800 protein-coding genes, 34 tRNA genes, 10 rRNA genes, 3 other RNA genes, 11 pseudogenes and 1 riboswitch (2 of these 859 running past the window's edge) are annotated in these 922,746 nt (G+C 44.7%); of the genes and pseudogenes, 287 read left to right on the forward strand and 571 right to left on the reverse strand.

Annotated features, from left to right (window positions below):
• From tesB to ACXAFJ_RS08380, 3 genes and pseudogenes are all read left to right on the forward strand, one after another.
• A protein-coding gene (gene tesB, locus ACXAFJ_RS08370) for an acyl-CoA thioesterase II (protein ID WP_475322736.1) crosses the window boundary here: on the forward strand, positions 1-62 show its end. It extends 799 nt beyond the left edge of the window; the window shows 62 of its 861 coding nt (coding positions 800-861); its start codon lies beyond the left edge, outside the window; its stop codon occupies positions 60-62.
• A 152-nt stretch (positions 63-214) separates the two neighbouring features.
• Positions 215-964, forward strand: a pseudogene (locus ACXAFJ_RS08375) (DUF6923 family protein); the annotation flags it as partial.
• Between the two features lie 11 nt (positions 965-975).
• Positions 976-1,140 (forward strand): annotated as a pseudogene (locus ACXAFJ_RS08380) (sugar transferase); the annotation flags it as partial.
• A 94-nt stretch (positions 1,141-1,234) separates the two neighbouring features.
• Here the strand turns inward: ACXAFJ_RS08380 and ACXAFJ_RS08385 are convergent.
• The gene (locus ACXAFJ_RS08385) at positions 1,235-1,699 is read right to left on the reverse strand and encodes an Lrp/AsnC family transcriptional regulator (protein WP_475324088.1); all 465 of its coding nucleotides are present in this window, start codon (positions 1,697-1,699) and stop codon (positions 1,235-1,237) included.
• Positions 1,700-1,810: 111 nt separating this feature from the next.
• Between ACXAFJ_RS08385 and ACXAFJ_RS08390 the strand changes: the two genes are divergently transcribed.
• The gene (locus ACXAFJ_RS08390; RefSeq protein ID WP_475322737.1) at positions 1,811-2,884 is read left to right on the forward strand and encodes a PLP-dependent cysteine synthase family protein; all 1,074 of its coding nucleotides are present in this window, start codon (positions 1,811-1,813) and stop codon (positions 2,882-2,884) included.
• A 72-nt stretch (positions 2,885-2,956) separates the two neighbouring features.
• Positions 2,957-3,442 (forward strand): DUF2938 domain-containing protein, encoded by a 486-nt coding sequence (locus ACXAFJ_RS08395; RefSeq protein WP_475322739.1) that lies wholly within the window; start codon positions 2,957-2,959, stop codon positions 3,440-3,442.
• A 72-nt stretch (positions 3,443-3,514) separates the two neighbouring features.
• On the opposite strand, the gene ACXAFJ_RS08400 is transcribed toward ACXAFJ_RS08395, so the two are convergent.
• Positions 3,515-4,387, reverse strand: a complete 873-nt coding sequence (locus ACXAFJ_RS08400) for a Tim44 domain-containing protein (RefSeq protein WP_475322740.1) — start codon at positions 4,385-4,387, stop codon at positions 3,515-3,517.
• 262 nt (positions 4,388-4,649) lie between these two features.
• Between ACXAFJ_RS08400 and ACXAFJ_RS08405 the strand changes: the two genes are divergently transcribed.
• From ACXAFJ_RS08405 to ACXAFJ_RS08415, 3 genes are all read left to right on the forward strand, one after another.
• Complete coding sequence (locus ACXAFJ_RS08405) at positions 4,650-5,240, forward strand: TetR/AcrR family transcriptional regulator (RefSeq protein WP_475322741.1); 591 nt, start codon at positions 4,650-4,652, stop codon at positions 5,238-5,240.
• 15 nt (positions 5,241-5,255) lie between these two features.
• Positions 5,256-7,127, forward strand: a complete 1,872-nt coding sequence (locus ACXAFJ_RS08410) for an MFS transporter (RefSeq protein ID WP_475322743.1) — start codon at positions 5,256-5,258, stop codon at positions 7,125-7,127.
• A gap of 352 nt (positions 7,128-7,479) precedes the next feature.
• Complete coding sequence (locus ACXAFJ_RS08415; protein WP_475322745.1) at positions 7,480-8,397, forward strand: YeiH family protein; 918 nt, start codon at positions 7,480-7,482, stop codon at positions 8,395-8,397.
• A gap of 1 nt (position 8,398) precedes the next feature.
• On the opposite strand, the gene ACXAFJ_RS08420 is transcribed toward ACXAFJ_RS08415, so the two are convergent.
• The 3 genes from ACXAFJ_RS08420 to ACXAFJ_RS08430 all read right to left on the reverse strand — a co-directional run bounded on the left by ACXAFJ_RS08420 (position 8,399) and on the right by ACXAFJ_RS08430 (position 9,667).
• Positions 8,399-8,569 (reverse strand): hypothetical protein, encoded by a 171-nt coding sequence (locus ACXAFJ_RS08420; protein WP_475322746.1) that lies wholly within the window; start codon positions 8,567-8,569, stop codon positions 8,399-8,401.
• 194 nt (positions 8,570-8,763) lie between these two features.
• Positions 8,764-9,135 (reverse strand): DUF6768 family protein, encoded by a 372-nt coding sequence (locus ACXAFJ_RS08425; RefSeq protein WP_475322747.1) that lies wholly within the window; start codon positions 9,133-9,135, stop codon positions 8,764-8,766.
• Positions 9,128-9,667 carry an RNA polymerase sigma factor gene (locus ACXAFJ_RS08430; RefSeq protein WP_475322749.1) on the reverse strand — a complete coding sequence of 180 codons (540 nt, stop codon included), beginning with the start codon at positions 9,665-9,667 and terminating at the stop codon, positions 9,128-9,130. Before ACXAFJ_RS08430 ends, ACXAFJ_RS08425 begins: the two co-directional genes overlap by 8 nt.
• A gap of 177 nt (positions 9,668-9,844) precedes the next feature.
• On the opposite strand from ACXAFJ_RS08430, the gene ACXAFJ_RS08435 reads away from it, so the two are divergent.
• Positions 9,845-10,744: an AraC family transcriptional regulator gene (locus ACXAFJ_RS08435; protein WP_475322750.1), complete on the forward strand. Its 900-nt coding sequence runs from the start codon at positions 9,845-9,847 to the stop codon at positions 10,742-10,744.
• Positions 10,745-11,098: 354 nt separating this feature from the next.
• The gene (locus ACXAFJ_RS08440) at positions 11,099-12,034 is read left to right on the forward strand and encodes a universal stress protein (protein WP_475322752.1); all 936 of its coding nucleotides are present in this window, start codon (positions 11,099-11,101) and stop codon (positions 12,032-12,034) included.
• 49 nt (positions 12,035-12,083) lie between these two features.
• Here the strand turns inward: ACXAFJ_RS08440 and mnhG are convergent, their stop codons facing one another.
• From mnhG to ACXAFJ_RS08520, 16 genes are all read right to left on the reverse strand, one after another.
• Positions 12,084-12,383 (reverse strand): monovalent cation/H(+) antiporter subunit G, encoded by a 300-nt coding sequence (gene mnhG, locus ACXAFJ_RS08445; protein ID WP_475322753.1) that lies wholly within the window; start codon positions 12,381-12,383, stop codon positions 12,084-12,086.
• A gap of 13 nt (positions 12,384-12,396) precedes the next feature.
• Complete coding sequence (locus ACXAFJ_RS08450; RefSeq protein WP_475322754.1) at positions 12,397-12,678, reverse strand: cation:proton antiporter; 282 nt, start codon at positions 12,676-12,678, stop codon at positions 12,397-12,399.
• On the reverse strand, positions 12,671-13,147 hold the full coding sequence (locus tag ACXAFJ_RS08455) for a Na+/H+ antiporter subunit E (protein ID WP_475322756.1): 477 nt from the start codon (positions 13,145-13,147) through the stop codon (positions 12,671-12,673). Before ACXAFJ_RS08455 ends, ACXAFJ_RS08450 begins: the two co-directional genes overlap by 8 nt.
• Positions 13,144-14,655: a proton-conducting transporter transmembrane domain-containing protein gene (locus ACXAFJ_RS08460; protein WP_475322758.1), complete on the reverse strand. Its 1,512-nt coding sequence runs from the start codon at positions 14,653-14,655 to the stop codon at positions 13,144-13,146. Before ACXAFJ_RS08460 ends, ACXAFJ_RS08455 begins: the two co-directional genes overlap by 4 nt.
• Positions 14,652-15,005: a Na+/H+ antiporter subunit C gene (locus tag ACXAFJ_RS08465; RefSeq protein WP_475322759.1), complete on the reverse strand. Its 354-nt coding sequence runs from the start codon at positions 15,003-15,005 to the stop codon at positions 14,652-14,654. Before ACXAFJ_RS08465 ends, ACXAFJ_RS08460 begins: the two co-directional genes overlap by 4 nt.
• Positions 15,005-17,683, reverse strand: a complete 2,679-nt coding sequence (mbhE, locus tag ACXAFJ_RS08470; protein WP_475322760.1) for a hydrogen gas-evolving membrane-bound hydrogenase subunit E — start codon at positions 17,681-17,683, stop codon at positions 15,005-15,007. The genes ACXAFJ_RS08465 and mbhE overlap by 1 nt, the downstream gene beginning before the upstream one ends.
• A gap of 291 nt (positions 17,684-17,974) precedes the next feature.
• Complete coding sequence (locus ACXAFJ_RS08475) at positions 17,975-18,487, reverse strand: lipocalin family protein (RefSeq protein WP_475322762.1); 513 nt, start codon at positions 18,485-18,487, stop codon at positions 17,975-17,977.
• A gap of 91 nt (positions 18,488-18,578) precedes the next feature.
• Complete coding sequence (locus ACXAFJ_RS08480; protein ID WP_475322763.1) at positions 18,579-18,893, reverse strand: hypothetical protein; 315 nt, start codon at positions 18,891-18,893, stop codon at positions 18,579-18,581.
• Positions 18,894-18,950: 57 nt separating this feature from the next.
• Entirely contained in the window at positions 18,951-19,607 is a 657-nt protein-coding gene (locus ACXAFJ_RS08485; protein ID WP_475322764.1) for a Qnr family pentapeptide repeat protein, read from the reverse strand.
• A gap of 264 nt (positions 19,608-19,871) precedes the next feature.
• Positions 19,872-21,113 (reverse strand): threonine--tRNA ligase, encoded by a 1,242-nt coding sequence (gene thrS / locus ACXAFJ_RS08490; RefSeq protein ID WP_475324089.1) that lies wholly within the window; start codon positions 21,111-21,113, stop codon positions 19,872-19,874.
• Between the two features lie 192 nt (positions 21,114-21,305).
• Complete coding sequence (gene menE / locus ACXAFJ_RS08495; protein WP_475322765.1) at positions 21,306-22,772, reverse strand: o-succinylbenzoate--CoA ligase; 1,467 nt, start codon at positions 22,770-22,772, stop codon at positions 21,306-21,308.
• Positions 22,760-23,746: an o-succinylbenzoate synthase gene (gene menC / locus ACXAFJ_RS08500; protein WP_475322767.1), complete on the reverse strand. Its 987-nt coding sequence runs from the start codon at positions 23,744-23,746 to the stop codon at positions 22,760-22,762. Before menC ends, menE begins: the two co-directional genes overlap by 13 nt.
• Before the next feature lie 213 nt (positions 23,747-23,959).
• On the reverse strand, positions 23,960-24,826 hold the full coding sequence (gene menB, locus ACXAFJ_RS08505; RefSeq protein WP_475322769.1) for a 1,4-dihydroxy-2-naphthoyl-CoA synthase: 867 nt from the start codon (positions 24,824-24,826) through the stop codon (positions 23,960-23,962).
• A gap of 11 nt (positions 24,827-24,837) precedes the next feature.
• Complete coding sequence (gene menH / locus ACXAFJ_RS08510) at positions 24,838-25,707, reverse strand: 2-succinyl-6-hydroxy-2,4-cyclohexadiene-1-carboxylate synthase (RefSeq protein WP_475322771.1); 870 nt, start codon at positions 25,705-25,707, stop codon at positions 24,838-24,840.
• Positions 25,701-27,467, reverse strand: coding sequence for a 2-succinyl-5-enolpyruvyl-6-hydroxy-3-cyclohexene-1-carboxylic-acid synthase (gene menD, locus ACXAFJ_RS08515; protein WP_475322773.1), 1,767 nt, complete (start codon positions 27,465-27,467; stop codon positions 25,701-25,703). The genes menH and menD overlap by 7 nt, the downstream gene beginning before the upstream one ends.
• Entirely contained in the window at positions 27,460-28,815 is a 1,356-nt protein-coding gene (locus ACXAFJ_RS08520; RefSeq protein ID WP_475324091.1) for an isochorismate synthase, read from the reverse strand. The genes menD and ACXAFJ_RS08520 overlap by 8 nt, the downstream gene beginning before the upstream one ends.
• Before the next feature lie 306 nt (positions 28,816-29,121).
• Between ACXAFJ_RS08520 and ACXAFJ_RS08525 the strand changes: the two genes are divergently transcribed.
• The 4 genes from ACXAFJ_RS08525 (at position 29,122) to ACXAFJ_RS08540 (ending at position 34,058) form a co-directional block, all read left to right on the forward strand.
• Complete coding sequence (locus ACXAFJ_RS08525) at positions 29,122-30,336, forward strand: pyridoxal phosphate-dependent aminotransferase (protein WP_475322774.1); 1,215 nt, start codon at positions 29,122-29,124, stop codon at positions 30,334-30,336.
• A gap of 78 nt (positions 30,337-30,414) precedes the next feature.
• Positions 30,415-31,035 carry a 5'-deoxynucleotidase gene (gene yfbR / locus ACXAFJ_RS08530; protein ID WP_475322775.1) on the forward strand — a complete coding sequence of 207 codons (621 nt, stop codon included), beginning with the start codon at positions 30,415-30,417 and terminating at the stop codon, positions 31,033-31,035.
• A gap of 13 nt (positions 31,036-31,048) precedes the next feature.
• On the forward strand, positions 31,049-32,356 hold the full coding sequence (locus ACXAFJ_RS08535) for an anti-phage deoxyguanosine triphosphatase (protein ID WP_475322777.1): 1,308 nt from the start codon (positions 31,049-31,051) through the stop codon (positions 32,354-32,356).
• Positions 32,357-32,429: 73 nt separating this feature from the next.
• Positions 32,430-34,058, forward strand: a complete 1,629-nt coding sequence (locus tag ACXAFJ_RS08540) for a methyl-accepting chemotaxis protein (RefSeq protein WP_475322778.1) — start codon at positions 32,430-32,432, stop codon at positions 34,056-34,058.
• A 32-nt stretch (positions 34,059-34,090) separates the two neighbouring features.
• Here ACXAFJ_RS08540 and ACXAFJ_RS08545 read toward each other — a convergent pair whose 3' ends face one another.
• The gene (locus ACXAFJ_RS08545; RefSeq protein ID WP_475322780.1) at positions 34,091-34,711 is read right to left on the reverse strand and encodes a tRNA-uridine aminocarboxypropyltransferase; all 621 of its coding nucleotides are present in this window, start codon (positions 34,709-34,711) and stop codon (positions 34,091-34,093) included.
• A 42-nt stretch (positions 34,712-34,753) separates the two neighbouring features.
• Between ACXAFJ_RS08545 and rrtA the strand changes: the two genes are divergently transcribed.
• Positions 34,754-35,287, forward strand: coding sequence for a rhombosortase (rrtA, locus tag ACXAFJ_RS08550; protein ID WP_475322781.1), 534 nt, complete (start codon positions 34,754-34,756; stop codon positions 35,285-35,287).
• A gap of 57 nt (positions 35,288-35,344) precedes the next feature.
• Positions 35,345-35,764, forward strand: a complete 420-nt coding sequence (locus tag ACXAFJ_RS08555; RefSeq protein WP_475322782.1) for a BLUF domain-containing protein — start codon at positions 35,345-35,347, stop codon at positions 35,762-35,764.
• A 13-nt stretch (positions 35,765-35,777) separates the two neighbouring features.
• Here ACXAFJ_RS08555 and ACXAFJ_RS08560 read toward each other — a convergent pair whose 3' ends face one another.
• From ACXAFJ_RS08560 to ACXAFJ_RS08570, 3 genes are all read right to left on the reverse strand, one after another.
• Complete coding sequence (locus ACXAFJ_RS08560; protein ID WP_475322784.1) at positions 35,778-36,386, reverse strand: hypothetical protein; 609 nt, start codon at positions 36,384-36,386, stop codon at positions 35,778-35,780.
• Between the two features lie 114 nt (positions 36,387-36,500).
• On the reverse strand, positions 36,501-36,821 hold the full coding sequence (locus tag ACXAFJ_RS08565; RefSeq protein ID WP_475322785.1) for a VOC family protein: 321 nt from the start codon (positions 36,819-36,821) through the stop codon (positions 36,501-36,503).
• 39 nt (positions 36,822-36,860) lie between these two features.
• Positions 36,861-37,655, reverse strand: coding sequence for a hypothetical protein (locus tag ACXAFJ_RS08570; RefSeq protein ID WP_475322786.1), 795 nt, complete (start codon positions 37,653-37,655; stop codon positions 36,861-36,863).
• Positions 37,656-38,009: 354 nt separating this feature from the next.
• On the opposite strand from ACXAFJ_RS08570, the gene ACXAFJ_RS08575 reads away from it, so the two are divergent.
• The 7 genes from ACXAFJ_RS08575 (at position 38,010) to ACXAFJ_RS08605 (ending at position 43,262) form a co-directional block, all read left to right on the forward strand.
• The gene (locus ACXAFJ_RS08575; RefSeq protein ID WP_475322788.1) at positions 38,010-38,381 is read left to right on the forward strand and encodes a hypothetical protein; all 372 of its coding nucleotides are present in this window, start codon (positions 38,010-38,012) and stop codon (positions 38,379-38,381) included.
• Entirely contained in the window at positions 38,381-39,535 is a 1,155-nt protein-coding gene (locus tag ACXAFJ_RS08580; RefSeq protein ID WP_475322789.1) for a beta-ketoacyl-[acyl-carrier-protein] synthase family protein, read from the forward strand. The genes ACXAFJ_RS08575 and ACXAFJ_RS08580 overlap by 1 nt, the downstream gene beginning before the upstream one ends.
• On the forward strand, positions 39,528-40,796 hold the full coding sequence (locus tag ACXAFJ_RS08585; RefSeq protein WP_475322790.1) for a beta-ketoacyl-[acyl-carrier-protein] synthase family protein: 1,269 nt from the start codon (positions 39,528-39,530) through the stop codon (positions 40,794-40,796). The genes ACXAFJ_RS08580 and ACXAFJ_RS08585 overlap by 8 nt, the downstream gene beginning before the upstream one ends.
• 69 nt (positions 40,797-40,865) lie before the next feature.
• Complete coding sequence (locus ACXAFJ_RS08590; protein ID WP_475322791.1) at positions 40,866-41,276, forward strand: hypothetical protein; 411 nt, start codon at positions 40,866-40,868, stop codon at positions 41,274-41,276.
• Positions 41,277-41,295: 19 nt separating this feature from the next.
• Positions 41,296-41,670, forward strand: coding sequence for an ApeI family dehydratase (locus ACXAFJ_RS08595; RefSeq protein WP_475322793.1), 375 nt, complete (start codon positions 41,296-41,298; stop codon positions 41,668-41,670).
• A 6-nt stretch (positions 41,671-41,676) separates the two neighbouring features.
• Positions 41,677-42,414: an SDR family oxidoreductase gene (locus tag ACXAFJ_RS08600; RefSeq protein ID WP_475322794.1), complete on the forward strand. Its 738-nt coding sequence runs from the start codon at positions 41,677-41,679 to the stop codon at positions 42,412-42,414.
• A gap of 5 nt (positions 42,415-42,419) precedes the next feature.
• Positions 42,420-43,262 carry an arylamine N-acetyltransferase family protein gene (locus ACXAFJ_RS08605; protein ID WP_475322795.1) on the forward strand — a complete coding sequence of 281 codons (843 nt, stop codon included), beginning with the start codon at positions 42,420-42,422 and terminating at the stop codon, positions 43,260-43,262.
• Positions 43,263-43,281: 19 nt separating this feature from the next.
• Here the strand turns inward: ACXAFJ_RS08605 and ACXAFJ_RS08610 are convergent, their stop codons facing one another.
• Complete coding sequence (locus ACXAFJ_RS08610) at positions 43,282-43,542, reverse strand: SemiSWEET transporter (RefSeq protein WP_475322797.1); 261 nt, start codon at positions 43,540-43,542, stop codon at positions 43,282-43,284.
• A 147-nt stretch (positions 43,543-43,689) separates the two neighbouring features.
• The gene (locus ACXAFJ_RS08615) at positions 43,690-44,490 is read right to left on the reverse strand and encodes a PhzF family phenazine biosynthesis protein (RefSeq protein ID WP_475322798.1); all 801 of its coding nucleotides are present in this window, start codon (positions 44,488-44,490) and stop codon (positions 43,690-43,692) included.
• A gap of 198 nt (positions 44,491-44,688) precedes the next feature.
• On the opposite strand from ACXAFJ_RS08615, the gene ACXAFJ_RS08620 reads away from it, so the two are divergent.
• The gene (locus ACXAFJ_RS08620) at positions 44,689-45,474 is read left to right on the forward strand and encodes a substrate-binding periplasmic protein (protein WP_475322799.1); all 786 of its coding nucleotides are present in this window, start codon (positions 44,689-44,691) and stop codon (positions 45,472-45,474) included.
• A gap of 106 nt (positions 45,475-45,580) precedes the next feature.
• Here the strand turns inward: ACXAFJ_RS08620 and ACXAFJ_RS08625 are convergent, their stop codons facing one another.
• The 3 genes from ACXAFJ_RS08625 to ACXAFJ_RS08635 form a co-directional block, all read right to left on the reverse strand.
• Positions 45,581-46,030: a YHS domain-containing (seleno)protein gene (locus ACXAFJ_RS08625; protein WP_475322800.1), complete on the reverse strand. Its 450-nt coding sequence runs from the start codon at positions 46,028-46,030 to the stop codon at positions 45,581-45,583.
• 109 nt (positions 46,031-46,139) lie between these two features.
• A complete protein-coding gene (locus ACXAFJ_RS08630; protein WP_475322802.1) occupies positions 46,140-46,625 on the reverse strand; it encodes a GNAT family N-acetyltransferase in 486 nt (161 codons plus the stop codon).
• Between the two features lie 282 nt (positions 46,626-46,907).
• Positions 46,908-47,795, reverse strand: a complete 888-nt coding sequence (locus ACXAFJ_RS08635) for an MBL fold metallo-hydrolase (RefSeq protein ID WP_475322803.1) — start codon at positions 47,793-47,795, stop codon at positions 46,908-46,910.
• Positions 47,796-47,900: 105 nt separating this feature from the next.
• On the opposite strand from ACXAFJ_RS08635, the gene ACXAFJ_RS08640 reads away from it, so the two are divergent.
• Positions 47,901-48,746, forward strand: a complete 846-nt coding sequence (locus tag ACXAFJ_RS08640; protein ID WP_475322805.1) for a LysR family transcriptional regulator — start codon at positions 47,901-47,903, stop codon at positions 48,744-48,746.
• A gap of 20 nt (positions 48,747-48,766) precedes the next feature.
• Here the strand turns inward: ACXAFJ_RS08640 and ACXAFJ_RS08645 are convergent, their stop codons facing one another.
• The 3 genes from ACXAFJ_RS08645 to ACXAFJ_RS08655 form a co-directional block, all read right to left on the reverse strand.
• Entirely contained in the window at positions 48,767-49,084 is a 318-nt protein-coding gene (locus ACXAFJ_RS08645; RefSeq protein ID WP_475322806.1) for a VOC family protein, read from the reverse strand.
• A gap of 74 nt (positions 49,085-49,158) precedes the next feature.
• Positions 49,159-49,665 (reverse strand): HEAT repeat domain-containing protein, encoded by a 507-nt coding sequence (locus ACXAFJ_RS08650; RefSeq protein WP_475322807.1) that lies wholly within the window; start codon positions 49,663-49,665, stop codon positions 49,159-49,161.
• Positions 49,666-49,699: 34 nt separating this feature from the next.
• Entirely contained in the window at positions 49,700-50,254 is a 555-nt protein-coding gene (locus ACXAFJ_RS08655) for a nucleotidyltransferase family protein (protein ID WP_475322809.1), read from the reverse strand.
• Positions 50,255-50,767: 513 nt separating this feature from the next.
• Between ACXAFJ_RS08655 and ACXAFJ_RS08660 the strand changes: the two genes are divergently transcribed.
• A complete protein-coding gene (locus ACXAFJ_RS08660; RefSeq protein ID WP_475322810.1) occupies positions 50,768-51,118 on the forward strand; it encodes a hypothetical protein in 351 nt (116 codons plus the stop codon).
• Positions 51,119-51,219: 101 nt separating this feature from the next.
• Here ACXAFJ_RS08660 and ACXAFJ_RS08665 read toward each other — a convergent pair whose 3' ends face one another.
• On the reverse strand, positions 51,220-51,693 hold the full coding sequence (locus ACXAFJ_RS08665) for a hypothetical protein (RefSeq protein ID WP_475322811.1): 474 nt from the start codon (positions 51,691-51,693) through the stop codon (positions 51,220-51,222).
• A gap of 195 nt (positions 51,694-51,888) precedes the next feature.
• A complete protein-coding gene (sohB, locus tag ACXAFJ_RS08670) occupies positions 51,889-52,953 on the reverse strand; it encodes a protease SohB (protein WP_475322813.1) in 1,065 nt (354 codons plus the stop codon).
• 80 nt (positions 52,954-53,033) lie between these two features.
• On the opposite strand from sohB, the gene ACXAFJ_RS08675 reads away from it, so the two are divergent.
• The 4 genes from ACXAFJ_RS08675 to ACXAFJ_RS08690 all read left to right on the forward strand — a co-directional run bounded on the left by ACXAFJ_RS08675 (position 53,034) and on the right by ACXAFJ_RS08690 (position 59,271).
• Positions 53,034-53,774 (forward strand): YciK family oxidoreductase, encoded by a 741-nt coding sequence (locus ACXAFJ_RS08675; protein WP_475322814.1) that lies wholly within the window; start codon positions 53,034-53,036, stop codon positions 53,772-53,774.
• A 136-nt stretch (positions 53,775-53,910) separates the two neighbouring features.
• Positions 53,911-54,639: a translesion DNA synthesis-associated protein ImuA gene (gene imuA / locus ACXAFJ_RS08680; RefSeq protein ID WP_475322815.1), complete on the forward strand. Its 729-nt coding sequence runs from the start codon at positions 53,911-53,913 to the stop codon at positions 54,637-54,639.
• 3 nt (positions 54,640-54,642) lie between these two features.
• The gene (locus ACXAFJ_RS08685) at positions 54,643-56,130 is read left to right on the forward strand and encodes a Y-family DNA polymerase (protein ID WP_475322817.1); all 1,488 of its coding nucleotides are present in this window, start codon (positions 54,643-54,645) and stop codon (positions 56,128-56,130) included.
• Positions 56,131-56,154: 24 nt separating this feature from the next.
• A complete protein-coding gene (locus ACXAFJ_RS08690; protein ID WP_475322818.1) occupies positions 56,155-59,271 on the forward strand; it encodes an error-prone DNA polymerase in 3,117 nt (1,038 codons plus the stop codon).
• A gap of 288 nt (positions 59,272-59,559) precedes the next feature.
• On the opposite strand, the gene ACXAFJ_RS08695 is transcribed toward ACXAFJ_RS08690, so the two are convergent.
• The 4 genes from ACXAFJ_RS08695 to ACXAFJ_RS08710 form a co-directional block, all read right to left on the reverse strand.
• Entirely contained in the window at positions 59,560-59,829 is a 270-nt protein-coding gene (locus tag ACXAFJ_RS08695; RefSeq protein ID WP_005464459.1) for a Txe/YoeB family addiction module toxin, read from the reverse strand.
• Positions 59,822-60,076, reverse strand: a complete 255-nt coding sequence (locus ACXAFJ_RS08700; protein WP_475322821.1) for a type II toxin-antitoxin system Phd/YefM family antitoxin — start codon at positions 60,074-60,076, stop codon at positions 59,822-59,824. Before ACXAFJ_RS08700 ends, ACXAFJ_RS08695 begins: the two co-directional genes overlap by 8 nt.
• A gap of 453 nt (positions 60,077-60,529) precedes the next feature.
• Complete coding sequence (locus ACXAFJ_RS08705) at positions 60,530-61,372, reverse strand: pentapeptide repeat-containing protein (protein WP_475322822.1); 843 nt, start codon at positions 61,370-61,372, stop codon at positions 60,530-60,532.
• 240 nt (positions 61,373-61,612) lie between these two features.
• Positions 61,613-62,257 carry a hypothetical protein gene (locus tag ACXAFJ_RS08710; RefSeq protein ID WP_475322823.1) on the reverse strand — a complete coding sequence of 215 codons (645 nt, stop codon included), beginning with the start codon at positions 62,255-62,257 and terminating at the stop codon, positions 61,613-61,615.
• Between the two features lie 98 nt (positions 62,258-62,355).
• On the opposite strand from ACXAFJ_RS08710, the pseudogene ACXAFJ_RS08715 reads away from it, so the two are divergent.
• Positions 62,356-62,604, forward strand: a pseudogene (locus ACXAFJ_RS08715) (IS110 family transposase); the annotation flags it as partial.
• A gap of 69 nt (positions 62,605-62,673) precedes the next feature.
• Here the strand turns inward: ACXAFJ_RS08715 and ACXAFJ_RS08720 are convergent.
• On the reverse strand, positions 62,674-63,624 hold the full coding sequence (locus ACXAFJ_RS08720; protein ID WP_475322824.1) for a chemotaxis protein CheV: 951 nt from the start codon (positions 63,622-63,624) through the stop codon (positions 62,674-62,676).
• A 269-nt stretch (positions 63,625-63,893) separates the two neighbouring features.
• Positions 63,894-65,111, reverse strand: coding sequence for a sugar metabolism global transcriptional regulator Mlc (gene mlc, locus ACXAFJ_RS08725; RefSeq protein ID WP_475322825.1), 1,218 nt, complete (start codon positions 65,109-65,111; stop codon positions 63,894-63,896).
• Positions 65,112-65,499: 388 nt separating this feature from the next.
• Between mlc and pyk the strand changes: the two genes are divergently transcribed.
• The gene (pyk, locus tag ACXAFJ_RS08730) at positions 65,500-66,942 is read left to right on the forward strand and encodes a pyruvate kinase (protein ID WP_475322827.1); all 1,443 of its coding nucleotides are present in this window, start codon (positions 65,500-65,502) and stop codon (positions 66,940-66,942) included.
• Positions 66,943-66,945: 3 nt separating this feature from the next.
• Here pyk and ACXAFJ_RS08735 read toward each other — a convergent pair whose 3' ends face one another.
• Positions 66,946-68,088: a patatin-like phospholipase family protein gene (locus tag ACXAFJ_RS08735; protein WP_475322829.1), complete on the reverse strand. Its 1,143-nt coding sequence runs from the start codon at positions 68,086-68,088 to the stop codon at positions 66,946-66,948.
• A gap of 75 nt (positions 68,089-68,163) precedes the next feature.
• Positions 68,164-68,253, reverse strand: a complete 90-nt coding sequence (gene cydH / locus ACXAFJ_RS08740; protein ID WP_475322830.1) for a cytochrome bd-I oxidase subunit CydH — start codon at positions 68,251-68,253, stop codon at positions 68,164-68,166.
• 105 nt (positions 68,254-68,358) lie between these two features.
• On the opposite strand from cydH, the gene ACXAFJ_RS08745 reads away from it, so the two are divergent.
• From ACXAFJ_RS08745 to ACXAFJ_RS08760, 4 genes are all read left to right on the forward strand, one after another.
• Positions 68,359-68,943 (forward strand): outer membrane beta-barrel protein, encoded by a 585-nt coding sequence (locus tag ACXAFJ_RS08745; protein WP_475322832.1) that lies wholly within the window; start codon positions 68,359-68,361, stop codon positions 68,941-68,943.
• A gap of 193 nt (positions 68,944-69,136) precedes the next feature.
• Positions 69,137-70,033 (forward strand): dienelactone hydrolase family protein, encoded by an 897-nt coding sequence (locus ACXAFJ_RS08750; RefSeq protein WP_475324092.1) that lies wholly within the window; start codon positions 69,137-69,139, stop codon positions 70,031-70,033.
• Positions 70,034-70,727: 694 nt separating this feature from the next.
• Positions 70,728-72,188 (forward strand): sodium-dependent transporter, encoded by a 1,461-nt coding sequence (locus ACXAFJ_RS08755; protein ID WP_475322833.1) that lies wholly within the window; start codon positions 70,728-70,730, stop codon positions 72,186-72,188.
• 2 nt (positions 72,189-72,190) lie between these two features.
• Positions 72,191-72,286 carry a MetS family NSS transporter small subunit gene (locus ACXAFJ_RS08760; protein ID WP_475322835.1) on the forward strand — a complete coding sequence of 32 codons (96 nt, stop codon included), beginning with the start codon at positions 72,191-72,193 and terminating at the stop codon, positions 72,284-72,286.
• Positions 72,287-72,394: 108 nt separating this feature from the next.
• Here ACXAFJ_RS08760 and ACXAFJ_RS08765 read toward each other — a convergent pair whose 3' ends face one another.
• The 13 genes from ACXAFJ_RS08765 to yceD all read right to left on the reverse strand — a co-directional run bounded on the left by ACXAFJ_RS08765 (position 72,395) and on the right by yceD (position 82,966).
• Positions 72,395-73,162 (reverse strand): TatD family hydrolase, encoded by a 768-nt coding sequence (locus ACXAFJ_RS08765; RefSeq protein WP_475322837.1) that lies wholly within the window; start codon positions 73,160-73,162, stop codon positions 72,395-72,397.
• On the reverse strand, positions 73,153-74,118 hold the full coding sequence (holB, locus tag ACXAFJ_RS08770; RefSeq protein WP_475322838.1) for a DNA polymerase III subunit delta': 966 nt from the start codon (positions 74,116-74,118) through the stop codon (positions 73,153-73,155). The genes ACXAFJ_RS08765 and holB overlap by 10 nt, the downstream gene beginning before the upstream one ends.
• Positions 74,115-74,747 carry a dTMP kinase gene (gene tmk / locus ACXAFJ_RS08775; RefSeq protein WP_475322839.1) on the reverse strand — a complete coding sequence of 211 codons (633 nt, stop codon included), beginning with the start codon at positions 74,745-74,747 and terminating at the stop codon, positions 74,115-74,117. Before tmk ends, holB begins: the two co-directional genes overlap by 4 nt.
• On the reverse strand, positions 74,747-75,760 hold the full coding sequence (mltG, locus tag ACXAFJ_RS08780) for an endolytic transglycosylase MltG (protein WP_475322841.1): 1,014 nt from the start codon (positions 75,758-75,760) through the stop codon (positions 74,747-74,749). The genes tmk and mltG overlap by 1 nt, the downstream gene beginning before the upstream one ends.
• Positions 75,761-75,764: 4 nt before the next feature.
• Complete coding sequence (gene pabC / locus ACXAFJ_RS08785; RefSeq protein WP_475322842.1) at positions 75,765-76,598, reverse strand: aminodeoxychorismate lyase; 834 nt, start codon at positions 76,596-76,598, stop codon at positions 75,765-75,767.
• A 106-nt stretch (positions 76,599-76,704) separates the two neighbouring features.
• Complete coding sequence (gene fabF / locus ACXAFJ_RS08790) at positions 76,705-77,946, reverse strand: beta-ketoacyl-ACP synthase II (protein ID WP_475322843.1); 1,242 nt, start codon at positions 77,944-77,946, stop codon at positions 76,705-76,707.
• A 94-nt stretch (positions 77,947-78,040) separates the two neighbouring features.
• A complete protein-coding gene (acpP, locus tag ACXAFJ_RS08795) occupies positions 78,041-78,274 on the reverse strand; it encodes an acyl carrier protein (protein WP_004406112.1) in 234 nt (77 codons plus the stop codon).
• A gap of 234 nt (positions 78,275-78,508) precedes the next feature.
• Entirely contained in the window at positions 78,509-79,243 is a 735-nt protein-coding gene (gene fabG, locus ACXAFJ_RS08800) for a 3-oxoacyl-ACP reductase FabG (RefSeq protein WP_475322844.1), read from the reverse strand.
• Positions 79,244-79,258: 15 nt separating this feature from the next.
• On the reverse strand, positions 79,259-80,182 hold the full coding sequence (gene fabD, locus ACXAFJ_RS08805; RefSeq protein ID WP_475322846.1) for an ACP S-malonyltransferase: 924 nt from the start codon (positions 80,180-80,182) through the stop codon (positions 79,259-79,261).
• Between the two features lie 69 nt (positions 80,183-80,251).
• Positions 80,252-81,202 (reverse strand): beta-ketoacyl-ACP synthase III, encoded by a 951-nt coding sequence (locus ACXAFJ_RS08810; RefSeq protein ID WP_475322847.1) that lies wholly within the window; start codon positions 81,200-81,202, stop codon positions 80,252-80,254.
• Positions 81,203-81,207: 5 nt separating this feature from the next.
• A complete protein-coding gene (gene plsX / locus ACXAFJ_RS08815; RefSeq protein ID WP_475322848.1) occupies positions 81,208-82,233 on the reverse strand; it encodes a phosphate acyltransferase PlsX in 1,026 nt (341 codons plus the stop codon).
• Between the two features lie 9 nt (positions 82,234-82,242).
• On the reverse strand, positions 82,243-82,413 hold the full coding sequence (gene rpmF, locus ACXAFJ_RS08820) for a 50S ribosomal protein L32 (protein ID WP_475322850.1): 171 nt from the start codon (positions 82,411-82,413) through the stop codon (positions 82,243-82,245).
• A 31-nt stretch (positions 82,414-82,444) separates the two neighbouring features.
• Entirely contained in the window at positions 82,445-82,966 is a 522-nt protein-coding gene (gene yceD, locus ACXAFJ_RS08825; RefSeq protein ID WP_475322851.1) for a 23S rRNA accumulation protein YceD, read from the reverse strand.
• Positions 82,967-83,086: 120 nt separating this feature from the next.
• On the opposite strand from yceD, the gene ACXAFJ_RS08830 reads away from it, so the two are divergent.
• On the forward strand, positions 83,087-83,683 hold the full coding sequence (locus tag ACXAFJ_RS08830) for a Maf family protein (protein ID WP_475322852.1): 597 nt from the start codon (positions 83,087-83,089) through the stop codon (positions 83,681-83,683).
• Here ACXAFJ_RS08830 and rluC read toward each other — a convergent pair.
• The gene (rluC, locus tag ACXAFJ_RS08835; protein ID WP_475322854.1) at positions 83,680-84,627 is read right to left on the reverse strand and encodes a 23S rRNA pseudouridine(955/2504/2580) synthase RluC; all 948 of its coding nucleotides are present in this window, start codon (positions 84,625-84,627) and stop codon (positions 83,680-83,682) included. The two genes, ACXAFJ_RS08830 and rluC, sit on opposite strands and share 4 nt — an antisense overlap.
• 574 nt (positions 84,628-85,201) lie before the next feature.
• Between rluC and rne the strand changes: the two genes are divergently transcribed.
• The 9 genes from rne to fepB (ACXAFJ_RS08880) all read left to right on the forward strand — a co-directional run bounded on the left by rne (position 85,202) and on the right by fepB (ACXAFJ_RS08880) (position 98,489).
• Positions 85,202-88,141 (forward strand): ribonuclease E, encoded by a 2,940-nt coding sequence (rne, locus tag ACXAFJ_RS08840; RefSeq protein ID WP_475322855.1) that lies wholly within the window; start codon positions 85,202-85,204, stop codon positions 88,139-88,141.
• Between the two features lie 261 nt (positions 88,142-88,402).
• Positions 88,403-89,962, forward strand: coding sequence for a SulP family inorganic anion transporter (locus tag ACXAFJ_RS08845; RefSeq protein WP_475322857.1), 1,560 nt, complete (start codon positions 88,403-88,405; stop codon positions 89,960-89,962).
• Positions 89,963-90,414: 452 nt separating this feature from the next.
• Positions 90,415-92,454 (forward strand): TonB-dependent receptor, encoded by a 2,040-nt coding sequence (locus ACXAFJ_RS08850; RefSeq protein WP_475322858.1) that lies wholly within the window; start codon positions 90,415-90,417, stop codon positions 92,452-92,454.
• A 265-nt stretch (positions 92,455-92,719) separates the two neighbouring features.
• The gene (locus ACXAFJ_RS08855) at positions 92,720-93,541 is read left to right on the forward strand and encodes a siderophore-interacting protein (protein ID WP_475322860.1); all 822 of its coding nucleotides are present in this window, start codon (positions 92,720-92,722) and stop codon (positions 93,539-93,541) included.
• Between the two features lie 59 nt (positions 93,542-93,600).
• Positions 93,601-94,536 carry a Fe2+-enterobactin ABC transporter substrate-binding protein gene (gene fepB / locus ACXAFJ_RS08860; protein WP_475322861.1) on the forward strand — a complete coding sequence of 312 codons (936 nt, stop codon included), beginning with the start codon at positions 93,601-93,603 and terminating at the stop codon, positions 94,534-94,536.
• A gap of 10 nt (positions 94,537-94,546) precedes the next feature.
• Entirely contained in the window at positions 94,547-95,530 is a 984-nt protein-coding gene (locus ACXAFJ_RS08865) for a FecCD family ABC transporter permease (protein WP_475322862.1), read from the forward strand.
• Complete coding sequence (locus ACXAFJ_RS08870; RefSeq protein WP_475322863.1) at positions 95,527-96,567, forward strand: FecCD family ABC transporter permease; 1,041 nt, start codon at positions 95,527-95,529, stop codon at positions 96,565-96,567. Before ACXAFJ_RS08865 ends, ACXAFJ_RS08870 begins: the two co-directional genes overlap by 4 nt.
• A gap of 2 nt (positions 96,568-96,569) precedes the next feature.
• Positions 96,570-97,385 carry an ABC transporter ATP-binding protein gene (locus ACXAFJ_RS08875; protein WP_475322865.1) on the forward strand — a complete coding sequence of 272 codons (816 nt, stop codon included), beginning with the start codon at positions 96,570-96,572 and terminating at the stop codon, positions 97,383-97,385.
• A 174-nt stretch (positions 97,386-97,559) separates the two neighbouring features.
• Positions 97,560-98,489: a Fe2+-enterobactin ABC transporter substrate-binding protein gene (fepB, locus tag ACXAFJ_RS08880; protein WP_475324093.1), complete on the forward strand. Its 930-nt coding sequence runs from the start codon at positions 97,560-97,562 to the stop codon at positions 98,487-98,489.
• 48 nt (positions 98,490-98,537) lie between these two features.
• On the opposite strand, the gene ACXAFJ_RS08885 is transcribed toward fepB (ACXAFJ_RS08880), so the two are convergent.
• From ACXAFJ_RS08885 to ACXAFJ_RS08945, 13 genes are all read right to left on the reverse strand, one after another.
• Positions 98,538-99,740 carry a tetratricopeptide repeat protein gene (locus ACXAFJ_RS08885; protein ID WP_475322866.1) on the reverse strand — a complete coding sequence of 401 codons (1,203 nt, stop codon included), beginning with the start codon at positions 99,738-99,740 and terminating at the stop codon, positions 98,538-98,540.
• Positions 99,741-99,754: 14 nt separating this feature from the next.
• Positions 99,755-100,402, reverse strand: coding sequence for an energy transducer TonB (locus tag ACXAFJ_RS08890; protein ID WP_475322867.1), 648 nt, complete (start codon positions 100,400-100,402; stop codon positions 99,755-99,757).
• A complete protein-coding gene (locus tag ACXAFJ_RS08895; protein WP_475322869.1) occupies positions 100,399-100,806 on the reverse strand; it encodes an ExbD/TolR family protein in 408 nt (135 codons plus the stop codon). Before ACXAFJ_RS08895 ends, ACXAFJ_RS08890 begins: the two co-directional genes overlap by 4 nt.
• On the reverse strand, positions 100,803-101,366 hold the full coding sequence (locus tag ACXAFJ_RS08900) for a MotA/TolQ/ExbB proton channel family protein (protein WP_475322870.1): 564 nt from the start codon (positions 101,364-101,366) through the stop codon (positions 100,803-100,805). Before ACXAFJ_RS08900 ends, ACXAFJ_RS08895 begins: the two co-directional genes overlap by 4 nt.
• A complete protein-coding gene (locus ACXAFJ_RS08905) occupies positions 101,366-102,730 on the reverse strand; it encodes a MotA/TolQ/ExbB proton channel family protein (RefSeq protein WP_475322872.1) in 1,365 nt (454 codons plus the stop codon). The genes ACXAFJ_RS08900 and ACXAFJ_RS08905 overlap by 1 nt, the downstream gene beginning before the upstream one ends.
• A gap of 2 nt (positions 102,731-102,732) precedes the next feature.
• A complete protein-coding gene (locus ACXAFJ_RS08910) occupies positions 102,733-103,524 on the reverse strand; it encodes a DUF3450 domain-containing protein (RefSeq protein ID WP_475322873.1) in 792 nt (263 codons plus the stop codon).
• A 201-nt stretch (positions 103,525-103,725) separates the two neighbouring features.
• Positions 103,726-104,847 (reverse strand): ribonuclease D, encoded by a 1,122-nt coding sequence (gene rnd / locus ACXAFJ_RS08915; protein WP_475322875.1) that lies wholly within the window; start codon positions 104,845-104,847, stop codon positions 103,726-103,728.
• Between the two features lie 120 nt (positions 104,848-104,967).
• Entirely contained in the window at positions 104,968-106,650 is a 1,683-nt protein-coding gene (fadD, locus tag ACXAFJ_RS08920; protein WP_475322876.1) for a long-chain-fatty-acid--CoA ligase FadD, read from the reverse strand.
• A 403-nt stretch (positions 106,651-107,053) separates the two neighbouring features.
• A complete protein-coding gene (locus ACXAFJ_RS08925; RefSeq protein ID WP_475322878.1) occupies positions 107,054-107,977 on the reverse strand; it encodes an alpha/beta fold hydrolase in 924 nt (307 codons plus the stop codon).
• Positions 107,977-108,291 carry a chromosome partitioning protein ParA gene (locus ACXAFJ_RS08930; RefSeq protein WP_475322879.1) on the reverse strand — a complete coding sequence of 105 codons (315 nt, stop codon included), beginning with the start codon at positions 108,289-108,291 and terminating at the stop codon, positions 107,977-107,979. Before ACXAFJ_RS08930 ends, ACXAFJ_RS08925 begins: the two co-directional genes overlap by 1 nt.
• Before the next feature lie 73 nt (positions 108,292-108,364).
• Positions 108,365-109,063, reverse strand: a complete 699-nt coding sequence (gene tsaB, locus ACXAFJ_RS08935; RefSeq protein ID WP_475322880.1) for a tRNA (adenosine(37)-N6)-threonylcarbamoyltransferase complex dimerization subunit type 1 TsaB — start codon at positions 109,061-109,063, stop codon at positions 108,365-108,367.
• Entirely contained in the window at positions 109,060-110,988 is a 1,929-nt protein-coding gene (locus ACXAFJ_RS08940) for an ATP-dependent DNA helicase (protein ID WP_475322882.1), read from the reverse strand. The genes tsaB and ACXAFJ_RS08940 overlap by 4 nt, the downstream gene beginning before the upstream one ends.
• 95 nt (positions 110,989-111,083) lie before the next feature.
• Complete coding sequence (locus tag ACXAFJ_RS08945) at positions 111,084-111,281, reverse strand: hypothetical protein (RefSeq protein ID WP_475322884.1); 198 nt, start codon at positions 111,279-111,281, stop codon at positions 111,084-111,086.
• A gap of 238 nt (positions 111,282-111,519) precedes the next feature.
• Between ACXAFJ_RS08945 and purU the strand changes: the two genes are divergently transcribed.
• Positions 111,520-112,353, forward strand: coding sequence for a formyltetrahydrofolate deformylase (gene purU, locus ACXAFJ_RS08950; protein WP_475322885.1), 834 nt, complete (start codon positions 111,520-111,522; stop codon positions 112,351-112,353).
• Positions 112,354-112,371: 18 nt separating this feature from the next.
• Here the strand turns inward: purU and ACXAFJ_RS08955 are convergent, their stop codons facing one another.
• Positions 112,372-114,405, reverse strand: a complete 2,034-nt coding sequence (locus ACXAFJ_RS08955) for a 2,4-dienoyl-CoA reductase FMN-binding domain-containing protein (protein WP_475322887.1) — start codon at positions 114,403-114,405, stop codon at positions 112,372-112,374.
• Positions 114,406-114,668: 263 nt separating this feature from the next.
• On the opposite strand from ACXAFJ_RS08955, the gene sppA reads away from it, so the two are divergent.
• Positions 114,669-116,519 (forward strand): signal peptide peptidase SppA, encoded by a 1,851-nt coding sequence (gene sppA, locus ACXAFJ_RS08960; protein ID WP_475322888.1) that lies wholly within the window; start codon positions 114,669-114,671, stop codon positions 116,517-116,519.
• A gap of 150 nt (positions 116,520-116,669) precedes the next feature.
• Positions 116,670-117,683: an asparaginase gene (gene ansA, locus ACXAFJ_RS08965; RefSeq protein WP_475322889.1), complete on the forward strand. Its 1,014-nt coding sequence runs from the start codon at positions 116,670-116,672 to the stop codon at positions 117,681-117,683.
• Positions 117,684-117,797: 114 nt separating this feature from the next.
• Here the strand turns inward: ansA and ACXAFJ_RS08970 are convergent, their stop codons facing one another.
• Positions 117,798-118,082, reverse strand: coding sequence for a YeaC family protein (locus tag ACXAFJ_RS08970; RefSeq protein ID WP_475322891.1), 285 nt, complete (start codon positions 118,080-118,082; stop codon positions 117,798-117,800).
• 160 nt (positions 118,083-118,242) lie between these two features.
• Here ACXAFJ_RS08970 and ACXAFJ_RS08975 point away from each other — a divergent pair, with 160 nt between their 5' ends.
• Entirely contained in the window at positions 118,243-119,064 is an 822-nt protein-coding gene (locus ACXAFJ_RS08975) for a DUF2989 domain-containing protein (protein WP_475322893.1), read from the forward strand.
• Between the two features lie 77 nt (positions 119,065-119,141).
• On the opposite strand, the gene msrB is transcribed toward ACXAFJ_RS08975, so the two are convergent.
• Positions 119,142-119,543, reverse strand: coding sequence for a peptide-methionine (R)-S-oxide reductase MsrB (gene msrB, locus ACXAFJ_RS08980; RefSeq protein WP_475322894.1), 402 nt, complete (start codon positions 119,541-119,543; stop codon positions 119,142-119,144).
• 337 nt (positions 119,544-119,880) lie between these two features.
• Here msrB and gap point away from each other — a divergent pair, with 337 nt between their 5' ends.
• From gap to ACXAFJ_RS09015, 7 genes are all read left to right on the forward strand, one after another.
• Positions 119,881-120,876: a type I glyceraldehyde-3-phosphate dehydrogenase gene (gene gap / locus ACXAFJ_RS08985; RefSeq protein ID WP_475322896.1), complete on the forward strand. Its 996-nt coding sequence runs from the start codon at positions 119,881-119,883 to the stop codon at positions 120,874-120,876.
• 77 nt (positions 120,877-120,953) lie between these two features.
• Positions 120,954-121,838 carry a D-hexose-6-phosphate mutarotase gene (locus ACXAFJ_RS08990; protein ID WP_475322897.1) on the forward strand — a complete coding sequence of 295 codons (885 nt, stop codon included), beginning with the start codon at positions 120,954-120,956 and terminating at the stop codon, positions 121,836-121,838.
• A 215-nt stretch (positions 121,839-122,053) separates the two neighbouring features.
• Complete coding sequence (locus ACXAFJ_RS08995; RefSeq protein ID WP_475322899.1) at positions 122,054-124,087, forward strand: methyl-accepting chemotaxis protein; 2,034 nt, start codon at positions 122,054-122,056, stop codon at positions 124,085-124,087.
• A 134-nt stretch (positions 124,088-124,221) separates the two neighbouring features.
• Positions 124,222-125,037 carry a 23S rRNA (guanine(745)-N(1))-methyltransferase gene (rlmA, locus tag ACXAFJ_RS09000; RefSeq protein WP_475322901.1) on the forward strand — a complete coding sequence of 272 codons (816 nt, stop codon included), beginning with the start codon at positions 124,222-124,224 and terminating at the stop codon, positions 125,035-125,037.
• Positions 125,038-125,357: 320 nt separating this feature from the next.
• Positions 125,358-125,714, forward strand: a complete 357-nt coding sequence (locus ACXAFJ_RS09005; protein WP_475322902.1) for a hypothetical protein — start codon at positions 125,358-125,360, stop codon at positions 125,712-125,714.
• Positions 125,715-125,925: 211 nt separating this feature from the next.
• Positions 125,926-126,873 (forward strand): SPFH domain-containing protein, encoded by a 948-nt coding sequence (locus ACXAFJ_RS09010; RefSeq protein ID WP_475322903.1) that lies wholly within the window; start codon positions 125,926-125,928, stop codon positions 126,871-126,873.
• A 9-nt stretch (positions 126,874-126,882) separates the two neighbouring features.
• Positions 126,883-127,383, forward strand: coding sequence for an NfeD family protein (locus ACXAFJ_RS09015; protein WP_475322905.1), 501 nt, complete (start codon positions 126,883-126,885; stop codon positions 127,381-127,383).
• A gap of 19 nt (positions 127,384-127,402) precedes the next feature.
• On the opposite strand, the gene ACXAFJ_RS09020 is transcribed toward ACXAFJ_RS09015, so the two are convergent.
• Positions 127,403-127,843, reverse strand: coding sequence for a YcgN family cysteine cluster protein (locus ACXAFJ_RS09020; protein WP_475324095.1), 441 nt, complete (start codon positions 127,841-127,843; stop codon positions 127,403-127,405).
• Positions 127,844-128,011: 168 nt separating this feature from the next.
• Here ACXAFJ_RS09020 and ACXAFJ_RS09025 point away from each other — a divergent pair, with 168 nt between their 5' ends.
• The 6 genes from ACXAFJ_RS09025 (at position 128,012) to ACXAFJ_RS09050 (ending at position 134,721) form a co-directional block, all read left to right on the forward strand.
• Positions 128,012-128,266, forward strand: a complete 255-nt coding sequence (locus tag ACXAFJ_RS09025) for a YkgJ family cysteine cluster protein (protein WP_475322907.1) — start codon at positions 128,012-128,014, stop codon at positions 128,264-128,266.
• Between the two features lie 146 nt (positions 128,267-128,412).
• On the forward strand, positions 128,413-129,138 hold the full coding sequence (locus ACXAFJ_RS09030; protein WP_475322909.1) for a winged helix-turn-helix domain-containing protein: 726 nt from the start codon (positions 128,413-128,415) through the stop codon (positions 129,136-129,138).
• 27 nt (positions 129,139-129,165) lie between these two features.
• Positions 129,166-130,785: an ATP-binding protein gene (locus ACXAFJ_RS09035; protein WP_475322911.1), complete on the forward strand. Its 1,620-nt coding sequence runs from the start codon at positions 129,166-129,168 to the stop codon at positions 130,783-130,785.
• A 12-nt stretch (positions 130,786-130,797) separates the two neighbouring features.
• Entirely contained in the window at positions 130,798-132,372 is a 1,575-nt protein-coding gene (locus tag ACXAFJ_RS09040; protein WP_475322912.1) for a histidine kinase dimerization/phospho-acceptor domain-containing protein, read from the forward strand.
• 97 nt (positions 132,373-132,469) lie between these two features.
• Positions 132,470-133,456, forward strand: coding sequence for a DUF2860 family protein (locus ACXAFJ_RS09045; protein WP_475322913.1), 987 nt, complete (start codon positions 132,470-132,472; stop codon positions 133,454-133,456).
• Between the two features lie 266 nt (positions 133,457-133,722).
• A complete protein-coding gene (locus ACXAFJ_RS09050) occupies positions 133,723-134,721 on the forward strand; it encodes a PKD domain-containing protein (RefSeq protein ID WP_475322915.1) in 999 nt (332 codons plus the stop codon).
• Between the two features lie 65 nt (positions 134,722-134,786).
• Here the strand turns inward: ACXAFJ_RS09050 and recR are convergent, their stop codons facing one another.
• The 7 genes from recR to ACXAFJ_RS09085 all read right to left on the reverse strand — a co-directional run bounded on the left by recR (position 134,787) and on the right by ACXAFJ_RS09085 (position 141,259).
• Positions 134,787-135,386: a recombination mediator RecR gene (gene recR, locus ACXAFJ_RS09055; RefSeq protein ID WP_475322917.1), complete on the reverse strand. Its 600-nt coding sequence runs from the start codon at positions 135,384-135,386 to the stop codon at positions 134,787-134,789.
• 15 nt (positions 135,387-135,401) lie between these two features.
• A complete protein-coding gene (locus ACXAFJ_RS09060) occupies positions 135,402-135,731 on the reverse strand; it encodes a YbaB/EbfC family nucleoid-associated protein (protein ID WP_475322919.1) in 330 nt (109 codons plus the stop codon).
• Positions 135,732-135,818: 87 nt separating this feature from the next.
• Positions 135,819-138,206: a DNA polymerase III subunit gamma/tau gene (dnaX, locus tag ACXAFJ_RS09065; protein WP_475322920.1), complete on the reverse strand. Its 2,388-nt coding sequence runs from the start codon at positions 138,204-138,206 to the stop codon at positions 135,819-135,821.
• A gap of 12 nt (positions 138,207-138,218) precedes the next feature.
• Positions 138,219-138,764 (reverse strand): adenine phosphoribosyltransferase, encoded by a 546-nt coding sequence (gene apt, locus ACXAFJ_RS09070; RefSeq protein WP_475322921.1) that lies wholly within the window; start codon positions 138,762-138,764, stop codon positions 138,219-138,221.
• A 212-nt stretch (positions 138,765-138,976) separates the two neighbouring features.
• Positions 138,977-139,354: a YbaN family protein gene (locus tag ACXAFJ_RS09075; RefSeq protein ID WP_475322923.1), complete on the reverse strand. Its 378-nt coding sequence runs from the start codon at positions 139,352-139,354 to the stop codon at positions 138,977-138,979.
• Between the two features lie 178 nt (positions 139,355-139,532).
• Entirely contained in the window at positions 139,533-139,664 is a 132-nt protein-coding gene (locus tag ACXAFJ_RS09080) for a hypothetical protein (RefSeq protein WP_475322924.1), read from the reverse strand.
• Between the two features lie 524 nt (positions 139,665-140,188).
• Entirely contained in the window at positions 140,189-141,259 is a 1,071-nt protein-coding gene (locus ACXAFJ_RS09085) for a response regulator (protein ID WP_475324096.1), read from the reverse strand.
• 254 nt (positions 141,260-141,513) lie between these two features.
• Here ACXAFJ_RS09085 and ACXAFJ_RS09090 point away from each other — a divergent pair, with 254 nt between their 5' ends.
• The gene (locus tag ACXAFJ_RS09090; protein WP_475322925.1) at positions 141,514-142,392 is read left to right on the forward strand and encodes a LysR family transcriptional regulator; all 879 of its coding nucleotides are present in this window, start codon (positions 141,514-141,516) and stop codon (positions 142,390-142,392) included.
• A gap of 96 nt (positions 142,393-142,488) precedes the next feature.
• Here ACXAFJ_RS09090 and ACXAFJ_RS09095 read toward each other — a convergent pair whose 3' ends face one another.
• The 3 genes from ACXAFJ_RS09095 to fadI form a co-directional block, all read right to left on the reverse strand.
• Positions 142,489-143,037 (reverse strand): NAD(P)H nitroreductase, encoded by a 549-nt coding sequence (locus ACXAFJ_RS09095; protein WP_475322927.1) that lies wholly within the window; start codon positions 143,035-143,037, stop codon positions 142,489-142,491.
• A 126-nt stretch (positions 143,038-143,163) separates the two neighbouring features.
• On the reverse strand, positions 143,164-145,287 hold the full coding sequence (gene fadJ / locus ACXAFJ_RS09100) for a fatty acid oxidation complex subunit alpha FadJ (protein ID WP_475322928.1): 2,124 nt from the start codon (positions 145,285-145,287) through the stop codon (positions 143,164-143,166).
• Positions 145,284-146,633 carry an acetyl-CoA C-acyltransferase FadI gene (fadI, locus tag ACXAFJ_RS09105; RefSeq protein ID WP_475322929.1) on the reverse strand — a complete coding sequence of 450 codons (1,350 nt, stop codon included), beginning with the start codon at positions 146,631-146,633 and terminating at the stop codon, positions 145,284-145,286. Before fadI ends, fadJ begins: the two co-directional genes overlap by 4 nt.
• 451 nt (positions 146,634-147,084) lie before the next feature.
• On the opposite strand from fadI, the gene ACXAFJ_RS09110 reads away from it, so the two are divergent.
• From ACXAFJ_RS09110 to ACXAFJ_RS09125, 4 genes are all read left to right on the forward strand, one after another.
• The gene (locus ACXAFJ_RS09110) at positions 147,085-147,636 is read left to right on the forward strand and encodes a sigma-70 family RNA polymerase sigma factor (protein WP_475322930.1); all 552 of its coding nucleotides are present in this window, start codon (positions 147,085-147,087) and stop codon (positions 147,634-147,636) included.
• The gene (locus ACXAFJ_RS09115; RefSeq protein ID WP_475322932.1) at positions 147,636-148,364 is read left to right on the forward strand and encodes a DUF3379 family protein; all 729 of its coding nucleotides are present in this window, start codon (positions 147,636-147,638) and stop codon (positions 148,362-148,364) included. The genes ACXAFJ_RS09110 and ACXAFJ_RS09115 overlap by 1 nt, the downstream gene beginning before the upstream one ends.
• Before the next feature lie 788 nt (positions 148,365-149,152).
• The gene (locus ACXAFJ_RS09120; protein ID WP_475322933.1) at positions 149,153-150,376 is read left to right on the forward strand and encodes an outer membrane protein transport protein; all 1,224 of its coding nucleotides are present in this window, start codon (positions 149,153-149,155) and stop codon (positions 150,374-150,376) included.
• Positions 150,377-150,496: 120 nt separating this feature from the next.
• Positions 150,497-150,787, forward strand: a complete 291-nt coding sequence (locus tag ACXAFJ_RS09125; RefSeq protein ID WP_475322934.1) for a hypothetical protein — start codon at positions 150,497-150,499, stop codon at positions 150,785-150,787.
• Between the two features lie 106 nt (positions 150,788-150,893).
• Here ACXAFJ_RS09125 and ACXAFJ_RS09130 read toward each other — a convergent pair whose 3' ends face one another.
• The 23 genes from ACXAFJ_RS09130 to sixA form a co-directional block, all read right to left on the reverse strand.
• A complete protein-coding gene (locus tag ACXAFJ_RS09130) occupies positions 150,894-151,649 on the reverse strand; it encodes an MlaA family lipoprotein (protein ID WP_475322935.1) in 756 nt (251 codons plus the stop codon).
• 74 nt (positions 151,650-151,723) lie between these two features.
• On the reverse strand, positions 151,724-152,941 hold the full coding sequence (gene ccmI, locus ACXAFJ_RS09135; protein WP_475322937.1) for a c-type cytochrome biogenesis protein CcmI: 1,218 nt from the start codon (positions 152,939-152,941) through the stop codon (positions 151,724-151,726).
• Entirely contained in the window at positions 152,938-153,417 is a 480-nt protein-coding gene (locus ACXAFJ_RS09140) for a cytochrome c-type biogenesis protein (protein ID WP_475324097.1), read from the reverse strand. The genes ccmI and ACXAFJ_RS09140 overlap by 4 nt, the downstream gene beginning before the upstream one ends.
• A 71-nt stretch (positions 153,418-153,488) precedes the next feature.
• A complete protein-coding gene (locus ACXAFJ_RS09145; RefSeq protein WP_475322938.1) occupies positions 153,489-154,043 on the reverse strand; it encodes a DsbE family thiol:disulfide interchange protein in 555 nt (184 codons plus the stop codon).
• Positions 154,044-154,046: 3 nt separating this feature from the next.
• A complete protein-coding gene (locus tag ACXAFJ_RS09150) occupies positions 154,047-156,071 on the reverse strand; it encodes a heme lyase CcmF/NrfE family subunit (protein WP_475322939.1) in 2,025 nt (674 codons plus the stop codon).
• Positions 156,068-156,553, reverse strand: coding sequence for a cytochrome c maturation protein CcmE (gene ccmE, locus ACXAFJ_RS09155; protein ID WP_475322941.1), 486 nt, complete (start codon positions 156,551-156,553; stop codon positions 156,068-156,070). The genes ACXAFJ_RS09150 and ccmE overlap by 4 nt, the downstream gene beginning before the upstream one ends.
• On the reverse strand, positions 156,550-156,756 hold the full coding sequence (ccmD, locus tag ACXAFJ_RS09160) for a heme exporter protein CcmD (RefSeq protein ID WP_475322942.1): 207 nt from the start codon (positions 156,754-156,756) through the stop codon (positions 156,550-156,552). The genes ccmE and ccmD overlap by 4 nt, the downstream gene beginning before the upstream one ends.
• Before the next feature lie 2 nt (positions 156,757-156,758).
• Positions 156,759-157,511, reverse strand: coding sequence for a heme ABC transporter permease (locus tag ACXAFJ_RS09165; RefSeq protein ID WP_475322944.1), 753 nt, complete (start codon positions 157,509-157,511; stop codon positions 156,759-156,761).
• A 204-nt stretch (positions 157,512-157,715) separates the two neighbouring features.
• Positions 157,716-158,372 carry a heme exporter protein CcmB gene (gene ccmB / locus ACXAFJ_RS09170; protein ID WP_475324099.1) on the reverse strand — a complete coding sequence of 219 codons (657 nt, stop codon included), beginning with the start codon at positions 158,370-158,372 and terminating at the stop codon, positions 157,716-157,718.
• A 13-nt stretch (positions 158,373-158,385) separates the two neighbouring features.
• Positions 158,386-159,006: a cytochrome c biogenesis heme-transporting ATPase CcmA gene (gene ccmA / locus ACXAFJ_RS09175; RefSeq protein ID WP_475322945.1), complete on the reverse strand. Its 621-nt coding sequence runs from the start codon at positions 159,004-159,006 to the stop codon at positions 158,386-158,388.
• A gap of 244 nt (positions 159,007-159,250) precedes the next feature.
• Positions 159,251-159,733: a DUF2802 domain-containing protein gene (locus tag ACXAFJ_RS09180; RefSeq protein ID WP_475322946.1), complete on the reverse strand. Its 483-nt coding sequence runs from the start codon at positions 159,731-159,733 to the stop codon at positions 159,251-159,253.
• Positions 159,733-160,227 carry a chemotaxis protein CheW gene (locus tag ACXAFJ_RS09185; protein ID WP_475322948.1) on the reverse strand — a complete coding sequence of 165 codons (495 nt, stop codon included), beginning with the start codon at positions 160,225-160,227 and terminating at the stop codon, positions 159,733-159,735. The genes ACXAFJ_RS09180 and ACXAFJ_RS09185 overlap by 1 nt, the downstream gene beginning before the upstream one ends.
• Positions 160,228-160,262: 35 nt before the next feature.
• Positions 160,263-161,591: a chemotaxis protein CheW gene (locus ACXAFJ_RS09190; RefSeq protein ID WP_475322949.1), complete on the reverse strand. Its 1,329-nt coding sequence runs from the start codon at positions 161,589-161,591 to the stop codon at positions 160,263-160,265.
• Complete coding sequence (locus tag ACXAFJ_RS09195; RefSeq protein WP_475322950.1) at positions 161,584-162,360, reverse strand: ParA family protein; 777 nt, start codon at positions 162,358-162,360, stop codon at positions 161,584-161,586. The genes ACXAFJ_RS09190 and ACXAFJ_RS09195 overlap by 8 nt, the downstream gene beginning before the upstream one ends.
• An 8-nt stretch (positions 162,361-162,368) precedes the next feature.
• Positions 162,369-163,499 (reverse strand): protein-glutamate methylesterase/protein-glutamine glutaminase, encoded by a 1,131-nt coding sequence (locus ACXAFJ_RS09200; RefSeq protein WP_475322951.1) that lies wholly within the window; start codon positions 163,497-163,499, stop codon positions 162,369-162,371.
• Between the two features lie 24 nt (positions 163,500-163,523).
• Positions 163,524-165,812, reverse strand: coding sequence for a chemotaxis protein CheA (locus ACXAFJ_RS09205; RefSeq protein ID WP_475322953.1), 2,289 nt, complete (start codon positions 165,810-165,812; stop codon positions 163,524-163,526).
• A 9-nt stretch (positions 165,813-165,821) separates the two neighbouring features.
• Positions 165,822-166,544 (reverse strand): protein phosphatase CheZ, encoded by a 723-nt coding sequence (locus ACXAFJ_RS09210; RefSeq protein WP_475322954.1) that lies wholly within the window; start codon positions 166,542-166,544, stop codon positions 165,822-165,824.
• A gap of 45 nt (positions 166,545-166,589) precedes the next feature.
• Positions 166,590-166,958: a chemotaxis response regulator CheY gene (cheY, locus tag ACXAFJ_RS09215; protein ID WP_475324100.1), complete on the reverse strand. Its 369-nt coding sequence runs from the start codon at positions 166,956-166,958 to the stop codon at positions 166,590-166,592.
• 42 nt (positions 166,959-167,000) lie between these two features.
• Complete coding sequence (locus tag ACXAFJ_RS09220) at positions 167,001-167,735, reverse strand: RNA polymerase sigma factor FliA (protein ID WP_475322955.1); 735 nt, start codon at positions 167,733-167,735, stop codon at positions 167,001-167,003.
• The gene (locus ACXAFJ_RS09225; protein WP_475322957.1) at positions 167,728-168,615 is read right to left on the reverse strand and encodes a MinD/ParA family protein; all 888 of its coding nucleotides are present in this window, start codon (positions 168,613-168,615) and stop codon (positions 167,728-167,730) included. The genes ACXAFJ_RS09220 and ACXAFJ_RS09225 overlap by 8 nt, the downstream gene beginning before the upstream one ends.
• A 21-nt stretch (positions 168,616-168,636) precedes the next feature.
• Positions 168,637-170,166, reverse strand: a complete 1,530-nt coding sequence (flhF, locus tag ACXAFJ_RS09230; RefSeq protein ID WP_475322958.1) for a flagellar biosynthesis protein FlhF — start codon at positions 170,164-170,166, stop codon at positions 168,637-168,639.
• 32 nt (positions 170,167-170,198) lie between these two features.
• The gene (gene flhA, locus ACXAFJ_RS09235) at positions 170,199-172,292 is read right to left on the reverse strand and encodes a flagellar biosynthesis protein FlhA (RefSeq protein WP_475322959.1); all 2,094 of its coding nucleotides are present in this window, start codon (positions 172,290-172,292) and stop codon (positions 170,199-170,201) included.
• Positions 172,293-172,466: 174 nt separating this feature from the next.
• Positions 172,467-172,931, reverse strand: coding sequence for a phosphohistidine phosphatase SixA (sixA, locus tag ACXAFJ_RS09240; protein WP_475322961.1), 465 nt, complete (start codon positions 172,929-172,931; stop codon positions 172,467-172,469).
• Between the two features lie 293 nt (positions 172,932-173,224).
• Here sixA and ACXAFJ_RS09245 point away from each other — a divergent pair, with 293 nt between their 5' ends.
• From ACXAFJ_RS09245 to ACXAFJ_RS09255, 3 genes are all read left to right on the forward strand, one after another.
• Positions 173,225-176,002, forward strand: a complete 2,778-nt coding sequence (locus ACXAFJ_RS09245; RefSeq protein WP_475322962.1) for an insulinase family protein — start codon at positions 173,225-173,227, stop codon at positions 176,000-176,002.
• Positions 176,003-176,250: 248 nt separating this feature from the next.
• Positions 176,251-177,984 carry an arginine--tRNA ligase gene (argS, locus tag ACXAFJ_RS09250; RefSeq protein ID WP_475322964.1) on the forward strand — a complete coding sequence of 578 codons (1,734 nt, stop codon included), beginning with the start codon at positions 176,251-176,253 and terminating at the stop codon, positions 177,982-177,984.
• Between the two features lie 72 nt (positions 177,985-178,056).
• Positions 178,057-178,485 carry an HIT domain-containing protein gene (locus ACXAFJ_RS09255; RefSeq protein WP_475322965.1) on the forward strand — a complete coding sequence of 143 codons (429 nt, stop codon included), beginning with the start codon at positions 178,057-178,059 and terminating at the stop codon, positions 178,483-178,485.
• A gap of 958 nt (positions 178,486-179,443) precedes the next feature.
• Here ACXAFJ_RS09255 and ACXAFJ_RS09260 read toward each other — a convergent pair.
• The gene (locus tag ACXAFJ_RS09260; RefSeq protein ID WP_475322966.1) at positions 179,444-182,671 is read right to left on the reverse strand and encodes a helix-turn-helix domain-containing protein; all 3,228 of its coding nucleotides are present in this window, start codon (positions 182,669-182,671) and stop codon (positions 179,444-179,446) included.
• Between the two features lie 322 nt (positions 182,672-182,993).
• Positions 182,994-183,893, reverse strand: coding sequence for a zinc ABC transporter substrate-binding protein ZnuA (gene znuA / locus ACXAFJ_RS09265; protein ID WP_475322968.1), 900 nt, complete (start codon positions 183,891-183,893; stop codon positions 182,994-182,996).
• Between the two features lie 83 nt (positions 183,894-183,976).
• On the opposite strand from znuA, the gene znuC reads away from it, so the two are divergent.
• Complete coding sequence (znuC, locus tag ACXAFJ_RS09270; protein ID WP_475324101.1) at positions 183,977-184,762, forward strand: zinc ABC transporter ATP-binding protein ZnuC; 786 nt, start codon at positions 183,977-183,979, stop codon at positions 184,760-184,762.
• Entirely contained in the window at positions 184,759-185,544 is a 786-nt protein-coding gene (gene znuB / locus ACXAFJ_RS09275; protein WP_475322969.1) for a zinc ABC transporter permease subunit ZnuB, read from the forward strand. The genes znuC and znuB overlap by 4 nt, the downstream gene beginning before the upstream one ends.
• A gap of 68 nt (positions 185,545-185,612) precedes the next feature.
• On the opposite strand, the gene purF is transcribed toward znuB, so the two are convergent.
• From purF to ACXAFJ_RS09335, 12 genes are all read right to left on the reverse strand, one after another.
• A complete protein-coding gene (gene purF, locus ACXAFJ_RS09280) occupies positions 185,613-187,124 on the reverse strand; it encodes an amidophosphoribosyltransferase (RefSeq protein ID WP_475322971.1) in 1,512 nt (503 codons plus the stop codon).
• A 27-nt stretch (positions 187,125-187,151) separates the two neighbouring features.
• Complete coding sequence (locus ACXAFJ_RS09285) at positions 187,152-187,649, reverse strand: CvpA family protein (protein WP_475322972.1); 498 nt, start codon at positions 187,647-187,649, stop codon at positions 187,152-187,154.
• A 61-nt stretch (positions 187,650-187,710) separates the two neighbouring features.
• Complete coding sequence (locus ACXAFJ_RS09290; RefSeq protein WP_475322974.1) at positions 187,711-188,241, reverse strand: SPOR domain-containing protein; 531 nt, start codon at positions 188,239-188,241, stop codon at positions 187,711-187,713.
• Positions 188,241-189,506 (reverse strand): bifunctional tetrahydrofolate synthase/dihydrofolate synthase, encoded by a 1,266-nt coding sequence (gene folC / locus ACXAFJ_RS09295; RefSeq protein WP_475322975.1) that lies wholly within the window; start codon positions 189,504-189,506, stop codon positions 188,241-188,243. Before folC ends, ACXAFJ_RS09290 begins: the two co-directional genes overlap by 1 nt.
• Before the next feature lie 34 nt (positions 189,507-189,540).
• Complete coding sequence (gene accD / locus ACXAFJ_RS09300; RefSeq protein WP_475322976.1) at positions 189,541-190,470, reverse strand: acetyl-CoA carboxylase, carboxyltransferase subunit beta; 930 nt, start codon at positions 190,468-190,470, stop codon at positions 189,541-189,543.
• A 498-nt stretch (positions 190,471-190,968) separates the two neighbouring features.
• Positions 190,969-191,763, reverse strand: coding sequence for a tRNA pseudouridine(38-40) synthase TruA (gene truA, locus ACXAFJ_RS09305; protein ID WP_475322977.1), 795 nt, complete (start codon positions 191,761-191,763; stop codon positions 190,969-190,971).
• A 137-nt stretch (positions 191,764-191,900) separates the two neighbouring features.
• Positions 191,901-192,347, reverse strand: a complete 447-nt coding sequence (gene tnpA / locus ACXAFJ_RS09310; protein ID WP_475322979.1) for an IS200/IS605 family transposase — start codon at positions 192,345-192,347, stop codon at positions 191,901-191,903.
• Between the two features lie 173 nt (positions 192,348-192,520).
• A complete protein-coding gene (locus tag ACXAFJ_RS09315) occupies positions 192,521-198,295 on the reverse strand; it encodes a FimV/HubP family polar landmark protein (protein WP_475322980.1) in 5,775 nt (1,924 codons plus the stop codon).
• A gap of 243 nt (positions 198,296-198,538) precedes the next feature.
• Positions 198,539-199,552, reverse strand: a complete 1,014-nt coding sequence (locus tag ACXAFJ_RS09320; RefSeq protein WP_475322981.1) for an aspartate-semialdehyde dehydrogenase — start codon at positions 199,550-199,552, stop codon at positions 198,539-198,541.
• Positions 199,552-200,682, reverse strand: a complete 1,131-nt coding sequence (locus tag ACXAFJ_RS09325) for a 4-phosphoerythronate dehydrogenase (protein WP_475322983.1) — start codon at positions 200,680-200,682, stop codon at positions 199,552-199,554. Before ACXAFJ_RS09325 ends, ACXAFJ_RS09320 begins: the two co-directional genes overlap by 1 nt.
• A gap of 41 nt (positions 200,683-200,723) precedes the next feature.
• Positions 200,724-202,478 carry an O-antigen ligase family protein gene (locus ACXAFJ_RS09330; RefSeq protein WP_475322984.1) on the reverse strand — a complete coding sequence of 585 codons (1,755 nt, stop codon included), beginning with the start codon at positions 202,476-202,478 and terminating at the stop codon, positions 200,724-200,726.
• A 59-nt stretch (positions 202,479-202,537) separates the two neighbouring features.
• Positions 202,538-205,939 carry a hypothetical protein gene (locus tag ACXAFJ_RS09335; protein ID WP_475322985.1) on the reverse strand — a complete coding sequence of 1,134 codons (3,402 nt, stop codon included), beginning with the start codon at positions 205,937-205,939 and terminating at the stop codon, positions 202,538-202,540.
• A 265-nt stretch (positions 205,940-206,204) separates the two neighbouring features.
• Between ACXAFJ_RS09335 and ACXAFJ_RS09340 the strand changes: the two genes are divergently transcribed.
• Positions 206,205-206,939 carry a winged helix-turn-helix domain-containing protein gene (locus tag ACXAFJ_RS09340; protein WP_475322987.1) on the forward strand — a complete coding sequence of 245 codons (735 nt, stop codon included), beginning with the start codon at positions 206,205-206,207 and terminating at the stop codon, positions 206,937-206,939.
• Positions 206,940-206,997: 58 nt separating this feature from the next.
• On the opposite strand, the gene fabB is transcribed toward ACXAFJ_RS09340, so the two are convergent.
• Positions 206,998-208,209 carry a beta-ketoacyl-ACP synthase I gene (gene fabB, locus ACXAFJ_RS09345; protein WP_475322989.1) on the reverse strand — a complete coding sequence of 404 codons (1,212 nt, stop codon included), beginning with the start codon at positions 208,207-208,209 and terminating at the stop codon, positions 206,998-207,000.
• Positions 208,210-208,332: 123 nt separating this feature from the next.
• Between fabB and mnmC the strand changes: the two genes are divergently transcribed.
• On the forward strand, positions 208,333-210,369 hold the full coding sequence (mnmC, locus tag ACXAFJ_RS09350) for a bifunctional tRNA (5-methylaminomethyl-2-thiouridine)(34)-methyltransferase MnmC2/FAD-dependent 5-carboxymethylaminomethyl-2-thiouridine(34) oxidoreductase MnmC1 (RefSeq protein ID WP_475322990.1): 2,037 nt from the start codon (positions 208,333-208,335) through the stop codon (positions 210,367-210,369).
• 92 nt (positions 210,370-210,461) lie between these two features.
• Here mnmC and ACXAFJ_RS09355 read toward each other — a convergent pair whose 3' ends face one another.
• From ACXAFJ_RS09355 to prmB, 4 genes are all read right to left on the reverse strand, one after another.
• The gene (locus ACXAFJ_RS09355) at positions 210,462-210,728 is read right to left on the reverse strand and encodes a YfcL family protein (RefSeq protein WP_475322992.1); all 267 of its coding nucleotides are present in this window, start codon (positions 210,726-210,728) and stop codon (positions 210,462-210,464) included.
• Between the two features lie 3 nt (positions 210,729-210,731).
• Positions 210,732-211,265, reverse strand: a complete 534-nt coding sequence (locus tag ACXAFJ_RS09360) for an elongation factor P hydroxylase (RefSeq protein ID WP_475322993.1) — start codon at positions 211,263-211,265, stop codon at positions 210,732-210,734.
• 95 nt (positions 211,266-211,360) lie between these two features.
• Entirely contained in the window at positions 211,361-212,446 is a 1,086-nt protein-coding gene (aroC, locus tag ACXAFJ_RS09365) for a chorismate synthase (RefSeq protein ID WP_475322995.1), read from the reverse strand.
• A 193-nt stretch (positions 212,447-212,639) separates the two neighbouring features.
• Positions 212,640-213,572: a 50S ribosomal protein L3 N(5)-glutamine methyltransferase gene (gene prmB / locus ACXAFJ_RS09370; protein ID WP_475322996.1), complete on the reverse strand. Its 933-nt coding sequence runs from the start codon at positions 213,570-213,572 to the stop codon at positions 212,640-212,642.
• A gap of 63 nt (positions 213,573-213,635) precedes the next feature.
• Here prmB and smrB point away from each other — a divergent pair, with 63 nt between their 5' ends.
• Positions 213,636-214,166: an endonuclease SmrB gene (smrB, locus tag ACXAFJ_RS09375; protein WP_475322998.1), complete on the forward strand. Its 531-nt coding sequence runs from the start codon at positions 213,636-213,638 to the stop codon at positions 214,164-214,166.
• 2 nt (positions 214,167-214,168) lie between these two features.
• Here the strand turns inward: smrB and flhB are convergent, their stop codons facing one another.
• From flhB to ACXAFJ_RS09510, 27 genes and pseudogenes are all read right to left on the reverse strand, one after another.
• On the reverse strand, positions 214,169-215,299 hold the full coding sequence (gene flhB / locus ACXAFJ_RS09380; protein ID WP_475323000.1) for a flagellar biosynthesis protein FlhB: 1,131 nt from the start codon (positions 215,297-215,299) through the stop codon (positions 214,169-214,171).
• A gap of 57 nt (positions 215,300-215,356) precedes the next feature.
• Positions 215,357-216,139 (reverse strand): flagellar biosynthetic protein FliR, encoded by a 783-nt coding sequence (gene fliR, locus ACXAFJ_RS09385; RefSeq protein ID WP_475323001.1) that lies wholly within the window; start codon positions 216,137-216,139, stop codon positions 215,357-215,359.
• Between the two features lie 8 nt (positions 216,140-216,147).
• Complete coding sequence (fliQ, locus tag ACXAFJ_RS09390; RefSeq protein WP_475323002.1) at positions 216,148-216,417, reverse strand: flagellar biosynthesis protein FliQ; 270 nt, start codon at positions 216,415-216,417, stop codon at positions 216,148-216,150.
• Between the two features lie 14 nt (positions 216,418-216,431).
• Entirely contained in the window at positions 216,432-217,307 is an 876-nt protein-coding gene (gene fliP, locus ACXAFJ_RS09395) for a flagellar type III secretion system pore protein FliP (RefSeq protein ID WP_475323004.1), read from the reverse strand.
• Positions 217,297-217,683 carry a flagellar biosynthetic protein FliO gene (gene fliO, locus ACXAFJ_RS09400; RefSeq protein ID WP_475323005.1) on the reverse strand — a complete coding sequence of 129 codons (387 nt, stop codon included), beginning with the start codon at positions 217,681-217,683 and terminating at the stop codon, positions 217,297-217,299. Before fliO ends, fliP begins: the two co-directional genes overlap by 11 nt.
• Before the next feature lie 3 nt (positions 217,684-217,686).
• On the reverse strand, positions 217,687-218,097 hold the full coding sequence (gene fliN / locus ACXAFJ_RS09405) for a flagellar motor switch protein FliN (protein ID WP_475323006.1): 411 nt from the start codon (positions 218,095-218,097) through the stop codon (positions 217,687-217,689).
• Positions 218,098-218,175: 78 nt separating this feature from the next.
• The gene (fliM, locus tag ACXAFJ_RS09410; protein WP_475323008.1) at positions 218,176-219,225 is read right to left on the reverse strand and encodes a flagellar motor switch protein FliM; all 1,050 of its coding nucleotides are present in this window, start codon (positions 219,223-219,225) and stop codon (positions 218,176-218,178) included.
• A gap of 8 nt (positions 219,226-219,233) precedes the next feature.
• Positions 219,234-219,734 (reverse strand): flagellar basal body-associated protein FliL, encoded by a 501-nt coding sequence (fliL, locus tag ACXAFJ_RS09415; RefSeq protein ID WP_475323009.1) that lies wholly within the window; start codon positions 219,732-219,734, stop codon positions 219,234-219,236.
• Positions 219,735-219,767: 33 nt separating this feature from the next.
• Entirely contained in the window at positions 219,768-221,927 is a 2,160-nt protein-coding gene (locus ACXAFJ_RS09420; protein WP_475323010.1) for a flagellar hook-length control protein FliK, read from the reverse strand.
• Between the two features lie 79 nt (positions 221,928-222,006).
• Positions 222,007-222,453: a flagellar export protein FliJ gene (gene fliJ / locus ACXAFJ_RS09425; protein WP_475323012.1), complete on the reverse strand. Its 447-nt coding sequence runs from the start codon at positions 222,451-222,453 to the stop codon at positions 222,007-222,009.
• Positions 222,454-222,458: 5 nt separating this feature from the next.
• Complete coding sequence (fliI, locus tag ACXAFJ_RS09430) at positions 222,459-223,784, reverse strand: flagellar protein export ATPase FliI (protein WP_475323013.1); 1,326 nt, start codon at positions 223,782-223,784, stop codon at positions 222,459-222,461.
• Entirely contained in the window at positions 223,784-224,569 is a 786-nt protein-coding gene (gene fliH, locus ACXAFJ_RS09435) for a flagellar assembly protein FliH (RefSeq protein ID WP_475323014.1), read from the reverse strand. The genes fliI and fliH overlap by 1 nt, the downstream gene beginning before the upstream one ends.
• 56 nt (positions 224,570-224,625) lie before the next feature.
• A complete protein-coding gene (gene fliG, locus ACXAFJ_RS09440; RefSeq protein WP_475323016.1) occupies positions 224,626-225,687 on the reverse strand; it encodes a flagellar motor switch protein FliG in 1,062 nt (353 codons plus the stop codon).
• Complete coding sequence (gene fliF / locus ACXAFJ_RS09445; protein WP_475324103.1) at positions 225,687-227,372, reverse strand: flagellar basal-body MS-ring/collar protein FliF; 1,686 nt, start codon at positions 227,370-227,372, stop codon at positions 225,687-225,689. Before fliF ends, fliG begins: the two co-directional genes overlap by 1 nt.
• Before the next feature lie 74 nt (positions 227,373-227,446).
• A complete protein-coding gene (fliE, locus tag ACXAFJ_RS09450) occupies positions 227,447-227,758 on the reverse strand; it encodes a flagellar hook-basal body complex protein FliE (RefSeq protein WP_475323017.1) in 312 nt (103 codons plus the stop codon).
• Between the two features lie 95 nt (positions 227,759-227,853).
• Complete coding sequence (locus ACXAFJ_RS09455) at positions 227,854-229,329, reverse strand: sigma-54-dependent transcriptional regulator (RefSeq protein WP_475323018.1); 1,476 nt, start codon at positions 229,327-229,329, stop codon at positions 227,854-227,856.
• A gap of 2 nt (positions 229,330-229,331) precedes the next feature.
• On the reverse strand, positions 229,332-230,387 hold the full coding sequence (locus ACXAFJ_RS09460) for a sensor histidine kinase (protein WP_475323019.1): 1,056 nt from the start codon (positions 230,385-230,387) through the stop codon (positions 229,332-229,334).
• 183 nt (positions 230,388-230,570) lie between these two features.
• Complete coding sequence (locus ACXAFJ_RS09465) at positions 230,571-232,037, reverse strand: sigma-54 dependent transcriptional regulator (RefSeq protein WP_475323021.1); 1,467 nt, start codon at positions 232,035-232,037, stop codon at positions 230,571-230,573.
• 377 nt (positions 232,038-232,414) lie between these two features.
• Entirely contained in the window at positions 232,415-232,825 is a 411-nt protein-coding gene (gene fliS / locus ACXAFJ_RS09470) for a flagellar export chaperone FliS (protein WP_475323023.1), read from the reverse strand.
• A gap of 11 nt (positions 232,826-232,836) precedes the next feature.
• Positions 232,837-233,154 (reverse strand): flagellar protein FliT, encoded by a 318-nt coding sequence (gene fliT, locus ACXAFJ_RS09475; RefSeq protein WP_475323025.1) that lies wholly within the window; start codon positions 233,152-233,154, stop codon positions 232,837-232,839.
• On the reverse strand, positions 233,147-235,177 hold the full coding sequence (gene fliD / locus ACXAFJ_RS09480) for a flagellar filament capping protein FliD (RefSeq protein WP_475323027.1): 2,031 nt from the start codon (positions 235,175-235,177) through the stop codon (positions 233,147-233,149). The genes fliT and fliD overlap by 8 nt, the downstream gene beginning before the upstream one ends.
• A 25-nt stretch (positions 235,178-235,202) precedes the next feature.
• Positions 235,203-235,637, reverse strand: coding sequence for a flagellar protein FlaG (flaG, locus tag ACXAFJ_RS09485; protein WP_475323028.1), 435 nt, complete (start codon positions 235,635-235,637; stop codon positions 235,203-235,205).
• Between the two features lie 76 nt (positions 235,638-235,713).
• Entirely contained in the window at positions 235,714-237,132 is a 1,419-nt protein-coding gene (locus ACXAFJ_RS09490) for a flagellin (RefSeq protein WP_475323029.1), read from the reverse strand.
• A 260-nt stretch (positions 237,133-237,392) separates the two neighbouring features.
• Positions 237,393-237,707 carry a flagellin gene (locus tag ACXAFJ_RS09495; protein ID WP_475324104.1) on the reverse strand — a complete coding sequence of 105 codons (315 nt, stop codon included), beginning with the start codon at positions 237,705-237,707 and terminating at the stop codon, positions 237,393-237,395.
• Positions 237,690-238,814 (reverse strand): annotated as a pseudogene (locus tag ACXAFJ_RS09500) (flagellin); the annotation flags it as partial. The gene ACXAFJ_RS09495 and the pseudogene ACXAFJ_RS09500, both read right to left, overlap by 18 nt.
• Positions 238,815-239,064: 250 nt before the next feature.
• Positions 239,065-240,201: a flagellin gene (locus ACXAFJ_RS09505; protein WP_475323030.1), complete on the reverse strand. Its 1,137-nt coding sequence runs from the start codon at positions 240,199-240,201 to the stop codon at positions 239,065-239,067.
• 179 nt (positions 240,202-240,380) lie between these two features.
• A complete protein-coding gene (locus tag ACXAFJ_RS09510; protein ID WP_475323032.1) occupies positions 240,381-240,839 on the reverse strand; it encodes a DUF2919 domain-containing protein in 459 nt (152 codons plus the stop codon).
• Positions 240,840-240,935: 96 nt separating this feature from the next.
• Here ACXAFJ_RS09510 and ACXAFJ_RS09515 point away from each other — a divergent pair, with 96 nt between their 5' ends.
• Entirely contained in the window at positions 240,936-241,304 is a 369-nt protein-coding gene (locus ACXAFJ_RS09515; protein WP_475323033.1) for a DUF2956 domain-containing protein, read from the forward strand.
• 196 nt (positions 241,305-241,500) lie between these two features.
• On the opposite strand, the gene ACXAFJ_RS09520 is transcribed toward ACXAFJ_RS09515, so the two are convergent.
• Complete coding sequence (locus tag ACXAFJ_RS09520) at positions 241,501-241,785, reverse strand: winged helix-turn-helix domain-containing protein (protein ID WP_475323034.1); 285 nt, start codon at positions 241,783-241,785, stop codon at positions 241,501-241,503.
• A gap of 207 nt (positions 241,786-241,992) precedes the next feature.
• Between ACXAFJ_RS09520 and ACXAFJ_RS09525 the strand changes: the two genes are divergently transcribed.
• From ACXAFJ_RS09525 to ACXAFJ_RS09540, 4 genes are read left to right on the forward strand one after another with little or no spacing between them, the layout of a single operon-like run.
• Positions 241,993-242,340, forward strand: coding sequence for an ArsC family reductase (locus ACXAFJ_RS09525; protein WP_475323036.1), 348 nt, complete (start codon positions 241,993-241,995; stop codon positions 242,338-242,340).
• Between the two features lie 35 nt (positions 242,341-242,375).
• A complete protein-coding gene (gene dapE / locus ACXAFJ_RS09530; protein ID WP_475323037.1) occupies positions 242,376-243,509 on the forward strand; it encodes a succinyl-diaminopimelate desuccinylase in 1,134 nt (377 codons plus the stop codon).
• A 2-nt stretch (positions 243,510-243,511) separates the two neighbouring features.
• A complete protein-coding gene (locus ACXAFJ_RS09535; protein WP_475323038.1) occupies positions 243,512-244,189 on the forward strand; it encodes a M15 family metallopeptidase in 678 nt (225 codons plus the stop codon).
• A gap of 5 nt (positions 244,190-244,194) precedes the next feature.
• On the forward strand, positions 244,195-244,407 hold the full coding sequence (locus ACXAFJ_RS09540) for a DUF2897 family protein (RefSeq protein WP_475323040.1): 213 nt from the start codon (positions 244,195-244,197) through the stop codon (positions 244,405-244,407).
• A gap of 57 nt (positions 244,408-244,464) precedes the next feature.
• Here the strand turns inward: ACXAFJ_RS09540 and bamC are convergent, their stop codons facing one another.
• The gene (gene bamC / locus ACXAFJ_RS09545; RefSeq protein WP_475323041.1) at positions 244,465-245,472 is read right to left on the reverse strand and encodes an outer membrane protein assembly factor BamC; all 1,008 of its coding nucleotides are present in this window, start codon (positions 245,470-245,472) and stop codon (positions 244,465-244,467) included.
• Positions 245,473-245,512: 40 nt separating this feature from the next.
• Positions 245,513-246,394 (reverse strand): 4-hydroxy-tetrahydrodipicolinate synthase, encoded by an 882-nt coding sequence (dapA, locus tag ACXAFJ_RS09550; RefSeq protein WP_475323043.1) that lies wholly within the window; start codon positions 246,392-246,394, stop codon positions 245,513-245,515.
• A gap of 267 nt (positions 246,395-246,661) precedes the next feature.
• On the opposite strand from dapA, the gene ACXAFJ_RS09555 reads away from it, so the two are divergent.
• A complete protein-coding gene (locus ACXAFJ_RS09555) occupies positions 246,662-247,201 on the forward strand; it encodes a glycine cleavage system transcriptional repressor (protein WP_475323045.1) in 540 nt (179 codons plus the stop codon).
• Between the two features lie 37 nt (positions 247,202-247,238).
• Entirely contained in the window at positions 247,239-247,706 is a 468-nt protein-coding gene (bcp, locus tag ACXAFJ_RS09560; protein WP_475323047.1) for a thioredoxin-dependent thiol peroxidase, read from the forward strand.
• A gap of 67 nt (positions 247,707-247,773) precedes the next feature.
• Here the strand turns inward: bcp and ACXAFJ_RS09565 are convergent, their stop codons facing one another.
• Positions 247,774-248,844 (reverse strand): AI-2E family transporter, encoded by a 1,071-nt coding sequence (locus ACXAFJ_RS09565; RefSeq protein WP_475323048.1) that lies wholly within the window; start codon positions 248,842-248,844, stop codon positions 247,774-247,776.
• The gene (locus tag ACXAFJ_RS09570) at positions 248,828-249,088 is read right to left on the reverse strand and encodes a sulfurtransferase TusA family protein (protein ID WP_475323049.1); all 261 of its coding nucleotides are present in this window, start codon (positions 249,086-249,088) and stop codon (positions 248,828-248,830) included. The genes ACXAFJ_RS09565 and ACXAFJ_RS09570 overlap by 17 nt, the downstream gene beginning before the upstream one ends.
• Positions 249,089-249,342: 254 nt before the next feature.
• Here ACXAFJ_RS09570 and bepA point away from each other — a divergent pair, with 254 nt between their 5' ends.
• From bepA to ACXAFJ_RS09590, 4 genes are read left to right on the forward strand one after another with little or no spacing between them, the layout of a single operon-like run.
• Complete coding sequence (bepA, locus tag ACXAFJ_RS09575) at positions 249,343-250,803, forward strand: beta-barrel assembly-enhancing protease (protein WP_475323050.1); 1,461 nt, start codon at positions 249,343-249,345, stop codon at positions 250,801-250,803.
• A gap of 28 nt (positions 250,804-250,831) precedes the next feature.
• Positions 250,832-251,176 (forward strand): arsenate reductase (glutaredoxin), encoded by a 345-nt coding sequence (gene arsC / locus ACXAFJ_RS09580; protein WP_475323052.1) that lies wholly within the window; start codon positions 250,832-250,834, stop codon positions 251,174-251,176.
• Positions 251,173-251,745 carry an NAD(P)H:quinone oxidoreductase gene (gene wrbA, locus ACXAFJ_RS09585; RefSeq protein WP_475324105.1) on the forward strand — a complete coding sequence of 191 codons (573 nt, stop codon included), beginning with the start codon at positions 251,173-251,175 and terminating at the stop codon, positions 251,743-251,745. The genes arsC and wrbA overlap by 4 nt, the downstream gene beginning before the upstream one ends.
• A 1-nt stretch (position 251,746) precedes the next feature.
• The gene (locus ACXAFJ_RS09590; protein WP_475323053.1) at positions 251,747-252,172 is read left to right on the forward strand and encodes a DUF2069 domain-containing protein; all 426 of its coding nucleotides are present in this window, start codon (positions 251,747-251,749) and stop codon (positions 252,170-252,172) included.
• A gap of 108 nt (positions 252,173-252,280) precedes the next feature.
• Here ACXAFJ_RS09590 and ACXAFJ_RS09595 read toward each other — a convergent pair whose 3' ends face one another.
• A complete protein-coding gene (locus ACXAFJ_RS09595; protein WP_475323054.1) occupies positions 252,281-253,540 on the reverse strand; it encodes a DUF2066 domain-containing protein in 1,260 nt (419 codons plus the stop codon).
• Between the two features lie 258 nt (positions 253,541-253,798).
• Here ACXAFJ_RS09595 and ACXAFJ_RS09600 point away from each other — a divergent pair, with 258 nt between their 5' ends.
• A complete protein-coding gene (locus tag ACXAFJ_RS09600) occupies positions 253,799-255,049 on the forward strand; it encodes a uracil-xanthine permease family protein (protein ID WP_475323055.1) in 1,251 nt (416 codons plus the stop codon).
• Positions 255,050-255,110: 61 nt separating this feature from the next.
• Here ACXAFJ_RS09600 and ybaK read toward each other — a convergent pair whose 3' ends face one another.
• The 7 genes from ybaK to hemA form a co-directional block, all read right to left on the reverse strand.
• Complete coding sequence (ybaK, locus tag ACXAFJ_RS09605) at positions 255,111-255,581, reverse strand: Cys-tRNA(Pro) deacylase (RefSeq protein WP_475323056.1); 471 nt, start codon at positions 255,579-255,581, stop codon at positions 255,111-255,113.
• 104 nt (positions 255,582-255,685) lie between these two features.
• Positions 255,686-256,537 (reverse strand): 3-deoxy-8-phosphooctulonate synthase, encoded by an 852-nt coding sequence (gene kdsA / locus ACXAFJ_RS09610; RefSeq protein ID WP_475323058.1) that lies wholly within the window; start codon positions 256,535-256,537, stop codon positions 255,686-255,688.
• A 15-nt stretch (positions 256,538-256,552) separates the two neighbouring features.
• Complete coding sequence (locus ACXAFJ_RS09615) at positions 256,553-257,365, reverse strand: SirB1 family protein (RefSeq protein WP_475323059.1); 813 nt, start codon at positions 257,363-257,365, stop codon at positions 256,553-256,555.
• Positions 257,366-257,377: 12 nt separating this feature from the next.
• Positions 257,378-257,758: a SirB2 family protein gene (locus tag ACXAFJ_RS09620; RefSeq protein ID WP_475323060.1), complete on the reverse strand. Its 381-nt coding sequence runs from the start codon at positions 257,756-257,758 to the stop codon at positions 257,378-257,380.
• A 43-nt stretch (positions 257,759-257,801) separates the two neighbouring features.
• A complete protein-coding gene (gene prmC, locus ACXAFJ_RS09625; protein ID WP_475323062.1) occupies positions 257,802-258,680 on the reverse strand; it encodes a peptide chain release factor N(5)-glutamine methyltransferase in 879 nt (292 codons plus the stop codon).
• A complete protein-coding gene (gene prfA / locus ACXAFJ_RS09630; RefSeq protein WP_475323063.1) occupies positions 258,673-259,761 on the reverse strand; it encodes a peptide chain release factor 1 in 1,089 nt (362 codons plus the stop codon). Before prfA ends, prmC begins: the two co-directional genes overlap by 8 nt.
• Before the next feature lie 15 nt (positions 259,762-259,776).
• Entirely contained in the window at positions 259,777-261,036 is a 1,260-nt protein-coding gene (gene hemA / locus ACXAFJ_RS09635; protein WP_475323064.1) for a glutamyl-tRNA reductase, read from the reverse strand.
• A 159-nt stretch (positions 261,037-261,195) separates the two neighbouring features.
• Between hemA and lolB the strand changes: the two genes are divergently transcribed.
• The 20 genes from lolB to ACXAFJ_RS09735 all read left to right on the forward strand — a co-directional run bounded on the left by lolB (position 261,196) and on the right by ACXAFJ_RS09735 (position 267,708).
• The gene (gene lolB, locus ACXAFJ_RS09640) at positions 261,196-261,834 is read left to right on the forward strand and encodes a lipoprotein insertase outer membrane protein LolB (protein WP_475323066.1); all 639 of its coding nucleotides are present in this window, start codon (positions 261,196-261,198) and stop codon (positions 261,832-261,834) included.
• Positions 261,835-261,845: 11 nt separating this feature from the next.
• Positions 261,846-262,709, forward strand: coding sequence for a 4-(cytidine 5'-diphospho)-2-C-methyl-D-erythritol kinase (gene ispE / locus ACXAFJ_RS09645; RefSeq protein WP_475323067.1), 864 nt, complete (start codon positions 261,846-261,848; stop codon positions 262,707-262,709).
• 40 nt (positions 262,710-262,749) lie between these two features.
• On the forward strand, positions 262,750-263,694 hold the full coding sequence (locus tag ACXAFJ_RS09650; RefSeq protein WP_475323068.1) for a ribose-phosphate pyrophosphokinase: 945 nt from the start codon (positions 262,750-262,752) through the stop codon (positions 263,692-263,694).
• Positions 263,695-263,834: 140 nt separating this feature from the next.
• On the forward strand, positions 263,835-264,425 hold the full coding sequence (gene pth, locus ACXAFJ_RS09655; RefSeq protein WP_475323070.1) for an aminoacyl-tRNA hydrolase: 591 nt from the start codon (positions 263,835-263,837) through the stop codon (positions 264,423-264,425).
• Between the two features lie 10 nt (positions 264,426-264,435).
• A complete protein-coding gene (gene ychF, locus ACXAFJ_RS09660) occupies positions 264,436-265,527 on the forward strand; it encodes a redox-regulated ATPase YchF (RefSeq protein WP_475323071.1) in 1,092 nt (363 codons plus the stop codon).
• Between the two features lie 264 nt (positions 265,528-265,791).
• Positions 265,792-265,868: transfer RNA gene (locus tag ACXAFJ_RS09665), tRNA-Met, on the forward strand.
• Positions 265,869-265,902: 34 nt separating this feature from the next.
• Positions 265,903-265,987: transfer RNA gene (locus tag ACXAFJ_RS09670), tRNA-Leu, on the forward strand.
• Between the two features lie 25 nt (positions 265,988-266,012).
• A tRNA-Gln gene (locus ACXAFJ_RS09675) sits at positions 266,013-266,087 on the forward strand.
• Between the two features lie 73 nt (positions 266,088-266,160).
• Positions 266,161-266,237, forward strand: a tRNA-Met gene (locus tag ACXAFJ_RS09680).
• A gap of 51 nt (positions 266,238-266,288) precedes the next feature.
• Positions 266,289-266,373 (forward strand) — tRNA-Leu (locus tag ACXAFJ_RS09685).
• A gap of 61 nt (positions 266,374-266,434) precedes the next feature.
• Positions 266,435-266,519 (forward strand) — tRNA-Leu (locus ACXAFJ_RS09690).
• A 37-nt stretch (positions 266,520-266,556) separates the two neighbouring features.
• Positions 266,557-266,631, forward strand: a tRNA-Gln gene (locus ACXAFJ_RS09695).
• An 82-nt stretch (positions 266,632-266,713) separates the two neighbouring features.
• Positions 266,714-266,798 (forward strand) — tRNA-Leu (locus tag ACXAFJ_RS09700).
• 37 nt (positions 266,799-266,835) lie between these two features.
• Positions 266,836-266,910, forward strand: a tRNA-Gln gene (locus ACXAFJ_RS09705).
• An 82-nt stretch (positions 266,911-266,992) separates the two neighbouring features.
• Positions 266,993-267,077 (forward strand) — tRNA-Leu (locus tag ACXAFJ_RS09710).
• Between the two features lie 37 nt (positions 267,078-267,114).
• Positions 267,115-267,189, forward strand: a tRNA-Gln gene (locus tag ACXAFJ_RS09715).
• Positions 267,190-267,271: 82 nt separating this feature from the next.
• Positions 267,272-267,356: transfer RNA gene (locus ACXAFJ_RS09720), tRNA-Leu, on the forward strand.
• 8 nt (positions 267,357-267,364) lie between these two features.
• A tRNA-Met gene (locus ACXAFJ_RS09725) sits at positions 267,365-267,441 on the forward strand.
• Between the two features lie 25 nt (positions 267,442-267,466).
• Positions 267,467-267,541: transfer RNA gene (locus ACXAFJ_RS09730), tRNA-Gln, on the forward strand.
• 82 nt (positions 267,542-267,623) lie between these two features.
• Positions 267,624-267,708 (forward strand) — tRNA-Leu (locus tag ACXAFJ_RS09735).
• Positions 267,709-267,953: 245 nt separating this feature from the next.
• Here ACXAFJ_RS09735 and ACXAFJ_RS09740 read toward each other — a convergent pair.
• From ACXAFJ_RS09740 to flgB, 13 genes are all read right to left on the reverse strand, one after another.
• On the reverse strand, positions 267,954-269,372 hold the full coding sequence (locus tag ACXAFJ_RS09740; RefSeq protein WP_475323072.1) for a flagellin: 1,419 nt from the start codon (positions 269,370-269,372) through the stop codon (positions 267,954-267,956).
• A 639-nt stretch (positions 269,373-270,011) separates the two neighbouring features.
• Positions 270,012-271,436 carry a flagellin gene (locus tag ACXAFJ_RS09745; protein WP_475323074.1) on the reverse strand — a complete coding sequence of 475 codons (1,425 nt, stop codon included), beginning with the start codon at positions 271,434-271,436 and terminating at the stop codon, positions 270,012-270,014.
• 347 nt (positions 271,437-271,783) lie between these two features.
• Entirely contained in the window at positions 271,784-272,977 is a 1,194-nt protein-coding gene (gene flgL, locus ACXAFJ_RS09750; protein WP_475323075.1) for a flagellar hook-associated protein FlgL, read from the reverse strand.
• A gap of 11 nt (positions 272,978-272,988) precedes the next feature.
• Positions 272,989-274,914: a flagellar hook-associated protein FlgK gene (gene flgK / locus ACXAFJ_RS09755; RefSeq protein WP_475323076.1), complete on the reverse strand. Its 1,926-nt coding sequence runs from the start codon at positions 274,912-274,914 to the stop codon at positions 272,989-272,991.
• A 170-nt stretch (positions 274,915-275,084) separates the two neighbouring features.
• Positions 275,085-276,074 carry a flagellar assembly peptidoglycan hydrolase FlgJ gene (flgJ, locus tag ACXAFJ_RS09760; RefSeq protein ID WP_475323077.1) on the reverse strand — a complete coding sequence of 330 codons (990 nt, stop codon included), beginning with the start codon at positions 276,072-276,074 and terminating at the stop codon, positions 275,085-275,087.
• Positions 276,075-276,086: 12 nt separating this feature from the next.
• Complete coding sequence (locus tag ACXAFJ_RS09765; protein WP_475323079.1) at positions 276,087-277,178, reverse strand: flagellar basal body P-ring protein FlgI; 1,092 nt, start codon at positions 277,176-277,178, stop codon at positions 276,087-276,089.
• Between the two features lie 42 nt (positions 277,179-277,220).
• Complete coding sequence (gene flgH, locus ACXAFJ_RS09770; RefSeq protein ID WP_475323080.1) at positions 277,221-277,997, reverse strand: flagellar basal body L-ring protein FlgH; 777 nt, start codon at positions 277,995-277,997, stop codon at positions 277,221-277,223.
• 19 nt (positions 277,998-278,016) lie between these two features.
• Entirely contained in the window at positions 278,017-278,805 is a 789-nt protein-coding gene (flgG, locus tag ACXAFJ_RS09775) for a flagellar basal-body rod protein FlgG (RefSeq protein ID WP_475323081.1), read from the reverse strand.
• A gap of 19 nt (positions 278,806-278,824) precedes the next feature.
• Positions 278,825-279,574, reverse strand: coding sequence for a flagellar basal body rod protein FlgF (locus tag ACXAFJ_RS09780; RefSeq protein ID WP_475323083.1), 750 nt, complete (start codon positions 279,572-279,574; stop codon positions 278,825-278,827).
• Between the two features lie 188 nt (positions 279,575-279,762).
• On the reverse strand, positions 279,763-281,076 hold the full coding sequence (flgE, locus tag ACXAFJ_RS09785) for a flagellar hook protein FlgE (protein WP_475323084.1): 1,314 nt from the start codon (positions 281,074-281,076) through the stop codon (positions 279,763-279,765).
• A 45-nt stretch (positions 281,077-281,121) separates the two neighbouring features.
• Positions 281,122-281,829, reverse strand: coding sequence for a flagellar hook assembly protein FlgD (gene flgD / locus ACXAFJ_RS09790; RefSeq protein WP_475323086.1), 708 nt, complete (start codon positions 281,827-281,829; stop codon positions 281,122-281,124).
• A gap of 16 nt (positions 281,830-281,845) precedes the next feature.
• The gene (gene flgC / locus ACXAFJ_RS09795; RefSeq protein ID WP_475323087.1) at positions 281,846-282,262 is read right to left on the reverse strand and encodes a flagellar basal body rod protein FlgC; all 417 of its coding nucleotides are present in this window, start codon (positions 282,260-282,262) and stop codon (positions 281,846-281,848) included.
• Between the two features lie 40 nt (positions 282,263-282,302).
• On the reverse strand, positions 282,303-282,698 hold the full coding sequence (flgB, locus tag ACXAFJ_RS09800) for a flagellar basal body rod protein FlgB (protein WP_475323088.1): 396 nt from the start codon (positions 282,696-282,698) through the stop codon (positions 282,303-282,305).
• A 242-nt stretch (positions 282,699-282,940) separates the two neighbouring features.
• Here flgB and ACXAFJ_RS09805 point away from each other — a divergent pair.
• A protein-coding gene (locus tag ACXAFJ_RS09805) for an IS3 family transposase (RefSeq protein WP_475321218.1) occupies positions 282,941-284,145 on the forward strand; the annotation gives its coding sequence in 2 pieces (ribosomal slippage) (positions 282,941-283,328 and positions 283,328-284,145; 1,206 coding nt in all).
• Between the two features lie 133 nt (positions 284,146-284,278).
• Here ACXAFJ_RS09805 and ACXAFJ_RS09810 read toward each other — a convergent pair.
• Both ACXAFJ_RS09810 and ACXAFJ_RS09815 read right to left on the reverse strand, forming a co-directional pair.
• Positions 284,279-285,106, reverse strand: a complete 828-nt coding sequence (locus tag ACXAFJ_RS09810; protein WP_475323090.1) for a protein-glutamate O-methyltransferase — start codon at positions 285,104-285,106, stop codon at positions 284,279-284,281.
• Positions 285,107-285,115: 9 nt separating this feature from the next.
• A complete protein-coding gene (locus ACXAFJ_RS09815) occupies positions 285,116-286,042 on the reverse strand; it encodes a chemotaxis protein (protein ID WP_475323091.1) in 927 nt (308 codons plus the stop codon).
• A gap of 75 nt (positions 286,043-286,117) precedes the next feature.
• Between ACXAFJ_RS09815 and flgA the strand changes: the two genes are divergently transcribed.
• The 4 genes from flgA to ACXAFJ_RS09835 all read left to right on the forward strand — a co-directional run bounded on the left by flgA (position 286,118) and on the right by ACXAFJ_RS09835 (position 288,893).
• Positions 286,118-286,864: a flagellar basal body P-ring formation chaperone FlgA gene (gene flgA / locus ACXAFJ_RS09820; RefSeq protein WP_475323092.1), complete on the forward strand. Its 747-nt coding sequence runs from the start codon at positions 286,118-286,120 to the stop codon at positions 286,862-286,864.
• Positions 286,865-286,952: 88 nt separating this feature from the next.
• Positions 286,953-287,270 (forward strand): flagellar biosynthesis anti-sigma factor FlgM, encoded by a 318-nt coding sequence (gene flgM, locus ACXAFJ_RS09825; protein ID WP_475323094.1) that lies wholly within the window; start codon positions 286,953-286,955, stop codon positions 287,268-287,270.
• Between the two features lie 21 nt (positions 287,271-287,291).
• On the forward strand, positions 287,292-287,717 hold the full coding sequence (locus ACXAFJ_RS09830; protein ID WP_475323096.1) for a flagella synthesis protein FlgN: 426 nt from the start codon (positions 287,292-287,294) through the stop codon (positions 287,715-287,717).
• Between the two features lie 126 nt (positions 287,718-287,843).
• Complete coding sequence (locus ACXAFJ_RS09835) at positions 287,844-288,893, forward strand: lactonase family protein (RefSeq protein WP_475323098.1); 1,050 nt, start codon at positions 287,844-287,846, stop codon at positions 288,891-288,893.
• Positions 288,894-288,994: 101 nt separating this feature from the next.
• On the opposite strand, the gene flgP is transcribed toward ACXAFJ_RS09835, so the two are convergent.
• Together flgP and ACXAFJ_RS09845 are read right to left on the reverse strand one after the other, a co-directional pair.
• Positions 288,995-289,426: a flagellar assembly lipoprotein FlgP gene (gene flgP / locus ACXAFJ_RS09840; RefSeq protein ID WP_475323099.1), complete on the reverse strand. Its 432-nt coding sequence runs from the start codon at positions 289,424-289,426 to the stop codon at positions 288,995-288,997.
• A gap of 9 nt (positions 289,427-289,435) precedes the next feature.
• Positions 289,436-290,071, reverse strand: a complete 636-nt coding sequence (locus ACXAFJ_RS09845) for a FlgO family outer membrane protein (protein ID WP_475323100.1) — start codon at positions 290,069-290,071, stop codon at positions 289,436-289,438.
• Positions 290,072-290,226: 155 nt separating this feature from the next.
• Between ACXAFJ_RS09845 and ACXAFJ_RS09850 the strand changes: the two genes are divergently transcribed.
• The 7 genes from ACXAFJ_RS09850 (at position 290,227) to ACXAFJ_RS09880 (ending at position 296,244) form a co-directional block, all read left to right on the forward strand.
• Positions 290,227-291,366, forward strand: a complete 1,140-nt coding sequence (locus tag ACXAFJ_RS09850) for a flagellar assembly protein FlgT (protein WP_475323102.1) — start codon at positions 290,227-290,229, stop codon at positions 291,364-291,366.
• 136 nt (positions 291,367-291,502) lie between these two features.
• Positions 291,503-291,579, forward strand: a tRNA-Arg gene (locus ACXAFJ_RS09855).
• A gap of 160 nt (positions 291,580-291,739) precedes the next feature.
• Entirely contained in the window at positions 291,740-292,885 is a 1,146-nt protein-coding gene (locus ACXAFJ_RS09860; RefSeq protein ID WP_475323103.1) for an Acg family FMN-binding oxidoreductase, read from the forward strand.
• Entirely contained in the window at positions 292,882-293,328 is a 447-nt protein-coding gene (locus tag ACXAFJ_RS09865) for a MarR family winged helix-turn-helix transcriptional regulator (RefSeq protein WP_475323104.1), read from the forward strand. Before ACXAFJ_RS09860 ends, ACXAFJ_RS09865 begins: the two co-directional genes overlap by 4 nt.
• A 332-nt stretch (positions 293,329-293,660) precedes the next feature.
• Positions 293,661-294,335: a response regulator transcription factor gene (locus ACXAFJ_RS09870; RefSeq protein ID WP_475323105.1), complete on the forward strand. Its 675-nt coding sequence runs from the start codon at positions 293,661-293,663 to the stop codon at positions 294,333-294,335.
• Positions 294,319-295,605 (forward strand): sensor histidine kinase, encoded by a 1,287-nt coding sequence (locus ACXAFJ_RS09875; protein ID WP_475323107.1) that lies wholly within the window; start codon positions 294,319-294,321, stop codon positions 295,603-295,605. Before ACXAFJ_RS09870 ends, ACXAFJ_RS09875 begins: the two co-directional genes overlap by 17 nt.
• 132 nt (positions 295,606-295,737) lie before the next feature.
• On the forward strand, positions 295,738-296,244 hold the full coding sequence (locus ACXAFJ_RS09880) for a Fe3+-citrate ABC transporter substrate-binding protein (protein ID WP_475323108.1): 507 nt from the start codon (positions 295,738-295,740) through the stop codon (positions 296,242-296,244).
• 90 nt (positions 296,245-296,334) lie between these two features.
• On the opposite strand, the gene gltX is transcribed toward ACXAFJ_RS09880, so the two are convergent.
• On the reverse strand, positions 296,335-297,762 hold the full coding sequence (gene gltX, locus ACXAFJ_RS09885; protein ID WP_475323109.1) for a glutamate--tRNA ligase: 1,428 nt from the start codon (positions 297,760-297,762) through the stop codon (positions 296,335-296,337).
• Positions 297,763-297,983: 221 nt separating this feature from the next.
• Here gltX and ACXAFJ_RS09890 point away from each other — a divergent pair, with 221 nt between their 5' ends.
• Complete coding sequence (locus ACXAFJ_RS09890; protein WP_475323111.1) at positions 297,984-300,779, forward strand: heavy metal translocating P-type ATPase; 2,796 nt, start codon at positions 297,984-297,986, stop codon at positions 300,777-300,779.
• Between the two features lie 511 nt (positions 300,780-301,290).
• Positions 301,291-302,169: a TraB/GumN family protein gene (locus tag ACXAFJ_RS09895; protein WP_475323112.1), complete on the forward strand. Its 879-nt coding sequence runs from the start codon at positions 301,291-301,293 to the stop codon at positions 302,167-302,169.
• A 148-nt stretch (positions 302,170-302,317) separates the two neighbouring features.
• Here ACXAFJ_RS09895 and ACXAFJ_RS09900 read toward each other — a convergent pair.
• Positions 302,318-302,394 (reverse strand) — tRNA-Pro (locus ACXAFJ_RS09900).
• A gap of 263 nt (positions 302,395-302,657) precedes the next feature.
• Here ACXAFJ_RS09900 and ACXAFJ_RS09905 point away from each other — a divergent pair.
• The 3 genes from ACXAFJ_RS09905 (at position 302,658) to rluF (ending at position 304,700) form a co-directional block, all read left to right on the forward strand.
• Positions 302,658-302,798 (forward strand): DUF3149 domain-containing protein, encoded by a 141-nt coding sequence (locus tag ACXAFJ_RS09905; protein WP_475323113.1) that lies wholly within the window; start codon positions 302,658-302,660, stop codon positions 302,796-302,798.
• Between the two features lie 196 nt (positions 302,799-302,994).
• Entirely contained in the window at positions 302,995-303,573 is a 579-nt protein-coding gene (smrA, locus tag ACXAFJ_RS09910; protein WP_475323115.1) for a DNA endonuclease SmrA, read from the forward strand.
• A 77-nt stretch (positions 303,574-303,650) separates the two neighbouring features.
• On the forward strand, positions 303,651-304,700 hold the full coding sequence (rluF, locus tag ACXAFJ_RS09915) for a 23S rRNA pseudouridine(2604) synthase RluF (RefSeq protein ID WP_475323116.1): 1,050 nt from the start codon (positions 303,651-303,653) through the stop codon (positions 304,698-304,700).
• Positions 304,701-304,754: 54 nt separating this feature from the next.
• On the opposite strand, the gene upp is transcribed toward rluF, so the two are convergent.
• The gene (gene upp / locus ACXAFJ_RS09920) at positions 304,755-305,381 is read right to left on the reverse strand and encodes a uracil phosphoribosyltransferase (RefSeq protein ID WP_475323117.1); all 627 of its coding nucleotides are present in this window, start codon (positions 305,379-305,381) and stop codon (positions 304,755-304,757) included.
• Between the two features lie 93 nt (positions 305,382-305,474).
• Positions 305,475-306,488, reverse strand: coding sequence for a helix-turn-helix transcriptional regulator (locus tag ACXAFJ_RS09925; protein WP_475323119.1), 1,014 nt, complete (start codon positions 306,486-306,488; stop codon positions 305,475-305,477).
• 135 nt (positions 306,489-306,623) lie between these two features.
• Between ACXAFJ_RS09925 and ACXAFJ_RS09930 the strand changes: the two genes are divergently transcribed.
• The 5 genes from ACXAFJ_RS09930 to ACXAFJ_RS09950 all read left to right on the forward strand — a co-directional run bounded on the left by ACXAFJ_RS09930 (position 306,624) and on the right by ACXAFJ_RS09950 (position 311,369).
• Positions 306,624-308,597 carry a TonB-dependent receptor domain-containing protein gene (locus ACXAFJ_RS09930; RefSeq protein WP_475323120.1) on the forward strand — a complete coding sequence of 658 codons (1,974 nt, stop codon included), beginning with the start codon at positions 306,624-306,626 and terminating at the stop codon, positions 308,595-308,597.
• A 528-nt stretch (positions 308,598-309,125) separates the two neighbouring features.
• Entirely contained in the window at positions 309,126-310,169 is a 1,044-nt protein-coding gene (gene purM, locus ACXAFJ_RS09935) for a phosphoribosylformylglycinamidine cyclo-ligase (protein ID WP_475323121.1), read from the forward strand.
• Positions 310,169-310,807, forward strand: a complete 639-nt coding sequence (purN, locus tag ACXAFJ_RS09940) for a phosphoribosylglycinamide formyltransferase (protein WP_475323123.1) — start codon at positions 310,169-310,171, stop codon at positions 310,805-310,807. Before purM ends, purN begins: the two co-directional genes overlap by 1 nt.
• 164 nt (positions 310,808-310,971) lie before the next feature.
• The gene (locus ACXAFJ_RS09945) at positions 310,972-311,175 is read left to right on the forward strand and encodes a YaeP family protein (protein WP_475323124.1); all 204 of its coding nucleotides are present in this window, start codon (positions 310,972-310,974) and stop codon (positions 311,173-311,175) included.
• Positions 311,176-311,177: 2 nt separating this feature from the next.
• Positions 311,178-311,369 carry a DUF4250 domain-containing protein gene (locus ACXAFJ_RS09950; protein WP_475323125.1) on the forward strand — a complete coding sequence of 64 codons (192 nt, stop codon included), beginning with the start codon at positions 311,178-311,180 and terminating at the stop codon, positions 311,367-311,369.
• Between the two features lie 63 nt (positions 311,370-311,432).
• On the opposite strand, the gene purL is transcribed toward ACXAFJ_RS09950, so the two are convergent.
• Positions 311,433-315,326, reverse strand: coding sequence for a phosphoribosylformylglycinamidine synthase (gene purL / locus ACXAFJ_RS09955; RefSeq protein WP_475323126.1), 3,894 nt, complete (start codon positions 315,324-315,326; stop codon positions 311,433-311,435).
• A 401-nt stretch (positions 315,327-315,727) separates the two neighbouring features.
• On the opposite strand from purL, the gene mltF reads away from it, so the two are divergent.
• The 3 genes from mltF (at position 315,728) to ACXAFJ_RS09970 (ending at position 320,712) form a co-directional block, all read left to right on the forward strand.
• Positions 315,728-317,374, forward strand: coding sequence for a membrane-bound lytic murein transglycosylase MltF (gene mltF, locus ACXAFJ_RS09960; protein ID WP_475323128.1), 1,647 nt, complete (start codon positions 315,728-315,730; stop codon positions 317,372-317,374).
• A gap of 335 nt (positions 317,375-317,709) precedes the next feature.
• Complete coding sequence (locus ACXAFJ_RS09965; RefSeq protein ID WP_475323129.1) at positions 317,710-319,755, forward strand: TonB-dependent receptor; 2,046 nt, start codon at positions 317,710-317,712, stop codon at positions 319,753-319,755.
• 54 nt (positions 319,756-319,809) lie between these two features.
• Positions 319,810-320,712, forward strand: a complete 903-nt coding sequence (locus tag ACXAFJ_RS09970; protein ID WP_475323130.1) for a siderophore ABC transporter substrate-binding protein — start codon at positions 319,810-319,812, stop codon at positions 320,710-320,712.
• A gap of 27 nt (positions 320,713-320,739) precedes the next feature.
• Here the strand turns inward: ACXAFJ_RS09970 and ACXAFJ_RS09975 are convergent, their stop codons facing one another.
• Together ACXAFJ_RS09975 and ACXAFJ_RS09980 are read right to left on the reverse strand one after the other, a co-directional pair.
• Positions 320,740-321,468, reverse strand: coding sequence for a thioesterase II family protein (locus ACXAFJ_RS09975; RefSeq protein ID WP_475323132.1), 729 nt, complete (start codon positions 321,466-321,468; stop codon positions 320,740-320,742).
• Positions 321,469-321,480: 12 nt separating this feature from the next.
• On the reverse strand, positions 321,481-322,725 hold the full coding sequence (locus ACXAFJ_RS09980; RefSeq protein WP_475323133.1) for an MFS transporter: 1,245 nt from the start codon (positions 322,723-322,725) through the stop codon (positions 321,481-321,483).
• A gap of 207 nt (positions 322,726-322,932) precedes the next feature.
• Between ACXAFJ_RS09980 and ACXAFJ_RS09985 the strand changes: the two genes are divergently transcribed.
• Genes ACXAFJ_RS09985 through ACXAFJ_RS10005 form a run of 5 tightly spaced genes read left to right on the forward strand, consistent with a single transcriptional unit; the run spans position 322,933 to position 330,531 of the window.
• Positions 322,933-324,087 (forward strand): isochorismate synthase, encoded by a 1,155-nt coding sequence (locus tag ACXAFJ_RS09985; protein ID WP_475323134.1) that lies wholly within the window; start codon positions 322,933-322,935, stop codon positions 324,085-324,087.
• Positions 324,088-324,110: 23 nt separating this feature from the next.
• Positions 324,111-324,758, forward strand: a complete 648-nt coding sequence (locus tag ACXAFJ_RS09990; RefSeq protein WP_475323136.1) for an isochorismatase family protein — start codon at positions 324,111-324,113, stop codon at positions 324,756-324,758.
• A 2-nt stretch (positions 324,759-324,760) separates the two neighbouring features.
• Positions 324,761-325,516: an SDR family oxidoreductase gene (locus ACXAFJ_RS09995; protein WP_475323137.1), complete on the forward strand. Its 756-nt coding sequence runs from the start codon at positions 324,761-324,763 to the stop codon at positions 325,514-325,516.
• Between the two features lie 43 nt (positions 325,517-325,559).
• Complete coding sequence (locus tag ACXAFJ_RS10000) at positions 325,560-327,503, forward strand: condensation domain-containing protein (RefSeq protein WP_475323138.1); 1,944 nt, start codon at positions 325,560-325,562, stop codon at positions 327,501-327,503.
• Complete coding sequence (locus ACXAFJ_RS10005; protein WP_475323140.1) at positions 327,496-330,531, forward strand: AMP-binding protein; 3,036 nt, start codon at positions 327,496-327,498, stop codon at positions 330,529-330,531. Before ACXAFJ_RS10000 ends, ACXAFJ_RS10005 begins: the two co-directional genes overlap by 8 nt.
• An 87-nt stretch (positions 330,532-330,618) precedes the next feature.
• Here the strand turns inward: ACXAFJ_RS10005 and ACXAFJ_RS10010 are convergent, their stop codons facing one another.
• From ACXAFJ_RS10010 to ACXAFJ_RS10035, 6 genes are read right to left on the reverse strand one after another with little or no spacing between them, the layout of a single operon-like run.
• Positions 330,619-331,734: an SIP domain-containing protein gene (locus tag ACXAFJ_RS10010; protein ID WP_475323141.1), complete on the reverse strand. Its 1,116-nt coding sequence runs from the start codon at positions 331,732-331,734 to the stop codon at positions 330,619-330,621.
• A complete protein-coding gene (locus tag ACXAFJ_RS10015; RefSeq protein WP_475323142.1) occupies positions 331,731-332,936 on the reverse strand; it encodes a type III PLP-dependent enzyme in 1,206 nt (401 codons plus the stop codon). The genes ACXAFJ_RS10010 and ACXAFJ_RS10015 overlap by 4 nt, the downstream gene beginning before the upstream one ends.
• On the reverse strand, positions 332,933-333,556 hold the full coding sequence (locus ACXAFJ_RS10020) for a GNAT family N-acetyltransferase (RefSeq protein WP_475323144.1): 624 nt from the start codon (positions 333,554-333,556) through the stop codon (positions 332,933-332,935). The genes ACXAFJ_RS10015 and ACXAFJ_RS10020 overlap by 4 nt, the downstream gene beginning before the upstream one ends.
• Before the next feature lie 54 nt (positions 333,557-333,610).
• Positions 333,611-334,876 (reverse strand): lysine N(6)-hydroxylase/L-ornithine N(5)-oxygenase family protein, encoded by a 1,266-nt coding sequence (locus tag ACXAFJ_RS10025; RefSeq protein WP_475323145.1) that lies wholly within the window; start codon positions 334,874-334,876, stop codon positions 333,611-333,613.
• Positions 334,869-336,506 (reverse strand): (2,3-dihydroxybenzoyl)adenylate synthase, encoded by a 1,638-nt coding sequence (locus ACXAFJ_RS10030; RefSeq protein ID WP_475323146.1) that lies wholly within the window; start codon positions 336,504-336,506, stop codon positions 334,869-334,871. Before ACXAFJ_RS10030 ends, ACXAFJ_RS10025 begins: the two co-directional genes overlap by 8 nt.
• Positions 336,503-339,922, reverse strand: a complete 3,420-nt coding sequence (locus ACXAFJ_RS10035) for a condensation domain-containing protein (protein WP_475323148.1) — start codon at positions 339,920-339,922, stop codon at positions 336,503-336,505. The genes ACXAFJ_RS10030 and ACXAFJ_RS10035 overlap by 4 nt, the downstream gene beginning before the upstream one ends.
• 280 nt (positions 339,923-340,202) lie before the next feature.
• Between ACXAFJ_RS10035 and ACXAFJ_RS10040 the strand changes: the two genes are divergently transcribed.
• On the forward strand, positions 340,203-340,760 hold the full coding sequence (locus tag ACXAFJ_RS10040; protein ID WP_475323149.1) for a 4'-phosphopantetheinyl transferase family protein: 558 nt from the start codon (positions 340,203-340,205) through the stop codon (positions 340,758-340,760).
• A gap of 274 nt (positions 340,761-341,034) precedes the next feature.
• On the opposite strand, the gene tadA is transcribed toward ACXAFJ_RS10040, so the two are convergent.
• From tadA to ACXAFJ_RS10070, 6 genes are all read right to left on the reverse strand, one after another.
• Entirely contained in the window at positions 341,035-341,589 is a 555-nt protein-coding gene (gene tadA, locus ACXAFJ_RS10045; protein WP_475324107.1) for a tRNA adenosine(34) deaminase TadA, read from the reverse strand.
• Between the two features lie 98 nt (positions 341,590-341,687).
• Complete coding sequence (locus tag ACXAFJ_RS10050; protein WP_475323150.1) at positions 341,688-343,247, reverse strand: AbgT family transporter; 1,560 nt, start codon at positions 343,245-343,247, stop codon at positions 341,688-341,690.
• A 270-nt stretch (positions 343,248-343,517) separates the two neighbouring features.
• A complete protein-coding gene (locus ACXAFJ_RS10055) occupies positions 343,518-343,958 on the reverse strand; it encodes a type IV pilus modification PilV family protein (RefSeq protein WP_475323152.1) in 441 nt (146 codons plus the stop codon).
• Entirely contained in the window at positions 343,948-345,270 is a 1,323-nt protein-coding gene (locus ACXAFJ_RS10060; protein ID WP_475323153.1) for a hypothetical protein, read from the reverse strand. The genes ACXAFJ_RS10055 and ACXAFJ_RS10060 overlap by 11 nt, the downstream gene beginning before the upstream one ends.
• Positions 345,270-345,839: a prepilin-type N-terminal cleavage/methylation domain-containing protein gene (locus tag ACXAFJ_RS10065; RefSeq protein WP_475323154.1), complete on the reverse strand. Its 570-nt coding sequence runs from the start codon at positions 345,837-345,839 to the stop codon at positions 345,270-345,272. Before ACXAFJ_RS10065 ends, ACXAFJ_RS10060 begins: the two co-directional genes overlap by 1 nt.
• Positions 345,820-346,350, reverse strand: coding sequence for a GspH/FimT family pseudopilin (locus ACXAFJ_RS10070; RefSeq protein WP_475323156.1), 531 nt, complete (start codon positions 346,348-346,350; stop codon positions 345,820-345,822). Before ACXAFJ_RS10070 ends, ACXAFJ_RS10065 begins: the two co-directional genes overlap by 20 nt.
• Before the next feature lie 129 nt (positions 346,351-346,479).
• On the opposite strand from ACXAFJ_RS10070, the gene ACXAFJ_RS10075 reads away from it, so the two are divergent.
• Positions 346,480-346,893: a type IV pilin protein gene (locus tag ACXAFJ_RS10075; protein WP_475323157.1), complete on the forward strand. Its 414-nt coding sequence runs from the start codon at positions 346,480-346,482 to the stop codon at positions 346,891-346,893.
• A 70-nt stretch (positions 346,894-346,963) separates the two neighbouring features.
• Here the strand turns inward: ACXAFJ_RS10075 and dnaJ are convergent, their stop codons facing one another.
• From dnaJ to grpE, 3 genes are all read right to left on the reverse strand, one after another.
• On the reverse strand, positions 346,964-348,109 hold the full coding sequence (gene dnaJ / locus ACXAFJ_RS10080) for a molecular chaperone DnaJ (RefSeq protein WP_475323158.1): 1,146 nt from the start codon (positions 348,107-348,109) through the stop codon (positions 346,964-346,966).
• A 234-nt stretch (positions 348,110-348,343) separates the two neighbouring features.
• Positions 348,344-350,266, reverse strand: coding sequence for a molecular chaperone DnaK (dnaK, locus tag ACXAFJ_RS10085; protein ID WP_475323160.1), 1,923 nt, complete (start codon positions 350,264-350,266; stop codon positions 348,344-348,346).
• Between the two features lie 254 nt (positions 350,267-350,520).
• A complete protein-coding gene (gene grpE / locus ACXAFJ_RS10090) occupies positions 350,521-351,138 on the reverse strand; it encodes a nucleotide exchange factor GrpE (RefSeq protein WP_475323161.1) in 618 nt (205 codons plus the stop codon).
• Between the two features lie 157 nt (positions 351,139-351,295).
• Between grpE and nadK the strand changes: the two genes are divergently transcribed.
• The 3 genes from nadK (at position 351,296) to bamE (ending at position 354,528) form a co-directional block, all read left to right on the forward strand.
• Positions 351,296-352,180: an NAD(+) kinase gene (gene nadK, locus ACXAFJ_RS10095; RefSeq protein WP_475323162.1), complete on the forward strand. Its 885-nt coding sequence runs from the start codon at positions 351,296-351,298 to the stop codon at positions 352,178-352,180.
• A gap of 104 nt (positions 352,181-352,284) precedes the next feature.
• Positions 352,285-353,952, forward strand: coding sequence for a DNA repair protein RecN (gene recN / locus ACXAFJ_RS10100; protein ID WP_475323164.1), 1,668 nt, complete (start codon positions 352,285-352,287; stop codon positions 353,950-353,952).
• Between the two features lie 216 nt (positions 353,953-354,168).
• Complete coding sequence (gene bamE, locus ACXAFJ_RS10105) at positions 354,169-354,528, forward strand: outer membrane protein assembly factor BamE (protein ID WP_475324108.1); 360 nt, start codon at positions 354,169-354,171, stop codon at positions 354,526-354,528.
• 64 nt (positions 354,529-354,592) lie between these two features.
• Here the strand turns inward: bamE and ACXAFJ_RS10110 are convergent, their stop codons facing one another.
• Positions 354,593-354,940 (reverse strand): RnfH family protein, encoded by a 348-nt coding sequence (locus ACXAFJ_RS10110; RefSeq protein WP_475323166.1) that lies wholly within the window; start codon positions 354,938-354,940, stop codon positions 354,593-354,595.
• Positions 354,940-355,371, reverse strand: coding sequence for an SRPBCC family protein (locus ACXAFJ_RS10115; protein WP_475323167.1), 432 nt, complete (start codon positions 355,369-355,371; stop codon positions 354,940-354,942). The genes ACXAFJ_RS10110 and ACXAFJ_RS10115 overlap by 1 nt, the downstream gene beginning before the upstream one ends.
• 118 nt (positions 355,372-355,489) lie before the next feature.
• Between ACXAFJ_RS10115 and smpB the strand changes: the two genes are divergently transcribed.
• Positions 355,490-355,975 carry an SsrA-binding protein SmpB gene (gene smpB, locus ACXAFJ_RS10120; protein ID WP_475323168.1) on the forward strand — a complete coding sequence of 162 codons (486 nt, stop codon included), beginning with the start codon at positions 355,490-355,492 and terminating at the stop codon, positions 355,973-355,975.
• Between the two features lie 77 nt (positions 355,976-356,052).
• Positions 356,053-356,420: a transfer-messenger RNA gene (gene ssrA / locus ACXAFJ_RS10125) on the forward strand.
• A 154-nt stretch (positions 356,421-356,574) separates the two neighbouring features.
• Here ssrA and ACXAFJ_RS10130 read toward each other — a convergent pair.
• Entirely contained in the window at positions 356,575-357,306 is a 732-nt protein-coding gene (locus ACXAFJ_RS10130; protein WP_475323170.1) for a DUF1223 domain-containing protein, read from the reverse strand.
• A 134-nt stretch (positions 357,307-357,440) separates the two neighbouring features.
• Positions 357,441-357,653 (reverse strand): transcription antiterminator/RNA stability regulator CspE, encoded by a 213-nt coding sequence (gene cspE, locus ACXAFJ_RS10135; protein ID WP_475323171.1) that lies wholly within the window; start codon positions 357,651-357,653, stop codon positions 357,441-357,443.
• A 521-nt stretch (positions 357,654-358,174) separates the two neighbouring features.
• On the opposite strand from cspE, the gene ACXAFJ_RS10140 reads away from it, so the two are divergent.
• The 5 genes from ACXAFJ_RS10140 to ACXAFJ_RS10160 all read left to right on the forward strand — a co-directional run bounded on the left by ACXAFJ_RS10140 (position 358,175) and on the right by ACXAFJ_RS10160 (position 364,170).
• Positions 358,175-359,086: a siderophore ABC transporter substrate-binding protein gene (locus ACXAFJ_RS10140; protein WP_475323173.1), complete on the forward strand. Its 912-nt coding sequence runs from the start codon at positions 358,175-358,177 to the stop codon at positions 359,084-359,086.
• A 215-nt stretch (positions 359,087-359,301) separates the two neighbouring features.
• Positions 359,302-360,684: a serine/threonine protein kinase gene (locus tag ACXAFJ_RS10145; RefSeq protein ID WP_475323174.1), complete on the forward strand. Its 1,383-nt coding sequence runs from the start codon at positions 359,302-359,304 to the stop codon at positions 360,682-360,684.
• A 4-nt stretch (positions 360,685-360,688) separates the two neighbouring features.
• Positions 360,689-362,119, forward strand: coding sequence for a chromosome partitioning protein ParA (locus ACXAFJ_RS10150; RefSeq protein ID WP_475323175.1), 1,431 nt, complete (start codon positions 360,689-360,691; stop codon positions 362,117-362,119).
• A gap of 3 nt (positions 362,120-362,122) precedes the next feature.
• Positions 362,123-362,710 (forward strand): ECF-type sigma factor, encoded by a 588-nt coding sequence (locus ACXAFJ_RS10155; RefSeq protein WP_475323177.1) that lies wholly within the window; start codon positions 362,123-362,125, stop codon positions 362,708-362,710.
• Positions 362,711-362,820: 110 nt separating this feature from the next.
• On the forward strand, positions 362,821-364,170 hold the full coding sequence (locus ACXAFJ_RS10160; protein ID WP_475323178.1) for a hypothetical protein: 1,350 nt from the start codon (positions 362,821-362,823) through the stop codon (positions 364,168-364,170).
• A 109-nt stretch (positions 364,171-364,279) separates the two neighbouring features.
• Here the strand turns inward: ACXAFJ_RS10160 and ACXAFJ_RS10165 are convergent, their stop codons facing one another.
• The 4 genes from ACXAFJ_RS10165 to ACXAFJ_RS10180 all read right to left on the reverse strand — a co-directional run bounded on the left by ACXAFJ_RS10165 (position 364,280) and on the right by ACXAFJ_RS10180 (position 369,773).
• Entirely contained in the window at positions 364,280-365,548 is a 1,269-nt protein-coding gene (locus ACXAFJ_RS10165) for an O-acetylhomoserine aminocarboxypropyltransferase/cysteine synthase family protein (protein WP_475323179.1), read from the reverse strand.
• Positions 365,549-365,711: 163 nt separating this feature from the next.
• Positions 365,712-367,664 carry a methyl-accepting chemotaxis protein gene (locus tag ACXAFJ_RS10170; protein ID WP_475323181.1) on the reverse strand — a complete coding sequence of 651 codons (1,953 nt, stop codon included), beginning with the start codon at positions 367,662-367,664 and terminating at the stop codon, positions 365,712-365,714.
• A gap of 179 nt (positions 367,665-367,843) precedes the next feature.
• Positions 367,844-368,803, reverse strand: coding sequence for an ion channel (locus tag ACXAFJ_RS10175; RefSeq protein WP_475323182.1), 960 nt, complete (start codon positions 368,801-368,803; stop codon positions 367,844-367,846).
• An 82-nt stretch (positions 368,804-368,885) separates the two neighbouring features.
• On the reverse strand, positions 368,886-369,773 hold the full coding sequence (locus tag ACXAFJ_RS10180; RefSeq protein WP_475323183.1) for a LysR substrate-binding domain-containing protein: 888 nt from the start codon (positions 369,771-369,773) through the stop codon (positions 368,886-368,888).
• Positions 369,774-369,876: 103 nt separating this feature from the next.
• Here ACXAFJ_RS10180 and ACXAFJ_RS10185 point away from each other — a divergent pair, with 103 nt between their 5' ends.
• Positions 369,877-371,133, forward strand: a complete 1,257-nt coding sequence (locus ACXAFJ_RS10185) for a D-amino acid dehydrogenase (protein WP_475323185.1) — start codon at positions 369,877-369,879, stop codon at positions 371,131-371,133.
• Between the two features lie 285 nt (positions 371,134-371,418).
• Positions 371,419-372,889, forward strand: a pseudogene (locus ACXAFJ_RS10190) (alanine/glycine:cation symporter family protein); the annotation flags it as partial.
• A gap of 173 nt (positions 372,890-373,062) precedes the next feature.
• Here ACXAFJ_RS10190 and ACXAFJ_RS10195 read toward each other — a convergent pair.
• Positions 373,063-374,016 carry a bile acid:sodium symporter family protein gene (locus tag ACXAFJ_RS10195; RefSeq protein ID WP_475323186.1) on the reverse strand — a complete coding sequence of 318 codons (954 nt, stop codon included), beginning with the start codon at positions 374,014-374,016 and terminating at the stop codon, positions 373,063-373,065.
• Between the two features lie 233 nt (positions 374,017-374,249).
• Between ACXAFJ_RS10195 and ACXAFJ_RS10200 the strand changes: the two genes are divergently transcribed.
• Entirely contained in the window at positions 374,250-375,890 is a 1,641-nt protein-coding gene (locus ACXAFJ_RS10200; protein WP_475323187.1) for a response regulator, read from the forward strand.
• A 94-nt stretch (positions 375,891-375,984) separates the two neighbouring features.
• Here ACXAFJ_RS10200 and ACXAFJ_RS10205 read toward each other — a convergent pair.
• From ACXAFJ_RS10205 to guaB, 4 genes and pseudogenes are all read right to left on the reverse strand, one after another.
• Positions 375,985-377,409, reverse strand: a pseudogene (locus ACXAFJ_RS10205) (chitinase); the annotation flags it as partial.
• Between the two features lie 264 nt (positions 377,410-377,673).
• Positions 377,674-378,120 carry an IS200/IS605 family transposase gene (gene tnpA, locus ACXAFJ_RS10210; RefSeq protein ID WP_475322979.1) on the reverse strand — a complete coding sequence of 149 codons (447 nt, stop codon included), beginning with the start codon at positions 378,118-378,120 and terminating at the stop codon, positions 377,674-377,676.
• A 179-nt stretch (positions 378,121-378,299) separates the two neighbouring features.
• Positions 378,300-379,853 (reverse strand): glutamine-hydrolyzing GMP synthase, encoded by a 1,554-nt coding sequence (guaA, locus tag ACXAFJ_RS10215; RefSeq protein ID WP_475323188.1) that lies wholly within the window; start codon positions 379,851-379,853, stop codon positions 378,300-378,302.
• A gap of 74 nt (positions 379,854-379,927) precedes the next feature.
• Positions 379,928-381,394, reverse strand: coding sequence for an IMP dehydrogenase (gene guaB / locus ACXAFJ_RS10220; protein WP_475323190.1), 1,467 nt, complete (start codon positions 381,392-381,394; stop codon positions 379,928-379,930).
• A 223-nt stretch (positions 381,395-381,617) separates the two neighbouring features.
• On the opposite strand from guaB, the gene xseA reads away from it, so the two are divergent.
• Positions 381,618-382,952 (forward strand): exodeoxyribonuclease VII large subunit, encoded by a 1,335-nt coding sequence (xseA, locus tag ACXAFJ_RS10225; RefSeq protein ID WP_475323191.1) that lies wholly within the window; start codon positions 381,618-381,620, stop codon positions 382,950-382,952.
• Positions 382,953-382,962: 10 nt separating this feature from the next.
• Here xseA and ACXAFJ_RS10230 read toward each other — a convergent pair whose 3' ends face one another.
• From ACXAFJ_RS10230 to ACXAFJ_RS10290, 13 genes are all read right to left on the reverse strand, one after another.
• Positions 382,963-383,190: a zinc ribbon domain-containing protein gene (locus ACXAFJ_RS10230; protein WP_475323193.1), complete on the reverse strand. Its 228-nt coding sequence runs from the start codon at positions 383,188-383,190 to the stop codon at positions 382,963-382,965.
• Between the two features lie 484 nt (positions 383,191-383,674).
• A complete protein-coding gene (gene der / locus ACXAFJ_RS10235; RefSeq protein ID WP_475323195.1) occupies positions 383,675-385,168 on the reverse strand; it encodes a ribosome biogenesis GTPase Der in 1,494 nt (497 codons plus the stop codon).
• A 300-nt stretch (positions 385,169-385,468) separates the two neighbouring features.
• Positions 385,469-386,629 (reverse strand): outer membrane protein assembly factor BamB, encoded by a 1,161-nt coding sequence (gene bamB, locus ACXAFJ_RS10240; RefSeq protein WP_475323196.1) that lies wholly within the window; start codon positions 386,627-386,629, stop codon positions 385,469-385,471.
• Positions 386,630-386,640: 11 nt separating this feature from the next.
• Positions 386,641-387,255, reverse strand: coding sequence for a YfgM family protein (locus tag ACXAFJ_RS10245; RefSeq protein WP_475323198.1), 615 nt, complete (start codon positions 387,253-387,255; stop codon positions 386,641-386,643).
• 54 nt (positions 387,256-387,309) lie between these two features.
• Positions 387,310-388,578, reverse strand: coding sequence for a histidine--tRNA ligase (gene hisS / locus ACXAFJ_RS10250; protein WP_475323200.1), 1,269 nt, complete (start codon positions 388,576-388,578; stop codon positions 387,310-387,312).
• 26 nt (positions 388,579-388,604) lie between these two features.
• Positions 388,605-389,723, reverse strand: a complete 1,119-nt coding sequence (gene ispG / locus ACXAFJ_RS10255; RefSeq protein ID WP_475323202.1) for a flavodoxin-dependent (E)-4-hydroxy-3-methylbut-2-enyl-diphosphate synthase — start codon at positions 389,721-389,723, stop codon at positions 388,605-388,607.
• 26 nt (positions 389,724-389,749) lie between these two features.
• A complete protein-coding gene (gene rodZ, locus ACXAFJ_RS10260) occupies positions 389,750-390,799 on the reverse strand; it encodes a cytoskeleton protein RodZ (protein ID WP_475323204.1) in 1,050 nt (349 codons plus the stop codon).
• 408 nt (positions 390,800-391,207) lie between these two features.
• On the reverse strand, positions 391,208-392,335 hold the full coding sequence (gene rlmN, locus ACXAFJ_RS10265; RefSeq protein WP_475323205.1) for a dual-specificity RNA methyltransferase RlmN: 1,128 nt from the start codon (positions 392,333-392,335) through the stop codon (positions 391,208-391,210).
• A 125-nt stretch (positions 392,336-392,460) separates the two neighbouring features.
• Positions 392,461-392,892, reverse strand: coding sequence for a SufE family protein (locus ACXAFJ_RS10270; RefSeq protein ID WP_475323206.1), 432 nt, complete (start codon positions 392,890-392,892; stop codon positions 392,461-392,463).
• Between the two features lie 17 nt (positions 392,893-392,909).
• Positions 392,910-393,731 (reverse strand): tRNA cyclic N6-threonylcarbamoyladenosine(37) synthase TcdA, encoded by an 822-nt coding sequence (gene tcdA / locus ACXAFJ_RS10275; RefSeq protein WP_475323208.1) that lies wholly within the window; start codon positions 393,729-393,731, stop codon positions 392,910-392,912.
• A gap of 62 nt (positions 393,732-393,793) precedes the next feature.
• The gene (gene mltA, locus ACXAFJ_RS10280) at positions 393,794-394,906 is read right to left on the reverse strand and encodes a murein transglycosylase A (protein WP_475323209.1); all 1,113 of its coding nucleotides are present in this window, start codon (positions 394,904-394,906) and stop codon (positions 393,794-393,796) included.
• An 84-nt stretch (positions 394,907-394,990) separates the two neighbouring features.
• Entirely contained in the window at positions 394,991-395,392 is a 402-nt protein-coding gene (locus ACXAFJ_RS10285; RefSeq protein ID WP_475323210.1) for a DUF2850 domain-containing protein, read from the reverse strand.
• A gap of 108 nt (positions 395,393-395,500) precedes the next feature.
• Complete coding sequence (locus ACXAFJ_RS10290; protein WP_475323212.1) at positions 395,501-396,727, reverse strand: sugar efflux transporter; 1,227 nt, start codon at positions 396,725-396,727, stop codon at positions 395,501-395,503.
• 455 nt (positions 396,728-397,182) lie between these two features.
• Here ACXAFJ_RS10290 and ACXAFJ_RS10295 point away from each other — a divergent pair, with 455 nt between their 5' ends.
• Positions 397,183-398,073 (forward strand): AraC family transcriptional regulator, encoded by an 891-nt coding sequence (locus tag ACXAFJ_RS10295; RefSeq protein WP_475323213.1) that lies wholly within the window; start codon positions 397,183-397,185, stop codon positions 398,071-398,073.
• 394 nt (positions 398,074-398,467) lie between these two features.
• Positions 398,468-400,414 (forward strand): HAMP domain-containing methyl-accepting chemotaxis protein, encoded by a 1,947-nt coding sequence (locus tag ACXAFJ_RS10300; RefSeq protein WP_475323214.1) that lies wholly within the window; start codon positions 398,468-398,470, stop codon positions 400,412-400,414.
• An 83-nt stretch (positions 400,415-400,497) separates the two neighbouring features.
• Here the strand turns inward: ACXAFJ_RS10300 and ACXAFJ_RS10305 are convergent, their stop codons facing one another.
• From ACXAFJ_RS10305 to nikA, 5 genes are all read right to left on the reverse strand, one after another.
• Positions 400,498-401,337, reverse strand: coding sequence for an ATP-binding cassette domain-containing protein (locus ACXAFJ_RS10305; protein ID WP_475323216.1), 840 nt, complete (start codon positions 401,335-401,337; stop codon positions 400,498-400,500).
• Positions 401,330-402,100 carry an ATP-binding cassette domain-containing protein gene (locus tag ACXAFJ_RS10310; protein WP_475323217.1) on the reverse strand — a complete coding sequence of 257 codons (771 nt, stop codon included), beginning with the start codon at positions 402,098-402,100 and terminating at the stop codon, positions 401,330-401,332. Before ACXAFJ_RS10310 ends, ACXAFJ_RS10305 begins: the two co-directional genes overlap by 8 nt.
• Complete coding sequence (nikC, locus tag ACXAFJ_RS10315) at positions 402,100-402,921, reverse strand: nickel ABC transporter permease subunit NikC (protein ID WP_475323219.1); 822 nt, start codon at positions 402,919-402,921, stop codon at positions 402,100-402,102. The genes ACXAFJ_RS10310 and nikC overlap by 1 nt, the downstream gene beginning before the upstream one ends.
• Complete coding sequence (gene nikB, locus ACXAFJ_RS10320; RefSeq protein WP_475323221.1) at positions 402,915-403,856, reverse strand: nickel ABC transporter permease subunit NikB; 942 nt, start codon at positions 403,854-403,856, stop codon at positions 402,915-402,917. Before nikB ends, nikC begins: the two co-directional genes overlap by 7 nt.
• Positions 403,857-403,931: 75 nt before the next feature.
• A complete protein-coding gene (gene nikA / locus ACXAFJ_RS10325) occupies positions 403,932-405,503 on the reverse strand; it encodes a nickel ABC transporter substrate-binding protein (RefSeq protein ID WP_475323223.1) in 1,572 nt (523 codons plus the stop codon).
• 286 nt (positions 405,504-405,789) lie between these two features.
• On the opposite strand from nikA, the gene argA reads away from it, so the two are divergent.
• A complete protein-coding gene (gene argA / locus ACXAFJ_RS10330; protein ID WP_475323225.1) occupies positions 405,790-407,121 on the forward strand; it encodes an amino-acid N-acetyltransferase in 1,332 nt (443 codons plus the stop codon).
• Positions 407,122-407,347: 226 nt separating this feature from the next.
• Positions 407,348-407,536 (forward strand): hypothetical protein, encoded by a 189-nt coding sequence (locus tag ACXAFJ_RS10335; protein WP_475323226.1) that lies wholly within the window; start codon positions 407,348-407,350, stop codon positions 407,534-407,536.
• 70 nt (positions 407,537-407,606) lie between these two features.
• Here the strand turns inward: ACXAFJ_RS10335 and dsbC are convergent, their stop codons facing one another.
• From dsbC to recC, 4 genes are all read right to left on the reverse strand, one after another.
• The gene (dsbC, locus tag ACXAFJ_RS10340) at positions 407,607-408,308 is read right to left on the reverse strand and encodes a bifunctional protein-disulfide isomerase/oxidoreductase DsbC (RefSeq protein ID WP_475323228.1); all 702 of its coding nucleotides are present in this window, start codon (positions 408,306-408,308) and stop codon (positions 407,607-407,609) included.
• Between the two features lie 87 nt (positions 408,309-408,395).
• The gene (recD, locus tag ACXAFJ_RS10345) at positions 408,396-410,492 is read right to left on the reverse strand and encodes an exodeoxyribonuclease V subunit alpha (protein ID WP_475323230.1); all 2,097 of its coding nucleotides are present in this window, start codon (positions 410,490-410,492) and stop codon (positions 408,396-408,398) included.
• On the reverse strand, positions 410,492-414,109 hold the full coding sequence (recB, locus tag ACXAFJ_RS10350; protein ID WP_475323231.1) for an exodeoxyribonuclease V subunit beta: 3,618 nt from the start codon (positions 414,107-414,109) through the stop codon (positions 410,492-410,494). Before recB ends, recD begins: the two co-directional genes overlap by 1 nt.
• Positions 414,110-414,414: 305 nt before the next feature.
• On the reverse strand, positions 414,415-417,939 hold the full coding sequence (gene recC / locus ACXAFJ_RS10355; RefSeq protein ID WP_475323233.1) for an exodeoxyribonuclease V subunit gamma: 3,525 nt from the start codon (positions 417,937-417,939) through the stop codon (positions 414,415-414,417).
• 216 nt (positions 417,940-418,155) lie between these two features.
• On the opposite strand from recC, the gene ACXAFJ_RS10360 reads away from it, so the two are divergent.
• From ACXAFJ_RS10360 to ppk2, 3 genes are all read left to right on the forward strand, one after another.
• Positions 418,156-418,461 (forward strand): YebG family protein, encoded by a 306-nt coding sequence (locus ACXAFJ_RS10360; protein WP_475323235.1) that lies wholly within the window; start codon positions 418,156-418,158, stop codon positions 418,459-418,461.
• Positions 418,462-418,481: 20 nt separating this feature from the next.
• A complete protein-coding gene (locus tag ACXAFJ_RS10365) occupies positions 418,482-419,261 on the forward strand; it encodes a copper homeostasis protein CutC (protein WP_475323237.1) in 780 nt (259 codons plus the stop codon).
• Positions 419,262-419,493: 232 nt separating this feature from the next.
• Positions 419,494-420,276, forward strand: a complete 783-nt coding sequence (gene ppk2 / locus ACXAFJ_RS10370; RefSeq protein WP_475323238.1) for a polyphosphate kinase 2 — start codon at positions 419,494-419,496, stop codon at positions 420,274-420,276.
• A 52-nt stretch (positions 420,277-420,328) separates the two neighbouring features.
• Here ppk2 and phoU read toward each other — a convergent pair whose 3' ends face one another.
• Genes phoU through ACXAFJ_RS10390 form a run of 4 tightly spaced genes read right to left on the reverse strand, consistent with a single transcriptional unit; the run spans position 420,329 to position 425,773 of the window.
• Positions 420,329-421,027 carry a phosphate signaling complex protein PhoU gene (phoU, locus tag ACXAFJ_RS10375; protein ID WP_475323240.1) on the reverse strand — a complete coding sequence of 233 codons (699 nt, stop codon included), beginning with the start codon at positions 421,025-421,027 and terminating at the stop codon, positions 420,329-420,331.
• A gap of 41 nt (positions 421,028-421,068) precedes the next feature.
• Complete coding sequence (gene pstB, locus ACXAFJ_RS10380; RefSeq protein WP_475323241.1) at positions 421,069-421,887, reverse strand: phosphate ABC transporter ATP-binding protein PstB; 819 nt, start codon at positions 421,885-421,887, stop codon at positions 421,069-421,071.
• A gap of 1 nt (position 421,888) precedes the next feature.
• Positions 421,889-423,535 (reverse strand): phosphate ABC transporter permease PstA, encoded by a 1,647-nt coding sequence (gene pstA / locus ACXAFJ_RS10385; RefSeq protein WP_475323242.1) that lies wholly within the window; start codon positions 423,533-423,535, stop codon positions 421,889-421,891.
• A gap of 39 nt (positions 423,536-423,574) precedes the next feature.
• On the reverse strand, positions 423,575-425,773 hold the full coding sequence (locus tag ACXAFJ_RS10390; protein WP_475323244.1) for an ABC transporter permease subunit: 2,199 nt from the start codon (positions 425,771-425,773) through the stop codon (positions 423,575-423,577).
• Between the two features lie 393 nt (positions 425,774-426,166).
• Here ACXAFJ_RS10390 and ppk1 point away from each other — a divergent pair, with 393 nt between their 5' ends.
• Together ppk1 and ppx are read left to right on the forward strand one after the other, a co-directional pair.
• Positions 426,167-428,254: a polyphosphate kinase 1 gene (ppk1, locus tag ACXAFJ_RS10395; protein WP_475323245.1), complete on the forward strand. Its 2,088-nt coding sequence runs from the start codon at positions 426,167-426,169 to the stop codon at positions 428,252-428,254.
• The gene (gene ppx, locus ACXAFJ_RS10400; protein ID WP_475323246.1) at positions 428,247-429,752 is read left to right on the forward strand and encodes an exopolyphosphatase; all 1,506 of its coding nucleotides are present in this window, start codon (positions 428,247-428,249) and stop codon (positions 429,750-429,752) included. Before ppk1 ends, ppx begins: the two co-directional genes overlap by 8 nt.
• Positions 429,753-429,772: 20 nt before the next feature.
• On the opposite strand, the gene ACXAFJ_RS10405 is transcribed toward ppx, so the two are convergent.
• Genes ACXAFJ_RS10405 through phoB form a run of 3 tightly spaced genes read right to left on the reverse strand, consistent with a single transcriptional unit; the run spans position 429,773 to position 432,814 of the window.
• Positions 429,773-430,777: a PstS family phosphate ABC transporter substrate-binding protein gene (locus ACXAFJ_RS10405; protein WP_475323247.1), complete on the reverse strand. Its 1,005-nt coding sequence runs from the start codon at positions 430,775-430,777 to the stop codon at positions 429,773-429,775.
• 13 nt (positions 430,778-430,790) lie between these two features.
• Positions 430,791-432,092, reverse strand: coding sequence for a phosphate regulon sensor histidine kinase PhoR (phoR, locus tag ACXAFJ_RS10410; protein WP_475323249.1), 1,302 nt, complete (start codon positions 432,090-432,092; stop codon positions 430,791-430,793).
• Between the two features lie 32 nt (positions 432,093-432,124).
• Positions 432,125-432,814 carry a phosphate regulon transcriptional regulator PhoB gene (gene phoB, locus ACXAFJ_RS10415; protein WP_475323250.1) on the reverse strand — a complete coding sequence of 230 codons (690 nt, stop codon included), beginning with the start codon at positions 432,812-432,814 and terminating at the stop codon, positions 432,125-432,127.
• Positions 432,815-433,073: 259 nt separating this feature from the next.
• Here phoB and rdgC point away from each other — a divergent pair, with 259 nt between their 5' ends.
• The 3 genes from rdgC (at position 433,074) to ACXAFJ_RS10430 (ending at position 436,019) form a co-directional block, all read left to right on the forward strand.
• On the forward strand, positions 433,074-433,997 hold the full coding sequence (rdgC, locus tag ACXAFJ_RS10420) for a recombination-associated protein RdgC (RefSeq protein ID WP_475323252.1): 924 nt from the start codon (positions 433,074-433,076) through the stop codon (positions 433,995-433,997).
• A 161-nt stretch (positions 433,998-434,158) separates the two neighbouring features.
• The gene (trhP, locus tag ACXAFJ_RS10425; RefSeq protein ID WP_475323253.1) at positions 434,159-435,574 is read left to right on the forward strand and encodes a prephenate-dependent tRNA uridine(34) hydroxylase TrhP; all 1,416 of its coding nucleotides are present in this window, start codon (positions 434,159-434,161) and stop codon (positions 435,572-435,574) included.
• Between the two features lie 190 nt (positions 435,575-435,764).
• Positions 435,765-436,019, forward strand: coding sequence for a YfhL family 4Fe-4S dicluster ferredoxin (locus tag ACXAFJ_RS10430; RefSeq protein WP_475323255.1), 255 nt, complete (start codon positions 435,765-435,767; stop codon positions 436,017-436,019).
• A 31-nt stretch (positions 436,020-436,050) separates the two neighbouring features.
• Here ACXAFJ_RS10430 and mepA read toward each other — a convergent pair whose 3' ends face one another.
• The 7 genes from mepA to queA form a co-directional block, all read right to left on the reverse strand.
• Positions 436,051-436,869: a penicillin-insensitive murein endopeptidase gene (gene mepA / locus ACXAFJ_RS10435; RefSeq protein WP_475324109.1), complete on the reverse strand. Its 819-nt coding sequence runs from the start codon at positions 436,867-436,869 to the stop codon at positions 436,051-436,053.
• Positions 436,870-437,011: 142 nt separating this feature from the next.
• Positions 437,012-437,347 carry a DUF1904 domain-containing protein gene (locus tag ACXAFJ_RS10440; protein WP_475323256.1) on the reverse strand — a complete coding sequence of 112 codons (336 nt, stop codon included), beginning with the start codon at positions 437,345-437,347 and terminating at the stop codon, positions 437,012-437,014.
• A gap of 148 nt (positions 437,348-437,495) precedes the next feature.
• Positions 437,496-438,443, reverse strand: a complete 948-nt coding sequence (gene secF, locus ACXAFJ_RS10445; protein ID WP_475323257.1) for a protein translocase subunit SecF — start codon at positions 438,441-438,443, stop codon at positions 437,496-437,498.
• A 13-nt stretch (positions 438,444-438,456) separates the two neighbouring features.
• Positions 438,457-440,313 carry a protein translocase subunit SecD gene (secD, locus tag ACXAFJ_RS10450; RefSeq protein WP_475323259.1) on the reverse strand — a complete coding sequence of 619 codons (1,857 nt, stop codon included), beginning with the start codon at positions 440,311-440,313 and terminating at the stop codon, positions 438,457-438,459.
• A gap of 22 nt (positions 440,314-440,335) precedes the next feature.
• Positions 440,336-440,662, reverse strand: a complete 327-nt coding sequence (yajC, locus tag ACXAFJ_RS10455; protein WP_475323260.1) for a preprotein translocase subunit YajC — start codon at positions 440,660-440,662, stop codon at positions 440,336-440,338.
• A gap of 126 nt (positions 440,663-440,788) precedes the next feature.
• Positions 440,789-441,925 (reverse strand): tRNA guanosine(34) transglycosylase Tgt, encoded by a 1,137-nt coding sequence (tgt, locus tag ACXAFJ_RS10460; protein ID WP_475323262.1) that lies wholly within the window; start codon positions 441,923-441,925, stop codon positions 440,789-440,791.
• A 127-nt stretch (positions 441,926-442,052) separates the two neighbouring features.
• Positions 442,053-443,108, reverse strand: a complete 1,056-nt coding sequence (queA, locus tag ACXAFJ_RS10465) for a tRNA preQ1(34) S-adenosylmethionine ribosyltransferase-isomerase QueA (protein WP_475323263.1) — start codon at positions 443,106-443,108, stop codon at positions 442,053-442,055.
• 330 nt (positions 443,109-443,438) lie between these two features.
• Here queA and ACXAFJ_RS10470 point away from each other — a divergent pair, with 330 nt between their 5' ends.
• The 3 genes from ACXAFJ_RS10470 to ACXAFJ_RS10480 all read left to right on the forward strand — a co-directional run bounded on the left by ACXAFJ_RS10470 (position 443,439) and on the right by ACXAFJ_RS10480 (position 448,324).
• The gene (locus tag ACXAFJ_RS10470) at positions 443,439-443,879 is read left to right on the forward strand and encodes a CBS domain-containing protein (protein ID WP_475323265.1); all 441 of its coding nucleotides are present in this window, start codon (positions 443,439-443,441) and stop codon (positions 443,877-443,879) included.
• A gap of 226 nt (positions 443,880-444,105) precedes the next feature.
• Positions 444,106-446,037 carry a HAMP domain-containing methyl-accepting chemotaxis protein gene (locus ACXAFJ_RS10475; RefSeq protein WP_475323267.1) on the forward strand — a complete coding sequence of 644 codons (1,932 nt, stop codon included), beginning with the start codon at positions 444,106-444,108 and terminating at the stop codon, positions 446,035-446,037.
• Between the two features lie 343 nt (positions 446,038-446,380).
• Positions 446,381-448,324, forward strand: coding sequence for a methyl-accepting chemotaxis protein (locus tag ACXAFJ_RS10480; RefSeq protein ID WP_475323269.1), 1,944 nt, complete (start codon positions 446,381-446,383; stop codon positions 448,322-448,324).
• A gap of 83 nt (positions 448,325-448,407) precedes the next feature.
• Here the strand turns inward: ACXAFJ_RS10480 and aceA are convergent, their stop codons facing one another.
• The 3 genes from aceA to ACXAFJ_RS10495 form a co-directional block, all read right to left on the reverse strand.
• A complete protein-coding gene (gene aceA, locus ACXAFJ_RS10485; RefSeq protein ID WP_475323270.1) occupies positions 448,408-449,718 on the reverse strand; it encodes an isocitrate lyase in 1,311 nt (436 codons plus the stop codon).
• Positions 449,719-449,867: 149 nt separating this feature from the next.
• Positions 449,868-451,538, reverse strand: coding sequence for a malate synthase A (gene aceB, locus ACXAFJ_RS10490; protein WP_475323272.1), 1,671 nt, complete (start codon positions 451,536-451,538; stop codon positions 449,868-449,870).
• 621 nt (positions 451,539-452,159) lie between these two features.
• Positions 452,160-453,065, reverse strand: a complete 906-nt coding sequence (locus ACXAFJ_RS10495; RefSeq protein ID WP_475323273.1) for a hydrogen peroxide-inducible genes activator — start codon at positions 453,063-453,065, stop codon at positions 452,160-452,162.
• A 236-nt stretch (positions 453,066-453,301) separates the two neighbouring features.
• Here ACXAFJ_RS10495 and ACXAFJ_RS10500 point away from each other — a divergent pair, with 236 nt between their 5' ends.
• Positions 453,302-453,910, forward strand: coding sequence for a peroxiredoxin C (locus ACXAFJ_RS10500; protein ID WP_475323274.1), 609 nt, complete (start codon positions 453,302-453,304; stop codon positions 453,908-453,910).
• 371 nt (positions 453,911-454,281) lie between these two features.
• On the forward strand, positions 454,282-455,313 hold the full coding sequence (gene dapD, locus ACXAFJ_RS10505) for a 2,3,4,5-tetrahydropyridine-2,6-dicarboxylate N-succinyltransferase (RefSeq protein ID WP_475323276.1): 1,032 nt from the start codon (positions 454,282-454,284) through the stop codon (positions 455,311-455,313).
• 45 nt (positions 455,314-455,358) lie between these two features.
• Here dapD and ACXAFJ_RS10510 read toward each other — a convergent pair whose 3' ends face one another.
• Positions 455,359-457,062 (reverse strand): sensor histidine kinase, encoded by a 1,704-nt coding sequence (locus ACXAFJ_RS10510; RefSeq protein WP_475323277.1) that lies wholly within the window; start codon positions 457,060-457,062, stop codon positions 455,359-455,361.
• 62 nt (positions 457,063-457,124) lie between these two features.
• On the opposite strand from ACXAFJ_RS10510, the gene ACXAFJ_RS10515 reads away from it, so the two are divergent.
• Entirely contained in the window at positions 457,125-457,541 is a 417-nt protein-coding gene (locus ACXAFJ_RS10515; RefSeq protein ID WP_475323278.1) for a BLUF domain-containing protein, read from the forward strand.
• Positions 457,542-457,564: 23 nt separating this feature from the next.
• Here ACXAFJ_RS10515 and ACXAFJ_RS10520 read toward each other — a convergent pair whose 3' ends face one another.
• Positions 457,565-458,749: an NnrS family protein gene (locus ACXAFJ_RS10520; protein WP_475323280.1), complete on the reverse strand. Its 1,185-nt coding sequence runs from the start codon at positions 458,747-458,749 to the stop codon at positions 457,565-457,567.
• Positions 458,750-458,977: 228 nt separating this feature from the next.
• Between ACXAFJ_RS10520 and ACXAFJ_RS10525 the strand changes: the two genes are divergently transcribed.
• The 3 genes from ACXAFJ_RS10525 to chrA all read left to right on the forward strand — a co-directional run bounded on the left by ACXAFJ_RS10525 (position 458,978) and on the right by chrA (position 462,062).
• Positions 458,978-459,550 (forward strand): gamma-glutamylcyclotransferase family protein, encoded by a 573-nt coding sequence (locus ACXAFJ_RS10525; protein WP_475323281.1) that lies wholly within the window; start codon positions 458,978-458,980, stop codon positions 459,548-459,550.
• 133 nt (positions 459,551-459,683) lie between these two features.
• Positions 459,684-460,757 (forward strand): phosphatase PAP2 family protein, encoded by a 1,074-nt coding sequence (locus ACXAFJ_RS10530; protein ID WP_475323282.1) that lies wholly within the window; start codon positions 459,684-459,686, stop codon positions 460,755-460,757.
• A gap of 147 nt (positions 460,758-460,904) precedes the next feature.
• Complete coding sequence (chrA, locus tag ACXAFJ_RS10535) at positions 460,905-462,062, forward strand: chromate efflux transporter (protein WP_475323284.1); 1,158 nt, start codon at positions 460,905-460,907, stop codon at positions 462,060-462,062.
• Between the two features lie 297 nt (positions 462,063-462,359).
• On the opposite strand, the gene ACXAFJ_RS10540 is transcribed toward chrA, so the two are convergent.
• From ACXAFJ_RS10540 to ACXAFJ_RS10610, 15 genes are all read right to left on the reverse strand, one after another.
• Positions 462,360-463,364 carry a tetratricopeptide repeat protein gene (locus ACXAFJ_RS10540; protein ID WP_475323286.1) on the reverse strand — a complete coding sequence of 335 codons (1,005 nt, stop codon included), beginning with the start codon at positions 463,362-463,364 and terminating at the stop codon, positions 462,360-462,362.
• Between the two features lie 10 nt (positions 463,365-463,374).
• On the reverse strand, positions 463,375-464,316 hold the full coding sequence (locus ACXAFJ_RS10545; protein ID WP_475323287.1) for a type II secretion system F family protein: 942 nt from the start codon (positions 464,314-464,316) through the stop codon (positions 463,375-463,377).
• Between the two features lie 14 nt (positions 464,317-464,330).
• Entirely contained in the window at positions 464,331-465,299 is a 969-nt protein-coding gene (locus ACXAFJ_RS10550; protein WP_475323289.1) for a type II secretion system F family protein, read from the reverse strand.
• A 12-nt stretch (positions 465,300-465,311) separates the two neighbouring features.
• Positions 465,312-466,787 carry a CpaF family protein gene (locus ACXAFJ_RS10555; protein ID WP_475323290.1) on the reverse strand — a complete coding sequence of 492 codons (1,476 nt, stop codon included), beginning with the start codon at positions 466,785-466,787 and terminating at the stop codon, positions 465,312-465,314.
• A gap of 38 nt (positions 466,788-466,825) precedes the next feature.
• The gene (locus tag ACXAFJ_RS10560) at positions 466,826-468,055 is read right to left on the reverse strand and encodes a CpaE/TadZ family protein (RefSeq protein WP_475323291.1); all 1,230 of its coding nucleotides are present in this window, start codon (positions 468,053-468,055) and stop codon (positions 466,826-466,828) included.
• A 368-nt stretch (positions 468,056-468,423) separates the two neighbouring features.
• On the reverse strand, positions 468,424-469,833 hold the full coding sequence (locus ACXAFJ_RS10565) for a vWA domain-containing protein (RefSeq protein WP_475323293.1): 1,410 nt from the start codon (positions 469,831-469,833) through the stop codon (positions 468,424-468,426).
• 11 nt (positions 469,834-469,844) lie between these two features.
• Complete coding sequence (locus ACXAFJ_RS10570) at positions 469,845-470,396, reverse strand: TadE/TadG family type IV pilus assembly protein (RefSeq protein WP_475323294.1); 552 nt, start codon at positions 470,394-470,396, stop codon at positions 469,845-469,847.
• A gap of 2 nt (positions 470,397-470,398) precedes the next feature.
• Positions 470,399-470,872 (reverse strand): TadE/TadG family type IV pilus assembly protein, encoded by a 474-nt coding sequence (locus ACXAFJ_RS10575; RefSeq protein ID WP_475323295.1) that lies wholly within the window; start codon positions 470,870-470,872, stop codon positions 470,399-470,401.
• Between the two features lie 191 nt (positions 470,873-471,063).
• Complete coding sequence (locus ACXAFJ_RS10580; protein ID WP_475323297.1) at positions 471,064-471,330, reverse strand: hypothetical protein; 267 nt, start codon at positions 471,328-471,330, stop codon at positions 471,064-471,066.
• Positions 471,331-471,339: 9 nt separating this feature from the next.
• Positions 471,340-472,803 (reverse strand): type II and III secretion system protein family protein, encoded by a 1,464-nt coding sequence (locus ACXAFJ_RS10585; RefSeq protein WP_475324111.1) that lies wholly within the window; start codon positions 472,801-472,803, stop codon positions 471,340-471,342.
• A gap of 58 nt (positions 472,804-472,861) precedes the next feature.
• Positions 472,862-473,611 carry a Flp pilus assembly protein CpaB gene (cpaB, locus tag ACXAFJ_RS10590; protein WP_475323298.1) on the reverse strand — a complete coding sequence of 250 codons (750 nt, stop codon included), beginning with the start codon at positions 473,609-473,611 and terminating at the stop codon, positions 472,862-472,864.
• The gene (locus ACXAFJ_RS10595) at positions 473,608-474,942 is read right to left on the reverse strand and encodes a P-loop NTPase family protein (RefSeq protein ID WP_475323299.1); all 1,335 of its coding nucleotides are present in this window, start codon (positions 474,940-474,942) and stop codon (positions 473,608-473,610) included. Before ACXAFJ_RS10595 ends, cpaB begins: the two co-directional genes overlap by 4 nt.
• Positions 474,943-474,984: 42 nt before the next feature.
• Entirely contained in the window at positions 474,985-475,500 is a 516-nt protein-coding gene (locus tag ACXAFJ_RS10600) for an A24 family peptidase (protein ID WP_475323301.1), read from the reverse strand.
• 10 nt (positions 475,501-475,510) lie between these two features.
• Complete coding sequence (locus tag ACXAFJ_RS10605) at positions 475,511-475,675, reverse strand: Flp family type IVb pilin (protein ID WP_475323302.1); 165 nt, start codon at positions 475,673-475,675, stop codon at positions 475,511-475,513.
• 111 nt (positions 475,676-475,786) lie between these two features.
• Positions 475,787-475,951, reverse strand: coding sequence for a Flp family type IVb pilin (locus tag ACXAFJ_RS10610; protein WP_475323304.1), 165 nt, complete (start codon positions 475,949-475,951; stop codon positions 475,787-475,789).
• 568 nt (positions 475,952-476,519) lie between these two features.
• On the opposite strand from ACXAFJ_RS10610, the gene ACXAFJ_RS10615 reads away from it, so the two are divergent.
• Together ACXAFJ_RS10615 and ACXAFJ_RS10620 are read left to right on the forward strand one after the other, a co-directional pair.
• The gene (locus tag ACXAFJ_RS10615) at positions 476,520-477,359 is read left to right on the forward strand and encodes a helix-turn-helix domain-containing protein (RefSeq protein WP_475323305.1); all 840 of its coding nucleotides are present in this window, start codon (positions 476,520-476,522) and stop codon (positions 477,357-477,359) included.
• Positions 477,360-477,430: 71 nt separating this feature from the next.
• Positions 477,431-479,113, forward strand: coding sequence for an AMP-binding protein (locus tag ACXAFJ_RS10620; RefSeq protein WP_475323306.1), 1,683 nt, complete (start codon positions 477,431-477,433; stop codon positions 479,111-479,113).
• 97 nt (positions 479,114-479,210) lie between these two features.
• Here ACXAFJ_RS10620 and ACXAFJ_RS10625 read toward each other — a convergent pair whose 3' ends face one another.
• On the reverse strand, positions 479,211-479,429 hold the full coding sequence (locus ACXAFJ_RS10625; protein WP_475323308.1) for a hypothetical protein: 219 nt from the start codon (positions 479,427-479,429) through the stop codon (positions 479,211-479,213).
• Between the two features lie 112 nt (positions 479,430-479,541).
• Here ACXAFJ_RS10625 and ACXAFJ_RS10630 point away from each other — a divergent pair, with 112 nt between their 5' ends.
• Together ACXAFJ_RS10630 and ACXAFJ_RS10635 are read left to right on the forward strand one after the other, a co-directional pair.
• Positions 479,542-480,495 (forward strand): LysR substrate-binding domain-containing protein, encoded by a 954-nt coding sequence (locus ACXAFJ_RS10630; protein ID WP_475323309.1) that lies wholly within the window; start codon positions 479,542-479,544, stop codon positions 480,493-480,495.
• A 353-nt stretch (positions 480,496-480,848) separates the two neighbouring features.
• Positions 480,849-481,790 (forward strand): LysR substrate-binding domain-containing protein, encoded by a 942-nt coding sequence (locus ACXAFJ_RS10635; protein ID WP_475323310.1) that lies wholly within the window; start codon positions 480,849-480,851, stop codon positions 481,788-481,790.
• 312 nt (positions 481,791-482,102) lie between these two features.
• On the opposite strand, the gene fusA is transcribed toward ACXAFJ_RS10635, so the two are convergent.
• The 5 genes from fusA to radA all read right to left on the reverse strand — a co-directional run bounded on the left by fusA (position 482,103) and on the right by radA (position 489,737).
• Positions 482,103-484,190, reverse strand: a complete 2,088-nt coding sequence (gene fusA, locus ACXAFJ_RS10640; protein WP_475323312.1) for an elongation factor G — start codon at positions 484,188-484,190, stop codon at positions 482,103-482,105.
• Positions 484,191-484,355: 165 nt separating this feature from the next.
• Positions 484,356-485,270, reverse strand: a complete 915-nt coding sequence (locus ACXAFJ_RS10645) for an HAD family hydrolase (protein ID WP_475323313.1) — start codon at positions 485,268-485,270, stop codon at positions 484,356-484,358.
• Positions 485,267-486,484 (reverse strand): mechanosensitive ion channel protein MscS, encoded by a 1,218-nt coding sequence (locus tag ACXAFJ_RS10650; protein ID WP_475323314.1) that lies wholly within the window; start codon positions 486,482-486,484, stop codon positions 485,267-485,269. The genes ACXAFJ_RS10645 and ACXAFJ_RS10650 overlap by 4 nt, the downstream gene beginning before the upstream one ends.
• A gap of 102 nt (positions 486,485-486,586) precedes the next feature.
• On the reverse strand, positions 486,587-488,233 hold the full coding sequence (locus tag ACXAFJ_RS10655) for a sensor domain-containing diguanylate cyclase (protein WP_475323316.1): 1,647 nt from the start codon (positions 488,231-488,233) through the stop codon (positions 486,587-486,589).
• Between the two features lie 121 nt (positions 488,234-488,354).
• Entirely contained in the window at positions 488,355-489,737 is a 1,383-nt protein-coding gene (radA, locus tag ACXAFJ_RS10660; protein ID WP_475323317.1) for a DNA repair protein RadA, read from the reverse strand.
• 273 nt (positions 489,738-490,010) lie between these two features.
• On the opposite strand from radA, the gene ACXAFJ_RS10665 reads away from it, so the two are divergent.
• Complete coding sequence (locus tag ACXAFJ_RS10665) at positions 490,011-492,353, forward strand: PilZ domain-containing protein (RefSeq protein ID WP_475323318.1); 2,343 nt, start codon at positions 490,011-490,013, stop codon at positions 492,351-492,353.
• Positions 492,354-492,402: 49 nt separating this feature from the next.
• On the opposite strand, the gene serB is transcribed toward ACXAFJ_RS10665, so the two are convergent.
• Positions 492,403-493,383: a phosphoserine phosphatase gene (serB, locus tag ACXAFJ_RS10670; protein WP_475323320.1), complete on the reverse strand. Its 981-nt coding sequence runs from the start codon at positions 493,381-493,383 to the stop codon at positions 492,403-492,405.
• A gap of 179 nt (positions 493,384-493,562) precedes the next feature.
• Between serB and ACXAFJ_RS10675 the strand changes: the two genes are divergently transcribed.
• Complete coding sequence (locus ACXAFJ_RS10675; protein WP_475323321.1) at positions 493,563-494,177, forward strand: YtjB family periplasmic protein; 615 nt, start codon at positions 493,563-493,565, stop codon at positions 494,175-494,177.
• 68 nt (positions 494,178-494,245) lie between these two features.
• Here the strand turns inward: ACXAFJ_RS10675 and deoD are convergent, their stop codons facing one another.
• The 6 genes from deoD to ACXAFJ_RS10705 all read right to left on the reverse strand — a co-directional run bounded on the left by deoD (position 494,246) and on the right by ACXAFJ_RS10705 (position 500,009).
• Complete coding sequence (gene deoD / locus ACXAFJ_RS10680) at positions 494,246-494,971, reverse strand: purine-nucleoside phosphorylase (protein ID WP_475323322.1); 726 nt, start codon at positions 494,969-494,971, stop codon at positions 494,246-494,248.
• A gap of 61 nt (positions 494,972-495,032) precedes the next feature.
• Positions 495,033-496,361 carry a thymidine phosphorylase gene (gene deoA, locus ACXAFJ_RS10685; RefSeq protein ID WP_475323323.1) on the reverse strand — a complete coding sequence of 443 codons (1,329 nt, stop codon included), beginning with the start codon at positions 496,359-496,361 and terminating at the stop codon, positions 495,033-495,035.
• A 37-nt stretch (positions 496,362-496,398) separates the two neighbouring features.
• Positions 496,399-497,178: a deoxyribose-phosphate aldolase gene (gene deoC, locus ACXAFJ_RS10690; RefSeq protein WP_475323325.1), complete on the reverse strand. Its 780-nt coding sequence runs from the start codon at positions 497,176-497,178 to the stop codon at positions 496,399-496,401.
• 180 nt (positions 497,179-497,358) lie between these two features.
• Entirely contained in the window at positions 497,359-497,532 is a 174-nt protein-coding gene (locus ACXAFJ_RS10695) for a XapX domain-containing protein (RefSeq protein WP_475323326.1), read from the reverse strand.
• Between the two features lie 212 nt (positions 497,533-497,744).
• Complete coding sequence (locus ACXAFJ_RS10700) at positions 497,745-499,028, reverse strand: NupC/NupG family nucleoside CNT transporter (protein ID WP_475323328.1); 1,284 nt, start codon at positions 499,026-499,028, stop codon at positions 497,745-497,747.
• A gap of 204 nt (positions 499,029-499,232) precedes the next feature.
• Complete coding sequence (locus ACXAFJ_RS10705) at positions 499,233-500,009, reverse strand: TatD family hydrolase (RefSeq protein WP_475323329.1); 777 nt, start codon at positions 500,007-500,009, stop codon at positions 499,233-499,235.
• 338 nt (positions 500,010-500,347) lie between these two features.
• Here ACXAFJ_RS10705 and ACXAFJ_RS10710 point away from each other — a divergent pair, with 338 nt between their 5' ends.
• The 4 genes from ACXAFJ_RS10710 to ACXAFJ_RS10725 all read left to right on the forward strand — a co-directional run bounded on the left by ACXAFJ_RS10710 (position 500,348) and on the right by ACXAFJ_RS10725 (position 505,141).
• Positions 500,348-501,343, forward strand: coding sequence for a BMP family lipoprotein (locus ACXAFJ_RS10710; RefSeq protein WP_475323330.1), 996 nt, complete (start codon positions 500,348-500,350; stop codon positions 501,341-501,343).
• Between the two features lie 146 nt (positions 501,344-501,489).
• Positions 501,490-503,055: an ABC transporter ATP-binding protein gene (locus ACXAFJ_RS10715; RefSeq protein WP_475323332.1), complete on the forward strand. Its 1,566-nt coding sequence runs from the start codon at positions 501,490-501,492 to the stop codon at positions 503,053-503,055.
• Positions 503,052-504,173, forward strand: a complete 1,122-nt coding sequence (locus tag ACXAFJ_RS10720; protein ID WP_475323333.1) for an ABC transporter permease — start codon at positions 503,052-503,054, stop codon at positions 504,171-504,173. Before ACXAFJ_RS10715 ends, ACXAFJ_RS10720 begins: the two co-directional genes overlap by 4 nt.
• A gap of 2 nt (positions 504,174-504,175) precedes the next feature.
• A complete protein-coding gene (locus tag ACXAFJ_RS10725; RefSeq protein WP_475323334.1) occupies positions 504,176-505,141 on the forward strand; it encodes an ABC transporter permease in 966 nt (321 codons plus the stop codon).
• Positions 505,142-505,269: 128 nt separating this feature from the next.
• Here the strand turns inward: ACXAFJ_RS10725 and yaaA are convergent, their stop codons facing one another.
• Both yaaA and ACXAFJ_RS10735 read right to left on the reverse strand, forming a co-directional pair.
• A complete protein-coding gene (gene yaaA / locus ACXAFJ_RS10730; RefSeq protein WP_475323336.1) occupies positions 505,270-506,043 on the reverse strand; it encodes a peroxide stress protein YaaA in 774 nt (257 codons plus the stop codon).
• Positions 506,044-506,424: 381 nt separating this feature from the next.
• Entirely contained in the window at positions 506,425-507,894 is a 1,470-nt protein-coding gene (locus ACXAFJ_RS10735; RefSeq protein WP_475323337.1) for an alanine/glycine:cation symporter family protein, read from the reverse strand.
• Positions 507,895-508,182: 288 nt separating this feature from the next.
• On the opposite strand from ACXAFJ_RS10735, the gene ACXAFJ_RS10740 reads away from it, so the two are divergent.
• Positions 508,183-508,365 (forward strand): DUF3545 family protein, encoded by a 183-nt coding sequence (locus ACXAFJ_RS10740; protein WP_475323338.1) that lies wholly within the window; start codon positions 508,183-508,185, stop codon positions 508,363-508,365.
• A gap of 72 nt (positions 508,366-508,437) precedes the next feature.
• Here ACXAFJ_RS10740 and ACXAFJ_RS10745 read toward each other — a convergent pair whose 3' ends face one another.
• Both ACXAFJ_RS10745 and ung read right to left on the reverse strand, forming a co-directional pair.
• On the reverse strand, positions 508,438-508,989 hold the full coding sequence (locus tag ACXAFJ_RS10745) for a hemerythrin domain-containing protein (RefSeq protein WP_475323340.1): 552 nt from the start codon (positions 508,987-508,989) through the stop codon (positions 508,438-508,440).
• 136 nt (positions 508,990-509,125) lie between these two features.
• Entirely contained in the window at positions 509,126-509,806 is a 681-nt protein-coding gene (ung, locus tag ACXAFJ_RS10750; protein WP_475323341.1) for a uracil-DNA glycosylase, read from the reverse strand.
• Positions 509,807-510,328: 522 nt separating this feature from the next.
• Between ung and grcA the strand changes: the two genes are divergently transcribed.
• Positions 510,329-510,706 carry an autonomous glycyl radical cofactor GrcA gene (gene grcA, locus ACXAFJ_RS10755; RefSeq protein WP_475323343.1) on the forward strand — a complete coding sequence of 126 codons (378 nt, stop codon included), beginning with the start codon at positions 510,329-510,331 and terminating at the stop codon, positions 510,704-510,706.
• A gap of 127 nt (positions 510,707-510,833) precedes the next feature.
• On the opposite strand, the gene carB is transcribed toward grcA, so the two are convergent.
• The 5 genes from carB to secA all read right to left on the reverse strand — a co-directional run bounded on the left by carB (position 510,834) and on the right by secA (position 519,790).
• Positions 510,834-514,058, reverse strand: a complete 3,225-nt coding sequence (carB, locus tag ACXAFJ_RS10760) for a carbamoyl-phosphate synthase large subunit (protein WP_475323345.1) — start codon at positions 514,056-514,058, stop codon at positions 510,834-510,836.
• Between the two features lie 17 nt (positions 514,059-514,075).
• A complete protein-coding gene (gene carA / locus ACXAFJ_RS10765; RefSeq protein ID WP_475323346.1) occupies positions 514,076-515,215 on the reverse strand; it encodes a glutamine-hydrolyzing carbamoyl-phosphate synthase small subunit in 1,140 nt (379 codons plus the stop codon).
• Positions 515,216-515,692: 477 nt separating this feature from the next.
• The gene (gene dapB, locus ACXAFJ_RS10770; RefSeq protein WP_475323347.1) at positions 515,693-516,502 is read right to left on the reverse strand and encodes a 4-hydroxy-tetrahydrodipicolinate reductase; all 810 of its coding nucleotides are present in this window, start codon (positions 516,500-516,502) and stop codon (positions 515,693-515,695) included.
• A gap of 88 nt (positions 516,503-516,590) precedes the next feature.
• On the reverse strand, positions 516,591-516,995 hold the full coding sequence (gene mutT / locus ACXAFJ_RS10775; protein WP_475323349.1) for an 8-oxo-dGTP diphosphatase MutT: 405 nt from the start codon (positions 516,993-516,995) through the stop codon (positions 516,591-516,593).
• 71 nt (positions 516,996-517,066) lie between these two features.
• A complete protein-coding gene (gene secA, locus ACXAFJ_RS10780) occupies positions 517,067-519,790 on the reverse strand; it encodes a preprotein translocase subunit SecA (protein ID WP_475323350.1) in 2,724 nt (907 codons plus the stop codon).
• A gap of 365 nt (positions 519,791-520,155) precedes the next feature.
• Between secA and ACXAFJ_RS10785 the strand changes: the two genes are divergently transcribed.
• Positions 520,156-520,602: a DUF721 domain-containing protein gene (locus ACXAFJ_RS10785; protein ID WP_475323352.1), complete on the forward strand. Its 447-nt coding sequence runs from the start codon at positions 520,156-520,158 to the stop codon at positions 520,600-520,602.
• A 92-nt stretch (positions 520,603-520,694) separates the two neighbouring features.
• Here the strand turns inward: ACXAFJ_RS10785 and lpxC are convergent, their stop codons facing one another.
• From lpxC to rsmI, 16 genes and pseudogenes are all read right to left on the reverse strand, one after another.
• Entirely contained in the window at positions 520,695-521,612 is a 918-nt protein-coding gene (lpxC, locus tag ACXAFJ_RS10790; RefSeq protein WP_475323353.1) for a UDP-3-O-acyl-N-acetylglucosamine deacetylase, read from the reverse strand.
• 334 nt (positions 521,613-521,946) lie between these two features.
• Positions 521,947-522,958, reverse strand: a pseudogene (gene ftsZ, locus ACXAFJ_RS10795) (cell division protein FtsZ); the annotation flags it as partial.
• A 29-nt stretch (positions 522,959-522,987) separates the two neighbouring features.
• Positions 522,988-524,250, reverse strand: a complete 1,263-nt coding sequence (ftsA, locus tag ACXAFJ_RS10800) for a cell division protein FtsA (RefSeq protein ID WP_475323354.1) — start codon at positions 524,248-524,250, stop codon at positions 522,988-522,990.
• Positions 524,234-525,004, reverse strand: coding sequence for a cell division protein FtsQ/DivIB (locus tag ACXAFJ_RS10805; protein WP_475324112.1), 771 nt, complete (start codon positions 525,002-525,004; stop codon positions 524,234-524,236). Before ACXAFJ_RS10805 ends, ftsA begins: the two co-directional genes overlap by 17 nt.
• A gap of 174 nt (positions 525,005-525,178) precedes the next feature.
• Complete coding sequence (murC, locus tag ACXAFJ_RS10810) at positions 525,179-526,633, reverse strand: UDP-N-acetylmuramate--L-alanine ligase (RefSeq protein ID WP_475323355.1); 1,455 nt, start codon at positions 526,631-526,633, stop codon at positions 525,179-525,181.
• An 8-nt stretch (positions 526,634-526,641) separates the two neighbouring features.
• Positions 526,642-527,700, reverse strand: a complete 1,059-nt coding sequence (gene murG, locus ACXAFJ_RS10815; protein ID WP_475323357.1) for an undecaprenyldiphospho-muramoylpentapeptide beta-N-acetylglucosaminyltransferase — start codon at positions 527,698-527,700, stop codon at positions 526,642-526,644.
• Positions 527,693-528,865, reverse strand: coding sequence for a cell division protein FtsW (gene ftsW / locus ACXAFJ_RS10820; RefSeq protein ID WP_475324113.1), 1,173 nt, complete (start codon positions 528,863-528,865; stop codon positions 527,693-527,695). The genes murG and ftsW overlap by 8 nt, the downstream gene beginning before the upstream one ends.
• A 22-nt stretch (positions 528,866-528,887) precedes the next feature.
• The gene (murD, locus tag ACXAFJ_RS10825) at positions 528,888-530,225 is read right to left on the reverse strand and encodes a UDP-N-acetylmuramoyl-L-alanine--D-glutamate ligase (RefSeq protein WP_475323358.1); all 1,338 of its coding nucleotides are present in this window, start codon (positions 530,223-530,225) and stop codon (positions 528,888-528,890) included.
• 16 nt (positions 530,226-530,241) lie between these two features.
• Positions 530,242-531,324, reverse strand: a complete 1,083-nt coding sequence (gene mraY / locus ACXAFJ_RS10830; protein ID WP_475323359.1) for a phospho-N-acetylmuramoyl-pentapeptide-transferase — start codon at positions 531,322-531,324, stop codon at positions 530,242-530,244.
• The gene (locus ACXAFJ_RS10835; RefSeq protein WP_475323361.1) at positions 531,321-532,697 is read right to left on the reverse strand and encodes a UDP-N-acetylmuramoyl-tripeptide--D-alanyl-D-alanine ligase; all 1,377 of its coding nucleotides are present in this window, start codon (positions 532,695-532,697) and stop codon (positions 531,321-531,323) included. Before ACXAFJ_RS10835 ends, mraY begins: the two co-directional genes overlap by 4 nt.
• A complete protein-coding gene (gene murE, locus ACXAFJ_RS10840; RefSeq protein ID WP_475323362.1) occupies positions 532,694-534,175 on the reverse strand; it encodes a UDP-N-acetylmuramoyl-L-alanyl-D-glutamate--2,6-diaminopimelate ligase in 1,482 nt (493 codons plus the stop codon). The genes ACXAFJ_RS10835 and murE overlap by 4 nt, the downstream gene beginning before the upstream one ends.
• Before the next feature lie 5 nt (positions 534,176-534,180).
• Positions 534,181-535,920 carry a penicillin-binding transpeptidase domain-containing protein gene (locus tag ACXAFJ_RS10845; RefSeq protein ID WP_475323363.1) on the reverse strand — a complete coding sequence of 580 codons (1,740 nt, stop codon included), beginning with the start codon at positions 535,918-535,920 and terminating at the stop codon, positions 534,181-534,183.
• A 6-nt stretch (positions 535,921-535,926) separates the two neighbouring features.
• A complete protein-coding gene (ftsL, locus tag ACXAFJ_RS10850) occupies positions 535,927-536,253 on the reverse strand; it encodes a cell division protein FtsL (protein WP_475323365.1) in 327 nt (108 codons plus the stop codon).
• Positions 536,254-537,204: a 16S rRNA (cytosine(1402)-N(4))-methyltransferase RsmH gene (rsmH, locus tag ACXAFJ_RS10855; protein ID WP_475323366.1), complete on the reverse strand. Its 951-nt coding sequence runs from the start codon at positions 537,202-537,204 to the stop codon at positions 536,254-536,256.
• A gap of 184 nt (positions 537,205-537,388) precedes the next feature.
• Positions 537,389-537,781: RNase P RNA component class A (gene rnpB, locus ACXAFJ_RS10860), an RNA gene on the reverse strand.
• Between the two features lie 71 nt (positions 537,782-537,852).
• Entirely contained in the window at positions 537,853-538,722 is an 870-nt protein-coding gene (gene rsmI, locus ACXAFJ_RS10865) for a 16S rRNA (cytidine(1402)-2'-O)-methyltransferase (protein WP_475323367.1), read from the reverse strand.
• A 153-nt stretch (positions 538,723-538,875) separates the two neighbouring features.
• On the opposite strand from rsmI, the gene ACXAFJ_RS10870 reads away from it, so the two are divergent.
• From ACXAFJ_RS10870 to ACXAFJ_RS10885, 4 genes are read left to right on the forward strand one after another with little or no spacing between them, the layout of a single operon-like run.
• Positions 538,876-540,699, forward strand: coding sequence for a penicillin-binding protein activator (locus tag ACXAFJ_RS10870; protein WP_475323369.1), 1,824 nt, complete (start codon positions 538,876-538,878; stop codon positions 540,697-540,699).
• Positions 540,683-541,051, forward strand: a complete 369-nt coding sequence (locus ACXAFJ_RS10875; protein ID WP_475323370.1) for a YraN family protein — start codon at positions 540,683-540,685, stop codon at positions 541,049-541,051. Before ACXAFJ_RS10870 ends, ACXAFJ_RS10875 begins: the two co-directional genes overlap by 17 nt.
• Positions 541,052-541,054: 3 nt before the next feature.
• Positions 541,055-541,645 (forward strand): phosphoheptose isomerase, encoded by a 591-nt coding sequence (locus ACXAFJ_RS10880; RefSeq protein ID WP_475323371.1) that lies wholly within the window; start codon positions 541,055-541,057, stop codon positions 541,643-541,645.
• A gap of 3 nt (positions 541,646-541,648) precedes the next feature.
• Positions 541,649-542,218, forward strand: coding sequence for a BON domain-containing protein (locus ACXAFJ_RS10885; protein WP_475323373.1), 570 nt, complete (start codon positions 541,649-541,651; stop codon positions 542,216-542,218).
• A gap of 83 nt (positions 542,219-542,301) precedes the next feature.
• On the opposite strand, the gene sspB is transcribed toward ACXAFJ_RS10885, so the two are convergent.
• The 8 genes from sspB to zapE all read right to left on the reverse strand — a co-directional run bounded on the left by sspB (position 542,302) and on the right by zapE (position 548,618).
• Entirely contained in the window at positions 542,302-542,802 is a 501-nt protein-coding gene (gene sspB / locus ACXAFJ_RS10890) for a ClpXP protease specificity-enhancing factor (RefSeq protein WP_475323374.1), read from the reverse strand.
• 22 nt (positions 542,803-542,824) lie between these two features.
• Positions 542,825-543,460 carry a stringent starvation protein SspA gene (gene sspA / locus ACXAFJ_RS10895; protein ID WP_475323375.1) on the reverse strand — a complete coding sequence of 212 codons (636 nt, stop codon included), beginning with the start codon at positions 543,458-543,460 and terminating at the stop codon, positions 542,825-542,827.
• Positions 543,461-543,555: 95 nt separating this feature from the next.
• Positions 543,556-544,293 (reverse strand): cytochrome c1, encoded by a 738-nt coding sequence (locus ACXAFJ_RS10900; RefSeq protein ID WP_475323377.1) that lies wholly within the window; start codon positions 544,291-544,293, stop codon positions 543,556-543,558.
• Entirely contained in the window at positions 544,290-545,555 is a 1,266-nt protein-coding gene (locus ACXAFJ_RS10905; protein ID WP_475323378.1) for a cytochrome b, read from the reverse strand. Before ACXAFJ_RS10905 ends, ACXAFJ_RS10900 begins: the two co-directional genes overlap by 4 nt.
• The gene (gene petA / locus ACXAFJ_RS10910) at positions 545,555-546,148 is read right to left on the reverse strand and encodes a ubiquinol-cytochrome c reductase iron-sulfur subunit (RefSeq protein ID WP_475323380.1); all 594 of its coding nucleotides are present in this window, start codon (positions 546,146-546,148) and stop codon (positions 545,555-545,557) included. The genes ACXAFJ_RS10905 and petA overlap by 1 nt, the downstream gene beginning before the upstream one ends.
• 329 nt (positions 546,149-546,477) lie before the next feature.
• The gene (rpsI, locus tag ACXAFJ_RS10915) at positions 546,478-546,870 is read right to left on the reverse strand and encodes a 30S ribosomal protein S9 (protein WP_475323381.1); all 393 of its coding nucleotides are present in this window, start codon (positions 546,868-546,870) and stop codon (positions 546,478-546,480) included.
• Positions 546,871-546,885: 15 nt separating this feature from the next.
• Positions 546,886-547,314, reverse strand: a complete 429-nt coding sequence (rplM, locus tag ACXAFJ_RS10920) for a 50S ribosomal protein L13 (RefSeq protein ID WP_475323382.1) — start codon at positions 547,312-547,314, stop codon at positions 546,886-546,888.
• 200 nt (positions 547,315-547,514) lie between these two features.
• A complete protein-coding gene (gene zapE, locus ACXAFJ_RS10925; protein WP_475323384.1) occupies positions 547,515-548,618 on the reverse strand; it encodes a cell division protein ZapE in 1,104 nt (367 codons plus the stop codon).
• A gap of 279 nt (positions 548,619-548,897) precedes the next feature.
• Here zapE and ACXAFJ_RS10930 point away from each other — a divergent pair, with 279 nt between their 5' ends.
• From ACXAFJ_RS10930 to degS, 3 genes are all read left to right on the forward strand, one after another.
• On the forward strand, positions 548,898-549,350 hold the full coding sequence (locus tag ACXAFJ_RS10930; protein ID WP_475323385.1) for a ZapG family protein: 453 nt from the start codon (positions 548,898-548,900) through the stop codon (positions 549,348-549,350).
• A gap of 230 nt (positions 549,351-549,580) precedes the next feature.
• Positions 549,581-550,948: a Do family serine endopeptidase gene (locus ACXAFJ_RS10935; protein WP_475323386.1), complete on the forward strand. Its 1,368-nt coding sequence runs from the start codon at positions 549,581-549,583 to the stop codon at positions 550,946-550,948.
• 111 nt (positions 550,949-551,059) lie between these two features.
• Positions 551,060-552,112 carry an outer membrane-stress sensor serine endopeptidase DegS gene (gene degS, locus ACXAFJ_RS10940; RefSeq protein ID WP_475323388.1) on the forward strand — a complete coding sequence of 351 codons (1,053 nt, stop codon included), beginning with the start codon at positions 551,060-551,062 and terminating at the stop codon, positions 552,110-552,112.
• A gap of 127 nt (positions 552,113-552,239) precedes the next feature.
• Here degS and parC read toward each other — a convergent pair whose 3' ends face one another.
• From parC to nudF, 6 genes are all read right to left on the reverse strand, one after another.
• A complete protein-coding gene (parC, locus tag ACXAFJ_RS10945; protein WP_475323389.1) occupies positions 552,240-554,513 on the reverse strand; it encodes a DNA topoisomerase IV subunit A in 2,274 nt (757 codons plus the stop codon).
• Between the two features lie 2 nt (positions 554,514-554,515).
• Entirely contained in the window at positions 554,516-556,396 is a 1,881-nt protein-coding gene (gene parE, locus ACXAFJ_RS10950) for a DNA topoisomerase IV subunit B (RefSeq protein WP_475323390.1), read from the reverse strand.
• Positions 556,397-556,655: 259 nt separating this feature from the next.
• On the reverse strand, positions 556,656-557,237 hold the full coding sequence (yqiA, locus tag ACXAFJ_RS10955; RefSeq protein ID WP_475323392.1) for an esterase YqiA: 582 nt from the start codon (positions 557,235-557,237) through the stop codon (positions 556,656-556,658).
• A 2-nt stretch (positions 557,238-557,239) separates the two neighbouring features.
• Complete coding sequence (gene cpdA / locus ACXAFJ_RS10960) at positions 557,240-558,064, reverse strand: 3',5'-cyclic-AMP phosphodiesterase (RefSeq protein ID WP_475323393.1); 825 nt, start codon at positions 558,062-558,064, stop codon at positions 557,240-557,242.
• Positions 558,061-558,519 carry a DUF1249 family protein gene (locus tag ACXAFJ_RS10965; RefSeq protein ID WP_475323394.1) on the reverse strand — a complete coding sequence of 153 codons (459 nt, stop codon included), beginning with the start codon at positions 558,517-558,519 and terminating at the stop codon, positions 558,061-558,063. Before ACXAFJ_RS10965 ends, cpdA begins: the two co-directional genes overlap by 4 nt.
• The gene (gene nudF, locus ACXAFJ_RS10970; RefSeq protein WP_475323397.1) at positions 558,510-559,142 is read right to left on the reverse strand and encodes an ADP-ribose diphosphatase; all 633 of its coding nucleotides are present in this window, start codon (positions 559,140-559,142) and stop codon (positions 558,510-558,512) included. Before nudF ends, ACXAFJ_RS10965 begins: the two co-directional genes overlap by 10 nt.
• A 230-nt stretch (positions 559,143-559,372) precedes the next feature.
• On the opposite strand from nudF, the gene tolC reads away from it, so the two are divergent.
• Positions 559,373-560,695 (forward strand): outer membrane channel protein TolC, encoded by a 1,323-nt coding sequence (gene tolC / locus ACXAFJ_RS10975; protein WP_475323398.1) that lies wholly within the window; start codon positions 559,373-559,375, stop codon positions 560,693-560,695.
• 76 nt (positions 560,696-560,771) lie between these two features.
• On the opposite strand, the gene hldE is transcribed toward tolC, so the two are convergent.
• The 4 genes from hldE to ACXAFJ_RS10995 form a co-directional block, all read right to left on the reverse strand.
• Positions 560,772-562,202 (reverse strand): bifunctional D-glycero-beta-D-manno-heptose-7-phosphate kinase/D-glycero-beta-D-manno-heptose 1-phosphate adenylyltransferase HldE, encoded by a 1,431-nt coding sequence (hldE, locus tag ACXAFJ_RS10980; protein ID WP_475323400.1) that lies wholly within the window; start codon positions 562,200-562,202, stop codon positions 560,772-560,774.
• Positions 562,203-562,286: 84 nt separating this feature from the next.
• Complete coding sequence (gene glnE / locus ACXAFJ_RS10985) at positions 562,287-565,130, reverse strand: bifunctional [glutamate--ammonia ligase]-adenylyl-L-tyrosine phosphorylase/[glutamate--ammonia-ligase] adenylyltransferase (RefSeq protein ID WP_475323401.1); 2,844 nt, start codon at positions 565,128-565,130, stop codon at positions 562,287-562,289.
• A 136-nt stretch (positions 565,131-565,266) separates the two neighbouring features.
• A complete protein-coding gene (locus tag ACXAFJ_RS10990) occupies positions 565,267-566,523 on the reverse strand; it encodes a methyl-accepting chemotaxis protein (RefSeq protein ID WP_475323402.1) in 1,257 nt (418 codons plus the stop codon).
• Between the two features lie 370 nt (positions 566,524-566,893).
• Entirely contained in the window at positions 566,894-568,414 is a 1,521-nt protein-coding gene (locus tag ACXAFJ_RS10995; RefSeq protein WP_475323404.1) for a CYTH and CHAD domain-containing protein, read from the reverse strand.
• 202 nt (positions 568,415-568,616) lie between these two features.
• Here ACXAFJ_RS10995 and ACXAFJ_RS11000 point away from each other — a divergent pair, with 202 nt between their 5' ends.
• The 3 genes from ACXAFJ_RS11000 (at position 568,617) to ACXAFJ_RS11010 (ending at position 571,419) form a co-directional block, all read left to right on the forward strand.
• On the forward strand, positions 568,617-569,297 hold the full coding sequence (locus ACXAFJ_RS11000; RefSeq protein ID WP_475323405.1) for a TIGR00153 family protein: 681 nt from the start codon (positions 568,617-568,619) through the stop codon (positions 569,295-569,297).
• Between the two features lie 79 nt (positions 569,298-569,376).
• Positions 569,377-570,636 (forward strand): inorganic phosphate transporter, encoded by a 1,260-nt coding sequence (locus tag ACXAFJ_RS11005; protein WP_475323406.1) that lies wholly within the window; start codon positions 569,377-569,379, stop codon positions 570,634-570,636.
• Between the two features lie 168 nt (positions 570,637-570,804).
• Complete coding sequence (locus ACXAFJ_RS11010; RefSeq protein ID WP_475323408.1) at positions 570,805-571,419, forward strand: TIGR04211 family SH3 domain-containing protein; 615 nt, start codon at positions 570,805-570,807, stop codon at positions 571,417-571,419.
• A gap of 73 nt (positions 571,420-571,492) precedes the next feature.
• On the opposite strand, the gene ACXAFJ_RS11015 is transcribed toward ACXAFJ_RS11010, so the two are convergent.
• Both ACXAFJ_RS11015 and ACXAFJ_RS11020 read right to left on the reverse strand, forming a co-directional pair.
• Positions 571,493-572,182 carry a general secretion pathway protein GspB gene (locus tag ACXAFJ_RS11015; RefSeq protein ID WP_475323409.1) on the reverse strand — a complete coding sequence of 230 codons (690 nt, stop codon included), beginning with the start codon at positions 572,180-572,182 and terminating at the stop codon, positions 571,493-571,495.
• Positions 572,179-573,786 carry an ExeA family protein gene (locus ACXAFJ_RS11020; protein WP_475323410.1) on the reverse strand — a complete coding sequence of 536 codons (1,608 nt, stop codon included), beginning with the start codon at positions 573,784-573,786 and terminating at the stop codon, positions 572,179-572,181. Before ACXAFJ_RS11020 ends, ACXAFJ_RS11015 begins: the two co-directional genes overlap by 4 nt.
• 73 nt (positions 573,787-573,859) lie before the next feature.
• On the opposite strand from ACXAFJ_RS11020, the gene ACXAFJ_RS11025 reads away from it, so the two are divergent.
• Both ACXAFJ_RS11025 and ACXAFJ_RS11030 read left to right on the forward strand, forming a co-directional pair.
• Complete coding sequence (locus ACXAFJ_RS11025; RefSeq protein WP_475323412.1) at positions 573,860-575,086, forward strand: multifunctional CCA addition/repair protein; 1,227 nt, start codon at positions 573,860-573,862, stop codon at positions 575,084-575,086.
• A 102-nt stretch (positions 575,087-575,188) separates the two neighbouring features.
• Positions 575,189-575,674, forward strand: coding sequence for a hypothetical protein (locus ACXAFJ_RS11030; protein WP_475323413.1), 486 nt, complete (start codon positions 575,189-575,191; stop codon positions 575,672-575,674).
• A 771-nt stretch (positions 575,675-576,445) separates the two neighbouring features.
• Here the strand turns inward: ACXAFJ_RS11030 and eno are convergent.
• The 5 genes and pseudogenes from eno to rlmD form a co-directional block, all read right to left on the reverse strand.
• Positions 576,446-577,747, reverse strand: a complete 1,302-nt coding sequence (eno, locus tag ACXAFJ_RS11035; protein ID WP_475323414.1) for a phosphopyruvate hydratase — start codon at positions 577,745-577,747, stop codon at positions 576,446-576,448.
• Between the two features lie 90 nt (positions 577,748-577,837).
• Positions 577,838-579,472 carry a CTP synthase gene (locus ACXAFJ_RS11040; protein WP_475323416.1) on the reverse strand — a complete coding sequence of 545 codons (1,635 nt, stop codon included), beginning with the start codon at positions 579,470-579,472 and terminating at the stop codon, positions 577,838-577,840.
• 256 nt (positions 579,473-579,728) lie between these two features.
• The gene (mazG, locus tag ACXAFJ_RS11045; RefSeq protein WP_475323417.1) at positions 579,729-580,544 is read right to left on the reverse strand and encodes a nucleoside triphosphate pyrophosphohydrolase; all 816 of its coding nucleotides are present in this window, start codon (positions 580,542-580,544) and stop codon (positions 579,729-579,731) included.
• Between the two features lie 330 nt (positions 580,545-580,874).
• Positions 580,875-583,094 carry a GTP diphosphokinase gene (relA, locus tag ACXAFJ_RS11050; protein ID WP_475323418.1) on the reverse strand — a complete coding sequence of 740 codons (2,220 nt, stop codon included), beginning with the start codon at positions 583,092-583,094 and terminating at the stop codon, positions 580,875-580,877.
• A gap of 85 nt (positions 583,095-583,179) precedes the next feature.
• A pseudogene (gene rlmD / locus ACXAFJ_RS11055) lies at positions 583,180-584,504 on the reverse strand (23S rRNA (uracil(1939)-C(5))-methyltransferase RlmD).
• A 187-nt stretch (positions 584,505-584,691) separates the two neighbouring features.
• Between rlmD and barA the strand changes: the two are divergent.
• Complete coding sequence (barA, locus tag ACXAFJ_RS11060; protein WP_475323420.1) at positions 584,692-587,478, forward strand: two-component sensor histidine kinase BarA; 2,787 nt, start codon at positions 584,692-584,694, stop codon at positions 587,476-587,478.
• Between the two features lie 72 nt (positions 587,479-587,550).
• Here the strand turns inward: barA and acpS are convergent, their stop codons facing one another.
• From acpS to rpoE, 12 genes are all read right to left on the reverse strand, one after another.
• Positions 587,551-587,931, reverse strand: coding sequence for a holo-ACP synthase (gene acpS, locus ACXAFJ_RS11065; RefSeq protein WP_475323421.1), 381 nt, complete (start codon positions 587,929-587,931; stop codon positions 587,551-587,553).
• Positions 587,932-587,933: 2 nt separating this feature from the next.
• The gene (gene pdxJ / locus ACXAFJ_RS11070) at positions 587,934-588,665 is read right to left on the reverse strand and encodes a pyridoxine 5'-phosphate synthase (protein ID WP_475323423.1); all 732 of its coding nucleotides are present in this window, start codon (positions 588,663-588,665) and stop codon (positions 587,934-587,936) included.
• Positions 588,662-589,390, reverse strand: coding sequence for a DNA repair protein RecO (gene recO / locus ACXAFJ_RS11075; RefSeq protein WP_475323424.1), 729 nt, complete (start codon positions 589,388-589,390; stop codon positions 588,662-588,664). Before recO ends, pdxJ begins: the two co-directional genes overlap by 4 nt.
• A gap of 16 nt (positions 589,391-589,406) precedes the next feature.
• Positions 589,407-589,841, reverse strand: coding sequence for a hypothetical protein (locus ACXAFJ_RS11080; protein ID WP_475323425.1), 435 nt, complete (start codon positions 589,839-589,841; stop codon positions 589,407-589,409).
• An 82-nt stretch (positions 589,842-589,923) separates the two neighbouring features.
• Positions 589,924-590,886, reverse strand: coding sequence for a GTPase Era (gene era, locus ACXAFJ_RS11085; RefSeq protein ID WP_475323427.1), 963 nt, complete (start codon positions 590,884-590,886; stop codon positions 589,924-589,926).
• Positions 590,876-591,556 (reverse strand): ribonuclease III, encoded by a 681-nt coding sequence (rnc, locus tag ACXAFJ_RS11090; RefSeq protein WP_475323428.1) that lies wholly within the window; start codon positions 591,554-591,556, stop codon positions 590,876-590,878. Before rnc ends, era begins: the two co-directional genes overlap by 11 nt.
• A 19-nt stretch (positions 591,557-591,575) precedes the next feature.
• The gene (gene lepB / locus ACXAFJ_RS11095; RefSeq protein ID WP_475323430.1) at positions 591,576-592,487 is read right to left on the reverse strand and encodes a signal peptidase I; all 912 of its coding nucleotides are present in this window, start codon (positions 592,485-592,487) and stop codon (positions 591,576-591,578) included.
• Positions 592,488-592,582: 95 nt separating this feature from the next.
• Complete coding sequence (lepA, locus tag ACXAFJ_RS11100) at positions 592,583-594,376, reverse strand: translation elongation factor 4 (protein ID WP_475323431.1); 1,794 nt, start codon at positions 594,374-594,376, stop codon at positions 592,583-592,585.
• Positions 594,377-594,478: 102 nt separating this feature from the next.
• Positions 594,479-594,949, reverse strand: a complete 471-nt coding sequence (locus ACXAFJ_RS11105) for a SoxR reducing system RseC family protein (protein ID WP_475323433.1) — start codon at positions 594,947-594,949, stop codon at positions 594,479-594,481.
• Positions 594,946-595,905: a sigma-E factor regulatory protein RseB gene (rseB, locus tag ACXAFJ_RS11110; protein ID WP_475323434.1), complete on the reverse strand. Its 960-nt coding sequence runs from the start codon at positions 595,903-595,905 to the stop codon at positions 594,946-594,948. The genes ACXAFJ_RS11105 and rseB overlap by 4 nt, the downstream gene beginning before the upstream one ends.
• Entirely contained in the window at positions 595,902-596,510 is a 609-nt protein-coding gene (locus ACXAFJ_RS11115) for an RseA family anti-sigma factor (RefSeq protein ID WP_475323436.1), read from the reverse strand. The genes rseB and ACXAFJ_RS11115 overlap by 4 nt, the downstream gene beginning before the upstream one ends.
• Before the next feature lie 25 nt (positions 596,511-596,535).
• A complete protein-coding gene (rpoE, locus tag ACXAFJ_RS11120; RefSeq protein WP_475323437.1) occupies positions 596,536-597,114 on the reverse strand; it encodes an RNA polymerase sigma factor RpoE in 579 nt (192 codons plus the stop codon).
• Between the two features lie 478 nt (positions 597,115-597,592).
• On the opposite strand from rpoE, the gene nadB reads away from it, so the two are divergent.
• Entirely contained in the window at positions 597,593-599,203 is a 1,611-nt protein-coding gene (gene nadB, locus ACXAFJ_RS11125; RefSeq protein WP_475323438.1) for an L-aspartate oxidase, read from the forward strand.
• A gap of 86 nt (positions 599,204-599,289) precedes the next feature.
• Here the strand turns inward: nadB and ACXAFJ_RS11130 are convergent, their stop codons facing one another.
• Both ACXAFJ_RS11130 and ACXAFJ_RS11135 read right to left on the reverse strand, forming a co-directional pair.
• Positions 599,290-599,571, reverse strand: a complete 282-nt coding sequence (locus ACXAFJ_RS11130; RefSeq protein WP_475323439.1) for a hypothetical protein — start codon at positions 599,569-599,571, stop codon at positions 599,290-599,292.
• 106 nt (positions 599,572-599,677) lie between these two features.
• Positions 599,678-599,938 (reverse strand): FAD assembly factor SdhE, encoded by a 261-nt coding sequence (locus ACXAFJ_RS11135; RefSeq protein WP_475323441.1) that lies wholly within the window; start codon positions 599,936-599,938, stop codon positions 599,678-599,680.
• 180 nt (positions 599,939-600,118) lie between these two features.
• On the opposite strand from ACXAFJ_RS11135, the gene ygfZ reads away from it, so the two are divergent.
• The 3 genes from ygfZ (at position 600,119) to ACXAFJ_RS11150 (ending at position 602,292) form a co-directional block, all read left to right on the forward strand.
• Positions 600,119-601,081 (forward strand): tRNA-modifying protein YgfZ, encoded by a 963-nt coding sequence (ygfZ, locus tag ACXAFJ_RS11140; protein ID WP_475323442.1) that lies wholly within the window; start codon positions 600,119-600,121, stop codon positions 601,079-601,081.
• Positions 601,074-601,547, forward strand: coding sequence for an aminoacyl-tRNA deacylase (locus ACXAFJ_RS11145; protein ID WP_475323444.1), 474 nt, complete (start codon positions 601,074-601,076; stop codon positions 601,545-601,547). The genes ygfZ and ACXAFJ_RS11145 overlap by 8 nt, the downstream gene beginning before the upstream one ends.
• A 538-nt stretch (positions 601,548-602,085) precedes the next feature.
• A complete protein-coding gene (locus ACXAFJ_RS11150) occupies positions 602,086-602,292 on the forward strand; it encodes a DUF1107 domain-containing protein (RefSeq protein ID WP_475323445.1) in 207 nt (68 codons plus the stop codon).
• 75 nt (positions 602,293-602,367) lie between these two features.
• Here ACXAFJ_RS11150 and ACXAFJ_RS11155 read toward each other — a convergent pair whose 3' ends face one another.
• The 3 genes from ACXAFJ_RS11155 to ACXAFJ_RS11165 are packed head-to-tail and all read right to left on the reverse strand — an operon-like array spanning position 602,368 to position 605,363.
• A complete protein-coding gene (locus ACXAFJ_RS11155; RefSeq protein ID WP_475323446.1) occupies positions 602,368-603,597 on the reverse strand; it encodes an FAD-dependent 2-octaprenylphenol hydroxylase in 1,230 nt (409 codons plus the stop codon).
• Between the two features lie 13 nt (positions 603,598-603,610).
• Entirely contained in the window at positions 603,611-604,783 is a 1,173-nt protein-coding gene (gene ubiH / locus ACXAFJ_RS11160; RefSeq protein WP_475323448.1) for a 2-octaprenyl-6-methoxyphenyl hydroxylase, read from the reverse strand.
• Positions 604,784-604,793: 10 nt separating this feature from the next.
• Positions 604,794-605,363 carry a YecA/YgfB family protein gene (locus tag ACXAFJ_RS11165; RefSeq protein ID WP_475323449.1) on the reverse strand — a complete coding sequence of 190 codons (570 nt, stop codon included), beginning with the start codon at positions 605,361-605,363 and terminating at the stop codon, positions 604,794-604,796.
• Between the two features lie 286 nt (positions 605,364-605,649).
• On the opposite strand from ACXAFJ_RS11165, the gene zapA reads away from it, so the two are divergent.
• The 5 genes from zapA to serA all read left to right on the forward strand — a co-directional run bounded on the left by zapA (position 605,650) and on the right by serA (position 609,084).
• Complete coding sequence (gene zapA, locus ACXAFJ_RS11170) at positions 605,650-605,964, forward strand: cell division protein ZapA (RefSeq protein ID WP_475323450.1); 315 nt, start codon at positions 605,650-605,652, stop codon at positions 605,962-605,964.
• 14 nt (positions 605,965-605,978) lie between these two features.
• A non-coding RNA gene (gene ssrS / locus ACXAFJ_RS11175) (6S RNA) lies at positions 605,979-606,161 on the forward strand.
• Between the two features lie 17 nt (positions 606,162-606,178).
• Complete coding sequence (locus ACXAFJ_RS11180) at positions 606,179-606,766, forward strand: 5-formyltetrahydrofolate cyclo-ligase (protein ID WP_475323452.1); 588 nt, start codon at positions 606,179-606,181, stop codon at positions 606,764-606,766.
• Between the two features lie 133 nt (positions 606,767-606,899).
• Positions 606,900-607,556: a ribose-5-phosphate isomerase RpiA gene (gene rpiA / locus ACXAFJ_RS11185; RefSeq protein ID WP_475323453.1), complete on the forward strand. Its 657-nt coding sequence runs from the start codon at positions 606,900-606,902 to the stop codon at positions 607,554-607,556.
• A gap of 298 nt (positions 607,557-607,854) precedes the next feature.
• Positions 607,855-609,084: a phosphoglycerate dehydrogenase gene (gene serA / locus ACXAFJ_RS11190; protein ID WP_475323454.1), complete on the forward strand. Its 1,230-nt coding sequence runs from the start codon at positions 607,855-607,857 to the stop codon at positions 609,082-609,084.
• A 66-nt stretch (positions 609,085-609,150) separates the two neighbouring features.
• Here serA and ACXAFJ_RS11195 read toward each other — a convergent pair whose 3' ends face one another.
• The 5 genes from ACXAFJ_RS11195 to ACXAFJ_RS11215 all read right to left on the reverse strand — a co-directional run bounded on the left by ACXAFJ_RS11195 (position 609,151) and on the right by ACXAFJ_RS11215 (position 614,230).
• Positions 609,151-610,266 (reverse strand): ABC transporter ATP-binding protein, encoded by a 1,116-nt coding sequence (locus ACXAFJ_RS11195; protein ID WP_475323456.1) that lies wholly within the window; start codon positions 610,264-610,266, stop codon positions 609,151-609,153.
• A 4-nt stretch (positions 610,267-610,270) separates the two neighbouring features.
• Entirely contained in the window at positions 610,271-611,101 is an 831-nt protein-coding gene (locus ACXAFJ_RS11200; protein ID WP_475323457.1) for a carbohydrate ABC transporter permease, read from the reverse strand.
• A 2-nt stretch (positions 611,102-611,103) separates the two neighbouring features.
• Positions 611,104-612,027 (reverse strand): carbohydrate ABC transporter permease, encoded by a 924-nt coding sequence (locus tag ACXAFJ_RS11205; RefSeq protein ID WP_475323458.1) that lies wholly within the window; start codon positions 612,025-612,027, stop codon positions 611,104-611,106.
• 69 nt (positions 612,028-612,096) lie between these two features.
• On the reverse strand, positions 612,097-613,374 hold the full coding sequence (locus tag ACXAFJ_RS11210; protein WP_475323460.1) for an ABC transporter substrate-binding protein: 1,278 nt from the start codon (positions 613,372-613,374) through the stop codon (positions 612,097-612,099).
• A gap of 130 nt (positions 613,375-613,504) precedes the next feature.
• Positions 613,505-614,230, reverse strand: a complete 726-nt coding sequence (locus ACXAFJ_RS11215; protein ID WP_475323461.1) for a FadR/GntR family transcriptional regulator — start codon at positions 614,228-614,230, stop codon at positions 613,505-613,507.
• 351 nt (positions 614,231-614,581) lie between these two features.
• Between ACXAFJ_RS11215 and ACXAFJ_RS11220 the strand changes: the two genes are divergently transcribed.
• Complete coding sequence (locus tag ACXAFJ_RS11220; protein ID WP_475323462.1) at positions 614,582-617,671, forward strand: alpha-mannosidase; 3,090 nt, start codon at positions 614,582-614,584, stop codon at positions 617,669-617,671.
• Between the two features lie 88 nt (positions 617,672-617,759).
• Here ACXAFJ_RS11220 and ilvN read toward each other — a convergent pair whose 3' ends face one another.
• The 9 genes from ilvN to ACXAFJ_RS11265 form a co-directional block, all read right to left on the reverse strand.
• Positions 617,760-618,254, reverse strand: a complete 495-nt coding sequence (gene ilvN, locus ACXAFJ_RS11225) for an acetolactate synthase small subunit (protein WP_475323464.1) — start codon at positions 618,252-618,254, stop codon at positions 617,760-617,762.
• A 1-nt stretch (position 618,255) separates the two neighbouring features.
• The gene (locus ACXAFJ_RS11230) at positions 618,256-619,980 is read right to left on the reverse strand and encodes an acetolactate synthase 3 large subunit (RefSeq protein WP_475323465.1); all 1,725 of its coding nucleotides are present in this window, start codon (positions 619,978-619,980) and stop codon (positions 618,256-618,258) included.
• A 338-nt stretch (positions 619,981-620,318) separates the two neighbouring features.
• Positions 620,319-622,124: an AMP-dependent synthetase/ligase gene (locus tag ACXAFJ_RS11235; RefSeq protein ID WP_475323466.1), complete on the reverse strand. Its 1,806-nt coding sequence runs from the start codon at positions 622,122-622,124 to the stop codon at positions 620,319-620,321.
• A 174-nt stretch (positions 622,125-622,298) separates the two neighbouring features.
• Complete coding sequence (gene leuO, locus ACXAFJ_RS11240) at positions 622,299-623,258, reverse strand: transcriptional regulator LeuO (protein WP_475323468.1); 960 nt, start codon at positions 623,256-623,258, stop codon at positions 622,299-622,301.
• A 389-nt stretch (positions 623,259-623,647) separates the two neighbouring features.
• Positions 623,648-624,694, reverse strand: a complete 1,047-nt coding sequence (locus ACXAFJ_RS11245) for an MJ1255/VC2487 family glycosyltransferase (protein WP_475323469.1) — start codon at positions 624,692-624,694, stop codon at positions 623,648-623,650.
• Positions 624,695-624,698: 4 nt separating this feature from the next.
• Positions 624,699-625,229, reverse strand: coding sequence for a phosphatase PAP2 family protein (locus ACXAFJ_RS11250; protein WP_475323470.1), 531 nt, complete (start codon positions 625,227-625,229; stop codon positions 624,699-624,701).
• A gap of 90 nt (positions 625,230-625,319) precedes the next feature.
• Positions 625,320-628,436, reverse strand: a complete 3,117-nt coding sequence (locus ACXAFJ_RS11255) for an efflux RND transporter permease subunit (protein ID WP_475323472.1) — start codon at positions 628,434-628,436, stop codon at positions 625,320-625,322.
• Positions 628,433-629,755 (reverse strand): efflux RND transporter periplasmic adaptor subunit, encoded by a 1,323-nt coding sequence (locus ACXAFJ_RS11260; RefSeq protein ID WP_475323473.1) that lies wholly within the window; start codon positions 629,753-629,755, stop codon positions 628,433-628,435. The genes ACXAFJ_RS11255 and ACXAFJ_RS11260 overlap by 4 nt, the downstream gene beginning before the upstream one ends.
• A 13-nt stretch (positions 629,756-629,768) precedes the next feature.
• The gene (locus ACXAFJ_RS11265) at positions 629,769-630,422 is read right to left on the reverse strand and encodes a TetR/AcrR family transcriptional regulator (protein ID WP_475323474.1); all 654 of its coding nucleotides are present in this window, start codon (positions 630,420-630,422) and stop codon (positions 629,769-629,771) included.
• A gap of 406 nt (positions 630,423-630,828) precedes the next feature.
• Between ACXAFJ_RS11265 and leuA the strand changes: the two genes are divergently transcribed.
• The 5 genes from leuA to ACXAFJ_RS11290 all read left to right on the forward strand — a co-directional run bounded on the left by leuA (position 630,829) and on the right by ACXAFJ_RS11290 (position 636,560).
• Positions 630,829-632,376, forward strand: coding sequence for a 2-isopropylmalate synthase (leuA, locus tag ACXAFJ_RS11270; RefSeq protein WP_475323476.1), 1,548 nt, complete (start codon positions 630,829-630,831; stop codon positions 632,374-632,376).
• 81 nt (positions 632,377-632,457) lie between these two features.
• On the forward strand, positions 632,458-633,549 hold the full coding sequence (leuB, locus tag ACXAFJ_RS11275) for a 3-isopropylmalate dehydrogenase (RefSeq protein WP_475323478.1): 1,092 nt from the start codon (positions 632,458-632,460) through the stop codon (positions 633,547-633,549).
• A gap of 67 nt (positions 633,550-633,616) precedes the next feature.
• Entirely contained in the window at positions 633,617-635,017 is a 1,401-nt protein-coding gene (leuC, locus tag ACXAFJ_RS11280; protein ID WP_475323479.1) for a 3-isopropylmalate dehydratase large subunit, read from the forward strand.
• Between the two features lie 9 nt (positions 635,018-635,026).
• Complete coding sequence (gene leuD, locus ACXAFJ_RS11285; protein WP_475323481.1) at positions 635,027-635,629, forward strand: 3-isopropylmalate dehydratase small subunit; 603 nt, start codon at positions 635,027-635,029, stop codon at positions 635,627-635,629.
• A gap of 133 nt (positions 635,630-635,762) precedes the next feature.
• On the forward strand, positions 635,763-636,560 hold the full coding sequence (locus ACXAFJ_RS11290) for a DUF547 domain-containing protein (protein ID WP_475323483.1): 798 nt from the start codon (positions 635,763-635,765) through the stop codon (positions 636,558-636,560).
• 224 nt (positions 636,561-636,784) lie between these two features.
• Here the strand turns inward: ACXAFJ_RS11290 and rrf (ACXAFJ_RS11295) are convergent.
• The 9 genes from rrf (ACXAFJ_RS11295) to ACXAFJ_RS11335 form a co-directional block, all read right to left on the reverse strand.
• Positions 636,785-636,900 (reverse strand): 5S ribosomal RNA (gene rrf / locus ACXAFJ_RS11295).
• Between the two features lie 18 nt (positions 636,901-636,918).
• A tRNA-Thr gene (locus ACXAFJ_RS11300) sits at positions 636,919-636,994 on the reverse strand.
• A gap of 66 nt (positions 636,995-637,060) precedes the next feature.
• A 5S ribosomal RNA gene (rrf, locus tag ACXAFJ_RS11305) occupies positions 637,061-637,176 on the reverse strand.
• 126 nt (positions 637,177-637,302) lie between these two features.
• A 23S ribosomal RNA gene (locus ACXAFJ_RS11310) occupies positions 637,303-640,188 on the reverse strand.
• Positions 640,189-640,491: 303 nt separating this feature from the next.
• A tRNA-Ala gene (locus ACXAFJ_RS11315) sits at positions 640,492-640,567 on the reverse strand.
• 41 nt (positions 640,568-640,608) lie between these two features.
• Positions 640,609-640,685, reverse strand: a tRNA-Ile gene (locus ACXAFJ_RS11320).
• Between the two features lie 100 nt (positions 640,686-640,785).
• A 16S ribosomal RNA gene (locus ACXAFJ_RS11325) occupies positions 640,786-642,337 on the reverse strand.
• The 16S, 23S and 5S rRNA genes sit together here with 3 tRNA genes alongside, the layout of an rRNA operon.
• 512 nt (positions 642,338-642,849) lie before the next feature.
• Positions 642,850-644,109, reverse strand: a complete 1,260-nt coding sequence (locus ACXAFJ_RS11330; RefSeq protein WP_475323485.1) for an HD-GYP domain-containing protein — start codon at positions 644,107-644,109, stop codon at positions 642,850-642,852.
• Positions 644,110-644,206: 97 nt separating this feature from the next.
• Entirely contained in the window at positions 644,207-644,611 is a 405-nt protein-coding gene (locus ACXAFJ_RS11335; RefSeq protein WP_475323487.1) for a VOC family protein, read from the reverse strand.
• Between the two features lie 180 nt (positions 644,612-644,791).
• On the opposite strand from ACXAFJ_RS11335, the gene ACXAFJ_RS11340 reads away from it, so the two are divergent.
• Positions 644,792-645,529, forward strand: a complete 738-nt coding sequence (locus ACXAFJ_RS11340) for a substrate-binding periplasmic protein (protein ID WP_475323489.1) — start codon at positions 644,792-644,794, stop codon at positions 645,527-645,529.
• Between the two features lie 535 nt (positions 645,530-646,064).
• Here the strand turns inward: ACXAFJ_RS11340 and ACXAFJ_RS11345 are convergent.
• A tRNA-Leu gene (locus ACXAFJ_RS11345) sits at positions 646,065-646,149 on the reverse strand.
• Between the two features lie 189 nt (positions 646,150-646,338).
• Here ACXAFJ_RS11345 and ACXAFJ_RS11350 point away from each other — a divergent pair.
• Positions 646,339-646,812, forward strand: coding sequence for an RDD family protein (locus ACXAFJ_RS11350; RefSeq protein ID WP_475323491.1), 474 nt, complete (start codon positions 646,339-646,341; stop codon positions 646,810-646,812).
• Positions 646,813-646,886: 74 nt separating this feature from the next.
• Here the strand turns inward: ACXAFJ_RS11350 and luxS are convergent, their stop codons facing one another.
• The 8 genes from luxS to ACXAFJ_RS11390 form a co-directional block, all read right to left on the reverse strand.
• The gene (gene luxS, locus ACXAFJ_RS11355; protein ID WP_475323493.1) at positions 646,887-647,405 is read right to left on the reverse strand and encodes an S-ribosylhomocysteine lyase; all 519 of its coding nucleotides are present in this window, start codon (positions 647,403-647,405) and stop codon (positions 646,887-646,889) included.
• Positions 647,406-647,447: 42 nt separating this feature from the next.
• The gene (gene gshA, locus ACXAFJ_RS11360) at positions 647,448-649,013 is read right to left on the reverse strand and encodes a glutamate--cysteine ligase (RefSeq protein ID WP_475323495.1); all 1,566 of its coding nucleotides are present in this window, start codon (positions 649,011-649,013) and stop codon (positions 647,448-647,450) included.
• Between the two features lie 96 nt (positions 649,014-649,109).
• Entirely contained in the window at positions 649,110-651,977 is a 2,868-nt protein-coding gene (locus tag ACXAFJ_RS11365; RefSeq protein WP_475323497.1) for a M16 family metallopeptidase, read from the reverse strand.
• 2 nt (positions 651,978-651,979) lie between these two features.
• Positions 651,980-652,420: a YqaA family protein gene (locus ACXAFJ_RS11370; protein ID WP_475323499.1), complete on the reverse strand. Its 441-nt coding sequence runs from the start codon at positions 652,418-652,420 to the stop codon at positions 651,980-651,982.
• An 11-nt stretch (positions 652,421-652,431) separates the two neighbouring features.
• On the reverse strand, positions 652,432-653,385 hold the full coding sequence (locus tag ACXAFJ_RS11375) for an NADP-dependent oxidoreductase (RefSeq protein ID WP_475323501.1): 954 nt from the start codon (positions 653,383-653,385) through the stop codon (positions 652,432-652,434).
• A gap of 163 nt (positions 653,386-653,548) precedes the next feature.
• Positions 653,549-654,679, reverse strand: a complete 1,131-nt coding sequence (locus ACXAFJ_RS11380; RefSeq protein WP_475323503.1) for a sodium ion-translocating decarboxylase subunit beta — start codon at positions 654,677-654,679, stop codon at positions 653,549-653,551.
• 9 nt (positions 654,680-654,688) lie between these two features.
• On the reverse strand, positions 654,689-656,479 hold the full coding sequence (gene oadA / locus ACXAFJ_RS11385; RefSeq protein WP_475323504.1) for a sodium-extruding oxaloacetate decarboxylase subunit alpha: 1,791 nt from the start codon (positions 656,477-656,479) through the stop codon (positions 654,689-654,691).
• Positions 656,480-656,508: 29 nt separating this feature from the next.
• The gene (locus ACXAFJ_RS11390; protein WP_475323506.1) at positions 656,509-656,757 is read right to left on the reverse strand and encodes an oxaloacetate decarboxylase subunit gamma; all 249 of its coding nucleotides are present in this window, start codon (positions 656,755-656,757) and stop codon (positions 656,509-656,511) included.
• A 394-nt stretch (positions 656,758-657,151) separates the two neighbouring features.
• On the opposite strand from ACXAFJ_RS11390, the gene ACXAFJ_RS11395 reads away from it, so the two are divergent.
• From ACXAFJ_RS11395 to ACXAFJ_RS11410, 4 genes are all read left to right on the forward strand, one after another.
• A complete protein-coding gene (locus ACXAFJ_RS11395) occupies positions 657,152-658,006 on the forward strand; it encodes a helix-turn-helix transcriptional regulator (protein ID WP_475323507.1) in 855 nt (284 codons plus the stop codon).
• 214 nt (positions 658,007-658,220) lie between these two features.
• Positions 658,221-659,207 (forward strand): polysaccharide deacetylase family protein, encoded by a 987-nt coding sequence (locus ACXAFJ_RS11400; protein ID WP_475323508.1) that lies wholly within the window; start codon positions 658,221-658,223, stop codon positions 659,205-659,207.
• On the forward strand, positions 659,204-661,210 hold the full coding sequence (locus ACXAFJ_RS11405; RefSeq protein ID WP_475323510.1) for a beta-N-acetylhexosaminidase: 2,007 nt from the start codon (positions 659,204-659,206) through the stop codon (positions 661,208-661,210). The genes ACXAFJ_RS11400 and ACXAFJ_RS11405 overlap by 4 nt, the downstream gene beginning before the upstream one ends.
• Positions 661,210-661,479 (forward strand): SemiSWEET family transporter, encoded by a 270-nt coding sequence (locus ACXAFJ_RS11410; protein ID WP_475323512.1) that lies wholly within the window; start codon positions 661,210-661,212, stop codon positions 661,477-661,479. Before ACXAFJ_RS11405 ends, ACXAFJ_RS11410 begins: the two co-directional genes overlap by 1 nt.
• A 66-nt stretch (positions 661,480-661,545) precedes the next feature.
• Here ACXAFJ_RS11410 and ACXAFJ_RS11415 read toward each other — a convergent pair.
• From ACXAFJ_RS11415 to ACXAFJ_RS11500, 18 genes are all read right to left on the reverse strand, one after another.
• A tRNA-Arg gene (locus ACXAFJ_RS11415) sits at positions 661,546-661,622 on the reverse strand.
• 49 nt (positions 661,623-661,671) lie between these two features.
• Positions 661,672-661,748: transfer RNA gene (locus ACXAFJ_RS11420), tRNA-Arg, on the reverse strand.
• 51 nt (positions 661,749-661,799) lie between these two features.
• Positions 661,800-661,876, reverse strand: a tRNA-Arg gene (locus tag ACXAFJ_RS11425).
• Positions 661,877-661,927: 51 nt separating this feature from the next.
• Positions 661,928-662,004 (reverse strand) — tRNA-Arg (locus ACXAFJ_RS11430).
• Between the two features lie 65 nt (positions 662,005-662,069).
• Positions 662,070-662,162: transfer RNA gene (locus ACXAFJ_RS11435), tRNA-Ser, on the reverse strand.
• Positions 662,163-662,185: 23 nt separating this feature from the next.
• A tRNA-Arg gene (locus ACXAFJ_RS11440) sits at positions 662,186-662,262 on the reverse strand.
• A gap of 39 nt (positions 662,263-662,301) precedes the next feature.
• A tRNA-Ser gene (locus tag ACXAFJ_RS11445) sits at positions 662,302-662,394 on the reverse strand.
• 176 nt (positions 662,395-662,570) lie between these two features.
• Positions 662,571-662,768 carry a carbon storage regulator CsrA gene (gene csrA / locus ACXAFJ_RS11450; RefSeq protein WP_475323514.1) on the reverse strand — a complete coding sequence of 66 codons (198 nt, stop codon included), beginning with the start codon at positions 662,766-662,768 and terminating at the stop codon, positions 662,571-662,573.
• Positions 662,769-662,861: 93 nt separating this feature from the next.
• Positions 662,862-664,046 carry an aspartate kinase gene (locus ACXAFJ_RS11455; protein ID WP_475323515.1) on the reverse strand — a complete coding sequence of 395 codons (1,185 nt, stop codon included), beginning with the start codon at positions 664,044-664,046 and terminating at the stop codon, positions 662,862-662,864.
• A 161-nt stretch (positions 664,047-664,207) separates the two neighbouring features.
• Positions 664,208-666,790 (reverse strand): alanine--tRNA ligase, encoded by a 2,583-nt coding sequence (alaS, locus tag ACXAFJ_RS11460; protein ID WP_475323516.1) that lies wholly within the window; start codon positions 666,788-666,790, stop codon positions 664,208-664,210.
• Between the two features lie 185 nt (positions 666,791-666,975).
• On the reverse strand, positions 666,976-667,440 hold the full coding sequence (gene recX / locus ACXAFJ_RS11465) for a recombination regulator RecX (RefSeq protein WP_475323518.1): 465 nt from the start codon (positions 667,438-667,440) through the stop codon (positions 666,976-666,978).
• A 93-nt stretch (positions 667,441-667,533) separates the two neighbouring features.
• Positions 667,534-668,580 (reverse strand): recombinase RecA, encoded by a 1,047-nt coding sequence (gene recA / locus ACXAFJ_RS11470; protein WP_475323519.1) that lies wholly within the window; start codon positions 668,578-668,580, stop codon positions 667,534-667,536.
• Between the two features lie 153 nt (positions 668,581-668,733).
• Complete coding sequence (pncC, locus tag ACXAFJ_RS11475) at positions 668,734-669,216, reverse strand: nicotinamide-nucleotide amidase (RefSeq protein ID WP_475323521.1); 483 nt, start codon at positions 669,214-669,216, stop codon at positions 668,734-668,736.
• Positions 669,217-669,422: 206 nt separating this feature from the next.
• Entirely contained in the window at positions 669,423-670,487 is a 1,065-nt protein-coding gene (locus tag ACXAFJ_RS11480) for a toxic anion resistance protein (protein WP_475323523.1), read from the reverse strand.
• Between the two features lie 11 nt (positions 670,488-670,498).
• The gene (locus ACXAFJ_RS11485) at positions 670,499-671,224 is read right to left on the reverse strand and encodes a phospholipase D-like domain-containing protein (RefSeq protein ID WP_475323524.1); all 726 of its coding nucleotides are present in this window, start codon (positions 671,222-671,224) and stop codon (positions 670,499-670,501) included.
• Between the two features lie 2 nt (positions 671,225-671,226).
• A complete protein-coding gene (locus tag ACXAFJ_RS11490) occupies positions 671,227-676,089 on the reverse strand; it encodes a DNA repair ATPase (RefSeq protein ID WP_475323525.1) in 4,863 nt (1,620 codons plus the stop codon).
• A gap of 52 nt (positions 676,090-676,141) precedes the next feature.
• Positions 676,142-678,262, reverse strand: coding sequence for a flotillin family protein (locus tag ACXAFJ_RS11495; RefSeq protein ID WP_475323526.1), 2,121 nt, complete (start codon positions 678,260-678,262; stop codon positions 676,142-676,144).
• A gap of 23 nt (positions 678,263-678,285) precedes the next feature.
• The gene (locus ACXAFJ_RS11500; protein ID WP_475323528.1) at positions 678,286-678,897 is read right to left on the reverse strand and encodes a DUF1449 domain-containing protein; all 612 of its coding nucleotides are present in this window, start codon (positions 678,895-678,897) and stop codon (positions 678,286-678,288) included.
• Between the two features lie 334 nt (positions 678,898-679,231).
• On the opposite strand from ACXAFJ_RS11500, the gene mutS reads away from it, so the two are divergent.
• The gene (gene mutS / locus ACXAFJ_RS11505; protein WP_475323529.1) at positions 679,232-681,790 is read left to right on the forward strand and encodes a DNA mismatch repair protein MutS; all 2,559 of its coding nucleotides are present in this window, start codon (positions 679,232-679,234) and stop codon (positions 681,788-681,790) included.
• Positions 681,791-681,859: 69 nt separating this feature from the next.
• Here mutS and lptG read toward each other — a convergent pair whose 3' ends face one another.
• Positions 681,860-682,930: an LPS export ABC transporter permease LptG gene (lptG, locus tag ACXAFJ_RS11510; RefSeq protein ID WP_475323530.1), complete on the reverse strand. Its 1,071-nt coding sequence runs from the start codon at positions 682,928-682,930 to the stop codon at positions 681,860-681,862.
• A 3-nt stretch (positions 682,931-682,933) separates the two neighbouring features.
• Entirely contained in the window at positions 682,934-684,034 is a 1,101-nt protein-coding gene (lptF, locus tag ACXAFJ_RS11515; RefSeq protein ID WP_475323532.1) for an LPS export ABC transporter permease LptF, read from the reverse strand.
• A gap of 190 nt (positions 684,035-684,224) precedes the next feature.
• On the opposite strand from lptF, the gene pepA reads away from it, so the two are divergent.
• From pepA to ACXAFJ_RS11530, 3 genes are all read left to right on the forward strand, one after another.
• Positions 684,225-685,733, forward strand: a complete 1,509-nt coding sequence (pepA, locus tag ACXAFJ_RS11520) for a leucyl aminopeptidase (protein ID WP_475323533.1) — start codon at positions 684,225-684,227, stop codon at positions 685,731-685,733.
• An 86-nt stretch (positions 685,734-685,819) separates the two neighbouring features.
• Positions 685,820-686,269, forward strand: a complete 450-nt coding sequence (locus ACXAFJ_RS11525) for a DNA polymerase III subunit chi (protein ID WP_475323535.1) — start codon at positions 685,820-685,822, stop codon at positions 686,267-686,269.
• A 56-nt stretch (positions 686,270-686,325) separates the two neighbouring features.
• The gene (locus ACXAFJ_RS11530) at positions 686,326-689,184 is read left to right on the forward strand and encodes a valine--tRNA ligase (protein ID WP_475323536.1); all 2,859 of its coding nucleotides are present in this window, start codon (positions 686,326-686,328) and stop codon (positions 689,182-689,184) included.
• Between the two features lie 76 nt (positions 689,185-689,260).
• On the opposite strand, the gene ACXAFJ_RS11535 is transcribed toward ACXAFJ_RS11530, so the two are convergent.
• The 6 genes from ACXAFJ_RS11535 to rapA all read right to left on the reverse strand — a co-directional run bounded on the left by ACXAFJ_RS11535 (position 689,261) and on the right by rapA (position 697,647).
• A complete protein-coding gene (locus ACXAFJ_RS11535; protein ID WP_475323538.1) occupies positions 689,261-690,421 on the reverse strand; it encodes a YjgN family protein in 1,161 nt (386 codons plus the stop codon).
• Between the two features lie 226 nt (positions 690,422-690,647).
• Positions 690,648-691,640, reverse strand: coding sequence for a M48 family metallopeptidase (locus ACXAFJ_RS11540; protein WP_475323539.1), 993 nt, complete (start codon positions 691,638-691,640; stop codon positions 690,648-690,650).
• A complete protein-coding gene (locus ACXAFJ_RS11545; RefSeq protein WP_475323540.1) occupies positions 691,637-692,809 on the reverse strand; it encodes a YjgN family protein in 1,173 nt (390 codons plus the stop codon). Before ACXAFJ_RS11545 ends, ACXAFJ_RS11540 begins: the two co-directional genes overlap by 4 nt.
• Before the next feature lie 178 nt (positions 692,810-692,987).
• Complete coding sequence (locus ACXAFJ_RS11550; RefSeq protein WP_475323542.1) at positions 692,988-693,950, reverse strand: D-2-hydroxyacid dehydrogenase; 963 nt, start codon at positions 693,948-693,950, stop codon at positions 692,988-692,990.
• Between the two features lie 14 nt (positions 693,951-693,964).
• Positions 693,965-694,696: a bifunctional tRNA pseudouridine(32) synthase/23S rRNA pseudouridine(746) synthase RluA gene (gene rluA, locus ACXAFJ_RS11555; protein WP_475323543.1), complete on the reverse strand. Its 732-nt coding sequence runs from the start codon at positions 694,694-694,696 to the stop codon at positions 693,965-693,967.
• Between the two features lie 41 nt (positions 694,697-694,737).
• Positions 694,738-697,647, reverse strand: a complete 2,910-nt coding sequence (rapA, locus tag ACXAFJ_RS11560) for an RNA polymerase-associated protein RapA (protein ID WP_475323544.1) — start codon at positions 697,645-697,647, stop codon at positions 694,738-694,740.
• A gap of 528 nt (positions 697,648-698,175) precedes the next feature.
• On the opposite strand from rapA, the gene ACXAFJ_RS11565 reads away from it, so the two are divergent.
• The gene (locus ACXAFJ_RS11565) at positions 698,176-699,552 is read left to right on the forward strand and encodes a PhoH family protein (RefSeq protein WP_475324114.1); all 1,377 of its coding nucleotides are present in this window, start codon (positions 698,176-698,178) and stop codon (positions 699,550-699,552) included.
• Positions 699,553-699,599: 47 nt separating this feature from the next.
• On the opposite strand, the gene ACXAFJ_RS11570 is transcribed toward ACXAFJ_RS11565, so the two are convergent.
• Genes ACXAFJ_RS11570 through ACXAFJ_RS11585 form a run of 4 tightly spaced genes read right to left on the reverse strand, consistent with a single transcriptional unit; the run spans position 699,600 to position 702,446 of the window.
• Entirely contained in the window at positions 699,600-700,031 is a 432-nt protein-coding gene (locus ACXAFJ_RS11570) for a hypothetical protein (protein WP_475323546.1), read from the reverse strand.
• Entirely contained in the window at positions 700,028-700,408 is a 381-nt protein-coding gene (locus tag ACXAFJ_RS11575) for a hypothetical protein (RefSeq protein ID WP_475323547.1), read from the reverse strand. The genes ACXAFJ_RS11570 and ACXAFJ_RS11575 overlap by 4 nt, the downstream gene beginning before the upstream one ends.
• Positions 700,405-701,730, reverse strand: a complete 1,326-nt coding sequence (locus ACXAFJ_RS11580; RefSeq protein ID WP_475323548.1) for an ABC1 kinase family protein — start codon at positions 701,728-701,730, stop codon at positions 700,405-700,407. Before ACXAFJ_RS11580 ends, ACXAFJ_RS11575 begins: the two co-directional genes overlap by 4 nt.
• 2 nt (positions 701,731-701,732) lie before the next feature.
• On the reverse strand, positions 701,733-702,446 hold the full coding sequence (locus ACXAFJ_RS11585; RefSeq protein ID WP_475323550.1) for a TetR/AcrR family transcriptional regulator: 714 nt from the start codon (positions 702,444-702,446) through the stop codon (positions 701,733-701,735).
• A 251-nt stretch (positions 702,447-702,697) separates the two neighbouring features.
• Between ACXAFJ_RS11585 and argF the strand changes: the two genes are divergently transcribed.
• From argF to ACXAFJ_RS11610, 5 genes are all read left to right on the forward strand, one after another.
• Positions 702,698-703,699 carry an ornithine carbamoyltransferase gene (gene argF / locus ACXAFJ_RS11590; protein ID WP_475323551.1) on the forward strand — a complete coding sequence of 334 codons (1,002 nt, stop codon included), beginning with the start codon at positions 702,698-702,700 and terminating at the stop codon, positions 703,697-703,699.
• Positions 703,700-703,972: 273 nt separating this feature from the next.
• Positions 703,973-704,902, forward strand: a complete 930-nt coding sequence (gene pyrB / locus ACXAFJ_RS11595) for an aspartate carbamoyltransferase (RefSeq protein ID WP_475324116.1) — start codon at positions 703,973-703,975, stop codon at positions 704,900-704,902.
• Between the two features lie 13 nt (positions 704,903-704,915).
• A complete protein-coding gene (gene pyrI / locus ACXAFJ_RS11600; protein ID WP_475323552.1) occupies positions 704,916-705,392 on the forward strand; it encodes an aspartate carbamoyltransferase regulatory subunit in 477 nt (158 codons plus the stop codon).
• A gap of 87 nt (positions 705,393-705,479) precedes the next feature.
• On the forward strand, positions 705,480-705,869 hold the full coding sequence (locus ACXAFJ_RS11605; RefSeq protein ID WP_475323554.1) for a RidA family protein: 390 nt from the start codon (positions 705,480-705,482) through the stop codon (positions 705,867-705,869).
• A 110-nt stretch (positions 705,870-705,979) separates the two neighbouring features.
• Positions 705,980-707,184, forward strand: a protein-coding gene (locus ACXAFJ_RS11610) for an IS3 family transposase (RefSeq protein WP_475321218.1) whose coding sequence is annotated in 2 segments (ribosomal slippage) — positions 705,980-706,367 and positions 706,367-707,184 — 1,206 coding nt in all. Because the reading frame shifts where the segments join, the coding sequence is not laid out codon by codon here.
• Between the two features lie 46 nt (positions 707,185-707,230).
• On the opposite strand, the gene djlA is transcribed toward ACXAFJ_RS11610, so the two are convergent.
• Positions 707,231-708,079 carry a co-chaperone DjlA gene (gene djlA, locus ACXAFJ_RS11615; RefSeq protein WP_475323555.1) on the reverse strand — a complete coding sequence of 283 codons (849 nt, stop codon included), beginning with the start codon at positions 708,077-708,079 and terminating at the stop codon, positions 707,231-707,233.
• 166 nt (positions 708,080-708,245) lie between these two features.
• On the opposite strand from djlA, the gene lptD reads away from it, so the two are divergent.
• From lptD to ACXAFJ_RS11645, 6 genes are all read left to right on the forward strand, one after another.
• Positions 708,246-710,597 carry an LPS assembly protein LptD gene (gene lptD, locus ACXAFJ_RS11620; protein WP_475323556.1) on the forward strand — a complete coding sequence of 784 codons (2,352 nt, stop codon included), beginning with the start codon at positions 708,246-708,248 and terminating at the stop codon, positions 710,595-710,597.
• A gap of 79 nt (positions 710,598-710,676) precedes the next feature.
• Complete coding sequence (surA, locus tag ACXAFJ_RS11625) at positions 710,677-711,966, forward strand: peptidylprolyl isomerase SurA (protein WP_475323557.1); 1,290 nt, start codon at positions 710,677-710,679, stop codon at positions 711,964-711,966.
• Entirely contained in the window at positions 711,953-712,945 is a 993-nt protein-coding gene (pdxA, locus tag ACXAFJ_RS11630; protein ID WP_475323559.1) for a 4-hydroxythreonine-4-phosphate dehydrogenase PdxA, read from the forward strand. Before surA ends, pdxA begins: the two co-directional genes overlap by 14 nt.
• 15 nt (positions 712,946-712,960) lie before the next feature.
• Entirely contained in the window at positions 712,961-713,776 is an 816-nt protein-coding gene (gene rsmA / locus ACXAFJ_RS11635) for a 16S rRNA (adenine(1518)-N(6)/adenine(1519)-N(6))-dimethyltransferase RsmA (protein WP_475323561.1), read from the forward strand.
• A gap of 10 nt (positions 713,777-713,786) precedes the next feature.
• Positions 713,787-714,167, forward strand: a complete 381-nt coding sequence (gene apaG / locus ACXAFJ_RS11640) for a Co2+/Mg2+ efflux protein ApaG (RefSeq protein WP_475323562.1) — start codon at positions 713,787-713,789, stop codon at positions 714,165-714,167.
• Between the two features lie 15 nt (positions 714,168-714,182).
• Positions 714,183-714,986 (forward strand): symmetrical bis(5'-nucleosyl)-tetraphosphatase, encoded by an 804-nt coding sequence (locus ACXAFJ_RS11645; protein WP_475323563.1) that lies wholly within the window; start codon positions 714,183-714,185, stop codon positions 714,984-714,986.
• A 16-nt stretch (positions 714,987-715,002) separates the two neighbouring features.
• On the opposite strand, the gene folA is transcribed toward ACXAFJ_RS11645, so the two are convergent.
• A complete protein-coding gene (gene folA, locus ACXAFJ_RS11650; RefSeq protein ID WP_475323564.1) occupies positions 715,003-715,491 on the reverse strand; it encodes a type 3 dihydrofolate reductase in 489 nt (162 codons plus the stop codon).
• 233 nt (positions 715,492-715,724) lie between these two features.
• On the opposite strand from folA, the gene ACXAFJ_RS11655 reads away from it, so the two are divergent.
• Positions 715,725-716,159: a BLUF domain-containing protein gene (locus tag ACXAFJ_RS11655; RefSeq protein WP_475323566.1), complete on the forward strand. Its 435-nt coding sequence runs from the start codon at positions 715,725-715,727 to the stop codon at positions 716,157-716,159.
• Between the two features lie 52 nt (positions 716,160-716,211).
• Here the strand turns inward: ACXAFJ_RS11655 and cgtA are convergent, their stop codons facing one another.
• The 3 genes from cgtA to rplU form a co-directional block, all read right to left on the reverse strand.
• Complete coding sequence (gene cgtA, locus ACXAFJ_RS11660; RefSeq protein WP_475323567.1) at positions 716,212-717,378, reverse strand: Obg family GTPase CgtA; 1,167 nt, start codon at positions 717,376-717,378, stop codon at positions 716,212-716,214.
• Between the two features lie 179 nt (positions 717,379-717,557).
• Positions 717,558-717,815, reverse strand: a complete 258-nt coding sequence (rpmA, locus tag ACXAFJ_RS11665; RefSeq protein ID WP_007467532.1) for a 50S ribosomal protein L27 — start codon at positions 717,813-717,815, stop codon at positions 717,558-717,560.
• A gap of 20 nt (positions 717,816-717,835) precedes the next feature.
• Complete coding sequence (rplU, locus tag ACXAFJ_RS11670) at positions 717,836-718,147, reverse strand: 50S ribosomal protein L21 (protein WP_475323568.1); 312 nt, start codon at positions 718,145-718,147, stop codon at positions 717,836-717,838.
• A 280-nt stretch (positions 718,148-718,427) separates the two neighbouring features.
• Between rplU and ispB the strand changes: the two genes are divergently transcribed.
• Positions 718,428-719,402: an octaprenyl diphosphate synthase gene (ispB, locus tag ACXAFJ_RS11675; protein WP_475323570.1), complete on the forward strand. Its 975-nt coding sequence runs from the start codon at positions 718,428-718,430 to the stop codon at positions 719,400-719,402.
• Between the two features lie 19 nt (positions 719,403-719,421).
• On the opposite strand, the gene ACXAFJ_RS11680 is transcribed toward ispB, so the two are convergent.
• A complete protein-coding gene (locus ACXAFJ_RS11680; protein WP_475323571.1) occupies positions 719,422-719,610 on the reverse strand; it encodes a hypothetical protein in 189 nt (62 codons plus the stop codon).
• Positions 719,611-719,731: 121 nt separating this feature from the next.
• Complete coding sequence (gene mdh / locus ACXAFJ_RS11685; RefSeq protein WP_475323572.1) at positions 719,732-720,667, reverse strand: malate dehydrogenase; 936 nt, start codon at positions 720,665-720,667, stop codon at positions 719,732-719,734.
• 303 nt (positions 720,668-720,970) lie between these two features.
• Between mdh and argR the strand changes: the two genes are divergently transcribed.
• The 3 genes from argR to ACXAFJ_RS11700 all read left to right on the forward strand — a co-directional run bounded on the left by argR (position 720,971) and on the right by ACXAFJ_RS11700 (position 725,151).
• Positions 720,971-721,441 carry a transcriptional regulator ArgR gene (gene argR, locus ACXAFJ_RS11690; RefSeq protein ID WP_475323573.1) on the forward strand — a complete coding sequence of 157 codons (471 nt, stop codon included), beginning with the start codon at positions 720,971-720,973 and terminating at the stop codon, positions 721,439-721,441.
• A 620-nt stretch (positions 721,442-722,061) separates the two neighbouring features.
• A complete protein-coding gene (locus ACXAFJ_RS11695; RefSeq protein WP_475323575.1) occupies positions 722,062-724,638 on the forward strand; it encodes a TRAP transporter permease in 2,577 nt (858 codons plus the stop codon).
• Positions 724,639-724,713: 75 nt separating this feature from the next.
• Entirely contained in the window at positions 724,714-725,151 is a 438-nt protein-coding gene (locus ACXAFJ_RS11700) for a universal stress protein (RefSeq protein WP_475323576.1), read from the forward strand.
• A gap of 89 nt (positions 725,152-725,240) precedes the next feature.
• Here ACXAFJ_RS11700 and ACXAFJ_RS11705 read toward each other — a convergent pair whose 3' ends face one another.
• Positions 725,241-726,035 (reverse strand): glycosyl hydrolase 2 galactose-binding domain-containing protein, encoded by a 795-nt coding sequence (locus tag ACXAFJ_RS11705; protein ID WP_475323578.1) that lies wholly within the window; start codon positions 726,033-726,035, stop codon positions 725,241-725,243.
• A 147-nt stretch (positions 726,036-726,182) separates the two neighbouring features.
• The gene (gene rraB, locus ACXAFJ_RS11710) at positions 726,183-726,593 is read right to left on the reverse strand and encodes a ribonuclease E inhibitor RraB (protein WP_475323579.1); all 411 of its coding nucleotides are present in this window, start codon (positions 726,591-726,593) and stop codon (positions 726,183-726,185) included.
• Between the two features lie 410 nt (positions 726,594-727,003).
• Here rraB and arcA point away from each other — a divergent pair, with 410 nt between their 5' ends.
• Positions 727,004-728,224, forward strand: coding sequence for an arginine deiminase (arcA, locus tag ACXAFJ_RS11715; protein WP_475323581.1), 1,221 nt, complete (start codon positions 727,004-727,006; stop codon positions 728,222-728,224).
• Between the two features lie 100 nt (positions 728,225-728,324).
• On the opposite strand, the gene tldD is transcribed toward arcA, so the two are convergent.
• The 26 genes from tldD to ACXAFJ_RS11845 all read right to left on the reverse strand — a co-directional run bounded on the left by tldD (position 728,325) and on the right by ACXAFJ_RS11845 (position 758,815).
• On the reverse strand, positions 728,325-729,767 hold the full coding sequence (gene tldD / locus ACXAFJ_RS11720; protein WP_475323582.1) for a metalloprotease TldD: 1,443 nt from the start codon (positions 729,765-729,767) through the stop codon (positions 728,325-728,327).
• Positions 729,764-730,564 carry a carbon-nitrogen hydrolase family protein gene (locus tag ACXAFJ_RS11725; protein WP_475324117.1) on the reverse strand — a complete coding sequence of 267 codons (801 nt, stop codon included), beginning with the start codon at positions 730,562-730,564 and terminating at the stop codon, positions 729,764-729,766. Before ACXAFJ_RS11725 ends, tldD begins: the two co-directional genes overlap by 4 nt.
• A 100-nt stretch (positions 730,565-730,664) precedes the next feature.
• Positions 730,665-734,483 (reverse strand): YhdP family protein, encoded by a 3,819-nt coding sequence (locus ACXAFJ_RS11730; RefSeq protein WP_475323584.1) that lies wholly within the window; start codon positions 734,481-734,483, stop codon positions 730,665-730,667.
• A 6-nt stretch (positions 734,484-734,489) separates the two neighbouring features.
• On the reverse strand, positions 734,490-735,959 hold the full coding sequence (gene rng / locus ACXAFJ_RS11735) for a ribonuclease G (protein WP_475323586.1): 1,470 nt from the start codon (positions 735,957-735,959) through the stop codon (positions 734,490-734,492).
• Between the two features lie 19 nt (positions 735,960-735,978).
• Entirely contained in the window at positions 735,979-736,536 is a 558-nt protein-coding gene (locus tag ACXAFJ_RS11740; protein WP_475323587.1) for a Maf family protein, read from the reverse strand.
• A gap of 21 nt (positions 736,537-736,557) precedes the next feature.
• Positions 736,558-737,046: a rod shape-determining protein MreD gene (gene mreD / locus ACXAFJ_RS11745; RefSeq protein WP_475323588.1), complete on the reverse strand. Its 489-nt coding sequence runs from the start codon at positions 737,044-737,046 to the stop codon at positions 736,558-736,560.
• Entirely contained in the window at positions 737,036-737,938 is a 903-nt protein-coding gene (gene mreC, locus ACXAFJ_RS11750; RefSeq protein ID WP_475323590.1) for a rod shape-determining protein MreC, read from the reverse strand. The genes mreD and mreC overlap by 11 nt, the downstream gene beginning before the upstream one ends.
• A 153-nt stretch (positions 737,939-738,091) precedes the next feature.
• Positions 738,092-739,135, reverse strand: coding sequence for a rod shape-determining protein (locus ACXAFJ_RS11755; protein ID WP_475323592.1), 1,044 nt, complete (start codon positions 739,133-739,135; stop codon positions 738,092-738,094).
• Between the two features lie 151 nt (positions 739,136-739,286).
• On the reverse strand, positions 739,287-743,333 hold the full coding sequence (locus ACXAFJ_RS11760; RefSeq protein WP_475323593.1) for a DUF6701 domain-containing protein: 4,047 nt from the start codon (positions 743,331-743,333) through the stop codon (positions 739,287-739,289).
• 4 nt (positions 743,334-743,337) lie between these two features.
• A complete protein-coding gene (locus ACXAFJ_RS11765; protein WP_475323594.1) occupies positions 743,338-743,793 on the reverse strand; it encodes an MSHA biogenesis protein MshP in 456 nt (151 codons plus the stop codon).
• An 11-nt stretch (positions 743,794-743,804) separates the two neighbouring features.
• Positions 743,805-744,509 (reverse strand): PilW family protein, encoded by a 705-nt coding sequence (locus ACXAFJ_RS11770; RefSeq protein ID WP_475323596.1) that lies wholly within the window; start codon positions 744,507-744,509, stop codon positions 743,805-743,807.
• Positions 744,509-745,063, reverse strand: coding sequence for a prepilin-type N-terminal cleavage/methylation domain-containing protein (locus ACXAFJ_RS11775; RefSeq protein ID WP_475323597.1), 555 nt, complete (start codon positions 745,061-745,063; stop codon positions 744,509-744,511). Before ACXAFJ_RS11775 ends, ACXAFJ_RS11770 begins: the two co-directional genes overlap by 1 nt.
• A complete protein-coding gene (locus tag ACXAFJ_RS11780; protein ID WP_475323598.1) occupies positions 745,057-745,521 on the reverse strand; it encodes a type II secretion system protein in 465 nt (154 codons plus the stop codon). Before ACXAFJ_RS11780 ends, ACXAFJ_RS11775 begins: the two co-directional genes overlap by 7 nt.
• 8 nt (positions 745,522-745,529) lie before the next feature.
• Positions 745,530-746,003, reverse strand: a complete 474-nt coding sequence (locus tag ACXAFJ_RS11785; RefSeq protein ID WP_475323600.1) for a type II secretion system protein — start codon at positions 746,001-746,003, stop codon at positions 745,530-745,532.
• A gap of 30 nt (positions 746,004-746,033) precedes the next feature.
• Positions 746,034-746,621, reverse strand: a complete 588-nt coding sequence (locus ACXAFJ_RS11790; RefSeq protein WP_475323601.1) for a prepilin-type N-terminal cleavage/methylation domain-containing protein — start codon at positions 746,619-746,621, stop codon at positions 746,034-746,036.
• A gap of 64 nt (positions 746,622-746,685) precedes the next feature.
• Positions 746,686-747,141 (reverse strand): hypothetical protein, encoded by a 456-nt coding sequence (locus ACXAFJ_RS11795; protein ID WP_475323603.1) that lies wholly within the window; start codon positions 747,139-747,141, stop codon positions 746,686-746,688.
• A 38-nt stretch (positions 747,142-747,179) separates the two neighbouring features.
• On the reverse strand, positions 747,180-748,406 hold the full coding sequence (locus ACXAFJ_RS11800; RefSeq protein ID WP_475323604.1) for a type II secretion system F family protein: 1,227 nt from the start codon (positions 748,404-748,406) through the stop codon (positions 747,180-747,182).
• Positions 748,393-750,144: a GspE/PulE family protein gene (locus ACXAFJ_RS11805; RefSeq protein WP_475323605.1), complete on the reverse strand. Its 1,752-nt coding sequence runs from the start codon at positions 750,142-750,144 to the stop codon at positions 748,393-748,395. Before ACXAFJ_RS11805 ends, ACXAFJ_RS11800 begins: the two co-directional genes overlap by 14 nt.
• Complete coding sequence (locus tag ACXAFJ_RS11810) at positions 750,134-751,312, reverse strand: tetratricopeptide repeat protein (protein WP_475323607.1); 1,179 nt, start codon at positions 751,310-751,312, stop codon at positions 750,134-750,136. The genes ACXAFJ_RS11805 and ACXAFJ_RS11810 overlap by 11 nt, the downstream gene beginning before the upstream one ends.
• Positions 751,309-752,148: an ExeA family protein gene (locus ACXAFJ_RS11815; protein WP_475323608.1), complete on the reverse strand. Its 840-nt coding sequence runs from the start codon at positions 752,146-752,148 to the stop codon at positions 751,309-751,311. Before ACXAFJ_RS11815 ends, ACXAFJ_RS11810 begins: the two co-directional genes overlap by 4 nt.
• 5 nt (positions 752,149-752,153) lie before the next feature.
• The gene (mshL, locus tag ACXAFJ_RS11820) at positions 752,154-753,767 is read right to left on the reverse strand and encodes a pilus (MSHA type) biogenesis protein MshL (protein ID WP_475323609.1); all 1,614 of its coding nucleotides are present in this window, start codon (positions 753,765-753,767) and stop codon (positions 752,154-752,156) included.
• Position 753,768: 1 nt separating this feature from the next.
• Positions 753,769-754,107 carry an MSHA biogenesis protein MshK gene (locus ACXAFJ_RS11825; RefSeq protein WP_475323611.1) on the reverse strand — a complete coding sequence of 113 codons (339 nt, stop codon included), beginning with the start codon at positions 754,105-754,107 and terminating at the stop codon, positions 753,769-753,771.
• Positions 754,100-754,744: an MSHA biogenesis protein MshJ gene (locus ACXAFJ_RS11830; RefSeq protein WP_475323612.1), complete on the reverse strand. Its 645-nt coding sequence runs from the start codon at positions 754,742-754,744 to the stop codon at positions 754,100-754,102. The genes ACXAFJ_RS11825 and ACXAFJ_RS11830 overlap by 8 nt, the downstream gene beginning before the upstream one ends.
• Positions 754,741-756,165 carry an MSHA biogenesis protein MshI gene (locus ACXAFJ_RS11835; RefSeq protein WP_475323613.1) on the reverse strand — a complete coding sequence of 475 codons (1,425 nt, stop codon included), beginning with the start codon at positions 756,163-756,165 and terminating at the stop codon, positions 754,741-754,743. The genes ACXAFJ_RS11830 and ACXAFJ_RS11835 overlap by 4 nt, the downstream gene beginning before the upstream one ends.
• Before the next feature lie 14 nt (positions 756,166-756,179).
• Positions 756,180-758,177 (reverse strand): RNase E specificity factor CsrD, encoded by a 1,998-nt coding sequence (gene csrD / locus ACXAFJ_RS11840; protein WP_475323615.1) that lies wholly within the window; start codon positions 758,175-758,177, stop codon positions 756,180-756,182.
• Positions 758,178-758,269: 92 nt separating this feature from the next.
• Positions 758,270-758,815, reverse strand: coding sequence for a single-stranded DNA-binding protein (locus tag ACXAFJ_RS11845; RefSeq protein WP_475323616.1), 546 nt, complete (start codon positions 758,813-758,815; stop codon positions 758,270-758,272).
• A 268-nt stretch (positions 758,816-759,083) separates the two neighbouring features.
• Here ACXAFJ_RS11845 and ACXAFJ_RS11850 point away from each other — a divergent pair, with 268 nt between their 5' ends.
• From ACXAFJ_RS11850 to ACXAFJ_RS11865, 4 genes are all read left to right on the forward strand, one after another.
• Positions 759,084-759,731, forward strand: a complete 648-nt coding sequence (locus tag ACXAFJ_RS11850) for a LuxR C-terminal-related transcriptional regulator (protein WP_475323617.1) — start codon at positions 759,084-759,086, stop codon at positions 759,729-759,731.
• A gap of 97 nt (positions 759,732-759,828) precedes the next feature.
• Complete coding sequence (gene galU, locus ACXAFJ_RS11855) at positions 759,829-760,734, forward strand: UTP--glucose-1-phosphate uridylyltransferase GalU (protein ID WP_475323619.1); 906 nt, start codon at positions 759,829-759,831, stop codon at positions 760,732-760,734.
• A 98-nt stretch (positions 760,735-760,832) separates the two neighbouring features.
• Positions 760,833-763,661, forward strand: a complete 2,829-nt coding sequence (uvrA, locus tag ACXAFJ_RS11860; protein ID WP_475323621.1) for an excinuclease ABC subunit UvrA — start codon at positions 760,833-760,835, stop codon at positions 763,659-763,661.
• A gap of 37 nt (positions 763,662-763,698) precedes the next feature.
• Positions 763,699-765,510, forward strand: a complete 1,812-nt coding sequence (locus ACXAFJ_RS11865) for a PglL family O-oligosaccharyltransferase (protein WP_475323623.1) — start codon at positions 763,699-763,701, stop codon at positions 765,508-765,510.
• A 47-nt stretch (positions 765,511-765,557) separates the two neighbouring features.
• Here ACXAFJ_RS11865 and ACXAFJ_RS11870 read toward each other — a convergent pair whose 3' ends face one another.
• Positions 765,558-766,670: a pyridoxal-phosphate-dependent aminotransferase family protein gene (locus ACXAFJ_RS11870; protein ID WP_475323624.1), complete on the reverse strand. Its 1,113-nt coding sequence runs from the start codon at positions 766,668-766,670 to the stop codon at positions 765,558-765,560.
• A 155-nt stretch (positions 766,671-766,825) separates the two neighbouring features.
• A riboswitch (Lysine riboswitch) is annotated at positions 766,826-767,001 on the forward strand.
• A gap of 93 nt (positions 767,002-767,094) precedes the next feature.
• Between ACXAFJ_RS11870 and lysC the strand changes: the two genes are divergently transcribed.
• Positions 767,095-768,447: a lysine-sensitive aspartokinase 3 gene (gene lysC / locus ACXAFJ_RS11875; RefSeq protein WP_475323626.1), complete on the forward strand. Its 1,353-nt coding sequence runs from the start codon at positions 767,095-767,097 to the stop codon at positions 768,445-768,447.
• 57 nt (positions 768,448-768,504) lie between these two features.
• On the opposite strand, the gene metH is transcribed toward lysC, so the two are convergent.
• The 22 genes from metH to dusA all read right to left on the reverse strand — a co-directional run bounded on the left by metH (position 768,505) and on the right by dusA (position 793,997).
• Positions 768,505-772,185, reverse strand: a complete 3,681-nt coding sequence (gene metH, locus ACXAFJ_RS11880; RefSeq protein WP_475323627.1) for a methionine synthase — start codon at positions 772,183-772,185, stop codon at positions 768,505-768,507.
• A 131-nt stretch (positions 772,186-772,316) separates the two neighbouring features.
• Entirely contained in the window at positions 772,317-773,747 is a 1,431-nt protein-coding gene (locus tag ACXAFJ_RS11885) for a sensor domain-containing diguanylate cyclase (RefSeq protein ID WP_475323628.1), read from the reverse strand.
• Complete coding sequence (locus tag ACXAFJ_RS11890) at positions 773,748-774,890, reverse strand: FIST signal transduction protein (RefSeq protein WP_475323630.1); 1,143 nt, start codon at positions 774,888-774,890, stop codon at positions 773,748-773,750.
• Positions 774,891-775,325: 435 nt separating this feature from the next.
• Positions 775,326-775,402, reverse strand: a tRNA-Asp gene (locus ACXAFJ_RS11895).
• A gap of 69 nt (positions 775,403-775,471) precedes the next feature.
• A 5S ribosomal RNA gene (rrf, locus tag ACXAFJ_RS11900) occupies positions 775,472-775,587 on the reverse strand.
• Between the two features lie 126 nt (positions 775,588-775,713).
• Positions 775,714-778,599: ribosomal RNA gene (locus ACXAFJ_RS11905) — 23S ribosomal RNA — on the reverse strand.
• A 347-nt stretch (positions 778,600-778,946) separates the two neighbouring features.
• Positions 778,947-779,022, reverse strand: a tRNA-Glu gene (locus ACXAFJ_RS11910).
• A gap of 6 nt (positions 779,023-779,028) precedes the next feature.
• Positions 779,029-779,104: transfer RNA gene (locus tag ACXAFJ_RS11915), tRNA-Ala, on the reverse strand.
• A gap of 60 nt (positions 779,105-779,164) precedes the next feature.
• A 16S ribosomal RNA gene (locus ACXAFJ_RS11920) occupies positions 779,165-780,716 on the reverse strand.
• Between the two features lie 313 nt (positions 780,717-781,029).
• Positions 781,030-781,145 (reverse strand): 5S ribosomal RNA (gene rrf, locus ACXAFJ_RS11925).
• A gap of 126 nt (positions 781,146-781,271) precedes the next feature.
• Positions 781,272-784,157 (reverse strand): 23S ribosomal RNA (locus tag ACXAFJ_RS11930).
• 386 nt (positions 784,158-784,543) lie between these two features.
• Positions 784,544-784,619: transfer RNA gene (locus tag ACXAFJ_RS11935), tRNA-Val, on the reverse strand.
• Between the two features lie 28 nt (positions 784,620-784,647).
• A tRNA-Lys gene (locus tag ACXAFJ_RS11940) sits at positions 784,648-784,723 on the reverse strand.
• 31 nt (positions 784,724-784,754) lie between these two features.
• Positions 784,755-784,830, reverse strand: a tRNA-Glu gene (locus ACXAFJ_RS11945).
• A gap of 126 nt (positions 784,831-784,956) precedes the next feature.
• Positions 784,957-786,508 (reverse strand): 16S ribosomal RNA (locus ACXAFJ_RS11950).
• Between the two features lie 550 nt (positions 786,509-787,058).
• Positions 787,059-787,838, reverse strand: coding sequence for a phosphoadenylyl-sulfate reductase (locus ACXAFJ_RS11955; protein WP_475323631.1), 780 nt, complete (start codon positions 787,836-787,838; stop codon positions 787,059-787,061).
• On the reverse strand, positions 787,831-789,549 hold the full coding sequence (gene cysI / locus ACXAFJ_RS11960; RefSeq protein WP_475323633.1) for an assimilatory sulfite reductase (NADPH) hemoprotein subunit: 1,719 nt from the start codon (positions 789,547-789,549) through the stop codon (positions 787,831-787,833). Before cysI ends, ACXAFJ_RS11955 begins: the two co-directional genes overlap by 8 nt.
• Positions 789,549-791,405, reverse strand: coding sequence for an assimilatory sulfite reductase (NADPH) flavoprotein subunit (locus ACXAFJ_RS11965; protein ID WP_475323634.1), 1,857 nt, complete (start codon positions 791,403-791,405; stop codon positions 789,549-789,551). Before ACXAFJ_RS11965 ends, cysI begins: the two co-directional genes overlap by 1 nt.
• Before the next feature lie 104 nt (positions 791,406-791,509).
• Positions 791,510-791,740, reverse strand: a complete 231-nt coding sequence (locus tag ACXAFJ_RS11970) for a hypothetical protein (RefSeq protein WP_475323636.1) — start codon at positions 791,738-791,740, stop codon at positions 791,510-791,512.
• 142 nt (positions 791,741-791,882) lie between these two features.
• Positions 791,883-792,551 (reverse strand): TIGR04219 family outer membrane beta-barrel protein, encoded by a 669-nt coding sequence (locus ACXAFJ_RS11975; RefSeq protein ID WP_475323637.1) that lies wholly within the window; start codon positions 792,549-792,551, stop codon positions 791,883-791,885.
• A gap of 70 nt (positions 792,552-792,621) precedes the next feature.
• On the reverse strand, positions 792,622-792,831 hold the full coding sequence (gene pspG / locus ACXAFJ_RS11980; protein WP_475323639.1) for an envelope stress response protein PspG: 210 nt from the start codon (positions 792,829-792,831) through the stop codon (positions 792,622-792,624).
• Positions 792,832-792,992: 161 nt separating this feature from the next.
• Positions 792,993-793,997, reverse strand: coding sequence for a tRNA dihydrouridine(20/20a) synthase DusA (gene dusA, locus ACXAFJ_RS11985; protein WP_475323640.1), 1,005 nt, complete (start codon positions 793,995-793,997; stop codon positions 792,993-792,995).
• A 284-nt stretch (positions 793,998-794,281) separates the two neighbouring features.
• On the opposite strand from dusA, the gene zur reads away from it, so the two are divergent.
• On the forward strand, positions 794,282-794,740 hold the full coding sequence (zur, locus tag ACXAFJ_RS11990; RefSeq protein WP_475323642.1) for a zinc uptake transcriptional repressor Zur: 459 nt from the start codon (positions 794,282-794,284) through the stop codon (positions 794,738-794,740).
• 18 nt (positions 794,741-794,758) lie between these two features.
• The gene (locus ACXAFJ_RS11995) at positions 794,759-795,220 is read left to right on the forward strand and encodes a chemotaxis protein CheX (RefSeq protein ID WP_475323643.1); all 462 of its coding nucleotides are present in this window, start codon (positions 794,759-794,761) and stop codon (positions 795,218-795,220) included.
• Positions 795,221-795,289: 69 nt separating this feature from the next.
• On the opposite strand, the gene cysC is transcribed toward ACXAFJ_RS11995, so the two are convergent.
• The 5 genes from cysC to cobA form a co-directional block, all read right to left on the reverse strand.
• Positions 795,290-795,901 carry an adenylyl-sulfate kinase gene (gene cysC / locus ACXAFJ_RS12000; RefSeq protein WP_475323644.1) on the reverse strand — a complete coding sequence of 204 codons (612 nt, stop codon included), beginning with the start codon at positions 795,899-795,901 and terminating at the stop codon, positions 795,290-795,292.
• 11 nt (positions 795,902-795,912) lie between these two features.
• Positions 795,913-797,637, reverse strand: coding sequence for an SLC13 family permease (locus ACXAFJ_RS12005; RefSeq protein ID WP_475323645.1), 1,725 nt, complete (start codon positions 797,635-797,637; stop codon positions 795,913-795,915).
• Between the two features lie 62 nt (positions 797,638-797,699).
• Complete coding sequence (gene cysN, locus ACXAFJ_RS12010) at positions 797,700-799,127, reverse strand: sulfate adenylyltransferase subunit CysN (RefSeq protein WP_475323646.1); 1,428 nt, start codon at positions 799,125-799,127, stop codon at positions 797,700-797,702.
• Positions 799,128-799,144: 17 nt separating this feature from the next.
• Entirely contained in the window at positions 799,145-800,104 is a 960-nt protein-coding gene (cysD, locus tag ACXAFJ_RS12015; protein ID WP_475324119.1) for a sulfate adenylyltransferase subunit CysD, read from the reverse strand.
• 25 nt (positions 800,105-800,129) lie between these two features.
• Entirely contained in the window at positions 800,130-800,942 is an 813-nt protein-coding gene (cobA, locus tag ACXAFJ_RS12020; RefSeq protein WP_475324120.1) for a uroporphyrinogen-III C-methyltransferase, read from the reverse strand.
• Positions 800,943-801,263: 321 nt separating this feature from the next.
• Here cobA and ACXAFJ_RS12025 point away from each other — a divergent pair, with 321 nt between their 5' ends.
• Genes ACXAFJ_RS12025 through ACXAFJ_RS12040 form a run of 4 tightly spaced genes read left to right on the forward strand, consistent with a single transcriptional unit; the run spans position 801,264 to position 805,214 of the window.
• Positions 801,264-803,225, forward strand: coding sequence for a bifunctional 2',3'-cyclic-nucleotide 2'-phosphodiesterase/3'-nucleotidase (locus tag ACXAFJ_RS12025; protein WP_475323648.1), 1,962 nt, complete (start codon positions 801,264-801,266; stop codon positions 803,223-803,225).
• Between the two features lie 56 nt (positions 803,226-803,281).
• On the forward strand, positions 803,282-803,863 hold the full coding sequence (locus ACXAFJ_RS12030) for a Crp/Fnr family transcriptional regulator (RefSeq protein ID WP_475323649.1): 582 nt from the start codon (positions 803,282-803,284) through the stop codon (positions 803,861-803,863).
• A 58-nt stretch (positions 803,864-803,921) separates the two neighbouring features.
• Positions 803,922-804,374, forward strand: coding sequence for a GNAT family N-acetyltransferase (locus ACXAFJ_RS12035; RefSeq protein ID WP_475323651.1), 453 nt, complete (start codon positions 803,922-803,924; stop codon positions 804,372-804,374).
• A gap of 3 nt (positions 804,375-804,377) precedes the next feature.
• Positions 804,378-805,214, forward strand: a complete 837-nt coding sequence (locus ACXAFJ_RS12040; protein ID WP_475323652.1) for a DMT family transporter — start codon at positions 804,378-804,380, stop codon at positions 805,212-805,214.
• On the opposite strand, the gene ACXAFJ_RS12045 is transcribed toward ACXAFJ_RS12040, so the two are convergent.
• The gene (locus tag ACXAFJ_RS12045) at positions 805,208-805,774 is read right to left on the reverse strand and encodes a LysM-like peptidoglycan-binding domain-containing protein (RefSeq protein ID WP_475323654.1); all 567 of its coding nucleotides are present in this window, start codon (positions 805,772-805,774) and stop codon (positions 805,208-805,210) included. The two genes, ACXAFJ_RS12040 and ACXAFJ_RS12045, sit on opposite strands and share 7 nt — an antisense overlap.
• Before the next feature lie 227 nt (positions 805,775-806,001).
• On the opposite strand from ACXAFJ_RS12045, the gene ACXAFJ_RS12050 reads away from it, so the two are divergent.
• Positions 806,002-806,622 carry an FKBP-type peptidyl-prolyl cis-trans isomerase gene (locus ACXAFJ_RS12050; RefSeq protein ID WP_475323655.1) on the forward strand — a complete coding sequence of 207 codons (621 nt, stop codon included), beginning with the start codon at positions 806,002-806,004 and terminating at the stop codon, positions 806,620-806,622.
• Positions 806,623-806,724: 102 nt separating this feature from the next.
• On the opposite strand, the gene rplQ is transcribed toward ACXAFJ_RS12050, so the two are convergent.
• From rplQ to kefG, 37 genes are all read right to left on the reverse strand, one after another.
• Positions 806,725-807,108, reverse strand: coding sequence for a 50S ribosomal protein L17 (rplQ, locus tag ACXAFJ_RS12055; RefSeq protein WP_011078810.1), 384 nt, complete (start codon positions 807,106-807,108; stop codon positions 806,725-806,727).
• A 26-nt stretch (positions 807,109-807,134) separates the two neighbouring features.
• Positions 807,135-808,127, reverse strand: coding sequence for a DNA-directed RNA polymerase subunit alpha (locus ACXAFJ_RS12060; protein ID WP_475323656.1), 993 nt, complete (start codon positions 808,125-808,127; stop codon positions 807,135-807,137).
• Positions 808,128-808,151: 24 nt separating this feature from the next.
• Positions 808,152-808,772: a 30S ribosomal protein S4 gene (rpsD, locus tag ACXAFJ_RS12065; protein WP_475323658.1), complete on the reverse strand. Its 621-nt coding sequence runs from the start codon at positions 808,770-808,772 to the stop codon at positions 808,152-808,154.
• Between the two features lie 27 nt (positions 808,773-808,799).
• Positions 808,800-809,189 (reverse strand): 30S ribosomal protein S11, encoded by a 390-nt coding sequence (gene rpsK / locus ACXAFJ_RS12070; protein WP_475323659.1) that lies wholly within the window; start codon positions 809,187-809,189, stop codon positions 808,800-808,802.
• A gap of 18 nt (positions 809,190-809,207) precedes the next feature.
• The gene (gene rpsM, locus ACXAFJ_RS12075; RefSeq protein WP_475323660.1) at positions 809,208-809,564 is read right to left on the reverse strand and encodes a 30S ribosomal protein S13; all 357 of its coding nucleotides are present in this window, start codon (positions 809,562-809,564) and stop codon (positions 809,208-809,210) included.
• Between the two features lie 150 nt (positions 809,565-809,714).
• On the reverse strand, positions 809,715-809,828 hold the full coding sequence (gene rpmJ / locus ACXAFJ_RS12080; protein ID WP_074467396.1) for a 50S ribosomal protein L36: 114 nt from the start codon (positions 809,826-809,828) through the stop codon (positions 809,715-809,717).
• Between the two features lie 26 nt (positions 809,829-809,854).
• On the reverse strand, positions 809,855-811,189 hold the full coding sequence (secY, locus tag ACXAFJ_RS12085; RefSeq protein WP_475323662.1) for a preprotein translocase subunit SecY: 1,335 nt from the start codon (positions 811,187-811,189) through the stop codon (positions 809,855-809,857).
• 20 nt (positions 811,190-811,209) lie between these two features.
• Positions 811,210-811,644, reverse strand: a complete 435-nt coding sequence (gene rplO, locus ACXAFJ_RS12090; RefSeq protein WP_475323663.1) for a 50S ribosomal protein L15 — start codon at positions 811,642-811,644, stop codon at positions 811,210-811,212.
• 5 nt (positions 811,645-811,649) lie between these two features.
• A complete protein-coding gene (rpmD, locus tag ACXAFJ_RS12095) occupies positions 811,650-811,826 on the reverse strand; it encodes a 50S ribosomal protein L30 (RefSeq protein ID WP_000201159.1) in 177 nt (58 codons plus the stop codon).
• Positions 811,827-811,831: 5 nt separating this feature from the next.
• Positions 811,832-812,332 (reverse strand): 30S ribosomal protein S5, encoded by a 501-nt coding sequence (gene rpsE / locus ACXAFJ_RS12100; protein WP_042478682.1) that lies wholly within the window; start codon positions 812,330-812,332, stop codon positions 811,832-811,834.
• Positions 812,333-812,346: 14 nt separating this feature from the next.
• Positions 812,347-812,700 (reverse strand): 50S ribosomal protein L18, encoded by a 354-nt coding sequence (gene rplR / locus ACXAFJ_RS12105; protein ID WP_475323665.1) that lies wholly within the window; start codon positions 812,698-812,700, stop codon positions 812,347-812,349.
• 9 nt (positions 812,701-812,709) lie between these two features.
• Positions 812,710-813,243: a 50S ribosomal protein L6 gene (gene rplF / locus ACXAFJ_RS12110; protein ID WP_475323666.1), complete on the reverse strand. Its 534-nt coding sequence runs from the start codon at positions 813,241-813,243 to the stop codon at positions 812,710-812,712.
• Positions 813,244-813,253: 10 nt separating this feature from the next.
• Complete coding sequence (rpsH, locus tag ACXAFJ_RS12115) at positions 813,254-813,646, reverse strand: 30S ribosomal protein S8 (RefSeq protein WP_475323667.1); 393 nt, start codon at positions 813,644-813,646, stop codon at positions 813,254-813,256.
• Positions 813,647-813,675: 29 nt separating this feature from the next.
• Positions 813,676-813,981 (reverse strand): 30S ribosomal protein S14, encoded by a 306-nt coding sequence (gene rpsN, locus ACXAFJ_RS12120; protein ID WP_475323669.1) that lies wholly within the window; start codon positions 813,979-813,981, stop codon positions 813,676-813,678.
• A 17-nt stretch (positions 813,982-813,998) separates the two neighbouring features.
• Entirely contained in the window at positions 813,999-814,538 is a 540-nt protein-coding gene (gene rplE, locus ACXAFJ_RS12125) for a 50S ribosomal protein L5 (RefSeq protein WP_475323670.1), read from the reverse strand.
• Between the two features lie 23 nt (positions 814,539-814,561).
• On the reverse strand, positions 814,562-814,879 hold the full coding sequence (rplX, locus tag ACXAFJ_RS12130) for a 50S ribosomal protein L24 (RefSeq protein WP_475323671.1): 318 nt from the start codon (positions 814,877-814,879) through the stop codon (positions 814,562-814,564).
• Between the two features lie 12 nt (positions 814,880-814,891).
• The gene (gene rplN, locus ACXAFJ_RS12135; protein ID WP_475323673.1) at positions 814,892-815,263 is read right to left on the reverse strand and encodes a 50S ribosomal protein L14; all 372 of its coding nucleotides are present in this window, start codon (positions 815,261-815,263) and stop codon (positions 814,892-814,894) included.
• A 160-nt stretch (positions 815,264-815,423) separates the two neighbouring features.
• A complete protein-coding gene (gene rpsQ, locus ACXAFJ_RS12140; RefSeq protein WP_475323674.1) occupies positions 815,424-815,678 on the reverse strand; it encodes a 30S ribosomal protein S17 in 255 nt (84 codons plus the stop codon).
• On the reverse strand, positions 815,678-815,869 hold the full coding sequence (gene rpmC / locus ACXAFJ_RS12145; RefSeq protein ID WP_475323675.1) for a 50S ribosomal protein L29: 192 nt from the start codon (positions 815,867-815,869) through the stop codon (positions 815,678-815,680). Before rpmC ends, rpsQ begins: the two co-directional genes overlap by 1 nt.
• Entirely contained in the window at positions 815,869-816,279 is a 411-nt protein-coding gene (gene rplP / locus ACXAFJ_RS12150; RefSeq protein WP_006075723.1) for a 50S ribosomal protein L16, read from the reverse strand. Before rplP ends, rpmC begins: the two co-directional genes overlap by 1 nt.
• 11 nt (positions 816,280-816,290) lie before the next feature.
• Entirely contained in the window at positions 816,291-816,989 is a 699-nt protein-coding gene (gene rpsC / locus ACXAFJ_RS12155; protein ID WP_475323677.1) for a 30S ribosomal protein S3, read from the reverse strand.
• A gap of 20 nt (positions 816,990-817,009) precedes the next feature.
• Positions 817,010-817,342, reverse strand: a complete 333-nt coding sequence (gene rplV / locus ACXAFJ_RS12160; protein ID WP_475323678.1) for a 50S ribosomal protein L22 — start codon at positions 817,340-817,342, stop codon at positions 817,010-817,012.
• Between the two features lie 10 nt (positions 817,343-817,352).
• Positions 817,353-817,631, reverse strand: a complete 279-nt coding sequence (rpsS, locus tag ACXAFJ_RS12165; protein ID WP_475323679.1) for a 30S ribosomal protein S19 — start codon at positions 817,629-817,631, stop codon at positions 817,353-817,355.
• A 20-nt stretch (positions 817,632-817,651) separates the two neighbouring features.
• Positions 817,652-818,476 (reverse strand): 50S ribosomal protein L2, encoded by an 825-nt coding sequence (gene rplB / locus ACXAFJ_RS12170; RefSeq protein WP_475323681.1) that lies wholly within the window; start codon positions 818,474-818,476, stop codon positions 817,652-817,654.
• A gap of 16 nt (positions 818,477-818,492) precedes the next feature.
• Positions 818,493-818,795: a 50S ribosomal protein L23 gene (rplW, locus tag ACXAFJ_RS12175; protein ID WP_004398471.1), complete on the reverse strand. Its 303-nt coding sequence runs from the start codon at positions 818,793-818,795 to the stop codon at positions 818,493-818,495.
• Entirely contained in the window at positions 818,792-819,394 is a 603-nt protein-coding gene (rplD, locus tag ACXAFJ_RS12180; protein WP_475323682.1) for a 50S ribosomal protein L4, read from the reverse strand. The genes rplW and rplD overlap by 4 nt, the downstream gene beginning before the upstream one ends.
• 16 nt (positions 819,395-819,410) lie before the next feature.
• A complete protein-coding gene (gene rplC, locus ACXAFJ_RS12185; protein WP_475323683.1) occupies positions 819,411-820,040 on the reverse strand; it encodes a 50S ribosomal protein L3 in 630 nt (209 codons plus the stop codon).
• A gap of 14 nt (positions 820,041-820,054) precedes the next feature.
• A complete protein-coding gene (gene rpsJ / locus ACXAFJ_RS12190; RefSeq protein WP_001181007.1) occupies positions 820,055-820,366 on the reverse strand; it encodes a 30S ribosomal protein S10 in 312 nt (103 codons plus the stop codon).
• Positions 820,367-820,740: 374 nt separating this feature from the next.
• Entirely contained in the window at positions 820,741-821,478 is a 738-nt protein-coding gene (rlmB, locus tag ACXAFJ_RS12195; RefSeq protein ID WP_475323685.1) for a 23S rRNA (guanosine(2251)-2'-O)-methyltransferase RlmB, read from the reverse strand.
• Positions 821,479-821,490: 12 nt separating this feature from the next.
• The gene (gene rnr / locus ACXAFJ_RS12200; protein ID WP_475323686.1) at positions 821,491-823,920 is read right to left on the reverse strand and encodes a ribonuclease R; all 2,430 of its coding nucleotides are present in this window, start codon (positions 823,918-823,920) and stop codon (positions 821,491-821,493) included.
• 411 nt (positions 823,921-824,331) lie between these two features.
• On the reverse strand, positions 824,332-824,958 hold the full coding sequence (gene motX, locus ACXAFJ_RS12205) for a flagellar protein MotX (protein WP_475323688.1): 627 nt from the start codon (positions 824,956-824,958) through the stop codon (positions 824,332-824,334).
• Between the two features lie 250 nt (positions 824,959-825,208).
• Positions 825,209-826,525 carry an adenylosuccinate synthase gene (locus ACXAFJ_RS12210; protein WP_475323689.1) on the reverse strand — a complete coding sequence of 439 codons (1,317 nt, stop codon included), beginning with the start codon at positions 826,523-826,525 and terminating at the stop codon, positions 825,209-825,211.
• A gap of 138 nt (positions 826,526-826,663) precedes the next feature.
• Positions 826,664-827,605: an isoaspartyl peptidase/L-asparaginase family protein gene (locus tag ACXAFJ_RS12215; protein WP_475323690.1), complete on the reverse strand. Its 942-nt coding sequence runs from the start codon at positions 827,603-827,605 to the stop codon at positions 826,664-826,666.
• Between the two features lie 70 nt (positions 827,606-827,675).
• Positions 827,676-828,218, reverse strand: a complete 543-nt coding sequence (gene slyD / locus ACXAFJ_RS12220; RefSeq protein ID WP_475323692.1) for a peptidylprolyl isomerase — start codon at positions 828,216-828,218, stop codon at positions 827,676-827,678.
• A gap of 93 nt (positions 828,219-828,311) precedes the next feature.
• Positions 828,312-828,506: a YheV family putative zinc ribbon protein gene (locus ACXAFJ_RS12225; RefSeq protein WP_475323693.1), complete on the reverse strand. Its 195-nt coding sequence runs from the start codon at positions 828,504-828,506 to the stop codon at positions 828,312-828,314.
• Between the two features lie 8 nt (positions 828,507-828,514).
• A complete protein-coding gene (kefB, locus tag ACXAFJ_RS12230; RefSeq protein ID WP_475323694.1) occupies positions 828,515-830,311 on the reverse strand; it encodes a glutathione-regulated potassium-efflux system protein KefB in 1,797 nt (598 codons plus the stop codon).
• Positions 830,298-830,873 (reverse strand): glutathione-regulated potassium-efflux system ancillary protein KefG, encoded by a 576-nt coding sequence (gene kefG / locus ACXAFJ_RS12235; RefSeq protein WP_475324121.1) that lies wholly within the window; start codon positions 830,871-830,873, stop codon positions 830,298-830,300. The genes kefB and kefG overlap by 14 nt, the downstream gene beginning before the upstream one ends.
• A 206-nt stretch (positions 830,874-831,079) precedes the next feature.
• Between kefG and ACXAFJ_RS12240 the strand changes: the two genes are divergently transcribed.
• From ACXAFJ_RS12240 to crp, 6 genes are all read left to right on the forward strand, one after another.
• Positions 831,080-833,002: an ABC transporter ATP-binding protein gene (locus tag ACXAFJ_RS12240; RefSeq protein ID WP_475323696.1), complete on the forward strand. Its 1,923-nt coding sequence runs from the start codon at positions 831,080-831,082 to the stop codon at positions 833,000-833,002.
• The gene (locus ACXAFJ_RS12245; protein WP_475323697.1) at positions 832,999-833,463 is read left to right on the forward strand and encodes a TIGR02444 family protein; all 465 of its coding nucleotides are present in this window, start codon (positions 832,999-833,001) and stop codon (positions 833,461-833,463) included. The genes ACXAFJ_RS12240 and ACXAFJ_RS12245 overlap by 4 nt, the downstream gene beginning before the upstream one ends.
• Positions 833,464-833,475: 12 nt before the next feature.
• The gene (locus ACXAFJ_RS12250) at positions 833,476-834,444 is read left to right on the forward strand and encodes a hydrolase (RefSeq protein WP_475323699.1); all 969 of its coding nucleotides are present in this window, start codon (positions 833,476-833,478) and stop codon (positions 834,442-834,444) included.
• An 80-nt stretch (positions 834,445-834,524) separates the two neighbouring features.
• On the forward strand, positions 834,525-834,743 hold the full coding sequence (locus ACXAFJ_RS12255) for a YheU family protein (RefSeq protein ID WP_475323700.1): 219 nt from the start codon (positions 834,525-834,527) through the stop codon (positions 834,741-834,743).
• A 105-nt stretch (positions 834,744-834,848) separates the two neighbouring features.
• A complete protein-coding gene (locus ACXAFJ_RS12260) occupies positions 834,849-835,718 on the forward strand; it encodes a phosphoribulokinase (protein WP_475323702.1) in 870 nt (289 codons plus the stop codon).
• 240 nt (positions 835,719-835,958) lie between these two features.
• Entirely contained in the window at positions 835,959-836,591 is a 633-nt protein-coding gene (crp, locus tag ACXAFJ_RS12265) for a cAMP-activated global transcriptional regulator CRP (RefSeq protein ID WP_005597159.1), read from the forward strand.
• A gap of 84 nt (positions 836,592-836,675) precedes the next feature.
• Here crp and ACXAFJ_RS12270 read toward each other — a convergent pair whose 3' ends face one another.
• From ACXAFJ_RS12270 to ACXAFJ_RS12295, 6 genes are all read right to left on the reverse strand, one after another.
• Complete coding sequence (locus ACXAFJ_RS12270) at positions 836,676-837,473, reverse strand: 2-oxoadipate dioxygenase/decarboxylase family protein (protein ID WP_475323704.1); 798 nt, start codon at positions 837,471-837,473, stop codon at positions 836,676-836,678.
• A 10-nt stretch (positions 837,474-837,483) separates the two neighbouring features.
• Positions 837,484-838,938 (reverse strand): succinylglutamate-semialdehyde dehydrogenase, encoded by a 1,455-nt coding sequence (gene astD, locus ACXAFJ_RS12275; protein ID WP_475323705.1) that lies wholly within the window; start codon positions 838,936-838,938, stop codon positions 837,484-837,486.
• Between the two features lie 22 nt (positions 838,939-838,960).
• Positions 838,961-839,983, reverse strand: a complete 1,023-nt coding sequence (gene astA / locus ACXAFJ_RS12280; RefSeq protein WP_475323707.1) for an arginine N-succinyltransferase — start codon at positions 839,981-839,983, stop codon at positions 838,961-838,963.
• 97 nt (positions 839,984-840,080) lie between these two features.
• Positions 840,081-841,292: an aspartate aminotransferase family protein gene (locus ACXAFJ_RS12285; RefSeq protein WP_475323708.1), complete on the reverse strand. Its 1,212-nt coding sequence runs from the start codon at positions 841,290-841,292 to the stop codon at positions 840,081-840,083.
• 420 nt (positions 841,293-841,712) lie between these two features.
• A complete protein-coding gene (locus tag ACXAFJ_RS12290; protein WP_475323709.1) occupies positions 841,713-842,309 on the reverse strand; it encodes an aminodeoxychorismate/anthranilate synthase component II in 597 nt (198 codons plus the stop codon).
• Between the two features lie 84 nt (positions 842,310-842,393).
• Positions 842,394-842,882: a MarR family winged helix-turn-helix transcriptional regulator gene (locus ACXAFJ_RS12295; protein WP_475324123.1), complete on the reverse strand. Its 489-nt coding sequence runs from the start codon at positions 842,880-842,882 to the stop codon at positions 842,394-842,396.
• Positions 842,883-842,987: 105 nt separating this feature from the next.
• Here ACXAFJ_RS12295 and ACXAFJ_RS12300 point away from each other — a divergent pair, with 105 nt between their 5' ends.
• A complete protein-coding gene (locus ACXAFJ_RS12300) occupies positions 842,988-843,854 on the forward strand; it encodes an EamA family transporter (protein WP_475323711.1) in 867 nt (288 codons plus the stop codon).
• A 75-nt stretch (positions 843,855-843,929) separates the two neighbouring features.
• Positions 843,930-844,523: an NADPH-dependent FMN reductase gene (locus ACXAFJ_RS12305; RefSeq protein ID WP_475323712.1), complete on the forward strand. Its 594-nt coding sequence runs from the start codon at positions 843,930-843,932 to the stop codon at positions 844,521-844,523.
• Positions 844,524-844,603: 80 nt separating this feature from the next.
• Here ACXAFJ_RS12305 and ACXAFJ_RS12310 read toward each other — a convergent pair whose 3' ends face one another.
• The 13 genes from ACXAFJ_RS12310 to pilM form a co-directional block, all read right to left on the reverse strand.
• Positions 844,604-845,218: a sugar O-acetyltransferase gene (locus ACXAFJ_RS12310; RefSeq protein WP_475323713.1), complete on the reverse strand. Its 615-nt coding sequence runs from the start codon at positions 845,216-845,218 to the stop codon at positions 844,604-844,606.
• Between the two features lie 172 nt (positions 845,219-845,390).
• The gene (gene trpS / locus ACXAFJ_RS12315; RefSeq protein WP_475323714.1) at positions 845,391-846,407 is read right to left on the reverse strand and encodes a tryptophan--tRNA ligase; all 1,017 of its coding nucleotides are present in this window, start codon (positions 846,405-846,407) and stop codon (positions 845,391-845,393) included.
• Between the two features lie 125 nt (positions 846,408-846,532).
• Positions 846,533-847,213: a phosphoglycolate phosphatase gene (locus ACXAFJ_RS12320; RefSeq protein ID WP_475323716.1), complete on the reverse strand. Its 681-nt coding sequence runs from the start codon at positions 847,211-847,213 to the stop codon at positions 846,533-846,535.
• 9 nt (positions 847,214-847,222) lie between these two features.
• Positions 847,223-847,900, reverse strand: coding sequence for a ribulose-phosphate 3-epimerase (gene rpe, locus ACXAFJ_RS12325; RefSeq protein WP_475323717.1), 678 nt, complete (start codon positions 847,898-847,900; stop codon positions 847,223-847,225).
• 107 nt (positions 847,901-848,007) lie between these two features.
• Positions 848,008-848,829 (reverse strand): Dam family site-specific DNA-(adenine-N6)-methyltransferase, encoded by an 822-nt coding sequence (locus ACXAFJ_RS12330; RefSeq protein ID WP_475323718.1) that lies wholly within the window; start codon positions 848,827-848,829, stop codon positions 848,008-848,010.
• Positions 848,830-848,894: 65 nt separating this feature from the next.
• Complete coding sequence (locus tag ACXAFJ_RS12335) at positions 848,895-850,445, reverse strand: AAA family ATPase (RefSeq protein ID WP_475323720.1); 1,551 nt, start codon at positions 850,443-850,445, stop codon at positions 848,895-848,897.
• Positions 850,446-850,531: 86 nt separating this feature from the next.
• Entirely contained in the window at positions 850,532-851,620 is a 1,089-nt protein-coding gene (gene aroB, locus ACXAFJ_RS12340; protein ID WP_475323721.1) for a 3-dehydroquinate synthase, read from the reverse strand.
• 27 nt (positions 851,621-851,647) lie between these two features.
• Positions 851,648-852,166 (reverse strand): shikimate kinase AroK, encoded by a 519-nt coding sequence (gene aroK / locus ACXAFJ_RS12345; protein ID WP_475323722.1) that lies wholly within the window; start codon positions 852,164-852,166, stop codon positions 851,648-851,650.
• A gap of 172 nt (positions 852,167-852,338) precedes the next feature.
• The gene (locus tag ACXAFJ_RS12350) at positions 852,339-854,075 is read right to left on the reverse strand and encodes a type IV pilus secretin PilQ (protein ID WP_475323724.1); all 1,737 of its coding nucleotides are present in this window, start codon (positions 854,073-854,075) and stop codon (positions 852,339-852,341) included.
• Between the two features lie 12 nt (positions 854,076-854,087).
• On the reverse strand, positions 854,088-854,603 hold the full coding sequence (locus tag ACXAFJ_RS12355; RefSeq protein WP_475323725.1) for a pilus assembly protein PilP: 516 nt from the start codon (positions 854,601-854,603) through the stop codon (positions 854,088-854,090).
• Positions 854,593-855,183, reverse strand: coding sequence for a type IV pilus inner membrane component PilO (locus ACXAFJ_RS12360; protein WP_475323726.1), 591 nt, complete (start codon positions 855,181-855,183; stop codon positions 854,593-854,595). The genes ACXAFJ_RS12355 and ACXAFJ_RS12360 overlap by 11 nt, the downstream gene beginning before the upstream one ends.
• Entirely contained in the window at positions 855,176-855,766 is a 591-nt protein-coding gene (locus ACXAFJ_RS12365; protein ID WP_475323728.1) for a PilN domain-containing protein, read from the reverse strand. Before ACXAFJ_RS12365 ends, ACXAFJ_RS12360 begins: the two co-directional genes overlap by 8 nt.
• A complete protein-coding gene (pilM, locus tag ACXAFJ_RS12370; RefSeq protein ID WP_475323729.1) occupies positions 855,756-856,754 on the reverse strand; it encodes a type IV pilus assembly protein PilM in 999 nt (332 codons plus the stop codon). The genes ACXAFJ_RS12365 and pilM overlap by 11 nt, the downstream gene beginning before the upstream one ends.
• 143 nt (positions 856,755-856,897) lie before the next feature.
• Here pilM and ACXAFJ_RS12375 point away from each other — a divergent pair, with 143 nt between their 5' ends.
• Positions 856,898-859,417 carry a penicillin-binding protein 1A gene (locus ACXAFJ_RS12375; RefSeq protein ID WP_475323730.1) on the forward strand — a complete coding sequence of 840 codons (2,520 nt, stop codon included), beginning with the start codon at positions 856,898-856,900 and terminating at the stop codon, positions 859,415-859,417.
• A 47-nt stretch (positions 859,418-859,464) separates the two neighbouring features.
• Here ACXAFJ_RS12375 and oxyR read toward each other — a convergent pair whose 3' ends face one another.
• Positions 859,465-860,352, reverse strand: coding sequence for a DNA-binding transcriptional regulator OxyR (gene oxyR, locus ACXAFJ_RS12380; protein WP_475323731.1), 888 nt, complete (start codon positions 860,350-860,352; stop codon positions 859,465-859,467).
• Between the two features lie 147 nt (positions 860,353-860,499).
• Here oxyR and ACXAFJ_RS12385 point away from each other — a divergent pair, with 147 nt between their 5' ends.
• The 3 genes from ACXAFJ_RS12385 (at position 860,500) to ACXAFJ_RS12395 (ending at position 863,056) form a co-directional block, all read left to right on the forward strand.
• Positions 860,500-861,228, forward strand: a complete 729-nt coding sequence (locus ACXAFJ_RS12385; RefSeq protein ID WP_475323733.1) for a glutathione peroxidase — start codon at positions 860,500-860,502, stop codon at positions 861,226-861,228.
• Positions 861,229-861,314: 86 nt separating this feature from the next.
• On the forward strand, positions 861,315-862,772 hold the full coding sequence (locus tag ACXAFJ_RS12390; RefSeq protein WP_475323734.1) for a dihydrolipoyl dehydrogenase: 1,458 nt from the start codon (positions 861,315-861,317) through the stop codon (positions 862,770-862,772).
• Positions 862,773-862,813: 41 nt separating this feature from the next.
• Entirely contained in the window at positions 862,814-863,056 is a 243-nt protein-coding gene (locus ACXAFJ_RS12395; RefSeq protein WP_475323735.1) for a DUF3624 domain-containing protein, read from the forward strand.
• Positions 863,057-863,209: 153 nt separating this feature from the next.
• Here the strand turns inward: ACXAFJ_RS12395 and argH are convergent.
• The 4 genes and pseudogenes from argH to argC all read right to left on the reverse strand — a co-directional run.
• Positions 863,210-864,577 (reverse strand): annotated as a pseudogene (argH, locus tag ACXAFJ_RS12400) (argininosuccinate lyase); the annotation flags it as partial.
• Between the two features lie 88 nt (positions 864,578-864,665).
• Positions 864,666-865,880, reverse strand: coding sequence for an argininosuccinate synthase (locus ACXAFJ_RS12405; RefSeq protein WP_475323737.1), 1,215 nt, complete (start codon positions 865,878-865,880; stop codon positions 864,666-864,668).
• A gap of 55 nt (positions 865,881-865,935) precedes the next feature.
• On the reverse strand, positions 865,936-866,712 hold the full coding sequence (argB, locus tag ACXAFJ_RS12410; RefSeq protein ID WP_475323738.1) for an acetylglutamate kinase: 777 nt from the start codon (positions 866,710-866,712) through the stop codon (positions 865,936-865,938).
• 10 nt (positions 866,713-866,722) lie between these two features.
• Positions 866,723-867,724: an N-acetyl-gamma-glutamyl-phosphate reductase gene (gene argC, locus ACXAFJ_RS12415; protein WP_475323739.1), complete on the reverse strand. Its 1,002-nt coding sequence runs from the start codon at positions 867,722-867,724 to the stop codon at positions 866,723-866,725.
• Positions 867,725-867,870: 146 nt separating this feature from the next.
• Here argC and argE point away from each other — a divergent pair, with 146 nt between their 5' ends.
• The 3 genes from argE to ACXAFJ_RS12430 all read left to right on the forward strand — a co-directional run bounded on the left by argE (position 867,871) and on the right by ACXAFJ_RS12430 (position 872,854).
• Complete coding sequence (argE, locus tag ACXAFJ_RS12420) at positions 867,871-869,010, forward strand: acetylornithine deacetylase (protein ID WP_475323741.1); 1,140 nt, start codon at positions 867,871-867,873, stop codon at positions 869,008-869,010.
• Positions 869,011-869,239: 229 nt separating this feature from the next.
• Positions 869,240-871,873 (forward strand): phosphoenolpyruvate carboxylase, encoded by a 2,634-nt coding sequence (ppc, locus tag ACXAFJ_RS12425; RefSeq protein WP_475323742.1) that lies wholly within the window; start codon positions 869,240-869,242, stop codon positions 871,871-871,873.
• Positions 871,874-872,314: 441 nt separating this feature from the next.
• On the forward strand, positions 872,315-872,854 hold the full coding sequence (locus ACXAFJ_RS12430) for a PadR family transcriptional regulator (RefSeq protein WP_475323743.1): 540 nt from the start codon (positions 872,315-872,317) through the stop codon (positions 872,852-872,854).
• A gap of 87 nt (positions 872,855-872,941) precedes the next feature.
• Here the strand turns inward: ACXAFJ_RS12430 and cysE are convergent, their stop codons facing one another.
• The 5 genes from cysE to epmA all read right to left on the reverse strand — a co-directional run bounded on the left by cysE (position 872,942) and on the right by epmA (position 877,186).
• A complete protein-coding gene (cysE, locus tag ACXAFJ_RS12435; protein ID WP_475323745.1) occupies positions 872,942-873,763 on the reverse strand; it encodes a serine O-acetyltransferase in 822 nt (273 codons plus the stop codon).
• Positions 873,764-873,796: 33 nt separating this feature from the next.
• Positions 873,797-874,825: an NAD(P)H-dependent glycerol-3-phosphate dehydrogenase gene (gene gpsA, locus ACXAFJ_RS12440; protein WP_475323746.1), complete on the reverse strand. Its 1,029-nt coding sequence runs from the start codon at positions 874,823-874,825 to the stop codon at positions 873,797-873,799.
• Between the two features lie 170 nt (positions 874,826-874,995).
• Positions 874,996-875,475: a protein-export chaperone SecB gene (gene secB, locus ACXAFJ_RS12445; RefSeq protein WP_475323747.1), complete on the reverse strand. Its 480-nt coding sequence runs from the start codon at positions 875,473-875,475 to the stop codon at positions 874,996-874,998.
• 151 nt (positions 875,476-875,626) lie between these two features.
• Positions 875,627-876,061 carry a rhodanese-like domain-containing protein gene (locus tag ACXAFJ_RS12450; protein ID WP_475323749.1) on the reverse strand — a complete coding sequence of 145 codons (435 nt, stop codon included), beginning with the start codon at positions 876,059-876,061 and terminating at the stop codon, positions 875,627-875,629.
• A gap of 135 nt (positions 876,062-876,196) precedes the next feature.
• Positions 876,197-877,186 (reverse strand): elongation factor P--(R)-beta-lysine ligase, encoded by a 990-nt coding sequence (gene epmA, locus ACXAFJ_RS12455; RefSeq protein WP_475323750.1) that lies wholly within the window; start codon positions 877,184-877,186, stop codon positions 876,197-876,199.
• A 298-nt stretch (positions 877,187-877,484) separates the two neighbouring features.
• On the opposite strand from epmA, the gene frdA reads away from it, so the two are divergent.
• The 4 genes from frdA to frdD are packed head-to-tail and all read left to right on the forward strand — an operon-like array spanning position 877,485 to position 880,819.
• The gene (frdA, locus tag ACXAFJ_RS12460) at positions 877,485-879,320 is read left to right on the forward strand and encodes a fumarate reductase (quinol) flavoprotein subunit (RefSeq protein WP_475323751.1); all 1,836 of its coding nucleotides are present in this window, start codon (positions 877,485-877,487) and stop codon (positions 879,318-879,320) included.
• A complete protein-coding gene (locus ACXAFJ_RS12465) occupies positions 879,317-880,060 on the forward strand; it encodes a succinate dehydrogenase/fumarate reductase iron-sulfur subunit (protein WP_475323753.1) in 744 nt (247 codons plus the stop codon). Before frdA ends, ACXAFJ_RS12465 begins: the two co-directional genes overlap by 4 nt.
• The gene (gene frdC / locus ACXAFJ_RS12470) at positions 880,060-880,443 is read left to right on the forward strand and encodes a fumarate reductase subunit FrdC (RefSeq protein ID WP_475323754.1); all 384 of its coding nucleotides are present in this window, start codon (positions 880,060-880,062) and stop codon (positions 880,441-880,443) included. Before ACXAFJ_RS12465 ends, frdC begins: the two co-directional genes overlap by 1 nt.
• A 13-nt stretch (positions 880,444-880,456) precedes the next feature.
• Positions 880,457-880,819 carry a fumarate reductase subunit FrdD gene (frdD, locus tag ACXAFJ_RS12475; protein ID WP_475323755.1) on the forward strand — a complete coding sequence of 121 codons (363 nt, stop codon included), beginning with the start codon at positions 880,457-880,459 and terminating at the stop codon, positions 880,817-880,819.
• A gap of 65 nt (positions 880,820-880,884) precedes the next feature.
• Here the strand turns inward: frdD and ACXAFJ_RS12480 are convergent, their stop codons facing one another.
• From ACXAFJ_RS12480 to priA, 6 genes are all read right to left on the reverse strand, one after another.
• Entirely contained in the window at positions 880,885-881,466 is a 582-nt protein-coding gene (locus ACXAFJ_RS12480) for a hypothetical protein (RefSeq protein ID WP_475323756.1), read from the reverse strand.
• Between the two features lie 457 nt (positions 881,467-881,923).
• Positions 881,924-883,255 (reverse strand): HslU--HslV peptidase ATPase subunit, encoded by a 1,332-nt coding sequence (gene hslU, locus ACXAFJ_RS12485; RefSeq protein WP_475323758.1) that lies wholly within the window; start codon positions 883,253-883,255, stop codon positions 881,924-881,926.
• A 43-nt stretch (positions 883,256-883,298) separates the two neighbouring features.
• Positions 883,299-883,832 (reverse strand): ATP-dependent protease subunit HslV, encoded by a 534-nt coding sequence (gene hslV, locus ACXAFJ_RS12490; protein WP_475323759.1) that lies wholly within the window; start codon positions 883,830-883,832, stop codon positions 883,299-883,301.
• 110 nt (positions 883,833-883,942) lie between these two features.
• Positions 883,943-884,488 (reverse strand): SPOR domain-containing protein, encoded by a 546-nt coding sequence (locus ACXAFJ_RS12495; protein WP_475323760.1) that lies wholly within the window; start codon positions 884,486-884,488, stop codon positions 883,943-883,945.
• A gap of 148 nt (positions 884,489-884,636) precedes the next feature.
• Positions 884,637-885,665, reverse strand: a complete 1,029-nt coding sequence (cytR, locus tag ACXAFJ_RS12500; protein ID WP_475324124.1) for a DNA-binding transcriptional regulator CytR — start codon at positions 885,663-885,665, stop codon at positions 884,637-884,639.
• A gap of 217 nt (positions 885,666-885,882) precedes the next feature.
• Positions 885,883-888,081, reverse strand: coding sequence for a primosomal protein N' (priA, locus tag ACXAFJ_RS12505; protein ID WP_475323762.1), 2,199 nt, complete (start codon positions 888,079-888,081; stop codon positions 885,883-885,885).
• A 309-nt stretch (positions 888,082-888,390) separates the two neighbouring features.
• Here priA and rpmE point away from each other — a divergent pair, with 309 nt between their 5' ends.
• Positions 888,391-888,609, forward strand: coding sequence for a 50S ribosomal protein L31 (gene rpmE, locus ACXAFJ_RS12510; RefSeq protein WP_475323763.1), 219 nt, complete (start codon positions 888,391-888,393; stop codon positions 888,607-888,609).
• 165 nt (positions 888,610-888,774) lie between these two features.
• Here rpmE and metJ read toward each other — a convergent pair whose 3' ends face one another.
• Positions 888,775-889,092 (reverse strand): met regulon transcriptional regulator MetJ, encoded by a 318-nt coding sequence (gene metJ, locus ACXAFJ_RS12515; RefSeq protein WP_475323765.1) that lies wholly within the window; start codon positions 889,090-889,092, stop codon positions 888,775-888,777.
• Positions 889,093-889,301: 209 nt separating this feature from the next.
• Here metJ and ACXAFJ_RS12520 point away from each other — a divergent pair, with 209 nt between their 5' ends.
• The 3 genes from ACXAFJ_RS12520 to metF all read left to right on the forward strand — a co-directional run bounded on the left by ACXAFJ_RS12520 (position 889,302) and on the right by metF (position 894,055).
• A complete protein-coding gene (locus ACXAFJ_RS12520; RefSeq protein WP_475323766.1) occupies positions 889,302-890,468 on the forward strand; it encodes an O-succinylhomoserine (thiol)-lyase in 1,167 nt (388 codons plus the stop codon).
• A gap of 23 nt (positions 890,469-890,491) precedes the next feature.
• Complete coding sequence (locus tag ACXAFJ_RS12525) at positions 890,492-892,903, forward strand: bifunctional aspartate kinase/homoserine dehydrogenase II (protein ID WP_475323767.1); 2,412 nt, start codon at positions 890,492-890,494, stop codon at positions 892,901-892,903.
• A 261-nt stretch (positions 892,904-893,164) separates the two neighbouring features.
• Positions 893,165-894,055 carry a methylenetetrahydrofolate reductase gene (gene metF, locus ACXAFJ_RS12530; RefSeq protein WP_475323769.1) on the forward strand — a complete coding sequence of 297 codons (891 nt, stop codon included), beginning with the start codon at positions 893,165-893,167 and terminating at the stop codon, positions 894,053-894,055.
• 80 nt (positions 894,056-894,135) lie between these two features.
• On the opposite strand, the gene zapB is transcribed toward metF, so the two are convergent.
• Positions 894,136-894,378 (reverse strand): cell division protein ZapB, encoded by a 243-nt coding sequence (gene zapB / locus ACXAFJ_RS12535; RefSeq protein WP_475323770.1) that lies wholly within the window; start codon positions 894,376-894,378, stop codon positions 894,136-894,138.
• Positions 894,379-894,610: 232 nt separating this feature from the next.
• Between zapB and glpX the strand changes: the two genes are divergently transcribed.
• Entirely contained in the window at positions 894,611-895,618 is a 1,008-nt protein-coding gene (gene glpX / locus ACXAFJ_RS12540) for a class II fructose-bisphosphatase (RefSeq protein WP_475323771.1), read from the forward strand.
• A gap of 86 nt (positions 895,619-895,704) precedes the next feature.
• Here the strand turns inward: glpX and groL are convergent, their stop codons facing one another.
• The gene (gene groL, locus ACXAFJ_RS12545; protein ID WP_475323773.1) at positions 895,705-897,351 is read right to left on the reverse strand and encodes a chaperonin GroEL; all 1,647 of its coding nucleotides are present in this window, start codon (positions 897,349-897,351) and stop codon (positions 895,705-895,707) included.
• A 52-nt stretch (positions 897,352-897,403) separates the two neighbouring features.
• Positions 897,404-897,694, reverse strand: coding sequence for a co-chaperone GroES (locus tag ACXAFJ_RS12550; RefSeq protein WP_475323774.1), 291 nt, complete (start codon positions 897,692-897,694; stop codon positions 897,404-897,406).
• Between the two features lie 257 nt (positions 897,695-897,951).
• Between ACXAFJ_RS12550 and ACXAFJ_RS12555 the strand changes: the two genes are divergently transcribed.
• Complete coding sequence (locus tag ACXAFJ_RS12555; protein ID WP_475323775.1) at positions 897,952-898,293, forward strand: DUF3135 domain-containing protein; 342 nt, start codon at positions 897,952-897,954, stop codon at positions 898,291-898,293.
• Between the two features lie 20 nt (positions 898,294-898,313).
• Here the strand turns inward: ACXAFJ_RS12555 and birA are convergent, their stop codons facing one another.
• Both birA and murB read right to left on the reverse strand, forming a co-directional pair.
• A complete protein-coding gene (birA, locus tag ACXAFJ_RS12560; RefSeq protein WP_475323777.1) occupies positions 898,314-899,276 on the reverse strand; it encodes a bifunctional biotin--[acetyl-CoA-carboxylase] ligase/biotin operon repressor BirA in 963 nt (320 codons plus the stop codon).
• Positions 899,276-900,301, reverse strand: a complete 1,026-nt coding sequence (gene murB / locus ACXAFJ_RS12565; RefSeq protein WP_475323778.1) for a UDP-N-acetylmuramate dehydrogenase — start codon at positions 900,299-900,301, stop codon at positions 899,276-899,278. Before murB ends, birA begins: the two co-directional genes overlap by 1 nt.
• A 126-nt stretch (positions 900,302-900,427) precedes the next feature.
• Here murB and ACXAFJ_RS12570 point away from each other — a divergent pair, with 126 nt between their 5' ends.
• Positions 900,428-900,871 (forward strand): GNAT family N-acetyltransferase, encoded by a 444-nt coding sequence (locus ACXAFJ_RS12570; protein WP_475323779.1) that lies wholly within the window; start codon positions 900,428-900,430, stop codon positions 900,869-900,871.
• Positions 900,872-900,972: 101 nt separating this feature from the next.
• On the forward strand, positions 900,973-902,307 hold the full coding sequence (gene pssA / locus ACXAFJ_RS12575) for a CDP-diacylglycerol--serine O-phosphatidyltransferase (protein ID WP_475323781.1): 1,335 nt from the start codon (positions 900,973-900,975) through the stop codon (positions 902,305-902,307).
• 16 nt (positions 902,308-902,323) lie between these two features.
• Here pssA and ACXAFJ_RS12580 read toward each other — a convergent pair whose 3' ends face one another.
• The 8 genes from ACXAFJ_RS12580 to ACXAFJ_RS12615 form a co-directional block, all read right to left on the reverse strand.
• The gene (locus ACXAFJ_RS12580) at positions 902,324-904,255 is read right to left on the reverse strand and encodes a polysaccharide biosynthesis protein (protein WP_475323782.1); all 1,932 of its coding nucleotides are present in this window, start codon (positions 904,253-904,255) and stop codon (positions 902,324-902,326) included.
• Positions 904,256-904,271: 16 nt separating this feature from the next.
• Complete coding sequence (locus tag ACXAFJ_RS12585) at positions 904,272-905,444, reverse strand: DegT/DnrJ/EryC1/StrS family aminotransferase (protein WP_475323783.1); 1,173 nt, start codon at positions 905,442-905,444, stop codon at positions 904,272-904,274.
• Between the two features lie 2 nt (positions 905,445-905,446).
• The gene (locus ACXAFJ_RS12590; RefSeq protein ID WP_475323785.1) at positions 905,447-906,076 is read right to left on the reverse strand and encodes an acetyltransferase; all 630 of its coding nucleotides are present in this window, start codon (positions 906,074-906,076) and stop codon (positions 905,447-905,449) included.
• Positions 906,069-906,668 (reverse strand): sugar transferase, encoded by a 600-nt coding sequence (locus tag ACXAFJ_RS12595; protein ID WP_475323786.1) that lies wholly within the window; start codon positions 906,666-906,668, stop codon positions 906,069-906,071. Before ACXAFJ_RS12595 ends, ACXAFJ_RS12590 begins: the two co-directional genes overlap by 8 nt.
• A 4-nt stretch (positions 906,669-906,672) precedes the next feature.
• Positions 906,673-907,893, reverse strand: a complete 1,221-nt coding sequence (locus tag ACXAFJ_RS12600; RefSeq protein WP_475323787.1) for a glycosyltransferase family 4 protein — start codon at positions 907,891-907,893, stop codon at positions 906,673-906,675.
• Positions 907,893-909,725, reverse strand: a complete 1,833-nt coding sequence (locus ACXAFJ_RS12605) for a glucosamine 6-phosphate synthetase (protein WP_475323789.1) — start codon at positions 909,723-909,725, stop codon at positions 907,893-907,895. The genes ACXAFJ_RS12600 and ACXAFJ_RS12605 overlap by 1 nt, the downstream gene beginning before the upstream one ends.
• A 99-nt stretch (positions 909,726-909,824) precedes the next feature.
• The gene (gene wecB, locus ACXAFJ_RS12610; protein ID WP_475323790.1) at positions 909,825-910,916 is read right to left on the reverse strand and encodes a non-hydrolyzing UDP-N-acetylglucosamine 2-epimerase; all 1,092 of its coding nucleotides are present in this window, start codon (positions 910,914-910,916) and stop codon (positions 909,825-909,827) included.
• A gap of 367 nt (positions 910,917-911,283) precedes the next feature.
• Entirely contained in the window at positions 911,284-912,180 is an 897-nt protein-coding gene (locus ACXAFJ_RS12615) for an IS5 family transposase (protein ID WP_475323792.1), read from the reverse strand.
• A gap of 979 nt (positions 912,181-913,159) precedes the next feature.
• Here ACXAFJ_RS12615 and ACXAFJ_RS12620 point away from each other — a divergent pair.
• From ACXAFJ_RS12620 to ACXAFJ_RS12630, 3 genes and pseudogenes are all read left to right on the forward strand, one after another.
• Entirely contained in the window at positions 913,160-914,230 is a 1,071-nt protein-coding gene (locus tag ACXAFJ_RS12620) for a glycosyltransferase family protein (protein ID WP_475323793.1), read from the forward strand.
• Positions 914,223-915,272 (forward strand): glycosyltransferase, encoded by a 1,050-nt coding sequence (locus ACXAFJ_RS12625; protein WP_475323795.1) that lies wholly within the window; start codon positions 914,223-914,225, stop codon positions 915,270-915,272. Before ACXAFJ_RS12620 ends, ACXAFJ_RS12625 begins: the two co-directional genes overlap by 8 nt.
• 444 nt (positions 915,273-915,716) lie before the next feature.
• Positions 915,717-916,637: pseudogene (locus ACXAFJ_RS12630) on the forward strand (IS5 family transposase).
• A 97-nt stretch (positions 916,638-916,734) separates the two neighbouring features.
• Here ACXAFJ_RS12630 and ACXAFJ_RS12635 read toward each other — a convergent pair.
• The 5 genes and pseudogenes from ACXAFJ_RS12635 to ACXAFJ_RS12655 all read right to left on the reverse strand — a co-directional run.
• Complete coding sequence (locus ACXAFJ_RS12635) at positions 916,735-918,561, reverse strand: hypothetical protein (RefSeq protein WP_475323797.1); 1,827 nt, start codon at positions 918,559-918,561, stop codon at positions 916,735-916,737.
• On the reverse strand, positions 918,554-919,957 hold the full coding sequence (locus ACXAFJ_RS12640; protein WP_475323798.1) for a lipopolysaccharide biosynthesis protein: 1,404 nt from the start codon (positions 919,955-919,957) through the stop codon (positions 918,554-918,556). The genes ACXAFJ_RS12635 and ACXAFJ_RS12640 overlap by 8 nt, the downstream gene beginning before the upstream one ends.
• A 198-nt stretch (positions 919,958-920,155) precedes the next feature.
• A pseudogene (locus ACXAFJ_RS12645) lies at positions 920,156-920,800 on the reverse strand (IS5 family transposase); the annotation flags it as partial.
• Between the two features lie 391 nt (positions 920,801-921,191).
• Positions 921,192-921,776, reverse strand: a complete 585-nt coding sequence (locus ACXAFJ_RS12650) for a formyl transferase (protein ID WP_475323799.1) — start codon at positions 921,774-921,776, stop codon at positions 921,192-921,194.
• Positions 921,773-922,746, reverse strand: partial view of a DegT/DnrJ/EryC1/StrS family aminotransferase gene (locus ACXAFJ_RS12655; RefSeq protein WP_475323800.1) — the 3' portion only. Its footprint extends 211 nt past the window's final position; only the last 974 of its 1,185 coding nucleotides appear in the window; its start codon lies beyond the right edge, outside the window — the gene reads right to left on this strand; it ends in the stop codon at positions 921,773-921,775. Before ACXAFJ_RS12655 ends, ACXAFJ_RS12650 begins: the two co-directional genes overlap by 4 nt.

A 922,746-nucleotide genomic window follows, 5' to 3' on the forward strand; every position in this document is an offset into this window, starting at 1 on the left:
ATCAAAAAGGTGAATTAGTCGCTAGCGCAGTTCAAGAAGGGGTCATGCGTTCTACCGAATAATTAATAAGTTACTCGGTACGAATCATCATTTCTCAATTTGATTTATTGTTTCGCTTATCAAATTGAAAATAATAAAAATACCTTTAAAAATCAAATTATTAAAATTGGTTCAGAAATTGCCTCCTAGTGTCTAGTTGACCGGGAGGCATACCATGTCCAGATTCATTACCCAATTTTCAGTAGTATTAACGCTTCTTTGCCTATTCGCTGTTCGACAAGCTCAAGCCGTGCCTTTTGAGACTTGTCCTAGTAAGGCTTACTTATTTCAATCCAGCCCAGTCCAAGTTTACGGAGTAAACCTTGTGACGGGTGGAACCAGTCTACTCGAGTCAGATACCGGACTCGATGCCAATATTAACGCTGTCGGTTTTGATTTCGACGACAGGTACATTTATGGCTACGACACGACAAACAAACAACTTGTAAGAGTCGGCGGTGATTTCCAAGCTCAGAAACTGAACGTCAATGGTCTACCAACCGACCATACATTCTATGTCGGTGATGTTTTTGAGCATGTTTACTATCTATACCGCTCTGGAAAAGGGTTATTCAAAACAGATTTAAGTCCCTTAGATTCAGACCCTAATGCCACTCTTGAGTTTGTTCAGATTTCTACTTCAACGACAATACAGCTCACCGACATGGCCTTTCATCCCGGAAATGGAGAACTGTATGCTGTCGATAACCGAACCGGTTATTTGTATCAAATCAGCACCGAAACCGGTGTAGAAACCTACATCGGAGATACTGGTGTCACCGGTACCTTTGGCGCGGGTTACTTTGATGTCGATGGCTACTACTACCTATCAAGAAACAGTGATGGGCAAATTTTCAGGATTGACCTGTCTGATTACGATAATCTAGCGCAGGCAGACGTTAGTGCAGATTTTTTTGCTCAAGGCCTTCAACTATTCAAATCAACCAAGGTTACGACACTTGTTTGGATGATGTTCGACGCAAAGTTGCATTTGACCATAGCTACGCCCTCTCTATGCGCTCTGTACGTAGCATGATTGCCATGGACATCTTCATCATGTGGAAAACCTTGAAGGTCATGGTTGATGGCCGAGGCCAATAAGAGGAGGAAAAATATTGTCTACAAGGGTCTATAGACCTAAAACATGCGCTCGGAGCTGTGGTTCCCTCTCGTTTCGCTTCGGCTTCGAGCGCTCTTATTCTCCCACTGGAAATGCTGTCGTGTACTTTAATGATTCCATGGCAAACGAAGAGGTGACATCCGACAATCCTTTGACCGTATTGACCATCTGTTTATAAAAGGCATCAAACTGCTTCATGTCCGCCACCATCACCTTCATCATATAATCGTACTCGCCTGCCATGCGGTAAAACTCCATTACTTGTGGAAATTCACTCACCGTAGATACAAACTCCCGATACCAAGTATCTGAGTGATCGATGGTTTTGATCATCACAAACGCGGTAAAGTCACAGCCAATTTTTTCTGGGTTAAGCAAAGTGACGCGTTTGTCTATTACACCCTGCTCTTCCATCTGCTTGATCCTCTTCCAACACGGTGTGGTGGTGAGGTTGACCGCATCGGCCAGCTCTTGCAGAGACAATGTACTGTCTTGCTGAATTAGCGCAAGAAGTTGGAAATCTGTTTTATCTAAATCCATTTTCATAGAAAATTTTTCTTAGTTTTGGTGAAATTTAGAAAAATATAGCAAAGCTTTTCTCCTAGGAGAAATTTACCATTTAGTGATTAAAAGTCGCATTAGGTAAAGACCGTGAATCACATTCAAACCACCACCACTAAAAATAATAAACAATGGGTTAAGCAGGCTATTCAAGTTATCGAGTCTGATTTTCAACGTTCGGCGGATACACACTTAATCAAGCTTGATTGTCCCCAATTCCCAGACATAGATATCTATCTTAAAGATGAAAGTACCCATCCAACTGGTTCACTAAAACACAGACTAGCTCGTTCTCTATTTTTGTATGGCCTTTCAAATGGTTGGATTCGACAAGACACGCCAATTATTGAAGCCTCATCAGGCAGTACCGCAATTTCAGAAGCCTATTTCGCTCGTTTACTCGGTTTGCGCTTTATTGCTGTCATGCCACGCAGTACCTCAAAGCAAAAAATCGAACAAATCGAGTTTTATGGTGGCGAGGCGCATCTGGTTGATCGCTGTGACCAAATTTATGCGACCTCCGCAACGCTGGCTCGGTCGCTCAATGGCCACTATATGGACCAATTCACTTATGCTGAGCGTGCTACCGATTGGCGTGGCAACAACAACATCGCCAACTCCATCTTCGAGCAAATGTCCCGTGAGCGCTTTCCCATTCCAAAGTGGATCGTGATGAGTGCTGGTACAGGCGGAACGTCTGCAACTATTGGCAGGTATATCAACTACCAAAAGCACGATACTCAACTGTGCGTGGTCGACCCTGAAAACTCGGTATTTCACCAGTACTATCAAACGGGCAATCGCAAGCTCTCCTCTACAAATGCCAGTCGAATCGAAGGTATTGGTAGACCGAGAGTCGAGCCAAGTTTTATTCCGGGAGTCATTGACCAAATGCTCACGGTGAATGACAGCGACTCGATTGCCTGCGCCCACTGGCTAAGCAAAACGTTAGGTAGAAAAGTCGGAGCTTCAACTGGCACGAATATGATTGGAATTCTAAAGCTGGCTAGCGAAATGAAATCCAAAGGAGAAAGTGGTTCATTGGTCACGTTACTCTGCGACAGCGGTGAACGTTATGCCGATACCTATTTCAACCAAGATTGGGTTGAAGAGCACATCGGTACCGCGGATAGCTCACTGTTAACGCAATTACTCAACGCTTAAATCGAAGTTTTAGAGCTTGACCTAAAGTTGACTTGAAGTTGCATACTACTCCATAAACGAAGGAGTAAATCGATGACACAAGATTGGTTTTTACAAGCCATAGCCGTAGGTGTTTTGGCAACGTTAGTGATGGACATTTGGGCATGGATACAATTTAAATTGCTGGCAATCCCTTCTCTAAATTATGCGTGGGTCGGTCGCTGGTTAATCGCAATGAAGGATGGAAAGTTCGTACACAAGAACATAATCCAATCGAAACCCGAAAAGGGAGAAGTCATTTTAGGCTGGTTTATGCACTATCTAATTGGCGTAGTTTTTTCTATTGCTTACCTCTACATCGGACAAGTATTAACGATTTCACCAATGTCTCTGACCTATGCGCTGCTGTTTGGTTTGGTTACCGTAATCTACCCGTTTTATTTAATGCAGCCCGCCTTTGGGTTTGGATTCGCCGCAAGTAAAACACCTGCTCCTTGGGTCGCTAGGTTCAGAAGTATGGTGGCTCACCTGTCATTTGGTTTAGGCCTGTATCTAGCTGCGATATTAGTATTCAATTAGTTATCACTATTCGGTTACCTGAAATAAAAAAGCCCGAGCTTTCGCTCGGGCTTTTACACTATCAAATTAGGTTTAACCTTGAATACCGACAATCAACCAAGGCGCATTGTCTTGAGTCAAATCGCGTTCCAAGTGCCAAACATCTGCAATGTCTTCTTCCACACCTTCCACGTCATCGCGGTAGCGACCACTGAACTGAAGGCTAAGTTGCGCTTTGTTTGCATCAAAATCAGCACGAACGATTTCAGCATCAACAAACATCACGTTGGTGTGCTGATCGCCATCTAGGCGAGCACGCTCTGATTTTAGGTCTTCAAACAAGCTCGGTGACACGTACTCTTCAATTTTGTCTAGCTGGTTGTGGTTCCATGCACCTTGAATAGTACGGTAATGCTCACGAGCGCCATTAATGAAAGCCGCTTGGTCAAAACCCGGTGGGTAGTTGTGTGGTACATCGCTTTGCGCAGCAAAACCAAAACCGCCTTGATTAGGCTGTGCTTGGAAGTTTTGCGGCTGCTGACGCTCAAAGTTGTGGTTTTGAGGGCCACCATAAGCTGGCTGCTGACGATGCTGGTTCATGCTGGCGTTTTTGGCTCCCAGCATCTTTTTGGCGAATTTAAAGATCACAAAGGCGATAAGACCCATGATCAAGATATCCATAAATTGAATACCTTCAAATGCACCGCCGAAGAAGGCGGCAAGCAGACCACCGGCCAACAGACCACCTAGCAAACCACCCATCAAACCTTTTTTCGATGATTGCTTTGCACCAGCCTGGTCATTTTTACCGATAGTATTGGTATTTTGCTGTTGTTGTTTTGGCGCTGGCGCCGTTTTATGACTTTTACCTAACGATTTACCGCCACCGAACTTCTTCGCTTCTGCAATCGGCGCTGCCGTTACAGAAACCATCAGAAGTGCAACGATAGATAACAGACGTTTCATAATTATCCTTTCACACTGTCGAGACTTCGGCCCATAGAGCCCAACAACTCAAGACAGCAAACTGTCATTAAGTCGATGCCGATATTCAACCTAAAATATCAGTCACATCAGTTTACTGCGTGCTACAGAAGTTGCAAAGCCAGAAAAAGGAATACATGTATCAAGATATTGCGCTGTCGCACATAAACAAGGTTGACGCCAGCAAGACTCGAACTTTACTATAATGAACGTTGTTCAATAATAGTAAAAATGACGAATTCCAATGGCTCGTAGAAACGATCATACCCGTGAAGAACTCAAAGTCATGACACTGGAAAAAGTGCGTGAGTTTTTGGCCGATAAACCCCACCACGATTTAAGCCTAAGAAAAATAGCCACCATGATTGGCTATGTGCCAAGCACTTTGGTCAACGTGTTCGGCAACTACAACTTACTTTTGCTTCATGTTGTGGCCGAGGCCTTAGATGACTTGGCTGAACAATCGAAACAAGCGGTTGCTGGAAGCCAGAATGAAAAAGAAGCTTTGTATAATCTGGCCTATTGTTATCTCGATTTTGCACATCGGCACAGATACCGCTGGCAGCTCATTTTTGAACATAAGATGAATGGAGAGCAACTACCTGAATGGCAAAGTTCGCGCATTCAAGGAATGACCAGCATGCTTGAAGGCCTGCTGACCCAGCTTGCACCAAATAAATCTCAAGACGAGATCCTCACTACCAGCCGCGTGTTATGGTCTGGGGTACATGGAATTACTCTACTCAGTGTGGATGACAAGTTCTTTGCCAATCAGAGTATTGATGGCAAAGTGCTGATAGAAAATCTGATTTCCACTCATCTTGCCAACTGGTAACGTTAAGGAAAACGTATGTCCAGCCATCAATCTCAGTTGCTTAGAGAGCGACGCTTTCTTCCCTACTTTATTACCCAATTTTTAGGGGCATTTAACGACAACATTTTTAAAAATGTGCTGTTGCTGTTGGTCGCTTTTGCGGGTGCACAGGCTTTACCTGTGTCGAGTAACTTGTTTATTAACTTGGCAGCAGGATTGTTTATTCTGCCGTTTTTCTTATTCTCTGCCAGCGCTGGTGTACTGGCTGACAAATACGAAAAATCTGGCTATATCCGCAAAGTGAAAATGGCAGAAGTCGGCATCATGTTGCTCGGTGCTATTGGTTTCATCACCGAAAGCTATTTGTTGCTGCTGGCACTGCTGTTTTTAATGGGTACCCAATCGGCGTTTTTTGGCCCGGTTAAATACGCGCTGCTGCCGCAACAATTAAAATCTGATGAACTGGTCTCAGGTAACGCGCTAGTTGAGATGGGAACCTTCTTGGCTATATTGCTGGGCACCTTAGGGGCTGGGGTCATTGCTTCGGTGGAATACGCCAAATATGTCGCCGCTGGTTCAGTCGTATTGTTTGCAATACTGGGTTATTTCTCAGCCCGAGCTATGCCTAAAGCCGATGCTCTCGCTCCGGATCTTGAGTTTAAATGGCGCCCCATAAAGCAAACCAAAATCACTTTGGGTATTGCCAAATCTGATCGCGTGATTTTGCAATCCATCATGGCAATCAGTTGGTTTTGGTTCTTAGGTGCGGCGTACCTGACTCAATTTCCCAACTTTACCAAAATTCACCTTAATGGCATTGAAAGTTCGGTTTCCTTCTTGTTGGCATTGTTCTCAGTAGGTATTGCGCTTGGGTCTCTTGCTTGTGACAAAATGTCCAACCATCGCATTGATGTCGGTATCGTACCGATTGGCAGCTTAGGCATTACACTATTTGGCGTTTTGATGGCGACAACCATTCCAGACGAGTTGCCTCAGTTCACCAGCTTTGTTCAATTTATCTCTCATGCACCGCTGTGGCCTTTGTTTGCTTCGCTATTGCTACTTGGTGCTTCCGGTGGCGTGTTTATTGTTCCACTTTATGCCTTGTTACAACAACGTTCTAAAAAGAACCAACGCGCACAAGTCTTTGCTGCGGTTAACATCGTCAATTCCTTATTCATGGTTGGCAGTGCGGTTCTTGGCATTGTTTGTCTCACCGTTATTGGCATGAGTATCCCCGATCTGTTCTTACTATTGGCGGTTCTGAATGCCGTGGTGATGCTCTACATCTTCAAACAAGTGCCAATGTTTGCTATTCGATTTGTCGTTTGGATGCTTACTCACTCCATCTACCGCGTGAAGCACAAAAATCTTAAGCACATCCCTGAAGAGGGTGGAGCGCTTCTGGTGTGTAATCATGTCAGCTACATGGATGCATTACTACTAAGCGCAATATGCCCGCGACTAATTCGCTTTGTGATGGAAGAAGATTACGCCAACTTGCCTCCGCTAAAGCGCTTTTTGAAACGTGCGGGTGTCATTCCTATCGATGGCACTAATCGACGCTCGACATTAAAAGCATTTCGCGAGGTAGAAAAAGCATTAGCGGACGGAGAGCTCGTGTGCATTTTTCCCGAAGGTACATTGACCCGAGACGGCAATATGAATCCCTTTATGCGCGGCACTGACATCATTCTCAAAAATAGTCCTGTCCCTGTCATCCCGCTGGCACTTAAGGGGCTATGGGGAAGTTACTTTAGCCGTAGTGGTGGCAAAGCCTTCAACGGACTTCCAAAACGTTTTTGGTCGAAGCTAGAGATTGAGGCTGGTGAAGCCATACCCGCCGACCAAGCCACGCCAGAAAATCTCCACAAAAAGGTTGCTGAGCTACGTGGCGATTGGGCGTAGGCGTTATATACCCAAATAACATCAAAATGCCGGATTCAGAGCTACATATTCTGGTTCAGTTCAAGCTTCTCTACCCAAAGAACAGTAACGCAGCGGAATGACGAGTCCTTTCCAAGTTCTTTGATGAAGAAATGAAACAGAATATGAGCTCCCAAGGGCGAGTTTAACTAGTCTTCATACTGCGTTATTGATTCTTGATGTAGAGCGACTAGACCCGCAAATCAATGCCTTGCCTGAAGACTAGTTAATTCTCGCTGAACCTCGCATCTTGAGGTCACTTGGGTATAATCTAACCCAAGTTTCAAACTGAAGAGCCCACCGCGATGGTGGGCTCTGTTTATCCAAGATATCAATGCCAAAATACCTACTGTTTGCGATTGCTTTACTACTGTGTCTAACGCCGTTCGTTTCCTCGGCGGTCGCATTAATCATGGGTGTTATTTTGGCAAGTATGGGCGCTATTCCAAGCCAAATGCCGGTAACCAAACTCACCAAACACTTACTCGCATTTTGTGTTGTAGGATTGGGATTTGGGGTTCAGTTAGAGCAAGCTATTCAACTAACAAAAAACAGCGCTGGCCTAATTATTGGCTCGATTTTTCTGACCATGGCGTTGGGTTGGATATTGGCTAAAACGTTTCGGCTGCAAAAAGAAACCGGGTATTTGATTTCCGTCGGCACGGCGATTTGTGGTGGTAGTGCCATTGCTGCCGTTTCCCCGAGTATCCGCGCTAAAGATACCAGCATTGCGATAGCACTTGGCTGTGTTTTCTTAATGAACTCAGTCGCCCTATTTGTTTTCCCCGTTGTGGGACATGCGTTATCTCTGAGCCAACTTGAGTTTGGTATTTGGGCGGCCATCGCTATTCACGATACTTCTTCCGTGGTTGGAGCGGCATCTGCATACGGCCAAGAGGCGCTGACTACCGCAACGACGCTCAAACTGGCTCGGGCGTTATGGATATTGCCTGTTGTATTCATTAGTGCATTTTTGTTTCGTGGCGATTCGAAAAAACTCACAATCCCACTGTTCATTGTTTTCTATTTAGCGGTGGTTTGGTTAAGCGACGCGCTTCCGGAATACCAGCTGGTTTATCAATCGATTTTTTCAGTCGCTAAGCAAGGGTTAGTCGTGAGCTTGTTTTTGGTAGGGTGTAGCTTGTCGTTTAAGCAGCTGTTTAAATCTGGGCGGAAACCGTTAGCCTTTGCCGCTTCATTATGGCTAGTCATCTCGACATTGTCGTTGATATGGATTGTCAGAATGTACTGATTTAACGTTCTAAGGTTTGTTTGAGCGCTTTGCGCTCTTTCCTTACTACCGCGATAAAGCCAACCGCCAGCATAAACGCGCACAATTCCGCTAAAGCACGTCCTAAACCGTCACTGACTACAGCTACGACAATCTGCAAGATTATGGCTATTAATAAAATGGCTTTAAGCATAAAAACGTCAAACTAAGCATAATTCGCCTTAGTCTAATCGTTTCACGTAATCTCACTAAGTCCGTTTCGCTCTAACAAATAGCTAAGGGTTTGTAGCAAAGCAATCCGTTAATGATGGTAGCGTTTAGTATTTTTGTAGGTGTTAGCATCGAAGTTTTGATAAGGCGAGTATTCCACTCGCCTATCACTGACATTTATTCGTCTTTTTCGAGCTGCTCAATTTTTAACTCTAAGCGTTTTATTTCCAGCAATAGAGCCTGTCGGTTGGTTTGCGAAAATACCCACAATTTAATGATGCCTTGCATAACAACCACGAGCAGGAGCGAGACTCCGAAAGTGAGTTGTTCTTCAACACTGCTAGCGGTGTAGAAGCGAAACCCGGTCCACAACATCATCCCTCCCAAGATGGTGGCGACCAACGTAGACATAATGACCCAAATTCGATATTGCCCAGTGTAAACCGCGGCCAAGTCAGCGAACAAACCCGGTTTCATTTTGATTTGATCGACAAAGGTGTTTTGTTCACTTCTTAACTGCTGACGGATTTTTTTGTCTAAGTCATCCATTTTCAATGTCCTCTAACTGTTGAGATAGGCTCTTTCTGGCGCGAAACAATCTTGATTTTACCGTCCCCTTGGCGAGTGCTAAGACTCGACTCACCTCATCAATGGTCAATTCATGCAGATAAAACAACTCAATGACCTCGCGCTCGACACTGGGAAGTTGATTAATCAAATCCAGCAGCTCAATCGCTTGCTCGTTACTTGTTGATTCAGCTTTAGCAACTTCATCGGCGACATCATCGATAGAATCTACCGTTTGCATCCGACCAATGTCGGTCAGTTGCCAACGCACCGCTTGATACAGCAATCCACGAAACGCCTTGGGTTCGGAAATCTTTGGCAAATGTTTAATGACTTTTAACCACGCATTTTGACAACAGTCTTCACCCAAAGCTTGGTCGCCAGCAAGTTTACAAGCGTAGCTGGTCAGTTTTGGGGTGATGGCGCGGTACAGCAATTCGAGTGTTTGCTTGTCGCCTTGTTGTGCCTTCAACACCCATAAACTTAACTGGGTATTGGAATACGCTTGAGTCATTGATTCGCCTAAATTGTTCCTTGTTTATCTAAAGGACGTGGCAAAATGGTAAAAGGTTCGCAGATAATTAATTTTTTTGACAATTTGTGTTGATGAGGGCTTGGGCAGAGTTTTTCATTGGTGACTCCATTAACTTATACCCAAGTAACCACTGCCTTAAGTACCATTTGCCTACCTATGAAAACGGACTATCAACAAAAGCTACTACCTGTCATTCGTTATTTAGAATCCAATTTCAACCAAGCTTTTGTCTTGGATGACGTTGCCAAACTGGCTTGTTTATCCCCGTTTCATTTTCATCGCATCTTTAAATCAGTTACTGGAGAGACCGTTAACGAATTTTTACGTCGGTTAAGGCTTCAGCACGCGGCGGATGATTTGTTTTATCAGAAAAAACCGATTTTGGATGTTGCGCTCTGTTACGGTTTTTCTAGCTCGCAAAGCCTAGCGAAAGCGTTTCGACAGCACTTTGATCTCACCCCAACTCAAATTAGAGATTGCCCAAACGTTGCTGAATTCACTCATATGATGCAAAACAGCAAGATAGGACACGTGCTTCGCAAGGACGGACACTCACCAAACAATCCAACGCAATATGATTCTCCTGTAAACCACAACTGGAGATTCAACATGAAAACTGAAACGTTCAAGTCCGGACATCTCGCCTATGTCAGAGTCACTGGGCCCTATGGAGAAAACTATGAGCCAGTAAGCGGTATGCTGTTTGGCTGGGCGGTACCCAATGGATTGGCCGACAAGCCCTGTATCTTTATCTATCACGATAACCCGGAAGTCACCCCCGCCGATAAGTGCCGCACCGACATTTGCTTAATCTTAGATGAACCGGTAGAGACACCTAAAGGCATTGAGCTTTGCCCTTTTGAGGGTGGAAAATACGCCACACTACGCAGCAACATCAGCGACAAATCTCAATATGGTTCGAACTGGGATGTGTTAATGGATGGTGTGGTTCAACAAGGACTTGAGCCCGATGTTCGTCCTTGTTTCGAGTACTATCATTCTTTTGATCCACAAACTCAGCATGCCGATGTGAGTTTTTGTACCTCGGTGAAGTAGTCAACACAAATTAAGCTCGATCACTTTGTAATGAGTTGTGTCTCAACGAAACATTTGCAAATTGCGTCGAGCTTTTTAAATCGCTTCCTGAACACCGTAACAACTCATCAAGCTCAAGCCATTTGAAACAAGTTGAATAATGAAAGTATTTCAGATTTCAACTCCAGAAACAGCCCTTTACATCTAGCCCTTGCTTACCACTCAAAACTGGTCATTAATTAACCAATAGAGATGTTTTGACGGAAGCCGTCATTGCGAAAAATACAGCCAATATGGTGTATTTAAACTGCGAAGAAAAAGCTTTCGAACAAACCAAGTGAGTTGTTCGCTGCCAATCGCAGCGAGGGGGTTAAAATGGAGAAGTTCCAGAAAGTACTTTACGTAAGTCAGGGTTTAGAATCGCAATCGGATTCCATTGCCCAGGCGCTTAAGTTATCTAACTTATATCAAGCATCCCTGCGCGGTATCATTGTGTGTCCTGCCCTTCCCGATAATATGAGCCAATATCGCGAAGGCTACGAAAAATCGCTGCATCAAACAGTGCAAACCCAAGTTGAAATCAACCGACGAGAACTTAACGTTGATCACTCTCAGGTCGATTTCCCAATAGACCTAATAAGCAGCGAGCAACCTGCCGTCAGCGTTATCCGCCATGTGAATCAGTTTAACTATGACGTGGTTATCAAAGATGCCGAGCCACTTAATGACGGCAGTGAAGGGTTTAAAGCCTTGGACATGACCTTGCTGCGCAAATGCCCAAGTGCCGTGTGGCTTAACCGTGTATCCAAACACAATGCGAATGAACGGCGAGTTGCGGTTGCCATAGACCCAAGCGTGTCCACTCCTGAACACCAACAGTTGAGCTTAAGGCTGTTAGAACTGGCGGATTCAATAGCTTCGAGCTACGGTTGTCAGTTGAACATTATCTCCTGTTGGGAGTATCAACTGGAACGCTATTTATCCAACCACGTATGGATAAAGATTGATGATGACGAACTAAACCACGAGCTTGAACAGGCGCGCAAGCATCACTTCAATGCGTTGGAGTTTATGGTTCGCGAATCCGGTATTAGCGACAACTACAAAATCCATCATATCCACGGCATGCCCGATGAGAAGATCCCGCAATCAGTGAAAACGCTCGACATTGATGTTCTAGTCATGGGTACCTTGGCGAGGGCTGGAATTCCGGGATTTGTTATCGGCAATACCGCCGAAAATGTATTGCAATCTGTCTCGTGCTCATTGGTCGCGCTCAAGCCGCAAGGATTTGTGTCTCCAATCGCATAAAAACAAGTATTTTCCCCTCTGCCTAATCAAGGCAGAGGGTTCTTTTTGCCTATTGATTGGTATTTTTCCAAATGGAATAACCGCTTTGCAGCATGGCTTTCCCCAATAATTGCGCGGCGATCGGCGCGGTTAGAAAGATGAAAAGCATAGTGCCAAGAACCCTCGAAACCACACTCACTTCAGGAATAGCAACGGCCACCGCAAGTAATAGTGCGCTAAGCCCAACCGTTCCTGCTTTGGTCGCCGCATGCATACGAGTAAACAAATCCGGCAGGCGCAAAATACCTATACTGGCAACAACCGTAAAGAACGTACCGAGAAGCAAAAATACTGCAATCAAATAATCCATATCGCTCTCCTACTTAAATAGACGCTTGATTGCGCTTGGCAATGTAGCGAGCAAACACAACCGTGCCCAAAAAAGCTACCAAACCTAGAGTAATCGCCACGTCTAAGAAGGCCGTTTGACCACTATCTAAGGCGTAAACCGCAATAAATCCAATAGTGATGAAGGCAATTAAATCGAGCGCCACAACCCTATCTGCCAATGTCGGACCTTTGATTAGTCTCACTAGACCCATTGCAAAACTGCTGAGTAAGCCCAAATAGGCCACATTGATTGCAATCGTTAATATGTCAGCCACGTGTGACCTCCAAAATTCGTTTCTCTAGACCATTTTTAATGTCGTTAATGACTTGCTCGTGATCGACAGCAAACATGGCGTGTACCATCAAGAATTGCCGGTCACTAGTAACCTCCAAGCTCAAGCTCCCAGGTGTCAGTGACAACATATTGGCCAACAGGGTTATTTCAAGATCTGTGTTTACATCAAGCGGCACATACACAATGTCTGGTGCGCTATGGTGCGTTGGTGTCATCACATCCCAGACGACTCTCGCTACAGAAACTACCATCTCATAAACAAAGAAGCCGATCAGAATGATGCTCGCTTTAAAACGCTGGAAGTAGTTGGACTCTAACCCAAAGGGTTGGCTTAATCTCAGGGCAAAGAAACCAACGCCAAAACCAATGACAAAATCCACCGCATCGTAATTTCCGTTCAATAACATCCACGATACGGCGAGAAATAGATTGAGGAAGAAATAATTCATTGATTACCTCCCGGAGATTGCGAACCCAATACCGCCTCAAGATAAGCATCTGGATTCAATAACTGCCCAGCGGTGGTTTCAGCAAAACTAAAGAACGGTTCGGCCCACAGTCCAATGACTACACTCATTGACGTTAGCGACACAATTGGCACTAGATAACTTGCTTTGACCATAGTGGGCAACTGCCGATCAGTCTTATTAGTTGGCTTGGGTTTCCAAAATACTTCATTCCAAATTTTGGTCATGGAAAAGACGGTTAGAAGCCCAACTAACAATGCAACTCCGGCAAGCAGGAAATGCTCCGTTTGTAAGCTGCTCTTTATCACAACAAACTTGCCCCAAAATCCGGATAGCGGTGGAAATCCTGCCAATGAAAATGCCGGTATTAAAAACATCAAAGCAAGAAACGGAGAGACTTTATACACTCCGCCTAACCGCCGTAATTGGCTACTGCCCTGCAACGTCTCTACGTAACCGCCAATTAAGAATAAGTTCGCTTTAACGATAATATGGTGAATGATGTAGAGTACGGCGCCGGCAATCGCCAACGGGGTATAAATTGCTAACCCCATGATCATGTAACCAATCTGGCTAATGATGTGGAAGCTGAGAATTTTTTTCACGTCGTATTGACTGGCGGCCCCCAGTACTCCGGTCAACATGGTTAGGCCAGCAACCCATAACAAGGTCTCTTGCCAACCACTGTCTGATAATGGAAACAGAAGAGTAAATACCCGTAGCAGAGCATAAACCCCAACCTTAGTCAGTAGCGCAGCAAATAGAGCAACCACAGCACTAGGCAAGGTGTGGTAAGAGGCAGGAAGCCAGGCAAACACAGGAAACAACGCAGATTTTATCGCAAAGGCAAACAGCAACATTGCCGCGAGTAGGTATTGAATCTCACTCGACACCTGTGCCATTTTTCCGTTGAGGTCAGCAAAATTCAGTGTCCCGGTCGCGCCGTAAACTAACCCTATCGCCAACAGAAAAATTAACGTGGATACGAGGTTGAGAATGACATATTTGACCGCACCATCGACTCGAGTTTTGTTGCCATCCAAAATCATGAGACCAAATGAGGCAATCAACATCACCTCAAACCATACATAGAGGTTAAAAATGTCACCCGTTAGGAATGCTCCATATACCCCGGTAAGCAAAACGTGAATGAGAGCGTGAAAAAGTCCGTATGAGGGCTTATCTTGCAGGTCTCCAATTGCATAAATGACAACGGCTAACCCAATCACAGACGTGATCAGCACCATGGCAGCACTTAGATAGTCGACAACAAACACTATTCTAAATGGCGCAGCCCATTGACCAAACGCGACCGAATATGCACCGCCTTCCATTACTTGTAGCAAAACAGAACCGCTACCAAGCAAAATCACAAGGGCGCCGGAAATACTGATCACATTCACCAGACTATGCTGCTTGCGTACAATGGCAATCAACACGGCGAGCGTCATTGACAGAACAACGGGTATCGTCATCAAGGTCGAGATCATTGCTCCTCCTCCGAACGGCGATACTCATCTATATTGGCTGTTCCAGAATTCGCATATGCGCGATAGAACAGCAAAAGCGCAAACACCAACAATCCAAACCCAATCACTATGGCCGTCAAAATCAAAGCTTGAGGCAGTGGGTTAGCGGCATCTGCTGCTGGCAAAATCGCGCCTTCATCAATCAAGGGAGGGTTGCCTTGAGTCAGTCTGCCGGAAGTAAAAATAGCCAAGTTCACGGCACTACTTAGCAATATGAGTCCAAACAGTACTCGTAATGCGTGTTTTTCGAGGACTAAATAGATGCCACAGGCAACAAAAAAACCAGTGACCAAGCTCCATAACACTTCCATTAATCCAGCTCCTCATTAACTCGCAACAGCATGCCCATCACGCCACCGATCACCGCCAAATAGATACCAACATCGAATAAAAGGGGTGTGCCAAGCGGCAACACGTCTTTCCACCACAGACCCGTTAGATAAGGAAGATTGAACACAAAACTCATGGCACCGGCCGAGATACTTAACAGCACACCAAGGATGGCAATGTTGAACGGCTCGTATTGCATCCTGCCCCGCACATACTCGGCAGATTCGGCGAACATCAGCAAGGCAAAGCCGATTACTGCAATCAAAGCACCGATGAACCCTCCGCCCGGTTCGTTGTGACCACGCAGTAAAAGATAGAGCGAAAACACCAACATCAAGGCCGCGACGATGTGCGCAGCGGTTCTGAATATTATGGTTTGGTTTTTAGCCGTGTTTCGAGAGCGCGTATCAAGCAAGTTAACCGCCGCCACACCAGCTGCAACAACGACTAAGACCTCGCCCAAAGTGTCGAACGCTCGGAAATCCACCAAAATTACATTGACGATATTTCGTCCATAACCACCGGGCACACTATTCTCTGCGAAGAATTGAGAAATACTGTCATCAATAGGTGATGCCGTAATCACAATCAGGCCAGCGGTTACTGCAACGCCTATCACCACAGAGACCGTAAATTGGAGTGCCCTTCTGGATTTAGAGTGCCTGACGGCGTTTTTCAAACTCGGCAGATAACGCATCACCAACACCACAAACATCACCATCAGTGTCTCCACTAACAACATGGTTTTGGCAACATCTGGAGCGCTGTAAATCATAAACACTAAGGTTGTCGCGAACCCAACCACGCCCAACGCGGCAACCGCGAGCATTCTTGATGAAGTCAACACACAAACCAACGCAGAAGCCAGCATAAATACTGCAATAAGCCCTTCATAGAAGTTGACCTGTGTTAACCACTCACTATTTATAGATAGAATTTGGAGAAGACCCACTAACGGCATTGAAACTAAAACGGCTAAAACCAAAAGTGAAATCAGCAAGTAGATACTCAGTTGCTTGGATTGCAATTTGTCGGTTTGCCACTTTGCTAGAACAACTAAAGACTGAAGACCTTTTTCAAAAACTTGGTCCGCCACTGGCAAACGTTCGAGAATCGGTTGACTTATTTTTAACATGATTGGCAAGCTGCGGGCCAAGACTAGGCCCAGAGCCAATGTCACAACGCTAAGAAGCAGTGGTAAGTTAAAACCTTGCCAGAGCTTGATGGTTACACCCTCTCCGGCCCCAAACCAAACCTGAGATGCAGGTGAAATTATGTAAAGCTGCACCCAGCCTAACCCCACAGTTGGCAACGCCAAGCTCATAATGGCTAAAATGAGTGCGGGTCCCCACAGGCCGATATCTTTTTCTATCGGTTTTGCAATCCAGCCAGCACCTTCATCCATATTTTCGGTAGCTTGTTCCTTGCTAGTACTGAACTTGTTAGCTTTCAAAAAAGGTTTAGAGATCAGCAAAATGGCTAAGGCAACCATGGTCGCGTTCACCACCAGCAGTAACAGAACTTCAAGCCCTCCGAATTCAAGGCCCGCTTTGTACATATACTCCTTTGCCAGGAAACCCATCATTGGTGGCAAGCCAGACTTTGACAGTGCCGCAATCGTTGCCGCCACGAGACTCAGTATAAGAACACCGCTCAAGCCCGATAACACCCGAATATCACGCGTTCCAGTTGATTTATCTATGTTGCCAATCACCATAAACAACGAAGCTTTATAAAGTGAATGCGCCAAGATAAACATCAACGCCGCTGCTAACGCCAGTTCACTGCCAATACCAATCAACAACACCAATTTACCCAATGCCACGTTGGTGCTGTAGGCGAGCATGAGTTTTAAGTCTGTTTGTTTTAGTGCTAAAACCGCACACCAAATAGCTGTAAAGCCACCAACCCAAATCAATGTTGAAGACCAAAAACTCACGTCAGAGAAAACTGGAGACATCCGAGCCAGCAAATACACACCAACCTTGACCATAGTGGCTGAATGCAAATAAGCACTGACCGGAGTAGGCGCGGCCATCGCGTTGGGTAGCCAAAAATGAAATGGAAATTGCGCAGATTTGGTAGATGCACCCAAAAGTACCAACACCACTGCAACATCAAAAATAGCGAGATGGTTAAAGCTATGGGCCCGCTCCAAAATCACACTTAGCTGATAACTGGAAGCCAAATTGCCTAAGATGATTAACCCAGCCAAAAGGCTCAAGCCCCCTGCCCCAGTTACCAGAAGACTTTGCAGTGCATTTTTCCTCGCCTTGTCTTTTTCATGGTCAAAGCCAATTAATAGGTAGGAGGTAACGGTTGTCAGCTCCCAAAAGACAAACAGCAGAAGTATATTGTCACTGAGTACTACCCCAACCATTGCAAGCATGAACAGGGTTAAGTACAGGTGGAAAGAAAAACGGCTAATATGTTTTTTTAGATAGGAAAAAGCATAAATCTGGATAAAAAAGCCGATTCCCGTTATCAAACTTACAAACAACAGCGACAAGCCATCTAAACGGAAACTAAAATTGATGCCTAAACTCGGCACCCAATTGGCATACCAGCTCACGCCACTTGGCTCAGCATGTATCATAAAAAAACCGAATAGAGCCAAAGGCAAAACCAGAAATGGCACCATTAATATCCTGGTGCGCATAACTTTCTGCGGATTAGACTGATGGAGTTGCTGCAATCGCGACCTCGAACCATTTGACAAACGTCACATTCTTTTACGCTAGCTCAAAAAAATGGACTTTGCTGGCTCGGTTCACATTGCGCATTATTTAATCACCATTTGAAACATTTGTTCCGATTAGTTTTTCAGTTTGTAAGATAAGAGACTGTTTTTGTTATTAAAGACCTGGTTTTTGCGAGGTTTTAGCCGCGAAAGGTTATCGCGGCTATGAGGCTTAAGAGTATTAATTGGGTTGTAAGTGATCGAATTTCTTTACTGCTCGACGTAGATCAACTGCTCAATATCGAAGCCTAATGTTGCAGCTTGAGCTTCAAATTTGCTGATCACTTCTGCTGAGACTTGAGGTGTCCGCGCTAGCAGCCATAGATAATCATTGTTTGGGCCGGAAACAAACGCGTAGTTGTATTCACTTTGCTCCAATTCAAATATGACGTACGAGCCATAGAAAGGACCAAAGAAGGAAACCTTCAAGTACCCCTGATTGGAGTCATCCACAAAATATGCCTTACCTACGGCTTCTGTCCATTCTTGGTCTTGAATTGAATATCCTCGGTTGACCACCTCAACACCGCCGTCTTCTCGCAGAGAATATTCAGCCGTGACTGAAGTTAAACCGCGTTCAAAAGAGTGATCAAGCCTTGCAATTTCGTACCATTTACCAAGGTATCTTTCCAATTCAAATGGACTGACAGGTTCAACGTTTTGTGGCATGCCAAGGCAGCCACTCAAAATAAAAGTGATGAAAACAATGACTGATTTTTTCATTTAAAAAGCTATACGCCCCAATACAAAACTTATCAATAGGTCAAAAAATACGTTTCAGTTTACAGATTTGACAAAGCTATTGTGTCTATTTCTAAGCACTTCCATACCTTAGCCTTTTCCACTCTTCTGGATTCTCAGATTTCAACACTTCTTCGCCGTGTTCATTTTCAATCGAACACTCAATATCGAAAACACTGAGCTGGTCATCACAAGTACTCTCGACAATTGCCATAAGTAGCAAACCACTCACAAAAACATAGGTAGTACTCAAAACCAAACGTTTTAGATACCTTAGTCTAGAAATTTGGCTAAAACGTGCAGAGACTATTCTAGACAAACATCTAAAGGATACAAAAAAGCTCAAGATCATTGATGCAACTAAGACATACAAAAATACGTTAGCCATAAAAACTCCTATAAAAGAAGACATTACAACACGAAATCAAATGTTCAGTATGTATTTTTAATCCGGCACCAATACCAAACCAATCGGTGAAAGCAGTTGCTCGACTTGCCATTGACAGATCTTAACTCCGGTTAGATCCGTTCTCCTGATGTCCACGCCTTCCAAATCGCAATGTGATAAGTCACAGTTCTGAATGTTGATCTGCCTCCAAACACTCGGTGAGAAAACGCCCCGGCTTAAGTCTGAACCTTGAAAAGACGTGCCAGTTAAATTTGCGTCTATCCAGCGGTTTTCAAATAGTTCACACTTTTCCAAATGCAGCTGTTCAAAACTGGCGTAGGACAAATTACAGCCTGTCATATACAAAGAGCAAAAAAAGACTTTGTGGTTTACGTAGTTGGCAAACTTTGCATTGCTAAAAATGGTGCCTTTTAGGTCACAGTTGCGAAATTCAGCGCCAAAACCTTGAATCCCCTTAAAGCTACTCATCGCAAGTTGGCAATCTTTGAAGCTGCAATCTCGAAGATCCGCGTAGTCAAAATAACATCCAGCAAGGTCATTGCTTTCGATGAAACTGCACGCCTCGAAAGTCGCATCTCGTAAATCGGCTCGGCTAAAGTCGCAACGAATAAATTTACACTTGATGAACTGGGAGTAGCTGAGGTCATCTCCACTAAAATCGGTGTCGTAAAAGATTTCGTTTTGCTTATTCATACTTCTCTTCCTGTCTTGTTATCTTGATTTGCAGGCTATCACCTAAGTCGTTGAAAAACATCAAATTAAAAGCCATATAAATCATGAACTTAAAAACCCCTAAAATCGCCAATTCTAGGGGTCAAAATAGCATTCTAAGGCATATAAAATCTGATCATCGAAGAAGCAAATGATGAAAAAAGTTCTGTCGCTTATCGAGCTGTTGAGAAAGTAGCGCCGTGAATCAAACGTGCGCTAAAAAGTCCCAAATACAATGGGTGACGTTTATTCAAGTTGTACGGGACTAATAGGAGATCCAAAACGGACTTTATCAGACATAAACTTGGTTAACTCACTTCGCTTTACGTTAACAATGTCTCCCGTTTTTCGTATTTTGATGGCTACCGTATTTGATTCTATTTCTTGATCGCCTATCGTGATCAAGTATGGAATTTTCTGCTTATGGAATCGTTTCATCTTTCTCGCTAATGAGCTGTCAGATAGATCCGAAGCCATTCTGATCCCCCACTGCAAACCTTCAGCTAAAATACTTGTTGCGTATTCTTGATGGCGCTTACTAACCACAGTTAAAGCAAAGGGCCTTGGATGTAACCAATCTGGAAGGTTACCTTGCGACACCTCGAGTAATATTCCAACCCAGCGCTCCAAAGAGCCATACATGGCTTGGTGAAGAATAACAGGGCGACGAGTTTCACCCTCTCCTGCTATGTATTTGAGTTGGAATCGCTCCGCTAAGTTAAAATCAAATTGTATGGTTCCGCATTGCCAACGACGACCGACGGAATCCTGAAGCGCGAGTTCAATTTTGGGGCCATAAAAGGCGCCTTCTCCAACTTGGATTTCGGATTCTACACCTTCCAAAAGACATGCTTGGTTCAAAATTTCTTGGGCTTTATTCCAATCTTCTGAGTCGCCTAATGCCTTCTCTGGCTGTGTCGAAAGCTTTACTTCAAGCTGCTCAAATCCATATTGTTGATATACCAACTTTGCTCTTTGAAGAAAGCCCTGAATTTCTGTAACCGCTTGCGACCATGTACAAAACACATGAGCGTCATCTTGAGTAAATTGCCGTGCCCGTAAACAACCATTGAGAGAACCGGACGCTTCATTGCGATGCACTAAGCCAAATTCAAACAGGCGGACTGGTAGGTCTCTTTCACTATGAACACCTCGTTTAAACATCAAGATATGAGCTGGGCATGACATAGGTTTAAGCACGTAACTTGGCAAGGCCTTTTTCTCGTATGCGCTACTTGCTCCGCCAAAGAACATATTTTCTGCAAACATTGCAAGGTGACCGGATTGCTGCCAAAGGTCGCGCTTCATAAAAACAGGGGAATTGACCTCTTCAAAGCCAGCACAGCGGTACATCCTTCGCATATGGTCTTGTACGGTTTGGAACAGTCGCCAACCGTTGGGGTGCCAAAAGATCATCCCCGGTGCGTGTGGTTCTGAGTGGAATAGATCAAGTTGTTCTGCAATTTCGCGATGAGTTTTCATTTTTATCTCCTTGTGAAAACTCTGAGCGAAAAATCATTGGTAGGATCAAAAAGCCCTCTGAGATTTCGCTCAGAGGGCTTACACAACGAACTACACTACCCCCCGAGAGATATCGAGGTGGTGGTTTGGTTCGATGCAATATATTCGTTTAGTTTCATTCTTTTAGAAGTATCAAAGATAACCACAACAAACAAGGTTTTATTTGTATTGTTTTTGCACTGGCTCTAGATCGGACTGTGCTTCAAACCAAGACTTAATCTCGGCTCTGGAGACTTTAATGCCCGTTTGCGGCAAGTCGATAGGGAACGGATAAAACTGGTCTGGAATCTTAAACTTTTCAATTCTACTGATTAGATAGTTGCGAAGCTCCGTACTGACCAGTGGAGCAGTAAAATCGAGTAGCGCAATGGGGCGATAACCGTAAGTGGTGTCAGCTACCGGAATGACTATGGCCTGCGTAATCTGAGGGTGCGATAAGAGCGCTCGCTCTATTTCTTCACAATGTATATTTTCCCCACCGCTGATAAACATATTGTCCTTGCGCCCAGAAACCTGCCATTGAACACCATCAAAGTAGCCAAGATCACCGGTTAAATACCTATCATGGGTTTTCGGCAAGGGATGTAACACGCCGTGAATAAAATAACCCAATGCAATGGTTTCCCCACCTACAGCGAGTTCCCCACTGATGGATTCAATCTTTCGGTGGGCTAAAACGCCCCCCACACCTGAAATGCCATCTGCTCTTTTAACACATACCGTAGACGCCGCTTCGGTTAAGCCGTAGCCAATCCATGTGGTGATACCTTGCGTTTCAGCCTGCTGAGCAAGATCGACCGATATCGCGCTTCCGCCCAACAATACGGTTTGCAGTGCTCCGCTGTCACCCGTGGCAAGCATTCGCTCTAATTGCACCGGAACCATTGAAGTATGAGTGGCCAGATGCTTTGCCTCACTTGGTTCTGAGAGTATCAATGTTGCACCTGCCACTAGCCAACGGTAAACAATCGCGAGACCAGAAACGTGAAACATTGGTAGCGATAAATGCCAGCTGTGCGGTTTGCTAAACTCGACTGCTTGGTTGATGCCCTCAGCTGAGCGTATATGAGCATAATGGCTGTGTGCCACGGCTTTTGGATTGCCAGAACTGCCTGAGGTAAAAATGACCGAAGCTATTTGGTTTTTAATATCACTCGATGCAAGCGCGGACGCGATAAATCCCAATTGCTCTTCGTCGCTTGATTCGCTGGCTGATAAATCCAAAAGACACAGCGGCATTGAAGGTTCTCCAGCCAACTTGGCACTTGAGTCGATGTAGACCCATGCAGCCCGAGTTTTATCTTGAGTGTTTGGATAAATGGCAGAGAGTTTTTGTTCAATTTGAACCCATGGCTGAGGCATTAGCAATGCGCAGGGCCTCGCCAAGGCTGAACACGCAAGATAGATAACTAACTGCTGATAGCTGTTTTTACCGATCAGACAAATGGGATGTTGCGTAGAAAAACCATGTAATTGTGCTTGCTGCGAGAGTTGATTGGCACAGAGCGTCACTTGCTCTAATAGGTCACGCCAACTCACAGCGTTTGAGTGATTTTTAATAGCCAAACCCGACGGGTCGAGTTTGGCTTGGCGACAAATAATCTGATATGGCGTTAAGACTGCCACACCAGTTCCTGAGACATGAGTGATTCAACCGGCAACTCACATCCTGGCCATGCAACTTCCAGTTGTGATTGAAACAAGTTGACTGTGTCGAGACCGGGCAGCGAATCGGGAATTAACCAACGCGAAAAACGCGCTAATTGATTCAGACCTAGGCTGGATTCCAAGCTGGAGCTGATTACAGGTTTAATTCCCAGCTCATCCGCTCGTTTAATCAAGGCAATACAACGGTCAACGGAACCAATCAAAGTAGGCTTGATGATGATGGCTTTACCACCGTTTAAGCTAGATAACGAGAAATCATCTTCTCGGACTGCTTGTTGCAAGGTCTCATCCCACGCAATTGCTATCCCGGTATCGATAGCAAATGCAAGGCTATCACCCGGATTAAGACAAGGTTCTTCAACGAATTCGATTCGCTGGCGCAGCGACGGTGGAACGTGTTTGGCAAATTGTCTGGCAATGTCCGCGGTCCACACTCGGTTAGCATCTAGGCGCAATTTAAGATCAGGTATGGCTTGTAGCAATAAGGTAACTATAAGGCCATCGCGACTCGGCTCATAGTTACCCACTTTTACTTTTGCGATTTTTTCGCCTTCAAGATTGGCGAGGAGTGGAATTAGTGCGTCAGGGTCTCCGGTGCATAGGGGTGCACATTGATACTGACCTTGTTGAGGCATTGCGTCAGTCAGCTCCAAGTTTGCCATAGAAAGACCAAAGGCGACGGATGGAAAAAGAGAGTTGTAGTCAAACTCGTGCCCTTGCAGCCATGATTCAATGCACTGCTGAGCCTGCATTCCCGCTTCTTGATGACTTTCGACACTGAAGCCGTGTAGCGGTGCGACTTCACCAAAACCGATTTTTCCATTTTGTTCTAATTGAACGATATAGCCGATTCGCTGCTCGAGCCTGGCATCTCGTAGAATAACGCCACTATCCATCGGCAATTGATAGCGGAAAAGTTTAGCAGTTCTCATTCGGTTCCCACTGTTAGGTCATTACCTCTCGGGTAATCGTAGGACATCATTTTCAATTATGGGTTCATTCCATAATTTCAAAGAGTTAAAAATTGAAACAACTTCAATCAGTTATGCCCTATTGAGCATAAGAAGCGCCAATATACACTATATTGGCGCTGGGTGTCGGACTATATTCAGCTATCTGTATACCCATATATGGGTATATGCGAATTAAGGGTTTCGCGGAAACTTATTGAAGTCTGGACGACGCTTTTCATTAAACGCATTACGCCCTTCTTGTCCCTCTTCTGTCATATAGAACATCATGGTGGCGTTACCCGCCAACTCTTGCAGTCCAGCCTGTCCATCACAATCTGCATTAAGTGCCGCTTTTAAGCATCTCAATGCCATCGGACTGTGCTGTAGAGTTTCTCGACACCAGCGAACGGTTTCTCGCTCTAACTGCTCCAGAGGCACGACAGTGTTAACCAACCCCATATCTTCCGCTTCTTGCGCATCGTAAAAGCGACACAAGAACCAAATCTCACGTGCTTTCTTCTGGCCAACGATACGAGCCATGTAAGACGCGCCCCAACCACCATCGAATGAACCAACTTTTGGCCCTGTCTGACCAAACTTGGCGTTGTCCGCTGCAATCGTCAGGTCGCACATCATATGTAGAACATGGCCTCCACCAACGGCCCAACCTGCGACAGACGCGATAACTGGTTTAGGGCAGGTGCGAATTTGACGTTGAAAATCGAGCACATTTAAGTGATGGGTGCCGCTTTCATCTTGATAACCGCCATAGTCGCCGCGAATCTTTTGATCGCCACCGGAACAAAAGGCGTCTTCTCCCAATCCAGTTAGGATGATGACGCCCACTTTTTCGTCATAACGTGCATCGGCCAATGCATTGATCATTTCTTTCACGGTTTGTGGCCGAAAAGCATTGCGAACCTGCGGACGAGCGATAGTGATTTTGGCAATGCCATCAAGCGACTTATGGAATTGAATGTCTTCATACGGTGCACTGCAGTCTTGCCATTCAACTGGTGCGTATAGCTCTTGCTCTGAAATACCGACTGTTTGTGCCATATAATTACCCTCTATTCCTCTAATCTGGTTTGATGGTTTACCCATTCAACAACGTGATGCCAATACCGGTCAGGCTGTTCGCAGTGGCAATTGTGACCTGCATTGGCAATCACAATGACATCGCAAAAGGTGTCTGTACTCAGCTCATGGGCAATGTTGCAAAACTTGCCGTCGTCTTCGCCGACTACATACAGCAATGGTAAGCCTTGTAGTTTGCTCACTCGCGCTTGCTTAGACAACGACGTTGCCAATAGCATTTTGCTGACCTTGTCTCCAAGGTTATCACTTCGACGTTGGATCAATTCTTGTCTTTGCTCATGTTTAAGCGCGGAAAATACGGGCTGCAAATACCAGTCGTTTAAAACTTGCTCGATTGGCTCCGAAGCAAAGCGATCCGCCCAAGCTTGGTCATGAATGTAGCGCGCCTGCTTTTCGCTATCAGATGCCAATCCAAAGTGAACACCTTCTAAGATCAGGCCAGCGATATTAAGTTCATTCAGATACCCATTAGCATAATTACTTAAAGCAATTCGCCCCCCCATTGAGTAACCAATTAGTAAGACGGGTTGATTGTCTAAAACATAAGGTTTGATGGTGTTAACCAACCACTGACCACACCAATCAAAGGCGGTTAAGTTTGACTTTGAATCAAGACCTTGTATTTGTTCAAAGCTGTCAATGAGATCGACACTGTCGCCATGGCCCGGCCAATCAACATAGAGCTGACTATATGTTTCTAATTCGATTGGCACTGGCAGCCAGTCGGACTTGCTGCCTAAAAAACCATGTAAAAACACCATCAGCGGAGCATGAGTCGATTGATTTGAAGGGACGAATTGATGGTTTAAGGTTTGAGCCGCTAACATTTGAATACTCAACATAAGCTTTCGATGAGTTCACGATTAAACGACTTAGCGAATGTCGTGGCTTGATTAGAAGGCACACACGCTTCTATCAGCAAAGTACCCGACCCTGTATCTAAATGTTGGCTAAGGGCTTGTTGGTATTGCTGCAACGTAGTCGGAGCAAGGTATTGCAAGCCAAATTGAAGGGCAGCATGTTCAAACTTGAGACCATGAGGCATCTGATACAGTTGTGTTTTCTGCTGGTCCGGTACCGGCAACATGTCGAAGATGGCACCACCATCATTGTTAATCACCACAATAACGCTGGGCCGCGAAGCTTTTTGAGCCGTGAACAGCGCTAGCGAGTTCAAATCGTATAACAAAGAAGTGTCCCCGAGCATCACTACCGTTGAACGATCAGAAAGCGAGTGAACGCCTGCGGCCGTGGCTATTAAACCATCGATACCTGATGCGCCTCGATTCGAGTAAGTCGAGATACCGGGTAGCGTGGCGTACATGTCTATCCAGCGAACAATTAGGCTGTTGCCGATAAATAACTGCGTGGAATCAGTAAGTTGTTCCACACTTTTTGCAACGCTAATCTCGGACAATAGCTGACTTGCCAGTGGTTGCTTATCCAAACTATCACGGCAGTGTTTCTCGAATTTTCGCCAACGCGATACTAGCGAATTTGGCTCTCGTTGATGGTTAGCTAGTGCGTCAAACCAAGTCTGCAGAATGGCTTGGTAATCGCCATGTATCACCGATTGCGGCAAGTGATTGGGGTTATTGCACCTTGATTGGCTATCCACCAGCCAATATTGAGTCCCATGTTTCACCACTTGGTCTTTCAACCATTGATTTAGACGTTTAGATACCAAACGTCCACCGAACTGAACGATATGCTCGATAGGTTGCGTTTTACTGTTTGCCGAATCACTGGCTAACCACAAATCGAAGTGCTTTATTGGGCAGCTCAGGCTAAAGTCGTCCGTCGCCTTCACCCCACCTGACTGCGGGTCACAAAGCAGCGGCCAGCCCAAGCGTTTTGCTAACACACTGAGTTGCTTGGTTACCTCAACGGGAATATCTCCAGCAATCAGCACACCGGTACCAACGCTGTTGGATGACGAATCAATCCACTGCTCTACCAAGTTTTCATCACTTACTACTTTGGTGTCATACTGCTTCGTATAGGGACTGCTGTCATTTTTCCAGCCAGCGATGGGGACTAGGTAATCTTGATACACGCTGTCATTGGGCTCACCGTACAAAGGCTCTTTGTATGGACAATTAATATGAACTGGCCCATTTCGCAGATGACGAGCAACCTCATCCACACTGGTCAGTAGCCAACGTAAAGAATGCTCTTTACTTGAGTTAGGTAGGTTGAGACAAGCACTAACGTGCTGAGAAAAGATGCCAATCTGGTCGATGGCTTGATTCGCACCGCAGCCAACCAGCTCTGCTGGTCTATCTGCGGTCAGTAAAACCAATGGCACGCCAGTTAAATTAGCCTCAACCACCGCAGGAAGCAGATTGGCGACTGCGGTTCCAGAGGTTACGATAACCGCAACCGGCTGCTGTGACGCTTTCGCCATACCAAGTGCCAGAAACCCTAAACCTCTTTCATCAAAATGCTGATGTAGCGTTAACTTTGCATTTAACTGCGCTTCGAGGACCAAAGGCGTTGAACGCGAACCGGGGGCCGCGCAAACGTGCTCAACGCCCAAGCGGTGCAGTTCTTCGAGTACAGTTCTACTCCAAATACGATTTAGCGTTGCCTGATCAGGCATTTGAGACCACTCCAAGCGGTGAACCATCCATTGGTAACTCAAACAAAGAAAGTAATGTGGCGGCTTTACGCTCGACTTCGTGCCACTCAACCTGTGGGTTTGAGCCAGGGACAATACCTGCTCCAGCAAAGATTTTGACCACGTTACCACTCATCAATGCACTGCGAATCGCCACGCAAAACTGAGCCTGCTCGTGACTGATATAGCCAATCGAGCCTGAATACCAACCTCGCGAAAATGGTTCATTATTATGAATAAACTGAGCTGCTGATGCTCGCGGTAAACCCGATACAGCGGCAGTTGGCTGCAAAGCATCCAGTAAATGGGCACCATGAACTTCGTTCTTCAAATCGGCATGAATATGACGGCGCAGATGTTGTACTTGACGCAGTTTAACCAGATGGGGCTGCTGATCCGTGTGTAATTGATGACAAAGCGGGGCTAGACGCTGCTCAATATCATCAACAACCAATTGGTTTTCAGCCAAATTTTTTCGATCTGTCGACAACCAGTTCGCCAACTGCAAATCTTGTTCGGCGGAATCACCGCGCTCAATCGTTCCCGCTAAAGCCTCGGTCGACAACTCTCGCCCCTCACGTCGGTATAGCTGCTCGGGTGTTGAACCGACAAAGCAGTGCTGTTTGTCCAACGCCAACATGAAGTGAAAGCTGTTTGGATTGACTTCAATACTATGCGCCATCAGCTGAAGGCCGCTGATCGCATTGGCCAGTTTTAATGTGGTTTGCCGAGCCAACACCACTTTTTCAAGCTCGCTGCGTTGTATCTCTGTTAACGCGTGTTCAACAAGCTGGTTCCACTGTTTATTTACTGGAAGATGTTCAAGGCTCTCGACTTGAGGTTTGCTCTGTCGATTAGAGTGATTTGAAGTTGTTGGTTTAATCTTGGCTAACGAGGAGATGGCTTTTGCTCTGTCTTCTTTAACCGCAACCGTTTTTTGACTGTCAGTCACTAGGTTGACTCGTAGCTCCGCGCTCGAACTGCCGATCCGTATTTCTAATCTCGGCAAAAAGAAAAAAGCCTGACTGCATCTCGGCGTTTTGCTCGAGTTACCATCAAAAGAGCGACCGCCCCAAATTCGTTGGTCGGATTGCAACAAGGCATAGGCAGGTTCAAGTTCTCGGAATGTGGCTAATTGGCCAAGTGCGAGAACTTCGTCGTTTCCAGTGCGGTCTTGCCAGTAAAATTTTGGAAAGTGAGGTTGATTGTCGAGCCACGATAAATGATGAGAGGACTTTTGGTAAGGAACAGACTGTTTAACTACAGCCACATTCGAATCTGCAGTGCGTATCTTTTCAATTAGCTGATCAACAACATGCCGTTCCAACAACAAGATCACTTTATCCTTTTTACTAACACGTAATTAATGTACCTGTTTGTCTGATTTCAGACCAAGGTTATCTAATGACTCGATTAGCAATTTGAACATTCCAAGATCTAGGTCAAATATCGGAGCAAAAATCTCCTAGTTCACCAGTTTGGTCCGCCCTCTTACCTAACTGATTTTGAGCACGCTTGGCTCCAGAGTAAAAATCCAACAAATCATGAATTTTTATTTTTTGTAGATTTTTATTCTTTGAAAGGCAATTATGATGTAACTTAATAAAGAAAGGGTGTAAAAAAAAGGTTGAATACAATGGAAAATATTGGGATGTCGTCAAAACTCGAGAATGTCTGCTATGACATACGAGGTCCTGTATTGAAACATGCTAAGCGCATGGAAGAAGAAGGGCATAAAATACTGAAGCTAAATATTGGCAACCCGGCCCCTTTTGGATTCGACGCCCCTGATGAAATATTGGTCGATGTAATTCGTAACCTACCTACATCGCAAGGTTATACCGACTCCAAAGGCATTTACTCAGCCCGCAAGGCAGTCGTACAACATTATCAAAAGAAAGGCTTGCGCAGCCTAGATGTAGAAGATGTGTATATTGGTAATGGTGTCTCTGAACTGATTGTCATGTCACTGCAAGCGCTATTAAACAATGGTGATGAGTTACTGATTCCCGCGCCAGATTACCCACTGTGGACGGCGGCGGCGGCGCTGTCTGGTGGTAAACCCGTGCATTATTTATGTGATGAAGAATCCGACTGGTATCCTGATCTTGATGATATCAAAAGAAAAATCACGCCAAATACCCGCGGTATTGTACTAATCAACCCGAACAATCCGACAGGTGCGGTTTACAGCCGTGATTTTTTGCTTAAGTTCATTGAACTTGCCAGACAGCACAATTTGATCATTTTCGCCGATGAGATTTACGACAAAATCCTGTTTGATGGTGCGACGCACACACCCGTGTCGACCCTAGCAGATGATGTCTTGGTGGCAACGTTTAACGGCCTATCAAAAGCGTACCGCGTTTGTGGATTCAGAAGCGGTTGGATGTTCTTGACCGGTCCCAAGAAGCTGGCGCAAGGTTACATCGCGGGAATTGATATGCTCGCATCAATGCGTTTGTGCTCAAACCACGCAATGCAACACGCCATCCAAACAGCGTTGGGCGGGTATCAGAGCATCAATGAGCTGATACTACCTGGAGGTCGTTTGCTTGAGCAAAGAGATAAAGCGTGGGAGTTGATCAACCAGATCCCAGGAGTGTCTTGTGTCAAACCCAAAGGAGCCATGTACCTGTTCCCAAAAATCGACACAAAAAAATACAACATCCACGATGACCAAAAAATGGTGTTAGACTTCCTAAAGCAGGAAAAAGTATTGTTAGTTCAGGGGACTGGCTTTAACTGGCCAAAACCAGACCACTTTAGGATAGTGACTTTACCTCGTGTTGATGACCTAGAAATGGCCATCGGCCGATTTGAGCGATTCTTATCTGGCTATAGCCAATAAACTTGTTCAACGGAAATCTAAAGCACTGTTCACCGACCAGTGCTTTTTTTATGGGCAGTAGATAACAGGAAGTAAACCATGCCGAAGTTAGTGCATCCCAATTCAGAACCGGAATTTGAAGAAAGCCATTTTTTCGCCCACCTCGCCCGTATGAAGCTGATCCAACGCTGGCCACTCATGCGTTCGGTTTCCCCTGAAAACGTGTCCGAACACAGCTTGCAAGTCGCGTTTGTTGCTCATGCTTTGGCCGTCATAAAAAACAAAAAGTTTTCAGGCAGTTTAAACCCAGAGCGCATTGCAATTTTGGGTATGTACCACGACACCAGTGAGGTGCTAACGGGCGACTTGCCGACACCAGTTAAGTATTACAGCCCAGAAATTGCCAAAGAGTACAAAAAAATTGAAGCCGCGGCTGAACAAAAATTACTTGGCATGTTGCCGGAAGAGTTTCAGGAAGATTTTGCGCCGTTTCTGCTGTCCGATCGCGTTAATGCAGAAGATTGGGCAATCGTAAAACAAGCCGATACCATCTGCGCCTACCTGAAATGTTTAGAAGAGTTAAGTGCCGGCAACCATGAGTATGCGTTAGCCAAAAAGCGCCTCGACATTACCTTAAAAGAGCGCTGGACTGATGAAATGGAGTATTTCCTCAATTCATTTGCACCAAGTTTTGAACTGTCGCTAGACGAGATTAGCTAAAGGATACCGGGCCATGAGCTTAGACCATTCCGCATGGATTCAAAGACACGATGATGAACACAAAATTCGCCGTGATGACCATCGCAGCCCTTTCCAGCGAGACCGCGCCCGAATTCTTCATTCCGCTGCGTTTCGTCGCCTGCAAGCCAAAACTCAAGTACACGGAACGAGTATGGATGACTTCCATCGCACGCGTCTCACCCACTCTCTTGAAGCGGCCCAGCTTGGTACCGGTATCGTCGCTCAGATTAAAAAGAAACAACCGCAATATAAACCCTTGTTGCCTAGTGACAGCTTAATTGATTCATTGTGCTTGGCCCATGACATTGGCCACCCACCATTTGGGCACGGCGGAGAAACCGCACTAAACTATTTGATGCGCAACCATGGTGGCTTTGAAGGCAATGCCCAAACGTTCCGGATTGTTACTAAACTTGAGCCTTATACCGAACATCACGGTATGAATTTAACCCGGCGTACACTACTCGGTTTAGTTAAATACCCCGCTTTTTTAAGTCAAACTGCCAAACCAAACATTGCAAAACCCGTAACCAACAATCGACGCCTAAAGGCCAAAGACTGGTTACCTGCCAAGGGGATTTACGATTGTGACCAAGAATTGTTTGACTGGGTCGTGTCACCGCTTTCGGATCGCGAACGCGAATTGCTACCGACAATGCGACTTCAACAAGATGACCAGCAACATTCTAAAACCAAATACAAATCCTTAGATTGCTCAATAATGGAGCTGGCAGATGACATCGCCTATGGGGTTCATGACTTAGAAGACGCCATCGTAATGGGTTTGGTTACCCGAAATCAGTGGCAAGAAGCGGCGGCAAGCAAGCTAGTTGATTGCGGTGAACCTTGGTTCGAAGCACACACAACCAAGATAAGCGACATGCTGTTCTCGGGTGTTCATCACCAACGTAAAGATGCCATTGGCGGTATGGTCAATGCCCTTTTGACCAGTATTGAAGTGAAATCGGTCCAAGAAGACTTCCATAATGACTTACTGGCATTTAATGCCTACCTTCAACCAACTATGGAAATCGCTTTAAACATACTTAAATCTTTTGTCAGCCAATATGTTATACAAATTCCAGAAGTTCAGATGTTGGAGTACAAAGGGCAACAGATCATCATCGACTTGTTTGAAGCATTAAGCGCTGATCCGGAAAGACTACTGCCAACAACCGTGAGAGAAACATGGGCAAGTGCTGTGGGGGAAGAGGAACAATACCGCGTTATTGCCGATTACATTTCCTCGATGACAGATGGTCACGCTCAACGTATGCACCATCGTATGTTTGCCGCTTGATAATAGGTTTTTTATATACAACTCATAAAGCGTTCTAAACTGAAGAATAATACTCTAGTTTTTGCGGTTTAGAATGAAAGCTCTCTCATCACACATATGGTTTACTTTGCTCGGAGCAACCTGTTGTGCGATATCGATTGCAATCGTACTTAAGCTCGTTCAACTGGACCACTCAGCCAAGCAAATCAAAACCGCGCAAAATCATCTACATGAGGCTTATCTGACTGCTGACGAACTCAGGCAAAGCTCCGATGACCTTACTCGATTGGCCAGAACCTTTGTCGTCACAGGTGACCCTAAATATCGCACTATGTTCGACCGGGTATTGGCGATTCGAAATGGCACCGTAGCCAGACCAGAAAACTATCACCGCATATACTGGGATCTAGTATTGGAAGCCAACCAAAGACCCAAAACTGATGGTTTGACACAAAGCCTGGAGTCGAGGCTCAGCGATTTAAATATGCCATCAGACGTTACAGTTTGGCTCAAAGAAGCGGAAAACTTATCCAAGCAACTGGCGGTAATCGAGCTTGAAGCGATGGACCTCGTGAGTCAGGCGAAACTCAGCGGCAAACTAGAACTAGTGCAACAAGCCGTTCAGACCGCCACGGGCATGTTGCACGACGACATTTATCACCAAACTAAAGCCGCCATTATGCGACCAGTAGATAGCTTTATTGAGGCTTTGGAAAAAACCACCAAACGCAACCTTGAGCAAGCCGAAATCGAACACCAGCACAATTTACAGGCTATTCAGTCACTAGCTTGGTTACTGGGTGCTTTTATACTGGTCACAATGGTTTATGCGTTAAGGAATGTAATTCTTCCCTTTGTCTCTGTAAATCAAGTTTTGCAAAAAATGGAGCATGGTCAGTTTGGGTTGCATCATCGTTTTTCCAATTCCAGTAACCCGACTCTCAGACAAACTACGCAGCATCTGAACAACTATTTTTCGTGTTTAAGAAAGGAGATTGAAGATTTAAAGACACAAGTTGCGGCGTTCGAACACGAAGTTGAGGTACTTCGTCAATCCCACACCTTGATCACCAAAGATTGCCAATGGGTAGCCAATCATCATCGAGAAATCATTGCCTATATTCAGGATTTAATTGAGTCGGCCGACGCCATCGTCGAAACCGTGGAAGAAGGAAAAGTCACGGCTAACCTCACTGCTGATGTTGCGAAAATGACTCATCAAGCTGTGTCTAGAACCACGTCTTCAATGAGCACCATAGTCGAACAAACCAAATCGATTGGTGAAATTGCAAATAAAACTAACATGTTATCTCTTAACGCAGCGATCGAAGCGGCAAGAGCCGGAACAAACGGACAAGGTTTTTCCGTGGTTTCTCAAGAAATTGGTAAGCTAGCAAAACGATCGAGCATTGGCTCCGATAAGATAAAAAACTTGTCTGAACAAACTCAAATCAAAGCTCAAGATGCACAAAATCACATCGATACCATGCTGCCGTTAATGGAAGACAGTGCCGCAGTAATCCAAAGTATTTTAATCACTTGCCAAGAGCAAAGCAGAGAACTCAGCAAGCTGGTCACCAACTCTGAGCAATCAAAGCGTGTTCGCACCCAACTAAGTTCAAACCATCAAAAGCTCTCTGAAATAGCGCAAGCGTTACATGAACGCTGCGCTGTGCTCAATGCTGCTATAGAGAGAATTGAAAACGGTCATTTTTTAGACTAAAGCATTTCTAAATCTATTATGAAAATACGAGACTACTGCTTGTTGTAGTTTTTCTCGTATACCCCATCAGGTAATTGACGAATCTGCTGTTCAATCATGGCTTGAAAGGCAGACAATATAGGTGAAAAATCTGTCTCGGGTTCCAGCAACTGCAATGCGTAGTATCCCGCTTCCACAGTAGATAAATGGCTATCCGACGGTGCTTTGCGAATTCGGTAGTTGCCCTTGATCGTGTTGGGTAAAGTCACACTAGTAAACTGATGCAGCCAAGGGTTGAGTTGCCACATTTTGTAGGCTTTTTTCCAGGTGCCATCGATGACGATCAGTCTCGTTGAATGTTTGCGATTTTGATTCAAGCAACCAATCACGGCCTGCGGTAGCTCAACTGCCTTGTCGTCAGGGTACAACACCCATGTATCCATATCTGAGTTGCTTGGGTCAGCTCCAATGGTCTTAGTAGCGTCAAAGACTTCTCCAACTAATAGCCGACAATTGGGCAGTGAAAGTTGAAGAATCTTTGCGGTGCCAAGTGGCCTTTTACTCTCACTTGGGTGCTGTAGGATGATCAATTCAGTATTCGATGGTATGGTTTTAATCCACTGACAAATACACGCTTTCAGCGCCTTACCACATTGACCACAATATCGAGACATTTAACTTCGCTACCTTTTTTACTCGTTGTGTTGACTGCAGTTATGTACGTAGCGCAACACGATGCGATTCATCATTGGTTGGTGTGGAACTATTCTTTAATCAACCAAGGACAATGGTGGCGAATCCTATCAGGATTTTTTGTTCATACCAACTGGACACATTGGCTGCTTAACATCAGTATTCTTTGGCTGTGTTGCTTTGTCTTTCAACCACCAACTCGACGCTTTGTGATTTTGTTGTTGTGCCAATCTTTGCTGACTGGTATCGCTATCTTACTTTTTGAGTCAGGTAACTACCTCGGCCTTTCCCCTTTCCTATATTGTCTAGTAGCTAGTTGCTCATTATTGGAAGTACTGAAAGGTCAGCGGCTAAGTGCCTTGTTATATTGTGCCGTCATGGGCAAAGCCTCTTGGGATTTATGGCAAGGCGGAAGTATCGCCATGTCAATCGCAATTCAAGCCAATGTGGCGGTTGAAGCTCATTTTATCGGTGCGATTATTGGTAGTGTATTTGCGTTAATTTTTTTTAGATTTCAAAAGAGTAGAGGTTTGCTGAAATCCTCTGAATCCGGATAGCAAAATCCACATACTGGCTTATATTTAGTAGACAGACAGCCAAAAAAGGATAGTTAAATGTCTTTAGTTCGTCTTATCTACGTCAGTATTAAAACCGACCAATGCAGTGATGCTGAGTTAGAAAATATTCTTTCCATTGCCAGAGAAAACAACAGTAAGTTGGGTATTACTGGTCTCTTAATGTTTAATAAGAGCTTTTTTGTGCAGTGTTTAGAGGGATCTGGTTCAGAAGTAAATCGTCTCTATAACCACATAATTGCCGATCCTAGGCACGAGAATGTCCAAATTCTTGAGCTCAAAGAAATAGCGCAACGCGAATTTTACGATTGGTCTATGGGATATGTACCCAATATCAGCGTGACTGAGAATATCATTTATAAATACTCAGCAGCCAAGGAACTCAACCCCTACACCATGTCGGCCGAAAGTGTCTATCGACTGCTACTCGACCTCAAACGTACCGTGCCAACCGTCTAATTGATATACCCAATTAACCCGTCTGGCCTGTGGGCTGCTCAAATCGAGTTTGAATATAAAGAATCGATAAAATGAGTAGCCCCACATAGGTAGGCCAACCAAGTAGCGCAGTAAAAAAAACCACTTCACTTTCTAGCCGAACCGGATAGAACACCCAAAAAAGACCTTTACATAAATATCCCACAACCCAAATCACTGACACAAGGTACCAATGCTTCATACTGGGAACGCCTTGCTTTTGCCGACTGGTTTTTAGAGAGGGAGACGACGCTTCCGCCGCAATCATAGGTATTGGTTTACCAATCAAAGTAAAACAAAGAAACACCAAACTGGTGCCCAATGCAGACAAAGTCGATTTCAACACCAATGCCGACACTAATGAGTCAGTTGAAACCAAAGCAACAATGATGATTTCAATGATACCGATCGCGCAGAAAGCGAGAGGAATCAAACCTCGCTCTCTGTCGGTAATACTGATAAACACACCATATATTGCAGTCACCACCACAGCGACCGCCAATCCAAACAGTTTAAAGGTAGCAAGATAAAGACCGGTAGGTAGCCACATAGTGAGCAAAGAATGCTTGTTCGCAATCAGACCAAATAGTGTTTTTATCAACATAACTTGCTCCCTAAAATCTAATGCAAAAATTAATATACCTTGGTTTGATTAGGGAAAATATATGGCGTCAGCCCAATTTGGAGCGAAAAGCAGCATTCACATCAATCTATTCATCTAACTATTCGTCAGGTATTGCATGAGCTCAACCGGTGCCCCATTTTCTTCGATGAAAGCCACAATCAAGCCTTCACTTGGTGAGTTGGGTTCAATAATTATCTTTTTTCCAAGAATAGCTTGCTGTAAATCATCTACTTCAAATGCCACATGCGGGACTGTTTTCACTAACTCTGGATACGGAGCATCTTTCCAGTATCTCTGCCACTGAATCCCATAAGGATTATTTTGATGATCAGATACGGTCATCTTTAGATGTGGCAGATCGATTTCACCTTCAAACCGCTCTGTTGTGGGTATACCAAGATGGTTGAATTTCATGTATTACCTGCTTTGTTATCAGCTATTCAGTTGCTTAACTTAAGCTAGCGTACGCTTTGCTGTTAGATTGCATACATCATCGTGATATCGAACTACCTTATCATTTGAGAAATCTGTACCTAGTGTTTTTACTAATTTAACGACACTATACCTCTGCGACGCTTGTACATATGACTGTGCCCAAGCTTCGTAGTTGTTATTCATGCAATCTAATGGGCTCTTAATCTTGATGGTTTTGTGTTTAATACGATAAGGCTTTGGGGTAAGCCGAGCTCTATAACACTGCTGTTTTCGCGAAATAGCGATATACAACCAATCCACACCTAATTTTCTCATTAAATTGGAATAACTCGTTTGTGAAGGGTCGATATAGGTCTTTCCAATGACGCGAATGCCTTTCATCGTTTCATAAACTCTGAAGTCCTTCCCTAATTCCGGAAATTTTTTAATGTTCTGCTCAAACTTGGCAACGATCTGCTCTTTAGGGGGCAGTTTACTGATGGAACGAAACCTATCCCAAAAACCCAGAACGCATGAGTCTAAATCCAAAATGGTGTATTCAGTGGTATTCAGAACGTTGGCACCATATCGGCATACGGTAACTACATTCTTGTTATTGATTTCTTCTTTTACGTGCTCCCGAATAGCAACTTGATACGAGTCTTTCGACTCTCCTTTAGCGATTCTGGATTCGATTTCTCGAGATTGTTGCTGTGCTTGGCGAGATGCATCTTCAACTGATAGGTTTGAACCAGCAAGAACAGAGATATTTTCTGATTTTTCGCCAATTTGAATGGTGAAATTATCTTTAACCCAAAATTTGAAGTACTTCATTCTACTTAACTATCCTTTTATATACCCACGTATCTCTAAATACTAAATAATGTGTTCATGTATTAATAACACAACATAACCGTGAAAAATTTCAGTATATTTCACAAATACAATCTGAAAAATAAATCCCGCTACACACTAATTATATTGGCATTGAATTTTAATGATATTTAACGGCTAGTGACACAATACACATTAATGTCAAACTTTAATGCAACTGGCATATTTATCAGTTACTTAAAATAGAAATTATTTGTCTTAAATTTCATCTAGATTTGTTGACAATATAAACTCTCCTTCTTTAGCATGAGTTACGGAATAACGTCCCGTCCACTATGGTCATTGGAGAAAAATATGTACCTCGACCCTATTAAAGAAATTGTTGTTGATATCCTTTATTTAGATGACGCTTCAGAGCTTAAAGATAATCAGCCACTTCACGAACATGGTTTCAGCTCGATTGACTACATTGATTTTTGTTTTGAAGTAAAAAGTAATATTAGCGACAAAGTGGAAATGGAAAACCTGTGGCCTTTTAACCATATGACCAATGCGCCTGAGTATTACGATGGAAACCAGTGGACAGACAAAGGATGGGGAAAAATTCGTACTATTTTAGATCTCGACGAAAACCATGAGCAACTTCCTCCGAATGAACTGGTTAAATATTTCACTCCGCAAGTTATTTCAAATCGAATAGAGCAGATCGTAAAAGGCCAAGAATAATGCCAACGCTATCGATTACAGGCCTTGGATTGTTATTGGACGAGATTCGAGTCAATAACGTTCGTAATGTCATAGCTGAAAACCGGACAAAAACGAGTGAAACACACGCCTCTGACAAAGAAGCGAAGCAACGGCAAAAACAAGTCGCAACTCAGCTTGCACGAGAAGATCGCACTCTTTTAAATAGTTCAACCGTCCAGTGTTTACTTTCAGCGATAGATTGCTTCAATCAAGCCGAGTCTGAAAATGAGCTTCCTCTTGAATCAAGGCAGAATTTTGGGGTGTTCACCAGCACCGAACGTGACGCCGAATTCCCAATCGAACTGTGGAACTTCATCCAAGCTCGACGCAGCGAAGGAGCAGTTACCGTTGAATCTATCGTCGAAAACCTCGGGCAGTTAACCAGCAAAACTCACCCACTAGGTTTGTTTCGCAAACTCCCCACCAATTCGCTTTATCATATTTCAAAGCTCTTTCAGTGCCGAGGTGGTGGCTACCCTATCAATCGCATGTCTCTAAGTGGTTTGAGTATGTTGGAAGAAGCCTTCTACAAGATCCGTAGCAGGCAACTTTCAGGTGCAATTTTGAGTGCTTACGGCAATATGAAAAGCACGGACAACCAAATTGCATTTCGCAAAATGGGTTTGGTGTCTGAACAAGATGACCAGCCGGGTATTGTTCCTGCCAACGGCGCTGCCTCTATATTGGTGGAACAAACTGAACAAGCGCTCGCAAGAGGCGCTAAACCTCTCGCTCATATACAGCGAGTCTGCACCACTTTTCACAGTGAAATGTATGCCAGCGAACGAGATTGGTTGCGCTTCTACGACCGTTACTTCTCCGATTTATCTGGGAAGGCGCCGATTGTGATTCTGTACGATAATGGCGCGCTGGATTCCGGCGATCACGAACGTTCGGCGATCAACAAATTCTTTGGCTCATCACAAGTGCATGGCTATAAGAAGTTCACCGGCTATACCGGCCAACCCAATAACTTGATTGACCTTGTCTTCGCAATTTCCGACCCAGCCATACCCTCAGGACAGCCGATTGTATTGAACGGTGTTGGTATCTCTACCGGAATGGGTGCCCTCCTGTTTGAAAAAACTCAACACACAAATACCGATATGTTTAAGGTTAGCGATAATGAGTGAGAACTATGATCCCATCGTAATCAGCGCGTTTGGAGCTGTGACGCCATTAGGCTCTAGTTACCAAGAGATTGAACAGTCTTTGCGAATGGGGCTTTCCGGTATTCGAGAAATCAAGAAATACAACACCGATACCTTCAAAAGTAAATTTGCTGGCCTACCTTCCATTGGCAACGAAAAGGTTCGTTGGCCTCACAAGGGTGCGCCAGTTGTAACTGACATTCTCTATGCTCAGCATGCCATCGAAAATTTGCTATCGCACTCTGGTTACGGTCTAGATAGCTACGATCCAGACCGAATCGGGTGTTTTTTAGGTGTGGATGAGCCAGTTGTCGATCCGGTCCAGAAAGCCAAGTGCGTAATGGACGAAGACTATATTCACAACGGCCAAAAAGAAGATCATCGCATTGCGGAACGTTATTTTAGAGTCAATGACTTTCTACGGTATAGTCCTTGTCATTCATTAAAGCTTGTACATGAAGCAACCTCATTTACTGGCCCTTCTTTTTGCCACATCGGTTTGTGCTCTGCTTCTCTACAAGCGATTGGCACAGGCTTTCAGGCAATTAGGGATGATCGAGTTGACGCTGTCGTTGTTGGCGGTATTTCTGCCAAAATCGGACCAGAGCATTACATTGGCTTAGAAGCTGCTGACGTAATTTGCACGGACTCTGCCATTGAGCCTCAACAACGTTCACGTCCATTTGACCAAAGACGCTCGGGCTACATACCAAGTGAAGGCGCTATTTTATTCACTTTAGAACGCAAATCTGCCGTTGAAAAACGCAGTGCGCAGCCGCTGTTAGAAATCTTGGGCTATGGGTCCAGTCTCAATGCATCACACATTGTTAAGCCGGATGAATCATCAATTGAGATGATTTTGACCATGCAACGAGCGATTAAAGACTCTGGACTGACCGCAGATGATATCGATGTTGTGAATGCCCACGGCACTTCAACAAAACTCAATGATCTCCAAGAATCTCAGGCTATAAACCAAGTGTTTGGTCGCCCTCTTCCTGTTACTGCAAACAAGTCTTTACATGGACATTTGATTGCAGCTGCCGGTGCAATGGAAACACTCAACACGCTAATTTCGTCTCAGGAAGGGTTTGTACCAAAAACGATTAATCTGGTTCAGCAAGATCCGGATTGTCAGGTGAATGTAGTGAAAGAAACCTTGGACATGTCGCAGCAAACGGTCTTGAAAAACTCATTTGGCATGGGCGGCTTAGCAGCCAGTATCGTATATCGCTCCTGCTGAGCGATCTGAATTTGAGTTGTTAAACCTTGATTGATCGGCAATAAAACTCACACAAGGAAGTAATCTACAGTGACTTACGAAGAGTTCCAAAATCAGCCTTGCAAAGATTATCTCGATCTTTGCTCTTGGGTAGTCAGCGAATCCCCACAAAATGAACCGCAGTCTTTTTTCTGTTGGGGTAAAACCCACCCCTTTCGTGAACAATACGGAGACGTCACAGTCGCAATCGAAGTACTGCACCAATTTGCCGTTAAAGCTGTAACAAAAGCGTCTAATAACCAAGAAAGCTCGCAACGCATGATTCCGGCAAGACTCAAAGATCTGCAAATGGAAGCTCTCCCAGACACCAAATGCTTTCGAGGCAATGTACAAAAGCTCGGTGACTTTTATACCGTGACGATTGTTGGGTTAGATAAAACCGGTCATGAGCTTGGTACGTTAGCGACCGTCAATGTCGCGGTCGTCGCTCCCAAACATTAAGTGTTTTTAAGAGCTTACTATGAACGCATTACATAACCTTTTTCGCATCACCCATCGCGAGCAACACGGGCAAACCTATGTCGTTGAAACAACGATTAACGCCAATGACGCACTATTCGACATTCATTTTCCCGAAATGCCCATTGTTCCTGGGGCCTGTTTAGTCGGATTTGCATTGGAAATGCTTAAACAATCTATAAATGTCGCCCCTTCATCCTCTCCGGTATTAAATCGCGCAGTGTTTAATCAACCTGTGTTGCCTGATCAGCAACTTCGATTGGAGATAAAAATCGGTGCGCATCGCTCGTCCAAAACCAAAGTCGATTGTCGATTTTTGTCGGAAGGAGAGCTCAAAGCGCAAGCTCTATTTGCGGTTCAACTACATGAGAAATAGCTAAACATGGAAAACAATCACGACTCCAAAAGTGTCATAGTGACAGGTGGTGTGCGCGGTATAGGACGAGAAATTTCTCTTACCTTTGCTCGTGCCGGCCATCAGGTCTTCGCGACTTACAAAAGTAATTCTGACGCTGCGGCTGCATTAGAAGCAGAATCTGAAGGCAAGGTGAAGACTTACCAAGTCGATGGCTCCAATCTTCAAGCGGTAGAGCAATTTAGAGAACAACTGTTGCAAGAGACCAAGATTGACGTGTTGATTAATAATGCTGGTATTGTCGGAGATGGCTTACTGCTCGATAACGCCTTGGCAAAAATTCAACAAACCATGTCGGTTAACTTTATGGGTGCGGTCAATTTTTCGCTGACCTTTTTGCCAGGTATGATGGCGCAACGACACGGTAACATCGTTAATATTTCGTCTAGTGCCGCGAACAAAATTATGCCGGGAAATACCGCGTACGGGTGCTCAAAAGCAGCCATTGAGCGTTTTTCTAAAGGTCTTGCTAAAGAAGCGGGACGTTTCGACATTCTAGTTAACTGCGTCGCACCCGGTTGGGTCGAAACGGATATGTTCAAGGAATATGTCGGCCAAAAACGTAAAGAACTGCTTAAATCAATCCCGACTCGAGACATTTTGAAGCCGGAAGAAGTTGCTCAGTTTGTTGCAGACATTGCACTGCGCCGAGTGAAAAACACCGGGTCTGTTTTTGCTTTGGGCAATGGCGACCAAATCGTCTAAACATCATGGATTTTGCTGACAGTACATTAGACGTTACGCGACCAACCGTTCGCTATGAACCATGGCTGCCTCGCTACGCAAAGCGGGTTGGTATTGACTCGATGCCAGGGAAAAGCAAGATAGAACTGGGTGAGCTAACGCTCGCTCATATCCGAACCTTTCCCTTTGACATGCTCGACTACTTCTTAGGTGCAGTACCGACTATTAATGTCACTAAAATCTGCGAAAAATTTTTAGTGGAGTCTCGCGGCGGGGGCTGCTCTCAACACAATACTTTGTTCGCTGAAGTACTGCGCCAGTATGGTTTCGAATGTCATTTTGGATTAGCGAGTGTTCCAAAAGAAGATGGAACCTTTGGCCCGAGATCGCACATGATTTTATTTGTCCATTGGAACAACACAGATTGGTTGTGCGATGTTGGTTACGGGTTGTATGGGCCAGTGTATCCAATATCTTTAGACACCAGAAAGAGTCAACCACAGGGCTGCCACGAGTTCAGAGTTGTGAAGCTTAACCAGCAAGATTTTGCGCTGGAAACGCAAACACGTGGGTTTTGGCGCAGGCTCTATGTATTTGATAAACTAACCTACTCACTCGAGCATTTCGAGCCGATCAACTACCAAAATACGCTCTCTGAAGATTCTACATTTACCAAAAACTTGGTCGTGAGTATGCCCACACTGACTGGTGGACACATGATTCGCAACAAGCAGTTTGTCTCGATTGGGCAAGGGTTTTACCAAAAAGAAAAAATCACCTCGCTCGACCAATTAGTGGCCCTATTGCAACGCAAATTTAGTATTGATGTGAAAGCCCAAGCATTTTTGACGTCACCGTTTAGCAGCTAATTACGGTTTGGGTTTAGGTTTAGCCTTCGCCTTTCAACACATTTCTCAGCTTAATCGCGAAGATGATTCCTGACAAAGTAACCGTAATTCCATTGGCCGCAATAATTGGAATGGAACCTAAAACAATCCCGTACGCTAACCAGCACATAGTGCCAACAAAAAACATGCTGTACATGGACAACGAGATACTTTTGGTATCCTTTACGCGAATCGTATGAAGGACCTGTGGTAAAAAGCTCAACGTCGTTAATACCGCAGCCACATAGCCTATGTATTCCATTCAACAATCTCCAAGCAGACTCATACACAAAATGGGAATGCACAAGTCTACTATGAAAAAACACATAAGTTAATGAAATAAAAGCAATATATTCTTAAATCAATATTAAGATTTTATGCAATTGTTTCGGCGATTACGTTTTTAGATTTAGATAATAAAACGTCCTTTGAGAACCGTTACCGCCTGACCTTTCAGTTTGCTTTGATTTCCGGGGATTAAATCGATAGTCAGATAACCACCACGTTGCGAGGCTTGATAAGCTTTGAGGGAAGTTTTGTCTAACCGTTTAGACCAATGCACTGCCAAGGCACAATGTGCCGAGCCAGTAACCGGGTCTTCATTCACCCCCACCCAAGGGGCAAAATAGCGCGAAACCATATCCACGTTGAGCTGGTTTGATTGTGCCGTTACAACCACACCCCGCCCCGGTTTGGCGGCTAAGCTATCGAAGTTAGGTTCCAGTTCGAGCACCTCTTTTTCAGTTGCGACTTCTAACAAGATTTTTTCGTCAAACTGCGCTGCGTAACAAATTTGCTCGCGAGTTAAACCTAGCCCACACAGTAAATGCTGATCGACATCTTGCTGAGTAATGAGCTCGGGATTGGGAAAAACTAACTCAATATCTTCACCGATGACTTTGGCTTCTAACCGCCCAGATAAGGTATTGAAACAAATAGATTGTCCCAGTTTAACTTCTTTTCTCTCAAGCAAGATATGCACAACGGACAACGTCCCATGCCCACACAACTTCACTTCCACATCTGGGGTAAACCAACGCAAGTTCATATCAGAGCGACAAAGAAATGCGGTTTCTGATAATGCCATTTCTTTTGCTATGGCACGCATGACGTCTTCGGATAGCGGTGAGTCGGTAATACATACCCCCGCAGGGTTACCTTTAAAAGGCTCGGAGGTAAAAGCATCTACCTGATAAATATCCAGTTCCAACCTTTTCTCCTTGAGTACTGCGTTACACTAGTCAAGTAGTCTAACATCGCTTTACTCTAATTTGAGTTTCAATGCGACAACGTTAAGCTAGTCTCATATATAACTAAGACAAAAGTCAGTAATCGCATTTAACTGACGCAAACGATTAACAAATTTGGTATATACACATTTTTGATCGGCACTTTTGGAAAGTTAATAATGGATGGCACTGAGATGACAAAGGCGTGTTTGCTGCCTAAGCGCTTTATCACGGCAATAATATTCTTGGTTTTGTTATCCCTATCCACCAGCAGCATTGCCAAAGAGACCTTAGTCATTACAAGAGGAGAAGGTAGCTGGCCTCCTTATGAGGTTCAACAAAATGGTGGGCTCACCGGTTTTCACATTGAGTTAATTAAAGCGGTTTCCAATACCAGTGGCATAGACGTTATTTTTGTTACCCTGCCGTGGCAACGCGCCGTTAAAACGGTTCAAGTAGGCAGAGCCGATGCTGTTACTTACATTGCCAAGAACGCTGAGCGCGAGAAGACCATTCATTTCTCAGAACACAATATATTATCTGGTACCGACCACCTGCTGATAAAAAATGCTGAGCGATTTGATCTAGAATTTAAAGGCAATATCCAAGATCTCGATAACCTTTCTGTGGTACACATTGCAGGCTATACCTTTGGGGACAATTTCGACAACAACTTACTTATCGAAAAGAATGGGGTCGAGAATGCAGCACAAGTAGTAGAACTTGTTGCCAAGAACCGCTATGACTTCGGAATTGTAAGCTTGACTGACCTAGATGGCATAGAAGATAAAACTCTGATGTCAGAAGTGGCGTTTCTAGATACACCGATCTACTCCACCACCGTCTATCTGGGTTTTACTAAAAAGCACGCCAATCAAGCGTTATTCGAAGTGTTTACCGAATCAATGCGCAAATTCAAGCTTACCCGAGAGTATGAACAGCTAAAGCGCAAATACGATCTCTAGCCGTAAGACTCATATAACTTCAAGATACGAGTTTCTGTAGGGCTAATCTCGCCCTAGAGAGCGAATATACTGCCCTGAAGTCACTTGGGTATAAATTGAATTAGAACTAATTTTTTAGCAATTTTGGCCAGTTGTTGTCTGCGCGAATTACATTTCCTGCGATATCCGCTTGCCATGTTTGCTGCACTGCTTTGTTGTAATTTAGGTACAGTTTCCCGTCGTGAATTCGCCAAGCATCAGGATCAATACTTGCTGTGTAGCCTTCTGCCACCGCCCAAGCACAGTAACCACCGTATTGAGGCGCATATTTTTCAGGTTCGGCTATAAAAGCGTTTAAGTTTTCTTGAGATGAAAAATACCATTTAGCATCATTCCAATGGTAAACATAGTCGCTGTCACCTTTAGTAGGTTTAGCATCAGTAAAATACGCTACGGGATCATAACCCTTAATCGCTTTACCAAAAAAATCACTGTAGACCGGTTCCAACGCAAAACTCGAAAACGCCACTCCCAACCACAAAAAGAAAACCATTAAAGTTTTATTCGCTACACTCATTTTGATTCCTGTATCTTGAGGTCACTTGAATATATCTAGACAGGAAGATGGCTTTGAAAATTTCACAATGAGTTCTGCACAATAAGATCTGAATCAGGTTTGCGTTTATCTAACGTGCAACGTCGTTGTCCAATCGCATAACATACTCTTCGACTTCTTCACCACGACCATTTGCGAAATCCTTGTTGCTATCGATGACGGTAAAATTGCATTTTTTCAGTACCTTCACTGACCCATGATTATCAATTACAACACGCGCATACATTGGACGTTTATCTACTGCTTGCAAAAACAGCTTAAGAGCTTCAGTGGCAACGCCTCTACCCCAAAACTCTTTGCCAATCCAATACGTCACTTCTAACTCACCATCTTGTGGGTAACACATGACATTGCCTGCAATTTCTCCATCCACGATAACGGCCTTTTTGACGATCTGATCATCACCCAAAATATGCTGCCATCGCTTATCAAATTGAGATTTATCACTTGGGTCATCACTAACAAACGCCGCCAATCGATTGGCTTCTGGATCCAGTTGTTGCTCAAAGAAAACACTAAGGTCTGAGTTTTTAATAGTACGAAGAGATACTGTCATAGACTTTCTACTTTTGATGAGGACAAACGTTAATAAAATTCTGCGTTACCGATATTTTTGACTTGATAGTCAAGGTATTGAGTTACCGCAGTATAGAGATTCTGGAGATTAATCTCTGACGAATAATGTATCGATTACAAAAATTCATTAACAGTTTCATGTGAAAACTTGAGAGCAATACCCAAATAACTCGGCCGCGCAATATCACTGATATTGAACGACCGAGAATGTGTTTAACGAAAGATTAGCGGTGAGCTTTTACTATGATGTCGCTTTGTATTCCTATCGAACCATTAACCAAGCACCGGGCGATGTTACATCGACACGAACGTCTGATTCGACGGCTTTATCCATCAACACTGAGACGGGCTCTAGAAACAACTCATAAGTAGAGTGATGAATTGGTAGTGTTCTTGAAGGTTTAATGGCGTCAATGGCTACCATAGTATCATTGGCATCCATCGCTATTTTGCCAAGAGGCCCAGTAACCCCAACACCACCAATATGCGGAATAAACAAATCAACTTTGCCGAATGGTTTAAGCGCCTTGAGAACGTCATCTGTTACAAACGAATCCCCTGTCCAATATACTGTTCTCGAATATTCTCCTTTTTCAAACTCTAACCAATAGCCATTTCCATCCCCCAAGAGAGGTAATAAATCTGGGTTTTCTGTGTGGAATGCGGGCAACGCCGTCAGCGTTACTTTGTAGCCATTCTCTTGATAGCTCCACGTTTCGCTCCAATCGACTAAGTGCTGCTTCTGGAACCCCAAATTGTTCAATAATTCTTGGTCAGCTCTCGGCGCTACAATCGGCAGTGACTTGTCTAACTCTTTTTGCGCTACTTGGTCGAAATGATCTTCATGGCTATGGCTTAACAAAATGGCATCCCAGTGCTCTGGGTTCATTTCTGGTAAAGACTGGAGGCGCTTGTGATACTTAACTTGTGGCCCAACGTTGACGTCAAAGTTCTCATTAGGGTCCGCCATTTTGTACGCCTTTTCCCCTTCTCCAAATGCTGGGTCCGTTATCAGTTGGATGTCTCCAAACTCAAATAATAGCGTTGATGCACCTAACCACTGAACATTCAAAGTATCTGCTTTCACACCACTTACCGCCGCCAGTGACAATAAACCCGCTGAAAATGTTTGTTTTAATTTAGTATTCATGATTTTTCCTCTCAATGATTTTGTCTACGAGGGCTAGAATACCGATTGGTTACTGTTAAACTAGATGGTCAAAATAAAACAAACTGTTTAGTATTTTTTGACAATATGACTCATTTAGATACGTTACGTACTTTCTGCCTATCCGCTGAACTCAGCAGTTTTTCGGCATGCGCAAGACAACTGAATGTGCCTAGAGCGACGGTAAGTAATAGGATTGCTCAACTAGAAGAATCTGTTCAAACACGTTTGTTTAAACGAAGTACACGTAAAATCGAGCTTACTTATGAAGGAAGTGCTTTCTACCAAGCGAGTCAAAAAGCACTCGAGTTATTGGATAGTTCAATCGATGAAATTCAAAATAAACGAGCGTTACAAGGGCATATTCGAATATCTGTGCCAGCTTTGATGCCCGACAATTCCTTGACCCTTTGGTTACAAGAGTTTGCTAGCCTACATCCTGATGTCAGCATGGAAATTCTTGCCTCAGATGACGTTAATAATTTCATCCACGATAATATTGATATTGCCATCCGAGGAAACGTTGTTGAGTCGCAAGATTTAGTCAGTCGCCCGTGGAGAACAATACCTATGTTATTTGTATCCTCTAACAAGGTTAACAAACAGCCCAGTATTCAAACCCAACCAATATTGGACCCTCTTAATCTATTACCAAAACCTAAGAGACAGCCGAACCTTTTCTCACGTGATATGTTGACCACTCTTCAACTTTGTTTGTCAGGAAATGACATTGCGTTGTTACCTAAGCCACTCGTTCAACCTTATATCGAAGACGAAAAGTTAGCCATTATTCCTACAGAAGCTGAAGATGAACTCAATCTCAATATGTTTTTGGTTTTCGAAGCATGGCCACTGCTGTCACCTGCAACACGAGCGTTAATTCAATTTTTGCAAGACGCTATTGGGTGTATTCCAACAAGTACACCAGATTAAGAGTGACAGACTCTTGAAAGTCAGCTCAACTCTATTTTTCGTCCATCTGGGTCGACGGTGACATAAATGGTTGAGCCATCATATTGATAGGTACTTTGAATACCGACTTTCTGAGTGACAGATTCAATATCCGCTATTGAAAAACCAAGACGGTTGTTGTCTTGCGGTGCTTGCCCTTGATTAGGATACAGCTCTAACACCATTCCATTAAACTCGCTAGAATAATGTCTTGGCCCTTCACCGTGTTTTTCTTCTATAAAGTCTAAGCCTAAGTCAGTGTAAAACTGTTTGCTGACCTCGATATTCTGACAACGTAGAACAAGTAATGAGAGTTTCATTTTTTCTCCATCGAATACCTAACATTAAGTTTTTACTACTAAAAATTGATAATTTAAATCAGAGATTAAAATAGCTAAAAACCCTTTTTTAAAAGGTTTCTCACTCTAGCTTTGACTGAAGCAGGTTCTGTTAAAAGTGCTTGTTTTAATAATTCGAGAACTTCAATTTGTAATTCAGGATTCCGAACAGAAAGTTCATATAAGCCGTTATAACACCATGCTTTAACCAACTTATTAGTATCCGACATTCCATCTCGTAAAAATGGTTCAATGATCTGGCGTAATTCGGGAGAAATATCAAATCTAGACAATATTTGTAGTATATGTAGCTTTGTTTCCCAGTCTTGAGAATGTGGTAACTGAGTTAACAAAGTATTCCCTTGTTGATTGGTAAGTTGACCACCATTTTCAATATGATGTTTGATTAACCAGGAACTGCCTGCACTTAATGCTTCATCCATACATAAGATGAGTAAATCAGAGACAAAGCTAGGTTCAGTACTGTAATTTTCGTAAATTTTTGAGATGTCCGCAACCGATTTACCATCCCATTGGCCAAGGTCATGGCGTAGTTCTTTCATTCAAACAAGACTCGTGTTTATTCTGATTGGGAGTTCAAACCCATGTTTCAACCGTTATATCTGGCCAGCGTTTTTGGTAACTCTTGACCATATTGCAATAGTTTTCCTTGCTCATGACTTGACGATTTGGCTTAACCTTTTTATCAAATGCATCTTCCAATCCATAAGGAGCGTAAATCTCGATTTGTTGATTTTCATTGAGTCGGAAACCAATAGCAAATGCCGAAAGCCAAGAGTCGATTCCTTGCTCTACTCGTGAATATGGGGAAATCTCTCGACCAAATTTCTTGGGGAACCACTCATGTACTGTTGCTTGATTGACAACATCAATTGGGATTGGGTGTGTCACCAACCTTTGTATTTGTCCCCTAAAGGACTCTTCACTTTTTATAGTATCTTTATCAAAGTAAACAATATCAATGTCTTTGATATTATTCAGAGCAGGTTCTCCTGTCAGTGTATTCCAAATCAACTGTGTGACTGAACCACCAGCGATGAAATAGTTGGGGAGGCCAACTTCGTTACAGGCAATAGCAGTTTCTATTAACTCTGGAGTGCGTTTTACTAATTTCTTTAGTTCTATTTCCACGATAAACCCATAATGTATTTTAAATCAATACAACACATCACTATAAATCTTCATCGAATTTATAAGCAATGTCATCCACGTAGCATACTTGAGTTAAAATTGCTCGTTTATACACAAATACCCCGAGTTTAGAATTAGTTAATCGCCTAACACCCAAAGAGCTCCGTAGTAGAGTTGTCAAACTAGCAGCAGAAGTTGTGGCTCATTATTCTGATTGTTCACCATGTATCTAATCTAATCCTTGAATCAAAGTAGTAGGAAATGCATACGAAATTCTTCAAGATACCTTTCCAATTAAAATGCCAAACTAAGCCGCAGCCTACCTAAAAAATGGTATTCAACCAAGATAAAATACTTACCACATAACAATCACTTATAGGAAATTACTCATTAAACCCAAATTAGTTAGAAATTTAACCATTGACCATGGTTAGAAATCTAACTACATTATTTGCCATTGAGTATTCAATCTAACTGACTGATTAAACTAAACACGTTTTTTGGGAGAACATTATGACTTTTCTTACCCGTTTTTTTGCTGTAGTTGGCTTGGCGTCTTTACTTCTTTTTTCATACGGCATGTTTTTAGATATCCAAGCCATGGATGAAACGGAAGGTGGCTATGAAGCACCATTTGTTGGCGTAACTGGTGAAACTCTTGATTGGCACAATATGGATATTACTAAGACTGGAGTGGTACAGCGCGGGCATGTAGTGAACTTTATCGTCAATGCCACTACAGGCATGATTTCACTAGAAATATTAGGATTAGAATTTGAAGCACGCCCTCTATCTGAAAGAGCGATTGTGGTCCACAAGCCAAGAGAAGCCTTTATCGAGCTCGGTTTTGATCCGCAGTTCTAATAAGAAGATGTATTTAAGTAGCACTCCAATTTCCTCATTAAGGGGAAGTTGGAACTACTGAAAATTAAGTATTACCATTTAGAATGCTTGGAAAGTAACACCTAATCTGAGTCACATTCAGCCTGTGCAAGAGTACTTATATAATACCCTCCAAGAAACATCATCAGCACAATAGAAACAAAGAACACAATCCAAAAATTCATCCAACCCATGAAATAGAGAACATTTAAGAGAAGAACTGGTAGTACAGTCCCTGCCAGTTTAAGTGCAAACTTGTTCTTATAAAGTAATGATTTACTTACAGTGTTAATTATAAAATTTATCAAAAGTAAACAAAAAGCCACTCCAGACACACCAGGTGTGAACCAATCACCTCCAATTATAGAGTTTGAAATATAGTTTTCAGAACTCAAATACATCATTACTGGACTAATTAATGGAATGATATTCTCTTTCTGAATGTACCACGACCAGTGACCTTTTTTGCTCTCACCTGATGTGATTGAATAAATAAATACAGGCAATAGTAGAAAAGCGGCAACTAACCCTAAAGCAATAATCAACGCGTAGACCACTTTTCATCCTTGATTGTCATATTCAAATTAATAGCCATTTGTTAATACGGGTTGTTAAGCGAAAGACTTTCGAACCGATTAAAACATAACAATACAAAACAAATACATTTCTATTTATTGAGCAAGAGTTATGTCGCAAAAAAACGCCACCTGAAATTAGGTGGCGTCTTGTTTGTTCGGCTTAACAGCAAAGCTTTATACTATCGGACGTTGACCACGATTAATCAGTTTCATCAACACATTATCAGCAGCGTCACCAGCAACACCTGCTAACTTATCGGTGATTTTCTTCTTCTCAACGTAACGAATAGACAGCACGGTTTTCTCTTTACACGCTTCTACGACTAAATCATCTGAGGTTTTGATTTCGTCAACAAGACCTAGCTCTTTCGCTTGGGTACCAAACCAATGTTCACCTGTCGCGACTTTACTGAGATCTAAATCAGGACGATGCTCGGCAACAAACGTCTTGAACAAGGTATGCGTTTCTTCCAGTTCTTCTTTGAACTTTTCACGTGCCTTATCGGTATTTTCACCAAACATGGTTAACGTACGTTTGTATTCACCTGCCGTTAACTGCTCAAATTCAATATCATTTTTCTTGAGTAGTTTATTGAAGTTAGGAAGCTGAGCAATCACACCAATTGACCCTACGATTGCAAACGGTGCTGAGACAATTTTGTCAGCAATACAGGCCATCATGTAACCACCGCTCGCGGCTACCTTATCAACGGAGATCGTTAGTGGCAGTCCAGCGGCTTTAATGCGGTCAAGTTGTGAAGACGCCAATCCGTAACCATGAACCATGCCGCCACCAGATTCCAAACGCAGCAGAACTTCATCACCTTCTTTCGCAACCGCCAAAACGGCCGTAACTTCTTCACGAAGTGATGCCACTTCTTTTGCATCAATACTGCCATTAAAGTCCAGCACAAATACGTGAGGTTCACGCTTATCATCAAGTTCGCCTGATTTTGCCGCTTTTTTGGTTTCTTTTTCTGTGGCTTTACGTTTTTCTTTTTCGCTTTTTTTCTCTGCCTTATCACGGGCTTTGAGGAAAGATTCATCGTGTAGATGACTTTCAAGATGGTGAACTGTGTCTTTGTGTTGTTCGGTTAAATCGGTAATTTCTAACTGGCCTTTTGCACCACCAGCCCCTTTACCACTTAAGCCTTTAACAATGACTAGCACCGCAATTATTGCGATCACAAAAGTCACAATCTTGGCCAAAAACAGGCCGTATTCCCATAAAAATTCCAATGTCTTATCCCCTGACGTTTGAATTGGTGTATTGTAACCATCTTGTCACGAAGAATTAAAGCATTACAAAGGATACTAGGGTGGATTATTCTGTTTCATCTGATGCCTTGAAAGATAAGGTTATTTTGGTCACAGGTGCCGGTGATGGCATTGGTAAGCAAGCAGCACTTAGCTACGCAGAGCACGGAGCCACCGTTGTTCTTTTGGGACGAACCGTTTCCAAGCTAGAAGCGGTCTACGACGAGATCGAATCTGCTGGATACCCTCAACCAGCCATCATTCCACTCGACATGAAAGGTGCAACCAAGCAGAACTATATCGATATGGTAGAAACCATTGAAGATCAATTTGGTCGTTTGGATGGCGTACTACACAACGCCAGTATTCTTGGTGTGATCAGTCCCTTTGATCAAATTGAAGAAGACGTTTATGACGATGTCATGCAAGTCAACGTCAAAGCCCAGTTTTTACTGACTCAAGCGGTACTACCATTGTTGAAAAAATCCGACGATGCCCGTTTAGTCTTTACCTCTTCCGGTGTTGGTAACAAAGGCCGCGCTTTCTGGGGCGCTTACTCTATGTCTAAGTTTGCCACTGAAGGTATGATGGAAATCCTTGCCGATGAGCTCAGCGACACCAATGTCAAAGTCAATGCGATTAACCCCGGTGGTACTCGCACTTCGATGCGCGCTTCTGCTTTCCCTGCCGAAAATGCGGATCTTTTGAAAACACCGAAAGATATCATTCCCTTATACCTGTATTTGATGGCACCAGAAGGAATTGATGTGAACGGCCAGTGTATCAACGCCCAGCCTAAATAATTACTCGCGATTATTTTTTCATATTTTAATTCAACGCCTTGCTAACACAGCAAGGCGTTTTTTATGGTGATTTGTTTTTCCCTCTTGCAGCTCGATAGGTTTTAAATATACTGTATATATATACAGGATATTTGTTATGTATGAACTGATAGAGCACTTAAAAAACAAGCAATGGCTATGGCAAGGATCCCAATGCGAAGCAAAAGGATCCTCTTCCAGTACTGGATATCACGAGCTGGATGAACACCTTACTGGCGGTTTTCCCGAATTCGGTGTGGTTGAGATACATTCTCCTATTGGCATTGGAGAACTGCGCTTACTGCTGCCCCATATTCAGCATAATCAAGGCGAGCGCCTTATGGTGTTTATCCAACCGCCGGGACAAGTTTGCGCGGAGTTTTTAGTCCACCACAAACTCAACCCAAGACTCACCTTAATCCTTCATCCTGAAAATGAGCAGCAAGCACTATGGGCCGCTGAGCAATGCTTAAAAAGTGGCGCATGTAGTCACGTACTATTGTGGAATTCTGAATTGGAGATTCACCAGGCCCGACGTTTACAAGTAGCCAGTGAGACTGGGCAAGCACTGCACTTTGTATTTGCTAGCCAGAGCCAATCACTGTTTTCTCTGCCAGTTAGTCTGAGCTTGTCGTTACAACCTCATCAGTTCGGTTTGCAGGCACAGATTCGCAAACGCAAAGGCGGCTGGAAACGAGGTCAATTCACCATAGACATGCGTTCACTCTGGCCAAGCTTATGCCTAGAGCCTAAAACCATTGAGCCTGATCTTGAGCTTGACCACTCCACGCCTATTCACGCCGGGTTTAGCAATGTGGTGTCTTTCCCCATGAGAAAGCAGGGCTAGCGTATGGCGCTGTGGTTGTATCTTCACTTTCCTTATTTACAGCTTGATACTTACTTTCGAGCTGAGCCCAAGTGTGGTTCTCAAGATCAACTCGATACAACCAGTACAGATCCACAAGTACATACGCAGTCAGAAGATACCGCTAAAGAACACCCGCTTGTGATTATTGATGGCAAAGCGCATCAAGTTAAGCAAATGAATAGCCCAGCTCAACAGCAAGGAATTCAACTTGGTATGGGGCTAGGCAGCGCCTCCGCTTTATGTACTGAACTACAAGTGCATGCCTACGATGAACAACATGAATTACACGCACTACAAGAAATCGCCCAATGGCTGTATTTGGTCACGTCTGATATTTGCCTTGAGCCACCCAATGGCTTGATTTTAAAAGTTTCAGATATGCTAACCCTATACGGAGGGTTGGCCGATTACTGGCAGACTTTGCAAGCTCATCTTGCTCACCGCGAAGTGCGTTATCACTTCTCGACTGGATTTTCCCCTTACTGCGCCATGTTACTTGCCAAGTCAGGGCGCGATGTTTTATGTGAAGATAAAGACCAGCTCAAAACATGGCTAGGCAATTACCCGATTCAAGCAACCGAACTAAGCAAAAAACACCAAGATGCCTTAACCCGTGTAGGGATTAATACGTTAAATGAGCTGCTCGCACTGCCGATGCAAGATATCGCAAGGCGCTTTGATATTGACCTAGTGAACTATATTGGTCGGTTAATGGGGCAATTTAAACATCCACTGATATTTTCACGCCCCCCAGAGCAGTTCCAAAGCCATTTGCCTCTATTGTATGAACTCGATAACGTGCAATGGCTGGAAAAGCCGTTATCTAAGTTACTGAAAAAAGCCGAGGCCTTTCTCACTCTGCGTAACCAAGTCGCCTATGAATTTACGTTAACTCTGCATTTACGTGAGCAAGATGATGGCGTCGTCTTCACTTCTGCCAGTGGTGACTATTTGGCCCAGCGCTGGATGACGTTATGCCAACTCACTATGGAATCACTCACCCTCAAAGCAGCCGTACAAAGCTTGACCTTAACTCTAACTCGCAGTGGTCCTTTAGAGTCCACCAGCCTAGATATGTTTTCAGGTCGACAAGGACAACAAACACCACTCGAGTTAATTGGTTTACTGCAAGCTAAAATGGGCACAGAACGAGTCAGCCAAACTTTAATGGCAAACGACCCCAGACCTGAACTCGGGTCAATTGCCGCCAATCCTGCTATTGAGCTTCAGCAATCCCCCCACTCTTGCACGCTATCCACTCGACTGCGCCCAAGCATGTTGCTCAATGAGCCACAACCATTGCAGCACAAGGTGTCGATTATTCGAGGGCCAGAACGCATCAGCACCGGCTGGTGGGATGGTAAAGACATGACTCGTGACTACTATATTGCCCGCGCACAAAATGGCGAATGGTTATGGATCTTTCGCAATCAAGCTAAAAAGTGGTTCCTGCATGGCCAGTTCTGCTAAGCCTGCGGTGACGGTGTGATCGCCATGAGCTATGCCGAGCTGTTTTGCCAAAGTAATTTCTCATTTCTCACCGGCGCGTCTCACGCCGAGGAGTTAATAACTCAAGCCAACTTTCTTCGTTATGATGCACTCGCCATCACAGATGAGTGCTCTGTTGCGGGCGTAGTGCGTGCTTACACAGCGAAAAAATCGCAAAAGCTCAATACCAAGCTGATTGTCGGCAGCATGATGCACCTCAATAGCGAGTGCCAATTGGTGTTGCTGTGCCCCACTCGTCAAGCCTATGGCGAACTGTGTCGCGTCATCACCAATGCAAGAAGACGCGCCGATAAAGGTGAGTACAAAGTCTCAGAGTGGGATATTTGGTCACTAAAACACTGTTTGGTCATTTGGTTGCCCAGCTATCAAAAATCCGACCAACACTGGGGAGCATGGCTGACAAAAAATCACCACGGTCGACTCTGGATTGGTGTTCAACGACACTTACAAGCGAACGACCAAGATTTTCTAGATCATTGTAAGCTTTTAGCACGAGAACTGACCTTACCTATTACCGCTTGTGGTGGGGTGTTAATGCACACCGCGACTCGCCAACCTTTGCAACATGTACTGACTGCCATTAATCAGGGCAAGCCTGTTCATCAACTTGGTCATCATCTACTTAATAATACCGAGCGCACGTTGCGCAGTTTACCCAAGCTGAACAAAGTATTTCCTCAAAAATGGTTAGAAGAAAGCGTTCATATCGCGAACTTGTGTGAGTTTTGCTTGAGTAAGCTGCAATACGAATACCCCAGCGAATTGATTCCTAATGGAGAAACACCAAATAGTTACTTGCGTAAGCTGGTCGAAATTGGCAAAAAGCGCCGCTTCCCTACAGGTGTGCCTAGTACTATCAATGACACCATAGAAAAAGAGCTGGCATTGATTGAAGAGCTCAATTATCCCTTCTTCTTTTTAACCATCCACGACATCGTGATGTTTGCCAAGCAGCAAGGTATTTTGTATCAAGGTCGCGGCTCCGCTGCCAATTCTGTGGTGTGTTATTGCTTAGAGATCACCGCAGTCGATCCAAGACAAATCTCTGTATTGTTTGAACGTTTCATTAGCAAAGAGCGCGATGAGCCGCCCGATATCGACGTCGATTTTGAACACGAACGGCGTGAAGAAGTTATCCAATACATTTACCAAAAATACGGTCGAGAGCGTGCCGCACTGGCCGCTACTGTCATCAGCTACCGTTTTAAAAGTGCGGTACGCGATGTAGGTAAAGCGTTAGGCATAGAAGAAACTCAGCTCGATTACTTCATTAAAAATGTTAATCGACGCGATCGCTCTCTTGGTTGGCAAGCTCAAATTGTAGAATTGGGGCTGCAACCTAATTCGCTCAAAGGACAGCAATTTATTGACTTAGTTAACGAGATTCTGGGCTTTCCTCGTCACTTGTCTCAACACGTCGGTGGTTTTGTTATTTCTTCTGGTCCGCTTTACGAGCTTGTGCCCGTTGAGAATGCCACCATGCCTGATAGAACCGTGATTCAGTGGGACAAAGACGATCTAGAAAGTCTTGGATTATTGAAGGTAGATGTCTTAGCACTGGGAATGCTGACCGCCATTCGCAAATGTTTTTCGCTAGTCAAACAGTGGCATCAGCGAGAGCTATCCATTGCTCAAATCACGCGAATGCAAGATGACCCAAACGTCTACGCCATGCTACAAAATGCCGATACAGTGGGAGTGTTTCAAATTGAATCACGAGCACAAATGAGCATGTTACCGCGGCTAAAACCGGCTTGTTATTACGATCTGGTGATTCAGATTGCCATTGTGCGCCCCGGTCCGATTCAAGGCGATATGGTGCACCCCTTTCTTAAACGGCGTAATGGCATAGAACCTGTCAGTTATCCCTCTGAAGAAGTGAAAGATGTCTTGTCTCGCACCATGGGCGTCCCTATTTTTCAAGAACAAGTGATTAAACTCGCCATGGTCGCAGCAGGTTTTACAGGTGGTGAAGCCGACCAATTACGCCGCGCAATGGCCGCATGGAAAAAAAATGGCGACCTAGCCAAGTTTCGTCACAAACTCATTGATGGCATGACCCAGCGCGGCTACCCAGAAAGTTTTGCCAAACAGCTATTTGATCAAATTTGTGGTTTTGGTGAATACGGTTTTCCTGAAAGTCATTCAGCATCATTTGCTGTTCTGGCCTATTGTTCCGCATGGCTGAAGTACTATTATCCCGAAGCGTTTTATACGTCCTTGCTTAATAGCTTACCCATGGGCTTTTACAGTCCCTCTCAGTTATTGCAAGATGCACAGCGCCACGGTTTGTGTATCCTCCCCGTCTGCGTTAATCAGTCTCAGTACGATCACATCATCGTAAGTCACAGTAATAAGCTGGCTGTTCAGCTTGGGCTTCGCATTGTCAAAGGGCTTTCTAAAGACGGAATTAAGCACTTGCTGCATGCCAGACCAAAAGCGGGCTTCTCCAACACTCAATCACTCAAACATATCGGTTTAAATCGCAAGGATTTGGAAGCGCTCGCTTCGGCTAATGCGATGCGTACTTTGAGCCATAACCGCTTTCAAACAAGATGGCAGATGATGGATAACCTAGATGATTTGCCTTTATTTCAGCAACACGAGCAAGATTCAACCGCAACCCAATCACTCAATGAACCGCTACCTTCATCCAGTCATACGTCGGTGATTACTCAGCCTTCCAACATACAAGACATGTTGGAAGATTATACTTCCACCGGGGTATCACTGGGGCATCACCCTATTGGCCTATTAGATAAAGCGGGCCGATTAGGACGATTTACCCGCCATCAAGATTTGCATACTGTGCCCCATCAGTCTCTTATTACCGTGATTGGCGTTGTCACCGGAAAACAATCACCGGGTACCGCTGCAGGCGTAACGTTTTTTACTTTAGAGGACGACACTGGGAATATTAACGTGGTGGTATGGGGGGCAACAGCACGGGCGCAAAAAAAAGCGTATCTGACCGCCAAGGTGCTAAAAGTAAAAGGAATCTTGGAACGCGAAGGAAAAGTCACACATGTAATTGCAGGCAAAATGATTGACCTCACTCATGAGCTAGAAGGCTTAAAAACAGACTCGAGGGAATTTCATTAGTAGGCTGAAATTAGAGGATTAGTCCGACATTGCGCTTTCGATTTAGTTTAGAAAGAGCTAAAGCCAATGCGATTTTTACTACAAGTCGACCGAGCTAGCCGAAAGGCGAACAAAATAAAGAGAGTGGCCATCATGTCACGAAGAGGAGAAGACGGAAAAAAAGACGTTAGAGTATCGATAAAACATTGATAAGACAGGTATGACTGGCTTCTCCAACCGGACTCGGGATTTAACGCTGGCTGCGCAGCGCTTAATCCTTATTTGTTAGTTGCCTGACGACGAAGCCATTTAGTAGTGGTAACGACACGAAATTATTGTGATTGCTTGATCATCTACGGCATAAACAAGCCTATTTGTGTCATCAATACGACGAGACCAAAAACCAGATAGGTTTTCTTTTAGTGGCTCAGGTTTACCAATGCCCTCAAATGGAGAGCGTTTAACATCGTTAATAAGCTTATTAATGCGTTTTAGGGTTTTCTTATCTTGAGTTTGCCAGTACAGGTAATCATCCCAAGCATCGTCAGTCCAAGATAGTAAACGTTGACTACTACTCATCAATTAACTCTCGTGCTGTTGCCTTACCAGCACGATACTGCGCTATTGAACGATTTAAATGCTCCGCATTTTGAGGCGAGCGAAGTAAGTGAACTGTTTCCATTAGGCTATTGTAATAGTCTAGGGACATAACAACTGCATCTTCAGAGTCACGGCGAGTAATTATAGTTGTGTCAGCATCATTCACGACACCATCTAAAACCGCTTTGAGACTATTTCTAGCTTCAGTAAAAGATACGATTCTCATAAGAACCTCCACATGTTCATTTAATTGAACAAGTATAATCTAGCGACTTCAACTTGTACAGTTAGTTGAACATACGATACTCACTAGGCAACTAAATCACTGCAAATCTAAGCCGATTCTCAACAAACCCCAAACTGACGTTAGTGTGTGGAGATTTTGCAAACGCACGCATTGGAGCACATTGGAGTGGCTGTCCTCACATTGCTTCGGCTGATGAAGGCAACTAAATCGCTGCAAATCTAAGCCGATTCTCAACAATTCCCAAACTGACGTTGGATGTGGAGATATTGCAAACGCTCACATTGGAGTGGCTGTCCTCATATTGTTTTCATGTGTGTTTTGTTGACTATAAAAAAAACCATGTTATATTGCTCGTATCAGTGGCGCGATGTTGGTCAGCTACCTCGAAAAAGTCGTTGTAGTGATGGGGTTCAATTCCCCTCTTGCCTCCCACTAGATTCCCTTAGCTTTAGCGCCCAAATCCCTTAGTTTTGTTTTCATATCAGCGTCGACTACGATGTAATCTAAATTTTTTGCCTTTAAGAGATTCTCTGCTTTAACATACAAAGCACCCTTTAAATTTGCATTTCTGAGATTTGCGTTTTCAAAGTTTGCCTCTCGTAGATTACAGCCTTTAAAAATTGCATTTTGTAGGTCTGTGTTCATAAAGCGCGCTCTCTCTAGGTTCGAGTTGGAGAAATCAACTCCCTGAACCTTGGAGTTGATAAATACAGCCTTTTTCATTTCACAACTTATAAACTTTGTTGATTTAATCTCTGCTTCAGAAAAATCCGCTCGAAAGAGTGAAGTTCCAATAAAGTCTGTACCGCTAATCGAAGAACCGACAGTTTTAAGATGATTTAAGTTAGAACCATCTGAGTGCAAACCTTTAATTCTTACTTTGGTGATTATCAACTCTTCCACATTGAAAGTCATTACACCTAAATTATTCAGCCGGTGAATCATACCAACTTTTCGATGATTAACTTCTGGTAAATCTAGGTAAGACATATCACTCAACTCATTGAGCATAGACTTTTTTTCATTGTAGGTTGTTCGTCTTGTATCTAGCCAAACAACGATAACACCGATAATTAGAATATCAAAAACCATCCCGTGAGCTTCGACTAGAACATTTTCCCAGAAATCTTTGTTATATATACCTAACGTAGTATCGGGGAAAATATTGCCACTAACAAACTCCCAGCATGATGTAATAAATACGACCATGAATAAGGTTGTTAAAAACAGGAATGTGACTGCCCTAAGGGGAGTTTTATTAATTAACTTTATCATTCTCGAATGATATTCCATTAACACAAATAACAATTATTCAAAGACGAAATTTCCAACTAATCCGTCCACAGGCATCGTTTTGGGCTTGTGGATACCTCCCTCAGACTAGCATATAAGACCATGAAATACATAAAGTTATCATTCACTCACGTTAGAGTGTAGTCGCAAAATCGCTACACATTTCAAAACAAAGTGGACATCACATTGGAGTGGCTGTCCTCATATCGGCTGGTACATTTGTTAGTGTTTTTTATTATGCCGCCAACAATTAAGCTCATTATCTCCGATAAGAGCATAAACTAGGCACTCTTCTTGACTAGGAAATTTAACGTAACCAGGATAAATTATGCCACGTTCTTGATTAACAAACGAATAAAAGCCTTTAGTTGGATAATTGGAAAGACAGTAATCTCCATCATAAGTTTTAAGCTCTGTATAAATATGCTTGACCTTGTGCAAATGATTAATTATGTCTTTCTTAAGGTAATCATCATTCTTTAGCAAGAAAACAAAATCATCTTGGTTTTTTAAGGAGTACTTTTCAATTACATGCGATAGAAATGGGTTGTAATAAGGGTTTTTCGATGTCCTCTCCGCATAAATAAGGCATTCTCCATAAGATTTGAAAATATTCTTATCGTATATCTTTCCATTTTCTTGGTATTTGTAGGTGCTTTCACCGCTAGCAGCATTATGTTTAATACAAAAAATACCATCATCAAAAGACTCTACTATTTTAAACTGTCGTATTGTTACTAGGTAATCAAGAAGCTCAACCTTAATTTCATGATGATTATTTAGTGCGTTAATTAGCTCTTTTTCGGAGGCCAAATTATAAGTTTGCAATAAATGATCTATAAATTTAAATGGATATGACTTTTCCATTGATACTCTTTAGCCGCAAGGGCACTAACGAATGACATGGATTCCCCCTCCCGAGGTTCTACCACACTCAAGTGGTACTTATTAGCACTGGCGGCACCATGTCTGATTATTCATTTTTTGGCGGTATCGACTTAGCTAAAAAACACTTTAGTATTCATGTCGTTGACTCTAAAGGGAAAGTGGCGCTGCATAAATCTGTCACTCACTCTAAACTACTGAACACAATAGCAAATATGCCAGCCATGCGTATAGGACTCGAAGCGTGTGGCGGTGCAATTTATTGAGCTAGAACACTCGATAAGTTAGGACACGATATTTGTATTATGAAAGGCAGAGGCATTGGTCCACAAACAGCAACCGCCATTGTACAAAAAAGCCTCGTGTTAACGAGGCTTGATAATAGAATTCCGCAAAGGTTATTTGTGGCCTAGCACTTCACGCAATCTGTCCTGCGCCACTTCCACCAGCAAATCCGGTTGGAACTTGGAGATAAATCGGTCACAACCTACTTTCTTCACCATGGCTTCGTTAAAGTTGCCACTCAATGAGGTGTTCAGGGTAATGTGCAATTTAGCCATACGGGGATCATTACGGATTTCATAGGTGAGCTTATAGCCGTCCATTTCCGGCATTTCCGCATCCGTGATTACTTGTAACAGCTCTTTATGGATGTCTTTGCCTTCATCGGCCCACGATTTCAGTAAATTCAAAGCTTCAAGGCCATCGCGACATTCAATAATATTGAGTCCGAGTTGAGACAAGGTTCCCTTCACTTGGTTACGCGCTGTTGATGAGTCATCGACAATCAAGACATTACGTCCCACCATCTCGTTCATCAAATCGTGGTCCAGTACTTCTTCTGAAATACTCACATCGTACTCGACAATTTCTGCCAAGACTTTCTCTACATCAATGATCTCAACGATGCGGCTACCTTCACTGTCTTTGAGCTCAGTGATGGCGGTCAAGTAGTTCGCTCTACCTGCTGTTTTAGGGGGTGGTTGAATCTCGGTCCATGCCGTGTTGACGATATTATTGACATGACCGACCAAAAAACCCTGAACGGAGCGATTGTACTCAGTAATAATCAGGTTCTCTTCCGGCTCTTCCAACCGCGTTGGCGGAAATCCAATGGCTTGGCGCAGGTCAATTACCGGCACTGATTGCCCACGAAGGGAGGCAACGCCAACAATATGATAGTGAGCACCTGGGAGCTTAGTAAGCGGTGGGACTTTAATGACTTCTCGAACTTTAAAGACGTTGATGGCAAAAACTTGGCGGCTGTTTAGTGAAAACAACAGCAGCTCGAGTCGATTCTCACCGACCAAGTTTGTACGCTGATCAACCGTGCTCAACACTCCGGACATAGATGTTCTCGAATTTATTGGTTTTTATAAAAAATAGCCTATGGGAGTAAACTAGGACAGAAAAACTCTAACTCTATTCGGCTATACCCAAACTAGAAACCAGCAGAAACACTGTAAACTCCACGGTAACTAATCAATTAATCTATCTATAAACAACAAATTAGCATGTTAAAACACTTAAAAAGTGCCAAGCACATTAAACGATAAAATAATGATCCAGTTCACATCGAGATAGCAAACTGTGAGCCAAAAGTGGCGAAAGCCTTGTGTTAGCCTTCCACAACTTTCATTAACAATGAGCCATCGTAAAGTGCCTGTTTGATCAATGCCGCACCAGGCATGGTTGCCTGTTTATAAAAGCGCGATTCCCCAATTTCCAAATCTTGTTGGTAAAAGGGAAGACATTGTTTCTTAACTTGTTCTTTAACGACGGGGTAGAGAATATCTTTAGCCTGATTGATAACGCCACCAATCAATACCTTTTCTGGGTTAAAGATATTGGTAATCATAGCGATTGCTGAGCCGAGGTGGACACCTAAGCGCTCAATGGCTTCTACACAGACATGGTCTCCATTTACCGCGGCGTCACACACATCTTCGATTGAAAACTCTTCGCTGTCAGACAAAATACAATCTTCGCCTTGAGCAATGCGATGTGCCACTTCGTTGCGCACCGCTTGAGAGCTCGCTAGAGACTCTAGCGTGCAAGGTTTGTCATCGTGGCAAGGGTGGCCGTTTGGATCGACTTGTACGTGTCCCATCTCACCGATATTGCCATTTCGGCCCAATAACACTCGACCATCAATGATAATACCTGCGCCTAATCCGTGGTGAATCGACATCAAGATAGAATTATCACAATCCTGCGAGTGACCGAACAAACGTTCCGCCAAGGCCCATGCGCGGGTATCGTTGGCCACAAAAACGGGCAGACCTGTCGCTTTAAAAATTTCAGGGCCTAATGCTAGGTTCTCAACGTTGTAGTGTGGCATTTTTAATACCACACCTTTTTCAGAATTCACTAGACCTGGAAGCGTAATCGCAATACTGGTGACACGGTCGAGCTGCTCAGCATAAGTTTGGAAAAACTCATCAATTTCATGCAGTAAACGAGCTAAGACGTCTTCCTGATCAATTTCATGAATGTCGATTTTGGTATCAATCAGAACGTCGCCGCCTAGCTCGTGCAACGCAATCGTCAGATAGCCGCGTCCAAGACGCATAGAGAGGAATTGCCAGCCTTGGTGGTTAACCTGTAAACCCACGGCCGGGCGACCACGAGTTGTCGCTTCTTGAACCGTGGTTTCATGTATTAGATGAGCATCGATCAATTCACGAGTTATCTTGGTGATACTGGCTGGCGCAAGTTCACTTTCTTTTGATAAATCGATACGCGAAATCGGCCCGCGCTTGTCGATGAGTTTGTAGACTCGGCCTGCGTTGACTTGCTTGATGTGGTCAATGTGACCAGGTTGAGCCATGTACATGAGAGGTTCCATAAAAACTTAACAATTAATTTTTTTACTTTGCGAAGTAATTGTGAAGTCTTTTGAACTTTACCCGTGACAACCATCACGGGAATTTCCAAAGAAATGGGCGCTGCATCCATAGTGACGAAAATCTCAACAAAGCCGTTGTTCACAAAACCAGAGTTTCACTTAACAAGAAGTTTTTATTTCCCGCGAGATATTAGTAGGTTAAGTAATCAACTTATCTGTGTTCCATCATTTTTGCTTCGCGCGGCATATACTGAAACAAAACACGCAAAAACTTTACACATAGCACTACTAGCTTACTGAAAAGAACCAAACTAAAAGGCACGATCACATTTAGATTCAGATACAGCACACCATTTATGCATTTAGGAGATTGTTTATGACAGCAAAACCAAGACGCACCAAAATCGTTACCACTCTGGGGCCATCCACGGATAAAGAAGGCATCTTAGAGGCCATTATTGAAGCTGGTGCCAATGTTGTCAGAATGAATTTCTCCCACGGAACACCCGAAGATCATCAACGTAGAGCATCTCAAGTTCGCACTCTGGCGGCCAAGCACAAACGTCAAGTGGCGATATTGGGTGACTTGCAAGGTCCGAAAATCCGCGTTGCCCGTTTTAAAAATGGCAGCGAACAACTCAAACCGGGGCAACCTTTTATCCTTGATTGCCAACTAGCTGACGATGACGGGGACGCCAACCAAGTTGGTTTGGACTATAAAGCGCTGCCCAACGATGTGTCGGCGGGTGATGTTCTGCTGCTGGATGACGGACGCATCCAACTCACGGTGACCGGAGTTGAAAGCAACCGAGTGTTAACCAAGGTATTGATTGGTGGCAAACTGTCGAATAACAAGGGCATTAACAAAAAAGGCGGCGGCCTTTCTGCCGATGCCTTAACTGAAAAAGACAAAAACGATATTCTGCACGCGGCAAAAATTGGCGTAGATTACCTAGCCGTTTCTTTCCCTCGTAATGGCGAGGATATGAAGTATGCACGACGCCTTGCCACTGATGCAGGTCTTTCTGCCAAGCTAGTTGCTAAAGTTGAACGGGCAGAAACCGTCTCTTGTATTGAAAACATAGACGACATCATCGAAGCCTCAGATGCGGTCATGGTGGCAAGGGGTGATTTGGGGGTGGAAATTGGTGACCCTGAGCTGATTGGCGTTCAAAAACAATTGATCAAACGTGCAAGAGCACTTAATCGCGCGGTGATCACTGCAACCCAGATGATGGAATCCATGATGGATAATCCAATGCCGACTCGCGCAGAAGTGATGGATGTGGCTAACGCAGTGCTAGATGGCACCGATGCGGTAATGCTTTCTGGAGAAACCGCCGCCGGTAAATACCCTGTCGAAACCGTGAAATCTATGGCGGAGGTGTGTTTAGGCGCAGAGAAAATGGCCGCAATCAACCGCACAGGATTTTCAACTGACGCGGTCTTTGAAAATGGCGAAGAAGCGATTGCTATGTCGACTATGTTCGCCGCCAACCACATTCCAAATGTCCGTGCGATTTTAACGCTCACTGAATCCGGTAGAACCGCGCTTATGATGTCGCGAATTCGCTCTGGTATTCCTATCTATGCGCTGTCACGAAATGAAGATACGCTCAACCGCATGGCCTTGTATCGCGGTGTCTATCCTGTCTATTTTGACACTCAAGATATGCATGGAGTCAGTGTTGCCAAGAGTGCTTGCCAGCACCTCAAACAAGAGCGACTCCTAAAAGAAGGCGACCTAGTGCTGATCACCCAGGGTGATGTGATGGACGTGGTAGGCTCAACCAACTGCTTAAGAGTATTAGAAGCCTAGGGCTTAATGGCGAGAAGAGTTTAAGGGCGCAAAACTCAACAAAAAGTTTTCGCCCGCCTTTAGTCCCAACTGATAGTCGTATTCGAGATCGGCTTTGCTGCTCATCAATGAAGATGAGCAAAGCGGAACACTTGGGTGTATTTCTATCACAAAGCAATCGTCGGGTGGGCGGTTTAAAAAATCGGCCGTCAGTGAGTAAGTCTGCAAGTGAACCATCAATAAATCTGCCAATGAAGAATCAATTTCCATTCCCAGTAAATGACTGAGACGATAAACATCGTCTGCCCCAAATAGCCAACGACCACCGTTGATAAGCTGTGAGTTGTTCAGCGTTTCTTGGCTCTTTGATAATCGAGTCCGGATAAATTCCTGCCAGTCTTGTTTCCACTGATTCAATTGCGTATCCCAGCCAACTTGAAGTTGATTAAGAGACTCTCGATACCACTCAAGCTTTTGCGTACTGGAGGGGTGATGAACCAATTCAGATTCTATGGCTTGTTCGTTGTCCAAGGTTTCGGTGCGAATCACCACAATACAGCGATTATTGTGACGCCATGCTTCTTGAACGGGAATCGCAGCCGATACACCGCCATCAATAAACCATTGGTCATTGATTTGTATTTCTTTGTCGTACAAACGAGGGATGGCACACGAAGCAAGCAGAACCTGCCGCCAGTTGTCTTGCAACATGGGTAAATACTGATCAACTAAACTGTCTCGATTGGTAACGGCAGCCACAGCTTTACGCTCGCCCAGAACGCGTCGCCCCATATCGAGATCAAGCTGATGTGGGTAATGGCAAATTTGTTCCAGCGCCCAATCCATATCGAGCATTTGCCGATTGCGAACGTAACCAAATAGTGAAAAGAACTCTGGTTGAGTAGTGATATCCAGCAGAAATTGATGACCCAGTTTGGGTTGGCGGCACAGATACGCGCAAAGATTAAGCGCACCAGCACTGGTGCCGTAAAACTGGTCGAACGAATCAAAGTTGGCCAATAACAAGGCATCAAGCACGCCAGCAGTGAATATTCCTCGCTGCCCTCCCCCCTGAGCCACAAGCGCTTGTTGTCCACTTACAAACAAGGCTAATCTATCTAGGTCAACGCTTGTTGCAATATCTGAGACTCGCCCTTTGTTGTCCATAGGCTATTGTCAGTTAGTGGCAATCAAATAAATTGGCGTTGATGAGTGATGTGGTTATGCAGTAATAAGTTAGAGCTAGGCTAAAACCGCGACGACACCAAAACCAATCAAGGCAGCAAAGGTAATTCCAACCACCAAAAGTGACATTTTGAGTTCAGTTTCCATATTAACCTCATAAATACTGTGAACATTTTTATGTTACCGTTTTGTTAGTATAGGTAAACAAGTCATGTTCACACTTATAAAACTTAGGTTTAGGAGATGTAAATTATGCGATTTCAGCCAAGAGTTTTAATGGTTTTACTTGGTTTATTTTCTGGTCAGGTCATGGCACAAGCTGTAATTACCGCACAAGGTGGAGTTGCGGTGGGAGGAAAAGTCATCACCAACTCCCAAGAAACACTATCACTCGACAGTGCTCCATCATGGTCTATTGCTGTTGAGCTTCCCGTACTAAATGGACATGCTGGATTTTTTTACAATCAACACACTCAAGACGTAGACGATATCAATCAATCACTTAATGCCAAGTACTTCCTATTTCAAAGTCGTGCCGACTACGAACTCAGTAATGACTGGCAAAGTTACTTAGGCATTGGCTTGGGCATCTCGCATTACGATGCATCTTGGGTTGACCAAAATACGCAATTTGCCACCAGTATCTTCACTGGTGTGGATTATAAAATGAATGACCATTTTGCAGTTACGGGTGCGTTGCGCTGGTTGGGAACCGCCGTCGACAACGACACTAGCGGCCAATGTGTGTTGCCGAGCGCCAATCCTTGCCAAATCAAATTTGAAACCGATTGGTTAAACCAAGCCTATATCAGTACGGGAATTCGAGTTTCGTTTTAGCATCGTTAAAATAATCAACTATCCTGAACCTTAGATTCTAAATCGACGTAAAACACGTTGGTCTGGGAGAATGGTTCTTGTAGCCAGAATCACTCGAGTCGTCCCGCTTTGGCTATGGATTGCCGATGGAAACGCTGTTGCCACATCGCGCACCGCAAGCAGTATTACCAAAGGCAAAGCTGGAGACAACAATATGAGCTCTAACGAACCTTCTCATCGCATTCCTCAAGAAGCATTCGATTGGTACGACGAATATGCCCACGGCGTAATAGATCGACGAGAATTCCTGTCGCGCCTCGCTGGACTGACAGCATTAGGATTCACCATGACTACGCTCACTGGTGCGCTAATACCAAATTACGCCAATGCCGAGCAAATCTCCTTTAACGATCCAGACATCAAAGCCAGTTTTGAAACCTTTCCGTCTCCGAAAGGACATGGAGAAGGCCGCGGTTATTTGGTTGTACCGACCAACCAAGGTGAAGGGCCTCTTCCGGTTGTACTGGTCGTCCACGAGAACAGAGGGTTAAACCCTTACATAAAAGATGTAGCTAGACGCGCCGCGAAAGCGGGATTTATTGCGTTTGCCCCAGATGCCCTACACCCGCTAGGTGGCTACCCAGGTAATGACGATGAAGGCCGGTCCATGCAAAAATCTTTGGAAAGACCGAAGATTGAACAAGACTTTATTGCCGCCGCACAATTTCTAAAAAACCATTCACTGAGTAACGGAAAATTGGGTGCGGTTGGCTTTTGTTTTGGTGGCTACGTGGTAAACATGCTGGCCGGAGTGCTCGGAGACGAACTCAACGCAGGTGCGCCCTTTTATGGAACTCCCGGCGATCCAAGCTTGAGAGAAAAAATCTCCGCACCGCTCCAACTACACTTTGCTGAACTCGACAAACGCGTCAATGCGACATGGCCAGAGTATGAAGCGGATTTGAAGCGATTGAACAAAGATTATCAAGCTTATATCTACCCACAAACCAACCACGGTTTCCACAATGATTCGACTGGACGCTTCAACCCTGAAAATGCAGATTTAGCATGGCAGCGCACTATGTCCTTTTTCAAAGAGAAGCTCGTTTAGGCTCTGTTAATCTGGGGTTACCGTGTGCGTAACCCTGTCTTTTAATGCAAAAGTCAAATCTGCCAGCTGTTTATATTGTTTCCATCAACAAGAGAACCATCTCTTTTTGACCTATTCATCCGAATAATACCCAAAATCTTGTAAAATATTGCTTAAAACATATGATAAGACATCAGATTTATATACTTATTCTTCAGCTTGGCGAAAAAACAAACACATGGGCAAGATTTTTTATAAAGTGTTTTCATCTAAAAACATAAGGTAAATCGGTTTATTCGTTCAAATCAAAACACCCCACCTCCCGATAGCACCAGTGAAAAGCACAGAAATGGGTTGATTAACTATTTCATTACCATTTTTACCAATTTATATCCTGTTGCGATTAACTAAGATAGTCGGTAGTCTCAATGCCACGCGTAGCTGAAAATTTCAGTTTTCGCAAACACACATCGTTAAACTAAGAACAATATTCTGAGTTTTCCAAATAACTATAAAATAAAAAACTATATATTGCTGACTTGTTGCAGTTTTTGATTGAGAAATAGAGCAATAGCCATTCTCATGACAAGTTAGCCACTTTAGATAGGATTTGGAAAATCCCAAGAAGCCCGCCACAGGCCTGCAAAATTGCAAACCTGTTGACTATTCTTGGGTATAGCTTCGTGCCTCAGAGCGTCGTAACAGGAGTTATTTTATGAAGCGAGAACAATGGGGTTCCCGCGCCGGCTTTATCTTAGCCGCTGTAGGATCTGCAATCGGATTGGGTAACATTTGGCGTTTCCCTTACATGGCATACGAAAACGGCGGTGGTGCCTTCTTCGTTCCTTATCTATTCGCAATGCTAACTGCGGGTATTCCATTCATGATCCTTGAGTTCAGTATGGGTAAAAAATACCGTGGTTCAGCACCAGCGACCCTCAAAAAAATCAGCCCTAAGTTTGAATGGCTAGGCTGGTTCCAAGTAGGCGTAGCAGCCGTTATCGCGGTTTATTACGTCGCCGTTATCGGTTGGGCAATCTCTTACTTTGGCTACGCGTTTAACCAAAGCTGGGGTTCAGATCCGAACGCATTCTTCTTCAGTGAGTATCTAGGTCTAGGTGACAACTCACCAACTAACCTTGGTAGCATTCAATGGAAGATTGCTGGCGCAATGCTACTAGCATGGGCAATCACTTATGCAGCCATTGTTGGCGGCGTTAAGTCCGGTATCGAACGTATTTCTAAAGTCATGATGCCTCTACTCTTCATCATGGTTCTTGTATTGATTGGTCGCATGGTATTCCTACCAGGTGCGGTTGATGGTGTGAACTTCATGTTCGAACCTGATTTCAGCAAGATTTGGGATGTAAAAGTATGGGCGGCTGCTTACGGTCAGATCTTCTTCTCTCTAAGTCTGGGTTTTGCCATCATGCTGGCTTACTCAAGCTACTTGCCAGAGAAGTCTGACGTAACCAACAACGCTTTCATGACGGTATTGATTAACTGTGGTTTCTCAATCCTAGCCGGTATCATGATCTTCTCTGTTCTGGGCTACATGGCTCAAGAACAAGGCAAACCGCTAACTGAAGTTGTTTCAGCAGGTGTTGGTCTAGCATTCGTTACGCTACCAGCCGCTATTAACCTACTACCAGCTCCTGGTGTAACTGGTCCGCTGCTATTCTTGGCACTCGTTGTTGCAGGTTTGAGCTCGCACATTTCTATTATGGAAGCGGTAGTTTCTGCCATCATGGATAAGCTGAAGTGGAGCCGTAAGAAGACTGCAAACGTGGTAATTGGCGTTGGTGTTGTCGTTTCAATGTTGTTCGCAACTAACGGTGGTCTACTGCTTCTTGACCTTGTTGACCACTTCGCAAATAACGTAGGTATCGTTGTTGGTGGTCTTGTTGAAATCGTACTAGTAGCTTGGATTTGCTGGAAAATCCCAGAGGTCCGCAAATACGTTAATGATGTATCAGACTTTAAGATTGGCCTTTGGTTTAACATCTGTATTATCGCCATTACTCCAGCAATTTTGGCTTACACGTTATACTTTAAATTATCGAGTCTTATTACAGAAGGCTACGGTGGCTACGACCTAACTATCGGTTGGGTAATTATTGCTGCGCTGTTTGTATACGGTGTATTGATTAACGTAATGAGCCGCAAGGAGGCCTAATTATGACAACAGGTGCAATCATCATGATGGTTCTTGGTCTTGGTATCACTTGGGGTGGCGCAGCTATCTGTATCAAGCGAGCAATGGACAAAGAATAGAGTCTACTCTGTTAATGATAAATGCCGGCAGTAGCCGGCATTTTTGTATCTAGCAGTTGGGAAGCTTTACGCTAGTTCAATACTACTAATCCCTACGGTAGAACCAGATTATCGAATAAACAGATCTCGAAAGTTCTGTGTGGTTTTCTCCGCCACTTCTTGAATACTGCAACCCTTTAACTGAGCAATATAGGCAGCGACTTCCACCACATACGCTGGGTGGTTTTCTTTACCACGGTGTGGAACAGGTGCTAAATATGGCGAATCCGTTTCAATCAACAGGCGTTCTAATGGCAGAGCGCGAACCACTTCTTTTAGCTCTTTGGCTTGCCTAAAGGTCACGATGCCAGATATCGAGATATAGAAACCAAGATCCATCGCGGCTTCAGCGAAAGGTAGGTCTTCGGTAAAACAATGAATCACGCCACCACACTTTTCTGCATTACCATTTTTGAGGATAGACAAGGTGTCTTCACGCGCATTTCTGGTATGGATGATAAGCGGCTTATTTATGTCGACTGCTAAATCGACTTGTTGTTCAAAGCGCAATCGCTGCAACGCAGAGGTTTCGGGTTTGTAGTGATAATCTAACCCGGTTTCACCCACCGCAACCACTCGCGGGTGCTTGGCGTATTCGTGCAACTCATCAAGGGCAAATTCACTTTCTACATCGAGTGGATGCACGCCACAAGACGCGTGAATAAATTTGTAAGGTCCAATCAATTCCATCATTTTGGGGAAGGCTTTAAGCGTTACTCCTACGGACAACATTTCAGTAACGTTAGCCGCTAACGCTTTGTCTATGACATCTTCTATGCCTTCATGCACATCTTGATAATCCAGTTTATCCAAATGGCAGTGTGAATCTACGAACATGCTTCCTCATTAATTTCGGTTAACCAGTCCATCACCAAGAGCTCAAGGTTTAGCCCAGGGAAACGAACCCATTCTTGTTGTAATTTTAGTAGTGACTGACTCAGTGTATAGAGCTTATCGTACGATAAGCCTTCTGAAAGTAACGCACTCTCAGGTGTGAAATAGGATTCTTGAAGTCCAAAACAGCGTTTTTGCGCATCGGTTAGCCAATACCACATCCAGTTCAGTCCCGAAGGGTGTTTGGCTACCAGTTTAGATACCTCAACCAGCTGCGCGAGTGATCCCTGAATGTATTGAGAAAAATGGTTGGCCAACTTTTGATACGCTTCTAACTCACCTGATTCAATAAACTCTTGGGTTTGTAGCGGCGCGCCGCGATGAATATGCAATAAATGGGGAGCAACTTGACTTTTGCTATCCTGACTATTTAGCCAATCACTGGCACTTTGATAATCAGGCGGTACCACCGCCCATTGTTGGCAGCGGCTCACAATAGTCGGCAATAACCGCTGAGTATTAACGCTGGATAAGATGAAAAAACACTGCTCAGGTGGTTCTTCTAACGTTTTGAGTAACGCATTGGCCGCGGCTTCCGTCATCGCTTGCGCTGGTTTTACCAAAATGACTCGACGACCAGACAATTGAGACGACTCTAATGCCCAACGATTTGCCTGACGGATTTGATCAACAGAAATCGACTTCCCTGCTTTCTCAGGTTCGATCATATGGAAATCTGGATGGGTATTGGCAGTTGCGAGCTCGCAGCTGTGGCACAAGCCACAAGGCTCATCACTTTGCTGTTGGCACAGCAAAGTATCAGATAGTCGTTTAAGCAGAGTGTCAATACCCAGTCCGGCTTGTCCAGTGACAAGTACAGAGTTGCTGAAACGGCTCAGTCTCAAGTTATTCTGTAGTTGTTGCCAAACTGGCTCAAGCCAAGGGTATAGGGGACTCATTGTTGTGTCTCTAACCAAGTCAATAGTGCTGCTTTCAAGTCTTGTTGAACGGCGTCGATATCTTGCTCTGCATTAACAACCAACACACTGCTATCACTGTTCGCCAGTTCGAGGTAGCGTGCTCGTGTGCGTTCAAAAAAGCTGATGTCCATTTTTTCGATACGATCTAGCTCGCCGCGCCCTCTTGCGCGTTGTAGACCAACTTTAGGGTCAATATCCATATACAAGGTAAGATCAGGCTTAAAATCACCTAACGCAACTTGCTTAAGCGCATTCATCGTGTCGCTAGGGATTTGACGTCCACCGCCTTGATACGCTTGTGAAGACAAATCGTGACGGTCTCCAACCACCCACTGCCCTTTTGCCAGCGCAGGTTTAATAACGTTTTCAACCAATTGAACTCGTGCCGCGTAAATCATCAAAAGCTCGCTGATATCTTGAATCTGTTCGTTTTGGTGCTCTTCTTTGACTAAGGTACGAAGCTTTTCGGCCAATGGTGTGCCACCTGGCTCACGAGTATGTGTAACCTGTTCGATACCGGCTGATTTGAGCTGCTCAACAATAGATTGAATGGCAGTGCTTTTACCTGCTCCTTCCAACCCTTCTACTACGATGAATTTACCTGTCATCACTTTCTACTTCTTAAAACTTTTAAATAGGCTTGTACGGCGCGATTGTGCTCTTTGAGTGTTTTGGAAAAAATATGATCTCCGTGACCACTCGCTACAAAGTACAAGTAAGATGTGTCATCTGGGTTAACTGAAGCGCGAATCGCATCTTCGCCAACCATGGCTATTGGCGTCGGTGGTAAGCCTTTAATGACATATGTATTGTAAGGCGTTGGCGTTCTTAAATCTCGTTTGCGGATATTGCCGTCAAACTTATCACCCATGCCATATATAACCGTAGGGTCTGTTTGTAAGCGCATCCTTTTATTTAGTCGGTTTACAAATACCGACGAGACTTTAGCACGCTCTTCAGCCACTGCCGTTTCTTTCTCAATAATTGAGGCCAAAATTAGCGCTTCATATGCAGATTTTAAAGGCAGCTTGTCTTGGCGCTGCTGCCAGTGTTTTTCTAACGTCTTTGTCAGCTTGCGATTGGCGCGCTTTAAAATATCTAAATCGCTGGTTCCCGCAGTGTAATAGTAGGTTTCTGCAAGCAACAAGCCTTCGAGCTTTTCGTGTTCAGCATTAATCAGGCCCGCGATTTGCTGTTCCGTTTTATCTGCAATAGTCTGGTCCAAATGCGGCGCTTGCTTAAGAACCTCAAGCCATTCTTGATAGATACTGCCTTCGACAAAAGTGATGGCAAACTGATGTTCACGGCCTGCAATGAGATGTTTTAGTGCTTGTCGCAGCGTCCACTCAGGTTGCAATTGATACGTACCAGCTTTGATGGCAAGTAAGTCTGGGTGTAAAAAGCGGATATAATCACTAAATGGAGAGTTCGAAATAGCCCCTTGCTGCTCTAACTGTGAAAGCACACGTGGGAAACTGGTACCGGGCTTAACCGTAAATAGAGTTGGTTCAGACAAGGACAAAGGTTGAACCACAAATTGATCGATCTGACCTTTAGTAAAATAAAGACCGGATATCAAAGCGGCCACACAGAGGCCGATAATCAGAAGAATTTTTTTCATTAAACTAACTTTTCGCTGCCGAAATAGCAGATTGATAACGATGTTGAAGTTGACGGCATACCGAACCAATCGCAAATTGTTTGTCGGCAATTTGGGTAACCGGAGCTATTCCTAACAAACAGTTACTGACAAATACTTCATCCGCGCTGTCTAGTAATGGCAGGCGATAATCGCCTATTTCCACATTCAAAGACAATTGCTCAGCCCAATCTAAAACTCGATTGCGCATGATACCTGTCACACCACTTTGTGCCAAATCCGGGGTAAAGAGAGTCTGGTCTTTTACCCAAAAAACGTTGGCACAACTGGTTTCAATTACGTTATCGTGAATGTCTAACACAAGCCCATCAGCTTGGCCTTGCAGCTCCAAATCCGACTTCACTAGCACTTGTTCAAGCCGATTATTGTGCTTGAGCCCAGATAACATGGGGTTCAGCCCTAACCTAGGTTTAGCAATACCTAAAGTTAAACCTTCTTGCTGCCAGCGAGGATAATGTGCTGGATAATCAAAGTGGCTAATGGTGACTTGCGGACCAGAACTCACCTTTGGGCTGTAACCACGGCCACCTGAGCCACGGCTAATGTGTATTTTAATTCCGGAAAGCTCATCAGGAAGGCATGCATGTTTTACCCAAGCTTCGACCTGCTGCCAGTCCGGCTGCTCAATACACAATGCCGCGAGCGTTTTTTGCAAACGCTGCAAATGGTCTTGCCAAAAAACGGGAAGCCCTTGTTTCACAAGAATGGTGGTAAAGCAGCCATCGCCATATTGAAAACTTCGGTCAGAAACGGAGACTTCAGAGGCTTGTTTTCCATCTATCCAAACTCGGTGCTGCAACGCCCTTCCCCTTTAAATGTCAGATTCTGAATATAATAAAACGGCTTGATACTGAAAGCATCAAGCCGTTTGTATATTTGCGCGACATATTTGCGCGACTGGCGGTTTAGATCTTCTTGAAGATCAACGAACCGTTCGTACCGCCAAAGCCGAATGAGTTACACAGAGCGTACTCCATATCAACTTTCGCTGATTGATTTGGCACCAAATCGATATCCAAATCGTCTTCTGGGTTATCCAAGTTAATCGTTGGTGGGACTTCTTGGTCAACCAAAGACATCACGGTAATAATCGCTTCAACAGAGCCAGCAGCACCCAATAGGTGACCTGTCATGGACTTAGTTGATGATACTTTTACTTGCTTAGCACCCGCTTCGCCAAGTGCACGCTTAATGCCTTTTACTTCAGCAACGTCACCAGCAGGAGTTGAAGTACCGTGCGCGTTCACGTAACCGATTTGCTCACCAGTCACGCCTGCATCACGCATTGCCGCTTCCATAGCCAATGCACCACCAGAACCATCTTCACTTGGAGAGGTCATATGGTAAGCATCGCCAGACATGCCAAAACCAACTAGCTCAGCGTAAATCTTAGCGCCACGAGCTTTTGCTGCTTCGTATTCTTCTAGAACCATGATGCCAGCACCGTCACCCAGAACAAAACCGTCGCGGTCTTTATCCCATGGGCGAGACGCTTTTTGAGGCTCATCGTTGCGAGTAGACAGAGCTTTAGCTGCGCCAAAACCAGCCATACCAAGCGGTGTAGACGCTTTTTCTGCACCGCCGGCAACCATTGCATCTGCGTCACCGTAAGCAATCATACGAGCGGCATGGCCAATGTTGTGTAAGCCAGTTGTACACGCGGTAGAAATCGCGATGTTAGGGCCTCTCAATCCACGCATGATTGAAAGGTTACCCGCTACCATGTTTACGATAGTAGAAGGTACGAAAAACGGACTCACTTTACGTGGGCCTTTGTTTACCAACGCTGAGTGTCCGGTTTCAATCAGATCAAGGCCACCAATGCCTGAACCAATTGCTACACCCACGCGAGCCGCATTTTCGTCTGTAATTTGTAAGCCAGAGTCATCTAGGGCCTGAATGCCTGCAGCGATACCGTACTGGATAAACAAATCCATTTTACGAGCATCTTTTTTCGACATGTACTCTGTGCAATCGAAACCTTTTACTAGACCAGCAAAGCGAGTAGAGAAATTTTCAGTATCGAAGTGATCGATATTGACGATTCCGCTTTGACCAGCGAGTAAAGCTTTCCATGAAGATTCAACTGTGTTGCCGACCGGTGACAACATACCCATGCCAGTGACAACAACACGACGCTTGGACACGATACAATTCTCCGGATAGATAAAAAATTCTATGAAAGGTAATAGAAGAGGTTCTATAAAAACTCAGGCGGCCAGAAGGCCGCCTGGGAGGATATTACTGAGCGCTGTTCACGTAGTCGATAGCAGCTTGAACAGTAGTGATCTTCTCAGCTTCTTCGTCTGGAATCTCAGTGTCGAATTCTTCTTCAAGAGCCATAACAAGCTCAACGGTGTCTAGAGAATCAGCACCTAGGTCATCAACGAAAGAAGCTTCGTTTTTAACTTCTGCTTCGTCTACACCTAGCTGTTCAACGATGATTTTCTTTACGCGTTCTTCGATGTTGCTCATTTTTCTTTTCCTTTACAGATTTCGCTTAATGCGATGTTCCGGTAGTTTATGCGAACTTCTGAAAGTTGCAAGAGGGTCCTTGCTGGTCAAACCACAAATTTAGCGAATTTAACCGATTTTCAGCACATTTATGACTTAAATCATGCACAAATGTTATTCAGTTGCCCACAAAGAATTACAAATATCTAACAGCTTAATGCAGCGAAATGTCATCATCATGACGACATTTCACGATTAAACCATGTACATACCACCATTTACGTGCAAAGTTTCGCCCGTAATATAGCCAGCTTCATCAGAAGCCAAGAAAGCCACTGCAGATGCAATTTCTTTCGGGTCGCCTAAACGACCAGCGGGTACTTGACCTAAAGTTGCTGCACGTTGTTCATCGTTTAGCGCTTTAGTCATGTCTGTTTCAATAAAGCCCGGTGCCACAGTGTTGACTGTTACACCGCGAGACGCTACTTCACGAGCCATCGATTTAGTGAAACCAATTACACCCGCTTTTGCTGCCGCGTAGTTGGTTTGACCTGCGTTACCCATAGTGCCAACAACTGAACCTACGTTAACGATTCGACCGTGACGCTTTTTCATCATGCCGCGCAGTACCGCTTTTGATAAACGGAAAATCGACGTTAAGTTAGTGTCCATGATATCTGTCCACTCGTCGTCTTTCATGCGCATCAACAAGTTGTCACGCGTGATACCTGCGTTGTTCACTAGGATGTCAATACCACCGAAGTCAGCAGTAATTTGCTTTAGCACTGCGTCAATTGATTCAACATCAGTCACATTTAACGCAAGACCCGTTCCGTTCTCGCCCAGATATTCACTGATTGATGCTGCACCATTTTCGGTTGTTGCCGTACCAACCACTTTGGCACCGCGTTCAACAAGAAGTTCCGCAATCGCACGACCGATACCACGACTCGCGCCTGTTACTAGTGCTACTTTACCTTCAAGATTCATTTGAATTCCCTTTTATCACTTTGCAGCATCAAGAGATGCGACATCATTCACAGCAGCTGCATCTAGTGCTTTTACAATACGTTTAGTCAGACCCGTTAGTACTTTGCCTGGGCCTAATTCGAATAGTTTTTCTGCGCCTTGCTCGTGCATTTTCTGTACAGACTCAGTCCAACGTACTGGGCTGTATAGCTGACGAACGAGGGCGTCTTTAATACGAGCTGGATCGGTTTCTGCAGCAACGTCAACGTTGTTTATGACTGGAATCGATGGAGCATTGAATTCTAGCTCTTGCATCGCTTCTGCCAAACGTTCAGCCGCAGGCTTCATAAGTGCACAGTGAGAAGGTACAGAAACTGGCAGTGGCAATGCGCGTTTTGCACCGGCTTCTTTACATAGAGCGCCAGCACGTTCCACCGCTTCTTTCGAACCTGCGATAACCACTTGACCTGGAGAGTTGAAGTTTACTGGAGAAACAACATCACCTTGTGCGGCTTCTTCACACGCTTTGGCAATGGCATCGTCAGCTAGACCAATAATGGCGTACATTGCACCGGTCCCAGCTGGCACAGCTTCTTGCATCGCTTGGCCGCGTAGTTCAACGAGTTTGATCGCTTCTTTAAAGTCGATAACGCCAGCGCACACTAACGCAGAGTATTCACCTAGGCTATGACCTGCCAATACTTCTGGCTGCGCCAAACCTTGCTCTTGCCATACTCGCCAAATCGCAACTGAAGATGCTAATAAAGCTGGTTGAGTACGGAATGTTTGATTCAAGTCTTCCGCTGGACCCTCTTGAACGAGTGCCCATAAGTCGTAACCCAATACCTCAGACGCTTCTGCAAAAGTTTGTTTTACAATTGCGTATTGCTCGCCCAACTCAGCCAACATTCCAACTGTTTGTGAGCCTTGGCCTGGAAATACGATAGCAAACTTGCTCATAAATTTTCCTTTTACCTCAGTAACAAAGAAAAGATGCACCAAAGTGCATCCTACTTAATCGTGTTTTGACTAAAACTTAACTAGAGCTGAGCCCCAAGTAAAGCCGCCACCAAATGCTTCTAACAAGCACGTTTGGCCGCGTTTGATTCGTCCATCTCGAACAGCTTCATCCATTGCAGTTGGAACGGTTGCCGCCGAGGTGTTTCCATGTCGATCTAAGGTGATGACCACCTGATCCATCGACATAGATAATTTTTTCGCTGTGGCCGAAATAATGCGGTAATTCGCTTGGTGCGGCACTAACCAATCAAGGTCGTGTTTGTGCATGTCATTAGCAGCAAGCGTGTCTTTTACCAACTTCGACAACTGAGTCACCGCTACTTTGAATACATCATTACCCGCCATGTGAAGCCATTTGTCTGCTTCACTGCCCCTTTCTGGAACTGCAAGGCTAAGCAAATCACCAAAATTGCCATCCGCGTATAGGTGCGTCGACAAAATACCTGGTTCGTCACTGGCACCAACTACCATCGCACCAGCACCATCGCCAAATAAGATGATGGTTGAGCGATCCGTTGGGTCACAGGTTTTAGACAGAATATCAGCGCCAATAACGAGCACATTTTTACACATACCCGACTTAATATATTGATCTGCAGCCGACAATGCGTAAACAAAACCCGAGCACGCCGCCGCCAAGTCAAATGCTGGGCAGTTTTTGATACCGAGTTTGGACTGCACTTGGCATGCAGAAGAAGGGAAAGTGTGGCTGCTACTGGTTGTCGCCACAATGATCATGTCGATATCGTTTTTATCGATACCGGCCATATCAATGGCATTTACTGCCGCTTGGTAGCCCATATCAGCAACAGTTTCGTTTTCCGCTGCAATACGACGTTCGCGTATACCAGTACGGGTAACGATCCACTCGTCACTGGTCTCTACCATTTTTTCTAAATCGGCGTTAGTACGCACTTGAGATGGCAGGTAGCTGCCGGTACCTAAAATTTTGCTGAACATGAAGACTAATAGTGCCTCTCGAGTAAAACTGCTTCTAAACGATCGCTAATACGGCTGGGTACTTGTCGTTTAACTTCGTGTAACGCTTCACTTATTGCATTGATAACCGCGTTAACATCTGCACTTCCGTGGCTCTTTATAACAATGCCGCGCAATCCTAACAAACTTGCGCCGTTATACTGGTCGGGGTTCAAGGTTTTCAACTCATCAATCAAACCAGAAAACACCCATTTAGCAACCCAAGAGCGCCAACCAGACCCAGTGATATGTGTTCGAATTCTGTCGAGAAAAAGCTGAGCCGTACCTTCACTGGCTTTTAAACAGACATTGCCAACAAAGCCATCACACACTACCACATCTGCGACATCATGCAGCAACTGATTACCTTCAATATATCCAATGTAATTAACGGCTTTGGTTTGCGAGAGCATTTCTGCACATCGTTTAACCAAGTCATTACCTTTAATTTCTTCGGCGCCGATATTTAAAATCGCCACGCGAGGCGCTCTGTTTAGATACTGCTCTGCAAGAGCACTGCCCATAAGTGCAAATTGGAATAATGAATCCGCATCACTAGACACATTAGCGCCTAAATCTAACATCCAGGTTTTATTACTGCCCGCAGTGGGCATGGCAGAAATCAAAGCTGGACGCTCTATTCCAGGTAGTAACTTTAGACGGAAACGGGATAACGCCATTAGGGCACCGGTGTTACCACCGCTGACACAAGCATTGGCTTTCGCATCTGAGACCGCATCTATCGCCATGGCCATAGAGCTACCCTGACTGTTGCGAAGCGCGAGAGAAGGTTTTTCAGAGTTGGAAATCACTTTGTCACTGTGTTGGATGCGCAAGCGCTCAACGGTATCGTGACCGAGAGATTGAAGTTGAGACTGAATGGCTTGTTGATCGCCGATCAGAAGAATATTGAGCTCTGGGAAATACGACAGTGCCTGCACGGCGGCAGGCACTGTGACACGGGGACCAAAGTCTCCGCCCATTGCATCAAGTGCAATAGTAATAGTTTGCAAAGGTCAACCTTACTTGTTGATAACCTTTTTGCCGCGGTAGTAACCTTCAGCAGTCACGTTGTGACGTAGGTGAGTTTCACCTGAAGTTGCGTCTACAGAAAGAGCTGCTGCAGATAGCGCATCGTGTGAACGACGCATGCCACGCTTAGAACGTGTTTTCTTGCTTTTTTGTACGGCCATTGACCCTACTCCTATGTGAGGTCTTAAAGAATTACTTCTTTAAGTTTTTTAAAACATCGAACGGATTTGGTTTTTCTTCCACTACTTCTTCTGGAAGTTCGCCAAAAACCATATTTTCTGAATCAACGCTACAATCCGCATCATCGTGCATAGGTACTTGGGGCAAATTTAGAATGAACTCGTCTTCAACTAATGCAATCAGGTCCAGTTCACCGTACTCGTTCAGATCTACCAAATCGTACTCTTCCGGTGCTTCTTCTTCACTTTTCGCCGAATTCGGCGTGTAAGTAAAGGTTACTTCACAACTGTGTGTGAAATCCTCATTGCAACGTTGACACTCTAAATCGACATCGATGTTAGCTTTACCAGAGATAACAACAAGTCGCTGTTCATCTAACCCAAATGAAACTTGCACTTGAGCGTCGCGTTTAACGCATTCGACCGAATCCTTAAGACGCTTCAGCAGGCTTTCTTGAATAATACCATTATAATCAAGACGCTTCTGAGCAGCTTTACCAGGATCAACCGTTCGCGGTATCTTTACCTTTTGCATAGGGCGCGAATTCTATCCTTTCATTTACAACGAGTCAAAGAAAACGGTGAAAAAAAAGTACTTTTTTACCGCGAGTGTCAGTACCCTGTAATCAACCTGACTCTTTTGATTTAATTACATATGACACAAGATATTCAGCTGGTCCTAGCTTCTACTTCTCCCTACAGAAAAGTGCTTCTTGAAAAGCTGACATCAGACTTTAGCACACTTTCTCCGAATATTGATGAAAGCCCGATTGCACAAGAAACGCCTAAGCAATTAGTAGAGAGACTATCTCTTGAAAAAGCAAAAGCTTGTGTCTCTCAGCTGACGGAAAAAAACGACTACGTCATTATCGGCAGTGACCAAGTATGTATTATTGATGGTCAAATCGTCGGCAAACCTTACACGACTGAAAAAGCCATTGAGCAACTTTCAAAGCAAAGTGGTAAGTCCATTACCTTTATGACAGGCCTCGCATTAATGCATAGCGATGGCACACATCGCGTTACCACAGACACGGTAGAGGTTCATTTTCGACAGCTTACTCAAGCGCAAATACGCAACTATGTAGAACGCGAGCAGCCCTTGTATTGCGCTGGCAGTTTTAAGTCGGAAGGATTGGGTATTGCGCTCTTCGACAAAATAGACGCTGAAGATCCCAATACCCTAGTCGGATTGCCGCTAATTAAATTGACCAAATTGCTATTGGAATTTGATATCGATCTATTAAGTTAGCCTTGCTTCCTCAAACCAGTCAGCACGTTTTCCATCTGCTTATCTAAAGGCGCTGATAGCTCCATCCATTGTTCGGTTTTTGGATGAACAAAACGGATATTGGCGGCGTGCAAAAACAGTCTATCTAGGCCAACTTTGCCGGTATAGGCATCAAAGCGAGCATCCCCATAGCGGTCATCCCAAGCAATTGGATGGCCGCTGTATTGGGTATGAACACGAATTTGATGAGTTCTACCAGTTACAGGACTCGCTTGGATCAACGTCGCTTCTTTAAACGATTCGATTACCTTAATACGAGTTTCAGACGGTTTGCCCTTTGGGTTGACACGAACAATACTGTTAACTTCATTCTTTAGTAACGGTGCTTTGACTACGTTTTTTGCCTTGTTCCACCGTCCCATTACCAGTGCAAAGTAGAACTTTTTAACTGTTTTTTCGCGAAATTGGGTTTGCAAAAACCGAAGTGCAGAGCGTTTTTTAGCAACCAACAAGATCCCGGAAGTATCTCTATCAATCCGATGGACTAGCTCCAAAAAACGCGCTTCAGGTCGCAATGCTCTAAGTGCTTCAATGGCGCCAAACTTTAAGCCAGATCCACCGTGCACGGCGGTACCGGACGGTTTATCCAATACCAATAAATGGTCATCTTCATAGATAATCCGGTGTTCTAACTCGGCAACGCGATCCAACTTTGTACTCGGCGCGACCGCCTCGTCTTTGACCGAAACCGTCACTGGAGGAATTCGTACACTGTCGCCAGCCGCGAGCTTGTACTCGGCTTTGATACGTTTTTTGTTAACGCGGACTTCCCCTTTACGCAATATTCGATAAATCATGCTCTTGGGCACATTTTTTAACTGATTACGCAAAAAGTTATCGATTCGTTGTCCGGCCATATCTTCGTCTATTTCGACGAACTGGACTGAGGTTCTAATTTCGTTCATGGAGGTATTGTATCTTGCTATTCGTTTTGAATCACACTTTCTTGTGTAATCCTCGCGAAATCCTCTAACTTGTTCTTTTCTCAATCTAGATTCGCACAAGATTTAAGCACAATTTAATTCAGTTTCATTGTTATTAACTAAACCATCTATTAATCAGTCAGTTATTGCTTTCAAAAGTCGAATTATTCAGAACTAATCCACAAAGCAGATTGCCGTGTTTATTGCGTGCTGCTATAGTTCACAGCTGCTATAGAGGGCAATGGCTAGGATTTATCCACATACACCTTCTAAAGCGGTCAGTAATGAGTAGACGAATAGCTAAGTCAGTGCGGCATACGGCGTAAGACGCAGACTGGATATTCACCTTGTTGCCTTACTCGTCGCTGCTTCATGTTACAGAGTTATTGCTTTATCAGCTCACGAGTCCGAAAATTGTGGATTTGTGCAACTAAGTGTCCAAGAGCATCCCTCCAGCCGGGAGGCTGCAACTAAGCCATGGGATCTGACACCGTGATGGCGACTGCCAGCAACAAGAAATAAAACGAAAAAGATAAAGACACGAGATTTTTAAAAAATGAAAAGAATGTTGATCAACGCAACTCAAAAAGAAGAGTTGCGTGTAGCACTGGTTGATGGCCAGAAGCTGTTCGATCTCGATATAGAGAGTCCTGGACACGAATCTAAGAAAGCAAACATTTACAAAGGTCGAATCACACGAATCGAACCAAGTTTAGAAGCTGCTTTTGTCGATTATGGCGCAGAAAGACACGGTTTCCTTCCTCTTAAAGAAATTGCTCGCGAATATTTCCCTTCTGATTACAACAAACAAGGCCGTCCAAGCATCAAAGAAGTGCTTAAAGAAGGCCAAGAAGTTATTGTTCAAGTTGAAAAAGAAGAACGCGGCAGCAAAGGGGCGGCACTGACCACCTTTATTTCTCTAGCAGGTAGTTACCTAGTTCTTATGCCAAACAACCCTCGTGCCGGTGGTATTTCACGCCGAATCGAAGGGGATGAACGCACCCAACTTAAAGCCGCGCTAAGCACATTAGAATTGCCTCAAGGTATGGGTCTAATCGTTCGTACGGCGGGTGTCGGTAAATCAGCTGAAGAACTTGAGTGGGACCTAAACGTACTACTCAACCATTGGAATGCGATTAAAGAAGCCTCTGACTCCAATGAAGCTCCTTTCCTAATTCACCAAGAAAGTAACGTAATTGTCCGAGCTATTCGTGATTACTTGCGTCGTGATATTGGTGAAATCCTGATTGATAGCAACACGATTCACGAGCGCGCGCTGCAACACATTCAGCTGGTGCGTCCTGATTTTGTAAACCGCGTTAAGAAATACGACGGTGAAGTGCCGCTGTTTAGTCACTATCAAATAGAAAGCCAAATTGAGTCAGCGTTCCAACGCGAAGTTCGCTTACCATCTGGTGGCTCTATTGTTATCGACCCAACAGAAGCATTGACATCAATCGATATCAACTCGGCACGTGCGACTAAAGGCGGCGACATCGAAGAAACCGCACTCAACACTAACTTAGAAGCTGCGGACGAAATTGCTCGCCAACTAAGACTGCGTGATTTGGGTGGTTTGGTTGTGATCGACTTTATCGACATGACACCTGTTCGCCACCAGCGCGAGGTAGAAAGTCGCCTACGCGAAGCAGTTCGCTTAGACCGTGCACGCGTTCAGATAGGCAGAATCTCTCGTTTTGGCCTTTTGGAAATGTCTCGTCAACGCTTGAGCCCATCTCTAGCAGAGGCAAGCAGCCACATTTGTCCTCGTTGTAACGGTACTGGTGTCATTCGCGATAACGAATCGTTAGCACTGTCTGTACTGCGATTGATCGAAGAAGAAGCGCTAAAAGACAACACGTCTCAAGTGTTAGCGGTGGTTCCAGTTCCAATTGCATCTTACCTTCTCAATGAGAAGCGTCGTTCAATTAATCACATTGAACGAATTCAAGAAGTGAAGATCACCATCGTTCCTAACTCAGACATGGAGACACCTCATTTTGAAGTGCTTCGTGTTCGAGAAGGCGAAGAGCTTGACCTGCTCTCATACTTACTTCCTAAGAAGCTAGATTCGATTAAAGAAACAGAATCACGTGAAAGTGTTGTAGAAGACGTCAAACCTAAGAAGATTGAAGAACCCGCTCTGAAAGGTTTTGCTGCACCTGCACAATCGGCACCGGCTCCTGCGCCAGCACCAAAAGCTGAGGTCAAGCAAGAAAAACCTGTAGACGCTAAACCAGGTCTATTCTCTCGAATCTTCAAGGCTATCAGTCAATTCTTTGCAGCGGATGAAAAACCTCAGCAAGAAGAAACTGCTCCAGCTAAGAAAGAGGAACGTGAAAACCGCAATCACCGTCGTCGTAACAACGATCGCCGCAGAAACCGCTCTCGCGATGGACGCCGTGATCAGAACCGCGATAAACGCGACAATAAGGAAGAACGTTTAGAAGACGGCAACAAGCGTAAGCCTAACCGCAAACCGAGAAATGATCGCAACGACGACCGCAAAAAAGCAGCGAAACCTTCAAAAGTAAAAGAAGAAGGATTGCAAATTGCAGCCGAAGCTCAAGAACCTAAATCTGAATCGCGTAAAACAGAGAAGGTAAAAGAGCGTCGTCAACGTCGTAAGCTGAGCAAGAAAGTACGCGTCGCGGATCAATCGGTTGAAGAAGCTAAACTAGAGAATGCTGTTGCACCTGAAGCAACGGTGGTAGCTGAAACTGTTGAAAAGTCTTCATCTGAAAACCAAGCTCGTAACGAACAGTCGCAAGAGAATAAAGGTGAAGGGAAACAACGCCGTAACCGTCGTTCTCCACGTCACCTGAGAGCCAACGGTCAGCGTCGTCGTCGCGGTCGTGATCGCAAGCCAAACCCGTTCCGTTTGCGCCGTGGTGGTGTTGCATCACCAGAGATGGCAATGGGCAAAGTAATGCCAAGCTATGGCATCACTAAAAAACCTGTTCGCAACGAAGCCGCGGTTGCTGAAGCAACAGAGGCAACGGTTGTTGCGCTTACTGGTGTAGCTATGCCTGAAATGGCAATGGGTAAAGTGATTGTTCGTCGTGAAAACCTAGCAGAGGTGGTCGCGGAGAATCCAGTACAAAAGCCAACTCAGACAGAAGCTCCGGTTGCAGAGGTTGAAACCGCTCCAGTACAACAAGTTGTGGAAGAAGTGGTTGAAGACGTGGTGGCTCAAAATAGCCAAGTTGAGGTCACGATTGAAACAACTGCTGAGGCGCAAGCTGAGGTAGAACCAATCGTAACTCAAGAAGAGCCTACTGTAAGCGCACCTATTGTCGAAACAGCAGATACTGTCGCGCCGCCATTCAAAGGTCATGCAGCTGCACCTATGGCTAAGGCGCCAGGCACATCAACGCTGAATGAGATCATCATTTCTGCAGCACCGCTAAAAACTGAACGTTACGCTGGTCGTGGTGCGGGCAGTCAAGTGGCCTCTAACAGAGCGTCTGCTGAAATGACCAAACCGAATTTCTAAGATTCGTGTTTACAAAAATGGCTCGCCTCGGCGAGCCATTTTTTTGCTTCTACCGCTGTCTGATTTATAAGCTAAGCTTGGTTTATAATTGAACTTAATCACACTTTTCGGTAGGATGCGCCGACTCAAGCTGAAACCTCAACACTATCAATGTGACTCCAATGTCCACCAACTGTTTGGCGCTATTAACAGCGCACTACCCTTTTGGATAGTTTTAGGTAACAGCATTCATGAACCCACAACAAGCTGAAACCTACGACAATGTTTGAATTCCCTCAGTTTTCCCGTCATTCCGTAAAAAATGACATTCTATCCGGCTTAACTGTCGCGCTCGCTCTTGTTCCTGAAGCCGTTGCATTTGCCTTTGTCGCAAATGTTGATCCTATGGTCGGTCTTTATGCCGCCTTTATCGTTGGTTTAATCACCTCTATTTTTGGCGGTCGTCCAGGCATGATTTCCGGTGCAACCGGAGCCATGGCAGTCGTAATGACCAGCCTAGTCGTAACACATGGTGTGCAATACCTGTTTGCTGCCATTTTGCTTGCTGGCGCCCTGCAAATCTCCGCGGGTCTATTCAAACTCGGTAAGTTTATTCGCATGGTTCCACACCCAGTAATGATTGGTTTCGTTAATGGCTTGGCGATTGTCATTTTCCTCGCTCAACTTGGACAATTTAAAGGTCCAGCTGAAGACGGTGGCTTGGCTTGGTTACCTTCCGGTGATCTAACCCTTATGATGGGCTTAGTGTTGCTTACCATGGCGATTATCCACTTTCTTCCTAAGCTTACGACGGCAGTGCCCTCATCTCTGGTTGCAATTGTCACCGTCACGCTATTAGTCGTTGGTTTGGATCTAGATACGCGCACTGTGGTAGATTTCCTGCGAACCATGTCAGGTGATGAATCAGCCACCTTAGCAGGTTCGCTTCCGACATTTGCCATTCCAGAAGTGCCTTTCAGTCTTGAAACACTGCGCATCATCTTGCCATATGCCATTATTCTGGCTGCAATTGGTCTAATTGAATCCTTGTTAACATTGACAGTTATTGACGAGATGACAAATACTCGTGGTCAATCTAACCGTGAATGTGTTGGTCAAGGCATGGCGAACGTAACCTGTTCTATGTTCGGTGCCATGGGCGGCTGTGCCATGATTGGTCAATCCATGATCAACGTAAATTCGGGTGGTCGTGGTCGCTTATCTGGCATTGTGGCGGCAGGCATGTTGCTTTTCTTCATTCTGTTTGCCTCCTCACTGATTGAAATGATCCCATTAGCAGCTTTGGTTGGCGTCATGTTTATGGTGGTTATCGGGACTTTTGAATGGGCAACATTCAAGTTGGCACGTCGCGTACCTAAGCAGGACTTCTTTGTGATTGTTCTAGTAACGGTGGTGACAGTCTTTACTGACCTAGCAGTAGCGGTAGCCGTTGGTGTCATTGCTTCGGCACTTATGTTTGCATGGGAACACGCGAAGCACATCTATGCGACCAGCTCTGTTAACGCGGAAGGTTCCAAAGAGTACCATGTAAATGGTCCAATCTTCTTTGGTTCAGCGGCCAACTTCTTGGAACTGTTTGACGCGCCAAATGACCCACAAGACGTGATTGTCGATTTTGCTAACTCACGCGTTGCTGATCATTCTGCAATCGAAGCAATTGAAACTATCGCCGAACGTTACTCTGCTGCAGGTAAAACTCTACACATGCGTCATTTGAGTCCTGATTGTCGCGCATTGCTTCACAAAGCGGGCAGCCTAGTGGAAATCAATGTCAAAGAAGATCCGAGTTACAAGGTAGCAACGGATGTGCTAGCAGGATAAGTGGACACACAAATTTATTGAGTAAAATAGCGACTCCGAAGAGTCGCTATTTTTTTATCTTTGGTCCAATAATTGTCTAATAAAGTTTAAGTGGCACGTCAACACCCACCTAAAAGTTCCTGATGAATCTAACAATATAATCATAAGCACGTTAATCTTTATCTCACATCTTCCAGTTTCATCGCTTTCCCTCTCAGACCTTTATTTACTTGAGACTCTTACCCATTTTTCTTTCTCAAATTGGGCTAGCGGCTCGACAAACTTCAGTGATTATTAATTTTCCATTAATTATTTTTAATCCTAAATGATAATGAGAATTCTTTACATTAAATAAACGGCTCCATATATTTCGCCTGCCTAAAAAAATCAAATAAATCATGGCCGTAAAAAAGTGGTACAGCTCAGGTTGATGTTGAGCTGTAGAGCAGATTTATGGTTAAGGACTGTTGTAAATGATTAAGTTAACGAACCCCAAGAGTTGTTCTAAGTTCAATCTATCTCCCATCTATCTAGCATTGGCCTCATCCTTGTTTGCCAATCAGGTAATTGCAGACTCCGACCAGACCATAGTTGTTTTTGGTGAGAAAACGGAAAAGTCTATCTTCGATACTAGCTCTAGTGTTCAAGTTTTTGACCAAGACACCATTGAGTCACTACCAAACGCAACAGATTGGCGCGACCTCGCGAAACTGACTCCCAACTTGTCAGATACCGGTAATGACAACTTTCTACCAGCACTAAGGGGTATAGATGGTTCTGGCCCCGCAGTAGGTGGACTTGCAAGTTTTTCAGGAACTGCATCACGGCTAAATCTGAGTATTGACGGTCGATCGCTTAGCTATACAGAAATGGCGTTCGGAGCACGATCACTATGGGACATGCAACAGGCTGAAATCTACGTCGGGCCACAAAGCTTGATTCAAGGCCGTAACTCGTCAGCGGGGGCCATTGTATTGAAATCCAATGACCCAACCTATCATTTTGAGTCTTCGGCCAAAACGGCTATCGGACAACGTGGATACTCGCAAAACTCTGCAATGATCTCAGCTCCGATAATCGCTGACCAAGTTGCGTTTCGCTTAAGCGCTGATCAGCAAAAGAAACTCAGTCATTTAGCACTTGAGGGATATCCAGAAGCAGGTGATCCACGAGAGATTAGCGCCACCACAGCCAGAGCAAAACTGTTAATCACGCCAGAGAAATGGGCGGGTTTTAAGTCTATTTTGTCTTACACCTTTATGGATACAAAGGCACCACAATCGGAAAACCTTATAGGACCGCGGATGTTCACCGCTGAGCGCCCCTCCTATGAAACGACATCCGATAGTTTTAACTGGTTTACATCCATTACTCTAAATTCAAACGTTTCTCTCGAAAATTCACTGATCTATACCCAATCTGGGTACGTTCGTAGTAGCCCAGATAGCGACTACGCATATGACGTTGAAACCGACGAGATTACCATTGAGCCATTACTTAGATTCCAAAATACGTCGGGAAGTTTCAAAGGTCTATTTGGTGGAAGATATTCAGCTTATGATCAAGACGAGCGACTGTACTACAATCCGACGACATCCCAACCGATGAAAGATGAATCGGAAACCTACTCACTGTTCACTGAGGGTACTTATGATTCAGGGGCATTTTTCTCCACATTGGGTTTAAGGTTTGAACAGGAAGAAAAAACCCGAATTGCAAAGCTTGATGTCGTAGATCTAGATTACAACAACAAAGAATCGGTATTTCTTCCAAAGTTAGATTTAGGTTACAGGTTTTCAGATACATCGACCTTTGGATTCAAAATCGCTAAAGGGTATAACGCTGGTGCAGCCGGTGTAAGCTTTGATACTACTCAAGCACGCAGACCACATCGCGCGTACCAATTCGATGAAGAATCCGTCATCAACTACGAGTTGTACAGTAAAGTTGGTTTTGCTGATAACACCGGGTTGTTTACTGCCAATCTATTCTTCAACGACTATGACAACATACAGCTGCAACAAAACGCGGACGACGGTTACGTCTTTATTGCCAATGTAGATGACGCTCGAACATTTGGTGCTGAACTAGGTATTCAGTACTACCTAACTGACGATATCGAGGTGTTTTCTAATATAGGTTTATTAAAAACTGAGTTTAAGGAAACCGCAGCTCAGGGTGGTAAAGAGCGTGAACTACCGCGTTCGCCAAGTGTTACCGCAAACCTAGGTGCTTCGTACTACATCACTGAGAATCTATTCTCTAGCTTTAACACGTCATTTAGTGGTGATTACTTCACTGATTTATCAAATACAGAGCAGATTAAAATCGACAGCTATTCGACAACCAATGTTCAACTCAGCTATGCATTTGAAAGTGGCAAGGTGTCGTTATTTGCAACCAACGTATTTGATAGCAACAAAGAAACTAACTACTTCAGCATAAGAATTCCTGACCAACCACTAGTTCAAGAGCCCCGTTTGGTTGGTGCGTCACTTGAGCTGAACTTCTAGTCATCGATGACCAGAAACTGAGTGGATTAAATCCAGCTTAATACTGAAGCTCTCCAAGGGAAGAATTGGAGAGCTTTGGTTGTCATATCAGAAATCTACAAAACTGATAGCTGGACAAAACACATCCAATATTAATGTAATTTTAATGCAACCATTTTATCAAAAGTGACATATATCTCATTCCAATATTTTGCTGAAAATTATCGATGCAATTACAAATGAGAAGTAATTACATTAGCGAAAATTTGGCAAGTAAGTACTTATTATGACTACCGAAAAACCCTCTCGTATCACTCCAGAAGTGATTACCTGTCTACGTAAACGGCTTATTGTTCCCCACCTGATGAGAGTGACGTTTTCTTGCGACGCTGCCACAGCATTTTCCAAGTCTCGTTTGGGCGCACACATCAAACTGTTTTTTCCCAATCAAACCAGTCAGACACTCGAGCTGCCAGTCTTAGAAGATGGAAAAATCACCTGGCCACAAAACAAGCCGGTTACTCGTGCTTATACCGTGAGAGATGTTCGACATGAGCTAAACGAAATTGACGTCGATTTTGTTATTCACGGTGATAAAAGCCCGGCATCTGGATGGGCTGTTCATGCTCAACAAGGTGACCAAATTGGTATGGTTGGTCCCGCAGGTCCAGATCCTCTGCTGGCGCCAAGTGATTGGCACCTTTTAGTAGGTGACCTAACCGCGTTACCTGCTATTTCTGCCATCGTGTCTCAACTAAGCACTGATGCAGCTGGACATATATTTGTAGAGATTGACCATCCAGATGATATTCACGATTTCGAAAAGCCCTCAAATATCGGTATTGATTGGTTAATCCGCGATCCAAAACAAAATAAGCATCCTTTAGTTAACGCTGTCAAAAACCACAATGTTCCAACCCATGCTAAGACGGTCTCAGCGTTTGTCGCTGGCGAAAACACAACCGTTATCGAATGTCGAAACTGGCTAAAAAAACAATACAGTTTAAACAGTAAATCCCTGTATGCCATTCCCTACTGGAAACGAGGTGAGCACGAAGACCAATATCACGATGAACGCCACGTAGTGATGGACGAGCATTACGCTTAGCGCAATAGAAAAGTCCAATAGAAATTTAGCCGTATTTTATCTTTATCTATGAGTTTGTTATGAACAAGATTATTTCCCTTTTCACCGTTTTACTTTTCACTGTCATTTTCAATGTACAGGCCAGTGATGATTGGCCAAGACAGTTCAAAAATGCTGATGGAACCATCACGAATATTCCCGCTAAACCTGAACGCATAGTGTCAACAACAGTAACCACAACAGGCACTTTGTTGGCGATTGATGCTCCCGTGGTTGCCAGCTCTGCAGCGGCCAATGGTAAGTTTTTCTCTCAGTGGGACAACATGGCAAAACTTAAGAAAGTGAATGCTCTCTGGGCGGCCGGTAGCCCAGATTTGGAGATGGTCTACGGCGAAGCACCTGACCTAATCGTGGTATCGGCGACTGGGGCTGACTCAGTTAAAGATCTTGTTGCCGAACTCAATCAAATAGCACCGACCATCATCATTGATTACAGTAATCAGTCTTGGCAATCACTTGCTATTCAATTGGGCGGAGCGCTTGGAATCGAAGAGAATGCGACAAAAAGTATTAATGAATTCAATAGTTTCTTAGCGAAAGTTAAGCAAAACATCACTCTACCTAGCAAAAAGATCAATATCGTTAGCTACCAAGGTGCTGGTGCAATTAATGCCATTGCACAACCTTATGGCGCTCATGCCACTTTACTAAGTCAGCTTGGATTTGAAGTTGAAGCACCGAAAGACGAATGGTCAGCGGCACCATCACGTCATAAGGACTTTTTGCGCGTTCATTTTGAGGCCATTACCCAACTCAACGCCGAGACCACTTTCTTACTTGCTGCTGACCAATCTAGAGCTATCGAGTTTATTGCAGATCCAGTTCTTGCGAATGTGCCTTCTGTTGTGAATCAGCAAGTGTACGGTCTGGGTAGATCATCGTTTCGCATTGATAGATTTAGCGCGGTAGAAATTCTGAGCCAAATTCACGAAAACTTCTCCACAATAAAAGATTGAAATCAACAACATGTTCAGAGTGTTCGTGTTTATCACTATTTGGATAGTCTTTCTTGCAGGGCTAAGTCTTTCTCTTGGCTCACAAATGATTAGTCCCAACGAGGTGATCAACACTTTTGTCTCATTTGATTCATCCAATAGCCAGCATCTCATTGTGCAAAACCTTCGGCTACCGCGCACCTTATTAGCGATATTGATCGGGGTTGCATTGGGCGTCGCTGGCATTGTGATGCAAACGTTAACCCGCAATCCGCTCGCTGAGCCGGGAATTTTGGGCGTCAATGCAGGGGCAATGTTGGCGGTAGTGGCAGCTATTGCCACTTTAGAGCTGATCAGTTTTTCGCAATACATGATATTTGGCTTATTCGGCGCAGCTGGTGGAGGAGCTCTGGTTTACTTTTTATCACTAGGTAAACAAGGCGTGGACCCAGTCAGGCTGCTGTTGGCCGGCTCTGCAATAACTGTTGTCTTTTTGTCACTGACTAAACTGATAACCATCAATAGCGAGCAAGAAGTCTTTGATTTATTTCGTCACTGGGTGATTGGCTCCTTGCAAGGTCGTGGGTTTGACGTCTTGCTACCAACAGCCATCATTTGCTCGATTTGTCTGATAGTGACGGCATTTATCTTACCTGACCTGAACCAAATCATCTTGGGGCAAGAACATAGTGTGAGCATGGGTGTCAATGTGGTTAAAGTGTGGCTGTTAAGCCTACTTATCATTACCTTTCTCTCAGGTGTCGCGACTGCTGCCGCAGGGCCAATAAGTTTTTTGGGACTCATCGGCCCTCATTTGGCGAGACTATTGGTCGGTAATGACCTTAAGAAACTGTTGCCATTTTCAGCCCTATTCTCTGCCATGCTGCTTCTATTTGCTGATGTTGTCGGTCGCGTCATTCACCATCCAGGAGAGGTAAGTGCTGGCATCATGGTGGCTGTGATTGGCTCCCCAGTATTTGTCTTGTTAGTTCGACGATGGAAGTTTCGCATATGATGTCATCCAAATCTTGGGTAATGTGGCAGCTAGGCCCGTTATCGACTCGTCTTTACTGGCGCACCGCATTCACACTTAGCTTTGCCACAGTAGCGCTTGTATGCTTATGTGTGTTTGCACTCACCGTCGGTCGATTTCCTATTTCCACCGAGCTGATCCTTACTAATTGGCTGAGTAGCGAATCGGTACTCACACCTGTTCAGCACAAGATATTGTTTGATATACGCACTCCCCGAATTGTTACAGCGGTGTTTGCTGGTATGGCTCTAGGAATTTCTGGTGCCTTATTTCAATCGATCGCTCGCAACCCTTTGGGCTCGCCAGATATTGTCGGCTTCACATCGGGGGCGGCAACAGGTGCGCTAACCCAAATTATCATTTTCCAAGGCAATACGTTAGAGGTCTCCATTGCAGCAGTATTTGGCGGTCTAATTACATCCTTATTGGTCTATCTAATGGCCCATCGTGACGGTCAGATTGGGACGCAGCGTTTAGTGTTAATTGGTATTGGCATTGGCACGTTACTGACAGCAATTAATAACTTGTTGATTGTGATCGGTGATATCGATTTAGCGGCAACGGCCAATCTTTGGTTGTCTGGTTCACTTCATTCACGAACCTGGTGGCATGCGATACCAACACTAGTAGGTGTGCTAATACTGACTCCGATAGCGCTAAGAATCTCACGCTCATTAACCTACATGGAAATGGGTGAAGACTGCTCTCGCGCACTGGGTATATCGACAAAGAACACACGACGCATTGCTATCTTTTCATCCGTTGTGCTCGCCTCGCTGGCAACGGGTGCTGCCGGCCCAATCGCGTTCATTGCATTGGCAGCGCCGCACTTGGCTAAACGAGTTCTTGGCTCATCCAACGTTACCATCGTTGGCAGCGGGCTAATTGGTGCACTTTTGATTTTGTGCGCTGATGTTGTTACCCAAATTGTGTCCACCTCGTTTGTTCTGCCTATTGGACGTGTCACCGGAATCCTGGGTGGCGTTTACCTTCTCTACCTAATCCGGTCAAAAAAATAAAAATGCATAGTCAAAACACCCATAACAAAAACGCACAAGGACACCTTTGTGCAAAAAACGTCACCTTGGCCTACGACAACCACAGGGTATGTGAAAACCTAGAGGTAGAGATCCCACAAGGTAAATTTACTGTCATTATTGGCCCCAATGGCTGTGGAAAATCCACTTTACTTAAAAGCTTATGTAAAGTGATTCAACCACAAAAAGGAAACGTCTTGTTTCAAGGCAACGACATAAACACCATCCCCGCTAAACGCTATGCACAATCGGTTGGGTTATTGGCTCAGTCTTCGCAAGCGCCTGACTCTCTGAGTGTGCAAGAACTGGTATCGCGGGGGCGTTACCCCTATTTATCGATGTTAAGACAGTGGAGTGAGGAGGACGAATTAGCCGTTCAAAATGCAATGGATTTGACCGATATCCAGCCGTTGGCAAGCAGAGATGTTTCAGAGCTTTCAGGCGGACAGCGCCAACGCGTCTGGGTGGCCATGTTGTTAGCGCAAGAAACCGATACCTTACTACTCGATGAACCCACCACCTATCTTGATGTCAGCCATCAGTTAGAACTGTTGGATTTGTTTCAGATGCTCAATAAAAAACACGGCAAGACCGTGGTTGCGGTTCTTCACGATCTAAACCACGCATGCCGATACGCCGACCATTTGATTTTCCTAAAGGGTGGTCAACTTACCGCAAAAGGCACGCCAGACCAGATTATCAATAAGGAGTTAATTCAACAGGTCTTTGGTATCCACAGTAAAATCATTCCTGACCCAGTGACAAACACACCAATGGTGATCCCAGTCAGTGCTAAGTGACGCTGATTGGCAGTCATATGAAAATCCAGATTTATCAATTTATTACACAGAAAGTGAACTGAGCAAACACAGTCGAAACGCTATTGATTAGCAAAAAATAGAATAACTTCAGCCAAACAATTAGCGCTTCAAATATTTATTAAAAACTCAATTAAACAAATTATTTTTATGAAAATTCTACAGTCTTTTATAGTCATAGCCTTAGCCTTGTTTTCTCAATCTGTCTTTGCTTCTTCTGAATGGCCAAGGCTATTCGAAAATGCTGACGGTTCGTTTACCAAAATCGAGTCACAGCCCAAAAGAATCCTCTCTACCTCGGTTACTATCACAGGGACTTTACTCGCGATCGACGCGCCAGTGACCGCAACTGCAACTGCGATGAACGGTAAGTTTTTTGAGCAATGGGCGAATTTTGCCAAATTGCAAAAGCTCAAGCCATTGTGGCCTGCTGGTACCCATGATTTGGAAATGGTTTACTCGGAGGCTCCAGATCTCATCGTCGTCGCAGCGACCGGAGGTGACGCAGTTATCGACATTCTTCCAAAACTACAAAAAATCGCGCCAACGATAGTGCTCGATTACAGCAATCAATCTTGGCAGTCGATGGCCATTCAACTTGGCCAAGCACTGGGTACAGAGAATAAGGCTGTTCAAAGTATTGATGAATTTAATCGCTTTGTTGCGAAGGTAAAAAGAGAAATCACTATCCCAGAAGGTAAGATTAACGTTATCAGTTATGAAGGTGCCGGCGCTTTAAACTACATTGCCCAACCATTTGGTGCACACGCAACACTGCTAAAGCAGCTGGGTTTTGAATTAGAAGCACCAAACGCAGAATGGCAAGCAGCACCAATCCGACTTAAAGACTTTTTAAGAGTTCAATTTGAAACCCTCACTCTGCTAAAAGCAGACACCACATTCATACTTGAAGACGACAACACAAGAGCTGAGAAATTTAAAGCTGAGCCTATATTGGTTAACGTACCTTCGGTGGTGAACGACCAAGTGTATGGATTAGGTAAAAATTCATTCAGAATCGATAGATTCAGTGCGGTAAAGATTTTAAGTCATATCCATACCGTCTTTTCTAACGGTAAATACTAAAAAAAACCACCTTCCTCGGAAGGTGGTTTTCATACACTGTTAAAATGATTAGCCAGATTTGGACGTTGTTGCGGCTGTATTGCGGTTCTTGAGCTGAGTTAGATACTTAACCCAGTTTTCTGCTTGTTTATCATTTTTCAGCTCGTTAGCCTGCTTTGCGCTAGCGAGCGCATCATCTAATCGGTCAAGTTTGTAGTAAGCGCGAGTTTTCGCCAACTTTACCTTAAATTGCAACTTGCGATCACCCACTTGGTTTAATGTAGCAATAGCATTTTTATAGTCAGCCGACTGCATTTGTACCTGTGCGGCATTCCAAAAATACTTCTTATCAAACTTTGCTGCCGATAACCACGCTTGCGCGGCGAGGTCCCACTCTTTCGCCTGCTGCCAATTAGACGCCATTTGTATGACCAGTTGCTGGTCTTGCTCAACCCCCTCAATCTCAGCAAACAGGCGAGCAGACCGCTCAGGCATCTTTTGTTGGCTTGCAAGTTGGGCCATCAGCACGTTATCTGATCGAGATAGTTCAATATTTTGGCTGTCTGCAAGTGTCAAAGTTGCCAAGGCTTTTGTGTTGTTTTGAGTCTGTAAATAAAGCTGTGTTAGCTGCTTCCACCAGGCATAGTTTTTTGGCTCCAATGCCAGTAGGCTTTTCACGGTTGGAATCGCCTCTTTCCATCGCTCTAGTTGCATTTGAGCTCCATAGCGCATGGTCAAAAACGACTTGTCTACGATTTTTCCAAGCTTCTCCGCCATGTTGAGTGCCACCAGAGAGGGTTGCCATTTCTCCAATTGGTAGTAGCTCTGAGCCAGACGGTAATGAAGCAACTGTTTTTGATCTTTGGTCGAAAGTGGGTCATCTACCAATTTTCGATAGTATGAAATGGCTTTCTGGTAATGACCCTCAGTCAAATGGAGGTCAGCAACCATTTTAGTCGTCTTCCAGATTTCCTTTTGGTCAAACACGGCTAACTCGACCACTTGAGTCAAGAATTTGATCGCACTGTCTGCATCTCCTAATTGCCAGGAATAAATCCCTCTCATATTCGCAAGATACGATCGTGCAAAGTCACTCGATGGACTGGCATCATTTAAAACTTGAATTGCTTGTTTGTATTGCTCTAGAGCCGCGAACTCTTGAGATTTTTGTACTATTTTAGCTGTGCTGGGCTTAAGCTCATTTGCTTGAGCACCAATAGCGGCAAACGCCACTAACAGCGAAAAACTGTGTTTTACTATTTTAGTTTTCATCATGCTCATCGACTTCACAATTTGAACTCAATAGTTAATGTTTGTCCGACTACCACATTGGCGCCATCAGTTGGGTATTTTGCTCGCTTAAGTGCCCGAGTCGCTTCCCGGTTAAAAATTCGTTGCGGATTGGCATCGACTATCTCGATATTAATTGGCGAGCCGTTGGTATCGACATCAAATTTAAGCGTTACTTCGCCTTGAATTCGTCTTTTCAGTGCTCGAGGTGGGTAATTCGGTGTCACCGGCTTTAGTGGACTGAGTTTGACAGTTTCTACAGACACCGGAGCTGCTTTAGGAGCAGGCGGAGCCGCCACTTTGGTCACACTAAACTTACCCAAACTAGGTACTTCAATCCCAACATTTCCCAACTCTACGTTGGTTGCAACGGGATTCATGTTGACCTGAGTCGGAGTTGGATTAACGAGTGGATTAGATTGTGGAGTGGGCGTTGGCATCTCCGGAGTTGGCGGTGGTTCAGGGACACTGCGCTTTCGGCGTTGCAACGTCGACTCTTGTTCTACCATGACCAAGTTGAAACTGAGGTTCTCTTGTTTGGGTTGTGTTTGAACTTCACCCCTATCGACCATAAACGCCATAAATAAAAACAATGCGATAGTAACCGCAATAGCAATGGGTATTGAGATCATAAGCCGAATCACTGCGCCGACTCCGTCGCCAATGCAATATTTTGAATTCCCGCCCCTTTAGCCGCATCCATAACCTTAACCACAGTTCCGTTGTAAGCGTGTTCATCAGCTTGAATAACAAGTGAGGCATCTGGGTTATCAATCACCAAGGTTTCGAGAGTGGCTTGAACCCGTTCAACATCAACAATGCGTTTATCAATGTAGACATCATTCGAAGCGGTGATGGCAATAAATACGCCTGCATCCTTTTTAACCGTCGAATGTGAGGCTTGAGGTCGGTTTACATCCACGCCAGATTCTCTTACAAATGAGCTGGTAACAATGAAAAAGATCAACATTATGAATACGATATCGAGCATAGATGTTAAATCTACTTGCGCTTCATCGTTGTTGGTGTTTCTGCGTCCAAGTCTCATGATTGACCTCTTAACAACTTTTCAAGTGCTTGTTCTTTTTTCTGACAAGCTTTTACTACTCGTGCGTGAGCAAACATGCCAGCCAACGCCGCCACCATTCCAGCCATCGTTGGCAACGTTGCCATCGATATACCGGATGCCATTAGCTTGGGGTCACTACTGCCCTGCTGCGCCATGATGTCGAATACGCTAATCATGCCAGTGACGGTTCCTAGTAGCCCCAACATTGGACAGACCGCCACCAATAACTTCATTAACGACAGGTTTCTTTTCAGACTCAAACTGGCTTCAGACAACCACGCATCTCTTAATGATGTGGCGTACCAAGATTCATGATCGGTGCGCGCCAACCACTTTTTGTGCCATTGCTTTTTGAGTGACGGAAATGAAATCAATAGAAATGCAATTCTCTCAAAGGTTAACAGCCAAAAAAGCAATACCACACTCGCCAAAGCCAGTAGGACAGGGCCGCCTTGCTCAAGGAAGAGAGGGAGATCCCTAAGCCACCAAAGCGACTCACTACTGAAAACCCATTGATAAAGTAGATCGACAACGCTCATTAAGCTGCACTCGCGATCAACTCAGGATTAGCTGATTGTTTTGAATCGCGCTCAGCTTGTTGAGCAACAAGCCCAATACCCTGCTTCTCCAGGATGGTTCGAACGGATTCTGCTTTGCTGCTTAACACATTGTGAGCAAACAACAGTGGCATCGCCGCCACCAATCCTAGCACTGTGGTGACAAGAGCCATTGAGATTCCATCTGCCATGACTTTTGGATCACCGTTGCCAAACTGAGTAATGACTTGGAAGGTTTCTATCATACCGGTGACGGTACCCAGTAGTCCCAACATAGGAGCCAGAGCAGCAAATAGCTTGAGCATTGATAGCCCTCGCTCCAATTTGGCTTGCTCATCGACAACACATTCCAGAAGACGTAGTTCTAATGCTTCAACACTGCGAGCTTTGTCAGATTGGTAAACAGATAGAATGCGACCTAGTGCGTTGTTCTTTATATTGTTTGGTGTCTTAAGTTGACGATTTATCGCGACACTACTCCAGAACAAGCTCACCCCACGAACCAACGCAATAATCAGTCCTATGGCTAATAAACCGACAATGATTTTTCCGATAATGCCACCCGCTTCAAAGCGGTCTTGCAAGGTTGGTGACTGAGCCAACTGCGAAAGGATTTCACCTTTAGAAGGGTCAATTTCAAGCTGTTGCAAACCAGAATCAACCAAAGGAGAGACTGAGACTAAAGTCGGCACCGAATCCGGCAGTGATAGATAAGTACGCGCAACCTGACGGTCTGAATCCCAACTGTAATATCCGTCTTTTCCTATCAGAGCAAAAAGGCCCACTCGCTTTGCATTAACTTGTTCGGACTGGCCTTCACTGTTAACGAGTGGAATCGTTACGTCTGCAATTTGTCTACTCGCAATGATTTGACCTTCGAACGCTTTCCAAAGCCCCGTTAACTGTTCAATGGAAGGTAATTCGCTTTCAGCGACAATTTGGTCGACTGAACCATTTTCATCGCTAAGTTCTGGGCTAGTAATCGATGAAGCCAAATGGCTTTGCAACTCTTTGGCATTTTGTCTAACCACTCCGAAGACTTCGCCCAGGCTACCTGTTTCCAGCCTGAGTTTTTCTTCCAAACCAGCCAGCTTTTCCTCGTTGTCAGAAAAGGTGTCCGTCAACTTATCCGTTTCACTTTGCAGCGACTTACGCTTAGCCTGTAGCTGAGCAATTTTCTTTTTAAGTGCCGCTTCAGTTTGAGCAAAACCTTGTTCACGAGACTGATCGTGGGCATTTTCTTTAGCTTGAATGCTCTTGGCATCGCTTAATACATCTGCTTGAATCGATGAAACCAAAGAGATAGCAAAAATAAAGGTGACGATTAGAAATTTGTAAGGTCGCATGATCACTTGCCTCCTTGTTGTGCAGAGATAGGCAATGACAGAAGAGATGGCGCGGCTTTGTTAGCGGCAATGTCGTAGGCTTTTTCTAACTCACGGTGTTGCGCTGGGTCTACAGCAACCCAAGCGCGAGATTTATCGTTCCAAGCCCAGTAATTGGTGCGTTCGAAACTTCTCGCAAGCAAAGAAACCCCACCAAGGTGAAACACTTCAACAGAGCGAGTTGAACCATCAATGTTTAAGGTGTCATCAAAGCGAGCAATTTTATTGCCGTAGTCAATTTCAATTTGGAACGCTTCTAAGATTCTTCGGAATTTCTCAGCCTCACTTACGTCCGCGCGAGTCATCATAAACTCAAGGTCAACCACACGGTCCAAGCGTTGGTTTTTTTTCAAAGGTTTGTCTTGTTCAATGAATAACTTCAACGAATCCAGCATGGTATACATCAGAGGCACCACACCTTTGCGCGTATCATTCACCTCATCAATTTGTTTTTGTAACGAAGCTAATTCTCCATTTTGATTCTCAACCATAGATGCTAGATGGTTCTTGTAGATAGTCATATTCTCAACTTCACGCTGGAGAAGCTCCAAGTCAGACTGAAGCTCTAACGCTCTTTCAGAGGACTTATCAATTCTCTTTTGGCTAGCAGCTGTATCAACATTGGTTTTTTCTATCACTGATTGAGCCTGTTCAATTGCAAATGCGGAATTGGAGAGGAATAACGCTAATATTGCAGGGACAGGAATGGAGTACTTAAGAATTGTCATTTGGTTAAACGCCGTGGTTTCAGACACCTAAAATACTAATGAGAATCATTAGCTTTAATTTGCCGAACATATTAGCGACTTGAATATGAAATTCAACGAGTAAATAGACTCAGGTTAAACAATTTCCTGAATTGACCATTTATCAAAGAAAAAAACCGCCAAACAAACGTTGGCGGTTTTTGATAGTGAGAAGTTAGAGTTAAAGAGCAAAAATCTGGGGCTATGTAATTAGCTCTTATCAAAAGCTTTCGTCAGCTGAGAACCGAATAGCTTTTTTCGCCATCCTTGCAGCGCATCGGGCTTTTTCCCAGATTGTTCCTTGACCCAGAACCAAGTGAATACTTGATTAAGTTGTTTCTTAGAAGCCAATAATTCGGGAGCAAGACCGGTTTGTTTTGAGACCTTTTTCACTTCATCTTTTAGTAATTTAAACAAGGCTTTATAACCGGGTCGATCCATCAAACGAATTATCTTTTCAGGGCAATCAAACTCTGACGTTTGTTGTGCTTGATGAACAATCGGACCAATCTTATGTGCATGGCGCTGAGCTGAACGTTCATCTATATCGTGCTTATCCATCGCTTTTTTGGTCTTGAGAGAATACTTCGCCACCGTCAACAAGTCTCCGTCTCTGAAGACAAAATTCAACGCCAAATCGCGTTTGACGGCTTCTTGATAACGCCATGTCGCCAAAGGCTTTAGAATGGCCAATTGCTGTTCATCCAACTGCCAAGCACCCTTGACATCTAAATAGGCCAAATCAGGGTTTGGCTGCTTGTTGTATTTGTCCAACTTGAGCGTGCACTCTTCAAGTGCTGCGTCTAGCCACCCGGATTTGTCGACATCACTCAAAATAAGGTCGTATAGAGGGATTAAGTAGTAAACGTCTGCAGCCGCATAATCAAGTTGTTTACTCGATAGCGGGCGCGCCATCCAATCGGTTCTTGATTCGCTTTTATCTAGCTCAACAGACAGGTAATGCTTAACCATGGCAGCAAAGCCGGCGGATATGCCGTGGCCAATAAACGCAGCCAGTATTTGGGTATCAACGTAAGGCGTCGGCAATTGCCCGAACTGTTGCAGGAATACTTCCATGTCTTCGCTACAGGCGTGCAGGATTTTTAATACACTCTGATCTGCGAGTAACTCAATAAAGGGGGTCATGTCTTCAATTTCCAGTGGATCGATTAAAGACAGGTTGGTGCCATCGTATAACTGAATCAAGCCAAGGTGAGGATGGAAACTGCGCACTCGCACAAATTCGGTGTCTAGAGCTACGCGTTCACATAAACGAGCAGCGCGGCAAACGGACTCTAGTTGAGAGCTTGAAGTGATGACTTGATAATTCACGCAAATCCTATTTGTTTACTGAGATGACTTTCGGAACTCACCCTTTCAAAAACGTCTTAGAAAGAAAAAATGCCGACAGAACTGTCGGCATAGTATATATCAATTGCTCAATAAAATCGGCTACGCCGAATGTCTGGCATCATTTTCTTCGCGAAGGACACGACGCAAAATTTTACCAACGTTGGTCTTAGGCAACTCTTCTCTAAACTCCACCAGCTTAGGTACCTTGTAACCTGTGAGATGTTCGCGACAGTGTTCAATGATTTCTTCTTTGCTTAATCCTTCGTCACTTTTCACCACGTAAATCTTAACGACTTCGCCACTGGCTTCGTGAGGCTGGCCAATTGCCGCTACCTCTAGCACCTTGTCATGCAGCGCAACCACATCTTCAATTTCGTTTGGATACACGTTAAAGCCTGATACCAAAATCATATCTTTCTTGCGATCAACGATATGCAGCAAGCCTTGCTCATCGAAACGTACGATATCGCCGGTAAACAACCAACCGTCTTCAGTGATGGTGTCTTTCGTTGCCTCTGGACGTTGCCAATAGCCTCGCATCACCTGAGGGCCGCGTACTTGTAACTCGCCGACTTCTGTTAGAGGTAGTGGGTTACCTTCGTCATCAACAATTCGAACGTCAGTAGAAGGCACTGGTACACCAATCGCACCCGTATAATCTTCAAGATCATACGGATTACCCGCCACCAATGGTGAACATTCGGTCAGCCCGTAACCTTCCAGAAGGTGAACTCCGGTGACCTTTTTCCACTTATCCGCCACGGCTTGTTGCACCGCCATGCCGCCACCAACGGACAGTTTTAAGTTACTAAAATCGAGTTCGCGGAAATCTTCTTTGTTGACGAGCGCGTTGAACAAAGTATTCACACCGGTAATTGCGGTAAACGGTACTTTCGATAGTTCTTTAATGAAGTTTGGTATATCTCTCGGGTTCGTGATCAGCAAGTTATGACCACCAATCTCGATAAACAATAGGCAGTTAACGGTTAACGCAAAGATGTGATACATAGGTAACGCGGTAACGACCAACTCTTTACCCTGAGAAAGCACTGGACCATACGCGCCTTTCGCCTGCATTACGTTGGCAATCATGTTGCGGTGCGTAAGAATAGCGCCTTTTGCCACCCCGGTTGTACCACCGGTGTATTGCAAGAATGCAATATCATCACCGTTCATGGATGGCTTAACATATTGCAAGCGTCGGCCGTTTTGGATTGCTTTACGCATTGAAATCGCGCCCGGCAAGTTGTATTTCGGCACCATGCCTTTGACGTACTTAACGACGAAATCGACTAACGTGCCTTTAGCTCTAGGCAGCATTTGACCCAAGCTCGTCAGCACCACATGTTTCACTTCTGTGCGTTCTACAACTTGCTCTAGCGTATTGGCAAAATTGGACACAATGACGATCGCTTTGGCGCCCGAATCATTCAACTGGTGCTCAAGCTCTCTTGGCGTGTAAAGTGGATTAACATTGACTGCCACCAAGCCTGCACGCAGCACACCAAAGAGGGCCACTGGATATTGCAGTAGGTTGGGCATCATGATGGCGACACGGTCACCCTTTTCTAGCTTAAGATCATTCTGCAAGTAGGCTGCAAACGCTCGACTGCGCTCTTCCAGCTTACGGAATGTCATCACCGCACCCATGTTTACAAACGCAGGTTGATCCGCATACTTCTGAACACTTTGTTCAAACAACTCCACCAAAGATGGGTATTGGTCCGGATTAATCGTTTCAGGCACTTTTTCTGGGTAACGTGAAAGCCAAGGTTTTTCCACTGTTATTCTCCTAATTCTTCGCGGATTTTCTAAGCAAACAACCTTAATACGAAACCGCAATTACATGCGAAACAGTTATTAAGGTCGCTATACTTATGACTCAATTTAGTAAAAGTCGCTTCAAGGGTTTTACGTTTTGTTACTAAATGGTAGTCAATCATTCTATTTTGAGGGTCTGGTCGCTGTTTTTGTCCATTATTCGTAAGACATATCGTCTTTGCCTCACTAGTAACTATTTACACAATTAAAACATCCAAATGCAAAGTGTGGTTCAACAAGACTAAGGTGTCGAAACTTTGCAATGAAAGGTCAAAGTATTGAAAGAACTCAAGGTGCAAACCAGACTAGTATGGGCCTAATTAGACCATAGCTGAGGGAGTACATCATCTATCAAGGAACGAATTTAGGTGTTTTTGTTAACCCATTCGAGGATCTTTTGTGCGCAATCGATTGGCTTTTGCATATGACAGTGATGCCCACCCTCAAGATAGGTAACATCTGCTGCAGGAACCAAAAATTTAACTTGCTCAGGTAGGTGAGCAAACCCGGCTTTACCCAGTATCACTTGGGTTGGAGACTTGATAGCAGCGACAATGTTTTGGCTTTGTTCTATGGTCATTCGGTACAGTGAACTTGCCATTAGCTTGCTATCATGTCGCCAACGAAAGCCTTGTTCTGATTCTTGAGTACCACGTAAAACAATAGGCTCAATAAGCTCATCGTCGATTTGATTAAGCTGGGCACGGCGTTTTACCAGTGTGGCTAACTTGCGTGGTTTTTGTAATTGCGCAGGAACAAAATGCGGGTTTCTAGATTCCTGACGTTCTAGCAATCCGTTTCTCAGTCTAGCCACAGTTTCATTGGGATTTTCACCGAGAGGACAAATACCTTCGATAAGCGTCAGGCTAGTTACTCTTTCCGGGAACGCGGCCGCATAACATGCCGACAGATACGCGCCCATTGAGTGACCGACCAAATGACAAGTTTGCCAACCTAGATGCGTTAGAACTTGGTTTATTGCGTGTAGGTGTTCGTGAAATGGGTAAAAGCCTTCAAAGTGACAAGAGTGACCATGCCCCGGTAAATCAATTGCGACACAATCTAGAGTGTTCGTTTCTGATTGCAAAACTTGCAGGACAGAAGCAAAACTTGCGGCGTTATCCAGCCAACCGTGAACAAACAGTACCTTTGGACCTTCACTGTTAGGTTCGCTCTGCAGACCTGCTAGCTGATTTTGACTGCTCTGGGTTTGCTTAAGAGGATTTTGACTATTTAGAGGGTGCGAGTTAAGTGGTATTCGCAGCTCTGACAAGGTAGGCGTTTTCATTACACGTAAAGATCCACGCCAAGCATAGCTTGAAGCTCTTCTCGTTTAGCTTGATTGATCACGTTGAAATATTCTTGAAGCGCCTTGCGATTGTGTCCATCAGGGAGATCGTATTGGATTTGGTTGCGCTGTATATCAGCCTCATCCATTTTTCGAATGCCGTTGGACACGGCATTCGCAACGGGTGTTGTTTGCGTAGCAGGAGTCGCGGGCGTCTGTTTCGACACCGACGTTTTTTTGTCTGTTTTCCCTGTTTTTCTTGCCTTTCCCGAGCCGGGAATCTGCGAGGGAGGAAGACCATTAATGGAGACCATTAAAACTCCTGCGTTTATTTACACGTTGAAAGCTGATCTTGAAACAACAACCTGCTTTACAACTAGGGTTAATCTACTCTCTGCCTGGCAACTTTTTCCACGCCACCGTGTCCCTTAAATAAACTGGAGACGATTCTTCTGCTGACACTGTGTTACCTTTTTGTAACTCTGCTACTGCTAGTTCAACCATATCAATGGCTTCAGGTAAAGTTACTTCCGTTGGAGAAGACTGCTGACTCACGGCTAACAGCTCTTCTTGGTATGCAGCCCATCCAGTGCCAGCTTGTTGCCACTTGTCGTCTGAGCTGGCTTGCCAGTTCAATTCACTCGGTGGTATGACACATTCGGCATCAGTCTCTTGCCATGTGCCATCTTCTTGACGCTCAAATCGAGCCCAATACACTTCGCTCATGCGCGCATCAATCGCACATGCAACCTGCGTTTCTTCAAACTTGCGGTAGACTTGTTGCGCCATCGCTTTCAAGCTTGAAATCTGAATCATGGGTAAATCTGCACCAAACGCTAAACCTTGTGCAATACCAATGCCAATTCTTACTCCGGTAAAGCTACCGGGACCGCGTCCAAATGCCAACGCATCTAGATCTTGCAGCGTTAAGCCTGCTTCTTTTAGCACGCTATCAACCATCGGCAAGATTTTTTTTGCGTGGTCTCGCGGAGCGACTTCACTTCGACTGGTTATCTTGCCATCAATCCATAACGCCACCGAACAGTTTTCTGTTGATGTATCCAAGGCTAGGATTCTAGTTGTCATAAGTCTCTCACTGTGCAAGCTTGTTTTAGAAAGTCACGTATTGTACCTAAATCTCGAGTTCGAGGAATAGGTGGCAAACTAGAAAGGAATACGCCACCGTAATCGCGAGTTACCATTCGGTTATCGCAGATAATTAAAGCACCGCTGTCTTTGGTATCCCGAATCAAGCGTCCAACCCCTTGTTTGAGAGTAATGACCGCTTCCGGTAGCTGGACTTGAGAAAACGGGTCGCCCCCTTTTAACTGACAATCTTCTATTCTCGCTTTCAGCAATGGGTCATCAGGAGCGGTAAAGGGTAGCTTGTCGATAATCACACAGCTCAACGCATCACCTCGAACATCAATTCCTTCCCAGAAGGCTCCCGTGGCTACCAGCAAGGCATTGCCAAGTTCCATAAACTCATTCAGTGTCTTTTGTTTGGTCGTTTCACCTTGCATTAACACAGGTATCGAGAGCTGTTCGCGAAATTGTTCGCCTAACTCTTTCATCATTGAGTGGGACGTACAAAGAAAAAAGCAGCGCCCCTCATTTTCTTCAATGACAGGGCCTAACAAACGAACAAGTTTGTCTGCCATACCCGGTGTATTGGGTTCAGGCAGATATTTAGGAACGCACAACCGAGCTTGTTTAGAATAATCAAAAGGACTAGGTAAGGTCATTTGTTGAGTGGGTGCCAGTCCTAACCGAGAGGTAAAATGGCCAAATTCTTCATTCACCGTTAACGTTGCCGAAGTAAAAATCCACGCCCCTTGTTTCTCTTCGATGTGTTCATGAAACTTATCGGCCACCGACAAAGGTGTAATGTGTAAACTAAAGTGGCGCGGTGTTGTGTCAAACCAATAAGAATAGCCAGTTATTCCCGTGTCACACACTCGATCAAGCCTAGCCAAAATCTGACTAGTACGCTCGAAGGCTGTGTCAAGTAGTTGGCTTCGCCCCACGCAAAGTTTTAGTACTTCAAGCGCAAACTCTAAACTCTCTTTCAGTCTCTCTATGTCGCGCACTAAATCTGGCGATTTCATTACCTCTCGCCAATTGCCGCGAAAACCCGGTTCACCCAAAGCAATGCGCAAGTCAGAGCTGGTTTGAACCAGTTTTTCAGCACTTTTTTGCAACTGGCGCATGTCTTTGGCTTCAGTGCGATAACCAATTTCGATGTCTTTGGCTAGTTCCTGTATCTGTCTGCTGGATAGCGATTGACCAAAATATTGACTGGCTATGTCTGGAATTTGATGCGCCTCATCAAACACAAACACATCGGCTTCGGGGATCAACTCACCAAAACCTGTCTCTTTAATTGCCAGATCCGCCAAAAACAAATGGTGATTGACCACCACAACATCGGCTTCTAAGGCTTTTTGCCGCGCTTTATTGACATAACAATCTTGGTAACTCGGGCAATCTTTGCCTAAGCAGTTGTCGTTTGTCGAGGTGATGGTTGGAATAACAGGGCTGTCTTCGGCAATTTCATCACATTCCCCTAAGTCTCCGGTTTTAGTCGACGAACTCCAACCCCGAACTTTGACTAACTGAGATAACAAATTGGGGTCCGAATGAGGACTGTGGCTCTCGACCATTTGCCGGCTAAGTCGATCTAAGCACAGATAGTTTGAACGACCTTTTAGCAGCGCAACGCGACCTTGATAACCCAATGCGTCAACCATTAAAGGGAGATCTCTATGGTAAAGCTGTTCCTGTAGGTTTTTTGAGCCGGTGCTAATAATGACTTTTTTAGCGCTGAGCAGCGCCGGAACTAGATAAGCAAAGGTTTTGCCTGTTCCAGTTCCAGCTTCTACGATGAGTTGGGTTTGATGTTTGATTGCTCGATCGACCGCTTCTGCCATATCAACTTGTGGCTGCCGGGCTTGAAAGCCGGGTATAGCTTTACCCAGAGCACCAGTAGAGGAGAAAGTCTTTGAAATCATGCCAATCAACATCTTGTGTATCTTGGCATGATTATGTCAGGTTTTCCCTTAGCTGCGAAGCCAAGGTTTTGATTAGTGGAGGGCTTGAAGATTAACTACCTTCGCAAATAACGAGATAACCAGTTAGGTCCGGTAAAGTCATCATGAGCGTGTCGAATGGCATCCGCAGCTTCTGCTGGCGATGCTCGGTTTTCCCACATTTCTGCTAAGATTTCAGGATCCAGCTCTTGCTCTCCAAGTAACGAGCTGACGCGTTCGGAGTACAACTTTTTCGCGAGTAGTTCTTTGTCCATTTCGACCACCTTAGACATTTGAGTCGGCTGTTTGCCACGCTATCCATCGCATTTTCAAGACAAGTAAAACGCTCTACCTCGCCTCTAGCTCTGCTGCAATCGATTGTCCAGCAAATCTGGTTGCAACCCGTACGATATTAAGTTAATTGTAGCTATCAAATTGAGGACTAGTTCACTGTTCGTTCTCCAAAGAATAATTCACAGATCAAAAAAAATTTAATTCGGAAGTATGTTCTAAATGGAAAAGAAAACGCTGCTAACACACTGCACAGATGCACCTGGTTTAATATCGAAAATCACCAATATCTGTTACAAACATCAACTGAATATCATCCATAACAACGAGTTTGTGGATAACACCAGTGGTCACTTTTTTATGCGCACTGAGCTTGAAGGCTATTTCAATGACCAAACCTTCCTTGCCGACCTAGACAGCGCGTTGCCTGAAAAAGCAAAAAAGAAGCTCATTGATTCCTCAAGAAAACGTATCGTTATCTTGGTCACCAAAGAAGCCCATTGCTTGGGTGATATTTTGATGAAAAATTTCGATGGCAGTTTAGATGTGGAAATTGCAGCGGTAGTCGGAAACTACGATAAGTTGCAAGACTTAACAGAGAAGTTTGATATCCCATTCCACTACGTCAGTCACGAGGGTCTTAATCGTGAAGAGCATGAACGTGAAGTGTTAAAAGTCGTCGACCCATATCAGGCAGATTTCTTAGTGCTCGCCAAGTACATGCGTGTATTAACACCAGACTTTGTGCAGAAGTATCACCACAAAATCATAAACATCCATCACAGCTTCCTGCCTGCCTTCATTGGCGCCAAACCTTATCATCAAGCCTACGAGCGTGGCGTTAAGATCATAGGTGCGACAGCCCACTTTGTGACTGACGACTTAGATGAAGGTCCTATCATCAAACAAGATGTAATACCCGTTGACCATAACTTTAGCGCGTCAGATATGGCACAAGCTGGCCGAGATGTGGAAAAGAATGTGCTCAGCAAAGCGCTAAATAAAGTGGTTAACGACCACGTGTTTGTGTACGGCAATAAAACGGTTATTTTGTAAGACTTAAAGAACTGGCAGCTATATTTTATCTGCCAGTTCTATCCCTTCACAAATAGCGCGAGCCGCGTCTAGCTCCGTTGCGCGTTTTGCTCCTCCAATGACAAGTTGCTCATCACTGTCATTTCCCTCAATTGGTATCGACTCCTGACCAGTACACACAATCACTTGCTTCACTTTAATAAGCTCAGTTTGGTCTTGATGCTGAATCATCACACCCTCAGGAGTTAGCGATAATACTTGAACGCCGCTGAGCATGATGACGCCACGCCGGTTTAACGTTGCTTGATGAATCCATCCCGTTGTCTTGCCCGGACCACGCCCGACTTTACCTGCGCTGCGTTTTAACAAGAACACTTTTCGAGTCTTGAAGGAATTTGTAGTAACGCCTGCGGCTGGACCAAGTCCACCTCTCACCTTTTCATCCCGACTAATTCCCCATTCTTGCTCGAACTTATGGTGCAAGTCGGATAGATGTTCACTGTTTATTTCTTTTTCTGACAGAGGTTCTGTTAGCAAAGTCGCGACATCGACACCCACGCCACCAGCACCAATTATCGCAACTTCATCACCTAGTTGTTGATGTTGCAAAATGGCCTGTTGGTAATCGAGTACAGGTATCGCATCAAGATCTGCTTTGATATTGGGCATTTTTGGCCTAACTCCTGTAGCCCAAACCACGCGATCAAATTCGATATTTTGGTCACCGGATTGATAACTTTGCCCTAAGCACCAATTCACACCCATCCGTTCAAGCTCATGGTGGAAATATCTTAGAGTTTCATCAAATTCTTGTTTACCGGGAATCTTTCGAGCGTAATTAAGCTGGCCACCAATCTGTTGGTTGGTATCAAATAGCCATACTAGGTGGCCGCGCTCTAGCAGTCGTTTGGCGCAAGACAGCCCAGCGGGTCCTGCGCCAACAACGGCGACTTTCTTAACTGACTGAGCGGGTTTTAGCTGCCATTTTTTATCAGGCAATGCCATGGGGTTCACCAAACAACTGGCTTTTTTGCCCTTAAATACCTTATCCAGACAAGATTGATTGCAACCAATACACGTGTTGATCCGCTTCGTTTGTTCCGACTGAACTTTATTCACAAACTCAGGGTCGGCAAGATACGGCCGAGCCATAGATACCATATCCGCCTGCCCCGTTTGGATAAGATGCTCCGCGATTTCTGGGGTATTGATTCGATTGCAAGCGACAACAGGAATACTCGTCGCCTGTTTTAGTTTGCCTGTTAACCAAGCAAACTGAGCGCGAGGAACTTGAGTGGCAATGGTGGGAATTCGCGCCTCATGCCAACCAATACCAGAGTTGAACAAAGAAACACCGATATTTTCTAGTAATGCTGCTAATTGAATGACCTCTTGCCAATGACTGCCCTGCTCTACCAAATCAACCAAAGAAAGACGAAAAATCACGATGAAGTCTTGCCCGACGTGACCTTTTACTCGCTTGACCACCTCGGTTGCAAATCGAAAACGATTTTCGCTGCAACCACCCCAATGATCTTGCCTTTGATTGGTTCTCGGGGACAAGAACTGATTGATCAAATACCCCTCTGATCCCATCAACTCGACACCATCATACCCTGCCTGCTTCGCCAATTCGGCACTGTGCGCAAACTGGTTTAGTGTATTTTCAATCTCTGAATTCGACATTTCTGAAGGGGCAAAGCGATTGATTGGCGCCTTAATTGCGCTCGCCGATTGGCACCAAGGATGATAAGCATAACGCCCGGCATGCAGCAATTGCAGGACAATCTTGCAATCATACTCATGTACAGTCTTGGTTATGATGCGATGTTTGTGAACATGCCAAGCATGACTAAACTCGGCACTAAACGGACTGAGCCGCCCCCTAAAGTTGGGAGAAAAGCCCCCTGTTATTATCAGCCCGACTCCGCCAGCAGCCCTAGCTCGATAAAACTCCCCCAACTTGTTTAAGGAACCAAATTGCTCCTCTAAACCGACATGCATCGAGCCCATCAGATAGCGATTTTTGATTGTGGTGAAGCCAAGATCCAGAGGTTGTAAGCTGCTGAGCATCAGATACCTCAAAGTGGTAAGTGCATCGTCGGTCGCTCTTTGACCAGAATAGTCACAAAACTCAGTACTATCAATTCAGTCAAACAGGTCAAAAGGCGTTATGCTTTATACCAAAGGTACTCAGAGGCCAAGTTAGGCAAAATTGTGCTTGTAACTCGGTCAGGAAATGTCATAAAGCCGAGTGCCAATGGCTAGAGCCCTTTGGTTTTTCTGTGGTTTTTAAGTAGGATGTTGGCTGCCCTACAGATCTTGTTGGAATAAGAATGAAATCTATCTTCAAATTTATAGGTATGATTTTCAAAGGCTTTTGGAAACTCATAACTTTTATACGTCTTGCGCTAGTGAATGTGCTCTTTTTGGTATCCATTGGCATCATTTACTTTGCCTATACGCAAGCGGATGGCGGCAATAAACAAGCGCCCGAGCCTTCGGCGCTGATACTCAATTTAACCGGCCCGATCGTTGAACAAGCTACTTATGTCAACCCTATGGACTCAATTACTGGGGCTATGTTGGGCGCCGAGTTACCGACCGAAAACGTGCTTTACGATGTCGTGGAAACCATTCGACACGCGCAACACGACCCGAATATCACGGGTATTGTGCTTGGTTTAAGTGAAATGCAGGAAGCCAACCTCACTAAACTTCGTTACATCGCAAAAGCGCTTAATGAATTTAAGACGTCTGGCAAACCTGTGTACGCAGTAGGTGCTTTCTTCTCGCAAAGCCAATACTATCTGGCAAGTTATGCTGACAAAATTTACATGGCGCCTGATGGTGCTGTGTTGCTGCGCGGATACAGCGCGTACTCCATGTACTACAAAACCCTGCTTGAAAAATTGGATGTCACCACACACGTATTCAGAGTTGGCTCTTACAAAACAGCAATTGAGCCGTTTATTCGTGATGATATGTCGGACGAAGCCAAAGAATCTGCGTCCAACTGGTTAGGGCAACTTTGGGGCGCATATGTCGACGATGTAGCGGCAAATCGTCAAATCGACCCGGCAGTTTTGTCTCCAAACATGGAAGATTTAATTGAACGAATGGAAGCTGCCAATGGCGACCTTGCTCAACTTGCATTGAATCTAGGCTTGGTAGACGAACTTGCGACGCGTCAGCAATTTAGAACCACCTTCGCCGAAGAATTTGGTAGTAATGGTGTCGATAGTTACAAAGCGATTACCTACTACGAATACAAGCGCTCCGTCTCTCCTACCCTTGAGCCCACTACCGATGACATCGCTATTGTTGTGGCAAGCGGCACCATAATGGATGGCTCACAACCTCGCGGCACCATTGGCGGTGACACTATCGCCGGTCTGTTGCGTGATGCGCGCAATGACGATCAAGTAAAAGCTGTGGTACTTCGCGTTGATAGTCCAGGGGGCAGCGCGTTTGCATCGGAGGTAATTCGCAATGAAATTGAGGCACTGAAAGCTGCTGGTAAGCCAGTGGTCGCTTCGATGTCGAGTCTTGCTGCTTCCGGTGGTTACTGGATTTCAATGAACGCAGATAAAATCGTCGCTCAACCAACGACTCTAACCGGCTCTATTGGCATTTTCTCTGTGTTAACGACATTTGAAAAAGGTCTCAACAAGATTGGTGTTTATACCGATGGTGTCGGTACATCTCCTTTATCAGGGGTTGGCTTTACCACAGGCTTATCAGACGGCGCGACACAACTTCTACAAATGGGTATTGAACACGGCTATAGTCGCTTTGTTAACTTAGTGAGCGAAGCACGTAGTTTGCCGGCTAACCAAATGGATGATGTCGCTCAGGGGCGTGTCTGGACTGGCCAAGATGCACTCGCCAACGGTCTGGTCGATAAGTTAGGCGATTTTGACGACGCCATCATGCTGGCAGCTGAGTTGGCCGAGTTAGACAGCTTTAATCTTTACTGGGTTGAAGAGCCGTTGAGCCCTGCACAACAATTCCTGAAAGATTTCTTAGGAGAAGTACGTGTCAGTTTGGGTTTAGATCTATCAAGTCTGATTCCTCAGTCTTTGTTACCTGTGGTATCTCAAGTATCAGCTGATTTGTCATTGCTCGACCAGCTAAACGACCCTAAAGGACATTACTCCTTGTGCTTGTCATGTAGCGTGAACTAGCGACAAGTTTTACACTCAGTCTCTTCAAGCGGGCCTCAGAGTCCGCTTTTTTATTTCACTGATTTTTATTCTTAAATCAGTAATAAACATTGGGTTCAACTCACACGCTGATATAATCAACCAATAGACTTTGGTATTTTCGATATTGGTATGAATAGAAAGCACATTTATATTGCCTACACGGGTGGCACCATCGGCATGCAAAAATCTTCGCACGGCTACGTGCCTGTCGCCGGTTTTATGGAAAAGCAGCTTGCCAGTATGCCCGAGTTTCACCGACCAGAAATGCCACAGTATACCATTCATGAATACGAGCCGCTGATTGACTCTTCAGATATGGCGCCTAAAGATTGGCAACAAATCGCCAACGATATTCGTGATAACTACGAAAAATACGATGGATTTGTGATTTTACACGGTACCGATACCATGGCGTACACCGCCTCGGCACTGTCATTCATGTTTGAAAACCTGTCAAAGCCAGTGATCGTTACTGGTTCTCAAATTCCGCTGGCGGAATTGCGTTCCGATGGACAAGCTAACTTATTAAATGCGCTGCACATCGCCGCTAATTACCCTATCAATGAAGTCACGCTGTTTTTCAACAACAAACTGATGCGTGGCAATCGAAGCACCAAATCTCATGCCGACGGCTTCAATGCCTTCACTTCTCCCAACCTGCCCCCTCTATTAGAAGCCGGGATCAATATCCAAGTTGGCAATCACGCGGTGGTGAATCATCAGCCAGATGGAGAGTTTAAGGTCCACACCATCACTCCCCAGCCCGTAGGTGTTATCACCATGTACCCAGGTATTTCGCATGAGGTGATTCGCAATACTTTGCGCCAGCCAGTCAATGCTATGATTTTATTGACTTTTGGTGTTGGTAACGCACCACAAAATCCCGAACTTCTCGCCCACTTACAAGAGGCCTCAGAGCGTGGAGTGATTGTGGTTAATTTAACTCAGTGCTTGGCAGGAAAAGTGAACATGGGTGGTTACGCAACGGGTTGTGCTCTAGCAGATTCAGGCGTGATCAGTGGTTACGATATGACACATGAAGCCGCATTGGCCAAATTGCACTTTTTACTCAGTCAAAACCTAAGCTATGCTGAAATTCAGGAGCAAATGCAGATGGTACTGCGCGGTGAAATGAGCATGTGATCTTGGTTCACAAGAACGTCACCTCAAAATGCAACAAACCAAAAAATGGCACTTTGAAGTGCCATTTTTAGACATGTGAGCTGTTTCAATATTGCGACAACAGTCAGTTTTTAGTTACTCTTCGTTTGGATTAACACGAACGATATCTTGTTGATCTGATTGAAATTGCTTTTTCAATTCCGCTTTAGATTTAAAGCTAATTTCACCGCCTTGTGCAACCGTCATATGTTGAGCATCGGCATTGTGTTTCGCTTGGTACAGCATTACAGCTTGCATACAGGAATCGCGTTGCTGTTGGGACAATTCCGTTCCCTCAGGCCATTTACCTGTTTCCACAGCATACAAAAGTCTCTCATAGGCTTCAGGAGTAATTGAATTTACAAGTTGGTCTACATCCATGGTGTATCCTTATACTTATTGGAATAGTTATCGGATTTATTATACGCAAACCAAAAGAGATTCAGTAAACAAAGATTTGAATTTCACGACAACGACGAAAGTTCGCAATTCTGCGCTGAACAGGCTCGTGATTTCCAATTAAAACTAAGGCTAGTTAAGAATGATAAACCCAATAAAAACGTTCGGAATCTTATGTCTTGTGTCAGTGCTTACTGGCTGTTTTGAAATGAACCGGAATACGGAGCAACTCTGTAACAACACCCCGGAATTGCGATGTGAAATGCTCAATCTCAACGATGGTCAATGTCGTGTTCCCAGAACAGATTTAATTTGGCATCGATTTGAAGTGCACAAAAATCCGAGTGATGAAAATAAAATTCAAGAATACTACCTGGTTAGTGAATACAAAAAATGTCTTGAACTGGCTTCACAAATCCAAGCCATTGACCAGACTGAGCTAAAACAGAATCGTTTTAAAGCACTGGTACATTCCGGTAAAGAATTAGAACGACTAGAAATGGAACTTGCTCAATCCAAACGTCCCGAAGCGCTTTACTTTTTGTGGAGCCAAACGGGTAGCGAGCAGGCCAAACGTGCCTTTTTACAAATGGAAGGAAAGCCAGTTTTAGATACGCCAGAAATGCAATACGCTTTAGCAACTTTCTATACCAGTCGCGATCAACACAAAACTATCGACTTGCTTGATCGCGCTTTGTCACTATCCAAAAATAAAAATGTTAACCCGGAAATTATAAAATCCTTGGCCAGTATCCATTATCAATTGGGTAACAAAGAGGCGGCGTATTTATGGGGTAAAGTAGCAGAAGAGTACGATATACCTCTGATATCAAAAAAAGAAATGCAGCTCCTCTACGGGTTTAATGACGTACAATACGACGCATTGAATCAATTGGCTGAGCAGGTATATGACGCATTGGGTGGCGGAAATTACGATCCCAAACTCGTCCCTCAGCTAAAGTGATCTGAGTTTATCCCAATAAAATCAAATTGGTTGAAAGTAAAGCAAATAAAAGTGGCGCTGTATGCGCCACTTTTTAATTATTTGTTGAAAATTAACGACACTGAATTTACACAAAAGCGTTCACCGGTTGTCGCCGGTCCATCCGGAAAAACATGCCCTAAATGGCTGTCACATTGGTTGCAACGGATCTCAGTTCTTACCATTCCGTGACTTGTATCACTCAAGTATCGAATCGAATCTTCTGCTATTGGCGCGTCAAAACTCGGCCAACCACAGCCAGAGTCGTACTTATTTTCCGATGAAAATAATGGGGCGTCGCAGCATACGCAGTGATATATGCCCGTCTCTTTATTATGCAGTAGTTTGCCCGAATAAGGGGCTTCGGTGCCTTGCAGTCTACACACCCGATATTCTTCTTCACTTAGCTTCTCACGCCAGTATTCATCTGGCTTCTCGACTTTTTTTGATTCTTGTTTCACTGAGGCATACCTCGTACATTGGCTGAAAAAATTGACCCTGTAATTTTGAAAAACTTGCTAATTCGGGCCTTTGTAGCACATACTTTTTTACCTGCCTTTTTGCGCTAGACGGATTATACCGCAATCAGGCATTTCCCTTATTTTACGATAATGGGTGAGGTAAAAGTACAGATTCCAACGGTCGGATCGGGCAATTTTTGTGCGACATGAAAAAAAGCGACGCTTTTTTTTGACTTTAAACAAGTTAAATCCGTTTTTTGGTTGCAGACCTGTTACGAATTCTGTAATTTTACTACCAGTTATCTTTCATCAGAAATTAAGTTGTGGAGCAACTATAATGACTATTAAAGTAGGTATTAACGGTTTTGGCCGTATCGGTCGTTTCGTATTCCGTGCAGCGCAAGAGCGCAACGACATCGAAGTTGTAGGTATTAACGACCTTATCGACGTAGAATACATGGCATACATGCTGAAGTACGACTCAACTCACGGCCGTTTCAACGGTACTGTAGAAGTTGAAGGCGGTAACCTAATCGTTAACGGCAAAACTGTTCGCGTTACAGCTGAGCGTAACCCTTCAGACCTTAAGTGGGACGCAATCGGTGTAGACGTTGTTGCTGAAGCTACTGGTCTTTTCCTAACAGACGAAACTGCTCGTAAGCACATCGAAGCTGGCGCGAAGAAAGTTGTTCTAACTGGTCCTTCTAAAGACGCTACTCCAATGTTCGTAATGGGCGTTAACCAAGATACTTACGCTGGTCAAGACATCGTTTCTAACGCTTCTTGTACTACTAACTGTCTTGCTCCTATCGCAAAAGTTCTTAACGACGAGTTCGGCATCGAATCTGGTCTGATGACAACAGTTCACGCTACTACAGCGACTCAAAAAACTGTAGATGGTCCTTCAGCTAAAGACTGGCGTGGTGGTCGTGGTGCTTCTCAGAACATCATCCCATCTTCAACTGGTGCAGCTAAAGCAGTAGGCGTTGTTCTTCCAGAGCTAAACGGCAAACTAACTGGTATGGCTTTCCGCGTACCAACTGCTAACGTTTCTGTAGTTGACCTAACTGTTAACCTTAAGAAAGGTGCTTCTTACGAAGCTATCTGTGCAGCGATGAAGTCAGCTTCTGAAGGCGCTCTTAAAGGTGTTCTAGGTTACACTGAAGACCAAGTTGTTTCTCAAGACTTCATCGGCGAAGTTCAAACTTCAGTATTCGATGCTAAAGCAGGTATCGCACTAACTGATAACTTCGTTAAAGTTGTATCTTGGTACGACAACGAAATCGGTTACTCAAACAAAGTTCTAGACCTAATCGCTCACATCTCTAAGTAATGTAAGCTTTAGGCTATGAAGATAAAAGGCGACGTTGAGTCGCCTTTTTTGTTTTTTGCATTTGGAGCATTTGTTTTATGGATTACTACGCACTTACTGCAACTCAAGCCCTTTCAGATTATGTCACTATCGCGACCCTTGATGGCGTCTCTCTAGTTCGTATCCAACATCCTCTCGCTAAAGCGGCAATTTCTCTGCACGGCGGACATGTCATTTCATTTCAACCTGAAGGTAAACCAGACCTGATTTGGATGAGTGACAAAGCAAATTACGATGGCAAAGCAGCATTGAGAGGCGGCATTCCGGTTTGTTGGCCTTGGTTTGGTCGAATCGCAGCGCCTGCTCATGGTTTTGCCCGTAGCCAAACATGGAAATTCCTTGAACACAGAGAAAGCGACAAAGGCGTTATTGTTGAGATCGGGTTAAATGCCTCTGAAGAAAGCCTAGCCATTTGGCCTAATCAATTCGAACTGCGTCTGCAAGTTGAAGTGGGTGAACAACTGATCACTCGCCTAATTGTTAACAACGTAGATACCAAGCCATGGCATTTCTCTGGTGCGCTGCACAGTTACCTTAACATTGGTGATATTGACCAAATTGAGATTTCTGGAATGGGTCCTGAATTCATCGACGGTTTGAAAGAAAACCAAATTGGTCAAGGTGGCGAAACACTTGAGATTCACGAGTCATTTGACCGTGTCTATACTCAACCACAAGATACCGTTTCAATTAAAGATAAGTCACTTGACCGTACTATTGAGATTACCAACTCTGGTCACAATAGCGCTGTGATTTGGAACCCTTGGTTGGAAGTCGCCCAAAGTATGGCTGATATGGATGACAACGGATACCAAACCATGGTTTGTGTCGAATCCACCATTCACGCCCCGACGATCGAAGACGGAATTACTCTACAACCCGGCGAGTCGCATACGCTATCAACTGTTATCTCGAGTAAATAGCGAAAAAATCGAGTGGCCTTGTTCTAGGTCACTCAATTCCCTACTGATTCTTTTATCATCAATCAACCATTCATCCTCGTTTATCGCTTGCATTATAAGTGACGCCAATGCGATAAAGACCAACCTTAAAGACCGTACTTTTTAGTGTTGTACTTTTGGTTGTTGTTAACGTCAACGTTAATTGACGCCACAAGAATCTAATCAGGAACCATTCAATGGCCAACTATCAAAACAAGTCCGTGGGCTTTCAGCTTAAGCTACTACTTTCTTTTAGTTTGCTTACGGCTTTTTCTACAATCGCGTTTTTAGTTTTTAATAATGCCAACCAGCTGTTCACTAGCAAGACACTTCAAGAGCATGAAACGCGAATTGAATCGATAGCCAGGACGGTTGAGGGACAATACAGCGCCTATTTAGAAAACGCTAAGATGTTGGAAACCATGTTTAGAACCCAATATTTGAAAGGGTTACAAACATCTTCTCAATTGAAAACATTTCACGGTCTAGATTTGCGAGATCTTCGAATTGGTTATCTCAGTGTCATTGGTAATGACCGACATGTGGATAGTTTCACTAACGATACTGGTGCAGTGGCCACCGTGTTCGTCAAACATAACAATGACTTTATTCGGGTTGCAACTTCGCTTAAAAATGCACAAGGCGAGCGCGTGTTAGGTACGACTCTAGGCAGTACTCATCCCGGTTACCAAGCACTACTTGCTGGGCAAGCTTTTCATGCCAAGTCCAAACTTTTCGGTCAGGACTATCTGACCTACTACCACCCTATCACGAACAGAAAAGGCGACGTCGTCGGCCTATCTTTTGTTGGTTTAAACCTCAGTGACGTAAGAGAAGAAATTTTCCAGTCTCTTAAGACCATCGGATGGGGTGATACGGGTTACACCATCATATTGGACAATCAAGACAACAGCCGAGGCCAGTACCTTTTGCACCCGACGTTTGGAAATTCTGGAAAATCGATTCTCGACATCACGGATGCAGCAGGCAACCAGCCTTTTAACAAAATTTTTAACGAACAAACTGGGCAAATTGTATTTCCGTGGCAGGGGCAAGATGGTATCTCGGATAAATACTTGGTGTACACAAACATCGAAGGTTGGGACTGGAAGATACTGGGTGGAACCCATCTCTCTGAAGTTACCAAAGGCAGCCAGTCACTGCTGAAGATAATAGTAATGACTTCTTTGGTCATTGCAGTCATCACCTTTGCCACTATCTCCTTAGCGCTACGAAAAATTCTAGTCCCATTAACGACATTGGAAAAGTCTATGGCACGTCTGTCTGATGGAGAGATTTCTGCCAATATACCGGTTTGCAACCGCAGCACTCAGAATCAGATTCTAAAACTGCAAAACTCCGTTGCCTCGATGGCAAAGGAGTTAAATTCCATGGTTACTCAAATTCGTGCCTCCAGCGATCTTGTTAATAACACGGCTCAACAGCTTAGTGAAGATGCAACCCAAAACCTCACTGGTTCTGAACTTCAGCAGCAACACCTGTCACAGATGGTAGCAGCGATTGAAGAAATGTCGGCGTCTGCCAGTACGGTTGCCAATCAAGTTGAAGCGATTGCGTCGGATGTCAACGATGCCAACCAACAAAGTCTCTCTGGCCGTACCCAAGTTGGGCAAGTGACCCAAGAAGTAGCGTTGCTGAACGACATGCTTGACCAATCCTCAAGTGCCATCAATCAAGTATGTAGTGATAGCCGAAACATCCAATCTGTTACTAATATCATTGATGAAATTGCGGAACAAACGAACCTATTGGCGTTAAATGCAGCTATTGAAGCAGCTAGAGCCGGTGAACATGGGCGCGGTTTCGCAGTGGTTGCCGATGAAGTAAGAAGCTTGGCGCAACGCACCCAACAATCAGTTGAAGATGTGGTAAATATTATCGATACACTTAATCAATCGGCGCAGCAAGCTGTAAATCTGGTCACTAACAGTAAGACTAATGCCCACTCCGCTTTACAACGGGTTCAAGATGCCGATCGTTCATTGGAAGAAATCACCCAAAGCGTTAACAACATCACCCTTCAAGCTGAAACCATTGCCGCCACATCTGAGCAACAAGCTTTGGTTTCCAAAGACATCGCCCAGAGCGCAACAGAGCTTCACAACATTACAATGAGTAATCATGAAAAAACCGTAGAAGCTGCTGCTCAGTCCAAGCAGTTGATCAACGAATCCGACACTTTGAGAAAAAATGTCGAGATGTTTACCTAAGCTTAAATAAGCTAATTGGTGTGTTGTCCAATCGCTACATATAAGTCGCATTTTGGGGCAACACACCGATATTTGGATTTTAATCTCAGCACTTGGTAGACTTCGCGCTGCCTTCTTGCCTAAGACACCCAGTTATGACCTACCAATGCCCCTTATGTCATCAGCCGCTAAATCAGGTTGAAAATCGATTCCAATGCGCCAGCAATCATCAGTTTGATATTGCTAAAGAGGGCTATGTCAACCTCATTCCTCCTCACCATAAACGCTCTAAACAACCAGGTGATAATAAGGAAATGATGCAAGCAAGAAGGCGATTTCTAGAGGCTGACCACTACTCACCGTTAGCAACACTGGTTGCCGAGCTGGCTGATTGCCATACCCCAGAAGCCGGTACTTTGCTCGATATTGGTTGCGGTGAAGGTTACTACACCAGTCGAATTCAAACACAGCTGATGAGCAAACACAGTAAGGTATTTGGATTAGATATTTCAAAAGTTGCCGTTAGATACGCGTCTAAACGCTATGCAGATTGTCAGTTTAGTGTTGCCTCTAGTTATCGTTTGCCATTCAACGACGCTTCAATTGATGCCTTGGTAAGAATCTACGCGCCTTGTAAAGAAGAAGAGCTGCGAAGAGTGGTTAAACCTGGAGGGGTCATTATTACTGTCACCCCGGGGTCAAGGCACCTATTTCAACTTAGAGAAGCCATCTATGGAGATGTGCGTTTACATGATGAGCAAGCTGAAGATCTCAAAGGCTTTACACTTGTCAAACAAGACAAACTTAACTATTCAATGGAGTTAACCGGTCCACTGGCGCATGATCTATTGGAAATGACCCCATTTGCCTGGAAAGCCAAACCTGACTTTAAAACGGAGTTATTCAAACGAGATCACTACCTCTGCGACGCTAGCTTTGTGATCAGTTTGTATCAGCGCGATAACACCTAGCGGCAATGAATCACCTCTTTAACACTGTGTTTCTGACTCTTCGATAACATTAAAATTTCAGTAGTTTCATCTTGGAATTCACTGAGAACCCCTAATTCAGACCGTAACCCGCTGTTTTTGCAAAGTATACGTTTTGAGTCTTTTTTGGTTACATTTGACTTCAAGCGATCCTATTGGGGTTGGCATACTTTTCGCTTTCCATACAACCAAAGACGAAATCGTCGTCAGCAACATTTTGTTGCGTTCAACCCAAAAGAATTATCAAAGTTCGTCTCGGTTCTGCCGATACAAATTTATGAAGATGTTAATAGGAGATGAGTATGACACCAGTAGGAACAGGGCAAACGCCACTTCCCTCGACTCAAAATGTCAAAACTCAAGCGGGCCCTGTTACAACACAATCAGCGCCTGCTCCACTAAAAGTAGAGCAAAATAAGGTGACACTTTCTGAAGAGGGAAAAGCCTTGCTTGCCGCTCTTCAGGAAATAGATAAAGAGTCTCAAGCCAATATGGATGGCAAAAAAAGCGTAGGTGAAAAAGTCGAATCGTTTGCACACGGTGCTTTAGGTATGGACCACCCTGAAGAAATAGAGCAAAAAGAGGACGGTTCATACTCAGCTGGGCAATACCTTTCCGCTGCGGCAACCGTAGGTGGCATATTGCTGGCAATACTCTAATTTGAATTGAGTCAGCTTAGACAAGAGTAAGTCATCCGGTTGGCCTGCCTGAAGTTCGATGGTGTTAGCCCTCAGCAAACTCCATCGAAGTCGCATATCTGCTCGACAGAATGTAGATTTTGATCGAAATTCCATTCTCTACCACAGAGTTAATATGACAAATCAGTTAAATTGAACTATCGCGTTCAATTTAACTGGTGTAGTCGTCCCTATGGAAATCTCTGAAGTTCTTGGCATTATTCTAAACGGTTGGGTAGCCTTGGCCGTACTTATTGTTGTTATTCTGAAAAGTACCGTACGCTTAGTTCCGCAAAATACCGCTCATGTTGTCGAACGTTTTGGGCGTTATAGCAAGACTATGGAAGCGGGTCTAAATTTCATCGTTCCATTTATAGACCGTATCGCCTACAAAAGAACATTAAAAGAGCAAGCATTTGATGTTCCTAGCCAATCAGCTATTACCCGCGACAACATCTCTTTAGTTGTCGACGGTGTTCTTTACATAAAAGTCCTAGACCCATTCAAGGCTTGTTACGGTGTAGATGACTACATCTACGCAATTACGCAATTGGCACAAACTACAATGCGTAGCGAAGTGGGTAAAATGGAACTGGATAAGACTTTCGAAGAAAGAGAAAGCCTAAATACCGCCATCGTCTCTGCTATCAATGAAGCTGCCGCACCTTGGGGTGTTCAGGTATTACGTTACGAAATAAAAGACATAGATCCGCCGCGCTCGGTGCTCGACGCCATGGAACGTCAAATGAAGGCCGAACGTGAAAAACGTGCAGCTATTTTAGAGTCCGAAGGTGAACGACAATCATCAATTAACGTTGCCGAAGGTGAAAAGCAAGCACGAGTGTTAGCAGCAGAAGCAGAAAAATCAGAGCAAATTTTGAAAGCGCAAGGTGAAGCACAAGCCATTTTGGCAGTTGCGGAAGCCCAAGCAGAAGCACTTCGCGTTGTCGGTGAAACTGCGGCTACCGATGAAGGTCAAAAAGCAATTCAGCTGGATTTGGCTGAAAAAGCTATCAACGCCAAACAAGCCATTGCCAAAGAGTCTTCTGTTGTATTGCTACCCGATAGCAACAATAGCGCAGCTAACGTAGTTGCAGAAGCAATGAGTATTATCGGCACTCTCAACAAAGTAGCGAAATAGGAACAAGTTATGTTGGAGTATCTGCAAACACACATGGCGGAAACCACCATAGTAATCGGTTTGGTCTTGCTAGTTATCGAAGCTTGGTTGCTCGGGCTATCCACAATAGTCCTACTTGCCATTGGACTATCAGCCATTGTCACTGGTTCTTTGGCTTACTTTGGCATCATTACTACGGATATAGCCACGTTAGCATCGGGTACGGGCATTGGCGCTGGTGCGTTAACCGTTTTGTTGTGGTTTCCACTTAAGCGGCTACAGAACCGTCCTCGCAGAGAGCTGAATATTCACAGCGACTTCATCGGATTAAAATTTGTGCTTGAGCAAGATTTGCCGAAACGAGGGAGAGCATATGTCATGTATTCAGGTATTCGCTGGGAATTACTTCTATCTCACGAGTGCACACGTGACATCGTCAGTGCTGGCGAAACTGTGATTGTAAAAGGTGTGGAAGTGGGTTCGTTTACTGTAATGCCTCAGGAGACGTCTTCACAGGATTCAGCGACATAGGACCAAGTAACCAGTTGCGCTAAAACTTATCGGGAAGATCAATCACATGGTCTTCCCAATCTACTACGTCAATCTCATACACCACCTGCCCTCGAACACTTTCTCCTGCTCTGTGCATTGCTGTCTTTGAACCTGTGATTAAAGGGTGCCAACCAGGCAGTTCATCCCCTTCGGCCAAACGACGATAAGCGCAAGTACGAGGTAGCCAGTGAAACTCTGATATTTTGTCTCGTGTCAGCTTCAAACACGCCTCTCCTGATTCAAACCGGTTGGGGTAATCTTTACAAGAGCAGGTTTCTTGGTTCAGCCAACTACAGGCAACGTTGGTGTAAAAGACTTCTTCCGTCTCGTCGTCCATCAACTTGTGCAAACAACATTTACCACAACCGTCACAAAGAGACTCCCACTCGGTTTCACTCATTTGTTCTAGTGTTTTTTCTTGCCAAAAAGCCATGGAAATCTCAGCGGTCGATACAAGCAATAATTAGGTTCGGCTTTATACTCCTCTAGGATAGTTAATGCAAGTCAGTATACTTTCCAAGCAGGCACCAAACTTGTAACGTTTGACTCATCGTCAACGGCACACTAGACTCGCTGCCTTGTTTTTTCCCCAACCAAACGGTGAATTATGGATTGCAGATTAGGTTGTGGTGCGTGCTGCATCGCACCAAGTATTAGCTCAGCCATTCCCGGCATGCCTGATGGCAAGCCCGCAGGTGTTCGCTGTATTCAGCTCAATGATGAAAATCTTTGCAAGCTGTTTGGTGACGATTCGCGCCCTCAAGTCTGCTTACAGTTTGCACCCTGCGAAATCGTTTGTGGCGCAACCAATGACCAAGCCATGGCCACCCTCAATGAGCTTGAAGTGATTACAATCCAATAGGTTACGAAGGCAAAATTCGTCTTTGCTAGACTCGACACAAAATTTGGTCACCCCGTCACAATTGGTCACAGCTAGCACGCAGGCAAATCGCTATATTTGGTATTGTTAAATTTTTCTTGCAGCCCAAATAAAGTGAGTCAGAAACCATGACCAGTCTAGATTCAACTAAACACAAACATCAAATTATCTTAGTTGAGGATGATGCCGATCTAGCCGATCTCATTAAAAGTTTTCTAGAAAACTATGAGTTTGAAGTCTTAGTCGTGGGCGATGGCATAAGTGCCGTCGAGCAAATCCTCACGCAAAAGCCAGAGTTGGTCATTTTAGACATCATGCTACCTGGACAAAGCGGTATGGAAGTATGTAAACAAGTCCGCGATCAATACCCAGGTATGATCCTAATGCAAACTGCACTTGACGACGATATCGATCAAGTAATGGGACTGGAGCTAGGCGCTGATGATTACGTCGTGAAACAAGTTCAACCTAGACTGCTTTTATCTCGTATTCGGGCACTATTACGACGCCAAGGTCGCTCTGAGACACAATCTGACAGCCAGTCTTTGCACGTAGGTGCGCTCCATATCGATTTGCAACGCAGACTCGTCACACTCAATGACAACCATATCAAACTCACCACGGCTGAATTTGAGCTCTTATATCTACTTGCACAAAATGCCGGTAGTGTGGTTTCAAGGGACATGATTGCACAAAGTATTCGCGGCTTTGAATACGACGGTTTGGATCGCTCTATCGACAGACGAATTTCTCGACTGCGCCGTTCACTAAACGATGACCCACACGAGCCACAGTTGATCATTACGGTACGCGGTAAAGGCTATCAGTTGTGCAGTGATGTACACCATCACTAATAGAAAGATTGGGTTGTAGGTTAGATTATGGTTCGTAGTTTTTTGATTTTGTTGGTGGCGCTGACCATCCCGATGTTGGCAATTGTCTTTCCTTCAGGCATTAACCCAGTCAACTTATTTGCAACGTCGTTAACTGAAAAATACATGGTCTCGACCTTTAGATTCACGTTAAAGTCGATTGAAGAGCAGTTACTTTCTCGTCCCCAATCCGAATGGGATGAATATATTGCTGAACTGCAACCTCACTTCAGTTTGCAACTAAACCTACTGTATATTGAAGATCTCAAAGACAGGCAAGAGCTTTTCGATAAGCTATTAAATCAAAAAATGGCGCTTGCTTATGGAGAGCCCGGAGCAATCTATCACCAAGTCAAAGGGTCACACCGCGTCATCATGTTTGCTCTTGAACCCACCGAAGAGTCCATGATTGTTGATCTCGCTCGCGGCCCTCTTTACATACTCGAACAAGACCTCAAACGTTACCCCAAAGAGCAGTGGCCTGAATTAATAAAAGAGCTGAATTCCGAACACCCAATGCAAGTGTCGTTGATCTCAAAAGACGATCTTCCTGAAAACTTGCATGAGTTTGCCAATAACGGAAATGTCTACAATAAAGAAACCGAAGAAATTGACTCGCACATCTTACTAAAGCTCGATGAAGATACATGGATAGAAATCCTAGACTTCGAAGCCTACAAAATTAATATCCAGTTGATGACGGCAGCGATTGCCTATGTGCTTTTCACTATTGTGTTTGCCATCACCGTCTGGTCAATTCCATTCTTACGAGACCTAAAACGACTGTCAAAAACTGCCGATGAATTTGGTAGAGGTGTACTGCATACACGTTCAAAAATTTACAAACGCTCGGTCATTGCTCGTCTTGCCACGGCCTTCAACAAAATGGCCGACAACATTGAAAAATCAATGGCAACTCAGCGTGAATTAACCAATGCTATCGCGCACGACTTACGAACTCCACTCTACCGCCTGCGTTTTGCCTTTGAAATGTTGAAAGATGACGAAATAGAGCAAGAGCAAAAAGAAAAGTACGAGCGTATTGTCAACTCCAGTATTGAAGATCTTGATCACTTGATCAATCAAACGCTTATCTTGTCTCGCTACAATCGTGTATCCGACATGAGTCAAAGAATGATTTGTCAGTTTGGCTCCGAGTTAAAAACAGAAGTGGAGCATTTCCGCATGGAAAATGCCCACCTGAAAATCGATTTCTTGTGCCACCCTACTTTGATGACACAGTCATTTTCTCTTGACTCAAAAGGTATGATTCGAGTTTTCCGTAACCTAACCAGTAACGCGGCCAAGTTTGCAGAAACGCAATTGCGCGTCACCTTTATGCAAACAGGCAATAACCTGCAGATGATTATCGAAGACGATGGACCAGGAATTGATGAGTCCCTATTTGACAAAGTATTTGAACCTTTTGCTCAGCTCAACAATGAAGAACGCAAAGCTAACAAAGGGCACGGTCTGGGTCTGGCCATTGTGAAAAGTATTGCACGTTGGCACGATGGTGACGTTCGTGTTGGTCGAAGTGTGTTAGGTGGTGCGAAATTCTTGGTCGAGTGGCCACATGTCCAGCCTGCCAAAAATGCAAAACCCGTTGTAACGGATACTTCAGCGTAAGGCTGCCAAATAATGCTCAGAAGTATCATCGTCTTTGTCATCATGCTAATTGGACCCTTGGTGTTGCTCATGATGCCGCCATCGGTTAACCCACTTGCCTATTATGGTATCTACCTGAGTGAAGAATTTTACGATTCGTCTTATCGACCTCCGCTTCAACTTTTGGAAAGCCAACTTGTTGAACTGTCACCCAAAGAGCAACAGGCTCTCATGTCTGATGTTAAACCCCAGTTTGCCCATGACATTGAATTAATTGATATAACAAACTTAAAGGCAAGCGACGAAGTTATTCCAGATCGCGATTTCAGCTTTGTCTTTGGTGATCCAGGTGTTTTTTACTATCGATTTAAGAATGGAAAGCAAGCACTTAAGCTTGCAATTGATCATGGTTCCGCTCAAGACTTTGCCGACTTATTTTACGGCCCATTGATACTATTCAAAAATAAGCTGGACAATCTGAACCCATCAGAGCAACTGCTTCTCGTTGAATCCATCGCGTCCGAGTATCAGCAAAATTATCAAATAATTGATCCTGTCGCCTTTAACAAGGCCAACTTTAGTAAAACCAAATTTAATGACATTTGGTATTCACAAGACTTTGCAATTAACAGTACGTATGCCGTTCCCTTAGCCAATAACAATTGGCTAACCGTTGAAGACCACTATATCGGCAAAGTTGATAACCATGTGATTATTGGAAGCGTGATATACATAGTCGTCGGAATGGCTTTGAGTTTGGCCGCTTGGTTTTACCCTCTTATTCGTGACTTAAGGAAACTAGCGACCACAGCAGAGAAATTCGGCGAGGGGAATTTTGATGTCAAAGCAAAGGTATCCTTTATATCTGCGGTAAATAAACTGGCCAAAACATTCAATCTCATGTCAAACGGCATCGAAAAATCGGTCAAGACTCAGCAGCAACTCACCCATGCTATTTCGCAGGACCTACGGAATCCGCTCCATCGTCTTCAGTTTGCCTACCAAATGTTTTCTGCTGAAAAAAACTTTCGTCAAGACAAAGAGAAATACGTCGCTGTTATTGAAAAAAATATTGATGAGTTAGACAGGATCATTGACCAAACATTACTGCTTTCTCGTTACAATCGGGTTGCTGATCGCAGCCAAAAAAAGCAAGTTAATATACTGAGTAAAGTGTGCTCACAGATAGAAAAGTCCATAGAGCAGTATCCAAAAATAGACATCGTACTCAAGGTCGAAAACTTAACCCAAGACACAGAACTATTACTCGATGACAAAGGCATTCAAAGAGCATTGAACGGCCTCCTAACCTATTCTTGCCGTAGCGCCAAACAAGAAGTACAAGTGTTGACTGCACTCGATAAAGACTCTCTTAATATACATGTGTCCAGCGACGGCTACTTTGACAAGTCACGAGAATCCATTTTTGAACCTGTGGTCCATCAAGAATCAGAACTTGCGAGCAAATCCGATTCGCTAATTCAAGGGATGGATCTCGCCATTGCTAAAGCTATCGCTCACTGGCACGAAGGTTCCGTATCCGTCTCACAATGTCCAAATCTAAAGGGGACACGACTCACTGTCCAACTTCCGTTGCTGTGTGACTAAATGTGACTAGATCGTCCATAAAAGTCTGTATATCCCCTAAAAATTGAGTGATAACTTAGTACCCATAGTCAGCACTTACCGAGAAAGGAATTTTTAGATGAGTTTACGTAAAACCACATTGTTATTGTCCGGAGCCTCGTTATTAGCTCCATTTTCCGTCTTTGCAGAAGATCTACCTCAAGGTCTTAGCGGTTCAGTCGGTTTGTTCGCGTTTTTCGGCTCAGAAGAGTCCCAACTCAATACCGACGACGACAATGCAACAACTACGAGCCTAGATAAAAAGGGCAAGTCTATCAGCGGTGGAACTGCACTACCTGGTGGCGAATTGTTTTACACCATGGATAGTACAACACTGTTTTTAAGCGCCGCAGATGAAGGGTTCCAGGTCGGTGTTCGTCAACAATTTGGTGGCGCTGGTGCACTTACCCTAGCCTACCTTCCCGGTGTACGCGGTGGCGAAGTGTGGAAAGACCCATTTGTCACTAATGCAAAACGTACGACCGCGACAATGGATTCACAAGGGGTTTTAGTAGGCTACGACCACGACTTTTTTAGCACTCAAGTTGTAATGGCTAATAGTGAAATCTCAGCCAGTGATGAACAGTCAGGTAAAGTTGGTGGCAAAAAAGTTGACGGAACGACTGACCTTACGGCTGCAGAACAAAGTCAGCTTGACCGAAATGCAGATTTCCTCAGCTTCTCGTTATCGACCACGCTACCTTTAACGCAACAAATCTTAGTGTCTCCTTCCATCGAGTTTTCAAGCAACGATGCTAAAGGCAAGGCGAACAGCTACAGCAGTTTTGGTGGTGGGTTGACCTTTATTGCCATGGCAGACAAACACACATTCCAACTGGGTTTTGGGGCTGAGGCGTCCAGCTACGATCAGGCAAACCCAGTATTTAATAAGAAGCAAGATACAACCGAGATGAGCGTCTACACAGGTTATGTTTATGCTGAACCGTTTGGTTTAGCAAACACTGATGTGCAAGCGTTTATTGGCTATACACAAGCTGATTCAGAAATTACGTTCTATGACTCCAACGCAATGTTTGCCACTGTTGGTATGTCATACAACTTCTAAGCGAATTACATTCCCTGTAATACACTAACTTGTCCAATTTTGGTCCGGCTCCGACTTCAGTTCCCCTAGGCTGATTTCGGAGCCTTTTTTATTAAATTAGAACATAAACCATTGATAAATAGTCATAAATTTCGACACTTTCGACTAATTTGGTCACATTTATCACACAGTCTGAGACAGTAAGTCTTGGCCCATTTTCATATTCTACCCCTGCACTTTTATTCCCCAATTTTTGATTCGCGTGAGTCACGCAAAGGATTCGAATAATGAAAATTAAGACCGCCTCAGCACTCGTACTTCTTGGACTGGCTATTGTCCTTACTGGTTGTAAATCGAAAAAAGATTTGGAACACGACTGGACACCAATAATTCGAGTCGACCAAGTACCTGCATTTACCGCCAACGCGGCCGCCCAGATATTCACAACAGCCGAAACACGAGTTGATTATGCCAAAATTCAATCATATTCATGGACAAAAGTAAGTGGGCCCGGAAATGTCACCTTTAGCAGCACGACCACAGATGATCCGACTGTAACATTCTCCACTGCAGGTGATTACAAAATCAAACTGGTTGCTCAATCTAGTATCGCAAACAAAAAGGCCACAAAAGAGATTTCAATTACTGTTGGAGCAGCGATTGCAGCGACTTCGGCGACATTCGTCTTAGAGCAAAACAACGACCTAACTAGGCTAGATTCAGTCAATGGCTTTACCTTTGACCAAACCGCTATCGACAATAACCATAAGTGGATTTGGGGAGAAGATGGTTTAGACACCAATTGGCTTACTTTGAACGCACTAAGTGCAGAAGAGAACTTTGATTGGACTAGCAAGCTGCCTGATTTCAGTAACAAGAATCAACTGATTCTAGACCTAACACAAACCCGAACTGGTGATGAAGCGACAACCAAAGCACTAGCCCAACGTTTGATTAGTTTATCGAGCCGCTTTAGCGCTAACAATGGCAAGAATGTAGAAACTGTTGAACCGCTGACGAATTTCACTGCTCCAACTAAGTTGGTAGTGTTGACATCTAATAACACAGGAGCGATGGCTGAACTCTTGATTCACTTACTGACAACAGACGGTAATCAAGCAACAGTGATCGGACAGCAAACTTCAGGCAAAATCTCTAATTTCTTAGAGTTGCAAGGTGCTCTATATACTAATGCTCTAGGCGCAAGACTTACCGGTTTTACACCTGACCAGGCAAATCAGACAGCAAACTTTAGTTCTTCCGTTGAGGTGGCTTTGAAAAAGTAACTCGCCAAAGAAACGAACTTAAAAAAAGAGCCGCATCCGCGGCTCTTACTTATTTGAACTACGGCTTAAATTTTATGCCTGCCTAACAGCGAATGAGACAAGGTTGTACCATCAACCAACTCAAGTTCTCCACCCACTGGTACACCATGGGCAATTCGGCTAGCTTGAATGTTATTGTGATGACACAAATCGGCAATATAACTCGCCGTGGCTTCGCCTTCTACCGTCGGGTTGGTCGCCAGGATTACTTCACTGATTCCACCAGCTCGCAAACGATAGTCCAGCACATCCAGTCCAATATCACTCGGCCCAATTCCATCTAACGGCGACAAGTGCCCCATCAACACAAAATAACGCCCTGAATACTGACCGGTAGCTTCTACCGCAGCAATGTCGGCGGGGCTCTCGACTACACACAGCTGACCGTTTTCCTGACGTTTGGGGTTCGAGCAGATATGACATACATCTTGCTCAGTAAACGTCCGGCACTCTTGGCAATGGCCAATTTCAGACATGGCTTTTGTCAACGCATCCGCAAGCTTCATTCCCCCACTGCGATCGCGCTGCAACAGATGGAAGGCCATACGTTGTGCTGATTTTGGGCCAACGCCAGGCAAGCAGCGCAACGCCTCCATCAGCTGTTCCAGCATTTGGCTGGTTTTCATCGACTAACGCCTGACTTAGAATGGCATCTTCATACCTGGTGGCATTTGCATTCCACCAGTGATACCCGCCATTTTTTCTTTTTGCGTCTCTTCAACTCGACGCGCCGCATCGTTAAACGCTGCTGCAATCAAATCTTCCAGCATGTCTTTGTCATCTTCCATTAGGCTTTCGTCAATATCAACGCGACGAACACTGTGACTGCCAGTGATAGTAATTTTAACTAAGCCAGCACCTGACTCACCGGTGACTTCCATATTGGCAATTTCTTCTTGAAGCTTTTGCATACGCTCTTGCATTTGCTGGGCTTGCTTCATTAGATTGCCCATACCGCCTTTTCCAAACATGTTTTTCTCTCTAGCTAATATCTAGGTTATGGATTAATTAGATCTTGGGGTTGCAACCATGAGTTTCAACTTCCAAATCGAATCACTTTAAATCGGTCTCACACTATCTTTATCCAGTGTGGCAGCAAAACGGTTTTCTATAAACTGAACCACATCATCTTGAGCCAAAGACGCATGTGCTTGCTGCAATTTCCCTTGATACAAACGCTCTCTTAATTCCAACGGCGTTTCGCCACTAGACCCAATCTCGACATTGAGTTCTACGTCGGATTCCATTGCGTGATTCAGTGCGCTTCGCAGTGCCTGAATTGCGTTATCAGTTGCCAGGTGCTGCTGATGGTCGCGCAATACTAAGGTCACCGTATTCTCCACCTGCTGGAAGTGGGCATTCAAGGCTAGTTGCTCAACCATTTTTGGAATCTCGAGCGACTTTATCAAGCCTGACCACGAATCTTGTTTCACAGCTTGTGCGGCCAGTTGCTCGGTCATTTCTGGTGTTTTCTCGTGCTCTAACGCCTTTTTCAACTCACTGGGCGTGAGCTCTTTAGAAACGGGAGTTTCTATAACCTGAGATGGTTTCCACTGGTAAGGCTGATCTGGCTCAGGCGATCCAGCTTGCGCATCTTCAACCAAACTTTTGGTCGCGGGTACAAATTGTCGCTGAGCAATCCTATCTAAAACCGATGATTGCTTGGATTTTGACTTGGAACTCGACTTAGACTGACGCTGAACGACTCCTGCCTGAACTGGATTTGGCTGAGCTGATTCTGACCGAGCCGTATTTCGCTCAGCATGGTTCGCCGCCAAATCAGCGGCGTCAGACTTTTTTCCAGTTTGAGGAGTTCGAGGAAAGTTAGCCCCTTGAGCTTGGGGCTCACTCTTTTGCAAATTCTTACGTTGAGAGCGCAGTTGATGCCGCAAACCAGCCAAACTAGGTTTGTTGGGGGCTGGCTCAACGGTGTTTGTTGCGCGCAGTTCTATTTTCGCTTGACTAACAACAGATTGGTTGGGCTCTGGCAAACCATATTCACCGTGAGCCTCCGAATAGTCCGACTCATCGTATTGTGGTAAATCGCTGTAATCAGGCCCAGACTGTGTTTGCGAGTGTTCACCCGTTGAAGGCACATTAGTAATAGGAGAATTGCTGTCCGACACATTTTCACTCACAGCCTTACGAGCTGGTTGTTCACTCAGCGTGTTTTGCTGTTGTGCCTGAACGCTCTGAACTGCTTTGTCGATTTGCCCATTGCTTGTTTCAGCGACTGACTGATTAGGTGCGGATGAGTTTGGCTGAATTTGTTGCTGTAATTGAGCAACCGGAGCGCCACTCGAACCGGCGTTAGCTGAAACATCCGTTGACGATAACGTAGATAGGGGTTTAACAGTCGGGGCAACAGGCCTAAATGCCAACATTCTTAGCGCCGCCATTTCAATACCAATGCGGCCGTTTGGCGCCAAAGGCAAATCCTGACGGGCTTTTAACGCAATCTGATAAAACAGCTGCACTTCTTCAGGGCTCAAGCTTCCCGCCAACAGAGTCAAATGCTCAGCATCGGGCTCAGCTTGATCAAGCGTGGATGGAAGAAATTGATACATGGCAACGCGATGCAGTTGCTCAACTAACTGTTTTAGCAGTCCGTCCCACTCAACACCAACATTGGCCAATTCAGCGATTTTGTTGATCACCAATTCAGCATTTTTACTGCTGATAGCTTCTAACAAATGCAGCGCTTGATCAGTATCTAAGGTGCCTAACATGTTGACCACATGAGGCAGATCAACTTGTCCATTGCCCAATGCAATCGCTTGATCGGTCAAGCTTAATGCATCTCGCATACTGCCTTCCGCAGCATGCGAGATAAGTCCTAATGCCTTATTATCGAAACCCACTTGCTCAGCATCCAGTATTTTGTCCAAATGCTGATGTATGGTATCGGCCGACATCGGTTTCAAATGAAACTGTAAGCAGCGGGATAACACGGTAACAGGAAGTTTTTGCGGGTCAGTAGTCGCCAGTAAGAACTTAACGTACTCAGGCGGCTCTTCCAGTGTTTTAAGAAGTGCATTAAAGCTGTGGCGTGACAGCATATGCACTTCATCGATCAAATAAACTTTGAATCGACCACGCGCGGGCTTGTATTGAACGTTATCGAGCAGATCACGAGTGTCCTCAACCTTAGTACGTGATGCAGCGTCAATTTCCAACAAATCAACAAATCGACCTTGGTCAATTTCTTGGCAAGTCGCACACTGACCGCAAGGCGTAGAGGTTATCCCAGTTTCACAATTCAAGCCTTTGGCAAACAAACGAGCGATCGTTGTTTTACCAACACCGCGCGTACCGCTAAACAAATAGGCGTGATGCAGTCGGTCTTGATTAAGTGCATTTTCTAGGGCTGTCAGCACATGTTGCTGGCCCGCCACTTCAGAAAAATGCTTGGGTCTCCATTTACGCGCTAAGGCAAGGTAACTCATTAGTATTCTCGATTAGTGTCCTTCAAACTCGACAATGCTGTAGACATTTAAGCCAAGAGCTTCTAGGCGCTTGTCACCACCAATTTCAGGTAGGTTGATAACAAAAGCCGCATGTTCTACTTCACCACCAAGTTGGCGAATCAATTGGGTTGTGGCTTCAATTGTACCGCCTGTCGCAAGAAGATCATCTACAACCAGTACTTTATCGCCTTCAGAAATTGCGTCTGTATGAATTTCCAGCGTATCTGTGCCGTATTCCAATTCATAGGTTTGCGCAATCGTATTGCGTGGGAGTTTGCCGGGCTTACGCACTGGAACAAAACCAACACCAAGTTCAAGTGCAAGTGGTGCACCAAATAAAAAACCGCGAGCCTCTGTACCAACAATTTTGGTGAAGCCCATCGCTTGGTACTTTTCGACCAAGATTTGAATCGTCGCCTGATACGCTGCAGGGTCTTCCATCAAACTGGTTACGTCACGGAACAAAATGCCCGCTTTCGGGTAATCAGGAATGGATTTGATGCTTGCTTTAATCTGGGCGATTTTTTCAGTAGTCATATTACGAATCTTTTACCAAATCATCTCAAGAAGAGTGTGTCCATAAATAGAATCACTCATCCAATTCGATGATAGTTACGTCGTCCAATACTTTTCTGACGACAAAAAATTAATGCCCACTCGAAGAATGGGCACACTTCTCTGCAATCTTAGTGATTTTCGGATCAGTCAGCAAGCGACGACAACCGCAATTCTGTAAGGATATTTTGATTCTACTCAATGTCTCTTGTAGGCAAACGATTAAACCAAAACAACAAGTAGAGAAAACCAACAAAAAGACCCAACTTGACCCATATAATTGGGACAATCCAGATTGATAATGAAAAACTACAAACAATTAAAATGTTGGCTCGACGCTTCACCTTGGCTGACACAGATCGATGTTGTTGCCAGTTCGACAAAACGGGGCCAAAGGTAGGGTGTGATGATAACCAACGATGAAATTTTGGGCTCCCTCTCATAAAGCACGCACTAGCGAGTAGAACCAATGGTGTCGTCGGCAAGACAGGTAAAAAAATACCAATAAACCCAACGACGAGAGCGAGGCCACCTGCAACATTGTATGCCCAGGTTTTAATTTTGTGCTTCATACTGTCAGCATAATCAGGCAATTGGTAACAGAGAGAAGTGGCTAGTCTAAAGTGAGTCAATGTCACTCACAAGCGTCTTAGTTTGGCTAGATGAAGGTCTTACTGGGAAGTAGGTCGAAAAATCAAATTTAGCGCTCGACAAAAAGCCACAACATGAGCGCTACAACTCATTTTTCAATTAGAAAACGGCGTATCCATTTGCCACTCGAATCCAAGTTAATGTCGCTGGCAGCGTTGGGATAAGCAAAGCAGCAACAAACCCTAAAAAGTACCAAACATTAAACGGTTCTTGGTAATCTTGGTCAGCCATAATTACTTCCTTTTTGTTAACTTTCTCACCATGGCTACATTGGCCATGAGTTATCTCATTAACTACTGAGCATGTAGTTATCAGAATCACCTAAACAGTATAGTGAAGGCGCGACAATATACCCCACGGGTATAAAGCAAAACAAGCATAGAAATTGTGGTTATATGTAAACCATTGAGTTAGAGGGGTTTTATTACTTGGAAATATACCCAAGTAACTTCAAGATACAGGATTCAGAGCTACATATTCTGGTTCAGTTCAAGGAAGAGAACGCAGCGGAATGACGAGTCCTTTCCAAGTTCTTTGACGAAGAAATGAGTCAGAATATGAGCTCCCAAGGGCGAGTTTAACTAGGCTTCATACTGCGTTATTGATTCTTGATGTAAAGCGACTAGATCTGCAAATCAATGCCTTGTCTGAAGACTAGTTAATTCTCGCTGAACCTCGCATCTTGAGGTCACTTGGGTATAGAAAAGAAAAAGCGCTTAATCGAGTAAGCGCTTTAGATAATTGACTAGGAATGTTTAGGCGGTTCCACCCTGATAGATATCGAGGCTAAAACTACTGCTGCCCACTCGACTAAGAGAAAGCTGACAGGCAGAATGAATCGGTAAATCGACAACAACAAAGTTCTTCACGCAGTTATTACCCAAACTGGAACCTGCAGAAATGTGTTGTTGAGTCACACCATTTGACCACTGAGCTTCAACCCCTGCCGGCAAAATAGACACTGTGCCATCAGTGAGATCGGCCACACCAAACAGAGCGTTGATTGGACCACTGCAGGTTGAGCATTTGAGGCCATTTTCCAGCAGAAACGCGAGGTCTTTCAAATCAGCATTGTGCGATTTCAAATTACGTAGATAGTCGTGGAATAAGGCACGCACCAGTAATGTTGTCGCTGGCCCAGTGCTACTGCCGCTCTCTGCATCCACTAAATAAAACGCAAATTGGCCATTCATTAGCCACGCATAGTCAAAGACGAGTGGCATGGTATCGGCAGACTGTAAAAGCCGGTAGGCACATTTCCAATCGCCTTGCTTTGTATCTTTCTCTGGCAGTAGAGCATGCAACAAATCGCGGGCGGCATTGGGGTTATCACGCAGATATTGCAGGTGCCAGTGAAGTTCTTCTTCTTCCGGCAATGCGCCACTGTCGACTCTAAACCACTGAGTAGTAAAATCGCGTTGATCACACAGGTGATTCATGGATTCATCGAGTGTGCTTTCAATTGCCTGTAATAAATGCGCATGATTATTCAAAGGTTTGGGTAAGAAATCCTTGATACCAAATCGCAGCGCGCGCGCCACATCAGACATCTCGTCGGTATCAGACACCACCACGATTGGCAGTGACGGGTATTCAAGGCTCACTTCTTCAACAAATTCAATGTTGCCGTGTACAGGCATAGCAAGATCGCAGACAACGATATCGGGCTCGTGCTCTTTCAACGCTGCTAACCCTTTCACGCCATTGTCGGCCTCAACCACTTCATAACCTTGTGCTTGCAAGCAGCTTTTAGTCATTTTTCTGAAAATAGGATCATCATCAACTACTAAAACCAATTGCGAAGCTATTTCTCGGTGTGGAGCCATACTCACCACCGTATTTGTTGTTTTTTGCATAAGCCTCTGCCTCACCAAAATCAGTGCATATTATTGTTGTTTTTATAACCACCCCTTAAAAGTAGTCTCGAACCTATATTTATACAAATATAGGTGTCCCTACACTTTGTAGGCACAATATGTATGAAACTGCATATATTTCAATGCTTGTTGACGAAACGCAAAATTTTGCGTCATTAATGAGGATAAATTCGATAGTTTGGTAAAACTTTGTTTCTTAAGCCATGAAACTCGATGATTTAAACCTTTTCCGACTCGTTGTAAAAAATGGAAGCTACACCGCAACTTCCAAGAAAACTGGGATTCCGGTCGCAACAATTACGCGACGAATGCAAGCTCTTGAAGACTCATTAAATATACGTTTAATGAACCGACATGCGCGTAAATTGTCACTGACTGAAGCGGGAGAAAAGTTCCACCAAGAATGTGGTCCCCTTTTGGTGCAGTTGCTTAAGAAAACCGAACACATTGCCGATGAATCTCGTGGAGCTGCTGGCAGAATTCATATCGCCGCACCTGAGAATCTGACCAAACGCATGATGATGCCGGTGTTTAACCGCTTTATGCATGCCTACCCGGATATTTCGATCGATCTGACCACCACCAATCAGTTAGACCAACTAGACCCACAAGAGTGGGACGTCATTTTTAAAGTAGGTCCACAAAGAGATTCCAGCTTAATTGCTCGCAAACTACATTCAATTCAAGATGTCTTGGTTGCGAGCCCTGACTATCTAGAACAACATCCCAAACTGACTCACGCCGAGGACTTAAAAAAACACGCGTTACTAAAAGGTCATCCATTAATGCGCTGGCAACTGGTCAACCCTGAAGGCGATGCCTTGGTTAACACAGACAAGGGGCGATTGGAGGCAAACGCGCTGAATGTAGTTCGACGTGCATGCTCTGATGGGCTTGGTATTGCGCTGATGCCAGATGTTATGGTTGCTGAATATTTACAAGGTGGCCAGTTAATGCGAGTACTCGACAATTGGTGCGCCAACCAGCGAGATATTTACATGCTGTATAGCCACAGAGAAAAGCAGCCTGAAAAAGTCCGCTTGTTCATCGATTTTGTAAAACAAAGCTTTGAAGAGCTTTAATCTCAAGGGCGTGGTGACCTTGGCAAAACACAAAAGACGCCAGCAACACTGTGTTGGCGTTTTTCCTTAAAAATCAGTATTCCTAGCTAGAGATCGCTACATAAACTCAACAAAATCAGCTAAGTTTCTTTCTGGCGCCTTCATCGGCGTGCAACCTGGTGTACCCAAGTACAAAAAGCCAACAATTTCGTCCTCGCCTTGCAAACCAAATGCTTGTTTTACCTGTTGGTGGAACATCCACTTACCGGAACGCCAAAAGCCTTGAAATCCTTGCGCCACAGCAGCCATTTGCATCGCTTGCGCGGCACAGGCTGCTGAGAGGTGTTGCTCTATCGCCGGCACTTTCTCGTGTTCAGTGACTTTTGCTATCACAGTGATCACCATGGGCGCACGAAATGGTGCATTGGCGAGTTTCTCGATGGTCGCCTCGTCGGCGTTCTCAGATTTCGCAGCCGCAACCAATACATCCGCCAGCTTACCTAAGCCAGATCCTTGAGAAATCACAAAGCGCCAAGGCGTTAAACCAGCGTGATCGGGCGCGCGCAATCCGGCGCGAATGATATTTTCCAAGACTTTGCCTTCCGGCGCTGGGGCCGATAGCTTTGCGATTGAGCGACGATTAAGTAAAAGTTCTAACGCGTCCATAACATGTCCTAGTGATTAATTTAGAGATTATAGTTTTGGCAATGATAATAGCTCTCAGTGCAACAAATTACGAACCCAAATTTTTTAAGGATTTAGCCCGTTATAGCGACTCACTAGATGACCCGTTTAACCGTAAAACGACCCTCCCTGCTCTGCGCGTTTTAGCAGCCCATCGCATGGTGCAAACCTGTCACCCCGTTTTTGCTGCAAGTGACGCAGTCGCTCAACAACATGGTCAATGCCCATGCTATCCATATAACGGAATGGCCCGCCAAGAAACGGCGGAAAACCAATGCCGAATATGGCGCCAATATCGCCATCACGGGGGGAACGAATCACCTGCTCATCTAAACAGCGCACAGCTTCATTTAACATGGTCAACAAACAAGGCTCAGAGATATCAGCGCTGTCGAATTCGCGGTCACTTTTGCAATTTAATAAGGTATAAACGGCACTATCGGCTTGCGACTTTTTGGCGTTTTTGTAGTGGTAAAACCCTTTACTCGACTTGCGACCTTTTCGCCCGTCCTTTAGCAAAACCTCAAACACATCTTTTTGCTTCACTTCAGGAGCTTTAAATCGCTCTCCGAGTTCATCAATCATAATAGGCAGAATTTTTGAGCCAACATCAATCCCGACCTCGTCCAACAAGGTAAACGGCCCAACTGGAAAACCAGCATCGAGTAACGCATCATCGATACGTTCAATTGCTGCACCTTGCAGTAAGGTATGCATGGCCTCACTCAAATACGGCGTAAGAATGCGATTCACGTAAAACCCTGCGCTGTCTTTGACCACGATGGCGGTTTTGCCCTGCTTTTTCGCCAGAGCTAGTGTGTTAGCGATGGTTTGGTCATTGGTCGTATGGTGGGGAATAATCTCCACCAAAGGCATTTTTTCGACCGGGCTAAAATAGTGCAAACCGATGACTTGCTCTGGTCGCGCCGCACCCTCGGCAATTTTAGCGATCGGAATCGACGATGTGTTACTGGCAAACACTGTATTTTTATTCCCCAAAGCTTCAATGTCAGCCAACATGGATTGCTTAAGCGCTAAATCTTCAAACACGGCTTCGACAACAATATCCGCACGCTTTAACCCTGAATTATCTTGAGTAGCTGATAAGTTGTTCAGTTGCTTTTGCATGCCGGCGTAGCGAATAAACCGGCGACGGCGTTGCTTGTTGAGTCTCTTATACAAATATGCGTGAGCGCCAAGTAATGCATCTTGGCTGAGATCTTTGATGCGCGTATCCAATCCCGCTTTGCTGGCACTCACCATAGCAATGCCTGAACCCATTAGGCCCGCACCAAGCACCGCCACTTTCTCAATAGGTTGAGCAGGTGTTTCCACTACGGAGTCTTTCTTCAACTCGGTTGACGCAAAAAAGATGGAACGCAAAGCGTGTGATTGCGGCGTCATAACCAGCTGCGCAAATAACTCCGCTTCGGTTTGATACCCAGTAGCGCGGTGACTGCCAAAGCCCGCGTCGATAGCCTTAAGAATCAAATCAATCGCAGGGTAATTGCCACGCGCCTTTTGCTCGGCCGTTTTTTTCGCCTTGGTAAAGACTTGCTGCCTCACCCATTCTGGTTGCATCAAAATACGCTGCGTAATTGGCAAACGGCGTTTGGGCTTAGGCTTATTCACATAATCGGCAGCGACTTGATGGAGTATTTCAACATCAACGGCTTCATCGGCCAGCCCTTTTTTCACTGCAGGTCTCGCGCGAACTTGCTTGCCCGTCAAAATCATATCGAGCGCTGTAACCAAGCCCACCAGCTTGGGCAATCGCTGAGTACCACTTGAGCCCGGCAATAACCCAAGCTGAACTTCAGGCAGCCCAAGGCGCGTGCTCGCATCATTTGAAATGATTCGATAATCGCAAGCCAGCGCCATTTCCAAGCCGCCACCGAGACACAAGCCGTGAATGGCAACAACCGTGGTGACATTGAGATCTTCAATTCGTTGGAATAATGTCTGACCGGTTTGCGCTAAGTGCTGCGCTTCTTCTGCGCTTTGGCAAGCAGCTAACATGTTCACATCAGCACCTGCGATAAAGCTGTCTTCTTTACCAGATACAAACACCACACCAGTCAAGTCGTGCTGTGATTCTATTTCGTCAAGTACCGTTGCCAGCTCTTGCATTGACTCAGGCCCCAACACGTTCATTGATGCCGATTTCACGTCGATACTGACCCAAGCGATGTGGTTGTCATCAATATTGAGCGTTAACACTTCACCTTTCATGATTCCACCTCCAACACCATGGCCGAACCTAAACCACCCGCCGCACAGGCGGTATTTAACGCCAGCCCGCCCCCTCGTCGTTTCAACTCATGCAAGGTTTGTACTATCATGCGCGCGCCCGTTGCGGCAAATGGATGGCCGTAGGCAATTGAGCCCCCTTGCACATTAAACTTATCCATATCAAGATCGCCAATGGCTTGGCTACGCCCTAACTTATCGTTGGCAAACCGTTGGCTGGACCACATTTTCACATTTGCCAAGCTTTGCGCCGCAAATGCCTCATGCATATCGACTAACGTTAGGTCTGACAAGCTCACTCCAGCTCTATCTAAGGCAACTGGCGTGGCGTATGCCGGCCCCATCAACATATCGCGCTCAGCAGGCAAAGCAGCAAAGGCATACGACTTAATAAAGCCAAGTGGTTGATAACCCAACGAACGCGCCCGACTTTCACTCATCAGTAATATTGCCGCGGCGCCATCGGTTAATGGCGTACTGTTAGCTGCCGTCACTGAGCCATGTTTTCTGTCAAACGCTGGTCGCAGTTTTTGATAGCTGGCTAGCTCTGAGTCAAACCTCACATTGTTGTCTTGGTCTATCCAGCTTTTAAACGGCTCGGGATACGCCGTCATGACCTCTTGGGCAAGATGTCCACTTTGCCAAGCGGCGGCGGCGAGTTGATGAGAGCGATGAGCAAACTCATCTTGGTCATTGCGAGAAATACCATGCGTTTTTGCCATTTGCTCGGCAGTTTGCCCCATGGTTAGGCCTGTCGAGTACTCTGCAATGGCAGGAGGAACCGGAATGGCATCTTTGGCACGCAGCTTTTTCAGTAACGTTAATTTTTGACTTAATGTTTTGGCTTTAGAAAGGGACAATAAGATCGAAGCCAGATTTCGGCTGACACCAATAGGCAGCACCGACGTGGAATCAGCACCACCGGCAATACCCACATCAATATCTCCTACTATGATGCTTTGGGCGATGTTGACCACAGACTGAAAGCTCGTCGCGCAGGCACGCGTGACACTGTAGGCGTCAGTATGAATGTTCATGCCCGTACCTAACACGATTTCACGCGCAATATTGGGCGCAGCCGGCATTTGTACCACTTGGCCAAACACCACTTGTTGAATCCATTTTGGATCGACTTCATTGCGCTGCAACAATTCTGAAACCGCCATCTTGCCGAGATCAACCGCTGGCACCTCTTTAAATGCTGTCGCTTGCCTAGCAAAGGGAGTACGGATTCCCGCCACAATCGCCACTCTATCGCCGTTTGATGTTTGCAATGATTGTCGCTGATTGGCGTTGGTATCTGAAATAAATGGAGAAGCTTGACTCATACCCTGACATTCCCTTTCGTGGTCTGACCTGTTAAATGTAAATGGGATGTTAGTGAAGATCAAACAAGGAATTGAATAACTGAGATTTTCTACAACACATAGATTTATCAGATAAAAAAAACCACACCTTGTGGTGTGGTTGGAATGATAAAGCAATTAACTTACGCCAATTGAAATAATCAGTTACCTGATTAGGAGAAAGTAAAGTCAGCCTTCAAAAGGAAGTGTCATCTTGCTCAACTGTCGGCCAAACCGACTAGATGACGTAAGTAACTATAACGCTCTGTTCATCTCATATATTGGTTTAGATCAAGTTTGCTCAACTTGAAAAAGCCAACCCACCCAGATTTGATTTAACGCAATTTTTTCACGTCGACTATACAAATAATTGCAAAGCAAAAAGTCTTGAGTCTTAGTACACTTAGCTCAACAGTCATCATGGAGCGACTCGTTGATAAAACTTTTTGGAAATAAAAAGTCGGGTGCCACGGTCAATAAAGACATGGACAGACAAAGACAATACGAAGCACTGGTTCGTGCATATCACAGGGATTTGTATCGCTACGCTTATTGGCTAAGCAAAGACCCAACGGTTGCCGAAGATTTAGTGCAAGAGACCTTTTTAAGGGCTTGGAAATCGCTCGATAGCTTGCTTGACCAAAAGGCTGCAAAATCGTGGTTAATCACCATTTTGCGCCGTGAGAACGCGAGGCGATTTGAACGCAAACAACTGGATTTAGTCGACATTGACGATCACGGCAATGACGCAAAATACAGCGATGACGCACACCACCAATCTGAGTGGATTCAGCAGCAAATTATGAAGCTGGATGTGGAATACCGCGAGCCGTTGTTCTTACAAGTTGTCGGCGGATTCAGCGGTGAAGAAATTTCAGACATTTTGGATTTGAACAAGAACACCGTTATGACTCGCCTATTTAGAGCGCGAAACCAGATAAAAGATATGATGGAGTCAGAACAAAAATTAAGGGGGGCATTGTAATGGATGATTTAGAATTTCGTCGCCGCCTATTGTCGGATCCCAAGGCGCGAGACAGTGAAATCCAAGATGCACTAGCAAGCAGCGAGAAAAACAACAAGTTCGCCGAAGACTTGTTGGATCTAGATAGCAAAATCGCTGCAGCGATGAACGTGCCAGTGCCGGATGACTTAGCCGACAAAATTTTGTATCAACAAACGGCGAATCACGCACCGAAAAAGCCGCAAGTACAAATGAGCCGTCAGTGGTTGGCAATGGCTGCCAGCGTTACATTTGTGTTTGGTTTACTGCTTGGTCAACTCAACTGGGGCAACCTAATTGTGCCGACCGCGCAAGCCAGCATGGCAGACACGGCCGTTGAATTAGTGAGAATGGAACAGCCATTTGTTGCTCGTATTGACGAACAAGTCGATACCCAGCAGATCAACGCCAAGATGAAACCCTTCTCGAAAATCATGGTGAAGGATTTCCCATACCACGTTTACTACTTGAATCACTGTGGCTTTGGCGAAACAAATGCAGTTCATATCGTTTTTTCCGGCAAAAGCGGAAAAGTCACGCTATTCTTAACTAATATACCGACCACAGAAACTAGCAAGTTTAAGGATGGTCATTTACACGGCACCATCACACCAGTTGGTGAGTCGAGTTTAATATTAGTGGGTGAGATGGATGAAGATATGGAATCCATCACCAAAGCGGTAATCGAAGTGATTGAAACGGACGCATAATTTTCCGGTTTAGATATTCGATTTACCGAAACCAGTTTACTTGGGGTAATACGGGCTCAATCCTAGTTGATGAGCCCTTTTTTTTGTTTGAAATTCGCGTATTGATTACCCCTCCCAGCCTCCCCTCAAAGGGGAGGAGTATTCGTGGATTGACTCTACCCCGACTAAGTCGAGGAATAGCTCTAGCACTTCTAGGGAGATGAGTATTGGTGGATTAGCTCTGCCCTTTCAGGGTAAATGAGCCCAATTAGCTCTCCCCCTTTTAGGGGGAGCTGGAGGGGGTAATTCTGTGCACCAGTTCAACACTGGCTACCCCTCCCAGCCTCTCCTCAAAGGGGAGGAGCGTTCGTGGATTAGCACTACCTCTACTAGAGAACTAAGTATTCGCGGAATAGCTCGCCACTTTAGAAAAGCCGAGCCCCAATTGGCTCTCCCCCTTTTAGGGGGAGCTGGAGGGGGTATTTCCCATGATAACGTTTACACAGTGAAAAATTTGGTTACAATACCAACCGTTTCCGTCAGTAACTTGTCTATCTTGACGCGATTTGAGCCCTACCTCGGCTATTTCCTTCCCTATTCACAGCACTTAAATAAATAGAGTAAAAGCTCTAATTATTGCACCTAAATGACAATATCGTGCCAAATGCGCTTTATTTCGGCAATTTTATCTGCATTTTCGCCAATGGTCGGATTTCTATCCTATATACTTGTCACTAGTATCAGCCGGTAATTGAGTATTTACTCAAATCATCGTCCAAAGAGGCGAAATTAAATAAAGGTAAAACATGATGAATAAGACGCGTCTTTTCAAAAAGTCACTGATAGCAGTATCACTGGTTGCGGCTTCAGGCCAAGTAATGGCAGCCGGTTTCCAACTTAACGCACAATCGGCTACGGGTATTGGCCGTGCCTTCGCAGGTGATGCCGTGATCGCCGACAACGCGTCGGTTATGGCTCGTAACCCAGCGGCTATGGCGCTGTTTGATTCAGCGACCTTCTCGTTGGGCTTTGAAAGCTTAACAACTGATATTGAAGTTAAAGATGGTAAGTATACCCAAGGTGCAAATCCCACGACTAACACTAGTGAACCTGATATTGGTGGAACTTCGATAGCTCCTAATTTCCACGTTATTTTCCCAGTAGGTGACCAGTTTTCAGTCGGTTTCACTGCACACTCAAACTTCGGTACTAAAACTGAGTTCGACTCTAACTTTGTAGGCCCGGAGTTTGGTGGAACTACTGATGTTAAAACCATTAACTTTGGTGTTTCCTCTGCTTTTCGCGTAAATGAGCAACTTAGTTTGGGTGCTGGTATTGACTTGATTCACGGTGAAGGCGTACTTGATCGAAAACTAGCCGCTACTCTTGGTGGTGTACAAGCAACTAAGGTTGACGGTGACGGTTGGGCAATAGGATTTAACCTTGGTACGGTATTCGAACTCGACGAAGATAACCGTTTTGGTTTTTCATATCGTTACTCGCCTGATTTAGACGTAGAAGGCGACATTGTAAAAAGCGGTCAAACTTTCTCAAATGACACTTTGACTATAGCTCTTCCAGACATGTGGGAAGTGTCTGGCTACCACCGTTTAAACCAAGAGTTTGCACTCCACTACAGCGTGCAATGGATTGGTTGGGATGAATTTGAAAAGTTGGAAGCTGAAAAAGCAGGTTTGCTAAAAGAGTACAAGTGGCAAAATGGTATGCACTATGCGCTAGGTGCCACTTACTACATGGGCAGCGACTGGGAATTCCGCACTGGTTATATGTTTGATACTAGTGCACAAGACCAAGTTACTTCTGTTTCTGTACCAGACTCTGACCGCCATTGGTTCTCCTTAGGTACTACCTACCACATTGATGACAACTCAAGCTTAGATTTTGGCTTTACTTACTTAATGGGCAAAGACGTACAAGTATCAGAGAGTGTTACTGCTATCGCGAGTAGTATAACTGCTACAACACGTGCCAACGCTATCCTTTGGGGTCTGCAGTACAGCTACACGTTCTAATTCAATCAGTTAGAAATGAAAAGGGCAGAGAATTCTCTGCCCTTTTTTTGTTTTGTATGTCGCTTGTGTCATCATAGTTCCAAGTAATTTAGTGTCGTAGGAAATTAAAAGGAGATTCGTTTGAGCTTTATTATTTGGCTTCCCTTATTACTGCTCTATTTTAAACGCCATGAGCTCAATATTTCCACGTTAGCCATCGCGATAGTCTTTGCTTGCTATGCGGCACTATTAACTTCAACCACTATTCCATCAAGCTCTTGGTTAGCGGGTATCTACCTAACCGTTCCATCCATCAGTTTTTTCTTCTTTTTATTCCCACACTTTCAAAAAGAATTGGATGAACGAATCATAAAAGTCATTGCTGCAGTAATGTTCTTGGTCAGCTTAGTTTCACTCGTGCTTTTGTTTTAAAGTTTCCAAAATTTTCAATGTCAGGTTAGATAGTTATTTCGACAATTTATCGTCAATAAAAAACGGAGTGAACTACCACTCCGCTTCTGTCTATAGTTATACCACTTTAAAACTCTTCTAAAAATGCGTCTAATTCTTCCAGCTCTGCTTCGTCTTGTTCAGAGGTATCCACTTCAATTTCCGCTTTAAAATCTTGGCGTTGTAGGTACACATCGCGCACTAGTGAATACGGGTCAGGTGAGTTTTCTAACATCGCCTCTTGAGAAATCAGCGCCGCGCGACCTTCTAGCCCTTCAACCGCAAATTTGCCAATCCCCACCCAACCTGTGAGTAACGATAATGGCACGTATAGACTGTCTACTACATCTGTAGAGTCACGCAGTGTCATCGGGCCCACTCCGGGCACCATTAAGAAGGGGCCGTTGCCGACGCCGTAGTAACCTACCGCGTCACCAAATTCTTTATCATCGTGTTTGGTAATACCCGCTTCACTGGCAATATCTAACAAGCCCAGCAACCCAAAGGTGCTGTTAATCCAAAATCGGTTAAAGTGGTCAAACGCGCGCCCTGCATTGCCCATCATCAGGTTGTTGACCATAGAGGCGGGTTCATCAAGGTTATTGGCGAAATTGGATAGACCGCGTCTCAGAGGGGAAGGCGTGTACGTGGTGTAGCCCACTGCAGCTGGACGCAATAGATACGGGTCGAGAACTTCGTAGTTTAGTGCCCACATGGTGCGATTAAAGCCTTCCAATGGGTCGTACACTTCATCTGCTATTGCGGTTTCTTTAGGAGACTGCGCACAGCCCAATGTCAAAAGACAGAGAGCGACTAGGTATCCATAACGCAGAGTGTTAACCATTCACTATTCCTATTTGAGAAGACACATAAAAAAGACCGGAAACCCGGCCTTTATTGCTAAGTGCTTGAGGTTTCTCAGTATTGCGTGTCGATATTTACGCGCACAGTTTCGCCTAGTTTAACCACTTCGCTCTCTCCAAACCAGTCCCCTTGTTTGGTTGCGACATTGCCGTCGTAATCCAAACGGGCGCGAACAATGAATTCAGGCAGGTCAGAAATGCGTCGTCCTTCAAGCATAGCGTTGCTGTCATCGATGGACAATGTCAGCGGAAATTGCTGAGTACCAAAGCGTTTGGCCGCAACGGGCATCGGTGCACCATCTGCTGTATGAATAGAGACAATTAAGCTTGATTGCTCAGACGTTGGCAGTGGCACCTTCAGTGAGACAACGATATCAACTAAACCAGAGTCAATCGGCAACTCCCCCATTTGGCTGCGCGCTTCTGCAATACTGTCTGTGAGCATGGCGTAGCGCTGGTCTTGCTCGCCCACCATACTTTGCATTAGTTGCCATTGTTTGATGGCTGCAAGATAGTCTTTGCGCTCATAGGCTTCAAGCGCCAACAAGGATCGAACTCGTAAGTTACCGTAACCATTGGCGACAAGCGTATCGAGCAAGTCTTTGGCTTGACGCATATTGAAGCTATCTTGTGACATCATCAAGGCTTGGGCGTAACCAAACTGTACTTGCGAGTTATCACTCGCCAATCGATGGGCGTTTTTCATGGCCCCTATCGCCATTTCCACGTCGCGACTTGCCAGTGAAATTCGGCCTAGTAATAGCCAGCCTGTGGCGTCATCTGGATTGTGGTGTAAGCGGGTTCGCAACGCTAGCGTCAGCTCTTCCATGTCTTTATCACTGAGTGTGACGTCTTCTGGTCCCATGAGTTTTTTAGAAAGCTCCGGAAGACGAGAGCTCACCTCATGCCAGCTCTCCACTTGTTTAATGCCACCCATCCACGAATAGACTCCATAGCTGGTCACTGCAGTAAACAAAACGGAGATAACAATCCACGCCAGTGCGCCCTTACTATGTTTTGAGCCGGTGCGCTGCGGATTGGGTACATCATTAAGCAGTGATTGCTTGAGATCAGCAATGAGATCAGATTGCTCATTAACCAATCCGGCTTGCTGCTCCGATTCCAACTCGGCTAGGCGATCTTTGTAGAGCGCTTTGTTGAGCTCATCGCGCAATAATTCGTCTTCTGATTTCTTCTTTTTCAGTAGTGGCCACGCAATTAGCAATGCGGTGGTTAACATTAGGGCTATAGAAGCACTCCAAAATTCAATCATTGTTGCTCCTCACTGCTCGCCGCCGATGTGTCTTGTTGGGTTTTCGTTGATGCTGCAGCGTCAGGTTGGTCTTCTTCTAACAACGCCGCAAGTTGGGCCTCTTTTTTTTCATCCCACTCGGCACTTTTGCTTTGCTTGGCACGCCACACAATGACGGTTACGCCAATTAGTAGCACGCTCAGTGGTGCAAACCACAGAATTGCAGTCGACAAGGTGAGGGGTGGCTCGTAAGTTACAAAGTTGCCGTAACGAGCAATCATGTAATCGACAATTTCCTGCTCATTGTGACCATTTTTAGTCATTTCATAAACTTTTTGCCGAAGATCTTGAGCAAGCTCGGCATTCGAATCAGCAATGGAATTGTTCTGACACTTAGGGCAGCGCAACGTGTGACCAAGAGATTTGAATTGCTGCTCTTGTTCAGGGGTATCAAATTCATACACTTCGATAGCTGCGTTAACGGGTGCTGATTGCATTGCCCAGAACCATGCACACGCCAATACTAATAACCCAATTCGAGCCAGATTCACACTGTGTTTTAGGCTAGTCATAATTTTGCCTCCGCCAGCATCTGCTGATAGATAGGCTCGAGTTTTTCGGTCCAGTTTTGCGCGTTAACGTCGCCAACGTGTCGGTAGCGAATCACGCCATTGGCATCAATGAGGTAGGTTTCCGGCGCGCCGTAAACGCCCAGATCCAGCCCCAACATACCATCGCCGTCAAACAGGCTAATCAAGTATGGGTTACCGAGATTCACGAGCCACTGGGTGGCTTTTTGTCGGTCGTCTTTGTAGTTCAAACCGATGATTTTGACATCGTTGGCGGCCAGCTCATTTAGGTACTGATGCTCGGCGTAACAGGTCGGACACCAAGTCGCCCACACATTAAGCAGCAAAGGTTCGCCTTTAAATATGCTTTGGTCGTAAAGCTTGCCCGGCTCGGCCAAATCTTCCAACCGGAAGGTCGGCACAGTTTTCCCCACCAGAACTGATTCAAGCTTTGTTGGGTCGTCACCATCGGCATTTTTCGATAGCTGAATTGCAAACACCACAACTAGCGCTAAGAACGCGACCAATGGCAAAAACAGTATCTTTTTGTTCATTGATTAAGCTCCCGAATTAGTTTGTGATTGAGTGGCCAGTTCCGCTTGCGACTTTTGTTCGTCTGCCTTTTTGGGCTCGGCATTGTTACTGGGTTTGCGGTACCGGTAACGTCGGTCTGCAATCGCCAGTGCGCCGCCTATAGACATAATGAGCGAACCTACCCAAATCCAACGTACAAATGGCTTCTTGTGAATACGCACTGCCCACGCGCCTTGGTCATCTAGACGTTCACCTAGCGCAATATAGAGATCTCGGGTAATACCACGATCCAGTGCTGCTTCTGTCATCATGTTGCGCGCAGCGCGGTAGAAGCGTTTTTCTGTGTGTAGAGTGTTGAGGTATTTTCCATTGTGTTGAATTTCAAAATCGGCAATATACGCATCGTAGTTTGGCCCTGCGTGATCTCTTAAGCGTTTGAAGTAAAAATCGTAGCCTTCGATTTGCACATGCTCACCCGGCGCCAGTCGGACATCTCGCTCAACGCTATAGTTTTGCACCATGGCAATACCAATAACAGCAACAGCCAAGCCCAAGTGACCTAACATCATCGCCCAATGGCTGCGACTTAGTTTAGTGACTCCGCGCCAAAAACTGTGGCGATGGGTCGCACGCTGATGAAGCTCGTAACCGTGCAGTAAGATAATCCACCACGCCATCACCCAGCCAAGAAACGCCATTGGCTGGAAGAAATCCGCCAATAACCAGACCGAGCTAACCGCCAAAATCAGCGATGCGACACCACTAATCAGCATAGGTTTGGCCAATGTGCCCAGCTGGTCACGCTTCCAGCGCAGTAAAGGACCAATGCCTAAGAAGAACGAGAATGGAATCATCAACCAAGCAAACAAAGTATTGAAGAAAGGGGCCCCAATCGACACTGAGCCCAATCCAAACTGTTTGTGCACTAACGGTAGCAAGGTACCCACTAACACCACGACTAAGGCGGTGATCAATAAAATGTTATTGACCAGCAGAGCGTTTTCACGAGACACCAATTCAAACCGACCGCTGGATTTAACCGACGCGCCTTTAATAGCGTAAAGCAGTAAAGAACCACCAATAACCAGACCTAAGAAGGTTAAAATAAACATGCCTCGCTCTGGATCTGACGCAAAGGCATGTACCGATACCAACACACCAGAACGCACCAAGAAGGTACCCATCAAACTAAGCGAAAATGCGGATAAGGCGAGTAGTACCGTCCACGATTTGAAGGTGCCGCGTTTTTCAGTCACCGCTAGTGAATGCATTAGCGCTGTACCGGCAAGCCATGGCATGAAGGAGGCATTTTCAACTGGATCCCAGAACCACCAGCCACCCCAGCCTAACTCGTAATACGCCCACCACGATCCTAGCGCGATCCCTAGTGTTAAAGACAGCCAAGCGGCAGTGGTCCACGGTCTTGACCATCTTGCCCACGCGGTATCTAAACGACCTGTCATCAGTGATGCGATGGCAAATGCAAACGCCACAGAGAAGCCCACATAGCCCATATAAAGCAATGGCGGGTGAATGATTAATCCTGGGTCTTGCAGAAGTGGGTTGAGGTCTCGACCATCGATTGGGAAATAAGGTAAGGTGCGCTCAAATGGATTCGAGCTGATGATGATAGTGACTAGGAAGCCTACGTTAATCAATCCCATCACCGCTAATACGCGTGCAACCGATTCTCTTGGCATACCTCGGCTAAAGGTGGCAACAGCAACTGTCCAGCCCGCTTGAATTAATGCCCAGAGTAGAAAGGAACCCTCGTGCGCGCCCCACACAGCGGTAATGCGGTAGTACCAAGGTAAGTCACTGTTAGAGTTGCTAGCCACATACAACACGGTAAAGTCATTAACGTAAAACGCCCAACACAGCACAACAAAGGAGGCCAGTAACAAACTGAACATAGCCCATGAAAGTGGCCTAGCAGTTTGAATAAGCGTGGAGTTGTTAGTTAACGCGCCGACTAGCGGCAAGATGCCTAATAATATGGCGATCGGCAATGCGATAACCATAGCGAAGTGACCGAGTTCAACAATCATTGTCCGCTACCCTGCTTTTGCTCGTCGGTATACATCAGCGGCTCATGCGTTTTTTTCAGTGCTTCCGCAACTTCTGGTGGCATGTATTCTTCATCGTGTTTTGCCAACACTTCAAACGCTTCAATCGTTGTGGCATTTTTAAGAACCCCTTGCGCCACAATGCCCTGACCTTCTCGGAACAAATCCGGCAAAATGCCTTCATACACGACGGTCACTACTGGACCAACATCGTGCAGATCGAACGATACTTTGAGTGATTCTGGGTCACGTTTCACGGTACCGGGAAGCACCATGCCGCCAATACGCAATCGCTGTCCAACTTGTGGTTTCGTACCATCTGGTTTGCCGTTCACAATTTCACTCGGCGTGTAAAACAAGTCCATGTTTTGGTTTAACGCGTAGAGCACTAAACCTATGGTAATCGACGCACCAACAAAAATGGCTAATACAATACTGAGCCGCTTTTTACGTCTTGGGTTCATAGTGTGTTCTCCATTTGCTGTGCCGCTTTAATGCGAGCTTGGCGCGCTTGTTTGTCTCTGACTTGCTTGATCAGGGTTTTACCCTGGCCAATGCTCACAATTGTTAATACCAGCAAAGCACCAAATGTAATGCCAAATGCGCCCCACACATAGGCAGCGTAACCACCCATGGCAAAAAAGTCCGATAGAGTTTCAAAGTGCATAGTTATCGACCTCCCGATGTTGCTTGTTCGGCGAGCTCGATAACCCAAGGCCGATGTGATTCTTTGCGGATAATTTCATTGCGCAAGCGCACCATGGTTAGAGCGCCAAATAGGAAAGCAAAACCGGCTAAGTTGGTCAGTAGCGGCCACAACATGTCGTTAGCAATGGAAGGTTTTTCAAACTTGGTGATGGTTGCGCCTTGGTGCAGTGTGTTCCACCACTCCACCGAAAAGTGGATGATCGGCAAGTTAACCACACCTACAATGGCCAGGATTCCCGCCGCTTTGGCCGCGGTTTTTTGATCATCAAACGCGTGATAAAGCGCGATCACGCCTAGATATAAGAACAACAGAATCAGCTCGGAAGTCAAACGTGCATCCCACACCCACCAAGTGCCCCACATTGGTTTGCCCCATACCGCGCCGGTAACCAGTGCAATAAAGGTGTAAGTTGCGCCTATTGGCGCCATTGCCGCCGCAGCCATACTAGAAAGGCGAACTTGCCAGACTAAGCCAATAAAGGCCGCGATAGCCATTGAGCTGTAGACACCCATTGACCAAATGGCCGAAGGAACATGGATATAGATGATTCGGAAACTATCACCTTGCTGGTAGTCTGATGGAGCAAAGGCTAGCCCCCAGGTGGTACCAATCGCCAAACACAGAACTGCCAATACGCTGAACCAAGGCAACAATGAACCACATAGCTGGTAGGTGGTTTCAGGCTTAGCGTATGGATGGAGCCATTTCCACATTGTTTGTTCTCACTCTTACTTCCGTTTTCTAAGCTTATACCCTGCGTGTTTATCACGTCATGGGACACATCATTTTTTCGCGTGTTTCGCTTAGTTGTTTTAATTCAACACTTAATTTAGGGTTTTAGACCGATCATGAAGTGTTTTGTATTCAGTTGTTATTGAAAAACCGTTACGGTTTGTAAAGCTGTGCGCATCACAGCGTTAGTTCACGCTCACTCGCAATGAAGCCGCAATGGCTATGGGAGTCAGTGTTATTGACCCTGCGAGCATCGCACCCAGAATCGCTAGCTGCCCACTGTAGGGCATACCCAATGAAGCCGCTTCTATCGCGGACGTGGCAAAAATCAGTATCGGGATGTACAAGGGCAAAATCAGCAGGCTCAGTAATACCCCACCTTTTTGCAGCCCTACCGTTAATGCCACACCGATAGCACCAATGAAGCTCAGCGTCGGAGTGCCAATAACTAAAGTAGTCACCACAGCAAGCCAGGTATTCATATCCATGGACAACAATATGGCGAGCAGTGGGCTCATTAAAATCAAAGGAATGCCCGTTAACATCCAGTGGGCAATCACTTTTGCAATCACGACTACAGATAACGGTGTTGGCAGCAACATCAACTGTTCCAGCGCACCATCTTGAAAGTCATCTCTGAACAGTCGTTCCAGTGATAATAAAGCGGACAGCAGTGCCGCGACCCAAACAATACCGGATGCAATTCGTCTTAGTAATTCTGGTTCAGGCCCAATGCTGAGTGGAAACAGGGTGATAACGATGACAAAAAACCAAAGTGGATTAAGCACATCCGCTTGACGTCGAAAAGCGATCAGTAGTTCGCGGCGAATAATGCTGGTCATACTGGAAATCACGTTATTCACCTAACTTAATCTTGCGCAGCAAGGCGCTGTCTTTAAACATATCTTGGTGCGTGGTTAACAACACCATTCCACCAGCGTTTACATGAGATTCAAACAACGCTTCCAACACTTTCACACCTTGCTTATCTATGGCAGTTAACGGCTCGTCCAAAATCCATAGCGGTTTGTTGCTCAACCATAACCGTGCAAGTGCGACTCTACGTTGTTGCCCTGCGGACAACGACGCCGCTGGCACATCTTCGCGCCCAGCGAGTCCCACTTTCATAAGTGCGTGGAATAGCGTTTCTTGATTTACTGGTTGGTCACTGTGAACGGTTTGATAAAAACGTAAATTTTCATAAACGGTCAGTTCGCGTTTAACACCTGTTTGGTGCCCCAAAAACAGCAAATCTTGGTGAAAACCCTCGCGATCTTTTTCGGTAGATACCTGATTCCATTTAACGGAGCCTGATTCTTTATCCCCTAGCCCTGCAATGATTCGAAGTAGTGTGGTCTTGCCGGTTCCATTTCGCCCCTCGATCTGCATTAGATCTCCCTTGTTTAGGGTAAACGAGAGTTCGTCAAATAAGGTTCGTTCGTCTCGAATCGCGGTAAGTTGCTGTACTTCAAGCATGAAAATGACCAGAAAAACAAGGGAGTCCAGTTTACCACAGCCGTTTTCAGGCAAAATACAATAACCACACTTTAATTCACGTTTTTGAACTCCAATGCGATTTTTACGTGCTACGTTAACCAGCCATTAACATAAAGCGTAGTCGAGATTAACTCGGTAAAAGGGATGGGCGTTTTTTTACGCTAGATAAAATAAACAAGACGCCATGTGGCGTCTTGTTAGTTGGATAAACCATCGCTAAGCACTAACGATTTTTGTTGGCGGTTTTTCGGCGTTCAGGTGCACGAGAAAGTGGAGGAATTTGCTCTTTACCCGCTATCTTTTTCTGCAATGACAGCATTAGCTCAGCTTCCGCTTTGGGTAATTCACATTCCTGAATCAGTTCATCGACATCGGCGCCCAACTGCACCAATTTACTGGCTCTCGAATACAGCCTTCCATCACCATCTTCTTGTTCTAGCTCTAGAATTCGTTCGCTTAGATGCTGAATGATGTCTTGTTGCTCAGAAACTTTCTGCCCCAAACCAACCACAACAGAACGAACCTCCATCAATTGGTTGTTGGCTTTCTGTAGCTCTTTTTCCCACGAACGGGCCTGTTGACGATTGTGCTGAGTTAATACGCGAATGCGTTTACGTAGCGATAACCACGCAACCAAGAGCACCAATACTGCAAAACCAACACCTCCCAAAATAGCCGGAGGCGACATCAACCACTCGATCGTCATTACAGGTGCGCTACTTCGTCCCACTCATCGTCTGTGAGTAGTTTATTCAGATCGACAAGAATTAGCAGCTTACCGTCGCGGTTGCTTACACCTTGGATAAACTTGGAGCTTTCGTCAGTACCAACACTTGGTGTCGTGTCAATTTCAGATGCACGAAGGTAAACCACTTCAGCAACACTATCGACAAGAATACCAACGACCTGCTGCTCAGATTCGATAACGATGATACGAGTATTGTCTGAGATTTCGCCTTCCATCAAACCAAAGCGAGAGCGTGTATCGATTACTGTGACAACGTTACCACGCAGGTTAATGATACCTAGAACGTATTCAGGAGCACCTGGAACCGGAGCAATTTCAGTATGACGCAACACTTCACGAACTTGCATTACGTTAATACCATAGGTTTCATCATCTAGTTGGAACGTCACCCACTGAAGTACTTCGTCGTTCGACGCGTCTTTTCTTACTTCTACTTCACTAGTTTGAGACATACCTTTTCCTCTCTAAGCCGTTTAGGCACAAACTGTTACTGTTCGAGCGCTTTCACATCAAGTCCTGCATTAAGCATAGCTATCAATGCACGAACATGTATCAAGGCACACATTTTTTCTTTAACCATACCTGCTAACCAAGGGCGTTTGCCCGGCGTTTTACGCCAATTCACTTTAGCAGGATTAAGCCACTCGGTACCTTTCAGTTCCGAGCTTGCTAAGCCCCAGTTGCTTTCGTCAAGCATAACAATGTACTGGTAACTTTCTTTGTAGTCTTCGTCTGTTAGTTTGTCAGACATCACCCATTTGGCACTGTCTACGACGTCAACCTGGGTGTCACGACTGGATTGAAGTCCGAGATACCACTTAGGTCGCCCAATCAGATGGTTTAGGGTTCCCATCTGGTGGATACCACCCAATTCAACGAGTGGCACAGCAAAAGTCACACTGTGTACTTCAAAGTAAAGCACCTGAAAGTCTTCTTGTCTCTCAGTACTTTGCCATTCATCGATACCTTTGTGACCAGCTTGGCTGTTCAGCTCGGTTTGCTCAGCCACCTCGATGGTTTCTTCAACGTCAATTGAAGGCTCATCAACCGGCGTCGCAACTTCTTCAACCTCTTTAACGTCAACGTCTAAAACGGCATCGTCAACAGGCCAATCTTGAACTTCTTCGACAACCGGAGTCGGTTCGCTTTCAGTCACAACCTCAGTTTCAACCTTGATTTCAGGTTGAACTTGAGTCGCGGCGACTTGCTCTTGCGCAATCTTAACGGTGTTCTCTTCAAGAACTTTTTCCAGCTGTAACTCTTCAACAGGGTTGCGAGTTTCTAACTCTGACAACAACCGCTCAACATCTTCCAAATTTGGAAGAGTGATTTCTGCTGTTCGAGTTTGATAATAACTTTTTTCCGGGACAGATTGGCGCATTGGCTCTGGCTCTGGCTCTGGCTCTGGCTCTGGCTCTGGCTCTGGCTCTGGCTCTGGCTCTGGCTCTGGCTCTGGCTCTGGCTCTGGCTCTGGCTCTGGCTCTGGCTCTGGCTCTGGCTCTGGCTCTGGCTCTGGCTCTGGCTCTGGCTCTGGCTCTGGCTCTGGCTCTGGCTCTGGCTCTGGCTCTGGCTCTGGCTCTGGCTCTGGCTCTGGCTCTGGCTCTGGCTCTGGCTCTGGCTCTGGCTCTGGCTCTGGCTCTGGCTCTGGCTCTGGCTCTGGCTCTGGCTCTGGCTCTGGCTCTGGCTCTGGCTCTGGCAAGACCATATCTACCGCAACTGAACTGTCAAGCGTCACCTGTGTTTCTTCTTCATCAAGCAACGCTGAGAAATAATCTTCAAGAGCTTGCTCACTGGAGCGCAACGCTGAGTTACTCATCTATCGCCAACCTCTCTAAAAACAAGAGTAGTTGTTTATAGGCGAATACTCCGCGACTACCTGGTGCAAAATGCGAAACCGGCAAGTTTTTTAAACTCGCGTCTCTAAATTTGGTATCGATGGGAACGGCGGATTTCCAAACCTGCTCTGGGTAGTTTTTTTTCAGTTGCTGCAGCGTCTGCAATGAAGCGCGGGTACGCTTGTCGTACATGGTTGGAATAATGGTGACTTTAAATGCGCGTTGACGAGACTTTTGCATGATTGCCAAGGTGCGAACCATGCGCTCAAGACCTTTCATCGCCAAAAATTCGGTCTGAACTGGAATCAGAATACGATCGCTGGCTGCCAATGCATTGACCATCATAACGCCTAGTATCGGTGGGCAATCAATCAGCACGTAATCGTAGCGGTGTTTAAGCGCAAGTAACGCCCGCTTAAGAATCAACCCCATTCCACTGCGATTACCCATAACGCGGTCGAGCGTCGCCAATGACATATGAGCCGGAATAAGATCAATCCCTTCCACGTCACTGTTCATGACCAGCGGCATTACTGTGGATTCATCGAACTCTTTCAGTTGAAATAAATCAAACAAATTACCTTGTGGGCCGTCCGAGTCATAACCAAGATATGTCGTTAGTGAGCCATGTGGGTCAGTATCAACAAGCAATACTCGTTTTCCCTGCTGGCTCAATAGACCTGCAAGGGTAATGGTTGTGGTTGTTTTGCCGACACCACCTTTTTGATTGGCAACACTCCAAACGATCATGACTTGTTCTATGCCATCCCTACTTCAACTAGCATACGCTCTGCAATTCTATCTAAGGGTAAATCTTCGCTAGAAATTCCCGCTTTCGCTACGGCTTGTGGCATACCGTATACCACGCAGCTTTCTTCATCTTGTGCCCAAATTGAAGACCCAACATTTTTCAACATGCGTGAGCCTTCTCGGCCATCAGCACCCATTCCAGTCAAGATCATGGACATAACCTTGTCGGAATAGATCTTTGCCGCACTGCCAAATGTCACATCGACACTCGGCTTATAATTCATGCGCTCACCACCATCCAAAATCTTTAATTTGCTGGCTCCGGGGCGACCTTCAATCATCATCTGTTTACCACCTGGAGCCAAATAAGCCACGCCTGGGCGCAATATGTCACCGTCTGCCGCCTCGCGAACTTCAATTTTGCACAACCCATTCAGTCGGCTAGCAAAAGCGGCGGTAAACGTAGCTGGCATGTGTTGAATTAGAACAATCGGATGCGGATAGTTCGCTGGTAGCTTGGTTAAGATTTTTTGCAGTGCAACTGGACCGCCAGTCGAGCAACCAATCGCTGTTAATTGATACTTTTTGCCACTGGCTTTAAAGCGGGTTGCAGCCGTTTGTGTTGGCTTGGCAGCGGTTCTTGGTTCCGCAGTATTGCGTAAAGAACTGGTTGTCGAACGCGTTGATGTGGTAGTGGTTGACGGGCGAGTTATAGCCGGAGAAGGTCTTCTCATTCGGCTTCGGCGCGCCGATATTTGAATGACACGCTGCTGAAGCAGTGTTACTGCTTCATCTCGATTACGCGCGATATCTTCAAATTTTTTAGGTAGAAAATCCAATGCGCCGGCTTCAAGTGCGTCGAGCGTGGCTCTGGCGCCTTCGTGAGTCAGCGAGGAAAACATCAAAATAGGAACGGGGCTTTTCGCCATGATCTCTTTCACGGCTGTAATGCCATCCATAACTGGCATTTCGATGTCCATTGTGATGACATCTGGCTTAAGCGATATAGCTTTTTCGACGGCCTCTTTGCCATTGGTTGCCACGTCCATGACTTCTAGACGCGGCTCAGAGTTGATGATTTCACTCACCCTACGACGGAAAAAACTTGAATCATCAACAACCAGTACTTTAATCGCCATAAATATCCTTCTAACGCTGGCGGTTTAGATACGCGATGCAGCCGCGTACTGTTTTAGCAAATCAGGCACATCAAGAATCAATGCGATATGACCATCACTAGTGATAGTCGCACCAGCCATACCCGGTGTTCCTTGTAGTAGGTTATCAAGCGGTTTGATAACCACTTCTTCTTGTCCTATCAAGGTATCAACCACAAATCCGACACGCTGGCTTCCCAATTGAACGATAACCACATGCCCATGGCCATTGCGCTTGTCGCTTGAAGCGCTTCTTGGCATCAACCACTCTTGCAAATAGAACAGTGGTATCGATTTTTCGCGAACAATAATGGTTAGCTGACCGTCTACGACGTTAGTTTTGCTTAAATCCAAATGGAAGATTTCGTTAACACTTGCCAGCGGCAATGCAAATGGATTGCCCGAGACTCCGACCATTAGAGTTGGCAAGATAGCCAATGTCAGTGGCACTTTGATGGTAATTTTGGTGCCTTTACCTAACTCAGAATCAATATCAATCGAACCGTTCAGCGTATTGATGGCAGTTTTCACCACATCCATACCAACACCACGACCTGAGATATCGGTAATTTTCTCTTTACTCGAGAAACCTGGCATAAAGATTAGGTTGTAGCATTCTTTGTCTGTCAGGCGTGACGCCGCATCTTCATCCATCATGCCGCGGTTAACCGCAATGCCACGAAGTTTGTCTGGATCCATACCGCCACCGTCATCAACGATAGCAAGTTGGATATGATCGCCCTCCTGGGCAGCGGACAGAATCACTTTACCTTGACGTGGTTTTCCAGACGCTTCGCGCGCATCTGGCATTTCAATACCATGGTCAACGGAGTTACGAACCAAGTGAATCAATGGATCGGCTAGCGCCTCTACCAGGTTTTTATCTAGGTCAGTTTCTTCACCGCGCATTTCTAGCGCAATGTCTTTGTTTAAGCTTCGTGCCAAGTCGCGTACTACTCGAGGGAAACGACCAAATACCTTCTTGATTGGCTGCATGCGGGTTTTCATTACCGCACCCTGCAAATCAGCAGTCACTACGTCCAAATTAGCTACTGCTTTGGACATCTCTTCATCGGCACTCTTTAGACCTAAGCTGAGAAGTCGGTTACGAACCAATACCAACTCACCCACCATGTTCATAATGATATCGAGCGTTGAAGTATCAACACGTACTGTAGCTTCGGCTTGAGGTTTTTTCACCGCTGGTGCTGCCGCTTCTTTTTTCGCTGGCACCTGTTTTTCTGTAGCTGGCGCCGCTTTAGGTGCGGCAGTCGGAGCAGGCTTGGCCGCTGCTGGAGCTGCTGGAGCCGCTGCCGGCGTTGATGTTGCCGGTTTCGCTGCAGGTGCCGGGGTCTCAGCTGGCTTAGTTGCTTGCTCTAGTTCTTCGATCGAAGGACCTTTACCTGAACCGTGTAGCTGATCGAGAAGTTTTTCGAACTCGTCGTCCGTCATTAAGTCATCGCCACCAGCAATCGCTTGCGTCGACGGCATCGGCTCACTCGATTTAGGCGGTGGAGGTGGCGGCGTAGCCGTTGCAGCCGGTTTCTGCGCATCTTCGGCTGAAGGGCCTTTACCTGAGCCGTGAAGCTCATCTAGCAGTTTTTCGAATTCGTCATCAGTGATGTCACCACTCATGTCTGCACTAGCTGCAGGAGCTGGAGACACAGGTGCGGCTGGTGCAGGCGTATCAGTACCAGGTGCAGAGCCTTTACCATGAAGCTCATCAAGCAACTTTTCAAATTCGTCTTGCGTAATTTCGTCGATAGACTGACCGCTAGTGACTTCAGATTGATTAACTGTAGGTGTTGGCTCAACCACGGGTGCCTCTACCACAGGCTCTGGTGGAGCTTCTACTACTGGTTCTTCAACAACTGGTGCTGCTGGTTCTGCGGCTTCATCTTCCGTTTGAGGTTTGCTCAAACGATGTAGTTCATCAAGTAATGATTGCTCGGCCTTAGGCATATCACTGCGATCTTGGACCGCAGAAAATTGCTCGTTTACCGTGTCCAACGCCTTCAACATGGTATCCATCAAAGATGACGTCACTTCACGCTGACCGTTTCGCAAAATATCAAACACGTTTTCGGCACCATGACAGGTGTCGACTAGTTCAGTGAGTGCTAGGAAACCCGCACCGCCTTTTACCGTGTGGAAACCTCGGAAGATGGCATTAAGGAGATCTTTGTCGTCTGGATTATTTTCCAGTTCAACCAATTGTTCAGAAAGCAGCTCTAGTATTTCGCCTGCTTCGACCAAGAAGTCCTGTAGAATATCTTCGTCTAAATCGTAGCTCATACGTTACCCCTAAAATCCAAGGCTGGAGAGTAAGTCGTCAACCTCATCTTGAGATGCAACCGCATCTTCGCGCTCATGAGGATTAAGAATTGGACCTTCAGCTTCGGTCGACTTACTTTTATTTTTGTTATCAGAATCTTGGCCTAATTGATTTGCCGTGAACACGGTAAGAATCTCAACCAATCTCCCTTCCACTTCATTAACTAGGGTGATAACGCGGCGTATGATTTGTCCCGTAAGATCTTGGAAGTCTTGTGCCATAAGAATATCGGTCAATTGACCTCGCAATTCAGAGCTATTGCCTTCAACCTGACCAAGCAAATCGTCAATTCGATGACATAACGCTTTGAATTCCGCCAACTCCAATCGGCCATGCATTAACTCATTCCACTTAGGGCGCACTTGAAGTAGCCCCTCATGTAAGTTGTCTGCGATTGGCATACAACGGTCAACGGCATCCATGGTTTTGTTCGCCGCCAGTTCCGTTTTTTCGATGACGTACTGCAAACGGTCTCGTGCATCAGGTATTTCGTCCGTGGCGATCTCTGTAATGCGATCGTCTGCGGAAAACTGCTTAATTGACTCGTGCAAATCCCGAGTCAATTCACCAATTTCCTGTACCATTGGATTCGAAGCGTTCTCATAGGCTTGTCTAACGAGAGCGTCTGCGTCTTCTTGGTTGCCTTGCTCTAGCAAGTCAACCAGTTGTTTGGCTTGTTCTAGTGAAATCATACTAAATTGGCCTTCCCCACGCTGGTTATCACTCGATGAAACGACTTATAAACGTTCGAATATTTTGTCGAGTTTTTCTTTAAGCGTTGCCGCTGTAAAAGGCTTAACAATGTAGCCATTCACACCCGCTTGGGCCGCTTCGATGATCTGTTCACGCTTGGCTTCTGCCGTGATCATCAATACAGGAAGATGTTTGAGTTCATCGTCTTGGCGAATGTGTTTCAACAAGTCGATACCCTGCATGCCTGGCATGTTCCAATCCGTCACTACGAAGTCGAATCCACCCTGCTTTAACATCGGAAGCGCAGTCAAACCATCATCTGCTTCTTGTGTGTTGTTAAATCCTAAATCTCGCAGCAGATTTTTAACGATACGTCGCATTGTTGAAAAGTCGTCAACAATAAGGATCTTCATGTTTTTATTCAAAATTGCCTCCACTGATTGAGATTTCAGTGTTTAATCATTTCCTGTCCACGCATTGAGTTTAGTGCGCAAACGTTGCATCGACTGGCTCAGTATTTGGCTTACGCGAGATTCACTAACGCCAATTACTTCACCGATTTCTTTTAAGTTAAGCTCTTCATCATAATAGAGCGAAAGTACCAAAGCTTCACGTTCTGGTAGCGATTTTATCGATTCAATCAAAGCTTTGCGGAAATTTTCATCCACAACGCCTTTAAATGGACTATCCGATTCTTCATCATCAGCAGACGATATTACATCGGCAGATACGCCCAAATCTTCAATTCCAACTAACTTTGAGCAGTTAATATCTGCCAAAATTGAGTGGTATTCGTCTAACGTAAGTTCTAAATGCTTGGCCACTTCGGCATCGGTAGGATCTCGATTGAGTTGACCTTCTAATACTGAGATTGCTTGACCAATTTCACGGTTGTGCTTGTGAACTGAGCGAGGTACCCAATCTCCTTTGCGAATATCATCGAGCATTGCTCCTCGAATTCGGATACCCGCATAGGTGTCAAAACTGGCACCTTTACTACCGTCATAATTTTTTTGCGCTTCAAGCAGACCAATCATGCCGGCTTGAATTAAGTCTTCAACTTGAACACTTGGTGGTAATCGACCTAACAAATGGTGCGCAATTCTTTTCACCAGAACAGAGTATTTTTCTAAAAATGCTCTCTGGCTATCTTGGTTTGCGTATTGTTCGTAGGTCAAAGCCTTATTCACCAAACGGTTCCTCTAGTGATTCTGTTCGATTTAGCAATCGTTCTACAAAAAATTCTAAATGACCACTTGGTGTTTTTGGAATCGGCCAAGTGAGTGCTTTAGTAGCTAGAGAGCCAATGGCAAGTGCTGCTGGAGAGCGCGGAAATGCATCAACCACTATTTTTTGTTTTTTCACCGCTTGGCGAACTTTATCGTCAAGAGGGATACAAGCCACCAATTCCAAACTGACACTTAAGAACCTTTCGGTAACCAAAGTCAATTTTGCAAATAGCTCACGCCCTTCTCGATAACTGCGAACCATATTCGCAACGATCTTAAAACGCTGAACTTGGTGCTCTTTACTCAATAGTTTAATTAAAGCATAAGCGTCGGTAATCGATGTTGGTTCGTCACAAACAACGACTACTACGTCTTGTGCAGCACGCGAAAAACTCACTACCATGTCCGAAATGCCCGCGGCGGTATCCACCAGCAACACGTCCATTTCATCTTCCAACGTACCAAAGGCGCGAATCAAACCTACATGCTGAGCGTGACTTAGCTCTGTCATGGATTGCGTGCCCGAGGTCGCCGGTATTATCTTTATACCATGTGGTCCTTCAACAATAGCATCTTTTAAGTCACATTCTCCAGCAAGTACATGACCTAAATTACGTTTTGGCCGGATTCCGAGCATTACATCGACATTTGCGAGGCCGAGATCTGCATCCAGTACCATAACCTTTTTGCCTTGGCGCGCCATACAAATAGCCAAGCCCAATGTAACGTTAGTTTTGCCAACGCCACCTTTACCACCTGTTACCGTAATAACTTTGGTCATTGAGGGCTGAGTTAGCCTGCGTAAGCCGCTTGCTTGATCTTGAATCATATTACCTGTCATAACTATTCGCCGCTCAGAACCTTAGGACTCACTAGTCCAGTAATGGGGTTCGTTCTCTGCCGACTTTTCCAAAAGGTCATTTGCTTTCGCTACCATGTATTTCGGTTGCGCTAATACAATATCTTCTGGAACGCGTTGTCCGTTAGCGATGTAAGCCACCGGTAACGAATTTTGAACAACCACACTCAAAAACTCACCCAAACTTAGAGATTCATCTAGCTTGGTCATAATGCAGCCCGACAGCGGAATACGTCTAAAATGGTCGATTGTTTCTTGTAATACTCGGCGCTGAGCTGTTGCTGGAAGCACAAGGTAGCTATGAATGATTTCACCACTCTCATGCATCAAGGTATCTAACTGCTCAGACAACCTGACATCTCGTTGTCCCATACCTGCGGTATCAACGAGAATTAGCTTTCTATTTCTTAACTGATAGATTACATCGGCTAACTCTTTGGAATCTTTAGCAACTTTTACGGGGCATCCCATAATTCTGCCATAAATGGCGAGTTGCTCATGGGCACCGATACGAAATGTGTCCGTGGTCACAAGCGCGACGTTATCCGCGCCATATTCCATTGCAGCTCGCGCTGCCAGTTTTGCTACCGTTGTGGTTTTTCCTACTCCAGTCGGTCCTAACAAAGCCACCACGCCCCCGCGCTTAAGGATGTCTTGTTTGGATACTGGAATTTGGTCAGCCACAAGGCGTAATAATGCATGCCACGCTTTCGTTGGCGGTGTGTCTTCAGGGATATAACACGCTAGCTGGTCCGCGAGGTCTTCCGATACCCCCATGCGTTGAAGACGCTTTATAAGCATAGCTCTTAGCGGCTCGCGACGCTCAACCTCTTGCCACATTAATCCCGATACTTGGTGCTCCAAAAGTCTGCGAATCGACGTCATTTCATCGCGCATATCTTCCAACTCTTGGTTGGCAACTTGCTGTGGTTGAGGAGCTTTTTTATCGTATCGACTCGGATCTAACTTTGGACCATTGTCGCGCTTACCCGTATCGCGTTCTTCTGCGATCAAACGTGCCAAAGGCGAGTCTTCTCTGACTTTCACGGACGACTCAGGGAATCGATTGTCTTGTTGGCGATTTGAGCTTTGACGTTGCAGCAGTGATTCCAGAGAATCCGCCTCGCTTTCATCACTGTCTTGGTGATGGCCGCCTGAATACTGTTTTAGCATGTTGGCAAAATGCGCTTTGGTTCTGGGGTTTCCTACGCCACCTAAGCTCACTCTGTCATCGGCTAATTGTCTGTCTGATTGACTTCGGCCGACACTCGTTGAGGCGCGTTGGGCAGAAGCCTGTTGGCTTCGAGATTGCGGGTTACCTAACGGCTGTTGACTCGGACGAGAGCGCGGCGTCGAACTGTATTGAGTGGCTGGAGCACGGTTGGCCTGAGCATCAGCATCAACCGCAGCAACAATCTCAACGCCACCCGCCACTTTTTTGTTCGACATGATAACCGCATCATCACCCAACTCCTCCTTCACTTGGAGCAGCGCTGAGCGCATGTCTTTTGCAAAAAAACGTTTAATTTTCAATTTGGTTACCTGCTACAACAGTCTGTTTGTCGCTAATTTCCCACCGCCTGTACTATGCGTATTTGCTTTTCATCAGGTACTTCTTGGTAAGACAGTACTCGCAGCGACGGTATGGTATTTTTAACAAACTTCGCTAGGGTCGAACGCAGTACTCCTGATGTCAGCAACACAGCTGGTTCACCTTTCAGCTCCTGTTCTTGTGTTGCTTGACTCAACGAGGATTGCAATCGCTCCGCCAATCCTGGCTCAATTCCGGCAGATTCTCCACCTGAAGCCTGCATTGTCTGATGCAATATTTGTTCCAGCTCAGGAATAAGCGTAATAACAGGTAGCTCAGGCTCTATACCATTGATTTCTTGGACAATTAGTCGCTTAAGGGAAATACGAGCGGCGGCGGTGAGAATGTCAGGTTCTTGACTCTTACTGGCGTATTCCGACAGTGTTTGGACTATGGTTCGGATGTCTCGAATTGGCACCCCTTCATTGAGCAGGTTCTGTAGCACTTTCACCACCACACCCAATGCTAATTGGTCAGGAACGAAGTTCTCAATAAGCTTAGGTGCGGAGCGTCCAAGCATCTCAAGAAGGTTTTGTACTTCTTCATGTCCAAGCAGTTGAGAGGCGTTGTTGGTAAGTAGTTGACTCAAATGAGTGGCGAGTACCGTAGCGGAATCGACTACAGTGTAACCCAGTGCCTGAGCGTGTTCTCGCTGCTCCGGTTGAATCCAAACTGCTTCCAAGCCAAACGCAGGGTCAATGGTTTGTTCACCTTCAATCAAGCCATAGACTTGTCCCGGATTGATGGCGAGTTCTTGATCCGGCCGTATTTCCGCTTCGCCTACAGCCACCCCCATCAGGGTAATTCGGTAAGAGTTTGGAGTCAGCTCCAAGTTGTCGCGTATGTGCACAGCAGGTATCAAAAAACCGAAGTCTTGAGAGAGTTTTTTTCGCACCCCTTTCACACGTTCAAGCAGCTCACCACCTTGATCTCGGTCGACCAAAGGAATCAATCGGTAGCCAACCTCCAAACCAATCACGTCGACTGGCTGAACATCATCCCAACTCAGTTCTTTTGGCGTTGGGGATTCTGTTTCTTGAGTTGCCGGTAAGGCCGCTTCTTCTTGCTTTTTAAGCTGCTTTTTGTGAATCAAATACGCTGCGCCACCCGCGATTAAAGCAAGCAGCAAAAACGCAAAGTGGGGCATCCCCGGTACTAGCCCCATTACACCCAAAATGCCCGCCGTGATCATCAAGGCTTTGGGGTTATCGAACATCTGGAACACGACTTGTTGTCCCATGTCTTCGTCTGTATTTTGACGCGTGACCATGATCGCGGCGCCAATTGACAGAATCAAAGAAGGAATTTGCGCCACCAAGCCATCACCAATAGTTAGCAAGGTATAGATTTCTATGGCTTCACCAAAGCCCAAATCATATTGGATCATCCCAATAGACAAGCCGCCGATGATGTTGATAAACAGAATCAAAATACCCGCGATGGCATCGCCTTTCACAAACTTAGATGCACCATCCATCGAACCATAGAAATCGGCTTCTTTGGTCACTTCGCTGCGACGTGTTCTGGCTTGTTCTTGATCAATTAAGCCAGCATTGAGGTCAGCATCAATTGCCATTTGCTTACCGGGTAAGGCATCTAACGTAAAGCGAGCACTTACCTCGGAAATACGTCCTGCACCTTTCGTTACTACCATAAAGTTGATGATCATGAGAATCAGGAAGACCACCAAACCCACAGCATAGTTACCACCAATAACCACACTACCAAACGCTTCAATCACACTACCGGCTGCTTCCGGGCCTTCATGACCGTACAGTAAGACTACTCGCGTTGATGCCACGTTTAACGCCAAACGAAGTAAGGTTGCAATAAGCAATACGGTTGGGAACGCTGCAAAATCCAGTGGACGTCTGGTATAAACCGTAACCAGTAACACCACCATGGCCAGAGCGATGTTAAAAGTAAAAAATAAGTCCAATAAAAATGGTGGTATCGGCAACACCACCATGGCTAATGTCGCCAAGACCATTACTGGCGCGCCAATCGCCGGCATCGCACGTTTTGGAATGTTTGGTAGTTTATCTGCGAAAGGAAGGGTTAGCTTCATAGCCTGTAAGCCACTGAATATTCGTTACAATTTGAGTACTGTAAGGAATAATGCAAAAAGCAGTCCACCTAAACAGTCAAAATATCGACTAGGCAGAAAGCCAAACAGACTTAACCAAGCAACACACCCTCAGTTGCTTTTATTCAGTTTGCAACTACTTAACTAGTTGGTCGGTTAAGGATGGATTTTCCAAACGATAGAACCTTGGTTGGATGATCTATCGTAATCGATGCACACTAGTCCAGAGGTCGGGAACATTGGCGGTGCAATGGAGGAGACAAACTCGGCAGTTAAATAACCCACCAAAGGAAGGTGAGACACAATCAATAAGCTCTCTAGGTTTTCAACTTCTGCCAGCGCGAGCAAGTAGTCGAACAGTGAACTGGATTCCCCGTACGGGGTGATGTCTGAATTGGTTTCCACGGAATCGGAATGAAAACAAGAAGATATCGCTTGCCACGTTTGCTGGGCTCTTATGTACGGACTCACCAGCACTTTATCGAAGCGAACTATACCTTGTTGCGTGCAGTTTTTCGCGACGGAAACCGATGCCTCAACTCCCCTTTGAGTCAGTTCTCTTTCGGGGTCTGAACTTGCAAAATGTTGGGCTTCACCATGGCGCATAATGTAAATCTTCATCGCCAATCTCCTAAATTCCACGTAAATAGAGGTGGTTGTCTCGTACTAGTCACTAGCACTGATAACATTCAAGCTAGCTTATTCCGGTGTTGAAAACCTCGAGCAACTCGACACAAAACCAACTACCCATGCTTGCTCTTGTGTAAAAACGCCTTGTTTTGCGTATCGATATTGAAAAATAACTCTAAATATTTCAGATATTTTATGCAGTTATTGACATTTAACTCGATCGAGCTTTCCACAAGCAAAATTCAAGTTCATACTGAGTATAGTAAACCTTGAGGAGGCGTATTGTGCACATAAGCCCTAACGACAGCAATGATTATCAATATGTTGAGCTGAAAAACGGGCTTCGAGTCTTGCTAGTCAGTGATAAAACTGCGACAAAAAGCGCCGCAGCGCTCGCCGTCAATGTTGGTCATTTCGACGATCCTGATGATCGCCAAGGCATGGCACATTACCTGGAACACATGTTGTTTCTTGGGACAGAAAAGTTTCCCAAAGCTGGCGAATTTCAACAATTTGTCGCGCAACACGGGGGGGTGAATAACGCCTGGACTGGCACAGAGCACACCTGTTTTTTCTTCGACATTACACCGAAATACCTCGCTCAAGGCCTTGAGCGATTCAGCCAATTTTTTATCGCTCCGTTGTTTAATCAAGAGTTGTTAGAAAAAGAGCGCCAAGCCGTAGAGTCTGAGTTCCAGCTCAAATACAAAGATGATTCACGTCGTTTGTATCAGGTTCATAAAGAGTGCATAAACCAAGCGCACCCATTTTCAAAATTTTCCGTGGGCAACGAACAGACCTTGGCTGACCGACCGGATACCAACCTACGCGATGAAATTGTTCACTTTCACCAAACTCAGTATTCCGCGGATTTGATGTCACTAGCCCTGCTCGGACCTCAATATCTCGATGAGCTTCAACAACTTGCGGAGCAGTATTTTTCTGACATTGAAAACAACCAACGTTTTCCAAAACAAGTCACCACAGCTTATGTAGAGAACGAACACCTCGCCGTAGACGTCAACGTCAAACCGCTTAAGGAAATTCGTAAGCTGATTTTATCTTTCCCGTTTGAGGGCATGGATAAACATTATCGAACTAAACCACTATCTTACTTTGCCCATTTGATCGGTTATGAAGGCCCAAACAGTTTGATGCTGGCATTGAAGGATAATGGTTGGATCACCAGTTTATCTGCGGGAGGTGGAACCAGCGGCAGCAACTTTAGAGAGTTTACGGTTAGTCTTGGGCTGACCGAGGAAGGGCTCGAATATATAGATGATATTACGCTCGCAGTATTTAGCTATATCCGACTGATAACTGAGCAAGGCTTTGATGAATGGCGCTACTTGGAAAAGCAGGCGGTGATGCAAGCGGCCTTTCAGTTTCACGAGCCGGCTCGGCCCATCGATCTTGTTAGTCATTTAGTGATGAACATTCAGAGCTATGAGCCGGAAGATATTATTTGTGGCGATTATTTAATGAGTCATTACGACGAAGCCTTGCTCAAGGAAATCGCCGCTAAATTGGTTCCTGATAACTTGCGTCGCACTATTATTAGTCAAAATGTTGAAACGGACAAAATAGCCAACTGGTACGACGCGCCCTACAAAGTCACGTCGATATCCGATGAGCTACTTGAGAACCTCACGACACAAACAAGTGAACTGAGTTTTTCGCTGCCACTTCAAAACCCTTACGTGGTGTTTGACCTAACCCCTAAACCGCTGCAAACTCACAAAGATCAACCTACTGTTTTAGAACGGCTTCCAGGCTTCACACTTTGGCATCAACAGGATAGTCAATTCCATTTGCCGAAGGGCATGGTGTACATCGCCATTGATAGTCCCCACGCCGTGGCCAACGAACGTAATATCGTGATGACTCGCCTCTGTGTAGAGATGTTTCTCGATAACTTGGCAACAGAAACCTATCAAGCGGAAATTGCAGGAATTGGGTACAATCTGTACACCCATCAGGGTGGGGTCACATTGACGCTTTCCGGTTTTAGTCATCGACAACCAGAGTTACTAAAAGTCATATTGTCGCGCTTCGCCCAGCGAAGTTTTAAGGCCGAACGCTTTGACGCCATCTGTGAGCAATTAACAAGACACTGGCAAAACGCCGCCCAAGATAGGCCTGTTTCTCAGTTATTCAACGCCTTAACGGGTTTACTGCAACCTAATAACCCCCCTTACTCGGTGTTGCTCAAAGCGCTAAACACCATAGAAGTAAAAGACTTGGCTCCTTTTGTCGATGCTATCTTGGATGAATTGCATGTCGACATGTTTGTTTATGGCGATTGGATAGAGAGTGAATCCCTTAAGCTGGGTGATACAGTCAAAAATGCGTTACGAGTAAAAGACCAGCGCTACGAAGAGTCACTGCGACCTTTAGTGATGTTAGGCGAACAGGGAACGTTTCAACGTGAGGTGTTTTGCAAGCAACCCGACTCGGCCGTCGTCATCTACCATCAGAGTGAAGACACATCGACCAAGAATATTGCTTTGTATTCCTTGGCCAACCATCTGATGTCAGCAACCTTCTTTCACGAAATTCGAACCAAGCAACAGCTTGGTTATATGGTGGGTACTGGCAATCTACCACTCAACCGTCACCCTGGTATGGTGCTCTATGTGCAATCGCCTAATGCCTCCCCTAGCGAGCTGATTCAATCTATCGATGAGTTTCTCAATGCCTTCTATATGGTGCTTCTTGAACTCAATGAATATCAATGGCACAGCAGTAAACGCGGTTTGTGGAATCAAATAGCAACGCCAGACACAACACTAAGGGGCAAAGCACAACGCCTATGGATTGCGATAGGCAATCGTGACTTCGATTTTAGTCATCGCGAGCAAGTGCTAGCCGATCTTAAAGCGCTTAGCCGTTCTGACATGATTCGGTTTGTGGTCAATGAGCTCAAACCTCGCACTGCCAATCGTCTAATCATGCATGCTCATGGCGAAAGTCACTTGAACAGTAAACCCTTGTCTTTAGGCCAAGAGATTGGCTCGGTTAAAGAGTTTCAATTGCGACCAAAGGATTGCGATTTGGGTTAGCAGTTGGAGCATATACTTTGCTAAATTCCGCGTCATAAAATTTAGAAAAGGTTCGTCATATCACGGTGCGTTCTTTCTTGCACCGCTCCAAAGTATTAAGCTTTGAATCCTGTATCTTGAGGTTACTTTGGTATGTATCCTTGTTATAATCTTGGGCAATTTCGTCTCATTTTTTGTCAGTACCATCACTTGTAGGCTGACTTTGCGTAAGACTCCTGTTTTACGTATACCTCTACAAAGGAAACCGTGTGAACATATTAAATTTCATCAATGATCAAGTTAAAGCAGCACTTGTCAAAGCCGGTGCGCCAGAAGGCAGCGAAGCTGCAGTTCGTCAATCTTCCAAGCCACAATTTGGTGATTACCAAGCCAACGGTGTCATGGGCGCAGCTAAGCGCTTGGGTATGAACCCGCGCGAATTGGCTCAAAAAGTGATTGATCAACTTGATTTAGGTGAAGTGGCGTCAAAAGCTGAGATCGCAGGTCCGGGTTTTATTAATATCTTTCTTAATGACGAGTTTTTGGCGAAACAAGCTAAGGCTGCATTGGCAGACCCGCGTTTAGGTGTCGCCCAACAAAAAGCACAAACCGTAGTTGCTGACTACTCGGCGCCAAATGTCGCCAAAGAAATGCACGTTGGCCATCTTCGTTCAACCATAATTGGTGATGCCGTCGTCCGCACACTTGAATTTCTTGGCCACAACGTGGTTCGCGCAAACCACATCGGTGACTGGGGTACGCAGTTTGGCATGTTGATTGCCAACTTAGAACGCGTTCAGCAAGAAAATGATCAAGTGTCGATGAAGCTGTCCGATCTTGAAGCCTTCTATCGCGAATCTAAAAAGCTTTATGACGAGGACGAGGCGTTTGCAGAACGCGCGCGCGGCTACGTTGTGAAACTACAAAGTGGTGACGAGTATTGTCGTGAGATGTGGGCAAAACTCGTCGATATCACTATGGAGCAAAACCAGTTCAACTACGACCGCCTGGGTGTTTCACTAACGCGTGAACACGTAATGGGTGAGAGTATGTATAACCCATTATTAAAAGACATCGTCGCTGATCTTAAAGCACAAGGCTTAGCGCAGGAAGACGATGGAGCGCAAGTCGTTTTCTTGGACGAGTTTAAAAATAAAGATAGTGAGCCTATGGGCGTTATCATTCAAAAGCGCGATGGTGGATTCTTGTATACGACGACGGACATTGCGTGTGCAAAATTCCGTTACACAGAACTTGGTGCCGATCGCGTACTTTACTTTATAGACTCTCGCCAACATCAACATCTGCAGCAAGCATGGACAATCGTTCGTAAGGCTGGTTATGTACCTGAAAGCGTTTCTCTTGAACACCACGCGTTTGGCATGATGCTTGGCAAAGACGGTAAACCATTTAAAACACGCGCTGGTGGTACTGTTCGTCTTAGCGACTTGCTTGATGAAGCGGAAACTCGTGCCGCAGCTTTGATCGAATCTAAGAATCCAGACTTAGATAACGAAGCTAAATCAAAAATCTCTAAAACTGTCGCCATGGCTGCAGTTAAGTACGCCGACCTTTCAAAGAACCGAACTACGGACTACGTATTCGATTGGGATAACATGTTAGCATTTGAAGGTAATACAGCACCCTATATGCAATATGCTTACACTCGCGTTGCTTCAATCTTCGCTAAAGCAGGCATCGCCATGGATTCCCAGAGTGGTAACATTGTCCTAAACGAAGAAAAAGAAAAAGCGCTAGTGAGTAAGTTACTCCAGTTTGAAGAAGCGGTCTTGTCTGTTGCAAAAGAAGGTACACCACATCTAATGTGTACTTACTTGTTCGAGTTGGCTGGTCAGTTCTCAAGCTTTTATGAAGCGTGCCCGATTCTTACTGCTGAAGACGAACATGTTAGAACTAGCCGTCTACAGTTGGCCGCTCTAACTGCAAAAACGATTAAGCAAGGCCTGTCATTACTAGGTATTGAAACCCTTGAGCGTATGTAAGTTCAAACTGATTTTCCTTTGATATATGGGGCTTTTTAGCCCCATTTTTACCTCCAAGAGATTATATTTTCCATGTACCAACTCGATGAAAGACTGAAAAATGACACGACTTGCTTAGGGCAACTTCCTCTTTGTGACGTACTGCTGCACCGTGATGACATTTCGCCTTGGATTATCTTGGTACCAAGAGTTGCAGGCATTACCGAGTTGCATCACTTATCAATCAAACAACAGCAGCAACTACTCACCGAATCTCGTATTGTGAGTCAAACGTTGGAGGCACTCTTCACGCCAGACAAACTAAATCTAGCTCTGATTGGCAATGTCGTTGCTCAACTGCATTTCCATCATGTTTGTCGTTACAAATCTGATTCTTGTTGGCCCGCTCCTATTTGGGGCAATACTCAAGGCCTATTTCGTGACCAACAAGCACAATCAGATTTGTGCTCACGTATTCAGAACGTTTTGGCTAGGTCTTCTCAGTTCGTCGCTACAAAATAATATCAGTAGGTCTGAAAAACGCTGTAGACATCACCCTAATTGTCTTCGATTTAGTCCCGTAACCGCCAACCGATTGGTAAGTTCCATTATAGGTATGTCTGCGTATCAGTATTCGCGCCACTGTAGATACGAAAATACATCTTTAGTTTGCTGATCTTATTTTTCATAAATAATAAAGGCAGATTTCCTGAAGAGACAATTGGGAAGATTCTCATGCAACACATAGTGATCTTTGCATTTTTATTTTGATGTAACTCAACCACTTGACTCTAATTCTCCCAATTCATGCCTTCACCCTCGTCAATAACGTCAAAACAACTCGACGTCAAATTCGTCAAAATAGAATTAGTGAGCACTCTATCATTGGATGCATATCACACTTTTTTAGATTAACTCAAAATAGTGAACATTTATTTTCTTATTTTTCATTAACTTAAATTCGAGTCGCATTTTTCATAACAAGATGGCGTTTATTTTATAAATAAATTAAGTGCATATACCTATAGTAAACCCATCAAGGCGATAGTCTTGATTCTGTATTCCAGAGGTGGTGTGCAAGCACCACTCCGGCAGCAAGCGAAGGTGTCGTTGGCACCCGTGGTATGGTCCCCCCGGCCGTACCACGACATTTTTTTCTTTCCCCGAATTACCCTGTTCAATTATCGCCGTTTTCTCTAATTCACACGTATCTGATGTCACGTTGTTCATTTATTAAGTTATTGAATTGAATTAGCTGTAAGCGTTTTATTCAACTAGGGGCATTACTACAATCCAATGTCAGGTGTTAATGGGCATTAGGGCACGACTAAGACTAGTGCCAAGCGGCTACTTAGTTGTTGAAAAGTACTGAAGTTGACGTTGTGTATGAGAAGCAAAACTTACCCGTGTGATTAACTTGCCGTGTCCGATATTCCACAAGACACGTAATCAAGCAACTTAAGAAAACGAGCTGAATTGACTATAGCGATTGGCTGTCAATAAACTGAGTCGGTGACACACCAAAATGCTGTCTAAATCGCTGACTGAAGTAAGAAGGATCGTTAAAGCCACTTTCAAAAGCAATGTCAGAGATTTTGTCACCGGACAGCAGACGTTGACAAGCGCTCTCCAAGCGATATTCGGTTAGGTACTCTTTAAACGTACGTTCAGACAAAGATTTGAACCTTCGCTGGAAACTGCGATCTGACATGTGCAGTAGTTTCGCCATGGCTGACGTACCAAATTCGGGGTCAGCAAAGTGCTCAGATACTAAGTCCTCAATTTTTCGTAGCCATGGGTCGTCGTTGACAATAATCTGTGGCGGGTGGTTATCATTCTGATAGGTAGCCAACTCTGGTAACTGGTGCTTAGGCCATCGCACTTTGACTGAGTTATTCAACGCGACTCTTTTAGATTCGATCTCACCACCGGAAAGCTCTATCTTCGATTGAAGCTCATCAAACAACAACTTCTGCTCTTGGTGAGCGGCAATTGGCATCCCTTGGTCAAGAATACTGGCTACCACATAGTTATGCTCAAACTCGATGATGACCTCTACCCTCTGCCCGCGGAAGCAACGTTTAGTCAAGGATTCAAATAAAGTGCCAAACAAGTCCTCTAGCGGGTACTTATCTACGGTGACAAAACCGTTGCCATCGGTCGTATCATGCCACTCAAGCTCGATACCAATTCGACTAAATTCATCTACCCATGCATCTCGTGTCGACTCTAGGACAACTGATAAATTTTCAGCAGTCTGCTTTGACAAAGCCCCTTCACTATCTGCGCGCCATAATTCACTGACGGTACTTTTTAGCCAAGTCGATAGCTTTTTACTGTGTTCATCGGCAATAGGAATGTCCGATAAACGTTTTTTAAGCTCTTGTATCTTTTGCTTCTCAAGAGCTTGTCGTACTTTTAGCTGTTTGTTGAGTTGCTGGTTACTAGATAGTAAAACCCGACTCTGATGACGCAATTGATCCGTTCTCAGAGCAACCTGCGCACGCAAACGCCTATTGCTTTGTGCGACTAAATGGGCGCGCCAAGACAAACCGATTGTTGTCACGACCGCCAAAAACACGACGTAAATTAGAATAACAGGCGTGGTCACATACCAAGGTTTATCTACCTTGAATCGTATCGTACTTACAGACGAATCAAAGTAATGGCTCCGAGACAAACGAACATTCAGTTGATAACTACCTGGCTTTAGGTCACCGAAAGTCAAGGTTGCACTATCCAACGGTAACCAATCACCGTGGTCCCCTAGACGATAATCTAAATGGGCGTCCAAGACGTTGGGTAACACTCCAAACTGAAACGTAATCGAATTGTTGTTATCGAACTCTAAGTCGTGTTCAGGCAAGCTACCAAGTAATAGCTGCTCGTTATCCACTGTTATTTGACTGACGATGATTTTAGGGGCTTGGGAAGGGCTCGCTGTCAGCAAGTCGGTATCGACTTCGATCATGGAATAGCGAGAGCCCAGCAACAGGCTGACATTATTGGAGATCGCACACATTCTGGGTAACAGTTCGTTGTTTAACAAACCATTCGGTTCTCCAAAATGTCCCATCATCTGGTTATAAGTATTGTATCTAGACAAGCCAAGTGAACTTGCCAACCAAAGGTCATCGTTAACCTTAACCCAGCATTTTGGGCTGGCACCGGGGCTGACCATGTCAATGACCGTCATACTGCGGTCGGTCATATTGACTTGATATACCCCGTAACTCGCAGCGACATAAATTTGTTTGTCTGTCGGCAAAATATCGACGACTTCACCATATCGAAAAGTGTCTTCTATGTATGTAACTTGTTCATTTGCGAAGACATACAGACCCTGATCGGTGCCGACCCAGAGACTTTCATCGAAAGAAACCGAAATATCGGTGACGCGAGTCGAGTATCCTTGAACAAGCCATGGCGCAGTATAAGATTCAAACCTTTCTGTACTAGGCGAATACCACCAAATTTCGTCTTCAGCGATACCCCATATCTCATTGTTCGATGTAAGAGATATGCGGTCAACTCGACGAGTATCGAGTGAAGCGGGCATCTTTGCAGATAGCATTTTGCTGGTCACGACATCTAAGCAAACTAATCCTTGGTCTGTGGCAAGCCAAAGTTTACCGTCTCGCTCGACCATGTCATTGACCTTACCTGAGTAGTAAGTCTGTGGCGTTTTTCCCAATTGGTAGCGATAGAGAGCTCTACTAGAAATAATCCACTGACCATCAAAAGATTGTGCTGGTTTGACGGTATGCGGAAATTCATCAGAAGAAATAAAACTTTCTTCTGAACGAGTAAACTTACTACTGTACAACGAATAGTATTGAACGCCCTTTTCGGTCGCCAACCAAATGCCACCGCGCTGGTCATTTAGCAGAGATTTAATATTGTTGCTCTGCAACAAATACCGATTTGAATAATCGTTCTTTTCAAGCCGTGTTTTGTCTTCAAGAAACGAGTAGATATACAAACCTGTTTTCGAGCCAATCCAGTATTCACTTTCGGTCTCGATAATGTCTTGAACTGGGCCAGAAAAAATCCACTTAAAGTCTTGTTGGAAGTTCACCACGTTGACAATCAAGGCGCCAATGTTGGTACCTATGATGAGCTCTTTGCGCGCACGAGAGAAATACAGCTTAGAGGCCACTTCTTTTTTCGAATACGCCACATGCTTGAAGCCGTTAGGCGTTGACAGGTAAACCCCAGCGTCTGTTGCAATCACCCACCGGCTATTTGCCATCACCGCATCATTGACCGTCAGAGCACTTTTTTGGCTATACCTAAACAATTCAATTAACGAAAGCGGTGTCAATTCGTTAGAAATGGTATTGAAATAGTAAAAATGGGTCGAATCGGCCACCCATACGAAATTCGCTGATGAGCCAATCTTTTCAATCTCAACCCCAGGCTCCAATTCGAAGGCCAATTGTGTTTCTTTACCGGGTTTAGTTTTAAAGACTTGGTTATTTGAAAACGTCCAGAAATGCTTCTGATTGTAGGTTAACTCATCATAAGCTTTATCGAGTGCGGAACTATCATGTGGCAACAATGCCGCGCCATCGAATAAACGAACTTGACCATGTACATTATGAACCCAAACACCCCCATCTTCGTTGGTAAACATTTGTTTAGCCGCAACAAACTGCCCCTGTAATGCCGTAGGCAAAGGGTAGAAAACAGAGGGCACGCTATTCATTGAAAATGCTAGGCAAGGTATCAATGTCAGCAACAAAGTTATAAAACGCAACAGTTACACCATAAGACGTTGTCAGGTAAGGGGAACATCAACAAAAAATGATATGAATTCTAATTAATATATCGTGTTAAAAAAGAGAGATCGACGTTGTTTTAAGAGAATCTTAAGGCTAGTTGGTAAAAAGTCTAAGAACTGAGTATTAAAGACTTAGTTAAAAAAGCGGTATCGGTTCAAACTGGGGTTTATGTCAATGTGAGACGCTCACGTGGAATTACGAAAAGCAAAGAGCCTAACAACGCAAAATTGCTAGGCTCTCATAAATTTAGGATTGACCTTGAGAAAAACAAGCTAGATATTGATTGGCTAACTGGCGTTTGAAATTAAAATAAGCGCCCTCTTCCACTTTAATATCCGTACCCAATGGGTCTAATACCCCTGACTTTGCCGTTGTGCCTCGTGTCGCAGTCTCAATAACCGCAGGGATAAATTGAGGCTCGGAAAAGACACACACATTTTCCTGACTCATTAGAGTACGTTTTATTTTGATTAGCGTCTTAGCCCCAGGTTTTCTTTCTGGGCTAACAGTAAAGTGTCCCAATCTATTGAGTGGGAAATCTTGTTCAAAGTAACGGTAAGCATCATGAAAAACAAAGTATCCATGATTTTTGTATGGCGCCAACAACCCTGAAATCTCAGCCTGCACATTGTCCAAGTTTGATTTAAACTCTCGAAAGTTCTTTTCATACACCTCGGCATTAACGGAATCTATTTCAGCCAATTTTTCTGAAACAGATTTTGCTACTTGTAAAGTGCTCGCATAGCCAAGCCAAAAATGCGGATCGTATTGCCCGTGGTCATGGCCATGGTCGTGCCCGTGATCATGGTCATGGCCTTCAGAGAAATCGAGCAATTCAATATTTTTTAGATTAGATATTGTCAGCACGTCATCCGCTTTACTCGAAGTTTTTGCCAAATAAGGTTCTAAACCCGGGCCAAACCAAACAAACAGATCTGCTTGAGACAAACGCTGTATATCAGATGGCTTGAGGGCATAGTCGTGTGGTGACGCATTGGCCGCAATTAAGGCTTCTGGTTTAGAGACGCCTTTAGTCAACTCGAGTGCTATGAGTTGAATTGGTTTAATACTGGTCAACACAGTCGTGGAGTGCGCTACTTGGCTAAAAAACAGTGCACAGAAAAATAGAATCGAAAATTGTCGCATGGGAATAACAATCAAACTTATTTGGCGGTAATTGGAACGCAATGTTACATTATAACATTCAAAGCTTGCAAACTATCAAAACCATGTCTTCCCACTTAGTTGAACTTAATAATGTAAGTGTTCACTTCAGAAACAAAATCGCGTTAGACAACATCAATCTTGCTCTCAAAAAAGGGAAAATCACCACCTTAATCGGGCCCAATGGTGCCGGTAAATCAACGTTAGTGAAGGTCGTCTTAGGGTTGGTAAAACCCAGTCAAGGAACACGCTCTGTAAACAAAGGGCTTCGCATTGGCTACGTACCTCAAAAGCTAAAACTCAACGACACACTTCCTTTAAATGTCCATCACTTCTTAAAGTTGGCGGGCAAATACAGCCAGCAAGAAATTCAAGACGCGATGCGATTGGTAGGTGCAGAGCATTTACTCAAAAGCAACATGCACACCTTATCCGGTGGCGAGACTCAGCGAATCCTGCTCGCGAGAGCGCTATTGCGACGACCGGAACTATTAGTCTTGGATGAACCAGCACAAGGCGTGGATATTCAAGGTCAAATTGAGTTGTATGAATTAATACAGTCATTGAGAGAACGTTTTCAATGTGGCGTGCTTATGGTTTCACACGATTTACACTTAGTCATGGCGAAAACCGATGATGTGATCTGTCTACACCACCATATTTGTTGTTCTGGAGCACCTGAACATATCACGCAACATCCGAGCTATATTGAGCTGTTTGGGCAAGCCTCTGCTGACACGCTCGCCGTTTATCATCATCACCATGAGCATCATCATGACCTCGCCGGCGAACCTGTTGATGGTGATGCTCACACCTGTTCCTCTCACCAACATGGACACCCTAAGCTGTGATTGATTTTTTACTGCCATCCATTTTGGCTGGTTTAGCTATTGCCTTCGTTGCTGGCCCTTTGGGCTCTTTTGTTGTTTGGCGTAAGATGGCCTACTTTGGTGATACCTTAGCTCATGCCTCTTTAATGGGAATTGCGTTAGGCTTTTTACTGGAAGTGAATTTATACCTTGCTCTACTCATTTGCTGCTTGTGTTTAGCCGCTATTTTAGTCGCACTTCAAAAACAACAACTTGTTGCCACCGACACGCTGCTTGGTATTCTGGCGCACAGTTCTCTATCTGTCGGATTGGTTTCGTTGAGCTTTATGGACAATGTTCGCGTCGACCTTATGAGTTATCTATTTGGCGACCTGCTGGCAGTTTCTATGGACGATTTATTGATAATTGCATCAGGTTGTGTCGCTGTGTTACTGCTGATCATCAAGTGTTGGAATGCGCTGTTGGTTACCACCATCAACGAAGATCTCGCCCAAGTAGAAGGACACAATGTTGACTTAATGCGACTATTGCTAATGATGCTGGTCGGCGTGGTTATTGCGATGGGAATGAAATTTGTTGGCGCATTAATTATGACTTCATTACTGATTATCCCTGCCGCAGCTGCGCGTCGCTTTGCCCAATCTCCTGTTCAAATGGCGGCACTTGCGACCGTGATAGGTTCTTGCTCAATTCTGCTTGGATTAAGTGCTTCATGGCACTGGGATACTCCAGCAGGCCCATCCGTTGTTCTTGCAGCAACCAGCCTATTTTTGTTTGGCTATTTGGTGCCAAAACGCGCTTAGCTCACTCAACAGTAAACCCAAGATCAAAAAAGGCTTCCACATGGAAGCCTTTTTAAAATTGTCAGAGCCTAACCTTCGTTATGAAGCTCTAAGTTAGCTAGCTCTTGTTGAATTTCACGCTGGACTTTGGCGTCATCGTTGCGTAATGAATCCAAGAAGTCTAAGTATTCTTGATTGATATCACCGGTCACGTATTCGCCATTGAATACCGATGTTTCAAATACTTTAATTTCGTCATTACCTAAGCCAACTGCTTCAACCAAATCGTCTAATCTTTGGAAAATCAGCTCATCGGCACCGATGTGTTTACAAATTGCTTCATTGTCTCGGCCATGTGCAATCAACTCATTAGCACTTGGCATATCGATACCATATACATTCGGGAAACGAATTTCTGGTGCTGCTGACACCATAAACACCTTGTTTGCCCCTGACTCTCGAGCCATTTCAATAATTTGCTCAGAAGTTGTGCCGCGTACAATAGAATCATCAACTAAGAGTACATTCTTACCTTTGAACTCTGAGCGAATCGCGTTTAGCTTACGACGCACAGACTTCTTGCGTTGCTGCTGGCCCGGCATGATAAAGGTACGACCTACATAGCGGTTCTTTACGAAACCCTGACGGTAAGGTTTGTCAATCGCTTGAGCAATTTGCAATGCGATATCACATGAGGTTTCCGGAATTGGAATAACGACGTCAATGTCCAGATGAGCGTATTCGTCTTTAATGCGCTCACCTAGCTTTTTACCCATTTCCACACGTGCGCTATAGACTGAAATCTTGTCAATGAACGAGTCTGGGCGAGCAAAGTAAACGAATTCAAAGATACATGGGTTTAATGATGGGTTGTCAGCACATTGCTTGGTGTGCAATTCACCATCAAACGTCATGTAGACCGCTTCACCTGGCGCAACATCGCGCACAAAATCAAAGCCTACGGCGTCTAGTGCAACGGATTCAGATGCAACCATGTATTCCGTTTTTCCATTCTCTTCACGTTTACCCAAACACAGTGGTCGAATTCCATGCGGGTCACGGAACGCAACTAAACCATGGCCGATAATCATCGCGACAACCGCATAAGCACCGCGAATTGTGCGATGTACGTTAGTTACTGCTCTGAATACGTCTTCCGCGTTCACATTACCTTTTACGGTATCAATCTCGTGCGCAAGTACGTTGAGTAATACTTCTGAGTCCGATGTGGTGTTTAGGTGACGGCGATCTTTTTCAAAAAGCTTTTCGCGGATTGACTGAGCATTAGTCAAATTACCGTTGTGAGCAAGTGAAATACCAAATGGTGAGTTCACATAGAAAGGTTGAGCCTCTGAAGCACTAGAACTACCTGCAGTCGGGTAACGAGCATGGCCGATACCGACGGTGCCGCCCAAACGCTGCATGTGTTTTGCTTCAAATACATCTTTCACTAAACCGTTCGCCTTACGCAGACGGAAACGATTGCTTTCTATGGTACAAATACCAGCGGCATCTTGGCCACGGTGCTGCAACACAGTCAAAGCGTCATAAATTGACTGATTTACAGGCGTAGAGCCAACGATTCCAACAATACCACACATGTCCTAATCCTCGATTTGCGACAATCTCTAGCTCTTTATTGAGCTAGTTAAAAAACTGGAGGTTGCTTGTAAATGCTCAAAAAATGGAGAAATTATCCGACTAAACTCAGGTACAAGTTGCGAACCCTGCCACCAATCAGAATCATCGAAAGCGGTAAACGCCTCGAGGAAAAATAAACCAGCTGACACAATCAACACACCACGTACCGCTCCAAACACCACACCTAACATTCGGTCGGTACCGGACAAGCCCGTTTTTTCCACTAATTGAGCGACCAAGTAGTTGATCAGTGCTCCAACAATTAGAGTTGCCACAAATAAAGCCGCGATAGCCGCTGCATTGCGGAATAACTCGTCTTGAATATTGGTAAAGTACACCGCCAATTTGGCGTAGTACTGGCTGGCGATAAAAAAAGCCCCTACCCATATCACTAAAGACAATGCTTCTTTCGCGAAGCCTCTAACTACACTGATCAAAGCTGACAAGCCGATCACACTTAAAATGATTATGTCTAACGTATTCATTGAATCTACATCTTAAGTTGGCGCGCATTTTAACAGAAAAAAACGCGACGCAAACGTTTTCTTAAGGGTTGAGTGGTTTAAATTTCAGCAATTGACCTTTTGAGCCTGTGATCGCTTTCAACTCAGTAATTTGAGTTTCAAGTTTACTTTTGGATACATCAGGCCCAACAATCACACGTGTAAAACCATTTTCTTGTTTGGTATGTGCTTGATAACCGCGTTTGCGTAAGTCAGCGACCAGTTTTTCCGCATTATTGGCATTCTTTAACGCCATAAGCTGAATAATCCAAGCGCTGTCTTGATAGTCGTTCGGCTCAGGCACTTGACGTTCAACCACAGTCAAGGAGTCCGATTCTGGATTTTGTTCTTGCGTTACCATAACTGGAGATTCTGGCAATACAGCGACATCTTCAATAGGCTCCAATATCTCAAAGCTTTCTTGCTGCTCGGCGATATTGGGACGAATAGGTATTGCTGCCGTGTCGTTTTGGTAATGAACCTTTTCGCCATCCAGTAAATCCGGCAAGACAATAACGCCAATGGAGGCCAAAATCACAGTTCCGAGTAATCGATTTTGAAACTGACTTGCCACTATTTTTGTTCCTTATGCCAATGCTCTAATACCTGACCTACGGTATGAAATGACCCTAAAACGATAATCAAATCATTTTCCGATGCATTTTTTACCGCTTGCCTATACGCCTCAACGGGATGGTCATATCCTACCGTGTCTGGTGGTAAGTGTGTTAGAAGCTCGTCATAACTTGCGGCTCGCGGACCAGATAACGACGCCGGATACCAATTGTTGCTCAAAGTTTTAAGAACTTGAATGGTTTCCTTGATATCTTTGTCGTGCAACATCGCTATCACGACATGAGTAGTCATTCCTGGGTAATCACGTTGAATGCGAGAAACAAAGTATTCAGCGGAATGCGGGTTATGAGCTACATCCAAAATAACGGTAGGCTGCTGACTTAAAATCTGCATCCTGCCCGGTAGTTTTGCATTTTCTAAGCCGTTCACAATGTTTACATCGGACACGTCTAGCCCACTTTTACCCAATGCCATTAAGGCCGTCGCTGCATTAGGCAAGGGTAACGAAGGTACCGGCAGGTTTTCTAATCGATATGGCCCACTCCACCAGCTCCATACATAATTTGATTCTTGCTGATAGTCAAATTGAATTCCGACTTGATGGAAGTCAGCGTTAATATCATCTGCATGAGCAGCGACTGTGTGTGGAGCCATAGGTTGACCGCAAATCGCCGGGCGGCCGCTACGGAAGATACCCGCCTTTTCAAATCCGATAACATTGATGTCATCCCCAAGCCAATCGACATGGTCAAGAGCTAGACTCGTGATCAGTGACACATCGTGGTCGACGACATTGGTGGCATCCAACCGACCGCCTAGTCCCACCTCCAAAAGTACGACTTGTACTTGATGGCGTTTAAACAGCTCTAGTGCCGCTAATGTTCCAAATTCAAAAAAGCTAAGGCTAACCTCACCACGCACTTGATTGAGATAAGCAAAGACATCAGAGTGTTCTTCATCTGCCAATACGTCACCATTTATTCTGACGCGTTCATTGTAGTGAATAAGGTGAGGAGAACTGTAGACACCAACGCTATATCCAGCATCAAGCAAAATGGCTTCTAGCAATGCACAAGCTGAGCCTTTGCCATTCGTTCCGGCAACCGTTATTACTGTCGGAGCGGGTTTGGTAAGCTGTGCGATTTCTGCAACTTTTGCAACGCGATCTAAACCTAGGTCGATTGCAGAGGTGTGGATGGATTCTAAATAATCAAGCCACATCGAAAGAGGTGATGTGGCTTGTGGAATTGAGTGTTGAGTCATCTAATTAACTGGGTTTATTAGGTCTGACCTTACTTTAACTTTTTTCGTCCGCTTCTGGTACTGTGTATTCTGGCTCTTCTGGCTTATCGTTCACAGAAACCACTAAAGGCGAGGCTTGATTGGTTAGTTTAGCAACCAAACTTGCGATACGTTGGCGCATTTCACGACGGTCGACAATCATGTCAATGGCACCGTGATCAAGTAGGAATTCACTTGTTTGGAACCCTTCTGGCAACTCTTCGCGAACCGTTTGCTCAATAACACGGCGACCCGCAAAACCAATGCGCGCTTTTGGCTCACCGATATTGATATCACCTAGCATAGCTAAACTTGCTGATACACCGCCGTACGTCGGGTCTGTCATTACTGAAATAAATGGCAATCCTTTCTGAGATAGCTTCTCTAGCGCTGCACTGGTTTTCGCCATCTGCATTAGCGACATAAGCGCTTCTTGCATACGAGCACCACCACTGGCAGAAAAACACACCAAACCGCAGTTATTCTCAATCGCCGCTTCAACCGCTTTAACAAAACGAGCGCCTACTACCGAACCCATCGAACCGCCCAGATAGGAGAATTCGAATGCGCTTGCCACCATAGGTAAACCCAAAAGTTCGCCTTTCATCACAATCAGAGCTTCAGTTTCACCACTGCTCTTTTGCGCTGCAGTAATACGATCTTTGTAACGCTTTGAATCCTTGAACTTAAGCTTGTCTTGAGGCTCAATTTCCGCGCCAAGCTCAACCGCTGTCCCTTCGTCTAAAAACGTTTCCAGACGCTTACGCGCTTTTAGCGTCATGTGATGATCACATTTTGGACATACTTGTAGGTTACGCTCAAGTTCTGCGTAATACAGTACCTGTTCACATGAGGTACATTTGGTCCATACACCTTCAGGGATGGAAACCTTACGAGAACTTACAATCTTGTTACTTTTTTCTAAAATCTTTTCAAGCCAACTCATGGAAGACCTTTTACTCTTTTCTCCCGCCAGCATGGCGAAAGATACAAATTCTGAATTTACGCGACTGGATTAAACCACATTCCGTAATTGCTGTAGATAAAAAACTGGTTGTACCTATTTATGATGCCTCAAACGGACCGTTCCGGCAGTAATCAACCAATTGCTTACCTACTTATGTAGTCAAGCAAATAATGCCGTTCAAACCAAGGGTGTGTTGACCTTTTAAGCTTGTTTTTGCAGCAGTTTGTGGGTTCTTTATACAAGGCAGAGGCTTTGATGCGTAGTTATTCTACTCGATAAGCCGATAACGCCGTAGAAAGGGGCCACAAACGCTGCCCGTAGGGTTCGGCTAAAAGCGTTGTACTCTTTGTTGAGAGGTGTTTTGCTTAGAATGACTAGGCTAAAAACCTCTCGCCGCGATTAAAACGCTTTTATCTCGAACAAAATTCAACCATAAAAGGTCAATACGCCCTAACCATTTAGACATATTTCAACAAGTTAGTTCAATTGATCTGGCAGAAATATTGGTCCAAGTGATACTTGTGGTAAATTAAATTGCTCTGGGTAATCTACATCAACCAAATACAGTCCTTCCGCTTTTGCTGTTGCGCCAGCTAAAGTTCGGTCTTTCACTTGCAATAGCTCCGCAATCCATTCAATAGGTTGCTCACCTCGGCCAACCACAATTAAGCTGCCAACGATATTGCGCACCATATGGTGTACAAAAGCGTTCGCTTTAATGTCAACGACCACAAACTGCCCTAACCGACTGACGTTCAAATGCATCACATTACGCCACGGACTTCTCGATTGACAATGGACTGCTCTAAATGAAGTAAAGTCATTTTCACCGAGTAGAAATTGCCCTGCCTGATGCATTTTTTCCACGTCCAGTTCGCCATGATAATGGCTTAAGCCTGAGTTCAAAATCCCTGGCCGTAAGGCACTATTAAAGATGACATAACGATAACGTCTAGCCGTAGCAGAAAAGCGAGCATGAAATTCGTCATTAACTTCTGTAGCCCAACGAACGGCAATATCCTTAGGTAAATTGGCATTAGCTCCCATGGTCCACGCCACAGGTTTGCGAATTGCTTCAGTATCAAAATGAACCACTTGTCCAGTTCCATGAACGCCCGCATCGGTACGTCCAGCGCATTGAACTTCTATCGAGTGGTTTGCCACCTTACTTAGCGCTTTTTCAAGTTTCTCTTGAACAGACACGACTTCTTTTTGACGCTGCCAACCAAAGTATTTGGTTCCGTCATATTCAACACCTAAAGCGATTCTCATGGCCTTACCTAAGCTATTCAAAAGGGCGGAATTATATACGTATTTCCCATGTCGGTGCCAGTGAACATCTGCACTGATGTAAAAATCCACCTGCATAGCAGGTGGCTTTGAAAGGCCCCCTAAAAGGGGGCTCACTGTTAGTTTTCTAACCCTAAACGCATTTGACGCTCTTCTTCTTCCTTTCCAACACGATCTTGGTGCCGGACATACCTGCGTATAATTTCCTCGTTCATCCCTACCGAATCAACGAAGTAGCCTCTTTGCCAGAATTTGTTACCCCATAATTTCTTCTTTCTTAAATACGGAAATTTGTTAAACATGCGAATCGCGGTTCGTCCTTTTACAAAGCCCATATATGTCGAAACACTTAAACTAGGTGGCAATCTCACGACAAGGTGTACATGGTCTACTTGAACATTCAACTCTACAACCTTACAGTTCTTCATGTTGCTGTAGATGTAGATACTGCGGTAAAGCTCTTTACCTAAATTTCCTTTCAAGATTTTCAGGCGGTATTTGGGTGTCCAGACTATGTGGTACTGGCACCTGTAATAAACGTGTGAAGCGGATTCATATCTGCTCATGTTCTTTATTTCCTTAATTTGCTGGTTACAAACGAGGACATCTTGAACATGAGCGTTCTTCGGGCATAGCCCAAAGGAACGATCACCACCTTCTAAAGAAGGTGGTTTAAGATTAGAAAACAAAAACAGGAGGGCACGCCTCCTGTTTTATAATCTAGTTTGGACGAATCAAGTTACTGACTGTTGATTGAGTCAATCAATGCTTTCGCTTCCTGACGTATATTGTCATCACCGTCAACAATCGCTTCTTCAAGTAACTTAACCGCACCTTGTGGATCACTCATCTCTATGTAGATTTTGGCTAAATCCAATTTTCCGGCTGCCTCAGCGTTGGCATCCACATCCAGAGAGCCTATATCACCTATAACATCAGGAAAATCACTTAAACCCACATCTAAGTTCAGTTCTTCTTCATCTGGCGATAACGTCGGCAATTCGGTCTCGTCTACTTCTGCCATCAACTCATCTATAGATTTGAAGCCCGATGTATCCAGAGATTCAGTATCTTGCTTTTCCCAATCTTCTTCCAGAATATTGGCTTGTTCAGGGGTATTTGAGGGATGCCAAACTTCTTGTTCTTCTGTTGGTATCTCATCTGAAATTTGTGCTTTATGCTCATCTGACAGAGTAAAACCATTCCAGTCTTCGCCACTTTGCAGCATGGTATCTAAATCCATACCGGCACTATCAGTCATGTCCTGATTTAATGACGAGGAAAAATCGAAACCTTGGTGCGGGTCAGTCTCGTCCAATAAGCTCGCTAACTCGGATTCCTGATATCCACTGACCTGCTCATATCCACTACTCAAATTTGACGTGTTCTGAACGACATCATCGTTTTGCTCAGTTGTTTCAGTATCGGATACAGTTGACGATTCACCTGCGAGTTCTTCAACTATGCTAGCGTCAGGCTCAGTGGTTAGGTCCAGATCTTCGATAGCCTGTGACTCAGCTGTTGCTCCACCTTCAGCTTCAAAATCGGCTAACGCTTCTTCCTCACCAAATTCTGGGAGTTCTAATTCATCTAACGTGACTGGCTGGTCGACTAACTCGTCTGCCTCATGCTCAACTGGCACTTCTTCGCTAGCAACAACTTCCGCAGCAGTATCGAATCCTTCATCAGGCTTTGGCTCTGCAGTTTGTTCAACTTCTGCTTCAAAATCGGCTAAAGCTTCTTCTTCCCCAAATTCTGGAAGTTCTAGGTCGTCTAACGTATCTGGCTCTTCGACTAATTCGTTAGCGATATCGTCCAATGGCACATCTTCACTAACAACAGCTTCTGCAGCAGTATCGAATTCTTCGTCAGGCTGTGGTTCTGCCGTTTGTTCAACTTCTGCTTCAAAATCAGCTAACGCTTCTTCTTCACCAAACTCAGGTAGTTCTTGATCGTCTAACGTAACTGGTTCTTCAACTAACTCGTTAGCGATGTCCTCAACTTGAGTATCTTCACTAGCAACAGCTTCTTCAGCAGTCTCGGATTCTTCACTAGGCTCAGATTCAGCTGCTGGTTCAATCTCAGCTTCGAAATCGGCTAACGCTTCTTCTCCAAACCCTGGAAGTTCTAGGTCGTATAACGTAACTGGCTTTTCGACTAACTCGTTAGCGATGTCGTCCAATGGCACATCTTCGCTAGCAATAGCTTCTTCAGAAGTATCGAACTCCTCATCAGGCTGTGACTCAGTTGTTGGTTCCACCTCAGCTTCAAAATCAGCTAACGCTTCCTCTTCTCCAAACTCTGGAAGCTCCAGATCGTCTAACGCAGCTGGCTCTTCGACTAACTCGTTAGCGATGTTCGCAGATGGCGTTTCTTCACTAACGATGACTTCTCCAGAAGTATCGAACTCCTCATCAGAAGTTGACTCAGCTGTTGGTTCACTCTCAAATTCAGATTCTGATTCAGCTAAAGCTTCTTCTTTGCCAAACTCAGGCAATTCTATATCGTCTAAGCTGACAGGCTCTTCGGCTAACTCGTCTACCTTAGGCTCAGCTGACACATCTTCGCTATCAACAGCTTCTGCAGTACTATCGAATTCCTCATCAAGCTGTGACTCAGCTGTTGGTTCCACCTCAGCTTCAAAATCAGCCAATGCTTCTTCTTCGCCAAATTCTGGAAGTTCTAAGTCGTCTATCGTAAGTGGCTCTTCAACTAACTCGTCTGTCTCAGGCTCAACTGGCACATCTTCGCTATCAACAGCTTCTGCAGCAGTATCGAATTCCTCGTCAAGCTGTGACTCAGCTGTCGGTTCACCTTCAGATTTTGATTCGGCTATTGCTTCTTCTTCGCGAAACTCCGGCAGTTCTACATCGTCTAAACTGACTGACTCGTCAACTAACTCATCTGCATCAGTCTCAACTGGCACATCTTCGCTAGCAATAGCTTCTTCAGAAGTATCGAACTCCTCATCAGGCTGTGACTCAGTTGTTGGTTCCACCTCAGCTTCAAAATCAGCTAACGCTTCCTCTTCTCCAAACTCTGGAAGCTCCAGATCGTCTAACGTAGCTGGCTCTCCGACTAACTCGTCATCAGGCTCAGCTGCTACATCTTCACTGACATTGACTTCTTCGGAAGTATCGAACTCCTCATCAAGCTGGGAATCAACTTTTGGTTCAGCTTCAGAATCAGCTAATTCTTCTTCACCAAATTCAGCTAGTTCTGGAGAATCTTCCGAGACTGGAGCTTCTTGATCGGCAACTGGCAACTCGAATTCATCTGAGGCCACTGGTTCCTCGATATCAATTGGAGCGACATCGAGTAGATCATCAGCAATGTCATCGAAAGCCCAATCATCATCTGATGGTGTACCGAATTCATTGGCAGGCGCTTGGATCGCTTGTGGCTCTGGCTCTGGCTCTGGCTCTGGCTCTGGCTCTGGCTCTGGCTCTGGCTCTGGCTCTGGCTCTGGCTCTGGCTCTGGCTCTGGCTCTGGCTCTGGCTCTGGCTCTGGCTCTGGCTCTGGCTCTGGCTCTGGCTCTGGCTCTGGCTCTGGCTCTGGCTCTGGCTCTGGCTCTGGCTCTGGCTCTGGCTCTGGCTCTGGCTCTGGCAAGGAGCTTATTCCGTCATCGAGAAGAGATTCAAGCTCTTTCGCCTCATCAGAGATGGGTTCTTCGCTTTCCGCTTCTAACGCACTTTCGATTTGAGGTTCAAAGTCAAAATCGCTATCAGACAAAGCTTCGCCATCATCGACATTTTGACTGGCTAACCAATCTTCCTCTTCGCTTTCTAGCTCCGCGTCAGTGGCTGCAGAGTCTTGAGATGACAGTGGCAAATCATTTTCTTCGGTAAAGCTAGAGAGTTCCGGCTCGTTGGATTCTTTAGCTCCCTCCACCTCGCTAATTGCAGAGTCTAACCATTCTTCGTCAGATTCAGCGTTTTCTTCTGGAGAAAGATCTGCTTCAGCAGCTATTGATTCAGGTTCAGTATTGACCTCTAGTGGAACATCGTCGGTATCTTCGGAAGTTATTTGCTCTAATTCAGATTCGGAACTGTCTGTAACAGCTTCTCTAATTTCATCGCTATCCGACACAGATTCTGTGTCCGGCACATCAACGTCGTCTGCACGCGAAGTGTCACTTTCGACTTCTTCCATTTCAGGTGCTTGTGCCGGTTCATCAAAGTCTAGTTCTTCGAGTAACGGATCTGAGTCTGGCGCAACACTCAGCAAATCATCGACAAAATCGTCGCTATTAAAATCTTCAACTGGCTCTGGCTCTGGCTCTGGCTCTGGCTCTGGCTCTGGCTCTGGCTCTGGCTCTGGCTCTGGCTCTGGCTCTGGCTCTGGCTCTGGCTCTGGCTCTGGCTCTGGCTCTGGCTCTTTAGGAGTATCCTCTTGCTGCTCTTGCTCAGCAACCAAATCAATCAGTTCTTCTTGTGGCTCTAGCAGCTCGGTGTCATTATCTGTTTCTGAAATTTCAGGCTCAGGCGGGTTAGCAGGTTCGTCAGCTTGACTGTCGATTTCCAGTAACTCATCAAAGAGCGCGGTACTGTCATCGCCTAGATCATCCTCAGACAAATCTAAACTGGAGTCTTCCATGTTTAGGACATCGTCAAGTAACTCGTCATCACCAAGCTCGATGCTTTCATCGGGTGACTCAATTAACTCGTCAAGTAAATCAGTCGAGGTTTCCAGATCAGGTGTCGATTCACTCTCTAACAACTCATCAAGCAGTTCATCAGAGTCACTTAAATCGAAATCTTCACCAACTAGGTCGCTCAGCAGCTCGGTGCCGTCTTCATTGCCAGCTTCTTCGCTTAAGTCGAAGGAATCTGCGTCAAGTGAATTGGCCTCTAATTGCTCTAAATCTGCTTGAGCTTCGGCTTGAGCAAATAAGTCGTCTAAAACATCATCGCTGGCGAGGTTTTCATCACCACCAGCAACTGAATTGATGGCATCGTCGTCACTTAAATCAAAGTCATCATCTTCGTCATCCGAGGCAGACAACAAATCATCCAGTAAAGACTGGTCAAGCTCACCATCTAAATCTTCGCTCTCTGTTTCGCTGGCCAGAAGCTCATCGATATCGTCAGCTGAAAGTGCGTTTTCTGCTGAAAGATCGATATCAGAAGTATCTTCACTATCGTCTCCAGCAACCTCGTCTAGAGCTTTTTCCATTTCCTCTAGACCTAGCGCTTTGTCTTCTGCATTGACACTAATGCCATTGCTGCTGCCATCTAGATCATCGAGGTCACCTGCTAAGTTGCCATCGTCTTCACCAATACCAGCAAATGGATCGTCGCCATCTTCACCTTCTAGGTTAAAGTCTAAGTCGCTGTCATCCAGATCGGCAAAGATGTCTTTGTCGTCACCGCCATCATCAATATCAACTTCATCGCCAAATAACTGTTCTTCGTCGTCTGAGCTGCCAAACAAATCATCATCAAGAACTAAATCATCATCGACTTCTTCATTCACCGTTGGCGCAGTTGCTGCAACAGGTGGAGCTTCTTGAAGTTCTGGCTCTTTAGCTGATTCCTCTTCTTTCGAACGTCTACCCAACAACGAGACTATGATAAGAACAATCAGTAGACCCGGAATAATTGCTAACGCTGCAACCACCCACCAATTTGAGAGGAGCTTGTCGAGATCAGTGGGTGCAAGACGCTGCTCTTTTTCTAACTTTGCTTTCTCTTCAGCGAGGAGTTTCTCAACTTCATTACGGATTCGGTCTTCATCACTGAGTTCATCCTTTAAAACGTCAACCTCAGACTGCACTTCCGCCAGCATCAGACGTAATTTGTGATTTTTTTCTTCCAGCGCGGTGAGCTCGGTTTCTGAAGACACCAATTGCTTTTGCAAGCTGTTAACTTGTTGCGTTTTTTCTTGTTCTGCAACTTGCTTTTCCATCGCCATGCTATCCACAGGCTTGTCGTCAGACGGTGCGGTCATTGGTGGCTGTTCGACGACAACTTGAGGCGTGGTTGCTGGTGTCGTTTCATTGGCAGCTACATCCGGTGACGGCTGGGATACCGCAGGAGTGGGAACGGAAGACACGTTATTGGAAGTGTTAGACTGCGAGATAACAGGTGTATTACCTGCCAATTTGGCCTCATGGGCACGAATGATATTGGCTGCTTCTTGCGTACTAAATCCACTTATTTGTGCCAATGAAGGCACTCTTAGAATACTGCCCGGAATTAAGCTGTGAATGTTGCCATCTTCAAAAGCCTGGGGGTTGAGTTTAAAAATGGCGAGTAACGTTTGTTGTACCGTAACTTGGTTATTTGGCCTAATCTGCGTGGCAATTCGCCACAAAGTGTCGGTTTCACTTGTAGGGCCAACAAACTGCGAAGGCTGGTTTCCATTTCGGATTTCAGGATCAGAAAATTGAGGTCCACTCTGGACTTGGCCATCAGGTCCAAGCAAGCGAATGGTTTGAGCTTGCGATGCAAATGATAAGCTAGCGACAACAAGAAGAGATGGAACAATTAGTCGCTGGAAAAAATAACTCATAAAAAGCTCAGCTGTAAGTTAACGAAGATTATCCGATGATCTGTTAAATATATCGGATGTCACCAGTAAAACTGTAGCTTGGTAGCCTAAAAATGTGGGGCAGTCGCAGTAATCTCACAGAATTTGTCAGTAACCTCCTTTTCTGTTCGATTTAGACACTCATACAAAGAAGAACAAGCAGACTCGAAAGCCTGCCTGTATCTAATCCGTATTCAAACTAAAAACGAACTAACGTCAGTTTTGCTAGTAGTAATCTCGAATCAAAACTTCTGCAATTTGTACCGCATTGGTTGCTGCGCCTTTGCGAACATTATCAGCAACCACCCACAAGTTAATGCCCATTGGATGACTAATGTCGTTGCGAATTCGACCAACAAAGACGTCGTCTTTTCCACCTGCATCACCCACTTGGGTAGGGAAATCTTCTCCGTGGAAAACTTCAATTCCTTGCGTTTGTTCAAGCAGTTGTGCGACTTCTTGAGCATCGATTGGTGCGCGAGTTTCGACATGCACTGCTTCAGCGTGACCATAGAAAACTGGAACCCGAACACAAGTTGGGTTAACCGTAATTGACGAATCGTTGAAGATTTTTTGGGTTTCCCAGACCATCTTCATTTCTTCTTTGGTGTAACCGTTATCCATAAACGAATCGATTTGCGGGATACAGTTAAACGCAATTTGTTTGCTGAACACTTTGTTTTCCGCCGGTCTACCATTAAGCAAATGTGCAGTTTGACCCGCTAGTTCATCGACGCCAGACTTACCCGCACCAGATACTGACTGGTAAGTTGAAACATTAATTCGCTCAATACCTACGGCATCTTGAATCGGTTTCAACGCAACTAGCATTTGGATGGTTGAACAATTTGGGTTGGCAATAATGTTGCGGTTGCGAAACTCTGCAATCGCTTCTGGGTTAACTTCAGGGACGACGAGAGGAATGTCGTAGTCGTAACGAAAATGTGAGGTGTTGTCGATAACAACCACACCAGCATCAGCGGCAATTGGCGCCCACTTTTCTGAGAGCTCCCCGCCTGCAGAGAAAAGTCCGATATGAGCTTGAGACCAATCAAACTCCTCTACATCTTGCACTGAGACAGATTTGCCGTTGAAGCGAACGACTTTCCCAGCGCTTCGTTCACTCGCCAGTAAATAAAGCTCTCCCACTGGGAATTTACGCTCTTGAAGCACTTCAATCAATGTTTCACCTACTGCGCCCGTCGCACCTAAGATCGCTACGTTAAATTCTTGGCTCATTATATTTCCTCTACTTTAAAACCCAGAGCGCTGAGCTGTGGTAATCCAAATTCTTTCTGACCTTTGATTGTTACCGCACTGTATTCTCGGCGATCCCAGTAATTTTTTCGCATTGCATCAAATGCACCCGGTTTAGCTATTTCTCGACGAAACAGTGCATCATCGCGACGAATGTCATACACAACCTGCGTTAAATTGTGCAAAGTTGCTTCATCCCACGCTCTTGATAGAGACATAGTTGGAACAGGTGCAACGGGTAACAAGTCTGAAGCATCGGCCTTATTATCAAGACCAAGAAACTCGCAGTAGCTGTTATAGATCATCGTCGTTCCGCGAGCTTTTCCTTCTAAGCCATACCCAGCAACATGCGGTGTGGCAAATGCCAACAAAGGTAGTAACTCAAAATCAACTTCAGGCTCAAACTCAAATACATCAAGAACGGCAGTGAATCCATCCGCTTTTTGTAAACGCGCCTTAAGCGCCGAATTATCAACGATAGGTCCGCGAGCCGCATTTATCAAAATTTGATCCGAACGCAACGATGCCAATCGAGCAGAATCAAATAAGTGATGGGTAGAATGCTCACCGGATTTGGTGATAGGTGTATGAACGGTAATTACATCCGCTTTCACTAGCAGCTCTTCTAAATCGGTAAAGGTGCGAGTGTCGCCTTCTGCTTTCTTAGGTGGATCATTAATCAATACTTTAATACCTAAGCCTTGCAGACATTGCTGTAGGTAACTGCCTACTTGACCAGCCCCAATGACACCAATCGTTTTATCAAAAATTGAAAAGCCTTGTTGTTGGGACAAAATCGACAACGCACTTAAAACGTACTCAGTGACGCCGACTTTGTTACACCCTGGCGCAGCAGTAAAATGAATACCACGTTCAATGAGAAGTGCTTGGTCAACGTGATCCATACCCGCGGTGGCGGTCCCAACAAACTTGAGTTTATTGGCTTTTTCCAGCAGTGCCTTGTTCACTTGCGTAACAGAGCGAATCATCAAGGCATCAACATCTACTAAATCGTCAGCGGTGAGACCACGTCCGGCTTTCAGTTCCACATGCCCAAGTTGACTGAACAATTGTTCAGCATAAGGCATATTTTCATCTACAAGTATTTTCATTGGGCTAAGTCACGGTTTTGAATACCGTGATTCTGCCCGATTCAAGGTTGAGATAAAAGCTTATGTTGCTCTCTTGCCCGACAATCCAGTGACTTTTGCATTAACGCTTGCGCCGCTGAGTAACTCGGATAATGCCTTAACAACCCATCTAAGGTATTCACAGCTTCTGAGCAGTCTCGACTATAAGTGAGCAACTTGGCATAGAAATAACGACCAAATATATGATTTGGGTTCAATTTGAGGAAGCGTTCAGCGGCAGTTGTTGCGCGCTCAAGATCTTGAGGTCCAGCAAAATAGCTCCGCGACAAAGACAGCCAAGCAGCATCATTTCCTGGATTGATTTGAATCGCTTTATTAAGGCTCCAAATATCTTGCTGATACACACCTTGATGGTGGTAACGGTGTGAAACGACATTAGCAAAACTAAGTGCTGGCACAACGAGAACAAGGCAAAGCGAATAACCTAGCCAAACCTTGTTTCCCCGCTCTTCATCAATAAACCAGTTACAACTCTCTTTGGCAAACTCTTGTTTTTTGGGGGAAGAGTCTGTGACCAAACAAGAAAACAGCAAGACACCAAATATGTAACTCATTGGAGACAAGAAAACTTGGCTCAGTAACGAATGGATAAGGAAAGCGGTGAGTGCGACCAACACCCAGCCATGTTTAGGTTGCTTCCATACTAACTGCACACCTTTCCAAAACGCCCAACAATACAAGCCAGCAAAGAGTAATCCGCCGATCCAACCCAGTTCGGTAAACACTTTGGCTAAAAAGTTGTGGGGGGTTCTTAAGATCAATTTTTCGCTGACAAATACCGAGGCTTGTTCTGTACCTGCTTTAGCGTACTTGGGATGCAAATATTCGAAGTTACCCGCACCAACACCAAAAGGATTATCCAACAACATATCCCAACTATTTTTTACCAAATGCCATCGAGGCAAATAAGCTTGTAGGGGATGGGTTGTCGCTTGAGATATCTCAGCAGTGACTGAAGTAAAACGGTTAGATTCAGGTATCTCGCCCGAGTTTTGCATTAACTGACTGCCACCAAAATACAATAAAGCGACCAACAAGCTAAATGTAATCGTTAAGCCGAGTCTCTTTGTTTTATGCTTCTTTGGTAAAAAACTAAACAGTACAAATAGCAGCCCCATTCCAATGCCTAAGGCAAACACCGTAGTCCTGATACCTGATATTCCCAAAATATAGAGAATCATTGATAGAACCACTAATACCGGCATACAAATCAAAACTTTATTTCGATACCTAAACAAAAATACTGCTAAAGCTGGAATCCAGATATTAAAAATATGCCCGGCATTGTTGGTAAAACCAATTGGGGTAAACGCACCATTGTTAACAGGGACCTCCAGCCATCGCTCAACCCAATAGACAACACTAAAACTCATCGCAGACAGCACACAAGCCAAAAGCACAAGGTCAACGCGCCTTTGATGAGAATAGCAACGCACTAAAACCAGCACCGCTGTGCCAAATAAGGCATATCGCAGCAAAAACTCTATCGCAGCAAACTGGTGACTACTCCAGAGAAAACTCACCAACATCCAGTAACCAAGTAACACATATACCTGACCAACTTGACTTAAACCACCAAGAGCCTGCTTGCGATGGCTCCAGATAAACGTCGATAGCAATATATCGATAAACAGCCACTTAGGTACATCATGACTGTAAAAATAACCGCTCCAATGAAGGTTAGTAATGATGGCGATAGCTACCGGAATGAAAACCCAAAGTGGCTTGGTTTTCGTTAACTGAAACAAAGGAATCATAAAGAATCACTAAACAATGTTGATAATAAAGAGGGAAGCCAAGCTTCCCTCGATAAGTACTAGTAGCCGTACTCGATTTGCAGTTCTAGATTTTTGAAATTTAGATAAGCACTTTGGTTGTTACTATGGTCGTTGTCTTTAGCCATTAGCTTCAAAATACCACCGGACAATACCGTTTCTCGTATTTCATCTAAGCCAACATCAGTGAATACCATTTCAACCGGTAGATCGCCTTTATTCATAACACCTAATTCACAAAGAGCCTGACCTTGCTGACAGAAAGATGAGAACTCAAGTTCTGCATTATCGCTGTTTAACGATTCAGACTGTCGTCCTTCATATACTGAGATGTCTTCGGCAAGGTTGTAGTTGTATTGTGGATTCGGTGACTTTTGAACTAATTTGGCCGACGTCACTCGCACACCTTTTGGCACCTCACTTAAATCAAAGGCAAAGAATGCTCGACTTTCGCGTGGACCCAATTCCCACTCATATTGATAACGCCCAGCACTCGCGCCCCAATGGTTATTGTAGGCATAGTAGCTGGAAGTCAGTTGAGGCGGTGAATATGGCGAATACGGTGAGTAAGGAGAATATGGATCGACTGGTGCATAAGGATCCGGCGCATAGGGAGAATATGGCGAATACGGGTCAACAATCGTGTAGAAACCGATTTCTCCGCTAAAGGTCTGCATTGGTTGCAAATTAACAGTATCTAAAATAGCTTGCTGCCCTTTTGCAACAGTAATCATTGGAATCGACTTCCCTCCTGTTACTTCATTAGTCTCGACCTTCATAGCAAATCGTTTTAAGTTCCAATCAGCACCTCTATGAGTCGCTTCTAGCTCATGATATTTATCTGGATCTAGGTGTAAGTGCCAATTACGAGTCGCATTCCAATCCGAGGACGCGTCAGAGCCCGTTTCTGTTTTAAATGTAACGGGGTTACTGGTCAAAAGGCTTTTACCCGCATTGTAAAGCCTAAACTGCACGCTGACATCAGATGTAGGATTTTGCGGTTCACGTACCTTGATTGGTGTACTGTTGCTCTCCATTGTGACGAATTGGTGGTCGACATCACTCCATGCTCGAACTTTTAATATTGGAGCATCGGCGCCAATCATTATTTCTCTTGCATAACGCTTAGAATAACCGGCACGACCTTGGGTATGATCAAGATAAAACTTCATCACTTCGGGCGAACTTGCCCATAAGGTTCCATCAGGATTTTGTTTGCTTTGGTGTGCTATCACTTCATATTCAATGAATTCCCATTCGTCCGCCGTCGCTGCGGGCGAAAATGGTAGCTTGGTTTGGACCCTACCCAATTTGTCAGTTGTCACTGTCTTCGCATATGCAAAGTTACTCGCACCTTTGAGTTTAACTTTGGCAAATGGAACTGGGTTTCCTTCTGAATCCACCACATCAAACTGAACACGAATCCAAGGACAACGCCCGCTATCTGAAACGCCACACGAATAGTCGAAATTCCAATAGCTAAAGTGACCGACTGCACCAACGTACTTATCACCTTCCAGTTTCGCATTACCTTGGTGAACCCATTTACCAGTCGTCGTATCTAAGTGCCAAAGTGGCATCTCAGAAGGTGCATTTGCAGCACTCTCTACATCAATTGATATTGTGGCTTGACTACCTGATGCAATATTTAGAGGGTTACCTACACTATCTTGAATTTTTGCATAGATTACCCCGTAAGATATGATGTCAACTTCTTCCTCATTTGCAGTGCCTTGGTTGACAACCCCAGTAAAATCACCTGGAAATGCATCTATAAATGCCTCATCAGCGGGATTAGCTACCGCAAAGTTAACAGTTGCATTTCCTGAGTATTGATTGCCAGTTTCATCAACAATGGAATTTGCAGGAAACGCAATTGAGGCTTTGGGGCCAATCTGCACCGCATTTGAAACTGTAGTATCGAATGGCGAAGTTTGGTCAACTTGGGCCAAACGAATTAAGCCTAAGTCAGTAATCTGTCCTGTGTTGACTGTTACTGGTGTATGGTAGGCAGCATAGCTACCAGTATGGCTGACTTCTAGAACGTGCTCTCCTGATTCCACATTACTGACTTGGAATTCACCAGTACTAGGATCTATGTCTACCAAAGCCTGAATCAAAGTACCTTTTTTGTCATTCTCACCCTTTCGATAAAGAGATAAGTTGTAATCTGAAATATGGTTATTTGTAAAACCTCGCATTACTCTGCCGTGAAGTTGACCTTCTTCAACGGCCACTATTTGTTGATTGAAATTATCTGTGACTTCAAATTCAAAGCTATCTGAACCGCTGCGTTCGCCTGTCGTAGTAAAGGCAACTACATCCACTCGGTAAAAACCTTTTATGAACTTCCCGTTAAAGGTATTTATCATTGGTGAGGCCATAGACGTAAGATTCAGCTTAGGTCCGATGTCGACTAGGTAGCCGTTGATATACCACGTTTTGATTAAATTACCTTTTGCTTCATCACCTGTCGGCACATCAGCATCAATCTCAAAATCAACGGTGTCACTAAATTCAAACTGAGATGGCAAAGCTTGTCGATTAACAATCTCTACCGGAAGTTTATTATTTATTTGGAAGTCAATATTTAAGTCAATCGAACCAGTCCCTTGAACACCTCTCAAGGCCTGAGTCACATCAGTGGTTTTACCTTTAATGATACGTACAGTTTCTGCAAAACCCGTTGCTAAATGAACTTTAGGGTTTGACGAGTTTCCATCGTGAACCGTAAAAACTAAAGAGTAGTAACCTGAGGGTATCGAGTTAGTTAAATTAACCGTCGCTTGCCACTTGCCGTCAACTAACGTCCGCTGGACTTCTACGCCAGGTACTAAATCCCCGCTGCTGTCTTTGAGTTGCAAATGTGCAAAAGGTTGTAGAGCAATGTCTGCTGGCCAACTAGCAACAAAACGAAGACTACCTAGTCCTTCGTCCATTTTAACTTCGATGATAGCGGGAGTTGTTTCCTCTGGTCGCACAGACAGGTTTTGAGTACCTTGAGCAAATACCACACCATCTTTATCGATTGCGTTTATTGTGATTTCCCATGGGCCAACGGCAACACCTTGAATGGTTTTGGCACCGCGGTCATTGAAGGTTAGATCAAAACTTTCACTTCCCGGCCCCCTACCGATGACTCGAAACTTATCGGCTGTTAAATCCAGCGATGGTTCATTCGTCGTATTTTCTCTGGGTGATAAGTTAGTATTTTGCGGCACTGCAACCCCTGAAGAATACACTGACACGTTTTGTTCACCGCCAGAAATATTCACTGAAGCTGAGCGTAAATTAACAGGTGTTGAATCAAACTGAGATGAGTTAGTTTCATCCTGCAGAACAATCTGTAGACTGCCTTTTTGTACCGAAGGAGCCGGTTTAGATTGTGAGGTTTCCCCTCCCCCGCCACCATTACAAGCAACAGCGAGAAATGAGAACAACATTATGTACACATAATAAAATGTTCTTTTTCCGTTCATAAATAATCTCTCTTTTTTAAACGTACACATGCCGAATAAATTTATTGGCTTTGTTACTTTAAATAAGAGGGAAAAATAAATTTTTCAGTATTTACTTTTCGTTACCGCCATTGAAAGTTGCAATAAATACTGCGAAACAGTTGGTTATATTTACATTGTGTTACCCGTATTCGTTGAACCTTTAACGCGCCTACTAAATATTGATTTTAAAAATTAGGAGGTTAGTAACATGCAAAGTAAAACCAAAGAAATAAAACATAACATCCTGTATATAGGAGGGGATATAGTCAGCCACTACGAATTACTACCCTTTACGTATCAAAATATGACAGTAACAAAATGGGATATTTCCAACTTTAAAGAAAAAGAAATCAAAAATGAGAAAATAGAAAAAATCACCAAATACCAATTAGTAGTTATTGACAATCAATATATATCTAACAATATACCGGAAAGTTTAATTTCTATTATTAGTAAAACCAAAGAACCTATTAAGCTCATCTTTTCGCCCAATTTAAATAAAAGGGAAAGACTTCACCTGCTTTCATTAGGATTCGACGACGTTATTTGTCAATCAACAGATATAGATGAAATCGCTTATAGAGCGCGAAGATTATTGTCGAGATACATTGAACACTCGGAGTTTTATAACGATCAGTACTGCATAGTGTGCAGGCACTTCAAACTTGATCCAGAAACTCGTTTGTTGACTGTGGGGGAAAATCAGAGCCAGTTAACCGATGGCGAACATCAGGTGTTGTTACATTTAATTGGCAATCGAGGAAAATTCAATACCCGCCAGGAACTTTCACAAGCACTGGGTAGACGTTTTCATAGCAATGAAAGTCGATCAATCGATATGTTAATCGGAAGACTTCGGAAAAAAATTCTGGATGACCCCAAAATGCCTCAATACATTGTTACGTCAAGAGGCAGAGGATATATGTTGACTGAACAAGCATAAAAAAAGGCCATGTGTACTCACATGGCCTACTTTAAATTTCTGATTCAATTCTGATCAATTAAGCTTGATACTTCTTGATTACAAGCGTGGCGTTAGTACCACCAAAACCAAAGCTGTTAGACATTACTGTATTTAGTTCTGCATCGCGCTTTTCAGTCACAATGTCTAGGCCTTCTGCTGCTTCGTCAAGATTTTCAACGTTGATGCTTGGCGCTACGAAACCGTGATGTAGCATCAGCGTTGAGTAAATCGCCTCATGAACACCTGCCGCACCCAATGCGTGACCAGTCATTGCTTTCGTTGCAGAAATTGCAGGGCTATTACCACCAAACACTTCTTGAATTGCACCTAACTCTTTCACGTCACCTACTGGTGTTGATGTACCGTGTGTATTGATGTAATCGACAGACTCAACGTCTTGCATTGCCATCTTCATACAGCGAATTGCACCTTCACCCGATGGAGCAACCATGTCATAACCGTCTGAAGTTGCACCGTAACCCACGATTTCACCGTAGATTTTTGCACCACGTGCTAACGCATGATCAAGTTCTTCAATAACTAGCATGCCGCCGCCACCAGAAATAACGAAACCATCTCGGTCAGCGTCGTAAGTTCTTGATGCTTGGTCAGGAGTTTCATTGTACTTAGTCGAAAGCGCACCCATAGCATCAAACATCATGGTCAAAGACCAATCTAGCTCTTCACCACCACCTGCAAAAACTACATCTTGTTTGCCAAGTTGGATTAGTTCCATAGCATGACCAATACAGTGAGCCGACGTTGCACACGCTGAGCTCATTGAGTAGTTCACACCACGAATCTTAAATGGAGTAGCCAGACACGCCGATACCGTTGAAGCCATCGTACGCGGCACCATGTAAGGACCAACTCGCTTAACACCTTTGTTGCGAAGAATGTCGACAGCGGCCACTTGGTTTAACGACGATGCGCCACCAGAACCTGCGACAATACCGGTACGCTCGTTAGAAACTTGCTCATCAGTTAGACCTGAGTCTTCAATTGCTTGTTGCATAGAAAGGTAAGCATACGCAGCCGCATCACCCATGAAACGCATTTGCTTGCGATCAATGTGTTCGGCTGGGTTAATTTTCAAATCACCCCAAACCTGAGAGCGCAAACCGTTCTCTTTGAACTGCTCTGAAGCTGTGATGCCTGATTTACCCGCTTGCAATGATGCTAACACTTCTTCGACATTGTTACCGATACTCGACACAATACCCATACCGGTGATGACGACTCGTTTCATGAGACCTTCCTATCATTCAAAAATCAGCTAGATAATAGCCGAGAACAAGGACAAAAGTGGTCAGCTTTCCCATAAGTCCGTACAATTCGAAACAGTTTAGCAATAAAATAGAAAGTAATCTTTATGAGCCGCGTGACCCACGCCCAATTAGACTGGAATTCTTCTGGTACACCCGTTTCCGAACATTTTGATGATGTGTATTTTTCCAATGTCGACGGCTTGGAAGAAACTCGATACGTATTCATCGGTCAGAACAAACTCATCGAACGTTGGCATCAGTGGCAAGAACGCCGCTTTGTTGTAGCAGAAACAGGGTTTGGCACGGGTCTAAACTTCCTGGCCACGTGGCAATTATTTGAGAAGTTTCTGCAAGACAACCCTCAATCACCACTCAAAGAATTGCATTTTATTAGTTTTGAGAAATTTCCACTTGCGCTTGAAGACTTGAAAAAAGCCCATCAGTCTTGGGAGGAGCTCAAACCCTACGCTGAGCAGCTTCAAATAAACTATCCTCTGCCTACCCCCGATTGCCACAGGTTTAAGCTGGGCTCGAACTCAATAACACTGGACTTGTGGTATGGCGATATCCACCACACACTACCGCAAGTTCCCAATTGGGACAAGGGTATTGTCGATGCTTGGTTTTTAGATGGTTTTGCTCCGAGTAAAAACCCAGACATGTGGACTCAAGATCTGTTTGATGGTTTAGCTCGTTTGGCCAAAGAAAACTCGACCATTGCGACATTTACCGCCGCGGGCTTTGTCAGACGCGGATTAATCGAATCTGGTTTCGAAATGCAAAAAGTGAAAGGTTTTGGAACCAAAAGGGATATGTTGGCCGGTCACTTTCCGTTAAACAGTTCAACGCTAGAAGCGACTAATCAAACAGGCTTCAAACCTTGGTTCAAGCGCCAAAGTCCCACTCAATCTGAATCTATTGCCATTATCGGTGGTGGTATTGCCAGTGCGACGTTAGCCCAACAACTAGTCAGCCGCGCCAAAAAAGTGACACTGTATTGTAAAGACAAGCAGCCTGCGCAAGGAGCGTCTGGTAATCGACAAGGTGCTGTTTACCCATTATTGACCGCTGACCATTCTATTCTCGGCCGTTTTTTCTCGAATGCCTTTACCTACGCAAGACGTTTTGTCGATCAGCAAGCCCAACAATTTCACTTTGACCATGAGTGGTCTGGTGTCATCCAATTGATGTGGAATGAAAAAGCAGAAAAAAAACTTTCAGCGGTTGCAGCATCAGACCTGCCTTCAGATCTAGTTCGCAAGTTGTCTGCAAAAGAAACATCCAAGGTGATGGGCTTGCCCTCGTCTTTTGAAAGTCTTTACTACCCACTAGCTGGATGGCTCTGCCCTGCTGAACTTACAGCCGGCATTTTTAACTCGCTTATCAAACACTCCGGCTTCACAGCACATTACGATTGCGAAGTAACTGAATTGAAGTGGCTTTCTGAAAAAAAACAATGGCAGGTAACGAACAACTCTGGCGATTCGCAGCACTTCGATACCGTAGTCATTGCCAATGGCCATGAGTTTTCAAAACTGTCACAAACAAGGCAGATACCATTGGGCGCGGTCAAAGGCCAAGTCAGCCACATTCCAACTTCGGATTCCTTAAAAAAACTCAACACCGTATTGTGTTACGATGGTTACCTAACGCCTAACAACCCCAATAACAACCACCACTGCATTGGTGCCAGTTATGACAGAAACAACATCGATACCTTATTCGATGCCGGTGCTCAGCAAGATAATGTCGATAAATTAAGAACCTGCATTCCAGATCAAGATTGGCCAAAAGAGGCAGATGGAAGTAGTGGCGAATCACGACAAGGTATTCGTTGTGTAAGCCGAGATCACTTACCCTTTGTCGGCAATGTTGGCGATACAGAAGCTATCGCAAGCGAGTATCAAAATCTACAGTCCGTAAAAGCTGACCAAGCTGCCCAGTTACCGGTTCAGCCTAACTTGTTCTGCTTTTTGGGCTTAGGTTCGAGAGGACTCAGTTCCGCTCCACTACTTGCAGAAGTTCTTGCCTCACAAATATGTGGTGAACCACTTCCGTTACCATTGGACATACTAGAAGCGCTTGAACCAAGCAGAATGTGGACCCGGAAACTACGAAAGGGTAAGCAAGTAAGCTGGTGATGCAACACCATATTTAGAACGGGGCAGCGGGTTGCAAAAAGGACACATGGAAACATGTGCCCTTTTAAATTATGAACTTCTAAATTTAAAAGCTAGCCAACTTCTTTAAGCAGCGTATGCCAAAGTTCATTGACGATAGTGCGATCGGTTGGGTTCAGCTCAGAGCGAGCATCTTCTAGGCTTTGTTCGATACGCTCGATCAACACCGAAATTTCGCTGATGCCTTCATCCTCACACGATGCAGCTGATAGTGAAATATGACCGCGTAAATAGCCACCAGCAAACAGCTCGTCGTCAGAGGCGCTGGCAATTCTATTGTCAATCAAGGTCAACATGTTCTCTTCAAAATCTATTATCATGGTTTACTTCACTATAAATTGTTCGATTGCCAATGGTGGCACTTGATAAAAACGTCTCAGGGTATCGCTGAGTAACTGCATCCGCGCAGACAACCCGTTAGCAAGAATAACCAGAACTTCGTGATGAACTTGGGTCATAAAGGCTAACCGATCTGGCTCAAAATCGCCATTGAGGTTATCGCAGCTCACTGTGAACGGAAAACCCGCACTCATAGAGAGAATCCATTCATAAGCCTGTGGCCTCACTTCAACTTGTTCAAAGGCTTTTTGAGTCGTTTCGGTTCGACCGTCAGGCTCATACCAATAGCCAAAATCTTCCAACAAACGTCTTTCTGGTCCCGCCACCATCCAGTGCGCGATTTCATGTAACGCTGAAGCATAGTAACCATGTGCAAAGATGATGCGATGGTAATTAGTCTCTTCATCAACGGGTAAATAAACAGGTTCATCGTCGCCACAAATGAGCCGGGTATTAAAATCGACGAAAAAGGCGCTATCAAATAAATCGATAAGATCGGAGATGTTGTGCTGTGGCATGGAAAAAGAACTGCGAAAAAGCGAATTTCGATGTCATTGTCTCGAAAAATCAGCAAGAGGTAAATGCCCCACCAAGTGATGAGGCATATCAGTGACTAAATCTTTGGTGTTTCAGTCACCACACCGTGGTTTTGACCGCGATGGCGCAGTAGATGATCCATCACCACGATTGCCAACATTGCTTCAGCGATCGGAACCGCGCGGATACCAACACAAGGATCATGACGGCCTTTAGTAATCAGCTCGGTTTTTTCACCTTGTCTGTCAATGGTTTCACCAGGGACGGTAATACTGGACGTCGGCTTGAGAGCAATATTAGCAACAATATCTTGCCCCGTTGAAATACCCCCCAATACCCCACCTGAATGGTTACTAGTAAATCCATCGGGCGTTAGGCTATCTCGGTGTTCACTGCCGCGCTGAGAAACCACGTCAAAGCCATCGCCGATTTCCACACCTTTAACTGCGTTAATGCTCATCAAAGCATGGGCAATGTCAGCGTCTAAGCGATCAAAGACTGGCTCTCCCAATCCTACTGGGACTTTTGTCGCCACAACTTGGATTTTTGCACCAATCGAATCACCTTCTTTTTTGAGCCCGCGAATCAGTTCATCAAAAGCTTCTAGTTTGTCGACATCAGGACAGAAAAACGGATTGTTTTCAATTTCGTTCCAGTCCACTTTATCAATAGATACGTCGCCCATTTGCGACAAGTAAGCACGAACTTCGATGCCAAATTCTTGTTTGAGGTATTTCTTAGCTATCGCACCTGCTGCAACGCGCATTGCTGTCTCACGTGCGGATGAACGACCGCCTCCACGATAATCGCGCACTCCATACTTTTGATGGTAGGTATAGTCTGCGTGCCCAGGACGAAATTTGTCTTTGATGTCTGAGTAGTCTTTCGAACGCTGGTCGGTGTTTTCAATAAGCAAGCCAATAGAAGTCCCTGTGGTTTGCCCTTCAAATACGCCAGATAAAATCTTAACTTGGTCAGGTTCACGACGCTGCGTAGTATAACGAGACGTGCCAGGACGACGACGGTCTAAATCCGTTTGTAAATCTTCTTCGCTTATCGTTAAACCCGGTGGGCAACCATCTACGATACATCCAAGCGCCAAACCATGACTTTCTCCAAAAGTCGTGACTCGAAAGTGTTGTCCTATGCTATTTCCTGCCATGTTTTCCTCAAATTTGCTGCGTGGTTATCCGTAACTTGCAGCCAACAATTGTTAGTATTTTCATACTCGCTTGATTAACAATCGATGTAAAGCCCAAAAAGGGAAATTTTCATCGTGGAAATCCGTCTTTCAAATACAAAAAAGCCAAGCTCAGAGCTTGGCTTATACGAGTTAAAAAACCAACAAGTCAGATTTAGTCTTTGTAAAGCGCAAACTCTTCAGCGCATTCAACAAGCTGATCGCGAGTCATCATAAATACGCCGTGACCGCCGTGCTCAAACTCAATCCAAGTAAATGGAATGTTTGGGTATTGCTCCATCATGTGCACCATGGAGTTGCCAACCTCACAAATCAAAATACCGTTGTCAGTCAAAAAGTCTGGCGCATTCGCAAGGATGCGTCGAACCAACTTCAAGCCATCACTACCCGCTGCTAAACCAAGTTCCGGCTCGTGAGTGAATTCATCAGGTAATGTGCTCATGTCTTCTTCGTCCACATACGGTGGATTAGTCACGATAACGTTGTATTTGTCTTTGGTTAAATCCCTAAACAAGTCAGAACGAATTGGGAATACTTGTTGTTCTAGTCCGTGATCTTGGACATTTTGCTCAGTGACTTCCAACGCATCGGCAGAAATATCGATAGCATCCACTTCCGCATCTGGAAAAGCGTGAGCACACGCAATAGCAATACAGCCACTGCCAGTACACATATCCATAATGCGCGTTGGCTCTTCCACCAACCAAGGAGCAAAATGGCTTTGAATTAATTCACCAATTGGAGAACGCGGAACTAACACACGTTCATCAACATAGAATTCCAATCCACAAAACCAAGCTTTGTTGATAAGATAAGCAGTCGGAGTTCGCTCATTGATGCGCTTCACCACTCGTTCTACAACACGTAGACGCTCACTACTGGTTAATCGCGAGTTGAGAACATGAGAAGGCACATCGATAGGCAGGTATAAGGTCGGCAAAACTAATTGCAGCGCTTCATCCCAAGCATTGTCGGTTCCGTGACCATAAAACAAGTTAGCTGCGTTAAATCGACTCACTGTCCAGCGAATCATGTCCTGTAAGGTATGAAGCTCAGAAACCGCTTCATCCACAAAAATCTTATCCAAATTTGCCTCCGAAAAACGCTACAATGTCGCCAGAAGTTATAGTTCACGAAATACAATCAAGTTATGAGCCACGATGATAAGGACTCAGAAGACGAGTTCGCGCTCTTCCGCGATGCGATGCAGGGCGTAAAAAAGTTGCAACAGGATACCATAATCCAGCGACCAAAAAGAAACATCAGCAAACAGTTTAGTCAACTCAAGGAGCGAGACGGGTTAGACAACGAATTTTATTTTTCCGACGAGTTCGTCCCGCTCCTCAATGAACAAGGCCCTACTCGCTATTCACGTGATGATGTTTCCCAATATGAAGTGAAACGGCTGAGACGCGGTGTGTACGTGCCTGATGTCTTTCTCGATATGCACGGCATGACGCAAAAGGAAGCCAAACGAGAGCTTGGGGCAATGATTGCTTATTGCGTCAAAAACAGCGTTAACTGCGCCTGTGTGCAACATGGTATTGGCAAACACATATTGAAACAAAAAGCGCCGCTCTGGCTTGCCCAACACCCTGATGTGATGGCGTTTCACCAAGCGCCACTGGAGTTTGGTGGTGACGGCGCATTACTAGTACTGCTCTCGATTCCAGAGAAATAGCGCTACTGACGTAAATCCGGTGGAATCGGCAATTGCGACGAATCAAGTTTAGGCCGTTGCCCTCCGCGTTTACGATATTGCTTAAGCTGAAATACGTAAGCCAGTACCTGAGCAACCGCGGTAAATAGGCCATCGGGGATTTCTTGTTCAAGTTCAGTCGAAAAGTACAAACTACGGGCCAAAGGTGGTGCAGGTACGATATAGATATCGTGTTCCCTTGCCACTTCTCGTATTTTTAGTGCCATGTGATCGGTACCTTTGGCAACCACGATTGGTGCTTTGTCTGTGGTTTGGTTGTACCTAAGCGCGACCGAGAAATGCTCAGGGTTAGTAACAATAACATCTGCAGAAGGGACTTCAGCCATCATCCGACGTTGGGCGGCTTCTCTTTGCAGCATTCGAATCCGACCTTTCACCTCAGGCTTACCCTCGGTTTCTTTGTATTCGTCTTTGACTTCTTGCTTGGTCATTTTCAATTGTTCGGCGTGCTGCCAAATCTGAAACGGAATATCGATGGCGACCACTATCAACAAGGTACAACTGATAAGCAAAATAAAATTGAGCAAGATATCTAGCGCGTGGAAAATGTTCTGCGGATACACATCCATACTCAATTGAAAGAGATCTTCTTTGGCCGCTTCAATGAGGTAAAACGCAGTTCCCGATACCAATACGACTTTTAAAATTGATTTCAGCAGCTCGACCCAACTCTGCATGCCGACCATGCGTTTTAGGCCACTTAGCGGATTCATTTTCGACCACTTAGGTCTGGCAGCTTCCCACGAAAAACCTAAGCCTCCGACACCAGCCGCGCCAATAAAAGCCGCTACGAACAAGGTAATCAGCACCAGCATCAAAGGCCAAATTAGGCTGGAAGAACCTCCAAGGGCAATATCAACCAACTTGGCTTGATCAAAGATTTCTTCGCGACTTAACGAGAAAAGGCGAGACATCATGGCGAAAAGACTTCGAGCTAGGGTTTCTCCAAACATCATCAAAGAAACCGCGCCGATCACCAAAACCGATACCGATGCGAGTTCTTTCGATCTGGCCACCTGCCCCTTGTTACGTGCTTCTTGTAACCGTTTAGGGGTGGCCTGTTCGGTGCGTTCCTGACCGTCAGATTCAGCCATCCGCTCCTCCTAATCGACGACCAACAGCTAGGTCATTTCGTTTAGTGTTCAATGAGACTAACAATTGAGTCGGATAAAGCGACATACCTGTTGCTCTCCTTGTAACCAGAATAGCTCATAGTGATCGAACAATCCGGCGATGATATACCAGCACAGCAACAAGCCCACAATTAGCGCAAAGGCAAAACCCAAAGAGAAAATATTCAGCTGAGGTGCAGCTCGTGTCATCACACCAAACGACAGGTTGATCGTCAGCAAAGCAATAATGCCAGATAAAGACATACCTAACGCGACCTGAAACATGATTCCCAACCACAAGGCAAGCTCTCGGAAGTCGATGGCGTTTAATGACCCAGTACCAATTGGCAGTGAATGAAAACTCAGAACCACTAATTGAATCATTTTCAGATGGCCGTCAGTCGCCAAGAAAAACATGGTCGCGAGGAACATAAATAGCTGACCAAGCAAAGGAGTGTTTTGACCATTAGCTGGATCCACCATAGAGGCAAAACCCAAGCTCGATTGCATACCCAATATCTGACCCAAGATGATAAAGGTTTGAATCATAAACTGGGTCACAGTACCCATGGCAACCCCGATGATAATTTGTTCCAGAATCACCATAAAGCCTTGCAGTGACAAGAGTTCAATTTCTTGCGGAACGGCAGGAATAGCCGGCATTACTGCCAGTGTGATGGCGAGACCTAAGTACAATCGAATACGCGTAGACACAAAGCGCGCGCCCGTGACAGACATAACCATCAACATGGCGCCAATACGAATGTAGGGCCAAAAATAGTTAGCGATCCAATCTAAAATGACGCTGGCGGGATATTCCATAACACCACTTAATACAGTACTTGCGGTAAGCGCTCTACCATGGAGATGAAATACTCAGTCAGCAAGGTCGTCATCCAGTGCCCAAACAACATCAGTGCCAACAGCGTGATAATCAAACGGGGTAAAAAACTTAACGTTTGCTCGTTAATTGAGGTGGCTGCTTGGAAAATTGCGACAATCAAACCGACCAAAAGACTGGGAATGATCGCTGCACACACCATGATCAAAACTATCCAAAGGGCTTCTCTGAACAGTTCGACAAATAACTCAGGAGTCATGGTGTCACCTCTCGCTAAACCGCAAAACTACCGGCCAAAGTGGCGAGGATTAAGTTCCAACCATCCACCAGCACAAATAGCATGAGTTTAAATGGCAGCGATACGATCATGGGCGACAACATCATCATACCCATGGCCATCAATACCGAGGCCACAACCAGGTCAATAATCAAAAATGGCAGGAACAACATAAAGCCAATTTGGAAAGCTGTTTTTAGCTCAGAAGTAATAAATGCCGGGATCAACACCGCCATCGACACATCTTCAGGATTAGTCACTTCCGCTCCGGCAATATTGACGAAGGTTTCCAAATCTTTGACGCGAGTCTGTTTGAGCATAAAGTCTTTCATGGGGCCTTGCGCCAAGTCGAATGCCTGACGCGCGCTTATTTGCTCATTGATGTAGGGCTGAACAGCAATATCGTTTATCTTGCTAAATACCGGAGACATGATGAAAAACGTCAAGAACAGGGCAATACCGATAATGACCTGATTGGACGGCGTTTGTTGCAAGCCCATCGCCTGACGCAGTATCGACATCACCACCACAATCCGGGTAAACGACGTCATCAATATAACCATGGCCGGCAAAAAACCGAGCATGGTCATAAGCGCTAATACTTGCAAATTGATTGAATAGTCTTCACCACCATTGGGGTTAGTGGTCACGGTTAGTGCTGGGATACCGCCGGAACTGCCAACAACGGTCCCAGTCGCGATAGTGCGGGCATTTTGAGTTTCGGAAACTAGCGCACTAGCGGTTACCGAATCGCCCGCCGCCAGATTATCTGGAAGTTCGGTTGCTAACTCTTGAGCATACGCTGACGTCAGGCTGAACAACGCCAATGACGTTAGGATAAAGAGTCGAAAAAACAGTCCGTTATTTTTCATTTTTTTTCATAAAGTTAGCAAGTTGAGACGCAAATGGCGTCGCGAGTGGCGCATCTTCTGGTAAAGGTTTATCGAGCTTTGAAATCAGATTGATTGATTGACTGGTGACACCAACCAAAAATTGCTCATCACCGGCTTTCACCACCATGATTCTTTCACGTGTGCCAACCGGGATCTGCTTGACCACAGACAAGCCTTTTTGATTAACCATAGTCGGAATTCGCATGCGCTTGAGGAGCCAAGCAAAACACAAAATAATGACGATAACGAACAAAAGCGACCCAAAGGTGGTCGCTAAATCTAGGTTCGGCGTTGTGGTCGCAGCTTGTAACGGAACACTGGTAACAAGCAGCAGAAAAATACCCAAACGCAACATAGGTTACCTAAGCTTTTTAATACGTTCGGTTTGACTGATTACGTCGGTCAAACGAATACCAAACTTGTCATTGACCACAACCACTTCGCCGTGTGCGATCAAGGTTCCGTTGACCAATACATCGAGCGATTCACCCGCCAGTCTCTCGAGCTCAACCACTGAGCCTTGGTTTAATTGCAGCAAGTTACGAATACTGATTTGAGAACGCCCAACTTCCATGGAAATGGTCACAGGAATATCTAAAATCGTATCCAGCTTGCGTCTTTCATCTTCAGAAATTGGTGACGAGGTGTCTTCCAACTCGTCCAATTGCGCTGCCATGACTTCATCAACGTCTACTTCAGGCGCATCTGGGTCCTCGCCGAGTGCTGCGGCCCATTCGTCAGCTAGTTTCTGGTCGTCACTTGGTTCCATTCTTTACCACCTCTACACAAAACAGTTTGTGTGTATTGATTTATTGTATTTATCGACTTATCACAAGTGATAATTGGCTTAATCTTCAATTTCTTCCGGTTCTTCGTCTTCGAGCTCAGAAATAACATCTTTACCCAAGAAAGCGATATCGGTTTTCACTACATCAGGGCGCTTAATTTCTTCCGATACCTGCACCGCGAGTTTTTCGCTCGTCCGACCCATTTTAACTCGGTAGGTCGGTAAATCTTCGATGTACATTAATGCGTGTTCAGGCATTTCGATTGGGATAATGTCACCGGGTTGAAGCTCCATTAGATCACGCAGCGAGATATCATGCTCAAGTAAGTTAACCCGGAAGTTAACCGGTACATCCATGATTTCTTCTCTAAGTGCTGTGCTCCAACGAACGTCGGTTTCCATCTTGTCAGACTGAACACCCGCATCCAAGAGCTCACGAATTGGCTCAACCATGGAGTACGGCATAACCACGTGGAAATCACCGCCACCACCATCTACTTCAATGTGGAAAGAGCTGACGACGATAACTTCGGTTGGGCTAACAATGTTTGCCATGCTCGGGTTAACTTCTGAGTCAAGATATTCAAACTCAACCCCCATGACTGGCGACCAAGCTTCTTTGTAATCCTCGAACACTATCTTAAGCAGAAGTTGAACGATACGGCGTTCGGTCGGGGTAAACTCTCGCCCCTCTATTCGCGCGTGATAACGTCCATCACCACCAAAGAAGTTCTCTACCAAGATAAAGACCAGTCTGGCTTCCATAGTGATCAAAGCCGTTCCTTTTAACGGTCTGAATCGCACCATATTCAAACTGGTTGGTACATAAAGCGTGTTTTGATATTCACCAAACTTCATCATCTGAACGCCGTTGATCGACACTTCTGCCGTTTTTCTCAACATGTTGAACAGACTAATGCGCATATGACGGGCAAAACGCTCGTTTATCAATTCGAGCGTTGGCATCCGACCACGAACTATGCGGTCTTGCGAGGAGAAATCAAAGTCGACCGTATCGGGGCTGTCTTCAACCTGTTCGTCTACCTCATCGACATCATCCACTCCATGGAGTAGCGCATCAATTTCGTCTTGGCTTAATAAATCGGTCACGATAACCCTTATTGAATTACAAAGTCGGTGAACAGTACCCGTTCAATAACCGGTTGTCCCACCGCGCGGTTCATACTGGCTTTGATGTCAGCAGTTGCCTTATCTCTTAGTTCAACTCGACCATTAGCCGTTCTGAGCTGCTCAACAGTCGCAGAGGCAAAAGTGCCAAGTAGTGAACTCTCTACCAATGGAGAGTGGTAGCGCGCTAGATTTTCGTTTTCGCTACCGCGAACCATTAACTGCACTTTTATCTGCACTAATCGATCGCGCTTGTCTCCTGTTACATTAAAAATAAATGGCTGAGGAATATTGACGTAAGCAACGGGTTCAGTCTCGGCAACCATTTCTTGCTGCTCTGCACTTTCTTGGCTTTCTTCACCACTTGAACCCAACAAGAAAAACGCCGCACCACCACCGCCCGCAATTAATACCACTGCCGCGATGATAATAATCAGTAGTTTACTTTTGCCTTTCGGCGCATCCTGTTGTTCTTGTTCTTCTCCGGCCATAACCGCCTCTGTTAACAGTTCTTTTTTTCAAGTTTAAGCGTAATAACTGATTCCATCACGCTTTGAAAGCACATTCAAATCAAGATTGATGTCTGGTTCAAGGTTTTCTGCGTTTGTCGCTAGCGAACTGTTGTTTCCTTGACCAGAACCGTCTTGTTCGGCGGCATATTGACCACTCTGTCTACCTTGATTTTGTTGCTGTACCGAACTTTCGTTCATTTGAATGCCTTGTTGAGAAAGCATCTCCCTCAATCTTGGCATGGCTTGTTCCACCACATCTCGAGCTTGTTGGTTAGCTACAACAAAATGCACGCTGGTGCCGTCTGCACCTATGTTCATTCTGATCTGCAAACGTCCGAGTTCTGGTGGATCTAAGCGAATATCAATATTTTTGAGATTTTTTGACAGCATCATCTGAACGCGCTCGGCAAGTTGCTCACCGGCCATATCCCGCGACAGTTGCAAGGGTGGCTGAGCATTATCAACTCGGCCTGCCTGATTGATATTACTTAACCCTTGTTGGCCCGCGACTTGAGATAATTGCTGAGCAAACTGTGATTCAGACGCTTGGCCTTGAGAGCTTGTGGCGTTGATTTCACTTTTCGCTATTTTTCCAGCAAATTTGCCAGCCATTAACGCTTTCGAAGCCAACTGATTATCAACTGCTACATTCACCGCTGGTGCGATTTGCGCAGCTTGGGTACTCAGCATGGCCGCATCAATAGGCGACTGAACCAGACTCGCTGAATTGCTTACATTGAGCTGTATGTTTGACTGAAGCGGCGTGCTATTCGTTTGCAAAGCTTGTTGAACAGATTGAGCCATTGATGAGTTTGCACCGCGCAGCTTTTGAAGTTCAGCATCATTCATAGCTTCTGTCATTTCGACGGGAATACCATTCAGTGACGCCGAGCTCGGTAAATTGCTTGACATCTGATTGGTTTGTGCCATTGTCGGCTGTATCGAGCCAGATGACACTAGATTGTTAACTGGTTCACCGCCAGAGCCGCCCACCAATGTGCTGCCAGTCAAATTATTTGCCTGCTGAGCAACAGTAAGATTAAGCTGCTTGTCTCGGACAACGGCTGCAACCAAAGCCTGATCACGCTCTGCTAGTTGAGCGATGTCAGTGATCTCACCCATTTGCATCTGAGTTAACAGTGCCTCACCTCGAACCAACTCTTCAGCTGACAACACAACGGGAACATCAGCAACACTAGCTGAAGGGATAGAATGCGAAGAATGACTTTGCTCTGTATGTTGAGCATTCTCAACAAAGCGTTTTACTGACTCCGGTAGCTGTTCGAGAGCCTTTTCTTCTTCAGACAATGTACGTGTTTCAGCCAGTAATTCAGCCGCATTTACTTTTTGCTGGATCTCATCATTCATCGTTTCAGACGGTAATCGTTGGTAAGACTCGCTGAGCAACGCCTCAGAGTTATTGCCTAAATCCGATAATTTTGCGTTCTCTGATGTTTGATTCAAAGAACCGTCGGAGGCTCCAATTTCCTTAGCCAGATTAGAGGTATTAGTCTGTTGCGAAATGAGAGTGTCGCTATTTGACTCTGGCAAAACCTTGCCGCCTTTGTCGGTCAATGCATCGCTAGATTGTTGTAGGCGTTTTAGAACCTGTTCGTTTTCTTCGACTATATTTTTTGCCTGGGCTGGCTTGGCTTGAGATTCAGAATCAGTATTAACACCTTGATTAACTCTCGTCAGCTCGGAATTTGGCTGCTCGCTCGCTTTATGGCTTGCACTGGCACTCTTGTCTTCCTGAGTGCTCACCACATGCTTAGTGTCAGAGTCTTGGCTAACCTTTTCTCCGTTTTCAGTTAGCTTTGATTGCAGCTCAGCTTCGGATGACGAACTGGCTAGTTTGCCTAATTCAGCCTCTTCCTCTACTTTAACTAACTTAGTGTCAGCGCCTGATTCACTTTCACCGTCCTCAACAACTTTACCATCGACAGTTTTTTCGTCGGTGCCTTCTTGGGTCGCGTTTGCCTTTGTCTCGCTTACTTCAGATGACCCGGCTTCAGATTCTCCAGCATCAGAGCTAGATTCACCTTTAATCAGCGCGGTCAGTTTAGAGAAAAAACCTTCTTCAGAATTAGACTCTGATTCTTTGCCGTCTACCGGCGAGTTTGATTGACTCGTTTTAACTGAATCTGACGATGATAATAAGTTGATATTCATAGGGTTACTCTCAAATAGGGTTGGAGCGATACAACCTGCCCACACAGGGCTTGAGTAATAACTGCAATAACTGCGCCAGTTACGTTAAACCAATCTTGGTTCTTGAAAATTGCAGGCTTGCAAACTCATCCATTAGCTTTTGATCTTTTTTAGCCTCGAGTTGAGCTTTTTCGTTTTGACGTTTTTCAATCAACCATTCATAGGAACGCTTGTCTTTGCGGGCTGCGAGCCAGTTTTGCTCACATTGATTAACTTGGTCGACAAAGTGACCTTCCGCCTGCTTCTGCTTGGCTAAGGTTTCATCAAGCGAAGTAAGGAAGCGATTGAGATGAGCGTATTGACTGGCAGTTAATCCGGATTGACCACGAGCCACCAGCTGTTCACAATAATCAAGACGATACTTTTCGATTTGAGCCAACTGTTGGTAATAGTTTTCCAGTTCACTGCGCGCCGCACCCAAAGCCAATACCGCTTTGTGCTCTCTATCTTGAGCCTGTTCCACTAAGAACTCGAGCGCGTTTTCCATAACCGTTAACCTTCACCCTGCAGCATGCCAGATAACATGTTGACGCACATAGCATAAGGCACACTTTCTTTCATGCCCTGTTGTAGGTATTGGTCCAACTTAGGTTTCAATGTGAAAGCAGCATCGATTGCCGGATCACTACCTGGTTTATAGGCACCGATAGACACCAAATCTTGATTTTTGCGACATGTTGATAGTACCTGTCTCACCGCTTTCGACATCATGACATGTTCGTCAGAAGTCACTTGAGGCATGACGCGGCTCACCGATTTTTCAACATCGATGGCTGGATAATGTCCCGCATCTGCCATTTCACGTGATAGCACAATATGACCATCGAGAATTGCTCGCGACGCATCTGCAATTGGGTCTTGTAAATCATCGCCTTCGGTCAACACGGTAAAAAACGCCGTTATAGAACCTTGGTTTTGATCACCGTTACCAGCTCGCTCGACCAAGGCTGGCAACTTTGCAAACACCGAAGGTGGATAACCTTTAGTCGCTGGCGGTTCACCTACTGAAAGGGCAATTTCACGTTGAGCTTGTGCAAATCGCGTCAGCGAATCCATTAGAAGCAAAACATCTAACCCTTGGTCTCGAAAATATTCTGCGACGGCCAACGCGGTTTGACAGCCTTTGAGTCGCATCAGAGGTGATGAATCAGCAGGGGCCGCCACCACTACCGAGCGCTGACGACCATCTTCACCCAGGATTTCTTCAATAAATTCTTTAACTTCTCGGCCACGCTCACCGATTAAACCAACGACTACCACTTGAGCAGTGGTACCGCGCGTCATCATACCCAAAGTGACCGATTTACCGACACCGGAGCCGGCAAACAGACCGATACGCTGCCCTTTGCCAACTGTCAATAATCCGTTGATGGCTTTGATACCCACATCCAAGGGCTCGGAGATAGGTTTACGGCTCAAAGGGTTAATGGCTTGACCAGTAAATGCCGCTTTATTTTCGGTATAAATCGGGCCCAAACCATCAATAGGATTGCCGACGCCATCGATAACACGACCCAGCAATTCCATTCCTACCGACAGCCCCGCTTCACCGGCGATCGGTGTAACTTTGGCTCCGGGAAGCACGCCTGTGATTTGCTCACTTGGCATCAGAAATAAACTTTCTCCCGAGAAACCAACCACCTCAGCTTCCATATCACCTTGCATGGTTTCAACTCGGCACAGGCTACCTATTGGTGCGCGACACCCGGTCGCCTCAAGTGTTAGGCCCACAACGCGAACCAACCTTCCCGAAGCCACTGGCCTTGAGCCATGACCTTGCGTTTTGTACTGTTCGAGGCGATCAGCAAGCGCTAGCATTACAGACTTCCTTGATGACGATTTACACCAGTGAAACTTTGAATAACACTGCGAATACGATCTTCCATACGATAGCTCACGCTGGACTCTCCCGCTTCAATTTGGACGTCACCACGACCTAACGCAGGCTCGGATACCAGCGTCCAGTTTCTGAAGTTGAGTTCTTGGTCGCCATACGCTTGTTTCACAATGTCGACATCTTCCGGGTTGAGTTTGAGGGTGATCTGATGGCCCGCAATCGGCAGAGATTCCGCTGATTGCTTAATTGTATCGAGAATAATTTGCGGATTGGTTTGTACTTCGACGTGAACGACTTCTTTCACCAAACAAAGCACCATATCCACTAACTGCTTTTCAACCTGAGCGTTCATTAACTCAAGCGGTTGAGCGAATTGATTAGCAAGCTCGACAAAGGTTTTCACGTGCTCTTGAATCACTTCCTCACCAGCGGTCAGCCCTTCTTCTTTACCGGTTTCTCGGCCTTCTTGCAGGCCTTCTTCAAGTCCTTGTTGCTTGCCTTTTTCGTAACCTTGTTTGAAGCCAGCTTCTTGACCTTGCAACATGCCCTCTTGATAGGCTTGTTGGCGAACTTGCTCTATTTCTTCAGCGGTTGGCGGCTTGGGTTCCTCAGGTTCAGGCTCTTCGATACTCGGCATCCAGCTTGGGTCATAGTTCATCGCCGTTTCTTGAGCTTGTTCTTGGCCAGCGTACTTTGGCAACCCCCATTTGGTTGCTTGCTCGGCTTGTTCACCTTCAAGTCTTAGAAAACCGCGTTTTCTGTCCACAGAACCTCCCCCTTGTTACTGCTATTTACCGGAAAATTGATTCACTTAACGACGGTTTACAAGAACTCGTCCGCGCCACCAGACAACATGATTTCGCCGTTGTCTGCCATACGTCGAGCAATCGCCAAGATTTCTTTCTGAGCCGCTTCCACATCGGATACCTTGATAGGTGGCATGGCTTCAAGATCATCGCGCATCATATCAGCAGCACGTTTCGACATGTTCTTGAAGATTTTCTCTTGTAGGGCGTCATCTGCACCTTTAAGCGCACGCTGTAGAACATCTTGTGGAACATCTCTAAGCAGCTTCTGAATACCTTGATCGTCGACTTCGGCCAAGTTCTCAAACACAAACATAAGGTCTTGGATTTGCGTCGCCATATCTTCGTCTTGATCGCGCATCTGCTCCATCAAGATGCCTTCGATGTTGTTGTCCATGTAGTTCATGATCTCTGCCGCTGCCTTCAGGCCGCCAATTTTGGCTGCTTGCGCGCCCGCTTGACCTGCGAACTGCTTCTCCATGATTTCGTTCAGCTCTGCCAATGCCGATGGTTGAACTTCTTCCAAATTGGCAATACGCATCATTAAATCGAGACGGTCGCGTTCGGCAAACTGCGACAAAATTTCCGCTGACTGGTCCGGCTCCAAATAGGACAAAACAATGGTCTGAATCTGAGGGTGTTCATTGATGATGATGCTGGCCACTTGTCTTGGGTCCATCCATTTCAATGAATCCAAACCTTTCGAGCCGGTACCCAACAAGATTTGGTCAACCAAGTTGTTCGCTTTGTCTTCACCCAATGCCGCAACCAAGGCATTACGCATGAAGTCTTCACTGCCCATACCGATGTTGGTATATTTCTGAATGTCTTCTAAGAACGCGCGGTGCACCGCACCTACTTTGTCTTGGCTAAGGTCAGTGGCGCGTGCCATAGCACTACCCACACGTTGCACTTGTTTGGGTTCAAGATGGCGGATAATCCCGGCTGCATCTTCTTCATTCAGACTGAGCAAAAGAATGGCGGCCTTTTCCTCGCCGGCAATCATGTTGATGTCAAAAGTCGACTCAGCTAGTTCGCCACCATTTTCTTCATTTTGAGGTACGATGTCGTTTGCCATTATTCTTCCACCATCCAATTTTTCACAACTTGAGCGGCCAACTCAGGTTCATTCGCAACCAAGGCTCTCACCGCTTTTAGTACGTCTTCATCTTTGTGAAGGTTTGGTAGATCTATGGTAGACCCAAATTCAAACAGTTCGCCACCATCAATGTCTGAGCCAATTAGGCTGGTTTCGCCGTCGGCACCAATTGGCAATCCATCCGGTCCGTATAGGCCGTCATCGTCATCCGAAGCAGGGTTGAGCAGTTTCTTAAGCGCAGGACGAACCAATACAATAACCACGATGATGATAACCAACGCACTCGCAAACCAGCGTACCCAGTCGTTGAAGTTCGGGTGCTCCCAAATTGGAGCATCTACCGCCACTTCCATTTCAGGTTCGGCAAATTGCATCGACAATACATTCAGTAAGTCACCACGTCCTTCACTAAAGCCAACCGCACCGACTAAAAGTTGGCGGATGGCGTTCAGCTCAGAATCAGTTAACGCCTGATAAGTGGTTTCACCGGTTTCAGCATTGGTCATCGCTTTATTTTTGACTGCCACAGCAACAGTTTGACGCGCGACGACTCCGGTCTGACGACGTTCGTGTGAGATGGTGGTATCAAGCTCAAAGTTACGAGTCGCTTCTTTGTGGACTGAACCTTGCCCCAACAAAGAACCATCTTTCATCTGCGCTACATCTTGCGGAATCGACGCATCTGCAGGAGGCTGATTGCTCAATGCGCCCGGCACGCCCGCAACCACGTTACTGTTGTTGTAGTCTTCCAGCGTGTATTCGCTGCGAGTGGATGGAGTGTTAGGGTCAAACTGTTTACGAGTTTGCTCTACAGCGCTGAAATCCAGTTCGATATCCACTTGCGCGGTATAATTGCCCAAGCCCAAAACAGGAATCAATACAGAGTCAATTTTTTCGCGTAGCGCTTGTTCTTGCTTGCGCTCTAATTCATGTTCTTTGCGGCGCGCTGCCGATGCAGGATCTTGCGAACCTGAGCTCAACAATCGGCCATGTTGGTCGGTCACGGTAATTCGTGTTGGCTTCATTCCCGGAACCGCACTTGCCACCATATCGACAACCGAGTCCACTTCTTCTTGTTTGAGTGATGTGCCTGTTCTCAAGGTCAAAAATACCGAAGCAGAGGCTTCTTGATTGTGTCGTACAAATACACTTTGTTTGGGAAGCGCCAGCAATACTCGCGCCTTTCGAACTTGTTTCATCTGCTCGATGGCTTTAGAAAGCTGACGTTCACGACTGAGTTTTAAACGCTCTTGCTCTAAACGCTGAGAAACGCCAAACCCCATATCTTGTAGGAGGATTTCATCTCCGGGCTGGCGTTCGTTGTTTAATCCGGCACGCACCATATCGAGCTTTAAGCTATCAAATTCGCTTACCGGAACCAGTATGGTGTTGCCATCGAGTTTGTAATCTTGTTTTTGCTGGTCAAGATAATCCAATACGGGAATCAGCTCTTCAGTCTCATAAGCCCCAAGCGGTCTCATGTCAGGTTCTTTGACCCAAAAGAAAAGCATCACGATTAGCGCAACACAGATAGAAATGGAAAGCACCAAAACCACTTGACGCAGCAGGTCTAAATCACCCACCGCCATATCAAATTTACTGGAGCTTTTTTCACCTTCATCAGGATTTTGAACATCTGAGCTCAATTCCGTTGAGCTCATCATGGTATCTGGAGAGTCGCCACCGGCAACTGCAAGATCAGTCGATTGAGATTGTTCAGCCACGGGATTTACCTAACTTATACCGGCATATTCATCAGTTCTTTATAAGCTTCTACCAGCTTATTTCGAACCTGAATTGTCGCTTCGAAAGCCACACTCGATTTGTTTCGAGCAATCATTACATCGGATAGTGAGACGTTTTCATCACCGCGGTCAAAGCGCGTTTGCAGATCACTGGAAGATTTGGACAAGGCGTTGACGTTATTGATGGCTTTGTTCAGCATATTGCCGAAGTCCGCGCCGACTTGCTGGCCAGTCGCCGTAGGACGTGTATTTTGCGCATCAAACATCATGGCGCGCATTTCACTTTGAAAACCGTCAATTTTCATGGGTAACCTCTCTCGTCAACACTTTGACAAATCCTTGACTCTACTTGTAATAGAGCAATTTACGTGCCAGCAAAAAATGCTGATTTTGCGGTCAGTTACCCTGGAATTTCAATGCCTGCGTCGCGCATCTTAGCGAGTTTGTAACGCAGTGTGCGCGGACTGATACCGAGTTTTTCCGCCATTTCTTTGCGGCGACCTTGGCACTGTTGCAAGGTCTCCAAAATGATAGAGAACTCTTGATCTCTTAGCTCATTACCCAAGCCCGCACCGGATAGTCCATTGAGTGGACTGGCAGTAGCGCGCGCGACAGGTTCAATTGTTGGTTCTAAAGGCTCTGTGACAGCTTGGCTTGGACTTTCCCAATCACTAGTAGTAGGTGTTGTCATTCCATCATTCGACGAATGATTTTGTACCGCTGATTGCAAGCCACCAGCGTCTTGCCAATCAACACCTTCTAGCAGGATGTGATCGGATTGAATGGTGCCATTGTCACTCAGAATTAACGCGCGTTGCACAACATTGTCGAGCTCTCGCACATTACCTGGCCAAGGATACGCAACCAGCTTAGCCAGCGCACTCCCCTCAATTTTCGGCACGGGTAGTCCCAGCTTCTTGCAATGACGTTCAGCCAAGTGTGTGGCCAAGGGCGCGATATCGCCTTGGCGGTCTTTTAGTGCTGGCCAAACAATTGGGAATACATTGAGTCGGTAATATAAATCCTCACGGAAATTACCTTCTTGTACGTATTGTTTAAGATCGCGGTTACTGGTCGCCAGTACTCTTACGTCCAATTGAATGCTCTTGCGGCTGCCCAAGCGCTCGACTTCACGCTCTTGCAATACTCGCAGCAGTTTGGCTTGTAGGTTCAGGTCCATTTCACTGATCTCATCAAGTAAAATAGTGCCACCTTGTGCTTGCTCAAATTTACCCGGACAAGCTTGCACAGCGCCAGTAAACGCACCTTTTTCATAACCAAATAATGTCGCTTCCAGCATGTTATCTGGAATTGCGGCGCAGTTAATCGCAACAAAAGGGCCATCTTTGCGATTGGACGCGTTGTGAATGTAGCGCGACATGACTTCTTTACCCGAGCCACTAGGCCCTAACACCATTACGTTTGCATCGGTTTTGGCGACTTTGTCTGCCAAAGCTAGCAGCTGTAAGCTCTTTGCATCAGCGACGACGGCGTCACCATTGTCATCCGATTTAACCGGTGCATAGCGGCTGACCATGTTCAGTAATACTTCTGGCGCAAAGGGTTTGGCCATGTAATCGATAGCGCCGTCCTTCATAGCGGAAACAGCGTCTTCAATATTGGCGTAGGCGGTCATTAAAAGAACCGGCAAGTTCGGCCAATGCTGCTTGATGCTTCTTAACAATGCTAAGCCACCCATTCCGGCCATTTGCACGTCCGAAACCACAATATCGACAGGTTGGGTTTTCAGCTTTACTAGCGCATCTTCTGCACTATCAGCTTCTATCCATTCGTATCCGGCCAAAGCGAGCGTGTCTACTAACGCTTCACGTAGGCCTTCATCATCCTCTACGATTAAGACTTTGCTTTGTGCCATGTTTATTCTCCAGCTATTGATTCTGTTTCGTTGGGCAACTGTCGCTCCAACGGCAAGCATAAAGTGAAGCAGGCACCATCGCCTTCTTCAGAAAAGAGCTCTAATCGACCATCGTGTGCACGGCCAACCATCTGTACCACAGCCAAACCTAGACCGGTTCCTTGAGAACGTGTGGTAAAAAACGGCTCCATTATTTTGTTTTGAATATCTTTGGGAATTCCCGGACCGTTGTCTTGAACGGATATTTTTACTTCGCCATTCACGGTCCGGGCAAACACATCGATTTGCGCTTCTTTGCCGCAAATCTGAATTGCATTCATGATCAGGTTGCTCAGTGCTGACGCTATCGCGTTTGAGTTACCTAGCAGTTCGGTTTCAGGGTTTTCGACTTCGACTGCAAGGTCAACCTGGTTGTGTTTCACTGCTGTTTCCACCATGGGTGTCAACTCGGTAATCAACCCCTCAAGCGTAAACGGTTTGATCACTTTGTTGTCTCCACCTTTGGCAAACAACAGCATGTCATTGACTTGTTTTTCCAAATCATGCAGCCGGTCCATCAACTTAGACTGAAATCTATCTTTGGTTGAAGGCGGTAGATTGGGTGCAGCTAGATTTGAGGCATACAGCATGGCGGAAGACAAAGGCGTGCGTACTTGATGCGCCAGTGACGCTACCATTCGTCCCAATGAAGACAGACGCTGCAAATCACTAACACGCGACTGCAAAAGGCGAGTTTCAGTTAGGTCAGTGACTAATATCAGCTGACCAGTTGCGGAGGCCGATATCGCCAGCCGTACTTTGCGACCATTGATAAGGGAAATTTCGTGGCCATCATCTTCTCTCGGTGCAAATACTTGCTGAATGACGTTGAACCAGCGTTGTCCCACTAACTCTATTTCCAGTAGCTTTATCGCTTCCGGATTGGCTTCGCGAATCACACCTTGGGTGTCTAACAAAATCACTCCCGCTGGCATCACTTCAATAACCTGTTGGTATTGAGCTACTTGCTCTTCAAGAGTGCCAATCGGCGTATTTGCAATAGAAGTCGCTGCCTGCATGTCGAAATTCTGCCAATAAAACGATGATTTGACAGATGCAAAAAGTGAACCAGTTAATTTACTTTATTTAACAACAACTTAAGATAAAGACGTAAATTTGACGGGAATAAAATCAGCCAATTTTTGAAGATAAGATCAAAAACGGAGCCTACATTTGGCTCCGATATACTCACAATCTCAATCTTAGCGATTGAGATTGTACTTACGCATTTTCTCAACCAAGGTAGTACGTCGCATACCCAACATATCTGCTGCTCTTGCTACGACCCCTTCTTGCGCATCCAATGCTTGATTGATCATATTCACTTCCAACTCAGCTAGCAGCTCTTTTAAGTTTACCCCCTCTGGTGGAAGCGATTGAGGAGCAACATTTTCCTGATGCATCATATCAAGATCATTGACGTTGAAGTCCTCGGAGAAAAGGTCTTGTAGCACTTCTCTTTCTTGTTCTTCCACATCCATAACCGAATGATTTTCTGGATGAAATTCCGGAATGTCACTATAACGGTACTTGGTGGGCAAGTGGTTTACATCCACCAAAGCGTTTGGATACAAGATGATCATACGCTCGACCAGATTAGCCAACTCACGGACGTTGCCTGGCCAATCGTGTTCCGCCAGTGAGTTTATTGCTCTTGGAGTAAAGCAAATTGGCTGCGCACCTTCCGATTCCATACGAGTCATCAACTCTTGAATCAACAAAGGAATGTCATCTTTTCGCTCGCGCAGCGCGGGCATTTCAATCGGAAATACGTTTAGACGATAGTACAGATCTTCTCGGAACGACTGATCGCTGATCATGGTTTCTAAGTTGCGGTGTGTGGCCGCCACGACACGAACATCGACTTTAATCGTGGTGTTACCGCCCACGCGCTCAAAGGTACGTTCTTGCAATACACGTAATAGCTTAACTTGCATAGGCATTGGCATATCACCAATTTCGTCCAAGAAAAGTGTCCCACCTTGAGCCAATTCAAAGCGTCCCTTACGGGCGGTAATCGCTCCGGTAAACGCACCTTTCTCATGGCCGAACAACTCACTCTCTAGCAGATCAGCAGGAATAGCACCACAGTTGATCGGTACAAATGGACCTTTACTGCGTTCAGAATGGTAGTGAATATTCCTCGCCACGACTTCTTTACCCGTACCGGATTCACCCAAAATCAAGACATTGGCTTCAGTGCCCGCCACTTGCTCTATTAGATGCCTGACTTCTTTTACGCTGCGACTTTGCCCTACCAAGCTGCGAAACAGAGTATTTTTGCGAGCAGCGGAGATAACATTTAGGCTTTTATGGCCGAGAAACTCTTTGCAATGACGCAAGGCATCACTGAGTTGCGGGTAATTAAGCGGATACTCCAATTCACCTACATAATTTGTGCAGGTATCAAGAGAATAAGGATGCTTACCAGCGACCAACACGGGTATGTGACTGGCTAGACTGAGCTGAGAAACGAGTTGGCTAGGGATTTGGTTATCGTTGAACGAGCCCAAAATACAACCCGACCAATTGGTTTTCCAATTAATGGCTTCAATCTCATCGGAGCCTATGCATTCGCATTGTTCTCCAACAAATTCGAAAATGTTGCTCAAATTGATACGTGCTTGAGTATCGTCTTCAATAACAAGCAGTTTAGATAAGCCTTGCATAGGTGAGAATAAATGCCTTTTAAAAAACCAATGGCCCAATTTGCCTTCTGATATCACTGAAAAATCAAGTCACTCAGTGATATTACATCCTCACTAACTATAAGCAGCAGAAGGACGTTAGACAATTGACTATGTCAATTTTTTAACGATTAGCATTCCCGAAGGCCGCATTTAATGTGTTACAGACAAGGTCTATTCCCTGCCAAAACCAATTTGGTTTACAACTCATTGACCAAAAATCTAAGGGAATCAACCACGTTATTGGCTAGTATTCTATTTAATTATAAGCCGAAGGCAACTGGCACGTTGACGGATGTGAGCTTTTACCCAAACCTTGCGAGTGTAAGATAGGAGACCTTGAAGTTGGGCCCAGCCTGTTATAGGCCCACTTCATTTGCGGTTAAGTTGTGGTACTCGTTGGGAATCTGGTCCCACGCTGATTTTATTTCTCTAATAATATCAATAACATCATCAATAGGCTGTGCGGTATTTTCATGATTAGCTGTCGTGATTTGAGTGATCATAAACTCATACAATTGGTCTAGGTTCTGAGCAATCTCTCCACCTTCTTCCATCGACAAGCAACTGCGTAGGCTGATGATGATATCGAGCGCTTTGCCCAATCTTTCACCTTTCACAGCGACATTTCCTTGCTCCATGGCCGCTTTGCCTTGAATCAAACGTTCAATGGCACCAGCCATTAGCATCTGAACGATTTTATGCGGGGAGGCCGCACTTAGCTGGCTGTCAACGGAGACTTTTTTATAAGCCTGTAACGATCCGCGCATAACTAACCTCTTTATAAAAATTTCTTGTATTGTTGAACTGACTTTTTGCCGTATTGCAGCTTTCTCACTGATTGGGAAAGACCAGATGTCAGTTCACTCATTATTGCACATATAGCTTGAGTACGTTGAACGGCCTGTTGCCATTCGGCGTGTTTTGCCAGTTCTTTGTCAGTCGAAATCAGACCGAGCAAGCTTTGCAATATTTGTTCCCTTGTATCGACCAAACGCGCTAATTCTTTATCATCTGTCTCATCAGAATTGAGTATCACCTCAATTTCGTGATCTACATCACTTAAAAAATGGAGTTGTTCATCAAATGAATTAGCCAAGTGCATTCATCATGCTCGCTAACTGGGTTTGCATTTTACTGGTTGCATCCTGCATTGCCGTAAACTTGGCATGAGTACGTTTTTCTATGCTGTCGATACGGCGGTCCAAATTCGCCTGTTCATCGCCAAGACGGTACCTTTGCTCGACCAAACTATTTTCGCGAGTACGGATCGAACCCGTGACTCCGGTGAGGCTGTGGATAGCATCTTCCACCTTTTTGGCAAAGCCGTCGTTGCCACCAAAAAAGTCAGCTAGCTTATTGAAGTTGTTGTTTAACTGTTTGTCCAGCATGCTGTAGTTGATTTCCAGCGTACCTTGACGTGTGGTCGTGATACCAAACTCAGTCAAGGTTTTGAGCTCTTCAGGCGCGGGATCAATCGCGGTTGAAAACACCGACTTTAATCGAGAGTCAGCACTGCGTATGACGCTATCACCAGCTAGCGGCCCGGCAACACCAGTACGCGGGTCTACCGTTCCTAATTCTTGTGAAACTTGGTAAAACTGGTTGTACGCCATCACAAAGGTTTCAATGTCTTCTCGAACACCAGGACGGTCGTATTCAATTGCAATTTCTGCTGGAGGCTTGTTCTCTTCGTTTTTTCCTTGAAGAGTTAAATCGACACCTTCGATGGCGTCTTGGATAATGTTATTTTCACTCGCCAACTGAGCAACACCATCAAGTAACACTTTGGCATCTTGGCCTTCTTGCACCTGAATCATGCCGCGATAAGTATCAAACGCTTCTTGCGCTTTGCTCAGCTTCTCATAAGCATCATCCACACGATTTAAATACTCTTGTTCCGCTTTAGGAAGCAATGCTCGCTCTTGTTGCTGAGCTTGCTCTGGAGAAATTTCACCGCGCTGCAGCGCTTCGTTAATCGCGGCTTTCTGCTCGGCCAGTTTGTTGTCAATTACAGCTTGCTGTTCAGCACGCTTAGCTTCTAGTGCCTGTTGCGCCTCTTTTGGAGTAACATAGCTGTCTGTTAGCGTACCTGAAGCGGTTGGACTCCAACCCGGAATATCAGGGGCTTTTTCTTTGGCTTTTGCATCGAGCTCTGGCTCTGGTTCCCAATAAGAATCTAGTAAGGTACCAGAGGCAGTTTCTGTCCAGCCGGGGATTCTGTCTTCTGGTTTAAGAGCACTGGCCGCTTCTACCGCTGCTTGCGCTGCAGCGTTCGCAGCGGTATTGGTTAATTCTGTGCCCGCTTTTGCGAGATCAACGCTAGGGTCAGCCGTTTGCGCAGCCTTTACCGCGCCAGCCGCCATCTCAGCATCGACTTGTTTTGCCGCTTGGATATTACGCTCGGCAATCTTGTCGGCGACCTTCTGCTCTTCAGGATTCAGAGGTGCGATCAGATCTTGAGCAGCCGCGCGCGCCGCTTCGAGGTCGCGAACACGTTGTTCTAGCGTTTTGTATTCCAATTTTTTGAGATTATTGCTCGGCTGAGCATCGGCGAGTATCGAAACTTGGTTTTCTTCACCAGACAAAGTAGAGGCGACAATCATTCTTGGACCACGAGCATCATTGATGATAGACGCTCGAACACCCGGATTGTCTTTGTGTTCGTTTATACCACGAACAATATCTACTAGACGTGAATTGTCTTTCACCTCTAGGTTAAATTCTTGATCGCCTAATGCGATCTGCAACTTACCTTGGTCGAACTTAGCGTCCTTCGTAAATACGTCGGACGCTATTTTATGACTTTGTGCAAGCTGCAACACATCGATTGCATATCGACCAGCGATAGCTTCCGTTGTTGCGGTCGCGGCCACCACATTCTCATCGGTAGTTTGGACAGTTCGAGCGGCGAACGCTTTTTCCTGCCTAAAACTCGTCATGAGATCTTTCATGGTATCCAACGACTCTCTGAGTCGGCCATAGGCACTGATACTGGTATCAATTTTGATCTGCTCATTGTCAATACGTTGCTGCTTTGGGGCACGCTCCGCATCAACAATTTTGCTGACCATGGCATTGATATCCATGCCAGTGTTCATCCCTATCGGGCCAAAACTCATTAAATCACCTCAAAAATCATCACGATTAAACCTTAGCATCAACCAACCCCGAAGAATATCGGGCGGTTTGTTCTCTAAGGCGGCGCAGTATTTCTAACATCTCCTCATCAGGTATCTGGCGAATTATGTCACCAGTACTTGCCTCATAGATAGTCACCACGTCCCTTCCAGCTTCTTCATCCACTCGGAAGGACAACCCCGTATTGATGGAAGTTATAAACTCCTGCATATGTTCCATCATACGCTCTCGCTCAAGCTTATTAAGCTTTTCACGCTCTCTCGCCAATTCCATCGCTTGTTCAAGTTTAAGCGATTTTTTCGGCTTTTGGTCGACGTTGGTTACTTGGCTCCTCTCTATGTCAGGGGAGGTACGCTGAGCACCATCGTTTTCTGAAGCAAATTTAATGCCACTATTTGAGCCATAAGGCTGGACGTTCGATGTGTTAGATGGTATTTCCATAACAATCTCCCTTCCACCTTTTAGGTCAGCAACATAAACATTGCTTTATCAGTCGGGTTTTCAAAAACTCAACCAATCAACCTAATAAGCTTAGAGCCGCCGATGGTGATTGCTTCGCTTGCGCCAAAACGGACGTACCGGCTTGCTGCAAAATCTGCGATTTTGTCATCTGCGTCGTTTCTTTAGCAAAATCCGTATCGCGAATTCGGCTTCTCGAAGCGTTTACGTTTTCGTTAATGTTATCCAAGTTACTGATCGCATGACCAAAGCGGTTTTGGAACGCACCTAATTCTGCGCGCTGACTATCTACCGCTTTTAACGCACCATCAATGACAGATATAGCCATTTGCGAACCAGCGACGGTCGAGACATCAATATCAGACACGGTTTTTTCTTGACCGTTACGCATATCAAGATGCTTAGCGATATTGCCATCAAAAGACAAATTGCCTTCCGAGCGTTCGCCATTGCGATACAGTAACAAACGACCTTCATCACTCACTGCAGCGTCAACTCTTGATGAGCCTTGATTAATACGATCCGCTACACCATGAATGCTGTCGCCTTCTTGCAAAGCAATGTTTTCTTCGCTGGTGTTACCTTCGTTATCGGTAAATTGAATAATGAATTCGTTGTCACCCTCACCGACAACCCAGTCATCATTTTTTGTGGTTTGAGCAGCAAAGCTTGGGAAGCCTAGCTCCTCAGCTAAACCACCTTCAACATGCACTTCACCTACGACATTTTTATTTGCCGCAAATAGTTGAAGCTGGCCTTCATCACCTACTGATGCTTTGATATCTGGGTTCTGACCATTGATGTATGTCGCCAATTCTTCAACATCATCGCCCGCTTTTGCGCTGATATTAACAACCTGCTCGTCACCATCAATGTTGGTGTAGGTGAATTTCAGGTCATTTTTACCATCGGTAACTTGCCAGTCAGGAGACTTACCACTAGCAGCACGGTAAGTATTACCACCCATTCCTGCAGTGTCAGAACGAACACTATTCATGGTTAGCGATACGGCTTCACCAGAACCGGCACCAATTTGGAAAGACTGGCTACCGTAAGTACCGTTAAGCAGCTTATTACCACCGAATGAAGTGGTCTCAGCAATTCGATTTAGCTCATCGTTCAATGCCGCAACTTCTTCTTGAATCGCGACACGTTCTGAACGGGAGTTAGAACCGTTTGAGGATTGCAACGCGAGGTCACGCATACGTTGCAAGATGTTGGTGGTTTCGTTCATTGCCCCTTCTGCAGTTTGGGCAATGGAAATACCATCATTGGCGTTTTTCACCGCAACATCCAAGCCACGGCTTTGCGCCGTTAATCGGTTAGATATTTGCAGCCCGGCTGCATCGTCCCGAGCACTGTTTATTTTGTACCCTGAAGACAAACGCTCCATCGACTTTTGCATACCGTCCGACGCACTATTTAAATAGCGCTGAGCGGTCATCGCCGACACGTTCGTGTTTACGTTTAGTGCCATATTCGATCTCCTTTGGCATTTAAGGCTGATGCATCGCCGTGTCTCTCACCTCACATTGACGCATCTCATTTCTCTCAATCTGTTAACGGCGATCGGCAAAATAGCTTTAGAAAAAAATCGCACTTTTTTAAAAAAAATTTCGATTGAGATATTTTTTGTGACCAACCTAACAAATATAGCGGGAGATCAATGCCCGTGCCGGAAACGAAAAAATCCAGCCGAAGCTGGATTTTTGTTAGTGCTTGAAGAAGCCTTGTGGATTAGCCAAGCAAACTTAGTGCTGAGTTTGGCGCTTGTTTTGCCTGTGCCAATACTGAACTTGAAGCTTGAGATAGAATTTGCGATTTTGTTAGTGCCGTCGTTTCCTTCGCAAAGTCGGTATCTTTAATTCGGCTCTTAGACGCATTCACGTTTTCGTTGATATTGTCTAAGTTACTGATCGCATGGCTGAATCGGTTTTGGAATGCACCCAGTTCTGCTCGGTGGCTATCTACGTGCTTTAACGCCGAGTCAATAATTGCCACCGATTCTTGTGCGCCACCGACACTCGTCACATCAATGGTATCCACCGTCACTTTAGTGCCTGCACCACCGATGTCTAAGTCTTTTGCTAACGCGCCATCAAACTTCATCGCACCGTTAACTTGGCTCTTATCAGCAAAAATTTGCAGTTGGCCTTTGTCATCAACTTTTGCTTCTACTGCAGTTGTTGCACCATTAATTGCTGCTGCCACATCTTGAATGCTGCTGCCGTCAGCCGCGTTGACATTCACAGTTTGCGCCGCACCCGTTGAATCAGTAAAACTCATGCTAATTGCGTTGTTGCCAGTTTGTACTGTCCAATCGTCGCCTTTTGCATTTTGAGCTTTGTAGTCTGCAAAACCAAGCTCTTTGGCTAGACCGCCTTCCAGTTTGATTTCGCCTTCTACTTTGTTGTTGCCAGCGAAAATTTGCAGTTTGCCATCTTCATTTACTGATGCTTTCACCATGTCATTTTGACCATTGATGTAAGTCGCCAGCTCTTCAATGTCATCACCCGCTTTAGCAGAAATCGAAATCTCGTGGTTAGTGCCATCAACTTCGGTTAGGCTGATTTTTAGATCGTTGTTGTCTGATGACACTGCCCAATCTTTATCTTGGCCATTCATCGCTTGGTAGCTCGCACCACCCATTTTTTCGTTATCGCTACGCATGTTGTTTAGCGTCAACATCACCGCTTCACCATTATCGGAACCGATTTGGAACGACTTGGTAGAGAAGGTACCGTTAAGTAGCTTGTTACCACCAAATGACGTGGTTTCTGCAATTCGGTTAAGCTCATCATTCAACGCTGTAATTTCTTCCTGAATCGCCACTCGCTCTGATTTAGAGTTTGAACCGTTAGCAGATTGCAATGACAAGTCACGCATACGTTGCAGGATGTTAGTCGTTTCGTTCATTGCCCCTTCAGCAGTTTGTGCAATTGAGATACCGTCATTTGCGTTGCGCACGGCGACGTCAAGACCGCGGCTTTGTACGTTCAAACGGTTAGAGATTTGTAAACCCGCTGCGTCGTCTTTTGCACTGTTGATTTTGAAACCAGAAGACAAACGCTCCATCGAACCTTGCTGAGCGTTAGTTGCACTGTTTAGGTAACGCTGAGCTGTCATCGCTGAAACATTGGTATTTACATTTACTGCCATGGTTAATTCTCCAAATGATTTTCCGTGGTGCGGCTTCCGACGTCTCGGAAAACCATATTTTCTCAAAGTTACTATCTATAACGACGTGGCTCGCGAAACCTTTAATTAAAAAATAGAGAAAATGTGTTTTTTTGGTCTTTAGAAGGGGTAATCGTGACTAAAGTGAGAAAAAGGCAATCTTTTTAAAAAAAGGAATAAAGTTTTTGCAAAGATTGCCGATATCTCGCAAAAGGTTATAAAACACACAAAATCATGAACCTAGTAGCTTAAGTGCTATATGAGGTTGGCGTTTTGCTTGCGCTAGGACCGAAGTACTAACTCTTTGCAAAATCTGCTGTTTCACCATTTGTGTGGTTTCTTTGGCGTAATCGCTGTCTTTTATTCGACTATTAGAAGCCGCGAGATTTTCATTGATATTTCCTAGGTTGCTGATCGCATGTTGGAAGCGATTCTGATAAGCCCCTAGCTCTGCTCTGTGGCTATCGACATACTTCATTGCAGTATCTAGTATGCTCACAGCTCGTTGAGCACCACCCACATTCGAAATATCAATCTCATTCACAGATTCATATACTGATTCAGATAACTGCAGTTGCTCAGATAGACTTCCACTAAACTCTATCGTTCCCGCAGTTTTCTCACCCGCCATAAAGATCTGTAATTGACCATCTTGATTCACCGATGCCGAGACCGCATCGGTTTGACCATTGATATAGGTGGCAACTTCCTCGATGTCATCGCCATGCTTGAGAGAAATATCAATCGTCTGTTCCTCACCACGAGAAGTCATATAACTCATGATAAGTTTGTTGTTTGCCTCATTTACCTGCCAATTAGGCGATGTTTTGATTTCTGAAACGTAACTAAATCCTCCCATTTTCAAGGAATCCGAACGCATGTTTCTCAGAGTCACTAACACGGCTTCACCTGAACTTGCTCCCATTTGAAAAGCAGCTTGTCCAAATGCGCCATTGAGTAATTTCCGACCACCAAAAGAAGTGGTTTCGGCTATTCGATTGACTTCATCGTTTAGTGCCGCCATTTCTTCTTGAAGCGCTCGTCTCTCAGCTTTGCTGTTTGAACCGTTAGCAGACTGCAGTGACAAATCCCTCATCCTTTGTAAAAGATTGGTGGTTTCGTTCATTGCCCCTTCTGCGGTTTGCATGATGGATATACCATCATTGGCGTTGCGCATTGCTACGTCTAAACCACGCATCTGTGTCTCTAGACGATTGGAAATCTGTAATCCGGCGGCATCATCTTTTGCGCTATTGATTCGATTTCCTGAAGATAGGCGTTCTAACGATTGCTGAAGCATGTCGGTCGCTTGACCAACATAACGTCCTGCGGTCATTGCAGAGACATTTGTATTGACGGTAACTGCCATACGCTTACTCGCTAAAACTACGACTTGACCCTATATCGGACAAAAATCACCCATCTTTAGCACAATCTGAGAGCTCGATTCAAAATAGTACTTTAGTTTATACAGGTAAGGTTCTGGATAATTAGAAGTTTTTCACTAATAGCGCCAAACAAGGAAGGTTAATAAATATGCTGATTTGACTAGCGTACAAATTCCGCTTTGAGTGCATCTCTGACGGTTTTGCTCTTATAAAGATAAATGATCACCCAAAGCAACAAGGTACAGTTGATTCCTTGAAGCATTGAAACTGCACCATGTGTATTGAGTATTTGTTGTATCAACATAACCAACTGGGTTATTGCGACCATCAAACTAATGGACCTTCCCCAGCCTACAATTTTAGCGACAACGACTCGCTCTTGTGTGCGCCAGGCCACTAGCCAAATTAAAGCAATGACAGGGCTTGTAATTAGCATAGACAGATACAAAAAGTGAGAGCTGGGATAAAGAAGACTCAATATCTCGCTACCCTGTTGGCGGCTAGCTCCAGCCATTACAAACACGACCCAAGGTTTCGCAAGTACAAACCAAGATAACCACAGCCATATTGGTAGCCTGATAAATCCGTGTTTGTCATATTGATCGAGTTGATAGCGCATGGCGATTAAAGCAAAGATATTTTGTTAGTCGCTAGGTTACTCACAATTTTAGCCGTGATACAGTAAAACCTGTAATGAAGTGAAAGAGATACAACAATGGCTATCAAACAAGTGACCTCTCCAGAAACTCAGCAAGCGGCAATGGCCATTGCAAAAGCTACTCAAAAACCCGGACAAACCAAAGAGCAGACTCGTCTAATTGCACAGGGGATTGAAAAGGGAATCGCTCAGTATAAAAAGCAACAAAAAATTAAAGCGAGAGAAGCGGATAAGGCCAAGAAAAAAGAACAAAAACTGAAGCAAAAAAACCAACAAATGCCGTCTCAAGGTTCAGATACTCAATCTTCGCATCAAACCGAAGTATCAACAGGCTCGGTTAACACTCAATCTAATCACGTACCTTGGCTTCTGTTAGTGTTGAGTTGGGCAGCGTTTGCTGCTTATCTTTTGGTTTCGACGAAATAATTAAATCTGCACGCCATATAAAGACTTGAATGAAAAATAACAAGTACAACAAAACCGCTGATTCTCAACAGCGGTTTTGTTAATTATCAATGCAAACCCTAGATGCTGGGTTCAACGAGAATTCTCTGACCTTCAGACAAGGCTTCGATTTGAAGATCTAGTAGCTCTACATCGGGATGTCGATAAAAGCACCTGATTAATCGAAGCCTAACGTCGCCGCAATATCAGGTTCTCGATCCACTAGCCATTGACTATCAAACGGCCCCCAATCAGACAACTGATAATAACCATCGTTATGTCGGCGGCCATCCTGAACGAACATCAGTTCTATCCCAATTCCTGGTAGCGCTTTAATCACGTCTTGAATGGTTCGTCTGGGCCATCCAGTCTGCTCGATAAGCTTGGGTACATTCGGGCGCTCTAAGCTTTCCACCAACAACGCTAGATATAGTCGCCGAGCAAAAACAGGGCTAAGTTCCATCGGTACCTCCTGAAAGATAATGATTTCATTATTTCTGTTTTCAACTAAAGAGTGTTGCGTTTGATCAATAACCCTACAATCAAATAGGTTACTTGCTGGGATCGCTTCAAAAATCTTTGCCCAAATTTGACTGAATACCGTGAGCTTTGTGTCGCAAACGGGTTCCTGATAGGATGCCAAAAACAAAAATGGAAGTATGAGTCTTTTATGCCAGTCATCATGTACGGTATACCCAATTGCGATACCATAAAAAAAGCCAAAAAGTGGCTTCTAGAAAATGCAATTGAATTTGAGTTTCATGACTATCGAAAGCAAGGAATCGACCCATCGTTGGTTGAATCTTTTTGCCAAGAGCTAGGTTGGGAAAACGTTGTCAATAAACGTGGAACCACCTACCGTCAATTATCAGACGAGCAGAAAGCCAGTTTAAACGCTGAAACAGCTATCGCCCTATTAGTAGAGAACCCAGCGATGATCAAACGACCGATTCTGAAGGTAGAAGCCAAGCTTCACCTTGGCTTCAAAGCCGCACAGTACCAAGAATTATTTGCCTAAATTTAGACCCAAGTAAGTTAAGAAGGATATTAACAATGAGTGACAGCCCTGTATTGGCGCTAGCAAAAGACTTAATTAGCCGTCAATCGGTGACACCAGAAGATGCGGGTTGCCAAACCGTCATGATCGATCGCTTGAAGGCTCTGGGTTTTGAAATTGAAATCATGGTATTTGAAGACACCACCAATTTCTGGGCGCGTCGCGGCACTAGCGCACCATTATTTGCCTTTGCTGGTCATACAGATGTCGTGCCCGCTGGCCCCCTAGAACAATGGCACACCCCACCCTTTGAGCCTACCGTCATTGACAACCATTTGCATGGCCGTGGCGCCGCAGATATGAAAGGGTCGCTTGCAGCGATGGTAGTAGCCGTGGAACGGTTTATTGCGGAACACCCTGACCACAAAGGCTCGATTGCTTTTTTGATTACATCCGATGAGGAAGGCCCATTCATTAACGGTACCACCCGCGTCGTAGATACTTTAATGGAACGCAATGAACTGATTGACATGTGTCTCGTTGGAGAGCCGTCCAGTACTCACTTTGTCGGTGACGTTGTCAAGAACGGACGTCGTGGCTCAATTACTGGTGATTTGACCGTGAAAGGCACTCAAGGACACGTGGCTTACCCACATTTAGCAAATAACCCTGTTCATCAGGCGTTACCTGCACTTGCCGAATTGGCCGCAACAACGTGGGACAACGGCAACGACTACTTCCCACCGACCAGTTTTCAAATCCCTAACCTGCATTCAGGTACCGGTGCTTCTAATGTTATTCCAGGTGAGTTCAATGTTCAGTTTAACTTCCGTTTCTCGACTGAGCTTACCGATGAAGAAATCAAGCGCCGCGTGCATTCAACCTTAGATGCCCATGGTTTGGATTACGACCTCAAATGGACACTAAGCGGCCATCCATTCTTAACCGATGCTGGCACTTTATTGGATGCAGTAGTAAAAGCAGTATCGGATGTTAATCATAAAGAACCTGAACTTCTTACTACTGGTGGCACATCCGATGGTCGATTTATCGCTCAAATGGGTGCGCAAGTTGTAGAACTCGGCCCAATCAACGCTACGATCCACAAGGTCAATGAATGTGTAAGCGTGCCTGACCTTGAAAAACTCACCGACATGTACCAAAAAACGCTAGAAAACGCGTTGAGTTAACCATGACCCCCGACCAACTCACGGGTAATACTACATCTCACTTGCGTCCCTTCTGGTTAGGGACCAAACGGTTTTGGTTGTTACCGGAAGCAGGTCGGGCAATTCAATCACTGGCGAAAGAAGCACAATCGCAAGGTTATGAGCTTTGTATCGCCAGTGGATTTCGTTCATTTAGCCGACAACAAACTATTTGGAACAAAAAACTACTTGGCCAACTCCCCGTTCTTGATTCAAATAGTCAGCCTGTCGATATTGCTTCCTGCTCGCCGCAGTCAGCGATCTTACAAGTTATGCGTTGGTCTGCATTGCCGGGTGCCAGTCGCCATCACTGGGGCACGGATATCGATGTCTATTGTCGACGGTCTCTACCAAAAAATACTCAATTAAAGTTAGAGCCTTGGGAATACGATTCTGGTCATCAGACTGAATTTTCTCAATGGCTAATTGAAAAAATGGCCAAATATGGCTTTTATCAGCCCTACTCTCAGAATCAAGGTGGAGTCGCCCGCGAACCTTGGCACATCTCCTACTTTCCCGTTGCTAATCAGTTATTGCTTCAGCTCTCAGAAAATCTGTTACACAATGTGCTCATACATGAAGACATTGTCTACAAAGAGAGTATTCTGAATATACTCGACCAACTGTTCAAACAGTTTGTGCTGAATGTTAACGCGGAGTAAGCGACATGATTGATTTTCTGACTAACCCTTGGGTAATAGCAATCATAGTGATGGGCTTTATTGGCGGTAATATCGCAGCGTTGAAATACGCGACCAAATTTACCACTAAGCATCAAATGTCGAAGATGAACAACAAAAGCGACTTAGATAAGTTGATTGAATTAGATAAGAAAAACCAATCTGCGATAGACAAACAAAAAACCTCCTCAGACGACTGATTTTGAAACAAAAAAATGGGCACTAAATCAGTGCCCATTTTTGTTTTTTAAACGCGATTAGTTACGAGATGAAATATGAGCCAGTGCTTGCGCCAGACCATTTAACACTTCTTCATCGACTGGCTTACCCTTGTTGTCCGTTAAGTTAATAGACGTACGGTTACCTAAATCGCCAACCAAAATGGTGTGGTCAAGTAGCGACAAACGAACGGGTTCTTGTGCCATTTCTTCCCACAAGTCACTGTTAGTTCCTTCAAATTTGGCCTTAATAGTACCTTGCGTTTGGTTGCGCTCTGTTACGTCAAAGCCAAATTCATCCAACATCACCGGAAGCTGTGGCCAAAGCTGCGCATAAGGAGCACGAGCAATCACGACTGGTAAACCCGTTCGATCAGTGCCCATGGTGAATTGAATTGCTTCGCCACGCCCAAGCGCTTGTTGCTCAGCGGCTTTGCGTTTGGTTTCATCAATTTGCATGGTTAGCGTATTGGCAAACTGCGCAGTATAGCGTTCTTGATATTGACGATTGAGTGCTTGAGAAGCCTGCCAATCGGTCAAACTAATGGTGACGCCAAAACGCCCATTTCGTTTGCTCTTCTCAATCAAGTATTGAGCGCGAATTTCACTATCCTCATTAGCGAAACGCCAACCTACCCACTCGGTATCCAGCCTAGTAGAAGAAGATTGAAGCTGAATGCCTTTATCTTTCGCAGCATGCTGCAGTTGCGTCCAGAGCTCATCGCGTTGTGCTTCACGGCTAAACCAGAACACCACGTTAGTGTCTTTCTGCTCTACTCGTGCGCCAGTAACCAAGTCAAATACTTGCTGTGGTGGCCGTATATCAACATCCGCTCCAACACCACCTGAGAATTGACCTTGAGGAATCTTAAACGTTGGATATTCTTGACGCTCAATCCCATCCGGCGAATTCCAGTCGTAGGTGTTAGCTCGATTTAAGTAATCAAACTCTTCCTGAGACTGACGACGTTCTGCAGCACCGCCTGAACACGCAGATAAAACTAAAACAGCTAGCGAACCGACGGCTAGCTGGTGAATGCTTTTCATTAAAACTCCTAATTGCCCTGAGACACTCAAGGCAACGTTATTACTTAATCAATCCAGCTGACTTCAACGCTTGCGCCACGATTGGCTGAGCATTTTCAGAAAGCGGAGTCAGAGGGAGGCGAATATTTCCCTCGGAAATTAGCCCCATCTGGTGAGCAGCCCACTTAACCGGAATTGGGCTCGCTTCTACAAAGAGGTCTTTGTGCAGTGACGTCAATCGTTGGTTAATGATCTCAGCTTCTTCGTTTTTGCCTTCAGACACTAATCTCATCATATCTGCCATGTCTTTCGCAGCAAGGTTATTAGTCACAGAGATAACACCTTTACCACCGCGTTGGCAGAACTCCAAGCCCGTTGAATCATCACCACTTAACAAGACAAACTCTTCGCCGCAAAGTTCACGATGTTTTTCAATTCGGCTCAAATCACCCGTCGCGTCTTTTAGCGCAACAATGTTGTCTAGCTCTGCCAAACGAGCAACCGTTTCTGGCAACATATCCACTGCTGTGCGGCCTGGAACATTGTAAAGAATGATAGGCACATCACTCTCTTCAGAAATTGCTTTGTAATGTAGGAACAAACCTTCTTGCGTAGGTTTGTTGTAGTATGGAGTGACGCTCAAGCATCCGGCGATACCAGATTTACCCAACAAACGGCTAAACATAACCGCCTCGTGAGTCGCGTTTGCACCCGTACCTGCGATAACAGGGATACGACCATCAGAAAACTCAACCGTTTTGGACACAACTTTTACGTGTTCTTCAAACGTTAATGTGGCGGATTCACCTGTCGTGCCAACTGCTACAATGCCGCTGGTTCCCGCCTCTACATGGAAGTCGACCAGTTTCTTCAAGCTGACGTAATCAACTTCGCCATCTCGAGTAAACGGTGTAATAAGCGCTACAATACTTCCTGAAAACATGTCTAACTCCCTTATCATTTCTTTCTGCATGGTACTTTAAGCACAACAGGGAAGACAAGAGAGGAACACAGTTAAAGCACGCAGAAATTGTGATTATTTTGCAGTTGTTTGAGCTGTTCCAGTTTCCGGCAATTTCTCACCGAAAAACACCCAATAAATTACGCTCACCAAACACACCATTAAAGTAAACCAATGACAGGTGCAACTTTCGAGTACCTGTAAATATGCTAAGCTATCTTCACTTTACTCAACTCCTTCAAAACGCTTATGAATCAATTCTTGGTGATAACAGCGATCGGCACCGATAGACCGGGCATCAGTAATACCATAGTGCACCATGTGACTGACGCGGGCTGCAATATTGTTGATAGTCGAATCGCACTGTTTGGCAATGAATTCACACTGATCATGTTGCTTTCAGGAAACAACTCAAGTACTACACGCGTTGAAACTACCTTGCCATTGGTTGCTCAAGAGCATGATCTAATCACCATGATGAAGCGTACATCCCAACACGCACTGAAAGACCAAGCTTATGTTGTTGAAGTGTTTGTCGAAGCGGATGACAAAGTCGGACTCACTGAGCAATTCACTCAGTTCTTTGCCGCTAACGGTGTCGATTTGTCGTCATTCAGTGCGCAAACTGTACCCAAAGAAAAGCTCAACCAACTTCAAGACCAGTTCCACATCGCACTGAAAGCAACTGTGGACAGTGAATGTAATTTGATGGAGTTACAGGAGTCATTCGACGCCTTATGTCATGAGCTTAATGTGCAAGGCTCACTCAACTTTTTAAAAAATAACTAGGGTGTTATCGCCCAAAAGTATCGAAAAAGGAAGACAAATGAATACGCTGCAAGCTGGCGCTCAAGCGCCAAACTTTTCATTGCTTGATCAAGATGGAAACACAGTCACTCTAGGAGATTTCAAAGGTAAGAAGATCCTTTTTTACTTTTACCCAAAAGCGATGACACCAGGCTGTACCGTTCAAGCTCAAGGACTGCGTGACGTAAACAGTCAGCTTGAAGAACACAATGTGGTAGTACTAGGCGTTAGTATCGATCCGGTAAAACGTCTCGGTAAGTTTATTGAGCGCGATAACTTAAACTTCTCATTGCTTTCCGATGAAGACCATGCGGTTGCCGATCAATTTGGAGTTTGGGGCGAAAAGAAATTTATGGGCAAGGTTTACGATGGTCTACATCGCATTAGCTTTTTGATTGATGAAAATGGCGTGATTGAGCACGTATTCGACAAATTCAAAACAAAAACTCACCATGAAGTGGTTTTAGACTACCTAAATAGCAAGTAACTAAAGCAAGATTCTTAAAAATAGAAAAGCCCGCTGCCGCGGGCTTTTCCGTTCAAATCACTTAACGTTAAGCAGCTTTGTGTGGCTCGTCATCATGACTGGGCAGTGCATTCCAGACAGCCTTAACTAACGTAGCCAAAGGAATCGCAAAAAAGACGCCCCAGAAGCCCCACAATCCTCCAAATACCAGTACAGCTACGATAATAGACACTGGATGAAGGTTGACCGCTTCTGAAAACAGAAACGGCACTAATACATTGCCATCCAGTACTTGAATGATTCCGTAAGCCAACAACAGCCAATAAAACTCAGAAGCTAAGCCCCATTGGAAAAGACCGACCATAGCAACAGGTAAAGTCACAATCGCAGCGCCAATAAATGGAATTAATACCGACAAACCAACGGCTACGGCTAACAACAGGGAATATCGCAAATCAAACATCACAAAAGTGATATAGCTAACGCCACCGACGATAAATATTTCCAATACCTTACCGCGAATATAGTTTGAGATTTGCTCGTTCATTTCTATCCAAACTTTATTGGCAAGCTTTCGATTACGAGGCATTAACCCCTGCGCCATTTCCATCATTTCCTCTTTGTCTTTCAACAAAAAGAACATCAGAAGCGGCACCAAAATCAGGTAAATGGCCAAAGTTGCTAGTGACACCAAAGACTCTAACGAGCCCTTGACCACGGATTCTCCGAGTGACACTACTTGATTTTTGGTATTGGCAACAATGGACTCCATAATCTGGAAATTGGCAAGTTCTGGGTATTGATTGGGAAGCTCTTCAATAAACCGCTGTAAACTGCCCCACATTGCGGGAATATCGTTAACGAAGTTCGCGATTTGCTGCCACATCGTCGGCACCAGCCCGAACACCGCCAACAACATAAAGCCCATAAAAAATAGGATAATACCAACGACAGCAAGAATTCTTGGAACGCCAAGGTTAACCAGTTTGGTTACTGGCCATTCGAGCAAATACGCCAGCACAATCGCAACCAGAAGAGGCGCTATCAGGTTCCCAAAAAAGTAAATGATCACAAAGCCAAACAGCAGTATTGCCACTAAGCTCACCGCGTGGGGATCAGAAAAACGTCTTTTGTACCAATGACTAATCATTTCTAACATGTTTTTCTCTTCCTTTTGTCACCGTTAAACGGCTAAATGCGGGTTGCTCACTATTCGATATGTGTTGTGTTGACACTGAATACCCATTACTGAACAAATATTTTTCGACGTCGACTATCGATGAGCTATCGACTAAAAGCAACGAAATTACCTCATTTTCTGTCATATTTGCTGTTTCTCTTTTTGCCACCAGCAAACTCATCGGGCAGCGCAGCTCGCGTAAATCTATTTCTCGACTATGCAACTTTCACCCTCAATTCAGGATTTCTCAGCTTCGACTATCGACCAATCACACTAATATTGTATCTTTTTTTACTATTGTCGTCAGTGTGATAACTTAGACGCATAAAAATCAATCCAGCGCTGCTGAATCAGCAACCCAGTGTTAGTCAAAACACACGAAACTATTCAAGGGCACCAGAGTCTATATTGAGTAGCGTTGTTCTAGCGTTTCAAAATTCAAAGTCAGACAACAGGCAAACTTTTTCTAGAATGAGATTGAAATTCAAAACCCTTTTATTGTCGAGCGTTCTTTCCTGCAGCATTGTTTCGACGTCGTTGAGCGCGCAACAAGAGCTCCCCGATATTGGTACTGCAGCAGCAGCGACGCTGACTGTCGCCCAAGAGCAAGTCTATGGTGATGCCTACATGCGCATGCTACGAGCAAGGCAGCCTATCGTTAACGACCCGGTCATCAATGAATACCTCGATAACCTCGGCGCAAGACTCGTTGCCAATGCCAATGACGTAAAAACGCCGTTCACCTTTTTTATGGTAAGAAATCGCCAAATTAATGCCTACGCGTTTTTTGGCGGCTACATAGCGTTGCATTCGGGTCTATTTTTACATTCTCAGTCGGAAAGTGAAGTCGCATCCGTGATAGCGCACGAGATTGCTCACGTGACCCAGCGCCACCTTGCGCGCTCGATGGAAGAACAAGCACGCCGATCCCCCGCGACCATTGCCGCACTTGCTGGCTCCTTGCTGCTTGCGGTGGTTGCACCGGAAGCAGGCATTGCAGCAATTACAGCCACCACTGCTGGTAACGTGCAAAGCCAAATCAACTATACCCGTAGTAATGAAAAAGAAGCCGACCGTTTTGGATTAGTCACCTTGGCAAAAGCGGGCTTTGACGTAAATGCAATGCCGCGTTTCTTTGGCAGACTAGCCGACGAGTTTCGTTATGCCAGTACCCCGCCCCCCATGTTGCTGACTCACCCACTGCCACAAGACCGAATCACGGACACTCGCGAACGAGCACGTCAGCTTCCCGAGAAAGAATTGCAACCCTCGCTGAGTTTTCATCTTGCCAAAGCCAGAATTGTGGCTCGCTATGCCGGAATCACCAAAGAGTCCGCAATGGATTGGTTTCAACGCAGAGAAAGCAAAGGCTCGCGCGTAGAACAAGAGGCAATGCAATACGGCAAAGCGTTAGTGCATTTGGAACAAGCGACCGAATCACCGAAGCACATTGATCAAGCGGTCAAGCTGCTCAAGCCTTTGATTGACAAGAGCCCAGATAATACCTTTTATCTGGACGCGTGGAGTGACTTAGAGATTATTCAAAAAAATTATCAGCAGGCAGCACAACTCCTCACTCTGGCACTGGAGTCGAAACCAGACAATCGCGTCATCGTGATTAATTTAGCCAATATTTTGCTGCAAGGTGGCGAACTGGAAAAGGCCCGTCAGCATCTCATCTCAGCCACACGACAAAACCCCAATGACCCTGTTGGCTGGCAATTGCTCGCAGAAACAGAAAGTAAACTGGGTAATGACTACCACGCATTAGCCGCGCGCGCAGAAATTCTCGCGCTGTCCGCTCAATGGGACAAAGCCATTCGTTATTACAGTCAAGCCAGTGACCAAGCCAAACTTGGAAGCTTAGAACAAGCACGATTTGATGCTAGGATTGACCAACTAATCGTTGCGAGAGAGCGGTTTCTCGCACTGCAATAATCCGATTTGTTTTACACGAGGTAAACCTATGTCCGTTACGATTTATCACAACCCTAGATGCTCCAAGAGCCGTGAAACTTTGGCACTTCTCCAACAACAAGGCATTGAACCGCAAGTAGTAAAATACTTGGAACAAACACCGTCTGTGGAAGCGTTAAAAGCTCTATTTCAACAACTAGGTTTATCTGAAGTAAGAGATATGATGAGAGTCAAAGAGGCAGACTACAAAGCGCTTCAGTTAGCTACCGCCGATGATGAATCTCTGTTCGCTGCCATGCAATCGCATCCAAAATTGATTGAGCGCCCGATTGTGGTAAACGGTGACCAAGCTCGACTCGGCCGCCCACCAGAGCAAGTACTCGAAATTTTATAATGACCTCGATTCTCGTTCTCTATTACAGCCGACATGGCTCAACACTCTCACTGGCAAGGCAAATTGCCCGCGGTGTGGAAAGTGTCCAAGGTTGCCAAGCCATCATCCGTACCGTTGAGGACATCGCCCCAGAAAAGCAGTCCCCATCCGATCCAATAGTGACACTGGATGATTTAAAACACTGTGATGGACTTGCGATGGGCAGCCCAGTCTGGTTCGGAAACATGGCAGCCCCCCTCAAGCATTTTTGGGACCAAACTAGTAAGGAATGGATTTCTGGCTCGCTTATCGACAAGCCGGCTTGTGTATTTACCTCCTCGTCCAGTATGCACGGTGGCCAAGAAAGTACGGTGCTTTCCATGCAACTGCCGTTATTTCACCACGGGATGCTAGTGATGGGCATTCCCTATTCTGAACCTGAACTGCACACTACTCAATCTGGTGGCTCACCCTATGGTGCTTCTGCGGTCTCTCAACACGGTGAAAGCTTATCAGTAGAAGAACAGTCACTGGCAAAATCGCTAGGGGCGAGATTGGCAAAAGCGGCAATAAAGTTAAAAGGAATCTGATATGAGTGTGGAGATGAGCACTAACACGCTGAAGTTTCGATGGTTGGCGCTGTCAGCGAATCTTGGTCTCTTAGCTTGGGTCGTGTTGTGGCAGGCTATGTTGTCACCGCATCCTCACCTTAACCCTTTGGCACTGGCCATCGCTTGGAGCATCCCATTGTTACTGCCACTGCCCGGGATTTTGGCGGGTAAGCCCTACACACATGCTTGGGCAAACTTCGTTTTAATGCTGTATTTTTTACACGCCTTTACCCTCGTCTACATCGATGGTGGCGAGCGTTGGTTAGCTGTGGTTGAACTGAGCCTGACTATTGCTGCCTTTGCTGGCAACATTCTCTACACCCGCAGCCGTGGCCGAGAGTTGGGTTCAAGATTGCCAAAACTTTCTGAGATTGAGAAGCAAGAACAAGCCAGATTTCAAAAATAGAACTTTTTTAGGGATAACCTTTTCGGTGTAATTGTAAACAACTAACACAAAAACGAAAAAAGCCAGACTCGCATCTGGCTTTTTGTTTTTTCAAATCATGTAGAACAATTATTCAGTAAATTGGATTTGCGGTGCCTCTGCATCAGAGGTCACGAATTCGCTTTGTGAAGTCGATTGGCTTTCACTCTGAATGTTGTCAGCACTAATCACTAAAGGTTGTTCAGTATCTTGTTTCAACGAAGTTGGTATTGGTGATTCCATCTCGACTGCAATATGACGCCACTGGTACTCAAGAAGACTAGAGTCAATCGTATCTGCTCGCTCTAGCTGTAGAGTATTATCGAACGTATCTTCGGTTGTGCTATTCACCATCGGTATTTTTTGCGTCAATCTTTGAACTCGAGACAACTCGCTCAAAAACGCCTCTTTTGATGCCAGCAGTGCCAACTCAAGTGTGACGACATCTCCTTGAATTTTTAAGATGTCCATACGCGCCACGGAGCTGAGACCTTTCAATTGGTTTTCTAAGGTGAAGAAGTCCTTGGCATTTTTTACACCACTAATTTGCATTAACGTTGATTGTGATGACTCACTAGCAATGAGAACGGCATTGTTTTTGGCGTAATAGTTAGTGATTTGGTTTACTACGAAGTCAGCGGCATCTTCTCCAATTTGAGTACCAGATAACGGTGAACGGCGCTCTCTACCTATTGTGTTGGGCTTTTGATCATACAAGCTCCAGCGCAATGTATTACCTTGTTGTTTAATAATTAGTACTGCATCAACAGGATATCGTTGACTGGCTTGTCCAATCGGATTTAGAAAACCACCCCATAAATCTGAAATCGACACATTCGTGATGTCGTCAAAATCACCAAGCGGTAAGGTAAGCGGGAGTCCACGAGATTGCGCAGTTGCCAATAAACGACTTTTCACCTCAGAGTCTGTTCTTTCCCAGACGATTTGGCGATCAAACTCTTGTTCCTCGACTAACCAAACCAGCACGTTCGGTCGAGCAGAGTGCCAATAAGGTTGCTTAGCTTGAGTCAGTAAATCGCGAATATGCTCTGAGCTAAAACGCATTTTTAACGTGGTGAGCTCATCACGCTGGCCGTAGCTCACTTGGTTTAGGTATTTGGTATTTTGCGAGATAGCCTTAGCAATTGCCTCATTGTTTACAATATCAGGATCACCAGATGCTCTGATTAGCACCTCTTGCATCCCGATTTTTCTGGCATGATTCACAGCATTATCTTGCGTGTCATCCAAGACGACTTCAGTTTGATAAAGCTCGACATGGGTCAAAGCCAGCAATGGATTAGAGACAAAAGCAGCGACAGCGGTAATTGCAATGGCTAAACAACGCATTCCATTTCAACCTATTAGATTCGAAAGAGACTAGATGATAAGCAAGACACTACAAACTAGCAAGGAACCGCAATAAGTCTAGACACCCTATCCAGCAAGTTTCACCTAAATTTGACGATCACAGCGGTCCACTAATTGACTTGTTTCTCAAAAACCGTCGCAATTTTAATCGGTTGAAAGCGAATTTGATCTTCCCACCAAAGCAATCGTTTGCGACATGCTAGAATTTGCCGATTTTTCTGTTTGACGGGTTAATTTATGAAAACTGCAATTCAAGGAATGCAAATGTTGTTCGTCGCATTTGGCGCACTCGTATTGGTTCCTCTTTTAACGGGGCTTGACCCTAGTGTGGCACTATTTGGTGCTGGTGTCGGCACTCTTATTTTTCAATTCATCACTAAACGTAGCGTTCCCATTTTTTTAGCTTCCTCTTTTGCGTTTATTGCTCCAATCATGTTCGGTGTCCAGCAATGGGGTGTCGCGGCAACGATGGGTGGCCTAATGGCAGCAGGTTTTGTCTATGTGTTACTGGGTATTTTGATTAAGTTGCGTGGCCCTGACTTCATCCATCGCTTGTTACCACCTGTTGTCGTAGGTCCAGTAATCATGGTCATTGGATTGGGTCTTGCACCAGTTGCAGTCAACATGGCCTTAGGTAAAACCGGTGACGGTGCCGTTCAGCTCATCGATGCGAATGCCGCCTTGTGGATCTCAGCCATTTCTCTACTTACGACTATCGCGGTCAGCGTATTTGCCAAAGGTTTCTTCAAGCTGGTTCCAATCTTTGCAGGTATTCTTGCCGGTTACGCCACCAGCTTATTTTTTGGTGCCGTGGACTTTTCGCCAGTTTCACAAGCGAGCTGGGTGGCGGTGCCTAACTTTGTTTTCCCTGAGTTTAATATCAACGCCATCCTGTTCTTGATTCCTGTTGCCATTGCCCCAGCGGTAGAACACGTGGGCGACATGCTGGCTATCTCAAACGTGACCGGTAAAAACTACGTTAAAAAGCCAGGCTTGCATCGCACCATCGCTGGCGACGGTGTGGCTACAATGGCAGCTTCATTGGTCGGAGCTCCACCAAATACAACGTATAGCGAAGTTACCGGTGCGGTTATGCTAACCAAAGCATTCAACCCCGTGATTATGACTTGGGCTGCAGTAACAGCCATTGTTCTGGCGTTAGTGGGTAAACTTGGTTCGCTACTGCAAACGATTCCTGTACCGGTGATGGGCGGCATCATGATTTTGCTGTTTGGTTCAATCGCCGCAGTGGGACTTAACACCTTGATCAAAAACAACGTTGACCTGCAAAAAGCTCGCAACTTGGTCATTGTGGCGGTAACACTGGTATTTGGTATAGGCGGTATGGCATTTGGTGTCGGTGACTTTAGCCTACAAGGTGTGAGCTTATGCGGCATCGTGGCTATAGTTCTGAACCTTGTATTGCCGAATGATTTAGGTGAATCGCACGTGGTTGATAACGCACAAATGGAAGACGAAGCGCTGTAACGACGCTATCTGAATAAACAATTTATGGGAACCTAACGAGGTTCCCTTTTGATTTCAACCTCTAAACCAAAGATGCAAAACGACCAGAGGTTAATGTCAGTAAATCTTGAGGCGCCAGCTCAATTTCCAATCCACGCTTGCCCGCGCTAACACAAATCGAACTTAGCTCTTGAGCCGACAGGTTGAGAAACGTCGGTAGGCGCTTTTTTTGCCCCAATGGGCTAATGCCGCCGACCACATAGCCAGTAACAGATTGCGCTATCATGGGGTTCGCCATTTCGGCTTTTTTCGCTCCCGCTGCTTTTGCCGCAAGTTTTAGATTCAACTTGTGTTCAACTGGAATAATCGCCACCGCCAACGATTTTTCATTGCCATCCAACGCAAACAATAGCGTTTTAAACACCGTTTCTGGATTTTGTCCTAGTGCTTGTGCCGCTTCCAAACCAAAGCTTTCAGCCCGGGGATCGTGCTGATACTTATGAACTTTGTGAGAAACTTTTTGCTTTTTTGCCAAATTAATCGCTGGTGTCATGGTATGAGATCTCTTCAGACATAAAAAAACGCCGCGGTTGCGACGTTTTACCTTAATCCAACTAAGCCTTTGAGTTCAATTACAAACTCATGCTGTTGTTAAACTTAACGAATATCGATATCTTCGAAGCCTTTAATCAAATCATCCAACGCTTTCATTTGCGCCAAAAATGGCTCTAGTTTATCCAGCGGTAATGCCGATGGGCCATCACATTTTGCAGAGTCAGGGCTTGGATGGGCTTCGATAAACAAGCCAGCAATCCCCGTTGCCAAACCGGCTTTAGCCAACTCAACAGTTTGTTCACGACGTCCACCAGACGCAGCACCAGATGGGTCACGCATTTGCAACGCGTGAGTTACATCAAAGATAACCGGACTGCCGTTTGACGATTTTTTCATTACACCGAAGCCGAGCGCATCAACAACTAGGTTATCGTAACCAAAGCAACTGCCGCGTTCACATAGGATAATTTTGTCGTTACCACACTCGGCAAACTTTTCGACAATATTACCAACCTGACTTGGGCTCATAAATTGTGGCTTCTTGACGTTAATCACGGCGCCTGTTTTGGCCATCGCTTCAACCAAATCGGTTTGACGAGCCAAAAACGCAGGAAGCTGAATTACATCCACCACATCTGCTACTGGCTGAGCTTGCTGCTCGGTGTGAACGTCGGTAATAACCTTGACACCAAACTCAGATTTTAAGTCTTCAAAAATACGCATCCCTTCTTCAAGACCCGGGCCGCGATAGGAATGAACAGAGCTGCGGTTTGCTTTGTCAAAAGAAGCTTTGAATACATAAGGAATGCCTAACTTGTCAGTCACTTTGACATAGTGTTCACAGATCGACATGGCCAGATCTCGTGACTCTAGTACGTTCATTCCGCCAAATAAGGTAAATGGCTTGTCGTTGGCTACTGGAATATCACCAACGTGTACGATTTTCTGTTCCATTTTGTAATCTCTAATTTAGTGTAAAGTGACGGCAGCGTCGCTCATCGCACTGACTTGTTTTTTCAATAGCTCAGCCGCCGGATCATCAGGGCACTGTTCAATAAAGAACTGGTAGTCATTGAGCGCAATCTGATGACAATCTAGCTGCTGATAAATAAATCCGCGATCTCTAATTTCATATGGATCATCTGGCACAAAGGTCAACGCTAAGTCGGTACAACGCAATGCCATGGTATAGCGCTCTTCACGTAACATGGCACTTTTCAACAAGGCTAACCAGCGTCCAATAATGGTCGGATTGTCTGCCGATTCAAGATGTTTGCCTTTTAGCTTAGCAAATGCCCCACTGTGCCCAATTAACCAAGCTTGTAATTCGTGCTGAGAAACGCGCTCGCCATTGAATGGATTGATGTAAACCGGTGCTTCGCCATACCAAGTCAATTTCAACAGAAATTGCGATGGAAATGTTACACCTTCAAGAGGAAAACCCAGCTTGCGAGCAAAGTACAGCAACAAAGCTCCCAAGCTAACCGGTATACCTCGACGGCGCTCAAGCACTTTGTCAATGAAGGCGTTTGCTACATCAAAATACGCATCTCGATCGCCTTCAAAGCCCCAATGGTTATAAAACACTCGAAGTAGTGCTTCAAATCGCTGTTCTTCATTTACTTCATGAGCAATAAACATTTCCGCTTCAGTCAGTAACCTAGCGAGTTCTGCTTTAGCCCAATGCGTTTTTGTATCAGGGTCGACCGCTTGATTGAGTAGCAAAGCTCCTTCAACCAATTCAATTTCATCAAAGTCTTCGTCAAAAAATTCTAACTTCACTCGACAACCTCGTTACATGAAGAGCGGAATTTTTCGAACCGCAAGCGATCCTGCCATCATCAACCAGCCTAGTGCACCGAAAAATGCAAAGGTTCGCAGTAACTTATTGCGACCAAGTTTAAGAGCAAAAAAGCCCAAGGCGATATAGGCCAGCAAACAGGTGATTTTTTCCGTTAACCAAGGCGCGGCAGGAGTAAATGGTACAAAACCCGTAATCACAACCAACCAGATGCCCGATGCCAGCAGGAAGGTGTCATTGATATGAGGAAACACCTTAAAAAATTTAAGGTTCAGTTTGTCAGACTCCATCATCATCAACCCATAGCGGATTGATAACATCAGAGCGCTGATACCCACGGTTAGTAGGTGAAAATGCTTTAAGCCTTCGTACATAGCTCAACTCTTTTTATTTATGTGTCGCTGGTATCGACCGTTCTTATTGGACGTGAAACTGTCCCATAGTCACTCGATCCAACCCAGTGTAATCTTGCTCAGTGTGAATGGATGTAAAATTATATTTTGCAAATATGTCTCGAACCGCTTTTCCTTGTTGGAAACCGTGCTCGAACATTAGCCAACCTTGATCTAGCAAAAATGCCTGAGATGCTTGGATGATTTGGGTGATGTCTGCCAGGCCATTTTCATCCGCAACCAATGCACTTTTGGGTTCAAAACGAACGTCACCTTCAACCAGATGAGGATCGTTTTCATCGATATAAGGTGGATTTGAAACTATCAAAGCAAACTTTGTACCTGAATCAATCGGTGAAAACCATGAGCCAGATAGAAATTTGGCATTGGGTAAAGATAAGTTAGCCGCGTTTTCTTGCGCTAGTTGCTGAGCTTCTGGTTTAAGGTCTACACCTAAAATAGCCCTATCAGGCAACTCAGATGCCAGCGCCAGTGCAATTGCACCAGTACCTGTGCCTAAATCTAAGATAGGCCCTGAAATCAGTTGCGCTTTGTCCAAAGCTAGCTCGACCAATCGCTCCGTATCCGGTCTAGGAATTAACGTTTCCGGAGACACCTTGAGAGGCAGCGACCAAAATTCACGCTCACCAACGATATAAGCGATGGGCTCACCGGATAGTCGCCTCTGATAAACCTCAAGAAACGCTTTTAGTTGGTCATCTTCCAGAATCGCGTCCGGCCAAGTGAATAAGTAACTTCTTGGTTTTTGTATGACATGACAAAGCAAAACCGCCGCATCTAAAGAAGGTGATTCACTGCCGCTGACAGCAAAGTCTTCAGCGGCAAGTTTTGTTACAGCGTCAACGGTTTGACCGGAAAAGCGTTGATAGCAGGTATTAACCATTCTCAGACAGGGCTGCCAATTGGTCGGCTTGGTGCTCTTGAATTACAGGATCAATCAAGCTATCTAAATCCCCTTCCATCACTTCGTTTAGTCGATACAAAGTAAGGTTAATACGGTGATCAGACACTCGGCTTTGTGGGTAATTGTAGGTACGAATACGGTCACTGCGGTCACCAGAACCTAGCAAATTACGGCGTGTATCAGAGACTTCTGCTGCTCGTTTTGCTTCTTCAGCTTGCGCAATACGAGCTGCCAGCACTGACATGGCTTTAGCTTTGTTCTTGTGTTGTGAGCGTTCATCCTGACATTCAACCACTGTGCCCGTTGGCAAGTGAGTAATTCGAATGGCCGAGTCCGTGGTGTTAACGTGCTGACCACCCGCTCCTGATGCACGGAAGGTATCGATTTTCAAATCAGAGGCTTTGATTTCAGGAATCTCGGTTTCTGGAATTTCCGGCATAATCGCTACGGTACAAGCCGAGGTATGCACGCGACCTTGAGATTCGGTTTCTGGCACGCGCTGTACACGGTGACCACCAGATTCAAACTTGAGTTTACCGTAGGTACCATCGCCGCTGACTTTGGCGATCATTTCTTTGTAACCGCCGTGCTCTGAATCACTGGCTGACATCACTTCAATACGCCAACCTTGCTTCTCAGCAAACTTGCTGTACATCCGGAACAGATCGCCGGCAAAGATACCCGCTTCATCACCACCCGCACCGGCGCGAATTTCTAAGAAGCAGTTTCTGTCATCATTTGGATCGCGCGGCAAAAGCAAGATTTGCAGCTCGTCAGTAAGCTGTTCGATAGTTTGCTTGGCGTCTTTAATTTCTTCTTGTGCCATCTCACGCATTTCTGCGTCATCTTCGTTGGCCATGTCTTCCGCCGCCACCAAGTCTTCTTGAGCCTGCTGATAGGACTGGAAGCACTTGGTCACTTCTTCAAGTTGAGAATATTCTTTGGAAAGGGCACGGAACTTATCTTGATCACCAATAACATCAGGATCACCCAATAAGTGTTGAACCTCTTCGTAACGTTCTACAAGAGATTCTAGTTTGGCTAGAATGGAAGGCTTCATACTATATTCTCAAATTTATTGTGGGTCATCTAACCCTAAACTCTGTCTAATCACATTCAGTTTAGCGGGTTCACCTTGTTCAGCGGCTTGTTGCATCGCACGCGTAGGAGCATGGATTAGCTTATTAGTCAGCTTAGTACTTAGCTCCTGCAACACTTTTTCTGGATCCGCTCCAGAGCCAATCGCTTGAAGGCTTTTTTGAACGAGGTCTTCTCGAATGTCATTAGCAGATTGTCGATATTGGCGAATGCTATCGACTGCTTGCAAAGAACGCAACCACGACATGAACGCCGCACTTTCTTCACTGACGATGGATTCCGCCTGTATCGCTTCAACTTTTCGTTGCTCAATGTTGCTATCTACAATGGATTGCAAATCATCGACAGTGTACAAGTAGGCGTCGTTGAGTTCGCTAACTTGTGATTCGATATCTCTCGGAACGGCAATATCTACTAACAAAACGGGTTGGTATTTCCTTTTCTTTAACGCAGTCTCGACCATGCCTTTGCCTATAATCGGCAATGGACTAGCCGTTGAACTAATTACGATATCGGCCTGCGGTAGCACGTCCGGTATTTCAGGGAGCGCGATAACTTGAGCATCAAATTGCTCCGCCAAACCTTGGGCGCGCTCGACTGTGCGGTTCGCAACTATCATCTGGCTGCATCCATTGGCAGAGAGGTGTTTGGCCACCAACTCTATGGTTTCCCCTGCTCCCACAAGCAACACTTTGGCTTTTTCTAAAGACTCAAAGATATGTTTTGCCAGCGTACAAGCGGCATAGGCTACCGATACCGCACTACTGCCAATGTCGGTTTCAGTTCGAACTCGTTTCGCAACCGAGAATGTCTTTTGAAACCACTTATCCATTGAGGTATCAACGGTTAAATGATCTCTTGAATCAGAGAACGCCTGTTTAACCTGCCCCAAAATCTGCGGCTCACCCAGTACAAGGGAATCTAAACCACAAGAAACACGCATCAAATGGCGAATAGCGGCCTGCTCTTCATGAACATAAATGCTCGGTTTAAGCTCTTCAGGGCTAACACCGTGAAACTGACAAAGCCAATCGATCACTTTACCTTTGCCGGAAGCCTTAACGTCGCAATAGATTTCGGTTCGATTACAGGTAGACAGAATAACGCTGCCATTCACCAAGGGGTGTTCGCCGAGTTGCTCAAGGGCAACCGGTAACTTATCTGGTCCAAAAGCGACTTTCTCGCGCAGCTCAACCGATGCTGTATTGTGATTTATGCCAATTGCGAGCAAAGCCATGCAGGGAGGGTTCTCTAAACTTAGACAAACTCAAAATAGGGACGGAATTTTACTGTAAGCACTGAATGAATGAAAGGGTATTCCACTTTTGTTTTCCTCAGTTCGTGATATCGATGATATAGTAGGGTCCCCACATCGAGTCAAGTTGACCTGTATACTATGCCCTTATTTAGTCTACAAAAAATCAAACAACATCTGTGGATTTTGATTGCAGTAGCCACACTATCTGCCTGTACCACAACCCCGAATAGCCAAATGAACGTGGAATGGCAAAGCCACCAAGCGAGATTAGATGCCATCACGGACTACAAAGCCATTGGCAAACTCGCTTACATTTCGCCCGAAGAAAAGCAGTCGCTAAGCTTTGTTTGGCAACACAACCAAAGCTCAAGCACGCTGAAACTCAATACCTTTCTGGGCCAATCGGTATTAACGATGAATATTACTCCCAGCTTTGCCGAAGTTATCACTGCAGAAGGTGAGCGCTACGTCGATAGCAACGCGGAAAAGCTTCTCGCCCAGTTGACCGGACTTTCTGTACCAATCGCTCATTTTCCAGTTTGGCTTTTGGGCAAACCCACACAATCAGATTCGTACACGCTAAATACAACCAATACGCTGGCGAGTTTAGATGTCACAACCAACCAACAACCTTGGCAACTGAACTACCAAAGCTACCAAGATGTGATGGTCAATGGCGCCGCGTTACCATTACCAAAAATGTTAAACCTTATTCAGCAGCAAACCCGCATCAAAATCTCGATTAATAAATGGCAAATCAAACAAGCGAGTTTATAAGTAGCACTATTATGATCACGGAAAAAACCAGCTGGCCCTCGCCTGCCAAACTTAATCTGTTTTTGTACATCAACAATCGTCGCGACGATGGCTATCATGAACTGCAAACCTTGTTTCAATTCATCGATCGCTGCGACACATTAGGGATTCAAGCCAACACATCGAACACGATTACCATCGCTCCAGAGCTCGCTGGAGTGCCGGTTGAATCCAACCTAATTTACCGCGCAGCGATGGCACTAAAAGCCAAATCTACCGAACCGCTTGGTGCTCATATTCATCTTGAAAAGATTTTGCCTATGGGCGGTGGTATCGGAGGCGGTTCTTCGAATGCCGCGACAACCTTGGTTGCGCTCAATTACCTCTGGCAATTAAACCTTTCCAACGATGAGCTGGCTGAAATCGGCGTCACGCTTGGTGCTGATGTACCCATTTTTGTGCGTGGTTTTTCCGCTTTTGCGGAAGGTGTGGGAGAAAAGTTCCATCCGGTTGAACCCGAAGAAAAATGGTACTTGGTGATTCGTCCTGATGTAGCAATCTCGACGGCAGAAATTTTTAATCACCCTGATTTGCCGAGAAACACAGCAAAACGCGAGTTATCTGAGCTGTTAACTTTACCGTACGAAAACGATTGCGAAAAAACCGTACGATTACTGTACCCAAAGGTTGATAAGCAACTTTCATGGCTGATACAATACGCGCCGTCAAAATTGACTGGAACAGGCTCGTGCATATTTGCTGAGTTTTCGAGCAAAGACCACGCATACTCTATTCTAAATAAAGTGCCTGACACCGTTTCAGCGTTTGTGGCGCAGGGTAAAAACCTTTCACCACTCAATGAAACGTTGGCTAACTACCAATTAATTGGACACTAACCAACCTTTTAAAACTGGACGCAACCCTGAGGTTTCCACCGTGCCTGATATGAAGCTATTTGCTGGCAACGCAACCCCTGAACTAGCACAACGTATTGCCGACCGTCTGTACATCTCACTTGGTGACGCTAATGTAGACCGTTTTTCTGATGGCGAAGTCGCCGTTCAAATCAATGAAAACGTTCGTGGTAGCGATGTATTTATCATCCAATCCACCTGTGCACCTACCAATGATAACTTGATGGAACTGGTCGTGATGATCGACGCGATGCGCCGTGCGTCTGCTGGTCGTATCACTGCGGTGATTCCATACTTTGGCTACGCACGTCAAGATCGTCGTGTACGCTCTGCTCGTGTGCCAATCACAGCAAAAGTTGTTGCAGACTTTTTGTCTAACGTTGGTGTAGACCGCGTATTGACTATCGACTTGCACGCTGAACAAATCCAAGGCTTCTTCGACGTTCCTGTAGACAACATTTTTGGTACTCCTGTTCTGCTAGAAGACATGGAGACTCGTGGTCTTGAAAACCCAGTTGTTGTATCACCTGACCTAGGTGGTGTAGTTCGCGCTCGCGCAACGGCTAAAGCGCTTGGCGATATCGACATTGCGATTGTTGATAAGCGTCGCCCACGCGCAAACGTATCAGAAGTGATGAACCTTATCGGTGATGTTGAAGGTCGCGATTGTGTGATTGTTGATGACATGATCGATACTGGTGGCACACTATGTAAAGCGGCAGAAGCGCTAAAGAACCGCGGTGCAAAACGTGTATTTGCTTACGCCACTCACGCGGTATTCTCAGGCAACGCGGCCGAGAACATCGGCAACTCAGTACTTGACCAAGTAATCGTTACTGATTCGATCACCCTTCCTGAAGAAATGCGTGCAACAGGCAAAGTAACCTGTCTCAGCCTATCTCGCATGCTTGCTGAAGCGATTCGTCGTATCAGCAACGAAGAGTCAATCTCGGCGATGTTCAACTAAGTTTGTGAACTCAAATTCTATAAAGCACCTCATCCGAGGTGCTTTTTTGTTTGTCCTCTTTATCCACTCAGTCAAACTCGCCTAGTAGAAAATTTTTGTGATACTATACGGCGCTTTTTGTAGTCCGTAGAGAATTCACCGTGAGTCAAGAAATTAAACTGTTGGTCGGATTAGCAAACCCAGGGCCGGAGTACGCAAAAACTCGCCACAATGCTGGAGCATGGGTGGTTGAAGAGTTGGCTCGCTCCCACCAGGTAATGCTAAAAAACGAAGCAAAGTTCTTCGGTTTAACTGGCAGAATTCAATCCAATGGTCATGATTTGCGTCTGCTGATACCAACAACCTTCATGAACCTCTCTGGCAAAGCTATTGCCGCGATGGCTAAGTTTTATCAGCTGAAGCCAGAAAACATTATGGTGGCTCATGACGAACTTGACCTGCCCCCAGGTGTTGCCAAGTTTAAAAAAGGAGGCGGACACGGTGGCCACAATGGTCTCAAAGATACCATTAGCAAACTGGCAAATAGCAAAGAGTTTTACCGATTGAGAATCGGAATTGGTCACCCGGGCCACAAAGACAGAGTTGCCGGCTTTGTATTAGGCAAAGCACCGGCTAAAGAACAAGAGCAACTGGATGCCGTCGTCGACGAGTCAGTTCGCAGTTTAGATATATTATTGAAGGACGGCTTGAGCAAAGCTCAGAATCGCCTCCATACGTTCAAAGCAGAATAAGGTTTACATCATGGGTTTTAAATGTGGCATCGTTGGTCTACCTAACGTAGGTAAATCAACCCTTTTCAACGCACTGACTAAAGCAGGTATTGAGGCGGCAAACTTCCCGTTCTGTACCATTGAACCAAACACAGGTGTCGTACCTGTGCCGGATCTACGTCTTGACGCACTGGCATCTATCGTCAACCCACAAAAAATCCTGCCAACGACCATGGAGTTTGTTGATATTGCTGGTTTGGTTGCGGGTGCGTCTCGTGGTGAAGGTCTAGGTAACAAGTTCTTGGCTAACATCCGAGAAACTGATGCCATTGGTCACGTTGTCCGTTGTTTTGAAAACGACAATATCGTGCACGTAGCAGGTAAGGTTTCACCGCTAGAAGATATCGAAGTCATCAATCTAGAGCTTGCTTTAGCTGACTTAGACTCATGTGAACGCGCGCTACAGCGCCAAGCAAAGAAAGCCAAAGGCGGTGATAAAGATGCTAAGTTTGAAATCACTGTACTAGAGAAACTGCTACCCGTACTTACCGAAGGCGGAATGGCGCGTACTGTTGAGTTAAGCAAAGAAGAGTTGGCTGCTGTTAACTACCTGAACTTCCTAACGCTGAAACCAACCATGTACATCGCCAACGTTAATGACGACGGTTTTGAAAACAACCCATATCTCGACGCGGTTCGTGAATACGCAGAGAAAGAAAACAACGTGGTTGTGGCCGTTTGTGCCGAAATCGAATCTGAATTGTCTGAATTAGAAGACGAAGACAAAGATGAGTTCCTAGCCGACATGGGTATCGAAGAACCCGGTCTAAATCGCGTGATTCGCGCTGGATACGAACTATTGAACTTGCATACCTATTTCACAGCAGGGCCAAAAGAAGTTCGTGCATGGACAATTCCTGTTGGCTCTACCGCACCAAAAGCAGCAGGTAAAATTCATACCGATTTTGAAAAAGGCTTTATTCGCGCTGAAATTGTTGGCTACGACCACTACATCGAATTTAATGGTGAAAGCGGTGCTAAAGAAGCTGGTAAGTGGCGTCTTGAAGGTAAAGATTACATCGTTAAAGACGGCGACGTAATCCATTTCCGTTTCAACGTCTAAACTGAATCAAAGTATTGAATTAAGAGTCGGATTTTTCCGGCTCTTTTTATTTCCAGCATGCAAAAACTCGAAAATTAAACTCAGCGAAGTTTGCGTTTTTTTCTGCATTTTTTGTGGATTCATACGGCGCTTTGTTTAAAAAGAAACCGAACGGCTCGTTTATCCAGATTTATCCCAAAAAACTATTGACGCTGTTTGTCGAGATCCGCATAATGCGCCCCGTTCCCGACGAAGACGCCTGACTCGGAAACAACAATATGGAATGGCTACGTAGCTCAGCTGGTTAGAGCACATCACTCATAATGATGGGGTCACAGGTTCGAATCCCGTCGTAGCCACCATTCCTAAATACATATTGTGTATTTAGGAATAGATGCGGAAGTGGCGGAATTGGTAGACGCACCAGATTTAGGTTCTGGCGCCGCAAGGTGTGAGAGTTCAAGTCTCTCCTTCCGCACCATATTGTTTAGACGCAAGTCTACTGTAGGGCTATCGCCAAGCGGTAAGGCAGCGGCTTTTGATGCCGCCATTCCCTGGTTCGAATCCAGGTAGCCCTGCCATTTTTTATGGGTTACAGCTTTAAAGGGCTTGTTTCCCAGAGTGGGAATCGTTATATTGTCTCGCTCATTTAGTGGCTACGTAGCTCAGCTGGTTAGAGCACATCACTCATAATGATGGGGTCACAGGTTCGAATCCCGTCGTAGCCACCATTAAATTTGATCTTGCTACAGTAATTTTTAGTAAGAGTACATATCCAAGCTGCGGAAGTGGCGGAATTGGTAGACGCACCAGATTTAGGTTCTGGCGCCGCAAGGTGTGAGAGTTCAAGTCTCTCCTTCCGCACCATCTTGGATATTACAACGTTGAATTAGGGTCTCCAATTCTCTATTCAACTACAAAATAAGTTGCGGAAGTGGCGGAATTGGTAGACGCACCAGATTTAGGTTCTGGCGCCGCAAGGTGTGAGAGTTCAAGTCTCTCCTTCCGCACCATTATTTCTTTTGATTGATTAATTTCAGTCAAGCCTGCAGGGCTATCGCCAAGCGGTAAGGCAGCGGCTTTTGATGCCGCCATTCCCTGGTTCGAATCCAGGTAGCCCTGCCATTACATTTGAGATTGGCTAACGCGAGTCTCACACAACGTTGAAATAGAGTCTCCAATTCTCTATTCAACTACAGAATAAGTTGCGGAAGTGGCGGAATTGGTAGACGCACCAGATTTAGGTTCTGGCGCCGCAAGGTGTGAGAGTTCAAGTCTCTCCTTCCGCACCATTATTTCTTTTGATTGATTAATTTCAGTCAAGCCTGCAGGGCTATCGCCAAGCGGTAAGGCAGCGGCTTTTGATGCCGCCATTCCCTGGTTCGAATCCAGGTAGCCCTGCCATTACATTTGAGATTGGCTAACGCGAGTCTCACACAACGTTGAAATAGAGTCTCCAATTCTCTATTCAACTACAGAATAAGTTGCGGAAGTGGCGGAATTGGTAGACGCACCAGATTTAGGTTCTGGCGCCGCAAGGTGTGAGAGTTCAAGTCTCTCCTTCCGCACCATTATTTCTTTTGATTGATTAATTTCAGTCAAGCCTGCAGGGCTATCGCCAAGCGGTAAGGCAGCGGCTTTTGATGCCGCCATTCCCTGGTTCGAATCCAGGTAGCCCTGCCATTACATTTGAGATTGGCTAACGCGAGTCTCACACAACGTTGAAATAGAGTCTCCAATTCTCTATTCAACTACAGAATAAGTTGCGGAAGTGGCGGAATTGGTAGACGCACCAGATTTAGGTTCTGGCGCCGCAAGGTGTGAGAGTTCAAGTCTCTCCTTCCGCACCATTATTAGTGGCTACGTAGCTCAGCTGGTTAGAGCACATCACTCATAATGATGGGGTCACAGGTTCGAATCCCGTCGTAGCCACCATTATCCCAGTTCGCAAGAACGCTGTAGGGCTATCGCCAAGCGGTAAGGCAGCGGCTTTTGATGCCGCCATTCCCTGGTTCGAATCCAGGTAGCCCTGCCATTACATTTGAGATTGGCTAACGCGAGTCTCACACAACGTTGAATTAGAGTCTCCAATTCTCTACTCAACTACAGAATAAGTTGCGGAAGTGGCGGAATTGGTAGACGCACCAGATTTAGGTTCTGGCGCCGCAAGGTGTGAGAGTTCAAGTCTCTCCTTCCGCACCATTATTTAAAGCCCAGCTTACGCTGGGTTTTGTTTTTTCGTCTTTTCGTCTTTTCGTCTTTTCGTCTTTTCGTCTTTTCGTCTTTTCGTCTTTTCGTCTTTTCGCAAATAATCTGTCACTTCACAACAAAACTTCCTCAGACATTATTTCCGAAGATATAACTGCTGAAAATTACTTCAAAAAGCCGAACATAAAAAAATCCAGCCGAAGCTGGATTTTTGCTTATTAAGAATTTTAAGACTGAGGTTAGCCCAATAGTCCCAATGCCGAGTTTGGTGCTTGTTTGGCCTGTGCAAGTACCGAACTTGAAGCCTGAGTAAGGATCTGCGACTTGGTAAGAGCCGTAGTTTCCTTGGCAAAGTCAGTATCTTTGATACGACTCTTAGATGCATTCACGTTTTCGTTAATGTTATCTAAGTTGCTGATCGCATGGCTGAATCGGTTTTGGAATGCACCGAGCTCCGCACGATGGCTATCCACAAACTTCAACGCTGAGTCAACAATCGCCACAGCTTCTTGCGCACCACCGACAGAACGGACATCAATGGTATCAACCGTCACTTTTTGGCTACCGCGCATATTGAAGTCTTCAACGGCTAGGTTACCACCAACCGCAAGAGGACCTTGCATTTGTTCGGCATCGGCAAACATATGAAGACGGCCTTCATCGTCGACTTTCGCTTCTACCGCTGGAGACGCTGCAGTAATCGCAGCCGCAATATCATTGATATTTTGACCTTCGGTTGGGTTTACCGCAAATTGTTGAAGCTGCCCTTGCGTGTCAGTGTATTCAAACGTCATGTTGCGGTTAGCCCCGACAGTCCAGTCTGCGTCTTTAGCATTACCCGCTACATGTGAAGCAAAACCTAGCTCTTCAGCCAATGTACCGCTGATAGCAAGAGTGCCGTCGACTTTATTCTTATCAGCGAAGATTTGTAGACGCCCTTTTTCATCAACCGACGCTTTTACCATATCGGTTTGACCATTGATGTAAGTCGCGACTTCTTCTATATCATCTCCCGCCTTGGCCGAGATACTGATATTGTGCTCTTCGCCGTCGATATCGGTCAGTTTGATACCAATTTTGTTATTGGTGTCAGAAACAACCCAGTCTTTGTCTTTACCAAGCATGGCTTGATAGCTAGCACCGCCCATCATTTCGTTGTCACTGCGCATGTTATTTAGTGTCAACATAACAGCCTCACCGTTGTCCGAACCAATCTGGAATGACTTGGTAGCGAACGTGCCGTTAAGCAGCTTATTACCACCGAATGATGTGGTTTCAGCAATACGGTTAAGCTCATCATTAAGTGCGGTGATCTCTTCCTGAATCGCAACACGTTCAGACTTAGAGTTTGAACCGTTAGCGGATTGCAGTGCTAAGTCACGCATACGTTGTAAGATATTGGTGGTTTCATTCATGGCACCTTCAGCTGTTTGCGCCATTGAAATACCGTCATTGGCATTTCGTACCGCAACGCCAAGGCCACGACTTTGAACGTTCAATCGGTTCGAGATTTGTAGACCAGCAGCATCATCTTTTGCACTGTTAATTTTGAACCCCGAAGATAGACGCTCCATCGAAGTCTGCTGAGCTTGGTTAGCGCTGTTTAAGTAACGCTGAGCCGTCATCGCAGATACGTTGGTGTTAACATTAACCGCCATAGTGGTTTCTCCTATTGATTTTCCGTCGAAGCGGATTCTTCCAAGGTTTCCGACGTCTCGGTAAACCAATTAGTCCTCTCAAAGTACCCTTATTAGCGACACTGGAGATTGAACCTTTAGGCTTTTTTTTGACCAATTTAGGAATTCATCGTTTTATAGCGATTTAATTGAGTTTTTCTGCATTATTGCCATTTTTTATTAAAGTTTAGCGGCATGATGCCGACAACACGCCGCTTTTAAATGACAGTACTATAGATAACGATTGTACTAATTTTGGTTGGATTGCCATCAAATAGCAGTAGAGGTGCCATATGGAGCTAAAAACAAATTCGCAATCACTTACTAGAGCGTTTTTATGCAAATCTTTGGTATCTAGAAAAGATAAGGCACGCTTCAACAAATGCTAAAGCGTGCCTTGGAAAGAAAAAGCCCCTGCTTTGAGAGAACCGGGGCTATCCGGAGCCAATGCCAATGTGGAGATCGAGAGAAATGAACACACATTTTGGCTGCCTAGGTGTGGTGACTTCAAAATCAAAAAGCAGGTTTTGAGAGAGAACTTTTCAACTTTTAAGTACCACGTTTGCCAATAACCCTCTAAAGACCTCACGTCTGAGTTAACGTCAATGAAGGGTATTGCTACTACTGCAATAATGACATCGCAGAGTTTGGCAACTGTTTTGCTTGAGCCAGTATTGAGGTACCAGCTTGTTGCAATATTTGCGCTTTGGTCATCGCCGTCGTTTCCTTCGCAAAATCGGTATCGCGAATTCGACTGTTCGACGCCTCAACGTTTTCTTGGATATTCGCCAAGTTGTTAATACTGTGGCTGAGTCGGTTTTGTTTCGCACCGAGGTCAGCACGTTGTGAGTCAACATACTTCAAAGCCGCATCAATAATACCTACCGCGTTTTGAGCACCACCAGCGGAGGTAATATCAATATCTTGAACCGTCGTTGGTACACCTGGGTTACCCACTAGAGACAGTTCATTTGCTAACGGTCCGCTAAACTCAACTTGTTGAGTTGCCACTGAGTCATCAACAAACAGCATCAATTGGCCGCGGTCATCCGCTTTAGCCGTTACTAAGCCACCTTGCGCATTGATGGTATCAACAAACTCACCCATAGTCTGACCATCGGTTCCGGTCGCAGTAAAGACTTGTTGTACGCCTGCTTCATCGGTAAAAGTTGCAGTAAATGAGTTGTTTGTTGGTGTGACTGTCCAATTCTCATCAACAGAATTCTGAGCAAGGAAGTTGGGTAGACCTAGCTCTCTAGCCAATCCGCCTGTTACTACCATGTCACTGGATATATCAGGTTCGGCGACAAAGAGTTGCAAGCGGCCATTTTCATCGACCGAAGCCGTAACGTAATCGTTTTGACCATTAATGTAAGTGGCAACTTCTTCGATGTCATCGCCCGCTTTGGCATTAATGTTAACTTTGATCTCTTCGCCCGCTTTCGTTACCAGCTGCAATTGGATATCGTTGGCATCTTCAGGCACGCCCCAGTCTTTGTTTTTCATTTCGTTTGAAATGAATGACTGACCGCCCATTCGATAATCATCAGCACGTACGCTGGTCAAACCCATGATGATAGCTTCACCTGAGCTGGCACCAATCTGGAAAGAAGCCTCACCAAATGAGCCATTAAGTAGCTTACGTCCACCAAATGAGGTAGTTTCAGCGATACGGTTGAGTTCGTCTTGCAGTGCCATAGTCTCTTCGTTCAAAGCTTGACGCTCTGACAAAGAGTTAGTGCCGTTTGCCGATTGTAGGGCCAAGTCACGCATACGTTGCAGTATGTTGGTTGACTCATTCATCGCACCTTCTGCGGTTTGCGCGATAGAGATACCATCATTCGCGTTACGCATGGCAACATCCAAACCTCGAGACTGAGCCGTCAATCGATTGGAAATTTGTAGACCTGCCGCGTCGTCTTTTGCACTGTTAATTTTTGCACCGGAAGACAGTCTTTCCATAGACGTGTTGAGATCACTCGTTGCCTTGTTTAGGTAACGCTGAGCGGTCATCGCCGACACGTTAGTATTTACTGTAATGGTCATAGTTTGCTCTCCTATTGAGTTCGCAAGTTCTTGCGAAGCGGCCAGCTTAATCTCAGTTGGAAGCACTGACCGTAAATGACTTGCTCAACCGGCACGTGCCGATTCTTATATTTCACTCTGCTTAGGTATATTCAATATGTGTGCCAACAAAATAAACGAAAATTAAAAAATATTTTTATCTTATTTTTTAGACACTTAAGTAACTTCTATACGTTATCTCTTTACTTGACTTCCCAACTCCAGTGGCAACGGCAATGAACTTGCCGCTAGCTTGCCGCTGTCCACCTTACTTGTTTTCATCGTCGACAATAGGCACGTATGGCATGGCACATACGGCAAACATTGTCTTAGATGTAATTGAATAAGGTCAGGTCTTTAGTTTTACCAAATGCCTGTTGGGATGCTTGTAAAGCACGGGAGTTCTCATTGAACTCAATGATGGCTTCCGCGTAATCAAGATCTTCAAAATTACTTTTGGACTTTGCCAAAGTCATTTCAAAATCTTGGTGTTGCTGCTCTTGGATATCTAACGTACCTAATCGAGCACCAACATCGGTGCGCGCTTTATTCAAATGAATAAAAGCGGCATGAAACTCTTCGGTGACTCTGTGCAGCTCGGCACTGGCCGACACATCAGAGACCGACTCCTTTGAATACTCTGCGGCATCTTTAAAGGTTTCGAAAATACTGTAGGTCTTTCTTGGTTCCAGACTAATGCTGTCCCCTTTAGTGATTTGCCCTTTGATTTGAATCGACAGACCTTCAAACTGAATGCCGCGATTGGGATCAAAGATATCGGCCTTGACCACTTCCCCGTCACGCTCCAGCTGATAACCATACTCTGCCCCAGGAAGTTCCACAAAGGTAATCGCATACGCGGACTGATCATCAGGGTTAGTGTTCGTTGCTCGCTCTAAAAGCAACTCAGATGCACCTTTCAATTCATAGGCTGGGCGATAATCCCCAAATGGGTTATCAATTTCCATAAACAGCTTGCTGCCGGGGTCATTGATAGGCATCTCAAGCGTGTTAGAGATTCGCATCTTACGCTGATAGTTATCACCGGCGTAAACAACATTATTATCATTGTCTCGGAAGAAGGGTTGGTTCTTGGGCTTTGTACCCGCAAACACATAGTTTCCCGATTCATCTTGCACATTGACCAGATTCAAGAAGTTATTACTGAGCTCTTGAATCTCTCTTGCGTGTGCTTCCCTGTCTTCATACGACAATGAGCCATTGATCATTTCCATCACAGTGCGCTTGGCTTCATCGGTAAACTTTTCTGTATTGGAAATGATGACTTCGTGGTGCTCAAGACGGTTTCGCGTTAAAACAATCGCGTCCATATATTGGCGTAACTGTTCAGATTGCTGAGCAATGTTCTGGATGTAGTGCGTGGCAAGTGGATCGTCACTGGCTCGCATCAGTTTTTTACCTGATGCCAACTGAGCTTGGTTGTGATGAACCTTGTGCTCTTGACGACGCAAATCGTTTTGCACCGACTGGTAGTTATGGAAGCTAGAGATACGATTAAACATTCAAAGCCCCCTTAACGCAGTTGCAGAATTGTGTTGAAGGTATCGTTGGCGGCTTGCATGATTCTGGATGAGGCCATATATGCCTGTTGAAACTTCATCATGTTTGCCGCTTCTTCATCTAGGTTGACCCCAGATATCGAAGCAATGCGCTCTTGCGCGGCTTCTTTTTCCAATCGAGAGACGTCGGTCAAGCGCGAAGCGGTCGACATTTTAAGTCCCACATTGGTATTTAAATCTTGGTAGACATCCAAAACCGTTGATTCGCCGTTGTTCAAATCTTTATTGGTTTGGATGCTTTGCATTTTACGTAGGTTACCGTTGTCACCCTCGGATGGGACAAGGTTTGCCGTAAACTTATCATTTGGCAGTGCGCCACCAGTAAGAACAAATGTGGTGCCTCCAACCGTTAGAGGCTTATTAGGTGGATACAATTGTTGTTCAGGCGGAATAACATTGCCTTCCAGATCGGTGACCTCTAAACGATTGCCACTGGTATCGGTCACCATATAACTGTTGCCCATCGGCGAAATGTGCACTTCAAATTCACGCACCTGACCCGCGCGCGCTATGGCGAACTCGGCACTGCCTTGGGCAAAGGTCGTAGAGGCTTCATAACTTTGTGCAGCAATCTCTGCTGGGTCGTTGGTTTCAACTTGAATTTGTCCTGCGCCTTCACGAGTGGGACGAAGCAAAACTCGCTCTCCTGGGTTGAGATCCTTGCTGACATCAATGCGAAGGCCATCGATAAACAGTTGCTTAGGCTCACCTTGCTCTGGCTGCTCTGGGACAATGCGCGTGGTTTCTCCTGATGGGCGGGTAATGGTGTATCCTTCGCCATCAAACTGCAGCGAATACTCTCCACCCACAAGTTGACTAATATCTTCTATATACACACCAACTTCGGCCTGAGAATTAGATTCAGCCACAACACGAGAACGCGCCACTAAATCTGAATTCATATCGGTAAATAACAGGGCACCGATATTGCCGCGTAAATCCAAACCTTGGGTCTGTAACCAGTTCACCTCGTAAGCAAAGGCAGTACTCATTTTGCCAAGTTCATCCAACAGATACGGAATTTGCTCGTCGCGCATGTCCAACATCGCGCCAATTTTACCGTCGATGTCTTTACTGGTGATCGCTTTGATACCCTTACCTTCAATCATGGCCAAGCGACGTTGATGAACGTCAGGGTAGCCATCAATCATTTTCAGCTCGCTGGATTCCGTGCCCGAAACCAAGGTATGACCGTTGCCGATATGAACGTTAAACCCTTCAGAATTTTTCCGTTGGGTCACCGTCACTTTAGTGTATTCCGACAGTTCAGCCACCAGCTTTTCGTGCTGGTCCATCAAATCGTTGTGCGGACCGGGAGTACGCATCATCAGGCGATGTAAGTCTCGAATTTCCAACGCCAGTTGGTTGATGCGCTCGATGCCTAAATCCAATTTCCGGTTCGCGACGTCATACTGCATTTTTACCGTTTTATGAAAGTCATTAAGGTTTTGAACTACTAGATCTGCTTTTTCCAATACCACTTTGCGTGAACCCATATCATTCGGGCTATCAGCCAATGATTTCACCGCATCGAACCATTCGTTCATGTTCTCTGGGATTTTTTTCGAGGCAACGGAAGAGAGCATGTTGGATAACATTTCCAAGTTCTCTTCAACATCACGCTTAAAGGCATAGTTGGTGGTCGATAGGTTGAGTTCATTGACGGCAAACTGATCCCATGAGCGGCGAACTTTTTCCACATGCACGCCCATACCGTAGGTTTGACCACCATACTGTCTAGGCATGTTGGTGCCTTGAATGACAGACTGACGGCTGTAACCATCGGTATTCACATTCGAAATGTTGTGACCTGTGGTGTTCAATTGTCTCTGAGCTGTAAGAACACTCTGGGTACCTACATTCAGAAGATCAGACGACATATTGCCCCCAAAACCTAACGAGTTACTGCGAAAAAACTAACCAAAATCGGCTGTTATCCTAGATTTTGCAATTAATATGCCAGTTAAAGATAAATGGAGACTGAAGGTGAATAGAAATTGAGTTTTAGGGCAAAAGAAAGGCCGAAGAGATCGGCCTTTAGAAAAGAAACTTACATTTGCTCAATCTGAGCTCGAACTCGCAGTACTTTGTCTGCGTAGTTAGGATCTGTTGCATATCCCGCTTGGTGAATACCTCGAATGAATTGCTCAGAGTTGCCTTCGTGTTGCAATGCATCGTGGTATCTAGGATTTCGCTGTAAAAAACGAACATAGTCATCAAAGCTTTCTTGGTAGCTATTGTATGAGCGGAACGCTGCTAGCTCCTGAACAGGAACACCTTGATGGTACTCCAAGGTTTGCTTGGCGACTTTATCTCCACCCCAGCTTTTATCGGCTTTAATATTAAACAGATTGTTACTGTGGTCAGCCGAATTATGGATAATCTTCTTGCCCCATCCGGTTTCTAACGCGGCTTGCGCCAACAGTACCGCACTATCTACACCAAGCAGTTTCGCTGCTTTTTCCGCATAAGGTTTCAATGAACGAACAAACTCTTGCGGCGAGTCGAATCGAACTTTATCTGTATTGTTAACCCCATTAACCCCATTAGTCCTAGCGACTTGCTCTATATTTTGAACTTCATAGAGCTTAGGGCCTGTCTGTTCGTTTATACGTTGTTGATAGTAAGGCTGTTCAGCTTGGGCGCGACGAGTGCGGTTTACTTTTTCCATTACTGCGGAAAAGTCATCACTGCGATTGGCCGCATTAGTATTATCAACTCGCCCAGACGTAAGCTGCGCAACAATCATATCGGCCAAGCCCAATGAGCCAGAAGCACTCATTTCGGAGGCCATCTGCTCATCCATCATTTGTCGATAAAACTGCTGATTTTGACTATCCATCAGCCCCGATTCAAAGTGCGAGTTGGCATCGCGCATTGACTTGAACAACATAGAGGTAAACAAAGCTTCAAATTGCTTGGCCGCTGCTTTTAGCGCCGCGTCCTGCTCACCGGAGTTGCTGCTCACCGCTTCTTGACGAAGTCTATCTAGACCGGCAATGTCGTGAATAAAGCCAATGTCTTTGCTGTCGTTAATCATGGCGTGCTCCAACTAGATGATGATCAATTGACCTTCAATCGCGCCTGCTTGTTTGAGCGCTTGAAGAATAGCCATAAGATCAGAAGGAGCCGCACCCACTTCGTTAACGGCGCGTACGAGATCATCAAGTGTTAAGCCAGGTTCAAACTTAAACATCTTGCCCTGCTCTTCTGTGACTGCAATATCAGTATCAGGCACAACAACGGTCTCACCGCCACCAAACGCATTGGGTTGGCTGACTGACATGTTCTCTTTAATCGCCACAGTCATACCGCCATGAGTGACAGCTGCTGGTTTCAAACGAACATGTTTACCAACGACAATGGTTCCCGTTCGAGAATTGACGATGATTTTTGCCGAACCATCGGCTGGGTTAAATTCTAAGTTTTCTACGGCAGACAAAAAGGCCACACGCTGAGTCACGTCACGCGGTGCACGAACTTTGACTGATGTTGCATCGACTGGAGAGGCCATTTGCGGCCCAAGAAAGTTGTTGATGGCATCGGCCATACGCTGCGCGGTCGTGAAGTCAGATTCGTACAAGTTAAAGGTAATGTGATTACCACGAGAGAACGGAGTCGGAATTTCTCGCTCAACGATAGCACCACTCGAAATCATACCTGCGGTTGGATTGTTACCAACCAGTTTAGAACCATCGGCTCCTTCGGCACTAAAGCCGCTAACCACTAAATTGCCCTGAGCGACAGCGTAAATTTGGCCGTCCAGACCTTTCAACATGGTTTGCATCAAGGTACCGCCTCGCAGACTCTTTGCTGAGCCAATTGACGATACCGTAACATCGATAGTCTGACCTTGCTTAGAAAACGGAGGGAGTTCGGCGGTGACAATCACAGCGGCCACGTTTTTGGATTTGGGATTGGTTCCCGGTGGCAATTGAATGCCGAAGTTTTGCAGCATGGCATTAAAGCTTTGATCGGTGAACGGTGTTGATTCACCTGTTCCCGGCAAGCCAGTCACCAAACCGTAACCGACCAATTGGTTGCTTCTCACTCCTGCTACTTGCGCGACATCTTTGATTCTTGCAGCGTGCGCGCTGGTTGCGGTAACGACAAACGCCATTATTAGTAACAAGAGTTTTTTCATGCTCGACTCCAATTGATGCCAAAACTTCGACACAGAGAAACTTTATAGAGCTACATTAAAGAATCGTGCCAAGAATCCTGGTTCTTGCATATCTTGATTGGTACCCGTCCCTGAATATTGGATTCGAGCATTAGAAATACGTGTGGATTCAATGGTGTTTTCGTAGGTAATGTCATCAGGACGAATCGTGCCGCTAAGGCGGATGTATTCGTCACCTGTATTTAGGGTGAGCCATTTTTCGCCACGTATCACTAGATTGCCGTTTGCAAGGACATCAATCACCTCTACTGAGATAGAGCCGGTAATACTGTTACTTTGGTTTGCCGCAGCGCTACCGTTAAACGCGTTATTGTTGCTCAAGTTGTATGAGAAGTTGTAATCACCAATGTCTAATTGCTGACCGCCGACTTCTAGTGGGTCCATGGAAGCCGCGTTGTTTTTAGATAGGTCAGCATCTGAGCTTTTTGCCGCTTTAGTGCTTTCTTCCAAGGTGACAGTAATGATATCGCCGATACCACGTGGACGAGAATCATCGTACATACTGACTGTCGCGTTACTAAACAAGGAACCAGTTTCTGCCGCATAATGCTCAGGCTGATCTTGCGGATGGACCGGAGCCCATGCAGGGTCTCCGGCAATTGGATCGGTGCGACTGCGCAACAAGTCTGTGATGCCTTGATCTTCGGCTTCCTCGCGGTCTCCTTCAACGGCATCAACCGTCGTCGTCCCTGCTGTTTCTTCCGGGGTATCTACCGGAGACGGAAACATACTGCAGCCAGAAGCTAAGAGCGATACAACTAATACTACTAACCATTTCATCATCAGACTCCTACCCAGCCTAAAGCTGTTGATTGACAAAGCTCATCATTTTGTCGACAGCGGATATGACTTTCGAGTTCATCTCATAGACACGCTGCGCTTCAATCATGTTGACCAACTCTTCCGTCACATTCACGTTAGAGGTTTCGAGCATAGATTGACGAACATCGCCAAAGCCATCCAAACCAGGTACCCCCTCTTGAGGGTCACCACTAGCGCCAGTTGGCAAGTAGAGGTTTTGCCCAATCGGTTCTAAACCGCCTGGATTGATAAAGTTGGTGGTGGTGATTTGTCCAACCACTTGGTTTTCCACTTGTCCTGGAATTCGCACTGACACTTCGCCATCGGTTCCGACAGTAATGCTGGTCGCGTTTTCAGGGATCACGATTTCTGGTTCAAGCAAGTAGCCAGCACCAGAGGTAACAATAGCCCCCTCAGAGTTAATGGTGAACTGGCCGTTACGTGTATAACCAATGTTGCCATCCGGCATTAGGACTTGGAAAAAACCGTCGCCTTCAATCATCATATCTAGACTGTTGGTTGTGGTTTGCACGTTACCGTTAGTGTGGACTTTTTGGGTTGCCACCACTTTGGAACCGGCACCAAGCATCAAGCCACTCGGTAATTCAGTATTCTGAGAAGATTGGCCACCAGGCTGATTAATATTTTGATAGAACAAGTCTTCAAATACTGCACGACTCTTTTTAAAGCCAACCGTAGAGGCGTTCGCCAAGTTGTTAGATATGGTCGAAATGTTGGTTTGTTGGGCGTCTAACCCGGTTTTACTAACCCATAGAGCAGGATGCATATCTAGTTACCTCCAACCATTAGCTCATTCGCAGCAGCGAATCGGACGATTTGTCCATTTCTTCTGCTGTACTCATCATTTTGACCTGCATTTCAAACTGGCGTTGCAAGTCGATTAAACTGGTCATTTCCCCAATCGCATTCACGTTACTGCCTTCGATAGCACCAGTAAGCAACTTCACATCGCCGACGGCTTCAAATTCAGTATTGGGGTTTTTCGAACGAAATAGTCCGTTCACGTCTTTGTACAATTCTTGATTGTCGACTCGAGTCAGTTTTATCCGGTCTACCACTTCAATGGCGTCAGCTGGGGCGCCCTGTGGCACAACTGAAATCGTGCCGTCATTACCAATTTCGATTTTGCTAAGCGGTATTGGCAAAGTAATTGGGGCGTTCGCCTCACCTAGTACAAGTTGGTCTTTACCATTTACCAGCAGTCCATTGGCATTGACTTTCAAATTGCCGTTTCGTGTTAAGCCTTCTGTACCGGACTGATCAAGTACCGAAATCCAACCATCGCCTTGAATCGTGACATCAAGATCTCGTCCTGTAGTAATCACATTACCTTGAGCAAAGCTGTGCCCTGGGCGCTCAGTCATGCTAAACACACGGCTAGGCAACCCTTGACCATAAGCCTGCATCGAGCGGGCGTGCTCTAGGTCGGCTCTAAAACCTGTGGTTGAGACGTTAGCTAGGTTGTTGGCTCTGAGCTGCATTGCTTGCATGTTTTGCTTAGCGCCGCTCATTGCGAGAAATAATGCACGATCCATAACTGACTCCTGACAATCGCATAAGGGGTTATAAGCAATTGACGTGCCAAGTGTCTATATTTTTGATTTTATGGGTTAAAACTAAATTCAGGTAAGGAAATGAAGTCTTTAAATAGAATGGAAGTGGCCACCGGAGCTGCATAGTGTTGCCGCTTGCCGATGGCCAATTCGAACCGCTAAGACAGGAATTAGCGGATTTGCAGGATGTTTTGTTGTGTTTGGTTATGTACTTCAAGTGAACGAGAGTTCGCTTGGAAGTTTCGCTGAGCGGTAATCAAGTCCACCAGCTCTTGGGTCATATCGATGTTGGACTGCTCTAACGTACCACTGCTGATACTACCGAAAGAACCTTTGTTAGATTCACCCCAGATCTTGTCACCCGAGTGCTGAGTTGCATCCCACTGGGTTCCGCCTTTTTTATCCAAACCTTGTTCATTGTATACACGAACCAGAGCAATTCGGCCTAATTGGATATTTTCACCATTTGAGTAGGTACCCAATACTGACCCGTTTTCGTCGAAGTCAACTTTGGTCAAGAAACCTGTGGTTGCACCATCTTCATCAAACTTGGTCAATTCAAATGGAGCGGCAAACTGGGTTGCTGAGTTTAGGTTGAAATTCAATGTCTGGTTTGCATCTGCACCGTTAAGGTCAATCCCTGCGACACCCAAAGTATCAGACAAAATTGGGTTGCCAGAGTTAAGGCTTGCCAAAGTACCGTCATTGTTGAAGCGCATGGTATGACCAACCTGAGGTGCTGGCGCATTCGGGTTATTAGAAATCGCGTCACCGCCAGTGATATTCAGCGGTTTTTCACCATCACGGTCAGTTACCGTGTAGTAAGTTTGCCACGTGTTCGCTTGGGTTTGATCTTTCAAGTAGTACGTTGTCAGCTTATATGACTGCCCCATGGAGTCATATATCGTCGATGACGTCGAGCGGTTGTAAGTCTCTGGGTCTGAGAAATCAAACAAGTTTGGATCTTTTAGATCGCCATTCGCTGGAAGGTTCACCCCAACTTCAATGTTGGCCGTTTGCTTTGGCTTACCAAACTCAGCAGGAATTTGAATTGGCTGAGGTTCATAAGACAAAACATCTCCGGTGTCAGCATTAACGGCGTAACCCAATAGGAACTCATCGCTCGCAGTAACCATGTAGTTGTCTTTGTTTAGGTGGAACGCACCATTACGCGTCAACTCACTGGTCTGTGGTATGAGTCTGTCTTTAGCAACAGCAAAGAAACCAGTACCAGCGATACGCAAGTCCATTGGGTTATTGGTATAAATACTGGAACCTTCGTGGAACTGTTGCGCGACTTGCGATGCTTGAACACCTTGTCCTGGAGTCGTTTTGGCTTGTGTAAAGAGCGAGTTCGAGTAAACATCGCCAAACTCTGCACGCGACTCTTTGAAACCAAAGGTATTGGCGTTCGCAATATTGTTACTGGTTGTATTCAGATCTAACTGAGCTGCGGACAATCCGCTGAGAGCTATATATGACATACCTATATCTCCTATCTAGCTAGCGTCACACTGGACTTTGCCAACTTATGCTTTGCCAACTTCAAGTACTTCCGCTAGTCGAACCGGTGATTCAAAACCAGCCAGATTGAGCAGTACATTACCGTCTCCCTTACCGAGCAATACGCTGTTTACGTTTGCGTAAGTTGAGACTTCAAATTCTTTGTTTTCACCATTGAGCAAACCAGAGGCTCTAACCTTGTATTTGCCACCCGGCAATGGGTTACCGTTTGCGTCTTTACCGTCCCACTGGATTCGGTTATCGCCGGCTGGTGTTGCACCCATATCAAAAGTGCGCACTAATTGCCCTGCCGCGGTTTCGATGCGAACCATAAGGTTATCGAGCTGCTGAGGAAGCTTAACCATGGCGGCCATACCCTTACCTTCCGCTTTAATGCCAGCGGCGCCCGGAACAAGAACATCTCTACCTACTAGCGACGAAGCTTGAAGTGCTTGGTTTGATGTCATTGACGAATTCAACGATTCAAACTGAGTGTTCATTTTTCCGATGCCATCTACAGTGGCGAAAGATGCCATCTGAGCGATCATCTGGTCATTACTGACAGGTTTAAACGGATCCTGTTGAGAAAGCTGCTTGGTCAGCAAAGACAAAAAGTCTTCCTGTTTCAAGTCCTGCTTACCCGTGGTCTCGTTGGGTTTGGCTTTGTCTTGGAGCTGCTTTAGCTGCTCAATGTAGGACAAGCCATTTTGACCAACATTATCGATACCGGCCATGTGTTAACTCCTTATCCTACTTACCCATTTGTAAGGTGCGCATCAGCATTTGCTTACTTGCGTCGGCCACCTGTACGTTTGTTTGGTATGAGCGTGATGCAGAAATCATGTTTGCCATTTCTTCCATAACATTCACATTCGGTTTGTAGATGTAACCTTCATCATTCGCCAAGGGATGATCTGGGTTGAACTCAGCCGTTAGTGGCTTATCGCTTTCAACAATCCCTAAAACTTTCACTGGAACAGTGTGGTCACGGTTATATTTGGCTTTACTTAGCTCAGCACCAAATACTGCGTGGCGCGCTTTATAAGTATCTTTGGCAGAACTTGAAATACTGTCGGCATTCGCTAGGTTACTAGAAGTCGTGTTTAGACGAACGGATTCCGCACTCATCGCAGAACCGGTTACATTAAATACATTAAATAAGCTCATCTAACTTACTCCTACTCGCTCAACAGCTTGATTATTCTACTTATTGCCCTTTTAGCGCTTTGGTTAAATTCTTGAATTTACTACCCAAAAAATCTAACGACGCTTGATGACGCAGTTGATTTTGCATAAACAAGTTACGCTCAAGATCTACGTCAACCGTGTTGCCATCACCGGTATCCGGTTGAGTTGGCAAACGATATTGCATTTCTCCCGTCGCATTTGCCGTGGCAGGAATGTGCCGTTCATTGGTTCTGTTAAGACCAAACGAAGCATTCGTGGTTGCCATCTGCAGAGCTCTTTGAAAGTCCATTCCTTTTGATTTAAAGCCTGGTGTATTTGCTTGTGCGATATTGGTGGATATCACCTCAGCATTGCGCTCACGCAGCCCTACTGTGTGCTGATGAATACCTAACGCTTTGTCAAAAGAAATAGCCATGTGAACCTCAATACTGAAAGAAATGACCGCTTGTAAAATATAAAAGCAATATGTGTACCAAGTTTTAGTTGCCGCTTTTATTTGATTCTTAATTCGATCTCATAAAAGGTTCAGCAACAAACGTACCAATCACCTAAAAAGAATTAAGCAGACAAAAGAGAGATAGGAGTAACTCTTAAGTCAGCGGATTGTACCGTCCTAAATAAGGTTGACACATTCCCAACATGAAATTGGAGAGTGTCATGAAATCAACAAGTAAACGAACCCAGCGAGATTATTCTCTTGCCTTTAAATTGGCGGTTGTTGACCAAGTAGAAAAAGGAGAAATGACCTATATACAAGCCCAAGAGCGATATGGAATCCAAGGTCGGTCCACGGTCTTGGTTTGGCTTCGTAAGCACGGTCGTCTAAATTGGTCTAAAGGAATAGAGAAACCAAACACAGTAGGTAATGATATGTCTGATTCTCCTTCTGCTCATACTCCTGAACAACGAATAAAAGAACTCGAACAACAACTTGAGGAAACTCAACTGAAAGCGGACTTCTTTGAAGCGGTCGTAAAAGTCATGGATAGAGATTTTGGAGTTCGAATCTCAAAGAAGCGCAAAGCCGAGTTATTAAGGAAAAAACGCTCAAAAGACTCACAGTGACGAAAGCTTGTCAGTTTATTGGCATTACTCGGCAGGCATTTTATAAACGTTGTACGTCAGAGCGTCAGCGAATTCGGAAAGAGCAGTCTGTCATTGGGTTCGTCAAAGAGCAACGGATTCAACATCCTCGCTTGGGAACTCGCAAGCTCAAACACTTACTCAGTCAACATAACATTGATGTAGGACGGGACCATTTGTTCTGTTTGCTAAAACAACACCGTCTATTGGTCCCCAATCGTAGGGCTTATCATCGAACAACCAACAGCCATCATCGGTTTCACTGCCATCCAAACTGCATCAAAGAAGGCATGGTTCCAACGAAACCGGAGCAGCTGTGGGTCGCTGATATTACTTACTTGGCAACGCAAACAGGAAATACCTATCTCAGTTTAATCACCGATGCCTACTCAAGGAAGATAGTTGGGTATCATCTCGATGACAATATGAAGACACAAACAGTGAAGCGCGCGTTCCTGAAGGCCTTGAAAAATCGACGCTACGAGGGTGAGCTTATTCATCACTCTGATAGAGGTATTCAATACTGCGCTGAGGAATATCAGTCATTACACAGAAAATATCATGTGAGGTGCTCTATGACAGATGGATATGATTGTTATCAAAACGCTCTAGCAGAAAGAGTGAACGGCATCTTAAAGATGGAGTACTTACTGAGTAAGCCGAATGACTTGAATGAAGCAAAGAAAATGGTTGCCGAGTCGGTAAAACTCTATAATGAACAGAGACCACATACAGCTTTAAATTACAAAACGCCCGATGAAGTTCACCGAGCGTTTTAACCAAAAGTGTCAACCTATATCAGGACGGGACAGATATTCTGCGAAGGTGAGCCAACAGTATAGAGCAGCGTTAACCAAACGCAAAAAGACCCGAATGCTCGGGCCTAAAACTACTTTATATTGAGGGGCGGTGTTATTTAAGTTTGTAAATAATACCGGGATTACAGCGTACCATTTCAAAGCGATCCGTCAGCCCAGTTAAAGACTCCGACGCACCAAGTAGCAAATAGCCGCCAGGATTTAGTGAGTTGGCCATTTGATTAAGTACTTGCGATTTCATATCTGGAGAAAAGTAAATCAACACGTTTCGACAAAATATAATGTCGAACTTGCCCAACAAGGCATAGCTCTCCATTAAGTTTTGCGGCCTGAAATTGACCAAGCGCTTTGCCGTGTCTTTGATTTTCATTCTGCCGTCACCGACATCCTCAAAAAAAGCACGACGACGCTCCGGAGATAAACCACGTCCTAGAGCTAAGTTGTCGTAGATGCCTTGTTTACACATGTCGAGCATGCTGGCAGAAATGTCAGTCGCAGTGATTGACACACTTGGCAGCATTCCAGGCTTCTTCTGCTGTAACTCAAGAATGGTCATGGCCATCGAATACGGTTCTTGGCCAGAAGAGCTGGCAGCTGACCAAATTTTTATTGGACGTTTGTTCGCCGCCAATTCTGGCAATAGGCGTTCGGCAAGAACAGTAAACGGATAGGTGTCACGAAACCACAAGGTTTCGTTAGTGGTCATGGCATCAACCGCAGCAACACGCAGCTCTCGGTCTCGTCCTGATGACACAGTTCTAAGCAAATCCGATAAGGAATTTTGCTTAAATTTAGTCACCAAAGGACTCAAGCGACTTCGCACTAAGTATTGCTTACTGTCACCCAAAACAATCCCACACTGAGATTCCAGGAAGCGGCAAAAATCTTTATATTCTTGATCGCTGATCGATATTGTTGTCATCGACTTCTCTTATTCTACTAACGCCGCTTTTACCGCATTACCAAGCTCATCTGGATTGAACTTGGCGATGAAGGAGTTTGCTCCAACACGCTCAACCATTGCTTGGTTAAACACACCACTCAATGAAGAGTGAAGAATAACATAAAGATCTTTCAAATCTGCATGGCGGCGAATTTCCGCCGTTAGGGTGTACCCATCCATCTCGGGCATTTCGATATCTGAAATCACCAGAGAAATTTGCTCGTAAATGCTGCCTTCTTGCTGCATTTCCACCAACTTGTCATAAGCTTCTTTGCCGTCTTTCACTGAAATAACTTCAAAGCCTAAGTTGGTGATGGCTCTTTCGATCTGTTTTCTCGCAACCGTCGAGTCGTCGGCAATCAAAATACGACGAACAATTTCTTTCTCTTCTTCCACCTTGCGAATTTCTTCGCCGATAGAGTCATCCATGGTTTCATCAAGCGGCGCGATTTCTGCAAGGATCTTTTCAACGTCGAGAATCTCAACCAGTTCGTTGTCGATATTGGTAACAGCAGTGAGGTAGTTCGCTTTGCCTGAACCCTCTGGTGGCGGCAAAATTGCTTCCCAATGCATATTGATGATTCGTTCGACAGACGTCACGAGGAAAGCTTGAATGGTTCGGTTAAACTCAGCGATAACCACAAAACACTTTTCAACGTCTGTTGTTGGTCGACCGCCAATCGCCAAACTCAAATCGATCACTGACACGGTATGGCCACGTATGTGGGCAACACCTTTTACTAGTCGGTGTAAATTTGGCATGGATGTAAGCGTCGGGCACTGCAGTACCTCTTTAACTTTAAATACGTTAATGCCGTATCGTTGGCGTCCCATTAGGCGGAAAGTCAACAGTTCCAATCGGTTTTGACCGACGAGTTGTGTACGCTGATTCACAGAATCAAGGATACCCGTCATATGCTTATCTCCATTCAAACTTTTTTTTATAAAAATGGTAGTCTACTTCAGGCAATCAAAAAACAAGGTCAAAGAATGAAGAGTCGTCAATCAATCTTAGGACTGTTTTCCATCATTAATTGTAGAGCTATCTGGTTACTTTTTTTTAAATGTATCGGTTTTTTCTTGTTTTTCTTTAGCCAGCACGCTCTTTCAGCCAGTGCAGAGCAAATTTCTGTAGTCCAGAATGCCGCTGAACAATACGTTTTGACGGTAATTCCCGCCCCGGAAGGCGGTACGCTTGAAGTCAATGCGGCCAATATTGATTCACGAGTTTTCGTCACAGATTGCCCAGAAAACTTAGAAACTTCATCAAATTCTAGCAGCTTAAATGCAAGCAGTATGACGGTATTAGTGCGTTGCCAAGCTGACAACTGGAGACTTTACGTACCAGTGCGTATTACTCGTACCGGCCCTCAAGTGACACTAGCTCGACCATTAAACCGTGGACAAATCGTTACCGAACAGGACATTACTATTAGTATGGTAGACTTGCATCGTTCAAGGCGGCAAGGCTTTTCCACAATAAATTCTGTTATTGGTGCCAAAGCCAAAAGAAATTTGAGAGAAGGTGAAATCATTGAAACACGCGATATTTGCGTGGTTTGCCGAGGTGAATCGGTCATCATTAAGGCTGTGAAACAAGGAATGGTTATCTCGACCAAAGGTGAAGCCCTTTCAGACGGGTCACATGGTGAGCAAATAAGAGTGAAAAATAGTAAATCCAATCGTATAATTGAAGGACGTGTATCTGGAATATCTGAAGTTACCGTGTTTTTCTAAATGAAATTGTACAAAAAACAGCTAAAGAAAATCACAAGCCAGTCGATACGTTCAGTACAAGAACCCAATTAAGCTAGATAAGGCAATCATGGCAGGCATAGATAACATTCGTTCAGGGCAAACGATGACCACATCGACCAAAAGCTCTGCTCGAAGAGACACCCAAGAAGCCAGTAAGGCGACCAGCTCACAGAGTAATGCTAGCGTTCAACAAGACGCCGTTTCTCTGAGCTCGCAAGGTAAGGCAATCGGTGAAATGCACTCTCAAATGGCAACTCAACCCAGTTTTGATCAAGCAAAAGTGGACGCTATAAAAGCCGCTATCGCTAACGGCTCTTACACCGTTGATCCTGAAAAACTGGCTGACAATATGATCAAATTCGAAAAAGACCTCGGCGGTATCTAGTCATTTTTTCTGAGGTAACGAATGGCTGATCTGAAGTCTTTACTTGAAGCCCAATTGAAAGCAGCTCACTCGCTGATGTCTATTCTCGAACGAGAAAAGTCTGCCATCACTCAACGAGTCGCGAAAGACATCGAGCAAGTTGCTAACGAAAAAGTCCAGATCATCGTTCAAATTCAGTCTACCGATAACGAAATCAAGCAGCACCCAGATGTTGAACTGCTCACTTCCAGCTCTGAACTTGCTGAGCTAACCCTTTCTATTCAAGACAAGATTTCTGATTGTCAGCTGGCCAACCAAGCTAATGGTGAAGCGCTAGAACGCGCTCAGCTAAGCCTCAACAAACTTAAAAACATGATGCAACAAAGCCAAGGTAAACTAGGCATGACCTATGGTGCTGACGGCAATACTCGAAATGTGACTACTTTGGGTACCAATCTCAAAGCATAACCCTCCAACCAAAACATCGTGATTCGAACCATTTCTCAAAAATGAACCAACAAAGGTTAACTATCTTGCAACCTTAATAGAACTAAAGTTTGATTGTATTAACAATAACAAAACACAACAAACGTTATGGCTGTTGCTCATTTTTATACAGGAAGTTATTCAAGGCCGCTTGGGGCTATTGAAGGCAAAGGAATCGGACTTAGCAGTTTTCAACTCGACCTCAATGATGGAAAAATTACTCCTCATCTTTACGATTTACCACTAGCCAACCCGTCTTACCTAGTCCAACAAGATAAAGTCTTAGTGACGATAAATGAAGTTGACCAAATCGATAAACCAGGACTGCATCTGTTTAAGCGTCATGATGACCATTCGTTATCTCAATTGGATGTTGCCGATATTGGTGGAAGCTATCCGTGTCACCTCGCAATATCACCCGACGGGCAATGGATAGCCACGGCCAGTTATGGGTGCGGTGGATTTGATTTATATCGTGTGAATCCTGATTCATCGCTTGAACATGTTTGTCAGATCAAGAATGCTTCGCCACAAAGCTTGCACCCAAGACAGGATGGCCCGCATGCACATTTTGTTCAATTCAATAAAAAATCAAACCAACTAATCACCGTCGATCTCGGTACTGATACGATCAGCTTTTACCATATAACGCAAAATCAACTCTCTAAGGACAATGCTTACCACTTAACGCTTCCAGAAGGTTCAGGTCCCAGACATTTGGTATTTAGTAAAGATGAAACTCAATTGTTTGTCTTGTGTGAGCTAACTGAGCAGATTCTGCACCTGAGTTACATCAACAACGAATGGCAATTGATAGACAGTGTTAGCCCATATTCTGGACAACATTCGAGTGAAGCCGCAGCGGCAATTCGTCTCAATAATGAAGGTAACATGCTATACGTTAGCGGACGTGGCCATTCGGAAATTGTGTGTGTATCACTAGAGAACAAGATGTCAGTGGTTCAAACAATTGCGCTAGATGACAAAAACCCACGAGATTTTGCATTGAGTCCTTGCGGGAGTTGGTTGGTCGTCGCCCATCAAGACTCTCATAGTGTATCTAGCTATCGTTTAGATCGCGTTTCTGGCAAATGTACTTATTCAGGTTTCTCTGTAGAAACCGGCAACCCGGTTTGCGTAAGCTTTTCACCAGACTAATACCTCACCAGATTAAAAAGCTGCATGAAGCAAAAAGCGACCGATTTTGGTCGCTTTTTCTTTAAGAGATGAGAGCTTGATTTCTAGAGGTAGCGCGTTTCTTAAAACAAGGTACGCTGACGCTTTTCCGGTACTTGTTGAATCTCACCGTAATCACGCAGACGGTACATTTTGTCCAAATCGAGTCGCAGTTCAGTCACATAGCTGTCTCCCACTTTATAGCTACGAACCACTTGTGCTCCGCGAATAACACCATCAACTGCACCAGTTGTAAGTTCCGTTCCCAAACGCTGATCTTCAAGCTCAGCACGTCCACTCACACGCATCCCGTAGATTTGCTCGGCCAATTCTCTGTACGCGTCAATTTTTGATGCTCGCATAGCGCGAACTTGCTTCTCTTCTTCGTCACGGCCTTTTTGTTCACTGATATTTGCGTAACCAACGGCCGTTAACCACTCATTCGTCTTCATCGTATGAAGAGGCTGACACCCCACCATCACAAACGCCACTGCGATTAAAATCCAAGTTTTCATAGCGAGCTCCTAAGGTCTTAAAATGACAGTGTAAGGTTGAGAAATACTTGGGTCCGAACGAATCAGAACGCCATCCTCAGTGCGCATGTTATTGAGTGTATCCAAGTCACGACCAATTCGATCTGCTGGCAAGAAGGCTTGAGCAGATGCCACGACGACACGAGTTTGCATTCCGACAACTCTCGCGTTAACGAGCACCCCGCCCTCTTGGCGTAACATGGTTCCGGTTAATACATATTGGATGTCTTGCTCTTGAGCCAGATCTTTCCAATCTCGACTATACGCAAAGTCACCTTGCTGAGTTACCTGAATAGTACCCGTGGTTTTGAAATCCACCACCTTGAACCCACGACGTTGAAACTGGTGAATAAACCCTTCCGATACCGAGTTACCCAACCAATTAGTCGCATCCATATTCTGCAGGTCAACAAACGACGTTACCGCAATTGGAGTTCGAGCTGACACACTGGTGTTTGATACCATCAACTCTTCCGTCATGCTCTCAACAAAAAAGTCAAGAGTATGACGCGGGTTCTCTATTAACATAAACTGAGAACCGCTATAAGGTTCTTTACCGTTGTATATCGGCGAATAGGTACATGCCGTCAAAAGTAAGGCAGGCACTAGGGAAAGCCATCGTTTCATCTCTCAATCTCCCAACACGCTTGGCAGTTAAACCATTCCGCGTTTTTACATATATTGGAACGGTCTTTGCTTTAGTAGAATTGTCACATTCAAAAGCTTTGCCGAAATCAACTAAGTAAAAACGAAGCAAAAAGCATACCCACTTGGTGAAAACGATGAAAAAAACATGGCTATGGAAACTGTTTGGATTGTTGCTAATCGCTGTATCGACCAGCGTTTCAGCTCAATGGTATGAAGTCATGGGTCGAGCGGCCATTGTCTCTTCTGAAAAGGTGGCCAGAGTACATGCTCTTGAAGATGCCTTATATAAGGCGATTCAATTTTCTGGCGCAGATATCGGTAGCATTAGCAACTTAAAACCTTATCTCGAAGCGGAACGCGCCGAATATCAGTTCACCAATCATGAAGTTCGTTATCTTATCGTCGATGAAATGGACGAATACGATGGCGCTATCGTGGTCAAAGCACGAATTGATATTTACCCTTCGGCAAGGGGTTGCCACGTTGACCAGTATAAAAAGACATTTTTGATCGGCAATATTGAGTTAGATTCTCCGCAACAAGCGGTAATGGGACAAATCTACAAACTTGGAGATGACTTCTCAGAGGTCATTAACCGACAGTTAGATGAAGAATCCACCAGCTTTGTCTCAGTGGGAACAACCGACTATGAAATCAGTAAAGATTACCCAGAGCGCTTAAAAATGATTGCCAGCGATACTGGCGCGCAATACATCCTGGGCGGCAAAATCACTGATCTTACGGCAACACTTGAGCAAGGCTTTCTTTCTGATGACATAATTAATCGACAGTTCGCCATGGAGCTGTCGGTATACGATGGTAAAACAGGTAACGAAGTCTATAACGAGAACTACCGTGAAGTTGCGAAATGGCCGTTCCCAAAAACCAGTAAAGTGGATACTCGCAGTGCGCGTTTTTGGGCGTCGACCTATGGAGAAATGCTACTGCGTGTTAGCCGAGATGTTATGCTAGACCTCGAATCTCAAGTGTCTTGCAAAATCACCCTGCCGGAAATTGTCGCCAAATGGAACAACGTTTACACCATGGATCTAGGGCGAATGCATGGGGTGCAAGAAGGTGACAAATTAAAGCTATGGCACACAGGCTCGTTTATTGATCAAAAAGGGTTACCGCGTAATAAAGTGACTGAATCGGCAATCACCATGACAGTCACTCGCGTCTACGAAAACGAAGCAGAACTAAAACCAGACCAAGTGGAGCTCGCCAACAGTATTCAAATTGGTGATGTGATGCATAAACTCATGGTTAGGTAACCAATTTTTCTAGACTCACTGAGATTCAGTCTAAGTTTCAATAAGTTACCAATTGACTATCAATATGGGCTTAGACTAATCTCAAGTGATACCAAGTTACTATACAAATCACTTTCCAAATTAACGCATCTAAAACGCTCCCATGGCACAGCTGGATAGCGCGGCCCCCTCCTAAGGGGCAGGTCGTAGGTTCGAATCCTACTGGGAGCGCCATTTCTTTCACTTTTTCACTCGTTTAATCACACACTTCTCTTTGTGATTTTTATCGCAAAACCGTACCAAAACAAACTTAGTTCGAAATCTAACTATTGACCAATAGTTAGGTGTTGAATTACATTTTAGTTCGAAGGTTAACTAACTTAGGGAAAAGACAATGGAAAGGCGCAAATTCATAAAGATTCTTGGCGGTGGAGTAGTTGTTGCTGCAGCCGCTTCCGTTGGAACATTTTTATCAACTCGCACGCCAACCGCCGCTTTACAGCCATGGGAACAAGCAGGAAATGATTACCGAGAAACTATTAAGTTTGCATTGTCATACGCAATCTTGGCTCCAAACCCACATAACCGACAAGCTTGGCTTGTTGATATCCACTCATCCGATGAAATCACCTTATATGCGGACCTTGATCGACTACTGCCAAACACGGACCCCTTTAGTCGCCAAATCACTATCGGATACGGTTGTTTCCTTGAGTTGCTAGATCTCGCTGCGCAGCAGCGTGGCTTTAAAACCGAAGTGACTATGTTCCCCAATGGTTCAAATACCAAACAGCTAACAACAGACCCCATTGCTCATGTGCGTTTTGTACCCACCACAAAACCCGCTGATCCGCTGTTTAATTGGGCCATGCAACGTCGTTCAAACAAACAAGCCTTTGATATGAGCAAACCCGTTTCGGCAGAGGCCATCACAACACTTAAAAACATAACAACTCATGGAACCGCTATTGATGCCACCAACAACCCACAGGAAGTTGAAGCTCTGCGAGTACTCACTAACCAAGCGCTAATAGTTGAAACCGAAACACCTCGAACACACAAAGAAAGTGTCGACCTGATGCGAATTGGAAAGAAAGAAATTGAAGCCAACCCAGATGGTATTCACCTTGGCGGCCCTTTCCTAGAAAGCTTGGCATTATTGGGACAACTGGATCGCAAGCAGATGTTAGACCCGACCTCAAGTGCTTACGCTCAAGGACTGTCATTCGCCCTACAAGGTCCAGATACGGCAATGGGACACGTGTGGTTGGTTAGTCCAGGTAACAGTCGAGTCGATCAAATTAATGCCGGTCGTGATTGGTTAAGACTGAACTTAACTACAACCCAGCTTGGATTAGGGTTACATCCATTAAGTCAAGCACTGCAAGAATACCAAGAAATGGCTTCGCTTTATCAAGATGTTCATAGCCGTCTCGCTCCCAATGGTGGAACGGTACAGATGCTAGGGCGTATTGGCTATGGTAAAGTCATTCCTAGAAGTCCACGTTGGCCATTAGAAAGTAAAATTATCCGCTCATGAGTGAACAACCACAAGATATTCAACTATTTCAGTTCTTTAACGAAGTTGGCATTATTTCTCAATTAAGCACCAACTTAATGAACCGAATATTACCTGATGGATTGTCAGCCTCTCACTTCAGTGTCTTAAATCATATGGTAAGGCTGGGAGATGGTTCAACACCGTTAGATTTGGCAAGAGCTTTTCAAGTCACCAAGCCGACAATGACGCATACCTTGCAGGTTTTGTCGAAAAAAGGTTACGTCACGTTAAGCCCTAATCCAAAAGATGCGCGTTCGAAGTTGGTCTATTTAACCGAAGAAGGCATAAATTACCGCAACTCAGCCATTGTTATTGTGGTTGAGCACATGTCAAAAATAGCCAAAGACATGGATGTAAACAGTGTTGTTGAGACCATTCCTGCTTTACAGAGCGTTAGAAAAATCCTTGATGAAAATCGTTAGTACCCTTAGGTAACGGTTATTCATTAACCAATCTTAACCCTTTGTATAATTGTTATTAATCTGAGTTGAGCTAGAGTTGTTTTACTGAACGAAACCAACTCCCCTTAAGTTTGGAATCCAACAGTACGCATCGGGTTACCCCCTAACTCATGTGGAAGGCTCGCCCTAGTCAAGCGAGCCTTTATTTCACCTTGATCTGCGTTGTTAGCCAGAGAAAAAACCAAACATTAAGTAACCTTAATCTTCTAATCCCGCGAATTTGCTTTAAAACAGAGAACTCCCTAGCACTTTTGGTTACTATTCCATGCGTTACAAAGCGTTAGGGTATGAATATGAAAATTCTCATCATAGAAGACGACACAACCACAAGAGAATTTGTAGCCAAAGGTCTTAAAGAGCACGGTTACGCTGTAGATGAAGCAGAAGACGGCAAAACCGGACTGATGATGGCGCTGAGTTCTGAGTATGAACTGGTGATACTTGACCGAATGCTTCCCTATCTAGATGGTATGAAAGTGCTCGCGGCCATAAAAGCCAGTGATGAATCTCTTCCTGTTCTTATCCTGAGTGCAATGGACAGTGTCAGTGACAGAGTAGATGGTCTTCAAGCTGGTAGTGATGACTACTTGATCAAACCTTTTGCCCTTGCAGAACTGATCGCGCGAGTTGATATCATCATCAATCGTTCAAAAAAAGTCAGCCCCTCACAGACGCAAATGAGCTATGACTGCTTGGACTTAGACTTAAAAGCGCACCGCGTTACCTGTAACGGCAAAGAGCTCACCCTGCAGCCTAAAGAATTTCAACTTTTACAGTACTTTATCGAACACTGTGAGCAAGTTGTCTCTCGTATGCGTCTGTTCGAGGCTATCTGGAGTTATCACTTTGATCCCAAGACCAACGTGATTGATGTACATGTTGCAAACCTGCGCAGAAAACTTGAAGAGGTAGGCTGTACCCAACTACTTCATACTGTGCGTGGGGCAGGTTATGTTCTTCGCCGATAACTATGGCCTGACTCGCTCGTCAGTATTTCGAACTCTGCTTTCATTAGTTTTAGTCATCACCTTGGTCAATATTGTTTTTATTGGCCAAGTGTTTGTGGACTCAGAAGATTTCCATCGCCAACAACTTGAAGAGCAGCTCAATGATGAACTGATGGAATTTCGATACGCCGCATCGATGAGCCCTTATGACGTTCAGCAATTGCTAAGGACCAAACAAGCAGCCAATACGCCCTTTACCTACTTACTTACCGAGTTACCAGAAGTCGCGACGAGCCAAACTTATCCAGCATTAAATCGGCCACGTCAGTGGAATCGATTAACGGTGACTTCAACTCAAGAACTCGAAATTCAGATTAGCGATGAAATGCTGCAAGCCTATCGTAAGTCAATTTTCCCGATCGTGTTTTCAGGCGTGATTTTTCCTAGCATGGTTCTGTTAATGGTCACATTATTGTTTACCATTGCCGTCTTGAGAAAATTGGAACGGGTAAACCAAGCGATGAACCGCGTACTTTGCGGAGAACGCGACGTAAAACTGCCTGTGTCTACCCAAGATGACGAGTTTGATATTCTGGCCATACACCTCAATTACATGATTGAGGAAATGAATAAAAATGAAAAATCCCTACAATCCTTAACCACAGGCTTGGCGCATGACATGCGAACGCCTATGGCTCGCTTAAAGCTTCGGCTCGAAGATGTGCTCTCAAAACCAAATCTAGATCCAGAATCAGAAAAGCAATTTAATGCGTGCTATGAAGAGCTTGAATTATTGCTATCACTATTCAACAGTATGTTAGAAATCGCCAAGTTAAACAGCGGCCATCAGTTGATTGGAGCTGACCAGATTGAGCTGGGTTTAATAGCCAGAGATGCCATCGAGTTCTTACACCCCATCGCTGAACAAAAACAGCAGAGTCTAACATTGAGAATAGACCAAGAATGTATCCTCAATGGTGATAAATCATTGATGTTTAGAGCTATTTTTAACTTGGTGGAAAATGCAGTTAAATACACCCCTAAACACGGCTCAATTGAAGTGATATGTGATCAATACGGTATTGTTGTCGCTGACTCAGGTATTGGCATTAGTCAGCAAGACAAATTACATGTGACTAAACCCATGTATCGAGCAGACAAAAGTCGGACCGAGTATGGCAACGGTCTTGGTCTTTCACTCGTGGCAGCAGTAGTCAAAAGACACAATGCAGAGTTAGTATTAAAAGATAACAATCCCGGACTCAGAGCTCGAATTCTGCTCTCACCTTAGCCCTATCCTGCTTCTTAGCTACTATCCGCGCTAGACTCTCAGGCAGTTATTGATAAAATTATTGGCAAATATGTAAACAGCATCTTTAATTAGAGGAGCTGTTGAATAATTAAATAAATTATCAATAAACATATGCCCAAGAGCAATCTAGTTACAAACACCGGTCATCGCTTTATCTCAAAAGCGAAAACCGCGTATAAAATTCATATACATACGCCAGATGATACGGTGATGCATCGCTCTGTCGGCTTTGTTCGTATTGGTGAAAAGCGCGGACTGAAAAAAGCCATCAAACTCAGAAATGAGTTAGGAAAAGAGCTTTGGGGAAAATTTTGGCGCCGTCTTCTAAAAGACCCTTTCCTTATGACTCGGCTCCCCCACTCACTTGAACCTAAAATCATCTACAAGCCAAGGCCAACAAAAGAAGACCCAGAAGCAAAAGACGAGTGCTACATTGCCGCATGGCGAACCTATGATGGCGATGGCAAGTTGAGATACAAAAGCGTGGTGTGCTCAGTCAATAAACACGGCAAACTCGGTGCGTATTCAAAGACCAAAAAAGCCCTGTTAGAAGCCAACAAGGACAACATCGAAATCCTTGAGTACATGGGCAGAATCAATAGTATTGATTTGAAGTAATCGAGTTCTTTTGTAAGCCAATTAGTATCAAATGATAGAAACTAAAAAGCCGCGAAAATTCGCGGCTTTTTGCTAGCTGGTTATCGCTATTTACGCGTTGGCTTCACGCTCTTCAATAAAGGCAATCGCCATCTTGATGCGAGCAACAACGCGCTCTTTACCAATTAGCTTGATCACTTCATCAACAGATGGGGATTGACCACCACCAGTTACCGCAACGCGAAGTGGCATACCAATTTTACCCATGCCAATTTCCAGCTCTTCACATACCGCTTTGATTACGCCATCTTTGATTGCTTCAGTAGACCAATCGGTTAGTGCTTCAACTTTTTCAAGTGCTAGCTGTAGTGGGCCTTTAGCCACGCCGCGCAGGTGTTTTTTTGCCGCTCCGGCTTCAAACTCAGCAAAGTCTTCGTAGAAGTAGCGAATCTGTTCTGCCAATTCAACCAAGGTGTTGCAACGCTCACCAACCAGTGTGATCACATCGTTGATAGCTGGGCCGTTAGTCACATCTAGCTTCTGGTTGTCTAGGTGCCATTGTAGGTATTGTGCAACATAGGCTGGATCAGAGGTTTTGATGTAGTGGTTGTTAAGCCACAATAGTTTCTCTGTGTTAAATGCCGAGGCGGATTTAGACACAGCATTCAAGCTAAACAACTCAATCATTTCTTGTTCAGAGAAGACTTCTTGATCACCATTAGACCAACCTAAACGAACTAGGTAGTTGTTTAGAGCATTCGGAAGGTAACCTTCGTCACGGTATTGCATCACAGAAACCGCACCGTGGCGCTTGGAAAGCTTGGCACCATCGTCACCCAAAATCATGGCGCAGTGAGCAAATGTTGGCACTGGTGCACCTAATGCTTCATAGATGTTGATTTGACGAGGGGTGTTGTTGATATGGTCTTCACCGCGCACAACGTGAGTAATTCCCATATCCCAATCATCAACCACCACCACGAAGTTGTAGGTTGGGGAACCGTCAGTACGGCGAATGATCAAATCATCAAGTTGGCTGTTAGCTATTTCGATGCGGCCGCGGATTTGGTCTTCAAATACCACGCTGCCTTCTTTCGGGTTGCGGAAACGAATCACGCATGGGTCATCTTCATTGGCAGCAGCGTTTGCAGCAACAATTTTAGGATGGTTTGCATTGTAACGCGCCATCTCTTTGTTGGCTTCTTGCTCTTCGCGGATTTCGTCCAACAACTCTTTAGATGCGTAACACTTGTAGGCTTTGTCTTCTGCGAGAAGCTTATCGACCATCTCGTTGTAACGGTCAAAACGCTTAGATTGGAAGTAAGGACCTTCATTCCACTCCAACCCTAGCCACTGCATACCTTCTAGAATGGCATCTACCGCTTCTTGCGAGTTTCTTTCCAAATCAGTGTCTTCAATACGAAGCACAAATTCGCCGCCTTGGTTTTTAGCATAAAGCCAAGAGTACAAAGCAGTACGAGCACCACCTACGTGTAAATAGCCAGTTGGGCTTGGAGCAAAACGCGTTTTTACCGTCATGAAGATTACCTTGAATGTTTCAGTACACTGTAATTCTGGATTGTGAGCTTCAATACCCAGAGTTACCAGAAATTTTGCGCGTTATTCTAGCACCCCAAGGTAATTCCTCAATAATTTATGATGTTGGCAAACATTATTCGCATATAGGGTAATGAGATAAATTATCATTAAGTTGCTTGACCTTACCTTGAGGGTAAGGTTTACAGTGAACACCTATCTCGTTGTTGGGAGTAATTATGTATCGTTTAACCATTCCGATGTCTGGCCTTAACTGCATGGGGTGCGCTAGAAAAGTTGAAAAAGCCATTTGTGAACTTGAAGGTGTCACCGTTAATGACTTAAGCAAAGAATCAATTAGCTTGGAGTCTCCACACAGCTTTGCACTTGTGCACCCTAAAATATCCCAATACGGCTATACTGCTGGCGAAGAACAGCATTACTCTTTGTCTGGACTCAATTGCGGAAAATGTGTCGCTAAGCTAACAACAGCACTCGACGAAACGGGGCGAGTTTTCATCAAAAAAATTAGCAAGACTTCGCTTTCCATCGATAGCTTGATGACCTCTGAAGAAATTATCGGCCTGATTCAAGACTTGGGATTTGAAGCCACTCCAGTGACAGAGCTTGATAACGCTGCCGCCCTTGGTACTGCACAAGATTCAATTGAGCCCGCAAGTCCAGAATCAGCGACTCAGCCAAAGGCTAAGCCAACCAATAAAACAGAGGTTGAGTCAAAACGGGTTTCAGCGGCGCCGGATACCCATGATAGAAATGCAACTCTTGAGCTAACCAATTCCCAGACTGTGACGGCGCTGATTTCCGGAATGACTTGCGCCAGTTGTGTCAGTTCGGTCGAGAAGGTGTTAAATGCCCTACCTTCCATAGCAAATGCCAAAGTTAATTTGGCAGAGCAAACCGCAACCATCCATAGTTCGGAAGCGCTGGATGAATCTGCTATAGAAAACGCATTGTTGCAATCTGGCTACGGCATTACTTGGCTTAAAGATTCTGAACAAGCGCAAAATGAGCAACAAGCGCATTTTAACTTGCAAATACAACACCACAAAAAAGGCGCGGTACTCGGCTTAGCATTGGGGGCTCCATTAATATTATGGGGTGTACTCGGTGGCAGCATGATGATTCGTACTAGCTCAGATCAACTCGGCTGGGGAATCGTTGGCTTAATCACTTTGGTACTGCTTGCCAGCTCTGGGCGTTCATTTTTCACTAACGCTTGGAAGTCGATAAATCATCGTAGAGCCACCATGGACACACTCGTGGCGCTTGGTACTGGTGCTGCCTGGTTGTATTCCATGCTTATTGTGATAACGCCCGATCTTTTCCCTATGGCAGCGCGACACGTTTATTTTGAAGCCAGCGCCATGATCATCGGCTTAATCTCACTTGGACATTTCATAGAGGCGAAAGCAAAAGCGAAAACCAATGCCTCTTTGCAAAGCCTTTTAAACCTACAACCGAAAACCGCAACCGTTATCGAAAATCAGCAAACGCAAATTATTGAAGTGGCGAGAATTCAGTCGGGAATGAACGTTCTGGTAAAACCCGGTGAGCAAATTCCTGTTGATGGCATCGTGATATCTGGCACCAGTTTTGTTGATGAGTCGATGTTAACCGGCGAGCCAATACCCGTTTACAAAGAAACTGGCTCAACCTTATCAGCCGGTACCATCAACCAAGATGGAAGCTTGACCATACAAGTTACCGGCGTAGGCAGCCAAACTATGTTGGCCAAAATCACTCGAATGGTTCGTGATGCTCAAAGCAGCAAACCAGAAATCGCTAAGCTGGCCGATCGCATATCGGCAGTTTTTGTTCCTATTGTTGTCGCAATTGCGGTATTTAGCGCCTTAGTTTGGTTTGCGACTGGACCTGAACCCAAAATCAGTTACATGCTAATTGTGACTACCACGGTACTCATCATCGCCTGCCCTTGCGCTCTAGGACTGGCTACTCCTCTTTCAGTTACCGTTGGTGTCGGTAAAGCGGCTGAATACGGTGTGCTTGTAAAAGATGCCGATGCCCTGCAAATGGCGACCAAAATTGACACGATTGTCTTTGATAAAACCGGAACTCTTACTGTTGGCAAGCCGGAAGTTCAGTCCTTTGTCAGCGTATTGCCTCAGCAGACCTTGTTTAACCTGACCTACTCGATTGAGAAACATTCTGAACATCCATTGGCAAAGGCTTTAGTCGCCTTTACCGAACAAAACAATGCAAAAATGGTTGAAGTAACAAACTTTCAGGCAAATCGAGGTCAAGGGGTTAGCGCGTCGACTGAATCTGGTGATGTAAAGATCCTATCTAAATCAGCGGCTATCGAACAGGGCTACTCATTACAAGCGGTCCGAGATTTTGTGGACCAATCAGAAAACAAAGCTCGGACACCAGTCATAGTACTAGTTGATAACCAAGTTGCTGGCGCGTTTTCTATCGCCGATTCACTGAAGCCGGAAGCAAAACAAACCATCACCAAACTCAAACAGCTCAATATTGAACCCGTCTTGTTGACCGGTGATAACCTGCATGTCGCAAAAAACATTGCCAAGCAGTTGGGAATTATTGAAGTCATTGCGCAAGTGTTGCCAGATCAAAAAGCCCAAAAGATCACCGAACTTCAAAACCAAGGTTTTTGCGTTGCTATGGTGGGCGATGGCGTTAACGATGCACCCGCACTTGTTCAAGCGGATCTTAGCTTAGCAATGGGCTCAGGCAGTGATGCGGCAATTGAAAGTGCTCAGCTAACGATTTTAAATAGTAATTTGGATTCAGTTGTAAAAGCTCTGGAGATCTCCAAAGCCACTCTGAAGAACATGAAGCAAAACCTATTTGGAGCTTTTATTTACAACACTCTGGGGATACCAATCGCGGCTGGTGTGCTGTTTCCGTGGACAGGTTGGCTACTAAGCCCAGTAGTTGCAGGGGCAGCTATGGCACTCTCTTCGATTACCGTTGTCACCAACGCTAATAGATTACGATTGTTCAAATCGGGCAAGTAATCTAGAAAAAACGAAGCCCCCAAAACGGGGGCCAAAAAATAGGGAGTGATTTGCTAGCGATATCTACAAAGCGACATCTTCACTTCCTTTTACAGGTCTCACTACAACAACCTGAGGGGGAACAGTCTATTGGCGTTGCCAATATCTCTACAATACTGCCAAAAACTTGTTGTTCTAAGTCACACACTACCTAATGTGACACATATCTCAAATTGTATTCACAGACAATTTTTTCTTTTAAAATTCAATAAGATAAAACACCGTCATTTTCTGCACTCGTGTTTTAACGATATTCGAGTGACACAAATCACAAAAACACAGTCATTTGTATACTTGATCACTTAAAAACACCGAAAAGTGCATAACATGCGAACAATCCCCTCTAACTTTTAGCTGTTTAATTTTAAATTGATCACAAAAAAGCCTGTGGTAAAAAACGTCAAAACACTGGAATATAACGTTTTTGCCGGAAGTTAAAGCATGCTTTAACTCAATACCAATAGGAACAACAATGCGGATTTTTTTGGCTATCTGGCTATTCGTTTTTTCATCCAGTTCTTTGGGCGAGCCTCTAACCTTTGTCGCCAAGAAAGGACTGACAGAGTTGATGATATTTGGTTCGATCCACGCGGGTCGTCAAGACATGTACCCGCTACCAAATCAGGTCATCGAGTACTTAGATTCCTCTGATGGACTTATTTTAGAGGCGGATATTTGGAATGAGCATTTACTAAAGATTCCGAGCGATCAACCGTCGACCAAAAGTGTATTAGCACCTAACCAATATAAGCAGTTAATACAGAAATCCTCTGAAGTCGGTATTCAGTTTGAACAATTTTCCAATTTACCACCTTGGCAAGCTGCGATTGCTTTACAAAGTGTACAACTCATTCAAGCCGGGTTTGATTTTGAAGCTGGAATCGATTTAGCCATGCTGGACAAAGCCGAAATACTCAACAAACCTGTATTGCATTTGGAGCAATTACAATTCCAGCTAGACCTAATTTCTACGCTGGGTAGTGATGGTAACGACTTATTGCTCAGCACAGTAGATGAACTAAAACACGGCCGAGAAAACATCGAGTGTATGGTGGAATCGTGGAACGCTGGTGATATAGAGAATTGGGAAGCGGCCCTTATGGGCTCGACGATGCCAACAGAATCAGAAGATAAGCTGCTGTACAATCGAAATAAGGATTGGGCAGATACGTTAGTAGACAATAATTTTTACCCCAAGCAAGGTAAATATTTGGTAGTCGTTGGCGGTTTACATTTGATAGGTAAAAGAAGCTTGATCGATTATCTCGAACAAAACGGCTTTGTTGTCACCCAAGTTTCGAAATCAATCAAAGCTGACTGTAATTTTTTGCTGCCAAGTGACAACCACTAAAACACAAAAGCCCGCTCTAATGAGCGGGCTTTCTAAATGTGGTCGGTGAAAAGGAATTCGATTGAACTGGCATTCCAGCCCCCGTCCTCAGATGCTATGAGGTAAAAATAGCAAAAGCCCCATTCTTTCGACTAGGGCTTTCTAAATGTGGTCGGTGAAGAGGGATTCGAACCCCCGACCCTCTGGTCCCAAACCAGATGCGCTACCAGGCTGCGCTATTCACCGAGTCGTATCGCTTTGCGACAACGTGGGCGTATATTACGGATTCTCGATTCAAACGCAACCTCTGTGACACAAATTTATTGAAAATAAATCCATTCGCTCAAAACACCAGCAAGACACGGCATACCCAATTCAAAATGTGATTAAAAACACATCAATGTTAATCAATCTTTTGCTTCGGTGACACGCTTGATCCAGATCAGTAATGAAGCACGTCATTAACCTTACTTTTAACAATGTCTTTATAACTTTACATCGGAGTATTTATGGACTTTTGGCTAGACCTTCTTTTTGGTAATGCGGTAGGGCTTTCTTCCATGTTAGTCATCTTTGGCGCCTTAGGTTTGATGCTGTTTTACGGCGGCTACTTCGTCTATAAAGTTATGAATGACAAATCTCCTCATTAAATCGCACAGCTCCTAATCACTGTTAAACACAAATTTGAGTAGGATTTGCTTTGCACCGGATTAGCGCACTTTCTAATCCGGTTTTTTATTTGTCGGTTCCACACCAATGAATTCTTCTATACCCCATTATTGATCCAACCCTACCTCTAGTTGGTATACTTGAGTTAATCGTTCCCGAGCCTTCCACGAGTTCAAGATGTCCAACGACGATTTTTCGCTATTCAAAGAAATGATGGGCGACGTTAAGCCCATAAAAAATGATACCGCCGACCTTAAAAAAGAGCACACAGTAACCGAAGCTCATCTCGCCAAAAGAGAGGCCGCCATGTCACTTTCTGAAGGTGACCCAGAGTATTTGTCTTTGGACCATGCACCAATGCTCAAACCCGATGACGTTATTGAGTATAAAGGGAATGGCATTCAAGAAGGGGTTTATAGAAAACTACGCCTTGGTAAATACCCGGTTCAAGCCAAGTTAGACTTACACCGAAAGACATTGAAAGAGGCACGAGATGAAGTGTTGTACTTTCTCAAAAAATGCCAACGAATGGACATTCGAAGTGCTCTTATCGTCCATGGTCGCGGAGAGCGTTCCAATCCACCAGCCTTAATGAAAAGCTATTTAGCCGAATGGCTCAAACAAATCAAAGAGGTGCAAGCTGTACACAGTGCGCAACGTTTTCACGGTGGCACTGGCGCGGTATACGTGATGCTGAAAAAAAGTGACGACCGAAAAACAGAAGACCGAGAAAGACATCAAAAACGCCTTGGTTAATCCTGTGTATCGGCGTGTGATGTGCTAATATCGCGCGCTAATGAAAATATGATTCTATCCGTTGGGAAACGTCTACCATGTCAGAAGTTAACGCAAAGCGCTTAAACAAATTTATCAGTGAATCCGGCTTCTGCTCTCGCCGCGAAGCAGATCGACTAGTCGAACAGGGCCGAGTCACCATTAACGGCGTCCAAGCCGAGATGGGTACTAAGGTCACTAATAGTGATGATGTTCGTGTCGATGGCACTCCAATCCAACAACGCGGTAAAACGCTTTACATCGCGCTCAACAAGCCTACGGGCATTACCTGTACTACAGAAAGAGACGTCGCTGGCAATATTGTTGATTTCATTGGTCACAAAGAGCGCATTTTCCCTATCGGCCGCTTAGACAAAGCTTCTGATGGTCTAATTTTTCTGACCAACGATGGCGACATCGTCAACAAGATCCTTCGCGCTGGCAACAATCATGAAAAAGAATACGTAGTTCGAGTCGATAAGCCGATCTCAGAACACTTTATTCGCAAGATGGCGTCTGGTGTTGAGATTCTTGATACCGTCACTTTGCCATGTAAAGTGGTTAAAGAAACTCAGTACTCTTTTCGAATTACGTTAACACAGGGCTTAAACCGCCAGATCCGTAGAATGTGTGAGGCGCTGGGCTACCAAGTTTTCAAGCTTCGTCGTGTTCGCATTATGAATATTTCTTTGGATGGCATCCCAAATGGGCGCTGGCGTTACCTCAACGAACAAGAGGTAAACGAGATTCTTTCTTTGTGCGAAGGTTCATCTGGTACCGAAGAAGCCTCAAAAGTCGATGGGAAAGGCAAGAAAATAAAGAAAGCGACGGATGCCAAGCTTTTCGATGCACGTGAGCAAGACAAGCAGGAAAAACAGGCAAAATTCAAAACCTTCAAAGGCAATGATGCGGATAAGTTCCGTCACTCTCTCAACCGAAACTCAAACAAGAGTAAGTCCAAGGGAGCTCGACCGGCTCAGCAATCTGGTGACTTTAAAAATCGTAAACCTTCTTCAGCAACACCTGGTTCAAAACCCAGTTCTAAACCAAAGCAACAACAGCGCAATGACAAAAGCCGCGTTGGTGGGACGTTAAAGTTAAAGAAGTAACCTTTAAGATCAAAAAAGGGGCGAAAGCCCCTTTTTAAATTCTATAAATTTCAGCTATTTGGTGCCAAAAATCTTGTCACCAGCATCGCCAAGCCCCGGTACGATGTAACCTTTGTCATTCAACTTTTCGTCAATTGCAGCGGTATACAGTTCGATATCTGGATGGGTCTTTTTCAACGCTTCAATACCTTCTGGAGCCGCCACTAAAACCAACACTTTAATGTTCTGACAGCCTTTTTCTTTCAACAAATCGATAGTGGCAATCATTGAACCACCCGTTGCAAGCATTGGGTCAACGACAATCGCAATACGCTCATCAATGTTTGATGCCAGTTTATTGAAGTATGGAACTGGCTCTAGTGTTTCTTCATCGCGGTAAATACCAACAACACTGATTCGAGCACTTGGCATATGTTCCAGAACACCATCCATCATGCCCAAACCAGCACGCAGAATTGGAACAACTGTAACTTTCTTGCCCTTGATTTGTTCCACTTCCACTGGACCGTTCCAACCTTCAATGGTTACTTTTTCAATTTCAAGATCCGACGTTGCTTCGTAGGTTAACAAGCTGCCGACTTCTGTTGCTAACTCGCGAAAACGTTTTGTGCTGATATCTCCCTCACGCATCAAGCCAATCTTGTGTTTTACCAGAGGGTGTTTGACTTCAACCACTTTCATTTTTGCTCTCCGAATCTTTTTATTTGGGTTTTGACGCGCTAAGTATACTCAAAGTTGCACTGCTTTTCTTGATCTTAACGAGTGCAGAACAGTTTATTTAACTGATTGCGATAACTTGTCTATGTCTCTCTTTTGATTAGGTTCACTGTGCACATGGCCGGGCGTAGAACCAAAGTAACGTTTAAATGCGGTAACAAAATTTGAAGTATGGTTATAGCCGCATTGATAGGCAACTTCTCCTATCGTCAGATCGGAGGTTTGCAACAAATAATGAGCCTTTTCTAAGCGACGAATCCTCAAATAGTCGGAAAGTGTCATGTGGGTTTCTTTTTTAAAAAGCCGCTGAAAGGTACTTTTTCCAATACTTAAATAGCTCGCCATGACCTCTGGAGTTAAGTCATGGTGGATATTTTGTTCGATATAAGCAATCGCGGATTCAATCTTGGGGTGCTGATTAAGATTAACAACTTGAGCACTGTGGTGAGTGATCATCTGTTCGGCATTTTCAAGAAAATCACAGACTATTTGAGTCCCAAGTAACTCTTGTTTTAAATGATGTTGAAACGACTTTTTTTCTATATCAACAAGCAGCTCCTCGCACCATTGGATAATCTGCTTGTTAGGCTGCCAAATCACTCTAGATAGGTGGCGAGGAAGCCATTGTTTAAATGGGTTGAGGTCTATTTGTTCTCGGCCACTGTATTTTCTTTCAAACCATTGCTTAGTCAGTACTAAATTAACCTTTCTTACACGATTTCCTTCTTGCAAAACTCGCCTAAACGACGCTGGCATATCGACAGTTACCGCGATGGCTGTAGGCCCGGTAGATGCACTTATGTGATAGTCCTGCCCATCATAAGCAAATTTCAGTTCTCCCTCTAAAAGCATGACCAAAATTACCCCTTCCCTAGCGCGATGCAGGATATGTGTTGTCTGTTTTTCCAAAGAGACACCACCTTCAACAATCAAGTGAGATCCACCAGCTTGACCAATAAAATAACCATCAACCAAGGTGTTCGCGTCTTTACCCTTTTTCGTCCAAATCTTCTGAGGTTTATTTGGATCATGCTTATCCATCTGTGTCATCACTACTTTGTTCGACTGCAACCTGAAACTCCCAACTGACATCTGCGCATAACAGTTTGCTTTCGTGACATAACAAACTGCGCTTCGTAACTGACCGATTTGAAATTAACATAAATGAGAACAAATATCATTTACATAAATTTGTAAGGCAAAGAAATGACTGCAAAATTTCTTACAACACCCCGTTACACATTCATAGCAAGTAGTATCGCGCTTGCACTAAGTTCTTCTGTTTTGGCAAATGAAGAAACCATCACTGTTTGGGGCGCTCAAGTATCAACCAACTCTGAATACCTTGCCGATCAAGATATCGCCATAAAACAGGCGGACCATTTATCAGATTTATTGCGCGATTTACCGGGAGTTGATGTGGGTGGCTCTCACACCGTCACTCAAAAAATCAATATTCGAGGGATCACCGAAAAAGATTTGGATATCAGGCTAGATGGTGCTCCCCAAAGTGGTGAAATGTTCCACCATGTCAGCGTACTGACGTTAAACCCTGATATTTTAAAATCAGTAGATATTCAAGTTGGAGCAAACTCTGTCACCAGTGGCGGAGTGGGTGGTTCTGTCCGATTTGAAACCAAAGAAGCGCAGGATTTACTCGATTATGATCAAAATTTTGGTGCAATAATTAGCGCGGGAGCAGGAAGCAATAGATACCTAAACGGCTCAATCACGGCCTTTGGTCAACTCTCAGAAACAATTGATGCACTGGCCTATGTGCACACCTTTAGCCGAGATAATCATAAAGATGGTTTTGGTGAAGAAAAATACGGATTCGATGGTGATGTTTCTAACGGGTTAGTGAAATTCGGTTGGCAAGCTAATGAAAAACATAGATTTGATCTCAGTTATGATCACTATGTAGACCAAGGCGATTATGCATACCGACCTGATATGGGAGTGGCCTATAACAACCAAAATGGTCTTAAAGAAGTGGCTCCTGTCGACTACTCTCGTTCCACTGCGACTTTAAACTACGAGTATGATTCCAATGCGGCACGTATTGTTAAAGTCACAACTTACTACAACTTAGCGGATTTAGAACGCGATGAAAGCAAGTTTTCTAAATGGCCAGACACCCGTAAATTCTTGGTAGATGGCGAGATAGAAAACATTGGTGCGTCATTACTTTGGCAAGAAAAACAACAGCTATGGTCTCTGAACCACACATTTGTATCGGGTGCTGAGTTCAATATTCAAAGTACATCTCAAAAAATCGGTTCAGCTGCAGCGCGTGAAGAAAAGCTATCGACCGAAGCTGTCTACTTCGAAGATACCATCGCATTTGGTGACTTTGCATCTTTGACCCCAGGTTTGAGATACGACCAATATCATCGAGAGCAATATACGCGAAATGAACGACACGAAAAAAATCTGTCGATGGCACTAGCTGGTCAAATATCTCCAACAGATTTTCTAAATCTCTACGCCAGCACACGTGAGTTGTTCAAAAATCCTAGCCTCTGTGAAGCTATGGCATACTGCGCTGCCAATGACGCAAATGACTTAAAACCAGAGAAAGGCCTCAACTCTGAAGTTGGTTTTAGACTGCACAATGACCATTCTAATTCTGAACTCAAAGCTGCTGCGCAAGTGAACTTCTTCAAAACAGAACTAGAAGACAAAGTTCTTTATCAAAATGGGGAAACCTTTAACGCAGGCGAAATGGCCTATGACGGTTTTGAAGTAAGTACCAATATCACTTGGAAAGGGCTATTTACCTCTCTCTCGTATTCAAGAACCGATGTTGAATACCCGAAAGAAATGGCAACCACCAACCAGCCGTATTTCCGCTCGGCTTCAATTGGCGATTCTATCAATTTCTCAAGCAGCTACGATTTTGAAACGGTCGATCTCACCATCGAGTGGAACTCACAGTTTGTCTTAGAAGAAGACAACGTTTTGTCGGGTAAAACGAAACCGTCTTACAATGTTCACGATATTCAAGCGAATTGGCTAATCGCAGATAGCCTTAACTTAATCTTCGGTATCGATAACATATTTGATGAGACATACTACTCCCACGCTTCAACCAGTGGTTTTGTGAGTTGGGGTAAAGTCGATATGGAAGACTTTGAACCAGGCAGAAACATTAAACTAAGTGCTTCTTACAAGTTTTAAGTAATCCACATGGGCTCGGCAATCAAGGTTGAGCCCATTTATATACCCAAGTGACCTCAAGATGCGAGGTTCAGCGAGAATTAACTAGGCTTCAGACAAGGCATTGATTTGCAGATCTAGTCGCTCTACATCAAGAATCAATAACGCAGTATGAAGCCTAGTTAAACTCGCCCTTGGGAGCTCATATTCTGTCTCATTTCTTCGTCAAAGAACTTGGAAAGGACTCGTCATTCCGCTGCGTTCTCTTCCTTGAACTGAACCAGAATATGTAGCTCTGAATTCTGCATCTTGAAGTTACTTGGGTATAGTGCCGTTAGTTCATTTTTCGACTACACTGCACCTCGTTCTTCTGTTGCTTAGTTCACCCAATCTCAATCCCAAATTTTCATTTCTCTCACAGAATGTCTCGTTCAAATCTCGTGACAATCTGGCAAACCATAAAACTTGCGCAAACGTTTGCTCTTTGACTTGAGTCACTGATAGAATAGCGCCGATTTTTGTCCTAACTAAGTAATCGAGGATTCTCCCGTGAGCGGTAACAACCAATCATTGAGCTACAAAGACGCTGGTGTTGATATTGATGCAGGCAATGCCCTAGTAGATCGTATTAAAGGTGCTGTGAAACGTACTCGTCGCCCTGAAGTAATGGGTGGTATTGGCGGTTTTGGTGCTTTGTGTGAACTACCTACCAAGTACAAAGAGCCTTTGTTGGTATCTGGTACCGATGGCGTGGGAACCAAGCTGCGTTTAGCACTAGACATGAAAAAGCATGACACTATTGGTATTGATCTAGTAGCTATGTGTGTGAACGATTTGATCGTTCAAGGTGCTGAGCCACTATTCTTCCTAGATTACTATGCAACGGGTAAGTTAGACGTCGATACAGCAGCAGACGTTGTTTCTGGTATTGCTGACGGCTGTGTACAAGCTGGTTGTGCGCTAATTGGTGGTGAAACTGCTGAAATGCCGGGCATGTATGAAGGCGACGATTACGACGTTGCAGGCTTCTGTGTGGGTGTTGTTGAGAAAGCTCAAGTTATCGACGGAACCAAAGTCGCTGCCGGTGATGCTCTGATTGCCGTTGGTTCAAGTGGCCCACACTCAAATGGCTACTCACTTATCCGCAAAATTTTAGAAGTTTCTAACGCAGATAAAAATGAAAAGCTTGGTGAGCGCACTATCTGCGAACACCTTCTAGAGCCTACTAAGATTTACATCAAATCAGCACTTAAACTGATTGCTGAACATGATATTCACGCGATTTCTCACATCACAGGTGGCGGTTTTTGGGAAAACATCCCTCGCGTTCTACCTGAAGGGACTAAAGCGGTTGTTGATGGAAACAGCTGGCAGTGGCCAGAGATCTTTACTTGGTTGCAAGAGAAAGGTAACGTCGACACCCACGAAATGTATCGCACCTTCAACTGTGGTGTTGGTTTGGTGATTGCCCTACCAAAAGATCAAGCCGAAGCCGCTGTTGCTCTTCTAAATAATGAAGGCGAAAACGCTTGGGTTATTGGTGAAATCGCACAAGCTAACGCCGGTGAAGAGCAAGTAGAGATAAACTCATAATGAAAAATATTGTTGTTCTAGTTTCAGGGAACGGCTCAAACCTCCAAGCCATCATCGACCAATGTGAATCCGAAATTACCACCGGAAAGGTAACTGCGGTATTCTCAAACAAAGATGGTGTTTACGCCTTGGAACGTGCGAAAAACGCTGGAGCAGCAGCTCACTTTCTCGATCCAAAATCTTTTGATACTCGTGATGCATTTGACCATGAGCTAATGCGTCAAATCGATGAGTATCAACCAGATGTGATTGTTTTGGCAGGTTATATGCGCATCCTAAGTGGCGAATTTGTTCGTCACTACATGGGTCGTATGATTAACATTCACCCTTCTTTGTTGCCAAAGTACCCTGGACTAAACACCTATCAACGCGCTATCCATGCCGGAGATGAAGAGCACGGTACTAGTGTTCACTTCGTCACTGAGCAACTTGATGGTGGCCCGGTAATTCTACAGGCCAAAGTGCCAATCTTTGATGAAGATACGGTAGATACACTGACTGAGCGAGTTCAAGCTCAAGAACATCGCATTTACCCTTTGGTAGTAAAGTGGTTAGTTGATGGCCGATTAGTTATGAAAAATGGCAAAGCGTGGTTAGATGACCAAGAACTTGGCATGCATGGCTACGCCGACAAATAATCAGCCTCATTGAGAAATGTGGATACCAAAAGCGCCGACTCGGCGCTTTTTTGATCATCACAGTAAATAGTTTCTAGTGCTTTTGATTTACCTCAACTTCGCCTTTTGAGTTCACGTGCCACAAACGTTATATTGAGAACAGTTGTTATTTAAGAGGTTTTGCCATGTTAGTTTACGAATGCTGTGAAAAAGTACGTGAAATGTACGCCATGATTGGAAGCGGCGATCAAGCATACGTTCCCAAAGCGGTAAGCTGCGCACTCAAGGCGTTAAATGAAATCGCAGCTGACGAGTCACTTCCAAATAAGGTTCGTGATAAAGCTGCTTTTGCCGCTGCAAATTTGTTTATTTCTGATTTTGAGGACTAAAAATGAATCTCGCGAATTTTGCTAGTATGGACCCCAACATGCTACTGAGCATCGTTAATATGAAGCTCAGAGATGATTTTTCCGGAGACCTTATTCAACTAGTGAAATACTACGATATCGATCAAGAGGCTTTGGTGGAAAAGCTCGCCAAATCTGGCTTTGAATTTATGCCGGAAGTTGGTCAGTTCCGATAGCACCAAATTAAAGCCAAAAAAACCGCTCAACTGAGCGGTTTTTTCATAGCAGTGCTAGGTGTTTTAGCCTAGATTCTTACGAGCGTTTTGGAACATACGCATCCACGCACTGTTCTCGCCCCATGAATCTGGGTACCATGAGTTCGCTACCGTACGGAACACTCGCTCTGGGTGTGGCATCATGATTGTTGCACGACCATCTTCAGAAGTTAGAGAAGTAATACCGTTAGGCGAACCGTTCGGGTTGCTTGGGTAGTTCTCTGTAACTGAACCAAAGTTATCAACGTAACGAAGCGCAACCGTACCAGAGGCTTCAACTGCCGCTAGGTGATCCGCATTGCGGAATTCCGCGCGACCTTCACCGTGTGATACGGCGATTGGCATACGTGAACCTTCCATGCCAGCAAAGAATACAGAGTTAGTCTTTTGAACTTCCACTGTACTGAAACGCGCTTCAAAACGTTCAGAAACATTAGTTACAAAGCGAGACCAGTGTGCCGCACCTGGAATAAGGTCTTTCAAGTTCGACATCATTTGACAGCCGTTACATACACCTAGAGAGAAAGTATCTTGGCGCGTAAAGAACTGTTCAAACTGCTCACGTGCTTGTGCATTAAACAGGACTGATTTAGCCCAACCTTCGCCAGCACCCAATACATCACCGTAAGAGAAGCCGCCACAAGCTACCAAGCCTTTAAACTCTTCCAAAGTCACTCGTCCAGAAAGAACGTCGCTCATGTGGACATCAAATGATTCAAAGCCCGCACGGTCAAATGCTGCTGCCATTTCTACGTGAGAGTTGACACCTTGCTCACGCAAAATTGCCATCTTAGGACGAGCGCCCGTTGCAATAAATGGCGCGGCTACGTCTTCGTGCACATCGTAGCTTAGAGCAACATTGATACCCGGGTCGCTGTTGTCTTTCTTCGCTTCAAATTCTTGGTCAGCACATGCAGGGTTATCACGCAGAGCTTGCATACGGTGTGTCGTTTCAGCCCAGATAGTACGAAGCTCTGTGCGAGAACGCTCTACCAAGGTTTGCTCACCAGATTTCACGACAAAGTTGTCTGAGTCCGTCACTTTACCAATAACATGTGAATGAGCAGCTAGACCTTGTGCAGCAAGAACATCAGCTACAGCGTCTAGGTCTTCATCCGCAACTTGGATAACCGCACCTAACTCTTCGTTAAATAGCGCAGCAAGAGCATCTTCGCCTAGCTCAGCAATATCTGCTTGCACGCCACAGTGACCCGCAAACGCCATCTCAGCTAGTGTAACTACCAAGCCACCGTCACCTTTATCGTGGTAAGCGATCACTTTGCCTTGTTTCACTAACTCTTGAATTGCATTGAAGAAGCCCTTCAATGTTTCTGCGTTATCTACGTCAGCAGGCTTGTCACCAAGCTGTTTATAAACCTGGGCCAAAGCTGTTGCGCCAAGACGGTTTTGACCATTGCCCAAATCTAGTAAGACTAAGCTGCTATCACCTTTATCGGTACGCAATTGCGGAGTAACCGTTTTGCGAATGTCTTCAACACGAGCAAATGCGGTAATAACCAAAGACAAAGGAGAAGTCACTTCTTTGTTTTCACCGTTTTCTTCCCACTTGGTCTTCATCGACATCGAGTCTTTACCAACAGGGATAGTCAACCCTAGCGCTGGACACAGCTCTTCACCAACTGCTTTCACCGCTTCATACAAACCTGCATCTTCACCCGGGTGACCCGCTGGTGACATCCAGTTTGCAGACAGTTTAATGTGCTTAAGGTCACCAATATCAGTCGCTGCAATGTTAGTGATGGCTTCACCCACAGCCAAACGAGCAGAAGCACCGAAATCTAGCAGGGCAACAGGCGTGCGCTCACCCATTGACATCGCTTCACCGTGGTAAGTGTCATAACTTGCAGCAGTAACAGCACAGTTCGCAACTGGAACCTGCCAAGGGCCTACCATTTGGTCACGGGCAACCAATCCAGTTACCGAACGGTCACCAATGGTGATAAGGAACGTTTTCTCTGCAACTGTTGGCAATCGCAATACGCGGTCTAGCGCTTCGTTGATTTCAACATCTGTGCGATCAATTGCTGGGCTGTGGACTTTAAGCGTTGTTGCTTCACGACTCATCTTAGGTGGCTTGCCAAGCAAGATATCCATTGGCATGTCGATTGGCGTATTGTCGAAGTGTGAGTCTTCTAGTGTTAGATGACGCTCTTCTGTCGCTTCACCCACAACCGCATAAGGAGCGCGTTCACGCTTACAGATCGCATCAAATACTTCCATATTCTCTGGTGCAACCGCTATTACGTAGCGCTCTTGCGATTCATTACACCAGATTTCAAGCGGGCTCATTCCTGGCTCATCATTTGGCACGTCGCGCAGCTGGAATTTACCGCCGCGTTCGCCATCATCAACCAACTCAGGCAATGCGTTTGAAATACCACCCGCACCTACATCGTGGATAAAGGCAATTGGGTTGTCTTCGCCGAGCTGCCAACAACGGTCGATCACTTCCTGACAGCGACGTTCCATTTCTGGGTTTTCACGCTGAACTGAAGCAAAATCTAAGTCTTCTGCTGATTGGCCAGATGCCATTGACGATGCCGCACCACCACCAAGACCGATGTTCATTGCTGGACCACCAAGCACGATTAGCTTAGCGCCAACAGGAATTTCTTTCTTTTGAACGTGTTCGTCACGAATGTTACCCATACCACCAGCAATCATGATCGGCTTGTGGTATCCACGAACTTCTTCACCGGCATGGGACGTGACTTTTTCTTCGTAAGTACGGAAGTAACCCAACAGGTTTGGACGACCAAATTCATTATTGAATGCCGCACCACCTAGTGGTCCTTCAAGCATAATGTCTAGCGCGCTTACGATACGACCCGGCTTGCCGAAGTCGGTTTCCCAAGGCTGTTCATGATTAGGGATGCGTAGGTTAGAAACACTAAAGCCAACCAAACCTGCTTTAGGTTTGCCACCAATACCAGTAGCGCCTTCATCACGAATTTCACCGCCAGAACCGGTAGAAGCACCTGGCCAAGGAGAAATCGCTGTCGGGTGGTTGTGTGTCTCCACCTTCATTAGGATGTGAGCGTCTTCGTGGTTGTAACCGTATTGACGAGAATCTGCATTCGGGAAGAAGCGACCTACTTTTGAACCAGTCATTACTGCCGCGTTGTCTTTGTATGCAGACAAAACGTGGTCAGGTGTCGTTTCAAACGTGTTTTTGATCATTTTGAATAGCGATTTGTCTTGCTTCTCGCCATCGATTGTCCAGTCAGCATTGAAGATCTTGTGACGACAGTGCTCTGAGTTTGCTTGAGCAAACATCATTAGCTCGATGTCATTTGGGTTACGGCCCAGTTTGGTGAAATTTTCAACCAAGTAATCAATTTCATCTTCTGCCAGAGCCAAACCAAGAGAAACGTTAGCTTCTTCAAGTGCTTTACGGCCACCCGCTAGAATATCCACTTGTGCCACTGGCGCTGGTTCTGCAACCGTGAACAACGCGCTCGCCGCTTCAAGGTTGGTAAATACCACTTCCATCATGCGATCGTGAATCAAAGCCTTAACTGCAGCAGTTTGTTCTTCAGATAACGTTTTATCAGACTCAATGTAGTACGCCGTACCGCGCTCTAGTCGGTTAACCTGAGTCAAACCGCAGTTACGAGCGATATCCGTCGATTTTGAAGACCATGGAGAAATGGTTCCTGGACGAGGTGTTACTAAAAGCAAAAGGCCCGCTGGCTCATGCTCTTCAATTGTCGGTCCGTAGGTAAGCAGCTTTTCTAACTTTTCAAGCTCAGTGCTATCTAGCTCAGCAGATAAATCGGCAAAGTGCATAAACTCGGCGTAAATACCAGTAACCGGTAATTGCTGTTCACGACAAAGTTCTAGTAGTTTGTTAACTCGGAACTCAGATAGAGCTGGGGAACCACGCAAAATTCTCATGTGCTTAGGTCTCTTGTACAATAGATTAGAGTGAGATTGGCATAAACTCTGTCGAAGCCTTTATAATGCTGTTTCTGACCAAAGCCAGGTGACGTATCCGCTACTCCCAGTTTTAGTTTTTTAGACTGGAAGTTTGCCTTTTTTGCAGCGAATACAACCACTTTCACAGCAGGATTTTAAAACCTATGCCAATCTCACCGAGTAAGTTGCGCGCATTATAAAGCAATTGTTTTTGTGATGTAACACCAATAGCAACCGTTTGCGTCATTTTTTTTCGAAATTTGATTTGTTCACTAACGCGATGTTTTTTTGACCTAACATAGGTCGTAACTCAAGTTTACTTGCCAACTCCGCCAGCTCTGATATAACTGCCGCTAGACGTAGATTGTAATGCGAAATGTATGGTTTTATTTTCTTGGTGTAACTCAGCTTTCCACACACTGAAATCAGCTAGTGCGAGCTCTGTTTTTGGAACTGGCTCACTTTTGCTTGTGATCGCTTTACTTTCTGGGTGCCAAATCGAGTCCAAACCTCAAAGTGAGTTGGACCAAATCCGCGAACGCGGCGTTTTGCGCGTTGGTACACTTAACAACCAGCTTTCCTATTACATTGGGCCAGATGGCCCTGCGGGTCTAGATTATGAGTTGGCCCGTGAATTCGCCAATGCCATCGGTGTTCAACTTGAAATGAAACCGGCCTATCGAGCCAATACCCTTTACCCTGCGCTGGAAAATGGCGAAATCGATATTATTGCTGCGGGGCTCACGCATTCGGAAGAACGCGTTTCTCGTTTTCGTCCCGGTCCTGCTTATTACTACGTGAGTCAGCAAGTCGTATACAAGAAAGGGACATGGCGACCGAGAAGTGTTGAAAAGCTACTCGAGAAACAAGCGGAACTGATTGAAGAAAATAATGGTGAGTCCGTCTTACATATTGTCAACGATAGCCACTTCAAAAAAACGCTGCAATCAATTCAAGAAGTTCAACCTGAACTTGACTATTTTGTCGACCAAAATGCCGATGTCAGCGACCTGTTAAAGCAAGTTTCTGAAGGTGAATTACGTTTCACTGTCGCTGACTCAGTCGAAGTCTCATTATCTCAGCGTATCTACCCACATTTAGCCCTCGGTTTTGAACTTACGGAAGACCAGCCCATCGCTTGGTTTATTCGCCCATCAGAAGACGAAAGCCTATACGCATTAATGATCGAATTTTTCGGTGATATGAAGCAGTCGGGTACGTTGGCGAGCTTGGAAGAAAAATACTTCGGACACATCGAAACTTTCGATTTTGTAGATACTCGCGCATTTGTTCGTGCACTAGACGACAAACTGCCGACTTGGGCTCCATTATTTAAAGAGTATTCTGCGGAGTTTGATTGGCGCTTAATTGCCGCATTGGGCTATCAAGAATCTCATTGGAACCCTAAAGCCAAATCGCCGACAGGGGTTCGCGGCATGATGATGTTGACTCTACCCACCGCGAAAAGTGTTGGTGTGACTAATCGACTCGACCCTGAGCAGTCGATTAAAGGTGGTGTTACTTATTTACGTCGTATGGTAGCTCGAATTCCTGATTCAGTGCCCGATCACGAAAAAATCTGGTTTGCTCTAGCCTCTTACAACGTCGGCTTTGGGCATGTGATGGATGCAAGAAGGCTAACCAAAAAACAGGGTGGAGATCCGGACTCTTGGTCAGACGTGAAAGAGCGTTTACCGCTGCTCCGTCAACGCAAATACTACAGCCAAACTCGTTACGGTTATGCGCGTGGTGATGAAGCGAGAAACTACGTGGAAAACATACGTCGCTATTATCAAACCATCATAGGTCACGTTGAGCGCACAGAAACCGAAAACACTGATTTGGATATGTCAGATATTTTGGTGATTCCTGCATTACCTGAAGTTAGCGCTGCGACCAGTACCACTGTTAGTGCCGCGCAAAGTACCCTATCAGGGGCTGTCTCGTCTTCAGCTCCGACTGTACCCGTTACAAATAGTGTCGAACAAGAAATCGAACAGGCTAGTGCGGCAATAGCAACAGATTAGTCTGGATAACCATCCAAACTGTGAAGAGTTATCAGCTAAAGTTTGATAACTCTTTTCTATTTTGCATTACTAGCTCTTTATTCCAGATAAAAGCTCCGCATTCACCCCCAAACGCTATCACACTCTATAGTCTGACTTGGTTTTAATACCGTCGTTTTTACATCGTAATGCTCTTACAGATAAAGAGATCTCAATCGCAGGTAATAAATGATAATGCTTTACATTTGCATTAATTCCATGAAAATATGCAACCAATACAATAAAAATATCCCGAGTATGTTGTGTCACGGGACGGGAGGTGAGCAATTCAATAATAAATTTTAGGAGAGTTAAGGATGAACAAGCTATCTAGCTCAAAATCCATTTTTGATACCCAAGAAAAGATATTCACTTTAAACAAAGTTGTGGTTGCAATTCTACTTTCAAGTATTCCCGCAGTCAGCTTTGCACAAAGCCAACCAGAATCAGATGAAACTATTGTCGTTATTGGCGAGAAAAACGAACGCTCAATTTACGATACGAGCTCCAGTGTATTTATCTATGATGAAAACACTCTAAAATCACTCCCAAATGCTGTCGATTGGAATGATATTGCCAAGCTTACACCCAACATTACAGATACTGGACCTGGCAATAGTCTACCTACTGTTCGCGGTGTAGATGGTTCAGGCCCTTCAATTGGTAGTCTTGCTAGTTTTGCTGGGACTAATACTCGTTTAAACATCTCTTTAGATGGTCGTTCTTTATCTTATACTGAACTAGCATTTGGCCATCGTTCTCTTTGGGACGTACAGCAAGCTGAAGTCTATGTGGGTCCACAAAGTTATATTCAGGGACAGAATTCTTCTGCTGGCTCAATCGTTATAAAGTCCAATGATCCAACTTTTGATTTCGAAACCGCAGCAAAAACGTCAATTGGTGAGCAAGGGTATTCACAAAATGCAGCTATGATCTCCGCGCCTATTGTTGACAATCAGCTCGCTTTTCGCCTCAGCGTTGATCAGCAAGAAAGAGAGAGCGTAATCCCATTGGCTGCGAATAAGCAAACGGGTGATGCTAGACAAGTTTCTTCTACCACCTCGCGGGCAAAGCTTCTTTACGTTCCAGAAGGGATAAACGGACTGTCTAGTTTGCTAACCATTACTCACATGGACACTCGAGGTCCTCAAAACGAAGCTAGCATCGGTACAAGATATACAGAGGACCGCCCCGTTTACACAACCACCACAAGAACCGCCATGTGGAATTTGAACTGGAAGTTTAACGATCAGTTAACTTGGGAAAACTCCATAGGTCACACTAGCCTAGATTTTGATAGAGCGGTTAAAGACGACACTCAAAAATACCTTGGAGATTGGACAGAGAAGCAGGCAGAGACAATTCTGAAGTACAACTTATGGGACTCCAAAGTTTCTGGTATTTTCGGCGGGCGATATTACTTTAACGACCAAATTGAATCTTTCGAAATGGGTAACTTTTATCCAATATCAGGAGAAGTTGGTAGTCACTCTGTCTTTTTTGAATCAGACATCAAAATTGCTAATTCGGTAATTTTTAATTTGGGTACTAGATATCAGCGTGAAAACCGCAAACGCAAAGCAAACTTCGCAACACCACTAGATTACGATAATACAGACTCCGTTTTCTTACCGAAAATTGGGATAACATATAAATCTTCACCTACTAATGCCCTAGGATTAAAAATCGCAAAAGGCTTTAATAGCGCTGCTGCTGGAATTTCACTTCATAAAACATTGCCTGCAATATCCTATGAATTTGATACAGAATATGTTTGGAATTACGAATTGTTTTCAAGAATTGGATTTAATGATGGATTAGGAGTATTTAGCACCAATTTCTTCTTCAACGATTACGACGGACTACAAATTGGCCAAGCTAACGATGCAGGTTATTCAGTTATTCAGAACTTAGATTCAGCTGAAACATTTGGTTTAGAAGTTGGTAGTACTTATTTAGTTACAGATGACTTGGAAGTCTTCGCTAATTTAGGTTGGCTAGAGACTAGTTACACAGAAACAGTAGCTCAAGGTGGTGCAGAGAAAGAACTTCCAAGAGCAACTGATTTTACTACAGCTGTCGGCTTCAACTACTTTCTCACAGAAGAAATTTCAACCACACTATCTGCCAACTACAACAATGGATACTACTCTGACTTAAACAATTCAGAAGATACATATGTTGATTCCTATGTCAGTGCAGACGCAAAAGTCAGTTATGAATTTGAGCACGGTCAGTTATCTGTATTCGCTACCAATGTTTTTGATTCAAATGAGCCAACATACTACCCCGATGGATTAACCGGGGGACATATAAGCCAACAGCCTCGCCTAATCGGCGCTTCTCTAGAACTTATTTTCTAAGCTCTCTCAGCATTGGCTCCTTAATTGGAGCCAATTTTTTATGAGGAATAATTCATGTTAAAACGAATAGCCTGCGGTTTTGCGGGTTTTATCCTATTTTGCTGTTCTACACTCGCAGAAGAAATAACTGTCACACATCAATTGGACACCATAACCATTGAAACCAATCCACAACGTGTGGTGGTATTAGGTCCTGGCCCATTAGATGCTATCGACTATTTTGGAATTGACCCAATTGGCGTATTCCAGTTGTACATGCCAAATTACCTAAAACACTACGAGCATGAACGTTATTTACAACTTGGGACATTCTTTGAACCCGACTACGAAGCAATTTATGAAGCCAAACCAGATTTAATTATCATCGGCCCTCGCCTTTCCGCTAAATACGATGAATTAAAAAAGATTGCGCCTACGTTGATGTTCAGTGCAAACTTGGACAAAGACTATTGGTCTTCAACTCAACAGCAGTGGCAAAACTTGGCTCGCATATTCTCACTTGAAACTCAGGTAAATGAGAAAATTGCCGAGTTAAATCAACGGTTGAAAAGTACATCAAAATTTATTCAAGATAAACAATACGACGCGCTAATTGTAATGACTTTTGGAGAGCATCTTTCGGCTTTCGGCGCTGAAAGTCGTATGTCATCGGTTTATAGTGAACTCGGGTTTAACACGCCTAACACTCCGGTTGATGCTTCAACTCACGGTCAGAAAATTTCGTACGAATTTATCGGAGAAGTGGACCCCGATGTATTACTAGTACTTTCAGGAGAGAAACTTAAAAATCGATCGATTGAAGCTCAAGAAACCAGTGTAAACAATGACATTGTTAGAGCTACTAGTGCAGGGAAAAACAACCGAATTGTATACCTAGATATTGATGCTTGGTATCAGTCTATAGCCGGTGTCACTGCAATGGAAGTAATGCTAGAAGATATTAACTCACTGCGCTAACTCTGTATCTGTTCACTCAAAAAGCCGCTATACGTGGCTTTTTTCTAAGGAATAACTTGGTATTTTAGACTCTATAATAGCGAGCAACTTAGCCAAGGAGTTTGGTCGATTGAAATAAAAATGATCTCCTTCGATTTCATAGCAACCTAACCAATGTCGTGTCAACTTACTCCAATCTTCCATCCATTGTGTTTCAATCTGATCGGATTCATCAGAACCGTATGTCGTCAAAATTGGAATATCCGTTATTGGTAAATGATCAGCTAACAAGCTGTCATTCAGTTGTAAGTCATTGGCAAATATTTTCAGGAAGAAATCCAAAAGTTCTTTGTTATCAAATAGCTCTTTTGGCATGCCATTATACGATTTCAACGAGTTAATAAGCTCATCACGGCCTAATTGGCCCTTGCGGGCAATGTCTTTGATAGAGCTAGGTTCTGGCCGACTACTTATAACAACAAACTTCAATTTATCTCGACAATACTGTTCGCCTAGAATGGGTAGTACACGCCAGATCAACGCAGCGCCAACACTATGACCGAATAAGATAAATTCATTTTCATCCGTATTAGCTGTCTTGATCTGATTCGCGACATCTATCGCTAATCTCTCCGGAGAAGACGTCAGCGGCTCTCGAACTCTACGTCCATGACCTGGATACTCGATTGGAACAACATTGAGTTTAGCGGTTCGTTTTTGCCAAGGTTGATACTGATTCCCGCTACACCCCGCAGCGGGTAAACAAAACATCTTCATTAACAGGATACCCTATGCTTGAGTGGCTAATGCTAATGTTTCTTTAGCCAGAAGCTTCCATGCAATTAGCACAACCAGCAACGTAAAGCCGATACATGCGCAAATAATCATGTGATAACCAAAATACTTGGCAGCTGCCATATTAATGGCGGCATACACAAATCCCATTAAAGAAACCAAACTAAACTGAAGCGTAAACATGGTCGCTTTTCGAGATTTCTGAGCGGATTTATCCATAATCATTGATGCAATGATGACAAGTAAAGCAGGGAATACTGCGAAATAAGCGGTGATTGCAAAGTAAACACTGAGTTTGTCCGTCTGTCCCAGTGATACGGGCAACATGAACGTTAATGCAGCAGCTAAAGCTATCGTGATGGTCAATAAGGCGTTTCTTTGCCCCAACCATACAATGAATAATGAGGCTAAAGCAGCCGAGACTAATCCAATGGCCGAACCGTATACTTTCGTTGCAAAGCCAATATCTGCCAGATTCCAACCACCATCGACAAGCATTGGATTTAATAATGCAAACCCACCCGTTAGACCAAGAGGGTACACTAGTAAAACAGCAAACCAACGGCGTTCCTTTTTTATAAAGCTAACAATGTCCTTAAACAAGCCCGTAGTTTCTCTAGTGACTTGTTCTGAGTTATGCCCCAAATCTGGCTCACTAAACAAAGTAAGCTGTAACAACGAAACAAATGTCAATAGTGCTAAAATCCCAAGGGCTCCGTCCCATTGAAGGTAAGAGTAATACATCAAAATCAATCCTCCTCCAATAATGTTGCCGAACAAATTGCCTGAAAACTGAATACTACTGGCAAATTTACGCTTGTTTTCATCAAAGATTTTGCACGTCAAACCGTCTACTGCAACGTCTTGGACGCTCATCGACAAAACGTAAATGCCGAGTACAACAACCAATAATGAAAAGTTTGTCATCAAACTCAATTGGCTAGCCACAATTAACATGCTGACCATTAAAGCTTGAGCCAATATCAACCAACTTCGATACTGCCCATTTAGTCCAACTCGAAACCTATCAATCAAAGGCGCGTACAACACTTTCCCGGCTAGAGGGATAGCAGCAAGGTTTAGCAATGCCAACTTGTCCAACCCAACGCCCTGTTCTCTGAGAATTGCTACCGCTGCTGATGTTATAAAGGCAATACCTATGTATTGCGTCGTGTAGACACTTGCAAGCATCAGCCAAGGCATTTTCTGCCGGTTTACTTTTTCCTTAGTTAAATCCATTTTCCTAATCCTGACTTCTAAAGCGCTTCACAAACTAACAAATCCATTATTAATATGAACTTTGTTGCACAACAATAGCGCATATGATAATCATTATTAAATAACAATCAATCTCATTTAGAGATTCAATAGCAAATATAAACACTGAGAACGGTGAGCCCTATTTTCAGCAATCGTTGATTGCTAAGTCCACCCAAGGAAAATGTTATGGTTTTTGCTCATACCTTCGAAAAGGAATTCGAGCAGCAAAATAAAGTAACGAAAGGTGCTTTTTTTGCTACGGAAAGCTACGAAATCATTGCCGAACAATGTGTTGAAGTGATTGATACTCCTGCAAAGCAAACAGCGGAGCTAATCGAAAAAATTCGAAAAAGCTTTTTGGCAATCGACAAAACAACTGAAAATAATCCAATACTCATTGGCGCAATTCCATTTGATACTGACAAACCTTCTAGTTTGAATCTGTACTCAAATTATTTAAAAAGTGCACGTGTTAACTCTAACGCAGGCAAAGACAAGACGGACCAATTTACCATTGGTGAAAAAAACCAATTGATACCAGAAGGTCTATTCAAAAGTAACGTCGATAAGGCTCTACAACATTTTGACAATAAGCTCATTGAAAAAATTGTTTTATCGCAGTCAGTCGAAGTAGAACTCAATTCAACGCTTACGGCTCCAGCTTTATTCGAAAAGCTCAAAATTAAAAATCCCAATGCCTATTCTTTTTCCATTCCAGTTGATGCTAATAAACATTTGATAGGTGCAAGTCCTGAGCTTTTGCTTTCTAAACACCAGCAAAATGTTAACAGTAATCCCCTAGCAGGTTCTGATAAACGCAGCCAATCTAAAGTCGAAAACATCGAAAAAATAAAGCGCCTTGAAAGTTCTCCAAAAGACAACCATGAGCACCGATTTGTGGTTGAAAACATCGCGAGAAATCTCGTCCCCTACTGCAAATCGCTACAAATATCAGAGTACCCCTGTGTGTTAGAAACTTCGAATATGCTTCACCTATCTTCTTCTTTGTCAGGACAATTAAGATCACCGTCTCCCACCGCCCTTGAATTAGCGCTAAAACTACACCCAACTCCAGCGGTTTGTGGAACACCCACTGACGTTGCGAAGCAATTTATTCTCGATAACGAAGGTTACGATAGAGAATTTTATACAGGGTTAGTTGGCTGGATGGACTCAGAAGGGAATGGCGAGTGGGTAGTGACGATACGCTGTGGGGTACTAGCCGACAATATCCTCAAACTATACGCAGGCGCTGGAATTGTCCAAGGATCAGATCCTGATTCTGAGTGGCAAGAAACACAAGCCAAACTTAATACCATGCTTAACGTTTTTAACGACTAACAACCTTTTTGATGGACCAAACCATGACTATTCCAAAAATTCCCAGCTACGATTTTTCATTAGACAGCAATTTCCCAGCTCCCAAAGTTGACTGGGCTATTACCCCAAATCGATCCGCATTGCTGATCCATGATATGCAAGATTACTTCATAGATTTTTATGGAGAAGACTCCGATCTTATCAATAAAGTAATTACCAAAACCTATGAGTTAAAACAGTGGGCTATCGAAAATAATGTGCCTGTCTATTACACCGCGCAGCCGGCACATCAATCTTCAGAAAGTCGCGGGTTGCTTAATGACATGTGGGGCCCTGGACTGCCGGCTCGCCCAGAGCGGTCAGGGATTACACCTCGATTGTCTCCGTCCAATCAGGATGTTGTTCTAACTAAGTGGCGCTACAGTGCATTTTTCAACTCAGATCTAGAAACCCTACTACGCAAATCCAGACGAGACCAATTACTCATCTGCGGTATCTATGCCCATATTGGAGTATTACAAACAGCGGCAGAAGCTTTTATGAACGGCATTCAACCCTTTGTTTTTTCCGACGCCACAGCTGATTTCAATGCAGAGGATCATCACTACGCAATGCGTTACGTGCAACGCAACTTAGGCGTTGTAGCAAGTGTTGAGCAACTAGTTAAGCAAAGAGAGTTGGAGTTGGCATAGAAATGGGAGCAACACATTCTCGCAAAATAGCCTGGGTCACTGGCGTAAACCAAGGTATTGGAGCTCAGATACGCGATACCTTGTGGCAACAAGGTATTCAAGTTATCGGTTTTGATAAGTACTTAGACAAAGTACCGGCTAAGTTTGCACAAACAACCTTCCAATGTGATGTCTCAGATCCAAACCACGTTGAAGACTTGTGCGAGGCTCTGATTTCACGTTATCCACCTAACTACTTTGTAAGTGTTGCTGGTGTTTTAACTCTCAATTCGATTGAAGATACATCTGACTCAGAGTTATTGAGTACTTTTTCAGTCAATGTCTTTGGGCCCTACTATTTTGCGCGTAAGTTGATGCCTCACTTTAAAAAACAGTCAAATGGCAGCATTGTAATTGTTTCTTCCAATGCCTCACGGGTTCCTCGGATTAATATGGCTAGTTACGGAGCATCAAAAGCCGCACTGTCGCACTTTGCCAGCACTCTCGCACTTGAGCTCGCCCCGTACCGGGTAACCGTCAATACTGTCTCACCGGGATCAACACTCACTGATATGCAATCACAACTTTGGTCAGATGAATTTGGCGAAAAACAGACCATTGAAGGCAACCATGCCAACTTCAAACTTGGCATTCCACTACAAAAAATTGCTTCTCCTAAAGACATCTCAGAATCCGTGGCGTTTTTACTAAGTGAACAAGCCAATCACATAACCATGCAAGAGCTTGTCATTGATGGTGGGGCAACACTTGGGGCGTAAATCACTCTGCCCTAATCCAATTCGAATTTAAGGAATCATCAGTATGGATACTGAGATACAAGACCTACTAGTTAAAGAAGTTAAAAGAACACTCAAGCTTGCCAATGAACCATTGCCAAGTGATGCAAATTTAATTGAGTATGGGCTACATTCCATGGCCATTATTCAGTTGGTCGATTTTTTAGAGGGAAGCTTAGGAGTTGCCGTAGACTATGCGGATTTCGCAGCAGACCCTTCAATAGAATCCTGGTTAAACAGCATAAAAATCGCTCGACAGACCAACGCTGCAACAAACGCTGAATCGACAAAATATTTACCAAGTGAGCTCCCCCTCAGCCCGACGCAATATACCTATTGGGCTGGGGAGAAAACCACGGGAGTGCCCGCTCATTTTTATTTAGAGCTCGATGGATGCAACCTAGATGTTGAGCGTCTAGCTTCAACACTAAGGCGAGCCGCTGAAAAACATGACATGCTCAGGATGAGTGTCGATGACAATGGACAACAAAAAATTCAGCCTTCAATTACCCGACCGATTCTTCAAATTGATGATTTTAGCAGCCAACCACACGATTGGATTGACAAGAAATTGAATTCAAAGAGGCAGCGATACGCACATCCAAAAGCTGATGATTACCAACAATCACCTGTTAGATTTTCGCTAACTCAACTTCCAGATGAGCAACATCGTCTTCATATTGACTGTAAAATGCTCGCGCTGGACCCATCAAGCACTTTGGATCTCTTGGCAGATATTTCATCTATATATTCCGATTTACAAGATGATATAAGTCCGGCTCAAAATTTTTTCTCATATCTAGAAAAAGCAGCTCCGCAATCTCATCCACAATACCAAGCGAGTCAAGAATGGTGGCAAAAACGATTAGGCACTCTTCCTCCTGCCCCATTGGAACACGTGGCAAAAGTATCCCAATGGGAAAACGTCGGAAACACATCAAGCAAACACCGACTACTAGATAGTGAACTTACTGAGCAGATTTACACCGCCTCCAATAAAACTGGCATTACCATTTCTACTTTATGTCTTTTTGCATTTTCTCTAACCATCTTTAAGTGGAATCTGCAAAAAAAATTCCGTTTAAATCTACCCTTCTTTGAGAACAGAATTGACGAACAAGCCGCTTCTTCCCCTTTAGGTGACTATTCAGACTTTTTAATTCTTGATGTCAACCTGATTAAAAATAAAACCATCATGGAGAACTTACAGTTGTTTAATCAACACTGTGAACGTTTGAATTTAAATCGATATTACCCGGGTATATCCGTTTTACGAGATCTAGCAAAGCACACGAGTAACAATGAAATCGCCCCTGTCGTTTTTACCGATGGTATTGGCTACGGTGAAGTGGTTTCCTCCGAAACAGAACAAGTCTTAGGAACTCCGGTTTATGCGTCTTCTCAAGGTCCAATGGTATGCCTCGACGCTCAAATAGCCATTCGAAAAAGTCGTTTACTTATTAACTGGGACTACAGGGAAGCGGCATTTGGCCCTCAATTTATTTCCGAAATGTTTGAAGATTACATTTCAGCTATTCATGCTATTCCTTCCTTCCTATCTCAGGACATCGATTGTGAAACTTGGTTAGAAAGTTTTCTTGGCTCAACCATTCCCCAAAATGATGTTCAAGTTCAAACTCAAGCAAATAACGACATCACAAAGAGCCTTAGCCAACATCAGCCTGTTCATACGGTCGTTCAATACCTTATGGCCCACATCATCGGTTGCTCGATTTCAGACTGTGAGTTGGATGACGACTTTTTTGACATTGGAGGAGACTCATTACTTGCCACGCATCTAAATTCAAATATTAACGCCTACTTCAAAGAGGCTGAGCTGTCTGTCGTCGATATTTTCACCGATAGGTCACCTCGCCTAATCGGGGATCGAATCGCTTCTGTATTGCCGGACACGGCAAACTCTATCAGCTCACTATTTTTAAAAATGCTGGAGGCTAAAAATGTCTGATTTACCATCCAAGGCTCTTAACCCTCTACAAAAAGCCTATCTTTTAGGCCGAACCGAACACATGCCCTTAGGCAAAAATGGTATGCATGACTTTAGAGAATTCATCGGAGAGTTTAATGAAGGCAACCTCAAACACCGAATAACCCAAATGGTCAAAAACCATCACTGTCTAAGAACACTCATCAACCAAGATAACGAATTAATCGTTATGCCTGAACTGGAAAAAGTAAACTGGCTCTCACTTGACCTATCCTTAGATTCTGCTTCAGCCGCTGAGTTAAGACTGGATGAACTTCGTGAACTTGTTTCCCATTACAAGCACCCTATAGGTGAAGTCATGTGGCATATTTGGTTTATCCAACTTCCGGATTCTTTCCAATCAGGAAAAGCTGTCGTTATGACAAGCTTTGATGGTTTAGTTTTTGATGGATACACCATAGGGCAGCTAATCGAACAGCTTTTTTCAGCGACAGAATTACCTATCACTGCAGGGTTAGACATTAAACCTTCGCGATATTTTTCTAATACCGATGACGATGAAAACTTTTGGAATCAACAACTAGAAAGTTTTGTAAGTCCCCAAGCTCTGCCATGGGATAAACAGCCAAATTCGGTTGCTTACTCTAAGTACCAAAGACAACAGTATGTATTTGAGGAAAGTGATTTAAAAAACCTCAATCAATGTAGCACTAAAGAAAAATTGTTACCTAACATGGTATTAACCGGGCTAATAGTTGAGTCGGTTTTACAATGGGCAAACTCAGATAGGTTAGTCTTTTCGATGCCAATATCAGACTCTCAACTACGAGGAGAGCTTGGAACCAGTTCTAACTTTATTGTTACCCATTATCAAACCCATAAAACCTTTTTGGACGGTGTACAAGCATTTCAGAAGAATACATTAACCCGTTTATCTCACGGTAATTATTCAGGGATTGAAGTCGCTAAAAAACTAGTGAAGCTGTCAGGAAATCTGATTCCTCTACCAATTGCAGTCACTAATGGTTTAAGTTGGCAAAGTCGTCAAGACGATTACAAGCAATACAACGGATTGACCCAGACGCCACAACTAGCTTTAGATTTAAGGTTGGTAAATACTGATGCATCCGTTGCTATTGAGTTCGATTTTGCCATGGAAGTTATCTCTGAGCAGGCAATCAATAAGATAGTCGATAATTTACGACAAAAACTTAGAGAAATCATAAAGTGCAACAGTTTAGATGTTTCATTTTCATTGCCAGTTGAGCAAGAAAAATCTAGCTATCGACCCACCGATTTTATTGCAAAAATTCATGAAACCCTCAACCTTGAAATCGACAAGACTGCGATTATTTTTGGCGATGAAAAGCTGAGTTATCGAGAATTAAAGAGAAAAATCATTGCTTGCTGTGACTTCCTGACATCTAAATCTGTTCAACGCGGTGATGTACTTGCCATATGTACCGGAAAGTCACCCGAGCAAGTGATACTTACACTATCTTGTGCTTCGCTTGGAATAATCTGGATCCCAATAGATATAGATTCACCACCAGATCGCATTAATTACTTGCTCAAAAATAGCCAAGCCAAATGGGTCGTTTCCAACCAACCTTATCCTGGCTGTACTCATTTAAGTTTGGATGAACTAAAGCAACACCATTGCTCAAAAGAGCATATCCCCCAAAATTACAGCATGGACCGCTCCGCAGCCTATTACCTTTACACATCGGGCAGTACAGGACTACCCAAGTGTGTAGTACTCAATAATCAAGCAACCGCAAACGTCATTGAGCAATCAAATAAAGAGTGGGAAATCAGCCAACAAGATACCTTCTTTGCAGCAACACCATTTCATCACGATATGTCAGTCTACGATATATTCGCACCATTTTGTGTGGGTGGAGCTCTCGTCATACCGACTGAGAGACAAATTAAAAGTGCCGTTGATTGGGCGCAGCTAATAAAAGACAACCAAATCTCTATTTGGGTCTCGGTACCCGCCATTGTAGATATGTTAATAGCTGTTGCGACAACAGAGCAAATCCAATCACTTAGACTTATCGCTCAAGGGGGGGATTACGTAAAGCCTGCGTCAATCAAAACGCTAAGAACGCTCACGCCAAAGGCTACACTGTACTCTTTAGGTGGTCCCACTGAGACCACAATATGGAGTATTTGGCACCCGATAAGTCACGATGACCAATCCATTATCCCTTACGGCAAGGCAATCAAGGGTAATACCTACTCCATACTAGATAGTAACCGTCGACCATGTGGCGTTAATGAAACTGGTACGATTGTTATGTCAGGGATCAACTTGACCAATGGTTACTTAAAAGATGGGAAATTAATCGATAAAGACTTTATTACCATTACAAATGAGCTCGGAAAGTCTGAAATCGCATTTCAAACCAGTGATCAGGGCTTCTTTAATCCACAGAATCAAATTATTTTTGCAGGCAGAAAAGAAGGGTATTTAAAAGTTAGGGGAGTAAGAATCTCGGCCGCTGAAGTTGAACATCACGTAAACCGTCTGGAAGAGATCACGAATGCCATTGTCGTGGCATGTGAAAATCCCAAGTTTGGTCAGCATGAACTAGTGTGCGCCTATAAAACTCAAAGTGGTATTGAATTATCAGTCAAACAGATTAAGCCTCGTTTAAAAGCGCAACTTCCCATATCTCATATTCCAAGCCGTTGGGTTTGCCTGGACGAATTTCCTCTGACCCGTAACAACAAGATTGACAGAAAAGCGCTATCTAAAGAACTAGAGCTCACCATCTATACCGATATCGCCATTCCTGAAAAAGATGACACCACAGACATTACAGAACTCGTTTTTGACGCTCTAGGTAACTCATTACCTAAGCCTAAAAAATTATCCTCTGAAGATAGATTGATCGAGTCTGGGGTTAGGCCGAGCCACTTGGCTGCACTCTGTAATAGACTACTTTCTGAGCATTCCATTAAAGTAGGGCCTATGGTGCTAATTAACTGTCAAACAATCGGTGATGTGGTCGATAAGGTTTCTTCGATTCGCTCGATATAGCGACATAAAAAAATAGTCCGCCAAAACAAATTTGGCGGACTATTTTTCGTTTAACTTCAGACCTTCATATGATTTGCCAAACAACAACTACTTAATTTTCCAATACCCTTTCACATGGTTTTTGGAACCTTTCACGTTAAGCTGGTTTCTTAAGTAGTGCCTAACCTTTTTGGCAGATTCGCTTTCAAATGCACCCCATACCACATCAATACTCTCAAGATTAGCAAGATACTCTAGAACTCGTTCACCCTGACAATCCGGCTGACAGATAATTGGGGTCACCTTACTCCCTTCAGGAAACGAAAATCCATCAAAATACGATTGTTCAGACTGTTTAGCACTTAATAATACGATTTGCGGGGGATGTTCATTGTCCCAATGTTCTAGGATTCCTGCGGCCGCAGGAAAAGCCGTCTCGTCGGCAATAATTAAACTGGAACCATGAGACAAATGACTGTGCTTATCATCGGTTTCCGAGCGGCTCATGATGACATCTCCTGAACTTAGTCCATCCACCCAGACACTACCGGGGCTAGATTCATGGGTATATACATCTATGTAGCCCAGTGACGGTGAAGTGTCTGTTTCATTCTCTTTCCAAGATTGCCGCAATGTGTACAGTCGAATTCCTTTATTTAAACTCTTTATCACTTTTTCACGGTTCTTACTCGACAAATGCTTCATTGATACAAGAAATAACCGATCGAACAAGTCTTTTGCCCAGGATTTTTTCACAGATTTATCAGTCGAATTAGATACCAATTTCTTCAATCTTTTTAAGGTAAAAGCGTAGGCATACCCAGGATAATAATCCGGTAAACCAGACGGACACTTAACTAAAATACGGGTAAAATTGGGAGTTATTTGTGTTCGCTCTAGTACTTCAAAGTAACGTTTACCGGTGCCTGATAAATCTTTCCCGCTGCGAATAATGGCCGCGTACGCTAGATATAGAATCTTCTCTTCAAGGTCACCATCGACCTCAAAAGGGACAAACACTTCTCGTTCGTTGCTATGTCCGGAAACCTCAACTCTTATCTGAACACCTTCATTATAGATTTCCAAAATTGTGGCTCTAACCACTTCACCAAAATCACAATAGCCATTGGCCATAGCCAACAGTTCATCCATGTGGTCTTGGTTAATATGGTCGATAATATCGAGTTTGGAGTCGACTTCTTTGATTGGAGTTAGCGTAGTCATATTGGCTTCCTTGCCTCAAATTCATGATAATGATTTACATTTGCATTAACAATATAACTTTTTAATGGTGGAAAGCCATTAAATTCAACTGAACTATAACTCGTTGTATATGCACCCGTAGAAAGCCAATATAATCGGTCACCGATTTGTAAATCTTTCGATAGTTGGTATTGATGCTTCTCGTACATAATATCGAGACTATCACAGGTTGGTCCTGCTAAGATTACTGGTTCCTCCTCACCACATTTTTCAGTTCTAATTGGATAAAGAATTGACTCTCCGATAGTTTCAATAAGTCCATTAAACGTCCCAACATCGGTATAGATCCACTTTTCGTTGCCTTGATCTTGCTTGTTTGCAGTTAAAATCACTTCCGAAACCAAAATTCCTGAGTCACCAACAAGACTACGTCCAGGTTCAATAATCACTTCAGGTAACGTATCAAAATACTGTTTGAAGTACTGGTAAATTTGGTCGGAATATCGTGAGAATGAGTCGGTTTCATGCAAGTATTGGGCTGGTAATCCGCCACCAATATTGACCAAGTTAAGATTGATACCCAGTTGGCTTTTAGCTTGACTAAAAATACTCGCGCAATTTTTTATTGCATCTCCCCAAGTAGCAATGTCTCTTTGCTGTGACCCCACATGAAAAGACACACCACAAGGTAATAAACCTAGTGATTTTGCCTCACCAATTAACTCAATAACCATTGACTGGCTACAACCAAATTTATTTGACAAGGGCCAATCGGCGCTACTGGACCCATCAAATAAGAAACGGAAATATACCTTCGATCCAGGAGCGTTCGATGCAATATTTCTTAAGTCTGCTATCGAGTCAGTGGCATAAAGTCGAACTCCATGTTGATAAAAATAGGCAATATCTTTTGCTTTTTTTATTGTATTACCATAAGAAACCTGGTCTGTATTGACACCGAGCCTAATAAGCTTTTCAAGTTCAGGCCGCGATGCAATATCAAATTTCGAACCGAGGAAATTCAAATGTTGGACTATCTCGTCATCAGGATTAGCTTTGACGGCATAATAAATATCAGCATAGGGAAAACCTTCAGTCAATTCTCGATACTTTTTGTCAATTACCGATAGATCAATTGCAACAAAAGGGGTTTCTTCGCGATTAACCAACTTATTAAGTTCATCTCTAAACAAAGGTGAAAAGTATTCAGGAAGTGGAATCATATTACCCCCTCTTCAAGATTCACCTTATTCCACCAAGATTTAAATGCAATTGAATCAAAATAGTCGTTAATATTAAGCTTAAACAAAGAGGCTTCTTTTTCTGGAAGCTTAACTTTTGAATCCAACTTATACCCGAACCGTTTAGTATATCGATGAAACAATCTAATTTTGTAGTCGGGCTCGGCAATAATATATTCACATTCAGAACAATGACTAAATATATTTTGAATAATAATGAGTATAATAGGCTCAAAGTGGCCCTTACCTAAATATGCTTTGTCGCCTATTAATAAATGCATACCCATGTCATGTTTTTTTGCAGGATAATAAAGACTTATTCTATCTCGATAACACTCATATAACTCTGTATAACCAACATCTTTACCATCTACAGAGATGATGTACAATTTCTGGTGGTCATCAACAATCATCTTCTCAAAGTGAACTTCTAAATCCAATTTTGATTTATTAAGTTGCCATTGAGTAATAACGTGTTCTTGGTGCATCCAATGATATAATAAATCAAAATCATCTGGCCAGTTCATAGCTCTTAGAGAATAAGACTTACTTTCATAACGTAGTGAAAATTCATTGGGTAGATTTTGGGATATAGTTTTCATAGTGTGAGCTTCTATAAAAATTTAAATTTATACTCACTTACTCCAGATATAATATTAGAATGTTTGAAAGCAAATTTTATCTTCTACTTTATAAACTTCCTTTTTTAATATTTCATTTATAATAATACTATTTCTATGACACCCCATCCCCAAGTCAGGGACTGTCATTCCATGGCTATATAAACCTACATTTTGCACAAAAATCTTCTCGTGTTTATCTATCGTGTAGGATTTGGAGACATCCAGTCTTTCTTTACAGTCCCAATTAATGATAGGCAAAATAGAACCAAGAAACTTTGGAATTTGATACTCATAACCTAGAGCCAAAACTACATATTCAGTCTCTATATTAAAGCACTCTTGGGTTTCTACATTGGAAAATTTAAGTTCTAACTTTGTCCCTAACTCGGATATTTCTTTAAGCTCAGAGCACGGAGATATATTAGTTCTGACATCACTAGCTATAGACTTCATGTACAAACTATCGTAGATACTATTGATCAGTTCTAAATTAACTCCCTTGTAAAGACTCGACTGGGATTCAACGATTCGATCTTTGCTTTCTCTGGGAAGTTTAAAGAAAAAATCTTTATAGTCTGGTGAGGTAAACTCAAGTGTTAATTTACCAAGATCCATACTGTATATTCGGTCGGACCTCGTATACCAATTCAATTCATAGTCATGATCATCTATAGATTGAAGTAAATCGTAGTAAATTTCGGCACCACTTTGGCCACTCCCTATAATTGTTACTGATTTAGAATTTTTATATCTTTCCTTATTAGAGAGATAGTTCGCACTTGTATCTAAGTTTCTCAGACCTTTACAAAAATCCGGTATTATGGGTGTAGTCCCCGTTCCCAAAACAATATTTCTAGTCAAAAACTTTGTTTCTTTTCCTTGTAAATCTCGCGTATACACTTCATAGAAACCATCATTTTCTTTGTAATTGAGATCAATAACTTCAGTAGAAAACTTGAGTGTGTTCAATTTCTCAGCCGCCCACTTACAGTACTCGTTGTATTCTTTTCTAAAAATGAACAAGCTTTCTCTAATATAATACTGGTATATTCTTCCCTTTTCTTTGAGATAATTTAAAAAACTGTATGGGCTAGTAGGGTCTGAGAACGTCACCAAGTCCGCGATAAATGGGATTTGTAATGTACTCCATTCAGGCATAATTCCAGGGTGCCAATCAAAGCTTGGTTTAGCATCAAAGAACAAACAATCTAGCTCTTCAATCGGGTCAGATAAGCACGCTAGCCCTAGATTAAAAGGGCCAATCCCAACACCAATAACATCAAGTATCTTCTCATTCACTTTCTACCGCCTTATCTATCGCCAGTTTGTTTTTATTCACTTTCCCTACATTAGTTAACTCAAATTGTTCAACTTGTTCGATTTCATCAGGAAGCTTGTAGTCAGCCACATTCATATCAAGCAGAAATTTACGGGTATCTTTGAGTGATATAGGGATTTTGGGATCAACTACCTTAACAACCGCTCGTATTTTCTCTCCTAATATTTCGTCAGGAATACCGACGATGGAGACATCTTTTATGTTTTTGTGCTGAATTAATAATGACTCAATTTCGCTAGGCGTTATTTTTTCCCCTGCTCTATTGATCATCTCTTTTGAACGCCCAGTTACCGTGATATTTCCTGCTTCATCTAGAAATCCTAGGTCGCCAGTAATATAGAAGCCGTCTGTGCTAAAACTATTCAAATTTGCGTCTGAATTGTTGTAGTAACCATTTATGGTATAAGGGCCACGGGTATATATTTTTCCTACTTGTCCTTGTGGTAGTTCCAATCCATCTTCACCAACAATCTTAACTTCATCTAATTCGCACATCGGTCGCCCTTGGGTATGAATTATTGTTTCTTCATCATCATCGTACCTAGTGTAATTAACCAAGCCCTCAGCCATACCATAAACCTGTTGTAACTTGGTTTTTAGCCTTGTTTGGATTGAAGTCGCTATTTGAGGTAATAACTTAGCGCCTCCTACTTGTATTACACTCAAACTGGACAAATCGTAATTACCCAATAGTGGAGTGTTGATCCATACGTTGGCCAAGGCTGGGACTAAAGCAGCATGAGTTATGCCATGCGATTCAATCAATTTAAAACAGGTTCTAGGACTGGAGTCTCGCGTCAATACAACACAACCGCCACTAGCTAAAACACCAAGAAAACCGGGAGAACTCATCGCGAAATTATGCATAACAGGAAGAACCATCAAAACTTTATCCGATGGTGAGTTGCGGCAAATTTCAACACTTTTTCTAACTGAATACAGATAGTCTGCGTGTGTGCGAGCAATTAATTTTGGTAAACCTGTGGTACCACCAGATAATTGTAAGAATGCAATATCTGTCGAGACGCTGGAGTTGGGTTCTAGTGGTTCGGTATCTGCTTCAATCGAAAATGATTCTGACAACGTATTTTTCGATACGATTGTTTCTCGAAACCAAAGCGTTAAATTTGGTTTTAAGAAGGATTGGGCCAAAGAAACTGCGGACCCGGTATCACCTGGCTGTACCACTTTTAAAAAACCAACCGCACCGCTGTTGATTGCGATCTGTTCTATTTCATAAGACTTTAAACCCTCAAGACAAAAGACCGGGCGAATGCCTACCCAATACATTGCGAACAAGACTACAAAAAACTCTATTGAATTGGCTGATTGGATGATGACAAAATCATCCTGCTTTAGCCCTTGCTTCTTAAGGGTTGAACCATAGTCGATAGCTAACTTATACAATTGTTGGTAGCTCAACTCTTTCTCACCATCGATCACGGCAGGTGTATGACCAAACTTGTCTTTGCACTCAGATAGAAAGTCAAAATGGGTAAGGTTTTGCCATAACCCTTTATGCTGATAGTTACGAATTCTATCTTCACTGTATGGCACGTACCTATTGGTATCATTGTGGCTGCTAATCATCGTTTTGCCTCCAAAAGACTTATCTCACGTCGGATATCACGAATGGTATTTGTATGTTTTGAGGCATTAGAAAGCGTCTCGATAACTCGTAAAAGTGTATTGGCAATAAGATCAATTTGAGATTCGTCATAGTGAGCCTTACGATAATTCAGTACGAAACGTAACCCTGAGTCCTCAGTCTCATAGATTTCAAAATGAAGACCGAACTTGGAAACTAGACGCTCGGGTTCAAGTAGTGACATTGACCATTGAGAACCGTCATCAAAATTGAAGGTTTGGTCCAATCCATTCTTGGGGTGATACTGAACGTAGAATTCACATAAGTTGTCTGCTAAACCCTGTAAAGGAGACGCTGCGACTTCCAACTCAACTAATCCAAATGGTGTTTCACTGTATGGTAGAGACTGTAAGATATCGTGCTGAATAGACTTGATGAGTGACTTAAATTCAATAACTTCACCCAGTTGGACTTTATGCATCAAGACATTGGTAAACAAACCAACGGTATTTTGATACTTGTGATTCTCGCGCCCGAATACTGACGTACCTATTAATAGGTTTTGTTCGGAACCAAGCAAATAAAGCGTGGTTGCGATGGCAGCATAAGAAGCGTAAAAAATACTTGAACGGGTTTCCCTTGCATTTTGATGTAAGGTTTGAGCAGATGACGTCGGTAACTCTATTTCCTTAGCTCCACCAGCCAGTGCCATTTCTAAAGTAAGAAGGTTGTCTTCGGTACTTTCGGGTACACCGAATAATGGCTTTTGTGGTTCAACGAGGCCAAGATAATCTCGCCAAAACTCCAACTGACCTTGTAAGTCAAAATGTTCGCTCTGTTCAACCGCATATTCAGTAAATTGAGCTGGTTCGAACTGCCAACGTGGAGAGTGTCCCTGCAATGTTGAATTGTATGCGCTAACTAGATCTTCAATAAAGACACTTGCCGACCACTCGTCAAACACGCTGTGGTAAATTAACAGTGACAACAAATATTCATTCTCTGCTGTCTCTAATAGCTTGACTCTTATTGGTAATTCACTGGTGAGGTCAAAGCTATGGAAGGCTTCAGAAGCAAGAACTTCTTCCCAAAGTTGTTCATCAAATTCTTTTGGCCCCCAAAACCATTGATAATTTGATATATCGTCTTGTTCGACAACTGTTTGCTGTAAAGTGTTTTCATCTACTGCTTGGACTAATGTTCTTAGCGCGTGGTGTCTAATTAATACATGATGCATCGCTTGCTTAAGCGCATTTGAGTTCAACTTTCCTTTGAGTTGAATTGCAAATGGGATGTTGAATAATGGATTCCTCCCCATCTCAGCGATTGCCATGTAACTTTGCTGGAGTAACGACAATGGCGCTGATTCAAGCTGTGGTTTGGGATTTGTAGGAGTGTTTGGAGCGCTTTCCCCTGACCGGGTAACCTCTGAGAGTAAAACCTTTTCTGCTAATTGAGCCGACGTCGGAGTTTCGAAAAAGTCAGCGATAGCCAGCTCTATACCATGACTAGACTTTAAATCCCCAATTACTCGAGTGGCTAGCAGTGAGTGTCCACCCAGTTCAAAGAAATCGCTGTTTGCTTCAACATCTTTGTTACCCAATACTTGGCAAAAAACTTCTCGGATTTTTGCTTCAATATCCAAAGTTGAAGGCGTTTGTGTCTCATCATTTTCTTCACGAGGAAGGCTATCAATGTCTGCGATTTCCGTAACATATTGAGCAAGCTCTTTTGCTGTTCCGTGTTCAAAAAAATCTGCGATGTCGAGCTTTAGTCTATGCTCTGAAGCCAAACTTCCAATGACTTGCGTCGCAAGTAATGAATGCCCGCCAACTTCAAAGAAATCCTCATTTTCAGTTAGGTTAGGTTGTTCTAAAACATGCCTGAAGCTGTTAAGTATCGCCTTAACCTTTGCTTGATTAACCTCATTATTTCGCCCTTCTAGAGCATTAACTTCTGAACTTACTCGAATTGGGGAGTTTTCGGCACTTTCAGTTTCAATTTCTTTAGAGAGAAGCTCGTTCGACTCCTGGTTCAAAAAAACGACAAACTTTTCTAGCCAATAGCCACCTGCGTATTGCGACATTTTTTCGTTAGTGGTGAGCTCTAACATGGAATAGCCAGATTCAATGTATCGAAACGCCAGTGTTAAATCGTAATCACTCCTTAACGGGAGGAGGCTAATTTGTTGACAATGTACACCTTCGAGCTGGAAATGACGGCTGATATCATCAACTTGCGTTGCCAAAACGTTGGGATATTGATGGCGCGATGTTTTGGTAGTCGAAAAGATAGATTCTATAGGGAGGTTATTATCCATTCCCCTCAGTAAATCGTCCCTAACACCCTGAATATCAGAGATTATCTCATCTGAAGGTTTGGGAATTCGAATGGGAATGACGTTTGAGCTTGTAGTCAACTGATCTAAATTTGGAGCTTGCCTTGACTCTATCGTGGGAACTAAAACATCACAGCTATTTGTCTCAAATTCTTGAGTTAGAAACTGTCCAAACTTGGTAAGAACCGCCTGAAAAGGTGTGGATTGAGCCGAACTCGCCACCGAGTGAATAACACGCGAATCGATAAACGTATAAAAACGACTAGCTTTATCAGATAACGACAAACTTGATTGTTTGCCATATTGATACACTTCATTGCTGTCTTTTGTACGTTGGAAAAATCGGTCAACCAGTTCAATCCGAGTTAGGCCGTCGGCAAACTTAGACCGCCAATATTGCTCATAACTATGTTGAGATTTTCGCTTAGAATCAAAAGTCGATGCTACTGTGCGAGGCGAGTCTACTTCCCCTGTCTTATACACAGAATTCAGTCGTTCAATAATCGCCTGCCACGCTGAATCGTCCAGTAGAATATGATGGCCCAATACCCCAAGCACATGATTTTGATGATTAAGTCGGAACAACCAAAAACGAATAGAAGGGTCGACTTCTAAATCTAATGGCTGGTTCTGTTGTTCCAAAAGGAAATGTTCCACTTCCTTCAAAGAGCTCACACTCTTAAAGCCAAATATTTGCTCTCGATGAAATGTCTGTAAGCGCTTTTCAACTTGTCCATTTGAGTTCATTACAAAGACGCTATTCAGGTTCGAGTTGCCATCAAACAAGCTCAATATACCGTTTTCCAGCCGTTTGCTATCTAAATTGCCTTGTAACTGAAATGCTGAAATGAACACACCAGATGCCGACAGTGGATCATGCTGATGTTGCATCCAAGCGCGCTGTTCAGACGTGGAAAGTGGCACAGCTCCTTCACTAAAGTAACCCGAGTTAACAGCACTCTCTTTAAGCGGCTCCTTTGAAGAGATCGACTGGTTGCTTTCCGATTCCGTTGTCACTAAGCCTTGTTTTTTCAGCTCAGATTCAAAGGCTCCAACATCCAATAACATATCCTTGTTCATGGTTTTTCTTGCGTCCTAGTTAACTCACACATATTCGCCCAGTAGCATATATAAAACACACACCCAAACGCAATAGATAATTATTATCATTTAGGTGATAAGAAGTTAAACTAAGAAAAATCGAAAAAACCACACCTCTTCTATGCAACTTCCGTTTATAAAACAGATGGATTCTATACAGTTAAACCGCACTCCGATCCAAGTCTGTCAATTTGAAACCGATAAATTTAACTGTACTAATCGAATAAAAGATGTGTTGCCAGAAAGGATTTTAAGCGCAGTGCCTTCACGGCAAGCCGAGTTTGTAGCAGGAAGGGTGGTCGCGGCTGATGGTTTAAAAAAAGCTGGCTGTCCGTATTACAAAGTCCCAATGCATTCTGATAGGAGTCCTAATTGGCCAAATGGATTTATAGGCTCCATCAGTCATACCAATTGTTATGCTGCCGCGTCAGCGTTGAGAATATCTGATGCACAGACAACGTTACTTGGCATTGATTTGGAAAAACCAATGACAGACGACCTACTAAAATCAGTGAAGAATATTGTCTTACATGCACATGAAATAGATTATCTGACAGGCCTAAACTGCCAATATCCTGAATATTCAGACACGGTACTTGCCACAATATTTTTCTCAGCTAAAGAATCGTCTTTTAAAGCGGTCTACCCTAAGTTCAAAACAGGGATGGATTTTAAGAGCTTTAAAATTGTCGGTGTCGATATCCCAGCTTCAAGACTATTAATCAGTTATCTTTCATTCGATAACCATTGGTGCTACCTAATAGTATCTTATTTGATTTTAGAGTTTGGCATACTCACTTGTGCTCGAGAATGCTAGGTCGCAACCTTGGTAGATAAAGCAAACAAGCTCTTGCTAAAACCTCTCGTAAGCTTCACCATACGCATAGTTTTAACTATGTACTTTTTGAGGATTAGTGTGCGCCGACACAGATTGCGCTCTAGAAGCCTTAACAAAACGGTCGCAGCAAACCGTCGCAAGAGAAAAAGGTTTGATGCGAGAAAAAAAATTATTCGTCGTCAACGAACGTTCATGCAAATGAATGTTGAAGAAAGTGAATAGAAACAAAAACAGAGCTAAATGCTCTGTTTTTTTATCCTGACTTGGCGAGTTTCTTTGCCTCTTTTTGCTCTTTCCTACGCCGTCTAAAAAAGGCTTGTAGTTGAGTGCGGCATTCTTTTTCTAATAAACCACCCTCTACCGTCGCATAGTGGTAGGCAGCCTGACTATCAAATAAATTCAAAACCGTTCCCGCCGCTCCAGCTTTTAAATCAGAGGCACCGTAGACAACTCGCTTAACTCGGCTGTGTAACAACGCACCCGCACACATGGGGCAAGGTTCTAACGTAACGTACAAAGTAGTATCTAGCAGACGGTAATTATCTAACTCCTGCCCTGCTTTGCGAATCACTTGAATCTCAGCATGAGCACTTGCATCGTTATCGGTAATCGAACGATTCCAACCCTCCGCAATAATCTGGTCATCTCTCACCAACACAGCACCAACCGGAACTTCTCCCATTTCTTCTGCACACTCAGCCAGTTCCATAGCTCGTCGCATAAAGACATTGTCTTGTTCACTAAACGTTTTTTCGACAGGTACTTGTTGAGAAGATGAATTATGGGATTTAGCGTTAGGGTTGGTCATAGAAATTAACTTCAAGAAGATTCTCAGTAAGAATACATGGCAAGCAAGTTTAAAAAAAGGCTTGCCACTGGCAAGCCTCAATAGTTTTAGCCTTCTGCTTACATTGAGTAAGTGTAAGGTGCTTGAATACCTAGCGGAATACCTAGTGCCCAGTAACCAAGTAAGAAGATTGTCCAACCAATTAGCATCGCAATCGAGAATGGCATCATCAGTGATGCAAGCGTACCAATACCAGTAGATTTCACGTAACGCTGGCAGTACACCACCACAAGTGGGAAGAACACCATAAGCGGAGAAATAATGTTAGAAACCGAATCCCCTACTCGGTACGCTGCCTGTGAAAGCTCAGGAGAGATACCCACTGCCATCAACATTGGTACCAGAATTGGGCCAATCAACGCCCACTTAGCCGATGCAGAACCGACCAAAAGGTTTACAAATGCTGTCAGCAAGATCATACCTACTATGGTTGCCTGTCCTGGCAGATTCAAAGCTTTCAAACCTTCCGCACCGTACAGCGCCAGCATGGTACCAATGTTAGATTGGCCAAATGCCGCCAAGAATTGAGCACAGAAGAAAGACATCACGATGTAAGCGCCCATTGTGGCCATGGTATCTGACATGGCTTTGATAACATCGTTGCTGGTCTTAAATGTACCTGAAACTTTGCCGTACACATAACCCGGAATCACAAACAAAATGAAGATCAAAGGCACAATGGACTTCATCAATGGTGCAGAAAACGCAGTAATCTCGCCTTCAGGAGAGCGAAGCGCAGAGCTTTCTGGCCATACAGCCGCAATCAGTAACGCGATACCAGCAATCATTGACCAACCAGCGTAACGGAACGCTTTTGATTCTTGCTCGGTGAATGAACCAAGATCAGCTGCTTCCTCTGCATCCTCATCGATTGGCGTATTCGATAAACGAGGCTCAATAATACGTTCTGTCACGTACCAACCGATTGCCACAATGATCACCGACGACAAACCAGTGAAAATAATATTGGCTAATGGGTTAACCACGTAATCTGGGTCAAGAACTTGCGCTGCCGTTTGAGTAAAGCCAGCAAGCAGTGGGTCAATGCCCGAAGGAATGAAGTTAGCTGAGAAGCCGCCCGATACCCCGGCAAATGCCGCAGCAATACCCGCCAGCGGATGACGACCTGCCGCGTGAAAAATGATACCGCCTAGTGGAATCACTAACACATAACCAGCATCAGCTGCGGTATGGGAAACGATGGCGACCAAAATCAGCATTGGGGTAAGCAATTTTGCTGGCGTGAAGTTCAACATTTTCTTCAAACCCGTGGTGATGAAGCCTGAAGAATCAGCCACTCCCACACCTAACATCGCAACCAACACAATGCCAAGTGGCGCAAACCCGGTAAAGGTCTTGACCATATTCGCCATAAAGTGGGCTAACGCGTCACCGGTTAAAAGGTTGTTAACTTGAAGAGCTTCACCAGTGCGAGGGTTGATCAAATCAAAACTGACGTGTGAAAGAAGGGCTGATGACACCCAAACAATGATTAAAGCCCAAAAGAAAAGAATCGCGGGGTCTGGAATTTTGTTACCGGCACGCTCAATAAAGTTTAAAAAGCGGTCCATACCGGAAGACGAGGCTTGAGGAGCCGTCTTAACTGCTTGGTTACTCATGGTAACTCCGTTGTATGATGTTGTGGTTGACTCTCCTTTTTATTCGACTGTTTCAGTCGCGCATCCTAGCAACACAATATTCTACACAAACCAAGAAAAAACAAAACAAACAACCATTGATTTGCCTCAAGCTAGTTATAGATTCATCTTGTTTACAAATAGATACGACTTATAAATTTATCACAGCTATTTAATCGGGATTTTTCCACTTCAGAATAAAGAAAAACCACCGCGGTGGTGGTTTTCTATTTCACGCAAGTTGTCGATTGATCAATCGAATTCACTGTGTTTTGAAATCATTGTTTTAAGTTCGACTGACTGAGGGTTGCCATGTCGATCATTCCAAATACCTCTAACAGTTATCTCTTTGAGTAATTCAGGAATAGGCTCACTAACATTCCAACTTACCGAGTAGTTTGGGTTAAGTGCTGAAACTATTGGTCCCTTACCAGCCGGAATACGCTTAAATAGATTATTCGGTGGAGGATCAAAATAACTTGCGCAATTTGCCACTGGTGCCGCGATACCCCTTGTTCTAAAACACTCAAGAACATGCTCAGCGGCATTCAAAGCCTCAATACTGTGTTTGGCGTGATCGGCTTTTTGTTCAATATAGGCTTGTAGTTTCAATAACCCCAAAGAGCCCACGCCGATCAACACAAAGGAAATAAGCACTTCAATTAAGCTAAAGCCTTTTTGCTTAGTTTGCATACCAACTTCCTTTTTGCCATTTTAGCTCGCCTGACGAAGAAAAACTGCTTTTCAGTTTTCCTAACACATCACTGTTAAAGTGAAATGCTAAACTATTGTCAAACATGGCATTATTTTTCAAGTCATCAATGTAGAAACCACCTGTCAGGCTAATTGAACCTCGATGAAAAAAGCTAGTTTTTTTTCGTTCATCAAGTGGAAAGTTATGAGAGGAGTGAAACAGATGACCAGAATTTTTCATTCCATTCCAGTCATTTTTTGCAGCCACATACTTATCATTAAAATGAAAAACAAGGCCTTTAATATCGTTGGGAATAGGCTTACCGTCTTTATCTTTTGAATTTCCGGCGCTATTCATCGAGAAAACTCCATCATGTACCAAAAGTAATAGCCCTTCGGTATTTTGAGATTCAAGTGCTATATCTTTAGTGTACGGATCCGCTATTTCACAGTGGCCATCAACCCAAATCTTAACTTGCTTTCCTGGATTTGAAGCTTTGTGTTCGATAAGTTTTGCTTCAACTCGCTTACCACATTCAGTCCCACCGCCCTCGACTATATAATCAAACTTACTCCTAACTTGATTATGATTCTCTCGCTTAACTCCAAAGAATTCTTCAAAGGGGTTCAAATCTTTATCTTTTTTAATATCTTCTTTCCCCCAAGGGGAACGGTGAGAAGTAAGACAGTTTTTAGTACTATTGAAATCAGCGTATGGCTTACGCCCATCTTGAAGCCCCTTGTTATCCATCGCACCACGCGTGGTGAAAGTACCTTTATGACGAATAATGGTGCACTCAAAACCCTCAGGTGTCTCTTTGCCGGGATCTGGAGTGTAGAAAGACATAGAAGTATTAAAAAACAAATTGGCAGTGGATTTCATCGCACCAGAAGTAGACGCTGATACTGAACTAGTACTTTGATTCACAGCTTTGGAAACTTTAATTTCATTGAACCGCGAACTAGGTATTGAACTAATAACAATATCTTCTGGAGAAGGGTTCGGAGCATCAGGATAAGGTGCAAATGACAACTGATTTAGTTTCATGTGATCTTTACAATTTGTTTGAATAGTCCCCACATTCGTATTATCTATTTTATGATTGCTTGGATCAGGGTCTTGTTTTGCGTAGCTATATACGCATTCCAACCCACCTTCTCCACGCCAATGTAGTTTTCTTGCTTCTACCTCATTTTGAGCTCTTTTAATTTGATAAATCAGCCCTTTGTAAGATGCCATAGTCATTACTAAAGCCGCAGTTAGCAGAACTGAAGTGAACAACAATGTGGCAATACCCGATCGTTTTTTCATTATTGCCAGTTCCTATTTTTTACATAGATAGACGCCGCATGCGAAACTGAATGATCATTTTTAAGTCTCGCTTCAAGCGTTACTTTTGACATAGAGCTAGTTGCACCACTGCCTGCTAGTGAAACTCCTTCAACTAGAAATCTAGTAACTTGAATTTGATTGGTATCAAAAATATCAAAGCATATCGAAGGACAGCGCTCAAACTCAAAATTACTAGGTTTGTGCTTATATTTTTCTTGTATTAGGTTGCCTGATTGATCGTAAAAACTATAAGTCAATACCGCTTCATCAGCAGAAGAAGTAAATTGCAGTACCGAAGCCATCCCAGAAGATGATGGTATAGGATAGTGTCCTGCTCGTTGGATATCTTCTTTTATAAGTTGCACACTTGTTTGTAAATTTTGCATGAGCAGTAATCTATGGCTGTGCTCTTTCGCCGCTTTCTGGCCTGAAATATATACGCTCCCGACAATCCCTAGCGCTATCAGAGCAATCATTGACGAAACCATAAACTCTATAAGGGAAACACCTTTTTGTTTCTTTAAGAATTTAACATTGCGGATAGCCATAGACAGCACTCTCTTTCCCACATACTCGAATTCGGTTGTTACCAGTTGCAGTACTAACCGCCAATTTATTACTTACTAAACCGTCTGGATAGAATTCAAAGCTGCCATTGTTTGCAACTCTTCCTCGAATGCCATCAAACAGTATTTTGTTACCTGGGTTATAAGTGTGCTTTACCACTACATCACGATAGGGTTTACCGATTAACACAGAAATTGCGCCACTTGTAATCGGTGTCGGTGCGGTATCCGTTTTGTGAAGAGCGATAGTCCAACTTCCATCCTTAATTAAGGGAGTTTGGTCATGTGCAAAGGAGAAATGTGCGTAAAGGTTTTCATTGCGCATGACAGCTTCTGATTTTGCCTGTTGCATGAAACCACTCAGATCAATCGCCAACTGCTGCGCGCGACTCTCTCCATTAAATGCATTTAAGGTAGGCATGGCGACGGCCATTAACACGCCGAGCACTAATACGGTGATAACCAACTCAATTAAGGTAAAGCCGCGATGCATTTCCCAAAATCCTTGTGAAAGTAGTGATAAGTCGACAAATAACTTGCATAGATGCTAACAGGTGAAAAAAATAGAGCCCGATAGTAACGGTAAGTTATAGAAATAATTCGAAATAATGAGTGAAAAACGATGACAAAGAAACCTCTTGGTATGACATTGATCGAACTTTTGATAGCGGTTGTCATCATAGGTGTGTTGGCGAGTATTGCTTACCCTGCGTATACCGACCATGTAAAAGCTAGCCATAGGAAACAAGCCTTAGCCGACATGGCAAAAATTCGACTGCACTTAGAGCAAAAATACAACGGTAGTTATGTTACGGCTGCAAACCAAATCAGTACTTCTTCAGTTTGTAATACGACTACTTGCGACACTGATACTGACCGCTACAGAATTACTATTGAAGATGTGGATGCAAATGGCTACAAGATTAAAGCAACACCACAATCGACAAAAGGTCAGAACACACACAGCTGTCATGGTGCTAATGCTATGACACTGGATCAAACGGGTGCTGGCTTGCCTGCTGACTGTTGGAAATAGAAAAAGGCAACGATCAGATACAAAACAGCCCGCTACATAGCGGGCTGATTTTTTATAATTACTTAATAATTTAACTGGTTAGGTCGTCGAAGAACTTCTTCACACCATCGAAAAAGCCTTCCGATTTTGGCTTATGCTTGGTTGCCGCTTCGCCACCACATGATTCTTCAAACTCTTTAAGCAGCTCTTTTTGGCGAGAGCTTAAGTTAACTGGGGTTTCTAGTACCAGCTTAACAATTAAGTCACCTACACCACCGCCGCGAACACCTTTAACACCTTTGCCACGCATACGGAACATACGACCTGTTTGAGTTTCAGAAGGCACTTTTAGGTTAACTCGTCCATCGAGTGTTGGTACTTCGACTTCGCCACCTAGTGCTGCCATTGCAAAACTTACAGGAACTTCACAGTAAAGGTTGTTACCGTCGCGCTCAAAGATATGGTGCTCTTTTACGTGAACTTGTACATACAGGTCACCGGCTGGAGCGCCCATTTCGCCAGCTTCACCTTCTCCAGATAGTCGAATGCGGTCACCCGTATCCACGCCAGCTGGAATCTTAACATTAAGCGTTTTGGTTTTCTGCTTACGACCTTGACCATGACATTCGTTACATGGGTCTTTAATGATCTTACCGCTACCATTACAAGTAGGACAGGTTTGCTGAACCGCAAAGAACCCTTGGCGCATTTGAACTTGACCGTGACCACCACAGGTAGAACAAGTTTCTGGTTTCGTCCCTTTCTTAGCGCCTGAGCCGTCACAAGGCTCACAGTGAACCAATGTTGGTACTTCGATTTCTTTCGATACACCACGTACCGCTTCTTCTAGCGTAAGTTCCATGTTGTAACGTAGGTCGGCACCACGTTGTGCACGCTGACCACCGCCACCGCGGCGACCACCACCAAAGATGTCACCAAACACATCGCCAAAAATGTCACCAAAGTCGGCACCTGCTCCACCACCGAAGCCGCCACCACCCATTCCACCTTGTTCAAAGGCTGCATGGCCGTACTGGTCATAAGCGGCTTTCTTCTGAGGGTCTAGCAGAATTTCGTACGCTTCTTTTACCTCTTTAAATTTTTCGGCAGCGGCGTCATCACCCTGATTGCGGTCTGGGTGGTATTTCATCGCTAAGCGCTTATAAGCTTTTTTAATATCTCGCTCAGAAGCGTCACGGCCTACGCCTAAAATTTCGTAAAAATCACGTTTCGACATTTTGTATTTCACCAATGTAGTACTGCAAACAACAAATAATCTATCGAGTTCTGTTGCCTGGTGTTTGTATCATTCTAGATAAAGGCTTTACGCAAAGTGCTTATCTGGAAGGACAACCTATTTACAAATATACGGGCGTGAGAGATATCTCTGACGCCCGCATTCAACTATTCGACAATGTTTTAAAGTTAGGTTGACCAAAGCTTAACTGTGGCTAACCTAATCTACGAAGTCTTACTTCTTGTCGTCTTTAACTTCTTCAAACTCAGCGTCAACTACGTCATCTTGCTGTGCTTGTTGCTCTGCACCTGCGTCGCCACCTTCAGCAGCTTGTTGAGCTTGCGCTTTCTGTTGAGCGATTTCCATCAGCTTTTGTGAAGCTTCCATTAACGCTTGAACTTTCGCATCAATCGCTTCTTTATCCTCGCCTTTCTTCGCTTCTTCTAGCTCAGAGATAGCTGCTTCGATTTTCTTTTTGTCTTCAGCTGGAAGAGCATCGCCTGCTTCTTCAACTTGCTTCTGAGTACCGTGAATCATCTGGTCAGCTTGGTTACGTGCAGTCGCTAGCTCTTCGAACTTTTTGTCCGCTTCTTTGTTCGCTTCTGCTTCTTGAACCATTTTCTCGATGTCTTCCTCGCTCAGACCACCTGAAGCTTGGATAGTAATCTTCTGCTCTTTGCCAGTTTGCTTATCTTTCGCTGAAACGTGAAGGATACCATCAGCATCAAGGTCGAAAGTAACTTCGATTTGAGGCATACCGCGAGGTGCAGCTTGAATACCTTCTAGGTTGAACTGACCTAGAGATTTGTTGTGCATTGCTTGCTTACGCTCACCTTGAAGTACGTGGATCGTTACCGCACTCTGGTTGTCTTCAGCAGTTGAGAACACTTGGTTCGCTTTGGTTGGGATAGTGGTGTTCTTCTCAACAAGTGGAGTCATTACGCCACCCATTGTTTCGATACCTAGTGAAAGAGGCGTTACGTCTAGAAGAAGAACGTCTTTCACATCACCCGCTAGTACACCACCTTGAACTGCTGCACCCATAGCAACCGCTTCATCAGGGTTTACGTCACGACGTGCTTCTTTACCGAAGAACTCAGCAACTTTTTGCTGAACCATTGGCATACGAGTTTGACCACCAACTAGGATAACGTCTGTTACTTCGCTAACTGATAGATCAGAGTCCGCTAGAGCAACTTTCATTGGCTCAAGAGAACGTTGAACTAGATCTTCAACTAGAGACTCAAGCTTGGCACGTGTTAGTTTCACGTTCATGTGCTTAGGACCCGTAGCGTCAGCAGTAACGTAAGGTAGGTTTACGTCCGTTTGCTGCGCAGAAGAAAGCTCAATCTTCGCTTTTTCAGCCGCTTCTTTTACACGCTGCATAGCAAGAGAGTCTTGCTTAAGGTCGATACCTTGCTCTTTCTTGAATTCTTCTACTAGGTAGTTGATTACGCGGTTATCGAAGTCTTCACCACCTAGGTGCGTATCACCATTGGTTGCAAGAACTTCAAATGTTTTTTCGCCTTCAACTTCATCGATTTCGATGATAGAGATATCGAACGTACCACCACCTAAGTCGTATACAGCGATAGTGCGATCGCCGCCTTTCTTATCTAGACCGTAAGCTAGTGCAGCAGCAGTAGGCTCGTTAATGATACGTTTAACGTCTAGACCCGCGATACGGCCAGCATCTTTAGTTGCTTGACGCTGAGCATCGTTAAAGTAAGCAGGAACAGTAACTACTGCACCAGTCACTTCTTCGCCAAGGAAGTCTTCAGCCGTCTTCTTCATTTTCTTGAGAACTTCAGCAGAAACCTGAGGAGCCGCCATTTTTTCACCGCGAGCTTCAACCCAAGCGTCACCGTTGTCAGCCTTAACAATGTTAAAAGGCATAATTTCGATGTCGCGCTGAACTTCTTCATCTTCAAAACGACGACCAATTAGACGCTTGATCGCAAAAAGCGTGTTTTCTGGGTTAGTTACTGCCTGACGTTTTGCAGGCTGACCAACTAGAGTCTCACCGTCGGTATAAGCAATAACAGAAGCGGTGGTACGCTCACCTTCCGCGTTTTCAATTACGCGTGGCGTATCGCCATCCAATACTGCAACACATGAGTTAGTTGTACCTAAGTCAATACCAATGATTTTACCCATCAGGCTATCTCCAAAATAAATGCTATTTTCGTTTGGTTATATCCCCAATGTGGGGATGGAGTTTAGGGATTCAACCCCAGCTAACAAACAAAAATATTGATGTTTGTTTCACTTATGCCCCTTAAGTGTGGGCAGTGAAGCCCTTTTCAAGGTTTGGCACAAAAAAAACTCGAATTTTTTTACGTTTGATAGGGATTTTGCACAAAAAAAAAGAGGCCTAAGGCCTCTTTTTAGTCAAAAACAGTAAATACAGCTTACTTGGACACCATAACCATCGCTGGACGAATCACACGGCCATTCAACTCGTAGCCTTTTTGCATCACAAACATAACCGTGTTTGGTTCGTGATCAGCGCTTTCTTGAATTGACATTGCTTGGTGAAGCTCTGGATTGAAGGTCTCACCTTCTGGATTGATTTCTTTCAAGCCAAACTTGGTGACAGTATCAACGAAGCTCTTGTGCGTCATTTCCACACCTTCGATGATCGGCCTCACCGCTTCGTTTTCTGCATCTGCGGACTGGATTGCACGCTCTAGGTTATCGAGTACCGGCAACAGCTCTTCTGCAAACTTGTTCAATGCGTACTTGCGAGCTTTATCCATTTCTTGCTCGGTACGACGACGCATGTTGTCAACTTCTGCCTTGGCACGTAGAACCGAATCTTGTTGGTCTTTAACTTTTGCTTCACTTGCTAATAGCGCGGCTTCAAGTTGAGCAATCTTTGCTTCTGGCTCGTCAGAAACCAATTCTTCAACAGAATCTTCGTTCCACTCGATATCAGCATCGCTACCCACAACTTCCGCTTCAACGCTTTGTTCTACATTGTCTTGCTCTAGCGCATCTTCGTTTACTTTGTTTTCTTCAGTGCTCATGATATCTCCAGCATTTGTGTGAGTCGTTAAAGCTAACTGGCTCTGAAACAATGACCTAGCCAAGATTTAACAACACAAAAATTCGCAATAATAGTTAACTTGCCCTTATTATGGGGATGCAGTTTGTCGATTCAAGCCTTAAACGTGCGGAAAAATTATGAATAAACCTTTCGAAGTGATTGCCATAATCGGCAAACCCAGAGATCAGCAAGCGATTAACACGCACAAAGAGCTCTTCAATTGGTTGACAAGCCAAGGTCTTACCGCACTTATTGATGACAGATTACGTGAAATATTATCCGATATCGACGACCAATATTTTGCCAGTCTCATTGAATTAGGAAAACGGGCAGATCTCGCGATTGTTGTCGGTGGCGATGGCAATATGCTGGGAGCCGCGCGAGTTTTATCTCGGTTCGATATTTCGGTTATTGGTGTAAATAGAGGTAACTTAGGTTTTCTTACCGATCTCGATCCCGATGATTTCCAAACGCCATTATTGGAAGTCATTAAAGGAAACTACATTCCCGAAGAACGTTTTTTGCTTGAAGCCGAAGTCCATCGCCATGGTCAGATAAAAAGTCACAATGCAGCGCTCAACGAGGCAGTGCTTCACCCTGGCCAAATCGCTCATATGATCGAATTCGAGGTGTACATCGATGGCAGTTTTGCCTTTTCACAACGTTCAGATGGCTTGATTGTATCAACGCCAACGGGGTCAACAGCCTATTCGCTTTCCGGTGGCGGTCCGATTCTTTCCCCTAGTTTAGAGTCGATTTCCCTTGTGCCGATGTTTCCACACACCTTATCAAGCCGGCCATTAGTGGTTGATGCTAAACGGCATATTCGACTTGTTGTATCCCCAGATAATCGCGGCACACAAGAAGTCAGTTGTGATGGACAGATTTCCTTACCGGTATCTCCGGGAGACGATATTCAAATCTATCGCAGCCCAAACCGACTACAATTGATTCACCCTAAAGATTACAGCTATTACCACGTCCTAAGAAACAAATTGGGCTGGTCAAGCAAATTGTTCTAGGTCACAAAACCATCAACTCAATCTTACCTACACACTTTACTGTATAAAGAAACAGTATATACTGTTTTCTTATACAGTATTGTTTAACTATACAGGTAAGAAAAATGCTGGCACACCTCAGTGTAAACAACTTCGCTATTGTTAAGTCATTACAGCTCGAACTCAATCAAGGCATGACCACCATTACCGGTGAAACCGGTGCAGGTAAATCCATCGCCATAGATGCATTAGGTTTGTGTTTGGGCGGTCGGGCCGATGCGGGAATGGTCAGACAAAACGAAGATAAAACCGAAGTTAGCGCCGCTTTTACCTTAGACAACAATATTAAAGCCGCTCGATGGCTTGAAGATAATGACCTATTGGACGATCCACAAGAATGTATTGTTCGCCGAGTCATTACAAAAGAAGGACGCTCAAGAGCCTTTATTAATGGAAGTCCCGTCCCACTCGCTCAGCTCAAATCGCTTGGGCAGTTATTGATGAACATTCATGGTCAACACGCTCACCATCAGTTAATGAAAAGCGACTACCAACTGGCCATGTTAGACCAATACGCCGGTCATCAAGCTCTCCTCAACAACACAAAACAAGCTTATCAAGTATGGCGTCAAGCCGATAATGACCTAAAAAGCCTGAGAGAAAACAGCCAACAAAACCTTGCTCAGAAACAATTGCTTGAATACCAAATCAAAGAACTGGATGAGCTTGCGGTTGGTGAAGACGAGTATTCTGAGTTGGAAAACGAGCATAAAAAGCTCGCAAACAGCGGACGCTTAGCCAGCAACTGCCAACAGGCGATGCAACTGCTCTATGATGGTGAAGATGTGAATGCGTTAGCACTTTTACAGAATGCCAATCACGCTCTGTTGGAACTGGCTGAGCTTGATAGCTCCCTAAAGGAGCTGCCTAACATGCTGAACGATGCGCTGATCCAAATTGAAGAGACTAACAACGAGTTGCGACACTACTTCGATAGTATTGAAGTTGACCCATCACGTATGAATTACGTCGAAGAGCGCTATGGCAAGATTGTTTCACTGTCTCGAAAACACCATGTGCAACCTGAAGAGTTGTATCAGCATCACCAGTCATTGTTAGCCGATATTGAAAAGTTGGATTGCTCGGATGAAAAGCTAAATGAACTGGCCAACGAAGTTGAAAACCTAAAAACAGCCTTTGTCGAAAAGGCAGAAAAGTTACACAAATCTCGACTTCGCTACGCCAAGGAACTGAACAAACTAATTTCTAAATCAATGCACGAACTCAGCATGGAAAAAGCGCAGTTTGTGATCGACGTAAGCTTCGACGAAAAACAAGCGAGTCCACTAGGGTTAGACTCGGTTTGTTTTAAAGTCTCCACCAACCCTGGTCAGCCTATTCAACCGATAGCCAAGGTAGCGTCAGGTGGCGAGCTATCTCGAATTTCACTCGCAATACAGGTTATTACCGCTCAAAAAGTGGATACACCAAGTCTTATTTTTGATGAAGTAGATGTTGGTATTAGTGGTCCAACCGCCGCTGTGGTTGGCAAGATGCTTCGCAAGTTAGGCGAGTCAACCCAAGTACTTTGTGTAACACACTTACCGCAAGTTGCTGCCTGTGGCCACCAGCAAATGTTTGTTGCTAAGAACAGTAAAAAAGGACAAACAGAAACACAAATGCGCTCTTTGGATACAGAGCAACGTGTTACCGAACTTGCTCGTCTGCTAGGCGGCACCGCCGTGACTGAATCTACCCTCGCAAATGCACGAGATCTTCTTATAGCAGCCTAAATATCAGTAACAATTTTTTGAACGGGGCTAAGAGAACTGAGCCCCTTTCAAAATCAAATGAAAACAAAGCCTTTTCTACATCTACTAAAATTCAATGTCAGCAATTTGCAACAAATACCAAAAAGCGTGGTCTTAGTTGCAGTCCCCCTTTTTACTTTGACCTAAAGCGCAGTTATTATCGGGTCAGAAATTTTGATGAAGAATAGAATTCCTATGATGCAGTTGAAGAAGTGGATGTTAGCCGCGCCTCTTGCCGTGGCTATGCTTACCGGTTGTAGTGTTGCTGAAAAGATGGTGTATCGAATTGATATTAACCAAGGCAATTATATTGAGCAGTCGGCTGTAGAAAAGCTCAAGTTTGGCATGTCTAAAGAACAAGTGCGCTTTGTGCTTGGTTCACCAATGTTGGTAGAAAATGGCTACCCAAATACTTGGTATTACATTTACCTGCAAACAAAAGGCCATGAAGACACAGTTCAGAAAAATCTCATTGTGGATTTTGACCAAGACGGCCGCCTGACGGAGCTTAAAGGTGACTACGACGTTGGCGATGCGTTTTTTGAAGGCATTAACTAGTTCGCCAATAGATTTAAAAAGGCTCGATGATTCGAGCCTTTTTTGATCAAGTTGATTCCAACGACTATTCGCTAGTTTTGCGCTGAGGGTTTTTCTTCCCGCCAGTGACGGGATCTGAACGACCTTCCAATTTGGCTTGTTCTGCTCGCTTACGACGAATATCTTTAGGATCAGCGAGTAATGGTCGATAAATTTCAATACGATCTTTATCGCGTACCGTCGAATTCAGTTTTACATTACGACTAAACACACCAACCTTGTTTACCTTCAAATCTATCTCGGGATAGAGATTTAGTACTCCGGATTGCTGAATAATTTCTTCCACCGTCGCATCGTTACTGACTGCCAGTTTTAACACTCGCTGCTCATCAGGAAGAGCATAAACGACTTCAACGTGAATTAGATTCGACATTAGACGTACACCTCTTTGGCACGTTTGGTAAACGCATTCACCATGTTGTTGGTTAGCTCGTTAAACACTTTACCAAACGCAAGCTCAACCATTTTATTTGAGAATTCAAAATCCAAACTCAGTTCTACCTTACACGCTCTATCATCAAGAGAGGTAAATCGCCAACCGCCTTTTAAACTTTTAAAGGGGCCATCAACCAAATCCATACCAATAAATTCGCCATCAATCAGATCATTTTTGGTAGTAAATGTCTTACTTATTCCGGCTTTAGAAACGTTAACAGAAGCAACCATACTGGTTTGGGTGTGTTCAAGAACTTGTGTACCTGAGCAACCGGGCAAAAACGCCGGATAATTAGAAACATCGTTCACTAGATCAAACATCTGCTTTGCACTAAATGGTACTAAAGCTGACCGGGTTACCTGCTTCATCTTACAACCTCAAAACACGCGCGAATTCCAAAAACAACATTGTGATTTTACTTTTATTAAGGCTCGGCGCAAATAAAGGATTTCCCTTGATTATTCCGCCACGTATAATGCACGGACTATGGCAAAGAAAAAATCAAAACAAAAAGCCGGTAGCAATACTATCGCGCTAAATAAGCGGGCTCGTCACGAGTACTTCATTGAAGAAGACATTGAAGCCGGAATGGAGCTTCAAGGCTGGGAAGTCAAAGCCCTTCGTCAAGGTAAGGCAAACATTGCTGAAAGTTACGTATTTATGCGCAACGGTGAAGCATTTGTTAGTGGCATGACCATTACCCCATTAAATCAAGCGTCAACTCACGTGATCGCTGAGCCTGCTCGCGTTCGCAAGTTGTTGATGTCTCGTCGCGAATTGGACAAGCTTTTCGGTCAAATCAACCGTGACGGTATGACGCTAGTTGCGTTATCTCTCTATTGGTCTAAGTCTTGGGTGAAGCTCAAAGTTGGCGTTGCCAAAGGTAAGAAACTTCATGACAAACGAGCAGACATTAAAGACAGGGATTGGGAGCGTCAGAAGTCACGCGTGATGAAAGGCTCATTGCGCTAAACTTAAGCAACTAAACGGAATTCGCTTGTATTGCGCTAGACAGCTTATAGCAATCTGGTACTATGCAAGCAACACTTGGGGCTGATTCAGGATTCGACGGGAATTTTGCAGTCTGAGGTGCATGCCGAGGTGCGGTAGGCCTCGTAAAAAAACCGCAAAAAAATAGTCGCAAACGACGAAAACTACGCACTAGCAGCTTAATAACCTGCTCAGAGCTCTCTCGCCCTAGCTTCCGCACGTAAGACGGGGACCAACGAGAGATCAAACCCAAACGCGCTAGCCCGGATTCTCCCGCCTGAGAGATGAACGGCGAAGTTTAATTCAGGCTAGTCATTCATTAGCGTGTCGGTTCGCAGGTGGGTGGCGAATGTAAAGATCGACTAAGCATGTAGTGCCAAAGATGAATGGTTTTCGGACGCGGGTTCAACTCCCGCCAGCTCCACCAAACGTTTGGAAAGGCCCAACTCATTGAGTTGGGCCTTTTTGTTTATTGATGACAAACTCCAAGTTCATTCGAACTAATTTGGGAACTTTGACACTCTGCTAGTAACTCATCTCACTAAAATTAGTTCCTTTTGAAGGTAGTTAAGTTTAATGACTTAAAGTTTGTCTAAATAACCAGCGACGGTTTGAACGGGTTGGCTATTTGTCCCTTTTGTAAGCCACACGGCAACTGCATCTGCGTTCTTAGGTAAATCAGAGCCATTAAACTGCCATTGGTATTCCGCATCCGACTGCAACTTTTGTAGAACAATAAAGTCTTGATGTAACTCGCGCCCTCGATTTTCTCCCGATTGAACTTGTGTCACTTCATCCATTGCTAACAAGGCCAGGTGAGCAGTGTATTTTCCCGGCTGGTCATAGGTTAGATTAAAGCGGTCTGCGTCAAGAGTCAGCTGTAATACCCCACCATCATTCAATGCTCGCTTTGGTAAAGAAGAACGTTGGAAAAAGCCTCGCCATTCCTGCCCATCCACCACAAAGGCTGGAGTATAAACCGACCGCAATACACCATAAGAACGATGCAATCTTTGCCTTTGGCTAAATGACGGATGTGCAAACCGATCTTTCCAGCCTATCCAGTCCCAATAATCAACATGAAATGCAACGGGAATAACTTCTTTCCACAGCTCTTTGTTTTTTTGAAGTTGACTTAGATATTTATCAGCAGGTGGGCAACTTGAACAACCTTCAGACGTATACAGCTCAATCAACTGTGCGGGTGGGCCTTGGTTCTGCCAAGTTTGTGATTCTGAGTTAGCAGAAAATGAGACTATGAATCCGCCAAAAATCCAAAACCATTGGCGTATTGAGGGGGAGTGTTCATGCATTAGTCTTGCTCCGTTCACAGACCTAATTACATGACCTTAATGGGCAGGTGAATATTTCGTACAAATGAAAAACAACAATGAAAAAGGGCGTGATGATTGTTCATCACGCCCTCGAATTTTTACATAACTATCTATTAAAGAATAGTTACGTTAGCCGCTTGAGGACCTTTTTGGCCTTGCTCAACTTCAAAGCTGACTTTCTGGCCTTCGTTTAGAGTTTTGAAACCGTCAGCAACGATTGAACGGAAGTGAACGAATACGTCAGCACCGCCGTTGTCTTGGCTGATAAAACCAAAACCTTTAGTTTCGTTGAACCACTTAACTGTGCCAGTCAATTTGTCAGACATATATGTACCTTTAATTTTTTCAAGATTTACAATTTTACTAGAGCTGATAACAAAAGCTATTTTGGAACTTATCAAGAATAAGAAATCACAGGTGCTATACGAAAGATTTCGACAGTTGACTGGTAGATCGCTTGAACTAAATTTATCGCAAATAGCTCATTTGTAAGAGCCTCACATACTATACACCGTGTGCTCTCAATAACCAGTAATTTTTTACTCTAATATCAGCAAAACTGAAAATAGCACTCTAACCATTAAATTTGAAACAACTTACCAGCAAAAAACATCAAAAGTGTTCTTCCTGCCACAGTTTATTAGTTTCATATTGAATCGACTTTCCAAAAATCTGGTCAATACTAACAATTAGAGCCACATACAAATGATAATGCTTTACATTTGCGATGCTTAACTCTAGTGTCACTGCGCTTAGAAAAGAGCATTTAATTAAATTTAACAACAAGTTAACTATTTCAGGATGGCAATTTGCAGTTTTTGCAAATCATTTATCTAGCGAGAAAAACATGAAGAATTTAATCAAAAAAGTGGCTATTTTGACCTGTGCTTTGTGGTTTCAAACACATGCCGTTGCAAACACAGTAACCCTAGAACAAAAGCTGGGCGCGGTAGATGTCCCGGTGAACCCAGAGCGAGTGGTCGTCATGGGACCGGGCGCGTTAGACGCACTCGATTATCTAGGCATCAAACCAGTAGGAGTATTTGGTTCATTTATTCCTGGTTACTTGAGCGAGTACCAAGACAGCAAATCTTACCCAACTATGGGAACTTTCTTTGAACCGGATTTTGAAGCGATTTATGGTGCTAAGCCAGACTTTATCGTAATTGGGCCGCGCTTAGCGAAGCACTACCCAGAGCTTTCAAAAATTGCCCCAACCTATATGTTTACGGCAAATCTTCAAAAAGACTATTGGCAATCTACCCAAAAAGAATGGCGTGAGTTAGCTAAGGTGTTTTCTCAATCAGATAAGGTTGAGCAAAAGATTGCTTCCATTAACTCGCAACTTGAAGCCATTAAACAGTCTCAGCAAACCAATCAGAAAAGAGCGCTTACTGTGATGAAATATGGAGATAACATTTCGGTGTTTGGTCCAGTATCCCGTATGTCGTCTATCTATAACGAATTTGGTTTTGCTGCCGCCGACCAAAACATCGATGAATCTATGCATGGTCAACAAATCTCGTACGAGTTCATCGCTAAAGTTAACCCTGATGTTTTATTCGTATTAGATGGTGACGAATTGCGTACACCAGGAAAATCTAAAAACCGAGAGAGCTTCAATAACACACTTGTTAACGAAACGACTGCCGGAAAAAACAACCAAGTAGTTTTTCTTAACGTCAATGCTTGGTACAACTCAATTGCGGGGATAACCGCGATGGATTTGATGATTGAAGACATCGATTCAGTTCAATAGTTTTCATTCAGTAAACTAAAAATAAGGAGCCATTCTAAACTGGCTCCTTTTCCCTTCACTGAATTCTGCTTCGCGTATAGAGTTTAAAACCTCAACAAAACGACTACTTCACCATCAATCAAACCAAGCTGTCTCAAAAGTTTGACATTGAATCTCGCGCCAATCCTATACCCGTGATATATGAAGCTGTTTTTTATCAAACAGTACTCGCTCCATTGTCGACTTCGAAAACACTATATTCCGCAACAGACTGGTTTTATCAGCTGATAGATTTAGATAACGTTTCCAGACAACAGCGACTTCTCAATCTTCAAAGTTCAGATCCAGCTCTCCATAAACAGCTTCGTTCATTGCTTAATAGCGAAAAATCTGTGGCGTTAACCAAAATATTTACAGAGCAGATATTGGAATCGCAAAGCTTTGAGACTGATTTTAACGGACATCAGGTCGACAAATACCAGATTCTAGAAGAAATTGGTCGAGGTGGAATGGGCGTCGTCTACGCTGCAATTCGCGCCGACCAAACCTTTGAGCAACAGCTGGCGATTAAGTTCATTCAACCCGGGATTAGCAAAATACTGGGGGCAAGTGCCTTATTCGGAGAAGCACAGTTTCTCGCTCGACTCAATCACCCTTATATAGCAAAAGTGTTTGATGGCGGCGAATACCTCAGCCTTAACTATATAGTGATGGAAAGAGTATTTGGTGAGCCACTTAGTCGATTGGAACAATTAAGTCACTTAACACTAAAAAGCAGACTCTCTCTTTTTATAGAGGTTTGTGATGCTATTGCTCATGCACACAAGCATCACGTTTTACACGCTGATCTAAAACCAGACAATATTATTATTGATCAGGATCTTCGGCCCAAACTGCTCGACTTTAACCTTACTCAAAGGCAACAGCCTTCAGATTCAAAACATCACTTAACCGCTTATAGTGCAGATTACGCCAGCCCTGAACAAATCGCAGGGGATTATTTAACGCCACAGAGTGATATCTATTCATTAGGGAAAATCTTGCGATTTATGCTGGGCGGGGTCAAATCGAACTCTGATGTAAACCTAATCATTGATAGAGCAACTTACCGCGAGAGAAGTGGTCGATATGGCTCTGTAGACGAACTCAAGTCAGACGTATTGGCCTTATTGGCTCACCGACCTATTTCAATGCGAGAGCACAGTATTTCCCATTCGATTCTCAAGTTACTGCAACGCCGCCCAGTCATCTGTGCACTTTCTACCATGCTGACTGTGGGAATTTTTGTGTTTGGCCACACTATCACAACAAAAAATGCGCAGCTTGAGTTTGAGAAACGGGTCGCCGAAGAGTTAATGCTAGAAGTGACCGGCATATGGTTTCACACAAAAAACACGCACGCTATTCCGCCAGATTTTAGAAACCTCATGGACCTGACTCGAATGAGAGTGTTGTCCAACCCAGATTTACCCAAACAATTAAAGCAAAAGCTCATTTTGGCTATGGTCACCCCAGTTCCAAACAAGGCAATGTCAAACCGAACTCAGCCTCAACCAATATTATTGCCCTTGCCCAACACACAAAATGCGCTTCCCGCAGAAAAAAATGCAGAGAAATAAATAGATGAATAAGTTACGTATTACAGCTGCTGTTGCACCATTTTTTGCCACTCTTTTTTCAAGTAATCTAGCTGCTGCTCAACCTAAAACGGGCTACTACATTGATGCACCAGTTAGTGGCCTATACTACCAAACCAGTTCAAACCTATCGGGTTATACGGAAAAAGGCGCATTTCAATATTTCCCCGGTGACACGGTGAGCTTTCACCTCGGCAAAGATGACACCAGTTATTTATTAGCCTCACTTTCCGCTCAAGAGGTCATTACGCCAAACTTGTCGTCCAGTAAGCCAAGCCGAAGCATCAACATGACTCGTCTCTTGATGTCGTTAGATAAAACACCTGATGATCACAATGAAATTGTGCTCAATATCGATGAAATCTCGTCAGAAGCGTTGCAACACGCATTCAAACAGCTTGATTTGTTGTCGTTAGATTTGACCGGAGAAGCGCTAAATCTAGACCTAGTGTCTGTGGAAGAAGCGGTTACTCATTTAGATAAGAGTCAAGATTATATTGAAAAACATTTCACCTCAAAAGACATCATCTTCCGACCTAAAAACAAAGACTTGTTCATGGTTCTTGTTAAAAAAAGGGATTATCAAGGCAAAGTCTGCGTGTTTGATTTAACCAATCCAGAAGCACTCCCACCGGTTGGCCGCACTCATTTTAAACTGACAGATTCTCATCTCATTGAATACCCAAGTACAGGTGACTACTTCTATAACTGTGATTTACAACCTAAAGAGCGCAATCAAGAGGTAATCATCGAAAGCCTTGCTGACTTCCCGATGGAAGGCGGACTATTTGGTTGCGTGCATCAAGGGTGCAATCGCAATGATCTTAACGGCTATTCATTAGATAACTACGATGACGAGGGCGATTGGAAATACCGCTCAAGAGCGCAAAGCTTCGACCCAACCTCTCAACTATTGATGGAAAAAATTCAAGGTTTAGGCCGCAACGAACAAGTTCAACACTCCAACCGTGAAGAAAGCTTGTGGTTTACCTATCCATCAGAATTAGAGCAGAGTATTCAATTTCAGGGGATCTGGCAGCAAACCAGTTACCATGAACAACAATTGGTACAAACCTGCTTAAGAATTACAAAAGGTCAAATATTCAAATTTACAGGCCAAGCCGAACACTGCCCGACTGACCCAAAGAAATACGATTTGGATGTCACACAAGAATATGGCGATAAGTGGTGGGTAAACTCGGATAAAGAATACGTCGAATTAGGCCATCTCAATATTAGTGTGAAATGGCAAGACAGCAAAGATACTGAACGTCTAACCTCATGGGAGTATTTGCCAGCAGGTAAAGATTGGCAACGCGGCGTGCTATACCGATATGAGCAATCTATCAAATCTGAACAATGGCAACCCGACGTTGTTTCAACGCATAGTGTGTCTGAATTTATAAAGGTCCAATAACTGATGACCGCTTCTACAAACCTAACGCAAATTATTCAAAACTGGCAAGCAGGCGACAAATTGGCAGAGCAACAGCTCTACCAATTTGCCTACGCTAATCTGCACCACCTAGCTCAAAAAGAGCGAAAGCGTAGTGCGGAAAAATTTGGTGAAGAAAATCAGGTTATTTCAGACAGTATTCAAAGCACTACTGCATTGATCCACGAAGCTTATCTTAAGCTCAACGAAGTAGACCCGGAACTTATTACTAAGCGTAAAGAATTCTACCTAATGGCGGCGAAACTGATGCGTCAAATCTTAGTCGATCACGCCCGCTCTCAGATGGCGGTAAAACGTCAAGTATCCTCAGGCGCCAAGGAACCGCTATCGGTACATTTGCCAAATGGCCATCATTTTGAGCAATTGATTTCGGTTGATAAAGCGATGGAAAAATTATCGGAACGTTACCCAAGACAGCACCAAGCACTGCAGCTGAAGTATATGATGGGAATGTCTCTGGCCGAAATTAGCGACGTACTGGATCACAGCACCAGTTTGATCGAAAAAGACCTCAAATTTGGCAAAGTCTGGCTGGAGAACAAACTTAACTAGGAAAAATTTGAAAAAAATTTACGGAAAATTTTGACTTCTACGTTCCTATCAGCCACCTAAAGCTATTGATAAAACAGTACCTAAATAGAACAATCAGATAGGGAACTGTTATGTATTTTAAAAGCGTCTTGGCGGTGGCAATCTCGGCAACACTAATCGGCTGTGGAGGAAGTGGTGGAGAAACTCAAACCACCACTGCTTCAGGCCCCAAAGCCCAGATTATTGATGGCTATCTTGTGAACGCTGAGGTTTACGTCGACCGTAACGACAATGGTGTGGCGGATGCCGATGAAAAGCTCGCTGGACTGACCGATAACCAAGGCTATATTGCGATAGCAGAAGCCGATAAAAACCACCGTCTGATTGCGCGTGCTGTTGCGGGTAAAACATTTGATACCGATAAGGGTGGTGCAATCACGAAAAGCTATGAACTTGCTTCTCCCGCTGGCAATACCACTGTAACCCCATATACGACAATTGCAGTTATTGAGAATAAAACCATTGATGTCGTTGCAGCCGAACTAAATTTAAGTAAAGAACTTATCGCTGGCGATTACGTTGCTGCCAAGTCTGATGTATCACAAACCGATGCAAAAAAAGTGCACCTGATCGCTCGTTCATTGACACTTGAGCTCAAAGACAATATTGCCGAATCTAAAACAAGCAAAGCTAATATCCAAACCCAGTTAGGCAAGATTCAAACTGGAGTAGATACAGCAATAAATCAATCAAAAGATCTTGATTCAATAGTCATTGTAGATGGTGCCGAGGCCCCAGCGCCAAAGACACCCAAGGAACTATTGGTTGGCAATACGTACTTCACAATCCCAACTAATGAAGGGTATTTTAAACACGAGGGCGTAGGTCAGTTCACGTTTGCGGCTGACAAAATCACTTGGGCTGCATCCCAGCATGAGAACGCAGGTGAATCCCCGATAACTTATACCGATATGGGTTACAACGCGGGTGATGGCGAAGACAAACTTCTTTTTGCAGCGGATAAGTTCTACCTCTCAGTGCCATCGCAAAACGATATTATCCTAAACGTACTGAACGACTCTTACGACGGCAATGCTAAATCCTTCACCAAACGTGCTGTCGCAGCAACCAACTTCAACGGAAAGACTCTGTTCCACTTTTGGGATGATGCTCCTGACACCAATCCACGACCTCACTTGTCAAAATTTGTGTTTGGCAGTGACGGGAAAGTCGTAATTTCGGAAAAAAATAGTACTAGCGATTGGCGCGTGCATGACGCCGTAAATTGGAGCATTACAGATGGCGAGCTAGTTATGGATGTTCCGGAAGAAGTTGGTAAAACCTTCACTTGGACATTTACCGATTTAGAACAAGATGGACTAGAAATAGCGCACGATGCCAGAGGCATTCCGTTGTTCTTCACGGAAAATGAAGATCTTGCCAATAGTCTATTCGAAAAATGGCTCAGTATTTCCAAGTAAAACAGTTTAATCTTCGTTAAGGCTTTTTAAACTGAGCCACTAAATACAAACTGGATTGAAATCGCCACCTTTACGGTGGCGATTTTTATTTTAGACAGTTAAATTCAGTTTAAGCGTTAAGCGCTTGTTCAAGGTCAGCCAAGATATCATCGATATGTTCAATGCCTACTGACAAGCGGATCATCTCAGGTGATACCCCTGCATTGCGCTGTTCGTCTTCGGATAACTGACGGTGCGTGGTTGAAGCGGGGTGACAAGCTAGTGATTTAGCATCACCGATATTCACAAGACGTTTAAAGATATTTAGGGCATCGTAAAAACGTACTCCGGCTTCATATCCATCTTTTAAACCAAACGACAAAATAGCCGAAGGTTTACCCTTCATGTATTTTTCCGCCAATGGATAGTATTGAGAACTTGACAGTCCTGCGTAACTCACCCAACTTACTTTGTCGTGCTTCTCAAGATATTCGGCGACTTTAAGTGCGTTTTCAGTGTGCCTTTCCATTCGCAAAGACAACGTCTCTAGTCCTTGCATCAACATAAACGCATTCATTGGTGAAAGCGTTGAGCCAGTATTGCGAAGCGGTACAGTGCGTGCTCGTCCAATAAATGCTGCAGGGCCAAAGGCTTCTGTGTAAACCACACCATGGTAGGAAGGCTCAGGTTGATTCAATACGGGGAAGCGATCTTTGTGCTCAGCCCACGGGAATTTACCCGAATCAACAATGACGCCACCCAATGTTGTGCCGTGGCCACCAATGTATTTAGTCAGTGAGTGAACTACGATATCCGCACCAAATTCAATCGGTTTGCAAACTGCCGGACTTGCGACCGTATTGTCTACAATTACAGGAACGCCTTGCGCATGAGCGAGCTCGGATATTCTTTCTAAATCGACAATGTTACCCGCCGGGTTACCAATGCTCTCACAGTAAACCGCTTTAGTTTTGTCATCGATAAGCTCTGCTAAGCTTTCAGGCGAATCGTCTTTGGCGAAGCGAACTTCAATGCCTTGTTTTGGCAGCATATGTGCAAATAAGGTGTAGGTTCCACCATATAACTGAGGGGTAGACACAATATTATCGCCAGCCTCTGTCAAAGTGAGAATCGCATAGTTAATGGCCGCACTACCCGCGCTGACACATAACCCTGCAATACCACCTTCCAGTGCCGCCATACGCTGTTCAAGTACGTCATTAGTCGGGTTCATAATACGTGTGTAGATATTACCCGGCACTTCTAAATTGAATAGGTCCGCACCGTGTTGTGCGTTGTCAAACTCGTAGGCTACCGTTTGATAAATGGGCGTGGCGACTGACTTAGTCGTTGGGTCAGTTTCGTAACCATGATGAATCGCAAGCGTCTCGTCTTTCATTGTGCATCCTTTCCGGTTTTAAAATTCAGGGTTTGAAAATCGTACAGGCATAATGACATAACTAACGACAAACTTTATGCAATCTCCCTCACAACTAGCACCACGTCGAAAACAAAAAAGCCCTGAATACTCAGAGCTTTTAAATACGCTATTAAATATCCAACTAAGCAATTTTGAACATATCCACCGATTCTTTGAGATTTCCGGCTACTCGAGCAAGCTCCAAACTGGACGTTGAGATTTCATGCGCTCCAGACGCGTTATCGTTAGATAGTTGCCTGATCATAACCAAGCTCCGGTCGATTTCAGATGAAACCGAAGCTTGCTCTTCTGTTGCTGCACCGACCGATACCGTTCTGTCGCTAATTTCTTGCATCGCCGTCACCATAGACTCTATGGTTTGTCCGGTCTGATTGACCTGATCTCGAGCGATATCCGCTTCGCGTTGACAGTTTTCAATGAGGTTGACCGTTGATTGAGTTTGTTCGTTGATGGCAGACACCATAGATTCGATTTGCTCAGTCGAGCTTTGTGTTCTTTGCGCCAAATTGCGCACTTCATCTGCAACTACTGCAAAACCACGTCCACTTTCCCCTGCCCTTGCCGCCTCTATCGCTGCATTCAATGCCAATAGATTAGTTTGTTCCGCCACGCCGCGAATTACATCTATCAAAGCATTGATATCCGAAACTTTTTCTGCCAAGCCAGCAACCGACGTACTGCCACCAGAAACATGGTCCACCAGCTGAGAAACAGTCTCTATTGTATTCCTAACCCGGATGATTTCTTGCTGACATTCTTCGTTTGCGGTCGAAGCTTGATCCGAAGCTGTACTGGCATTAGTTGCGACTTCATTGATAGACGCCGCCATCTGATTGACAGCTGTGACGGCTTGCTCCAATTCTTGATTTTGACCGATCAAGTTTTTCTCTGTTTGCTCCGTTACCACGCTCAACTCTTCCGAGGTCGCGGCCAACTGAGAAGCTGCATCATGTATCTCTTTAATAATACTAGTCAGCTCGTTGATCATAATTGCCAATGCACCTTTGACGCTATGTTCGTTATCTGATTGAACCTGGACACTAAGATCTCCTCCTGCCAATCGTTCCATTAAAGCGCGCATTTCATCCGGCTCTCCGCCTAAGGGGATCATTACTTCTTTCGTCACGTAGAACGCTACGGCCAAACCTCCAACTAAAGCAAAGCCCAATACCCAAGTATTGATTTGTACTAGATCCCAAACTGGAATATTGGCCTCGGCTTCATCAATTTCAGCCATTAAAGCCCAACGATAACCGTACATTTCGACGGGAGTATAAGCAGACAGAACTGGATTACCGTTGTAATCAATGATGATATCTACCCCCGTTTCACCGCGCATTGCCCGTTTTACCGCGTCGCTTTGCACACCATTTTGCTCAATGGTGCCCGCAAACGAAGCCTTGATAGAATGACCTATGGGGTCAAGAAACGAATCGGAACGCATGCGAAAGTCCGGGCCAACCAAATAGGTCTCACCCGTTTCCCCCATGCCATTACGAAGGTTCATCAACTCGTTAATGCCATCGATAGAAAGTTGAGTCGCCACAACCCACCTTTTGCCATCGACATTAATGGCAGAGCCAATAAACGCAGCTGGTTCGTTGTTAGACGGAGCGTACGGTGCAAAGTCTGCCGAGGCAAATGACTGACCAGACCGAATCTTTGAAAATAGTTGCCCCAGCCCGGAACTGGCGTATGGTCCGGTTAAAAGGTTGGTTTGATAATCAGACTCTTTGGCTACCGTATACGTCACGTAACCATCAGGTTCGATGATAAAAATATCGTAGAAGTCGAGTTGGTCGTAGAGCGTTTGTAATAACTCATCGAAGTCTTCAGGTTGGGAGTACTCCAACTCATTCTCTACGACGTTTGCTATCGCTTGCATGTTTTTTTGATATCGAACGAATAGCTCATCGAGACGCGCTTGCTTCACATCGCGAAGCCCGACTAATTTAGAGTTGTTTAACTGATGGACACTTTTGATAGAACTGTTTACTGAAAAACCTAGCGCAATAACCACGGGGAGGATACTAGCGATAAGCAGCCAGCCTTTGACGCGATAACTGAATTTCATGCTGCACTCCTGCGAGCTTTTTTATTAGAATATGCAACATAAAACATAGCAACAGGCCGCAATTTTTCACACCATCGTTGATAGAATTAACACGAAATACGAATGATTATTGAGAGGATTTGATTATTTCACACTGAAAACCAACCAGTTTTTCTGTAACAAAAAATTCACAATTAAATTTATCGAGTCATCTTTTTGACGAACACAACCACGAACAATGCCATGGTAAAACTCCCCAAAAAAGCTTCTACAGCCGCAATCACTCGAGCCCAACCCACAGGTGATATGTCGCCATACCCTAATGTGGTAAACGTCACCACAGAAAAATACATGGCATTGAGGAAATCGACAATATAGCTCGTTTCCTGTTCCGGCACTTTCACTGTGCCAAGAACAAAGTAGGCGCTGGCACAGGTCACTATCATTAGAATCGAAAACAACACTACCCGAATTGGCTCTTCCCCATAGCCACAAAATAGATCAACCGCCTTTGAAATCCAGCGTTTAAGACTTAGCTTGGGTAATTGATAACGACGAAAGCGCATTTCTTTTTTGAAAAACACACCAGCGGCATCAAACAATCCTTGTTTCTCACATTGTTTGCGGATATTACGACACACTTCTTCCGCCTCTTGATAGAGACTTTTTGCCAACTCATGGTCACCCTGTTTTTTTGCTTGCTTGGCATGTTCCTCTTGTTTAAAACACTTACCCCAAAATACATTTTCTAAACGAGCACGGCTAAAATCTGATCCAAGGACATTACACCCATCTAGACGAGCACAGTGCAAGTTGGCCCCAAATAGTTTGGCTTTCATCAATGAGGTGCCACGTAGGTCTAATCGAAAAAAATGCGCGTGTGACAAGTTCGCTCGGTAGAAATCAGCGTCACGACATGAGTAACCATGTTTGCTACCAGACTTAACTAAGTTGATATCTTCCAAATTGGTGCGCGCCAATTGAAATCCATCTAAGGGTTTACCTGCTTTGGCCCAGTCTTCCACTTGGTGTTTTACATCATCTTGGCTTTTATCGATTTTGGGATCGTGCCAATAGCACAGTCCAGATTCATTTGCGGATTCAGTACACTGCCAGCCATCAGGGGACACATAACTGCAATGTTTGTCGTGACCTGCCATAAACCCTCTACAGAAATTCACTTATTGATAAAAGTGTAGATGGGGATGCGCGAGGTGCAATATTAATAACAAATCTATCAAGTCAAGCGTAGCGACTCACTTGCGATTGCAGCCAATCGACAAAGCTTTGTATTGATGGCGTAACCTGGTTGGTTACCACAAAATACCCAGCATTGGCGGGTATCGGGTTATGCAATGACTCGAGAGTCGCCTGCTCTCTGCTTAACAAAGCTTGTCTGGCCAACGCGACGCCTACTCCGGCTTCAGCGGCCGCCATTGCCATGTCAGTTCGATTAAAAAAGTGCCCTTTGTTACTATCAACACGAATACCAACTGATTGAAACCAATGAGACCACTCGCCATTAGAGGGAGAGCCAGACCAAGGCATCGCATCGTGAAGTAGGAGCGCTTTTTCCCATAAAATAGCGCCCGTTCGCGCATCGGATATCTTTTTGCGATAACTAGTTTTAGCAACGGGAATCAACCACTCTTCAAACAGCAGCTGTGCATTCTTGTTTTGGTACGGTAGCTCGCCGTAATCGATGGCAATGTCGTAGTCTTGGCTGCCACTGTCGACCAATGCACCTTCGGCAAAGATTTGGACTTGAATATCGGGGTGTTGTTCGTGAAAGGTTTCTAAACGCGGCACTAACCATTTGTATGCAAAAGAGGGTGTTAACTTTAATCGAATACTTTCGATGTCGACTTGTTGCTGGCTCTGCTGCAAACCCAGCTGGATCGCCTCAAAATGCGGGCTCAGCTGTTCCAATAAAAGCCGCCCTTTATCAGTTAACCGCACTCCTCTCGCTTGTCGTTCAAACAACTTAAACCCAAGCTTTCCTTCAAGATTTATAAGCTGCTGGCTCACCGCACCGGGTGTCAGATGAAGCTTTTTAGCTGCACCTGTCACACTGCGACATTCGGCAATCACCAGTGCCTGCTGTATACCGTTTAGGTTGAAGTGATTCATTAGCGTTTAGTTTTTCTATACACATCAACCAATTTTTATCGATTGTTTAAAAAATGTAAATCAGTGAAATTGTCGCCAATCGAATACATATTGAGATTTTGCGATGGACATTACTGTATTGGGCAGTGGCGTGATTGGATTAACCACAGCATGGTATCTGCAAAAAGCAGGTCATCAGGTTACCGTGATAGACCGCCAAGCAAGTAGCGGGTTGGAAACAAGCTTCGCTAATGCAGGACAAATCTCTTTTGGTTATTCAGCACCTTGGGCCGCTCCTGGTGTACCTTTCAAAGCGTTAAAATGGTTGTTTGAGAAAAGAGCGCCACTTAAATTCAAACCGACAACAGATTTATGGCAGTACCAATGGTCACTTGCCATGTTGCGTAACTGCACCACTAACAAGTATCAAATCAATAAGGGGCGAATGATCTCACTGGCTAACTTAAGCCAAGTTGAACTCAATCGCCTCAATACTGAATTAGATCTTAAATACGAGGGACAACAAAAGGGAACCTTGCAACTGTTCCGCACCCAAAAGCAAGTTGAAGCCGTACAGAAAGATATGGAAATATTGGCGCGCTACGGCACGCCATTCAAACTGTTGTCACCCGAACAGTGCTTAGCTCAAGAACCTGGACTCCGCCCAGTAATGGAAAAAATAAAAGGTGGATTATTACTTCCAAACGACCAAACCGGAGATTGCTTTAAGTTTTGCCAAGCACTTACTGAGCGTGCCCGACAAGCTGGAGTCAAATTTCTATTCAATACCCAAATTGAAGGCTTGGTTTACAATCAGAACCGAGTAACCCATGTAGCCACAGATCAAGGTGACGTCACTGTTGAACATCTTGTTGTCGCAATGGGTAGCCACTCTAAATTTTTGCTTTCAAATCTTGGGATCAACTTACCCATCTATCCGGTAAAAGGTTATTCGTTAACCCTGCCTGTTGATGAAAACCTTCCTGCTCCTCAATCCACCATAATGGATGAGACCTACAAGGTGGCAATTACACGCTTCAAAAATAGAATGCGAGTGGCAGGTACCGCTGAATTAGCAGGCTTTAATCTAAGCACACCGACAAAACGATTAGACACACTTCAACATGTGATTCGCGAACTCTTTCCAAATCAGGCCGATTTTAAACAGGCTGAGACTTGGAGCGGCTTGAGGCCCATGACCCCAGATGGCACACCGCTTATAGGCCGTACTTCCTTTCAAAATCTCTACCTAAATACCGGACATGGCACCCTCGGTTGGACACTAGCCTGCGGCTCAGCCAAGTACCTGAGCGATATAATTGAAGGGAAGTCGAACAGTTTTTACGCAGAAAGCGAATACAACCTGCTTAGATACACTTAGCTTCAGAGCTAATCACTAGAACATGGTTATTTTGCAGTGATGAATGAGAATTCAACCCTATCGCCAATGCACAATTTTCAACCAGCAAAATTAAATTATTTCGAGCAACTAACTAAATGTGGTTGATTTTTAATCGAAATAAACTGGTTATATTAAATTGGTCAAGTTTTGTGCCCAATCTCACGCAAACGATTTCCAAAGCATAAAAAAGTTAACAATCTAGTTACAAAAAGATTAATATCTCGCTTCCTTTATAAACCATTAACATCAACAGGGAATATACTAATGCAGTCTATAGTTGATTTTCTAAATGGAATAATCTGGAGCCCAGCATTGATTTATCTATGCTTAGGAGCTGGTTTGTTCTACTCCGTGATGACTCGCTTTGTGCAAGTTCGTCAATTCCGCGAAATGTGGCGCCTACTTTTTTCAGGTAAGTCTTCGGAAGAAGGTATTTCTTCATTCCAAGCTCTTGCCGTCTCTCTTTCAGGCCGCGTGGGTACGGGTAACATCGCAGGTGTTGCAGCTGCGATCGGTTTCGGTGGTCCAGGTGCTGTTTTCTGGATGTGGGTTGTTGCCTTTTTTGGTGCTGCAACTGCCTATGCAGAATCAACGTTGGCGCAAATCTACAAAGAAGAAGATAACGGTCAATTCCGTGGTGGTCCAGCTTACTACATTGAAAAATGTATGGGTCAAAAATGGTATGCATGGATTTTTGCTATTGCGACTATCCTAGCGTGTGGTGTGCTACTTCCGGGTGTTCAATCAAACAGTATTGGTAATGCGGTTGAGACGGCATTTGGTTCTGGTGCCATGATTGAAACTGCGCTGGGTACAATCAGCTTTGCCAAAATTCTAACTGGTACTATCATTGCGGTAATCTTAGGTTTTATCATCTTTGGTGGTGTTAAGCGCATTGCGAACTTCACTCAAGTTGTTGTGCCATTCATGGCTTTGGCTTATATCATCACAGCATTTGTAATCTTGCTACTGAACGTTACTGAGGTTCCTGCGGTTATCGGTATCATCATGGCTGATGCATTTACTCCTATGGCAGGTGTTGGTGCGGCAATCGGTTGGGGTGTGAAACGTGGTGTTTACTCTAACGAGGCAGGCCAAGGTACAGGTCCTCACGCAGCGGCAGCGGCGAACGTAGACCACCCAGCTCAGCAAGGTCTTGTTCAATCGTTCTCTGTTTACATTGATACGCTACTAGTATGTTCAGCAACTGCATTTATGATCATCATTACTGGCAGCTACAACGTACACGGTGCTGAAGGTTTCTTGGTTCAGAACCTAGCAGAAAGCGTAAGCGCAAGTGGTCCTCAATTTACTCAGTATGCAATTGAAAGCGCGTTCCCAGGTGTGGGTAAACTGTTTATTGCACTAGCGTTATTCTTCTTCGCATTTACTACAATTCTGGCTTACTACTACATTGCAGAAACTAACGTGGCGTACATCCGACGTTCAATCAAAGTTGATGGCCTGATGTTCGTGCTGAAAGCAGTACTCATTGCGGTTGTCTTCTACGGCACGGTGAAGAGCGCTGGTTTAGCATGGGCAATGGGTGATGTAGGTGTTGGCTTGATGGCTTGGCTAAATATTGTAGGTATTTTGATTATCTTCTTTATGTCGAAACCTGCTATTAAAGCTCTACATGATTACGAAGAGCAGCAGCGTAAAGGCCTAACTAAGTTCACTTTTAACCCTGTTAAGCTTGGCATTAAAGGTGCTACTTACTGGGAAAATCGTTACGCGCAAGAGAATGGCCAGCAGGCTTCTAGCCAAGATTCTGCTGAAGCTCCAAAAGTGCAACAGCCAACAGCGTAACTTAAAACTAGTTACTCATGTGTAACCTACCCCTATAGGTTTTACACAAAAAAGGACAGCTTAGGCTGTCCTTTATTTTTATCTAATATCCAAACTTAACTAGGCGTCTGCAGTCTGGTTACCCTGCGATTCTTCATCGCCAAATTGCTGTACTTTTCTCGCCCATAGGACAGCCATAACCGAACCAGACAAATTGTGCCAAACGGAGAAAATAGTTCCGGCAATAGCGGAAGCGGGCGTAAAAAACTTCATTGCTAACGCAGTTGCTAAGCCAGAGTTTTGTAAACCAACTTCAAGTGCAACTGTTCGACAAGTCTTATCGTCAAAGCCCAAAATTTTGGTGACGTAATAGCCAAAAATTAACCCAAGTGAGTTATGCAAAATTACTGCAAAAGCAACCAGAGGACCGATAGTTGAAAGTTTTTCGGCATTAAGTGCCACGACAATCGCAATAATAGTGACTATTGCGACCATAGAAATCAAAGGTAGCACTGGCTGTATTTTATCAATTGCAGACTTCAATAACACATTAGCGACAACACCAATCACCACTGGCGCCAGTACAATTTTAACTAAACTCACAAGCATGCCACTGACCGGAACATCAACCGTCTCACCGACCAATAGTTCAACGATAAACGGCGTTGCAACCACCCCAACAAGCGTAGACATAGCCGTCATGGTGATAGATAAAGCAACGTCCCCTTTCGCTAGGTAACACATCACGTTAGAAGCGGTACCACCCGCGACTGCACCGACCAAAACCATACCGACGGTCAGTTCGCTATCGAACCCCATAAGTAGGCTTATCAATAATGCAGCGATAGGCATGACCGAAAATTGAAGAACAAGACCAACACCAACGACCGGTAGTTTATTAAAAACACTGGTAAAGTCTTGAGGTCGAAGCGTCAAACCCATCGCTAACATAATGACCGTTAACAACGGTACGATATAACTTTTTAACCCAACAAATAATTCGGGAGATGAATACGCAATAAATGAGAGAAGTAGTGCCCATAGAGGGAACAACTGAGTGACCATCCTGATCATAATGATTCCTATTTCGATAAAAGAATTAATAAACTAACGTTAATTTTGTGTTAAGTACAGAGCTAAGCCGTATCTCATCCGTCGTTTTTCCAACGCTTTCAGACAATTCCAACTACACTTTAGTTAACGTTAAATAAGAGATATTTGAGTTGAGGTCTCAGTCTGACCTTTAGAATATGGGTTGTGGCTAGAAAATAATAACTATGTGGCAGGTTCCCCAATACTCACCCAAAATGGCTTTTTGGCAACAAGTTCTGCTTGCAACTATGCCTGTCGATATGATGGACAAGTATTCTAGTGCCATTGTAAAAGTCATGTGTGTACTGCTTCTTCCTCTTTACTTAGTGGCTATTTATCGCAATCTAGTTTGGGATCCCAACCATAAGCAAGCTCTCATCCTTTCTACAATTTATGTTTTAGGTAACCTTTTTGCGTTAGTCAGTCTAAAAACTCGTACGTCTCACCGAGTCGCCGTCATCATAGCTATTTGGATCAGTGTAGTGATCGCAACCATTCTGCGTAACAACTCAGATATGGCGTTGTCTTTTTACCTAATGATTGCTCCTATCCTAGTGCCCTTTTTGGGGTCACTAGCGACCAGTATTTTTCTTTTCTCTATGAATATTGGTTCCGCTTATTTGATACAACAGATTAGCCCCAACCCAGATTTGCCCTCTCTACAGATGTTTTGGGGCTTAATCATCGGATTTATGTGTGTGGGACTTTCGCTCTTTGTCGGCAGCCTTCTTGCTCATATAAGACGCACCGCCGATGAGATAAAACGTTCAGCACAAAAACAAGCTGGAGTCTTTTCGGTTATTGCACACGAGCTGAGAACTCCAGTAGCATCAATGACAATGTTGATGGAAGAACAAAAACTCAGAGACATAGAACCCCATGGCGAGTTGATTGCAGATACCTCCGAATCACTTCTCAATGTGATTGATAATATGAAATTCGCAGTGCAACCTGACGGTAATGAAGAAAATCATTTGACCTGTTCTTCTCCTTCTTCATCGGTTAGCCACTCAATCAAATTACTGCATGATGTACTCAATACCCATCATATTGAGACTCACCTTTTGCTTACCAAAGAGTCTGAAAAAGAGTGCTTTTATAATGAGCAAGCGTTCAAACAAGTTGTTATCAACCTAGTCAAAAATGCGGCTATTCACTCGGGTGGTAACAATATTTGGGTAACATTAAATTGCCAACACTTTGAACAATCAATGCGTATTCAACTTTGGGTCGAAGACGACGGAAAAGGTATACCTGAAAATAAAGTTGAGGAATTGTTTGAACCGTTCTGCAGAGGGGATACTGAAGCTTACGGTACCGGACTCGGCTTGGCCATTGTCAAACAACTGGCTAGAAAACTAAAGACAGATGTAAGCTACTTTAGCAGTCGTCATGGTGGTGCTGGATTTGAAATTAAACTGATTGTTGAGCTCGCAAACTCTAAGCACTCAAGAGATAGTGAACAAGCCAAAGATCAATCGTGGCTTGTTGATAAACAAATCTTACTGGCAGAAGATAATCCAACGATACGCATGTTAACGTGGAAAGTACTGGAGAGAGCCGGAGCAAAAGTAAGCCCGGTAGAAAACGGGCTTCAAGCGCTTGAGATATTGAATCGCAACGAGTTTGATTTCATTCTTACCGATATTATGATGCCCAACTGCGACGGGTATCAATTAACATCCACTCTGAGAGAGAAAGGCATTTCCACCCCAATAATTGCCATTACCGCAGCCGTAGTAGGAGATGATACTGATAGAATTCTGCAATGCGGTGCTAATGCTGCCATATCCAAACCTATCAAACTCGGGCAATTAAAAAAGTGTTTGGAACAACTCGTCGTTCCAAACACTTAATCAAGCTTTCGTACTTTTAGAACATTAAGCCTTTAATAAATATAGTTTTCGATAGATACAAACTCTATGGGGTAACAGGCTGTACCACTTCAACCCAAGGTCCACCATTTATAGGAATGTCCCCTTGTGTCCAATACTTAGCTTGATAGATTTTACCTTTGTAACTCGCCTTATCCGGTTTGTTATACACCTTAGTTTCTATCCAAGCAGGAACGCCATTTACTGGTGGATCTACCGGCGGTGGATCTAACTTGGCGACCACTCGAACCTGAGGCCAATCTTGATGGCTTAAATAGTGGTTGGTTACACATTTTTCGTAGTCACCTTTAACTAGTGCAGAATACGCTGTTTGATAACTTACCAGTTTACAAGCAAAGGAGTGCCCTGTTGGGTTATCAGGCGTATGAGTCCAATCGCCATCCCAGTTGGTATAAAGGACATCGGTTTCACCTTCTAGGTTTAGGCTTCCGAACGGAATTTGTTGCCAGCAGGTATTAGCTTCATCCGCTTCAATTGGAATCTGATAGTGAGCCGCTAACCCTTCCCAATAACGAATACGGTTTACTGGCTGACCTTTGGTTTTGTTGTGTTCACCACACTCAACACCACCATTGATGACATTGATCGTGGTACCAAAGCCATAACCAATTCCTGCTAACAACTCTTTTTGCGACGGTACCCAAGTACGATCAATAACATGCAGCATAGCGGGTTTAGGGGCTTGAGGAGTTAAGAAGAACCAAATCGCTGAAGCGAGGTTTAACCAAGTATCTGCAACTAGACGGGGATCGTTAAGGAGAACCGTTGCATCGCCATCAAACATAACTTCAGAAAATGGTCCGTAGTTATAATGATAAGACAGCTGCTTAGCGCCGCGACCAAAATAGCCTTGATTTGGTGCACATGGCCAACGTCTCGCTTGCCACGTATCTGTGCTGCTACATCCATCACGATAACCAAGTTGACCTTCAACCCAACCCATCTCGCGAACATGGTGTAAAGCTTGTTGCCACTCTTCAAGACCAAGCGGGTTATCTGAGGTGTTTTCTTTGGTTATGTGCGCGCCAGTTTCCTGCGCAAAGTGGGCAAATGCCGTAATGATAGACTTTTTACAAATGGCATCCGAATCTCGCGTATCGGTATAGGTTCCGCAAAAAGCAGGAAATTTACCAATGGCCCTAAGCAATTTGGTATAGCTGTATTCAGGCGCAGCCATTTTAGTCAGAAAATCCCACTCGGTTTGAGGGAAAATTCGCTCTACTCGTTTAACATTCTCAGGGTTACTGGCTAAACCTGGCAAAATAGATTCAACCACGGTATTGGGACGCGTTTCCAAAGCTTTGGCCCAAATAGCGTACATAGGGTCAGAGGTTCGAGCGGCTTCCATAGCTTCAATTTCCGTCCTATCCATGACAAACCCAGTCGGGTTTAACGGATCAGGCCGAATATTGAGCGCGGCATGACTGCCTGAAGCAACAACTGCAGAGCACAATAATGTGAGTGTAGAGAGCTTATTCATATTGAATACCTACATTGATGGGTTAACCACTTCAGGTTATTCCTCAAATTATCAATTAGGCAGTGAATAGTTTCGAAATATAGTTAATTTGCGAGCGTTTTTTGCTTCTCTAATACTTTTGTTGCTTTTAGGTTTCTCATAAAAGAGACAGCCATCTCACTTTGCATTTTTGATTATTGGATTAGAAAGGCGTTTATTTTCACCAGTAAAAATCCACCTGCATAGCAGGTGGCTTTGAAAGGCCCCCTAAAAGGGGGCTCACTGTTAGTTTTCTAACCCTAAACGCATTTGACGCTCTTCTTCTTCCTTTCCAACACGATCTTGGTGCCGGACATACCTGCGTATAATTTCCTCGTTCATCCCTACCGAATCAACGAAGTAGCCTCTTTGCCAGAATTTGTTACCCCATAATTTCTTCTTTCTTAAATACGGAAATTTGTTAAACATGCGAATCGCGGTTCGTCCTTTTACAAAGCCCATATATGTCGAAACACTTAAACTAGGTGGCAATCTCACGACAAGGTGTACATGGTCTACTTGAACATTCAACTCTACAACCTTACAGTTCTTCATGTTGCTGTAGATGTAGATACTGCGGTAAAGCTCTTTACCTAAATTTCCTTTCAAGATTTTCAGGCGGTATTTGGGTGTCCAGACTATGTGGTACTGGCACCTGTAATAAACGTGTGAAGCGGATTCATATCTGCTCATGTTCTTTATTTCCTTAATTTGCTGGTTACAAACGAGGACATCTTGAACATGAGCGTTCTTCGGGCATAGCCCAAAGGAACGATCACCACCTTCTAAAGAAGGTGGTTTAAGATTAGAAAACTAAAAAGCCAGTGAACAGGTCACTGGCTTTGGTTTTTATCGATGTTCTGCAGTAGGACTTATTCCCACTCAATCGTCGCAGGTGGCTTACCTGAAATGTCGTAAACCACTCGTGAGATACCGTCTACTTCGTTGATAATGCGGTTAGAAACCTTACCCAGGAAGTCATATGGTAGATGCGCCCAATGCGCTGTCATAAAGTCGATGGTCTCTACCGCTCGTAGCGATACAACCCAATCGTACTTACGGCCATCACCCATTACGCCTACAGAGCGAACTGGTAGGAATACGGTGAAAGCCTGAGAAACTTTGTCGTACAAATCCGCGGCATGTAGCTCTTCGATGAAGATAGCATCAGCTCGACGCAGTAGGTCACAGTATTCTTTTTTGATTTCACCAAGAACACGAACACCTAGACCTGGACCTGGGAACGGGTGGCGGTAAAGCATGTTGTATGGCAAACCAAGCTCAAGACCAATCTTGCGAACTTCATCTTTGAATAGCTCACGCAATGGTTCAACCAGACCCATTTCCATGTCTTCAGGCAGACCACCTACGTTGTGGTGAGATTTAATAACGTGAGCTTTACCTGTTTTAGACGCTGCTGACTCGATAACATCTGGGTAAATCGTACCTTGAGCCAACCACTTAGCATTTTGAAGCTTGCGCGATTCTTCGTCGAATACGTCTACGAACACGTGGCCGATAGTTTTACGCTTGTCTTCCGGATCGCTCTTACCTTCAAGTGCTTTTAAGAAGCGTTCTTCCGCATCGACTTTGATGATGTTCAGGCCAAACTTGTCGCCAAACATATCCATAACTTGCTGGCCTTCGTTTAGACGAAGTAAACCATTGTCTACGAACACACAAGTCAGTTTGTGACCGATTGCGCGGTGAACCAACATAGCAACTACGGACGAATCAACACCGCCAGACAGACCCAGAATGACTTCATCATCGCCCACTTGCTCTTTAATACGAGCAACAGCATCATCAATGATAGATTCTGCGGTCCACAGTCCTTCACAACCACAAACACCTAGAACAAAATTCTCTAGCATTTGTTTACCCTGCTTAGTGTGAGTCACTTCAGGATGGAACTGAACGCCGTAGTATTTTTTCTCTTCGTTCGCCATTGCCGCGTAAGGACAAGTATCGGTTTCACCAACTTTTTCAAAGTCCGCCGGGATTTCAACCACTTTGTCACCGTGGCTCATCCACACATCTTGGGTCGCTTCAAGGTCTTTAAAAATCGCTGATTCACCAGAAACCTGAACTTGTGCATAACCAAATTCACGCTCGGTTGAGCCTGCAACTTTACCGCCCAACTGCTCAGCCATGGTTTGCATGCCATAACATACACCAAGAACTGGAACACCTGAATCGAATACATATTGAGGCGCACGTGGTGAATTATTTTCTGTCACACTCTCAGGGCCGCCTGAAAGGATAATACCGTCAGGATTGAACTCACGAATGTCCGCTTCTTCGACATCCCAACTCCAAAGCTCACAGTAAACACCGATTTCGCGAACACGGCGAGCAACAAGCTGAGTGTATTGAGAACCGAAGTCCAAGATCAGGATACGTTGGTCATGAATATTTTGAGTCATGTTAGGGAATCTTCTCTACAAATCTGAAAGGGAGGAGGCTACCGCCTCCAACTCATTAGCAATGTTGCGCTGGTTTAGTCGCCCATGCGGTAGTTAGGTGCTTCTTTGGTGATCTGCACGTCGTGAACGTGAGACTCTTTCATACCAGCACCTGAGATGCGAACGAACTCAGCTTTAGTGCGCATTGCATCGATAGTCGCAGAGCCAGTTAAACCCATACTTGAACGTAAGCCACCCATCTGCTGGTGTACGATCTCTTTTAAACGACCTTTGTATGCAATACGTCCTTCAATACCTTCTGGTACGAGCTTGTCTGCCGCGTTGTCAGATTGGAAGTAACGGTCCGAAGAGCCTTGAGACATAGCGCCTAACGAACCCATACCACGGTAGGATTTGTATGAACGACCGTTGTAAAGAATGATTTCGCCCGGCGCTTCTTCAGTACCGGCAAACATAGAGCCAACCATGACGCATGATGCGCCAGCAGCAATTGCTTTACAGATATCACCGGAGAAGCGGATACCACCATCAGCAATAACCGGAATGTCGTATTGGTTAGCCACTTCAGCCGCATCAGCAATAGCGGTAATTTGAGGAACACCAACACCGGTAACAATACGAGTAGTACAGATAGAACCCGGGCCAATACCCACTTTAACTGCGCTTACACCAGCTTCAATCAGAGCTTTTGCACCGGCAGCTGTTGCTACGTTACCACCAATGATTTCAAGATTTGGGTACGCTTGACGCGTTTCGCGGATACGGTTAAGAACACCTTCAGAGTGACCGTGAGAAGAGTCGATAAGTAGTACATCAACACCAGCTTCAACTAGTGCTGCAACACGTTCTTCGTTACCGGCACCAGCGCCAACAGCAGCACCTACACGAAGGCGACCTTGCTCGTCTTTACACGCATTAGGTTTGCGCTCGGCTTTGTGGAAGTCTTTTGCTGTGATCATGCCTTTTAGTTGGAATTCATCGTTCACAACCAGCACTTTTTCAACGCGAGCTTTGTGCATTTCTTCCTGAACATCTTCAGGTGATGCACCTTCTTTAACCGTCGCCAAGCGAGACTTTGGCGTCATGACTACTTCGACTGTCTTGCTTAAATCAGTCACAAAGCGTACGTCACGGCCAGTGATAATGCCCACTAGCTCGTTGTTTTCGGAAACCACAGGGAAACCGGCAAAGCCGTGCTTTTCAGTTAGCGCCATAACATCAGCAATCGTTGCTTCAGGACGAACGGTAACGGGATGAGCAACCACGCCAGCTTCAAAAATCTTTACTAGTCGAACTTGTTCAGCTTGCTGCTCAATAGACATGTTTTTGTGAATGAAGCCAATTCCGCCTTCTTGCGCAAGTGCAATAGCAAGACGAGCTTCGGTCACAGTGTCCATAGACGCAGAAACCATAGGAATGTTAACGCTAATGTTTTTCGTAACACGAGTACGAAGATCAGCAGTGTTTGGGAGAACGGTGGAGTGTGCTGGTACGAGCAAAACATCGTCGAACGTCAGCGCTTCTTTGGCAATTCTTAGCATTTGCAATATCTCTCAAAATTAGAGGTGATTTAAAGGTGTCTTCAACTCGATAAGAACGTGTTTTTGTGACACGAAATTACTGTTTTGGACTGGATATTGCGGACGCATTATACGGTCAAGGCAATCGCTTTACTACACATTTTTTTATTTTTTATTTGCATTACACCCCTTGATATGTATTATATTGCCGCTAATTTCCATACTCACGTCTAGGCCATTCTCTTTGCCTGTTTCTAACAATCCCAATATTTATACTGTTTCTCGCCTAAATGCTGACGTTCGTTTATTGCTAGAAAATGAGATGGGAATTGTATGGTTGGTGGGCGAGCTTTCTAACTTATCTACTCCGGTTTCTGGCCACTGGTACTTCTCGCTTAAAGACGCTCGAGCTCAAGTCAAGTGCGCCATGTTCAAGGGCAATAACCGACGGGTAACCTTTAAACCAGCAAATGGCCAACAAGTATTAGTCAAAGCAAGATTGTCTCTTTATGAGCCTCGTGGCGACTATCAACTTATCGTTGACAGTATGCAGCCAGAAGGCGACGGTAGACTTCAACAAGAATTCGATGCCTTAAAAATGAAGCTGGCCGCTGAAGGTTTGTTCGCACAAGCGAGTAAACAAGCACTGCCGGAAAACCCTAAAGCCGTCGGTATTGTGACTTCTAAAACCGGAGCAGCTCTTTACGATATATTAGACGTACTTAAGCGCCGAGATCCTAGTTTGCCTGTGGTTATCTACCCTACTCAGGTACAAGGCAAAGGTGCTGAGTTTGAAATCGCCCAAGCAATTGGTAGAGCAAATCAACGAAATGAAGTCGATGTGCTGATTGTTGGACGTGGTGGCGGTTCGATGGAAGATCTTTGGTGCTTTAACGAAGAGATCGTTGCTAGAACCATAGTTTCCAGCCAGATTCCGATTATCAGTGCGGTTGGTCATGAAATAGATGTGACCATTGCCGATTTTGTTGCAGATTCACGAGCCCCAACTCCTTCTGCCGCCGCTGAAATTGTTAGTCGTGACAATAGCCACAAAACTCAAGCGATTGATAGTAGATTACTTCAGTTAAAAAATGTCATGAGCCACTATCTTCTGCGACAAAATGCTGGCTTACAAAGACTAAAGTTTGGTTTGGACCGACAACATCCTCAGCAGCGATTACAAAGTCAGTCGCAACGATTAGATGAGCTTACTATTCAGTTGCAAAAAGCAATGCAGCGCAACCTCGTTGATACCTGTAGAACTTTGGACCAACTCACTTCAAGATTTGAGTTGCAAAGTCCAACTCGAACCATCACAGATAAGACTAAAGCTCTAAACGCACTAACAGAAAGACTAGAAAGTGGTATGCGAGCTAAGCTCACCAAACATACTTATCAATACCAGTTATTACTTGAAAAGCTGGATGCGTATAGCCCTCTTGCAACACTAACTCGTGGATACTCGATTACCTTTGATGCACAAAACAAAGTCGTGACCGATCCAAACCAAGTAACTGATAAAGATGTATTGGTGACTCGAGTAGCAGGCGGTAACATTCGTTCTGTGGTCAAAAAGTAAACCGTCGGTATTAATTCACCTCCATTCGAACAAATTCAAACATAGCCCGCGATTTAGATTTCAGTTCGTTACAGCTGTTACAAAAATAGCTGGTCGCCCCACATGCATTAATCTTTTCCATTTGATCATTACAATCAGGGCAATAAGCCAGTTTTTTAAAACTAACCTCACAGCTGGTACAGAAATAGTTGCTGTGCCAATCTAATTCGTTTTGACATTGAGGACATACATTGTTCATACGCTTTGCTCACCTAAAAACTTTCGCTTTTAGGGTCTCGCGATCTCTACTTGTAAGCTTTGATCAAGATCGCACAAATCAGGTATTTTTCATCATAAGCTAATATACATGCGCACTAACGATTTATCTTACCTTTGAGATAAGATCCTCATCTGATCTTAAGTAAAAGCCACTTTGATCAGCGATCTACCCCAAAAAGAATATTTATATCACCACACATCGAAAGCATAAGTTACATATCCTGCATATGGATTTTTATCGATATATAAATCTAAAATTATTAATGTAAATTACCATAATCAGAATTTTCAAAATCGATCTTATGTCCGTTTAAAACAGGTTTAGATGCTATCTACATTAGTCGTAGCAGTTGAAGGCTCGATACCATGTCTAACGATTGTTGCCATAAACCAACCATCAAAAACAAAAAAAGACGCTGATAAACAGCGCCTTTTCAAAGGTTTCAACTTAGCCAAAGATAAACTTAACGTTTTCCTTTGGTATTACGGTTTTTGAGCATCGACATCATTTGCTTGCGTTTACGCTCTTGAGATATGGTCAACTTACCACCACGATTCTCAAATGGGTTGTCGCTACTTTGGAATTGAACTCGGATCGGTGTTCCCATGATCTCGAGAGATTTACGGAAATAGTTCATCAAGTAGCGTTTGTAGGAGTCTGGCAAATCATTCACTAAATTACCGTGAATAACCACGATCGGTGGATTATAACCACCCGCGTGTGCGTATTTTAGCTTCACACGACGTCCACGAACCATAGGGGGTTGGTGATCGTCAGTCGCCATTTTCATAATTCTGGTCAGTACTGAAGTACCTACACGAGTTGTAGCAGACTTATACGCTTCTTGAACTGATTCAAACAAATGCCCAACACCCGTACCGTGCAATGCTGAAATGAAATGCACACGAGCAAAGTCCACAAACCCTAAGCGGCGGTCCAGTTCTTTCTTAACGTGCTCTTTCACATCGGTATCCAGACCATCCCACTTATTAACAGCAAGAACGATTGAACGGCCAGCATTGAGTGCAAAGCCCAACAGGCTCAAATCTTGATCTGAAATGTTTTCACGCGCATCTATCACCAATAACACGACATTGGCATCTTCAACAGCTTTCAGCGTTTTAACTACAGAAAACTTTTCAACGGTTTCATTGATGCGTTTACGACGTCTTACACCAGCCGTGTCGATCAAAACGTACTCGCGGCCGTCACGCTCCATCGGAATGTAAATTGAGTCGCGGGTTGTACCGGGCATGTCATAAACCACCACGCGTTCTTCACCGAGGATGCGGTTTGTTAGTGTTGATTTACCGACATTTGGGCGGCCGATGATCGCTAGCTTGATTGGCTGAGCCTGCAGACGCTCAAACTCGGCTTCCGCTTCTTGCTCGGTGTACTCAACCTTCTCTTCTTCATCTTCAAAATCGGTTAAATCTTCAATTTCACCATTTTGTTCTGCTAGCTCTTCAGCAAACGGGTTAAGTGCTTTGTCGATCAACGCTCCAACACCACGTCCGTGCGCTGCTGCAATTTGGTACATCTTGTCCATACCCAATTGCCAAAATTCAGCACTGGCTGCATCAGCGTCAATACCATCGACTTTGTTAACCACCAACATGGCAGGTTTTTCGATCTTGCGAAGATGCAGCGCAATGGCTTGATCAGAGGGAGTTAGACCGGCGCGGCCATCCACCATGAATAACACCACGTCAGCTTCCTCGATGGCCGCCAGTGATTGCTCAGCCATTTTGGTTTCTACGCCTTCTTCACTGCCATCGATACCACCAGTATCAACGACAATAAACTCATGGTCACCCAGCTTTGCTTGCCCGTATTTACGGTCGCGGGTTAAGCCTGGGAAATCTGCAACTAGCGCGTCACGCGTGCGAGTCAGTCGGTTAAAAAGTGTTGATTTGCCGACATTCGGACGGCCAACAAGTGCCACCACTGGAATCATAGAAACCTCAATAAATCTCAATTTTAATGGCGTATACCCGATACAAGCTATTGATACACCACGGTTGTTTACAGCAACCTGAAGAAGTCCATCTATGAAAAAATGGTCTTGTTCAAGTCACTTATAAAGCTCACTATTCGCTAAGTTTAGCGTGCGATATTCAGCAGATAAAATCACCTGCAATAGGTATGTTATTCAAACATCCATTTGTAAAACGGCCCCAATCTGAGGCCAGATTGGGGCCAACTGCGAAGTATATCACATTAAATTGATTGAGCTAGCGCTGTTACTCGGATGCTATTACTCTGATACTTTGGTCAGCTTAGCAATGTCACCATCGCGGCTAACGACTAGATACCCGTCATCCAAAATAATCGGAGCCACTGCAATTCCGCTACCATCTACATGAAGCTGTGAAACAAATGCACCAGACTCTTTATCTAGCCAGTGTAAGTAGCCTTCGCTGTCACCAACAACAATGTTATTTTCAAATACTGTAGGTGCCGTGACTAAACGATTTTCTAGCTCATCGTTAGTCCACAGCTCAGTGCCACTTCGGGCATCTACTGCGCTGATATGGTCTTGATCATCGACAACATAGAGTTGGCTACCATCGGTTACCAAATCGTTAGCCGATGAAAATTTGCGTTTCCAAGCTGGCTGACCAGAGCTGAGATCAATCGCGGTTAAGTTGCCATTTACACCAACGATAAATAGCAGACGACCCACGATCACTGGCGCAGAGTCTACATCTACAAGGCGATCTATCTCTGTTGATCCTTGCGGAGTACCGATAGGCTGTTGCCACAACAATCTTCCCTGCTCTACCAGTGCCGCAGCAAGTCGGCCACTGGCCGTACCCCAGAATACACCGCCACTAGACGTCACTGGCTGGCTGCTTCCACGAATCGATAGAGCTGGTGATTCGGTACTAATCGCCCACTTTTGTTCGCCGGTACCTTGGTCAAGTGCAATTAGATTACCTTGAGAGGTATGAACAATCACCAAGTTACTGTCGGTAGCAGGAGCAGTCAGGATTTCACCTAGCTCACGAGCGACCCAGTTAACTTGGCCATTAGCTTGATTTATCGCGTAAAGTTCGCCGTTTTCGCTACCGACAAAAACCTGATCGTAACTCGCGGTTAACCCACCCGAGAAACGAGGAGAATCTTGATCTAATTCTAGCTCCCACAATGTTTCACCTGTGGTCGGAGCAAGGGCTTTAACTACACCATCTCGGCTGGCCACAAAGACTTTGTCGTAAGCAAACGTCGGTTTCAGCTTTGAGAAAAAATCTCCTACACCGCTGCCAACCGATGTCTCCCAAGTCACATCAGTCTCAAACTGATTTTGAATCTCAGGAACCGGCGCCATAACGATGTTATCTTCCTCAGAAGCACAGCCAGCTAGGATACCGAGCGTCAACGACGTTAAAACAGCTTTTTTCAACAAGTTCTTCATAGTCATCAACTCTATCTGGCTAGATCATCTAATTTCATTTGCAATAACTGACTGGCGTCGGACGCAAGTTGCGCTTGAGTATAAGAGTCGAATGCCGCGTCTTTATCACCTTGCTGCAATTGAATGTCACCGCGAAGTTCAGCTAAACGACCGGCCCAACTTTCGTCGGTAATTTTATCAAGCTCTGCAAATGCCAAATCATAGTTAGTTTGCTCAGCGTGCAAACGCGCCAAACGATATTGAATCACCGCCGCTAGTGCTGGATCTTGATTTTGCTCTTGAGCCCAATTCAATTGGCTAATCGCTTCGTCCAGCTGAGCGTTATCAACGAACGCTTTGGCTAGCTGCAATGCAGCCAGAACGGCATAACTTGTGTCTGTATTGGAATCAATGAAACTTTGCACATTATCGGACGCATCTAAGCCCTGAGCGGCCAAGCTCTCGATAGCTTTAGTGTAAGAATCAGAAGCCAGCTCCTGTGCTTCAATGACTGAACTCTGGTAATAACGCCAACCAAATAGACCACCAAGACCTACAACGGCACCAAAGATCACGGCTTTGCCGTTTTCTTTCCACCAGTTTTTAATTGCCTCGACCTGTTGTTCTTCGGTTTCGTAGACTTCCACGTTTTGTCCTCGTTACTTCTTGCGCGGCTTCACAGCCACTCAATAAACTGAAAATTATAAAGTTTGTGCTAGTTTCTCAGCCACTTCGGTCGTTGGCAATGTAAATTGCTCACCGCCTTTTAGGTCTTTGAACACAACCGTGTTTTCCGCGACTTCATTTTCACCTAGCACTAAAGCAACCGCGGCACCGACTTTGTCTGCACGCTTAAATTGCTTCTTAAAATTGCCTCCACCAAAGTGGTTCATAATGCGAACATCTGCCAGTTGGTTACGCAGTGATTCGGCAAGCATAATGCCTGCTGCCATTGTGCCTTCACCCGCGGTTACCACATAAACATCTACGGCTGGACGTACTTGATCAAGCTCTAAAGCTTCTAGCATCAGCACAAGGCGCTCTAGCCCCATACCGAAGCCCACAGCGGGTGTCGCCTTACCGCCTAACTGCTCAACCATACCGTCGTAGCGGCCACCGCCACACACTGTACCTTGAGAACCAAGGCTATCGGTGATCCACTCAAATACCGTGCGATTGTAATAATCCAAACCGCGCACCAAGCGGTCATTGACGGTGTATTCGATACCAGCAGCGTCTAGAAGTTCACACAAACCGGCAAAATGTTGTTTAGAGTCATCGTCTAAGTAGTCCGACATACGAGGCGCATCGCCCAAAATAGCTTGTACATCGGGATTTTTAGAATCCAGAACACGCAACGGATTGGTGTACATGCGACGCTTACAATCTTCGTCCAATACATCCATGTGCTGCTCTAAAAACGCAATCAAGACATCGCGGTAGTTGGCACGGGCTTCGGATGAACCGATAGAGTTCAACTCTAAACGCACGTGCTTATCAATGCCCAACTCTTTCCAAATACGCGCCGTTAACATGATCAACTCGGCATCAACATCAGGCCCTTGCAAACCAAATACTTCAGCACCACATTGATGGAACTGACGGTAGCGACCTTTTTGAGGACGCTCGTGGCGGAACATAGCTCCCATGTACCACAAACGCTGCTCTTGGTTGTACAGCAAGCCATTTTCAATACCAGCACGCACACAACCTGCTGTGCCTTCTGGTCGCAGCGTTAGGCTGTCACCATTGCGGTCTTCAAAGGTATACATTTCCTTTTCAACCACATCGGTCACTTCACCAATGGCGCGACTGAATAGATGAGTCATCTCAACAACCGGCATACGAATTTCGCTGTAACCATAAGAGCTGATTACGCGTTTTACTGTAGATTCCACTTTTTGCCAAAGGGGAGTCTGTGTTGGAAGGCAATCGTTCATGCCTCGAATTGCTTGAATTGTTTTAGCCACAGTACTTACCGTAAAGTTGTTGAGATTTAATCTTGAGTTTTCACATCAATGCGATTGTTTTCATCTAACATCGACGCTTTTGCACGAATTTTGGTTTCTAGCTGAGTTACAAGGTCATTGTTGTCAAAACGTTCTTTTTGACGTTTGCCATCCTCGTAAAACGCGCTTTTTTTGTTGCTTCCCGCCAAACCGAGGTGTGATACCTCAGCTTCACCCGGTCCATTCACTACGCAACCAATGATGGAAACGTCCATCGGGGTAATGATGTCTTCTAGACGCTCTTCCAATGCGTTAACGGTGCCAATGACATCGAATTCTTGTCTTGAACAGCTAGGACACGCAATAAAATTAATGCCACGCGAGCGAATGCGCAGGGATTTAAGAATATCAAAGCCGACCTTGATCTCTTCCACCGGATTGGCCGCCAGAGAAATTCGCAAGGTATCGCCGATTCCTTCCGCAAGCAGCATGCCCAGCCCGACAGCGGATTTTACTGAACCAGCTCGAGCACCACCGGCTTCGGTAATACCTAAGTGCAGAGGCTGATCGATCTGCTTAGCCAGTAGTCGATACGAATCCACAGCCAAGAACACATCGGAGGCCTTAACACTGACTTTGAATTGCTCGAAGTTCAGACGATCTAAGATATCTACATGACGCATGGCCGATTCAACCAGCGCTTCTGGAGTTGGCTCACCGTATTTGACTTGCAGATCTTTTTCGAGTGAACCGCCATTCACACCAATGCGAATGGGGATGTTTTTGTCGCGCGCACAGTCTACAACTGAACGAATGCGTTCTTCGTTACCAATGTTGCCTGGGTTAATACGCAAACAATCGACACCGTATTCGGCGACTTTTAACGCGATGCGATAGTCAAAATGAATATCCGCCACTAAGGGGACTTTCACTTGCTGCTTGATTTGCTTAAACGCCTCTGCAGCATCCATTGTCGGTACAGACACACGAACGATATCGGCTCCGACCGTTTCTAAAGCACGTATTTGAGCCACCGTTGCTTCAACATCGGTGGTACGTGTATTGGTCATAGATTGGACTGCGATGGGCGCACCATCACCAACCGGTACATCGCCCACGTAAATACGTGTCGAGGGGCGACGTTTAATAGGAGATTCGTATTGCATAGTAAGGTTTGATGTCTGCTTTACGTCTAACGTAAGGTAAATCGAGCTACTTTACCGGAAGTATACCCAGAAAGGTCGACAGGTTCACTCGCAAATGTCATCGAAACATTTTGTGGCGCGCCTAACACGACTTTGTAAGGCAATGCACCTTGAAGCTCCAATGTTGCACCAGCCGTTTTTACTCCAGTTGCCAAGGTCTTACCATTGGCATCTTTCACTTCAATCCAGCAATCGTCTTGGAAGTTCATTTCAATTAAATTCGCGATAGCTTTCGCGACAGGTTGATTGGTCGCTGCGGTATCTTCTATTGAGGAGGTATCACGCTCGGTTTGTTCGGGATTGCTGATGTCACCTGGAGTATTGGAAGCTGCGACTACAGCTTCGGTCGATTGAATAGATGAATCCGTGTTGCTAGTAGCATTAGTCTCTACAACTGTACTGGCAGTCTCTGTATTTTTGACATCTGTACTGGTCGCGTCTGACGTTTCCAGGCTAGCCAATGACACATCTTCTTGCTCAGAAGTCACCGCCACTGCTATTTCATTCGTTGTACTTGATGCTTGTTTGAGTACCGGAACAGGCTGATCTTCCGTCAAAGAAATATTGCTTTCTTGCTGTTGAGAAGAGAACTCGGTGGAGACCAAGACATCAGAATCTTTGTTTTGAATCCACCACACCGAAGAGATACCGATAATTACGGCAAAGATGCCGACAGTGAGTACCATTATACGAGTGTCATGCTTTTCACGTGAAGTTTGTTTGGAAAAACTTTGCAGCTTTTGCTCCGGACTTTCAGAGGGCTCAGAAGGAACAAACAGTTTCAGGACATCATCTTGCGGGATTCCCACCGCTTTGGCGTAAGAACGCAAATACCCTTTGGTGAAAGTATCGACTTGCCCTAACTCGTACTGATTATTTTCAATACTTTGTATGATAGTGAGACGAAGTCTTAATCGGTCGGCGATTTCACGTTGTGAAAGCCCTAGTTGCTCACGCTTTTGTTTGAGTAGAGTGCCTGGCTGCAAAGTTTCAAACGCTTGAAACTCCTCAGCTTGTTGTCGTTGTTCAGTTGTCATACATCGCTGTCTCGTTGATTCAACCACTGCGCTTTAATTTTTGATTGTTGGTAGCGTCGAGTTGTTGATTTTTTCTCGTGTTGTCAGCAAACAGAAACAAGAAAATACAAATAAAGTGCTATTGTTTGATTAGCTTTAGTGATTGGACGTCAAATAGCCGCTTAGGTTCCATAATTCATTTCAACCCATCAACCCGGCATCGCTCAAACTAGCTTCAGGTTAGCAATAGCGTTTTTTCCATTCTAATCGATAGTCTTTATTAAACAACCTGCTCCGGCGGGATAAACCGAGCTGATTGCAATGTTTTTGTAAGAAGTCACAACTTATCGACCTGATCGTGGTTCGATCTTGGCCTAAAAATGCAAAAACCGGAGCATTGAGCTCCGGTTTGGTTGTACTGGTTTGCAGTTAAGATTGCACTTGAACCGGAATCGCTTCACCTTTTGCTGCCGCAAGGGCTTGAGTGCGTTTGGTTCTATCGATAACATCGCCAACCAACTGACCACATGCTGCATCAATATCATCACCACGTGTTTTACGTGTTGTCACAGTAAGGCCGTGGTGCATCAACGCTTTCTGGAAACGGTCAATACGCGAATTACTTGGCTTTTTATAAGGTGAACCCGGGTAAGGGTTAAACGGAATCAAATTGATTTTACAAGGTGTGTCCTTCATCAATTCCGCCAATTCATGGGCGTGCTCAGTGCCGTCATTTACGTGGTCAAGTAACACGTATTCCACTGTCACTTTGCCACGGTTAGCGTTTGATGAGGCGATGTAGCGACGAACAGAAGCCAAGAAATCTTGGATGTCCCATCTGTCGTTGATAGGCATAATCTCGCTGCGCAGTTTGTCGTTTGGAGCATGCAGTGAAATGGCCAAAGCGACATCGATAGTACCTGTCATTTGGTCCAAACCTGATACAACACCTGAGGTCGAAACCGTAACGCGGCGCTTAGAGAGGCCAAAGCCTAAATCATCCAACATGAGCTCTAACGCTGGGATCAGGTTTTTCATGTTGAGTAATGGCTCACCCATCCCCATCATCACGACATTGGTAATCGGGCGACGACCTGTTTCTTTTTCCAAGCCGATTTCACGTGCTGCGCGCCATACCTGACCGATAATTTCCGATACTTTTAGGTTGCGGTTAAACCCTTGCTGAGCGGTTGAGCAAAATTTGCATTCCAACGCACAGCCAACTTGGGATGAGACACACAAAGTCGCGCGATCATCTTCAGGAATATATACCGTCTCTACGTCTTGGTTACCAACACGCATCGCCCACTTAATGGTGCCATCGGATGAATGCTGAGCATCAGATACGACGGGAGCAAGCACTTCACATCGGTGCTTTAGCTTTTCGCGAAGCTTTTTGTTGATGTTGTTCATCTTGTCAAAGTCATCGACGCCAAAGTGGTAAATCCACTTCATGACTTGCTCGGCGCGAAACGCTTTTTCACCCAATTCTTCGGCGAAAAACTGGCGCATTCCTTTGCGATCAAAATCAAGGAGATTCACTTTAGTTGAGCTCATAGGACCTCACGAGTATTAGACAAGATTTAAGGGCGCGAATTGTACAGCCTTTGCGCGCCTGCAACAAGGAAAACAAGCCCCCACAAAAAGTAGCTTATTCAGGAATAAGAAACAGTAAATTGAGATTAGCTGGCTAAGGTTTTGTTTAATTCAGCAATAATCGCATAAACGCCATTACTGCGTGATTCACTAAGGTGTTTAAGTAGTGCCAATTTTTCAAAATACTGGTGCCAATCAAAACCCGCCAACTCCGTTTTATTCTTGCCATTCGCTGCAGCTTGAATAATGGCAATCAAGCCTCGCACAATGCGAGCATCAGAGTCGGCGTGAATGGTTATTGTGTCGTCACGCTCTTCTAGGTAAAACCAAACCTGACTTTCACACCCTGTCACCTTAACCTGATCTTGCTTTAACGAATCGGCCATCTTAGGCAGCTCTTTGCCCCATACGATAACTTGTCGGTACTTATCTTCCCAGCCATTGAGATTAGACATAGTATCAATCACATCAAATTCTGAGATTTCGGAACCAAATGGTGACATTTCTGCGCTGATCATTGTATTACCTGTCCCACTTAAGATTTTGATGACGCTGCGTGCTTGGCAATCAGCTTATCGATGATCCGCGCGACCGCGACAAAGGCAAAACTGGCCGTGACCACAGTTGACGCACCAAAACCACTGGCGCAGTCCATTCGTTTTGGTCCTTCAGCACTGGACTTCACAGCGCACACACTGCCATCGGACTGCGGGTACTTAAGCTGTTCAGTTGAGAACACACACTCCACACCAAACTTGCGTTGCGGGTTTTTAGGAAAGTTGTGAAAACGACGAAGGTTGTCTTTTAGCTTTTTGGCTAGTGGATCTTGGATCGTTTTGGTTAAATCTGCGACCTTAATTTGAGTCGGATCCGTTTGTCCACCAGCCCCGCCCACAGTAATCACTTTGATTTTATTGCTGCGGCAGTAAGCCACTAACGCCGCTTTGGCTTTAATACTGTCGATAGCATCCAAAACGTAATCAAACTCTTTGCTTAAATATTGGTGTTGATTACTGTCGCTAATAAAGTCATCGATGACGTTGACCTTACAGTCAGGATTAATCAGCTGGATACGCTGCGCCATGACTTCCGCTTTGCTTTCGCCAACGGTTCCGGTCAATGCGTGGATCTGTCTATTGATATTAGTAACACAAACGTCATCCATATCGATAAGCGTGATTTCACCAATACCACTGCGAGCTAACGCTTCTGCCGCCCAAGAGCCCACACCACCAATTCCGATCACACAGACATGCGCAGCCCTTAATACCTCAGACTCATCTTGACCATATAAGCGACGGATACCGCCAAATCTCTGCTGATAGGAGTCAGAAGCCGGTTCATTTAATTCACGCATGTCACACCTTGTTCGGCTCAAAAAGAAAGAGTGCGATTTATACGCACTCTTTGTAAAAATGTCTACTGATTCGCTTTGTCTTCTTTAGGAGGAATTATCCAAGGGTCTTTAGTAACCGATGCCTCTAATCCGAGCTTCCATACTCGGCCAAAGTGTTTGTAATGCCCCGCCTCAGTTCCAGCTCTGGCGCCGATGCCATGGTAGAGGTCTAGGTGATTCTGCTTAACCGCTCCGCCCGTGTCCAAGACCAGTAACAGACGTAACTGATGAGCACCGCTCCACGTACCATCTGCATTCAACAAAGGGACTTCTGCAAGGATAGGTGTACCCATTGGAAAGATATCGCGATCGCCAGCGACGGAAGCCATTGGTAATAAAGGTATACCCGCTGTTCCGGTTACGGGCGCGGCCATTCTCGGCTCAAAAAATACAAACGAGGTGTTTTGTTCAAGTAGCTCGCGTACGGTCGCTTCATCGTTAGCCATCACCCATTCTTCAATGGCCTTTAATGACATTTTTTCACGCGGTACTTCGCCACGCTCGATGAGCACTTTACCGATACTGACATACGCATGATTGTTTTTTCCTGCATACGCAAAGTACTCCAGCGTGTCATCATCTTCAAAGTGAACATAACCGCTACCTTGCACTTCCATAATGAATGGATCGATCAAATTCCGCGCATAACCCAACTCCAGGCCTAAACCATCAAGCGCTCCGTTATAGATTTCCGCACGAGTCGGACATTCAGTTTCACAATTTGGCAGTGCGTAGACTGGGTACTTGAACTCACTATCGGCTTCATGGCGCAGTTCCATCACAGGTGAAAAATAACCCGTAAACAACACATTGCCTTTTTGATCACCCCCAGCCAGCTGACCCGCTTGCACGCCATATTGAGATAACTGACTTGGATCGCCACTTTCGGTGACCCATTGCGAGAGCGTCTCATATAGAACTTGGTATCTTAGCGCCATAGAGGGTGAGTTGCTCAACACCAAATTGGCTTGGTCTTCAAATTCTGTAAAGTCTCTTGGTTTATCAGAAACAACAACCGGTGTCTCAACCAAGGGCTGATTGAATTCACCATCTAGGTATTGCTGCGCTCGATCATTAGTCTGTGCACAGCCTGCTGCCAAAAGAATAGTCAGTAAGGAAAGGGATTTTTTTAACACGAAGTTTTCTCTAGTCAGTGACGAAGTGGTTATAAAGCGTATTTTTTTAAAACTTAATAACAAGACGTTACTTGGCTCTAGAGATTAGCGCAACTGCTCTTTGAACTTTGACTGTAATCGGAAGATAGGTTGATAACTTGATCCCGAAATTCGCTTCATTTCGGAATACTCTTCATTGAGAAATTGGTATTCGATGACTTGATCACCCAGCTGATACTCCAATGTATCACCATCAAAGTAGAACTGAGTATCAACGACTCCACCCTCTATTACCACACCATTTTTGGTCAATTCGATATGCTCAGCCGCATAAGCCGCAACATTTTGCTCAACCCAAACACCGTACACCAAATGATCAGGAGCGTTGAGTTTTTTTACCCGATAATAAAGTTCACCAGAAATACTGATAAGAAGTATGGTGACTGCTGCTGCAAATAAAATGAGTAGGCGTTCAATTAGGCGTTTTTGTTTACTGGTTTGCGCCATCTAGCATCTCGCAAATAGCCTTGATGCCAACTAAATTCGGCATCAATAGGAATAAACTGTAAACAAAGGTTAGCGGAAAATGCCCAGCAACACTACTGGGCACCTAATTTAATTGCTCTCGATTACCGAATCTGAATCAATTAATGACGCTTTTTGCTCGCGATTTAACCAAGCCGTTAACATCAGCAGAGCTAGCGATGCCACGCCACCGGCTAGGCACAAAACAAATGAGAATTGATAAGAATAGAATTCAGCCGCCACGCCAATGGCAACACTCGCGACCAAGATGCCTACCTGAATAATGTTAGCGAACAAAGTTGAAGCAACACCTAGTTGGTCTTTCATCATATCTTGCAGTGCAACCATTCCCAACGTAGCAGTTACACCAATAAAGATACCGTTGAAAATTTGGAACGCTAATATGTGCCAAGCGTTTTGTGCCAAAAGTAAACCAAGGTAAAAAACACAAGCGGACGCGATGGCCAATATCATAGACTTTTGAGCACCAACTTTAGTTGCTATCCACCCAGCGCCTAGCATTAGTGGGATTTCGAAGAATGCGGCGGCACCTAAAAATATACCTGGCCAAGTATCATTCAGCCCCATCTCAAAGGTGGCAAACAAAGGCATAGACTTGATGTACAAATCGTTAGCACTAAACGCCATTAATAACGCCAAGCAATAAAGAACCACCTCAGGTCGACGATACCAAGCAACCGAACCTGTCTCATTTTCATTGTCTCCTTCTGGCTTACTGCTAGGCCTAACTTTGGCGTCAGGTAATGCAAAAGCAATGATCGACATAGTCAAAACGCAAATTAATGCGGCTAGTAAATATGTACCGCCAAAACCAATACTGCCTTTTAATGAAAAGGCAATTGGAGGCCCGACAACCCAAGCTATAGCCATTCCCGCTCTAAGCGTCGAGATAAAGGTTGTAGCACTGTCACCTAGATGCTCATCCGCAAATTCACGTCCAAGAGCAAAAATCTGTCCAAAAATTGCGCCGGAAACACTGCCCAACACTATGGATAGCACCAATATTGCGTAAAAATCACGAATAAAAGCAAAGCAAATCACCAAAGTGATATAACACAAACCGGCATACACGATGATTTTTTTGCGGCTCCAACCTCGATCTGACCGAATAGCAATATAGTGCGATACCACAACAGCGCTGATCACTGAAAGAATCAAGTACGCACTTAGCATAGTCGGTGTTGCCCCAAGCTCTTCTATTAGAAAGAGAGTCGCTAAAGGGTGAAATAATGCGCCACACATTCCAAGAGATAGTGTCGACAACATAAATACAGTTGCTGTTCGATTTGAAAACACATCGTCTCCTTTCAATTACTTACGCTCAAACGACTTAAATGGGTCGATTTTCATTGATCCGCTTGTCGCTTAAGCGCTGACAAACACGCTTGTTTGCCTTAGTGAAGAAAGTATATGTCCGAGCAATTTGTTGATGTGGTATTTGTGACGCTCAAACTAATACATATCCATCTTTTGAAATCATTATTTGTAAGTAAAATACAACTATTACTTACAAATCAGACTAAAAACCGAATCACAAAACCAGTTAAACACATGAATTTAATAAAAATAAAACCAAAAAAACCAAAACCAATACAACACACCCAAGCATTGATACTATTTGGTCACTTTTTTTCTTAATGTGACAATCAAAGTACATTTTAAGGCATTATAAATTCGTCGAATGATGGTAAAGCGGCTTTTAAAGCAAACAAAAGCAACGCTAAACAAGTACTACCAGAGGGAGGAATTGTATGCGCCCACTAATTCAACAAGTTTCCAACGAGGCTGATTTTAATTGGCAAGTGGCCGAATACAGCTGTAACAAGGCAAAAGATGGGTGCCTATGCCCATGGCACTACCATTGTGAATATGAATTGGTCTTGTATCGTGGAAAAAATGATACTTTTGAAGGCAATTACTTCGCAGGCGATTTCATCGGGAATGTCACACATAATACGTGCGCATTATACGGACCAGGCCTGCCTCATATGGTTTCTGGAAGAATTCGAGGCACAGAGCAAGAACCTCATGAAACCATCGTACTTTGGTTCACGCAAGAATGGGTTGATAGCATTATTGAAATGGCACCTGAGTTTGTGCACCTCAAGTCCAAGCTTGCGCGATCTGGACAAGGGGTATTGTTCAGTCCTGAAACTGGTGAAAAAATCTATCAGCTATTAAGTAAAAGTCAGAATTCCCCGAGGCATATTCAGCTTATTAAAGTAATGGAATGTTTGGTGGTCATGGCTGAAGATATGACCACCAAAACCCTGTCAGCGTCGAACTACTCTATCCAACAAAATTCTAATGAAGACCCTTCGTTTACCCGAGTAAACGCAGCTCGCAAGTTTATTGAATCTAACTATCAAAAACCGCTGAAAGTGAAAGATTTTTGCGACACGTTACACATGAGTGAAAGCTCGGCTTATCGATTGTTTGAGAAACATTTCAAACAGAGTTTTTCTGAGCACTTAAAAAGTTTTCGCATCGGTAAAGCGTGTGAGCTACTGGTTAATACACAGGTACCTATCGCGTTGGTGGCAGAGAAAGCGGGCTTTAACAACTTATCCAACTTTAATCGTCAGTTTAAAGATCAAAAAAGTATGACGCCCTCTCAGTTTAGGTCTCAGTTTGCTAGCTAAGGCTACAAAACTTATTCAGATGGCTCACTTAACCTTTATGGTCACACTCAAAACTTGAGTGTGACTTACCTCTCTTTTTAAACATCTACTTAACAATTGGCGCATTTAAACTTTTTAGCTAGATCTCATCACTAGGCTTTTTCTCAGTTATAAAACTGCTTTTATAACCTCAAAATTAAAAAGGACTTTTTCCCACATACTGAATGACTATCAATTACTCACAAATGAGAATTAATGTCATTTAAACCTTAGTACCAGTGCCAAGATATGTTAAACAAGTAGCGAGCTTTTCACCTGTGTTCTAACTTGAAAAAGCTAGGTGACACACTAATTGCGAAAGATCTGTTCAGAAAAAACAAAAATCAGTCTGACGGAAATTCGCCACGGAGGGGTTATGCTCAATAACATGTCAATTGGCCGAAAACTCTCATTAGGTTTCGGTATCGTAGTGGCTTTGATGCTAGGTGCATCAACAGTTTCATTTAACAGTCTAACAGGGGCAGCGGACGGCTTTGCTGAATATAGAGGACTTGCCAGAGACACTAACTTAGCAGGCAGAATGCAGGCCAATTTATTGTTAGTCAGAATGGCGGTAAAAAATTACCTTATCAGCCCCGAACCCGCCACGTTAGATACTTACCAGCAAAGGCTGAGTAAACTAGAAGGTTTTATCGATACCGCTCGAACTGAAATTCAAAAGCCTGAACGAGCTGAAATAATGCGGGCAACGATTCCACTGGTCGACGAATACAAACAAACTTTTTCCAAAGTGAGCGCTCTAGTTAGAGAGGAAGAAGATATCGTAAAAAATGTGCTCGATCAGAATGGTCCTGTGATGAGAAAAGCGATTACCGAGATTCGTAATATTGCCAGTCAAAATAACGATGTGGTACTTGCCGATATCGCGGGTGATTTACAAGAAGCGCTTTTACTTGGTCGCTTGTATATACTCAAATTTTATACTCATCACAAAGAAACCGACTTTCAATTTGCTATGCAGCAACTTGAAACAAACCTTACCACCTCTTTGAAGGAGCTAGAGCAAGGCCCTTGGGATGTAAGTTCTCAGCTAAGCAACTTTTTATCTGCTCGCACTGCCTATGTAGAAGGTTCTCATCAGATCCATAAAATGGTCGTTGAACAAGATAATCTAGTTAACAATGTTCTGGATGTTGAAGGGCCAAAAATTGCCGACAATTTTGAGCAGGTAAAACTGAGTGTGATGAGTGATCAGGACCTGCTTGGTCCTATGCTGCAATCTCAAAACACCTCCGCAAAAACTCTGCTTGCTTCCTTGTCGATCGTTGCCATCATACTTTGCGCAGTAGCGGCATTTTGGTTAACAACTCACTGTAAAAAGCGGATTCAACAAGCCAACTTAATAGCCAATACGATTGCTTCTGGCGATTTAAACATCGAGGTCAAAGACAGCGGAAATGACGAAATAGGTCAACTGCTGACCTCACTTAAGAATACGGCTGACAGCCTAAAAACCATGGTGAATGAGATTATCTCTGCGAGCGGTGAAATGGGAGCTTCAGCGCAACGACTGGTGGCAGTCTCAGAGCAAGCCAAAACTGGTGCATCTTCGCAACAACAAGAAACTGACCAAGTGGCAACGGCTATTAACCAGATGACCGCCTCAGCTCAAGAGGTTGCCGTAAGTGTGGGGCGTGTGCGTGATTCCGCTGGTGCGGCTAATGATCAAATTCATCAAGGTTTAGGAGTCGTCCAACAAAGCACGGATAAAATTCGGAGCTTGGCAGAAAATGTTTCTTCATCGACCAATACGATCAAGGCACTGCAAGCTGAGAGCGTCAATATTGGTGGTATCTTGGATGTGATTCGCGGCATTGCCGAACAAACCAATCTATTGGCACTGAATGCGGCGATTGAATCTGCTCGAGCAGGTGAACAGGGACGCGGGTTTGCCGTGGTTGCCGATGAAGTGAGATCACTTGCGAAACGGACTCAGGACTCAACCAGCGAAATTAATGTCATGATCGAAAAGCTGCAATCTCAAGCGGATACTGCCATGACGGCGATGGAACAAGGCCAAGATATTGCGGAAGATTGTGTCCAGCTTTCATCCGAAGTGTCCACCGTGTTAAGCAACATCAGCGAGTCAGTGAGTGTTATCAATGATATGACAGTGCAGATCGCCGCAGCGGCAGAAGAGCAAAGTATGGTGGCTGAAGATATAAATCGTAGTGTGATTAATGTTCGTCAAACTACGGAAGAAAATGCAGCTTCCGTAGAAGAAACCTTTAATACCAGTTATTCACTCAATGATGTATCCATTGGGCTGCAAAACTTGGTTGGAAAATTTAAGTTGGCGTAGCGCTTTCATTTAACCTAAAAAACAAAGCCCTCAACCTTCATTGAGGGCTTTGTACTTTCACGAAAGCCATGAGTTACTCGACACTAGGCACAAGCTTTCTGTTCAGCACTGAATTGAGTTTTGTTTATTTTCTGCAGTGATTTTGGCAAAGCAGGGAGTACCGCATTGTTGAGTTTTTGTCCCATTTCACTGGTCCATGGCTCACTGCTGCATGCTTCACGCGTCTCGACAATTTTACCACCATCAAGAACGACAACTTGCTGACAGAATAGATCAACCAACCTCAAGTCATGCGTGACCAACAAAAAAGCGGTTCCCTGTTCCTTTTGAATCTTTTTCAACAGCGCAATCATTTGTTGCTGAAGAACCAAATCTAAGCTTGATAGTGATTCGTCTAGCGCGATCAGTTTAGGCCTCGCAGCGAGTGCTCGAGCAATACCAACGCGCTGAAGTTGTCCACCACTTAACTGGCCGGCTTTTCGTTTTAGCACATCTTGTGGCAAGCCAACTTGTTCGATTAACAATTCAGATTCTTGCTCGATATCCTGCTTGTCGAGCTTTCTCAAATAACGCAGCGGCTCAACCAAAATTTCAGCAATCGTCTGCCTTGGATTCACAGCAGAAATGGCATCTTGAAAAACAAGTTGTACATCCTGTCGATATGCCTGCCAGTCTTGCTTAGTAAAACTGGATAACGCTCGACCATTCCACAACACATCGCCGGAAGTGGACGGCTCCAAACCCAAAATCAATCGACACAAGGTACTCTTGCCACTACCACTTGCTCCAACAAGTGCAACAGACTGACCAGGCGCAATGGTTAGATTAATATCGGTGAGAACTTGTTTTTTTGGCTGTTTTCGAAACAACAGACCTGATTGATAGACTTTTTCAAGATGTTGAACTTGTATGAAATTAGCCATTTGCCACCTCCGGGTAGAGAGATAAATGCGCCGCTAACAAAGCTACGGTCTGCGCGTGCTTAGGTTCACTAAAGATTTGCTCTACGGTACCTCGTTCAACAATTTCACCATCAACCATAATGGCTACTTCATCTGCTAATCGAGCAACCACACCAAAGTCATGAGTCACTAGCAGTACACCTAAATCTCGTTCTTTACTGATCTGCTCTAATCGATTCAAGATGTGGGATTGAACCACTAAATCAAGATCAGTAGTGGGTTCATCCGCAATCAATAATGGAGCCTTGCTGACCAAAGCCAGCGCCAACATCATTCTCTGCAGCATGCCGCCGCTCAATTGGAACGGGTAAAGCAATAACACGTCTTCACAATCTGATAATCCCGCATCTTGCATTGCAAGAATCAGTTTAGATTCATCATAATCTTGACCACTAGCGATCATGGTTTCCCGACCGTGCTTGCGCATTGTCTGAAGTGGGTTAAAGGCACTTGAAGGGTTTTGCATGATACAAGCGAGCTTTCTGCCACGCAGTTTTTCCGCTTGAGCAAGTTCACCATCAAGACGCAATTCTCCGTTCCAACTCAACCCAGATGGAAGCAGATCCAATATAGATGAACAAGTTACCGACTTACCAGAACCGCTGGCTCCAACCAGAGCTAATGTTTTGCCTGTCTCTATGGTCAAATTCAGGTCTTTGACCAAACTGGTTTGCTTGCCCTTACTCTCAACACAGACGTTTAGATTTTGCATTTCTAACTTCATTAGTGATGCTCCAAGTTCGGGTCTAGTTGGTCTCTCATCGCGTCACCCAATAAGTTAAAGGCCAAAACACTAATTAAGATTGCCAGTCCCGGTAATATCACCAACATTGGGTTCGACCAAATAAACTGCCTTGCATCGTTGATCATCACTCCCCATTCTGGAGTGGGAGAAGCGACCCCTAAGCCCAAGAAACTCAAACCAGATACATGCAGCATGACATGGCCAATGTCTAGAGTCGCTAGAACAATTAATTGAACCATTATGTTGGGAAGAATGTGGACGCGAAAACGAGCCAACGCAGGCACACCGGCGAGTTTTGCGGCTCTCAAGTAATCACTGTGTCTTACTGTAAGCACCAAACTTCGAGAGATACGCGCGTACCAAGCCCAGTGGGTTATCGCGATGGCGATGATGACATTGGTCATCCCCGTTCCCAGCAATGCCACCATAAACAGCGCAAGTACCACAGTTGGAAACGTCATAAAGACATCACAAACTCGCATGATTACTTGGTCAATACGACCACCAGCAAACCCGGCCAAACCGCCAAGCCCTACACCAATTATCAACATTAAACTTAACGTGGCGAACACTGCACCCAATGAAATAGATGCTGCGGAAACAAGACGTGAGAATAAATCTCTTCCTAAATGATCAGTCCCAAGCCAATGTTCTGCACTAATACCTTGCAAGCGCATTTCTAAATTAATGGCCGTGGGATCATGCGTCGCTATCCACGGGGAAAACACCGCTGTAATCAATAAAACAGCAAGCACCACGGCCCCAAGAATGGCACTGATAGAGTTGTTTTTTGTTAACATTCAGCAGCCTCCAAGCGAATTCTCGGATCCAACCAAGCGTAAAGAATATCGATGACTAGATTACAGACGATAAAAATTGTGGTCATTAATAACGTAAAACATTGAATAATCGGGTAATCATTATTGCTGATTGCAGTAATCGCATATCGGCCGACGCCCGGCCAGCTAAAGATACTTTCCACAACCAGAGAGCCGCCTATCAACTCACCAATATGCATTCCTGCAGCGGTAACCATAGGAAGCAAGCTGTTTCTAAGTACATGGTTTCGTTCTACCTTTCCTTTGGATATTCCACGAATTCGCGCATACCTTACGTGCCTTTGCCCGGACACTTCTAACATGCTCGCTCTTAATAAGCGGGCATTAATACACAGCGACATAAACGCAATGGCGACAGCGGGCATAAGCATGTGTGATAAGCCGCCATAACCCATTGGTGGAAGCCACCTTAAGTGTATGGAAAACAAAAGGACCAACAAGAAACCTAACCAAAAATTAGGGATAGAAACGCCAATAAAAGCCAAGCCACGAATCGTAAAATCTGGCCATTTATCGCGATAACGCGCTGCCCATACCGCCAATGGAATAGACAGTACTAACGTAATTAATAATGCAAATGACGCGAGCTTTAACGTAGCGGGTAAATAGTAAAGAAGGTCATCAAGAACAGGTCTCCCTGTCATGTAAGACGTGCCAAAGTCCAATCGAATCGCATCAGAGAACCAGTTAAAATATTGTTCCCATAGCGGTAGGTCTAAGCCCAGTGCTTTTTCCGCTTCGGCAATCGCTTGATCGGTCAAAGGAATATCTGAGGCTCGTAAATAGGCTAAAGCGGGTTCGGCCCCACTTAACCTCAAAAATAGAAAAATGACTAACGAAACCGCCCAAAGCAAAGGTATAAGTAGCAATAAACGGCGAATAATGTACGACAACATGGAGTTGTTTCCCAAAACAATCCAGCGATAGCATAGCGAGTACCGCTAAAAACTATCGCTGGATGTACTAGTTAATTACTGACTAAATTGGTCGAACGGGAAGTCAAAGACAGTTTGACCCATTGTGAGTTTGCCGAGTTTAGGTTTAACAACACCTGTTACTCGCTGATAGGTAATTGGCAGGTATACCGCTTCATCATGCAGTGTCGTTAACACGTCTTTGTACAATTCCGCACGTTGCTGTTCGGAAGTGGTACTTAAGATCTGATCGATATTTTTATCGATCTCTTTTTTCATCGAGAGACCGGCCTGTGCCATGTAATCAGCGTGTGAAGGACGACGCATGCCACTCATAAACGTATGCGGATCGTACGGAGTGCCCCAGGTGTTATTGAATATCAAATCAAATTCACCGCCTTTTTGACGCTTATAGAAACGACTGCGCTCTTCCGCCTGTAGGTTAAGCTTGATTCCAACTTCTTTTAAGTTAGCTTGCAGTACTTCCGCAATGGCTTTTTGGCTTGCATCGTGCCCGTGGTACACAAGCGCCACTTCTAGCTTTTCGCCATTTTTAGTACGGTAAGTTTCACCTTTTTCTAATTGCCACTGAGCTTGCTCAAGCAGTTGTACAGCTTTGGTCTTGCTATAGTTGAACTGAGTTAACGGGATATTGGAATACGGTAAGTTTTTAGCAAACAAAGCGTATGCTGGCGTTTCGGTTCCGTAGAAAATGCCTTTAGAAATGGCTTCTCGGTTCAGAGCGTAGTTAATCGCCAAACGAACGTTCTTTTCTTGAGTTGCAGAACGAGCAGTATTCATCGCGATGAGACGCGTAGCAATTGGATCAGACAGATTAGTTTCAAGATCTGGACGCTTGGTGAACTGATCAAAGGTATCTGGAGAAATTTGGCCACCCAAACCATAGATCATATTGATAGCACCACTCTCAAACGCTAAAGCTCGTGCATTAGGATCGGCAATAACAGCGACATCAACCGTTTTATATTGAGGTTTCTCACCCCAGTAGTATGGGTTTTGGACGAAAACATCTTTAACCCCAAGAACCGATTCTTTTAGCATCCACGGCCCGGTACCAACAGGCTCTTTGATCCCCTGACCGGTATGTCCCTCTTTTGGCATTGCGGAAGGCGCCATAAATCGAACCGGGCGTACTAAAGTGAGTTCTTGCAACGTGGGGTAATACGACGACTTAAGGTTCAGATCGACGACAAACTCACTGACCACTTCAATGGTATCCATCTGGTTGATAAGCTCTAACCAACGATGTTTGTCAATATTTGCCAGTACCTGTTCAAAGTTAGCTTTTACCGCAGCGGCATTAAAAGTCTCACCATTTGAGAACTTTACATCTTCGCGAAGGGTAAATCGGTAGCGCTTGCCATCTTCAGAAATTTCCCAAGATTTAGCCAACCAAGGTTGCAGTTCCCCACCTTCGGCATAACGCACCAATGGCTCATAAATCATAGCCTGTGCATACATTTGGTTAGGTGATGTTTGGTGAGGATTTAATGGACCAGCGTTCACTGTCCAAGAGAATTTTATATCTTCAGCAAAGGTTTGTGGAGCTGCTAGCAACGCGCCAGAGAGCACGGTTGCTGTCAGCATAAGTGACTTTATTCGTTTCATTTCTCGACTCATCAAATTGTTATAACATACCAGTTGAGAGTCATTATCATTTAATTTAAATTGCTGTCAAACATAAATTCTTACAATCTCAATTAACTAGAGATGGATTCAAATTAACCATTGCCACAAACAATCAATTTACTGAATGTATTTAGCTTAGATTTCACGCAAAGCTAGATGAGTAGCAAACCAAATTTTTGTACTTGATTTAGTATTTTTATACGTTGCATTAATCAGCATAAAATTGCATTATTATTGTATATAAATTCATTTATTGGTTTTTGTTGTGAAGATTCGTAATACTGCCTTAGTCGCTGGGTTTCGTCAGTCAGCTCCCTATGTCAATGCCCACCGTGGTAAAACCATGGTTTGTATGTTGGGCGGTGAAGCTTTTGCCAACGGAAACTTCGCTAATATCATTAGTGATTTATCTCTTCTTCATAGCCTTGGTGTTCGCATCGTTTTGGTTCATGGTGCTCGCCCTCAGATCAACCACTTGCTTAACTTGCAAGACCTTGAAACCCCTTACCACAAAGGTATCCGCGTAACCGATGAGAAAGCGCTATCCGCCGCAATGCAGGCAGCCGGACAGCTCCAACTTGCCATTACCGCGCAGCTTTCTATGAGTCTTAACAACACACCCATGGCTGGGACTAAACTCAATGTAGTGAGTGGCAACTTTCTGATCGCTCAGCCGCTGGGTGTTGAAGATGGCGTAGACTATTGCCACAGTGGCCGAATCCGCCGAATCGACATCGAGGGGATTAATCGCGTCTTAGATCAGGAATCCATCGTTCTGTTAGGGCCAATTGCCAGCTCCGTCACTGGAGAGTGTTTCAATTTACTTTCCGAAGAAGTCGCAACTAAAGTCGCTATCAAGCTAAATGCCGATAAGCTGATCGGTTTTTGCTCAGAGCAAGGTATTCTCGATAGTGAAGGACGAGTCATTGCAGAGCTATTTCCTCATGAAGCTGACCAGATCCTAAACACATTGGAACAAAGCCACTCGCAAGAGCACTCATCGGGAACACTGAGATTCTTACGGGCTGCAACTGCCGCCTGTCAGGCTGGAGTTCCTCGTAGTCACCTCGTGAGTTATAAGGAAGATGGAGCTTTGATTCAGGAACTGTTTTCACGTGATGGTATAGGAACTCAGATCGTTAAAGACAGTGCCGAGCAAGTTAGGCAAGCCAACATCGACGACATCGGCGGGATATTAGAGCTGATTTCGCCTCTAGAAGCAGAAGGAGTGTTGGTTCGTCGATCCCGAGAACAACTCGAGCAAGAAATCCATAAATTCACCATCATTGAAAAAGATCGTTTGATCATTGGTTGCGCTGCACTATACGAATTTACTGAAAGCAAAATGGCAGAAATGGCTTGTGTCGCTATTCACCCAGATTATCGCGATGGCAACCGCGGCCTTGCCATGCTTGAGCACATTAAACACCAAGCAAAACTCAATGGCATCACCCAGCTGTTTGTTTTAACCACACACAGCTTGCATTGGTTTAGAGAACAAGGCTTTGCTGAAATTCCGATTTCATTATTACCGATGGAAAAACAAACACTTTATAACTATCAAAGAAACTCGAAGATTCTGGCTGTCACAATCTAACACCATGTTTTTTCAATAAATAACTCGTTAACCAGCAGAAAATTGTGAGATATATCTCACAATAAGTTGAGATAATGTGATCTAGGTTTTAAGTTTCATATTGTCTAAAATTCCCTCGCTTATTTTTCAACCATTTTTCGAAAAGTAAGTCGGGGGAAGTCTATCGCGGGATGCAGGAGACAAAATTCAATTTTCACCGAGGAAAAGGTGTTAACGAGCAAGATTCATGAGAACAATTATCTGTAATTCATTTCAGAGCTTTTGGGATATGGCTGAAAACAAGCTTCTGGAAGGTCTGAATGTACATTGTGTATTTCCAGTGAATGACGGACTAAAAAGCTACATTTTGGAATATCAAAAAGAATACAAAATAGGAAAGATTTCATTTAGCAGCGCCGTCTTCCCTCATAGCTAACGTCCAACTTTACATGTATTAAAAACCAAGAAGAGGCCAACTGGCCTCTTCTTAGTTATATATTTGTATACTAGTTTTGAGCCAAACGCTGCTTTAATTCTGTTGCTTGCACATAGCCTGGCATCACCACACCATTTTCCAAAATAAGAGCCGGTGTTCCGTTGATTCCAATTTGCTGACCAAATTGATAGTGTTCCGCAACTGGGTTTGTACAGCTCAACGCATCTATCGAACCACCCGCTTTTGATACGTCCATTGCTTTTTGCTGATCCGTCGAACACCAAATTGACTCAAGCGTTTGTGCACTTTGGCTGTTCAAACCGGCACGCGGGAATGCCAAATATTGAATCGTAATACCTGCTGCTAAATACTCATCCATTTCACGATGCAATTTACGACAATAACCACACGTAGTGTCGGTAAAAACAGTGACTACGTGCTCTTCATTCGGAGCTTTGTAGACAATCATAGAATCGGCTACGTTTGCCATCTGCTTACTGGTGAATTTAGCCATTGCTGCTGAGGATTCATTGACAACCCCATCTTCCAGTGAATACAAGCTACCTTGAATCAATTGCTTGCCATCTTCTTTAACGTAAAACAGACCACGGTCGGTGATGACTTGTACAAAACCACTGATTGGCGAAGGTTCAGCAGAATGTACTACTAAGCCTAAACCTTGAAGGGCTTCATTCACCGCTTTGGGCGTCTCTTGCGCCCACACTTTAAATCCCGCAGCCAACCCAACGATGACAACCAACAATTTTTTCATAATAGTTCCTATTTTTAGTAATTCAGTGGCTAAGGCTTCAATTCGCCTCCGTCGGAAAAGAATTACACGCCACCTAATAACATGACCTTATACCGCCAACTTATCTTTCAAACCACTGCTTCTTTCAGTTTGTGCTTGCACACCTTGGCTCAATACTGTTGGTGACGTATACAGCTTCAACGTTTTTTTAGCTCGTGTTATACCGGTATAAATAAGCTCCCGAGACAACACTGCGCCCGCCTGAGTCGGCAATATCATCCACACATGTTCAAATTCACTACCTTGAGATTTGTGAATTGTCATTGCATACGCTGTCTCGTGTGGCGGCACTCGACTAGGGAGCACCGAACGCACCTCACCATCACTTTGCTCAAAATACACTTTAAGTCTGTCGGCTTCAGGGTCATACACACAAAGCCCGATATCACCGTTGAATAAACCCAATGTATGGTCGTTCTCGGTCACCATAATAGGTCGGCCGTGATACCAAAGATCATCGACATCCTTAGTGATGTATTTTTGATGACGCAGTTTGGCTTCAACACGTGTATTCAAGCCTGTCACACCAAACTCCCCTTCCCTTACTGCACAAAGCAGTTGGCTTTGATTAAAGCTAGTCATTGCTGACTTCACTATCGAAGCAACACCGAGTGTTTCTTGCCTCTCTGTTAATGGTTCCAGAGTGGGTTTAAACATAGATTTGAGAATCGTTAAGTAACTTTTATAAGCTTGCGCGACTTGCTCTATCAATTCATTGTGACGGGAAGCATCTAAAGGACACAATTCAATATCATCAAATTGATGCTGGAATACTTGGTTAACTCGACCAAGATCACCATTGTTAACGGCTTTTGCTAACTGTCCAATACCAGAACGTGCGTCAAATCGATAACTTTTCTGCAGCACACATAAATTGTCTGACAAACTGGGCAGTGCTTGCTGACGCTCGATAGACGAAAATCCCGTTAGCTGACTCAACGCTTTGGCAACTTTACTGCTTTTTGGCTGGTTCGAGAAAGAGCAGATATCCGCCAATACCGCACCGGCTTCTACGGAAGCGAGCTGGTCGCGATCTCCCAATAGAATCACTCGCGTATGTGGTGGCAAAGCTTGAACCAAGTGGTACATCAGTGTCAGATCAACCATCGAGGCTTCATCCACCACTAATACATCCAAATGTAGTGGATTAGATTGGTTGTGACGAAAAGCAACACGATTTGGAATCACCCCCAGCAACCGGTGAATGGTACTGGCTTCAGTCGGCAGTTGAGCTTTGATTTCAGGCGCGACCGCCAAAGAATCAATCGCAGAAGACATAGACTCAGTAAGGCGCGCCGCCGCCTTACCTGTAGGTGCCACTAACTTGATGGTAGGCTGCTCACCACAGATAGTCAGCTCGACCAACGCCGCCAGTAATTTACTTACTGTGGTCGTTTTGCCAGTTCCTGGCCCACCCGAGATCACGGTAAAAGATTGCAGCAGCGCCGTTGCCGCCGCCACTTTTTGCCAATTTAGGCAAAGAGCAAGCGGCACAATCACATCCAGTTTTTCTAGATCATACTCAGATTTGGCGGACGCAAAACACGCAACCACGGCTGACCAGTCTATGGCGTGCTCGTCTACCACATCGAGTTGGTCACAGAGCCATTGCTTGAACTTAGGGCCATCCAAAGAGAAATCCACTTGCAGTTTAAACTGTTGCCAGATCCGTCGGTACTGTCTTGCAAAGTGGCGTTGCAAACACGCCTTGCCGTCGCTAACCAACTTTGCCTCAGACGTGTTCACTAATGCTCGCTGTTTGATTTGTCGCGCAAGTTGAACTTCAAAGTGCCAATAGCGTTGCAAATACAGCCTTTGACCGTCAAATACCAAAGGGGAAGGGTCTTGGTTTAGCAAGGAACTGGATTCAAGGACTTGCTGCACTTTCGATATATCATCAAAAAGGCCGAGCAAGTAATCATAATCTTCAACGCCCCAAAACAGTTCGCCGACAACGGTTTTTACTCGTGTGAGTTCAAGACAGGTGTGTCCTTTTCCAGCCAGTGCACTGGTTATCGCCGCCAGTGCAATGACGGTTTCATCATTTTCAAAGTCGCTGATCAAAAGAGAAAACTGCTTATCTAGTCGACGGATTCGCTTTTGACTGCAAGCCTGGTCCAAAATTTTTTCGATTCGACTGTGCATTATCCCAAAAGCTCCATTTGTCCACTTTCGTCTTCTATTGCGGGTAACCCATCGATTAACCGATCTAATGCCATGACCAACTCTTGCTTTGGTTTGGTAGCAAACACCCCTTGCTGGCTCTCACCGTTCATTCCGCGTAAAAACGCGTAAAACACGCCGCCAAAATGGGTCTGGTATTGGTAATCAGGGATACGAGTTTTCAAAAATCGATGCAACGCCAAGGTGTAGATTTGATATTGCAGATCATATCGATGCTCTATCATGGCATTCGACAGCTTAGTTGTGTCGTAATCGGTAAGATCATTGCCCAAGTGATTGGATTTCCAATCCAGCACATAATATTTGCCTTGATGGACAAACACTAAGTCGATGAAGCCTTTTAGCATCCCCTGTACGGTTCGAAATTCTAACTCACCCGCCTGACTCGATAAGGCATCGTATTTATGAGTTACTTGATTCACATGCAGTGCTTCCAGAACTTGAATAGGCAGTAAAAACTCCATCTCCACCAAGAGTTCGTTAGGGCGCTTACCTTTTAAGCATAAGTTTTTACCGTCTAATGGTGTCGACAACACGGTATCCACTAAGGTTTGTAGTGTTGGCAGCCAAGACTCATCTATTTGAGCTTTGTCCATCAAGCTGACCAAAATCTCGGTATTGGCTTCACTGCTCCCAGACTCTTGATAGTGAACTTCTTCAAATACGCTGTGTAAAAACGTACCCGGTGTGGCACCGCGCGGGAAAGTAAAAATGTTTTGCTCGGGCTGCTGTTGCAACTCTTCCAGTTCGGATTCTGGTGCCGATTCAAGATCTAACCCCGGAACTTCAAACTCAACGTCCAAACCTTTGCCATGTGGAGATTGTTTTACTAGCGAGGAGTAACTGCTCATTCGCCAATTTGAATCAATGTCACCACGGAATTCGTTAGCTTCAATAGTTTCGTTTTGGTTCGTTTCAGGAACCCAAGCTTGCTCAGGTGGCAAAGGTAAGTCAGTGACGAGTATGTTGCTGCCTGCCGCTGACGTGGCAGACAATTTGTTGAGACCTTCGCCCAGTGCGCTCGCTTCGGCTTGCTCACCATTTTGGATCAAATAACCGATTGCAGATAAATGCGCTGCGGAAAATCCGGTTTTCCGTCGCGGTGATAATGGCGCGGCACCAATAAAACAGCCATAAACGGCTCGCGTTAATGCCACGTAAATTAGTCGTAGATCTTCGGCTAGTCGCTCATTGTCTGCTAACTGTATCGATTCTGGTTGCTGTTCAATATCTAGGTAAGTTTGCTTGGCATCGCTGTCAAAAAACTTCGCTTGATTGGCTTCTCGATAATTAAAGGCAAAGGGCAAATACACCAAGTCGTATTCTAATCCTTTGGATTTGTGAATAGTGATCACTTTGACCAGATCGCGCTCAGATTCAAGTCGTTGAATCGCTTCATCTGAATTTCCAGTCTCCGCTTGTAAAATGGCATCAGACAACCATCGGATTAATGCCGTGGGACTTTCTAATGTTTGACTGGCTTGCTGCAATAACTCCGACAAATGCAGAAAGTCGGTCATCCCTCGCTCACCGAAATGACTGCTCAATAAGGTTTGCGCTAATGAAAACTGGTTTAATAACAGCCTCAACATCGGCTGAACACCACGTTGCAGCCACGTCACTCTGAGTTGCTTAAACCGATTAACAATCGCATCCCATTCCGCTTCGTTTTCAAAAAAGTGAAACAGCTGATCGAGCGGATAATTAAATAGCGATGAGGCCATCGCAGCGCGAACTTTACTTTCATCTTCAGGGTGCATGACCGCAGGCATAATTCGCGTGAGTTCAGTGGCTACTTCACTTTGAAATACGCTATCACGATTAGATAGATACACGCTAGCAATGCCCTGCCTTGCCAGTTGTTCTTTGACTAATTTCGCTTCGCTGCCCGTTCTCACTAATACCGCAATATTGCTTGGTTTCACGCTGTGGGGTTTCGAATCTGCCACCAATTCGATTTCCCCCTGCTGTGACAACGCTAAGATTCGATGAATATGATTGGCACAGGCTTCCGCCATAGCAACTTGATATTGCGTTTTTGAGGTTAACTCTTGCTCTTCATCGAGCCAGAATTCCAACGCCGCTTGTCGCTGCCCATTTTGTTGCCAATAACTTTGCTCACCGTTAGGGCGAGCATTGACTGGATAAAAAGGAATATCGTCATCGTACATGAAGGGCGAACTGGCTTGCGAAAATACGTCGTTGACCGCGGACACCATGTCTGACGTTGAGCGCCAATTGGTAGACAAGGTGTAGTGAGCACTGACCTGATTACGGGCTTGAATGTAAGTGAAGATATCTGCACCGCGAAATCCGTAAATCGCTTGTTTCGGATCGCCAATCATAAACCAGCCACAATCTGGGTGCTGCAAATACACCTTTTGAAAAATTTGGTACTGAAGTGGATCGGTGTCTTGAAACTCATCTATCATCGCGACCGGATATTGCTCGCGAATTCGCTGCGCTAACGTCTCACCTTGTGGATTGTTTAGCGCCGTCGCCAAATGACCCAGTAAGTCATCAAAAGACAGCCAGTGTTGCCGCTGCTTGGCTTTGGCAAGCCGCTCTCGGCAATCTTTGATGGCACGCGCCAAAATAATGGGTTTGATGGAAGCTGGTCGCTCGGTCAACGATTCTATCGCAACAAATATCGGCAACTCTGGCGCTTGTCCTTTCGCGGTTTTCGCCAACAGTTCTGACTGACTGAACTTTTTGAGCTCATCTGGTACAGCCAAGCCTTCGGTTGGTTGTTCAGCCCAAGCACTGACTGCCGCTATCCATTTGGGAAGAGAGGTTTTGCTATAACTGCGCTTACTGACATCCGAGTTGGCAATACAGCTGGCGATGTCCTCAACATTGGCTAGCCATTGCTTCTTGAGCGCCGCCAGCGATTCTAAGTTGCTTTGATAGGCTTGAGTCAGCTCTTGATCTTGATAGTCGCCTAAAAACTGCGGCAGTGGCCCACTAAGAAAACCTGAAATTTCCTTTGCAAGTTCATAAGGGGTTGCCCAGTTATCACGAACTTGTTTAATTAGGGGCAAAGGGAGATGGTAGAACTGGCTACGCCAAAAGTCAGCTACAACCAGCTGCTTTAATTCGGTTTCATCCGTGACAAACTCATGTTGGAAACGACTGCCGGATTCAAAAGCATGTTGCGTTAGCATGCGTTGGCAGAATCCGTGAATGGTAAAGATCGACGCTTGATCCATTTGCCTCTCGGCTTGAAGCAGAAGCCGAGCCGCCAAGTCATGATCGTCGGTTTGTTGCAACAATGGTGCAATTACCGGATCGCTGCTCTCTCCTCGGCTAAACGCCAGTCGAGCACTGTGGATTCGCTGCCGAATTCTGTCTCTAAGCTCTGCGGTTGCTGCCTCGGTAAAGGTCACTACCAATATTTGCTCTACCGAAAGGGGGTTGGCGTGTTTAGTTTGATCGTCGCCATGTCCCAACAGTAAGCGTAAATACAAACCGGCGATGGTAAAGGTTTTACCGGTTCCGGCTGACGCTTCAATTAAGCGAGCACCGTGCAGTGGAAATGACAAGGTGTCCAGCTGCGACGGTGTGGAGAGTGAACTCATTTGAAACCTCATTTATTTCTAATTAGCCATGTCTCTACAAAGACACACCTAGGTAAAGCCAGATAACGGCAACGAAAAACAATAGCCGAGTAAAATAGTAAAGTGTGATCAACACTAAGGAGTTGAAATCTCATCGACTTTTAATCGCCGCAAGATCCTTGGTTGAGAGTTGAATCACGGATTTCCCCCGTCGTCACTCGTAGACTCTGCGCTACGAGGTAACCAACTCAACCCTATGTGGTCCCTCTGACCCTGTGGCCGATCAGACACACCCTACACACTATAATGATGACCTGACGGCCACCTCACCTTTCTTCTCTTTTGTAATCAACCAACGACATTCTCGCAACTTCCAGAAACTCCCTAGCATTTGCTAGTACTTGCTCTGCAAGAGTGTCTTCCCACTCCGGCCAAATCCTAGCAATGTAGATATCGTCTCCTTCCCCACCCACATTAAAACCAGGCTCAAAAGCACTTTTCATTCTACTTTGCATTTTCTCCAGATCTGGCTCAGTCCATTTGCCGCGTACAAAGTTGGCTTCAATCCCTGCTAGTGCAGTTCTCGGGAAATACGCCAGAGGCTTACGGTTACCCTCAAAAAACGACGTCACATAATCTTGTAATAACCGCTGAGCACTTTGAGGATCGCCCATGACTGGAAACGTTTTATGGACCACCGTGCTTTGGCCTTTTTTAGATTCAACAGCAAACAGATGGGTAACTTGACTCGCACCCATAGCTGCCAGAGATAAATGATCAATCCAAGCCGCCAACACATCTTGTGCGCGCAACTTGCTGGTTCTAATTCGAATCACACCACTTTGATAACGCTGAGTGATCCACCCTTGCAACCTTAGCGCTTTACCCCACGGTGTTACTATGGTTAAGCGCAATTCTTGGTCATCCAAGGGTTGATATACAAACGGCTGAATCGCGCCAACCAATTGCTCGATGAGCGATTGATTCTCTCGAAAATCCAAGTCACCAAATTCACCAAACGCCAGTTTTCCCTGTGCGCGCTGCGTTAAAGATAGTGAATCCAGCAATTGTTGATAGCTCTGCGATTCCGCTTCTGAACCGGACGTGTTTTGCTTTGAAGAAGGGTTCTCTAACAGGGTATCTAATAATTGAGAGTTTAGTTGATAGCGTTCTAAGCCACTTAGGCGGTATGGCTCTTCGTCCAGCAGTTGAACTTGGTCTTTATCAAACCGGACACCTAGACGTCGCTGGAAGAAGTATTCCACGGGCAGTCGCCAAAAACGTTGCAACTCTGCCAACTCAAGTGCTTGCAGCTCAAGCAGCGTTCCCCACTCAAGTTCAAAAGCAGAGTTTGTAGGTACGCTACTAAGGTTTCCATCTCCTAAAAAGTTAACCAAAGGCAACCATTCGTTCGCAAAGCTCGGACGAGCATTGACAAACGCAGCTCTGCTGTAGGGCGTCATGGTATGTTCAACACACAACTTGCTTAATAGGGATTTACCCGAGCTGTCACTATCCAACCTTTGTTCGTCTACCAAACAATAGTTCTGTTCACAGTACTCCATCAACTCAGAAACCAACACCGACGGAATGCGCTCACTATTATCTTGAATAGAGCGGCCAACATAACTGATGTACAAGCTTTGTTGCGCGGAAATCAAGGCTTCGAGGAACAGATACCTATCGTCGTCACGGCGCGATCGGTCGCCTTGCCGCTCTCGTCCAACCATTAAATCAAAACCATCTTTAGGGACGTGCCTTGGGTAAATTCCATCGTTCATGCCAAGCAAACAAACCTGTTTAAACGGAATTGACCGCATTGGCATCAAGGTACAGAAATTAACTTGTCCCGCTAAGAAGCGCTGGCTGATTCTGGAGTTGACCAATTTGTCTTGCAGGTATTCAACAAAAATGGAAGGCGCCAACGGCTCATTCCAATTGGCTTCTTTTAACTGCTGCTCAAGCGCGCTGGCGATTTCTAGCACTTGATTTAAGGCAACTTCTTCATCCAACTCGACGTGGAATAAATCGTCAACAATGCCACGTAGCAGTTCACGCCAATCTTGAATGCTTTGTGTTTTGTTCAATTGGCTGCGGTAAAACGCGATGTTGTCGATGTACTCTGCCAATTTTCCGGCGAGATCGGCTTGCAACCCTTGAACTTCGCTGTAGGGCGCGATGGCATCATCCCCCTCAAACACCAAACCTGCGCCTGGCTCCATGGCATAGCCGAGCAACATGCGTTTGATTCCGTATTGCCACGTATTGTAATGGCAGCTCGGCACTTCAAAGTCGCTCGCGGTGTCTTGATTCAGTCCCCAACGAATCCCCGCTTCTTCAACCCAGCGTTTAGCCAGCTGAAACTCATCTTGGCTGATCTCAAATTTGGCCAAAATTGCCGGCGTTTCCAACAGCTCCAATAATTCAGAAGCCAAACCGCGACTACTTGGTAAATTAAGCACTGTGAGCAAAGCTTGATAGACGGCGTGCTCAACATCAGCACTTCGGTCGGAGATTGAAAAAGGAATATAACGGCGGCCACTCGCGTTACCAAATACCGCTTGAATCGCCGGACTGTAAGCATTGATGTCCGCCACCATCACAATCACGTCTTTGGGCTTGAGCTCTGGATCGTCTTGAAAGCGATGTAACAAGTAATCATGCAGTACTTCTACTTCCCGCATAGGACTATGACAGGCATGAAAGGACAAACTGTCGTCCAGTTTATCCAAAGCAAATTTGTGGCTGCTGTCAGTGAGTTTGCTGTCATCTTGATGATGAGTAAGATTGAGAATATCCGATTGAATCGCCTGTAACAGAGTTTGCGGTTCAATGTCGACAAAAGCTTCGATTTCAGCCGCCTGCAACTGTGACATAAGATACAAGTTGTCACGGCCAAGTTTGCCAAGCGAGGCCAACAGCGGATTGCCCGTTTCTAGGGCGTGTAAGTCTGAATCGAGTGAACCCGCTGTCGTTGCATAGTCAGACTGTGTTTTTTTGTCTTGGCTTTCCAGTGAAGACAATCCTGTGTATATATTTTGCCAATCGATGCGCTGGCGATACTTGTTGGCCAGTTTGGCTAAATATTTCTGGTCGCGTATCTCTCCCCAGTAATACTGACATGGGTTGGTAAACATCAGATGCACGTCGATGAACTTGCCCAGCGCACACAAGGATTCCAAATATTTTTCCGGTAACGCGGCAATACCAAACACAAAAAGGCGCGGCGGTAAGCCAGCAATCGGCTCTTGTCGGTGTTTCAGTGTGTCGAGAAAATCGTCGTACAAATTGGCGCGATGGTACGGCGATTGTCCCAAGGCAACTGTGTGATGATACAGCGCACGCCATAAAATAGGTTGCCACGGCTGCTCTCCGGCCAGTTCTTTAACCTCAATCCCTGCCTCCCAAGAGGCAATCCACTCTGGGCGATAAACCAGGTAGCCATCAAACAGATCAGCAATTTTTCCACACAGCTGATAGAGCTTCGAACCGTCTTCATCTTCCGCGAGATACTGAGCTAAATCGGCAAATTCTTCTTGCGCTAACAAGCTTGGCAGCAGCGACATCAATTTCCATGTCATCGATTCCTTGTTAAACGCACTGCGTTGCGGAACATCGGTTAACACATGTGTGAACTGCTCCCAAATAAAGGTCGCAGGCAGGGGAAAGTTAATATTAGCGGCAACACCGAGTTCAGAGGCGAGTTCCATCTTCAACCACTGCGACATACCTGGGCTTTGTACCAAGATTTGTTCAGCTTGGAATGGATTGTCTAAAGGCTGCCGCTTGATTAACTCAACCAACAACGATTTCAGTACATCCACCTGATTTGAATGATAAATCGTGAACACCGATGTATTACCTATGGTTACGCGAAGTTAACCTTGAGACTACCACACCACCGACGCTAAAAAACCCGACAAGCATAGCGACGCAGATCAAACACACAATTTTTGCGCAGACCGCTTGCTCACTGCACACTCTCACTACCTCACTCTGGACTTCACCTAACACAAACTGTATAAACAACCAGTAATTATTTTTCATTTCAAGTTAGAGGATGAACCATGGCTGTTATCGTCAAGTACGTGGTAGAACGTAACGGAGAAGAGAAGATGACATTTACCTCAAAAGCAGAAGCAGATGCTTATGACAAAATGCTGGATATGGCAGATGAACTCTTCGAATTGTTAGGCAAAAGCGAACTGGTTGAAGACGAAGGCCACCGCGAAAACTTAGCCATGTTCCTTGCGCAAAATAAAGAAGAAGTCCTGTATGCGCTGGGCGCAAAACGCAAGCCAGCACCAAAGAAGCCTAAGGCAGTCAAAACAGACGCAGCGGAAGAAGCTGATTCTAACCAAGACGCCGCTTAATTCACTCTAAGAGTCCTTGGGTGATGGTGACGGTAGAAGTCTGCATCGACAATGCAGAATCGTTGACTGCAGCAGTCAAAGGCGGAGCATCGCGAATCGAGCTGTGCTCTGCTCTCGCCCTTGGAGGGCTAACGCCGAGTGCAGGGCAAATGCAGCAAACGGCTCACTACCTACGCGAGTATGAACAGCATTCTGGCCGTCAGATTGCTACTTACGCCATGATTCGCCCTCGAGCCGGTGACTTTGTCTTCGACCGATTTGATCTGCAATCCATGTTGGCCGATATTCAAACCGCCAAAAACGCGGGGTTACAAGGTGTTGTGATTGGTGCATTGAACCCTCATGCTCTCCTTGATAGCGCCATCGTCGAACCGCTTTGTAGCAAGGCCAAACAACTGGGACTTGGTGTCACCTTTCACCGAGCCATCGACTTGTGCCAAGAACCACTGCAAGCCATTGACCGCTTAATTGAACTGGGCGTAGAAAGGGTATTAACCTCTGGCCAAGCCGACCATGTGCTAAACGGACTGCCGACCATTAAAACCTGGCAGCAATTTTCTGGTGACGGCTTATCGGTTATGCCCGGCTGTGGTATCAATGCCGAAAACGTTGCTCAAGTTGTTTCCGCCACGCAATGTCATGAAGTCCATTTGTCGGGCAAGGTATTGAGGCCAAGTGCCATGCAATACCGCAACCAAAAGCCAAGCATGGGAAGTCATGACAACCAAGATGGCAGTGTCGAAGTCACCTGTATGCAGCGTATTCAGCAAGTGGTTGAAAACCTAAGAGCTTTCGATTAAATCTCGTTATAGGGTTTTCAGTTTGCCCTTCACGCTTCCAAACTCTTGTTTTCCTTTCTTTCATTGCGTTTTTTTCATCGCACTGACAATTACTCTCTCGCCATCTCGACTCTCATTAATCATCGTATTTGGCTTGTGATTGCCTACATGGCTCAATAATCTCAAATCGAGTTTTGCTTTTGCGCCATTTTTGTCGCTATCTTGAATTAACCCCACTTTTGAGCGACCTGTTATGGCTGACAAAAAACTGAGTAAAAAGACCTATCTATCTGAGTTGGAACATCTGCAAATTGAGCTGGTTAAACTGCAAGAGTGGGTCAAAGCCAATGGGTTAAAAGTAGTGGTTATCTTTGAAGGCAGAGATGCGGCAGGTAAAGGTGGTGTCATCAAACGCATTACAGAAAAACTAAACCCACGAGTCTGCCGCGTGGCCGCACTGCCTGCGCCCACCGAGAAAGAAAAAACGCAATGGTACTTCCAGCGTTATGTGGCTCACTTACCCAGCGCTGGAGAAATCGTTCTGTTTGACCGAAGCTGGTATAACCGAGCGGGTGTGGAAAAAGTGATGGGGTTTTGCACGGATGAAGAGTACGACGAGTTCTTGCGCTCTTGTCCTGAATTTGAGCGCATGCTGATTCGCTCTGGCATTGTGTTGCTCAAATATTGGTTTTCCGTGTCGGATGAGGAGCAAGAAAAGCGCTTTAAAGAGCGAATAAGCACGCCAATCAAACGCTGGAAATTCAGTCCCATGGACTTAGAATCAAGGGCCAAATGGGCCGAATATTCAGAAGCCAAAGATAAGATGTTTGCCTACACCGACACCAAACAAAGCCCGTGGTGGGTGGTACCGTCAGATAACAAAAAACGAGCCAGACTCAACTGCATTAGCCATTTGCTTGATCAGTTTGACTATCACGGATTCAATTACCCGCACATTGAATTGCCAGAGATTAACAAAGAAGGCTATTTGCGCGCCCCTATGGGAGAACAGACTTTTGTGCCGGACAAATACTAGAGAACCAACGCCAAAAATCGGAAACTAGAGAGCGAGAAACTTTTGTTATTGGCTAACGCAAAAAGTCATCGATGCTCTCTTTGCCTAAGTGGCGAACATCTTTACCTTTCACGAAGTAGATAATGTACTCACAGATATTCTGACAACGGTCTCCGACTCGTTCAATCGCACGAGCCGACCACATGACTTGCAACACGCTCGGGATGTTTTTCGCATCTTCCGTCATGTAGCCGATCAATTGACGAATAACTTCATCGTACTCGTCGTCCAACCTATCATCTAGCTGGTAAATTTCGGCGGCAGCTTCCACATCCATTCGTGCAAACGCGTCTAACACTTGATGCAGCATGGCAATGGCTTGTCGACACAAAGGCTCAAGTGCAACTCGAAACTGCTTCTCTTGTGGCGATTTGTTTTCCAGCACCACACGCGCCATCTTGGTGGCTACATCTCCGATCCGTTCCAAATCGGTAATGGTTTTGATGATCGCCATGATCAAACGCAGGTCTTTTGCCGTCGGTTGGCGTTTGGCGATGATGCGAGTACACGCCTCATCGATAGCCACTTCCATCGCATTCACTTTATGATCATCACTGACCACTTTTTTGGCCAAATCTAGGTCGTCTTTATGTAGCGCCTGCATGGCAAAAGACAATTGCTCTTCAACCAAACCACCCATAGTGAGTACATGGGTCCGAATCGATTCCAATTCGACGTTGAACTGACCAGATATATGACGTCCAAAATTCATGCTATTTGAAGGTTCCTATATAGAGAGTGGATTGCGACGAACTAACCATAACGACCGGTAATGTAGTCTTCGGTTTGTTTGGTTTTAGGTGACGTAAAGATCGAATCCGTATCCGAGTATTCAATCAGCTTACCCATGTGAATAAACGCGGTGTGGTCACTCACACGAGCGGCTTGTTGCATGTTATGAGTCACTAACACTACGCTGTAATCTTGTTTGAGTTCATGTATCAACTCTTCAATGGTTAGTGTTGAGATCGGATCTAGTGCCGAGGTGGGCTCATCCAACAACAACACTTCGGGTTCGATAGCGATCGCTCTGGCGATAACCAAGCGCTGTTGTTGGCCGCCAGACAATCCAAAGGCGTTTTCATGCAATCTGCCTTTCACTTCATCCCATAACGCAGCTGCTCGAAGTGATCGTTCAACCGCGTTATCCAATACTCGGCTAGACTTAATGCCTTGCAGTCGCAAACCGTACACCACGTTTTCGTAAATCGACTTGGGAAAAGGATTGGGGCGCTGAAACACCATGCCCACCCGTCTTCTTAGCGTTGCCACATCCACGTCGGCGTCATAGACATTTTGCCCGTGCAGAGAAACTTCACCGTGGATCTTACAACCGTCAACCAAGTCATTCATGCGGTTGATGCAACGTAACAAGGTTGACTTACCGCAACCAGAAGGCCCGATAAAGGCAGTGACTTTGCCTTTTGGAATACGCATGCTGATATCAAACAAAGCTTGGGTTTTCTGATAGAACAAGTTCAGCCCACGAATGTCTATCGCGGTCTGTTCGTCGGTCAGTTTTTTTACATCAAGTGGCGCGCGATACCCCAGCGCTTGATCCACAGAAAACATATCAGTCTTGTCCTAAAGTTCGGTATTTTTCACGTAAGTTGTTGCGAATACTAATCGCAGTTAGGTTTAAACCTATGATAACGGTAACCAAAAGCAAAGCGGTTGCATACACCAGAGGGCGAGCACTTTCTATATTTGCCGTTTGGAACCCAACATCATAGATGTGGAAGCCCAAATGCATAAACTTGCGTTCCAGGTGTAAAAACGGGAACTGGCCATCAATCGGTAAACTCGACGCCAACTTCACCGCCCCCACTAACATCAGTGGTGCAACCTCGCCCGCCGCTCGGGCAATCGCCAATATCAACCCAGTAATAATGGCTGGACTTGCCATAGGTAAAACAATTCGCCACAAGGTTTCAAACTGGGTCGCACCTAACGCCAGTGATCCGTGGCGAACCGAGTTGGGAATCCGCGATAACCCTTCTTCCGTTGATACGATTACCACAGGAAGAGTCAACACCGCCAAGGTCAGTGCTGACCACAGCAGGCCCGGAGTTCCAAACGTCGGAGCAGGCAGCTGTTCACGATAAAACAGTTCGTCAATCGAGCCACCAAGGGTGTAAACAAAAAAGCCCAAGCCAAACACGCCATAAACAATGGACGGCACGCCGGCTAAGTTAATGACCGCTACTCGAATCAGCCGCGTGAAAGCAGTGTCTTTGGCGTACTCATGCAAATAAATTGCGGCTATGACCCCAAGCGGCATCACTATCACTGACATGATCAGCACCAATAATACGGTGCCAAACATGGCCGGGAAAACGCCACCTTCCGAGTTAGACTCCCTTGGGTCATCACTCAAGAACTTCCAAGCTTGCTGCGCCCACTGCGCTATTTTCTCCAATGAGCCCATTTGGTTTGGATACCAAATGTCGATGATGTACTCGATAGGAATAGTGATTCGCTGACCATTCATGTCTTCGACGAGTAAAGCTTGCTCTTGCAGCAAGGCGCGCAGTTGATCGACCTCTAGCTCGGCTGCTGCCAGTTTTGTCTTTAGATCGGATAATTGCAGTCTAATAGTTTCTACATCAAGCTCAGTGAGATTGTCATTGAGTTCACGCCTGCGTTGCTCTAATCGCAGAGATTGAATGGCTTCGCTGTAACGATTAATTTTACTGCGAATAATGATGTCGATTTCATCGCGCAAGGTATTGGCAAGAAGTAGCCCGCTGTCACTGAATGAGCGAACGTCACCGGAAACCAACTCCCCTTCGATAACATAACCCACGGGGCGTCCGAAAAAATCGCCATCTTTGGTTCGTTCAATCACCGCCCACCCTTTTGGTGCAGCGCGTTTTGCGATATTGATGTCCAATATTGAAATGAAATCAGCGGGATAGATATCCCGATTGGCAACCTTTATGCTCAGTCGATTCACCACACCTTCGGCTTTATTTAGATCAGGGATGGCGATATCCATTTCACGCACGTGACTGATTGGAACCGACTCCGAGTCGTACAGTTGGCCGACTAGTACGTCACCATCAAACGTGGTCCATTGATACAGAGGCGCGGGCCAGAAGTACGCAAACCCTTTCCAGCCAATAACAAGCAGTAATGCCAATACAGAAAGCAGGCTGATACTGACCGCGCCGCCTGTTAGCCAAATCCAAGGTGTTCCCGATTTAAACCACTTCAACATCTGAGGGCTCCACAGGGTGAAGATAGAAAGGAAGTCAGTCTATAGCGCACGATAACGCTCCCTAAGTCTTTGTCTGACCCATTCTGCTACCGAGTTAACCGCAAACGTGAACATAAGAAGTAATAACGCACCGAGAAACAAAATACGATAATGCGAGCTGCCCACTTCAGACTCGGGCATCTCAACCGCAATCGTCGCCGACAAGGTACGCATACCTTCCAATATATTCCAGTCTATAAGTGGAGTATTCCCCGTTGCCATCAGCACAATCATGGTCTCGCCAACCGCGCGTCCCAAACCAATCATAATGGCAGAAAAAATACCTGGGCTGGCAGTGAGCAGCACAACATGAAGTAAGGTTTGCCATTGCGTTGCACCAAGCGCCAATGACCCGTCCGATAAATGTTTCGGCACTGAGAAGATCGCGTCTTCGGCGATTGTAAAAATGGTAGGAATCACCGCAAAGCCCATGGCAAAGCCAACCACCAGCGCGTTTCTTTGGTCGTAATCAATGCCCTGCTCGGCCAAAAACACACGAACGTCGCCGGCAAATAGCCAAGTTTCTATATTGCCGCTCTGCTCAATCGCCAGCCAAATTACGGCCAGAAACAGCGGCATCAACAAGATGGCATGCCAGCCATTGGGAAACGACTCGCGAATGGTTGCAGGCACACTATGCCAAGCGGCGCCCATCACTAAAGTAGAAATCGGCAGAATAATCAGCAAGGCCACAACTGCAGCTAGGTAGCTTTCCACAATTGGGGCAAACCACAAACCAGCTAAGAAGCCGATAATCACCGTGGGTAGCGCTTCCATCAATTCGATAGAGGGTTTCACCACACGACGCATTTTAGGTGTCATAAAGTAAGCCGTGTAAATAGCGCCCAGCACCGCTATTGGTATCGCAAACAACATGGCGTACATGGCTGCTTTGATCGTGCCAAAAGCAATTGGAACAATACTAAACTTGGGTTCGTATTCATCACTCGAAGATGTGGTTTGCCAAACAAATTCCGGCTCTGGATAACTTTCATACCAGACTTTTCGCCACAGCGAGGACCAAGAGACTTCAGGGTGCGCTTTATCCACTACGGCAATATCTAAGTGATCATCAAACAAGCTCAATACAAAGCGTTCGTTTCCTGACATGGCCACCAGCTTGGGTGATTGCGAGTAAGCGCGTTCAAACAAAACCAACTTTTCACTGGTGGTGTAATGACTTTGCACCGTTCCATTGGGATAAAAACTGTAAAACCCTTTTCTAAAGGTGTCCGGTAACAATAAAGTGAGTTCAGCAGGAAGCTTAAAGTCTCGAACTGCGGTCAATTGACGTCGTTCATTGGTTAACACGTCAAACCATTGAGACACTCTGCCATCGGTGTGGGCGACTAATAGCGAATGGGCCCCCGACAAAAACTGGACATCAATCGCCTGATGATTGGGGTTGTGCTGGCTGAGATCGACGACCTCACGCACAGTGAAGGTCTCACCTTGCTTGACCACCACAACCAATTCAGAGCCGCTGCGTAAATAAACGGTTTCGCCGTCAGGGGTAATCAGTATTTGATCCAGCTGATTAAATGGCGCCGCAAATTCAAATTGGGATTGCTCTAACTTTGACGTCTTCCAAACGATACGTACTTTGCCATCAGAATACTGCCCGGCTAACGTGGTGTTCTCATCGTGATGAGAAAAACCAAACTGAGACAAGCTGGCGTTTTCTTTCACTAAACTCGGGGTAATGTCATCATTGACGATATCAACTCGCGGCGTAAACACTCGGCCCGCTGTGTCATACACGCTGTTGAGTTTAGGACTGAAAATCGTGACATTGCCCATTGCGTCAGAAAACGCATACCACTCAGAGCTATTTGGCGTTTTTGCAAATAAATAAGGTTGATGTGGGGAGACGACTAGCTGTTGTAGAGCCGGTTGTTGAACCTGATCCAAAGACCAAAAATCGACTTGGCCCTGTTCGTTTATTAGATACACGTACTTGCCGTGATCATCGATACCACCAGACACCAAGTCACTCTGGGTTACTTGCAAGCTCGCTTGATTCGATTCGAATTTAGCGTCGGCAAAAAGCGGTAATACCATCCAGCCCAAGTAGACAAAAATCAAGACTAAAGCAGCAAGTACACCAACGCCACCCGCAGTCACCGCCATTTTAAATAAGCGATCCCACAGCAAGCGAGTGCGGTCTTTTTCTTTTAGTAAAATTTTTGCTTGGGCCATGAAAAAGTTAACTCTGTGATGCTGAGTAGATTTTGTACAAAAAATCGCTGTGCTTTATAAACTTATCGCAATCTTGTTATTGCTTCCAAACCTATAGCGTACAAAGGCCCGTTTGTGGTTAGCTTACTTTGCTGACAAATAGGTATTAATTTCCGTAGGCTATAATATTTCGGTAAGGTGACAATAATATTACAGTTGAGAATAAATCACTGAAACACATGTCATTATTGTTTGAAATAAAATTGTCATACTCGTTGCTTACCTTGCTAATACACAACGCAACTTCTCGCAAAAACGAACTGATCCAACGTTAATCAAACCTCTTGGCTAACAAGATCTTTTAAACGCTTTTTTTGTTGTATTCGCGGTTGGCAATGACAGGTAAAAAAATCCATGAGTGTGGAAAAGCTATACATTGAAAAAGAACTAAGCTGGCTTTCGTTTAACGAGCGTGTGCTGCAAGAAGCGGCGGACAAAAACGTCCCTCTGATTGAACGTATTCGCTTCTTGGGCATTTTTTCTAATAACCTCGATGAGTTTTACAAAGTTCGTTTTGCTGACGTCAAGCGTCGCATTTTGATCAACCAAGAGCGCGGTGGTAATGACGCTCCTAAGCATTTATTGACCAAGATGCAATCCAAAGCGTTAAAGCTCAACGACAAGTTTGATGAACTATACGGAGAGCTGATTCGCGAAATGGCTCGCCGTCGCATTTTTCTCGTCAACGAAACTCAGCTCTCCGACACTCAACAAAAGTGGATCCGCAAATATTTCCGCAATGAAGTGCTGCCTCACATTACCCCGTTATTGATGCGTGATGACATTGATGTACTCGAATTCCTCAAAGATGAGTATGCCTACATCGCGGTGGATATGAGAAATGCAGAACAATCTCAGTACGCGTTAGTGGAAATCCCCACTGACCATTTGCCTCGCTTTGTCATGGTGCCAGAGCAGAAAGGTAAGCGGCGCAAAACCATCATCTTATTGGATAACATTATCCGTTATTGTTTAGACGACCTGTTTCGCGGCTTCTTTGAATACGAGGAGTTGTATGGCTACGCGATGAAAATGACGCGCGACGCCGAATACGATTTGAGTCATGAGGTTGAGCACAGCCTACTTGAGCAAATGTCGGAAGGATTAAGCCAACGATTAACCGCTATGCCGGTGCGCTTTGTGTACGAGCGAGACATGCCACAAGAAATGCTGTCCTACCTATGTGACAAGCTGAAGATTTCTAACTTTGACAGTCTGATTCCCGGCGCTCGCTACCACAATTTCAAAGATTTTATTTCGTTTCCAAACGTCGGCCGTGAGTATCTGGAAAACAAACCTTTGCCTCCAATTCGCTGTGCCGATTTTGATGGTTTCGCCAACCAATTCGATGCCATTCGCGCGCAAGACATTTTGCTTTACTACCCTTACCACACCTTCGAACACATTACCGAATGGGTAAGACAAGCCTCGTTCGATCCGAAAGTACTGTCGATTAAAATCAATGTCTACCGCGTTGCCAAAGACTCGCGCTTAATGAACTCGCTGATCGATGCAGTTCACAACGGCAAAAACGTCACTGTGGTGGTTGAGCTGCAAGCCAGATTTGATGAAGAAGCGAATATTGAGTGGTCGAAAATTCTAACTGAAGCTGGCGTTCACGTGGTCTTTGGCGCGCCGGGCTTAAAAATCCACTCCAAACTCTTGCTGATCAGCCGCCGTGAGGGTGAAGAAATTGTTCGCTACGCTCATATTGGTACTGGTAATTTTCACGAGAAAACCGCAAGGATCTACACCGACTTTTCACTGTTAACCGCTGACCCGGATATTACCAATGAAGTGCGCAATGTGTTTGTTTACATACAAACGCCGTATCGCCCGGTTAAGTTTAATCATTTGATTGTTTCACCGAGAAACTCGCGCCAACAAATCTACCGACTGATCGACAATGAGATCGCGTTTGCCAAACAAGGCAAAAAAGCCCAGCTAACCGTTAAGGTAAACAACTTAGTCGACAAAGGCTTGATCAACAAACTTTACGGCGCGAGCAACGCGGGGGTTGAGATAAAAATGATCATCCGCGGCATGTGCTCATTGGTTCCAGGGATCGAAGGCATCAGTGATAACATCAAAATCATCAGTATTGTTGACCGTTTTCTCGAACACCCGCGGGTATTCATTGGCCACAATGATGGCGACCCACAAGTTTACATCTCGTCCGCTGACTGGATGACGCGAAATATTGACCATCGCATTGAAGTTGGTGCTCCAGTGCGTGACCCACGTCTGAAACAACGAATTATTGATATCATTAACATTCACTTTACCGATACAGTTAAAGCTCGATGGATAGACAAAGAAATGAGTAATACCTATGTGGCGCGTGGTAATCGCAAGAAAGTTCGCTCACAAATTGCCATTTATGACTATCTTAAAAATGTAGAAAAACAATCGAGAAAACATAAAGACGGTCTCAGTGAATGAATTAACAAATAGCCGCGACATCGCGGCCATTGATTTGGGCTCCAACAGCTTTCACATGGTGACAGCCAAAGTCGTTGGGGCAAACTTACAATTAGTCAGTCGCCACAAACAACGAGTCCGAATGGCAGAAGGGCTCGATGAACAAAAAAATTTAGACCATGAATCGATGAATCGCGGTTTAGAGTGTTTATCTATGTTTGCCGAGCGTCTGCAAGGCTATGACCCGGACGATGTCGCCGTCGTTGCCACTCATACCCTTCGTCAAGCCAGCAACGCTCATCTGTTTTTGCAGCGCGCCCGCGACGTTTTCCCTTTTCCAATTGAAATCATTCCCGGAGTAGAAGAAGCGCGCCTGATTTATCTGGGGGTTGCTCATACCCAACCAGAAACCAAATCGACTCTAGTAATTGATATCGGTGGCGGCAGCACGGAAATCGTGATTGGCACTGGCTTTGAAGTCAATCTTGCCAACAGCAAACAGATGGGCTGTGTCAGCTACATCAAGCGTTACTTCCCCAATGGCAAACTCAGCAAGAAAAACTTCGCCAAAGCTTCCCTGGCCGCAGAGCAAAAACTGGAGCCCATGATCCACCGCTATAAAAAAATGGGCTGGAATAAGGTTTATGGCTCGTCCGGTACCATCAAAGCGATTCGTGAAGTTCTAATTGGCTTAGGCTTTGAAGACGGCATCATCACTTTGAAACGCCTGCAGACGTTGATCGATACGCTTCATCAGTGGCAGTTTATTGAAGACATCGATTTGGTCGGTTTGACGGAAGAGAGAAAACCAGTATTTCCCGCAGGAGTCGCGATTTTAGAAGCAATCGTTAAAGACTTGGGAATCGATGAGGTCCATTTTTCGGAAGGCGCTTTACGCGAAGGCGTTCTTTATGAAATGGAAGATCGACTACAGCGCACTGACATTCGCATGCGCACCACTGAGGCACTGGCCGCCAAACATCTGGTAGACCTCGACCATGCACAGCGAATCAAGAAACAAGCTAAAGACTTCTTTCTACAAGTTCATCAGCAACTGGGCATAAAAAAAAGCGGTCAATTGTTCGATTTATTGCAATGGTCGGCGCTACTGCACGAGGTTGGGCTAAGCATTAGTCTGCAAGCCTTTCATCGCCATTCCGCCTATATCTTGCAACATACCAATATGCCCGGCTTCAATCGCGAGCAACAAAATGTATTGGCAACCTTAGTAAGATTTCAGCGCAAAGCACTCAAATTGAAAGAGATGAATGAACTGACGCTGTTTAAGAAAAAACACATTCTCTCGCTGATTAAGATTTTGAGACTAGCCATTGTCGTCAACGGACAACGCAGCGATAACCCACTGCCCAAGTTTTTCCTCAAAATCGATGACCACGACGTCTGGCATTTGTCGTGTGAACAGGATGACTGGTTGGAGAACAACTTGCTGCTCGATGCGGATTTGCAAACCGAGCAAGAGTATTGGAATAACGCCGATTGGTCACTGAGTTTCAATTAGCCCTATTTGCCCTATTTGCCCTAGTCAGCTTCTCGGTCTAAGCCAACCTTTGCTAACTCTTGACGGGCAAATTCGGTAGAGATGGGTACATACCCATCTTTCTCGACCAACTCTTGCCCCTCGCGGGAATAGATAAAGCGAATGAACTCTGATTGAATCAACGATAGGGGTTGGTTTGGGTGTTTGTTTATATACACATACAGGTAGCGAGAAAGTGGGTACTCACCACTGAGTATGTTTTTGTAGGAAGGCGAGATGTAATTTTGGCTTTGTGCTGGGGCAATCGGCAATAGCTTGACCCCGGTAACACTATAGCCAACGCCTGAATAACCAATACTGTTGATTGATGAAGCCACCGATTGAACCACAGATGCAGAGCCCGGTTGCTCGTTCACATTGTTCTTAAAGTCACCGCCACACAGTGCATTGCCTTTGAAATAACCGTAAGTTCCAGATACGGAATTACGACCAAACAATTGGATTTTTCGCTGTGCCCAATGAAATTCCAAGCCTAGTTGAGACCATGTATTGACCGGCCTTACTGCGCCACAGCGCAATGTGGTGGAAAAAATCCCATCCAGTTGATAAAAATTTAGCCCTTCAATCGGGTTGTCTTGGTGAACAAAAATCCCAATTGCGTCAATGGCTACTCGCAATGCAGTAGGTCGATAACCGTGTTCATACTCAAAGGCTTCTAACTCTCGGTTGCGCATCGGCCGACTCATAGGGCCAAAATGTGCGGTTCCCTCGGTTAAAGCTGGTGGTGCAGTGGCCGAACCAGACGCCTGAACTTGCCCTTTAACACCTGGGTAGCGGCGCTGAAACTCTTCCACCCACAAGGTCACCATGCCTGCCAATGTATCTGAGCCCACACTAGTGAGCGTGCCCGATAAACCGCTGACTTTTTGGTAATCGGGAAGTATTTGATGATCTTCTGGGTGAGCCAAACTGGTGGGTGAAACCAGCACTAGACTCAACGCCAGTAAACTTCGTTTGACCTTAAGAACAAGTATTTTACTTCCCAATCCCATTATCCAATCAAGCCCCTACAACCAATCGATGAGGGAGGGCAAAGGAGAACTGACTTCCTACTCCAACTTCACTGTGGATTTCTAAGTGCGAGTCATGGTGCGTCAAAGCGTGCTTAACAATCGCTAGGCCGAGTCCTGAACCACCGGTATCGCGAGAGCGCGCTTTATCAACTCGGTAAAAACGTTCGGTCAAACGATGCAAGTGCTGAGGTTCAATCCCTTCTCCACTATCTTGAACCACAAGTGTTGCCCCTTGTAGGTCTCGATACCACTTCACATCGATCTTGGCGCCAGCTGGTGTGTATTTCACCGCGTTGTAAACCAAATTAGAAATCGCACTGCGCAACTGATCTTCATCACCCAATACTTTCAGCGACTGGTCTACATCAAACGATAACACGTGTCCTTGGTCGCCACTTAAGCTCGCCGCTTCTTTTTCCAGCACATCGAGCATATCCGGTACATTGACCACTTGATCGGGGTTGTGCATTGGCGCCGCTTCTATCTTGGACAGTGTCAGTAACTGATTGACTAAACTGTTCATGCGGTTTAACTGCTCAGTCATTACCCCATGTGCTTTAGTCCACATTGGGCCAACCACCATCTCAGGATCTTGCGTCATTTCAAGATAGCCTTGTAGCACCGTCATCGGTGTTCTCAGCTCGTGAGACACATTGGCAAAAAAGTTGCGGCGCATGCCTTCCAACTGTTTTACCTGACTCACGTCGCGTACTACCATCAAATGCTCACCTTCGGTGTAAGGCACGATACGAAGCTCTAGTAGCCGTTCAATGTTAAGGGGAGAACGCATTTCCAAAGGCTCAGAAAAGTCGTTTTTGCTGAGGTATTTAATAAAGTCGGGAGTGCGAATGAGGTTAGAAATCGGCTGACCGGCATCGTCAGGCCAGCGAAACCCTAGAATGTTTTGCGCCAGCTTGTTGCACCAAACGATGTTACCTTCACTGCGAAACACCACGACCGCATCTGGCAAGGATTCTGCACCATTTCTAAATCGGCGAATCAAGTTGGTTAACTCTTTGCGCTTGCGTCGATGACGCTGCTGCATTCGGTAAATACCGTTAAACAGGTGTTCCCAATTGCCCGAACCAGAAGGAGGGGTAAGGCGTTTGTCATCCCAGAGCCAGTTCGCCAAGCGAACTTGATTATTGAGGTGCCACAGCAGCTGAATCACAGTCGCCGCCAAAAGCAGCCACGACATATGACCAAACAGCCAACCTAAAATGACCCAAGGGGTGTAAAAAAAAGCCAGCTCCCAAGCCAGCCTTTTCCACGATAACTTTTCTACCACTTACCTCTCCATTACAGGTAGTCGCGTGAGTATCAGGCTTTGGTTGAAAAGCGATACCCAGCGCCGCGAACCGTCTGGACTAATTTGTCATGTCCCGCACCTTCTAGTGCTTTGCGCAAACGTCTAATGTGAACGTCAACGGTGCGATCTTCCACATAAACATTGGTGCCCCAAACATTGTTTAACAATTGCTCACGGCTGTATACGCGCTCTTGGTGCGTCATAAAGAAGTGCAGCATTTTAAACTCTGTAGGACCCATGTCTAGCGCTTCATCGTTTACCGTGACGCGGTGAGAAACTGGATCGAGACGTAGACCTTGTACGTCAATCACATCTTCCAATGCTGTTGGCGTAACACGACGAATCACGGCTTTTAAACGAGCGACTAACTCTTTAGGTGAAAACGGCTTAGTGATGTAGTCGTCCGCGCCCACTTCAAGTCCGCGAACCTTATCTTCTTCTTCACCACGCGCCGTCAACATCACGACTGGAATGTTACGAGTCAGCTCTTCGCGTTTCATGTGTTTGATAAAATTAATGCCACTACCACCCGGCAACATCCAATCCAATAACACTAGATCAGGAAAAGGTTCAGCCAATTTGTGAACCGCGGTGTCGTAATCTTCCGCTTCGACCGCTTGATAACCTTTTTGCTCAAGAACAAAACAAAGCATCTCGCGAATCGGCGCTTCATCTTCAACAACCAAAATCCTTCTCGACATAATTGAAACCTTTAATTGGGTTGATAATTCTGAGCGTCAATACGGGTTTCACTCAGAGTTAAGTGTTTGCAACTATGAGCATTATTACCAGCAATTATGACACTTTTGTGACCTCTGAAAACAAATTTTCATAGAACTGTCGCCTAAAGTACAAGGATTTGGGCTAAGGCATGTTGACCTTATGTTTTTGGAAAAGCGCTGAGACAAAACAGGTGAAATTGCCTATTATAGCCAGCCGTTTAATGGCTAGAGACATACTATGTGGTTTAAAAATGCGCTGGTTTACCGATTCAATCGCGACATTTCTTTCAATGCAGATGAGTTAGAAAAACAACTGCAAGAATTTCGTTTCACGCCATGTGGCAGCCAAGACAAACAAAAATTTGGTTGGGTATCGGCGCTGGGTCAACACGGCGATATGCTTACCCATGTTTCTGAAGGTCGCTTGCTGATTAAAGCGCGCAAAGAAGAAAAAATGCTACCTGCTTCTGTCATCAAAGATTCATTAAATGAAAAGATCAATGCACTGGAAGCACAAGAAGGTCGTCCTCTTAAGAAAAAAGAAAAAGACAACCTAAAAGCTGACATTGTGATGGATCTTCTGCCAAGAGCATTCAGTCGAAGTGCTCACATCCCGGTCATTATTCTCCCCAAAGAACAGTTGATTATTGTCGATACTGGAAGCTACAAAAAAGCCGAAGAAGTGCTAGCGTTACTGAGAAAATCTATGGGTAGCTTGCCTGTAGTACCGGCTATTCCTGAGCAAGCCATCGAAACCAACCTAACTCAATGGGTGGTAAATGGCGATGCGCCGACTGGTTTTTCTTTGTTAGAAGAAGCAGAACTTCGTTCAGTCCAAGAAGATGGCGGCATTGTCAAAGTTAAAAACCAAGAACTCACCAGCGACGAAATTCGCCAGCATATTGATGCTAACAAAGTGGTAACTAAACTCGCGCTAGATTGGTCTGGCAAACTAGAATTTGTGTTAGCGGATGATGCTTCTATCAAACGCCTCAAGTTTAGTGACGACCTTCGTGATGAAAATGAAGATATCCCTCGTGAAGATCAAGCTGCTCGCTTAGACGCAGACTTTTCTTTGCTGTGTGGGGAGTTATCCATCTTCTTGCCTCAGCTTTATCAAGCTCTCGGTGGACTACCAGAGTCTAACTCAGCGACATCATAATCTAGCTCAAGAATCTGTTAACAGCCCACCTTGGTGGGCTGTTTTTTTGTGATATACCCAATCCCCTTTCCCTAATTGTGGTTTTCACGTAAAATTCGCCACCCGAATTCCACTAGGTGGAATGACCCTGACTTGAAATCAGACTGAAAAAGAGATTTAACATGAGCAATGACACACCTTTTGTACCGGAGCTATTGTCACCGGCGGGTAGCTTAAAAAACATGCGTTACGCTTTTGCCTACGGTGCCGATGCAGTATATGCCGGTCAGCCTAGATACAGCCTACGTGTTCGCAACAATGAGTTTAACCACGAGAACTTAAAAATCGGTATTGATGAAGCCCACGCTCAAGGCAAAAAGTTCTATGTGGTGTGTAACATTCAACCGCATAACTCAAAACTCAAAACCTTTATCCGCGATTTAAAACCCGTGATTGATATGGGCCCAGACGCGCTAATTATGTCTGATCCAGGTCTCATCATGATGGTACGCGAAGCTTTTCCTGACATGGCTATTCACCTTTCGGTACAGGCCAATGCGGTAAACTGGGCGACGGTTAAGTTCTGGGCGTCACAAGGTGTCGAACGTGTCATTGTTTCTCGTGAATTGTCACTAGAAGAAATCGAAGAAATTCGTAAACAGTGCCCTGAAACGGAACTGGAAGTCTTTGTTCACGGTGCACTATGTATGGCCTACTCGGGACGCTGTTTGTTGTCTGGCTACATGAACAAACGCGATCCTAACCAAGGCACCTGTACCAATGCGTGTCGTTGGGAATACAAGGTCGAGCAAGGAAAAGAAGATGCAACAACGGGTCAAATTGTTGAGCAGTTTGATCCAACATCTCAGCAAGCTCAAGCCATTGAAGTTCAAGAGGAACGTCCGGAAACCACCATTGGTGCCGGTAAGCCAACGGACGAAGTTGTGTTGTTATCTGAAAGCCATAAGCCAGAAGAGAAAATGGCCGCATTCGAAGATGAACACGGCACTTACATCATGAACTCTAAGGACTTACGTGCCATTCAACACGTTGATCGCCTGACTAAGATGGGTGTTCATTCACTTAAGATTGAGGGCCGTACTAAGTCTTTCTACTACTGTGCTCGTACCGCTCAGGTTTATCGCAAAGCCATCGATGATGCCGTTGCTGGCAAGCCGTTTGATGAGACTCTGATGTCGACTCTAGAGAGCTTGGCACACCGTGGCTATACCGAAGGTTTCTTGCGTCGCCATACTCATGACAGTTATCAAAACTACGACTACGGCTACTCTGTATCGAACTCTCAGCAATTTGTTGGCGAGTTTACCGGTAAACGCCGTGGTGAATTGGTAGAAGTTGAAGTGAAAAACAAGTTCTGCGTGGGTGATACGCTTGAGCTGATGACACCAAAAGGCAACGTGATCTTTAAACTGGAGCAAATGGAAAACCGAAAATCCCAAGTGATTGACGATGCCAAAGGCAACGGCCACTTCGTGTTTATCCCTGTCCCAGAAGATCTCGATCTTAACTTTGCACTGCTTATGCGCAACCTTCCTGAAGGTCGCGATACAAGAAACCCAACGGCAAAAAGTGCTTAAGACTAAGCTAATTATTAGTGAAAACTAGATAAGCGGCTCGCGTTAAGTGAAGGGAGAAAATCCCTTCACTTGTTCTCTTTGTCGCCAAGATTTGGGCCGCCGCTGAGAATATGGTAAATTCTCGACCTTAGATTTTAGTGTGCTCGAATGGATCGCGAGTACCCTGTGCGTTACAAGATTGAGTACCACTATGGCTTTAATAATCACTGATTCCTGCATCAACTGTGACATGTGTGATCCCGAGTGTCCAAATGGCGCTATCACAATGGGCGATGAAATCTACGAGATCGATCCTCTGCTGTGTACCGAATGCAAAGGCCACTACGAAAAACCAACCTGTCAGTCGGTGTGCCCAATTACCAAGTGTATTATTGTCGACCCCGACAATGTTGAAACGGAAGAGCAATTACTAGAAAAGTTTGTGGTTATTCAAGGTCTAGCTTAGTCATTCGAGACTGTGTTGCTCAAAGGTTAGCTTAAGAGTCACTCATCATCTTCTGACAAATTTCAGGTGGAATCTTAGGTTTTCGTTTTTTGGCCACCTTAGTACTTGGTTTGTCGATGCTCTTAGGCTGAGGACGCCAACTTAACAACTCTTGCCCACAGCCATCACCCTCTGGTGGCATTGCTTGATTTTGACAAGACACACTGCCTTCTGGGCACGATAATCTGACGTGCATGTGGTAGTGATGCCCCCACCAAGGCCTAACCTTTCGTAACCAATCTCTTTCTTGTTGTTCAGCTTGGCATAGCTTTTCTTTGATGACAGGGTGAACAAATATTCTGGCGACTCGCTTGTCTAATGCCGCCGTTTTCACCAAGTCCATATGCTGCTCTTGCCACAAGTTTTTTTTCAATTTGTAGGCTTTCAAGTCAACCAAACTGATCGGCTCCGGTTTACTCAATTCGGAATCAGACAACCTGCCCTGTTCTAATCGAAGCCAAATATCGACATCGAGTCCGGTTTGATGACTGGAATGACCGGACGAAAATCGCCCGCCTTGTGGTAGCGAAATATCACCAATCAGAATCTGAATCCCCTGACTTTCAAAAACACCTTGTGCCAACTGCTCTACAAAACTGATGGTTTCTGGATGACCGTAGTAACGAGCTCGTTGAGGCCGCAGAATTTGATAACCAACACCGATTTCTGGCAAGGCCTTAGCACCCTGTAAACAGCCATTGGCATAACTCCCCACAGAACTAGGAGAAGCATTCCACGGGTGTGAAACTTGCTCCCAATGGGTAGAAGCAGATGTCGAAAATGAAAAGAGTGATACAACAGAAGAGACGATTAGCTTTTGGGAAAATCCAGTCCAAAGGTGTAATAGCGCTTTAAAACTAGGTGATTGTTTGAATTGAGTATACAGACGATCAAAGAATTGCACATTAGCCTCCCTAGTGAATCATGTTCACTAGGGATAAATGACCCGGCAATTAACCGTAGTGATTGGCATTATCGTAGTACTGATTGGGCTTAAGTGCGGTAAAGATGACTGCCACATCCACATTTTCACCAACCAGATCACGAACTTGTTTAGTAATTTCTTGTGCGCACGCATCTTGTGCTTCTTGGCCACGCTCAAACCACAGTACTTCAACAAACGGGTACGCGCTATCCACTTCCCCTTCACTAAAAAAGGTCGTGTAGATGTATTCAAAGGTGAAATCCTCGCGAGGACAATCCATTAATGGTTGTAGTTCATCGGTAATGGTTTTGGACAGGGCTTGGACCGTTTGCGGTTCGACTGCTCGAAATCGTAGGTGTGGCATTGTTACTTCCTTTTGTTTTTTTATATTGCTCAACAGCAGTATACGCCTATCTCCATGTTCGACAAATACACTTGATTCCACAGAAATGGATGTATAAAAAAACCGCTGAACAAACAGCGGTTTTTGAAAGTTATACCGAAATGGCTTTCTAAGGCATTTCGTCGAACTCAGCACCTTCTTTTTCTACTTCAGGTGGCATTAGATGTTCTTTAGTAATACCCAGTTTCAACGCAAGGTTTGATGCCACGTAGATAGACGAGTACGTACCAACCGTAATACCCAATAGCAGAGCGGTAGCAAAACCGTGAATCATGGCACCGCCTTGGGTAAACAAGGCAATGACTACGAACATTGTGGTACCTGAGGTAATCAAGGTACGGCTCAAGGTTTGAGTCACAGAGCTGTTGATGACCTCTGTTGGTTCACCTTTGCGCATCTTGCGGAAGTTCTCACGAATACGGTCAAATACAACGATGGTATCGTTCAATGAGTAACCAACAACCGTCAGCAATGCCGCAACAATGGTCAGGTCCACTTCAATTTGCAGTAGTGAGAATATGCCAAGTGTAATAATGACATCGTGAGCCAGTGCTAATACCGCACCGGCCGCGAGACGCCACTGGAATCGCATCGATACGTAAAGCAAGATACAGATCAAGGAAACTAGGATTGCCAAGCCACCTGCTTCTGTCAGCTCATCACCAACATTGGGACCCACAAACTCGATACGACGCATTTCAACGTTTTCACCCGTACCAGAGCGAATCGCGTCCAAGATCTGGTTACCCAAAGTTTCGCCAGCAACACCTTCACGAGGTTGCAGACGAACCAGTACATCACGCGCCGTACCAAAGTTTTGAACTGTCGCGTCGCCAAATCCTGTTGCCTCTAGCGAGCTTCGGATTTTCTCCAAATCAGCGGGCTGCTCAAAACCGACTTCAATCAGGGTACCACCGGTAAAATCCAGTCCCCAGTTAAGCCATTTCGTGGATAAGGTAAAAATCGATGCACCAATCATCAAAGCCGACAATACAATCGCCAGCTTCGACCAGCGCATAAAATCGATAGTATTGGTTGTTCTTAAAATCTGAAACATAACTCTTCCAATTCTATATCGACAGCTTGCTCAATCGCTTACCACCGTACATCAGGTTCACGATACAACGTGTACCAATAATAGCGGTAAACATAGAGGTCAAAATACCAATCGACAGCGTAACTGCGAAACCTTTGATAGCACCAGTACCAACGGCGAATAGAATGATCGCCGTAATCAAGGTAGTGATGTTCGCATCTGCAATGGTGCTAAATGCGTTAGCGTAACCTTGGTGAATGGCTTGTTGAGGGTTTCGTCCCTCGCGCAGTTCTTCACGAATACGTTCAAATATCAGAACGTTGGCGTCGACTGCCATACCTACCGTCAATACGATACCCGCAATACCAGGTAGGGTCATGGTTGCTCCTGGAATCATCGACATAACACCAATGATCAACACTAGGTTTACTGCCAATGCCACATTCGCAATCACACCAAAGCTGCGGTAGTAAATCAAAGTAAACAGCATCACCATTACCATACCCCAGATACAGGCTTGTACACCCATACTGATGTTTTGTGCACCCATAGATGGGCCAATGGTACGTTCTTCAACAATCGAGATTGGCGCAATCAACGCACCTGCACGAAGCAGTAGCGCAAGGTTATGAGCTTCGGCTGTAGAGTCAATTCCGGTAATACGGAACGAAGAACCCAATGCAGTTTGAATCGTCGCTTGGTTAATCACTTCTTCGTGTTTGTCGAGGATGACTCGACCTTCGTCGTTACGCTTACCGCTGTCTTTGTACTCAGCAAATACCGTGGCCATCAATTTGCCAACGTTGTTCTTAGAGAACGCTGACATCTTATTGCCGCCTTCGCTATCTAGGCTGATATTTACTTGCGGACGACCGTACTCATCGACACTTGAGCTCGCATCAGTGATGCTCGAGCCCGATAGAATCACGCGCTTTTTAAGCACAACTGGACGACCATCACGGTCAAGCTTAACTTCGCTACCAGCTGGCACACGGCCTTGCGCTGCCGCAGCGATATCTGCACGCTCGTCAACTTCACGGAATTCTAGTGTCGCAGTTGCACCAAGGATTTCCTTAGCACGAGCGGTATCTTGAACACCTGGAAGTTGCACAACAATACGAGAGGCACCTTGACGCTGCACTAGAGGCTCGGCAACACCAAGTTCATTTACACGGTTACGCAAAATGGTAATGTTTTGTTCAACCGCGTAATTGCGAATTTCTTGAATACGTTGTTCAGTAAAGGTGGCAACGAGAGAAAAATTACCATTGCGCTCTGAATCAACAAAAATCATGTCAGGGTGTTTTTCTTCAAGCAGCTGTTTTGCCTGAGCAAGCTGCTCTGCATTACGCAAAACCACTTCCACTCCTCCAGCATCAGCTGGACGGATAGAACGGTAACGAATTCGTTCTTCGCGCAATTCGCTGCGGAACGCTTCTTCTTGCTGACCAACCAATTTTTCCATTGCTGCGTCCATATCCACTTCCATCAAGAAGTGAACACCACCGCGCAAATCCAAGCCAAGTTTCATTGGCGCTGCACCTATACTATCCAACCAGTTAGGTGTAGCAGGTGCCAGGTTGAGGGCAACAACAACGTCTCGACCAAGCGATTCTAACAGTACGTCACGCGCGTTAATCTGCGTGTCGGTGTCGTTGAATCGAACTAGGATTGAACCTTCTTCGAGAGCAATTGATTTTTGAGACAACCCTTTTTGATTTAGGGTTTGAGTGACAGTATCCAGCGTTGCCAAATCAACAGAGGCGCCACGCGCCCCTGTAATTTGAATAGCTGGATCTTCACCGTATAGATTTGGAATTGCGTATAACGCTGCAACTGCGATGGTTAACACCACCATCAGGTACTTCCACAAAGGATAACGGTTTAGCACAGCAAACATCCTTAAGCCGTTCTTATAGAGACTTCAGCGTACCTTTTGGCAATACAGCTGAAACAAAGTCTTTCTTGATCACAACTTCGTTGTTCAAGTTCAGTTCAATCGAGATGTAGTCATTGTCTTCAGAGATTTTTGTGATTTTGCCAACAAGACCACCACCAGTGAGTACTTCATCCCCTTTTGACATCGACGCCATTAGATTCTTATGCTCTTTTGCGCGCTTTGCTTGTGGGCGGTAAATCATGAAGTAAAAAATAACAGCGAACATGGCTAGCATGATCACCATTTCGAAACCGCCACCTGCTGCACCTTCAGCTTGAGCGTATGCCTTGGAAATAAACATGTACTATTCCTCTATGATGTTTATTGATACCCCACAACTTGGGGTAGTTGGCGTCAGATTCAACGAGCAATTACTTGAATAGCGATCGCAATCTCAAAAATGACGCGCGTTTGATTAGTTTTTATCTTATTCACCAGAACCAATTGGTGGGACTTCGCGGTCACGACGAGCGTAGAACTCTTCTACAAACTGGTCGAAACGGTCTTCATCAATCGCTTGGCGGATGCTTTCCATCAGGCGCTGATAATAACGTAAGTTATGGATGGTATTTAAACGCGCACCCAAAATTTCGTTACAGCGATCAAGGTGATGAAGATACGCTTTAGAATAATTCTGACAGGTGTAGCAATCACAATGCGGATCAAGTGGCGACGTGTCGTTCTTGTGTTTGGCATTGCGAATCTTAATCACACCGCCAGTCACAAACAGATGACCGTTACGCGCGTTACGAGTTGGCATCACACAGTCAAACATATCAATACCACGACGAACGCCTTCAACTAAGTCTTCAGGTTTACCAACACCCATCAAGTAACGAGGCTTGTCTTCTGGCAATTGAGGACAAGTATGCTCAAGCACCTTGTGCATCTCTTCTTTTGGCTCACCAACGGCAAGACCACCTACCGCATAACCGTCAAAACCGATGTCCGTAAGGCCTTTAACAGAAGCGTCACGCAAATCTGGGTAAACACTGCCCTGAACAATACCAAATAGAGAATTGGGGTTTTCTAGCTTGTCGAAATGATCGCGCGAACGCTGAGCCCAGCGCAGTGACATTTCCATCGATTTTTTGGCTTCCGAATGCGTCGCAGGGTATGGCGTACATTCATCAAAAATCATTACGACGTCTGAGCCTAGATCTTTCTGAATTTCCATGGATTTTTCTGCATCCATGAAAATTTTGTCACCGTTGACCGGATTGCGGAAATGCACACCTTCTTCGGTGATTTTGCGAATGTCGCCCAAGCTAAATACTTGGAAACCGCCTGAGTCAGTCAAGATTGGACCGTGCCAGTTCATGAAATCGTGCAAGTCACCGTGCATCTTCATGATTTCTTGGCCAGGGCGTAGCCACAAGTGAAAAGTATTGCCCAACAAGATTTCCGCACCGGTACCTTTAACCTCTTCAGGGGTCATTCCTTTAACCGTACCGTAGGTACCTACTGGCATAAATGCTGGGGTTTGTACTGTGCCACGCTCAAAGGTCAATTGACCACGACGCGCCGTACCATCGTTCATTTTCAGTTCAAATTTGAGTTTCATTGTACCTCCAGATGTCAGAGAAACAGTCTGACAAAACAAAAAGTGCCGGAATATGTCCGACACCTTAGCGATGAATCTATTTCATCAATCTCAGCACGGGATTATACCCGAGTATTTTCACTGGCGCTTAGCTTTTGGTTTGCTTGTTGATGAACATAGCGTCACCGTAGCTAAAGAAGCGGTATTTCTCATTCACCGCATGTTGGTAAGCGGCCATCGTATTGTCGTAACCAGCAAAAGCACTTACCAACATAATTAACGTAGATTCAGGCAAGTGGAAGTTAGTGATTAGGCTGTCTACCACTTGGTATTGGTAACCTGGGTAAATAAAGATTTCTGTGTCACCAAACAAAGGCGCTAAGTTGGTACCTTTTTTCTTAGATTCTTGAGCTGCACTTTCTAAAGAGCGAACTGAGGTTGTACCGACCGCAATTACCCGACCACCTCGCTGTTTGGTGGCCGCAATCGCATCCACCACCTCTTGCGATACTTCAACGTATTCGGCGTGCATGTGATGCTCTTGGATGTTATCAACCTTTACAGGTTGGAAAGTGCCAGCGCCAACGTGCAGCGTGACGTACGCAAATTCAACACCCTTGGCTTTGATATCTGCAAGCAGCTTTTCATCAAAATGAAGACCAGCAGTCGGCGCCGCCACCGCACCCGGTTTTTCATTGTAAACCGTTTGATAGCGCTCTTTGTCTGAGTCTTCATCTGGGCGATCAATATAAGGTGGCAATGGCATATGCCCCACACTTTCCAGCACTTCAAGAATGCTTTTTTCACCTAGAATTTTTAACTCAAACAGCGCGTCGTGACGCTTAACCATTTCAGCTTGAAACTCGTCACTCTCGCCTAAAAAGATAATGCTGCCTGGTTTTGGTGACTTGGAGCAGCGAACATGAGCAAGCAAGCTGGTCTCATCGAGCATGCGCTCAACCAAAATCTCTAACTTACCGCCCGACTCTTTGCGACCAAATACTCGTGCAGGGATCACGCGTGTATTGTTAAACACCATTAAGTCGCCAGGATTGAGCTGATCAATCACATCTTTAAACGTACCGTCAGTCAGCGAGCCGGTGTTGCCATCCAGCTGCAACAATCGACTTGCGGTACGCTCTGGCTGAGGGTAACGCGCTATCAGTTCGTCAGGTAAATCAAAATGAAAATCGGATACTTGCATGGGTTTTTGTCTTACATCAGTGAAAAAGTATCTCGTTGTTAGATACGCTAACAACAAGCAGTAAACATCTCGGTTAACCGGTGCCGCTATCCCGACTTTGGGTAAGCCTTAAAACCGAAATGAACAAATTTTTAGCAGCGGCATAGTATAGATTGAGTCGTGACAAAGACAACCGATAATCCGACGTTAATTGTAACTAAGCAATTTAGTAATTAGCGACATTAGTCGCATTGAACAAAATAGCTAGGTTCTAAATTTAAAGAAACACCAATAGAGAACATTGAATTGAGTTAACTAAACCACACAGGCTAATGCCCAACGGAGGCTATCATGATCAAAATCGAAGACATGATGACGCGTCAACCGCACACGCTACTGCGCTCAGATACCCTGCAAGACGCTATATCCATAATGGAATCGCACGACATTCGGCATGTGCCAATCGTGGATGAACAAAACAGATTGGAAGGCATAATTAGCCATAGAGATGTACTCGCCGCGCAAGATTCTAAACTACAACCCACTGCTATTAACCCTTCTATTGCGCTCGCTTCTTCCCTTGAAAGTGTGATGGGCAAAAACTTAATTACTGTTGCTCCCAAAGCGGGTTTGAAACAGTGCGCCATTTTGATGCAAAAACACAAAATTGGCTGCTTACCTGTGGTAGAACAACGCAAACTCATTGGCATTATCACAGATACAGATTTTGTCTCGATTGCCATTAGTCTAATTGAACTGCAGGAAGAGTCAGACCCTGAGGAAAGCTGGTAGAAACTTGATAACCGAAGCTTCTATCGGTCACTGTTTTTACTGTATCAATTTGATTTGAATAATCTTTCTTTTTGCCCTTGGTTATACACTGCAAAAACACGCACCATTATTAAGCAAACTCTCAGTTAATTGCTATAAATAATAGTGTAGCCGTCACATATGAAACTAATTAAGAACAACAAATACACGCGGCATGAGCATATGTATAACCAAATGAGATTTGATTATGACCCTTCGCAATCAATTAATGTTGGGCTTCGGTTTAGTGATAGCCCTTTTGCTAGTGACATCCAGTGTTTCTTACCTGCAATTCACCCGGACCGGTGATGGCTTTGTCGAATATCGAGGCTCGGCCCGTGCCAACGTATTTGTTGGGCGAATTCAAGCCAACATTCTAGAAACACGATTAGCTGCCAACAAATATATAAAAGAGCAGTCGCCAGAGCTTAAGAAAAAAGTAGAAGAGCGAGTCGCCACAACCATAGACATCGTTAACAAAGCACTTGCTCTCGATCTCACACCTGAACACCGTGCACTTCTGGATAACATCGACGACCAAATCCAACAATACAAACTGGACTTTTTCAAAGTGTCTGAACTCATCGGCACTCGACATGAGGTAGTACGTAACCAGCTCGATCCCAACGGTGCCAAAATGTATATCGCTGCCAGTGAATTGGCTCATTCCATCAAATCTGGGAAAATGGCTGATACCGCTACTGACTTGTTAGAAACCACTCTCGCGGCCCGCTTGTCAGTAGTGAAGTTCCTGATAGACAACCAAGTTGAAGATGCTGAAAGAGCCCAAGAAACCTTTTCTAAAATGGCTGGTTTCTCCAATACACTGGAACCGCAATTGCGAACCGCAGCGGATAAAGCCAGTATGGCTCGCTACAAAGAAGCGTTAACCATTTATCAACAAGCCTTTGTTACCACGCAAGAGACTATCTTGGCTCGCAATAAACTGATTGCAGAATCCCTTGATACCATCGGCCCTAATATTGCGAGAGTAACAGAAGACATCAAGTTGGAAATTATTGACTCTCAAGATCAACTCGGTCCAACTATGGTTGAAAGGCTCAGTAGTGCAAAAACGTTACTGCTAGGGTTCTCTCTGATCGCAATTGTACTAGGTACAGGTATCGCTTATCGCATTTACCAAGGAATACTGGGTGTTGTTGGTGGAGAACCACTGGAAATCGCCCAAATTGTTAAGCAAGTAGCAAACGGTGACTTGAGCAACGACATCGAAGTCACTGGAAAGGAAACAGGGATTTTTGCTAACACCCTGCAAATGCAGAGAGAGTTAAAAGGTATGATTGAACGCTTTCTTGAAATATCTGGCAGTGTGTCAACGTCCTCCGTCGAGCTTTCCAATGTAATGAGTAAAACTGAACAGAACGCACAAAGCGAGCTGTCACAAATCGAGCAAGTCGCAACGGCAATCAATGAATTATCTAGTACTGCTTCCGAAGTTAGTAACAGTGCTTCCAATGCGGAAGGCTCTGCTAATGAAGCGATTAACAATGTTGAGCAAGGCCGTGACGCCCTGCAGCAGTCAGATAAGGTCTCTAATGACATAGAACACTCTATTGAAGAAACCACAACCATTGTGAACCAACTCCGTGATTTCTCAATTGAAATCGGTAGTGTTATAGAGGTCATAAACAACATATCAGACCAAACTAACTTGCTGGCATTAAACGCCGCGATCGAGGCAGCTCGTGCCGGTGAACACGGCCGAGGCTTTGCCGTCGTGGCTGATGAAGTTCGATCTCTTGCTGCAAAAACCCAGCAATCAACGGTCGATATTCAAGACATCATTACCAAGCTTCAGTCCCAGGCAGAAGACGCCAATAACTACATGCAAAACAACATTCATTTGGTTGAAAGTAGTCGTGAAATATCTGCCAAACTCGACAGTGCTTTTGGGGATATCTCCACCTCGGTCAAAGCAATTTCCGATATGAACACGCAAGTGGCCACAGCATCGGAAGAACAATCCGGGGTCACTCAAGATATTTCTGAAAACGTCAGTATGACCTTTGATTTGGTCAATCAAAACGTTAGCGGCATCCAACAAAGCAAGTTGGCTAGCGAGGAACTCAATCAATTAGCGGAAGAGCAGAAGAAGCTGTTAGCCTTCTTTAAAGTGTGATCTCTAGCCAAATCCTTACGATTTCTAAGTCAAATTCGCCGTTCATTCTGAATGGCGAATTTTTTTCTTGTTTACCATAGTGTTACCATACAAACGCTTATTCAACTTACCTATAACAAAAGAATTAGCTACCAAATAGGCAATTAGTTGATTATAATCATTGACTATAAACATATGGTACTAGTCGTATTGACCTTAAGTACCAAAATTACAAGAAACCAGAAAATCATATAATTCAAATAAATACACTGGTTCACAAAAAAATTGTCACATCCAAACGTCATAGTTGTCGCAAAAATTAAACTGATTTAGTTACGTTTAGCTTGCTTTAGAGACCAAAAATATGACTTTAAAAAAACAACTCATCTTAGGGTTTGGACTAGTAATTGGACTTCTTCTAGTTACTTCCGCCAGTTCTTTCTTTCAGTTCAATCAAACTTCAACAGGATTCACCGAATATCGCGGAGCTGCGCTGGCAAACGTTGCGTTAGGACGTGTTCAAGCTAACATCCTTGAAGCTCGTTTAGGTGCCAATAAGTACATCAAACATCAATCTGACAGTGTTAAATCTGCGGTCGATGAACGAATCCAAACCAGTATTGAAATACTCGATAACGCCATCGCATTAGATTTGAGTGATTCGCACAAGTCATTGCTTACCGACGTCAAAAACCAAGCCCAGCAGTACCAAACAGATTTCCATAAGGTTTCACTGCTTATCGCCGATAGACACACTGTGGTGAGAGAGCAACTGGATCCCAATGGCGCCAAAATGCATCTCGACATGCAGAAGATCTCCTCGTCTTTGATTGGCAAAGGGGAAACCGAATATGCCGAGTTTGCCAACCGACTTTTGGACGACACTCTGATTGCTCGCATCGCCGTAGTGAAGTTTTTGGTTGATAACCAGGCGGAAGAAGCTCAACGCGCTAAGCAGAAATTTGCGGATATTCAACAATCTTTAAAGCTCCTAAATGGCAAACTGACCAACAGCTCTGATGTTGAGTACTACCAAGATTTCAAAAAAGCCTTCGCTGAATATCAAACCGCATTTACCAAAGTTGAAAGCGCCATAACAGACCGCAACGCATTAATTACTAATTCGCTGGATACAATTGGACCGAAAATCGCCAAAATCAGTGAAGACATCAAACTGCAAATTATTGACCGTCAAAATACGCTTGGTCCAGTGATGGTGAGTGAGTTGTCTTCCGCTAAAACAGTTCTGATTTCCTTATCTATCGTAGCCATCCTTATCGCTTTAGCGATTGCATACAGAATTTATTCAGGAATCACGCGGGTTGTTGGTGGCGAGCCTGCTGAAATAGCAGAGCTGGTTCAAGATGTCGCGAATGGTGATCTGTCGCGCCATATTGAAGTCACGGGTAAAGAAACCGGTATATTTGCTAACACATTACAAATGAGAGAAGAGCTAAAACGAATCATCAATCGCTTCCACGAAATTTCCAACAGTGTTTCGGAGGCCTCGTCTGAGATGAATACGGTGATGAACCAAACCGAAACTAACGCTCACAATGAACTAGCTCAGATTGAACAAGTCGCGACTGCAATTAATGAACTCTCTAGTACTGCAAATGAAGTGAGTAATAATGCGGCCAATGCAGAGCGCTCTGCAGTAGAAGCTAACGACAACGTATCACAAGGTCAGACCGCACTGCAGTCTTCGGACCAGATCTCTAATCAAATTGAAACCTCGATTAAAGACACCACTGAAATCGTTACTCATTTACATGAGTACTCGATGGAAATTGAAACCGTCATCGAAGTCATCAACCAAATCTCTGAGCAAACTAACTTGTTGGCACTAAATGCAGCAATTGAAGCAGCGCGTGCTGGTGAACAAGGTCGCGGATTTGCAGTGGTTGCCGATGAAGTTCGTTCGCTAGCCGCGAAAACACAAACGTCTACTGTGGATATTCAAGAGATCATCAGCAAGTTGCAATCACAAGCCGAGCAAGCCAAAACCTTTATGCAAAACAATATTGATCTGGTAGAGCAAAGCCGTGACATTAGCGAACAACTCGACAGTTCGTTTACGCAAATTGCGGGTTCGGTTACCCTGATTTCAGATATGAACACACAAGTTGCCACCGCATCTGAGGAACAATCTGGAGTCACTCAAGATATTTCGCAAAGTGTAAGCACCACGTTTGACTTAGTGAACGCTAATGTCGCGGGAATCGAACAAAGTAAAGCGGCCAGCGATCGTTTAGCTGAAATGGCAAAAGAACAGCGTGAATTACTCAGTTTCTTTAAAACTGCGTAAGTCAAAGTACCTCAGCGCAAGATAGAAAAGGGCCACAAAAATTTTGTGGCCCTTGTTGTTTCTGACTGTCTAGAAACTAGAGTTTAGAATTGATCTTCTTCCGTCGAACCGGTCAAAGCCGTCACAGATGATTGTCCACCCTGAATCGTGTTGGTGACTTTGTCAAAGTAACCCGTACCCACTTCTTGCTGATGAGCCACAAAGGTGTACCCTTTTTCCGCAGCAGCAAATTCAGGACGCTGAACTTTCTCAACGTAGTGACGCATCCCCTCTCCTTGCGCGTAAGCATGTGCCAACTCAAACATGTTGAACCACATGTTGTGAACACCGGCTAGCGTGATGAATTGATACTTGTAGCCCATATCAGATAACGCTTGCTGGAACTTGGCAATGGTTTCTGCATCCAAGTTTTTCTCCCAGTTAAACGACGGAGAGCAGTTGTACGCAAGTAGCTGTTCTGGGTGTTCAGCAAGAACAGCGTCAGCAAATTTTTTCGCTTCTTCTAAACACGGTGTTGCCGTTTCACACCAAACCAAATCCGCATAAGGCGCATACGCTAAACCGCGAGAAATCGCTTGGTCTATGCCTGCGCGAACGCGGTAGAAACCTTCGGCTGTTCTTTCACCTTCAATAAAGTCTTTATCATATGGGTCACAGTCAGAGGTCAATAGGTCGGCGGCATTGGCATCGGTACGAGCAATAACCATTGTCGTGGTGCCTGCCACGTCGGCGGCAAGACGAGCCGCCACCAGTTTTTGAACGGCTTCTTGAGTAGGTACCAGAACTTTACCACCCATGTGGCCACATTTTTTCACTGAGGCGAGTTGGTCTTCGAAGTGAACCCCAGCGGCACCTGCATCAATCATGGCTTTCATCAACTCATAGGCATTGAGCACGCCACCAAAACCCGCTTCCGCATCGGCAACGATAGGAAGGAAGTAATCAATACCGCCTTCATCGGTTGGCGTTTTTCCATTAGACCATTGGATTTGGTCGGCACGTCGGAAGGCATTGTTAATGCGCTTAACCACACTTGGAACCGAATCTACGGGATAGAGTGATTGGTCAGGGTACATAGTGCCTGAAGTGTTGTTATCTGCAGCTACCTGCCAACCCGACAAGTAAATCGCTTCGATTCCTGCTTTGGCTTGCTGTACTGCTTGACCACCCGTCAAGGCACCAAGACAGTTCACGTAACCCTTTTTAGCTTCTCCGTTCACTAGTGCCCAAAGCTTGTCCGCCCCTTTTTGTGCCAGCGTGTTTTCTGGAACGACCGAACCACGTAGGTCGACTACCTCTGCCGCGCTGTATGGGCGTTTTACATTTTTCCATCTTGGGTTGGTTGCCCAATCGTTTTCCAAAGCATCGATTTGTTGTTGGCGTGTATTAGACATAGTTAGTTCCTCAAACTTGGTGCGCATTTGCGCGGGCTTCCCTTCCGAGTACTACTAGGAGATAACAAACCTCGCATCTCCTACTCAACGTAGGCGTATGATGTTGTTTGACGCGCCACTTCGGCGCATAAAAATTCTTGGGTGATTCGTTAATCCAAATAGTCATAACCCGGTATGGTTAAGAAATCGGCCAACTTAGAATTGGTGGTCAGCTTAGCCATTAACTGAGCGGCTTCTTGATATCGTCCCTTGGCAAAACGTTCTGCTCCAACTTCTTGCTCAACCACTGTCATTTCTTCTGATAAATAGCGATTGAACAATTCGTTAGTAACAAGCTCGCCGTTATCCAACGACTTCTCGTGCTGAATCCACTGCCAAATCGAGGCTCGTGAAATTTCGGCCGTCGCTGCATCTTCCATTAATCCATAAATCGGCACACAACCATTGCCGGAGATCCACGCTTCTATGTATTGCAATGCAACGCGAATGTTGTGACGCATCCCTTGCTCAGTTCTGGCACCTTCACACGGCGCCAATAACTGCTCAGCGGTGATTTCAGAATCGGTTTCACGGGAAACATCAAGCTGATTTGTTCGATTTCCTAAGACTTCATCAAACACTTGTCTTGCTGTGTCAGCCAATCCAGGGTGAGCGACCCAGGTTCCATCGTGGCCGTTTTGCGCTTCGAGTGATTTGTCTTTGTAGATTTTTTCCAGTACCTGCTTATTGATGTCTGGATCTTTTGCAGGAATAAACGCCGCCATTCCTCCCATGGCAAATGCGCCTCGGTTATGACAAGTTCTAACTAACAGACGTGAATAGGCATTGAGGAAAGGCTGATCCATCGTCACGGATTGGCGATCAGGCAGAATCCGATCGGGGTATTGTTTAAGGGTTTTAATGTAGCTAAAAATGTAATCCCAACGACCGCAATTCAGGCCAACGATGTGCTCTTTTAATGAGAACAAGATTTCGTCCATTTGAAAAACTGCAGGTAATGTTTCAATTAGGACTGTCGCTTTAATGGTTCCGGTGTCTAAGCCAAAGTAATCTTCGGTAAAATGAAACACTTCACTCCACCATTTGGCTTCTAAATAGCTTTGTAGTTTAGGTAGGTAAAAATACGGACCGCTGCCTTTTTCAAGTAGCTGCCTGTAGTTATTAACGAAATACAAAGCAAAGTCGAACAAAGCACCGGGAATGGGCTGTCCATCAAAATGCACGTGTTTTTCTTTTAAATGCAAACCGCGCACGCGACAAATAAGTACCGCCGGATCTGGGTTTAATTCGTAATGCTTGCCGTTTGCAGAGTTTGTGTAGCTAATGGTGCCTTGCACCGCATCGCGTAAATTGATTTGACCGTCAAGTAAGCTAGACCAAGCTGGTGACATGGAATCTTCGAAATCGGCCATAAATACCTTAACGTTGGCATTTAGGGCATTAATCACCATTTTTCTGTCGGTCGGCCCAGTGATCTCTACTCTACGATCTTGTAGATCCTTAGGAATGCTTTGAATCGACCAACTACCTTCTCGAATGTCTTTGGTGTCTTGCAAAAAGTCAGGCAGCTCACCGCCATCGATTTTAGCTTGGCTTTCAATACGTTGATTAAGTAGTACATCGACTTTCTGTGCGAAGTGTTGACACAAGGCGGACAAAAACTGCTGAGCTTGAGTATCAAAAATCGGTTGTTGCTCTGCAGTCACCTCGCCAATGACATGAACAGGTGTGGGCTTAAGCGCGTTTTGTCCTGATTGCACAAAAGGCGTACTTCCACCACCTTCCATCATTTCGTTGTACTTTCCTTGTATCATGTTCATTTACACCACCAAGTTACATTTGAAAATTTTAAACAACACAAACATCAATAAAGACGACTGAATTTGTTTGTATTCCAACTCAAGACACTTGCTGTTCAACCCGTTCACAGCGAAGTGATAAATCTACTATTACGTAGTAGCACACTATCAACAAGCTAGACATAGGTAGGGTTTATCAAGATTTTTTGCTACAAAAAGCGTAGCCCAAAAATAGAGTGTTAAGGGTGAGTAAGTATGAATTTGATGTTTTATTCTAGTGACAAATCTCAGTCACTCTTGATTGAAATGTAGATAAATTACGAAAATAAAAAACTCAGTATTGTAAAATTTTACAAAGTTTGAGTCATATCTAGAACGATCAAGTCGAGAGCTTGTGAATTTCAAAGCCTTAGCTTTGAGTGAGAAAAAGTGCGCAACACAAGAAGTTGTAAAATTGACACTGTGAAATTTTACAAGGTATAGAAAAGTACTCGCCGGATTTGCTGTAAAATTTTACAAGTAAAAATCGCCAAATAGCAGATAAATTCATTTAGAAGGTAAATGGCAGCATATATCTCCACCCAAAGCATATAAGACTAATGGCGTATTTGGCAAAAATAGCAGATTAACAAAATGTATTGTTTACAGTAACTCTGAAACCAAATGAGCCAGTTGCTCAAAGGTATTGACGCGCGATGAACTCGGTCGCCATACTAAGCCAATATCTCGATATGCTTGCTGTCCGGGTGCATCCACCACCACAATATTCTGATTATCAAGAAGACCGTGATCAATCGCCATTTGGGGAATGAAAGTGGTCCCCATGCCATTCGCGACCATTTGAACCAGTGTATGAAGACTGGTAGCAGTGAATGGATTGATTTTTTCTTTTGCCGTTAGCTGGCAAGCGGAGACCGCATGTTCCGTCAAACAGTGTTCTTTTTCGAGTAAAAATACAAACTCATCTGGTAAGTCGTCGTAACGAATTGGAACTCTGATTCCATCCGCTTGATTGCGGCTAATGATCATTTTAAATGGATCGTGGCCAACGACTTTGCTTTCCATACCATCGATGTCGACAGGCAATGCCAACACAAGAACGTCTAACTCTCCGTGTCGCAAAGCTTCAAGTAAATTGGATGTGGTGTCTTCTCTTAATAATAAGTTCAGGTCCGGGTACCGATAATTGACCTCTTGCACCAAATCACACAGTAAAAAAGGTGCAATAGTTGGAATACACCCCAACCTAAGCTTGCCTTGCATCACATCACCTTGGCACGCCTTACCCAGCTCAACCAGATCTTGTCCTTTGGCAAGCAACTCCCTGCCTTGTTGCACCACTTTTTCACCAGCCAGAGTAAAGACTAACGGTGATTTTTTATCTTTTTTCTCGTACAGAGGGCAACCAATCAGTTCCTCTAAGTTCTGGATACCTTTACTCAAGGTAGATTGACTGACATAGCAACGCTCTGCCGCTTCACCAAAGTGACGAGTCTCAAATAAGGTCACCAAATAATGCAGTTGTTTTAAACTTGGCCACTTATTCATTTGCGTCTATTACTCCACTTATATTGTCTAAAACGAGCTAACTGAGAATCATTCGAAATAACAAGTGGTTAGTGTATAAACAAAAATACACTTATCGCTTTTTTCGATTGAATTAATCTATTTATTTCACTTTTTTCTAGTTAGCTATTTGTACTATAGTTGTTGTCGAAGCACAAAGCACCGAGAAACCCAATGCGGTTTTTTGGTTTTCATAATATTTTTTAGGAGCAATAACAATGGTACTAGTTGGTCGTCAAGCACCTGACTTTACTGCAGCTGCAGTACTAGGCAACGGTGAGATCGTTGAGAACTTCAACTTCGCTGAATTCACTAAAGGTAAAAAAGCCGTTGTATTCTTTTACCCACTAGACTTCACTTTCGTTTGCCCATCAGAACTAATCGCGTTCGACAACCGTCTAGCTGATTTCCAAGCTAAAGGCGTAGAAGTAATCGGCGTATCTATCGATTCTCAGTTCTCTCACAACGCATGGCGTAACACTGCTATCGAAGATGGCGGTATTGGTCCAGTTAAATACCCTCTAGTTGCTGACGTTAAGCACGAAATCTGCAAAGCGTACGACGTTGAGCACCCAGAAGCAGGCGTTGCTTTCCGTGGTTCTTTCCTAATCGATGAAGAAGGCGTTGTACGTCACCAAGTAGTTAACGACCTACCTCTAGGCCGTAACATCGATGAAATGCTACGTATGGTTGACGCACTAAACTTCCACCAGAAGAACGGTGAAGTGTGTCCAGCACAGTGGGAAGAAGGTAAAGCAGGTATGGACGCGTCTCCAGACGGCGTAGCTGCATTCCTATCTGAGCACTCTAGCGACCTAGCTAAGTAATCTCCCTGAGCTCAACAGGGTTGGTTGGACATAAAAAATAACTCAGCCAATGAAGTAAAGTCATAAAGCCCGACCTAGTGTCGGGCTTTTTATTGCGAATATATCTACGAAAAAACATCGATTCCGTCGCCAGGCTATCTTTAAGACGCCGACTCAATAATGGAATTTCTTTTGAGATACACTTTCTTTCTGGAGTAAGATATCTTTAATAAGACAACGCATATCGATTCGCAGACTTTCTTTTTAATTTCGCTTTTCAGCGCGATTGTCGGTCACTATGATGACAATCAGCAAGTTTCAGAGCTGAACCCTAGCTCTACAAAATTAAACATTCACGCATACGCGTATATAGATAAATACGGAGATATTCTATGGCCAACTTCGCACTCGGCTTTGGTACTGCTACCAAAAATCGTGATGGTAAAATCATCGAAGCTTTTTTCCCAAATCCAGTATTAAACCCTAGCGACGAATTGGTAAGCGCTATTGCTCAAGTAACTGACTACACCTCAGGTAACCAAGCAGTAGAAGTTACTGCTGCGCAAAGTGCAGAGTTGGCACTAGCATTTGCATCTCACGCTGACGTTAAAAACGCCGATTTTGCTGAAAAAGCAGCAAATTCTGAACAGCCACTTGTACTTGTTGTTCTCGCAGCTGACGAGAAACCAACTTCTGTTGCTGAAGGTTTCCTTAAACTACAACTTATCTCAAACCGTCTAGTGCAGCCACACGGTACTGTTCTTGACGGCATCTTCGGCCTACTGCACAACATCGCATGGACTAACGAAGGCCCTATCGATCTACCAGAACTAGCCGATCGTCAAATCGAAGCTCGCCTAGCAGGCCGTTCACTGTCTGTAGATTGCGTAGATAAGTTCCCTAAAATGGTGGACTACGTGGTTCCAGCTGGTGTTCGTATTGCAGATACATCTCGCGTTCGTCTTGGCGCACACGTTGGTGAAGGCACAACGGTTATGCACGAAGGCTTCATCAACTTCAATGCAGGTACAACAGGCGTGAGCATGGTTGAAGGCCGTATTTCTGCTGGCGTAGTGGTCGGTAATGGTTCAGACATCGGTGGCGGTGCGTCTATCATGGGTACCCTGTCTGGTGGCGGTACTGTGGTCGTGTCTATCGGCGAAAATTCTCTACTGGGTGCAAACGCAGGTCTTGGTTTCCCTCTAGGTGACCGTTGTACAGTTGAGTCTGGTCTCTACGTTACCGCTGGTGCAAAAGTACGTATGCTTGATTCTGATGGTAACGAAGTAGAAGTGGTGAAAGCTCGCGACCTAGCTGGTGTTTCTGATTTGCTATTCCGCCGTAATTCCGTAACAGGTCAAATCGAGTGTCTAGCGAACAAGACTGCGGTTGAACTAAACAGCGAATTGCACAGCAATAACTAATTTGCTTAATTGAAATGAAAAGCCCTCGCTTATAGGCGACGGCTTTTATTGCGCCAATAATGCCGGTTCTGGAATCCCAACGGCAAAGGTCGTGCCTGAGGGTGAGGTCTCTTTTATAGCTAAGTTGAAGCCCAACTCATTAGCAATATTATTGGCAACCGTTAAGCCCATACCGACGCCTTTGTTTAAGCTCTTAGTAGTAAAGAATGGATCAAATACTTTATTTTTGTGTTCGTCTAATATGCCAGAGCCATTGTCACTTACATAAATAGAATGTGAATCGGAATCAAAACCGATCCTCACAACTCCATCTTCACCGATTGCATCAGCTGCTTCGATGGCGTTGACAAGAAGGTTATTCATCAACTGATGAAAAAGCCTTTTATTGGATTTTAAGCGCATAGATTTTGCGATTGTATTGTTAACTCCCACCTCATTTTTTGATTGATAGCGGTTCATTTTTAGTACCTCGTCCACCACTTCATAAATAAGGCATTCGTCTAGCTTTGCTTCATCATTTGACGCAAAGGTACTGAGATCTGCCACAATATTTTTTACTCTGATGAGACCAGATCGTGACTCAGACAACAGTTCGGATAAGTCACTTTTCACTTCTTCTAGGTTGTAGTCATTAATTTTCTTGGAGTATTCTTCAGTTTCACTGTTATCGACTTGTGCCATTAAGCGATCATGCATTTCTAATACAGAAACAACTGAGCCAAAGTACTGTTCTAAAGGATCTATATTGCTAATAGCAATGCCTAGAGGGTTATTAATTTCATGGGCAATTCCAGCTGCCAGTTGTCCCAACGTCGCCATTTTTTCTGTATGAACAATTTTGTCCTTAGCGATTTGTAATTCCGTCAGTGTCCCTTTTAGCCTTTGATAATGATGTTTAGTTCGACGTTGCGATTCAATATTCTCTAAGTTTATTTTTAGCTGGATAGCGGCTTCTTCAAATACTTTTACATTTTTTATCGATAGCTTATCCATGCTCTCCTCATCAATAATACAAACGACTACGCAAGCAATACTCTCCAAAACAACAATCGGGAAAAACAACATACTGTCTGGAAATTCTGCATTAGAAAAAACGATATTCGGCTGCTTACTCTCGCTCAATCGTTCTTTCAAGTTCCAATAAGGTGAATCTTTTTCAAGACTTGTGAGATCAGTGTGATTGTTTTCATCTAACTTAAAACACTTAGTTTCTTGTTGCGGATTATTTATGTGTCTAAAAAGTAGGGTCTTTTTTGCACCGCAAAATCTATCTAATACTTGGATAAACTCGGTCAACGATTGAGTAACAGATAATCCCCTGATATTAAAACGATTTATTGTAGAAAAAAGTTCCAACTGTGAGAGAAACTCACGATTTTGAGACTCTATACAGGCTTGTCGGTGTAACTCTTTGTTCAGCTCCTCTATTGGTATATCTGACGCTTGTATATGATCTGAGCTAATTGAAATGGTACGGTCAAAAATATCTAAGTTGTCAAACTTACTATCTGAGTTCTGTACTACTCCCCAAATAGCTATAACTTGGTTATTCGTACTTTGCCGGCAATACCCTACAATTTGCGTCGCTATATCCTGATCTAGATCTCGACAATCGATTAGGATCACACCGCTAGTATTTGTTCTAATCCATTTTTTTATCGCCCTGAGCTTCGTTAGACAAGCGGGAGAATGATTATCGAGTTGTTTTATAAGCTCCTGATTTGACGACAAGACTAACAACTTACTCATTTTGCACTCCCATAATATTCGGCTAAATTAAACATAGTGCATATAAAAAGCAGAGGAAAGTTATGGCAATCATCCGACTACTGTACTTCAGCGAAGCAACACGAGATATGAACTTATCTGATATGAAAGATATTCTCGATGTTGCTCGAAGTAATAACAATGAACAAAATATTTGTGGAATGCTTTGTTATGACAACAATTACTTCTTGCAAATTCTCGAAGGGGAAGCGAAAGACGTCACTGAACTATTTCTGACGATTGCCGATGACGATAGACATCACACTGTAGTTATTATGGGAGTGCAACCGATCGAAAAACCCGCCTTCCCCAATTGGAACATGGGTTACGCGGGAAGTAGTGACGTAATGAAAGAGCAGCTGAAAGCGCTAAATTTAGAACAATTTGACCCTACAAAACTGTCCAACCAACAAGCATCGAGGCTGCTTTTTGAGCTTTCTAAATCACAAACAAAAATCTAGTTACTTACACCTTTGATATTGGCTTATCCTGGATGCCCATCAACTCTAGGTTTCGTCAGTATTGGAAAGTAGAACCAGATAAATACCGCAAAGGCTAATACCCACAAGATTGCGCTGACATTAATGAGTAATATGATCTCGGCAGGCCAAAAAGCAACGCCCACTGAACGAACCATAGCTCCAAGTATTAACAAACCAAATGCCCATGCCATATTCGGACCTTGATAAATATTACGGCCCGTATGCCCTAAGCTAACTCGCGCGACCATAGCCAAAATTAGTCCCGCTAAAGCACCAATGACAAAAAGGTGGATAAACGCGTGCGACTCACCACTTACGCCAAAAACTCCTCTGAACAGCAAACTCGCCGGCAAACACAAATAAGATAAGTGCAGTGACCATACCAAAGGCTCTTTTAGACTAATCCAACCTCTCCACCTTACCATTCTGATCAGCTGGCACACTCCTGCAAATATCATTAATGGACTTTGTAACTCGTTGTAGCTCAATGAAAAGAAACTCAAAACCAACAGAGCAAACAGTGACAAATGACACGCTAGATCCAATATAAATAATGGCTTAGGAGTATCAAGCTGATACCTTCGAGCTGTAAAAAATGGGATAACTCGCCCACCCATAACGGATAACAGTAGAGCAAACCACCATATCATTGCCTGCCAAACTGCTGACGATGAAAACGGAGGCAAACCTTTAATCGTTGCATAGCTTGCAAAATTGACTAACGCAGCCATCAATAAAAATGGCGCAAACCACAAGTTTTTGTAGTTTTTTCCATACCATGCACGCCAAAAAATCTCATAAGCGACCAAGGCTAGGAATAGTGCTTCGATACTCGACGTCAGCCACAATGGCGCAGGAGTCCAAAGTAATATTCGGGGCGCCAACCAGAGTGCAAAAATAACAAACAGTCTTGTGCTCTGTGTTCCAGTTTGTCCGGTCCAGTTTTGCACGGCAGTTAACAGGAACCCTGCCACGATTGCCATTGCAAAGCCAAAGAACATTTCATGAACGTGCCACCAAAGTGGAGGCACCGACAATGTCTGTGTATTACCGGATTGAAACATCCATACCCAAACCGCAACTGCAAACGCCCCGTATGCACAACCAAACAGGAAAAATGGCCTAAAACCTAAGCGAAACAATGGGCAAATTTTTTCTTGTTGTGCCTTATCAGTAATATTAATCATCGTCACATCCTCCGATGACCAACTTACCAATGACGTTCACTTTCACTGCTTGAGTATTATCAAGTGCCAACACGCGTATGACGTGTTTTTATTACTTCGCTAGGAGATATAACGATTAGATATAAAAAACTTTCTTATATACCTTTCAATCTAAGCGTTAAGTCGATAAGTTGTTGGTAATGTTTCTCAATAAGCTGGCTGGTTCTAGCTATTTCCATGGAGATCCCAATGACACACTACATTTTTGGTTATGGCAGTTTGATGAACTCAGAGTCTCGACGCCTAACCGGACAAACTTCTGGCGGCATTCCTGCGGTAGTTAATGGCCTTGTTCGCTATTGGAGTAAAGTTGATGACTCATATGTGATTTCCCCTTTGATTGTTAACAAAGGCGATGGGCAAGTGAATGGCGTGCTAGTAAAAGTTGAAGAAGAAGCCCTCTCTGACTTTGACACACGCGAGCGCAGCTACCAGCGTGTGGAATTAAGCCTTGATGACATCGAAGTCGAAACACCACTAAACTCGGACAGCAAAGTTTGGGTGTATGTTACCGATTCACCGGAACCACCATGTTCCATTTCGCCCATCGTGCAAACCTACGTCGATACGGTTCTCGCCGGTTGCCTAGAGGTGTCTCCCGAATTTGCCAAAAGTTTTGTGCAGCAAACTGTAGGCTGGCACTTCCCATTAGAAAATGACCGAGAGCGGCCCAAATACGGCAATCGAGTTGATATCCCGAAGCAAATTCAGCAACAAATAGACGGCCTAATCCACGACGTAAAAGTGGGCGAACTGAGCTAACAGTACTCAGTAAAACCAAACCGATAAAAAGTCCTCAACTTTACAAAAGCTGAGGATTTTTTGTTATAAGCCCACCTAACAGCTAAATTTAATGTAGTAACCCGACCACTCTAATCCAATCGAGGTTTACTCTGTGTCCACCAGCCACTCTGGGTTTGTTTCATCTTTACTTGAAGAGTTACGCCAAGACGCTTTGCTGTTTTGGTATATCCTCGTGACCTGCCTTTTATTCGTCGTTTTTCTTGTTCTTACCAAAGAAAGTACACCAATGCAGTTCAGCTTAGGAACCTACCTAAAAACAACGACCAGTGTAGTCTACGTTAGCTTCTTATCTTGGAGCGCGTATTTCTATATGTTGATGCTTGTACAAAGACACCCTGCACCACTTAAAAATTATCTTCTTGTCTTAGCTCGTAACTTCAAACCTTGGCATCAAAGCGCTGCGTTTATTCTAATTGTGTTGGCATTAAATTTTACCTTTTCCAGCTACACCTTTATCAAAATGATGATTCCCGATTTGCATCCTTATCATTTTGACCTTTTGTTCTATCAATGGGACAAGTGGCTGCACTTTGGACGCTCCCCTTGGGAATGGACACACCTTTGGTTTTCACACCCTCTGGCGACTTGGCTAATCAATTTTTTCTATCACTTGTGGTTTATCTTGATGTGGGGCTCGGTGGTTTGGGTAATTTTGAGAAAGTCAGACCGTCATCTACGTGCACACTTCATTTTGTCATTTATGTCAGCTTGGTTAATTCTCGGTGCAATACTGGCCACGCTGCTTTCTTCCGCTGGCCCTTGTTATGTCGAGCGGCTCAACGGTGATTGGCAAATGTACACCTCACTTATGGAGCGTCTGCATAATCAGTATCAATATTTACTCGGTCTAGGTTGGTTTCCGATTTGGGCCATAGATGTTCAAGACATGTTATGGGACCGCTACATCGATAGAGAGCAAGGTATCGGTGTGGGTATCTCCGCCATGCCAAGTATGCACCTATCTATCTCGGTGTTATTGGCGCTGTTAGGCGGAAGAATCAATAAAAAGCTCGGCTGGGTGATGTGGGCCTATGTATTGATTATCCAGATTGGTTCTGTGCATCTCGCATGGCACTACGCCATAGATGGCTATGTCAGTATTGTGCTCACCCTGCTACTTTGGTGGCTTGTCGGTAAATGGGTTGATCGTCACTACTCAAGGTAAGGTAGTAACGCTGACACAAAAAATTCATACACTTTTTTTGCATCCTTCACTGCCTAGCTGCATTAAAATGTCGCCTCAAAATAACATCAACCTTGTACTTGTGATGCGCTAACTTAGCATTTTATGTACACACAGAATGAACAGACTATGTGGCAGATTTTTAAAATTTTCTTTTCGCTCGGTTGGGTAAGCTTTGGCGGGCCCGCTGCTCATATCGGCTATTTTAGACAAACCTTTGTTGAAAAACGCGCTTGGCTTTCCGATCAAGATTACGCGCAGATCGTCGCACTCAGTCAATTTCTACCCGGCCCCGGCTCAAGCCAAGTCGGCTTTGCGCTTGGCTATCAAAAAGCCGGATTACTGGGCGGACTCATGGCGTTTATCGGGTTTACCCTGCCCTCGGTTATTTTGATGATCGTGTTAGCGCTGGTTAGCACTTCGGTTATGGATACCCATTGGTTTGACGCCATTGTTCACGGACTTAAATTACTTGCCGTTGTGGTCGTGGCAGACGCCACTTGGGGCATGTATAAAAACTTTTGCCAACGTCATTTAACCGTCTGGATCGCAGCTGTCACCGCCATTGGCTTAATTGTTGTGCCGAGCTTAGGGCTGCAACTGAGTATATTAGTTATTGCCGCTATTCTTGGTGCCGTATTTTTGAAAGAGAATGCGCAGCCAACCAAAAGCAAATTCTCCCCGACTTGGTGGCCTATCCTTCTTTTTGCTTTGTTGTTTATCTCACTGCCTTTACTTGCTGACCAGTATTTATGGGTCGCATTGATTAACGACTTTTATCAAGCTGGTAGTTTGGTGTTCGGTGGCGGTCATGTGGTATTACCCCTGTTACAAAACACCGTTGGTGAGCAAGTTGGCCAAGATGTGTTCTTAACTGGTTATGCCGCTGCTCAAGCAGTACCGGGACCAATGTTTACTTTTGCCACTTATCTTGGCTACCACCTCCTTCCCCAAACTCCAGTCTTAGGGGCATTACTCGCCACATTTGCAGTGTTTTTACCCGGCTTTTTGTTATTGATTGGCGTATTAACTCATTGGCAAGCCTTGTCCAGTAAACCCAAAGTGAAAGGGGCTCTGATGGGCGTGAATGCCAGTGTGGTGGGATTATTGGCAGCTGCGTTATATCAACCCATTTTCACGACCAGTGTCGTTAGTGGTGTTGATATGGCGATGGTATTAGTCGGGTTTGCTCTGCTGAAACAAACTAAAGTATCGATTCTGACTCTGGTTATTAGCTTTATTGCCATGGGACTGGCACAGCCATATGTTACTGCGCTTCTTAGCTAAACATATTTGATAATCTCATGGGAAGTCAGCTTAGGGCGTGTTGACCTTTCGCGGTTAAATTTTGTTCGAGATAAAAGCGTTTTAATCGCGGCGAGAGGTTTGTAGCTTAGTCATTCTAAGCAAAACACCTCTCAACAATGAGAAAAACGCTTTTAGCCGAACCCTTCGGGCGGCGTTTGCGGCCACTTTCTAAAGCGTTATCGGCTTATCAGGTAGAATAACTACATATCAAAGCCTCTTTCTTGTATAGACAGCCCGCAAACTGCTGCAAAAATCAGCTCGAAAGGTCAACACGCACTAATTACTGACTTCCTGCTCGCGAATTTTAGACAACGCCCATTCGAGATTTTTGTTGGCGGTGGGGTAATAAGTTGGCTTTAAGTCAATCGCTTGTTGCAGATACGGCACCGCCTGATCGGGCTTGCCGTGCAATATCAAGAAGTAACCCACATTGTTTAGCGCTTCCGGTGTTTCCATCTGCTGCTTAAACACATTCAGCGCGCGATTTACTTCGCCTTTACCTATATACACCAAGGCTAAGTTGTTGAGTGCTTTTTCGTCATCAGATTTAATATCTAACGCCTTGAGAGTAAAGCGTTGCGCTAGGTCATAATTGCCATCCATGTAGTAGGAGTAACCCAAGTTGGTATTGGCGTTCAAATGATTATCTTGAACTTCAAGGATCTTAATGTACAACTGCTGGGCAACCCGATGGCGCGCTTCAAGGTCCGCAATTACACCTAAAGCGTTGTATGCCTCGACAGGAGATTGTCCATCAATCTGTAAACGCTTGGCCTGACGCCAATCTGGAAGAATCTCAACCGGCAAATCAATTGGGATGTTCTGACGAAGTTGATCGGAGTTGATCGCCTGAATCAACAAAATTTTGCCTTCATCTGTCATTCCAGATTTAACTTTGCTGTTGCCCAGCTGCGCTAATGACGGTGCGTGGCTAGGTTCATTTTGCAGCGCCATTCGATAAGCGCGTTCAGCTAGGCCATTGTTGCCACGTAATTGGTGGATGCGGCCAATGTTATACAGCGTTTTACTCTTGTATTGTCCGGGTTCAAACGCCAATGAACGAATGTACTCATACAATGCCAAATCAAACTGACCATTGCTCAAGGCCATATCACCGCGTTTGATGCCCTCTTGTTCGGTTTCAGGTGGAGCGTCAGTGGTGAGTGAGTCGATGGGTTGTCCATCGTAGAGAGAAAGATCGTAATTGGGGCCTACAGGCTCACTTGAACATGCCACAAGTACCGATACACAAGCAAAGACAAGATATTTAGTTAAACTCAAGAGCTTCTCCTTAGTTGCCCAAAGTGGATGTCAAAGACAACATTGAAGGACCAATTGCCACTATGAAAAAACAAGGCCATATAAATAGTAATAGTGGAAATATCATCTTTGTTGGAATTTTTGCTGCAATTTCTTCTACTTCTTGATTTCTTTTGTCGCGATAATCTTCGGTGTACTCTCGTAGAGTTTGAGCTAGACTACCGCCAATTTTTGATGCGTGAGCCAGCATGTTTACCAACCCTGTAATCTCACTTATGCCGGTTCTTTCAATTAACTCATCAAAAGCATCAGACATTTCTATGCCTGCTTTTATCTTGGCACATACCGTATCTAACTCATCGGCAAAGTCGGGGTGAGAAATTACGAGCTCATCGGCGACTCGTCTGAGAGCTGCATTGAAACCTAATCCAGATTCAGTACAAACCACCAATAGATCTAATGCATCAGGAACACCAGCCCTAACTTTGGACTGCCTTTTTTTTACCAATCGATTAAGAACTACATTAGGAGAATAGACACCAGCAGCGACACTCCCTATCAATGCTAAATTAAGGTTCGCCATATCGGATTGGAAAAAAAACAGTAGGGCCGCCGTCCCAAGCCCCAATACTAACGACAACCCTTTTGCTGCATAAAACACAGTAATTGCATTTGAGTCATGAAAACCAGCATGCATTAGCTGATGCCGTATACTCTCAGTGTTTTTGTTATCTTTGGGGGCCATAACAGGAGCTAGAGATTCAAGAGTTGAACTTAACCCACGGTTTTTCTTCAACTTGTCGGAATTATCTGATTTTCTAATTTGCTCTATCTTCTTCTGCAAAGGAGATTTGCTTCCCACAAAGATAAATGCAGTCGTCATTATAAAAGCGATGGTTGAGAGCAGAACTAATGTTAAAACAACAACTTGATCATCAAGATCAAAGTTTAGTATGGATAGCCATTCAATCATTATGTCTAGCATGACTACACCTCAAAATTAATGATATTGCGTATCCAAATAGAACCGATAAACAAACTCACAATTCCACCACTGACTAAAGTCATTCCTCTTGGATCTGTATAAAGAGGCTCAACATAAGCAGGGTGAATCAGATACATACCGATAAATAAAACAAATGGAGACAAAACAAGTATCCAAGCAGACAATCGACTCTCAGCAGAAATAGTTTTAATTTTCCTTTGTAGCTTAAACCGAGCCCTCAACACGCCTGATACCTTTTCTAAGTTCTCCGACAAGTTACCACCGGTTTCTTTTTGCAGTAATACCGCACTAGAAAAGGCCAACATCGATACAGTGGGCGTACGTTCTGCCATTTGCATAATAGCCAGCCTCATGTCGTAACCGTAATTAAGCAAATTGAACGTATTTTTAAACTCAACAGCGATAGGATCTTTCATTTCATTACCCACTTCATTGAAAGCTTGGGTAACAGGTTGGCCTGCTTGTAGCATCCGACGCATAATGTCCAACGCTTCAGGTAGTTGCTCTTCAAATTTGGATAAACGATCAGAAATACGTTTTTGGAGCCACATATGCAGCACTACCCATACACCAACAAAAGCGGCAACAGGAACAAAAAATGGCTGCCCCAAAGCAACTAAAGTCAGTGCTGTTAACAAGGCTATAACCGTGGTTAAAGTTATTGTTTTTGAGAGGCTCCAGTCATACCCAGATAGCTCAATCGACTTTTTAATAGACGCAAAAATCCCAATTTTCACCAATCTTCTGTCTAATGGAGACAGACTTTTCAAATAGTGCTCTTGTAATAGTGATCTTGCTTGCTCATCGAGGTTTGCTTGGGATAGTTTGAGACGCTTCGAGAGCTCCTTGTGTTTTGCTTTGCTACCTGCTGCCGGCAAGATAAGCGCTTGCGAGATAAACAGCACCGCAAAAAACAATAGTACAAAAAACAGTGTGGCATCTTCGAACATAGAGCCTCCTCGTTACTGGTACGTCTCGTTGAAAATTTCAAATGGCATATGCAATCCGCGTTTTGAAAGCTGGTCATGACACGCCGGAACTATCCCCGTCGCGGTAAAATAACCAATAACATTGCCATCTTCGTCCAATCGTTGACGTTGAAACTTAAAAATCTCCGACATAGTGATAATTTCACCTTCCATGCCGTTGATTTCAGAAATACTCACCATACGGCGTTTGCCGTCTTCTTGACGCTCCATTTGCACCACCAAGTGAATCGCAGACGCTATTTGCGCACGCAAGTTTTTAGTGGAAATATTCCAGCCGGCCATCGCAAACATATTCTCGACACGAGACAGTGCATCCCTTGGTGTATTGGCGTGAATAGTAGCAAGTGAGCCATCGTGACCTGTGTTCATCGCAGCTAACATATCGACGGCTTCACTACCACGCACCTCCCCCAATACAATGCGGTCAGGTCGCATACGCAATGAGTTTTTCACCAAATCACGCTGCGTGATTTCACCTTTACCTTCCAGATTTGCTGGACGCGTTTCTAACCTAACCACGTGAGGTTGTTGTAGCTGTAACTCGGCGGAGTCTTCAATAGTAATGATTCGATCGTCAGAAGGAATAAAGCCAGAAAAAATGTTCAGCGTGGTGGTTTTCCCTGAACCGGTACCTCCCGCGATAAGAATGTTAAGCTCGCCTTTCACCGCGGCTTCCACAAATTGAGCCATTTCGGGAGATAACGAGTTATAGCCCAGTAAGTTGTCCATGGTTAACTTATCAACAGCAAATCGACGAATGGAAACTGAAGCGCCATCGAGGGCCAGAGGCGGAATAATAGCGTTAACACGCGAACCGTCAGCCAAGCGTGCATCCACCATCGGTGAGGCTTCATCAATTCGACGGCCAACCTGACTCACGATGCGGTCTATGATGTTACGTAGGTGGCGATTATCCAAAAAGGTGTAAGGTGTTTTTTCCAGTTTGCCGCGCCGCTCTACAAACACACTTTTGGGGCCGTTAACCAAAATGTCGGACACCGTAGAATCATTAAGCAAAGGTTCGAGCGGACCTAAACCAAAAACCTCATCTTCGATTTGTTGGATAACGCGTTTACGTCCCTCGGCGCTCAAAGCATGAGATTGATCTTCTGCCATTAATTGAAGAATCGCTTCGTGTAAATCTGCTTTTGCTCTGTCTTGGTCTAAACTCGATAGCAACCCCAAATCGAGGGTTTCTAACAATCTTTGATGGTAATAGTGTTTGGTATCAACCTCTTGTTCTAACTGCCGTTTTGTGTCCTCTATTGCCTTGTCTTTAGCTTCAGCTTCTAAACGTTTTTTGTTCTGAGCTTCTGTTAAATCTTCAGCCTTGTCTATTAACCCAGCAACATTAGTTACTTCACTTGAAGCCTCTTTATCATCATGCTGCTCTACCGCTTCAAGTCTTTCTTGTAACTCTGGATTGGAATGTTTTTTCTTAAACAACATCCTTCATTACTCCTACGTAACCAAAAGTCAAACTCTTGCTACGAACGTCCAAACAAGCGTTTCACCCAACTAACTTGCTCTTGTTCATAAACAAAGAGAGTGCGTGCTATCGACTTAACTGCTTTGCTAATGGCACTGTTTTTTTTACTGACCACAAATGGGTTACCCAAGTTGGCGCTTTCAACCGCCGTTTTGTAGTCATTAGGGACGGTGTAAATTTTTACTCCGCCAATTGTTCCTTTTATGTCTTTCACTTTGATCGCCTGACGCTTTTCATAACGATTGACGACAATTTCAATGTTTTCTCGATGAACGCCATATTCAAAAGCCAGTATTTTCGCGATTCTTGTCGTGTTGCGAATCGATGCTAGATTTTGCTGTACTACTAGCATCGTTTTAGTCGACTGACTCACTACAGGAGTAATAAACTTATCCAACCCTCGCGACAGGTCGATCACGATATAAGTGTAGTATTCCCTCAGTAATGGGATTAATTTCCCTAAGTGTTTCACCTTGTCGTAATTTTCTGCATTACTTTCATGTTTAAAACCAAGCACATGCAAACCCGAATCGTGTTTGGCGACAAAGCTTCCCATCGAAACTTCATCTAAATCACTGACATTGGCTAATGCATCGGTCAAACAGTAGGGAGAGGATAGATTTAGGTAATCTTCACCGACACCAAACTGGATATCGAGATCCAGGAGCAGCACTTTATTCGGGTGAGATTGCGCCATCTCTATGGCACAGTTTGCCGCTAACATTGATGCACCGGCTCCCCCTTTAGTATTAAGAAACAAAATCACGTCACCGTATTCACGACTTGCGACTTTTTCATCTGCATGACTTTTTAGTAGTGGCCAAAAACTTTCAATACTCGCGCTGTCTGAAACAAAGTCTTCAGCACCGATTTTGAGAGCGATTCGCAATGCACCATTGTCGTTTTGATTACCAAAAACGATTAATGCTGTTTCAACTTGATTTTCATTCTCCCTAGGATCCTCATACTCCTGAAGTTCAATGATCTTTTGTGCCCAATTAGGGCCTGTTTCCACAAAGATCATATCTGGTGGGGTAAAGTGGGATAAATTGGCAACGACTAAGCTATGAAACGAAATTGTTTCAAAGGTAATACTTCTACTTTTGATTAATTCTTCGCTAATATGCTGTTGAAATCTGTCTGTCGAATAAAAAACCCATATAGATAAGTTCGTCCTCAAACGCAGAGGCTGATTGTCATTATTGTTGTATTCGATAGCTTCGGCCATTCCGGCTCCTAAGTTTCAAAAACAAAAATCTGAGCGCGCGCATTGCTCGATTTTTAACTCTCCTGAACTTTGACACTGTCTGTAATGGTTACAGCCGTGCGGTATCAACTTTGCCAACATCAAAGCCGCTAAATCGCGTTCTTAAAGCAGCAGATATCTAATAAAAGTGTAGGAAAAGTTAACTTGGTTTTCAGAAAACCATTATAAAATTTGCTTCTCTAGCTAAATGAAATAACGGTTTCAAACCATTATTCGAGGGAAACAAACAGTACATTCGTATCGTTACTTTTTTCAGTCACACTCTATTACCCTGACACCAAATGTCTTTATGTCCCAATCGAATACTCGATATCAAAAGACAGATAGATTCACAGAGTCAGACGAATGATCACATCTAGCATTTGATCAAAACACGGGCCTAAAGCAAATTCATCAACGGCATGACAATAAACGCCTTGCAGCTCATTCGCCGCAAAATCCCCGGCCAGATCTGCGTCTTCTAGCATGGTCGGATCGTTGGCCATTCTCAGCAGCAAGTCTTGTCCTTGCTCACTATCAGGTCCAGTCGCCGAAGTTAGTGATGAGCCCAAACCAAGCGTAAAAACGTAAATGTTTTCTTGACGAGCCACTTGAGCCATATCTTCAACAAGGTTACGCGCTACTCGGTTTACTCTTCGGTATAGATCAGATGCACTGTGACTGTAATAGTAATACTGCGATACTGGTCTTACCGGATGATCGGGATTGAGTACTTTGAATTCTTCTGCGTCTGAATCATGCGCCGTATAGAAATCTGGTAGGGATGCCAGATAATCATCGATGTCATAACTTCTCCAAGCTGGCCAACTAAGTGTTTGAGATATTTGGTCATGCCTGTACAAACCACGAGGTGTTCCCCCGCTAGTTGAATCTCCAGAACGCAAAGACCCTGTGTAATCTGTGCTGGTAAAACGTAAGTCGAACGTTGATGCAAAAGTATTAGGGGCACCATCGGTAAAAAACACTATGACTTTTAAACTTGCGGGGTTTTCAACATTGCGCAAGGCATCGAGTGCTTGATACATGCCTTCAGATGCATTGGTATATTGCACATTACCGCTGCCACCAAAATCAAAGGCGTCAATCTCAGTTAACAAATCAGAGCGACTATGTCCCCTAGTGGACTCAAAAGGAACAGGCACTTCAGCACCGTAAGCAAACTTAACAAGTGCTACGCGATCGAAGCTTTCGTGGAAGTTACTGACAAAGTCTTTCGAGCGCTCAACAACATCTTCAGTTACATCACCAATTGACCCGTACCTCAAAGACGTGGTGTTATCGACGACAAAGGCAATGTCTACCGGACGTCTTATTGACTGCGCATTGACCGCTATCTCCGTGGTTTGATAGCCGAATAAACTAAGAAATAATGTATTCGATACTTCGGCTGTCGCATTTACATCGATGGAAATATTGCCATTGTCATCATTGGTGTAATTAATCGTGCCTAAAGTCGGGACTGCATCGTGAAAATCACTTGGGAAATTCACGTTGAAGTATCGATTCGCCGCATCGGTTGCAGCTGACTCTCCGTTAGCAACTGCCCGAGCGGCAGCAATACTCGCGGCATCGACAGCAGCGAGCAACCGAGACTTAACCAAATACGTTCGCCCAGAATCAATCGCAAGTCCGGCGATCATTAATACAACCGGCATAGCCAGAACAGTAACTACCGCAACAAACCCAAAGGACTTTCGTTTTCTGAGTAGTTTTGTAATGTGTTGACTTGGCGTTTTCATCTGCAGCCTCCCTACAAATACGTCACATCAGAGATGGCAAAGTTGGCGTCAAAAAAGAAGGTGAACGCAGGCTCGTAGTTGTAAATAACTTCAACCACATACGTGCTTTCTCCGGCTTCTAAAGAGAGGGGGAAGTTCCCTAGAGTTGGAGGGTCATCAATCTCACAACTCCCGTCGGCATTCCAATTTTGGCAGTTGTCCCAAACTGAACTACTCGCATCAAACCCATGATCTAACCAACGATGTTGGGTAAACAAATACGGGTCTTCATCCTCTCTTCCCACAACAGTACTGATATACATGATGCCGTCGTCACCAAGATCTATTGGTTCTGAAGTGGTGGCTATCATGTCCATAACTTGTTCAGGACTAGATGTGCTACTTCTAGAAATTAGGTTAGCGCCTTCTCGACTTAGGCTGACAATAACGTGATTAGCTTGCAGCAATTGCGTCAGTTCATAGATCCCGGCGATGATTAAAAGAAGCAAAGGCAAGATAATTGAAAACTCGATGGCAGCTGTACCGCGTTGAGACTTTTTGGTTGGTTGGTTGCGCGTTATCATGATTAGAAGGCCTCGTTTCTCATCGCGGCACTAACCGTGAAGTTGTATTTTCCATCATCAGAAATGGCATACATAAATGGACTAATAATGTCCCACTCGCAATCAATGTGTATCGCAATCATGTCTCCAGAGCCACCGAAACCGATCACATTGTTCCCTTCCATATCTTCAACACGCATTTCGTCAACGCCGGTTACTTTGTCAAAATAACCATTCGAAGCCTCAGATATAACGTGCATAATTGCAGCTTCACGACTCGCGTTACCATCAGGGTCTAAATCTGTTCTGCCAGTAATAGCGTAACGAGCACCTTCTCTAACTGCATGCTGCATTGTCAGCTTCACATAACCAATGACAGCGACATCCAAAATCGTAAATAGGGTCAATAAAAACGCTAAAGCAACAATCGAAAATTCGATAATGGCAGTCCCTTTTTGTCGCTTTCGCGTACCGAATTTTGATTTTGACTTGTACACATTTTTTCCTGACGCCTTTTGTCTCAACGACGTAAGGAGTCCACTTTCGCGATGCAGTTGCTTAAACATCTCAACTCACCTCTCCAGTAATCTGTCACTCACTACAATGTGCTTGCTTTCGCTACTCACATTTCTCATTCAGAGCAAAAAAGCTCTTACCCACCGATGACTTCCATCGCACTAACCATGGTTTAGTCCGCAATACTTTCGAGTATTTGGCTATCTGAGCCTGTCAATGTATCCGTCGACTTACCCGTGTAAGTTTGATAACTAGTCTCCATTCTTTCTCCACTGGCAACCGGAAGAACATTTAAGTTCTGGTCACTCGCTTCTGGATTGAAAACCTGTGCTTTTTTAAGCGAGTTGGCGTAATAACCGAGCTCTAGCGGCTCTTTTTCCGCGCACCCTGTTAGGCTTATCATTCCAATAAAAGACAACAAAATCGTTAGTAATCTCATGTCTGTCTCCTACAAACTATGGCCAAATGCGCCTTCTGTTCCACCAGGAGACTCAAAGAAACGCTGTCCTTGATTGGCAATTTCTGCTGTTTCAATCGGCATCGACGGCGATGCAATGTAAGCACCTTTGCCCAACAAGTAATATTCATAGTCATTAGGTTTTACAAAAGCGTCGGTCGGTAATCGTATTTTGCTGCGATCGATAGGTTTCACCAGCCTTGGCGTGACTAAAATGACCAACTCAGTTTCGCCTGATACATAAGACTGACTATTAAATAGTTGGCCGAGGATGGGCACGTCGCTAAAGCCGGGAACCTTCTCGACTAAATCGCGCACATTTTCACTGAGTAGCCCAGCGATCCCTATGGTTTGTCCGTCTGCCAGCTCTAATGTTGACGACGCACTTCTACGTGTAATCGGTGGGATCACATAGGTACCATTTGTCGAACCCGGGGATAGTGTCAATGAAGTGGTATTCGCTATTTCACTCACGTCTACCGCCATATTTAGATTGATTTGTTTATCGGTAACAATCGTCGGAATAAATTTGAGTCCAACACCATATTCTTTGTATTGAATCGTTATTCCATCTCGAGTTGGTACTGGGATAGGGAATTCTCCACCAGCCAAAAATTCTGCTTTGGCACCACTAAGCGCTGTCAAGTTGGGTTCAGCTAACACTTGCGCCGCGCCCGTTTCTTTGGCGACATCCAATGCAAATGCAAACAAGGTATCTGAGTCTATGAAAGTGCCGAGCAATCCAGTTTCGGAAATAGATGGCGCAGTAAAAATAGGAGCGATACTTCCGTTCACGCTACCAATAGAGCCGCCTGATGAAGTGCCCCCCCAAGAGAAATTCCCACCAGTTTCAAAAAAGTGAAAATTGGAGTCGAAACGACGCACTAAACTTCGTTGAACTTCCGCTACAGTGACTTCGAGCATCACTTGCTGGGCTCCACCAATAGTAAGTAAGTTTACTACCCCCGATTGCTGAGTCTGCGAGCTAAGAGATTCGTTAGCCGCATCGGCTGATTCACCAGCGGTGTAGGTTTCAGCAATACGAAGCGCCGTATTCATTGCAGCCTTAGAACTGACTTGACCAGATAAAAGCAGTCGACTTTGAGCACTGTGCACTTCAATGTTTTCACTGGGTAAAAACTCAAAGAGCTTAGCTTTCAAACCATTCAGGTCGTGAGTTACTTCAATGCTAATTGACTCAATGAGCTGACCTCTGCTGTCCCACGCCATCAAATTAGTCGTACCCAGCTTTTTGCCGATTAAGAAAACTTCGTCTGACTTTAATATGACGATATCCAAAACCTCAGGGTCACCAAGAGATACACGGTTCGCCTTGCCCGCCAAGTTAACTTGGGTCGATTTATGTTGAGGGACTTTAACGATATTGGTGGATTGAGTAGCAGCGTATACAAAGTTTGAATGCGCACAGATGATTAATGATGCGAAAAGTGTCATCGCGAAACGAGTTAACCTTGAACAATAAATAAAACAAATTCTTACTTGTGTCATGACGTTATTCCTTTACCTGAATTCTTGAAGATTCAGTCCCTTTTAAAATAGTGACACTGGGCCTAACTACAGGGCGACGAACGACTGTTTTTTCTTCTTCATGGGGGTTGCGCAACGTTAATTGAATCTCGCCTTTACTGCGCGCAGTCAGTAACTTCTCTGCGTCTTTGGGCGAGACTTCTAGAGTTACTGCTCTCACCACAATGGGTTTGCTTTCTGAACTTCGAGCAGTCTGGTCAACAGCCAGTACTTTAATGTCTTTAAGAACCGTACTGGTTCTGACATTCGTTTCGCTGTAGCGAACCGTGTTGAGAATATCGACGCGGTTCCCCGGGAGAAGGAAGCCCGCGACGCCAATCACATCGTTAACCCGGATCGTTACAGCGCGTTTGTTATCAGGTATAAGTGACGCAAGCGCAGACCCCTCTCCAATGACATTGAGTCGCTGCTTGTTCAGTATTTCACCATCAAAAATGGTGTTGGCCACAACCTTGCCGATTAATTCACTTTCGTCCACATATTGATTGTCGTTACGCCATGACTTCTCTAACAATTTGGACGATAGGTGTTTTGATTCTATGGTCGTGCCTGCTGGTATTTCTGTCGCCGCAATTAAAATGGGTTCTCTCTCGATTACTTCCATTTCAACTTGTGGCGCGACTTGCCTATCCATCCATTGCTTGGCAAAAAATACAGCCCCAAGACCAAAAATCACGGATAGAAGGAACAACAGTATGATTTGATTTCGACTCATCGACGTCCTCCTCCTTTACCATCAGATGTAAAGTAAACCTGCCATGCTCTCTCAACAATTTCAGGAGTAATCACAGGGGCACATTCCTCAAATACAATGATATCTCTTGAAATTCCCACTATGTCTTTTGGCAAACAGGGATAAAAACCGACGTTATGTTGCTTATGCAACTCTAAAAGTAAGTCAATGGCTTGCGTGCTCACTTCTATTTGGCGAGCTTCAGAAAACAAGGTCCAAAGGCTGAGGTATTCGTCCTTCAGCAATGGGTGAAATTCAATTTTGTAACCAAGCCGCCGCAAGAAAGCAGGGTCGCTGATTTTTTCAGGGTCTAGGTTTGATGAAAACGCGAGAGTAAGAATAAATGGAATTGTAATTTGTTGGCCGTTTGGTAATGACAAATAATCATAGAAGTATTCCATCGGAACAATCCAACGATTTAACAGGGTATCGACTGGCATTGGCTGACGCCCTAAGTCGTCGATAATAAAGATGCCGTTATTTGCCATCATTTGCAGGGGTGCCATCCAGACCTTGTTGTGCTCAGAGTGATTGACTTCCAGCATGTCCATAGTCAACTCACCACCCACTTGAATACTGGGGCGCTCACATAGTGCCCATCGCTTATCATATTGCTCTTTAAACGCGAGGCTGGTATTTAATGCCTCTGGCACCTTTTTGTGATGCTGCCCAGAGAACACTTTTATAATATTGCCAGCGGCATACACGGCATAAGGTACATAGACAGAAGTGTTGAGCGAGTTCAGCAAACGAGTCGCGACAAATGTTTTACCTGTACCAGCATCACCATAAAGTAAAAGAGCTCGACCCGAGTTAATTGCCGGCCCCAATACTGAGGTCATTCTGCTAGCTCCCAATACATCACTAAGCGCAAACTCCACATCAGGTCGAGTGACCTTATGAGCTCGAACATCTTGCGCTTTTATCATTTGATCGTAATCGGTAAGGGAAACGGGAGCTGGACCTAAATATGCGTCTTTTACAAAAGCCGCATCTGCCGCTTTAGCTCCCAGTTCAGATAATGCATAGCCAACATGGCCTGCATCGCTAGACGCTGATACTTGATGAACTTCGATTAGCGCTTTCGCTCGTAGAGTGGCAAGCATTTCATCAATGAGATGACTGTTGAGGCAAATGGAACGCGTGAGTGCCAGCATGTCCGACTTTGGAAAGGCAGCAAGGTGTTTGATCAATAGATTTTCAAGAACAGCTCTAGGCACCCCAGTTTCTTGAAACGAGGTAGGAACTTTTGGCGGAGCCGCTTGAGGCTTCAAACCTTCTCTGTGTCGACGCTCTGCGGTTTGTGCAACCATTCGCGCCTCCTTGTAGTTATACTGTGTTACGTCTCCTAAACATCAGGTGGCGTAATAGCTCTGCATTGCCAGTCCAATTACTACAACAGGTGCAAAAGGCATATGTTGATTTTGGCTCGACGAATCCAATGTCAGCCTTGCGCTTTTTGTTCCGTACAAGACTGCCGTCTTATAAGTTAAAAGTATTTGCTTAAAGCTGGTGTCACTGTTCGCCGACCTGTAAACCATGAAAGTCCCCCCGACAATCACAGTTGCAACCGCAACCCACATACTGACCGACAGTAGCTCACCCCACCCTGCCACAAAACCAACCACACCAAGGAGTTTCACGTCTCCAGGAGCCATTGCACCAACAAGATGAAAAACCAGCGACGCTGCAAACATCACAACCAGACCAATTAAAGCCATACTTGTATAATGGATGACATCGTCAGAGAGGAAGTACTGTACTAAGCTTATGGCCAAAATAGCCAAAAGGTATCTATTCGGAATACGCTGCTCACGGGCATCGGTAACAGCAACTAGTACAAACAGAAACCAAATGAGATATTCAAGCACTCGCTACGCCCTAATCGCTAAAGAGGCTCGAAAATTCCTCTTCGAAAATCCCGCGAAAGGCTATAAATAGCCCCGAGAATCCGGCAACCATTGCTCCAGCACCAACAACATACTCGACAACAGTGAGTCCGCTTTCATCTAGAAAAAATTCAGAAATGCTTGATAAGACACTCATGTTCAATCCCTCTCATTTGAACAAAGAGCGTGGAATTACCTCAATGCAATTCCACAACCTCTTTCAAGCGTAGTCTGGATCTCATTTTTTTCTTGGGTTGCTCAGTATGCTTTAGTCAAACACACTCTCGAGTTCAGTTTCCAACACGCTACTAAATGCGCCAAAAATCCCTGCCAAACCCGCTACAAGTAAGCCTGCACCGACAACGTATTCAACTACGGTTAGACCTTCTTCGTCTTGGAAAAATGCTTTAGTTTTGTTGATTAAAGTGTTCATGTTTCGTCTCCTTACTCAGCAACACATCGTGCTTAATATTTAATCTACAAGTTGAGGCGACGAGTAGTTAGTAGCTTTATAACTATGTCTGGCACTTTTTTGCTATTTTTTTAGTGGCAAATGACTCATCAACGAATGTTAAACGTTAAACCCAAGGTTTAAATTTTTGGTCTGAGCTCATAAAAAAACTAAAGATCAACAAATAAGTTTTTATTTATTAGATACATATAATGACAAAACAAAAACCTTGCTCATTAAGAGAGAATTAAGTTATATATTCTCAATACTGATACTTGACAGTTTTATTAATAAGCAACTTCGTGAATCAAGATCACACTTTTTGTTCTATTTAAATCGTATTTTCTCTTGCTTTGTTTGTCGTTCATTGAATAACAAAGACTTAGCCAATTTGAAGAGAATATTCTCTAGTGATCGAATTGAACGCTCTAATACTTGAGCATTAAAACCACCGTTTTTGACTCTTGTTTAGCTATACCCAAGTTATCTTCCTCAACATTAAATTGAATTCACCACATTTGAACTAAACTTGATCTCAATAGTTTTTAAAGTGCCTAGTGCAAAACAAGTTTGGCAGTTTAGCCTGACGCCGCAAAGGCACCTTGGTGGGTTTATGGATGTGCGCTTTAAAGGTTGCTGGTTAGGTAAATCGATCTCGTACATTCCTCGCGATCTGCACTATCAGTTCGAGCAGTATTTTGAGTTACAAGAATACGGCCATGATGTTTCGGTGATAAGTGAGCCGAATATACGTTTTTGCTTTTTCTTCTACGACCCAAGAGTTAACCACCCACTATTCATTACTGCCTATCGACTCTCAATCAATCTCAACAAAAAACTGGTTCTCATTTCACACGACGATTTAGAACATTTATCCGATTATCGAGAAGTCATATTTGATCAATTAGTCGTTGATCAAATCAGCTCAACCTTATGGCTCAAAGATCTCGACAGCAATATCCGATATCAGCTCGAAAACCACCTTGAAGTCCTAAATGTAGATGCAGACAAAACCAATACAGCCACTGAAAAGAAATCGGTGAGAAAGCCCAATAAAGATCTACTCGAGATTATTCGTCATATTGAAAAGAACTTAGCGAACACGATACGAGAAGAGGATATCGCGGACTACTGCCACTATTCGGTCACGTATTTTTCGAAGTACTTTCACAAGCACGTCGGGATGAGTTTTCGAGACTATTTAACGCAAAAGCGTATTGAACTCGCCAAGCAGATGTTAACTCAAGAAAAAAATACCAAAATCGCGTTCATCGCTTTTCAATGCGGATACAAAGACGTGTCGTACTTTTCCCGCATCTTCAAAAAGAAAACCGGGATGACGCCTGCGACGTTTCGCCACAGCCGAGAAGCGTTTTCAGCGGGCAAGTAAAATGTCACCCAATTGGTTGTTTCTTAGTGACACTGCTAGAATTAACAAGAATTTAACATTCGGAACCTGTTATGTCGGAAATGAGCCAATCCACGTGTACTTTGCCACCACCTAATGAACTGATCCTGCGCTGGGCAGAGGAACGACCAAACGACGTCTATCTAAAACAAATGACAAATAGGCAGTTCGTCGAGTTTACTTTTACAGATGTGAAGAACCATGCTTTGTGTTTAGTGAGTGCGTTGCGAGACAAGGGGTTAGCACCGGGAGATAAGGTAGCTCTGGTCTCAAAAAACTGCGCTGAGTGGTTCATCTGCGATTTGGCATTGATGTTGGGTGACTATATCAGTGTTCCTATTTTTCCCACGGCATCAAAAGACACCATTAGCTATTGCTTGGAGCACAGTGGTAGTAAGGCAATTATTGCCGGAAAACTCGATGATAGCCAGGCTTGTCAAACCGTCATCAACAACCATCCAGATATCCTAAGCATAGCGTTACCTTATACCAGTGCCCCCAACTGCCAACATCAGTATTTAGATTTTATGTCTAATTACGAACCAAGTGATGAACGTGCTCAGCATCATGACAACAAGTTAATGTCTTTGGTGTACACATCTGGTACCTCTGGTGTTCCCAAAGGTGCCATGTTGACTTATGGGGCATTTAATTGGTCAGTCAATCGGTTAACGAACTTCATTGGCTTTAGTGCCAAAGATCGGCTGTTTTCCTACCTTCCTTTGGCACATATTACTGAACGTGTTTATATCTTTGGCTCGTCCATTTCCGGCGGTGTTATGACGGCTTTTCCAGAGTCGCTGGATACCTTTATTGATGATGTGAAAGCGCATCAACCCACCTTGTTTATTTCTGTTCCTAGGTTGTGGACTGTCTTTCAGCAACGCATTCAAGAGAAACTGCCACAGCGCAAACTGTCGATATTACTAAAGATCCCTCTCCTTAATGGCTTGATAAAAAAGAAAATTGCCAAGGGGTTGGGGTTAGATCAAGCTCGTGTCCTTGGATGCGGCTCTGCTCCAGTGTCCCCTAATCTACTTAGGTGGTATCACAGTGTTGGGCTCAATATTACCGAAGCTTGGGGAATGACCGAGACTTATGCGTACAGTACGCTCAACTATCCATTTAGAGCTGACAAAATAGGTACGGTCGGCTTGGCTGGTCCCGGTATTGAAATGAAGTTATCTGATGAAGAAGAAGTGCTCATTAGAGGAGAAGGACTGTTTGCTGGTTACTACAACAATGATCAAGCAACGAATGAATGTTTTGATAAAGATGGTTGGCTACACACAGGTGACATTGGTTCTATTGATAAAGAAGGTTACTTAACACTGCGCGGAAGAATAAAAGATACCTTTAAAACGGCAAAAGGGAAGTTTGTCGCGCCCGTTCCCATAGAAAAGCAGTTCCTCGATAACTGCAAAGCGGAAATGATCTGTCTTGTTGGACTTGGTATGCCTGCCCCCATAATGTTAATCGTTCCACCCGACTTTCACGATTTTGATAGAGAGCGGTATCAACGGTCGGTGGTTCGAACTATTGAACAGTTAAACAACCAACTAGAGTCTCATGAACAAATCAAAGGGGCACTAATTGCTCGCGAAGATTGGTCAATTGAATCCGGTGTGTTGACGCCGACATTGAAGATTAAACGGCATGAACTAGAAAATCGTTATCATGAAATTGGAGTTAACTGGCCCAAAGATCAGTTGGTTCGCTGGGAAGATAAGATATAAGCTCAGATAGTGCTTAATATAATCGATATGAGCCAATTCAAAACAACATTGAATTGGCTTTATTATAAGTTCAGCTTACAGAATGTATAATCTAGCATTATAGAAATTTGTTGTAGTTAACCTGTGACTGGCTCGGCAAATCGATCCCAACATCTAGCTGTATAAACTTGCTGACCGACTCTATGTCTTGAATATCTGACGTTTGATTTGAGCTAAAATCTTTGTTTTTATTGGTGTTAACACTTAAAACACGATTGACTCGACTGACAAACTCACCAAATTGAATATCAAACCCTACATGCATCGCTAATCTCATGGTCTTTCTCCTAATTGTTATTGGAATGTTCTCTCTTTGTTGACAACAATTATTAGATATAGTTATCTTCATGACGAGCGATCAAAATTAACAACAACTATAAGTTAAAGTTATGGATAACAGATTAAGACACTTATCGGCATTACGATATTTCGAGGCGGCAGCGCGACTGAGTAGTTATAGCCGTGCAGCGGAAGAGCTGTTTATTAGCCAAGCAGCGGTAAGTCAAAAAATTCGTCAATTGGAAGAAGCACTTGATTGCAAACTCTTTGTTCGAAAAGGAAGAGATATGCAATTGACCGATAAAGGAAAAACACTCTTTAAACAGGTTTCAAAAGGGTTTGAGGAAGTGATTACAGGCCTCAACCAAATATCCAACGAACCCATGGATGGACTACTAACGGTGCAAGCTCCGCCTTCATTTGCTTCGCGTTGGTTGTTGCCTAAGCTTTGGAAATTTAGTGTCAAATACCCAAACATCCCGATTCGTGTTGAAACAACGTGTGATTCACCTAGGTTAAAGCACGGCGAAGTTGATTTAATCATCTACCAAAGTGATGTCTACTTTAATACTAAGTCGATTGTTGAGCCGGGTGCGATCGTTACTCCGCTACTTAGTGAGCCAATATATCCATACTGCTCCCCTGAACTGGCCGAATCGATGAAGTTTGCCGACGATCCTTCCCGGTTACTCGATTGCTGGTTAATTCATTATCCGCATCACGCTTTTCCTTGGACTCTGTGGTTTGAGCAATCAGGCACCGTCTGCCCAGAGCAGACAGTGCAGTGGATGGAAGTGCAGACCTTTGATATGGCGCTTAGTACTGTAGTAGCAGGTCATGGTGTATGTTTAGCCAGTGATATCTTGGCATCGGAGTACACTGAGCGAGGGTTATTGGTGAAACCATTTGATATTGGTTTATCACCGGGCCTCGACTTTTATGTCATGGTAGATCCCAATTCACCACGCCGAGATCGGATCAAAGTATTTTCAGACTGGTTGTATCAAGAAATGCAAGAGTTCACTGTACAGCGCTCTTGCGCAGACGTTATAAAAATCGCTTAACGATTCTATTTAGATAACTCAATCCAGCTCGCATTGGGGAAAGTAGTGCTTAACTCACTTACTTTCCCATCTCTCTTCAACTAAGTCGGAAGTTAGATGCTCAGACAAGTCATCGACTTGATACCGCTTTGCTTTATCACTTAGCAAAAATTTACCAAATACACCGAAAATCTTTGTAATTAGAAAGGGGTTTCTAATCCCAAGTATAGATCTGACATTCAAATTACTGAATTCGTTTTGCTTTTCCATCGCTTACACCCCATAAACATAATCGTTAATGTGGTCATCATCAGGTAATTCGATTACGCTCTCAAACGATGCATTCTAACGATAAGTTAAGGAAAACTTAACCGATGGAAAGACTAACCAACCTGCAAGGCTTGTACTATTTCTATGTAGCAGCCAATACTTTGAGTTTTAAAAAAGCCGCACAACGATTATTCGTTACTCCAGCAGCGATTAGTCAGCAAATTCGCCTGCTAGAAGAGCAACTGGCCGTCACTCTTTTCTCACGTCAATATCGCTCTGTCGAACTCACGCAAGATGGGCATAAGTTACTGCACCATCTACAACAAGGTTTTGAACATATTGAATTAGGTGTCAAAGCCATGCAGCAAGATAAAAACCCTCATCAATTGGCGATTTCAACTCTGCCTTCGTTTGCTCAACACTGGCTAGTTCCACGAATTCAGCAGTTCAGGGAAGATAATTCTGACCTTTCGTTATTGATAGATCCAAGTAACGATATAGTGAACTTTGATAATGATGATATCGATTTATCGATTCGATATGGCAAAGGAAAATATGATGGTATCGAAGCGCGTCCTTTGATGGAAGAAATACTCTATCCGGCATGTCACCCTATGTACCAAGAGCTACATCAAGTCGAAACCATTGATGACTTGCTGCATGCCGATTTGATCGAAGATAGTTGGCCTGATGTTAAGTGGGATACTTGGTTAAATGCGGAAGGAAGCTCGCAAACACTTTCTCCAATTAGCTATAGTGGATCGCACTTTGTTTTAGAGGCGGTTCTTATGATGCAAGGGGTTGGTCTAGTCAAACACTCCCTCGCGTATCGATATATTGAAAAAGGCGCTCTTGTTCGAATTGGTGACATGGCGATCAGACCCAGTTTTCAGTATTACCTATGTGCCCCTAGCCACCATTTTCAACGCCCAAAAGTACAGCGTTTTGAAGCTTGGTTGGGCAAGCAAATTGCCGAGTATCAACAACATATTCCAGATTTTGAAAAACTTGTTGGCTGCCAGCATGTCTCTGAACTCGATAAATAAAGCTAGATCGGACAGATAATCAAGCGGTTATACCAAAATTAGAACTCAATTTATGTACCCCTTCTGGATACTTTAAATACAAAAAGGTTCAGCAGTTTAATCATTGGATTAGTAATGAAGTGACGCTCTTTCAAGAGCGATACCCGTTGGATATGGAAGTATTAGATGCTCATTTTCCCTCTCCAACATAATGGAGAAAGTGGCTGTGATAAAAAATGGACCAAGGTGAACAATGTAAAAGTTTACCCAAACAAAAACCCCTCGAGCAATCGAGGGGTTTTTCTTAAGCTAAATTAAACTACCTAAAGGTAATTACTTCTTAGCTTCGCGCTCTTTAACTTCAGCGATAACTTGCTCAGCAACGTTCTGTGGACATGGTGCGTATTGACCAAATTCCATAGAGAACTGACCACGGCCAGAAGTGATAGTACGTAGGTGACCGATGTAGCCAAACATTTCTGATAGAGGAACGTCAGCTTTAATACGAACACCAGTAGTACCAGCTTGCTGGTCTTTGATCATGCCGCGACGACGGTTAAGGTCACCGATTACGTCACCAACGTTGTCTTCTGGAGTGAATACGTCAACGTTCATGATTGGCTCAAGAAGTTGTGCACCCGCTTTAGGCATAGATTGACGGAATGCACCTTTAGCAGCGATTTCGTAAGCGATAGCTGAAGAGTCAACTGCGTGGAAACCACCGTCGAATAGTTCAACTTCTACGTCTAGAGTTGGGAAGCCAGCTAGAACACCAGTTTCCATCATAGATGCGAAACCTTTCTCAACTGCAGGCCAGAATTCTTTAGGTACATTACCACCAACAACTGTTGAAGAGAACGTGAAGCCAGAGTTTGGCTCACCTGGGCGGATGCGGTAGTCGATCTTACCGAACTGACCAGAACCACCAGACTGCTTCTTGTGCGTGTAGCTATCTTCAACTGCTTGAGTGATAGTTTCACGGTAAGCTACCTGTGGAGCACCTACTTCAAGCTCAACGCCGTAAGTACGCTTAAGGATATCTACCTTGATGTCTAGGTGAAGTTCACCCATACCTTTCAGGATAGTTTCGCCAGACTCTTCGTCAGTCTCAACTTGGAAAGATGGATCTTCTGCAACCATCTTACCGATAGCGATACCCATCTTCTCTGAACCGCCTTTGTCCTTAGGAGTTACAGCGATAGAGATTACTGGTTCTGGGAAGATCATAGCTTCAAGAGTACATTCGTGCTTAGGATCACATAGAGTGTGACCAGTTTGAACGTTCTTCATACCAACGATAGCGATGATGTCACCAGCTTGCGCTTCAGTAAGTTCGTTACGCTCATCAGCTTGCATCTCACACATACGACCGATACGCTCAGTCTTACCCGTTGCTGAGTTAAGGATAGTGTCACCCTTCTTCAGACGGCCAGAGTAGATACGTACGAACGTTAGAGCACCAAAACGGTCATCCATGATCTTGAATGCTAGCGCTTTTAGAGGCTCATCTGGAGATACAGTAGCAACTTCGCCAGTTGGCTCACCAGTTTCTGGATCAGTTAGTGGCTGAGGATCAACTTCAGCTGGAGCTGGTAGGTAGTCAACAACAGCATCAAGAACAAGTTGCATACCTTTGTTCTTGAACGCAGAACCACAGAATGTTGGGAAGAATGCTAGGTCACGAGTACCCTTACGGATACAAGCTTTTAGCTGCTCGATAGTCGGCTCTTCACCTTCCATGTAAGCTTCCATTAGGTCGTCGTCTTGCTCTACAGCAGTCTCAACTAGCTCTTCACGGTAAGCTTCAACGTCATCAACCATATCCGCTGGGATATCTTTAATTTCGTAGTTTTCAGGTAGACCAGTGTCATCCCAAACGTAAGCTTGACGGTTTAGTACGTCTACAACACCAACGAAATCGTCTTCACGACCGATTGGCAGAGTCATTACTAGTGGGTTAGCGCCAAGAACGTTCTTAACTTGGTCAACAACGTTGAAGAAGTCAGCACCCATACGGTCTAGTTTGTTTACGAAGATCAAACGAGCTACTTCTGAGTCGTTCGCGTAACGCCAGTTAGTCTCTGACTGAGGCTCAACACCACCAGAACCACAGAATACACCGACACCACCGTCCAGCACTTTTAGAGAACGGTATACTTCTACTGTGAAGTCAACGTGTCCAGGAGTATCGATAACGTTTAGGCGGTGGTTTTTCCACTCACAAGTTACCGCTGCAGACTGGATGGTAATACCACGCTCAGCTTCCTGCTCCATGAAGTCAGTTGTAGACTCACCGTCGTGTACTTCACCAGTTTTGTGGATTTTACCAGTAAGCTTTAGGATACGCTCAGTGGTGGTAGTTTTACCCGCATCAACGTGCGCGAAAATACCAATGTTTCTGTACTTTGATAAATCTGCCATTGTCTTACTCTGTTTATAAGGTATAAATTGCGCGCAGAGTATATCACAATCTGTCAAGACTGATAGCTTTGCGTGCAATAAGTAAAAAATTTGTTGGAACTGCCAAAATAGTAGGATTTGTATCCTAACAAACCTGCGTCGGGACACCTACTATTTAGCAAAAATTCAGACTATTGAAGCCTCTTTCACTAAAGCATAAGGCGGAGTATTCTGCCAGTTCATACTAAACACACTTGTCCAATCACTCTTCATCGAAACGACGTGAGTAGCATCTAGTTTTTTCAGCAACGCTTTACTCAACTTATGATCCAATGGATATTGGTATTCTCTTTCCGCGTCATCATGGTGAATAACCGCGGTAAATGGCTTTATGCTGCCGCTGTTGGCCCACTCTAACATTGCAACATCACCACCAGTATTGCCAAAGACAATTGCAGGTGGAACAGGCATATGTTTTCTTAACTGCCTTACTTTTTCTTTGCCTACATTTAGTATTACTGGATGAAAAAGGTGGCTGAGATGAACACTAGAGCCAAACACACGTTCATTAGGAATTCCTAACACTTCTCCAACCCAAGCATGTAAAAATAAGCTTGAACTTCCGGAAGCGATAAACGCTTTAAAGCCATTATCTTTCAATGTATTTAGGACTTCTCTTACCGGCTCAAAGACAAGATTTTGATAGGGAACGTTAAATCTCGGATGCAAGTGCTCAAGGACAAACTCTCTGGCTTTTGCTTGATATTCATTTTCAGAGACATGAGAAAACAACACATTGAACAATTGAAATAAGTCGTGAAACCCTAATTCAATATCGTTTTTCACATTTTCCAGAGCCGCAAAAATCCTACTGTGATGACGCTGGTGTTGATGGTCATTAAGTAGATTGGAAAAATATGACTCAATAAATGTCACTTCTGTGTTGTGAGGTTTCTCACACCAAATGGTGCCATCTAAATCAAACGCTGCGTAACGTCGTTCGTCCGGTATAAAGCTAGAGCTACTGGGATCAGTCCACTTTTTTAGCTTTTCGAGCAAATCCTGAGAAACATCGGTCGCATTCCAAGCGCTAAGCATCATACCGCGATCTCCTTTGCTTCCGATTCCGTTTCCGATGAATCGGCTCGAGCTTCAATATCACCGGTTATCGCAGACAAGTCGGTTTTAAAGCCAAAGACCACGCCACTCCAGATCAGGCACTGCCATACTAATATGCCAAAGGGCACGTAACCCATATAGCCAAGTAAAGGCATTTCGGTTGGCAAGTGAAGCCAGTCCAAATTAATGTATGGAACATCGTATACCCAGTAGTTTGGATTGGTAATTGTGTAGTCTGCCTGAGAATGGAAGACACTGCCGTAGTTCCACATTTCCCAGAAGAAACCATTAAATAAGGATGCCAATCCAACCAGAGCTGCTGTTGTCCAGTTGCCATTAGTTAAGATCCCTTGCATCGGGTTCCAAATACCATTTTTGTGTAGAACGCCAGTCATCACGGCTAGTGGCCCTACCCATATCCCCCAAAATAGAAGGTTGGGGAAAAAGACAACACCAGCGATTAGTGCCAATCCGCCCCAAATCAACACATCACCACTTAGTGGCCAACGATAGCCAAATTGGTATCGAACTCTAAGTGCTGGAATACTCGCCAATAAGGTATACCACTGCATAATGACGGGAGTCACCGTGGTGTAGGCAATCAAATAAAGCATGACTACCGTTTTGTCGGATAATTTTGTTCCAAATGCATCAGGGTAGTACCAGTTCTCCATAACAAAGTAGTCAAAGTATTCGAAATAACTCCAGCCTACTAATGACACGACCGCCGTTATCGCCAGTAAGCCTGGTGTTTTGGATACCATGGAGCGTCCATCATTAATGCGATAAACGGCCCCATCCAAAACAAAGATAAAGCCCCACCACAGAGGGGTAAAACTGTAATACGCAAGAGGGAGCAAATTAGGATCTTTGGCCCACATCAACCACCAGCAGAAAAGAGTAGTGACTAACCCAGCGCCAAACCACCATGGAAACTTTGCCTTTTGGGGTTTGGGAGGTTTTGGGCCACCTGGTTTGAATCCCATTAACTTGGGAAAAGCTAAGATGAAAAATGCCCAACCAACAGCAAGAGCCATAACTATGAAGTAGAAGAGGTTGAATCTGGGTGAGGCAACTTCAAATTGGGGAGGGAAAACCAAGAATCCTTTTGGGAAATGATCAGGATAGTAAAAAAAGCCCACGACGAGAGGGACAACGAGTGTAGCCAAAACTGGCCAAATTAGTTTCCATTTCATAAATAATCCAACAAGCAAAATAGAGAAAGTAACTGAGTATGGATACAAAAAAGCCAGTGCTTTGCACTGGCCACCTAAGTTTTTATTAATACAAAAGTTCAACTAGACCGGCGCTGCTTTCCGCAGTTTTTTGTTGTGGTACATATCTTCATCGGCGGCCTGCACCGCTTCAAAGCAAGAGTTATGGTCGCTAAGATTCGCAAAACCAAAACTCACACCAACAAACATATTGGATTCTTGTTTCAGTTCTTTTTCAACCCTAACAATAATTTGCACAACATTATCGTGAAGTAATGTCGGGTAAAACAGACCAAACTCATCCCCTGAAATCCGATACAAGGTTGCACCGTCAGGTAAAGCACGACTGAGCTTGGTACTAAAGTTTAATAACAGCTCATCTCCCAGTAAGTGACCATAATTGTCATTGCATTGTTTTAGTCCATCGAGATCCAAATAAATGAATGACTCATCACGCCGTACTGTCTTAGAGTGTCTATCCATAGCAAAGCGATTGGGTAACTGTGTTAGTGGGTCTGTTAATGCTAGCTGTAACGATTCTTCAGATCGTCTTAGTGCCTGTGAGCGGCTCTGCTCTAACTGGCTCATTTGATAGGACAACACACCAGAAAGCATAAGCACTTCAAAAGCGACAGCAATCAGCCCTAAATGCTCAATGTAAATAGTATTAAATGACAGCATTTGTTCGAGTGAAATGGTCAACATCGCCAATAGGAAAAAGCCGACATTTGCTGCCAAATACCATTTAGCAACGCCCTCACCTCTCAAGCTGTATACAATACCTGCAGCCAATCCGTACAGAGTCATCATTGCCACAGAGCTTCGGTTCAACTCGTTGTGAATACCTGGTGACAGTAGTGACAATGGGAAGTAACTGGCCATTACCGCCAAAATTGCTAAACCGATATACCACAACCACCGAGATGACTCTTTGGTTATAGATAGGAGAGACATAGCAAAGATTACATACGCCATACTAGAAAAGTTAAGTGGCCAAGTTGCACCAAAATAGCTTTGCACCGAAAACAAGTCGCGAGCTACCATCAAGGTCGTCGCATTAAAAATCAAATTACCGATAATGAAAGTTGCATAGGCAAGGTCAACCAGCTTCCGACGCGTTACCCACATCACCACGTAGTAAAAACCCAAACCCAAAAACACACCCAAGCCCAACAGTGCAACACTGTTACCGACTCGAATTTCGTTTATGTAGTTCGCCTGTTCGGCTACGAAAGGAATAGTGTGAACAATACTAAATTGAGATTTTTGAAAGGTGATAAGAGTGTAATTACCCGCAACCAACTCTACGTCGCGAGCATGTCTTAAAAAATAACGTTCATTGTTTTTGTTGAGAAGACCGCCATTGAACTCAGCTATCCGCTTCCCTTGTTCATCAAATAGAAAATGAGAGTAATAGCCAATCAATGCTGAGTTTCTAAAATCAATGACGTAATGACCCGTTGAATTGATAACAAAGGGAAGACGACTTACTTTTTCACCGCCAGTAAGGTTGAATTCTTCAAGGTCATCAAGTGAGGAGAGGTAAGCATCCACATCTATCAAAGATGTTTTGGTCGTCAACGATTCAAGCGATGAAGATGACTGCGCACCTTGGTACCACTCGATCTCATCAAATACTATGGTGTTTGCTAAAGATGCATGGACACCAAATGACAACCCGGCAAAAAGCGTAAACAGAATCAGCCACCCAAGCCGAAATCTATTAAACAAATAAAAACTCATTTTATCTAGTCAACAAAAAGTCCCTGTTGATTTCAAAGCGGTATCCATACGCGCAAAAATCAAACAGAATTAGTCAATGTTCAATACACGAAGTCAACCACACCTTGAGTTACGTCACTTGTTCAAAAGCTTCTACCGCTTCTGAAAGTTTTTTCACTCCGTGTATTTCCATCCCCCGGATTCCTTCTTTTGGAAGGTTCGCTGCAGGAACTATGGCTTTTTTAAACCCGTGTTTAAAAGCTTCTTTTAGTCGTTCTTGCCCGCTAGGCACCGGTCTGATTTCTCCTGCCAAACCGACTTCCCCAAATACCACCACATCTTTTGGCAACGCTCTGTCTCTAAAACTGGATAACAGCGCCATGACTAAAGCTAAATCTGCACTGGTTTCAGTTACTTTTACGCCTCCCACGACATTAACAAAAACATCTTGGTCTGCCATCTGTAAACCGCCGTGCTTGTGAAGTACAGCAAGTAACAAAGACAAACGATTCTGCTCAAGTCCCACAGAGACGCGGCGAGGGTTAGCTAACTGGCTGTAATCCACCAAGGCTTGAATCTCAACTAGCAGTGGACGAGTACCTTCCCACACCACCATGACTGAGCTGCCCGAGGTATCTTCCTCACCTCGCGATAAGAATATGGCAGACGGGTTACTGACCTCTTTTAACCCTTGTTCTGTCATGGCAAATACACCAAGTTCATTCACCGCACCAAAGCGGTTTTTGTGACTGCGCAAGGTGCGATAGCGGCTATCGGTTCCACCATCGAGTAAGACCGAGCAATCGATAATGTGTTCCAGTACTTTAGGTCCGGCAAGCGTGCCATCTTTAGTGACGTGACCAACAATAAAGACCGACACCCCGTTTTGTTTGGCGTAGCGAGTTAACGCAGTTGCCGATTCTCGCACTTGAGCCACGCTGCCCGGCGAGGATTGTACGTCTGGCACATGCATAACCTGTATCGAGTCAATCACCATGATTTTTGGTTGCTCTTTTTCCGCGATCTGACAGATCTTATCGACATTGGTTTCCGACAGCATTTTCAAATGCTCTTTCGGTAATCCCAATCGAGAGGCGCGCATTGCGACTTGCTGTAGCGACTCCTCACCGGTGACGTATAGGGTTGGCATCTGGGCGGAGAGCAAGCACATGGTTTGTAGTAGTAAGGTTGATTTACCAGCACCCGGATTACCACCAATCAAAATGGCAGCGCCGGGTACTATCCCGCCCCCCAACACACGATCCAGCTCTTTAAAATTACTGGAAAAGCGAGGAACATCTTGTAGATCTATTTCAGATAAGTTTTGAACTTTCGATTCGGTGGCCGAACCGGCGTAACCACTCAGTCTTTCGTTACGCGCTACCGTCGGTGAGGCAGCGATACGAACTTCGGTTATCGTATTCCAAGCACCACAAGCATTACATTGTCCCTGCCAACGAGGGAAATCGGCACCACAATCGTTACATACGTAAGCTCGTTTAGGTTTCGCCATACCGTAAGTTCTGCCTTATCGTTAAAGATTTCCAAGTATTGGCCGATACTATACCCAAATCACAGCTCGACAAAAACGAGAAGTTTTCATCGACAATCAGCAGCTGCTCTTAGATATCGCTTAAGCTTGCAACACTTACCATAAAAATTGGCTGCATAACGAGCAAGCGATTGGAAACACGTCATTTCCACCGAGCAGTTTGGTTTCAGTTGGATATACTTAGGTATACGAAGACTCTTTCGCGAGTCGGTTTAAGGAAACAGCACACTACCCATGGAGCAATCCGAAATTCTTTCCCTAGCCGAAAGGCTTATACCAGCTTACGGCTCAGAAGATTTTGAAGACGTTCTGTCGCAAATGACAGACGGAGAGGCTCCGTCGGTTAAATTTCTGGTCAAAATGGAGCTCAACAAATTGATGGCTCCATGTACTAAAACCTTAGATCTCAGAGGTCGTGTTCAAGGTGAATGTCGCGAATACCAATTAGACGGCCTAGTACATTGGCTGGATGATGTTGCCTTCAACGTATATCACAAGAACGTTCGCAAATACGGTGGGTACACTGAAGGTGTCTGGTTAGCGCTTTGCAACACCAAAAACAACTTCCGAGTGATGCAACAGCGAGGTAAACCTTCCGGTAAAGAAATTGTTTCCGATGCCACTGAATTTGATGTTGAACCGCTGCAACTCGGTTATGACCTAAAGCGCAAAGAAAACCGCCTCAAAATCTCTTCTCAAGTTGAACTTACTCTGCCCGGAAAACAGTTGGTGCATGGTGTCACCTCAGACATTTCTCCTTCTGGTGCCCGGGTAAAAGTGCCGACCGCATTTAATTACCGGTTGGGCGATAATGTCGATGTGCTCTTTATTGAAATTGCCCAGTCTTCTGAAGAAGGGCTGCTTTGCGCGCCGGTCCAATATCGCATTATCGGTATTGACGATTCGATGGAAAATGACTCGGTCAAATTTCTAAGACTGATCAATACCGAAGACAGCCAAGAAATCGAACAAGTCATCGAAATCTCGCTCAAAAACGAAGCAGAGCGCGCCAAACACGACAATCAAGATAAAATTATTCGCGCACGTACACGTGGCTATGAACACACCTATTTAAAACACAGTTGTCATTTACCCCTGTTTTTCAGTAAGGACAAACTGAGCATTGTCTTGATGACGGAAAACAATAAGTCACTTTGGCAGTACTGGCACGACGAGAGAAATCAGCAAAATCTCACGTCTTTGTTTAACCACCAGCGACTGCAGATTCTCACACAACCGGGGATGAGTGGCAGTAGCAATGTGTTGTATTCCTTTACTCACGAGCATCAAGACAAAACCTTGTTCTTCTCGATGATGATGCCAGAGGCAACGCAAGCACAGCGCTTGCTGTTTTGGCATATAGGTGCCAGAAAGGAATCGTGGCGAGCATTCCGCGTGTCCATATTCCAGCTTACCGATGAGGAAAAGAAAGATCTCGCCCAGCACAGCGATGAACTGGCTACCAATGTGGCAGGATTGACCCACTGTGGTTACTTGCAAGAAATCGCCGACACTTCATCGGCTCACGATTACTTGCTTACCGAAAAACCTCGACTACCAAGCTCCGAGCTTAATCCATTTAGGCATACTCGGGCAGCTGGCGATGAACCACTGTGTTTGTATTTTGATGCTAAATCCCGGCGCAAAGAACCTAGATATCAGTTCAACTCCCCAATTGAAATCACTGCAAATGATTCGGTATACCAAGGGCAAACCCTAGACATATCTAAGCACGGACTTTTGGTGGCACTGAAAACTCCCTATAAAGGACCGGCAAACTGCTTAGCGACCATCAACCTGTTGGAAATGCAGCTCTACGACAAAAACTTGCCCATGTCGGCAATTAGTTACGAAATTATTCGCGTGTCTAACAATGGTCAACGGGTACAACTCTTGATCGAAGAAGGGAAAGAGAACAACAAGATCATTCACTTTTTTAATCGCCTGATCGAACACAACAAGAAAAAACTCGTTGCCAAACGTGAAGCGCTGCCAAGTGATGATCTTCTCGAGGGACTGCATGACACCTTATTGCGACGCAATATTTGTTGGCCGCTATTTATGGAGAAACGCGGTCCGAGTATTAAACCAAGAATCTTGGGGGTTCAATATCCGCTTCCCGATTCGTTGATCCCGTTTGCCAAGCTAGGCCCTAAAGACAAGTTCTCGCTCGATCCTATATACAAAGGGCGCAGTAACACACTGCTCGCGCAACCAATGAAGCGAGTAGAAGCTGCGGTGCCAACCTATCACGATGTGTATATTGGCATTATGAAATTTGGGTCGCGTATTCAATCGGTCGAAACTAAGCTCTTTAGCGAATTTGAATCATTAAAAGAGCGAATTGGCTTTATTAAAAATGCCCAAGACTTGGGGGAGTTTTATGTATTGCGAATCTCCGGTGTACCTGTCTTTGATCCTTGGACCTCTTTGTTGAGAAAAGACATTCAAGAGCTCGCACCGATTAGCTTGCACAATGCTAAAAAGTTGGAAAAAGAGATCGGCACCTTGTTGGGCTATGGCGAAGTAATTGATATTACCGAAGAAGTGTTAATTCGCTTGCAGCTAACCCAATAAAAAACCGAGCGCAAGCTCGGTTTTTAGCCTAAATCGCAATCGCATCCAATTAAGGAGTCTGTTGCCAACTGACTTTTTGTTGTTTTGCCCGTTGCGCTGACAAGATGCAAATCAATCCACCTAAACCAGCGTGACGAATCGCAACTTGTGCTTCTTGCTCCACTTTAGGTTTAGCATGATAAGCCACACCTAAACCTGCCGCTTGCATCATCAACAAGTCATTTGCACCGTCACCAACGGCAACGGTGTTGTGAAGCTCAATGTCATACTGGTCAACCAATTGCTGAAGAATGTCGGCCTTAGTTTGGGCCGAGACAACGTCGCCAATCACTTCACCCGTCAATTTGCCTTCTTGAATATCAAGCAGATTTGATTGGGCAAAATCGAGGTTGAGTAAGTCTTTCAAATGTTCCGAGAAGTACGTGAAACCGCCAGAAGCAATCGCAGTTTTCCAGCCAAACGCTTGTAAGGTTGCCATCATTTTCTGTAAATCGGGCATAAGTGGCAAACACTCGCGCACTTCTTGCAAAATGGACTCAGGAGCACCAGATAACTTACTGACTCGCGTGCGCAAGCTTTCTTCAAAATCCAACTCACCTTGCATTGCGCGTTCAGTCACTTCAGCGACTTCATCACCCACACCCGCAAGTTTTGCAATTTCGTCAATGCACTCCATGCGAATCACGGTTGAGTCCATATCAAACAGTGCGAGACCGGGCTTATTAAGATCCGGGACTTCCGCCAATGATGCGTAGTCTAAATTTAAATTTTGTAGAATCACTTCATGTTCGGTAGTCAATTGGCCAGCCATTAGCGCGACTTCGTATTGGCCTACCGCCCAACAATCCAATATCTGGTGAAACTCCCCAGTGAAGAAATCCATATCTTCAAACTGTTGAGCCGATAAATACGGTGCATAAACCATCCAACTCGCATTTCGCTTATCAAGATTGGTTGCCAATCTCTGCTCAGGAAAACGATTGCTCAACGTTGTTCTGCGCCTAATTGCGAATGATGCAGACTTTTCCATGTAACGACATTCCTCTTAAAATTAGGCGTACAAGTTAACCTATTGCAATTTCAAATAGCAAGCAGCAATATGGCTTCACGTTGAAAAACCAGCCAAGATTTCATCAATGATAACCACGGCGTTTCGTGTGTTAGACTAGACCAATATGCGCTAAGCGATCAGGGGTAATAATCACCATCATGAAGACATCTCTATTTTCATTTCGAGTGGTCGCTCGTCTTATGGCCATGATGTTGTTAATTGGTGCCGTGGTTACCATTGGTATAAACAGTGTCAAAATCACCAAGGGTAATGAAGAAATTCAAGCCAACCAGTTAGAGACACTAACCAAAATTCTCATTTCTCAAGCTGCATTGTCAGCCAGCTCGATGATTGAGCAGGAAGACCAAGAGCGATTATTAGCTCTCACCAACCAGTTGGCATCAGATGCGCTGGTGTTTGACGCCACTGTGTATGACTCGGAAGGGGTGAGACTTGCGTCTAGTGAAGAAGCGGTTGGTGTGCGTGAGATCTTGGGTTTAGATACCCCATTAGAAACCGCTCGAATTGGCCGCCAGCAATTAGTAGAACCCGTATTCTACGAAAACAACATTATCGGGTTTGTCAGAGTCACCTTTGAAACTGGCAAAGTAACCGCGACCTCTAACCACTACTACCGCAAAAGCGACCGTTACCTTTATACCATGGTGGTCATCAGTTTCTTGTCTGGCTTAGTGTTTATGTTTGTTGTAAGACGTAAGCCAAAACAAAAAGTTGAAAATGTACTGCTGAAGAACGCTGCGGTAGAAAGCTAGATAAACAACTAGCCAGTTTTTCCAAAAAAAAGCGCCAGCAGTACCTGGCGCTTTTCAATTTAGTACGATTATGCTTCCGCTTTATCCATTAGAAGAACTGAATCCAAAGCAATTTCAATCATCTCATTGAAGGTGTTTTGACGCTCTTCTGAAGTGGTTTGTTCACCCGTTTTGATGTGGTCTGAAACAGTACAGATTGTCAGAGCTTTTGCACCGTATTCAGCACAAACTCCGTAAATACCAGCAGCTTCCATCTCAACTCCAACGATGCCGTACTTATCCATCACATCAAACATTTCTGGATCTGGCGTGTAGAACAGTTCAGCAGAGAACAGGTTGCCCACTTTTACGTCAATACCGCGCGCCGTCGCTGCTTCTTCTGCTGCTTTCACCATGCGGTAATCTGCAATCGCTGCAAAATCATGACCTTTGAAACGGATGCGATTTACTTTTGAATCAGTACAAGCGCCCATACCAATCACAACATCGCGAACCTTGATATCTTCGCTTACTGCGCCACAGCTACCAACACGGATGATTTTTTTCACGCCGTAATCTTTGATTAGCTCTGTCGCGTAAATTGAGCATGAAGGAATACCCATACCGTGGCCCATTACCGAGATCTTACGGCCTTGGTAAGTACCGGTGAAACCGTACATGTTGCGAACATCACAAACTTTTTCAACATTCTCTAAAAAGTTCTCTGCAATGTATTGTGCGCGTAGTGGGTCACCTGGCATTAGTACTACATCAGCAAAGTCGCCCATTTCTGCATTAATATGTGGAGTTGCCATTTTTCATTCCTATTTCTTTAATATTGCCAATACCGCTTTTCAAGGCATTGGCATGTTCAATTTAAATATCTTGCTCGCGAATGTACTGATATACATCCGGCGTCTGTTGGTAGGTATCGCCAATCTGCATTGCACTCTGGATAGCGGTTGCGGCGCTTTGCCATTGCTCTTCGCTTTGAGCATGAACCCAGGCCAATGGCGTTTGCGTATCAACGTTTTGCCCAAGCACTGCACATTGATCAAAGCCCACGGCGTAATCAATACTATCTTGTGGCGTTCGTCTGCCGCCGCCTAACTCAACCACAGCCATACCGAGCGCTCTGGTATCCATCGCGGTTAACACACCAGCATGATTAGCATAAACAGGTTTGATGACCGATGCGGTAGGCAAATAGCTTTGGTAGTTTTCAACAAAATCGTTTGGACCACCTAAGCCCGAGACCATCAATGCAAATCGCTCTGCTGCTTTTCCGTTATCTAGTACAGATTGTAATTTTTGTCTTGCCGTCGCTTCATCGGGAGCCAAGCCACCCAAAATCAACATTTCGGCGCATGACGCCATGGTGATTTCTTTGAGTCTTGGATTTTGGTATTCGCCCGTTAAGAACTTCACCGCTTCCACCACTTCAAGTGCATTACCTGCCGACGACGCCAATATCTGATTCATATCTGTCAGAATTGCCGTCGTTTTAGTGCCGGCACCATTGGCAACTGCCACGATTGATTCAGCCAGTTCAAGAGAAGCTTGCTGAGTCGGCATAAATGCACCGCTGCCAACTTTCACATCCATGACCAAAGCATCAAGCCCTGCGGCGAGCTTTTTCGACAGAATCGATGCGGTAATGAGTGAAATATTGTCGACAGTCGCAGTAACGTCACGTGTGGCGTAGACACGTTTATCTGCGGGTGCTAAATCACCCGTTTGACCAATAATCGCCACACCAGCCTGTTTAACAAGCTCGCCAAAGGTTTGATTATCTGGGGTGATGTTGTAGCCAGGGATTGACTCTAGCTTATCCAAAGTTCCGCCCGTGTGCCCTAACCCACGGCCGGAAATCATCGGAACAAAGCCACCACAGGCCGCAACCATTGGACCAAGCATCAATGAAATAACATCACCAACACCACCGGTGCTATGTTTATCGACAACGGGTCCGCCAAAATCCATATGATCCCAATTGAGGACCATACCGGAATCACGCATTGCGCACGTTAATGCGATGCGCTCGTCCATCGTCATTTCGTTAAAGTAAATCGCCATTGCAAAAGCGGCAATTTGCCCTTCAGACACTGTGTTTTTGGCAACACCTTGAATGAAAAACTGAATTTCTTCAGACGACAACACTAAGCCATCGCGTTTTTTGCGAATAATTTCTTGAGGTAAGAACATCACACTCTCTCCTTACGTATTTTCTGATTTGCTCAGATTAGTAAGCAGAAGGATCTGCAACGTCTTTCGTTACCTCGAGTGTGTTTAACAAGTTAGTCAGCAAGCTTGATGCACCAAAGCGGTAGTGGCGAGCGTCAACCCAAGAATCACCTAAGATTTCGTCGGCCATAGCTAAGTATTCCGCTGCATCTTCAGCAGTACGAACACCACCAGCGGGTTTAAAGCCAACAGAATTTGCCACGTTCATATCACGGATGACTTCAAGCATCATTCGTGCGTATTCGGGCGTCGCATTCACAGGCACTTTACCAGTAGACGTTTTAATGAAATCAGCGCCGGCTTTAATCGCAATTTCTGATGCTTTTTTGATTAGGGCTTCTTCTTTTAGTTCGCCAGTTTCAATGATTACTTTAAGTAGAACATTGTCACCACACGCTGCTTTACACTGTTTTACTAATTCAAAGCCAACGTCTTCATTACCGGCAATTAACGCGCGGTATGGGAACACCACGTCAACTTCGTCGGCACCATAAACAACCGCTGCTTTAGTTTCAGTTACTGCGATTTCAATATCGTCGTTACCGTGCGGGAAATTGGTAACAGTCGCAATTTTAACTTCAGGGGTACCCTGCTCCTTAAGTGCTTTACGCGCAACAGGAATAAAACGAGGGTAAATGCAGATCGCTGCGGTCTGGCCGACAGGTGACTTGGCGTTTTTACACAGCTCTATCACCTTTGCATCAGTGTCGTCGTCATTTAGTGTGGTTAAATCCATTAATTTAAGCGCACGCAACGCCGCAGTTTGTAGTTGATTCATTTGTATCTCCGATCAATTTAGGTTGTTACGACCAACCCACAAATTGTGGTTGGTTCGTTGAACGGACTTGGTTCCCTGAAGACTCGACCGTTTGGTCAATTGCATTCCTTGTCACCGCACTCGGCTTGTTAGCCAGTTACATAAACTCAAGGTTTATGAGTGCAAATCGCCAAAATCTTTTTAGCGAGTAAAAAACGTTTCCATTATCCATTGGTATCCCACCCCTCCTAGGTAGACACCAACGATACCCATCACACCAGGTAACACTGGTGGTGCAGGTAATGGCAATTTGATTGCCGAAAATAGCACACCGACTGCGATTCCAGCCAGTGTTGCGAGTATTAGTTCGCTCATATTGCTTCCTTTAACACCGAAGTGCACATAAATCCTTCAACCACTAACATAACTTGGTTATTGGTTGCTCACTACAGTATAGGGATTGACTCATAAGCTGTAGCAATCTGATCTGCGCAAACGGTTTGTATCTCAAAATAAAAAGCCCCACAGTAAATTTGACTGCGGGGCTAAGGTCTCAGTTTGTTTGCTTCTTTAAGTTAAGGGAAAACTTATAGAGCCGCTAAGCTCAAACAGAAGCCGGCGATGGTTGCAGCCATCAAGTTAGATAGTGTACCCGCAACAACCGCTTTCACACCCATACGCGCGATATCAGAGCGACGGTTTGGAGCAAGGCTACCTAGACCACCTAGCAAGATTGCGATAGATGAAAGGTTTGCGAAGCCACATAGGGCAAATGAGATAATTGCTGCTGTCTTTTCAGACATAACTTCACCTGTTGCTGCTAGAACTTGCGCGTTTTCACCTAGGTATGGCGTGAAGTTCAAGTAAGCTACAAATTCGTTTACAACGATCTTCTGACCGATGAATGAACCAGCGGTAGTCGCTTCAGCCCAAGGTACACCGATTAGGAATGCAAGTGGTGCAAATACCCAACCTAGAATTAATTCTAGAGTTAGATTTTCCATACCCAACCAGCCGCCAACACCACCTAAGATGCCGTTGATAAGTGCGATCAAACCAATAAATGCAATCAGCATCGCACCTACGTTAAGAGCAAGTTGCAAACCAGCAGACGCACCGCCAGCAGCTGCATCAATCACGTTAGTTGGCTTATCAGCGCCGCCATCTAGTGCTTCTTCGATGTTTTCAGCAGGCTTTTCTGTCTCAGGGAACAAGATCTTTGCGAACAATAGACCACCCGGTGCCGCCATAAATGAGGCTGCAACCAAGTACTCCAGAGGTACACCCATAGAGGCATAACCCGCTAGTACACCACCAGCAACAGACGCAAGGCCACCACACATTACCGCAAATAGCTCAGATTGAGTCATGCGAGGTACAAATGGGCGCACAACTAGCGGTGCTTCAGTTTGACCAACAAAAATGTTTGCTGCAGCAGACATAGATTCTGCGCGTGAAGTGCCCAAAGCTTTCTGCAGACCGCCACCCAAAATACGGATGACCCATTGCATAACACCTAGGTAGTAAAGCACGGAAATCAGCGCTGAGAAGAAGATCAAAGTTGGTAGAACGCGGAAGGCAAAGATAAAGCCGCCGCCACCAAATACTTCGAACATCTTGTCAGAAACAAGACCACCGAATAGGAAAGACGTACCGTCGTTACCGTAGTTGATAACGTTAGCAACGCCTGAAGAGAAACCGTTCAATAGATCACGGCCCCAAGGCACATATAGTACAAACGCACCCAGCGCGAATTGAATCGCGAAGGCACCACCTACAGTGCGTAGGTTAATAGCTTTGCGGTTAGATGAAAGTGCAACAGCGATCGCTATCAGCACAACCATACCGACTAGGCTCATAAACAGGCTCATAGTTTATGGCTTCCTTATAAAATTTCGAATTGGCGTGTTCCAAAATGGAGCTCAAAAAGCGGCGCCATTATACTGGTCGTATAAGTTTAGAACAGTACAAAGTTCACAAATACATGTAACCAATAATTCACACACAAATCATTTACAAGACATAAATCGCATAAATAAAACAAAACACTTGCACTTTAGCGTTTGCGCAAACGATTAAATGACTTTTCTTGCATTGTTCGTGAGGATATTACTCAAATAGGAAATTTCTTGTTTTCGTAACTCACTTAACACTTTTAGGATAGTCGGGATTTGGCTGGGTGTATTAGGTTGCCCCTGATAACCAGAAACTGGCATATCAGGAGAATCGGTTTCTAAAACCAAACAGTCTTCAGGAAGTTTAGCGAAGGTTTGACGAGTCTTATTGGCTCTTGGGTAGGTAATGCTGCCACCAACGCCGATAAAGTACCCCAAATCAACGTACTGTTTGGCTTGCTGATAGCTACCAGTAAAACCATGAATGATACCTGTTCGTTTAACCGGTATCTTTTTGAGTTCTCGAATCAATTCGTTATGTGCTTTGCGGCAATGCAACCAAACTGGCAAATTGAATGTATTCGCCATCTGTTGCTGTAAGTTTAAGATATCAATTTGATAACTTCGGTCACTATGCTCAATAAAAAAGTCTAGTCCGCACTCAGCTATCGCAACGGGATCAGTCAACTCACCAGCGGACAACAGTTGCTCAAGCTTTTCTAGCGATTGCATATCTTGATGGATATCACCACTTAAAAACACCGGGTGCAATCCATAGCCAGGACGCACATTGCAATAGTCGGTACTAATATCAGAAACACGCTGCCAATTATCTTGATTGACCGAAGGTAACCAAAATTCGTGAACGCCAACTCGCTCTGCTTCTTGAATTGTTAATTTGAGATCCACTCCGGATTTCTCCAACAAATCGAGGTGGCAATGGGTATCTATAAGCAACTGAACACTCCTGTCACTTCACATTTTTAACCATAAAATCCGTGAATGATGTCAATGCATAGAGCGAAATTTCGACCAATACAACCACAACCATCACATTTTGAAGCAATAAAATATGCACGTTAACGTTTGCGCAAGACATAGATCACGCTTACTGACAAAAACATGATTCTATTTAGTCACCGCAAACGATAAAATACGACGAAAGCTTGCGTGGTCTCAGTTTGACGCTTCAACTCTATGTATATTAAGCATATCCATGCTTATGACACTGGCGTTGTCATTTTTCCAAGCTTTGGATTCGTCCATTTCGAAATGAACTATTAAGGGAACTTAACGTGAAAAAACAACTTCTAAAAATAACCGCAATTGCGGCAGCGGTAACGTCGTTTGGTGCGTTTGCAGCTACGCCAGCAGTTATCTACGACACAGCAGGTAAGTTTGACAAGTCATTCAACGAAGCTGTATTCCAAAATGGTGTTAAGAAGTTTAACGCAGACAAAGACGTAACGGTTCGCGAATTTGAACCTCAAAACGAAGCACAGCGTGAGCAAGGCCTACGTCGTCTAGCGAGCCGTGGTCACTCTCCTATCGTTGCAGTAGGCTTCAACATGGCTTCTGCTGTTGAAAAAGTAGCGAAAGAGTTCCCAGACGTAAAATTCACAATCATCGACATGGTTGTTGATTTGCCAAACGTACAGTCAATCGTATTTAAAGAGCACGAAGGTTCATTCCTAGTAGGTGCATTGGCAGCAAAAGTTTCTGAAACTAACAAAGTTGGTTTCGTTGGTGGTATGGACATTCCTCTAATTCGTAAATTTGAGTGTGGTTACCGTCAAGGTGCTAAGCACGCAAGCAGCGATGTAGAAACATTCCAAAACATGACTGGTTCTACTCCAGCAGCATTTAATGACCCAGCAAAAGGTTCTGAGCTTGCTAAGTCTCAGTTCTCTAAAGGCGTTGACGTAATCTACGCTGCAGCAGGTGGTACTGGTCTTGGTGTTTACCAAGCAGCAAAAGATGCTGGTCACTTCGCAATTGGTGTTGACTCAAACCAAAACCACCTACAACCAGGCACTATGCTAACGTCTATGGTTAAGAAAGTAGGTGTTGCGGCATACAACACTTGGGATGCGGCAGCAAACGGTACTTGGGAACCTGGTATTCAAGCACTAGGTCTTGCTGAGGGCGCGGTTGAGTGGGCTTACGATGAGCACAACAAAGACCTAGTTCCTGCAGACGTAAAAGCTTACCTAAAAACTCTTGAAGCAGACATCATCTCGGGCAAAATCCAAGTCCATGACTACATGTCTAACAACACTTGTAACTTTTAATTAAGTTATCTCTTCCACTGGCTTAACAGAATGTGACATTGGTAAACAGCTGTTAAGCCAGTAAGTTAACAACCTCTCATCTCTTGTTTTGGCTGCATACTATACTGCGGTCAAGTTTTGTTATTTTTTAAATAAAGGCAGTTATCGTGACGACGACACAACAACTCGCCATAGAACTTAAGCAGATCGACAAACGGTTTGGTGCTGTACATGCCAACCGCTACATCGATTTGAAAGTTCCAAAGGGCACAATACACGGCATCATCGGTGAGAATGGCGCAGGCAAATCCACTTTGATGAGCATCATCTACGGTTTCTATCACGCTGATGCGGGAGACATGTGGGTTGATGGTCAACCTTATAAGCCAGCCAATTCTCAAGAAGCCATCGCAGCCGGTATCGGCATGGTCCACCAGCATTTCATGCTAGTGGAAACCTTTACCGTTCTAGAGAACATTATTCTTGGCGCAGAAGAAGGTTGGAAACTGGGTGAAACAATAAGTACGGCTCGTGCCAAACTTGAAAAAATCGCCAATGACTACGGTCTAGAAGTCCCACTAGACGAAATTGTGGGTGATCTTCCAGTTGGTCTTCAACAGCGTGTTGAGATCCTAAAAGCCCTCTACCGTGGCGCAAACATCCTTATTCTTGACGAACCAACCGGTGTGTTAACTCCACAAGAAGCGGACCATTTATTCCGTATCTTGGACAAACTGCGCGCACAAGGTACAACGGTCATGATCATCACGCACAAACTGCGTGAAGTACTCGCCATTACGGATAATGTTTCTGTGATGCGCCAGGGCGCTATGGTGGCTGATGTTGTTACTGCGGAAACCAACAAAGAACAGTTGGCGGAGCTAATGGTTGGTCGTAAAGTTCGCCTGAAAATTGACAAACAAGAAGCGTCGCCAAAAGAAGCATTAATCAAAGTAAACGACCTTAGCTTTATTGATTCATCAGGTGTTGAGCGCGTGAAAAGCGTCAACTTTGAAGTAAAAAAAGGTGAAGTACTTGGTATTGCCGGAGTATCTGGTAATGGTCAATCGGAAATCTTAAGTTTATTGGCTGGCATCCTCACGCCATCGTCGGGCCAAATTGAACTCAACGGCCATGCTATTGACTCTGAACGCCACCTAGACCCTGCGCAAGTTCGCCAAATTGGTGTGGGCCACATTCCAGAAGATCGCCACAAACAGGGTTTGATCAACAAGTTTGAGGCCAAAGAAGCTTATATCTTAGGCTTCCACAATTTGCCTGAATACAACAGCGGTCTGCTACAAAACAAACAGGCGATAGAAAGCGCCTGTCAGGCGAGTATGGATAAGTGGGATGTTCGCCCTAACAACCCAAATTTGAAAACCGCCAACTTCTCTGGTGGTAACCAACAAAAGCTGGTTATCGCACGAGAAATGGAACAAGACCCAGATGTTTTGCTAGTCGGTCAGCCGACACGTGGTGTGGATATCGGTGCTATTGAGTACATTCACCAACAAGTCGTGGCGGCTCGTGATGCAGACAAAGCCGTACTGCTTGTCTCGGTTGAACTGGACGAAATCCTTGCATTATCTGACCGCATTATCGTGGTATTTGACGGCAGCATTGTAGGTGAAGTCAGCATCAAAGATGCTGATGAAAAAACCTTAGGCCTTATGATGGCCAACATCATGCCAGATCATCTCAAAAACCCTAGCCAAGGAGCGCAACAATGAGTCAACCAAAGGTCCCGGCTTGGGTCACGGTAGCCTTGCTACCAGCAATAAACGTCATGGTGGCGTTTTTAGTTTCAGCATTGCTGTTTATGTATATCGGCATTAGTCCTGTCGACGCCGCTAAAGTCATGTGGACGGGTGCATTTGGCTATGCTGAAGGTTTTGGTTACACCCTCTATTACGCGACAGGCTTTATTTTTACTGGTCTTGCCGTTGCAGTAGCGTTTAAAGCCGGTCTATTTAACATCGGTGGTGAAGGCCAAGCTTATATTGGCGGACTAGGGATTGGAATCGTCTGTCTTACCTTAGGCGAATACGCACCTTGGTATGTGGTCTTCCCAGTTTCGGTGATCGCTGGTGGTCTATTTGGTGCCGCTTGGGCATTTATTCCTGCTTACTTGCAAGCGAAGCGTGGTTCACACGTGGTTATCACCACCATCATGTTTAACTTCATTGCCGCTTCTTTGATGGCCTATTTGTTGGTCGATATCTTGAAGCCAGAAGGAACCATGGCAGCGGAAAGCCGCGTTTTTGCTGCCAGTAGCTGGTTACCAAAAATGCATGATGTTCTAGGTGTGTTTGGCATTGAAATGGCGTCTAGCCCACTAAACATTAGCTTCATTTTTGCATTGCTGTGCTGTGTGTTTGTGTGGCTGTTAATTTGGCACACCAAATGGGGCTATGAAATACGTGCAGTAGGCTCTACTCCGTCAGCTGCACAGTACGCGGGTATCAAGTACACCAAGATCATCGTAGTCTCGATGCTAGTTTCTGGCATGTTGGCAGGCTTCTTTGGTCTCAACGTTCTTCAAGGTGAATTGCATCAGGTGAAGTTGAACTTTGTAGAAGGTTTTGGTTTCACTGGTATTGCTGTTGCCCTTATGGGACGTAATCATCCAATTGGCGTTCTTTTGGCAAGTTTACTGTTTGGTTTCTTGTATCAGGGAGGTGCCGAGCTCAGCTTTGAATATGGTGTTGACCGTAACATCATCGTCGTCTTACAAGGTCTCGTAATTCTATTCTGTGGCGCACTAGAACATATGTTCCGACCACGACTAGAAAAAGCTTACCTAGCCTTTGTTAAGTCAAAATCTAACAGCGAAGTTCAAGGAGCATAATCATGTTTGAAACTATAATCTTGATGCTCGACGCGACATTTCGCGTAGCGACTCCACTTATTTTGGCCGCATTGGCAGGCATGTTTTGTGAACGTGCCGGTATTGTAAACATCGCACTAGAAGGTAAATTATTGGCAGCGGCATTTGCTGGTGCAGCGACGGCTCACGCCACTGGCTCCGCATGGCTTGGTTTATCTGCTGGTATTCTGGTCTCTGTGTTACTTTCTTTGCTACATGGCTTTGCAACTATTACGCACCGCGGCGATCAGGTTGTAAGTGGTATGGCAATTACCGTACTAGCAACTGGACTTACCATCACCCTTGGCCGCCACTGGTTCCAGCAGGGTGGTCAAACCCCGAGTCTGTCTGGTGATGCGCGTTTTGCCCCGATTAACCTTCCGGGAGCGGAAGCACTGCAGGATGTACCTGTACTTGGCCTGCTGTATTCAGAGCTAATCAGCGGTCACTCCATCATTGTTTATATGGTGGCGTTCATTGTGCCGGCCTCATGGTATCTATTGTTTAGAACCCGCTTCGGTTTGCGTTTGCGTGCCGTAGGTGAATCTCCAGCTGCTGTTGATTCAGCGGGTATCTCTGTTGAGAAAATGCGCTACCTTGCGGTTTTGGTGTGTGGCGTACTCGTTGGTATCGGTGGCGTTTACCTTTCAGTGGCACAAACAGCTCAGTTCATTCCAAACATGAGTGCAGGCAAAGGCTATATGGCGCTTGCAGCTCTGATCTTTGGTAAGTGGCGTCCATTCACTGCGCTAGGTGCGTGTCTGCTGTTTGGCTTCTTAGATGCTCTGGCAATCCGTTTGCAAGGTGTGACCATTGGCGATTTCCCAATTCCAACTCAAGCAATTGATGCCCTACCGTATGTGCTAACAGTATTCCTTCTGGCAGGATTCATCGGTAAAGCGGTGGCACCAAAAGCGATTGGTGTGCCTTATGTCAAAGAGCGTGAGTAAATTACTCAGAAGCTAAGGAAGCGCATAAATTAAAAATGCCACCTAAAAGGTGGCATTTTTGCTGTTTGATTTCTTTTTCTTACTTTTACAGAGCACCCTTTGCAGAGCACCGCTTAAAAACAGTGTGATTACTGCTCTTCGCGCTTAAAGACTAAATCTGTCTGCGTCGATTCGGCTTCATCGAAGTAGTAACCGGCAACATCAAAGTTGGTCAACTCACTCACCGATTTGACTTTATTTTGAATAATGTAACGCGCCATCATGCCGCGTGCCTTTTTCGCATAAAAGCTAATCACTTTGTATTGGCCGTTTTTGCAGTCTTTAAAAATTGGCGTGATAACTTGTGCATCAAGAGACTTAGGTTTAACTGCTTTAAAGTACTCGTTACTGGCCAGATTAATTAAGACGTTATCGCCTTGCTCTTCAATCGCTTGATTTAGCGCGTGGGTAATATGCTCACCCCAGAATTGGTATAGATTGGTGCCTCTCGGGTTGGCTAACTTGGTTCCCATCTCTAGTCGATAAGGCTGCATCAAATCAAGTGGACGCAACAAACCATACAAGCCAGATAGCATGCGTAAATGTGACTGCGCATACTCGAAGTCTTGTTCTGAAAATGTCTCAGCTTCAAGCCCAGTGTAAACATCGCCTTTAAACGCCAAAATGGCCTGACGAGCATTCTCGGTGGTGAAAGTTTCTTGCCACTCTTCAAAACGCGCGACGTTCAGCGCTGCGATTTTATCGCTCACCTTCATTAACTTAGCAATGTCAGCTGGTGTGAGTTTACGACATTCTTCGATCAGCTCTTTAGAGTGAGCAATCATAGTCGGTTGGGTGAAGTTTTGCGTCGCCAGTGGCGATTCATAATCGAGCGTTTTGGCAGGAGAAACCACAATCAGCATGACATTACCTTTCTAGTTATCGATTTTCGAGATTATACCCAAGTAACCTCAAGATGCGAGGCTCAGCGAGAGTTAACTGGCCTTCAGACTAGGCATCGATTTGAAGCTATAGTCATTCTACATCGAGAATCGATAACACAGTATGAAGGTCAGTTAAACTCGCCCTTGGGAGCTCATATTCTGTCCCATTTCTTCGTCAAAGAACTTGGAAAGGACCTGTCATCCCGCTGTGTTCTCTTCCTTGAACTGAACCAGAATATGAAGCTCTGATTCCTGTATCTTGAGGTCACTTGGGTATACAGAGTACAAAAAAAGCAATACAGTGTCTGCATGGCTTAATCTATTAGTACGATAACTAATACCTAATGAAGCAAAGAAGAGTTACCGCTTAGCAAAGGTAAAATCGACCTTTTCCTTTTCTGGTTCCACAATCTCTTGCGACCAAACTTCTGGTTCCAATTGAGATTTAAGTTCAGGATACTGCTCGGCATTAAAGGTCGGTATCTTGCCCGCATCAAGTTGTGCTTGATAATCTTTGGCTAGTTTCACCACCACGCCAGATAACAGCAAAATAGCAACTAGATTGACGATAGCCATCAAACCCATCGAAATGTCAGCAAGTGACCACACGACTGGTAAAGAAGCGAGCGAACCAAACATCACCATCATCAGTACCAAACATCTGAACAAGAACAAAAGAGGTTTATTTTTTCGCTTTAGGAAAATCAAATTCGTTTCAGCGTAAGAATAATTGGCAATGATTGACGTGAAAGCAAACAGCAAAATGGCAATCGCAATAAATACGCCACCCCACTCTCCAACTTGAGCCACAACCGCTGATTGAGTCAGTTCAATCCCGGTCAGCTGGCTATTAGGTACGTATTCTCCTGATAGCAACACAATTGCCACGGTTGCACTGCATATCACTATGGTGTCGACAAACACGCCGAGCATTTGCACATAACCCTGAGATACTGGGTGTGGAGGGTATGGCGTGGCCGAGGCTGCCACATTTGGGGCCGATCCCATCCCAGCTTCATTAGAGAATAGTCCGCGTTTGATGCCATTAATCATAGCTTGTGCAATGGCATAGCCTACACCACCCGCTGCGGCTTCTTGTAGGCCAAAAGCGGTTTTAACAATCAATATCAGCACATCGCCAACTTTGTCGATATTCAGCAAGGTGACGAATACCGCCAATAGCAAATAAGCAATGGCCATCACAGGTACAATCAGTTCAGCGGTTTTAGCGACGCGCTTCAACCCACCAAAAATCACAAATGCAGACAGCAATACAATTAAAACGCCGACCTGTTGCTTAGAGAAACCAAAGGCGGTGTGCATAGCACTGGCGATAGAATTCGACTGAACGGCGTTGAACACTAACCCAAATGCTATAATCAACAGAATTGAAAAAATGATGCCCATCCAGCGCATGCCCAGCCCACGTTCCATATAATAGGCCGGACCACCTCGGTAGTTTCCATTGTCATCTTTGGTTTTATAAAGCTGGGCTAACGTGCTTTCGGCAAATGAGGTTGCCATGCCCAGCATTGCAATCAACCACATCCAGAAGATTGCACCTGGCCCACCGGCAGTCAAGGCAACAGCAACACCAGCCATATTCCCGGTTCCAACTCGAGCGGCTAGGCCTGTACAAAGAGCTTGAAAAGAAGAAATACCAGATTGGTCAGAAGCGCGGCTCTTGCGCAAAATCGCGAACATGTGAGAAAAGTGACGGAACTGAATAAATCCCAGGCGGACAGTGAAATAAATACCAACACCTACTAACAGGTAAACCAGTATTGAACCCCACAATAAATCATTGAGAAGATTAATAATATCTGTCATCTCAGCCTCTTTAATATTGGCTGATGATCACGTCCCTGTCACGATCAGCGTGTAAAAACAGCTGCCGATAATGCCGCGCCAAACCAGATAAATCAACCAACGACCATTTATTCATCTACACACGTCTATTTTTAGGCCAATTTGTTGCTGCTCGGTTCTATTTTGTGAACTTGGATTCACTTCTACATAAAAAGCTTCATCGATGCGTAACAAATGAGAAATAAATCAAAGTTAGCCTTGGCTACTGATGGTATTTATCCATCAGGTACATGAGAAGAGAGGTCAGTTATGGAAGGCATAAACTTTGAAGACTCTATGGACATGAACATGCCCAGAACCCGTGCCGCTAGAGCCAAACCGGTCAAGCGTAAATGGAGAGAAATTGAAGCGATCAAAGATCGTCAGCGCTTACAAAAAGAATTGATGGACATGGACATCGGGCTAGACAACCTCGATGACCTCGACCTCTAGCTCAAATTAATTAAGGTATTTATACAGGGTGCAGTGAGCACCCTGTTTTGTAATCAGAATTAAACACTCTTTCTAAATACACTCTTCAGCGGTTTGTTTCACTCTAGTTGCAATCTGTTGATACTGCTCAGCAATAGTGTCTCCGAACACGGGATCGTCTTCGTTTTCTTGCCATCGATTTTCCACTTCAAGCCAGTCTTTATCTGTGAACGTTTGTTGAATCTTGGGTAATACGTTCTTTTCTTCTACATCCAAATGCTGTTTTTGAATTCGAATAAAATCTTCTAATTGCTCCACAAACACTTCATGCGGTACCACTGCATCGGCCAAGATCATTTCTAACGTAATCAAAAACTCGCTGGTTTTATTCGCTAGCTGGGTATGTTCATGTTCGAGGTTTTCCATGGTTTCATGATCTGGATAGTGCTCGATATAGTAGCGGTAAAGAATATCTTCTTTTGGGTGATGGACTCGCTCTGAGTGATTGGATAGGTAATCAACCACTTCGCGAATTACTTCATAGTTGACGTCTTTTTCTTCCTTGAGAGCTAGCAGTTTTTGGCGTAATACCACAAGCATACGCACCATATAGCTGTGTTCGCGCCTTATGCGTTCAATCATCATGACACTGTCTCCATTTTCATCCTGTACATAAAGTGTACTAGACCAAAATCGCGGCCAAATTGATTTTGGTCGAAAAATAGACAGTTATTTTTGTCTTAATGAGAGTATTAGATCAGATAATCCAACTAGAGTGTTATTACTTGTTAGGTAAATGCCAATCAATCGGTGTTCGGCCTTGATTCACCAAATACTGATTCGCTTGTGAAAATGGACGACTACCAAAAAAGCCACGATGGGCTGACAAAGGGGATGGATGTGGTGCAGTTAGCACGCAGTGTTTTTCTCTATCAATATGTTTGCCTTTTTTCTGTGCGTGAGCGCCCCAAAGCAAAAACACAACTTGATTGTGGTGCTGATTAATTGCATCAATCACTCGGTCAGTAAACAACTCCCAGCCAGTCGATTTTGCGTGAGAATGTGCTTTTCCTTCCTCTACGGTGAGTACCGTATTCAGCATAAGTACCCCCTGCTCAGCCCATGGAAGCAGATATCCATGATTTGGAATCGAAAAACCTTCAATATCCTGAGCTAACTCTTTGTACATATTGACCAACGAGGGCGGTACTTTGATGCCCGGCAGAACTGAAAAACACAAACCATGAGCTTGCCCTGCACCATGATAAGGATCTTGCCCCAAAATGACGACTTTCACATCCGAAAAAGCGGTGTGTTCAAATGCACTAAACACTTGCTCCTTAGGTGGATAAATGACCTTACCGTTGGATCTTTCATTATCTAAAAAAGATAACGTTTCTTGAAAATATGGCTGGGCCTTCTCTGGCCCTATAACGTCTTGCCAAGTGAGATCTGTCGACACCTTTGTTTCTCCAATTAGTGAGCACACACAAATAGACTCAAAAAATGAGTTTTTTCAATAATGTGCTGAAGTCGAGCTTATTGTGCCCAAAGCAGATTGGAGAAACAAAACTTTCTATCTTGTTTGCGGTGTACGGTGATGCCCAGGTCCTGTGATATGACGATTGGGTACCGGTGTGCGTTTTGGTGTACGTGTATTGGTATTTGCTGGCATAACAACCTCCAAATTCATCGTTGTGTCACCATGACAAGGTTGATCATGAAAAAATAATGCCAAAGATCTACAAATTTTGAGAAAAAGCGCAAAAACCCCATTCATGTACAACATACATTTCGTGCAACTAAAAATATTTTAATATTTTTAAAATATTTTTGATTTATATATTTCAAAGATTTACACCCTAATTACACAAAAAACGAGCAATAAACCACAAAAATATTAGTGGCATAAGCCAACAAATCACTATAAATTCTAAGGAGATAAAGGTTCTTTTAACACATTCAACCATTTCGGAGTTTTGTCATGCTACAAGGAATTCAAATTACTCAAGCCGCCAACGACAACCTTATCAATTCGATTTGGCTAATCGACACTGATACAGAACAGGCACGTTGTATTGCTGCCAATCAAGGTTTCAAGGCTGATGACGTATTGCCAGTTAGTGATCTTGGTGAATACCAAGCTCAAGAAGTAAAAGTTGAAACCGCACCAAAAATTGAAGGTGGCCAACACTTAAATGTTAATGTTCTTAAGCGTGAAACGTTGGAAGATGCCGTTGAAAACCCTGAGAAATACCCTCAGTTGACTATCCGTGTTTCAGGCTATGCTGTTCGTTTTAACTCGCTAACTACAGAGCAACAACGCGACGTTATTGCTCGTACCTTTACCGAAACACTGTAAAAGAGTTCGTCTCCACACGTTCAAGCGCCTAACGGCGCTTTTTTGCCTCTTGAAATCAAGATAAAGATTAGAACGAAAAAAAAGCCCGCTTTGAGCGGGCTTTTTAGTAGATTTCGCTTATCTAAAATTAAGCGTTAGTGATCTTTGCGTGTAGCTCTTGTACCGAGGTAACCGACGCTTTGGCATCAGCGGTATGTCCCATACAAGTTGCAAAACCTGCGTTTAACGTTGTGGTGTAATTCACTTTCTCAGCAAGTGCGCCACGACGTAATACACGAGAATCTTCAATCGCTTGACGACCAGAAGCCGTGTTTACGATGTAGGTGTATTCATTATTCTTGATACGGTCAAGAATATGAGGACGACCTTCGTGTACCTTGTTTACCAAACGCGGGTTAATACCAGCTTCACCCAGTGTAACTGCAGTGCCGTGAGTGGCGTCTAATTGGTAGCCTAGCTTGATTAACTTAGATGCCAAGTCAACTACGCGCTTCTTATCACCTTCACGAACAGAAAGCAGTGCACGACCACCTTCAGGATAAACGTTACCACAACCCAACTCTGCTTTAGCGTAAGCTTCAGCAAATGTCGCACCAACACCCATCACTTCACCCGTTGAACGCATCTCAGGGCCCAATAGTGGGTCTACACCTGGGAACTTGTTAAACGGCAGTACTACTTCTTTTACAGAGTAGTATGGTGGAATGATTTCTTTAGTGAAGCCTTGCGACTCTAAAGATTGCCCCGCCATAACTCGAGCGGCGATTTTCGCTAGAGGTGCGCCCGTTGCTTTTGAAACAAATGGTACGGTACGCGCAGCACGTGGATTAACTTCAATCAAGTACACTTCGTTGTCTTTAACCGCAAACTGCGTATTCATTAGACCACGTACACCCAGCTCAAAGGCCAGCTTTTCTACTTGCTCACGCATTTTATCTTGGATTTCTGCGCTTAACGTGTAAGCCGGCAATGAACATGCTGAGTCACCTGAGTGAACACCCGCTTGCTCAATGTGCTCCATAATGCCGCCAATAACAACGCGCTCTCCATCACAGATAGCGTCGATATCAACTTCCGTCGCGTCATCAAGGAAGTGGTCAAGAAGTACTGGTGACTCGTTTGAAACACTCACTGCTTCGTTAAAGTAACGACGTAGATCTTGCTCGTCGTAAACAATTTCCATCGCACGGCCACCCAATACATAAGATGGGCGAACAACCAGTGGGAAACCAATTTCTTTTGATTTCTCTACCGCTTGCTCAATCGTCGTTACGGTTGCGTTTTCTGGTTGTAGCAAGCCTAAGCGTTCTACTGCAGCTTGGAAACGCTCACGGTCTTCTGCACGGTCAATCGCATCTGGGCTAGTACCAATAATCGGTACACCAGCTGCTTCTAGCGCTCTAGCCAGTTTAAGTGGCGTTTGGCCACCGTACTGTACGATAACGCCTTTCGGCTTTTCAACGCGAGCAATCGCGAGTACATCTTCCAGTGTCACTGGCTCAAAGTACAAACGGTCAGACGTGTCATAGTCCGTCGATACTGTTTCTGGGTTACAGTTAACCATGATGGTTTCGTAACCGTCTTCACGCAACGCAAGAGAAGCGTGAACACAACAGTAATCAAACTCGATACCTTGACCAATTCGGTTAGGACCGCCACCAAGTACCATGATCTTGTCTTTGTCTGATGGGTTTGACTCACATTCCTCATCGTATGAAGAGTACATGTAAGCGGTATCAGAAGAAAACTCAGCTGCACACGTATCAACGCGCTTGTAGACAGGGTGAATATCGTGTTGGTCGCGCACTCGGCGAATTTCGCTTTCGGCTACACCAAGCAACTTAGATAGGCGAGCATCAGAGAAACCTTTACGCTTCATCTTGCGAAGAACATCAGCGTTCAAGCCTGCAAAGCCGCCTGCTTTCACTTCTTCTTCTAGTCGAACCAGCTCTTCAATCTGAACTAGGAACCAACGGTCAATTGCCGTTAGGTTAAATACGCCGTCTACCGATAGGCCTGCACGGAAAGCATCTGCAACGTACCAAATACGCTCAGCACCTGCTTCTTTAAGCTCATGACGGATGGTTGATAACGCGTCTGGTGAATCTAGGTCGACCATCTCATCAAAGCCAGTTGCACCGACTTCAAGACCGCGTAGTGCTTTTTGTAGTGATTCTTGTTGGTTACGACCAATGGCCATTACCTCACCAACCGACTTCATCTGTGTGGTTAGACGATCGTTTGCACCTGCAAATTTCTCGAAGTTAAAACGAGGAATCTTGGTTACAACATAATCGATGGTCGGTTCAAATGATGCTGGAGTCGCACCACCAGTAATGTCATTTTGAAGCTCATCTAATGTGAAGCCAACTGCCAGTTTTGCCGCAATCTTAGCGATTGGGAAACCCGTTGCTTTAGAGGCGAGAGCAGAAGAGCGAGATACACGTGGGTTCATCTCGATGATAACCATACGGCCATCTTTCGGGTTGATACCAAACTGAACGTTTGAACCACCTGTTTCTACACCGATTTCACGAAGAACCGCTAGCGATGCGTTACGCATCAACTGGTATTCTTTGTCTGTTAGCGTTTGAGCTGGAGCCACAGTGATTGAGTCACCAGTATGTACACCCATTGGGTCAAAGTTTTCGATTGAACATACGATGATGCAGTTGTCCGCTTTGTCGCGAACGACTTCCATTTCGTACTCTTTCCAACCAATCAAAGATTCGTCGATAAGTAGCTCGTTGGTTGGAGATAAGTCTAAACCACGGCGACAAATTTCTTCGAACTCTTCTTTGTTATAAGCGATACCACCACCAGTACCACCCATGGTAAATGAAGGGCGGATGATACATGGGAAGCCAACCATATCGAGAACTTTGTAGGCTTCTTCCATAGTTTTAGCGGTATCAGCGCGAGGACACTCAAGGCCAATTGATTTCATCGCTTTATCAAAGCGAGAACGGTCTTCCGCTTTGTCGATAGCATCGGCAGTCGCGCCGATCATTTCGACACCAAATTCTTCTAGAACACCATGCTTTTCTAAATCAAGTGCACAGTTAAGTGCCGTTTGACCACCCATTGTTGGTAGAACCGCATCTGGGCGCTCTTTTTCGATGATCTTACGAACCACTTCCCACTGAATTGGCTCAATGTAAGTTGCATCGGCCATGTCTGGGTCGGTCATGATGGTGGCTGGGTTAGAGTTAACCAGAATAACTCGGTAACCTTCTTCGCGAAGTGCTTTACAAGCTTGCGCGCCTGAGTAGTCAAACTCACACGCTTGACCGATAACAATCGGACCTGCACCTAGAATCAGAATACTTTCAATATCAGTACGTTTTGGCATTATCTACGACTCCGAAATTACGCGCGGTGTTGTTCAATCAATTCAATAAAGTGGTCAAAAAGCGGTGCCGCATCGTGTGGACCTGGGCTGGCTTCTGGGTGACCTTGGAAACTAAATGCTGGCTTATCTGTGCGATGAATGCCTTGCAATGAACCATCAAAAAGCGATACGTGAGTTGCACGTAGGTTTTCAGGAAGGCTCTCTTCATCTGCTGCAAAACCGTGGTTCTGAGAAGTGATCATCACTACATTACGGTCAAGGTCTTTCACTGGGTGGTTAGCACCGTGGTGACCAAACTTCATTTTTACAGTCTTTGCACCGGACGCTAGCGCGAGAATTTGGTGCCCCAAACAGATACCAAAAATTGGCAAACCTTTTTCTAGGAACACCTTAGTCGCTTCGATAGCGTAATCACATGGTTCTGGATCACCCGGTCCATTTGACAAGAATACGCCGTCTGGATTTAAAGCTAGCACATCTTCAGCTGGAGTTTGCGCAGGCACAACAGTCAAACGACAGCCACGGTCAACCAACATGCGCAGAATGTTGCGTTTCGCACCAAAATCGTAGGCAACTACGTGGTATGGTAATTCACTGTCAGCTTTCGCTTCGGGCAATCCGCCTGTCAACGTCCATGAACCTTGTTTCCACTCGTAGTTTTCTTTAGTAGAAACTACCTTTGCGAGGTCCATACCTTTCAAACCTGGAAACTCTTTCGCTTTAGCAAGCGCTAGTGCTTCGTCTAGGTTGTCACCCGCAACGATGCATCCATTTTGTGCACCTTTTTCACGCAGTAAGCGGGTTAACTTACGCGTATCAATTTCGGCAATTCCAACAATGTTTTGAGATTTTAAGTAATCAGATAGAGATTGTTGATTACGGAAATTGGAAGCGATAAGGGGAAGGTCGCGAATCACAAGGCCTTGTGCATGAATCGCTGTAGATTCTTCGTCTTCGGAGGTGGTTCCGGTGTTGCCAATGTGAGGATAAGTGAGAGTTACAATTTGCTGTGAATAGGAGGGATCAGTGAGGATTTCTTGGTACCCCGTCATCGAGGTATTAAAAACGACTTCTCCAACGGAAATGCCATCGGCACCAATTGATTCTCCGCGGAACACTGTCCCATCTTCTAGGACTAGCAGTGCTGACTTACTCAAGACGACCTCCAGAATAAATATGCGTAAATTTTAGATAAAACTGCGTTTTTGTCATATTTTAAAGCAAAACTATTCGCTTTATAAGATTTTAGACAAATTGGCGGTATTCTAATGATGAGTGTGACAAGTGTCAACAAAGCACCAACAAATAAACCTAATTTTTTAGCAACTTTCAAAAAAAGACAGCGCAAAGCTCCAAAACCACATGTTTAGCTGTTCAAAAAACGACAAATATTAAAATTAAAAACAATTATGGTTAATTTTAATACAAAAACTAATTCACTCCATTCTCCAGGCTCAAGTAATCGTTACCAAATAGGAGAAAAAGCCAATTTTTGACACTCTCACCTCAATAACCCACCAAAACCTCAATAGTTGAGCTCTATTCCCAAAACTCCAACCGATTGAACAGGTTAAGCTCAAATCAGTATTGTACAAATAAAAAAAAGCGCCGGTAAAACCAGCGCTTTTAGTCAATTACATTTCATTGAGACCCAACACATCGGTCATGGTATAGAAACCAGCCTCTTTTTGGTTCAACCAAACGGCAGCTTTGACGGCCCCGTTGGCAAAGGTCATACGATCGGTCGCTTTATGGGTAATTTCCACTCGCTCCCCAATATCGGCAAACATAGCAGTATGTTCACCAATAATGTCACCCGCTCGAATCGTTGCAAAACCAATTTCATCACGAGTACGTTCACCTGTAATGCCTTCACGTGCATAAACAGCAACGTCATTGAGCTTATTGCCCATCGCCTCGGCAATCGCTTCACCCATACCAATCGCTGTACCGGAAGGCGCATCCACTTTATGACGGTGGTGAGCCTCGACCACTTCAATATCGCAGTAATCGCCCATCACCTGAGCCGCTTTTTCCAATAGCTTGAAGACTAGGTTAACGCCAACACTGTAGTTAGGCGCCATAATAACTGGAATTTGCTTTGCGAACTCATCGATTTGAGCACGTTCTTCATCGGTGAATCCTGTCGTGCCGATGACAATCTTCTTACCGTGTTTTTGACATAGCGCTAAGTTAGCTAAAGTGCTAGCTGGTGCGGTGAAATCGATCACCACGTCGAAGTCAGCAATTTGTTTTTCTAGATCATCTACAACCGCCACTTGCAACTTGCCTTCATTACATAGCTCACCAATATCTACACCAACTAAGGAAGACTCTGGGCGTTCAGAACCAGTACTGAATTCGGCTTCTGAGTTCAATAAGGTGGCTTTAACTAAGTTGCGTCCCATTCGTCCTGCAACACCGGCAACTGCAATTCTAACCATTGCTTTAATACTCCATTTGACTTACGCGTTCCGCTGCGCGCTTAGATAACGAAATAAACTATCAGTTCTGAGGGTTGAAACCAACGATTTATTGCTGTTGATAACGATCTACGACTCGTTGAACGATACTGCGATTTGCTTCAGGGAAATCATAGTTAGCAATATTACTTATTTCGACCCACTGTCCCTGCTGACCTTCGCGTCCAAATGGTTGGCCTTCAAACTCGGTAACCAACATAAAATCAAAGGTGAGCGACTTATCGACGTAATCAAAATCTAAGTGCTCAAATACGCCAGATTTTGTTACGACTATACCTAGCTCCTCGTTTAACTCGCGTTGTAAGGCAGCTTCTATACTCTCACCAGACTCAACTTTTCCGCCTGGAAACTCCCAAAAACCACCTTTGTGTTTGTCATCAGGACGCTTAGTGATAAAAATTTGGTCTTGGTCGGCGTTGTAAATGACGCCCGCAACGATATGGATTCGCTTCATTGTTTCTGTATTTCAATTATTCATTAAAAAAAGAGCCGCATAACAGCGGCTCTGGTCAATTTAAGGGTAGTCTAAGCAATTTTGCCGTGGCACTGCTTATATTTTTTACCGCTACCACAAGGGCATGGCTCATTACGACCCACTTTGCGATCTTCTCTTACAAAAGTTTGAGCACCCGCTTCAGACTCATCATCTGCTAGCTGATTTTCTGCTGAAGCATGTTGAGCTTGCGCACGCTTAGCGGCAGCTTCTGCCTGTGCTCTGCGTTGCGCTTCCATTTTTTCAACTTCTTCTTGCTGTTGAACACGAACTTTTGACAGCACAGAAATCACGTCGAACTTCAACGATTCTAGTAGGCCTTCAAACAATTCAAACGACTCGCGCTTGTATTCCTGTTTTGGGTTTTTCTGTGCGTAACCACGCAAGTGGATACCTTGACGCAAGTGATCCATTGCTGAAAGGTGCTCTTTCCACAATGTATCCAGAGTTTGCAGCATGACGGATTTTTCAAAGTTACGCAGAACCTGTTCGCCAACCACTTCTTCTTTCTGCTTATAAACTTCAACAGCAGAAGCGATAATTTTCTCACGAAGTGCTTCTTCGTATAGTTTATCGTCTTCATCAAGCCACTGTTGAATTGGCAAGGTAAGATCGAAGTCAGCCTTTAGACGCTCTTCAAGGCTATTAACATCCCACATTTCTTCAAGTGATTGAGGTGGAATGTACTCATTGATGACCCCTTCCAAAACATCGTTGCGGTTCTGTTCAATCATTTCACTGATATCATCAGTTTCCATCAACTCATCACGAAGTTCATAGACGACTTTACGTTGGTCATTGGCAACATCATCGTATTCCAGCAACTGCTTACGAATATCAAAGTTGCGACCTTCGACTTTACGTTGTGCTTTTTCAATTGAACGTGAAAGCATCTTACTTTCAATAGCTTCACCTTCATCCATACCACTTTGGATTAGGCTGGCCATACGCTCAGAGGTAAAGATACGAAGCAAAGAGTCTTCCATTGATAGATAGAAACGCGATGAACCAGCGTCACCTTGACGTCCAGAACGTCCACGTAGCTGGTTATCAATTCGGCGAGACTCATGTCGCTCAGTACCTATAATGTGCAAACCACCAGCTTCAAGAACCTGATCGTGAATCGGTTTCCACTCTGCTTTGATGGCTTCAATCTGTTCTTCAGTCGGATCTTTAAGTGCATCCACTTTTGCTTGCCAACTACCACCGAGCACGATATCGGTACCACGACCAGCCATGTTAGTTGCAATGGTTACTGAGCCTGGCATACCCGCACTTGCTACGATTTCCGCTTCTTTTTCGTGGAACTTAGCGTTAAGTACGTTGTGTTTAACTTTCTTCTTCTTAAGTGCATTTGAAAGCAATTCCGATTTTTCAATCGACACAGTACCAACAAGAATAGGTTGCCCTTTAGCTACTCGTTCGTTGATATCTTCGATAATCGCTGCAAACTTGTCCGCCTCGGTTCGATACACGACATCAGGCATGTCATCACGAATCATTGGTTTATTGGTCGGAATTACAACGGTTTCTAAACCATAAATAGACTGGAATTCGAAAGCTTCCGTATCTGCTGTACCTGTCATGCCGGACAGTTTTTCATACAGGCGGAAGAAGTTCTGGAAAGTAATCGATGCGAGCGTTTGGTTTTCGTTTTGAATTTGGACGCCTTCTTTGGCTTCCACCGCTTGGTGCAAACCTTCTGACCAACGACGGCCTGGCATTGTACGACCAGTGTGTTCATCAACAATGACGATTTCGCCTTGTTCACTCACGATATAGTCAACGTTAACTTCAAATAAAACGTGCGCACGAAGGGCGGCATTCACATGGTGTAAAAGGCTGATATTCGCCGGTGAATACAGAGTATCCCCTTCTTCCATCAATCCGTTTTTAACCATTAACTCTTCAACAAACTCTTGGCCGGTTTCCGTCAAAAAGACTTGTTTCGATTTCTCGTCTACCGTGTAATGGCCATCACCGCGATACTCTTCAGAATCTTCTTCTTCTTGCTTTTCCAAATTTGGAATCAGAGTATTAATCTTGGTGTAAAGCTCTGAACTGTCTTCGGTTGGACCAGAGATAATCAACGGTGTACGCGCTTCATCGATTAGGATCGAGTCGACTTCATCGACCACAGCAAAGAATCGAGCTCGTTGAACTCTATCTTCTTTTCGGAACGCCATGTTATCGCGCAAGTAATCAAAGCCAAATTCGTTATTGGTTCCGTATAGAATGTCGCAAAGGTAAGCTTCGCGTTTTTCTGGCGGTGGCATGTTTGGCACATTGACGCCAACCGTCATACCCAAAAATTCAAATAATGGTCGGTTGGTTTCTGCATCACGACGAGCAAGATAGTCGTTCACCGTAACAATGTGAACGCCTTTCCCCGGCAGCGCATTTAAGTATGCAGCCAAAGTCGCCGTTAACGTCTTACCTTCACCTGTACGCATCTCTGCGATTTGACCGTTGTTAAGCACCATACCGCCGATAAGCTGAACGTCAAAGTGACGCATACCAAATACGCGTTTTGAGGCTTCGCGAACAGTTGCAAATGCTTCTGGCAACAGATTGTCTAGCTGCTCACCGCTTTCTAATCTTTGGCGGAACTCTACAGTCTTTGCTTTTAGTTCTTCATCAGACAGAGCTTCAAAAGCCGGTTCATAATTATTAATTTCTTTGACGATTTTTCTAAGGCGGCGCAAGGTTCGATCGTTGCGACTGCCAATTACCTTTGTCAGTAGCTTAGTTATCATGTGCTTGTGAATCTCTCTTTACTTCGATCGTCGACGATCGTATCAATGGCCATCAGTCTCTATCAGTTTGCAACTAAGAATACTGAGTTAAATCATGTCTCCCAGACATATGGGCGTCAGGGCAAGAATTCAAGCCATTCGGAAACAATGCACGCTAGTTTAAGGAATTTTCGTGACAACGACCAACAACAAGTTGATTAGTTTGACATTCGCGTGACTTTTATCAGTAATCAAGGCATTAACCATCCGCAAGCGTTGTTTTTTTAATCGCTTTCATAACAAACCATCGAGTTAAAACGCTTAGAACTTCAAGCGCAGCGTTATTTGCAATACACTGGTTACAATACTCAAAATTGGTTTTAGTTATGCGCGATCACAGACCAACGCTTGCACCTGATGTACTCAGCCGAACTCGTTTGGCGGAGATACAAGAAAGGGCAGGTGCTTTAATAGAGTTAAATCGGCAACTTCAGAAGATTCTACCTAACCAGGCTGCAAAATATTGCCGCGCTGGAAACTGGCAATCTGGCTTACTCATTGTTGAGGTCGCGAGTGCTTCTTGGGCTATGAAGCTCAATTACCAGAAGTTGGATTTGTTAAACCATTTTCGACGCAATGGTTATGCGGGAATGAGTAGCATAGAGTTTAAAGTGAACCCAAGCCTTTATGTTTCTGATTCAATCACACAAGAAGAGGCACCGAAGAGAACACCAATTTCTGATCAAGCCGCCATGTATTTGGAGTCTGTCGCGCAATCTGCACCGCCTAAGATTAAAGCTCGATTAGAGCGCATTGCTAAGCTGAGTAAGTAATAAGCCCCTGTTGTGAACTGGTTACTTAAAAGCCAAAAACAAGAAAGCCAAGCTTTCGCTTGGCTTTCAAAAATCTATTCGAGTGAATTCGGTTAGGCAAGAACTCCATTTGGTTCAGCAAATACCACAGGAACGTCAGCTTCTTGCTCGAATGTTACCCATTCCCAAGCGCTTTCTTCTGCAAGTACCGCTCTCAGCAACTGGTTGTTCAGACCGTGGCCCGATTTGTAAGCGCGTAATTCGCCAAGAATAGGATGGCCACACATGTACAAGTCACCAATCGCATCGAGCACTTTGTGAACAACAAATTCGTTATCAAAGCGAAGACCTTCTTCGTTCAAGATACGGTAGTCGTCTAAGACAATCGCACAATCAAAGCTACCACCCAGACATAGGTTACGCGATTGAAGGTATTCAATATCCTTCATGAAACCAAACGTTCTTGCGCGGGATACATCTTTGACAAAACTCTTCGACGAGAAATCAAACATCAAGTGCTGCTGCTCTGAATCAATCGCCGGGTGGTCAAAGTCGATAGCAAAGTCCATACGGAAGCCATTGTATGGCACCAACTCTGCCCATTTGTCGCCATCTTCTACGCGTACAGGTTTGGTGATACGAATAAAACGCTTGGCAACGTTTTGCTCTTCAATACCCGCTTGCTGTAGCAAATAAACAAATGGACTCGCGCTTCCATCCATAATTGGAATTTCAGGCGCATCAACTTCTATCACGGCGTTATCGATACCGACACCTGCCAAAGCAGCGTTCAGGTGCTCAACAGTTGAGATCCGAACGCCCTCTTCATTCACCAAAGCAGTGCAAAGCATCGTATCTTTGACTGATTTTGGGTCAGCGGGGAAGTCAACAGGTGGATTGACATCAGTACGACGGTAGATAATACCTGTGTTTGCCGCAGCCGGACGCAGAGTCAAAGTGACTTTACGACCTGAGTGTAAACCTACACCAGTCGTTTTCACTATCTCTTTTAAAGTACGTTGTCTGATCATCTACTTGCCTCAGTCTATCTAGTACAATCCGCGGCCAATGGCGAAATTGGCTGTGAATCCTATCACAAATTTGAACTTGGTCAAATTTTGTTGATAATTTAATCAGCCTGACGTCTCAAGAAAGCGGGGATATCTAAATAACCACCCTCTTCTTGACTTGGCTTTTCATTCACTTCTTCAGCTTGAGCTGCTTGACTAGCGCTAGTACTAGGAGCAATTGGCTTCTGCACTGGTGCCGGTTTGTCTGTTTGCAGCCCTTGTTGAGTATTTGCCTGCAAATTATGTGCCGCTACATCGTGTTGTTTTTTTGGCGCAGCGGTCGTTTGTGTTGCCGGCTGATTGACTGCAGTGACCTTGCCACCTGGTACCAAGGTAATATCCGGCTTTTTCTCGTTACCGATGCCTGTTGCAACAACCGTTACGCGAATTTCGTCAGCCATGTCTGGGTCAAGTGAAGTACCAATTACAACAGTTGCGTTGTCAGAGGCAAATGCTTTCACTGTGTTACCAACAACCTCAAACTCATCTAAGCGCATATCAAGACCAGCGGTAATGTTCACAAGTACGCCGCGAGCACCAGCAAGGTCGATATCTTCCAGTAGCGGGCTTGAAATCGCCATTTCTGCCGCTTCTTCCGCTCTGTCTTCACCTTTGGCAATGCCGCTACCCATCATGGCATGACCCATTTCTGACATCACAGTACGCACATCGGCAAAGTCGACGTTAATCATACCTGGTCGGGTAATCAGCTCAGCAATACCCTGAACCGCGTTTTTCAAAACATCGTTGGCACTTGCAAACGCTTCCAACAAAGTGATGCCTCGACCCAACACTTTCAAAAGCTTCTCGTTAGGAATAGTGATCAATGAGTCAACGTGTTTAGATAACTCTTCGATGCCCTGTTCAGCAAACGCCAAACGTTTCTTTCCTTCAAAGCTAAAAGGTTTGGTCACGACCGCGACGGTCAAAATACCTAATTCTTTAGCAACTTCTGCGATAACAGGAGCTGCACCAGTTCCTGTACCACCGCCCATACCAGCTGCTATAAACACCATATCGGCGCCAGTAAGCGTTTCTTTAATTCTTTCTCTATCTTCAAGCGCAGAATCACGACCGACTTGAGGGTTGGCTCCCGCACCTAGACCTTTTGTAATGTCGCCACCAATTTGAATAACATTGCCAACATTGGTTTTGCGCAGCGCTTGGGCATCTGTATTAACGCTAATAAACTCAACGCCTTCGATGGATTCGCGCACCATGTGCTCGACGGCATTACCGCCACCACCACCAACACCTACGACTTTAATGACTGCGTCGTCCGACATTTCCATCATCGGTTCAAACATTTGTTATCTCCGCTTTCCTGTATCTCAGGTTAAAACTCTTTTTGTATCCAATTACGCACTTTGCTAAACCAGCCACTACCGGACGGTTGCTGTGTTTCCATCAAATCACTTTCATCGTGAATTTGACTATCTCGAGCGTAATGCAACAAGCCAACTGCAGTAGAGTGATAGGGTTCTTTGACATAATCAGTCAAGCCACTCACTTCGAGCGGATTCCCTATCCTCACTTGATTTCTGAACACGCGTTCCGCGCATTCTGTTAAACCATCTATTTGAGCTGCTCCGCCAGTCAAAACAACACCTGCAGCAAGGTGATGTTTAATACCGTTTTCGCGAAGCTCATTTTGCACGCGATCGATAGTCTGGTTCACTAAACCCATAAGCTCAGTGTAGCGAGGTTCAATTACTTCGGACAACGTTTGTCTCTGAAGACTGCGAGATGGACGACCTCCAACGCTAGGAACGTTAACTGTGTCATCTTTACTCACTTTTTCGCTAAGCGCACAACCATACTTTACTTTGATCTCTTCTGCATCATTTACTGGTGTTCCAAATGCAAAAGCAATGTCACTTGTCACTGAATTTCCCGCATATGAGAAAACTTCAGTGTGACGCAGCGCTCCACCCGTCCAAATAGCGACATCCATGGTGCCTGCGCCAATATCAACTAAACAGACTCCTAACTCGCGTTCGTCTTCGGTAATCACCGAGTTACTTGCAGCCAAGCCAGAGTAAACTAGCTGTTCAACTTCAAGACCACATCGCTCAACGGCCTTGATAATATTACGGGCCATATCGTTGTGACAAGAAATAAGGTGAACACTTACTTCCATCCGCACACCAGACAAACCAAGTGGGTTTTTAATTCCCTCTTGGTAGTCAATGGTAAATTCTTGAGGAATTACGTGCAGAATTCGCTGTTCATCGGTGATCTTTATCGATTTAGCAGTGTGAATCGCACGGTCCATGTCTTCCTGTGACACTTCCTCATCAGAAATGGTTCCCATTCCTTTTTCAATTCTGCTGCCAATGTGCTTTCCTGACAAAGAAAGGTACACTTTTGTGATCTGGCACTCAGCCATGAGCTCGGCCTGGTCAACCGCGCGCTGCACGGATTTGACAACAGACTCAAGATCATTGACGCCACCTTTATCCATTCCTCTAGACGGACTTGAGCCTGCGCCGATAATGTTGATCTGACCATCTGGCAAGACTTCGCCGACCAGCGCGTTTACCGTTGCTGTGCCAATGTCTAGGCCAACAATCAAATTGTCATCATATGTCTTGGTCATCAACAATCTCTTGTTCTAATTCTGGTTCAGGGATCCAGCCTACTGCGGCCCCTGTGTCGTATCGCAAATCGATATAACTGACCTTCTCACGCGATTCGCCTAACTGGCGATACAACGTAAAAAAGCGCAGTAATCTCTCTTCTCGCCAACCTTTACCTAATTCCAATCGAATACCGTTGGTTAAAATAATTTGCCAAGCTCGGCGTTCATTCAACAATAGAGAGCTAATACTCAGCCCGTACGAGCTGAATTGTTCTAAAACCTGTCTATAGCGTTCTAAGACTTCTTGGCTCGAGCCGTCTGGCCCGTATAGCTTTACTTGCTCTTGGTGAATGAGCCCTATATCACCGTGAAACACCTCTCCGTTATTATTGAGTAGAGAAATGCCATTCCAGATTGCGGCTGGCTGATGTTCAACAAGATAAATTTTTAACGTATCGGGCCATTGTTTTCTGACCGATGCTCTAGCGACCCAATCAATTGACTCAACAGCCGCTTGAATGTCCAACACATCTTGAGACATAAACGTCCCTAGAGACGGTACTTGTGTGAGTGCCCGTTGCACATCCTGTGTTGTGACGTATTGCATTTCACTTTCTAAAATGAGTTTAGAGAGTGGCAATCGGTCTTTGTCCAACATCCATTGCCAAGTTGCCAGCCCAACATACAAAATCAAAGCAATCGAAAACGACAAAAATGCAGCGCCCGCCCCATGCTTTTTCCACAGGCTTGGTTCAACAAATTCTTCGTTCATTTCAGCTGATATTGCGGTCAAGGGCGTTCTCGGAATTCGAAATGCGTCCAGCCTAGAGTATACCTAGGCTGGACAGCAATGATTACACTTGAGTTTGTTAGAGTATTAAATACTGTGAACCAGTTGGCAGAGCAAGCCTTGTAACGGTCACTTTGCTCGCTCCCAAAGGCTTGATTACTTCATTTTTTCGATATTCAGTTGTAACGAAGCCAAATTCTTCGCCACTTTTCCGACATCACCTGCGCCTTGAGTCAGTACCAAATCATTGTCTTTGATCACGCTAGCAAGCGTTGAAGGCAAGTCGTCATTATTGGCGACAAAAATCGGATCAACTTTACCGCGAGAGCGGATCGTGCGGCATAGAGCTCGACCATCAGCGCCTGAAATCGGAGTTTCACCCGCTGCATACACATCTAACATGATCAAAACATCGACTTTTTCTAGCACATTGGCAAAGTCATCGTATAAATCCCGAGTTCGGCTATAGCGGTGCGGTTGGAAGATCATCACTAGGCGTTTGTCAGACCAACCGTTTCGAGCCGCTTGAATGGTTACGTCAACTTCCGTTGGGTGGTGTCCGTAGTCATCCACCAACATTGCTTGGCCGTTCCCTGTGTCAAATTGCCCAAGATGCTCAAAGCGTCGTCCGGTTCCTTGGGTGCCAATCATGGCGTTTAAAATTGCTTGATCAGCTATGTCATCTTCCGTTGCTACGGCAATAGCGGCAGCGGCATTTAATGCGTTATGACGACCTGGAATATTTAATGTAATTTCCAGCGGGGCTCGATTATTACGAACCACAGTAAACAAACCTTGCTGCCCGACTTGTCGGTAGTTTTCTATCCGAACGTCCGCCTCTTCTGAAAAGCCATAAGTAATAACCTGACGAGAGATGGATGGCAGTAACTCACGAATCACTTCATCATCAATACACATAATGGCCTGACCATAAAATGGCAGATTATGCAGAAAATCAATGAAGGTTTGCTTGAGTTTGGCAAAGTCACCGCCGTAGGTATCCATGTGATCCGCTTCGATATTGGTGACAATGCTGACCATTGGTTGCAAATGCAAAAAAGAAGCGTCGCTTTCATCCGCTTCTGCAATTAAGTAACGGCTAGACCCAAGTCGTGCATTGGTGCCCGCACTCTTAACTAAACCGCCATTGATAAAGGTCGGATCAAGGCCAGCTTCAGAATAAATCTGGGTGACCAATGCCGTAGTTGTAGTTTTGCCGTGCGTACCCGCAACGGCAATACCATGGCGAAAACGCATAAGTTCTGCTAACATTTCAGCTCGGCGAACAATTGGAATACGCGCCGTTCGAGCCGCGACAATCTCCGGATTCGACTCGTCAATTGCCGTAGACACAACGACTACGCTTGCCTGCTCGACATTTTCACTTGCATGGCCGAGGTAAACCTTGGCACCTTTGGCAGACAAGCGTTCAGTGACTGGATTCTGCGCCACATCTGAACCGGTAATTTGGTAGCCTTCATTCAAAAGTACTTCGGCAATCCCACTCATCCCCGCCCCACCAATACCAATAAAGTGGATGCACTTCACTCGGCGCATTTCCGGAATAATTGCCCGAATCTGACTTAGGTTTGGAATTTGCTCTATATTCATTGGTTCACTCATTTTACTAATTCTTGAATGGCTTGCGCGACCACAGTATCGGCATCAAATTTGGCCAACTGACGCGACTTTTCAGCCATGCTTTGCAATTTTTGGCGATCGAGTTCTGCTAGTGTTGCAGCGAGTCGCTCTGCAGTTAAATCGGGCTGTTCAATCATGATGGCGGCATCGCCATTGACTAAGTGATCTGCATTTAACGCCTGCTGCCTGTCTTTGTGCATGAAAGGGATAAAAATCGCCGCAACACCCGCACAAGAAACTTCTGAAACCGTAAGTGCGCCCGAGCGGCAGACCACAACATCAGCCCACTGATAGCGCTCAGCAACATCGTCGATAAATTCTTTAACTGTTACGTTATCAAAACCAGCAGCCTGATAACGAGATTCGACATCGGCTTGGTTTCCTTTTCCCGATTGATGAAACACTTCAAACTCAGAATTGTTAAGTAACTTCATGGATTCAGGTAAAGTGTGATTGAGTATTCGCGCACCTTGACTACCGCCCATCACCAAAACTCTAATGGGTCCTTGTCTAGTTCCATAGCGCTGCGCAACATCAGTTAATGCCGTAATATCACTCCTAACTGGGTTGCCGACCACTGAAGCGTGTTCAAATGCCCCTGGAAACGCTTGAAAAACCCGCTGAGCCATTTTTGCCAACCACTGATTGGTTAAGCCCGCTACCGCATTTTGCTCATGAAGTACCAACGGGATTCGCAACGACCGAGCTGCAACGCCTCCCGGTCCACTGACATAACCGCCCATGCCGAGTACCACATCAGGCTGATACTTTTCCATGTGTTGTCGAGCTTGGCCAATGGCTTTAACAATCTGCAGCGGCGCGGTTAGCCACTTTACAATACCTTGGCCTCGTAACCCTTTAACCTGAATAAAATCTATCTCGATTCCGTGTTTAGGGACCAATTCCGCTTCCATGCGGTCCGCTGTACCAAGCCAACGCACTTGCCAGCCCTGTTGTTGTAACTTTTTCGCGACCGCAAGCCCCGGGAACACATGCCCTCCAGTGCCCCCAGCCATCACTAACAAACGTTTACTCATTATTTGTTTCTTCGTTTAATAATTGTTTTTCTTGTCGGTATTCGTAATCAATGCGAATTAACATGGCGACCGCAACTGCCATGACAATCGAGCTAGAACCACCGTAGCTAATCAGAGGTAAGGTCAAACCTTTTGTCGGTACTAAGCCGGCCGAAGCGCCAACATTGACCAAAGTTTGAAATGCAAACCAAATTCCAATACCAAATGCCAGATAGCCACCAAAACTGTGATTAACCGAAAACGCATTTCTGCCGATTAACATAGATTTAATCACCAAACTGAATATCAGTAGCAAAATCAAGACAACACCGACAAAGCCCAACTCTTCGGCGATCACCGCAAACACAAAATCCGTATGTGCTTCGGGAAGATACTCGAGCTTTTGAATCGAATTACCCAAGCCTTGCCCTAACCAATTGCCGCGGCCAAATGCCATCAAAGATTGTGTCAATTGATAGCCACTACCAAAAGGATCTTCCCATGGCTCAAGAAACGAGGTAACACGGCGCATTCGATAGGGTTCAATGAGAATAAGGCCAATAACCGCACCAATACCGGCAACCATCAAGGCAATAAACTGTCCGAGCTTGGCTCCCGCAATAAACAACATACCAAACAAGGTGACCAACATGACAACAACGGTTCCCAAGTCGGGTTGCGCCAGTAATAACACCGCTAAAACGGTGAAGATTACCAGTGGCTTAATAAAGCCGCCCTTAAACGAAGAGCGTACTTCTTCGTTGCGTCGAGTGAGATAACTGGCCATAAAAATAAACAAAGATAGCTTGGCAAGTTCCGCGGGTTGCATGTTGAACACACCCAATGGAATCCAGCGCGATGCACCGTTTACTGTTTTACCAACAGCCAATACCACGACCAGTAAGATTAATGTCACCCCTAATTGAATTGGACTAATACGCTGCCAAAACTGAATCGGTAACAGCAGAACAATCGTCGCGCTGATTATGCCAGCCAACAGGAAAACCGCTTGCTTAGCCATAAAATGGAATGGACCATCGGTAAGGCGTTCACTCACCGGAATGGACGCCGAAGTCACCATCACCAAGCCGGTCAACATCAGTCCAAAAGCAATAAAAACAAGTTGCAAGTCCAACTGACGTTGATTGACTTGATCATTACTGCTTTTGAACTGCAATGTCTGAATCCAACTCACTGGTTACGTCCTTTTAGTTTTTAACCAATTTCGAATAACGACGAGCGAGCTCAATAAAGGCATCACCTCGAGCCATAAAATTACTGAACTGGTCAAAGCTGGCGCACGCTGGCGATAACATCACCATATCACCGGCGTTTAGTCGCGGTGTGATATGGCTCAACACGTCTTCGATTGTGTCATATCCACTTGAACTGGACGATAGTTCTAAGAATCGCTCGCCATCGCGACCAAAGCAGCACAGTTGATGGTTGAGCTTTTCTAAAGCGGGGGCTAAATCAGAAAAATCTGCACCTTTACCGTCTCCGCCAACAAGTAAGTAAAGCTTCCCGTCAATACCTAAGCCAGTTAACGCGGCCAAAGTACTCGCAACATTGGTCGCTTTTGAGTCATTAACCCACATCACGCCAGAGTGCTCGGTTACAAGTTGGCATCGGTGCGATAATCCGCTGTATTGGCGAATTGCCTCCAGTGCCAGTTCGATGTTTGCACCCACTGTGTTTAACAATGCCATCACCACCAGCACATTTGCCGCATTGTGTCGTCCCACCAAACTTAGCTGATTGGCTTTGAGGACGGCGCGATCACCCACCATTAGAGAGCCGTAAGAATCCAAGTAATAGTCGGCTATAGAATCAACGCTAAAAGTAATCTTCTTGGCAGGATGAGTATTTAGGTTTTCAGGGTGAGTTTGCTGATCATCTAGATTAACAATAGCCGTCTCAGCATGATCAAAGATACGCAGCTTGGCCCGCCGGTAATCTTCCATTCCTTGATAGCGATCCATATGATCTTCACTCAAGTTTAAAAACGCGGCTGCTTTTAGTTGCAAACTGTGGGTCGTTTCTAACTGAAAACTGGAAAGCTCAAGAATATAAAGGTCTGAGTCCGTCTCTAAAAGATCTAGAGCTGGGACACCTATGTTGCCCCCTATCGCCGTTTTGATGCCAGCAGCGTTAGCAGCCACACCAGCAAGGTCGGTAACGGTACTCTTTCCATTAGAACCGGTAATGGCAACAACTGGCTTATCAACGTGCCATGCAAAAAGCTCAATATCACCGACAACGCGAATACCACGTTCAATGACCGATTGAATTTGCGGTGTAGATAATGCGATACCGGGGTTCACCACCAGCAAATCGGCGCCTTGTAACCACTCTGTATTCCAGCTACCGCAATGCAGTTCAATGGAATCACTTAATGTTTCCTGTCCTGGTGGATTAGCGCGGGTATCGATTACTCGAATCGACAGTGTTTGCGGTAAGCGCTGCAAAAACCGAACGACAGACAATCCGGTAATTCCCAGACCGACAACCACGACATTTTTTACACCTTGCCACTCTCGGTTCACTGCGTGAGTACTCCTACTATCGAATCTTAAGTGTCGCTAAACCAATCAGTACTAGCACGATAGAAATAATCCAAAAGCGAACAATTACTCTTGGCTCTGGCCAGCCTTTTAACTCGTAGTGATGGTGAATTGGCGCCATTCTAAATATTCGTTGCCCACGAAGTTTGTATGAACCCACTTGGAGAATCACTGAAATGGTTTCCATCACAAACACACCGCCCATGATGACCAGAACAAACTCTTGACGCACCAACACGGCAATTGTCCCCAATGCACCACCTAATGCCAATGAGCCGACATCACCCATAAATACTTGGGCTGGGTAAGTGTTGAACCACAAGAAGCCCAGTCCAGCACCAACAATTGCGGTACACACCACCACCAACTCTGAAGATTCCGGAATATAAGGAATATGTAGGTACTCGGCAAAATTCACATTACCCGTTGCCCATGCAATCGCAGCAAAACCTGCTGCCACCAGCACAGTTGGCATGATCGCCAACCCATCCAAACCATCGGTTAAATTCACCGCGTTACTGGTTCCGACAATCACAAAGTAGGTCAAAATGACGTAAAACAAGCCCAACTGTGGCATCACATCTTTAAAGAAAGGAACCACAAGTTGAGTCGCGGCGGTGTCTTTGCCGTGGGCATACAAAGCAAAAGCCACTACCAACGCAATAGTTGACTGCCAAAAATACTTCCAGCGGGCAATCAATCCAGCGGTATTTTTCCTAACTACTTTGCGATAATCGTCGACAAAACCAACCGCACCGTAACCAACAAGAACTGTTAATACAGCCCAGATATACGGGTTAGTGAGATCACTCCAAAGCAGCACAGTGACAATGATTGCCGTTAAGATCATTACGCCGCCCATGGTGGGTGTACCGCGTTTGCTGAGGTGAGATTCAGGACCATCGTGACGAACCACTTGGCCGATTTGCAGAAGCTGTAAACGCTCAATCAGCTTAGGTCCCATCCAAAGAGAAATCCCTAGTGCGGTAAGAACGCTGACAATGGCTCGGAACGACAAATATTCGAACAGTCGAAAAAAAGAAAAATGCGGTTGTAACAGTTCCGCCAGCCAAATAATCATTGATACTTCTCCTTGAGCGCAGAAACGATTTGTCCCATTCCAGAAGACAAGGCTCCTTTGACCAACAATGTGGTCTGCGCGTGTTTATTGTTTTCGAGTAACACCGTGATGTAATCGATCATGGTTTGGTGTGACTCAAAATGCTGACCGTGGCAAACACCATTATTGCAGATGTCACTGATGACTTTGGCATCGTCACCGTAGGTCAGCACTTGTTCAAATTCAAAAGGGGCAGCATGTTGTCCGACTTGGCTGTGAAGTTCAAGACTTTGCTCACCTAACTCCGCCATACTCCCCAAAATTAACCATTTACTGCCTTGATAATTGCCGAGCAAGTCTATCGCCGCGAACATAGCGGGAACACTGGCGTTATAAGCATCATCGATAAGGCGTAAATTGTCATTGAGTTCAACAACATCAACTCGGCTTTTCACTTTGTTCAGTTTGGCCAAACCTTGGGCAATCGTCGCATTGTCCAGATTCAGTTGGGTTGCCAGAGCAGCTGCAGCAATCGCATTGGCAACATTGTGCTTGCCCACTAACCCCAGTGAAACCGCTTGTGAACCATTTGGAGTATTTAATGTAAAACTCACGCCACCGTTATCGTTCACAACAATATCAGTAGCAAAAAAGTCGGCATCAGATTTATCTAGTGAAATAGTCACAACACGTTTATCAGCCAACACTTCATTCCAATAGCCTTCACCATGGCTATCGAGGTTGACGATGGCCGGTTGCTCAGCGGATAACCCTTGGTAAATTTCGCCTTTAGCCTGTTTCACACCATCGATTGAACCAAAACCTTCTAAATGGGCGGCCGCCACATTGTTGACCATGGCAATATCGGGATTGACAAGCTGTGTAGTGTAGGCGATCTCGCCAATATGGTTGGCGCCGAGCTCAATCACTGCATAGTCGTGCTCAGGTTCTGCTCTTAATAGAGTAAGCGGAACACCAATATCGTTATTGAAGTTGCCATTGGTGAACAAGACATTACCGCGCAGTGACAAAATACTCGCCAGCATCTCTTTAACCGTCGTTTTTCCGCAACTTCCGGTAATGGCGACAGTGGGAATATCACAACGTCGATGTACCAAAGATCCAATTTTACCCAAGGCCTGTTTGGTATCTTGCACAACAACTTGTGGAATCGTCAGGTTTTGTTTTCGGCTGACAACAAGTGCAGACGCGCCTTTTTCTGTCGCACTTTCAGCATGTGAATGCCCATCAAACTTATCACCCACAATTGCCAGAAAAACGTCTCCGGCTTGAATACTGCGACTATCTGTGGACAGCGACCCAATCGCAATATCCTCACCGTACAATGTGCCACCACACTCGTTGGCAATTTCAGATAAAAGAAGTGAAATCACAGGGAAGCCTCCAACAATGCTTGAGCGGTTTCTCGATCAGAATAATGAACCGTGCGATCAGCAAAGACTTGATAATCTTCGTGGCCTTTGCCTGCTAATAAAATGATATCTTCCGGACCCGCTTGCGCGACGGCATATTCTAGGGCCTGCTGACGGTCATGCTTCACCACCGCCAACTCCGGATTTTTCATACCTTGAAGCATATCTTTGACAATCTGCTCTGGCGCTTCGCTGCGAGGGTTATCGTCTGTCAGCACCACAACATCTGCAAGAGTTTCACCAATATCGGCCATCATGGGGCGTTTGCCTGTATCTCTGTCACCACCACAACCAAAAATCGCCCACAGTTTTCCAGAACAATGCACTCTCAATGCTCTTAACGCTTTTTCTAGTGCGTCTGGGGTATGAGCATAATCAACCACTACTTTGGGTTTGTCAGCGTTTTGAAAGAGTTCCATACGACCGATGACAGGCCTAAGTTGTTGCGCGGCTTCTGTCAGTAATTGTTTCTCGTAACCCAAGGATAACAATGCAGTGAATGCCAATAGGACATTATTGGCATTGAACTCACCTATCAAAGGCACCGCTAACTCACCACTGCCATAAACGCCGTCGTAATTAAGGGCGAATCCCTGTTCGGAATAAATAACACCCGTCGCAAACACCATGTTCTCGGTAGAAGAATGATTCGTTACCAACGAAACACCCACGGCGTTTGTTAGCTCTTGATGCCAGCGCTTGCCAACAGGATCATCGACATTGATGACAGCTCTGTGTGTTTGATGAGTGGTGAATAGTAATTTTTTCGCGGCCTCATATTCTGCCATGGTGCCGTGATAATCGAGATGATCTCGCGTCAGGTTGGTGAATAAAGAAACTGAAAAAGGCAGCCCTTTAACGCGATTTTGAATCAGCCCGTGAGATGACACCTCTAACGCGGTAAGTGTCGCACCACATTGCTCTAAACTGTGTAACTGTTTAGCAATATCGATTGCACTTCCAGTTGTATTCGCTGCTTGCTGCAAATCGTCTAGAAAACCATTGCCAGCGGTTCCAAGAACTGCCGCTTTTTGCCCAAGTAAGTTGGTCCATTGAGCAATCAATTGAGTCACGGTTGTTTTGCCATTCGTCCCGGTAACTGCAACCAAAGGCTGTTCGACTGGGTAACAAAACAAGGAAATTTCTGAAAGCTTTTCTGCCAGGAGGGGCAAATAAAGCACCGGAGTTGTACCAATCCACTCTAACGAGCCTTGATTACAGCTCGATTCGGCCAAGATCAGGTTGACCTCGGCATCAACCGCATTGGGAATAAAGCGACGACCGTCGACACTGTGACCATTGACAGCAACAAAAGTATCACCGCGTTTGAGCACTCGGCTATCCAATACCAACTCGGAGATGTCAATGTTGGGAATTGATAGCCCGGACAAATCAGGGTAATGACGGGCGATAAGTGCAATTAGGGAAGTCTTAATCATACTGCTTACTCATTTAAAGACTTAGCATCAGGTGCGATATTGAGAATCTGTAGCGCACCTTTCATTATTTCGGAAAACACAGGTGCCGCGACCGAGCCGCCATAATATTTGTCACCCTGCGGTTCGTTTACGATCACCACCAATGCCAATCTAGGATTAGACACAGGGGCTATTCCAGCACTTAAGGTGACGTACTCGTCACTGTAACCACCTGCTTTGGCTTTTCTCGATGTTCCGGTTTTAGCCGCGACGCGATAACCCGGCACCGCCGCTTTGGTGGCGGTGCCTCCCGGCTGAGTAACGGTTTCCATCATATCCAACACAATTCGAGCGTTTTTTTCGCTGATTACCTGACGGGAAAAATCGTCGGTTTGATTGCTCTTGATAATATGAATCGGTTGGTAGCGGCCTAAATTGGCTAGCGTCGCGTAGGCGTGGACTAATTGAATTGGTGTTACCGCCAAACCGTAACCAAATGATAAGGTGGCAATCTCAAATTTTGACCAGCGACGACGATTAGGGAAAATACCGGCGGTCTCTCCAATTAAACTCAAGCCCGAAAGCTGGCCAAATCCGACTGAGCTATAAAAGCCAAGCAATTCTTGAATTGGCATTTCTAACGCTAGTTTGGCCACACCAATGTTACTCGATTTCTTCAAAATCGTAGTCAGGTCAGCCTTGCCGACCTTGGACACGTCTCGAACTCGGCTGCCACCAATTTGCATCAGACCGTGGCCAGTGTCGACTATAGTATTTTTGTCGGCAATACCGTATTCCATTGCCGCTAACACCGCAAAAGGTTTCACCGTCGATCCTGGCTCCAGTGAATCGGTCATCACTCGATTTCGCATTTTAAACGACTGTAAATCGGAGCGATTGTTCGGGTTGTAAGATGGCGCATTGACCATGGCTAAAACGGCACCCGTTTTCACATCGACCAAAACGGCGGAACCAGACGTCGCTCTAAAATCGGCAACGGCCTGTTTTATGGCTCGGTAAGCAATGGATTGAATTCGCTGGTCAATGGTCATTGTCAGCGGTTTGCCTTGCTCTTGCTCCTCAAGCGCAATGTTTTCGACCACCTTGCCGTAACGGTCTTTGCGAATAATGCGTTTGCCCGCTTCACCGGATAACCACTTATCGTAGCGCTTTTCTACGCCTTCGAGTCCGGTTCCGTCTATTCCGGTCACCCCAACCAAGTGAGCACTCACCTCACCCGCAGGATAATAGCGTTTTGATTCCTGCTTGAGGCCAATACCTGGCAGCTTTAATTGTCGAATATAGTTAGCCATGGCCGCACTGACTTGGCGTTGCAAATAGATAAAGCGGCGGGTTTCGTTGGCTTTGATTTTTTTGATTAGCTGCTGGCGATCTAGACCAAGGACATCTGCTAAAGCATGCCAACGTTCTTGGTGTTGCAACGCATTGTGTTTAAAGATGGTGGCCGGATCAGCCCAAACTGCGAGAACGGGAACACTGACCGCTAAAGGCTCGCCATTGGTATCAGAAATAATACCGCGAGCGGAGTGAAGTGTTTGTGCACGAACTGAGCGTAAATCGCCTTGCTTTATTAGGTTGTCAGGCTCAATAACTTGAATGTAAGCCACCCTTGCAACAAGGGCTGCAAATATGAGTAGCACGACGGTGAGCACTAAGTAAAAGCGCCAGCGAATTAACTCCGGGGATGGCGTGTCGCTTGCTTTCTCTGAGCTGGGGGTAACAGCAGTTTGGTTTTTAGCAGTCATCGATCGTTATTCCAGAAGTATCACAACTTCTTTATCAGGCTCGGGGCGCTGCATTTGCATTTCTTGCTGTGCTGTATCTTGTACACGACTGTGTTCAGACAGGGCCATTTCCTCCAACAGCAAGTTACGCCATTCACTATCTAATCGCTCACGCTCGCTCAAAGCTTGCTCTTTTTCGTGAATGGCTACCCGGGTTTTATGAGTGACTAAGACGACAGAAATTGCACTGACAAACACCATCATCAAGCCCAACAAAGGCAACCAGCCTTTTCTAAAAAGCTGACTTAGCAGCGTTTTGGCTAAATGGGTATCAAAGTCAGGCAAAAAACGCATTTATCGTTTCTCTGCAACTCGCAACACTGAGCTACGCGACCTTGGGTTGACTTCTACTTCTTGAGCGCTGGGTTTTATTGCTTTGCCAATCGGTTTTAAATTCGGCTCACCCAAGGCTTTTATTTGGGCTTCTGTCATTGGTATCCCAGCCGGAACTTCTGGACCTTTGCTCTCTTTGCGGATAAAGCGCTTCACCATTCGGTCTTCCAGAGAGTGAAAGCTAATCACAGACAAACGCCCTTCTGGAGCCAAAATACTGGCTGCCCCTTTCAATGCGGTATCAATCTCTTCTAACTCACTGTTGATGTAAATGCGAAATGCCTGAAATGCTCGTGTTGCCGGGTGCTTTTTCTCTTTAAAGCTTTTTGGTGCATTGTCGGAAATGAGTTTTGCCAGCTGAGAGGTGCGAGTCAGAGGTTCGTTTTCTTCGTTTTCACGATAAGCAACAATGGCTTTCGCGATGCGACGGGCGTGTTTGTCTTCGCCAAACTCTCGAATTACCCAAGTGATATCGTCCAAATCCGCTTCTACTAACCATTGCGAGACTGGGATACCCGAAGTCGGGTCCATGCGCATATCTAAAGGGCCATCCTTCATGAAGCTGAAACCGCGCTCGGCATCATCCAGTTGAGGTGAAGAAACCCCAAGGTCAAGCAGAACACCGTCAACCTTACCGACCAAATCGTATCGTTCGGCGTAGTCTGCCATCCCTGAAAAAGGACCGTGAACGATAGTGAATCGTTCATCGTCAATTTTGTTGGCTTCGGCAATTGCTTGTGGATCTCTGTCGATACTAAACAAACGTCCTTCCGCCCCCAATTTGGCTAGGATTGCACGAGAGTGACCACCACGACCGAAGGTTCCATCGATGTAAGTGCCATTGGGTTTGATTGCCAATCCATCTAAGGATTCATTCAGTAAAACTGAGATGTGTTTAAAAGTATCTGACATGGTCTCTAATTTCTCTAGATCGCACATAGGCGAAGACTGTCCACAGTGTACCGAATTCATCGTAACACGCCACTTTTACAAAGCACTGCGTGACCTTGAACTAAGTTTAACGGCACAAGCAGTACACTGAGTCATGAAAAAGCAAAAAACCCATCATAACAAGGTTACGATGGGTTTCTTTAAAGAGGTGAGCTGACCTGTAAGCCGGGTTCTGTACCGTATACACGATGATAGCCATTCGTCTAGGCCAGCAATCGCTCACTGGCTCAAGCAACCTACCCGCCTCCTAACGCGAGCCACGCTATGTGGAGGCCTATTTGGTCTTGCTCCGGGTGGAGTTTACCCTGCAACCAGCTGTTACCAGTGGTCCGGTGCGCTCTTACCGCACCCTTTCACCCTTACCTGTTCCCCGAAGGGTCATCGGCGGTCTTCTCTCTGCTGCACTTGTCGTGGGCTTGCGCCCCCCAGGCGTTACCTGGCACCCTGCTCTATGGAGCCCGGACTTTCCTCCCCCTCATCAGTCTCCAACACACGTGGTGAAGGACATCAATAAGGCAGCGACTACCCAGTCAACTCGGTGGCGGATTGTATAGACTAAGCTGCAGCCTGTCCAGTAAAGCGCAAACAAAGCAACAAATAGACGATTTATTAATCTAAATGCTCCAATCCCCACTTATACAGCGCATTTTTTTTCAGACCATGCAGTTCAGCAACAATGGCAGCCGCTTTTTTAAGTGGTAACTCTTTGCTCAGTAAAGTGAGCGCCTTTGTAACATCAGGTGCTAGTGAATCATCTGTCGTAGGAGCTCGATAGCCGTGAATCAGAATTACCATTTCACCTCGTTGTTGGTTGCTATCAGCTTTCACCCATTCAATTAACTCACCTAACGGCAAGCTCTTTATGGTTTCGAAGGTTTTAGTCAACTCTCTGGCCAAAACCACTTGTCTTTCAGTGCCGAACACGGTGAGCATGTCATCAAGTGACGGTAAAATACGGTGCGGCGATTCGTAAAAAATGCAGGTATGGGGAAATTTGACAATTTCTGACAATTTATCGACACGCCCTTTGCTTTTTGCTGGTAAAAAACCCTCAAAGCTAAATCGATCGGATGGCAATCCTGATGCACTTAAGGCCGCAATCACGGCTGACGGCCCCGGTAGGGGCACAACTCGAATGTCCTGGTCTCGGCATTGATTAACTAAGTGGTAACCTGGATCGCTAATCAGCGGCGTACCGGCATCCGACACCAGTGCGACTGATAACCCTTGCTGCAGTTTTTCTACCAAGACTTGCGCTTTTTGCTGTTCGTTGTGATCATGCAGGGCGAAGGTAGCAGTTTGAATGTTGAAGTGCGCTAACAACTTACCCGTATGTCGAGTATCTTCAGCTGCAATAAGATCTACTTGATTCAGTATGTCTATCGCTCGGTGAGTGATGTCGCCTAAATTACCAATGGGAGTTGGGACTATGTATAGCGCACCAGTTTGATGTTGTTCGTCGGATAGTGTGTTTGTCATTTGTTTAGCATCGATTCAGCGATTAAGATATACCCGAAATAAGAAGGCATTCTAATATGCGTTCTTTTCACGTTTTCAATGAGTATAAAACTCACAAGTGCATAGAATTTGATTTTTATGCAATGGATTTAGACCAATAAAATACGGACGGCCATGACTACTCATAAGCGACGCAGTGTAACACGCTTCTTGACACCAGTCGCAATAGCGACAATTTTGACGGCTTGTGCACCTAAGACCTCAACCCCTGTGCAAGTTGATGTAACAAATGCACCAACTCAGTCAGCACAAAGCTATGTTGATCAAGCAAGCAAAGCAGTCGGCTCTGCGCAAACGGATTTATTGGTTCTCGCGTTAAAAGCGGCACTTCAAGAGGACAATACGTCTCTCGCACAGAATTTAGTGATTCAACTTTCTCGCCAAACACTGAGTCAGACGCAGCGTGTCGAATGGCAATTGGCTCGAGCCCAACTCCTGATCAGTAATCAACAATACGCCCAAGTCAATGAGCTGTTGTTGTTTCGTCCTTCTTGGAACCTGACTGATGAGCAGTGGCGCCGCTACCACACGCTAAAAGCTCAAGCATATCAGCAGCAGTTATTTTACTTTGATGCTGCCAAAAGCCGTATTCAGCTATCACCTTACCTTACTGATTCCGAGCAAGTCGCCAATAACGAATCCATATGGAATTTGCTGAACCGCTATCAGTTCGAAGAAATCACCACTTTTAGTGTTCAGCCTGATGAAAGCACGCTGCGACAGTGGCTTAACCTCACCACGATTTATCAAGCGAACCAAGACGATTTGTTGGACCTAAAAAACGCCATCGAACGCTGGATGGAAGCCAATCCACTTCACACGGTTGCCCGCTATACGCCTTCGGCGCTCGCTGAAGTTTTGCAATTAGAGATTACTCGTCCTGAAAATACCGCTTTGCTGCTGCCGTTGTCAGGCAAGTTTGCCAAACAAGCCCAACTTATCCGCGATGGCTTCTTGTTTGCCATGATGAATGATACGCAACGCGGACCGGATACCACTCTTACTGTACTGGATACCGAAGCGTTAGAATTGGCAAATCTAGAGTCGAATTTAGTTGAAAAAGGAATCGACTTTATCGTTGGACCGCTGACAAAACCAAGAATCAGCGAATTCGATTCGGTTTCAAAACAATTTGCGGAGCGCATTCCGACTTTAGCATTAAACATTCCCGACCAAAGTCAGTTTGAGCAAGACGAATTCGGAATCAATACCTGTTATTTGGCTTTGTCACCTGAACAAGAAGTGGAGCAAGCCGCTCAATACCTTCATGCGCTAGGCTACCGCTATCCTTTACTACTTGCACCAGAGTCCTCTTTCGGCTCTCGCGTTCAAGAAAGCTTTGTTAACCAGTGGTCACAGTTGAGTGATACGCCTGTCTCCACTCAAAATTTTGGCAAGCCTCAACAATTGCAAAAGCAAATTAATGAAGCACTAGGTCTTCAAAGCAGCCAACAAAATATTGCTCAAATGGAGCTGCTACTTGACGTGCCATTGGAGACAGAACCGCGTAGTCGAAGAGACATTGATTCAGTTTATATTGTCGCGAATAGCTCCGAGCTTATCTTAATCAAGCCCTTTATCGAAGTCGCGATCAACCCGGATACCATACCACCAGCCCTGTTCTCTAGTTCACGCAGTAATACAGGTCAAAATGAACTCGAAGATCTTTCTGGGGTCACATACAGTGATATTCCTCTATTGATATCGCCTAGTCAGCGAATCGAGCAGCAAATGACTGAGCTCTGGCCTTCAAGTAGTAACGCTGAGAAACGATTACAAGCGCTGGGAATGGATGCCTATAAGTTAATGACTGAGTTACCTAGAATGAAGGTATCGCCACAATACTCGGTTGAAGGGCAGACTGGCCAGTTAACACTCGGCGACAAGTGTGTCATTGAACGTAAAATCAGTTGGGGGATTCGTGACAAAAACGGCTAAGCGCCAAACAGGTGACCATTTTGAAATGCAAGCTAAACAGTTTTTGCTTTCAAACGGGTTAGCTTTTGTCACAAGCAACTTCTCTACTCCATTTGGAGAAATTGATCTGATAATGAAAGACAAAAGCACGTGGGTTTTTGTCGAAGTTAGGTATCGAAAAAGTCAGGCTTTTGGTCATGCTGCGGAAACCGTTGGACGTGCCAAGCAAACGCGTATTGTGAAGACCGCACACTACTGGTTACAACAAAAAGGCCTGAATATTAACCACTGTGATATCCGGTTTGATCTGGTTGCCATTCATCAACACGGTCAAACTCTCGATTGGCTAGAAAACATAATTTACGAAGGATAAACAATGCTGGATAGCATTAACGATAGCTTCAAAGAAAGCATCCAAATTCAAATCGCCGCTGCAGAAGCACTACCAGATGCAATCACTCATGCCGCACAAGCTATGGTCAGCACGTTACTTAAAGGCAACAAAATCCTCTGTTGCGGTAATGGCGGTTCGGCGTCCAATGGTCAGCAATTTGTTTCCTGCCTGCTCAACCGTTTTGAGACTGAGCGCCCAAGCTTGCCAGCCATGGCTTTAACTGCAGATGTTACTAGTTTGACCGCCGTCGCTAATGACTATCACTACGACCAGATATTCTCAAAACAAGTACGAGCCTTAGGTCAACCAGGAGATGTACTACTAGCCATCTCTACCAGTGGCAACAGTAAAAACATCATCAAGGCAATGGAAGCCGCCGTTACTCGTGATATGACCATCATCGCGTTAACGGGCAAAGATGGTGGTGAAATGGCTGGGTTACTGGGCGAAAACGATGTGGAAATCCGTATTCCTTCGCACCGCGTTCCACGTATTCACGAAGTTCATATGGTTACCTTGCACTGCTTATGTGACCTCATTGATCAAGTTCTATTCCCTACCCACGAAGAGTAAAGTATGAAAGCAATAAAACTACTTGTAGTCAGTCTTTGTCTGTCTGTTTTAGCCGGTTGTGCTGGCGTCATCGTGGCTGGCGCTGCGGCCACCGTTAATGTTGTTACTGACGAACGCAATGCCAAGGAAATGTGGCGTGATAATAATATTGAATTTGAAGTAGCCGGATTAGCCAACAAAGCTCCGTACAAAGGTAATACTCGCTTTAAAGCCAGTAGCTATAAGGGTGTCGTGGTACTAATGGGACAATCACCTGACCAAGGCACATTAGACCAATTTGTTCAGCGCGTTAACCAATTGGAAGGCGTCAACTCAGTTTACAATCAAGTCAGAATTAAGGCCCCTTTATCACTGACTGACATCAGTAAAGACAGTTGGATCACCACTAAGGTGAAATCCCAATTGTTAACTGAAACCGAGCTAATTGCGAAAAAAATCAAAGTCATCACCGAAGATGGAGAGGTATTTTTGACAGGCTGGGTTTCTCAGCAAGATGCGGAACAAGCTGTTGAAATTGCAAGAAATGTATCTGGTGTTAAGCGTGTAGTGAAAGCATTCCAATATTCAAAATAAAGCGTCACGATGTTATTGATTAATCAAAGATGGCTTTATAAAACCAATAAAAAAGCAGCGAATATTCGCTGCTTTTTTTAGGTTTACTTAACGACTCTTAGACTTGGTCGGCCTTTAGGTGGCCTTGGTGGCTCATCATCTGGGCCTTCAAATTCAAGTTCAGGTTCTTTTTCTTGCTCGGTCGCTAAGGACAAAACGGTCTCTTCAACTTGTTCATCACTGTCGAGAATATCGAACTCTTGTTGCTCAATTTCGTCCAGTGTGTCCATGTATGCCTCTTCAACTTCGAACATGGTGCCAGCACCATTTTCGCGCGCGTAAATCGCATGAACCGCATACATAGGAACATAAACCGAGTGAGGTCGACCGTTAAAACGAGCATTGAAAGTAACCGTATCATTACCCATTTCTAGGTTACCGACCGCTCTAGGAGCAATATTTAAGATGATTTGACCATCTTGCACAAACTCCATCGGAACATGAACACCCGGCAAAGTCGCTTCCACCACCAAATGCGGTGTCAAATCGTTGTCAACCAACCAATCATAGTAGGCGCGCAACATGTATGGACGACGTGGTGTCATTATCGATTTTCCCAACGTTGAATTAGCGTACTAAACGCATCTCACGTTCAGCTTCAGTTAGAGAAGCAAGGAATGAATCACGTTCAAATACGCGGTTCATGTAAACTTTAATTTCTTTTGAGCCCGGACCAACTAGCTCGATACCCAACTCAGGTAGACGCCACAATAATGGTGCTAAGTAACAGTCAATCAAGCTGAACTCTTCGCTCATGAAGTATTCGTACTCAGCAAAAATTGGCGCAAGCGTTAGCAAATCATTTTTCAATTTTTCACGTGCTTTGTCAGCTTCTTCTGCGTTACCAGAAATCACTTTCTTCGCTAAGCTGTACCAGTTATTTTCAATACGGTAGATCATCAAACGACTGTTACCACGTGCAACTGGGTAAACAGGCATTAGTGGTGGATGAGGAAAACGCTCGTCCAAGTATTCCATTACGATTTTGGAATCAAACAAAGCTAACTCACGATCAACCAGTGTCGGAACCGTTTTGTAAGGGTTTAACTCGATTAACTCAGCTGGCAAATTCGCTTCGTCAACCAATTCCACTTCAACGCTGACACCTTTTTCGGCCAGAACAATACGAACCTGATGACTATACATATCAGATGCGCCCGAAAACAAAGTCATCACAGAACGTTTATTGGCAGCTACAGCCATGAGCCCTCCAGCATACTTACAGATAATAAAACAATGGAGGCTAAGCCCCCATTGTCAATTTAATTAACAAAATTTAGCGCGCTAATATAGCACAATTAGTGCACATCACGCCAATATTCTTTCTTCAGCAGATAAGCTAGGATAGTGAAGATCACTAAGAAGCCCATTACCCACCACCCTAATGCGTGGCGCTCTAGTTTCACCGGGTCACCAGAGTACTCTAGGAAGTTGACCAAATCGCGAACTGCTTGATCGTACTCTTCTTTGTTCATTTCACCTGAGCCATCAGCTTCAACACCAACCACGACTTGAACTTCCTGACCGTCAACGACTTTAGTTTCAAATACTGGGTTAGGGATACCCTGAAGCTCTTCAAGTACATGCGGCATACCAACCAATGGAAAAACGGTGTTATTTACGCCGAATGGTCTAGATGGATCGGCATAAAAAGAACGCAGATATGTATATAACCAATCCGTGCCACGAACTCGAGCGACAAGCGTCAAGTCTGGTGGTGGAGCACCAAACCATTTCGCCGCAGATTTATCTGGAATGGAGTTTTCCATCAAATCACCGATTTTTGCATTCGGATCAAACACCAAGTTCTCTTTCATGATGTCTAATGGAATACCCAAATCCGTTGCCACGCGCTCATAGCGTTGATACTGAGTTGAGTGACACGCGAAACAGTAGTTCATGAATAACTTAGCACCGCTTTGCAGTGATGCGCGATCGGTTAAGTCATTGTTCGCGGCATCAAGTGGTACTGACGGTCCTGCAGCCATAGCAAGTGAAGGCAACAAAACAAATAACGCTACAATCCATTTTCTCATTTGTATGTCACCCTCTCTGGAAGTGGTTTTGTTGCTTCGTTTTTACTGTAGTAATACAACAACACGAAGAACATGAAGTAACCTAGACTGAATATTTGCGCAAGTAAGGTATATGTTGGAGTAGCAGGTAGTGCTCCCAAAATACCCAGCGCAATAAACGAGATGGTGAACTGGATGATATTGAACAAATGGAACTTGCTGCGGTAGCGGTAAGAGCGCACTTTACAACGATCTAACCAAGGCAGAATAAACAACACAGCAATCGACAAGCCCATAGCAATAACACCGAGCAACTTGTCAGGTACTGCACGTAGAATCGCGTAGAACGGAGTGAAGTACCACACTGGCGCGATATGCTCTGGTGTTTTCAGCGGATTTGCTGCTTCAAAGTTAGGTGGCTCAAGGAAGTAGCCGCCCATCTCCGGGTTAAAGAACAACACGTAGCAGAACAAGAATAGGAAGAAACCTACACCTACTAGATCTTTAACTGTTCCATATGGGTGGAACGGTACTGAATCAATGATGTCATATTTTTTGCTGTAGTAATCGTGGAATTTGAATGATGTCTTATAGTCATCACCCATTTTGCCTTTTGGCAATTTGGTTTCAATGCCATCAGGGTTATTAGAACCTACTTCGTGTAGAGCCAATACATGTAAGACAATCAAGAGCAATAACACTATTGGCAAAGCAATAACATGGAGTGCAAAGAAACGGTTTAGTGTCGCACCTGAGATAACGTAGTCACCGCGAATCCAAAGTGTTAGATCATCGCCAATAAAAGGAATTGCACCAAACAAAGAAATGATTACCTGTGCGCCCCAGTAGGACATTTGTCCCCAAGGCAATAGGTAGCCCATAAAGGCTTCAGCCATTAACACCAAGAAGATCAACATACCAAACAACCAAAGTAGCTCTCTTGGTTTTTGGTAAGAACCGTAAATCAGGCCTCGGAACATGTGCAGGTAGACTACAACAAAGAACGCCGATGCACCGGTTGAATGCATATATCGCAGTAACCAACCGTATTCCACATCACGCATGATGTATTCGATAGAAGCAAATGCCCCTTCACCAGACGGCACGTAGTTCATAGTCAACCAAATACCTGTCAGTATCTGGTTAACTAACACCAACATAGCTAAAGAACCAAAAAGGTACCAAAAGTTGAAGTTCTTAGGCATGGGGTATTCGGATAAATGCTTTTTATAAGCATTCATCGCAGGTAGACGTTTTTCTACCCAATCAAGTAGCGCTTGCATTATGCCTCCCCGTTTTCGTCAACACCGATAACAATGCGTGTATCGGTCAGGTACATATGAGGTGGGACAGCCAAGTTAGTCGGCGCTGGTACCCCTTGAAATACACGGCCAGCCATATCGAATTTAGAACCATGACACGGGCAGAAGAAGCCGGACTTAACACCTTCAACTTGCTCACCAAAATTGCCTCTTTGATGAGTCGGAGAGCACCCTAAGTGGGTACAAATCCCTACTGCAACAAAATACTCGGGATTGATAGAGCGGTACGTGTTCACCGCGTAGTCAGGCTGTTGTGGTTCAGCGGAATCGGGATCTCTTAATTGGCTTGCTAGGCCATCTAGGGTTGTTAATGTTTCTTGAGTTCGACGAACGATCCAAACCGGTTTACCACGCCATTCAACACGTAACAAACCTCCTGGTTCTAGTTTTCCAACATCAACTTCAACAGGAGCCCCAGCTGCTTTAGCCTTAGCACTCGGGTTCCAAGATTTTATAAAAGGCACAGCCACAGCAGCCGTTCCCAACGCACCGACCACAGCTGTGGTGGCGGTCAAAAAACGTCTGCGACTATGATTCAAAGGCGCATTGCTCATCCAAACACTCTCCAGTTGCTCTCTGAAAGAATAGACTTCAATCCCACAGACAGCATGGTTTTTGCTTCCAACAAATATACTAGTACTAATTGTAGGGAGAAATAATAAACAAAAACCCTACTTTTTGACAAGTTAAAGAGACTTTTTTGTAACAAGCGTCAACGAAATCGCAAGATTAATCACAAAAGGCTAGAAAAGTTTTTTTGTGTACCGGAGTCAAGGAGTTATCTGGATTTTATTCGAGCCAAAAAACAAAAAAGCCTGGTTGAAAACCAGGCTTTTTGCTTCGAATTCCGGTAAAAACCGGAGCCAATCCTCTTGAAAGAGAATTAACGCTTCGAGAACTGTGGACGACGACGTGCTTTACGTAGACCAACTTTCTTACGTTCAACGCAACGAGCGTCACGAGTAACGTAACCAGCTGCACGTAGAGTCGGACGTAGAGACTCATCGTATTCCATTAGAGCACGAGTGATACCGTGACGGATTGCACCCGCTTGACCAGAAATACCGCCACCTTTAACAGTAACGTATAGGTCTAGCTTCTCAGTTAGTTCAACTAGCTCAAGAGGTTGCTTAACAACCATACGAGAAGTTGGACGACCAAAGTAATCGTCAAGGCTACGCTTGTTGATTACAATGTTGCCGCTGCCTGGTTTGATAAAAACACGTGCAGCTGAGCTTTTGCGACGGCCAGTGCCGTAGTATTGATTCTCTGCCATTTTCGAAATCCCCAATTAGATGTCTAGTACTTGTGGTTGTTGAGCAACATGGTTGTGCTCAGCGCCAGCGTAAACTTTCAGCTTACGGTACATAGCACGGCCTAGAGGACCACGTGGTAGCATACCTTTAACCGCTAGCTCAAGAGCCATTTCAGGCTTACGATCAATCAACTTTTCAAAAGTGATTGATTTTAGGCCGCCTGGGAACTCAGAGTGACGGTAGTACACTTTTTTCTTAGCTTTGTCGCCAGTTACAGCAACTTTCTCAGCGTTAACAACGATGATGTAATCACCAGTGTCTACGTGAGGAGTGTATTCAGCTTTGTGTTTGCCACGTAGGCGAGATGCAATTTCACTTGCTAGACGACCAAGAGTTTTACCTTCAGCGTCTACAACGTACCAGTCGCGTTTTACAGTTTCTGGTTTAGCAACGAAAGTTTTCATGCTAATAATAACCCGATATTTTTAAAGTTACACTTAAGGAGCATTGCTCCCACTGACTAAGAGTCCCATTCATCACCCCTTCGAGTGGTGGCACACTCGGCAATTAAATTGCCTGCAGTAACGGTGGGTCGCAGGATTATAGAGAAGTCAGATGAAAAAATCATCTTTTTTTCCAAGATTTTTTCACTCATCAAACCTGATTACACCAAGTGTTCTTTAGCTAAATAATCGTGACTTTGCATTTCAATCAGTCGAGAGCGACAGCGCTTGAATTCAAATTCCAATCGTCCTTCGGTATACAATTCATCAAGTGACACTTCTGCCGAAATAATCAGTTTTACGTGTCGCTCGTAAAACTCGTCAACCAGAGCAATAAAACGACGCGCAGCATCATCGCGTTTAGAGTTCATTTGCTTAACATCACTGAGTAGCACCGAGTGATAAAGCATGGATATTTCAATGTAATCGTTTTGACTTCTTGCTGTCTCACACAGCTGTTCGAAACTGGCGTAGAGCACCCCATCGGCAGAAGCGAGAACTTGAATTTCTCGGTGATTAATATCGATGATATTGGAAGTATGTGCCTCATCATGAACTAACTGCTTGTAGTACAGCGTCAAATTTTCCTGCGCTTTTTCATCCAGCGGATAATGGTAAATTTCCGCTTGTTCTAGAGTGCGCAATCGGTAATCCACCCCACTGTCTACATTGAGAATGTCGCAGTTTTCTTCGATCAGTTTTATCGCGGGTAAAAAGCGAGCCCGTTGCAGCCCATTGCGATACAAATCGTGAGGCGGAATGTTGGATGTCGCAACCAGAATCACTTGCCTCGCAAATAGTGCTTCAAACAAAGTACCCAAAATCATTGCGTCAGTGATGTCGGAAACAAAAAACTCATCAAAACAGATAATGTCGGTTTCTTCTTTAAACTTATCCGCGATGATTTCAAGCGGATCACTAACGTCTGAAAGAGCTTTCATTTCATCGTGCACACGATACATAAAGCGATGAAAGTGAACTCGCATTTTCTTTTGTGTCGGCAGTAAGTCGTAGAAGGTGTCAACCAAGTAAGTCTTACCGCGTCCAACGCCTCCCCAAAAATACAAACCGTTTGGCGGTTTAGGAGTCTCTTGAGGTTTCGCAAACCACTTCTTCCAACCTTTAACTTCAGACTGGGGGGCAGATTGGTAATCATTAAACTCATTAAAAAGACGTTGCAGCGCTTCGACTGCCATCTGTTGAGCACTATCTACTTGGAAACCATTTTCTTTAATGTCGTGCTGATACTTGTCTAATGGAGTCATGTTGAGTTGAACTTCTATGAAATTGGGCTAGTGACTTCGTTATGGATATCAGAACACAGTACGTATTGGTCAACAATTACCTACCAACAAACACTGTACATGCATCCATATTTATTGTATTTATCGTTACTTTATCAGTATAAAGACTCATAGTAACATGTGTTGATAACAGTTTGAGAGCCTCGCCTCATCGAGCCAATACTCACTGGTATCAGCGACTCAAAGTGTTCGGGCTTGTTTCGAAGTAGATGAGCACTGTAGATGTAGTTAGGAGAAACTATGCCCTGGATTTATTTAGTAGTTGGAATAGTAATAGGACTCACCGCTGGACTTGCTTTTGCCAAGTTTTTTAATCCGAGTGATAAAAAGAACCGTGACGCTAGCAAAGAGTTGCAAGAAGCCAGATTTCAACTTGAACAGCAAAAGCAAGATTTGGTCGACCACTTTGCTCAAACAGCAAATTTGTTAGATACCTTAGGTAAGGATTACACTCGTTTGTATCAACATATGACACAAACCTCGTCGGAACTCTTACCCAACCTTTCTGAAAAGGACAACCCATTCCATCAGAAAATTGCTCAGTACCAAGTTGAGCAGCAAAAAGAACAAGAGCAAATCACGGACATCTCTAGTGTTGAAGCGCCCAAAGATTATGCAGCAGGCAGCGGAGAACTCACTAAGCCAGCACTAGAATCACTCAGCGCTGAAGAAGCAGCTAAACTAAAGCCTTAATTTCTACTGCACACTACCACTTAATATCAATCAAGCGAGCGTATGCTCGCTTTTTTAATCTGTCCTTCTAACTCATCCGTAAAATACTCGTCCGTTGGGTTTTGCTAACTCGTTGAAACAATGTGACATGAACTTTAACAAGCTTTGTTAGTCATAAAATCTGATTACCCGTTGAAATTCTCCAAATCACGCAAATATTAATTATGGGTAATTGCTATAGGAGTAATGAAATGAAAAAACCTTTGCTTGCTTTGACCGTCTTATCGATGAGTCTAAGCGCTGGATTCCTTTCTTCACCAGCGACAGCCGCACTCCCTTTGTCCGTTGATGGGCAAGAAATGCCAAGCTTGGCGCCTATGCTTGAACGGGTAACACCGGCTGTGGTCAGTATCTCTGTTGAAGGTACACAAGTTTCAAAACGCAGAGTCCCTGATGAATTTCGTTTCTTTTTTGGTCCGGGTTTCCCGGATGAGCAAGTCAGAGAAAGACCATTCCGTGGTTTAGGTTCTGGTGTGATTATCGATGCAAGTGAAGGTCTGATCGTCACCAACCAACACGTGATCAACAACGCTGAAAAAATTCGAATTCGCCTGTCTGATGGCCGCGAATACGATGCAGAATTAATTGGCGCTGACAACATGACGGACATTGCGCTACTTAGAGTAGACGACGTCGACAACCTAACAGAGGTCAAACTGGCCGACTCTGATAACTTACGTGTTGGCGATTTTACTGTAGCAATTGGTAACCCATTTGGTTTAGGTCAAACGGTCACCTCAGGTATCGTTTCGGCGTTGGGCAGAAGCGGATTAAATTTAGGGCAACTCGAAGACTTTATTCAAACCGATGCGGCGATTAACAGTGGTAACTCAGGTGGCGCTCTGGTCAACCTCAATGGCGAGCTTATCGGCATTAATACAGCAATACTTGGCCCTAGCGGTGGTAATGTGGGTATCGGTTTTGCCATTCCGTCTAACATGATGAAAAACTTAGCCGATCAGATTTTGGAATACGGCGAAGTGAAACGCGGTATGTTAGGTGTGCAAGGTGGCGAAGTTACCTCTGAACTCGCAGAAGCCTTGGGTTATGAGTCCAGCCAAGGTGCCTTTGTGGGTCAAGTCGTGCCAGACAGCGCCGCTGACCAGGCGGGTTTGCAGGCCGGTGATATTATTGTTTCACTCAATGGCAAAGCTATCCGAACCTTTAGTGAACTGCGTGCTAAGGTCGCGACACTGGGCGCGGGCAAAACCATTGAACTTGGTGTGATTCGTGATGGGGAAGATAAATCATTTGAAGTGACACTGGGAGAGGCGCAAAACGCCAAGACATCGGCTGAACGACTGCATGAAGGACTAAGCGGTGCACAACTCACCAACACAGATGCAAGTGACCCCATAGAAGGTATCAAAGTCACTGCCGTTGCTGAGGACTCCCCTGCGGCGTCTTACCAGATTCAAACTGGCGACATCATTATTGGTGTCAATCGTCAGCGAGTGAAGAATCTCGGAGAGCTGCGTCAGGTCCTCGATAAAAAGCCGGGAATCTTAGCACTTAACATTCAACGCGGTGATAGAACCCTGTATCTACTCATTCGTTAAAATGAGAATATTGTGATATTCAGAGCGCACTTTCGGTGCGCTCTTTTATTTGTAATGGATGTAGTGCTATCCTATCTAGCTAACAATACAGGGAAAATTGTTGGAGAGTATATGTTGGCGTTCTGGACCCGTTCGGTCTTTCTCGGCCTTGCAACGGCTGTGCTACTTCTGATCGCCGTGCCATCTCTTCGAGTCAATGTCATTCCTGAAGACTTTGCTGAACGTGTTATTAATCAACAAGATCTGCAAATTTCCTTTAAACAAGCGGTAAGACGCGCCGCGCCTGCCGTCGTCAATATTTACAGCCGAAAATTCTCGGAATCCAACCGTACTCAACTGGCAACGCAAGGTCTGGGATCAGGCGTCATTGTCAGTGACAAAGGCTACATCATCACTAACTATCATGTGATTGCCCAAGCTGACCAAGTAATTGTTGCGCTGCAAGATGGCCGAGTGGCGGCCGCGTCTATCATTGGTAAAGACAGACAAACCGATATTGCCGTACTCAAGATTGAAGGTGGCAATTTACCTGTCATCCCATTAAACCCTCAGTATCAACCGGAAATTGGTGATGTGGTGCTGGCAATTGGTAACCCATATAACTTAGGGCAAACGACAACTTTCGGTATTATCTCCGCTACCGCAAGGTATTCCATCGGCCAACAAGCCATGATCCAAACCGATGCGGCAATCAATGCGGGTAACTCGGGTGGCGCACTCATTAATAGCCAAGGAGAGTTGGTGGGAATCAATACCGCGTCTTTCCAACAAGCGACAGAACTCGAAACTTACGGCATTTCTTTTGCGGTTCCTTACGCGTTAGCCAATAGAGTGATGCAAAAAATCATTGCCGATGGCCGCGTGATCCGTGGTTACATCGGGGTAACCGGCGGTGAAATCAATGCGGCGATGGCTCGTGTGATTGGTGAAGGACGCGAATTTGGCATCATGGTGCGCAATATTGATCCAGAAGGTCCAGCCTTTAATTCCGGAATTGAAATTGGTGATATTATCCTGAGAATTAATGGTCAAAAGCTTACTGGACGAAGTGATGTTATGGATATTGTGACTGACTTGCGACCCGGAACTGAGGCTGAAATTTTAGTGCTGAGAAAAGGTGAAGAGCACATCGTCACCATTATTGTTGGCGAAGATAACCGCTAAATCCAAGTGACTTGATTGAACTAGTGACCTAAAAATTACTGCCATTAAATAACTGCTGGTAAAAGAAAACCCAAGAGCGCGCTCTTGGGTTTGTCGTTTTCGTGGCTTAATACTTCTTTTCTATCGCCTACTCTGAGCTTTCGCCGTCCGAATCAGCAACGCTCACTTCAATTTCTGTCACTCGCTGTAAACCTCGTGGCAACAAGCCACCACGTCGGCCGCGCTCTCCTCGATAGTTATCCAAATCAGCAGGCTTCAAACCCAGCTTTCGTTTGCCTGCATATAAGGTCACTGTCGCGCCATTTGGAATCGATATCAGCTGGGTCAGCGTCTCTTCCCGAGATTTCGCTCGTGCCGCTGGTATATTAATGATTTTATTACCCTTACCTTTGCTGAGCTTAGGTAAATCTCGAATTGGGAATAACAACATACGTCCAGTATTGGTTATCGCAAGAATTTCATCCTTATCCAAATCACCAATTGGATACGGCTGTATCACCTCGGAATTAGCCGGCAGATTCACTAGCGCTTTACCACTGCGGTTCTTGGAAAGTAAATCGGCTCCCTGACAGACAAACCCGTAGCCAGCATCAGAGCCAATTAACCACAACTGTTCATGCTCACCCATCACTACATGACGCACACTCGTTCCGTCATTGATGCTTAAACGTCCAGTTAATGGTTCACCTTGGCTACGTGCGGAAGGCAAGGTATGCGCTTCAAGCGAATAAGAACGACCGTCGGTACCCAAGAATACTGCTTGGTTATTACTCTTTCCTCGCGCATGAGCGAGATACCCATCTCCCGATTTATAGTTCAAGCCAGCCGGGTCAACATCATGCCCTTTTGCATGGCGAACCCAACCTTTTTCAGATAACACTACCGTTACGGCTTCACTTGGAATCAAGTCACGCTCAGTTAACGCTTTCGCTTCTGCTCGTTCAACAATAGGCGAACGACGATCATCACCGTATTTGTCCGCATCCGCTTTGATCTCTTTCTTAAGCAAAGTGTTAAGACGTCGCTCTGATCCTAACAACAGCTCCAGTTTGTCGCGCTCTTTGGCTAACTCATCTTGCTCCCCTCGGATCTTCATTTCTTCCAATTTGGCAAGATGACGTAACTTGGTATCTAGAATGGCGTCCGCTTGAATCTCACTGATTCCAAAACGCTGCATTAGTACTGCTTTAGGATCGTCTTCCGTTCGAATAATCTCAATGACTTCATCGATGTTGAGATATGCAATCAGCAAACCTTCTAAAATGTGTAGGCGCGCCAGAACTTTATCTAAACGATACTGTAGACGTCGCTTCACCGTTGAGCGCCTAAATTCAATCCACTCTGAGAGGATCTGTACCAAGCCTTTAACTTGAGGCCGGTTATCCAAGCCAATCATGTTTAAGTTAACGCGGTAGTTCTTTTCTAGATCCGTTGATGCAAACAAGTGGTTCATCAATTGATCACAGTCCACGCGGTTTGATCGCGGTACGACAACAATACGCGTTGGATTTTCATGATCCGATTCGTCGCGAAGATCTTCCACCATAGGTAGCTTTTTCGCTCGCATCTGATTGGCAATTTGCTCAAGTAGCTTTGCGCCAGAAACTTGATGTGGTAACGAAGTAATGACGACTTCATTACCTTCTTTCTGCCAAACTGCACGCATCTTAAGCGAGCCACGCCCAGTTCTATAAATCTTTTCGATATCAGACTTGGACGAGATAATTTCCGCTTCGGTAGGATAGTCAGGCCCTTGTACATACGACATAACATCAGGCAATTCCGCTTTGGGATGGTCAATCAAATGAATCGCAGCATTAGCCACTTCGCGCACGTTGTGTGGCGGGATATCGGTGGCCATACCCACAGCAATACCTGTCACACCATTAAGCAAAATATGTGGCAGACGCGCTGGTAACATTTGTGGCTCTTTCATTGTGCCATCAAAGTTAGGTTGCCATTCAACCGTGCCTTGACCTAGCTCACCAAGCAATACCTCAGCAAATTTGGACAATTTGGCTTCGGTGTATCGCATCGCAGCAAACGACTTAGGATCATCAGGCGCTCCCCAGTTACCTTGACCATCAACCAGTGGGTATCGGTAAGAAAATGGTTGGGCCATCAATACCATGGCTTCGTAACACGCGCTGTCACCATGCGGATGGTATTTACCTAATACATCACCGACAGTACGTGCCGATTTTTTGTATTTGGAACTGGCGGATAGACCCAGTTCAGACATCGCGTAAATAATACGACGCTGAACCGGTTTTAAACCGTCGCCAATATAAGGCAATGCTCGGTCCATGATTACGTACATGGAGTAATTTAAATAGGCGTCTTCGGTAAACTTGCGCATCGGCAGTTGTTCAACGCCATCGAATACTATTTCAGTCGACATCTTTATACCTCTGCCAAATCACCGTTGCTTTGTAGCCAAGTACGGCGATCATCTGCTCGTTTTTTGCCTAAAAGCATGTCCATCATTTCAAATGTGGCATCGTTATCATCAATAGTTAACTGCACTAAGCGACGTGTATTGGGATCCATTGTAGTTTCGCGCAACTGCAGTGGATTCATTTCGCCCAAGCCCTTAAATCGTTGAACGTTTATCTTGGCTTTTTTCTTACTCAACCGCTCCAAAATGCCCTCTTTTTCATCGTCATCGAGGGCGTAATACACTTCTTTACCACAATCAATTCTATACAATGGCGGCATTGCCACATAAACGTGCCCGGCACTGACTAGCGCTTTGAAATGTCGAGTAAACAAGGCACAAAGTAAGGTTGCGATGTGCAAGCCATCCGAGTCCGCATCGGCAAGAATGCACACTTTGCCGTAGCGCAAACAGTCTAAGTTCTCAGTGTCAGGGTCAATGCCCAAAGCCACCGAGATGTCATGAACTTCTTGTGATGCCAGTACCTGATCGGCGGAAACTTCCCAAGTGTTGAGGATTTTTCCGCGCAACGGCATTACCGCTTGGAATTCTCTATCTCGAGCCTGCTTGGCAGAACCTCCCGCCGAGTCCCCTTCCACGAAGAAGATTTCCGTGCGATTAAGATCTTGTTGTGAACAATCGGTCAATTTGCCAGGTAATGCTGGACCCGAGGCCACTTTTTTACGCACCACTTTTTTGCTGGCGCGCATACGGCGATGAGCATTGGCGATACACAGTTCAGCAAGCTGCTCTGCAAGCTGAGGACGTTCATTTAACCAAAGACTAAACGCATCTTTCACCACGCCAGAAACAAAAGCTGCAGTTTGACGAGAAGACAAACGTTCTTTGGTTTGCCCAGCAAACTGAGGATCTTGCATTTTGATCGACAACACATAAGAACAACGATCAAAGACGTCTTCACCAGTGAGTTTTACGCCACGCGGTAATAAGTTTCGGAACTCACAGAACTCTCGCATCGCATCCAATAGACCTTGGCGCAGACCATTAACATGAGTACCGCCTTGTTTGGTTGGCACTAAGTTAACGTAGCTTTCAGTGATCATTTCACCGCCTTCGGGCTGCCAGATAACGGCCCAGGTCGCCATTTCTGTATCAGCAGAGAACTCACCTAAATAGGGTTCTTCCGGCAGAACTTCATAACCTTTGACGCCCTCAGCGAGATAGTCCTTCAGGCCATCTTGGTACAGCCACTTGTGTTCTTCACCATTCACTTTGTCTGAGAAAACAATCTCCAACCCCGGACAAAGCACAGCTTTGGCTCGCAAGTTGTTTACTAGGCGTAATACGGAGAATTTATGGCTATCGAAATATTTGGCATCTGGCCAGAAGTGTACTGATGTGCCGGTATTTCTCATTCCGCACGTGTCGGTCACGGTGAGTTCGGTGACTGCATACCCGTCTTCAAAGGCAATTTCATGTACTTGGCCACTGCGCTTAACCGTAACTTCGACTCGTTTAGAGAGGGCGTTAACAACGGAGATACCGACGCCGTGCAAACCACCTGAAAACTTGTAGTTGTCGTTAGAGAACTTACCGCCAGCGTGAAGCTTGGTTAAGATAAGTTCAACACCCGAAATGCCTTTTTCCGGGTGAATATCAACCGGCATACCCCGACCGTCGTCAATCACCTCAAGTGATTGGTCAGCGTGTAAAATAACTTTGATTTTCTTAGCATGCCCGGCGAGTGCTTCATCCACCGAGTTATCGATCACCTCTTGGGCTAGGTGATTGGGGCGATCCGTTTCGGTGTACATCCCAGGACGATGTCGTACTGGGTCAAGACCTTCTAAAACTGACAGGTCTTTTGCATTATATTGTTCAGTCATGATACGGAAATTCGTTAGGAAAAATTAGAAAAGTGCATCTACTGAGAAGTTTCCTTCATCAAGTAAACCAGCATACCTAAGCTCGCTAGAGTATTAGCCTTACTATACCCATAACTGGTTTAGGTATACTCGCCAACATAGTCTGGCTCAGGTGGGATCTTGTCAAGTGAGGCGAAGAAAAGTATGACTCTAACCTCAATCAACAGCTCAAAGGGTAGACAAAGTGGCGCTTAAGTTGCCCAAGTTTCCATTGAAGTTTTTACAGCTCAAGAAATTTAACAATTTGCTCGGGGTAACGCTCAAAGTCTATAAAGCTGTGGTCACCGCCTTCTTCAACGGTTTGTTTCGCACCAACCAGCTTATCTACCGCTTGGCGATAATCTAATACTTCATCGCCTTTTTGTTGCAGCAGCCAAAAATCATTCGGGGTTTGGATCTGATCGACATCCAACTCTTTTAGTTCGTCGACATGATGAGCTTCGAGCACATACTGCTTTTTGCTGTACATGTTCTCTTGTACGCCTAGATAGTCTGTTAATAGCTCATAAGGTTTTACCGCAGGATTGATCAGTACCGCCTTTGCACCAAATTTCGCATTCAACCAAATCGAAAGATAACCACCAAGTGAGCTACCAACTAAACCTATGCGATGGCTTTTGCTAAAAGACTTCATTTTTTCCAGCAAAAGTGCTTCGGTCTGCTTAGGGAAATGCGGTAACTCTGGAATATACAGTTCAATATCGGGACGGTATTGCTGGCAATATTGTTTCATCACCTGAGCTTTATGCGACTCAGGTGAACTATTGAAACCGTGCAGGTAAACCAGAAGAGATGGACGCACAGTTAATAGCCTGTCGATTCAAAGTCAGGTGTAAAGGAGCCGTTAGATAATCTCGACACTCTTGTCACCAACTCTCCGTTGTCGTAAAGCTCAAGCTCGCGCCACCCTGGTGATAGGTTATCTACCGCAAAATCATCGGAATTGGGCTTAAATTGTACACATGTTGACGGCGAGGCCATGACTTGTACACCATTGTGGTTCAGGTTCAAATCCTGATGAATATGGCCACACAGTAAGGCTTTGACGTTGCTGTGCTTATCCAAAACTTGCCATAAGTCGTCATCATTTTTCAACGTGTGGTGATCAAGCCAAGCACTCCCCGCAAGCACAGGGTGATGATGCAAAATAACCAACGAATGGCGGGAGCTGTACTTAGTAAGAACGCTATCTAGAAAATTCAGCTGCTGCTCACTCAAACGACCATAAGGAACGCCCACTACCTGAGAATCCAGTAAAACAATTTGCCAATGTTGACCCAACAGAGCATGAGATACGGGTTGAATCTGATCAGACGGCATTACCGAAGACATATTGGGTTGATAGTCGTGGTTCCCCGGCAGCCAATAACAAGGCTTTTCTAAGGGAACGATGCCTGATTCAAATTCAGTGTAGGAAATCTCGGAATGGTCCTGCGAAATGTCACCTGTGGCCAAAATCGCGTCATAATCGAATTCAGCTTGAGTGATGGCATCGACAACCGCGTGAAAACTGTCGCGTGTATTGACGCCAAGCAACATACCATCAGCTTCCGCGTACAGATGGGTGTCTGTAATTTGAATCAGCTTGATAGGTGAAGTTAGAGTCGAATGCTCGGTCGTATTTTTCAATTTGAATCCTGACTAAAATTGAACGGGGCACGGCTAATCCCCTGTCGCAGACAAAACGTTAACCAATCTCCTAAAAACCGATTGGCTTGCGCTTTTTCATCCTTTTGGAACATCCCCTTATTGGGATAATCATAGCGTGGTTGTATACGGCGAACATTGTCACTGCTACAGACCTCGGCCACTCTGGCATCGTGGTAAAGCCTGACAGACATTTTTGGCAATGGAAATACTGGAATATCATCGCTTTGACAGATGTCGACCAAAGTTGTGTACTTTGTGACTTCGCCCACTTCAATTTGATAATTCAAACTTGAAGCTTGGTAACAGCGAATATCTCCAACTTGCGGGTCAGTAGGAATCAGCGCGTTGAGCTTGGCGTAGTTGGTCTCGTAGACACGCATCAACTCTGCAAGGTCTACGTGATAGGGACGTCTGTCTACCGATTTTATTGCCATTGCTCTCTCAATCTGAGGTGATTTAGCTGTAACCATTGTAACGCTATGATTGATGCGCCATTTTCGATAACACCACTTTCCACCATTTTGTAAGCCTCTTGGCGAGACATCACAATCACGCGAATATCTTCACCTTCTTCTTCAAGACCATGCAAACCTTTTGCCGTACTTGCATCAGTTTGACCAACAAATACGTCTAGTTTTTCCGAACAAGCTCCAGAAGATGGATAGTATGAGGTAATCTTTTCCATCAAGCCGATATCGATACCCGCTTCCTCTTGCGCTTCTCGTTTGACTACCTCTTCCGATGCTTCTTGTTTGTCGATCATCCCTGCCACGATTTCAATTTGCCAAGGGTGCGCATGCTCAAGGGCACCAACGCGAATTTGCTCGATCAACACAACTTGGTCAGTTTTCGCATCGTAAGGAAGTAGAGCGGCGGCATGCCCACGCTCAAACATCTCGCGCTTAATTTCTGGGCTCCAACCACCAGCGTACAATTTGTGCTTAAAACGATAGTTTAGCACCTTGAAAAAGCCGGAAAATGCTTCTGACTTTTCAATAATTTGAACATCGGAAGGCGAAAAATAAGATTCCAAGTTATTTTTTTTTGTTGATGTCATATCAGGCCTATCTCAAAGAATCGGTTATATTATAAGGCTTTGCTAAACTCGCCAAGTTCACAACTCAACTTTTTCTACAAAACTTACACAAAAGTTTAATATGCTTGAATTAAATTGCTTGAGATTCAACGGGTTTAGTATAAAAATGGTCAAGTTTTGAGTGAGTTCACCTTTTTGATGAATTTGTGACAAACATGACTTTTCCCAATCACCGTTGGCAGGAACAAGCTATGAAGAAATTGCTTCCTTTATTTATAAGTGTAGCGTTGGGCTCTGTGAGTTCTGCGACTTATGCGGACACACTGGCTGAAGTGTATAACCAAGCCAAAACCAATGACACACAGCTTCTAGGTGCACAGGCGCAAAAAGACGCTACCTTTGAAGCAGTAACAGCCAGCAAGAGCTACTTATTACCGCAAATAGATTTGAAAGCCGGATACAACATTGTACGTGGTGATTTTGACCTAGACGCGGGAGGTGAAGTTGATAATGACAAAAATGCATTAACAGCAGGAGCCTCACTTAACCAAAATATTTATCACCCAGCCAGTTGGGTAGGATTGGAAATTGCGGAGAAAACCGCACGTAAAGCTGACACTGAATATGCCATTGCACAACAAGCTTTGATATTGCGAGTCGCTAATGCTTATTTTGATGTGCTTAAAGCTCAGGATAGCCTTGAGTTAGTACGCGCTGAAAAAGCAGCTGTGGCTCGTCAGCTAGAACAAACCAAACAACGCTTTGAAGTGGGTCTATCAGCCATTACTGACGTGCATGACGCTCAAGCGCAGTTCGACGCAGTATTGGCGAATGAAGTGTTGGCAGAAAGTACGCTAACCAACAGCTACGAAGGGTTACGTGAAATCACCGGCTCGGAGCATGGTGAACTAGCCACGTTGGACACAGATCGCTTTTCCACCCAAAAGCCGACTCAGTCTATTGAAGAGCTAGTCAATACAGCTACTGAGAAAAACCTGAGCCTCCTTGCTAAGAAGATTGATCAGTCTATTGCCAAAGACCAAATTGAAGTTAAGCAAACTGGGCATTTACCAACGTTGACACTTAATGGTGGTTACGACTATTCCGACGTAGGTAGTTCAGCAAAAAGTGACGGTAATGGTGGTGATTTCAGCTTAGGTTTGAACCTAAAGCTTCCGCTATATTACGGTGGTCGCGTTGATTCAGAAACCAAGCAAGCTGAGTATGGTTATGTCGCGGCAAGTCAGGCGCTTGAGGGAACCTATCGAAATGTTATCAAGGAAGTTCGCGCTCAAAACAACAACATCCTAGCTAACATTGGTGCCATCAAAGCCTATGAGCAGTCTGTGGTTTCAGCCAAATCAGCGCTAGAAGCAACAGAAGCAGGGTTTGATGTGGGTACGCGTACCATTGTTGATGTTCTGCAAGCGACTCGTCGTTTGTATGACGCCAACAAAAACCTATCAAATGCTCGTTACAACTACATCCTAAGCACGTTGCAACTGCGCCAAGCTATGGGTGTGTTAAGTGAGCAAGAGATCTTAGACATCAGTAATGGTCTAAAAAATAGCTAATTCACTGTAAGAAACGTTAAAAGCCGCAACAATTGGTTGCGGCTTTTTTATGGGTTTCTGTTACACAGACTTTTATTTAGCCACGACCACCTTTAATGGCATCTATGATTTCTGTCGTAGAACAGCCGGCTTCAAAATTGAGTACTTTGACTTCCCCACCATTTGCGATCACTTCCTTACCACCAGCAATCTCTTCAGGTTTGTAGTCGCCACCTTTTACCAGCAGGTCAGGCAATACTTCGGCTATCAGTCGCTGTGGGGTATCTTCGGAAAATGGTACCACCCAATCTACCGCACCTAACCCTGCTAGCACCGCCATACGACGTTCCGTTGGATTCACTGGACGACCAGGGCCTTTCAAACGTTTCACTGACTCATCGGTGTTCACAGCAACAATTAAGCGTTGACCCAGTTCAGCCGCATGATTTAGGTAAGAGACGTGTCCCGCGTGCAAGATATCAAAACACCCATTGGTCATGACCACTTTCTCGCCGCGAGCCTGAGCTTGTTTCACTGCTTCGATAAGTTTCGCTTCTGACAGCACGCCAAAGTCCGTATCGTGGCTGCCGTGTACCGCTTCGGCCAGTTCGATGGTTGACACTGTCGATGTACCCAACTTACCGACGACGACACCGGCAGCAGCATTGGCCAAAGCACAAGCTTCATCCAGTGGTTTACCAGCAGAAACAGACGCCGCGAGGACAGAGATTACCGTATCACCTGCACCTGTCACGTCATACACTTCTTGCGCGAGAGTCGGTAAGTGGAATGGTTCTTGTCCTTTTCTTAACAAAGTCATACCATTTTCACTGCGAGTAACAAGTAGGGCTTCAAAATCGAACTGGTCAATCAGATCCAAACCTTTGCTCACTAGCTCCTCGTCAGACTTCACTTTACCAACCACGGCTTCAAACTCACTCATATTCGGTGTCAACAATGTCGCGCCTCGGTACGGTTCAAAATCCGTTCCTTTTGGATCGATAAACACGGGCACACCAGCCGATTTAGCTTTTTGAATGTAGTGTTGAACGTGCTCCAGCGCGCCTTTCGCGTAGTCAGATAAAACCACGGCACCCACTTTAGGCAGCGCCTGGTCCATGCGATTCAAAATAAGTTCTGGATCGGTATTTTCAAATTTGTCTTCAAAGTCCAAACGAATCAACTGCTGACCGCGACTCAGTACACGTAATTTAGTGATCGTTGGATAGTTTGCTAACCCTACAAAATCGCATTTCACCTTCAATGCAGAAAGTGTTTCGTTTAGTACTTTTGCTGGTTCATCAATACCAGTCAGACCAATGATATGAGCGTGACCACCAAGTGAGGCGATATTCATCGCCACGTTAGCCGCACCGCCGGGGCGCTCTTCATTGTCTTCCACTTTGACGACGGGAACGGGCGCTTCAGGCGATATACGGCCAGTAGGGCCATACCAATAGCGATCTAACATCACATCGCCAACAATCAATACACCCGAGTCACTGTACTTCGGCAAAATGGGCTTCATTCTAAATCTCCAAAAAATCGTTCTGTGTCAGTTTACCATAGCTCTGGTGTCAAACCAGGTAGCTATCCTGAACGGTGAAACTCTTTAATCCAATAGCCATTGAGACCACAGATTAGTGACTAAAGTTCTCTCAGTTACGAACTTATCTTGTGCCACATCGGCATCAAGATTCAGCAAATTTCTATGATGTATCTTGTCTCGCATTGAAGTGTAAGCGTGAATCAAGGCCATCGCAGCCTCTTCCTCTAAGATGCCTTGAGCAATACAAGTTTCAAAAATACGGATGTTATCCGACCACCGAGTTAATTTGGGGTGCTCGGTACTGAATCTCAGAATTAAAAATTGCGCGAGAAACTCGATGTCTGTAATGCCACCTTTATCTTGTTTCAGCATAAACCGGTCGGCTTTTTTACCGCCTAAATGGTCACGCATCTTTTCTCGCATTTCTGTAACTTGCGTACGCAACTCTGTTGAGTCACGTTCCATGGTTAAAACCTTATGTCGAACCTCGCCAAAAGCGGCGCGCAAATGTTGCTCGCCATACACTACCCGAGCGCGAACTAGAGCTTGGTGTTCCCAGGTCCAAGCTTCTTTGAACTGGTAGTCTTCAAAGGCATCAATCGGGCTGACTAACAAACCTGAAATTCCTGACGGTCGTAGACGTGTATCCACTTCGTACAAAATGCCCGAAGGTGTGCGAGTGGAAAAGATATGAATCACACGCTGAGCTAAACGCAAGTAGAACTGCCTGCCATCAATTTCTCGTTTACCATCGGTATAAATGTTGGCTGGGCAATCATGAATAAAGACCACATCTAGGTCGGAGTTATACCCCAGCTCCCAACCGCCGACCTTGCCATAGCCGACGACTGCAAAGCCTTTTTCGTCGTCCGCGTTAAGATGAGTCGGTCGCCCATACTTTTCGATCATTTGCTGCCAAGCTTGTTGCACGACCGCATCGACAATGGCTTCCGCCAAATAGGTCAAGTGGTCACTAACTTTAGTAACGGGTAAAACTTCAGCAATATCCGCAGCCGCAATACGAAGCAAACAAATTTGTTTAAACTGGCGTAACGCCTCCATCTGCTGTTCCATATCATCTTGTGGAATACGTGCCAGATAATCTCTAAGTTCTAACTTGTAGGCTTCTGGTGCCACTGGATTATATAGGTGCTGAGGGTCAATCAACTCATCGAGAAGAATCGGGTAGCGCCCCAATTGCTCTGAAATCATTGGGCTTGCACTACACAAACGCACCAGCTGAAAACGCGCTCCTGGATGTTCATCGAGCAACTCCAAATAGGTGGTTCGCGTCGCGATTTTTTGCAGTAGGTGGAGCACTCTAGGCAGACCAAACTCAGCGTCTTCTCGAGAAAAAATATCCGAGTACATTTTGGGCATTAATCGGTTAAGGACCTCTCGCCCTCTTGGCCCAAGTGTTTTCTTGGTTAACTCTTTTTTGAAGTCAACCATCTGAGACGATGCCCGCTGGTAATAAGTTAACGCTAAGTCTTCCGATAAAATCTGTTGAACCACATCTTGCTGTTTGGAGACATCCCACAGTTCCTGAAAATACGCCGCGACCTCTCCCTGCTCTTCTTCGTCATCACCAATCAGGCCGTGGAATACTTGATTGACATTACTCATATGAGAGGCTAATTGCTCAGTCAAATCCCCCCAGGAATCGAACTTCATGGCGTAACAAAGTTGAGCTTGTTGAGTCGGATTATCTGGCAAGGTTTGGGTTTGTTTATCTTCTAACGCTTGAATCAAGTTTTCCAAACGGCGCAAAAAAACATAAGCATCGCGAAGTTTGGGCACATCGCCTTGCTCGAGTAGCGACAGTTCTTCAATCGCGTCTAAGGTTTCCAGCAAACCTCGTTGACGAAGAGAGGGCTCCCGACCACCGCGAATAAGCTGAAATACCTGCGCAATGAATTCGACTTCCCGTATACCACCGGCACCTAATTTGATGTTATTGCTCAAGCCTCGACGACGTACTTCAGTGGTGATCATTGATTTCATGCGGCGCAGCGATTGTATTGCACTAAAATCGATGTAGCGTCGAAATACAAATGGACGCAGCATTTTACGCAGTGGCTGGTACTCTGGGTACATCTCTCGCCCCATGACTCGAGCCTTCACCATGGCGTAGCGTTCCCAGTCTCTGCCCTGCTCTTGATAATAATCTTCCAACGCGTCGTAACTCATCACAAGCGGACCACTTTCGCCAAAGGGTCGCAACCGCATGTCAACCCGGTAACAGAAGCCGTCAAAGGTTTGCTGATCCAATGCCCTAATGATTCGTTGCCCTAATCGGGTAAAAAACTGGGCATTAGCGATACTGCGCCGCGCGCCTTGAGTTTCACCATTATCTGGGTAAGCAAAAATCAAATCGATATCCGACGAAAAGTTCAACTCACCACCGCCCAATTTACCCATACCAATAATCAGCATTGGTTGCGCTTGCCCCTCGCTGTTACTGGGTGTTCCCCATTCCTGACAGCAAATCTGATATTGCCAAGCGTAAGTTTCGTAAATGAGTGCTTCCGCCAATTCAGAAACATGGTGCAGACTGTCGACTAAATCCCAGTTGCCAAGAAAGTCGCGCCACGCAATATAGGTCATTTCTCGATTGCGAAATTGTCTTAAGATGCGATGCCCTTGATTCTCATCAGTGACCTCTGCTAACAACGAATGAAGCAGAGTGCGATAATCGCAACTTCTAGATTCAGCAGCCAGCATTTCAGGAAAACACGCCACCAATTCGCCATCTCTATTCAATGACTCAACCACAAAGTCACTCAATCCACCCACGATTTTAAGTTGTTTTATATATGGTTCTGGCCAGTGGGAAAAATCATGATGTTGTTGAAGAGAATGTAGTGCTTGTTGCGAGTTTTCAGCAAGAATCGAGGGTAGTGACATAGTTTAGGCTCGTAACCAGAAGTTAAGGTGAATAAGCGATAGGCTAATGTCTTTCACTCTATATGAAAGTAAGACAATTAAAAATGCCCACTGCGAATAAGTGGGCATGGATACCAAGTTTGAATAGATTCACACGCTAGATTTTGAAAGAGGTAATTTTCTGATCCAGTTCTTCAGCATTTTTTTGCATGATTTCTGAGGTTTCGAGTAGCTCAGTCACAACGGTTACCGAGGCCTCTACTAGCTCTCTAACATTAGTCAGATTTTGATTCATCTCGTCAGCCACACTGCTTTGCTGACCTGCCGCGGTTGCGATTTGGAAGTTCATATCATTAATGTCAGTTACTTGAGTCACGATGCCGTCTAATTCACTGCCAGCGTTCGTCACCAACTCGACTCCATCTGCCGCTTCAACAACGCTTTTCTCCATCAGTTCCACGGCGCTGTTCGCGTTGTTTTGTAATTTGGTGATCATATCTTGAATTTCCACCGTGGCTTCTTGAGTTCGTTGTGCCAAGTTTCGTACTTCATCAGCGACAACAGCAAAGCCTCGTCCCGCTTCGCCAGCACGAGCCGCCTCAATAGCTGCATTTAGTGCTAACAAGTTAGTTTGTTCAGATATCCCTTGAATGGTGCCCACCACGCTACCAATCGATTCAACGCTCTCTTCTACTTGGTTAACCGCTTCTGCTGATTGGCTAATGTCTTTGGATAACTCACTCATTTTAGACACTGTATCTAGCACAAAACGTTGACCTTTCTGCGCTTGTTCAGCCGCACTCTCTGTGACTGAAGAGGCGCGAGACGCATGCTCTGCAACAGTTTGTACCGTTGAAGACATTTCGCTCATCGCTGTGGCTAATTGGTCTATTTCATTAAACTCTTCTTGTGCCGACTCTTTAGTTTCCGACATGCTCAGAGTCATAACTTCGGTTAGTTCCGCTAGCTCATGAGACGATTTAACCTGCATGCTGATCATCTCTTGTAATTGCACACGGGTCTTTTCCAGCTCACGAGCAACGTCACCGTATTCATCTTTACAAACCATCTCGATCGGCTCAGACAGATCGCGCTGCGCCATCGCACGAATACTGTCACTCAAATATTGCGTTTGTCGAAGCATGATGCGAGCAGCGAATAAGAGTAGTGCGACAAAAGCCACTATCATAAATCCTGTCTGCCACGCCACTTCCACCAAGTAAGATTCATAATGTTGCTGGGCAACTTCTGTGTTATTCGTTGCCGCGAGCAAGGCATCGTAAAAGGTGCTCGCATCCCACAGCTGCTTAACCACAATCAGCAACGTACTGAAGGTCATAAGTAAAATCATCTTAGGGACTAAGCGAATATCAGTTATCACTTTTTCCCAAGGTTTAAAGCTCATTACGGCCATAGTTTCGCTCCACGAACAACGACTGATGCATAAATTCATACGCCCCATTATTTTGAGGCTCGTAATTAATTAAAAATTGTAACAAACACAGATATCAATAAATGCGTATCCCATCACTCGAACTACATTATTTGGATTTTCTGTGATCTTGTGCTGGTTATCTTGGATTACTGGTGTTCATATCTGAGATATCAGACTTTAGCTTGATGATACTATCGACGAGATGTAGCGGAACTGTAATTATTTTTGTAAGTGAAACAGCGTTGTGTGTACGCTGTCTCATCTTTACTTAAATTAATATTTTATTTAGGTGAATTGTTGTTAAGGCACTTATTAAACAAGTAGTTATTCAACCACTGGCAATTTGGTTTCACGATTGCCAATAAGGCTCAGATTCAAGTGTAATATTACGCGTTTGCTGCATAGCGTGAAGAATCGAATGTCGCTGCCTTTCTAACCAGCGTTCAATTTGCGTTTTCTCTTCTTGATCTTCAATTAGGTCAACCAGCTCCTCGACAACTACTAGAGTTTGCAGATCCGCCATACCTTCCAACAAATCAGCCCAAGGAAGACGGAACTTGTTGCGCTCATCCAACTGATAAAGGTAGGCAAAACACACACCAGTATATAAATTGCGTTTTAAACGGTATTGCTGACCAAGATAATCTTGTTCACTAAATAACGCATCGACAGGAAAAGCCTGTAATAGTTCTCTCCAAGTGAGTTCTAATTGCTGAGCAGAATAAGGCTTCAGTGGTTGTAACAAATTGCGGCGAGACTTGTCGTCAAGGAAGGGTTGCCATGCTCGGCTCAAGATCCAACGGCTTAAATCCAGTATTAGACCTGTATACCTCGCAGACTCTAATAAAGATAAAATCGCCGCTCTATCAGGAAGGTGCGTCTGTTTTTCTTCCAAAAGAGACATGAGTTTTTTCTTGGCATCCAGCTTGCGCAGCACATGACCTTTGTCTTGCAGCAACTCGCCCAAACACCAAGCTTCACTCAACCAGGTAAACTCTTGTTCCAACCATTTAAGCTCTTGACGCAATAATGCGGTGGCACGCCGCGGAACCACTTGGCTAAACACAGTAAAGATTTGTCGAATACAACTGACTGATGTCTGAATTTCATGCAGTGCAGCCAGTTCATGGCGCTCTGCAAAAATCTGTTCGTGATAGTGCCAGTGCGACAGAGCATGTTCTAAGTTGATGATCATTGCCGTTTCGACTGAATCCGTTTCGGTCACTCTCGCCAACGATAGCGGTTTAACTTGGTCACCTGAGTACTTTGCCGCTAAGCGATAACCCCGCGCGGCTTTACTCAAATTACCGAGACGCATTCCTCCGTGCTCAGACAACTGCCTAGCAAGATTAAACAGGGAATCGGTTTGACCCGACTTCAACTCCAATTCCACTTCACAAATTGGATCTACTAATCCCCCAGCAACCACTTGCCCTTGATCAAAAGCCACTTCTACTTGACTGCCGTCTGGCATCGCGATTAACCATTGCTCCCTAGTAAAATCGGTCGCAAAGATAGCTTCGACTTGGTTTTGTAATTCCTCTGCGCTGCGGCCATTGGGCCAAATGTCTGCGGGGTGTAGCGATAATAACGGCTCATTACTGTGGTGAGTTGCGTTGAATTCTGGACGCTGATGCAAACCAGCAACTACTCGACCAGCGGTTTTAACGGTTTGAACAAACGTGTCTTCAACACGTCGGATTCGAAGACCAATATCGTGCTGACGCAACCATTTATCAGGGGTGTCAAAATAGGTGTTACCCAGATTTCGACAACTGTGCTGCAGTATCTTTGTTTGCGATATTTTGTCTCTTAATACGTCGGCAAATTCTGTTGCTACAAAGAACTTCAGTTCGATTTCGGTTTCCATAATTATCCTTGGCTGTCTCGACAAAAACAGCATAGGGGGGAACAAACTTGTCGGCAAGAGACAAAGATCACCGCAATGATGATCTAAAACAGTTTTAAAGCCCTATTTATTGAGTTAACATTCGCGCCTTTATAGCCACCTGTTTGACATTTAATCAATTCGTTTAATGTTTTTTCGGTTATAGCGAAAAGGTTGCAAAGCCATGCCAGTAAATACCATCATGGGATTGTTTGCCAAATCCCCTATCAAGCCACTGCAACGCCACGTTGTCTGTGTCAATGAATGCTGTTCTCACCTTGTGAACTTCTTTGAAGTTTGTGCACAAGAAGACTGGGAAAAAGCAGAAGAAATTCGAGCTCAGATTTCCCACTTAGAAAAAGAAGCCGATGTGCTTAAACGCGAGATTCGTCTCAAATTACCACGCGGATTGTTTATGCCTGTGGATCGCAGCGATCTTCTCGAGCTTCTTACCCAGCAAGATAAACTCGCCAACTTAGCAAAAGACATTGCTGGCAGAGTGTATGGAAGGAAACTTGTTATTCCGGCACCGCTGCAGAGCAATTTTATTGCTTACGTCAGTCGCTGTTTAGATGCAGCCAATCAAGCTCAGAAAGTTATCAATGAGCTGGACGAACTACTAGAAACAGGTTTCAAAGGAAGAGAAGTCACTCTGGTCGCAGAAATGATCCACCAGCTCGATGCGATCGAAGATGATACGGATACCATGCAAATTGAGCTACGACGTCAATTGATGGAGATTGAACACGAGTTCAGTCCTATTGATGTGATGTTTTTGTACAAGATTTTAGAGTGGGTTGGCGGTATTGCAGACCAAGCGCAGCGTGTTGGCGCTCGTCTGGAACTGATGCTTTCACGCTCGTAATCACCAAATTGATAATTTGCACTGAATGTTGTTTGGGCACTACCAGCCCTATTCAGTGTGTTTAAAAATAGGTAATCCGATGGAAATTCTTGCTAACTACGGCACCACAATCATACTTATCGCCGCATTCTTTGGCTTTTTAATGGCCATAGGCATAGGTGCTAATGACGTAGCCAATGCGATGGGCACTTCAGTCGGCTCAAAAGCACTCACGGTTAAACAAGCGATTGTTATCGCGATGATTTTTGAGTTTGCTGGGGCTTACCTCGCCGGTGGCGAAGTGACCGATACCATTCGTAAAGGGGTCATTGAAACCTCACTGTTTGCTGACAAACCAGACGTGCTCGTCTTTGGGATGATGTCATCCCTACTCGCGGCTGGAACTTGGCTATTACTCGCTTCCTTCATGGGCTGGCCGGTCTCCACCACTCACTCGATCATCGGCGCAATCATTGGTTTTGCTTGTGTCTCTGTCGGAACAGAAGCGGTGGATTGGGGAAGTGTTCAAGGTATCGTCGGCAGTTGGATTATTACTCCGGTTATTTCTGGCTTCTTTGCATACCTCATATTTATCAGTGCTCAACGTCTGATCTTTGACACCGAAAAACCGTTAGTAAATGCGAAACGTTTTGTCCCTATGTACATGTTTTTGACCACCATGGTGATCGCACTGGTTACTATCAAGAAAGGGTTAAAGCACGTGGGGTTACACCTGAGTACAACTGAAGCCTGGTTGTGGTCTGCGGGTGTTTCGGCATTGATTATGATTGGCGGCTATTTGTATATTCAAAAACGCTTTGCTGATCGCGAAGATGGTCACGGCTTTAGCGGCGTAGAAAGCATTTTTAGCGTGTTGATGGTAATCACCGCTTGTGCCATGGCATTTGCTCATGGTTCGAATGATGTGGCAAACGCCATTGGCCCACTGTCTGCTGTGGTTTCCACCATTGAGCATATGGGTGAAATCACCACTAAAAGCCAAATTGCATGGTGGATTCTACCATTAGGTGGTTTTGGTATTGTGGTTGGCCTTGCAACACTAGGTCATAAAGTTATGGCGACCGTTGGTACAGGAATTACCGAGCTGACACCAAGCCGTGGTTTTGCTGCTCAACTTGCCACAGCAACCACTGTAGTATTGGCATCCGGTACGGGCTTGCCTATCTCTACAACTCAAACTCTAGTTGGAGCTGTATTAGGCGTTGGTTTCGCTCGTGGTATTGCAGCGCTAAACCTCGGTGTGGTTAGAAATATTGTCGCATCATGGATTGTCACTTTACCAGCAGGTGCACTGCTGGCAGTGGTGTTCTTCTATGGAATTCAAGCAATGTTTAGTTAATGGAATTGTTAACTAAGCGTCAATATTGACTCAAACACACAAAAGGGAGGTTTTTGCCTCCCTTCTTAGTTGCACCGTGCGATGAAACTTCATACTATTTTGCAAGTACCAGCCCAAATCACTTGATATCTCAGGGTTTCCATTAAAAAAACAAGTAAAGGAATGATTGTGAAGAAACTGTTTGTCGCAGTATTAACCTCGCTACTGCTGCTGCCTTCCGCTTATGCCCAACAACGCTACATTGCAGATAAGCTCTTTACCTATATGCATTCAGGTCCAAACAATCAATATCGTATTATTGGTAGTGTCGATGCAGGTGAACCCATTACCCTATTGGAAACGAATTCCGAAACAAACTACGCCAGAATCCGTGATGGAAAAGGACGTGTTGGATGGGTTCAATCGCGCTTTGTAACCCGACAAGAAAGTGTGGCAACTCGCTTGCCTAAATTGGAACAAGAGCTACTGGACGTCAAACAACAGCTTTCCAGTGCTAGAGCGAATGCCGACAGTGAAATGGCAGATCTGGCAAGTATGCTTGAACAGCGCAATCAAGAAATTAATGAGCTAGAGACCAAAAGCTCGCAAATGAATAAACAACTCATCGCTTCGCAGACCGAAGTGCGTAAGCTGCGTGAAACGTTGGATGCGCAAAAGAATGATATGTTGATGAAGTACTTTATGTACGGCGGCGGTGTTGCGGGTGGTGGTCTGTTATTCGGGCTTATCTTGCCTCACTTAATCCCGCGTAAAAAGCAAAACCGTGCAGGTTGGATTGATTAAACTGGTTCAATCAAAAGTGACTTAAAAAAGGACTACATATGGTAGTCCTTTTTAGTTTTGGTTGGCGTGCTTCCTACCCTGCCCATTCATGTAAAGCGGGTATTTTAATTAACTTATCCTGATAGCGAACCAAAACGTATTGCGGCTCTATTCGCTGTAATAACACTTGCTGGGTGATCCACTGCCCTTCCGATACCTCTTTACCATTCACCTTGACCCAGCGTTTCTTAATGTCGGTAGAATAGATGTGTGATTGAAAGTTCATCGCCGGTAGCCTGCCGCGGTATGACTCTGAATACTCCTCTAAATCTTGTACCAAAGACAGGTTAGCAGTCTTATTTTGCTCTGGTTCGCGCAATGCACTGGATACTTTATCAGCCAACTCAGAGGGTAAAGCCGAGAGATCCAGCTTCAGATCCAATGGTTCGCTAACTTCTTCAGATACCTGTAACTCAGACCTCAAACTTTCTTCGGTATTTAGCTGTGAATCCGTTGAGTCGCTTAGAGTACTTTGTTCTGATACCTCTGCGGTGACAAGATTACCGTCGATCCAATCCGTATCAAAAGACAGTGATGAGTTAGGTTGTAACTGACTGGTATCTATCTGAAACTGTGCCACATTAATTGTATCTTCAACGTCAATAATTTTGGGTTCACTGGCTGCGGGTGGAGCAGCCAAACGTTGAGAATAGGTTTGATAGCTGAGCCCCATAAACACGACTGTTGGAACTAACAATGCGAGAATCCACACCACTACTTTCATCGAACTTCTCCCTTTAGGGAATAGATGGAAGAGGTCAATTTAGGGCCTTTTTCTTGAGTTAAGCGTTCAAGTTTCGATAAGGTCACTTTGCCCGCTACACCATCAACCACCAAGTCGTTTTCTGCTTGAAAGCGTTCGATTTTGCGTTTTAGGCTTTCATCAAATTGGTGATGTGGATTGACTGCCACAGATAGTAAAGCACTGACTTTAGCGTCGAGCTTTGCAATGGCATTTCCCGACATTCCCAACTTCAGTGTATCGGTCCAATACTGCATCCAAAGGACCTTGGCATTGCCGTGCCAGTGCGGCTCGAGCCATTTTTTAGCAAAAGTGAACCTGTTGCCGTTATGGATCAGTGTCACTTGCTCGCCATTGATTCCGACCAGAAGCGGAAAAACATTCTTCCCAGACATTTTTAATTCCAGTACTACTGGTAGATTAAGTTTCTGCAACGTTTGCCATGTCTGTCGTTCTAGTCGCTGACACGCCAATTCATTATCTGAAACCACACATTCTAAATCTTCAATATTGGCCTGATAGCCCCATAGATTAAACAAATCCGATAAGGCTTGTCGCTCGCTACTAGCAATTAACAAATCAGTAAGTGCTTGGGGGTATACCAATCTTTGCTTGGCAATAGACTCTGTAGGATGGTTGGGTATTGGCATAAATTGTTCAACCCAAGGTTTCACCCAATTTGGATACCCAAACCAAATAGCGATAGTAGCCAACCCTCCAACAATTAGTGGGCCAAAGATAGCAGAGGGTTGTTTTACTCGCTGCTCAGTTCGAGTTAGAAATTGATGCTGCAAAACTTGGTTACAGGCTTCTTTTACAGTCCTAAAACTGACTTGATTTTGATTATCTCGAAACGTTTGGTGTAATGCGTGATCAGCCACCAGGTTAATCAATCGAGGCACACCTTGGCATTGTTTGGCGATCAGAGCTTTACCTTTTGAACAAAACAAGGCCTCAGTTACACCAGAATTTCGCAGTCGATGTTCAATATAGCGAATGGCTTCTGATGTGGAGAGTGAAAGGAGGTGGTAGCGACCGGTAATGCGTTGTGCTAGCTGTCGCAGCCGTTCTGTTTGCAGTAGTGACTGTAGTTCTGGCTGCCCAATTAACAGCACTTTGAGAAGCTTGTGCCCATCCAATTCATAGTTAGTGAGTAGCCGCAGCTGCTCTAAAACTTCTGCTGACAACAGCTGGGCTTCATCAAGAACCAATAGAGTCTGTTTACCTTCGGCATGATTGGTTTCCAAGTAGCTCTGCAACTTGGCAGTCAGATCTTTTTGCGACGTCGATTTTTTGTACTTAATCTCAAATTGATCGCAGATTGCCTGTAGTAACTCTAGCGTGGTAAAGCTCGGATTTAAAATACAGGCAACCTCAACCGATGAATCTAACTCCGCTAACAGCGCCTTACTTACCGTCGTTTTGCCTGTGCCTACCTCTCCCGTTAACAATGCAAATCCACCACCAGCGAAACCCGCTTTTAAATGATACAGCGCTTCTTTGTGACGTTGGCTTAAAAACACATTTTGTGAGCTGGGAACAATGGAAAATGGAGCTGAACTCATTCCAAAGTGAGTTAGATACACGGTCGATCCTATTATTGAACTAACGGGTTAAGTATCATGAACCTAAATAAGGTCATAACGTAAGGACTATAAGGTGCAAGTATACCTAGTTGGTGGAGCGGTGCGAGATAAGCTTCTCAATCTATCGAACTATGACAAAGATTGGGTGGTAGTAGGTTCAAGCCCGGAGGAAATGCTTACACAAGGTTTTACCGCTGTTGGCAAAGATTTCCCCGTATTTCTTCACCCTAAAACCAAAGAAGAACATGCATTGGCCCGAACTGAGCGTAAGTCAGGCAATGGCTACACCGGGTTTGAGTGTTATTTTGCACCTGATGTCACGCTAGAAGATGACCTTTATCGCCGAGACCTGACTATCAACGCAATGGCGTTTGACCAAAATGGTGAGGTTATTGATCCATTTAATGGTCAAAGGGATATTGCAAATAAAACCCTAAGACATGTATCCGAAGCCTTTGTTGAAGACCCGCTGCGAGTACTTCGTGTGGCACGTTTTGCGGCCAAATTGGCTCATTTAGGATTTACGGTCGCACCTGAAACCTTGACGCTGATGACAGAAATTGTCAAGTCCGGAGAATTAGCGCACTTAACCCCTGAACGAGTCTGGCAGGAGTGGCATAAGTCTCTGACGACCCAAAATCCTGAAGTCTTTTTACAAGTGCTCAGAGATTGTGGTGCGCTTGCCGTAGTGATTCCGGAAATCGACCAGCTATTTGGCGTCCCGCAACCTGAAAAATGGCACCCAGAAATTGATACTGGGGTACACACTTTACTCGTTGCCCAACAAGCAGCCAGGCTATCAAATTCCACCACAGTGAGATTTGCCGCTCAGGTCCATGACTTAGGCAAAGGCGTTACACCAAAGCAAGAATGGCCAAGCCATAAAAAGCACTGTCACACAGGCCTTGCGCTCATCAAAAAGCTCTGCCAACGGTTGCGAGTTCCCAACGAGTTTAAAGAATTAGCACTGCTGGTTTGCGAACAACATTCAAATATTCATCGAGCAGCCGAATTGAAACCTAGTACAACCCTCAAAATTCTCAATAAATTCGATGTATGGCGCAAGCCAGATAGGTTTAATGAAATCCTTTTGTGTTGTGAAGCGGATAGCAAAGGGCGAACGGGACATGAAAACATTGAGTATCCGCAGAAAACCCTATTTGAAAACGCATATCAAGCTGCGCTATCAGTCAGTGTACAAGATATCGTTAGACAAGGTTTTAAAGGTGCTGAGATCCGCGAAGAACTGGAAAAGCGAAGATGTGATGCTTTAAAGAACAAGCTCACCTTACAAACATAACAGTTACAAGCAAGGATGAACAAACACGCACAAAACAAATCTCAAGTTTAACCAGGTTGTTAAAATAGTAGAATTGAAAAAATTTAGCTAAATAAAGCAGATATGAAATTAGTCCTCGCATTCATCTTGATATTACTATCATCTAATGTAAATAGCCTAGAGCTACAATTTGACGCTCACACTTATTTAAAGCTACCGGAGCCTGAGAAAATCATACATGAAGGTCAGGTACTACTGCTGCTATACCCTGAACATCATATATCTCACGAATTAGTAAAATCCCATTCCTATCACTTTATAGAAACTAATATAGAAGGCATCGAAATTGAGTACTTTTCATGTTTAATTCTAGATGAATGCCATTCGCTCGATTTTGACCAAGACCTTCTCAAAAAAGCTCAATCCGATAAAGAGTTGTTTGGCGCAAATAATGAAAACTTTTATCGCATCAAAAAATTTGGCGCATTTGCAGGTTACAACTATGAACAAACGGTAGGCTTTCTTTTTGTCAAAAGTGACAAAGGCCTTCATCAGATAGTGTTCAATGGAGAATTCAACAAGTTCTTGTCATTTTTTGATTTAGGGTAACCAATGGAACCAAGTATAAAATCCGATCTAAAAGAATTTTTAGCAAAGTTATATGGACCAAGTGTCAACGGATGGAATATAACGCCAAAACTTGCTATCAAAGTAACACAGATGTTAGCTGAAAGCAGACAGTGCTCGAGAGCTATGGATTATATTCCGAGGCCCCACGCTATAGGAGCTAGCCATATCTCTTGGTTAAGAAGTCAAGCAGCTAAGTTATTATTTCGCCACCTGAGAGAAAACAAAGACGAGTATTATATTTGCTTGAAGAGTTCGAGCCTAAAATGGAAAAGTGAACTCGAAATAGCGCAATATGGTCTCTAAAAGTAACGAGTTCATTATGTAATGATTATTTTTCTCCCGAGTTCAACTTCGAAGTACGACACTCTCAAATTTTAACAACTGTCAATATTAGCAGGTAAAAAAGTGGGTATGCTACGGTTAATACTACCTAGGTACAAACTAGATAGCTCTGCTTGCTGGGCAGTTTAGCAACACCGTCGACATAGCTCTCTGTTTCAAAATAAAATCACATCCCGCCAAAAAAGCGATGCGTTTAAAAGCAATAAAGCTAAGCGTTATTCAATAAAGAACTAAGCTTGGCCTTTAACTTCTTTAAGACCGCTTTCTTGTGAAAAAGGAGGAGCACGCTCATTTAGCGCTTCTTTTCGACAACCGACAACTGCCGATTATCCGTATTCCACAAACAAAAACGCCCCGCAAAAGCGAGGCGTTTCAAAGTAATAAAGCTAAGCGTTATTCAATAAAGAATTAAGCTTGACCTTTCACTTCTTTAAGACCGTTGTAAGGAGCACGCTCACCTAGCGCTTCCTCGATACGGATTAGCTGGTTGTACTTAGCAACACGGTCAGAACGGCTCATAGAACCAGTCTTGATTTGACCTGCAGCAGTACCTACCGCTAGGTCAGCGATAGTTGCGTCTTCAGTTTCGCCAGAACGGTGAGAGATTACAGCTGTGTAACCTGCATCTTTAGCCATCTTGATTGCAGCTAGAGTCTCAGTTAGAGAACCGATTTGGTTGAACTTGATAAGGATAGAGTTAGCTACGCCTTTCTCGATACCTTCAGCAAGGATCTTAGTGTTTGTAACGAATAGATCGTCACCTACTAGCTGAAGCTTGCCACCTAGTAGTTCAGTTTGGTGCTTGAAGCCATCCCAATCAGACTCGTCTAGACCGTCTTCAATAGAAACGATTGGGAACTGGTTAGCTAGCTCAGCTAGGTAGTGGTTGAACTCTTCAGAAGAGAAAGTCTTACCTTCGCCTTTCATGTTGTAGATGCCAGCTTCTTTGTCGAAGAACTCAGATGCCGCACAGTCCATAGCTAGAGTAACGTCTTTACCTAGTTCGTAACCAGCAGCTGCAACAGCTTCTGCGATAACTTCTAGCGCTTCAGCGTTAGACTTAAGGTTTGGAGCGAAACCACCTTCGTCACCAACTGCAGTGCTGTAGCCTTTAGACTTAAGTACTTTAGCTAGGTTGTGGAATACTTCTGCACCTACACGTAGAGCTTCTTTAAGAGTCTTAGCGCCAACTGGTTGGATCATGAACTCTTGGATGTCAACGTTGTTGTCTGCGTGCTCACCACCGTTGATGATGTTCATCATTGGTAGAGGCATAGAGAACTGACCCGCAGTACCGTTTAGCTCAGCGATGTGCTCGTATAGAGGCATGCCTTTCGCCGCTGCAGCAGCTTTAGCGTTCGCTAGAGAAACTGCTAGGATAGCGTTAGCACCGAACTTAGATTTGTTGTCAGTACCGTCTAGGTCGATCATAACTGCGTCGATTGCAGCTTGGTCTTTCGCGTCTTTGCCCACTAGAGCTTCAGCGATAGCACCGTTAACAGCTTCAACAGCTTTAAGAACGCCCTTACCTAGGAAACGCGCTTTGTCACCGTCACGTAGCTCAAGAGCTTCGCGAGAACCAGTAGATGCACCAGATGGAGCAGCAGCCATACCTACGAAACCGCCTTCTAGGTGTACTTCAGCTTCTACAGTTGGGTTACCACGTGAGTCGATGATTTCACGACCTAGAACTTTAACGATCTTAGACATTAATGTTTCCTCTCGTTCAAATATAAATGTCAAACTTAATGGCTAGCAGCACAGCAATCGCTACCAGCCGTATCCTTTTTAACTTCTAAATTACGATTCGCTGCGTTGATATTCGCCAGCAGCTTTTACAAAGCCTGAGAACAGCGGATGGCCATCGCGCGGCGTCGATGTAAACTCAGGGTGGAACTGACCAGCCACAAACCACGGGTGCTCTGGGATTTCAATCATCTCAACCAGCTTTTTGTCTGCAGATAAGCCAGACACTTTTAGACCCGCTTTTTCAATTTGTGGACGCAGTACATTGTTCACTTCGTAACGATGACGATGACGCTCATGAATCTTGGTACTTCCGTACATTTCATAAGCTTTTGTGCCTTTCTCAATATGACACAGCTGCGAACCAAGACGCATGGTGCCGCCCAAGTCTGAAGTTTCTGTGCGCTCTTCGACTTTACCTTCACCATCTACCCACTCAGTAATCAAACCTACCACAGGGTATTTGCTGTCTTTGTTAAATTCTGTTGAATGTGCACCTTCCATACCCGCGACATTGCGCGCGTATTCAATCAGGGCAACTTGCATACCTAGACAAATGCCAAGGTATGGTACTTTGTTTTCGCGAGCGTACTGAGCGGCAAGAATTTTACCTTCAACACCACGGTCACCAAAACCACCTGGAACTAAGATTGCGTCCAAGCCTTCTAATACTTCTACGCCTTTGCTTTCAACATCTTGCGAATCAACATACTTAATGTTGACGCTGAGACGGTTTTTCAAGCCCGCGTGTTTTAATGCTTCATTTACTGATTTATAGGCATCTGGTAATTCAATGTATTTACCTACCATACCGATAGTCACTTCACCCGTTGGGTTAGCTTCTTCGTAGATTACCTGTTCCCACTCAGACAAGTCCGCTTCAGGCGCTGTGATACCAAAACGAGAACACACTAAATCATCCAAACCTTGCGATTTGATCAATTGAGGGATCTTGTAGATGGAATCAACGTCTTTCATGGAGATCACGGCTTTTTCTGCAACATTACAGAAAAGCGCGATTTTCTTACGCTCATTAGCAGGGATCATTCGGTCTGAACGACACACTAGAATGTCTGGCTGAATACCAATCGACAGTAGCTCTTTTACAGAGTGCTGTGTTGGTTTGGTTTTCACTTCACCTGCTGCCGCTAGGTAAGGAACCAAAGTCAAGTGCATGAACATCGCATGTTCACGACCAATTTCAACGGCAAGCTGACGAATCGCTTCCATAAATGGCAAAGATTCGATATCACCGACCGTACCACCCACTTCTACGATCGCAATGTCATGGCCTTCAGCACCAGCAATTACGCGATCTTTAATTGAGTTTGTGATGTGTGGGATAACTTGAATCGTCGCACCTAGGTAATCACCACGACGCTCTTTAGCAAGAACATCAGAGTAAACACGACCAGCTGTAAAGTTATTACGCTTGGTCATCTTGGTGCGAATAAAGCGTTCGTAGTGACCAAGGTCAAGATCGGTTTCTGCGCCATCTTCAGTCACAAATACTTCACCGTGTTGAGTCGGGCTCATTGTACCCGGGTCCACGTTGATGTATGGATCTAGCTTCATAATGGTCACTTTAAGACCACGAGCTTCAAGAATGGCTGCCAATGAAGCGGCTGCAATACCTTTACCTAGAGAGGATACAACCCCGCCAGTAACAAAAATATAATTTGTCGTCATGTTTAACCTGAAATTGGTTGAATGAGGGAAATGGAGTTCATCTGGACGGGACGCAATAATACCAGAACCCTATTTCCGCCACAACGTGAAATGTATCACACTGACTGTGCCTATTTCTTGCTTCAAATCAAACTGAGAAACGTGATCAAGCTCATTCGATTGGCCACTTTTGTCAGTTTCGCCCCAAACTGCAACACTTTAGCTAAACGCAAACGTTTGCCAATGAAATTACGTGCTACATGAAGCCTTTAGTACACTATTTCACACTTTTTTGATTTTTTTTCACTTGTTCCCAGATTTCATCCAGTTGCTCTAAAGAGCAATCGGACAGAACTTTCCCTTGCGCAGATACCGTTTTTTCTACCTGTTGAAAGCGAGAAACAAACTTTCGATTCGCTTTGGCTAACGCAACTTCCGGATCCGTATCTAGATGTCTAGATAAGTTAACGGTAGCGAACAGCAAATCACCGATTTCTAACTCCAATGCAGAGTGGTCTATCTCTACCTGCATCGCCTCATCCAGCACTTCATCAATTTCTTCGCGAACTTTCTCCACTACTGGCCCCAAAGTTTGCCAGTCAAATCCGTACTTGGCGCATTTCTTTTGGATTTTTCTAGCACGCGAAAGCGCTGGCAGCGACTTCGGTATTGAGTCTAGAATACTTTGAGATGCTTTTCCTGATGTTGGGTTTTTGTCCGCTTTTTCTTGCTGTTTGATTTGTTCCCAGTTTTGCTCAACTTGCTCAGCCGTATCGGCGTCTACATCACCAAAAACGTGTGGATGCCGTCTGACCAGTTTTTCACTGACCTCATCCACCACTTCTTTAAAATTGAAAAGCCCTTTTTCACTGGCAAGCTGACTGTAAAAAATCACCTGAAACAACAAATCCCCAAGCTCTTCTTTTAAATTCGGCCAATCCTGTGCATGGATGGCATCAACCACTTCATAGGTCTCTTCAATGGTGTGAGGAACAATACTTTCAAAATCTTGTTCGATGTCCCAAGGGCAGCCAGTTTTTGGATCACGAAGCGCTGCCATGATTTTTTCTAGTTTATCCGTTGGGTGAGACATTGCTGATATTCCTCTTTTCACAAAAAAGACGAAGCCAATGGCTTCGTCTTCAAACAATATACCCAAGTAACCTCAAGGTGCGAGTTTCAGCGAGAGTTAACTGGCCTTAAGACAAGGCATCGATTTGAAGTTATAGTCATTCTACATCGAAAATCGATAACGCAGTATGAAGGTCAGTTAAACTCGCCCCTGGGAGCTCATATTCTGTCCCACTTCTTCGTCAAAGAACTTGGAAAGGACTTGTCATTCCACTGCGTTCTCTTCCTTGAATTGAACCAGAATATGTAGCTCTGAATCCTGCACTTTGAGGTCACTTGGGTATAGGTATTTTTAACCTAATCGTTTAACTAACATGACATCGCGAATCTGTTCAATTCGGCTGAGAATTCGATTCAGTACTTCGGTGTTGTTCACCTCAAGCTCGAAGTCCATCACCGACATTTGCCGCTTGTAATCAACTCGATTTTTCATGCCTGCTACCTTGATTTTCTCGTTAGCAAACAAGGTCGTAATATCTTTGAGCAGACCACCGCGTTCCAACGCTTCGATTCGAACCGTTAAAATGTAAGTGCCAACAAACCCAGTTCCCCAAACCGTATCTATGATGCGCTCAGGAGCGTGATGTCTTAACTCATCGAGCTGCTCACAATCGTCTCTGTGTACCGAGATACCCCGTCCTTGGGTAATGTAACCACAAATTGAGTCGCCGGGTATTGGTTGGCAACATCTCGCAAGGTGTGTCATCAGGTTATCAACCCCTTCCACAACTACAGCATCCTTTTTAGGACGACTTTGTACTTGGGGTCGCTGTTCGCGTTCTTGCAGTTTTTCCAGTGCCTGCAGATCTTCTTCTTCCGCGGTTGGCTTGTTCACCAAGGCATCAATGTGATTGATGATTTGATTGATCCGCAAATCGCCGCTGCCAATTCCAACAAACAGTTCATCACTTGAATTGACGTTAAAACGCTGCAATGAATATTGCTCAGCGTCTTTCATGGTGGCGCCGATTTTTTTGAGCTCCGCCTCAAGTATGTCGCGACCGGCTTCCAAGTTCTTTTCGCGACTTTGTTTTCTAAACCATGCGTTAATTTTGGCACGGGCGCGACTTGAATGCACAAACCCAGTACTCGGATTTAACCAATCTCGAGACGGATTCGCTTCTTTGGCAGTGATGATTTCGACTTGGTCACCCATATGCAATTTATGAGTAAAAGGCACGATTCGGCCCGCGACTTTTGCGCCAATACAGCGATGACCAACTTCTGAGTGAATGTGGTAAGCGAAATCCAATGGAGTCGCGCCCATTGGTAAGTCAACTACGTCACCTTTCGGGGTAAAGGCATAAACGCGGTCATCAAAGACCTGACTGCGTAGCTCGTCCAACATTTCACCCGAATCGGACATCTCTTCTTGCCAGTCAAGAAGTTTGCGCAGCCATGTGATTTTCTCATCGTAACCGCTGCGACCGCTGCTCCCCTCTTTGTATTTCCAGTGAGCCGCGACCCCCAACTCAGATTCTTCATGCATCTGCTTAGTGCGAATCTGGATCTCGATGGTTTTGCCCTCTGGCCCGAGAATAACGGTGTGAATCGACTGATAACCGTTAGGTTTTGGGTTGGCAACATAATCGTCAAACTCATCTGGCAGATGACGGAATTTGGTATGCACAACGCCTAGCGCGGCATAACAATCTTGCAATCTGTCGGCGATAATACGCACTGCGCGAACATCAAACAGTTCATCAAATGCCAGCCCTTTTTTCTGCATTTTCCGCCAGATACTGTAGATATGTTTAGGGCGTCCGGTAACTTCTGCTCGGATACCAGACTCTTGCATTTCCGACGTTAGGTCTTCAACAAAGTCGTGAATGTATTGCTCTCGTACGATGCGTCGCTCAGACAATTGTTTTGCAATTTGCTTATAGGTATCAGGTTGTTTGTAGCGGAAGGCGTAGTCTTCAATTTCCCACTTTAACTGACCAATTCCAAGACGATTGGCTAGCGGCGCGTAAATATTGGCACATTCTTTCGCGGCAGCTCGACGCACTTCATCAGGTGCCTTTTTCACTTCGATCAAGTTTGCAATACGTTCAGCGAGTTTGATAACCACGCATCTAAAATCGTCAACCATGGCCAACAGCATGCGACGAACATTATCGACTTGAGCCGATTGTGCCCCACCTTGCAGATTGACATTTAACTGACCAATCGCCGCCATTTCTTCAACGCCATCAATTAGCTTGATGATTTCTTTGCTGTAATTTTCTTCGAGTGTTTCTCTATCAATGACTTGCTGAGAAACCAAAGGAAAAAGTTGAGCGGCGACGAGTGTCGCTTTGTCCATCGATAGTGTGACCAAGATTTCAATCATCTCTCGGCCACGCCATAAGAATAGAACGGCGTCTTCATGGTCAGCAAGATAGTCTTCGCACTGTCTATACGTTTTGATCAGAGCGTTCGAGATTTTCGGAGCTTGATTTAAACTCGCCACCCATGGCTCTAATTCAAATGTTTCATCTTGCTTTAAATGCGCACTTCTAACCGCAACCATAATAACCTGCCATACCTTCGCTACTGCATTGCTTGATTTACACGTTTACTTTATCGAACGTTTTTGAGCTTTGTTCAGCTCATTGTTATTTTTTGATAAACAATGCAATAGATTCTAAATGTGCGGTATGTGGGAACATGTCCAACATACCCAATTCTTTTAACACGAACCCTTGCTGTATCAGCGCTTCGCTGTCACGAGCCAAGGTAGCTGGATTGCAAGACACATACACGACTCGCTCTGCTCCCAATCCACCTAATTGTTCCACCACGCCGTTCGCGCCAGCTCTTGCAGGATCGAGTAACACCTTATCAAATGGTAATTTAGCCCATTGGAATGTTTTTAATCCCTGTTGCAAATCAGCCTGATAAAATTCGACGTTATCTAGTCCATTGTAACGTGCATTGTGTTGCGCTTGTAGAACCATTTCTTCCACGCCCTCAACACCTATAACCTGCTTAACTTTACTGGCGATAGGTAAACTAAAATTGCCTAAGCCACAAAACAAATCGAGTACGCGATCTTGAGGTTGAATGTCTAGCCATTGCATGGCTCGAGACACCATTTTTTCATTGATTTCGCGATTAACTTGAATGAAATGATTAGGCTTGAATTCAAGCTTATAGTTCAACTCATCGTAGTAAGGTTCACCTCCGTGCAAATGCACTAAGGTGCCAGACTCAGGGCTCGAAAAGAGACTAAGATCATGCTCCGCAGCAAAGCTAACTAACGCCTTGTTCTGTTTATTTGTCAGTGCATCAAGGTGGCGCAAGACCGCAACGCGCTGCGTTGCGTTGCGCCGCGCACCAACTCGATGTGCCCTAGTCGCTGTGGCTTATCGAACACCTCCAACAACTTACGCAACGGCGAAAATAGCTCGGCTAGACTGGCGTCTAGCACTGGGCATTCTTGAATATCGACAATATCTTTGCTGGCTTTCTGACGAAACCCCATTTCTAACAATCGTGATTTTTTGTTCCAACGCAGACTTAACCGAGCACGACGTCGATAACTGATTCCTTCCGCAACAATCGCTGGCGTTACAGAAACGCGGTCTGAACCGACCTTGTGCATTAACTGCTGTAGTGAATGATTTTTGCTTTCTCGTTGTTTATCCAAATCCAGATGTTGCATAGAACAACCACCACAAGACTGATAATGACGACAAAACGGTTCTACTCTGTCTTTGCTAGAGCTCAGTAACTTGGTTTGGCGCCCGCGTATAGTCTTGGATTTTTGTTCTAGTGGCTGTACTACGACTTGCTCGCCCGGTAAGGCTCCCTCAACAAAGACGGTTTTACCCTGGTAATAGCCGATGCCGTGTCCGTGGTGATCCAACTTTTCGATTGAAAGAGGAAAATGAGCCCTGCTTTGAGGTTGCTTTTTGGAAGGTTGGAAAAACTGCGCCATAAAAAATCCAGTGTGATTCGTAGAAGGGTTCACTATTCCCCTGCTCTAACATTGTCTGTGCCGTTTGAGTTGATTATGCTTGTTGTCTTAACGGCGAGATTCTTGCCATCGATAGCAGCAAATATTAAATCTATCGATATCAACTTTCGCTATTTTCCCACATCCCTAACCCGATGTTTAGATAATAATGACCCGATACGGCTTACGCGCTCGAGTAATCACCCTAACCTTAGCACCTACGTTAATTATAGGTTTGCTTCTCAGTGCCTTTTTTTCGTTTAATCGCTATTACGATTTAGAATCTCAAGTCGTCAATACCGGATTGAGTATCGTTGAACCTTTAGCGATCGCCAGTGAAAACGGATTGTTAACCAACAGCCGAGAGTCAGTCAGACGCATTATCAGCTACGCTCATCGAAAAAATTCCAAGCTGGTACGTAGCATAGCGGTATTTGATGTTGACCATGAATTGTTTGTCACCTCCAATTTCCACCCTAATTTCGAAGCGCTGAAGTACGCCACTCATCTAGAAATCCCACTCGTTGTTCAATCTCAACTAGATGGCAACACGTTAATCCTCAGAGCTCCGGTTTTGGCGGAATCAGGTCTCATCCCTGCGCCAAAAGGACAAATGAGCCAGCAGGTACTTGGCTATATTTCCATTGAGATGGACTTATCTTCACTGAGATTACAGCAATACCAAGAAGTCTTTTCTGCCATTCTAGTACTTCTTTCTGGTTTAGGGTTGTCGGCGATTTTTGCTTTCCGGCTGATGCATGATGTCACTCGCCCAATCACCCATATGAAAAACATGGTGGACCGGATTCGTCGCGGTCACTTAGATGTGCGAATCGAAGGCAAAATGCATGGCGAATTGGATTCGCTTAAAAAAGGCATCAACGCCATGGCGGTGTCGCTGTCGGAATACCATGTCGAGATGCAGCACAGTATTGATCAGGCGACCTCAGATCTACGTGAAACGCTAGAACAGTTGGAGATTCAAAACGTCGAACTGGATATTGCAAAAAAACGTGCCCAAGAAGCTGCTCGTGTTAAGTCTGAGTTTCTTGCCAATATGTCACACGAGTTGCGAACACCACTAAATGGGGTTATTGGCTTTACTCGACAAATGCTGAAAACCCAACTAACAAAAAGCCAGACCGACTACCTTCAAACCATTGAAAAGTCAGCCAATAACCTACTTAGCATCATCAATGACATTCTGGACTTTTCTAAACTCGAAGCTGGAAAACTGGCGCTGGAGAACATTCCATTTGAGTTGCAAGAAACGCTTGAAGAAGTCGTAAATCTGCAGGCCACCAGTGCTCATGAAAAAGGTCTGGAAATCACGTTAAAAGTGGATTCAAGAATTCCAGTTGGCTTGATAGGTGATCCACTGCGAATTCAGCAGGTTTTGACTAACCTAGTCGGTAACTCGATCAAGTTTACTGAGCGCGGCAACATCGATGTCAGCGTGGAGCTTCGCAACCAAGATAACAACAGTGTTGAGCTGCAATTTAGAGTGAAAGATACAGGTATCGGTATTTCGGAACGTCAGCAAGCGCAACTGTTCCAGGCCTTTAGCCAAGCCGATGCCAGTATCTCTCGTCGCTATGGCGGCACAGGATTGGGGCTGGTCATCACTCAGAAAATTGTTAGTCAAATGGGCGGAGAAATTAAACTCACCAGTAGGCTGCACAAAGGCTCAACTTTTTGGTTCACTTTGCACCTCAACACTACGGATATGCCAGTTAACGATTTGCTGGATGGACAAATACTTCAGCAACGTACGATTTTGCTGGTTGAACCAAATATGCAATCGGCATCTGTCACCCAGCAGCTTTTGGTACAAGAAGGGCTGTCTGTTACCTATCGCTCCACCCTGCCAGAAAACCTCGAACGGTTTGACTATGTGTTATTGAATTTGGCCGCAGGTCGAGAGCATACCAAGCAGCAAGTTGAAAGCTGGGTGGAACGAGCACTCGAATGTGCTCCTCATGTCGTCGTCGGCACTCCAAGCACTGCGTTGGCTTTGAGTGACCACTTGATACAAAAATACCCCATCCACTGTATTACCAAACCACTATCACGTCGTAAACTATTGCAGACGTTAATTGCTAACCAAGAAAACCTGCCTTTAGTTGAGCTATTATCCGAGCAACCAAACCGCTTGCCGCTAACTGTATTGGCCGTTGACGATAACCCCGCCAACTTAAAATTGATCAGCGCCCTCCTGCAAGAGCGTGTTGAAAGTGTTATTACCTGCACCAATGGCGAAGATGCCGTCAAGCAAGCTGAACTCACCGCCTTTGATATCATATTTATGGATATTCAAATGCCACAAATGGATGGTGTCAGTGCGTGTCAGCTCATCAAAAAATTAGACAAAAACGCTAATACTCCCGTCGTGGCAGTGACAGCACATGCAATGAGTGGTGAAAGAGATCGCTTACTGACCGCAGGTATGGATGATTACCTCACTAAACCAATTGAAGAGCACATACTCCAGCAGGTATTGATGCATTGGGGGCCACACACTACAGACCAAGAGTTAGGTAAACTGCAAATTGTGCATCAGCCCGAGCCGCACGCGTCGCTGTCTACTCAGCCCAGCAGCGATAAAATCATAGATTGGGATTTAGCGTTGAGGCAATCGGCGAACAAGCAAGATTTGGCCGTTGATATGCTGGCCATGTTAGTCGACTTTATCCCTCAGGTTGCCGAAGTTGTTGAGCAAGCCGTTGAAACGGAAACTGTCGATAAAGAAGAGCTTACCCAGTTGGTTCATAAGCTACACGGCAGTAGCTCCTATAGTGGTGTTCCCAGATTAAAAGCCGTGTGTTCAACTTTAGAACAAGCTTTGCGAAGTGGCGCAGACATTTCAGACGTTGAACCTGAACTGTTTGAATTGCAAGATGAGATGGAAAAAGTAGTCACCGATGCAACTCGGTTTTTACAAGAACTACAAAGCTAACAAGTGTTAGTAGTTTGATGACTTCCAAAAAGTAAAAAGCTCGCCAAGGCGAGCTTTTTTCAATAAGACGCTTTAGCTCTCGATAATCACCACAGCCATCGCGTAATGACGTTCATCAGAGATTGAGATATGAATGGCATTGGCGCCCATTTGCGCAGCCAACTGACTAGCTTTTCCTGACAAAGCCAATATTGGTTTGCCGAGAGGGTCATTCGACACGGTAAAATCTTGGAATGAGACACCTTTGGCAATGCCTGTTCCCAATGCCTTTGAAGCGGCTTCTTTTGCTGCAAAACGTTTAGCTAAAAATCGTGCCTGCTGCTTAGTATTTACAAATACTTCTAACTCCGTTGGAGACAAAATACGCTTGGCAAACGCTTCTCCAGATCGAGCAAGAGCTTTTTCCACTCGCTCGATTTCCGCGATATCCGTCCCCAAACCAAGTACAGCCATTATTAAGCCCGTGCTGCGTTCATTGCCGCTTTCATGTCCGCTACGGCCATGTGCAATCCATCAAACGCCGCACGACCGATGATCGAATGACCAATGTTCAGCTCGTAAATTTCTGGAATAGCCGCAATAGGACCAACGTTGTGGTATGTCAGACCATGACCGGCATTAACCGTGATGCCAATATCCGCCGCATAGCTTGCACCCGCAGCGATTTTTTTCAGCTCAGCTTGACGCTCTTCTTCGGTTTCAGCATCTGCATAATGGCCGGTATGCAGCTCAATAAATGGCGCTCCACATGCTTTTGCCGCATCTATCTGCTCGCGATCTGCATCGATAAACAAAGATACTTTGATTCCCGCTGCGGACAGTTGTTGTGTTGCCGCTTTAACCTTTTCGAGCTGACCAACCACATCCAACCCACCTTCGGTTGTGAGCTCTTCACGCTTTTCCGGAACGAGGCAAACGTATTCAGGTGATGTCTCGAGCGCAATCGCAACCATCTCATCGGTCACTGCCATTTCAAGGTTCATACGAGTCTGAATGGTTTCTTTTAGAAGTCGAACATCGCGATCTTTGATGTGACGTCGATCCTCACGAAGGTGGACCGTAATACCATCCGCGCCAGCTCGCTCGGCGATCTCTGCCGCGTGAACAGGATCTGGATATTTGGTTCCGCGCGCGTTGCGTAGTGTCGCAATATGATCGATGTTAACACCTAAGTAAATTGAGCTCATTCTTCCTTACTCCGTGATTGGGAACGACTAACTTGGTTAGCAAACAGTTCCCGACTTTTTAATGGTTTACCGCCAAGATAAGGCTTTAATGCAATACGTGTAAAGCGCTTGGCGGCTTTCAATTGTTCTGGTGAGGTAAATCGACGTTCACTTATCGCGATCAATTCATGGCCATAGAAGGTCAAGTTATCTTTGCGTACTGACGCAATAAACCCCTTTTGCTCTCTATATCGATACGTCATACCCGGTTCAACAGGTTCACCCGTTCCGGCGCAATGAATAAAGTCCACCCCATAACCCATGGCCGACAGTAGGGCCAGCTCAAAGCGTCGTAGTGCAGGTTCAGGGTTTTCATTTTGAGCCAGCTCAGTGAGTGCCAATAGATAGTCGTGAAACAGTCCAGGAGCAGCCACCTCGGGTGCCAGCACTCTTGCCAAGAGTTCGTTGACGTACATGGCGGAAAACAGGTTAATCCCAGTTAAAGGCAATCCAAGGCTGACCGCTTCGGCTTGTCGCAACGTTTTTAAGCTACCTTTACCTGACCATTTCATTAGAAGTGGTGTAAAAGGTTGTAACGCCCCTTTTAGATTAGAGCGCTTGCTACGCGCTCCCTTTGATAACAAGCTAATACGGCCGTGTTCTTCGCAAAACACATCCAAAATTAAACTTGATTCACTGTAGGGACGGCGATGTAACACAAATCCGCGTTGCAAGCCTTCTATCAAGGTTTCACTCCTCGGGCTAGAATACGTTTTCTTTAAACCAGCCCCATATTCCTAGCGAGAAACCAGGAAAAAGATCAATACCAGCAGCAGATTTTACTAAATACAAACACAGTAGACCGAGCAAAGTGCTAAAGGTAAGAAATCCGGTCATAAACAAGGTTTGAATCAACAAGCCTAACTGGCGCTCTCGGCGACTGAGTTCTCGGCGGTTTCGGCCTGCAAGAAACACATAGTAATAACGGTATCGAAAAAACTTAACCGTACTTCTTAAATCAATGGCATGGCTACCCCAACTGCGAGCACCAACCGCTACTTTGAGATGAGCAAGTTGCTCTTCAGTGAAGCTTTCTTGCACCTCTTTGGGCATTCGAGAAAGTAAAGTCTGCAGTGCCGCGTCTTTTCTTAGTTGCTCAGCTGCGAGTATTTGCTGGTCAGCGATAGGGAGTTCCACACCAATTCAATCCTTTGCATAAACAAAGAGAGAGTTTAACCTCTCTCTACAATTGCGAAAATCTGTTTTGTACAATCCGTTATCACAAATCGTCAATATAGCCCAATGAGCGAAGGGCACGTTCATCATCGGCCCAACCCGACTTCACTTTTACCCAAGTCTCTAGGTAAACCTTACGACCAAACAGTTCTTCCATATCCAATCGAGCTTCGCGACCAATGGTTTTGATTTTTTCTCCACCTTTGCCGATGACCATTTTCTTTTGACCCGAACGCTCAACCAAGATTAACGCATTAATATGGAAGCCATCTGTATCAGGGTTGTAGTCAAACCGCTCCACTTCAACCGTGACCGAATACGGTAATTCTTCACCGGTAAATCGCATCAGTTTTTCACGAACAATTTCCGATGCCATAAAGCGCTGAGAGCGGTCAGTGACGTATTCTTCAGGAAAATGGTGTTCCGCTTTTGGTAAATACTCACGCACGTGCTTGCGCAGCACATCAATATTTTTACCTTGCTTGGCAGAAATCGGCACAACATCGACAAAGTCCATTTTCTTCGACACTTCCGCCATATGAAGCATCACTTCATTGCGATCTTTCACGTTGTCGACTTTGTTGACGCACAATACAACCGGGAAGTTCGACTTTTGAAGCTTAGTCAGCACCATTTCGTCATCACGAGTCCAGTGCGTTCCATCAACCAAAAAGAACACCAAGTTAACATCGGATAGTGAAGAATTGGCAGCGCGATTCATCAAACGGTTAATGGCACGCTTCTCTTCAATATGAAGGCCAGGGGTATCAACATAGATAGCCTGATAGTCACCTTCTGTATCGACACCCATAATGCGGTGGCGCGTAGTCTGCGGTTTACGCGATGTAATCGAGATTTTCTGTCCTAGAATGCGGTTAAGTAACGTCGACTTACCGACATTAGGACGACCAACAATAGCAATAAAGCCACAGTGCTGGTTCTCTGGCGAGCTAGACTCACCACCTGATGCAAAATATGCATCGATATCAAATTCGTTATCCGACATTATTCAACTGCTCTAATGCGCTTTCCGCAGCCGCTTGTTCTGCCTTGCGGCGGCTGGTACCTAATCCAATGACAGGTTTTCCAATTCCTGCCACTTCACAAGACACGGTAAACTCTTGGTTATGTGCCTCACCCTTAATATTAGTCACTGTGTAGACTGGGAGAGGTTTTCTTCGGCCTTGTAGATGTTCTTGCAATCGAGTTTTGGGATCTTTTTGTGACACTCCAGGTTTGATTGCGTCTAAGCGAGATTGATACCAGTTAAGAATAATTTGGCGTACTTCTTCGATATCACTATCGATATATATTGCACCAATTATCGCTTCAACCGCATCGGCCAAGATGGATTCTCGACGGAAACCGCCGCTTTTCAATTCACCTGGACCCAATTTTAAGTGATCTCCAAGTTGGAACTCGCGCCCCAACTCTGCCAACGTATTCCCACGAACGAGTGTCGCTCGCATACGGCTCATGTCACCTTCATTAACCTTGGGAAAACGATTGTAAAGATCGTCTGCTATGACAAAACTTAAAATTGAATCGCCCAGAAACTCCAAACGTTCATTATGCTTGCCGTTGGCGCTGCGGTGTGTCAGCGCCAAATCAATCAGTTCTGCATTTTTAAACTGATAACCAAGCTTAACTTCTAATCGTGCTATGGGAGAATTCATGCTCTCTTTCACTTTTTAATTAACTAATGCCACCGATGCGGTTAAATCGCACCCCAGTTGGCACCCATTTTGGCAACACGCTGTCCGCGCCTCGCTCAAATTCAAAACTAATCCAAATCGCAACCGCTTTACCAACTAGATTTTCTTTAGGAACAAAACCCCAGACTCGGCTGTCAGTGCTGTTATCGCGATTATCACCCATCACGAAGTAATGATCGGCGGGTACCGTCCATTGATACACTTCGCGTCCCGCTTTACGATTTTTGTAGTAACGTGTCGTCATATCCGCAACATTATTTGTCGCAAGGATCTGATAGGAGATATCGTCGTAACTTTCCGTTGCTTGAGCAACGCCATAGCCATGTTGAATGAAATCGGTCTCAACAATGTCTGAATATTCCATTGGTTGACATTGTGTCTCCGTGGCTCGTTGCACACACAGGTGCTTGTCTAAACGGTTGTATAAAACCTTGTCACCCGGTACGCCAATAACACGTTTTATGTAATCGGTTTTGTTATCTACTGGCACCTTAAAAACAACAATATCACCACGCTCAGGATCGCCCGTTTCCAGCAGTTGGCTACGCCAAACTGGGTCTTTCAATCCGTAGGCGTATTTCTCCACTAGAATGAAATCACCAACTAATAATGTAGGCATCATAGATCCCGATGGAATCTGAAACGGTTCATACACGAAAGAACGAAGGATCAACACCAAGCTAATCACAGGGAAAATCGATACGCTGTTTTCTACCCACCAAGGCTGCTCAGTGACTTTGGCTGCCGCTGCCGAATCCAGACCATTGGTTTTGCTTTCAACATCAGTCAGCTTTTGTTGACGCTCCTTGCCCCAAACTAGCTTTTCCAATAGCCAAACCACCCCAGTTACCAAGGTGATTACAACCAAAATCAGCGAGAATGTATTAGCCATCGACTTTCCTTTCTTTAAAAACACGAAAGTGAAAGCGTCAGAATTGATGTCTCAATTCGACCCTTTCACTCAAATTTGCCTTATTTTAATGGGGCTTAATCTTTACCCACATGAAGAATGGCCAAGAACGCTTCTTGAGGCAGTTCAACGTTACCGATCTGCTTCATGCGTTTTTTACCTTCTTTCTGCTTCTTCAAAAGCTTCTTCTTACGGCTGACGTCACCGCCGTAACACTTAGCAATTACGTTTTTGCGCAGCTGTTTCACTGTTGAACGAGCAATGATGTGGTTACCAATTGCCGCTTGAATCGCGATATCAAACATTTGGCGAGGTATGAATTCTTTCATTTTCTCTACCAATTGACGACCACGAGTCTGTGATTGATCTTTATGAGTAATCATCGCCAGTGCATCAACGCGATCACCGTTCAGCATCACATCGACACGTACCATGTCAGACGCTTCAAAACGCTGGAAGTTGTAATCAAGCGATGCATAGCCACGAGAGGTAGACTTCAAGCGGTCAAAGAAATCCAGAACGACTTCTGCCATCGGAATGTCATAAGTGACGGCAACTTGGTTACCATGGTAAACCATATCTACTTGGACACCGCGCTTTTCGACACATAGGGTAATCACGTTACCGAGATAATCAGACGGGACCAAAATATTACAACGAGCGATCGGCTCACGAATCTCATTGATATCGTTAATCGCTGGCAATTTAGCTGGTGAGTCAACAAACAACGTCGTGCCGTCGGTTTTCTCAACTTCATAAACTACAGTTGGCGCCGTTGTAATTAGGTCGAGGTCGTATTCACGCTCTAGACGTTCTTGAATAATCTCCATGTGGAGCATACCCAAGAAACCACAGCGGAAACCAAATCCTAGTGCTGCTGAGTTCTCTGGTTCATAAAAAAGCGACGCATCATTAAGACTTAACTTAGCCAATGCATCACGGAAGCTTTCATAATCGTCAGATGATACTGGGAACAGTCCAGCGTAAACCTGTGGCTTCACTTTCTTAAAGCCAGGTAGCGGTGTTTCACTACCGTGTTTCGCCAAGGTTAGCGTATCGCCTACCGGCGCACCAAGAATGTCTTTAATACCACAGACTACCCAGCCTACTTCACCAGTGTTCAGCTCTGTTGTATCAATTTGTTTCGGAGTGAATATCCCTAGTCGGTCTACACCCCAAACTTGACCCGTGCTCATTACCTTGATCTTGTCGTTTTTCTTCAGTACACCATTTTTGATGCGCACAAGAGAAACAACGCCTAAGTAATTGTCAAACCATGAATCAATAATCAGTGCTTGTAAAGGTGCTTCTGGATCGCCTTCCGGTGCAGGAATAGCCGATACTATGTTCTCTAATACGGCGTCAATACCTAAACCAGTTTTAGCCGAGCAACGAGTCGCTTCAAGCGCATCAATGCCAACAATCTCTTCAATTTCTTCCGATACGCGCTCAGGATCAGCCGCTGGCAAATCAATCTTGTTAAGAATTGGAACCACTTCCAAATCCATTTCGATTGCCGTGTAACAGTTCGCAAGAGTTTGAGCTTCTACACCTTGACCTGCATCCACCACCAAAAGTGCGCCTTCACAGGCTGCCAGCGAACGCGATACTTCATAAGAAAAGTCAACGTGTCCGGGTGTGTCGATGAAGTTAAGCTGGTAAGTTTCACCATCTTGAGCTTTGTAATCCAAGGTTACGCTTTGCGCTTTGATTGTAATACCGCGCTCGCGTTCAAGATCCATTGAGTCTAGAACTTGTTGTTCCATCTCTCGGTCTGACAAACCACCACATTCTTGAATCAAACGGTCAGAAAGCGTTGATTTACCATGGTCAATGTGGGCAATGATGGAAAAGTTACGAATGTGCTTCATAAATCGGTGTAAAATAATACTCGTTGAACGATTTTCAACCGGAAATGTACCTATCCCGGCGCGTAAGTTGGCAGATTCTACCCAATTTAGCGCGCCAACGCACTAGGTAATTGGATTGCCCAACACTCTGAGAATAGTAACTTGCTGAGTAGAATCGGTTTCCATAGGTTTGGCGATTTTTTTAGCCCAGGCAATGCCAATGCCTAGACCTAGTAAGCTGGTCGCTATGATACTACCTTCACCACCACCCAAAAGCGGGCTTAGCAATTGCTGGCCAATTAGGGCACCAACAATCAGAAGTGCCAACGGCAGTATGTAAACCAGCAACGCAGACTGCAATATCCGCTGCTCTGAGATGCCCAGCTCAACCAAATCTCCAGTTTTGATCGGCAGCCTAGTTCGCAGTGTCCAGCGCAATACTTTGTTACCTAGCGCTTTAGACACTACGCCCGTTCCGCAACTCTTTTGGCTTTGACATGAATTACAACTGGTCTGCTGCTCACAGGAAAGCTGAACTTCAAATTCATCTCCCGAACTGCGAACTTCAGACACAGTTGCCATCGCGGTCATCATTGTGTTTTTACCACTTGTAGTTTCACTGATTTGGCAATGCGTTCTGCCGTTTCTGGTGGAATATCCCCTACTACGGAAATCTCCCGTTGACCGTTCACATAACTGTGTAGTGTTTTTCGTCCCTGACGAACAGACTGACCTTTCACTGAGTGCTGATCTTTTGCGGCAACGTAAACTGAGAAGTTGAATAAACCGTCAGTAAACATCTGTGTTTCTACCGATTTTTCGCTAACTGCCAGGCGGTATTGACTACTGTCTCGCGCGGAAAAACCTTCTGGGGTCCAAGTGACTTGCCATGCTTTATCTTTTACTTCTGGCTTGGGAAGCGTCATCACCTCCGGCAAACGAACCGTAATCAATCCGGCCATATGCTGAGCTAAACGATCATCTACACGCAAAGATACAGTGCGGTATTGTTCGAGTAGTTCACCATCCCGATCTAAAAGATCTGCTCGAAGTGGTAGCTTCGACTGCTCGTCAATCCAAAGTACGTATGAATATCGCAACCCGTCTTTGGGTACCACTCTCACAACTTGGCTTGGAATTCCAGCTTCGCGGCCTCTTCCAACACGAACAAAATCGTACTGCTCACTCAATTGAGCGATGTTGGAACGCAGCAATGGAATTGTCGGTGCCACCATTTTGTTCGATTGAATTGTATATGGCTCATCACCCGGTTCGATATAACTCACTTGATTGTCGCGACGAATCACTTCTCGCACCGGGCCACTCAGATACACCAGATGAGCGAGATTGGTTTCTTGATGAGTGGCATGACGATATATCAGTGGTTCAATACTGCTTTTTTGAATTTGAACGTAAGACAGTTCGTAATTTAGGGTTTGGCTGGCTTCGCGCATTTGATGTAATAAAGCCTCTGCTGAAGGTTCTTCAGCAAAGGCTTTATTGGCATTCAAACTGAACAGTACCAGTGCACCGATCAGGATTTTTTTCATTCAACTACCGTTTCTAACGTCTCTGTAGCTTGCTCTAGATTATCGCTCTTGAGTCTAAGTTGAAGATCGTAATCTTGCAAGAGTGCGTGAATTCTTCGACGCTGTTCTTGAATATCGACTTCGCTTTGCTGTGGCGCTATCGCTTGTTGCGTTAAACTCACGGGTTCAACACTTCCATTAAGAGCCACTGTTGGGAAAACAGGTAACTGAGACTCGGTTTGTGAATCAGTGCCGGCTGTTTGTTGAACACCAAGTATCACGACAAGTGACACACACGCAGCTACACCTACTTGACCCAAATTAGTTAACCAACTCGGCAGCAAAGTGCGCGCTCGCTCAGGCGTCGGTTGCGACTCTATCATTGGTGTCACAACCTCAACAGGTTTAGGTTGTCCGTGTACTGGCTCATCTTCCAAAGCAAGCGCTACTCGACTTGCAATATCCCAATTGGTGCTTTGAGGTTCTTCACCTCGCATAACATCACCAATAAGATGGAAGTTTTTCCAAGATTCTTGACTTGATTGATCGCGCTCCAATTCTGCAATTAGTGCGTTATCGATCACTTCTCCATCCATGAGTGCTGATAACTTTTCTCTGTCAGCCATTCGTCTCACCATTATTATTACCAGTTTAGCGTTGCAAAAGAGGTTGAATCTTCTTTTCCACCGCTTCGCGGGCACGGAAGATACGAGAACGTACTGTACCTACCGGGCAATCCATGATTTCTGCAATATCTTCGTAGCTCAAACCATCAAGTTCTCGTAACGTCATTGCAGTTTTTAAATCATCGGGCAATGCTTCTATCGCTTTAAAAACGACTCGTTTCAATTCCTTGGACAACGTTAAGTTCTCAGGGTTCGAAATTTCTTTTAACGCACTGCCAGTTTCATAATATTCAGCGTCTTCAGCATCCACATCACTCGCGGGAGGACGTCTTCCCTGTGCAACGATGTGGTTCTTTGCCGTGTTCACAGCAATTCGATATAGCCAAGTGTAAAAAGCACTCTCTCCGCGAAAACTAGGAATCGCTCGGTAGGCTTTTATAAAGGCTTCTTGTGCGACATCTGGCACATCACCTGGATTGTTGATGTAGCGAGAAATCAAATTACACACTTTGTTTTGGTAACGCACAACAAGCAAATTAAACGCTTGCTTATCTCCGCTCTGAACACGCTCAATCAATACTTGATCAGTCAATTGCTCGCTCATTCGAGCACTCACTCCTGTTGTTATCGCTCTTTCTGTTAAGAGTTAAGCGTTTATCTTCATTTACTGCAGTATTGATACCACCGCTAACATGAGCACTATTGTGACCAAGCCAAACAGAGAAAGTTCAATTTGAAGTAAAAAGTTTTTAATTATTGTACCCAAAGTGACATAAGTCACTTAGTTGCATTGAGATCAAACTCGGCTTTCCGGTTGATTCTGTCGAGTAAACAGAAGAAAAGCAACGTGATAAACCGAGAATTGAATTTTTGAGAGTGGTATCATTCACTTGTTTCAAGCCAGACTTGAACAAAGAGCAATGACACCAGCGTATAAGCAAACAATGTCTTTGTGGAACCAAGCTTAACCTAGCTCACCACACATTCATTGAATTAACTATCCTAAACAGGCGCTGAACCGGGAGAGTAGCAAACTAGCCTTTGGCTACTCGAATCTGTGATTGTCAGGAAAACGAATTGAAATGAACAACCAGTCAGAACACCTATGTGACGTCCTAGTAATTGGCAGTGGCGCTGCCGGACTGTCTCTCGCGTTGCGCCTAGCAGAAACATGCAAAGTGATTGTGCTTAGTAAAGGGCCACGAAATGAAGGTGCTACCTTGTATGCTCAAGGTGGAATCGCAGCAGTCTTTGATGAGTCTGACAGTGTCGATTCTCACGTTGAAGATACCTTGATTGCCGGTGGTGGGATTTGCGACGAAGATTCGGTTCGTTTTATTGCTCAAAATGCTAAAAAGTGTGTGCAGTGGCTAATTGATGGTGGCGTGCCTTTTGATACGGTTGATGACAACAGCGAAGGCGAAACCAAGTACCACCTTACTCGTGAAGGTGGACACAGCCATCGCCGCATACTCCATGCGGCTGACGCCACGGGCGCGGCGATGCAAAACTCACTACAAGACAACGTGCATCAACACCCTAATATTCAGGTACTAGAACGTCACAATGCACTGGATTTAATCACTGAAGATAAAATCGGTGGTGACAAACAAAAGGTTGTAGGTGCGTATATTTGGAACCGAAACGCAGAACACGTTGAAACGGTTCGCGCTAAGTTTGTTGTTCTTGCCACAGGTGGTGCTTCAAAAGTCTACCAATACACTTCTAATCCGGACGTATCCTCTGGCGATGGCATTGCCATGGCGTGGCGTGCAGGGTGTCGAGTTGCCAACCTCGAATTCAACCAATTTCACCCAACCTGTTTATATCACCCAGAAGCGCGTAACTTCTTACTTACTGAAGCGCTGCGTGGCGAGGGCGCAATTTTAAAACGCCCTGATGGTACGCGCTTTATGCCTGACTTTGACGAACGTGCAGAACTTGCGCCTCGTGATGTGGTCGCACGTGCCATTGACTTCGAAATGAAGCGTCTGGGTGCCGATTGCATGTATCTCGATATCAGCCACAAACCGGCGGAATTTATCGAGAAACACTTCCCAACCATTCACGCTCGTTTGTTAGAACTCGGTATTGATATGACCAAAGAGCCGATGCCAGTGGTTCCCGCTGCGCATTACACCTGTGGTGGTGTTATTGTTGATCAAACTGGGCAAACAGATCTGAAACAGCTGTATGCCATTGGTGAAGTCAGCTACACCGGTCTGCATGGCGCCAATCGTATGGCGAGTAACTCTTTGCTCGAATGTGTAGTTTATGCATGGGCTGCCGCGCAAGATATTTTGAAGAATATTGAAACCGCAACCTATCCAGAGTCTTTACCTCAATGGGATGAAAGCCAAGTATCCTGCTCGGACGAAGAAGTTGTTATCCAACACAACTGGCATGAGCTACGTTTGTTTATGTGGGATTACATGGGTATTGTTCGCACTGATAAGCGATTAGAGCGGGCGTTACGTCGAATTCAGTTACTGCAGCAAGAAACGCATGAGTACTACAGTAACTTCCGAGTTTCGAATAACTTGCTCGAACTGCGTAACTTGTTACAAGTCGCGGAATTGATGGTGCGCTGCGCAATGCAACGGAAAGAAAGCCGAGGGCTACATTATACGTTGGATTACCCTGACGCCAGTGAAATCAGTGGGCCAACGATCTTAGTTCCTGAGCAGCACTAGATATTCAACAAAAGAGCAATACTTTGAGTGACCATTTAATCCTCAATGGGTATTGCTCTGATATCTACTTATTCATGGGCTTTCGATTACGTGGAGCTACCCTCTTTAGTCGAGACCGTTAAAGTTTTTAATGTTGTTATGACCCGTCGATAATCATTTTCTAAAACACTATCTCGCCACAATAAAACACCGCCACGCTGTTTCAGCCGTATCCAAACAAACCAGTTTTGGAAAAGAAAGTTAACATCGAGTATTTGGAAGGACTGCTGGTCAATCCGCAGTGTGCTATTGCTCTGGTCGACTTGCCCAATCACTGGAACAACAAACCAAGATTTAGGTTTAAGCAGTAATACGATAAGTACCAACACTGTAGTAACAAGCCAATGTTGGCTAAAAAGGAAAACAGCAACTAATAGCAACGTCGTAACAACATTATCTACCTGTCGCTGTTTTTTGGAGGGTAATGCCGTAAAACTAACGGACCTTGCTGAGGTTGTGAGCTGCAATTTTGTCTACCATAGACGCGTGTGCCAAATTCTCACTTCGGCCATGCCCCATAATCCAAGTAAACAGATCGGGATCTGCGCATTCCAATAAGGAAACAAAGTCTTGTTGTTCAGACTCCGATAGCTCGTCAAAACACTCTTCAAAGAAAGGCATGATGACGACATCGAGTTCTAACATTCCACGTCGACAGCCCCATTTAATTCGAGCTTTTTCTTCTGGCGTATACATTCTAAAGCCTCAAGATTACCAAGATTTCGCGCGAGTTTATCAATTCCGTTCAACGGTCTCTAGCGGCTGAATCACAACTCCAACGGCAAATGATGGATTAACGGAGAAAACAAAGGGTTGTTTATCTAGTACTCTCACGATTAACATTGGCTCATTAGCTTGAAACGTCAGGAAACACACATGAACTGGAAAACCCTTTTTACAAGCGTACCCGGTCAGCTCGAGGCAACACCGGCCGACCTAACCATTAGTTATTTGGACAATTGGTCTGTTATCGAAGCCAGCGGTGCCGATCGAAAATCCTTTCTGCAAGGTCAAATCACGTGCGATCTAATTTCACTTAAACAAGATGAGATTACGTTTGGTGCGCACTGCGATGCAAAAGGCAAAGTTTGGTCGGTTTTTCGAGTGTTCGAACACCAAGAAAAGATCTACATGGTGCAACCTGAATCGGCAATTGAAAAAGAACTCACAGAGCTGAAAAAGTACGCCATTTTTTCAAAGATTGAACTAAGCAAAACGGAAAAGCATGCGTTTGCCATCATGGGCACAAATGCCAACATTTTTGTCGATTCACTGAGTGAAGATTCATCCTCTATTCGCAATCTAGAGAGTGGAGTTGCGGTTAAACTGGACGAGAATGTGTGGTTGCTATTCGTTGATGAGCAAGGTGCCAATTCATTGTCAAATACTACAAATGCGACATTGGCTGACTCATCTTGGTGGACACAATACGAAATTCTAAAAGGCCACCCCATTGTCGAAGCGCACCAACAAATTGAACACATCCCTCAAGCGATGAATGTGCAAGCGATCAATGGTATTAGCTTTACCAAAGGTTGCTATACCGGCCAAGAAACCATTGCTCGCGCGAAATACCGTGGTGCCAACCGCAGGGAACTAGCCATTTTGAAAGGCAAAATAGCCCCTGAAACCGATACGATTGAAATCGAACGCAGTGTTGGAGATAACTGGCGTAGTGCCTCAGTTGCATTGACTTCGGTTAGATACCCAGACAATTCAGCGGTTGCCACTTTTGTCCTTCCAAACAACTTAGATGACGATGTGCGTTTCCGTCTTGCTGGTCAAGATGAATTAACCTGGACGAAACTTCCCTTGCCTTACTCTTTAGAAGATGAGTAATCAGCTTGTAACCAGTGTGACTAAAGTGCTCGATAAGTTCGATGTAGCTTATCGAGTTCTGTGGCAATCCATTCCAACTCGTACCATAGAAGATACCGCTCAAGCTCGTGGTATTGCACCCCATACCATGGTGAAGTCGATCTTACTTAGGGATATGGGCAACCAGTATGTGCTCGCGTGTGTTCCGGGTGATCGGCAGGTAGATCCTAAAAAAGTTAGAGAAGTTCTGGGTTTACGTCGAACGACATGTGTCAGCTTTGATGCCGTTGAAACGATTTGCGGCTATACGCCGGGGTTGGTCAACCCAATCGATTTGCCATCTTCGATTGCAATAATCTTTCATCAAGAATTGGTTCAGTTGCCGTTAATAACCATCAGTAGCGGCCATCCTCTCGCGGGTTTAGCTCTTACTCCACCAGACTTATTTTCAGTGATTTCTGCGACCACCGCCAACATTTGCAAGTAAATTTTAATGCAAATTTAAAGAATAAATAGTCATTTTGTATTTTCTACTATATGATACTCCGTGTTGATTCGAAAACTGTGTGGGTTTTCTGAATCACATCAGATGTGGAATCATTATCCGCATCCTTTGTGTAATGCATCTGTGACTATTGGCCCGAGTGATCGGGCTTCTTTTTTTCCCCGTGATCCTGACTGCGTTAGGTTTTCTCGCTGAATTTAGTCAAGCGTGCCAGCCACTGAAAAACACCGTTACACTTGGTCACATCAATCAAACTTGATATTTGTGAATTTCAGCTATTCTTTAAACTGTTATAAAAAAGAACTAAATCGCCTAGGCTTGAGGAACTTTTTTGTTCCATCGGCGGTCTAGTATTGAGAGTGCCATCACAGAGATATTCGGACCAACTGGTGTTTCTGCACACAGCAACACAGTTCTAAATTTCTATTAAATAGGTCGGTTAATCTCGTATCAGTGTCACACAATTGGCCAGGCGAACTCATTATAATTTGCTGTGCTAGGAATGAATAAGGATAACAATATGAGACTGTTTAAGCGCTATACACCGAGTATGATTGCTAAACATATCAGTAGACTTTTCAAAGGCAGAATCTACATCTACGGCGTTGGACGATTCGAGTTTGACAACGGTAAGCTCATCTTACCTGAACGCGCTGAAGCGAGGCACTATCAAGCGGTGAAAGAAATTAATTTAGAAATCAAGAAGCTCCGCTGCGCTTACGCTTAAACACTGAATTGAATTCAAAAAAAGGTTGGCATTGGCCAACCTTTTCCTTTTCTACCAGCTATCTTCTTTTCTAAGTTATAGCGTTTCACTCTCGGCCAACATAGTCGCGAGAACCGGAAGTTCACCTTTTAGCCCTAGAGCACGCTTCATCATTTCATCTTTTGCGATTGGCAGTGTTCCGACTATCGACATACCGACCCCACGAATCAGTTTTTTGGCTGGGTTATCGCCAGCAAACAGTTCTTTGAACCCTTGCATCGCGGCAATCATCTTCGCCGCTTCCGTTTTTCGCCAACGTTCATACTGACGCAGAGATTTGTTGCGACCAATATCTTCTCCAAGTCTCCATAAGCGATGAATTTCTTGAGCTAAGCTGGCCGCATCGAGCAAGCCTAAGTTCACACCTTGGCCAGCGAGTGGGTGGATGGTGTGCGCCGCATCGCCAACTAATGCAACTCTGTCGACAACAAAATCACGGGCATAACGCATCTTGAGAGGGAAAGCTTGACGCTCCCCCAGCACTTCACAGAGTCCAAGTTTGGTATCAAATTCAGAGGCAATGGCTTTGTTGAAATCCTCGTTCGACAAGTTGAGTAACCGCTCTGCTCGCTCTACGTCTGTAGACCAAACGACCGAACACAGATTCGGCTCTGCGAGCGGAAGAAAAGCTAATGGTCCTCTTGGTGTAAATACCTGCCTCGCAACACCCAAGTGAGGTTCACTGGTTTTTACATTACAGACCAATGCACTGTGCCCATAGTCCCAATGAGTAAGAGGAATATCAACTTGGCGTCGAACCCATGAATTGGCACCATCAGCCCCCACCACTAATTTTGTTGTCAGAGACGTGCCATTGTCTAACGTTAGCCACGTTTCGCTTTCGCCTTGCACCATCTGAGTGATTTGATTTGGCATCAGCAAGGTCACGTTAGATTGTTGCTGCACAATATCGAGCAAAGCCAGTTGAATCACTCGGTTTTCAACGATGTGGCCCAAGTTCGGTTGGGCTAGGCTTTCGGCATCAAACTCAATACGAGCAAAACTGTCTTGCTCCCACACTTCCATCGCCTGATAAGGGGCCGCTCGTCGTGACTGAATTCCTTGCCAAGCCCCAAGGTTGCGCAGAACGATTTCACTGGAGCGACTAAGCGCCGATACTCGAACATCGGGTAAGGTATGAAGGGCTGTTTCAGGCTGATTGGATTCAATCACCGCAATTCGCAAGTCTGTCTCTTTTAAAGCAGCGGCCAACGCCAACCCCACCATTCCACCGCCAACAATGGCGATATCGACACTTTGCATCATATCTATTTCCTTCTTAGCGATTTACACGGCCTAAGGTTCGGTTAACAAGTGGTTGTTTACTAAAGGGGAGGTTGTCCATCAACATCAAACCTAGGTTGCGCCCCATTCGCATTGCGAGGTGGTCATTAGAAAAGGTATGTACCAGAGTCGAGGTCAATGCCATAGTTCGCTTCCTATCTGGCTCTCTTCGCTCTTGAAACTGAGCTAACACAGAATAGGCGCCGGGATCATCCGATGTGGCGACGAGTTCAGCGAGCGTTGCAATGTCTCGGATGCCTAGGTTAAACCCCTGACCTGCAATTGGGTGTAATGTTTGAGATGCATTACCCACTATCGCTAAACGATGTGAGACGGCATCCACTCGGTGGCGGAGCAACAAAGGATACTCACTTCGCGTACCGACTTTCTTAAATCGTCCCAATCGCCAACCAAATTCTTGTTGTAAATGGTCAAGAAACTCGTCATCAGACCAACTTAATACTTGGTCAACTTGCTCTGGCTTCACACACCACACTAATGACATTCGGTTGTCTGACATCGGCAACAATGCAAGTGGCCCAGAAGACGTAAAACGTTCAAACGCACGACCGTTATGCGCCTGATTCAGCTCTACGTTAGCGATAACCGCGTGCTGCTTAAAATCGTGCTCATTGAGTACCAAACCCAATTGCTGACAAACACTTGAAAACGCGCCATCAGCCGCAACAATCAGTTTGGTTTTCAGTTGCTCACCGCTGTTCAATTTTATCTGGCAATGATCAGAGTCCACAGCAATGGATTGAGCGCTATCTGGGCAAAACCAGTCTATGTTGGTTTGCTCAAGCAACTGATGATAAATATTACCAACGGTTGCGAGCTCAACCACATACCCTAAAACTTCTCGATTAGCGTCATTGGGACCAATATCGGTCATACCAGCATGGCCGCGATCAGATACATTGATGTGTTTGATAGGCTCTGCCGAATTTTCTAGCGAGCTCCACAAACCAAACATCTTGAGCAATTCAACGCTACCATCAGCTAAGGCAATTGCTCGCGCATCAAACCCAGGATGGGCGTTATGATCGGCTTCGAACGCCTCGATAACTGCTACCCGCTTTTTCCCACCACTTAACTGGTGAATGGCTAAAGCCAATGTCAGCCCAGCCATTGCTCCGCCAGAAATTACCACATCGTAATGACGCATATCAGAACCTTTAGTGCAGGGTCTTCGATTTGTTAGTCGAACTTGGGCGTTGGCCAAATTCTGCATGTACCGTCAAAGCACAAACTTTGATGTGATCAAGAACCTGTTCTAGCAGTTGTGCTTGCTCAGCAAAATCATCGTCCTCATCGATGCCAAGGCGACCCATTTCTTCCAAATCCGTCAGCGCTTCACGAGTTTCTGAGCTGGCTTTATTTACCTGAGCTTCTATCAATCCCAAACCAGACAGAAAATGATTTGTCCAATCCGTTACACCCTCGGCATATTCAATTAAATCGGTCTCTTGTGGCAGTAGCATACTGAATGTCATATCGGTGCTAGCTAACTCATTGCGAGTAAAATCGAGAAGAGCTTTCGCTTCTTGCTGTGCCGCAGCAGGCCAAGCCATACCATCATTGGTGTAGTCAAATAACAAGGGTTGCCAACGGGTGTCACCCTCTGCCAAACCACCGGCTAACATCCCCGTCAACAAACCATGTAATTCTGACGATGTCATGCTGATACCTGACGTTTGCAGCTGCGCCGCAATAGTTTCAAAACTTGGGAGTTTTGCTTTACTCATAACTTTTCTCTTTAAACTCATTTGAGGCCCCAAATGGGCTTTAACTCAATTAAACGAATCGTACCATTTCACTGACGTTGAAAAAACGTCGTGAACGTGATTTATCGTGTAACCATGAAGCTAACTTAGAAACTTTGTACGCAAATCGGTCACTTCTACTGCAAATCGAATAATAGATCGATACTCGCTAGACTCACTAATCAAAAACCTTGAATGTTGCCAACGCATTACCTATGATTTCTCACTCTGTCATGGGGATAGAGTCACAGATTCATATAGGTTTGATATGAGCAATCAAGCAGTTGACGTAGAAGTGCTAGGAAAGCTAACGCGTGTGAATTGTCCGCCGGGACAGGAGCAAGCGCTAAAAGCTGCCGCTGATGAACTCAATCAACGCTTGAACGAGATGACCGCCAAGACTAAAGTTAATAATGAAGTCCAGTTGCTGATTATTGCGGCGCTAAACATGAGCTATGAGCTACACGAGCGCAATTCATCCAAACAGCAGCAAGAAGCCCAAACAGAAGAAAAGATTAAAGCGTTGACTAAGTTGTTAGAAGACTCCTTAGTGAACACTACGCAAGGAATGCGTAACTCGTAAATCATCACGACAATTTTACCCTGGGGTGTGCGTCAGAGAATTACGTCCCTGAGCCGATAAGCAATCCTTAAGGGTGAGTACTTGTTAGCTATTGAGCAAGCTCGGCATGTACCGAGAAGCCTACGGTTACCATTACTTATCCGCCTTGAACCAGCTGGTTCAAGGGCCAAAATTCTCAACGGCACCTTGGGGTATCCTCTCCTAATTTGATGATATGAAAAACCTATCCCGACAAACATTGCGGCAAAGTGTTAGGCAGCGTCGCCAAGCGCTAACAAACAAAGAACAAAACCAAGCCTCTCTCCAGCTACTTGAACGCTTCAAGCTCTGGCAATCAAAACACAACGCACTGCGAGTGGCGCTTTATCTATCCAACGATGGTGAAGTGTCTACACAGCCGATCATTGATTGGCTTTGGCAAAAACGTATCGATGTATATTTGCCAGTACTGCACCCCTTCAGTCCGGGGCATTTGCTATTTTTGCGCTACTCACCTTCTACGGTAATGCAAGCCAACAAATATGGAATAGCGGAGCCAAAACTGGACTGTCGACTCATTCTTCCCGCTGCGCGACTTGATGCTATTTTCACACCCTTGGTCGCCTTTGATGATAAAGGACAACGGTTGGGCATGGGTGGTGGCTACTACGATAGAACTCTTGAGGCATGGCACACATCCAAACGCGGCCCGACCCCGATTGGCCTTGCTCACGATTGCCAGCAAGTAGCAGACATCCCCTCAGAAGCTTGGGACGTCCCCTTACCTTGTATAATGACACCGAGTAAAACTTGGGATTGGTAATCCTTGCCTAATGCGTCTACTACGCCCAGTAAAATTCAGTGTGACTGCACTATTTCCACAATAAGTTTGTGAATTCCCCTATTGCATGCCCTATAATCGCGTCTGATTTTTCGCAATGCCTCTGGAGATCCTAATGACACAAGATGAAATGAAAAAAGCAGCCGGTTGGGCAGCTTTAAAGTACGTAAAAAATGGCAGCATTGTTGGTGTAGGTACAGGATCGACCGTTAATCACTTTATTGATGCGTTGGGCTCTATTAAAGAGCAAGTAAAAGGGGCGGTTTCGAGCTCAGAGGCATCCACCGCCAAGTTGAAAGAATTGGGTATTCCTGTCATGGAATGCAATGACGTAGAAGGACTAGACATCTACGTTGATGGCGCGGATGAAATTAACGCCCACCGCGAAATGATTAAAGGTGGTGGTGCCGCCCTAACCCGTGAAAAAATTGTTGCGGCCATTTCAGAAGTCTTTGTTTGTATTGTCGACGATACCAAAGCCGTTGAGACGCTAGGCCAATTTCCACTGCCAGTTGAAGTTATTCCAATGGCACGTACTTACGTTGCTCGTGAGTTGTCTAAGTTAGGTGGCCGTCCGGTGTATCGTGAAGACTGCGTGACTGATAATGGCAATATCATCTTAGACGTTCATGATCTCGCTATTACTGACCCGAAAGGCCTAGAAGATACCGTCAATGGTATTGCTGGTGTGGTTACCGTAGGTCTATTTGCGCACCGCGGTGCGGACGTCGTGATCACTGGTACTCCAAATGGTGCGGTTATTGAAGAATAATCCTTTGAGCTTTGCTCAAAACACCAGATAAATTTTCAGATGGCACCGCTTGGTGCCATTTTTCGTTCTTACCCGTTTAAAAAGTATGCCTTATTCCGTAATTTTCTTACCCAAACTCATTTTTTTTTGTTACTTTAATCATCGAATAAGCTTCACGAAAACGTTTGCGTCACATAAAAATGAAGTAAAGTTACGTTTTAGACGGTAATTTTTCGCTGAAACTTGTTTTTTGTTTTTTGGGTGCTTTGTACCCACTCACCAATCGCAGCCCAACTTTCCATGCAAAGGACGAACAGAAATGGCCAAAGTTTCATTGGATAAAAACAAAATCAAAATCCTCCTACTAGAAGGTGTACACCCTTCCGCTGTTGAATCTCTTCAAGCAGCGGGTTACACCAATATCGATTACCACAAAGGCTCCCTAGCGGAAGACGAACTACTTGAAGCAGTTAAAGACGCGCACTTCATTGGTATTCGTTCCCGTACTAATCTGACTCAGTCGGTAATTGATGCGGCACAAAAGCTAGTAGCCATTGGCTGTTTCTGTATTGGTACTAACCAAGTTGATCTTAATGCGGCGGCTAAACGCGGTATCCCAGTGTTTAACGCACCGTTCTCAAACACTCGTAGTGTTGCCGAGTTGGTGTTAGGTCAAATTCTATTGCTATTGCGCGGTATCCCAGAAAAGAACGCGCTAGCTCACCGAGGCATTTGGAAGAAAAGTGCTGATCATTCTTTTGAAGCGCGCGGTAAAACGCTAGGTATTGTCGGTTACGGCCACATCGGTACTCAGCTAGGCATCATTGCTGAAAACTTAGGTATGCGCGTGTGCTTCTATGATATCGAAAACAAACTGTCATTAGGTAATGCGACTCAAGTATTTAGCCTTGATGATCTGCTGGCTAAAAGTGACGTGATCTCGCTACACGTTCCTGAAACAGCGGGTACCAAAGATATGATGGGTGAAGCTCAGTTCGCTCGTATGAAGCCCGGTGCTATTTTTATCAACGCGGCTCGCGGTACAGTAGTGGATATTCCTGCATTGGCTGATTCACTAGAAAAAGGTCACTTGTCAGGTGCCGCTATCGACGTATTCCCGGTTGAACCAAAAACTAATGCTGACCCATTTGAATCACCACTTTTGAAGTTTGATAACGTGATTTTGACGCCACATGTGGGTGGTTCAACTCAAGAAGCACAAGAAAACATCGGATTGGAAGTTGCGGGCAAATTGGCTAAGTACTCAGATAACGGTTCAACGCTATCTAGTGTTAACTTCCCAGAAGTATCTCTACCTGAACACAGAGACTGCTCTCGTTTGCTGCACATCCACGAAAACCGTCCTGGTATTCTTACCAAAATTAACACGGCGTTTGCGGAAGACGGTATCAACATCGCTGCGCAGTACCTACAGACTTCTGCCGACATTGGTTATGTAGTAATTGACGTTGAAACAGAGCGTTCACAAGAAGCGCTTGCAAAACTCAAGTCAATTGAAGGGACATTGCGAGCTCGCATCCTACACTAAGAAAAGCTTAGTCAGTAAAAAGCACCACATATGTGGTGCTTTTTTATTTCGGTATTACTGTTGTTCCTAAGCCGCTTGCTCTGCTTGATTCTGATCCACTCTTGAAATTCGTTGACCTGAACTGGCTTCGAATAGATGAACTAGCTCCAAATCGACAGATAACTGCAATACTTGACCTGGCTCTAATTCAGGGCGCTCCATGGTGTAATAGACCAAATTCACACCCGCTAGTGTCGCATGCACAAATTGGCTTAATCCCGTAGGTTCGATTAATTCAACCTGACAATCTGGTAACTGACTGTCACCTTGTACATGGTGAGTCAAATCTTCAGGTCTCACACCATATTTAACACGCTGCCCCAACCAATCATCAGAATAGGCTTCAGCAACAGGTAAATGCATTCCATTATCTAACTTGACCGTTAACCTGTTTTTCTCACGGCTCACTACACCTTCAAAGAAGTTCATTGCTGGAGAACCAATAAAGTCAGCAATGAAAACGTTAGCAGGGGTATCGTAAAGCTCTAGAGGCGTACCGACTTGCTGTATCACACCACCATCTAAAGCCACAATGCGATCGGCGAGCGTCATCGCTTCAACTTGGTCATGGGTTACATAGACTGTTGTGGTTTTTAAACGTTGGTGCAGCGCTTTAATTTCTTTTCGCATTTGCACTCGTAGCTTGGCATCTAAGTTCGATAACGGTTCATCAAACAAAAAGACCTCTGGGCTACGAACAATGGCACGCCCCATTGCGACGCGTTGTCGCTGACCGCCAGACAGTTCTTTAGGACGGCGATCTAGCAAATGAGATAGGCCCAAAGTTTCTGCTACGTCGCTCACCGTTGACTCAATTTTGTCTTTGTCCCAGTTTCTAAGCTGTAGGCTAAAGGCAATATTTTCGCGCACAGAAAGATGTGGGTATAAGGCGTAGCTTTGGAACACCATTGAAATATCGCGATCTTTCGGTGCTAAATGAGTTACGTCTTTATCACCTATGGTGATTTGACCACTGGTTGTTTCTTCTAGACCCGCTATCAAGCGTAGTAGCGTTGATTTTCCACAACCTGAAGGCCCAACTAGAACAATAAATTCGCCGTCTTTAATTTCAACATCAATACCTTTTAGAACATCGACCTTGTTAAAAGACTTGATTAGGTTATTTAAGTTTAACTTCGCCATTTTATTATCCTTTTACAGCGCCAGCGGTCAGGCCTTTGACCAAATATTTCTGAATAAATATGAAGAACAAACACGCAGGAATCAGTGCCATCACACCTGCAGACATCATTTGTCCCCATTCAACCGCGAATTTAGACACGAAGCTGAGTAATCCGACTGGGAATGTCATAGTGCTATTGTCATTAATGAGCATCAGCGCAAACAACAACTCACTCCACGCTGCGGTAAAAACAAAACCTAAGGTTGCTGCCATACCCGGAAGTGTTAGCGGAACTATCACTCGGCGCAATGCTTGCCAGCGCGAGCAGCCATCGGTCATCGCCGCTTCTTCTAGGTCTTTCGGAATTCCATCATAGAATGACTGCATCAAGAAAGTTGCAAACGGTAAATTAAAAGCCGTATAGATAATAATTAGCCCCAACAGGTTATTGGTTAGGCCAAGCGGTGCAAGAATTTTGTAGGTTGGCGCAATCACAATCACTATTGGGAACATCTGCGTGATCAATAGCAAGCCTGCCGACAGCACTTTCCCTTTAAAGGTAAAGCGAGACATGGCATAGCCAGCTAAAGCCGCCAACAAGGTGGTTAAAATGGATGTACCGCCAGAAACGATCAAGCTGTTGGTGAAAAATGTGGGAAAGTCACTGTCTCGCCAAACTGCAGCATAATTGTCGAAAGTCATCTGTGAGGGCCACATCTGAATGCCTTCGGTATACAGCAACGACGATGGAGTAACAGAAATCTTGATCAGCCAATACAAAGGAAACAATGCAAAGGCTAGGTATAAAAGTACACCGAAGCGGTGACCTAGAGTCAGCAATAATGAGGGTTTCATAGTTATAAGGTCCTCTGCTGTCGAATTTTAAGGAGAACACCAGCATAGATGATAAGTAAAATCAGCAATACCGTCGCCATGGCCGACGCGTAGCCAAAATCAAGCTTTCGATAAGCGGTGGTAAACACGTAACTGGTTAATGTCTGAGTGGAATTCGCTGGCCCGCCATCCGTCATCACGATTATCAAATCGGCAAAGTTGGCAATCCAAATGGTACGCAACATTACGGTTATCGCAATCATCGGCGCTAAGAATGGCAATGTGATTTTGTAGAATTGCTGCCAAGGCGTCGCGCCGTCAATCTTCGCCGCTTCATACAGATCTGATGGGATTGACTGAAGCGCAGCCAACAACGTAATGGCGAAAAATGGTGTACCGAACCAAACATTGGCCAGTATGGGGCCATACAAAGCTAAGTCTGGGTTTGACAAGATGTTGTAAGGTTCATCCATTAAGCCTAACGCAGTGAACCAGTGAGGTAACACGCCGATAATGGGGTTAAAAAGCCACGCCCAAGTAAGACCAGATAAAAAAGTGGGAACGGCCCATGGGAGGAAAACTAGTCCCTGAACCAAAGGTCGACCAGCAAACTTACGATTGAGAAGTAATGCTAGCCCCAAACCTAACAAAAACTGGAATACCAGTGACCACACTACCCAGCTTACTGTATTGTTAAGCGCGGTAAAAAAATGGCGATCATCGACGATAGATTGATAATGTTCAAAACCGATGTAACCAGTTTCGAAGGGATTCAATAGCTCGATACTTTGAAACCCGTAAGAGATACCGACAATTGTCGGCACAATGATCATTAGACTGATCAAAATGAGTGCCGGACTGAGGTAAAGCCAAGGCTCAAAAACCCGTCCGATCTTCTGACGCACAGGTACCTTGGGTACTGCTGAAGTCAAGGATGTAGTGCTCATATTACTTCTCGTTTAGCAACTGGGTTAGACAGCAAAAATGGGGTAGGAAACCCTACCCCTTTATTAACGTTATTTGTCTAAGTACTTCTTTTGTGCTTTGGACAAATAGTCAGCCCACTCTTGAGTCATATCTTTCACATCGCGTTGACCCAATAGCGCTTCTTGAGAAGTCTCTTTCACCAATACCGAGTTGAAGTAACCCCACTCTTTAAGATGAGAAGGAACCACCATAGGTTGGTAAGCAGAGTTGTTTAGCTGTTGGAACCAACCTGAGTATTGCTCAGTTGAGTAGTACGGGTCTTTGTCTGCGCCTTTGAATACAGGAAGTACGCCAACAAATTTACTCCACTCTAGGTTTGATTCTGGAGAAGAAAGGTGGGAAATCAGGTCCCAACCTAGCTCTTTGTGTGAGCTTGATTTGAACATTGACCAGCCTACATAACCAATTGTTGGGAAAGCCTTACCTGAAGGACCAACCGGCATCGGTGCAACCGCAAAGTCGTTTTCATCCATGTTTTTCGCAACGGCGATTAGCGCATCTGGATCTTGGTCCAACATTGCACACTTACCTGAGTAGAAGCCAGATACGATTTCATTAAAGCCCCAGTTAACACTGTCTTTAGGTGCGTAGCCGTCTTGGTACATATCAATTAAGAATTTCGCACCACCTACCGCATCATCCTGAACTAACAAGCTGTTACCCTTGCCGTCAAACAAATCTGCTGAGCCTTTGTTTGCCGCCATGAACATCAACCAAGCATTGGTACCACCAACACCGCCACGCATACAGTAACCTGAAATATCATCGCCTAATGCACTGATTTTTTTCGCCGCATCCTTAAACTCAGACATGGTTTTAGGGGCAGCGTTTAATCCTGCTTGCTCAAACAGCTTTTTGTTCCAGAACATAGCTCGAAGATAGAAACCGTAAGGAACCAAGTGTGCGTTATCACTACCATGGCGAGCCATATCTAGCGCACTGTCAGTTAAGTTATTGGTATGCTCCCATTCAGCCAAATATGGGTCTAGGTTTTCCAACATACCGCTTGAGGTATACAGTGCTTGCCATGCGTCAGGCATTTCAATCACATCTGGAACTTGACCACTTGCAACCATAGTGGCCAGTTTCTCAAACGCTTGGCCCCAAGGAAGAGAGATAACTTCAACATCCACGCCTTGGTTTTGCGCTTCAAATTCAGCAACACGTTTTTCCAATAGTCGAGTACGGTCTGGGCTGGTAATCACTTCAACTAACGTGAGTTTTGTGTCAGCCAAAACTTGGGTAGAAACTAAGCTACTTCCCAGTAGCCCCATTGCCACCATAGTTGCGGTCAATGTTTTTTTCATCGCAAAGATCCTTTCTCTGTTTTGTTTCACTAGACAAATGGTATTTACCACTGTGTTATTTTTTTGGACTAGGTAAATTTGAGGTGTAAAAACCCCTCACTCAAAAGAGTGATTACTTTTTTATGGTTTATTATTTTTTTAAAATTTGTTTTAAATCGCGTTCTGTAATATCCAATATATTGTTTATTATTTGACTCGCGAGCTCTGGTTCTCGAGATTTAATCGCTTCAAACAAATCAATATGTAATTGGAATGAACTACTAGAAAAAGCCAAATCAGGCGGTGCTTCAAAAAAAGTATGAAAGCTTTCTTGCATCGCATCTAATAATGTTTCAAACAACGGATTTTCCGTCGCTCGATATATCGCACAGTGAAATTCCCAGTCTTGGTTACCCGCTGCGCCATAAACATTATGAGTACGCTCAACCTCGATTAACTTCTGTTCAATGTCCGCGATATGTTCCTCTGTCGCTCGTGTCGCCGCTAGTGCGCAGGCCTGCACTTCCAGTACGCGGCGAATTTCAAGCGTATGCAACATATGCTCTGCATCATTTTTTATCTTAAGAGATAAATAGCTATCGCCTTTTTCAATGGGAGAACGGAGAAATGTTCCACTTCCTTTTCGTCTCTCAACAATGCCCAGCGCTTCCCAGCGTTTCAGGGCCTCTCTAACCGTAGAACGGCTAACTTTTAATCTCTCTGTAAGTTCTCTTTCGGCTGGTAGTTTATCTCCTACCATCAATCCCGCATCGGCAACAAAGCGTGTTAGTTGGTCCAACACCATGACATCAGTTGTCTGAATCTGTATTGGCTTCAGCAGGTTATCTTTTAACGTTACAAATGGGTCGTTACTCATGTAAATGCTCTTATTCTCATGCCTAAACCAAATTGGTCTGACAGCATGACAATCTTACAAGATTTGATTTACTCGACAATGGCGCAAGATCACAAACGAAAGTTCGCCACCTTAACAAGCTAGTAACATATTGAATTAAATATAAAATACGCAATTGGTTATTTTGCTATATTTATTAAAATCGGCGTATTTTTATGATTTACCTACATTTTAAGAAAAATTACCATCACTAGTTCTGTAAATATTTTTCATTTCTAATGTTGCCTATTATTATTTTAACAGGCATCATTTCCACGCCTCTTATTTCATTCCAATTCTGACAGCGCCCATTTAATTTACTGAGCGCAAGTTATGATCAAACATCAAGTCGAAGAAAAAGTTTACTTAAAACGTATTGAATCTTTTATTGAACGTTTAAAAAACCAACGTATTAAAGACAGTTTAGTAATCCCTACATTAATGGCCCATTGCAAAGATGCGGTTCCATTTGGATCTCATCTAGAGCTCGAATATACCCCTGTCAATGAAGGGCAAGTTTGGGGTGAAGCTTGGGACAGTGCTTGGTTCTTATTGCAATTCGAAGTTCCACAACATTGGGATGGTGATATCGCCCTTGAACTAGACATCAATGCAGAAGGTCTGCTTTTTGATGACAAAGGCAACGCCTTACAAGGTATTTCTAACAATAGTGTGTATGTGGTTGATGGCCGACGCGAAATTGCCAGACTCCCCAATGCCAAAGCTGGAGACTCAGTAAAACTTTGGCTAGAAGGCGGTGCTTATAGTTTATGCGGCATCGACTTAAACCCAGATCCTGAAGATAAGATGCCACGTCGATATGGCTCTTATCGTGGTGAAATTAAAAAGCTACGTGCCATTAATTGGGATCAAGAGGTCTGGTCTTTGTATCTTGATATGGAAGTCGCTTTGGATCTTGCCAATAGTCTTGATAGTAATTCGGTAAGACGAAGCCGATTGATTTTGGCACTCAATGATGCCATCAACTTGTATGCCGAGAACCCGAAAAATACCGCTGCTGCACGCGAACTTCTTGGCAAAACATTCGACCAACCAGCCAATGCTTCCGATATGACAGCCTACGCCGTTGGCCATGCTCATCTTGATACAGCTTGGCTGTGGCCGGTTAAAGAAACTGTGAGAAAATCTGCGCGCTCATTTTCAACCCAACTCGCTCTGATGGATCGTTACCCAGACTACGTGTTTGGTGCGTCTCAACCTCAACATTACGAATTTATCAAAGAGTATTACCCAGACCTATTTTCCAAAATCAAACAGCAAGTTAAAGAAGGCCGTTGGGAATGCCAAGGCGGTATGTGGATCGAAGCGGACTGTAACTTGATCTCTGGTGAGTCCATGGTGCGCCAATTCTTATACGGCAAGCACTACTACCTCGACGAGTTTGACGTCGATGTGAATCACTTATGGTTGCCTGATGTATTCGGTTACTCGGCGGCTCTGCCACAGATCATGACAAAATCTGGCTGTGACTACTTCATCACCCAAAAGATTTCGTGGAACCAATTTAATGAATTCCCATACAACAGCTTCATTTGGCAAGGTATCGATGGCTCTTCCGTACTTAGTCACTTCCCGCCAGAGAATGACTACAACTGTAGCCTGAAGCCTTCCAGCTTAAATGCCGGACAAGCACGCTTTAAAGAAAAAGCGGTCGCGGAGAGTTACCTGTCGCTTTACGGTATTGGTAATGGTGGCGGTGGACCAACAGAGGAGCAAATTGAACGTGGTCTAAGACAAAAAAATCTTGAGGGTGCGCCTAAAGTGAAACTGACCACCGCTGAGAATTACTTGCAAAGTTTGGAAGCTCAAAGAGACCGACTACCCCATTGGCAAGGTGAACTTTACCTAGAGATGCACCGTGGTACGTATACGTCCCAAGCAAAGGTCAAACTGCGCAACCGTCAGCTCGAAAATAAATTGAGATCGTTGGAAATTTTAGCGAGCCAACTTCCTATTGCATCTTACCCACAGCAAGAACTGGATGCTTTATGGAAAGTGGTCATGCTCAACCAGTTCCACGACATCATTCCAGGTTCGAGCATCAACGAAGTGTACAAGGTCACGCACAAACAACTTGATGATGCATGGGACAAAGTGAACGGCTTGATACAAGATATGGGTAAATTGTTGCTCACTCAAAACCATCAAGGAATCAGCTTATACAACAGCTTAACTTGCGAATTTTTAGGTTGGGTCGAATTGGATGGTAAATATCAGAACTCACTGTTTGTTGATCATTTGGGACAAGAATATTCGGTCATTGTTCAAGGAACCAAAACAGGGATCTGGTTATCCATGCCAGCCCTAAGTTGGTTGACCTTGGAACTCAAAGGCAAGGATCAATCAAAGCAGCGAGAGACAAATCAAGCGCCACTGCTGTTAGAAAATGCGGTGATTCGCTACCAGTTTGATCAGCAAGGACAACTGATAAGTGCGTGGGACAAAGAAGCCTGCCGCGAACTAATATCGACTCCTGCTAACGCCCTTAATTTATTCCTAGACAGACCAAACAGTTGGGATGCATGGGATGTGGATCAGTTTTATCAAGATCAATGGATGGCACAGGCAGACTGTATTTCCGTTAAACGGGTTGAAACTCAAACGGGATCACCAAGCCTTGAACTGAAATATCAGGTGTCCAACTCAAGTATTAAGCAGATTGTTTCACTGTCACCATTCAGTAAGCGTTTGGACTTCCACACTCAAGTAGCATGGCAAGAGAAGCACCGGATGTTGAGAGTGACATTCCCGTTAGAACTTGCGGGGGCCAAAGCCAATTTCGATATCCAATTTGGTTATACGCAACGAGCAAACCACAGTAATACCTCATGGGAAAGCGCGCAATTTGAAGTGTGTGCGCATAAGTTTGCAGACTTGTCTGAGGCCAATTATGGTGTTGCTGTTCTCAACGATTGTAAGTATGGCTACAAAGTCGATGGCAATGTCATTGAATTAAATTTGCTTCGCTCACCTAATTATCCGGATCCAGATTGTGATATCGGCGATCACGAATTTACCTATAGTTTATTGCCACACTGCGACGCTTTGCATCAATCCGATGTTCAGCAGCAGGCATGGAGCTTAAACGTACAGCCTGAGATCTTCGAGGGTTTGTGCCAAGTGAAGTCGGACTTTACGGTAGAAATAGACAGCGACTGTGCGCAGATTAGTGCGATAAAAAAAGCGCATAAGACTAATCAGCGTATTGTTCGAGTAGTGGAAGAAAAAGGCACAATGTCTTCGGTTGCTCTCAACTTCAATCAGGTGGTGGATATCGATGAATGTAACTTGATTGAAACGGAAACCATCGCTGGAAGTGAACGCAAAACGGTGACGTCAACCTCGTTTACTTTAAAACCATTTGAAATTCGTACCTTCAGAGTGACAACTCTTGATTCGTAATTTCGACCATTACCACGCCAAACTCATTGTTTAGCTTAATAAAAAACCGAAGCATTGGCTTCGGTTTTTTTATTGAGACAACTTCAATCTAGGGTTTTAGCGCGCGCTCACCGCGGACAATGCCAACCACCCCACTTCGAGCGACTTCTATGACTTCCGTAGATTCTGACACTGCGGCAATAAAGGCATCCAGTTTTTCACTGTTACCCGCCAACTGAACGGTATACTGACTTGCTGTAACATCAACGATTTGACCGCGAAAGATATCCGCTGTGCGCTTTACTTCTGCTCGTGCTGTGCCACTTGCGCGTAATTTCACCATCATCAATTCGCGTTCGATGTGTTCAAACTCTGTCACTTCTTGAACTTTCAGTACGTCGATTAACTTATGAAGTTGTTTTTGGATTTGCTCAAGTTGCATCTCATCTGTTTTGGTCGTGATATTAAGACGTGAGAGCGTCGCATCGTCAGTGGGTGATACCGTCAACGATTCGATGTTATAGCCTCGTTGGGAAAACAGGCCAACGACTCGAGAAAGCGCACCAGATTGGTTTTCCATTAACACAGAAAGAATTCTTCTCATATTAAGTACGCTCCGTTTTGCTTAGCCACATTTTATCCATACCCTCGCCTTTAATCTGCATTGGGTAAACATGCTCAGTTTCATCAACGTTGATATCAACAAATACCAGTCGATCTTTCATATCGAGCGCTTTTTGCAAGCCGGATTCCAGCTCATCTGGCGTTGAAATACGAATGCCAACGTGCCCATAAGCTTCTGCAATCGCTGCGAAATCGGGTACCGAACTCATGTAAGAATTAGAGTGTCGGCCTTCGTAAATGATGTCTTGCCATTGCTTTACCATACCAAGGAATCGGTTGTTCAAGTTAATGATCTTAACCGGAATACCATATTGCAATGCCGTTGATAGCTCTTGAATATTCATTTGAATACTGCCATCACCGGTAACAACCACAACCTCTTCATCAGGGAAGGCAAATTTCACTCCCAAACCCGCAGGGAAACCAAAGCCCATCGTGCCTAGACCACCAGAGTTGATCCAACGACGCGGCTTGTTAAATGGGTAGTACAAGGCGGCAAACATTTGGTGTTGCCCCACATCTGACGCAACAAAAGCATCCCCATTGGTCACTTTGTGCAGGGTTTCAATCACCTGTTGCGGCTTGATACGCTCAGGCGATTTTTCGTATGCCAAGCAATCCCGCTTTTTCCAACCTTCAATATCTTGCCACCAGCTTGCTAAAGCTTCTTTGTCGTTCTTTAGTTGCTGCTCTTCTAGCAGCTTTAACATGGTATCCAACACCTTTTCGGCAGAACCCACGATCGGCAAATCCACTTTCACGTTTTTCGAGATCGATGAAGGATCGATATCAATATGCATGACCTTGGCATTTGGACAGTATTTTTCCAAGTTATTGGTGGTTCGATCGTCAAATCGGACCCCGACACCAAATATCAAATCGGCATTGTGCATGGCCATATTGGCTTCATACTGACCGTGCATGCCAAGCATACCCAAGGCATTTTTATGAGTACCAGGGAAGGCCCCCAGCCCCATCAGTGTACTGACAACCGGTAAATCTAATTGCTCCGCAAGAGATGTGATGCGCTCGTAGGCTTCAGAAATAATCGCACCGCCACCGATATAAAGTACTGGCTTTTTCGCTTCAACTAACGCTTTTAGCGCTTTCTTAATCTGGCCTTTGTGTCCAGATGTTGTTGGCTTATAAGAGCGCATACTAATGGTTTCAGGATACTCGTAGGGCAGTTTGTTCAAAGGATTCATAACATCCTTCGGCAAATCAATCAGTACAGGTCCTGGGCGACCCGTGGTCGAGATATAAAACGCTTTCTTCATCACTTCAGGAATGTCTTCGGCGCGCTTTACTAAGAAACTGTGTTTTACGATAGGTCTTGAAACCCCAACAATGTCACACTCTTGGAACGCATCGTTACCAATCAAACTGTTGGGAACATTGCCAGAGATAACGATCATTGGAATGGAATCCATATACGCGGTAGCAATACCGGTAACCGTATTGGTTGCGCCAGGACCAGAACATACTAGTACAACCCCAGGCTTACCCGTGGCGCGTGCATATCCATCCGCCATATGCGTTGCGGCCTGCTCGTGTCGTACTAATACGTGTTTGATTTTGTCGCTTTCTTGGTGAAGGGCATCATAGATATCCAATACTGAACCACCAGGATATCCGAAGATTTGTTGTACGCCTTCGGCGATCAGAGAATGGACGACCATCTCCGCGCCAGATAACATTGCTGCCATATTGTTCTCCTTACTCGACTCGCAATAAGGTCAATTGCGATTCAAGCAGTACATAGTCTAGGTCTTATTTGTAGCCCAATTCGAAATGTATTCCCTTTCGGCTATGTTTGAGCAAGGTCATAACTTTGCTCAATCGAGATACAATGTAACCTGTAATATGCAGTTGGTCTAATGAACCGAAGTCTGAGTTTTATCAATAAGGCTATACAAGCCCAAAAACGCAATATTGTTCTCCATATTGGCGTAAGTTGTTGGTGATTTATCCAAAGCAACCCCAAAAAAAGAGAATAAAAAAAGCACCTCATTGAGATGCTTTTTCTTCACAGCGTTGGCACAGATTATTTCTTCACGCTCTCTTTATACATATCTTCGATTTCATCTTGGTAGCGTTCGTTGATGACTTTACGACGCAACTTCAACGTTGGCGTTAGCTCGCCTTCTTCCATGGAAAATGCTTTTGGTAGAAGCTTGAAACGCTTCACTTGCTCAAACTTTGCCAACTCGTCTTGCAATTGGTTTACACGCGACTCCAACATCTCAACCACCTGATGGTGTTTGATCAGTTCAATTCTGTCTTGGTATTTGATATTGAGCTCTTTGGCGTACTCTTCCAAACTATCGAAACAAGGAACAATCAAAGCAGATACAAATTTGCGCGTATCAGCAATGACTGCAATTTGCTCGATGAAGTGATCTTTACCAATTGCCCCTTCGATCATTTGCGGCGCGATGTACTTACCACCGGACGTTTTCATCAATTCCTTGATACGGTCTGTGATAAACACATTACCAGCTTCGTCAATTTTACCCGCGTCACCGGTTTTCAAGAAACCTTCTTCATCAAAGGTCGCCGCGGTTTCTTCTGGTAGTTTGTAATAACCGCGCATCACCATAGGTCCACGCACTAAGATCTCGTTATTGTCACCGATTTTAACTTCAGCTCCCGGCATAGTGGTACCGATAGAATCTGGGTCAAACGCCGGATCTGCCCAACACGAAACCGTCGCTGTGGTTTCCGTCATGCCATACCCCAGCTTGACGTTGATGCCAATCGCATGGAAAAAACGACCAATAGTTTCATCAAGTTTGGCACCACCACAAGGCATAAAGTTAATGTTACCGCCCAATAAAGCACGCAATTTACTTAGAACCAGCTTATTCGCGAGTTTGTGGCTGCGTTGTAAAAGCCAAGAGGGTTCTGTTTGCTTTTGTTTGTGGTCGGCAATTTTTGCCCCCATGTTTACAGCCCAAGTAAAGATAGCCTTACGATGGATTGGCGCACGAGACACTTTTTCATGAATCGCTGAAAATACCTTTTCGTAGAAACGAGGCACCGCACACATTACCGTCGGTTTCACTTCTGCCAACGCTTCTCTCACTAACAGAGTATCGGCGAGATAGACATTGGTGGCGCCTTTGTAAAGCACATAAGCGGTCCAGGCACGTTCAAATACATGTGAGAGTGGTAGGAAACTCAAAGACACATCATTTTCTGATAAATCCAATCGTCTATCGTGACCATCCAACTGCGCAGCGATGTTGGCGTAATCTAGCATTACCCCTTTCGGTTGGCCTGTTGTACCTGAGGTATAAATCAAGGTGAACAAATCATCTAAACGAAGTGAGTTTAATCGCTCGTCCAATTCCGCTTTACTTGCTTCTGTACCCGCATTGGCAAAATCATTCCAAGAGATAACTGCTGGGTGAGGAATGAATTCTAGCGAATCGTCCATCACCACGATTTTTTCCAACTTCGGGCATTTATCTAGAATTACCAATGCCGCGTTGAGTTGTGCTTCTTCACCAACAAAAAGCACCTTCACATCAGCGTTATCTAAAATAAATGCAGATTGTGCCGCCGTATTGGTTGGGTAAATCGGCACTCCGACAGCGCGAGATTGCATGATCGCCAGATCGGCGATAGTCCAGCGCGGCGTGTTGTTTGAATAAATCGCGACTTTGTCTTGGACTCCAATTCCATGAGCAATAAGAGCCTTGGATATTGCATCAGCCTGTTGCCCAAATTCTTGCCAACTGATCGCTTGCCATTCCTGACCAACTTTGTGCTTTAATGCCGCTTTTTGTTTGCCTTGCGCGATACGTTTGCGCACGCAAGACACAATATGAAATTGAGTATCTGTCATAACATAGTCACTAGTTTGGCTTACACATGTAAGCTATTTATTCGACCAAGTTTACTGCGTACTCTGTAGATAGCAACTTTCTGCGCCCTTATCGGCTAACCAATTAGTAAGAATTCATTTACAAAAATGCCGGCAACAAGGCCGGCATTGAAATACTGAGCAACTTAACTAGATCTAGAGCGATTCTTTGCTTACCACAGATCGACATACATCATCGACAAGTTCTCTAAACCAACGGTGACCGTTGTCCTTTTCACATGAATCGTGCCAAGATAAGTAACCACTTACTTTCTTATCTTTCAACGGCAGTTCAATAATCTGTAACTCAGCAGCCGTAGCATTGTGCATAGCAACCCAACGAGGAACAATTGAAAGCAACTCAGATTGGCTGACCACGTAAAGTAAATTACTCAAACTCGAGCCTTGATAATTTACCTGCGCCGACAGTTGACTGTAAGCAACCTGTGATACCGTATGCAAGCCATCAATAGGGGCTAGCTTAGCGTGTTTCTCATCACTGAGTTGCTCTAGTGAAATGTCTTGTTGGACTCTCGGGTGCGACTTGGCTGCAACGACAACCAATTCATCAGAAAACAGCTCAACACTTTTATAGTTAGGTGCTTCGAATTTGGTGTAATCAACGACACAATCCAAATCCTGAAAACACAGTTTTTTCGCCGTTTCTTCATCAATATTCGCTTCAGCTTGAATATTGATGTTTGTTGCACATTCTCCACCAGCAGCAAGCAAAGATGGCAGGAAGCGCATATCATTTTGGTTACCAAAGGCCACTTTAAACATGCGAGATGAGGTCGCAGGGTTAAATGTCGCAGTTGGCAGTTCATTTCTTATCAATTGCAGAGCTTGGCGAATAGTGCCATACATTTGTCTTGCTCTCGGAGTGGGTTGAATTCCACGACCTTGGCGCACAAAGAGCTCATCAGCAAACATCACTTTAAGTCTGGAAACGGCATTACTGACCGCAGGCTGAGACATATTCAAGTGCTGAGCGGCACGGGTAATATTTTGCTCACGCATTACTGCATCAAATACAGTAAGTAAGTTTAAGTCTACGCCTCTTAAAACACGTTCCATTCTATAGTCTGGAATCGGATTGCTTTCATTTTTATTCATTTTCACTGCCTTCAGAATTCGTCAACATCGCTTGATGCTTTCCTACACACTGACATTGATTTGATCGGTGAATCCGTTCGGGCAGACTATCAACCAAAAAGATGAGTCGCTTCAACCTAATCGATAAATAATAAGTTTTTTTAGACCAACCAATATTAAAACCAATAATAACAATAAGTTAAAATACTTCTAAAAACTTCTAAACCACCAATTCCAGCTCAAAAACGTTGTTTACTGGCATGACCAGTAGCATATATATATCAATGATTTCTCATTCACACTCAGAAGATCACATTCACGCAATCGATAACATAAACTAAGCGGCTAGCGTGGGGCCGAATATAGAATCCGCGAATGTGTCGCTAAATTTTGAGCAAAGTTAGTAGTGTTCAACTCACACTGGCGTAGCTTGGAAAACTCACCTTATCCCACAAATTTGAGTGCATCACCTCTTGGTTGTGCCAGTTCCCTTCTGACACCCAATCCGCTAACGTTGACGCCACATCTGGATACTCAACCTTCTCTGCTTGCTGTTCATTTAGCCAATGACGCACTGCTCCGGTATCGAGCTGCTCCATCGAATAAGCAAGTCCCAAAAATTCCAAGGTAGCCACGTTACTCAACTGCTCAAATTGTCCTGCCAATGGTTTTAACAACAATTTTTTACCCAGTGACAATGCTTCAGATGGCAGTTCAAATCCACCATTAGCGATCACCCCACTACATGAATGTAAACACTCTTGGAATTCACTGTGACTCAAAGGTCGAAATTCGAGATTTTCCAGTTCTCTAGTTTCCATAGCATCCGGATGGAAACAGACAAACTTATGTCGATTAAAACGAATCAACAAATCCGTGATGTCTTCCATACTTTCAAATGGCAAATAAACCAAAACGAAAGGTTGCAGATCTGTTTCGTGCTGCAAGGTATGCACAATGGGTGGCAATATCGGTTGTTCAAAGTGATACCAATGCAATCCGATGTGAACATCGGCCGGTGCAAAATACTTCACAATGCTTTTATCCAGCCAGCTTGCACCATGGAGTGGCACGGCATACCGAAATGCGTTTTGATGGCTGATACTGATACAGGTCTTACCCTGTTTTTTTGCAGCCCAAGCGGACACAGGTTCAAAATCGTTTATCACCAGGTCGTAATCTGATAGATCCAGCGCTCGAACCTCTTTAGCAAACTGCCACAGATTGTTGTTACGCAAAGTCTGCTTAAAGTCCACCTGTCCTTGATGAGTACTAAACGTCAAACCACGGCGTGTTTGATAATTGCCAAAATCATCCATCGAAAAATATTTGTCTTGGCAACGCCCCGAAAAAAGATAATCAACATCCATTTGACGTTGCTTAAATGCCGCGCACATGGCTCGCGCTCTGGCAATGTGACCATTACCTGTAGCTTGTACTCCATAGAGTATTTTCATCTTATTAACTCAACTTAGATACAATTGAAATTGCATAGAGACTGCATGACATTCCTAGCAATGCACCGATCAGAACATCACTAAGAAAATGAACGCCTAACTGAACACGGGAAGCACCGATTGCACTAGCCCATAGATAAGCGGGTAACGCGAGAGGTGGAAAAAACTCGACGATGAGTGTGGCCATCAAAAAAGCAGCCGCAGTATGGCCTGACGGCAAGCTGTATTGATCGGAGGGGGTGATATAACAAGGCAGTAAGCTTGATAACGCTTGTGGACGACGGCGTTTAAAGTAGTTTTTTCCTAGCCAATAAATGGGTAGCTCGATTAAAAACGCCAATAACCCAGCCAACACAAACCAATAGCCAGTTTGACCCGTAAACAGCCAGGCTAATATCGCAATGATGACATAAAGGTGTCCATCACCAGTATGGGATACCGCTTTACTCGCTTTGGCGAGGGAAGGGGTAAATCGGTGACTCAAACACCAATATGAAAAACGAAAATCCAATTTGGCGATTGCACTAAGCTGCATGCGATAGGCCTCTTATCTCTCACAACTAAAAAGATAGGAGGCCTAGATGACAGTTCAGTGAAGTCTCATTGGTAGTTTGATGACACTTAACTAGATGGGAGCTTGTTGGCTAGGTTGATGTTTCTTCACTAATCCAAAGTCAGCCAAGATCGAGTAGGCCGCTGGGATCATAAACAGGATAAGCAATGTTGATGCAAAGATGCCAAATACAATCGAGATGACCAATGGCTGAATTACTTGCGCTTGCAAGCTGGTTTCGAGCATTAGAGGCAGCAAGCCAGCAGCCGTAGTTAATGAAGTGATAAACACCGCTCGAAAACGCTCGCGACTGGCCTTGACCACGGCATCGTGAATACTATCCCCTTCTTCAAAATGCTGACGAATGTACTGTACAAGAAGAATTGAGTCGTTCACCACAATACCAGACAGCGACACAAACCCCATCATACTAGGCATACTCAATGAGTGCCCCAATAGAAGGTGCCCCCAAACTACACCGATAAAAGCCAATGGAATGGCGATCATCACAGCAACGGGCTCCAAGTAACTCCGAAACTGATAACTTAGAATGGCAAACACACCAAACAAACCCAACAAGAAACCTTTAGCTATTGATTGCGCAGTTTTAGCTGTGTCTTTGGATTCGCCTTCAAAATCAAAACGCAGACCCGGATAACGAAGTAACAAGTCAGGTGCCAGATCTTGCTTGAATGCACTGAGTACATTGGCAGACGTCACTACGTTGTTATCCACATCCGCATACACGCTCACGGTTCGAACACCATCGATTCGATTAATGCGTACATAACTACGCTGAAATGATAGGGATGCGATACTTGCCAGAGGTATTTGCTGTCCATTAGGGGTGATGATTGGAAAGTTTGCCAATTGGCTAATATCGCCAGCTTGAGATTTATCTAGTCGAACTTCAATCTCAATACTCTCTGTCCCCAACTGGATCTCATCAGCAGTTTGACCAAAATAAGCAGCGCGCAGCTGCCCCGCTATCATTTGTCCATTAACACCGAAGCGTTCTGCACCGGGCAGTAGTTTTACCAGTATCTCTTCTTTACCCATTCGCATGTCATCCAGAATGCCATGCACGCCCTGAACACCTGACAAGAACTGCTGCATTTCAACCGAGACGGCTTTCAACTGCTGTAAATCGTCATGTTTGGCACGAATTTCAATCGCGCGTCCACCGGGTCCAAGGATTGGTTGCTTGTAAACCAAGGATATTGGTTCGACTAACTCACCCACATCTTGGCGCCAAGCATCAATGAACTCATCGATGAGGGTATTTCTCACCTCTGCACTCAGTAAATCTAATCTGACCGTTGCGATATGTGGGCCTGATTCGTTTGCGTCCGCATTAGCGTTGTATTGACGAGTGATGTGTTCCACTAAGACTCGTCCACCTTCTACGTCTTCACTCCATTGGGCATTCAACTTCTCTGCAGAGGCAACAATCTTATCGACCACCAGCTCAGTTTGCTGTAATGAAGAACCGGGAGGAAGAATGATTCTGGCTTCGGCAATGTCGCCATCCAGATCAGGAAACGGTTGAAACTTGAGAATGCCACCAGCCAACATAGAAACTGAAACAAGCAAAAGCGCGATCACCGAGCCAACAAAGGCATAACGATATTCCACGACTCGCTCTACCCCAGTCATCAGGTAAGTATTGCGAAAGTGCTCAAAACCAGACAGGAATTTTCGTTTTATCAACCACGGTTGTTTTTCGCTTTTGGTGTTGTGAAGAGAATGGGCTAAGTGATTTGGCAGTATCCAGAATGCTTCAATTAAACTGATGCTCAAAACTATGATAAGCACTTGCGGAATCGCTCTTAGTACTGCGCCCATCTCTCCTTGTAAGAACAGTAACCCGGAGAAGATACAGACCGTAGTCAAAAATGAAGAAAACACACCGGGAAGCACTTTTTTGACGCCATTGACTACAGCATCATCCACCTCTTGCCCCTTCTCGAGATGCGATGCTACGGATTCAGCAATCACAATAGCATCATCCATCATGATACCGATGGCCATCAGCAAACCAACCAAAGACATGATATTGATAGAGAAGCCAAATTGAGCCATCAAAAACATGCCGCCTAAAAAGGCAACTGGCAGTCCGGCGGCGACCCAAAACGAGTAGCGCAAGCTGAAGAACAACCACATAGTGGCAAAAACCAAAATGATGCCTTGCCAGCCGTTACTGACCATCATGGTCAAGCGGTCCCAAAGTAGCGATGAAATATCGTTGGTAAGCTCTAGCGTGATCCCTTCTGGCAAAGTTTGCTGTTTAGCGTCAACAAACGCCTGTACTTTATCTTTAACGCGTAATGCGTCGTCTTCTTTATTTTTACTGATTTTAAGAAGCGCCGAAGGCTTACCGTCAAACAGCACTTTTTGCTCATCTAACTCGAATCGGTCAGTCAGTGTTGCAATATCGCCAAGGCGTATTAACGCACCTGTGCTATTTGCCCCAACCACAATACGACTGAGTTCATCAGGGGTTGCCTTACGTTCATCAAAGCGAATCAAAAATTGTTTTTCGCTGGTATCGATAGAACCACTTGGCAGCTGTACATTTTGTCGTTTAATTTGCTCTGCGATTTCTAAAACGCTAAGGCCAAGCTGACGAATCGCATGAAGATCCAGTTCAATTCGATACACGTGATCCGAGAAACCGCTTACGGTCACTAGTGATACGCCATAGTCCAATTTCAACTCACGTTTTAATGACTCAGCATAGGCTTTTAGTTCCGGCCACGACGTTTCCGCTGTGATCGCCAGATCCACCACGGGCTCACTCCAGTTCAGTTCCTGAACCACGGGATCTTCCGCTTGATCTGGAAAATCATTGATCGCTTCAATCTGAGTTTTGACATCGACTAACGCCCTGCCCATGTCAACTTCTTCATCCATTTTGAGCGTCAACCGAGCTGCGTTTTCAACCGCTTCACAGCGAGTTTCAACAACGTTAGCGACACCATCCACCGCATCTTCCATGCGAATACAAAGACTTTGCTCCACTTCCTCTGGTGAAGCGCCGGGATACACAACCGTTGCCATTAAAAATGGGGCGCTGTATTCGGGGAAGGTTTCGCGTTTTATATTGGGTAAAGACGTCAATCCAATGGCCAATAACGCCAACATCAACAAATTGGCAGCCGTTGGGTGACGAGTAAAGAAGGCAATCACGGCTGCACCTCCTGCTTGGTAGCAACGGACTCTTGCGTTCTTAGAGGCATACCATCAATGGCGGGCAATACATCGTTAGTTACCAACTTCGCTTTATTGATAAACGTACCGCTGATCACCGCCAACTCATTTTGCCTAAACAGCACATCCACTGGACGAATACTGAGTTGTTCATTTTCATCAAATAAATAGATGTTCTGACCATGCAGTGCTCCCTCAGGAATCACATAATGATCTTGCAAAAGTCCCTCAATCTGAGCACTGACAAACATGCCGTTGACTAAAGGCGGTTGTTTTTGCGGGTCAATGATTTGGTAGTCTTGCTCAACTTCGAGTATCACGCCTGCCGTTGCTTGGTTGATGTCGATGCTTTCACTTATCCTGGTAATTTTGGCCGGCCAAGAAGCGTTAACCGAGCCACTAGTCAACTGGATCGTCGCGGGGAACTGTGCGAGTTTCTCAGTTGGTAATGTGGCTCGGCTAAAAGCCCAGTCTGAGTCCGTAGACAATACGGTTTGAAGATCGTGTATCGATAACTGTGCTTCCACTTCCATCACATCAGTTTCATGGGCAACCACCATAGTCTGTTGGGCACCGATCACTTGATCTAACTCCACCATCACTTGTGAAATGCGCATCGTTTTGGGAAGGACGATCTTCGTTTTATCCAGTGCACGTTTTGCTTCGGACAATTTAGCTTCACTGATCTTCAAACGCGCATTCGCCAGCTCTTTTTCTTCTGGTATTAATGCCAATTTATTTTGGAGATCTTGTACCAGCTTTTTCTGAATCAAAGTCGATTTTTGCTGCTGATCGACATCAGACTGCGACGTTAATCCTCTGGACTTCAAGTTTTGTTTACGATCCAGCTCTTTCTCAGCCAACTCCAAACTGCTGATTTCAATATCTAACGTTGAATTTAAATTCACTTGTTCTTGATTGAGTTTTGCCAGTGCGGTGAGTTGAAGATTTACATCTGCTTGAGCTTGGGCAAGTTTCAGTTGGTAATCTAGGGGATCAATTCGGATGATCTCGGTACCCGCTGACAGCAGCTGTCCTTTCTCTAAGTCGGGATGGCGAAAAACCACTTTGCCACTTACTTCAGCGATAGAACGCCATTCAAATTTTGGTTTTACATTACCAAAACCAGTCACAACAGGAGCAATAGGTTGCTTGGTAAGTTCAATGACGTGAACCAAAGTGGCGTGGCTAACACCGGGTTTAGCAGGCAGTTCGGGCCGACTTTTTATTGCAACAATTAACACCGCAACACCAATAAACAACGCGGGGAAAAACAACCATTTTTTGTAATTACGCATCCTAACCACCTTATCAATCAGGATTAGATTCTTGGGTATTCAGAAAGCCATGAGTCAACACTTGTAAATTGTGCTCTAGCAATCGGTCTAGGAATTCTTCGCTCAACTCCACCCCGTGTATCGAGAGTGTGGAAGCGGGAACAATGAAAGGAAACATCATTAGGCTTAGAAAGGTGATCCGGCATAACTTAGGATCCATATCGTTTTGCAAAACACCTTTTGCTTGCAGACTATCGAAAATCATTTCCTGCATAGGCTGGGTAATGTCCATGATGACTTTTTCAACCAACTGACGTGGTGGCTCAGTGGGAGGCATATTCATCACTTGAAATAGCAGGCGCGGGAATTTGGGCATTTTTCCCATTACCTTGTAGTAAGTTTTCATTAAGTCGATTAGAGAAATGGCAGAACCGTTAGTTTGGAGTTGAAACAAACGCTCCTGCATCGGAACCAATGTTTCGCGCAGCATGGCCTCGAACAGACCATCTTTACTGCCAAAGTAATAGCGAATGAGTGAACTGTTAACTCCTGCCTTTTGCGCAATAAGGCGAGTTGACACCTTCTCGTAAGCCATACACGTAAACAGCTCACGAGAGTGAAAAATGAGTTTAGAGCGCGCCTCAGTTTTACTGCTCGGTCTACCTACTTTTCTGGTCTCAGTTTTCATTCGTTGATTACCTTGCTATTTCAATATTCACCACTTGATGAATTATAGGTCGCTGATTTTGCGAACAACAGAACATTAATTCATCACTATTTACCCAAGTGATGAATTAAATACTGCATCGTAGTCTTGGCTGTAAAAATGAAATCATTGAATAAAAAATCAGCTTTTTGCTTGACGCAAGTAGTTCAGTGAGATATTAATTGGTCAACACAACAGTTTAAGATGATTTTGATGACCTCTCGTAACCTTCTCCTCGGCCTCCTCCTTATCGTGAATAAATCGCGCGGGTAGCCAGTGGAAGAAAAATAGTCATCAGACATTCCAAAAAAAAGCCCGCACACGATGCGGGCTTTTTTATACCTATAAACCGGAAGTAAACGTTTAACACAGCAGAAAAGGAATCCACATGAGCGACCAAGTCATTATTTTCGACACCACATTACGTGATGGCGAACAAGCGCTACCAGCGAGTTTGACGGTAAAAGAAAAACTGCAAATTGCTTACGCGCTTGAACGACTGGGCGTTGACGTAATTGAAGCTGGCTTCCCGGTTTCTTCACCCGGTGACTTTGAGTCTGTTCAAACCATCGCAAAGCACATCAAAAACAGCCGAGTTTGTGCATTATCTCGTGCCGTCGATAAAGATATCGATGCCGCTGGTGAAGCTTTGAAGGTCGCGGAAGCATTCCGTATTCATACTTTTATTTCGACTTCCACCATTCACGTACAAGACAAACTGCGCCGTAGCTACGATGATGTCGTCGACATGGCAGTAAGTGCCGTGAAACGCGCTCGCCGTTACACAGACGATGTCGAGTTTTCCTGTGAAGATGCAGGCCGTACACCAATCGATAACCTATGCCGTATGGTTGAAGCAGCGATTGATGCTGGCGCTACCACCGTCAATATCCCAGATACTGTGGGTTACACTATTCCAAGTGAATTTGGCGGCATTATTTCAACCCTATTTAATCGTGTTCCAAACATCGACAAAGCGGTTATCTCAGTACATTGTCACGATGACTTGGGAATGTCAGTTGCCAACTCTATTGCAGCTGTCCAAGCTGGTGCCCGCCAAATCGAAGGTACCATCAATGGTATTGGTGAACGTGCAGGCAACTGCTCGCTAGAAGAAATCGCGATGATTCTAAAAACTCGTCAAGAATTCTTGGGCGTAACTAACAACATCAATCACAAAGAAATTAGCCGCACCAGTAAATTGGTAAGCCAGCTATGTAATATGCCAATTCAAAGCAACAAGGCCATTGTCGGTGCTAACGCATTTAGTCACTCTTCAGGTATTCACCAAGATGGCATGTTGAAGAACAAAAACACCTACGAAATCATTACTCCGGAATCGATTGGTTTAACCAACCAAGCACTAAACCTAACCAGTCGTAGTGGCCGTGCAGCGGTTAAGAGCCACATGGATGCCATGGGTTATAAAGATGAAGAATACAATTTGGACGTCTTGTACCAAGATTTCTTGAAGCTGGCTGATAAAAAAGGTCAGGTGTTCGACTACGACCTTGAAGCATTAATGCATTTCTCTAACTTGCGTGAAGAAGACGACTTCTATAAGTTGAACTACATCAGCGTACAATCTGGTAGTGTCATGGCGACAACCAGTATCAAGCTTGCCTGTGGCGGAGAAGAGAAAAGCGAAGCCGCAGTCGGCAATGGCCCAGTAGACGCACTATATCAGTGTATCTACCGTGTTACTGGTTACGACATTGTACTGGATAAGTTTGACCTAACCGCTAAAGGTGAAGGTGAAGATGGTCTAGGACAAGCGGACATTATTGCTAATTACAAAGGCCGTAAGTACCACGGTACTGGCGTTTCAACCGACATCGTTGAAGCATCGGGACAAGCACTGTTGCACGTTATCAACAGCATCCATCGCGCTAATCAAGTAGAAGAAATTAAGCGACAAAAGATTGCCGCAGTATAAACAACACATCAGAGCACCCTTAGTGCTCTGATGAATATAATAGATTCAAACACAACATAATTATTCGTTTAAAGGATTAACATGAGTAACCCAAGTTACAAAATTGCTGTTCTACCGGGAGACGGTATCGGCCCAGAGGTTATGGAACAAGCACAAAAAGTGCTAAATGCTGTAGAGAAAAAACACGGTATCGCATTTCAACGCTCTGAACATGATGTAGGTGGTATCGCGATCGACAATCATGGAACCCCTCTTCCAGAGAGCACAATCAAAGCCTGTGAAGAAGCAGATGCGGTGCTATTTGGCTCTGTTGGTGGTCCTAAATGGGAACACTTACCGCCAAACGATCAACCTGAACGCGGTGCACTACTGCCACTTCGCAAACATTTTCAGCTGTTTTGTAACCTTCGACCAGCTCAGATTCACAAAGGATTAGAGGCTTTTTCTCCGCTACGAGCAGACATTTCAGAGCGTGGCTTTGACATCGTTGTAGTTCGCGAGCTAACTGGCGGTATCTACTTTGGTCAACCTAAAGGTCGAGAAGGTGAAGGCGCAAACGAAAAAGCTTTTGATACAGAGGTCTACCACCGTTTCGAAATTGAGCGTATCGCTAAGATTGCTTTTGAGTCAGCTCGCCTACGCGATAAAAAAGTCTGCTCAATCGACAAAGCAAATGTTCTACAAAGCTCCATTTTATGGCGTGAAGTGGTAGAAGAAGTAGCTAAAGACTATCCGGATGTTGAGCTGTCACATATGTATATCGACAATGCAACCATGCAGCTGATTAAAGACCCATCTCAGTTTGACGTGATGCTTTGCTCAAACATCTTTGGCGACATCATCTCTGACGAATGTGCAATGATCACCGGCTCTATGGGCATGTTGCCATCTGCAAGCTTAAACGAAAGCAAGTTTGGCCTTTACGAGCCAGCCGGCGGCAGTGCACCAGACATCGCTGGTAAAAACATTGCTAATCCGGTCGCTCAAATCTTATCTGCAGCATTGATGCTGCGTTACAGCCTAGGCGAAGAAGCCGCGGCGCAAGATATTGAACTAGCAGTATCTAAAGCCCTATCTGCGGGAGAGCTTACTGCAGACTTAGCAGGTCAGAACCAAGCGTTAACGACTTCAGAAATGGGCGATAAAATTGCCGAGTACATTTTGAACTCGTAATTCAAAACCATAATAACTATTCGCTCTCGATAAGCCGTTGTTGGGAGCCATACACAGGATTGTGATAATGGGTAAAACATTATACGAAAAGGTCTACGACGCTCATATTGCGGTCGAAGCAAAAGGGGAAAACCCCATTTTGTATATCGACCGTCATTTGGTGCATGAAGTTACCTCACCACAAGCATTTGATGGCCTTCGTGAAAAAGGACGTAAAGTACGCCAAGTAGGCAAAACATTTGCCACCATGGACCACAATGTGTCGACCACAACTAAAGACATTAAAGCATCAGGTGAAATGGCGCGAATCCAAATGGAAACGCTAATCCAGAACTGTAAAGACTTTGGTGTCACCCTTTACGATATCAATCACAAATACCAAGGCATTGTTCATGTAATGGGCCCAGAGCTTGGTATTACCTTGCCTGGCATGACTATTGTTTGTGGTGACTCTCATACTGCTACACACGGTGCATTCGGCTCACTGGCTTTTGGTATTGGTACCTCTGAAGTAGAGCATGTATTGGCAACGCAAACGCTAAAACAAGCGCGCGCCAAAACGATGAAGATCGAGGTCAAGGGTAAAGTTGCTCCGGGTATTACAGCAAAGGACATCGTACTTGCCATTATCGGTAAAACCACCGCTGCTGGTGGTACTGGCTACGTGGTCGAGTTCTGTGGTGAAGCGATTCGCGACCTAAGTATGGAAGGCCGAATGACGGTCTGCAATATGGCGATTGAGCTAGGCGCGAAAGCTGGCTTGATTGCTCCTGACCAAACTACCTTTGACTACATCCAAGGTCGCAAGTTTGCACCTACAGGGGATGATTGGGATGCAGCAGTCGACTATTGGAACTCTTTAAGCACCGACGAAGATGCCGAGTTTGATGCAGTTGTGACACTTGAAGCCGCTGACATCAAACCTCAAGTCACTTGGGGTACTAACCCTGGGCAAGTTGTCGCAGTAGATCAGCCAATTCCTAATCCTAATAGCTTCGCTGATCCCGTTGAAAAAGCATCGGCAGAAAAAGCATTGGCATACATGGGGCTAGAAGCGGGTAAGTCACTGTCCGACTACCCGGTCGACAAGGTTTTTGTTGGTTCTTGTACTAACTCTCGAATCGAAGATATGCGTGCCGCAGCCGAAGTTGCCAAAGGACGTAAGGTAGCTTCTCATGTTCAAGCATTGATTGTTCCAGGCTCTGAGCAAGTAAAAGCCCAAGCGGAAGCGGAAGGTCTAGATAAAGTATTCATTGAAGCTGGTTTTGAATGGCGATTGCCTGGCTGTTCAATGTGTCTAGCGATGAACAATGACCGCTTAGGCCCAGGAGAGCGCTGTGCGTCTACTTCAAACCGTAATTTTGAGGGCCGCCAAGGCCGCGATGGTCGAACTCACTTAGTGAGCCCAGCAATGGCAGCAGCAGCTGCTGTAGCCGGTCGATTTGTCGATATTCGTGATTTAGATTAAGGAGCTATCATGTCAGGTTTTCAACAACACACTGGTTTGGTCGTTCCTTTAGATGCGGCGAACGTTGATACAGATGCCATCATTCCAAAGCAGTTTTTGCAAAAGGTATCGCGTCTAGGATTTGGAAAGCACCTTTTCCACGACTGGCGTTTTCTCGATGACGCCGGGTTAGAAGCAAATCCTGAATTTGTTATGAACTACCCTCGTTACAAAGGGGCGAGTATCTTATTGGCCCGTGAAAACTTTGGTTGTGGTTCATCCCGAGAGCACGCACCTTGGGCACTGGCGGACTACGGTATTCGTGCGATGATCGCACCAAGCTTTGCCGATATTTTTTACGGAAACTCAATCAATAACCAAATGGTTCCTGTCCGTTTGACCGAACAAGAGGTTGATGAGTTATTTACCTATGTCGAAGCTAATGAAGGTGCTCAAATAGAAGTTGATCTAGCGGCATTAAAAGTGCGAGCCAATGGTAAAGAGTACAACTTTGAGATTGATGAATTTAGACGTCATTGTCTACTAAATGGCCTAGACAATATCGGTTTAACTCTGCAACACGAAACCAAAATTTCTGAGTACGAAAGTAAGATTCCAAACTTTCTTAAATAGTCCGATTTAATAAAAACAATAGGTCAGCATTGCTGGCCTATTTTTTTGCAACTAAAACGGCGGTGAGCAGGTCTAGTATCTAAGTAACTCAGCAAAGTAAAAATAGCCTAGAACAAATCACCAAGGATAAGTTATGCGTCGGCTCCCGTTACTCATTGTGTCATTTTTTCTTAGCCTAATGCTGCCATACAGTACCATTGCAGCACCAAAATCCGATCTTTGGGATTACTGGCTCCCTGAGGCTACTCAGAAATCTATGACTTTAGATCACTCAATATGGCAGAGTTTTTTGGATACTTATGTGGTAACGGAAGGACAACACAACTTAGTTAAATACGGGCAAGTGACTTCAAATAGCAAAGAGCAATTGACCCAGTACATTAATGAACTGTCTAACATCGACCCTCATAAACTCACCCGATCACAACAATATGCCTATTGGGTCAATCTATACAATGCCATTACGATTCAACTTATCCTCGAAGACTATCCTATTAAATCGATAACTAAACTCGGTGGCTTCCTAAAGTTTGGCCCCTGGGATGAACATGTCATTACGATTAACGGTAAAGCAACGACACTTAACGATATCGAACATAGAATTCTAAGACCAATTTGGAATGACCCAAGAACTCATTACGCGGTTAATTGTGCAAGTTTAGGTTGTCCAAACTTACAAAAACAGGCGTTCACAGCGGACAACACGGAAGATTTACTTGAGCAAGCTGCAAAGACTTTTATCAAAAGTGATAAAGGTGCAAAGTTGGTTGCCAATAGGCTGGAGCTGTCTTCCATTTACGAATGGTTTGCAGAAGATTTCGGTGATAAACAAGAACTGATTGAACACTTATCTCGATACCGACCCGATCTTAGCGAGTTCGATGGAAAGATTCGATTTGATTACGATTGGGACTTAAATGAAGCTAATTAAGTTGTATGGTCTCGAGAGAAACACAACTTTTACTGATTCATACTAACTGAGTAAATCAGGCAAAGTTTTAAACGGTTACTAGTATGAAAGCCGACTAAGTCCAACTATTACAAGAGGGTGTGCGGCTATTCTCAAACGTACACACTGTTTACCCAAAACTTATTAAATATGGCCTGCAATAAACGAAAAAAACCTAACTTTTCAGTCAGGGTCTTAGAATACAAGCCTAGCAATGTCCTACTCTCACATGGGGAAACCCCACACTACCATCGGCGCTAATGCGTTTCACTTCTGAGTTCGGCAAGGAATCAGGTGGGTCCACATCGCTATGGTCGCTAAGCAAAATCTGTTTTATATCTGGTGCTGATACCCAGACTCGAACTGGGGACCTCATCCTTACCAAGGATGCGCTCTACCACCTGAGCTATATCAGCACACTTAAATTTGTGACCGGTGGACTAAAAAGGCCCGTCTTACAACGGGCCTTCTATAAAATTAAAGCCTGGCGATGTCCTACTCTCACATGGGGAAGCCCCACACTACCATCGGCGCTAATGCGTTTCACTTCTGAGTTCGGCAAGGAATCAGGTGGGTCCACATCGCTATGGTCGCCAAGCAAATTCTTTTTACTTTCAGCTTTTTCTAAAAACTGAAAATAAATAATCTGGAAAGCTGTTTAAAAGTCTGTATTTACACATTCAACGTTCTTGCTTTGAGTCCATCAAAACCCTTTGGGTGTTGTATGGTTAAGCCTCACGGGCAATTAGTACAGGTTAGCTCAACGCCTCACAACGCTTACACACCCTGCCTATCAACGTCGTAGTCTACGACAACCCTTTAGGACGCTTAAAGCGCCAGGGAGAACTCATCTCAGGGCTCGCTTCCCGCTTAGATGCTTTCAGCGGTTATCGATTCCGAACTTAGCTACCGGGCAATGCGATTGGCATCACAACCCGAACACCAGAGGTTCGTCCACTCCGGTCCTCTCGTACTAGGAGCAGCCCCCTTCAATTCTCCAACGCCCACGGCAGATAGGGACCGAACTGTCTCACGACGTTCTAAACCCAGCTCGCGTACCACTTTAAATGGCGAACAGCCATACCCTTGGGACCGACTTCAGCCCCAGGATGTGATGAGCCGACATCGAGGTGCCAAACACCGCCGTCGATATGAACTCTTGGGCGGTATCAGCCTGTTATCCCCGGAGTACCTTTTATCCGTTGAGCGATGGCCCTTCCATTCAGAGCCACCGGATCACTATGACCTGCTTTCGCACCTGCTCGAGCCGTCACTCTCGCAGTTAAGCGGGCTTATGCCATTGCACTAACCTCACGATGTCCAACCGTGATTAGCCCACCTTCGTGCTCCTCCGTTACTCTTTGGGAGGAGACCGCCCCAGTCAAACTACCCACCAGGCACTGTCCTCAACCCCGATAAGGGGCCTAAGTTAGAACATCAACACTACAAGGGTGGTATTTCAAGGACGGCTCCACGCTATCTGGCGACAACGTTTCAAAGCCTCCCACCTATCCTACACATGTAGGGTCAATGTTCAGTGCCAAGCTGTAGTAAAGGTTCACGGGGTCTTTCCGTCTAGCCGCGGGTACACTGCATCTTCACAGCGATTTCAATTTCACTGAGTCTCGGGTGGAGACAGCGTGGCCATCATTACGCCATTCGTGCAGGTCGGAACTTACCCGACAAGGAATTTCGCTACCTTAGGACCGTTATAGTTACGGCCGCCGTTTACCGGGGCTTCGATCAAGAGCTTCGCGCAAGCGCTAACCCCATCAATTAACCTTCCGGCACCGGGCAGGCGTCACACCGTATACGTCATCTTACGATTTTGCACAGTGCTGTGTTTTTAATAAACAGTTGCAGCCACCTGGTATCTGCGACTCTCGTCAGCTCCATCCGCAAGGGACTTCACCATCAAGAGCGTACCTTCTCCCGAAGTTACGGTACCATTTTGCCTAGTTCCTTCACCCGAGTTCTCTCAAGCGCCTTGGTATTCTCTACCCGACCACCTGTGTCGGTTTGGGGTACGATTCCTTACAATCTGAAGCTTAGAGGCTTTTCCTGGAAGCATGGCATCAATGACTTCATCACCGTAGTGACTCGACATCGTGTCTCAGCCTTAAAGAGGTCCGGATTTACCTAAACCTCAAGCCTACGCACTTGAACCTGGACAACCGTCGCCAGGCCCACCTAGCCTTCTCCGTCCCCCCATCGCAATTGTAAGAAGTACGGGAATATTAACCCGTTTCCCATCGACTACGCCTTTCGGCCTCGCCTTAGGGGTCGACTTACCCTGCCCCGATTAACGTTGGACAGGAACCCTTGGTCTTCCGGCGAGGAGGTTTTTCACCCCCTTTATCGTTACTCATGTCAGCATTCGCACTTCTGATACCTCCAGCAGCCTTTACAGACCACCTTCAACGGCTTACAGAACGCTCCCCTACCCCGCAATCAAAGATTGCAGCCGCAGCTTCGGTTTATAGCTTAGCCCCGTTACATCTTCCGCGCAGGCCGACTCGACTAGTGAGCTATTACGCTTTCTTTAAATGATGGCTGCTTCTAAGCCAACATCCTAGCTGTCTAAGCCTTCCCACATCGTTTCCCACTTAGCTATAATTTGGGACCTTAGCTGGCGGTCTGGGTTGTTTCCCTCTCCACAACGGACGTTAGCACCCGCTGTGTGTCTCCCGGATAGTACTTACTGGTATTCGGAGTTTGCAAAGGGTTGGTAAGTCGGGATGACCCCCTAGCCTTAACAGTGCTCTACCCCCAGTAGTATTCGTCCGAGGCGCTACCTAAATAGCTTTCGGGGAGAACCAGCTATCTCCAGGTTTGATTGGCCTTTCACCCCTAGCCACAAGTCATCCGCTAATTTTTCAACATTAGTCGGTTCGGTCCTCCAGTTGATGTTACTCAACCTTCAACCTGCCCATGGCTAGATCACCTGGTTTCGGGTCTATATCCAGCAACTGAGCGCCCAGTTAAGACTCGATTTCTCTACGGCTCCCCTAGTCGGTTAACCTTGCTACTGAATATAAGTCGCTGACCCATTATACAAAAGGTACGCAGTCACCCCGAAGGGCTCCTACTGCTTGTACGTACACGGTTTCAGGTTCTATTTCACTCCCCTCACAGGGGTTCTTTTCGCCTTTCCCTCACGGTACTGGTTCACTATCGGTCAGTCAGGAGTATTTAGCCTTGGAGGATGGTCCCCCCATGTTCAGACAGGATATCACGTGTCCCGCCCTACTCGATTTCACTGATGATGAGATGTCGGTTACGGGGCTATCACCCTTTATTGCGGCACTTTCCAGAGCCTTCACCTGTCTCATTAAAAGCTTAAGGGCTAATCCAATTTCGCTCGCCGCTACTTTCGGAATCTCGGTTGATTTCTTTTCCTCGAGGTACTTAGATGTTTCAGTTCCCCCGGTTCGCCCCTTACACCTATGTATTCAGTGCAAGATAATTGCTTATGCAATTGGGTTTCCCCATTCGGAAATCGTAGACTCAAGTGGCTGTTACTGCCTAATCTACGCTTATCGCAAGTTACTACGTCCTTCATCGCCTCTGACTGCCAAGGCATCCACCGTGTACGCTTAGTCACTTAACCATACAACCCCAAAGGGTCTTACTTAACAAAAAGTAAGGTTAAACAACCAAAGTTGTCTCTCAGTTATTTACATGAGTGAGAGACTGATTTTGCCGGACTCAAATTCCAAGAACACTTGAATGTGTGTTGGTACCTAAAACACTTATATTTCAAAGTAAGTTAGGATTTGAGAACTTTTAAATGAATAACAACGCATATCCGAAGATATGGGGATTGTTGTTATTCGTCAGCTTTCCAAATTGTTAAAGAGCTAGTTTCTAATGAAACCATTTTTAAAAACTCTCAAGAGAGAATGTTTAAAGATGGTGGAGCTAAGCAGGATCGAACTGCTGACCTCCTGCGTGCAAGGCAGGCGCTCTCCCAGCTGAGCTATAGCCCCATCAGGTGTGATACTGTACTCCAATCTCCTGGGAGGAAGATTGGTGGGTCTGAGTGGACTTGAACCACCGACCTCTCGCTTATCAGGCGAACGCTCTAACCACCTGAGCTACAGACCCAGCATCGTCTCTTAAACGTATAAACCATCAATCTGTGTGAACACTCATCGCGACTTATTTGTCTTCACTTTAAAAAGTGAAAGCAAACTATCCGTTTTCGTAAGGAGGTGATCCAGCGCCAGGTTCCCCTAGCGCTACCTTGTTACGACTTCACCCCAGTCATGAACCACAAAGTGGTGAGCGTCCTCCCGAAGGTTAAACTACCCACTTCTTTTGCAGCCCACTCCCATGGTGTGACGGGCGGTGTGTACAAGGCCCGGGAACGTATTCACCGTAGCATTCTGATCTACGATTACTAGCGATTCCGACTTCATGGAGTCGAGTTGCAGACTCCAATCCGGACTACGACGCACTTTTTGGGATTCGCTCACTCTCGCAAGTTGGCTACCCTCTGTATGCGCCATTGTAGCACGTGTGTAGCCCTACTCGTAAGGGCCATGATGACTTGACGTCGTCCCCACCTTCCTCCGGTTTATCACCGGCAGTCTCCCTGGAGTTCCCACCCGAAGTGCTGGCAAACAAGGATAAGGGTTGCGCTCGTTGCGGGACTTAACCCAACATTTCACAACACGAGCTGACGACAGCCATGCAGCACCTGTCTCTCAGTTCCCGAAGGCACAAGACTGTCTCCAGTCTCTTCTGAGGATGTCAAGAGTAGGTAAGGTTCTTCGCGTTGCATCGAATTAAACCACATGCTCCACCGCTTGTGCGGGCCCCCGTCAATTCATTTGAGTTTTAATCTTGCGACCGTACTCCCCAGGCGGTCTACTTAACGCGTTAGCTCCGAAAGCCACGGCTCAAGGCCACAACCTCCAAGTAGACATCGTTTACGGCGTGGACTACCAGGGTATCTAATCCTGTTTGCTCCCCACGCTTTCGCATCTGAGTGTCAGTATCTGTCCAGGGGGCCGCCTTCGCCACCGGTATTCCTTCAGATCTCTACGCATTTCACCGCTACACCTGAAATTCTACCCCCCTCTACAGTACTCTAGACGACCAGTTTCAAATGCAGTTCCCAGGTTGAGCCCGGGGCTTTCACATCTGACTTAGTCATCCACCTGCATGCGCTTTACGCCCAGTAATTCCGATTAACGCTCGCACCCTCCGTATTACCGCGGCTGCTGGCACGGAGTTAGCCGGTGCTTCTTCTGTTGCTAACGTCAAATGATACCGCTATTAACGGCACCACCTTCCTCACAACTGAAAGTACTTTACAACCCGAAGGCCTTCTTCATACACGCGGCATGGCTGCATCAGGCTTGCGCCCATTGTGCAATATTCCCCACTGCTGCCTCCCGTAGGAGTCTGGACCGTGTCTCAGTTCCAGTGTGGCTGATCATCCTCTCAGACCAGCTAGGGATCGTCGCCTTGGTGAGCCTTTACCTCACCAACTAGCTAATCCCACCTGGGCATATCCTGACGCGAGAGGCCCGAAGGTCCCCCTCTTTGAGCCGAAGCTATTATGCGGTATTAGCCATCGTTTCCAATGGTTATCCCCCACATCAGGGCAATTTCCCAGGCATTACTCACCCGTCCGCCGCTCGACGTCCAACAAATCATCCGAAGAGTCAATGTTGCCGTTTCCGCTCGACTTGCATGTGTTAGGCCTGCCGCCAGCGTTCAATCTGAGCCATGATCAAACTCTTCAATTTAAGTTTTGGTTGGCTCAATGAATACTGACATTACATATGTAATGTTGAATTGACTGTGCTGAATCCGAAGATTCAATGGTCACTTCGTTCATTGAAACCGAATTTGAAGCCTAAGCTTCTAATTGGATTATCATCAACGAGTGCCCACACAGATTGATAGGTTTATATTGTTAAAGAGCGTTTCTCTATAAAAGAGAGGCTTCTCAGCCTGCTTGCTTGTCCGGTTACCCTTCGAAGCGGAGGTGAATTCTAGCGAGTTAATCTTCAGTGTCAAACACTTTTTGAAACTCTTTTTTGCACCGCTGATTTAGTTATCTGAGTCGTTGCCGGCTCATCCCGTGTCAGCGAGGTGGCATTATAGAGATCGAAGTCACATTGGCAAGCATAAAAAACAATTATTTTGCCCAAAACTGCTTGTTCGTTTCGTTTTTAACCAAACTGGTAGGTTGTTCAATTTGAAACACAATAAGCCACCAGCTTACCCACAAAACCCTGTGGATAAGCTAGCCAGTTTAATCATCGGTATCGAAGAAATAGGAAATTCGAGTCCGTGGATTTAAGTACTCGCGGATCTTATCCGGTAGCTTATGAGGCAAAATGGCGCTAACGATTTTGATGTCCTTCTCTGCCAAATCGATTATCGGCGCCTGAGTTCTTGGAACCGAAGGGTCATAGATAAGAACATTAGGATAGAGAATACTCTTTGCGTTTACGGAAATGACCAAGCCAATCATTTCATTTGAAAGCTGTACTACTGTACCCGGTGGATATACTCCCATGAACTTAATCAAAATAGACAAGTTCTCTTTATTATAAAGATGCTGACAATTCTTGAATAAGTGAGAAAGCGCGATGTAAGGTATCTTTTGGTCATTTGGATTATTCGGATGACAAAGGTTGTCATACGCATTCGCGACCGCTACTACTTGAGTAAGTGGATCAATTGCGTCCTCTTTTAGCCCTTCAGGGTATCCACTGCCATCGTTTAGCTCATGATGCTGTCGAATAACCACTTTCGCCGTCTCGGGAAATTCTTCGATCTTGTCTGCTATCTCTATTCCATATTTTGTATGCAACTTTAGATAGTTCTTTTCTGGTTCGGTCAACTGAGTTTGTTTGCGCACAATAGCCGTAGGAACTTTGATTTTGCCCATATCATGAAATAGAGAGGCAAACGCTATGGCCTTAATTTCGTCCGCAGACATTTTTTTCGCTTTGGCTATCATCATGGCGATGACCGAAACATTAAGTGAATGGAAGTAGATATCTTCGAATTCACTTTTTGTATTCATCAAGTGTAATGTAACGCTGTCTTCACTCAGCAATTTATCAACTATGTCGTTGACCAATTGTGTTGCTTCATCAACCGCAAGGTCCGGACGATTACGAATTTTATTCATCACCGCACGCATTCTGGCTAAAGAACGTTCAAACTCCTTTTCGCACTCGATAACTTTTCGGCGATAGCTACTGAGTTTCTCGATTCGGTCTTGCTTCTCCTTCCAAAGCTTCTCTGCTGCTTCATCTATTTCTTCGCTTTTATCTTGTTCTTCAGAATTAGTCGCTTCGGTTTGGACGGGCAAAGGTTCTGCATCACTTTGATTAGGATTTAGGAAAACGTGCTTCACGCCAAGGTACCGAATCATTCGGATTTGTTCTTCGTCTTTGATCTTAAAACTATTAAACAAAAAGGGGTGTTCGTTCCACTTAAGCGGAAGTCGAATATGCAGACCCGGCTGCAATCTATCTACGGTTATTTTAATACTTGCCACAAGAATTCAAGCTATTGATGAGTCATTGTTACCATTTCTATTATTAACAAAAAACCACGCCCTAAGCTATTGATTTTATGATTGATAGATAAATAACTTAAACAAGCTCGGCGTGTAACATCCAGCGAATCCCGAATTTATCTTCCACTTTGCCAAATCTCGCTCCCCAAAACGCATCTTCTAACGGCATCATGACTTTTCCTTCTTCTGATAGCGTTCTAAAAACTCGACTTTGCTCATCAATATCATCCAGTACAAGCGATAACGCCATATTGTTTCCCATTAGCTCCCTCGCCACCATACCATCCGAGAGCATCAGCTTGAGTCCAAACGCTTCGAACTCGGCATGCATTATCCAATCGGGGTTTGCACTATCAATAGAGGCCGGTGCGTCGCGGAAGTATTGCTTAGAGGTAACTGCACCTCGAAAACACTGGGAGTAGAATGACAACGCCTCTTCACAACGGCCTGAAAAGAACAAATAGGGGGTGACTTTTAACATGACTATCTCCTTATTCTTATTGTAAAAATCATAGTTAATAATCGTTCGCTTACCCAAACTTTGAATGATAAAAGCAGATGATTAGAGTTTTTTCTCGACAAAAAAGTTGTGGCTGATACAGACGTTGATAAAAGCATCAACTATGATCATCTTGTCGTTAGAAAGGATTTGAGGCGAACCATGACTATTAGCCGTGTCGCATTGCTGCTGTTATGTTGCTTTTGGACCATTACTGCCAACGCTAAAATCACCGTTATGACCGAGGACTTTGCGCCTTTTGGCTTTTACGATGAAACAGGTAAGTTAACTGGTATTGGTGTGGAAATTGTTACAGAGCTGATGGCAAAGCTGGACGTTGAAGACGAGATTCAGGTATTACCCTGGTCCCGCGCCATGAAAGAGTTGGAGATTTTTCCCAATCGGGCTCTATTTTGTGTTGCGCGCACACCGGCTCGAAACGATAAGTTTGAATGGGTTGGCCCCTTGTTGTCTGATGGTGTTTACTTGTTCCACACTGACAAATTCGATTCAACGGGACAAGACTTAGAATCAGCGAAAGGCTGGCCAACGATTGCAGTTACAGCTAATTATCCAGAGCATCAAACCCTTACCCAGCTGGGTTTTGAAAACTTATGGGTGACAAACCAACCCAAAGAAAACGCCCGTCTACTGCAATATGGCCGAGTCACTGCAATGGCAGCAGGCGAATTTGCCATGCCAAGTCTGATTGAATCTCAAGATCTGAACTCTGCAAAGGTTGTTAACTCTGGTATTCGACTTTTCGATATTGACCTGTACATTGCCTTTTCAAAAGGAACCAGCCAGAAAGTACTCGATGAATGGCAACAAGCCCTAACTGAATTCCAAACATCACCAAAATACCAAGAGATTCGGCAACGCTACACCGTATCGGAATAGTCGATTAGAAGGTAAATACCTCTAAAGCAACAGATACAACAAAGCCCCGACTTTCGTCGAGGCTTTATCGTTTGAATTATGGTACCGGTGGGCGGATTGATTGGACAGGCATTCCTGCCGCCATCACGAAGGCAACCCTTTCGTACCCCATAAACGACGAAAGGCCGCTATTAAAGCGACCTTTCTATATATGGCCCCGGTGGGCGGACTGACTGGGCTTGCATCCAAGCCGACACGCCGAGTTTGAATTCACAAGTGCCAGATACAACAAAGCCCCGACTTTCGTCGAGGCTTTATCGTTTAAATATGGTACCGGTGGGCGGGCTGATTGGACAGGCATTCCTGCCGCCATCACGAAGGCAACCCTTTCGTACCCCATAAACGACGAAAGGCCGCTATTAAAGCGACCTTTTTATATATGGTACCGGTGGGCAGACTGACTGGGCTTGCATCCAAGCCGACACGCCGAGTTTGAATTCACAAGTGCCAGATACAACAAAGCCGCGACTTTCGTCGAGGCTTTATCGTTTAAATGTGGTACCGGTGGGCGGACTTGAACCGCCACGCCCGAAGGCAACGGATTTTGAATCCGTCGTGTATACCAATTTCACCACACCGGCATCTTGGGGCTTTGCCCTTTCGATGACTGGCATTATACGTATCGCTTGTTAGCGTGCAAGCACAAAAGTTTGATTCTTTTGTTGTTTGCTGAATATTTAGGCATGAGCATAAAAAACATCGACTAATCCCTTAAAACCGCTAAGGGATAGTTTATAATTTTGCCCTCTATTCCACGTATATCTTTGGCTATGACAACTTCTACATTACCAACCGCAGGATTTTTTCGTCGTCTAGGCGCCCTCACCTATGATGTGCTTATCGTATTAGCTATTGAAATGATAGCAGCGGGTGTAGTGGTTGCCGTTCTCCATGCCCTGCTAGCTATGGACCTATTTAACTTTGCCCCATACTTAGATGTCAGCGACTTTTTGTCAAATCACGTAGTTTGGAGTTGGGTTTATAAAATCTACTTGGTGTTTGTCGGAGCGTATTTCTTTTTCTTCTTCTGGACTAGAGCTGGACAAACACTCGGCATGCGAGCGTGGAAAATGCAACTTCAAACTGAGCAGGGTGATCGCATTTCCTCCAAACAAGCGATTGTTCGATTGCTTACCTCTGGACTAGGTGTTGCCAATATCTGGGCGATCATTGATCGACAAAATCGTGGCTTACACGATGTTTTGGCCAAAACCAAGGTTGTCGTTCTACCTAAAGCCAACTAACGCTATTTCTTAAATACCAACAAGCAAAAAGGCTGCTTTCGCAGCCTTTCAAACTCAAATAAGAACCAAAAGGGTTAGTCGACTTTAAGTTCTTTTAGCATAGCTTCAGGAAGTGCTAGCTCTTCGTTTTTGTTAACCGAAATTCCACTATCAATTATGTCTTGGGCGATTTGCTTCGCTTCTTCCAAAGAGTGCATTTCGGCAGTACCACATTGATACTCATTGAGCTCAGGGATCTTGTCCTGACTTTCAACTTTTAGTACGTCTTCCATTGCTGCTTTCCAAGAATCTGCGACTTGGCTTTCTGCTGGACTACCAATCAAGCTCATGTAGAACCCAGTGCGACAGCCCATCGGAGAGATATCAATAATCTCTACATCTGAGCCATTTAAATGGTTACGCATGAAGCCGGCAAACAAGTGCTCTAGAGTATGAATTCCACGCTCTGACAAAATCTCTTTGTTTGGACGGGTAAAACGCAAGTCAAAAACTGTAATGGTGTCGCCACTTGGTGTATTCATGGTTTTTGCTACGCGAACAGCCGGTGCACTCATAATAGTGTGGTCGACGGTAAAGCTATCTAGTAAAGGCATGGTTTTCTCCGTTTGCTCAAACTCTCAATAGGTTGGTTTAAGCTAGTTTAAATAAGAAAAATAAGATTCCAAGAAATTATCAAAACTTAACGTATCTGATTGCTCAATTTCTTCTTGTTGCTGACGCGAGCGTTGAACTTCGTGCTCCATTATCTGCTGTGAATATTCTTGGTATTGATGTTGTAAATGATGATTTCGGTATTCCGTACCCAGAGATAAACCAAACTTACCTAAACCGCCTTGATTAATGGTGTCTTTCAATACTCTGCCTGAAACGGTCAACTCTGGATTGTGCAACCAAGTTTTCAATCTAGCACACACATCTTGATACGGTGTTCCGGGGTGTTGAGAATCAAATAATTCTGCCAGTTGCTCTAGTTCGCCAAAGATCTGCTCACTCCATTCCACTAGAGTTAGCTTCTCACCACCACACCCTTTCTGTAGCATCAAGCCCGGCTTACGCCCCTCTGTGATCACTTTGTTCCAGTTATCACGCCAACAAGACAAATCACCGTCTGTCATAGTGGGAGAATCGGTAATGGAAGCCCAAGCTAGGAACAAATCTAAGAAGCGAATTTGGTCAGTATCAATCCCAATAGGACTATATGGATTCACATCCAGCGAGCGCACTTCAATATACTCAACCCCTGCTCTAGCCAATGATTCAGAGGGGCGTTCACCATTTTGTCCGACACGCTTAGGTCGAATTGGTGCATACAGTTCGTTTTCAATTTGCAGAATATTGCTGTTTAACTGTCGGTATTCACCGTCGACTTTCACACCAATCTCAGCAAACTCCTGTGAAGGTGCTTGTATAGCTTGATTCAGTCCATCTAGGTATTGATCTAAACTGTTGAACCCGATCCGCAATGCACTCTGTGCACTATTGGTGTAACCCAAATCACTCAAACGCAAAGAAGTGGCATAAGGTAAATACAGAGTTTTTCCTACACTCTCAAATGGTAGTTTGGTTTCACGACCACGAATAAACGAAGAGCAAATTGCAGGTGAAGCGCCAAAGAAATAAGGAATTAGCCAGCCCAGTCGGTAATAGTTACGGATAAGCGCAAAATAACCGGAGGATTTCGTCTGTTCTCTTTGTTTTACATCTTCTTCGCCATACAGCGCGTCCCAATAGCTTTCGGGAAAAGAAAAGTTGAAATGCACCCCTGAAATAATCTGCATCAGGCTACCGTAGCGGCGCTTTAGCCCTTCACGGTATAGCGTTTTCATTTTGCCAATATTGGAACTTCCGTATTGAGCAAGTGGAATGCTATCTTCACTCTCAACGTAACAAGGCATGGATAAAGGCCAAAGTTGCTCACTCTCAAGCTGGCTTTGGGTAAAGTGATGTACGTCTTTGAGCTGAGCGATCAAAGTATCAATATTGTTCGATACCGGAGTAATAAATTCCAACAGGGATTCGGAGTAGTCCGTCGTGATCCAGTTGTTGGTTAACGCGGAGCCGAGCGATTCAGGATGAGAAGAGGTAGCCAAGCTGCCATCTGAATTATAACGAAGCGTCTCTCGCTCAACCCCACGAGTTAGTTCGTTAAACACATGTGGTTGCTGGGCGAGTCGCTTTATGCGCGAAGTAAAATCCGTCAAAATATCATTCGCTTATGTCAGGACTCAGGCTAAGCTGAGCCAATAAGTAATGTGCTGCCTCAAGGAGGCAGCTCGATGCATTTATAGATGTGTGCGCTAGTGTACTATTTCAAGCTCTACAATTGGAATTTCTAACTTTTCTAAATCGGAACGAATGCGTTGTGCATCCCCGACGACCACAATTTGATAGTCGTCAGGATTAAACCATTTACTCGCAATAAGATTAATGTCTGCTTCACTCACGCGAGCGACGATATCGTTGCGTTGCTGCAAATAGTCTTCGTCCAGTTGATAAGTTAATATCGAACTCAACAAATTGGCTTTTTGACTTGGCGTTTCATACGTTAGCGCTTCTTGTTGACCGACAGCCAAGCGCAAAAATTTCAGCTCGTTTTCGGTAATTCCCTCTTCGGCGAAGTTTGCTAGCTCTTTTTCTAACTCACGAATAGTGTCAGCCGTTGCCGATTGTTTGACTTGCGCTTTAAAGACCACGGCTCCCACTTCGCGATTTGCGGCGATGTAACCGCTAGCCCCATAGGTATAGCCTTTGTCTTCTCTCAAATTTTGATTGATACGACTGTTGAAGTTGCCAGCAAGATTAAAGTTAGCCAGCTGTTTTAAATACACTTCCCTAGTTGCGTCAAATGGTAGCCCCTGACGAATCAATCGAACTATGCTTTGTGGCGCATTCGGTTTATCGACTAAATAGATAGAACGAGCTTGAAGTGGTTCTACTATTTGTGGAGTTAACAGTGCTGATGGTTTACCTTGCCACTCGACCAAAAACGCCAAATCTTCAACCGCAGCGCTTGGCTTGGTATCACCAACTATCACCAATTGAGCTCCTTGCGGTGTGTAATGTCGTTGATAGAAATCTTTCACATCATCCAAGGTTAAGTTGGAAATCGACTCGATTGTACCGTCTTCCGAACGGGCAAAAATAGAATCGCCAAACAAGACCTGACGCGTTGCTTGAGAGGCTAGCCAACTTGGTTGTTGATGTTGATAGACCACACCTTCCAGCATTTGCTTTTGTAGTCTTTGGAAATCGTCTTGTTTAAAAGCAGGTTGGAACAATGCATTTTCAAGTAATGCCAAGGTTTGCGGAAGGTTTTTGGTTAACGATGAAACCGACACATTAGTAACGTAACTGCCCGCGCTAAAACTGATACTACTTCCCATGCGAGCTAACTCTGATTCAAGTTGTTCCAAACTCAACTGCTCACTGCCTTGTTCAATCATTGCGGCGGTCAATGAGGCCAGACCTTCCTTACCTCTTGGACTAAAACGCTCTCCAGCAGGAATCTGCAGCAACACTTGTACTGTGGGTGTTTCTTTAGAGATAGTGCCGATGAGTGACATGCCGTTGGCAAAATGTTGGCGATAAATATCAGGCGTCGAGACACTTACTCCTCGCTGCGGCTCTGGCATTACCGATCGATCAAACTTGTCAACCGGCTTGATGTATTTGGCATCTTCAGAGGTCGCTAAAGTGAGGTCAGGGATACTGCGTTTTGGTGTTTCAAAATTCGCTGGTTTGGCGGCTAACGAGGTTTTGTTTTCAGGAACAACACTCAAAGTTACCGTGTTTTTACCGAGAATGTAGGTTTGATAGGCCTCCATGACTTGCGCCTCGGTCAAAGAACGAATTTTCTCTAACCGAGTTTGAGTTCTATCGGGCTGTTCAAAAAAGGTTTCATTAGCCGCAAGTTGAGAGACCTTGCCGCGTACACTCTGTAAGGCGAATACGGCATTGGCCTCAGACATTCCTACAATATCTTGCAATCGCTGAGACTCGATGCCTTGTTCTGCAATTGATTCGACAATCGCTAGCAAGTCTTGATAAACCTTATCCAGACTCCCCTGAGATTCACCAATCATGGCATAAACATAAAAGGAACAGGCCAGTTCTGCACAATCGTGAAATGCTCCGGCATCAAGCACCTTCCGAGTTTTCACCAACTCTTGATAAAGCAAACTATTGGCACCTTTACCTAAAATACTCGCCAGAGCATTTAGACTCACTTGATCGTCATCACCCAAATAGCCGGTAGGCCAACCAATCACCACCATGGGTTGGCGAATATTATCTTCAAGCGTTACAAAGCGATCTTCAGTTAATATCGCTGGCTGCTTGAGGGCTTGTTCGACTTCTGGTCCTCGAGGGATAGAACCAAAGTATTTAACAATCCATTCCAAGGTTTCTTCAACGTCGATGTCACCACCAATCGTCAACACGGCATTATTAGGGCCATACCAACGTAAGAAAAATGCTTTGAGATCTTCGACGTTAACTCGATCTAAGTCTTCGACGTAACCAATTGGTTGCCATGAATAAGGGTGCCCTTCGGGATACATGGCTTCGCCCATTCTCTCCCAAAGCAAACCATAAGGACGGTTTTCAAAGTTCTGAGCTCGTTCATTTTTTACCGTGTCTCTCTGAATTTCAAACTTGCGCTTGGACACAGCATCTAACAAAAAGCCCATGCGATCGGCTTCTAGCCACAACATTTTTTCCAGTTGGTTGGCTGGAACGGTTTGAAAATAGTTGGTGCGATCGCGATTTGTCGTACCGTTAAGCGTTCCGCCTGCTTCCGTTACCAATTTGAAATGCTGTTGATCTCCAACGTTTTCACTGCCTTGGAACATCATATGCTCAAAAAAATGAGCAAACCCGGATTTACCCACTTCTTCGCGAGCAGACCCAACGTGATAAGTTACATCAACATGAACTAAAGGATCGGAATGATCTGGTGACAAAATCACGGTTAATCCATTTTCTAGTTGGTATTTCTTGTAAGGAATACCAACATCGTCGCCACGTATCTCTTGCTCTTCGATTAGCGTGACGCCATCTGGAAGAGAATTAAAGAATGGGATTGATGGAAGAGAGGGCAAAGATGGCATAGAACAAGCCGTTAGCCAGACGAGAGAAACAAATACCACAATACCAATTCGTTTCATGATCAAAACACTCCGTTAAACACAGCGATGAGAACAGCATACCTAACTGTTTTTCCAACAAACACACACAATGTACTCGGTAACCAAGGTAGTCTTAACCAACCCGCGACCAAACACAATAAATCTCCGACTAGTGGTAGCCAACTCAGTAATAGTGGCCAATAGCCATATTTCTCTAGCCACGCCAGTGCTTTTTTCGATCGTTTATTTTTGGGGTGAAAGCTTGGTAACCAGCGACCAATCAAAAAGTTTGTCATACCGCCCAACGCATTGGCGAAGCTAACAACAATTAGAGATAGCCAAATGGGGTCGACTGGGTTCGCTAAGGCGGTAAAAAAGGCCGCTTCTGAGCTACCGGGTAGTAATGTGGCGCTCAAAAATCCGGTGATAAATAAAACAAAGAGTGGCGCTTGCACGACCCACTCTTGTATCCAATCAAACATTAATTTGTAGACTATTCACAATGCATATCTATTAATACTTTACCACGAGTATGACCCGTTTCGATTTGCTTATGTGCTTCTTGCGCTTCATTCAGCGAGTAGACGTGTTGAATTTCGGTTTTTAGGAGGCCAACACTGACCATATAAAGCATGGTATCTAACTGCTCTGGATTAGGGTCTACCAGCATCCCAGACGCTTCAAAGCCCAGTAATTTCGCTTTTTCACAGATTTTTTCCGCCGTGAGTGTTGGGACAGTGACTACTCGTGCACCATCCTTTAGGCACTTGAGCGCGTCCATCGCGACTTCACCACCGACCAAATCGATCAATACATCAACTTCTTCAACACGTTCTGACGCCGAAGCAAATTCATAATTGATTGCATGAGCGCCTAGCGTTGCCATGTAATCCAGATTGCGTTCACTACAAGTGGTAAATACCTCCGCTTTGGCCGCAACCGCAATCTGAATGGCTAAATGTCCTACGCCACCAGCACCAGCAAGGATCAATACCCGATCACCCTCGTGCACTTCGGCTTTATCTAGGGCCTGAGCAGCGGTTTGCCCGGCTAACGGTAAAACAGCGGCCGCTTCCAAAGTAATGGAATCTGGTACTGAGCTCAGTTCAGACTCAGGTACACACAAGTACTGACTATAGCCACCACCTTGCAGTGGGAAACCGACAAATCCTGCTACTTTATCACCAATAACAAAACGCTCGCTGTTTTCTCCGCGCTCGATGATTTCGCCGGCAATATCGTACCCTGGTACCCAAGGGAGATTTTCTCGGTTTTGCTCCGCAGCCCAACCAAGTCCAGCACGGGTTTTGACATCAATGGGATTTACGCCAGCAAAAGCCACTTTGACAAGAACTTCTCCAGCTTTAGGTTTAGGTACCTGCGTCGATTGCACTTCAAGTACATCGGGCGTACCAAATTGAGTGATCGCGATTTGCTTGTTTTCCATTACACCGAGTCCCTAGGGTCAGTTGACCTAACAAAAAGAAAAGGATGCCGAAGCATCCCTTTGAATATATACCAATTCTTGCTAGTTGGTTAAACCAAGCGGGTTAAATTCCAACTTAGATCAGAATTCACTTGTGTAAACGATCCTGATCTCTTTCAGCCATTTACCCGACCAATGCCAACAGAATACCCGCCGCAACTGCCGAGCCTAAAACACCTGCCACGTTAGGACCCATTGCGTGCATCAACAAGAAGTTTTGCGGGTTAGCTTCTAGTCCGACTTTGTTTACTACTCGAGCTGCCATTGGTACCGCTGATACCCCTGCAGCACCAATAAGCGGATTGATGTCTTCTTTTGAGAACTTATTGAGTATCTTAGCCATCATCACACCAGCACCAGTACCAATACTGAACGCCACTGCGCCCAAGCCTAGAATCCCCAGAGTTTCAATGTTCAAGAATTCTTCAGCTTGTAGTTTAGAACCGACACCTAGGCCCAAGAAGATAGTAACGATATTGATCAGCTCATTTTGCGCGGTCTTCGATAGCCTATCGACTACACCAGCCTCACGCATTAGGTTACCCAAACAGAACATACCAACTAATGGCGTTGCTGATGGCAAGAACAGAATAGCCATCATCAAAACGGCAAGAGGGAAAAGAATTTTCTCAGCTTTACCCACATGTTTCAGTTGAGCCATTTTAATTTTGCGCTCTTCCGGAGTCGTCAATGCCTTCATAATTGGTGGCTGAATAATCGGCACCAAAGCCATGTAGCTGTATGCCGCAACCGCAATTGCCCCTAATAAATCAGGCGAAAGCTGACTTGCCAAGAAAATAGCCGTTGGGCCGTCCGCACCACCAATAATGGCGATTGACGACGCATCCTGCATCGTAAATTCCATGCCGGGAACGTAGTTTAACAAGATGGCCCCAAACAAAGTGGCAAAAATACCAAATTGAGCCGCTGCACCTAACCATAAGGTTTTTGGGTTAGCGATCAGAGCGCCAAAGTCTGTCATCGCACCGACGCCTAAGAAAATAAGCAGTGGGAAAATCCCCGACTCAATTCCTATGTAGTAGACGTAGTACAACATACCGCCAGGATCAGTAAAGCCTGCGTTCGGAATGTTAGCCAGTATTGCACCAAACCCGATAGGCAATAGCAGTAAAGGCTCAAACCCTTTCTTGATTGCAAGAGTAAGCAAAATACAGCCAACTAAGATCATACACAGTTGGCCAAATTCAAAGTTGGCTATCCCTGTCTCAGCCCATAGTGTCAATAAACCTTCCATGACTATTCCCTACGCCAAGCTTAACAATGGCGCGCCGACAGACACTGAGTCGCCTTCTTTCACTAACAGCTCTTGAACTGTTCCTGAACGTGCAGCACGAACCTCAGTTTCCATTTTCATGGCCTCGAGAATCAGTAATACATCACCTTCTTCTATATGAGCACCGGCTTGAACGTTAATCTTAAAGATATTGCCTGCAAGAGGAGCCGGAACATTTTCTAAATTACCAACTGGAGCAGGTGCAGCTGCAGGCTGAGCGGGCGCTGTGCCTGCGGCTGGTGTCACTGATGTAAGCTGGCCTTGCGGACCGACTTCTACATCAAACACTTGTCCATCAACTTTAACACTGTAACTCTCAATGCCACCGGTTGTTGGTTGAGCAACTGGTGCTGGAGCTGGAGCGGCTTCTTCTACAGTCGGAGCTGGTTCAAAAGCATCTGGGTTGTTGCGGTTTTTAAGGAACTTAAGGCCGACTTGTGGGAACAATGCGTAAGTCAACACGTCATCGACGACTTGCTCAGCAAGGTCGATTCCGTCTTCTTTGGCTTTATTTTTAAGCTCTTCGGTTAAAGTATCTAACTCAGCAGTTAGCAGATCGGCTGGGCGACAAGTAATTGCCTCAGCACCATCCAGCACTTTAGCTTGTAGTTCTGCATTTACCTCTGCTGGTGCTGCACCATATTCACCTTTTAGAACACCTGCGGTTTCTTTGGTGATGCTCTTGTATCGCTCACCGGTCAACACGTTAATTACCGCTTGAGTACCAACAATTTGAGACGTTGGGGTGACCAGTGGGATAAAGCCCAAGTCTTGACGCACGCGTGGGATTTCTTCTAACACTTCGTCAATGCGATCCGCTGCACCTTGCTCTTTTAGCTGACCTTCCATATTAGTCAACATGCCGCCTGGTACTTGAGCAATTAGGATTCGAGAATCTACGCCTTTTAATTGGCCTTCAAATTTGGCGTACTTTTTACGTACTTCACGGAAGTAAGCAGCGATAGGTTCAAGCTGATCAAGATTCAGGTTGGTATCGCGCTCAGTACCTTGCAACATAGCAACTACGGTTTCCGTTGGCGTATGCCCGTAAGTACAGCTCATCGACGAAATAGCCGTATCTAAAATGTCCACCCCTGCTTCTGCCGCTTTAACAGCTGTCGCAGTAGATAGACCAGTCGTCGCATGACAGTGCAGCGCAAGTGGAATATCACAAGAGGCTTTAATGCGAGAGACCAATTGTTCCGCTTCATACGGTTTTAATAGCCCCGCCATATCCTTGATACACAAAGAATGACAGCCCAAATCTTCCAATTTCTTCGCTAGGTCTACCCAAGTATCTGTGTTGTGAACCGGGCTTGTGGTGTAAGACAAGGTTCCTTGTGCATGTGCACCCACGTCTACTGCCGCTTTAACTGCTTTTTGGAAATTGCGAACGTCGTTCATTGCATCAAAAATACGGAACACATCCATACCGTTGGCATGTGCACGCTCTACGAATTTTTCAACAACGTCGTCTGCATAGTGGCGGTAACCCAACAAGTTTTGACCGCGCAATAGCATTTGCATCGGCGTGTTGGGCATTGCCTTTTTCAGTTCACGTAGACGCTCCCAAGGATCTTCTCCCAAATAGCGAATACAGGCATCAAATGTTGCCCCGCCCCAAGTTTCAAGGGACCAATAACCAATTTTGTCCAACTCCGCCGCAATTGGCAGCATATCTTCGATACGCATACGAGTGGCAAATAATGATTGGTGCGCGTCACGAAGGACCACATCCGTTATAGCTAGTGGTTTAGACATGCTCATTAACTCCTTTTAAAACGCTACTTTTACTTAGATTGACGATGCTGATGAACAGCAGCCGAAATTGCTGCAATGACTTTGGGATTCACTGCACTAGTATTAGTAACGTTGTGTTTTGGGGTAGGGGAAGAAATTGTCATTGGTGCCTCTTCCGGCACCAAACGGGACATCAACCTAACGAGAAATACGAGAATTGTTAGAAACGTAAAGACGACGACCATACCCGTGACCATTAGGGTAGCGGCATCGACGAGTTGACTTCCGATGTTATCCATTTTTGCTTCCTATCTTTGTCATCCTGACAATATTCCACATTGCTCATATTAAGTGGAATTTGAGACTAAAAATTCACTTTTTGGGGATTTTTAGTGCTGTAGGATTATCTCGATTGGTTAAAGTTTGTCAATTTTGTTTAACAAAGTCTTAGTGACAAAGCGCACACCCGCCTAAAAATTCAGCAAAAGTGCTGTTTTTTGTCGACAGACTTCGCCCTTTTGAATTGAACCTATATCAATGATTCATCAATCTACTCGAAACTGGACAGTGGGATTTTGATGTACGGCAAAGTAACGAGAATCTGTAATTAAGAGATAGTCCCCCTGTAAAACCAACAGAGTAACAATAGAATTTAGACCAATAAAATCATAAATTTAACCATAGGAACGCGAGATGTCAGAGTGGCAAGATGGCTTACATATTGCTGATGCTGTTCAACAAAAATACATAGGCTACTCCGAGGTGATTAACCTCAGTGAACTCGGTGTATTTTTGGCCGGCATTATCGATGCTCGTGAAGAATTTTTGGTTAAACGAACCAAACCTGACTATTCCATTTTGGTGTACACACTCGAAGGAACTGGCGAGTTACTTACCCCCAACGAAACACTCCCTATTACTCCAAACACCATAAGTATTCTGCCAGCATTTTCAATTAGCGGGCTCAACTTAACCAGTGAGCGTTGGCAATTTGCCTGGGTGAGTTTGAAAGCAGAGGGGCGATGGGCCAATCTGGCAAATCGAGCCGTCTCGGTTAACAAAAGTGATTACGTCCCCTCCATTTATCATATGATGAGTAGTCTCTATCACGAACTGGTCCGCGAACCTAGTGCCAAGAATCATCATTTAACTCAAGCAGAAGTGGTGTTGGGCCTCATTGAAGAATCCGTGCAAGACCTATCGCAAACACCCCCTTTGGAACAGAGACTAAAACAGGTATTCGCTCAAGTAGAACAACAACTCCATAAAGCTTGGTCTGTCCAAGACATTGCCGCGCTTATGTATTGCTCAGAAGCCCACCTACATCGATTGTGTCTAAAATACTTAGGATCCAGTCCTAAGCAGTATTTGCTTAGCTTACGTATGGAAAAAGCCAGACAATTGCTCACCTTTGGTCATTATCAAGTTCATCAAGTTGCCTTCAGTGTTGGTTACCAAGATACCAGCAGCTTCTCCAATCGATTTAAAAAGTATTTTGGTATTTCGCCCAGTGAACTTTACTCAGATTCACGGCAATACAAGTCATGAACACAGTTCTTTGAGCATGCTTTGTGAAAATAGCTTTCGCGAACATAACTGTCGCCAACATAGTTATCTCGCGAAAACCCCATTCAACACGATGAGAGTTTTGAGCAAGCGTCAGAGAGACTTAACCATAGATTCTTTTGTTGCTTAATTTCTATACTTAGCCGGACTAGTCAATTGGATGCATCCCCTTCTCACTATGTATTAAGGGGCAATTATGTCTACACCACTTTGGAAACCCGGCAATATCGCTATATGGGCATTTCACCATATTCTTGAACAAAAAGATTTTGATGACCGATTGGTTTTAATACCAGAAGTCGAAATGTCAGCCGACACGCTAGAAACACTCCTCATTGAATTTAAAGCTGCACAAGGGCAGTTTTTGTCAATGGATGAGTTATTAACTCATAAGCCTGAGCCAAACATTCCCTATGCGGTGGTCACGTTGGACGATGGTTACCTCAACAACCGAGATGTGGCATTACCCATATTTGAAAAGCACCAAGTTCCGGCTTGTATCTACGTAACCACCGGATACCCAGACAAAACTGCTATTGACCTTTGGAATACGCTCGCCGCCTTCATTGATAGCAACCCCCAGATTTCATTTACCCTCAATGAGAAAAAAAGCGTGTGGCAGATCGATACACGAGAGCAAAAACGTTACGCACTTTGCAAGCTATACAATTTGATGGAAGCGCATGCCAAGACAGCAAAACAAAGAGACCAGTTTTTTGAAAACTTAGATGGATTTAACGATGGCGATCTGGTCCGAGGGTTTTCATGGCAAGATCTAAAATCACTGGTGACCCACCCACTAATTACCATTGGCGGACATACGGTCTCCCACCCAAGTTTGGTTGAATTGAGTGACGATGAACTGCTCTCAGAAATCAGTGACAGTAAACATAAACTGGAACAGCAACTTAATACCCCTATTGCCCATTTTGCTTACCCATTTGGGCACCGGGGGGAAAGAGAGCAACTAGCATGTTCACAAGTTGGGTTTCAAACGGCCACTTCGATCTCACCGGGGTTTATCGATAAACCTTGGACGCTAAACGCGTTTGATATTCCAAGACTCTATTTAGATTCACACCTCAATGTAGGCAACCCAGGTGCTCGAGTTTTAACCTCCATTCAACAAGTGTTAGACAACCCTATAGACCTGACTGCCGACCATATGGAGGTAGCCCAATGACACAGTTGTACGTAGAGACAAGAGTCATCGCTAACCTCAAAGGCCACCTTGAGCTAGAAATCATATTGACGAACGACACGGGCGAAAATTTCACTGACTTCGAGTTGATGTTTAATCTGTCTCGAGAAGTGATACCCAAAAGTGTTCAAGGGGCAACACTGAGTAATCAAGAAGGCTCTTTTTGCCAATTCAAACCAACTCAAAGTACACTTTCTCGACAAAGCGAATGGCGATTTTCTTTTGTTAGCCCAACTGAGAAAATCGATAATTTGATGGAAATGCCAATCGGTTTCCATCTTATCACTGAGAATGAAACCTTCCCGGTGACGATCAAACATCACGGGCTGGAACAAACAGCGGCAGACAACTCAAATCCACTAGATTTAAGTGTCACTCCCAAACATGGCGTGGTTCCCATACCTGCACACACACATTTACAAGACAGGCATTTCATTGTTCCCGAAAAGCTCAACGTTTACGTTCCTAGCTATCTCAAGCAAAAGATCAATGACAAGCTTAGGTGGTTCTCTCAGGCAGTAGATATTCCATTGGTATTAGTCAATGAACCAGAAGCGGCATTACTGGTTATTACGGAAGACATGACCAATCCCGATTTCGAGAGCTTTCTGGTGGATAGCCAAGTATTAGCAAAAAACGAAAGTTACCTACTGAGTATTCAACAGCATAAGATTACCGTCGCAAGCCAATGTGAATCGGGAATGTTCTATGCGTTAGTCTCTCTCGCCCAACTCATTGTTCAATCCCCTGAGCAAATTCAGAGCCAATTCATAACGGATTTCCCTCGCTTTGAATACAGAGGGTTTATGCTCGACTGTGCCAGACACTTTCATCCCATCAATACCATCAAGTCATTGCTCGACCAGATGGCTTGGCTAAAGCTGAATCAATTTCACTGGCATCTGTGTGATGATGAGGGCTGGCGTATAGAAATCGATAGTTTTCCCAAACTCACAGAAATTGGAGCATGGCGTGGGCTTTCATTATCACTAAAACCACAGTTTGGTTCTGGGCCTGATACATACGGCGGTTACTACTCTAAAGCTGACGTTAGAGAGATTGTCGACTATGCCCAGCAACGCGGTATTGAAATTATTCCTGAAATTGACGTACCCGGTCATGCTCGAGCACTACTTAAAGCGCTGCCCGACATACTAGGCGAACCGAATGATCAATCTGACTACATTTCCATTCAACAATACCGAGATAATGTACTCAATCCAGCACTGCCCGGTACACTACCAACATTAAAAGCCATATTAGCAGAGGTATGTGAGTTATTTCCCGGACGCTTTATTCATTTGGGCGCAGATGAAGTTCCAGACGGTGTGTGGGAAAAATCGCCATCAGCAATTCAGTGGAGTCAAAAAAACCGACGTCCTATTCGAGATCTTCAGCCCTATCTACTGCGCGAGTTAGAAGTGTTTTTGAAATCCAAAAACAAAAAAGTTATTGGCTGGGAAGAAGCCATTCAAAGTAGCGAAGCGAGTGAAGGTTTAAGTCAAAACGCCACTATCTGTGGCTGGCGTTCATCCGACTCTGGTTGGAATGCTGCAAAACAAGGCTACCCTGTGATCATGACTCCAGCGCAATTTACCTACTTTGACCTTGCGTGGAACAAAAATATCGATGAATTTGGGGTGCTATGGGCTGGTTCATTGGATCTAAAAACCACCTATCAATTTGAACCCCATGGAAAGGAGCTTAACGAGCAGCAGCGCTCACTGATCAAAGGTGTACAAGGTCAACTATGGACAGAGTATGTCGCCACCGAGCAGCAAGCCCAGTACCTCATCTATCCACGAATATTTGCACTGGCGGAAGTGGCGTGGTCCGCAGCAGAAAACAAAGACTGGAATGACTTTTCCGGACGATTGATGTTCCAGTTACAGCGACTCACTAACATGGGGATTGAATATCGAAACCAGGCTAGTTGCACTAATCCTGTACCTCAGGCCCAAGCTGAATTAGTAGGTGAATCTTAATGGTACTTAGCAATCAAACGATTACTCGCGTCGGTTGGCTAGCCTCGACCATGGCGATGCTGCTATTCGTATCTTATATCGATCAAATCCGAATGAATCTAGCAGGAAACCCTGGCTCAATGTTGATACCTGCTGCCACTGTACTCAATTGCTTAGCCTGGCTAGCGTATGGAAGTTTAGGAGCAAGGAAAGACTGGCCAATCATATGCTGTAATAGCATGGGTGTCGTACTAGGGACCGTTAGCTTTGCTACTGCATGGATCGCCTAGCGTCATCGTTCTTTAAACCAGAGTCTAAAACACAAAAAGCCCTGCGATGCAGGGCTTTTTTAATGATGGCGCGCTCGGAAGGATTCGAACCTTCGACCGCCTGGTTCGTAGCCAGGTACTCTATCCAGCTGAGCTACGAGCGCGCAATTAATCTAATTGTATTTAAGCAGAATTCTCTACTTGAAAGAAAAATGGCGCGCTCGGAAGGATTCGAACCTTCGACCGCCTGGTTCGTAGCCAGGTACTCTATCCAGCTGAGCTACGAGCGCGCAATAAATCTAATTGTATGTTTAAGCAGAATTCTCTACTTAAAAGAAGAATGGCGCGCTCGGAAGGATTCGAACCTTCGACCGCCTGGTTCGTAGCCAGGTACTCTATCCAGCTGAGCTACGAGCGCGCAATAAATCTAATTGTATGTTTAAGCAGAATTCTCTACTCAAAAGAAGAATGGCGCGCTCGGAAGGATTCGAACCTTCGACCGCCTGGTTCGTAGCCAGGTACTCTATCCAGCTGAGCTACGAGCGCGCAATTGTGTGAATCATATCACACTCAGTCACTTTGAAAACAAAAAAAGACACGAAGTTCGGTAATGGCGGTGAGGGAGGGATTCGAACCCTCGATACAGCTACAAACCGTATACTCCCTTAGCAGGGGAGCGCCTTCAGCCTCTCGGCCACCTCACCTAAACCGGTATTCGTATCGAATATGGCGCGCTCGGAAGGATTCGAACCTTCGACCGCCTGGTTCGTAGCCAGGTACTCTATCCAGCTGAGCTACGAGCGCGCAGTTTTCTCTGTGGCAAGTTCACTATCAAAAAGATAATGGCGGTGAGGGAGGGATTCGAACCCTCGATACGGCTACAAACCGTATACTCCCTTAGCAGGGGAGCGCCTTCAGCCACTCGGCCACCTCACCAACTTGCGGAGGCACATATTACGATTTACCAAAAATATGTCAAACCATTTTTAGGCAAATTCGGTAAAAACAGCCTCAACCGTTGTCTATTTAATCAAACTGATTTCAAAGGTTTGATTTGTTGAAAAAATTGATTAAAAAGAACACAAAAAAGCCGACCAACGTCGGCTTTTGAATTAGTAGTTACCGCTTGCAGGCGCACCCGTTCCTTTTTCCGCTTGGATGCGCATGTAAATTTCTTCACGGTGAACCGAAACTTCTTTCGGGGCATTAACACCAATGCGTACTTGGTTACCCTTCACACCTAAGACAGTGACGGTGACTTCATCACCAATCATCAATGTTTCGCCAACACGGCGAGTCAAAATAAGCATTCTGTACTCCTTCAGGAATTTTAGTATTTATCTCGTTATGGATTAATTATCTAACAAAAGTCACACTTTGGTAAACTCATTCGTGTTTTAGAGTCAGAAAGTCACAACAGATTTATCGAATACGTGGCGTTGTTTATCTTCAGAAAAGTAAACCTGATGGAGAAGGTTCACTGCGCTTTCTAAATGTTCTGGGCCAACAACCAATTCTATTGAATGGGCATTCATCCATGTGTGCCTGATATTAATCGATGAAGTAGCTAAATGGTGTTGTACTTCTTCAACCAATCCTTGCGTGCTACTCCCTACTAAAGTTAGCACACTAACTTGTTCACTATTGTGAATTTTTTCATCAAACACCAGACTGAGTTCAGGAAAATTCTCTTCCTGAATAAGCGCTATTGACGAATCTGCACTGGAGATCACATTAGTGAGATGAAGCCCCACTAATTGACTCTGTTGATCGATATGGCTCCAATCAGCACAGAATTCAACCCAGCGCATTTGTTTTTGTACTGCAATACCGACAATGGTAGGTGGCTGAGTATTTTTACATACCAAACTGCCCTTTCCCGATTCAAACGTCGACAGTACACGAATAGGCAGGTTGTGGCGTTTAGCAAACTTTACGCAAGGTAGATGTAGCACTTTGGCGCCTTTTTTAGCCATGATTTCCATTGAGTCGAAATCTATAACATCAATTTTTTGCGCGTTAACGACCAATCTTGGATCGCAGGTGTACACACCATCCACATCGGTAAAAATTTGGCATTCTGAAGCGCCAAGATACCCGGCAAGCGTAACGGCTGAAGTATCTGAACCACCACGTCCAAGTGTGGTGATATCTCCATCAAACGAGACACCTTGAAAACCAGCAACGATGACGATCTCGTTTTTATTAAGAAGGTCCCAAATTGGCGCAGTATCGATATCAGTGATGGTGGCATTGCCGTGTTGCGAGTCAGTCTGGATTCGGGCTTGTGCACCGGTTAAAGATTGCGCCTGATATCCCAACTTATTTAAGGTTATGGCTAGCATTGCCATAGAAGCTTGTTCACCAGAAGAAAGTAAGACATCTAGCTCTCTGGCTATTGGTACCGAATCAACCTGTTTGGCTAACGCTAGTAATCGATTCGTTTCACCCGACATGGCAGACACGACTACCACAACGTGATGCCCTTGCTCTACCGTTGTTATCACATGCTGCGCAACTTGGTGAATAGAATCGACCGACCCCATAGAGGTACCACCAAACTTCTGAACCACAACCTTTCTTTTCACTCGCTTACACCTTCCCAAGACTTGATGTCCATTAAGCACACTATTAGTGAGCCGTAAAAATAAAACCAAGCGGTACGAGTACTAACTCGACCGCTTGGTCATGGGTATTACTATATGTTCAGATTATGCGTCTGAACGCGCTTAAATCAATCTAACTTGATTTACAACTTTTCAGCTAACCAAGTATCTACCGAGCTTAATGCACCCGGTAATGCAGTTGCATCGGTACCACCAGCTTGCGCCATATCCGGACGACCGCCACCTTTACCACCAACTTGCTGAGCCACAAAGTTAACCAGTTCGCCGGCTTTCACTTTACCGGTTAGATCTTTAGTTATACCAGCAATCAAGCCTACTTTGTCACCCGCTACGTTACCAAGCATTATGATGCCGCTGCCAAGTTGATTTTTAAGATCATCAACCATGCCGCGCAGTGCTTTGTTATCTGCACCATCTAGCTGGGCAATAAGAACTTTAACGCCAGCAATCTCTTTCACTTGATCCGTCAGACTAGCACTGGCTTGAGCAGCGAGCTTGTCTTTGAGCGCCGCGATCTCTTTTTCAAGAGCTTTCGCTTTGCTAGCAGCTTCGCTAATTTTTTCTTCTGCTTTAGCTTGTTGAGCTTCAAATGCATCTAGTGCTGCATCTGCCGTTACCGCTTCAATACGGCGAATACCTGCTGCAATACCACCTTCAGAAACGATCTTGAACAGACCAATATCACCCGTGTTTGTTGCGTGAATACCGCCACAAAGTTCAGTTGAGAATTCGCCCATAGACAATACGCGAACTTCTGAATCGTACTTTTCACCAAATAGCGCCATTGCGCCTTTTTGTTTGGCTGATTCTAGGTCCATCACTTCCGTTTGAACGGGGTTGTTTTCACGAACTTGTGCATTCACCAAACGTTCTACTTGTTTGATTTCAGCCGCTGTCATGCCTTCAAGGTGAGAGAAGTCAAAACGCAAACCTTCTGGCTTAACCAAAGAACCTTTCTGAGCCACGTGTTCGCCCAACACAGTGCGAAGCGCAGCGTGCAGCAAGTGAGTCGCTGAGTGGTTAAGGCTTGTTAGGTGACGACGTTCTGCATCAACAATGGCTTCAACACTATCACCAGAAGCAAGTACACCTTCGGTCAATTCACCGTGATGCGCGATAGCGTTACCTAGCTTTTGAGTATCGCGAACTGCAAATACACCGGCTTCGGTTTTCAATACACCGGTATCGCCACACTGGCCACCAGACTCGGCATAGAACGGCGTTGCCTCAAGAATCACAATAGCTTTGTCACCAGCAGACAGTGTCTCAACACGCTCACCGTCGACAAAAATTTCTGTCACTGTACCCTTGTCTTGGGTTGAGCCATACCCGCAGAATTCTGAATCAGATTCAGCTTTGATGGTGTCGTTGTAATCGGTACCAAATTGGCCTGCTTCACGAGCACGTTGACGCTGAGCGTCCATCGCTTTTTCAAAACCCGGTTCGTCGATAGTAAAGCCGCGTTCACGAGCCACATCATTGGTCAAATCCGCCGGGAAGCCGTAGGTATCGTAAAGCTTAAATACGGTATCGCCGTCTAGTTCTTTACCTTCTAAGCTATCAAGTGCTTCGTTAAGAATTGTCATACCGCGGTCAAGCGTGCGTCCGAAGTTTTCTTCTTCGATTCTCAGTACTTTTTCCACTACTGCTTGCTGCTTTTTCAGCTCTTCACCCGCAGTGCCCATCACAGCAGCCAAAGGACCTACAAGTTTGTGGAAGAAGGCACCTTGAGCACCAAGCTTGTTACCATGGCGTACCGCACGACGAATAATTCGGCGCAATACATAACCGCGACCTTCATTCGATGGCATCACACCATCAACGATCAAAAATGCACAAGAACGAATGTGGTCAGCCACTACGCGTAGTGATTGATTTGAAAGGTCTTCAAAACCAATGACAGATGCAGTTTCTTTGATTAACGTTTGGAATACGTCGATTTCATAATTGGAGTGAACGCCTTGCATGATTGCTGAAATACGTTCAATGCCCATACCAGTATCAACAGATGGCTTAGGCAGTGGCTCCATAGTACCGTCGGCTTGACGGTTGAACTGCATAAATACGTTATTCCAGATCTCGATGAAGCGGTCACCATCTTCTTCCGGTGTTCCCGGACGGCCACCCCAAATGTGCTCACCGTGATCGTAGAAAATTTCAGTACATGGACCACAAGGGCCTGTGTCACCCATTTGCCAGAAGTTATCGGACTCGTATGGTTTGCCACCTTCTTTGTCGCCGATGCGAACGATGCGGTCTGCTGGCACGCCTACTTTCTGGTTCCAGATTTCAAACGCTTCATCATCCGTTTCGTAGATAGTGACTAAAAGACGATCTTTCGGTAATTGAAGCACTTCAGTTAGGAATTCCCACGCAAACGCAATCGCGTCTTCTTTGAAGTAATCTCCAAAGCTGAAGTTACCCAACATTTCAAAGAAAGTATGGTGACGAGCAGTAAAGCCAACGTTTTCTAAATCATTGTGTTTACCACCGGCACGTACACAGCGTTGAGCAGTTGTCGCGCGTGTATAGGCTCGTTTTTCCAAGCCCAAAAAACAGTCTTTAAACTGGTTCATTCCCGCGTTAGTAAACAGTAGGGTTGGATCATCGTGTGGTACCAACGATGAACTGTCTACGATTTGGTGCCCTTTGCTTTCAAAGAACTTAAGGAACGCATTGCGAACCTCATCAGTGCTCATGTACATGCCGCTCTTCCTGAAATGTCGACCTAAAATTTTGCCGTATTGTAGATCATGCACTCGCCTTCGACTAGTTTTCTCATGAAAATGGCGGTTTATTTGGCTATTTGGGTCAAATTGTCAAAAATTGATGAGACACAGCACGTGGATAGTGGTGTGGAGAGCGATATGATGAATTATGTTAGAGGCGCCTAACTATCAGTTTCGTCCTTCGATAAGGCATATTTAATTTGCTCGAAACTGTAGCCACGATATTGAAGAAAACGGACCTGTTTAGCATATTCTTTCTGGTCACATGCGACTTTGCCTCGAAACTTTTTTTCCGCTTGTTCTTTAGCGGCTTCAAACCAATCGACTTCAAGCTCACTCAAAACTGAATCGATGACACCCTCATTTACTCGTTTTTGAGCGAGTTCTTGTCTAATGCGTCTTTCACCATGACCTTTAAATAGATGTTGTCGTACTTGGCTCTCCGCAAAACGTTGATCGTTTAAATAACCATACTCATGACAAATTGATATCGCTTGTTCAATGTCTTGCTCTGAATAGCCTTTGAATTTCAGTTTTTCCGAGAGTTCATACTCGCCGTGATCACGACGACTGAGTAAATGAATCGCGGCTTCTTTTGCAGACAAAGCAGGAGGTTTCTTATACATAACTCAGTAAATTCCAACCACGCACATTGGTGAGGTAGATAAAACAAAGCCCTGCGTTGCAGGGCTTTGTTATGATACTAAACAAGAAGTGGACTATAGCTCTTCTTTTTCTGGTGATTGACCAAATTCCGGTTCATCAGGCTGGATTTCTGCAGGTGAAAGCAGCATTTCACGTAGCTTGCTATCAATCGTCTTCGCGGCTTCTGGGTTTTCACGTAGGAATTTACACGCGTTAGCTTTACCTTGACCGATCTTGTCACCGTTGTAGCTGTACCAAGCACCCGCTTTTTCAACTAGCTTGTGTTTTACGCCTAAATCAACCAACTCACCTTCGCGGTTAAAACCTTGACCGTAAAGGATCTGAGTGTGAGCTTCTTTAAATGGAGCAGCAATTTTGTTTTTCACAACTTTAATGCGAGTTTCGTTACCAACTACCTCATCACCTTCTTTAATTGCTCCGGTACGACGGATATCTAGACGAACTGACGCGTAGAATTTTAGTGCATTACCACCAGTGGTCGTCTCTGGGTTACCAAACATCACACCAATCTTCATACGGATCTGGTTGATGAAAATACACATACAGTTTGACTGTTTTAGGTTACCCGTTAACTTACGCATTGCTTGTGACAACATACGAGCTTGAAGACCCATGTGGCTATCGCCCATTTCGCCTTCGATTTCAGCTTTTGGTGTTAGTGCTGCAACTGAGTCAACAACCATAACGTCAATGGCACCTGAACGTGCTAGCGCGTCACAGATTTCCAGTGCTTGCTCACCCGTATCTGGCTGAGAAACCAATAGTGCATCAATATCAACACCAAGCTTCTTCGCGTAAACGGGATCAAGCGCGTGCTCAGCGTCGATAAAGGCACAGGTTTTACCTTCTCTCTGTGCCGCAGCAATCAACTCAAGTGTTAGCGTTGTTTTACCTGATGATTCTGGACCGTAAATTTCAACGATTCGACCCGTTGGTAAGCCACCAGCACCAAGTGCAATATCTAGAGAAAGTGAACCAGTAGAAACCGTTTCTACGTCCATCGCGCGGTTGTCACCAAGGCGCATGATAGAGCCTTTACCAAATTGCTTTTCAATCTGGCCTAGTGCCGCTGCGAGGGCTTTTTGTTTATTCTCGTCCATCACTTTCTCCAATATGCTGTGGTAGTTGTCAGTGCTAATTAGTTTATACAGCACTCAACGTTATGGATTGTATTATACTGTTGATTCATACAGTGTCTATACTTGTGTAAGAAAAATTTGCGTGTACCTCACACTCGCAATTTTTTTGCTTTGCTAATCCATGCAGTTAATCAAACCTTGCAGTGCATGCTGCACGGCTTGATGACGTACCTCCGCCCTATCTCCAGAAAAAAGACAGGTCTCAACCTTAACCACACTATCTCCCAGAGCCCAAGCAAAGCAAACCGTCCCAACGGGTTTAGTTTCGGTTGCGCCACCAGGGCCAGCTATGCCGCTTATCGCTACAGATAGATTGGCATTGGAGTTATGAACCGCACCTAATGCCATGGCTTCAACTACGGGTTCACTGACAGCGCCATGCGAATCTAGTACATCAGATCTCACGCCAAGCATTTCCATTTTGGCTTCATTGCTATAGGTAACAAACGCCCGGTCAAACCAGGCGGAACTCCCTGCAATATCGGTAATCGCGGTAGCAACACCACCACCTGTACAAGATTCTGCGGTCGTGGCAATTAGGGATTTTTCAGTTAGCTTTTGACCTAAAGAATTACTTAACTTGTTTAAAGATTGCATAGACACTCCAACCTATTTTTTCTTTATGATTTTACTTTAATCAATCGATTTCAAAAACACACTTCAATCGAGATTAGCTTGCTAAGTGGTATAAACATTGGTTTTGCCGTTTTCAATCTTTCACTATCTTCACCATAAACGAAAAACCACACCAAAAACGAAAAATGGCGACCTATTGGCCGCCATATTTGGATTCGAGTTCAATCTTACAACGTCTGTTGCAATGCCTGCTTTAGTTCTTGCTCGGCTTGCTCGATAACCTGTTGTGCTTTCTCTCGTTGCTCTCGACCTTCCTTAACTCTCGACAGGGTATTGTTTAACGTCTCGATGGTTAATTGGTTAACTGTCTGTAGAGAATCTAAATCCAATATTCCACGTTGATAATTTTCTGCAATTTGCTCTTCGAGAACTTTAAGCTTTTCAGCATTTTGGACGTACTGTTTGTTGGTGTAGTCCTTAACTGCGCGAGTTACATTTAGAGCTTTCTCTTTTTCATAGTTGGAAATGGCGATCAAGAACTGGCGCTTCCAAAGTGGGAAGGTGTTGTGAACGATGTCTTGAATATCTTCCATCAACATTTTATTGCCTTCTTGCGACAAGCGTATTTGTGGAGCCGTTTGAATCGCCGCTAAACGAGTCAATTCAAGGTTGTGAACCCGCTTTTCAAGTCTTGCAAGAGCTTGCGTCGCATCACGATACTTTTGCGCATCCAACGCATCACCTGATGATTCAGATTGAGCAAGAAGCTGCGGTAAGACAGACGCTTTTAACTCAGCAACTTTGTGCTGACCAGCCGCAATGTAATCTTCCAATCCCGTTAGTAATTCCAAGTTATGGCGATATAGTTCATCGAGTTGATTGATATCATGCGCTAGCTTTAACTCTTGGCCTTCCAATTTTTCAGCCAATTTATCGAGTTGACCACGGACCGAGTCAAAACTGGTTGTGAATTTTTTAAACGAATCAAAAAGCTCGCCAACTAGTGGTAGTTTTTCTAGAAAGCTCTGTTTACCCAATTGCTCAAATTGAGCGCCATCCATTTCCGCAACCATTGCTTGAAGCACATCGCCTGCTTCGCCACTATCGCGAACGCGGATTCGCTCAAGTACCGTATCTGAAAAAGCGGTGATTTGTTCTAATGCATCTTTACCAAAAGTAATCGTTGCAACGCTATCAAATGGGTCGAACTTCTCCACGATAGCAAGTACTTCAGCTGTTACCGCCACTTCTGTACTGGTGCTATTAAGCTCTTCAACTACTGTATCTGTCATCACAAATCTCCTTAACGCTGTGAAGGTTGATGAGAAGGAAAACGTTGCCACAGCTTCTCAAATTGTTTTGCATACTCACTGACGTAACGTTGATCATCACTGAGAGTTAAATCTTCTTGGTTGTATTTCGAAGCACTTCGTGTCCAGTTAAAACTGCCGTTAATTAGTCTCGAATTATCAAACAAAGCGAATTTATGGTGCATATGATATTCCGTAGTATCCACCTTAACGGGTATCCCCTGTTCAGCTAAGTAATAGACATCACTGCCTCGATCATAGCGTTTGTCGTTGTCGGTAATAATTCGGACTGCGATTCCGCGCTGATGAGCTTTTAGGATCTGCTCGGTAATCTCGTCACACGCTATCGTAAACACACAAATATCAATACTTTGCTTAGCCAATTTTAGTTGCTCAATAATTCCAGTAATACATTCCCTGCCGGGAGAGAACCAACTTTTGGCAACCACTGAGTTGGCACCATGCCTTGAGTTGTCCAGAACTTTAATAACCCGCTCAAGCCAACGCAAAATAGCAGTGGGGTCTTCACCTTGTGTAAGCTTTTGTTTGCTCAATTTGAAACTAAGATTACGGAGAAATGAGCGATCTTCTAATGACAATTCCACATCCGACAATTGATGACTCAGTTCTCTTCGTTCTTCGTCGTCTAGTCGAACATCCAATATGGATTCTTCAAGCCATTGCGCCCATTGGTCACGACTACCAAAAGATTTACTCATAATTACTCCCCCTCACTGTTACCAGAAAAACGAGCAACATGCTGATTTAGCATGGCTAACTGTTGAACAACTTGACCGCCACGGTCGTCACTTTGTCCCATTAATTGTTTGCGTTTATAGCCGTCACAAATTTCTATCCAGCGTGCTTTTTGTTCACTATTGAGGCTACCTTTTAGCTGCGACAGTTTGAGCAAGTTTTCTTCGGTACCAGCCGCAAGCGTTTGTGCTTCACTTTGATAGTGGTCATCCAACATGGTTTTTAGCTCAGAATCTGTCATGACTGACGAAATTTTTTCCGCCAACTTATTCATGTTTCGATACGAGCCTTGCAACTTAAATGGAGGTTCAACACGATACTCATCCGCTGTCGCTGCTGATGCAATGTATTGCTGGTTAACTTTAAGAACCGTCTGTTGAACAAACATAAGCTTCTGAAGTGTTGAAACGATTTCATTGGCTTCCATGGCTGAGTACGCATGAGTCATATCACTCAACGCAACTTCACGCCCTTTAGCCATATCCACGAAGCGATATAAGTCGTTCAAGTCACGAGTTGCCAAAGGCGCAAGAACCGCGTTTGAGGTGAGCGAGTTTTCAATAAAGCTCAATTCAAACGCATCTTTTTGATCCGATAACATATCACCTAAGTTATATATGTCAGCTCGGTTTGCTAGCATGTCTGGAATGCGGAAAGCTTCGCCCGTTTCTGTATACGGGTTACCCGCCATGACTACCGCAAACTTCTTGCCACGCATATCGTAGGTTTTCGACTTACCTTGCCAGCTACCTTCAATTCGCCTTGTCCCGTCACACAGAGAGATGAACTTTTGTAGAAGCTCTGGATTCGTGTGTTGAATATCATCAAGATACAACAACACGTTATTCCCCATTTCAAACGCTAAATTGATCTTTTCAATCTCTCGCGCTGAGTTTTGATCCGGTGCGTCTGCTGGGTCTAATGAAGTCACATTGTGGCCAATCGATGGTCCGTTAATCTTCATAAACACTAAGCCGAGCTTATGCGCGACATACTCGATTAACGTTGTCTTACCATAACCCGGTGGTGAAATTAGCAATAACATACCCATTAAATCAGTACGTTTTTTATCGCCAACCGTCCCCATTTGCTTGGCAAAGTTATCGCCAATAAGCGGTAAATAGCTTTCCGAAATTAATTTATTACGAACAAATGATGTAAGAGGTCTAGGCTTGAATTCAGCCAACCTAAACTTGTCTTTTGCATCAGACAGCATCTGCGCTCTTTGCTCAGTAAACTGTTCAAACTTTGGAACCACAATAGAACGCTGGTATTCACAACGACTGACAAAATTATCCAATACCAGTTTTAGCTGTCCGTTTTGAATCAGTTTGTGCTCTCCCAATAATCCTTCAAGCTCACTTTCCAAAGAAAAATCTAGCGCTTCAAATTCGGGGCCTTGGCTTTCTCTAAGAACAGCGATCATTGCTGCTTCTTGGACAAACTTTTCAGCCTGTTGTTTGTGTTCACAATATGCCGCCAGCCACTGCAAATGATCTGCGTACGACTTACGGATATTCAACGATTCTGGCTTCGAAGCCTGCCAGCCTAAGCTACGTCTAAACTGGAGATAATCTTCACAAAGTGTCGTGGCATTTTGGCTGACTTGAACTTTGACTGACGTTTGACCCAGCAAGTTTGCTAAATAGCGGGCCGCTTCATCGTTGCTTAACTCATTATTTATCTGCGCCACTAAGCTATTAAACGCTTGGTGATTATTGAGATGGGTTCGCAAGAGATGGGCGTTTTGAGCCTCTTGAATCAAAGACTCATAGTGAGAGCCCGTTAATTCCAATAGATACATCAGGGCTTCCGCACGCGCTGCTTGGCTGAACCTGAGTAGCCCGGCATTTTTGTACAAAGGCAAAACTTTGCTCAAGATATTTGCTGCATCTTGATCGTGTATCCCTTTGACATACCCTTCCTGAAAACGCGGGGCGGCAAACTTTTGAACAATGGGTAACAAGCCTTTTTCTTTCTGAGCGTTTAGTAAGTCATCTAAGTCAAAATCACCATTTCCACTTTGAGCACTGTTCAGCACTAAATAAGCGAGATACTCACCGCGATAAACCAACTGACTCTCGGAAGGCAGATCGAGATCGGCGGCTTCATCAGCTTGCAACAATTCGTTGTCGACCGTTTGATAAAAATCAGTACCTGAAATATGTAAATTGGCACCGTCATCGCGATTAATCAGTGTAAGGTCCAAAGCTTGTTGATTGACACTAAACCTGTGTTTACCCAAGCGGAGTATCGTGCCACCTGCTTCGAATATGTCTTGATTATCTCGCAGCGCTCGCAATGATTGATCTTGTAGTGCTTTGATTTTTGAGTCCAAAGAATCGGCTTTGACGCTATCACCTAGATTGCGAATGTTGTCCGACAATTGGTGAAGCTTTTGCACCATACCGTCCGTGGCAAAATAGCTGTTTAGCTCCGACACCTGATCAAAACGTTCTATCCGTTTCTCAATGCTTGTTAAGGTAACATTGGCGGCTTGTAGCAGGTTCTGAATACGTCTTTGCCTTGTGGCAATCAACTGTTGCTTGTGATTATCTAAGGTCGATTGTATTTCATCGCGTTTGCTATATATCGCTGATAAAAACTCATCAAAATCGGCAAAGCGTGATTCCAATTTATCAAGTTGAGTTACCAGTTTAGCTAGCTGATTGTCACATTCATCTGGAGTATTAGCTTGCTCCATTGCACTACTTACAGATTGGCTCAGAAGCTTAAACTGAGCACTGAACTCAGCTTGGGCCTCATCACTTTGCAAACTTTTTTCACGATTGCGGAGTTTGGCCGAGGTGGTATTGAGCAGTGAAGTAACTTCAGTCGTCAGATCCAAAATAGTCGTAGCCTGAGTAGGATCATCCGTTTCTATTTCAGTTACTTCTTCGGTTACGATCTGTAGCTCATTACGCAGCGTGTCTAATTGATCACCTAACTTTTGCAAGTCCGACGTTTTTTCTACCTTTGCCAACTCCAGATCGATCTTCTGAATATCTTTCTTAAAAGGAGCGTAGGCTTTGGGATCTTGAAGCAAAACCAAAAGCTGACGATTGAGCTCTTCCCGCTGCTCAGACAGTTGCGCTAAAAGCTCCTCTACCTTTTCAACATCGACATAGTGCTGCTGTCGAAGTGACATGGTTTTACCAACTTGCCCTTTTAGGTCAGAGAGGAGTGTGAGCAGTTGGTTAGCCTTGTCTTTTGGCGCTAGCTTAACTTTGCCGATGAGTTCATTCACTGCTTTCGAATGAACTTCAACGTTCTCAGAAGCATGGGCTTGCAGCTGTTGAACCTTTATAAATTCATCAATAATTCGGTCAGCCGTTTCCATAACGGTATTAACAGACTGACCAATACCCATCGCGTACTCTTTTTGTAGCCAGTGATAATGGTCAAGAGTACTTTGGCATTGTTTTAGTAACACTTCATAGGCCGCTTGAGTCACATCTTTGGTTTCGGCCAACTGGCAAATAGTCAAGATTGAAGAAAGCGCTCTTACTAATTCGGTATTGCCCAAATTGAACAAAGGATCTTGGCTAGATGATTCAGCTTTATTGGATTGACTGTAGAATTCCGGCGTTGAAAAAGGTGTATCCCAAATGCGCAATGGATGAATGGTTGATGCTTCTGCATTTTCAGATAACTGGAACACCAACATTCGACCGTCAGGGTATAAACTGAAACCGTGACTTTCCATCGGTGCTGAAAATTGCTTTTCAATTAGGTTATAGCTGTACGAAAGGTAGTAGCCATCTTGTAAATTAAAGAAAAAATACAAAATGTCTTCACCGTTTGGAGATACCACTTTGTGGAAAAAGCTTAGATTCTGCCAATTGGAATCAAATACCTTGCTTTCCCCGTTTGATAACACGTAACCATTAGCAAATAAAACACCGTGATCTTCGGGAAGTACCTTAACCGAAGTACCAATGGCATCAACGCGATGTACCTTTTGATTGATTGGGTTAAATATAAAATAGCGTGATTGCTTCTCACGGTTGGGTTTGACACGAAGCGCGATCAACTCTCCGACAAAGGCATAATCAATTTCTGCATCTGCGACGCTCTGATGCGGATCATCAACAGGTTCACTGTATATGCCTTTTCCATCTTGCGTACTGTCTTCTAGCTTAATGGTAAGGTCACCGCCCACGCACTCGACGAACAGCTTATCTTCTATCGACACATGAGGATGATCACCTAAAATATGATCATCTCGACCGGTACTTTTCCATATAAAGTCTTGCTGCTCTGCATCTTCCAAATCCGCTTGCCCAAGCGAATCCATAAATTCAATCGAATTACGATTAACCTGGAAGCGAAACACCTTACGGTCTTCCGGTCTCATTCCTATCTGGAAGGCAATAAACAGAACATTCTCTTGGCGAGCAATTTGAGTCAGCCTTGCATCACCATAGTAGGTGAATAACTCGGTAAATTCGTGAGTAAAACGGGAATCATTAAGAAAACTGTTTTCCAATGGCTCAGGTTCAATCCTAAAAATACCGTCTTGTTCATGGAGTTGATACAGTCCAAACACATCATCTAATGAAGGTAGCGCTTTCATTCCCAACTTGACTTGATAACCAAACAACAGCTGTTGATTAACCTGAGCCATATCAATTGGGATGGACTTGCTAACAGTTTGCACATTGGCTTTGCCGACTAGCTGGATCTCTTGACCGCCAAACAAAGATTGGCGCTTTTGGTTAAAAGACTGAGTGAGTGACTTTAGTTGGTTACCCTGCTGCAACAAACGAGATTTCAATACCTCGTATGCGCCGCCCTCACCCACTGAATTTTGGGTAGATTCAGACATACAGTTACCTCAAACCCCGCACTAGGCGGGGTTGGAAAGCTTTAAAAATGGATTAGGACTCTGGCTCGGTGTTAGTAGAAATAGTACTTTGGATTTTCTTGAGAAGTTCCGTTGCGCCACCTTGCGAGTTTAGTAAGCTAGCTAATGCCACATTGCTTAAATCGCTACTCTTGAGATCTGTATTTTGTAACATGTCTTTGATGTCGTGCGGCAAGCTGCGTTTACCATCTACATATTCAGATACCAGCGGGTTTAACACTTGAGACTCTGAGAACTTAGAATCCAATGCCGCAGCATCCAAGATAGTTCGGCGAATTTGTTCCATGCCTTCCCCACCAAACAACTTGATGTCAGCTTTCGATAGCGAATCAGCAATTGCTTTTGCGTTGGCACCCACCACCGCTTTTTGCGCTTCAATACGGGCAATTTCCAAGTCTTTATCTTGTTGCAATTGCATAACCCACTTGTCGTGCTCACGAGTATGGTCATCGTATTGCTGCGCGGCTTCAAATCGAGCAGTTTGAGACTCAGCTTCCGCAAGGCCTTTAGCACGTAATGCTTGAGCTTCTGCTTCACCTGTACTTTGCAAGGTATACGCTTGCGCTTCACCAGTTTCACGAATGGCTTGAGCACGTTCACGATCAACTTCAACTTCCGCCAAGCCAGTCGCACTAATAAACTGCTTTTCTGCCTCAGCCATACGCTCTTTAGCGGCAGCTTCTCGTTCTTTCGCAACGTATTCCGCTTCAGCTCGTTTAACAGACGCCGTATGCTCTGCTTCCGCTCTCTTAACTTCGACAATTTGTGCGGCTTCCGCTTCACGAGTCTTAACCGCTAAGCTATTTTCTGCTTCACGAGTTTTAACTTTTAGCGCTGCTTCGTTTTCAATCAGCACCTTCTCAGCACGTTCATGAGCCGCTTCTTTTTCAGCTCTAGCCGCAACAAGCAACTCCAACTGAGCCGCTTCCGCACTGGCTTCTGCTTCGACCATTTTGACGCGTTTTTCACGGTTGACTTGCTCATTCACACGTAAGTTCTGCGTTTCCTCTTCCTCGCGAGCAATCTTTCTTTCTATCTCTACGCGTTGAGAACGTGTTTCAGCCACGGATTTACGCGCTTCTTCAACCGTAGTTTCTTTATGCATTTCTTTTTCAGCAACTTCCGCCGCCGTACGAACTTTTTCTGTTTCAACAGCGCGAGTGAGTTCTTCTTCTTGAATAGCGACTTGACGTTGGTTGGCAATTCGAGTCATTTCAACTTCCATTTGCACACTTTCACGTTTCTTCGCGACTTCTTCTTCAGTTTCCAATTTTGCTAGCTGAGTAACACGTTCATATTCTTCACGTTTTTCAGCGGCAAGCGCTTCCTCTTGGGCATTGATAATGCTTACTTCACGCTGAGTACGAGCAATGCTTTCTTTCTCTTGTTTGTCTAGTTGAAGTCGGTTGGCTTCCGCTTCAACGTTTTTCTTCTTGATTACCGTTTCTTCATCTTGGCGAATGGCATTGGTTTCAGTATTTTTTTGCGCAGTGATCTCCGAGATCTTACGAATACCTTCCACATCTAGAATATTATTTGGGTTATGGGCGTCGAGGGATGTTTGATCGATCATGTCGATCACAACATCATAGATTTTAAACCCATCCATCTCACTACCGATTACCTGAACAACCGCGTCACGGAATGTACGACGGTTCGTAAGAAGCTCTTCAAACTCAAACTGCTTTACCGCTGTTTTCAAAGCTTCTGAAAACTTAGGTTGGAAGTGTTCTTTTAGTCGGTCTAAGTTAGACGCTTCATGAGCAGTGAACAGTTTCGCCACTCGAATGATGTCTTCTTCCTCGTGATTAACACCAATATAGAAGTCGACTTTTAAATCTGCTCGAATATTATCTCGACAATGCAAGCCTTCGTATTCTTCACCTTCTTGATCTTTTCGACCACTGCGGATAACCGAGATTTTTTTACGAGTGATGTCCATGTACTCAAACTGGTTGATGACCGGCCATACAAACGTACCCGTTAGCGATGCTCGAGTTTGGTGAAGTCCATTGACTATCAAAGCATCACCTTCACCTCTTACTTTTTTGTAACGTGAAGTGATGAATACCACCAATAGAAGGATAAAGGCGATGCCAAACCCACCAAAAATCATGCTTGGAGAAATTTCCATTAACTAGCTCCTGACCTATTTAATTATGCTTTAGCGACGACAAATCGGTTGTCGTCGGTATCTTTTGCAACAATGATTACTTGCGCACCAAACTCTAATTGCTCGTCCGTTTGAACCTTAGCTTCTAACAAGTACTCATTGCCATTGTGAAGTACCATAACTTCACCAAATTCTGTATTAACCAAACTACTGTGAACTCTCGCCTTTAAGCCGACATATTCAACTTTGGCAAACGCCTTGGTTTTGTCGAAAAGAGGAACAAGAGGTTTTAAGACCCAAGATGTGATCAATAGCGATACATACAGAGTGACCGGTACGCTTATGATGTTTACAACCAATGCTATTGTTTCGCTTAAAAACGAAGTACTCAGGTCGACAAAGTAAAATGAAACGACCGTCGCAATAAAAAATGTAACCGTGACCACCACTGTCAATGGAATCTTTGAAAGCACCGGCGGCAGTATCAATCCAGCGCCAGGAATGGCATCCAGCTCAAAATCCATGTCTGCAGTGATTCCATCTATTACGTTAAACGCTAAATCCACAACCAACAGCACAGCAAACAGCATTAAAGGTAGAAAAAAGATATTTGTGGGAAAAGCTAACAATGCAGTGAGAAATTCGCTTAAAGTCATCATCGACGCCTTAAAACTGACACCCCATCAAAAAGACAATACTCTTGATGATGAGAAACAGTATCAATAAAAACAAAACACCTAAGACTACAGACATAATCAACCCTGTGTAATATTGATACTGGTTATTAGAGCTAGCTCAAATCCTTTTTATCCAAGCGAATAAATTCACCACACCAAGACAAAAAACATCATCATTTTTTAACAAGTAACACTCATTTATTTGATAAGTAAACGTCATGAAAGTAGTCAAATAGTTTCTGCTTCAACACTTTTCCCAATAAAGCGATTCACGTATCCTTAACGCATTAATTTGTCAGTAAGTAACAACGCCGTGAAGTCAGAACAAAAACACACTCCCATGATGCAGCAATACCTCAAGCTCAAAGCAGAGAATCCCGATATTTTGCTGTTTTATCGCATGGGTGATTTTTACGAATTGTTCTATGACGATGCTAAACGTGCGGCCAACCTACTGGAAATTTCACTAACCAAACGTGGTTCTTCTGGCGGCGAGCCGATTCCGATGGCGGGTGTGCCTTATCATGCCGTTGAGGGGTATCTAGCTAAATTGGTTCAACTTGGTGAGTCGGTTGCGATTTGTGAGCAAATTGGAGACCCAGCCACTAGCAAAGGGCCGGTAGAACGCAAGGTAGTTCGCATTGTTACCCCAGGAACGGTAACCGATGAAGCGCTGCTTACTGAGCGCGTCGATAACTTAATTGCAGCTATCTACCAAAAAGGGAACCAATTCGGTTACGCTACTTTGGATGTGACCTCGGGTCGATTCCAGCTCATGGAGCCAGAAACCGAAGAAGCCATGCTAGCCGAACTGCAGCGTACCGCACCGAGAGAATTATTGTTCCCAGAAGACTTCGCTTCTGTAAGATTACTGGAAAGCCGCAACGGTAATCGTCGCCGACCTGTCTGGGAGTTCGAGTTAGATACAGCTAAACAGCAGCTCAATCAACAATTTGGCACCAAGGATTTGGTAGGGTTTGGCGTCGAAAATGCGGGTCTTGGACTTTGTGCCGCGGGTTGTTTGATTCAATATGTAAAAGATACTCAGCGAACCGCACTTCCTCATATACGTTCATTGACCTTCGATAGGCAAGATCACTCCGTAATACTGGATGCCGCAACTCGACGTAATCTAGAGCTAACTCAAAATTTAGCCGGTGGTCATGAAAACACGTTAGCAGAAGTGCTGGACAAAACTGCAACGCCAATGGGTAGCCGAATGTTCAAACGCTGGCTACACCAGCCAACTCGTCAGCTGTCTACATTGAATCAACGATTAGACGCTATCACCGAGTTGAAAGAGACAGCGCTGTTTTGCGAACTGTTCACTAGCTTAAAACACATCGGTGATATTGAACGCATCCTAGCAAGATTAGCTCTGCGCTCAGCAAGGCCACGTGATATGGCGAGACTTCGCTCTGCTCTGCAACAACTGCCTGAGTTACAGCAATCTCTTAGTGAACTGGCAAATCCTTATCTCAAGCAACTCAGTGAATTCTCTGCGCCACAACCAGAGCTTTGCGAACTGTTAGAAAACGCGATTCAGGACAACCCACCCGTTGTGATTCGAGATGGGGGTGTAATTGCCAGCGGCTACAATGCAGAATTAGATAAATGGCGCGATTTAGCTGCCGGGGCAACGGAGTATTTAGAAAAGCTTGAAGCGGATGAGCGAGAACGCCACGGGATTGATACCCTAAAAGTGGGCTACAACAATGTGCATGGCTTTTTTATTCAGGTGAGCCGTGGACAAAGTCATTTAGTACCGCCACATTACGTGCGTCGTCAAACGTTAAAAAATGCTGAGCGCTACATTATTCCAGAGCTAAAGGAACACGAAGACAAAGTCCTCAATTCTAAGTCGAAAGCTTTGGCGTTGGAAAAACAGTTGTGGGAAGAACTGTTTGATTTGATCTTGCCGCAACTCCCTGCTCTGCAAAATTTGTCGTCTGCATTGTCTCAGCTTGATGTGCTGCAAAACCTCGCAGAACGCGCCGATACACTTGATTACTGTCGTCCACAGTTGTCTGAAGACTCTGGCATTGAAATCAATGCAGGGCGTCACCCAGTAGTCGAACAAGTGATGGATGACCCTTTCATCGCCAATCCAGTGCAACTCAGTCCGCAGCGACAAATGCTGATCATTACTGGTCCGAATATGGGTGGTAAGTCTACGTACATGAGACAAACTGCCCTTATCTCGTTACTTGCTCATATTGGTAGTTACGTTCCGGCTGAATCAGCAAAAATTGGTGTTATTGATCGTATATTCACCCGTATTGGGGCGTCCGATGACTTAGCGTCAGGGCGCTCGACCTTTATGGTGGAAATGACAGAAACGGCGAATATCTTGCACAATGCCACTCCGCGAAGTTTAGTCTTGATGGATGAAATCGGCCGAGGCACCAGTACCTATGATGGTCTCTCTTTGGCGTGGGCGAGTGCAGAATGGCTGGCAAAGCAAATCGGGGCCATGACCTTATTTGCAACCCATTACTTTGAGCTTACTGAGTTGGCCAATCAGCTGCCACAGCTGGCCAATGTTCATCTCGATGCGGTAGAACACGGTGATAGCATCGCCTTTATGCACGCTGTCCAAGAAGGCGCGGCCAGTAAGTCTTATGGCTTGGCCGTGGCAGGATTAGCAGGAGTGCCCAAGTCTGTCATTAAGAATGCGAGAAGCAAGCTTTCCCAGTTAGAGTCGTTAGCACTCACACAGCCGCAAGCAGCCAGTAAGGTCGACATTGCCAACCAACTTAGTTTGATACCCGAGCCGAGCGAAGTGGAAACCGCGTTGGCAGACATAGATCCAGATGACCTCACTCCAAGGCAAGCACTGGAAGCACTATATCGACTCAAGAAGCTACTTTAAGCTCTGCCAAAATAGAGTTTCCACCCACAAAAAAAGCTGCCGTGGCAGCTTTTTTTAATCGGATTATCGCTACAATTTACGCCTTAATAACAGCACGGCGACACTCATAAACACAATACTTGGGGCGATGGCGCCAAAGGCTGGAGGAATTTGATACACCAAACTCAGCGGGCCAAAAAACTCGCTTGAAATATAGAAAGTAAATCCAGCAATCACACCGGATAGAATTCTCGCGCCCATGGTGACACTTCGCAGTGGTCCAAAGATGAACGACAATGCCATCAGCATCATCACTGCAATCGAAATAGGCTGAGTCATTTTTCGCCACAATGCCAATTCGTAACGAGCGGCATCTTGTTCAGATTCTTTTAAGAAGCTTACGTAATCATACAAACCGCTGAGTGAAAGCTCCTCTGGCTTCACCGTCACCACCGCAAGCTTGTCCGGTGCTAAAGCAGTGCGCCATAAATAATCGGCCAAAGAAGATTTGCTTATTTGCGATTCGTTTTCGAATTCCGTCAACTCAACGTCTTGCATTAACCATCGGTTATCGGATAGATAACTCGCTTTGCGCGCAAACAATACGTTTTGCAATTGTTTGTCGTCATTGAATCGCCAAATGTTCACGCCATACAACTTTTCTTCTTCTATTTTGGTGATGAACACAAAATCATTGGCATCGCGAGCCCAGACACCGGCGCGCACCGACATCAAGGCGCCACCAGAAGTAGAAAAAGCACGCAGGTCTCGGGCCATTTTTTGTGCTTGTGGCGCGCCCCACTCGCCCAACAAGGTCACTAGCACCATAAGTGGCACAGCCGTTTTTAATACCGACAGGCCTATGTCTAACTTAGAAAAGCCAGAAGCTTGCATGACCACCAGCTCAGAGCTTGATGCCAGCATCCCCAAGCCAATCAGAGCGCCAAGCAATGCCGCCATAGGGAAAAACATTTCAATGTCACGGGGAATACTCAGCAGTACAAAAAACAATGCTTGCAGTAGGTCGTAGGTTCCTTCGCCCACTTTGCGCAATTGCTCCACGTACTTAATTATTGCCGAAAGCCCGATAAAAGTTGCCAGCACCATCAAGGTGGTAGAAATGATGGTGCGGCCAATATAGAGATCTAGAATCTTAAACACGAGTTAGACGCCCTTATTTTGTCTAAGTCTATCTTTGAAACGTCTTACCGTTACGCTATCTAAAGAGTTGGCCCCAAGTGCCGTGAGTAACAAAGCGATGTTGACTGGCCACATGCCAATCCAAGTGGCAATAGCTTCATCTTCAATCGCCGATTTAGTGGCACTAATAGCAAGGAAGTAAGCAAGGTAAATCAAGATAGCTGGGCCCATCTTGGCAAAACGACCTTGCCTTGGGTTCACGGCAGAAAGTGGCACCACCAGCATAGTCAGCAGCGGTATACACAAAACCAAGGAGACTCGCCACTGCAATTCAGCTTGCGCATGAGGATGCGGGTTCGCAATCAAGTCTAGTGTTGGCAGAGCTTCCCAATCACGGCCGCCGCGTTGCACTTCACGTTGCCCAATTAAACCTTGGTACTGTTCGAACTCGGTGATCATATAGTCAACACGAGTCGGAACGCCCTCATATCGAGTACCATCGTACATGCGAATCACTTGGCGTCCGTCAGCCAGCTCTTTGACTTCACCAGAAGTTGAGAACATCACACTTGGTAAAATAGAGTCTCGAGGCGCTAATTGAGCAACAAAGACATTATTTAACGTTTTATCGGTAATATCATCGATAAAGACCACAGAAGAGCCATCTGGGGTTCGTTGAAACACCCCAGTTTGTAACAAATCGACACTATTTTCTGCCTGAAACTCTTCAAATATCTGAGCCTCTTTATCTTGGCTCCAAGGTGCCAGCCAAAAAGCATTGAATGCCGCCATTCCCCCGGTGATAACCGCGAGATACAAGGCTGCTCTAACCAGGAATTTGTTACCGATACCGGTGGCGTTCATCACGGTGATTTCACTTTCGGCGTAAAGACGGCCAAAGGTAAGCAAAATACCGATGAACAAGCTGAGTGGTAACATCAATAAACCCATGGCAGGCATGTTCAATGCAACCACAGAAAGGATCATTTTTGCGGGTATTTCTCCGTCTGTCGCCTCTGCTAACACACGGATGAATTTTTGACTCAGAAAGACCAGAAAAAGCACGAAAAAGATGGCTAATTGGCTTTTGAGTGTTTCGCGGATCAAATATCTAACAATAATCACGCTGAAATCACCTATACAAAACTTGTATTTTTAGTTGAATCACTATAATTTCCCGTTGAAACTTTTATTTTAAGATTTTTTCTAAATGTTGGTCAGCCAACACGAACTTCAGCAAGCTTTCTGAATTCAACGGCTAAAATTGTATTATCCACCATTTAGATTCATTTGTCTTTAAGACGCAGGAGTACTCATGGAGTTCAGTGTAAAAAGTGGTAGCCCTGAAAAACAACGCAGCGCATGTATCGTTGTTGGTGTTTTTGAACCACGTCGTCTTTCTCCGGTAGCAGAGCAGTTAGATAAAATCAGTGATGGCTACTTAAGTTCATTACTACGCCGCGGTGACCTAGAAGGTAAACCGGGCCAAATGCTGCTATTGCACCAAGTACCTGGTGTTTTATCAGAGCGAGTGTTGTTGGTTGGCTGTGGTAAAGAACGTGAACTAGGTGAACGTCAATACAAAGAAATCATCCAAAAAACCATCAGCACCCTTAACGAAACGGGCTCGATGGAAGCGGTTTGCTTTTTGACAGAACTACACGTTAAAGGTCGCGATACCTACTGGAAGGTTCGTCAGGCAGTTGAAGCAACGCACGACGGTCTTTACACTTTTGATCAATTCAAGAGCAGCAAACCAGAAACTCGTCGCCCACTTCGCAAGTTAGTATTCAATGTGCCGACACGCCGCGAATTGAACTTGGGTGAAAAAGCGATCAGTCATGGTTTGGCGGTAGCGTCTGGCGTTAAGGCGTCGAAAGATCTAGGCAACATGCCACCAAACATTGCTAACCCGGCTTACCTAGCCTCTCAAGCTCGCCGCCTTGCCGATGATCATGAAACGGTAACTACCAAAATCATTGGTGAGCAAGAAATGGAAAAGCTGGGTATGACTTCTTACCTAGCAGTGGGTCGCGGTTCGAAAAACGAATCCATGATGTCCATCATGGAGTATAAAGGCAACCCGGATCCGGAAGCCAAACCTATTGTATTGGTAGGTAAAGGTCTCACCTTCGATTCAGGTGGTATTTCAATCAAGCCAGGCGAAGGCATGGACGAAATGAAATACGACATGTGTGGTGCAGCCTCTGTATTCGGCACAATGAAAGCATTGGCGCAGCTAAACATCCCAATCAATGTTGTGGGTGTACTAGCGGGTTGCGAAAACATGCCAGGTAGCAATGCTTACCGTCCGGGTGACATTCTTACTACCATGTCAGGCCAAACAGTAGAAGTGCTGAACACCGACGCGGAAGGTCGCCTAGTATTGTGTGATGCACTGACATATGTCGAGCGTTACGAGCCAGAGTGTGTGGTTGATGTAGCAACGCTAACCGGTGCTTGTGTGGTTGCGTTAGGTCATCATATCAGTGGCGTAATCTCTAACCACAACCCTCTTGCACACGAATTGGTCAATGCATCAGAACAAGCCAGTGACCGTGCATGGCGCTTACCGATGGCTGATGAGTACCACGAGCAGATTAAGAGCCCGTTTGCTGACATGGCTAACATTGGTGGTCGTGCTGCCGGTACGATTACAGCAGGTTGTTTCTTATCGAAGTTCACTAAGAAATACAACTGGGCACACATTGACAGTGCAGGCACAGCTTGGAAATCGGGAGCGAACAAAGGTTCTACCGGTCGCCCAGTCTCTATGCTGGTCCAATTCCTACTAAACCGAGTAGGCTCAGAAACTGAAGAATAAGATTCAGTCAGCAACAAAAGGGCCGTAAGGCCCTTTTTTGTATCAGTGCTTTTTGTACTTGAGACTAATTGAAAGGCAACTAAACCTTGAACAATGCGACCTTCTACATAGTGAAAGAGCAATCACCTCAGTCAGAGACGTCAGGGTTTCTCGATTATGTGGTGTTTTTAGCTCATCACTTTGCCAAGCAAGGCGCCAAGGTGTACGTCAATGTACAAGACATCCAACAAGCCGAGCAGTTAGCTGAATGCTTTTGGCAAGTCGCGCCCGAAAATTTTGTCGCCCACAACTTAGTTGGCGAAGGCCCTAGATACGGCTCACCGATTGAAATTGGCCATCAAGGTGTAAAACCAAACTGGAACCGCCAATTAGTTATCAATGCGGCTCAAAATACGACAATTTTTGCGCCAAAGTTTGTACAAGTGGTAGACTTCGTGCCTTGCGAAGAAAAAGCTAAGCAGCTGGCGAGAGAAAGATATAAACTTTATCGTCAAGCTGGCTATCAATTAAGCACTGTAGATATTCAGAACCCTTAGACACGAGTGCGTGTGTAAGGAATACCAAATTAACGATGCCCCATTAAAAGAACGCTATGGAAAAGACATATAACCCAACCTCAATAGAGCAATCCCTATATCAAACTTGGGAGGAAAAAGGCTATTTCAAACCTCACGGCGATACAACTAAAGATGCTTACAGCATTATGATCCCACCGCCGAATGTCACAGGTAGCCTGCACATGGGGCATGCTTTCCAAGACACCATTATGGATACTTTGATTCGCTGTGAGCGAATGAAAGGCAAAAATACACTTTGGCAAGTGGGCACAGACCACGCTGGTATCGCAACTCAAATGGTCGTTGAGCGCAAAATTGCCGCTGAAGAAGGTAAAAACAAACACGATTACGGTCGTGACGCCTTCATCGACAAAATTTGGGAATGGAAAGGCGAATCAGGTGGCACCATCACTAAGCAGCTTCGTCGCTTAGGCGCATCTGTAGATTGGGAACGTGAGCGTTTCACTATGGATGACGGCCTATCGAATGCCGTAAGAGAAGTTTTCGTTCGTCTTTATGAAGAAGACCTTATCTATCGTGGCAAGCGTTTGGTCAACTGGGATCCAAAACTTCACACAGCGATCTCAGATCTCGAAGTAGAAAACAAAGACAAAAAAGGCCACATGTGGCACTTCCGCTACCCACTCGCCGATGGTGCAAAAACCGCTGATGGTAAAGACTACATTGTGGTTGCAACCACGCGTCCAGAAACCATGCTGGGCGATACTGGTGTAGCGGTAAACCCAGAAGATCCTCGTTACCAAAATCTGATTGGCAAAGAAATTTTGCTACCAATCGTGAATCGTCGCATTCCAATTGTTGGCGATGAGCACGCCGACATGGAAAAAGGCACTGGCTGTGTAAAGATCACTCCGGCCCATGACTTTAACGACTACGAAGTTGGTAAACGTCATCAACTACCGATGATCAACATCTTTACCTTTGATGCCAATATCCGTGACGCTGCGGAAGTCTTCAACACCAATGGTGAAGAAACTGATGTATACAGCACGGATATGCCAGAAGCTTACCGTGGACTTGAGCGTTTTGCAGCGCGTAAAGCGATCGTTGCTGAATTTGATCAACTGGGTCTACTAGACGAAATTAAAGATCACGATCTAACTGTACCCTACGGCGATCGTGGTGGCGTAGTTATCGAGCCAATGTTAACCGACCAATGGTACGTGCGCACAGCGCCACTTGCGAAACCAGCGGTTGAAGCGGTTGAGAACGGTGATATCCAGTTTGTTCCTAAGCAATACGAAAACATGTACTTTGCATGGATGCGCGATGTGCAAGATTGGTGTATTTCACGCCAACTTTGGTGGGGTCATCGTATTCCTGCATGGTATGACAACGATGGCAACGTTTATGTTGGCCGTACCGAAGAAGAAGTGCGTGCAAACAATAACTTGGCACCGGTTGTTGTACTTCGCCAAGACGACGACGTATTGGATACTTGGTTCTCATCAGCACTTTGGACATTTGGTACCCAAGGTTGGCCTGAAAACACGGACGCCTTAAAGACATTCCACCCATCAGACGTACTGGTATCAGGCTTCGATATCATCTTCTTCTGGGTTGCGCGTATGATGATGATGACGCTGCACTTTGTGAAAGATGAAAACGGCAAGCCACAAGTACCGTTCAAAACGGTTTATATGACAGGTCTGATTCGCGATGAAAATGGCGACAAGATGTCGAAATCCAAAGGTAACGTGCTTGACCCAATCGACATGATTGATGGTATTGACCTTGAGTCTCTGGTTCAAAAACGCACTGGCAATATGATGCAGCCAAAACTGGCCGCAAAAATTGAAAAGAACACACGTAAGACCTTTGAAAATGGTATTGAACCATATGGTACCGATGCATTGCGCTTTACTTTGGCTGCGATGGCGTCCACTGGTCGTGATATCAACTGGGATATGAAGCGTCTAGAGGGTTACCGCAACTTCTGTAACAAGTTGTGGAATGCCAGCCGTTATGTGTTGATGAATACTGAAGAGCAAGATTGTGGGTTTGCTGGCGGAGACGTTGAGTACTCTTTAGCAGACAAGTGGATCGAGTCTCAATTTGAGCTTGCTGCAAAAGATTTCAATACTCACATCGAAAACTTCCGTCTTGATATGGCTGCTAACACGCTATACGAGTTCATCTGGAATCAATTCTGTGACTGGTACCTAGAATTAACTAAACCTGTTTTATGGAAAGGCTCTGAAGCTGAGCAGCGTGGTACTCGTCGTACACTCATTACTGTGTTGGAAAAAACACTGCGTTTAGCACATCCAGTGATTCCGTACATTACCGAAACAATCTGGCAGAGTGTTAAACCACTGGTTGACGGTGTTGAAGGCGACACCATCATGCTGCAAGCACTACCTCAGTTTGATGAAACTAACGTAAACCAAGCTGCGGTTGATGATATCGAATGGGTAAAATCATTTATTACTAGTATCCGTAACCTGCGCGGAGAGTATGATATTAATCCAGGCAAACCTCTGGAAGTCATGCTGAAAGCTGCAGATAGCTTGGATGCAGAACGCGTTAAAGCTAATGAGCAGGTATTAGTTTCGCTGGCAAAGCTTGAGTCAATTCGCGTATTGGCAGAAGGTGAACAAACACCAGCATGTGCAACGGCTCTTGTGGCGAAATCTGAATTGCTGATCCCAATGGCAGGTATTATCGACAAAGATGCTGAGCTGGCTCGTCTTGATGGCGAAATCAAAAAGACACAAGGTGAAATCAAACGTATCGAGGGTAAGTTAGGCAATGAAGGTTTTGTTGCCAAAGCACCTGAAGCGGTTGTTGCCAAAGAGCGTGAAAAGCTCGCAGGTTACCAAGAAGCCTTAGTGAAGCTAGAAGAACAAAAGGTCACCATCGCGGCACTGTAATTATTGCTGCACCACCTACACTCAGTACAAAAGAAGCTGGTTCTATGACCAGCTTCTTTTTTATGTGCCAATGGATCTAGCTGATACCTAAACCTAGATCAAACGCTTCAGCTAGTTCATCCGTCACGGCGGAATTGATATCTGACGCTTGACCAATCGAAATTAAATCATCGAGATTACCAACAACTACAGTTCGCTCAGCTAAGTAGTTAGAAGTACGAGTCATTACCCAAGGTCTTGCCAATCCAATCGTTACCGCTTGCAACAAAAAGTTGGAAATAATCAACCAAAGATAACTTTTCACGGTTAAGTGAGATTCAAACGTAAATGTCGATTCAGCAGCTTGTTCATGATGAAGTGAAAGCTGAGAAAAGACGTAGTTGCGAACTTTGGTCGCTGTATAGGCGGTCAAAGACAACATAAGAGCAAACATCACGGCATATCCAAAAAATACAGCACCAAGGCTGTTATCAAGCATCTCTTGCCCCATACCACTTTGTATTAAGTCCAAATCAAAGCCACCAAATACACTCAAGAAAGTGATAACAGAAACCACTAAGGATACAACGACACCGACAGCCAAAGCCTTCAGATAAGTACTAACAAAGAACTTGGTAGTGATTTCAGAGCTAAAGCGCCAGTCACCATATTGGTAACCATTGACAAAATACTGATGCATCCCAGCGATAACCCATGCGTACACTAAGATAAACATGACCACCGAAAGCGCCGCCAAAACCGCCATTGCGACAAAGGATACACTCGCCACGGCTCCAGTAATGGCAAAGTAAATAGCAATGATTAAGCACGCGCCCAAACCACGTCCCAAAATCGTCATGTAGGCTTGTTTAACTGATGCATTAAAAGAGAAGCGAACATTTCGGTAACTTGTCATAAAGGCATCAAAACGGGCGTTACTCCATAGTAGCCAAGGTACAATTGCCACAAATGCCAAAAGCAAAACCAAAGAAACCACAGGGAAAAAAGTATTAGAAACGGACCAAATAATTACTGCAACAAAGGCCACAATGCGGCCTCTTAAAATCTGCATGGGTTTGGCGTGATATTCAAAACTGTCATTACCAATAAAAGTGTTGCCATAAAAGTATCGCTTGGTTCTAACCTTAGCCCACGCGGAATAAATCCCGAGAGTGACAATACTAAGCAGAATGTTCACTATCCAAATTCCAAAAAACTCTTTCCCACTACCTTTAAATTTTAATGTTGTTTTATCCATACCTATATCCAACCTAAAAGAAAAAATGCGTTTAAAAAATACCTCACGCTCAAAGCTGTCTAGCATAATCCAGATGCATTCAATTGCACAAAATCTACCTATATAAAAATCAAGGTTTACATAAATTTGTGATTAATAGCCGATTAATGATAACGATAAGCAATAAAAAAGAGCTTAAACCTGAATCTCAGTTTTAAGCTCTTTCTCATATCACTTCAGTTGAAGGTTATTTTCTTATCTGTTCAATTCGCTCTTCCGTGTCTGGATGCGTCGATAACCAACTTGGTACATCATATGTCTCTAAGGCATGCAGTTTCTCAAACATCTCTGCCATAGGCTCAGCACTGCCGTAGATGTATAGCATGTTTCGTTTAGCGTATTGATCGGCCTCTCGTTCATGTTCACGTGATTGACCATTACCAAGTACCACGACGCCAACGCCAACTAAGGTGTCTAATGCCCCACTCGCTTCCCCGGTTAATAGGGCAACACTTATCGCAAGCAAACTGGTCTCAACCACGCTATTCATTACGTGTTGATAATGCACATGGCCTATTTCATGTAAGATCACACTATCGAGCTGTTGATGTTGCTCTGCCAGTTCGATGATCTCATCAGTCAAAATTATATTGCCACCAGGTAACGCGAAGGCGTTCACCATGCCTTCACCATTTCGAAAATGGACTTGAAGTTCAAATGGAAGAGGAGGAAGTTGCTGTTGAAACTGTACAATACGTTCTCGAATGGCCGCTTGTTCACTATCTGGCAATTCACTCTCTGAAAACTCCTCATCTAAGCTTTCTAGAACATGCTCACCAAAGCTTTGCTGGGCCTCTTTAGGAATCCATTCCACGATCTGAGATGAGGCGGCAGGAATCCCATAGCGGTAGCCAACCCATATCAACGACAACAGCAACACGACACCGGCTAACAGTGCCAACCAGTTACTTTCTATCATTCGAACCCAGCGAGATTGCAGAGACTGTGGCCGGATCGCTTGCAATAATTTGGGGTTATCGGCAACAAATGCCCACCCCGTATCAAATGTCATCCTCACCGGTGTACTGCCGAGCGGCTCGGAAATTTCCGTCTTTGATAAATGTGAACTAATGACCTGTCCATCGACTTGTAGCATGAGCGATGGCAGAGAAGACGTGATTAATGTCGCGGGACTGCGCCGCGATGAATTGGGCGCAAAAGCGGTCCCGATTATTCTCATGTTCCTAATCCAAAATCGAAATCAAAGGCTTCAGCGATTTCATCTCCCATTGCTTTTTCTTGTTCAGCTTGTTCGCCTTCCACTTCAAACACGGAGAGATCACCAATAAGGGTTGTGCAACTGGCTAAGTATCGACTAGTTCGCACCATCACCCAAGGGCGAGCCAGTCCCACTGTGATTAACTGCAAGATAAAGTTACTGATAATTAACCATCCGTATTCGAGTGAAGACATATTGGAATCAAGCCTTAGTTCGCGATTTCCGCCAGCATCGATACTAGTGTTTTCAAACACATAGTTACGGGTCCGTGTGACCACATACGCGGAAAGATAAACCCCGATTATCGTTAACAAGGCATAGAGAACAATGCCTATAGCTAAGAAGAAAGGTTGTGTTGCCAACGCGGCCAAAGACTCAAAATCGCTCAGAGACATCACAATATCAGCGCTAAACAAATACAGCACCAAGCCAATGGCAGCAAAAATGATAAAGCCAATAAAACCCGCGTTAAAGTAGATGCCAGCAAATCGTTTGGTTTCTATATCGCAGTAAAAATCTTGATTACCGTACATCACATTGCCAACAAAGTACTGCCACATACCACTGATAATCCAGGCTTTGACAAATACAAAGTAGATAGACGCAACGATAGATAAGACAACCATCATAATAGGGTTAGTTTGCGCCATGATTCCGAAGAAAAAACCAAACACCACCAAGCCAATCAAGGCAAGAATCGGTCTCAACAGCATAATTCGATAAGCTTCGGAAGCGGTGCCATCAAAGTAAAAACGTACATTGCGATAGCTGGTCATTGCGCAATCAAATCGCGCTTTGTTAAATAGCATCCAAGGAAGTAGCAAGTAAAACACAACTAAAAAAATAGGAGCAACTTCAGGATAAAAATACTGACAGGCCACCCAAATCGCGACCAAGATGAAGGCGACAATACGTCCTTTTAAGATTTGAATCGGTTTCGCGTGATACTCAAAATTGTCACCAGCCAAACTTGTTTGACCATAGAAGTAACGTTTTGTGCGAACCTTGGCCCAAGCGGAATAGATTCCTAAGGTGACGATAGACAAAAGGATGTTGACAATCCAAATGCCAAAAAACTCGCTACCGGCTCCGTTAAATCGCACTGGGTTGCGATGAAAGGGATGTCTCATGGTTACAATCCTTTGTCTTAATCAAGCGACAAAGCGTAACAATTTAAACTCAAGGCGACTAAAAAACCGCCAACTATACCGAGTCACTTCTCGGTGCGGGTAACGGGTATGAAAATTCGTCTCAGTAATGACATACCCTCAGGTCACCCCTTCATTAATTTTTTTATGAAGCGCGTGATTAAACCACTGTATTTTGAGGTTCTCCGCGATAATAGGCGTCGATGTTTTCGATCAGGATTTGGCAGAGTCGAGAGATGGACGAATCGCTGCCCCATGCGACATGAGGGGTAAGTAATAAGTTGGGTAGATTAGGTTGTTCTTGAATCAGAGGATTATCTTGACCAGCTGGCTCTGTGGTAAACACGTCCACCGCTGCGCCACCTATCTTGCCTGTTTTTAACGCTTCCACTAAAGCCAATTCGTCCACCAAACCGCCACGGCCGGCATTAATCAGCAAGCTGTGATTTGACATTAATTCTAATTCTGGGGCGGCGATGAGATTTTCTGTTTCTGCAGATAGCGGACAATGTAAGCTGATAACATCTGAGCGCTTCAGTACGTCTTCAAAGGGCGTACGATCATCTCGGCATACTTGCCCTTTGCGCTCAGCAACCAAAACTTGCATTCCAATCGCTTTGGCAAGAGACGCAGTCGCTTCTCCTAAAGCGCCGTAGCCGATCATACCTAATGTTAACCCCGCCACATCGCCAATTGGATGAGTAAAGAAACAAAATTGTCCACTGCGTTGCCATTCGCCATTTTGAATATCCTTGTGGTAAGCAAATAGATTACGTCTCAACGCATAAATACTACCAATAACATGTTCAGGCACTGAACGAACGGAGTACCCCTGTACGTTACAAACCGTAATTCCAAGATCGCGACACGCGTCAATATCAACGTTGTTGTAGCCAGTAGCCGAGACCGCAATTAGCTTCAAGTTTGGCAACTGGGCCAAGACTTCTCGACCTAATACAACCTTGTTAGTAATCACCACATTTGCATCTTTAACTCGCTCAAATACCTCATTGGTTTTGGTCGCACTGTACTCCGTCCAATTGTGCTGAATTTTGGGGGCCGGAATAGTGATGTGGGAAGGTATGGTCGCTCTATCTAAAAATACGATGTTTAGGTGACTCATTGGGACTAGCCTTGTTATGCACTCGGTAAGGTTTTGTAATCCGGTAAGTCTGGCATAGGCTTAAAAAAGCTCTGCAAAAATCTTTGACTTGTGTGAAAAAAATCACAAGGTACACAATGGCATACAAGCTGATGAGATTGGGGATGATAAAAACTCAATTCACTGGCATGTAATTCTAGCCGCGAAGACGCTTGATACGCTTCTGGGCGAGCATAAAACTCATCCCCCAAAATGGGTGTACCTAAGCTTTGCATATGCACTCGCAATTGATGGGAGCGCCCTGTTATCGGGAACAAGGCTACAACACTGGTTTGTCCGTCGCTTTCCAGAACTTGATAGTGGGTAAGCGCAGGTTTTCCTTCGTCAAAGCAGATTTTTTGCCTTGGTCGATTGGGCCAATCACAAATCAACGGTAATTCAACTTGGCCACAGATTTGCTCGGGCTTACCCCATACCCGGGCAAAGTACACCTTGTGGGTTAGCCGGTATTGAAACTGTTTTTTTAGCGCTCGCTCTGCGTCTTTGTGTTTGGCAAACAACATCAGCCCAGAGGTATCCATGTCCAATCGATGAATAGGCTGAATTTCCGGAAAGTGTTCTTGCAGTCGGGTGTATAAGCTGTCTTTGTGAGTTTCCAGCCGGCCCGGTACAGATAACAAACCAGATGGTTTGTTAGCAATCAAAATATCGTCATCTTGATAGCTAATGGTTAACCAAGGGTCCGTAGGTGGGTGATAAATGTGCATAGCAAAAGGCTCAATCCTAAGATTGAGCCTCCTCGTTGAAGTTAGTTGTGAGACACGACAATCATACGCAATGAATCCAGTCGATATTGAGCATCGCCAATTAACTTGGTGAGATTAGTCATCTGACTTTCAATAGCCGTTAACTCGTCTTCTCGAATATTCGGATTAATAGCTTTGAGCGCGTTCAACCTATCCAACTCATTTTTTAGCTCATCATGCATGGTCTGGTGCGCTTGTTGGCGAACTTGCTCCACTTTTGGCGCGATCACACTCTCTGATGCTTCGATCAGTTGATGGATCTGCGTTTGCACCGACCCGACCAGTTTGCTCGCCATATGGCGATTAACCGGGCTTAACTGACGATTGAATGACTCAAACTCAACTTGGCCAGAAAGGTCATTGCCCTTGCCATCCATCATCAATCGAATTGGGGTCGGCGGTAAAAATCGCTGAATGCCTGACGATTTAGGGGCTTGTGGATCGACCACATAAACAAGTTCAAGCAACAAAGTTCCGACTGGTAACGCCTTGTTCTTAAGTAGTGATACTGCTGCTAAACCAATACCTTCACTGATCAGCAAGTCGATACCACCTTGAATCATTGGGTGCTCCCAACTGATAAAGTTCATATCTTCACGCGACAAGGCCGTGTCGCGGTCAAATGTGATGGTGGCGCCTTCGTACGGTAAACCAGGGTAACTCGGAACCAGCATGTGCTCAGATGGTGTAACCACCAAAGCATTTTCACCTTTGTCATCTTGGTTGAGTCCGATGGTATCAAACAAACTCAAGGCAAAAGTCACCAAGTTAGTATCACCATCCGTGCTTGCAATTTGCTCGGCAATATTGAGAGCTCGTTCGCCACCGTTAGAATGCATTTCTAACAAGCGGTCTCTACCTTGCTCCAACTCAGATTTAAGCGCCTGGTTTTGCGCTTGTGACGAGGCAATAACTTCTTCTAAGTTTGTACTATCGACACTTGCCAACATAGTTATCAGTGAATCAGCGTGGGCTTCATAAACTGCGCGCCCCGTTGGACAAGTATCAGTAAACGCGTTTAAACCTTGATCAAACCAGTTGGCTAAGATGGCTTGTGCTGTGTCCTGAAGATACGGTACATGAATATCGATATCGCGGGTTTGGCCAATGCGATCTAATCGACCTATACGTTGCTCCAACAAATCTGGGTTGAATGGCAAATCGAACATCACCAACTGATTAGCAAACTGGAAGTTTCGACCTTCGGAGCCAATTTCACTACAAATGAGAACTTGGGCACCACCCTCTTCTTGCGCAAAATAAGCGGCCGCTTTGTCGCGCTCGATGATTGACATTCCCTCGTGGAAAACGGTCGCTCGTATGCCTTCACGCTCTCGCAGCGCCTGTTCTAGTTGCAAAGCGGTATTGGCGCGAGACGCAATAACCAGAATCTTTTCGCTGCGCTTGTCTTTAATTTTTTCAATCAACCAATCAACGCGAGTATCGAACTGCCACCAGCTGGCGCTGTCACCTTCGAATTCTTGAAAAATTTCTTCTGGATACAAGTTTTTCAAAGCACGCGCTTCTTGAGACATTTGCCCACCCAACATGCCTGCAACTCGCATCGCAGTTGTGTATTGGTTGGGGATAGCTAACGGCAACAAGTGAACATTTCGTTTCGGAAAGCCTTTAATCGCAGCACGAGTATTTCTAAACAGAACTCGACCTGTGCCATGACGATCCATCAAGTTATCGACCAGCTCTTGACGCGCCGAGGCTTTGTCTTCGTCGCTAGAATCCCCTTCAAGAATTCGGAATACAGGCTCAATGTCTTGCTCAGACAGCAACTCAGTAATTTTGTTTTTCGATTCGTTATCTAGCGTTTCACCCGCCAGTAAAGCTGAAACAGCATCAGCCACTGGCGCGTAATGCGACTCTTCTTCAACAAAGGCTTGATAGTCATAAAAACGATCGGAATCTAGCAAGCGTAATCGAGCAAAGTGGCTCTCGCGTCCTAATTGCTCTGGTGTCGCCGTCAGCAGCAACACACCCGGCGTGCGTTCTGCTAAACCTTCAATCACTTGATACTCACGGCTCGGTTTGTCTTCGCTCCACTCTAAGTGATGCGCCTCATCCACAACCAGTAAATCCCATTCACCTTCTAGTGCTTGTTGGAAGCGCTGGCGCGATTTTCGCAAAAAGTCGAGAGAACACAGAACATATTGCTGAGTATCAAATGGATTTTCAGCTTCGGCATAAGCTTCAACACAGCGCTCTTCGTCAAAAATAGAAAAATGCAGATTGAATCGACGCATCATCTCGACCAACCACTGATGTTGGAGCGTTTCTGGCACCACAATTAGGATGCGTTGTGCACGGCCGCTTAATACTTGCTGATGGATAATCATACCCGCTTCGATGGTTTTACCTAAACCCACTTCGTCGGCGAGTAAAACTCGTGGTGCGTGTCGGCGGCCCACTTCATGGGCAATGAACAACTGATGAGGGATCAGTCCTGCGCGCATACCGCACAGGCCACGCATTGGGCTTTTTTGTTGCTGATACTGGTTTTCTAGCGCGCGATAGCGCAGTACAAAATGATCCATGCGATCAATCTGGCCAGCGTACAACTTGTCTTGCGGTTTGCTGATTCGGATTTGGTTGCTCAGCATGATTTCACGCAATGCAACGCCTTGCTCTTCAGTGTCTTCGCGAAGGCCCACATAGGTCAATAGCCCATTATCTTCGACCACGCTGTCGACAAGTAGTGACCAACCTTCTTGGCTTTCAATTTGGTCGCCCACATTAAACACAACTCGCGTCACTGGCGCATCGTGTTTAGCGTATACTCGGTTTTCTTCAGAAGCAGCAAACATCAATGTCACTGTGCGATCTTCTATGGCTACCACGGTCCCTAGACCTAAATCGCTTTCTGTATCGCTAATCCAACGTTGTCCAATAGCAAATGACATCGATTCATTACCTCTGAGTGTTTTTATTCATTTTAGATGGCGATAGCGTCTAAATATAGCGCTCAAATAGAGGAAAACTGTGTTTGATCATGGCTCGCTCAATAACTCATTGAACCACCAATCAACAGTTCTCTATCACCCACTCCGTCTACAAGAAATAGGACGAGGGGAAAAAGGCGCTCATCTTACTTGAGCTTGTGAGCAAGGTCACGCACAAAGCACCCAGTTTGGCAGAAAACTTTCTCGTGCTTTTGGCTGACATCAAATTGTCATCAAGCCATGGCTATTTGAAACCTGCATGAGGTCAATTGTGCTTTTATACTTTCTGTAAGGAATGCATTTTTTAGTGACAAAAGGAGTGTCATAAAAATGGCTGTGGCACATAGAATGCATCACCTAATCGACAGTTAAGTTCAATTTTGATCTAAACAGGTTTGCGACCATCGATAGGCTATCGGTGTGCTACCCAATCTGCTTATCGAGTTGCAAGCATCCTACTCAACGCCGCTGCGCGGCATGGAGGCACTCATGGGCGATACTGATCGGAAACTGTTTGTTCTTGATACAAACATCCTGCTACACGAGCCAATGGCTATCTTTTCATTCCACGAGCACGACGTGGTCATCCCAATGACGGTCTTGGAGGAATTAGACCGAATTAAAGATTCGAAACGAGACGTAGCGCGAGATGCAAGAGTCGCTATCCGTGCGCTAGAAGACTTGTTTCGCGACGCCACACCAGATGAAATCTCCGAAGGTATTCCGTTCCACAAAGAAGGCAACAACAGCGGCACTATTTCCATATTGTCCGACTTCGAACTGCAAGAAACCGTCAAAGCCTTCCCTGACAAACAAGGCGATAATCGTATCCTAAACGCCGTTTTGTACTTACAAAATAAGCGGGCGCCACGTGACGTTGTTCTGATCACCAAAGACATTAATATGCGGCTGCGGGCCAAAGGGGCTGGTGTCCGAAATGTTGACGATTATCGCTCAGATCAGCTCATTGACGACGTACAATATCTGACTAAGGGCTTTCAGCAAGTCAATGGCAACTTTTGGGATAATGTCGACAACGTTACTAGTGAAAATTGCCAAGGAAATACCTTACACACCCTTGCAAGAGAGCCATTTGAGCCCACGTACATCAACCAATACATCATCGATGATGACAGTGATTTTGTTGGTCGTGTTCAGCACATAGATGATCAAACCATCACTTTAAAAGATTACAGCCGCGAACGTTTAATGAATCGCAATGCGTGGGACATTCGACCTAAAAACATCTACCAAGCCATGGCGATGGATGCCATGTTAGACCCAGACATTGACTTGGTGATTCTCACCGGTGCGGCAGGCAGTGGTAAAACCCTGCTAGCCATGGCAGCAGCGTTAGAACAAACCGTCGAATTTAAACGCTTCGACAAAATCATCGTGACGCGAAACACGCCTGACATCGCAGAATCCATTGGCTTTTTACCGGGAACCGAAGAAGAAAAAATGCTGCCTTGGCTAGCAGCGGTTACCGACACACTCGAAGTGCTGCATCAGAATGATCACTGTACTGAAGGCTCTTTAAAATACATCTGTGATAAAGCCAATATACAGTTCAAGTCGATCAACTTTATGCGGGGCCGCTCAATTCAAAACGCCTTTGTCTTGCTCGATGAGTGCCAGAATTTAACCGCTTCACAAATAAAAACCATCATCACGCGCTGTGGTGAAGGGACCAAAATCGTTTGTTCAGGTAACCTGGCACAAATCGACTCCCACTATTTAACGCCTGTCACTTCAGGCTTAACTTACATGGTAGAGCGGTTTAAGAACTTCGAGGGCAGTGCCAACATCCACCTCAATGGTGTGGTGAGAAGCAGACTCGCAGAGTTTGCAGAAGAAAACTTATAGTTCCTAAAAAAGTATGGAGCTCCCTCTACAGAAGCTCCATACTAGTTTTAGCTAGAATGAAGGTGAAAGTTTTTGGCCGCAAATAAATAGGCCATGGCATAGACGCTTACGATAATTGAACTTATCAAGGTAAAGGTGTTGGTGTGACCAAATAACTCACCTTGACCACTGACCACTAACAACAGCCCACCAAGCCCTCTTACCATTAACACCAGTGTAATTAACCACAATACCCATTTCGTGAAAGGTAACCTTGGCCACCAGCCAGCTGCACCAAACGCAAACCACCCCCAAATAAACAAAACAGCCGCGATGGCAATCGTAACGTAAGCGGGATAGCGACTTCCTTGCTCCGCCATAACCGCCATTTGCTCTCCTGCGCCAAAAAATCGATACCAATCTGGCCCACCAATAATGACGGCAATGTGCGCAGCACTCGCCAACAAACTAAATACACCTGCAAATAAGAAAACCTTCATAGCCCAACTCCTGCAAAGCCCAATAAACCGACAGGTAAAAGCAGTAACCATTGCGGCAAAACCATTAAAGACCGATTAGGGAATAGATAACGAGCGACCAAGATGAAACACACTGAAAACAATACAAACATGGCCGATATTACGCTCACCAATCCGACTTCCTGCTCACTAGAGGATGCCCAGAAATAGGCAAAAGACGAGACAAATAAGGCTACCGTCACCATATGCCAACAAGCATACAATGTGCTTTTAACTTCCATCGACACTGACGCCTCAATAAAAGGTTTTACAATGGAATAATGCCCTGCAATTAAATGGACAAATGCAGTCAATAAACACATACCACCGGCAGCTAACCAAAAATAGTTCTCGATCATGGTTCTTCCTTATCCAAAGAGAGTTCATCCAAACAAAGATGCACATGTGCCCCTAAGTTCTGGCACATTTGTAAATAGCCAAACAGAACACGTTCAATAAACATGACGTCAGGATCTGGCTCAAACACCCATTTTTCACTCTGAAAGGCTTGATAGCCCGCCTTCATACCTTCTTGCAAGTAATCTGGATGTTGCGAGAAATCAAATCCACCTTCACGGAAAAACTGGGATTTCCAGTCGGCGTAGACTTTTAAAGACTGAGTGACATTTTCAGACCACTTTTGCTTTTTCCCGCCCAAATAACACCGTTCAATGGCAGTTTGGATGTCATTTAGGTTTTGGTCGCGAAACGCTTTGAGTAACGCTAGATAGTTTGCCGATACTTCAGCGCTAATTGGGTAACTGGCCCCAAAGTCGATAACGGCAAGTTGCCCATTGGTAGTGACCAAAAAATTGCCCAGATTAGGATCTGAGTGAAGCCGTGAACTGTGCTTCAAGCCGATGAAGAAAAAATCCAGTAGAGATTGAGCGACGTTTTGCTTGAGTTTTTTGTCGGGATTTTCGGCAACCCATTGGTCAAGGTGTTGCCCCTCGATAAACTCGGAAACCAATAACGTTTTGGTCGTTAACTCCGGTAACACCTGTTGTATTTGAACGTTCGACAATTTGGGATGTGAATCGACCAATTTGCTGAACTGCTGGCTCACTTCCATTTCATGTAAGTAATCCACCTCTTCCAAAAGCCGCTGCTCAATTTCAGGCAGTAGGTGTTGCAGCTGATAATGTTTAGGCAGGCTTTTCAGCATAGGCTTCAATAGAGCGAGATCACTGCGGATACTGTCAGCGATACCAGGATATTGCACTTTCACCGCCAATTTATTGCCGTGATGGTCTTGAGCTAAATGCACTTGTCCCAAACTCGCGGCGGCAAAAGGTTTATTCTCAAACTTCTGAAACACAAATTCAGGCGCTTGTCCCAGTTGGGTTTGGACTACCTTGCGTATCAATGCTCGATTGATTGGCGGTGCTTGATAACACGCTTTGGATAATTCATTGCGAAACGACTCGGGTAGATAAGTATGTTCAGCACTGATCATCTGCGCGACTTTCAAACCAGCACCACGCAGCTTGGCCAAGACAGAAAAAATCATTCGCCCCATGTCCTGATCAAAAACCTCACTCTCTGATTCATTGGACGAGGTTTTGTTGCTCAACGTTTTCTTTTTTAGCGTTTTCTTTTTCAAAGAATGAACGCCAACTTTTAACGCAGCTTTACCAACTAGCGATGCTCTTGCCAGCTTTCCAGTGGGAATGTCAGCCATGATTAACCTCGGCGAAGTGGACGTAGGCTTCCCATGGCTTTGGTCAAGTATTCAAAACCAGAGAACATATGATGGCGGAATAAGAAAGACATCATATCGCCAGCTTTGTTTAACACCCCACTCTGCAGAATGCTTAGCGCAAGCGCGGTACTAAGATCGATAAGTTGTGTAGTTTGAGTAAATTCTTCACTGTCGTCATTTAACCAATACATAATAACGCCAAGATAGTAGTCCCAAAATAAAGAGGCGATAAAGCTACTTCCCGCTTGTGGTTCAAACTCCTCAGCTTGATAGGATTGCTCTAAATAATCGGCAAATGTCTCGTTCACTCGACGTTTAAAGCCCGCCATTAGCGATGTTTTCACCGTGGCGATCGAGAACGCGATGTCTGCCGCTTCAGCAATAAATTCTCGGTCTTCAATCAGCAAAGATAGGTTGGTTTCTAATAAACACTGTACCTTTTCTTGCAGCCCAAACTCTTCGAAATCTTCAACCTGCTCGATTTCCTGTAAGGTTTGATCAAACTTGAGCTCGAAGATCGCCACCAGAATTTTTTCTTTGTTGGCAAAATAGTTATAGATGGTGGCATCACCAATATTGGCTTGCTTGGCGATCATCCGCATCGATACTGCTTTATAACCGGATTCACTCATCAACTCTAAAGCAGCCGTGACAATTTGACGCTTAACTTTGTTTTTCTTCTCTTTGCTTTTCATTGCCAAAACCTAAAAACGAAAACACTACAAATATATTTGATCAAAAATTACATTATTTCAATAGCATTTTCATTTTTAACATCTACATTCATAACTAACACCCCCAAAATGCGATTTTCGTCTTAATACAAAGTTGGTAGTTGAATCACAGACAACTTGGCACAGTTTGCTATCGTTAAAGTTTCTCTTGAAAATTAAATAATTATTCATTATTTTTGTATTTTTATACAAAGCATTCTATGGAGGATGCCGTGGCTTTTAACCTTCGCAATCGAAATTTTCTTAAGTTACTTGACTTTTCTACTAAAGAAATTGGCTTCCTTCTTGATTTGTCCGCACAACTCAAAGCGGCAAAATATTCAGGAACTGAGCAACCAAAACTCAGTGGCAAGAATATCGCGCTGATATTCGAGAAATCTTCAACCCGTACTCGATGTGCATTTGAAGTTGCAGCCTATGACCAAGGTGCTCGAGTGTCTTATATTGGCCCATCGGGTTCGCAAATTGGTCATAAAGAATCAATGAAAGACACGGCGCGAGTATTGGGCCGAATGTACGATGGCATTGAGTACCGCGGTCACGGCCAGTCGATTGTCGAAGAGTTAGGCAAGTACGCCGGTGTCCCGGTATGGAATGGCTTGACGGACGAGTTCCACCCAACACAAATTCTGGCTGATTTCCTCACCATGCAAGAGCACAGTGATAAGCCTTTGCACCAAATCTCTTTTGCATACCTAGGCGATGCTCGCAACAATATGGGCAACTCGCTCATGGTAGGAGCCGCCAAAATGGGGTTGGACATACGTCTTGTCGCTCCGAAAGATTACTGGCCCGAGCAACAATTGGTGGCTGAGTGTTTGACGACTGCAGAGACCACAGGCGCAAAAATCACGTTAACGGAAGACGTTGCCGATGGCGTCAAAGGTTGCGATTTCTTGTACACCGATGTGTGGGTTTCCATGGGCGAACCAGCCGAAGCGTGGGATGAAAGAGTCAAAGTCATGACCCCTTATCAAATCAATTCAACCACCATGGCACTAACCGGTAACCCCAAGACCAAGTTCATGCACTGTTTGCCCGCATTCCACGACGATGAAACCGTTGTCGGTAAAGAAGTGGCTGAAAAATACGGTATGCAGGGCTTAGAAGTGACCAATGATGTGTTTGAATCTGATGCGTCGATTGTGTTTGATCAAGCTGAGAACCGAATGCACACCATTAAAGCTATCATGGTTGCCACATTGGGCAGTTAAACCTGATGATAGCTCAAGCTTTGTAAAGGATTACAAATGGTTATTGAATCGCTTGCGCTCACAAAAACTCGGCGTATAATTCTCGGCAATTTGTCTGAGGAATACAAAAATGATTGGGGCTTACGCACATTTGAAAGCTGAACTACTGTGTGACATTCACGCCGTAATCCGTCGTTTTTACCTCGTTATAGATTGTTAAAAAAGCCTCCGATATTGGGAGGCTTTTTTTTGTCTGAGTATTTTTGTCCAACTCAACACGGTAAGGAAGACGAAATGACCAACACGCTTTTTGGAAAGCACATTATCTCCATCTCTGAGCTCTCGCGCCAAGAGCTAGAGTTGATAGTCAAAACCGCTGGAGATCTTAAAGCGAGGCCAAACCCAGAGTTAATAAAAAACAAGGTAATTGCCAGTTGTTTCTTTGAGCCTTCTACGCGCACACGCCTTTCATTTGAAACGGCGATTCAACGTATTGGTGGCTCAGTCATTGGATTCGACAACGGTGGCAATACATCGCTAGCGAAAAAAGGCGAAACGTTAGCAGATTCAGTGCAAGTAATTTCTTCTTATGTCGATGCTTATGTAATGCGCCACCCGAAAGAAGGCGCCGCGCGTTTGGCCTCCGAATTTTCCAAAGGGGTACCGGTCATCAATGCTGGTGACGGTGCCAATCAGCATCCAACACAAACTTTATTGGATCTGTTCACCATTGCTGAAACTCAAGGGCGTCTCGACAACCTGAATGTCGCGTTTGTTGGTGATCTTAAATATGGACGTACTGTCCACTCCCTGACTCAGGCCCTAGCCAAATTTAACAACATTCGCTTCTACTTTGTCGCGCCTGATGCTCTCGCGATGCCGGATTATATCCTAGAAGAGCTTAATGACGCGGGCATTGAATACAGTCTGCATACCGATATGGACGCCGTGATTCCGGAGCTTGATATTCTTTACATGACTCGCGTTCAAAAAGAGCGTTTTGACGAGTCTGAGTACGTTCACATTAAGTCAGCCTACATCCTAACTGCGAATCACCTGACGAATGCCAGAGAGAATCTGAAAGTACTTCACCCACTGCCACGTGTGGACGAAATCACAACCGACGTCGATAAAACGCCGCACGCCTACTACTTTGAACAGGCCGAGAATGGCGTACACGCTCGTGAAGCCCTGTTAGCCCTTGTTTTGAATTCAAGCTTATAAGTAAGGAAACACAATGTCAGAGTTAAATTCGACTAAGCCAACTCAACTGCAAGTAGAAGCGATCAAAAACGGCACTGTGATCGACCATATTCCGGCAAGTATGGGTATTCAGGTTCTTAAATTGTTTTCCATGGATAAAGCTTCTGAGCGCGTTACTATCGGCCTAAATTTACCGTCTTCGGCACTCGGTCATAAAGATCTGCTTAAGATTGAAAATGTGTTCATTAGTGAAGAGCAAGCCAACAAACTGGCCTTATATGCCCCTAAAGCAACGGTAAACCAAATCGAAGATTACAAGGTTGTTAAGAAGCTAGAGCTCAAACTGCCTTCTGAAATTCGTGGGGTATTTGCTTGCCCGAACTCCAACTGCATCAGCCATGATGAACCAGTCGAAAGCAGTTTTACTGTGATTGAAAAGAACGGCGAGATTTACTTGAAGTGTAAGTACTGTGAAAAAGTGTTTGCACTATCGGTAGTCACAGCGATCTAGAGCTGAGTCCTTTACCTTCAACTTCGACACGGGCACACTAAGCAGCCTGTTTTAAAATGAAAAGTTAAGTCTCAATAAGGAAGTGTCATGACAAAAGTTCTGCATACTGAAACGGCTCCAGCAGCAATCGGCCCTTACGTTCAAGGTGTTGACCTAGGCAATATGGTTTTAACGTCAGGCCAGATCCCCGTTATTCCTGAAACCGGAGAAGTACCTGCGGATATTCAAGCGCAAGCACGCCAGTCACTAGAAAATGTTAAAGCGGTTGTCGAGTCTTCGGGCTTAAGCGTTGCAGATATCGTGAAATTGACAGTCTTTGTCAAAGACTTGAACGATTTTGCCGCTGTTAATGAAGTCTACGGCGCGTTTTTTGACGAACACAATGTGTCGCACTACCCAGCTCGCTCTTGTGTTGAAGTGGCAAGACTTCCAAAAGACGTAGGCATTGAGATTGAAGCGATTGCGGTTCGCAAATAGTCTTAGATTTCGAATCTAACCAAAAAGCGAGCCAAAACGGCTCGCTTTTTTTATTTATGTACCGTCCTAAATAAGGTTGACACATTCCCAACATGAAATTGGAGAGTGTCATGAAATCAACAAGTAAACGAACCCAGCGAGATTATTCTCTTGCCTTTAAATTGGCGGTTGTTGACCAAGTAGAAAAAGGAGAAATGACCTATATACAAGCCCAAGAGCGATATGGAATCCAAGGTCGGTCCACGGTCTTGGTTTGGCTTCGTAAGCACGGTCGTCTAAATTGGTCTAAAGGAATAGAGAAACCAAACACAGTAGGTAATGATATGTCTGATTCTCCTTCTGCTCATACTCCTGAACAACGAATAAAAGAACTCGAACAACAACTTGAGGAAACTCAACTGAAAGCGGACTTCTTTGAAGCGGTCGTAAAAGTCATGGATAGAGATTTTGGAGTTCGAATCTCAAAGAAGCGCAAAGCCGAGTTATTAAGGAAAAAACGCTCAAAAGACTCACAGTGACGAAAGCTTGTCAGTTTATTGGCATTACTCGGCAGGCATTTTATAAACGTTGTACGTCAGAGCGTCAGCGAATTCGGAAAGAGCAGTCTGTCATTGGGTTCGTCAAAGAGCAACGGATTCAACATCCTCGCTTGGGAACTCGCAAGCTCAAACACTTACTCAGTCAACATAACATTGATGTAGGACGGGACCATTTGTTCTGTTTGCTAAAACAACACCGTCTATTGGTCCCCAATCGTAGGGCTTATCATCGAACAACCAACAGCCATCATCGGTTTCACTGCCATCCAAACTGCATCAAAGAAGGCATGGTTCCAACGAAACCGGAGCAGCTGTGGGTCGCTGATATTACTTACTTGGCAACGCAAACAGGAAATACCTATCTCAGTTTAATCACCGATGCCTACTCAAGGAAGATAGTTGGGTATCATCTCGATGACAATATGAAGACACAAACAGTGAAGCGCGCGTTCCTGAAGGCCTTGAAAAATCGACGCTACGAGGGTGAGCTTATTCATCACTCTGATAGAGGTATTCAATACTGCGCTGAGGAATATCAGTCATTACACAGAAAATATCATGTGAGGTGCTCTATGACAGATGGATATGATTGTTATCAAAACGCTCTAGCAGAAAGAGTGAACGGCATCTTAAAGATGGAGTACTTACTGAGTAAGCCGAATGACTTGAATGAAGCAAAGAAAATGGTTGCCGAGTCGGTAAAACTCTATAATGAACAGAGACCACATACAGCTTTAAATTACAAAACGCCCGATGAAGTTCACCGAGCGTTTTAACCAAAAGTGTCAACCTATATCAGGACGGGACATTATGTTTTAACAATTAAAACTGCTTCACTTTCTTGATCAACTCATAGGCATTTTGAATATCTTGAGCTTTCTCTTTGGCGACATTCATCATTTCAGGCGGCAGACCTTTGGCCATCAACTTGTCTGGGTGATGCTCGTTCATCAGTTTGCGATAGGCACGTTTTAGCGATTTAGCGTCAACGTCTTTGGAAACGCCTAACACTTCATAGGCACTATCTATGTCGCTTGCACTATTGGTATTTTGGCCTCCAAACCCTTGCTGCCCACGATATTGATGCTGGCTGTGTTGCTGTTGACCTTGTTGAAAGCGAAAGGCGGCCTCTTGCATCTTAAGCCGCTTCTCTAGCTGCTTTGGACTGAATCCCAGCCCCTTAGCAACCCGGTGAAGCACTTCTCTTTCTGTTGTGTGAAGGTCACCGTCGGCAAATGCTGCCGAAATTTGCAACTCCAAAAAGAACTGCATCAAGTCAAACCGTCCACCACTCGAAATACGCACTTTCTCCAGCGTTTTCTCTAACGGGAAGTCTGCAGATTTCCCATCTCGAAAGGCATCTTGTGCCGCTTTGCGCTGCTCACCATGCAAATTCATACGATCCATCATCAATGTGGCAAGTTGAATCTCCTGCTGAGTGACTTTGCCTTTTGCTTTGGCAACGTGCCCCATTACGGCAAATGCACTAATAAAAAACTGCTGCTGTTTTTCTTCTTGGTTGGGTCCGCCCGTAAAACCGCCAGTTTGAAATCCCGCCTGTTGCAATCGCCTTGCTTTGTCAAACTGATGCCCAAGAAAAAGCCCTATTGCGGCGCCCAAAATATTTCCGAATAGAAAGCCAAAGAATGCCCCTAACAGTTTTCCATACATGAAAGACCTCATATGCAAATTGCAAATATTTGAAACGGTGCCGCATAGACTAGTGCTGCACCGAAGAAATTCCTTTATGATAAAGACAAATCGCCAAACTCAATCTCGTTTGCGCGACAGTTTCTCCATCACTTTGTCACACTTTTAATCAGGAAAGCAAAACTCGATGTCACGTTTTTCTCGCACCTTGTTGGCGACTGCGATTGGTAGCGCCCTCTACACCGGACAACTTGCTGCCCAAGAAAATGTATTAAACAAGTCGCAAGAACTACCTAAGATCGATCAATGTCTTGTTGATTTGCCAAATCCAGAAAACCCGAATCAACAACCCATTAATATTGAAGCCGATAGTTTAGAAGCTATCCAAGGCAATAAAGCATCCTATCAAGGGCAGGTGGTTGTTACCCAAGGCAAAAAAAGAATCGAAGCTGACAGCGTTATTTTTCATCAAGGTGATAATGTCGTCGTTGCGGAAGGTGACGTTAAATTCAGCGACGGTGAATTTAAAACTCACTCTGATCGCGCAACAAATAACTTAAATACCGACCAGATCACGGTTGAGAATACGCAGTACAAATTTTTGTGTGAACCGGGACGTGGAGAAGCGGCATATATTTCGCGTACTGGTAAAGCCATGTACGAAATCGAAGATGGCAACATCACGTCCTGTCCTGAAGACGACAAATCCTGGCGCATGAGTGCGTCATCCATCGATGTCGATCAGGAAGAAGAAGTTGCAGTACTCTATAATCCTCGCTTCGAAATCCAGAACATTCCCGTGTTTTACTTACCTATGTTGTCGGTTCCCATCGGCGACACACGTAAAACCGGTTTCCTTTATCCAAGTATCGATTACAGCTCCCGCGATGGTTTGGAAGCCGAAATCCCATTTTACTGGAATCTTGCACCCAATTACGATCTCACCACGACTTTGCGCCATATGGAAAAACGAGGCCCTTTGGCTGACGTCAATTTCCGTTACCTAAATGTGCTTGGCACAGGTAATTTTGATGTCGAATACTTAGACGATGACAAGGCTGATGTGGTCGATGAAAAACGTTGGGCATGGCAAGCTCAACATAGTGGTGTACTCGGAGAATCCTGGGCACTAGGCGTGGACTATTCAAAAGTCAGTGATGTTGACTATTTTTCCGATCTGAATTCAAGAATTGGTAAGCGTTCAGAAGGCCAATTACTCCAAGAAGCGTATTTCGCTTATCGCTCAAAATACTGGGATGCGGAACTTAAAGCGCGAGACTTCCAGGTATTGTCACAAGGAGACAATCTGCCTTATCGCGTGGTCCCTCAATTAACCGTTAACGGCTACGCACCTGACGTGTTCGACTATCTAGCATTAGACATTGTGAGTCATGCATCGCGATTTGAAACCGACAATACGAGCAAACCCAGTGCAACTCGGGTACATGTGGAACCCGGAATTACTTTACCAATTGGCACCACTTGGGGTTCTTGGACGACGGAAGCACGCTTGCTGAGTACTCATTACACACAAGACATAGAAAACCTGGATACCTCCGCGGAATCATTACAAGGGTATCAGCTAGAAGAATCCGTTTCGCGTACTTTGCCTCAGTTCCGCAGTCATGCTGGTATCGTTCTTGAGCGAGATACCTACTTTTTGGATGGTTACACTCAGACTCTTGAACCGCAAGTGCAGTACTTGTTTGTTCCAGAGAAAGAACAAAACAATATCTATTTGTATGACACCACGTTACTGCAAACCGATTACTACGGCCTATTTCGCAGCCAGAGGTACAGTGGCGTTGACCGAATCGCCGCTGCAAACCAATTTAGTTATGGTGCAACCTCTAGGCTGTATGACAATGGGTTTAAAGAGCGTTTTACCCTATCCTTTGGTCAAATTTACTATTTAGACGATACCGGAAAAAATCTATCTGAATCGCCGACCACCAAAGAAAAGTCGAACTTTTCTTCGTGGGCGGTCGAGATGGATTTCAATTACGACGACGCATGGTTCTATCACGGCGGTGTGCAATACGATATTGACCTAGATAAACTTGAACTCGCCAATAGTACATTGGAATACCGATTTAATGATGGATTTGTTCAGACCAATTATCGCTATGTGACTAAGGAATACATCGACAGTACGGTTAGCTTTGACACTACGGATATTACGCGTAATGGTATCTCTCAATTTGGTGCCTTGGCGTCCTATAAGTTGACGCGTAGCCTCGAAGCGAGTGGGCAATATTTCTATGATTTCACCACAGATACACACCTAGAATGGCTAGGGCGAATCACCTATACCGATGACTGTTGGTACATCGGATTCACATACAGTCGTCAATTAGACAAATGGGATGGGAACTTTGTCACTGATCCTAGTGCCCAAGCACTATATGAAGACAACTTCAGTGTAAACTTCGGGATTATCGGTTTCGGCACACAAGTTGGCTCGGGTTCCGGTCTCGCTGGTTTAACAGGGGCAAACAACTCATTGGGCTACGGTCGACCGTTTTTCCTCAACGAATAAAAATGGCTGCGACTGGATAAACGACCAGTCAAGAAGACGATCTAGCCACACATGTTTTAGGATTTAGTTGGAAACATTAATGAATACTTGGACCAAAACACTCATCGCGTCACTGCTCGCAGGTAGCGCATTTTTCAGTAATGCAGACGTTCAACCTTTGGATAATGTCGCGGTTATCGTCAATGATGACGTGGTATTGCAAAGTCAAATAGACTCGGAAATCATCTCACTGCAATCGGATGCTCAAAAAGCCAATCAGGTTTTACCTGCAAAAGAAGCTCTGCGAGATCAAGTCATCGAAAGGCTAATTGTCGAAGAGATTCAATTTCAAGAGGCGACCCGCTTAGGTATTCGCATTGATGACGATCGCTTAAATCAAGCGATCGCAGACATCGCACAGAAAAACGAAATTACATTAGAACAACTGCGTCAAGAAGTTGCAGACCAAGGCTTGGAATACGCAACATTCCGCGATCGCATTCGCAAGCAAATGATGGCAAACGAAGCGCGTAATACTCTAGTGCGACGCCGTATCAACATTTTGCCAGCGGAAGTCGATAACTTAGCGCAAATGCTAGCTGAAGAAAGTGCCGGAGACTCTGAATATCGCCTTCGATCAATCCAGATTGCCTTTGACGACAACAAAAAAGCAGCTGAAGCTTTGGCCACAGAACTCAAGGCACGTATCGACAATGGCGAAGACTTTACCAAACTGGCTTATGAATACTCTAAGGGCCCAAGAGCGCTAAATGGTGGTGATTGGGGCTGGATGCGCAAAGAAGAAATGCCAACCATCTTCGCTGACCAAATACAACTACCTAAAGTGGGTGAAGTGATTGGTCCATTTGCAAGTGGCGTTGGTTTACACCTACTCAAAATCGAAGAAGTCAAAGGCTTACAATCTGTTGCGGTCACTGAGTTCAATTCGCGCCATATTCTTATTAAGCCGACCATCATTCTCAGCAACGACGGCGCACAAAAAGAATTAGCCGATCTGCGTGAACGAATCTTGTCAGGGGAACTGACGTTTGCCCAAGCGGCTGAACAGTTCAGTGATGATGCTGGCTCTGCTTCACAGCAAGGCAACCTCGGCTACCAAACCGCAGATACCTATGTACCTGAATTCAAATACCAAATTGAGAATCAACCAGTTGGAAAAATTAGTGAACCGTTCCGTACCGTTCACGGCTGGCATATTGTTGAAGTATTAGATAAACGCCAAGTCGATCGCACAGAAGACGCGATGAAAAATCGAGCCTATCGCATTTTATTTAATCGTAAATTTAATGAGGAAGTCGGCGCTTGGATTCAAGAAATACGCGCTGGTGCGTACGTAGAGAAATTGAGGCCAAACGATGAGTCTAGTTAAGCGTATCGTTGTGACGGCAGGGGAACCTGCCGGCATTGGGCCCGATCTGGTGGTTCAATTGGCGCAACAAAACTGGCCACACCAAATCGTAGTATGTGCTGATCCTGATGTATTGCTTGCAAGAGCGCAGCAACTGAACCTCCCTCTAGCGATCACAGCTTACAATGCTGAGCGAGATCCCACGCCACATGTTGCCGGTCAATTGGTTGTTGACCCAGTTAAAGTTGAATCCGAAGTGGTGGCGGGTGAGCTTGATGAAAACAACGGCAGCTATGTTCTTAAAACGCTAGAGCGCGCTGCTGAAGGTTGTTTATCTGGTGAGTTTTCGGCGCTGGTAACAGGTCCAGTGCATAAAGGCGTGATCAATCGCTCTGGAGTAGCATTTAGTGGCCATACTGAGTTTTTTGCCGAGAAGTCCAATACACCTCTCGTCGTAATGATGTTAGCGACACCGGGTTTGCGTGTTGCCTTGGTCACGACTCACATTCCTTTAGCCTATGTATCCAAAGCTGTTACATCAGAGCGCCTGTCTCAAATTGTTGATATCTTGCACCATGACTTGATGCATAAATTTGGAATTGAACAGCCAAAGATTTATGTATGTGGCTTAAACCCGCATGCAGGAGAAGACGGATGTTTGGGAAGGGAAGAAATAGAAACCATTACTCCCACGCTACTCAGTATCTGCGAACAAAAAAACTATCAGTTAGTGGGTCCCCTTCCTGCCGATACCATCTTTAATCCCAAATACTTAGAAGATGCTGATGCGGTATTAGGTATGTATCACGACCAAGTGTTGCCTGTACTAAAGTACAAAGGGTTCGGAAATTCAGTTAACATTACCCTAGGACTTCCCTTTATTCGCACATCAGTTGATCATGGCACCGCCTTAGATTTGGCAGGTTCCGGTACAGCAGACACGGGAAGCTTCATCGCTGCTCTCGAGCAAGCTATTGAACTAGCTGAAAAGCAACACTAATTTACAGAGATTTTTATGAGAAATGATGTCCATTTAGGGCACAAAGCGCGTAAACGTTTTGGTCAAAACTTCCTCAATGATCCATACATCATTGATGGCATTGTATCAGCCATTAATCCAAGACCAGGACAAAACTTGGTAGAAATTGGGCCAGGTTTAGGTGCCATTACGGAACCTGTCGGGCAACTTGTCGATAAGTTTACCGTCATTGAGCTGGACCGAGATCTTGCTGAGCGCTTGCGCAACCATCCAGATCTCGCTGATAAGCTTACCATTAATGAAGCCGATGCAATGCGCTTTGATTTCGCGCAACTAGTGAAACCCAATAATAAGCTCAGAATTTTTGGTAACTTGCCATATAACATCTCTACACCATTGATGTTCCATTTGTTTGAATACCATAAAGATATTCAAGACATGCACTTTATGCTGCAAAAAGAAGTAGTTAATAGACTGGCGGCCGGTCCAGGAAGCAAGGCTTATGGCCGCTTAACCGTGATGGCTCAATACTTCTGTAAAGTGGTTCCCGTTTTAGAGGTCCCACCAACGGCATTTGTGCCGCCTCCAAAGGTAGATTCTGCCGTAGTGAGATTGGTTCCTTACGAGGAATTACCTCACCCAGCCACCAGTATGAAATGGCTTGAACGCGTCTGTCGCGATGGCTTTAATCAACGCAGAAAAACGGTTCGCAATTGCTTCAAATCGCTTCTCGATGTGGAAACATTGGAGTCTTTGGGTATTACCCCGAGTTTGCGTCCAGAAAACCTCACTTTGCAGCAGTTTGTTGCTATGGCGAATTGGCTCGACGCCAATCATAGCGGCGCGGCCTAACGGAGAAGTCATGACCTCACCTTCGCCTTGTGTCAAAATCCAGGTAAATAGCAAATATCTGCCAGAGCAATCCACGCCGGAAAAGCGTCGTTACGTTTTTGCTTACACTATTACGATCAAGAATTTAAGTTCTCAGTCGGTGCAGTTGATGTCAAGGCGATGGCTGATCACCGATGCCAACGGTAAGCAAATGACAGTTGAAGGCGATGGTGTGGTTGGACAGCAACCTGTTATCGAAAGTCGAGATGAATACACCTATTCAAGCGGTACAGCATTAGACACCCCGGTGGGAGTCATGCAAGGTCAATACGTTTTCCTTGACCAAAATGGAAAAGAGTTCATTACCGAAATTGAGCCCTTCCGTCTTGCTGTCCCAAATGTCCTCAATTAGTTTTAGGCTATTAACATGGCCAATTATTTAGTTGGGGACATTCAGGGCTGTTTTGACGAGTTAGAAGCGCTGTTAACCCACGTCAGTTTTAATCCAAAGCAAGATACACTCTGGTTAGTGGGTGATCTGGTTGCTCGAGGCCCCAAATCTCTTGAAACATTGCGATATGTGCGTGATCTAGGTGATTCAGCGAAAACCGTATTGGGTAACCACGATTTACACCTGCTAGCGACATACTTAGGTTTTTACCCTCCAAAACACAAAGACCAAACCGCCAACATTCTCGAAGCTGAAGATTGTGATTCATTAATGGAATGGTTAAGACAACAACCATTAATGTTGGAGAGCGATGACTTTGCTATTTGTCATGCGGGTATTTATCCACTGTGGGACTTACCCAAAGCCCGCAAATTTGCCAGCGAAGTTGAATCAGAACTAAGAAGCGACAACTGGCCTCAACTCATTAAAAGTATGTATTCAGACCAACCCAATATTTGGTCTGATGAATTGACTGGTTCAGATAGACTAAGATTTATTATTAACGCATTTACTCGAATGCGTTTTTGTCATCCCGATGGCCGGTTAGACATGAAGTGCAAATTGCCCCCTGAGCAAGAGAAAATACTGGTTCCTTGGTTCAAGTTGGCTAACCGAGTTACTTTAGATAAAACGCTAGTTTTTGGGCACTGGGCCGCACTCCAGGGGCTAACCAAAGAAGGCTTATATGGATTAGACACTGGTTGTGTTTGGGGTGCCCATATGACCTTGCTTAGATGGGAAGACAAAAAGCTCTTTACTCAAAAGGCACTACTTTCCTAGAGAGATTAACGCCTCGCTACACTAACTTTTGTTCAAACACCGTGAATTCCATCGAGTAACGGTTTTTTTCGTCCGCCTCGTAGCCTTCAGTGTGGACTTGAGCAAAGTTCTTTGGCCACATGGGGAATGTCGTATCACCTTCTATCTCGGCAGCAATAAATGTCAGGTACAAGCGGTTTGCTAGTGGCATAGCTTCTTGGTAAATACTGCCACCGCCGATAATCATAACTTCTTCCACACCCTCAACCAGCTCTAGAGCCCGATGTAACGAAGTCACGCAAGTAACCCCTTCAATCACTAATTCAGGGTTACGTGTAATCACAATATTTTGACGACCAGGAAGCGGTCGGCCAATTGAGTCATACGTTTTTCGCCCCATCACTACTGGTTTACCCAACGTCTGTTTTTTAAACCAAGCAAAATCAGCGGGTAGATGCCATGGCATTTGGTTGTCTTTACCTATCACTCGATCATTCGCCATTGCGGCTATCAAACTGATGATCATTACGTCCCTTCTTGCGTATCTACACTTATTAGTGAGCAAAATAATACACCATTCTCTCACTGGCGTCGTCCGTACAACAGACTCTGACAGCTGATGTTTTTGTTATCAGAAAACGCTTTGGAGTTGAAGCAGAGCAATATATGAGAAACCCAGCGACACATACTCGATTTTCAGGTAAAAAATGTCTAAAAACTCGTCTAAAATCAAAGTCACAAAACAAAATGGAACAGTGTGTGTACACTCGATTTTATCTTAGCCAAACCAACATAGGTTTCAATGCGTCGCAATTGAAGCAGTTAGCAGCAAGCTCCGCAGAGTTCAACCAGACACAGGGGATAACTGGCTTCTTGCTATTTGACCAACATCACTTCTTTCAATATTTAGAAGGTGATGAGTCGCGTGTTTCTGAGTTATATCGAAAAATCTCGCTCGATGCTCGACATCGAATTGTTTCAGACTGGGCTGGGGATATAAGTGGGGGAAGACGCTTTACGCGATGGGATATGCGCTGGGTTCAAGCTCAGGAACTACTACAGATAAACGCAGACAAATTTCTGACCAATAAGATTATCACCCCACAAAACACCAGTACCTCTGACTGGATTAACAACGCTTGCTCACTGATTAAACTCGTATCAAGTTCCCATCAGAATAAACTTATCCAATAAACGACAAAGCCGCCAAAATTGGCGGCTTTGTCAGAAGATATATACTCTACCATTAGTCTCGGACGTAGACCACGTGACCATCATCTTCTTCGTCATCCCAGTCGTCCCAATCATCTTCAGTAACAACTTGGTCGCCAGAAATGGCGTCTTTATGGTAATCATCCCACTTAAAGTCGACTGATTCATCATCAGATTCAACCGCAACGTCCTTAGGAAGAGTCTCCATGAAGTCTGCCAACTCGCGGCACAGGACTTGTGTTCCATTACGGTTGATTGCTGAAATCTTAAAGTAGCGATCATCCCAACCCAAAGCATCAATAACTGATTGAATAATGTCTTCTGCTTCTTCTTCAGGCATCAGATCAACTTTGTTAAAAACCAACCAACGCGGTTTATCGGCTAAGCTTGCGCCATATTGCTCCAGCTCATCAATTATCGTTAGAGCGTTCTGTACAGGATCGCTTTGATCAACAGGCAAAATATCGATCATATGGAGCAATACTCGACAACGTTCTAAATGTTTCAAGAAACGAATACCAAGCCCTGCACCGTCTGCTGCACCTTCGATCAAGCCAGGAATATCAGCGACAACAAAGCTTTTCTCTGCTACTACACTCACCACACCCAAACTCGGGATAAGCGTGGTAAACGGATAGTCGGCCACCTTCGGTTTTGCCGCAGACACAGCACGTATGAAGGTAGATTTACCTGCATTTGGTAAACCTAACATACCTACATCGGCCAAAAGCAGAAGCTCTAAGCGCAGTTCGCGAACTTCACCTTTAGTTCCCAATGTCTTTTGGCGAGGAGCTCGGTTAACTGAAGACTTGAATCGAGTGTTTCCTAAACCATGCCAACCACCTTTGGCAACCATGATTTTTTTGCCGTGCTCGGTAACTTCGGCAACCACTTCATTGGTATGAATATCAACGGCACGAGTCCCAACAGGAACTTTTAGAACTTTTTCTTTACCGTGCTTACCAGTACAGTTACGGCCACGGCCATTTTCGCCGCGTTCGCCTTCATAAAAACGCTGAAAGCGGTAGTCAATCAAAGTATTGAGGTTTTCATCCGCTTGAATGTAAACACTACCGCCGTCGCCACCATCACCACCGTCAGGGCCGCCTTTTGCGACAAATTTCTCGCGCCAAAAACTGACTACACCATTACCGCCGTCACCGGCTTGAACTTTAATGACCGCTTCATCAACGAACTTCATTTGCTACTCCACCATTTGTGGCTACAACACTACTTGCTAAAGTATATCAAGTGAGAGCGTATATGCTCAGCACTGAGATATAGAATGCGTAACTTTAACAAGTAGCGTTATTACTACTTACTCATAAAGAAAAAGCCCCGCCAGTTGGCAGGGCTTTTAAAATTCATTTAAAGTCTGAATTACTCAGCTTCAATGCTCACGAACTTACGGTTCTTAGGACCTTTAACTTCGAATTTCACTTTGCCATCTGAAAGTGCAAATAGAGTGTGGTCTTTACCCAAACCTACGTTGTTACCAGCGTGGAACTTAGTACCACGTTGACGAACGATAATGTTACCTGCAAGAACAGATTCACCACCGAAACGCTTAACACCTAGACGTTTGCTTTCTGAATCGCGGCCGTTACGAGTAGAACCACCAGCTTTTTTGTGTGCCATTGTTAAACTCTCCTAATCAATTAAGCGTTGATACCAGTGATTTTCACTTCCGTGAACCACTGACGGTGACCTTGCTGCTTACGAGAGTGCTTACGACGACGGAACTTAACGACTTTAACTTTATCGCCACGACCGTGTTGTACAACTTCAGCAGTTACTTTACCGCCCTCAACTAGAGGAGCACCAACTTGAACGTCTTCGCCGTTAGCAACAAGTAGAACTTTATCAAATTCAACAGTTGCGCCAGTTTCAACGTCTAATTTTTCTAAACGAAGAGTTTGACCTTCGCTTACACGGTGTTGTTTACCACCAGATTGGAAAACAGCGTACATATTTTACTCCGCTTTTTCCGCACAGCCATTTGCATATTTGAGCAATTCGGGTGTGCGCTAAACTAATCATCAATAGGGCGCAGATTCTACGGGAATGGTGCGTCCTTGACAAGCCATATTTTAAAAAAATTGGCGAAAAGCTAATCGCCAAACAAAAGTGCTGAGATGATGCCGTTAAGCAATGGTTTAATCAATGTTTTTTGGTGTATCATTCACGAATAATTTTATAAGAAAAACTTATAAGTACTCCTTATAAACACTGTTCTCAGCCGGATTTACCATGGATTTTAATGCTATCCAGTCACTCACTGCCGATGACATGGCAAAAGTGAATGAAACTATTCAAGCTCAACTCAATTCTGATGTGTCTTTAATTAACCAACTTGGATTTTACATCGTCAGTGGTGGTGGAAAAAGGTTGCGTCCACTACTCGCCATTTTGTCGGCAAAAGCGCTTGGCTATCAAGGTACAGGGCATATTCAGTCGGCTGCCTTTGTTGAATTCATTCACACCGCAACCTTGCTTCATGATGACGTGGTAGACGAGTCCGACATGAGACGTGGTAAAGCGACGGCAAATGCAGCATTTGGCAATGCGGCCAGTGTTCTAGTGGGCGATTTTATTTACACCCGTTCTTTTCAGATGATGACAGAGCTAGGATCAATGAAGATCCTCAAACTTATGAGTGATGCGGTAAACGTGATCGCGGAAGGTGAAGTCCAACAATTGATGAATTGTAATGATCCTGACACTACCGAAGCCAATTACATGCAGGTGATCTACTCAAAAACCGCTCGATTATTCGAAGCCGCCACTCAGATTGGTGCAATATTGAATAATGCAGAACCTGAAACAGAAAAGGCGTTGCAGAACTACGGTAAGTTCTTGGGCACAGCATTTCAGCTCATCGATGACGTGATGGACTACACCTCTGACGGTGAGGACATGGGGAAAAATACCGGTGATGATTTGGCAGAAGGCAAACCAACGCTGCCATTGCTCTATGCAATGAACAATGCGTCGGAAGCAACTGAAAAAGCCATGATCCGTACTGCAATAGAACAAGGCAATGGCACGGATAAACTCGACGAGATTCTCGCAGTAATGGAGAAAACAGGTGCATTGGAGTACACCAGAAGTTTAGCGAATCAAGAAGCCGACAAAGCGATCGCGTGCCTAGCAATCTTACCAGATTCCGAGTACAAACAAGCACTAGAAACACTGGCACATATGGCGGTTAATCGAACAAGCTAATTCAAACAGGCTTTAAACCTTATTTAAGGTTGATTGGCAATTGTTCAGCTTGAAACCTTTGTAAGTCCGATGCCTTGATTGCATGTTGAGTTTTATCGTCCAAGGTTTCGAGAAGTACATAGCGAGTGAGGGAATCAGTAATTAAGACTCTCATCGCTCTTGTCTCATGCTCAACTATCATCCCTTTTCTTACCAAACTGATATCCATCACGTCCCCCGACCATTCTCTACCAGTTCACACTCTTTGCTACGAATGTAGGCGCAACGCGATCAAAAAAGCCGCTTACTAAGTAAGCGGCTTTGGGAAAGCAAGTTGTATTTATAGGAGATTAACCTACAAACTCTACACCAATTTTGATATCGCCATTTAGCGTATCTAACATACCTTCTAGCGCAGACTGCTCATAAGCACTTAACTCGCCGTAGCTAAGAATCGTGTCGACACCGTCTTTACCCAGTTTAACTGGTTGTGCGAAGAAAGGCGCATGCTCGCCAGAACCTTCGACGTAAGCACACTCGACAACATTCTCTTCACCGTTAAGCGCTCTCACTAGCGACAAACCAAAGCGACAGGCAGCTTGGCCCATTGAAAGCGTTGCAGAACCACCGCCCGCTTTAGCTTCAACCACTTCAGTACCCGCGTTTTGGATACGTTTAGTTAGAGCATCAACTTCTTCATCTGAGAACTCAACACCTTCAACTTGTGAAAGAAGTGGAAGAATAGTAACGCCTGAGTGGCCACCGATAACGGGTACGTTTAGCGCTAGTGGATCTTTGCCTTTCAACTCAGCGACGAATGTTTCAGAACGGATAACATCTAGAGTTGTTACGCCAAACAGTTTGCGCTTATCGTAAACGCCTGCCTTTTTAAGAACTTCAGCGGCGATTGGCACAGTTGTGTTAACTGGGTTTGTGATGATGCCAACACACGCAGTCGGACACACAACTGCGATTTTTTCAGCAAGTGACTTAACAATACCAGCGTTAACATTGAATAGGTCAGCACGATCCATACCTGGCTTACGCGCAACACCAGCAGAAATAAGAACCACATCTGCACCTTCTAGTGCAGGTGTTGGATCTTCACCAGCGTATCCCTTGATTGAAACTGGAGTTGGGATGTGGCTCAAATCAGCCGCAACACCAGGAGTTACTGGAGCGATGTCGTACAACGCTAAATCAGAACCAGCAGGTAATTCATTTTTTAGTAATAACGCTAGGGCTTGACCAATACCACCAGCGGCACCAATAACGGCTACTTTCATTGTAGTTCTCCTTGAGATGAATCTCTTTATCTAGATCTTGGTAGGGTGATCTTTTAATGCACGCAAAACCTAATCTAATCACACTGCGATTACAATCAATTAACGTCTTGTTTGCGACTTTACGCATAGCGAAATTTCAATTGTGCAAGCCAACTCCCACCGGGGATTAGCAAGAACTTGGCGACACTCACTGCACCCAGAATTTTACACAGTTCCACACACTTTTTTGAGGTAGACATTTGGTCCAAAGTGAATAGATATGCCACAATAAGTCCATTATTGTTCAACGAATAACCAAATCAAATGCGCAACTCTGAAAAACAAGACTCGCTTATCCGCGCTTTTAAATCATTACTCAAAGAAGAACGTTTTGGCTCTCAAGGCGACATTGTCGACGCGTTGAAAAACCAAGGTTTTGAAAACATCAATCAATCCAAAGTGTCACGCATGTTGACCAAATTTGGAGCAGTTCGAACCCGTAATGCCAAAATGGATATGGTGTACTGCCTGCCTGTTGAATTGGGTGTGCCAACGGTTTCTAGCTCTTTGCGTGAATTGGTCAAAGGCATCGATTACAACGACGCGCTAGTGGTTATTCATACTGGTCCAGCTGCCGCGCAGTTGATTGCTCGATTACTGGATTCTCTTGGCAAAGCAGAAGGGATTCTTGGTGTTGTAGCTGGCGATGATACCATTTTTATCACCCCAACCAGAGACATGAAAACACAAGAGCTGCACAGTTCCATTTGTGAATTGTTTGAATTTGCTGAGTAAATTCGCAGCCCGTCTAAGTCCAAAAATGGCGCTACCCGCGCCTTTTTTGTTGCCGTTCGCATAATTAGTCATTTCATTTTTCAAGCTTGATAGATGTACGCTGGTATTGATGTTTTTGCCATCAAATTAACCTTAGGTTAACGATTACACAGTGAGCTAGCTATCTGTTTACAAATTTGGAGTGGCAATCACACTTACAGAATGTTAATAATGGACGCCGTACGTTCAGTGCAATACGAAACAAATCGGCACCGTTTTGCATACTAATTGCCGATGATAACCCTACTCGCCCTTTGCTGTTGGCGGTCTGGTAAAATGCTTCGAAAAGGATTCGGAGTCAGGAGTGTCTGGGTATAGACCTCCAATTTGGTTAACTTGACCAATGTGAGCAGTCAATCACTGCTCCTCATCTACGGCTTGCTGCACGGACTCAAGCTAAGCTCGTTTGTAAATGCCAAACTCATCATTCAGCGATGAGTGATGGTCGTCAGACCAACTCTCAAAAATTGGCAAAATAATACAAAATACTGAAACACACTTAGCAAGCACTCCACTAAACTTAACGAGTGCTTAACAAAGTTTCTGTTAACAGAAACCCGATTATAATAAGGACAAAGTACATGACGCAGACAACAACGCCGTCTTCCGATGTTCAGGAAATGGTTGCTCAGGCAGACACTGGTGCCCGCAATCCATCTGGACTTCCGGGGCGCATTTTATGGTTTGTGCCGCTTTGCTGGTCACTCTTTCAAATCTGGATTGCCTCGCCGCTACCATTTATTTTCAATTTTGGTGTCTTCAATGACACAGAGGCGCGTTCAATCCACTTAATGTTTGCGATTTTCCTCGCATTCACCGCTTATCCAGCGCTTAAATCTTCTTCACGAGATGAGATCCCGCTCATTGATTGGGTCTTTGCATTAGCAGGTAGTTTTGCTGCGGCTTACCTTTACATCTTTTATGATGCGCTAGCGGGCCGTTCCGGCGCACCTACGAGTTTCGATATTATTGTGGCTGTGACGGGTATGGTTCTGCTACTTGAGGCTACTCGCCGCTCGCTAGGTCCACCACTTATGGTCGTGGCACTGGTCTTTATGCTGTACACCTTCGGTGGACCGCACATGCCAGACGTGATTGCACACAAAGGGGCAAGCCTTAATAAGGCGATGTCACATCTTTGGTTAACCACCGAAGGGGTATTTGGTGTTGCTATTGGTGTATCAGCATCTTTTGTATTCTTATTTGTACTTTTTGGTGCCATGCTTGAGCGTGCAGGTGCGGGTGCGTACTTTATTAAAGTCGCATTTTCACTTCTTGGTCATATGAAAGGTGGTCCGGCAAAAGCAGCGGTTGTAGCGTCAGGTTTATCTGGCTTGGTTTCTGGTTCTTCAATTGCAAACGTAGTGACCACAGGTACTTTCACCATTCCGTTGATGAAACGTGTTGGTTTCCCAGGTACCAAAGCGGGTGCGGTCGAAGTTGCCGCTTCAACCAACGGGCAGCTAACACCACCTATCATGGGTGCAGCCGCTTTCTTGATGGTTGAATATGTTGGCATCTCCTACATAGAGGTGATTAAGGCGGCGATTTTGCCAGCAATCATCTCGTACATCGCGTTGATTTACATTGTTCACCTCGAAGCCTGTAAAGCCGGTATGGAAGGTCTGCCAAGACGCAACACCACAACCGTACTGCAAAAAGTACAGTCTTTCCTTGCAACCATCATCGGTTTGGCTTTACTGAGCGCTGCCGTCTATTATGGGCTAGGTTGGACCAAGGAAGCCTTTGGCGCAGCAGCTACACCACTAATGGGTGTGTTGCTTATTGTCGCCTACCTAGCTTTGGTAAGAGTTTCTGCCAAGTACTCAAAAGACGGATTTGAAATCGATGTTGAGCTGTCTGAAATTCCAGAGCCGGGACCAACTGTAAAATCGGGACTGCACTTCCTACTACCAATTGTAGTGTTGGTTTGGTGTTTGATGGTCGAAAAATTATCGCCAGGGTACGCTGCATTTTGGGCAGTCCTTGCGATGACGTTTGTACTCGTGACACAGCGTCCTTTAATTAGCTTGTTCTCGGGCCAATCTGATTACTCACAAGGTTTTAAAGCTGGTTTCAACGACTTGGCGGAAAGCCTAGTGACGGGTGCTCGTAATATGATTGGTATCGGTGTCGCAACCGCTGCCGCGGGTACCATCGTTGGTGTAGTAACCCTGACTGGTATTGGCTTAGTGATGACCGATTTTGTCGAGTTCATTTCTGGCGGTAACATTCTTGCCATGCTGCTATTCACTGCGGTGATCAGTTTGATCTTGGGAATGGGCCTACCAACTACAGCTAACTACATCGTTGTATCGACACTGATGGCGCCAGTTATCGTAACACTGGGTGCACAACACGGTTTGATCATCCCACTGATCGCAGTGCATTTGTTTGTGTTCTACTTCGGTATATTGGCAGACGATACGCCACCTGTAGGTTTGGCCGCATTTGCAGCCGCTGCAATTGCCAAATCAGACCCAATACGCACTGGTATTCAAGGTTTTGCCTACGATATTCGAACCGCGATACTGCCGTTTATGTTTATTTTCAATACTCAATTGCTATTGATTGGTATTGAATCATGGTGGCACCTGTTCCTAACCATTGCGTCTTCCGTTATCGCTATGTTGATTTTCTCAGCAGCCACTCAAGGATGGTGGTTTACCAAAAACAAGTGGTGGGAAACTCTCGCATTACTAGTGCTGACGTTTACTCTGTTCCGACCAGGATTTTGGTGGGACATGGTGTATCCGGCGAAAGTCTATTCACCAGGAGTTGAGATTGCGCAAATTGCAGAGACACTCGATGTGGGACAATCATTGGAGTTGAGAGTCGCTGGCGAGACGTTTGAAGGCGACTACGTTGAGAAAACTGTTCGCTTAGAGTTCGATGCAAATGCAACGACAGCAGAAGAGCGTGTTACTTCTATGGGGCTGATGCTTGATCAACGCGACGGCAAAATGATTGTAGACCTAGTGGAATTTGGCAGTTCTGCAGAAGAAGCTGGAATCGACTTTGATTGGGAAATTGTTTCCGTCGTACAAAAGGCCGATCGTCCAATGAAAGAATGGGTATTTGTTCCAACTTTGATCATTATCGCCTTAATGGCTCTCAACCAAAGACGACGCGTTAAAAAGGAAGCTGTTAACGCATAATTGACCAGCCTGTTCAAATTCTTGTTTGAATAGGCTGCCCTTGACGGATGCTTTATCTAATTAAGAGAACAACACATGTATAGACAAATCTTAGTTCCGGTCGATCTCAACGACAAAGGTTTCTCCGATAAAGCGGTAGAGCTCGCCGTGTGGCATGCGAAGCAATCCAATGCTGAAGTTCACTTGTTGAATGTTTTACCTGGAATTCATATGTCGATGGTGGCGTCTTATTTTCCCAAAGATGCCGCACAAAAAATGAAAGTCGACGTGAAAGCGCAGCTCAAGCAGTTTGCCAGCGCTCACATTGACGAAGACATCATTTATAAAGTGCACGTTGCTGAAGGGAAACCTTACGTCACCATTTTGGATCACGCTGAGAAACTCGGTGCCGACCTGATCATTATGCCAAGTCACAAACGTTCTAAAGTAGACAAGGTCATGCTTGGCTCCGTGGCTTCAAAGGTGGTTGAACACTCTCGTATCAATGTTTTGGTGGTGAAACCGCAAGGCTAACTGCTAGGGTTAATACCCCCCCTACACTTAAATAGTCAAAGCATCGCTACTGCGATGCTTTTCTAATGGGTAAGAGCTAACACTATGCACTAGTCATGGGCAAGACTTATTTCGTTATTTAGCACAACTCCCGACTCATATTGTTGGCCATCAAGGATAACTTTGAGTTGATAATGAGCCTCAGTTTCCGCGGTAGAAAGAGGCTGAACAGCTGGGGCCTCAATTTGAAATACTGCACTCGCACTTTGCTTTCGACAATCTATAGGAATATGCAGTGTCATACCATCAACCGATACTGACGCTGAGACTAAGCCTGGTCGTAAAACTTGGTAGTCTAGATTAACGATCAACTCACAGCCGCCCACTTCATGCCAAACTTGCTCAGTGGTGACCTGTTCTAAAAGAACATGAGAAATAAACTGCAATTGAGGCGCTTGCCAAATTCCCACCTTTCTAGAAATACTGGACTGGAAGCCCTTAGAGTTTAATTGTTTGTTGTCATCTGGCATCAACAACCAATCGTCTTCATCCAATTCTAAAAACAGTATCTCGATTCGATTGCCGCCCTCGAGCACGTGTGCAGTGATGTCTTTACTCTGAAATCCAAAGCTCGAATGACAATCCATAACGGCAACCCCATTGACTCGCACTTCTGCGTATTGATCAATGCCCGCTACGTTTAAGCGAACCATAGAAGAATTATATTCATTGGGTTCTAACCAGAAATTGTGCATCAAATGCCACTCTTGATTACCAATATTTTCTTCGGTTAACGATTGAGGTAAACCCGATGAAAGAGGTGCTGGAAGTGAAATGTCTGACTGAGGAATAGCGAGATCGGTCAACGGAGACAACTGCCAAGGGCCTACTAAATTTGTGGACATGTCAAGAAAAAGTCATTGATTTTTAGCAGTATACGACAATCGTTGGGCAAAACACAGTCAGGTTAGAAACGCGTGACAATTCTGATAAGCAAAAGGCGACGTGAGTCATCACATCGCCTTTTTCAATTCGATATCCGAGGTTGTTAATTACTCGTCGTCATCTTCTTCTGGATAAAGTGCATCTTCACCTTCGTAATAGGTACCCCAGCCGTCATAGATGATGTCGTACTTCTCGGCCAAGTTAACGAGTTTTTCAACTTGCTCGTCAATTACATTTGGGTCAAGGGCACAAGACATTGTTGCATCACAACACAACAGCTTGTTGCCATCTTCGTCCTCGGTTTCTTCCGCTTCGAGCACTTCAAAACCCATTTTAAACGCTTCAACGACCGCTTTCTCTAACTTGTCAAAATCTTCAGCAAAAAGGTGGTGTTCGATCTCGTACAACGCATCCGGATCACTGCCGTCTTCTAGCAAAGACTGAATAATATCTCGGGTCTCTTCTTTCTGAAATTCAATCAGTTCTTCCACAGACATGTAGTCATCTGCTTGCGACATGGGGTTTCTCCAAATTACGGCTTAACTAAGGCCGATCGTTAAGATCGGCAAAACGCGATGAATATGGCACGGAATGATCATAAATTCCAGCTTTGCGATAATTTAGTCGATTCTATTCTTGTCGATCTCAATAAATAGCTAAAAAAAGTGCATGAACACACTGTTAAACTAAGTCAGTAATAATCTCTGAACAGAATCACTGTATCTTAGGAAAAAACTTCGAATAATTAGTCACCTAAATCCTTTGAGCTCTAATAGTATAATCAACCATAAAAGTGGTTGCCAATAACAATCATTATTGATGTGTGTGGTAGTGGCTATAAAAATCAGAGAATTATAAAAGCTGGCGACTTGCTCACTCCCTAGTAAATTCGTTTTAATTACCGCGAACTGATAAGAATGGATGCTTTATGAGTAAGTTGTACGTAGGTTCTGAAGTTGGACAACTCAGACGAGTAATTTTAAACCGGCCAGAACGCGCACTCACCCACTTAACCCCTTCAAACTGTCACGATCTACTGTTTGATGATGTACTGGCCGTTGATGCCGCTGGCGTTGAACATGATGCTTTTTCGAAAAACCTACGCGATCAAGGTGTGGAAGTCTTACTGCTTCACGATCTTTTAAAACAAACGTTAGATATTCCCGATGCCAAACAATGGCTACTGAGCAAACAGTTTTCCAATTTTCGCTATGGTCCTGCCTTTGCTGCGCAGCTAACCGATTATCTAAATCAACAAGATCACGATCATCTCGCGTCTTTGATGCTGGGAGGGTTAGCGTATTCTGAACTGCCTTTTACCCCCGCTTCGCTTCTCGCTACCCTGCACTCGCCTGTTGATTTCGTCATAGAGCCGTTGCCCAATCACCTATTCACACGAGATACCTCGTGCTGGGTTTACGGTGGCGTGTCACTTAACCCAATGATGATGGCGGCCAGAAAACGAGAAACTAACCACCTTCGCGCCATATACCATTGGCATCCTTTGTTTAGTGAACAGGAATTTGAACGCTATTTTGGTGAAGACGACCAGAACTATGACAATAGCCAAATTGAAGGTGGCGATGTATTAGTACTAGGCAATGGCACGGTGTTGATAGGACTCTCAGAACGCACTACACCACAAGGCGCAGAAAACTTGGCTATGGCTCTTTTCAACAGTCAGCAAGCCAAACAAGTCATTGTCATTGACTTGCCAAAAGACCGGTCTTGCATGCACTTGGATACGGTCATGACACAACTAAACGTGGATACCTTTTCAATCTATCCGGGGGTGATGAAAACCAGTTTATCGACTTGGCGACTCACACCGAATGCAAAACGTGGGCTAACCGTTAAAGTCATGGACAATTTTCTAGCAGCTATTGAACAGGGGTTGTCATTGCCTAGCCTCAACTTAATCACCACAGGTGGCGACAGCTATGAAGCGGAGCGAGAACAGTGGAATGACGCCAACAATGTTTTAACAGTCAAACCCGGTATGGTAGTTAGTTACGAGCGCAACGTTTACACCAACGAGAAGTACGACAAAGCTGGAATTCAAGTGTTGCCTATCCCAGGTAACGAGCTGGGTCGAGGTCGAGGTGGGGCTCGTTGTATGAGTTGTCCGATAGAACGAGACGGTATCTAACCAGAAAACTTTCTAATCAGAAGATTGGATTAAGGTAGAAAAATCAAAAAGGGGAGCGTTTGACGACTCCCCTTTATTAAATCCGCCAATCGGCGTTTACTTATTCCGTGCCACCAACGGTTAAGGCATCCAACTTAAGGGTTGGTTGACCAATTCCAACAGGAACACTTTGGCCCGCTTTACCACAAACCCCAACGCCTTTGTCTAACGCAAGATCATTACCCACCATAGAGACTTGTTGCATCGCTTCAATACCACTGCCGATCAAAGTTGCCCCTTTTACCGGACGAGTGATCTTACCGTTTTCAATCAAGTAAGCTTCTGATGCTGAGAACACAAATTTTCCTGAAGTGATATCAACTTGACCACCACCGAAATTCGGTGCGTAGATCCCTTTATCAACCGAGGCAATGATCTCTTGTGGATCGTGCTCGCCTGGTAACATATAGGTATTGGTCATTCGTGGCATAGGCAAATGCGCGTACGACTCTCGTCGACCGTTACCGGTTGGATCCACGCCCATTAGCTTGGCGTTGTGTTTGTCTTGCATATAACCCTTCAACACACCATTTTCAATGAGCGTATTGTGCTGTCCAGCAACCCCTTCATCGTCGATGTTGAGTGAACCTCTGCGATCTTTCAATGTGCCATCGTCAACAATGGTACACAGCGGAGAAGTCACTTGCTGACCGATTTTTCCACTAAACACAGAAGAATCTTTACGATTAAAGTCACCTTCTAAACCGTGGCCAACTGCTTCATGCAGCAGAACGCCGGGCCAACCAGCTCCTAGAACCACTGGCATAGTACCCGCAGGCGCCGCTTCGGCATCTAAGTTAACTAATGCCATACGTATCGCGTCATCAGCCAACTCATAGGCCAAAGATTCGTTACCAGCCGCTAAGAAATGATCGTAACCTTTACGAGCACCTCCACCCGCACTGCCGCGCTCACGGCGACCATTGCGCTCCGCTAACACACTGATCGATAGCCGAATTAATGGACGAACGTCGGCGGAATAAGTTCCATCAGTAGCCGCAACCAACATTCTTTCATAGACACCACTCAGGCTGATAGACACTTCTTTAACCAGTGGCTCTTTGGTACGAATGTAAGCATCCAAAGCTTTGAGCAAATCTGCTTTCTGTTGTTTGGTCCAGCTCTCTAATGGGTTTACAGCAGTATAGATATCACTACCAGTTTGACGGGAAAACGCTTGAACTTGGGCATTTTGCCCTTGCTTGGCGATACCTCGTGCCGCCACTGCACTTTGATTCAATCCAGTCAAACTCAGTTGATCGGAATAGGCAAAGCCCGTTTTCTCTCCGCAGATAGCTCGAACCCCAACACCTTGGTCGATATTGAAAGAACCGTCTTTGATAATACTGTCTTCCAAAACCAAAGATTCATGCCAGCTCGATTGAAAGTACAAATCAGCGTAATCAATATCTCTTGTCGCAATATTGGCTAGTGTTGCAGCTAAATCTTGATCACTGAGACCAGCGGGCTTTAGCAGTTCATTTTCGATTTGTTCAATACTCATTCTTGGCTCTTACGTTGATTTTGAAATACGGCATGACTCTCGATCGGCATGGCTCGTCTAATTGGGTCCACCAGCGACATATCCACTGTTGCAACATAGTTGCCTGGCTGGCCTCCGCATTCCTTTATTATGTCGCCCCAAGGCGAAATAACCAAGGAGTGACCCCAAGTTTGTTTGTCTTTGGAGTGCGTACCCGTTTGATTGACGCCAATCACCCAACATTGGGTTTCGATGGCGCGCGCTTGCAGTAAGGTCCGCCAATGCGCTTTGCCTGTGTGCGCGGTAAATGCAGCCGGGACGAGAATTACGTTGGCCCCGTTCGCTCGAAGCTGGTTAAACAAATGAGGAAAGCGCAGGTCGTAGCAGATAGTGAGTCCTAGATTAGCAAAAGGAGTACTATGAGTGACGACGCGATTTCCGGCTTGAAAGGTTTCTGACTCTCGATAGCTGCCGTGGCCGTCTTCTACATCCACATCGAACATGTGCAGCTTGTCGTAATCCGCCACTAACTTACCGTCGGGATCAAACAGTAAAGAGGTGGTGGTGACAACTTGGTCACGTCTAACGGGAAAGCTACCGATAAGCAGCCATATCTGGTTTAGCTTCGCTATCGCCGCCAATCGTTGTTGCATGGGTCCAACATCAAGTGGCTCAGCTTGAGTGTGATAAGCTTGGGTCGTGGAAAACAGCAAGGCATTTTCAGGCGTCACCACAAGGCTACACCCTTTTTCTTTGAGTTCTTTGCACCCTTGCTCGATTAACTCACAGTTCTCAGCCATACAGTCGGTAGAATTCATTTGTATCAAACCGAGATTAAACTGAGTGCTCCCTTCACTATTCACACCACTGTTCACTTTGTTATTCGAGGTTGTGCTCATGGATGAGTCCTTTCATCACCTAATCTTTTTTTCGCAGTGTTTCTGGGATCGCAAACTCGCCTTTACTGCGGGAAATTTCTCGTACTACTGGATTGTCCATAGGGCCAACCACCTCGTAGTTAACTTGGGTAAACACCTCAACTACGGGAGCAATCACGGTTGTCACCGCTAATACAACTAACGCGGTCTGGGGTGCCACAGCAAAGGCAGATAAAACTGGAATTCCAGAACCAATATCCGGAGTGAATGAGACTTCAGCATCCACGGTTTGTTGGTTCAAATCGGCTAAGCCACGAATTAACATATCGCCCGCGACGCCATCCATTGCAATATTGTTGGTGATGAAAATACCATTTTCGATGTCTCCATGACCTTTGATACTATCGAAAGCCATTCCCTCGTCAAACACATCGGAAAAATCGAGCTGCATCTTGCGAATAATCGAGTCTAGACTAAATAGCCCGAGCAGCTTGGCCGCGCCACTAACATCAGTCACGACCCCTTTTCCTAGTTCGACATCAACCCGACCATTCAGTGTTCCAACGATTTCAGACCACGGTGAGCCTTGCCAAGTCAGTGAGCTGGTCAAACGGAATGGGGCTTTTTGAATTCCAGAAGACACACCAAATCGCTCCATAATGTCACTGTTGTTGGCACCACTGGCAACCACGTTGAGTGAAGATCGGTTTTCGCTATCAGTTAACGTCCAATCTCCCGACATGGCCACTTGATTGCTGCCACTGGAAAACCCTAGATTTTTTAGTTTTATGGTTTGCCCATGACGCTCCACGTCCAAGTTAGCATCTCCCAACTTATAGCCTTGTAGCCAAAAATCTTGGATGTTTACGGTGAGATTGGGGATCAACTCATGAGCATGACGATCTTCGTCAGTAATCAAAGGACGCTCCACCGGTTTCTCTGGTTCAAGAGGAATAACGGTTTCATCGTCAGGTAAATAGAGGTGCAGGTAATCCAGAGAGATCGCCAGATCATAAGGTTCAAAATAGCTTGCACTGCCCTTAGCTTGTTGGCTATCAAGTTTCATTTGCCAATTTAACGCCTGCTTACTGGCACTAAATTCAACGTCGTTCCATTCAAGCTGATCAAAGTTTAGATTACCGACCTTCAAATTCAGTGTCTCGAATAAAGGAATCTCGGGCATGGTGACGTTGGAAAGCTTAGTTGGCGGTATTTCTGGTTCAAAAATCAATTCCAGCCAAGCATCCAGATCCAGTTTTTCAGTTCGAACATCTAACTGATGGCCAGGTTTAGGGGTCATACTTAACGAGCCGCTACCTACCACAAGATCAGTATGAGTCAACACAGGCACGTCAGCTAATAGATCAATTTCAGCTTGGTAACGCGCTTGGGGTAACTGCAATCTGGCTAACAGTTTTTCTTGGTTGCCCGCTGCCTGCATATACACATGCATAGACTGCCCCATCTCTTTATTCAATGGGTAAGGATACTGACTGTCTACGTGTCTTAGATTCGCGCGAGCATCAATCTGATAGGTAAAACCAACGTCATTGAGTTGGATGCCAATTTGTGAGTCCCAAATAGAGGAGCCCGATAATCTGGAAGTCCATTTACTGCCAACATAATCACCGAGAGGTTCAATTTGCCAGTCACCCAAGACATCAATATCCACCTGATAGTGTTCGTTTTGTTGAGAACCATTGAAATCAAATGCCACCGGTTGCTCTAACAAATTTCCTTGCATACCCGATGCGGTAATAACGTCGTTATCAAACTGAATGGTTCCGGTGACATTTTCCAACTGAATCGGTGGCGCTTGAATAGATACCGGATTATCACGCAAAGTTGCTTGCCCCCAAGCTCTTGCTCTGCTGCCATCGATGGGAATGTCCAGTTCAAACTCAGACGTGACTTGACCAGATACATCGATAGTGGTTAACGCCGCGCCAACGCTGTCAATCAGCGGTGTTGATGTCATATAGTCTCTAACCGCCTGCCCAGCGCCATTCGCTTCGGCGGCAATATAGAGACGAGAACGTGGGGATATGTTCTCCAGATGACCTTTGATTCGCGTTCCGTTCACTTGCTGTAATTTGGCAGAGTAGGAGCTCAGATACATATCATCGTTTTGGAATAACAAATCTAATTGCAAGTCTTCAATCGGTGGCCATGCAGTATCGAACTGGAATTGCCCTTTTTCCAGTCCAACCCAAGCTTGGAACATTCCTTCATTTCCTGAATAAGGAAAGTCAGCCAACTCGCCAAACCAAAGCAGCTTGGCGGTATCCACCGTCCCAGCTTGAATCGCTCCAGACAAGTAATCTGTCAACTTCTCACCTAGCGCTAAACTGGGTAAATAACGCCAAGTCTGACTGGCATTGAACAAATCGGCTTCTAGATAAAAAGAGAGGAAAGGTGAACCTTGATTCGGCATATCGAGACGAAACGCACCGATTGCCTGCACATCAGGGGTTCCGGTCGTCACCTTGTTCGACCAAATGGACCAGCCGTCATCGTTTTTTTGCCAAACCAAGTCCGTCGCACCGTGCTTAATATTAAGTGGCGCTTGGAATACATCACCATAGGGGAATGTGTCGTCGATAATTTCAGCTTTGATACGCGCCTGCGAGGTGTTACCCTTTATCTTTGCGGAAAGCTCATGAACTTCTGGCAACAGATACCATTGAGAAATGCCTCCCTGCACCAGATTGGCTGAGTAGTACCAATTATCAGGTGTCACCAATACACGTAAGTCGTCGACTGTCCCTTTGGGTTCAAGTCGGGCTAACCAAGTATCGATCTCTCGAGATTGAGGCACCAGCTCTTTTAACGGTCGTAAAGCCTCGATATCCAACTCAGACACATTGACTCGCCACTCTTGTTGCTGCTGACTAACTGCAAAATCCAGTTGAGGCCAATTGCCATTAAGATCAGAAAAACGCCAATCGTATCCACTGACCAACCAGCCTTCTGATTGCGGTTTTAACGATAGATAACCCGATTCAACGGCCAGCTCTTGCGATTGGTCAACCTGCCACGACAGTTCAGATGGCAATACTTCAATAAACGCCTCTTGAGGCTTATTGCTTTGCACTTCAATCCAAACATTGGCACTCACTGAACCCTGTTTGATGTTGGCATGTTCCCGCAACGTTTGCGGCAGCCAAGGGAGAATCTGAACATCAAGAGCAGACACATACACCTCACCAGAGACATCAGCAAAGCTTTCGGTATTAATCAGGTGTGCAGCCACTTGCAATGAGTTCAATGGCTGATTGCGAAGACTCACTTCGCCATCAATAAAGTGCGAGGTCTGTTGATTGCGCCAATTGAGACGTTCGATATCGAGTTGGTAAACCTTGCCATCAACGCTGGTGTAAGTGAGCTCAGAGTTTCTGAGGGTAAAATGTCCCAGTTGAGTTAGGAACAGATTGTCTATTCTCGACATCAGCTCACTATGCTCCAGCTCGCTGTCACCTTGGGCTTTAAACTTAGATAAATCCAGATTTAACCCATCCAACACTAAGTTGGAGACCACCAGATCGCGGGCTTTTAATGACGCCCAGATATCGATTTGTACATCTACCCGTTTGGCGTCAAAGGTGACATCCGGCTGTTCATTTAAAAACGCCGAGGAACTGACTAGGGAAAGCGATGGGTAAGTATTTTTCCAACTGCCATGTATGGCCTGAACTTCAACGGTTAAGCCTGAGTTTGCTTGCACCCAATTGATAATTGGCTTTTGAAAGGCATTGAGATTAGGTAGCGCGACGCGTAAAAAAACAGATAGGGCCGCCACCAGCACCAAAACACTGGTCAAAGCCCAAGCTAGCGAATAAATAAAACGTTTTAAGGCCACATCAACCTACATCATGACGACATCAAACTGCTCTTGGATATACAAAGGCTCAGCTTGAATTTTAACTTGCTTACCAATAAACACTTCCAACTCGGCAAGTGCGTGAGATTCTTCACCTTGCAAAGTCTCTGCCACTGCCGGCGAGGCGTACACCACGAATTTGTCTGCGTCATAGGCTCGATTAACTCGGGTAATTTCGCGCAAAATTTCGTAGCACACTGTCTCCACCGTTTTCACACTGCCGCGCCCTTCACAAGTTGGACAAGTCGAACATAGGACATGTTCAATACTTTCACGCGTTCGTTTGCGGGTCATCTCGACCAAACCTAATTGTGTGAAACCGTTGATATTGGTTTTTACGCGATCTTTTTCTAATGCCGCTTCTAATGACGATACCACTCGATTGCGATGCTCATCGGACATCATGTCGATAAAGTCGATGATGATGATGCCACCTAGATTGCGTAATCTTAGCTGCCTTGCGATCGCCTGAGTCGCTTCAATATTGGTATTGAAAATGGTTTCTTCTAGATTACGACGGCCAACAAATGCCCCGGTATTGATATCTACCGTGGTCATGGCTTCCGTTTGGTCAATAATCAAATAGCCACCGGATTTGAGTTCAACTTTTCGGTCGAGAGAACGTTGAATCTCGTTTTCTGTGTCGTACATGTCAAAGATTGGCTTATCGCCTTCGTATAAAGAAAGCTTGTCCGTCAGCTCAGGCACGTATTCGGAGGTGAATTCTTTCAGGTTCTCAAACTCCAAACGAGAATCAACCAAGATGTTGTCGAGCTCTGTACCGACAAAGTCTCTTAATATTCGCTGAGCAAGCCCTGGTTCGCCATACAAGGTTGAGCGCGTTTTACAACGGACACGGCGCTCCATCACTTTTGACCATAAGCGTTTCAAAAAAGCCGCGTCTTGAGACAATTCATTTTCACGGGCACTTTCTGCTGCGGTGCGAATGATAAAGCCGCCATTTTCATCACAATAATGAGAAACGATATTTTTTAAACGTTCGCGTTCTTTTTCACTTTCGATACGCTGCGAAACACCCACGTGTGCCGCACCCGGCATAAAGACTAAGTAACGCGAAGGTAAAGTGATGTCTGTGGTTAAACGGGCTCCTTTGGTCCCCAAGGGATCTTTAACCACTTGCACGACAATATCTTGGCCTTGACGAACCAACTCAGAGATATCGCGAACTTGGAATTGTTGCTTCTCATTTTCGGCCACACACTCAGTATGCGGAACAATATCTGACGCATGCAGGAAGGCAGCTTTTTCAAGACCGATGTCAACAAATGCTGCTTGCATCCCTGGCAAAACACGACTGACCTTGCCTTTGTAAATATTGCCAACGATTCCGCGTTTTGCTTCGCGTTCTACGTGTATTTCTTGAAGCGTTCCCCCTTCAATCATTGCCACACGTGTTTCACTTGGGGTCACGTTAATCAGCAATTCTGCGCTCATGGGTACACCTCTTATGTAATTAGAATTGGGCCAAAAGTAGTTCTGTTTCATAAAGTGGTAGGCCTACCACAGCGTGGTAACTACCTTCAATTCGGGTAACAAAACGACCACCAATCCCTTGAATACCGTATCCACCCGCTTTGTCTTGTGGCTCACCCGTTTGCCAGTAATCACGGATGTCCTGTTCCGATAGAGCTTTAAAACAAACTAGTGTTGTCACCAGTCGGGTTGCGACTTTGTCTTTGCTAACCACAGATACTGCAGTCAATACTTGATGTTCAGACCCTGAAAGTTGCTGCATCATTTCATTAAAGTGCGCAAAACTGGTCGGTTTTTCTAACACCTTTCCTTTGCTGACCACAACCGTATCTGCACCTAAAACAACCGCGCTCGGCTGCAACGCCAGCACTGCTTGCGCCTTCTCTACGGACAGTCGCTGTACATAGTCTTCAGCGGCTTCTCCCTGTTGCTGTTGTTCTTCTATATCACTGGTGATAATCGAGAAGTCTAGGCCGAGCTGGCTCAATAATTCTTTTCTTCGCGGCGAACCGGAAGCGAGAACAAGATTGTCTAACACTGAGTATCTCGTAAGTTTGGTTTATCTAATATGCCATTGACGTCGTACACGTCGCATCAATAAAAACATCCATGGCCATAATACGCAGTTAATCGCCGCGCTCCACAAGGACATAGGGTCAAAACTGACATCTTGAATTAAGTATTCACCAAAGAATATCAAAACGTCGAGCAGCGCTGACAAGATTGCTATAACTAATGCTTGTTGCCAAAGCGCCATGTTGCGTAAAACGAGAAAGTTCAATGCCACGATATACATGACGATAGATAACATCATACCTCGAATGCCCAAGGTTGAGCCCAATAGCAAATCCCACATCAAACCCAATATCAACGCAGTACCGACATTCACTCGATGGGGTAAGGCTAATACCCAGTAACACAGCACTAAAAATAACCAAGATGGACGCAACATATCCAAGATACCCGGCCAAGGAATGGTTTGCAGTGTCAACGCCAGTAATACCGAGAACAAGATAACGCCTCTACCGCGAGTTAACTCACTGGACATCAGTTCTCTCCTCTTCTTCGCTTACTCTATCAGGCGATGTGTTATATGAGTTGGTCACTTCAGGTTCTTTCTCCTGAGTCGGCCAAATCAGCAACAGAAAACGCAGCCGTTCGAAATCCACACGAGGTTTAGCCAAGATACGAGCAAATTCCAATCTTGGGTCTCGTTCCACAGATTCCACTACCGCAACCGGGTAGCCCTCCGGATAAAGCCCACCGAGACCAGACGTAACCAGCAAGTCGCCTTCTTGAATGTCAGTACTCATGGGAATATGCTCTAACTGCATCTGGTTAGTTTTGCTTTGACCTGATGCAATAACCCGGATGTCGTTGCGAATCAATTGAACGGGAATCGCACTATTCGCGTCGGTGAGCAGTAATACTCGGCTGTTGTGTGCGGAAACAAAAGTGACCTGCCCGACAATACCACGCTCATTCGCCACAGGTTGACCGACATAAACACCATCAATATGGCCTTTATCTATCACCACTTGATGACGATACGGTGACGTATCCACCGCCATGACTTCGGTCACCACTTTTCTTTCATCGCGAACAAATGGCGAGCCCAAAAGCTTGCGAAGTCGTTCATTTTCTTCTTGATATTGCTCTAGAAGAAGTAGGTCATTTTTTAACTTGAGCACTTCTCGTTTCAGAATTTGGTTGCTCTCGGTAAGCACCTGACGAGAATGAAACTGCTCATAAACTCCGCCAAAAATGCCTCTTGGTAGATCTGCGAGATACTGGATCGGGGCAACGGTACTGTTTAACAAATACCGTACGTGTGAAAATGCACCTAAACGACTATCAGCCAGCATAAGGCTGGCTGATAGAGTTACGGCAAAAAACAGTCTAATTTGTAATGAAGGTCCGCGGCCAAAAATCGGCTTCATTCGCAATGTTCCCTGTGTGTATGGAACAAAGCGGATTTCGCAATCACACGAGTCCGCTTTGAGGCGTTACTTTCAATTTGGTGAATAAGAAGGCAAAGAGCAAGTGAACTAGTTTACGAACACTGTTTTGATTTCCAGCCTTCAAAACCAAAACTAGTCTTCACTAAACAGATCGCCACCGTGCATGTCGATCATTTCAAGCGCCTTACCACCACCTCGAGCAACACACGTCAGTGGGTCTTCTGCAATCACTACTGGAATACCCGTTTCTTCGGTCAACAAACGGTCGAGATCTTTAAGTAGAGCACCACCGCCAGTCAGTACCATGCCGTTCTCAGAAATATCTGAAGCCAACTCTGGTGGACACTGCTCTAACGCGACCATCACTGCAGACACGATGCCGGTAAGTGGTTCTTGAAGAGCTTCAAGAATCTCATTTGAATTCAAGCTAAAGCTACGAGGCACACCTTCTGCAAGGTTACGACCACGAACTTCGATCTCTTGAACTTCATCACCCGGATAAGCCGAGCCAATCTCATGCTTGATCTTCTCTGCCGTCGCTTCACCAATCAAGCTGCCGTAGTTACGACGAACATAGTTGATAATGGCTTCATCAAAGCGGTCCCCACCGATTCGAACTGACGAGGAGTAAACCACGCCGTTTAGCGAGATCACCGCAACTTCTGTAGTACCACCACCAATATCGACCACCATGGAGCCCGTTGGCTCAGATACGCGAAGCCCAGCACCGATGGCTGCCGCCATTGGTTCATCAATCAAATATACTTCACGTGCACCCGCCCCCAATGCGGATTCGCGAATCGCGCGTCGCTCTACTTGAGTTGAGCCACAAGGGACACAAACCAAAACTCTTGGGCTTGGCTTCAACACGCTGTTATCGTGAACTTGTTTGATAAAGTGCTGCAACATTTTTTCAGTCACAAAAAAGTCAGCGATAACGCCGTCTTTCATTGGGCGAATTGCAGAAATGTTACCTGGAGTACGGCCTAGCATCTGTTTGGCATCGTGACCAACGGCTGCCACACTTTTACCCGGAGATTTGCGGTCTTGTCGAATGGCAACAACAGAAGGTTCGTCAAGAACAATACCTTGACCTTTTACATAGATAAGTGTGTTGGCTGTACCTAAATCGATGGATAGGTCGTTAGAAAAAATGCCACGAAGTTTTTTGAACATATTCTTCGCTCGTCCTGAAAGAATTAGAAGATAGAAAATTGGATTTAATGTACCAATGCCTTGCCATTACCACAAGGCATTGAAAGACAAACATGGGCTGAAACACGCATTTTCTAACGGTTTCCTGACAAGACATCAATTTTTTAAAGAATTACTGTCCGGTAAAGCCTTGCTCGCCGCGAAATAGTACTCGGTCGTTTCCTCGATGAATGCCATAAGTCACGATCGCGGTAGGATCTTCATCACCTCTTCCCAGCCAATTGAATTGGAGCCAAGGCTGACTCAAAGTGTTGGCGCCACAAATCACGCCGTTGCTACCAATTTGCGGTGAACTGTTGGCCATTCTTAACCAATACCTAACCTGTTCTCGATAAGAAGGATTTGAAGAAGTGGTATCGGGTGTCGCTTTAAGCTGTGTCGACACACCTTGTGCAACCCTATTGGGTGCCGCCGCATTGATTGAGCCATCTAATGCCGAACCCGAAGGGTTAAGTGCCGTGTTCTGCCACACTATTTGCTTACAAGTATAATCAGCCAGCGACAAATATTGGCTTCCCGAATCTAAGTCACTAATTTCAAATTGACTGCCATTCCAGTATTCCACTTTGAGTGGTACAGCAATGGTACTGACTGAGGTTCCTCCGACATCAGTTAAATTCAACCTGCCATATCTAAAACGCCCTTGTGTTGGTAGGGTCTTGCCAGTACCTTGCACCGTACCACTTGAAGTTATGGTGAGATCCGGCGCTTGAAAATCCACATCGTCGGCTTTATCTCCGCCTTGTGATACAGGCTTAACCCATAACCCAAAACCTTGTTCAAAAGGTCCGTCAGCTTGAGTGGTTAACGGCAAGCTTGGTAAAACGTTACGAGTAACGGTTAGCTCTCCCGAATGCGACAGTCTTGCTCCGGTCCAATTTGTACTTCCATCCCAAAGCAAAGTGGAAGCCGTTGATGTCAGGCGAGTACTAATATTCTCGTTGCCTTGAGAGGGCTGTGTGAGCACCATCTGTATATCGCGGATCAAATCTTCACTAAACCGGCTGTAGTTTACAGTAGGCAAGTTACCAACACTTCTCGCTTCAACCTCAAAAGCGTGGTCGATAGACTGACCCAAGTACGCAAATTGGTCGTGGCCAGTTGAGTAGGTAAAGCTGTTACTGACAATCGCAAAGTGATCAGGATAAAAACGTCCAATATCTCTCTCACTGACATTCACTTGCATTCCTAAATAACTGGCTGAAAGCTTTGATATGACCTTCAACACGCCCACTTCAGACCAGGCTAAGTTGTTAAATACAAAATTGTCCGAGGTGCTTTGAGTGTTGGTTCGCGATGTGCTTCCCGTTAAATTACCATGTTCCCCACCAGTAGGCTCCGCAACTTGGTGTTCCAGCTGCAGCGTAGCCGAAGGTGCCAAAGATGAAGAGAAGTTGGACGTGATAGGTTGGTCACAAAGGCTCTCATTACTTGTGATTCTAGTTACGCCAGTCACTGGATTACTTTCGTGATTACCTGTTTGCCATTTCAATGCTTTTAACCAGAGCGTGAAACTAGCGCCTGCTTTACTGTAAGCAAAACTCGTGGCATTGGTGATATTGCCATCTAGCGCTCTATCACCCGGATCACAAATCGCTAGTAGCCAGGGGCGTGAGTTCACCGTAAAACTGCCAGTGAGCGTATCTTCACCATCAATTGGGCAGCCACTTACTCCAGAACAATTGAAGTTACTGTCCGTTAAGGTAACTTGTAACTGACCAGATTCATCAAACGTAAGTGGACTGCTGGCCGTGCCAGCTGAGAAGCTAGGGGCAAAAGTGAGTGTCCCGGATCCATCCGTTGGCGCTTGCAAGCTAGAAGTCACGGCGGGTTGTCCCGTGTAACCAATATCGACCACTTGACCACTGTTACATGCCAAGACATTGGCTGAAACGTCGATGGGTTTATTGGCAATTACAAATTGGTCATCGACATCAAAGCGATACGGAACAAATTGATAGCTACCAGTAACTGTTGTGTCTGTTTGTTTGCCAGTGATATAGGCTTCTAAACTAACGGTCTTAGTCCCGGTTGTTTGCAGTATGACATTTTTTTTCAGCTCCCCATTTGTTGGTACAAATGTATAAGAATCATTATCTATTTTGGCAGAAACAGTACCAGTAAAGTCTGTTGCCAACTGACCGTTTTCCGTTACCGATAGGGTAGCCGTTTGCGTTTCACAGGTGAGTGAAATACCGCTAGTTGGTGCCAGTGTCAGCTGGTAATTTTTCAGTGGTGGGGTTAAACACGCGCCTTCACCAACGATCAAAGTTGGAGTAGAGGGCATTGAAAGCGTATTGGTGGTGACTGCTCCTCTTAGAGTTACTGCGTTATTGAAAGTAACTGAATTAGCAAGTATCTGGGCAGATAGCTCAGTATTCGTGGTATTAAATGTAAATGAAGCATTGGGACCATAAACTATCAGGTCTTTTTTGCCGCCTCGGTCGTTAAACGTTACCGCATTATTTTGTATGAATTCACTCTCAACATATAGCACGACACCTTCACTAACATTGACAACGTTGTTTGTTGAGTTAAATGTAATTTTTGAGAATGTATAGGATGCATTGCCAGCAAAGTTCGTTTCAACACCCGCATTGAAGCTTCCTTCTACCGTATAACTTTGTACTTCAGGCCCAGCCCCTCCAGCAAGAGGTTCAAAAAACACTCTCAGGTTTTTAGTGCTGGACTGTCTGCTAACCGTCAGATTTCTCAAGCTATCCTTAATGTAGATATTGATATCATTGCCCACTTCTGTGATATCGCAGTAGGAAACTCCATCACATATCGTCTCGTAGTTAAAAGGGTCTATGGATAGATCTTGTGTACTCGAAAAAAAGCCTGAGATAGAAGGAGGAGCTGAAACTTTAGTGGCTCCCGTCCCACAAGCAATCCCATCACCACAACTTCCTGCTAAACCAGCATGATAGGAGACATTGTCAAAGCTAGTGGCTAACGTGTTGTTCGACAAATTTTGATTCAGATAGTTTTGAGACCAACCAGAGATCTGATTTCCAGCATTTTGAATATCTAGCCTAGAACCTGAACTCCAAGATTGAGCTGGCTCAGGAAAAAATTCACACAAGTTAGTTGGAGGTGGTGTGTTGTTGGTTTGACAGTATAAGTTCTGGATACTTCCAGTTGCAGACTCAACATCAATATTTACTGATTGCAACCCTCGTAAGTCCGCAGTTTTTGTATCGATTAGAGTCCAAATTCCATTAGTAAGTAAGTAATAACTCAAACTTCCCGTCTTGTTTGACGAATTACTTGCGGTGTAAGTTAACCAGAGATGGTAGCTACCACCGAGTTGGGTTTGATTGTCTCGGATAACCGCACTTGAAGCGGAACCGAAGTTAGCCCACAAGATAACTGGTGTAGGGTTATTATTGCCAACGCCTTTAACGGCACGAATAGACTCATTGAGCTGGACGTTGTTTAACGAAAACCTAACAGAAAAGTTGCGATTTGATTTTAGTTCATCACACTGTGAAGCAGGAACACCTACGGAAGGGGTACGACCGTTTATAACGCCTCCTTCATCTATTTTTAGCTCATCCGCGGTCAATGTACCATCAATTTGAGTGAACTTTACTGTGAGCTCATCAGCGAAAATATGAGCATCAAAATCCCCTCCATCAATAAATTCTGCATCGTCATCAACCACAATTATCAAGTCATCTGGATTGCCAGAGGACACAATAATTCTCCCGCCATCAATCTTAAAATTTTCTGCATATATGGTCGAAGGTGCTGTTACCGTTAAAACATCTCCCGACTTTAACAGGACTTCGTCTTTTTTAGATTCGTAAACACCACCGGTTAGCGTTCCGCTTTTCTCTTTTAAATCAATTTTTTTTACACCATTGGGAGCATCAAAATCAGGTTCTTCAGAAAGAAAAAGGCTTGATTTCCCACTACAACGTCCACTGTCACAAGCTTGGTTATGGTTTCCATCAATATCCGTGAAGCCTATAGAGACACCATCTGACGTACCACGAACTCGACCTTTTCCCGAAAAGTCTATTTCGCCATCATCATCCCAAGTTTGTACCGGAGCTTGTGGCCTAACACCATCTGGCAATGGCCAAACATTGCTTGAATTGACAATTGGAGTAAGAAGAAGACAAATAAAAGCAAACAGACCACTCGATTTCATCTTGTTACTCCTTCAGCCATACTTCTTGCGATCGCTGCGTTTCAAAAATTCCGTTTCCACACGTCACACTGCTAGTTAGAGTATAAAATTGAACGCCATCTAATGCCCCTTTATCAGTGCAATTCACCGCCAAAGTGTGACATTCTGGGGTGCCCGATAGCAGCGATGTAGCACCACTCAGTAAGGCATTGGGTATGGGGTTGGTACACAGTGTGCTGATGGCAGTGGATGAATTGAGTGGATAGAACTGCGTAAGAACGTAATCGTTACTGGAATGCGCCAATAACACCGCCTGAGCGCCCAGTTTTTTGCGCACTAAAGAGTCATTATTCGACCATTCAATATTCAGCAATACACTCGCCAAAAAGCCCATAACGACCAAAACAAAAATGGCGATAATATAGAGGTTGCCTGATTGGTATTTTCGGCATTTGTTCGCGGAACGCATTCGACTCAACATTACCACCTCAGCTAAGGAACATTGTAGATAGGGATATCTTGCTCATAGCTACTCACTTCACCATTTTGCTCAAAAGAAACAGATAAGTGAACAATGCCTCCCCTTTGATGACTAAGCGGTTCATAACTAAAGCTGCCAGAGGCGAGACCGTCTGCAACTTGAATTGAATTTCTATCGGCCCTGCTCGTTGATAGGTTAAAACAATATTCGACGCGATCGCTAAATATGTAATGTCTTTGAGCAATCGACTCACTTGCTAAAGGGCTAGACAAACTAATTGTTCGGTCTGCACCGCTCAGTGCTATAGCGGTAGAATTTGTACCCGAAAACTCTGATTGCGAAGTAGGGTTAATGATCATCGAATATCCGCTGTAACTCGCTGGAGGCGTTTGTCCGACGACGAAACTTAAACTAGTCGGATTCGCGGCTGAAAGTGAATAAAAACCTGAAAATTGGATGGGATAAAACGACAAACAAGGATTACTACCAGAAGTGACTTGCACGCTATTGGGCACCGCGTGCCTGACTTCTCTTGAAATCTTTTCTATCAGAAAGCTAGCTTGAGTTTGCACTCTTTGCCTATCTACAGTTTGAGTGTACCCCTTCATTCCTAGCTCAACAAAGCCGGCGATACCGAGCACAATAATGGACACCACTACCATGCTGAGTACCATTTCAACCAAGGTAAAACCCTGTAGTGGCTTAGCCCGAGCCATTAATAGTTTCCTCGAAACGCGACATTAGTGAAATCTCCGTAGTCACCGACTGAGACGTCAACCTGTATACGTTTCATATCATTTGGCTGGGTTATCGAAACATATTCAACCGATACTTGAACTTGAAAGCGACGATATTGCGAAGCTACGTCTTGTCCGACAATAGTAGACAGAGTGTAACTTGGTATACCACTAGGGCAGGATTCGGCAAATTCTCCGGTGTAACAACCTATGTAATCATCAACATCATTAAAATCGGCGGGGGCGGTCTCTCCAGATTCAGCACCTAGAGTTGCCGAGCAAGGATTTGCCGCAATACTCGGCTCACCACAACGTACCATGCCACCATCAAAATCACTCCTATGGTCAAATGCCCTTGCCAAAATTTGCCTCAACATGCTTTCTGATAGATTCACTGCTCGCACTTGGTAATGTGGCGTTGCGGAACGTTCAATTTGCGGATAGAGAAAGCTTGTTAAAGTCAGCATGGCTAACGCTATCAAGACAATAGCGACTATGGATTCAATTAGGGTAAATCCACGAGTGGTTAGCATTTTGAAACAAACCCTTGAGAGTTAATGCAAGCCGATGCACTACTTCCTGATGACACTATATTGATTTGCACTCCAGCACTCGCCGCTGATTCCGGGTTGCCCAGTAGATCAAAGGTAACTTGTGTCAGTACCGGGTTGGACGAGAACTGCACGGAGTCAACCTGAACTTTATCACTGCGACTATCCGTTCCGGAACAGGCTTGTTGAGAACCTACACAGTTGGGATGGATAGCAAGTACATAAGCGGTATTCGCGGCACCACTTAACAAATTGGATTGCATTCTATTGAGCTGAACTTGGCGAACGACAGAAATCACCTGCTCTTGAACGGCAAAGGCAGAGACTGTGTCTCTGCCAAATAATTTGCTTGCCGCATAAACTGACAAGATTGCTATCAGAAGAATAACGACGATGAGCTCTACTAAGGTAAAGCCACTATCGCTATTCTTTTCAAGCATATTTTTTACTAGCAGCCCGAGTCAGTTACAACTACGCTTGGAGCTCCCGATGCAACTGAGTTAGGTGTAGTGTACGTCACATAACAATTAGAATTTGATGCATTAGCCAAGACTACTTGCACAGAACTCCCTCCTGCACTGTTGGTGGCACCGCTTAGAGTAAAGTCAGCGCCTATTCCATCAACAACAACTTGTATACCATTTGCATCAGCCGTTGGATAACCAAAATTTGTAGTAACGTTGCCATCACCAACACCTGAGGAAATGGTTGCTAAAGGGTTGGTTTCCTCTCCAGCAATAGCCGCCTTACCGTATACTATCCCTGCCGCACCCTGCATTGCAGCTTTTAATCCTTGAAGAGTTGACGAACGTGCGTCACCTTGAATACTCAAAAACCTAGGGGCTGCGGTTACCGCTAGAATACCTAGAATTACAATCACCACTACCAATTCAATTAGGGTGAAACCACTTTGTCTTTTCATAGAACTCTCTCTTTCTAACGTTAACCTAAATTATAGTTGCAACAAATTGACTTGTACGCGACCTGTTTGCAACTGGTATACAAATTTGTGTTCACCACCCAGCTCATTTTGAGTGTAGACGCATTGTTTGTTTTGATTGTCAGCCTGTGCCCAAAAACGTACATTGCTATTGCTGCTACCTGACACGGCGACTGGCGGCGAGCTTTGTAACAGCCCCACCATCAAATCCACACAATTTTGATCGCTTATTACTACTATCGGCGAACTGTCAGTAAACTTCACGGTTATTGGATAACCGTCTCGATATTCAATATTACCCTGAGATTCTTTTGCACTCGTGAGCCAGAGTTTGACGCCATCATAATCAACCACGTTGTAACTTTGGCCGTCTATGATTTCACTCGGTCGACCTTCAGCTTCCCACTGAGCGCGTGCAGACAACACACCCGTTGCAAATCCCCCTGCGATTGCTTCAACACTGGCTTTTTTGGCTTCATCGGTTACTTGCAAAAAGCGCGGCAATGCTGTAACCGCTAACAAACCTATAATGACAATAACCACGACCAACTCGACTAACGAAAAGCCACCAACACGATTTGTGTTTGAATAGGTTTGCATGGTTATGTCACCAGTTTTAGTACAACAGACGTTATACACAATTTAGAATTTACCAATCAAAGCGTTAGTTCAAGAATTCCGCATTAATACCCTTTTCGTTAACTAGAATCTGCAGCACGTCAGTATTTCCAAACTCAAAATTACATGAAACTATTGAGTGCTCGTTAGATTGTTCGACTTTGGTAATCGGCAATCCCCAAAATTGATCATCGCCGACCAATGCTACGAGCCAAGCCAAACAAGCTGCCTCATCGTGGCTAGCTTGGCTTGGTGTTAACCAACCTCTTTTATTGAACTCCAATAAATTGGATTCTAGCTGTTGGTTTTCCATTAAAAATTGCTGTCGGTTTTCCATTAAAAATTGCTGTCGGTGCCTACTGGCTCCTTGTTGAATTCGATCTAACAGTAATGCGCGGGCTTCCACCTTAGATTCAATGGAAATCTTCTGCGATGCGCTGGTAATTGCCCAAATCAAAACCACAATACACAGTAACCACACAACCGCTCGCAGATCCTTCAACCTTTTATCCTCGAGTTATCGCTTTCTATTAACAATAGCTAGCCCCGAATGGCATCCAACATGCCCCACATTGGAAGGAAAATACCCAATGCCAATAGCAATACCATACCAGCTACAATTAACAGCAAAATAGGTTCAATTCTCGCAGTGAGTGTTTTCAAATCGTAATCTACTTCTCTGTCGTAAAAGTCCGCGACTTCAAGTAACAACTCGTCAATTTGACCAGTCTCTTCACCTACCGCTATCATTTGAATGACCAAAGGTGTAAACACTTCACTTTGCAACGCGGTACCTGAGATAGTCCCACCAGCTTCTATAGAAGCTCTCATTTCAATCAATCGATTTTCAAGAAACTGATTGTTTAATGCCTCTGCAGCTAGCGACAAACTGTGATTTAGTGGTACTCCGGCTTTTAACATCATGGCAAAAGTTCGAGAAAAACGAGAAAGCTGAGCTCGGTTGACAATGGTGCCAACAATAGGGAATTTAAGACGCCATGAATCCCATTTCTCCCGTCCTGCCGCTGTGTTATGCCATAGTTTAAACCCAGCAAAACTAGCTATCATAGCCACAATCATCAATGCCCAATAACTGACAAAAAATTCAGACATCGTCATCAAAATGCGAGTCGGCAAAGGGAGATCCACACCAAATCGGGTAAACATACTCGAAAATTGAGGAATCACTTTGATGTTAAGAACGAATAACGCCGCGACAATAAAGCCAATGACTAAAGTGGGATAACGCATTGCGGTTTTGATGCGTTTTCGAGTTTCAACTTCCTGTTCGTAATAGTTCGCGAGTTGCAATAGGGCTTGATCGAGTCGACCTGTATTTTCACCGACGTTAATCAAAGACACAAAAAGCGGACTAAACGCGTAGCTGTGCTGCTTCATCGATTCAGACAAGCTTCGTCCATTCGTCAGTTCATGGGTGACATCTTCTAGAGCTTCTTTAAGCTGCTTGTTGTTACTATTCTGGGTGAGTCCGCGCATCGCGCGCAGCAACGGTACACCCGCTTTTGTTAAGCTGTAGAGCTGACGACAAAAGATCACGAGTACTTCCAGTGGAACAGTGCGAACAAACAACTGACTCAGCTGAAACGAATCATTCTTATTTTCACCAGCACGACTAACCTTGACTTGCGTAGGGATTACACCTTTTTGTATCAAGTTTTCCGCCGCCAGTTCCTCATTGGCGGCCTCTATTTTCCCCTTAGTCAGAGAACCGTCCAACAAACGTCCTTGATACTCAAATAGAGCCATCGTTTGGCGCCTCGCCTATCAAGATGGGGTTGCTGTGACCTGACGTATCACCCGCTTCTAAGTTCATTACCTCATCTAAGCTGATCACACCTTGTATGGCTAATTCCATCGCTGTGGCGAGTAAAGGCTTGTATTGGTAAGACGCTCTTGCCGCTCTCTCAAAGCTAACAGCGTCGTTGGCTCGCAAAGCTTCAAGCATAGCACCTTCAAATTCGAGCAGTTCAAAGACACCGACACGACCTTGATAGCCAGTCATATTGCATTGCTGACAACCTTTTCCACGCATAAACTGTGTTCCAACTTGGAAAGGGAAGCGTTGTGACAACCATTGCTGACGATTGTCGTCAGTCTCATCAACACTTTTACACTCAGGGCAAATTTTTCTTACTAGTCTTTGTGCAACAACGGCTCGCACAGCACTCGCCACCAAATATCCCGGAGCCCCCATATCCATCATTCGCAATGCGCTGTCTACCGCATCATTGGTGTGCAAGGTGGATAATACTAGATGGCCAGTTAACGCAGCTCTCAATCCAATTTCTACTGTTTCCTTATCACGCATCTCACCCACCAAGATGATGTCTGGGTCTTGACGTAGGAATGTTCGTAGAATGGTTGAGAAATCCAAGTTGATCTTCGGGTTAACTTGAACTTGGTTAATACGTGGCAGTCGATATTCCACTGGGTCTTCAGCAGTGATGATTTTTTTACCCGGCACATTAAGCTCATCCAAGGCGCCATACAAAGTGGTTGTTTTACCTGAACCCGTTGGCCCGGTCACCAAGATCATTCCGTAGGGACGCTTTAATTGGGTGCGAAATCTATCCAACAATAACGGGGGTAATCCGGACTGTTCCAGCTTTCTCAAACCAGTGGATTGATTAAGCAAACGCATCACCACAGATTCACCATGTTGAACTGGCATGGTGGAAATACGGATATCAACCGACTGACCTTTGGTGCGAATGTTAAATCGACCATCTTGTGGGAGGCGTTTCTCGGAAATATCTAGATTTGCCATTAGCTTTAAACGCAAAACTAATGCCGATGCTATGTTGACCTCATTGAGCAAGGTTTCTTGGAGAATTCCGTCAATCCTTTGTCTCAGACGCAGAACCTTTTCGTCGGGCTCAATATGAATGTCTGAGGCACCTACTTGTACCGCATCTTCAAACAGAGAATTGATCAATTTTACAACGGTAACATCTTCGCTTTCGTCGTCTTCAAGGGCGTAATCGAAGGTATCAACAGTTTGATGTTCCGCTTGCAATTGTTCAGCAAAAGACGCGATTTCTTTGGTTCTGCGATAGTAGCGGTCAAAGCCTTCCACCAGCTGACGTTCAGGCGCAATAACAAATTCAATCCGATAACTGGGCAGTTGGTTGATTAAAGTTTCTTGAGCAAAAAGATCGGCAGGGTCACTCATGGCAACTCGCACTGAATCACTTTCGCGAGAAATCACCAACGCCCGTAAACGACGTGCTAGTACTTCGGGTAACAGTTGCACGGCTTCAACATCAACATTCGCGCGAGATAAATCTAAAAGCGGAACTTGTAGTTGCTGAGACAAAAAAGTCAGCATTTGGTTTTCAGTTAGAAAACCCAGCTCAATCAAGCTAGCGCCGAGTTTTAACCCGGTTTGTTTTTGTGCCTGAAGGGCTTGTTCGACTTGCTGATCGGTTACGATACCCTCATCGACCAATAAATCACCGAGTCGCTTCTGCAGCTTAATTTTCATTGCTGACTCCTTGAAGTTTAGCAAGCACGGCTATTCGATCTTGCACAAACTTTCGCGACTGTTTTGACAAACCTGAAAATTGAAGTGACTGGCTGTAAGCTTGTTGCGCTTGTTTCAGTTGTAAATCTCGCTCGAGCTGAATGGCTAACCCCATCCACCAGCGAGGGTTCTCAGCATCCAACCCCACTAGCTTTTGATAGCTCTCTAGAGCCAGGTCATCCTGTTTATTTTGTTGCGCAATACCTGCACGCAGCGACAAATACTCAACGCTAGGCTGTGGTGGCAAGTAAATCAAAGACGCCAGTGCAGCTTGTAGCTGTTTCTCTCTCATGAGTAGCTTCGCTAGCGCAATGCGCAGATTTTCTTCACTCGGAGCAAGCTGAATACCCGTCTGTAACAACTCCACCGCACCATTGATATTACTTTTTCCGTAATACAAAGCAGAGAGTTTTTGGCGCGTGAAGTCATTTCGAGGTTGGTGACTAAGCGCTGTTTTAAAGTGATTTATCGCTTCATCAATTTGATTATTTGCCAACGCTTTATCAGCCAAATTTAGCGATTTGTCAGCCAGCTGTTTTGGCGTAAGCTGGACTTGTTCAATCTTAAATTCCGATTGCGTCTGTTCTTTTTCGGCACTATCGACCGTTCGGTCTTGTTCAGGGGCTACGCTATTTTGCGATGTATCTTCAGTGGTGATGTCGGCTTGGACAACTGGTGTTGGCAATACCGTTTTGACGTCTTCTATTTGAACTATTACTTGAACGGAATCTTCACCTTTCGTGTTTTGTGTACTTTTTTCTGATTGGTTGTCGGCTTCGAACACCTTTGCCACTGTTGCTTTCTTCTGAGTGGGTGGCGTTAATCTAGTCGCTGTTGTATCAGTTTGCTTGACTTCGATTAGTTCTGTATTGGTGCCTTGTCTATCTTTGTTTGATTTTATTTCCTGAGCCGCTGTTTCGACTGTCGATTCAGACGCTAGCCTACTGTTATCTATAAGCGCCCATACAGCCAAACCAGAAACTAGAACAATCAGAACCAACAGCAGCAAGCTCTTTTTAATGCCAAGCCCTGATGGTTTTTCTGCTTTCAGCTCTATTTTTTCCAAGGGTTGGTTTGCGCCACTTGGTTTTTCTGACAATTCAGAGAGCGCCTTATTGATGACACTCATGACGTCCACCCCCAAAGCACAGGTCGTTTGAACTTGGGCTTTTGTGTATCAAAGGTATCGTGGATGGCATCAAAAAGATGACCGTTACTTACTGAATTTCCGCCTGCATTAAACGCCAGAAGCAATGCTTTGTGGCAGATCTGATTCACTAGACGGGGAATCCCTTGACTGGCTTGGAATACGGCTTTTTTTTGCGGCCCAGAAAACAGTGGTCGAGGGCAACCAGATTTCTCTATCCGCTTGTCTATATAGGCAGACACCTCTTGTTGAGTAAGTGCTCGCAAACTTGCTGAAAAAGTAATGCGTTGACGTAACTGACGTAAGTGGTGCTGCGTTAAGCGCTGCTCAAGTTCAGGCTGTGCCAATAAGACAATCGACAACAACTTCTCTGTCGCCGTTTCCAAATTCCCAAATAGCCTAAGTGCTTCGAGCGCCTCATCAGATAAAGCTTGTGCTTCATCTACCAAGATCACCACTTTTTTACCCGTTTGCTTTAAACGTATCAGCTCATTTTGAATTGCATCGACGATAGAGTCTTGCTGAGGTTGAACGCCAAGTTCGTGTGCTATGGCCTGCCGCAATTCAAAATCAGTCAACGCCGGGTTGGGTAAATACACGAGCTGGATCGATTCTGAGAACTGCTCAATTAGCATCCGACAAACCATGGTCTTGCCTGTGCCAACTTCACCAATCACCTTGATTACCCCCTCTCCCATATCGAGCGCCGCTTGCACGGTTTGTAGCGCTTCATAGTGAGGAGGCAAACCCAAAAACAGTTCCGTATTGGGGGTTAAATGAAATGGTAGTTGCTGTAGTCCAAAATAATTCAAATACATAGCAACTACTCTTCAGGGAACCATTCATTGAGCAAAGATTGAGAGCGTTTAAGCTCTTGCTGCCAAGTATCTGCGCCGACAATAGTCGGTTTGAGCAAAATCACTAACTCCGTTTTCTCGGTAACCTGACTGACATGACGGAACAGTTGCCCTACTCCCGGAACATCACCCAGCAACGGCACTTTCGATGTTTGATCAAAGGTAGAGGTTTTCATCAAGCCACCAATCACCACCACATCGCCATTTTGCGCTCGGATCACTGAGTCAGACTCGCGGATTGAGCTCACCGCAAGTGGCAGTTTGATTGTGCCACCGTTGTAAGTTATTTCTTTACTTTGTTCCTCAACTTGAATCACTGCCGGGTGGACGTGCAGCATCACACCACCGTTATCATCAATTTGCGGAGTGACATCCAATGCAATGCCTGAAAAAAAGGGAGTCAGCTCAACTTCTGGCGTGACCTGCGAGTTATCACCATTACCGACAATGCCTGATAAATCGGTAACGAAGTACTCATCACTGCCAACTTTAATCACCGATTTTTGATTATTAGAAGCTGTGACGCGAGGGCTAGATAACACATTGAGATCACCCTGAGTCGAAATAAAGCTGAGCACGGCATCAAAGCTACCACTAGAAATCACTAGATTAGCCGCTCCACCCAACAAGGTGCCGATAGAATCTAACCCAGCCAGCGGCGATTGAATAACATTACCGTTGGAGTCTTTGGTAATTGATCCCTGACCAAAACTGTAATTTGTGCCATTTGAAGTAAACGCCTTAGACCAATCAATGCCTTGCTGATACCCGTCCTTCAAAGTGACCTCTAGGATCTTAGCCTCCAAAATTACTTGTCGATGCATGCGCTGGTGAGAAACCCCGAGGAACTTTTTCACTTCTCTAAGTTGTGGCGGGAAGGCTCTAACTGTAACCACGCCAGACTGCGGAGACACCACCACACTCTGTCCGCGATCGTTGCCAATCACTTGGCTAATTGCGGTTTGCAGCTGAGGCCAAAAATCGCTTTCACTGACCGTCTCGATTTCAGTGCCGCCTTTCTCGCCACTACTGGTTGAGCCCGAACTGTCTGTGTTGCTGACCGTACCCGTGGTAATAGAAGTCAGTGAGCGACCACTTCTTTGAAACTGAAGGTAATCTACGGGAAAGGTTTCTGTTCTCAATCCGATAGGGAATACTTGAATGACCTTGCCAACCTTATCGATTTCGTAACCATAAAGGTTGGACAAAACTCCCAGAACTTCATCCAAAGTCACGTCGTTGAGACTCACGGTGATTTGCCCTGTCACCTCAGGGTGAATCGCGACACTGTATTCGGTACCTTGAACTAAACTGGCAAAGAATGCTGACGCGTCAACATCTTGTGCTTGAACGCGAAAACGTCGGTGAGTTTTGGTATTTTCACCTTTATCGTTAAAGGCGGGCATCAAATCCGCGGTAACGGCATCAGGAACTTCTACCGTTTCAGCAGGCATAGAATTGATTGCCTGATTTAATGCCGATTTTACTTCATTGGGCTCAGTACGAGATGATGAGGCGCACCCTGACAAAAATACAATCAAGGTACTAACATAGACTAGATAAGCCTTAGTGATTGCCACGTTAATTTTTCACCTCTTGTTCAAATAGTTGTAATGTCCAAATTTTCCCTTGGTACTGCAAAACAACACTATTAGATTCTATTTTTACCACTTTGTATCCCGATGCTTTTTGACCCGTTTCATAAAGTTTCTGGTTTAAGGTCGCGAAGCAGTTTTCATCCCGGCAAATCACTGCTTGCAGAGTCGGTAATGGTGGACGCTTGGGCTCTATAGATACCGATTCCGCTTTGATTGCCGCTCTTTTTTTTATTGTAAATGGCGCAGTAGGATCAGACTCCGCCATCAGATTAAAGCTCCAAATAGCCACAAACCAGCCTATCAAAAATTGCCACTTACCCACTGATAAACTCCTTGCGCGTGCCCAAGGTATACACTTCAATAATCAGCCTGGCTTGAGGATGTTCCTCAACCTGATAACTAAAATAGCGCCAATAGTACTTTTGCGGAAAACCTTCCAACTCTTTTAAATAGTCCAATATTGAGAAGTAAGTACCCACCAACTCTAATCTGACCGGGTGAACGTAATAACCCGTTAGCTGCGGTGACTCACCTAAAGTTAGAATGGGCTCGGCTTTTTGGGTCGTTAAACTGACGAGCTGAAGATTTTTCCTATCAAACAGAACTTGCTCTAGCAGGTTTGCCATCTCTTCTGCCGTAACCATAGAGTCAATACTATTCGAAAGCTGAGTCGATAATTCCTGACTTTCTACGATCAGTCGCTTTAATGTGGCATTGATCTGCTCGTTGGGGTCTTTTTTCAATTTGGCTTGCGTTACCAGAATGTCCCCTTGAAGCTTTTGCACATTGAGATTCGCTGCGGTTATCGCTTGTTGATTTGATACTTTATTTAAATAACTCGGTTCAACCAAAAATGTAAACAAAGTCATGGCAAGAATCACCAAACCACAAAGCGCAATCAGCCCTCGCTCTCTGATCGATAGCGCGTCAAACTTAGTGGCTAGTCCGGACGACATCATTGCGAATCTCGCTCTGTTCTTAACTCAAACTGACTAACACCTGAATCTAAAGACTCAATAGACATAGATTCAAAGGCTCTACCAATTAGACTCAACTCCTGCTTAAATCGATTTACCCAATTGGGTATAGCACTTGGTTGACGGGCTAACCCAACAACATCGAAATCTGTTTTGTTCATGCTTATTCGTTGCAGCGCAATATCGGAATGATTAATGGTGACCAGTGACTCCATCGTTTTTGAATACGCTTGTGGCTGTTCTCGCTCGAAATTCGCCACCGCGGCTAACGCGGTTTTCTTACTAGCGATCTCCACCTCCAACCTCGCAATCGCATTTTGCTTTTCAGCTGAGGGAACTCTCAGTTGCAGTTGGCGTTGCAGCTCTGCCAATTCGGTGTTGAGGGCAGCTTGTTGCTGATTTAGAACCGCCAACTGGCTGGTCATTTTTTGGTTACCGCGCTCCAACCAAGCCCAAGTTGAGGCCAGTACCACGGCAGTCAGAAGCCAACTCGTGGCCACTAAATTAAACCGTAATGGTTGCGCTTTCGGTTTGCTGATTTTTGGCAGCAAATTGATCGTCGGTACATGTTTATTGATCGCCTTGGTCAGCGTTTCGATACAGGTATCTGCTTCACTATCTAAACGGGTTACGCGAACACTTAACCGCTCATCTAGCTCTTTGACTAACTCATCTAAGTCTTCATCGTCACAACAAACTCGGAGTTGGTGTAGCGGAGAGCCACGATGTTGTGAAGACAAGTAATCAATGGAGCGCTGAAGTTCAAGTGCAATACCATCGATTTGTAACATACTGGCAGCCACACCGGTAAGCGGTGCGCCAACACTTCGAATGGACCGCTGAAAAATGGGTACGCCATTAATAAATGCCGCGACTTTAAAATGCCCCTTGGTCTCTCTATGTAGGAAGATGAACTGCTCGACATCATCAACCAACTCAGGCCAATACTCATCCTCAACGGACACGCTGGCCAACGACATCTTGTGATCAGCCAGTTTTTGATTGATCTGAGTTAGCATGTGCTTTGAAGTGACAAAGACTTGCAACTTGGCATCATTCGTCGGCAACACCATTGCACCAACCATTACGTCGGCTGGCTTTTCTGGCATCACATCTTTCAGTAGGAAAGGAATCGCACTTAGCCATTCCTGTTCAGGAATATTGGGTTTGTCTATCTGATAGGTTTGAAAATGACGAGCATCGAGTATGAGGTCTATTTTTAACCCCGGTTTACCATGCTGTGAACACGTGGAATAAAGACTGTCCTGCCAACTGTCTGTCACTTCGACAAATTTTGGCCACTCTAATTGCGATTGAGCAATAAAATATATGCCGCTAGGCTGTACCACGGCGGTCAAAGTTTGAGTTTTTCTTCTTAAAAACGGCAGGTTAGATAACCACATCTTCTATCACTCACCTATTTAGTGCGCCAACGACGGCGTCGACCTGCTTTAATTCTTTCGGCTCGAGTTTCCACTTGTGTTCCTTGATAGAACAGAGATTCTTCAGCAAAAAATCGCCCTTGCAATGTGCTCACACCCAAATTTATCAAGCTGTCTTTTTCCGATTGCGTTGACACTCCCACAGCAACAACCGTTGAGCAACTGCCTTCACTCGCCCCTAGAATACTTCTTACGTACAGCTGGTTTTCTGACTTTTGATCTATTCTTTTTATCAAGCCTCGGTGCAACTTCATATAAGTAAATGGCATATCCTTGATGTAGTGCATGCTTACAATAGACTTACCTACTGAACTCACCGCCACATGGCACCCTAGACCGTGGATAAAATCAATCACGCGACGCATTCGATCTAAATGTTTCACTAAAACATTTTCCGGAAACTCAATGATTAGCTGTTTTCTCTTTGTCATCGGCAACTGCAGTAAGGTGTGACGCAGCCAGCGAAAATGGGCTTTGTCCAACAATGGCTCCACGTTCATATTCACAGCGTAGCACACTGATGTATCTAGCTCCTGTAAATACTCGATAACTATAGGGAAAACAACTTTATCCATCACAGATTGATAGCCAACCGCGGTTAACGCTGGCATAAAACGTGAAGCTTTGATCCAACTGTTGTCTTCATCCATCAAGCGAGTGAACAATTCAAAATGGTCTAGGTGCTGATTACCTGAAGTATCAAAAACATAACAAGGCTGTGCCATGAGTTTGAGCCTATCTTTATCTAGTGCTTGCTGGAACAGACTGCGCCAACGAACACTCCCTCGATTCTCAGTTCTTGTTTGTGTTTTACTAAACTTGGTCCAATTATTTGCTTGTTGATGAACTGCCCCTTTTAGCGCGGTTTCCAACTCATCTAAGACCCGCGTATACCTCTCTCCCTCGTGGTACATCGTCAGTCCTAGGTGGAACCATGAGTCTCGATTTACAGTCGAAGGCACACTCAATCCATTGAGCTTTTTAACGATAAGCGATGCCAAACTAACGGATTCTGAAGAATTAAGATTGGGCGACAAGATTGCAAAGTCGCTGTCATAGTATCTTGCCAACGTCGTCTCTGGGTATTTGTCCAATACTCGATTAAGCGCATCGACTACCTGAATCAACCAATGATTAGCATCGTGATTACCAGATTCGCTAACAATTTGCTCCCATTCGGTGATCCTTAACATTGCGAGTGCACCATTGGCGCCGCTTTCACTCAACGTTGACTCTAATTTGCTGTCAAACAACACTCGATTGGCCGTTCCGGTCACGGAATCCAAAAATGTTTGACTGCGAATAAAGGTATCAAAGCGGGTGCGTTCTTGGCGAGCAAACTTAAGCTCTTCAATTAAACGATCGAGAGCTTGACTGGCTGAGTATGGCCATTCTTCATTTTGCCCTTTTTCTACTGACGATAAGTGCCCCGACAAGATAAGTCGCCCTCTGTCTTCAAGTAGTTCCGAGCCAATCAGCTGTTTTTTAAGCCAGCGCAATCCAATGAACAAACACAGCAATACGAATGCGATCGAAACAGAAAGCGACGCTAGTGCTTGCCACGAATAGGTAAAACCAACATAAGGTGGAACCGCAACAAAATGTGCGGTTAGATGAGGATGCAGATCAAGTTTAATCGTTGCGCTATGTAGCGTGCTCTCTGGAGGCAGTAACTCTGTAGAACGGTACTGGTATAGAACTTTGCTGTCAGAGGACAATGACATTTCGACAATATCTGCACCTTGCAGTAATTTGGGCAACCACGAGGAGATTTCTCGGTAAGAGCTCGCATCTTGAATCTGTCTATCGATTACCTGAACAATACCAATTAAGTTGCTATCAAGATAATCACGCCCTAACTGTTGGAATGATAAGGTCCCGCCAACAAACATCACAAACATGGCAACAATCACCATCATAGTGACAAAGGCGACCAATCTTGCACTCAATTTCAGAGTAGGGGTGTGATGCATCCGTGCAAACCAAAGCGGGTTATAGTTTGATATTATTGTGAATATACAAAAAAGCCGCGATAAACGCGGCTTTTTTATGGTTAAACTTTGGCTTAGAACGGAATATCGTCATCAAAGTCCATTGACGGCTCATTGTACTGAGGTTGTGCCTGTTGAGGCGCACTATTCGCTTGAGACTGATTAGGTTGAGACTGTGGTGAGTTAAACTGCTGAGCTTGTGGCTGTTGAGGTTGTCCCCAACCACCCTGCTGTGGCTGACCGCCTTGTGAAGGTTGACCACCTTGGTTGCGACCACCTAGCATTTGCATTACACCGTTAAAGCCCTGAACCACAACTTCAGTCGTATAACGATCCTGACCGCTCTGATCTTGCCATTTGCGAGTCTGTAATTGACCTTCAATGTAAACTTGAGAACCTTTTCTCAGGTATTCGCCGGCCACTTCAGCCAATTTTCCAAACAAGGCAACACGGTGCCATTCTGTTTTTTCGCGCTGTTCGCCGGTCGCTTTATCACGCCATGACTCGGAAGTTGCTACAGTGATGTTTGCAACCGCACCGCCACTCGGCATGTAACGAACTTCAGGATCAGATCCAAGATTACCGACTAATATGACCTTGTTAATACCACGGCTTGCCATGCTTTTGCTCCGTAACAATCTATTCTGTATTCAATAAGGTCGACAAGCATAACACGCTTTTTCAACAGCTAAAACTCTCCGGATCAAGCCCAAATTCCACGCCTAAAAATCCATTGAAAAGTTCGAGGTACATCAACAATCTATGCCATTAATACAAAGCGTAATTACTCAACAACTTGAAACTTTGCGCAAAAATCAATCATTGATATCGCACTCCCCTGTGAAATCCCACAAGATGAAGTCGACTACGATAGGGGGAGAAACGACGATGGGAAATAATACCTACGCTCGGAAGATTTATCATTTGTGTCATGATCATCAAAATCCAGATGATTTTATCTCACAAATTCAACAAGAATTGGGATTACCTATCCCATCTATAGAACCAAAACACTTGATGGAGGCATTGCCGACTCATAAAAACAAGATACTGATCGTTAATTTTCAAACCATGGGTAATTTGCTGGATCAAGTCAGAGATTTACCTCTGGTGCATAAAAGCTTTGAAACTATAATCTTTAATGTCAATAAACGATTAACCACGGATGAACTGCTGGCTCTGGGAAACTTAAAAGGTTTGTTTGTTGAGTCGGACCTGGTACGGGATATCAGCAAAGGCTGCGCAGAGGTGATTAACGGCCACAATTGGTTGCCTAGGGGGATTGCCTCACAGTTGCTGCATTACTACCGATTTGTAGTTGACAGTCAAACCGCTCCTGCCACCGTAGATCTTACCGCTCGTGAAATTCAAATTTTACGCAGTCTAAAAACCGGTGCATCAAACATGCAAATCGCTGATGACTTGTTTATCAGTGAGTTCACAGTAAAGTCGCATTTGTATCAAATATTTCGTAAGCTTTCTGTGAAAAATCGCGTACAAGCGATTGCATGGGCAAAGCAGCATATGATTTCTTAGAGCGACTTCAAACAGAAAGTGTGAAACGCAACACTCTTTTCACACTTTCTGTGTTAATTTGCCCCGCTACTAAATCAATTACATATCTGGGTTAGTCATGATCAAAAAATGCCTGTTTCCTGCAGCCGGCTACGGCACACGTTTCCTTCCCGCCACTAAATCAATGCCAAAAGAAATGATGCCAATCGTTAACAAGCCGCTTATTGAATACGGTGTTGAAGAAGCGATTCATGCTGGCATGACAGGCATGGCGATTGTCACAGGTCGCGGTAAGCACTCCATCATGGATCACTTTGATAAGAACTATGAGCTAGAGCACCAAATCAGTGGTACCAACAAAGAAGAGCTGCTTGTCGATATCCGTTCAATTATTGAACGGGCTAACTTTACCTATATTCGTCAACGTGAAATGAAAGGTTTAGGTCACGCGATATTAACTGGCAAAGAATTAATTGGCGACGAACCTTTTGCAGTGGTTTTAGCGGATGACCTTTGTGTAAATGAACAGGAAGGTGTTCTGGCGCAGATGGTAGCGCTATTTAAACAATTCCGCTGCTCGATTGTTGCGGTTCAAGAAGTACCTGAAAATGAAACACATAAGTACGGCGTAATATCTGGTGAGATGATCAAAGATGATATCTACCGTGTTGATGATATGGTGGAAAAACCAGAGGCAGGAACCGCCCCAAGTAACTTGGCCATTATCGGTCGTTACATTTTGACACCGGATATCTTTGAGCTAATCGAGCAAACAGAGCCTGGCAAAGGTGGTGAAATTCAAATCACTGATGCTTTGTTAAAACAAGCTAAAGCAGGCTGCGTTTTAGCGTACAAATTTAAAGGCAAACGTTTTGATTGCGGTAGCGTAGAAGGCTACATTGAAGCAACAAATTTTTGTTATGAAAACTTGTACCTTAAAGATACTAAAGCTACTGAACTCGGTAAGCAATCAACTCAAAAAGCGGCAGACCAAGCTGCTCTGCTGGTGGAAACTGAAGCCTAGCACGCCTTGTTGATAACTGTTTTTTTATACAGTTAATTGTTGACCATAACTCATCCTGTGTCATACTCGCGGTCTCACAGACTGACGGGTTATGACACATGGACAAAATAGAAGTAAGAGGTGCACGCACCCACAACCTAAAAGACGTCAACCTTACCATTCCTAGAGATAAACTGATTGTCGTCACAGGGCTTTCTGGGTCAGGTAAATCCTCACTTGCCTTTGATACCTTGTATGCAGAAGGTCAGCGACGTTATGTCGAATCGCTATCGGCTTACGCGCGTCAATTCCTTTCGTTGATGGAAAAGCCAGATGTTGACCACATAGAAGGCTTGTCACCCGCAATCTCTATTGAGCAAAAATCTACCTCTCATAACCCTAGATCAACTGTTGGTACGATAACCGAAGTCTATGACTATCTTCGTTTACTTTTTGCAAGAGTGGGCGAGCCACGCTGTCCAGACCACGACATCCCATTGGCCGCTCAAACTGTCAGTCAAATGGTCGATAAGATCCTTTCATTAGAAGAAGGATCTAAACTCATGTTACTGGCTCCTATCGTTAAGGAACGCAAAGGCGAGCACGTCAAAACATTACAAAATCTAGCCGCTCAAGGTTTTATTCGAGCTCGCATTGACGGTGAGACCTGTGACTTATCCGATCCACCAGCGCTAGAGTTACACAAAAAACATACGATTGAAGTCGTAGTCGACCGGTTTAAAGTCCGTCCAGATTTAAACCAACGTCTTGCTGAATCTATTGAAACAACACTAGAGCTCTCAGGTGGAATTGTCGTAGTTGCACCGATGGATAATCAAGGAGAAGAGTTAGTTTTTTCAGCAAATTTTGCCTGTTCAATGTGTGGTTACAGTATGCAAGAGCTGGAACCACGGCTGTTTTCTTTCAACAACCCAGCTGGAGCTTGTCCAACCTGTGATGGCCTTGGTGTACAACAATACTTTGAAGCTTCTCGTGTCATTCAAGACGAATCTCTTAGTCTAGCACAAGGCGCAATAAGAGGATGGGATAAGAAGAACTACTATTACTATCAAATGCTCACTTCCCTTTCTGAGCATTATAGATTTGCGTTGGACGTTCCATTTAACAAACTCTCTAAGAAGCATCAAGATATTATTTTGAAAGGCTCTGGCCGAGAAAACATCCAGTTTAAATACGTTAATGACAGGGGTGATGTTCGTGTTAAAAATCACCCTTTTGAAGGTATTCTCAATACGTTAGAAAGACGTTACCGAGACACCGAGTCTAATGCTGTTAGAGAAGAGCTAGCTAAGTATATCGCCAACAAGCCTTGCTCAAGCTGCAGTGGTACAAGACTTCGCAAAGAAGCTCGTCATGTATTCATTGATCAAACTACCCTACCTCAAGTTTCTGAGTTGAGTATTGCCGATGCCTTAGCTTTCTTTGAAAACCTCGAATTAAATGGTCAACGCGCTCAAATCGCAGAAAAGATTCTTAAAGAGATCTGTGAGAGGTTGTCTTTCCTGGTCAATGTCGGTTTGAACTATCTTAACTTATCTCGAAGTGCTGAAACCTTATCAGGTGGAGAAGCCCAACGTATTAGACTGGCAAGTCAAATAGGTGCTGGCCTTGTTGGTGTTATGTATGTACTAGACGAGCCCTCGATTGGACTACATCAAAGAGACAATGACCGCTTGTTAAAAACCCTGACTCGCCTACGCGACTTAGGTAATACGGTGTTAGTTGTTGAACACGATGAGGATGCGATTCGATTAGCCGATCACGTCATTGACATCGGTCCAGGTGCAGGGGTGCATGGCGGTAATGTGGTAGCCGAAGGTAAAGTCGATGAAATCATCGCCAACGAGAACTCACTTACTGGTCAATACCTGTCGGGTACAAAGTCTATAGCAGTACCTGAAGAGCGCCATAAAGTAGATAAGAAAAAAATAGTCACCCTTAAAGGTGCGACAGGTAACAACTTAAAATCGGTCGATTTCACTTTGCCAGTGGGTCTGTTTACTTGTGTAACTGGTGTATCTGGCTCCGGAAAATCAACCTTGATTAACGATACGTTTTTCAAAATTGCACATACCGCACTGAATGGAGCAACAACCGCAACGCCAGCACCATACAAAAAGATTTCAGGACTAGAGCATTTCGATAAAGTCATCGATATTGATCAAAGCCCTATCGGACGCACACCTCGTTCCAATCCAGCAACTTATACGGGTATTTTTACTCCAATAAGAGAGTTATTTGCCGGTACTCAAGAGTCTCGTTCTCGAGGGTACAAACCCGGTCGCTTCAGCTTCAACGTGCGTGGTGGACGATGTGAGGCATGTCAGGGTGATGGCGTAATTAAGGTTGAAATGCACTTTTTGCCAGATGTCTACGTGCCGTGTGATGTGTGTAAGGGTAAGCGTTATAACCGAGAAACGTTGGATATTCGATATAAAGGCAAAACCATTCATGAAGTGCTGGAGCTCACCGTTGAAGACGCGAGAGAATTTTTTGATCCTGTACCGGTAATCGCAAGAAAACTGCAAACACTGATGGATGTTGGGTTGTCTTACATTCGACTAGGGCAAGCGGCTACCACGCTATCCGGTGGTGAAGCGCAACGAGTCAAACTCGCTCGCGAGTTGTCTAAACGAGATACCGGGAAAACACTTTACATTCTTGACGAGCCTACCACGGGTCTTCATTTCCATGATATTCAACAACTGCTGACTGTCCTGCATCGATTGAGAGATCATGGTAATACCGTTGTAGTCATTGAACACAATTTGGATGTGATAAAAACCGCAGACTGGATTGTCGATTTAGGCCCTGAAGGTGGTGATGGCGGCGGTATGATTATCGCTGAAGGTTACCCTGAAGATGTGGTACAGATCGAAAAGTCTCATACTGCACGATTTTTGAAACCACTACTAAAGCGTGACTGAGGTACACTAAACCAACAAAAAATTAGTAAGTAATCGCATGGCCGTTGTACATACATCCGGGACTCAACTCGAAACAAAATTGAAACCCAGCTCTCAGCACAAAGCATTTTTGTGGATGATTGGCTTAATGTATCTCGTGGCTATGCACTTCTTTATGCCCAATCCAGGTGGCGCAGGGCTAGCACTTTCTTTTAATCCGACCACTTGGATGACATTGACCGTCGCGTTTGCGTTTGGCCTCTTTCATATTGGCTCATGGGGATTCATCAAATACTCTAAGCTGACTATTGGGCTGTTGGTCAGCTGTGTACTTTTCACGATCCCAACCTTTTATCCAGCAAGTGTTCCAGAACTTGCAGTAACTCGTTTACTGGGTCTTTGGGCCGGGTTTGTTTTATTTCTCTTGCTACAACAGTTTCCATTTAGTAACAAACAAAAGCAGCGATTGCTGTGGTTTGTACTGATCGCCGCATTCGTTGAAGCAATATTTGGCCACGTGCAATTTTGGTTATTAGAGCCGAATAACCCGTTTGGCTATAACACCGTCATCAATCGCCCATATGGTATTTTTCAGCAACCAAATGTCATGGCAAGCTTTATGGCAACTGGCCTGGTATTGTCTGGTTACCTTTTGGCAAAACAGCCTCTCAAATATCAAGTCAAAAAGCAGATATTGGCGCTACTCTATTTGATGCCTCTGCTGAGTTCAGTATTGCTAGTTGTACTGGCTTCTCGAACGGGTTGGCTTGGATTAGCCCTATCCGTCTTATTAATTAGCCCCTATTTGTATAAGCGCTGTCAACGAGCACGACTAGGAATTTGGGGGTTATCGCTTTTGACTGGCTTGTTTATTGGCATACTTGCCTCGATGTGGCCAGCTGAATCATACAAGGATAAAGACTCTATAATTGAGTCAAAAGCCACCTTACAAGATGTGCGTTCGTATATTTATCCGCAGGCCCTCGATATGTATATCGAAAAGCCATTTAGTGGCTATGGCTATGGTAAGTTTGAATCGGAGTACATCGTATATACCGCAAACCAGCATCAACTGAACTCAGACTATAAACCCGGGTTACCTTCTATGAATCACCCTCACAACGAGATCCTTTTTTGGGCAGTTGAGGGGGGGATACTCCCGGTACTAGGCATATTCATCGCGGCTTTGTTAGTGTTAAGTCGTATCATTACCGATAAAGCTGGGACAAGAATGGCGTCACTGAGTTTGTTTGTACCTTTGTTACTTCATTCTCAGCTTGAATATCCATTTTACCACTCTGCCATTCACTGGATAACGCTGATCATACTTCTATATTGGGTTGACCAACGAGTGGCAAAGTACAAAAAGGTTAGAATCACTGCGATTAGCCAATTCAGTCTGAGGATTGGCAGTGTCTTTGTGCCGCTAATTACCGGTTTTATTATGCTCACGGCTCTGCATTCAAACTATGTATTGAGCCAATACGAACAAAGTAACCCTAGAGATGCCAATATCCTACACAAGGTAACAAACCCAATTGTTTGGCAAGACAGATACGATTGGAATATTTACAGTAGCTATCTCAATATTGGCTTGTATACCCAAAACGACGAACTCATTATGCCTTTTATTAGCTGGGCTCAAGAGATCATCAAAGAGAAACCAAGACCAGCGTTTTATCAAAACCTAATATTGGCGTATCAAGCAATTGGGGAACACGACAAAGCCGAACAAATAAGGGATGAAGCTCGATTTTTATTTCCAAACCTAAAAGGGATAGAGCAGCTTCACTATCAGGCGCCAAGCCGAGCCAGTGACTCCCTTTCCACTCAGAGTTCAGGAGTCCCTATAAGCATAGCGAGACAGTAATTTGCTACGTAATGTTTCCTGCAACACTTAGAAAAGTACAAATCTCACTAATTTAGTACTTGTTTTAAAGCATGGGCGAGCAATGCAATATTTTCATTTCTCGCACCATAGCCCATTAAACCAATACGCCATGCCTTACCTGAAAACTGACCAAGTCCAGCGCCAATTTCGAGATTAAAGTCGTGTAGTAATTGAGTCCGAACTTCTTGGTCAACTGCGCCATCTGGTACTTTAACACTGTTTAATTGGGGCAATCGATATTGACTATCCACTAGAAACTCAATACCCAGTTTTTCCAGTTCTCTAGCGAGATACTCATGGGCACGCAGGTGTCTTTGCCAACTCGCTTCCAAGCCCTCTTTTTTCAACATGACTAGTGATTCATGAAGGCCATAGAGCGCGTTAACTGGCGCGGTATGGTGATAGCTGCGTTTTGCGCCGCCTCCCCAGTAGCCAAGAACTAGTGACTGATCTAAGAACCAGCTTTGTACAGGAGAAATCCGACTTTCGATTTTCTTGATAGCTTCATCAGAAAACGTTAGTGGCGATAATCCTGGAGTACAAGATAAACACTTTTGACTACCCGAGTACACAGCATCTAGCTGCCATTCGTCAACTTTAAGAGGAATCCCGCCCAAACTAGTGACGGTATCGACAATTGTGAGTACACCAAATTGCTTTGCCATTTTGCCGAGTTGCTGAGCATCTGACTCAACTCCCGTTGACGTTTCAGCATGAACAAAAGCGAGAATTTTAACATCGGGGTTGTCTCTCAGTACTTGCTCAACCTTGTTACAATCAACAGGCTTGCCCCACTCGTCGTCAACCAGTATCACCTCGCCACCAGACCGAACAACATTTTCACGCATTCGCTCGCCGAATACCCCATTACGGCATACTAGAACTTTATCACCGGGCTCCACCAAATTAACAAAGCAGGCTTCCATTCCCGCACTTCCCGGAGCAGACAAGGCGATAGTGAACGAGTTTTCAGTTTGAAAAGCATATTGGAGCAAAGATTTAATCTCATCCATCATGCCGATAAATAGTGGGTCTAAGTGTCCTAGCGTCGGCCGGCTCATCGCTTGCAACACATTAGGTGAAATATCAGATGGGCCAGGCCCCATCAAAATTCTCTTCGGTGGGATAAAGCTTTCCATTACATGGTCCTCTCAGGGTATTAGCTAACTTCATTTAACTTAGTGCGTTAATGTGCTTATCACAATAGTGCTTAAGTCGAGCGGATAAGTTTCGGTGAGCGCGCTCTGAGTTATTGATTGACAAAGCTCACATTCCATCGTTCAATAGGGCCGCTTTATGCAGAAGAGGAGCACTGCCCAGGCAGGTCGAACGTGGAGCCTCACTCCAAAACTTTCGACTCAGGGGGAGCAGTGCCGAGATGAACTATAGATGAGGCTATGGTTTGTCGGTTGACTTGGGTTGAATCCCATCAACTGTCATTCGTCTATCGAATGATGAGCTTCTGAAGTGATTTCTTTTATCCCTTCTTCCTGCTCATCCTCGCTTTCTTCATAAGCAATCCAACAATTGGTTTGTATATTTGTAAGCTTTGGGAGATCAACTGTGAGCACAGTTAATATTGCTAAATTTGGTGGCACTAGCGTGGCGAATTTTGAAGCCATGAGTCGTTGTGCAACTATCGTAGAAAATAATTCAGATACCCGTGTCATTGTCAGTAGTGCTTGCTCTGGAGTCACTAACTTATTGGTTGATCTGGCTAATGGGGTAAGTGATGAAGCTCAACGTAACCAAGTTGTCGAGCAAATTCGTCAGATTCATTTTTCTATCATTGAGCAACTCCAAGATGGCGATAGCATCATTGAAGAAATCGAAAAAATTCTAGATACAGTGCACAGCTTAGCGGAAGCAGCATCAATTCAAGTGACCACAAAACTTACCGATCACTTGGTTGCTTGTGGTGAGCTTATGTCAACTCACATATTGGCTCAGTTGATGCGTGAACGCGGAGTAAACGCAGTGCGTTTTGATATTCGCGACGTACTCAAAACCGATAGCCAATATGGCCGAGCAGAGCCACAAGTTGAGCTAACGGCTCAAAAAGCACAAGAACTACTAGCTCCACTATGTGCTGAGCATGTGGTCGTCACACAGGGTTTTATCGGGTCCGATGAAGAAGGCAATACAACCACTCTAGGTCGTGGTGGAAGTGACTACAGTGCAGCCCTAATAGCAGAAGCGGTACAAGCTACCGGTCTTGAGATCTGGACCGACGTACCAGGAATCTATACCACTGACCCTCGAGTAGCAGCCAATGCTAGACCAATTCAAGAAATCAGCTTCAGTGAAGCGTCAGAAATGGCTAACTTTGGCGCCAAGATTCTTCATCCTTCGACTTTAGTTCCTGCACTTCGTCGTGGTATCCCTGTATTTGTTGGTTCATCAAAAGCACCAGAGCAAGGCGGTACGTGGATTCGCGATACGGTAGAAAGCTCACCGCTATTCCGCGCGCTAGCATTACGCAGTAATCAAACCATGGTGACATTGCGCAGTGCAAACATGTTCCACGCCTACGGCTTTCTAGCAAAGGTGTTTGAAATTCTTGCTAAACACAAAGTGTCGGTCGATTTGGTCACAACATCTGAGATCAGTGTTTCACTAACTCTAGATAAAACCGATACATCTGGCGGTGCGCCACAGTTGCCAGAAGAAGCGCGACTTGAACTTGAAGAACTGTGTACTGTTAAGGTCGAAAACAACTTGAGCTTGGTTGCACTAATCGGCAACAACATGAGTGAAAGTCGCAGTTACGCTAGGCAGGTATTTGGTACACTAGAAGGAATCAACTTGCGGATGATTTGTTACGGAGCAAGTCAACATAACTTATGTTTCCTGCTTAACGACACCGATGCAAAGCCAGCGATTCAAAAGCTCCACGCTGAATTGCTAGAAAGCTAAACAATTCATTGAATTAATAAGGGTTGGCAAATGCCAACCCTTTCCTTTGGATTTCCACTAACCGTTAATATTGGGTCCAAGCCATTTTTCAGCTTCTAGCCTGTCCCAACCTTTACGGTTTGCATAATCATCAACTTGATCGTCCTGGATCTGAGCGATCGCGAAGTATCGACAATCAGGGTGCGAGAAATACCATCCCGAAACCGCCGCACCAGGCCACATTGCGTAACTTGTAGTGAGCTCCATACCAATTATCTTTTCAACATCTAGCATGTTCCATAACGTCCCTTTTTCAGTATGTTCAGGACACGCTGGGTAACCAGGTGCAGGTCGAATACCTTGGTATTTTTCGCGAATCAAATCTTCATTTGATAAGTTTTCGTCAGAGGCATAACCCCAAATTTCACGACGAACTTTCTCGTGCAGATATTCTGCAAAGGCTTCAGCCAAACGATCGGCGACCGCTTGGATCATGATTGCGTTGTAATCGTCACCTTGCTCTTTGTACTTGTCGGCTAGCTCTCGCTCTCCTATTCCACCCGTTACTGCAAATGCGCCAACCCAATCAGGTTTGCCACAGGATTTAGGTGCAACATAGTCCGAAAGACAATAATTAAAGCCCTTCGGCTTTTCGGTTTGCTGACGAAGATTCAGTAATGTATGAGCAACTTCTGTACGGGTTTCATCCTTGTACACTTCAATATCATCACCAACACTATTGGCGGGGAACAGGGCACACATGCCGCTTGCGGTGACTAATTTTTCTTTTTCAAATCGGTCTAACCAGTCGTTCGCATCTTTAAACAAGCGTTTCGCTTCTTCACCCACTTCTTCGTGTTCAAGTATCGCAGGATACTTACCGACCAAAGACCAGGTCATAAAGAACGGTGTCCAGTCTATGTACTTGCGAAGCGTGGCCACATCGAAGTCTTCAAACACATGAACACCCGGCTTTGCTGGCTGAGGCGGTGTGTAATTATTCCAATCTATCGCGACTTTATTGGCACGTGCCTGTTCTAGTGTGACTGGTTTAGTGCGTGGACGTTTACGAGCGTGTTGCTCTCTTACCACTTCATAATCCGCTTGTAGCTTTTCGACAAAAGCAGGTTTTTGAGTTTCAGAAAGCAAAGCTGAACACACACCTACAGCTCTTGAGGCGTTATTTACGTAAACGACTGGCTCACTGTAATTTTGTTCGATTTTAACCGCGGTATGCGCTTTAGAGGTTGTTGCACCGCCGATCAGCAATGGTAAGTTAAAATCAAGTCGTTCCATTTCTTTGGCGACGTGAACCATTTCATCAAGTGAAGGCGTGATCAATCCTGATAGACCAATAATATCAACGTTCTCTTCCTTGGCGACCTTCAGAATTTGTTCACAAGGCACCATCACACCTAGATCGATGATCTCGTAGTTATTACATTGCAGTACCACGCCCACGATGTTTTTACCGATGTCGTGAACATCGCCTTTTACGGTCGCCAGCAATATCTTACCGTTAGAAGTACCTTGTTGTTTTTCAGCATTGATGAATGGTTCTAAATGAGCAACCGCTTGTTTCATCACACGAGCGGATTTTACTACCTGAGGTAAGAACATCTTACCTTCACCAAATAAGTCGCCGACGACATTCATTCCGTCCATCAATGGACCTTCAATGACTTCTATCGGTTTAGAAGCGTTTTTGCGTGCTTCTTCAGTATCTTCAACAATAAACTCAGTAATACCCTTTACGAGTGAATGCTCAAGACGTTTTTCAACTGGGTAGGAACGCCATTCTAACGCAGAGGCATCTTCCTCTTTGCCAACGCCTTTCCCGGCATATTCGGCGGCAATATCGAGTAGTCTTTCTGTGCCGTCATCACGACGGTTAAGGACAACGTCTTCTACCGCTTCGCGAAGCTTTTGAGGGACATTGTCGTATATTTCTAATTGCCCAGCGTTAACAATCCCCATATCCATACCGTTTTTGAAACAGTGATAAAGGAAAACTGCATGAATAGCCTCACGTACGTAGTTATTACCACGGAACGAGAATGAAACATTGGACACACCGCCAGAGATCATCGCATGGGGCAAGTCGCGTTTAATATCACCGACAGCTTCGATGAAATCGACAGCGTAGTTGTTGTGCTCTTCGATACCGGTTGCAACCGCAAAGATGTTCGGGTCGAAAATAATGTCTTCCGGCGGGAAATCGACTTCATCAACCAGAATGCGATAAGCATTGGTACAAATCTCTAGCTTGCGCTCGCGTGTTTCAGCCTGTCCGACTTCATCAAAGGCCATGACAACTACGGCAGCACCATAACGACGAATCAATTTTGCTTGTTCAACGAATTTCTCTTTACCTTCCTTAAGGGAAATCGAGTTGACGATGCCTTTACCTTGGATACATTTCAATCCAGCTTCGATGACTTCCCACTTTGAGGAGTCCACCATGATTGGCACACGAGAAATTTCAGGCTCAGAAGCACATAGGTTCAGGAAGCGCACCATACACGCTTCGGCATCCAACATGCCCTCATCCATATTGATATCGATGATCTGAGCACCATTTTCTACTTGCTCACGAGCGACATCTAAAGCTTCGTCGTACAGCTCTTCGCGAATAAGACGTTTAAAACGAGCGGAACCTGTGACGTTGGTTCTCTCACCAACATTCACAAACAAGGTGTCTTTCTCTATTGTCAAAGGTTCTAGACCAGATAGGCGACACGCAACAGGTAATTCAGGGAGCTGACGTGGTGTGACACCTTCCACTGCCATCGCCATATGGCGAATGTGTTCAGGTGTAGTACCACAACAGCCACCTACTAGGTTTAAGAAACCTGCACGAGCCCATTCACCGATATGCTCGGCCATATCTTCAGGCGATAAGTCATATTCACCAAATGCATTGGGAAGGCCGGCATTAGGGTGGGCAGACACAAAGGATTCAGAGATACGAGAAAGTTCTTCGACATAAGGTCGAAGTTCATCCGGTCCAAGAGCACAGTTCAAACCGAACGATAAGGGCTTAACGTGTCGCAGCGCATTGTAGAATGCTTCCGTTGTTTGTCCTGATAGAGTACGACCAGAAGCATCCGTAATCGTGCCTGATATAAGGACAGGTAAGTAAGTATCTAACTCTTCAAACACGCTATCAATCGCATAAGCAGAGGCTTTAGCGTTGAGGGTATCAAATATGGTTTCTATAAGAATGAGGTCGGAACCACCGCGAATTAATGCTCTTGTCGATTCTGAATAGGCAGTCACTAATTCATCAAAGCTGACGTTTCGATAACCCGGATCATTAACATCAGGAGAGATAGAACAAGTTCTATTGGTAGGCCCCAATACACCGGCCACATAGCGAGGTTTTTCTGGTGTTTTCGCCGTCCATTCATCCGCAGCTTCTCGAGCTAATTTCGCTGCGGCATAGTTGATCTCTTCACTAAGGCTTTCCATGTCGTAGTCAGCCATAGCGATCGTGGTCGCGTTAAAGGTGTTGGTTTCAAGAATGTCAGCACCCGCTTCGAGATACTTACTATGTATCTCTTTAATCAGCTGAGGTTGGGTTAAGACTAAAAGGTCATTGTTACCTTTTAAATCACAATGCCAATCTGCAAATCTTTCACCACGGTAGTCTTGCTCCTCCAGTTTGTAATCCTGGATCATGGTACCCATACCACCGTCGATCAACATAATCCGTTGTTTAAGCTGAGCCTCGATCTGCGCTCTTAGATTGCTTCCCACAATACTGCCTCATTCTTATAGTGTGAGGCACATCGTATCACAACTTAGAAGGGAGTCTAGACGTCTAAAAACAAATTTGGGTAAATGGCAAACACTAAGCTAGAACCAAAAAATCTAGCTCAAAAGGACGATCAGGATTCTCCTATAACACGATTTCTTCCTGCATTTTTTGCTTGATAAACACAGTCGTCTGCACGTTTGAGTAAATTATCAAGTTGCTCAGGTGCCGCATTTTTACAATCGACGCAAACCAAACCAATACTTATGGTGATCTTGATATCCGCCGACTTCGATTGAATCGTTGTTTCAGCTACTTGTTTCCTTATGTTCTCTGCAAAATCCATGGCTTGTGAAACAGATAATCCTGAAAAACTTAAAGCAAACTCCTCACCACCTAAACGCCCAATCAAATAGTTGGAGTTTGAAAGGGTCTGTAATTGTTTAGTTAATTCTATTAATACGGAATCACCGGTTGGGTGGCCATAGCTATCATTAATTTTCTTAAAATAGTCGACATCTAGCATAAGAATGGAAAAATCACTGCGCCATCGCTGACAGCTCTCCATAAGCGATTTGGTTTGTTTGTAAAAACTTCGTCGATTCATAACCCCAGTAAGCGGGTCGGTTTCCGCAAAGTGTCGCAACTTGGATTCTAGTGCTTTCCTTTCACTGATGTCGGTCAACGACATAATCAAGAGCTTTCTGTCGTCAAACAACAAGGTACTAAGTGCCAGTTCAACCTGCCTTTCATCCGCTTCTCCGTGCTTAAACGTTATATCACATCGACTTACACTGGAATCAGAAAAGTCAGACAGTGCACTTTCTACGTGTTCAACAAACCTATCTCGGTCATTGTCGATAACAAAGTCAATGGGGTGTTGATCCAGTAACTCTTCTTGGTCTAAACCAAGCAGTTGCGGCAGAAAATTGTTGATCATTAAAATATCGAGATAAGGATTACAGATAAGAATCCCTATTGGGGCAGCGTTAACCAATTCTTGAAGCTGTAATTGAGACCGTTCGATTTGTTTTAACCGCTGATTCTGTAATTCCTCCAACTTTTTTCTCAATGAAATGTCTTGTAGAACCAACAACCAGCGGTTGTTAGCAACCTCTGTCAAAATGACATTCAAATAGTAGTCGCGAGCATTCACCACTACTTCGATTTCTGAGGTTTTACGCTTACAGCTTTTAAAATCTTTGAGTAAAGCCTTTAACAAAGGTGAGCTTTGAGTCAACGTCAGATCAAAGACGCTTTTAAAATTCTCTTCTGGAGTCACAATAGGAGGATGAATACTGCCCGCACGTATATCTCTTACCTTACCGGTTCCATCGATCCAGAGACTGACATCTGGTAATGAATCTAAGATAAGGTTTAGCGTTTGGTTCCTATGATTCAATTCTTCACAGCTTAAATCTAAGGAGCGTTCGGTTATCTGTGCTTGCTCGGCTTGGTCTAAATAAGCCTGTTGGACAAGGTCCACAAACAGTTGGACCTGTTTATCTTGCGGTAAACCATCGGGAAATGCTTTTTTGAGCTGGCGGGCTAGGAGCCGTTGCATCTAGATCTCCCAAAATGTTGTGATTGTCATAGTCTGATTGTGAAGTTCAGAACAGCTTGCCGTATCAAATGGTGCGATTTCACCGTATGAGTAAAAACCAAAGATGGTGGTTTGTTGAGGTAATGTTTCTTTAACGGCATCCACTTCTTCTTCTACCATCTGCTTAAGTAGTAATTTTCGACCAACGCAACTTATTAGCATTGCAACGGAGGGTTTATCATCAGGTGGGCCCGCAGCGATTTCTCCGGCATTTTGCGCACCCACAATCAAAGAATCAACATTGGCCCGCATTAGTTTGGCAGATGCTCCCTGAGGGACGTGCCCAGCAAACGTTATACTTCCTTGGTCTTCATCAATAGCCAGTAATGTTCTAACTAGTTTCGTGTCCTTACCATCTTCGGTTATTTCTAATGGAAACCTCAATCCAGTAGCGGGAAGGCCTTCTGACAAGTCCCCTAGATAACTTTTATACACTTCCAACGCATTCTTATCATCAAGCTCGTAGAGTACATTTTCAACGGAACGAGTTACCAATCTTTCCATTCCGAATGAAGTCCACCCGCCTCGCGAACCATACCCCACGCGAATATTTTCTCCGTATAGACCAATTGCAAGTACATGCTGAGTGCGATATTCCTGACCAACCAGTACAAACGTTTGTTCGAATTTTTCATTGTCCCCTGCAAGGCCGCCTGTCACCTCGACATCTTTAGGGATATGGCTATTGATTCCGTTGACCAACTCGGCACCATTCACCGCCAGTCCTTCACTCAATACTAAAACATGTTTTAAGTCGTCACCCTGTTCAACCAGATTACGTGCTAAGTGCTGTCCTACCGCTGCACTGTCTCCATCAAACTGGGGTAAACTCGCACTTGCGATTTTAAATGGGCTTTGCTCAAACAAAATCAATGTGGCAACTAGAGTATTTTCAGTCACGCTGGTCTCGAATATTTCGCCACTTGTCGAACAACCTATAATGGACGCCTTGGGAAAATTATAACTGAGTTGTGTAACGGCTAACTCAGCTTCAGAGTTATATCCGAGAATAAATATAAGGGAGTAGGTTTGATTGAAATCAGAATCCTTCAACACCTTCTGTTCCCATGCACCTTCACGCCAAATCATTTGTGCTGTTTTCAATCTATACCGTCCTAACAATACTAATCAGTAAATTAAATTTAGTCGGTTTTCCAATGTGCTGCTTGTTAACTTGACACTAAGATTTAGGAATTACTGACTGCTAAAAATCAACTCAGTTAAGAATCACAACAGGTATTGAGGGATGTTTGTAACTGCTGTCACGTTTGTTCTCACAAACGGAAATACTTTATCAATAAGCTAAAGCAAATAATTTGGAATGGTTTCGCGAACTTTGGGGATAAATGACGGGTAATCTTGCCACAGAAGGACAAATTTGTTTCGTTCTAAAACGAAAAAAACCAGTCCGAAGACTGGGTTTCTTGATAAATGGCGGGGCGGCCGGGCTTGCGGGCAAGCGGGACTCGTTGGTCGAAGACCAAAATAATACCGCACATACAAAAAGACCTCAGCATTTCTGCTGAGGTCTGAGATAAGTGGCGGAGCGGACGGGACTCGAACCCGCGACCCCCGGCGTGACAGGCCGGTATTCTAACCAACTGAACTACCGCTCCGCACTGGTTAGACTCTTGAGTCTAAGTTTTTGCCTTTAGATTTTTCTAAAATCTAAAAACGAAAATAAAGCCTGGCGATGTCCTACTCTCACATGGGGAAGCCCCACACTACCATCGGCGCTAATGCGTTTCACTTCTGAGTTCGGCAAGGAATCAGGTGGGTCCACATCGCTATGGTCGCCAAGCAAATTCTTTTTACTTTCAGCTTTTTCTAAAAACTGAAAATAAATAATCTGGAAAGCTGTTTAAAAGTCTGTATTTACACATTCAACGTTCTTGCTTTGAGTCCATCAAAACCCTTTGGGTGTTGTATGGTTAAGCCTCACGGGCAATTAGTACAGGTTAGCTCAACGCCTCACAACGCTTACACACCCTGCCTATCAACGTCGTAGTCTACGACAACCCTTTAGGACGCTTAAAGCGCCAGGGAGAACTCATCTCAGGGCTCGCTTCCCGCTTAGATGCTTTCAGCGGTTATCGATTCCGAACTTAGCTACCGGGCAATGCGATTGGCATCACAACCCGAACACCAGAGGTTCGTCCACTCCGGTCCTCTCGTACTAGGAGCAGCCCCCTTCAATTCTCCAACGCCCACGGCAGATAGGGACCGAACTGTCTCACGACGTTCTAAACCCAGCTCGCGTACCACTTTAAATGGCGAACAGCCATACCCTTGGGACCGACTTCAGCCCCAGGATGTGATGAGCCGACATCGAGGTGCCAAACACCGCCGTCGATATGAACTCTTGGGCGGTATCAGCCTGTTATCCCCGGAGTACCTTTTATCCGTTGAGCGATGGCCCTTCCATTCAGAGCCACCGGATCACTATGACCTGCTTTCGCACCTGCTCGAGCCGTCACTCTCGCAGTTAAGCGGGCTTATGCCATTGCACTAACCTCACGATGTCCAACCGTGATTAGCCCACCTTCGTGCTCCTCCGTTACTCTTTGGGAGGAGACCGCCCCAGTCAAACTACCCACCAGGCACTGTCCTCAACCCCGATAAGGGGCCTAAGTTAGAACATCAACACTACAAGGGTGGTATTTCAAGGACGGCTCCACGCTATCTGGCGACAACGTTTCAAAGCCTCCCACCTATCCTACACATGTAGGGTCAATGTTCAGTGCCAAGCTGTAGTAAAGGTTCACGGGGTCTTTCCGTCTAGCCGCGGGTACACTGCATCTTCACAGCGATTTCAATTTCACTGAGTCTCGGGTGGAGACAGCGTGGCCATCATTACGCCATTCGTGCAGGTCGGAACTTACCCGACAAGGAATTTCGCTACCTTAGGACCGTTATAGTTACGGCCGCCGTTTACCGGGGCTTCGATCAAGAGCTTCGCGCAAGCGCTAACCCCATCAATTAACCTTCCGGCACCGGGCAGGCGTCACACCGTATACGTCATCTTACGATTTTGCACAGTGCTGTGTTTTTAATAAACAGTTGCAGCCACCTGGTATCTGCGACTCTCGTCAGCTCCATCCGCAAGGGACTTCACCATCAAGAGCGTACCTTCTCCCGAAGTTACGGTACCATTTTGCCTAGTTCCTTCACCCGAGTTCTCTCAAGCGCCTTGGTATTCTCTACCCGACCACCTGTGTCGGTTTGGGGTACGATTCCTTACAATCTGAAGCTTAGAGGCTTTTCCTGGAAGCATGGCATCAATGACTTCATCACCGTAGTGACTCGACGTCGTGTCTCAGCCTTAGAGAGGTCCGGATTTACCTAAACCTCAAGCCTACGCACTTGAACCTGGACAACCGTCGCCAGGCCCACCTAGCCTTCTCCGTCCCCCCATCGCAATTGTAAGAAGTACGGGAATATTAACCCGTTTCCCATCGACTACGCCTTTCGGCCTCGCCTTAGGGGTCGACTTACCCTGCCCCGATTAACGTTGGACAGGAACCCTTGGTCTTCCGGCGAGGAGGTTTTTCACCCCCTTTATCGTTACTCATGTCAGCATTCGCACTTCTGATACCTCCAGCAGCCTTTACAGACCACCTTCAACGGCTTACAGAACGCTCCCCTACCCCGCAATCAAAGATTGCAGCCGCAGCTTCGGTTTATAGCTTAGCCCCGTTACATCTTCCGCGCAGGCCGACTCGACTAGTGAGCTATTACGCTTTCTTTAAATGATGGCTGCTTCTAAGCCAACATCCTAGCTGTCTAAGCCTTCCCACATCGTTTCCCACTTAGCTATAATTTGGGACCTTAGCTGGCGGTCTGGGTTGTTTCCCTCTCCACAACGGACGTTAGCACCCGCTGTGTGTCTCCCGGATAGTACTTACTGGTATTCGGAGTTTGCAAAGGGTTGGTAAGTCGGGATGACCCCCTAGCCTTAACAGTGCTCTACCCCCAGTAGTATTCGTCCGAGGCGCTACCTAAATAGCTTTCGGGGAGAACCAGCTATCTCCAGGTTTGATTGGCCTTTCACCCCTAGCCACAAGTCATCCGCTAATTTTTCAACATTAGTCGGTTCGGTCCTCCAGTTGATGTTACTCAACCTTCAACCTGCCCATGGCTAGATCACCTGGTTTCGGGTCTATATCCAGCAACTGAGCGCCCAGTTAAGACTCGATTTCTCTACGGCTCCCCTAGTCGGTTAACCTTGCTACTGAATATAAGTCGCTGACCCATTATACAAAAGGTACGCAGTCACCCCGAAGGGCTCCTACTGCTTGTACGTACACGGTTTCAGGTTCTATTTCACTCCCCTCACAGGGGTTCTTTTCGCCTTTCCCTCACGGTACTGGTTCACTATCGGTCAGTCAGGAGTATTTAGCCTTGGAGGATGGTCCCCCCATGTTCAGACAGGATATCACGTGTCCCGCCCTACTCGATTTCACTGATGATGAGATGTCGGTTACGGGGCTATCACCCTTTATTGCGGCACTTTCCAGAGCCTTCACCTGTCTCATTAAAAGCTTAAGGGCTAATCCAATTTCGCTCGCCGCTACTTTCGGAATCTCGGTTGATTTCTTTTCCTCGAGGTACTTAGATGTTTCAGTTCCCTCGGTTCGCTCTGTTAACCTATGTATTCAGTTAACAGTACTAGCTTATGCTAGTGGGTTTCCCCATTCGGAAATCGTAGACTCAGGTGGCTGTTACTGCCTAATCTACGCTTATCGCAAGTTACTACGTCCTTCATCGCCTCTGACTGCCAAGGCATCCACCGTGTACGCTTAGTCACTTAACCATACAACCCCAAAGGGTCTTACTTCGCAAAAAGTAAGGTTAAACAACCAAAGTTGTCTCTCAATTATTTACATGAGTGAGAGACTGATTTTGCCGGACTCAAATAATTTCTTTTGCTTTCTAAAAGCGAAAACAAAAGCCAAGAACACTTGAATGTGTGTTGGTACCTAAATCACTTATATTTCAAAGTAAGTTAGGATTTGAGAACTTTTAAATGAATAACAACGCATATCCGAAGATATGGGGATTGTTGTTATTCGTCAGCTTTCCAAATTGTTAAAGAGCGAGTTTGCTTTCTATCTAAAGAAATAAACCATTTTTAAATACACTCGAAAGAGTACTTAAAGATGGTATCCCGTAGGGGAGTCGAACCCCTGTTACCGCCGTGAAAGGGCGGTGTCCTAGGCCTCTAGACGAACGGGACACTAGTTGGTGGAGCTAATCGGGATCGAACCGATGACCTCTTCGCTGCCAGCGAAGCGCTCTCCCAGCTGAGCTATAGCCCCATACGTTGCTCTAACTAAACTTATCAATCTGTGTGAACACTCATCGCAATAATCTTTTCGTAAGGAGGTGATCCAGCGCCAGGTTCCCCTAGCGCTACCTTGTTACGACTTCACCCCAGTCATGAACCACAAAGTGGTGAGCGTCCTCCCGAAGGTTAAACTACCCACTTCTTTTGCAGCCCACTCCCATGGTGTGACGGGCGGTGTGTACAAGGCCCGGGAACGTATTCACCGTAGCATTCTGATCTACGATTACTAGCGATTCCGACTTCATGGAGTCGAGTTGCAGACTCCAATCCGGACTACGACGCACTTTTTGGGATTCGCTCACTCTCGCAAGTTGGCTACCCTCTGTATGCGCCATTGTAGCACGTGTGTAGCCCTACTCGTAAGGGCCATGATGACTTGACGTCGTCCCCACCTTCCTCCGGTTTATCACCGGCAGTCTCCCTGGAGTTCCCACCCGAAGTGCTGGCAAACAAGGATAAGGGTTGCGCTCGTTGCGGGACTTAACCCAACATTTCACAACACGAGCTGACGACAGCCATGCAGCACCTGTCTCTCAGTTCCCGAAGGCACAAGACTGTCTCCAGTCTCTTCTGAGGATGTCAAGAGTAGGTAAGGTTCTTCGCGTTGCATCGAATTAAACCACATGCTCCACCGCTTGTGCGGGCCCCCGTCAATTCATTTGAGTTTTAATCTTGCGACCGTACTCCCCAGGCGGTCTACTTAACGCGTTAGCTCCGAAAGCCACGGCTCAAGGCCACAACCTCCAAGTAGACATCGTTTACGGCGTGGACTACCAGGGTATCTAATCCTGTTTGCTCCCCACGCTTTCGCATCTGAGTGTCAGTATCTGTCCAGGGGGCCGCCTTCGCCACCGGTATTCCTTCAGATCTCTACGCATTTCACCGCTACACCTGAAATTCTACCCCCCTCTACAGTACTCTAGACGACCAGTTTCAAATGCAGTTCCCAGGTTGAGCCCGGGGCTTTCACATCTGACTTAGTCATCCACCTGCATGCGCTTTACGCCCAGTAATTCCGATTAACGCTCGCACCCTCCGTATTACCGCGGCTGCTGGCACGGAGTTAGCCGGTGCTTCTTCTGTTGCTAACGTCAAATGATACCGCTATTAACGGCACCACCTTCCTCACAACTGAAAGTACTTTACAACCCGAAGGCCTTCTTCATACACGCGGCATGGCTGCATCAGGCTTGCGCCCATTGTGCAATATTCCCCACTGCTGCCTCCCGTAGGAGTCTGGACCGTGTCTCAGTTCCAGTGTGGCTGATCATCCTCTCAGACCAGCTAGGGATCGTCGCCTTGGTGAGCCTTTACCTCACCAACTAGCTAATCCCACCTGGGCATATCCTGACGCGAGAGGCCCGAAGGTCCCCCTCTTTGAGCCGAAGCTATTATGCGGTATTAGCCATCGTTTCCAATGGTTATCCCCCACATCAGGGCAATTTCCCAGGCATTACTCACCCGTCCGCCGCTCGACGTCCAACAAATCATCCGAAGAGTCAATGTTGCCGTTTCCGCTCGACTTGCATGTGTTAGGCCTGCCGCCAGCGTTCAATCTGAGCCATGATCAAACTCTTCAATTTAAGTTTTGGTTGGCTCAATGAATACTGACATTACATATGTAATGTTGAATTGACTGTGCTGAATCCGAAGATTCAATTGGTCACTTCGTTCATTGAAACCGAATTTGAAGCCTAAGCTTCTAATTGGATTATCATCAACGAGTGCCCACACAGATTGATAGGTTTACATTGTTAAAGAGCTTGGCTTTCAGTGGCTTAGCACTCAAGCAGGACGCGTATATTACGCTGTCTACTTTGAAAGTCAACATAAAACTTTAAGTTAGTTTAAAGTCTTATGGTGACTTGCTTATTGGATAAGCAAGTAGAATTAAAAGCCTGGCGATGTCCTACTCTCACATGGGGAAGCCCCACACTACCATCGGCGCTAATGCGTTTCACTTCTGAGTTCGGCAAGGAATCAGGTGGGTCCACATCGCTATGGTCGCCAAGCAAATTCTTTTTACTTTCAGCTTTTTCTAAAAACTGAAAATAAATAATCTGGAAAGCTGTTTAAAAGTCTGTATTTACACATTCAACGTTCTTGCTTTGAGTCCATCAAAACCCTTTGGGTGTTGTATGGTTAAGCCTCACGGGCAATTAGTACAGGTTAGCTCAACGCCTCACAACGCTTACACACCCTGCCTATCAACGTCGTAGTCTACGACAACCCTTTAGGACGCTTAAAGCGCCAGGGAGAACTCATCTCAGGGCTCGCTTCCCGCTTAGATGCTTTCAGCGGTTATCGATTCCGAACTTAGCTACCGGGCAATGCGATTGGCATCACAACCCGAACACCAGAGGTTCGTCCACTCCGGTCCTCTCGTACTAGGAGCAGCCCCCTTCAATTCTCCAACGCCCACGGCAGATAGGGACCGAACTGTCTCACGACGTTCTAAACCCAGCTCGCGTACCACTTTAAATGGCGAACAGCCATACCCTTGGGACCGACTTCAGCCCCAGGATGTGATGAGCCGACATCGAGGTGCCAAACACCGCCGTCGATATGAACTCTTGGGCGGTATCAGCCTGTTATCCCCGGAGTACCTTTTATCCGTTGAGCGATGGCCCTTCCATTCAGAGCCACCGGATCACTATGACCTGCTTTCGCACCTGCTCGAGCCGTCACTCTCGCAGTTAAGCGGGCTTATGCCATTGCACTAACCTCACGATGTCCAACCGTGATTAGCCCACCTTCGTGCTCCTCCGTTACTCTTTGGGAGGAGACCGCCCCAGTCAAACTACCCACCAGGCACTGTCCTCAACCCCGATAAGGGGCCTAAGTTAGAACATCAACACTACAAGGGTGGTATTTCAAGGACGGCTCCACGCTATCTGGCGACAACGTTTCAAAGCCTCCCACCTATCCTACACATGTAGGGTCAATGTTCAGTGCCAAGCTGTAGTAAAGGTTCACGGGGTCTTTCCGTCTAGCCGCGGGTACACTGCATCTTCACAGCGATTTCAATTTCACTGAGTCTCGGGTGGAGACAGCGTGGCCATCATTACGCCATTCGTGCAGGTCGGAACTTACCCGACAAGGAATTTCGCTACCTTAGGACCGTTATAGTTACGGCCGCCGTTTACCGGGGCTTCGATCAAGAGCTTCGCGCAAGCGCTAACCCCATCAATTAACCTTCCGGCACCGGGCAGGCGTCACACCGTATACGTCATCTTACGATTTTGCACAGTGCTGTGTTTTTAATAAACAGTTGCAGCCACCTGGTATCTGCGACTCTCGTCAGCTCCATCCGCAAGGGACTTCACCATCAAGAGCGTACCTTCTCCCGAAGTTACGGTACCATTTTGCCTAGTTCCTTCACCCGAGTTCTCTCAAGCGCCTTGGTATTCTCTACCCGACCACCTGTGTCGGTTTGGGGTACGATTCCTTACAATCTGAAGCTTAGAGGCTTTTCCTGGAAGCATGGCATCAATGACTTCATCACCGTAGTGACTCGACGTCGTGTCTCAGCCTTAGAGAGGTCCGGATTTACCTAAACCTCAAGCCTACGCACTTGAACCTGGACAACCGTCGCCAGGCCCACCTAGCCTTCTCCGTCCCCCCATCGCAATTGTAAGAAGTACGGGAATATTAACCCGTTTCCCATCGACTACGCCTTTCGGCCTCGCCTTAGGGGTCGACTTACCCTGCCCCGATTAACGTTGGACAGGAACCCTTGGTCTTCCGGCGAGGAGGTTTTTCACCCCCTTTATCGTTACTCATGTCAGCATTCGCACTTCTGATACCTCCAGCAGCCTTTACAGACCACCTTCAACGGCTTACAGAACGCTCCCCTACCCCGCAATCAAAGATTGCAGCCGCAGCTTCGGTTTATAGCTTAGCCCCGTTACATCTTCCGCGCAGGCCGACTCGACTAGTGAGCTATTACGCTTTCTTTAAATGATGGCTGCTTCTAAGCCAACATCCTAGCTGTCTAAGCCTTCCCACATCGTTTCCCACTTAGCTATAATTTGGGACCTTAGCTGGCGGTCTGGGTTGTTTCCCTCTCCACAACGGACGTTAGCACCCGCTGTGTGTCTCCCGGATAGTACTTACTGGTATTCGGAGTTTGCAAAGGGTTGGTAAGTCGGGATGACCCCCTAGCCTTAACAGTGCTCTACCCCCAGTAGTATTCGTCCGAGGCGCTACCTAAATAGCTTTCGGGGAGAACCAGCTATCTCCAGGTTTGATTGGCCTTTCACCCCTAGCCACAAGTCATCCGCTAATTTTTCAACATTAGTCGGTTCGGTCCTCCAGTTGATGTTACTCAACCTTCAACCTGCCCATGGCTAGATCACCTGGTTTCGGGTCTATATCCAGCAACTGAGCGCCCAGTTAAGACTCGATTTCTCTACGGCTCCCCTAGTCGGTTAACCTTGCTACTGAATATAAGTCGCTGACCCATTATACAAAAGGTACGCAGTCACCCCGAAGGGCTCCTACTGCTTGTACGTACACGGTTTCAGGTTCTATTTCACTCCCCTCACAGGGGTTCTTTTCGCCTTTCCCTCACGGTACTGGTTCACTATCGGTCAGTCAGGAGTATTTAGCCTTGGAGGATGGTCCCCCCATGTTCAGACAGGATATCACGTGTCCCGCCCTACTCGATTTCACTGATGATGAGATGTCGGTTACGGGGCTATCACCCTTTATTGCGGCACTTTCCAGAGCCTTCACCTGTCTCATTAAAAGCTTAAGGGCTAATCCAATTTCGCTCGCCGCTACTTTCGGAATCTCGGTTGATTTCTTTTCCTCGAGGTACTTAGATGTTTCAGTTCCCTCGGTTCGCTCTGTTAACCTATGTATTCAGTTAACAGTACTAGCTTATGCTAGTGGGTTTCCCCATTCGGAAATCGTAGACTCAGGTGGCTGTTACTGCCTAATCTACGCTTATCGCAAGTTACTACGTCCTTCATCGCCTCTGACTGCCAAGGCATCCACCGTGTACGCTTAGTCACTTAACCATACAACCCCAAAGGGTCTTACTTCGCAAAAAGTAAGGTTAAACAACCAAAGTTGTCTCTCAATTATTTACATGAGTGAGAGACTGATTTTGCCGGACTCAAATAATTTCTTTTGCTTTCTAAAAGCGAAAACAAAAGCCAAGAACACTTGAATGTGTGTTGGTACCTAAATCACTTATATTTCAAAGTAAGTTAGGATTTGAGAACTTTTAAATGAATAACAACGCATATCCGAAGATATGGGGATTGTTGTTATTCGTCAGCTTTCCAAATTGTTAAAGAGCAAAGTGTTTACACACTTTCTAACGATTCTCAGGGACTAAAACTGAACCACATACAGGTTAACGAAGTGGTTTGGATTTTCTGTCTAAAAAATAGTTAGAGAGTGGTGGGCGATACCGGGCTCGAACCAGTGACCCCCTGCTTGTAAGGCAGGTGCTCTCCCAACTGAGCTAATCGCCCACAATGTTTTATTTCCCGTGGAAGGAAATGGTGGGTCGTGCAGGATTCGAACCTGCGACCAATTGGTTAAAAGCCAACTGCTCTACCAACTGAGCTAACGACCCATTTCTTTTGAAGTATTGCTTCAAGAGAAGATGGTATCCCGTAGGGGAGTCGAACCCCTGTTACCGCCGTGAAAGGGCGGTGTCCTAGGCCTCTAGACGAACGGGACACTAAGCAGTAAGTGTTGGGCACTTACCTGTAAACTCTTTACATCATAAACCATCAATCTGTGTGAACACTCATCGCGACTTATTTGTCTTCACTTTAAAAAGTGAAAGCAAACTATCCGTTTTCGTAAGGAGGTGATCCAGCGCCAGGTTCCCCTAGCGCTACCTTGTTACGACTTCACCCCAGTCATGAACCACAAAGTGGTGAGCGTCCTCCCGAAGGTTAAACTACCCACTTCTTTTGCAGCCCACTCCCATGGTGTGACGGGCGGTGTGTACAAGGCCCGGGAACGTATTCACCGTAGCATTCTGATCTACGATTACTAGCGATTCCGACTTCATGGAGTCGAGTTGCAGACTCCAATCCGGACTACGACGCACTTTTTGGGATTCGCTCACTCTCGCAAGTTGGCTACCCTCTGTATGCGCCATTGTAGCACGTGTGTAGCCCTACTCGTAAGGGCCATGATGACTTGACGTCGTCCCCACCTTCCTCCGGTTTATCACCGGCAGTCTCCCTGGAGTTCCCACCCGAAGTGCTGGCAAACAAGGATAAGGGTTGCGCTCGTTGCGGGACTTAACCCAACATTTCACAACACGAGCTGACGACAGCCATGCAGCACCTGTCTCTCAGTTCCCGAAGGCACAAGACTGTCTCCAGTCTCTTCTGAGGATGTCAAGAGTAGGTAAGGTTCTTCGCGTTGCATCGAATTAAACCACATGCTCCACCGCTTGTGCGGGCCCCCGTCAATTCATTTGAGTTTTAATCTTGCGACCGTACTCCCCAGGCGGTCTACTTAACGCGTTAGCTCCGAAAGCCACGGCTCAAGGCCACAACCTCCAAGTAGACATCGTTTACGGCGTGGACTACCAGGGTATCTAATCCTGTTTGCTCCCCACGCTTTCGCATCTGAGTGTCAGTATCTGTCCAGGGGGCCGCCTTCGCCACCGGTATTCCTTCAGATCTCTACGCATTTCACCGCTACACCTGAAATTCTACCCCCCTCTACAGTACTCTAGACGACCAGTTTCAAATGCAGTTCCCAGGTTGAGCCCGGGGCTTTCACATCTGACTTAGTCATCCACCTGCATGCGCTTTACGCCCAGTAATTCCGATTAACGCTCGCACCCTCCGTATTACCGCGGCTGCTGGCACGGAGTTAGCCGGTGCTTCTTCTGTTGCTAACGTCAAATGATACCGCTATTAACGGCACCACCTTCCTCACAACTGAAAGTACTTTACAACCCGAAGGCCTTCTTCATACACGCGGCATGGCTGCATCAGGCTTGCGCCCATTGTGCAATATTCCCCACTGCTGCCTCCCGTAGGAGTCTGGACCGTGTCTCAGTTCCAGTGTGGCTGATCATCCTCTCAGACCAGCTAGGGATCGTCGCCTTGGTGAGCCTTTACCTCACCAACTAGCTAATCCCACCTGGGCATATCCTGACGCGAGAGGCCCGAAGGTCCCCCTCTTTGAGCCGAAGCTATTATGCGGTATTAGCCATCGTTTCCAATGGTTATCCCCCACATCAGGGCAATTTCCCAGGCATTACTCACCCGTCCGCCGCTCGACGTCCAACAAATCATCCGAAGAGTCAATGTTGCCGTTTCCGCTCGACTTGCATGTGTTAGGCCTGCCGCCAGCGTTCAATCTGAGCCATGATCAAACTCTTCAATTTAAGTTTTGGTTGGCTCAATGAATACTGACATTACATATGTAATGTTGAATTGACTGTGCTGAATCCGAAGATTCAATTGGTCACTTCGTTCATTGAAACCGAATTTGAAGCCTAAGCTTCTAATTGGATTATCATCAACGAGTGCCCACACAGATTGATAGGTTTATATTGTTAAAGAGCGTTTCTCTATAAAAGAGAGGCTTCTCAGCCTGCTTGCTTGTCTGGTTACCCTTCGAAGCGGAGGTGCATTCTAGCGAGTTAATCTTCAGTGTCAAACACTTTTTGAAACTCTTTTTTGCACCGCTGATTGGGTTATCTGAGTCGTTGCCGGCTCATCCCGTGTCAGCGAGGTGGCATTATAGAGATCGAAGTCACGTTGGCAAGTAAAAAAGCAAAAAAAGTTTAAAAAAACAGGTTAAACGGTGACATTTCGGTCAAAGCCCTATTTATCCATATTTTCTTATCGGTTTTTGGCCTTTTACTCACAAAGTTATCCACAAAAATACATAAAGCCGCTGAATGCGGCTTTATAGTATAGATGACATTTTGGTTAAATGCCTGAACCGTCCTGTTCAGATCCATCGTCTTCGTGCAGACCACACTCGCGTTTTAGGCCAAAGAAACGAGTATCCTCTTCTTTCATGCCCGGTTCCCACTTTCTCGTTGTATGCGTATCACCAACCGACAGGTAACCTTGGTCCCATAATGGATGATAAGTAAGTCCGTGCGTTTCCAAATATTCATGTACGTCTTTATTAGACCAATCAATAATTGGTAAAAATTTAAAGACACCATTTTGAATGGAAAGTACAGGTAGATTAGCACGAGATTGAGATTGCTCTCTTCTAAGTCCAGAGAACCAAGTACCAACATTAAGCTCTTTGAGAGCACGTCGCATTGGTTCAACTTTATTTAGCTTGTTGTATTTCTCGATACCTTCAACACCTTGTTCCCACAATTTGCCGTAGCGAGCTTCTTGCCAAGCAGAACTTTCTTGAGCCTTGTAGATTTTCAGGTTCAACGAAAGCTTGTCTGTTAACTCATCGATAAAACGATATGTCTCTGGAAACAAGTAACCAGTATCAGTCAGGATCACTGGTGTGTCAGCTTTTACCGACGTGACTAAATGCAACATCACAGCAGCCTGGATGCCAAAGCTGGAAGATATGGCATGTTCACCAGGTAAATTTTTGATCGCCCATTCAACCCGTTCAACAGCAGATAGCTGTTCAAGCTCAGCGTTGATTTCGCCTAGCTTCAAGATCTGCTCTGTCTTTGTATAGGACAGTAGATCTTTCAGGTTGAAGGTCGCTTCAGTTGAACTAAGCATGGAAGTCCCTCACAGATACCACAACTTCTTCGATGATTCCGGCGCGGATGGTGAAATCACCAAAGCCTTCGTTAGGGGTACGCTCTTTTGCCCAGCGCCCCACCAGCTCATCAATTTCAGTCAAGATTTGTTTGTCAGTGATGTTCTCTTTATACATCTTAGGAACACGCGTACCTTCTCGGTTTCCACCTAGGTGCAGGTTGTAGCGACCTGGAGCTTTACCAACAAGCCCGATTTCCGCCAACATGGCACGGCCACATCCATTTGGACAACCTGTCACACGCAAAACAATATTGTCGTCTTCTGGTAACTCGTGCTTTTCTAGTATGTCTTCTACGTCGCTAACAAAGCTTGGTAAGAAGCGTTCCGCTTCAGCCATCGCCAGTGGACATGTTGGGAAAGCAACACACGCCATTGAGTTTTTACGCTGCTCACTGTGTGTATCGTCAACCAAGCCATGTTCACGAGCGATTGCGTCAATCACGTCTTTTTGGTCTTCAGGAATACCCGCTACAATCAAGTTTTGGTTAGCCGTCATACGGAAGTCACCTTGGTGAATCTTCGCGATTTCAGCCATACCTGTTTTCAGCTTCTTCTCCGGGTAGTCAAGCAAACGACCGTTTTCGATGAACAATGCTAAGTGCCATTTTTCATCGATACCTTTGGTCCAACCAATGCGGTCACCACGATCGGTGAACTCGTAAGGACGTGAGTCTTCAAACTTCACACCTGCACGTTTCTCTACTTCAGCTTTGAACACATCAGAGCCAACGCGATCGAGTGTGTATTTTGTTTTTGCGTTCTTACGATTTGAACGGTTACCCCAGTCACGTTGAGTTGTCACAACCGCAGCCGCGACATCTAATGTGTTTTCTAGAGAAACAAAACCAAAGTCGTCAGCCTTACGTGGGTAAGTCGCGGTATCGCCGTGAGTCATAGCTAGACCGCCACCTACCAATACATTGAAGCCGACGAGTTGACCATTCTCTGCAATCGCAACAAAGTTCAAGTCATTGGCGTGTACATCCACATCATTTTGCGGTGGGATAACAACTGTGGTTTTAAACTTACGTGGCAAGTAGTTGTCACCAAGAATCGGTTCTTTGTCTTGATGACCTTCAACTTTTTCACCGTCCAACCAAATTTCAGCGTAAGCGCGAGTCTTAGGAAGAAGGTGCTCGGAAATTTTTGTCGCCCACTCGTAAGCTTGCTGATGCAGCTCAGACTCAACCGGGTTAGAGGTACACAATACGTTTCGGTTTACGTCACCAGCAGTTGCAATAGAGTCAATGCCATACTTGTTTAAGGTTTGGTGCATTAACTTGATATTTGGCTTAAGTACCCCGTGGAACTGGAATGTTTGACGTGTTGTCAGACGAATACTGCCGTACATGGTGTTTTCATCGGCGAACTTGTCAATCGCCAACCACTGTTCTGGCATGATGATGCCGCCCGGCATACGTGCACGAAGCATGACATTATGCAAAGGTTCTAGCTTTTGCTTTTGACGTTCAGCTCGAATATCTCGGTCATCTTGCTGATACATTCCGTGGAAGCGGATCAGCTGGAAGTTATCATCGGTAAAACCGCCAGTGATACGGTCCGTTAAGTCAGTAGTGATGGTTCCACGTAAGTGATCACTTTCGGCTTTTAATCTTTCGTTATCTGCTAGAGGGCCCAGTTCCGTGCCCAGTAAAGGTTTATCGCTCATTAGTACACATCTCTCTGGTAACGCTTCGCTTTACGTAAGTCGTTGATTAGTTCTTCTGCTTTTTCACGAGTTAAGTTGCCTTGCTTCTCAGCAACCGTAATTAGTGCATCGTGAACATCTTTCGCCATTCGAGTCGCATCACCACATACGTAGATGTAGGCACCATCTTGAATCCACTGCCAAACTTGCTCAGCATTTTCGAGAATACGATCTTGAACATACACTTTTTGTGCTTGGTCGCGGCTGAATGCCACATCTAGACGAGTTAACACGCCTGACTTAAGGTATTTCTGCCATTCAACTTGGTATAAGAAATCTTGCGTAAAGGTGCGATCACCGAAGAACAACCAGTTTTTGCCAGAAGAACCTTCGTTATCACGCTCTTGAATAAAGCTGCGGAAAGGTGCAATACCGGTACCCGGACCAATCATGATCACTGGCAGGCTGTCATCAGCTGGAAGCTTGAAGTTATTGTTATTTTCAACAAACACTTTCACTTCTCCGCCTTCTTCTAGACGGCGAGCTAGGAAGCTTGATGCACCGCCATAACGGGTTTCTTCACCTTTCTCGTATTCAACCAAACCAACAGTCAAATGCACTTCTTCATCAACTTCGGATTGAGCTGACGCAATAGAATAAAGGCGAGGCGTTAAGCGGCGCAGCAATCCAACAAGTTCATCGGCTGATAGCTTAGTTTTCTTTTCAGAAAGCACATCGACAACTTGAGTATTGCCAGCGTATTCGCGAAGCTTCTCTTTGTCTTCCACCAGCTTTTGTAACTTCTTGCTACCCGATAGCTCAGCAAATTTAGTCACGAGCTGCGGGTTCGATGCCGTAATTTCAAACTTGCTTACTAGAGCGGTATGGATAGAAACACTTTCACCATCCACATCAACACTTTCCACACCAGATAATCCAACTTTCGCTAGGATCTGATTAGCCAGTTCAGCATCGTTCTCAAACCACACACCGAGTGCATCACCTGGTTGATACGTAATACCAGACTCATCCAAATCGATCTCAACATGGCGAACATCTTTACCAGAATCGCGACCAGTGATTTTCATACTAGATAGCAAAGTCGCGGTGTATGGTGAATTCTTAGTGTATTGAACAGAAGGAGCAGCCGCTTGTCCTACAGGAAGCTGAACCACTTCAGCTTCTGAACCTGCTAATGCTTCTTTAACAATCTCAAGTGCTTTTCCGCGCCATTCAGCAGCTGGTGCTTCATAGTCGACGTCACAATCAACACGATCGATAAATGGAGTCGCGCCTAATTTTGATAGGTATTCATCAAAATCTTTACCCGTTTGACAGTAGAACTCGTAGCTTGAGTCGCCTAGAGCAATCACACCGTATTGCAGGTTTGGCAGCTTAGGAGCTTTCTTCGATTGTAAAAACTCATGCAGTTCGATTGCATTGTCCGGCGCTTCACCCTCACCATTGGTAGAAGCCACGATAATCACGTGTGTTTCTTTGGCTAGGTTCTTACCTTTGTAATCACTTGCATCAAACAGCTGAACATCAATACCCAATGCTTTGGCTTCATGCTCTAATTCTTCTGCAACACCCTTAGCATTACCGGTTTGCGACGCAAAAATAATCGACAGTTTGCCTGCAGGCTTGGCAGCAACGGCGGCTGCGGCTTGAGTTATCGGAGCCCCTGCGGCGGCTGGTTGAGTTTGACTTACCCCCCATAAATACCCGCTTACCCAAGCGAGTTGTTGTGGGGACAAGTCAGAAACGGTTGATTGCAACAAATTCAGTTGCTGATCATTTAGTGGGCTGGCGATACTCGGCAGCTCTTGTGTTTTTGTATTTCCGTTGGAAGACATTGTCACGACATCCCTTATCATTGCGTGACGATAGAGTAACCACTTGGGCTAATAACAAGAAAGAATAGATGAGAATGTTTTATAACAATTTGAATTAAAGATTTACCGTCTAAAACTCGTTTTGGCTATTTGGTTTCGATACGTACTTGACGAAACCCTACATCCATTGCGGTTTGTGATGCATTATCAAGATCTTGATAGTGACATTCTTCACCTTGAGAATCGGTGAGTAACACAAACCCGCCTTTGATATGTCGAAATTCTAATACCCACAACCCCTCTTCCATTGAAGGTTCAACTATTGCTTCCACCAATTGATCGGTTAGGTAGAGTTGTTTTAATTCTTCTATCGTCATTGGTTTCACTCCATGCTACCCACTCTAAGCATGGCAAAAGAACGAAGAAATGCTAATTGATAAATGTATATAAAAAACGGCTTGCTGTTAGGCACGCCGTTCAATACGTTAAAAAGCTAATTGTTGGTACCTACTATAAAGGCTAAAACTCCATACTCATGCCAACGAACCAGCCATCAGTGAATAGAGTGGATTCTTTTTGACTATTTCCGGTATTCGCAAGATCAGTGAAGGTATAGTCAATTACGCGATATCCAGTCTTAAACTTGATTGCTGAATTATTTCTTTCAATAACGTATTGCAGACCAAAATTGACGTCCGCACTTTTGATGTCACCAAATTCGCCAAAATCAAATTGGCTGAATAAGTCCATATTAGTGCCCGGTACATAAATTTCGCCGTACGCGTAGAAACCGTATACCAAGTCATCAAATTTGAGTGGTGCTGCGCTGTTACCTTCTTGATAACGAGAATTGAAGAACTGCGTGAAGGTAAAACCCACATCAAAATGTAACTGTTCAGACTGATACCAAGGGAAGAACAAGGTTAGATCTGCTTTATCAGCATCAGCGAAAGTAGAGTCAATCGAGGTATAACGAAGTGCCAAATTTGGAACAATCGGCACTTCATGTGCGTATCGCAGTAAAACTTCTGGGCCGTGACTATTGGCTTGGTACTTATCATTCACTTCCGTATCGGCAAGCCAGTAATTTGCACCGAATTCAAAATACCCTTCTGGTTGCTGTGCTTGCACTGTTGCCGTAAAACACAAACTACCAAGAATTGCCGTCACCAGTCGTTTCATTTTCATTGAATATCCAAATCTATACGCAAACTGGCGAGCATAGTAACACAGGCAAATCTTATCGCCTTGTTAAAGTTTATCTCGGATTGTAAACGTAGTTCTTGAAGAACCAAACTCCCAAAGCAATCGCCAACAACCACGGCAATACCTGGAATATCATCCCTACCATGCCTAACAGTAACAATACCAATAAACCAAATCCTGTTGCCGCCAATACCGTAAATAAAGTGACACCGGTTACCACCAAGGTTGCGACAAACACAATAATAAATATCAGCTCAAACATAGCGTTCTCCTCATAATGATACCTAACACTAATCAGAATCTATGCCAGTTTTCAAAACCACCTATAACCTGCTGATTTTAAATAAAAACAAAAAAGCCAGAGGCATTTACCCTCTGGCTTTAAACATTAACATGGTTAATTTAACCTAGTAGGTGTGCGAATTACACATCCAATTCGCTTGGAATTTTGGCAAGTGCTGTTTGCACTACTTCAATGCCCGCCCCTCGCTTGTGTGCATTTTCGCTAATGTATCGACGCCATTGTCTAGCACCCGGCATATGCTGAAACAATCCCAACATATGACGAGTAATATGCCCCAAATAAGAACCGTTGCTTAGCTGTTGCTCTATATAAGGGTACATGGCTTCAACTACTTGTTTACGTTTGACCGTTTCACCTTCGTGTCCAAACAAAATTTGATCCACTTGAGCGAGTATATAGGGGTTTTGGTAGGCTTCACGCCCTATCATTACGCCATCGAGATGTTCTAGGTGTTCTAGTGATTCTTCTAAAGTTTTGATGCCACCGTTTACCGCGATCGCCAGCTCCGGGAAATCTTTTTTGATTTGATACGCTCTTGGGTAATCTAAAGGCGGGATTTCGCGATTTTCTTTTGGGCTTAAACCACTTAGCCATGCTTTTCGGGCGTGGATGGTAAATTGCTCACAACCACCCTTCTCTGAAACAGTCTTTACAAACTCGACCAGAAATTCGTAAGAATCTTGCTCATCAATGCCAATACGCGTTTTAACCGTAACAGGTATCTTCACAACCGCTTGCATTTCAGCCACACACTCAGCCACCAGCTCAGGCTCAGCCATCAAACACGCACCAAAGCGACCATTTTGTACTCGGTCTGACGGGCAACCCACATTCAGATTAATTTCATCATAGCCGCGCTCTTCCGCGAGCTTGGCACAATGCGCTAAATCTTTTGCATTGGAGCCACCTAGTTGTAGCGCGACAGGATGCTCTTGTTCGTTATACGCAAGAAAGTCACCTTTACCATGAATAATTGCCCCTGTCGTCACCATCTCGGTATACAAAAGTGCATTCTTCGATAGTTGGCGATGGAAGTAACGACAATGTCTATCTGTCCAATCCAGCATGGGTGCTACGCTAAAGCGGCAAGGTAAAAATGAAGATTCTTTGGCTTGTTGTGACATAGTAAAACTCAGTTAACGACTCTATCGATTTCGGTGATCGATGAAAAACCGCGCGATTATACCTGTCCTTGTTTGAAAGATCAGTGTTGATTTACCTTTAGACGCACTAAACAAAAACGCGATTTCTTACCTTGTTTACAACGTAATCAGTATCGTTTTTTCCCAGATTACGGTAAGTTAACGCTTTGCTTGGTGTTTTTGTAAAAATTCAATCCTTAGTTGGATTTTGCCTTCAAAACGATAAAGCGTAAAAAATAGGTTATTATTAATAAAGTCCAACGCTTATGGTGAACAATTTGAGTCAATCGTTGACAAGCCAGATCGAGGATATTTGTGCAGTACGTGGCGTACGTCTTACTCCGCAAAGGAAACGAGTCTACCAACTCATTTGTGAGAGCAATAAAGCCAGTAGTGCGTACGACTTACTAGAAGCGTTGCAAAAAAGCGAACCACAAGCCAAACCGCCAACGGTATACCGCGCTTTGGATTTTTTGATGGAGCAAGGATTCATTCACAGAGTGGAATCGACCAACAGCTACATCTCTTGTGGTTCTTGTAATGCACACAACCATTACTCGCATCTGCTAATATGTGATAAATGCGGCGATGTTATTGAATTACAAGATGATAATTTGATAGCCTTGCTCAAAAAAAATGCGGAGAAGCATGGATTCCATATCACGAATCACGTGATCGAATCACACGGTGTTTGCCAGTCTTGCTCCTCTGGAGAAACGGAATAAGAATTACAGAAGAAGATTATGCGTGCTGAATTTGTAAACCCGTTTTTAGCTTCATTGATGAATGTACTAAAAACAATGGCTTCTCTGGAGCTAAAACCTCAAAAGCCACGAGTTAAGAAAGATGAAATTGCTCGAGGTGATGTGTCAGGTTTGATTGGTATGGTAGGCCCTCAGTCTAGAGGCTCTATGTCGGTGACGTTTGATGAAAGTCTTGCACTGGAAATCATGCAGAACATGCTGGGTGAGCGTCCAAACGGACTAAACGATGAAGTCACTGACATGGTGGGTGAAATCACCAACATGGTCACCGGTGGTGCAAAGCGTATTCTTGCCGAGTCTGGATTCGAATTTGATATGGCAACACCGGTTGTTGTGTCTGGCCGTGGCCATACTATCAATCACAAATGTGAAGGTGCGATCATCATCATGCCATTTACCTCTCAATGGGGTAACGCCTTTATCGAGATTTGTTTCGAGTAATCGCAAACAAAAATTAGATAAAAGAAAAGCTCCCAATGGGAGCTTTTTTAATGTCCGCTAAATAAAATATCAGCCAATAATTTGTTTGTCGCGAAGCACTAGTAACAGTTCTTCAGTTAGGTCATCTACCGAGCGATCTCCAGATGCCAATTCAATTTCTGCATGCTCTGGGGCTTCATAGGCAGAGTCGATACCCGTGAAGTTTTTGATTTCTCCAGCGCGTGCTTTTTTGTATAACCCTTTTGGATCACGCGATTCACACACATCAAGCGGTGTATTTACAAACACTTCGAGAAACTCGCCTTCAGGTAGTAAGTCACGCACTAGCTGACGCTCTGAACGATGCGGAGAAATAAATGCCGTCAAAACAATTAAACCTGCATCTGCCATGAGTTTTGCTAACTCACCAATACGACGGATGTTTTCCTTACGGTCTTCATCACTGAATCCCAAATCGGCACACAATCCATGTCGGACATTATCGCCATCAAGCAAATAGGTATGGTGACCTAGTTGAGCTAACTTGGATTCCAATGCTCCAGCGATAGTTGACTTACCCGAGCCAGACAAACCGGTGAACCACAACACAGCTGGCTTTTGCTTTTTTTGCTCAGCGCGAAATGCTTTATCAATAGAATGAGAATGCCAAACCACATTCTCGTCTTTGTTTACCAAAGCCATAGCGTAATCCTTTAGAACGGGAAAAAGTACGGTATCAGTGCTAACACCAACACGGAATAAACCAGAGAAACGGGAACACCGATACGCACATAATCTTTTAATTGATAATTACCAACACTAAATACCATTAGGTTGGTTTGATAACCGTAAGGCGAAACAAAACTCGCGCTTGCGCCGAATAGAACCGCCATGATGAACGGCATAGGGTCAACCCCATAACTGAGCGCCATGCTGTAGCCAATTGGAAAACACAGTGCTGCGGCGGCATTATTGGTGACTAGCTCTGTTAATACCAAGGTCATTACATAAGTAGCAATTAGAGCGCCAAACACCCCCCAGCCATTAAAGCTGGTCATAAAGAGTTGCCCCATTTGCTCCGATAATCCGCTAGATAACATGAGCTGAGCAATAGACAGCGCAGAACCGACAATCACCACTATGTCGATTGGGAAGCGTTTTCGCAGCTCACTCAACTGGACAATTCCCATTGCCAGCATTGCCAACAAAAACAGAGATAGCCCTTTTAGCAGTGGCAATACGTCAGCCAAAGACAGACCTATGGTTACAGCAAAGCCGATAAGAACCAACGATGATTTATTGGCATCCAGCTTAGCGCTCGAGTCTAAATCATTGACCAATAAAAACTCTTTGGGATGCGCGCGGCGTTCTTGTTCAAAACGTTTACCCGGTACTAAGACCAGCGTATCTCCCGCTTTGAGTTGAATGTTACCAAGACCACCTTCGAGGCGTTCATGCCCACGACGGATGGCAACGACTACTGCATCAAATCGGTCGCGAAAACGCGAAGACTTTAATGTGTTATCACACAAGCTTGCAGACGAGCTGACAATCACTTCAACGAAACTCTGTCCGTTAAGGTGATGTTGACCGAACAAGGTCAAGCCGCGAATTTCTTGCAATGTTGCAACGCTTTCTACGTCACCACAGAACAACAACCTATCTTTGGCTTGCAGAACAAAATCTGGGCCAACGGATGGCATGGTCACACCATCGCGTACCACTTCGGCAAGAAAGAGTTTTCTTAATGCACGTAAGTTATTTTCGCTAATACTTTTCCCTACCAACGGTGACCCTGATTCAACTTTGGCCTCCAAGAAGTACGGAAGATCATCACTGGAATCATCGTCATTAGCGGGTAGAAAATAACTCAATGGGATCAGAACTAACACCCCACCGACCAATACGGACAAACCAATTAAAGTTGGGGTAAAAAAGGTCAGTTCTGGCAAACCGGCATCTTCAACGAAGCTGTTGATGATCAAGTTGGTCGATGTACCTATTAGGGTTAATGTTCCACCTAAAATAGCCGCGTAAGACAACGGAATAAGAAGACGAGAGGGCGCATGTCTTTGGTTGCGTTTAATCGCACCAATTAACGAAACCACAACGGCGGTGTTATTGGTAAAAGAAGACAGAAAGGCGGTGGAAAAGCCTAGTTTCGCGACCACGGAGCCCAAACTACCGTTAGACAGCGAACGACTGACCCAGCTTATGAGTCGCGTTTTTTCCAACGCACATGAAGCTAGAATCAATAAAACCAGTGTCAGCAAAGAGCTGTTGGTGAAGTTACCCGCAATATCGGTTACTTCAATTTGGCCAGATAAAAAAGCCAAAAACGCTGCGCCAGCAAATATGTAACTTGGCTTTAAACGAGTCGTGATTAAGCAAATCACTACTCCCACCAACATTGCCAGTACAAATCCTTGTTGCAGCATTTGAATTCCTTGAGAGAAAAGGAGCGGAAGCCGCTCCTTTCATTTGAGTTGAAGCGTTTCGATTACTTCAGTAATTGAGATAAGTCTTTTGCATCCCAGTGTGGGAAGTGCTTACGCACAAGTGCATTAAACTCAAGCTCAAACTGGCTGAAGTCGCCGGATGCTTTCTCAATTTCAGATAGACTTTCGCGAACCAGACCGGCACCAACGGTTACATTGGTCAAACGGTCAATGATGATGAAGCCACCGGTGTCAGCACAATCTTGGTATTGGTCAAGGGCAACTGATTCAGTTAGTGACCACTCACACAAACCAATGCCATTTAGTGGCAAAGAGTCAGCTTCATTTGTCGCTAGGTTGTTGATGTTGTACTGATGACGTACTGCCTCAACACGACCTACAGTCTTCTTACCTGCAATCTTGATATCGTATTCGCGGCCCGGCTCCAACGCTGATTCCGTCATCCACACCACATCGGCTAGCAAGTGGTTGCTTGATTGAACTGTATCTTTCTCTAGAACTACTAGATCACCACGAGAAATATCAATCTCGTCTTCAAGCGTTAACGTTACTGCTAGACCTGCCTGTGCCGTTTCCAAGTCACCATCAAAGGTAACAATACGCGCGACTTTTGACGTCTTACCTGAAGGCAGTGCTTTGATGGAATCGCCAACAGAAACTTCACCAGATGCAATCGTTCCAGCAAAACCACGGAAGTCTAGGTTTGGACGATTTACGTACTGAACAGGGAAACGGAATGCACCCGCTTGCTTTTCACTGTTAACGTCAACCGACTCCAAAATGTTCAACAATGTTGGGCCTTGGAACCAAGACAAGTTTTCGCTGTTATCTACAACGTTATCGCCTTCCAACGCCGACATTGGAATAATTTGAATGTCGATTTCACCCGTTAGGTTTTCTGCAAACGCCAAGTATTCATCGCGAATTTCTTCAAAACGTTCTTGTGAGTAATCCACCAAGTCCATCTTGTTAACAGCAACCACAAAGTGCCTCAGCCCTAACAAGTTAGAAATAAATGAGTGACGACGAGTTTGGTCTAGTACGCCTTTACGAGCATCAATCAAGATAACCGCTAGATCACAGGTAGATGCACCTGTTGCCATGTTACGGGTGTACTGCTCGTGTCCCGGAGTGTCAGCAATGATGAACTTACGCTTCTGCGTCGAGAAGTAACGGTAAGCTACATCAATGGTAATACCTTGTTCGCGCTCGGCTTGAAGACCGTCCACCAAAAGTGCAAGGTCTGGGCGTTCACCCGTTGTGCCAACACGTTGGCTGTCAGAGTGAACTGCGGCTAGTTGATCTTCATAAATTTGCTTAGAGTCGTGGAGCAAACGACCGATAAGCGTACTCTTACCGTCATCGACTGAACCACATGTTAAGAATCTAAGTAGTGATTTGTGTTGGTGCTGATTCAGGTATCCTTCGATACCAAGTTCAGCCAATTGAGCTTCTACTGCACTGTTCATTGTCTTTCCTTAGATCCTTAGAAGTAACCTTGGCGTTTTTTCAATTCCATCGATCCAGATTGATCGTGGTCGATCGCACGTCCCTGACGCTCACTTGAGGTCGCGACTAACATCTCTTCGATGATGCCAGTTAGCGTGTTCGCTTCAGATTCAACGGCACCCGTTAATGGGTAACAACCCAATGTACGGAAACGCACACTGCGCTCTTCGATCACTTCACCTTCTTGAAGCTTCATGCGATCGTCGTCAACCATGATCAACATGCCATCACGCTCCACAACTGGACGCTTATCAGCAAGGTACAGCGGTACGATATCGATGTTCTCTAGGTAGATGTATTGCCAGATGTCTAGCTCGGTCCAGTTAGAAAGCGGGAATACACGAATGCTCTCGCCCTTATTCACCTGACCGTTGTAAGTACGCCATAGTTCAGGACGCTGGTTTTTTGGATCCCACGTATGATTCTTATCGCGGAAAGAATAAACACGTTCTTTCGCACGAGATTTTTCTTCGTCACGACGAGCACCACCAAATGCTGCATCAAAACCATATTGGTTAAGTGCTTGCTTAAGACCTTGAGTCTTCATGATGTCGGTGTGCTTTGAAGAACCGTGGTCAAATGGGTTAATCCCCGCTGCCAAACCTTCTGGGTTTTTGTGAACCAACAACTCGAAGCCGTACTTCTTGGCTGTCTCGTCACGGAACTTGATCATTTCTTTGAATTTCCAATCCGTGTCTACATGCAGTAGAGGGAAAGGAATCTTACCTGGGTAGAATGCCTTGCGAGCTAGATGTAGCATCACCGATGAATCTTTACCGATGGAGTACATCATCACTGGGTTATCAAACTCAGCGGCCACTTCACGAATAATGTGAATGCTCTCCGCTTCCAGTTGCTTCAAGTGCGTTAAGCGTTGTTGGTCCATTTTGTTTTTTCCTTTTGTACCTGAATTTGCCTGACGGTTTGTCGTAGCAATCAGGCCGTTTGCTAACTCATATGGATTACGCTTGTTGGCGTAATGACTGGTTTGCTTCCATTTGGAACCAGTTTAATTTTTCAGATAACGACACCACTTCTCCAACAACAATTAATGAAGGAGACTGGGCATCTTTTGCCAACTCAGAGAGTTCACTCAGTTGGCCCTTTAGAACTCGTTGCGATTCGTGTGTACCGCGCTCAATAATGGCAATAGGGGTTTCTGCACCACGCCCGTGCACGATCAACTGCTGCTGAATGTATTCTGATTTCAACAAACCCATGTAGATCACTAGGGTTTGCTTGTCGCGAGCTAACGTTGACCAATCGAGGTTGTCACTTTCCGCTTTTAAGTGGCCAGTGACAAAAAGAGCTGATTGAGCATAGTCTCGGTGTGTTAGAGGAATACCTGCGTAAGAAGTCGCACCAGCAGCTGCAGTGATACCGGGTACCACTTGGAACGGAACACCTGCGTCAAACAGTACTTCTAGTTCTTCACCACCACGACCAAAGATGAATGGATCGCCACCTTTAATGCGAACTACGCGATGGCCTAACTTGGCAAAGTCGACTAACAGTTGGTTGGTTTTCTCTTGTGGCACACTATGATGGCCCGCTCGCTTACCGACGCAAACTAAAATAGTGTCACTCGGTACCAGAGACATAATGTCGTCAGACACTAAGTAGTCGTACAGAATCACATCGGCTTGTTGAATAAATCGCAGGGCTTTTACTGTCAGTAGCTCAGCGTCACCCGGGCCCGCACCGATTAGCGCAACTTCACCAGCAACAAGATCGCGTTTTTGTTTTGGCATGTTTAAATTAACCGCTGCCGACATTGGTGAGTTTTTCACCATGTTTTTTAGCGGTAATTGTGAAACCTTGTCCGTGCTAGCCATCTTGATGTCCTAATGCCTGAATTAAGTGCATTATGGCAATCCCTATTTATTACCTGAAATTCTAAAATTTCATTTTTTATTCGAATTGCTGATAAGTAAATTGATTGCGGTTTGGACAGGTAGTAAAAATTCTGGGAAACAGACTGCAGTTCTTTGATCTTCAAAGGAATAAGATCACAATTGTCTCTTAACTGAAAACTTTGTTTCATAACAAATTGTTACATTGGTTATGGTTTTACCCCTACATCAATGGAATCAATTATGAAAATGCGTACCTCTGTTTGGAGCTTAGGCGCTTTGCTTGTTTCTGTAACAGCAGCACCATTCGCTCTTGCTGACACGATTCATTTGCGTGTCATTGAAACAACCGATATTCACGCCAATGTGATGGATTTTGATTACTACAAAGACAAAGAATCCAGCCAAATTGGTTTAACTCGAACCGCAGCTCTGGTGAATCAAACCCGCTCCGAAGTCGAAAATAGTGTGCTTGTCGATAATGGTGACCTAATTCAAGGCAGCCCAATGGGCGATTACATGGCAAGTAAAGGCATTGTGCCTAAAGAAGTTCATCCGGTTTATAAAGTGATGAACATGATGAATTATGACGTCGGCAATATTGGCAACCATGAATTTAACTATGGATTAGCTTTCCTAGATGAAACACTGAACGACGCTAACTTCCCTTACATTAGCGCTAACGTGTTCGACGCCCAAACTGGTGAACCTTACTTTGAACCTTATTTGATTAAAACTCACCAATTCAAAGATATTGATGGCGAAAAGCACAGTGTCAAAGTCGGTTACATTGGCTTTGTTCCACCTCAAATCATGGTTTGGGATAAAAAAAATCTCACTGGAAAAGTCACCTCAATGGACATCAAAAGTGCCGCTGAGAAATACGTTCCTGAAATGAAGGCAAAAGGGGCTGACATCATCATTGCCATTCCTCATTCGGGAATTTCCTCCAGTCCTTATGCTAAAGGCGCTGAAAATTCCACGTATTACCTTACTGAGGTAGAAGGAATCGATGCGATTGCCTTTGGCCATGCCCACGCGGTATTCCCCGGAAAACAGTTCGCCAATATTCAAGGCATCGATAACAAGAAAGGTACCATCAACGGCGTACCTTCCGTTATGCCAGGTCGTTGGGGTAGCCACTTGGGCATCATAGACCTTGTACTGAACAAAGGAGAAGACGGCTGGAAAGTTGTGGATGGTACCGGACGCTCACTGCCAATTTACGACCGCGCCAATAAAAAAGCCCTAGTAGAGCCTGATCAAAAGCTGACTCAAGCATTGAAACAAGACCACCAAGCCACGCGTGACTTTGTTAATCAACCAATCGGCAAAGCCAATGATGTGATGTATAGCTTTTTGGCACTAGTACAAGATGACCCAACAATTCAAATCGTCAATCTGGCACAAAAAGATTACGTCGAGCGTTTTATACAAGGTGATCCAGATTTAGAAGGGTTGCCTGTGCTGTCGGCGGCTGCGCCATTTAAAGCAGGTGGTCGTAAAAATGATCCCAGCAACTTTACTGAAGTGGAATCCGGCCAACTGACGTTCCGCAACGCCGCCGACCTTTATTTATACCCAAATACTTTGGTTGCTCTAAAAGTTACTGGAAAAGAAGTAAGAGAGTGGTTAGAGTGCAGCGCAGGTCAATTCAATCAAATTGACCCATCCAGCTCAGAAACTCAGAGCTTAATTAATTGGGAAGACTTCCGAACCTACAACTTTGATGTCATGGACGGTGTGGAATACCAAATCGATGTTACCCAAGCGGCTCGCTATGATGGAAACTGTCAATTAATCAATCCTGAGTCTCGACGAATTACTGGGCTGACCTATCAAGGAAAAGCACTTAAAGATTCTCAAACCTTCCTCATCGCGACCAATAACTATCGAGCTTACACCAATAAATTCCCGGGAACTGGCTCTGACTATGTGGCGTTTGACGCACCCGATGAGAACCGCAGTATTTTAGCCGACTACATTCGCAGAGTGAGTGAACAGCACGGCGAATTTAAACCCAACGCCGACAACAACTGGCGTATTGCCCCCATTGCTGGCAATGCCAACTTAGATGTTCGTTTTGAAACTTCTCCAAGTACAAAAGCGGCTAAGTTTATTGCTTCGAAAGGCCAATACCCCATGGACAAAATCAGTGAAGATGACACTGGATTCGCAGTATATCAAATTGACCTGAAAAACTAGTCGCAAGTTGATAAAGTAAAGCCGCGCATTTGCGCGGTTTTTTTAGGATACTCACTTTGCTTACACCTTTACTTCAATCGTTCAGCGAACACTTATCTACTCTCACCGATGATCAACAGCTTATTGAAGAGTGTTTATCTATCGCGACGCCAATTGATTTGTCTGCTCGTCATGTGCTTTTGAACCAAGGTGAAATGCAGGATACATTCTATTGGTTAGAAAGCGGAGTCTGTCACGCCTGCTACCTAACCGAACAAGGTAAGTCTTTTAGTAAAGAGTTTTACTGGGAATCAGATTGGCTTATCGGATGGGAGTCTCTAGTCTCGAACTGCCCCTCTCCATTTCTTATTGAAACCTTAGGTCCAGTCAGTATGGTCGGCTTACCTATCGCATTACTGCATCAACTCAAAGCCAGTTATCATCCGTTTTATATCCAGCTTTTGGAAACTCAACTTGGATACAAGGAAAAAAAGGAACGCTTGATGTTGTTATACACACCACAAGAGCGTTTCGAATTATTTATCGAATCCTATCCTGAACTGTTAGATCGCCTTACCGATTATCAAATTGCTGCCTATTTGGGTATTACTCCCATTAGTCTTAGTCGAATAAAAAAACGGTCACTTAACAAAAGTTAACGCCGACACTACTCCACCTTGATAGACTCAGGCAAAACTCATCAAATCTACCAAGACTATGACTAAATGGATCTGTTGCCGTTTTAACGATCTGACTACGCTACAACTTTATCAAGCACTGCAATTAAGAACAGACGTGTTTGTCGTTGAGCAAAACTGTATTTATTCGGATATGGATAACAAAGATTTTGATCCCGATACCTTTCACTTACTGGGATACCAAGGCGACGTTTTAGTTGCTTATTCTAGGCTGCTGCCATCCAATGTTAGTTACGACACGCCAAGTATTGGTCGAGTGGTAACTCACCCCGACTATCGCGGTGCAGGATTAGGGCACGAACTAACCGTTCAATCAATTCAAAATTGCGCCAAATACTTTGCAGAAAAGGCAATCACCATCAGTGCCCAAAAGCACCTTACAGCCTTCTATCAACAACATGGGTTTAACGAGAATTCTGAAGAATATTTGGAAGATGGAATTCCTCACGTCCAAATGCTTCGCAAAGGTTAATTAATGAATTGGGCATTGAGCGGTGCGGTACTGCTAATAGTAGGCAATTTCTTTGCATCCTTATCTGATGTTGCGGTAAAACTGCTCGATGGTGGAATTAGTGCACCGCAATACGTGTTCTTGAGACAACTTTGTTCGTTATTACTCATCCTTCCATTTTGGTTGAGACAAAACAAAGAGCAAAGAAGTTTAGCCAATGTCAGGACAACATTAGTCAGGTCTCATCTGATCTTAATTGGCAGTGGCTGTATGATGGTAGCGATTACTCACTTACCTTTAGCGACTGCTAACGCGGTATTTTATGCCGCTCCACTGTTAATGCTGCCATTAGGTATACTGTTTTTTGGTGAGACGGTATCTATGAAAAATGGGTTATTAACCTTGATTGGGTTTGCCGGGGTGATATTGGTACTGAGGCCCGATACATTTCATTGGGCAGCTTACTTTGCACTAGGAACGGCTTGTGCCTTGGCACTGTTTAACCTACTTGCACGAACCCTACCAAAAGAACAAACCGTTATCACCACCTTGTTTTGGACAAGTTTGTTTTCCTTACCCGTCGCGGCAATAGCCTCTGGTTTTCATTGGCAACCAGTGAGTGTAACCGAAATAGGCCTAGTCGCGATTAGTGCTAGCTTGATACTCAGTTATAATGGATTGGCAGTAATCGCTTACAAACGATCTGAGGCGAGCCAAATTGCACTCGCTGAATATTCAGGTCTGGTTTTTGTGGTGATTATTGGTGTAGTTCAGTTCCAAGAGTATTTAGACTTATTAAGTACTTTAGGCATTATGTTGATAATTGGTCCCTTGCTGCTCAAAACTAAAAGGAACTACTGACTGCGGCCAAAGCCACCATCGGAAAGTCTAAAAAACATGACTGAATCGCCATTTCGTTCAAGTTGAATAATATCCAATTGGCCGTTATTAGCCGTCTTAAAACGAATCAGTTGCCCTTCTTTGATTCGGCTAAGTGGTTTATCGTTGCCTTCCACACGAACCAGTGCATACAGATCATTCATTTCGAATCCATTATTGCGAAATACTGCGGCCAGTGTATCGCCGTCTTGCACTTGGTATTCCCTCCAAGGAGATTTGCTAACCTCTTCAGAGGAGGTACGTGAATCTTGTTCGCTAAGCGGCTCGGCTTGTAATTCTATGGCGACTCTTTCAGTTGCCGGATGTTCTGAGGGTTCTGGAGCAATACTGGGAATAGGTACCAAAAAAAGTACCAAAACAATTGTAGCTATTACGGGAACAGCGCGACGATGAAATCGAGGTAAGTTAGACCAAAAGCTCTTTGCGCTCAGCAACTTTGACTGAAAATCAAACTGTGTAATCTGGGTTACGCTATCAGATATTACATCTGGTTGCGGTTTCTTTTTGCGTCTTCGATTCACTGGCTATGCGGTCCTAAAAATCTAAACAAACACGTTTCATAATAAACGACATTGACTTGGTTTCAATCTATAAATATCGAACAAGCGTAACCAAATCAATAGGCCAGTTTGTATATCAAGCAAAGTCATTCGGTTTGTAGACAAAAGCATGAGTCGTTAGCTGTTGGTTTCAACGGTCAGAGATAGCTGTTATGCTTGCGCCTTTACTAGCAAACTAGAGAAACAGTATGTCTGAACTAAAATTTGATACTGCTGAGCTAAAAGCAAGCTACGGTATCGGTATCCAAATGGGCCAACAACTTGCCGGTTCTGGTCTTGAAGGTCTTAACGTTGATGCAATTGCAGCTGGCATTGCAACAGCGCTAACAGGGGAACAACCGAGCATCGCTATCGATGAAATCAACGCGGCACTTCAAGAACTACACACTCGCGCTGAAGCGGGTCGTCAAGAAGCAGCGAAAGCAGCTTCAGCAGAAGGCGAAGAGTTCCTAAAAGACAACGCATTGCGTTCAGAAGTTACTGTTCTTGAATCTGGTCTTCAGTACGAAATCCTAACTGAAGGTACTGGTGAAATTCCATCTTCAGACAAAACCGTTCGCGTTCACTACCACGGCGAGTTAATCGACGGTACAGTATTTGACAGCTCAGTTTCTCGCGGCCAGCCTGCTGAATTCCCTGTAACAGGAGTTATCAAAGGTTGGGTTGAGGCACTTCAACTAATGCCTGTAGGCTCAAAGTGGAAGCTGTACATCCCTCAAGATCTTGCTTACGGTGAGCGTGGTGCTGGTGCATCAATCCCACCTTTCGCAGCATTGGTATTTGAAGTAGAACTTCTTGATATTCTTTAATTAGATTTCAAAAGTAAAGCGGCCAAATGGCCGCTTTTTTGTACCCGAATTTCAGGCACAAAAAAGCCGAGCTAATGCCCGGCTTTTTCATTCGAACGCTGATTACTCAGCAGCCGCTTCTTCAGCTGCTGGACGGTCAACAAGCTCAATGTAAGCCATTGGAGCTTTGTCACCAGCACGGAAGCCAGCTTTAAGGATACGAGTGTAACCGCCTTGACGGGCAGCAAAACGTGGACCTAGTTCGTTAAATAGTTTTGCAACTACTTCGTTGTCACGAGTACGTGCAAATGCTAGACGACGGTTAGCAACGCTGTCAGTCTTAGCTAGTGTAATCAAAGGCTCAACTACGCGACGTAGCTCTTTTGCTTTTGGCAAAGTAGTCTTGATAACTTCATGACGTACCAGAGAGCTAGCCATATTGCTGAACATCGCTTTGCGATGTGAGCTGTTGCGGTTGAGTTGACGACCACTCTTACGATGGCGCATGACCTAATCCTTCTAACTAGTATCGATTAATCTTCAGCGATTGACGCTGGCGGCCAGTTTTCTAGGCGCATACCTAGAGACAAGCCACGTGATGCCAATACGTCTTTGATCTCTGTAAGAGACTTTTTACCAAGGTTAGGCGTTTTAAGTAGCTCAACCTCAGTACGCTGTACTAGATCACCGATGTAGTGAATCGCTTCTGCTTTCAGACAGTTAGCAGAGCGAACCGTTAGTTCAAGATCGTCTACAGGACGCAGTAGGATCGGATCGAACTCTGGCTTCTCTTCTTTCTCTTCAGGAACTCGTACATCACGTAGATCTACGAATGCATCCAATTGTTCAGCTAGGATTGTAGCTGCACGACGGATGGCTTCCTCAGGTTCCAAAGTGCCGTTAGTTTCCATATCGATAACAAGCTTATCTAAGTCAGTGCGCTGTTCTACACGCGCAGCATCTACAGAGTAAGCAATTTTGTCAACTGGACTGTAAGTCGCGTCAACTAGAAGGCGACCAATTGGGCGCTCATCTTCTTCGGTATGGATACGAGCAGAAGCCGGAACATAACCACGACCACGTTCTACTTTGATGCGCATTGCGATCTCAGCGTTGTCATCTGTTAGGTGACAAATTACGTGTTCAGGGTTAACGATCTCTACATCACCATCATGGGTGATGTCACCTGCAACCACAGGGCCTGAGCCTGATTTGTTCAGTGTAATAAACACTTCGTCTTTGCCTTCGGCAACGCGTACAGCCAACCCTTTCAGGTTAAGTAGAACTTCAAGAATGTCTTCTTGAACGCCTTCTTTAGTGCTGTATTCGTGTAGAACGCCTTCAATCTCGACTTCAGTTACGGCACAACCCGGCATAGAAGATAAAAGAATACGGCGAAGTGCATTACCAAGAGTATGGCCAAAACCACGCTCTAATGGCTCAAGAGTTACTTTTGCGTGAGTCGTGCTGATCTGTTCAATGTCAACAAGACGTGGCTTAAGAAATTCTGTTACAGAACCCTGCATTGTGTCCTCTCTTTAGTTTAAACCTTACTTAGAGTAAAGCTCGACGATCAATTGTTCGTTGATATCAGCTGATAGATCTGAACGTTCAGGCAAACGCTTGAATGTACCTTCCATCTTGCCAGCATCTACTTCAATCCAAGTTGGTTTTTCGCGTTGTTCAGCAACTTCTAGAGCCGCTTTAACACGAGCTTGCTTTTGAGCTTTCTCGCGAATTGAAACAACGTCGTTAGCCGTAACTTTGAAAGAAGGAACGTTTACAACTTTACCGTTAACTAGTATAGCCTTGTGGCTAACAAGCTGACGAGATTCTGCGCGAGTTGCGCCGAAGCCCATGCGGTAAACAACGTTATCAAGACGACCTTCAAGAAGCTGAAGTAGGTTTTCACCTGTGTTGCCCTTTAGACGAGCAGCTTCTTTATAGTAGTTACGGAATTGTTTTTCTAGTACGCCGTACATGCGACGAACTTTTTGCTTCTCACGAAGCTGAACGCCATACTCAGATAGACGACCGCGACGAGCGCCGTGTACACCTGGTGCGTTATCAATTTTACACTTGGTATCAATCGCGCGAACACCAGACTTAAGGAACAAGTCTGTGCCTTCACGACGGCTAAGCTTAAGCTTAGGCCCCAAATATCTTGCCATGATCTTTCTCCAATAGTCCCAAAAACGTTATACGCGACGTTTCTTAGGTGGACGACAACCGTTATGAGGGATAGGAGTCGCATCTACGATGTTAGTGATACGGAAACCTGCAGCGTTCAAAGCGCGAACTGTTGATTCACGACCTGGACCTGGACCCTTAACCATTACTTCTAGGTTCTTAAGACCGTACTCTTTTGCCATTTCAGCACAACGCTCAGCAGCGATCTGTGCAGCGTATGGAGTAGACTTACGAGAACCGCGGAAGCCTGAACCACCTGCAGTAGCCCATGCTAGAGCGTTACCTTGACGGTCAGTGATAGTCACGATTGTGTTGTTGAATGATGCATGGATGTGCGCAACGCCATCAGCGACTTGCTTGCGTACGCGCTTACGTGCGCGAGTAGGTTGTTTAGCCATTGTACTTTACCTTCCCGATTATTTCTTGATCGGCTTACGCGGACCCTTACGGGTGCGAGCGTTGGTTTTAGTACGCTGTCCACGTAGTGGTAGACTGCGACGATGACGAAGACCACGGTAACAACCAAGGTCCATAAGGCGCTTGATGTTCATGGAAACTTCACGACGTAGATCACCCTCTACAGTGTATTTAGCTACACCATCACGCAGTTGATCGATCTGCTCTTCAGTTAGTTCACTGATCTTAACATTTTCTGCAATACCTGCCTCAGCTAGGATAGCTTGAGAGCGAGTTTTGCCGATACCGTAAATCGCAGTCAATGCGATTACAGCATGTTTCTGATCAGGAATGTTAATGCCTGCTATACGGGCCACTATTCACTCCTAGTACTTTAATAAAGAATTACCCGCAACAAAGCCCGTAGAGGATACGTTGCGGTATACTACTTCTTTTGCACGCAAAAGGTAGGCCGAGGAATATACTCGACACTACCTTACATTTCAAGTAAAAATTTCTGCTGCTTTTTAGCCTTGGCGCTGCTTGTGCTTTGGCTCGCTGCAAATTACGCGAACAACACTGTTGCGCTTGATAACTTTACAGTTACGGCAGATTTTTTTAACGGAAGCACGAACTTTCATTGCTAAACTCCGTAAGTGAACCTGAATTAACGGCCGTAGCCTTTCAGGTTAGCTTTTTTCAACACAGAATCATACTGTTGTGACATCAGATGAGTCTGTACCTGTGCCATAAAGTCCATGATAACTACCACTACGATTAGTAGAGATGTACCGCCGAAGTAGAAACGTACGTTCCACGCGACCATCATGAACTCAGGAATCAGACAGATAAAGGTAATGTACATTGCGCCAGCTAATGTTAGGCGTGTCATTACTTTATCAATGTATTTGGCTGTCTGCTCGCCTGGGCGGATACCGGGTACGAATGCACCACTCTTCTTCAAGTTATCTGCTGTCTCGCGTGGGTTAAATACCAACGCAGTATAGAAGAAACAGAAGAAGATAATTGCCGCTGCATAAAGCATTACGTATAGCGGTTGACCTGGACTTAAAGCCAAAGACACATCGGTTAACCAACCGAAGGAACTGCTGGCGCCATTTTGACCAAACCACTGAGCTAATGTTCCTGGGAACAAAATAATACTTGATGCAAAAATTGCTGGAATTACACCTGCCATATTAACTTTCAATGGTAGGTGAGAGCTTTGAGCAGCAAATACTTTACGACCTTGCTGGCGTTTTGCGTAGTTAACAACGATACGACGCTGACCACGCTCCATAAAGACCACGAAGTAAATAACTGCAAATGCAATAACCGCAATTAACAGCAGTAGAAGTACGTGCAATTCACCTTGACGCGCTTGCTCGATTGTTTGACCAATTGCCGAAGGCAATCCTGCAACAATACCTGCAAAGATAATTAGTGATATACCATTACCAATTCCGCGCTCAGTGATCTGTTCACCTAACCACATTAAGAACATGGTACCGGTTACTAGACTCACAGTGGCAATCAGGGTAAACATGGTTTGGTTGATAACAACCAGATTATCGACCATGTTCGGAAGACCCGTTGAAATACCAATTGCTTGGAATGTTGCAAGTACAAGCGTGCCGTAACGCGTATATTGGCTAATCTTACGACGGCCTGCTTCACCCTCTTTTTTGAGTTCCGCTAACGCTGGATGAACTACAGTTAGCAACTGGACAACAATCGAAGCCGAAATATACGGCATGATGCCCAGTGCTAAAATAGATGCACGCTCAAGTGCACCACCGGAGAACATGTTAAACATTTCAACGATGGTACCCTGTTGCTGTTCGAACAATTCGGCAAGTACAGCAGCGTCAATACCAGGGATCGGAACGAAAGAACCGGCTCGGAATACTAAAAGTGCACCTATTACAAAGAGTAAGCGCGACTTAAGTTCACTTACACCGCTCTGAGCACTACGAAAATCTTGTCCTGGTTTCTTAGCCATCTGTACCTCAATCCTCGAGATTATTCCTCGATTTTACCGCCTGCAGCTTCGATTGCAGCTTTTGCGCCTTTAGTTACACGTAGACCTTTAACAGTCACAGCTTTAGTAACTTCACCTGAAAGAACAATTTTAACAAACTCAATGTTCTTTGTAATGACGTTAGCAGCTTTAAGGCTGTTCAAGTCAACAACGTCGCCGTTTACTTTCGCTAGTTCACCTAGACGAACTTCAGCAGTCACTAGGCTCTTGCGAGAAGTGAAACCGAACTTAGGTAGACGCTGTTTCAAAGGCATTTGACCGCCTTCAAAGCCTGGACGAACGCTGCCGCCAGAACGTGACTTTTGACCTTTGTGACCACGGCCACCTGTTTTACCAAGGCCCGAACCGATACCACGACCTACGCGCTTCTTAGAAGGCTTAGAACCCGCAGCCGGTGATAGAGTATTCAAACGCATGATGATTACTCCTCAACTTTAACCATGTAGTAAACCTTGTTGATCATACCGCGAACGCACGGAGTATCTTCAAGTTCTACTGTGTGGTTGATTTTACGAAGGCCTAAACCGCGCAAAGTAGCTTTGTGCTTAGGTAGGCGACCAATTGAGCTTTTAGTTTGAGTAACTTTAATAGTTGCCATGGTGCTTACTCCGAAATAGATTCAACAGTTAGACCACGTTTAGCAGCAACCATTTCTGGTGACTTCATGCTACCTAGTGCATCGATCGTTGCACGAACGATGTTGATAGGGTTCGTAGAACCGTATGCTTTAGATAGTACGTTGTGTACACCGGCTACTTCTAGTACAGCACGCATCGCACCACCTGCGATAACACCCGTACCTTCTGCAGCTGGCTGCATGTAAACTTTAGAGCCCGAATGGCGACCTTTCACCGGGTGGTGAAGAGTACCTTCGTTAAGCGCGATAGTAGTCATGTTACGACGCGCTTTTTCCATTGCTTTTTGAATCGCAGCAGGTACTTCACGAGCTTTGCCGTAACCGAAACCTACGCGACCGTTACCGTCACCAACTACTGTTAGTGCAGTGAAGCTCATGATTCGACCACCTTTAACCGTTTTAGAAACACGGTTAACGGCGATTAGCTTTTCTTGCAAATCACTAGCTTGTTGTTGTTCTTTAGCCATCTTCCAACCCTACCTTAGAATTTCAGACCAGCTTCGCGAGCAGATTCTGCTAGCGCCGCTACTCGACCGTGGTATTGGAAACCAGAACGATCAAATGCAACAGCTTCAACGCCTTTTTCAAGAGCGCGCTCAGCTACAGCTTTACCAACTGCTTTAGCTGCATCGACGTTACCAGTGTATTTCACTTGCTCACGGATCGCTTTTTCAACAGTAGAAGCTGCTGCGATAACCTCAGAGCCGTTTGCCGCAATAACCTGCGCGTACACGTGACGAGGAGTACGGTGTACGACTAGGCGAGTTGCACCAAGTTCTGCAATCTTACGACGTGCACGTGTAGCACGACGGATGCGAGATGCTTTCTTATCCATAGTGTTACCTTACTTCTTCTTAGCTTCTTTAGTACGCACATGTTCATCTGCGTAACGAACACCTTTACCTTTGTAAGGCTCAGGCTCACGGTAAGAACGAATGTCAGCCGCAACTTGACCAACCAATTGCTTATCACAACCAGTTAGGACAATTTCAGTTTGGCTTGGACATTCCGCTTTAACACCTGCTGGCAACGCGTGCTCAACTGGGTGTGAGAAGCCTAGTGTTAGACCTACAGCGTTGCCTTTGATAGCAGCACGGTAACCAACACCTTTAAGAGTCAGCTTCTTAGTAAAGCCTTCAGTAACACCAACGACCATGTTATTAACTAGAGCGCGAGCTGTACCAGCTTGTGCCCATGCGTTAGCAACACCTTCGCGAGGACCGAAAGTTAGGTTGTTTTCTTCTTGCGCGATTACAACAGCATCGTTAAATGTGCGAGTCAATTCGCCTTTAGGACCTTTTACAGTCACATCTTGGCCATTCAACTTCACCTCTACGCCAGCTGGAATAGCGACAGGTGCTTTAGCAACACGAGACATATTCTACTCCTTAAGCTACGTAGCAGATGATTTCACCACCAAGGCCTGCTTTACGTGCAGCACGGTCAGACATAAGACCTTTGGAAGTTGAAACGACAGCAACACCTAAACCGCCCATCACTGATGGTAGCTCGTCTTTTTTCTTGTAGACGCGCAGACCAGGACGTGAAACACGCTTTAGTTGCTCGATAACTGGTTTAGCTTGGAAGTACTTAAGCGTAACTTCTAGCTCTGGTTTTGCTCCGCTTTCTACAGCGAAGTCAACGATGTAACCTTCAGCTTTTAGTAGTGCAGCAATTGCAACTTTAAGCTTTGAAGAAGGCATTTTAACAGCAACTTTGTTTGCTGCCTGACCGTTACGAATGCGGGTCAGCATATCCGAAATCGGATCTTGCATGCTCATAAGATTTACTCCAAATGATTAAGTGGCAATTACCAGCTAGCCTTACGAAGTCCAGGAATCTCGCCTTTCATGCAAGCTTCACGAACTTTGATACGGCTCAGACCGAATTTACGTAGGTAACCGTGTGGACGACCAGTTTGGTTGCAACGGTTGCGCTGACGAGAACGACTTGAATCACGTGGAAGAGATTGCAGCTTAAGAACCGCATCCCAACGATCTTCTTCAGATGCGTTTACATCGCTGATGATAGCTTTTAGTGCTGCACGCTTTTCAGCGAATTTAGCAACTAGTTTTGCACGCTTTACTTCACGTGCTTTCATCGAATTTTTAGCCATAACAGTAACCCTTCACCTTACTTGCGGAATGGGAAGTTAAAGGCAGCCAGCAGAGCACGGCCTTCCTCATCAGTACCAGCAGACGTCGTAATAGTGATGTCTAGACCGCGTACTCGATCAACTTTATCAAAGTCGATTTCCGGGAAGATGATTTGCTCGCGAACGCCCATGCTGTAGTTACCGCGACCGTCAAAAGACTTAGCGCTAACACCACGGAAGTCACGTACACGTGGAAGAGCAATTGAAATCAAACGCTCAAGAAAATCCCACATGCGTTCGCCACGCAAGGTTACTTTACAACCGATTGGGTAGCCTTCACGAATTTTGAAGCCTGCAACAGATTTACGCGCTTTAGTGATAAGTGGCTTTTGACCAGAAATGGTCGCCATATCAGCTGCTGCGTTCTCTAGAAGCTTCTTGTCGTTGATTGCTTCACCCACACCCATGTTAAGGGTGATCTTTTCGATTCTAGGGACTTGCATGACGCTTGAGTAGCCGAACTCTTTGGTAAGCTCAGCAACTACAGACGACTTGTAGTAATCATGCAGTTTCGCCATAGTAGAACTCCAAATTACTTCTATTAATTAGAAAGGGTTTCACCGTTTGACTTGAAGAAACGCACTTTTTTGCCTTCTTCAAAACGGAAACCGATACGGTCTGCTTTACCAGTAGCCGCGTTGTAGATAGCCACGTTAGAAACATCGATAGCTGCTTCCTGCTCAACAATACCACCTTGGATATTAAGAGCCGGAACTGGCTTTTGGTGTTTCTTAACTAGGTTGATACCTTCAACGATAACTTTACCAGTTGTCAGAACCTTAGTTACTTTACCTTTCTTGCCTTTATCTTTACCAGCAAGAACGATTACTTCGTCATTACGACGGATTTTAGCTGCCATTGTTGCCGCTCCTTACAGAACTTCTGGAGCCAGTGAAACAATCTTCATGAACTTGTCATTACGAAGTTCACGAGTCACTGGACCAAAGATACGTGTACCGACTGGTTGCTCAGTAGTGTCATTCAACAATACACAAGCATTACGGTCGAAGCGAATGACAGAACCGTCTGGACGACGAACGCCTTTACGGGTGCGCACTACCACCGCTTTAAGAACATCACCTTTCTTAACTTTACCGCGAGGAATTGCTTCCTTTACAGTAACTTTGATGACGTCTCCGATATGTGCATAACGGCGGTGAGAGCCACCCAGAACCTTAATACACATTACGCTTCGAGCGCCGGAGTTATCCGCAGCGTCGAGTGTACTTTGCATTTGGATCATGTTAGTGCTCCGCTAAATATTTAAAACTAGACCCTCTCGGGTCGGGCTGCCTTATAAAAGGGACGCGAATTGTACCACCCTTTTTTGTGATTGGGTAGTCAAAAAACGAACGGCCCCAAAGAAACTTTGGGGCCGTTTTTATTAGCTTGGAAAGACGAGATTAAATCTTCGCTTTTTCCAATACGCGTACCAAAGTCCAAGATTTTTTCTTAGACAGTGGACGACATTCACGAATCTCAACTTTGTCGCCTAGGCCACATTCGTTGTTTTCATCGTGAGCGTGTAGTTTAGTCGTTTTACGTACAAACTTCCCGTATAGAGGGTGTTTAACAGTACGTTCGATAGCAACTACGATAGACTTGTCCATCTTGTCGCTAACTACACGACCTTGCTGAGTACGAATTTTGTCGCTCATTATGCGCCTGCCTTCTCGTTCAAAACAGTTTTCACACGTGCGATATCACGGCGTACAGCTTTTAGAGTATGAGTTTGCTGAAGCTGACCAGTAGCAGCCTGCATGCGCAGGTTGAACTGTTCGCGTAGCAAATTCAAAAGCTCAGCATTAAGCTCTTCAACGCTCTTCTCGCGTAGATCTTGTGCTTTCATCACATCACCTGCTTAGTTACAAATGTAGTTTTGAATGGCAGTTTGCGAGCCGCTAGGCGGAACGCTTCACGCGCCAATTCTTCAGGTACACCGTCCATTTCGTACATAACCTTTCCAGGTTGGATTTGGGCTACCCAGTACTCAACGTTACCTTTACCCTTACCTTGACGAACTTCAAGTGGTTTTTCAGTGATTGGTTTGTCTGGGAACACACGGATCCAGATTTTACCTTGACGCTTAACATGACGCGTCATTGCACGACGTGCTGCTTCGATTTGACGAGCAGTTAGACGACCACGGCCTACAGCTTTCAAGCCGAAAGTACCGAAGCTTACGTCAGTACCCTTAGCTAGACCACGGTTACGACCAGTCTGAACCTTACGGAACTTAGTACGTTTAGGTTGTAGCATCTGTCGACTCCTTACTTACGGCCTTTGCGCTGCTTCTTAGGCTTGTCGCCTTTTGGCTCTACAGCGTTAGCTGCTGGCATACCACCTAGAATCTCACCTTTGAAGATCCAAGTTTTAATGCCGATCACACCGTATTGGGTGTGAGCCGAAGAAGTTGCGTAATCAATGTCAGCACGTAGAGTGTGTAGAGGTACACGACCTTCACGGTACCACTCTGAACGTGCAATTTCAGCACCGCCTAGACGGCCGCTTACTTCTACTTTGATACCTTTAGCGCCTAGACGCATTGCATTTTGTACCGCACGCTTCATAGCGCGACGGAACATAACACGACGCTCTAGTTGAGACGCGATGCTGTCACCAACAAGTTGTGCATCTAGCTCAGGCTTACGTACTTCAGCGATGTTAATTTGCGCTGGTACACCTGCGATTTTAGCTACAGCTGCGCGTAGCTTCTCAACGTCTTCACCTTTCTTACCGATAACAACACCTGGACGAGCAGTGTGAATAGTCACACGGATGCTCTTAGCAGGACGCTCGATAACGATACGTGATAGTGACGCTTTTGAAAGTTCCTTAGTAAGGAACTGACGTACCTTGAAGTCGCCGTCTAGGTTGTCAGCGAACTCTTTGGTGTTAGCAAACCATGTAGCATTCCAAGGCTTAACGATGCCAAGACGAATACCATTAGGATGTACTTTTTGACCCATTTGCTTACTCTCCTAGTCTCTTAGCGATCTGCTACAACAACAGTGATGTGGCTTGAACGCTTCAAGATACGATCCGCACGGCCTTTAGCACGAGGCATAATACGCTTCATGATAGGGCCTTCATCTACGAAGATTTTAGCGACGTTTAGATCGTCGATATCAGCACCTTCGTTGTGCTCCGCGTTAGCGATAGCAGACTCAAGAACTTTCTTGATTAAATCAGCCGCTTTCTTGTTGCTGAAAGTAAGAAGTTCTAGAGCTTGGTCTACTGATTTTCCACGAATTTGATCTGCAACTAAGCGAGCTTTCTGCGGAGAAATACGAGCAAAGTTATGTTTAGCGATAGCTTCCATTATCTACTCCTTATTTCTTCTTCGCTTTCTTATCCACGACGTGGCCGCGGTAAGTACGAGTAGGTGCAAATTCACCCAGTTTGTGACCGATCATTTCGTCAGTTACAAAAACTGGCACGTGTTGACGACCATTATGGACAGCGATGGTCAAACCGATCATTGTAGGAATGATCATTGAGCGACGGGACCAAGTCTTAATAGGCTTTTTGTCTCCGCTTTCCACCGCTTTCTCTACCTTCTTCAGCAAGTGTAGGTCAATAAATGGACCTTTCTTGAGAGAACGTGGCATGGCTTATCCTCTTAAATAGATTACTTATTACGACGACGTACGATGTACTTGTCAGTGCGTTTGTTCTTACGGGTTTTGTAGCCTTTAGTAGGTACGCCCCATGGAGAAACTGGGTGACGGCCACCAGAAGTACGACCTTCACCACCACCGTGTGGGTGGTCTACTGGGTTCATCACAACACCACGAACGGTTGGACGAACACCGCGCCAGCGGTTAGCACCAGCTTTACCTAGTTCACGTAGCATGTGCTCAGAGTTGCCTACTTCACCGATAGTTGCACGGCCTTCAGACAATACTTTACGCATTTCGCCAGAACGTAGACGTAGAGTTACGTACGCACCGTCGCGAGCAACGATTTGAGCATATGCGCCAGCTGAACGAGCTAGCTGAGCACCTTTACCAGGCTTAAGTTCAACGTTGTGAACTGTAGAACCCACTGGGATGTTGCGCATTGGCAAAGCGTTACCCGCTTTGATTGGTGCATCAACGCCAGACTGGATCTGATCACCAGCTTGGATACCCTTTGGTGCAATAATGTAACGACGCTCACCATCTGCGTACAGAACTAGAGCGATGTTTGCACTACGGTTTGGATCGTATTCTAGGCGCTCAACTTTCGCTGGGATGCCATCTTTAGTACGCTTAAAGTCAATTACACGGTAGTGGTGTTTGTGACCACCGCCGATGTGACGTACTGTGATACGACCGTTGTTGTTACGACCACCGTTCTTAGAGTTTTTCTCTAGAAGTGGTGCGTATGGCTTGCCCTTGTGTAGGTCAGCGTTAACAACTTTAACAACGTGACGACGACCAGGGGAAGTCGGCTTACATTTAACAATAGCCATTTCTCAACTACTCCTGTTATTCCGCGCCGCCAACGAAGTCAAGATCTTGACCTTCTTTCAAGGTAACGTACGCTTTCTTAACGTCGCTGCGGCGACCTTGGCGTAGACCTTGACGTTTGGTCTTACCCTTAGTGATAAGAGTATTTACAGACTTAACTTCAACTTCAAATAGCTTTTCTACAGCTGCTTTGATCTCTTTCTTAGTTGCATCTTTTGCTACCTTGAAAACGATAGTGTTCGCTTTCTCAGCAGCCATAGTTGCTTTTTCAGAGATGTGCGGTGCACGTAGAACTTTTAGGATACGCTCTTCAGTGATCATGCTAGCATCTCCTCTACTTGCTTAACTGCTTCAGCAGTTATTACAACTTTGTCAAACGCGATTAGTGAAACTGGGTCGATACCAGCAACGTCACGAGCGTCAACTTTGTATAGGTTACGAGCTGCTAGGAATAGATTCTCATCTACTTCACTAGTCACGATAAGTGCGTCAGTTAGCTCAAGCTCTTTAAGCTTAGCAACTAGCTCTTTAGTTTTTGGTGCTTCTACTGAGAAGTTGTCAACAACGATTAGACGCTCTTGACGAACAAGCTCAGAAAGAATGCTTTTCATAGCACCACGGTACATTTTCTTGTTTACTTTTTGGCTGTGATCTTGTGGTTTCGCAGCAAAAGTAACACCACCTGTACGCCAGATTGGGCTACGAATTGTACCAGCACGAGCGCGGCCAGTACCTTTTTGACGCCATGGCTTAGCGCCACCGCCAGAAACTTCTGAACGTGTTTTTTGAGCACGAGTGCCTTGACGAGCACCTGCTGCAAAAGCAACAACTACTTGATGTACAAGAGCTTCGTTGAACTCACGTCCGAAAGTAGCTTCGGAAACAGTTAGTGCATCAGCACCTTTAACTATCAATTCCATTACTTACTCCTAGACGTTATGCTTTAATCGCTGGTTTAACGATTACGTTGCCGCCAGTTGAGCCAGGGACTGCACCTTTAATAAGAAGCAGGTTACGCTCAGCGTCAACGCGTACGATCTCTAGGTTTTGAGTCGTTACACGCTCAGCACCCATGTGACCAGCCATTTTTTTGCCTTTGAATACGCGACCAGGAGTCTGACATTGACCGATAGAACCTGGAGCACGGTGAGACAAAGAGTTACCGTGGGTCGCATCTTGAGTGCTGAAGTTCCAACGCTTAACAGCGCCTTGGAAACCTTTACCCTTAGATGTGCCAGTAACGTCTACTTTCTTAGTGTCGTTGAAAAGCTCAACAGTTAGCTCAGCGCCAACTTCAAACTCTTCGCCGTTTTCTAAACGGAATTCCCAAAGACCGCGGCCAGCTTCAACACCTGCTTTCGCAAAGTGACCAGCTTCTGGCTTAGATACACGGTTAGCTTTCTTAGCACCAGCAGTTACCTGGATTGCTGCGTAGCCGTCTGACTCAAGAGTTTTAACTTGAGATACACGGTTCGCTTCAACCTCAACAACAGTTACTGGGATAGAAACGCCTTCTTCGGTAAATACGCGGGTCATACCCACTTTACGTCCGACTAGACCAATCATTCTGCTAATCTCCCTTAACCTAGGCTGATTTGAACATCAACACCAGCAGCAAGGTCTAGACGCATTAGAGCGTCAACTGTCTTGTCTGTTGGTTCTACGATGTCGATCAAACGCTTGTGAGTACGGATTTCGTACTGGTCACGCGCATCTTTGTTTACGTGAGGAGAGATAAGAACAGTGAAACGCTCTTTACGAGTAGGAAGTGGGATTGGACCACGAACCTGTGCGCCGGTACGCTTAGCTGTTTCTACGATTTCCGCAGTAGAAGCATCGATTAGTTTGTAATCGAAAGCTTTAAGGCGGATACGAATACGTTGGTTCTGCATGAGACAGAGCTCCAAAATTAAAAATTACACAAACAATATCGCCACTCATACTCACTCAGGGTGAGAGAATGCCGATTGATTTATGTGAAACCGTAGTTCCCAAATCGGGAACATTGTCAGCTAATTGAAGCTAACTTAATAAAAAGTTAGTAAATTAACTGCGAACATAAGCTGAGTTTACATTACCTTGTCACCGTTAAGACGACATGCTCCTCATTGCTCATTGGTTCACAACTGGCTAGGCCAGTGCGCGGTATTATACGCATCACAGCTTAGCTTGCAAGGATTGTTTGAAAAACGCACGAATTATTTACTAAGCTACAAAAAATGAAAAACGCGGCAATATACCGCGTTGTTCTTATATTCAAGTTCGACTAATTCTGTCTTTGCCGCACAGCCTCAAATAGACAAATACCCGATGCCACTGACACATTCAAACTCGACACTTCACCTGCCATAGGAATTTTGATCAGGTCATCACAGGTTTCGCGAGTAAGGCGTCTCATCCCTTCGCCTTCTGCTCCCATAACTATTGCCAACGGGCCTGTTAGTTTTGCTTTATAGATATCGTGCTTTGCTTCACCTGCTGTACCGACACACCAGATACCGCGTTCTTGTATAGTGCGCATAGTTCGAGCTAAGTTAGTGACACGAATCAGTGGTACCGTTTCCGCCGCACCGCAAGCTACTTTGCTCACGGTTGCGTTCATATTGGCTGATTTATCTTTAGGGACAATAATAGCCGCAACCCCTGCAGCGTCAGCATTACGTAAACAAGCTCCCAAATTATGAGGATCGGTAACGCCATCCAAAATCAACAATAAAGGACTCTCCGTACGATCTAGGATATCTTCGAGATCGTTTTCGTTTAGCGCTTTAGCTGGTTTAACTTTCGCAATTACGCCCTGATGAGATGCGCCACGTGATTTATCATCCAGCGCCTTTCTGCCCATAGTCTGAATTGATACACCAATTGACTGGAGCTCATTTAGGATTGGTAATAGTCTGTCGTCTTGGCGCCCTTTTAACATATAGGCTTCGACAAAACGTTCTGGTTCTTTGCTCAGTACCGCTTTCACAGCGTGAATGCCGTAGATAAATTCTTGACTCATGGTGTTCTCGATTTATTTCTTAGTGCGGGTCTTTCCGCCCTGTTTTTTCTTTTTACGGGTCTTTTGAGCTTTGCTCTTTTTTCGAGGACTGCTTTCGTCTGGCGATTTAGTTGGCTCGATGAGCGCTTTTGCTTTTCTACCGGACTTAGCATTTGCGTATTTGGCTTTACCGGCTCTTGCTTTTGCTTCAGCTGAGCGTTTTTTTGCAGTCTTTCCTTTGCCGCGCAGTGTACGACCACTTTCTAACAATTCAAAGTCAATTTGGCGGTCATTCAAGTTCACTGACAGCACTTTGACTTTGACTTTATCGCCTAGACGATAGATATGGCCGAAGCTTTCGCCAATCAATCTCTGGCCTGCTGGGTCGAACTGATAGTAATCGTTCGCCAAGGTTGAAATATGCACCAAGCCATCAATGTGCAAGTCGGTTAACCGAACAAAAAAGCCGAAACTGGTGACATTAGCAATCACACCATCGAGCTCTTCACCAACATGGTCTTGCATATATTCGCATTTGAGCCAATCTGATACTTCTCGAGTTGCATCATCTGCTCGCCTTTCGGTCATCGAGCACTGCTCACCAAATACATCCATGTCGTCGAATGAATAATGGTATCCACCTGTTGGCGTCCAGCGGTCTTTTACTGTGCCATTTTCTTTGGCAATCAGGTATTTGATCGCTCGATGCAACAGCAGGTCAGGATAACGACGAATCGGTGAGGTAAAGTGAGCGTATCGTTTGAGCGCCAAACCAAAATGACCGCCATTATCAGCGTTATACACAGCCTGCTTCATCGAGCGTAACAACATGGTTTGGATGAGCTCTTTGTCCTCACGTTCGCCAATTTGTGAAACTAACTGTGCGTAATCCGTTGGCGATGGCTCTAGTCCACCAGATAGATTTAGTCCTAATTCACCAAGGAAATCTCTAAACGCTACCAGTCTTTCTTCGCCTGGTGTTTCGTGCACTCGATACAGCGCCGGTTCTTTCGCTTTCTCTACCAAAGATGCCGAAGCGATGTTCGCTAAAATCATACACTCCTCAATAATCTTGTGTGCATCGTTGCGAATCACAGGTTCAATGCGTTCTATTTTGCGCTCAGGATTAAAAATGAACTTGGTTTCGACCGTTTCAAATTCAATGGCGCCGCGCTGTTCTCTGGCACTTTTTAAAACTTGGTACATCTGATGAAGCTGTTCTAAATCAGGTACGAGCGCTTGATAACGTTCACGTAGCTCCTCATCACCATCCAATATTTGACCGACCTTGGTGTAAGTCAATCTAGCGTGCGAGTTCATTACCGCTTCATAATGCTTGTAGCCTGACAACTTGCCTTGCGCGGAAACGGTCATCTCACACACCATACAAAGTCTATCGACCTGTGGGTTTAACGAACACAAACCGTTTGACAAAACTTCTGGCAGCATAGGCACTACTTGTGATGGGAAATACACCGAATTGCCGCGGTTGATAGCTTCTTTGTCTAGCGCCGTATCCGGTCGAACGTAGTAGCTTACATCAGCGATAGCAACCCATAAGCGCCAACCGCCACCTTTTTTGGCTTCACAATACACGGCATCATCAAAATCACGTGCATCTTCGCCATCGATGGTAACCAAAGGTAAATCACGAAGGTCTACTCTGCCTTGTTTCGCTTCTTCCGGAACTTCTTCCCCTAGCCCTGCGATTTGTTTATCTACTTCTTGAGGCCACTCGTGCGGGATCTGGTGCGTTCGGATAGCGACTTGCGTTTCCATACCCGGTGCCATATTTTCTCCAAGTACTTCGACCACTTTACCCATCATGCCACGTGAGCGCGCGCCTCTGTCAGTAATTTCAATAACGACGACATTTCCCATACGGGCACCAGCACGTAGATCAGTGGGAATCAAGATATCCTGACAGATACGAGAGTCATCCGGCACCACATAAGAATATTCATATTCAGTAAAGAAACGGCCAACAATTTGATTGTTTCGCTCTTCTAACACACGAACCAAGCGACCTTCTCGACGTCCTCGTTTGGTGTTATCTGTTGGCTGTACCAGCACATAGTCGCCATGGATGACTTGGCGCATCTGATGATGAGGCAACACAATATCATCTTCTTTTTTAGTGCTACCTTCTGGCCTTACCCAGCCATGGCCGTCTTTGTGACCAATCACTGTGCCTTTGATCATTTCAAGCTTCTCTGGAAGCGCATAGCACTGTCGGCGAGTAAACACTAACTGACCATCTCGTTCCATCGCTCTTAATCTACGGCGTAAACCTTCGTACTGTTCTTCCCCTTCCAGCTTTAACGCTTCGAAGAGATCATTGCGATTTAAGGGAACATTCACTTCGGCTAGATAGCTGAGAATATACTCACGACTCGGAATCGGATTCTCGTAGCTATTCGCTTCGCGTTTGGCGTGTGGATCTTGAGGGAGGTGGTCTGACATAGATTTCCTGATGTTGTGACGAGATGTCGATAACTGAAATGGCATTAGTTTTTCAGTTCTATTTGTTTATACCCAAGTAATTTCAAGATGCGAGTTTCAGCGAGAGTTAACTGACCTTCAGGCAAGGCATCGATTTGAAGCTATAGTCATTCTACATCGAGAATCGATAACACAGTATGAAGGTCAGTTAAACTCGCCCTTGGGAGCTCATATTCTGTCTCATTTCTTCGTCAAAGAATTTGGAAAGGACTCGTCATTCCACTGCGTTCTTTTCCTTGAACTAAACCAGAATATGTAGCTCTGAATCCTGCATCTTGAAGCCACTTGGGTATAAGTATATCTGACTGTGCGATTAAGCTACATATAAAAACAAAAACGCCCACCGAAGTGGGCATTGATATCAGAGATTTATTACCAGAAGGTGTCGCGTTTTTTCGCTCTGGCAATGATATTCTGTGGCATCCGCATCTCAAGGCTTTCCCTTAATAATCGAATGCGCTGATGTTTTCTTTGGTCTGCCGTTACTGTGTTGTACAACCAGCGATAAGCATCTTCGTAATCAAGCGGGCTACCGTAATCACGTAATAGTAGCTCGGCAAGGTGGATACGCGCTTGTAAGTTACCCATTGCCGCTGCTTCTCTGAGATAGGGAATCGCTCGCTCTTTGTCTTGCTGAACTAAAATTCCGCGTGAATACAAGCTACCTAATTTTTCCAAAGCAGTAGGCAAACCCTGGTGAGCGGCGTTTTCAATGTAGTAAAGGCCCAGTTCCACATCCTGCTCTACACATACGCCCCAAGCCAGCATATCACCATAGAGAAACTCATAAGATGGCAAGCTAATACGAGTTGCACGCGCCACAATGTCTTCCACCAACTGACACTGGTCGGCTTTAACACGTTCCAAATGTTTGTTCTGCTGAATTAGTTTTATCAGCTCAGCTTCGGTGTATATCGGTACTGGTTCGCCCACTTGCGCATGGGAGAAAGTCGAACTCAGTGTCAACAATAACGAAGCTGCTACTGTCAGTAGCTTCATAACGTTTCTCATTTTGAATGACGATAATCATCAGCGCGCTTCATACCCGGTGTCTCATTCCGAACACTTGGGAACAATGTCTGCTTCACTTAAGATTATCGGCAAACTGTTGCCGCACTTTAGTCACAATCACGAGTTTTTCATCACTATGTGTTGAAAATAGCATCACCCCTTGGTTAAGTCATCTTCATTTGGACACAAAAAAACCGGCAAGGTTGCCGGTTTTCTAAATCTAGATAACTAGATGTCATTAGGATTCAAATGGATGAACCTTAATGATGGTTTCATTACGGTCTGGACCTGTAGAAACAATGTCTACTGGCACACCCGTCAATTCTTCAATACGAGCGATGTAATCAAGCGCTGCTTGTGGCAATGCGTCTAGAGACTTGGCACCAAAGGTCGTTTCTGACCAACCAGGCATCGTTTCGTAAATTGGCGTCGCTTTTTCGAATGATTCAGCAGCCATTGGTGACACTTCTAATACAGAACCATCATCCATCTGGTAACCAGTACAGATCTTGATTTCTTTAAGACCATCAAGAACATCTAGCTTAGTTAAACAGAATCCAGTAATCGAGTTGATTTGGATAGCGCGACGCATCGCAACAGCATCAAACCAACCAGTACGACGTAAACGACCCGTCGTGGCACCAAACTCTTGACCAACATCACCTAGATGTTTACCTACTGGGTCTTGTTTGTCTAAACCGTCGTACAACTCGGTTGGGAATGGGCCTGAACCTACGCGAGTACAGTAAGCCTTGGTGATACCAAGAATGTAACCTATGTGACGAGGGCCAAAACCAGAACCTGCAGCCACACCACCAGCGGTAGTGTTAGACGAAGTTACGTAAGGGTAAGTACCGTGGTCGATATCAAGAAGAGTACCTTGCGCACCTTCGAACATGATTTTATCGCCACGCTTTCGAGCCGCATCCAGTTCGTCGGTTACATCGATCACCATTGATGTTAGCAGATCAGCGTAACCTTTGGCTTGCTCAAGCACTTCCTCGTAACTTACTGGCTCTGCCTTGTAGAAGTTAACAAGCTGGAAGTTATGGTATTCCATCACTTCTTTTAGCTTTTCAGCAAAAGCGTTCATGTCAAACAAGTCACCAACGCGCAAACCGCGACGCGCAACTTTATCTTCATACGCTGGACCGATACCTCGGCCAGTGGTACCAATCGCTTTTTTGCCGCGGGCGAGTTCACGCGCTTGGTCTAATGCAATGTGGTAAGGAAGAATAAGAGGACAAGCCTCAGAAATGAAAAGACGTTCGCTAACTGGGATGCCGCGCTCTTCTAGTGGTTTCATTTCTTTCAACAATGCATCTGGAGACAGGACTACACCATTACCAATGATACATTTTACGTTGTTGCGGAGAATTCCGGATGGAATCAAATGAAGAACGGTTTTTTCACCGTCAATGACTAGAGTGTGACCTGCGTTGTGACCGCCTTGGTAGCGAACCACGTATTTTGCATCTTCAGTTAAAAGGTCTACGATTTTACCTTTACCTTCGTCACCCCACTGGGTGCCTAGAACGACTACGTTATTACCCATCTTTCCAAGTCTGATTACTGGTTAAAAATGGATTCTAGCAAAGAATGTGATGTGATGCAGTCATTTTTTAGACACACAGTGTTGCCGAAGTAGCTTATCCTCTAAGTACTTATCATTACTGATCTTTTATTAATTCAGTTACTCGTCCGCGTAGATTTTCGCACTAAATTCACCGTGAATATCAACACAAGCTCGATACATTCCTGAGCTGTTCATCGCAAAATGTATCACTCCCCCGCAATCGATTGCGATCAATCCGCCTTCACCGCCTATTTCTTTTAGCTCACCATTAATGACATACTCGCAAGCGGTATGAACATCTTCGTTTAGGTAACGCATTCTAGCCGCTACATCTCCAGCAACATGTTTGCGAATGAAAAACTCTCCCATACCCGTGGTCGATATAGCTACGTTACCATTTTCGGCAAATGTGCCTGCGCCGATCAGCGCCGAGTCTCCCACTCTGCCATATTTTTTGTTGGTCACACCGCCGGTACTGGTGGCCGCGGCTAAATTTCCGTTGCTATCTAGCGCAACTGCACCTACGGTGCCATGTTTGCGATCATCGGGATATTTTGACTCAGACAAAGCAAACAAGCCTTTTTCTTTCATGGATTGCAATTGCTGGTAACGTCGTTCTGTGAAGAAATAACTTTGCTCGGTATGCTCAAAGCCCTGTTCGAAAGCGTAGGTCTCGGCACCCTCCCCAATTAAGAATACATGTTCGCTTTCTCGCAAGATGTGACCTGCAAGCTCAACCGGGTTTTTAATGTGTTTGATGCCTGCAACGGCCCCTGCTTCGCCGTGTAAACCATGCATAACCGATGCATCCATTTCAATATTTTCAGAGTGGGTCATTACCGAGCCCTTACCGGCATTAAAGCGAGGTGAGTCTTCTAGAACTTTTACCGCCGCAATCACTGCGTCTAACGCGTCGCCACCTTGCTTTAGGATTTCATGCCCAGCCATTGCGGACTGCTTTAAATCAGCCAGAACTTGCTCTCTGAGTTCATCGCTCATTTGCGAGCGAAGTATGGTCCCAGCACCACCGTGAATGGCAATTGAAAAAGGCTTATCCATTTTTGTCTCTTCAAGAAAATTTGCGTAAAAAAAAGACGGCAATTAATGCCGTCCATTCATTGGATTGGGTTTATTTGTCGCTTGAGCAGCTTCCACCACAACAACCACCTTCTTCACCGTGGTCGTGGTCATGGCTGCCACAGCCACCAGCTTGGTGAACGTGACCATGCTCAATTTCTTCTTCTGTTGCTTCGCGGATTGCAATCACTTCCACGTCAAAAGTCAGAGTCTGACCAGCAAGCATGTGGTTACCATCTACCACAACCTCGTCGCCGTCTACTTCTGTCACTTCGACTGGAACCGGACCTTGATCCGTGTCAGCCAGGAAACGCATACCAACTTCAATGCTGTCTACACCTTGGAATACGTTCGCAGGCACACGTTGTACTAGCGCATCGTTAAACTCACCGTACGCTTCTTCTGGAGATACGGTTACGCTGAATTTGTCACCTGTTGTTTTACCTTCAAGCGCTTTTTCTAAGCCAACAATCAGATTGTTACAACCATGCAAATAATCTAGAGGCGCATCAGCAGTTGATTGGTCTACCAAATCACCTTCTTCTGTTTTTACTTGGTAAGCGAGACTTACCACCGCGTTTTTTTCAATATTCATTTTTGCTCCAAGGGCCAAATAGGCGCACTGAAATGGCTAAGACCATCGATAAAATAGTTGGCGCTATTATGAAGGCTAAAGATAGAAACACAATCAGTCTGGTTTAAAAATCCCTATCATATCTTGCTGAGCGTGAGGGTTTTCTTGAATCGATTTGGGTGTGCGTTTTTCAGTGAAGTCACAATCTACACATTCCACCATTTCGATGTTGTTTTCTTCCCACCATCTCAGAGTGTCTTGAGCGTTGCAATGAGGGCAACTGGCCCCTGCTATAAATCTTTTTTTCACGTTATGTCCTACTGCCAGTAATTCTTGGATTGGCGATCGCTTTCCATTTCACGGTCAAAGATCTCCTCCAATTCTTTACGAGCTTCTTTGGCTCTTAAGGCCAATTGTTTATCTTCATTATGTTGCGGAAGCAGCTCTTTCAGCATGCCATTGTCGAGTTTTCGGAAGTGTGCTTCGGCTCTTTTGGCCTGATAGGGATGCATTCCGAGTTGCACCAAAACTTGGCGTCCCAAGTCTAAAGCACCCAAAAAGGTTTCGCGAGAGTAGTTTTCTACTCCATGCCCCAACAACTGATAAGCCTCAACTCGGCTACGCGCGCGAGCCAAAAGTTTTAAGTGAGGGAAATGTTGCTGGCACAACTCGACTATTTTCATGATCTCTTCGGGGGAGTCTGTACAAATAACTATGGCTTCGGCTTCATCGGCGCCTGCGGCGCGCAGTAAATCCAGTTGAGTGGCATCGCCATAAAACACCTTGTAACCGTATTTTCGCAACAAGGTTATTTGACTGGCATCGCTTTCCAAAATGGTGACTTTGATTTTGTTGGCGTACATCAAGCGGCCGACAATTTGTCCAAATCGTCCAAACCCAGCGATGATCACTCGAGGTTTTTTGTTTATCACATCGGAATGAGAGGCTTCAGTATCTTGATTCAGTTTTCGTGCGTACCAACGATTCTGCAGCATTAATAGCAATGGCGTGGTGACCATAGACAAACTGACAATCACTAGCAGGACTGCAGTTTGTTGTGTTGAAAGTAGCCCTTCAGAGCTCGCAGCAGCAAAGATAACAAATGCAAACTCGCCCCCTTGGCTCAGAATTGCTGCCATTTTGCTGCGCGCTTTGGTGCCAATGCCCATGAACAGGGCTAAGAAGTAGAGAATGACGCCCTTAAGTAAAACTAACGCAACAACGGCTAATAATATTGGTACTGGTTGCAATGCCAACAAACCTAGATTTACCGCCATACCAACTGCGATAAAAAACAAACCAAGCAGTAGACCTTTAAAGGGCTCTATGGCAATTTCGAGTTCATGTCGATACTCACTTTCCGCTAACAACACACCAGCTAAAAATGTACCCAGTGCCATAGACAGCCCGAGTTGCTGCATCAAAAGTGCAATGCCAATCACAAGTAACAGGGCCGCGACGGTAAACAGTTCCCGAACCCCACTCATCACTACATAGCGAAACAGTGGACGCAGCAAATAGTGCCCCCCTACCATAAGCCCGACGACACCGGCCAGCATTTTAACGCCATCTACCCAATTGCCGGAGGTGTTGCCCGCCAAAAGCGGTAATACGGCCAGCATGGGTATTACTGCTATATCTTGAAACAGAAGCACAGCAAACCCAGATTGCCCCGTTTCTTTTCGGGCCAACCCCTGCTCTTCGATAACCTTTAGTGCAATGGCGGTAGACGATAACGCCAATCCCATGCCAATCACTAGGCTAGTTTGCCATGAGACCCCTGAGAGGTTAGCGATCAGTGCAATCACAAAGGTAGTCACAACAACCTGTGCTCCACCTAAGCCCAGTATTGGGCCTCGCATGGTCCACAACTTTTCTGGATTCAGTTCTAAACCAATCAAGAACAGCAGTAACACCACGCCAAACTCAGCAAAATGCAGTATGGAGTCGACATCGCTAATCAGTCCCAACCCCCACGGACCAATCGCGACACCAGCGAGTAAGTAGCCAAGTACCGAGCCAAGCCCAAGTCGCTGCGCCAAAGGCACTGCGATCACAGCGGACGTTAGGAAGATCATTGAGCTTTGTAAAAAATCGTTCTCAATTGCCGCCATTGTCTTCCTCCCATACCCCGTATGGATCAATCAACCATCGTCTGTATCGCTCCGCATGTTGATAGCGCTCAACGTCAGACACATTGCGAGCCCAATACAAAACCAAAGGTTCCATCCAAATCATCCGACAAAGTGAGGCCGTCAACTCATAAGGTTGCAGTATCTGCTCCAATGGGTACTTGTTATACCCTTCTGGGCTAAACGCTTCTTGTTTTCCGCCGGTGGTTATCACACTACGCCAATACTTTCCTTCCAATGCCTTGCCTTCACCAAACGCAAAGCCTTTACCGATCACTCTATCGATCCATTCTTTAAGCAAAGCTGGGCAGGAATACATATACAGTGGATGTTGAAACACAATAATGTCGTGCTCTAACAGCAAGGCTTGCTCTTTCTGCACATCAATAAAAAAATCGGGGTAGCAGCTATATAAGTCGTGAATTTTGACATGCGCAAGCGACTGAATTTTCTTCAGCATAATTTGATTTGCAATCGAGCTCTGCGGCTCTGGATGCGCAAAGATCACCAATACTTTTGGTGTGGTGGTAGAGGTTTCTATCATTCCTTGATTGACCAACTGGATTCCAAAGTGGCGCACACTATCAACGGTACGCCCAAGCAAGCATATTCAATCAGTATATACCTAGTTGCTATAAGTGTCAGTGATTCAGTAACTTGGCGCCTATACCTCAAGACTTGAAGCAAAAGTCGACTTTTTTGTCGTAACTGCCTACTATGCACCACGTATTTAGCTAGGCACGAAATCTCATGATCACCTTCTCCGACATTCAGCTACTTCGCGGTGGCAAACCTTTATTAGATCAAGCATCGGCTACTATCCATCCGGGTGACAAAGTGGGCTTGGTTGGCAAAAATGGCTGTGGTAAGTCTACCTTGTTTGCGCTGATCAAAGATGAGCTGAGTGTGGATGCAGGTACCGCAAGTGTTCCCACACATTGGGAAATGGCTTGGGTTGCGCAGGAAACACCCGCAATCGACCGAACTGCATTGGATTATGTCATTGATGGCGACAGAGAATTTCGTCAATTGGAAGCAAAGCTGGTTGACGCTGAGGCTCAGGACAATGGCAACCTAGTCGCAGAATTACACGGTCATATTGAAACCATTGGTGGTTACAGCATTAAGTCCCGCGCGGCAGAGCTGCTTGATGGTTTGGGGTTTTCGCAAGCGCAAATGAGCTGGAATCTAACCCAGTTTTCCGGCGGCTGGCGGATGCGTTTAAATCTGGCTCAAGCGCTACTATGTCGATCTGATCTGTTGTTGCTCGATGAGCCCACCAACCACTTAGACCTAGATGCGGTTATGTGGCTCGAGCGATGGCTGCAAAACTATCCGGGCACCTTGGTTCTTATCTCGCATGACCGAGACTTTTTAGACCCGGTCGTCGGTCGAATTATTCATATCGAGAACCAAGCACTCAACGAATACACCGGCAATTATTCGTCTTTTGAAGAACAACGAGCTCAAAAGCTTATTTTGCAACAAGCGATGTACCAAAAGCAGCAAAAACAAATGGCGCACATGCAAAGCTACATCGATCGCTTCCGTTACAAAGCAAGTAAAGCACGGCAAGCCCAAAGCCGAATCAAAGCACTTGAGCGAATGGAGAAAGTGCTGCCAGCTCAATATGACAACCCATTCAGCTTTGAGTTTCGAGAGCCTAAATCACTACCTAATCCAATTATTATTATGGATGAGGTCTCTGCAGGTTATGGCGATAACGTCATCCTGGAAAAAATTCGTCTCAACCTTGTTCCTGGGAGCCGTATTGGCCTACTCGGTCGCAACGGAGCTGGCAAGTCGACACTCATCAAATTACTGTCTAAAGAGCTGCAAAGACAAAGTGGCGACCTGATGTATTCACAGGGTGTTCAGATTGGCTATTTTGCCCAGCACCAGCTTGAAACCCTTCACCCAGAAGAAACGCCATTGCAACACATGATGCAAATCGCACCGGATCAAACTGAGCAACAGTTACGTGATTACTTAGGTAGCTTTGGGTTTCAGGGTGACAAAGCGCTAGAAAAAGTCGGTCCGTTTTCTGGTGGCGAAAAGGCGCGTTTAGTCTTGGCATTGGTGGTCTGGACCAAGCCTAATCTATTGCTACTCGATGAGCCAACCAACCATTTGGATTTGGACATGCGCCAAGCATTGACGTTAGCCTTGCAAACCTTCGAAGGCGCTATGGTTATCGTAAGCCACGATCGATACTTATTAAGAGCCACAACAGATGATTTGTATTTGGTCCATGACAAACAAGTCGCGCCTTTCCAAGGTGACCTCAACGATTATTACAAATGGCTTACCGACCAACAAAAATTAGAGAAACAAGCAGACAAAGCCGACACTACCGTTAAATCTAGTGAAAACAGCGCTGCATCACGTAAAGAACAAAAACGACGCGAAGCGGAATTTCGAGCCCAGACCGCACCAATTCGAAAAAAACTGACTCAGCTGGAAAAAAAGATGGACAGTCTGACAGAGCGAGTGACGGTAGCGGAAACTGAGTTATCCGACACAAGCCTTTACGACGATAGCAACAAAATTCGACTCAACCAAGTATTATCGGAACAAGCCAGTTGTAAGAGTGAATTAGAACAGGTAGAAATGGAGTGGATGGCTCTGCAAGAAGAACTCGAATCCCTGGAGCAGGACTTTAATCAAGCATGACCGACACTCACGCACGCTTATCGCTCACCCTAGAGCATCTGTGGCAGTTTAGCCTGCAGTATTACAGCGTGCGTGAAGTAAAAGAAGCCTGCTTGAAACTGCAAAACCTCTATCATGGCAACGTCAATTTACTTTTGTTACTCAAGTTTTTAGATGAGCAAGGTATTGCGTTTGATCAGCAAAATTGGCATCAAGTGGAAGCATGTTTGGGCCGTTCTGAAGCCTTACTTACTCAGTATCGTGAACTGCGAAAAAAGATGAAAACACAAGCGCCGGATACCTTGTATCGCGAAGCGCTGCAGTTTGAACTTTTGCTAGAAAAACAGCAGCAGGCCGATTTAGTGGACTGTATAAACAGTCTACCGTTACAGGAAACTAGTGACCCTAGTTTAACTCTTGAATACTGCCAACAACTTGGCGCCGAGTCGTTCTATTCGTTTTTCAGCAAGCCTCGCCATTAATCTTAATCAATTATGATCCCATTTTTTCCCGCTACAGGGCTGAGCAATCCTCACACGCAAACACTGGCTCCTCGACTATTTCGAAAACGGCCACTTTTTCAGCCTATCTGGGACAGATACGAATTAACTGACGGCGATTTTATTGATCTTGCCTGGAGCTCACTCGCCGCGCAAACAAATACCGAAAAGCCTTTAATGATCTTGTTCCATGGCCTAGAAGGCAGTTTTTACAGCCCGTACGCCAACGGAATTATGAAGGCGTTTGTGGATCAAGGTTGGCATGCGGTAGTGATGCATTTTCGAGGCTGCAGTGGAGAAATCAATCGACTGGCCAGAGCCTATCACTCCGGTGAAATTGGCGATGCAACTTGGTTATTAGACTTGTTAGACAAGCGCGACCCATCGCAAACCAAAGTAGCAGTGGGTATTTCGTTGGGGGGCAATATGTTGGTTAACTATCTCGCCCACCAGCAAAATCATGCCAAACTCAATGCGGCTGCGGTGATATCCGCCCCGTTAGATTTAGCGGCCTGTTCCTGGCGTATCGAGCAAGGGTTTTCCAAGGTGTATCATCAGTACCTGTTGGGATCATTAAAGCGAAATGCGCTGCAGAAAGCAGAGTTAATCGAAAATACTTTGGGTATAGATGGAGCTAGCATCAAGCGAATACAGCGTTTGTGGGAGTTTGACGACAAACTCACTGCTCCATTACACGGGTTTGATGGCGCTAAAGATTACTACTCACGTTGCTCAGGGCTTGGCAAACTAGACAGAATCAAAACTCCGACACTTATCGTTCACGCGAAAGATGATCCCTTTATGACATCAGACGTGATCCCCAACTTTGAGCTGCCAAGCTGTATTGACTATCAATTACTTACACATGGTGGCCATGTCGGTTTTGTTTCGGGTTCTTTGTTGCGTCCCAAAATGTGGCTTGAGGAAATGCTGCCAAGCTACTTCTCAGGTCACCTAAAGTAATAGACGACAACCTTACCTACTGATACCTCTGTCAAGATTAGATAGAATATCGTTAACTTTGATAAACCCAAAAGACACTCATGATTGTACCGTGGCAAGATATTCAACCTGATACGCTGGAAAACTTAATTCGAGAGTTTGTGCTCCGAGAAGGAACCGATTACGGTGCAAGCGAAGTGTCGTTAGAGCAAAAAATCGAAGCCGTTGCCCAACAGCTCAAATCGGGTGAAGCCGTCGTTGTGTTTTCAGAGTTGCATGAAACCGTCAATATCCAGCTCAAAAATCAGTTTTCGGGATAAACCCCGCTCGCGAAACCAGCAAACTTTTTGTTACATCCATGACATAGTTTTGCACCATGTTATAGTGGCGTTCGCTTACAAATTTGACCACAAAGGTTTGATATTATGTCTGCAAAACATCCGATTATTGCGGTAACAGGTTCATCTGGAGCAGGAACCACCACCACGTCCGAGGCATTTAGAAAAATGTTCAATATGATGGACATTAAGCCGGCATGGGTTGAAGGTGATAGCTTCCACCGTTTTACGCGCCCGGAAATGGATGTAGAGATCCGCAAAGCAAGAGAGCAAGGTAGACATATCAGTTACTTTGGCCCGGAAGCCAACGATTTTGGTGCGCTTGAAGAGTTCTTCCGAAAGTACGGCAATCAAGGCGAAGGTCAAATTCGACGTTATCTCCATACCTTTGATGAAGCGGTACCTTACAATCAAATGCCCGGCACATTCACCCCTTGGCAAGACCTTCCACAAGATTCCAACGTTCTGTTTTATGAAGGATTGCACGGTGGTGTGGTTACCGATGATGTCAATGTCGCTCAGCACGTCGATTTTCTAATTGGAATGGTGCCCATCGTCAACTTGGAATGGATTCAAAAGTTTGTTCGTGATACTCGAGATCGCGGGCATTCTCGCGAAGCGGTGATGGATTCAATCGTGCGCTCGATGGACGATTACTTAAACTTCATCACACCACAATTTTCTCGTACCCATATCAACTTCCAGCGTGTGCCGACGGTTGACACCTCCAACCCATTAAACGCTAAAGGCATCCCAAGCTTAGATGAAAGCTTCGTTGTTATTCGATTACGCGGCATCAAAAACGTCGATTATCCTTACCTACTGGCAATGATTGACGGTTCCTTTATGTCTCGTCACAACACCATTGTGGTGCCAGGTGGTAAAATGAGTTTTGCGATGGAGCTCATTGTTCGACCAATTTTGCAACAATTGATTGAAACTGGGAAAATTGGCTAAGTCTCAGATAAATCAGACTGTTTACTTTTCATACCGTGAACATGTGCACATTTTTGCGTAGACATTTCGCGTTATGAAACGATTAAAATCAAGAAATCGTCCCTAAAAACCGCTACTATGGTAGCCGATAGACAAGACAGCTTGCAGCTTTCCAAGACTACTCTTATGCTAGGAGGTTCATTAAGAGCCTCGCTACAACATGGAAAGCGGCGAGCATACCTGCAGAGGAAGTGAGATATTATGGTTCTAGGTAAACCTCAAACCGACCCAACGTTAGAATGGTTTCTTTCACACTGTCATATTCATAAGTACCCTTCAAAAAGCACCCTTATTCACGCAGGTGAAAAAGCTGAAACTCTTTACTACATCGTAAAAGGTTCTGTTGCGGTACTCATCAAGGACGAAGAAGGTAAAGAAATGATTCTTTCTTACCTTAACCAAGGTGATTTCATCGGTGAGCTAGGTCTTTTCGAAGAAGACCAAGAGCGTACTGCATGGGTTCGTGCTAAATCGCCTTGTGAAGTGGCTGAAATTTCGTTTAAGAAATTCCGTCAACTTATCCAAGTTAATCCAGACATCCTGATGCGTTTATCTTCGCAAATGGCTCGTCGTCTTCAAGTAACTAGCCAAAAAGTTGGTGACCTTGCATTCTTGGACGTAACTGGCCGTATCGCGCAAACGCTACTAAACCTAGCAAAACAGCCAGATGCGATGACGCACCCAGACGGCATGCAAATCAAGATCACTCGTCAAGAAATCGGCCAAATCGTTGGTTGTTCTCGCGAGACAGTAGGTCGTATCTTGAAAATGCTAGAAGAGCAGAATCTAATTTCAGCACACGGTAAAACTATCGTTGTGTACGGTACTCGCTAATTAGCTAGCACCCACTCGATACTAATGTCGATATTGAAAGCCACCGGGTAGTCGGTGGCTTTTTTATTTCCAACGGGTTTAGAATTATTTGCCTAAATCCGTGCTCTCAAAAATTTTATCTGCCGACGCTTCCACAAAGCCCTGATACAAATCTCCAGTGCGGTCGATATAACGCTTAGCAAACTCGTAAAAACCACCAGGAATTAAATGCTCTTGCCTCTCAAACAGGACAGGTACCCTATCCGCCATCGTAGCCGATTGTTCCAGATACACATCAGGTGAACCTTTCACTTCCCCACCAGATTGATTGACAGAAAAACCATGCTGAGTGAGCGACGAGTTAACCTGTTCAACCTCGTCATATTGATTAAGCTGATTGACAGAAACCGTGAAGTGATTTGCGCCGTATCCATGAGCGGCTACCCAAGCAGCGTATTCGCTTTCCTCAGCCAAGGCCTGGTAGGTTGCCAAGTCTAATTCCCAAGGTCTTCCCGACCACAAGAAATTTTCATTAGCGAAATACGATTGCGGTATTTGCTCTATTAATTCGAAAACTGTGTCTCGCAGCTTGGTGGTGCATTCATCCAAACACAACTCGCTGATAAACACCTTAGGCAAATTTTTATCTTGGTGTTCAAAATGGCGAGCATTGAGTTTTTTACTCTCAAATCGATAGCTGTCCGCCGCGTAATAACCTACTTTTTCAAATGGTGCCGCCAGTACATCTAACCCAGTTTTAGGGGTTGCAAATGTTCTCAGTGCGATATGGTCATTGATAAGTGGTTCAGATTCCGTCAACAAATGATGCACGGCCTTGGCAGAAGGGCAAAGGCGCTCTACGTAGTCTTGCCAAAGTCTTTCAAATAAGTACTGAGCTTCCATGAGTTCCTTCTTATACTAAGTTCACACCAGGTAAAAGTGTGTCAGGCAATATGGGTTGCTGACCTTCGATTGAGGCCATGGGGTAAGCGCAATAGTCCGCCGCGTAGTAAGCACTGGGTCTAAAGTTACCCGATGCACCCGGGCCACCAAACGGTGCATCGCTGCTGGCTCCTGTTAGAGGGCGATTTCGATTGACGATACCAGCGTAAGATTCTTGCAAAAACTGCTGCCACTGCTCGTCCTTGGTTGAGATTAGCCCTGCCGACAGCCCAAAACGTGTCTGATTTGCCAGTTTAATCGCGTGTTCAAAATTTTTGCTGCGATGAATCTGCAACATGGGGCCAAATACTTCTTCATCTGCCGCACCTTCCACGTTTGTCATATCAATAATACTTGGGGACAGCACGGCAGCACCTGTTGTTTGGCCGGTGAGTAACACTCTTCCCCCCAATTGGATGAGACTATCTTGAGCAGCAAGGACGTGATTGGCCGCTTGCGCAGATATCATGGCACCATAAAAGACGTCTTTTTTGGGATTGCCTACCGTTAACTGACTAGCAGCTTCAACCAATCGAGTAATCAATTGATCGCCCTTTTTTCCTTCAGCGACAATCAGACGACGAGCACAAGTACACCGTTGACCGGAACTCAAAAAGGCAGATTGAATGATGGTGTAGACCGCCGCATCAAGCTCGCCATAAGCATCTGAAACCACTAACGGGTTGTTGCCACCCATTTCCAACGCCAACATTTTGTTAGGTTTCCCTGCCAATGCTTGATGAATTTTGTGGCCAGTTTCCGCACTTCCGGTAAACAAGACTCCCGACACGTGAGTGTGATTGACTAATGCCACCCCCGTTTGCTGCTCACCTTGTACTAAATTAATTACACCATCGGGCAAGCCGACCTCTTGCCATACTTTCACCATAAGCTCCCCCACCGCTGGTGTTAGTTCAGAAGGTTTAAAAACAATAGTATTGCCTGCAATAAGCGCCGGCACTATGTGACCGTTAGGCAAGTGCCCAGGAAAATTGTAGGGACCAAAAACGACCATGACACCAATGGGACGATGACGAAGTGCTGTAGTCTGCTCCCCTTGAGTGCGAACGGCTTCTCCAGTCCGTGATTGGTAGGACTCGATTGAAATGGCGATTTTGTTGGTCATAGCTGTCACTTCGGTTTTCGCTTCCCAAAGTGGTTTGCCGGTTTCATCACTAATGAGTTTGGCTAACTCTGCGCTTTTATCTGTTAACGTATTAGCAAATTTCTTTACCAGCTCTACTCGTTTTGTAAGCTCGGTTGCCCGCCAAACTGGAAAAGCCTGAGTGGCAGCTATAACAGCAGCCGATACTTGCTGCTCGGTCGAACACTTTCCCTGCCAAATTGTTTCTTCGGAATACGGATTGGTCGAGATTAAGCTACCGCCGTCTCCTGAAACCCATTTACCACCAATGAATACACTCATCATTGTTCTCCTATTCGCGTTATTACCCAATAGGGCTAATACGAACCCAGTCCCCCGAAGTGACTTTAAGCGCTTGAGCAACTTCAGCGGTTAAAATTGCCGAATCACTTTCGCCATCTAAGCCTATCGTCGCAACCGTTGCTCTAAACTGTTCAAAACTGGTATTACAAATTAGATAAGGTTTGGCGCTGCTGTGTGTCGAGATCACCACTTGGGCGCGAAACGAACTGCGCACCGTTTCAATCTGATTTAGGTCACACTCAACCGTCGGTCCACCATCAAAAATATCGATATGGTCTCGACAGCGAAAACCTTCTCGCTCCAACATTTTGAGCGCGGGCAGCGTGTTTGGATGCACTTGTCCAATCACCTTCTGAGCTTCTGGGCTTAATAAGTTGACGTAAATAGGCATTTTGGGCATCAAATCGGCAATAAAGCCTTTTTTGCCAATCCCGGTAAGATAATCCGCCATGGTGAAATCAATAGAGAAAAAATGTTGTTGTAACCACTGCCAAAATGGTGAGTTACCCTCACTGTCTGAAACTCCTCGCATTTCAGCAAACACGCGTGAGGAAAAACGCTTTGGGTGTTCTGCCATCATGAGAAAACGACATTTCGACAAGAGTTTTCCGTTTAAACCCTGCCGGAACGCTTCTCTTAGAAACAAGGTACAGACTTCGCTACAACCGGTGTAGTTATTACCCAGTGTCAGTAGCTTAACGATATTTTTTACGTTTAATTTGTGAGAGGAATGAACAACGGTACTGATCTGGTAAGTGTAAAAAGGCACATCCCAGCCGATTGCAGCTTCAATTCCGGTACAGCCTGCGATGTCACCGGTAATAGTGTCTTCCGCCACCATCAAGTAACCCTCATCATCAGGAAACTCGATGTTATCTTTGGCGAAGCTGTATTCTGAATGGGTTATGCGATTGGTTAACAACTCCGCGTTAACGGGCAGTGAGGTAAAGCCATGGCCGGATTCAACGGCACAGGTGTGCAGAGCTTCGTAATCTGAAATAGTGATGGGTCTAATTACCAGCATTCACGCCTCCTTGGTATGAGTGCGCAAACCAGACCACCTTTGTTGAGACTCAAGTGCCTCACTCCAACACCTTTGGAGCGAGACACGATTCAGTCAATTACGAGATGAGGCTCGAGATGGCCTGGTCTAAACGCTTAAATCCCTCTTGAACATCAGCTTGGTCTATCACCAGTGATGGTGTAAAACGCACCACATCCGCACCTGCGACTAGTACTAATAGACCTTGCTCTCCAGCCGCGACAAGTATGTCACGCGCTTTGCCTTTCCATTCGTCTTTCAGCTCAGCACCAATCAACAAACCCTTACCACGAATATCAGAGAATAAATGGTATTTGTCATTCAGTGCCGTTAAGCCATCAATGAACCATTGCTCGCGCTGCTTAACGCCATCCAATGCGGATTGTTGCCCCATAAATTCGACAACTGAGAGAGCAACGGCACAGGCTAATGGGTTACCACCATAGGTGGAACCGTGCGTTCCAACCTTCATGTATGGTGCATACTCGTCGGTCGTTAACATCGCACCAATTGGAAAGCCGCCACCTAGTGATTTAGCCGTACTAAGAATGTCTGGGGTAACACCTAATCCTTGATAGGCGTAGAAATCTCCAGTTCGACCATTACCCGTTTGCACTTCGTCAAAGATCAGTAATGCATTGTGCTCGTCACATAAGTCTCTTACTGCTTTCACAAAATCAACATCAGGGGAAACGACGCCACCTTCACCTTGCAACGGCTCCATCATCACGGCACAGGTGTTGTCAGAGATTTGTGCTTTCAGCGCCTCAAGATTGTTGTAATCAAGATGAGTCACATTACCAGGCTTGGGCCCAAAACCGCTCGAGTAAGCTTCTTGACCACCAACGGTCACCGTGAAGAAGGTTCGGCCATGAAAGCCTTGTTTAAAGGCGATGATTTCAGACTTGTGCTCTCCGTATTTTTCAACCGCAACACGACGCGCGAGCTTAAGTGCCGCTTCATTCGCTTCTGCTCCAGAGTTAGCAAAGAAAACTTTGTCGGCGAAACTGAGTTCGACAAGCTTTTTAGCCAGTTGTAATGCCGGCTCGTTGGTCATGACATTACTTAGGTGCCAGATTTTTTGGCTTTGTTCTTGCAGTGCTTCCACCATCACAGGGTGACAATGTCCCAAGGCACTGACAGCGATGCCACCAGCAAAGTCGATGTATTCTTTGTCGTTTTGATCCCAAACTTTTGAGCCTTCTCCTTTTACAGGAATCATCTCCATTGGTGCGTAGCAAGGCACCATGTAGGTATCAAAATCAGAGCGGGGTGTAGAAGTTCCGGACATAGTGCTTTCCTTATGAATGCCACACATCAACGAACACGACAATGTAAGGATACTGCCTAACCTTAAGTTAAGCAGATCATCATCGACTATGACGCTATAAGGGCATTTTATTTACATGTTTTTAACCTTTTCAATAGTGAAAAACTCCAAAACCTTGGTTTTGATGTACTCACCTCTTGGTTAATTATGCATAAAAATGCAAAAATATTGAAATTAAATGTGATCGATCTTTTCTAATCAAAAAGGGAGTTACATAAAGCTGGACTTATATAGCGAACAGTGAATGTCTCTATGAATAAAACTCAAGCAGAGTTAGCCTGATGTACAGATACAACATTAGTGCAAATTGGTGAGCTAATTCTAATTTTGAATCAGGGTAAAACAGAGTAAATAGGCTCGAAAAGACGCTTGTTTAAGATATTACTTGTTGCGAGAGGTGTTGATGGCCAAAAAATTTGCCAATAGCTCGTGACCTTGTTCAGTCAAGATGGATTCTGGGTGAAATTGTACGGCATGTAATGGCAAGGTTTTATGTTGAATGCCCATTATCTCTGCCATTTTCCCTTCATTATCAGTAGTCCAAGCGGTCACTTCAAAACAATCGGGTAATGACTCAGGCTCAACAACTAAAGAGTGATATCGCGTTACCGTTAGTGGATTATTCAGCTTGGAAAATACGCTGGTGTCTGTATGCGTAATGGCAGAGGTTTTACCATGCATAACCTTTTTAGCGCGCACGACCTTGGCACCGAAGGTTTGAGCGATGGCTTGATGCCCCAAACACACTCCCAAGATAGGAAGCTTCCCCGCGAACCTTTCAATAACCGCTAGAGAAATTCCAGCTTCATTTGGTGTGCATGGCCCAGGTGAAATAACCAAATGGCTCGGCACCATTTCTTCAATCTGCTCAAGCGTGACGTCATCGTTACGCATCACTGTGACTTCCACATTCAACTCACAAAAATACTGATATAAGTTGAAGGTAAAGGAGTCATAATTGTCGATGATTAACAGCATATCGAATCTACCTGGGCGAACAGCGCTGGTATTTTGCAATGTTATCAAATAAAGGCAAGCGCTTTTATAGCTGATCGGAGAATGTCATTGCTCTTCAATAGTCGATAAAAATACCGCTAACCCGCTTTCAATTCCTTTTCGATCCTCTTTGCTCAGCATTTCAAGGTGCTTTTCCATATTTGCCACGTGTTCGTTAAGTACCGTGTCGAGGAATTCTTGCCCTTCTTGGGTCAATGTTACTTTGTTGCTACGCCTATCCGCTTCACTGGCAATGCGACAAATCCATCCTTTTTGCACCAAGTTTTCGATTCGTGTGCTAACCGCTCCTGATGACAACATTAATGTCTTGTATAGCGTTGTCGGTGTAACCGGCTCAATATTACGACGCAGGGTCGCCAAAATATCAAACTCAATAAGGCTAATACCATGAGCTTTAAACACTTTGTTTTGGATTGCCTCCCATTGATTTGCCGCTCTGCGAATTCGGCCTACAACCCCCATAGCAGAGCAATCTAGATCGGGTCTAGCTCGTTTCCACTGCTGCAGTATTTTCTCAACACCATCCATATTGATATCCTCCAACAATTTATCTTTTTAAAAAGATACTTGACTAAAAGATATTTTGCCATTACTTTTTAAAAACAATCTTTTTGAAAAGATACTTTTAAGGAAGAAAAAATGAACTCAAAAAAAGTTGGCTTGATCGCATTAACTGCTCTCGCTCCTATTGTTTGGGGTAGCACTTATATCGTTACAACTGAATGGCTACCCGAGAATAGTCCATTGCTCGCGTCTGCAATGCGTGCACTTCCAGCAGGTTTACTATTAGTCGCATTAACACGCGCTCTGCCCAATAAAGCATGGTGGGGAAAATTGGCGTTACTGGGCTTTTTAAACATAGGGCTATTTTTTTACTGCCTATTTTTTGCCGCCACCCACTTACCGGGCGGTACAGCTGCGTTAGTCATGTCTAGCCAGCCCATTGTGGTGATGCTGCTAAGTGCTTCATTACTTCACACTAAGATAACTTGGAAGCAAATTTTGGCGGCATTGTTTGGCATTTCAGGTGTGGGGCTAATCGTTTTGAATGAAACGGTCCAGCTGAGCTTACAAGGACTAGTGCTTGCAGTGCTCGGGACCTTGAGTATGGCAACTGGAGTAGTCCTGACCAAATATTGGGGCAAACCACCACAAATGAGCACATTGGGCTTTACTGGCTGGCAACTCTTGTTCGGTGGGCTAATGTTGATGCCAATCGCGTTACTGCTAGAAGGGTGGCCAGCGGAAATCACTCTTCTCAATACCCTTGGTTATAGCTACCTAGCTATCGTCGGTGCAGTCTTCGCCTACTCAATCTGGTTTCGTGGTATTCAATCGCTCCCCGCTACCAACGTCGCTTTTTTAGGGTTTTTAAGCAGTGTATCAGCCGTAGTTTTAGGTTTTGTTTTTCTTGATGAGCGTTTGACCAGTATTCAGATTCTAGGTGCAGTTGCCATTCTCGTTTCCATTTTTATGGCTTCCTCGAATCAAACGAAGACCGCCTAGTATCAAAACCATTAATCACAACCTATTAATATCTATAAACATATTTAATTCAAAAAGTCAGAAAAGGATAATCACATGAAACTAACTATCGTATCTGGTAGCCAACGACCTAACTCACAAAGCCTAAATGTCGCCAAGTTCTTAAAAAAACAGAGCACTAATGATTTTGATGAAATTGAAATACTCGATTTGAATGAATTAAATCTGCCATTTTGGAATGAAGGGGTATGGCAGGGCAGCTCTGAATGGGATATTTGGACGCCAATTGCAAAAACGCTCAAAGAATCCGACGCTTTTGTCTTTATCTCTCCCGAATGGCATGGAATGGCAACTCCTGCGCTTAAAAACTTTTTGCTGCTGACAACCGCAAATGAGCTCGCACACAAACCTGCGTTGTTGGTTGGCGTCAGCGTTAGTCCAAATGGCGTCTACCCCATCAGTGAACTGCGTTTAACTGGCAGCAAAAACAATCACGTATGTTTCCTTCCAGACCACCTAATCGTTCGCTACAGCTCAGAGCTAATTGATGAGAATGCGGAAAGTAACAATGAGGAGTTTGTTGGCCGTACTCAGTACACAATCAAACTGCTTAGCGGCTACGCAAGAGCTTTAGCACCGCTTCATTCTGATATGTTGGAGCTAGGCAAACCTTATGTGTTTGGTATGTAAAATAACACTCTGATCTACCGTTTAATCTCAATCTTAACTTTAGGCTTGTTCGATTGAGTTCGAATAAGCTTATAGTTGTTTCAACGACTTTCAGATTCCATCATGTCAGCTAATAAGCCATTGGTGGGTAGTGTTATGACCTCTACTTCAGTTGCATCTGAGATTTGAGGATCGATTTTTTTCACCACTTTAGCCGGAACGCCAGCCACCAGGTGATAAGCAGGTACATCTTTGGTGACTACTGAACCTGCGGCCACCATCGCCCCCTCACCAATTGTCACGCCATTGCATACCACGACATTTGCTCCAATCCATACTCTGCTCTCAATCTTGATCGGATCACCACACGCCACCATTCCTAACTGTCTACGATCATCAGTACTTACGGGGTGGCTAGAAGCACACAGTTTCACCCCCGGACCGATTAGCACACCATCGCCGATAGTGATGGGGAGGTTGTCCAACATCACCACACCAGAATTAATAAACACATTATTACCAATGGCAATGTGATAACCAAAATCGACATGAATTGGAGGAACTATGGTGCACTGGCCTTTTGTAAACAGAAGTTCATCCAAAATTTCATTTAGTTTGGATTTGTCAGTTGGGTCTGTCTGATTGTACTTCCAGCACAATTGGCGAGCTTTGAGTTCTTGCTGCGCCAACGTCTCGTCTATCTTGATGTACTGCATATTTTATCCCACCTCATTTAGTCGTTAGATGGTAATCAATAAATCGCGGATAAAGTGATAAGTACCAGTCACAATCAACAACTCGGTGGAATAATATTATGTTTGTACAGAATGCAAAAACCCCCTCTGATGAGAGGGGGTTGAAAATTTATTAACCTACAATCTGGTAAGACTAGGGCTTAGCCACAAAGCCGACCGCTTCATACACTTTTTGTAAGGTTTGCTGCGCCGTCTCAGAAGCCTTATCCGCACCATTTCTCATCACTTCGTTGAGGTAAGTACGATCTTCGCGAATACGGCGGTATTCTGCTTGAACCGGTTCCAACATCGCGACAATGGCTTCACCCACGTCTTTCTTAAACGGGCCATACATTTCAACGCCTTGGTACTTGGCCTCGATTTCTTCAAAGCTCATCCCAGTGGCCGCCGAATACAGTCCCATCAAATTCGAAATACCCGCTTTGTTTTCAACATCATGGCAGATTTTTGGTGGGTTATCCGTGTCGGTTTGCGCTTTGTTGATCTTTTTGATGATCGATTTAGGCTCTTCCAACAAGGTAATGACATTCTTGCGGTTGTCATCAGACTTGGACATTTTCTTCGTCGCGTCTTGCAAACTCATAACACGCGCGTTTACTGTTGGGATATAAGGCTCAGGAACAACAAAGATAGGGTCTTCAGGACAATAGATGTTGTTGAAACGAGTAGCGATATCACGAGCCAACTCCAAGTGTTGCTTTTGGTCATTGCCGACTGGTACTTGGTGAGCGCCGTACAATAAGATGTCTGCCGCCATTAATACTGGGTAGTCAAACAAACCGGCGTTTACGTCGTTCGCGTAACGCTGTGATTTGTCTTTAAACTGAGTCATACGGCTCAGTTCACCCATCTGAGTGTAACAGTTAAGAAGCCAACCAAGTTGAGCATGCTCCGGTGCGTGTGACTGGACAAAAATCGTGCTCTTCTTAGGATCCACACCTACCGCCAAACAAATAGACAACGCATCTAATGTCGCTTGATATAGGGCTTGAGGGTCTTGGCGAACGGTGATGGCGTGCTGATCAACTATGCAGTAGTGACAGTTGTAATCGTCTTGCATCTGTTGCCATTGACGAAGAGCACCCAAGTAATTACCTATACTGAGTTCGCCAGATGGCTGAACACCACTGAATACGATGGGTTTGCTCATATGTTGCTTCCTTTGACTTCTTAAATAGTAAAACCGCCCAATTGCTGATAGACGCGTTGGACGGCTTTTGCAGTGTACTCATTGACGAGTATTTTGCTAGTGGTTTGTACTCTACTCACTCAGACTTAAGCTGAAACCGAGATCAGCGCTAACATTTCTGAAATATCGTCTGCGACATAAGTTGGTTCACTCGCTTGAATCGGCTCACCATGGTTGTAACCATAAGTGAGAGCAAATGAACGACAACCGGCATTTTTTGCTGCCAAGACGTCATTTTTAGAATCGCCAACCATTACTGTCTCTTCTGTTGAGACAGAATATTTGTTCATCAGCCAATTCAACGCAACAGGATCGGGTTTTTTAGTCTCAAAACTGTCACCACCAAACACATCAGCAAAAAAGTCGGCAATTCCGTGTGCTTCCAATACATGAGGTACAAACTTCAATGGCTTGTTGGTTACCAATGATAAAACCGCGCCTGACTCTTTTAGTGCTTTCAACGTACTCAACACATTTGGGTACAGTGCTGTTTTTGTGTGTCCGGTTTTTTCATAGTTGTCATCAAATAGTTCTCTTGTAGAACGATGAAACTCTGGATCCAACGCTTTCGAAACGGTCACGCTTCTACTTAAAAAACGGCCAACTAAGACATCCGCACCATTACCGACATATTGACGCATGTCAGCCTCAGTCACTTCCGGCTTTCCGACCATCCTCAGCGTGGCGTTTGCGGCATCAGTCAGATCCGGCACGCTGTCCAGTAGCGTGCCGTCCAAATCAAAAATAAATAATTTAGCTTGAGACAAAAGAGATCCTTACTTTTGGTTTACTTTACTCAGTTCAGTGCGCATTTCATCAATCACGGCTTTGTAATCCGGTTGACCGAATATGGCAGATCCAGCCACAAACATATCCGCACCTGCCTCGGCAATTTCTCGAATGTTTTCGACTTTGACTCCGCCATCAATTTCTAAGCGAATATCGCGACCAGACGCGTCAATTCGCTCTCTGACCGCTCGTAATTTTTCTAAGGTGTGTGGGATAAAAGACTGACCACCAAACCCTGGATTCACCGACATCAACAAGATCATGTCAATCTTGTCCATAATGTGGTCAAGGTAATGTAGAGGAGTAGCAGGGTTAAAGACCACACCCGCTTTACAACCGTGCTCTTTTATCAGCTGTAGTGTGCGGTCAATGTGTTCGGAAGCTTCGACGTGGAAGGTAATCATAGATGCCCCGGCTTTTGCAAAGTCTGGCACGATACTATCAACAGGCTTAACCATGAGATGGACATCAATCGGTGCGGTAATACCGTAATCACGAAGCGCTTTACAGATTGGCGCACCAAATGTCAGATTCGGTACGTAGTGATTGTCCATGACATCGAAATGTACCACGTCCGCACCCGCTGCGAGCACACGCTCAACATCTTCGCCTAGGCGAGCAAAATCGGCAGATAGAATAGACGGTGCAATTAAGAAATCTTTCATAGCGAGCCCTTGAGTAAAATGAGATACGGTAATCTTGTACGATATTCTACCCAAGGAGCATTATTAAGCCCAGTAACAATCTAGAACAGATTTAAGAGTAAACGGACTTATTGATTCGCTGGAAACAAAGCCAACAGTTCGTCTACTTTATTTCGGCCTGCACCATTGCGAGAAATCGTGCGTTTTACTTTAACAACACTTAAGTCTGCCCCATGGTACAAACGGCGGGTAAGTGCTGTATCGTGATTTGAAATCAATACTGGAACCTGTTTGCGTCTTGCGGTTTCTTCCGAAACATCGGCTAGGCGAGCTTGATCATCCAATGTAAATCCATTGCCCGCATATGCAGTAAAATTAGCGGTGTTCGATAATGGCGCATAAGGAGGATCACAGTAAACCACTGAGCCTTTGCGAACACGTTTAAAGGTATCGACATAGCTTTCGCAAATAAACGTGGCTTTTTTGGCCTTTTGCGCGAAGAATTCCAGCTCTTTTTCCGGAAAGTAAGGTTTTTTGTAGGAACCAAAAGGTACGTTGAATCCGCCCTTTTTGTTGTACCGACACAGACCATTAAAACCAAATCGGTTCATGTACAAAAAAGCTAACGAGCGATACCAGATATCATCTGTAGCATTGAATTCCTTGCGAACATCCAAATACACTTCTTTACGGTTGTACTCAGCGGTAAACCAACGCTTTGATTCATCGATGTAATCTTGAGGCCGCTCTTTAAGAAGGTTGTAAAGATTGATCAGGTCTGGATTGATATCAGACAACAAATAGTCGTCGTAGTCCGTATTCAAAAAAATCGAGCCTGCCCCAACGAAGGGTTCAACAAGCTTACGAGCTTCTGGCAAGTGACGTCGAATATCTTCAACTAAACCGTATTTTCCCCCAGCCCACTTTAAGAAGGCTCGTTGTTTAATCATGACGTCTTTCTACTTACTTCTCGTTAGGGCTGCGGAATGTATCATATTTTTGAAGTGACAGAGAGCTAAATTCCACGGTCAATTTCACGATGGACTTGATTTAGCGATTTAGCCCAAGGTTCGAGTTCTTGTACTTCAGATGGAAGGTCAGCAACAGCATCACGTGCAACTTGGATGGTGGCGAAGTTGCTGTAAGTGACAATAAACCATTCACGTCCATTTCGTACGGTAGGATACACGTAAATGTCCTGCTGCAATTGGTAACGATTCAAGAACGATTGAACTTCTTCCAGAGATTGTACAGCTGCAAGCTGTAAAGTATAGCTTCGCGCAGACAAAGCTTTTAACTGTTCACGAGTAAACGAGAACTGCACTTCTGGTGGCGCAGGGGATACATCTACGGAAGTTTCCACGTTCACAGCTTCTGCCGAATCCGCTAGCACCAGCTCGGTTTGCGTTTCTGCAACTGCAGGTTGTAACTCCTCTGCCACCACAGTTTGCTCGGCTGAATCAACGAGCGCTTCAATATTGCTGGTATCTACCGTTTCAGGTTTGTCGTCAAGCAAGGCATCGACTACTTCAGACGTAATCACCACTCTTTGTTGGTCATCAGCAACGGCTTCTAAAGTCGCGGTATCAGCAGTAACCAGCGGTGGCAAAGCCGACGCGTCATTATTTATATCCAATTCAATTTGTTGATCATCAGCTTTCATCGATTGGCTTTGGTCACTGATGATGTCTTGATTAAGTGCCATTTCAGCTTTAGAACTTTCCTCTAAAGTAGGAATGACCGTTTGCTCGACCACTGATGAAAGCTCTTGCGCCCTTTGCTCAGGGGTGGGCTGAGTCGACCACCACCAGTAGCCACCAACGATGACCAGTAATAGCACAAGCACCAATAAGGCGATATTCATCGGAGTTCCAACAATAGAGCGGATGATAATGCGTTTTTCCGCTTTGTGTTCGGTCAGCGCCATGATTTCTCCAGGTCGGCAATCGGTTTTTTTGTAAACGTGTCGAACACGCTTTTCCATGTCTTCGTCGATATAACGTATCACTAACAACTCAAAGAATCTGTCTGATTCTTCTTGAGTTAATGGCTCGATCTCAAAATCTATTGGTTTGTGTTCTTGCCCATATCCCAAGCGAGTCAATAGTGCCTCTAATGCCCCAGGTTGAGCAAACAGCAAAACATTGATAGTCCAGTTTGGCCGTGTTTGAGCCTCTAACACCAACATCCACAATTCACTAACTAAGGTTTCCGATAGCAAATGGGCGTCGTCTATTACCAAAGCCAAATCGCAAGCTTCGTCACCAACCAGTTCAGTCAAAGATTCGACAAAAGAGGCATTGGGATCAAAAAAGGCTTCTTGGACAAGTTGAGAAATGAGTTGAACTCGACGCTGACTGTCGTCCTGAGTTGGGTGGCAAAGCAATAATGCCTGGTTTTTATCGGATGCAAAGATTTCGAGATAGCGTTGAGATAGCCAAGTCTTACCCGCTCCAACTGGACCGGAAATGGTAATCAAATTTGATCCAAACCCGGTTAGAAGACTTAAACGTTCTAACAATTCGGTTTGTGTATCTAACTCTAAAAGATTCGGATCAAGGTTCACGCTGTCTTATCTACCTTATTAAATTTGCAGAAATGTTTTACGCAAAGTCGCTATAAAACAATACCATACCAATGAGACAACAAGGACTAAATGTGACGACAGAACTCTATTGCTTGTTTGATGTGTGACTCATCAGTACCTTTTACCACTTCTGCGGTTCCGATACTGGTTGGCAGAACCAATCTTAGTTCACCTGCCAATACTTTTTTGTCGCGCATCATGTGCTTGATAAAGTCATCAAATGACATTGTTTCTGGTGTATGGACAGGTAGCTTCGCTCGTTTGAGTATAGAAACAATTCGCTCAAACTGCTGCTCGGTAATAAGACCAGATAAAAGTGCAGTCTTTGCTGCCATTACCGTTCCACTCGATACCGCTTCACCGTGTAACCAATTTCCGTAGCCAAGTTCGGCTTCGATAGCGTGTCCAAAGGTGTGGCCTAGGTTAAGTAAAGCTCGGATACCCGACTCTTTCTCATCCAAAGCAACAACCTCTGCTTTAATTTGACAGCATCTAGCTATCGCATAAGTCAGTGCTTTTTCATTCAACTGATACAAGGCATCTAAGTTTGCTTCTAACCAGTCAAAAAAGTCTGCATCGTAAATGATTCCGTACTTGATGACTTCAGCAATACCCGCTGCGAATTCACGTTCAGGCAGTGTTTTTAAACAATTGGTATCAATGACAACAGCTTTAGGCTGATAGAAAGCACCAATCATGTTTTTGCCCATTGGGTGATTGACCGCGGTTTTCCCACCAACAGAAGAGTCGACTTGAGACAACAAAGTCGTTGGGACTTGAACAAAATCAACACCACGCTGGAAACAAGCGGCTGCAAATCCAACAATATCACCGATGACACCGCCGCCGAGTGCAACTATTGCAACATCGCGACCATAATTGCCTTCCAGCAAGAATGTCATGATTTGTTCAAAGATTTGCAGGGATTTATATTGCTCTCCATCTGGGAGAACCAATTCACTCACTACACAACCATGCTGGCTGATTAGAGACTGAATGTTTTGAGAGTAAAGAGGGGCAACTGTGTCATTAGTGATCACAACTGCTTTTTGGTATTTCGATAAGAGTTCTAGGTGAACCGGGTTTGAATATAACCCGGCACCAATAGTAATTGGGTAGCTGCGCTCTCCTAAGCTAACCGTGATCCGTTCCATCGGTTTCTCCAAAGGCTAAAAAAAGAATTATCTCTCTTCTAGCATTTTTACGATCTGGTTGGCTACCACTTTTGCGCTTTGATCATCAGTTCTTACTGTGTAATCCGCAATCTCTTCGTACAATGGATTGCGTTCTTCAGCTAGAGCCTCTAGAACATCGCGAGGATTGTCTGTTTGCAACAGAGGACGCTTTTTATCTCGATTGGTGCGCGCCAACTGTTTCTCAATTGTCGTTTCTAGATAAACAACAACACCACGTGCAGACAAACGGTTGCGGTTATCTTTGCTCAAAATAGAGCCGCCGCCTGTTGCCAACACGATTCCAAGTTCTTCCGTTAAGTCATTAATGACTTTTTCTTCACGCTTACGGAAGCCTTCTTCACCTTCTACGTCAAACACCCATGCGATATCAGCGCCAGTGCGCTCTTCAATTTCAGTGTCAGAATCAACAAACTCCATGTGCAGTTGTTGCGCCAGGTGTCTTCCGATGGTGCTTTTGCCAGCGCCCATAGGGCCGACAAGAAAAATATTGCGTTTCTCAGCCATGTTTAGCAGTAATTTACAACGTTAATTCAATGACATCGCCACAAGAAATCCAGTAGTTACTGGAAGTTGAAAGGCTTGTGGCACCTATTCCTCACAGATATTTCGTGATAAGACCCGAAATTATCTAGATAAGGTGCCCACAATGCAAATTTATTTTTAAAGTCAGCATACCTTAAGGATTAATCACACGAGGCGTAACAAAAATAAGTAGTTCACTTTTTTCGTACTTTTTACCTGTGTTCTTAAAGAGATGGCCCAGTAACGGAATATCACCCAATAGTGGCACCTTAGACACGGTATCCTTGACGTTTTGGTAATAGATGCCGCCCAGAACCACGGTCTCCCCGTTTTCAACTAACACTTGGGTGCCGATCCGCTGAGTTTCAATACTTACCGCTTTGCCGTTACCAGCCACGACCTCTTTACCTGGTGCGTCTTGTGTCACATTGAGATCGAGTACAAGTCGATTATCAGGCGTAATCTGTGGAGTCACCTTTAAGCTCAACACCGCTTTTTTGAAGGTTACGGAAGCTGCACCACTGGACGTGGATTCTACGTAAGGGATTTCTGTACCTTGCTCAATGAAGGCCGGCTTTTTATTGGTAGTAATCAATTTAGGGCTAGAAACGATCTCTGCTTTCTCTTCGGTTTCAAGTGCTGATAGTTCCAAATCTAGCAGTGTATTCTTACCCAGTTTAGCGACTTGGAAAGCGATAGAGGCAGCAGTACCAGTTGTTGGTGCGGCACCAAGGTTTACGTTAAGCATATCGTTGACCGATACATCGTCAAAGTTACCTAAGTTGTTGCTTTGCCATAGCGTGTTGTTAATGGTCGAACCCACTGAACGCTCACCATTGGCATTAGACTTCATGACACCCCATTTCACACCGAGGTCTTTAGCGTCACCTTCAGCGACTTTAACAATCCGGGCTTCAATTTCTACCTGTTTCACTGGGATATCAAGAGATTGAACAATCTCGCGAACTACATCCACATTCTCTTGCAAATCTCGAATAAGAATCGAGTTGGTACGATCATCAATCGTGACAGACCCGCGTTCCGACAACATTCCCATCGCATCCGCACCGCTAATCATGGCGGCGATCTCACCTGCGTTAGCAAATTTTACTCGGATGATTTCTGAAACTAGCTCTCCTAGTTCTTCTTCCAATCGCGCTTGCTCTAACTGTTCTTTTTCTTGTAGGTCAAGTTCGGCTTTAGGAGCAATCAGTACGACATTGCCTTCCACGCGTTTATCTAGCCCTTTAACCTGGAGAATAATGTCTAACACTTGCTGCCATGGCACTCCATCAAGACGCAAAGTTAGGTTACCACTGACAGAGTCCGACACCACCAAGTTGAAGTCGTTGTAATCGGCAATCAGCTGTAACACGCTTCTTACAGGAATATCTTGGAAGTTAATCGATATTTTTTTACCTTCACGTTCCAGCAAGCTTTTTTCTTTAACTTTGGCGACTTCTTGCACTTCACTCACTGAAACTTCAAGAAACTTGCCATTCAACGTGTACTCAAACGAGTATTCCCCCTTCACAAAAGCCACTAAACGAGTGCTAGGTGATTCGCGGAACACTTCTATCTGGTGAACATTGGTAGCGAAATCTTTAACATCCAAAAGGTACAGTTTGTCATCAGGAACATTGGTATTGAGAAGTTCAATACTCAGCCCTTCTTGCGCTTTTTGAATATCCACGGCAATGCGAGGATCGGTGAGTTCGACGATAATTTTGGCGTTGTTTTTGCCATCGGTTCTGAAGTCAATCGCCTCTAGGTTGTTATTAGGATCTTCTTGGGCAGATAATGCAGATGAGCCCAACACAGCCAATAAGATCAGCCCCAGTTGACCTAACCTTTTTAATGACGCTACTAGTGTTTTGAACATAATTTCCATCTCATTTGACATCTATTTAAGCGCTAACTTCACATTTCGGTTGTTCCAACAACCCAAACCATCCGGCAACGTTTCTTTAATCTTTAAATATTTAGGGGTGATCTGAGTAATACGCCCATTATTGAGCCCCAAATACTGCCCTGCTCGAACTTGGACCACCTGTCCATTTGGTGTTTGAATCAAAGCTTGAATTGCTCCGCCACTACTCATAACACCGCGTAGCTTCAACTTATTCAGTGCAAATCGCTCTAATTTACCTGTCTTTTTGCGCGATGACGGCTGCCAACATTCTTTCTTAGCAACGGGCTGACTTTGCACCACCGCTACTTTTGGCAGGGCAAATGGCAACCTAGCATCATGCTCCGTGAATTGTGCGGCTTGAAAATCTAGGATCGGTGCCAGATCCGGTACCTCTCTTTGCGCGGTTAATTCAGTCTGGCTAATAAAGTCCTGCACAGGGGAGGTATTCGCTTGGCATCCAATAAGAAGCAACCCAGCTAAGCTGGCTAATAAAGACTTATTTCGCATCATCTACCTCCGGCTTAAACTGATAGGTAAAGGCACGAACCCGGAAGTGCAATGTGCTACTTTCCAAGCTGACTCGTTGCCAGTCGACATCTTCAAAGTGAATCACACGCGGTAGCTCAGCAATCGCTTGGGAGAACTGTCCTATATGATCAAACTCTCCCGTTAATTCGATGTTGAGCGGTAAGCGGTACAAGAACTCTTGATTTTGTTTTTCGCCCCAGTCAATTCGGGTGAACGTCAATGCGTTTTTCAGTCCAACTTCGTTAACCGATGCCAGCATACTTGCCAACTCTTTTTGAACGGGCAGCTGTCGGGATAAGTAATCATAGCGCTCCGATAACTCATCCAATTGTTGTTTCATCTTCGGTAAAGTCGCCGCTTTATTCGCCTTTATGGTAGCAACGGTTTTTTGGGTCGCTTCTTCTTGTCTCAAATTGGCAAGACTTTCGTTCATCGGCTTTAAGTAAAACCAGTAACCAATACCCTGCAGTGCCAAAATAAGCACGACAATCACTAAAATCTGTGCGCCAAGTGGCCACTCCATGATTTCATCGAGCTCTAAATCTTGAGGTCTAGCCATTATTGGATTCCCCCTTGTCTACGTTCTGAACAAAGGAGTGCGCATCAAAGTAGAATGACAACTCAAAGTCTTGAAACTTCTTATTAAAACGCGGCCTGTCATGAATGATCGAGTGCATTTCGACATTAGATAAATGCGGTGAACGCTCCAAGTTATCCAACATAGTGGCCAACCGTGATGTTGAGTCACTGATACCCGAGATCGAAATTTGTTGACCATTCATATCAATTTTGTCGACATACACACCTTCAGGAATAAGGTGCGGAATCAAATTCATAAAGTCAGTGGTTTTGTTGCGTTTAACCTGTAGCTCTTCCACTACTTTCAAACGAGTAAGCAAAGACTGATGCTCTTTTTCCACTTCTTTTAGCGATTCAATGCGCGCATCAAGTTGAGCGATATAACTGTTAATTTGGTTCAATCGCGCTTTTTGTTGATCAATTTGATCTTGGAAAAAGAACCCCAACCCGTATTGAATGCCAAAAGCCACAAAACAACCCAACACGAGTAAACCGACAAATCTGCGTTTGTGTTCCTCTCGTTGTGCCTCGCGCCAAGGCATGAGGTTGATGCTATGCAACATGATCAGCCTCCATCCAGTTGATACCTCTCAAAGCCAATCCAGCAGCAGTTCCAAATGTCGCGCCGCTAGAAGAGCTCGCTTTGCGTTTAGTGCGTACTTTGGAGTTCATCAATCTAAGTACGTCGAGAGTTTCACATTCAAGATTCATGGTCTGAACAATTTTTTCAGCCACTTCTGCCACGGCCGAACCGCCACCAGTTAACCACACGCCTTGCACAGGGCTACCTTGGGAGGATGCCAACATTTGCAAATTGCGCTGCAGCCTCTCAACTACATTGTTAGCAAAACGCGAGCTGGCATCGTTATCGACCGATTCGTCTTTAGCAAAAGATTCTAATAACCGAGTGCCAACCGCCATCTCTCGACAAAAAGGTGATTTATCAGCAAAATCGAGACACATGGTCGATTGAGTGTGTCCAATGTCCAATAAAATCCAGTCCGATTTATTCAAGGACTCTGAGGCTAAGTTCCAAATTTCAACCAACCCGTGAGCATGAACGTCGACTAGAATTGGTTTAAACCCCGCTTTCTCCGCTGCATTTAAGCGACTCTCTACGATGTCTTTTTTTGACGCATAGACCTGATAAGACAAAGAATTGGAGTTGCTAGGGCCATCGAATACGGGGACATAGTCCAAGTTGAGTTCTTCTACTGGAAACGGGCTTTGATGTGAGAAGGCTTGCAATATGGCAAACTCAACTTCTCGTTCATCGATATCCGAATCTATCTGGAGTACTTTGCTTATCACTGCACTGTCTGGCACCGACAACACAATTTGACTTGAAAACATCGGCAGATCTTTTTTGAGTTGTTTGAGTTTTTTTACAATCTTCTGATGATTCAAGGTGTGGTTTTCGGCGAAAATACCAGCATCGATTGGCAGTTCTTTATAACCCACAACGGCATAATTATTTCGAGACGGCCTCAGCACCACAGCCTTAATACTGTGATGTCCGATGTCTATGCCGGTAATAAGTGGTTTGCCCATACAACTAACTCCATACCAATTGTTTGGCTCTTATGCTTATAATTGACGAATCGATACACCACTCATAACGGGGTTATCTAACTAACCGATTGAGTGTACTAGGGTTTGCATTGTGTGAACCTCAATTTATCAGGGAATATCCAGTGAAGTTCATAAAGCGACTGTTCATTTTTTCATTGGTTTGCATCTTTCTTGGAGTCACCACAATTTTTGGTTTCTACTTGTATGTCAAACCCGAGCTACCAGACGTAGCAACGTTGAAAGATGTTAAGTTACAGACACCAATGCAAGTTTTCAGTCGTGACGGCCAACTTATCTCTCAATTTGGTGAAAAGCGTCGCATTCCTGTCAAATATGAAGATATTCCTCAAGAACTGATCGATGCGCTTATCGCAACCGAAGACAGCCGTTTTTATGACCATCCCGGTATCGACCCAATTGGTATCGTTCGTGCCGCTTTTGTTGTTGCCATGTCCGGCAGTGCCAAACAAGGTGCCAGTACCCTAACCCAGCAACTTGCTCGAAACTTCTTCTTAACCAACGAGAAGAAGATCATGCGTAAAATCAAAGAGATTTTCATCGCCATCCACATTGAACGATTACTGACAAAACAAGAGATCCTCGAGCTGTATGTCAATAAAGTATTCCTTGGTTATCGTTCGTATGGCTTTGGCGCCGCTGCGCGAGTCTACTTCGGTCGAGAACTCGACCAACTTACATTAAGCGAACTTGCCATGTTAGCAGGTATGCCTAAAGCCCCATCTACCATGAATCCGCTGTATTCTTTGGAAAGAGCAACCAATCGCCGCAACGTCGTGTTATTGCGAATGTTGGATGAAAAATACATTACCAAAGAAGAGTTTGAAGCCGCCAAAGCGTCACCTATTGTAGCTCGTTATCACGGTGCAGAAATCGAATTAAGTGCGCCCTACGTCGCAGAGCTAGCACGAGCTTGGATGGTGGAACGTTATGGTGAAGAGGTTTACACCTCAGGTAAACGTGTTTACACCACCGTCACCTCCAAATTACAAACAACCGCGACAGAGGCAGCGATCAACAACTTATTGGCCTACGACCAGCGCCATGGTTTTAGAGGTGCCATAGACACTTGGTGGCAACCAAACGAGCCAGTACCTTCCCGTGAGACAATTAATCAGAAGCTGGATGATTTACCAATTTACGGTCCACTCATCCCTGCAGTGGTAACAGACACGTTTGACAGATCAATTGAAATTATGGTCAAACGCCATGGAAACCAAACTATAGATTGGGACGGTTTAAAGTGGGCAAGACGTTTTGTTACCGATACTCGTCAAGGACCTGAGCCAAATAAGGCCGCTGATATAGTCAACGTTGGTGAAGTTATCTGGGTTCAGAAGTTTGAAGTAAACAACCAAGAGACAGGGGAGTTAGAAACGCTGTGGAATTTGAGCCAGTTACCTGACGCCAATACCGCTTTTGTCGCACTCAACCCGGAGAATGGTTCACTTGAAGCGTTAGTCGGTGGCTTCAACTTTATCCACAACAAGTTTAACCGAGCGACCCAATCGATACGTCAAGTTGGTTCAAGTATTAAACCTTTCATTTATTCTGCAGCGGTAGACTCAGGTATGACTTTGGCAACCTTGGTTAACGATGCACCGATAAATCAATGGGACCAAAGCCAAGGCACGGCGTGGCGTCCTAAAAATTCGCCACCGAAGTATATTGGCCCAACTCGCATGCGTATTGGCTTAGCCACATCAAAAAATGTCATGGCGGTTCGAGTTCTGCGAGAAGTTGGCTTAGACCCTACTCGTGAATATTTAACGCGATTTGGTTTCAAATTAGATGAACTGCCGAGATCAGAAACCATTGCACTTGGAGCGGGCAGCTTAACGCCAGTACAAATGGCTCAAGGGTATTCAGCCTTTGCCAACGGTGGTTATTATGTAGAGCCTTATTTTATTGAGCGTGTTGAGTCGCCGTTCGGCGAAATTGAACACCAAGCTGCACCTCTAACCATTTGCCGTCAAGAATGCCAAGCTCAGGCTTTGTCTGAAGCAACCGATTTGCAAGACACCTCGATTGTAGAAGAAGACGTAGATTCGCAATACGCACCTAGAATTATCTCTGAAAACACCGCGTTCCTGATGCGTGAAATGTTATATAGCAACGTTTGGGGTGGTGGTAACTGGGCACAAAATACCGGATGGAATGGTACTGGTTGGCGTGCACAGTCTTTAAAACGACGTGATGTTGGAGGAAAAACGGGAACTACCAACGATTCTAAAGATGCTTGGTACAGCGGCTATGGCCCTGGGATTGTCGCCACCGTTTGGGTTGGTTTTGATGACCATAATCGCGAGTTAGGTAAGAGTAGTTACAACAATAACTTAGGAAGAAATCAAGTGTCAGGTGGCGAAGCGGGAGCTAAAACCGCTCAACCTGCATGGGTAGACTTCATGGCAGTCGCACTTGAAGATACGCCTCAACAGCGCAAGCAAATTCCCGACGATATTGTTCGAGTAAGAATTGACCGAGATTCGGGTTTACTTACTAACCAATCAGGTCCTTCTTCAATGTTTGAATATTTTGTGTCTGGGACAGAACCCAATAAATACGTTGAAGACAAAGTGAACGGAGACTTGTACTCCGAGCCGACATCGGACGAGCTTTTCTAAGGCGCTGTCTATTCTATTCTCCGCCACATCATTTAAACGGGTACTTGTTACCCGTTTAGTTTTTCTCGAATCAGAACGGCTAATTTTTCATAGCGTTTGCGTAGTGGCGAACCCGGACGATAAGCCAGTACGATACTCCGGCTCGGAGTCGGGTTGACGGCCTCAATATAACACACTCCATCCTTATTGCGGTTGTCAGGAAGCGCCAACTGTGGAATTAAAGTGATCCCAGCGCCTGCCGCAACCATATTGCGCAATGTTTCCAGACTGGTTGCTTTAAATCTTTCATCATCTTTAGCACCCGCTGCAAAACAGTAACCTAACGCTTGGTCTCTTAGGCAGTGCCCATCTCCTAGAGACAATACGATACGACCATTCAGCAAATTCATATCGATCTCAGGGAGCGATGCCCACTCATGTGAATTAGGCACCGCCAAGCTCATTGGCTCTTCGTAGACTTGGACTTCCTTAAAATGTGCCGTTTCTTTTACAGCCGCCAAAACCACACAATCTAACTTGCCGTCTTCCAACTGTCGAACTAGCTCATGAGTTTGGGCTTCGTGTAAGTAGAGTTCCATATCCGGATAAGCTTGTTTCAAACTCGGTACAATTTTGGGCATCAAATACGGCCCAACCGTTGGAATAAAGCCGATGTGTAACGGCCCACGCATTTCGCCATTTTGACCACTCGCCATATCTTGTAGCGTTTTCACCTCATTCAGGATGCGCTTAGCTTGCTCCACCAGCTCCATCCCAGACTCAGTAAATAATACCTTTCGGCTTGAACGCTCCAACAAAGTGCTTCCCAGCTCGGTTTCTAACTTGCGTATTTGTCCGCTCAACGTGGGCTGGCTAACAAAGCAAGCCTCTGCAGCCTTTCTGAAGTGTTTATGCTCAGAGAGCGCAATTAAATACTCTAAATCTCTAATATTCATGGTGCGACTTAAAATAGGAAATGACTATCGAAACCATAGCATCAAACGATTGTACCTATCAAACTAAAAGGCCGATACTTATCTCAACGAAAAGAAGTGCAGATAAGCACTACACTGAAAGCAACCAATCCAAACGAGGAAACATTCATGTTTGCATCAAAAGAAGGCCAAGCCGTACCGAACGTCACATTCCCAACTCGTCAAAATGACCAGTGGGTTAATGTTACTACGGACGAGTTGTTCAAAGACAAAACGGTGATTGTATTTAGCTTGCCGGGCGCATTTACACCAACCTGTTCTTCAAGCCATTTGCCAAGATACAACGAATTGTTCCCTGTATTTAAACAACATGGTGTCGACGACATTCTTTGTGTCTCTGTTAACGATACGTTCGTCATGAATGCATGGAAACAAGACCAAGAAGCAGAAAACATTACCTTTATTCCTGATGGTAACGGTGAATTTACCGAGGGTATGGGACTATTAGTCAACAAAAACGACCTTGGCTTTGGTAAACGTTCATGGCGCTACAGCATGTTGGTGAAAAACGGTGTGGTGGAAAAAATGTTCATTGAACCAAATGAGCCAGGCGACCCGTTCAAAGTGTCAGACGCAGACACTATGTTGAAGCACATCGCTCCAGATTTCAAAACTCAAGAATCCGTTACCGTTTTCACTAAACCAGGATGCCCATTCTGTGCCAAGGCGAAAACGCTACTTACTGAAAAAGGGCTTTCTTTCGAAGAAGTTGTACTCGGCAAAGATGCAACTACTGTTAGCCTAAGAGCAGTCAGTGGCAGAACGACGGTTCCCCAAGTCTTTATTGGTGGAAAACACATAGGCGGCAGCGACGACTTAGAAGCGTATTTCGGCTAACTCACGAGTCTGTGTACAGAGCCCCCAAAAGGGGCTCTTTTATTACCAATCTTATTTTCACGTCAAATTTTTCATACGGAGCAGTCATGGAAACTCGTCATGTTAATGTAGCGGTCATCGGTGGCGGTACCGCAGGTCTAGGGGCCTACCGAGCAGCTAAGCAGCACACAGACAATGTGGTTCTTATTGAAGGCGGACCATTTGGCACCACTTGTGCTCGCGTGGGTTGCATGCCTTCCAAACTATTAATTGCGGCAGCAGAAAGTGTCCACCAGATCGAAAAAGCACACCACTTTGGCGTGCACCCAAATGGCAAGCCGACCATCAACGGTGAACAAGTGATGGCTCGTGTGAAATCTGAGCGTGATCGTTTTGTCGGTTTTGTGCTTGAAGGGGTTGAAGAGATCCCTGAACAAGACAAGATTTTGGGGTACGCCAAGTTTATCGATGCTCATACTTTACAGGTCGACGATCATACAAAAGTCGTTGCTGAAAAAGTGGTCATCGCGACGGGCTCGCGTCCGACTTATCCAGCCGTTTGGCATGAGCTTGGCGACCGACTCATTATCAATGATGATGTGTTTGATTGGGACACATTGCCAAAATCTGTGGCTGTTTTTGGTCCGGGGGTGATTGGTCTCGAACTAGGTCAGTCTCTGCACCGTCTTGGCGTTGATGTCAAAGTGTTTGGCCGTGGGGGACAAGTTGGACCATTAACCGATCCTCAAGTCCACAGCTATGCGACCAAGGCGTTCCAAGAAGAGTTTTACTTGGACCCAGATGCCAACGTCACAAAGATGCAGCTCAGTGAGAACAAGCAGGCTGTTGAAATCCACTACACCACCCTTGACGGTCAAGAAGATACCTTTGTCGTTGACTATGTACTGGCAGCAACGGGACGTCGTCCTAACGTCGACAAACTAGGCCTTGATGCCTTAGACATCGAACTGGACTCAGTAGGCGTACCTAAGGCAGATCATTACACATTACAGACCAGCTTGGCTCATATTTTCATCGCTGGCGATGCCAGTAACCAGATCCCACTGCTACACGAGGCTGCAGATCAGGGCAGAATTGCAGGTGATAATGCTGGACGATTCCCAGATATACGAGCAGGACTACGTCGCAGCATTATTGCCGCGGTCTTCACTGACCCACAGATTGCAATGGTTGGCGAGACACATAAACAGCTATCGGAACGCTTGGGTACCTGCAATTGCTTTGCCACAGGTACCGTGTCCTTTGAAAATCAGGGGCGCTCGCGAGTCATGCTGCGCAACCAAGGGGTACTGAATGTGTATGGCGAGCAAGGAACTGGGCGTTTCCTTGGCGCCGAGATGATGGGACCCAACGCCGAACACCTGGCTCACTTGTTAGCTTGGGCGCACCAAAACAAAATGACGATTTCTCAAATGCTTGATATGCCTTTCTACCACCCTGTGATAGAAGAAGGAGTGAGAACCGCACTGCGCGATCTCAACGCGAAATTGCACTTAGGGCCAGAAATGATCAAACATTGCCTTGATTGTGGTCCGGGCTGCTAACATCGCGTAGCCAGAGACACCCTGAGCATTAAGGAAATAAAATGAGCTGTCCACATTGTCGTGAACCTTGGTTCTGGAAAAAAATTGGGACCTGTCACCGCTGCATGTGGCAGCTTACTTTTTTGACCGCTATTGGTTGGCCTATTTGGTTTTATTTCTTTTCCAATCAAGCTAGTCAAGTTGCAGCCATCGCCGCTTTGTTTGCCAATCTCGCTTTTACAGGTTTGCTAACCCTGCATTTGGTTTTTAAATTCTTGGTTTTGCCATTTAGGGGGAAAGGTTGAGGGCAACACGAACTAGCATGAAGCGGAATCCTTGATCAAAAAAGCCAGTAACTTGATTACTGGCTTTTATTATTACGTTTCGTTATCCAATTTAACCTAGAGCTATATCGGCACTTTTGGTTCAATCAGACAGAATCAACAGATGACTTATTTTAAGCGCTGTTCAGCTTGGTCAATGGCAAACGCAACTTGTTCAGGACCAACTCCGCCTAGCGCGCAGCGCTGTTTCAAGCACGACTCAATGGTCAAAACTGGATAAACGTCCGATTCAATGACATTAGAGAACTGTTGCAGCTCTTCAATAGACAACTCTTCCAACGCACAACCCTTTTCAATTGCGGCTACCACCGCGACACCGACAATATGGTGAGCCTCGCGGAATGGGATTCCTTTAGCCACTAAGTAATCGGCTAATTCAGTAGCATTCGAATACCCCTGCTGAGCCGCTTCTAATGTGCGTGCCTTATTCACTTTGATGCCTTCAAAACACAGTGCAGCCATATCCATGCACACCGCCCAAGTGTCGAGTGCATCAAACAGCCCCTCTTTGTCTTCCTGCATGTCTTTGTTGTAAGCAAGTGGCAGGGCTTTGACTGTCATCATCATGCCCGCAAGTGAACCATACACACGACCAACTTTGCCGCGGATCAGTTCTAGCGCATCCGGATTTTTCTTCTGAGGCATCAATGATGAACCAGAAGTCACGGTATCGGCTAGTTCAAGAAAGTTTGCTTCACCAGAGTTATAGAAGATCATATCTTCCGCCATACGCGATAAATGCAACATTGAAATCGAAGCTACTGACATCAATTCCATCACATGATCACGGTCAGACACGGCATCTAGGGAGTTACGTGTTGCACTGTGAAAGCCTAGGTCTTGAGCAAGCAATTCTCTGTCGATTGCATAAGCGGTACCCGCCAATGCGCCGGAGCCCAGTGGACAAGTATTAAAACGTTGTAGTGCATCTTCAAGGCGGCTGTAATCACGAGCAAACATTTCGACGTACGCCATACACCAATGAGCAAACGTCACCGGTTGCGCACGTTGTAAGTGCGTGTAACCCGGCAGTACCACGTCTTGATTTTTCTTGGCAACTGAAACCAGCTTCTCTTGCAGATGCTTTAAACCACCCAGCAATGACTCAGATTGCTCACGGCACCATAGTTTAAGGTCTGTTGCCACTTGGTCGTTCCGAGAACGACCGGTGTGAAGCTTTTTACCTAAGTCACCAACTTTAGCGATCAATGCTTGCTCTACCCAAGAATGGATGTCTTCAGCATCTGAAGCCAAGATCTGCTTCGGATTTTCGACCACCCTCGCCTTAAGTTCTACTAGTGCTTGCTCAAGCTGTGTTTGCTCCTGTGCTGTCAACACACCTACAGTCACTAACGCTTTAGACCAAGCAATCGAACCCACGATATCTTGTTCAGCCAATCGGTAATCAAAACCCAAAGAGTCATTGAAATCTTTAAAACGGGTATCCGCTTGTTGAGTAAATCTGCCGCCCCATAATGCCATGGCGAGTCTCCTTTAGGATGAAAAAGATAAGTTGGGTAACGAGTATGGGTGGCTCAGTACGAGCCACACCATTGATTGCTGTGTTGGTTTACTTCTTAGTATTGTGAAGCGCGCGAATACGGCTTGATAGTGAGTAAAGACGGATAAAGCCTTCAGCGTGGCTTTGGTCGTATACTTCGTCTGCACCAAAGGTTGCAAACTCTTCTGAATACAAGCTGTTTGGCGAGCGTTTTTGTGTGACAATCGCCTGGCCTTTGTAAAGCTTGATAACCACTTCACCGTTCACGTCTTTCGCCAAGTCATCGGTTGCCGCAAATAGTGAACTGCGCAGCGCGGTAAACCAACGACCATCGTAAACTAATTGTGCTGCTTTAACACCGAGCTCTTCACGGAATTCAAACGAGGCCTTGTCCAAAACAAGCTGCTCAATCGCACGCAGTGCTTCCATGATGATGGTCCCACCCGGAGTTTCGTAACAACCGCGAGACTTCATACCAACCAAACGGTTTTCTACGATATCGATACGACCTACGCCGTGCTCGCTACCTTTATGGTTCAAGTACTGAACCGTTTTGTATGGTGACAGCTTTTGACCGTCGACTTCGACAACTTCACCATTTTCAATCTTGATGTTTACGTACTCTGGAGTATCTGGTGCCTGCTCCGGATTTTTCGTCCAAACCCAACATTCGTCCGTTGGTGCACTCCACGGGTCTTCTAGCACACCACCCTCAGTAGAGATATGCCAAGCATTGGCATCACGAGAGTAAATTTTAGTCAGTGATGCTGAACAAGGGATGTTGCGCTCAGCAAGGTAATCTAGACATTCTTCACGGCTCACCAAATCCCACTCACGCCAAGGCGCGATCACGTGTAGGTCTGGTGCAAGGGCAGCAAATGCGCCTTCAAAACGCACTTGGTCGTTACCTTTACCGGTACAGCCATGACATAGAGCATCTGCACCCACTTTACGTGCCACTTCAACTTGTGCTTTAGCGATGATAGGACGAGCCATTGAAGTACCAAGCAGGTACTTACCTTCATAGCAAGCGCCTGTTTTTAGTGTTGGGTAAATGTAGTCGGCAACCATCTCTTCTTTTAGGTCAACGACATAACATTCCGATGCACCAGAGGCTTTCGCCTTTTCTTCAATGCCTTCAAGTTCATACACTTCTTGGCCAACATCGGCAACAAATGCAACCACTTCACAGTCGTAGTTTTCTTTTAACCACGGAATGATAACGGAGGTATCTAGGCCGCCAGAATACGCGACCACGACTTTATTAATATTTGGTTTACTCATTGTATTTCTCCACTGACCAAAAACGCTTAGTCGCTGCATTTGGTATTAATTGTTTTTATGGGTGAAAACGCGTTCCAACGTTTTCGCCGGAAAATAGTTGCTTTAGTTCTTCGGGGTAACGCCAACTGGCAACTTCAATCGCTCTGCCAAGTTCTCTAGCCGCTTGCAGGGCTGCCTGCACTTTGACAATCATGCCATCGGTAATCACTTTGGCTTCGATAAGGGCTTCTGCTTGAGTTTGGTCTAACTGGTTAAGCAATTGACCTTTACCATCCAGTACACCACTCACATCAGACAAGAGCACTAACTCTGCATCCAGTGCAGCTGCCACTGCCACTGCGGCTTGGTCAGCATTGACGTTCATCAGTTCACCTTCGTTAGACAATCCAATCGAGCTAATAATTGGTAATGCGCCCGTGCTAAGAACGGCTTTAAGGACTGTGCTATCGCCCGCTGTTGCGCTTCCGACATTACCTAGCTCAGCATCCAACTGTTCGACGTTACACAAACCACCATCCGCAAGACTGAAACCGACAGTGTTCAAACCTGCTTGAATTGCCATGCCTTGCAAAGTTTTGTTCGCCGTTCCAGCAAGAGCACCTGTGATGTAGCCGATATGCTCTTTTGGTGTCACTCTCAATCCTTTCTTTTTCACTGTAGGCAGTGAAAGTGCAGACATCAGGTCGTCGACTAAGTAGCCACCGCCATGAACCAAGACAATCTGCCTATCCGCTTGGCTTTGGTATTGAGCGATGGCTGCAAAAACCTTTGCCAACGTTTCTGGTGAAGACAGTGCGGCGCCGCCAAATTTAAGAACCAAAGGTTTTGTCATCTTTCGGCTCCTACACAAGCGATTGGGTTTCATTAAACCCGTAATGAATATTTAGGCATTGCATCGCTTGGCTTGATGCGCCCTTCAATAAGTTGTCAATTGCAGAGACGATAATCAGATGCTGCCCATCTCGTTTCCAGCCGATATCGCAAAACGGTGTGTGTTGTACATCTTGTAGTTTCGGAAGGTCAGCTTTGACTCGCACTAACGGCTTGTGTTGGTAGGCTTTATCAAATGCAGCTGAAATTTGTTCGTCACTCACATCGCCAGTAAGTTTGACCGTAATTGTCGCTAAAATACCGCGTTTGAAATTGCCTAAGTGCGGAGTAAAGATCACTGGTGTGTCTAAATGCGCCGCGATTTCAGGTTGGTGTCTATGGTTGAACACCCCGTAGGCATGGTGGCTGACTTCACAAAAGCTGTTTGTTAACGTCGCTTTTCGACCGGCACCAGATACGCCACTTACGGCGTTAATCACTGGCCATTGTTGAGTATCCAAAATTTGTGCAGAAAGTAGCGGTTTAAGAGCCAATTGTGAGGCGGTTGGATAACATCCAGGCACGGCGACCAACTTGCTAGATTTGATTGCTTCAGTATTCCACTCCGCTAAACCGTAGGCTGCTTGATCCAACAATTGGGAGAACTGGTGTTCAAAGCCGTAAAACTTCTCGTAAAAGCCTTCACTTTTAACACGAAATGCACCTGATAAATCAAAAACCTGACAACCCGCATTTAGAAAGGTTTGTGCAAGATCGTGGGAAACTTCGTGAGCAGTAGCTAAAAAAACCACATCGGATTCACTTGCGACTGACTCTACGTCTGTCATTGCTTGGACAGGTACATCCACCAAGCCAACCAACGGTCCATGTAAATCACTAAGTAGCTTTCCAGCATCAACGCTGTTGGCGGAAACGTACAAACCTGATAGCGTAAGTTCTGGGTGACGAGACACCATGAGTGCCAGTTCCGCTCCCGTGTATCCCGTTGCTCCAATTATGGTTGTCTTTAGCATCTTAACTTACCCTTGGATAGCCTAAGCAAATAATGACTATCAATTTAAAATAACTTAATCAAAATGACTTTATATTCATTTTAAATGATTTAATATGCTTTTTACCCTTTCCCTATCTCTGTGTCAATAACCAAGGAATAGATATCGTGCAATTACCTAGCTTTCTTGATGTTTACCAAGGCCTTATTTCAACTTCATCAATCAGCTCAACCGAGCCTAGTTGGGATGAAGGTAACCAAGCGGTTATTGAAAAGATGGAAACTTGGTTTGCTGACCTAGGCTTTGAAACCGAAACCGTGCAAGTGGAACCGGGAAAATACAATCTCATTGCTAAAAAAGGACAAGGGGAAGGAGGTCTGCTACTGGCGGGCCACAGTGATACGGTTCCTTTTGACGAAGGACGCTGGAATTTCAACCCTCATGCCTTAACTGAAAAAGACAACCGTTTTTACGGTTTGGGCACCGCCGATATGAAAGGCTACTTTGCGTTTATCTATGAAGCGGCGAAACGCATGGATTGGAGCAAACAAAGCAAGCCACTTTATGTACTCGCTACGTGTGATGAAGAGACTACAATGCTGGGCGCACGTCATTTCTCTAGCGATGCACCTTTTAAACCTGACTATTGCATCATTGGTGAGCCAACGAGCTTAACCCCGATTCGCGCTCATAAAGGTCATGTCGCTAACGCCATTAGAGTCACGGGGCGCTCTGGTCACTCATCGGATCCAAGTTTGGGTGTTAATGCAATCGACATCATGTATGACGTTATATTTGCACTCAAAGAGCTCAAGCAAAAACTGATTAAGGAATATCATCACCCTGGATTTGCCATTCCAAACCCGACATTGAACTTAGGCCATATTCACGGTGGAGATAGTCCCAACCGCATCTGTGGCTGTTGCGAGTTGCACTACGATGTTAGACCACTGCCGGGGATCAGTTTGGATGGCCTAGATAACATGCTCAAATCGGCGCTTGCAGAAGTTGAAGCGAAATGGCCGGGGCGCATTGACATCACTCCTTTACACGAACCCATTCCCGGCTACGAATGTAATGCCAATCATCACTTTATTGAAGGTATCGAACATATCTGTGAAAAGCCTGCAGAAACCGTTAACTACTGTACCGAAGCGCCATTTTTACAGCAGCTCTGCCCAACCTTGGTATTAGGTCCAGGTTCAATCGACCAAGCACACCAACCAGATGAGTTCTTGGCGTTCGAATACATAGATCCGACTATCAACATTCTCAGCAAGGCAATACGTCAATATTGTTTTGACTAAGTCACGATACCAACATTAAGACTCTTTGCCGTCGGTGCTCACTCAGTGCCGACCTTTTTGAGCAATATTCTGTAGTTTTATTTCAACTTACCAATTTCTTCTTAACATTCACTTGCACTAAAAATGCAATCTAAGCGTGCTCAATTTGACGTCATAGGGCTATTTTCGCTAAATTGACACACTTGCATGATACACAATGGATGTAATTTTTTTACAAGGCAGGATGACAATGAATGAGAAATACTCTGCATTGAGAAGCAATGTCAGTATGCTAGGCCACTTGCTTGGCAATACGATTAAGGATGCTCACGGAGACGTTGTCCTTGAAAAAGTTGAATCAATTCGTCAACTTTCAAAGGCCGCACATGACGGCACACAAGATGATAGAGACCGACTCATCAATGAAATTGAAGGACTCAGCAATGAAGAGCTGATTCCTGTTGCTCGAGCGTTTAACCAGTTTTTGAACCTCACCAATATCGCTGAGCAATACCACACTATTTCTCGCCACTGCGAATCGAACGTTTGCGAGCCAGATGCTATTAGCAGTTTGTTTGACAAACTTGAGCAAAACAAAATTAGCAAGCTTGATGCGGCCAATGAAATTCGCAACTTAAATATCGAGCTCGTGCTCACCGCTCACCCGACAGAAATTACTCGTCGCACCATGATCAACAAGCTAGTGAAGATAAATGAGTGTTTATCGAAACTGGAGCTAGCTGATCTATCTGGAAAAGAAAGACAAAAAACAGAGCGCCGCCTAGAACAATTAGTGGCACAAAGCTGGCACTCGGATGAGATTCGCAAACAGCGTCCTACGCCGCTTGATGAAGCTAAATGGGGTTTCGCTGTTGTTGAAAACTCGCTTTGGGATGCCGTACCTGAGTTTTTGCGTGAACTTGATGTCAAAGTATCCGAACACCTAGGCGATCGTCTACCGATTGATTTCCGTCCAGTGCACTTCTCTTCTTGGATGGGTGGTGACCGTGACGGTAACCCGTTTGTGACTCATAAAATCACTCGCGAAGTAATGCTGTTGTCGCGCTGGAAAGCGGCTGACTTATTCCTAGAAGACATCAATGAACTTGTCAGCGAGTTGTCAATGACGCGCTGCAACGACACGTTACGACAGTTGGCAGGTGACGAAGCACACGAACCTTATCGTGAAGTTCTAAAAGGATTACGCGCTTTACTACTCGATACCAAAAACATTTTAGAAGCCAAAATCAATGGTGAAGACCTCTCTGTAAAAGCACCACTGAAAAGTGCTGAGCAGCTTTGGACTCCACTAGAAGCTTGTTACCAGTCTCTACACGAGTGTGGCATGGGTGTCATCGCCGATGGTTCCCTGCTGGATACCTTGCGCCGCGTGAAAGCATTTGGTGTGCATTTGGTGCGTCTCGACATTCGTCAAGAGAGCACTCGTCATTCGGATGTACTATCCGAGCTGACACGTCACCTAGGGATAGGCGACTACGACTCTTGGAGTGAAGCTGACAAAGTAGCGTTTTTAACCAACGAACTAAGCTCAAAACGCCCGCTTCTACCTCTCGATTGGCAACCATCAGAAGCAGTTCAAGAAGTACTGGATACCTGCCGCATCATCGCAAAGCAGCCAAAAGAAGCGTTTGGCGCTTACGTGATCTCAATGGCGCGTACCGCGTCGGATGTACTGGCCGTTCACTTATTGCTTCAAGAGGTAGGCTGTCCGTATCGCATGGATGTATGTCCATTGTTCGAAACACTGGATGACTTGAATAATGCTGAAGCGGTTATGGGGCAACTGTTTGACATCGACCTGTATCGCGGCTTTATCCAAAACCATCAAATGGTGATGATTGGCTATTCAGATTCCGCAAAAGATGCAGGTGTAATGGCTGCTGGCTGGGCGCAGTATAGCGCGATGGAAGCACTGGTTCGCCTTGGTGAAGAAAACGATGTGGAACTTACTCTATTCCACGGCCGAGGTGGTACGGTAGGCCGAGGCGGAGCTCCTGCTCACGCCGCGTTATTGTCTCAACCACCAAAGAGCCTGAAAGGTGGACTTCGTGTAACAGAACAAGGTGAGATGATTCGCTTTAAGCTTGGCTTGTCTGAGGTTGCCGTGAATAGCTTCCACATGTACGCCAGCGCCATCCTAGAAGCCAACTTGTTACCACCACCAGAGCCAAAACAAGAATGGCGCGACTTGATGCAAGTGTTGTCTGAGGTCAGTTGCGAAGCCTATCGTGGTATCGTACGCGGCGAGCCAGATTTTGTGCCTTATTTCCGTCAAGCCACACCTGAATTGGAATTGGGTAAACTGCCATTGGGCTCGCGACCTTCTAAACGTAACCCTAACGGCGGCGTTGAAAGTCTGCGTGCCATTCCATGGATCTTCTCATGGAGTCAAAACCGTTTGGTTCTTCCTGCTTGGCTAGGCGCCGGTGAAGCGATTCAGTACTCAGTTGATAAAGGTCATCAAGCCTTGCTTGAGGAAATGTGTCGTGAATGGCCTTTCTTCTCAACTCGCCTGGGTATGCTGGAAATGGTTTACTCAAAATGCGATAGCCAAATCTCAAGCTACTACGATCAACGTCTAGTAGAACCTGAACTGGTAAAACTTGGCGACAAACTTCGCTCGCAGCTAGAACAAGACATCAAGTCTGTACTCAACGTTGAAAACAACGAAAACTTGATGCAAAGCGATCCTTGGGGACTAGAATCCATTCGTCTGAGAAATATCTACGTTGAGCCACTCAATATGCTACAGGCAGAACTTCTGCACAGAACCCGTCGTTCAGAACAAGATTCACCAGAGCTGGAAGAAGCATTGATGATCACTATCGCGGGTATTGCTGCTGGTATGCGTAATACAGGTTAGGTTATCTAAGAATACAAAGGTAAAGGTCTGCCACAGTGCAGACCTTTTTTGTATTAGACAAAAATTCAGACTACTTTTTAAACTAACAAGGAGAAATATTACAGTATAAAAAACCAAGAAATACCAAAAAAACAGAAAATTAAGAAATTTAAAACCAAAAGGTTGCATTAATGAGTTTTTTATCAGTTTTTTGATAATTCTGACAACAGTATTCCACTTTGTGCTTATTATTTAGATATACTACTGCTCCTCTGCATAACCAATAAAAGCAACACTACGCAGAGATAATTATTATTACCCTAGGTGATAACGGCTTTTGAGGTGACATGACCAACCTAGTGTTGGCGTGATTGGAAACAAGTTGATAACAGTGCCGACAAAGAAGCACAAACGACATCCAATCATAGATTTGAAGTATATTTGACCACTTGGATTAAAAACATGTCATTACCACACGTAATTCTAACTGTCCTAAGCACACGAGATGCAACTGGATACGACATAACAAAAGAATTCTCAGCCAGCATTGGCTATTTCTGGAAAGCAAGCCATCAGCAAGTGTATCGCGAACTCAACAAGATGGCAGATAAGAATCTTGTCACTTGCGTATTAGAGCCTCAAGAAGGCAAGCCAGACCGCAAAGTATATTCAATTACAGACGCAGGTCGCTCCGCCCTTGGTGAGTGGTTTGATCAACCCACCAATCACCCAACAGTGCGCGATGAGTTTTCTGCTAAGCTAATGGCTTGTGCAGTTCAATCATCAGAACCGTATCGCCACCAATTAGTAGAACTGATTGACGAGTCACAAAAGCTTGTTGCTCACTACCAAGAAATTGAGTCAACGTATTACTCAATTCCTGCGGCGCTAAACAAGCAGCAACGTCTAGAGCGTCTGACTTTGCGTCGTAACTTACTGACTCGCCAAGCTTGGTTAGCTTGGGCAGAAGAAGTGGTGACAGAGTTAGATGCGATTGGTTAAGACCAATAGCTAAATCAGCTCGATACAGAAAAGGCAGCGATTATCGCTGCCTTTTTGCATATTGTGACTAGATGACACTGAAGCAAGCTAAATACCGTCACCACCAATAAAGCCGTGTGTTTTGCCGTTAAACTGCTGATCCATATCTAGCGATGGTTTTTCGGTTTGAGGGCGACCTACTATTTTGGCAGGGACACCCGCGACAGTCGTGTGTGCAGGAACGGACTGCAGTACCACAGAACAGGACCCAATTTTGGCCCCTTGCCCAACTTCAATGTTGCCCAGTATTTTGGCTCCAGCACCGATCATTACCCCTTCTCTAATTTTAGGGTGACGATCACCACACTCTTTGCCGGTACCACCAAGGGTAACATCTTGCAAAATGGACACGTCATTTTCGACCACGGCCGTCTCACCAATGACAATCCCCGTCGCGTGGTCAAACATGATGCCATGCCCAATTCTCGCAGCTGGGTGAACGTCTACCTGACAAGCAACCGATATTTGATTCTGTAAATAGGTCGCCAATGCTCGTCGGCCCTGGTTCCAGAGCCAGTTCGCAACGCGGTAACCCTGAAGCGCGTGATAACCTTTTAAGTACAACAGCGGCATAGAGTACATCGCCACCGCAGGATCTCGATTCACCGTTGCGCAGATATCGCAAGCCGCTGCATCAGTAATACTAGGATCACTATTAAATGCTTCCTCAACCACTTCTCGAACCGCCATCGCTGGCATCGATGCGGTATTGAGCTTGTTCGCAAGGATGTAGCTAAGGGCAGCTGCCAAACTGTCGTGTTTGATGATGGTAGCGTGATAAAAACTGCCCAACATAGGCTCTTGCTCGGACAACTCTCGAGCTTCACGAACTATCGCGCTCCAAACATCTTTTTTTTCACAATCTTTCATTTTCCTGATCCCTGGAGTACCACTTTATGTGGACTAGCTCTCTACAGTTTTGTCGCGCGATAACAAAGCGATCGCCGCTTCTTTAGGGTCTTTGCCTTGATACAAAACTTCGTAAATTTGATTCACAATCGGCATTTCAACACCAAGTCGATTCGCCAATAGCCAAACCTCTTTGGTATTGCGGTAGCCTTCAACCACTTGGCCAATTTCATCTTGAGCCTGCTGTACCGCTTGCCCCTGACCCAATGCCAAACCGAAACGTCGGTTTCGAGATTGATTATCGGTACAAGTCAGCACTAAATCGCCCATACCGGCCATGCCTTTGAAGGTATCATTAGACGCCCCCAATGCAACGCCTAAACGGGTCATCTCCACTAATCCACGAGTAATTAGTGCGGCGCGAGCGTTAGCACCAAAACCGATACCGTCGGCAATACCAGCGCCAATCGCAATTACATTTTTAATTGCACCACCAAGCTGCATGCCAATAAAATCGCTGTTTGCATACACGCGGAATGTGCGGCTGCAATGGATTTTCTCTTGTAGCTCTTTTACAAAAGTCTCGTCAGGAGAAGCAACTGAAATAACGGTAGGCAGGCCCATTGCCAACTCTTTGGCAAAAGTCGGCCCCGACAATACAGCTAAGGGATACTCTTCGCCCAATACATCATGAGCAACATCTTTTAGCAGTCGTCCAGTTTCAGGTTCCAACCCTTTGGTAGCCCAACAGATACGACTATCTGAACGCAAAAATGGCTGCATTTGCTGCAAAACGCTGGCAAACGCATGGCTAGGCACAACGACTAATACGTCTTGGCTTCGAGCCAATGCCGCGTGTAAATCAGCTTCAATAATCAATGACTCGGGAAAGTCGACGTCTGGCAGAAATGCTTGGTTACGTCGCTCTTGCTGCAGTGTTTTCATGTGGTCAGGCTCATGCCCCCACAAAATCACCGGAGCTCCGTTTCGTGCCAACGAAATCGCTAACGATGTGCCATAAGAACCTGCACCAAGTACAACCATGCTCACTTGGGAATTATCTTGAAGGGCCTGTTCTGTCATGCCTGCGCCTTAAAAGTACGTAATTGTTCGATATTGTATACCCATCTCTTAGATAGATGCAGCCCAAGGGCGAACTTTTCAAGAGTTGAGATAAATGGATTGCCAAAAAACAAAAATGCACAAGTCAGTTTAACTACTTGTGCATTTTAAGAACGTTCAGCAATAGTGAATTAAGCTTGCGCTTCGCCTTCAGCAGGTTGCGCTTGAGCTTGTTGCTGCAAGTAGTTCATGAATAGCGCGTCGAAGTTAACAGGTGCTAGGTTCAACTGAGGGAAAGTACCTTTAGTCACTAGGCCTGCAATGGTTTCACGAGCGTATGGGAATAGAATGTTAGGGCAGAATGCACCTAGGCAGTGTGCCAATTGACCTGCTTCCATGTTGTCCGCTGTAAAGATACCAGCTTGGTGTACTTCACAAAGGAAAGCCGTCTCTTCTGCATTTTTTACCGTAACCGTTAGACGCAATACAACTTCAAATACGCCTTCACCTAGCTCGTTGCTCTTAGTGTCTAGGTCTAGGTTTACGTCTGGTTGCCATTCTTTTTGGAATACGTTTGGCGAGTTTGGTGCTTCAAACGACAAGTCTTTTAGAAAGATGCGTTGAATAGAGAAATTCTGTTGTGCTTCGTTTTGTGGAGCTGAATCAGCCATGAGTTAAATCCTTTACCTAATCAATTTAGAATATTGTCCGAGACTACCCCGAGAGCGTTTGCATCACTAGTCATCTGCTGAAAAGCGTGCATATGTTCACATCTATCGGGGCTCGCTGTTGGTTTTTCGCCCTGTTGTAGAACGAACACGCCTATTTTTTGCCGCGCACCAATGGCAAGTTCGCTTCACTCCAAGCGACTAGACCATTCTTCAGCAAGTTGACATTTTCAAAGCCAGCTTTTGCCAATTCATTAGCGCTTTCTTGCGCCGTTTGGCCTGTCTTACATACCACGATAACTGGCTGAGATTTTTTGCTCGCCAAGCTACCTAAGTTACCCGCTTTGATCTCAGAAGGAAGAATATGCACAGCATCGGTAATATGCCCTTTGCGGAACTCGTCTTTTGAACGAATATCAACCACGATGCCTTCTTCTTTATTAATCATATGAGTCACTTGCTGCGCCGTAATCTCTTTGTAAGCGGCGGTAGCCGATTTGTAGATGTTAGCAATCAGCGCGATCACGATACCTACCCACACTAGGGAAAGGATCATATTGTTTTGAATAAAATCAATGTACTCTTGCATTGTATCCTGCTCTTACTTCTGGTCGTCGAGTTGACAAAAAATTACGCCGAAGTATACCGCCTCTCAACTCAAGTGGCGAGGCAGACTTCAAAGTTCACACTCACACAATGAGACAGCTCTCAATCCCACAACGACTTAAGCTCTTGGCAAAGCAAAAGCTAAGACCTCTTCAATGTGTCGTTTGCCCAATGCCAACATCACAAGCCGGTCGATTCCCAATGCAACGCCAGCACATTGCGGCAAACCATGCTCTAGCGCTGATAATAGATGTTCGTCAATCGGTTGTGTGGCTAACCCCATATCTTGCCTAGAGGCGTTGTCTTGCTCAAATCTTTGCCTTTGTTCTTGAGCATCTTCTAGCTCATGAAAGCCATTTGCCAATTCAATGCCTTTGAAATAAACCTCAAACCGGTCGGCAACTCGTGGATCTTTGGCATTGACCTTCGCCAAAGCCGCTTGAGAGGCCGGAAAGTCATAAACAAATATCGGTTTATCTTTGCCGATTTGAGGCTCCACCAGCATTGAAAACAACAGCTGCAACAAAGTATCTCTATCCGTATCAGGCGTAGCTACATGGTCAAATCCATGATTGATCGCAACTTGTCTTAACTGCTCGGCTTCCGATTCCAAAGGACAACAGCCTACATGCTCTTTAAAAACCTCGGGATACGTCCTGCGCTCTGCAGGCTGAGTAACGAGTATTTGCTGCAGTAAGTCATCCATTTCATCCATCAAATCATGATGGTCAAAGTCCACGCGATACCATTCCAACATACTAAATTCAGGATTGTGGTGACGACCACATTCTTCATTGCGATACACACGGCTAATTTGAAAAATGGATTCACTACCCGCCGCGAGCAGCCGCTTCATGTGAAATTCAGGACTGGTCATCAAATACAACTTTTGCCCATTGGCATACCCAGGACCCACAAACTCTGTTTGAAAGGTATGCAAGTGTATGTCTGTCACTGTCGATTGGCTTAGGCTTGGGGTTTCGACTTCCAACACGTCTCGCTCATTAAAAAACTCACGTATTTTGGCAAGAATTTTCGCTCGAGCGCGGAGCGTATGGATATCGCCACTCGGTCGCCACTCGTGAGGTTTTTTTGTATCTAAAGACATCGCAGTTTTCCCAACATTCAAAGCTTTTATGTCAACTGAAGCTATTGTATCAATGGACAGTTTGTTACTGCGATAAAAATCATTTATCACATTGCCGTGCTAACATTCACAACTTGAACAAAAATCCAACAACTCAAATAAAAACCCGCTCAAAAGTCCAAATACATCAATATCTCTCAGCCCTTCCCTTTCTAGACTTTAAGTAGTTAACGAACGTAGCACCGTTCGCTACAGAGCCAATGTCAAACATCATAATAATGTCGAATACGACACCCTCACTTCAAACTGGAGGATAACTGTGAAAACCATTACCACAGATATCGCTGTGATTGGCGCGGGAGGCGCGGGACTCAGAACCGCCATTGCTGCCGCAGAAGCCGATCCGGACCTAAATATTGCACTGATTTCCAAAGTCTACCCAATGCGCTCACACACCGTAGCCGCAGAGGGAGGATCTGCCGCCGTCATCAAAGACGAGGATAGCCTCGATAATCATTTTAACGATACCGTTGGTGGGGGAGATTGGCTCTGTGAACAAGATGTCGTCGAATATTTTGTCGAGAATGCCACCCGTGAAATGATTCAAATGGAGCAATGGGGCTGCCCGTGGAGTCGCAAAGATAATGGTGAAGTCAATGTGCGTCGTTTTGGTGGCATGAAAATCGAGCGCACTTGGTTTGCGGCGGACAAAACCGGCTTCCACATGCTGCACACCTTATTTCAAACTTCGATCAAATACCCAAGCATTCAACGTTACGACGAGTATTTTGTCTTAGACCTGTTAGTGGTCGATCAGCAAGTTCAGGGTGTCATCGCTATCCATATGTCGGAAGGCGAAATGGTAGTCATCAAGGCGAAATCTGTTGTATTGGCAACTGGCGGCGCAGGAAGGGTTTACCAATGTAATACCAACGGCGGCATTGTAACTGGCGACGGTATGGCCATGGCTTATCGCCACGGTGTACCGTTGCGAGATATGGAGTTTGTCCAGTACCACCCCACTGGCTTGCCGGGAACCGGCATTCTCATGACCGAGGGTTGCCGTGGTGAAGGTGGCATCATGGTCAATAAAGATGGTTATCGCTATCTTCAAGACTATGGCATGGGCCCAGAGACACCGGTTGGGCAACCGAAAAACAAATACATGGAGCTAGGGCCCAGAGATAAAGTGTCACAAGCCTTTTGGCATGAACAGCAAAAAGGCAACACCATCAAACATCCACTTGGCGATGTGGTCCATCTTGATTTGCGCCACCTTGGTGAAGACTATTTGCAAGAAAGGCTGCCATTCATCTGCGAGTTGGCGAAGGCCTATGTCAATGTCGACCCAGCAAAAGAACCCATCCCGATTCGCCCTACCGTGCATTACACCATGGGCGGTATCGAAACAAACAAACGGTGTGAAACGCGAATTGAAGGACTCTTTGCCGTGGGTGAGTGTGCTTCTGTCGGATTGCACGGCGCTAACCGCTTAGGATCAAATTCGCTGGCAGAGTTTGTGGTATTTGGCCGCGTCGCTGGTGAGCAAGCGGTGGAACGCGCAAAAGCGTTTGAGGCTTGGGATCAAGCTGCGATCGATAAACAAGTCGAGCAAGCACAGCAACGTATCCTAGCGTTACTCGCTCAAGAAGGCGATGAAAACTGGGCCGACATTCGCACAGAAATGGGTAAAACCATGGAAGCTGGTTGTGGTATTTACCGACAACACGACATGATGCAACAAACAATAGAAAAGCTTGCCGAACTCAAACAACGCTACAAACGCATTCAAATCAAAGATAAAGGCAAGGTATTTAACACGGATCTACTTTACGCAATTGAAGTTGGCTATGGCTTGGAAGTCGCAGAAGCCATGGTCCATTCGGCGATTTTGCGCAAGGAGTCGCGTGGCGCCCACCAGCGTTTGGATGACGACTGTACCGAGCGTGATGATGTGGCGTTCTTGAAGCACTCTTTGGCTTTCCATCAAGAGGATGGACAACCGCAAATCGATTATTCAAATGTCACCATCACCAAGTCACAACCAAAAGCTCGACTGTATGGTGAAGCCGCAGAAAAAGCCGCATTGGAAGAACAACAAACATCGAATGTAGAAAAGCCCGCAGAAAAACAACTTGAGGAGGAAAAACAATGACCGCCCGTCGACTACAAAAAGTAGAAATCCTCCGCTACGACCCAGAAAAAGACAACGAGCCCTATTTACAGAAGTTCGACGTTCCATTTGATGAAACCATGTCGGTATTAGATGCGCTTGGATACATCAAAGATCAGCTAGACAAAAACTTGTCTTATCGCTGGTCGTGCCGAATGGCCATTTGTGGTTCTTGCGGCATTATGGTGAATGGGGTTCCTAAACTGGCCTGTAAGAGCTTTCTTCGCGATTACCCTGATGGCGTGGTGATCGAGCCACTTGCCAACTTCCCTATCGAAAAAGACCTCATCGTGGATATGACGCCTTTCATCGAAAGGCTTGAAGCGATTAAGCCCTACATTTTAGGCAACGATAGAACGCCTGAAGATGGACCCAACATCCAAACACCGGAACAGATGGCACGTTACAAACAGTTTGCCGGTTGTATCAATTGCGGATTGTGTTACGCCGCATGCCCTCAGTTTGGTTTAAACCCAGACTTTTTGGGCCCAGCGGCACTCACACTTGCACATCGCTACAACTTAGACAGCCGCGATCACGGTCGAAAGCAGCGAATGGGGCTCATCAATAGCGACAACGGTGCATGGGGCTGTACCTTTGTGGGTTATTGCTCAGACGTTTGTCCGAAAAAAGTCGATCCGGCAGCTGCGGTAAACCAAGGCAAAGTGGCGTCATCAATGGACTTTGTGATTGCCATGCTCAAACCACAGGAGGTGAACTGATGTCTAATCGAAAACCTTATGTCCGTACAATGCAGAAAAACTGGTGGGCACAACATCCGTTCTACCGGTTTTACATGCTGCGCGAAGCAACAGTATTACCGCTGATTGCGTTTTGTCTGTTCTTGTTTGCCGGGCTCGCGTGTCTTGCGACTGGAGAAGCGGCATGGCAGAGCTGGCTGAACTTTATGGCAAACCCACTTATTGTGTTGGTCAATATTCTGGCATTGCTTGGCAGCTTACTGCATGCAAGCACCTTTTTTACCATGATGCCGAGCGTGGTTCCGATTCGAATCAAGGGCAAGCTACTCGACAAAAAGTTCATCGTATTAACTCAATGGGCGTTAGTAGCGCTAATCTCACTACTCGCGCTGATATTGGTATAGAAGGGAGCAAATTATGATTGATTTAAAACCTAAACGCTCCGACGAGCCCATTTGGTGGAGTTTATTTGGTGCTGGCGGCACCTGGTTTGCCATGTTGACTCCGGTCACTGTGTTGATTGTCGGTTTGTTAATTCCGCTGGGCATCTTTGAGCCAGAAGCGGCGGACTACACGAGAGTGGTCAACTTTGCCAGTTCATGGATTGGTGGCGCTATTGTTGTCGCGAGTATCGCATTACCTGTCTGGCATGCCATGCACCGAGTTCATCACGGTATGCACGATCTGCAGTTCCACACAGGTCAATGGGGAAAGGTGGTGTGCTATGGCTTTGCCGCACTCATCACTCTACTTTCTGTTGTACTATTTTTTGCCTTGTAATCACGTAGGTCCAAACAACAAAGGAGAGCTCGCGCTCTCCTTTTTTCTGTTTTACTTTGCTGCGATTATAGTCGCATCCAATCTGTGGATTGAGCTGGCGAGACAAAAACCTCATCAAGTGCTTGATAAAGCTCCCCACGGAACTCGACCACATCACCACGAGAATAGCCGATATCGCCACGACCTTGCGGCCACTCTGGGTAGTCTGTCGTTGCGCGGTATTCTACTTGAGTGAGCTCAGGTGTTTGCCCAGTTTCTACTCGGCGCCAGTCATTAGACTGAGCAGGAGAAACGTAAACATTGTCTAATGCTTGGTATAGTTCGCCGCGGAATTGCACCACATCACCACGAGAATACCCGGTATCGCCACGACCTTCTGGCCACGTTTGTTCTACGTAAGACTCGGCCAAGCCAATAGCGGTCAGCTCCGGTCCTTTTTCTACATCAACACGACGCCAATCCGTCGACTGAGCGGGTGACACAAATACGTTATCTAACGCTTGGTAAACTTCACCACGGAATGAAACAAGGTCACCTCTGTCGTAACCTGTATCACCGCGACCTTGTGGCCATTCCGCAGCCTGCGGAGCTGCAATTACTGACGAGCTAATGCCTAATGCGAGTGCTGAGATTAACATTACTTTCACGATGAAACTCCTATTTGATTGAAATGTACTGTTGCCTAACTAGGCCTACCATCCAATTAGTTAAAAAGAGTTAGAAACATCCATGTGTTAAGTATTATTGTGTTTTTGAATAAGGCAAATCCGCGCCTTTAGTTACTTATATCACAGTTCTTATTAGTGAGAATTCAAAGTTTGTAGACAAAACGTGACAAAAAGTGCAGAGAGTAAGTAATTTCTAAGCTTGATAACACTTTGTAACTAATAGAATAATTCCGAGAGACAAGTCACAGCAAGGTTTTGCGTTTAGTGACCTTGCGTATTGAAAAAGAAAGCTATCTGTCACAAAACAGATTTTTTGCTCAAAAATGAAACAACCAACACCTCACTTATGAGACAATTCACCAGCAATTTGCAGTATGAGATACGAAAAAGACTTACCGAAGTAAGTCTTTTTGATATGGGGATAGGATTGTAATGATTACAAGATAAAGCGGCTTAGATCTTCATCTTCTACAAAACTACCTAGTTTTGTTTTGACATAGTCAGCATCGACACGCAGTTGACTCCCCGCTTTGTCAGTCGCTTCAAATGAAATTTCTTCCATGAGACGCTCCATCACAGTATGTAGGCGTCGTGCACCAATGTTTTCGGTGGTTTCATTCACTTGCCACGCAGCGTCCGCGATTTGTTGAATGCCATCTTCACTGAACGCCACGTCGACGTCTTCTGTCTTCAATAACGCTGTGTATTGCTCTGTCAGTGATGCTTTAGGTTCAGTCAAAATGCGCTTAAAGTCTTCACTGGAAAGCGCCTCAAGCTCAACTCGAATTGGCAAACGACCTTGCAATTCAGGGATGAGATCCGAAGGCTTCGCCACCTGAAATGCCCCGGAAGTGATAAACAGAATATGATCGGTTTTTACCATGCCATGTTTCGTAGACACGGTACTTCCCTCAATAAGTGGCAGTAGGTCTCGCTGTACACCTTCACGTGATACATCTGGTCCAGACGCTTCACCGCGCTTACAAATCTTGTCTATTTCATCGATAAACACTATGCCATTGTTTTCAACATTATAAATGGCTTGCTCTTTAAGCTCTTCTTGGTTGACTAGCTTGGCAGCTTCTTCTTCCGTTAGAGCCTTAAACGCATCTTTAATTTTCATCTTGCGCTTTTTGGTCGTGTCGCCAGCCAAGTTGGCAAACATACCTTGCAACTGGTTGGTCATTTCTTCCATACCAGGAGGCGCCATAATTTCTACGCCCATTTGAGGTGCAGCGACTTGGATTTCAATTTCTTTATCATCCAGTTTTCCTTCACGCAGTTTTTTACGGAAAACTTGGCGAGTTGAAGACGAGGTATCAGCGGGTTCGTCTTTACCCCAAGAGTCGCGAGCAGGTGGAAGCAGTGCATCTAAAATTCGTTCTTCGGCTTGCTCTTCAGCGCGGAATTGAACCTTTTCCATAGCTTGCTGACGAGTCATTTTGATCGATACATCGGTGAGGTCGCGAATGATAGTCTCGACTTCTTTACCCACATAGCCAACTTCCGTGAATTTGGTCGCTTCTACCTTAATAAACGGTGCATTAGCAAGCTTGGCCAAGCGGCGTGCGATTTCAGTTTTACCAACCCCTGTTGGGCCAATCATTAATATATTCTTTGGCGTTACTTCAGAGCGTAACGATGGCTCTAACTGCATACGACGCCAACGGTTACGAAGCGCGATCGCTACCGAGCGCTTCGCTTTATCTTGACCAATAATATGGCGATTCAGTTCGTGGACAATTTCACGGGGTGTCATCTCAGACATGAGCACATTCCTTCAAGATTGTTTGATTCTCTGAACAAGCGTTTTACTCGGCAGGGATTTCTAATTCTTCGACAGTGTGATGATGATTGGTGAATACACAGATATCACCGGCGATTTTGAGCGATTTCTCTGCGATCTCTTTTGCATCAAGTTCGGTATTTTCTAACAATGCTGTCGCCGCTGCTTGTGCAAAATTGCCTCCCGAGCCAATAGCGATAAGATCGTGCTCAGGCTGAACTACATCACCATTACCTGTAATGATTAATGATGCCGTATGGTCGGCTACGGCCAATAGAGCTTCCAGCTTTCTAAGTGCGCGGTCACTGCGCCAGTCTTTGGCAAGCTCAACAGCCGCTTTGGTTAAGTGTCCTTGGTGCATTTGCAGCTTGCTCTCAAAGCGCTCAAACAAAGTGAACGCATCGGCAGTACCACCAGCGAACCCCGCTAGGACTTGATTGTTGTATAGTCGACGGACTTTACGCGCGTTACCTTTCATCACGGTATTGCCAAGAGAAACTTGACCATCACCAGCGATGACGACTTTATTATTTCGGCGAACAGATACTATAGTTGTCACGAATTGGCCTTAATTAATAGCGGGATGTACCCTAGATATGTGGATACTAACGTGTGCTTTCAAGGTCAAAGACAAAAACACCTCGCGTTATGCGAGGTGTCTTAAAATAGCTACTGAGCTTGTTTCCAAATGGCGCAAGGCTCTATCTTGGCGCGCTGCAACTTGTGTTTATCCCGTTCAGCGTCTCGCTTGAACTTGTATGGTCCCAATACCACTCGGTACCAACTACTGCCTTCATTGTTACGAACTTGGCTCGACAAACCTTGGAACGCGATATCTAACTTTCTATCTTCGGCTTGCTGTCGAGATTTGTAAGCGCCACATTGCATCACGTACGGAATTTCTGAAACTTCCAACTCTTTCGCAACCACCTCTACTTCTTTTTCTGGCAAAGACTTCTTGTAAGTCCAAGGCTCTTCTGGCGGTGGTGGAATTGATTCTGTGGATTTTTTAGGTTTCGTTGTTTTCTCAACGACTTTCACTGGAGACGGTACTGGCTCCGGGTCACCATTTAGGACATAAAGCAAGTAAACAAAACCGGCTGTGATCAGTAAGGTAAATAAAGCCAAGCGCCACGGTTTTTTGCGTTTTGTTGTTTTTTTAGTTGAGCGAGGCTTAGTACCTCGCCCCCTTTTTACATAATCTCGACTTGCCACTAGATAACACTACCGCTTTGGGTGGGGAAATACGATGAAAGTAATGGTAATTCAGTTCTGGCTCGGTAAAAAGAGCAGAAATGGAAGCGGCGCAAAAAAATGCGCCGCCAAATCACTCAATCATCTCAAGACAACCAATGTCCTTGCTCTAAATAACTCGTGGGGGCGCAGCACTCTTGCGAACTTTCAATTCTGTTTCGAGAATTCTCGAGCCAGCTCGAACATCATTGCCTCTCAGCACATCTAACATCATCAACATGGCTTGACGACCAATCTCGTATCTCGGTTGATGAATAGTAGTCAATGGCGGACTGCAAAACTCTGAGTACTCAATGCCATCAAACCCAACAATTGATAGGTCCTGTGGCACTTTAAGGCCAAGCGCTTGAGCTGCACTGATCGCACCAATCGCCATCGCATCTGTGTGACAGAAAATCGCAGTTGGCGGCTCTGGCAGAGACAACAAATCTTTCAGTGCCTTGGCTCCACCATTAAAGGTAAAGTCACCATAGGCGGTATATGAGCTGTTCATTGTGATGCCACCACGACGCAGCGCTTGCTGATAACCCTGCGCTCTAAACTGGCATACCGCCGCTGAATCGGGCCCAGAAATTTGCGCAATGCGCTTGTGGCCGAGCTGCGCCAGATAGTTCACCATATCAAATGCAGCCGTCAGGTTATCGATGTGAACCGTTGGTAACTCAAGATCTGGCACATATTCACAAGCCATCACCATAGGAGGCAGATTTTTCTGCTCAGACTTGCTGACGTCAAAAGGCAAGTTGGTTCCAAGTAACAACATGCCGTCCGCTTGCTTGGTAAAGACCATATTGACGAATGTACTCTCGCGTTTGGTCTGTTTGCCGCTATCTCCAAGAAGAACAACATAACCATGTTCGATCGCCGCATCTTCTATGCCGCGAATCACTTCAGTAAAAAATGGGTCACAAATGTCGGGAACCAAAGCGATGATGGTTTTAGATTCGTTTCTTCTAAGATTTCTGGCCAAAGAATTGGGAGAATAACCCGCTTCAAGGACCGCATCTTCAACGCGTTTTCGCGTAGCGGATGACACCTTTTCAGGGTTCATCAATGCTCGAGAAACCGTTGCCGTTGATACGCCAGCCAGTTGAGCAACATCTTTCATCGTTGCCATGTGTAAATACCTCTTCCGTATTGTTACTCGTCCATCTTTTATTCAGAAGTGCAGAGCGTTGCACCTGCAATGCAAACGATTACTTTCGCTACTAAATTACAACTAACGATGGAAGTGTCACTAGTTTATTCATTCTCAAACAGAATGTTACGGGCTATTTAACACTTTTTGCACAACAAATGCGACCACCATCAAGTTTTTGTTTCTGACTGACAGGACGTTGCGACGAGAGAGTGATTTATGACATGTCTTGTGGTTCAACATCTAAGCTCCAACGAACTTTCGATGCTTCAGGGAGAAGCGCGATAACAGGTTTCGCGCTAGATATCAGCTTCTGGAGCTTGGATCGAGTGTCACATTGCAAGAGCAATTGCCAACGATACTTTCCCGAGCGCTTTTGAATCGGAGCAGGCATAGGTCCGAGTACCCAGCAGGAATCATCATATAGCGGGCTGGCTTCTAATATCTGTTTCACCTGCCTAAAGAAGTATTCCACTTTGTCATTCTGGTTGGCTTCCGCTTTAAACAAACACAGGTAGCTAAACGGAGGAAGCATCGCTTGCTTGCGCTCCTTGAGTGCCGATTCCGCAAAGTGCTGGTAACTGTGTTGCAACAGTGAAGTCAACAGCCCATGTTCAGGGTGGTGGGTTTGCAAAATCACCTCACCCGGCTTGCTGGCGCGCCCCGCACGCCCCGCAACTTGAACAATTAGCTGGGCCAATTTTTCTGCTGCTCGAAAATCACTGCTATACAAAGCGCCATCGATATCTAATAAAGCCACCAAAGTAACATTGGGGAAATGGTGACCCTTAGCGAGCATTTGTGTGCCGATCAAAAGCTGATGTTGGTTGTTGTGAATCTCAGCCAAGGCATTATCAAAACTTCCTTTGCGGCGTGTGCTGTCTCTATCGATACGAATTGACGAATACTCCGGAAACAACTCGGATAATTTGGTTTGCAGCTGTTCGGTTCCCACTCCCATCGTCACCATTTGAGTCGAACCACAACTACCACATTGATGTATCACCGGGCGCTGAGAGCCACAGCGATGACAACGCAGTTCCGAAGAACCTTGGTGATACGTATAAAAAGCATCGCAACGGGCACACTCGGCAATCCATCCACATTCGTGGCACATGAGTGCCGGAGAAAAACCGCGGCGATTGAGAAAAATGAGTACTTGATTACCTGAGTCTAAATGCCTGCGCATTTCAGCGATCAGTGGCGCTGACAATCCGGCTTCCATATACAGGCCCTTGACATCAAGGACGCGATTGCGAGTAGCCACAGCTTTGCCCGCTCGCTGGCTCAATATTAGATGACGATATTTTCCAGATAGCGCGTTTTGCAACGTCTCCAAGGCTGGTGTCGCGCTACCAAGTATAATAGGAATGTTTTCCAAATTGGCCCGCATCACCGCGACATCTCTCGCGTGATAGCGCAAGCTATCTTGCTGTTTGTAGGACGTATCGTGCTCTTCATCCACCACAATCAAACCTAATGATTTGAAGGGCGTAAATAGCGCAGAACGCGTCCCAATAACTACGCCCGCGTTACCAGCTTTGGCATGCAACCAGGTTTGCAAACGCTCACTATCATTTAAGCCTGAATGAACAACGCAAATCGGAGTTTCAAACCGACGCTCAAACCGTTGAATGGTTTGTGGCGTAAGTCCAATTTCAGGAACTAAGACTAAGGCTTGTTTTCCTTTCGCTAGAACCGCTTCTATTGCTTGCAAGTAAACTTCGGTCTTACCTGATCCAGTGACCCCTTCGAGCAAAAACGTTCCAAACCCATGGCTATTGTTAATGGCTGCTAACGCAATGGCTTGTTCCTCGTTTACTCTCAGTGGCTGTTCTTGTGCCTGATGATCACCACTTATTAGAGATGAAACCTGTGATTCCACACAGTGAACCCATTTTTTTTCTAATAAGGTATTCAAAACACTCGATGAGATTTGCTTATCTAGCATGACTTGATGAGATTGGTTTTGCTTTTGCAACAGCTGCAAAACCTGCTGCTGTTTTACCGCACGCTTTAAGCTTTTCTCTAGTGCCAAATTGCCAGCAGAAGTAATGCTCCACGTTTTTTGCTTGGGGAACTCTGCGGCTTGCCCTTTTCTCAACAAGCTCGGTAGCGCCAACGCTAAGGTTTCACCGAGTGGGTATTGATAATACTGACTACACCAACGTAGAAGGCGATGTAGACTCTCCGGCAAAATAGCACCGTTATCCAACACGCGTTCTATCGATTTAAGTTTATTAACCGGGTAGTCAGACTGAACATTCAACTCGGTCACAACACCCACTAACTTTTGCCGTCCAAATGACACTAGGACGCGAGCCCCCAAGTCGGGAACACTGGAGCCTGATGATAAGTAGTCAAACTGTTTGTCTAAGGGAACCGGTAATGCGACTCGCACTATGCTGTGTGTCATTAGAAGCAATCAGATAGCAAAAGGGGTAGTTTAATGGATTCTATATCGGGTTGATACGGCACAGACAACATGATCCAAAAAATCAAAGGTATTCATTTTTGGCGAAAAAACCTGCCATACTGAGATTAGGATGAGCCGGTTAAAAAAAGTTCAAAATGGTTGATCGTGTAATCAGTAAGCTTTATCATACCGCGCCTTGATGTAATGGCTTGCCAAGTAAGCGGTTACAACAAGTTCCATTTATATTAACTACGTGTGGTGTCTGGCATCAGATTCAGATAGCGACACGGCCTAATTTGAGGTTCTCCCATGAAAACTGGTATCCACCCAGAATACAAAGCAGTAAGCGCAACTTGTTCTTGCGGTAACTCTTTCGAATTCCAATCAACTCTTGCTAAAGAGTCAATCCACCTAGACGTATGTGACAAGTGTCACCCGTTCTACACTGGTAAGCAGCGTATCGTTGATACTGGTGGTCGTGTTGACCGCTTTAACAAGCGTTTTGGCGCTCTATCAAGCAAGAAGTAATTCTGTTTTGATAAGAATGCAAAAAGGACGCCTCGGCGTCCTTTTTTAGTTTTTCTCGTTTTAAATTGCTACCAAAAAGCCCTAGCGGCAAACGCAGAGAGATATCACACAACCGATACCTCCTCTGAAATCAATGTCACCTTTTAAAAAATCAGGGTGCAAACATCAATCGTCGTATGCTTCGTACTCAATTCCCATTTCCGTCATGAGACGTTTTACTTCTGTAGGAATATCGTCTGGACGATCTTTACGCAAGTCTTCATCTGTTGGCAAAGGCTGACCGGTGTAGGCATGCAGAAATGCCTCGCACAATAACTCACTGTTGGTCGCATGTCGCAAGTTGTTAATTTGACGACGCGTACGCTCATCCGTCAGCACCTTAAGCACTTTTAGCGGAATAGAGACGGTAATTTTTTTTACTTGTTCGCTTTTTTTGCCATGCTCAGCATACGGGCTAATGTATTCGCCGTTCCAGTCTGCCATTACGCACCTTTTCTATAATTCGGTCTGAGATTCAGAGTTATTGCTTCTAAAGTCCACAATTTTAGCCAGATTTAAGGCTACAAGCAAAGACATATAGACGTCTAGAAGTGTTGACGTCTTATTTTTTGAGGCGTAAAGTACCAAATTATCTGGTATCAGTGCGTCGACTGAATGACCAAAGATAGGGTGAAAGGACCAAAGGAAGTATCATGAGCAAGTGTAAACCAGCAACGATTGCAGTAAGAACAGGTATTGAAGCGGATTCTCAGTACCATGCCGTCGTTCCTCCCATTTATCTGTCCACCAACTACGGCTTTCCGGAGTTTGGTGATGTACCTCATTATGATTACACGCGCTCTGGTAACCCAAACCGAGGTTTACTTGAAAAAGCCCTATACGAACTAGAATCTGGTTCGGGCGCAGTTATCACGAATTGTGGTACATCGGCGATTAACTTGTGGGTGACCACGTTTCTTGGTCCAGATGATCTGATTGTTGCACCACACGATTGTTATGGCGGCTCTTACCGTTTATTCAACACTCGCCGCAACAAAGGCGACTTTAAAGTCGAATTCATTGACCAATCGGACAAGCAAGCTTGGCAAGACGCTCTTGCTAAAAAACCTAAGTTAGTTTTGCTAGAAACCCCTTCTAACCCTCTGGTTCGCGTAGTTGATATCGAGCAATCTTGTCGAGAAGCGCACGCCGCTGGGGCACTGGTTGCCGTAGACAACACCTTCCTAACACCAATTTACCAAAAGCCAATTGAGCTGGGTGCGGATTTTGTTATTCACAGCACTACCAAATACATCAATGGTCATTCTGATGTCATTGGCGGAGTTATCATCGCAAAAGACGAAAAACATGCTGAAGAACTAGCCTGGTGGGGCAACTGTATTGGCGCAACAGGTACACCTTTTGATAGTTACATGACTTTACGTGGTTTACGTACTTTAGGTGCTCGTATGCGGGTGCATGAAGAAAGCGCGAACAAGATCTTGGCGTTTCTGCAAACTCAAGCAAGTATTGGCAAGATTTATCACCCTAGCCTAACCGATCACCCTGGCCACGATATTGCCAAGAAGCAGCAATCCGGGTTTGGCAGTATGTTGAGTTTTGAATACGCCGGCTCTTTTGAACAGCTGCAAGTTTTTGTTAGTAGTTTGAAACTCTTCTCGCTTGCCGAATCGCTAGGCGGAGTGGAAAGCTTGATTTGTCACCCTGCCACTATGACCCATCGCGCCATGGGAGAAGAAGCACTCGCAGAGGCCGGAGTGTCTCATCAACTGCTGCGTTTATCAGTGGGACTAGAGGATGCCGATGACCTCATCGAAGATCTCACTCAAGCTTTAGACATTGCAAGCAAAACCAAATAAGGCATAGGCAGGTAAGCACAATCATGACGATTTTAAGAGAATTGCATAAATTTGGTGGCAGTAGTCTTGCCAATGCTGAATGTTATCGCCGCGTTGTAGAAATTTTGTCGCAATATCCATCAAACCAAGATTTGATTGTAGTGTCGGCTGCAGGCAAAACGACCAATAAGCTAATCGAGTATTCAGAGGCACTCGAGAAAGACGGACGTTTGGCCCACGAAGTGTTACAAGAACTGCGTCAGTTTCAAGTAGGCTTGGTCGATGACTTAATCACATCAAAAGCAAAAGATTCATTACTCACCCAGCTTTCCGATGAGTTTTCAACGCTAGCGAACCTTGAAGCACCAATTGATCAAACAACCCGTGCAGCGATTTTGGGCCATGGTGAAACCTGGTCTTCGCGTCTACTTGCTGCGCTGCTTACCCAGAGTGATTTGCCCGCTGTCCAACAAGATTCAAGAACGTTTTTAAGAGCAGAAGCTGGTGCACAACCTGAAATTGACCGAGCGGCATCACGACCATTATTGCAATCCGTATTAGCTCAGCACAAAGAGCAACGGATTGTCATTACCGGCTTTATGGCGCAAAACAGCGAAGGTCATACGGTGTTACTCGGTCGCAACGGTTCAGATTATTCCGCCACGATAATCGGTGGGTTGAGTGAGGTTAATCGCGTTACGATTTGGAGTGATGTCGCTGGTGTGTACAGCGCCGATCCTAGAATTGTTTCAGATGCATGCTTGCTACCATTACTGCGTCTTGATGAAGCCAGTGAGCTAGCACGTTTGGCTGCTCCTGTTTTACACAGCCGAACTCTACAGCCAATAGCGCAAAGCACAACGGAATTAAGCTTGCGATGCAGCTACCAACCTGAGTCAGGCTCAACCCATATCGAACGGGTATTAGCATCAGGTCGCGGTGCAAAAATTGTCACGTCTCTAGAACATGTACTGTTAGTGGAACTCAATTTTGGTTCAGGTCACGACTTTGAACGCATGGCAAGTAAAACGCTTGAAGCATTAAAGCGTCAACAATTTGAGCCACTTGCCTATGAAAAACAATCCGACAAGCAGGTTCTCAGACTCGCCTACACGGAAGAAATCGCATCCTGCGCGTTAAGCCAATTGCAAGATATGGCAATTGAAGCAGAAATCAAACTCAAAGAAGGCTTTAGCCTAGTCGCAGCCGTTGGTGCTGGTGTCTGTAAGAACCCAAATCACTGCTATGGCTTTTATCAGCAGCTAAAATCACTACCTTTGGAATTTGTTTCTGAAGCGGAGTCTGGTTTAAGTTTGGTTGCCGTCCTGCGTAAAGTCGATACTGAACAACTGGTAAAAGGCTTACACAGTCAGTTATTTCAAGCGCAAAAACGCATTGCAATCGCACTGTGTGGTAAAGGGAATATCGGTTCTCGCTGGTTAGAGCTATTTGCAGAGCAAAAAACCGAGTTGGAAAAACGACACGGACTCAGTTTTGAGCTGATTGCCGTGATCGACAGTCAAACCTATTGCTTAAATGAATCTGGGCTAGACCCACTTCAGATTGCCAAACACTTTGACGACGAGTCGATCCCTCATCAGGGTTTTGATTGGATACCACAGCTAGGTTCCCTACAAACGTTCGATGACATCATAGTGCTTGATGTCACCGCTAGCGCTGAGTTATCGCGTCAGTACCCAGAAATCGCTAAACAGGGCTTGCACTTAATCTCAGCTAATAAAGTTGCAGGTTCGGCGGAAACTGAGTTCTACAACCAAGTAAAAGATGGCTTCAGTAAAATTAACCGCCACTGGCTTTACAACGCGACCGTTGGAGCGGGTTTACCAATAAACCATACGGTGAGAGATTTATCGGAAAGCGGTGACCAAATTACTGCCATCTCTGGTATTTTCTCAGGTACCCTCTCATGGTTGTTCCAGCAGTATGACGGCAGTGTACCATTCGCTCAACTTGTCGATTTAGCATGGCAGCAAGGCTTAACCGAGCCCGACCCACGCCATGACCTAGATGGTTCAGACGTAATGCGCAAGCTAGTAATCTTGGCTCGAGAGTCTGGACTAGAAATAGAGCCGAACCAAGTCTCGGTAGAATCTCTAGTGCCTGATGAGCTAGCTAACGTGTCTCTTGATGATTTCTTAGACAAGAGCGAGGTACTGAGTCGAAACTTGCAAGAGCGACTTGAGAGCGCGCAAAAACAAGATAAGGTGCTTCGCTATGTTGCGCGACTTGAAAAAGACGGAACCGCCTGCGTTGGTATTGAAGCGCTAGACGCCAATCACCCGCTTGCGAATCTACTTCCATGTGACAACATCTTTGCTATCGAGAGCAAATGGTACAAAGATAACCCGTTGGTGATCCGCGGTCCGGGCGCGGGAAGAGACGTAACCGCCGGGGCAATACAATCCGATTTAAATCGCTTAGCGTCTTTGCTTTAGTTTGATTAACCGAAAGAGCTCAACTGAGCTCTTTTTGTTTTTTTGAAAGCAAAAACGCACTGTTGAACATCTTTAATATTTAATATGAATTTTTTTCATATTCAGATCGTTGACTTTAAACCCAGTTCAAGACATCCTTTAGACATATAGACGTCTAAACGTAAATATCTATAAAAACCAGTTTAAATGTCATCAATACAATACGCTTTAGGTAAGTAAACAGGGTTTAGTTTGTGGCAAACTAGCCACAGGGAGAACAAAATGGGATACACACACGCAGGTCATATCGACGCGCTGAATCAAAACATTGCTGAGCTTTCAAACGACATCAACGTGTCATTTGAGTTTTTTCCTCCAAGCAGTGAAAAGATGGAAGAGACCTTGTGGAACTCGGTTCACCGCCTAAAGACACTTCAACCCAAATTTGTCTCCGTGACCTATGGCGCTAACTCTGGTGAACGCGATCGTACCCATTCGATCATCAAAGATATTAAGCGCGAAACTGGTCTAGTGGCGGCGCCACACCTAACTTGTATTGATGCGACTCGTGAAGAGTTAGTCGATATTGCGGATGACTACTGGAACAATGGCATTGAAAGCATCGTAGCATTACGTGGTGATATTCCACCTAACGGCGGACGCCCAGACATGTATGCTTCAGATTTAGTTGAGCTGCTAAAGTCTCGTCACGACTTTGATATCTCGGTCGCGGCATTCCCAGAAGTTCACCCAGAAGCCAAAAGTGCCCAAGCTGATTTGCTGAATTTAAAACGTAAAGTTGATGCGGGTGCTAATCGCGCAATTACCCAATTTTTCTTTGATGTAGAAAGCTACCTGAGGTTCCGTGATCGTTGTGTTGCAGCGGGAATTGAAGTTGAAATCGTACCTGGAATTCTACCAGTTTCGAATTTCAAACAAGCATCGCGCTTTGCGGCTCAAAACAACGTAAAAGTGCCAGGCTGGATGTCTAAGCAGTTTGAGGGTTTGGATGATGACCCAGTGACCCGCCAGCTAGTTGGCGCAAGCCAAGCGATCGATATGGTACGTGTATTGAGCAGAGAAGGTGTGAAAGATTTCCACTTCTACACATTGAACCGCGCAGAAATGACATACGCGCTTTGTCATACATTAGGTGTTCGCCCTACTGCCTAACTTTGTGTGTTAGTACAGACACTCTTCCTTCCATAAAAAACGCCAACACATAGTTGGCGTTTTTTATTTTGAACAATGGATTACTCAACTTCGTCCATTTTACCCAACAAGCTGCGAATTCGCTCTTGCCATGCCGACTGCTCTTCTTGGACGCTATCCAACTTGCCCTTTAGCTCTTCACGACTAGCACGAAGCTCATTTGCTTCTGTTTGAAGCGTTTGGCGCTCTTCTTTCAACTCTTCGATTTCCATTTGCAGCAATGCAATGGTATCGACTGCGGTTTGAATTTTTTCTTCCAGTTTTTCTAGCACTTCAAATGACATTGGAGCCTGACCTTACAATGAATTAGACACTTCACTCCATTCTACTCATGCGTTTTAGGATAAACAGCCCTTACACCGAAGTTTTGCACTCAGTTGACCAAAAAAAGCGCCGTTATTCGCAAGAAAATAACTAGATTGAGTTTGATCTGCTTCAATCTCATCCAGCACCCGGTCCACCAGCCTTTGATTGCTTATGATAAAATTGCCACAAATTTTAGGTAAGGTTTAAAAAATGAAACGAGATTTGGCAATTGCGTTTTCTCGAGTCACAGAAGGCGCGGCACTTGCCGGCTATAAGTGGCTTGGGAGAGGCAACAAAAACGCTGCTGATGGTGCCGCAGTGGAAGTGATGCGTGCACTATTGAATCGAACCGATATCGATGGTGAAATCGTCATCGGTGAAGGTGAAATCGACGATGCTCCAATGCTCTACATTGGCGAAAAAGTTGGTTTGGGTGGCGATGCAGTTGATATAGCGGTCGATCCTATCGAAGGCACTCGAATGACCGCGATGGGTCAAGCCAACGCGTTGGCAGTACTTGCTGCTGGTGAGAAAGGTAGTTTCTTGAAAGCGCCAGACATGTACATGGAAAAGTTGGTGGTGGGTCCTGGTGCCAAAGGTTGTATCGATCTTGCGCTTTCTCTCGAAGATAACTTGCGCAATGTTGCAAAAGCACTAAACAAGCCATTGGACCAACTGGTGGTGATTACCCTTGCTAAGCCAAGACACGATAAAGTAATTCAAGAGATGCAATCCCAAGGTATTAGAGTGTTTGCAGTGCCTGATGGTGATGTAGCGGCATCGATTCTAACTTGTATGCCAGATAGTGAAGTGGACATGATGTATTGCGTAGGTGGCGCTCCGGAAGGTGTGGTTTCTGCCGCAGTAATTCGTGCGTTAGACGGCGACATGCAAGGTCGACTACTGCCTCGAAACCAAGTTAAGGGTGATACAGAAGATAACCGCATTCACGCAGCCGCGGAACTAAAGCGCTGCCAAGAGATGGGTGTAGAAGCCAACGTTATTCTGGCTATGGAAGACATGGCTCAAAGCGACAATGTCGTTTTTGCTGCGACTGGGATTACCAAAGGTGATTTGTTAGATGGTATTACTCGCAAAGGTAATATCGCGACATCAGAAACCTTATTAATTCGCGGTCGATGCCGCACAATTCGTCGTATTAAGTCGATTCATTACCTGGAACGCAAAGACCCTGAAGTAAGAGACATCATTCTTTAATTCCCTATTTAATGAAACAAAAAAGCCGGAGTTTTCACTCCGGCTTTCTAATTTCAACATATTGTTAAACAATGAGTGGGGGATGATTACATCATGCCGCCCATACCACCCATGCCGCCCATGCCGCCCATATCTGGAGCTGCTGGTGCTGCATCTTGTGGTAGATCTGTAACCATTGCTTCTGTTGTGATCATTAGACCAGCAACTGATGCTGCGAATTGTAGTGCCGAGCGAGTTACTTTAGTTGGGTCTAGGATACCCATCTCTAGCATGTCGCCGTATTCACCTGTCGCAGCATTGTAACCGTAGCTGCCTTCGCCTGCGCGAACGTTGTTAGCGACTACAGACTCTTCATCACCAGCATTAGTGGTGATTTGACGAATTGGCGCTTCCATTGCACGTAGTGCAACGCGAATACCAACGTTCTGCTCTTCATTGTCACCAGTCAGTTCAGTGATCTTAGAAGCCGCGCGAATAAGTGCAACACCACCACCAGCAACAACGCCCTCTTCAACAGCAGCGCGAGTCGCGTGTAGAGCATCTTCTACGCGATCTTTCTTCTCTTTCATCTCAACTTCTGTTGCTGCGCCAACTTTGATTACCGCAACACCACCAGCTAGTTTTGCAACACGCTCTTGAAGTTTTTCTTTATCGTAGTCAGACGTCGCTTCTTCGATTTGCTGACGAATTTGCGCAACGCGGCCTTGGATAGAAGCTTCTTCACCCACACCATCGATGATAGTTGTGTTTTCTTTAGTAATAGTGACACGCTTCGCTTGACCTAAGTCTTCTAGAACCGCTTTTTCTAGCTCAAGACCGACTTCTTCAGAAATAACGGTACCGCCAGTTAGAATTGCGATGTCCTGAAGCATAGCTTTACGACGGTCACCAAAACCAGGCGCTTTAACTGCTGCTACCTTAACGATGCCACGCATGTTGTTTACAACTAGTGTCGCTAGAGCTTCGCCTTCTACGTCTTCTGCAACAATCAGAAGTGGGCGAGAGGCTTTAGAAACCGCTTCTAGAGTAGGAAGAAGTTCACGGATGTTTGAAACCTTCTTGTCTACAAGCAAGATGAATGGGTTTTCTAGATCAACTGAACCAGACTCTTGGTTGTTGATGAAGTAAGGAGATAGGTAACCGCGATCGAACTGCATACCTTCTACTACGTCTAGCTCATCTTGAAGTGCTTGACCTTCTTCAACCGTGATTACACCATCACGACCTACTTTCTCCATTGCTTCAGCAATGATGTTGCCAACGCTTACATCAGAGTTAGCTGAGATAGTACCAACCTGTGCAATCGCTTTAGAATCAGCACATGGTACAGAAAGCGCTTTTAGCTCCTCTACCGCTGCCGCTACCGCTTTGTCGATACCGCGCTTAAGGTCCATTGGGTTCATGCCCGCGGCAACCGCTTTTAGACCTTCGTTTACGATAGATTGAGCAAGAACGGTTGCTGTAGTGGTACCGTCACCAGCTGCATCGTTTGCTTGAGATGCAACTTCTTTAACCATTTGTGCGCCCATGTTCTGGAACTTGTCTTCCAGTTCAATTTCACGCGCAACTGACACACCATCTTTAGTAATGGTTGGTGCACCAAAAGATTTGTCTAGGACAACGTTACGACCTTTAGGGCCAAGGGTAACTTTTACTGCATCAGCTAGAACGTTTACACCTTCTAGCATTTTTACTCGTGCGTCATTACCAAATTTTACGTCTTTAGCAGCCATGTTATTTCCTTCTAAATTCGATTTTTAGTTGTTCGTTGTGATTCAGAGTGAATTACTCAACGATTGCCAAGATGTCGTTTTCAGACAAGATTAGAACTTCTTTGCCATCAACTTTCTCAGTCTTTGCGCCGTAGCCTTCTGAGAAAATCACAGTATCGCCAGCTTTAACATCTAGAGGCTGCACTGTACCGTTTTCTAAAATTCGGCCGTTACCTACTGCTAGAACTACACCACGGGTAGATTTTTCTGCCGCAGAGCCAGTTAGAACAATGCCGCCTGCTGACTTTGATTCAACTTCTTGGCGTTCTACGATTACTCGATCATGTAATGGACGAATGTTCATCGGTCGTCTCTCCTGAAAATATCCATGTTGTTTGATAAGCGCCACTATTGGCTTGAACTGTTAATGGGGGCTTTTAAGCACTAACCCAAGGGGAAAATCGGATATTTTTGTGAGCTAGCTAAAAAAACCAACTACCCTTTGGATAGAGAAGCAATTCTTAACGGCATGAAGATCTTTCATTCCTTCACCTGCAAAAACCACTTTTCTGTATTAACCTTATTGTTGATATATTAATCAGTAGTAATGGAAGTAGCCCAATGGAAGCCAATCGTTACGAACAAGCCTTGCCGCCTTTTGATGAGTTAATGGAGCTCGCTGAGCAAAATCCTGGTGCGTTTGATCAGTTTAAAAAGGAGATGTGTGAAGAGATGATCCTTTCTGCATCAGACAAGATGCAAGACAGGCTACGAGCGCAGCAAAGTCACATTGATAGGGTGGTTGGACAATGTAAAAACCCCAACCAAGCCAATGTAGTTCTAATGCAAGAGCTCTCGGTTCAATTTGGTAAGTTCCAAAATGCATTGGGAGGTGATATGGAATGTGAAAGCGAGGCGGTGGTGATACCATTTCAACCCAAGCAACAAGAGAATTGGCGCTAAAGTTAGTGCCAATAACACCTTTATTCATTTGGACGCAGCGATATCTCCCCGCCGATATAAGGCTCAATTCCGTTAGGTGTTTCTAGCAATACAGCACCTTGCTGGTCGATTCCTCGACATATACCTTGAACTTCTTTTTGTCCCATTAACAGCTTTATTGGGCGCCCGTAAAAATTGTCTAGCTTTTGCCACTTCTCGGGTAAACCGTTCATCCCCTTTAACTCATATTCAGATAGGGATGTAAATAGGTGCGTCACTAGCGCTTCAACCAACTGATTTCGACTTAGGTTTTTCCAGTTTGAAACTTGATTCAACGCTACCCAAGGCTGAGTAATGCCTTCAACCTTATCGCTCATCGAAATATTTAATCCCATCCCAATCACTAGATGGGCCGCGCCGCCAGCTTGGCCAGACATTTCCACCAAAATCCCTGCCAGCTTGCGGTCGTTATAATAGAGATCATTTGGCCACTTGAGCTTAACGCCATGAATACCAAGGCTCTCTAACGCTTCTACGATAGACACGCCAACCACTAGACTCAGTCCCATTGCGGCGGCCATACCTGCCTCAAGCCGCCAATACATGGACAAATAAAGATTACTGCCAAATGGTGAAACCCAAGTTCGACCACGCCGTCCTCTGCCCGCTTGCTGGTATTCGGCGACACACACGTGCCCAGACTGCAACGATTCAGTTCGGTCTATCAGATATTGGTTAGTCGAATCTATTACTGGAATGACATCAACCGGTGTCGACAGGTTTTGATTTAATTTTTTCTCATCAAGCAATTCAAGTGGCGCAGCCAACCGATAACCTTTTCGCTGGACGCTAAAGATATCGATCCCCCAACTTTGCAGACCTTTGATATGTTTGGCGACTGCTGCCCGAGATATTTGGTTGTTTTGGCCAAGTACTTCGCCGGAATGGAATGCGCCATCGGCAAGTTCTTTAAGAATATTGAGTTTAACCGAATGTTCTTTCATTAGGCTCTCCCCATTAACGTAGCCAAATTGGTCTCACCGTTGGCTCCGATGAAGCGCACTTCATGTTCAAGTTCAATGCCGTATTTGGCCTTGACAGTCTGGTAGACATATTCAGCGAGCTGTACCACATCTTTAGCTTGTGCATTTCCGGTATTAACTAACACTAATGCTTGTTTGTCGTGCACCATAGCGCCACCAATTTGATATCCTTTTAATCCAGCATGCTCAATCAACCAGCCTGCCGCCAGCTTGACCCCGCCAGCTACTTTATGGCCAACCATCTCAGGAAACGTCTTCTTCAGTTGAAGGAACTGATCTTCATTGACCGTAGGATTTTTAAAAAAGCTTCCTGCATTTCCTACTTTTCTAGGGTCAGGTAATTTGCTACGGCGAATCTCGCACACTTTTTTGAACACTTGCTGTGGAGTAATCGAATCCCCTTTAATCTGTTTTAGCTCACCGTATTCAAGTACCGGTTTCCAAGTTTTTGAGAGTTTGAATCCAACCGCTACAATCACACCTTTACCAAGCCAAGACTTCTTAAAAACTGAGTCTCGATAAGCAAATTGACAATCATCAGCAGGCAATCGTTCAACCTTACCAGAGTGCAAATTGAGCACATCGACATACTCACAGACATCCGCCAGCTCCACCCCATAAGCACCAATATTTTGAATCGGTGCACTACCTACACAACCGGGGATTAGCGCCAAGTTTTCAAGACCACCGATGTCTTGCTCCACACACCACTCAACAAAATTTGGCCAGTCTTCCCCTCCCCCTACATGCAAATGCCAATCCTGCTCGGTTTCTGATATTTGCTTGCCTAAAATCGCATTTACCAAAACAATGCCCGCAAAAGGCTCAACAAATAAAACGTTGCTGCCCTTTCCTAATATCAGATGCTGTTCGTCTAAGTTTTGAAATCGCTGGAAAAGCTGCTCTGCCGTGGTAAACGAAACAAGCTCGTTACAATAGGTATCGATAGCAAAGGTGTGATGATCTTTTAGGGATGAGTTGGCCACAGTGGTACTACGATTAACAAGAGAATATCGACTGATAATAACGGTTTGCTCAAGCACTGTTAATGATATTCCAACAGAACTGGGTAAAATTGATGAACAACTGACGTCCCACTAACAGAGAAAGTAATGAATGAATTGTCTGTCATTGAGCTTGATAGGATGATGACACCCTTGGCGAACAAGCTTTATAAGTCTCACTATCCTGCTGGCAAAGCCAAAAAAAACGAACGACTGTTTGCGTGTTATCAAGATACTAACATTGTTGGCTTAGCACGGTTAAAACAGATCGAAGATTTTCAATTATTGACAGGTATGCTGGTTTTGCCGGCAAAACGACGACTAGGTGTTTCAAGTTTTATGCTTGAGCAGATGAACGATACTGTGTTCAGCGAGACGACTTACTGCTTTAGCTTTGACCACTTAGTGACTCTGTATTCCAAGCATGGCTTTGTTAGTATTGACGAAAGCGCTCTTCCAAACTCTCTTAAACAGCGATTTGAACGTTACATCACCAGCGGAAAGCCATTAATTCCCATGAAGTTTTACCAAAACGCCAGTCAGAACAGTTAGAATTGTGATGAGATATATCGTATTGCATGCCGGCGTAGCTCTCTTATATCTTAGTCTGCTACACTTCGGACCATAATGTTTGCCAACCTGGATTGTTGTTAATGCTCCCTCGTCGATTCTCAATCGAACAAATTCCGTCCATTGCTTTTGAAGCAGAGCAGTTTAAAACCTTGTTCTCAGCAAGTGAGTTTCGCGAGACTTTATTGGAACAAATCAGAAAAGCAGATCATAGGATCTACCTTATCGCACTGTATTTAGAAGACGATGAGGCTGGCCGCGAAATTCTCAGTGCACTTTATCAAGCAAAGCAAAACAAACCCGAATTAGAAATTGCAGTTTTTGTTGACTGGCACCGTGCGCAGCGGGGACTAATTGGAGCTGATGCTAATTCTACCAATGCAGATATGTACCAGCAGTTCGCTGAAACTCATTCGGTGAACATTCCGGTCTATGGTGTTCCAGTACAAAATCGCGAAGTCTTTGGCGTATTGCATCTTAAAGGGTTTGTAATCGACAACACCGTGATATACAGCGGCGCGAGTATCAACAATATCTACCTCAATAAACAAGAGAGATATCGCTTTGATCGCTACCACGTCATTAAAAACGCTGAACTCGCTAATAGCATGGTCGATTATGTTACTGAGAACTTCTTAAACAATACGGCGGTTTTTAATCTTGCCAATCCGTCTAGGCCAACCACCAAAGAAAATAAACTAGCCATCAGGCAACACAGAGCCATTTTGACCAAATCCCAGTATCGATTTGAGCCAAGTGATAAAAGTGAACTCAGTATTACTCCAATCGCAGGCTTGGGTAAAAAGCGGAATCTACTCAATCAATCCATCGTAAAACTGTTGGCCTCAGCCAAAGATGAAATCTGGATTTGTACACCCTATTTCAACTTTCCGCGTGCGATTTCAAAAGAAATCCGTAAGGCACTAAGACGCGGAGTTAAAGTGTCTATAGTAGTTGGTGATAAGACGGCTAATGATTTCTACATTCCACCGTCAAAGCCGTTCAAAACAATCGGTGGATTGCCTTACCTCTATGAGCGCAATTTACGCCAGTTCACCAAGAATAAAGAAGCGTACCTAGCTAGCCGACAACTATCCATCCGCCTATGGAAACACGACAATAACAGCTTCCACCTCAAAGGGATTTGGGTAGACAAACGCTTCATGCTACTGACTGGAAATAATCTCAACCCAAGAGCTTGGAAGTTAGACCTAGAGAATGGATTGTTAATTCAAGACAATGAAGGAAAATTGGTTGCCCAGTTCGATCAAGAACGCTCACAAATTGAAGAAAACACCGAGCTTATCTGCACCTACAAACAAATAGAAAAGCCGGAAAACTACCCTGCAGCAGTTCAACGGCTTATTAAACGAATTACTCGGGTTCGTGCAGATAGGCTACTTAAGCAGATTTTGTAGCCTCTAAAACAGACAACTAATGAATAACTTGAGATTGCTTTTCTTCTTGGGATTTTAAACGCTTCCAAACTAAGTCTTCTATACCATCAGTAGGTGTGAAGTCCGTTGGAGCTGCGAGTAACAAATCGCGAATACGTTGATGGTCAAAGTTGTGACAAGCTTTATCCAGTTCATCTAACAATGTATTGTACTCTGCAATTCCCAAAAACTTTTCGTTAGCAGTCATGATTCTAGGATGGGAAGTCTGCTCGACATTGTCTCCAATTAATAGCTCCTCATACAGCTTCTCACCTGGTCGTAAGCCTGAATAGTGGATTTCGATATCACCGTAAGGGTTTTCTTCCGTTTTCACTTCTAGCCCTGAAAGCTTTATTAGATTGGCGGCTAAATCAGAAATTTTGACAGGCTCACCCATATCCAATACGAATACGTCGCCACCTTTACCCATTGCTCCTGCTTGAATAACTAACTGAGCTGCTTCTGGGATAGTCATAAAGTATCGGATAATATCCTTATGAGTTACAGTAACTGGGCCACCTGCTTCAATCTGCTTTTTAAACAGTGGGATTACTGAACCAGAAGAACCAAGCACATTACCAAAGCGCACCATGCAGAATCGAGTTTCAGTATTCTCTTTAGCTAACGCCTGCAAACCAAGTTCTGCAATTCGTTTCGTTGTCCCCATGACATTGGTTGGACGCACAGCTTTATCAGTCGAAATCAAAACAAATGACTTAACACCTGCTTCTATCGCTGCCTTTGCACAGAAAAAAGTACCAAAAACATTGTTCCGGACACCTTCTACGACATTATGTTCAACTAACGGAACATGCTTGTATGCCGCTGCATGATATACCGTATCAACATTGAAAGACTTCATTGTCGTAACGAGTCGGTTAATTCGCTGTACAGAACCTAGCAAGGGAACAATTTCGACCGTAGTTGCTAAATCAACAGTCAACTGATTCAGTTCCCTTTCAATTTGATATAGAGCAAACTCCGATAGTTCGAAAAGAACTAAAGTTTTAGGTTTCTGAGTCAAAATTTGTCGGCAAAGTTCAGAGCCAATCGACCCCCCGGCGCCCGTGACCATCACAACTTGACCTTTGATATTGGCCTCCATCAGAGGTTCGTGAGGTATTACAGGATCCCGTCCAAGCAAGTCATCTATTTCTACGTCTTTAAGCTCATCAATATTGGCTCGACCTTCTACAATGTCTTGCATGTCTGGTACAGTGAGAACTTCAGCGGGAAGATGCACAAGGGAATCAATAACTTTCTTTCTTTCCGAACGACTCGCGCTGGGAATGGCCAACAAAATCTGTTGAACATTGAATTTTTTTATCGTCTTGTAAATTGTCTCCGCGTTGTTTACTGATAAACCCAATATAGTAGAGCCCACTAAAGTTTTATCTTGATCTATAAAACCAACCACTTTTACGTTATTTGACACCCGTAGAGCTTGAGCTAATTGGCGTCCAGCATCTCCCGCGCCGTAAATTAGAACTTTTCTTCGCTCGCTATTTGGATTATTAAGTTGGTAAACCAAAGTCCTGGCAATTAATCGCGAACCTCCACAGAATAAACAAAGGAAGGTACCGTAGATGATAGGTACGGATCGTGGAACAAAAGCGTCAAAATAAAATGCCAGAATAGCAACAGAGCAAGCCGATACCAACGTTCCAATACCAACAACAGCCAGAGCATGGAAAGTGAGGTACCTTAATACTGCCCGATACAAACCAAGTCGAGTAAAAGTTACTACCGTAATGGCCAACGTCCCAATCAAGACATAGAGTGTTGATTGATTCAACAATGAATCAATATCACCTAGTCTAGCCCAAAAAGCCATTGCTAATGACAAAGCAACAAAAACGCTATCAATGAATACGCTCAACAAACGCTTAATAGGACGAGATAAACTCCATATTGGAGTTAGAACAACCATATTTCTAAACCCACTTCTATTTGGTTGCTAAGGACAAAACTTCGCGCAATACATAACATGTTTTGGTTATCTCATCTTTAGTCAAAGTGGGATGAACCAATAACATTAAGCTCGTTTGTCCAAGTATTTTTGCATTGGGAAGCCGAGTCACTGGCCTGCATTTATTTTCGAAAGCTTTTTCTAGATATATCTCCGAGCAAGTACCATGGTAAATTGGCACTCCTCGAGAGTTAACCTCTTCAACAATTCTATCCCTAGTCCAGTCTGTTTTGAGTTCTTCAGACTTAACAAATAAGTAATGTTTGTAGTGAGCAGGTTTACAGTCTGTGGAAATTTCTATATTACGTATCGAATTAAAATTGGTTACAGCACTATCAATTTTTTTTGCGTACTCCGCTCGGATTGAGGTCCATTTGCAAAGTTTCTTCAGCTGAATTCTACCAATTGCTGCTTGCATTTCTGTCATACGCCAATTAGTACCGAAGCTCTCATGTAACCAACGAAATCCGGGTGGGTGAACACGATGATAAACTGCATCATAGCTTTTGCCATGATCTTTATATGACCACATTTTGCCCCATAGCTGTTTATTATTTGTAGTAACCATGCCACCTTCACCGCCAGTAGTCATTATTTTGTCTTGACAAAACGACCATGCGCCTACATGACCAATACTACCAACACTGCGCCCTTTGTACTCAGCACCATGAGCTTGTGCGCAATCTTCAATAACTGCAAAGTCGTACTTTTTTGATAGCTCCATAATTGGATCCATATCAGCAGGGTTACCCGCCAAGTGAACTACAATAACAGCTTTGGTTTTTCCTGTTACGACACTTTCAATTGAAGAAGCGGTTATTGCTTGACTGTCTAAATCAACATCGGCAAATACAGGTTTAGCCCCGGCATTAACAATTGAAGACGCCGATGCCAAAAATGTGCGAGGTGTTGTTATTACTTCATCCCCTGAACCCACATCTAGTGCTTTTAATGCGAGATCAAGGGCCAGCGTCCCATTAGCTAATGCAATGGCATAATTGCAACCTACTTGTTCAGCAAACTCTGTTTCAAACTCCCTGCACTCAGTACCAGTCCAATAATTGACTTTGTTAGACAACAGAACACGAGAAACAGCATCAGCCTCTTCTTGAGTAAAAGAGGGCCACGGGGAGAAGGGAGTATTTAACAAAACTAATTGATCCTTTTTGCGCTTTTCGCGGGAATACCAACTGAGAGAGTCATTTTTGGCACATTATCGATTACTGCTGCACCAGCACCAACAATTGATTTAGCACCAATACTAATGCCTTGGATTATCGTTGCGCCTGCACCAACCCATGCCAAACTATCAACTTGAACGTTGCCAGCCAAACAGGCCCGTGGGCTAACATGAACTCCTGCACTAACTATGCAGTCGTGATCTATACTAGCTGAAGAATTAACTATACAGGCTTCACCAATTTTGACGAAAGGGCCAACATTTGCGTTAGCCATAACCACAGTACCGGCACTAATAAACGCATATTTACTAATTGTAGCTTTGGGGTGGGTTAGCACCCCTAGCTTGGCTCCCTTATTTTTAAGAACCTGATATTTCTGTAATCTTATGCTATTATCGCCAATTGCTACAGCTACCAAATCATATTGACCAATATTAACAATTAGACTATTTGTATCGCCAACAATATTCCAATGTTCAACCTTCTGAGCGCCAGACGTTGTATCATCATAGAAGTCTATCTTTTGAAAACCATTTAATTCAGCAATTTCAGCAATTACCTTACCGTGACCACTTGCCCCTAAAATAGCACAACTAGTCATTTTTTCGCGTTCCTTGAAAGCGTTCCATGGTTACATGCTCTGCAGAACTAATATCTTTTTTCATGAGCACTTTGCCAATGGTCATAAATAGTATTTTGATGTCCAACCAAATACTTTGATTTTCAACATACCAAACATCTAATTCAAATTTCTGCTCCCAGCTTATTGCATTTCTGCCATTAACTTGAGCCCAGCCAGTTATACCCGGTTTCACCTTGTGCCTCTTTGCTTGCGTACTGTCGTATAGAGGTAAATACTCCATTAACAAAGGTCGAGGGCCTACTAGGCTCATAGTACCGATTAGAACATTCCACAGTCCAGGTAGTTCATCCAAGCTAGTTTTTCGTAGTTTCTTACCAAAATTAGTAAGTCTTGACTCATCTGGTAAAGGAGTACCGGTTTCATCTACTGCATCCAACATAGTACGAAACTTCAGCATCTCAAATGGTTGGCCATTCAAGCCGGGGCGAGTTTGGCGAAATAGGACCGGAGAACCTAACTTAAATCGGACTAAAATACTCGTGATTAAAAGCAGAGGTGAAAAAATTACTAGAGCCAGTAAGGAAACTACAATATCTAAGAAACGTTTCATTTTGTTATAGTTTTTTCAAAATAGAATCTAGCTCGCTAGCTAAATTTGAGTATTGTCTATTTGTTTCCAACCAACTTTTCCCTCTAGCACCAATTTCGTTTCGTTGGGCAAGCGACATCTGAGAATACTTTATTATCTCATCACACATTAAGTCGACATCTCCAGCGGGTACAAACGAGCCACACTCTGCTTCATTTATCATTGAAGGAAAGCCTGAATATGAAGCTAAAACTGGTTTACCCGACGACATATAGTCGATAACCTTGTTCAAAGATTGTCCATAATTCCAGACTTTAGAAGGGAAAACAGAAAAATACACCAGATCACAAAGCTCCAACACCTGATGTACTTCGCTTTTTTTTACTTTAGGAACAAAAACCAAATTCGGCAAATGACCATAAGTGTTTTCATACTCTGCCTTCAATGGGCCATCCCCAACAAGAACAAACTCTATACTTTGATGTTCAACTAACTTCTCTGCTGCACAAAAAAAGGTTTCTAACGCATTAGTTATACCAACTGTGCCAGCATGAACAATTTTAAACTTTGAATTACCGAAGTACTTTTGAACAAAAGAGCGCTCTAACGGCTGGATATCTGCTACTTTTTTTTCTACAAATCCCATTGGAATACAATGAATTGGCGGAGGGCTTTTCACTACGTTTTGAACATGCTCTTTGAGGTTAGGCATAGTCCCAATAATCAAGTCGCTTCGCGTGTAAGCCAGCTTCTCCAGCAATCCTAAAGCCCAAACAAATGGGTTTCGAGTACTAAAGCCGCCTTCTTCTGTAATAGTCAGAGGCCAGATATCCCTCACTTCGAATACCAATTTGCATTTGTATTTTTTGGAGAAATACAGTCCGCTTATTATCGAAAATAAAGACAAGCTTGAAGCGATAATTACGCTCGGGGGTGTTACGTTAGCACTATTAATTCTTAAGGTGTTAAATTCAAAGTGTAGCCAACTAACTATCCTTCGTAACGATTTGGCATTTTGGTATTTATAGGTTTTAAGCCAAATTGTTCTAATACCTGATTCATCCAAGGTTAGACTATTACCGTCAAACTTCGGAGGAGTAATAAGTTGGTTAGAATCAGAAGTAATAACCAATGGAGAATAGCCAAGTTTTGATAGTTCTTCTAAAAGTAGCCAGCCTCTTCCTCCTGGAGACTCTGGTGTTTTCGGGGCAAAGTACTTGGAGATATACCAAATGGACTTCTTCACTACCACTCACCTTTCTCTTTGTAGAGGCGGGGAATCTTATTGATCGCTGAAATTACTTCTTTAAAATTCATACCTAAAGCGTCTAAATACCATCTAATATTTTCATAACGAGCCTGATTTTCTTCTTGAACGAGCTTTAAGGCTTCATCTCTAGTTAACTGGCCTTCCCTTATTTGATTACTCCTAAAGGTGTCATGCTCAGTAAAACCTGCTACTAGATAGTAGATGTAGTTATAGAAAGCAGCGGTACCATCACCAATACGCCAAGTTGTAGACGTATCTACTGCTGTTTCCCAGTTGTAGTCGTTTATTAATGTATTATCTATGGTTTGCTCATCCCAACGCCAATAATCGAAAATATGGAAATAATCTTTCTTTTCGGTAAAGCTGCGATAGTACTCACCAGACAATGTGTCCCATAAACTGCTATTAAAATAACCTGGACTTTCCAGCATGGCGCTAAATCTTAACTTCTGATATTCAAGTTGTTTTCGCCATCCATGCATATAGACACGTTTTTCTTCAAATACTGGAGGAACACCTAAAAAGCCAGCTTTAAAATGGGTGACTTCAAGCGGGTTAACCCCCCAAAGATTTAAATTAATTCCAGTTTGCCGTTTGACTGTTTCGACATGCCTAAAAAAGTGCTTATCGCCTGCTGTTAAAATACTGATCATGCCCAAATGAGGAGACTTCAGCCACGCCTTTAGATTCTTAGCAATATTCTGACGTTTTTTCTCGATATCAGCTGCAATAATGATGTTTTCTACACCAAGTTCTTGACACATTCGGCTAATATTACGTCGACCCAAGTCTGTCACCATACCCCAATCATAGGTATACGTTACAGGCTTCATCTCTAACTCGTTGACGATTAAATGCAAGCCGTAGCAACTATCCCGCCCTCCAGAGAATGGTACGATACAGTCCAAACCATCTTTCCTGCGATACGGCTTTACCAGGTCAAAGAGCTCTTCTTTGGGTTTCGGTTTGTTTCGAATAGAGTAGTTATTACAGTAGTTGCAAACCCCTTCTCTATCAAACTCAATGAAAGGCATGGTTTCGGGGAGAATACACTTAGTACAGCGCATTAAATCAGGTCTGGGATTCAATAGCATTGCACGCTCTTCAAAGCAGGATTGAAACTTGGGTATCAAATCCATTTTTCGCTGATTAATATCAGACACGTTCAGTGAGTACTTTTTGGGTATCTCAATAATGATTTCCTGATTAATTACAACTTTTATGTCCGTGCAACCAATTTCTTTGAGGGGGAATTTTTCAGAAGAGAAGTAAATTGTTTGAGATTTTTTACCAGTATATAAACTACCGTTATTGGAAAAAAGAGCGAGCTGTCCGAGGTCTGCTGAAAGAACCGCGGCCGAAACGACACCTCTGCAGTCGCGTAAAATTTTTTCAGACACCCCCTCTAGTGTACCAAACTCACAAATATGTGACTCAGAATAAGCAGCGAGTATCTCACTATCTATCTCGCTATACCTATCAAAATTCGAGTTAGCCCACAATTCATCGTCATTTACGATAATTCCGTTGTGAATTACAGCAATGTTACCTCGCACTACTGGCTGATTGTCGGCTAGCCCATTTGTGATAAGCCGACTATGCCCCATAATGAAGTTGCTCTCTTCTACTTGAGTTTTTGACAGCAGCTGTCTGACATCGAAATCAGCCCTAACGATTGAGTAATCATTCGCAGTATCGAATACAAGACCACTAGAATCCCTACCTCGTTGACGAGCGCTCTCTACCAAGAGCTTTATATCCCTAACTACAATGCTTGCAGAACTTACTGCTCCAAAAATACCACACATAATTCGATTTTCTACTCACACGATATTAAATTAAACTTTGAGGAAACATACCATTGACACGCTCTTTGAGGGCGATGTAACGCAAACAGCTAATTAAAACTACGACTTCATCTCAATGATTTCTTTAACTATAACAGCAGCAGAAGAGCCACTACCATATGGTTCCTCCGTAAAGCTTCTAAGGTCAGAATCTCGATACTTTACATATGCATTAACGATTTTGTCAAAATCAGCACCCACAACTTTGTTTACTCCAAGATCGACTAACTCACACCACTCAGTTTCATCTCTCAAAGTCAAACACGCTTTTTTAAAAAAATAGGATTCTTTTTGTAAACCACCACTATCTGTAATAACTAGAGAGCACTTATCTAGTAACCAAATCATGTTCAAATACCCCAATGGTTTTACAAAAGTTATATTTTGTGTAGGTAAATTATACTTATCAATTAACTTCTGCGTTCGAGGATGTAAAGGACAGACAACTTGTTGGTTTTTGGCGATATGATTTACAGCATGAAAAATAGAATAAAGGCGTTCAATCGAATTGGTGTTTTCCGCTCTATGTATTGTACATAAAATGAAGTTATTGGACAAAATGGGTATGGACGGCCTTTGTGATAAACTTCTATAAAACATCACACCATCATACATTACGTCACCGGACTGAACGACTTTCGTAAATGAATTTGAACTTGATATTCCTTCACGCTCCAAATTATTAACTGCGTTTTTTGAAGGGCAGAATAATAACGAACTTAATCTATCTGTAACAATACGGTTAACCTCTTCAGGCATTTTCATGTTAAAAGACCGAAGACCGGCCTCTACATGAGCAATATCAATATTGAGTTTACTAGCCGCTAGCGCTCCTGCTAATGTGGAATCTGTATCCCCGTAGACCAAAACACAGTCGGGTTTTTCCTTTATCAAAACACCCTCGACTTTCTCCATAATCCTACCAGTCATTGCTCCATGATTGAGTCCTCCGATACCAAGATGATATTTAGGATGAGGAATTTTCATTTCTTTAAAAAATACATCGCTCATACTTGTGTCGTAATGCTGACCCGTATGAACGATAACCTCTGAAAGATTATGGCCACTTTTTACAAATTGCTTGATTTGGCGACTAACTGTACCTGCTTTAACAAATTGTGGGCGAGCGCCAAGTATAGTTACAATCTTCACGAACTTACTCATGTAACGAATATTTGATTTCCAGCATACCACAAAAAAGTCCAGCTCCCCCAGCTTTCAAACGTCTCTTTAGGTGATTGCCTGCCTTGAAAGTACTAAAGGGTTTTGTTTACTAATTCAAGGCGATTATTGTTTCGGGCATTAACGAGGCCATTGATATTGTCTAACACTTCTATTCTCGCAACCTAGACCATTGAAATTTAGAAAGATTAATACCCGTCTGAGTGTTTTTTAAAAGCAGAGCATAGCCGCCAGTACGAGTGGCTTTTTTGTATAAAAATTATTTTATAACACAGTCTTATACGGTGTTGTTGATCAAATCAGCTTCAGGGTCAACGATACCATAGCTGCCCAGCAGTTAGCCTCTTATGGGCATACCTAGTCTTATGGCTTTGTTTATAGCTTTAACATTCGCCATAATTTCGCCCACTTGAGCGTTGTAACATCTCAGGCTCAGCTTACCGCTTGTGAGTCCTTTATATCGAGACATTGCGGTCTCTGATATTGAACGGTAGTAATAACCAGACTCGACTTTCCATTCCGCTAATGTTCCATTTTTCAACGCTGTTACGGCTTTGTTTCTGGGATGACCATCTTGCCAAAGGGCTGCATTCTTTCGAGGCGGTATTGACGGTGTACAACCTTTCCTTTTCAGAGTCTCGTGGCAATTTTTGGTGTCGTAGGCACCATCGGCAGATACGGCTATGGCCTTTCTGCGTAGGGGGTTGAGCAGCGTAGATAGCACTTCACTATCGCCAACATTGACAAGGCTAACTTCGGCACTAATTGCTTCGTGAGTATCCACATCAACAGCTAAGTGCAGTTTTCGCCATGTTCTGCGTTTTTCTGCCCCATGCTTTTTCACTTTCCATTCACCCTCACCCAAGACTTTTAGACCAGTTGAGTCAATCGTGATATGGCGGATAGGTCCTCTCGATTTATTGCGATATTTGACCTGAACCGTCTTCGAGCGTTTACTGAGACAAGTGTAGTCAGGGGACGTCAGTTGTACGTTCAGTAGTTTAAATATCGAATCGATAAAGCCTTGAAGGGCTCGTAACGGCAGAGAGAAGATACCTTTAATTATCAACACAGTTTCTGAGTACTGGAAGCCTCTACCACCCTTACCATGGTGGGTTTTGCATTGCCATGCATCAATAGCTGAGTCATCTATCCAGAACGTAACCGTACTACGCTTGCACAGAGCCATATTGTACTCTGCACAATTCGTTATCTTCTTTTTCGCTTTCTCCATGTCACCACCGCTCTTGCCATCACAAGGGATCAGATCGCAGGGCTTGAAAAAGGTTCAATTGATTTAGGCAACAACGCCGTCTTGTGCCATATGCATCACCACCAGAAACATCTATCGAGCTTCGGTATGTGCGTTTAAGCTAGTTTAGAAACGTGCCTTCCTAACTCAACACTGATGTTTTAATACGTTGATCTATCGCCCGCTAAATAAAACTTCGCCAGACGCGGCGTTGCCAGTTAATAACGTCCTTTTCATAACCCGCTCGTCTTTACCTTAGGCCTGCAGACTCGTGGTATCACTTTATAATTATTTACTTCAACGTTGTTTTTTTCTTGAACACAAATTGACTATTTTAACTACAGCACTTATACCTACTAGGGACACAAAAATGGTAGTACGGTGAGATCAAAAATAGACTCGAATCACCATTGAAGGTCACGCAACGGTATTCAAATTAAATGCTTGACCATAAGAACTATCGTAATCCCAAAAACTATAAACAAGCGAGTTCATACAGAAGGCTCGCACTTTAGTCGCGTCAATTAAAGAACGACATCTTCATCAATCTAAATTGTCAGTGAGTCACTGCCTAATTTAGCCCTTTTTTGTATTTCCGATTATCTTTTGCATCTAGAGTTGTCCGTAAGTCTAGATACTAGAGTGAACTTAGCAGGAGAGCGCGTAGGTTGAAAATTTAGCTCCTCAATCTAGGGCACTAGGCTTATTGAGGGCAGATTAAAAGGGCGAGAACCACAATAAAAAGTACTAGGGGGACACTGTGGTCAGCGGGTACAACCGAAAGAGTACCATACTATTAAAAATAGCTTAAAATGACAGCTCAACTACACCTTTTCAACGATCACTACACGACTAGCATTTTACTTAAATTTATAGTACATGTTACAATCACGAAGAACGAAACTTAAAGAATTGTAATGACTAAACTTGGTTTCATAATACAATTGTTTTTAATTTGCCTATGAAAATTCTATATATTGTTGATAACTTAGATGTTGAAAGTGGTGTTAGTAGAAAAGCAAAGCAAAACGCTTCACACTGGAAATGTAATCGAGCAAGCGTGTTTTTTTTGTCAATGGACACCTTGACTGTTCATAATTCAAAATTTGAAACCATTTCAGAAAAAAAAACCTTGAATAGAAATTCATCAAGAATATTTACGGCCTTTCGGCTGTTTTACAACTCTATGTACCTTTCAGAAATAGTCAATAAAATCTGTCCTGATATTATATATACACGATATCAACTATACACACCAGCTCTCCATAAAATTTTAAAAAGAAACAAAGTTATAATGGAAGTAAATGGAGACGATAACGTTGAGTATAAGCTAAAATCGAAATTAACCCATTATTATAATAAACTAACAAGATCTATGATGTTTGATTCAGTTGATGGGTTCGTTTTCGTTAGCCGCGAGCTAGAAAAAAAAATGTCCAAATTTAACAAACCAAGCACAGTAATATCGAATGGGATTGGTTTTAGTGACTATCCTTTTTCCGAGGTAAAAAAATTTGACAGGTTTAGCTTTGCATTCATAACCACTCCTAATCAACCTTGGCAAGGGTTAGAAAAAGTTGTCGCGTTATCGGAGTATTATCGTGAATACGATTTTCATATAATTGGGGTCGAAGGCGTTAGTAAATCTAACCTAATATATCACGGCTATTTACCCTTGAATAAGGCTAATGATATCGTGAAGAAATGTTCAATAGGCATAGGAACCTTATCTTTGTATCTTCAAGGTTTAGAGGAGGCATCGCCACTAAAAACAAGGCAATACTTGGCTCTTGGTTTGCCTGTAATCTATGCGTATATTGACACAGATTTAGATTCAAACTTTAGTTTTTGCTTGAAGCTAGACAACACCCCCAGCAATCTGAATTTCGAAAAAATCAACCACTTCATTGAACATGTTCAGACAAGTTCTAATGTAGACCAGAAGACCAGAAAGTTTAGCGAAACTAAGCTTAACTATAGTAACAAGGAAATCGAGCGCTTATCATTTTTCAAGAGAGTAATCAATGGATAGTCGAGAAAAAGTTTTATTTTTTGCAGACGCTGGATCGATACACATCGCAAAATGGGTGGATTACTTTGTAGAGTCTGGTTTCGAAGTTAATTTGGCAACATTTTCAAAAATTAATAAAACCAAATGCACTAACATAACTTATTTGTCGCATAAAGAAGCTTCTCAAAAAGGGAAAAACTACCACTATCTTAAAAGCTTAATTTTTATCGCAAAATTGATATCTACTATTAAACCGAAATTTATAGTATCACACTATTGTTATAGTTATGGTTTTCTCTCAGTTATTGGCTCCAAATTAGCTAGATCTTCAAGTAGACTATCAATCGTTTGTCACGGTAGTGATATTCTGTGTCCCCCTGTGCCTTTCATTACCAATATACTCAACAAAATTTCTTTGAAACTTTCCCACAAGATATATGCAGTTTCTGATCAGTTAAGGGATCGGATATTACAATATAATATATGCCCTACTAAGGTTTTTGTGGGGCAATATGGACTTGAAAACGACCATGAGAATGACGAGGTAAGTAAGGACATAGATATAATTTCCATAAGGGCTGATGTACCAAACTCTCAGTTGGACATGTTGTTAGAAGGGTTAAAAGGGTTTTCTGACAAAAAAATCACATTTGTCATCCCTCAAATATCTGCAGATAGATATCTTTATTTAAAGTCAAAATACAGATTTGTACATTTTCACAAAGAGATGAATCACAAATCACTAATGCAATTAATTAGAAGATCAAATATCTACATTAGTGGAACCCTCTCAGATGGAACATCTTTATCTCTACTGGAAGGGATGAAAAATGGGTGTATACCTTTTGTTTCTAACATCATCTCTAATAGAAGCTGGGTTTTAGATACAGCTAATGGCTATTTATTTTCCAACGTCATCGAATTCGAAGAAAAATTGAAAGTTGCACTAAGTTTGACAGCCGATGAACGTAAAAACATGAAGGAAATTAACAAAAAACTCATCCGTGAAAGAGCTATGTATTGTTCTCAAATGGGAAAATTTGTAGACTTCATGAAAAACTAATATAGAGTCGCTGTGTTATGAACGAATAGTTTTGTAAATCTCATTGATTAAGTAAAATAAATCAGTAAGGTGAGTGATGACATCCCAAATTTGAACTAAAAATATATTTAATAGAATTTCAAGTAAAAAATCCAAATCTAGCTGGCAAAGTTAATTACATGAGCTAAATGTGAACTAACACTTACAATTCAGATATCCACTAGAGTGTGCTTTAGTTACGGAGAATACGAAGTCAAAATACCCACTATCCGAACGGTGTGAGGAGTAAGAAAGGCAGATATTTTATTTGAAAAATAATCAAAATTCACCAGGTTTAAGTTATAAAAATCGCGGTTGATTCTCGATGCTTAGAATTAATAGTTTACGGCTTTGTTGCTTAAATCGATGGAACTAAATCAAGAAGCTACGATCTGATCGGCTACAGCCATCAATCGCCATGGCCTCATTCCTAAACCTTTTTACAAAACAACTAACTGGAAGCAGTATAATAAAGCCTTACCCAACAGTGTTTCTATGACCTTTTAGATTAATGAGGAAACCATAGCCGAGTGGAAGCAAAACAAACAAGGTAAGCGTGGCAGACCTCGCCGATTCAGCGACTTAGCCATTACTATCGCACTGATGGTGAAACGCGTTTTCTCTATGTAATTTAGAGTGTGCAAAGTTTTCTCGACTCGTATTTAAGCTGGTTTACATATCACTTGTTTGCCCACTCTACACCTGTATAAGTCACCGAGCAAAGGAAGTTGAGGTCTCTTTTAAAAGCAAAACCAGAGGAGTATTACAACATCTGGCTATTGATGCCAATGGCCTCAAGGTTTATGGCAAAGGTGAATGGAAGGTTAAAAAGACATGGTATTGATGGGAAGCGAAGAGTATAGCGTAAGCTGCATATCGCAGTAGATACAAGCACCCACGAAATAGTCGCAGAAGAGCTAAGCTTATCTAACGTAACCAATGCCAAAATAATCCCCAATTTACTCAAGCAGATACGCCGAAAAATCATTGAGATATCAGGCGATGGAGCTTATGACACTAAAAATTGCCATCACGCCATACGCTTCAAACGAGCGTTCCCACTTATCCCACCAAAAGAAGGTTCTGCCTTCTGGGAGCGAGGAAACCTTTCGTAATTTAGCCTTAGGTTGTCAGACGACCTGCAGCTCCAACAAGAAATTGAAAAAGCAGTATGGCTATCACAAGGGGTCCCTATCAGAGACTGCAATGTAACGAGCGAAACAGTTGTTGGGTGGAAAACTAAGCCCCAGAACTTACAACGCTCAAGTTGATGAGACTTACGCTATGATCGAAGGACTGAATAAGCTTACAGGGTTTGGTATGCCTAAAACCCCGTATATCGTTTAGAAATAAAGCACGATGGGACAAGCATACCTTACCTCTGAGTCAAACAACAAAGCTTCTTAACCTCACAAGAGATCAAAAGGATGCTAATACTAAATTACTAAACAAGGAGCTTTCGACAAGAAAGTAAATAACGTTCTCCCTTAACCACATTTACTTTACATAACGATACAGATAGATCTTCAAAGTAATACTCACTTACTGGTAAAGAACTTCCTTTATTAGAAGACCGAATATCTAAATACTGATAATAAGCAAATGGTAACACTAACTCTCCGCTTATGTTAGAGTAGAAATGAACGTCTTGACCGATGAATCTAAAGTCCATCACCCGCGTATTTGATTTCAAGACATAAACCTTAAGATTCTTCGCCTGAAATTGAGTCAAACCATTATAATAATTTTCATTTGATGCATAACTAAAACAACCTGAATCGGTTAACAATTTTGCACAATTTGAGTCAAAAGTAATCAAATAGTGGACATGAATTTTTTCAAATATCTTTATTAAGTTAGACAAATCTCTTTGACTAGCATTCAGAATATAATTTTCAGTCGTTAATTTGGTAAGAGACTCAGACTGCATGGAGCCATACATATCGTTTAATTGAGCTATCTCATTTTCCAACAATACGAACCTTAAAGTTTCAATCATATGCCGATATTTTGAAGACCTCAAACGACTTTCGGTTAAAATCAAAATCCGACTGCCACGACTAATAGATCTGAAAGCATTGTATAGTGGCTCCTTTTTATATGAACTTTTTTCAATTAATTCACAAGAACTAAAAAAGTGGAGCCATTTTTTAAAAAATCTCGAGTCTACCTTCCGTTTCTCTTCGGAGAAATAATTCAAAAAATTTGGAAAATATATAATACGAAAGGATAGTAATAGCGAAACTGCTAATGCGCTAGAACTATGAGAAACCGAGGATAAAGCAATTGTATAGGAACAGAAAAGCATAAGGAAGCTTTGCTCATCATTAATATAAACAGTTCTCCAATTTAAATAACTAATAAAAACAACGGGAAAAAAAAGAATTAAAAAGAGCCAAAACCCTTCATTTAATTCCGTAGCTGTTAAGTACAAGGAAATAGATACCAAGGCATAACTGACCCACTCTGATTTCAAGTCTTTCCAATCTCGCTTCCACAAACCAGACTGCTCTCTGCCTAATATGTTGAGAAAATTTGTTTTATTCATAAAAACAAGTCTAACTAATAGTTTTAAACCACCCGGAAGCGTCAATAAAACAAAGTAAAAAACTTGCAATGCTTCGTAATCAGCGATAAAAACCTGAAAAAGAAATGAAGGAAACAAAATACTTAAAGCGACGAGAAAGGCAGCAGGGGCATTAACGAAAGCAACTAGACTCCAAATAAATGCTGCTACAAGCGGCTGAGAAAAAGCAAAGTAAGATATTATTGGTGCTACGAACCACCAAAAAACTTCGGGCTTGCCAAACATAGTGTAAACTTGCGAGATTAAAGGGGAAAAAAACAATAAAAAAGCAACAACAAGTGCTATAAACGTAGTTTCAATTACTTGAGTAGACACTAGGAAGAATATTGTGATCACCCAAAACATTCTACCTAATGTAGCTAATTTTAATTGGCCTAATGTACCCGACAAAAAATAGGTGGCTTTATTATTGTATGCCCGAGAGGCTAATGATAAGCCAAGTCCATCGTCCCAACTATATCCAGCACGGTTAAATCGCGAAAAATCCAAAGAAATTTTATTGTACCAATTTCTAAATCCCTCATCGATATCTGTAAATGCGTAATATTTATCTTTTCTCGAAAATAGGGATTTAAAAACTTGAAAAAGGGTATAAGGAAATATTAGGACTGACATGATGAGGTAAAACAAGCCCAATATGTAGTAGGCCAATTCCAATAAATATTTCTTAATTAAATCAGTCATTAGAAAACCTATTATTCAACTTCAAGTAACTTGTTACTTTGTAAATAGAAAAAATCAATATAGAAAGATACAAAAACACAACAAATATAAACATTTTAGTTGACAATATTAAAATTCCTGAACCAAATAATGATATAATACAAGAACTAAGAAACAAGCTAATAAGCAATTTATTATCCGCTTCAAAATTCCAATATTTATTCGAAGCAAATATGGATAACATGCACCATACAATAGAAGCTACAACTGTAGCTACCGAAGCACCCAACACACCGAAATCCTGCGTCAGTTTGATACTAAGAAATAAGTTAACCACTAAGGAAATGAACATGAGCACTGTATTTATATAGGTTTTTTCCGACTTCCAAATGCCTATTCCTCCAATAAGAAAGTATCCGAATAAGACAGACTCTATACAAAGGATTATTGCAACATTAGTAGACATCTTATAATTTTCTTCGAATACTATGTCTACAAAAGATGGGATAAGGTACGCTGAGATAATTAGACCAATTGAAGTAATTGACATATAAAACAATGCTATAATACGAAAAACTATTTTTCCATTTGGCTTCGTCAATATGTTAATAGCGTGTGGCCACCAAGCTTTTCGAAAGGTTTCTATCACCATTTTAAATGCTAAAGATATTTTAGCCCCCAATGCATAGATACCAAGATATTGTGGTTCTAAAAAATGATTGATTACCCATCTATCCAAATTAGTGACTAAATACATTGAAATACTAGCGGGAATAAGTGGAATTGAGAACTTGATAACTTTATACAAAAATCTAAAATCAAATTCGCCCGAAATGAGAAAGCTCCTACACACTACTGTAGCTATAGTCGTGGACAATAATGCCCCAAGAAACAAGCCACAAAAATAACCCATCAACCCAAAGCCAAAATACACAGACAAACAAAGCGACAATGTATGACAGGCTAGGACCTGTAAGTTTATTAAACCGACATATTTCAATGGTTTAAATAGCAGTCGGTAAACTTCACTAATTTGCGTAAATAATTGCGCAAATAGAGAATACAAAAAGACATATATCATAAAAGATGACTTTTCTTTTCCAACACCTAAAATGTCCATTAAAAATGATGATAGAAACAGTCCAACTATTACAATAATCAAACCATGAAGTAGGCGAGTGATAAATATGGTTTTTACAATAGTTTTCCTTTGTCTACCGTATTTAAAAAAGTAGAACGATTGAGCCGACTCAAGCTCTAGCCCCATAACTATTTGTACCAATGCACTGAAAGTTAGAACTAATTCTAGTTTGCCATAATCAGAAGGACTGAAATAGCCAACTAGAATAGGAACAATCAAGAATGAAACTGTCTTGGGAAGAATAGTCCCTAGCCCATATACTAAAGAGTCTTTCATTAAAATCGATATCATCATCTTATTCTAGTTAAAGTAAAGAAAAACTGTAAACCATTTTGCTGAGAACAAATAATTGGACTAGTAAGCAAAAGGTAAAATCGGAACATTTTCCGAACACATAAAATTAACGATTTGACGATCATATCTAGCTGTGATCATATACACTCTTTCAGACGGCTTTGTCTTTGCGATAACCACCTTCCAAAAGTCTGCATTCTTTTGAAGAGGTATTGACAGAGTAAAATCTTTCTTTTTTAGATTGTCATGGCAATTTTTGACGTCGTATGCCCCTCGGCAAATACGGCAATAGCTTTTTTGCTCAGTGGGTGGGGCTGAGTATATAGCACTTCGCTATCGACAGTATTCAAAAGGCTGACTTCGTCACTAGCGACTTCATGAATATCTGTATGAGCAGCTAGGCGCTGTTTGCGACATTTCCTGCATTTTTCTTCACTTTCCATTCACCCTCACCAAAGAATTTCAGGCCAGTCGAATCAATGGCTGTATAGCGAGTAGTCCCTATAGATTTATTGCGTTCTTTGACCTGAACCGTCTTCGAACGTTTACTGACAATTGTATCTGTAAGTTAAGTAGCTTAAAAAGCGAGTCGATAAAGCCTTGAAGTGCTCGTAACGGGAGGTAGAAGATAACCTTAATCATCACCGCAGTTTCAATCGCACTATCTGAGTATTGGAAGCCTCTAGCATGTTTACCATTGTGGCTTTTGCATTGCTACGAATCAATAGCTGAATCATCTATCCAGAACGGAACTGAATCACGTTTGCACAAAGCAGTATTTTTCTCCGTCCAATTCGCTATCTTTTTTTCGGTTCCTCTTGCCACCCACGCTCTTGCCGTCAAAATTCATTAGATCGCAGAGCAGGGAAAAGGTCTAATTGACATAGTCAACAGCGCCGATACATAGTATTAAACACTAAATCAATAAACATGTAATAGAATACTGCTATTTTACGTAATGAGCACATTTTCCTAGCACTGAAGTAATACCGCCAATGTTTCATTACACTTGAAACAATCGAATACTTGCCCTAACTTTAAAGCGAAGTAGTTTTTTTAGCAAAAAAACGTAAAATAAGGACAAGTTTAAATATGTCAACACCTGATTTATTGAATAAATTTCATGACTAGTAGAACATCTAAAAACCACCATTTAAAATATGAAAGACAGCATATTATAAATTGAACAAATACTATGTAATTTAGATTGCAACTATTATCGTTCCGCGTAATCTCTAATAGTTCTTTTTAATAGTACAATTCCCGCATCATATGCAATTTCTTCATTTTTCATATATGAATTAGATTCTATCATTTCATAAGGTTCAATATCTATTACTTCTCCTTCATCAATTTTTGTAGTGACTTTGTGTAAGGTTGCTTCTTGCAATAAGCTCTTTACGGAAAGAGCACGATAAATACTTGCAATACCACCAAACTCTGGAACTTTAGCACAATGGATATTATAGATCTCATTTACACTGCCAATTACATCTCTATTTACAATAAGGCCAGCCCTAAACAATATAACATTAGTTTCTTTATCAACTAATTTAAGTAGACTCTTGTTTGTTCTTAGCTCCTGATACTTTCCATTAAGTGTAACGTTTTTTCTCATAAAGTTAGCAAGTAACATTTTTAAAATCGCAGGTATAGGCAAAGCACCTTTCTTGACCAAGCTAAGTGTACGACTTAAGTTAGTACAACCATCAAATACTACTTTTACATTATCTGGCAAACATAACTGACTAAGGGCGCTTCTTCCAATCTTATCTTTTCCGATAACCAAAACGACTTTCATTTTATAATCCTATTATTTTCTACTAGCGGGAAATTAATACAATGTTGAGCATAAAAATCGCTATGAGGGGTGTCTACTTTTCTATATTTCTTAAAGGCAGTCATCTGTGGTATTGAGTACTCTATCAACACCCCAAGCTGAATGTTTTTATTTCGATAGTTTTCAACCCATTCATCCCTATTTTCTACAACAGCTACCATGTGACTGTATGTAGCCCCTTCTGAACTACGGACAAACTTCAAAGAATCATCATTTTGGAAGTGTTCGACTATTAATTTCGCTCGATGTATTCTTTCAGCGACTAACCGCTTGTACTTACTTAATTGAATCTTGCCAACTCTTGCTTCTACTGGTTCAGGCATCTGATCCCAATCACTTGGAAATTCGATAACACCTTCTTCATAATATTTTACGAATTTGTCCAGTAACCCTTTCCTTTCTAACCAATTAACAAGCGAATAAACAGGTGGCAAAAAAGCAACATTAACAGCAATAAAGTAGAGTATTCTTACAATAGTTTTGCGCATTCCGATTTGTTTCAAATTTTCGACACGCCAGCGTTTAAGTTTTTTTTGCGTATGCTGGTTGTTAGTCGTTACCATGCCTCCAAAGATTGAATTTACAATTTTACTAACATTGCAGCCAAAAATTGAAGCATCACCATATTTGGTCACTAGCTCTCCCTTCCAGCGAGCACCATAGCTATGTGCACAATCTTGAATAACATAGACTTTATGACCATATCTTTTAGAGGCTCGATGTGCTATTTCATTTACTGCCTCAACATTCATTGGGTAGCCGAATAAATGAGTTGCTATAATAGCTCTAGTTTTAGATGTTATAGCTCTTTCGATTCCGTCAAGTGACATGTTAAATTCACCTTCTTGACAGTCTACGAAAACAGGGGTGTTACCCGATAGCACAATAGCATTTGGAACTACAACACAAGTATAAGCAGGACAAATAACTT

Source organism: Vibrio sp. ABH4_348, assembly GCF_056159765.1.

Excerpts from the sequence above, each read along its gene's own strand:
- ACXAFJ_RS08385 (WP_475324088.1), bottom strand. The coding sequence starts at position 1,699 with ATGGATTTAGATAAAACAGATTTCCAACTTCTTGCGCTAATTCAGCAA.
- ACXAFJ_RS08395 (WP_475322739.1), top strand. The coding sequence starts at position 2,957 with ATGACACAAGATTGGTTTTTACAAGCCATAGCCGTAGGTGTTTTGGCA.
- ACXAFJ_RS08400 (WP_475322740.1), bottom strand. The coding sequence starts at position 4,387 with ATGAAACGTCTGTTATCTATCGTTGCACTTCTGATGGTTTCTGTAACG.
- ACXAFJ_RS08405 (WP_475322741.1), top strand. The coding sequence starts at position 4,650 with ATGGCTCGTAGAAACGATCATACCCGTGAAGAACTCAAAGTCATGACA.
- ACXAFJ_RS08410 (WP_475322743.1), top strand. The coding sequence starts at position 5,256 with ATGTCCAGCCATCAATCTCAGTTGCTTAGAGAGCGACGCTTTCTTCCC.
- ACXAFJ_RS08415 (WP_475322745.1), top strand. The coding sequence starts at position 7,480 with ATGCCAAAATACCTACTGTTTGCGATTGCTTTACTACTGTGTCTAACG.
- ACXAFJ_RS08420 (WP_475322746.1), bottom strand. The coding sequence starts at position 8,569 with ATGCTTAAAGCCATTTTATTAATAGCCATAATCTTGCAGATTGTCGTA.
- ACXAFJ_RS08425 (WP_475322747.1), bottom strand. The coding sequence starts at position 9,135 with ATGGATGACTTAGACAAAAAAATCCGTCAGCAGTTAAGAAGTGAACAA.
- ACXAFJ_RS08430 (WP_475322749.1), bottom strand. The coding sequence starts at position 9,667 with ATGACTCAAGCGTATTCCAATACCCAGTTAAGTTTATGGGTGTTGAAG.
- ACXAFJ_RS08435 (WP_475322750.1), top strand. The coding sequence starts at position 9,845 with ATGAAAACGGACTATCAACAAAAGCTACTACCTGTCATTCGTTATTTA.
- ACXAFJ_RS08440 (WP_475322752.1), top strand. The coding sequence starts at position 11,099 with ATGGAGAAGTTCCAGAAAGTACTTTACGTAAGTCAGGGTTTAGAATCG.
- mnhG (WP_475322753.1), bottom strand. The coding sequence starts at position 12,383 with ATGGATTATTTGATTGCAGTATTTTTGCTTCTCGGTACGTTCTTTACG.
- ACXAFJ_RS08455 (WP_475322756.1), bottom strand. The coding sequence starts at position 13,147 with ATGAATTATTTCTTCCTCAATCTATTTCTCGCCGTATCGTGGATGTTA.
- ACXAFJ_RS08460 (WP_475322758.1), bottom strand. The coding sequence starts at position 14,655 with ATGATCTCGACCTTGATGACGATACCCGTTGTTCTGTCAATGACGCTC.
- ACXAFJ_RS08465 (WP_475322759.1), bottom strand. The coding sequence starts at position 15,005 with ATGGAAGTGTTATGGAGCTTGGTCACTGGTTTTTTTGTTGCCTGTGGC.
- mbhE (WP_475322760.1), bottom strand. The coding sequence starts at position 17,683 with ATGCGCACCAGGATATTAATGGTGCCATTTCTGGTTTTGCCTTTGGCT.
- ACXAFJ_RS08475 (WP_475322762.1), bottom strand. The coding sequence starts at position 18,487 with ATGAAAAAATCAGTCATTGTTTTCATCACTTTTATTTTGAGTGGCTGC.
- ACXAFJ_RS08480 (WP_475322763.1), bottom strand. The coding sequence starts at position 18,893 with ATGGCTAACGTATTTTTGTATGTCTTAGTTGCATCAATGATCTTGAGC.
- ACXAFJ_RS08485 (WP_475322764.1), bottom strand. The coding sequence starts at position 19,607 with ATGAATAAGCAAAACGAAATCTTTTACGACACCGATTTTAGTGGAGAT.
- menC (WP_475322767.1), bottom strand. The coding sequence starts at position 23,746 with ATGAGAACTGCTAAACTTTTCCGCTATCAATTGCCGATGGATAGTGGC.
- menB (WP_475322769.1), bottom strand. The coding sequence starts at position 24,826 with ATGGCACAAACAGTCGGTATTTCAGAGCAAGAGCTATACGCACCAGTT.
- menH (WP_475322771.1), bottom strand. The coding sequence starts at position 25,707 with ATGTTGAGTATTCAAATGTTAGCGGCTCAAACCTTAAACCATCAATTC.
- menD (WP_475322773.1), bottom strand. The coding sequence starts at position 27,467 with ATGCCTGATCAGGCAACGCTAAATCGTATTTGGAGTAGAACTGTACTC.
- ACXAFJ_RS08525 (WP_475322774.1), top strand. The coding sequence starts at position 29,122 with ATGGAAAATATTGGGATGTCGTCAAAACTCGAGAATGTCTGCTATGAC.
- yfbR (WP_475322775.1), top strand. The coding sequence starts at position 30,415 with ATGCCGAAGTTAGTGCATCCCAATTCAGAACCGGAATTTGAAGAAAGC.
- ACXAFJ_RS08535 (WP_475322777.1), top strand. The coding sequence starts at position 31,049 with ATGAGCTTAGACCATTCCGCATGGATTCAAAGACACGATGATGAACAC.
- ACXAFJ_RS08540 (WP_475322778.1), top strand. The coding sequence starts at position 32,430 with ATGAAAGCTCTCTCATCACACATATGGTTTACTTTGCTCGGAGCAACC.
- ACXAFJ_RS08545 (WP_475322780.1), bottom strand. The coding sequence starts at position 34,711 with ATGTCTCGATATTGTGGTCAATGTGGTAAGGCGCTGAAAGCGTGTATT.
- rrtA (WP_475322781.1), top strand. The coding sequence starts at position 34,754 with ATGTACGTAGCGCAACACGATGCGATTCATCATTGGTTGGTGTGGAAC.
- ACXAFJ_RS08555 (WP_475322782.1), top strand. The coding sequence starts at position 35,345 with ATGTCTTTAGTTCGTCTTATCTACGTCAGTATTAAAACCGACCAATGC.
- ACXAFJ_RS08560 (WP_475322784.1), bottom strand. The coding sequence starts at position 36,386 with ATGTTGATAAAAACACTATTTGGTCTGATTGCGAACAAGCATTCTTTG.
- ACXAFJ_RS08565 (WP_475322785.1), bottom strand. The coding sequence starts at position 36,821 with ATGAAATTCAACCATCTTGGTATACCCACAACAGAGCGGTTTGAAGGT.
- ACXAFJ_RS08570 (WP_475322786.1), bottom strand. The coding sequence starts at position 37,655 with ATGAAGTACTTCAAATTTTGGGTTAAAGATAATTTCACCATTCAAATT.
- ACXAFJ_RS08575 (WP_475322788.1), top strand. The coding sequence starts at position 38,010 with ATGTACCTCGACCCTATTAAAGAAATTGTTGTTGATATCCTTTATTTA.
- ACXAFJ_RS08580 (WP_475322789.1), top strand. The coding sequence starts at position 38,381 with ATGCCAACGCTATCGATTACAGGCCTTGGATTGTTATTGGACGAGATT.
- ACXAFJ_RS08585 (WP_475322790.1), top strand. The coding sequence starts at position 39,528 with ATGAGTGAGAACTATGATCCCATCGTAATCAGCGCGTTTGGAGCTGTG.
- ACXAFJ_RS08595 (WP_475322793.1), top strand. The coding sequence starts at position 41,296 with ATGAACGCATTACATAACCTTTTTCGCATCACCCATCGCGAGCAACAC.
- ACXAFJ_RS08600 (WP_475322794.1), top strand. The coding sequence starts at position 41,677 with ATGGAAAACAATCACGACTCCAAAAGTGTCATAGTGACAGGTGGTGTG.
- ACXAFJ_RS08605 (WP_475322795.1), top strand. The coding sequence starts at position 42,420 with ATGGATTTTGCTGACAGTACATTAGACGTTACGCGACCAACCGTTCGC.
- ACXAFJ_RS08610 (WP_475322797.1), bottom strand. The coding sequence starts at position 43,542 with ATGGAATACATAGGCTATGTGGCTGCGGTATTAACGACGTTGAGCTTT.
- ACXAFJ_RS08620 (WP_475322799.1), top strand. The coding sequence starts at position 44,689 with ATGGATGGCACTGAGATGACAAAGGCGTGTTTGCTGCCTAAGCGCTTT.
- ACXAFJ_RS08625 (WP_475322800.1), bottom strand. The coding sequence starts at position 46,030 with ATGAGTGTAGCGAATAAAACTTTAATGGTTTTCTTTTTGTGGTTGGGA.
- ACXAFJ_RS08630 (WP_475322802.1), bottom strand. The coding sequence starts at position 46,625 with ATGACAGTATCTCTTCGTACTATTAAAAACTCAGACCTTAGTGTTTTC.
- ACXAFJ_RS08635 (WP_475322803.1), bottom strand. The coding sequence starts at position 47,795 with ATGAATACTAAATTAAAACAAACATTTTCAGCGGGTTTATTGTCACTG.
- ACXAFJ_RS08640 (WP_475322805.1), top strand. The coding sequence starts at position 47,901 with ATGACTCATTTAGATACGTTACGTACTTTCTGCCTATCCGCTGAACTC.
- ACXAFJ_RS08645 (WP_475322806.1), bottom strand. The coding sequence starts at position 49,084 with ATGAAACTCTCATTACTTGTTCTACGTTGTCAGAATATCGAGGTCAGC.
- ACXAFJ_RS08650 (WP_475322807.1), bottom strand. The coding sequence starts at position 49,665 with ATGAAAGAACTACGCCATGACCTTGGCCAATGGGATGGTAAATCGGTT.
- ACXAFJ_RS08660 (WP_475322810.1), top strand. The coding sequence starts at position 50,768 with ATGACTTTTCTTACCCGTTTTTTTGCTGTAGTTGGCTTGGCGTCTTTA.
- imuA (WP_475322815.1), top strand. The coding sequence starts at position 53,911 with ATGTATGAACTGATAGAGCACTTAAAAAACAAGCAATGGCTATGGCAA.
- ACXAFJ_RS08685 (WP_475322817.1), top strand. The coding sequence starts at position 54,643 with ATGGCGCTGTGGTTGTATCTTCACTTTCCTTATTTACAGCTTGATACT.
- ACXAFJ_RS08690 (WP_475322818.1), top strand. The coding sequence starts at position 56,155 with ATGAGCTATGCCGAGCTGTTTTGCCAAAGTAATTTCTCATTTCTCACC.
- ACXAFJ_RS08695 (WP_005464459.1), bottom strand. The coding sequence starts at position 59,829 with ATGAGTAGTAGTCAACGTTTACTATCTTGGACTGACGATGCTTGGGAT.
- ACXAFJ_RS08700 (WP_475322821.1), bottom strand. The coding sequence starts at position 60,076 with ATGAGAATCGTATCTTTTACTGAAGCTAGAAATAGTCTCAAAGCGGTT.
- ACXAFJ_RS08705 (WP_475322822.1), bottom strand. The coding sequence starts at position 61,372 with ATGATAAAGTTAATTAATAAAACTCCCCTTAGGGCAGTCACATTCCTG.
- ACXAFJ_RS08710 (WP_475322823.1), bottom strand. The coding sequence starts at position 62,257 with ATGGAAAAGTCATATCCATTTAAATTTATAGATCATTTATTGCAAACT.
- ACXAFJ_RS08720 (WP_475322824.1), bottom strand. The coding sequence starts at position 63,624 with ATGTCCGGAGTGTTGAGCACGGTTGATCAGCGTACAAACTTGGTCGGT.
- mlc (WP_475322825.1), bottom strand. The coding sequence starts at position 65,111 with ATGTACATGGCTCAACCTGGTCACATTGACCACATCAAGCAAGTCAAC.
- pyk (WP_475322827.1), top strand. The coding sequence starts at position 65,500 with ATGACAGCAAAACCAAGACGCACCAAAATCGTTACCACTCTGGGGCCA.
- ACXAFJ_RS08735 (WP_475322829.1), bottom strand. The coding sequence starts at position 68,088 with ATGGACAACAAAGGGCGAGTCTCAGATATTGCAACAAGCGTTGACCTA.
- cydH (WP_475322830.1), bottom strand. The coding sequence starts at position 68,253 with ATGGAAACTGAACTCAAAATGTCACTTTTGGTGGTTGGAATTACCTTT.
- ACXAFJ_RS08745 (WP_475322832.1), top strand. The coding sequence starts at position 68,359 with ATGCGATTTCAGCCAAGAGTTTTAATGGTTTTACTTGGTTTATTTTCT.
- ACXAFJ_RS08750 (WP_475324092.1), top strand. The coding sequence starts at position 69,137 with ATGAGCTCTAACGAACCTTCTCATCGCATTCCTCAAGAAGCATTCGAT.
- ACXAFJ_RS08755 (WP_475322833.1), top strand. The coding sequence starts at position 70,728 with ATGAAGCGAGAACAATGGGGTTCCCGCGCCGGCTTTATCTTAGCCGCT.
- ACXAFJ_RS08760 (WP_475322835.1), top strand. The coding sequence starts at position 72,191 with ATGACAACAGGTGCAATCATCATGATGGTTCTTGGTCTTGGTATCACT.
- ACXAFJ_RS08765 (WP_475322837.1), bottom strand. The coding sequence starts at position 73,162 with ATGTTCGTAGATTCACACTGCCATTTGGATAAACTGGATTATCAAGAT.
- holB (WP_475322838.1), bottom strand. The coding sequence starts at position 74,118 with ATGAGTCCCCTATACCCTTGGCTTGAGCCAGTTTGGCAACAACTACAG.
- tmk (WP_475322839.1), bottom strand. The coding sequence starts at position 74,747 with ATGACAGGTAAATTCATCGTAGTAGAAGGGTTGGAAGGAGCAGGTAAA.
- mltG (WP_475322841.1), bottom strand. The coding sequence starts at position 75,760 with ATGAAAAAAATTCTTCTGATTATCGGCCTCTGTGTGGCCGCTTTGATA.
- acpP (WP_004406112.1), bottom strand. The coding sequence starts at position 78,274 with ATGAGCAACATCGAAGAACGCGTAAAGAAAATCATCGTTGAACAGCTA.
- fabG (WP_475322844.1), bottom strand. The coding sequence starts at position 79,243 with ATGAATCTTGAAGGTAAAGTAGCACTAGTAACAGGCGCGAGTCGTGGT.
- fabD (WP_475322846.1), bottom strand. The coding sequence starts at position 80,182 with ATGAGCAAGTTTGCTATCGTATTTCCAGGCCAAGGCTCACAAACAGTT.
- ACXAFJ_RS08810 (WP_475322847.1), bottom strand. The coding sequence starts at position 81,202 with ATGTTCAGCAAAATTTTAGGTACCGGCAGCTACCTGCCATCTCAAGTG.
- rpmF (WP_475322850.1), bottom strand. The coding sequence starts at position 82,413 with ATGGCCGTACAAAAAAGCAAGAAAACACGTTCTAAGCGTGGCATGCGT.
- yceD (WP_475322851.1), bottom strand. The coding sequence starts at position 82,966 with ATGCAAAAGGTAAAGATACCGCGAACGGTTGATCCTGGTAAAGCTGCT.
- ACXAFJ_RS08830 (WP_475322852.1), top strand. The coding sequence starts at position 83,087 with ATGACACAAGATATTCAGCTGGTCCTAGCTTCTACTTCTCCCTACAGA.
- rluC (WP_475322854.1), bottom strand. The coding sequence starts at position 84,627 with ATGAACGAAATTAGAACCTCAGTCCAGTTCGTCGAAATAGACGAAGAT.
- rne (WP_475322855.1), top strand. The coding sequence starts at position 85,202 with ATGAAAAGAATGTTGATCAACGCAACTCAAAAAGAAGAGTTGCGTGTA.
- ACXAFJ_RS08845 (WP_475322857.1), top strand. The coding sequence starts at position 88,403 with ATGTTTGAATTCCCTCAGTTTTCCCGTCATTCCGTAAAAAATGACATT.
- ACXAFJ_RS08850 (WP_475322858.1), top strand. The coding sequence starts at position 90,415 with ATGATTAAGTTAACGAACCCCAAGAGTTGTTCTAAGTTCAATCTATCT.
- ACXAFJ_RS08855 (WP_475322860.1), top strand. The coding sequence starts at position 92,720 with ATGACTACCGAAAAACCCTCTCGTATCACTCCAGAAGTGATTACCTGT.
- fepB (WP_475322861.1), top strand. The coding sequence starts at position 93,601 with ATGAACAAGATTATTTCCCTTTTCACCGTTTTACTTTTCACTGTCATT.
- ACXAFJ_RS08865 (WP_475322862.1), top strand. The coding sequence starts at position 94,547 with ATGTTCAGAGTGTTCGTGTTTATCACTATTTGGATAGTCTTTCTTGCA.
- ACXAFJ_RS08870 (WP_475322863.1), top strand. The coding sequence starts at position 95,527 with ATGATGTCATCCAAATCTTGGGTAATGTGGCAGCTAGGCCCGTTATCG.
- ACXAFJ_RS08875 (WP_475322865.1), top strand. The coding sequence starts at position 96,570 with ATGCATAGTCAAAACACCCATAACAAAAACGCACAAGGACACCTTTGT.
- ACXAFJ_RS08885 (WP_475322866.1), bottom strand. The coding sequence starts at position 99,740 with ATGAAAACTAAAATAGTAAAACACAGTTTTTCGCTGTTAGTGGCGTTT.
- ACXAFJ_RS08895 (WP_475322869.1), bottom strand. The coding sequence starts at position 100,806 with ATGAGACTTGGACGCAGAAACACCAACAACGATGAAGCGCAAGTAGAT.
- ACXAFJ_RS08900 (WP_475322870.1), bottom strand. The coding sequence starts at position 101,366 with ATGAGCGTTGTCGATCTACTTTATCAATGGGTTTTCAGTAGTGAGTCG.
- ACXAFJ_RS08905 (WP_475322872.1), bottom strand. The coding sequence starts at position 102,730 with ATGCGACCTTACAAATTTCTAATCGTCACCTTTATTTTTGCTATCTCT.
- ACXAFJ_RS08925 (WP_475322878.1), bottom strand. The coding sequence starts at position 107,977 with ATGAAAACGCCTACCTTGTCAGAGCTGCGAATACCACTTAACTCGCAC.
- ACXAFJ_RS08930 (WP_475322879.1), bottom strand. The coding sequence starts at position 108,291 with ATGGTCTCCATTAATGGTCTTCCTCCCTCGCAGATTCCCGGCTCGGGA.
- tsaB (WP_475322880.1), bottom strand. The coding sequence starts at position 109,063 with ATGACAACTAGAATCCTAGCCTTGGATACATCAACAGAAAACTGTTCG.
- ACXAFJ_RS08940 (WP_475322882.1), bottom strand. The coding sequence starts at position 110,988 with ATGATTTCAAAGACTTTCTCCTCTACTGGTGCTCTGGGTAAAGCTATA.
- ACXAFJ_RS08945 (WP_475322884.1), bottom strand. The coding sequence starts at position 111,281 with ATGGACAAAGAACTACTCGCGAAAAAGTTGTACTCCGAACGCGTCAGC.
- purU (WP_475322885.1), top strand. The coding sequence starts at position 111,520 with ATGGAAAAGAAAACGCTGCTAACACACTGCACAGATGCACCTGGTTTA.
- ACXAFJ_RS08955 (WP_475322887.1), bottom strand. The coding sequence starts at position 114,405 with ATGCTCAGCAGCTTACAACCTCTGGATCTTGGCTTCACCACAATCAAA.
- sppA (WP_475322888.1), top strand. The coding sequence starts at position 114,669 with ATGAAATCTATCTTCAAATTTATAGGTATGATTTTCAAAGGCTTTTGG.
- ansA (WP_475322889.1), top strand. The coding sequence starts at position 116,670 with ATGAATAGAAAGCACATTTATATTGCCTACACGGGTGGCACCATCGGC.
- ACXAFJ_RS08970 (WP_475322891.1), bottom strand. The coding sequence starts at position 118,082 with ATGGATGTAGACCAACTTGTAAATTCAATTACTCCTGAAGCCTATGAG.
- ACXAFJ_RS08975 (WP_475322893.1), top strand. The coding sequence starts at position 118,243 with ATGATAAACCCAATAAAAACGTTCGGAATCTTATGTCTTGTGTCAGTG.
- gap (WP_475322896.1), top strand. The coding sequence starts at position 119,881 with ATGACTATTAAAGTAGGTATTAACGGTTTTGGCCGTATCGGTCGTTTC.
- ACXAFJ_RS08990 (WP_475322897.1), top strand. The coding sequence starts at position 120,954 with ATGGATTACTACGCACTTACTGCAACTCAAGCCCTTTCAGATTATGTC.
- ACXAFJ_RS08995 (WP_475322899.1), top strand. The coding sequence starts at position 122,054 with ATGGCCAACTATCAAAACAAGTCCGTGGGCTTTCAGCTTAAGCTACTA.
- rlmA (WP_475322901.1), top strand. The coding sequence starts at position 124,222 with ATGACCTACCAATGCCCCTTATGTCATCAGCCGCTAAATCAGGTTGAA.
- ACXAFJ_RS09005 (WP_475322902.1), top strand. The coding sequence starts at position 125,358 with ATGACACCAGTAGGAACAGGGCAAACGCCACTTCCCTCGACTCAAAAT.
- ACXAFJ_RS09010 (WP_475322903.1), top strand. The coding sequence starts at position 125,926 with ATGGAAATCTCTGAAGTTCTTGGCATTATTCTAAACGGTTGGGTAGCC.
- ACXAFJ_RS09015 (WP_475322905.1), top strand. The coding sequence starts at position 126,883 with ATGTTGGAGTATCTGCAAACACACATGGCGGAAACCACCATAGTAATC.
- ACXAFJ_RS09025 (WP_475322907.1), top strand. The coding sequence starts at position 128,012 with ATGGATTGCAGATTAGGTTGTGGTGCGTGCTGCATCGCACCAAGTATT.
- ACXAFJ_RS09030 (WP_475322909.1), top strand. The coding sequence starts at position 128,413 with ATGACCAGTCTAGATTCAACTAAACACAAACATCAAATTATCTTAGTT.
- ACXAFJ_RS09035 (WP_475322911.1), top strand. The coding sequence starts at position 129,166 with ATGGTTCGTAGTTTTTTGATTTTGTTGGTGGCGCTGACCATCCCGATG.
- ACXAFJ_RS09040 (WP_475322912.1), top strand. The coding sequence starts at position 130,798 with ATGCTCAGAAGTATCATCGTCTTTGTCATCATGCTAATTGGACCCTTG.
- ACXAFJ_RS09045 (WP_475322913.1), top strand. The coding sequence starts at position 132,470 with ATGAGTTTACGTAAAACCACATTGTTATTGTCCGGAGCCTCGTTATTA.
- ACXAFJ_RS09050 (WP_475322915.1), top strand. The coding sequence starts at position 133,723 with ATGAAAATTAAGACCGCCTCAGCACTCGTACTTCTTGGACTGGCTATT.
- recR (WP_475322917.1), bottom strand. The coding sequence starts at position 135,386 with ATGAAAACCAGCCAAATGCTGGAACAGCTGATGGAGGCGTTGCGCTGC.
- ACXAFJ_RS09060 (WP_475322919.1), bottom strand. The coding sequence starts at position 135,731 with ATGTTTGGAAAAGGCGGTATGGGCAATCTAATGAAGCAAGCCCAGCAA.
- dnaX (WP_475322920.1), bottom strand. The coding sequence starts at position 138,206 with ATGAGTTACCTTGCCTTAGCGCGTAAATGGAGACCCAAGCATTTTTCT.
- apt (WP_475322921.1), bottom strand. The coding sequence starts at position 138,764 with ATGACTACTGAAAAAATCGCCCAGATTAAAGCAAGCATCAAATCCATT.
- ACXAFJ_RS09075 (WP_475322923.1), bottom strand. The coding sequence starts at position 139,354 with ATGAAGCACAAAATTAAAACCTGGGCATACAATGTTGCAGGTGGCCTC.
- ACXAFJ_RS09080 (WP_475322924.1), bottom strand. The coding sequence starts at position 139,664 with ATGGCTGACCAAGATTACCAAGAACCGTTTAATGTTTGGTACTTTTTA.
- ACXAFJ_RS09085 (WP_475324096.1), bottom strand. The coding sequence starts at position 141,259 with ATGGCTCCACACCGAGAAATAGCTTCGCAATTGGTTTTAGTAGTTGAT.
- ACXAFJ_RS09090 (WP_475322925.1), top strand. The coding sequence starts at position 141,514 with ATGAAACTCGATGATTTAAACCTTTTCCGACTCGTTGTAAAAAATGGA.
- ACXAFJ_RS09095 (WP_475322927.1), bottom strand. The coding sequence starts at position 143,037 with ATGGACGCGTTAGAACTTTTACTTAATCGTCGCTCAATCGCAAAGCTA.
- fadJ (WP_475322928.1), bottom strand. The coding sequence starts at position 145,287 with ATGAAAGGTGAAGTGTTAACGCTCAATATTGATGACAACCACATCGCT.
- fadI (WP_475322929.1), bottom strand. The coding sequence starts at position 146,633 with ATGAGTCAAGCTTCTCCATTTATTTCAGATACCAACGCCAATCAGCGA.
- ACXAFJ_RS09115 (WP_475322932.1), top strand. The coding sequence starts at position 147,636 with ATGGATGATTTAGAATTTCGTCGCCGCCTATTGTCGGATCCCAAGGCG.
- ACXAFJ_RS09120 (WP_475322933.1), top strand. The coding sequence starts at position 149,153 with ATGAATAAGACGCGTCTTTTCAAAAAGTCACTGATAGCAGTATCACTG.
- ACXAFJ_RS09130 (WP_475322935.1), bottom strand. The coding sequence starts at position 151,649 with ATGGTTAACACTCTGCGTTATGGATACCTAGTCGCTCTCTGTCTTTTG.
- ccmI (WP_475322937.1), bottom strand. The coding sequence starts at position 152,941 with ATGATTGAATTTTGGAGTGCTTCTATAGCCCTAATGTTAACCACCGCA.
- ACXAFJ_RS09140 (WP_475324097.1), bottom strand. The coding sequence starts at position 153,417 with ATGCAATCAGCACCCGTTAACGCAGCTATCGAAGTGTATGAATTTGAT.
- ACXAFJ_RS09145 (WP_475322938.1), bottom strand. The coding sequence starts at position 154,043 with ATGAACAAAAAGATACTGTTTTTGCCATTGGTCGCGTTCTTAGCGCTA.
- ACXAFJ_RS09150 (WP_475322939.1), bottom strand. The coding sequence starts at position 156,071 with ATGATTGTTGAACTCGGTCACTTCGCTATGGTTATCGCATTGCCGATC.
- ccmE (WP_475322941.1), bottom strand. The coding sequence starts at position 156,553 with ATGAACCCAAGACGTAAAAAGCGGCTCAGTATTGTATTAGCCATTTTT.
- ccmD (WP_475322942.1), bottom strand. The coding sequence starts at position 156,756 with ATGCACTTTGAAACTCTATCGGACTTTTTTGCCATGGGTGGTTACGCT.
- ACXAFJ_RS09165 (WP_475322944.1), bottom strand. The coding sequence starts at position 157,511 with ATGTGGAAATGGCTCCATCCATACGCTAAGCCTGAAACCACCTACCAG.
- ccmB (WP_475324099.1), bottom strand. The coding sequence starts at position 158,372 with ATGACCAGCATTATTCGCCGCGAACTACTGATCGCTTTTCGACGTCAA.
- ccmA (WP_475322945.1), bottom strand. The coding sequence starts at position 159,006 with ATGCTTGAAGTACAGCAACTTACCGCGATTCGAGACGAACGAACCTTA.
- ACXAFJ_RS09180 (WP_475322946.1), bottom strand. The coding sequence starts at position 159,733 with ATGACGATCGAGTGGTTGATGTCGCCTCCGGCTATTTTGGGAGGTGTT.
- ACXAFJ_RS09185 (WP_475322948.1), bottom strand. The coding sequence starts at position 160,227 with ATGTCTCAAACTAGTGAAGTAGAAGTAAGAAAAGACGCGTCGAACGAC.
- ACXAFJ_RS09190 (WP_475322949.1), bottom strand. The coding sequence starts at position 161,591 with ATGAGTAACTCAGCGTTGCGCTCCAGTGAGCAAGCTCTTGAAGATTAT.
- ACXAFJ_RS09195 (WP_475322950.1), bottom strand. The coding sequence starts at position 162,360 with ATGATCGTTTGGAGTGTTGCCAATCAAAAAGGTGGTGTCGGCAAAACA.
- ACXAFJ_RS09200 (WP_475322951.1), bottom strand. The coding sequence starts at position 163,499 with ATGGCGATTAAAGTACTGGTTGTTGATGATTCAAGTTTTTTCCGTCGT.
- ACXAFJ_RS09205 (WP_475322953.1), bottom strand. The coding sequence starts at position 165,812 with ATGAGCTACGATTTAGACGAAGATATTCTACAGGACTTCTTGGTCGAA.
- ACXAFJ_RS09210 (WP_475322954.1), bottom strand. The coding sequence starts at position 166,544 with ATGATTTCACTAGAACAAGCCAAACAACTGGTTGACTTGCTAGAGCAA.
- cheY (WP_475324100.1), bottom strand. The coding sequence starts at position 166,958 with ATGAAGATCCTTATTGTTGACGACTTTTCAACAATGCGACGTATCGTT.
- ACXAFJ_RS09225 (WP_475322957.1), bottom strand. The coding sequence starts at position 168,615 with ATGACAGGTAATATGATTCAAGATCAAGCAAGCGGCTTACGCAGGCTA.
- flhA (WP_475322959.1), bottom strand. The coding sequence starts at position 172,292 with ATGAAGCTAACCCTTCCTTTCGCAGATAAACTACCAAACATTCCAAAA.
- sixA (WP_475322961.1), bottom strand. The coding sequence starts at position 172,931 with ATGAAGATTTACATTATGCGCCATGGTGAAGCCCAACATTTTGCAAGT.
- ACXAFJ_RS09255 (WP_475322965.1), top strand. The coding sequence starts at position 178,057 with ATGTACCAACTCGATGAAAGACTGAAAAATGACACGACTTGCTTAGGG.
- ACXAFJ_RS09260 (WP_475322966.1), bottom strand. The coding sequence starts at position 182,671 with ATGAATAGCGTGCCCTCTGTTTTCTACCCTTTGCCTACGGCATTACAG.
- znuA (WP_475322968.1), bottom strand. The coding sequence starts at position 183,893 with ATGCGACAATTTTCGATTCTATTTTTCTGTGCACTGTTTTTTAGCCAA.
- znuC (WP_475324101.1), top strand. The coding sequence starts at position 183,977 with ATGTCTTCCCACTTAGTTGAACTTAATAATGTAAGTGTTCACTTCAGA.
- purF (WP_475322971.1), bottom strand. The coding sequence starts at position 187,124 with ATGTGTGGTATTGTTGGAATCGTTGGCTCTACGCCTGTAAATCAGTCA.
- ACXAFJ_RS09285 (WP_475322972.1), bottom strand. The coding sequence starts at position 187,649 with ATGAATACGTTAGACATAATCATTTTAAGTGTGATCGGCTTGTCAGCT.
- folC (WP_475322975.1), bottom strand. The coding sequence starts at position 189,506 with ATGACTCAACACTCAATTCCACAAGCCACATCACCTCTTTCGATGTGG.
- accD (WP_475322976.1), bottom strand. The coding sequence starts at position 190,470 with ATGAGTTGGCTTGAAAAGATTTTAGAAAAAAGTAACAAGATTGTAAGT.
- truA (WP_475322977.1), bottom strand. The coding sequence starts at position 191,763 with ATGAGAATCGCTTTAGGTGTTGAATATGACGGAACCAAATACTTTGGT.
- tnpA (WP_475322979.1), bottom strand. The coding sequence starts at position 192,347 with ATGAGCAGATATGAATCCGCTTCACACGTTTATTACAGGTGCCAGTAC.
- ACXAFJ_RS09315 (WP_475322980.1), bottom strand. The coding sequence starts at position 198,295 with ATGAGTTATTTTTTCCAGCGACTAATTGTTCCATCTCTTCTTGTTGTC.
- ACXAFJ_RS09320 (WP_475322981.1), bottom strand. The coding sequence starts at position 199,552 with ATGAGCCAAGAATTTAACGTAGCGATCTTAGGTGCGACGGGCGCAGTA.
- ACXAFJ_RS09325 (WP_475322983.1), bottom strand. The coding sequence starts at position 200,682 with ATGAAAATACTTGTAGATGAAAATATGCCTTATGCTGAACAATTGTTC.
- ACXAFJ_RS09330 (WP_475322984.1), bottom strand. The coding sequence starts at position 202,478 with ATGATTCCTTTGTTTCAGTTAACGAAAACCAAGCCACTTTGGGTTTTC.
- ACXAFJ_RS09335 (WP_475322985.1), bottom strand. The coding sequence starts at position 205,939 with ATGTTGTTCTCATTTCTCGCTGTTGCTTGTAATGGTGGCGGGGGAGGG.
- ACXAFJ_RS09340 (WP_475322987.1), top strand. The coding sequence starts at position 206,205 with ATGCAAAGTAAAACCAAAGAAATAAAACATAACATCCTGTATATAGGA.
- fabB (WP_475322989.1), bottom strand. The coding sequence starts at position 208,209 with ATGAAACGAGTCGTCATCACCGGTATGGGTATTGTGTCGAGTATCGGT.
- mnmC (WP_475322990.1), top strand. The coding sequence starts at position 208,333 with ATGAGCCGCGTGACCCACGCCCAATTAGACTGGAATTCTTCTGGTACA.
- ACXAFJ_RS09355 (WP_475322992.1), bottom strand. The coding sequence starts at position 210,728 with ATGATAATAGATTTTGAAGAGAACATGTTGACCTTGATTGACAATAGA.
- ACXAFJ_RS09360 (WP_475322993.1), bottom strand. The coding sequence starts at position 211,265 with ATGCCACAGCACAACATCTCCGATCTTATCGATTTATTTGATAGCGCC.
- aroC (WP_475322995.1), bottom strand. The coding sequence starts at position 212,446 with ATGGCAGGAAATAGCATAGGACAACACTTTCGAGTCACGACTTTTGGA.
- smrB (WP_475322998.1), top strand. The coding sequence starts at position 213,636 with ATGAGCCACGATGATAAGGACTCAGAAGACGAGTTCGCGCTCTTCCGC.
- flhB (WP_475323000.1), bottom strand. The coding sequence starts at position 215,299 with ATGGCTGAATCTGACGGTCAGGAACGCACCGAACAGGCCACCCCTAAA.
- fliR (WP_475323001.1), bottom strand. The coding sequence starts at position 216,139 with ATGGAATATCCCGCCAGCGTCATTTTAGATTGGATCGCTAACTATTTT.
- fliQ (WP_475323002.1), bottom strand. The coding sequence starts at position 216,417 with ATGACTCCTGAGTTATTTGTCGAACTGTTCAGAGAAGCCCTTTGGATA.
- fliP (WP_475323004.1), bottom strand. The coding sequence starts at position 217,307 with ATGAAAAATAACGGACTGTTTTTTCGACTCTTTATCCTAACGTCATTG.
- fliO (WP_475323005.1), bottom strand. The coding sequence starts at position 217,683 with ATGTTGCGTTTGGGTATTTTTCTGCTGCTTGTTACCAGTGTTCCGTTA.
- fliN (WP_475323006.1), bottom strand. The coding sequence starts at position 218,097 with ATGGAACCAAGTGACGACCAGAAACTAGCTGACGAATGGGCCGCAGCA.
- fliL (WP_475323009.1), bottom strand. The coding sequence starts at position 219,734 with ATGGCCGGAGAAGAACAAGAACAACAGGATGCGCCGAAAGGCAAAAGT.
- ACXAFJ_RS09420 (WP_475323010.1), bottom strand. The coding sequence starts at position 221,927 with ATGAATATCAACTTATTATCATCGTCAGATTCAGTTAAAACGAGTCAA.
- fliJ (WP_475323012.1), bottom strand. The coding sequence starts at position 222,453 with ATGGAAAACGCGCTCGAGTTCTTAGTGGAACAGGCTCAAGATAGAGAG.
- fliI (WP_475323013.1), bottom strand. The coding sequence starts at position 223,784 with ATGCTAGCGCTTGCTGATCGCCTCGAACAGTACAAAACGCAAGGTCAT.
- fliG (WP_475323016.1), bottom strand. The coding sequence starts at position 225,687 with ATGGCAAACGACATCGTACCTCAAAATGAAGAAAATGGTGGCGAACTA.
- fliF (WP_475324103.1), bottom strand. The coding sequence starts at position 227,372 with ATGATGAGCTCAACGGAATTGAGCTCAGATGTTCAAAATCCTGATGAA.
- fliE (WP_475323017.1), bottom strand. The coding sequence starts at position 227,758 with ATGAAAATTGACGGTTTTCAAAGTGAAATGCGCGCCATGATGTTTGAT.
- ACXAFJ_RS09455 (WP_475323018.1), bottom strand. The coding sequence starts at position 229,329 with ATGGCACAAAGCAAAGTCTTAATCGTAGAGGATGATGAAGGCCTACGT.
- ACXAFJ_RS09460 (WP_475323019.1), bottom strand. The coding sequence starts at position 230,387 with ATGCAGGCAGCGACTTCTATTGCAAATACGCCGATTGGCACTCTTGAA.
- ACXAFJ_RS09465 (WP_475323021.1), bottom strand. The coding sequence starts at position 232,037 with ATGCAAGGCTTATCTAAACTGCTTGTTATTGAAGACGATACTCAAGCA.
- fliS (WP_475323023.1), bottom strand. The coding sequence starts at position 232,825 with ATGCGCGGATCGTTACAGGCTTATAAAAAAGTCTCCGTTGACAGCCAG.
- fliD (WP_475323027.1), bottom strand. The coding sequence starts at position 235,177 with ATGAGTTTTGGCCCGATAGGGATGAACACTGGCATGGATATCAATGCC.
- flaG (WP_475323028.1), bottom strand. The coding sequence starts at position 235,637 with ATGGAAATACCATCTAACACATCGAACGTCCAGCCTTATGGCTCAAAT.
- ACXAFJ_RS09490 (WP_475323029.1), bottom strand. The coding sequence starts at position 237,132 with ATGGCACTAAACGTAAACACGAACGTGTCGGCGATGACCGCTCAGCGC.
- ACXAFJ_RS09505 (WP_475323030.1), bottom strand. The coding sequence starts at position 240,201 with ATGGCAGTTACCGTCAATACAAATGTCTCTGCAATGACCGCAGGACGT.
- ACXAFJ_RS09510 (WP_475323032.1), bottom strand. The coding sequence starts at position 240,839 with ATGCGCTATCAACTCGATCAATATGACAAACACGGATTTATCAGGCTA.
- ACXAFJ_RS09515 (WP_475323033.1), top strand. The coding sequence starts at position 240,936 with ATGGCTATCAAACAAGTGACCTCTCCAGAAACTCAGCAAGCGGCAATG.
- ACXAFJ_RS09520 (WP_475323034.1), bottom strand. The coding sequence starts at position 241,785 with ATGGAACTTAGCCCTGTTTTTGCTCGGCGACTATATCTAGCGTTGTTG.
- ACXAFJ_RS09525 (WP_475323036.1), top strand. The coding sequence starts at position 241,993 with ATGCCAGTCATCATGTACGGTATACCCAATTGCGATACCATAAAAAAA.
- dapE (WP_475323037.1), top strand. The coding sequence starts at position 242,376 with ATGAGTGACAGCCCTGTATTGGCGCTAGCAAAAGACTTAATTAGCCGT.
- ACXAFJ_RS09535 (WP_475323038.1), top strand. The coding sequence starts at position 243,512 with ATGACCCCCGACCAACTCACGGGTAATACTACATCTCACTTGCGTCCC.
- ACXAFJ_RS09540 (WP_475323040.1), top strand. The coding sequence starts at position 244,195 with ATGATTGATTTTCTGACTAACCCTTGGGTAATAGCAATCATAGTGATG.
- bamC (WP_475323041.1), bottom strand. The coding sequence starts at position 245,472 with ATGAAAAGCATTCACCAGCTAGCCGTCGGTTCGCTAGCTGTTTTAGTT.
- dapA (WP_475323043.1), bottom strand. The coding sequence starts at position 246,394 with ATGTTTTCAGGAAGTATTGTAGCGCTTATTACACCGTTTACTCGAGAT.
- ACXAFJ_RS09555 (WP_475323045.1), top strand. The coding sequence starts at position 246,662 with ATGAATCAATTCTTGGTGATAACAGCGATCGGCACCGATAGACCGGGC.
- bcp (WP_475323047.1), top strand. The coding sequence starts at position 247,239 with ATGAATACGCTGCAAGCTGGCGCTCAAGCGCCAAACTTTTCATTGCTT.
- ACXAFJ_RS09565 (WP_475323048.1), bottom strand. The coding sequence starts at position 248,844 with ATGTTAGAAATGATTAGTCATTGGTACAAAAGACGTTTTTCTGATCCC.
- arsC (WP_475323052.1), top strand. The coding sequence starts at position 250,832 with ATGTCCGTTACGATTTATCACAACCCTAGATGCTCCAAGAGCCGTGAA.
- ACXAFJ_RS09590 (WP_475323053.1), top strand. The coding sequence starts at position 251,747 with ATGAGTGTGGAGATGAGCACTAACACGCTGAAGTTTCGATGGTTGGCG.
- ACXAFJ_RS09595 (WP_475323054.1), bottom strand. The coding sequence starts at position 253,540 with ATGCGTTGTTTAGCCATTGCAATTACCGCTGTCGCTGCTTTTGTCTCT.
- ACXAFJ_RS09600 (WP_475323055.1), top strand. The coding sequence starts at position 253,799 with ATGAAAACTGCAATTCAAGGAATGCAAATGTTGTTCGTCGCATTTGGC.
- ybaK (WP_475323056.1), bottom strand. The coding sequence starts at position 255,581 with ATGACACCAGCGATTAATTTGGCAAAAAAGCAAAAAGTTTCTCACAAA.
- kdsA (WP_475323058.1), bottom strand. The coding sequence starts at position 256,537 with ATGGAACAGAAAATCGTACACGTTGGTGATATTCCAGTAGCCAACGAC.
- ACXAFJ_RS09620 (WP_475323060.1), bottom strand. The coding sequence starts at position 257,758 with ATGTACGAAGGCTTAAAGCATTTTCACCTACTAACCGTGGGTATCAGC.
- prmC (WP_475323062.1), bottom strand. The coding sequence starts at position 258,680 with ATGGTTAATACCTGCTATCAACGCTTTTCCGGTCAAACCGTTGACGCT.
- prfA (WP_475323063.1), bottom strand. The coding sequence starts at position 259,761 with ATGAAGCCTTCCATTCTAGCCAAACTAGAATCTCTTGTAGAACGTTAC.
- hemA (WP_475323064.1), bottom strand. The coding sequence starts at position 261,036 with ATGGCTTTGCTCGCAATTGGCATAAATCACAATACAGCATCGGTTGAG.
- lolB (WP_475323066.1), top strand. The coding sequence starts at position 261,196 with ATGCCCTTATTTAGTCTACAAAAAATCAAACAACATCTGTGGATTTTG.
- ispE (WP_475323067.1), top strand. The coding sequence starts at position 261,846 with ATGATCACGGAAAAAACCAGCTGGCCCTCGCCTGCCAAACTTAATCTG.
- ychF (WP_475323071.1), top strand. The coding sequence starts at position 264,436 with ATGGGTTTTAAATGTGGCATCGTTGGTCTACCTAACGTAGGTAAATCA.
- ACXAFJ_RS09740 (WP_475323072.1), bottom strand. The coding sequence starts at position 269,372 with ATGGCGGTTAATGTTAACACCAACGTATCTGCGATGACGGCTCAGCGT.
- ACXAFJ_RS09745 (WP_475323074.1), bottom strand. The coding sequence starts at position 271,436 with ATGACCATTACAGTAAATACTAACGTGTCGGCGATGACCGCTCAGCGT.
- flgL (WP_475323075.1), bottom strand. The coding sequence starts at position 272,977 with ATGTTTAATCGTATCTCTAGCTTCCATAACTACCAGTCGGTGCAAAAC.
- flgK (WP_475323076.1), bottom strand. The coding sequence starts at position 274,914 with ATGTCGTCTGATCTTCTGAATGTAGGTACCCAGAGTGTTCTTACAGCT.
- flgJ (WP_475323077.1), bottom strand. The coding sequence starts at position 276,074 with ATGATTAACGACAGCAAAGACATTGGCTTTATTCACGACATTGCCGGT.
- ACXAFJ_RS09765 (WP_475323079.1), bottom strand. The coding sequence starts at position 277,178 with ATGAAAAAACTCTTGTTACTAATAATGGCGTTTGTCGTTACCGCAACC.
- flgH (WP_475323080.1), bottom strand. The coding sequence starts at position 277,997 with ATGAAATGGTTAGTAGTATTAGTTGTATCGCTCTTAGCTTCTGGCTGC.
- flgG (WP_475323081.1), bottom strand. The coding sequence starts at position 278,805 with ATGCATCCTGCTCTATGGGTTAGTAAAACCGGGTTAGACGCCCAACAA.
- ACXAFJ_RS09780 (WP_475323083.1), bottom strand. The coding sequence starts at position 279,574 with ATGGATCGTGCATTATTTCTCGCAATGAGCGGCGCTAAGCAAAACATG.
- flgE (WP_475323084.1), bottom strand. The coding sequence starts at position 281,076 with ATGTCATATATAGCTCTCAGCGGATTGTCCGCAGCTCAGTTAGATCTG.
- flgD (WP_475323086.1), bottom strand. The coding sequence starts at position 281,829 with ATGGCCGGTATCGATAATGTTGGTCAAAATGGCTTGTCCTACATTGAG.
- flgC (WP_475323087.1), bottom strand. The coding sequence starts at position 282,262 with ATGAGCTTATTTAATGTATTTAATGTAACCGGTTCTGCGATGAGTGCG.
- flgB (WP_475323088.1), bottom strand. The coding sequence starts at position 282,698 with ATGGCTATTTCTTTTGACAAAGCGTTAGGTATTCATCAGCACACAGTA.
- ACXAFJ_RS09810 (WP_475323090.1), bottom strand. The coding sequence starts at position 285,106 with ATGACAACAATATCGATCAGCGATCAAGAATATAAAGATTTTTGCCGC.
- ACXAFJ_RS09815 (WP_475323091.1), bottom strand. The coding sequence starts at position 286,042 with ATGACGGGTATCCTTGATTCTGTGAATCAGCGTACACAACTCGTCGGT.
- flgA (WP_475323092.1), top strand. The coding sequence starts at position 286,118 with ATGAAGAGTCGTCAATCAATCTTAGGACTGTTTTCCATCATTAATTGT.
- flgM (WP_475323094.1), top strand. The coding sequence starts at position 286,953 with ATGGCAGGCATAGATAACATTCGTTCAGGGCAAACGATGACCACATCG.
- ACXAFJ_RS09830 (WP_475323096.1), top strand. The coding sequence starts at position 287,292 with ATGGCTGATCTGAAGTCTTTACTTGAAGCCCAATTGAAAGCAGCTCAC.
- ACXAFJ_RS09835 (WP_475323098.1), top strand. The coding sequence starts at position 287,844 with ATGGCTGTTGCTCATTTTTATACAGGAAGTTATTCAAGGCCGCTTGGG.
- flgP (WP_475323099.1), bottom strand. The coding sequence starts at position 289,426 with ATGAAAACTTGGATTTTAATCGCAGTGGCGTTTGTGATGGTGGGGTGT.
- ACXAFJ_RS09845 (WP_475323100.1), bottom strand. The coding sequence starts at position 290,071 with ATGAAACGATGGCTTTCCCTAGTGCCTGCCTTACTTTTGACGGCATGT.
- ACXAFJ_RS09850 (WP_475323102.1), top strand. The coding sequence starts at position 290,227 with ATGAAAAAAACATGGCTATGGAAACTGTTTGGATTGTTGCTAATCGCT.
- ACXAFJ_RS09860 (WP_475323103.1), top strand. The coding sequence starts at position 291,740 with ATGGAAAGGCGCAAATTCATAAAGATTCTTGGCGGTGGAGTAGTTGTT.
- ACXAFJ_RS09865 (WP_475323104.1), top strand. The coding sequence starts at position 292,882 with ATGAGTGAACAACCACAAGATATTCAACTATTTCAGTTCTTTAACGAA.
- ACXAFJ_RS09870 (WP_475323105.1), top strand. The coding sequence starts at position 293,661 with ATGAAAATTCTCATCATAGAAGACGACACAACCACAAGAGAATTTGTA.
- ACXAFJ_RS09875 (WP_475323107.1), top strand. The coding sequence starts at position 294,319 with ATGTTCTTCGCCGATAACTATGGCCTGACTCGCTCGTCAGTATTTCGA.
- ACXAFJ_RS09880 (WP_475323108.1), top strand. The coding sequence starts at position 295,738 with ATGCCCAAGAGCAATCTAGTTACAAACACCGGTCATCGCTTTATCTCA.
- gltX (WP_475323109.1), bottom strand. The coding sequence starts at position 297,762 with ATGACGGTAAAAACGCGTTTTGCTCCAAGCCCAACTGGCTATTTACAC.
- ACXAFJ_RS09895 (WP_475323112.1), top strand. The coding sequence starts at position 301,291 with ATGCGGATTTTTTTGGCTATCTGGCTATTCGTTTTTTCATCCAGTTCT.
- ACXAFJ_RS09905 (WP_475323113.1), top strand. The coding sequence starts at position 302,658 with ATGGACTTTTGGCTAGACCTTCTTTTTGGTAATGCGGTAGGGCTTTCT.
- smrA (WP_475323115.1), top strand. The coding sequence starts at position 302,995 with ATGTCCAACGACGATTTTTCGCTATTCAAAGAAATGATGGGCGACGTT.
- rluF (WP_475323116.1), top strand. The coding sequence starts at position 303,651 with ATGTCAGAAGTTAACGCAAAGCGCTTAAACAAATTTATCAGTGAATCC.
- upp (WP_475323117.1), bottom strand. The coding sequence starts at position 305,381 with ATGAAAGTGGTTGAAGTCAAACACCCTCTGGTAAAACACAAGATTGGC.
- ACXAFJ_RS09930 (WP_475323120.1), top strand. The coding sequence starts at position 306,624 with ATGACTGCAAAATTTCTTACAACACCCCGTTACACATTCATAGCAAGT.
- purN (WP_475323123.1), top strand. The coding sequence starts at position 310,169 with ATGAAAAATATTGTTGTTCTAGTTTCAGGGAACGGCTCAAACCTCCAA.
- ACXAFJ_RS09945 (WP_475323124.1), top strand. The coding sequence starts at position 310,972 with ATGTTAGTTTACGAATGCTGTGAAAAAGTACGTGAAATGTACGCCATG.
- ACXAFJ_RS09950 (WP_475323125.1), top strand. The coding sequence starts at position 311,178 with ATGAATCTCGCGAATTTTGCTAGTATGGACCCCAACATGCTACTGAGC.
- purL (WP_475323126.1), bottom strand. The coding sequence starts at position 315,326 with ATGAGAATTTTGCGTGGTTCCCCAGCTCTATCTGAGTTCCGAGTTAAC.
- mltF (WP_475323128.1), top strand. The coding sequence starts at position 315,728 with ATGGTTTTATTTTCTTGGTGTAACTCAGCTTTCCACACACTGAAATCA.
- ACXAFJ_RS09965 (WP_475323129.1), top strand. The coding sequence starts at position 317,710 with ATGAACAAGCTATCTAGCTCAAAATCCATTTTTGATACCCAAGAAAAG.
- ACXAFJ_RS09970 (WP_475323130.1), top strand. The coding sequence starts at position 319,810 with ATGTTAAAACGAATAGCCTGCGGTTTTGCGGGTTTTATCCTATTTTGC.
- ACXAFJ_RS09975 (WP_475323132.1), bottom strand. The coding sequence starts at position 321,468 with ATGAAGATGTTTTGTTTACCCGCTGCGGGGTGTAGCGGGAATCAGTAT.
- ACXAFJ_RS09980 (WP_475323133.1), bottom strand. The coding sequence starts at position 322,725 with ATGGATTTAACTAAGGAAAAAGTAAACCGGCAGAAAATGCCTTGGCTG.
- ACXAFJ_RS09985 (WP_475323134.1), top strand. The coding sequence starts at position 322,933 with ATGGTTTTTGCTCATACCTTCGAAAAGGAATTCGAGCAGCAAAATAAA.
- ACXAFJ_RS09990 (WP_475323136.1), top strand. The coding sequence starts at position 324,111 with ATGACTATTCCAAAAATTCCCAGCTACGATTTTTCATTAGACAGCAAT.
- ACXAFJ_RS09995 (WP_475323137.1), top strand. The coding sequence starts at position 324,761 with ATGGGAGCAACACATTCTCGCAAAATAGCCTGGGTCACTGGCGTAAAC.
- ACXAFJ_RS10000 (WP_475323138.1), top strand. The coding sequence starts at position 325,560 with ATGGATACTGAGATACAAGACCTACTAGTTAAAGAAGTTAAAAGAACA.
- ACXAFJ_RS10005 (WP_475323140.1), top strand. The coding sequence starts at position 327,496 with ATGTCTGATTTACCATCCAAGGCTCTTAACCCTCTACAAAAAGCCTAT.
- ACXAFJ_RS10010 (WP_475323141.1), bottom strand. The coding sequence starts at position 331,734 with ATGACTACGCTAACTCCAATCAAAGAAGTCGACTCCAAACTCGATATT.
- ACXAFJ_RS10015 (WP_475323142.1), bottom strand. The coding sequence starts at position 332,936 with ATGATTCCACTTCCTGAATACTTTTCACCTTTGTTTAGAGATGAACTT.
- ACXAFJ_RS10020 (WP_475323144.1), bottom strand. The coding sequence starts at position 333,556 with ATGAAAACTATATCCCAAAATCTACCCAATGAATTTTCACTACGTTAT.
- ACXAFJ_RS10030 (WP_475323146.1), bottom strand. The coding sequence starts at position 336,506 with ATGATTAGCAGCCACAATGATACCAATAGGTACGTGCCATACAGTGAA.
- ACXAFJ_RS10035 (WP_475323148.1), bottom strand. The coding sequence starts at position 339,922 with ATGAACAAGGATATGTTATTGGATGTTGGAGCCTTTGAATCTGAGCTG.
- tadA (WP_475324107.1), bottom strand. The coding sequence starts at position 341,589 with ATGACCAACCCTAACGCTAAATCCCATAATTCATCTTCTCAACAAGTA.
- ACXAFJ_RS10050 (WP_475323150.1), bottom strand. The coding sequence starts at position 343,247 with ATGAGTAACCAAGCAGTTAAGACGGCTCCTCAAGCCTCGTCTTCCGGT.
- ACXAFJ_RS10055 (WP_475323152.1), bottom strand. The coding sequence starts at position 343,958 with ATGCAAACTAAGCAAAAAGGCTTTAGCTTAATTGAAGTGCTTATTTCC.
- ACXAFJ_RS10060 (WP_475323153.1), bottom strand. The coding sequence starts at position 345,270 with ATGAAAAAACGATCGGGTATTGCCACATTGTTGTTCACTTCAGTTCTG.
- ACXAFJ_RS10065 (WP_475323154.1), bottom strand. The coding sequence starts at position 345,839 with ATGGCTATCCGCAATGTTAAATTCTTAAAGAAACAAAAAGGTGTTTCC.
- ACXAFJ_RS10070 (WP_475323156.1), bottom strand. The coding sequence starts at position 346,350 with ATGCATCGCGGCTTTACCTTAATTGAGTTGGTTATCACCGTATTAGTG.
- ACXAFJ_RS10075 (WP_475323157.1), top strand. The coding sequence starts at position 346,480 with ATGACAAAGAAACCTCTTGGTATGACATTGATCGAACTTTTGATAGCG.
- dnaJ (WP_475323158.1), bottom strand. The coding sequence starts at position 348,109 with ATGTCGAAACGTGATTTTTACGAAATTTTAGGCGTAGGCCGTGACGCT.
- dnaK (WP_475323160.1), bottom strand. The coding sequence starts at position 350,266 with ATGGGTAAAATCATTGGTATTGACTTAGGTACAACTAACTCATGTGTT.
- grpE (WP_475323161.1), bottom strand. The coding sequence starts at position 351,138 with ATGAGCACTGAAGAAAACAAAGTAAACGAAGATGCGCTAGAGCAAGAC.
- nadK (WP_475323162.1), top strand. The coding sequence starts at position 351,296 with ATGAATAAACCTTTCGAAGTGATTGCCATAATCGGCAAACCCAGAGAT.
- recN (WP_475323164.1), top strand. The coding sequence starts at position 352,285 with ATGCTGGCACACCTCAGTGTAAACAACTTCGCTATTGTTAAGTCATTA.
- bamE (WP_475324108.1), top strand. The coding sequence starts at position 354,169 with ATGCAGTTGAAGAAGTGGATGTTAGCCGCGCCTCTTGCCGTGGCTATG.
- ACXAFJ_RS10110 (WP_475323166.1), bottom strand. The coding sequence starts at position 354,940 with ATGTCGAATCTAATTCACGTTGAAGTCGTTTATGCTCTTCCTGATGAG.
- ACXAFJ_RS10115 (WP_475323167.1), bottom strand. The coding sequence starts at position 355,371 with ATGAAGCAGGTAACCCGGTCAGCTTTAGTACCATTTAGTGCAAAGCAG.
- smpB (WP_475323168.1), top strand. The coding sequence starts at position 355,490 with ATGGCAAAGAAAAAATCAAAACAAAAAGCCGGTAGCAATACTATCGCG.
- ACXAFJ_RS10130 (WP_475323170.1), bottom strand. The coding sequence starts at position 357,306 with ATGCATGAACACTCCCCCTCAATACGCCAATGGTTTTGGATTTTTGGC.
- cspE (WP_475323171.1), bottom strand. The coding sequence starts at position 357,653 with ATGTCTGACAAATTGACTGGCACAGTTAAGTGGTTCAACGAAACTAAA.
- ACXAFJ_RS10140 (WP_475323173.1), top strand. The coding sequence starts at position 358,175 with ATGAAGAATTTAATCAAAAAAGTGGCTATTTTGACCTGTGCTTTGTGG.
- ACXAFJ_RS10150 (WP_475323175.1), top strand. The coding sequence starts at position 360,689 with ATGAATAAGTTACGTATTACAGCTGCTGTTGCACCATTTTTTGCCACT.
- ACXAFJ_RS10155 (WP_475323177.1), top strand. The coding sequence starts at position 362,123 with ATGACCGCTTCTACAAACCTAACGCAAATTATTCAAAACTGGCAAGCA.
- ACXAFJ_RS10160 (WP_475323178.1), top strand. The coding sequence starts at position 362,821 with ATGTATTTTAAAAGCGTCTTGGCGGTGGCAATCTCGGCAACACTAATC.
- ACXAFJ_RS10165 (WP_475323179.1), bottom strand. The coding sequence starts at position 365,548 with ATGAAAGACGAGACGCTTGCGATTCATCATGGTTACGAAACTGACCCA.
- ACXAFJ_RS10170 (WP_475323181.1), bottom strand. The coding sequence starts at position 367,664 with ATGAAATTCAGTTATCGCGTCAAAGGCTGGCTGCTTATCGCTAGTATC.
- ACXAFJ_RS10175 (WP_475323182.1), bottom strand. The coding sequence starts at position 368,803 with ATGGCAGGTCACGACAAACATTGCAGTTATGTGTCCCCTGATGGCTGG.
- ACXAFJ_RS10180 (WP_475323183.1), bottom strand. The coding sequence starts at position 369,773 with ATGAATCACTTCAACCTAAACGGTATACAGCAGGCACTGGTGATTGCC.
- ACXAFJ_RS10185 (WP_475323185.1), top strand. The coding sequence starts at position 369,877 with ATGGACATTACTGTATTGGGCAGTGGCGTGATTGGATTAACCACAGCA.
- ACXAFJ_RS10195 (WP_475323186.1), bottom strand. The coding sequence starts at position 374,016 with ATGATCAGGATGGTCACTCAGTTGTTCCCTCTATGGGCACTACTTCTC.
- ACXAFJ_RS10200 (WP_475323187.1), top strand. The coding sequence starts at position 374,250 with ATGGCTTTTTGGCAACAAGTTCTGCTTGCAACTATGCCTGTCGATATG.
- tnpA (WP_475322979.1), bottom strand. The coding sequence starts at position 378,120 with ATGAGCAGATATGAATCCGCTTCACACGTTTATTACAGGTGCCAGTAC.
- guaA (WP_475323188.1), bottom strand. The coding sequence starts at position 379,853 with ATGACTCAAAATATTCATGACCAACGTATCCTGATCTTGGACTTCGGT.
- guaB (WP_475323190.1), bottom strand. The coding sequence starts at position 381,394 with ATGCTAAGAATTGCCAAAGAAGCGCTGACGTTCGACGATGTTTTGCTC.
- ACXAFJ_RS10230 (WP_475323193.1), bottom strand. The coding sequence starts at position 383,190 with ATGAACAATGTATGTCCTCAATGTCAAAACGAATTAGATTGGCACAGC.
- der (WP_475323195.1), bottom strand. The coding sequence starts at position 385,168 with ATGATTCCAGTGGTGGCACTTGTTGGCCGTCCGAATGTCGGCAAATCA.
- bamB (WP_475323196.1), bottom strand. The coding sequence starts at position 386,629 with ATGAAGAACTTGTTGAAAAAAGCTGTTTTAACGTCGTTGACGCTCGGT.
- ispG (WP_475323202.1), bottom strand. The coding sequence starts at position 389,723 with ATGCAATACGAATCTCCTATTAAACGTCGCCCCTCGACACGTATTTAC.
- rodZ (WP_475323204.1), bottom strand. The coding sequence starts at position 390,799 with ATGACAACTGAACAACGACAACAAGCTGAGGAGTTTCAAGCGTTTGAA.
- rlmN (WP_475323205.1), bottom strand. The coding sequence starts at position 392,335 with ATGAGCTCAACTAAAGTGAATCTCCTTGATTTTGATCGCAAAGGAATG.
- ACXAFJ_RS10270 (WP_475323206.1), bottom strand. The coding sequence starts at position 392,892 with ATGATCAGCGCAGAAATGTCACCATTTGGTTCCGAAATCTCAGAATTT.
- tcdA (WP_475323208.1), bottom strand. The coding sequence starts at position 393,731 with ATGCGTGAATTAAATGAACCGGCTTCTGACTCCTATCAGCAGAGATTT.
- ACXAFJ_RS10285 (WP_475323210.1), bottom strand. The coding sequence starts at position 395,392 with ATGGCGCAAACCAGTAAACAAAAACGCCTAATTGAACGCCTACTCATT.
- ACXAFJ_RS10295 (WP_475323213.1), top strand. The coding sequence starts at position 397,183 with ATGCGCCCACTAATTCAACAAGTTTCCAACGAGGCTGATTTTAATTGG.
- ACXAFJ_RS10300 (WP_475323214.1), top strand. The coding sequence starts at position 398,468 with ATGCTCAATAACATGTCAATTGGCCGAAAACTCTCATTAGGTTTCGGT.
- ACXAFJ_RS10305 (WP_475323216.1), bottom strand. The coding sequence starts at position 401,337 with ATGGCTAATTTCATACAAGTTCAACATCTTGAAAAAGTCTATCAATCA.
- ACXAFJ_RS10310 (WP_475323217.1), bottom strand. The coding sequence starts at position 402,100 with ATGAAGTTAGAAATGCAAAATCTAAACGTCTGTGTTGAGAGTAAGGGC.
- nikC (WP_475323219.1), bottom strand. The coding sequence starts at position 402,921 with ATGTTAACAAAAAACAACTCTATCAGTGCCATTCTTGGGGCCGTGGTG.
- nikB (WP_475323221.1), bottom strand. The coding sequence starts at position 403,856 with ATGTTGTCGTACATTATTCGCCGTTTATTGCTACTTATACCTTTGCTT.
- nikA (WP_475323223.1), bottom strand. The coding sequence starts at position 405,503 with ATGAAACGAATAAAGTCACTTATGCTGACAGCAACCGTGCTCTCTGGC.
- ACXAFJ_RS10335 (WP_475323226.1), top strand. The coding sequence starts at position 407,348 with ATGAGAACAATTATCTGTAATTCATTTCAGAGCTTTTGGGATATGGCT.
- dsbC (WP_475323228.1), bottom strand. The coding sequence starts at position 408,308 with ATGAAAAAATTGTTGGTTGTCATCGTTGGGTTGGCTGCGGGATTTAAA.
- recD (WP_475323230.1), bottom strand. The coding sequence starts at position 410,492 with ATGCACAGTCGAATCGAAAAAATTTTGGACCAGGCTTGCAGTCAAAAG.
- recB (WP_475323231.1), bottom strand. The coding sequence starts at position 414,109 with ATGAGTTCACTCTCCACACCGTCGCAGCTGGACACCTTGTCATTTCCA.
- ACXAFJ_RS10360 (WP_475323235.1), top strand. The coding sequence starts at position 418,156 with ATGGCTGTTATCGTCAAGTACGTGGTAGAACGTAACGGAGAAGAGAAG.
- ppk2 (WP_475323238.1), top strand. The coding sequence starts at position 419,494 with ATGGCTGACAAAAAACTGAGTAAAAAGACCTATCTATCTGAGTTGGAA.
- phoU (WP_475323240.1), bottom strand. The coding sequence starts at position 421,027 with ATGAATTTTGGACGTCATATATCTGGTCAGTTCAACGTCGAATTGGAA.
- pstB (WP_475323241.1), bottom strand. The coding sequence starts at position 421,887 with ATGTTTTCTGTGGATCAAGCGCTGGGGTATCGCGCGCCACTTGATGTA.
- pstA (WP_475323242.1), bottom strand. The coding sequence starts at position 423,535 with ATGTTGAAGTGGTTTAAATCGGGAACACCTTGGATTTGGCTAACAGGC.
- ACXAFJ_RS10390 (WP_475323244.1), bottom strand. The coding sequence starts at position 425,773 with ATGGCCCAAGCAAAAATTTTACTAAAAGAAAAAGACCGCACTCGCTTG.
- ppk1 (WP_475323245.1), top strand. The coding sequence starts at position 426,167 with ATGAGTGTGGAAAAGCTATACATTGAAAAAGAACTAAGCTGGCTTTCG.
- phoB (WP_475323250.1), bottom strand. The coding sequence starts at position 432,814 with ATGTCGAGAAGGATTTTGGTTGTTGAAGATGAAGCGCCGATTCGCGAG.
- rdgC (WP_475323252.1), top strand. The coding sequence starts at position 433,074 with ATGTGGTTTAAAAATGCGCTGGTTTACCGATTCAATCGCGACATTTCT.
- trhP (WP_475323253.1), top strand. The coding sequence starts at position 434,159 with ATGAGCAATGACACACCTTTTGTACCGGAGCTATTGTCACCGGCGGGT.
- ACXAFJ_RS10430 (WP_475323255.1), top strand. The coding sequence starts at position 435,765 with ATGGCTTTAATAATCACTGATTCCTGCATCAACTGTGACATGTGTGAT.
- ACXAFJ_RS10440 (WP_475323256.1), bottom strand. The coding sequence starts at position 437,347 with ATGCCACACCTACGATTTCGAGCAGTCGAACCGCAAACGGTCCAAGCC.
- secF (WP_475323257.1), bottom strand. The coding sequence starts at position 438,443 with ATGTTTCAGATTTTAAGAACAACCAATACTATCGATTTTATGCGCTGG.
- yajC (WP_475323260.1), bottom strand. The coding sequence starts at position 440,662 with ATGTTTATTTCCAAGGCATACGCTCAAGCTGAAGGTGCAGCAGGTGGC.
- tgt (WP_475323262.1), bottom strand. The coding sequence starts at position 441,925 with ATGAAACTCAAATTTGAACTGAAAATGAACGATGGTACGGCGCGTCGT.
- queA (WP_475323263.1), bottom strand. The coding sequence starts at position 443,108 with ATGCAAGTATCCGATTTTCATTTTGATTTACCTGACGAACTGATAGCG.
- ACXAFJ_RS10470 (WP_475323265.1), top strand. The coding sequence starts at position 443,439 with ATGATCAAAATCGAAGACATGATGACGCGTCAACCGCACACGCTACTG.
- ACXAFJ_RS10475 (WP_475323267.1), top strand. The coding sequence starts at position 444,106 with ATGACCCTTCGCAATCAATTAATGTTGGGCTTCGGTTTAGTGATAGCC.
- ACXAFJ_RS10480 (WP_475323269.1), top strand. The coding sequence starts at position 446,381 with ATGACTTTAAAAAAACAACTCATCTTAGGGTTTGGACTAGTAATTGGA.
- aceA (WP_475323270.1), bottom strand. The coding sequence starts at position 449,718 with ATGTCTAATACACGCCAACAACAAATCGATGCTTTGGAAAACGATTGG.
- aceB (WP_475323272.1), bottom strand. The coding sequence starts at position 451,538 with ATGAACATGATACAAGGAAAGTACAACGAAATGATGGAAGGTGGTGGA.
- ACXAFJ_RS10495 (WP_475323273.1), bottom strand. The coding sequence starts at position 453,065 with ATGAATAAGTGGCCAAGTTTAAAACAACTGCATTATTTGGTGACCTTA.
- ACXAFJ_RS10500 (WP_475323274.1), top strand. The coding sequence starts at position 453,302 with ATGGTACTAGTTGGTCGTCAAGCACCTGACTTTACTGCAGCTGCAGTA.
- dapD (WP_475323276.1), top strand. The coding sequence starts at position 454,282 with ATGGCCAACTTCGCACTCGGCTTTGGTACTGCTACCAAAAATCGTGAT.
- ACXAFJ_RS10510 (WP_475323277.1), bottom strand. The coding sequence starts at position 457,062 with ATGAGTAAGTTGTTAGTCTTGTCGTCAAATCAGGAGCTTATAAAACAA.
- ACXAFJ_RS10515 (WP_475323278.1), top strand. The coding sequence starts at position 457,125 with ATGGCAATCATCCGACTACTGTACTTCAGCGAAGCAACACGAGATATG.
- ACXAFJ_RS10520 (WP_475323280.1), bottom strand. The coding sequence starts at position 458,749 with ATGATTAATATTACTGATAAGGCACAACAAGAAAAAATTTGCCCATTG.
- ACXAFJ_RS10525 (WP_475323281.1), top strand. The coding sequence starts at position 458,978 with ATGACACACTACATTTTTGGTTATGGCAGTTTGATGAACTCAGAGTCT.
- chrA (WP_475323284.1), top strand. The coding sequence starts at position 460,905 with ATGTGGCAGATTTTTAAAATTTTCTTTTCGCTCGGTTGGGTAAGCTTT.
- ACXAFJ_RS10545 (WP_475323287.1), bottom strand. The coding sequence starts at position 464,316 with ATGATTGAATGGCTATCCATACTAAACTTTGATCTTGATGATCAAGTT.
- ACXAFJ_RS10550 (WP_475323289.1), bottom strand. The coding sequence starts at position 465,299 with ATGTTCGAAGATGCCACACTGTTTTTTGTACTATTGTTTTTTGCGGTG.
- ACXAFJ_RS10555 (WP_475323290.1), bottom strand. The coding sequence starts at position 466,787 with ATGTTGTTTAAGAAAAAACATTCCAATCCAGAGTTACAAGAAAGACTT.
- ACXAFJ_RS10560 (WP_475323291.1), bottom strand. The coding sequence starts at position 468,055 with ATGGCCGAAGCTATCGAATACAACAATAATGACAATCAGCCTCTGCGT.
- ACXAFJ_RS10565 (WP_475323293.1), bottom strand. The coding sequence starts at position 469,833 with ATGAAAACGCCAAGTCAACACATTACAAAACTACTCAGAAAACGAAAG.
- ACXAFJ_RS10570 (WP_475323294.1), bottom strand. The coding sequence starts at position 470,396 with ATGATAACGCGCAACCAACCAACCAAAAAGTCTCAACGCGGTACAGCT.
- ACXAFJ_RS10580 (WP_475323297.1), bottom strand. The coding sequence starts at position 471,330 with ATGAGATTACTAACGATTTTGTTGTCTTTTATTGGAATGATAAGCCTA.
- ACXAFJ_RS10585 (WP_475324111.1), bottom strand. The coding sequence starts at position 472,803 with ATGACACTTTTCGCATCATTAATCATCTGTGCGCATTCAAACTTTGTA.
- cpaB (WP_475323298.1), bottom strand. The coding sequence starts at position 473,611 with ATGAGTCGAAATCAAATCATACTGTTGTTCCTTCTATCCGTGATTTTT.
- ACXAFJ_RS10595 (WP_475323299.1), bottom strand. The coding sequence starts at position 474,942 with ATGGTTGCACAAACCGCAGAGCGTCGACACAGAGAAGGTTTGAAGCCT.
- ACXAFJ_RS10605 (WP_475323302.1), bottom strand. The coding sequence starts at position 475,675 with ATGAGTGTCTTATCAAGCATTTCTGAATTTTTTCTAGATGAAAGCGGA.
- ACXAFJ_RS10610 (WP_475323304.1), bottom strand. The coding sequence starts at position 475,951 with ATGAACACTTTAATCAACAAAACTAAAGCATTTTTCCAAGACGAAGAA.
- ACXAFJ_RS10620 (WP_475323306.1), top strand. The coding sequence starts at position 477,431 with ATGTCGGAAATGAGCCAATCCACGTGTACTTTGCCACCACCTAATGAA.
- ACXAFJ_RS10625 (WP_475323308.1), bottom strand. The coding sequence starts at position 479,429 with ATGAGATTAGCGATGCATGTAGGGTTTGATATTCAATTTGGTGAGTTT.
- ACXAFJ_RS10630 (WP_475323309.1), top strand. The coding sequence starts at position 479,542 with ATGGATAACAGATTAAGACACTTATCGGCATTACGATATTTCGAGGCG.
- ACXAFJ_RS10635 (WP_475323310.1), top strand. The coding sequence starts at position 480,849 with ATGGAAAGACTAACCAACCTGCAAGGCTTGTACTATTTCTATGTAGCA.
- fusA (WP_475323312.1), bottom strand. The coding sequence starts at position 484,190 with ATGGCAGATTTATCAAAGTACAGAAACATTGGTATTTTCGCGCACGTT.
- ACXAFJ_RS10645 (WP_475323313.1), bottom strand. The coding sequence starts at position 485,270 with ATGATGCTTAGCGCTTGGAATGCGACCGATGTTTCTCAGGATTTGCTC.
- ACXAFJ_RS10650 (WP_475323314.1), bottom strand. The coding sequence starts at position 486,484 with ATGAAATGGAAACTAATTTGGCCAGTTTTGGCTACACTCGTTGTCCCT.
- radA (WP_475323317.1), bottom strand. The coding sequence starts at position 489,737 with ATGGCGAAACCTAAACGAGCTTACGTATGTAACGATTGTGGTGCCGAT.
- ACXAFJ_RS10665 (WP_475323318.1), top strand. The coding sequence starts at position 490,011 with ATGGAGCAATCCGAAATTCTTTCCCTAGCCGAAAGGCTTATACCAGCT.
- serB (WP_475323320.1), bottom strand. The coding sequence starts at position 493,383 with ATGGAAAAGTCTGCATCATTCGCAATTAGGCGCAGAACAACGTTGAGC.
- ACXAFJ_RS10675 (WP_475323321.1), top strand. The coding sequence starts at position 493,563 with ATGAAGACATCTCTATTTTCATTTCGAGTGGTCGCTCGTCTTATGGCC.
- deoD (WP_475323322.1), bottom strand. The coding sequence starts at position 494,971 with ATGGCAACTCCACATATTAATGCAGAAATGGGCGACTTTGCTGATGTA.
- deoA (WP_475323323.1), bottom strand. The coding sequence starts at position 496,361 with ATGTTCTTACCTCAAGAAATTATTCGCAAAAAACGCGATGGCTTAGTG.
- deoC (WP_475323325.1), bottom strand. The coding sequence starts at position 497,178 with ATGAATCAACTACAAACTGCGGCGTTGCGTGCGCTTAAATTAATGGAT.
- ACXAFJ_RS10695 (WP_475323326.1), bottom strand. The coding sequence starts at position 497,532 with ATGAGCGAACTAATACTCGCAACACTGGCTGGAATCGCAGTCGGTGTG.
- ACXAFJ_RS10700 (WP_475323328.1), bottom strand. The coding sequence starts at position 499,028 with ATGAGCCTGTTTATGAGCCTAGTCGGTATGGTTGTGCTGATAGCGATC.
- ACXAFJ_RS10720 (WP_475323333.1), top strand. The coding sequence starts at position 503,052 with ATGAGTCAACCAAAGGTCCCGGCTTGGGTCACGGTAGCCTTGCTACCA.
- ACXAFJ_RS10725 (WP_475323334.1), top strand. The coding sequence starts at position 504,176 with ATGTTTGAAACTATAATCTTGATGCTCGACGCGACATTTCGCGTAGCG.
- yaaA (WP_475323336.1), bottom strand. The coding sequence starts at position 506,043 with ATGCTGATTGTGGTTTCTCCTGCCAAAACGCTCGATTATGAATCGCCA.
- ACXAFJ_RS10735 (WP_475323337.1), bottom strand. The coding sequence starts at position 507,894 with ATGACAGATATTATTAATCTTCTCAATGATTTATTGTGGGGTTCAATA.
- ACXAFJ_RS10740 (WP_475323338.1), top strand. The coding sequence starts at position 508,183 with ATGGAAGGCATAAACTTTGAAGACTCTATGGACATGAACATGCCCAGA.
- ACXAFJ_RS10745 (WP_475323340.1), bottom strand. The coding sequence starts at position 508,989 with ATGATGATTGAACGCATAAGGCGCGAACACAGCTATATGGTGCGTATG.
- grcA (WP_475323343.1), top strand. The coding sequence starts at position 510,329 with ATGCTACAAGGAATTCAAATTACTCAAGCCGCCAACGACAACCTTATC.
- carB (WP_475323345.1), bottom strand. The coding sequence starts at position 514,058 with ATGCCAAAACGTACTGATATTGAAAGTATTCTGATTCTAGGTGCAGGT.
- dapB (WP_475323347.1), bottom strand. The coding sequence starts at position 516,502 with ATGGTTAGAATTGCAGTTGCCGGTGTTGCAGGACGAATGGGACGCAAC.
- mutT (WP_475323349.1), bottom strand. The coding sequence starts at position 516,995 with ATGAAGCGAATCCATATCGTTGCGGGCGTCATTTACAACGCCGACCAA.
- secA (WP_475323350.1), bottom strand. The coding sequence starts at position 519,790 with ATGATAACTAAGCTACTGACAAAGGTAATTGGCAGTCGCAACGATCGA.
- ACXAFJ_RS10785 (WP_475323352.1), top strand. The coding sequence starts at position 520,156 with ATGCGCGATCACAGACCAACGCTTGCACCTGATGTACTCAGCCGAACT.
- lpxC (WP_475323353.1), bottom strand. The coding sequence starts at position 521,612 with ATGATCAGACAACGTACTTTAAAAGAGATAGTGAAAACGACTGGTGTA.
- ftsA (WP_475323354.1), bottom strand. The coding sequence starts at position 524,250 with ATGACCAAGACATATGATGACAATTTGATTGTTGGCCTAGACATTGGC.
- ACXAFJ_RS10805 (WP_475324112.1), bottom strand. The coding sequence starts at position 525,004 with ATGAACGAAGAATTTGTTGAACCAAGCCTGTGGAAAAAGCATGGGGCG.
- murC (WP_475323355.1), bottom strand. The coding sequence starts at position 526,633 with ATGAATATAGAGCAAATTCCAAACCTAAGTCAGATTCGGGCAATTATT.
- murG (WP_475323357.1), bottom strand. The coding sequence starts at position 527,700 with ATGAGTAAACGTTTGTTAGTGATGGCTGGGGGCACTGGAGGGCATGTG.
- mraY (WP_475323359.1), bottom strand. The coding sequence starts at position 531,324 with ATGATTATTTGGCTGGCGGAACTGTTACAACCGCATTTTTCTTTTTTT.
- murE (WP_475323362.1), bottom strand. The coding sequence starts at position 534,175 with ATGATTAAGACTTCCCTAATTGCACTTATCGCCCGTCATTACCCTGAT.
- ACXAFJ_RS10845 (WP_475323363.1), bottom strand. The coding sequence starts at position 535,920 with ATGACTGCTAAAAACCAAACTGCTGTTACCCCCAGCTCAGAGAAAGCA.
- ftsL (WP_475323365.1), bottom strand. The coding sequence starts at position 536,253 with ATGCGTTTTTTGCCTGACTTTGATACCCATTTAGCCAAAACGCTGCTA.
- rsmH (WP_475323366.1), bottom strand. The coding sequence starts at position 537,204 with ATGTCAGATACTTTTAAACACATCTCAGTTTTACTGAATGAATCCTTA.
- rsmI (WP_475323367.1), bottom strand. The coding sequence starts at position 538,722 with ATGACAAACACACTATCCGACGAACAACATCAAACTGGTGCGCTATAC.
- ACXAFJ_RS10870 (WP_475323369.1), top strand. The coding sequence starts at position 538,876 with ATGACTACTCATAAGCGACGCAGTGTAACACGCTTCTTGACACCAGTC.
- ACXAFJ_RS10880 (WP_475323371.1), top strand. The coding sequence starts at position 541,055 with ATGCTGGATAGCATTAACGATAGCTTCAAAGAAAGCATCCAAATTCAA.
- ACXAFJ_RS10885 (WP_475323373.1), top strand. The coding sequence starts at position 541,649 with ATGAAAGCAATAAAACTACTTGTAGTCAGTCTTTGTCTGTCTGTTTTA.
- sspB (WP_475323374.1), bottom strand. The coding sequence starts at position 542,802 with ATGACACCACGTCGTCCATACATGTTGCGCGCCTACTATGATTGGTTG.
- sspA (WP_475323375.1), bottom strand. The coding sequence starts at position 543,460 with ATGGCTGTAGCTGCCAATAAACGTTCTGTGATGACTTTGTTTTCGGGC.
- ACXAFJ_RS10900 (WP_475323377.1), bottom strand. The coding sequence starts at position 544,293 with ATGAGAAAATGGATTGTAGCGTTATTTGTTTTGTTGCCTTCACTTGCT.
- ACXAFJ_RS10905 (WP_475323378.1), bottom strand. The coding sequence starts at position 545,555 with ATGCAAGCGCTACTTGATTGGGTAGAAAAACGTCTACCTGCGATGAAT.
- petA (WP_475323380.1), bottom strand. The coding sequence starts at position 546,148 with ATGAGCAATGCGCCTTTGAATCATAGTCGCAGACGTTTTTTGACCGCC.
- rpsI (WP_475323381.1), bottom strand. The coding sequence starts at position 546,870 with ATGGCAGAGAATCAATACTACGGCACTGGCCGTCGCAAAAGCTCAGCT.
- rplM (WP_475323382.1), bottom strand. The coding sequence starts at position 547,314 with ATGAAAACTTTCGTTGCTAAACCAGAAACTGTAAAACGCGACTGGTAC.
- zapE (WP_475323384.1), bottom strand. The coding sequence starts at position 548,618 with ATGACTCCATTAGACAAGTATCAGCACGACATTAAAGAAAATGGTTTC.
- ACXAFJ_RS10930 (WP_475323385.1), top strand. The coding sequence starts at position 548,898 with ATGCCCTGGATTTATTTAGTAGTTGGAATAGTAATAGGACTCACCGCT.
- ACXAFJ_RS10935 (WP_475323386.1), top strand. The coding sequence starts at position 549,581 with ATGAAAAAACCTTTGCTTGCTTTGACCGTCTTATCGATGAGTCTAAGC.
- degS (WP_475323388.1), top strand. The coding sequence starts at position 551,060 with ATGTTGGCGTTCTGGACCCGTTCGGTCTTTCTCGGCCTTGCAACGGCT.
- parC (WP_475323389.1), bottom strand. The coding sequence starts at position 554,513 with ATGTCGACTGAAATAGTATTCGATGGCGTTGAACAACTGCCGATGCGC.
- parE (WP_475323390.1), bottom strand. The coding sequence starts at position 556,396 with ATGACTGAACAATATAATGCAAAAGACCTGTCAGTTTTAGAAGGTCTT.
- ACXAFJ_RS10965 (WP_475323394.1), bottom strand. The coding sequence starts at position 558,519 with ATGGCAATAAAATCGGTAGACAGACGTCCCTATCACGTAGACCTTGCA.
- nudF (WP_475323397.1), bottom strand. The coding sequence starts at position 559,142 with ATGACATCAACAAAAAAAAATAACTTGGAATCTTATTTTTCGCCTTCC.
- tolC (WP_475323398.1), top strand. The coding sequence starts at position 559,373 with ATGAAGAAATTGCTTCCTTTATTTATAAGTGTAGCGTTGGGCTCTGTG.
- hldE (WP_475323400.1), bottom strand. The coding sequence starts at position 562,202 with ATGAAGCCCATTTTGCCGAAGTACAGTGACTCGGGTGTATTGATTGTT.
- glnE (WP_475323401.1), bottom strand. The coding sequence starts at position 565,130 with ATGTCACTACCCTCGATTCTTGCTGAAAACTCGCAACAAGCACTACAT.
- ACXAFJ_RS10990 (WP_475323402.1), bottom strand. The coding sequence starts at position 566,523 with ATGGCCGTAATGAGCTTTAAACCTTGGGAAAAAGTGATAACTGATATT.
- ACXAFJ_RS10995 (WP_475323404.1), bottom strand. The coding sequence starts at position 568,414 with ATGGAAACCGAAATCGAACTGAAGTTCTTTGTAGCAACAGAATTTGCC.
- ACXAFJ_RS11000 (WP_475323405.1), top strand. The coding sequence starts at position 568,617 with ATGCCAGTAAATACCATCATGGGATTGTTTGCCAAATCCCCTATCAAG.
- ACXAFJ_RS11005 (WP_475323406.1), top strand. The coding sequence starts at position 569,377 with ATGGAAATTCTTGCTAACTACGGCACCACAATCATACTTATCGCCGCA.
- ACXAFJ_RS11015 (WP_475323409.1), bottom strand. The coding sequence starts at position 572,182 with ATGAAAGTAGTGGTGTGGATTCTCGCATTGTTAGTTCCAACAGTCGTG.
- ACXAFJ_RS11030 (WP_475323413.1), top strand. The coding sequence starts at position 575,189 with ATGAAATTAGTCCTCGCATTCATCTTGATATTACTATCATCTAATGTA.
- eno (WP_475323414.1), bottom strand. The coding sequence starts at position 577,747 with ATGTCTAAGATCGTTAAAGTTCTAGGTCGTGAAATCATCGACTCACGT.
- ACXAFJ_RS11040 (WP_475323416.1), bottom strand. The coding sequence starts at position 579,472 with ATGACGACAAATTATATTTTTGTTACTGGCGGGGTTGTATCCTCTCTA.
- mazG (WP_475323417.1), bottom strand. The coding sequence starts at position 580,544 with ATGTCTCACCCAACGGATAAACTAGAAAAAATCATGGCAGCGCTTCGT.
- relA (WP_475323418.1), bottom strand. The coding sequence starts at position 583,094 with ATGGTTGCGGTTAGAAGTGCGCATTTAAAGCAAGATGAAACATTTGAA.
- barA (WP_475323420.1), top strand. The coding sequence starts at position 584,692 with ATGACCCGATACGGCTTACGCGCTCGAGTAATCACCCTAACCTTAGCA.
- acpS (WP_475323421.1), bottom strand. The coding sequence starts at position 587,931 with ATGGCTGTACTTGGTTTGGGGACGGATATCGCGGAAATCGAGCGAGTG.
- pdxJ (WP_475323423.1), bottom strand. The coding sequence starts at position 588,665 with ATGAGCTCAATTTACTTAGGTGTTAACATCGATCATATTGCGACACTA.
- era (WP_475323427.1), bottom strand. The coding sequence starts at position 590,886 with ATGTCGGATAACGAATTTGATATCGATGCATATTTTGCATCAGGTGGT.
- rnc (WP_475323428.1), bottom strand. The coding sequence starts at position 591,556 with ATGAATTCTCCCATAGCACGATTAGAAGTTAAGCTTGGTTATCAGTTT.
- lepB (WP_475323430.1), bottom strand. The coding sequence starts at position 592,487 with ATGGCTAATACATTCTCGCTGATTTTGGTTGTAATCACCTTGGTAACT.
- lepA (WP_475323431.1), bottom strand. The coding sequence starts at position 594,376 with ATGAAGCACATTCGTAACTTTTCCATCATTGCCCACATTGACCATGGT.
- ACXAFJ_RS11105 (WP_475323433.1), bottom strand. The coding sequence starts at position 594,949 with ATGATGACCGCGATGGCAACTGTGTCTGAAGTTCGCAGTTCGGGAGAT.
- rseB (WP_475323434.1), bottom strand. The coding sequence starts at position 595,905 with ATGAAAAAAATCCTGATCGGTGCACTGGTACTGTTCAGTTTGAATGCC.
- ACXAFJ_RS11115 (WP_475323436.1), bottom strand. The coding sequence starts at position 596,510 with ATGGCTGACAGAGAAAAGTTATCAGCACTCATGGATGGAGAAGTGATC.
- rpoE (WP_475323437.1), bottom strand. The coding sequence starts at position 597,114 with ATGAGCGAGCAATTGACTGATCAAGTATTGATTGAGCGTGTTCAGAGC.
- nadB (WP_475323438.1), top strand. The coding sequence starts at position 597,593 with ATGAACAACCAGTCAGAACACCTATGTGACGTCCTAGTAATTGGCAGT.
- ACXAFJ_RS11135 (WP_475323441.1), bottom strand. The coding sequence starts at position 599,938 with ATGTATACGCCAGAAGAAAAAGCTCGAATTAAATGGGGCTGTCGACGT.
- ygfZ (WP_475323442.1), top strand. The coding sequence starts at position 600,119 with ATGAACTGGAAAACCCTTTTTACAAGCGTACCCGGTCAGCTCGAGGCA.
- ACXAFJ_RS11145 (WP_475323444.1), top strand. The coding sequence starts at position 601,074 with ATGAGTAATCAGCTTGTAACCAGTGTGACTAAAGTGCTCGATAAGTTC.
- ACXAFJ_RS11150 (WP_475323445.1), top strand. The coding sequence starts at position 602,086 with ATGAGACTGTTTAAGCGCTATACACCGAGTATGATTGCTAAACATATC.
- ACXAFJ_RS11155 (WP_475323446.1), bottom strand. The coding sequence starts at position 603,597 with ATGATGCAAAGTGTCGATATCGCCATTGTTGGCGGTGGAATGGTGGGG.
- ubiH (WP_475323448.1), bottom strand. The coding sequence starts at position 604,783 with ATGCGTCATTACGATGTGGTAATTTCTGGCGGAGCAATGGCTGGGCTG.
- ACXAFJ_RS11165 (WP_475323449.1), bottom strand. The coding sequence starts at position 605,363 with ATGAGTAAAGCAAAACTCCCAAGTTTTGAAACTATTGCGGCGCAGCTG.
- zapA (WP_475323450.1), top strand. The coding sequence starts at position 605,650 with ATGAGCAATCAAGCAGTTGACGTAGAAGTGCTAGGAAAGCTAACGCGT.
- ACXAFJ_RS11180 (WP_475323452.1), top strand. The coding sequence starts at position 606,179 with ATGAAAAACCTATCCCGACAAACATTGCGGCAAAGTGTTAGGCAGCGT.
- rpiA (WP_475323453.1), top strand. The coding sequence starts at position 606,900 with ATGACACAAGATGAAATGAAAAAAGCAGCCGGTTGGGCAGCTTTAAAG.
- serA (WP_475323454.1), top strand. The coding sequence starts at position 607,855 with ATGGCCAAAGTTTCATTGGATAAAAACAAAATCAAAATCCTCCTACTA.
- ACXAFJ_RS11195 (WP_475323456.1), bottom strand. The coding sequence starts at position 610,266 with ATGGCGAAGTTAAACTTAAATAACCTAATCAAGTCTTTTAACAAGGTC.
- ACXAFJ_RS11200 (WP_475323457.1), bottom strand. The coding sequence starts at position 611,101 with ATGAAACCCTCATTATTGCTGACTCTAGGTCACCGCTTCGGTGTACTT.
- ACXAFJ_RS11205 (WP_475323458.1), bottom strand. The coding sequence starts at position 612,027 with ATGAGCACTACATCCTTGACTTCAGCAGTACCCAAGGTACCTGTGCGT.
- ACXAFJ_RS11210 (WP_475323460.1), bottom strand. The coding sequence starts at position 613,374 with ATGAAAAAAACATTGACCGCAACTATGGTGGCAATGGGGCTACTGGGA.
- ACXAFJ_RS11215 (WP_475323461.1), bottom strand. The coding sequence starts at position 614,230 with ATGAGTAACGACCCATTTGTAACGTTAAAAGATAACCTGCTGAAGCCA.
- ACXAFJ_RS11220 (WP_475323462.1), top strand. The coding sequence starts at position 614,582 with ATGATCAAACATCAAGTCGAAGAAAAAGTTTACTTAAAACGTATTGAA.
- ilvN (WP_475323464.1), bottom strand. The coding sequence starts at position 618,254 with ATGAGAAGAATTCTTTCTGTGTTAATGGAAAACCAATCTGGTGCGCTT.
- ACXAFJ_RS11230 (WP_475323465.1), bottom strand. The coding sequence starts at position 619,980 with ATGGCAGCAATGTTATCTGGCGCGGAGATGGTCGTCCATTCTCTGATC.
- ACXAFJ_RS11235 (WP_475323466.1), bottom strand. The coding sequence starts at position 622,124 with ATGACAGATACTCAATTTCATATTGTGTCTTGCGTGCGCAAACGTATC.
- leuO (WP_475323468.1), bottom strand. The coding sequence starts at position 623,258 with ATGAATAAAAATGAAAGCAATCCGATTCCAGACTATAGAATGGAACGT.
- ACXAFJ_RS11245 (WP_475323469.1), bottom strand. The coding sequence starts at position 624,694 with ATGAAAATACTCTATGGAGTACAAGCTACAGGTAATGGTCACATTGCC.
- ACXAFJ_RS11250 (WP_475323470.1), bottom strand. The coding sequence starts at position 625,229 with ATGCAGCTTAGTGCAATCGCCAAATTGGATTTTCGTTTTTCATATTGG.
- ACXAFJ_RS11260 (WP_475323473.1), bottom strand. The coding sequence starts at position 629,755 with ATGCGTAATTACAAAAAATGGTTGTTTTTCCCCGCGTTGTTTATTGGT.
- ACXAFJ_RS11265 (WP_475323474.1), bottom strand. The coding sequence starts at position 630,422 with ATGAAAACTGAGACCAGAAAAGTAGGTAGACCGAGCAGTAAAACTGAG.
- leuA (WP_475323476.1), top strand. The coding sequence starts at position 630,829 with ATGAGCGACCAAGTCATTATTTTCGACACCACATTACGTGATGGCGAA.
- leuB (WP_475323478.1), top strand. The coding sequence starts at position 632,458 with ATGAGTAACCCAAGTTACAAAATTGCTGTTCTACCGGGAGACGGTATC.
- leuC (WP_475323479.1), top strand. The coding sequence starts at position 633,617 with ATGGGTAAAACATTATACGAAAAGGTCTACGACGCTCATATTGCGGTC.
- leuD (WP_475323481.1), top strand. The coding sequence starts at position 635,027 with ATGTCAGGTTTTCAACAACACACTGGTTTGGTCGTTCCTTTAGATGCG.
- ACXAFJ_RS11290 (WP_475323483.1), top strand. The coding sequence starts at position 635,763 with ATGCGTCGGCTCCCGTTACTCATTGTGTCATTTTTTCTTAGCCTAATG.
- ACXAFJ_RS11335 (WP_475323487.1), bottom strand. The coding sequence starts at position 644,611 with ATGTTAAAAGTCACCCCCTATTTGTTCTTTTCAGGCCGTTGTGAAGAG.
- ACXAFJ_RS11340 (WP_475323489.1), top strand. The coding sequence starts at position 644,792 with ATGACTATTAGCCGTGTCGCATTGCTGCTGTTATGTTGCTTTTGGACC.
- ACXAFJ_RS11350 (WP_475323491.1), top strand. The coding sequence starts at position 646,339 with ATGACAACTTCTACATTACCAACCGCAGGATTTTTTCGTCGTCTAGGC.
- luxS (WP_475323493.1), bottom strand. The coding sequence starts at position 647,405 with ATGCCTTTACTAGATAGCTTTACCGTCGACCACACTATTATGAGTGCA.
- ACXAFJ_RS11365 (WP_475323497.1), bottom strand. The coding sequence starts at position 651,977 with ATGAAACGAATTGGTATTGTGGTATTTGTTTCTCTCGTCTGGCTAACG.
- ACXAFJ_RS11370 (WP_475323499.1), bottom strand. The coding sequence starts at position 652,420 with ATGTTTGATTGGATACAAGAGTGGGTCGTGCAAGCGCCACTCTTTGTT.
- ACXAFJ_RS11375 (WP_475323501.1), bottom strand. The coding sequence starts at position 653,385 with ATGGAAAACAAGCAAATCGCGATCACTCAATTTGGTACGCCCGATGTA.
- ACXAFJ_RS11380 (WP_475323503.1), bottom strand. The coding sequence starts at position 654,679 with ATGGAAGGTTTATTGACACTATGGGCTGAGACAGGGATAGCCAACTTT.
- oadA (WP_475323504.1), bottom strand. The coding sequence starts at position 656,479 with ATGTCTAAACCACTAGCTATAACGGATGTGGTCCTTCGTGACGCGCAC.
- ACXAFJ_RS11390 (WP_475323506.1), bottom strand. The coding sequence starts at position 656,757 with ATGGATAACATCGGAAGTCAACTCGTCGATGCCGCTACCCTAATGGTC.
- ACXAFJ_RS11395 (WP_475323507.1), top strand. The coding sequence starts at position 657,152 with ATGTCAGAGTGGCAAGATGGCTTACATATTGCTGATGCTGTTCAACAA.
- ACXAFJ_RS11400 (WP_475323508.1), top strand. The coding sequence starts at position 658,221 with ATGTCTACACCACTTTGGAAACCCGGCAATATCGCTATATGGGCATTT.
- ACXAFJ_RS11405 (WP_475323510.1), top strand. The coding sequence starts at position 659,204 with ATGACACAGTTGTACGTAGAGACAAGAGTCATCGCTAACCTCAAAGGC.
- ACXAFJ_RS11410 (WP_475323512.1), top strand. The coding sequence starts at position 661,210 with ATGGTACTTAGCAATCAAACGATTACTCGCGTCGGTTGGCTAGCCTCG.
- csrA (WP_475323514.1), bottom strand. The coding sequence starts at position 662,768 with ATGCTTATTTTGACTCGCCGTGTTGGCGAAACATTGATGATTGGTGAT.
- alaS (WP_475323516.1), bottom strand. The coding sequence starts at position 666,790 with ATGTACATGAGCACTGATGAGGTTCGCAATGCGTTCCTTAAGTTCTTT.
- recX (WP_475323518.1), bottom strand. The coding sequence starts at position 667,440 with ATGTATAAGAAACCTCCTGCTTTGTCTGCAAAAGAAGCCGCGATTCAT.
- recA (WP_475323519.1), bottom strand. The coding sequence starts at position 668,580 with ATGGACGAGAATAAACAAAAAGCCCTCGCAGCGGCACTAGGCCAGATT.
- pncC (WP_475323521.1), bottom strand. The coding sequence starts at position 669,216 with ATGCAATCTTTAAACAAGTTAAGTAATTCTTTAGGTCAAAAGCTAACT.
- ACXAFJ_RS11480 (WP_475323523.1), bottom strand. The coding sequence starts at position 670,487 with ATGACAGATACAGTAGTTGAAGAGCTTAATAGCACCAGTACAGAAGTG.
- ACXAFJ_RS11485 (WP_475323524.1), bottom strand. The coding sequence starts at position 671,224 with ATGAGTAAATCTTTTGGTAGTCGTGACCAATGGGCGCAATGGCTTGAA.
- ACXAFJ_RS11490 (WP_475323525.1), bottom strand. The coding sequence starts at position 676,089 with ATGTCTGAATCTACCCAAAATTCAGTGGGTGAGGGCGGCGCATACGAG.
- ACXAFJ_RS11495 (WP_475323526.1), bottom strand. The coding sequence starts at position 678,262 with ATGGAAATTTCTCCAAGCATGATTTTTGGTGGGTTTGGCATCGCCTTT.
- ACXAFJ_RS11500 (WP_475323528.1), bottom strand. The coding sequence starts at position 678,897 with ATGACTTTAAGCGAATTTCTCACTGCATTGTTAGCTTTTCCCACAAAT.
- pepA (WP_475323533.1), top strand. The coding sequence starts at position 684,225 with ATGGAGTTCAGTGTAAAAAGTGGTAGCCCTGAAAAACAACGCAGCGCA.
- ACXAFJ_RS11530 (WP_475323536.1), top strand. The coding sequence starts at position 686,326 with ATGGAAAAGACATATAACCCAACCTCAATAGAGCAATCCCTATATCAA.
- ACXAFJ_RS11535 (WP_475323538.1), bottom strand. The coding sequence starts at position 690,421 with ATGGATAAAACAACATTAAAATTTAAAGGTAGTGGGAAAGAGTTTTTT.
- ACXAFJ_RS11540 (WP_475323539.1), bottom strand. The coding sequence starts at position 691,640 with ATGAGAATAATCGGGACCGCTTTTGCGCCCAATTCATCGCGGCGCAGT.
- ACXAFJ_RS11545 (WP_475323540.1), bottom strand. The coding sequence starts at position 692,809 with ATGAGACATCCCTTTCATCGCAACCCAGTGCGATTTAACGGAGCCGGT.
- ACXAFJ_RS11550 (WP_475323542.1), bottom strand. The coding sequence starts at position 693,950 with ATGAGTCACCTAAACATCGTATTTTTAGATAGAGCGACCATACCTTCC.
- rluA (WP_475323543.1), bottom strand. The coding sequence starts at position 694,696 with ATGCACATTTATCACCCACCTACGGACCCTTGGTTAACCATTAGCTAT.
- rapA (WP_475323544.1), bottom strand. The coding sequence starts at position 697,647 with ATGTCATTTGCTATTGGACAACGTTGGATTAGCGATACAGAAAGCGAT.
- ACXAFJ_RS11565 (WP_475324114.1), top strand. The coding sequence starts at position 698,176 with ATGGGCGATACTGATCGGAAACTGTTTGTTCTTGATACAAACATCCTG.
- ACXAFJ_RS11570 (WP_475323546.1), bottom strand. The coding sequence starts at position 700,031 with ATGAAGGTTTTCTTATTTGCAGGTGTATTTAGTTTGTTGGCGAGTGCT.
- ACXAFJ_RS11575 (WP_475323547.1), bottom strand. The coding sequence starts at position 700,408 with ATGATCGAGAACTATTTTTGGTTAGCTGCCGGTGGTATGTGTTTATTG.
- ACXAFJ_RS11580 (WP_475323548.1), bottom strand. The coding sequence starts at position 701,730 with ATGGCTGACATTCCCACTGGAAAGCTGGCAAGAGCATCGCTAGTTGGT.
- ACXAFJ_RS11585 (WP_475323550.1), bottom strand. The coding sequence starts at position 702,446 with ATGAAAAGCAAAGAGAAGAAAAACAAAGTTAAGCGTCAAATTGTCACG.
- pyrB (WP_475324116.1), top strand. The coding sequence starts at position 703,973 with ATGACCAACACGCTTTTTGGAAAGCACATTATCTCCATCTCTGAGCTC.
- pyrI (WP_475323552.1), top strand. The coding sequence starts at position 704,916 with ATGTCAGAGTTAAATTCGACTAAGCCAACTCAACTGCAAGTAGAAGCG.
- ACXAFJ_RS11605 (WP_475323554.1), top strand. The coding sequence starts at position 705,480 with ATGACAAAAGTTCTGCATACTGAAACGGCTCCAGCAGCAATCGGCCCT.
- djlA (WP_475323555.1), bottom strand. The coding sequence starts at position 708,079 with ATGTATGGAAAACTGTTAGGGGCATTCTTTGGCTTTCTATTCGGAAAT.
- lptD (WP_475323556.1), top strand. The coding sequence starts at position 708,246 with ATGTCACGTTTTTCTCGCACCTTGTTGGCGACTGCGATTGGTAGCGCC.
- surA (WP_475323557.1), top strand. The coding sequence starts at position 710,677 with ATGAATACTTGGACCAAAACACTCATCGCGTCACTGCTCGCAGGTAGC.
- pdxA (WP_475323559.1), top strand. The coding sequence starts at position 711,953 with ATGAGTCTAGTTAAGCGTATCGTTGTGACGGCAGGGGAACCTGCCGGC.
- rsmA (WP_475323561.1), top strand. The coding sequence starts at position 712,961 with ATGAGAAATGATGTCCATTTAGGGCACAAAGCGCGTAAACGTTTTGGT.
- apaG (WP_475323562.1), top strand. The coding sequence starts at position 713,787 with ATGACCTCACCTTCGCCTTGTGTCAAAATCCAGGTAAATAGCAAATAT.
- ACXAFJ_RS11645 (WP_475323563.1), top strand. The coding sequence starts at position 714,183 with ATGGCCAATTATTTAGTTGGGGACATTCAGGGCTGTTTTGACGAGTTA.
- folA (WP_475323564.1), bottom strand. The coding sequence starts at position 715,491 with ATGATCATCAGTTTGATAGCCGCAATGGCGAATGATCGAGTGATAGGT.
- cgtA (WP_475323567.1), bottom strand. The coding sequence starts at position 717,378 with ATGAAGTTCGTTGATGAAGCGGTCATTAAAGTTCAAGCCGGTGACGGC.
- rpmA (WP_007467532.1), bottom strand. The coding sequence starts at position 717,815 with ATGGCACACAAAAAAGCTGGTGGTTCTACTCGTAACGGCCGCGATTCA.
- rplU (WP_475323568.1), bottom strand. The coding sequence starts at position 718,147 with ATGTACGCTGTTTTCCAATCTGGTGGTAAACAACACCGTGTAAGCGAA.
- ispB (WP_475323570.1), top strand. The coding sequence starts at position 718,428 with ATGGATTTTAATGCTATCCAGTCACTCACTGCCGATGACATGGCAAAA.
- ACXAFJ_RS11680 (WP_475323571.1), bottom strand. The coding sequence starts at position 719,610 with ATGGATATCAGTTTGGTAAGAAAAGGGATGATAGTTGAGCATGAGACA.
- mdh (WP_475323572.1), bottom strand. The coding sequence starts at position 720,667 with ATGAAAGTAGCCGTTATTGGTGCCGCTGGTGGTATTGGTCAAGCCCTA.
- argR (WP_475323573.1), top strand. The coding sequence starts at position 720,971 with ATGCGCAACTCTGAAAAACAAGACTCGCTTATCCGCGCTTTTAAATCA.
- ACXAFJ_RS11695 (WP_475323575.1), top strand. The coding sequence starts at position 722,062 with ATGACGCAGACAACAACGCCGTCTTCCGATGTTCAGGAAATGGTTGCT.
- ACXAFJ_RS11700 (WP_475323576.1), top strand. The coding sequence starts at position 724,714 with ATGTATAGACAAATCTTAGTTCCGGTCGATCTCAACGACAAAGGTTTC.
- ACXAFJ_RS11705 (WP_475323578.1), bottom strand. The coding sequence starts at position 726,035 with ATGTCCACAAATTTAGTAGGCCCTTGGCAGTTGTCTCCGTTGACCGAT.
- rraB (WP_475323579.1), bottom strand. The coding sequence starts at position 726,593 with ATGTCGCAAGCAGATGACTACATGTCTGTGGAAGAACTGATTGAATTT.
- arcA (WP_475323581.1), top strand. The coding sequence starts at position 727,004 with ATGAGTAAGTTGTACGTAGGTTCTGAAGTTGGACAACTCAGACGAGTA.
- tldD (WP_475323582.1), bottom strand. The coding sequence starts at position 729,767 with ATGAGTATTGAACAAATCGAAAATGAACTGCTAAAGCCCGCTGGTCTC.
- ACXAFJ_RS11725 (WP_475324117.1), bottom strand. The coding sequence starts at position 730,564 with ATGAATTCTACCGACTGTATGGCTGAGAACTGTGAGTTAATCGAGCAA.
- rng (WP_475323586.1), bottom strand. The coding sequence starts at position 735,959 with ATGAGCGCAGAATTGCTGATTAACGTGACCCCAAGTGAAACACGTGTG.
- mreD (WP_475323588.1), bottom strand. The coding sequence starts at position 737,046 with ATGTCCAGTGAGTTAACTCGCGGTAGAGGCGTTATCTTGTTCTCGGTA.
- mreC (WP_475323590.1), bottom strand. The coding sequence starts at position 737,938 with ATGAAGCCGATTTTTGGCCGCGGACCTTCATTACAAATTAGACTGTTT.
- ACXAFJ_RS11755 (WP_475323592.1), bottom strand. The coding sequence starts at position 739,135 with ATGTTCAAAAAACTTCGTGGCATTTTTTCTAACGACCTATCCATCGAT.
- ACXAFJ_RS11760 (WP_475323593.1), bottom strand. The coding sequence starts at position 743,333 with ATGAAATCGAGTGGTCTGTTTGCTTTTATTTGTCTTCTTCTTACTCCA.
- ACXAFJ_RS11765 (WP_475323594.1), bottom strand. The coding sequence starts at position 743,793 with ATGTTGAGTCGAATGCGTTCCGCGAACAAATGCCGAAAATACCAATCA.
- ACXAFJ_RS11770 (WP_475323596.1), bottom strand. The coding sequence starts at position 744,509 with ATGGCTCGGGCTAAGCCACTACAGGGTTTTACCTTGGTTGAAATGGTA.
- ACXAFJ_RS11775 (WP_475323597.1), bottom strand. The coding sequence starts at position 745,063 with ATGCTAACCACTCGTGGATTTACCCTAATTGAATCCATAGTCGCTATT.
- ACXAFJ_RS11780 (WP_475323598.1), bottom strand. The coding sequence starts at position 745,521 with ATGCTTGAAAAGAATAGCGATAGTGGCTTTACCTTAGTAGAGCTCATC.
- ACXAFJ_RS11785 (WP_475323600.1), bottom strand. The coding sequence starts at position 746,003 with ATGAAAAGACAAAGTGGTTTCACCCTAATTGAATTGGTAGTGGTGATT.
- ACXAFJ_RS11790 (WP_475323601.1), bottom strand. The coding sequence starts at position 746,621 with ATGCAAACCTATTCAAACACAAATCGTGTTGGTGGCTTTTCGTTAGTC.
- ACXAFJ_RS11800 (WP_475323604.1), bottom strand. The coding sequence starts at position 748,406 with ATGGCTCTATTTGAGTATCAAGGACGTTTGTTGGACGGTTCTCTGACT.
- ACXAFJ_RS11805 (WP_475323605.1), bottom strand. The coding sequence starts at position 750,144 with ATGAAAATTAAGCTGCAGAAGCGACTCGGTGATTTATTGGTCGATGAG.
- ACXAFJ_RS11810 (WP_475323607.1), bottom strand. The coding sequence starts at position 751,312 with ATGAGTGTCATCAATAAGGCGCTCTCTGAATTGTCAGAAAAACCAAGT.
- ACXAFJ_RS11815 (WP_475323608.1), bottom strand. The coding sequence starts at position 752,148 with ATGTATTTGAATTATTTTGGACTACAGCAACTACCATTTCATTTAACC.
- ACXAFJ_RS11830 (WP_475323612.1), bottom strand. The coding sequence starts at position 754,744 with ATGATGTCGTCCGGACTAGCCACTAAGTTTGACGCGCTATCGATCAGA.
- ACXAFJ_RS11835 (WP_475323613.1), bottom strand. The coding sequence starts at position 756,165 with ATGTGGTTATCTAACCTGCCGTTTTTAAGAAGAAAAACTCAAACTTTG.
- csrD (WP_475323615.1), bottom strand. The coding sequence starts at position 758,177 with ATGCATCACACCCCTACTCTGAAATTGAGTGCAAGATTGGTCGCCTTT.
- ACXAFJ_RS11845 (WP_475323616.1), bottom strand. The coding sequence starts at position 758,815 with ATGGCAAGCCGTGGTATTAACAAGGTCATATTAGTCGGTAATCTTGGA.
- ACXAFJ_RS11850 (WP_475323617.1), top strand. The coding sequence starts at position 759,084 with ATGGGAAATAATACCTACGCTCGGAAGATTTATCATTTGTGTCATGAT.
- galU (WP_475323619.1), top strand. The coding sequence starts at position 759,829 with ATGATCAAAAAATGCCTGTTTCCTGCAGCCGGCTACGGCACACGTTTC.
- uvrA (WP_475323621.1), top strand. The coding sequence starts at position 760,833 with ATGGACAAAATAGAAGTAAGAGGTGCACGCACCCACAACCTAAAAGAC.
- ACXAFJ_RS11865 (WP_475323623.1), top strand. The coding sequence starts at position 763,699 with ATGGCCGTTGTACATACATCCGGGACTCAACTCGAAACAAAATTGAAA.
- ACXAFJ_RS11870 (WP_475323624.1), bottom strand. The coding sequence starts at position 766,670 with ATGGAAAGCTTTATCCCACCGAAGAGAATTTTGATGGGGCCTGGCCCA.
- ACXAFJ_RS11885 (WP_475323628.1), bottom strand. The coding sequence starts at position 773,747 with ATGCAACGGCTCCTAGCCCGCCAGCTCAAAAAAGCATTTCCCGATGGT.
- ACXAFJ_RS11955 (WP_475323631.1), bottom strand. The coding sequence starts at position 787,838 with ATGCTTAGTTCAACTGAAGCGACCTTCAACCTGAAAGATCTACTGTCC.
- cysI (WP_475323633.1), bottom strand. The coding sequence starts at position 789,549 with ATGAGCGATAAACCTTTACTGGGCACGGAACTGGGCCCTCTAGCAGAT.
- ACXAFJ_RS11965 (WP_475323634.1), bottom strand. The coding sequence starts at position 791,405 with ATGATAAGGGATGTCGTGACAATGTCTTCCAACGGAAATACAAAAACA.
- ACXAFJ_RS11970 (WP_475323636.1), bottom strand. The coding sequence starts at position 791,740 with ATGACGATAGAAGAATTAAAACAACTCTACCTAACCGATCAATTGGTG.
- ACXAFJ_RS11975 (WP_475323637.1), bottom strand. The coding sequence starts at position 792,551 with ATGAAAATGAAACGACTGGTGACGGCAATTCTTGGTAGTTTGTGTTTT.
- pspG (WP_475323639.1), bottom strand. The coding sequence starts at position 792,831 with ATGTTTGAGCTGATATTTATTATTGTGTTTGTCGCAACCTTGGTGGTA.
- dusA (WP_475323640.1), bottom strand. The coding sequence starts at position 793,997 with ATGTCACAACAAGCCAAAGAATCTTCATTTTTACCTTGCCGCTTTAGC.
- zur (WP_475323642.1), top strand. The coding sequence starts at position 794,282 with ATGGTGAACAATTTGAGTCAATCGTTGACAAGCCAGATCGAGGATATT.
- ACXAFJ_RS11995 (WP_475323643.1), top strand. The coding sequence starts at position 794,759 with ATGCGTGCTGAATTTGTAAACCCGTTTTTAGCTTCATTGATGAATGTA.
- cysC (WP_475323644.1), bottom strand. The coding sequence starts at position 795,901 with ATGGCTTTGGTAAACAAAGACGAGAATGTGGTTTGGCATTCTCATTCT.
- ACXAFJ_RS12005 (WP_475323645.1), bottom strand. The coding sequence starts at position 797,637 with ATGCTGCAACAAGGATTTGTACTGGCAATGTTGGTGGGAGTAGTGATT.
- cysN (WP_475323646.1), bottom strand. The coding sequence starts at position 799,127 with ATGAACAGTGCAGTAGAAGCTCAATTGGCTGAACTTGGTATCGAAGGA.
- cobA (WP_475324120.1), bottom strand. The coding sequence starts at position 800,942 with ATGTCGGCAGCGGTTAATTTAAACATGCCAAAACAAAAACGCGATCTT.
- ACXAFJ_RS12025 (WP_475323648.1), top strand. The coding sequence starts at position 801,264 with ATGAAAATGCGTACCTCTGTTTGGAGCTTAGGCGCTTTGCTTGTTTCT.
- ACXAFJ_RS12035 (WP_475323651.1), top strand. The coding sequence starts at position 803,922 with ATGACTAAATGGATCTGTTGCCGTTTTAACGATCTGACTACGCTACAA.
- ACXAFJ_RS12040 (WP_475323652.1), top strand. The coding sequence starts at position 804,378 with ATGAATTGGGCATTGAGCGGTGCGGTACTGCTAATAGTAGGCAATTTC.
- ACXAFJ_RS12050 (WP_475323655.1), top strand. The coding sequence starts at position 806,002 with ATGTCTGAACTAAAATTTGATACTGCTGAGCTAAAAGCAAGCTACGGT.
- rplQ (WP_011078810.1), bottom strand. The coding sequence starts at position 807,108 with ATGCGCCATCGTAAGAGTGGTCGTCAACTCAACCGCAACAGCTCACAT.
- ACXAFJ_RS12060 (WP_475323656.1), bottom strand. The coding sequence starts at position 808,127 with ATGCAGGGTTCTGTAACAGAATTTCTTAAGCCACGTCTTGTTGACATT.
- rpsD (WP_475323658.1), bottom strand. The coding sequence starts at position 808,772 with ATGGCAAGATATTTGGGGCCTAAGCTTAAGCTTAGCCGTCGTGAAGGC.
- rpsK (WP_475323659.1), bottom strand. The coding sequence starts at position 809,189 with ATGGCTAAACAACCTACTCGCGCACGTAAGCGCGTACGCAAGCAAGTC.
- rpmJ (WP_074467396.1), bottom strand. The coding sequence starts at position 809,828 with ATGAAAGTTCGTGCTTCCGTTAAAAAAATCTGCCGTAACTGTAAAGTT.
- secY (WP_475323662.1), bottom strand. The coding sequence starts at position 811,189 with ATGGCTAAGAAACCAGGACAAGATTTTCGTAGTGCTCAGAGCGGTGTA.
- rplO (WP_475323663.1), bottom strand. The coding sequence starts at position 811,644 with ATGCGTTTGAATACTCTATCACCGGCTGCGGGTTCTAAGCCTTCTAAG.
- rpmD (WP_000201159.1), bottom strand. The coding sequence starts at position 811,826 with ATGGCAACTATTAAAGTTACTCAAACTAAAAGCTCAATTGGTCGCCTA.
- rpsE (WP_042478682.1), bottom strand. The coding sequence starts at position 812,332 with ATGGCTAAAGAACAACAACAAGCTAGTGATTTGCAAGAAAAGCTAATC.
- rplR (WP_475323665.1), bottom strand. The coding sequence starts at position 812,700 with ATGGATAAGAAAGCATCTCGCATCCGTCGTGCTACACGTGCACGTCGT.
- rplF (WP_475323666.1), bottom strand. The coding sequence starts at position 813,243 with ATGTCTCGTGTTGCTAAAGCACCTGTCGCTATTCCAGCTGGCGTAGAG.
- rpsH (WP_475323667.1), bottom strand. The coding sequence starts at position 813,646 with ATGAGCATGCAAGATCCGATTTCGGATATGCTGACCCGCATTCGTAAC.
- rpsN (WP_475323669.1), bottom strand. The coding sequence starts at position 813,981 with ATGGCTAAAAATTCGATGAAAGCACGTGAAGTAAAGCGTGCAAAACTA.
- rplE (WP_475323670.1), bottom strand. The coding sequence starts at position 814,538 with ATGGCGAAACTGCATGATTACTACAAGTCGTCTGTAGTTGCTGAGCTT.
- rplX (WP_475323671.1), bottom strand. The coding sequence starts at position 814,879 with ATGGCAGCTAAAATCCGTCGTAATGACGAAGTAATCGTTCTTGCTGGT.
- rplN (WP_475323673.1), bottom strand. The coding sequence starts at position 815,263 with ATGATCCAAATGCAAAGTACACTCGACGCTGCGGATAACTCCGGCGCT.
- rpsQ (WP_475323674.1), bottom strand. The coding sequence starts at position 815,678 with ATGAGCGACAAAATTCGTACTCAGCAAGGTCGTGTAGTTAGCGACAAG.
- rpmC (WP_475323675.1), bottom strand. The coding sequence starts at position 815,869 with ATGAAAGCACAAGATCTACGCGAGAAGAGCGTTGAAGAGCTTAATGCT.
- rplP (WP_006075723.1), bottom strand. The coding sequence starts at position 816,279 with ATGCTACAACCTAAACGTACTAAGTTCCGTAAGGTTCAGACTGGTCGT.
- rpsC (WP_475323677.1), bottom strand. The coding sequence starts at position 816,989 with ATGGGTCAAAAAGTACATCCTAATGGTATTCGTCTTGGCATCGTTAAG.
- rplV (WP_475323678.1), bottom strand. The coding sequence starts at position 817,342 with ATGGAAGCTATCGCTAAACATAACTTTGCTCGTATTTCTCCGCAGAAA.
- rpsS (WP_475323679.1), bottom strand. The coding sequence starts at position 817,631 with ATGCCACGTTCTCTCAAGAAAGGTCCATTTATTGACCTACACTTGCTG.
- rplB (WP_475323681.1), bottom strand. The coding sequence starts at position 818,476 with ATGGCTATTGTTAAATGTAAGCCGACTTCCCCTGGTCGTCGTCACGTT.
- rplW (WP_004398471.1), bottom strand. The coding sequence starts at position 818,795 with ATGATCACTGAAGAGCGTATCCTAAAAGTTCTACGTGCACCGCACATC.
- rplD (WP_475323682.1), bottom strand. The coding sequence starts at position 819,394 with ATGGAATTGATAGTTAAAGGTGCTGATGCACTAACTGTTTCCGAAGCT.
- rplC (WP_475323683.1), bottom strand. The coding sequence starts at position 820,040 with ATGATTGGTCTAGTCGGACGTAAAGTGGGTATGACCCGCGTATTTACC.
- rpsJ (WP_001181007.1), bottom strand. The coding sequence starts at position 820,366 with ATGCAGAACCAACGTATTCGTATCCGCCTTAAAGCTTTCGATTACAAA.
- rlmB (WP_475323685.1), bottom strand. The coding sequence starts at position 821,478 with ATGAGTCAAGAATTTATCTACGGCATTCACGCTGTGAAAGCGGTACTG.
- rnr (WP_475323686.1), bottom strand. The coding sequence starts at position 823,920 with ATGTCAGACCACCTCCCTCAAGATCCACACGCCAAACGCGAAGCGAAT.
- motX (WP_475323688.1), bottom strand. The coding sequence starts at position 824,958 with ATGAAGCTACTGACAGTAGCAGCTTCGTTATTGTTGACACTGAGTTCG.
- ACXAFJ_RS12210 (WP_475323689.1), bottom strand. The coding sequence starts at position 826,525 with ATGGGTAATAACGTAGTCGTTCTAGGCACCCAGTGGGGTGACGAAGGT.
- ACXAFJ_RS12215 (WP_475323690.1), bottom strand. The coding sequence starts at position 827,605 with ATGGATAAGCCTTTTTCAATTGCCATTCACGGTGGTGCTGGGACCATA.
- slyD (WP_475323692.1), bottom strand. The coding sequence starts at position 828,218 with ATGAATATTGAAAAAAACGCGGTGGTAAGTCTCGCTTACCAAGTAAAA.
- kefB (WP_475323694.1), bottom strand. The coding sequence starts at position 830,311 with ATGGCGGCAATTGAGAACGATTTTTTACAAAGCTCAATGATCTTCCTA.
- kefG (WP_475324121.1), bottom strand. The coding sequence starts at position 830,873 with ATGATAGAAACCTCTACCACCACACCAAAAGTATTGGTGATCTTTGCG.
- ACXAFJ_RS12240 (WP_475323696.1), top strand. The coding sequence starts at position 831,080 with ATGATCACCTTCTCCGACATTCAGCTACTTCGCGGTGGCAAACCTTTA.
- ACXAFJ_RS12245 (WP_475323697.1), top strand. The coding sequence starts at position 832,999 with ATGACCGACACTCACGCACGCTTATCGCTCACCCTAGAGCATCTGTGG.
- ACXAFJ_RS12250 (WP_475323699.1), top strand. The coding sequence starts at position 833,476 with ATGATCCCATTTTTTCCCGCTACAGGGCTGAGCAATCCTCACACGCAA.
- ACXAFJ_RS12255 (WP_475323700.1), top strand. The coding sequence starts at position 834,525 with ATGATTGTACCGTGGCAAGATATTCAACCTGATACGCTGGAAAACTTA.
- ACXAFJ_RS12260 (WP_475323702.1), top strand. The coding sequence starts at position 834,849 with ATGTCTGCAAAACATCCGATTATTGCGGTAACAGGTTCATCTGGAGCA.
- crp (WP_005597159.1), top strand. The coding sequence starts at position 835,959 with ATGGTTCTAGGTAAACCTCAAACCGACCCAACGTTAGAATGGTTTCTT.
- ACXAFJ_RS12270 (WP_475323704.1), bottom strand. The coding sequence starts at position 837,473 with ATGGAAGCTCAGTACTTATTTGAAAGACTTTGGCAAGACTACGTAGAG.
- astD (WP_475323705.1), bottom strand. The coding sequence starts at position 838,938 with ATGAGTGTATTCATTGGTGGTAAATGGGTTTCAGGAGACGGCGGTAGC.
- astA (WP_475323707.1), bottom strand. The coding sequence starts at position 839,983 with ATGCTGGTAATTAGACCCATCACTATTTCAGATTACGAAGCTCTGCAC.
- ACXAFJ_RS12285 (WP_475323708.1), bottom strand. The coding sequence starts at position 841,292 with ATGTCCGGAACTTCTACACCCCGCTCTGATTTTGATACCTACATGGTG.
- ACXAFJ_RS12290 (WP_475323709.1), bottom strand. The coding sequence starts at position 842,309 with ATGCTGTTAATCATCGACAATTATGACTCCTTTACCTTCAACTTATAT.
- ACXAFJ_RS12300 (WP_475323711.1), top strand. The coding sequence starts at position 842,988 with ATGAACTCAAAAAAAGTTGGCTTGATCGCATTAACTGCTCTCGCTCCT.
- ACXAFJ_RS12305 (WP_475323712.1), top strand. The coding sequence starts at position 843,930 with ATGAAACTAACTATCGTATCTGGTAGCCAACGACCTAACTCACAAAGC.
- ACXAFJ_RS12310 (WP_475323713.1), bottom strand. The coding sequence starts at position 845,218 with ATGCAGTACATCAAGATAGACGAGACGTTGGCGCAGCAAGAACTCAAA.
- trpS (WP_475323714.1), bottom strand. The coding sequence starts at position 846,407 with ATGAGCAAACCCATCGTATTCAGTGGTGTTCAGCCATCTGGCGAACTC.
- rpe (WP_475323717.1), bottom strand. The coding sequence starts at position 847,900 with ATGAAAGATTTCTTAATTGCACCGTCTATTCTATCTGCCGATTTTGCT.
- ACXAFJ_RS12330 (WP_475323718.1), bottom strand. The coding sequence starts at position 848,829 with ATGATTAAACAACGAGCCTTCTTAAAGTGGGCTGGGGGAAAATACGGT.
- aroB (WP_475323721.1), bottom strand. The coding sequence starts at position 851,620 with ATGGAACGGATCACGGTTAGCTTAGGAGAGCGCAGCTACCCAATTACT.
- aroK (WP_475323722.1), bottom strand. The coding sequence starts at position 852,166 with ATGGCTGAGAAACGCAATATTTTTCTTGTCGGCCCTATGGGCGCTGGC.
- ACXAFJ_RS12350 (WP_475323724.1), bottom strand. The coding sequence starts at position 854,075 with ATGGAAATTATGTTCAAAACACTAGTAGCGTCATTAAAAAGGTTAGGT.
- ACXAFJ_RS12355 (WP_475323725.1), bottom strand. The coding sequence starts at position 854,603 with ATGCGAAATAAGTCTTTATTAGCCAGCTTAGCTGGGTTGCTTCTTATT.
- ACXAFJ_RS12360 (WP_475323726.1), bottom strand. The coding sequence starts at position 855,183 with ATGGCTAGACCTCAAGATTTAGAGCTCGATGAAATCATGGAGTGGCCA.
- ACXAFJ_RS12365 (WP_475323728.1), bottom strand. The coding sequence starts at position 855,766 with ATGTTGCATAGCATCAACCTCATGCCTTGGCGCGAGGCACAACGAGAG.
- pilM (WP_475323729.1), bottom strand. The coding sequence starts at position 856,754 with ATGGGCAAACCACTTATTACCGGCATAGACATCGGACATCACAGTATT.
- oxyR (WP_475323731.1), bottom strand. The coding sequence starts at position 860,352 with ATGAATATTAGAGATTTAGAGTATTTAATTGCGCTCTCTGAGCATAAA.
- ACXAFJ_RS12385 (WP_475323733.1), top strand. The coding sequence starts at position 860,500 with ATGTTTGCATCAAAAGAAGGCCAAGCCGTACCGAACGTCACATTCCCA.
- ACXAFJ_RS12390 (WP_475323734.1), top strand. The coding sequence starts at position 861,315 with ATGGAAACTCGTCATGTTAATGTAGCGGTCATCGGTGGCGGTACCGCA.
- ACXAFJ_RS12395 (WP_475323735.1), top strand. The coding sequence starts at position 862,814 with ATGAGCTGTCCACATTGTCGTGAACCTTGGTTCTGGAAAAAAATTGGG.
- ACXAFJ_RS12405 (WP_475323737.1), bottom strand. The coding sequence starts at position 865,880 with ATGAGTAAACCAAATATTAATAAAGTCGTGGTCGCGTATTCTGGCGGC.
- argB (WP_475323738.1), bottom strand. The coding sequence starts at position 866,712 with ATGACAAAACCTTTGGTTCTTAAATTTGGCGGCGCCGCACTGTCTTCA.
- argC (WP_475323739.1), bottom strand. The coding sequence starts at position 867,724 with ATGCTAAAGACAACCATAATTGGAGCAACGGGATACACGGGAGCGGAA.
- ppc (WP_475323742.1), top strand. The coding sequence starts at position 869,240 with ATGAATGAGAAATACTCTGCATTGAGAAGCAATGTCAGTATGCTAGGC.
- ACXAFJ_RS12430 (WP_475323743.1), top strand. The coding sequence starts at position 872,315 with ATGTCATTACCACACGTAATTCTAACTGTCCTAAGCACACGAGATGCA.
- cysE (WP_475323745.1), bottom strand. The coding sequence starts at position 873,763 with ATGAAAGATTGTGAAAAAAAAGATGTTTGGAGCGCGATAGTTCGTGAA.
- gpsA (WP_475323746.1), bottom strand. The coding sequence starts at position 874,825 with ATGACAGAACAGGCCCTTCAAGATAATTCCCAAGTGAGCATGGTTGTA.
- secB (WP_475323747.1), bottom strand. The coding sequence starts at position 875,475 with ATGGCTGATTCAGCTCCACAAAACGAAGCACAACAGAATTTCTCTATT.
- ACXAFJ_RS12450 (WP_475323749.1), bottom strand. The coding sequence starts at position 876,061 with ATGCAAGAGTACATTGATTTTATTCAAAACAATATGATCCTTTCCCTA.
- epmA (WP_475323750.1), bottom strand. The coding sequence starts at position 877,186 with ATGTCTTTAGATACAAAAAAACCTCACGAGTGGCGACCGAGTGGCGAT.
- ACXAFJ_RS12465 (WP_475323753.1), top strand. The coding sequence starts at position 879,317 with ATGACCGCCCGTCGACTACAAAAAGTAGAAATCCTCCGCTACGACCCA.
- frdC (WP_475323754.1), top strand. The coding sequence starts at position 880,060 with ATGTCTAATCGAAAACCTTATGTCCGTACAATGCAGAAAAACTGGTGG.
- frdD (WP_475323755.1), top strand. The coding sequence starts at position 880,457 with ATGATTGATTTAAAACCTAAACGCTCCGACGAGCCCATTTGGTGGAGT.
- hslU (WP_475323758.1), bottom strand. The coding sequence starts at position 883,255 with ATGTCTGAGATGACACCCCGTGAAATTGTCCACGAACTGAATCGCCAT.
- priA (WP_475323762.1), bottom strand. The coding sequence starts at position 888,081 with ATGACACACAGCATAGTGCGAGTCGCATTACCGGTTCCCTTAGACAAA.
- rpmE (WP_475323763.1), top strand. The coding sequence starts at position 888,391 with ATGAAAACTGGTATCCACCCAGAATACAAAGCAGTAAGCGCAACTTGT.
- metJ (WP_475323765.1), bottom strand. The coding sequence starts at position 889,092 with ATGGCAGACTGGAACGGCGAATACATTAGCCCGTATGCTGAGCATGGC.
- ACXAFJ_RS12520 (WP_475323766.1), top strand. The coding sequence starts at position 889,302 with ATGAGCAAGTGTAAACCAGCAACGATTGCAGTAAGAACAGGTATTGAA.
- ACXAFJ_RS12525 (WP_475323767.1), top strand. The coding sequence starts at position 890,492 with ATGACGATTTTAAGAGAATTGCATAAATTTGGTGGCAGTAGTCTTGCC.
- metF (WP_475323769.1), top strand. The coding sequence starts at position 893,165 with ATGGGATACACACACGCAGGTCATATCGACGCGCTGAATCAAAACATT.
- zapB (WP_475323770.1), bottom strand. The coding sequence starts at position 894,378 with ATGTCATTTGAAGTGCTAGAAAAACTGGAAGAAAAAATTCAAACCGCA.
- glpX (WP_475323771.1), top strand. The coding sequence starts at position 894,611 with ATGAAACGAGATTTGGCAATTGCGTTTTCTCGAGTCACAGAAGGCGCG.
- groL (WP_475323773.1), bottom strand. The coding sequence starts at position 897,351 with ATGGCTGCTAAAGACGTAAAATTTGGTAATGACGCACGAGTAAAAATG.
- ACXAFJ_RS12550 (WP_475323774.1), bottom strand. The coding sequence starts at position 897,694 with ATGAACATTCGTCCATTACATGATCGAGTAATCGTAGAACGCCAAGAA.
- ACXAFJ_RS12555 (WP_475323775.1), top strand. The coding sequence starts at position 897,952 with ATGGAAGCCAATCGTTACGAACAAGCCTTGCCGCCTTTTGATGAGTTA.
- birA (WP_475323777.1), bottom strand. The coding sequence starts at position 899,276 with ATGAAAGAACATTCGGTTAAACTCAATATTCTTAAAGAACTTGCCGAT.
- ACXAFJ_RS12570 (WP_475323779.1), top strand. The coding sequence starts at position 900,428 with ATGAATGAATTGTCTGTCATTGAGCTTGATAGGATGATGACACCCTTG.
- pssA (WP_475323781.1), top strand. The coding sequence starts at position 900,973 with ATGCTCCCTCGTCGATTCTCAATCGAACAAATTCCGTCCATTGCTTTT.
- ACXAFJ_RS12580 (WP_475323782.1), bottom strand. The coding sequence starts at position 904,255 with ATGGTTGTTCTAACTCCAATATGGAGTTTATCTCGTCCTATTAAGCGT.
- ACXAFJ_RS12590 (WP_475323785.1), bottom strand. The coding sequence starts at position 906,076 with ATGACTAGTTGTGCTATTTTAGGGGCAAGTGGTCACGGTAAGGTAATT.
- ACXAFJ_RS12595 (WP_475323786.1), bottom strand. The coding sequence starts at position 906,668 with ATGAAACGTTTCTTAGATATTGTAGTTTCCTTACTGGCTCTAGTAATT.
- ACXAFJ_RS12605 (WP_475323789.1), bottom strand. The coding sequence starts at position 909,725 with ATGTGTGGTATTTTTGGAGCAGTAAGTTCTGCAAGCATTGTAGTTAGG.
- ACXAFJ_RS12615 (WP_475323792.1), bottom strand. The coding sequence starts at position 912,180 with ATGGAGAAAGCGAAAAAGAAGATAACGAATTGTGCAGAGTACAATATG.
- ACXAFJ_RS12620 (WP_475323793.1), top strand. The coding sequence starts at position 913,160 with ATGAAAATTCTATATATTGTTGATAACTTAGATGTTGAAAGTGGTGTT.
- ACXAFJ_RS12625 (WP_475323795.1), top strand. The coding sequence starts at position 914,223 with ATGGATAGTCGAGAAAAAGTTTTATTTTTTGCAGACGCTGGATCGATA.
- ACXAFJ_RS12635 (WP_475323797.1), bottom strand. The coding sequence starts at position 918,561 with ATGACTGATTTAATTAAGAAATATTTATTGGAATTGGCCTACTACATA.
- ACXAFJ_RS12640 (WP_475323798.1), bottom strand. The coding sequence starts at position 919,957 with ATGAAAGACTCTTTAGTATATGGGCTAGGGACTATTCTTCCCAAGACA.
- ACXAFJ_RS12650 (WP_475323799.1), bottom strand. The coding sequence starts at position 921,776 with ATGAAAGTCGTTTTGGTTATCGGAAAAGATAAGATTGGAAGAAGCGCC.